Annotated in this window: 694 protein-coding genes, 5 tRNA genes, 1 other RNA gene, 2 pseudogenes and 1 riboswitch; of the genes and pseudogenes, 326 read left to right on the forward strand and 376 right to left on the reverse strand. The window is 67.5% G+C overall.

Annotation, left to right across the window (positions count from 1 at the left end):
- The 9 genes from CY658_RS16860 to CY658_RS16900 all read right to left on the reverse strand — a co-directional run.
- Positions 1–320, reverse strand: a 320-nt coding sequence (locus CY658_RS16860) for a GTP-binding protein (RefSeq protein ID WP_257884905.1), incomplete at its 3' end; no start/stop codon positions are given.
- Positions 321–517: 197 nt separating this feature from the next.
- Positions 518–2,620 (reverse strand): elongation factor G, encoded by a 2,103-nt coding sequence (gene fusA / locus CY658_RS16865; protein WP_101491327.1) that lies wholly within the window; start codon positions 2,618–2,620, stop codon positions 518–520.
- A 96-nt stretch (positions 2,621–2,716) separates the two neighbouring features.
- Entirely contained in the window at positions 2,717–3,190 is a 474-nt protein-coding gene (gene rpsG, locus CY658_RS16870) for a 30S ribosomal protein S7 (protein ID WP_101491328.1), read from the reverse strand.
- 150 nt (positions 3,191–3,340) lie between these two features.
- Positions 3,341–3,718 carry a 30S ribosomal protein S12 gene (gene rpsL, locus CY658_RS16875; RefSeq protein ID WP_013543948.1) on the reverse strand — a complete coding sequence of 126 codons (378 nt, stop codon included), beginning with the start codon at positions 3,716–3,718 and terminating at the stop codon, positions 3,341–3,343.
- Between the two features lie 203 nt (positions 3,719–3,921).
- A complete protein-coding gene (locus CY658_RS16880) occupies positions 3,922–5,091 on the reverse strand; it encodes a D-alanyl-D-alanine carboxypeptidase family protein (protein WP_101491329.1) in 1,170 nt (389 codons plus the stop codon).
- A gap of 40 nt (positions 5,092–5,131) precedes the next feature.
- Positions 5,132–5,764 carry an alpha/beta hydrolase gene (locus CY658_RS16885; RefSeq protein WP_101491891.1) on the reverse strand — a complete coding sequence of 211 codons (633 nt, stop codon included), beginning with the start codon at positions 5,762–5,764 and terminating at the stop codon, positions 5,132–5,134.
- A 70-nt stretch (positions 5,765–5,834) separates the two neighbouring features.
- Positions 5,835–6,188 (reverse strand): (2Fe-2S) ferredoxin domain-containing protein, encoded by a 354-nt coding sequence (locus tag CY658_RS16890; protein ID WP_095950244.1) that lies wholly within the window; start codon positions 6,186–6,188, stop codon positions 5,835–5,837.
- A 21-nt stretch (positions 6,189–6,209) separates the two neighbouring features.
- A complete protein-coding gene (locus tag CY658_RS16895) occupies positions 6,210–7,322 on the reverse strand; it encodes a VanZ family protein (protein WP_101491330.1) in 1,113 nt (370 codons plus the stop codon).
- Positions 7,323–7,341: 19 nt separating this feature from the next.
- Positions 7,342–7,770, reverse strand: a complete 429-nt coding sequence (locus tag CY658_RS16900) for a CopD family protein (protein WP_101491331.1) — start codon at positions 7,768–7,770, stop codon at positions 7,342–7,344.
- A gap of 363 nt (positions 7,771–8,133) precedes the next feature.
- Here CY658_RS16900 and hemB point away from each other — a divergent pair, with 363 nt between their 5' ends.
- Positions 8,134–9,120, forward strand: a complete 987-nt coding sequence (gene hemB / locus CY658_RS16905) for a porphobilinogen synthase (RefSeq protein WP_101491332.1) — start codon at positions 8,134–8,136, stop codon at positions 9,118–9,120.
- Between the two features lie 75 nt (positions 9,121–9,195).
- Complete coding sequence (locus tag CY658_RS16910) at positions 9,196–10,341, forward strand: magnesium transporter CorA family protein (RefSeq protein ID WP_101491333.1); 1,146 nt, start codon at positions 9,196–9,198, stop codon at positions 10,339–10,341.
- 103 nt (positions 10,342–10,444) lie between these two features.
- Here the strand turns inward: CY658_RS16910 and CY658_RS16915 are convergent, their stop codons facing one another.
- Positions 10,445–10,813 carry a DUF4148 domain-containing protein gene (locus CY658_RS16915; protein ID WP_101491334.1) on the reverse strand — a complete coding sequence of 123 codons (369 nt, stop codon included), beginning with the start codon at positions 10,811–10,813 and terminating at the stop codon, positions 10,445–10,447.
- A 287-nt stretch (positions 10,814–11,100) separates the two neighbouring features.
- Between CY658_RS16915 and CY658_RS16920 the strand changes: the two genes are divergently transcribed.
- Complete coding sequence (locus tag CY658_RS16920) at positions 11,101–11,991, forward strand: LysR family transcriptional regulator (protein WP_101491335.1); 891 nt, start codon at positions 11,101–11,103, stop codon at positions 11,989–11,991.
- Positions 11,992–12,046: 55 nt separating this feature from the next.
- On the opposite strand, the gene CY658_RS16925 is transcribed toward CY658_RS16920, so the two are convergent.
- Together CY658_RS16925 and CY658_RS16930 are read right to left on the reverse strand one after the other, a co-directional pair.
- Entirely contained in the window at positions 12,047–12,730 is a 684-nt protein-coding gene (locus CY658_RS16925; protein ID WP_101491336.1) for a dienelactone hydrolase family protein, read from the reverse strand.
- A 59-nt stretch (positions 12,731–12,789) separates the two neighbouring features.
- Positions 12,790–13,389 carry a 2-hydroxychromene-2-carboxylate isomerase gene (locus CY658_RS16930; protein ID WP_099793545.1) on the reverse strand — a complete coding sequence of 200 codons (600 nt, stop codon included), beginning with the start codon at positions 13,387–13,389 and terminating at the stop codon, positions 12,790–12,792.
- A 144-nt stretch (positions 13,390–13,533) separates the two neighbouring features.
- Here CY658_RS16930 and CY658_RS16935 point away from each other — a divergent pair, with 144 nt between their 5' ends.
- Both CY658_RS16935 and CY658_RS16940 read left to right on the forward strand, forming a co-directional pair.
- Positions 13,534–14,280 (forward strand): SDR family oxidoreductase, encoded by a 747-nt coding sequence (locus tag CY658_RS16935; RefSeq protein ID WP_101491337.1) that lies wholly within the window; start codon positions 13,534–13,536, stop codon positions 14,278–14,280.
- A 3-nt stretch (positions 14,281–14,283) separates the two neighbouring features.
- Entirely contained in the window at positions 14,284–14,937 is a 654-nt protein-coding gene (locus tag CY658_RS16940) for a MarC family protein (protein WP_099793548.1), read from the forward strand.
- 10 nt (positions 14,938–14,947) lie between these two features.
- Here CY658_RS16940 and CY658_RS16945 read toward each other — a convergent pair whose 3' ends face one another.
- The 10 genes from CY658_RS16945 to purT all read right to left on the reverse strand — a co-directional run bounded on the left by CY658_RS16945 (position 14,948) and on the right by purT (position 25,656).
- Positions 14,948–15,409: an EVE domain-containing protein gene (locus CY658_RS16945; RefSeq protein WP_101491338.1), complete on the reverse strand. Its 462-nt coding sequence runs from the start codon at positions 15,407–15,409 to the stop codon at positions 14,948–14,950.
- Positions 15,410–15,476: 67 nt separating this feature from the next.
- Positions 15,477–16,640: an ABC transporter substrate-binding protein gene (locus CY658_RS16950; protein WP_099793552.1), complete on the reverse strand. Its 1,164-nt coding sequence runs from the start codon at positions 16,638–16,640 to the stop codon at positions 15,477–15,479.
- A gap of 32 nt (positions 16,641–16,672) precedes the next feature.
- Positions 16,673–18,529 (reverse strand): AMP-dependent synthetase/ligase, encoded by a 1,857-nt coding sequence (locus tag CY658_RS16955; RefSeq protein ID WP_101491339.1) that lies wholly within the window; start codon positions 18,527–18,529, stop codon positions 16,673–16,675.
- 5 nt (positions 18,530–18,534) lie between these two features.
- Positions 18,535–19,308: an ABC transporter ATP-binding protein gene (locus tag CY658_RS16960; RefSeq protein ID WP_101491340.1), complete on the reverse strand. Its 774-nt coding sequence runs from the start codon at positions 19,306–19,308 to the stop codon at positions 18,535–18,537.
- Positions 19,309–19,576: 268 nt separating this feature from the next.
- Positions 19,577–20,395: an ABC transporter ATP-binding protein gene (locus CY658_RS16970; RefSeq protein ID WP_101491342.1), complete on the reverse strand. Its 819-nt coding sequence runs from the start codon at positions 20,393–20,395 to the stop codon at positions 19,577–19,579.
- Positions 20,392–21,468 carry a branched-chain amino acid ABC transporter permease gene (locus CY658_RS16975; RefSeq protein WP_101491343.1) on the reverse strand — a complete coding sequence of 359 codons (1,077 nt, stop codon included), beginning with the start codon at positions 21,466–21,468 and terminating at the stop codon, positions 20,392–20,394. The genes CY658_RS16970 and CY658_RS16975 overlap by 4 nt, the downstream gene beginning before the upstream one ends.
- 7 nt (positions 21,469–21,475) lie before the next feature.
- On the reverse strand, positions 21,476–22,351 hold the full coding sequence (locus CY658_RS16980) for a branched-chain amino acid ABC transporter permease (RefSeq protein WP_099793559.1): 876 nt from the start codon (positions 22,349–22,351) through the stop codon (positions 21,476–21,478).
- Positions 22,352–22,372: 21 nt separating this feature from the next.
- The gene (locus CY658_RS16985; RefSeq protein ID WP_101491344.1) at positions 22,373–23,203 is read right to left on the reverse strand and encodes a helix-turn-helix domain-containing protein; all 831 of its coding nucleotides are present in this window, start codon (positions 23,201–23,203) and stop codon (positions 22,373–22,375) included.
- Positions 23,204–23,316: 113 nt separating this feature from the next.
- Entirely contained in the window at positions 23,317–24,264 is a 948-nt protein-coding gene (locus CY658_RS16990; RefSeq protein WP_101491345.1) for an alpha/beta hydrolase, read from the reverse strand.
- A gap of 189 nt (positions 24,265–24,453) precedes the next feature.
- Positions 24,454–25,656, reverse strand: coding sequence for a formate-dependent phosphoribosylglycinamide formyltransferase (gene purT / locus CY658_RS16995; protein WP_101491346.1), 1,203 nt, complete (start codon positions 25,654–25,656; stop codon positions 24,454–24,456).
- Between the two features lie 180 nt (positions 25,657–25,836).
- On the opposite strand from purT, the gene CY658_RS17000 reads away from it, so the two are divergent.
- Genes CY658_RS17000 through CY658_RS17010 form a run of 3 tightly spaced genes read left to right on the forward strand, consistent with a single transcriptional unit; the run spans position 25,837 to position 28,938 of the window.
- Positions 25,837–26,685 (forward strand): 3-hydroxybutyryl-CoA dehydrogenase, encoded by an 849-nt coding sequence (locus CY658_RS17000; protein ID WP_101491347.1) that lies wholly within the window; start codon positions 25,837–25,839, stop codon positions 26,683–26,685.
- A gap of 40 nt (positions 26,686–26,725) precedes the next feature.
- On the forward strand, positions 26,726–27,541 hold the full coding sequence (locus CY658_RS17005; RefSeq protein ID WP_101491348.1) for a crotonase/enoyl-CoA hydratase family protein: 816 nt from the start codon (positions 26,726–26,728) through the stop codon (positions 27,539–27,541).
- A gap of 50 nt (positions 27,542–27,591) precedes the next feature.
- On the forward strand, positions 27,592–28,938 hold the full coding sequence (locus CY658_RS17010) for a serine hydrolase domain-containing protein (RefSeq protein WP_101491349.1): 1,347 nt from the start codon (positions 27,592–27,594) through the stop codon (positions 28,936–28,938).
- A 3-nt stretch (positions 28,939–28,941) separates the two neighbouring features.
- On the opposite strand, the gene CY658_RS17015 is transcribed toward CY658_RS17010, so the two are convergent.
- Entirely contained in the window at positions 28,942–29,715 is a 774-nt protein-coding gene (locus CY658_RS17015) for a type III pantothenate kinase (RefSeq protein ID WP_101491350.1), read from the reverse strand.
- Positions 29,716–29,849: 134 nt separating this feature from the next.
- Here CY658_RS17015 and lysM point away from each other — a divergent pair, with 134 nt between their 5' ends.
- Positions 29,850–30,311 (forward strand): peptidoglycan-binding protein LysM, encoded by a 462-nt coding sequence (gene lysM / locus CY658_RS17020; protein ID WP_101491351.1) that lies wholly within the window; start codon positions 29,850–29,852, stop codon positions 30,309–30,311.
- Between the two features lie 36 nt (positions 30,312–30,347).
- On the opposite strand, the gene CY658_RS17025 is transcribed toward lysM, so the two are convergent.
- Positions 30,348–31,301: an AraC family transcriptional regulator gene (locus CY658_RS17025; protein ID WP_101491352.1), complete on the reverse strand. Its 954-nt coding sequence runs from the start codon at positions 31,299–31,301 to the stop codon at positions 30,348–30,350.
- A 130-nt stretch (positions 31,302–31,431) separates the two neighbouring features.
- On the opposite strand from CY658_RS17025, the gene CY658_RS17030 reads away from it, so the two are divergent.
- Complete coding sequence (locus tag CY658_RS17030; RefSeq protein ID WP_101491353.1) at positions 31,432–31,704, forward strand: DUF4242 domain-containing protein; 273 nt, start codon at positions 31,432–31,434, stop codon at positions 31,702–31,704.
- A gap of 15 nt (positions 31,705–31,719) precedes the next feature.
- On the opposite strand, the gene CY658_RS17035 is transcribed toward CY658_RS17030, so the two are convergent.
- On the reverse strand, positions 31,720–32,130 hold the full coding sequence (locus tag CY658_RS17035; RefSeq protein WP_101491354.1) for a rhodanese-like domain-containing protein: 411 nt from the start codon (positions 32,128–32,130) through the stop codon (positions 31,720–31,722).
- Between the two features lie 218 nt (positions 32,131–32,348).
- On the opposite strand from CY658_RS17035, the gene CY658_RS17040 reads away from it, so the two are divergent.
- From CY658_RS17040 to CY658_RS17050, 3 genes are all read left to right on the forward strand, one after another.
- Complete coding sequence (locus CY658_RS17040) at positions 32,349–33,464, forward strand: TRAP transporter substrate-binding protein (protein ID WP_101491355.1); 1,116 nt, start codon at positions 32,349–32,351, stop codon at positions 33,462–33,464.
- A gap of 88 nt (positions 33,465–33,552) precedes the next feature.
- Positions 33,553–34,173, forward strand: coding sequence for a TRAP transporter small permease subunit (locus tag CY658_RS17045; protein WP_101491356.1), 621 nt, complete (start codon positions 33,553–33,555; stop codon positions 34,171–34,173).
- Positions 34,170–36,137: a TRAP transporter large permease gene (locus tag CY658_RS17050; protein WP_101491357.1), complete on the forward strand. Its 1,968-nt coding sequence runs from the start codon at positions 34,170–34,172 to the stop codon at positions 36,135–36,137. The genes CY658_RS17045 and CY658_RS17050 overlap by 4 nt, the downstream gene beginning before the upstream one ends.
- Positions 36,138–36,158: 21 nt before the next feature.
- Here the strand turns inward: CY658_RS17050 and CY658_RS17055 are convergent, their stop codons facing one another.
- From CY658_RS17055 to CY658_RS17065, 3 genes are read right to left on the reverse strand one after another with little or no spacing between them, the layout of a single operon-like run.
- On the reverse strand, positions 36,159–36,575 hold the full coding sequence (locus CY658_RS17055; RefSeq protein WP_101491358.1) for a YeeE/YedE family protein: 417 nt from the start codon (positions 36,573–36,575) through the stop codon (positions 36,159–36,161).
- A gap of 15 nt (positions 36,576–36,590) precedes the next feature.
- Positions 36,591–37,028 (reverse strand): YeeE/YedE family protein, encoded by a 438-nt coding sequence (locus tag CY658_RS17060; protein WP_101491359.1) that lies wholly within the window; start codon positions 37,026–37,028, stop codon positions 36,591–36,593.
- Positions 37,029–37,030: 2 nt separating this feature from the next.
- Positions 37,031–37,354: an ArsR/SmtB family transcription factor gene (locus CY658_RS17065; RefSeq protein WP_101491360.1), complete on the reverse strand. Its 324-nt coding sequence runs from the start codon at positions 37,352–37,354 to the stop codon at positions 37,031–37,033.
- 95 nt (positions 37,355–37,449) lie between these two features.
- On the opposite strand from CY658_RS17065, the gene CY658_RS17070 reads away from it, so the two are divergent.
- Positions 37,450–38,349: an MBL fold metallo-hydrolase gene (locus tag CY658_RS17070; RefSeq protein ID WP_101491361.1), complete on the forward strand. Its 900-nt coding sequence runs from the start codon at positions 37,450–37,452 to the stop codon at positions 38,347–38,349.
- A 238-nt stretch (positions 38,350–38,587) separates the two neighbouring features.
- Here CY658_RS17070 and CY658_RS17080 read toward each other — a convergent pair whose 3' ends face one another.
- Positions 38,588–38,911 carry a metalloregulator ArsR/SmtB family transcription factor gene (locus tag CY658_RS17080; protein ID WP_101491362.1) on the reverse strand — a complete coding sequence of 108 codons (324 nt, stop codon included), beginning with the start codon at positions 38,909–38,911 and terminating at the stop codon, positions 38,588–38,590.
- A gap of 93 nt (positions 38,912–39,004) precedes the next feature.
- Here CY658_RS17080 and CY658_RS17085 point away from each other — a divergent pair, with 93 nt between their 5' ends.
- From CY658_RS17085 to CY658_RS17095, 3 genes are read left to right on the forward strand one after another with little or no spacing between them, the layout of a single operon-like run.
- Complete coding sequence (locus CY658_RS17085; RefSeq protein ID WP_180838971.1) at positions 39,005–39,391, forward strand: thiol-disulfide oxidoreductase DCC family protein; 387 nt, start codon at positions 39,005–39,007, stop codon at positions 39,389–39,391.
- A 20-nt stretch (positions 39,392–39,411) separates the two neighbouring features.
- Positions 39,412–40,113 (forward strand): bifunctional 2-polyprenyl-6-hydroxyphenol methylase/3-demethylubiquinol 3-O-methyltransferase UbiG, encoded by a 702-nt coding sequence (ubiG, locus tag CY658_RS17090; protein ID WP_101491364.1) that lies wholly within the window; start codon positions 39,412–39,414, stop codon positions 40,111–40,113.
- Between the two features lie 31 nt (positions 40,114–40,144).
- Positions 40,145–40,582 (forward strand): hypothetical protein, encoded by a 438-nt coding sequence (locus CY658_RS17095; protein ID WP_101491365.1) that lies wholly within the window; start codon positions 40,145–40,147, stop codon positions 40,580–40,582.
- A gap of 5 nt (positions 40,583–40,587) precedes the next feature.
- Here CY658_RS17095 and CY658_RS17100 read toward each other — a convergent pair whose 3' ends face one another.
- Positions 40,588–42,621: a PEP/pyruvate-binding domain-containing protein gene (locus tag CY658_RS17100; RefSeq protein WP_101491366.1), complete on the reverse strand. Its 2,034-nt coding sequence runs from the start codon at positions 42,619–42,621 to the stop codon at positions 40,588–40,590.
- A 119-nt stretch (positions 42,622–42,740) separates the two neighbouring features.
- Here CY658_RS17100 and gorA point away from each other — a divergent pair, with 119 nt between their 5' ends.
- Positions 42,741–44,099, forward strand: a complete 1,359-nt coding sequence (gene gorA, locus CY658_RS17105; protein WP_101491367.1) for a glutathione-disulfide reductase — start codon at positions 42,741–42,743, stop codon at positions 44,097–44,099.
- Here gorA and CY658_RS17110 read toward each other — a convergent pair.
- Complete coding sequence (locus CY658_RS17110) at positions 44,096–45,004, reverse strand: ketopantoate reductase family protein (RefSeq protein WP_101491368.1); 909 nt, start codon at positions 45,002–45,004, stop codon at positions 44,096–44,098. The genes gorA and CY658_RS17110 overlap by 4 nt on opposite strands.
- A gap of 140 nt (positions 45,005–45,144) precedes the next feature.
- Between CY658_RS17110 and CY658_RS17115 the strand changes: the two genes are divergently transcribed.
- Together CY658_RS17115 and CY658_RS17120 are read left to right on the forward strand one after the other, a co-directional pair.
- Positions 45,145–46,662: an AMP nucleosidase gene (locus CY658_RS17115; RefSeq protein ID WP_101491369.1), complete on the forward strand. Its 1,518-nt coding sequence runs from the start codon at positions 45,145–45,147 to the stop codon at positions 46,660–46,662.
- A gap of 123 nt (positions 46,663–46,785) precedes the next feature.
- Positions 46,786–47,808 carry a Bug family tripartite tricarboxylate transporter substrate binding protein gene (locus CY658_RS17120; protein ID WP_180838972.1) on the forward strand — a complete coding sequence of 341 codons (1,023 nt, stop codon included), beginning with the start codon at positions 46,786–46,788 and terminating at the stop codon, positions 47,806–47,808.
- Positions 47,809–47,820: 12 nt separating this feature from the next.
- On the opposite strand, the gene CY658_RS17125 is transcribed toward CY658_RS17120, so the two are convergent.
- On the reverse strand, positions 47,821–48,516 hold the full coding sequence (locus CY658_RS17125) for an ArsR/SmtB family transcription factor (RefSeq protein ID WP_101491370.1): 696 nt from the start codon (positions 48,514–48,516) through the stop codon (positions 47,821–47,823).
- An 83-nt stretch (positions 48,517–48,599) separates the two neighbouring features.
- Here CY658_RS17125 and CY658_RS17130 point away from each other — a divergent pair, with 83 nt between their 5' ends.
- Entirely contained in the window at positions 48,600–49,766 is a 1,167-nt protein-coding gene (locus CY658_RS17130; RefSeq protein WP_101491371.1) for a cytochrome P450, read from the forward strand.
- On the opposite strand, the gene CY658_RS17135 is transcribed toward CY658_RS17130, so the two are convergent.
- Positions 49,767–50,732 carry a pyridoxamine 5'-phosphate oxidase family protein gene (locus tag CY658_RS17135; RefSeq protein WP_101491372.1) on the reverse strand — a complete coding sequence of 322 codons (966 nt, stop codon included), beginning with the start codon at positions 50,730–50,732 and terminating at the stop codon, positions 49,767–49,769.
- Between the two features lie 61 nt (positions 50,733–50,793).
- A complete protein-coding gene (locus CY658_RS17140) occupies positions 50,794–51,459 on the reverse strand; it encodes a glutathione S-transferase family protein (protein WP_101491373.1) in 666 nt (221 codons plus the stop codon).
- 105 nt (positions 51,460–51,564) lie between these two features.
- On the opposite strand from CY658_RS17140, the gene CY658_RS17145 reads away from it, so the two are divergent.
- The 7 genes from CY658_RS17145 to CY658_RS17180 all read left to right on the forward strand — a co-directional run bounded on the left by CY658_RS17145 (position 51,565) and on the right by CY658_RS17180 (position 58,338).
- Entirely contained in the window at positions 51,565–52,455 is an 891-nt protein-coding gene (locus tag CY658_RS17145) for a LysR family transcriptional regulator (protein ID WP_101491374.1), read from the forward strand.
- 38 nt (positions 52,456–52,493) lie between these two features.
- Positions 52,494–53,456, forward strand: a complete 963-nt coding sequence (locus CY658_RS17150) for an ATP-binding cassette domain-containing protein (RefSeq protein ID WP_180838973.1) — start codon at positions 52,494–52,496, stop codon at positions 53,454–53,456.
- A gap of 14 nt (positions 53,457–53,470) precedes the next feature.
- Positions 53,471–54,319 (forward strand): ABC transporter permease, encoded by an 849-nt coding sequence (locus CY658_RS17155; protein WP_101491375.1) that lies wholly within the window; start codon positions 53,471–53,473, stop codon positions 54,317–54,319.
- Positions 54,320–54,994: 675 nt separating this feature from the next.
- The gene (locus CY658_RS17165; RefSeq protein ID WP_101491377.1) at positions 54,995–55,447 is read left to right on the forward strand and encodes a MarR family winged helix-turn-helix transcriptional regulator; all 453 of its coding nucleotides are present in this window, start codon (positions 54,995–54,997) and stop codon (positions 55,445–55,447) included.
- A 74-nt stretch (positions 55,448–55,521) separates the two neighbouring features.
- Entirely contained in the window at positions 55,522–55,947 is a 426-nt protein-coding gene (locus CY658_RS17170; RefSeq protein WP_062481095.1) for an organic hydroperoxide resistance protein, read from the forward strand.
- 195 nt (positions 55,948–56,142) lie between these two features.
- The gene (locus CY658_RS17175) at positions 56,143–57,261 is read left to right on the forward strand and encodes a DUF2855 family protein (RefSeq protein WP_101491378.1); all 1,119 of its coding nucleotides are present in this window, start codon (positions 56,143–56,145) and stop codon (positions 57,259–57,261) included.
- A 33-nt stretch (positions 57,262–57,294) separates the two neighbouring features.
- Positions 57,295–58,338, forward strand: a complete 1,044-nt coding sequence (locus CY658_RS17180; protein ID WP_101491379.1) for a serine/threonine protein kinase — start codon at positions 57,295–57,297, stop codon at positions 58,336–58,338.
- On the opposite strand, the gene CY658_RS17185 is transcribed toward CY658_RS17180, so the two are convergent.
- Positions 58,339–59,235, reverse strand: a complete 897-nt coding sequence (locus CY658_RS17185; RefSeq protein ID WP_101491380.1) for a LysR family transcriptional regulator — start codon at positions 59,233–59,235, stop codon at positions 58,339–58,341.
- A 90-nt stretch (positions 59,236–59,325) separates the two neighbouring features.
- Here CY658_RS17185 and CY658_RS17190 point away from each other — a divergent pair, with 90 nt between their 5' ends.
- From CY658_RS17190 to CY658_RS17210, 5 genes are read left to right on the forward strand one after another with little or no spacing between them, the layout of a single operon-like run.
- A complete protein-coding gene (locus CY658_RS17190; RefSeq protein WP_101491381.1) occupies positions 59,326–61,038 on the forward strand; it encodes an acyl-CoA dehydrogenase family protein in 1,713 nt (570 codons plus the stop codon).
- A 33-nt stretch (positions 61,039–61,071) separates the two neighbouring features.
- A complete protein-coding gene (locus tag CY658_RS17195) occupies positions 61,072–62,070 on the forward strand; it encodes a Bug family tripartite tricarboxylate transporter substrate binding protein (protein ID WP_101491382.1) in 999 nt (332 codons plus the stop codon).
- A 38-nt stretch (positions 62,071–62,108) separates the two neighbouring features.
- The gene (locus CY658_RS17200; RefSeq protein WP_101491383.1) at positions 62,109–63,071 is read left to right on the forward strand and encodes a tripartite tricarboxylate transporter substrate binding protein; all 963 of its coding nucleotides are present in this window, start codon (positions 62,109–62,111) and stop codon (positions 63,069–63,071) included.
- A 16-nt stretch (positions 63,072–63,087) separates the two neighbouring features.
- Positions 63,088–63,534 (forward strand): PaaI family thioesterase, encoded by a 447-nt coding sequence (locus CY658_RS17205; protein WP_101491384.1) that lies wholly within the window; start codon positions 63,088–63,090, stop codon positions 63,532–63,534.
- Complete coding sequence (locus CY658_RS17210) at positions 63,531–64,679, forward strand: CaiB/BaiF CoA transferase family protein (protein WP_101491385.1); 1,149 nt, start codon at positions 63,531–63,533, stop codon at positions 64,677–64,679. The genes CY658_RS17205 and CY658_RS17210 overlap by 4 nt, the downstream gene beginning before the upstream one ends.
- 27 nt (positions 64,680–64,706) lie before the next feature.
- Here the strand turns inward: CY658_RS17210 and CY658_RS17215 are convergent, their stop codons facing one another.
- From CY658_RS17215 to CY658_RS17255, 9 genes are all read right to left on the reverse strand, one after another.
- Positions 64,707–65,921, reverse strand: coding sequence for a VWA domain-containing protein (locus tag CY658_RS17215; protein ID WP_101491386.1), 1,215 nt, complete (start codon positions 65,919–65,921; stop codon positions 64,707–64,709).
- Positions 65,918–68,266, reverse strand: coding sequence for a DUF5682 family protein (locus CY658_RS17220; RefSeq protein ID WP_101491387.1), 2,349 nt, complete (start codon positions 68,264–68,266; stop codon positions 65,918–65,920). Before CY658_RS17220 ends, CY658_RS17215 begins: the two co-directional genes overlap by 4 nt.
- A 13-nt stretch (positions 68,267–68,279) precedes the next feature.
- Positions 68,280–69,359 (reverse strand): AAA family ATPase, encoded by a 1,080-nt coding sequence (locus tag CY658_RS17225; RefSeq protein WP_101491388.1) that lies wholly within the window; start codon positions 69,357–69,359, stop codon positions 68,280–68,282.
- Positions 69,356–70,915 (reverse strand): DUF5691 domain-containing protein, encoded by a 1,560-nt coding sequence (locus CY658_RS17230; RefSeq protein WP_101491389.1) that lies wholly within the window; start codon positions 70,913–70,915, stop codon positions 69,356–69,358. The genes CY658_RS17225 and CY658_RS17230 overlap by 4 nt, the downstream gene beginning before the upstream one ends.
- Entirely contained in the window at positions 70,912–72,258 is a 1,347-nt protein-coding gene (locus tag CY658_RS17235) for an SWIM zinc finger family protein (RefSeq protein WP_101491390.1), read from the reverse strand. Before CY658_RS17235 ends, CY658_RS17230 begins: the two co-directional genes overlap by 4 nt.
- Positions 72,259–72,316: 58 nt before the next feature.
- Positions 72,317–72,868: a hypothetical protein gene (locus tag CY658_RS17240; protein WP_101491391.1), complete on the reverse strand. Its 552-nt coding sequence runs from the start codon at positions 72,866–72,868 to the stop codon at positions 72,317–72,319.
- On the reverse strand, positions 72,865–74,910 hold the full coding sequence (gene htpG / locus CY658_RS17245; protein ID WP_101491893.1) for a molecular chaperone HtpG: 2,046 nt from the start codon (positions 74,908–74,910) through the stop codon (positions 72,865–72,867). The genes CY658_RS17240 and htpG overlap by 4 nt, the downstream gene beginning before the upstream one ends.
- A gap of 158 nt (positions 74,911–75,068) precedes the next feature.
- Positions 75,069–76,091, reverse strand: a complete 1,023-nt coding sequence (locus CY658_RS17250) for an ABC transporter substrate-binding protein (RefSeq protein WP_101491392.1) — start codon at positions 76,089–76,091, stop codon at positions 75,069–75,071.
- Positions 76,092–76,178: 87 nt separating this feature from the next.
- Positions 76,179–77,087, reverse strand: a complete 909-nt coding sequence (locus CY658_RS17255; protein ID WP_101491393.1) for a LysR substrate-binding domain-containing protein — start codon at positions 77,085–77,087, stop codon at positions 76,179–76,181.
- Positions 77,088–77,187: 100 nt separating this feature from the next.
- Here CY658_RS17255 and CY658_RS17260 point away from each other — a divergent pair, with 100 nt between their 5' ends.
- Together CY658_RS17260 and aqpZ are read left to right on the forward strand one after the other, a co-directional pair.
- On the forward strand, positions 77,188–78,198 hold the full coding sequence (locus CY658_RS17260) for a zinc-dependent alcohol dehydrogenase family protein (RefSeq protein WP_101491394.1): 1,011 nt from the start codon (positions 77,188–77,190) through the stop codon (positions 78,196–78,198).
- A 177-nt stretch (positions 78,199–78,375) separates the two neighbouring features.
- On the forward strand, positions 78,376–79,080 hold the full coding sequence (gene aqpZ / locus CY658_RS17265; protein WP_101491395.1) for an aquaporin Z: 705 nt from the start codon (positions 78,376–78,378) through the stop codon (positions 79,078–79,080).
- A 32-nt stretch (positions 79,081–79,112) separates the two neighbouring features.
- Here aqpZ and CY658_RS17270 read toward each other — a convergent pair whose 3' ends face one another.
- The 5 genes from CY658_RS17270 to CY658_RS17290 form a co-directional block, all read right to left on the reverse strand.
- Positions 79,113–79,451, reverse strand: a complete 339-nt coding sequence (locus tag CY658_RS17270; protein ID WP_101491396.1) for a hypothetical protein — start codon at positions 79,449–79,451, stop codon at positions 79,113–79,115.
- 143 nt (positions 79,452–79,594) lie between these two features.
- Entirely contained in the window at positions 79,595–80,959 is a 1,365-nt protein-coding gene (locus tag CY658_RS17275; protein WP_101491397.1) for a sensor histidine kinase, read from the reverse strand.
- Positions 80,956–81,612, reverse strand: coding sequence for a response regulator (locus tag CY658_RS17280; protein ID WP_101491398.1), 657 nt, complete (start codon positions 81,610–81,612; stop codon positions 80,956–80,958). Before CY658_RS17280 ends, CY658_RS17275 begins: the two co-directional genes overlap by 4 nt.
- A 98-nt stretch (positions 81,613–81,710) precedes the next feature.
- Positions 81,711–82,826 carry a winged helix DNA-binding domain-containing protein gene (locus tag CY658_RS17285; RefSeq protein ID WP_257884906.1) on the reverse strand — a complete coding sequence of 372 codons (1,116 nt, stop codon included), beginning with the start codon at positions 82,824–82,826 and terminating at the stop codon, positions 81,711–81,713.
- Positions 82,827–82,836: 10 nt separating this feature from the next.
- The gene (locus CY658_RS17290) at positions 82,837–83,670 is read right to left on the reverse strand and encodes a pseudouridine synthase (RefSeq protein WP_101491399.1); all 834 of its coding nucleotides are present in this window, start codon (positions 83,668–83,670) and stop codon (positions 82,837–82,839) included.
- Between the two features lie 163 nt (positions 83,671–83,833).
- On the opposite strand from CY658_RS17290, the gene CY658_RS17295 reads away from it, so the two are divergent.
- The 6 genes from CY658_RS17295 to CY658_RS17320 all read left to right on the forward strand — a co-directional run bounded on the left by CY658_RS17295 (position 83,834) and on the right by CY658_RS17320 (position 89,901).
- Positions 83,834–84,910: a bifunctional nicotinamide-nucleotide adenylyltransferase/Nudix hydroxylase gene (locus tag CY658_RS17295; protein WP_101491895.1), complete on the forward strand. Its 1,077-nt coding sequence runs from the start codon at positions 83,834–83,836 to the stop codon at positions 84,908–84,910.
- Between the two features lie 65 nt (positions 84,911–84,975).
- A complete protein-coding gene (locus CY658_RS17300; protein ID WP_101491400.1) occupies positions 84,976–86,421 on the forward strand; it encodes a nicotinate phosphoribosyltransferase in 1,446 nt (481 codons plus the stop codon).
- 84 nt (positions 86,422–86,505) lie between these two features.
- On the forward strand, positions 86,506–87,648 hold the full coding sequence (locus CY658_RS17305) for an MGDG synthase family glycosyltransferase (RefSeq protein WP_101491401.1): 1,143 nt from the start codon (positions 86,506–86,508) through the stop codon (positions 87,646–87,648).
- Positions 87,645–88,145 carry a hypothetical protein gene (locus tag CY658_RS17310; protein WP_101491402.1) on the forward strand — a complete coding sequence of 167 codons (501 nt, stop codon included), beginning with the start codon at positions 87,645–87,647 and terminating at the stop codon, positions 88,143–88,145. Before CY658_RS17305 ends, CY658_RS17310 begins: the two co-directional genes overlap by 4 nt.
- The gene (locus CY658_RS17315) at positions 88,142–88,690 is read left to right on the forward strand and encodes a tyrosine-protein phosphatase (protein WP_101491403.1); all 549 of its coding nucleotides are present in this window, start codon (positions 88,142–88,144) and stop codon (positions 88,688–88,690) included. The genes CY658_RS17310 and CY658_RS17315 overlap by 4 nt, the downstream gene beginning before the upstream one ends.
- A gap of 89 nt (positions 88,691–88,779) precedes the next feature.
- Positions 88,780–89,901 carry a zinc-binding dehydrogenase gene (locus CY658_RS17320; protein WP_101491404.1) on the forward strand — a complete coding sequence of 374 codons (1,122 nt, stop codon included), beginning with the start codon at positions 88,780–88,782 and terminating at the stop codon, positions 89,899–89,901.
- 259 nt (positions 89,902–90,160) lie between these two features.
- On the opposite strand, the gene kdpE is transcribed toward CY658_RS17320, so the two are convergent.
- The 22 genes from kdpE to CY658_RS17420 form a co-directional block, all read right to left on the reverse strand.
- A complete protein-coding gene (kdpE, locus tag CY658_RS17325; protein ID WP_101491405.1) occupies positions 90,161–90,862 on the reverse strand; it encodes a two-component system response regulator KdpE in 702 nt (233 codons plus the stop codon).
- An 8-nt stretch (positions 90,863–90,870) separates the two neighbouring features.
- Positions 90,871–93,615, reverse strand: coding sequence for a DUF4118 domain-containing protein (locus tag CY658_RS17330; RefSeq protein ID WP_101491406.1), 2,745 nt, complete (start codon positions 93,613–93,615; stop codon positions 90,871–90,873).
- A 13-nt stretch (positions 93,616–93,628) separates the two neighbouring features.
- Entirely contained in the window at positions 93,629–93,760 is a 132-nt protein-coding gene (locus CY658_RS33020; protein WP_257884907.1) for a hypothetical protein, read from the reverse strand.
- Entirely contained in the window at positions 93,750–94,103 is a 354-nt protein-coding gene (locus tag CY658_RS17335) for a hypothetical protein (RefSeq protein WP_101491407.1), read from the reverse strand. The genes CY658_RS33020 and CY658_RS17335 overlap by 11 nt, the downstream gene beginning before the upstream one ends.
- 13 nt (positions 94,104–94,116) lie before the next feature.
- Positions 94,117–94,728, reverse strand: coding sequence for a potassium-transporting ATPase subunit KdpC (gene kdpC, locus CY658_RS17340; RefSeq protein WP_101491408.1), 612 nt, complete (start codon positions 94,726–94,728; stop codon positions 94,117–94,119).
- A 13-nt stretch (positions 94,729–94,741) separates the two neighbouring features.
- Positions 94,742–96,850: a potassium-transporting ATPase subunit KdpB gene (gene kdpB, locus CY658_RS17345; protein ID WP_101491409.1), complete on the reverse strand. Its 2,109-nt coding sequence runs from the start codon at positions 96,848–96,850 to the stop codon at positions 94,742–94,744.
- A 13-nt stretch (positions 96,851–96,863) separates the two neighbouring features.
- The gene (kdpA, locus tag CY658_RS17350) at positions 96,864–98,672 is read right to left on the reverse strand and encodes a potassium-transporting ATPase subunit KdpA (RefSeq protein ID WP_101491410.1); all 1,809 of its coding nucleotides are present in this window, start codon (positions 98,670–98,672) and stop codon (positions 96,864–96,866) included.
- Between the two features lies 1 nt (position 98,673).
- Positions 98,674–98,772, reverse strand: coding sequence for a K(+)-transporting ATPase subunit F (gene kdpF, locus CY658_RS17355; protein WP_056576794.1), 99 nt, complete (start codon positions 98,770–98,772; stop codon positions 98,674–98,676).
- Positions 98,769–98,909: a hypothetical protein gene (locus tag CY658_RS32800; RefSeq protein ID WP_180838974.1), complete on the reverse strand. Its 141-nt coding sequence runs from the start codon at positions 98,907–98,909 to the stop codon at positions 98,769–98,771. The genes kdpF and CY658_RS32800 overlap by 4 nt, the downstream gene beginning before the upstream one ends.
- Positions 98,910–99,023: 114 nt before the next feature.
- Entirely contained in the window at positions 99,024–99,371 is a 348-nt protein-coding gene (locus CY658_RS17360; RefSeq protein WP_143713709.1) for a hypothetical protein, read from the reverse strand.
- 8 nt (positions 99,372–99,379) lie between these two features.
- Positions 99,380–100,378 (reverse strand): DUF3829 domain-containing protein, encoded by a 999-nt coding sequence (locus tag CY658_RS17365; protein WP_180838975.1) that lies wholly within the window; start codon positions 100,376–100,378, stop codon positions 99,380–99,382.
- Positions 100,379–100,575: 197 nt separating this feature from the next.
- Complete coding sequence (locus tag CY658_RS17370; protein WP_101491413.1) at positions 100,576–101,691, reverse strand: YeeE/YedE family protein; 1,116 nt, start codon at positions 101,689–101,691, stop codon at positions 100,576–100,578.
- Positions 101,692–101,732: 41 nt separating this feature from the next.
- A complete protein-coding gene (gene soxB, locus CY658_RS17375; protein ID WP_101491414.1) occupies positions 101,733–103,457 on the reverse strand; it encodes a thiosulfohydrolase SoxB in 1,725 nt (574 codons plus the stop codon).
- A 19-nt stretch (positions 103,458–103,476) separates the two neighbouring features.
- On the reverse strand, positions 103,477–104,130 hold the full coding sequence (soxX, locus tag CY658_RS17380; RefSeq protein ID WP_101491415.1) for a sulfur oxidation c-type cytochrome SoxX: 654 nt from the start codon (positions 104,128–104,130) through the stop codon (positions 103,477–103,479).
- A gap of 12 nt (positions 104,131–104,142) precedes the next feature.
- Positions 104,143–104,946, reverse strand: a complete 804-nt coding sequence (gene soxA, locus CY658_RS17385; RefSeq protein ID WP_101491416.1) for a sulfur oxidation c-type cytochrome SoxA — start codon at positions 104,944–104,946, stop codon at positions 104,143–104,145.
- 73 nt (positions 104,947–105,019) lie between these two features.
- Entirely contained in the window at positions 105,020–105,331 is a 312-nt protein-coding gene (soxZ, locus tag CY658_RS17390) for a thiosulfate oxidation carrier complex protein SoxZ (protein WP_180838976.1), read from the reverse strand.
- Positions 105,332–105,378: 47 nt separating this feature from the next.
- Positions 105,379–105,837, reverse strand: coding sequence for a thiosulfate oxidation carrier protein SoxY (gene soxY, locus CY658_RS17395; protein WP_095950317.1), 459 nt, complete (start codon positions 105,835–105,837; stop codon positions 105,379–105,381).
- A gap of 19 nt (positions 105,838–105,856) precedes the next feature.
- Positions 105,857–106,912 (reverse strand): c-type cytochrome, encoded by a 1,056-nt coding sequence (locus tag CY658_RS17400; protein ID WP_101491417.1) that lies wholly within the window; start codon positions 106,910–106,912, stop codon positions 105,857–105,859.
- Complete coding sequence (gene soxC, locus CY658_RS17405; protein WP_101491418.1) at positions 106,896–108,260, reverse strand: sulfite dehydrogenase; 1,365 nt, start codon at positions 108,258–108,260, stop codon at positions 106,896–106,898. Before soxC ends, CY658_RS17400 begins: the two co-directional genes overlap by 17 nt.
- 19 nt (positions 108,261–108,279) lie before the next feature.
- Positions 108,280–108,597: a c-type cytochrome gene (locus CY658_RS17410; protein WP_101491419.1), complete on the reverse strand. Its 318-nt coding sequence runs from the start codon at positions 108,595–108,597 to the stop codon at positions 108,280–108,282.
- Between the two features lie 144 nt (positions 108,598–108,741).
- Positions 108,742–109,212, reverse strand: a complete 471-nt coding sequence (locus tag CY658_RS17415; RefSeq protein WP_257884908.1) for a hypothetical protein — start codon at positions 109,210–109,212, stop codon at positions 108,742–108,744.
- Positions 109,209–110,123 (reverse strand): MBL fold metallo-hydrolase, encoded by a 915-nt coding sequence (locus CY658_RS17420; RefSeq protein ID WP_257884909.1) that lies wholly within the window; start codon positions 110,121–110,123, stop codon positions 109,209–109,211. Before CY658_RS17420 ends, CY658_RS17415 begins: the two co-directional genes overlap by 4 nt.
- Before the next feature lie 156 nt (positions 110,124–110,279).
- On the opposite strand from CY658_RS17420, the gene CY658_RS17425 reads away from it, so the two are divergent.
- A complete protein-coding gene (locus CY658_RS17425) occupies positions 110,280–110,693 on the forward strand; it encodes a DsrE family protein (protein ID WP_101491421.1) in 414 nt (137 codons plus the stop codon).
- Positions 110,694–110,733: 40 nt separating this feature from the next.
- Here CY658_RS17425 and CY658_RS17430 read toward each other — a convergent pair whose 3' ends face one another.
- Positions 110,734–111,060 (reverse strand): ArsR/SmtB family transcription factor, encoded by a 327-nt coding sequence (locus tag CY658_RS17430; RefSeq protein WP_099793711.1) that lies wholly within the window; start codon positions 111,058–111,060, stop codon positions 110,734–110,736.
- A 288-nt stretch (positions 111,061–111,348) separates the two neighbouring features.
- Here CY658_RS17430 and CY658_RS17435 point away from each other — a divergent pair, with 288 nt between their 5' ends.
- Genes CY658_RS17435 through CY658_RS17455 form a run of 5 tightly spaced genes read left to right on the forward strand, consistent with a single transcriptional unit; the run spans position 111,349 to position 118,339 of the window.
- Positions 111,349–112,455, forward strand: a complete 1,107-nt coding sequence (locus CY658_RS17435; RefSeq protein ID WP_101491422.1) for an efflux RND transporter periplasmic adaptor subunit — start codon at positions 111,349–111,351, stop codon at positions 112,453–112,455.
- A complete protein-coding gene (locus CY658_RS17440) occupies positions 112,452–115,550 on the forward strand; it encodes a MexW/MexI family multidrug efflux RND transporter permease subunit (protein ID WP_101491423.1) in 3,099 nt (1,032 codons plus the stop codon). Before CY658_RS17435 ends, CY658_RS17440 begins: the two co-directional genes overlap by 4 nt.
- Positions 115,551–115,563: 13 nt before the next feature.
- Positions 115,564–117,003 carry an efflux transporter outer membrane subunit gene (locus CY658_RS17445; RefSeq protein WP_180838977.1) on the forward strand — a complete coding sequence of 480 codons (1,440 nt, stop codon included), beginning with the start codon at positions 115,564–115,566 and terminating at the stop codon, positions 117,001–117,003.
- A gap of 35 nt (positions 117,004–117,038) precedes the next feature.
- Entirely contained in the window at positions 117,039–117,704 is a 666-nt protein-coding gene (locus tag CY658_RS17450) for a helix-turn-helix transcriptional regulator (RefSeq protein ID WP_101491899.1), read from the forward strand.
- A 53-nt stretch (positions 117,705–117,757) separates the two neighbouring features.
- Positions 117,758–118,339 carry a superoxide dismutase gene (locus CY658_RS17455; protein WP_101491424.1) on the forward strand — a complete coding sequence of 194 codons (582 nt, stop codon included), beginning with the start codon at positions 117,758–117,760 and terminating at the stop codon, positions 118,337–118,339.
- A 62-nt stretch (positions 118,340–118,401) separates the two neighbouring features.
- Here CY658_RS17455 and CY658_RS17460 read toward each other — a convergent pair whose 3' ends face one another.
- A complete protein-coding gene (locus CY658_RS17460; RefSeq protein WP_101491425.1) occupies positions 118,402–120,987 on the reverse strand; it encodes a hypothetical protein in 2,586 nt (861 codons plus the stop codon).
- A gap of 101 nt (positions 120,988–121,088) precedes the next feature.
- Complete coding sequence (locus CY658_RS17465) at positions 121,089–121,466, reverse strand: VOC family protein (RefSeq protein ID WP_101491426.1); 378 nt, start codon at positions 121,464–121,466, stop codon at positions 121,089–121,091.
- A 211-nt stretch (positions 121,467–121,677) separates the two neighbouring features.
- Here CY658_RS17465 and CY658_RS17470 point away from each other — a divergent pair, with 211 nt between their 5' ends.
- Positions 121,678–122,664 carry a Bug family tripartite tricarboxylate transporter substrate binding protein gene (locus tag CY658_RS17470; RefSeq protein WP_099797275.1) on the forward strand — a complete coding sequence of 329 codons (987 nt, stop codon included), beginning with the start codon at positions 121,678–121,680 and terminating at the stop codon, positions 122,662–122,664.
- Positions 122,665–122,824: 160 nt separating this feature from the next.
- Here the strand turns inward: CY658_RS17470 and CY658_RS17475 are convergent, their stop codons facing one another.
- The 4 genes from CY658_RS17475 to CY658_RS17490 are packed head-to-tail and all read right to left on the reverse strand — an operon-like array spanning position 122,825 to position 125,201.
- Entirely contained in the window at positions 122,825–123,082 is a 258-nt protein-coding gene (locus tag CY658_RS17475) for a hypothetical protein (RefSeq protein ID WP_099793730.1), read from the reverse strand.
- A gap of 22 nt (positions 123,083–123,104) precedes the next feature.
- Complete coding sequence (locus CY658_RS17480; protein WP_101491427.1) at positions 123,105–123,878, reverse strand: SDR family NAD(P)-dependent oxidoreductase; 774 nt, start codon at positions 123,876–123,878, stop codon at positions 123,105–123,107.
- A gap of 58 nt (positions 123,879–123,936) precedes the next feature.
- The gene (locus CY658_RS17485; RefSeq protein ID WP_095747132.1) at positions 123,937–124,416 is read right to left on the reverse strand and encodes a hypothetical protein; all 480 of its coding nucleotides are present in this window, start codon (positions 124,414–124,416) and stop codon (positions 123,937–123,939) included.
- A gap of 20 nt (positions 124,417–124,436) precedes the next feature.
- Positions 124,437–125,201, reverse strand: coding sequence for a Crp/Fnr family transcriptional regulator (locus tag CY658_RS17490; protein ID WP_101491428.1), 765 nt, complete (start codon positions 125,199–125,201; stop codon positions 124,437–124,439).
- 84 nt (positions 125,202–125,285) lie between these two features.
- Between CY658_RS17490 and CY658_RS17495 the strand changes: the two genes are divergently transcribed.
- The 7 genes from CY658_RS17495 (at position 125,286) to CY658_RS17530 (ending at position 133,809) form a co-directional block, all read left to right on the forward strand.
- Positions 125,286–127,250 (forward strand): AMP-dependent synthetase/ligase, encoded by a 1,965-nt coding sequence (locus tag CY658_RS17495; protein ID WP_101491429.1) that lies wholly within the window; start codon positions 125,286–125,288, stop codon positions 127,248–127,250.
- Complete coding sequence (locus CY658_RS17500; RefSeq protein WP_056576865.1) at positions 127,247–128,032, forward strand: ABC transporter ATP-binding protein; 786 nt, start codon at positions 127,247–127,249, stop codon at positions 128,030–128,032. The genes CY658_RS17495 and CY658_RS17500 overlap by 4 nt, the downstream gene beginning before the upstream one ends.
- Before the next feature lie 168 nt (positions 128,033–128,200).
- Positions 128,201–129,130, forward strand: a complete 930-nt coding sequence (locus CY658_RS17510; RefSeq protein ID WP_101491431.1) for a branched-chain amino acid ABC transporter permease — start codon at positions 128,201–128,203, stop codon at positions 129,128–129,130.
- A gap of 1 nt (position 129,131) precedes the next feature.
- The gene (locus tag CY658_RS17515) at positions 129,132–130,196 is read left to right on the forward strand and encodes a branched-chain amino acid ABC transporter permease (protein ID WP_099793743.1); all 1,065 of its coding nucleotides are present in this window, start codon (positions 129,132–129,134) and stop codon (positions 130,194–130,196) included.
- Between the two features lie 77 nt (positions 130,197–130,273).
- Positions 130,274–131,605 carry an ABC transporter substrate-binding protein gene (locus CY658_RS17520; RefSeq protein ID WP_101491432.1) on the forward strand — a complete coding sequence of 444 codons (1,332 nt, stop codon included), beginning with the start codon at positions 130,274–130,276 and terminating at the stop codon, positions 131,603–131,605.
- A gap of 97 nt (positions 131,606–131,702) precedes the next feature.
- Entirely contained in the window at positions 131,703–132,515 is an 813-nt protein-coding gene (locus tag CY658_RS17525) for an ABC transporter ATP-binding protein (protein WP_101491433.1), read from the forward strand.
- 46 nt (positions 132,516–132,561) lie between these two features.
- Positions 132,562–133,809: a phenylacetate--CoA ligase family protein gene (locus CY658_RS17530; RefSeq protein WP_101491434.1), complete on the forward strand. Its 1,248-nt coding sequence runs from the start codon at positions 132,562–132,564 to the stop codon at positions 133,807–133,809.
- Here CY658_RS17530 and CY658_RS17535 read toward each other — a convergent pair.
- Both CY658_RS17535 and CY658_RS17540 read right to left on the reverse strand, forming a co-directional pair.
- Complete coding sequence (locus tag CY658_RS17535; protein WP_101491435.1) at positions 133,800–134,798, reverse strand: hypothetical protein; 999 nt, start codon at positions 134,796–134,798, stop codon at positions 133,800–133,802. The two genes, CY658_RS17530 and CY658_RS17535, sit on opposite strands and share 10 nt — an antisense overlap.
- Before the next feature lie 11 nt (positions 134,799–134,809).
- Positions 134,810–135,994 carry a M48 family metalloprotease gene (locus CY658_RS17540; protein ID WP_101491436.1) on the reverse strand — a complete coding sequence of 395 codons (1,185 nt, stop codon included), beginning with the start codon at positions 135,992–135,994 and terminating at the stop codon, positions 134,810–134,812.
- Positions 135,995–136,197: 203 nt separating this feature from the next.
- Between CY658_RS17540 and CY658_RS17545 the strand changes: the two genes are divergently transcribed.
- Positions 136,198–137,172 carry a tripartite tricarboxylate transporter substrate-binding protein gene (locus CY658_RS17545; RefSeq protein WP_101491437.1) on the forward strand — a complete coding sequence of 325 codons (975 nt, stop codon included), beginning with the start codon at positions 136,198–136,200 and terminating at the stop codon, positions 137,170–137,172.
- 81 nt (positions 137,173–137,253) lie between these two features.
- On the opposite strand, the gene CY658_RS17550 is transcribed toward CY658_RS17545, so the two are convergent.
- Positions 137,254–139,383, reverse strand: coding sequence for a hypothetical protein (locus CY658_RS17550; RefSeq protein ID WP_101491438.1), 2,130 nt, complete (start codon positions 139,381–139,383; stop codon positions 137,254–137,256).
- 181 nt (positions 139,384–139,564) lie between these two features.
- Here CY658_RS17550 and CY658_RS17555 point away from each other — a divergent pair, with 181 nt between their 5' ends.
- A complete protein-coding gene (locus CY658_RS17555; protein ID WP_101491439.1) occupies positions 139,565–140,548 on the forward strand; it encodes a helix-turn-helix transcriptional regulator in 984 nt (327 codons plus the stop codon).
- A gap of 69 nt (positions 140,549–140,617) precedes the next feature.
- On the opposite strand, the gene CY658_RS17560 is transcribed toward CY658_RS17555, so the two are convergent.
- Positions 140,618–142,747: a PQQ-dependent dehydrogenase, methanol/ethanol family gene (locus CY658_RS17560; protein ID WP_101491440.1), complete on the reverse strand. Its 2,130-nt coding sequence runs from the start codon at positions 142,745–142,747 to the stop codon at positions 140,618–140,620.
- Between the two features lie 142 nt (positions 142,748–142,889).
- Here CY658_RS17560 and CY658_RS17565 point away from each other — a divergent pair, with 142 nt between their 5' ends.
- On the forward strand, positions 142,890–144,140 hold the full coding sequence (locus CY658_RS17565; protein ID WP_101491441.1) for a helix-turn-helix domain-containing protein: 1,251 nt from the start codon (positions 142,890–142,892) through the stop codon (positions 144,138–144,140).
- A 14-nt stretch (positions 144,141–144,154) separates the two neighbouring features.
- Here CY658_RS17565 and CY658_RS17570 read toward each other — a convergent pair whose 3' ends face one another.
- The 5 genes from CY658_RS17570 to CY658_RS17590 form a co-directional block, all read right to left on the reverse strand.
- Positions 144,155–145,309, reverse strand: a complete 1,155-nt coding sequence (locus CY658_RS17570) for an ROK family transcriptional regulator (protein ID WP_101491442.1) — start codon at positions 145,307–145,309, stop codon at positions 144,155–144,157.
- Entirely contained in the window at positions 145,306–146,109 is an 804-nt protein-coding gene (locus tag CY658_RS17575) for an ATP-binding cassette domain-containing protein (RefSeq protein ID WP_101491443.1), read from the reverse strand. Before CY658_RS17575 ends, CY658_RS17570 begins: the two co-directional genes overlap by 4 nt.
- Before the next feature lies 1 nt (position 146,110).
- Entirely contained in the window at positions 146,111–147,301 is a 1,191-nt protein-coding gene (locus CY658_RS17580; protein ID WP_101491444.1) for a sugar ABC transporter permease, read from the reverse strand.
- Positions 147,302–147,448: 147 nt separating this feature from the next.
- On the reverse strand, positions 147,449–148,471 hold the full coding sequence (gene xylF, locus CY658_RS17585; protein WP_374221122.1) for a D-xylose ABC transporter substrate-binding protein: 1,023 nt from the start codon (positions 148,469–148,471) through the stop codon (positions 147,449–147,451).
- Positions 148,472–148,945: 474 nt separating this feature from the next.
- Positions 148,946–149,677, reverse strand: coding sequence for a TetR/AcrR family transcriptional regulator (locus tag CY658_RS17590; protein WP_101491446.1), 732 nt, complete (start codon positions 149,675–149,677; stop codon positions 148,946–148,948).
- Positions 149,678–149,740: 63 nt separating this feature from the next.
- Here CY658_RS17590 and CY658_RS17595 point away from each other — a divergent pair, with 63 nt between their 5' ends.
- The 5 genes from CY658_RS17595 (at position 149,741) to CY658_RS17615 (ending at position 155,674) form a co-directional block, all read left to right on the forward strand.
- Positions 149,741–151,894 carry an alpha/beta hydrolase fold domain-containing protein gene (locus CY658_RS17595; RefSeq protein ID WP_101491447.1) on the forward strand — a complete coding sequence of 718 codons (2,154 nt, stop codon included), beginning with the start codon at positions 149,741–149,743 and terminating at the stop codon, positions 151,892–151,894.
- Positions 151,891–153,117 (forward strand): ABC transporter substrate-binding protein, encoded by a 1,227-nt coding sequence (locus CY658_RS17600; protein ID WP_101491448.1) that lies wholly within the window; start codon positions 151,891–151,893, stop codon positions 153,115–153,117. The genes CY658_RS17595 and CY658_RS17600 overlap by 4 nt, the downstream gene beginning before the upstream one ends.
- Positions 153,118–153,218: 101 nt before the next feature.
- The gene (locus CY658_RS17605) at positions 153,219–154,241 is read left to right on the forward strand and encodes a thiamine pyrophosphate-dependent dehydrogenase E1 component subunit alpha (RefSeq protein WP_101491449.1); all 1,023 of its coding nucleotides are present in this window, start codon (positions 153,219–153,221) and stop codon (positions 154,239–154,241) included.
- Positions 154,232–155,197 (forward strand): alpha-ketoacid dehydrogenase subunit beta, encoded by a 966-nt coding sequence (locus CY658_RS17610; RefSeq protein WP_101491450.1) that lies wholly within the window; start codon positions 154,232–154,234, stop codon positions 155,195–155,197. Before CY658_RS17605 ends, CY658_RS17610 begins: the two co-directional genes overlap by 10 nt.
- A gap of 27 nt (positions 155,198–155,224) precedes the next feature.
- A complete protein-coding gene (locus tag CY658_RS17615; protein ID WP_101491451.1) occupies positions 155,225–155,674 on the forward strand; it encodes a MarR family winged helix-turn-helix transcriptional regulator in 450 nt (149 codons plus the stop codon).
- On the opposite strand, the gene CY658_RS17620 is transcribed toward CY658_RS17615, so the two are convergent.
- On the reverse strand, positions 155,662–156,438 hold the full coding sequence (locus CY658_RS17620; protein WP_101491452.1) for an SDR family oxidoreductase: 777 nt from the start codon (positions 156,436–156,438) through the stop codon (positions 155,662–155,664). The two genes, CY658_RS17615 and CY658_RS17620, sit on opposite strands and share 13 nt — an antisense overlap.
- Before the next feature lie 123 nt (positions 156,439–156,561).
- On the opposite strand from CY658_RS17620, the gene CY658_RS17625 reads away from it, so the two are divergent.
- Both CY658_RS17625 and CY658_RS17630 read left to right on the forward strand, forming a co-directional pair.
- Positions 156,562–157,491 carry a LysR family transcriptional regulator gene (locus CY658_RS17625; protein ID WP_101491453.1) on the forward strand — a complete coding sequence of 310 codons (930 nt, stop codon included), beginning with the start codon at positions 156,562–156,564 and terminating at the stop codon, positions 157,489–157,491.
- A gap of 71 nt (positions 157,492–157,562) precedes the next feature.
- On the forward strand, positions 157,563–158,600 hold the full coding sequence (locus tag CY658_RS17630) for a Bug family tripartite tricarboxylate transporter substrate binding protein (protein WP_101491454.1): 1,038 nt from the start codon (positions 157,563–157,565) through the stop codon (positions 158,598–158,600).
- Positions 158,601–158,633: 33 nt separating this feature from the next.
- Here the strand turns inward: CY658_RS17630 and CY658_RS17635 are convergent, their stop codons facing one another.
- A complete protein-coding gene (locus CY658_RS17635) occupies positions 158,634–158,963 on the reverse strand; it encodes a DUF1840 domain-containing protein (RefSeq protein WP_101491455.1) in 330 nt (109 codons plus the stop codon).
- Positions 158,964–158,980: 17 nt separating this feature from the next.
- Complete coding sequence (locus CY658_RS17640) at positions 158,981–160,252, reverse strand: class I SAM-dependent methyltransferase (RefSeq protein ID WP_101491456.1); 1,272 nt, start codon at positions 160,250–160,252, stop codon at positions 158,981–158,983.
- Between the two features lie 119 nt (positions 160,253–160,371).
- Between CY658_RS17640 and CY658_RS17645 the strand changes: the two genes are divergently transcribed.
- The 6 genes from CY658_RS17645 to CY658_RS17670 are packed head-to-tail and all read left to right on the forward strand — an operon-like array spanning position 160,372 to position 167,321.
- Entirely contained in the window at positions 160,372–162,756 is a 2,385-nt protein-coding gene (locus CY658_RS17645) for a bifunctional salicylyl-CoA 5-hydroxylase/oxidoreductase (protein ID WP_101491457.1), read from the forward strand.
- Between the two features lies 1 nt (position 162,757).
- Positions 162,758–163,237, forward strand: coding sequence for a MarR family winged helix-turn-helix transcriptional regulator (locus CY658_RS17650; RefSeq protein ID WP_101491458.1), 480 nt, complete (start codon positions 162,758–162,760; stop codon positions 163,235–163,237).
- A complete protein-coding gene (locus CY658_RS17655; protein ID WP_101491459.1) occupies positions 163,234–164,088 on the forward strand; it encodes an enoyl-CoA hydratase family protein in 855 nt (284 codons plus the stop codon). Before CY658_RS17650 ends, CY658_RS17655 begins: the two co-directional genes overlap by 4 nt.
- Positions 164,089–164,096: 8 nt before the next feature.
- Entirely contained in the window at positions 164,097–165,290 is a 1,194-nt protein-coding gene (locus tag CY658_RS17660) for an acyl-CoA dehydrogenase family protein (RefSeq protein ID WP_101491460.1), read from the forward strand.
- A gap of 4 nt (positions 165,291–165,294) precedes the next feature.
- On the forward strand, positions 165,295–166,926 hold the full coding sequence (locus tag CY658_RS17665) for an AMP-binding protein (RefSeq protein WP_101491461.1): 1,632 nt from the start codon (positions 165,295–165,297) through the stop codon (positions 166,924–166,926).
- Complete coding sequence (locus tag CY658_RS17670) at positions 166,923–167,321, forward strand: RidA family protein (protein WP_101491462.1); 399 nt, start codon at positions 166,923–166,925, stop codon at positions 167,319–167,321. The genes CY658_RS17665 and CY658_RS17670 overlap by 4 nt, the downstream gene beginning before the upstream one ends.
- A 206-nt stretch (positions 167,322–167,527) precedes the next feature.
- Here the strand turns inward: CY658_RS17670 and CY658_RS17675 are convergent.
- From CY658_RS17675 to rplN, 18 genes are all read right to left on the reverse strand, one after another.
- Positions 167,528–167,604 (reverse strand) — tRNA-Met (locus CY658_RS17675).
- Positions 167,605–167,622: 18 nt separating this feature from the next.
- Positions 167,623–168,021, reverse strand: a complete 399-nt coding sequence (gene rplQ / locus CY658_RS17680) for a 50S ribosomal protein L17 (protein WP_056576970.1) — start codon at positions 168,019–168,021, stop codon at positions 167,623–167,625.
- An 86-nt stretch (positions 168,022–168,107) separates the two neighbouring features.
- Positions 168,108–169,097 carry a DNA-directed RNA polymerase subunit alpha gene (locus tag CY658_RS17685; protein WP_101491463.1) on the reverse strand — a complete coding sequence of 330 codons (990 nt, stop codon included), beginning with the start codon at positions 169,095–169,097 and terminating at the stop codon, positions 168,108–168,110.
- A gap of 142 nt (positions 169,098–169,239) precedes the next feature.
- Positions 169,240–169,863, reverse strand: a complete 624-nt coding sequence (gene rpsD, locus CY658_RS17690) for a 30S ribosomal protein S4 (protein WP_056576976.1) — start codon at positions 169,861–169,863, stop codon at positions 169,240–169,242.
- A 130-nt stretch (positions 169,864–169,993) separates the two neighbouring features.
- The gene (rpsK, locus tag CY658_RS17695; RefSeq protein ID WP_009124825.1) at positions 169,994–170,398 is read right to left on the reverse strand and encodes a 30S ribosomal protein S11; all 405 of its coding nucleotides are present in this window, start codon (positions 170,396–170,398) and stop codon (positions 169,994–169,996) included.
- A gap of 12 nt (positions 170,399–170,410) precedes the next feature.
- Positions 170,411–170,776 (reverse strand): 30S ribosomal protein S13, encoded by a 366-nt coding sequence (gene rpsM, locus CY658_RS17700; protein WP_101491464.1) that lies wholly within the window; start codon positions 170,774–170,776, stop codon positions 170,411–170,413.
- A gap of 23 nt (positions 170,777–170,799) precedes the next feature.
- Positions 170,800–170,913 (reverse strand): 50S ribosomal protein L36, encoded by a 114-nt coding sequence (gene rpmJ, locus CY658_RS17705; protein WP_013544106.1) that lies wholly within the window; start codon positions 170,911–170,913, stop codon positions 170,800–170,802.
- A gap of 64 nt (positions 170,914–170,977) precedes the next feature.
- The gene (gene secY / locus CY658_RS17710) at positions 170,978–172,291 is read right to left on the reverse strand and encodes a preprotein translocase subunit SecY (RefSeq protein WP_101491465.1); all 1,314 of its coding nucleotides are present in this window, start codon (positions 172,289–172,291) and stop codon (positions 170,978–170,980) included.
- A gap of 27 nt (positions 172,292–172,318) precedes the next feature.
- A complete protein-coding gene (gene rplO / locus CY658_RS17715) occupies positions 172,319–172,750 on the reverse strand; it encodes a 50S ribosomal protein L15 (protein ID WP_101491466.1) in 432 nt (143 codons plus the stop codon).
- An 11-nt stretch (positions 172,751–172,761) separates the two neighbouring features.
- A complete protein-coding gene (gene rpmD / locus CY658_RS17720) occupies positions 172,762–172,944 on the reverse strand; it encodes a 50S ribosomal protein L30 (protein ID WP_019653974.1) in 183 nt (60 codons plus the stop codon).
- Between the two features lie 35 nt (positions 172,945–172,979).
- Positions 172,980–173,498, reverse strand: coding sequence for a 30S ribosomal protein S5 (rpsE, locus tag CY658_RS17725; RefSeq protein WP_099793806.1), 519 nt, complete (start codon positions 173,496–173,498; stop codon positions 172,980–172,982).
- Between the two features lie 18 nt (positions 173,499–173,516).
- Positions 173,517–173,882, reverse strand: coding sequence for a 50S ribosomal protein L18 (gene rplR / locus CY658_RS17730; protein ID WP_056577252.1), 366 nt, complete (start codon positions 173,880–173,882; stop codon positions 173,517–173,519).
- Positions 173,883–173,896: 14 nt separating this feature from the next.
- Positions 173,897–174,430, reverse strand: a complete 534-nt coding sequence (rplF, locus tag CY658_RS17735) for a 50S ribosomal protein L6 (RefSeq protein ID WP_099793808.1) — start codon at positions 174,428–174,430, stop codon at positions 173,897–173,899.
- Positions 174,431–174,454: 24 nt separating this feature from the next.
- The gene (gene rpsH / locus CY658_RS17740) at positions 174,455–174,850 is read right to left on the reverse strand and encodes a 30S ribosomal protein S8 (protein WP_056516708.1); all 396 of its coding nucleotides are present in this window, start codon (positions 174,848–174,850) and stop codon (positions 174,455–174,457) included.
- Between the two features lie 20 nt (positions 174,851–174,870).
- On the reverse strand, positions 174,871–175,176 hold the full coding sequence (rpsN, locus tag CY658_RS17745) for a 30S ribosomal protein S14 (RefSeq protein WP_101491467.1): 306 nt from the start codon (positions 175,174–175,176) through the stop codon (positions 174,871–174,873).
- Between the two features lie 8 nt (positions 175,177–175,184).
- The gene (gene rplE / locus CY658_RS17750) at positions 175,185–175,724 is read right to left on the reverse strand and encodes a 50S ribosomal protein L5 (RefSeq protein ID WP_056576993.1); all 540 of its coding nucleotides are present in this window, start codon (positions 175,722–175,724) and stop codon (positions 175,185–175,187) included.
- Between the two features lie 11 nt (positions 175,725–175,735).
- Positions 175,736–176,068, reverse strand: coding sequence for a 50S ribosomal protein L24 (rplX, locus tag CY658_RS17755; RefSeq protein ID WP_062474813.1), 333 nt, complete (start codon positions 176,066–176,068; stop codon positions 175,736–175,738).
- 12 nt (positions 176,069–176,080) lie between these two features.
- Positions 176,081–176,449 carry a 50S ribosomal protein L14 gene (gene rplN / locus CY658_RS17760; RefSeq protein ID WP_009124801.1) on the reverse strand — a complete coding sequence of 123 codons (369 nt, stop codon included), beginning with the start codon at positions 176,447–176,449 and terminating at the stop codon, positions 176,081–176,083.
- 257 nt (positions 176,450–176,706) lie between these two features.
- Between rplN and CY658_RS17765 the strand changes: the two genes are divergently transcribed.
- Positions 176,707–177,843, forward strand: coding sequence for an esterase-like activity of phytase family protein (locus tag CY658_RS17765; RefSeq protein ID WP_101491900.1), 1,137 nt, complete (start codon positions 176,707–176,709; stop codon positions 177,841–177,843).
- Positions 177,840–178,697 (forward strand): pyrroline-5-carboxylate reductase, encoded by an 858-nt coding sequence (gene proC, locus CY658_RS17770; RefSeq protein WP_101491468.1) that lies wholly within the window; start codon positions 177,840–177,842, stop codon positions 178,695–178,697. The genes CY658_RS17765 and proC overlap by 4 nt, the downstream gene beginning before the upstream one ends.
- 6 nt (positions 178,698–178,703) lie before the next feature.
- On the opposite strand, the gene CY658_RS17775 is transcribed toward proC, so the two are convergent.
- The 9 genes from CY658_RS17775 to CY658_RS17815 form a co-directional block, all read right to left on the reverse strand.
- On the reverse strand, positions 178,704–179,171 hold the full coding sequence (locus CY658_RS17775; RefSeq protein ID WP_101491469.1) for a MaoC/PaaZ C-terminal domain-containing protein: 468 nt from the start codon (positions 179,169–179,171) through the stop codon (positions 178,704–178,706).
- A gap of 15 nt (positions 179,172–179,186) precedes the next feature.
- Complete coding sequence (gene ubiA / locus CY658_RS17780) at positions 179,187–180,050, reverse strand: 4-hydroxybenzoate octaprenyltransferase (RefSeq protein WP_101491470.1); 864 nt, start codon at positions 180,048–180,050, stop codon at positions 179,187–179,189.
- 100 nt (positions 180,051–180,150) lie between these two features.
- Positions 180,151–180,735 carry a Dps family protein gene (locus CY658_RS17785; RefSeq protein ID WP_101491471.1) on the reverse strand — a complete coding sequence of 195 codons (585 nt, stop codon included), beginning with the start codon at positions 180,733–180,735 and terminating at the stop codon, positions 180,151–180,153.
- 137 nt (positions 180,736–180,872) lie between these two features.
- Complete coding sequence (locus CY658_RS17790) at positions 180,873–181,838, reverse strand: LysR substrate-binding domain-containing protein (protein ID WP_101491472.1); 966 nt, start codon at positions 181,836–181,838, stop codon at positions 180,873–180,875.
- A 68-nt stretch (positions 181,839–181,906) separates the two neighbouring features.
- On the reverse strand, positions 181,907–182,650 hold the full coding sequence (locus CY658_RS17795; RefSeq protein WP_101491473.1) for a hypothetical protein: 744 nt from the start codon (positions 182,648–182,650) through the stop codon (positions 181,907–181,909).
- A gap of 22 nt (positions 182,651–182,672) precedes the next feature.
- Positions 182,673–183,641 (reverse strand): PoNe immunity protein domain-containing protein, encoded by a 969-nt coding sequence (locus CY658_RS33115; RefSeq protein WP_101491474.1) that lies wholly within the window; start codon positions 183,639–183,641, stop codon positions 182,673–182,675.
- Positions 183,642–183,677: 36 nt separating this feature from the next.
- Positions 183,678–184,784: a PoNe immunity protein domain-containing protein gene (locus tag CY658_RS17805; protein ID WP_101491475.1), complete on the reverse strand. Its 1,107-nt coding sequence runs from the start codon at positions 184,782–184,784 to the stop codon at positions 183,678–183,680.
- Entirely contained in the window at positions 184,781–186,598 is a 1,818-nt protein-coding gene (locus CY658_RS17810) for a hypothetical protein (protein WP_101491476.1), read from the reverse strand. Before CY658_RS17810 ends, CY658_RS17805 begins: the two co-directional genes overlap by 4 nt.
- The gene (locus tag CY658_RS17815) at positions 186,595–189,534 is read right to left on the reverse strand and encodes a type VI secretion system Vgr family protein (protein WP_101491477.1); all 2,940 of its coding nucleotides are present in this window, start codon (positions 189,532–189,534) and stop codon (positions 186,595–186,597) included. The genes CY658_RS17810 and CY658_RS17815 overlap by 4 nt, the downstream gene beginning before the upstream one ends.
- On the opposite strand from CY658_RS17815, the gene CY658_RS32495 reads away from it, so the two are divergent.
- The 4 genes from CY658_RS32495 (at position 189,533) to bioD (ending at position 193,587) form a co-directional block, all read left to right on the forward strand.
- Positions 189,533–189,787 (forward strand): hypothetical protein, encoded by a 255-nt coding sequence (locus CY658_RS32495; RefSeq protein WP_143713711.1) that lies wholly within the window; start codon positions 189,533–189,535, stop codon positions 189,785–189,787. The two genes, CY658_RS17815 and CY658_RS32495, sit on opposite strands and share 2 nt — an antisense overlap.
- A gap of 413 nt (positions 189,788–190,200) precedes the next feature.
- The gene (locus CY658_RS17820) at positions 190,201–191,613 is read left to right on the forward strand and encodes an adenosylmethionine--8-amino-7-oxononanoate transaminase (RefSeq protein ID WP_101491478.1); all 1,413 of its coding nucleotides are present in this window, start codon (positions 190,201–190,203) and stop codon (positions 191,611–191,613) included.
- Positions 191,597–192,829 carry an 8-amino-7-oxononanoate synthase gene (gene bioF, locus CY658_RS17825; RefSeq protein ID WP_101491479.1) on the forward strand — a complete coding sequence of 411 codons (1,233 nt, stop codon included), beginning with the start codon at positions 191,597–191,599 and terminating at the stop codon, positions 192,827–192,829. Before CY658_RS17820 ends, bioF begins: the two co-directional genes overlap by 17 nt.
- Complete coding sequence (gene bioD / locus CY658_RS17830) at positions 192,826–193,587, forward strand: dethiobiotin synthase (RefSeq protein WP_101491480.1); 762 nt, start codon at positions 192,826–192,828, stop codon at positions 193,585–193,587. The genes bioF and bioD overlap by 4 nt, the downstream gene beginning before the upstream one ends.
- Here the strand turns inward: bioD and CY658_RS17835 are convergent.
- Positions 193,570–194,622 (reverse strand): aldo/keto reductase, encoded by a 1,053-nt coding sequence (locus CY658_RS17835; RefSeq protein ID WP_101491481.1) that lies wholly within the window; start codon positions 194,620–194,622, stop codon positions 193,570–193,572. The genes bioD and CY658_RS17835 overlap by 18 nt on opposite strands.
- A gap of 237 nt (positions 194,623–194,859) precedes the next feature.
- On the opposite strand from CY658_RS17835, the gene CY658_RS17840 reads away from it, so the two are divergent.
- Together CY658_RS17840 and CY658_RS17845 are read left to right on the forward strand one after the other, a co-directional pair.
- Positions 194,860–195,843: an AraC family transcriptional regulator gene (locus CY658_RS17840; RefSeq protein ID WP_101491482.1), complete on the forward strand. Its 984-nt coding sequence runs from the start codon at positions 194,860–194,862 to the stop codon at positions 195,841–195,843.
- Between the two features lie 162 nt (positions 195,844–196,005).
- Positions 196,006–197,235, forward strand: a complete 1,230-nt coding sequence (locus CY658_RS17845) for an SAM-dependent methyltransferase (RefSeq protein ID WP_101491483.1) — start codon at positions 196,006–196,008, stop codon at positions 197,233–197,235.
- Positions 197,236–197,256: 21 nt separating this feature from the next.
- Here CY658_RS17845 and CY658_RS17850 read toward each other — a convergent pair whose 3' ends face one another.
- Complete coding sequence (locus CY658_RS17850; protein ID WP_056581096.1) at positions 197,257–197,463, reverse strand: dodecin; 207 nt, start codon at positions 197,461–197,463, stop codon at positions 197,257–197,259.
- A 176-nt stretch (positions 197,464–197,639) separates the two neighbouring features.
- Here CY658_RS17850 and CY658_RS17855 point away from each other — a divergent pair, with 176 nt between their 5' ends.
- The 15 genes from CY658_RS17855 (at position 197,640) to CY658_RS17925 (ending at position 214,750) form a co-directional block, all read left to right on the forward strand.
- On the forward strand, positions 197,640–197,840 hold the full coding sequence (locus tag CY658_RS17855; RefSeq protein WP_101491484.1) for a hypothetical protein: 201 nt from the start codon (positions 197,640–197,642) through the stop codon (positions 197,838–197,840).
- A 115-nt stretch (positions 197,841–197,955) separates the two neighbouring features.
- Positions 197,956–198,963, forward strand: a complete 1,008-nt coding sequence (locus CY658_RS17860; protein ID WP_101491485.1) for an LLM class flavin-dependent oxidoreductase — start codon at positions 197,956–197,958, stop codon at positions 198,961–198,963.
- A gap of 44 nt (positions 198,964–199,007) precedes the next feature.
- Positions 199,008–200,348 (forward strand): LLM class flavin-dependent oxidoreductase, encoded by a 1,341-nt coding sequence (locus CY658_RS17865; RefSeq protein WP_101491486.1) that lies wholly within the window; start codon positions 199,008–199,010, stop codon positions 200,346–200,348.
- Positions 200,348–201,568 carry a M20 aminoacylase family protein gene (locus tag CY658_RS17870; protein WP_101491487.1) on the forward strand — a complete coding sequence of 407 codons (1,221 nt, stop codon included), beginning with the start codon at positions 200,348–200,350 and terminating at the stop codon, positions 201,566–201,568. Before CY658_RS17865 ends, CY658_RS17870 begins: the two co-directional genes overlap by 1 nt.
- Positions 201,565–202,101 (forward strand): GNAT family N-acetyltransferase, encoded by a 537-nt coding sequence (locus tag CY658_RS17875; RefSeq protein ID WP_101491488.1) that lies wholly within the window; start codon positions 201,565–201,567, stop codon positions 202,099–202,101. The genes CY658_RS17870 and CY658_RS17875 overlap by 4 nt, the downstream gene beginning before the upstream one ends.
- Positions 202,098–203,915, forward strand: coding sequence for an amino acid ABC transporter permease/ATP-binding protein (locus CY658_RS33120; RefSeq protein ID WP_101491489.1), 1,818 nt, complete (start codon positions 202,098–202,100; stop codon positions 203,913–203,915). Before CY658_RS17875 ends, CY658_RS33120 begins: the two co-directional genes overlap by 4 nt.
- 39 nt (positions 203,916–203,954) lie before the next feature.
- Positions 203,955–204,878: an ABC transporter substrate-binding protein gene (locus CY658_RS17885; protein ID WP_101491490.1), complete on the forward strand. Its 924-nt coding sequence runs from the start codon at positions 203,955–203,957 to the stop codon at positions 204,876–204,878.
- A gap of 12 nt (positions 204,879–204,890) precedes the next feature.
- The gene (locus CY658_RS17890; RefSeq protein ID WP_101491491.1) at positions 204,891–205,817 is read left to right on the forward strand and encodes an ABC transporter substrate-binding protein; all 927 of its coding nucleotides are present in this window, start codon (positions 204,891–204,893) and stop codon (positions 205,815–205,817) included.
- A 31-nt stretch (positions 205,818–205,848) separates the two neighbouring features.
- The gene (locus CY658_RS17895) at positions 205,849–206,892 is read left to right on the forward strand and encodes an LLM class flavin-dependent oxidoreductase (RefSeq protein ID WP_101491492.1); all 1,044 of its coding nucleotides are present in this window, start codon (positions 205,849–205,851) and stop codon (positions 206,890–206,892) included.
- A 119-nt stretch (positions 206,893–207,011) separates the two neighbouring features.
- Positions 207,012–207,962, forward strand: coding sequence for a sulfurtransferase (locus CY658_RS17900; protein ID WP_180838978.1), 951 nt, complete (start codon positions 207,012–207,014; stop codon positions 207,960–207,962).
- 127 nt (positions 207,963–208,089) lie between these two features.
- A complete protein-coding gene (locus tag CY658_RS17905; RefSeq protein WP_101491493.1) occupies positions 208,090–209,301 on the forward strand; it encodes a YeeE/YedE family protein in 1,212 nt (403 codons plus the stop codon).
- Between the two features lie 164 nt (positions 209,302–209,465).
- Positions 209,466–211,055, forward strand: a complete 1,590-nt coding sequence (locus tag CY658_RS17910; RefSeq protein ID WP_101491494.1) for an ABC transporter substrate-binding protein — start codon at positions 209,466–209,468, stop codon at positions 211,053–211,055.
- 9 nt (positions 211,056–211,064) lie between these two features.
- On the forward strand, positions 211,065–212,030 hold the full coding sequence (locus tag CY658_RS17915) for an ABC transporter permease (protein ID WP_101491495.1): 966 nt from the start codon (positions 211,065–211,067) through the stop codon (positions 212,028–212,030).
- Between the two features lie 21 nt (positions 212,031–212,051).
- Positions 212,052–212,993, forward strand: coding sequence for an ABC transporter permease (locus CY658_RS17920; RefSeq protein WP_101491496.1), 942 nt, complete (start codon positions 212,052–212,054; stop codon positions 212,991–212,993).
- The gene (locus CY658_RS17925) at positions 212,990–214,750 is read left to right on the forward strand and encodes a dipeptide ABC transporter ATP-binding protein (RefSeq protein ID WP_101491497.1); all 1,761 of its coding nucleotides are present in this window, start codon (positions 212,990–212,992) and stop codon (positions 214,748–214,750) included. The genes CY658_RS17920 and CY658_RS17925 overlap by 4 nt, the downstream gene beginning before the upstream one ends.
- Before the next feature lie 7 nt (positions 214,751–214,757).
- On the opposite strand, the gene CY658_RS17930 is transcribed toward CY658_RS17925, so the two are convergent.
- From CY658_RS17930 to CY658_RS17940, 3 genes are all read right to left on the reverse strand, one after another.
- The gene (locus CY658_RS17930) at positions 214,758–216,656 is read right to left on the reverse strand and encodes an esterase/lipase family protein (protein WP_101491498.1); all 1,899 of its coding nucleotides are present in this window, start codon (positions 216,654–216,656) and stop codon (positions 214,758–214,760) included.
- A complete protein-coding gene (locus CY658_RS17935) occupies positions 216,653–217,666 on the reverse strand; it encodes an Lnb N-terminal periplasmic domain-containing protein (protein ID WP_101491499.1) in 1,014 nt (337 codons plus the stop codon). The genes CY658_RS17930 and CY658_RS17935 overlap by 4 nt, the downstream gene beginning before the upstream one ends.
- A gap of 69 nt (positions 217,667–217,735) precedes the next feature.
- Complete coding sequence (locus tag CY658_RS17940; protein ID WP_101491500.1) at positions 217,736–220,444, reverse strand: bifunctional acetate--CoA ligase family protein/GNAT family N-acetyltransferase; 2,709 nt, start codon at positions 220,442–220,444, stop codon at positions 217,736–217,738.
- 318 nt (positions 220,445–220,762) lie between these two features.
- Here CY658_RS17940 and CY658_RS17945 point away from each other — a divergent pair, with 318 nt between their 5' ends.
- A complete protein-coding gene (locus CY658_RS17945; protein ID WP_101491501.1) occupies positions 220,763–222,124 on the forward strand; it encodes a homoserine dehydrogenase in 1,362 nt (453 codons plus the stop codon).
- A 6-nt stretch (positions 222,125–222,130) separates the two neighbouring features.
- Here the strand turns inward: CY658_RS17945 and CY658_RS17950 are convergent, their stop codons facing one another.
- From CY658_RS17950 to CY658_RS17960, 3 genes are read right to left on the reverse strand one after another with little or no spacing between them, the layout of a single operon-like run.
- Positions 222,131–222,841: an MOSC domain-containing protein gene (locus CY658_RS17950; RefSeq protein ID WP_101491502.1), complete on the reverse strand. Its 711-nt coding sequence runs from the start codon at positions 222,839–222,841 to the stop codon at positions 222,131–222,133.
- Entirely contained in the window at positions 222,838–223,389 is a 552-nt protein-coding gene (locus tag CY658_RS17955) for a peroxiredoxin family protein (RefSeq protein WP_101491503.1), read from the reverse strand. Before CY658_RS17955 ends, CY658_RS17950 begins: the two co-directional genes overlap by 4 nt.
- A 1-nt stretch (position 223,390) precedes the next feature.
- Positions 223,391–223,939 carry a carboxymuconolactone decarboxylase family protein gene (locus tag CY658_RS17960; protein ID WP_101491504.1) on the reverse strand — a complete coding sequence of 183 codons (549 nt, stop codon included), beginning with the start codon at positions 223,937–223,939 and terminating at the stop codon, positions 223,391–223,393.
- A 95-nt stretch (positions 223,940–224,034) separates the two neighbouring features.
- On the opposite strand from CY658_RS17960, the gene CY658_RS17965 reads away from it, so the two are divergent.
- The gene (locus tag CY658_RS17965) at positions 224,035–224,919 is read left to right on the forward strand and encodes an AraC family transcriptional regulator (RefSeq protein ID WP_101491505.1); all 885 of its coding nucleotides are present in this window, start codon (positions 224,035–224,037) and stop codon (positions 224,917–224,919) included.
- A gap of 9 nt (positions 224,920–224,928) precedes the next feature.
- Here the strand turns inward: CY658_RS17965 and CY658_RS17970 are convergent, their stop codons facing one another.
- Both CY658_RS17970 and CY658_RS17975 read right to left on the reverse strand, forming a co-directional pair.
- A complete protein-coding gene (locus tag CY658_RS17970) occupies positions 224,929–226,119 on the reverse strand; it encodes a M20 aminoacylase family protein (RefSeq protein WP_101491506.1) in 1,191 nt (396 codons plus the stop codon).
- Positions 226,116–227,054, reverse strand: coding sequence for a tripartite tricarboxylate transporter substrate binding protein (locus CY658_RS17975; protein WP_101491902.1), 939 nt, complete (start codon positions 227,052–227,054; stop codon positions 226,116–226,118). Before CY658_RS17975 ends, CY658_RS17970 begins: the two co-directional genes overlap by 4 nt.
- A gap of 185 nt (positions 227,055–227,239) precedes the next feature.
- Here CY658_RS17975 and CY658_RS17980 point away from each other — a divergent pair, with 185 nt between their 5' ends.
- Entirely contained in the window at positions 227,240–228,127 is an 888-nt protein-coding gene (locus CY658_RS17980) for a LysR family transcriptional regulator (protein WP_101491507.1), read from the forward strand.
- A 12-nt stretch (positions 228,128–228,139) separates the two neighbouring features.
- On the opposite strand, the gene CY658_RS17985 is transcribed toward CY658_RS17980, so the two are convergent.
- Complete coding sequence (locus CY658_RS17985) at positions 228,140–230,527, reverse strand: ATP-binding protein (protein WP_101491508.1); 2,388 nt, start codon at positions 230,525–230,527, stop codon at positions 228,140–228,142.
- On the reverse strand, positions 230,524–231,198 hold the full coding sequence (locus CY658_RS17990) for a response regulator transcription factor (RefSeq protein WP_101491509.1): 675 nt from the start codon (positions 231,196–231,198) through the stop codon (positions 230,524–230,526). Before CY658_RS17990 ends, CY658_RS17985 begins: the two co-directional genes overlap by 4 nt.
- A gap of 407 nt (positions 231,199–231,605) precedes the next feature.
- Here CY658_RS17990 and CY658_RS17995 point away from each other — a divergent pair, with 407 nt between their 5' ends.
- From CY658_RS17995 to CY658_RS18020, 7 genes and pseudogenes are all read left to right on the forward strand, one after another.
- Complete coding sequence (locus CY658_RS17995) at positions 231,606–232,268, forward strand: DUF1120 domain-containing protein (RefSeq protein ID WP_101491510.1); 663 nt, start codon at positions 231,606–231,608, stop codon at positions 232,266–232,268.
- Between the two features lie 99 nt (positions 232,269–232,367).
- Positions 232,368–233,030 carry a DUF1120 domain-containing protein gene (locus CY658_RS18000; RefSeq protein WP_101491511.1) on the forward strand — a complete coding sequence of 221 codons (663 nt, stop codon included), beginning with the start codon at positions 232,368–232,370 and terminating at the stop codon, positions 233,028–233,030.
- Positions 233,031–233,251: 221 nt separating this feature from the next.
- Positions 233,252–233,863, forward strand: a complete 612-nt coding sequence (locus CY658_RS18005; RefSeq protein ID WP_257884939.1) for a DUF1120 domain-containing protein — start codon at positions 233,252–233,254, stop codon at positions 233,861–233,863.
- A pseudogene (locus CY658_RS18010) lies at positions 233,809–234,825 on the forward strand (fimbria/pilus outer membrane usher protein); the annotation flags it as partial. The gene CY658_RS18005 and the pseudogene CY658_RS18010, both read left to right, overlap by 55 nt.
- 81 nt (positions 234,826–234,906) lie before the next feature.
- Positions 234,907–235,170: a FimD/PapC C-terminal domain-containing protein gene (locus tag CY658_RS33040; RefSeq protein WP_257884940.1), complete on the forward strand. Its 264-nt coding sequence runs from the start codon at positions 234,907–234,909 to the stop codon at positions 235,168–235,170.
- Positions 235,167–235,733, forward strand: a complete 567-nt coding sequence (locus tag CY658_RS18015; protein WP_101491514.1) for a hypothetical protein — start codon at positions 235,167–235,169, stop codon at positions 235,731–235,733. Before CY658_RS33040 ends, CY658_RS18015 begins: the two co-directional genes overlap by 4 nt.
- A gap of 295 nt (positions 235,734–236,028) precedes the next feature.
- Positions 236,029–236,712, forward strand: a complete 684-nt coding sequence (locus CY658_RS18020) for a winged helix-turn-helix transcriptional regulator (RefSeq protein ID WP_180838980.1) — start codon at positions 236,029–236,031, stop codon at positions 236,710–236,712.
- Here the strand turns inward: CY658_RS18020 and CY658_RS18025 are convergent.
- Positions 236,709–237,668, reverse strand: coding sequence for a LysR family transcriptional regulator (locus CY658_RS18025; RefSeq protein ID WP_101491516.1), 960 nt, complete (start codon positions 237,666–237,668; stop codon positions 236,709–236,711). The genes CY658_RS18020 and CY658_RS18025 overlap by 4 nt on opposite strands.
- Positions 237,669–237,867: 199 nt before the next feature.
- On the opposite strand from CY658_RS18025, the gene CY658_RS18030 reads away from it, so the two are divergent.
- From CY658_RS18030 to CY658_RS18050, 5 genes are read left to right on the forward strand one after another with little or no spacing between them, the layout of a single operon-like run.
- Positions 237,868–239,199 carry an MFS transporter gene (locus CY658_RS18030; RefSeq protein WP_101491517.1) on the forward strand — a complete coding sequence of 444 codons (1,332 nt, stop codon included), beginning with the start codon at positions 237,868–237,870 and terminating at the stop codon, positions 239,197–239,199.
- 49 nt (positions 239,200–239,248) lie between these two features.
- Positions 239,249–239,803, forward strand: a complete 555-nt coding sequence (gene uraD / locus CY658_RS18035) for a 2-oxo-4-hydroxy-4-carboxy-5-ureidoimidazoline decarboxylase (RefSeq protein WP_101491518.1) — start codon at positions 239,249–239,251, stop codon at positions 239,801–239,803.
- On the forward strand, positions 239,796–240,308 hold the full coding sequence (locus tag CY658_RS18040) for a hydroxyisourate hydrolase (RefSeq protein WP_101491519.1): 513 nt from the start codon (positions 239,796–239,798) through the stop codon (positions 240,306–240,308). Before uraD ends, CY658_RS18040 begins: the two co-directional genes overlap by 8 nt.
- Positions 240,309–240,355: 47 nt before the next feature.
- Positions 240,356–240,691 carry a hydroxyisourate hydrolase gene (uraH, locus tag CY658_RS18045; protein ID WP_099796909.1) on the forward strand — a complete coding sequence of 112 codons (336 nt, stop codon included), beginning with the start codon at positions 240,356–240,358 and terminating at the stop codon, positions 240,689–240,691.
- Positions 240,692–240,710: 19 nt separating this feature from the next.
- Entirely contained in the window at positions 240,711–241,193 is a 483-nt protein-coding gene (locus CY658_RS18050) for a nucleoside deaminase (RefSeq protein ID WP_101491520.1), read from the forward strand.
- A gap of 25 nt (positions 241,194–241,218) precedes the next feature.
- Here the strand turns inward: CY658_RS18050 and CY658_RS18055 are convergent, their stop codons facing one another.
- Complete coding sequence (locus tag CY658_RS18055) at positions 241,219–242,154, reverse strand: LysR family transcriptional regulator (RefSeq protein WP_101491521.1); 936 nt, start codon at positions 242,152–242,154, stop codon at positions 241,219–241,221.
- A gap of 139 nt (positions 242,155–242,293) precedes the next feature.
- Between CY658_RS18055 and CY658_RS18060 the strand changes: the two genes are divergently transcribed.
- Together CY658_RS18060 and CY658_RS18065 are read left to right on the forward strand one after the other, a co-directional pair.
- Positions 242,294–242,701, forward strand: coding sequence for a RidA family protein (locus CY658_RS18060; protein ID WP_101491522.1), 408 nt, complete (start codon positions 242,294–242,296; stop codon positions 242,699–242,701).
- 439 nt (positions 242,702–243,140) lie between these two features.
- Entirely contained in the window at positions 243,141–243,647 is a 507-nt protein-coding gene (locus CY658_RS18065; protein WP_101491523.1) for a hypothetical protein, read from the forward strand.
- Positions 243,648–243,660: 13 nt separating this feature from the next.
- Here CY658_RS18065 and CY658_RS18070 read toward each other — a convergent pair whose 3' ends face one another.
- The 6 genes from CY658_RS18070 to mltG all read right to left on the reverse strand — a co-directional run bounded on the left by CY658_RS18070 (position 243,661) and on the right by mltG (position 248,328).
- On the reverse strand, positions 243,661–244,341 hold the full coding sequence (locus tag CY658_RS18070) for an ankyrin repeat domain-containing protein (protein ID WP_101491524.1): 681 nt from the start codon (positions 244,339–244,341) through the stop codon (positions 243,661–243,663).
- Positions 244,338–245,144: a TatD family hydrolase gene (locus CY658_RS18075; RefSeq protein WP_101491525.1), complete on the reverse strand. Its 807-nt coding sequence runs from the start codon at positions 245,142–245,144 to the stop codon at positions 244,338–244,340. Before CY658_RS18075 ends, CY658_RS18070 begins: the two co-directional genes overlap by 4 nt.
- An 85-nt stretch (positions 245,145–245,229) precedes the next feature.
- Positions 245,230–245,613 (reverse strand): PilZ domain-containing protein, encoded by a 384-nt coding sequence (locus tag CY658_RS18080; protein ID WP_101491526.1) that lies wholly within the window; start codon positions 245,611–245,613, stop codon positions 245,230–245,232.
- Positions 245,610–246,632: a DNA polymerase III subunit delta' gene (locus tag CY658_RS18085; RefSeq protein ID WP_101491527.1), complete on the reverse strand. Its 1,023-nt coding sequence runs from the start codon at positions 246,630–246,632 to the stop codon at positions 245,610–245,612. The genes CY658_RS18080 and CY658_RS18085 overlap by 4 nt, the downstream gene beginning before the upstream one ends.
- A complete protein-coding gene (gene tmk / locus CY658_RS18090) occupies positions 246,629–247,300 on the reverse strand; it encodes a dTMP kinase (RefSeq protein WP_101491903.1) in 672 nt (223 codons plus the stop codon). The genes CY658_RS18085 and tmk overlap by 4 nt, the downstream gene beginning before the upstream one ends.
- 5 nt (positions 247,301–247,305) lie before the next feature.
- On the reverse strand, positions 247,306–248,328 hold the full coding sequence (mltG, locus tag CY658_RS18095) for an endolytic transglycosylase MltG (RefSeq protein WP_101491528.1): 1,023 nt from the start codon (positions 248,326–248,328) through the stop codon (positions 247,306–247,308).
- A gap of 138 nt (positions 248,329–248,466) precedes the next feature.
- On the opposite strand from mltG, the gene ygfZ reads away from it, so the two are divergent.
- Both ygfZ and CY658_RS18105 read left to right on the forward strand, forming a co-directional pair.
- Complete coding sequence (gene ygfZ / locus CY658_RS18100) at positions 248,467–249,393, forward strand: CAF17-like 4Fe-4S cluster assembly/insertion protein YgfZ (RefSeq protein ID WP_101491529.1); 927 nt, start codon at positions 248,467–248,469, stop codon at positions 249,391–249,393.
- A gap of 145 nt (positions 249,394–249,538) precedes the next feature.
- Positions 249,539–250,447: a hypothetical protein gene (locus CY658_RS18105; protein ID WP_101491904.1), complete on the forward strand. Its 909-nt coding sequence runs from the start codon at positions 249,539–249,541 to the stop codon at positions 250,445–250,447.
- A 15-nt stretch (positions 250,448–250,462) separates the two neighbouring features.
- On the opposite strand, the gene CY658_RS18110 is transcribed toward CY658_RS18105, so the two are convergent.
- Genes CY658_RS18110 through CY658_RS18120 form a run of 3 tightly spaced genes read right to left on the reverse strand, consistent with a single transcriptional unit; the run spans position 250,463 to position 253,190 of the window.
- Complete coding sequence (locus tag CY658_RS18110) at positions 250,463–251,347, reverse strand: YbgC/FadM family acyl-CoA thioesterase (RefSeq protein ID WP_101491530.1); 885 nt, start codon at positions 251,345–251,347, stop codon at positions 250,463–250,465.
- On the reverse strand, positions 251,344–252,258 hold the full coding sequence (locus CY658_RS18115) for an alpha/beta hydrolase (RefSeq protein WP_101491905.1): 915 nt from the start codon (positions 252,256–252,258) through the stop codon (positions 251,344–251,346). The genes CY658_RS18110 and CY658_RS18115 overlap by 4 nt, the downstream gene beginning before the upstream one ends.
- Positions 252,259–252,311: 53 nt before the next feature.
- Positions 252,312–253,190: a 2-keto-4-pentenoate hydratase gene (locus CY658_RS18120; protein WP_101491531.1), complete on the reverse strand. Its 879-nt coding sequence runs from the start codon at positions 253,188–253,190 to the stop codon at positions 252,312–252,314.
- A gap of 63 nt (positions 253,191–253,253) precedes the next feature.
- Between CY658_RS18120 and CY658_RS18125 the strand changes: the two genes are divergently transcribed.
- The 7 genes from CY658_RS18125 to CY658_RS18155 all read left to right on the forward strand — a co-directional run bounded on the left by CY658_RS18125 (position 253,254) and on the right by CY658_RS18155 (position 262,237).
- On the forward strand, positions 253,254–254,390 hold the full coding sequence (locus tag CY658_RS18125; protein ID WP_101491532.1) for an iron-containing alcohol dehydrogenase: 1,137 nt from the start codon (positions 253,254–253,256) through the stop codon (positions 254,388–254,390).
- Positions 254,391–254,565: 175 nt separating this feature from the next.
- Positions 254,566–256,908: a type VI secretion system Vgr family protein gene (locus CY658_RS18130; RefSeq protein ID WP_101491533.1), complete on the forward strand. Its 2,343-nt coding sequence runs from the start codon at positions 254,566–254,568 to the stop codon at positions 256,906–256,908.
- A gap of 6 nt (positions 256,909–256,914) precedes the next feature.
- Entirely contained in the window at positions 256,915–257,352 is a 438-nt protein-coding gene (locus tag CY658_RS18135) for a hypothetical protein (RefSeq protein ID WP_101491534.1), read from the forward strand.
- A 7-nt stretch (positions 257,353–257,359) separates the two neighbouring features.
- The gene (locus tag CY658_RS18140; protein WP_101491535.1) at positions 257,360–260,017 is read left to right on the forward strand and encodes a DUF2169 family type VI secretion system accessory protein; all 2,658 of its coding nucleotides are present in this window, start codon (positions 257,360–257,362) and stop codon (positions 260,015–260,017) included.
- Positions 260,014–261,138 (forward strand): pentapeptide repeat-containing protein, encoded by a 1,125-nt coding sequence (locus tag CY658_RS18145; protein ID WP_101491536.1) that lies wholly within the window; start codon positions 260,014–260,016, stop codon positions 261,136–261,138. Before CY658_RS18140 ends, CY658_RS18145 begins: the two co-directional genes overlap by 4 nt.
- Positions 261,135–261,821 (forward strand): DUF3540 domain-containing protein, encoded by a 687-nt coding sequence (locus tag CY658_RS18150; protein ID WP_101491537.1) that lies wholly within the window; start codon positions 261,135–261,137, stop codon positions 261,819–261,821. The genes CY658_RS18145 and CY658_RS18150 overlap by 4 nt, the downstream gene beginning before the upstream one ends.
- A gap of 29 nt (positions 261,822–261,850) precedes the next feature.
- Positions 261,851–262,237 (forward strand): DUF4150 domain-containing protein, encoded by a 387-nt coding sequence (locus tag CY658_RS18155; protein WP_101491538.1) that lies wholly within the window; start codon positions 261,851–261,853, stop codon positions 262,235–262,237.
- Between the two features lie 15 nt (positions 262,238–262,252).
- Here the strand turns inward: CY658_RS18155 and CY658_RS18160 are convergent, their stop codons facing one another.
- The 7 genes from CY658_RS18160 to CY658_RS18190 all read right to left on the reverse strand — a co-directional run bounded on the left by CY658_RS18160 (position 262,253) and on the right by CY658_RS18190 (position 269,422).
- A complete protein-coding gene (locus CY658_RS18160; RefSeq protein ID WP_101491539.1) occupies positions 262,253–263,239 on the reverse strand; it encodes a tripartite tricarboxylate transporter substrate binding protein in 987 nt (328 codons plus the stop codon).
- Positions 263,240–263,343: 104 nt separating this feature from the next.
- The gene (locus tag CY658_RS18165; protein ID WP_101491540.1) at positions 263,344–264,420 is read right to left on the reverse strand and encodes a phospholipase; all 1,077 of its coding nucleotides are present in this window, start codon (positions 264,418–264,420) and stop codon (positions 263,344–263,346) included.
- Positions 264,417–264,830, reverse strand: a complete 414-nt coding sequence (locus tag CY658_RS18170; protein ID WP_101491541.1) for a type II toxin-antitoxin system VapC family toxin — start codon at positions 264,828–264,830, stop codon at positions 264,417–264,419. Before CY658_RS18170 ends, CY658_RS18165 begins: the two co-directional genes overlap by 4 nt.
- 13 nt (positions 264,831–264,843) lie before the next feature.
- Entirely contained in the window at positions 264,844–265,101 is a 258-nt protein-coding gene (locus CY658_RS18175; RefSeq protein WP_101491542.1) for a type II toxin-antitoxin system Phd/YefM family antitoxin, read from the reverse strand.
- Positions 265,102–265,166: 65 nt separating this feature from the next.
- The gene (locus CY658_RS18180; RefSeq protein WP_101491543.1) at positions 265,167–267,542 is read right to left on the reverse strand and encodes a Tex family protein; all 2,376 of its coding nucleotides are present in this window, start codon (positions 267,540–267,542) and stop codon (positions 265,167–265,169) included.
- A gap of 79 nt (positions 267,543–267,621) precedes the next feature.
- On the reverse strand, positions 267,622–268,536 hold the full coding sequence (locus CY658_RS18185; protein WP_257884911.1) for a sensor histidine kinase: 915 nt from the start codon (positions 268,534–268,536) through the stop codon (positions 267,622–267,624).
- A gap of 91 nt (positions 268,537–268,627) precedes the next feature.
- Positions 268,628–269,422, reverse strand: a complete 795-nt coding sequence (locus tag CY658_RS18190; protein ID WP_062472928.1) for a LuxR C-terminal-related transcriptional regulator — start codon at positions 269,420–269,422, stop codon at positions 268,628–268,630.
- A 379-nt stretch (positions 269,423–269,801) separates the two neighbouring features.
- Here CY658_RS18190 and CY658_RS18195 point away from each other — a divergent pair, with 379 nt between their 5' ends.
- From CY658_RS18195 to CY658_RS18230, 8 genes are all read left to right on the forward strand, one after another.
- Positions 269,802–270,494, forward strand: coding sequence for a hypothetical protein (locus CY658_RS18195; protein ID WP_101491545.1), 693 nt, complete (start codon positions 269,802–269,804; stop codon positions 270,492–270,494).
- 79 nt (positions 270,495–270,573) lie between these two features.
- Positions 270,574–271,602, forward strand: a complete 1,029-nt coding sequence (locus CY658_RS33045; RefSeq protein WP_257884912.1) for a hypothetical protein — start codon at positions 270,574–270,576, stop codon at positions 271,600–271,602.
- A gap of 23 nt (positions 271,603–271,625) precedes the next feature.
- Positions 271,626–271,964 carry a hypothetical protein gene (locus CY658_RS18205; protein WP_101491546.1) on the forward strand — a complete coding sequence of 113 codons (339 nt, stop codon included), beginning with the start codon at positions 271,626–271,628 and terminating at the stop codon, positions 271,962–271,964.
- Between the two features lie 91 nt (positions 271,965–272,055).
- Positions 272,056–272,565, forward strand: coding sequence for a hypothetical protein (locus CY658_RS18210; protein ID WP_101491547.1), 510 nt, complete (start codon positions 272,056–272,058; stop codon positions 272,563–272,565).
- A 56-nt stretch (positions 272,566–272,621) separates the two neighbouring features.
- Positions 272,622–272,984 (forward strand): GIY-YIG nuclease family protein, encoded by a 363-nt coding sequence (locus CY658_RS18215; RefSeq protein ID WP_101491548.1) that lies wholly within the window; start codon positions 272,622–272,624, stop codon positions 272,982–272,984.
- Positions 272,981–273,421 carry an AsnC family transcriptional regulator gene (locus tag CY658_RS18220; protein ID WP_101491549.1) on the forward strand — a complete coding sequence of 147 codons (441 nt, stop codon included), beginning with the start codon at positions 272,981–272,983 and terminating at the stop codon, positions 273,419–273,421. The genes CY658_RS18215 and CY658_RS18220 overlap by 4 nt, the downstream gene beginning before the upstream one ends.
- Before the next feature lie 68 nt (positions 273,422–273,489).
- Complete coding sequence (locus tag CY658_RS18225) at positions 273,490–274,062, forward strand: DUF2239 family protein (RefSeq protein WP_101491550.1); 573 nt, start codon at positions 273,490–273,492, stop codon at positions 274,060–274,062.
- The gene (locus tag CY658_RS18230) at positions 274,059–275,501 is read left to right on the forward strand and encodes an MATE family efflux transporter (protein WP_101491551.1); all 1,443 of its coding nucleotides are present in this window, start codon (positions 274,059–274,061) and stop codon (positions 275,499–275,501) included. The genes CY658_RS18225 and CY658_RS18230 overlap by 4 nt, the downstream gene beginning before the upstream one ends.
- Positions 275,502–275,519: 18 nt before the next feature.
- Here CY658_RS18230 and CY658_RS18235 read toward each other — a convergent pair whose 3' ends face one another.
- A complete protein-coding gene (locus CY658_RS18235; RefSeq protein ID WP_101491552.1) occupies positions 275,520–275,996 on the reverse strand; it encodes a VOC family protein in 477 nt (158 codons plus the stop codon).
- A 285-nt stretch (positions 275,997–276,281) separates the two neighbouring features.
- Between CY658_RS18235 and CY658_RS18240 the strand changes: the two genes are divergently transcribed.
- Entirely contained in the window at positions 276,282–277,478 is a 1,197-nt protein-coding gene (locus CY658_RS18240) for a serine hydrolase domain-containing protein (RefSeq protein WP_257884942.1), read from the forward strand.
- On the opposite strand, the gene CY658_RS18245 is transcribed toward CY658_RS18240, so the two are convergent.
- The 14 genes from CY658_RS18245 to CY658_RS18310 form a co-directional block, all read right to left on the reverse strand.
- Complete coding sequence (locus CY658_RS18245; protein WP_101491554.1) at positions 277,479–279,893, reverse strand: TonB-dependent siderophore receptor; 2,415 nt, start codon at positions 279,891–279,893, stop codon at positions 277,479–277,481.
- Between the two features lie 104 nt (positions 279,894–279,997).
- Positions 279,998–281,014, reverse strand: a complete 1,017-nt coding sequence (locus CY658_RS18250) for a FecR family protein (RefSeq protein WP_101491555.1) — start codon at positions 281,012–281,014, stop codon at positions 279,998–280,000.
- Between the two features lie 81 nt (positions 281,015–281,095).
- A complete protein-coding gene (locus CY658_RS18255; protein WP_101491556.1) occupies positions 281,096–281,605 on the reverse strand; it encodes an RNA polymerase sigma factor in 510 nt (169 codons plus the stop codon).
- A gap of 211 nt (positions 281,606–281,816) precedes the next feature.
- The gene (locus CY658_RS18260) at positions 281,817–283,253 is read right to left on the reverse strand and encodes a PAN domain-containing protein (protein WP_101491557.1); all 1,437 of its coding nucleotides are present in this window, start codon (positions 283,251–283,253) and stop codon (positions 281,817–281,819) included.
- 173 nt (positions 283,254–283,426) lie between these two features.
- On the reverse strand, positions 283,427–284,911 hold the full coding sequence (locus CY658_RS18265) for a flavin-containing monooxygenase (RefSeq protein ID WP_101491558.1): 1,485 nt from the start codon (positions 284,909–284,911) through the stop codon (positions 283,427–283,429).
- Positions 284,912–284,930: 19 nt separating this feature from the next.
- On the reverse strand, positions 284,931–286,541 hold the full coding sequence (locus tag CY658_RS18270) for an MFS transporter (protein ID WP_101491559.1): 1,611 nt from the start codon (positions 286,539–286,541) through the stop codon (positions 284,931–284,933).
- A 161-nt stretch (positions 286,542–286,702) separates the two neighbouring features.
- Complete coding sequence (locus CY658_RS18275; RefSeq protein ID WP_101491560.1) at positions 286,703–287,329, reverse strand: PqiC family protein; 627 nt, start codon at positions 287,327–287,329, stop codon at positions 286,703–286,705.
- Positions 287,326–288,987, reverse strand: coding sequence for a PqiB family protein (locus CY658_RS18280; RefSeq protein ID WP_101491561.1), 1,662 nt, complete (start codon positions 288,985–288,987; stop codon positions 287,326–287,328). The genes CY658_RS18275 and CY658_RS18280 overlap by 4 nt, the downstream gene beginning before the upstream one ends.
- A complete protein-coding gene (locus tag CY658_RS18285; protein ID WP_257884913.1) occupies positions 288,984–289,727 on the reverse strand; it encodes a paraquat-inducible protein A in 744 nt (247 codons plus the stop codon). Before CY658_RS18285 ends, CY658_RS18280 begins: the two co-directional genes overlap by 4 nt.
- Positions 289,724–290,380 (reverse strand): paraquat-inducible protein A, encoded by a 657-nt coding sequence (locus CY658_RS18290; protein WP_101491562.1) that lies wholly within the window; start codon positions 290,378–290,380, stop codon positions 289,724–289,726. The genes CY658_RS18285 and CY658_RS18290 overlap by 4 nt, the downstream gene beginning before the upstream one ends.
- A gap of 20 nt (positions 290,381–290,400) precedes the next feature.
- Positions 290,401–291,834 carry an MFS transporter gene (locus CY658_RS18295; RefSeq protein WP_101491563.1) on the reverse strand — a complete coding sequence of 478 codons (1,434 nt, stop codon included), beginning with the start codon at positions 291,832–291,834 and terminating at the stop codon, positions 290,401–290,403.
- A 1-nt stretch (position 291,835) separates the two neighbouring features.
- Positions 291,836–293,053 (reverse strand): multidrug effflux MFS transporter, encoded by a 1,218-nt coding sequence (locus tag CY658_RS18300; protein WP_180838981.1) that lies wholly within the window; start codon positions 293,051–293,053, stop codon positions 291,836–291,838.
- 99 nt (positions 293,054–293,152) lie between these two features.
- Complete coding sequence (locus CY658_RS18305) at positions 293,153–293,764, reverse strand: pyridoxamine 5'-phosphate oxidase family protein (protein WP_101491565.1); 612 nt, start codon at positions 293,762–293,764, stop codon at positions 293,153–293,155.
- Entirely contained in the window at positions 293,761–294,939 is a 1,179-nt protein-coding gene (locus CY658_RS18310; protein WP_180838982.1) for an MFS transporter, read from the reverse strand. The genes CY658_RS18305 and CY658_RS18310 overlap by 4 nt, the downstream gene beginning before the upstream one ends.
- Positions 294,940–295,017: 78 nt before the next feature.
- Here CY658_RS18310 and CY658_RS18315 point away from each other — a divergent pair, with 78 nt between their 5' ends.
- Together CY658_RS18315 and CY658_RS18320 are read left to right on the forward strand one after the other, a co-directional pair.
- Positions 295,018–295,899, forward strand: a complete 882-nt coding sequence (locus tag CY658_RS18315; protein WP_101491907.1) for a LysR substrate-binding domain-containing protein — start codon at positions 295,018–295,020, stop codon at positions 295,897–295,899.
- A 78-nt stretch (positions 295,900–295,977) separates the two neighbouring features.
- The gene (locus CY658_RS18320) at positions 295,978–297,198 is read left to right on the forward strand and encodes an MFS transporter (protein ID WP_101491567.1); all 1,221 of its coding nucleotides are present in this window, start codon (positions 295,978–295,980) and stop codon (positions 297,196–297,198) included.
- 10 nt (positions 297,199–297,208) lie between these two features.
- On the opposite strand, the gene CY658_RS18325 is transcribed toward CY658_RS18320, so the two are convergent.
- Positions 297,209–297,766 carry a methylated-DNA--[protein]-cysteine S-methyltransferase gene (locus CY658_RS18325; protein WP_101491568.1) on the reverse strand — a complete coding sequence of 186 codons (558 nt, stop codon included), beginning with the start codon at positions 297,764–297,766 and terminating at the stop codon, positions 297,209–297,211.
- A 253-nt stretch (positions 297,767–298,019) separates the two neighbouring features.
- Here CY658_RS18325 and CY658_RS18330 point away from each other — a divergent pair, with 253 nt between their 5' ends.
- From CY658_RS18330 to CY658_RS18355, 6 genes are read left to right on the forward strand one after another with little or no spacing between them, the layout of a single operon-like run.
- The gene (locus CY658_RS18330; RefSeq protein WP_257884914.1) at positions 298,020–298,622 is read left to right on the forward strand and encodes a GspH/FimT family pseudopilin; all 603 of its coding nucleotides are present in this window, start codon (positions 298,020–298,022) and stop codon (positions 298,620–298,622) included.
- Positions 298,619–299,215, forward strand: a complete 597-nt coding sequence (gene pilV, locus CY658_RS18335; RefSeq protein WP_101491570.1) for a type IV pilus modification protein PilV — start codon at positions 298,619–298,621, stop codon at positions 299,213–299,215. Before CY658_RS18330 ends, pilV begins: the two co-directional genes overlap by 4 nt.
- On the forward strand, positions 299,212–300,216 hold the full coding sequence (locus tag CY658_RS18340) for a PilW family protein (RefSeq protein ID WP_101491571.1): 1,005 nt from the start codon (positions 299,212–299,214) through the stop codon (positions 300,214–300,216). The genes pilV and CY658_RS18340 overlap by 4 nt, the downstream gene beginning before the upstream one ends.
- The gene (locus tag CY658_RS18345) at positions 300,213–300,821 is read left to right on the forward strand and encodes a PilX N-terminal domain-containing pilus assembly protein (protein ID WP_257884915.1); all 609 of its coding nucleotides are present in this window, start codon (positions 300,213–300,215) and stop codon (positions 300,819–300,821) included. The genes CY658_RS18340 and CY658_RS18345 overlap by 4 nt, the downstream gene beginning before the upstream one ends.
- Before the next feature lie 22 nt (positions 300,822–300,843).
- Positions 300,844–301,335: a type IV pilin protein gene (locus tag CY658_RS18350; protein ID WP_101491572.1), complete on the forward strand. Its 492-nt coding sequence runs from the start codon at positions 300,844–300,846 to the stop codon at positions 301,333–301,335.
- Positions 301,336–301,389: 54 nt separating this feature from the next.
- Positions 301,390–305,217, forward strand: a complete 3,828-nt coding sequence (locus CY658_RS18355) for a pilus assembly protein (RefSeq protein ID WP_257884916.1) — start codon at positions 301,390–301,392, stop codon at positions 305,215–305,217.
- A 28-nt stretch (positions 305,218–305,245) separates the two neighbouring features.
- Here CY658_RS18355 and CY658_RS18360 read toward each other — a convergent pair whose 3' ends face one another.
- Together CY658_RS18360 and CY658_RS18365 are read right to left on the reverse strand one after the other, a co-directional pair.
- Positions 305,246–308,302, reverse strand: a complete 3,057-nt coding sequence (locus CY658_RS18360; protein WP_101491573.1) for an FAD-binding and (Fe-S)-binding domain-containing protein — start codon at positions 308,300–308,302, stop codon at positions 305,246–305,248.
- Positions 308,303–308,311: 9 nt separating this feature from the next.
- The gene (locus tag CY658_RS18365) at positions 308,312–309,025 is read right to left on the reverse strand and encodes a GntR family transcriptional regulator (RefSeq protein WP_101491574.1); all 714 of its coding nucleotides are present in this window, start codon (positions 309,023–309,025) and stop codon (positions 308,312–308,314) included.
- A 121-nt stretch (positions 309,026–309,146) separates the two neighbouring features.
- Between CY658_RS18365 and CY658_RS18370 the strand changes: the two genes are divergently transcribed.
- The 3 genes from CY658_RS18370 to CY658_RS18380 all read left to right on the forward strand — a co-directional run bounded on the left by CY658_RS18370 (position 309,147) and on the right by CY658_RS18380 (position 312,569).
- Positions 309,147–310,391 carry a pyridoxal-phosphate-dependent aminotransferase family protein gene (locus tag CY658_RS18370; RefSeq protein ID WP_101491575.1) on the forward strand — a complete coding sequence of 415 codons (1,245 nt, stop codon included), beginning with the start codon at positions 309,147–309,149 and terminating at the stop codon, positions 310,389–310,391.
- A gap of 140 nt (positions 310,392–310,531) precedes the next feature.
- Positions 310,532–311,509: a Bug family tripartite tricarboxylate transporter substrate binding protein gene (locus CY658_RS18375; protein WP_101491576.1), complete on the forward strand. Its 978-nt coding sequence runs from the start codon at positions 310,532–310,534 to the stop codon at positions 311,507–311,509.
- A 295-nt stretch (positions 311,510–311,804) separates the two neighbouring features.
- On the forward strand, positions 311,805–312,569 hold the full coding sequence (locus tag CY658_RS18380; RefSeq protein WP_101491577.1) for a fumarylacetoacetate hydrolase family protein: 765 nt from the start codon (positions 311,805–311,807) through the stop codon (positions 312,567–312,569).
- Here the strand turns inward: CY658_RS18380 and CY658_RS18385 are convergent.
- A complete protein-coding gene (locus CY658_RS18385; protein WP_101491578.1) occupies positions 312,518–313,480 on the reverse strand; it encodes a LysR substrate-binding domain-containing protein in 963 nt (320 codons plus the stop codon). The two genes, CY658_RS18380 and CY658_RS18385, sit on opposite strands and share 52 nt — an antisense overlap.
- Positions 313,481–313,570: 90 nt before the next feature.
- On the opposite strand from CY658_RS18385, the gene CY658_RS18390 reads away from it, so the two are divergent.
- Positions 313,571–314,767, forward strand: a complete 1,197-nt coding sequence (locus CY658_RS18390) for an MFS transporter (RefSeq protein ID WP_101491579.1) — start codon at positions 313,571–313,573, stop codon at positions 314,765–314,767.
- On the opposite strand, the gene CY658_RS18395 is transcribed toward CY658_RS18390, so the two are convergent.
- Positions 314,731–315,591 carry a dienelactone hydrolase family protein gene (locus CY658_RS18395; protein ID WP_101491910.1) on the reverse strand — a complete coding sequence of 287 codons (861 nt, stop codon included), beginning with the start codon at positions 315,589–315,591 and terminating at the stop codon, positions 314,731–314,733. The two genes, CY658_RS18390 and CY658_RS18395, sit on opposite strands and share 37 nt — an antisense overlap.
- Before the next feature lie 95 nt (positions 315,592–315,686).
- Here CY658_RS18395 and CY658_RS18400 point away from each other — a divergent pair, with 95 nt between their 5' ends.
- Positions 315,687–316,667 (forward strand): GlxA family transcriptional regulator, encoded by a 981-nt coding sequence (locus CY658_RS18400; RefSeq protein ID WP_101491580.1) that lies wholly within the window; start codon positions 315,687–315,689, stop codon positions 316,665–316,667.
- A gap of 27 nt (positions 316,668–316,694) precedes the next feature.
- Complete coding sequence (locus CY658_RS18405; RefSeq protein WP_257884917.1) at positions 316,695–317,222, forward strand: GNAT family N-acetyltransferase; 528 nt, start codon at positions 316,695–316,697, stop codon at positions 317,220–317,222.
- Here CY658_RS18405 and CY658_RS18410 read toward each other — a convergent pair whose 3' ends face one another.
- The gene (locus CY658_RS18410; protein WP_101491581.1) at positions 317,223–317,864 is read right to left on the reverse strand and encodes an ABC transporter ATP-binding protein; all 642 of its coding nucleotides are present in this window, start codon (positions 317,862–317,864) and stop codon (positions 317,223–317,225) included. It lies immediately after the preceding gene.
- A 62-nt stretch (positions 317,865–317,926) separates the two neighbouring features.
- Positions 317,927–318,832, reverse strand: coding sequence for a transcriptional regulator GcvA (gene gcvA / locus CY658_RS18415; RefSeq protein ID WP_101491582.1), 906 nt, complete (start codon positions 318,830–318,832; stop codon positions 317,927–317,929).
- 142 nt (positions 318,833–318,974) lie between these two features.
- On the opposite strand from gcvA, the gene CY658_RS18420 reads away from it, so the two are divergent.
- Complete coding sequence (locus CY658_RS18420) at positions 318,975–319,661, forward strand: FMN-dependent NADH-azoreductase (protein ID WP_101491583.1); 687 nt, start codon at positions 318,975–318,977, stop codon at positions 319,659–319,661.
- Between the two features lie 36 nt (positions 319,662–319,697).
- On the opposite strand, the gene CY658_RS18425 is transcribed toward CY658_RS18420, so the two are convergent.
- From CY658_RS18425 to CY658_RS18525, 21 genes are all read right to left on the reverse strand, one after another.
- Positions 319,698–320,603, reverse strand: a complete 906-nt coding sequence (locus CY658_RS18425) for an SDR family oxidoreductase (RefSeq protein ID WP_101491584.1) — start codon at positions 320,601–320,603, stop codon at positions 319,698–319,700.
- A 117-nt stretch (positions 320,604–320,720) separates the two neighbouring features.
- Positions 320,721–321,659, reverse strand: a complete 939-nt coding sequence (locus tag CY658_RS18430; protein WP_101491585.1) for a glutathione S-transferase family protein — start codon at positions 321,657–321,659, stop codon at positions 320,721–320,723.
- A gap of 32 nt (positions 321,660–321,691) precedes the next feature.
- On the reverse strand, positions 321,692–323,344 hold the full coding sequence (locus CY658_RS18435) for an isovaleryl-CoA dehydrogenase (RefSeq protein ID WP_101491586.1): 1,653 nt from the start codon (positions 323,342–323,344) through the stop codon (positions 321,692–321,694).
- Positions 323,345–323,375: 31 nt separating this feature from the next.
- Positions 323,376–324,392 (reverse strand): NADP-dependent oxidoreductase, encoded by a 1,017-nt coding sequence (locus CY658_RS18440; protein ID WP_101491587.1) that lies wholly within the window; start codon positions 324,390–324,392, stop codon positions 323,376–323,378.
- A gap of 25 nt (positions 324,393–324,417) precedes the next feature.
- Positions 324,418–324,888, reverse strand: coding sequence for a PaaI family thioesterase (locus tag CY658_RS18445; RefSeq protein WP_099797028.1), 471 nt, complete (start codon positions 324,886–324,888; stop codon positions 324,418–324,420).
- A 1-nt stretch (position 324,889) separates the two neighbouring features.
- The gene (locus CY658_RS18450) at positions 324,890–325,687 is read right to left on the reverse strand and encodes an SDR family oxidoreductase (RefSeq protein WP_101491588.1); all 798 of its coding nucleotides are present in this window, start codon (positions 325,685–325,687) and stop codon (positions 324,890–324,892) included.
- A gap of 31 nt (positions 325,688–325,718) precedes the next feature.
- Complete coding sequence (locus tag CY658_RS18455; protein ID WP_101491589.1) at positions 325,719–326,021, reverse strand: Dabb family protein; 303 nt, start codon at positions 326,019–326,021, stop codon at positions 325,719–325,721.
- 22 nt (positions 326,022–326,043) lie between these two features.
- A complete protein-coding gene (locus CY658_RS18460) occupies positions 326,044–326,283 on the reverse strand; it encodes a hypothetical protein (protein ID WP_101491590.1) in 240 nt (79 codons plus the stop codon).
- A gap of 2 nt (positions 326,284–326,285) precedes the next feature.
- Positions 326,286–328,139: an acyl-CoA dehydrogenase gene (locus tag CY658_RS18465; protein WP_101491591.1), complete on the reverse strand. Its 1,854-nt coding sequence runs from the start codon at positions 328,137–328,139 to the stop codon at positions 326,286–326,288.
- Between the two features lie 18 nt (positions 328,140–328,157).
- Positions 328,158–328,640: a PaaI family thioesterase gene (locus CY658_RS18470; protein ID WP_101491592.1), complete on the reverse strand. Its 483-nt coding sequence runs from the start codon at positions 328,638–328,640 to the stop codon at positions 328,158–328,160.
- A 2-nt stretch (positions 328,641–328,642) separates the two neighbouring features.
- On the reverse strand, positions 328,643–329,818 hold the full coding sequence (locus CY658_RS18475; protein WP_099797034.1) for an acetyl-CoA C-acyltransferase: 1,176 nt from the start codon (positions 329,816–329,818) through the stop codon (positions 328,643–328,645).
- A 49-nt stretch (positions 329,819–329,867) separates the two neighbouring features.
- The gene (locus CY658_RS18480; RefSeq protein ID WP_101491593.1) at positions 329,868–331,343 is read right to left on the reverse strand and encodes a M20 family peptidase; all 1,476 of its coding nucleotides are present in this window, start codon (positions 331,341–331,343) and stop codon (positions 329,868–329,870) included.
- Positions 331,344–331,374: 31 nt separating this feature from the next.
- A complete protein-coding gene (locus CY658_RS18485) occupies positions 331,375–333,477 on the reverse strand; it encodes a 3-hydroxyacyl-CoA dehydrogenase NAD-binding domain-containing protein (RefSeq protein ID WP_101491594.1) in 2,103 nt (700 codons plus the stop codon).
- A gap of 148 nt (positions 333,478–333,625) precedes the next feature.
- On the reverse strand, positions 333,626–334,321 hold the full coding sequence (locus tag CY658_RS18490; protein ID WP_101491595.1) for an ABC transporter ATP-binding protein: 696 nt from the start codon (positions 334,319–334,321) through the stop codon (positions 333,626–333,628).
- Position 334,322: 1 nt separating this feature from the next.
- Entirely contained in the window at positions 334,323–335,099 is a 777-nt protein-coding gene (locus CY658_RS18495; RefSeq protein WP_099797038.1) for an ABC transporter ATP-binding protein, read from the reverse strand.
- Positions 335,100–336,422, reverse strand: coding sequence for a branched-chain amino acid ABC transporter permease (locus tag CY658_RS18500; RefSeq protein WP_101491596.1), 1,323 nt, complete (start codon positions 336,420–336,422; stop codon positions 335,100–335,102).
- Between the two features lie 4 nt (positions 336,423–336,426).
- Positions 336,427–337,380, reverse strand: a complete 954-nt coding sequence (locus tag CY658_RS18505; protein ID WP_101491597.1) for a branched-chain amino acid ABC transporter permease — start codon at positions 337,378–337,380, stop codon at positions 336,427–336,429.
- Positions 337,381–337,463: 83 nt separating this feature from the next.
- Positions 337,464–338,705 (reverse strand): branched-chain amino acid ABC transporter substrate-binding protein, encoded by a 1,242-nt coding sequence (locus CY658_RS18510; RefSeq protein WP_101491598.1) that lies wholly within the window; start codon positions 338,703–338,705, stop codon positions 337,464–337,466.
- A 200-nt stretch (positions 338,706–338,905) separates the two neighbouring features.
- Complete coding sequence (locus tag CY658_RS18515; protein WP_101491599.1) at positions 338,906–340,135, reverse strand: branched-chain amino acid ABC transporter substrate-binding protein; 1,230 nt, start codon at positions 340,133–340,135, stop codon at positions 338,906–338,908.
- 144 nt (positions 340,136–340,279) lie between these two features.
- A complete protein-coding gene (locus CY658_RS18520; protein ID WP_101491600.1) occupies positions 340,280–341,923 on the reverse strand; it encodes a 3-(methylthio)propionyl-CoA ligase in 1,644 nt (547 codons plus the stop codon).
- A 117-nt stretch (positions 341,924–342,040) separates the two neighbouring features.
- On the reverse strand, positions 342,041–343,885 hold the full coding sequence (locus tag CY658_RS18525; RefSeq protein WP_101491601.1) for a carboxylesterase/lipase family protein: 1,845 nt from the start codon (positions 343,883–343,885) through the stop codon (positions 342,041–342,043).
- Positions 343,886–344,035: 150 nt separating this feature from the next.
- Between CY658_RS18525 and CY658_RS18530 the strand changes: the two genes are divergently transcribed.
- From CY658_RS18530 to CY658_RS32500, 8 genes are all read left to right on the forward strand, one after another.
- On the forward strand, positions 344,036–345,127 hold the full coding sequence (locus CY658_RS18530) for an AraC family transcriptional regulator (RefSeq protein WP_101491912.1): 1,092 nt from the start codon (positions 344,036–344,038) through the stop codon (positions 345,125–345,127).
- A 73-nt stretch (positions 345,128–345,200) separates the two neighbouring features.
- On the forward strand, positions 345,201–346,682 hold the full coding sequence (locus tag CY658_RS18535; RefSeq protein WP_101491602.1) for a protein adenylyltransferase SelO: 1,482 nt from the start codon (positions 345,201–345,203) through the stop codon (positions 346,680–346,682).
- Positions 346,679–347,089, forward strand: a complete 411-nt coding sequence (msrB, locus tag CY658_RS18540) for a peptide-methionine (R)-S-oxide reductase MsrB (RefSeq protein WP_062471289.1) — start codon at positions 346,679–346,681, stop codon at positions 347,087–347,089. The genes CY658_RS18535 and msrB overlap by 4 nt, the downstream gene beginning before the upstream one ends.
- Positions 347,086–347,625 carry a septation protein A gene (locus tag CY658_RS18545; RefSeq protein WP_099789138.1) on the forward strand — a complete coding sequence of 180 codons (540 nt, stop codon included), beginning with the start codon at positions 347,086–347,088 and terminating at the stop codon, positions 347,623–347,625. Before msrB ends, CY658_RS18545 begins: the two co-directional genes overlap by 4 nt.
- Positions 347,622–347,903 (forward strand): BolA family protein, encoded by a 282-nt coding sequence (locus CY658_RS18550; RefSeq protein ID WP_101491603.1) that lies wholly within the window; start codon positions 347,622–347,624, stop codon positions 347,901–347,903. The genes CY658_RS18545 and CY658_RS18550 overlap by 4 nt, the downstream gene beginning before the upstream one ends.
- 129 nt (positions 347,904–348,032) lie before the next feature.
- Positions 348,033–348,818: a foldase protein PrsA gene (locus CY658_RS18555; RefSeq protein ID WP_101491604.1), complete on the forward strand. Its 786-nt coding sequence runs from the start codon at positions 348,033–348,035 to the stop codon at positions 348,816–348,818.
- A 446-nt stretch (positions 348,819–349,264) separates the two neighbouring features.
- Entirely contained in the window at positions 349,265–351,262 is a 1,998-nt protein-coding gene (locus CY658_RS18560; protein WP_143713712.1) for a M14 family zinc carboxypeptidase, read from the forward strand.
- A gap of 36 nt (positions 351,263–351,298) precedes the next feature.
- Entirely contained in the window at positions 351,299–351,487 is a 189-nt protein-coding gene (locus CY658_RS32500; RefSeq protein WP_143713713.1) for a hypothetical protein, read from the forward strand.
- Between the two features lie 169 nt (positions 351,488–351,656).
- On the opposite strand, the gene CY658_RS18565 is transcribed toward CY658_RS32500, so the two are convergent.
- Genes CY658_RS18565 through CY658_RS18575 form a run of 3 tightly spaced genes read right to left on the reverse strand, consistent with a single transcriptional unit; the run spans position 351,657 to position 354,746 of the window.
- Positions 351,657–352,643 (reverse strand): Bug family tripartite tricarboxylate transporter substrate binding protein, encoded by a 987-nt coding sequence (locus CY658_RS18565; protein WP_101491606.1) that lies wholly within the window; start codon positions 352,641–352,643, stop codon positions 351,657–351,659.
- Between the two features lie 37 nt (positions 352,644–352,680).
- The gene (locus tag CY658_RS18570) at positions 352,681–354,039 is read right to left on the reverse strand and encodes an amidase (protein ID WP_101491607.1); all 1,359 of its coding nucleotides are present in this window, start codon (positions 354,037–354,039) and stop codon (positions 352,681–352,683) included.
- A 20-nt stretch (positions 354,040–354,059) separates the two neighbouring features.
- On the reverse strand, positions 354,060–354,746 hold the full coding sequence (locus tag CY658_RS18575; protein ID WP_101491608.1) for a DUF2848 domain-containing protein: 687 nt from the start codon (positions 354,744–354,746) through the stop codon (positions 354,060–354,062).
- A gap of 104 nt (positions 354,747–354,850) precedes the next feature.
- Between CY658_RS18575 and CY658_RS18580 the strand changes: the two genes are divergently transcribed.
- The gene (locus CY658_RS18580) at positions 354,851–355,552 is read left to right on the forward strand and encodes a GntR family transcriptional regulator (protein WP_257884918.1); all 702 of its coding nucleotides are present in this window, start codon (positions 354,851–354,853) and stop codon (positions 355,550–355,552) included.
- A 108-nt stretch (positions 355,553–355,660) separates the two neighbouring features.
- Here the strand turns inward: CY658_RS18580 and purL are convergent, their stop codons facing one another.
- On the reverse strand, positions 355,661–359,668 hold the full coding sequence (purL, locus tag CY658_RS18585) for a phosphoribosylformylglycinamidine synthase (protein WP_101491610.1): 4,008 nt from the start codon (positions 359,666–359,668) through the stop codon (positions 355,661–355,663).
- A 200-nt stretch (positions 359,669–359,868) separates the two neighbouring features.
- On the opposite strand from purL, the gene map reads away from it, so the two are divergent.
- Both map and CY658_RS18595 read left to right on the forward strand, forming a co-directional pair.
- On the forward strand, positions 359,869–360,693 hold the full coding sequence (gene map / locus CY658_RS18590; RefSeq protein ID WP_099789155.1) for a type I methionyl aminopeptidase: 825 nt from the start codon (positions 359,869–359,871) through the stop codon (positions 360,691–360,693).
- A 22-nt stretch (positions 360,694–360,715) separates the two neighbouring features.
- Positions 360,716–363,325 (forward strand): [protein-PII] uridylyltransferase, encoded by a 2,610-nt coding sequence (locus tag CY658_RS18595; protein WP_101491611.1) that lies wholly within the window; start codon positions 360,716–360,718, stop codon positions 363,323–363,325.
- Between the two features lie 24 nt (positions 363,326–363,349).
- Here CY658_RS18595 and CY658_RS18600 read toward each other — a convergent pair whose 3' ends face one another.
- Together CY658_RS18600 and CY658_RS18605 are read right to left on the reverse strand one after the other, a co-directional pair.
- Positions 363,350–363,694, reverse strand: a complete 345-nt coding sequence (locus tag CY658_RS18600; protein WP_101491612.1) for a hypothetical protein — start codon at positions 363,692–363,694, stop codon at positions 363,350–363,352.
- Positions 363,695–363,747: 53 nt separating this feature from the next.
- Positions 363,748–364,380, reverse strand: coding sequence for a response regulator (locus tag CY658_RS18605; RefSeq protein ID WP_101491613.1), 633 nt, complete (start codon positions 364,378–364,380; stop codon positions 363,748–363,750).
- Between the two features lie 200 nt (positions 364,381–364,580).
- Here CY658_RS18605 and CY658_RS18610 point away from each other — a divergent pair, with 200 nt between their 5' ends.
- From CY658_RS18610 to CY658_RS18620, 3 genes are all read left to right on the forward strand, one after another.
- Positions 364,581–364,823, forward strand: a complete 243-nt coding sequence (locus CY658_RS18610) for a hypothetical protein (protein ID WP_101491614.1) — start codon at positions 364,581–364,583, stop codon at positions 364,821–364,823.
- A 123-nt stretch (positions 364,824–364,946) separates the two neighbouring features.
- Entirely contained in the window at positions 364,947–366,602 is a 1,656-nt protein-coding gene (gene pgm, locus CY658_RS18615) for a phosphoglucomutase (alpha-D-glucose-1,6-bisphosphate-dependent) (protein WP_101491615.1), read from the forward strand.
- A gap of 16 nt (positions 366,603–366,618) precedes the next feature.
- Positions 366,619–367,032, forward strand: a complete 414-nt coding sequence (locus CY658_RS18620) for a PPC domain-containing DNA-binding protein (protein WP_101491616.1) — start codon at positions 366,619–366,621, stop codon at positions 367,030–367,032.
- On the opposite strand, the gene CY658_RS18625 is transcribed toward CY658_RS18620, so the two are convergent.
- From CY658_RS18625 to CY658_RS18635, 3 genes are read right to left on the reverse strand one after another with little or no spacing between them, the layout of a single operon-like run.
- Complete coding sequence (locus CY658_RS18625; protein WP_101491617.1) at positions 366,987–368,045, reverse strand: amino acid ABC transporter permease; 1,059 nt, start codon at positions 368,043–368,045, stop codon at positions 366,987–366,989. The genes CY658_RS18620 and CY658_RS18625 overlap by 46 nt on opposite strands.
- Positions 368,042–369,040, reverse strand: coding sequence for an amino acid ABC transporter permease (locus CY658_RS18630; RefSeq protein WP_101491618.1), 999 nt, complete (start codon positions 369,038–369,040; stop codon positions 368,042–368,044). The genes CY658_RS18625 and CY658_RS18630 overlap by 4 nt, the downstream gene beginning before the upstream one ends.
- On the reverse strand, positions 369,037–370,074 hold the full coding sequence (locus CY658_RS18635) for an amino acid ABC transporter substrate-binding protein (protein ID WP_101491913.1): 1,038 nt from the start codon (positions 370,072–370,074) through the stop codon (positions 369,037–369,039). The genes CY658_RS18630 and CY658_RS18635 overlap by 4 nt, the downstream gene beginning before the upstream one ends.
- 176 nt (positions 370,075–370,250) lie before the next feature.
- Here CY658_RS18635 and CY658_RS18640 point away from each other — a divergent pair, with 176 nt between their 5' ends.
- Positions 370,251–370,640, forward strand: a complete 390-nt coding sequence (locus tag CY658_RS18640; RefSeq protein ID WP_101491619.1) for a DoxX family protein — start codon at positions 370,251–370,253, stop codon at positions 370,638–370,640.
- A gap of 16 nt (positions 370,641–370,656) precedes the next feature.
- Here the strand turns inward: CY658_RS18640 and def are convergent, their stop codons facing one another.
- From def to smc, 5 genes are all read right to left on the reverse strand, one after another.
- Positions 370,657–371,196 carry a peptide deformylase gene (gene def / locus CY658_RS18645; protein ID WP_101491620.1) on the reverse strand — a complete coding sequence of 180 codons (540 nt, stop codon included), beginning with the start codon at positions 371,194–371,196 and terminating at the stop codon, positions 370,657–370,659.
- Between the two features lie 55 nt (positions 371,197–371,251).
- Positions 371,252–371,674, reverse strand: a complete 423-nt coding sequence (locus tag CY658_RS33050) for a hypothetical protein (protein ID WP_225617046.1) — start codon at positions 371,672–371,674, stop codon at positions 371,252–371,254.
- Positions 371,675–371,793: 119 nt separating this feature from the next.
- Positions 371,794–373,890: an NAD-dependent DNA ligase LigA gene (gene ligA / locus CY658_RS18655; protein WP_101491621.1), complete on the reverse strand. Its 2,097-nt coding sequence runs from the start codon at positions 373,888–373,890 to the stop codon at positions 371,794–371,796.
- Between the two features lie 26 nt (positions 373,891–373,916).
- Complete coding sequence (locus CY658_RS18660) at positions 373,917–375,023, reverse strand: cell division protein ZipA C-terminal FtsZ-binding domain-containing protein (RefSeq protein WP_101491622.1); 1,107 nt, start codon at positions 375,021–375,023, stop codon at positions 373,917–373,919.
- 13 nt (positions 375,024–375,036) lie between these two features.
- Entirely contained in the window at positions 375,037–378,552 is a 3,516-nt protein-coding gene (gene smc, locus CY658_RS18665; protein WP_101491623.1) for a chromosome segregation protein SMC, read from the reverse strand.
- A gap of 113 nt (positions 378,553–378,665) precedes the next feature.
- On the opposite strand from smc, the gene CY658_RS18670 reads away from it, so the two are divergent.
- The 5 genes from CY658_RS18670 (at position 378,666) to CY658_RS18690 (ending at position 382,715) form a co-directional block, all read left to right on the forward strand.
- On the forward strand, positions 378,666–379,436 hold the full coding sequence (locus CY658_RS18670) for a hypothetical protein (protein ID WP_101491624.1): 771 nt from the start codon (positions 378,666–378,668) through the stop codon (positions 379,434–379,436).
- Positions 379,437–379,491: 55 nt separating this feature from the next.
- Positions 379,492–379,812, forward strand: a complete 321-nt coding sequence (locus tag CY658_RS18675) for a helix-turn-helix domain-containing protein (protein ID WP_070060699.1) — start codon at positions 379,492–379,494, stop codon at positions 379,810–379,812.
- Positions 379,809–381,107 carry a type II toxin-antitoxin system HipA family toxin gene (locus CY658_RS18680; RefSeq protein ID WP_101491625.1) on the forward strand — a complete coding sequence of 433 codons (1,299 nt, stop codon included), beginning with the start codon at positions 379,809–379,811 and terminating at the stop codon, positions 381,105–381,107. The genes CY658_RS18675 and CY658_RS18680 overlap by 4 nt, the downstream gene beginning before the upstream one ends.
- 79 nt (positions 381,108–381,186) lie before the next feature.
- Positions 381,187–381,879 carry a mobilization protein gene (locus tag CY658_RS18685; RefSeq protein ID WP_095948584.1) on the forward strand — a complete coding sequence of 231 codons (693 nt, stop codon included), beginning with the start codon at positions 381,187–381,189 and terminating at the stop codon, positions 381,877–381,879.
- 125 nt (positions 381,880–382,004) lie between these two features.
- On the forward strand, positions 382,005–382,715 hold the full coding sequence (locus CY658_RS18690) for a DUF4339 domain-containing protein (protein ID WP_180838983.1): 711 nt from the start codon (positions 382,005–382,007) through the stop codon (positions 382,713–382,715).
- A gap of 49 nt (positions 382,716–382,764) precedes the next feature.
- On the opposite strand, the gene fabG is transcribed toward CY658_RS18690, so the two are convergent.
- The 10 genes from fabG to CY658_RS18740 are packed head-to-tail and all read right to left on the reverse strand — an operon-like array spanning position 382,765 to position 392,307.
- Positions 382,765–383,496 carry a 3-oxoacyl-ACP reductase FabG gene (gene fabG, locus CY658_RS18695; RefSeq protein WP_101491627.1) on the reverse strand — a complete coding sequence of 244 codons (732 nt, stop codon included), beginning with the start codon at positions 383,494–383,496 and terminating at the stop codon, positions 382,765–382,767.
- Positions 383,493–383,966: a hydroxymyristoyl-ACP dehydratase gene (locus CY658_RS18700; RefSeq protein ID WP_101491628.1), complete on the reverse strand. Its 474-nt coding sequence runs from the start codon at positions 383,964–383,966 to the stop codon at positions 383,493–383,495. Before CY658_RS18700 ends, fabG begins: the two co-directional genes overlap by 4 nt.
- Positions 383,963–384,733 carry a class I SAM-dependent methyltransferase gene (locus CY658_RS18705; protein ID WP_101491629.1) on the reverse strand — a complete coding sequence of 257 codons (771 nt, stop codon included), beginning with the start codon at positions 384,731–384,733 and terminating at the stop codon, positions 383,963–383,965. The genes CY658_RS18700 and CY658_RS18705 overlap by 4 nt, the downstream gene beginning before the upstream one ends.
- Entirely contained in the window at positions 384,730–385,572 is an 843-nt protein-coding gene (locus CY658_RS18710) for a polysaccharide deacetylase family protein (protein ID WP_101491630.1), read from the reverse strand. The genes CY658_RS18705 and CY658_RS18710 overlap by 4 nt, the downstream gene beginning before the upstream one ends.
- A gap of 20 nt (positions 385,573–385,592) precedes the next feature.
- On the reverse strand, positions 385,593–387,998 hold the full coding sequence (locus CY658_RS18715) for an MMPL family transporter (RefSeq protein WP_101491631.1): 2,406 nt from the start codon (positions 387,996–387,998) through the stop codon (positions 385,593–385,595).
- Positions 387,995–388,630: a LolA-related protein gene (locus CY658_RS18720; protein WP_101491632.1), complete on the reverse strand. Its 636-nt coding sequence runs from the start codon at positions 388,628–388,630 to the stop codon at positions 387,995–387,997. The genes CY658_RS18715 and CY658_RS18720 overlap by 4 nt, the downstream gene beginning before the upstream one ends.
- Positions 388,602–389,612 (reverse strand): acyl-CoA synthetase, encoded by a 1,011-nt coding sequence (locus tag CY658_RS18725; RefSeq protein ID WP_101491633.1) that lies wholly within the window; start codon positions 389,610–389,612, stop codon positions 388,602–388,604. The genes CY658_RS18720 and CY658_RS18725 overlap by 29 nt, the downstream gene beginning before the upstream one ends.
- Entirely contained in the window at positions 389,609–391,327 is a 1,719-nt protein-coding gene (locus tag CY658_RS18730) for an AMP-binding protein (protein WP_257884919.1), read from the reverse strand. The genes CY658_RS18725 and CY658_RS18730 overlap by 4 nt, the downstream gene beginning before the upstream one ends.
- Before the next feature lie 20 nt (positions 391,328–391,347).
- Positions 391,348–391,992, reverse strand: coding sequence for a hypothetical protein (locus CY658_RS18735; protein WP_101491635.1), 645 nt, complete (start codon positions 391,990–391,992; stop codon positions 391,348–391,350).
- 3 nt (positions 391,993–391,995) lie between these two features.
- On the reverse strand, positions 391,996–392,307 hold the full coding sequence (locus CY658_RS18740; protein ID WP_101491636.1) for a phosphopantetheine-binding protein: 312 nt from the start codon (positions 392,305–392,307) through the stop codon (positions 391,996–391,998).
- Between the two features lie 103 nt (positions 392,308–392,410).
- Here CY658_RS18740 and CY658_RS18745 point away from each other — a divergent pair, with 103 nt between their 5' ends.
- The gene (locus CY658_RS18745; RefSeq protein ID WP_101491637.1) at positions 392,411–393,925 is read left to right on the forward strand and encodes a helicase HerA-like C-terminal domain-containing protein; all 1,515 of its coding nucleotides are present in this window, start codon (positions 392,411–392,413) and stop codon (positions 393,923–393,925) included.
- 25 nt (positions 393,926–393,950) lie between these two features.
- Here CY658_RS18745 and CY658_RS18750 read toward each other — a convergent pair whose 3' ends face one another.
- Together CY658_RS18750 and CY658_RS18755 are read right to left on the reverse strand one after the other, a co-directional pair.
- A complete protein-coding gene (locus CY658_RS18750) occupies positions 393,951–394,592 on the reverse strand; it encodes an NrsF family protein (protein ID WP_101491638.1) in 642 nt (213 codons plus the stop codon).
- Positions 394,589–395,170, reverse strand: coding sequence for a sigma-70 family RNA polymerase sigma factor (locus CY658_RS18755; protein ID WP_101491639.1), 582 nt, complete (start codon positions 395,168–395,170; stop codon positions 394,589–394,591). Before CY658_RS18755 ends, CY658_RS18750 begins: the two co-directional genes overlap by 4 nt.
- Positions 395,171–395,252: 82 nt before the next feature.
- Between CY658_RS18755 and CY658_RS18760 the strand changes: the two genes are divergently transcribed.
- The 15 genes from CY658_RS18760 to CY658_RS18830 all read left to right on the forward strand — a co-directional run bounded on the left by CY658_RS18760 (position 395,253) and on the right by CY658_RS18830 (position 411,396).
- Positions 395,253–395,672 (forward strand): hypothetical protein, encoded by a 420-nt coding sequence (locus CY658_RS18760; RefSeq protein WP_101491640.1) that lies wholly within the window; start codon positions 395,253–395,255, stop codon positions 395,670–395,672.
- 14 nt (positions 395,673–395,686) lie between these two features.
- A complete protein-coding gene (locus CY658_RS18765; RefSeq protein ID WP_101491641.1) occupies positions 395,687–396,154 on the forward strand; it encodes a DUF6152 family protein in 468 nt (155 codons plus the stop codon).
- A gap of 92 nt (positions 396,155–396,246) precedes the next feature.
- Positions 396,247–397,560 (forward strand): GTP cyclohydrolase II, encoded by a 1,314-nt coding sequence (locus CY658_RS18770; RefSeq protein WP_219589600.1) that lies wholly within the window; start codon positions 396,247–396,249, stop codon positions 397,558–397,560.
- Positions 397,557–398,954, forward strand: a complete 1,398-nt coding sequence (locus CY658_RS18775) for a URC4/urg3 family protein (protein WP_101491643.1) — start codon at positions 397,557–397,559, stop codon at positions 398,952–398,954. Before CY658_RS18770 ends, CY658_RS18775 begins: the two co-directional genes overlap by 4 nt.
- 50 nt (positions 398,955–399,004) lie before the next feature.
- Positions 399,005–399,634: a uracil phosphoribosyltransferase gene (gene upp / locus CY658_RS18780; protein ID WP_101491644.1), complete on the forward strand. Its 630-nt coding sequence runs from the start codon at positions 399,005–399,007 to the stop codon at positions 399,632–399,634.
- A gap of 186 nt (positions 399,635–399,820) precedes the next feature.
- Entirely contained in the window at positions 399,821–400,822 is a 1,002-nt protein-coding gene (locus CY658_RS18785) for a BMP family protein (protein WP_099789226.1), read from the forward strand.
- A gap of 138 nt (positions 400,823–400,960) precedes the next feature.
- The gene (locus CY658_RS18790) at positions 400,961–403,672 is read left to right on the forward strand and encodes a polysaccharide deacetylase family protein (protein WP_257884920.1); all 2,712 of its coding nucleotides are present in this window, start codon (positions 400,961–400,963) and stop codon (positions 403,670–403,672) included.
- A gap of 8 nt (positions 403,673–403,680) precedes the next feature.
- The gene (locus tag CY658_RS18795; protein WP_180838985.1) at positions 403,681–404,649 is read left to right on the forward strand and encodes a 5'-methylthioadenosine/S-adenosylhomocysteine nucleosidase; all 969 of its coding nucleotides are present in this window, start codon (positions 403,681–403,683) and stop codon (positions 404,647–404,649) included.
- 44 nt (positions 404,650–404,693) lie between these two features.
- Positions 404,694–405,386, forward strand: a complete 693-nt coding sequence (locus CY658_RS18800; protein ID WP_257884921.1) for an alpha/beta fold hydrolase — start codon at positions 404,694–404,696, stop codon at positions 405,384–405,386.
- On the forward strand, positions 405,383–406,972 hold the full coding sequence (locus tag CY658_RS18805) for an ABC transporter ATP-binding protein (protein WP_101491647.1): 1,590 nt from the start codon (positions 405,383–405,385) through the stop codon (positions 406,970–406,972). Before CY658_RS18800 ends, CY658_RS18805 begins: the two co-directional genes overlap by 4 nt.
- Complete coding sequence (locus tag CY658_RS18810; RefSeq protein ID WP_180839002.1) at positions 406,972–408,036, forward strand: ABC transporter permease; 1,065 nt, start codon at positions 406,972–406,974, stop codon at positions 408,034–408,036. The genes CY658_RS18805 and CY658_RS18810 overlap by 1 nt, the downstream gene beginning before the upstream one ends.
- Positions 408,037–408,166: 130 nt before the next feature.
- Positions 408,167–409,090: an ABC transporter permease gene (locus CY658_RS18815; RefSeq protein ID WP_101491649.1), complete on the forward strand. Its 924-nt coding sequence runs from the start codon at positions 408,167–408,169 to the stop codon at positions 409,088–409,090.
- 1 nt (position 409,091) lies between these two features.
- On the forward strand, positions 409,092–409,562 hold the full coding sequence (locus CY658_RS18820) for a hypothetical protein (protein WP_257884922.1): 471 nt from the start codon (positions 409,092–409,094) through the stop codon (positions 409,560–409,562).
- Positions 409,563–409,588: 26 nt separating this feature from the next.
- Positions 409,589–410,869: an amidohydrolase family protein gene (locus CY658_RS18825; protein WP_101491650.1), complete on the forward strand. Its 1,281-nt coding sequence runs from the start codon at positions 409,589–409,591 to the stop codon at positions 410,867–410,869.
- A gap of 17 nt (positions 410,870–410,886) precedes the next feature.
- Positions 410,887–411,396, forward strand: a complete 510-nt coding sequence (locus CY658_RS18830) for a DinB family protein (protein WP_101491651.1) — start codon at positions 410,887–410,889, stop codon at positions 411,394–411,396.
- A gap of 1 nt (position 411,397) precedes the next feature.
- On the opposite strand, the gene CY658_RS18835 is transcribed toward CY658_RS18830, so the two are convergent.
- The 7 genes from CY658_RS18835 to CY658_RS18865 form a co-directional block, all read right to left on the reverse strand.
- The gene (locus CY658_RS18835; protein ID WP_101491652.1) at positions 411,398–411,889 is read right to left on the reverse strand and encodes a RidA family protein; all 492 of its coding nucleotides are present in this window, start codon (positions 411,887–411,889) and stop codon (positions 411,398–411,400) included.
- An 86-nt stretch (positions 411,890–411,975) separates the two neighbouring features.
- Positions 411,976–412,296 (reverse strand): non-heme iron oxygenase ferredoxin subunit, encoded by a 321-nt coding sequence (locus CY658_RS18840; protein WP_101491653.1) that lies wholly within the window; start codon positions 412,294–412,296, stop codon positions 411,976–411,978.
- Between the two features lie 18 nt (positions 412,297–412,314).
- The gene (locus tag CY658_RS18845) at positions 412,315–413,280 is read right to left on the reverse strand and encodes a Bug family tripartite tricarboxylate transporter substrate binding protein (RefSeq protein WP_101491654.1); all 966 of its coding nucleotides are present in this window, start codon (positions 413,278–413,280) and stop codon (positions 412,315–412,317) included.
- The gene (locus tag CY658_RS18850) at positions 413,277–413,645 is read right to left on the reverse strand and encodes a chorismate mutase (protein ID WP_101491655.1); all 369 of its coding nucleotides are present in this window, start codon (positions 413,643–413,645) and stop codon (positions 413,277–413,279) included. Before CY658_RS18850 ends, CY658_RS18845 begins: the two co-directional genes overlap by 4 nt.
- Before the next feature lie 9 nt (positions 413,646–413,654).
- A complete protein-coding gene (locus tag CY658_RS18855; RefSeq protein WP_101491656.1) occupies positions 413,655–414,137 on the reverse strand; it encodes an aromatic-ring-hydroxylating dioxygenase subunit beta in 483 nt (160 codons plus the stop codon).
- Positions 414,134–415,393: an aromatic ring-hydroxylating dioxygenase subunit alpha gene (locus tag CY658_RS18860; protein WP_099789246.1), complete on the reverse strand. Its 1,260-nt coding sequence runs from the start codon at positions 415,391–415,393 to the stop codon at positions 414,134–414,136. Before CY658_RS18860 ends, CY658_RS18855 begins: the two co-directional genes overlap by 4 nt.
- Before the next feature lie 27 nt (positions 415,394–415,420).
- Complete coding sequence (locus tag CY658_RS18865) at positions 415,421–416,410, reverse strand: 2Fe-2S iron-sulfur cluster-binding protein (protein WP_101491657.1); 990 nt, start codon at positions 416,408–416,410, stop codon at positions 415,421–415,423.
- 131 nt (positions 416,411–416,541) lie between these two features.
- Between CY658_RS18865 and CY658_RS18870 the strand changes: the two genes are divergently transcribed.
- The gene (locus CY658_RS18870; RefSeq protein WP_101491658.1) at positions 416,542–417,462 is read left to right on the forward strand and encodes a LysR family transcriptional regulator; all 921 of its coding nucleotides are present in this window, start codon (positions 416,542–416,544) and stop codon (positions 417,460–417,462) included.
- On the opposite strand, the gene CY658_RS18875 is transcribed toward CY658_RS18870, so the two are convergent.
- Entirely contained in the window at positions 417,459–418,103 is a 645-nt protein-coding gene (locus CY658_RS18875; protein ID WP_308217213.1) for a 2'-5' RNA ligase family protein, read from the reverse strand. The genes CY658_RS18870 and CY658_RS18875 overlap by 4 nt on opposite strands.
- A 144-nt stretch (positions 418,104–418,247) precedes the next feature.
- Between CY658_RS18875 and CY658_RS18880 the strand changes: the two genes are divergently transcribed.
- Complete coding sequence (locus CY658_RS18880) at positions 418,248–418,859, forward strand: porin family protein (RefSeq protein ID WP_180838986.1); 612 nt, start codon at positions 418,248–418,250, stop codon at positions 418,857–418,859.
- Here CY658_RS18880 and argE read toward each other — a convergent pair.
- From argE to CY658_RS18900, 4 genes are all read right to left on the reverse strand, one after another.
- Positions 418,856–419,962 (reverse strand): acetylornithine deacetylase, encoded by a 1,107-nt coding sequence (gene argE / locus CY658_RS18885; protein ID WP_101491661.1) that lies wholly within the window; start codon positions 419,960–419,962, stop codon positions 418,856–418,858. The two genes, CY658_RS18880 and argE, sit on opposite strands and share 4 nt — an antisense overlap.
- A 4-nt stretch (positions 419,963–419,966) precedes the next feature.
- Entirely contained in the window at positions 419,967–420,890 is a 924-nt protein-coding gene (locus CY658_RS18890; RefSeq protein ID WP_101491662.1) for a DMT family transporter, read from the reverse strand.
- Positions 420,891–420,892: 2 nt separating this feature from the next.
- The gene (locus CY658_RS18895) at positions 420,893–421,612 is read right to left on the reverse strand and encodes an alanyl-tRNA editing protein (protein ID WP_101491663.1); all 720 of its coding nucleotides are present in this window, start codon (positions 421,610–421,612) and stop codon (positions 420,893–420,895) included.
- Between the two features lie 81 nt (positions 421,613–421,693).
- Positions 421,694–422,524 (reverse strand): AraC family transcriptional regulator, encoded by an 831-nt coding sequence (locus CY658_RS18900; protein ID WP_308217214.1) that lies wholly within the window; start codon positions 422,522–422,524, stop codon positions 421,694–421,696.
- A 154-nt stretch (positions 422,525–422,678) separates the two neighbouring features.
- Between CY658_RS18900 and CY658_RS18905 the strand changes: the two genes are divergently transcribed.
- Positions 422,679–422,888 (forward strand): MBL fold metallo-hydrolase, encoded by a 210-nt coding sequence (locus CY658_RS18905; protein ID WP_101491665.1) that lies wholly within the window; start codon positions 422,679–422,681, stop codon positions 422,886–422,888.
- Positions 422,889–422,906: 18 nt separating this feature from the next.
- Here the strand turns inward: CY658_RS18905 and CY658_RS18910 are convergent, their stop codons facing one another.
- From CY658_RS18910 to guaB, 5 genes are all read right to left on the reverse strand, one after another.
- Positions 422,907–425,618: an AAA domain-containing protein gene (locus CY658_RS18910; RefSeq protein ID WP_257884924.1), complete on the reverse strand. Its 2,712-nt coding sequence runs from the start codon at positions 425,616–425,618 to the stop codon at positions 422,907–422,909.
- 17 nt (positions 425,619–425,635) lie between these two features.
- Positions 425,636–427,252, reverse strand: a complete 1,617-nt coding sequence (guaA, locus tag CY658_RS18915; protein WP_099789265.1) for a glutamine-hydrolyzing GMP synthase — start codon at positions 427,250–427,252, stop codon at positions 425,636–425,638.
- Positions 427,253–427,263: 11 nt separating this feature from the next.
- On the reverse strand, positions 427,264–427,698 hold the full coding sequence (locus tag CY658_RS18920; RefSeq protein ID WP_180838987.1) for a type II toxin-antitoxin system VapC family toxin: 435 nt from the start codon (positions 427,696–427,698) through the stop codon (positions 427,264–427,266).
- On the reverse strand, positions 427,695–427,943 hold the full coding sequence (locus tag CY658_RS18925) for a type II toxin-antitoxin system Phd/YefM family antitoxin (protein WP_101491666.1): 249 nt from the start codon (positions 427,941–427,943) through the stop codon (positions 427,695–427,697). Before CY658_RS18925 ends, CY658_RS18920 begins: the two co-directional genes overlap by 4 nt.
- 77 nt (positions 427,944–428,020) lie before the next feature.
- Positions 428,021–429,490, reverse strand: a complete 1,470-nt coding sequence (guaB, locus tag CY658_RS18930) for an IMP dehydrogenase (protein WP_099789269.1) — start codon at positions 429,488–429,490, stop codon at positions 428,021–428,023.
- Positions 429,491–429,618: 128 nt separating this feature from the next.
- On the opposite strand from guaB, the gene CY658_RS18935 reads away from it, so the two are divergent.
- Positions 429,619–430,134 (forward strand): DUF4124 domain-containing protein, encoded by a 516-nt coding sequence (locus CY658_RS18935; protein ID WP_101491667.1) that lies wholly within the window; start codon positions 429,619–429,621, stop codon positions 430,132–430,134.
- An 18-nt stretch (positions 430,135–430,152) separates the two neighbouring features.
- Here the strand turns inward: CY658_RS18935 and CY658_RS18940 are convergent, their stop codons facing one another.
- Positions 430,153–430,500 carry an RnfH family protein gene (locus CY658_RS18940; protein WP_101491668.1) on the reverse strand — a complete coding sequence of 116 codons (348 nt, stop codon included), beginning with the start codon at positions 430,498–430,500 and terminating at the stop codon, positions 430,153–430,155.
- A complete protein-coding gene (locus CY658_RS18945; RefSeq protein WP_101491669.1) occupies positions 430,500–430,946 on the reverse strand; it encodes a type II toxin-antitoxin system RatA family toxin in 447 nt (148 codons plus the stop codon). Before CY658_RS18945 ends, CY658_RS18940 begins: the two co-directional genes overlap by 1 nt.
- Positions 430,947–431,008: 62 nt before the next feature.
- On the opposite strand from CY658_RS18945, the gene smpB reads away from it, so the two are divergent.
- From smpB to CY658_RS18975, 6 genes are all read left to right on the forward strand, one after another.
- On the forward strand, positions 431,009–431,485 hold the full coding sequence (gene smpB / locus CY658_RS18950; protein WP_101491670.1) for an SsrA-binding protein SmpB: 477 nt from the start codon (positions 431,009–431,011) through the stop codon (positions 431,483–431,485).
- Between the two features lie 95 nt (positions 431,486–431,580).
- Positions 431,581–431,949, forward strand: coding sequence for a COG4315 family predicted lipoprotein (locus CY658_RS18955; protein WP_101491671.1), 369 nt, complete (start codon positions 431,581–431,583; stop codon positions 431,947–431,949).
- A gap of 24 nt (positions 431,950–431,973) precedes the next feature.
- Positions 431,974–432,489, forward strand: a complete 516-nt coding sequence (locus tag CY658_RS18960) for an RNA polymerase sigma factor (protein ID WP_101491672.1) — start codon at positions 431,974–431,976, stop codon at positions 432,487–432,489.
- Between the two features lie 18 nt (positions 432,490–432,507).
- Complete coding sequence (locus CY658_RS18965) at positions 432,508–433,332, forward strand: anti-sigma factor family protein (protein WP_101491673.1); 825 nt, start codon at positions 432,508–432,510, stop codon at positions 433,330–433,332.
- 77 nt (positions 433,333–433,409) lie between these two features.
- Entirely contained in the window at positions 433,410–433,805 is a 396-nt protein-coding gene (locus CY658_RS18970) for a COG4315 family predicted lipoprotein (RefSeq protein WP_101491674.1), read from the forward strand.
- A 102-nt stretch (positions 433,806–433,907) separates the two neighbouring features.
- Complete coding sequence (locus CY658_RS18975) at positions 433,908–434,585, forward strand: hypothetical protein (protein WP_101491675.1); 678 nt, start codon at positions 433,908–433,910, stop codon at positions 434,583–434,585.
- A 14-nt stretch (positions 434,586–434,599) separates the two neighbouring features.
- Here CY658_RS18975 and CY658_RS18980 read toward each other — a convergent pair whose 3' ends face one another.
- The 12 genes from CY658_RS18980 to CY658_RS19035 form a co-directional block, all read right to left on the reverse strand.
- Positions 434,600–435,514 (reverse strand): DMT family transporter, encoded by a 915-nt coding sequence (locus CY658_RS18980; protein WP_101491676.1) that lies wholly within the window; start codon positions 435,512–435,514, stop codon positions 434,600–434,602.
- Positions 435,515–435,530: 16 nt separating this feature from the next.
- Positions 435,531–437,369, reverse strand: a complete 1,839-nt coding sequence (typA, locus tag CY658_RS18985) for a translational GTPase TypA (RefSeq protein ID WP_099789291.1) — start codon at positions 437,367–437,369, stop codon at positions 435,531–435,533.
- The gene (gene truB / locus CY658_RS18990; protein ID WP_101491677.1) at positions 437,366–438,322 is read right to left on the reverse strand and encodes a tRNA pseudouridine(55) synthase TruB; all 957 of its coding nucleotides are present in this window, start codon (positions 438,320–438,322) and stop codon (positions 437,366–437,368) included. Before truB ends, typA begins: the two co-directional genes overlap by 4 nt.
- Positions 438,323–438,324: 2 nt before the next feature.
- Entirely contained in the window at positions 438,325–438,696 is a 372-nt protein-coding gene (gene rbfA, locus CY658_RS18995) for a 30S ribosome-binding factor RbfA (RefSeq protein ID WP_101491678.1), read from the reverse strand.
- 21 nt (positions 438,697–438,717) lie between these two features.
- Positions 438,718–441,702: a translation initiation factor IF-2 gene (gene infB / locus CY658_RS19000; RefSeq protein ID WP_101491679.1), complete on the reverse strand. Its 2,985-nt coding sequence runs from the start codon at positions 441,700–441,702 to the stop codon at positions 438,718–438,720.
- Between the two features lie 23 nt (positions 441,703–441,725).
- A complete protein-coding gene (nusA, locus tag CY658_RS19005; RefSeq protein WP_099789297.1) occupies positions 441,726–443,210 on the reverse strand; it encodes a transcription termination factor NusA in 1,485 nt (494 codons plus the stop codon).
- 17 nt (positions 443,211–443,227) lie between these two features.
- The gene (gene rimP / locus CY658_RS19010) at positions 443,228–443,857 is read right to left on the reverse strand and encodes a ribosome maturation factor RimP (protein WP_101491680.1); all 630 of its coding nucleotides are present in this window, start codon (positions 443,855–443,857) and stop codon (positions 443,228–443,230) included.
- Between the two features lie 187 nt (positions 443,858–444,044).
- Complete coding sequence (locus CY658_RS19015) at positions 444,045–445,250, reverse strand: YbfB/YjiJ family MFS transporter (RefSeq protein WP_101491681.1); 1,206 nt, start codon at positions 445,248–445,250, stop codon at positions 444,045–444,047.
- A 19-nt stretch (positions 445,251–445,269) separates the two neighbouring features.
- On the reverse strand, positions 445,270–446,913 hold the full coding sequence (locus CY658_RS19020; protein ID WP_374221120.1) for an ABC transporter ATP-binding protein: 1,644 nt from the start codon (positions 446,911–446,913) through the stop codon (positions 445,270–445,272).
- The gene (locus tag CY658_RS19025) at positions 446,910–447,953 is read right to left on the reverse strand and encodes an ABC transporter permease (protein ID WP_101491682.1); all 1,044 of its coding nucleotides are present in this window, start codon (positions 447,951–447,953) and stop codon (positions 446,910–446,912) included. The genes CY658_RS19020 and CY658_RS19025 overlap by 4 nt, the downstream gene beginning before the upstream one ends.
- Complete coding sequence (locus CY658_RS19030; RefSeq protein ID WP_101491683.1) at positions 447,946–448,959, reverse strand: microcin C ABC transporter permease YejB; 1,014 nt, start codon at positions 448,957–448,959, stop codon at positions 447,946–447,948. The genes CY658_RS19025 and CY658_RS19030 overlap by 8 nt, the downstream gene beginning before the upstream one ends.
- Positions 448,960–448,969: 10 nt before the next feature.
- A complete protein-coding gene (locus tag CY658_RS19035; protein ID WP_101491684.1) occupies positions 448,970–450,802 on the reverse strand; it encodes an extracellular solute-binding protein in 1,833 nt (610 codons plus the stop codon).
- Positions 450,803–450,839: 37 nt separating this feature from the next.
- On the opposite strand from CY658_RS19035, the gene fabI reads away from it, so the two are divergent.
- Together fabI and CY658_RS19045 are read left to right on the forward strand one after the other, a co-directional pair.
- Positions 450,840–451,622, forward strand: coding sequence for an enoyl-ACP reductase FabI (fabI, locus tag CY658_RS19040; protein ID WP_101491685.1), 783 nt, complete (start codon positions 450,840–450,842; stop codon positions 451,620–451,622).
- Positions 451,623–451,676: 54 nt separating this feature from the next.
- Complete coding sequence (locus tag CY658_RS19045; RefSeq protein WP_101491686.1) at positions 451,677–452,525, forward strand: DNA ligase; 849 nt, start codon at positions 451,677–451,679, stop codon at positions 452,523–452,525.
- 133 nt (positions 452,526–452,658) lie between these two features.
- On the opposite strand, the gene CY658_RS19050 is transcribed toward CY658_RS19045, so the two are convergent.
- Entirely contained in the window at positions 452,659–454,974 is a 2,316-nt protein-coding gene (locus CY658_RS19050) for an arginine/lysine/ornithine decarboxylase (protein ID WP_101491687.1), read from the reverse strand.
- A 216-nt stretch (positions 454,975–455,190) separates the two neighbouring features.
- Here CY658_RS19050 and CY658_RS19055 point away from each other — a divergent pair, with 216 nt between their 5' ends.
- From CY658_RS19055 to CY658_RS19080, 6 genes are all read left to right on the forward strand, one after another.
- The gene (locus tag CY658_RS19055) at positions 455,191–455,604 is read left to right on the forward strand and encodes an NfeD family protein (protein ID WP_101491688.1); all 414 of its coding nucleotides are present in this window, start codon (positions 455,191–455,193) and stop codon (positions 455,602–455,604) included.
- A 48-nt stretch (positions 455,605–455,652) separates the two neighbouring features.
- On the forward strand, positions 455,653–456,582 hold the full coding sequence (locus tag CY658_RS19060; RefSeq protein WP_099789315.1) for an SPFH domain-containing protein: 930 nt from the start codon (positions 455,653–455,655) through the stop codon (positions 456,580–456,582).
- Positions 456,583–456,618: 36 nt separating this feature from the next.
- Positions 456,619–456,709, forward strand: a tRNA-Ser gene (locus CY658_RS19065).
- Positions 456,710–456,828: 119 nt separating this feature from the next.
- Positions 456,829–457,752, forward strand: a complete 924-nt coding sequence (locus CY658_RS19070; RefSeq protein ID WP_180838988.1) for an SdiA-regulated domain-containing protein — start codon at positions 456,829–456,831, stop codon at positions 457,750–457,752.
- A 94-nt stretch (positions 457,753–457,846) separates the two neighbouring features.
- Entirely contained in the window at positions 457,847–458,581 is a 735-nt protein-coding gene (locus CY658_RS19075; RefSeq protein ID WP_143713714.1) for a hypothetical protein, read from the forward strand.
- The gene (locus CY658_RS19080) at positions 458,536–459,669 is read left to right on the forward strand and encodes an ATP-binding protein (protein WP_101491691.1); all 1,134 of its coding nucleotides are present in this window, start codon (positions 458,536–458,538) and stop codon (positions 459,667–459,669) included. The genes CY658_RS19075 and CY658_RS19080 overlap by 46 nt, the downstream gene beginning before the upstream one ends.
- A gap of 369 nt (positions 459,670–460,038) precedes the next feature.
- Here the strand turns inward: CY658_RS19080 and CY658_RS19085 are convergent, their stop codons facing one another.
- The 3 genes from CY658_RS19085 to CY658_RS19095 all read right to left on the reverse strand — a co-directional run bounded on the left by CY658_RS19085 (position 460,039) and on the right by CY658_RS19095 (position 462,784).
- Positions 460,039–460,443: a helix-turn-helix domain-containing protein gene (locus CY658_RS19085; protein WP_101491692.1), complete on the reverse strand. Its 405-nt coding sequence runs from the start codon at positions 460,441–460,443 to the stop codon at positions 460,039–460,041.
- 58 nt (positions 460,444–460,501) lie between these two features.
- Positions 460,502–461,554: a fimbrial protein gene (locus CY658_RS19090; RefSeq protein WP_143713715.1), complete on the reverse strand. Its 1,053-nt coding sequence runs from the start codon at positions 461,552–461,554 to the stop codon at positions 460,502–460,504.
- 132 nt (positions 461,555–461,686) lie between these two features.
- Positions 461,687–462,784, reverse strand: a complete 1,098-nt coding sequence (locus CY658_RS19095; protein WP_180838989.1) for a fimbria/pilus outer membrane usher protein — start codon at positions 462,782–462,784, stop codon at positions 461,687–461,689.
- A 224-nt stretch (positions 462,785–463,008) separates the two neighbouring features.
- Here CY658_RS19095 and CY658_RS19100 point away from each other — a divergent pair, with 224 nt between their 5' ends.
- Entirely contained in the window at positions 463,009–463,374 is a 366-nt protein-coding gene (locus CY658_RS19100; protein WP_101491695.1) for a hypothetical protein, read from the forward strand.
- A gap of 103 nt (positions 463,375–463,477) precedes the next feature.
- Positions 463,478–463,867 carry a response regulator gene (locus CY658_RS19105; protein WP_101491696.1) on the forward strand — a complete coding sequence of 130 codons (390 nt, stop codon included), beginning with the start codon at positions 463,478–463,480 and terminating at the stop codon, positions 463,865–463,867.
- A 99-nt stretch (positions 463,868–463,966) separates the two neighbouring features.
- On the opposite strand, the gene CY658_RS19110 is transcribed toward CY658_RS19105, so the two are convergent.
- The 4 genes from CY658_RS19110 to CY658_RS19125 all read right to left on the reverse strand — a co-directional run bounded on the left by CY658_RS19110 (position 463,967) and on the right by CY658_RS19125 (position 467,739).
- Positions 463,967–465,175, reverse strand: a complete 1,209-nt coding sequence (locus CY658_RS19110) for a branched-chain amino acid ABC transporter substrate-binding protein (RefSeq protein WP_101491697.1) — start codon at positions 465,173–465,175, stop codon at positions 463,967–463,969.
- Between the two features lie 136 nt (positions 465,176–465,311).
- The gene (locus CY658_RS19115) at positions 465,312–465,752 is read right to left on the reverse strand and encodes a hypothetical protein (protein ID WP_101491698.1); all 441 of its coding nucleotides are present in this window, start codon (positions 465,750–465,752) and stop codon (positions 465,312–465,314) included.
- Positions 465,752–466,195 (reverse strand): DNA polymerase III subunit chi, encoded by a 444-nt coding sequence (locus CY658_RS19120; RefSeq protein ID WP_101491699.1) that lies wholly within the window; start codon positions 466,193–466,195, stop codon positions 465,752–465,754. Before CY658_RS19120 ends, CY658_RS19115 begins: the two co-directional genes overlap by 1 nt.
- A complete protein-coding gene (locus CY658_RS19125; RefSeq protein ID WP_101491700.1) occupies positions 466,192–467,739 on the reverse strand; it encodes a leucyl aminopeptidase in 1,548 nt (515 codons plus the stop codon). The genes CY658_RS19120 and CY658_RS19125 overlap by 4 nt, the downstream gene beginning before the upstream one ends.
- Before the next feature lie 21 nt (positions 467,740–467,760).
- On the opposite strand from CY658_RS19125, the gene lptF reads away from it, so the two are divergent.
- The 8 genes from lptF to CY658_RS19165 all read left to right on the forward strand — a co-directional run bounded on the left by lptF (position 467,761) and on the right by CY658_RS19165 (position 473,719).
- Entirely contained in the window at positions 467,761–468,906 is a 1,146-nt protein-coding gene (gene lptF, locus CY658_RS19130) for an LPS export ABC transporter permease LptF (RefSeq protein WP_101491701.1), read from the forward strand.
- Positions 468,903–470,009 carry an LPS export ABC transporter permease LptG gene (lptG, locus tag CY658_RS19135; protein ID WP_101491702.1) on the forward strand — a complete coding sequence of 369 codons (1,107 nt, stop codon included), beginning with the start codon at positions 468,903–468,905 and terminating at the stop codon, positions 470,007–470,009. Before lptF ends, lptG begins: the two co-directional genes overlap by 4 nt.
- Positions 470,006–470,377, forward strand: a complete 372-nt coding sequence (locus CY658_RS19140; RefSeq protein ID WP_101491703.1) for a sirohydrochlorin chelatase — start codon at positions 470,006–470,008, stop codon at positions 470,375–470,377. Before lptG ends, CY658_RS19140 begins: the two co-directional genes overlap by 4 nt.
- Before the next feature lie 63 nt (positions 470,378–470,440).
- A complete protein-coding gene (locus tag CY658_RS19145) occupies positions 470,441–471,382 on the forward strand; it encodes a CysB family HTH-type transcriptional regulator (protein ID WP_099789369.1) in 942 nt (313 codons plus the stop codon).
- A 31-nt stretch (positions 471,383–471,413) separates the two neighbouring features.
- Positions 471,414–472,595 carry a pyridoxal phosphate-dependent aminotransferase gene (locus tag CY658_RS19150; protein WP_101491704.1) on the forward strand — a complete coding sequence of 394 codons (1,182 nt, stop codon included), beginning with the start codon at positions 471,414–471,416 and terminating at the stop codon, positions 472,593–472,595.
- A 28-nt stretch (positions 472,596–472,623) separates the two neighbouring features.
- The gene (locus CY658_RS19155) at positions 472,624–472,998 is read left to right on the forward strand and encodes a rard protein (RefSeq protein WP_101491705.1); all 375 of its coding nucleotides are present in this window, start codon (positions 472,624–472,626) and stop codon (positions 472,996–472,998) included.
- 10 nt (positions 472,999–473,008) lie between these two features.
- The gene (locus CY658_RS19160) at positions 473,009–473,461 is read left to right on the forward strand and encodes a DUF3592 domain-containing protein (protein WP_101491706.1); all 453 of its coding nucleotides are present in this window, start codon (positions 473,009–473,011) and stop codon (positions 473,459–473,461) included.
- 99 nt (positions 473,462–473,560) lie between these two features.
- Entirely contained in the window at positions 473,561–473,719 is a 159-nt protein-coding gene (locus tag CY658_RS19165) for a DUF3309 family protein (RefSeq protein ID WP_070060790.1), read from the forward strand.
- Between the two features lie 44 nt (positions 473,720–473,763).
- Here the strand turns inward: CY658_RS19165 and hrpA are convergent, their stop codons facing one another.
- The gene (gene hrpA / locus CY658_RS19170) at positions 473,764–477,546 is read right to left on the reverse strand and encodes an ATP-dependent RNA helicase HrpA (protein ID WP_257884925.1); all 3,783 of its coding nucleotides are present in this window, start codon (positions 477,544–477,546) and stop codon (positions 473,764–473,766) included.
- A gap of 543 nt (positions 477,547–478,089) precedes the next feature.
- Here hrpA and CY658_RS19175 point away from each other — a divergent pair.
- The 11 genes from CY658_RS19175 (at position 478,090) to CY658_RS19225 (ending at position 491,524) form a co-directional block, all read left to right on the forward strand.
- Entirely contained in the window at positions 478,090–480,111 is a 2,022-nt protein-coding gene (locus CY658_RS19175) for an AAA family ATPase (protein ID WP_101491708.1), read from the forward strand.
- Between the two features lie 43 nt (positions 480,112–480,154).
- A complete protein-coding gene (gene argA, locus CY658_RS19180; RefSeq protein ID WP_101491709.1) occupies positions 480,155–481,501 on the forward strand; it encodes an amino-acid N-acetyltransferase in 1,347 nt (448 codons plus the stop codon).
- 20 nt (positions 481,502–481,521) lie between these two features.
- The gene (locus CY658_RS19185; RefSeq protein ID WP_101491710.1) at positions 481,522–482,169 is read left to right on the forward strand and encodes a LysE family translocator; all 648 of its coding nucleotides are present in this window, start codon (positions 481,522–481,524) and stop codon (positions 482,167–482,169) included.
- 116 nt (positions 482,170–482,285) lie between these two features.
- The gene (locus tag CY658_RS19190) at positions 482,286–483,284 is read left to right on the forward strand and encodes a DUF3829 domain-containing protein (protein ID WP_101491711.1); all 999 of its coding nucleotides are present in this window, start codon (positions 482,286–482,288) and stop codon (positions 483,282–483,284) included.
- A 58-nt stretch (positions 483,285–483,342) separates the two neighbouring features.
- Complete coding sequence (gene dapC / locus CY658_RS19195; RefSeq protein ID WP_101491712.1) at positions 483,343–484,554, forward strand: succinyldiaminopimelate transaminase; 1,212 nt, start codon at positions 483,343–483,345, stop codon at positions 484,552–484,554.
- 50 nt (positions 484,555–484,604) lie between these two features.
- The gene (gene dapD / locus CY658_RS19200) at positions 484,605–485,438 is read left to right on the forward strand and encodes a 2,3,4,5-tetrahydropyridine-2,6-dicarboxylate N-succinyltransferase (RefSeq protein WP_099789398.1); all 834 of its coding nucleotides are present in this window, start codon (positions 484,605–484,607) and stop codon (positions 485,436–485,438) included.
- Between the two features lie 88 nt (positions 485,439–485,526).
- Positions 485,527–486,675: a PilT/PilU family type 4a pilus ATPase gene (locus CY658_RS19205; RefSeq protein ID WP_101491713.1), complete on the forward strand. Its 1,149-nt coding sequence runs from the start codon at positions 485,527–485,529 to the stop codon at positions 486,673–486,675.
- A gap of 25 nt (positions 486,676–486,700) precedes the next feature.
- Complete coding sequence (gene dapE, locus CY658_RS19210) at positions 486,701–487,879, forward strand: succinyl-diaminopimelate desuccinylase (protein ID WP_101491714.1); 1,179 nt, start codon at positions 486,701–486,703, stop codon at positions 487,877–487,879.
- Positions 487,876–488,757, forward strand: a complete 882-nt coding sequence (gene prmB / locus CY658_RS19215; protein WP_101491715.1) for a 50S ribosomal protein L3 N(5)-glutamine methyltransferase — start codon at positions 487,876–487,878, stop codon at positions 488,755–488,757. Before dapE ends, prmB begins: the two co-directional genes overlap by 4 nt.
- A gap of 141 nt (positions 488,758–488,898) precedes the next feature.
- Entirely contained in the window at positions 488,899–490,920 is a 2,022-nt protein-coding gene (locus tag CY658_RS19220) for an ABC-F family ATP-binding cassette domain-containing protein (RefSeq protein ID WP_101491716.1), read from the forward strand.
- A 91-nt stretch (positions 490,921–491,011) separates the two neighbouring features.
- The gene (locus tag CY658_RS19225) at positions 491,012–491,524 is read left to right on the forward strand and encodes a hypothetical protein (RefSeq protein ID WP_101491717.1); all 513 of its coding nucleotides are present in this window, start codon (positions 491,012–491,014) and stop codon (positions 491,522–491,524) included.
- A gap of 16 nt (positions 491,525–491,540) precedes the next feature.
- Here the strand turns inward: CY658_RS19225 and CY658_RS19230 are convergent, their stop codons facing one another.
- Complete coding sequence (locus tag CY658_RS19230; protein WP_101491718.1) at positions 491,541–491,771, reverse strand: helix-turn-helix domain-containing protein; 231 nt, start codon at positions 491,769–491,771, stop codon at positions 491,541–491,543.
- 71 nt (positions 491,772–491,842) lie between these two features.
- Between CY658_RS19230 and CY658_RS19235 the strand changes: the two genes are divergently transcribed.
- The gene (locus tag CY658_RS19235; RefSeq protein ID WP_101491719.1) at positions 491,843–492,568 is read left to right on the forward strand and encodes a helix-turn-helix domain-containing protein; all 726 of its coding nucleotides are present in this window, start codon (positions 491,843–491,845) and stop codon (positions 492,566–492,568) included.
- A 542-nt stretch (positions 492,569–493,110) separates the two neighbouring features.
- A complete protein-coding gene (locus tag CY658_RS19240; RefSeq protein ID WP_101491720.1) occupies positions 493,111–493,353 on the forward strand; it encodes a hypothetical protein in 243 nt (80 codons plus the stop codon).
- A gap of 27 nt (positions 493,354–493,380) precedes the next feature.
- Here the strand turns inward: CY658_RS19240 and CY658_RS19245 are convergent, their stop codons facing one another.
- The 6 genes from CY658_RS19245 to CY658_RS19270 all read right to left on the reverse strand — a co-directional run bounded on the left by CY658_RS19245 (position 493,381) and on the right by CY658_RS19270 (position 500,622).
- Positions 493,381–494,439 carry a porin gene (locus tag CY658_RS19245; protein ID WP_101491721.1) on the reverse strand — a complete coding sequence of 353 codons (1,059 nt, stop codon included), beginning with the start codon at positions 494,437–494,439 and terminating at the stop codon, positions 493,381–493,383.
- Positions 494,440–494,500: 61 nt separating this feature from the next.
- Complete coding sequence (locus tag CY658_RS19250; protein WP_101491722.1) at positions 494,501–495,502, reverse strand: Bug family tripartite tricarboxylate transporter substrate binding protein; 1,002 nt, start codon at positions 495,500–495,502, stop codon at positions 494,501–494,503.
- Between the two features lie 36 nt (positions 495,503–495,538).
- Positions 495,539–497,848 carry an arylsulfatase gene (locus tag CY658_RS19255; RefSeq protein ID WP_257884926.1) on the reverse strand — a complete coding sequence of 770 codons (2,310 nt, stop codon included), beginning with the start codon at positions 497,846–497,848 and terminating at the stop codon, positions 495,539–495,541.
- A complete protein-coding gene (locus tag CY658_RS19260) occupies positions 497,845–499,464 on the reverse strand; it encodes a GMC family oxidoreductase (protein WP_101491920.1) in 1,620 nt (539 codons plus the stop codon). Before CY658_RS19260 ends, CY658_RS19255 begins: the two co-directional genes overlap by 4 nt.
- Positions 499,465–499,475: 11 nt before the next feature.
- The gene (locus CY658_RS19265; protein ID WP_101491723.1) at positions 499,476–500,078 is read right to left on the reverse strand and encodes a thiamine pyrophosphate-dependent enzyme; all 603 of its coding nucleotides are present in this window, start codon (positions 500,076–500,078) and stop codon (positions 499,476–499,478) included.
- Between the two features lie 10 nt (positions 500,079–500,088).
- Positions 500,089–500,622 carry a thiamine pyrophosphate-binding protein gene (locus tag CY658_RS19270; protein WP_101491724.1) on the reverse strand — a complete coding sequence of 178 codons (534 nt, stop codon included), beginning with the start codon at positions 500,620–500,622 and terminating at the stop codon, positions 500,089–500,091.
- Positions 500,623–500,717: 95 nt separating this feature from the next.
- On the opposite strand from CY658_RS19270, the gene CY658_RS19275 reads away from it, so the two are divergent.
- Positions 500,718–501,395 (forward strand): Crp/Fnr family transcriptional regulator, encoded by a 678-nt coding sequence (locus tag CY658_RS19275; RefSeq protein WP_101491725.1) that lies wholly within the window; start codon positions 500,718–500,720, stop codon positions 501,393–501,395.
- 103 nt (positions 501,396–501,498) lie between these two features.
- Here the strand turns inward: CY658_RS19275 and CY658_RS19280 are convergent.
- The 5 genes from CY658_RS19280 to tolB all read right to left on the reverse strand — a co-directional run bounded on the left by CY658_RS19280 (position 501,499) and on the right by tolB (position 505,043).
- Positions 501,499–501,574, reverse strand: a tRNA-Lys gene (locus CY658_RS19280).
- A 51-nt stretch (positions 501,575–501,625) separates the two neighbouring features.
- A complete protein-coding gene (locus CY658_RS19285) occupies positions 501,626–502,444 on the reverse strand; it encodes a tRNA threonylcarbamoyladenosine dehydratase (protein WP_101491726.1) in 819 nt (272 codons plus the stop codon).
- Between the two features lie 63 nt (positions 502,445–502,507).
- Positions 502,508–503,260, reverse strand: coding sequence for a tol-pal system protein YbgF (ybgF, locus tag CY658_RS19290; RefSeq protein WP_101491727.1), 753 nt, complete (start codon positions 503,258–503,260; stop codon positions 502,508–502,510).
- On the reverse strand, positions 503,260–503,778 hold the full coding sequence (gene pal / locus CY658_RS19295; RefSeq protein ID WP_101491728.1) for a peptidoglycan-associated lipoprotein Pal: 519 nt from the start codon (positions 503,776–503,778) through the stop codon (positions 503,260–503,262). Before pal ends, ybgF begins: the two co-directional genes overlap by 1 nt.
- 38 nt (positions 503,779–503,816) lie before the next feature.
- The gene (tolB, locus tag CY658_RS19300) at positions 503,817–505,043 is read right to left on the reverse strand and encodes a Tol-Pal system beta propeller repeat protein TolB (RefSeq protein ID WP_219589601.1); all 1,227 of its coding nucleotides are present in this window, start codon (positions 505,041–505,043) and stop codon (positions 503,817–503,819) included.
- Between the two features lie 254 nt (positions 505,044–505,297).
- On the opposite strand from tolB, the gene msbA reads away from it, so the two are divergent.
- On the forward strand, positions 505,298–507,082 hold the full coding sequence (gene msbA, locus CY658_RS19305; protein WP_101491730.1) for a lipid A export permease/ATP-binding protein MsbA: 1,785 nt from the start codon (positions 505,298–505,300) through the stop codon (positions 507,080–507,082).
- A 3-nt stretch (positions 507,083–507,085) separates the two neighbouring features.
- On the opposite strand, the gene CY658_RS19310 is transcribed toward msbA, so the two are convergent.
- A complete protein-coding gene (locus CY658_RS19310) occupies positions 507,086–507,847 on the reverse strand; it encodes a GntR family transcriptional regulator (RefSeq protein WP_101491731.1) in 762 nt (253 codons plus the stop codon).
- Positions 507,848–507,946: 99 nt separating this feature from the next.
- Between CY658_RS19310 and CY658_RS19315 the strand changes: the two genes are divergently transcribed.
- The 3 genes from CY658_RS19315 to CY658_RS19325 all read left to right on the forward strand — a co-directional run bounded on the left by CY658_RS19315 (position 507,947) and on the right by CY658_RS19325 (position 511,151).
- Positions 507,947–508,729, forward strand: a complete 783-nt coding sequence (locus CY658_RS19315; RefSeq protein WP_101491732.1) for an SDR family oxidoreductase — start codon at positions 507,947–507,949, stop codon at positions 508,727–508,729.
- A gap of 48 nt (positions 508,730–508,777) precedes the next feature.
- Positions 508,778–509,710: a 3-keto-5-aminohexanoate cleavage protein gene (locus tag CY658_RS19320; RefSeq protein WP_101491733.1), complete on the forward strand. Its 933-nt coding sequence runs from the start codon at positions 508,778–508,780 to the stop codon at positions 509,708–509,710.
- Between the two features lie 109 nt (positions 509,711–509,819).
- On the forward strand, positions 509,820–511,151 hold the full coding sequence (locus CY658_RS19325) for an MFS transporter (protein ID WP_101491734.1): 1,332 nt from the start codon (positions 509,820–509,822) through the stop codon (positions 511,149–511,151).
- Between the two features lie 33 nt (positions 511,152–511,184).
- Here CY658_RS19325 and rng read toward each other — a convergent pair whose 3' ends face one another.
- The 8 genes from rng to CY658_RS19365 are packed head-to-tail and all read right to left on the reverse strand — an operon-like array spanning position 511,185 to position 518,143.
- On the reverse strand, positions 511,185–512,747 hold the full coding sequence (gene rng / locus CY658_RS19330) for a ribonuclease G (protein ID WP_374221123.1): 1,563 nt from the start codon (positions 512,745–512,747) through the stop codon (positions 511,185–511,187).
- The gene (locus CY658_RS19335; RefSeq protein ID WP_101491735.1) at positions 512,719–513,330 is read right to left on the reverse strand and encodes a Maf family protein; all 612 of its coding nucleotides are present in this window, start codon (positions 513,328–513,330) and stop codon (positions 512,719–512,721) included. The genes rng and CY658_RS19335 overlap by 29 nt, the downstream gene beginning before the upstream one ends.
- A gap of 40 nt (positions 513,331–513,370) precedes the next feature.
- Positions 513,371–513,838: a 23S rRNA (pseudouridine(1915)-N(3))-methyltransferase RlmH gene (rlmH, locus tag CY658_RS19340; RefSeq protein WP_101491736.1), complete on the reverse strand. Its 468-nt coding sequence runs from the start codon at positions 513,836–513,838 to the stop codon at positions 513,371–513,373.
- Positions 513,835–514,527 (reverse strand): ribosome silencing factor, encoded by a 693-nt coding sequence (gene rsfS / locus CY658_RS19345; RefSeq protein WP_101491737.1) that lies wholly within the window; start codon positions 514,525–514,527, stop codon positions 513,835–513,837. Before rsfS ends, rlmH begins: the two co-directional genes overlap by 4 nt.
- Complete coding sequence (gene nadD / locus CY658_RS19350; protein WP_101491738.1) at positions 514,527–515,159, reverse strand: nicotinate (nicotinamide) nucleotide adenylyltransferase; 633 nt, start codon at positions 515,157–515,159, stop codon at positions 514,527–514,529. Before nadD ends, rsfS begins: the two co-directional genes overlap by 1 nt.
- Complete coding sequence (gene hemF / locus CY658_RS19355) at positions 515,156–516,076, reverse strand: oxygen-dependent coproporphyrinogen oxidase (protein WP_101491739.1); 921 nt, start codon at positions 516,074–516,076, stop codon at positions 515,156–515,158. Before hemF ends, nadD begins: the two co-directional genes overlap by 4 nt.
- Positions 516,076–517,374 carry a phosphoribosylamine--glycine ligase gene (gene purD, locus CY658_RS19360; RefSeq protein ID WP_101491740.1) on the reverse strand — a complete coding sequence of 433 codons (1,299 nt, stop codon included), beginning with the start codon at positions 517,372–517,374 and terminating at the stop codon, positions 516,076–516,078. The genes hemF and purD overlap by 1 nt, the downstream gene beginning before the upstream one ends.
- A gap of 43 nt (positions 517,375–517,417) precedes the next feature.
- A complete protein-coding gene (locus CY658_RS19365) occupies positions 517,418–518,143 on the reverse strand; it encodes a YebC/PmpR family DNA-binding transcriptional regulator (protein WP_099789518.1) in 726 nt (241 codons plus the stop codon).
- A 117-nt stretch (positions 518,144–518,260) separates the two neighbouring features.
- Here CY658_RS19365 and CY658_RS19370 point away from each other — a divergent pair, with 117 nt between their 5' ends.
- The 4 genes from CY658_RS19370 to CY658_RS19385 are packed head-to-tail and all read left to right on the forward strand — an operon-like array spanning position 518,261 to position 521,684.
- The gene (locus CY658_RS19370; RefSeq protein ID WP_101491741.1) at positions 518,261–519,052 is read left to right on the forward strand and encodes a class I SAM-dependent methyltransferase; all 792 of its coding nucleotides are present in this window, start codon (positions 518,261–518,263) and stop codon (positions 519,050–519,052) included.
- Between the two features lie 2 nt (positions 519,053–519,054).
- Positions 519,055–520,095 carry a chorismate transformation enzyme, FkbO/Hyg5 family gene (locus CY658_RS19375; protein WP_101491742.1) on the forward strand — a complete coding sequence of 347 codons (1,041 nt, stop codon included), beginning with the start codon at positions 519,055–519,057 and terminating at the stop codon, positions 520,093–520,095.
- 48 nt (positions 520,096–520,143) lie between these two features.
- On the forward strand, positions 520,144–520,941 hold the full coding sequence (locus tag CY658_RS19380; protein ID WP_101491743.1) for a lysophospholipid acyltransferase family protein: 798 nt from the start codon (positions 520,144–520,146) through the stop codon (positions 520,939–520,941).
- Positions 520,905–521,684 (forward strand): glycosyltransferase family 2 protein, encoded by a 780-nt coding sequence (locus CY658_RS19385; RefSeq protein WP_101491744.1) that lies wholly within the window; start codon positions 520,905–520,907, stop codon positions 521,682–521,684. The genes CY658_RS19380 and CY658_RS19385 overlap by 37 nt, the downstream gene beginning before the upstream one ends.
- Before the next feature lie 12 nt (positions 521,685–521,696).
- On the opposite strand, the gene CY658_RS19390 is transcribed toward CY658_RS19385, so the two are convergent.
- The 12 genes from CY658_RS19390 to CY658_RS19445 form a co-directional block, all read right to left on the reverse strand.
- Positions 521,697–522,446, reverse strand: a complete 750-nt coding sequence (locus CY658_RS19390) for a hypothetical protein (protein WP_101491745.1) — start codon at positions 522,444–522,446, stop codon at positions 521,697–521,699.
- A gap of 428 nt (positions 522,447–522,874) precedes the next feature.
- Positions 522,875–524,266, reverse strand: a complete 1,392-nt coding sequence (locus CY658_RS19395) for an efflux transporter outer membrane subunit (protein WP_101491746.1) — start codon at positions 524,264–524,266, stop codon at positions 522,875–522,877.
- Positions 524,259–526,241, reverse strand: a complete 1,983-nt coding sequence (macB, locus tag CY658_RS19400; protein ID WP_101491747.1) for a macrolide ABC transporter ATP-binding protein/permease MacB — start codon at positions 526,239–526,241, stop codon at positions 524,259–524,261. The genes CY658_RS19395 and macB overlap by 8 nt, the downstream gene beginning before the upstream one ends.
- Positions 526,238–527,410 (reverse strand): macrolide transporter subunit MacA, encoded by a 1,173-nt coding sequence (macA, locus tag CY658_RS19405; protein WP_101491748.1) that lies wholly within the window; start codon positions 527,408–527,410, stop codon positions 526,238–526,240. Before macA ends, macB begins: the two co-directional genes overlap by 4 nt.
- Before the next feature lie 201 nt (positions 527,411–527,611).
- A complete protein-coding gene (locus CY658_RS19410) occupies positions 527,612–528,115 on the reverse strand; it encodes a disulfide bond formation protein B (RefSeq protein ID WP_101491749.1) in 504 nt (167 codons plus the stop codon).
- On the reverse strand, positions 528,112–529,209 hold the full coding sequence (locus CY658_RS19415) for a sulfate/molybdate ABC transporter ATP-binding protein (protein ID WP_101491750.1): 1,098 nt from the start codon (positions 529,207–529,209) through the stop codon (positions 528,112–528,114). The genes CY658_RS19410 and CY658_RS19415 overlap by 4 nt, the downstream gene beginning before the upstream one ends.
- Positions 529,210–529,229: 20 nt before the next feature.
- Complete coding sequence (gene cysW, locus CY658_RS19420) at positions 529,230–530,132, reverse strand: sulfate ABC transporter permease subunit CysW (RefSeq protein ID WP_101491751.1); 903 nt, start codon at positions 530,130–530,132, stop codon at positions 529,230–529,232.
- 1 nt (position 530,133) lies between these two features.
- Positions 530,134–531,021, reverse strand: a complete 888-nt coding sequence (gene cysT, locus CY658_RS19425) for a sulfate ABC transporter permease subunit CysT (protein ID WP_099789553.1) — start codon at positions 531,019–531,021, stop codon at positions 530,134–530,136.
- Positions 531,022–532,038: a sulfate ABC transporter substrate-binding protein gene (locus CY658_RS19430; protein WP_101491752.1), complete on the reverse strand. Its 1,017-nt coding sequence runs from the start codon at positions 532,036–532,038 to the stop codon at positions 531,022–531,024.
- The gene (locus CY658_RS19435) at positions 532,035–532,610 is read right to left on the reverse strand and encodes an RBBP9/YdeN family alpha/beta hydrolase (protein ID WP_101491753.1); all 576 of its coding nucleotides are present in this window, start codon (positions 532,608–532,610) and stop codon (positions 532,035–532,037) included. The genes CY658_RS19430 and CY658_RS19435 overlap by 4 nt, the downstream gene beginning before the upstream one ends.
- Before the next feature lie 22 nt (positions 532,611–532,632).
- Entirely contained in the window at positions 532,633–533,274 is a 642-nt protein-coding gene (locus CY658_RS19440) for a peroxiredoxin (protein ID WP_099789561.1), read from the reverse strand.
- Positions 533,275–533,423: 149 nt separating this feature from the next.
- The gene (locus CY658_RS19445) at positions 533,424–534,338 is read right to left on the reverse strand and encodes a LysR family transcriptional regulator (RefSeq protein ID WP_101491754.1); all 915 of its coding nucleotides are present in this window, start codon (positions 534,336–534,338) and stop codon (positions 533,424–533,426) included.
- Positions 534,339–534,473: 135 nt separating this feature from the next.
- Here CY658_RS19445 and CY658_RS19450 point away from each other — a divergent pair, with 135 nt between their 5' ends.
- Both CY658_RS19450 and CY658_RS19455 read left to right on the forward strand, forming a co-directional pair.
- Complete coding sequence (locus CY658_RS19450) at positions 534,474–535,121, forward strand: FMN-dependent NADH-azoreductase (protein WP_101491755.1); 648 nt, start codon at positions 534,474–534,476, stop codon at positions 535,119–535,121.
- A 282-nt stretch (positions 535,122–535,403) separates the two neighbouring features.
- Positions 535,404–536,189 (forward strand): SDR family NAD(P)-dependent oxidoreductase, encoded by a 786-nt coding sequence (locus CY658_RS19455; RefSeq protein ID WP_101491756.1) that lies wholly within the window; start codon positions 535,404–535,406, stop codon positions 536,187–536,189.
- A gap of 140 nt (positions 536,190–536,329) precedes the next feature.
- On the opposite strand, the gene CY658_RS19460 is transcribed toward CY658_RS19455, so the two are convergent.
- A complete protein-coding gene (locus CY658_RS19460) occupies positions 536,330–536,887 on the reverse strand; it encodes an NADPH-dependent FMN reductase (protein WP_101491757.1) in 558 nt (185 codons plus the stop codon).
- Between the two features lie 189 nt (positions 536,888–537,076).
- On the opposite strand from CY658_RS19460, the gene CY658_RS19465 reads away from it, so the two are divergent.
- From CY658_RS19465 to CY658_RS19480, 4 genes are all read left to right on the forward strand, one after another.
- Positions 537,077–538,048 (forward strand): aliphatic sulfonate ABC transporter substrate-binding protein, encoded by a 972-nt coding sequence (locus CY658_RS19465; protein WP_101491921.1) that lies wholly within the window; start codon positions 537,077–537,079, stop codon positions 538,046–538,048.
- A 19-nt stretch (positions 538,049–538,067) separates the two neighbouring features.
- Complete coding sequence (gene solA / locus CY658_RS19470; protein ID WP_101491758.1) at positions 538,068–539,294, forward strand: N-methyl-L-tryptophan oxidase; 1,227 nt, start codon at positions 538,068–538,070, stop codon at positions 539,292–539,294.
- A 65-nt stretch (positions 539,295–539,359) separates the two neighbouring features.
- Entirely contained in the window at positions 539,360–540,292 is a 933-nt protein-coding gene (panE, locus tag CY658_RS19475; RefSeq protein WP_101491759.1) for a 2-dehydropantoate 2-reductase, read from the forward strand.
- A 14-nt stretch (positions 540,293–540,306) separates the two neighbouring features.
- Positions 540,307–541,008: an aspartate/glutamate racemase family protein gene (locus CY658_RS19480; RefSeq protein ID WP_101491922.1), complete on the forward strand. Its 702-nt coding sequence runs from the start codon at positions 540,307–540,309 to the stop codon at positions 541,006–541,008.
- Positions 541,009–541,039: 31 nt separating this feature from the next.
- Here CY658_RS19480 and CY658_RS19485 read toward each other — a convergent pair whose 3' ends face one another.
- A complete protein-coding gene (locus tag CY658_RS19485; RefSeq protein WP_101491760.1) occupies positions 541,040–542,398 on the reverse strand; it encodes an NAD(P)/FAD-dependent oxidoreductase in 1,359 nt (452 codons plus the stop codon).
- A 129-nt stretch (positions 542,399–542,527) separates the two neighbouring features.
- Here CY658_RS19485 and CY658_RS19490 point away from each other — a divergent pair, with 129 nt between their 5' ends.
- Positions 542,528–543,496 carry an alpha/beta hydrolase family protein gene (locus CY658_RS19490; RefSeq protein ID WP_101491923.1) on the forward strand — a complete coding sequence of 323 codons (969 nt, stop codon included), beginning with the start codon at positions 542,528–542,530 and terminating at the stop codon, positions 543,494–543,496.
- A 6-nt stretch (positions 543,497–543,502) separates the two neighbouring features.
- On the opposite strand, the gene CY658_RS19495 is transcribed toward CY658_RS19490, so the two are convergent.
- The 16 genes from CY658_RS19495 to CY658_RS19570 all read right to left on the reverse strand — a co-directional run bounded on the left by CY658_RS19495 (position 543,503) and on the right by CY658_RS19570 (position 558,674).
- Complete coding sequence (locus CY658_RS19495; protein WP_101491924.1) at positions 543,503–545,338, reverse strand: family 2A encapsulin nanocompartment cargo protein cysteine desulfurase; 1,836 nt, start codon at positions 545,336–545,338, stop codon at positions 543,503–543,505.
- 66 nt (positions 545,339–545,404) lie between these two features.
- Positions 545,405–546,337, reverse strand: coding sequence for a family 2A encapsulin nanocompartment shell protein (locus CY658_RS19500; protein WP_042579703.1), 933 nt, complete (start codon positions 546,335–546,337; stop codon positions 545,405–545,407).
- 75 nt (positions 546,338–546,412) lie between these two features.
- Complete coding sequence (locus CY658_RS19505; RefSeq protein ID WP_099789595.1) at positions 546,413–546,682, reverse strand: helix-turn-helix domain-containing protein; 270 nt, start codon at positions 546,680–546,682, stop codon at positions 546,413–546,415.
- Positions 546,679–547,599 (reverse strand): serine O-acetyltransferase EpsC, encoded by a 921-nt coding sequence (gene epsC / locus CY658_RS19510; RefSeq protein ID WP_101491761.1) that lies wholly within the window; start codon positions 547,597–547,599, stop codon positions 546,679–546,681. The genes CY658_RS19505 and epsC overlap by 4 nt, the downstream gene beginning before the upstream one ends.
- 38 nt (positions 547,600–547,637) lie before the next feature.
- The gene (locus tag CY658_RS19515; protein WP_099797058.1) at positions 547,638–548,120 is read right to left on the reverse strand and encodes a rhodanese-like domain-containing protein; all 483 of its coding nucleotides are present in this window, start codon (positions 548,118–548,120) and stop codon (positions 547,638–547,640) included.
- 467 nt (positions 548,121–548,587) lie between these two features.
- Positions 548,588–548,803, reverse strand: a complete 216-nt coding sequence (locus CY658_RS19520) for a TOBE domain-containing protein (RefSeq protein WP_007829250.1) — start codon at positions 548,801–548,803, stop codon at positions 548,588–548,590.
- A 53-nt stretch (positions 548,804–548,856) separates the two neighbouring features.
- Positions 548,857–549,453, reverse strand: a complete 597-nt coding sequence (locus CY658_RS19525) for a malonic semialdehyde reductase (protein WP_095948670.1) — start codon at positions 549,451–549,453, stop codon at positions 548,857–548,859.
- 16 nt (positions 549,454–549,469) lie between these two features.
- Positions 549,470–550,759: an O-acetylhomoserine aminocarboxypropyltransferase/cysteine synthase family protein gene (locus CY658_RS19530; protein ID WP_101491762.1), complete on the reverse strand. Its 1,290-nt coding sequence runs from the start codon at positions 550,757–550,759 to the stop codon at positions 549,470–549,472.
- Positions 550,760–550,795: 36 nt separating this feature from the next.
- Positions 550,796–551,626 carry an ATP-binding cassette domain-containing protein gene (locus tag CY658_RS19535; RefSeq protein ID WP_101491763.1) on the reverse strand — a complete coding sequence of 277 codons (831 nt, stop codon included), beginning with the start codon at positions 551,624–551,626 and terminating at the stop codon, positions 550,796–550,798.
- Positions 551,627–551,630: 4 nt separating this feature from the next.
- Entirely contained in the window at positions 551,631–552,593 is a 963-nt protein-coding gene (locus tag CY658_RS19540; protein WP_101491764.1) for an aliphatic sulfonate ABC transporter substrate-binding protein, read from the reverse strand.
- Positions 552,594–552,604: 11 nt separating this feature from the next.
- Positions 552,605–553,465 carry an aliphatic sulfonate ABC transporter permease SsuC gene (gene ssuC / locus CY658_RS19545; protein ID WP_101491765.1) on the reverse strand — a complete coding sequence of 287 codons (861 nt, stop codon included), beginning with the start codon at positions 553,463–553,465 and terminating at the stop codon, positions 552,605–552,607.
- 9 nt (positions 553,466–553,474) lie between these two features.
- The gene (ssuD, locus tag CY658_RS19550; RefSeq protein ID WP_101491766.1) at positions 553,475–554,644 is read right to left on the reverse strand and encodes an FMNH2-dependent alkanesulfonate monooxygenase; all 1,170 of its coding nucleotides are present in this window, start codon (positions 554,642–554,644) and stop codon (positions 553,475–553,477) included.
- A gap of 148 nt (positions 554,645–554,792) precedes the next feature.
- The gene (locus CY658_RS19555) at positions 554,793–555,752 is read right to left on the reverse strand and encodes a sulfonate ABC transporter substrate-binding protein (protein ID WP_101491767.1); all 960 of its coding nucleotides are present in this window, start codon (positions 555,750–555,752) and stop codon (positions 554,793–554,795) included.
- A 24-nt stretch (positions 555,753–555,776) separates the two neighbouring features.
- On the reverse strand, positions 555,777–556,817 hold the full coding sequence (locus CY658_RS19560) for a sulfonate ABC transporter substrate-binding protein (protein ID WP_101491768.1): 1,041 nt from the start codon (positions 556,815–556,817) through the stop codon (positions 555,777–555,779).
- A gap of 123 nt (positions 556,818–556,940) precedes the next feature.
- On the reverse strand, positions 556,941–557,525 hold the full coding sequence (gene ssuE, locus CY658_RS19565; protein ID WP_070060842.1) for an NADPH-dependent FMN reductase: 585 nt from the start codon (positions 557,523–557,525) through the stop codon (positions 556,941–556,943).
- A gap of 99 nt (positions 557,526–557,624) precedes the next feature.
- A complete protein-coding gene (locus CY658_RS19570) occupies positions 557,625–558,674 on the reverse strand; it encodes a sulfate ABC transporter substrate-binding protein (RefSeq protein WP_101491769.1) in 1,050 nt (349 codons plus the stop codon).
- 138 nt (positions 558,675–558,812) lie between these two features.
- On the opposite strand from CY658_RS19570, the gene CY658_RS19575 reads away from it, so the two are divergent.
- The 3 genes from CY658_RS19575 to CY658_RS19585 are packed head-to-tail and all read left to right on the forward strand — an operon-like array spanning position 558,813 to position 561,855.
- The gene (locus CY658_RS19575) at positions 558,813–559,088 is read left to right on the forward strand and encodes an oxidative damage protection protein (RefSeq protein ID WP_013541095.1); all 276 of its coding nucleotides are present in this window, start codon (positions 558,813–558,815) and stop codon (positions 559,086–559,088) included.
- Positions 559,089–559,095: 7 nt separating this feature from the next.
- Positions 559,096–560,904: an FAD-dependent 5-carboxymethylaminomethyl-2-thiouridine(34) oxidoreductase MnmC gene (mnmC, locus tag CY658_RS19580; RefSeq protein ID WP_257884928.1), complete on the forward strand. Its 1,809-nt coding sequence runs from the start codon at positions 559,096–559,098 to the stop codon at positions 560,902–560,904.
- 39 nt (positions 560,905–560,943) lie between these two features.
- The gene (locus CY658_RS19585) at positions 560,944–561,855 is read left to right on the forward strand and encodes a transglutaminase family protein (RefSeq protein WP_099789631.1); all 912 of its coding nucleotides are present in this window, start codon (positions 560,944–560,946) and stop codon (positions 561,853–561,855) included.
- A 28-nt stretch (positions 561,856–561,883) separates the two neighbouring features.
- Here CY658_RS19585 and CY658_RS19590 read toward each other — a convergent pair whose 3' ends face one another.
- The 4 genes from CY658_RS19590 to CY658_RS19605 all read right to left on the reverse strand — a co-directional run bounded on the left by CY658_RS19590 (position 561,884) and on the right by CY658_RS19605 (position 566,472).
- A complete protein-coding gene (locus CY658_RS19590) occupies positions 561,884–563,101 on the reverse strand; it encodes a glycerophosphodiester phosphodiesterase (RefSeq protein WP_257884929.1) in 1,218 nt (405 codons plus the stop codon).
- Positions 563,102–563,242: 141 nt separating this feature from the next.
- Positions 563,243–564,166 (reverse strand): crotonase/enoyl-CoA hydratase family protein, encoded by a 924-nt coding sequence (locus CY658_RS19595; RefSeq protein WP_095948677.1) that lies wholly within the window; start codon positions 564,164–564,166, stop codon positions 563,243–563,245.
- Between the two features lie 99 nt (positions 564,167–564,265).
- Positions 564,266–565,741: a sensor histidine kinase gene (locus CY658_RS19600; RefSeq protein ID WP_101491771.1), complete on the reverse strand. Its 1,476-nt coding sequence runs from the start codon at positions 565,739–565,741 to the stop codon at positions 564,266–564,268.
- The gene (locus tag CY658_RS19605; protein ID WP_101491772.1) at positions 565,741–566,472 is read right to left on the reverse strand and encodes a response regulator transcription factor; all 732 of its coding nucleotides are present in this window, start codon (positions 566,470–566,472) and stop codon (positions 565,741–565,743) included. Before CY658_RS19605 ends, CY658_RS19600 begins: the two co-directional genes overlap by 1 nt.
- Before the next feature lie 97 nt (positions 566,473–566,569).
- Here CY658_RS19605 and CY658_RS19610 point away from each other — a divergent pair, with 97 nt between their 5' ends.
- The 4 genes from CY658_RS19610 to msrA all read left to right on the forward strand — a co-directional run bounded on the left by CY658_RS19610 (position 566,570) and on the right by msrA (position 569,138).
- On the forward strand, positions 566,570–567,193 hold the full coding sequence (locus CY658_RS19610) for a cytochrome b/b6 domain-containing protein (RefSeq protein WP_101491773.1): 624 nt from the start codon (positions 566,570–566,572) through the stop codon (positions 567,191–567,193).
- The gene (locus tag CY658_RS19615; RefSeq protein WP_101491774.1) at positions 567,190–567,984 is read left to right on the forward strand and encodes a molybdopterin-dependent oxidoreductase; all 795 of its coding nucleotides are present in this window, start codon (positions 567,190–567,192) and stop codon (positions 567,982–567,984) included. Before CY658_RS19610 ends, CY658_RS19615 begins: the two co-directional genes overlap by 4 nt.
- A gap of 108 nt (positions 567,985–568,092) precedes the next feature.
- Entirely contained in the window at positions 568,093–568,344 is a 252-nt protein-coding gene (locus CY658_RS19620; protein WP_101491775.1) for a pentapeptide MXKDX repeat protein, read from the forward strand.
- 89 nt (positions 568,345–568,433) lie between these two features.
- Entirely contained in the window at positions 568,434–569,138 is a 705-nt protein-coding gene (msrA, locus tag CY658_RS19625; RefSeq protein WP_101491776.1) for a peptide-methionine (S)-S-oxide reductase MsrA, read from the forward strand.
- Positions 569,139–569,162: 24 nt separating this feature from the next.
- Here the strand turns inward: msrA and CY658_RS19630 are convergent, their stop codons facing one another.
- The gene (locus CY658_RS19630; protein WP_101491926.1) at positions 569,163–570,458 is read right to left on the reverse strand and encodes an acetyl-CoA hydrolase/transferase family protein; all 1,296 of its coding nucleotides are present in this window, start codon (positions 570,456–570,458) and stop codon (positions 569,163–569,165) included.
- Positions 570,459–570,466: 8 nt separating this feature from the next.
- Entirely contained in the window at positions 570,467–571,405 is a 939-nt protein-coding gene (locus CY658_RS19635; RefSeq protein ID WP_101491777.1) for a LysR substrate-binding domain-containing protein, read from the reverse strand.
- Positions 571,406–571,544: 139 nt separating this feature from the next.
- Here CY658_RS19635 and CY658_RS19640 point away from each other — a divergent pair, with 139 nt between their 5' ends.
- The 4 genes from CY658_RS19640 to CY658_RS19655 all read left to right on the forward strand — a co-directional run bounded on the left by CY658_RS19640 (position 571,545) and on the right by CY658_RS19655 (position 575,590).
- Positions 571,545–571,949: a RidA family protein gene (locus tag CY658_RS19640; RefSeq protein ID WP_374221121.1), complete on the forward strand. Its 405-nt coding sequence runs from the start codon at positions 571,545–571,547 to the stop codon at positions 571,947–571,949.
- Entirely contained in the window at positions 571,946–573,058 is a 1,113-nt protein-coding gene (locus tag CY658_RS19645; RefSeq protein ID WP_101491778.1) for an oxidoreductase, read from the forward strand. Before CY658_RS19640 ends, CY658_RS19645 begins: the two co-directional genes overlap by 4 nt.
- A 156-nt stretch (positions 573,059–573,214) precedes the next feature.
- Positions 573,215–575,215: a hypothetical protein gene (locus tag CY658_RS19650; RefSeq protein ID WP_143713716.1), complete on the forward strand. Its 2,001-nt coding sequence runs from the start codon at positions 573,215–573,217 to the stop codon at positions 575,213–575,215.
- A 156-nt stretch (positions 575,216–575,371) separates the two neighbouring features.
- Positions 575,372–575,590 (forward strand): hypothetical protein, encoded by a 219-nt coding sequence (locus tag CY658_RS19655; protein WP_257884930.1) that lies wholly within the window; start codon positions 575,372–575,374, stop codon positions 575,588–575,590.
- A 115-nt stretch (positions 575,591–575,705) separates the two neighbouring features.
- Here the strand turns inward: CY658_RS19655 and CY658_RS19660 are convergent, their stop codons facing one another.
- Positions 575,706–576,878, reverse strand: a complete 1,173-nt coding sequence (locus CY658_RS19660) for an NAD(P)/FAD-dependent oxidoreductase (protein WP_101491780.1) — start codon at positions 576,876–576,878, stop codon at positions 575,706–575,708.
- 77 nt (positions 576,879–576,955) lie between these two features.
- Between CY658_RS19660 and CY658_RS19665 the strand changes: the two genes are divergently transcribed.
- Positions 576,956–577,849, forward strand: a complete 894-nt coding sequence (locus CY658_RS19665; RefSeq protein ID WP_101491781.1) for a LysR substrate-binding domain-containing protein — start codon at positions 576,956–576,958, stop codon at positions 577,847–577,849.
- A gap of 6 nt (positions 577,850–577,855) precedes the next feature.
- On the opposite strand, the gene CY658_RS19670 is transcribed toward CY658_RS19665, so the two are convergent.
- On the reverse strand, positions 577,856–578,884 hold the full coding sequence (locus CY658_RS19670) for an aldo/keto reductase (protein WP_101491782.1): 1,029 nt from the start codon (positions 578,882–578,884) through the stop codon (positions 577,856–577,858).
- Positions 578,885–579,006: 122 nt separating this feature from the next.
- On the opposite strand from CY658_RS19670, the gene CY658_RS19675 reads away from it, so the two are divergent.
- From CY658_RS19675 to CY658_RS19685, 3 genes are all read left to right on the forward strand, one after another.
- On the forward strand, positions 579,007–579,471 hold the full coding sequence (locus CY658_RS19675; protein ID WP_101491783.1) for a GNAT family N-acetyltransferase: 465 nt from the start codon (positions 579,007–579,009) through the stop codon (positions 579,469–579,471).
- 49 nt (positions 579,472–579,520) lie between these two features.
- A complete protein-coding gene (locus CY658_RS19680) occupies positions 579,521–580,402 on the forward strand; it encodes an alpha/beta hydrolase (RefSeq protein WP_180838990.1) in 882 nt (293 codons plus the stop codon).
- 115 nt (positions 580,403–580,517) lie between these two features.
- Positions 580,518–580,964: an SRPBCC family protein gene (locus tag CY658_RS19685; protein WP_101491785.1), complete on the forward strand. Its 447-nt coding sequence runs from the start codon at positions 580,518–580,520 to the stop codon at positions 580,962–580,964.
- A gap of 9 nt (positions 580,965–580,973) precedes the next feature.
- Here CY658_RS19685 and CY658_RS19690 read toward each other — a convergent pair whose 3' ends face one another.
- A complete protein-coding gene (locus tag CY658_RS19690; protein WP_101491786.1) occupies positions 580,974–581,420 on the reverse strand; it encodes a MerR family DNA-binding protein in 447 nt (148 codons plus the stop codon).
- Positions 581,421–581,588: 168 nt separating this feature from the next.
- Between CY658_RS19690 and CY658_RS19695 the strand changes: the two genes are divergently transcribed.
- A complete protein-coding gene (locus CY658_RS19695) occupies positions 581,589–581,792 on the forward strand; it encodes a heavy-metal-associated domain-containing protein (protein ID WP_101491787.1) in 204 nt (67 codons plus the stop codon).
- A gap of 52 nt (positions 581,793–581,844) precedes the next feature.
- Here the strand turns inward: CY658_RS19695 and CY658_RS19700 are convergent, their stop codons facing one another.
- The gene (locus CY658_RS19700; protein WP_101491788.1) at positions 581,845–582,723 is read right to left on the reverse strand and encodes an alpha/beta hydrolase; all 879 of its coding nucleotides are present in this window, start codon (positions 582,721–582,723) and stop codon (positions 581,845–581,847) included.
- A 360-nt stretch (positions 582,724–583,083) separates the two neighbouring features.
- Here CY658_RS19700 and CY658_RS19705 point away from each other — a divergent pair, with 360 nt between their 5' ends.
- The 8 genes from CY658_RS19705 (at position 583,084) to CY658_RS19740 (ending at position 592,413) form a co-directional block, all read left to right on the forward strand.
- Positions 583,084–584,055, forward strand: a complete 972-nt coding sequence (locus tag CY658_RS19705; RefSeq protein ID WP_101491789.1) for a MurR/RpiR family transcriptional regulator — start codon at positions 583,084–583,086, stop codon at positions 584,053–584,055.
- Entirely contained in the window at positions 584,052–585,011 is a 960-nt protein-coding gene (locus CY658_RS19710; RefSeq protein WP_101491790.1) for an isoaspartyl peptidase/L-asparaginase family protein, read from the forward strand. The genes CY658_RS19705 and CY658_RS19710 overlap by 4 nt, the downstream gene beginning before the upstream one ends.
- Positions 585,012–585,043: 32 nt before the next feature.
- On the forward strand, positions 585,044–586,933 hold the full coding sequence (locus tag CY658_RS19715; RefSeq protein ID WP_101491791.1) for a dipeptide ABC transporter ATP-binding protein: 1,890 nt from the start codon (positions 585,044–585,046) through the stop codon (positions 586,931–586,933).
- A 73-nt stretch (positions 586,934–587,006) separates the two neighbouring features.
- Positions 587,007–588,560 carry a glutathione ABC transporter substrate-binding protein GsiB gene (gene gsiB, locus CY658_RS19720; RefSeq protein ID WP_101491792.1) on the forward strand — a complete coding sequence of 518 codons (1,554 nt, stop codon included), beginning with the start codon at positions 587,007–587,009 and terminating at the stop codon, positions 588,558–588,560.
- 80 nt (positions 588,561–588,640) lie between these two features.
- Positions 588,641–589,561, forward strand: coding sequence for a glutathione ABC transporter permease GsiC (gene gsiC, locus CY658_RS19725; protein ID WP_099789688.1), 921 nt, complete (start codon positions 588,641–588,643; stop codon positions 589,559–589,561).
- Positions 589,562–589,571: 10 nt separating this feature from the next.
- A complete protein-coding gene (gene gsiD / locus CY658_RS19730; RefSeq protein WP_101491793.1) occupies positions 589,572–590,498 on the forward strand; it encodes a glutathione ABC transporter permease GsiD in 927 nt (308 codons plus the stop codon).
- 18 nt (positions 590,499–590,516) lie between these two features.
- A complete protein-coding gene (locus CY658_RS19735; protein WP_101491794.1) occupies positions 590,517–591,581 on the forward strand; it encodes a DmpA family aminopeptidase in 1,065 nt (354 codons plus the stop codon).
- Between the two features lie 10 nt (positions 591,582–591,591).
- Positions 591,592–592,413: a M55 family metallopeptidase gene (locus CY658_RS19740; RefSeq protein ID WP_101491795.1), complete on the forward strand. Its 822-nt coding sequence runs from the start codon at positions 591,592–591,594 to the stop codon at positions 592,411–592,413.
- Between the two features lie 6 nt (positions 592,414–592,419).
- Here CY658_RS19740 and CY658_RS19745 read toward each other — a convergent pair whose 3' ends face one another.
- Positions 592,420–594,441: a sensor histidine kinase gene (locus CY658_RS19745; RefSeq protein WP_101491796.1), complete on the reverse strand. Its 2,022-nt coding sequence runs from the start codon at positions 594,439–594,441 to the stop codon at positions 592,420–592,422.
- A gap of 99 nt (positions 594,442–594,540) precedes the next feature.
- Between CY658_RS19745 and CY658_RS19750 the strand changes: the two genes are divergently transcribed.
- The 9 genes from CY658_RS19750 (at position 594,541) to CY658_RS19790 (ending at position 602,452) form a co-directional block, all read left to right on the forward strand.
- Complete coding sequence (locus CY658_RS19750) at positions 594,541–595,233, forward strand: response regulator transcription factor (RefSeq protein WP_101491797.1); 693 nt, start codon at positions 594,541–594,543, stop codon at positions 595,231–595,233.
- 107 nt (positions 595,234–595,340) lie between these two features.
- Positions 595,341–595,661 carry a hypothetical protein gene (locus CY658_RS19755; protein WP_143713719.1) on the forward strand — a complete coding sequence of 107 codons (321 nt, stop codon included), beginning with the start codon at positions 595,341–595,343 and terminating at the stop codon, positions 595,659–595,661.
- Positions 595,662–595,901: 240 nt separating this feature from the next.
- Positions 595,902–597,680, forward strand: coding sequence for a nitrite/sulfite reductase (locus CY658_RS19760; RefSeq protein WP_101491799.1), 1,779 nt, complete (start codon positions 595,902–595,904; stop codon positions 597,678–597,680).
- Positions 597,677–598,072 carry a DUF934 domain-containing protein gene (locus CY658_RS19765; RefSeq protein ID WP_101491800.1) on the forward strand — a complete coding sequence of 132 codons (396 nt, stop codon included), beginning with the start codon at positions 597,677–597,679 and terminating at the stop codon, positions 598,070–598,072. Before CY658_RS19760 ends, CY658_RS19765 begins: the two co-directional genes overlap by 4 nt.
- Before the next feature lie 17 nt (positions 598,073–598,089).
- On the forward strand, positions 598,090–598,722 hold the full coding sequence (locus tag CY658_RS19770) for a phosphoadenosine phosphosulfate reductase domain-containing protein (RefSeq protein WP_101491801.1): 633 nt from the start codon (positions 598,090–598,092) through the stop codon (positions 598,720–598,722).
- A gap of 32 nt (positions 598,723–598,754) precedes the next feature.
- Complete coding sequence (gene cysD / locus CY658_RS19775) at positions 598,755–599,708, forward strand: sulfate adenylyltransferase subunit CysD (RefSeq protein WP_101491802.1); 954 nt, start codon at positions 598,755–598,757, stop codon at positions 599,706–599,708.
- Positions 599,708–601,045, forward strand: coding sequence for a sulfate adenylyltransferase subunit 1 (locus CY658_RS19780; protein ID WP_101491803.1), 1,338 nt, complete (start codon positions 599,708–599,710; stop codon positions 601,043–601,045). Before cysD ends, CY658_RS19780 begins: the two co-directional genes overlap by 1 nt.
- Before the next feature lie 43 nt (positions 601,046–601,088).
- Entirely contained in the window at positions 601,089–601,418 is a 330-nt protein-coding gene (gene fdxA / locus CY658_RS19785; protein ID WP_056580277.1) for a ferredoxin FdxA, read from the forward strand.
- Positions 601,376–602,452 carry an NAD(P)/FAD-dependent oxidoreductase gene (locus tag CY658_RS19790; protein ID WP_101491804.1) on the forward strand — a complete coding sequence of 359 codons (1,077 nt, stop codon included), beginning with the start codon at positions 601,376–601,378 and terminating at the stop codon, positions 602,450–602,452. Before fdxA ends, CY658_RS19790 begins: the two co-directional genes overlap by 43 nt.
- Here the strand turns inward: CY658_RS19790 and CY658_RS19795 are convergent.
- Entirely contained in the window at positions 602,439–603,749 is a 1,311-nt protein-coding gene (locus tag CY658_RS19795; RefSeq protein ID WP_101491805.1) for an aspartate aminotransferase family protein, read from the reverse strand. The two genes, CY658_RS19790 and CY658_RS19795, sit on opposite strands and share 14 nt — an antisense overlap.
- A gap of 113 nt (positions 603,750–603,862) precedes the next feature.
- Between CY658_RS19795 and CY658_RS19800 the strand changes: the two genes are divergently transcribed.
- Positions 603,863–604,603 (forward strand): TetR/AcrR family transcriptional regulator, encoded by a 741-nt coding sequence (locus CY658_RS19800; RefSeq protein ID WP_101491806.1) that lies wholly within the window; start codon positions 603,863–603,865, stop codon positions 604,601–604,603.
- On the opposite strand, the gene CY658_RS19805 is transcribed toward CY658_RS19800, so the two are convergent.
- Positions 604,587–605,504 carry a LysR family transcriptional regulator gene (locus CY658_RS19805; protein ID WP_101491807.1) on the reverse strand — a complete coding sequence of 306 codons (918 nt, stop codon included), beginning with the start codon at positions 605,502–605,504 and terminating at the stop codon, positions 604,587–604,589. The genes CY658_RS19800 and CY658_RS19805 overlap by 17 nt on opposite strands.
- An 84-nt stretch (positions 605,505–605,588) precedes the next feature.
- Between CY658_RS19805 and CY658_RS19810 the strand changes: the two genes are divergently transcribed.
- From CY658_RS19810 to CY658_RS19820, 3 genes are read left to right on the forward strand one after another with little or no spacing between them, the layout of a single operon-like run.
- Complete coding sequence (locus CY658_RS19810) at positions 605,589–606,611, forward strand: Bug family tripartite tricarboxylate transporter substrate binding protein (RefSeq protein WP_101491808.1); 1,023 nt, start codon at positions 605,589–605,591, stop codon at positions 606,609–606,611.
- Positions 606,608–607,834, forward strand: coding sequence for an aromatic ring-hydroxylating dioxygenase subunit alpha (locus tag CY658_RS19815; RefSeq protein ID WP_101491809.1), 1,227 nt, complete (start codon positions 606,608–606,610; stop codon positions 607,832–607,834). The genes CY658_RS19810 and CY658_RS19815 overlap by 4 nt, the downstream gene beginning before the upstream one ends.
- A gap of 5 nt (positions 607,835–607,839) precedes the next feature.
- The gene (locus tag CY658_RS19820; RefSeq protein WP_101491810.1) at positions 607,840–608,808 is read left to right on the forward strand and encodes a PDR/VanB family oxidoreductase; all 969 of its coding nucleotides are present in this window, start codon (positions 607,840–607,842) and stop codon (positions 608,806–608,808) included.
- Here CY658_RS19820 and CY658_RS19825 read toward each other — a convergent pair.
- The 7 genes from CY658_RS19825 to CY658_RS19855 all read right to left on the reverse strand — a co-directional run bounded on the left by CY658_RS19825 (position 608,782) and on the right by CY658_RS19855 (position 615,803).
- Entirely contained in the window at positions 608,782–610,713 is a 1,932-nt protein-coding gene (locus CY658_RS19825) for an adenylate/guanylate cyclase domain-containing protein (RefSeq protein ID WP_101491811.1), read from the reverse strand. The genes CY658_RS19820 and CY658_RS19825 overlap by 27 nt on opposite strands.
- A gap of 90 nt (positions 610,714–610,803) precedes the next feature.
- A complete protein-coding gene (locus CY658_RS19830) occupies positions 610,804–611,613 on the reverse strand; it encodes a sugar phosphate isomerase/epimerase family protein (protein ID WP_101491812.1) in 810 nt (269 codons plus the stop codon).
- Positions 611,614–611,617: 4 nt separating this feature from the next.
- A complete protein-coding gene (locus CY658_RS19835; RefSeq protein ID WP_101491929.1) occupies positions 611,618–612,382 on the reverse strand; it encodes an amino acid ABC transporter ATP-binding protein in 765 nt (254 codons plus the stop codon).
- A 23-nt stretch (positions 612,383–612,405) separates the two neighbouring features.
- On the reverse strand, positions 612,406–613,242 hold the full coding sequence (locus CY658_RS19840) for a transporter substrate-binding domain-containing protein (RefSeq protein WP_101491813.1): 837 nt from the start codon (positions 613,240–613,242) through the stop codon (positions 612,406–612,408).
- Between the two features lie 60 nt (positions 613,243–613,302).
- Positions 613,303–613,950, reverse strand: a complete 648-nt coding sequence (locus tag CY658_RS19845; protein ID WP_374221124.1) for an amino acid ABC transporter permease — start codon at positions 613,948–613,950, stop codon at positions 613,303–613,305.
- A gap of 10 nt (positions 613,951–613,960) precedes the next feature.
- Positions 613,961–614,629 carry an amino acid ABC transporter permease gene (locus tag CY658_RS19850; RefSeq protein WP_101491815.1) on the reverse strand — a complete coding sequence of 223 codons (669 nt, stop codon included), beginning with the start codon at positions 614,627–614,629 and terminating at the stop codon, positions 613,961–613,963.
- Positions 614,630–614,750: 121 nt separating this feature from the next.
- Positions 614,751–615,803, reverse strand: a complete 1,053-nt coding sequence (locus CY658_RS19855) for a Gfo/Idh/MocA family protein (protein ID WP_101491816.1) — start codon at positions 615,801–615,803, stop codon at positions 614,751–614,753.
- A 108-nt stretch (positions 615,804–615,911) separates the two neighbouring features.
- Here CY658_RS19855 and CY658_RS19860 point away from each other — a divergent pair, with 108 nt between their 5' ends.
- Together CY658_RS19860 and CY658_RS19865 are read left to right on the forward strand one after the other, a co-directional pair.
- Entirely contained in the window at positions 615,912–616,826 is a 915-nt protein-coding gene (locus CY658_RS19860) for a LysR substrate-binding domain-containing protein (RefSeq protein ID WP_257884931.1), read from the forward strand.
- A 50-nt stretch (positions 616,827–616,876) separates the two neighbouring features.
- Positions 616,877–616,981: riboswitch (TPP riboswitch) on the forward strand.
- Positions 616,982–617,057: 76 nt separating this feature from the next.
- A complete protein-coding gene (locus CY658_RS19865; RefSeq protein ID WP_101491818.1) occupies positions 617,058–618,398 on the forward strand; it encodes a purine-cytosine permease family protein in 1,341 nt (446 codons plus the stop codon).
- Here CY658_RS19865 and thiD read toward each other — a convergent pair.
- Positions 618,343–619,191 (reverse strand): bifunctional hydroxymethylpyrimidine kinase/phosphomethylpyrimidine kinase, encoded by an 849-nt coding sequence (thiD, locus tag CY658_RS19870; protein WP_101491819.1) that lies wholly within the window; start codon positions 619,189–619,191, stop codon positions 618,343–618,345. The two genes, CY658_RS19865 and thiD, sit on opposite strands and share 56 nt — an antisense overlap.
- Before the next feature lie 143 nt (positions 619,192–619,334).
- Between thiD and CY658_RS19875 the strand changes: the two genes are divergently transcribed.
- The 8 genes from CY658_RS19875 to CY658_RS19910 all read left to right on the forward strand — a co-directional run bounded on the left by CY658_RS19875 (position 619,335) and on the right by CY658_RS19910 (position 625,747).
- Entirely contained in the window at positions 619,335–620,429 is a 1,095-nt protein-coding gene (locus tag CY658_RS19875) for an FAD-dependent oxidoreductase (protein WP_101491820.1), read from the forward strand.
- A 20-nt stretch (positions 620,430–620,449) separates the two neighbouring features.
- Positions 620,450–620,647: a sulfur carrier protein ThiS gene (gene thiS / locus CY658_RS19880; RefSeq protein ID WP_062472460.1), complete on the forward strand. Its 198-nt coding sequence runs from the start codon at positions 620,450–620,452 to the stop codon at positions 620,645–620,647.
- A gap of 38 nt (positions 620,648–620,685) precedes the next feature.
- Entirely contained in the window at positions 620,686–621,495 is an 810-nt protein-coding gene (locus CY658_RS19885; protein ID WP_180838993.1) for a thiazole synthase, read from the forward strand.
- 5 nt (positions 621,496–621,500) lie between these two features.
- The gene (gene thiE / locus CY658_RS19890) at positions 621,501–622,460 is read left to right on the forward strand and encodes a thiamine phosphate synthase (protein WP_101491930.1); all 960 of its coding nucleotides are present in this window, start codon (positions 621,501–621,503) and stop codon (positions 622,458–622,460) included.
- Positions 622,457–624,598 carry a TonB-dependent siderophore receptor gene (locus CY658_RS19895; protein WP_101491822.1) on the forward strand — a complete coding sequence of 714 codons (2,142 nt, stop codon included), beginning with the start codon at positions 622,457–622,459 and terminating at the stop codon, positions 624,596–624,598. Before thiE ends, CY658_RS19895 begins: the two co-directional genes overlap by 4 nt.
- A 108-nt stretch (positions 624,599–624,706) precedes the next feature.
- A tRNA-Asn gene (locus CY658_RS19900) sits at positions 624,707–624,782 on the forward strand.
- Positions 624,783–624,991: 209 nt separating this feature from the next.
- Positions 624,992–625,067: transfer RNA gene (locus CY658_RS19905), tRNA-Asn, on the forward strand.
- Between the two features lie 242 nt (positions 625,068–625,309).
- Positions 625,310–625,747, forward strand: a complete 438-nt coding sequence (locus tag CY658_RS19910; RefSeq protein WP_101491823.1) for a YXWGXW repeat-containing protein — start codon at positions 625,310–625,312, stop codon at positions 625,745–625,747.
- Positions 625,748–625,798: 51 nt separating this feature from the next.
- Here CY658_RS19910 and CY658_RS19915 read toward each other — a convergent pair whose 3' ends face one another.
- From CY658_RS19915 to CY658_RS19930, 4 genes are all read right to left on the reverse strand, one after another.
- A complete protein-coding gene (locus tag CY658_RS19915; RefSeq protein WP_101491824.1) occupies positions 625,799–626,374 on the reverse strand; it encodes a DUF11 domain-containing protein in 576 nt (191 codons plus the stop codon).
- On the reverse strand, positions 626,341–630,486 hold the full coding sequence (locus tag CY658_RS19920; RefSeq protein WP_101491825.1) for a DUF11 domain-containing protein: 4,146 nt from the start codon (positions 630,484–630,486) through the stop codon (positions 626,341–626,343). Before CY658_RS19920 ends, CY658_RS19915 begins: the two co-directional genes overlap by 34 nt.
- A gap of 249 nt (positions 630,487–630,735) precedes the next feature.
- On the reverse strand, positions 630,736–633,639 hold the full coding sequence (locus tag CY658_RS19925; protein WP_101491826.1) for a DUF11 domain-containing protein: 2,904 nt from the start codon (positions 633,637–633,639) through the stop codon (positions 630,736–630,738).
- A gap of 165 nt (positions 633,640–633,804) precedes the next feature.
- Positions 633,805–634,245, reverse strand: coding sequence for a hypothetical protein (locus CY658_RS19930; protein WP_257884932.1), 441 nt, complete (start codon positions 634,243–634,245; stop codon positions 633,805–633,807).
- 1,132 nt (positions 634,246–635,377) lie between these two features.
- Between CY658_RS19930 and CY658_RS19935 the strand changes: the two genes are divergently transcribed.
- Positions 635,378–635,779, forward strand: a complete 402-nt coding sequence (locus CY658_RS19935; protein WP_101491828.1) for a GreA/GreB family elongation factor — start codon at positions 635,378–635,380, stop codon at positions 635,777–635,779.
- A gap of 43 nt (positions 635,780–635,822) precedes the next feature.
- On the opposite strand, the gene CY658_RS19940 is transcribed toward CY658_RS19935, so the two are convergent.
- On the reverse strand, positions 635,823–636,053 hold the full coding sequence (locus CY658_RS19940) for a hypothetical protein (protein WP_070060895.1): 231 nt from the start codon (positions 636,051–636,053) through the stop codon (positions 635,823–635,825).
- A 182-nt stretch (positions 636,054–636,235) separates the two neighbouring features.
- On the opposite strand from CY658_RS19940, the gene CY658_RS19945 reads away from it, so the two are divergent.
- A complete protein-coding gene (locus CY658_RS19945; RefSeq protein ID WP_101491829.1) occupies positions 636,236–637,120 on the forward strand; it encodes a CsgG/HfaB family protein in 885 nt (294 codons plus the stop codon).
- A 27-nt stretch (positions 637,121–637,147) separates the two neighbouring features.
- On the opposite strand, the gene CY658_RS19950 is transcribed toward CY658_RS19945, so the two are convergent.
- The gene (locus tag CY658_RS19950; RefSeq protein ID WP_101491830.1) at positions 637,148–638,062 is read right to left on the reverse strand and encodes a LysR family transcriptional regulator; all 915 of its coding nucleotides are present in this window, start codon (positions 638,060–638,062) and stop codon (positions 637,148–637,150) included.
- 130 nt (positions 638,063–638,192) lie between these two features.
- On the opposite strand from CY658_RS19950, the gene CY658_RS19955 reads away from it, so the two are divergent.
- The 3 genes from CY658_RS19955 to CY658_RS19965 are packed head-to-tail and all read left to right on the forward strand — an operon-like array spanning position 638,193 to position 641,842.
- Complete coding sequence (locus CY658_RS19955; RefSeq protein WP_101491831.1) at positions 638,193–639,176, forward strand: Bug family tripartite tricarboxylate transporter substrate binding protein; 984 nt, start codon at positions 638,193–638,195, stop codon at positions 639,174–639,176.
- 16 nt (positions 639,177–639,192) lie between these two features.
- Entirely contained in the window at positions 639,193–640,719 is a 1,527-nt protein-coding gene (locus CY658_RS19960; RefSeq protein ID WP_101491832.1) for an amidase, read from the forward strand.
- Positions 640,720–640,765: 46 nt separating this feature from the next.
- On the forward strand, positions 640,766–641,842 hold the full coding sequence (locus CY658_RS19965; protein WP_101491833.1) for an MBL fold metallo-hydrolase: 1,077 nt from the start codon (positions 640,766–640,768) through the stop codon (positions 641,840–641,842).
- Between the two features lie 7 nt (positions 641,843–641,849).
- Here the strand turns inward: CY658_RS19965 and CY658_RS19970 are convergent, their stop codons facing one another.
- Positions 641,850–642,863, reverse strand: a complete 1,014-nt coding sequence (locus CY658_RS19970) for a zinc-dependent alcohol dehydrogenase family protein (RefSeq protein WP_101491834.1) — start codon at positions 642,861–642,863, stop codon at positions 641,850–641,852.
- A 115-nt stretch (positions 642,864–642,978) separates the two neighbouring features.
- Between CY658_RS19970 and CY658_RS19975 the strand changes: the two genes are divergently transcribed.
- Genes CY658_RS19975 through CY658_RS19985 form a run of 3 tightly spaced genes read left to right on the forward strand, consistent with a single transcriptional unit; the run spans position 642,979 to position 645,312 of the window.
- Positions 642,979–643,881 (forward strand): LysR family transcriptional regulator, encoded by a 903-nt coding sequence (locus tag CY658_RS19975; RefSeq protein WP_101491835.1) that lies wholly within the window; start codon positions 642,979–642,981, stop codon positions 643,879–643,881.
- A gap of 31 nt (positions 643,882–643,912) precedes the next feature.
- Positions 643,913–644,779 (forward strand): alpha/beta fold hydrolase, encoded by an 867-nt coding sequence (locus CY658_RS19980; protein ID WP_101491836.1) that lies wholly within the window; start codon positions 643,913–643,915, stop codon positions 644,777–644,779.
- Entirely contained in the window at positions 644,776–645,312 is a 537-nt protein-coding gene (locus tag CY658_RS19985; RefSeq protein ID WP_101491837.1) for a GrpB family protein, read from the forward strand. The genes CY658_RS19980 and CY658_RS19985 overlap by 4 nt, the downstream gene beginning before the upstream one ends.
- Before the next feature lies 1 nt (position 645,313).
- Here CY658_RS19985 and CY658_RS19990 read toward each other — a convergent pair whose 3' ends face one another.
- Positions 645,314–645,727 (reverse strand): PaaI family thioesterase, encoded by a 414-nt coding sequence (locus CY658_RS19990; protein ID WP_056580239.1) that lies wholly within the window; start codon positions 645,725–645,727, stop codon positions 645,314–645,316.
- Between the two features lie 69 nt (positions 645,728–645,796).
- Positions 645,797–646,201 (reverse strand): GFA family protein, encoded by a 405-nt coding sequence (locus CY658_RS19995; RefSeq protein ID WP_101491838.1) that lies wholly within the window; start codon positions 646,199–646,201, stop codon positions 645,797–645,799.
- A 91-nt stretch (positions 646,202–646,292) separates the two neighbouring features.
- Here CY658_RS19995 and CY658_RS20000 point away from each other — a divergent pair, with 91 nt between their 5' ends.
- From CY658_RS20000 to CY658_RS20010, 3 genes are all read left to right on the forward strand, one after another.
- The gene (locus CY658_RS20000) at positions 646,293–647,270 is read left to right on the forward strand and encodes a helix-turn-helix transcriptional regulator (RefSeq protein ID WP_180838994.1); all 978 of its coding nucleotides are present in this window, start codon (positions 646,293–646,295) and stop codon (positions 647,268–647,270) included.
- A 102-nt stretch (positions 647,271–647,372) separates the two neighbouring features.
- Positions 647,373–648,011 carry a response regulator gene (locus tag CY658_RS20005; RefSeq protein WP_101491839.1) on the forward strand — a complete coding sequence of 213 codons (639 nt, stop codon included), beginning with the start codon at positions 647,373–647,375 and terminating at the stop codon, positions 648,009–648,011.
- A 43-nt stretch (positions 648,012–648,054) separates the two neighbouring features.
- A complete protein-coding gene (locus CY658_RS20010) occupies positions 648,055–649,884 on the forward strand; it encodes a sensor histidine kinase (protein ID WP_257884933.1) in 1,830 nt (609 codons plus the stop codon).
- An 18-nt stretch (positions 649,885–649,902) separates the two neighbouring features.
- On the opposite strand, the gene CY658_RS20015 is transcribed toward CY658_RS20010, so the two are convergent.
- The 4 genes from CY658_RS20015 to CY658_RS20030 all read right to left on the reverse strand — a co-directional run bounded on the left by CY658_RS20015 (position 649,903) and on the right by CY658_RS20030 (position 654,424).
- Complete coding sequence (locus tag CY658_RS20015; RefSeq protein ID WP_101491840.1) at positions 649,903–651,390, reverse strand: Do family serine endopeptidase; 1,488 nt, start codon at positions 651,388–651,390, stop codon at positions 649,903–649,905.
- Positions 651,391–651,477: 87 nt separating this feature from the next.
- Positions 651,478–652,821 carry an ATP-binding protein gene (locus tag CY658_RS20020; protein WP_101491841.1) on the reverse strand — a complete coding sequence of 448 codons (1,344 nt, stop codon included), beginning with the start codon at positions 652,819–652,821 and terminating at the stop codon, positions 651,478–651,480.
- 109 nt (positions 652,822–652,930) lie between these two features.
- On the reverse strand, positions 652,931–653,590 hold the full coding sequence (locus CY658_RS20025) for a response regulator (RefSeq protein WP_056580229.1): 660 nt from the start codon (positions 653,588–653,590) through the stop codon (positions 652,931–652,933).
- Positions 653,591–653,653: 63 nt separating this feature from the next.
- A complete protein-coding gene (locus CY658_RS20030) occupies positions 653,654–654,424 on the reverse strand; it encodes an IclR family transcriptional regulator domain-containing protein (protein ID WP_099789830.1) in 771 nt (256 codons plus the stop codon).
- 165 nt (positions 654,425–654,589) lie between these two features.
- On the opposite strand from CY658_RS20030, the gene pobA reads away from it, so the two are divergent.
- The gene (pobA, locus tag CY658_RS20035; RefSeq protein ID WP_101491933.1) at positions 654,590–655,771 is read left to right on the forward strand and encodes a 4-hydroxybenzoate 3-monooxygenase; all 1,182 of its coding nucleotides are present in this window, start codon (positions 654,590–654,592) and stop codon (positions 655,769–655,771) included.
- Here the strand turns inward: pobA and CY658_RS20040 are convergent.
- From CY658_RS20040 to CY658_RS20055, 4 genes are read right to left on the reverse strand one after another with little or no spacing between them, the layout of a single operon-like run.
- Entirely contained in the window at positions 655,741–656,166 is a 426-nt protein-coding gene (locus CY658_RS20040) for an SRPBCC family protein (protein WP_101491842.1), read from the reverse strand. The genes pobA and CY658_RS20040 overlap by 31 nt on opposite strands.
- Before the next feature lie 19 nt (positions 656,167–656,185).
- Positions 656,186–656,548, reverse strand: coding sequence for a VOC family protein (locus CY658_RS20045; RefSeq protein WP_099789834.1), 363 nt, complete (start codon positions 656,546–656,548; stop codon positions 656,186–656,188).
- On the reverse strand, positions 656,527–657,441 hold the full coding sequence (locus tag CY658_RS20050) for a helix-turn-helix domain-containing protein (RefSeq protein WP_101491843.1): 915 nt from the start codon (positions 657,439–657,441) through the stop codon (positions 656,527–656,529). Before CY658_RS20050 ends, CY658_RS20045 begins: the two co-directional genes overlap by 22 nt.
- 39 nt (positions 657,442–657,480) lie before the next feature.
- The gene (locus tag CY658_RS20055) at positions 657,481–659,811 is read right to left on the reverse strand and encodes a xanthine dehydrogenase family protein molybdopterin-binding subunit (RefSeq protein WP_101491844.1); all 2,331 of its coding nucleotides are present in this window, start codon (positions 659,809–659,811) and stop codon (positions 657,481–657,483) included.
- Between the two features lie 226 nt (positions 659,812–660,037).
- On the opposite strand from CY658_RS20055, the gene aat reads away from it, so the two are divergent.
- From aat to CY658_RS20070, 3 genes are read left to right on the forward strand one after another with little or no spacing between them, the layout of a single operon-like run.
- Positions 660,038–660,793, forward strand: coding sequence for a leucyl/phenylalanyl-tRNA--protein transferase (gene aat, locus CY658_RS20060; protein WP_101491845.1), 756 nt, complete (start codon positions 660,038–660,040; stop codon positions 660,791–660,793).
- A gap of 6 nt (positions 660,794–660,799) precedes the next feature.
- Positions 660,800–661,549, forward strand: coding sequence for an arginyltransferase (locus CY658_RS20065; RefSeq protein WP_101491846.1), 750 nt, complete (start codon positions 660,800–660,802; stop codon positions 661,547–661,549).
- 31 nt (positions 661,550–661,580) lie between these two features.
- Positions 661,581–662,405, forward strand: coding sequence for an IclR family transcriptional regulator (locus tag CY658_RS20070; RefSeq protein ID WP_070060913.1), 825 nt, complete (start codon positions 661,581–661,583; stop codon positions 662,403–662,405).
- A 110-nt stretch (positions 662,406–662,515) separates the two neighbouring features.
- Here CY658_RS20070 and CY658_RS20075 read toward each other — a convergent pair whose 3' ends face one another.
- The 7 genes from CY658_RS20075 to CY658_RS20105 form a co-directional block, all read right to left on the reverse strand.
- Positions 662,516–663,679, reverse strand: coding sequence for a serine hydrolase (locus tag CY658_RS20075; RefSeq protein ID WP_101491847.1), 1,164 nt, complete (start codon positions 663,677–663,679; stop codon positions 662,516–662,518).
- A gap of 117 nt (positions 663,680–663,796) precedes the next feature.
- Positions 663,797–665,335: a 2-isopropylmalate synthase gene (locus CY658_RS20080; RefSeq protein ID WP_099789844.1), complete on the reverse strand. Its 1,539-nt coding sequence runs from the start codon at positions 665,333–665,335 to the stop codon at positions 663,797–663,799.
- 53 nt (positions 665,336–665,388) lie between these two features.
- Positions 665,389–667,092: a 2-isopropylmalate synthase gene (leuA, locus tag CY658_RS20085; RefSeq protein WP_101491848.1), complete on the reverse strand. Its 1,704-nt coding sequence runs from the start codon at positions 667,090–667,092 to the stop codon at positions 665,389–665,391.
- A gap of 208 nt (positions 667,093–667,300) precedes the next feature.
- Positions 667,301–668,125: a CDP-diacylglycerol--serine O-phosphatidyltransferase gene (gene pssA, locus CY658_RS20090; protein ID WP_056580207.1), complete on the reverse strand. Its 825-nt coding sequence runs from the start codon at positions 668,123–668,125 to the stop codon at positions 667,301–667,303.
- Between the two features lie 193 nt (positions 668,126–668,318).
- A complete protein-coding gene (ilvC, locus tag CY658_RS20095) occupies positions 668,319–669,335 on the reverse strand; it encodes a ketol-acid reductoisomerase (protein ID WP_062478069.1) in 1,017 nt (338 codons plus the stop codon).
- 148 nt (positions 669,336–669,483) lie between these two features.
- The gene (gene ilvN, locus CY658_RS20100) at positions 669,484–669,975 is read right to left on the reverse strand and encodes an acetolactate synthase small subunit (RefSeq protein ID WP_099789850.1); all 492 of its coding nucleotides are present in this window, start codon (positions 669,973–669,975) and stop codon (positions 669,484–669,486) included.
- Positions 669,976–670,081: 106 nt separating this feature from the next.
- Complete coding sequence (locus CY658_RS20105) at positions 670,082–671,866, reverse strand: acetolactate synthase 3 catalytic subunit (RefSeq protein WP_101491934.1); 1,785 nt, start codon at positions 671,864–671,866, stop codon at positions 670,082–670,084.
- A gap of 283 nt (positions 671,867–672,149) precedes the next feature.
- Between CY658_RS20105 and CY658_RS20110 the strand changes: the two genes are divergently transcribed.
- The 6 genes from CY658_RS20110 to CY658_RS20135 are packed head-to-tail and all read left to right on the forward strand — an operon-like array spanning position 672,150 to position 675,591.
- Entirely contained in the window at positions 672,150–672,716 is a 567-nt protein-coding gene (locus CY658_RS20110) for an RNA polymerase sigma factor (RefSeq protein WP_101491849.1), read from the forward strand.
- The gene (locus tag CY658_RS20115; protein WP_101491850.1) at positions 672,713–673,138 is read left to right on the forward strand and encodes a DUF3619 family protein; all 426 of its coding nucleotides are present in this window, start codon (positions 672,713–672,715) and stop codon (positions 673,136–673,138) included. Before CY658_RS20110 ends, CY658_RS20115 begins: the two co-directional genes overlap by 4 nt.
- Positions 673,139–673,197: 59 nt before the next feature.
- Positions 673,198–674,001, forward strand: coding sequence for a DUF3106 domain-containing protein (locus CY658_RS20120; protein ID WP_257884934.1), 804 nt, complete (start codon positions 673,198–673,200; stop codon positions 673,999–674,001).
- A gap of 12 nt (positions 674,002–674,013) precedes the next feature.
- Positions 674,014–674,574, forward strand: a complete 561-nt coding sequence (locus tag CY658_RS20125; protein WP_101491852.1) for an RDD family protein — start codon at positions 674,014–674,016, stop codon at positions 674,572–674,574.
- Positions 674,571–674,969: a diacylglycerol kinase gene (locus CY658_RS20130; protein ID WP_101491853.1), complete on the forward strand. Its 399-nt coding sequence runs from the start codon at positions 674,571–674,573 to the stop codon at positions 674,967–674,969. Before CY658_RS20125 ends, CY658_RS20130 begins: the two co-directional genes overlap by 4 nt.
- A gap of 31 nt (positions 674,970–675,000) precedes the next feature.
- A complete protein-coding gene (locus CY658_RS20135) occupies positions 675,001–675,591 on the forward strand; it encodes a TIGR00730 family Rossman fold protein (protein WP_101491854.1) in 591 nt (196 codons plus the stop codon).
- Between the two features lie 126 nt (positions 675,592–675,717).
- Here the strand turns inward: CY658_RS20135 and CY658_RS20140 are convergent, their stop codons facing one another.
- Positions 675,718–676,056 (reverse strand): P-II family nitrogen regulator, encoded by a 339-nt coding sequence (locus tag CY658_RS20140; protein ID WP_056580191.1) that lies wholly within the window; start codon positions 676,054–676,056, stop codon positions 675,718–675,720.
- On the reverse strand, positions 676,053–677,750 hold the full coding sequence (locus CY658_RS20145; RefSeq protein WP_101491855.1) for an NAD+ synthase: 1,698 nt from the start codon (positions 677,748–677,750) through the stop codon (positions 676,053–676,055). The genes CY658_RS20140 and CY658_RS20145 overlap by 4 nt, the downstream gene beginning before the upstream one ends.
- Before the next feature lie 19 nt (positions 677,751–677,769).
- On the opposite strand from CY658_RS20145, the gene CY658_RS20150 reads away from it, so the two are divergent.
- Together CY658_RS20150 and CY658_RS20155 are read left to right on the forward strand one after the other, a co-directional pair.
- Positions 677,770–678,951 carry a GNAT family N-acetyltransferase gene (locus CY658_RS20150; RefSeq protein WP_101491856.1) on the forward strand — a complete coding sequence of 394 codons (1,182 nt, stop codon included), beginning with the start codon at positions 677,770–677,772 and terminating at the stop codon, positions 678,949–678,951.
- An 84-nt stretch (positions 678,952–679,035) separates the two neighbouring features.
- Positions 679,036–679,788 carry a hypothetical protein gene (locus CY658_RS20155; RefSeq protein WP_101491857.1) on the forward strand — a complete coding sequence of 251 codons (753 nt, stop codon included), beginning with the start codon at positions 679,036–679,038 and terminating at the stop codon, positions 679,786–679,788.
- 39 nt (positions 679,789–679,827) lie between these two features.
- Here CY658_RS20155 and ppa read toward each other — a convergent pair whose 3' ends face one another.
- The gene (gene ppa / locus CY658_RS20160) at positions 679,828–680,355 is read right to left on the reverse strand and encodes an inorganic diphosphatase (RefSeq protein WP_056518061.1); all 528 of its coding nucleotides are present in this window, start codon (positions 680,353–680,355) and stop codon (positions 679,828–679,830) included.
- A gap of 254 nt (positions 680,356–680,609) precedes the next feature.
- Between ppa and CY658_RS20165 the strand changes: the two genes are divergently transcribed.
- The 7 genes from CY658_RS20165 (at position 680,610) to CY658_RS20195 (ending at position 689,078) form a co-directional block, all read left to right on the forward strand.
- The gene (locus tag CY658_RS20165) at positions 680,610–683,126 is read left to right on the forward strand and encodes a sodium-translocating pyrophosphatase (protein ID WP_101491858.1); all 2,517 of its coding nucleotides are present in this window, start codon (positions 680,610–680,612) and stop codon (positions 683,124–683,126) included.
- 1 nt (position 683,127) lies between these two features.
- Positions 683,128–683,496, forward strand: coding sequence for a nuclear transport factor 2 family protein (locus CY658_RS20170; RefSeq protein WP_101491859.1), 369 nt, complete (start codon positions 683,128–683,130; stop codon positions 683,494–683,496).
- A 73-nt stretch (positions 683,497–683,569) separates the two neighbouring features.
- A complete protein-coding gene (locus tag CY658_RS20175; protein ID WP_101491860.1) occupies positions 683,570–684,301 on the forward strand; it encodes a MerR family transcriptional regulator in 732 nt (243 codons plus the stop codon).
- Positions 684,302–684,306: 5 nt separating this feature from the next.
- The gene (locus CY658_RS20180; protein WP_257884935.1) at positions 684,307–685,743 is read left to right on the forward strand and encodes a TolC family protein; all 1,437 of its coding nucleotides are present in this window, start codon (positions 684,307–684,309) and stop codon (positions 685,741–685,743) included.
- A gap of 2 nt (positions 685,744–685,745) precedes the next feature.
- On the forward strand, positions 685,746–686,732 hold the full coding sequence (locus CY658_RS20185) for an HlyD family secretion protein (RefSeq protein ID WP_101491862.1): 987 nt from the start codon (positions 685,746–685,748) through the stop codon (positions 686,730–686,732).
- A 13-nt stretch (positions 686,733–686,745) separates the two neighbouring features.
- Entirely contained in the window at positions 686,746–687,930 is a 1,185-nt protein-coding gene (locus CY658_RS20190; RefSeq protein WP_101491863.1) for an ABC transporter permease, read from the forward strand.
- The gene (locus tag CY658_RS20195) at positions 687,930–689,078 is read left to right on the forward strand and encodes an ABC transporter permease (RefSeq protein WP_257884936.1); all 1,149 of its coding nucleotides are present in this window, start codon (positions 687,930–687,932) and stop codon (positions 689,076–689,078) included. Before CY658_RS20190 ends, CY658_RS20195 begins: the two co-directional genes overlap by 1 nt.
- Here the strand turns inward: CY658_RS20195 and CY658_RS20200 are convergent.
- Entirely contained in the window at positions 689,075–689,704 is a 630-nt protein-coding gene (locus CY658_RS20200) for a TetR/AcrR family transcriptional regulator (protein WP_101491864.1), read from the reverse strand. The two genes, CY658_RS20195 and CY658_RS20200, sit on opposite strands and share 4 nt — an antisense overlap.
- 118 nt (positions 689,705–689,822) lie before the next feature.
- Between CY658_RS20200 and CY658_RS20205 the strand changes: the two genes are divergently transcribed.
- Complete coding sequence (locus CY658_RS20205) at positions 689,823–690,659, forward strand: metal-dependent hydrolase (RefSeq protein WP_101491865.1); 837 nt, start codon at positions 689,823–689,825, stop codon at positions 690,657–690,659.
- A 9-nt stretch (positions 690,660–690,668) separates the two neighbouring features.
- On the opposite strand, the gene CY658_RS20210 is transcribed toward CY658_RS20205, so the two are convergent.
- The 8 genes from CY658_RS20210 to CY658_RS20245 form a co-directional block, all read right to left on the reverse strand.
- Entirely contained in the window at positions 690,669–691,262 is a 594-nt protein-coding gene (locus tag CY658_RS20210; protein WP_101491866.1) for a hypothetical protein, read from the reverse strand.
- 226 nt (positions 691,263–691,488) lie between these two features.
- Positions 691,489–691,737, reverse strand: coding sequence for a hypothetical protein (locus CY658_RS20215; RefSeq protein ID WP_056580179.1), 249 nt, complete (start codon positions 691,735–691,737; stop codon positions 691,489–691,491).
- The gene (locus CY658_RS20220) at positions 691,724–692,092 is read right to left on the reverse strand and encodes a hypothetical protein (protein WP_101491867.1); all 369 of its coding nucleotides are present in this window, start codon (positions 692,090–692,092) and stop codon (positions 691,724–691,726) included. Before CY658_RS20220 ends, CY658_RS20215 begins: the two co-directional genes overlap by 14 nt.
- Before the next feature lie 17 nt (positions 692,093–692,109).
- The gene (locus CY658_RS20225; protein ID WP_101491868.1) at positions 692,110–693,021 is read right to left on the reverse strand and encodes a DUF6999 family protein; all 912 of its coding nucleotides are present in this window, start codon (positions 693,019–693,021) and stop codon (positions 692,110–692,112) included.
- Positions 693,005–694,924, reverse strand: a complete 1,920-nt coding sequence (locus CY658_RS20230; RefSeq protein ID WP_101491869.1) for a StlD/DarB family beta-ketosynthase — start codon at positions 694,922–694,924, stop codon at positions 693,005–693,007. Before CY658_RS20230 ends, CY658_RS20225 begins: the two co-directional genes overlap by 17 nt.
- Before the next feature lie 4 nt (positions 694,925–694,928).
- Entirely contained in the window at positions 694,929–695,870 is a 942-nt protein-coding gene (locus tag CY658_RS20235; RefSeq protein WP_101491870.1) for a fatty acid desaturase family protein, read from the reverse strand.
- Positions 695,851–696,624: a sterol desaturase family protein gene (locus CY658_RS20240; protein ID WP_101491871.1), complete on the reverse strand. Its 774-nt coding sequence runs from the start codon at positions 696,622–696,624 to the stop codon at positions 695,851–695,853. Before CY658_RS20240 ends, CY658_RS20235 begins: the two co-directional genes overlap by 20 nt.
- Positions 696,625–696,633: 9 nt before the next feature.
- Positions 696,634–698,199: a phospholipase D family protein gene (locus tag CY658_RS20245; protein WP_101491872.1), complete on the reverse strand. Its 1,566-nt coding sequence runs from the start codon at positions 698,197–698,199 to the stop codon at positions 696,634–696,636.
- 132 nt (positions 698,200–698,331) lie between these two features.
- Here CY658_RS20245 and CY658_RS20250 point away from each other — a divergent pair, with 132 nt between their 5' ends.
- Together CY658_RS20250 and CY658_RS20255 are read left to right on the forward strand one after the other, a co-directional pair.
- A complete protein-coding gene (locus CY658_RS20250; protein WP_101491873.1) occupies positions 698,332–698,889 on the forward strand; it encodes a peroxiredoxin in 558 nt (185 codons plus the stop codon).
- Positions 698,890–698,944: 55 nt separating this feature from the next.
- Complete coding sequence (locus CY658_RS20255) at positions 698,945–700,378, forward strand: aldehyde dehydrogenase family protein (RefSeq protein ID WP_101491874.1); 1,434 nt, start codon at positions 698,945–698,947, stop codon at positions 700,376–700,378.
- Between the two features lie 24 nt (positions 700,379–700,402).
- Here CY658_RS20255 and CY658_RS20260 read toward each other — a convergent pair whose 3' ends face one another.
- The gene (locus CY658_RS20260; protein ID WP_257884943.1) at positions 700,403–701,302 is read right to left on the reverse strand and encodes a ZIP family metal transporter; all 900 of its coding nucleotides are present in this window, start codon (positions 701,300–701,302) and stop codon (positions 700,403–700,405) included.
- A gap of 46 nt (positions 701,303–701,348) precedes the next feature.
- Entirely contained in the window at positions 701,349–701,984 is a 636-nt protein-coding gene (locus CY658_RS20265) for a superoxide dismutase (protein WP_101491876.1), read from the reverse strand.
- Between the two features lie 239 nt (positions 701,985–702,223).
- Between CY658_RS20265 and CY658_RS20270 the strand changes: the two genes are divergently transcribed.
- From CY658_RS20270 to moeA, 4 genes are read left to right on the forward strand one after another with little or no spacing between them, the layout of a single operon-like run.
- A complete protein-coding gene (locus CY658_RS20270) occupies positions 702,224–703,513 on the forward strand; it encodes a serine hydrolase domain-containing protein (RefSeq protein WP_101491877.1) in 1,290 nt (429 codons plus the stop codon).
- A 49-nt stretch (positions 703,514–703,562) separates the two neighbouring features.
- Positions 703,563–704,702: a GTP 3',8-cyclase MoaA gene (gene moaA, locus CY658_RS20275; protein WP_101491878.1), complete on the forward strand. Its 1,140-nt coding sequence runs from the start codon at positions 703,563–703,565 to the stop codon at positions 704,700–704,702.
- A gap of 11 nt (positions 704,703–704,713) precedes the next feature.
- Entirely contained in the window at positions 704,714–705,358 is a 645-nt protein-coding gene (gene mobA, locus CY658_RS20280; RefSeq protein ID WP_101491879.1) for a molybdenum cofactor guanylyltransferase MobA, read from the forward strand.
- Complete coding sequence (moeA, locus tag CY658_RS20285; RefSeq protein WP_101491880.1) at positions 705,355–706,665, forward strand: molybdopterin molybdotransferase MoeA; 1,311 nt, start codon at positions 705,355–705,357, stop codon at positions 706,663–706,665. Before mobA ends, moeA begins: the two co-directional genes overlap by 4 nt.
- Positions 706,666–706,690: 25 nt before the next feature.
- On the opposite strand, the gene rnhA is transcribed toward moeA, so the two are convergent.
- The gene (gene rnhA, locus CY658_RS20290; protein ID WP_101491881.1) at positions 706,691–707,140 is read right to left on the reverse strand and encodes a ribonuclease HI; all 450 of its coding nucleotides are present in this window, start codon (positions 707,138–707,140) and stop codon (positions 706,691–706,693) included.
- Positions 707,141–707,213: 73 nt separating this feature from the next.
- Positions 707,214–707,984: a class I SAM-dependent methyltransferase gene (locus CY658_RS20295; RefSeq protein ID WP_225616680.1), complete on the reverse strand. Its 771-nt coding sequence runs from the start codon at positions 707,982–707,984 to the stop codon at positions 707,214–707,216.
- On the opposite strand from CY658_RS20295, the gene gloB reads away from it, so the two are divergent.
- The 3 genes from gloB to CY658_RS20310 all read left to right on the forward strand — a co-directional run bounded on the left by gloB (position 707,983) and on the right by CY658_RS20310 (position 712,170).
- Entirely contained in the window at positions 707,983–708,762 is a 780-nt protein-coding gene (gene gloB, locus CY658_RS20300; RefSeq protein ID WP_101491882.1) for a hydroxyacylglutathione hydrolase, read from the forward strand. The two genes, CY658_RS20295 and gloB, sit on opposite strands and share 2 nt — an antisense overlap.
- Positions 708,759–710,345, forward strand: coding sequence for a transglycosylase SLT domain-containing protein (locus tag CY658_RS20305; RefSeq protein ID WP_101491883.1), 1,587 nt, complete (start codon positions 708,759–708,761; stop codon positions 710,343–710,345). Before gloB ends, CY658_RS20305 begins: the two co-directional genes overlap by 4 nt.
- A gap of 64 nt (positions 710,346–710,409) precedes the next feature.
- On the forward strand, positions 710,410–712,170 hold the full coding sequence (locus CY658_RS20310) for a monovalent cation:proton antiporter-2 (CPA2) family protein (protein WP_101491884.1): 1,761 nt from the start codon (positions 710,410–710,412) through the stop codon (positions 712,168–712,170).
- A gap of 36 nt (positions 712,171–712,206) precedes the next feature.
- Here the strand turns inward: CY658_RS20310 and CY658_RS20315 are convergent, their stop codons facing one another.
- The 7 genes from CY658_RS20315 to dnaX form a co-directional block, all read right to left on the reverse strand.
- The gene (locus CY658_RS20315) at positions 712,207–713,040 is read right to left on the reverse strand and encodes an ABC transporter permease (protein ID WP_056580161.1); all 834 of its coding nucleotides are present in this window, start codon (positions 713,038–713,040) and stop codon (positions 712,207–712,209) included.
- Entirely contained in the window at positions 713,037–713,852 is an 816-nt protein-coding gene (locus CY658_RS20320; protein ID WP_101491885.1) for an ABC transporter ATP-binding protein, read from the reverse strand. Before CY658_RS20320 ends, CY658_RS20315 begins: the two co-directional genes overlap by 4 nt.
- A 52-nt stretch (positions 713,853–713,904) precedes the next feature.
- Positions 713,905–714,942 (reverse strand): ABC transporter substrate-binding protein, encoded by a 1,038-nt coding sequence (locus CY658_RS20325; RefSeq protein ID WP_101491886.1) that lies wholly within the window; start codon positions 714,940–714,942, stop codon positions 713,905–713,907.
- Positions 714,943–715,081: 139 nt separating this feature from the next.
- Positions 715,082–715,474, reverse strand: coding sequence for an MAPEG family protein (locus CY658_RS20330; protein ID WP_101491887.1), 393 nt, complete (start codon positions 715,472–715,474; stop codon positions 715,082–715,084).
- A 51-nt stretch (positions 715,475–715,525) separates the two neighbouring features.
- Positions 715,526–716,116 (reverse strand): recombination mediator RecR, encoded by a 591-nt coding sequence (gene recR / locus CY658_RS20335; RefSeq protein WP_101491888.1) that lies wholly within the window; start codon positions 716,114–716,116, stop codon positions 715,526–715,528.
- A gap of 7 nt (positions 716,117–716,123) precedes the next feature.
- On the reverse strand, positions 716,124–716,456 hold the full coding sequence (locus CY658_RS20340) for a YbaB/EbfC family nucleoid-associated protein (RefSeq protein ID WP_007836669.1): 333 nt from the start codon (positions 716,454–716,456) through the stop codon (positions 716,124–716,126).
- Between the two features lie 73 nt (positions 716,457–716,529).
- On the reverse strand, positions 716,530–718,395 hold the full coding sequence (gene dnaX, locus CY658_RS20345; RefSeq protein WP_101491889.1) for a DNA polymerase III subunit gamma/tau: 1,866 nt from the start codon (positions 718,393–718,395) through the stop codon (positions 716,530–716,532).
- Positions 718,396–718,508: 113 nt separating this feature from the next.
- Between dnaX and ffs the strand changes: the two genes are divergently transcribed.
- An RNA gene (gene ffs / locus CY658_RS20350) (signal recognition particle sRNA small type) lies at positions 718,509–718,605 on the forward strand.
- A 115-nt stretch (positions 718,606–718,720) separates the two neighbouring features.
- Positions 718,721–720,424 (forward strand): site-specific integrase, encoded by a 1,704-nt coding sequence (locus tag CY658_RS20355; RefSeq protein WP_180838997.1) that lies wholly within the window; start codon positions 718,721–718,723, stop codon positions 720,422–720,424.
- Positions 720,425–720,521: 97 nt separating this feature from the next.
- Here CY658_RS20355 and CY658_RS20360 read toward each other — a convergent pair.
- A pseudogene (locus CY658_RS20360) lies at positions 720,522–720,780 on the reverse strand (helix-turn-helix domain-containing protein); the annotation flags it as partial.
- Between the last annotated feature and the right edge of the window lie 33 nt (positions 720,781–720,813).

A 720,813-nucleotide genomic window follows, 5' to 3' on the forward strand; every position in this document is an offset into this window, starting at 1 on the left:
GAGCACACCAGGATGGCGCCGTCCATTTGAGCGGCGCCCGTGATCATGTTCTTCACATAGTCGGCGTGACCGGGGCAGTCGACGTGTGCGTAGTGGCGGTTGGCCGTTTCGTACTCGACGTGCGCGGTGTTGATCGTGATGCCGCGGGCCTTTTCTTCGGGCGCTGCGTCGATCTGGTCGTAAGCCTTGGCTTCGCCGCCGAACTTGGCCGACAGAACGGTTGCGATCGCAGCCGTCAGCGTCGTCTTGCCGTGGTCAACGTGACCGATCGTGCCCACGTTCACGTGCGGCTTGGTGCGGGTGAATTTACCTTTTGCCATTTTTCAATCCTTGAAAGAGCATGTCCCGTGTGTTGGTTTTATGTCTGCATCCGATTGCTGGTTCGCCCCGCACGGGAACAGGGCGGCACCGGATCGCAGACAAGAAGGGCCGCGCACTGCGCGGTCCCACATTCTTTTTAATCAGTTGGGGACAGAGCAAATTTGCTTCGCAAATCTTGGCCTGTCCCGCAATGACATTATTTGGAACGCGCAGCCACGATGGCTTCGGCAACGTTACGCGGAGCTTCAGCGTAGTGCTTGAACTCCATCGTGTACGTGGCGCGGCCTTGCGTGGCCGAGCGCAGCGTGGTCGAGTAGCCGAACATTTCCGACAGCGGGACTTCAGCCTTGATGAGCTTGCCGCCACCGATCATGTCGTCCATGCCTTGCACCATGCCGCGACGCGAGGACAGGTCGCCCATCACGTTGCCGGCGTAGTCTTCAGGCGTTTCGACTTCCACGGCCATCATCGGCTCGAGGATCACCGGGCTGGCCTTGCGAGCACCTTCCTTGAAGCCGAAGATGGCGGCCATCTTGAACGCCATTTCGTTCGAGTCCACGTCGTGGTACGAACCGAAGTGCAGCGTGACCTTGACGTCGACGACGGGGTAGCCCGCCAGCACGCCTTGGGTCAGTGCTTCCACAACGCCCTTTTCCACTGCGGGGATGTATTCGCGAGGAACCACACCGCCCTTGATGGCGTCGACGAACTCGAAGCCCTTGCCGGCTTCCTGCGGCTCGATCTTCAGGATGACGTGACCGTACTGGCCCTTACCACCCGACTGGCGAACGAACTTGCCTTCGGCGTCTTCGACGGTCTTGCGGATCGTTTCGCGGTAAGCCACTTGCGGCTTGCCCACGTTGGCTTCCACGCCGAATTCGCGCTTCATGCGGTCCACGATGATTTCGAGGTGCAGTTCGCCCATGCCCGAAATGATGGTCTGGCCGGATTCTTCGTCGCTGCGCACGCGGAACGACGGATCTTCCGACGCCAGGCGCTGAAGGGCGATGCCCATCTTTTCCTGGTCAGCCTTGGTCTTGGGCTCGACGGCCTGCGAGATCACGGGCTCGGGGAATTCCATGCGCTCCAGCGTGATCATGGCGTTCGGGTCGCACAGGGTTTCGCCCGTGGTGACGTCCTTCAGGCCCACGCAAGCGGCGATGTCGCCGGCACGGATTTCTTCGATTTCGAGACGTTCGTTGGCGTGCATCTGCACGATACGGCCGATGCGCTCTTTCCTGCCCTTGATCGGGTTGTAGACGGTGTCGCCCTTGCTCAGAACGCCCGAGTACACGCGCACGAAAGTCAGCTGGCCGACGTACGGGTCGGTCATGAGCTTGAATGCCAGCGCCGAGAACTTCTCGCCGTCGTCGGCCTTGCGGGTGACGTCCTTCTCGTCGTCGTCCAAGCCATGCACCGGCGGAATGTCCAGCGGCGAAGGCATCAGTTCGATCACGGCGTCGAGCATGCGTTGCACGCCCTTGTTCTTGAACGCGCTGCCGCACAGCATCGGCTGGATTTCGCCGGCGATCGTGCGCGTGCGCAGACCGTGGGTGATTTCCTCGAGCGTCAGGTCACCTTCTTCAAGGTACTTGTTCATCAGCTCTTCCGACGCTTCGGCCGCGCTTTCAACCATCTTCTCGCGCCATTCCTTGGCCAGCTCGAGCAGGTCGGCGGGGATCTCGCGCGTTTCGAACTTCATGCCTTGCGAGGCTTCGTCCCAGAAGATTGCCTTCATCAGACGCAGGTCGACCACGCCCTGGAACTTGTCTTCGGCACCGATCGGAATCACGATCGGCACGGGGTTGGCCTTCAGGCGGTCGACCATCATCTGGCGAACGCGGAAGAAGTTGGCGCCGACGCGGTCCATCTTGTTGACGAACGCCAGACGCGGCACCTTGTACTTGTTGGCTTGGCGCCAAACGGTTTCCGATTGGGGCTGCACGCCGCCGACCGAGTCGTACACCATGACGGCGCCGTCCAGCACGCGCATCGAGCGCTCGACTTCAATGGTGAAGTCCACGTGGCCGGGGGTGTCGATGATGTTGATGCGGTGCTCGGGCAGCGAGTGGTCCATGCCCTTCCAGAAGCAGGTCACGGCAGCCGAGGTGATCGTGATGCCACGCTCTTGTTCCTGCTCCATCCAGTCGGTCGTTGCCGCGCCATCGTGCACTTCGCCGAGCTTGTGGGTCACGCCCGTGTAGAACAGGATACGTTCGGTGGTGGTGGTCTTGCCGGCGTCGATGTGCGCGGAGATACCGATGTTGCGGTAGCGCTCGATGGGGGTCTTGCGGGACATGGTGTACTTTCGGGTTTAAATGCGTTGAGCGCTGGGCGTCGAGCACGGGCGATTCGCCCGGCACTCAACCCCCAACGCTCAAGAGACGTGTGATTTTTAGAAGCGGAAGTGGCTGAAGGCGCGGTTGGCTTCTGCCATGCGGTGCACTTCGTCACGCTTCTTCATGGCACCGCCACGGCCTTCCGTGGCTTCCATCAGTTCGTTGGCCAGACGCAGGGCCATCGACTTCTCACCGCGCTTGCGGGCAGCTTCCTTGATCCAGCGCATCGACAGGGCGAGGCGACGGACAGGACGGACTTCGACCGGCACCTGGTAGTTCGCACCACCGACGCGGCGCGACTTCACTTCGACCATCGGCTTCACGTTGTTGATGGCAACGGTGAAAGCTTCGAGCGGGTCCTTGTCCGGGTTCTTCTTTTCGATGAATTCGAGTGCACCGTAAATGATGCGCTCGGCAACAGCCTTCTTGCCGCCTTCCATGATCACGTTCATGAACTTCGACAGCTCGACATTGCCGTACTTGGGATCCGGCAGGATTTCACGTTTGGGGACTTCGCGACGACGTGGCATTTTTCTAACCTCTTTGCTTCAGTTGGCATCGTTTCCGATACCGCGAGAGTCAGTCAGGACTCTCACTTACTCGACCCGACATTGGGTCACTTCGTTCGACAAGCCAGCCAAGGCCATCGAACACCGCTTGTTTTTTGACGACAGGAAGGCTTAAGCCTTCTTGGGACGCTTCGCGCCGTACTTGGAACGCGACTGCTTGCGGTCTTTCACGCCTTGCAAGTCGAGCGAACCGCGCACGATGTGGTAACGCACACCGGGCAAGTCCTTGACACGACCGCCGCGAACCAGCACGACGCTGTGTTCCTGCAGGTTGTGGCCTTCGCCGCCGATGTAGGAGATGACTTCGAAGCCATTGGTCAGACGGACCTTGGCAACTTTACGAAGCGCCGAGTTGGGCTTCTTGGGCGTCGTGGTGTAGACGCGGGTGCAGACACCGCGACGTTGCGGCGAGTTCTGCATGGCAGGGCTCTTCGAATTGATCTTTTCGACCGTTCGACCCTGACGCACCAGTTGATTGATGGTTGGCATGAATGAATTAGTCCCAAAACAACCCGGCCCTGGTTGCGAAACCGCCCCTGGTCGTGACTCAGGGAAGCCGGGAATAACGAAAACGTGAAACCCTTCGGAAAATTCCGAAAAGCCCACGAGTATAGCAGGCAGGTCTGAAATGGCAATGTCAGGCGCCTGGAGCGCCCGCCACCACCTGTTTCAAGGCCTCTTTTTCCCGCCTCTTACTTGATCCAGAGACGCACAGCGTCCCAGGCGCGGCCGAAGACGCCGGCCTGCTCGACCGGCTCCAGGGCCACCAGCGGCACGTCGGCCAGGGGCTGGTCGTCCAGCGTGACCTTGAGCGAGCCGACGGCCTGGTACTTGGTGAACGGCGCGACCAGCGGGTCGGGGCGCGACACCTGCGTCTTGATCTTGCTGGCGGAACCGGCCGGCACCGCGACCACGATGGCTTCGGGGCGGCCCAGCTTCAGCACGTTGGCCTTGCCCTTCCAGACGGCGGGCGTGGCGGCGGGCTGGCCGGCTTCGAACAGGCGCACGGCGTCGTAGGCCGTGTAACCCCAGTTCAGCAGCTTCTGCGACTCGTTGGCGCGCACGGCCTCGCTGCTGGCGCCCAGCACGATCGAGAGCAGGCGGCGGCCGCCGGTCAGGTTGGGGAAGTCGCGCTTGGCGGTGGCAATCATGCAGTAGCCCGCAGCGTCGGTGTGGCCGGTCTTCAAGCCGTCGACGGTCGGGTCGCGGAACAGCAGCAGGTTGCGGTTGGTGTCGTTGGTCGACGGCGTGCCCGGGTAGCGGTACTTCTTGATGGCGTAGTACTTGGCTTCTTCAGGGAAGTCGCGCACCAGGCGCGTGGCCAGGATGCTCAGGTCGCGCGCCGTGGTGGTGTGGCCGGGCGCCGTGAGGCCTTCGGGGTTCTTGTAGGTGGTGCTCTTCATGCCCAGCACCTTGGCCTGGGCGTTCATCATCTCGACGAAGTGCTCCACCGTGCCGCCCACGCCTTCGGCCAGCGCCACCGTGGCGTCGTTGCCCGACTGCACGATCACGCCCTTGATGAGGTCTTCCACCGGCACCTGCATCTTGGGGTCGATGAACATGCGCGAGCCGGGCATCTTCCAGGCACGCGGGCTCACCGGCAGGGTCTGGGTCAGCGTGATCTTCTTGGCGCGCAGCGCATCGAACGCGACGTACGCGGTCATCAACTTGGTGAGCGAAGCCGGCTCGATGGGGCTGTCGATGTCCTTCTGCGCCAGGATCTGGTTCGCGGTCACGTCGAGCAGCAGGTAGCTGCGCGCGGCGATTTCAGGTGGGGCCGGCATCTGGGCGGCGGCGATCACGCCAACCGAGGCAGCGGCGGTCAGCACCAGTGCGCGAAGCGCAGTGAAAAAACGATTCATGGGGAAGATAAGAAGAGACGAGGACAAGCCTGCAAGGCTTTCATTCGGTGCCCGCGCGCAGATGGCGGGCGACCAGGCTTTTGAGCAGCGGCAATTGTCCGTGAAAGAAATGGCCGCCCCCGGGAATTACCGTGACAGGGAGTGACTGGGGGCGCGCCCAGTCCATCACGGCGGCGAGAGGCACGGTGTCGTCGGCTTCGCCATGGACCACCAGCGCGCGCTCGTGCGCGTCGGCCGGCAGCGTGGCCACCGAGAAGCGCGAGGCGGCCGTGCCCACCAGCACCAGTTGCCGCACGTCGCGTGCGGCCCAGAGCTTCTCGGCCGCGCAGCTGGCCACGAAGGCGCCGAAGGAAAAGCCGGCGATGGCCAGCTGGCCCTCGGGCGCGAGCTGGCCGACGACATGCAGCATGTCCTCGAGCTCGCCGCGCCCTTCATCGTGAGCACCTTCGCTGGCGCCGACGCCGCGGAAGTTGAAGCGCACGGCCGTCCATCCGCAGGACACGAAGGCGCGAGCCAGGGTCTGCACGACCTTGTTGTCCATCGTGCCGCCGAACAGCGGGTGCGGATGGGCGATCACCGCGATGCCGCGCGCTTCGCCGGAGGGCAAATCGCGCTGCACCTCGATCACGCCCGCGGCGCCCTGGAGGCTGATTTTTTCGGTCTGGGAGTTCATGGCGCTGGGGTTGGCTGGGCCGGCGATGCCGGCAACGTGCACGGTACGAGCACGGGGTCCGCAGGAAAGTTCAGCGGCCGACGTCGGGCGGCAACACCAGCCGCTCGACGACCTGGCCGTTCTTCAGATGGGACTCGACGATCTCGTCGATGTCTTCCGCGTCCACGAAGGTGTACCAGACGGCCTCCGGATAGACCACGGCCACGGGCCCGCCCGCGCAGCGGTCGAGGCAGCCGGCCTTGTTGACGCGCACCTTGCCGGGCCCGGCGAGCCCCTGCTCCTTCACCTTGGCCTTGCAGCGGTCGAAGCCTTCCTGCGCGTTGTGCAGGGCGCAGGAGTCTTCGCCGTTCTTGCGTTCGTTCAGGCAGAAGAAGATGTGGCGGCCGTAGTAGCCGGACGGTGCGGCGGGAGTGGTGCTGGGCATCGATCGATTTTATGAGCGTGCTCAGGGCGGCGCTGGCCGGCGGCGCCGCGAGAGCGCAGCCAGCACGTAGACCAGCACCGCGAACGGCCAGCCCCAGCCCAGCCACTGGGCCAGGCCATGGAAGCGGATGAAGCGGCCCTGCTCCCAGGTGGCGAGGGTCTGCGCGAAGTACGCGCTCTCGGGCGCCTGGTTCAGCAGGCTCAGCTGGAGCACGAGCCCCATGAGCAGCAGCGCCCCGCACAAGCGACGCGGCGCAAACAGCAGCAGCACGCCCGCGAACACCGCCGCGGCCAGCCCGACCTGCACCGGCAGATCGAGCCACGCCCAGGCGTGCTCGGGGCCGTAGCTCATGGCCGCCGACAAGGCTGAGGCCGCAACGCCTGCGAGCAGGATCAGCGGCAGCAGCACCGCGCGCTGCACCACGTTGCGCGCCACCAGGTAGCCCAGCAGGCACGGCACGAGCGCCCCGAGCATCACGCACAGCAGCTCCACGGCCGGCACCAGCGGCTCCAGCTCGAACTGGCGCACGGGCAGCCAGTCGATGAAGGGCGTGTCGAGCAGCCACTCGGAAATCGTCGTCTCCAGCCGCTCGAAGACCTGTCCGAGACCGAAGGTGACGGCCGCAGGGAACAGCAGGGCAAAGGGCCAGAGCGCGAGCAGCACAAGCCCGCCGCGCGCGTCCTCGACGAACCACTGCGAGCGCGCGCGGCCCCAGTGAGCGACCGCGCCCAGCCGCTCCAGCGCCGCTGCCAGCACGGCGCCGAGCACCGTCCCGGCGGTGTTCAGCCCCAGGTCGACATTGGAAGGAATGCGCGCCGGCAGGTAGCTTTGCAGCGTCTCCATGGCAAAGGCGATCGCCGCGCCCGCCACCGTGGCGCGCAACAACGCACGCCACACACTGTGACTGCTGCCCGTGCGCAGCACGCTCAGCGCGCACAGGAAACCGAAGGGCACGTAGCCCGCCACGTTCACCCCGAAGTCGAAGCCCGTCCAATACTTGGGCCAGGGCGCCGAGAGGTAGGCCCAGGGCGCGATCCCCTGGTCACGCCAGTCGGCGAAGGGATACAGGCTGGCATAGACGATCAGCGCCGCATAGGCCAGCGCCAGGGGGAGCGCGGCAGACTTGTGCGGCATGTCTACCGTCGACACGGCATCAGAAGGGCTTCACCACCACCAGGATCACGATGCCCAGCAGCAGCAGCACGGGCAGTTCGTTGAACCAGCGGTACCAGCGGTCGCTGCGGCGGTTGCCGCCGGCCGCGAAGCGGCGCAGCAGCACGCCGCAGCCGTGGTGATAGCCGATGGCCACCAGCACCAGCGCCAATTTGGCGTGCATCCAGCCGTTGCCCGGGCCGCGACCGATGCCGTAGCCCAGCCAGAGCCAGACACCGAACACCAGCGCCGGCACCGCCAGGAAGGTCGTGAATCGCAGCAGCTTGCGCGCCATCAGCAGCAGGCGTTCGCGCTCCGCGACCGACTCGGGCGGCACCATCGCCAGGTTGACGAAGATCCGCGGCAGATAGAACAGTCCGGCAAACCAGCTGGCAATGAAAACAATGTGAAGAGATTTGACCCAGAGCATGGGGGCAGTTTAGTGGTGGCTGCACACTGACCCCTTTTGGGGCCCTTTGCCAAGGTTTCGGGCAAAAAAAAGCCCGACGTCTTCACGTCGGGCTGGGAAGCCCTTTTGCTGTCACACATCAAGGCACCCGCTCAGGGAGGAAAAGCGGGGAGCGGCAAGCCGCCCGCTTCAGAATTTAACAAAGACGAAACAAGGTTTCAAGCGATTGAGGCAGTTTCTTTGACTTTTACAACAAAAATCTAGAACTTAAGTTCTATTAATTTCCGTAGTTGTCAGACAACTTGCTTCTAACCCTCCTGAGGCGCCGTCTGAGGCTTCAGGCACAATTTTAGATATATGACGTCATCATTTTCCCCGCTCGCCATGTTCCCCGCCAGCCGGCCGCGCCGACTGCGCCGCGACGCCTTCACCCGCAACCTGGTGCGCGAGCATGCGCTGACGACGAACGACCTGATCTACCCGGTGTTCGTGCAGGAAGGCGAGAAGCGCCGCGACGCCGTGGCCTCGATGCCCGGCGTGGAGCGCCTGAGCCTCGATCTGCTGCTGCCCGTGGCCGAGCAGTGCGTGCAGGCCGGCATTCCGGTGATGGCGCTATTCCCGGTGATCGACGCCAGCCTCAAGACGCCCGCCGGCGACGAGGCCTTCAACCCCGACGGGCTGATTCCCCGCGTGGTGGCTGCGCTCAAGGCGCGCTTCCCCGAGCTGGGCATCATGACCGACGTGGCGCTCGACCCCTACACCAGCCACGGCCAGGACGGCCTGCTCGACGACACCGGCTACATCCTCAACGACGCCACCGTTGAAGTGCTGGTGAAGCAGGCACTCACACAATCGCAAGCCGGCGTCGATATTGTGGCCCCCAGCGACATGATGGACGGCCGCATCGGCGCGATCCGCACCGCGCTCGAAGCCCGCGGCGACGTGCACACGCGCATCATGGCCTACAGCGCCAAGTACGCCAGCGCCTTCTACGGCCCCTTCCGCGACGCCGTCGGCTCCTCCGCCACGCTCGGCAAGAGCAACAAGAAGGTCTACCAGATGGACCCGGGCAACAGCGACGAGGCCCTGCGCGAGGTCGCCATCGACATCGCCGAAGGCGCCGACATGGTCATGGTGAAGCCCGGCATGCCCTACCTGGACATCGTGCGCCGCGTGAAGGACGAATTCCACGTGCCCACTTTCGCTTACCAGGTGAGTGGCGAGTACGCCATGCTGAAGGCGGCCGCCCAGAACGGCTGGCTCGACCACGACGCCGTGGTGCTCGAAAGCCTGCTGGCCTTCAAGCGCGCGGGCGCCGATGGCGTGCTGACCTACTTCGCGCTTGACGCCGCCCGACTGCTACAAAAATAATAGCTGCCGCGGCATGTCCGTCGCGCTTCCACTGCATTTTCGGCATGGAAGAAGAATCACCAGGGGCGAGTGTCCATGCGCATCTTCGAAATCAGCCGCTCGCAGGTCAGCGAGCACGCCTCGCTGGCGCCGCTGGCCGTGCCGGGCGCCTGCAGCGCCGCCAGCTACCTCTGGATTTCGCTGACGCGCGACGAATTCCGCGCCGCCCAGCCCGAGGTGCAGCAGATCCTGCAGACGCTGTGCCAGACCCAGCTCGTCGACCTGCACGTGGCCGACCTGCTCAACGACCAGCTGCCCTCGCACTACGACTACACCTCGAAGTACGACGTGCTGGTGTTCCGCCGCCTGGCCACGGGCAACGGCGCTGAAACCAACAACACCAGCGAGCCTTCGGTGCCGCAACGCCCGTCGCGCGGCGGCCCACCGGTGCTGCGCCGCATCGACACCCGCCCGGTCGGCTTCGCGGTGTTCGACCGCGTGCTGCTCTCGGTCCACCCCGAAGACGGCACCGTGCGCGACGCCTTCGCCGCCCGGCTGCTGGCGGCCGCCTCGTCCGATGACCGCGGCACGCCCGCGCTCGACGTGCGCGCCACCTCGGCCCGCCTGCCCACCAGCCCGGCCGACCTGATGCTGCGCATCGTCAACCTGATCGTCGACGGCTACCTCGACATGCGGCGCGAGCTCACGAAGCAGCTCGACCACTGGCAGACCGAGCTCATCGACCCGCGCAGCCGCTTCACCAACTGGAGCGCCCTGATGGAGGCGCGCCAGTCGCTGCACCGCCTGGACGAGATCTGCGAAGACCAGCGCGCCGCCATGCAGGACTGGATCGATTCGCTCGAAACCCTGCCCACGCCGCAGGGAGAAGGGGCGCAGCGCGAGCGCGAACTGATCATGGTGCGCAGCCGCGACGTGCTGGAACACATCCAGCGCGTGGTGCACCACGTGCACCGGCTCGAGCAGAACGCCGAGACCGCCGTGCAGATGCACTTCAGCGTCCAGGGCCACCGGGCCAACGACATCATGCGGGTGCTGACCGCGCTCACCGCCATCTTCCTGCCGCTGAATCTGATCGCGGGCATCTTCGGCATGAACTTCGAGTTCATCCCGCTGGTGCACAAGGCCGACGGCTTCTGGATCGCGATGTCGGCCATGCTGGTCATCGCGGTGGTGCTGGTGGTGGTGTTCTGGCGCAAGCGCTACCTCGCGCGCACGCGATGAGCGCCCTCCCCGCTTCCGGGCGCCCATGAAAAAAGCCACGCGATTGCGTGGCTTTTTTGTGTCAGCCCGGGCCGCCCCGGAAGGCGGCTGGCTTCATGGCCAATTACTTGGCGACGGCGCCCGAACCTTGCTGGGCTTGAACGCGTGCGTCCATCGGGTTCACCATGGTCGAGACGACCTTGCTGTTGACGCGCGAGCCCGAGGTCACGTTCTGGTCCGGAGCGTAGGCGGTGCGGATGGCTTCGGCTTCGACGATCGAACGGTCCTTCGACACGGCCACGGTTTCCGCGCCGCGCGAACCGCGCACGACGTTCTGGTTCGGGGCTGCGGCGGTGCGCTGGGCTTCGGCGTTGACTTCGTCGCGGCTCTTGGACGAGATCACTTGGGTCACGCCTTGGTACGTCTCGGCTTGGACGCCGGTGGCGGCCAGGAGGGTCAGGGCGGCGGCTGCGAAAATGTGCGAGGTCTTCATGTCTGTTCCTTGTGTTCGGCTAGATGGGATGTCCACCAGGCTTGCACGTTGGCTCGCCTGTGCGGCGAGTGTCAGCCGGAATTCCTTCGGGAAAACACTCGGTTCAGAGACACGGTGTTTCCTGTAGCGAAACAATCAGTCAACAAAGTTGTGCACGCAAAAAGCCGGGTATTCACCGCTTGACTGCTTCCGGCGTACACCAAGAGCGCGCGCCGGACCTGTTCGGCAAAACCCCCTGAAAATCGGCGCACCGCGCTCCCTCGCGAAAAACAACGGGTTTCACTGACATGGACAGTCTCGATCTGATCAAAACCTTCCGGGAAGTTGCCTCGCACGGCAGCTTCTCCCAGGCCGCCAAGCGGCTCGACATGTCGAAGGCCACGGTCAGCAAATACGTCGCCGAACTCGAAACCCGTTTCGGCGTGCGCCTGCTCAACCGCTCCACGCGTTCCGTGAGCCTCACCGACGCCGGCCAGCTGCTGCTCGAACGCAGCACGCCGATGCTCGAAATGATCGAGCTCACCCAGGCCGAACTGCAGGAGCGCGCCAGCCAGCCGGGCGGCCGGCTGCGCATCTCGGCGCCGCACGGCATGGGCAACGGCGAGTTTCCCGACCTGTTGGCCGACTTCATGCGCCACTACCCCGACGTGAGCATCAGCCTGCAGCTGACCAACCGCACCGTCGACCTCGCCGAAGAAGGCATCGACGTCGACATCCGCAGCGGCCCGGTCGAAGACGCCAACCTCATCGTGCGCAAGCTGCGGCTCATTCCCATGGTGGTCTGCGCCTCGCCGGTCTACTGGAAGAAGCACGGCAAGCCCGCGCACCCCCAAGACCTGGCCAACCACGACGCGCTGACCCATTCGTTGCTGGGCACGCAGCCCGTGTGGCGCTTCGATGACAACGGCCAGCCGCTGGACGTGCAGGTCAAGAGCCGCATGGACTGCACCGAAGGCGCGCCGCTGATCCGCGTCGCGATGCGCGGCTTCGGCGTGATCTACCTGCCCTCGCTGCTCGTGCAGTCGCACATCGACAGCGGCGAGTTGGTGCCGGTGCTCGAAGGCTATGCGCGCAAGGACATGTGGCTGTCGGCCGCCTACCTGCAACGGCGCCACAACAGCGCGGCACTGCGCGCGCTGCTCGACTTCCTGCAGACCCGCGTCGGCGCCAAGAAATAGAAGCAATGAAAAAGCCCGGCACTGCCGGGCTTTTTCTTGGAGCGTGGCGGTCGGATCAGCCGACGTGCTTGGCAAAGAACGCCAGCACGCGTTCACGCGCCGGCTTCGCCGCTTCGGCGTTGTACGAGCCGCGCTGGTCGCAGTTGAAACCGTGGTCGGCCTCGTAGACATGCACTTCCACCTCGGGGTGCGCCTTCTTGAAGGCCTCGATGGTGTCCAGCGGAATCCAGTGGTCACGGTTGCCGAACTGCGCGAGCACCGGCACCTTCGGCTGGCGCGCGCTTTCTTCGGGCGTCGTCATGCCGCCGCCGTAGTACGGCGCGGCGGCAGCCAGGCCCGGCAGCAGGGCCGCGGCGCGCCAGACCAGCAGGCCGCCCCAGCAGTAGCCGACGATGCCGACCTTGCCCGCCTTCGAGGCGTAGGCAATCGCGGCTTCGAGGTCCTGCAGCACGCCGGGCGCGGGCAACGCCTCGACGGCCGTCTTGTAGCCGAAGCCAGTCTTCATGTCGTCGTCGCTGTAGCCCAGTTCGACGTCGGGCTTCACGCGGTGGAAGGTCGACGGCGCCACGGCCAGGTAGCCGTCGGCCGCATAACCGTCGGCCACCGAGCGGATGTGCGAGTTCACGCCGAAGATTTCCGGCACCACCACCACGGCACCGCGCGGCGTGCCCACGGGCTCGGCCACGTAGGCGGGAAAAGTGAAGCCATCCTTGGCGGTGAGATCGATGAATTGGCCCATGGGGTCCTCCTGAAAACGATGGAATGAAAAAAACGGGTGGGCTTGCGCGTGCCGTTACGTTACGCGCGCAATGCGCGTTCGACGAAATCGAGCCGGTCCTGGCCCCAGAAGATCTCGCCGTCGATCACGTAGCTCGGCGCGCCGAACACCTGGATGTCGATCGCTTCCTGCGTGTAAGCCTCGTAACGCTCCTGCACCGCCTGGCTCTGCGATTGCTCGGCGCGCTTGGCCGGCAGGCCGCATTCCGCGACCAGGGCTTCGAGCAGGTTCGGGTCGCCGATGTTCCGCTCCTGCACCCACACGGCCGCGAACACCGCCGCGCTGATGCGCATCGCGGCCTCGGTGCCGTCGTGCATGTCGACCGCGATGATCAGCCGCGCCGCATCGTCGCCGGCCACCGGGAAGAACTTCGGCTTCGGGTTCAGCGGCAGGCCCAGGTGCTGGGAAAAGCGCGCCAGCTCGAGCAGCCGGTAGGCCTGGCGCTGCGGCGCGCGCTTGCCCAGCGGCAGCCCGCCCGACACGGGGAACACGCTGCCCATGTCGATGGGCCGCACGCGCACCGTGGCGCCGGCAGCGGCCGCGATGGCGGCAAAGCGGGTATGCCCCAGATAGGTCCACGGGCTCTGTGGCGCAAAGTAATAGTCGATCGTCTTGTGCATTCAATAACCTCCGTGCTTCGCACTGCGGTGCGAGCTTGCTTGGGGCGGCCCGGCCCGGCGCTCACGCTCATGCGCTGGCCCTCGATGATGTAATCCAAGCGAACGGTTTTAACTGACACACAGTTTCTCTGCAGGAGGTGGGATTTGGACCAGGTGCTCTTGATCACCGGCGGTGGGCGCGGCATTGGCGCCGCCACGGCCTTGCTCGCCGCGAAGCGCGGCTACGCCGTGGCCGTGAACTACGCCAGCAACTCGCTGGCCGCCGACGAGGTGGTGCGCACCATCCGCGCGGCCGGCGGCACCGCCATGGCGGTGCAGGCCGACGTGGGCGACGAGGCCCAGGTGCTCGCGATGTTCGCGAAGATCGACGCCAAGCTCGGCCGCCTCACCGCACTCGTCAACAACGCCGGCGTGGTCGACGTGCAGGCGCGCGTCGACGAGATGAGCGTGGCGCGGCTGGAGCGCATGTTCCGCGTCAACGTGATCGGCAGTTTTGTCTGCGCGCGCGAAGCGGTGAAGCGCATGAGCACGAAGTACGGCGGCGCGGGCGGCGCCATCGTCAACATCTCCAGCGGCGCCGCGCGCATCGGCTCGCCCGGGCAGTACGTCGACTACGCGGCCAGCAAAGCCGCCATCGACACCTTCACCATCGGCCTGGCCAAGGAAGTGGCCGACGAAGGCATCCGCGTGAACGCGGTGCGCCCCGGCGTGATCGACACCGAGATCCACGCCTCCGGAGGCCAGCCTGGCCGCGCCGCCGAGATGGGCCCCGGCGTGCCGATGAAGCGCAGCGGCACCGCCGAAGAAATTGCCGGTGCCGTCCTGTGGCTGCTCTCGCCCGAGGCCAGCTACACCACCATGGCCCTGCTCGACGTGACCGGTGGAAGGTAAGCCATGAGCACATCCATGGACCTCATCAAGCCGCTGGTCACGCTGGTGGCCATCGTCAACCCGCTGGCCATCGTGCCCTTCTTCATCCACTACACGCAGGACTACTCCGACGCCCAGCGCAAGCGCACGGTGCGCATGTCGGCCTTCAGCGCGTTCGTGGTCATTGCCGTGAGCGCGCTCATCGGGCTGCAGCTGCTGTCCTTCTTCGGCATCTCGATCGCGAGCTTCCAGGTCGGTGGCGGCCTGCTGCTGCTCATGAGCTCGATCTCGATGCTCAACGCGCAACCGGCCGAGAGCAAGACCAACGTCGATGAGTTGCGCGCCACCGAAGTGAAGGCATCGATGGGCGCCTCCATCGCGGTGGTGCCACTCACCATTCCGCTGCTCACCGGTCCGGCCGCGATCTCCACCGTGGTGATCTACGCCGACAAGACGCAGCACCTGTGGGAGCTGGGGCTGCTGGTCGGCTATGGCGTGGTGGTGGCGCTGGCGACCGCGCTGGCGTTTTCGCTCGCGCAGCCGATCGCGCGGGTGCTCGGCAAGACCGGCATCAACATCATGACCCGGCTGATGGGCCTGATCCTCGCGGCGCTCGCGGTCGAGGTGATGGCCGACGGGCTCGGCAAGCTGTTCCCGATCCTGTCGAAAGTCGCCTGAGCAGCTTCGTTCAGGCCAGCATCTTCTCGATGACCTTCCAGTGCGCCGGCTCCACCGGCGTGATCGACAGCCGGTTGCCCTTGCGCAGCACGACCAGATCGGCCAGCTCGGGCTTGGCGCGCAGCTCGGGCAGCGACAGCAGCCGCGTCTTGCGCAGCGCCTGCACGTCGACCAGCAGCCAGCGCGGATCTTCCTTCTTGGCGCCCGCGTCGTAGTACGGCGACTTGGGGTCGAACTGCGTCGGATCGGGCTGGATGCCCGAGGCCACGCGCGCGATGCCGGCAATGCCGGGCTCGGGACAGCTCGAGTGATAGAACAGCACGCCGTCACCGACCTTCATGCCGTCGCGCATGAAGTTGCGTGCCTGGTAGTTGCGCACGCCGGTCCACGCCACGGTGGCACCGGGCGCGGCGAGGGCATCGTCGATCGAGACCTCGTCGGGCTCGGATTTCATCAACCAGTACTGGGGCATGGCGGCAGTCTCGCGAAGGGGATTTCGCGGAATATAGCCGCTCGCCCCATTCCGGGGCGCTCCTCGTTTACGGTGTCACGTAGTCGGAGACGACGACCCACTTGCCGTCCTTGATCTGCGACAGCCGCGACTGGTCGTTGCCCAGGCGCTTGGTGGCGGTGTAGGTGCTCTTCGGGCTGCCGAACATGTCGGGCTCGAAGGTGATGCCGTCCATCGCCTTGATGAAGCTGTCGGTCGTCAGGTTCGGGCCGGCCTTGGTGGCGGCCTTGATGAAAGAGTCGATGATCACGTAGCCGTACACCGAGAACACGGTCGGGTCTTCGTTGAACTTGGTCTTGTACTTGTTGGCCCAGAAGCGCAGCGGCTGCGACTGCTCGTCGGTGTAGGGGTTCTGCACGGTCATGGTGGCGTACACGCCGTCCATGGCCTTGCCGCCGAGCTTGTGGATCAGGTCGGTGTAGGCCGCGCTCGAACCCAGGAAGGTCGGGTTGAAGCCGGTCTTGCGCGACTCGCCCACGGTGCCGATGGTCTCGCGGATGATGGTGCCGAGCACCACGAGGTCGCAGTTGGCGGCCTTCATCTTCGCGACCTGCGAGCTGAAGTCGGTGGCACCGCGCTTGAACGAGGTCTTCTCGGCCAGCTCCATGCCCGAGGCCTTCAGGCCGGCTTCGGCGCCGCGCTGCACCTCGAGGCCGAACTCGTCGTCCTGGTAGATCGTGCAGACCTTCTTGGCGCCCTTGTCCTTGATCATCTTGGGCAGCGCCAGGCGGATCTGGTCGTAGTAGGTGGCCGCGAACGAGTACTTCAGCCGGTTCAACGGCTCGTACATTTCGCGCGCCGCGGTGATGGGCATGTAGTTGACGACGTTCTTGTCGAACTGCACCGGCATCGCCGCCATGTTCTGCGCCGTGCCGATGTGGCCGGCCATGATGAAGATCTTTTCCTGGTTGACCAGCTTCTGCGCCGCCAGCACGGCCTTCTTCGGGTCGTAGCCCGAGTCTTCGACGAAGAGCTTGAGCTTGCGGCCGTTGAGCGTGCCCTGCTCGTTGAGCTCGTCCACGCGCAGCTGCATGCCGTTGCGCGCCTGCTTGCCGAAACCCGCCAGCGGACCCGACAGATCCTGGATGGTGCCGATGCGGATCTCGTCCTTCGTCACGCCCTGCTGCGCCGACGCGAGCGTCGCGATCAGGCCCAGCACGGCCAGCGTCGTCAATGTCTTGAGCTTCGTCATAGCGTTGTCTCCTCGGGTTGGCAAAAAAGAGGTCAGCGGTACATGGCGTCGATGCGCGCCGCGTATTTGGTCTGCACCAGCTTGCGCTTGAGCTTCATCGTCGGCGTGAGTTCCTCGTCCTCGGCGCTCAGTTGCGTCTCGAGCAGGAAGAACTTCTTGATCTGCTCGACGCGCGCGAACTTGGCGTTGACGCGATCGATCTCGCCCTGGATCAGGTCCTGCACTTCCTGCGTGCGCGTCAGGCTCTCGTAGTTGCTGAACGGCACGTCGTGGTCCTGCGCAAACTTTTCGACGTTCTCCTGGTCGATCATGACGATCACCGTGAGGTAGGGCCTCTTGTCGCCGATCACCACGGCATCGGTGATGTAGAGGCTGAACTTGAGCTCGTTCTCCAGCTCGCTCGGGGTCACGTTCTTGCCGCCTGCCGTGATGATGATGTCTTTCATCCGGTCGGTGATGCGGAAATACCCGTCCTCGTCCATCACGCCCACGTCGCCCGTGTGCAGCCAGCCGTCGGCGTCGATGGTTTCGGCGGTCTTCTCCGGCAGATTCAAATAGCCCATGAAGACGTTGGGGCCGCGCACCAAAATTTCGCTGGTGGCCGGATCGATGCGCACTTCGTTGTAGCCGGTGGCCGGGCCGATGGAGCCGGGCTTGATGCGGCTGGCCGGCACCGCCGTCGAGGCCCCGCAAGACTCCGTCATGCCCCACACCTCGAGCATCGGCACGCCCAGCGCCAAGTACCACTTGACCAGCTCGGGCGAGATCGGCGCCGCGCCCGTCACCAGAAAGCGCGCACGGTGAATGCCGATGAGCTTGCGCGCGTTGTCGAGCGCCAGCAGCCGCGCCAGCCTGAACTTCAGCTTGAGCCCCGCGCCGACGGATTCGCCCGCCAGCACCTTCGCCGCGATGGTTTCGCCCACGCCGATGCTCCACTTGTAGGCCGCCTGCTGCAGCGGGCTGGCTTCCTTCAGCGCGATCATCACGCCCGAATAGAACTTCTCCCACACGCGCGGCACGGCCGTGAACACGGTGGGCGCAATCTCGCGCACGTTCTCCGGCACGGTCTCGGGGTTCTCGACGAAATTGAGAATCGAGCCGGTGTACATCGCGAAGTACTCGCCGCCCATGCGCTCGGCGATGTGGCACAGCGGCAGGAAGCACATGCGCTCGTCTTTCTCGTCCTGCGCAATGAGCGTGTTGTAGCCGCGCGCGGTGTACACCAGCCCGGCGTGGCTGTGCATGGCGCCCTTGGGCTTGCCGGTGGTGCCCGAGGTGTAGACGAGGATGGCCAGGTCTTCGGGGCGGCAGCCGGCCACGCGGTGCTCCACGGCCTTCGGGTCGGCTGCAAGGTGCGTGCGGCCGAGCGCGCGCAGCGCATCGAGGCTCATCACATCAGGGTCGTCGAGGTCGCGCAGGCCCTCCATGTCGAACACGATCACGCGGCGCAGGCCCGGCAGGCCGGCGCGCACTTCGAGCGCCTTGTCGAGCTGCTCGTCGTCTTCCACGAACAGCAGCGTGGTGCGCGAGTCTTCGCACAGGTAGTGCACCTGCGAGGCCGCGTCGGTCGGGTAGATGCCGTTCGACACGCCGCCGCAGCTGAGCACGGCCAGGTCGGCCAGCACCCATTCGATGACGGTGTTGGAAAGAATGGACGCGCACTCGCCCGGCGCAAAGCCGATGGCCATGAGGCCGGCCGCAATCTCACGCACGGCCTCGGCGGTCTGCCGCCAGCTCCAGGTGCGCCAGATGCCGAGCTCTTTCTGCCGCATCCAGATGGTGTCGCCGCGCTGGTCGACGGCGTTCCAGAACATGGCGGGAATGGTGTCGCCCGGCACGACGACGTCGAGCCGGGGTGCAAAGGTGTTGAGGTCCCAGAGTCCTTGCATGGCGGCTATCTCCAGGTCTTCTTCTTTTTCCAGCGCCGCTCGCCGCGCACGCCGTCGTCTTTCACGCCGAGGTAGAACTCCTTGATGTCTTCCTTTTCGCGCAGGCGCTCGCAGGAGTCCTCCATCACGATGCGGCCGTTCTCGAGCACGTAGCCGTGGTCGGCGGCATTGAGGGCCATGTTGGCGTTCTGCTCGACCAGGAGAATGGTGGTGCCGCGCTCGCGGTTGATGCGCACCACGATCTCGAAGATTTCCTTCGTGAGCTTGGGGCTCAGGCCGAGGCTGGGTTCATCGAGCAGGATGAGGTGCGGCGCCGCCATGATGGCGCGCGAGATGGCCAGCATCTGCTGCTGCCCGCCCGAGAGCAGGCCGGCGTCCTGCGTGGCACGCTCACGCAGGATCGGAAAGTAGGTGAAGACGGTCTCGATGTCCCGCGCCACGCCGTCGCGGTCCTTGCGCGTGTAGGCGCCCATCAGCAGGTTGTCCCTCACCGAGAGCAGCGGGAACACCTCGCGCCCTTCGGGCACATGGCTCAGGCCCTGCTGCACGATGAAGGCCGGGTCTTTCGCCGTGATGTCCTGGCCCTGGAACTCGATGCTGCCCTTGCGCGGATCGATGATCCCGGAGATGGTCTTGAGGATCGTCGTCTTGCCCGCGCCGTTGGAGCCGAGCACCGTCGCGATCTCGCCCTTGCGCACCTTCAGGCTCACGCCACGGATGGCCTTGATCGGACCGTAGGCGCTTTCCACGTTGAGCAGTTGAAGCACGACGTCGCTCATGCGCGCACTCCCGAGTTCAAGGCAGAACGCGCAGAGCCATCACGCCACAGCCAAGCCCGGTGCGCGGTGCGGCGTGGGCGCCCCCTCTGTGCCGCCGAGGAGCGCAGCGTTTCGCGGATCAGGGCTCGCAGCTGTTTGAGCGAAGCGAGTTCTGCGAGACCCCGCGAAACGCGAGCACCGCAGGGGAGCCGCGCCGCGGCCGGCACAGTGGAGGCGACCGCGCCGTGCCGCGCACCGGGCGCCTCCAAAGAGGCAGCGAACAAAGCGCTCATGCCACAACCCTCCGAAGGCTGCTCACGTCATCCACAGTCCCAAGGTAAGCCTCGATCACCCGCGCATCCGCCTGCACCTCGCGCGGAGACCCGGTCGCCAGCACCTCGCCCTGGTTCATCGCCAACACGCGATCCGACACCTTGGAAACAAGCGACATGTCGTGCTCGACCATCAACACCGACACGCCCAGCTCATGCTGGATGTCCTGAATCCAGAACGCCATGTCCGCCGTCTCTTCGACATTGAGCCCCGAAGAAGGCTCGTCGAGCAGCAGCAGCTTGGGTTCGGTGCACAGCGCGCGTGCCAGCTCCACCACCTTGCGCACGCCGTAAGGCAAACCAGCCACCATCGAGTCGCGGTAGTGCTGCAGGTCGAGCAGGTCGATCACCTGCTCCGCCTTTTCGCGCGCCGCGATCTCGGCGCGGCGCGTGGCCGGCGTGAAGAACACTTCGCTCCAGAAGCCCGTCTGCCGGTGCGTGTGGCGTCCGATCAGAAGGTTGTGCAGCACGGTCGCATGCTCGAACAGCTCGATGTTCTGAAAGGTGCGCGCAATGCCCAGTGCCGCAATGGCATGCGGCGCCTGCTGCGTGAGCGCGATCGGCCCGCCCGCCTCGCCATGCCAGGTGATCTCGCCGGTGGTCGGCGTGTAGATGCGGCTGATGAGGTTGAACACCGTCGTCTTGCCGGCGCCGTTCGGGCCGATGAGCGTGAACACCTCGCCGCGCCGCACGTCGAAGCTCACCTTGTTGACCGCGAGCACGCCGCCGAAGCGCACGCTCAGGTCCTTGGCCGACAAAAGAATGTCGTTGCTCATCTCAGCCGATCCGATTTGGTGAACGACTTCTGCCGCTTGAACAAACCCTTGCGGTAGAACGGGAAGAGCTGCAGCCAGGTGCGGATCTTGAGCCAGCGCCCGTACAGCCCGAGCGGCTCGAACAGCACGAAGGCGATCAGCACCAGGCCATACACCAGCCCCTGCAGGCCGGGCGCCTGGCCGACGACCGCCGGCAGCCAGTCCTTGCCCATCGAGATCAGCTGCGGCATTGCGATGAGAAAGATCGCGCCGAGGAACGCGCCATGCACCGAGCCCAACCCGCCGATCACCACCATCAGCAGCAGGTCGATCGACTGCAGGATGTTGAACTGGTCCGGCGAGATGAAGCTCAGCTTGTGCGCATACAGCGCACCGCCCAGCCCCGCGAGCGCGGCCGAGATCGCAAACGACATCGTCTTGTAGCGCGCCAGGTGGATGCCCATGCTCTGCGCCGAAATCTCCGAATCGCGGATCGCCACGAAGGCGCGCCCGGTCGGCGAACGCAGCAGGTTCAGGATGCCCAGCGTGGACACCACCGCGACCACCAGACAGAGAAAGTAGAAGCCCTCGCCCGAGCCCAGCGACCAGCCGAACAGCTGCGGCGACTTCACGTGCAGGCCCGCGTTGCCGCCCGTCACGCTTTCCCAGCGCGCGAACACTTCCTCGACGATGAAGCCGAAGGACAGCGTCGCAATGCCCAGGTAGATGCCCTTCACGCGCAGCGCCGGCAGCGCCACCACCACACCCACCGCCGCCGACAGCGCGGCCGACGCGAGCAGTGCGAGCGGGAACGGCACGCCCATGTTGGTCAGCACGCCCTGCGTGTACGCACCCGTTCCGAGAAACGCCGCATGCCCGATGGAGAACTGCCCCGTGAAGCCCGCCAGCAGCATCAGCCCCAGACCGACGATGCCGTAGATGAGCACGAAGGTCAGCTGCGCGAGCCAGTATTCGTCGATGACCCACGGCGCAACGAGCAGGAAGGCCACGAGCAGGCTGTACCAGAGCACATGGCCGCCGTGCCGCGCGAGGCGGATGTCCTGGTCGTAGGTGGTTTTGAAGATGAAGCGCATATGAGACTTACACCTTCTTGCGCAGCTTTTCGCCGAAGAGGCCGTTCGGCTTGATCGTGAGCATCAACAGCACCACGATGTACGGCGCCGTGTCCTTGAAACCGTCGGGCAGATAGAAACCCGCGAACGACTCGACGATGCCGATCACCAGCCCGCCGACGATCGCGCCCGGCAGGCTGCCGAAGCCGCCCACCACCGCCGCCGGAAAAGCCTTGAGCCCGATGAAACCCATGTTGGCGTGCACGAAGGTGATCGGCGCGAGCAGCAGGCCGGCAATGGCTGCCACCGCCGCGGCGAGCCCCCACACCAGCCCGTTGAGCCGCTTCACCGGAATGCCCATGTAGTAGGCAGCGAGCTGGTTCTGCGACGAGGCCTGCATCGCGATGCCGAGCTTGCTGTAGCGGAACATCGCGAACAGCAGCCCGCACAGGATGGCGGTGGCAATGATGATCACGAGCTGCTCGAGGTTCACCACCAGCTCGCCGAGCTTCCAGATCTGGTCCTTGTAGGGCACGGCCAGCGTGTGGGTGTCGGTGCCGATGCCCGGCACCATGGTGATGAGGCCGCGCGCCACGTACGCGATGCCGATGGTCAGCATCACGATGGAGAACTGCGGCTGTCCGAGGATCGGGCGGATCACCACCAGTTCGAGCAGCACGCCGAAAGCCGCCATGGCCACCACGGCCAAGAGCGCCGCGAGCCAGAACGGCATGCCGAACAGCGACATGCCCGCGAAGGCACCGAACGCGCCGAGCATCATCAGGTCGCCCTGCGCGAAGCTCACCGTTTCGGTGGCCTTGTAGATCAGCACGAAGCCGAGTGCGATCAGGCCGTAGATGCAGCCTTGCGCAATGCCCGACAGCAGGAGTTGGAGGATCTGCATGCGTTGCCGTCCCGCACGCCGTTACTGCCGGAACCCGCCGGCCGCGTCGTGCAGCGCGAGGCGGCGCGAGCCCGCCACGATGTCGCTGGGCTTGAGCCCGTAGACCTGGCGGATCGAATGGCTGAAGTGCGTGGAGTCGGGGTAGCCGGTGTCCAGCGCGATGTCGGTGAGCGTGCCGCTCTGGTGCACGTAGCGCAGCAGGCTGCGCGCACGCTTCCAGGCCCGAAACCCGCGAAAGGCCATGCCGGTCTCCTGCTTGAACAGATGCAGGAAGCGCGAGAACGACAGGTGCACCGAGGCCGCGCAGTCTTCCGCCGAGGCGGGCGCGGCCGGGTCGGCCACGAGCATGTCGACCACCTTGCGGATGCGCGCGTCGAGCGGGCGCGACGCAAGCGGGCCGTCGAAGAACAACGCGTCGAAATCGAAGCCATCGAAGTCGATGCCGCGCGCCGAGGCCGCCAGCAGATGGGCGTGGGCCTCGCGCATGCGCTGCACGAAGACCGGCGCATCGACCGGGCCGCAGTGCTGCAAGAAGGCCGGCATGCGCGCGGGATCGACCGACTCCGATTCGATCAGCAGGTTGAAGATCAGCGGGCACGCGCTCTCGACCTGGTGCGGCACGTGCGGCGGCACCACGATGAACTCGCCGCTCTGCCAGGCACCACCGCCGATGCGGATGCGGTTGGGCGGCGCACCGGCGGGCGACACGTACACGCCGTGCCCGCCCATCGCGCGCTCGGCTGCAGCGCCGAGCAGCCCGGCATAGAAGACGCGCTGCGGCGTGAGCCACATGAGGCGTTCGCCCTGCCGTGCATCGCCGCCCGAAGGCGTCGACGTCCTGGTTCGCTGCATGGTGTCTGTCTCCTGCATCGGTCGACGACGTCCGACCGGGGGGTGGCGTCGTGTTCGCTGGATCGTAGCGGCGAGGGCCCTGAGCGCGGCATCCATTTGCGCGGGGACTTTCCCTAGGCCGACGCGAACGCGCGGCGCAGTTCGGCGGCGCACAGCGCGACCGCGGTGTGGGCCTCGTCGAGCACCTTGCCCATGGTGATGAAGCCATGGATCTGGCGCTCGAAGCACACGTAGTTCGCGCGGTTGCCGGCAGCCGTGAGCGCCTCGGCATACGCCGCGCCTTCGTCGCGCAACGGGTCGTAGCCGGCCGTGAGCACGAGTGCGGGCGGCAGGCCCGCGAGGTCGGTGTGCAGCAGCGGCGAAGCGCGCCAGTCGAGGTCGTGCGCCACGTCGGTGATGTAGTGGTCGTGGAAGTAGCTCATCGTGTCGCGCGTGAGCAGGTAGCCCTGCCCGTTCGCCTGGTGCGACGGATGGCCGCGGCGCATGTCGGTGGCCGGGTAGATCAGGAGCTGGAACACGATCGGCAGGTCACCCGCATCGCGCGCGGCGATCGACGCCACGGCCGCGAGGTTGCCGCCCGCACTGTCGCCGCCCACCGCGAGGCGGCTCGCATCGAGCCCCAGTGCAGCGGCTTCGCGGCGCACCCAGCGCGTGGCGGCGAGCACGTCGTCCACCGCGGTGGGAAAGCGGTGCTCCGGGCCCATGCGGTAGTCGACTGCGACCACTGCGCAGCCTGCGCCGTTGGCCAGCTCGCGGCACAGCACGTCGTGCGTGTCGAGGTCGCCGATGACCCAGCCACCGCCGTGGTAGTAGACGAGCACGGGCAGCGGACCTGCGTTTGCGTTTGCGCCGAGTGGCTTGTACAGCCGCACCGGAATGGTGCCGTGCGGCCCGTCGGCGGCGAGGTCGCGCACTTCGGCCACCTCGGCCGGCAGCGGCTGCGTGGCCGTGCGGCGCTCGCGATAGAAGGCCCGCGCATCGGCGGGCGACAGCGTGTGGGTCGGCGGAATGCCGCGCGCTTCGATGAAATCCAGCAAGGCGCGCGCCTGGGGATGCAGCATGGTGTCTCCGGTGAATCGAACGGAGCGCTCAGTGTGGAGGGCGGGGTGCCTGCGGGGTATCCGCATGCACCCGCACCCGACCGGCGTCCTGGCGACAAGACCTGCACCATGCCCGCACCGCTGCGGGGTCGCTTGCGAAAACTGGCTACCGGGGCCCGGCTCGCGGGTTCACCCGGAGAAGCTCAAGGCTCAGGCTGTGCGCGGCTTCACGCGCGAAGCGGCTTCCTTCGCCAGCTTGCGGGCCGTGTCGGTGTCGGCCGCATGCACCAGCGCCACGCCCATGCGGCGCTTGACGAAGCTCTCGGGCTTGCCGAACAGGCGGATGTCGCTGCCCGGCACCTGCAGCGCCTCGGCCACGCCGTCGAAGGCGATGCCGGTGGCATCGACACCGCCGTAGATCACGGCGCTGGCGCCCGGGCTCTTGAGCGAGGTGTCGACCGGCAGGCCGAGGATGGCACGCGCATGCAGCTCGAACTCGTTCTGCCACTGCGTGGCCATGGTGACCATGCCGGTGTCGTGCGGACGCGGGCTGACCTCGCTGAACCAGACCTCGTCGCCCTTCACGAACAGCTCGACGCCGAACAGGCCCTGGCCGCCGAGGTCGGCCGTGACGGCCTGCGCGATCTGCTGGGCCTTCTGCAGCGCGGCCGGCGCCATGGGGTGCGGCTGCCAGCTTTCCACATAGTCGCCGCTGACCTGCACATGGCCGATGGGGTCGCAGAACTTCGTTTCGACGGCGCCTGCCGCGTCCTTGGCGCGCACGGTCAGCAGCGTGATCTCGTAGTCGAAGTCGATGAAGCCCTCGACGATCACGCGGCCGTGGCTCACGCGGCCGCCGGCCATGGCGTAGTCCCAGGCCTTCTGCACGTCAGCCGGGCCGTCGATCTTGCTCTGGCCCTTGCCGGAGCTGCTCATCACGGGCTTGACGATGCAGGGGTAGCCAATGCCTGCGTCGATGGCGGCTTGCAGCTCGGCCAGCGAGTCGCAGAACTTGTAGGGGCTGGTGGGCACGCCCAGCGTCTCGGCGGCCAGGCGGCGGATGCCTTCGCGGTCCATCGTGAGGCGGGCGGCGCGGGCCGTGGGAATCACGCGCACCACGCCGGCGTCTTCCAACTCCTGGAGCGTCTGCGTGGCGATGGCCTCGATCTCGGGCACGACGAGCGTGGGCTTCTCGGCCTTGATCAGCGCTTTCAGCTGTTCAGGGTCGCTCATGGTGATGGTGCGCGCGTGGTGCGCCACCTGCTGGCCGGGCGCGTTCTCGTAGCGGTCGACCGCGATGGTCTCGACGCCCAGGCGCTGCAGGGCAATGAGCACCTCCTTGCCGAGCTCGCCGGAGCCGAGCAGCATCACGCGGGTGGCGGAAGGGGACAGGGGGGTGCCGAGGGTGGTCATGCGAGGGCTCAAAAAAATGGGGTTGAAAACAATCGCAGCACTGTAAGCCACCCCGGGGCGGTGTCGCCCACGGGAACGGCGACCCCACCGGGCTGCTTCACAATTGCCGCCATTGCACGACGGCGGCCCCGCGCCCGCCCTCGCCTCCCCCTTTCTTTTTTGTTTCAAGGAGCATTTTTCATGACGATTCAAACTGTGGGCATCATCGGCGCCGGCACCATGGGCAACGGCATCGCCCAGGCCTGCGCGGTGTCGGGTGTCAATGTGGTGATGATCGACGTGGCCCAGGCCGCCGTCGACAAGGGCATCGCCACCCTCTCGGGCAGCCTCGACCGCCTGATCAAGAAGGAAAAGCTCACGGCCGAACAGAAGGCCGCCGCGCTGGCGCTGGTCAAGGGCTCGACCGACTACAACGACCTCAAGGGCGCGCAGCTGGTCATCGAGGCCGCCACCGAGAACCACGCGCTCAAGCTCAAGATCCTCAAGCAGGTGGACGATCTGGTCGGCCCCGAGGTGATCATTGCGTCGAACACCTCGTCGATCTCGATCACGCAGCTGGCCGCCGCCACCTCGCGCGCCGACCGCTTCATCGGCATGCACTTCTTCAACCCGGTGCCGATGATGGCGCTGGTGGAGCTGATCCGCGGCTACCTCACGAGCGACGCCACGCACGACGCCGTGAAGGCGCTGGCCGAGAAGCTGGGCAAGTCGCCCATCACGGTGAAGAACGCGCCGGGCTTCGTGGTCAACCGCATCCTGGTGCCGATGATCAACGAGGCCTTCTTCGTGCTGGCCGAAGGCCTGGCCACGGCCGAGGACATCGACGCCGGCATGAAGCTCGGCTGCAACCAGCCCATCGGCCCGCTGGCACTGGCCGACATGATCGGCCTGGACGTGTGCCTGGCCGTGATGGAGGTCTACCTCGAGCAGTTCGGCGATTCCAAGTACCGCCCCTGCCCGCTGCTGAAGGAAATGGTCGCCGCCGGCCAACTGGGCCGTAAAACGGGCCGCGGCGTCTACACGTACTGATCCGCAGCGCCACGACGACAACAACAAGGAGACAAGACCGATGACTGCCACCCCCACCACCCCGCCCGCCGAAGGCTGCATCGACACGCAGGTGCTCGACCACGTGCTGCTGATCGGCATCAACCGCCCCGCCAAGCGCAACGGCTGGACGCCGCCGATGTTCAAGCAGCTGGCCGAGGCCTACACGCGGCTGGACGACGACCCGAGCCTGCACGTGGGCGTGCTGCATGCCTTCGGCGACCACTTCACGGCGGGCCTGGACCTGCCGGCGGTCACCGAGTACATGAAGCGCGGCGAGAAGGCGATTCCAGCGGGGCTGGTGGAACCGCACGACTTCGGCCTGGAGGGCTACCGCCGCCGCACCAAGCCGATGGTCGCGGCCGTGAAGGGCATCTGCTTCACGGTGGGCATCGAGCTGATGCTGGGCGCCGACATCGTGGTGGCGGCCGACAACTGCCGCTTCTCGCAGATGGAAGTGCAGCGCGGCATCATGGCCACGGGCGGCGCCACGCTGCGCATGGCCGAGCGCGCGGGGCTGGGCAACGCGATGCTGCACCTGCTCACGGCCGACGAGTTCGACAGCGCCGAGGCCTATCGCCTGAACTTCGTGCAGAAGGTGGTGCCGGCCGGCCAGGAGCTCGACGCGGCGCTGCAGATCGCGCAGCGCATCGCGGCCCAGGCGCCGCTGGCCGTGCAGGCCACGCGGCTCAACGTGCTCAAGGCGATCGAACACGGGCCGCTGGCGGCCGTGGCGGAATTCATCGAGACGCAGAAACGCCTGTCGAACAGCGAGGACGCGGCCGAGGGCGTGCGCTCGTTCATCGAGCGCCGGCCTGCGCGTTTCAGCGGCCGTTGAAGCCGTCGTTGATTGCCGTTCCGTTTCTGTCGTCCACTGGAGCCCGTTGCATGCCCTCTTCTTCGTCGTTTTTCTTCTTTCAACGCACGGCGCTGGCCGCCGCCTTCACCCTTCTTGCCGTGAACACCAGCCTCGCCCAGACCCCGTCGCCGCCTGCGCTGCCCGATCCCGCCGCCACCTCGGTCGAGGCGCTGGGCTGGATGCAGGGCTTTCCGCCGCCGCCCGACAAGCAGCTCACCTTCGACAACCCGGCCGGCGGCGTGTACCCGCGCATCCGCTGGACCTTCTCGCACGTGCGCGAGACGGTGCCCACGGCGAACGTGTGGCGCGGCCCCGGTGCCGCGAGCCCGCTGCCGGCGGCCACACCGCGCTTCGATATCGAGGCCGTGCGCTTCCAGCCGATGGGCGGCGGCGAGACGCAGACCTTCGGCCAGATGGTCACGCGCACCTACACCGATGGCATCCTGGTGCTGCACCGCGGCCAGGTGGTCTACGAGAAGTACTACGGCGCGCTCACGCCCGAGCGGCCGCACCTGGCGATGTCGGTCACCAAGTCGTTCGTGGGCACGCTGGCGGCCATCCTTGCGCAGGAGGGCACGATCGACCCGTCGGCGCCGGTCACCAAGTACCTGCCCGAACTCAAGGACACGGCCTACGGCGACGCCACCGTGCGCCAGGTGATGGACATGACCATCGGCGTGCGCTACTCCGAGAACTACGCCGACCCGAAGGCCGAGGTCTGGGACTATGCGCGCGCCGGCGGCATGCTGACGCAGGGCGCCAACTACACGGGCCCGAAATCGTTCTACGAGTTCCTGGTCACGCTCAAGAAGGAAGGCACGCACGGCGACGCCTTTGCCTACAAGACGGTCAACGCCGAGGTACTGGCCTGGATCGTGCGCCGCGCGTCCAACCGCTCGCTGGCCGACCTGCTGAGCGAAAAGATCTGGCGCCGCATCGGTGCTGAGCAAGATGCGTATTTCATGGTCGACCGCATCGGCACCGAGTCGGGCGGCGGCGGCCTGAACAGCGTGCTGCGCGACATCGCACGCTTCGGAGAAACGCTGCGCAACGGCGGGCGTGCACCCAACGGGCAGCAGGCCATTGCGAAGGCGGTGGTCGACGACATCCAGCGCGGCGCCGACCCGGCGAAGTTCGCGAAGGCGGGCTACGCGCTGCTGCCGGGCTGGAGCTACCGGAACATGTGGTGGGTGTCGCACAACCCGCACGGCGCGTACATGGCACGCGGCATCCACGGCCAGAGCATCTACGTCGATCCGAAGGCCGAGATGGTGATCGTGCGCTACGCCGCGCACCCGATCGCAGCGAACGGGGGCAACGACCCGCTGACCCTGCCCGCCTTCCAGGCCATGGGCGAGGCGTTGATGAAGCCCTGAGGCTCAGCCGGCGCGCTGCTTCGCGATGACGAGCAGGCCGTCCATGATCAGGCTCTCGACCAGTTCGAAATCCCCGTTCATGGCGGGCGCCATCTTCCAACCCGCGCCGCCGGTCATGAAGCAGGCCGGCTCGGCGCCGCAGTGCGAGCGCACGTGCTGCACCATGCGCTCGACCGCGCCCGCGATGGCGTAGGTGCCGCCGCTGGTCAGTGCGTCGCTGGTGTTGGTGGGAAATTCGCGCACCTCGCCGGTGGGCACGTGCAGGCCCGCCGTGCCCGATTCGAGCGCGCGCAGCATGATGCCGTGGCCCGGCAGGATGAGGCCGCCCAGAAACTTGCCGCTGGCATCGATCGCCTCGACCGTGACGGCGGTGCCGATCAGCACCACCACCATCGGCCGCTCGGGCCCTTGCGTCAGCATGCGGTGGCGCGCACCGATCATCGCCACGAAGCGGTCGGCGCCCAGCCGCGTCGGGTGGTCGTAGCCGTTCACGATGCCGGCCTCGCCCGCGCTCGACACCACCCAGCGCGGCGTGCAGTCGAAGCGCTCGGTGATCTGCTCTTCGGCGCGCCGTCGCAAGGTGTCGCCGGCCACGACGCAGCCCAGCATGGAACCGGGCGCGGGCAGGTCGGCCCAGGGGCCGTCGGCCAGGCGTTCGATGTGGTCGAGAAACTCGGCACCATGGGCCTGCAGTGCCGCACCGGGGAAAGCCCCCTCGTACAGCGCCCACTTGAGCCGGGTGTTGCCGATGTCGATGGCGAGGAAGGGGGAAGACATGCGCGCGATTATTGCGACTTTGTGGTTAGTCCTGCTGGCGCCTCTTTGACAGTCGCGGTGTGGGCCTACGTGGACGGGGTCGGTTCGGCCGCTACATTCGCCTTTTCCATCCACCACGGCACAAGGAGAACACCATGGGATTGCTCAGCTTCATCAAGGAGGCCGGTGAAAAACTGTTCGGCGGTTCGTCGGCCGAAGCGGCCACACCCGATGCGAACACGGCAGCCGCCGCGGCCATCAAGACCTACATCGAGACGCAGAACCTCGGCCTCACCGCACTGGAAGTGACCTACAACGCCGGCAGCGGCGTCGTCACCCTCGCCGGCCAGGCGCCCTCGCAGGAAGCCAGCGAAAAAGCCGCGCTCGCCGCGGGCAACGTGGCCAACGTGACGAGCGTGGACAACAACCTCGTCGCTCCGGCCGCACCGCCGGCCCAGTACCACGACGTGGTGCGCGGCGACACGCTCTCGGCCATCTCGAAGAAGTACTACGGCGACGCCAACAAGTACAACGCGATCTTCGAGGCGAACAAGCCGATGCTGTCGCACCCCGACAAGATCTACCCGGGGCAGAAGCTGCGCATTCCGGCACTCTGACCGCGACCGGATCAAGCCTGGCGCGCCTGCGCGTCGCTAGGCTCCGTTCTGTCGCCAGGCCCCTGGCGACACGCCGTACTCCCGCTTGAACGCGCGGTTGAAAGCGGCTTCCGATTCGTAGCCCACGCCTTCGGCAATGCGCGCCAGGTTGCCCTGGTCCTTGCGCAGCATGCCGGCGGCCAGGATCATGCGCCAGCGCGCCAGGTAGTGCATGGGCGGCGCACCCACCAGTTCGGTGAAGCGGTCCGCCAGCACGCTGCGCGAGGTGTGGATTTCCTGCGCCAGTGCGTCGACCGTCCAGTTGCGCGCGGGCTCGGCGTGCATCAGCGCCAGGCAGCGGCTCACGTGGGGGTCGCGCAGGCCCGCCAACCAGCCGGGGTTGTTGGCAGGCATGGATTCGATGTAGCCGCGCAGCACTTCGGTGAAGAGCACTTCCGCCACCTTGGCGGCGACCATCTCCGAGCCGGGCGTGTGCAACGGCGCATCACCCAACACGAAGTTGACCGATTGCTCGATCCACGGGCCCGCCGGCCTGCTGCGCAGCGGCGTGGTGAACAGACGCGGAATGTTCGACATGACGGGATGGGGCGCATCGCCTTCGTACGCGAACCAGCTGCAGACCAGCACCGTGCGATCGCCCTGGCCGCCGTAGCGGATGCGCTCCAGCTCGGGCGCCCTCGGACTCACGACATGCGACATGTCCACGGCCGCATGGTGCAGGCCGCTGCCCAGCACATGCGCGTCGCCGTGCGGCACGGCGATCACTTCGCCGGCGTGCGCGTGGATCGGCGCCTCACCGTCGACCTCGGCCCAGCATTCGCCTTGCAGCACGAGGTGGCAGATGGCCAGCCGCTGCGCACCGGGCCTGAGCAGTTGCGCGATGTGCGCGCCCTTGGGTACCTTGAAGCACCAGGGTGCATGCATGTCCCCGTTCAGGAACAGCGCGCCCTCCAGGCGGATGGTCCGCAGCACGTCCGACAAGACATCCATGGTCACCTCCCGGCAAGCGAGGGCGGGGTTTCGGTCAACAAGTCCGGCGAGGCGGGCAATGCAGAACGGCTGCGCGTTGGCACCATAGGCACTGGTCGCCTTCGACCGATTCTAGACAGAGGAGTACGTCATGCCCAAGTTCGTTATCGAGCGAGACATCGCCGGCGCCGGCAAGTTCACCCCGGCGGACCTGAAAGCCATCTCGCAAAAGTCCTGCGGCGTGCTCAACAGCATGGGCACCGACATCCAGTGGATCCACAGCTACGTGACCGACGACCGGATCTACTGCGTCTACCAGGCGACCGATGAGGCCCTGGTGCGCCGGCACGCGGAGCTCGGTGGCTTTCCGGCCAACCGTGTGGACCGGGTGTACAGCGTGATCGACCCGGCCACGTCCGAGTGAGGCGAGCGGCGCTCTCTAGTTCTGGCGCCAGGGCAGCCCGCGCTTGCGCCAGCCGCCGATCAACCCGCGGTGCCCGCTCTCGTCCGGGTTGCCCTCGAAGCCTTCGAGGATGTTGTAGGCCTGCGCGCCCAGCTCGGTCGCCCGCTTCGCCGCGGCGATCGAGCGCACACCGCTGCGGCACAGCAGCACCAGCTTCTTGCCACCCTCTGCAGCGGCGCGCACGCCGTCGTCGAACGCCGGGTTGAGCGCCATGCCCGGCCATTGCTTCCAGGCCAGCGGCACGGCGCCGGGCACGTAGCCGACCCATTCGCGCTCGGCGTCGGTGCGCACGTCGACCAGAACGGCCTCGCCGCTGGTCACCCACTGCGCCGCCTGCTCGGGCGTTACGTCACCGGCGTAGCCTTTTTCTCTAACGGGTTCGCTCATGCTTGCGTTTCTTTCCAATTTCTAGGGTTAGCCCGGAGCCTTTGGCGGTTCGGGGCGATCGATCTGCACGCCAGATGATGGAATTTTTCACCGGTTCGTGAAAACCCTGTTTGTCACAAGGTGTGGCGCGCCAAAGATGGGGGTCGCGGCCTGTCGAAACCATAACTTGAAGACGACGGCCTGGGTGTTCCGGTCAGAGAACTTATGGAGAGAGACACATGACAGACAGCAAATCGCCCCGCCGTCGCAGCCTTCTCAAAGGCGCGGCAGTGGCTGCAGGCGCCATGTCCGCGCCGATGGTCAGCATGGCCCAAACCACGTCGCTGCGTTTCCAGAGCACCTGGCCGGCGAAGGACATCTTCCACGAGTACGCACAGGACTTCGCCAAGAAGGTGAACGACATGGCGGGCAACCGCCTCAAGATCGAAGTGCTGCCCGCCGGCTCGGTGGTGCCCGCCTTCCAGCTGCTCGACGCGGTGGCCAAGGGCACGCTCGACGGCGGCCACGGCGTGGTCGCGTACTGGTACGGCAAGAACTCCGCGCTCGCGCTGTGGGGTTCGGGCCCGGGCTTCGGCATGGACGCCAACATGGTCCTGGCCTGGCACAACTACGGCGGCGGCAAGGCGCTGATCGACGAGATCTACAAGAGCCTGAACCTGGACGTGGCGTCGTACCTGTACGGCCCGATGCCCACGCAGCCGCTGGGCTGGTTCAAGAAGCCGGTGGCCAAGGTCGAGGACATGAAGGGCCTGAAGTTCCGCACCGTGGGCCTGGCGGTGGACGTGTTCACCGACATGGGCACGGCCGTGAACCCGCTGCCCGGCGGCGAGATCGTGCCGGCGCTGGACCGCGGCCTGATCGATGCGGCCGAGTTCAACAACGCCTCGAGCGACCGCGTGCTGGGCTTTCCCGACGTGGCGAAGAACTGCATGCTGCAGAGCTTTCACCAGTCGGGCGAGCAGTTCGAAATCCTGTTCAACAAGGCCAAGCTCACGGCGCTGCCGACCGAGCTCAAGTCGATCATCGACTACGCGGTGCAGGCCGCGAGCGCCGACATGAGTTGGAAGGCGATCCAGCGCAACTCGCAGGACTACATCGAGCTCAAGAAGGCCGGCATCAAGTTCTACAAGACGCCCGACGCCATCCTGCGCGCGCAGCTGGCCTCGTGGGACAAGACGGTGGCCAAGAAGTCGGCCGAGAACCCGATGTTCAAGAAGGTGCTCGACTCGCAGAAGGCCTTTGCCGAACGCGCGGGCCAATGGCAGAACGACTACACGGTCGATTTCAAGATGGCCTACAACCACTACTTCGGCGCCAAGGCCAAGAAGTCCTGAGGCCATCCGCCGACTCGAGGGCACCCGCGCGGTGCCCTCTTTGCTTGCCTGTCCGCGCGGCACCGCCCGCAGCGAGGAGCCCCTTTCGATGCAATCTTTCCTGTTGGCCGTCGACCGGTTCTCGACCTGGATCGGCAAGACGTTCTCATGGTGCGCGCTGCTGCTCACGCTGCTCATCAGCTGGGAGGTGTTCTCGCGCTATGCGCTGAACCGCCCGCACGCCTGGGTGCTCGATGCGCAGATCATGTTGTACGGCGCCATGTTCATGACCGCCGGCGCCTACACGCTCTCCAAGAACGGCCATGTGCGCGGTGACGTGCTCTACGGCTTCTTTCGCCCCCGCACGCAGGCGCTGGTCGACCTGGTGCTCTACTTTCTGTTCTTCCTGCCGGGCATCATCGCGCTGACCTGGGCCGGCTGGGTCTATGCAGGCGAATCGCTCGCCATCCGCGAGCAGACCTTCTCGGCCGAGCCGCTGCCGCTGTATCCGTTCAAGTACATCATTCCGCTGGCCGGCTTCACGCTGCTGCTGCAGGGCGTGGTCGAGATCATCCGCTGCGTGCAGTGCATCCGCACCGGCGCCTGGCCGTCGCGCGAGCAGGACGTCGAGGAAGTCGACGTCGAGAAGCTGAAGGAAATGGTGCACGTGAAGGACGAAGACATCGCCGCGCTCGACCGCGTGGTGGTGGCCAAGGAGGCCGCGCGATGAACATCCGCCGCGAACTCTGGTTCGGCCTGTCGTTCATGGCCCTCATCGTCATCGGCGCGGCAGCCATGCTGCTGAGCGCCGACACCATCACCAACGGCCACCTGGGCTTGTTGATGCTCTCGCTCGTCGTGGTGGCGATCATGCTGGGCTTTCCCACGGCGTTCACGCTGATGGGCATGGGCATGCTCTTCACCTGGCTGGCCTACGACCGCGACTGGCACCGCACGCTCGACCTGATGGTGCAGTCGGCCTACAAGACCATGGCCAACGACGTGCTGATCGCCGTGCCGCTGTTCGTCTTCATGGGCTACCTGGTGGAGCGCGCGAACCTCATCGAGTCGCTCTTCAAGAGCCTGCACCTGGCGCTCGCGCGGCTGCCGGGCGCGCTGGCCGTGGCGACGCTGGTCACCTGCACCATCTTCGCCACCGCGACCGGCATCGTCGGCGCGGTGGTCACGCTGATGGGCCTGCTGGCGCTGCCGGCCATGCTGCGCGCGGGCTACAGCGTGCCGCTGGCCGCGGGCGCGATCACGGCGGGCGGCTGCCTGGGCATCCTGATTCCGCCGTCGGTGCTGCTGATCGTGTACGGCGCGACGGCGGGCGTGTCGGTGGTGCAGCTGTATGCGGGCGCCTTCTTTCCGGGGCTGATGCTCGCGTCGCTGTACGTGGTGTACGTGATCATCATCGCGTGGCTGAAGCCGCAGTGGGCGCCGCCGCTGTCGCAGGCCGAGCGCGTGGTGCCGCTGCCGCCGCTGTCGCAGCGGCTGGCCGACAGCCCCGCCGCGCACGCGGTGGTCGGCCTGCTCAAAGGCCGCCGCAATGCCGACGTGCCGTTCTCGCATGTGCTGAAGCAACTGGGCATCGTCGTGATGCCCGGCGTGCTCTTCCTGTTGGCTGCGGGCCTGAGCTACCAATCGGTGACGACGGTGGAAGCGCAGGCGCGCTACGAGATCCAGGAGATCGGCGCGGCCGGAGCGGCCAGCGGCGAGAGCAGCGCGGGCGGCTTGCAGGAGCCCCCGTCGAACGACAGCCTGAAGGAACCGCCACCCGAAGGCGGGCTGCAAGAGCCGCCGTCGGAAGAGACGGCCGCGTCTTCCGGCCCGCTGGCGGAACCGCCCGGTGCCGCTGCCGAAGCCGCCGCACCTGCAGCCGCTGTCGCGGAACCGCCGGCCGCCGCATCGTCGGCCCCGGCCGAAGCCGCCACGGTGCGCCCCGCGCCGACCTGGTGGTGGGTCACCTTCGCCGTCTTCGGTGCGATGGTCACGCTGTTCTACCTGTTCCTGAGTTTCGCGCGGCTCGAGATCTTCAAGATGCTGCTGGCCTCGTTCTTCCCGCTCGTGCTGCTGATCCTCTCGGTGCTGGGTTCGATCGTGCTGGGCCTGGCCACACCGACCGAGGCCGCCGCCATGGGCGCGCTGGGGGGCATGCTGCTGGCCGCGGCCTACCGGCGGCTCAACCTCACGGTGCTGAAGGAATCGGTCTTCCTCACGGCCAAGACCTCGGCGATGGTGTGCTGGCTCTTCGTCGGCTCGGCCATCTTCTCGGCGGCGTTCGCGCTGCTGGGCGGCCAGGCGCTGGTGGAACAGTGGGTGCTGAGCATGAACCTCACGAAGGTTCAGTTCCTGATCCTGAGCCAGGTCATCATCTTCCTGCTGGGCTGGCCGCTGGAGTGGACCGAGATCATCGTGATCTTCATGCCCATCTTCATCCCGCTGCTGGACAACTTCGGTGTCGACCCACTGTTCTTCGGGCTGCTGGTGGCGCTGAACCTGCAGACGGCGTTCCTGTCGCCGCCGGTGGCGATGGCCGCCTTCTACCTGAAGGGCGTGAGCCCGTCGCACGTCACGCTGAACCAGATCTTCCTGGGCATGCTGCCGTTCATGGGCATCCAGGTGCTGGCGATCGTGCTGCTGTACATCTGGCCGCAGATCGGGCTGTGGCTGCCGCAGCTGCTGTACAAGTAAGCAGGCGACTCCGGGCGCTGCTCAACGGCGGCGCTCGATCACTTCGAACAGGCCCATGCCCAGCAGCATGGCGCCCACGAAGACCAGCGCCTTCACCTCGCCCGAGCCGAGCGAAACCAGTGCGGGCCCGGGGCAGAAGCCCGCGATGCCCCAGCCGACGCCGAACAGCAGGCTGCCGCCGACCAGGCGGCGGTCGATGTGGCGCAGGCTGGGCAGCGTGATCGGCCCGCCGAGCAGCGAGTCCTTGCGGCGGCCCGCCAGCAGGAAGCCGACGGTGCTCACCGCCACCGCGCCGGCCATCACGAAGGCGAGCGACGGGTCCCAGGCCCCGCCCAGATCAAGAAAGCCCAGGATCTTGGCCGGATTGGCCATGCCGGAGACGATGAGCCCGAGCCCGAAGACAAGGCCGGCGAGCAAAGAGGCAATGGGGGTCCACATGGCAGGTCTCCCGGTTCACAGATTCAACAGGTGGCGCACCACGAACACCGTGGCGAACCCCGCGGCCATGAACGCCAGCGTGGCGACCAGCGAGCGCGGCGACCGCCGCGCCAGTCCGCACACGCCGTGGCCGCTGGTGCAGCCCGCGCCGTAGCGCGTGCCCACGCCCACCAGCAGACCGGCCAGCGCGAGCGTGCCGTAGCCCGCGTCGATCTGCACCGCGGGCAGCACAGCGAACAGCCCGTACACGAGCGGCGCGCCGACCAGCCCGAGCACGAAAGCCGCGCGCCAGCTCACGTCGCCCTTCATGGGGCGCAGCAAGCCGCCCAGCACACCGCTGACGCCGGCGATGCGCCCGTTGAGCAGCACGAACATCGCCGCGGAAAGTCCGATGAGCACGCCGCCGGCCAGTGCGGCCCAGGGCGTGAAATGAGGCCAGTCGATGGTGGGCATCTTCAGTTCTCCTTCCGACAGTAAAGGCGGTACAGCACCGCGAGGATTTCGAGCAGCGCGGGGTCGGCCACGCTGTAGTGGATGTTCTTGCCTTCGCGGCGCGTGGTCACCACGCCCTCGGTGCGCAGCACCGACAGTTGCTGCGACAAGGTGGGCTGGCGGATGCCCAGCGCGCTTTCGAGATCGCTCACGCACATCTCGCCCTGCGAGAGCTGGCACAGCAGCAGCAGCCGGTCTTCGTTGGCCAGCAGCTTGAGCACGGCGACCGCCTGGCCGGCCGCACCGCGCAACTGCGCGGGATCGATGACGAGGGTTGAAGCCTTCATGGGGACATTGTCAGTTCGGGAATTTATATTCTATCGATTCATATAATATGTGTCGCTTGAATGAGTGTTCGACCTCGTTCGTGAAAGGAGTGCCCATGACCACGCCCCGCGCCACCACCCAGGCGTTCTTCGATCCTGCAACGGGCACGGTGTCTTACGTGGTGTGGGACCCCGCCACGAAGCGCGCCGCCGTCATCGACCCGGTGCTCGACTACGACTTCCGCTCCGGCCACACCGACACCGTCTCGGCCGACCGCCTGCTGGCGTACGTGCGCGCGCAGGCCCTGCAGGTCGACTGGATTCTGGAGACCCACGCGCACGCCGACCACCTCTCGGGCGCGCGCCATGTGCAGTCGCAGGCCGGCGGGCGCATCGCTATCGGCGAGCACATCCGCACGGTGCAGGCCACCTTCCGCAGCCTCTACAACCTGGAGCGCGACTTCCTGCCCGACGGCAGCCAGTTCGACCACCTCTTCAAGGATGGCGAACACTTTCACATCGGCGAAATCGAGGCGCAGGCCCTGCGCGTGCCCGGCCACACACCGGCCGACATGGCGTACCTCGTCGACGGCGCAGTCTTCGTCGGCGACACGCTCTTCATGCCCGACCTGGGCAGCGCGCGCGCCGACTTTCCGGGCGGCGACGCGCGCGAGCTCTACCGCTCGATGCGCCGGCTGCTCACGCTGCCGCCCGAGACCACCGTGTACGTCTGCCACGACTACCCGCCCGCCACGCGCGAGCCCCGCTGGCAGAGCACCGTGGCGCAACAGCGCGCCCACAACATCCACGTGCGCGACGGCATCGGCGAAGACGAATTCGTGCGCATGCGCACCGCGCGCGACGCCACGCTCGAAGTGCCGACGCTGATCCTGCCGTCGATGCAGGTCAACGTGCGCGGCGGCCGCTTGCCGCCGCCCGACGACAACGGCGTGGCCTACCTGCGCATTCCGCTGAACACGCTGGCGAGCCATCGCCCGCGCGCCACGCCGGTGTGACTGCGTCTCGGCCTGGGCCCGAGTGCAACCATGTCGCCACCGGTGGCGATGTCAGCCTTCTACCTGAAGGGGATGTCACCGCCGCGCATGACGATCAACCAGATCTTCGCGGGGAAGATGCCGCACATGCTGATGTGTCGTCCTGTGCATGGTGTTCATGTACATCTGGCCGGGGTTGACGCTGTGGCTCCCGCAGTACCTGTACGGCTGAGGTGCACTGAGCCGCGCGACCCAGAACTCAGGCTTTCGAAGCCGGTGAACGCTGACTGGCCAGTGCCCGGCTTTCTTTCTTCAGCGCCTTGGACACAGGGCAAATCGCTTGCACGAAGCCAGTCAACGTGTTGGTCAGGCTTTCGCGTTGCAGGCTGTAGAAGATGAACTGCCCTCGCTTCTCGGCCTTCACGAGTCCTGCGCCTTCCAGGATCTTCAGATGCTTGGAAAGCGAAGGCTTGGACATCTCGAAGCGCGTGGCGATGTCTCCAGCCGAAAGCTCTGTCTCCGACAGGTACGCCAGGATCTTGCGCCGAGGCGTGGAGGCGAGCGCTTCGAAGATTTTTTCCATGGCTCGATTTTACGCCTTGCGTAGTTGATTCGCTAATTAGCTATTTAGGCATTTAGCTAAATGAATGGCAGAATCGGCACAACAGGAGCCGACATGCAAGAACCCTCTGCCTTGAGCCCTCCCCGAGCGATCGTCTACTACAACAGCGCCTGCCCGGTCTGCGATGCGGGGGTCTGCGCCATGCGCGACAGGCTGTCAGGCGACAGCGTGGAATGGGTCGACGTACATGCTCGGCCGGAGGTACTGACACCCCTCGGTCTGCAACTCGAGGACGTGCGCGAACGCCTGCATCTGGTCGATGCCTCCGGCACCCAGCGAGTCGGCGCCGATGCCATCGCCGGTGTACTGGCCCTGTCTCCGCGATGGCAATGGCTTGCCGGCCCCATGCGGTGGCCGGGACTGCGTGCTGTCGGCGCGTGGCTCTACAACACCTTCGCGCGACAGCTGTACCGCTGGAACCGCTCGCGCGGCCACTGGTAAACAACCTCAAGGAGAACCACATGAGCTTCGTGAACTTCGATCCTGCCGAGCTTGCCAAATTCCAGGCACTGGCCGACCGCTGGTGGGACCCGCGTTCGGAATTCAGACCTTTGCACGAGATCAATCCGCTGCGACTGGAATGGATCGATGGGCTAAGTGCGCTGAAAGGACGAAAAGTGCTGGATGTGGGTTGCGGCGGCGGGATCCTTGCCGAGTCGATGGCACGCAAGGGCGCTGACGTGCTGGGCATCGACCTCGCGGACAAGCCGCTGAAAGTCGCCGCACTTCATGCACAGGCGAGCGGCGCGACCGTCGCTTACCAGGCGATCTCCGCCGAAGCTCTGGCCAATGGCTGCGAAGCCCGATTCGACATAGTGACCTGCATGGAGATGCTCGAGCACGTGCCCTCACCGGATGCCGTGATCGAAGCCTGCGCACGGATGACCAAGCCGGGCGGGTGGGTTTTCTTCTCCACGATCAACCGCACGCCGTGGGCCCGGCTGATCGCGATCTTCGGTGCCGAACAAGTGCTGCGCATCCTGCCACGCGGCACGCACGACTACCGCAAGCTCATCCGGCCCGACGAACTCAAGCGGGCGGCCGGCCGGGTCGGGCTCGAACTGCGAGACCAGCGGGGGCTGGGCTACAACCCGCTCACCCGCAACTTCAGGCTTCACCGATCCCTGAGCGTCGGGTACCTGCTCGCCATGCAGAAAACCTGACGGCGAACAGGCAATGAAGCATCGAGCGACCATGTCGCGCATGAACGAGGCAGACGCTACCCTGTACGGTCTTTTCGTCGCGGCCGCTGTCCCACCTTTCGTGTCTGCGCTGGGCATGATGATTTTCGTCGACGGCGCGGGCGCGGATGCGGGTTCCATCCTGGGGCTCGCGCTCCTTCTCAGCGTCTTTTCACTCCCGGTCACATTCATTCTGGGAGCTCCGTTCTTCATGGCATTCCGTTTTTTCAACCTTGTGCGCTGGTGGTCAGCAATGGGGTCGGGGGTTGCCGTGGTGGCAGCCATTGCCGTATATCTGCGCGCCGAGAACGGCTTGCAGGCCCGTGATTTCCAGATCATGTTCCTTGGCGCAAGTTCGGGGCTGGCTTTCTGGGCCGTCTGGAGACTCGGTGGTGATGAAGCTCCCCAGTCAGCGGACGTCGATGCACCTCATCCCCCAGGCTTGCGATAGCACCTTCAGCGCCGCCGCTCCACATACGGCCGCGCCTGCAGCAGCACGATCTTGTCGCCCACCGTCGCCCACTCGATGTCCTGATCGACCGCGTTGAACGTGCGCTTCACCGCCGCGCCCACGTTCGCGAGCCGCACCACCAGTTCGTCGGTCAGCACGTGGCGGCCCAGCTCCACGGGCACTTCCTTCACGCCGCCGTCCTTGTCCAGTTGCAGCGCCGTCTCTTCGGCCGAGCGGCTGAGCACCTGGATGGCTTTCGACCAGCTCGAATACATCACCTGCTCCGCCACGCGCTTCCCCTCGACCACGCGGATGCCGATGCCGCGCTTGGCCGAGATGTAGGTGACGTGCGGGTGGCCCGCGTCGAAGGGGTCGCGCGTGATCATCACGCCGGCGTTGGTCGAGTCGATGGCGGTCTGCACGAACACGCCCATCAGCACCGACTCGGCGCCGAAGCCCGCGGCGCTGCGCGCCTCCCAGGCCTCGGGGTTGAACACCGAGGCCCAGACCTTCTTCACCGCGAGCTCGAGCGCGTCGCCGGTCTTGACGTTGGGCACCGTCGTGTAGAGCCCCGCGCCGCTGAAGCCCGGCAGGTCCTCCGAGTTGGACGAGCTGCGCACGAACACGCCGCCCCCGCCCAGCTGCGATTGCCACGCGGCACGCCAGGCTGCCGCAGTGCTGGCCTCAACGGGCCATTGCACGATCTCCTCGCGCAGCTGCGCCAGCGCCTTCAGCCGCACCTGCGGGTCGCCCGCGAAGTCGGGCTGCTGCTGCATGCGCGCGATGCGCTCGGCCAGCCCGTTCGATCGCATGAAACGGTCGTAGTGCGCGAACGGAATGCAGAAGCCGTCGGGCACGGTGGTCGAGGGAATGCGCGCGGCCAGCACCGCACCGAGGTTGGCCGCCTTCGAGCCGCATTGCACGCTGTGGCGCGCGCGCAGCGAAGCCAGCGGCAGCAGGCGCGTTTCGCGCAGATCGGGCTTCGCGGCCTTGCTACCAGGCAGCGCGCCGGTGGCAGCGGCACGCGCGGTGCGCGGCGGCAGCGCGGCGATTTCTTCCGCCGTGAGGCGGCGCAGCTGGTAGCCCGAGGCCGCGACCTTCAGCGCCACCCATTGGCCCGCGTGCGCCTTCAGCACCGTGGCGGCATCGCGCACGTAGGCGTTCGGAATGCCCCAGCCCTTGGCCAGGAGGTTGACGTGCGACAGCGCCGTGGACGGCCGCTCGGTCAGCACGCCGGCCACCGGCGGCAGGTTGATCGGCACCTCGCGCAGCACGGCAATGTCGTCGGGCAGCAGCGCATTCAGGCCCGAGGCGTCGTTCACGATGCGCACGCGGCCCGTGGCCGTGCCGAGGTTCATCGGCAGGAAGGGCTGTTCGCGGATCAGCGCCTCCTGGCTCACGAAGTCGATGCTGGCCTCTTTCGCGATGCGCTCGTGCAGCGTGGAGTTGGTCTTGAACTTCACCGGCGCGAAGAAGCTGGCCTTCACCTGCGCCTCGGCCTCGCGCAGCAGCGGCACCGTGAGCCGGTCGCCTTCCCAGAACTCGTAGGTGAAGGTGCCGATGTTCTGCTGCCAGCTCAGCGTGCCGAACAGAAAGCGGCGGTCGGGCACGAGGTAGTTGCGATCGATCTCACGCTTGACCGTGTTCGGCGTGAGCCGCGTGTCGCGCAGGAAGCGCACATGCAGCTGGAAGCGCGGCGTGTCGATGTAGTGCATGCGCGCCGGCCTGGCCTGCCGATCGATCGCGAACAGCACGTGGGCCAGTTGCATCGGCGTGCCGGCGTCGTAGACGCGCGCCAGCGTGTCGAAATCACCCTGGCTGCGCAGCGCCGGCAACGAGGCCGGCACGGCGGGGCGGGGCACCAGTTGCGCGGCGGGCCCTTCGGGCTGCGGCTGGCTCTGTTGCTGGTAGTACGACGGCTTGCGCGCGAGCTGTGCACTGGCCGTCAGGCAGACAAGCGCCAGTGCACACAGGGTCAGGCCCTTCCGCGGCCAGCCAGCCGCGATTCCGTGGATATTGCTGTTGGTGTTGTTCTTCATGAGGCCTCGGACTCCCGTTGCGACGAGCGCGAATTCTCGCTCGCCACCGGCCCTCAAGCCCCGCCACGAGCACCGCCTTCGCCTCACCGCTACAGTCGGCCGCAAGGAGTGTCTTTCCCATGCAACCATTCGATTTCGACCTCTTCGTCATTGGCGGCGGCAGCGGTGGCGTGCGCGCCGCGCGCATGGCGGCGCAAACCGGCGCGCGCGTCGCGCTGGCCGAGGCCGCGGAACTGGGCGGCACCTGCGTCAACGTGGGCTGCATCCCGAAGAAGCTCTACAGCTATGCCGCCGGCTACGCCGAGGCCTTCGAGGAAGCCGAAGGCTACGGCTGGAAGCTGCCCGAGGCGCCGCAGTTCAACTGGGCCCACCTCAAGACGCAGCGCGCCAAAGAGATCAGCCGGCTCAACGGCATCTACGGCTCGCTCCTGAAAAATTCCGGCGTCACGCTCGTCACCGGCTGGGCCCAGCTGATCGATGCCCACACGGTGGAGATCGAAGGCAAGCGCCACACCGCGCGCCACCTGCTGGTGGCCACCGGCGGCACGCCCTTCGTGCCCGAGATTCCGGGTCGCGAACACATCGTGACCTCCGACGCGATGTTCGACCTCGACCCGTTCCCCAAGCGCCTGCTGGTGGTGGGCGGCGGCTACATCGCCTGCGAATTCGCGTCGATCTTCAACGGCCTGGGCTCGAAGGTGACGCAGCTGCACCGCCGCGCCCACCTGCTCACCGGCTTCGACGACGACGTGCGCCAGTTCCTCGCGCACGAGATGGGCAAGGCCGGCGTCGACGTGCGCCTGAACTGCGAGGCCTCGTCGATCGCACGCGGGCCCGACGGCCTCGTGGTCACGCTCGCGCGCGGCCAGCAGATCGAAGCCGACACCGTGCTCTTCGCCACCGGCCGCGTACCCAACACGCAGGGGCTTGGCCTCGAGGCGGCGGGCGTGAAGGTCGACGAAAAGGGCGCCATCGCCGTCGATGCGCACTACCGCACCTCGGCGCCGTCGATCTACGCGGTGGGCGACGTGTCGACCCGCGTGCAGCTCACACCCGTGGCGCTGGCCGAGGCGATGGTGGTGGTCGATGCGCTGTTCGGCAAAGGCAAGCGCGGCATGGACTACGAGTTCATTCCCACCGCCGTGTTCACGCATCCCAACATCGGCACCTGCGGCTATAGCGAGATCGACGCGCGCGCGAAGTTCGGCGAGGTCACCGTGTTCTCGAGCGAATTCAAGTCGCTGCGCCACACGCTCTCGGGCCGCGGCGAGCGCACCTTCATGAAACTCGTGGTCGACAAGAAAAGCGACCGCGTGGTCGGCTTGCACATGGTGGGCGCGGACGCGGGCGAGGTGGTGCAGGGCTTTGCGGTGGCGATGCGCGCGGGTGCGACGAAGGCGCTGTTCGACAGCACCATCGGCATCCACCCCACCGCCGCCGAAGAGTTCGTGACGATGCGCGAACCAATGCCCGGCTAGACGCTGGCCTGGGGCTGCTTGCCTTCGAGCAGCTTCACCATCACGAAGAGCACGCGGTTCGCCGGCGTCGGCACACCCAGTGCCTCGCCGCGCCGAACGACCAGCCCGTTGAGGTGGTCGATCTCGCTGCGCTTGCCGCGTGCGAGGTCTTGCGCGGTCGACGAGTACTGCGACGGCATCGACTGCGCGATGCCGCGAAGGGCCGCATCGGTGTCGCCAGGAATCACCACGCCTTCGGCCTTCGCCACCGCGAGGCATTCGGCGACCACATCGCGGATCACGTCGTTCACGCCCGTGCCCTGCACCAGCACGCCGTACGGCAATTGGGACACGGCCGACAGCGCGTTGTAGGCACAGTTGAGCACCAGCTTGGCCCACAGTGCGCCGCGCACGTTGTCGGAAATCTGCGTGGGCACACCGGCGGCGATCAGTGCCTGCGCGACCTCGTCGCTGCGGCGCGACGGCGCGATCACCAGTTCGCCGCGGCCATGGTGCTTCACGTGGCCCGGCCCGGCCATCTCGGTCGCCACGTAGACCACGGCAGCGGCCACGTCGTGGGACGTCAACACCGATCGCACGCGCGCGTCGTTGTCGACGCCGTTCTGCAGCGTGAGCACCAGCGCGCCGGGCGCGAGGTGCGCCTCGATCTGCGCGGCGGCCGATTCGGTGTCGGTGGACTTCACGCAGAACAGCACGAGGTCGGCACCCTGCACCGCGCTCGCTTCGGTGCTCGCATCGAGCGGCACCTGCACGTCGAAGGTCTTGGTCTCGAGTCGCAGCCCGTGCGCGCGCACCGCCTCCACATGCGAAGGCCGGCCGATCAGCACGACCTCGTGACCCGCGCGCGCCAGCATGGCGCCGTAGTAACAGCCGACCGCGCCGGCACCCATGACTGCGACTTTCATTCCTTCACCTTCCTGCGTTCGTTCAGCGGAAACCATCGAGGTTAATCACTTCGCGGCCACCTCGCCGGGGGCCGCGCCGAAGCACGACACCGCCGCGCGGCGACCTCCCACGCGTCACGCCCGCATTGCACAATGACGCCATGCCCTATATGCCCACCTTCGTCGCTCCCGCCCGCTTCACCGACGCCGCCGAGGCGCTCGACCAGGTCAAAGCCATCTACCAGGGCGGGCTTGCCCACCTGCGCGAATCGATGCTGCGCTTCGTGGCCGGCGAGGCGCTGCCGGGCCGGGTGCGGGCCTGCTACCCGTTCGTGCGGGTGCACACGCACACCGTGTCGCGCCACACGCCGCCGGCCAACGCCGGCCTGAGCTACGGCTTCGTGGCCGGCCCCGGCCGCTACGAGACCACGCTGACGCGGCCCGACCTGTTCTCGCGCTATTACCTCGACCAGTTCCGCCTGCTGCTCGAAAACCACCAGGTCGAGCTCGAGGTGGGCACCAGCACGCAGCCCATTCCCATCCACTTCTCGTTCGCCGAGAACGACCACATCGAAGGCACCATGAGCGCCGAACGCCGCGCCCTCATGCGCGACGTGTTCGACCTGCCCGACCTGGGCGCCATGGACGACGGCATTGCCAACGGCACCTTCGAGGCGCTGCCCGGCGAGCCGCAGCCGCTGTCGCTGTTCACGGCGGCGCGCGTCGACTACTCGCTGCACCGCCTGCGCCACTACACGGGCACGGCGCCCGAGTGGTTCCAGAACTTCGTGCTGTTCACCAACTACCAGTTCTACATCGACGAGTTCGTGCGCCTGGGCCACGAGGCCATGGCCGACGAGAACAGCGAATACATCGCCTTCATCGAGCCCGGCAACGTGATCACGCGCCGACGCGGGCTGGCCGCGGGCCACAGCGACACCTTCGCCCACCTGCTGGACGGCAGCCAGGGCACCGCGCCGCCGCGCCTGCCGCAGATGCCGGCCTACCACCTGGTGCGCGAGGACTACAGCGGCATCACCATGACGAACATCGGCGTGGGTCCGGCCAACGCCAAGACCATCACCGACCACATCGCCGTGCTGCGCCCGCACGCCTGGATGATGCTGGGCCACTGCGCGGGCCTGCGCAACACGCAGCAGCTGGGCGACTACGTGCTGGCCCACGCCTACGTGCGCGAGGACCACGTGCTCGACGAAGAGCTGCCGCTGTGGGTGCCGATTCCGGCGCTGTCGGAAATCCAGCTCGCGCTCGAGCAGGCGGTGGCCGACGTCACGAAGTGCGAAGGGCCCGAGCTCAAGAAGATCATGCGCACCGGCACCGTGGCCAGCACCGACAACCGCAACTGGGAACTGCTGCCCGCCAACCAGCCGCAGCGCCGCTTCAGCCAGAGCCGCGCCGTGGCGCTGGACATGGAAAGCGCGACCATCGCGGCCAACGGCTTCCGCTTCCGGGTGCCCTACGGCACGCTGCTGTGCGTGAGCGACAAGCCGCTGCACGGCGAGATCAAGCTGCCCGGCATGGCCAACCACTTCTACCGCGAGCGCGTCGAGCAGCACCTGCGCATCGGCATGCGCGCCATCGAGATCCTGCGCCAGGAAGGCACGACCCGGCTGCACAGCCGCAAGCTGCGAAGCTTCGCGGAAGTGGCTTTCCAGTAGGCTCCGACGCATCCCGTTTGCTTTCCTTTGCTTTCCCCTCAGGGTTTCTCCCTGTGAGGGTGAGGGCGTGATTGCCATGTTTCGCGGACATCATTGGCTGTCACGTACACCACTGGAAACCCGATGCGCCCGTCTTCGCCGCCTGCTGCCGCCCTCCCCCTGTCCCGCCGCCGTTTCGGCACCTGGCTGGCAGCCTCGGCCGCTGCCGCCGGTGCGGGCCAGGCCGCGCTGTGGGCCGGCAACGCGCGCGCGGCCGACGCGCCGCTGAGCAGCAAGCTGCGCATCGTCATTCCCGCGAACGAAGGCGGCGGCTGGGACCAGACCGGCCGCGCCCTCGGCGCCGCCCTGCTGGCCTCAGGCGCCGTGGGTACCGTCACCTACGAGAACATCGGCGGCAAGGGCGGCACCATCGGGCTGGCCAAGTACGTCGAGAAGTACGACGCCGACCCCGAGGCGCTGCTGGTCAGCGGCATGGTGATGGTCGGCGCGGTGGCGCTGCAGAAGCCCGCCGTCACGCTGGCGCACGTGTCGCCCGTGGCGCGGCTCACCAGCGACTACGAGGTGGTCGCCGTCAAGGCCGACTCGCCCATCAAGACCCCCAAGGACCTCATCGCCCAGCTGCGCGCCGATGCCGCCAACACGGTCATCGCGGGCGGCTCGGCCGGCGGGGTGGACCACATGTTCGCCGGCATGCTGGCGCGCGTGGCCGGCGCCTCGGCGTCGCTGAACTACCAGCCGCACCCAGGCGGCGCACAGGTGGTCGAAGCGCTCGAAACGGGCAAGGCCGCGGCCGGCATCTCGGGCTACAGCGAGTTCGCCGAGCACATCGCGAACGGCAAGCTGCGCGCCATCGGCGTGTCGTCCAAGCACCCGTTCCAGGGCATTTCGTCGGTGCGCCAACAGGGCGTGGACGCCGACCTGGCCAACTGGCGCGGCGTGATGACCGGCAAGAAGGTGCCGCCCTACCGCCGCGGCCAGCTGCTCGAAGCGGTGCAACGCGCCACCACGCACGACCTCTGGCAGAAGACCATCAAGCGCAACAACTGGGACCCGTACTGGATGGCGGGGAAGGACTTCGAGAGCTTTCTCGAACTCGATACGGCGATGGCCGGTCCGCTGATTTACCTGCTCAAACTGAAGGCCTGAGCGCCCTCGCCCTCAGGCAAACAACTCCGGCATCTCGCGCTGCGCCTTCGGCGTCAGCGTGAGCGCGCGCCCGTCGAGCTCTTGCCGCACCCAGCCGCGCCGCAGCGACAGCTGCAGCCACGCGGCGCCGAGCGCGCCGCCCAGGTGCGGGCGGCGTTCGCTCCAGTCGAGGCAGGCGCAGGCGAAGCGGCGGCGCGAACGGCGCACGGCATCGACCTCGACACCCAGGCTTTCCAGCGCGATCGCGCCGTCGGGCGTGAGTTCGTACGAGCCGCTCGCCAGCCCGCTGAGCCAGCCCTGCGCATGCAGCCGGTCGTGCAGCGCGACGCCCGCGGTGCCGGCCATGTGGTCGTAGCAGGTGCGGGCACTGCGCAGGCGGCTCGGCGTGTTGGGCTGGAAGACGGCGGTCGTCGGGCGCGGTGCGCCGGCCACGACCATGAGGCTTTCGAGCGCGGCGGCCACGTCGTCGCTGGCCAGGCGGAAGTAGCGGTGCTTGCCTTGCACGAGCACCTCGACCAGCCGCTCTTCCTTCAGGCGCGCGAGGTGCGCGCTCGCGGTCGAGGCCGCCACCTCGGCCACGGTGGCGAGTTCGGTCGCGGTGCGAGCGTGGCCGTCCATCAGGCAGTTCAGCATGCGGGCGCGCGCCGGTTCGGCGATGGCGCCGGCGAGGCGGGCGAGCTGGAAGTCGGAAGCGGTGGTGTCGTCCATGCGGCCATCCTAAAACGGCGGCGCATCCCACACTTCGTTCGCGACCGAAGTGTGTCGGCAGCCGCGAACGCACACTGCACGCCATGACCACCGCTGTGCTCCCTTATCACCCCGCCGATCCGGTCGCCGCCGCCACGCACGCCGACCCGTACCCGTACTACGCCACGCTGCGCGATGGCCCGCCGCTCGCGTGGCACGACGGCTTGCGCGTGTGGGTTGCGAGCCGCGCCGATGTGGTCACGCAGGTGCTGCAGGCCCATGGCGCACTGCGCGTGCGCCCCGCCGCCGAGCCCGTGCCGCGCGCGATCGTAGGCAGCCCTGCGGGCGAGGTGTTCGGCCATCTGGTGCGCATGAACGATGGCCCCGCGCACCAGGCGCACCGGCCGGCATTGCAACGCGCGCTGGCCGGGCTCGACCTTCATGCGGCGCACGCCGCCGCGCTCGACGTGGCACGGGAGGTGCCCGCGCATGCGCCGCTTTCCGATGCGCTGTTCTCGCTGCCCGTGCGCGCGATGGCGCACCTGCTCGGCTTCGACGACACGACGCTGCCGCAGGTGGACCGCTGGATGCGCGACTTCGTCGCCTGCCTCTCGCCACTGTCGAATGCCGACCAGTTGCAGGCGGCAAGCGCGGCGGCCGGCGAACTGATGAACCGCTTCGAAGCCCTGAGTGCGAACGCCTCGCCGCGCGACGGCACGCTGCTGGCGGCGGTGCTGGCCGAAAGCGCCGCGAGCGCACCGCTCTCACGGGCGCTGCTGGCGAACCTCGTGGGCCTGCTCTCGCAGACCTGCGACGCCACGGCGGGCCTGCTGGGCAACAGCCTGATCGCGCTGGTGCGCGAGCCCGTGCTGCGCCCGCTGGCACGCACGCGCGACGGGCTGCTCGCGATCGTCGAAGAGACGGCGCGCCACGACCCGTCGGTGCAGAACACGCGCCGTTTCGCGATCGAACCCGTCGAGATCGCCGGCACCTCGCTGGCAGCGGGCGATGCGGTGCTGCTGCTGCTGGCCTCGGCGCACCGCGACCCGGCGTTCAACCCCGAGCCCGATCGCTTCATGCCCGTGCGTGCCCAGCGCCGCGTGCTTGGCTTCGGCCATGGCATGCATGCGTGCCCCGGACAGGCGTTGGCCTGCACGCTGGCTGCAGCAGGCCTTGAAGCGCTGCTGCGCCAACGAAGCGCACCCGATCTCGATGCGCTCAGCTGGCACTACCGGCCATCGGTCAACGGGCGCATTCCAGTCTTTGAATAGTCAATGCGCGGCCCAGCGGCCGGTGCCGGCAAGGTGCGGTGACAACGCCGCCTCGCCCCAGCGTAGCGGCAGCGCGGCCGGACGGCGCAGCGCGCGCGTGACGTGAAAGCGCATCAGCCGCTCCGCGCCCTCGAACGCCGCCACCTCGGGGCCGTCCGTGACGATCTCCGCCGTGGCGCTCAGGTGCAGCAGCTCGCCGGTGTCGAAATCGACGAACAGCAGGCCCGCGCGCGGGTGCGCCTGCAGGTTGCCGAGCGTGTTGAAGAAGCGGTTGCCGTTGAAGTCGGGCACCGTGAGCACGCCGCCCGCATCGACGCGCACGAAGCCCGGGCGACCACCGCGGTGCGACACGTCGACGCCGTGCGAACGCGCATCGGCCTCGTCGCCCACCGCCGCAGCGTCGGGATACGCCGTGGCAATGAACAGCGTGTCGGCCGCGCCGATGAGCCGCTCAGCCGCGAGGTCGAGCGTGTCGAGCCACTGCACGGCGGGCACGTTGGCAGGCGTTGCGGCGAACACCGGCTCGCGCGCCTGGATGTAGCGCGGGCAGTTGCCGAAGCTCTGCTGCACCTCGACCATGAAGCCCGCCGCGTCGAGCGCCTCGACCGTGCCGTTCATTCGGTTGCGCCGCCGTGTGTGCGGCTGGATGCCCAGCAGCCCGAGCGTGGCGCCGGGTGCGAGCTGGCTTGTGAGCGGGTCGCCGGCGCCCGGCAGCGCATCGATGCGCAGGTGCGTCGCGTCGGGCGAATGCGCAAAGCCGGCAGGCGCCGCGAGCATGCTGGCCCACGGCTGCAGCTCGGCGTCGAGGCTGCCGACGACGAGGAACGGCAGCTGCGCGAAGAACTCGCGGTGCTGGTCGGGCATGTAGTCGCGGATCACGCGCGGCCCCATGGCCTCCATCTGCTCGCGTGACCCAACAAGCGCCTGCAGCGCGCGCTCGCCGGCATGGAACGGCGCGGAAATCACAGGAGTACCTCCGCGCTTCGCGCTGCGGTGCGAGCTTGTTTGGGAGCGGCCCGGCGCGCGCTCATGCGACCGCCGCCAGGCCGACCGGTGTGCGCACCATCGGCACGAACCCCGGCAAGGCTTCCACGCGCGCCAGCCAGGCGCGCAGTTGCGGATACGCGTCGAGCGACACGCTGCCCTCGGGCGCATGGGCCACATAGGCGTAGTTCGCGATGTCGGCCAGCGTGGCCGACGGGCCGGCGAGGAAGGCCTGGCCGGTCAGGCAGGTCTCCATCACGGCGAGCAGCGCGTGCGAGCGCTTGACGGTTTCGGTCGGGTCGGTGTCCAGGCCGAACAACGCCATCACGCGCGCCGCCGCGGGCCCGAACGCCAGCGGGCCGGCCGCCACCGAGAACCAGCGCTGCACGCGCGCCGCGCCCACCGGGTCGCGCGGCATCCAGCGCGCCGGATCGGCGGCGTAGCGCTCGTTGAGGTACACGAGGATGGCATTCGAGTCGGCCAGCGTGACGTCGCCGTCCTCGATCACCGGCACCTGGCCGAAGGGGTTGCGCGCCAGGAATTCCGGCGTGCGGTGCTCGCGCTGGCGCAGGTTGAGCTCGACGATCTCGAAAGGCAGGCCCAGCACCGAGAGGAAGAAGCGCACGCGGTGCACGTGGCCCGAGATGGCGCTGCCGAAGAGCTGGATGGGCTGGGCGGGCTGGCGGGCGGCGGTGGTGTTCTCGGTCATGAGGAGTCCTTCGGGTGGGTATGGCCTCGATTCTTCTCTCTTCCATCAAATGAATGAATAGCCATTTCCGGATTTGACTGCTGCGTTTTCCGGTTTAATCGTGCCATGGATCGCTTCAAGGCCATGCAGACCTTCGTGCAGATTGCCGACCAGGGCAGCCTGACCCGCGCCGCCGAGGCGCTCGGCAGCTCGCTGCCCGCCGTGGTGCGCGCGCTCGCCGCGCTCGAGGCGCACCTGGGCGTGCGCCTTTTTCACCGCACCACGCGGCGCCTGTCGCTCACCGAGGAAGGGCGCCACTACCTGCCGAGCGCGCGCGAGGTGCTGCTCGCGGCCGACGCCGCCGACCAGGCGCTGAAGGCCGAGGCGCGCGAACCCGCCGGACAACTGGTCATCACCGCGCCGGTGCTGTTCGGCCACATGTACGTGGCGCCCGCCATCGTGCGTTTCATGCAGCGTCATGAGAAGGTGCGCTGCAGCGTGCGGCTGCACGACCGCACGGTGAACCTGCTCGAAGAGGGCATCGACGTCGGCATCCGCATCAGCCCGCTCGAAGACTCGTCGCTGGTGGCGCAGACGCTGGGCACCATCCGGCGCGTGGTGGCGGCCAGCCCCGCGTTCCTGGCGCAGCACGGCGTGCCGCGCCATCCGCGCGACCTGGCCGGTGCGCCCTGCGTACGCGGGCGCATTGATGCACCGCCGCAATGGGCATTCCGCGACGGCGGCAAGACCGTGTACGTCACGCCCGAGAACCGCCTCGAGTTCAACCACCTCGCGCCCGCCATCGAGGCCTGCGCCGCGGGCATGGGCTTCGGCACTTTTTTCTCCTACCAGGTGCTGCCGTATGTGGCGCAGGGTCGACTGCAGCTGGTGCTCGAAGACTACGAGCCCGCGCCCCGGCCCGTGAGCGTGATCTACCCCAACGCGCGGCTGCTGCCGGCGCGCACGCGGGCCTTCATCGACTGGATGAAAACCGAGTTCAGCGGACTGCGCATGTAGCCGCTGCGCCAATCGGCGGGCTGCGTCAGAATGGCCGCGTGCCATCCCACACCACCCCCTCCTCGCCTTCGTCTTCCTCTTCCCCGTTGTTCCAGGTCCGTGGGCTGCGCAAGCGCTACGGCGAGACCACGGTCGTCGACGACCTCTCGTTCGAGATCGCACCTGGCGAGTGCCTGGGCGTGATCGGGCCGAACGGCGCGGGCAAGACCACCACCATCCGCATGTGCCTGGGCCTGACTGCGCCCGACGGCGGCAGCATCGAGGCGCTGGGTTTGCAGATGCCGCGCGACGCGCTGGCCATCAAGGCGCAGCTGGGCGTGGTGTCGCAGTTCGACACGCTCGACCCCGACTTCAGCTGCGCCGAGAACCTCGTGGTGTATGGCCGTTACTTCGGCTTCAGCAAGGCGCACGTACGCGCACGCGTGCCGCAGCTGCTGGAGTTCGCCGCGCTCTCGCACAAGGCCGACGCCAAGCCCGGTGAGCTGTCGGGCGGCATGCGTCGGCGCCTGTCGCTGGCGCGCGCGCTGGTGAACGACCCCAAGTTGTTGCTGCTCGACGAGCCCACGACCGGGCTCGACCCGCAGGCGCGCCATCTGATGTGGGAGCGCCTGCAGGTGCTGCTGCAGCAGGGCAAGTCGATCTTGTTGACCACGCACTTCATGGACGAGGCCGAGCGTCTGTGCTCGCGCCTGCTGGTGCTCGATCACGGCCGCAAGATCGCTGAAGGCCGTCCGCGTGACCTGATCGCCGAGCACCTGGAGCCTGATGTGGTCGAGGTGTATGGCAACGGTGCGCTGTCGCTGGCGGGCTCGGCGGAGCTGCAGGCGCTGGCTGCGCGCGTGGAGGTGAGCGGGGAGACCGTGTTCTTCTACACGCAGGATGCGCGGCGTCTGCTCGATGCGCTGACGCAGCATGGCGGGCTGCGGACCTTCCATCGGCCGGCCAATCTGGAAGATCTTTTCCTCAAGCTCACCGGCCGGCAGATTCGCCAGGATGGCTAGCTAGACCTTCTTTTATGAACACGACCACTGCTTCTTCTGCTGTTCCCCCCGAAACACCTGTGCCGCCTTCACCCTCTGTGTGGCGTGCGCCCGAGCTGTCGATGCGATGGTGGCCGGTGTTTTTGCGCAACCTGCTGGTGTGGCGCAAGCTCGCTTTGCCTAGCCTGATCGGCAACATCGCGGAGCCGTTGATCTGGCTTGTGGCTTTTGGCTACGGCATGGGCGCACTCGTCGGGCAGGTGACGGTGGATGGCACGCAAGTGCCGTACATCCTGTTCTTGGCGAGTGGGTCGATCTGCATGAGTGCGATGAATGCGGCGAGCTTCGAGGCGCTGTATTCGGCGTTTTCTCGGATGCATGTGCAGAAGACTTGGGACGGGATCATGAATGCGCCGGTGGGGCTGGATGACATCGTGCTCGCGGAGATGCTGTGGGCGGCGTTCAAGTCGATCTTTACGGTGACTGCGATCTTGTTCGTGATGCTGGGGTTGGGGATCAGTCACAGCCCTAAGTTGATCGTGGCCTGGATGGTGTTGATTGGGTGTGGGATCACGTTTTCTTCTGTGGCGTTGATCTTCAATGCGCTGGCTAAGGGGTATGACTTTTTTACGTACTACTTCACGCTGTTCATGACGCCGATGATGTTTTTGAGTGGGGTGTTTTTTCCGTTGGAGCAGTTGCCTGCTGCTGTACGTGCTGTGGCTGCCTGGTTGCCTTTGACGAATGCTGTGGCTTTGGTGCGGCCGCTGTTTATGGATCGGTGGCCTGAAGGGTGGTGGGTGCATGCGGGTGTGTTGGTTGTGTATGCGGTTGTTGCTTTCTGGGTTGCTTTGGCGCTGACTCGGAAACGGTTTCGGGGGTGATTTCTAGGTAGCTGGTCTGGTTTGCTTTCCGAGGCCGGGTCTCGCCCCGGCGGGCGACCTACTTTTCTTTGCTTCGCCAAAGAAACGTAGGCAAAAGAAAGGCGACCCTGCTGTCTGCGTCCCTCCGCTTCGCTGCGGGCAACCTGCGGTGCTCACGTTTCGCGGGGTCTCGCCCAAACTCGCTTCGCTCAAACAAGGGCGAGCCCTGATCCGCGAAACGCTGCGCTCCTCGGCGCATACAGAAGGGGTTGGGAAACCAGCGTGCCATCGCTGCGCTCGGCCACGAAGCCGCCGCAGGCGCTTCGCGCCTGCGGCGGTTGGAATTTGCATTGGCTGTTCCCAGGCCGAGCGAAGCAAAGGCCCGTCCGGTATCGAAGCCCCTCTGGCTGCGCCGAGGAGCGCAGCGTTTCGCGGATCAGGGCTCGCAGCTGTTTGAGCGCAGCGAGTTCTGCGAGACCCCGCGAAACGCGAGCACCGCAGGTTGCCCGTAGCGAAGCGCAGGGACGCAGACAGTGGGGTCGCCTTTTCTTTGCTTACTTTCTTTTGGCGAAGCAAAAGAAAGTGAGTCCGCCGCCGGGCGGAACTCCCGGCCTCGGGAAGCAAACAAAGCCCCCAAGAAACCAAGCCAAAACAACTACATTGCACGCAATTGAATTGCGAACTACAATTCAACCCATGCCAACGAACCCCCCACCAGACGAGATGCTCAAGCTAGACAACCAGCTCTGCTTCGCCGTCTACTCCGCATCCTTGGCAATGACCCGCCTCTACAAGCCGTTGCTAGAAAAGCTCCAGCTCACCTACCCCCAATACCTGGTGATGCTCGCCCTCTGGGAACAAGACGGCCCCACCGTCTCCGCCCTCGGCGAGCGTCTCTCCCTAGATTCCGGCACGCTGACCCCGCTGCTCAAGCGCCTCGAAGCCAACGGCTACGTCTCCCGAGTCCGCGACGTCGCAGACGAGCGCCGCGTCCACATCATGCTCACCGCCACAGGCCGCAAGCTCAAGTCCCGCGCCGCCAACGTCCCCGCCTGCCTCATGGCCGCCGCCGAATGCTCCGTCCCCGAGCTGATCGCCCTCACGCAGCAAATCCAGACCCTGCGCGACCGCATCCGCAAAGCCGCCTGACACACAACCCAATCACAGTTCTCCCCGGCCTCCCCAGGAAGCCCTTTCACCACCCCAAGCCAAAGGAAATCACCATGACCACCAAGCTCGACAAAGTTCTCTACACCGCAGAAGCCCACACCGTCGGCGGCCGTGACGGCGCCGGCAAGTCCAGCGATGGCGCCATCGACGTCAAGCTGAGCTCGCCCGGTTCGGGCAAGCCCGGCACCAACCCCGAGCAGCTGTTCGCGGTCGGCTACGCCGCCTGCTTCATCGGCGCCATGAAGGCCGTCGGCCCGAAGATCAGCGTCAAGGTGCCGGAAGAAGTCGCCATCGACTCGAAGGTCTCCCTCGGCCCGACGAACGGCGGCGCGGCCTACGGCATCTCGGTGCAGCTGGCGATCTCGCTGCCCGGCCTCGACGACGCACAGAAGAAGCTGCTGGTCGACACGGCCCACCAGGTCTGCCCGTACTCGAACGCCACCCGCGGCAACATCGACGTCGAACTGACGATCGTCTGATTCCGCTCTGACGGTTTCATGAAAAGAAGCGCCCCGGCCACAAGCCCGGGCGCTTTTTTCATGTCTGTCTCACGGGTGACGCCGAAACGCACGCCGAGATAGCGCCTTTCACCAAGCTTGGCTAATGTGGCCGCACGTCCCGTCCGTCCCGCCCGACCCGTCCGTCCTCAACACACACCCGTGGAGATCGACCCCATGAGCACCACCCACCTCCTGATCCGCAAAGACCAGCTCGCCACCGCGCGCCTGCACACCGACACCACCGAACGGCCGCTGGCCGACGGACAGGTGCGCGTGCGCATCGACAGCTTTGCGCTCACCTCCAACAACATCACCTACGCCGCTTTCGGCGATGCGATGAGCTACTGGCAGTTCTTTCCCTCCGAGGAAGAAGGCTGGGGCAGCATCCCGGTGTGGGGCTTCGCGAGCGTGGTGCAGTCGCTGCACCCGGGCGTGGCCGTGGGCGAACGGCTCTACGGCTACTGGCCGATGGCGACGAGCGCGGTGCTCAGCCCCGACCGGCTCTCGCCCGCACGTTTTACCGATGCGGCGCCGCACCGCGCCGAGCTGCCCGCGGTCTACAACCAGTACTTCCGCTGCAACGCCGACCCGCTCTACACCACCGACACCGAAGACCTGCAGGCGCTGTTGCGCCCGCTGTTCATCACCTCGTGGCTCATCGACGACTTCATGGCCGACAACGATTTCTTCGGCGCTACGACCATGCTGCTGTCGAGCGCGTCGAGCAAGACGGCCTACGGCACGGCCTTCCAGCTGCACCAGCGCGAAGGCATCGAAGTGATCGGCCTCACCTCGCCCGCCAACGTGGCCTTCTGCCAGAGCCTGGGCTGCTACGACCGCGTGGTGACCTACGACGCGCTCGACAGCATCGCGGCCGACACCCCGTGCGTGTACATCGACTTCGCCGGCAACGGCGAGCTGCGCACCGCGATCCACGAGCGCTTCGCCAACCTGAAGTACAGCAGCTCGATCGGCGGCACGCACGTGGAGCAGCTCGCCGCCAAGGGCGCGGGCAAGAGCCTGAGCGGCCCGCGCGCCACGCTGTTCTTTGCGCCGGCGCAGATCAAGAAGCGCACCACCGAATGGGGCGCCGACGAGTTCGGGCGGCGCATGGTGGCCGCCTGGCACCACTTCCTGGCCACGGTGACCGACACCAACAATCCGTGGCTGCACGCCCAACACCACTTCGGCGGCGAGGCGGTGCAGGCCGCCTACGCGCAGGTGCTGGCGGGCAAGGGCGACCCGCGCACGGGCCATATCCTTTCGCTTTACAAACAAGCGGGCGCACGCTGACCGGCACGGGGCGCGTGTGGCGACAATCGCCGCATGACCCCTTCTTCTGTCGCGCCCGCGAACACCCATCCTTACGAGAGCCTCACGCCTGACGTGGTGCTCGACGCGCTCGCGACACTCGGCCTGCACGGCGATGGCCGGCTCACCGGCCTGAACTCCTATGAAAACCGGGTCTACCAGGTGTTCCTGGAAGACCCGAATCCGCATCCTGCGGTGGTGCTCAAGTTCTACCGCCCCGGCCGCTGGAGCGAGGCCGAGATCCTCGAAGAGCACGCCTTCTCGCTCGAACTGGCCGCCGGCGAAGTGCCGGCCGTGCCCCCGCTGGTCTTCGACGGCAAGACGCTGCACCACCACGCCGGCTTTGCCTTCAGCGTGAGCCCCTACCGCGGCGGCCGCGCGCCCGAACTCGACAACTTCGAGGTGCTCGAATGGGTCGGCCGCTTCCTGGCGCGCATCCACACCGTGGGCAGCGCCAAGCCTTTCGAGGCCCGCCCCGCGCTCGACCTGCAGACCTTCGGCCTGGACTCGCGCGACTGGCTGCTGGAAAACGACAAGATCCCGCTCGACATGCAGCGCGAATGGGAAAAGACCTGCAACGAGGCGCTGGACATGGTCCGCGCCACCGCCCTGGCGCTGCAGCCACCGGCCTCCGACTTCAAGCCCCGCAAGCTGCGCCTGCACGGCGACGTGCACCCCGGCAACATCCTGTGGACGCCCACCGACCGCCCCGGCGGCGGCCCGCACTTCGTCGACCTCGACGACGCGCGCACGGGCTTCGCGGTGCAAGACCTGTGGATGCTGCTGTCGGGCGACCGCGCGCAGCGCACGGCGCAGCTGTCGGGCCTGCTCGACGGCTACGAGCAGTTCCGCGAATTCGACCGCCGTGAGCTGGCGCTCATCGAGCCGCTGCGCACGCTGCGGCTCATCCACTACAGCGCCTGGCTGGCGCGCCGCTGGGAAGACCCGATCTTCCCGATCAACTTTCCGTGGTTCGGCTCCAGCGACTACTGGAAGGGCCAGATCCTCGTGCTGGAAGACCAGTGCGAGCAGATGGCCGAGGAACCGCTGTACGCGTGATCACTCGGCGGCGTTTACGGCAAGGCTCTGCGCCACGCCTTCGAGCAGCCGCTCGACCAGCACATTGACCGGCCCGGTACGCCACACGCCGTAAGCCTCCGACTGCGCCACGGCGCGGTCGAGCGGGCGGAACACCGCGCCGCGCAGCGCCGAGTGCCGCATCGCCTGCGGCACCAGCGCCACGCCCATGCCCTGCGACACCAGCGACACCACGGCCAGCCAGTGCCGCACCTCGTGGCGCACCTCGGGCGAGAAGCCCGCGTCGGCGCAGATCGAAAGAATGCGCTCGTGGTAGTCGGGTGAGGCCTCGCGAGAAAACAGCACGAAGGGCTGCGCGCGCAGGTCGGCCGGCGCCAGCACGCGCTTGCGCGCCAGCGCATGGCCCGCGGGCAGGCAGGCCACGAAGGGCTCCGACAACAGCAACCGATGCTGCAGTTCGGCCGGCATGCGGCTGGTGTGAACGAAGCCCAGGTCGAGCCGGTCGTGCAGCAGCTCGGCGATCTGCACGCCGGAGTTGAGTTCGCTGAGCGTGATGCGCACCGCCGGATGCCGCGCCTGGAACGCGCGCAGCGCCGGCGGCAGACCGCGGTAGAGCATGGCGCCGACGAAACCGATGCGCAGCCGGCCCGCCGAGCCGGTGGCCACGTCGCGCGCCTCCATGGCGGCCTCCTCGGCCTGCAGCAGCACGCGCCGCGCCGACACGCGCAGCGCCTCGCCCGCGGGCGTGAGCCGCACTTCCTTGCTGTTGCGCTCGAACAGGCGCGCGCCCACCGAGTCTTCGAGCTGGCGGATCGCCACCGACAGCGGCGGCTGCGAAATCGCCAGCCGCCGCGCGGCGCGCCCGAAGTGCAGCTCTTCGGCGAGCACGGAGAAGTAGCGCAGGTGCCGCAGTTCCATGAATAGTTAAATCAAATCGTACAAGACCAAATCAATATTAGACACGGATCGTTGCCAACTCAACAATGCGGCGAACCAGGAGACGCCCGCATGCCTACATCCGCAGCCGCAGCCGCCGCGCACCCCACCGCGCACCCGATTCCCGATCGCCACGGCCAGAACCTCTTCACCACCGACACCGAGCTGCACACGCTGCTCGCGCTGTACCTGCCCGAAGCCCTGCGCACCCACATGCGCCCGCACTTCGAGCGCCTGGGCGGCCTGGCAGGCGGCCTGCTGGACGACCTGGCCGGCACCGCCGACCGCAACCCGCCCACGCTGAAGCAGCGCACGCGCACCGGCGTCGACGAGCAGAAGGTCATCAAGCACCCGGCCTATGTCGAGATGGAGCGCCTGGCGCTCAGCGAGTTCGGCCTGGCCGCCATCTCGCACCGCGACGAGACGCTGGGCTGGCAAGGCAAGATGCCGCCGCTGGTCAAGTACGTGCTGACCTACCTCTTCGTACAGGCCGAGTTCGGCCTGTGCTGCCCGGTCTCGATGACCGACTCGCTCACGCGCACGCTGAAGAAATTCGGCACACCCGAGCTGGTCGCCAAGTACCTGCCGCGCCTGACCTCGCTCGACTTCGACGAATTGGCGCAAGGCGCGATGTTCATGACCGAGCAGGCCGCCGGCTCCGACATCGCCGCCACCGCCACCACCGCGCAACGCCAGGCCGACGGCAGCTGGCGCCTGGCCGGCGACAAGTGGTTCTGCTCCAACCCCGACGCCGGCTTTGCGATGGTGCTGGCACGCGCCGACGACGCGCCCGCAGGCATGAAGGGCGTGTCGCTGTTCCTTCTGCCGCGTGAACTCGACGACGGCAGCCTCAACCACTACCGCATCATTCGCCTCAAGGACAAGCTGGGCACGCGCTCGATGGCCAGCGGCGAGATCCGCCTCGAAGGCGCGGTGGCCTACCTCGTGGGCGAGGAAGGCCGCGGCTTCCAGCAGATGGCCGACATGGTCAACAACTCGCGCCTGTCGAACGGCGTGCGTTCCGCCGGCCTGATGCGCCGCGCGGTGGCCGAGGCCGAGTACATCGCCTCCGAACGCCGCGCCTTCGGCCGCGCGCTCGAACAGATGCCGCTGATGCAGCGCCAGCTCGACAAGCTGCGCGTGCCGTCCGAGCAGGCCCGCACGATGGTCTGCCAGACCGCGCAGGCGCTCGCGCGCTCCGACGCCGGCGAGCCCGATGCGTATGCGCTGCTGCGCATCCTCACGCCGCTCATCAAGTTCCGCGCCTGCCGCGACGCGCGCCAGGTCACGGGCGATGCGATGGAAGTGCGCGGCGGCTGCGGCTACATCGAAGAGTGGAGCGACCCGCGCCTCGTGCGCGACGCGCACCTGGGCTCGATCTGGGAAGGCACCAGCAACATCGTGGCGCTCGACGTGATCCGCGCCGTGAAGCGCGAAGGCTCGCTGCCCGTGCTGCGCGCGCACGTCGACAAGCTCATCGGCGACGCCACCGAACTCACACCGGCCTTTGCCGCCGCGCTGCGCGACACGATGGCGCGTGCCTGCGCCCTGGCCGAGACCGCCGCACGCGAAGGCGGCGACGTGCTCGCACGCCAGGCCGCATCGGCGCTGTACCACTGCACCAGCGCCGCCGCGATGGCCTGGGAGGCCTCGGCCGGCGGGTCCGCCGCGCGCCTGCGCTGGGCGCAGCTGGTGCTGCTGCACCGCGTGCTGCCGCGCGATCCGCTGGCGCCCGATGCGCTGCCTGCCGACTGGCATGCCGCGCTGGTTCGCACGGCCGCCTGAGCCCCTTTTCGAGAACAACGGAGACAACCACCCATGCGACAACATCTCAGCCACTTCCTCAGCGCAGCGGCCACCGCCTGCGCCGCCCTGCTGCTGGCGGCCACGCCCGCTGCGCACGCCCAGCCCGGTGCGTTCCCGTCCAAGCCGATGACGCTGGTCGTGCCCTTCCCGCCCGGCGGCCCGACCGACGCGATGGCGCGCACACTCGCCGCCGAACTGCGTGACAAGCTCGGCCAGCCCATGATCGTGGAGAACCGCGCGGGCGCCGGCGGCAACATCGGTGCCGACTACGTCGCGCGCGCCGAGGCCGACGGCCACACGCTGCTGTTCGGCACCTCGGGCCCGCTGGCCATCAACGTCAGCCTGTACCGCAAGATCAGCTACGACCCGACCAAGAGTTTTGCGCCCGTGATCCAGGTCGGCTACCTGCCGAACATCCTGGTGGTGAACCCGGCCCTGCCGGTGAAAAACGTACCCGAGCTGGTCGCCTACGCCAAGGCCAACCCGGGCAAGCTCAGCTACGCCTCGTCGGGCAACGGCGCGTCGTCGCACCTGGCGGGCGTGCTGTTCAACTCGGTGGCCGGCACCGACCTGCTGCACGTGCCCTACAAGGGCACGGGCCCGGCGCTCAACGACCTGTTGGGCAACCAGGTCAGCATGACCTTCACCGACATCCTCACCGCACTGCCCTACGTCAAGACCGGCAAACTGCGCGCACTCGGCGTGACCACGGCGGCCCGCTCGCAGGCGCTGCCCGAGGTGCCGACGATTGCCGAGCAAGGCAACAAAGGCTACGACGTGAGCGTGTTCTTCGGCATCGTCGCCCCGGCCGGCACGCCGCCCGACCGCGTGGCCAAGCTCAACCACGCGTTCGCCGAAGTGCTCAACTCACCGAAGGTCAAGCAGATGTTCGCCGGCCAAGGCCTCGAAGCATCGGCCGACACCTCGCCGCAGAAGCTCGCGCAGTTCATCGCGAGCGAAACGGCCAAGTGGAAGGACGTGGTGAAGAAGTCGGGTGCGCAGCTCGATTGAGCTGAAGCCCTGACCACCCACGAGGAGACACACCAAAAATGAGACTGCTTTCACGCGCGATCGCCGTGGCCGCGCTGCTGGCCACCGCCGGCGCCGCCACCGCAGAGACCTATCCGCAACGCCCCGTCACGCTGATCGTTCCGTACGCCGCAGGCGGGCCCACCGACCAGCACCTGCGCGCCGTTGCCGACGAGGCCGGCAAGGCCCTCGGCCAGCCCGTGGTGCTCGACAACCGCCCCGGTGCGAGCGGCACCAACGGCGCCGCTGCGCTGGTGCGCGCCGCGCCCGACGGCTACACGCTGGCCGTGCTGCCAGCCTCGGTGTACCGCGAGCCCTTCATCAACAAGGTGGCCTTCGATCCGGCGCGCAGCTTCTCGTACGTGGTGATGCTGTCCGACTACACCTTCGGCCTCGCCGTGAAGGCCGACGCGCCGTGGAAGACCTGGCAGGAGTTCGCGGCCGACGCCGCGCGCCTCCCGGGCAAGCTCAACGTGGGCGCCACCGGCGCGGTCGGCACGCCGCGCATCGTGATGGACGAGGCCGCCGAGATGGCGAAGATCCAGCTCAACATGGTGCCCTTCAAGGGCGACGCCGAAGTGACCAACGCCATCCTCGGCGGTCACATCGACGCCGCGCCGCTCTCGGGCGTGGCGGTGCCGCACATCGAGGCCGGCAAGATGCGCTACCTCGTGATGCTCACGCCGCAACGCGTCAAGCGCTACCCGCAGGTGCCCACGCTGCGCGAACTGGGCGTGGACGCGGTCATCGATTCGCCCTACGGCATCGCCGGCCCGGCCGGCATGGACCCGGCCCGTGTGAAGACCGTGCACGACGCCTTCCGCAAGGCGCTGTCGTCGCCCGCTGGCCTGCGCGTGCTGGAGCAGCTGAACCAGCAGGCCAACGCGATGGACCCCGAGCAATACCGCCGCTACGCGCTGGCCACGACCGCGCGCGAGAAGGAGCGCGTGGCGCGCCTGCGCCAGCGCGGCCTGCTCGACTGACCACCCCACGCACACCATGTCGGACACCGCTTTCGTCAACGAACCACCGGGCCTGCTCTTCGGCCTGCCCATGCCGATGGCGCGCAGCTTCGCGCTGCGCGGCGAGGCCATCGGCGACGAGCGTGCACGCGTGCGCATGCCCTACAACGCCGACCACGCCAACAGCCGCGGCGACGTGCACGGCGGCGCGATCGCCGTGCTGTTCGATTGCACGCTCGCCAGCGCCGTGCGCTCGCACGCCCCCACGGCCTTCGGCGTGGTCACCATCGACATCACGGTGCACTACACCGCGCCCTGCGCCGGCGACGTGATCGCCACCGCCGTGTGCGAGCGACGCGGCCGCGCGATGTGCTTCGCGCGCGGCGAAGCGCGCAACGCCGACGGCGAACTGCTCGCCATGGCCACCGGCACCTTCAAGCTGGTGCCGCGCACCGCCTCCCCTTCTTCCGAGTCCACTCCATGACCACCGCCTCCACTTCGACCGGCGCCCTCGCGGGCATCCGCGTGCTCGACATCTCGCGCATCCTCGGCGGCCCGTACTGCGGCCAGATCCTCGGCGACCACGGCGCCGACGTGCTCAAGGTCGAGCCGCCGCAAGGCGACGACACGCGCACCTGGGGCCCGCCCTTCAAGGAAGGCGTGGCCTCGTACTACCACGGGCTGAACCGCAACAAGCGCGTGCAGCACCTGGACTTCTCGACCGAGGAAGGCCGCGAGGCATTGCTCGCCTTGGTGGCCGAGGCCGACGTGCTGATCGAGAACTTCAAGACCGGCACGATGGAGCGCTGGGGCATCGGCTACGAGGCGCTGTCGCAGCGCTTTCCGCGTCTCGTGTGGTGCCGCGTGTCGGGCTTCGGCGCCGACGGTCCGCTGGGTGCGCTGCCGGGCTACGACGCCGCGGTGCAGGCCATGACCGGCATCATGAGCATCAACGGCGAGGCCGACGGCGGCCCGCTGCGCGTGGGCCTGCCGGTGGTCGACATGGTGACCGGGCTCAACGCGGTGATCGGCGTGCTGCTCGCGCTGCAGGAACGCCATCGCAGCGGACGCGGCCAGTTCGTGGAAGCGGCGCTGTACGACAGCGGCCTCTCGCTGCTGCACCCGCACGCGGCCAACTGGTTCATGGACGGCACGGCGCCGCGCCGCACGGGCAACGCGCACCCCAACATCTATCCCTACGATGCACTGGCCACGGGCACCGACCCGATCTTCGTGGCCGTGGGCAACGACCGCCAGTTCGCAAGCTTCTGCCGCTGCATCGGCCTGCCTGCGCTGTCCGACGACCCGCTGTACCGCACTGCCGGCGCGCGCTCTGTGAACCGCGACGGCCTCAAGCAGCAGCTCGAAGCCGCGCTCGCCGCCTTCGACGGCCGCACGCTGGTCGATCAGCTGATGGCCGCCGGCGTGCCCGCCGCGCCCGTGCTGCCAGTGGCCGATGCGCTGCAGCATCCGCACACGCTGCACCGCGAGATGGTGGTGGAGATGGAAGGCGGCTACCGCGGCATCGGCGCGCCGGTGAAGCTGAGCCGCACCCCGGCGAGCTATCGCCATGCGCCGCTGACGCCGGGCGACGCGTTCCTTCCGAGCGACGACGACGCGGCGCGCTGAGCGCCGGCGTCGTCCCCGCGCGTGTCGTCAGGCCGCGCGGCTGGTCTTCAGGCCCTGCCCCGCGGCCCAGGTCGACACGTCCTCGCGCTTGATGGCCGCGGCCATGAGGCCGGGGAACGCATCGGGCGTGCAGGCGAACGACGGCACGCCCAGCGCCGCGAGCTTGGCGGCCAGGTCGCGGTCGTACGAGGGCGCGCCCTCGTCGCTGAGCGCCAGCAGCGCGATGAACTGCACGCCGGCTTCCACCAGCTGGTGAGCGCGGCGCAGCAGGCCGTCTTCCACGCCGCCTTCGTACAGGTCGGAGATCAAAATCAGGATGGTGTTGCGCGGCTCGCGCACCAGCGTCTGGCAGTAGCCCACGGCGCCGTTGATGTCGGTGCCGCCACCGAGCTGCACGCCGAACAGCAGGTCGACCGGGTCTTGCAACTGCTCGGTCATGTCGACCACGGCGGTGTCGAACACCACCAGCTTGGTCGACACCGCCGGCAGGCTCGCCATCACCGCGCCGAAGATGCTCGAATAGACGACCGACGCGGCCATGGAGCCGCTCTGGTCGATGCACAGGATCACTTCGCGCTGCGGCTGGCGCGCCTTGCGGCCGTAGCCGATCAGCGTCTGCGGCACCACGGTGCGGTACTCGGGTTGCCAGTGGCGCAGGTTGGCGCGGATGGTGCGGTGCCAGTCGATCTCCGAATGGCGCGGGCGGCGGTTGCGCTGGCTGCGGTTGAGCGCGCCGCTGACGGCGCTGCGCATCGGCTCCTCGAGCTTCTTCATGAGCTCGTCGACCACCTTGCGCACCACGGCGCGCGCCGTGTCCTTGGTGCCGGCCGGGATCACACTCGCCAACGCCACGAGGTTGGCCACCAGGTGCACGTCGGGCTGCGCGTTCTCGAGCATCTCGGGCTGCAGCAGCATCTGGCGCAGATTGAGCCGCTCCATCGCGTCGCGCTGCATCACTTGCACCACCTGGCTCGGAAAGTACTTGCGGATGTCGCCGAGCCAGCGTGCCACGCTGGGCGCCGAATCGCCCCGGCCGCCGCGCTGCCCGCCCTGGCCGAGGCCGCGCCGGCCGTCGGCTTCGTAGAGCGCGGCCAGCGCCTGGTCGATCTCGCGCACGCGGCCTTCGATGGCACCGCAGCTCGCGTTCGCTTCGCTGCCGAGCACGAGGCGCCAGCGTTGCAGGCGGTCGGTGGGCGGCAGGGTTTGTTCTTCGTCGTCGATGGGGGTTGGATTCGCGCTCATGCCTTCACTCCCAGCAGTTCCCGCAGCAGCGGCAGCGCGAGCACCGCGCGTGATTCGTCCCAGTCGGTGGCGGCCACGGCGGACGGCAAGGTGCCCCCGACGGCGCCGCGTTTCGCACGCTCGCCGAGCGCGCGCCGGTCGGCGCCCGAGAAGTCCGCGAAGCTGCGCCGCACCAGCGGCAACACCTGCACGAAGTGCGCTTCGCCGAGCCCCGCGAGCCAGCCGTCGACCAGCGACCACACGGCATCGTCGTGCAGCAGCACCATCGCGTTGCGGTTGAGAAAGCCTTCGAGCCACGCCGCCGCATCGGTCGGCGGCGCGCCGGCCGAAAGGTTGCGCGCCAGTTGCTGCGAAGCGCCGTCACTGTCGATCTGCGCATCGTCGAGCAGCAGCCGGCAGCTCACGCCGCGCAGCAGCGGCGCGCCGGTTTCGCCGAAGGCGATGGCACGCAGGGCGTTGCGCCAGGCGGTGGTCGTTTCTTCGCCGTCGCGCAGACGCACCGCGTCGTGCGCGCCGATGAGGCGGATGCGCAGCGACTCGGCGGCTTCGGCGTCGAGCGCGCCGCACGCAATCGGCAGGCCGATGGCGCCGCGCACGATGAGGCTGTCGAGCACGTGCGAGAGCAGCGCACTGTCGGTCTGGCGCACGCTGCCGTAGCGGAACACGTTGGCCAGCGGCGGCACGGCGCCGATGAGCTGCACGGCGTCGCCGGTGAGCGCAGCGCGGTCTTCGAGCGCGCGGGTCACCGCCTGCACGGCCACGGGCAGGTCGGCCAGCAGCACGGTGTCGACCTGTTCGGCCAGCACGGTGAGCGAAGTCTCGGCTGCGAGCCCTTCCATCACGCGCGCGCTGGCGGCGTGCGCCACGGTGGCGCCGAAGCGGCTGGCCTCGATGACGCGCAGCGCGAACTCGGGCTGCCACTGCAGCTGCCACACCTCGTGGAAGGTGCCGCGGCTCGCGCGCTGGCCGGCGGTGACCTCGCCCCACGGCAGGTCGAGCAGGCGCAGGCGGTGCAGCAGGTGGCTGCGCGCGAGGTCGTTGGGTTGGCGCAGGTCGAGGTCGAGCGTCTTCGCGGTGGCCTCGGGCTTGAGGCGCAGGCTTTTCTGCGCCTGCTCGAGGTCGCGCTGCAGCGGCACGGTGGGCACGTCGGCCGGCACCTGGCCCATGCGGTCGCCGACCGTGAGGCGCTCGCGGATGAGCGTGAGCGGCGCCTGCTCGCCCATGCAGATCACGCTGCGCACGGCCTCGTCGAGCTCGGGCAGGCCGGGCGCGGGGCGCTCGCGTAGCGCGGCCAGCGTGTCGGCCAGGCGCGTGGCCTCGATGAGGTGGGCGGAGGAGCAGTCGAGGTCGTGTTCGCGCAGCAAGCGCGCGACACGTGCGAGCCAGCCGGTGCTGCGCCCCGCCACCTCGTGCCCCTGCTGCCACAGGTGCTCGTACCAGCCCGGCGAGTCGATGCCGGCGCCGTAGCCGCTGGCGCTCGTGAGATGCCGATAGGTCCACGGCACCCAGGTCGCGAGCACCTTGAGTTTGGGCAAGCCCTTGAGCAGCGCGGCATCGGCCTTGGCGGTGGCCGCGCCCTGCAGCGCGGGCACGTGCCACGCACCGCAGACGACGGCGATGCGCTGGTGGCCGGCCTTGATGGCCTCGCGGATCGATTGCCGCATGAAGGCTTCGCGCCGCTGCTCGCGCTCCATCGCGCGCACGCCGCGCCGGTCTTCGGGCGTTTCGGCGCGCACGGCGGTCATGGCTTCAGCGATGGCGCCGAACAGGTCTTCGCCGTCACCGCGTTCCTCGACCATGTGGTTCCACCAGCTCTCACCGTCGGCATAGCCGGCGGCATGGGCGAGCCAGTCGAAGGGGTCGTCGGGCAGCGTGTTTGCGGCCAGTTCTTCCTCGGGTGCTTCGAGCGTTTCGGCGACGGGCACCGTGTCGGTCTCGTCATCGCCGAGTGGTGTTTCTTCCGTTGCTTCTGCCTTGGCCTCGTCGGCTGTGCGCGCGGCCTGCTCGATCGCCATGCGGTGCGCCTGCGGCAGGTCGATGAAGCGCGTGGGCACGCCGCGCGCGGCGCCCCATTGCAGCGCCTGCCATTCGGGCGAGAAGGTGGCGAAGGGATAGAACGCGGCCAGGCCGGTGTCTTCGCTCGCATGGATCAGCACCGCGACCGGCGGTTGCAGGTCGGCATGCGCGAGAAAGGACAGCAGCGGCTCGGCCTCGGGCGGGCCCTCGACGAGGATGCAGTCGGGCTGCAGCGACTCGAAGGCGCGCAGCAGGCTGCGCGCACAGCCGGGGCCGTGGTGGCGGATGCCGAAGTAGTGCAGCGGCGAAGGCGCCGCGCTCGTGCTCATGCGCTGGCTCGCGTCAGAGTTGTTCGCGGCAGGCGCGGTACAGGTCCTTCCAGTCGGCCCGTTCCTTCACCACGGTCTCCAGGTATTCCTTCCACACCACCTGGTCCTGCACCGGGTCCTTGATGACGGCGCCGATCAGGCCCGAGGCCACGTCGGCCGAGCGCAGCACGCCGTCGCCGAAGTGGCCGGCCAGCGCCATGCCGCTGTTGATGACCGAGATGGCCTCGGCGGTCGAGAGCGTGGAGGTGGGCGACTTGATGCGCGTCTTGCCGTCTTCGGTCTGGCCGTTGCGCAGCTCGCGGAAGATCTGCACCACGCGGCGCACTTCCTGCAGCGCGGGCGGCTCGGCCGGCAGCGCGAGCGCGCGGCCCAGCTCGGACACGCGCTTGACGACGATCTGCACTTCTTCGGCCTCGCTCGACGGCACGGGCAGCACCACGGTGTTGAAGCGGCGCTTGAGCGCGCTCGACAGTTCGTTCACGCCCTTGTCGCGGTTGTTGGCGGTGGCAATGACCGAGAAGCCGCGCGTGGCCTGCACCTCGGTGCCGAGCTCGGGCACGGGCAGCGTCTTTTCCGACAGCACGGTGATCAGCGAGTCTTGCACGTCGGCCGGGATGCGCGTGAGTTCTTCGACGCGCGCGATCTTGCCCAGGCGCATGGCGTTCACCAGCGGGCTCGGCACCAGCGCCTTTTCGGACGGGCCGTGGGCCAGCAGCTCGGCGTAGTTCCAGCCGTAGCGCAGCTGCTCTTCGCTGGTGCCGGCGGTGCCCTGGATCAGCATGGTCGAGTCGCCGCTCACGGCGGCGGCCAGGTGCTCCGACACCCACGACTTGGCCGTGCCCGGCACGCCGTACAGCAGCAGCGCGCGGTCGGTGGCGAGCGTGGACACGGCGATTTCCATCAGGCGCGAATTGCCGATGTACTTGGGGCTGACATCGAAGCCGTTGGCCAGCTTGCCGCCCATCAGGTAAGTGAGCACGGCCCAGGGCGAGAGCTTCCAGTTGGCCGGGCGCTGGCGGTCGTCGACCTTCTGGAGCGCATCGAGTTCTTCGGCGAATTGCTGTTCGGCATGCTGGCGCAGGACATTGCTCATGGACGGCCTTGGGAAGAGGTTGAAAGTGAGGAAGAAGAAGAAGAAGGAAGAGTCGCGACCAGCCGGCGCGCACGCACGATGCGCGCGGTGTCGGCCAGTGCGTGGGCGAGGCCGGGGCTTTCCTCGGCCGCGCGCGGCAGGTCGGCCAGCAGCGGCAGCGCATCGAGGTGCAGCAGCGCGGCGGCGGTGCCAAGCACCTGGCGCAGCACGTAGTCGTTGACGAGGTCGCCACGCTCGACGCGCGTGCGCAGCGCCTGTGCGATGCGCAGCGACAGCGCGGCCGACGGCGTGTCGCCGGGTACGCAGGCCTGGTCGGCAAACGCGACGACGTCCTGCACGCCCTGCCCGGCATCGCCGAGTTGCGTCGCCCAGTGGCGCTCGCGGCGTTCGCGCGGCAGCAGCGCCAACAGCGGGCCCACGCCGCCGCGGTGGCCGCGCGGGCGGTCGAGCAGCGCATCGCACCAGTCGAAATCGGGCGCGGCCAGCACGGCCTCGTTCCAGCCGCGCAGCAGCGCGTCGTGCCAGTCGCCGGTTGCGGCCCAGTCGAGCAAGGCAGCGGGCGTCAGGCCGGTGCGCGCGGTCCACCACGCGAGCGGCATCTGGCGCACGAGCTGGTAGAGCCACCACGCGCGCTCGCCGAGGCTGTCGTGCGTGGGGCGCGCGGCGTCGATGGCGTCGTCTTTCCAGCGCGGGTCGGCGGCTTCGGGGGCGTTCAGTTGCCACGCCGCGCCTTGCGATGAGAGCAACGGTGCGAGAAAGGCCTCGACGCGCCGCACGTGCGCGCTGGCCGGCAGGCGCTGCAGCAGCTCGACCACGGTCTGGCGCACGTCACGCGCGCGGTCTTTCAGTTGGGCTTCGAGCAGCGCTTCGTCGTCGGGGCCGAGGTTCTCTGCCAGCGCGCCGATCAGCACGGCGCGCTCTTTGGCGGGCAGTTGCGGCAGTTCGGCGGCGAGGCGTTCGCGCGCGCCGGCCGGGTCGTCGCGGCGTTGCTCGGCCAGCACGGCGCGGCGCTGATCGATGCTGCCTTCGTCCCAGCGGGTCTGCGTGTCGGCCTGCGCGCTGGCGCCGACGGCGTAGCGCCAGTCGTCGTTGCGCGCGGCCAGCCAGCGACCGCGCTCGCCGAGCGCGAGGACGACGGCGGGACGCAGCGCGGTGTCGCGGCGGCCGGCATCGAGCGCGGCGGGCAGCAGGCTGGGCGGCAGGCGCCAGCCAGCGGTCGAGAGCACGGCCAGCACCTCGTGCTGCAGGCGCTGCGGGCCACTGGCGAGCGCGTCGGCGATCACGGCGAGCAAGGCGGGGTCGCCGAGCGCGGGAGAGGGATCGTTCGCGGCAGGCGGTGCGTCGTCGGCCGGCAGGCCCGGCGCGACAAAACCCGCGCGGCGGCCCACGGCCACGGCGCCCGCGACGCGCAGCAGCACGCCTTGCGCGGTGTCAGCGGGTTGTTGCAGCGCCTGAAGCAACGCGCCGAAATCGCCGGCCATGCCGTCGGCGGCGGGCACGGGTTGGCGTGCGGTGCCGACGAGTGCGGTCTGCAGCAAAGTGTTCCAGTGGCTCATGTACGGGCTCCACTCAAGGTCCAGACGGGTGTTCCACCCTCAGCCGCCCACGCGGTGAGTGGCGCGAACTGCTCGCCGTCCCATTCGCCGAAGACGCGCAGCGGCGCGCCGCCCGAATGCGCCAGCAGTTGCCAGGCTTCGGCCGCGGCCAGTTGCATCGGCAGCGCTTGCGACGCAGCGCCCAGGCGCAGCCACCACTGGTCGCCATGCCGCGCGGGCACGGCGTCGGCCCACACCAGGGGCAGCAGCGGCTGCCACGGGTTGGCCGCGATCTGCTGCGCCATGCGTTGCCATTCACCGGCTTCGTCATTGGCTGCAAAAGGTGCTGCGGTCGACACGGCCTCGGCCGGCAGTTCGGCCACCACCGCGCGCTGCGAGGCGTGGCCGGGATAGAAACACAGCACGGCCGCGCGTTCGCTGCCGCTGACCCAGCCGGTCTCGAAGCCGCGCCCGCCGTGCGAGTAGTCGAGCAGCAGCGCGCGGCGTCCGCTCGCCCGGCCCTGCAGCCACACATGGCGCTCGACGAGCTTGGTGTCGCGCTCGTCGAGGCACTGGCCCAGCACGAGCCAGTGGTCGTTCACGCGCTCGCCGTCGGCCAGCAGCGCCTCGCGGTCCTGCGGCCAGCCGAGGGCGGCGCGCAGGTCGGCGCGCGTGGCGGGCGACAGGCTGTCGCGGCGCGGCACCGCATCGACGATCAGTTGCAGCCGGCCCAGCCGGTCGAGCAGCCGCGCGGGCCAGCCGTCGCCGGCGCCGATCAGCTCGGCCGCCTGCGTGATGCGCTGGCCGAGCCCCGGCGCCTGCGCGTCGACCATGCGCGCGGCCATGGCGGTCCAGCCCTCGGCCTGCTCGCTGCCGAGCGCGGCCAGGCCACGCTGGGTCTGGTCGTCGAGCCAGCGCGCGAGCTCCTGCACACCGGCCTCGATGCGCTTCCAGCGCTGCGCGTCGCGCTTGGCGGCTGCCGCAGGATCAGGGGCGGCGGCCGGTTCGGCGGCGCGGGCTTCTTTCTTCTCGGCCTTGTCGCGGCGCGAGGCCAGCCAGTCGGCCACCCACGGCGGCGGCGCGCCGGCGGTGAAGCTGGCTTCGCTCTGCGCGCGCAGCAGCATCAGCGCCAGGCCGTGCTTGCAGGGGAATTTGCGGCTCGGGCAGGAGCAGCGGAACACCGGCCCCGACAGGTCGACCTGCGTCTGGTAGGGCTTGCTGCCGCTGCCCTGGCATTCGCCCCAGACAGCGTCGTCGGAATGTGCGAGCGTGGGCCACTTGGCGGGCGCGAGCAGGCCTTTGGCGGCCTTCGCGGAGGCGTCGTCCGGCGCAAGCGCAAGGACGGCTTCGGTACTGAGACTCATGGAAAGGGCAGCCTCGCGCCGGGCCGCGGCGCGGTCAGGGGTGGGAGGGGCGCGACCATCAGGGCGCGATGGGATTGCCGGGCGTGCCTGCTTCGCCGGCCACGACCGCTGTTTTCGCAGCGGGGGCGCGGTAGGACACGCGTGCCGCCGGCACGGGTGCGGCGGCGATCGGTGGCGACGGCGACATGGGCCGCGTGACGCCGGCCTTGGTGACGCTGACAGGCGCGGTGGCCGTTGCCGAAGCAGGCACCACCACGGCAGGCGTCGCCTGCCCGGGTGCCGGCGCCGTCTCGTACGGGTTGTGCAGCACCACGCTCTTGCCGACGCCCACGCCGGTGCCGATCGGCCCGACGCCGACCCCCACACCGACGCTGGCCGAGCCGGTCACGGCGCCGTTGTCATGCAACGCCACGCCCGCGCCGAGCGGGCCCCAGCCGGTGTTCAGGCCGACGGAAAAATTGCCGTCCTTCGTGGCACCGAGCCCGAGCGAGAGCCCGGGCACCAGCGGAATGCCGATGTGATAGTGCGAACAGCCGCCCACCAGAAGCAACAACAGCAGCGCCGAAGTGGCAGCCGCTGCGCGACGAACGATGCGCGGCCGGGCGTTCACACCAGCAGCGCGTTGACGCGCCTCACGTAAGCGGCAGGGTCGGCCGGCAGGCCGCCTTCGGCGAGCAGCGCCTGGTCGAACAGGATGTTCGCGAGGTCGTCGAAATGCGCGGAGCCTTCGAGCTTCTTCACCAGCGGGTGCTCGGCGTTGACTTCGAGCACGGGCTTGAGGTCGGGCGCGGGCTGGCCGGCCTGCTTGAGCATGCGCGCGAGCTGCGTGCTCATGCCGCCGTCTTCCACCACGAGGCAGGCGGGCGAGTCGACCAGGCGCGTGGTCACGCGCACGTCTTCGGCCTTGTCCTTGAGCGCCTCTTTCAGCTTCTCGAGCAACGGCTTGAACGACTCGGCGGCTTCCTCGGCGGCCTTCTTCTCGGACTCGTCCTGCAGCTTGCCCAGGTCGACCGCGCCCTTGGCCACGCTTTGCAGCGGCGTGCCGTCGAACTCGCTCAGGTAGTTCAGCGCCCACTCGTCGACACGGTCGGTCATGAGCAGCACCTCGATGCCCTTCTTCTTGAAGACTTCGAGCTGCGGGCTGTTCTTGGCGGCGGCGAGGTTGTCGGCCGTGATGTAGTAGATGGCGTCCTGGCCGTCCTTCATGCGCGCCTTGTAGTCGGCGAAGCTCACGCTCGCGACGTCGCTCGTGGTGGAGGCAAAGCGCAGCAGCTTGGCGATGCGGTCGCGGTTGCCCATGTCCTCGCCCAGGCCTTCTTTCAGCACCGCGCCAAACTCGGCGTAGAACTTGGCGAACTTGCCCGATTCGTCGGCGTACTCGGCGGCGGCTTCGGCGGCGGGGGTGGTGTTCTTGTCGACCACGTCGCTGACATCGTTCAGGCCTTCGGTCGGCTCGGGAGCCGGCACCGATTCGCCCGAGCCCACGTCGATCTTGCCTTCGCCGCTGTCGGGTGCGGTCTTCTGCTTCCTGGCCAGGTCTTCGAGCATCGACAGCACGCGCTTGGTGCTGCCTTCGCGGATGGCCTTCACGTCGCGGCTTTCCTGCAGCAGCTCGCGGCTCACGTTGAGCGGCAGGTCGGCCGAGTCGATCACGCCCTTCACGAAGCGCAGGTAGTTGGGCAGCAGCGCCTCGGCATCGTCCATGATGAAGACGCGCTTGACGTACAGCTTGACGCCCGCGCTCTTGTCGCGGTTCCACAGGTCGAACGGGGCCTTGGCCGGGATGTACAGCAGCTGCGTGTACTCGGTGCTGCCTTCGACGCGGTTGTGGCTCCAGGCCAGCGGCGCCTCGAAGTCGTGGCTGATGCTCTTGTAGAACTCTTCGTACTGCTCGGGCGTGATGTCCTTCTTGGGACGGCTCCACAGGGCGTTGGCCTTGTTCACCGTTTCCCACTCGCCGGTTTTCACCATGTCGCCGGGCTGGTCGTTCTCGCCTTCTTTCCACTCTTCCTTTTCCATCAGGATGGGCAGGGAGATGTGGTCGGAGTATTTGCCGACGATCTGCTTGAGCTTCCAGGCGTTGAGGTACTCGTCGGCATCGTCGCGCAGGTGCAGCGTGATGCGCGTGCCGCGTTCGGCGCGCGTGATGTCGGCCACCTCGAAGTCGCCGGCGCCGCCGCTCACCCAGCGCACGCCCTGGTCGGCGGGCAGGCCCGCGCGGCGCGACTCGACGCTGATCTTGTCGGCCACGATGAAGCCCGAATAGAAACCCACGCCGAACTGGCCGATGAGCTGTGCGTCGGCCTTCTGGTCGCCGCTCAGGCGGCTCATGAAGTCTTTGGTACCACTCTTGGCGATGGTGCCGAGGTTGTCGATGGCTTCCTGGCGCGACAGGCCGATGCCCTTGTCGGTGATGGTGAGGGTGCGCGCGGCCTTGTCGAACGTCAGGCGCACGTCGAGCTCGGGCTGGTCTTCGTAGAGCTCGGGATGGTCGAGCGCCTCGAAGCGCAGCTTGTCGCACGCGTCGGACGCGTTCGAGATCAGCTCGCGCAGGAAGATTTCCTTGTTGGAGTACAGCGCATGCGTGACGAGGTGCAGCAGTTGCGCGACTTCAGCCTGGAACGGGAGTTTGGTATTGGAGGAATCAGCCATGGGAAAGAAAGAGATCGAAGCCAAAAAATTCTAAGGCGAGCCGCCCGCGATGGGCAGCGGCCTTGCCAACTTTATGAACTGGGGTTGTCGCGCCAAAAAACAACGAGTGCAAGGCCGGGCGAACTTTGTCACACGGCTGTCGGTTGCACGCCGCGCTTTCAGCGAGGTTGCGACTCCACTTCACGCGTCCAGCGGTCGATGAGCCGCTTGCGCTCGGCCACTTTGCCGTACTTCTCGAAGTCGTACTTGATGAGCCTCACGCCGTCCATCGAAGGAATGCGCGCGTCGGGCTTGAAGGTCTTGTTGGCCGGCGACTGCAGGCTGCCGGCCTTGGCGCCGATGGACTGGCCCGCGGGGCTCATGAGCCAGTCGTAGTAGCGCTTGGCGTTCTCCTTGTTGCGCGCGCCCTTCACGAGCGCGATGCCGCCGATCTCGAAGCCCGTGCCTTCGCAGGGCGCGGCGGTCTTCACCGGAAATTTGTCGTGCCGCCAGCGCTCGAAGCCGAAGATGAAACTCACGCCGATCGCCACCTCGCCCTTGGCCACGTTGGGCGCCTGCGCCTGGCCGCTGCGCGTGTAGCTGGTGACGTTCTTGTGCAGCTTCTTCAGGTAGTCGAACGCGGGCTCCTCGCCCATCTGCTGCACCAGGCCCGCGATGACGGTGTAGGCCGTGCCGCTGGTGGCGGGGTGCGAAATTTCGATCTCGCCCTTGTACTCGGGCTTGATGAGGTCGGCCCAGCACTTGGGCTCGGCGAGCTTCTTTTTCTTCAGCAGGTCGGTGTTGAAGCCGAAGCCCATGGCGCTGGTGTAGAAGCCGCCCACCATGTTCTGCGACATGGCGTACTGGCGCACCGACCAGTCGTGCAGGTCGTTGATGTAGGCCGGGCGGTAGGGCTCGAGCAGGCCCTGCTCGGCGGCCTGCAAAAAGGGGTCGCCGGTGCCGCCCCACCAGAGGTCGGTCTTGGGGTTGGCGGCTTCGGCGCGCAGCTGCGCACCGATTTCGCCGGTGCCCTTGTGGGCTTGCTGCACCTTGATGCCGGTCTCGCGCGTGAAGGCCGTGGCGGCCGCCTCGCACCAGCCCACGTCGGTGCTGCACAGCGCGTTGACGGTGCCCTGCGCGGCGGCCAGCGGCGCCCCGAGCAGGAGCACCGCGCCCAGGCAGGCGGTGGTCAGGGCACTCATGGTGTGTCGCGGGGCGAATGATGAAGGCATGCGCAGGTCTCCTCGTTGTTCGAAAGCGCAGGATAGCGCCCGTCTGCATGGATGGGCTCAGCGTGTCGCCAGCAGCGGCGGCAGGTGTTCCACCAGCCAGTCGATCACCACGCGCGTCTTCAGCGGCAGGTAGCGGCTCGGCGTGCGGATCACGTGCAGCGGAAAGCCAAACGGCACCGGCTCGTCGAACACGCGCACCAGCGTGCCGGCCGCGAGCGCGTCGGCCGCCAGCCAGGCCGGCAGCCGCGCCAGGCCCATGCCGCCGATGGCGGCCTCCAGCAGCACCTCGGCGCTGTCGCAGCGCAGGCGCGACGGCAGCGCGGCCTCCACCACCGCGTCGCCCTCGCGAAAGCGCCAGGGCGAGACCTGCCCGTCGCGGGCGTAGTACACGGCCTCGTGTGGCGCGACCAGCGCCGCAAGGTCGCGCGGATGGCCGCGCTCGGCCAGGTACGCGGGCGCGGCGCACAGCAGCATCCACTGCACGCCGACCGGCCGCGCCACGAGGCCGGCGCTGTCGTCGAGTTCGCCGCTGCGGATGGCCAGGTCGAGCCCCTCTTCCACGAGGTCGACGCGCCGGTCGTTGAAGGCCAGCTCCAGCGACAGCTGCGGATGCTGGCGCGCCAGGGCCAGCAGCAGCGGCCCGACCTTGAGCCGCCCCAGCATCGCCGGCATGCTCAGGCGCACGAGGCCGGCGGCCGTGTGGCGCGCGGCGTCGGTGAGCGCCTCGGCCGCGTCCAGCTCGGCCAGTGCGCGGCGGCAGCGCTCGTAGTAGCCGTGCCCCTCCTCGGTGAGGCTCTGGCTGCGCGTGGTGCGCAGGAACAGGCGCGTGTCCAGCCGCGCCTCGAGCCGCGCGATGCTCTTGGCGACGGCCGAACGGGTGACGTGCAGGCGCTGCGCCGCGAGCGCAAAGCTGCCCGCCTCCACCGCCGCGACGAACTCTTCAATGCCTTGCAGGCGTTGGCTCATTGGAGACTTTTAAGCACCATTCTTCGGAAAATTATCCACCACCGGATCGTTTTCATCGTCAATAGCATCGAGGTCGATCTTTTCCGATGGAGCCTTTCCGATGCAAGAACCCGACGTGCTGCGCCGCTGGCAGCTTCCCCGACTGGGCCGCGCCCACCTCGAACAGGCCGACGCGCCGATGCCCTCGCCCGGCGCGGGCCAGATCCTCGTGCGCGTGGGCGCGGTGGCGCTCAACTACCGCGACCTGCTCATGGTGCGCGACGGCATGGGCATGGCGCTCGACCTGCCCTTCACGCCCGGCTCGGACATGGCGGGCACCGTGGTGGCCGTGGGCCCGGGCGTGCATCGCTTTGCCGTGGGCGACCGCGTGATCAACACCTTCTGGGGCGGCTGGATCGACAGCCACTGGCACGCCGACACCACGCTGCTCGGCGGCCCCGGGCCGGGCATGCTGGCCTCGCATGTGTGCATCGATGCGAACTGGGCCGTGGCCGCGCCCGCCACGCTGAGCCTTGAAGAAGCCAGCACGCTGCCGTGCGCCGGCCTCACGGCGTGGTTCGCGCTGGTGGAGACCGGCGCCCTGCGCGCGGGCGAGACGGTGCTGGTCCACGGCACCGGCGGGGTCGCGCTGTTCGGGCTGCAGCTCGCGCGGCTGCACGGCGCGCAGGCCATCGTGGTGACGGGCAGCGCCGACAAGCAGGCCGCCGCGCGCGCGCTCGGCGCCACGCACGTGCTGGCGCGCGACAGCGACTGGCCCGCCGAGGTGCGCCGGCTCACGCATGGTCGCGGCGTCGACCACGTGCTCGAACTGTCGAGCGGCCCCGACCTCGACCGCTCGCTGCAGGCCGTGAAGCAGGGCGGGCGCGTGTCGATCATCGGCATGCTCGGCGGCGACACGCTGAGCGCATCGTTCTACGCGATGGTGCTCGGCCGCGTGACGGTGCAAGGCATCGGCGTCGGCCACCGTCGTGCGCTCGAAGAGCTCGTGCGCGCGGTCGATGCCAACGCGCTGAAGCCGGTGATTGCGGCGCGCTACGAGTTCAACGCACTGCCCGCCGCGCTCGACCATCTGGAACGCGGCGCGTTCGGCAAGGTCGTCATCACGATGTGACGCTGCACGCCGTCGCGCCGCCCATGTGCAAATGCTGCAGGGCACAAATCCACAGCAATCGTGAACAGTTGCCGTTCAGCGCGCCCGTTTGCTCGACGCCTCCAATTCCCGTTCCTAGAATGCGGCCCGCGTTCGGCTCCCGCCGTGCGTGCTTTCTCAACTTCAGGATGGAGCGTTATGGAACACAGTACCTACAAAAAGTGGTCTGCAGAATTCATTGGTACTTTCTGGCTCACGCTCGGAGGCTGCGGAAGCGCAGTTCTGGCAGCGGCCTTTCCGGGCGTTGGCATCGGCCTGCTCGGTGTCTCGCTGGCCTTCGGCCTCACGGTGGTCACCGGCGCCTATGCGCTCGGTCCGATCTCGGGCGGCCACTTCAACCCGGCCGTGTCGATCGGCCTTGCAGCCGCAGGCCGCTTCAAGGCCGGGCAGCTGCCGGGCTACATCGTGTCGCAGGTGCTGGGCGCCATCGCGGCGGCCGGCGTGCTGTACCTGATTGCCACCGGCAAGCCGGGCGCGGACATCGGCGGCTTTGCCACCAACGGCTACGGCGAGCACTCGCCCGGCAAGTACAGCATGACGGCCGCGCTGATCAGCGAAGTGGTGATGACCGCCGTGTTCCTGATCGTGATCCTGGGTGCCACCGCCAAGCGCGCGGCAGCCGGCTTCGCGGGCATGGCCATCGGCCTGTGCCTGACGCTGATCCACCTGGTTTCGATCCCCGTGACCAACACCTCGGTGAACCCGGCGCGCAGCACCGGCCCGGCGCTGTTCGGCCCGTCGTATGCGATGTCGGAGCTGTGGCTGTTCTGGGTCGCCCCGATCGTGGGCGCGATCATCGGCGCGGTGATCTACCGCGCACTGCTCAGCAGCAACGACGACTGAGCTGAGCTGAGCTTTCCGCAGCGGAGGCTGGATCAGCTTCCGCTGCCCGACTTCACCATCGGCAGTGAAGTCGATTGCCCGATGGGCTCGGTGCCCGTCGGGTGCGACGCCGCATAGGCGCCCGCCTCGATGTCGGACACCGGCGTCAACCCATTGATCGCCGGCGCCGACGTCGACTGGCCAATGGGCTCCGTGCCGCTCGGACGTGCCGCCGCCATCGCGCCGGCCTGCACCTCCGGGTTCTCCGGCGAATTCATCTGCAGCGGATGGAAGTCCGAACCGTCGGTGGTTTCGGCGGATGCATTGACCGTGCCCAGGGCCGCGAATGCGGCGAAGGAAGCAACGGCAAGAAGATGGAACGAAGTGCGCATGGTGTGTTCTCCTGAGGGCAGGTTGTCTCCGGTCCGGTGCCGTCGCGCGGACCGCGCGCAGCAGGACCTGCAGCCACTCTAGGCAGCCTGACTGAGCACAGCGTGAGCGAAGAATGAGCCGGAAGTGAGCACCACCGCGCCGTCTACATCGGCAGCAGCACCCGCGCCCTCAGCCCCGGCCCGTCGTCGCGGTTGCGCAATTCGATGCGCAAGCCATGCCGCTCCGCCGCCGTGCGCGCAATCGCCAGGCCCAGCCCGCTGCCGCCCGCCGCCGCGCCGGGCACGCGAAAGAAGCGGTCGAACACGCGCTCCAGTTCGGCCGGCGGAATGCCCGGCCCGTTGTCGAGCACATCGACCACCGCCTGCCCATCCGCGACCCGGTGCAGCCGCACATCGACCACGCCGCCTTCGGGCGCATAGCGCAGCGCGTTGTCGATGAGGTTGTCGAACACGCTGCGCAGCTCGGATGCGGGTGCAGTCACCACGGCACTGGTGAGACCTTCGAAGCCCACATCGATGCGCCGCGCATCGGCCAGCACCATGCGCTGGCCCAGGCTGTCGCGCAGCAGCGCCTCGATGTCGACCCGCTCGCCCGGCGCATCCGACGGCGGTGCGTCCTGTCGCGACAGTTGCAGCAGCTGCTCGATCAGGTGCTGCGCGCGCGTCACGCCGGCCTCGAGCTGGTTGAAGCGGTCGGTGGCTTCGCCGGCCGGCACATGCGCGCGCAGGTTCTCGATCTGCAGGCCGATGGCGGCCATCGGCGTGCGCAGCTCGTGCGCCGCGTCCTGCACGAAGCGGCGCTGCGTGGCGAAGGCGCTGCGCACGCGCGACAGCAGGTGGTTGAAGGCGCCCACCAGCGGCGTGATCTCGTCGGGCACGCGCGCCAGCGACAGCTCGGTCGGGCGGCGCTCGTCCTGCGAGGCCACGTCGCGCGCCACGCCGCGCAGCGAGCGCGAGGCGGCCGACACGATGAGCCACAGCACCAGCAGCGCCGCCGGCAGCAGCAGCGCGATCGGCAGTCCTTCGAGCAGGGCGCGGCGCAGCGCACGGCGGTGGCGGTAGTCCTCGTTCTGCAGCACCTGCACGCGCGGCGCGTCCGCGTGCGGCGCGGGATCGGCCGTGAACACGCGCCAGCGCGAATGCGCGGGCCCTTCCGCATGCACGTCGCTGAAGCCGCTGCCCGGTTGGAGCGGCACCGACAGCGCGGGCCACGAACTCGCGCGCAAGGTGGCGCCATCCGCATTCCAGAGTTGCACGACGAAGGCGCCGCGCGAGAAGGCCGCTTCGCCGTCCATCGCGCGCGGGGTCTTGGGCGGGTCGTTGCCCGCGTACGACTCGGCCACCAGCCGCATCTGGTCGTCGAGTGCGTTGTGAACGAGATTGCCGTAGGCCAGAAAAGAGAACCACGCCGTGAGCACCGCCGCCACCACATGCAGCGTGACGAGCCACAGCAGCAGCTGGGTGCGCAGCGAACGCGGGCGCCACCAGCGGCGGGCCTCACTGGTCATGCGGCGACTCGCCAGCCCAGGCCGCGCACGTTGCGGATCGCGTCGGCGCCGAGCTTGCGGCGCATGCCGTGGATCAGCACGTCGATGGCGTTGCTGGTCACTTCGTCGCCCCAGCCGTAGATGCGGTTTTCGAGCTGCTCGCGCGAGAGGATGGCGCCGGGCCGCTCCAGCAGCGCATGCAGCAGTGCGAACTCGCGCGCGGTGAGCGCCTCGGGCACGCCGTTCACCGCCACCTCGCGCGTCGTGAGGTCCAGCTGCAGCGCGGCGGTGCCGATCCGCGAATGCGCGGCGCCGTCACGGCGGCGCACCACGGCGCGCATGCGCGCGAGCAGCTCGCGGAACTCGAAGGGCTTGAGCAGGTAGTCGTCGGCGCCAAGGTCCAGGCTGTGGATGCGGTCGTCCAGCCCGTCGCGCGCGGTGAGCACCAGCACGGGCGTGGCGTCGCCGCGTTCGCGCGCGCGGCGCAGCACCTCGGTGCCGTCCTGGCGGGGCAGGCCCAGATCGAGCAGCACGCAGGTGTAGCCGCCGTCGCCGAGCGCGCTTTGCGCCAGCTCGCCGTCGCGCACCCAGTCGGCCGACCAGCCCGCGCCCTCGAGCGCCTGCTTCAGGCTGCGCCCGATCATTTCGTCGTCTTCCACCAGCAGCACGCGCATTGCCGTGACTCCTTCGCGCGCAAGGTAGCACGCGACCGGGATGATCGGTAGTGGCCTTGCGCCGCGGCGCAGCGTAGGCGCGCAGACTTAGGAGAGTCTTAGGCGGGGCTTAGGACGCGGACCGCGTGCCGCTCGTCCTCTGCGTCGGAGGCAAAGGCCAGCAGGCGCCGCGCCTCTTCCTCCACGCCGCGCCGGTCGGCCGCCGACCAGCGCGTGAAGGGCTCCAGCACCACGGTGGCCGCCTGTGTCGTGCGTTCGATCTTCCAGGTGCCCGCCACGAAGCCGTCGAGCAGCACCGTGCCGCGCACGATGCCGTTGACGGTGAACACGCGGGCGCGGTGCGTCTCGTCGAGCACGCGGCTGCGGTCGGCGTGCGAGAGCAGCAGGTTGTCCCATTCGGCGACCAGGCGCGGCGGCGCGGGCGTGTTGGGGTCGGGGCGCGGCGCGCGCGGCAGGTCGAAGAGTTCCTGGCCCTGCTCGCCGGTGAACACGCGCAGCTGCGGCCTCAACCGTTCAGCCACGGCCTTCCAGCCCGTGAGGCCCGACCACGCGCCGGCGTCGGCCAGTGTCGCGGGGCCGAAGGCGGCGAGGTAGCGCAGGAGCAGGTCGTCTTGCGTGGCTTCTGCGATCTCGGCGAAGGATTCACCGAGCCATGCACCGAGCGGCTGCAGCAGCGCGTTCTGGTGCGAGTTCCAGCTGCCCGCAGGCGGCAGATGGACCAGCGGCACGTTGTTGCGGATGAGTGCGGCGAGCGAGGCCGGCGCGTGGTCTTTCCAACGCGTCGCGAGCGCCTGGCCGAGCGCCGTGCCGGTGAGCGGTCCGTCGTCGAGCAATGCACGGCCCGCCTTCACCACGTCCGCACGGTCGACGCCTTCGAGGGCCCGCGCATGCAGGCCCGACAGGCCGCGCTGGTGCACCGGTTCGAGCAACGGCCGCCAGGCCCACGCGTCCGGGGCGGTCATCAGGTGCAGGGTCGCGCGCAGTGTCGACATGCGCACGATGCGGCGTGTTTTCAGCGCGTCGGTCAGCTGCTCGCGGCGAAAGCCTTCGAGCCGGCTCCACAGGCCGATGTAGGGCGGGTTGGGGGCCTGCGCCTGCAGCCCGGCCAGCTTCTCGATGGCCTGCACGACGCTCGCCTTGCGCCGTGCCAGCAGCATCTGCCGCGCCAGCGTGGCCCGGTTCAGTGCGCGCCGGCTCAGCACCGCGGCCATCATCGGCAAATTTTCAGAACTTCTCGTGCGGCGCCAGGTAACGCCACTGCCCCACCGGCAGGTTGCCGAGCATCACCTTGCCGATGCGCACGCGCTTCAGGCCCACCACCTTGAGGCCGACCAGCTCGCACATGCGGCGGATCTGGCGCTTCTTGCCTTCGGTGAGCACGAAGCGCAGCTGCTCGGGGTTCTGCCACTCGACGCGCGCCGGCTTGAGCGCCTGGCCGTCCAGGCTCAGGCCGTGCCGCAGCCGCGCGAGCATGGCGGGCGGAAACACCGCCTGCACGTTGGTGGTGACCGGGTCGTCGTCGTCCAGGCGCACCAGCTGGCCGGTGGGCGCGGGCTGGTCCAGGCCGTGGTAGGCCACGCGCACGAGGTATTCCTTGTCCATCACCGAGTCTTCGCCGATGAGCTGGCGCGCGATGCGGCCGTCTTGCGTCATCACGAGCAGGCCGGTGGAGTCGATGTCGAGCCGCCCGCAGGGGGCCAGGCCGCGCAGCTGCTGCGGGCCGAAGAAGAAGCGTGCGTTGTCTTCCACCCAGCGGTTCTGCGGCGTGAACAGCGTGACCGCCGGCTCATGGCCGTCTTCGGCCTGCCCGCTCACGTAGCCGATGGGCTTGTTGATGAGGATCGTGACCTGGTTCGCCTGCTGGCCCTTGGCGGCCTTGTCGACCTCGATGCGGTCGTTGGGCGTGACCTTCACGCCCATCTCGGCGGGCTTGCCGTTGACGCGCACCCAGCCCTGCGCGATCCAGTCGTCCGCCTCGCGGCGCGAGCACAGGCCGAGTTCGGCCATGCGTTTGTTGAGGCGCACGGGCGCGTGGGGAGAAGTAGAGGGCTCGGTCATGGGGGGGCGAATCCTAGCAAATGCGCCTTCGGAGTATCTGGCTGTTTACAGTCGGACGCCTGTCCCGTGGGGCAAGGAACACTTGATCGATGCGTCGAACCGGTGCTATCCTGAATTCAGGCGCAAGTTGATTGCGCCCTTTTTGGGGGATTCCCAAGTGACCATGCACAACACACGCAAGTTTCAGTACGCCATCGTCATCGGGCGTTTCCAGCCCGTTCATTTCGGCCACCAGCGACTCATCGAAGAAGGCCTGCGCGCCGCCGATCGGGTCATCGTGGTGGTCGGTTCCGACCGCAAGCCCCGCAGCGTCAAAGACCCCTTCACCTTCGACGAACGCGAACGCATGGTGCGCGCGTGCCTGCGCGGCACCGAGCAGATGCGCGTGAGCGTCGTCGGCGTGGGCGACTCGCCCTACAACGACCAGCTCTGGATCGCGTCGATCCAGTCCGCCGTCGAGCGGCTGATCCAGCAGGACGGCCATGTGCCCGCGGCGCAGGCCAAGGTCGCGCTGGTGGGGCACCTGAAGGACAGCTCCAGCTACTACCTCAAGCTCTTCCCGCACTGGGAGTTCGTGGGCCAGCACAGCGTGGAAAGCCTGAACGCCACCGACGTGCGCAGCCTCTACTTCGACCCCGAGAACCGCGGCCAGCTCGCACGTGCCGACCTGCCCGACGGCACCGCCGCCTTTCTCGACAAGTTCACCGGCACCGCCGACTACGCCGAGCTCTGCGACGAGCGCGCCTTCCTTGTCGACTACCGCGACAAGTACCGCTATGCGGGCAGCAGCTTTCCGCCGATCTACACCACGGTCGATGCCATCGTGGTCGAGGCCGGTCACATCCTCCTGGTGCAGCGCAAGTTCCATCCCGGCAAGGGCACGTGGGCGCTGCCCGGCGGCTTCGTCGGCCAGCACGAGCGGCTGCAGGACGCGGCCATCCGCGAGCTGAAGGAAGAAACCCGCCTCAAGGTGCCTGTGCCCGTGCTCAACGGCAGCATGAAGGCGAGCCATGTGTTCGATGCGCCCGACCGCTCGCAGCGCGGCCGCACGATCACGCACGGCTTCTTCTTCGAGCTGGCGCACAACCAGTGGACGGGCCTGTCGGACGTGCGTGCCGACGACGATGCGGCCGCGGTGCGCTGGGTGCCGATTGCCGAGTTCCTCGGCATGCCCGACCGCATCTACGAAGACCACTACTTCATCGCAAACCATTTTTTGGGTGGCCTGGGCAAGAACTGAACGACCAGGCTTTGTCAGCAAGAACGGGCCCCGGTTGACGGGGCCCACGTGAAAGGAGCTTTCACATGAACCGCAACCTCACCTCCTCGCCCCTGGGCGACAACCTGCTGCTGCGCACCGACTCCTACAAGGTGTCGCACTGGATGCAGTACCCACCCGGTACGCAGACCGTGCACAGCTACATCGAATCGCGCGGCGGGCTCTTCAGCCACTCGCTGTTCTTCGGCCTGCAGGCGTACCTGCGCGAATACCTGCAGACACCGGTGACGCGCGACGACGTCGAGGAGGCCGCGGCAATGATGGCCGTGCACGGCGAACCCTTCAACCGCGAAGGCTGGCTGCGGCTGATCGAGAAGCACGACGGACTGATGCCCGTGCGCATCCGCGCCGTGCCCGAGGGCAGCGTGCTGCCGGTGCACAACGTGCTGGCCACCATCGAGAACACCGACCCCGAGTTCTTCTGGGTCACGAGCTTTCTCGAAACCGAGTTGCTGCGCGCCATCTGGTATCCGACCACGGTGGCCACGCTCTCGGCCGCGGCGCGCACCACGCTGCTGCGCTACCTCGAGGCGACCTGCGACGACCCGCAAGGGCAGATCGCATTCAGGCTGCACGACTTCGGCGCGCGCGGCGTCTCGAGCCTCGAATCGGCCGCGCTCGGCGGCATGGCCCACCTGGTCAACTTCATGGGCACCGACACACTGGCCGCACTGGTGGCGGCGCGTCGTTACTACGACTGCGACGTGGCGGGCTTCTCGATCCCCGCGGCCGAGCACAGCACCATCACGGGCTGGGGCCGCGACCATGAATCCGATGCGTACAGCAACATGGTCGACCAGTTCGCCAAGCCCGGCACGACCTTCGCGGTGGTGAGCGACAGCTACGACATCTTCAATGCCTGCGCGCACATCTGGGGCGACGAACTCAAGGCGAAGGTGGTGGCCTCGGGTGCGACGCTGGTGGTGCGGCCCGACTCGGGCGACCCGGCCGAAACCACGCTCAAGGTGGCGCAGATCCTGGCCGAGCGCTTCGGCACCACGACGAATGCCAAGGGCTTTCGTGTGCTGAACAACGTGCGCATCATCCAGGGCGACGGCGTCAACCTCGACTCGCTGCGCTTGTGCCTCTCGAACTTCTTTCACAACGGCTTCTCGACCGAGAACATCTCTTTCGGCATGGGTGGTGGGCTGCTTCAGCAGGTCAACCGCGACACGATGCAATGGGCGATGAAGTGCTCGGCGATGCAGGTGAATGGCGAGTGGCGCGATGTCTACAAGTCGCCGGTAGGCGACGTGAACAAGGCCTCGAAGAAGGGGCGACTTGCGCTGATTCGGAACGCACACGGCGACGTACAGACCGTGCGCGAAGAAACACTGGCGAGCGGCCAGGTCGATCTGCTGCAAACGGTGTTCGAGAACGGGCGCATCGTTGCAAACACCACCTTCGATGCGATACGTGAGCGGGCGGCTGTTGGCGCGAGAGCGCTCGTCACGTCGCGGGCGCCGCTCTGAGGCGGTGATCTTTTCAGTCCAGGGCGTGTGCACGGGCCCTGCCACATGGCATGCCCATAATCCGGCGACCAGACCGCCGAATCCATGACCAAACTCCTGATCCTCAGTGTGAGCGCCGGCAACGGCCATGTGCGCGCCGCCCAGGCGCTTGAAGCCACCCTCGCCCAGTCGTTTGCGCCGCATACCGCGGTGCATGTCGACGCCATGGCCCATGTGCCGTTGGGCTTTCGCAAGGTGTACACCGACTGGTACCTCCAGCTGGTGAACCGCGCGCCCGAGCTGTGGTCGTACCTGCACCAGCGCACCGACGTCACGCCGCACCACGCGCCCTCGCAGCGGCTGCGCCGCGGCATCGAGCGCCTGAGCACCGGGGCGTTGGTGCGCGAAATTCGGCGCGCCAAGCCCGACGCGGTGATCTGCACCCACTTCCTGCCGGCCGAGCTGCTGATGCGCGAGCGCAACCGGGGCCGCATCGAGTGCCCGGTGTGGCTGCAGATCACCGACTACGACCTGCACAACATGTGGCTGGTGCCGGGCATGACGGGCTATCTCGCGGCCACGGAAGAAGTCGCCTTCCGGCTGCGCGCACGCGGTATTCCGCCCGAGCGCGTGCATGTCACGGGCATCCCGGTGATGCCGGCTTTTTCCGAGCCTGATGCGCCGGAACTCGCGCACGCGGCCTGCGCCAGTGCGCTGGGGCTGGACCCTGCGCGCCCAGTGCTGCTGATGGCTTCGGGCGGTGCCGGCGTGGGCGACCTGCCGAGCATGGTCGAGCGCGTGCTCGCGCTCGGCGGCGACACGCCGTTCCAGGTGATCGCGGTGGCCGGCCGTAATGCTGACGCCCACGCACGGCTCGAAGTGCTCTCGCAACGCCATCCGGGCCGCGTGGTGGCCGTCGGCTTCACGAACGAGATGCACAAGATGATGGCCGCGGCCGACCTGGTCGTGACCAAACCCGGCGGCCTCACGGTGTCGGAGTGCCTGGCGCTGGGCAAGCCGATGTTGCTGATCTCGCCGATTCCGGGGCAGGAAGAGCACAACGCCGGCTTCCTCATGGAAGAAAGCGCCGCCTGGCTGGCCTACGACGCCATCGGCCTGGACTACAAGGTCGCGCGCCTCATGGCCGACCCCGCCAAGCTCGCGGCCATGGCCGCGCGCAGCCGCGCCCTGGGCAAGCCGCAGGCCGCGCGTGCGGTGCTGCAGCGCGTGCTGGGCATTGCCGAATGAGCGGCGGCGCCGTGGAGCCGCGGCCGGGCATCGGCCGCACGCTGGTCTACCTCGCGTGGGTCGTGACGATGGCGTTCTTCTTCGCCAACGCCGAGATCCAGATCGAAGGCGGCGCCGGCTGGGCCACCTCGCTGCCCACGTGGCGCATCGAGAACAACATCTGGCTCGACCTGTTCTGGGGCGGCCGCGCGATGACGGGCTATCACGCCTGGGTGTTCACCTTCATGATGCTGGTGTTCTTCTCGCCGCTGGCCTTCCAGGGACGCTGGACATGGCGCGACTGGGGGCTGGCGCTCGCGGGGCTGATCGTGTTCTGGGTCTGCGAAGACTTCCTGTGGTTCCTCATCAACCCGGCCTTCGGCTTCGAGAACTTCAACCCCGTGAAGGCCTTCTGGCACAAGCACTGGCTGTGGGGGGCTCCGATCGACTACTGGGGCGGGCTCGCGATCGCGGCGCTCATCCTGACGGTGCGCCACTGGCGTCCGCGCGCGCGATGACGACAACAGAAACAAAGGCCGCCGACCTGCGCCCCGGCCACTGGGCCGATCCGCTCGATGCCTTGCAGGTCGAGAACCTGCACCGCATCACGCCCACGCTGTACCGCAGCGCGCAGCCGCGCCGCGCGAACGTGGCGGCGTTGCAGTCGCTGGACATCCGCACCGTCGTGAGTCTGCGCTCCTTCAACGACGACAGGAAGGTGTTTGCCGGCAGCGGCATCCGGCTGGTGCGCGTGCCGATCAACACCTGGTCGATCGACGATGCCAAGGTGCTGCGCGCGCTGGTCGCCATTCGCGAGGCCGAGAAGCAAGGGCCGGTGCTCATCCATTGCATGCACGGCGCGGACCGCACGGGCGTGGTGGCGGCCGTCTACCGCATGGCCGTGCAGGACTGGGACAAGGACAGCGCGCGCCAGGAGATGCTGCGCGGCGGCTACGGCTACCACACGCTGTGGCGCAACATCCCGCGCTACATCGAGCGGCTCGACCCGCTGAAGATGCGCCATGCGCTGGCCCATGCCCCGGTGATTCCCGTGGTGTCCTGAAGGCGCCAGCAGGCGCGCGCACCCGCTCCTATACTGGCCGCCCCGTGGCCGATGGCCATCTCCGAACGACCTTTCACAGGGGCTTCTCCATGGCACTCCAACTGCGCTCTCTCGTCCGTTCCAACGGCGAACTCGAACTCTCCCTGCACGACGACCCGATGCCCGAACCGCAGGCCCACGAGGTGGTGATCCGCGTCGAGGCGGCGCCGATGAACCCGTCGGACCTGGGCCTGCTGTTCGGCGCTGCCGACATGAGCACTGCGGTGGCCTCCGGCACGGCCGATCGCCCCGTCGTCACGGCCATCGTGCCGGAACGCGCGCGCGCCTCGATGGCGGCGCGGCTCGACCAGTCGATGCCGGTGGGTAACGAGGGTGCGGGCGTGGTGGTCAAGGCCGGTTCGTCGCCGGCCGCGCAGGCACTGCTGGGCAAGACCGTGGCAGCCATCGGCGGCGCGATGTATTCGCAGTACCGCGCGGTGCCCGCGCAGATGTGCCTCGAACTGCCGGCGGGCACCACGCCGGCCGAAGGCGCGTCGTGCTTCGTGAACCCGCTGACCTCGCTGGGCATGGTCGAGACCATGAAGCGCGAAGGCCACAAGGCGCTGGTGCACACCGCAGCTGCGTCCAACCTGGGCCAGATGCTCAACAAGATCTGCCAGAAGGACGGCATCGACCTCGTCAACATCGTGCGCAAGCCCGAGCAGGAAGCCCTGCTGCGCAGCATCGGCGCGAAGTACGTCTGCAACGCGAGCTCGCCGGACTTCCTCGAGCAGCTGACCGACGCACTGGTCGCCACTGGCGCCACGCTCGCCTTCGACGCCACGGGCGGCGGCAAGCTCGCCGGCCAGATCCTCGGCTGCATGGAAGCGGCGATCAACCGCACCGCCAAGGAATACAGCCGCTACGGCTCGATGACGCACAAGCAGGTCTACATCTACGGCGGCCTGGACCGCAGCCCGACCGAGTTCGTGCGCAACTTCGGCATGGCCTGGGGCATGGGCGGCTGGCTGCTGTTCCCGTTCCTGCAGAAGCTGGGCGATGAAGGCACGCAGCGACTGCGTTCGCGCGTGGTGGCGGAGTTGAAGACGACGTTTGCGAGTCACTACACGCGGGAGGTGTCTCTTGTGGAGGCGCTGCAGCTCGATGCGATCGGGGTGTATGGGAAGCAGGCTACGGGGGAGAAATTCCTGCTGAATCCGAACAAGGGCTGATTGGGGACGCGCTCTCTCGGGAGCGCGCCCGACAAGCGGCGCGGCGCGGTCGACCCCACTGTGCCGGCCGCTTCGCGGCTCCCCTGCGGTGCTCGCGTTTCGCGGGGTCTCGCAGAACTCGCCTGCGGCTCAAACAGCTGCGAGCCCTGATCCGCGAAACGCTGTGCGCCTCGGCGGCACAGAGGGGCCGCCCACACCGCACCGCCTGCCGGGCTTTGTGGGTGAATGAACGCCCCTGCCCTCGTTTTTCTTTTTCTTTCTAGACGACCAGCCGGTATCCCACAGCCGTCTCGGTCAGCAAGTGCTTCGGCTGCGCCGGGTCCGTCTCCAGCTTCTGCCTTAAATGCCCCATGTAGATGCGCAGGTAGTGGCTCTGGTCCGTGTGCGACGGGCCCCACACCTCGCGCAGCAGTTGCCGCTGCGTCAGCACGCGGCCGGCGTTGGCCACCAGCACGGAGAGCAGGCGGTACTCGGTCGGCGTGAGATGCACCTCGGCGCCGGCGCGGCGCACGATGCGTGCGGCGCGGTCCAGTTCGATCTCACCGAAGCGGAACACGGCTTCGGCGGCCGGTTCATCGCCGTTGCCGCTCGCGGCACGTGGGCGGCGCAGGTTGGCGCGCACGCGGGCCAGCAGTTCGCCGGTGCCGAAGGGCTTGGTGAGGTAATCGTCGGCGCCGGCGTCGAGCGCGGCGATCTTGTCGGCTTCGTCGGTGCGGGCCGAGAGCACGATGATCGGCACCTGCGACCAGCCGCGCACATCGCGGATCAGCGACACGCCGTCGCCGTCGGGCAAGCCCAGGTCGAGCACCAGCAGATCGGGTTGCCGCGTGCCGGCGGCCGCAAGGCCGTCGCGCAGGGTGCCGGCTTCGTGCACCTGCCAGCCTTCTGCCTCGAGCGCGCCGCGCACGAAGCGGCGGATCTGCGGCTCGTCTTCGATCACGATGGCGGTGGGGGATGGCATGGCGGGTTTCAGAGCTGGGCTTCAGCGGGTTCGGGGGGCTCGCGGCGCGGCAAGGTGACGGTGAATTCTGCACCGCCGTCGCGCGCATTGGCCGCGCTGATCTCGCCGCCGTGCGCGCTCACCACGGCGCGGCAGATGGCCAGTCCGAGGCCGACGCCGGGCGTGGCGGATTCGGCCTCGCCGCGCGTGAACTTGTCGAACAGCGTCTGCTCGCGGCCGTGCAGCGCGGCGGGCAGGCCGGGGCCGTGGTCGCGCACGGTGAGCACCAGCGTGCCGGCCTCGGCGCGTGCGCCGACCTCGATGGGCGCGGCGCCGTACTTGGCGGCGTTCTCCAGCAGGTTGACGAGCACGCGCTCGATGAGCACGGCGTCGAACTCGACCAGCGGCAGCTCGGGGTCCCACGCGGTCTGCACCACCATGCCGCGCAGCGCGGGGCGGGCGGCGCGGATGGCGGCGCCCACCACCTCTTCGACCGACTGCCAGTCGCGCCGCAGGTTCACCGTGCCGCCGGCCACGCCGCTTTCGAGGCGTGCCATGTCGAGCAGGTTGCTGACCAGCGCGTGCAGCGCGTGGGCCTGCGTGACGATGGCGCGCGCGGCCTCGGTGTGTTCTTCGGGCGGCAGGGTCTGCAGCGATTCGGCCAGCGCGATGAGCGCAGTGAGCGGCGTGCGCACGTCGTGCGAGATGGCGCCGAGCAGTGCATTGCGCAGGCGCTCCGATTCCATCTCGACCACGGCGCGCTGCGCGACTTCGACGTAGTGCACGCGCTCCAGCGCGATGGCGATCTGGCGCGCGAGCGTGTCCAGCTGCTGCGCCTGCTCGGGAATCAGCAGCCAGCGCGGGCGGGCCGGGCACAGCGCGAGCACGCCGCGCACGCGCATGGGCGCGCGCAGCGGCACGTAATGCCAGGGCTGGGCGGCGAGCGTGGCGGTGGCCAGGCCGGCGGGCTGGCCGTGGCGGAAGGCCCAGTCGGCCACCTGCGCGTCGAAGCTGGGCGGCGGGTCGGCGGGGGGCACGAGCTGGTCGGCGGCGTCGGTGACCAGCACGCGCGCATGGCCGCCGAAATGGGCCTGCACGGCGGCGGCGCCGAGGGCGACGACCTGGGTGCTTTCGAGTGCGGCCGAGAGTTCGCGCGTGAGTTCGAACAGCGAGCGCGCGCGGCGCTCGCGGCTGGTCGACACGCCGGCCGCGAAGCGCAGCCCGGCCATGAGCTGGCCCACCAGCAGGCCGACGCCGAGCATCACGGCGAAGGTCAGCAGGTACTGCACGTCGCTGACCGCGAAGGACAGGCGCGGCGCGACGAAGAAGTAGTCGAAGGCCGCCACGTTGAGCATGGCCGCGAGCGCCGAAGGCCCGCGCCCGAAACGCATCGCCACGCCGACCACGCCGAGCAGGAACAGCATGACGATGTTGGACAGCTCCAGCACGCCCGTCAGCGGCGTGCACAGCAGCGTGAGCGCGATGCTGGTGGCAGCGGCCCAGGCGTAGCCGGGCCAGCGGGACTGCGCGCGCTCGTCGTCTTCGTCGGCCTGCGTGGCGACCAGCGACGCCTGCGACAGGCGGCGCGCGCTGTCGGCGCGGCCGACTTCGAGGATGTCGAGCGCCGGTGCCCGCTGCGCCAGCGCGCGCGCCAACGGCACCGCGGACACGCCCCACCAGCGCCGCCATCCGCGCACGGGCTCCGCGCGGCCGATAACCAGCGTCGCGCAATTGAGGCGACGCGCCTGCTCGGACAGTTGCTCCGCCACGTCGGCGCCGGTGAGCACCGCCGTGGCCGCGCCCAGTTCCTCGGCGAGCTTGAGCACGGCGAGGATGCGATCGCGCTGCGCCGCATCGAGGCGCTGCAACCGCGGCGTCTCGACATACGCGGCATGCCAGCGTACGTTGAGCTGGCCCGCGAGCCGCGCGGCGGTGCGCACGGTCTGCGCCGCGCCCTCGTGCGGGCCGACGCAGGCCAGGATGGCGCCCGAGGTGTTCCAGGCCTGCAGCGCCGCGCCGCCCTGCCCGTTGCCGCCGGGGCCCGACTGTTCGACACGCCAGCCGCGCACGTCGTCTTCGACGTGCTCGGCGGTGCGGCGCAGAGCGATCTCGCGCAGCGCGATCAGGTTGCCCTTGCGAAAGAAATTCTGTGCGGCGCGCTCGGCCTGCTGCGGCAGATACACCTTGCCGGCCGCGAGCCGCGCCGTGAGTTCGTCGGGCGTGACGTCGACCAGCACCACCTCGTCGGCCTCGTCGAGCACGGTGTCGGGCACGGTCTCGTGCACGCGCACGCCGGTGATGGCGCCGACGGTGCCGTTGAGGCTTTCGAGGTGCTGCACGTTGAGCGCCGACCACACCTCGATGCCGGCGGCCAGCAGCTCCTGCACGTCCTGCCAGCGCTTGGCGTGGCGCGAGCCGGGTGCGTTGGTGTGGGCCAGTTCGTCGACCAGCAGCACGGCGGGTTTGCGCGCGAGGGCGGCATCGAGGTCGAACTCGGCGAGCGTGCGGCCGCGATAGGGCAGCTCGCGCAGCGGCAGCGTGTCGAGCCCCGCGAGCAGCGCGGCGGTTTCGCTGCGGCCGTGCGTTTCGACCACGCCGATGAGCACGTCGCGCCCGGCCTCGCGCTCGCGCCGGGCGGCGCTGAGCATGGCCCAGGTTTTGCCCACGCCGGCGCTGGCGCCGAAGTAGATGCGCAGCTTGCCGCGCAGCGCGCGCGCCTCGTCGCTGCGCAGTTGCGCGAGCAGGGCGTCGGGGTCGGGGCGGGTCTCGGGCATGAGGGAGTGCAGATTAGCGCATCGGCCCGCTCTTGCGCCGCCGTGAGTGGCGACGCGCGGTGCGCGACAGCACCCACCAGGCGAAGCCCAGCGGCACGAACAGCGCCGCCATGGCCAGCAGCACGTGCAGCAGGTCAGAGACCATGGCGCAGGCCGCAGCGCGTGAGGTGATCGCGCCAGCTCATGAGCCGGCCGATCTCGCCCGAGGGCACGCATTCGATGAGGCGGTGCAGCACCTCGGCGTAGCGCGCGGTCGGGAAGCGGATCATCAGGCGCACGCAGGGCGCGTCGCTCTCCTGCGAGCTGCAGGCATGCAGCAGCGGCTCGCAGCGCACCACGCCGGCCTCGGCGCACGCGGCAATGCTGCGGCGCACGCGCAGTGCGTCGGCGCAACAGACGGTGACATCGAGCACGTGGAATTGCGTCGTGCGCGGCGCGATCGGACTTCGCACCACGCTGGGGTGTTCACGGTAGGCGGCATAGGCCATGGTTGTTTTCTCCTCAACGCACCGTCGAAGAAGCATCGAGCGCCAGGTTCAGCGCCAGCACATTGACGCGCGATTCGCCCAGCACGCCCCACAGCGGCTTCTGGGTGTTCTGCACGATCAGCGCATTCACCTGGTCGGGCGCCACGCCGCGTTCGCGCGCCACGCGGGCAGCTTGGTAGTGCGCGGCGGCGGGGCTGATGTCGGGGTCGAGCCCACTGGCTGAGGCCGTGACGAGGTCCACGGGCACCGGCGCGGTGTTGCCCGGGTCGGCCGCGCGCAGCGCTTCGACGCGCGCCTTCACCGCATCGGCCAGTGCGGGGTTGAGCGGGCCCTGGTTGGAGCCGCCCGAGGCGCTCGCGTTGTACGGCTGCGGCGCGGTGGCCGACGGGCGACCCCAGAAGTGCTTCGGGTCGCTGAAGTTCTGGCCGATGAGCGCGGAGCCGACGGGCTTGCCGTCGCGCACGACCAGGCTGCCCGCCGCCTGCGACGGGAACAGCGACTGCGCGGCGCCGGTGACGGCCGCCGGGTAGATCAGGCCGGTGAGCGCGCTCAGCAGTGCGAAGAGCACGAGCGCAGGGCGAACGATGCCGCCGTTGTTGTTGGCGTTGGTGTTGTGGCTAGTCATGGTGAAGAACTCCTCAGACGAGATGGACGGCCACGAGCAGCCAGTCGATCAACTTGATGCCGATGAAAGGAACGACCAAACCGCCCAGGCCGTAGATGGCGAGGTTGCGGCGCAGCAGCGCGGCGGCGCCCACGGGCCGGTAGCGCACGCCCTTGAGCGCGAGCGGGATCAGGAACACGATGACGAGCGCGTTGAAAATCACCGCCGACAGGATGGCCGACGACGGGCTCGCGAGCCGCATCACGTTGAGCGCGCCGAGCTGCGGATACGTCGACACGAAGATCGCCGGAATGATCGCGAAGTACTTCGCCACGTCGTTCGCGATCGAGAAGGTGGTGAGCGAACCGCGCGTCATGAGCAGCGCCTTGCCGGTCTCCACCACCTCGAGCAGCTTGGTCGGGTTGGAGTCGAGGTCGACCATGTTGCCGGCCTCCTTCGCGGCCTGCGTGCCGCTGCCCATGGCCACGGCCACGTCAGCCTGCGCGAGCGCGGGGGCGTCGTTGGTGCCGTCGCCGGTCATCGCGACCAGCCGGCCTTCGGCCTGGTACTTGCGGATCAGCGCGAGCTTGTCCTCGGGCGTGGCCTCGGCCAGGAAGTCGTCCACCCCGGCCTCGGCCGCGATGGCGGCGGCTGTGAGCTTGTTGTCGCCCGTGATCATCACGGTCTTGATGCCCATGCGGCGCAGCTCGGCAAAGCGGTCCTTGATGCCGGTCTTGACGATGTCCTTGAGCTCGACCACGCCGAGCACGCGGTTGCCTTCGGCCACGGCCAGCGGCGTGCTGCCGCGGCGTGCCGTGTCTTCGGCGGCGCGCAGCATCTCGGCCGGCATGGTGCCGCCGAACGATTCGACATGGCGGCGCACCGCATCGACCGCGCCCTTGCGCAGCACGATGGCGTCGGTGTCCAGGCTGTTGGCTGCGGCCGGCAGGTCGACACCGCTCATGCGGGTCTGTGCGGTGAACGGCACATAGCGCAGCACGTCGACAGAGGCGGCCTCCAGGCCGTCGCGGCGTGCGAGCTCGACGATGCTGCGGCCTTCGGGTGTTTCGTCGGCCAGCGAGGCGAGCATGGCGGCGCGTGCGAGGCGGCCCTTCGGCACGCCGGGCGCGGGCAGGAAAGCGCTGGCCTGGCGGTTGCCGTGCGTGATGGTGCCGGTCTTGTCGAGCAGCAGCACGTCGACGTCGCCGGCGGCTTCCACCGCGCGGCCCGAGGTGGCGATCACGTTGGCCTGCATCATGCGGCTCATGCCGGCCACGCCCACGGCCGAGAGCAGGCCGCCGATGGTGGTCGGGATCAGGCACACGAGCAGCGCGACCAGTGCGGTGAGCGACACCACGGTGCCCGCACCGGCGGCCTCGACGCTGAACACCGAGAACGGCAGCAGCGTGACAGTGACCATGAGGAACACGATCGTCAGTGCGACCAGCAGGATGGTCAGCGCGATCTCGTTCGGCGTCTTGTGGCGCTTGGCCGCTTCGACCATGCCGATCATGCGGTCCAGGAACGACTCGCCCGGGTTCACCGAGATGCGCACCACCAGCCAGTCGGACAGCACGCGGGTGCCGCCTGTGACGGCCGAGAAGTCGCCGCCCGACTCGCGCACCACGGGCGCCGATTCGCCGGTGATGGCGCTTTCGTCGACCGAGGCCACGCCTTCGATCACCTCGCCGTCGAGCGGGATCACGTCGCCGGCTTCCACCAACACGACGTCGCCCTTGCGCAGATTCGGCGCCTGCTCCGGCAGCCACGGCGCGCCGTGGTGCGGCTGTTGCTGGTCCTTCAGCTTCTTGGCCCAGGTGTCCTTGCGCAGGCCGCGCAGCGACGCCGCCTGCGCCTTGCTGCGGCCTTCGGCCAGTGCTTCCGCGAAGTTGGCGAACAGCACGGTGAACCACAGCCACACGGTCACGGCCAGCACGAAGGCGGGCCGCATGCCGGTGTCGCCGGGGAAGCTCAGCGCGTGCACCCAGAGCAACGTCGTGAGGATGCTCCCGATGTAGACGATGAACATCACCGGGTTGCGCCACTGGGTGCGCGGGTTCAGCTTGGCGAAGGCGCCCCACAGCGCAGGCTTCACGAGCGCTGCGTCGAACAGCGAAAGAGAGGTTTTGGTTTTGACAGTCATGGTGCGCTCCTTCTTATTTCCAGAGCACGAGGTGTTCGACGATCGGCCCGAGGGCCAGTGCCGGCACGTAGTTGAGCAGGCCGACCAGCAGCACGGTGCCGATCAGCAGGAAGACGAACAGCGGGCCGTGCGTGGGCAGCGTGCCGCTGGTGACGGGCAGGCGCTTCTTGGCGGCCAGCGCGCCGGCAATGGCGAGCACCGGCACGATCATCGCGAAGCGGCCGAGCCACATCGCCAGGCCGAGCAGGCCGTTGTAGAACGGTGTGTTGGCCGACAGGCCCGCGAAGGCGCTGCCGTTGTTGTTGGCGGCCGAGGTCAGCGCATACAGCACCTCGGAGAAGCCGTGCGCGCCGGGGTTGGCGATGCCGACCTTGCCCGCACCCGCGCTCACCGCCAGCGCCGTGCCCGCCAGCACCAACACTGGCGTGACCAGGATGGCGATGGAGATCAGCTTCATCTCGCGCACCTCGATCTTCTTGCCGAGGTACTCGGGCGTGCGGCCGATCATCAGGCCCGCGATGAACACCGCGAGCATGGCGAACACCAGCATGCCGTACAGGCCGCTGCCAACGCCGCCGAAGACGACCTCGCCCAGCTGCATCAGCACCAGGGGCACCATGCCGCCGATGGGCGTGAGCGAGTCGTGCATGGCGTTCACCGCCCCGCACGAGGCGGCGGTGGTCACGGCGGCGAAGAGGGCCGAGGCGTCGATGCCGAAGCGCACTTCCTTGCCTTCCATGTTGCCGCCGCTTTGCAGCGCGCTCGCCATCTGGTCCACGCCCAGCGGACCCAGCAGCGGGTTGCCGGCCTGCTCGGCGGGCGTGGCGACCAGCACCGCCACCACGAACAGCACCGTCATCGCCGCGAGCACGGCCCAGCCCTGGCGCAGATCGCCGACCACGCGACCGAAGGCAAAGCACAGCGCCGCCGGGATCAGGAAGATCGCCAGCATCTCCAGCAGGTTGCTGAACGCCGTCGGGTTCTCGTAGGGATGCGCCGAGTTGGCGTTGAAGAAACCGCCGCCGTTGGTGCCGAGCATCTTGATCGCTTCCTGCGAAGCGACCGGGCCCATGGCGAGCGTCTGCGTCGGCGTGGTGGCGTCTTCCATCACAGGCGCGCCCTTGTCGTCCTTCAAAGGCTGGCCATCGGGGCCGTTCTTCGGTTGCTGGAACGCCGTGGCCTCGAGCGTCTGCACAGACTTGTAGGCGTCGAAGTTCTGGATCACGCCCTGCCCCGCGAGGCACAGCGCGAGCACTAACGAAATCGGCACCAGCACCCACAGCGTGACGCGCGTCACGTCGGCCCAGAAGTTGCCGACCAGGCCCTTGCCCTCACGCCCTTCCCCGCGGCGCGCAAAGCCGCGCACCAGTGCGAAGGCGACCGCGATGCCGGTGGCCGCGGACAAGAAGTTCTGCACCGCCAGGCCGAGCATCTGCGTGAGATAGCTCATGGTCGACTCGCCGCCGTAGCCCTGCCAGTTGGTGTTGGCGACGAAGCTCACCGCCGTGTTGAAGGCCGAGTCGGGCGACACCGCGCCCATGCCGGCCGGATTGAACGGCAGCCCGCCCTGCAGGCGCTGCAGGGCATACAGAAAGATCGCGCCGATGGCGTTGAACGCGAGCAGCGCCAGCGCATAGCGCAGCCAGTGCATCGACTGCTCGGGCTTCGTGCCCGCGAGCCGGTAGAGCGGTGCTTCGACGCGCTGCATCCAGCGCGGCACGCGCTCGCCGCACAGCGCAGCCAGCAGCTTGCCCAGCGGCCAGGCCAGCACGAGCAGCGCGCCGAGAAAAAGGGCCAACAAGACCCAGGCCGAGGTTTCCATGTCAGAACTCCTCGGCGCAGATCAGGGCGAACACCAGGTACGCGAACAGGACCACGGCGACCAGCGCGCCGAAGCCGTACAGGACTTCGAGGCCGATCACGAGGCGTCTCCCTGCGTGCGCGTTGTATCAACGCCCGCGTGCGGCTTCTGCGGCCCCTCGAGCCGGTTCAGCCCGACGACCATGGCCGCCACCACGACCCACAGCGCCAGCAAGGCGCCCATCCAGACGATGTCCATTCATCACTCCTGCAAACAAGATGAAAGGAGTCTCGGCAGGCGTGCGTAAAACCGGGGGAAAGAGTGGGTGGGGGGGCGTAAAGAAAGCGTAAAAAACGCGGCGCTGGCGCAGGCTCAGTGCGCCATCCACCGGCCGTCGTCACGCCGGCCGAGGAAGTAGCCGGCGCGGCCGACGCGCGGGTCGTCGACCGATTTCTCGTTGACGATGTCCATCTCGCCGCGCGCGATCAGCCAGGTGCCGCCTTGCTTGCCGTTGGACCATTGGAAGCGGTGGAACCGCGCATCGGAGCCGATGTAGAAGGTGTGCTGCAGCGGCGACGCGCCGTAGTTGCGGAACGCGGAGACGGGAATCTGCTGCGTCTCGCGGGCGCTGCCGCATCCCGCCACTCCCGTCGCAACGAGAAGCGCCGCGACCGCAAGGGCCGCGACGCGGGCGTGCGAAACAAGCCGTGCGGCGCCCATGGCGGGGGTCAGCGGCCGAAGCCGCGGTTGTACGAACCCACGGCGGAGTTGTAGTAGCTCACGATGTTCTTGAACGTCGACGGGAACTTGTTGTCCTTGAACGTCCGCCATTGGCCGATCATGTTCAGCAGGCTTCCGTGCAGCGACGCATAGTTGTAGTTGGGCGCCTTGCCTTCGTCCCCCTTGGCTTTGGCCTGGGCCTTGGCTTCCTCCAGCGCCTTGGAGAGCTCTTCCAGCGAGGCCTGCAACTCGCTGGCCGCCGCATCGACCTTGGCGATGGCGTCCTTGTTTTTCAGACCGTCGACCTGGTCGAGCGCGTTGACGAACTTCTTGGCCACCGCCATCGACGCCAGCGTGTGGTAGTTGAGCAGGTCGCCCTCGGCCTTGAGCTTGGCCATGCGTTCGGTGCGCGACGCCTCCTGCACGCGGTCCAGCTCGCTGCCCAGCGTGTCGATGCTGGCCAGCAGGCCCTTGAAGGCGGCGTTCATGTCGGCGTCGGCCGCGCGGCCCTTGACCCACTTGTCTTCGAGAAAACTCTTGGACCTGTAGTACGGGTCCATCGGCGTCCAGATGGCGACGAGCTTCTCGCCCGTGGCCACCACGCCGTCAACGGCCGCGTCGAGCGCCGCGTCGCCCGAACCGGTGGCGCGTGCCTTCTTCAGGTCGTCCGCGATGGACTGCACATCGGAAGGGCTGCCATAGAACGAGTTTCCGCTCGGCGACTTGCCGTTCACGTTCATCTGCACGTAGCTCTTGTACTTGGCGGCGACGCTGCGGTTGTCGTCGATGAGCCGGTTGTAAGCCTGGCTGTAGGTGGTGCGGGCCGCGGCCTGCTCGCGCGCCGGGTCCTTGGCGGGCTGGGTGGCGCCCGATGCGGACGGCGACTTCGACGTCGATGGCGTGGTGGCCGCCTTGTTGTCGTCCTTGCAGGCCGCGAGCACGGCGCAGAAGCAAAGGCTCAAGGCAAACAGGCGCGTGCGCGCCGATCGGTTGTTGTGCGCAGTCATGGCGCTCTCCCTCGGTTGTGGTTGTTCGGTGCCGGCCCGGCCATGCCGCATCGAAGAAGGGCATCGCGCACAAGGGCGGCGTCGGGTGCGAAAAATGATAGCCAGCACCACCGCCTCCGCGCGTCGCAAACGCGCGAAAAGCACGCGGCGCATCGAACTAAATTGTGAGGATTCGCTTCAACGCACGGCGCTGGAAATCAGAGCGTGCGTTCGAGCTGCCAAGCTTGGTACTTCAGGCTTACCACCGCACCGATGACGATGCCCGTGATGGCCGGCAGGCTCGCGATGCTCAGCGTCGACAGCGCACTCAGGCCCTGCCCGATGGTGCAGCCCATGGCCGTGACGCCGCCGATGCCCATGAGCACCGCGCCCGTCGCGTGGTGCGCGAGGTCGCCGGTGTTGGCAAACCCTTCCCAGCGGAATTCGCGCGACCACAGCGCATGCAGCGCGGCGCCCACCACCACGCCGGCCACCGACACGATGCCGAGCGTGAGCCGCTTGTTGGCGTCGCTGTAGAACATGAGCCAGTCGAGCGCGTAGGCCACCGGCGTGACGAAGCTCAGCGCTTCAGCGCGGCCGGAGTTGGTGCCGAGGAACACGTGCTCGAGCGTGAGCGGATGCTCCTCGACCACCGCCCAATGGCCGCTGAGCCACCATGCGCCGACGACCAGCGCACCGATCAGCATGCCGCCGACAAGGCTGCGCACGTCACGCGTCTCGCGGCCCCAGGCGGCCCATACGAGCAGCGCGCCGCCGAGCACCAGGCCGAGCGCGAGGCGCAGCGACGACGCGTTGAGTTGGAAGGATGCGGCCAGCACCTCGGGCAGCGACGCGTTCAGCGCCAGATCGACATGCACCGCATCGACGGTCGCGACGCGCAGCACCGCGGTGATGCCCTTCAGCGTGGCGAAGGCCGACACGCCCATGAGCACCAGCACCACCAGCGCCTTGAGGTTGCCGCCGCCCAGGCGCACCAGTGTCTTGTTGCCGCAGCCCGAAGACAGCACCATGCCGACGCCGAACAGCAGGCCGCCGACCAGCGCCGCGAGCCAGAGGATCTGGTGCGAGGCATACAGGGTGCGGTCGGCATCGACGAGCCCCGTGAACACCAACGCCGAGAAGCCGATGAGCGCGACGCCGCCGGCCGCGGCCCACTGCTTCACGCGCGTCCAGTCGCCGAGCGCCACCACGTCGCTGATCGCGCCCATGGTGCAAAAGCGCGTGGCGCGCGCGACGGCGCCGAACACCGCCGACAGCACGAAGGCCGCCACGAGCGCGAGCGTGGTGAGAAGGGAAACCTGCTCGATGGACATGCCCCGATTCTAGGGAGCGCCCCACATGCGGGGCGCTCGATTCAGGCCAGGCCGGGGTTCGGTGTGATGTTCTTCAGCACGGGTTCGTCGAGCCGGCGCGTGGTCACCACCTTGCGCGACTTCAGCCACGGCTCGATGACTTCCCACACCGGCTTGTTGCCGGCGGTGCGCGCCTCTTCGCTCACGGGCGCCCAGCCCGCGACCTTGTAGCTGCGGCTCGCATCAATGGGCTTGCCGCCCAGGCGCATGTCCTGGATGCGCTGGCCCATGGCGGCCGTCGGGTCGCAGGTGTACTGCAGCCCGCCCACGCGCACCATGTCGCCGCCCTGCTGGTAGTAGGGGTCGGGGTTGAAGAGGTTGTCGCACACGTCTTCGAGCACGGTCTTCAGCGTCTCGCCGGTCATCTGCGTGACGGTCGCGTACGAGTACGTGGTGGCCGTCATGTCCATCAGCCACTCGCGCGTGATCGCCTGGCCGGGCAGCAGCGAGGTGCCCCAGCGGAAGCCGGGCGAGAAGGCGATGGGCGCGTCCTGCACTTCCATGAGCGCGTCGAGCAGCAGCTGGTCGCCGGTGCCGTTGAAGTTGCCGCGCCGGTACAGCGCACCGTCGGTGTGGGCCAGGGTTTCGGCCAGCTTGGCCTCGTAGGGCGCGCGCACGCGGGTGATGAGCGCGTCCATCTCCTTGTCGGCCGGAATCAGGTCGGAGAACACGGGCAGCAGGCGGTAGCGGAAGTCGCTCACCTTCTTGCCCTTGACGTCGAAGTCGATCACGCCGAGGAACTTGCCGTTGGAGCCGCCGTTGACCACGATGGTCTTGCCGCCCGCGTTGCTCACGAGCGTGGGCATGGGCGTGCCGTCGTGCGTGTGGCCGCCCAGGATGGCGTCGATGCCGGTGACGCGGCTGGCCATCTTCAGGTCGACGTCCATGCCGTTGTGCGACAGCACCACCACCACCTGCGCGCCCTTGCCGCGCGCTTCGTTCACCACGCGCTGCAGGTTGTCGTCCTGGATGCCGAAGGTCCAGTCGGCCACCATGTAGCGCGGGTTGGCGATGGGCGTGTAGGGAAAGGCCTGGCCGATGATGGCGCAGGGCACGCCGTTGATCTCGCGCATCACATACGGCTTGAACACCGGGTCGCCGAAGTCGGCGGTCTTGACGTTCTGCGCCACGAACTCGACCTTGCCCGCAAAGTCTTTCTCGATGATCTGCTGCACCCGCGCCATGCCGTAGGTGAACTCCCAGTGCCCGGTCATCACGTCGACGCCGAGCAGCTTGCAGGCGTCGACCATGTCCTGCGCATCGGTCCACAGCGAGGTGGCCGAGCCCTGCCAGGTGTCGCCGCCGTCGAGCAGCAGCGCGCCGGGGCGGCTGGCCTTGAGCTGCTTGACCAGCGTGGCCAGGTGCGCGAAGCCGCCGACCTTGCCGTAGCGCTGCGCGGCGTTGTCGAAGTCGAGGTAGGTGAGCGCATGCGCCATGCGCGTGCCGGGCTTCACGCCGGCGGCTTTCAGCAGGTGCTCGCCCACGAGGTGCGGCACCTTGCCGCGCATGGCGCCGATGCCGATGTTGACGCCCGGCTCGCGGAAGTACAGCGGCTTGAGCTGCGCGTGGCAGTCGGTCATGTGCAGCATCGACACGTTGCCGAAGGCCGGCACGGTGTACATGCCGTCGAGGCCGGCAGCCACGCTGCTGCCGTGGCGGCCCAGGCCCAGGCCGGCGACAGCGCCGGCACCGAGCATCTGGACGAACTCGCGCTTGGAAAGGTTCATGAAGAAGGAAGCCGAACGCTCAGCGGTTGACGGGAGACTGGGGGTCGAGCAGCAAGCCCATCACGTCGCGGATCTGCTTCTCGTTGAGGATGCCGGAATGGCCGACGCGCGGCATGTTCGAGCAGGCGTTGTAGGCGCGCGCGTTCCACAGCTTGCCCCAGGTGTATTCGACGATGGGCTTGGAAGCAGCGCTGGCCGGGTCGCTCACGCCGCGCAGCTTGCCGTAGTGGTACAGGCTCGGGCCGAGCGTGCCGAAGGAGATTTCTTCCTTCGACATCTGGTGGCAGTTGTAGCAGTTGCCGCCGTTGGCGGCATTGGCCGCGTCGGTCCAGGTGAGGCCGCGGCCGTTCTGCGCGATCTTCTCGCCCTCGCGCCAGTCGCCGACGAACTTGCCGTCGGCAGGCCAGCGCACGGTCTTCATGTTGGCGGCCTCGATCTCCTTGGTGCGCTGCTCGTCCAGCGGCTTGCCGCTGGCCTCGGCTTCGCTGCACGCGAGGTTGGCCGGGTCTTGCACGAGGCGGTCGACCTTGGCGATGCCCTGGTCGCGGAAGGAACGCTGCAGCGCGTCGGCGGTGAGCTTGTCGAGCTCGGCGGCGCTGTCGACCGACGCGCAACCGAACACGGTGAGCGCGCAGGCCACGGCGGCGAGGCCGAAGAAATGATCAGACTTCATGGCGTGGCTCCTTCAGCGCTTGATGCCTGGCGCGGTGGTCTTGCCGCCCTTGCCGTTGACGCCCATGTACACGGCCAGCGCCACGGTCACGTCGCTGGCGTAGCCCGGGTACGGAAAGCGCTGCTGGCGGAAGCAGTCGTTGAGCCGCCGCTGCATGCCCCACAACTCGCCCGACGACACGCGGTAGGCCGGCCAGGCACCGAAGCCTTCGCCCGCGCCGGGGTTCTTCGTGAGGTTGGGCAGGTCTTGCAAACGGATGCGCTTGCCGTCGGCGCCGTGGCAGGTGGCGCAGGCGAAGTCGTGCGGGCCGGCGCGCAGGAAGAACAGGCGCTTGCCCACTTCATACGCACGGCGTTCGCTCGCGTGCGACTGCGGCAGGTTCAGCGGCAGGCCTTTCGATTCGGCCGAGATCCATGCGACCAGCCCTTCGAGGTTCTTCTGCTCGCCCTGGCCGAACGGCGTCTTCGCGATGGCCGCGGCGTCGAAGCCCTGCAGCGTTTCCATGCAGGTGAGCAGGCGCGACTCCATGTCCTGCACGCGGCCGGTGTCGGGAAAGTAGCGCGGCAGTTCGGCGAACGCGCCCTTCACCACGCCCGGGCCCTTGCCGAGGTCGCACTTCTCCATCGACGCGGCTTTGGGGCCGCGCTTCTGTTTCCAGAGGTCTTCGCCCTTGGCTTCGAACAGTTCGGCGGGGTTGCCGTCCTGCAGCAGCGCGCGGTACTCGGCGATGCCTTCGGCCGTGGTCTTCTGCGCCGCGGCGGGCAGCGCGATGCTGCCGGCCAGCACCAGCAGGCTCAGGCATGTGGTTGTCCTCATGGGGCCGCCTTTTTTTCTCGTGGGGAACACAACACGCGAACGAAATCGATCGCTCGCGTGGTCGAAGAAAGCGTCAGCTGACGGTGGCTTCGTCGGTGCGGGTGTCGCCGCGGTTGTCCTTCCAGGTCACGGCGATCTTGTCGCCGGCCTTCGCGCCCTTCAGCGCGAACTGCATGAAGGGGTTCTTCGACACCGCCGGGCCCCAGTCGGCCGTGAGCACGGTCTTGCCGTTGAGCGAGGCCGTGACTTCCTGGATGAACCAGGCGGGAATCGTCTTGCCGGCGGCGTCCTTGCGCTGGCCGGTTTCCATTTCGTGCGCCATGAGGATGCGCACGGTCGTCTTGTCGCCCGCGGCCTGGGCGCGGATGCGCATGGGATCTGCCATGGTGGTCTCCTTCTTCTCGTCGTGTTCTTGTGTGTGAAGCCCGTCGCTCAGCCGCCGCAGCCGCCGAGCGTGACCTTGACTTCCTTCTTGGCGAAGAGTGCCTTGCCGTCGTTCATGACCGCGATCGCGTACACGTCGGACGACTGGCCCAGCTTGGCGCGCGTGGTGAAGTTCGACTCGACGAACTCCGAGGTGTTGAAGATCGCGACCACGGCGTTCGGGTTCTTCTCGACCAGCAGCATGAGCTGCTTCACGCCGGGCAAGGCGGTGGCCACGCTGAGCGGCACCACGGCGCCGTTCTCGGCGATGTCGGGGCCGGTGATGGTGACGTCCTTGCTCTCGGTGGGCGCACCGGTGACGCCGACGGCCTTGAGCGCGTCGGCCACGCTCTTGGCGTCGAAGGCGTCTTTGGAGTACGCGAACGCGGTGGCGGGAAGCCAGCCGGCGGTGGCCGCCAGGCCTGCGAGGGCGGCGGACTGCGTGAGCATCTGTCTGCGGTTTTTCATGGGGTTGTCTCCTGTCGAATCATGGTCCGGCGCTGTCGGCGAGCCAGCGGGCGATGGCCTTGGCATCATCGTCGCCGAGGGTCTGCGGCGGCATCGGGATCGCCCCCCAGACACCGGTGCTGCCTGCCTTGATCTTCTGCAGCAGGTGGTCGGTCTGGCCGGGGTACTTCTTCGCGATGTCCGAGAAGGCGGGGCCGACGAGTTTTTGCGTCATGCCGTGGCAGGCGGTGCAGCTGTTCTTCTCGAGCAGCGCGACGGGCACTTTCGGTGCCGCGGCCGGTGCGCTGGTCTTCACAGCAGCGGCAGCGGGTGCTGCGGTGGCGATGCCGCGCTGCGCGCCCACCAACCGGTTCTGGTCGGCGAGGTTGCCGTGGCTGCCGCGCGCATGCGGCGGCAGTTGCGCGACCGACGACGCCGCCGGCACGCAGTCGCGCATGCAGGCCACGGCCGACACATCGGGCTTGGCCGCGCGGCCGAGCTCGTTGCCGGGCCACATCGCGTGCGCGGTGGTGCCGCCGTTGCGGTTGGGCATGCGGGCCTGCACCTCACGGATGTTCTTGTCGGACAGCGTGAAGTCGTCGGGCACGATGCCGCCGAGGTTCAGCATGTAGGCGGTGACGGCATACACGTCGTCCGGCGTCAGCGACTTGGGCTGGTTCCACGGCATGGCGCGGTACACGTAGTCCCACACGGTCGACAGGCTCGTGACCTTCATCAGCGTGGTGCGGCCGGGGAACGCCGGGTCTTTCAGGCGCGCGACGTGGCCGCTCTTGATGTCTTCTGCGGTGGTGCCGCCGACGATCGGGCTGAACACCTGGTTCGATTCGCCGAACACGCCGTGGCACGAAGCGCACTTGCCTTCCCACAGGTCCTGGCCGCGCGTGACGGAACCCGAGCCGGGCGGCAGGCCCTTGAAGTCGGGGCGCACGTCGATGTCCCACGCGGCCACTTCCTTGGGCGTGGCGTCGCGGCCGATGCCGGCATAGCCTGCCGTCTTCGGTTGTGCCCATGCCGCAGCGCCGACGCCGCAAGCGAGCGCAAGCACCAGCAGCGCGCGGCTAGGAAAGCTGGACATTCGCCACCTCCCCGTTCGCCTGCACCTGCCACGACTGGATGGCGTTGTTGTGATAGATCGAGCGCGTGCCGCGCACCGCGCGCAGCTGCTTGTAGCTGGGTTGCACGTAGCCGGTGTCGTCCATCGCGCGGCTCTGGATGATGGCCGGCGTGCCGTCCCACACCCAGTCGATGTTGAAGCGCGTGAGGCACTTCGACAGCACGGGCGATTCGAGCCGCGCGGTGCGCCAGTTGCGCCCGCCGTCCACGCTCACGTCCACGCGCTTCACCTGGCCGCGGCCCGACCACGCGAGGCCGGTGATGTTGTAGAAGCCCTTGTCGAGCAGCATCTGCCCGCCCGAGGGCGTGGTCACGACGCTCTTGCATTCCTGGATGCTGGTGTACTGGCGGTGCTGGCCGTCGGGCATGAGGTCGACGTAGTGCACCGTTTCGTCCTTGGCGCCGTAGGGCTGGTCGCCGAGTTCGATGCGGCGCAGGTACTTGACCCAGCTCACGCCCTGCACGCCCGGCACCACGAGCCGCAGCGGGTAGCCCTGCTCGGGCCGCAGCATCTCGCCGTTCTGGCCGTAGGCCACGAGCACCTCGCCCGAGCGAATGAGGCTCATGGGAATGGTGCGCGTCATCGACGAACCGTCGGCGCCTTCGGCGAGCACGAAGCGCTCGCCCTTGAGGTCGGCGCCCGCCATCTCGAGCAGCGTGATCAGCGGCACGCCGGTGAACTCGCTGCACGACAGCATGCCATGCGTGTACTGGGCCGTCGGCACTGCGACGTTGCCCCACTCCATGCCGGTGTTGGCGCCGCACTCGATGAAGTGAAAGCGCGACACCGACGGCAGCCGCATCAGCTCGTCGAGCGTGAAGACCTTCGGCGTCTTCACCATGCCGTTGACCATCAGCCGGTGCTTGGACGGATCGATGTCCCACCAGCCCTGGTGGTGCCGCTCGAAGTGCAGGCCACTGGGCGTGACGATGCCGAACAGCGACTGCAGCGGCGCGAACGACACCGAGGCCTGCGCGGTCGGCGTGAGCCCCGGGCTCTGGCGGCGCTGCACGTTGGCTTCGTATTTGGAAGGCTTGCCGTAGCCGTCGGTGACCACCGGCTGGCCGAGGCCCGTGCTGTGCGCGGGCAGATTCAATATGGCGGGGTCGCCGTCGACCACCGCGGTGCGCGTTTGCGCGAGCGCGGACGACGAGGCTGCCGTGCCTGCAACGGCCGCGGCGAAGGCGTTGCGGATGAAGTCGCGCCGCCCCTTGCCGGCTTCGGCGAAGACGGCACGCACGCCCTGCGCGTCGAGAAAGTTCTCGGGTGCCTTGCGCACCTGCCCGGTCTGCTGGATGCTGCCGCTCATGGCGTCGCGTCCGTGCGCCTTACTTCGCGCCGCCCAACACCCAGGCGGCCAGCGCCTTGGCATCGGCCTCGCTCATCGCAGGCTGCGCGGGCATGGGCACGGCGCCCCACTTGCCGGTGCTGCCCTTCTGGATGCTCGCGGTGAGCACGGCGAGCGCATCGGCCTGGCCGGTGTACTTCTTCGCAACGTCGAGGTAGGCGGGGCCGACCAGCTTCTTGTCGACCGCGTGGCAGGCGAGGCAGGCGTTCTTCTGGGCCAGCTCCTTGTTCGCAAGGGCCGGTGTCGACAGCAGCAGGGCGGTGACAGCAACGGCGAGCGACGGCAACAGCAACTTCAAATCGGTCTCCTTGAAACGCGCCCCGAAGCGGCTGGTTTCATCGTTAAATAAGTAAATCGTTATGTATTGATTTTAGGGACGATCGTGCCCAAGGGAAGGGCTTTGCTCTTGGGGGAAACCCGTTCGGTTTCTCCATGCATAACGTCAACTGCGGACGGCGGTGCGCGCTTGCTGCAGGCGTGCTTCAAGGTAAGCGCCGTAGAAGTCCGAGTCGCCGCCGGTCAACCGTTCGGCGACCTCGCGGCCGTTGCGGCCGAAGAAGAGCACGGTCGGTGCGACGGTGACTTTCCACGCCTTGATGAGCGCGTCGTGCGTGCGTGTGGAGCCGTCGAAGTCGCGCACGATGCGCGAATCACGAAAGTCGATCTGCACCACGGGCAGGCCGGCCGCAAGTTCGGGCACGAGGTAGTGCTCGCGCGCGATCTTGCAGAAGGGGCAGCCCTGCAGGCTGGCCATGACGACCAGCGGTTGCGAGCGGGCCAGCGCTGCGGCGAGTGCGTCGGCCAGCGAGGCGGGCGCGGGCAACTGCACCCCCGCCGCATGCACAACCGTCGGTGCCACGCACCACGCGGCAAGACCCGCGACGAGCTGCCGGCGCGTGCGGTCGCCGCTCATCGCGCCTCCTGCTCCAGCAGCAGGTAGGTGTTGTAGGCGTTCATGCGGTTGGCCACCTTGAACAGCGGCCAGGCCTCGAAGCGCGACCAGTCGGTGGCGGCGTAGGCCTCGTCGAACGGTGTCATCTCGGTGGCGGCCTTCTGCATCGCGCCGCGCAGGAAGACGAGGTAGTCGCGCGTCTGCCGCAGGTCTTGCGCCGGGTCGTCCGACGCGGGGCCGTGGCCCGGCACGATGGTGCGCGCATCAAGTGCGAGCAGCGCATCGAGCGACGTGATCCAGTGCCGGCTGTCGGCCGAGCCCACGTAGGGCGTGCGGTTGCGGAACACGATGTCGCCGGTGAACAGCACCTTCTGCTGCGGCAAAAAGATGGCAAGGTCTTCGGGCGTGTGCGCGGGGCCGGCGGGCTGGATCACGAAGCGCGTGCCGCCAATCGTCAGCTCGGTGCGCCCGTCGATCCACACGTCGGCCGGCACCAGCCGCGTGCGCTCGTCGATCCACGGCGCGAGCTCCTGGCGCGAGGCCTCGAGCCGCAGCCGTGCGGTGTCGGACGTGAGGTAGGTCTTGCCCCGCGTGTGCGCCACGATCTGCGCGCCCAGCGCCTTGAACACCTGCAGGCCGTAGATGTGATCGGCGTGGTAGTGCGTGAGGATGACGTGGCTGATCGGCTTGGGCGTGAGCTTGCGGATCTCGGCCACCATGCGCTCGGCGACAGCGGGCGAGCCGAGCGCGTCGATCATCACGACGCTGTCGCGCGTGACGACGAAGCCGGCGTTGGAGATGAAGTTCTGGTTGTCCTTCGAGCCCAGCGCGGGGATGCCCTGCACGTAGTAGATGTCGGGCGCCACCGGCAGCGGGCGGATCTCGGGGGCGGCGAACGCAGCACTGGCGCTCAACCAGAGCGCAGCACACATCAAAAGTGCCTTCGCGCGAACGGCGGTGGGCCGGCACGGGAACATCGTGGGTCGTCTCCTGCGGGCTGGGCGGCGAGGGCCGCGGGCTTGCCCGGCTGTAAATATAAGCAGAAGATGATATTTTGCGGGCAACGACAACAGCCAGAGGGTTTCCCCATGAGACACGCATTCATCGCCTTCCTGCTCACCATGGTCGCCACGTTCGCGGGCGCACAGGAGACCAAGGTGGTCTACCACGTGAACACCGGCGTGGAGAACAGCGCAGCCATCCTCGCGAACATCACGAACCACCTGAACGCCGAGCCGAAGGCGAAGATCGTCGTGGTCACGCATGGCCCCGGCATCGACTTCCTGCTGACCGATGCGAAGGACAGCAAGGGCCGCGAGTTCAGCGGACCGGTGAGTGCCTTGGCGGGGCGCGGCGTGGAGTTCAAGGTGTGCAACAACACGCTGACCACGCGCAACATCGACGCGGGCAAGCTGCTGATGGAAACCAAGGTGGTGCCCTCGGGCGTGGCCGAGGTGGCGCGGCTGCAGGCGAAGGAAGGCTACGTCTACCTGAAGCCCTGAGGGGCACCGCCGCAGAAGGCCTGGCGGCCTTCTTCTCTTCTTATTCCTGCTCGATGGCGATCTGCACGCAGATGCTGCGGCACAGCGCCACCACGGTTTCGTTCGCGATGCTGTAGTAGATGCTCACGCCGTCGCGGCGTCGTGCGAGCACGCCTGCCTGGTAGAGCGTGTTCAGGTGCTGCGACATGTTGGGCTGCGTGGTGTCGATCTGCGCGAGCAGCTCGCTCACGTTCTTCTCGCCGTTGCACAGCAGGCTCACGATCTTCAGCCGCATGGGCGCGGCCATGGCCCGGAACAGGTCGGCGGCAATGTCGAAGACCTCGTCCTCGGTGACAGCCGAGGACTTCTTTCGGGGTTTGGTGGCCATGCTGAATAGGTTCATGCGCAGGTCGCAATGTACATCGGCGCCTGGCGCGGCGAGCGATGTCCCGGCGGCCGCACGGCGATTGCGCCGCAGCGCCGCGTCACAAAAGCGACGGTCTGCGCGTCTTCGGGGTGCGGGGGATGTCCCCGCGCCACCACCCGGAGCCCCCCGCATGCACGCACTGCAAAAGATAGCCCTGCCCTATCGAGGCCATTGCCACGTCGTTCTCGACTTCGTTCGGACGCGATCTAATAATCAAAGCACTTTCTTTGATAAAAGAGCAGGTTGCGTATGAACAAACAATCCAGGACCTGGCTCGGCGCCGGTCTCACGGTCGCGGTGCTGGGCGCGGCGGGCTACGGGCTCGTGGCGAAATTCCAGCCGGCCCATGCACAGGGCGGCGCCATGCCGCCGGCCAAGGTGGCGGTGGCCCCCGCGCGGCAGACCGAAATGGCGCGCTTTCTCAGCGGCATCGGCACGCTGGAGGCCAACCGGCAGGTCGAGGTGCCGGCCGAGGTGGAGGGACGGGTCGCGAAGATCCTGTTCACGCCGGGCGCGCAGGTGCGTGCCGGCCAGCTGCTGGTGCAGCTGAACGACGCGCCCGAGCAGGGCGACCTCGAACGGCTGCGCGCCCAGCAGGCCAATGCCAGGGCCTTGCTCGAACGCACGCGCCGCCTGCTGCCGCAGCAGGCCGCCACGCAGGAGCAGATGGAGCAGGCGCAGGCCGCCTTCGATCAGGCCAGCGGCGAGCTGCGGCGTGTGCAGGCGCTCATCGAACAGAAGCACATCAAGGCGCCGTTCGACGGCGTGCTGGGCATCCGCAAGGTCAACCTCGGCCAGTTCGTGCGCGCCGGCGATGCGCTGGTGTCGCTCACCGACAGCCGCACGCTGTTCGCCAACCTCACGCTGCCCGAGACCGCGCTGCCGGCGCTCAAACGCAACCAGGCGGTGACGCTCGCGGTCGATGCCTACCCGGGCCGCGTGTTCCCCGCGAAGCTCAGCGCCATCGAACCGATGATCGGCAGCGACACGCGCACCGTGCGGCTGCAGGCCACGGTCGACAACGCCGACGGCGCGCTCACGCCCGGCATGTACGTCAACGGCAAGGTCGCGCTGCCCACGCGCGCCGACGCCATCGCCGTGCCTGAAACCGCCATCACCTACAGCACGCACGGCGACTCGGTGTTCGTGGTGCGCGCCGGCGACAAAGGCGACGGCTACGCGGTGCAGCAGGTGTTCGTGAAGACCGGCGAGCGGCAAGACGGGCTGGTGGTGGTCGAGCAGGGCCTGAAGGCTGGCGAGCAGGTCGTCACCTCGGGCCAGCTGCGCCTGTACAACGGCGCGGCCGTGGCCCCGGCCGCGAAGGACACGCTGGCCCTCACGGAGCCGAAGTCATGAAGTTCACCGACCTCTTCGTGCGCCGGCCCGTGCTGGCGCTGGTGGTGAGCACGCTCATTCTTCTGCTCGGCGCCCGCGCGCTGGGCGACCTGCCGGTGCGCCAGTACCCGCTCACCGAGAGCACCACGCTCACCATCACCACGCAGTACCCCGGCGCCTCGCCGGAGCTGATGCAGGGCTTCGTCACGCAGCCCATTGCGCAGGCGGTGGCGACCATCGAGAACGTCGACTACCTCTCGTCGTCCTCCACGCTGGGCCGCAGCGTGATCAGCGTGCGCATGAAGCTCAACGCCGACGCCAACCAGGCGCTCACGCAAGCGATGGCGCAGGTCAGCCAGGTGAAGTACCGGCTGCCGGCCGAGGCCTTCGACCCGGTGATCCTGAAGTCGGCAGGCGAGGCCACGGCGGTGGCGTACGTGGGCTTCTCGAGCAAGACCATGCCCGTGCCGCAGCTCACCGACTACCTCTCGCGCGTGGTGCAGCCGCAGTTCGCGTCGATCGAGGGCGTCTCGGGTGTCGAGGTGTCGGGCGGGCAGACGCTGGCGATGCGCGTGTGGCTCGACGCCAACCGCATGGCCGCGCGCGGCATCTCGGCCGGCGAGCTGGCCGACGCGCTGCGCCAGAACAACGTGCAGGCCGCACCCGGGCAGGTGAAGGGCCTGTACGTGGTGTCGAACATCCGCGTGAACACCGACCTGGTGAACGTGGCCGAGTTCCGCGACATGGTCATCAAGCGCGACGGTGAAGCCATCGTGCGGCTGGGCGACGTGGCCACGGTGGAGCTGGGCGCGGCCAGCGCCGACAGCAGCGCGACCATGGACGGCGACAAGGCCATCTACCTCGGCCTGCAGGCCGCACCCAACGGCAACCCGCTGGTGATCGTGAAGCGCATCCGCGACCTGCTGCCCGGCATCAAGCAGAACCTGCCGCCGGGCGTGGAGGTGCAACTGCCCTTCGAGCTCGCGCGCTTCATCGAGGCCTCGATCGACGAGGTGCAGAAGACGCTGCTCGAAGCCATCGCCATCGTGGTGCTGGTGATCTTTCTCTGCCTGGGCTCGCTGCGCGCGGTGCTCATTCCGGTGGTGACGATTCCGCTGTCGATGCTGGGCGCGGCGGCGCTGATGCTGCTGTTCGGCTTCAGCATCAACCTGCTCACACTGCTGGCGATGGTGCTGGCCATCGGCCTGGTGGTGGACGACGCCATCGTGGTGGTGGAGAACGTGCACCGCCACATCGAAGAGGGCAAGTCGCGCGTGCAGGCCGCGCTGATCGGCGCACGCGAAGTGGCCGGCCCGGTGATCGCGATGACGCTCACGCTGGCCGCGGTATACGCGCCCATCGGCCTCATGGGCGGGCTCACGGGCTCGCTGTTCAAGGAGTTCGCCTTCACGCTCGCGGGCGCGGTGGTGGTGTCGGGCGTGATCGCGCTCACGCTGTCGCCGGTGATGAGCTCGTTCCTGCTGCCGCAAGATGCCACGACGGGCCGCATGGCGCGCTATGCGGAGTCGTTCTTCCACAAGCTCGCCACCGCGTATGGCCGGCTGCTCGACGTATCGCTGCACCACCGCTGGTTCACGGGCCTGCTGGCCGCGGCCGTGCTCGTGAGCCTGCCCTTTCTGTACAACGCGGCGCAGCGCGAGCTGGCGCCCGGTGAAGACCAGGCGATGGTGATGACCGTCATCAAGTCGCCGCAGCACGCCAACATCGACTACGTCGAGAAGTTCGGCCAGACCTGGGACGCGGTGCTGGCTCAGCTGCCCGAGAACACCGGCCGCTGGCTCATCAACGGCTCGGACGGCGTCTCCAACAGCATCGGCGGCGTGCAGCTGTCCGACTGGAACGCTCGCCAGCGCAACGCCGACCAGATCCAGGCCGACGTGCAAGGCGGCATGAACGAGGTCGAGGGCAGCAGCGTGTTCGCCTTTCAGTTGCCGTCGCTTCCCGGTTCGACCGGTGGGCTTCCGGTGCAGATGGTGATCCGCAGCGCGGGCGATCACGCCACGGTGTTCGAGGCGATGGAAACGTTGAAGAAGGCGGCGCGCGAGAGCGGCAAGTTCGCCGTGGTCGACAGCGACCTGGAGTTCAACAACCCCGTGACCGAAGTGCGCGTGGACCGCGCCAAGGCCAACAGCATGGGCGTGACCATGAAGGCCATCGGCGACACGCTGGCGGTGCTGGTGGGCGAAAACTACGTCAACCGCTTCGGCATGGACGGCCGCTCGTACGACGTGATTCCGCAGTCGCCGCGCGACCAGCGGCTCACGGCCGAGGCGCTGTCGCGCTACTTCGTGAAGAGCGCGAGCGGCCAACCCGTGCCGCTGGCCAACCTGGTGACGCTGTCGACCAGCGTGGGCCCCAACAAGCTCACGCAGTTCAACCAGCTCAACGCCTCGACCTTCCAGGCGATTCCGATGCCGGGCGTGACCATGGGCGACGCCGTGGCGTTCCTGAGCGAAGAGGCGAAGAAGCTGCCGGCCGGCTTCAGCTACGACTGGCAGTCGGACGCGCGGCAGTTCACGCAGGAGGGCTCGGCGTTGGTGATGGCCTTCGTGTTCGCGATCGTGGTGATCTACCTGGTGCTGGCCGCGCAGTACGAGAGCCTGCGCGACCCGCTGATCATTCTGATCAGCGTGCCGATGTCGATCTGCGGTGCGCTGGTGCCGCTGGCGCTGGGCTTTGCCACCATCAACATCTACACGCAGATCGGGCTGGTGACGCTCATCGGACTCATCAGCAAGCACGGCATCCTGATGGTGGAGTTTGCCAACGAGATCCAGGAGCGCCAGAACCTGGACCGCCGCGCCGCCATCGAGCAGGCCGCGCGCATCCGGCTGCGCCCGATTCTGATGACCACGGCCGCGATGGTGGTGGGCCTGGTGCCGCTGCTGTTCGCGAGCGGCGCGGGCGCCAACAGCCGCTTCAGCATCGGCCTGGTGATCGTGGTCGGCATGCTGGTGGGCACGCTGTTCACGCTGTTCGTGCTGCCCACGATGTACACGCTGCTGGCGCGCGACCACCGCACGGTGGGCCGCTCGGCGCGCACCGCCGAACTCGAGGCGCTGGTGGCGCGCGAGCCCGCCGGCGACCCCGCTTGATGACATCGGGAGCATGACCATGACACGAAGACTCTTCTCTTACGCCGCGCCGTTCGCACTCAGCGTGCTGGTGCTGGCCGGTTGCGCCGTCGGGCCGAAGTACGCCGCGCCGAGCGATGCGCCGGTGGCCATCTCCGCGCCCGAGCGCGCGCTGTTCGCGCCCGACGCGGTGCAGCGTGACTGGTGGCGCCAGCTCGACGACCCGCAGCTCGACGCGCTCATCGAACGCGCGCTGGCCGGCAACCACGACATCCGCATCGCGCAGGCCCGGCTGCTCGAAGCCCGTGCGATGCAGACCGAAGCCGAGCTCGACCGCCTGCCCGTGGTGACGCTGGGCGCCAGCAAGACGCGCAGCATCGCGCAAGGCAACGGCGTGCCGGCCGATGCGCGCACGCTGGCGCAAAGCAGCCGCGCGGGCTTCGACGCCGGCTGGGAGATCGACCTGTTCGGCCGCCTGCAACGCCTGGACGAAGCCGCCACCGCGCGCGCCCAGGCCAGCGCGGCCGACCTCGCACAGGTGCGCATCGTGGCCGTGGCCGAACTGGCGCGCAACTACTACGAGATGCGCGGCGCCGAGCAGCGCCTGGCCGTGACGCAGCGCACCCTCGACAGCCTGCGCCAGAGCCTGCGCGTGACCGAGGCGCAGGTGCAGACCGGGCGCGGCCTCGAAGGCGACCTGGCGAGTGCGCAGGCCAATCTGGCCAGCACCGAGAGCCAGCTGCCCGCGCTCGAGACCGCGCGCCGCCAGGCCGCCTACCGCGTCGCCGTGCTGGCGGGCCTGCGGCCGGCCGAGCTGGTGCCCATGCTGCAGCCGCAAGCGCTGCGCGTGCTCGACAAGCGCCTGCCCATCGGCGACCTGGGCGAGCTGCTGCGCCGCCGGCCCGACGTGCTGCGCGCCGAGCGCGGCCTGGCAGCCAGCACCGCCGACGTGGGCGCGGCCACGGCCGAGTTGTATCCGCGCGTCGACATCGGGGGGTTCCTGGGGTTCATCGCCTTGCGCGGGTCGGACCTTGGCAGCTCGTCGAGCCGCGCCTTCAGCGTCACGCCCGGCGTGAGCTGGCCGGCTCTGCGGCTGGGCTCGGTCAAGGCCCGCCTGCGCGGCGCCGAAGCGCGTGCCGAGGGCGAACGCGCCGCCTACGAACTGACGGTGCTGCGCGCCATCGAGGACGTGGAGAACGCCCTCACCGGCTACGGCCAGAACCAGCTGCGCCTGCAGCGGCTGCTGGAGGCCTCGGCCCGCAGCGGCCGTGCCGCCGAGCTGGCCCAGGTGCGCTACCGCGAAGGCGCCGCGCCCTACCTGAGCGTGCTCGACGCGCAGCGCACCCTGCTGCGCGTGCAGGATGCCGTGGCCGAGGCTGAAACGGCTTCTTTCACCAGCCTCGTGGCGCTTTACAAAGCGCTCGGCGGGGGCTGGCAAGCGCCCACGGATGCGAAGGGAGTGCCAACCACCTGACAATGACACTGTTTTTCCCCACGACCGAAGCTGCCATGTCCGCCCCCGATGCCACCAAGCCCACCTGGATGCCGCACCAGCCGGCAGACCGCATCCTCTCCACGCTGAAGACCCGCGGCGCGCTCGGCATTCCCGACATCGCCAAGGTGCTGAACGTGACGGTCGAGGCGGTGCGCCAGCAGATGTCCAAGCTCGAGACCGAAGGGCTGGTGGACGCCGAGAGCCGCTCCAGCGGGCGCGGCCGTCCGACCCAGATCTGGCGGCTCACCGGCGAGGGCCACCGGCGCTTTCCCGACACGCACGCCGAGATGACGGTGCAGATGATCAGCGCCGTGATCAGCGTGTTCGGCGAAAAGGGCATGGACCAGCTCATCGGCGCGCGCGAAGCCACCATGCGCGCCACCTACACCGAGGCCATGCGCGGCGCGCGCAACCTCGAGACGCGGCTCGAACGGCTGGCGGACATCCGCAGCCGCGAGGGCTACATGGCCGAGTACCGGGCCGAAGGCGACGGCTTTCTCTTCATCGAGAACCATTGCCCCATCTGCACCGCGGCGCAGGCCTGCACCGGCTTTTGCCGCAGCGAGCTGCAGCTCTTCGACGAGGTGCTGGGCCCCGAGGCCGACGTGAGCCGTGTCGAGCACGTGCTTGCGGGCGCGCGACGCTGCGCGTACCGCGTCGTGCCCAAGGCACGCGCCTGAAGCGCCGAAGCACCATCTTGTTTTTATCCACCAACTAGAAAGAAAGACCCCCCATGGAACACACCCTTCCCCCGCTGCCGTACGCCATCGACGCACTGGCCCCCGAGTACTCGCAGGAAACGCTCGAGTACCACCACGGCAAGCACCACAACGCCTACGTGGTGAACCTGAACAACCTGCAAAAGGGCACCGAGTTCGAAGCGATGACGCTCGAAGAGATCATCAAGAAGTCCAGCGGCGGCATCTACAACAACGCTGCGCAGATCTGGAACCACACCTTCTTCTGGAACTGCATGAAGCCACAAGGCGGCGGCGCGCCCACCGGTGCACTGGCCAAGGCCATCGACGCCAAGTGGGGCAGCTATGACGCCTTCAAGGAAGCCTTCGTGAAGTCGGCCGTGGGCAACTTCGGTTCGGGCTGGACCTGGCTCGTGAAGAAGGCCGACGGTTCGGTGGACATCGTGAACACCGGCGCCGCCGGCACGCCGCTGACCACCGCCGACACCGCACTGCTGACGGTCGACGTGTGGGAACACGCGTACTACATCGACTACCGCAACATGCGCCCGAAGTTCGTCGAAACCTTCCTGGCCAAGCTGGCCAACTGGGACTTCGCGGCCAAGAACTTCGGCTGAAGCCCGCGTTCTCGCCATGAAGAAAGCCGACCTGCGGGTCGGCTTTTTTGTGGGCGCTGCGTTCAGCGCGGCGCCGTCACCATCCAGTCGATCCAGCGCGCCACGTAGGCCTGATCGAGGTCGAAGTAGTGCGTGTGCGCGCCGCGGCCGAGACACGCCTCGTGCTCGGCTGCGACGCACCAGGCCGGCGGCACGCTCACCGGCGTGTACGACTTGTCGTCAGGACCCCAGAGCCAGCGCCCGACGTAGTCGCCGGCCGTGTACAGGTTGACCCAGCGGTCCACGCCGACCTTGGCTGCACTCGGCCCACCGCCGTTCGCGTCTTCCGCCGTCACCCACGCATAGAGGTGCGGAAAGCGCGCCGCGTACAACTGGCGCAGCGGGCAGCCGGCGGTGAGCAGCAACAGCCGGCTCTTGTTCAGCGCCGCCCACAGTTCGGTCACTCGCGCGTCGACCTTCTGCTCGGCGCGGAACTGCAGGTAGCGCAGCAGCTCCGTCGAGATCACCGTGCCCTGGCTGTGCGCCACGATCACGATGCGGTCGTAGCCCTGCGCCGCCACATGCTCCAGCAGCGACACATAGCGCGAGAAGATGCGCGCGCGCGGAATGGCGCGGCGCGGAAACTCGCGGAAGTGGCCGTCGACGTCGAGCGCCACGTCGAGCGGCATGCGCAGGCCTGGCACGGTGCGCGACAGGAAACCGCCGAGCAGCGAGACGGCGGCGGTCAGCGTGGCGGCCGTGAAGATCAGCGGCTTGAGGCCGGTCTGCGACAGCGCCGACACCCAGATCACCGCGTCGTCGATCCGCCCGCCGACCGAGACACCGCATTGCTTGAGCACCAGCAGCAGCGCGACCGCGCAGGCGACCAGCACGCTGGCGCTCGTGAGGAGGGTGACGAAGAAGTCGAGCCGCCGGTAGCCTGCGCCGAGCCAGTGTCCCAGGCGCTCCGAGGTGCCGAACGCCACCTTGACCTCCGCGAACAGGCTGGGCACCAGCACCGCCACGAGGTAGGCCAGCAGCGACAGCGTGAGGCCCGCCGTCAGGGCGAAGGCCTGTGTGCTCTTCTCGTAGCGGCTGTGCAGGAAGTTCGCGCCATCGGCCCAGTAGATGCCCTTGCCGAACCAGAACGGCGCGTAGTCGACATTCTTTGCGCCAAGCTCCACGATGTTCGTCAGCACGGCCCAGAACACCATCGACAGCGCCACGAACGCCGCCACCGATACGAAGAGCCCGAGCCGCCCCGTGGCGATGCTGGCGCGCGCGGCGGCGTCGCGGTCGGGCACGGTCTGGCCGGCGATGAGCCAGCCGATGAGCAGCACGCCGGCCACGCCCCACCACAGCACGACGCCCAGCAGCAGGTACTCGACCACCCGCATGCCGGCGCGCACCCAGTGGCGCAGGTCGTCCGTGCCGCCTGCCGCTGCGGCGTTGAGCGCCACGTGCAGCAGCAGCGCGGCCACGGTCAGCGCCATCAGGCCCAAGCCCCAGGTGCGCGCCGCCGGAAAGCGGTCGCGTGCGATGCGCAAGGCGCGGTCGGCCAATGCGGCGAGCAGTGCCAGCCAGGTCAGGCCGACCACCCAGTGCGCGGGCAGCTGCGCCCACAGGAGCCACCCCGCCAGCAAGGCATACAGGCCCACGACGATGCGCCCGAAAACCCCGGGACGCGCCTCGTAGCAGTACCACCAGACAGCCAGCACCGGCACGACCACGGCCAGCACCCGGCGCAGCAGCTCGGCAAGGGACAGCGCACTCGGCGCGGGCTCGACCCGCGCCAGTCCCCCGAGCCCCGCGATCACCAACCCGACCAGCAGCAGCTGCAAGAAGAGGTTCGCCAGCAGGTTGGCAAAGGCCCAGTCGAGCGCGGTCTGCAACGACGCCAGGCAGGCCCAGCGCTGCGCCCCCGGCGGCCGGGGCTTCTTGTTCACACCAGCCGCCTCGGCGGCGCGGTCCACCGCGTCGCGGCCGAGCTGCGACAAGCGGAACACGATGGTGAACAGCTCGGCGACGATGCGCGCCACCGAGCCCGGCAGGCGCGACAGGTCGGCCCAGTACATCTCGTGCACGTCGATGCGCTGCTGCACCGGCTGCTCGTTCGCATCGGTGGCGTCGCGCGTCATGCGCACGCGCGTGGCTTCGTAGGCCTCGTGGTCGGGCTCGGCGCGCTGCGACTTGAACAGAAGGTAGTCGCTGAAGGCGATGTCGGGGTTGCTCTTCTTCAGCTCGCGCGGCGTGAGCGGCCCGCGCCCCTTGGCGGCACGCACCACGCCCGCGTCGTCGGACTCGGCGGTCGAGATCCAGTCGTCGGCGCTGAAGTCGGACGTCTTCGACTGCCGCATCGCCTTGCGCACAGGCGGCACGTAGGCTTTCTGCGCGGCGGCGCCTTCCGTGGCGGCCTTCTCGTTCTTGTCTTGATGCCCGGTGCGCTGCTGCACCATCGACGTCAGCGGCGGCACCGGCAGCAGGTGGGTGTCGCAGTCGGCCTGTCGGTAGGTCGCGCCTTGGCCGGGGTTGTTGAGCATCAGCGAGGCGATGGCGCGGGCCGTGTCGCCGGCCTTCTGGTCGGCCACGCCGTGGATGGCGATGACCGCGACGCGCTCGGGGCGCGCGGGGTGCTCAGACGTTGACGGCTCGGGCGACGGTGCGCGCATGGGCTGACTCCTCATGCCACGCGGGTGCATGGCAGGAGGGATTGTCCGCAGCGCGCCGCTTTTTACTTCCCCCAAACGAGGGATGCCGGACGGCCAGTGCCTCAGCCGCCGATCAGGTGCAGGATGTTCCCGTCCGGGTCCTTGAACCACGCCATCTTCATGCCGTCCGCGACGTGGAGGTCGCCTTCGCGCTTCGTACCGGGCATGTCGTAGTGCTCGAAGCGCACGCCCTTGGCCTTGAGCGCGGCGACGAGGCGCTCGATGTCCGCGCCGACCTGCCAGCTCACGGCCGTGGCCTGGTTCGTGCCTGCGAACGACGAGCGGTACACCTGGACGCGCGTGTTGCCGCTTTGGTAGACGGCGACCTCGTCGCCCTCCGAGTCGACCTGTGCGAGGCCCAAGGTGTCTTCGTAGAAACGGCGCGCCACGGTCATGTCTTTCACCGCGAGATTCGCCACCGCATCGATGTTTCCGAGCATGGGTGTCTCCTGTGGGGGGAATGGACTTTTCATCTTCGGCGGCCAGATGGCCCTGTCAAGTCGGCGCCGTCCGATACGGGGCCCATCGCAAACCACGAAAATGGGGGGATGCCCCTTCCGGCACACTGCACCGTGGGTGCAGTGAGGTCGAAAGACCTCCATCGACACTGCCGCCATCCGATCCGCTCAGACCGAGAGAGACAAACCCATGATCCGAAGAAAACTCACCCGCTCGCTGGCCCTCGTGCTCGCACTCCCCCTGGCCTTCGCCGCCGTGGCCGCGCAGGCCCAGACCGCCGCCTACCCCGCCAAGCCGATCCGCATGGTCGTGCCCTTCCCGCCCGGCGGCGGCACCGACATCCTGGCGCGCCTGGTCGCGCAGAAGCTCACCGAGGCCAACCACTGGACCGTGGTGCCCGACAACCGCGGCGGCGCCGGCGGCACCATCGGCATCGCCGAGGCTGCGCGCGCCGCGCCCACGGGCTACGACATCGTGATGGGCCAGAAGGACAACATGGTCGTCGCGCCCTGGCTCTACAAGAGCCTGAGCTACAACCCGGTGAAGGACCTCACGGCCGTGGCCCACGTGGCCTACACGCCCGTGGTGATCGTCACGCAGGCCAACTCGAAGTTCAAGACGCTCGACGACGTGGTGAAGGCCGCGCGCGCCGCGCCCGACACCGTCACCTACGGTTCGCCCGGCAACGGCACCACCATCCACCTGGCCGGCGAAATCTTCAACGGCGCCGCCAAGATCAAGATGCGCCACGTGCCCTACAAGGGCTCCAACGCGGCCATGATGGACGTGCTCGCGGGCAACGTCGACCTGATGGTGTCGTCGGTGCCCTCGGCACTGGCGCAGATCAAGGCCGGCAAGCTGCGTCCGCTGGCCGTCACCTCCGCCAAGCGCAGCACCTCGCTGCCCGACACGCCCACCGTGGCCGAGCTGGGCTACAAGGACTTCGACGTGAGCACCTGGTACGGCGTCTTCGTGCCGGCCGGCACGCCCAAGGACATCGTCACGACGCTGAATGCGGCGGTCAACAAGCTGCTGGCCACGCCGGAGATGAAGGCGGCCATCATTGCGCAGGGCGCGGAGCCGCAGAGCATGACGCCGGAGCAGTTCGGTGCGCTGCTGAAGACGGACTATGAGAAGTGGAAGGGGATCGTGCAGGCCTCGGGGGCGACGATCGAGTAAAGACAAGAAAGGCGGCGATGCTGCCTTGCTCCTTCCCCTTTCGGGGGAAGGTTGGGATGGGGGCCAGCGGCGTTTGACAAGCCGCTGATGCTTGATACGCCGCGTGCCCCCACCCCTGCCCTCCCCCGGAAGGGGAGGGAGAAAGAAAACTCCCGAGCGCTCAGTCCGGCACGAACTTCGTGTTGAAGATTTCCACGTCCGCCGCATCCTCGAACGTCGCCACTTGCCCCATCTTCCCGTCGCTCATGCGGCAGGCCGAGAACAGGCTGAAGCGGCCCTTGAAATAGAACTCGTCCATCACGATCAGCGCGTACGGGTACGGTACGAACACCTGGTGCTCGAAGACGACGCGGTGCACGTTCCTCGGTGACGGGAAGAGCTTGTATTCGACGGTGTCGATGGACTTTGCGGTGGCCATGATGTGCTTCTGTCTTCGGTGCTCAGGCCGGGTCGCGCACGTCGGCCACGGGGTTGCTGCCGAAGTCCGCGCGCGCCAGGTAGGCGAGCACCTTGGTCGCGGCGCCCTGGGGGCTGTCGAGCCGGCCTTCTTCCTTCATGCTCACGAAGCGCGTGCGGTCCGGGAACTGTTCGGCCGAAGCGCCGCGCAGCTGCACCTGCATGTCGGTGTCGATGATGCCGGGCGCCAGCGACACGATGCGCGCGCCGTTCGATGCCACCGCCTCTTCGAGCGCCACGGCGCGCGAGAAATGGTCCATGCCGGCCTTGGCCGCGCAGTACGGCGCCTGGCTGCCCAGGGCGTTGCGGCCCAGGCCCGACGAGATGTTCAGCACCTTGCGTGCGCCGCGCCATTCGCGCGTGGCACCCAGGAAGGCGGCGGTGAGCAGCATCGGCGCTTCAAGGCCGATGCGCAGGGCCTGGGCCAGTTCGGCCGGCACGGCACGCGACAGCGGCGCGGGGTTGCCGACAGTGCCGGCGTTGTTGATGAGCGTGACGCTGTCGAAGCGCTGGCCGTCCAGCGTCTGGAGCCAGGCGGACAGGCGCGCCGCGGCGGCGACCGGGTCGGACAGGTCCTGCTCCCACTGCGTCAGTTCGGCGCCGCCGGCCTTGGGGGCTTCGGCCAGTTCGGGCGAGGGCTTGCGCGCAATGCCGAGCACCGTGTGGCCGGCCTGCAGCAGCTGTTCGGCCATGGCGCGGCCCAGGCCGCGCGAGGCGCCGGTGATGACGGTGAGGTGGGAAGAGGCGGAGGTGGTCATGGGTGTGTGGGGGCAGGAGAAGGCCGCAAGGCTAAGGGATATCGAAAGGCCGCGTGCATCAGCCGGTACGGAACTGGGCGCGCAGGAAGTTGCGGTGGCGGGCGATGTGCTGCAGCTGCGCGGGCGCGATGGAACCGCCGAGGTCGACCTCGTCCGCGCCGTTGAGCACCGCATTGGCGTTCGCCATGGCGCGTGCCACCACCTCTTCCTCGCTCACGCCGAGTTGCGCCGCCAGGTCGATCGCGACGCGGCGCATGGCGCGCTGCGACAGCATCCACATCGCGCCGAAGCGGTCCCAGGCCAGCGCGGCTTCTTCCGATTTTTCGCGGTCGGCAAGGATGTCTTTCAGCGGGCGCGCCAGGATCTCGTTGAGCGCATCGATCTGTTCGCCCAAGGCCTCGGCGCGGTCGATGGCTTCTTCGAGCGTCGGGCCGTCGTCTTCCTCGTTGCGGGCCTGCGTGGCCTGTTGCTGTTGCGGCGGCAGAAAGCTCGCCTGTGCGTCGGCGGGCACGATCTGCAGGTGGTCGGAGAGGGCCATGTTTTTTTCTTCTTTCAGGTTCAGTTCGAGGTGCTGTTGTTCTTGCGGCTGGACATCGCGGTGGCGCGCAGGCCCGGCAGGTCGAGCACGCGCAGGCCGCCGTACTCCACGCGGATGAGCCCCTGCGCCGACAGCGCATTGAGCGCCTCGTTCACGCGCTGGCGCGACAGGCCGACAAGATACGCCAGCTCCTGCTGCGTGATGCGCAAGACCTCGCCCACGCCGGGGTACAGCACGGGGTTGAACAGCGACACCAGGTTGCGCGCCACGCGCGCGTCGGGGTTGTTGAGGCGGTCGATTTCCAGCGCCGCAATGAACTGGCCGAGCCGCTCGTTGAGCTGGTTCATCACGAAGCGGTTGAAGCCGATGGAATGGTCGAGCAGCCAGTGGAAGCTCTCGATCGGCAGCCCCGCCACGAGGCTGCGGCGCAGCGCCTGGATGTTGTAGCGGTAGGGCTCGCGCTTCATCACCGTGCCCTCGCCGAACCAGCCGCCGGGCGGCACGCCGGTGTAGGTGACCGAGCCGCCGTCGGCGTTGTCGTTGCTCATCTTCAAGAGGCCCTCGACCACGCCGAACCAGTAGGTGGGCGAGCGACCGACGCGGCACACCAGGTCGCCGGGCTCGGCCTCGCCGACCACGAGCGTGGCCTCGGCGCGGCGGCGCTCGCTGGGCGTGAGCGTGGGGAGCCACGGAATGCCATCGAGTTCGGTCGCACTCGCGGGGCGCACGCGGTCCTTGATGGAACCGCCGAGCACGTTCTGTGGGTTGAGGTTGCCAGGAGGCATCGGGAAACTCCGGGGAGTAGTGTCCCTAGGATTGTCGTTGGAACGACAACCGGACGTCAAAGTGCGACCTACGATCCGGCCACTGTGCAAACCACCGCCCCCACCTTCCCCCGTCTGCTGCTCGCGCATGCCGAGGCCCGTCCCGAGGCCCCCGCCGTGCGCGAAAAAGACCTTGGCATCTGGCAAACCTGGACCTGGAACGCCGTGGCGCAAGAAGTGCGCGAGATGGCCTGCGGTCTGGCAAGCCTTGGCTTCAAGGCCTTCGACAACCTTGCGATCGTCGGTGCCAACCGGCCGCACCTGTACATGGCGGTGCTCGCCGCGCAAAGCCTGCGCGGCGTGCCCGTGCCGCTGTACCAGGACGCGGTCGCGGGCGAGATGGTCTTCATGCTGAACGACGCGGGCATCGAGTTCGTGATCGTCGAAGACCAGGAGCAGGTCGACAAGCTGCTCGAATGCCGCGAGCTGCAGCAAGGGCAAGAAGGCCAGCAGCAGGGCATCCGCCACATCATCTACGACGACCCCAAGGGCCTGCGCCACTACGAGCAGCCGGGGCTCATGGGCTACGAGCAGCTGCGCGAGCTGGGCCGTGCCTTCGACAAGGCCAACGCCGGCTACTACGACCGCGCCGTGGCCAGCGGCGAGGCGGCCGACGTCGGCGTGATCCTCTACACCTCGGGCACCACCGGCCGTCCCAAGGGCGTGTGCCAGACGCACGCCAGCTTCATCGCGGCGGGCCGCGGCGGCGTCGAGACCGACAAGCTCGGCCCCGGCGACAACATCATGAGCTACCTGCCGATGGCGTGGGTGGGCGACCACCTGTTCTCGGTGGCGCAATGGCTGGTGGGCGGCTTCACGCTCAACTGCCCCGAGTCGGCCGAGACGGTGATGAACGACATGCGCGAAATCGGGCCAAGCTACTACTTCGGCCCGCCGCGCACCTTCGAAGGCCTGCTCACGGCCGTGTCGATCCGCATGGAAGACGCGGCCGCGCCCAAGCGCTGGCTGTATGCGAAGTTCATGGCGCTGGCACAGCGCGTGGGCGCCGACATCCTCAACGGCGCGCCCGTGAGCACGGGCGACCGGGTCATGTACAGCCTGGGCAACCTGCTGATCTACGGCCCGCTGCGCAACGTGCTGGGCATGAGCCGCATCCGCGTGGCCTACACGGCCGGCGCGGCCATCGGGCCCGACCTGTTCCGCTTCTACCGCTCCATCGGCGTGAACCTCAAGCAGTTCTACGGCCAGACCGAGACCTGCGCCTATGTGTGCCTGCAGCAGGACGGCAAGGTCAAGTTGCAGACCGTGGGCACGGCGGCGCCGGGCATTGAACTCAAGATTGCCGAAGACGGCGAGGTGCTGGTGCGCGGCGTGTCGGTGCTCAAGGAGTACTACAAGCGCCCCGACGCCACGGCCGAGGTGCTCGACGCCAACGGCTACTTCCACACCGGCGATGCCGGCGTGCTCGACAGCGAAGGCCACCTGCGCATCATCGACCGCGCGAAAGACGTGGGCAAGCTCGTGCGCGGCGCGATCTTTGCGCCCAACTACATCGAGAACAAGCTCAAGTTCTTCCCGCAGATCAAGGAAGCCGTGTGCTTCGGCAACGCCCGCGACGAAGTGTGCGCCGCCATCAACATCGACTTCGAAGCGGTCGGCAACTGGGCCGAGCGCCGCGGCCTGGCCTACGGCGGCTATGTCGACCTGGCCGGCAAGCCCGAGGTGCTCGCACTCATCGCCGAGTGCATCGGCAAGGTGAACGCCGACCTCGCGGCCGAAGACGGCATGGGCGAGACGCAGATCGCGCGCTTCCTCGTGCTGCACAAGGAGCTCGACCCCGACGACGACGAGCTGACCCGCACGCGCAAGGTGCGCCGCGGCTTCATCGCCGAGAAATACGCCGTGCTGGTCGATGCGCTCTACGGCGGCAAGACCGAGCAGTACATCGAGACCCAGGTCAAGTTCGAGGACGGACGCACGGGGCTTGTCAGCGCCACGCTGAAGATCACCGAAGCCAAGACCTTCCCCATCGTGAAGGCCGCTGCATGAGCAATCGGAAAATCGGCGACGTCATCCTCGACGTCCAGAACATCAGCCTGAGCTTCGGCGGCGTGAAAGCGCTGACCGACATCAGCTTCAACGTGCGCGAGCACGAGGTGCGGGCCATCATCGGCCCCAACGGCGCGGGCAAGAGCTCGATGCTGAACTGCATCAACGGCGTGTACTGGCCGCAGCAGGGCTCCATCACTTTCCGCGGCCAGACCTTCAAGCACATGAACTCGCGCCAGGTGGCCGAGATGGGCGTGGCGCGCACCTTCCAGAACCTGGCGTTGTTCAAGGGCATGAGCGTGCTCGACAACATCATGACGGGCCGCAACCTCAAGATGAAGAGCGGCCTGCTGGCGCAAGCGTTGCGCTGGGGCCCGGCCGAACGCGAAGAGCTGCAGCACCGCGAGTTCGTCGAACACATCATCGACTTCCTGGAAATCCAGGCGCACCGCAAGACGCCGGTGGGCCGCCTGCCCTACGGTCTGCAAAAGCGCGTCGACCTCGGCCGCGCGCTCGCGATGGAACCGCAGGTGCTGCTGCTCGACGAGCCCATGGCCGGCATGAACGTCGAAGAGAAGCAGGACATGAGCCGCTTCATCCTCGATGTGAACGACGAGTTCGGCGCGACCATCGTGCTCATCGAGCACGACATGGGCGTGGTAATGGACATCTCCGACCGCGTGGTGGTGCTGGACTACGGCAAGAAGATCGGTGACGGCACGCCGGACGAAGTGCGCAACAACGAAGACGTGATCCGGGCGTATCTGGGTGTGGAGCACTGACGCCATGCCACACCCGACCCTGATGCATTGCTCCTTCCCCTCCCGGGGGAAGGCTGGGATGGGGGCACGACAGCCCTCGCAACACAGCCGCGCTTCATCGAGCGCCGCTTGCCCCCACCCCAACCCTCCCCCGGAAGGGGAGGGAGAAAAACAAGAGAGACATTGACCATGGGCTTTTTCCTCGAAACCCTCTTCGGCGGCCTCATGGTCGGCATGCTGTATTCGCTCATCGCGATCGGCTTCGTGCTGATCTACAAGGCCTCGGGCGTCTTCAACTTCGCGCAGGGCGCGATGGTGCTGTTCGCAGCGCTGGCCATGGCGCGCTTTGCCGAGTGGTTCCCGCTGTGGTTCGGCTTCGAAAGCCTGCTGCTCGCGAACATCCTGGCCTTCATCGCGGCCATGGCGGTGATGGTCGTCGTGGCCTGGCTCATCGAGCGGCTCGCCCTGAGCAAGCTGGTGAACCAGGAAGGCATCACGCTGCTGATGGCCACGCTGGGCATCGCCTACTTTCTCGACGGCGTGGGCCAGACGATCTTCGGCAACGACATCTACAAGATCGATGTCGGCATGCCCAAGGAACCGCTGATGGTGCTGCAGGGCACCTTCGAGGGCGGCCTGCTGCTGAGCCAGGAAGACCTGGTGGCGGCGGCAGTGTCGGCAGCCCTCGTGGTGGTGCTGGCCATCTTCTTCCAGAAGACCGCCACGGGACGCGCGCTGCGCGCAGTGGCCGACGACCACCAGGCCGCGCAATCGATCGGCATTCCGCTGTCGCGCATCTGGGTGATCGTGTGGTCGGTGGCCGGCTTCTCGGCCCTCGTGGCCGGGATCATCTGGGGCTCCAAGCTCGGCGTGCAGTTCTCGCTCTCGCTGGTGGCCCTGAAGGCGCTGCCGGTGGTGATCCTCGGCGGGCTGACCTCGATCCCCGGCGCCATCATCGGCGGCCTGTTGATCGGCGTCGGCGAGAAGCTGTCTGAAATCTATCTCGGCCCCATGCTCGGTGGCGGCATCGAGATCTGGTTTGCTTATGTTCTTGCACTGGTCTTCCTGCTCGTGCGGCCCCAAGGGCTGTTCGGCGAAAAGATCATCGATCGGGTCTGACATGTTCTACAGAGAAAACGGCCAGTTCAAGTCGAGCTACCGCGCCGACCAACAGATCTTCCCGATCGCGCAGGACCGCATCGCGATCCTCGTGCTGCTGCTCGTGGCGTTCGTCGTGGTGCCGATGGGCGTGTCCGACTACTGGATGCGCGCCATCCTCACGCCCTTCCTGATCCTGTCGCTCGCGGCGCTCGGCCTGAACATCCTGGTCGGCTACTGCGGCCAGATCTCGCTGGGCACCGGCGCCTTCATGGCGGTGGGCGCGTACGCGGCCTACAACTTCCAGGTGCGCATCGACGGCATGCCGCTCATTGCTTCGCTGTTGCTGGGCGGGCTGTGCGCGACGGTGATCGGCGTGCTGTTCGGCATTCCGAGCCTGCGTATCAAGGGCCTGTACCTCGCGGTGGCCACGCTGGCTGCGCAGTTCTTCACCGACTGGGCGTTCCTGCGCATCCAGTGGTTCACCAACAACTCGTCGTCGGGTTCGGTGAGCGTGGCAGGTTTGAACGTGTTCGGCGTGCCGATCGAATCACCGGTGCAGAAGTATTTGTTCTGCCTGATCTTCGTGGTGGTGTTCGCACTGCTGGCCAAGAACCTGGTGCGCAGCGCCATCGGCCGCGAGTGGATGGCGATGCGCGACATGGACGTGGCGGCCGCGGTGATCGGCATCCGCCCGGTGTACGCCAAGCTCACGGCCTTTGCGGTGAGCAGCTTCATCGTCGGCGTGGCCGGCGCGCTGTGGGGCTTCATTCACCTGGGTGCGTGGGAGCCGGCGGCGTTCAGCATCGACCGCTCGTTCCAGCTGCTGTTCATGGTGATCATCGGCGGGCTCGGCTCGATCATGGGCAGCTTCTTCGGCGCCGCCTTCATCGTGCTGCTGCCGCTCTTCCTGAACCAGCTGCCGGGCTGGCTTGGCTTCTCGATCTCGACCGCACTGGCCTCGCACCTGGAGACCATGATCTTCGGCGCGCTGATCGTGTTCTTCCTGATCGTCGAGCCGCACGGCCTGGCGCGGCTGTGGTCCACGGCCAAGGAAAAGCTGCGGCTGTGGCCCTTCCCGCACTGACAGACAACGCATTGCAAGAGTTCCCGTTCGTTCGCACGTAAAAACCGGCACCGAGGTGCCCACAAAAGGAGACAGGCATGACACTGAAATCGCTCGCTCTGACCGCCGCCCTGGTGGTCACCACCCTGGGCACGGCGCTGGCGCCGTCGCTGGTCCAGGCGCAGGCCAAGGAACAGTTCTTCCCGCTGCTGGTCTACCGCACCGGCCCCTACGCACCCAACGGCACGCCCTGGGCCAACGGCAAGCAGGACTACATCAAGTACGTCAACGCCACCGGCGGCATGAACGGCGTGAAGATCGCCTACGAAGAATGCGAAACCGGCTATGCGACCGACAAGGGCGTGGAGTGCTATGAGCGCCTGAAGGGCCGCCCGGGCGTTGCGCTGTTCGACCCGCAGGCCACCGGCATCACCTTCGCGCTGACCGACAAGGTGCCCACCGACAAGATCCCGCTCATCACGCTGGGCTACGGCCTCTCGGCCTCGCAAGATGGCGGCGTGTTCAAGTGGAACTTCCCGCTCATGGGCTCCTACTGGACCGCGGCCGACATCCTGATCCAGCACATCGGGAAAAAAGAAGGCGGCATGGACAAGCTCAAGGGCAAGAAGATTGCCCTCGTGTACCACGACTCGCCGTTCGGCAAGGAACCGATTCCGCTGCTGCAGGAGCGCGCCAAGCAGAACGGCTTCGAGCTCTCGCTGATCCCCGTGACCGCGCCCGGCGTGGAACAGAAGTCGGCCTGGCTGCAGGTGCGCCAGTCGCGTCCCGACTTCGTGCTGCTGTGGGGCTGGGGCGTGATGAACTCCACCGCCCTGAAGGAAGCCGTGGCGACGGGCTACCCGCGCGAGAAGATGTACGGCGTGTGGTGGGCCGGCGCCGAACCTGACGTGAAGGACGTCGGTGCCAACGCCAAGGGCTACAACGCGCTCGCGCTGAACACCTCGGGCACGCAGCCGAAGGTGATCCAGGACATCCTCAAGCAAGTGCACGACAAGGGCCAGGGCACGGGTCCGAAGGACGAAGTGGGCTCGGTGCTCTACACGCGCGGCGTGATCATCCAGATGCTGACCATCGAGGCCGTCAAGCGCGCGCAAGAGCGCTTCGGCAAGGGCAAGGTCATGACCGGCGAGCAAGTGCGCTGGGGCATGGAGAACCTCGCACTCGACCAGAAGAAACTCGACGCCCTCGGCTTCTCGGGCGTGATGCGTCCGGTGAGCACCTCGTGCCAGGACCACATGGGCTCGACCTGGGCACGCGTCCACACCTGGGACGGCGCGAAGTGGGGCGGCATGTCTGATTGGTACGAGGCCGACAGCCAGATCATCAAGCCGATGGTGAAGGCTGCTGCCGACAAGTACGCAGGCGAGAAGAAGCTGACACGCCGCGAAGCCGCGGATTGCCAGTCCTGATGCACTGACACCCAAAGAAAGTGCCGTGGCGGCTCGCAAGAGCCGCCATTCGCAAGGACGGCGATGTGCCGTTCTTGCGAATGCTTCGGACCACACCATGAGCGAACCCAAGATCCTTCTCAACGTCAACGGCATCGAGGTTATTTATAACCACGTGATCCTCGTGCTCAAGGGCGTGTCGCTGACCGTGCCCGAAAGCGGCATCGTCGCGCTGCTCGGCGGCAACGGCGCCGGCAAGACGACCACGCTGCGCGCCGTGAGCAACCTGCTCGCGGGCGAACGCGGCGCCGTGACCAAGGGCACCATCGAGCTGCGCGGCGAGCGCATCGAGGCGCTGTCGCCGGCCGAGCTGGTCAAGCGCGGGCTGATCCAGGTGATGGAAGGCCGCCACTGCTTCGCTCACCTGACCATCGAAGAGAACCTGATGACGGGCGCCTACACGCGCACCGACGGCAAGGCCGCGGTGCTGGAGACGCTGGAAAAGGTCTACGCGTACTTCCCGCGCCTGAAGACGCGCCGCACCTCGCAGGCGGCCTACACCTCGGGCGGCGAGCAGCAGATGTGCGCCATCGGCCGCGCGCTGATGGCCAACCCGACCATGGTGCTGCTCGACGAGCCCTCGATGGGCCTGGCGCCGCAGATCGTGGAAGAGGTGTTCGAGATCGTGAAAGACCTGAACACCAAGGAGAAGGTGACCTTCCTCCTGGCCGAGCAGAACACCAACATGGCGCTGCGCTACGCGGACTACGGCTACATCCTGGAGAACGGCCGCATCGTGATGGACGGCGAGGCCAAGAGCCTGCGCGAGAACGAGGACGTGAAGGAGTTCTACCTCGGCGTGGGCGGCGCGGACCGCAAGAGCTTCCGCGATGTGAAGAGCTACAAGCGGCGCAAGCGTTGGCTGGCCTGAAGTACCCACCCCAGAGCGACCGAATCGATAGACGAAGGGTACGGACATGAACGACCACTACGACACACTGGAAATCCGCGACCCCGCCGAACGCGAACGTGACCTGCTGGCCGCGTTGCCCAAGCAGATCGCCCAGGCCCAGACCGCCTCCCCCGCGTTCACGAAGATCCTCGACGGCGTGAAACCCGGCGACGTCACCTCGCGTGAAGCACTGACAAAACTACCGGTCACCCGCAAGTCGGAACTGCTCGAGCTGCAGAAGGCACGCCGCGCCGACGACCCCTTCGGCGGCTTTGCGTCGATCGTGCGCGGGCCGCGCATGCCGCGCATCTTCGCGAGCCCCGGCACCATCTACGAACCCGAGGGCGAGGCGCGCGACTACTGGCGCACCGCACGGGCGCTGCATGCGGCGGGCTTTCGCGGCGGCGAGCTGATCCACAACAGCTTCAGCTACCACATGACGCCGGCCGGCTCGATCATGGAAAGCGGCGCGCATGCCATGGGCTGCACCATCTTCGCGGGCGGCACGGGCCAGACCGAGCAGCAACTCGAAGCCATCGTCGATCTCAAGCCCGATGGCTACGCGGGCACGCCGAGCTTTTTGAAAATCCTGCTCGAGAAGGCCGAGGAAAAAGGCCAGAAGCTGCCGTGGTTCACCAAGGCGCTCGTCTCTGGCGAGGCCTTTCCGCCCAGCCTGCACGACTGGATTGCCGCGCACGGCGTGCAGGGCATCCAGTGCTATGCCACCGCCGACCTGGGCCTCATCGCGTATGAAACCAGCGCGCGCCAGGGCCTGGTGATCGACGAGGGCGTGCTGGTCGAGATCGTGCGCCCCGGCACGGGCGACCCGGTGCCCGACGGCGAGGTGGGTGAGATCGTCGTCACCACCTTCAACCCCGACTACCCGCTGGTGCGCTTCGGCACCGGCGACCTCTCGGCCGTGCTCGCGGGCACCTGCCCCACGGGCCGCACCAACAAGCGCATCAAGGGCTGGCTCGGCCGCGCCGACCAGACCACCAAGGTGCGCGGCATGTTCGTGCACCCGTCGCAGGTCGCCGAGGTCGTGCGGCGCTTTCCCGAGATCGTGCGCGCGCGGCTCGTGGTGTCGGGCGAGATGGGTGACGACCAGATGACCTTCAAGCTCGAATGCGCCGGCGCTCCGGCCGGGCTCGATGCACGCGTTGCCGACGCGGTTCGCGAAGTGACCAAGCTGCGCGGCACCATCGAACTGGTGGCGCCGGGCACCTTGCCAAACGACGGCAAGGTGATCGAGGACGCGCGCAGCTACAAGTAGGGGCGGTACAGGCGGCGCGTGATGGCGCGTGTGAGCAGCACGGTCAGTGCGAGGTAGAGCACCACAAGCACGCCCACCAGAGCGATCAGGCTGCCCAAGCCGGACATGCCGCGCGTCGACGGAAGCATCAGCAGCAGCCACGCGACAGCGATGACGGTGCAGCCAGCGGGCACCAACACGGAGGCCAGCACCGACACGGCCAGGGCCCTGAAGGGCCGGACCCGGACCAAGCCGGGCGCAGTGCCGAGCCATCCGCCCCAGAACGCCAGTGCAAAAACCACCAGCGGCGGGGCAACCCAAAGCAGCAGGAACGCGAGTGACTCCGTGGGTGCTGCCCCGAGGGACCCGCTGCTGGCGCGCATGGCCCACCGTACCTGCAGCGACACAAACACGGCGGCGACCAGCATCGCCACCGCACGGCGTGGCGATTCGCCTGCCTGCACCTCGACTGTCGCGTCGCCGTCGCCGGACCCAGCCATGGCCGGTGCGCGCAGCGCCACCCAGGCCGCGAACCAAACGCTCAACACCAACACGGCCAGCTTCGCCGCCTGGTACACGATCGCGGACGCGGCCACCGCGAAACTGCCGAAGACACGCTGAAGCCAGCCACCTGACAGGAGCATCGGCTCCAGTTCGTAGAGAAGCGGTCCGAGCGCGAGATGGAACAAAGCCAGCATGACGAGATAGGCCCCGGCATAGCGCACCCGCGGGCTGGGCAGTCGCGCCACGTTCGCGGCGCCACGCACCTCCAGCGCCTGACGGGCATGGCTCCAGGCCAACGCCGTCACCAGCAACCAGGTCATCGCGAAGTCGGTCATCCAAGGAATCCACACCTGCGCGTGCGCAAAGGACTCGCGCATCTGCTCGCTCTCCGAGCTGCCGGTGAACTCAAACAGCGCCAAGGCCACTTCAAGGGCCAGGGTGATGAGCACGAAGTCGCGCGGCAGGCGCCACGCGTTCGCGAGTGGTGAAGCGGCGGTGGACGTCATCGTGAGACCATTTACTTCTTGCAGCTCGCCGGCAACGCCTTGTCCTTCAACCCGTCCCCCGCGCTGCAGTGCCACGCGATGCCCGCGTCGGTCGACGACGGTTCCATGCGCAGCGTGCCCTTGGACGTGGCCACCTCCACCACCATGCTGTCCGGGTCGAGCGTGAGGGTCGCGCCATTGGGCAGGTTGCCTGGCAGGCCGACGGCGGCCAGGGTGTCGGGGATCTCGGCCTTTTCTTCGTAGTGGCGCGTGAGCGCGTCGCGCACCGGCGCGCCCTCGGACCAGGCCTGCGCGACGACGGCGCGGGTCTGGTACTCCTGGTAGGCGGGGATGGCTGCAGCCGCCATGACGCCGATGACAGCCACCACGATCAGCACCCCCGCCGCGCCGCCGCCGGCCCGGCCGGCATACGGCACGAAGAACGCGAGCAGGTAGGCCACCGGGTTGCGCTCGGGCAGCTTGGCGCCCGGGTCGATGGCGCGTGCGACGCGCTTGGTGAGCCAGGGGTAGCCGCCGATGAGTTCATGGAACGAGCCCCAGAAGCCGCGGTTGCCGGTCGACTGGGCGGCGTAGCGCTGCAGGTTCACGTTGCGCCATTGCTGCGCGCCGGCGGCCAGCGCCACCAGCGCGCGCGGGGCGGAGTCGACCTCGCGGCAGCAGGCGGCGCCGTGCAGGTCGCAGGTGTATTCCTTGGCGCGCGCGTAGGCCGCGCCCAGCAGCGGCAGCCAGAGCACGGGCGCGCGCCAGATGTGGCCCGTGAGGTGGCCGCGGCGGATGTGGCCCAGCTCGTGGCCCATGTAGAAGTGGATGCCGTCGGGCTGCGCCTCCATGGCGTCGACCACGTCGGACAGCAGCACCACGAAGTTGCGGCCGAAAAAGCGCGTGGCAAAGGCATTGAACATGCCGTCGCCGTGCAGCAGGTAGGCCTCGGGCGGCTGCGCGATGCCCAGGCGGGTGCAGCAGTCGACAAAGCGCGCGTGCAGCTCGGGCAGCTGCTGGGGCGACAGCTTCACGCCCGTGCCCTTGATCCAGGCGATGACCGCCGATTGCGCGAACACGTAGCCGATGAAGCCCAGCAGCACGTACAGCAGCGCGATGCCCAGCGTGCCGACGACGATCAGCGCCCAGGCCAGCAGGCCCAGAACGAGCGTGAGTTTGCCGAGCCAGCGCTCGCGCGGATAGACCCAGGGATCCATTGGTTTCTTCTCCTCGATGCCGCCCGTCGGGCTGGCCTGTTTGTGGTTGTGGTCACCCCGGCGCGGGTGCGCGGGACGGGCGTGATCATGCCCCAGCATGGGGCGAAAACGGTGACATTCCTAAGGGCTATTCGGTATGGGTCAGCCCCCGGTCAGCCGATAAGATCGCGACCCTTTCCATTCAAAATTCCGTCGGAGACATCATGAAGAAACTGTTTGCCCTTGCGGCGATTGCCGCGGCCGCCGTCGGCGCACACGCCCAGGATTTCCCCGCAGGCAAGCCCGTGACGCTGGTGGTGCCCTTCTCGGCCGGCGGCCCGACCGACCGCGTGGCCCGCGACCTGGCCGAATCGCTGCAGAAGACGCTGGGCACCACGATCATCGTGGACAACACCGCCGGCGCCGGCAGCTCCATCGGCACCGCCAAGGTGGCCCGCGCCAACCCCGACGGCTACACGCTGCTGCTGAACCACATCGGCATGTCGACGATGCCGGCGCTGTACCGCAAGCTGCCGTTCAACGTCGAGAACGACTTCGAATACCTCGGCATGGTCAATGAAGTGCCGATGACGCTCATCGGCAAGCCCGGCCTGCCCGCCAACAACTACAAGGAACTGACGACCTGGATCGCTGCCAACAAGGGCAAGATCAACCTGGGCAACGCCGGCCTGGGCGCCGCCTCGCACCTGTGCGGCCTGCTGTTCCAGAGCGCGCTGAAGATCGAAATGACGCCCGTGCCGTACAAGGGCACCGCGCCGGCCATCGCCGACCTGCTGGGCGGCCAGATCGACCTGCTGTGCGACCAGACCACCAACACCACGTCGCAGATCGAGGCCAAGAAGGTCAAGGCCTACGCCGTGACCACCAGCAAGCGCCTGACGACGCCGGCGCTGAAAGACCTGCCCACGCTCGACGAGTCGGGCCTGAAGGGTTTTGAAGTGTCGATCTGGCACGGCGTGTACGCCCCCAAGGGCACGCCCGCACCGGTGCTGAAGAAGGTCAACGAGGCCATCAAGGCCGCCATGAAGGACCCGGCCTTCATCAAGCGCCAGGAAGGCCTGGGCGCCGTGATCACCACCGACAAGCGCGTCGAGCCCGCCGAGCACAAGAAGTTCGTCTCGGCTGAAATCGCCAAGTGGGGCCCGATCATCAAGGCAGCCGGCGTGTACGCAGACTGATCCTTTCGATCTCCCATAGAAAAAGCCGCCGGCCCTTTCGGGTCGGCGGCTTTTTTCATGCGGTGGTGACAGCAGGAAGAATCAGGGAGGCGAGTAGGTCCACGCCTCGAAGTTCTTGCGCACATCGACCTGGCGCGCGGTGCGTGCCGAGAAGATGAAGCTGCTGACCGACGCGCCCTGCGCGTACTGGTAGGCGTTGTTGCCCACGCTCACGCAGTGATTGTCGCTCGGCGAGTTCACGGGCTGGCAGTAGATGACGGCCTTGCGCGCGGAGGTGCGCACGGTGATCGAGTCGGTGAAGCGGTTGTTGTTCGGGCCACGGCCGGCCACCAGGAAGGTGGTCGGGGCGTAGGCGCCGCTCGGCACCGACCAGCCGTCGAGGTTGCCCTCGGCGCTGAAGTCGATGTTGTTGGCGCTGGGGTCGGACGGAACCGGCGCGCCGAACACGATGCCGCGCGGAACGCCGTCGATTTCCGACATCAGCTCGGCGCGCAGGGCCGGCGTCATTTCCACGGTCGGCAGTTGCACGGCCTCGGCGATGGTCGGCGCGCGCGAGAAGGTGCGTGCGTACTGCACCGGGTTGGTCCCGCCGGCCGCCAGGAAGAACTCGAGCTTCCAGACCGTCTGATCGGGAATGGCGCCCAACTGCGCGTCGTCGAACTGCGGCGCTGCAAAGAGATTGCCGGTCTCGACACTGCTCGGATTGCCGCCTTGTGCCGGGTCCACATAGCGCGCGGCCATGCGCCACACCCCGGAGTTCACCGCGCCGTTGACGGTGCCGTCGGTGGTGAGCACCAGGCTGCTCAGCCCGGGCCGCGGCACGAGGACCAGTTCACGGCCCGGCAGTGCGGACGAGGTGGCCACCACCTTCGTGAAGACCGAGTCGCCGTTACCGTCGAGCACGTTGTCCACCGACAGGTTGTAGCCCGTGGCGTGGTACTTCAGGTTCGCGTGCTTGAGGAAGTCTTTCAGCTCCTGCTGCGGGCGCACGGCGGCGCGGTAGGCGTTGCTGTTGCCGGTGAGCTTGAGCGCGCCATTCACGACCTTGGCGTTGAACACGTCGTTGTCGGTGTTGCCCACGCTGTCGGTCCAGCGGTAGGTGAGCGCGACGTCGCCGCCCGGGTAGAAGTATTCGAAGTTGCCGCGGTCATGCTTCAGGTTGGTGGGGCCGAAGCGAAACAGGCTTTCGAAAGGCCGGCGCGGGCCGCTCGACGCGCGCCCGATGTGCAGGCCGGCCGTCACGAAGCTGGCCGGGTCGTCGCCCACGAACAGCGTGCGGCAGGCCGGCGCGACCACGTTGACGGCCTCGCCGAAGGCGTTGCCGTCGGAGCCGATGGTGCTGTCCACGCGCTCGTTCAGCGGCAGCGCATAGCAGGCGTTGAGGCGGTCGAGCAGGTCTTTCACCATCGCCGGCGTGGGCGGCTGCACGAGGGCCGCGACATCGACCGCGGGCAGCGGCGCGATGCTGCTCTCGCCGGTGCGGAAGACGATGGACACCGGCGCGCTCTCTTCGCTCGCGGGCTGCGCCTTGACGGTGATCTCGATGTTGGCGGCCGTGCCGTCGGGGCGCACCGAGACGTTCAGCGTGTCGAGCACGCGGTCTTGTCCCGTGCCGTTGGCCTGGAACTCGCCGCTCATCGGGTCGATGCTGAGGTTGAGCGCGTCCAGCAGCGGCTTCAGCGCGGCCACGAGTTGCGCCGCCTTGTCGCTGATGGCGCCGGCCGTGACGGCGCCGGCATCGGCCTGCACCGCGGCGGCGAGCTTCGAGGGGTCGCCGTTGGGCGCCAGCTGCGCCACCACGACGGTGGTCAGCGGCGTCACGTTGGTGGTGCCGGTGGCGGTGCTGGCGGTGGTGCTGTAGAGCGTGAGGTCGTCGCGCACGGCCTGGATCACCAGCGGCGCCTTGGTGCCCGCGGGCAGCACGCAGCTGTAGGTGCCTTCGGCCGGCACGGTCACTTCGCAGACCTTGGCGCCGGTCTGGTCGAACACGGTGAGCACGGCGTTGACAAAGGCGGCGCCGGTGGCGACGGTGCCGCTCAGCGTGCCGGGAGACTCGGCGGCGGGCGGGGTGCCGCCGTTGCCGGTGCCCGTGCCGACGGGGAATGCAAAGCCACCGCCGCCTCCGCCCCCCCCTCCGCCGCCGCAGGCGCCGAGGATCAACAGGGTGGCAAGGGACAGGGCGTGGGGGATTCTGGAGGTGGGATGAGGCATCGTGGATCTCTCGAAAAGGGAAAGGGCCTGGGCAGCAACCGAGGGCGCTGCAAACAATAGCTTTCGCTTTTGGAAATCAAATGATGCAAATGCACCATTCTTGAAACCCTGCGGCCGAGCCCCGCGCGCGTCCCCGGAACATGGGATGGGCAGGGGGCGAGGCGGCTGGAAGACTTCGCGCATGACTTCCCCGGCCCCTGCTCCGCGCGATTTCAGCGAGCTCCTGTTGCGGCTGTACCGCCTCTCGCACGAGCTGCCCATCGATGGCTTCCAGGACGCGGCGCTCGACCTCATCAAGCCCGTGCTGCCCTTCGATTCGTCGATGTGGGGTACCGCCACCCGCACCGACCACGGCATCGACATCCACACGATCCACCTGCACAACCAGCCGCTCGAGATGGTCACGGCCTACGAGCAGGTCAAGCACATGGACACGGCCGCCGGCGAGGTGGCGAAGCGGTCGAACGCCACGCTCGCCTTCAATGCGCAGGCATGGTTCTGCCACGACGACCAGGCCGAGCTGCGCGACTACGGCCGGCGCTTCGAGCAGGCCAACTTCTTCATCACCTCGGATTCCAACCCGCAGACGAGCTTCGTCCACTGGCTCAGCCTGTTCCGCGCCGACCCCGACGCGCACGGCACGGAGCAAGAGCGGCAGCTGCTCGCCAGCCTCTCGCCGCACGTGATGCAGGCGCTGGCGATGAACCGCGTGATGCACCTGGACCGCCTCGAAGCGGGCGGCGCGTCGCCCAGCGGCTCGGCCATCGGCGACCTGCGCGGCGTGCTGTACCACGCCGACCGCCTGTTCGAGGCCACGCTGAAGGCCGAGTGGCCGTCCTGGCACGGCCGCACGCTGCCCGATGCGCTGCTGCAGCACTTCCTGCAGGGCCACGCGCGCTTCAACGGCCGCGAGATCGTGGTCACGCACCGCGTGGAGCAGCACCTGCTGTTCCTGCGCTGCCGCCCGCGCTGCCGCGCCGACAGCCTCACGCCGCGCGAGCACACGGTCGCCGAGCTGCTGGCGCGCGGCGACACGCACAAGGACATCGCGGCCATCCTCAATCGCTCGCCGGCCACGGTGCGCAACCACATCCAGTCGATCTACGACAAGCTGCAGGTGGGCAACGTGGCGGGGCTGATCCACGAGCTGCGGCTGGCGGGCTGACAGCCTGCCCTGCTCCCAAAAGAAAAGGCGCCGATGGCGCCTTTCCTGTTTGGTTGCGCGCGCTGCGCCCTACTTCGGCCGGATCGCGTCCGCCGTGCCCTGGATGAAGGCCTTGATGCTCTCGATGTCGTCGCCCGAGAGCTTGCCCGTGAAGTCGGGCATGCCGCGCGACATGGCCGGGCCCTTGAGCACGAACTTGTCGAGGTTCTCGATGTAGGCCGGATCGAGGTAGCCCAGGTTCGGGATGTTGCCGCCGCGGTCCACACCCGGCACGCCGTGGCAGAACACGCAGTTGCTCACGTACAGCATGGTGCCTGCCTGGACCTTGGCGGGGTCGTACTTCACGCCCTGCACCAGCTTGGCCATGCGGTACTCGACGAACGCGGGCATCTTGGCCGTGCCGCCGACCGCGAAGGTGTAGACCGTGCCCGGCCCCTGCCGCTCGGTGGCGCGCTGCGCCAGGCCGTACACGCCGCCCCAGCCCACGGCCACCGACACGTACTGCTTGCCGTCCACCATGTAGGTCGCGGGCGCCGCCACCACGCCGGTGCCGGTGGGCGTTTCCCAGAGCTTCTCGCCGGTCTTGGCGTGGTAGGCCACGAGCCGGCCGTCGGCCGTGCCCTGGAACACCAGCGTGCCGGCGGTGGTCAGCGTGCCGCCGTTCCACGGCGAGGCGTAGTCGACGCCCCAGGCTTCCTTCTGCGTGACCGGGTCCCAGGCCACGAGGCGGCCGAAGGGCTTGCTCTTGGGCGGCTCGGCGTTGGCGAACATGGCGGTGTTCCAGCCCAGCGCGGCGTGCGGGCGACCGGGCGCGTTCTGGTCGAACTTCCAGTCCTTGTCGTCCATCAGGTTCAGCGGCACGTGCTGGGCGGGCAGGTAAGCCAGGCCGGTCTGCGGGTTGAACGACATCGGGTGCCAGTTGTGCGCACCGAACGGGCCCGGGATGCTGTCACCCGGCTTCTCGTTCTGCCGCGCGGCGGCGACCTCGATGGGCCGGCCGTTCTTGTCGTAGCCCGTGGCCCAGTTGACCTCGACGAAATTCTTCGCCGAGATGAACTTGCCGTTGGTGCGGTCGATGACGAAGAAGAAGCCGTTCTTCGGCGCATGCATGAGCACCTTGCGCGTCTTGCCGTCCAGCTTGACGTCGGCCAGGATCATCGACTGCGTGGAGGTGTAGTCCCAGTTGTCGCCGGGCGTCTCCTGGTAGTGCCACACGTACTTGCCGGTGTCGGGGTTCAGCGCCACCACCGAGCTCAGGTAGAGGTTGTCGCCGCCCTTGGGGCTGCGCTTCTTGTGCGCCCAGGGCGAGCCGTTGCCGGTGCCCACGTACATCAGGTTGAGCTCGGGGTCGTAGGCAAAGCTGTCCCACGCGGTGCCGCCGCCGCCGGCTTCCCAGTACTTGCCGCTGGGGTCCCAGGTCTTGGCGGCGCGCGCCATCGAATCGTCTTCGAAAGGCTTGCTCGGGTCGCCGGGCACCACGAACCAGCGCCACTTCTGGTCGCCCGTTTTTGCGTCGTAGGCGGTGACGTAGCCGCGCACGCCGTATTCGGCGCCGCCGTTGCCGATGATGACCTTGCCCTTGAACACGCGCGGCGCGCCGGTGATGGTGTAGCTGCCCTTCTGGCCGTCGATGGTGTTCTTCTCCCACACCTTCTGGCCGGTGGCGGCGTCGAGCGCGATCAGGCGGCCGTCGTAGGCGGCCACGTAGACGCGGCCCTCATACAGCGCCACGCCGCGGTTGACCACGTCGCAGCAGCCCCGGAAGCCCTTGGAACGGTCGACCTGCGGATCGAAGCTCCAGATCTTCTGCCCGGTGCGCGTGTCGATCGCATGCACCACGCTCCACGAGGCCGTGACGTACATGATGCCGTCGACCACCAGCGGCGTGGCTTCCACGCCGCGCGTCGATTCGAGGTTGTACGACCAGACCAGCCCGAGCTGCTTAACGTTGCCCGTGTTGACCTGGTCGAGCTTGCTGAAGCGCGACTCGGCGTAGTCGAGCCCGTAGCTGGGCCAGTCGGGCGTCTTCTTCGCCGCGTTGGCGCGCACGAAGTTGGCGTCGACGCGCTTGGCGGCCGCGCCGGCGCGGTCCTGCGGGGAGGCTGCCGTCTGGGCCAGCGCCGGGGCCGCCAGGCCCAGGCACAGCAAGGCGCCCGCAAGCAGGCGCCGCCCGGAAAGAGGCTGTGTGATCGTCTTCATCGTGGTCTGTCTCCTTCGTCGTTCTGCCCCAAGGATCGTTCGCACGGCACCGGCCTTCACCCCCGGGATTTCCCCAATCAAGCCTTGTTCCATTGCGGAACACATTCGAGACGGTCCCTGAATCCAGAGAGGCAGCGAACCCATGGCGCTCGACAGACTCGGCACGGCGGATGCGCCGCGCCAACTCTTTGCCAGCACGCCCGCGCAGCGCGTGGCGCTGGCGCGGCAGCAGTTCTTCGAAGAAGGCGTGCGCCCCTCGGGGCTGGTCGGCGAGGCGGTGCTCCAGTCGTGGATGCGCTGCAGCCGCGCCCACGCCGACCGGCAGCGCGTGGTGGCGTTCGACGCGGTCACGCCCAGCCGGCTGCACACCACGCTCGCGCGCAACCGCGAACTGCTCGACGTGGCGCGGCACGAACTCGTGCAGATGGAACACATGCTCGCGGGCACCGACTGCCGCGTGATCCTCACCGACCGCGACGGCGTGGTGGTGCACGTCACGAGCCAGCCCGCCGGCGCGCACCAGCCCGTGCTGCGCCAGACCGCGCGCCTGGGCGTGAACATCTCCGAGCGCGTCGTGGGCACCACGGCGCCGGGCATCGTGGCCAGCACCGGGCAGGCCTGCACCGTGGACGGCGCCGAGCACTACTACGACGTGCTGCGCCACATGCAGTGCGCCGCAGCGCCGATCCGCGACGTGAGCGGCCAGCTCGCCGGCGTGCTCGACCTCACGGTGGAGGCGCGGCGCTTCGGTTTCGATGCAGCGTCGATGGTCGCGCTGCACGCCACCATCATCGAGAACCGGCTGCTGCAGGCGCAGTCGCGCGACCACCTGATCCTGCGCTTCCAGGCCAGCCCCACGCTGCTCGGCACGCCACTCGAGGCGCTCGCGGGCATCGCACCCGACGGCACCATCGCGTGGCTCAACAACGCCGGCGCGCGGCTGCTGGGACGGCTGCCCGAGGCACCCGACGACCGCGACGTGGAGTGCCTGCTGGGCCACGACCTCGCGAGCCTGCTGCGGCTGGGCCGGCGCGAGGCCGCGCAGCCGCTGCGACTGGCGAGCGGGCTCGGCGTGTGGATGCAGGCGCAGCTCAAGGGCGCGGACGGGGCGGACTTCCGGCATGCGGTGGCGATGCCCGACATGGCGCATGTGCAGGTCGATGCACCCACGGCGCTCGAAGTGCATGCGGAGCAGCCGGTGGCGCTTGTCCCCGTCAGCGAGACACCGCCCACCGAAACCCTGCGCGAGCACAGCCGCAAACTCATCGAAGACACGCTCGCGGCGCACGGCGGCAATGTGTCGCAGGCGGCGCGGCAGCTCAACGTGTCGCGCGGCACGCTGTACCGGCGGCTGCGCGGCTGGCACGACGACGACAGCAGCGCAGCGGACTGACGGACAGCGAAGGGTCAGGCGCCGGCGCGCGCCAGCGCTCGCGCGCGGCGCGCTTTCGCATCGGGCTGCAGCGGCCGCAGGTAGTCGTGCAGCGCCAGTGCCGCCGCCCCCACCGCGGGCGCGAGCGCTTCATAGCGCGCCGTGCGCAGATCGGGCGCGGGCATGCCGGCGCGCTCCGCATAGCCCTTCACGGCGTCGAACGCGGTCTGCACGAACGCCGGATGCTCCGCGCAGACCTTGCCCCCGAGCACGATCGCGCGCGGGTTGAAGGTGACCCACAGGTTCTGCAGCAGCACGCCGAAGAAGGCGGCGGCGCGCGCCATGTCCGCGCCCTCGCGCGCCAGCACGCGTGAACCGAAGAAGGCCTCGGCGCAGCCGCGTCGGCCGCACGAGCACAGCGGTCCGTCGAGCTGCAGGATGGTGTGGCCGATCTCGCCGGCCATGCCTTGCGCGCCGGTGAAGAGGCGGTCGTTCAGCACCACGCCGGCGCCCACGCCGACGTCGCTGCTGACGAAGATCAGCGGGTCTTCACCCTCGCCCGCGGCGAACTCGTACTCGCCGAGCGCGGCCGCATCGGCGTCGTTCTGCAGCTGCACGGTGACGCCCGGCAAGCCGGCCGCGGCCAGCGCCTTTTCGAGCGCGGGCAGCAGGTTCACGTTGCGCCAGCCGAGGTTGGGCGCGAAGCGCACGACGCCCGTGCAGTCGTCCACCGCGCCGGGCACGCACACGCCGATGCTCGACAGGCGCAGGCCGCGCTGATCGAGGTGCGCGTGCGCCGCCGCGGCCATGCGGGCGAGCTGTGCACACACGCGTCCGGGCTCGCCGTCGTCCAGCGGCTGGGCTTCCGCATGCAGCACCTCGCCCTGCAGCGAGACGCACACGAGGCGCAGCGTTTCGACGGCGATCTCCACGCCCATCAGCGCGCGCACGCCGACGTTGATCTGCAACGGTGTGGAAGGCCGGCCGAGCCCGTCGGCCACCGCGGCGCCCGATTCGCTGAGCCAGCCTTCGTCGAGCAGCTCGCGCACCAACAAACTCACAGTCGATTTGGTGAGCCCGCTTTCGCTCGCGAGCCGCGCGCGCGACAAGCCCGGCTGCGCGCGCAGCAACCGCAGCAGCACGCTGCGGTTCATGCGCTTCAACAGCGGCTGGTCGCCGATGGTCTTCATGCCGATGCAGTGGCTGCAGTTGCCGCGTGATGCGCTTGTTCTCGCCCCTCGGGCCGCTTGCCGGCAATGATCATCCCGAGCACTTCGTCCTCGGTGACGTCGGCCGTGCGGTAGGTGCCCACGAGCTTGCCGTTCTTCATCACCGCGAGCCGGTCGCTCAGCGAGAACACGTCGGGCATGTCGTGCGTGATGAGGAAGATGCCGACGCCGTCGTCCTTCAGCTGCTTGACGAGGCGCCCGACCATCGCGGTCTCTTCGGGGCCGAGCGCGGCGCAGGGCTCGTCCATGATGAGGATGCGCGCGTTGAAGTACAGCGCGCGCGAGATCGCCACCACCTGCCGCTGCCCGCCCGACAGGCGCCGCACCGGGATGCGGATGTTGCTGAAGTTCTTGTTCAGGCGCTGGAACACCTTGCGCGCCTGCACTTCCATGAAGTGGTCGTCCAGCGTGTTCCAGGCCGTCATCTTTTCGCGGCCGAGAAAGAGGTTGGCCACCGAATCGAGGTTGTCGGCCAGCGCGAGCGTCTGGTAGATGGTCTCGATGCCCTGCGCCTGCGCCTCGGCGGGCGTGCGGATGTGGACCTTCTCGCCCGCGATGAGCGTGTCGCCCGAATCGATCGGGTAGGCGCCCGCGAGCATCTTCATCAGCGTGGACTTGCCCGCGCCGTTGTGGCCCAGGAGCGCGACCACTTCGCCGGGGTAGAGATTGATGCTCACGCCGTCCACGGCCTTCACGCCGCCGAAGGCCTTGCGGATCTCGCGCAGCTCGACCAGGGGTTTGGTGTTGTCGATGTCGGCCATGTCAGTTCTCCCCGAACTTGCGGCGATACAGCACGTCGAACACCACGGCCACGATCAGCACCTGGCCGATGATCACCATGCGCTTGCCGATGGGCACGTCGAGCAGCAGCATGCCGCTGTCGAGCGACTGCATGATCAGCGCGCCCAGCACCGAGCCGAAGATCGAGCCGCTGCCGCCCGCGAGCGCGGTGCCGCCGATGACGGCCGCCGCGATCACGTACAGCTCCATGCCCGTGCCCAGCGAGTTGGTGCCCGCGTTCAGCCGCGCGATCGACACGATGGCCGCCACCGTGACCAGCACCGCCAGCAGCGCGAACAGCATGAGCGTGACGCGCTTGACCGGAATGCCCACCAGCGCCGCCGCGTCGGGGTTGCCGCCCATCGCGAACACGTAGCGCCCGAAGCGCGTGCGGTGCACGATGAACGACAGCACGATCGCCACCGCGGCCCAGATCAGCACCGGAATCGGAATGCCCTGCGGCTCGCTCTTGGACGAGATCTGGTAGCTGTTCATCACCCACGCAAAGCCGGCCACCACCGCCACCGGCACGGCCGTGAGCAGCACGTCGAGCCACAGCGCCTCGGTCGGCATGTCGTAGCGCTGGCGCGCGCGGCGCTTTTGCACCATGCGCCCGAACAGCACCAGCGCCACCAGCCCCGCGAGCACCCAGCTCGCCGTGACGCCGATGCCGCCGTCGTAGCCGCCGCCCAGGCGCTGGAAGAACTCGTCGTTCACCGGCTGCGTCTTGCCGTCGGCCACCAGGAAGGCCGCGCCGCGAAACGACATCAGGCCGCCCAGCGTGACCACGAACGAGGGCACGCCCAGCACCGCCGTGAGCCAGCCCTGGTAGATCGACACCAGCAGCGCCACCGCGAGCCCCGCGAGGCAGGCCGTGGGCCACGACCAGCCCGAGGTGTACTGCAGGTACGCGATGAGCACGCCGACGAAACCCATCACCGAGCCCACCGACAGGTCGATGTGGCGCGCCACGATGACCAGCACCATCACCGTGGAGACGATGCCGACCACGGCCGTCTGCTGCGCGACGTTGTAGAGGTTCTCGGGCGAGAGGAACACGCCGCCCGACATGACGCTGAACGCGACCGCCATCGCGGCCAGCAGCACGCACATCAGGAGCAGGCGCAGGTCGATGCCGGTGCGGCGCCACCAGCCGGGTGTTGGATCGCTCATTTTTTTCAAGCCCCCTCAGGACGGACTACAGGTGCGCAACCGCTCACCGGCAGGCCCTTGCGGGTCTGTCGGAAGCTGTGTTGCGAAGAGATGGAGCGGCGCGTTCAGCCGGTCAGAAAGTGGCCGAACGCGTCGTGGGTTGCGGCGTTACTTGCAGGCCGCGGGCGCGTTCGCACCCGAGACGCCCTTGCAGAGTTCGTCCTTCTTGATCCAGCCGGCCTTGACGATCACGTCGAGGTTGTCGCGCGTGATCGGCACCGGCGTCAGCAGGCGCGAGGACAGCGAAATCTTCTTGGCGCCGCCGGCCCAAGGCGCAGCCTTCTCGACCGGCTTGCCCGCTGCGAGCGACACCGCGGCCGTGGCGGCTTCGCGACCGAGCTCGCGCGAGTCCTTCCAGATGGTCGCGGTCTGCGTGCCCAGCGCCACGCGGTTCAGCGCGGCAAAGTCGGCGTCCTGGCCCGACACCGGAATGCCGCGCAGGCCCTTGGCCGTGAGCGCCGCGACCGCGCCGCCCGCCGTGCCGTCGTTGGCCGCGACCACCGCGTCGACCTTGTTGCCGTTCTTGGTGAGGATCTGCTCCATGTTCTTCTGCGCGACCTCGGGCTTCCAGCCTTCGGTGTACTCGTCGCCGACGATCTTGATGTCGCCCTTCTTGATCGAGGGCTCGAGCACCTCTTGCTGGCCGGCGCGCAGGAAGTCGGCGTTCGGGTCGCTCGGCGAGCCCTTGATGATCACGTAGTTGCCCTTGGGCTTGACCTTGAGCACCTCGCGCGCCTCCATGCGCCCGACCTCGACGTTGTCGAAGGTGATGTAGAAGACGCCCGGCGCTTCGATGAGACGGTCGTACGCCACCACCGGCACCTTCTGCCGCGTGGCCTTGGTGACGGCGGGCAGGATCGCGTCCTTGTCCATCGCCAGCACGATGAGCGCCTTCGCGCCCTTCGACATCAGCCCCTCGATGTCGCCCAACTGCTTCTCGGGCGAACCGCCCGCATCGGCGCTGATGTACTTCGCGCCGAGCTTTTCAAGCTGCGCCTTGATCGCGGCCTCGTCGGTCTTCCAGCGCTCTTCCTGGAAGTTGGACCAGCTCACGCCGACCACGGTCTGCGCCATCGCGCCCACGGCCGTGAGACCGAACGCCATGGCGGCCAGGGTGTGTTTCGTTGTCAGTTGCATCGGTGTCTCTCCAGAACGGTTTGCCGAGCGTGTGCTGGCGTGCCGGGGTAGTTAGTTTGAGTGGCGAACTAACTATCCCATTCCCGCCGCGCGATGGGCACCCGGGAATTCCCGAGCGGAAGAAAGCGCACGCGCGGCGATCGGAACGCAGGCACGTCGATGAGCCGCAGGCAACGGAAAACTCTGGGGACAGTTTCCGGACAAGCCCCCTGTTATCCACAGCGGGACCACCCGCGCCGAAGTTGTTCCTTTTTTGATAGCACCACGGAAGCACAGGAGCGCACAGTGTCTCGGGTGCAACAAGTTGTTGTCACACAAGGGAAAAAGCGCCCTGTCCACAGGGCGGGTTTACCCTTATCTACTACTACTAACTTAAATAAGAAGAATAAATAGAGAAGAGAGCAGGAAGCCCGCAGGCAAAAGGGAGCCCCTGAAGGGGTGGCAATGCCTGACCTGCGCTCGCGCGGGTCAGGCCTTTTTGCGCCGGGTCGTGGCGCTCGCCGTCGCCTTGCGCGCGGGCGACTCCGCCTCCACTAATGCCAGCGTGCGCGCCGAAGGCGGCGTTTCGAGCACGCCTTGCAGCGTGTCCATCACGTTCGAGATGGTGTAGCCGCGCTCCCAGAAGCGGCTGGGGTCCTCGCTGTCTTTCGAAGACTCCCAGGCCGCCCATACGGCGTTGCCGTAGATGTTGCCCGCCAGGGTCAGGCGTTGCTCCAGGATCGGTGCGGGCATGTCGGGCAGCAGCCGCGCCAGGTGCGCGAAGCAGCGCTTGTAGCCGGCGTTCCATTTGTCCTCCAAAGCCTCGCGCAGGAACGCACGGTTGTTGAGCTGCAGGTTCGCGATCAGGCGGATGTAGGTGGCCTGTCCCGTGCGCTCCGACAGCTCGAGCAGCGGCAGCGTGAGCGCGTCCAGCACGCTGGGCAGGGTCACGTTGCCCTCCCGTTCGAGCGCGTCGAGCATGGCTTGGCGTATCTCGTCGATGACGCGCGCGCCGTCCACGACCAGCTCGCGCGCCAGCTCCAGCTTGGTGCCGAAGTAATAGCGCAGCGACGCGTTGTTGCGCTGCTCGGCGGCCGACACGATGTCCTGCACCGACACGCCGTCGATGCCGCGCAGCGCAAACAGCCGCTGCGCTTCTTCCTTCAGTCGCGCACGCGTCTCGAGGCCGTCCGCACGAAGGGTTTTTACCGATGGGGCCATAAGTTTATCGAGTTAACTTAACTAACCGAACTCGGTTAACTATACGGAAAACAGGTGTCCAAAATGAAGATTCTCATTGTGGGTGGCGGCATTGGCGGCCTGACGACAGCGCTGGCGCTGCGGCATCACGGCATCGACGCGATTGTGCTGGAGCGTGCCGCGCAGATGGCCGAGATCGGCGCCGGCGTGCAGATCGCGGCCAACGGCACGCTGGTGCTGCGCGAGCTCGGCCTCGAGCCCGCGCTGGCGCAGGTCGCCACGGTGCCCGAGCGCTACGACTACCGCGACCTGCACACGGGCCGCCTGCTCTACCTCGCGCCGCTGGGCGCGGAGGCGGCGCAGCGCTACGGCGCGCTCATGTACAACGTGCACCGCGCCGACCTCGTCTCCTTGCTCTACAACGCGCTGCCGCGTGACACCGTGCGCCTGGGCGCCGAATGCGCGTCGATCTCGCAAGACGCCAAGGGGGCCCGCGTGGTCCTCAAGACCGGCGAGGTCATCGAGGCCGACGCAGTGATCGGCGCCGACGGCATCCACTCGGCCGTGCGCACCGCATTGCGCGGCCCCGAGGAAAAGCAGTTCGCCAACATCCTCATGTGGCGCGCGCTGATCCCGGCCGCCCGGCTCGAAGGGCTGGCGCTGCCGGTGGCGGGCAACAACTGGTTCGGCCTGCGGCGCAGCGTCGTGTCGTACTGGGTCCGCAAGGACCTGTACAGCATCCTCGCCGCCGTGCCCGCCACCGAGGTGCGACGCGAATCGTGGACCGAGAGCGGCGACATCGGCGAAATGCTCGACTCCTTCCGCGGCAGCGAGCCGACGGTGCAGCACATGCTCGAGCAGGTGGACTCGAGCTTCATCACGGGCATGTACTACCGCGACCCGATCGAGCACTGGACCACGGGACGCATCACGCTGCTGGGCGACGCGGCGCACGCGATGGTGCCGTACCTCGCGCAGGGCGCCTGCCAATCCATCGAGGATGCCTGGGTGCTGGCGACCTGCCTGCACCGCCATGGTGGCAACGGCGTGGAGACTGCGCTGCTCGAATACGAACGCCGCCGCCAGCCGCGCACCACGCGCATCCAGGCCGGCGCGCGCTTTGCCGTGAAGCAGTCGCACGAGCCCGACGAGGAGTCGGTGCGCCACCGCAACGGCCGCTGGCGCGGCCTCTCGCGCATCGATCCGCTCGCCGAGACCTCGTGGGCCTTTGCGTGGGGCCACAACATCCTGGAAGCGGCCCAACAGCCGGCCGGCGAAGTGGTGGGCCTGAGCGCGGCGCGCGAAGGCAAGCGCATGGCACGGCCCGAGAGCCAGCGCGCCTTCGACCTGTGGAAGAGCGCCATCGGCTCGGAGGACATCGCGCGCGGGCATCGGGGCCAGCGCGAGGCCTACGAACGCTTCCTCACGACGCACTTTCCCGCGCCCGCCACGCTCGGCGTCACGCCGGTCGAACTCAACGGCGTGCCGGCCTTGCGCGTGGACGGCGGCGCGCCGCAGCCTGCCGGCTCCGTCGTGCTGCATTTCCACGGGGGCGCCTATGTGATGGGCTCGGCCGCGAGCTCGGTCGAGTACGCCGGCCGGCTGTCGGCGGCCCTGGGCGGCGACTGCTACACGGTCGACTACCGGCTCGCCCCCGAGCACCCCTACCCCGCCGCGATCGACGACGCCTTCCAGGCCTACCGCGGCCTGCTCGCGCGCGGCGTGGCGGCCTCGCGCATCGTGCTGAGTGGCGAGTCTTCGGGCGGTGGGCTGGCGCTCGCGCTGGCCTTGGGGCTGGCGCGCGCAGGACTGCCGCAGCCGGCGGGCGTGATCGCGGTCTGCCCGTTCACCGACCTGACGCTGTCGGGGCCCACCGTGCGGCAGAACTCGGGTGACGATCCGGCGGCGCATCGGGATTCACTCACGCAGCTCGCAGCGTCGTACTTCCAGGGCCACGAGCCCACCGACCCCCTGGTGTCGCCCCTGTTCGGCGACATGCGCGGCCTGCCGCCCCTGTTCCTGTCGGCCGTCCAGGGCGAGGTGCTCGAGAGCGACACGACGCGCTTCGCCGAGGCGGCCCGCACGGCGGGCGTCGAGGTGCGCCTGGACCTCGTTCCCGACTCGGTGCACGTCTTCACGCTGTTCCCGTTCCTGCCGGAGGCGCAACGCACGCTGGCCGAGGCCGGGCGCTGGGCGCGCGGCCTGCGCGCGTCGTCGGAACAGAAGGAGGCCGCATGAGCACGTCGCATCGCATGACCGCTTGCGCACTCGCGTGCGCGCTGTCGCTGTGCGCGCCCGCGGCCGTCGCGGCGCCGGGGCTCTCGGACCAGGTCGTGAAGGTGGGCGTGCTCACCGACATGAACAGCATTTTCTCCGAGCTCGGCGGACGCGGTTCGGTGGTGGCCACGCAGATGGCCATCGACGACTTCAAGCGCGACGCCAAGCCGGCCTTCGCCATCGAGATGGTCTCGGCCGACCACCAGAACAAGGCCGACATCGGTGCCAACAAGGCGCGCGAGTGGTTCGACACGCAGCGCGTCGACATCGTGGTGGACGCCATCAATTCGGCGGTGGCGCTGGCAGTCTCGAACGTGGCGCGGGAGAAGAAGCGCCTGCTGTTCGCCACCGGGCCCGGCTCGATGCGCCTGACCAACGAGGAATGCTCGCCCTACACGGTGAGCTACACGTGGGACGCCTATGCCACGTCGCGCCCCACCGTGGCGGCGCTGACGAAGTCGGGCACCGACAGCTGGTACTTCATCACCGTGGACTACGCGCTCGGCCACTCCATCGAGCAGGAAGCCGCAGGCGCCATCACCGCGGCGGGAGGCAGGGTGATCGGCAGCGCACGCCATCCGTTGAGCGCGTCGGACTTCTCGTCCTTCGTGCTGCAGGCGCAGTCGTCGAAGGCCAAGGGCGTGGCCATCGCCAACGCGGGCGGCGACCTGATCGGCGCCGTGAAGGCCGCACGCGAGTTCGGCCTCGGCAAGACGCAGACCATCGTGCCGCTGAGCGGCACGCTCAACGACGTCCAGGCCATGGGGCTGGCAACGGCCCAGGGCATGGTGCTGACCGAGGCCTTCTACTGGAACCTCAACGCGCAGACGCGCGAGTGGAGCCGGCGCTTCTTCGAGAAGCAGAAGAAGATGCCCAACCTCATCCACGCCGGCACCTACTCGGCGGTGACCAACTACCTGAAGGCCGTGCAGAGCATCGGCACCGACGACGCGGACGCGGTCATGAAGCAGATGAAGTCGGTGCGCATCAACGACATGTTCGCGGCCAACGGCCACATCCGCGACGACGGGCGCATGGTGCACGACATGCTGCTCGTGCAGGTCAAGAAACCGTCGGAGTCGAAGGAGCCCTGGGACTTCTACAACGTGAAGGCCGTGGTGCCCGGCGACCAGGCGTTCCAGCCGCTGGCGGAATCTCGCTGCAACCTGGTCAAGAAGCCTTAAGGAGAGTCGCCCGGGGAGCGGCGGGTAAGCCCGATACCTGATTCCGTCACGTTTGATACGATTTTTCTCCAAGCGCAGTCCCCACAAGCGCCGGAGACCACATGGAATCGAAGCTTCCCCCCCGCGCCGGCGAGGCGCTGTATCGCGTCATGGTGCGCATCCGCGCCTTCGAAAACGCCGCCGAGACCGCCAGCCAGGGCGGGGTCAGCGCCTACGGCCAGCAGGCGGGCGGGGCCGCCAAGGTGCGCGGGCCGCTGCACCTCTCGACCGGGCAGGAGGCCGTGCCGGCGGGCGTGTGCGCCCACCTGCGCACGAGCGACTACCTCACCTCCACGCACCGCGGCCACGGCCACACACTGGCCAAGGGCGCGGACCTCACGCGGATGATGTGCGAGCTGTTCGGCAAGGCCACGGGCTTCAACGGCGGCAAGGGCGGCTCGATGCACATCGCGGACTTCTCGGTCGGCATGCTGGGCGCCAACGGCGTGGTCGCGGCGGGCCTGCCGATCGCGGTCGGCGCGGCACATGCGCAGAAGCTGTTGAAACAAGGCGACGACATCACGGTCTGCTTCTTCGGCGACGGCGCGATCAACCGTGGGCCGTTCCTCGAAGCGCTCAACTGGGCGCGCGTGTACGACCTGCCCGTGCTCTTCGTCTGCGAGGACAACCGCTGGAGCGCGACCACCGCGAGCGGCCCGATGACGGCCGGTGATGGCGCCTCGGCGCGCGCCGCGTCGATGGACATCGCAGCGACGCAGGTCGACGGCAACGACGTGTTCGCGGTGCACGAAGCCGCCGCGCGGCTGGTGGCCGAGGTGCGCAGCGGCGCGGGGCCGCGCCTGCTGCACGCGCTCACCTACCGCGTGAAGGGCCATGTGTCGGTCGACCTCGCGGCGTATCGCGACCCGGCCGAGCTGGCGGCCGCGCTGGAGACCGACCCGATCGCGCGCGCCCGCGGCCACCTGCTCGACACCGGCGTGGCCGCCGCGACGCTGGACACCATCGAGAACGCCGCGCGCGACGAGGTGGACACGGCCCTCGCCGTGGCCGACGCGGCGCCCTGGCCCGAGGCGAGCGCCGCCTTCACCGACGTGCAGACCACGGGAGCAGGCCAATGGCTGTGACGACAACGCTGAGCTATTCCGAAGCCGCCGTGCGCGCGCTGCAGCAGGAGATGGACGCCGACCCGCGCGTGGTCGTGCTCGGCGAGGACGTGGGCCGTGGGGGCATCTTCGGCCAGTACAAGGGACTGCAGCAGCAGTACGGCGCCGAGCGCGTGATCGACACGCCGATCAGCGAGGCCGCGATCATGGGCGCCGGCGTGGGCATGGCGCTCGCGGGCCTGCGCCCGGTGGTCGAGATGCGCGTGGTCGACTTCGCGCTGTGCGGCATGGACGAGCTGGTGAACCAGGCCGCGAAGAACCGCTTCATGTTTGGCGGCCAGGGCCGCGTGCCGCTGGTGGCGCGCATGCCGGGCGGCATCTGGGACGCGTCGGCGGCGCAGCATTCGCAGTCGCTCGAGGCCTGGTTCGCACACCTGCCGGGCGTGGTGGTGGTGAGCCCGTCGACGCCGCAGGACAACCACGGCCTGCTGCGCGCGGCGCTGCAGTGCGGCGACCCGGTGGTCTACATCGAGCACAAGACGCTGTGGGGCCTGCGCGGCGAAGTGGACGACACGCTGGCCGTTCCGCTGGGCCAGGCGGCGCGCGTGCGCGAGGGCAATGCGCTCACGCTCGTGAGCTGGAGCAAGCAGATGCAGCCTTGCGCCGCCGCCTGCGACGCGCTGGCGGCCGAGGGCATCGCGGTCGACCTGATCGACCTGCGCACGCTCTGGCCGTGGGACCGCGAAACGGTGCTGTCGTCGTGCGCGCGCACGGGGCGGTTGCTGGTGGTGCACGAGGCGGTGCAGGCCGCGGGCTTCGGCGCCGAGATCGCCGCGAGCGCGGCCGAGGCCACGGGCTGCCGCGTCGCGCGGCTGGGCGCGCCGCGCATTCCGGTCGGCTATGCGCCGGTGCTGGAGGCGCAGTCGCGCGTCGGCGTGGACGCGATCGTGGCGGCGGCGAAGAAGCTGGCCGGCTGACACGCCAGAACCAGAACACGAACGGCCATGGACCCGCTCTTCTTCAAGCTGGTGCGGGTGGTCAATCTCACGGCGCGGCCGTTCCATGAGCGCGTGGGGCGCGAGCACCAGCTCACGCTGAACGAGTGGCGCACGCTGGCCGTGCTCGCCACGCAGCCGGGGCTCACGGGCGCGCAGGTGGCCGACCTCACCGGCCTGGACAAGATGGCCGTGAGCCGCGCGCTGGCGGGCCTGAAGCGCCACAAGCGCGTGCAGCGCCGCGGCGACCCGACCGACCAGCGCTGCAGCCGGCTCTACCTCACGGCCGCCGGCAAGGCGCTGCACGCGACGGTCGGCGCGCTGGGCCGGCAGCGCGAGGTCGAGCTGTTCGCGGGCGTCGATGCGGGCGAGCTGGCCCGGCTGAGCGACACGCTCGACACGCTGATCCGCGCCGTCGAACGCGCACCCGACCACATCGCTGCCGATCAGACCGTGTAGCCGCCGTCCACGCTCAGGTTGGCGCCGGTGACGAAGCCGCCGTCCGGGCCCACGAGGTAGGCGACCATCCCGGCGATTTCTTCGGCGCGGCCGTGGCGCGGCAGCACCATCACGTCGTGCATCGAGGCGGCACGCGGGCCGGTGGCGGGGTTCATGGCGGTGTCGATGGGGCCGGGCTGCACGTTGTTCACCGTGATGCCGCGCGGGCCGAGGTCGCGCGCCAGGCCGCGCGTGAGGCCGACGATGGCGGCCTTGCTCATCGCGTAGACGCTGGCGCCCGCGTCCAGCACGCGCTCGGCGTTGATGCTGCCGATGTTGACGATGCGACCCGTGCCGTCGCCCATGTGGCGCGCGGCGGCCTGGACGGCGACGAAGGTGGCGCGCACGTTGACGTCGATGGTGCGGTCGAAGTCGTCGAGCGAGAAGGTGTCGAGCTCGCCGCCGAGGTACACGCCGGCGTTGTTCACGAGGATGTCGAGCCGCTCGAAGGCGCGCGCCCCCTGGGCAATGGCGGCCGTCAGCGCGGCGGCGTCGCCGGCGTCGGCACGGATGGCCAGCGCGCGGCCGCCGGCGGCCTGGATTTCGCCGGCGAGCTTCTCGGCCTCGGCCTGGGCGCTGACGTAGGTGAAGGCCACGGCCGCGCCGTCGCGCGCCAGCCGGCGCACGATGGCGGCGCCGATGCCGCGCGAGCCGCCGGTGACGAAGGCGACCTTGCCGGCCAGGACGGGAGAAGACGACGAAGAAGAAACAGAGGTGGAAGCCATGATTTTTCCGATCAGTTGGAGGAGGAAGGCCTTCAGTGTCGGAATTCCATTCCCTTTGCGGTAGCCATCAATCGGCCCGATCAGATTCAACCCAAAGTTGAAGATGAGCGCCAGAATCGCGGCATGGAACCGCTCAATCACCTCGAATCCTTCGTGCAGAGCGCCGAGGGCGGCAGCTTCTCGGCGGCGGCGCGGCGTCTGGGGCTGACGCCCGCCGCGGTCAGCAAGAACGTGGCGCGGCTCGAGGCACGGCTGGGCGTGCGGCTGTTCCAGCGCAGCACGCGGCGGCTCACGCTGACCGAGGCCGGCGAGCGCTTCCTGGCGCAGGTGGGCGGCGCGCTGGCCACGCTGCAGGAGGCGGTGGCCGGCCTCGCGCAGGACGACGGCCAGCCGTCGGGCACGCTCAAGGTGAGCATGGGCCAGGCCTTCGGGCGCGAGCATGTGCTGCCGTTCATGGGCGACTTTCTGGCGCGCTACCCGGGCATCGTGCCCGACTGGCATTTCGACAACCAGCAGGTCGACCTGATCGGCGAGGGCTTCGACGCGGCCATCGGCGGCGGCATCGCGCTGTCGCCCGGCGTGGTGGCGCGCGAACTGGCGCGCATCCACGTGGTCGCGGTGGCGTCGCCGGTCTACCTGGCAGGGCGCGCGCTGCCCGCGCATCCGGCCGACCTGGCGCGCTTCGACGTGCTGCTGCGCCGCTCCTCGCCGACGGGCCGGCTGCGGCCCTGGACGCTGCGGCATGCGAGCGGCGAGGAAACCATGGTCGAGTTGCCGCAGCGCCCGCGCGCGATCTTCAACGACCCCGAGGCGATCGCGCAGGCGGCGCTGCTGGGGCTCGGCGTGGCGATGCTGCCGATGCCTTTCGTGGAACGCGGCCTGCGCAGCGGCGCGCTGGTGCGGCTGCTGCCCGCGTGGTACCAGGATTCGGGCGCCGTGTGGATCTACTACCCGAGCAAGAAGCTGCTGCCGCCCAAGACGCGGGTGTTCGTCGACTTCGTGCTGGCGCGTTTTCGAGAGGCGCGGTTCGCGCAGCGGATGCAGGTGGGCTGAGCGGCGATGGCCCCATCAGGCCGGGGTTTTTACCCGCGACGCCTGCCGCGGCCCCCTGTACAAAGACGCGCATGACTTTTACCTCTCGCTCTTCTTCTTCCGCCACTTCTCCTGCCCGCCGCTTCGCGCTCGTCGCCACGGCGGCGGCCACGCTCGCGCTGCTGGGCGGCGCCGCGCACGCGCAGGCCACCTGGCCGACCAAGCCGGTGCGCATCGTCGTGCCCTTCGCGGCCGGCGGCACCACCGACATCCTGGCGCGCGCGGTCGCGCCCGAGCTGTCGAAAGCCTTCGGCCAGCAGTTCATCGTGGACAACCGCGCGGGCGCTGGCGGCAACGTGGGCGCCGAGATCGTCGCGCGCTCGGCCAACGACGGCTACACGCTGCTGATGGGCACCGTGGGCACGCACGGCATCAACCGCGCGCTGTATCCCAAGCTGCCCTTCGATCCGATCAAGGACTTCGTACCCGTCACGCTGGTGGCCGCGGTGCCGAACGTGATGGAGATGAACGCCGAAACAGCCAAGAAGCTGAACATCCGCAACGTGCAGGATTTCATCAAGTACGCGAAGGCGAATCCCGGCAAGCTGAACATGGCATCGAGCGGCAGCGGCACCTCGATTCACCTGGCGGGCGAACTCTTCAAGAGCATGACCGGCACGTTCATGGCCCACATTCCGTACAAGGGATCGGGCCCGGCGCTGCTGGACATGGTGGGCGGCAACGCCGATGTGATGTTCGACAACCTGCCGTCGTCGATGGCGCAGATCAAGGGCGGCAAGCTCACGGCGCTGGCCGTGACCAGTTCGCAGCGCTCGCCCGCGCTGCCCGATGTGCCGACAGTGGCAGAAGCCGGCGGCCCCGCGCTCAAGGGCTACGAGGCGAGCTCATGGTTCGGGCTGCTGGCGCCGGCCGGCACGTCGCCCGAGATCGTGAACCGCATCCAGCAGGAAGTGGCGAAGTCGCTGGGCACGCCGGCGATCAAGGAAAAGATGCTGGCCCAGGGCGCGATCCCGAGCGGCAATTCGCCGGCCGACTTCACGAAGCTCATTGCGAGCGAGCATGTGAAGTGGGCGAAGGTCGTCAAAGACTCCGGCGCAAAGGTCGACTGACCATCCGGGCCAGGGCCGCTCAGATCAAGCGGCTCAGGTCCCCCAGGTCACATCCTTGCTGTCGGCCTGTGAGTCCTTGAGCATGTGCAGCAGCGGCGCGGCGCGCTGGTGCAGGCCGACATGCTGCTTCTCTGCGTCGGCATCGTGGCCTTCCACGGCATGGTCGTCGTGGTTGTGCACAGCGGGCTTGGTGCTTTCGCGGGCCAGTGCAGCCTCGAGGGCAGCGATGGCGGACGGAATCTGCTCGACCGTGATGATGCCCTGCGGCGTGGCCGATTTGCCGACGATGTCGAGCAGTTGGCGCGCATGCACCTCGAGCATCACGAAGTCAGGAGCGGCCCGGGATTTGAAGCGGTAGAGCATGGTGTTGGGGTCCTCACTTATTTGTAGATGTAGTCACGGGCAAAAGGGTACACCGATTGCGCGCCGCGCAAGACGCCTGCGCGCCCTACATTGCCGTCAGGCTTTGTCGACAGCATCTGATGCAAGGAGATCCATCCCTGCTCGAAACTCATGGCCGAGCCCGCGAGGTACAGGCGATAGGCGCGAAGAATGCGCTCGGCGTTCTCGCCCTGGCGCCCGCCGCTGCGGCCCAACACTTCGCGCGCGGCATCGAGCTGCGCCTCGAGCGCGTCGGACCAGGCCCACAGCGTGCGCGCGTAGTGCGGGCGCAGGCTCTCGGTGTCGACCATCTCCAGCCCGGCCGCCGCGGTCTCGCGCAGCACGTGCGTCACGTGCAGCAACTCGCCACCGGGGAAGATGTACTTCTCGATGAAGTCGCCCATGCCCGCGCCGAGCTGGCGGTAGTTCAGCTCGCCCGAGGTGATGCCGTGGTTGAGCACCAGCCCGCCCGGCTTGAGCAAGGTGTGGATCTTGTGGAAGTAGGTCGGCATGTTGGCCGCGCCCACGTGCTCGAACATGCCCACCGACGAGATCTTGTCGAAGGGCTGGTCGTCGGGCAGCTCGCGGTAGTCGCGCAGCTCCACGCGCACGCGGCCCTGCAGGCCTTTTTCTTCGATGAGCCGCTGCACATGCGCGTGCTGGTTCTTCGACAGCGTGATGCCGGTGGCGTCCACGCCGTAGTGCTCGGCCGCCCACAGCAGCAGTGCGCCCCAGCCTGAGCCGATATCGAGGTAGCGCTCGCCGGGCTGCAGCATGAGCTTGCGGCAGATGTGGTCGAGCTTGGCTTCCTGCGCCTGCGCCAGCGTGAGTTCGGGCGTGCGGAAGTAGGCGCATGAATAGACGCGGCGCGGGTCGAGCCACAGCGCATAGAAATCGTCGGAGACGTCGTAATGGAACTCGATCTGCGCGGCGTCCTTGCGCAGCGAGTGCGAGCCGCGCGACTTGGCGCGGTGCTGCAGGCGGCTCCACCAACTGGTGTCGGTCTCGGCGGGGTTGCCGGGCAACAGGCCGACGGTCGCGTCGATTAGGTCGCGCATGGCGCCCTCGATCTGCACCTTGCCCTCGACGTAGGCCTCGCCGACGGCCCCGACCTGCCGGCCGGCCAGCTTGGCCAGCACCGACCACTCCTTGAAAGCCAGCGTCACGCGTGAACCCGCCTGGGCGACCCGGCGCCCGTCGGGCAACTCCAGTGCAATGGGCACGGGCAGCGAGGCCAGCTGCGACTCGATCTTGGGTATCAAGTGTTGCATCCGTCCATGGTATTGATTTTTCAAAGAATTTGCATGACATCCCACCTGGGAGCGGGTCGGCGGGCTCTGCAGAGAACCCCTCGTTGACAACAGATCGTTTATGCCTAAACTATTCAACCATGAACAGCTTGACCACCTCCCGCCTCGCGCCCGCCTCGGACCTCCAGCGCATCCTGTGCATCGGTGGGGGTCCAGCCGGCCTGTATTTCGCCCTGCTCATGAAGGCCCGCAACCCGGCGCTGCAGATCACGGTGGTGGAGCGAAACCGCCCCTTCGACACCTTCGGCTGGGGCGTGGTGCTGAGCGACCAGACGCTGGGCAACCTGCGTGCGGCCGACGGCCCGACCGCCGCGCTCATCGGCAACGAGTTTCATCACTGGGACGACATCCAGGTCTTCTTCAAGGGCCGCCAGGTGCGCTCGGGCGGCCACGGCTTCTGCGGCATCGGCCGCAAGCGCCTGCTGAACATCCTGCAGGAACGCTGCCTCGAACTCGGCGTGGAACTGGTTTTCGAAACCGACGCCACCGACGACCAGGCGATTGCCGCGCAGTACAAGGCCGACCTCGTCATTGCGAGCGACGGCCTCAACAGCCGCATCCGCCAGCGCTACGCCGACGTGTACAAGCCCGACGTCGATCTGCGCAACTGCCGCTTCGTGTGGCTGGGCACGCACCAGACCTTCGACGCCTTCACCTTCGCGTTCGAGGAGACCGAGCACGGCTGGTTCCAGGCGCACGCTTATCAGTTCGACGACAAGACCTCGACCTTCATCGTCGAGACGCCCGAAGCCGTGTGGAAGGCCCACGGCCTCGACCAGATGGAGCAGCCCGAGGCCGTCGCCTTCTGCGAGAAGCTGTTCGCCAAGTACCTGGGCGGCCACGCGCTCATCAGCAACGCCACGCACCTGCGCGGCTCGGCCAACTGGATCCGCTTTCCGCGCGTGGTGTGCGAGCGCTGGACGCACCGCATCGACGTCGAAGGCCGCTCGGTGCCCGTCGTGCTCATGGGCGATGCCGCGCACACGGCGCACTTTTCGATCGGCTCGGGCACCAAGCTCGCGCTCGAAGACGCGATCGACCTGGCCAACGAATTCGAACAGGGCGGCACGCTCGACCACGTGCTCGAAGGCTATGAAGCACGCCGCAGCGTCGAGGTGCTGAAGATCCAGAACGCCGCGCGCAATTCCACCGAATGGTTCGAGAACGTGCCGCGCTACACGGGCATGGAGATCGAGCAGTTCGCCTACTCGCTGCTCACGCGCTCGCAGCGCATCAGCCACGAGAACCTGCGCGTGCGCGACACGCAATGGCTCGGCGGCTACGAGCAGTGGCTGGCAGGCGGCAAGGCAATGGCGCCAATGCTGATGCCGCTGAAGGTGCGCGGCCTCGAGCTGAAGAACCGCATCGTGGTCTCGCCGATGGCCACCTACAGCGCGGTCGATGGCGTGCCGCAAGACTTCCTGCTGGTGCACCTGGGCGCACGCGCCCTCGGCGGCGCCGCGATGGTCTGCGTCGAGATGACGAGCCCGACGCCCGAAGGCCGCATCACGCCGGCCTGCACGGGCCTGTACAACGACACGCAGCAGGCCGCGTTCAAGCGCATCGTCGACTTCGTGCACACGCAGTCGAGCGCGAAGATCGCGATCCAGCTCGGCCACAGCGGCCCCAAGGGCTCGACGCGCGTGGGCTGGGAAGGCACCGACGAGCCGCTCGAAAGCGGCAACTGGCCGGTGCTCGGCGCGAGCGCCCTGCCCTACGGCGAACAGAACCAGCTGCCGGCCGCGATCACGCGCGCCGAGATGGACACGCTGCGCGACCAGTTCGTCGACTCGACGCGCCGCGCGGTCGAATGCGGCTTCGACTGGCTCGAGCTGCACTGCGCGCACGGCTACCTGCTGTCGGCCTTCATCAGCCCGCTCACCAACCAGCGCACCGACGAGTACGGCGGCGACATCGAAGCACGCTGCCGCTACCCGCTCGAAGTGTTCCGCGCGATGCGCGCCGTGTGGCCGGCCGACCAACCCATGAGCGTGCGCATCTCGGCGCACGACTGGGCGCCCGGCGGCAACACCGATGCCGACGCCGTGGTGGTTGCGCGCCTCTTCAAGGAGGCCGGCGCCGACTTCATCGACGTGTCGTCGGGCCAGACCACGCGCGACGCCAAGCCCGTGTACGGCCGCATGTACCAGACGCCGTTCGCCGACCGCATCCGCAACGAGGTCGGCATCTCGACCATCGCGGTGGGCGCCATCACCGACGCCGACCAGGCCAACAGCATCATCGCGGCCGGCCGCGCCGACCTGTGCGCCGTGGCGCGCCCGCACCTGGCCGACCCCGCATGGACGCTGCACGAAGCCGCCAAGCTGCAAAGTCGCGACGTCGACTGGCCCAAGCAGTACCTGAGCGGCCGCGACCAGATGTACCGCGAGATCGCCAAGCAGCAGCAGATCGCCGCGGCCACCGCTGCCGCAGGCCGCGCGGCCGACACTGAAGAGACCCACTGACATGGACCTCGAAGCACGCGCCCACAGCGAGCACCCCGAGGCGCTGCGCCTCTGGCTGCGCATGCTCACCTGCACGCAGCTGGTGGAAAAGCAGGTGCGCAACGGGCTGCGTGCGCAGTTCGCCACCACGCTGCCGCGCTTCGATCTCATGTCGCAACTCGAGCGCTCGCCCGACGGCCTGAAGATGAACGAGCTCTCTCGCCGCATGATGGTCACGGGCGGCAACGTCACCGGCATCACCGACCAGCTCGTGACCGAAGGGCTGGTGGAGCGCATCAACGTCGAAGGCGACCGCCGCGCCTGGCGCGTGCGCCTCACGCCGCGCGGACGCAAGCTCTTCAACGAGATGGCGCAACAGCACGAAGACTGGATCGTCGAGGCTTTTTCAAGCCTCAACCCCAAGGAGATCGCGCAGCTTCACAAGCTGCTCGGCAAGGTCAAGCAACATTCACACAGCAGCCAATTGGCGGAGACCGCATGAAGCACTACATCGGCGCAAGCAATCCCATGCGCGCGCAATTCGAACCCAAGGCCGACTACAAGGCCGAGCACTTTGCCTGGCGTTTCGAGGCTGGCGTCGGCACCATCACGCTGAACCGCCCCGAGCGCAAGAACCCGCTGACCTTCGACTCGTACGCCGAGCTGCGCGACCTGTTCCGCGCGCTGACCTACGCGACCGACGTGAAGGTGATCGTCATCACCGGCGCCGGCGGCAATTTCTGCTCCGGCGGCGACGTGCATGAAATCATCGGCCCGCTGACCGGCATGCGCATGCCCGAGCTGCTCGAGTTCACGCGCATGACGGGCGACCTCGTGAAGGCCATTCGCAACTGCCCGCAGCCCATCGTCGGCGCGATCGACGGCGTGTGCGCCGGCGCCGGCGCGATGATCGCGCTGGCCTGCGACCTGCGCTACGGCACGCCCGCCACGCGCACCGCGTTCCTGTTCACCCGCGTGGGCCTGGCCGGCGCCGACATGGGCGCCTGCGCACTGCTGCCGCGCGTGATCGGCCAGGGCCGCGCCTCGGAACTGCTGTTCACCGGCCGCGCCATGACCGCCGACGAAGGCCAGGCCTGGGGCTTCTTCAACGCACTGCACGACAGCGCTTCGCTGCTCGACGCCGCCACCAAGGTCGCGCGCGACCTGGCCGAAGGCCCGAGCTTCGCGCACGGCATGACCAAGACCATGCTCGCGCAAGAGTGGTCGATGACCATCGACCAGGCCATCGAGGCCGAAGCGCAGGCGCAGGCGATCTGCATGCAGACCGAAGACTTCAAGCGCGCCTACGAGGCCTTCGCGGCCAAGCGCAAGCCGGTGTTCGGCGGAGACTGACACGCATCATGATGACCAAGATCCCCGCCCCACCTTCGACCGCGCACCTCGCGCTGCCGTTCTTTGACGACGCGCACCGCGCGCTCGCCAACGACCTGCTGCCCTGGTGCGCCGCCCAGGAGATCGATGAGCGCGACGACCGCGCCGCCTGCCGCGAATGGGTGCGCCGCCTCGGCGACGCCGGCTGGCTGCGCTACGCGGTGCCCGGCAGTGCCGGCGGCGCGCTCGAACGCCTCGATTCGCGCGCGCTCGTGCTGCTGCGCGAAACGCTCGGCTACCACTCGCCACTGGCCGACTTCGCGTTCGCGATGCAGGGCCTGGGCAGCGGCGCGATCACGCTGGACGGCACGCCCGAGCAGCAGTCGCAGTACCTCACGGCCGTGGGCCAGGGCCAGAAGATCGCGGCCTTCGCGCTCAGCGAACCCGAGGCCGGCTCCGACGTGGCAGCGATGGCGATGCGCGCCGAGCCCACCGCCGACGGCTGGCGCCTGAACGGCGAGAAGACCTGGATCAGCAACGGCGGCATCGCCGACTTCTACTGCGTGTTCGCGAAGACCGACCCCACGGCCGGCACGCGCGGCATCACGGTGTTCATCGTCGACGCCACGACACCGGGGCTCGACACCTCGGCCCACATCGACGTGATGGCGCCGCACCCACTGGCCACCTTGCGCTTCGACAACTGCATCGTGCCGCGCACGGCGCAGCTGGGCACACTGAACGGCGGCTTCAAGCTCGCGATGCGCACGCTCGACATCTTCCGCGCGTCGGTGGCTGCGGCCGCGTTCGGCATGGGGCGCCGCGCGCTCGCCGAAGCCATCGCGCATGCCAAGGGCCGCCGCATGTTCGGCCAGACGCTGGCCGACTTCCAGCTCACGCAGGCCAAGCTCGGCGAGATGGCCGCGCTGATCGACAGCGCCGCGCTGCTGACCTACCGCGCCGCGTGGATGCGCGACGACGCCGAGCGCCGTGGCGCGCCGGCGGTCGGCGACGTGTCGGCGGCTGCGGCCATGGCCAAGATGTGCGCCACCGAGAACGCGAGCCGCGTGATCGACATGGCGTTGCAGATGCATGGCGGCCTCGGCGTGAAGGTCGGCACCAAGATCGAAAGCCTGTACCGGGACATCCGTTCGCTGCGCATTTACGAAGGCGCGACGGAAGTCCAGCAGCTGATCATCGGCAAATCCGTTCTGCGGGGGTGAAATCGTGTCTGCCCAAGTCGATCGCTTCGTTCATGACCGCCTGCCGCCTGCCGCGCAGCTGCCGGTCTTTCGCTACGACCTGCCCGAGCTGCAGTTTCCCGACCAGCTGAACCTGGTCGAGGAGCTGCTGGACAAGGCGGTCGCCAAGGGCTTCGGCGACAAGCCGATGCTGCGCTCGCCCGCTGGCGTGCTCACCTACGCCCAGGCGGGCGTCGAGGTGAACCGCATCGCCCAGGTGCTGGTCGAGGATCTCGGGCTGGTGCCCGGCAACCGCGTGCTGCTGCGCGGCGGCAACTCGGTGTGGATGGCGCTGTCGTGGCTGGCCGTGGTCAAGGCCGGGCTGATCGCGGTGGCGACGATGCCGCTGCTGCGCGCCAAGGAGCTCGGCGAGATCATCGAGAAAGCGCAGCCCGTGGCCGCGCTGTGCGAAGGCCGCCTGCTCGAGGAGCTGGTGGCCGCGCAGCAGGTGCACCCTGTGCTCACGACGGTGATTGCGTTCAACCAGCCTGATGCCCCGGATTCATTGTCGGCACGCGCGGCCGGCAAGAGCGGCGTGTTCCTCGCCTGCCCCACGGCGGCCGACGACATCGCGCTGCTCGCCTTCACCTCGGGCACCACGGGCAAGCCCAAGGCGCCCGTCACCACGCACCGCGACGTGGTCGCCATGTGCCAGACCTGGCCGCGCCACGTGCTGCGTGCGCGCAGCGACGACATCGTCGTCGGCACGCCGCCGCTGGCCTTCACCTTCGGGCTCGGCGGCTTGCTGGTCTTCCCGATGTGGGCCGGTGCGTCGGTGTATTTTCCCGAGGGCTCTTTCTCACCCGAAGCGCTCGTGAAGCTCATCAACGAGGTCGGCGCGACCATCTGCTACACCGCGCCCACCTTCTATCGCCAGATGGCGCCCTTCGTCCGGCAGCACGGGGCGCCGAGCCTGCGCATCTGCGTGAGCGCAGGCGAGGCGCTTCCCGACGCCACGCGCCAACTCTGGAAAGACACCACCGGCATCGAGATGCTCGACGGCATCGGCGGCACCGAGGTGTTCCACATCTACATCTCGGCCGCCGGTGACGACGTGCGCCGCGGCGCCGTCGGCAAGGCGGTGCCGGGGTTCACGGCCAAAGTGGTCGACGACCAGGGCAACGAAGTGCCGCGCGGCACGGTCGGCAAGCTGGCATTGCAAGGGCCGGTCGGCTGTCGCTACCTCGACGATCCGCGCCAGGCCGACTACGTGAAGAACGGCTGGAACTACCCCGGCGACTCGTTCGTGCAGGATGACGACGGCTACTTCTTCTATCAGGCGCGTGCGGACGACATGATCATCACCGCCGGCTACAACGTCGGCGGCCCGGAAGTGGAAGATGCGCTGCTCAAGCACCCGGCCGTGGCCGAGTGCGGCGTGATCGGCAAGCCCGACGCCGACCGCGGCATGATCGTGAAAGCCTTCTGCGTGCTCAAGCCCGGCAACACCGGCGACGCAGCGATGGCGAAGGCGCTCCAGGACCACGTGAAAGCCACCATCGCCCCCTTCAAGTACCCGCGGGAGATCGAGTTCGTGACGGCGCTGCCGCGCACCGAAACCGGCAAACTCCAGCGCTTCAAATTGAGACAACTCAACAGCGAGACACCATCATCATGACGAACAAACTGATTCAGCCTCCCGGCTGGTTGCCCCCGAAGGGCTATGCAAACGGCATCGCCGCGCGCGGCACGCAAGTGTTCGTTGGCGGCCAGATCGGCTGGAATGCCCAGCAGCAGTTCGAATCCGACGACTTCATCGACCAGTGCGGCCAGGCGCTGCGCAACATCGCCGAGGTGCTGCGCGAAGCCGGCGCCGGCCCCGAGCACATGGTGCGCATGACCTGGTACGTGACGGATCGCGACGAGTACAGCCGACGCTTGGCCGAGCTCGGCCCGGTCTACCGCGACGCGCTGGGCCGCAACTTCCCGGCCATGACCTGCGTGCAGGTGGCGGCGCTGGTGGAGCACCGCGCGAAGGTGGAGATCGAGGTCACGGCGGTCATTCCGGACTGATCCTGGTCCTGGGCTGTGCGTCAGCGCAGTCCCTCAGGCGCCTTCACTGCGCACGTTCTCGAAACCGGCCTCTTTGCGGGGCCGGTCCAGAAACAGAAAAGCCCTCTTCGCGAGGGCTTTCTTTTGCGCCGGACTTTAACCAGGAATTTCCAAAGAAATTTGGGCAAAGAAAAAGGCCCTTTGATTTCTCAAAGGGCCTTTTAAATTGGTTGCGCGAGCAAGATTTGAACTTGCGACCTTTGGGTTATGAGCCCAACGAGCTACCAGGCTGCTCCATCGCGCGGCAAGTATAAATTATAGCTTATTCAGCAGCGTTTTGCTCAGCGCCTGCATCTTTAATTTCAGCACGGTCGACCAGTTCGACGAGCGCCATCGGGGCGTTGTCGCCCACGCGGAAACCCATCTTCAGGATGCGGGTGTAGCCGCCCGGACGCGCTGCGAAACGCGGGCCGAGTTCGCCGAAGAGCTTGACGACGCTGTCGCGGCTGCGCAGGCGGTCGAAGGCCAGGCGCTTGTTGGCAAGCGTGGGCTTCTTGGCGAGCGTGATCATCGGCTCGATGACGCGGCGCAGTTCCTTGGCCTTGGGGACCGTGGTCTTGATGACTTCGTGCTCGATGAGCGAATTCATCATGTTCTGCAGCATCGCAAGGCGGTGCGAGCTGGTGCGGTTGAGTTTGCGAAGTCCGTGTCCGTGACGCATGGTGCTTTTCCTTTACTTTATTAAACAGGCAGCCGTATCAGGTACTGCCCGGGCACGAGCCCTCAGGGGCTCAATTCAAACAAAAATCAACGCTTGTCGAGACCGGCCGGCGGCCAGCTTTCAAGCTTCATACCAAGGGTGAGGCCGCGCGAAGCGAGGACTTCCTTGATTTCGTTGAGCGACTTGCGACCCAGATTCGGGGTCTTGAGCAGCTCGTTTTCGGTGCGCTGGATCAGGTCACCGATGTAGTAGATGTTTTCGGCCTTCAGGCAGTTGGCCGAACGCACCGTCAGTTCGAGTTCGTCGACAGGGCGCAGCAGGATCGGATCGAATTGCTGGGCGCTGCGCGGTGCGGGTGCATCGAATGCAGCGAGTTCGCCGCCTTCGAGCTGCGCAAACACGGCGAGCTGTTCAACCAGAATTTTAGCCGATGCGCGAACGGCATCTTCGGCGCTGATCGCACCGTTGGTCTCGATCTCGACCAGCAGCTTGTCCAGGTCGGTACGCTGTTCGACACGGGCGCTTTCGACCGTGTAGCTCACGCGCTTGACGGGCGAGAACGATGCGTCCAGAACGATACGGCCGATCGACTTGGTCGGCTCGTCGGCGTAGCGACGCATCGTGCCGGGCACGTAGCCGCGACCCTTTTCGACCTTGATCTGCATGTCGAGCTTGCCGCCTTGCGACAGGTGCGCGATCACGTGGTCAGGATTGATGATCTCGACGTCGTGCGGGGTCTGGATGTCCGAAGCGAGGACCGGGCCTTCGCCGTCCTTGCGCAGGCTCAGCGTGACTTCGTCGCGGTTGTGGAGCTTGAACACCACGCCCTTGAGATTCAGCAGGATGTTGACGACATCTTCCTGCACGCCGTCGATCGACGAGTACTCATGCAGAACGCCAGCGATCGTGACTTCGGTGGCCGAGTAGCCGACCATGGACGACAGCAGAACGCGACGCAGCGCGTTGCCGAGCGTGTGGCCGTAGCCGCGCTCGAAAGGCTCGAGCGTGACCTTGGCCTTGTTGGGGGCAAGTTGCTCGACCTGAATGGTCTTGGGTTTCAGCAGGGTGGTTTGCATGCAGACTTCCTCTCAATACCCCCGGCTCGTTACACCGGTAAGGCTGGTGAAGCGCCTGATCCGCAACAGAGTGCGGAGCAGGAACGTGAACAACAATATCAATCTCCCGCCGGCGCGCAGACGCGCAGGCGGGTAGAGAAAATCAACGCGAATACAGTTCGACGATCAGCGATTCGTTGATGTCGGCTGCGAATTCGTCGCGATCCGGGACCTTCTTGAAGGTACCTTCGGCCTTGTCGGCGTTCACATCGACCCACGCCGGCATGCCGACTTGTTGGGCGAGTTGCAGCGCTTCGACAATGCGGTTCTGCTTCTTCGACTTTTCGCGCACGGCGATCACGTCACCGGTCTTGACCAGGTACGACGGGATGTTGACCGACTGGCCGTTCACGGTGATCGCCTTGTGCGACACGAGCTGGCGTGCTTCGGCGCGCGTCGAGCCGAAGCCCATGCGGTAGACCACGTTGTCCAGGCGCGACTCAAGGATGAACAGCAGGTTGGCGCCGGTGTTGCCACGGCGGCGATCGGCTTCTTCGAAGTAGCGGCGGAACTGCTTCTCGAGCACGCCGTACATGCGCTTGACCTTCTGCTTCTCACGCAGCTGCAGACCGTAGTCGGAGGTGCGCTGACCCGAGGTGCGGCCGTGCTGACCGGGCTTGGAGTCGAACTTGGCCTTGTCCTGGATCGAACGGCGGGCGCTCTTCAGGAACAGGTCGGTGCCTTCACGGCGGGAAAGTTTGGCCTTGGGGCCGAGGTAACGTGCCACGGTATTTCCTTGGTGTCATCTGCCGCAGTTGCCTGCGGGAGCCGTCGGCGGATGTGCCGATGGCGGTGGGCTTAGTGAAAAAACAAATGCGCAGCCGCTCGAAAGCTGGCTGCGCCTTGCGGACTGACGATCAGATGCGGCGACGCTTCTGGGGACGGCAGCCGTTGTGCGGAACGGGCGTCACGTCGGCAATGGAATTGATCCGGATGCCGAGCGCAGCCAGGGCGCGCACCGACGACTCGCGACCAGGACCGGGGCCCTTGATCTCGACGTCGAGGTTCTTGATACCTTGTTCGACAGCAGCACGGCCGGCCACTTCGGAAGCGACCTGCGCAGCGAACGGGGTCGACTTGCGCGAGCCCTTGAAGCCCTGGCCACCCGACGAAGCCCACGACAGGGCGTTGCCCTGGCGATCGGTGATCGTGATGATGGTGTTGTTGAACGAGGCATGCACGTGGGCGATACCGTCCGCAACGTTCTTGCGAACCTTCTTGCGAACGCGCTGTGCGGCGTTGTTTGCAGGTGCTTTAGCCATGCTTGTCTATCCTTATTTCTTCAGGGACTGCGCAGCCTTGCGCGGACCCTTGCGGGTGCGGGCATTGGTGCGCGTGCGCTGGCCGCGCATCGGCAGGCCGCGACGGTGACGGAAGCCGCGATAGCAGCCGATGTCCATCAAACGCTTGATGTTCATCGTCGTCTCGCGACGCAGATCGCCTTCGATCGTGAACAGAGCGATCTGGTCACGGATCTTCTCGAGATCGCCGTCGGTCAGATCTTTGATCTTCTTCGAATATTCGATGCCGCTCGCTTCGCAGATTTGACGGGCGCGGGTGCGACCGATTCCGAAAATGGCGGTCAGGCCGATTTCAGTGTGCTTGTGCGGCGGGATGTTGATGCCAGCAATACGTGCCATGTGCGTCCTCTAATACTCTTCAATCAACCCTGGCGCTGCTTGTGGCGCGGGTCGGTGCAAATCACACGCACCACACCTTTACGGCGGATGACCTTGCAATTACGGCAGATGGTTTTGACCGAAGCCGAAACTCTCATTTCATTCTCCTAAAACTGTTTAACGTGGCGGTCTACCGCCCGGACTCAAAACTGAAACACAGCCCTACGATGTCTTGAAGTTCGCCTTCTTCAGCAGCGATTCGTACTGCTGGGACATCATGTAGTTTTGCACCTGGGCCATGAAGTCCATCGTGACAACCACGATGATCAGCAGGGAGGTACCACCGAAGTAGAACGGCACGTTGTACTTCAGGATCAGGAACTCGGGCAGCAGGCAGACGAAGGTGATGTACACCGCGCCGGCCAACGTCAGGCGAACCAGAATCTTGTCGATATAGCGAGCGGTCTGGTCACCCGGGCGAATGCCAGGAATGAATGCACCACTCTTCTTCAGGTTGTCGGCCGTTTCCTTGCTGTTGAACACGAGTGCCGTGTAGAAGAAGCAGAAGAAAACGATCGCAGCGGCATACAGCAGCACATAGATCGGCTCACCCGGGCGCAGTGCGCTTGCGATGTCCTTGATCCAGCGGAAGCCACCTTCACCGGTGCTGAACCAGCCCACCACCGTTGCCGGCAGCAGAATGATCGACGACGCGAAGATCGGAGGAATCACACCGGCCATGTTCAGCTTCAGGGGCAGGTGCGACGACTGACCGCCGTAGACCTTGTTGCCAACCTGGCGCCGCGCATAGTTCACGAGGATCTTGCGCTGACCGCGTTCCACGAACACCACGAAGTAGGTGACCAGCACCACGACAGCGATGATGAAGAGCGCAACGATGGGATTCATCGCACCGGTCGTCACCAGCGAAGCCAAGCCGCCGATAGCGCCTGGCAGACCGGCCGCGATACCTGCAAAGATCAGGATCGAGATGCCGTTGCCCAGGCCGCGTTCGGTGATCTGCTCGCCGAGCCACATCAGGAACATCGAACCAGCGGTCAGGCTCACCATGGCGGTCAGGCGGAAGCCGAAACCGGGGGCGATCACCAGACCGGCCGACGATTCGAGGGCCACTGCGATGCTGAACGACTGGAACAGAGCCAGGCCGAGCGCGCCATAGCGCGTGTACTGCGTGATCTTGCGGCGACCGGCCTCGCCTTCCTTCTTCAATTGCTCGAAGGTCGGAAGCACGTAGGTCATCAGCTGCATGATGATCGACGCCGAGATGTACGGCATGATCCCCAACGCGAACACGGTGAAGCGCGAGAGCGCCCCGCCCGAGAACATGTTGAACAGGCTCAGAATGCCGCCCTGCTGGCCCTGGAAGAGCGCTGCCAGCTGGTCCGGGTTGATACCCGGCACAGGAATGTGCGCGCCAATCCGGTAGACCACGAGCGCGAGCAGCAAAAAGACGAGCCGACGACGGAGGTCGCCGAACTTGCCTGTTTTTGCGATCGTTGCCGCGTTAGTTGCCACGAAGAACTTCTTTCAGTCCGAAGGTGATCAGGCGAAGCTGCCGCCGGCTGCTTCGATCGCAGCCTTGGCACCAGCGGTCGCACCCACGCCCGTCAGCTTGACGGCCTTGGTGAGTTCACCGGTCTTGATGATCTTGACGACCTTGGCGAGCTGGCCCACGAGGCCAGCTTGCTTCAGTGCCAGGACATCGACTTCGGCCAGGCCGAGCTGCTCGAGAGCAGTCAGCGTGACTTCGGCGTTGAACTTCAGCAGGTGCGACTTGAAACCACGCTTGGGCAGGCGACGTTGCAGCGGCATTTGGCCGCCTTCGAAACCAACCTTGTGGAAACCGCCCGCACGCGACTTCTGACCCTTGTGACCGCGACCTGCGGTCTTGCCGATGCCGGAGCCGATACCGCGGCCGACGCGACGCTTGGCGTGCTTGGCGCCAGCTGCCGGCTTGATGCCATTGAGTTCCATATCAGTCTCTCTTACAGAACTTTGACCAGATAACTGATCTTGTTGATCATGCCGCGCACTGCGGGCGTGTCTTGCAGTTCGCTCACGCTGTTGAGCTTGCGCAGGCCGAGGCCACGCACGGTCGCGCGATGCGATTCCTTGGTGCCGATCGGGCTCTTCACCAGCTGCACCTTGAGGGTTTGTTGTTGCGTCATTTGAATGCTTCCTTCAGCCTTGCGAGAGCTTGCGCTCAGGCGAAGATTTCTTCGACGGTGAGGCCGCGCTTGGCAGCCACATTGCCGGCCGTCGTCGAGTTCTTCAACCCGTCGAGCGTGGCGCGAACCATGTTGTAGGGGTTCGACGAACCATGGCTCTTGGCCACGATGTCGGTGATGCCCATGACTTCGAACACGGCGCGCATCGGGCCGCCGGCGATGATGCCGGTACCCTTGGGAGCCGGATACATCACGACCCTGGCGGCACCATGATGGCCTTGCACCTGGTGGTGCAGCGTGCCGTTCTTGATCGCAGCCTTGAACAGGTTGCGACGGGCTTCTTCCATTGCCTTCTGCACGGCAGCAGGCACTTCCTTCGACTTGCCCTTGCCCATGCCGACGCGGCCTTCACCGTCACCGACCACGGTCAGTGCCGCGAAACCGAGGATACGACCACCCTTCACCACCTTGGTGACGCGGTTGATCGCGATCATCTTCTCGCGCAAACCGTCTTCAGGACCTTCGTTCTGCGTTCTTGCTTGAATCTTTGCCATTTTGAATCTCGTGTCCGTTTAGAACTGCAGACCGGCTTCGCGGGCTGCCTCGGCCAGCGCCTTGACGCGGCCGTGGTAGGCGAAACCTGCGCGATCGAAAGCGACCTTCTCGACGCCGGCAGCCTTCGCCTTTTCAGCGATGCGCTTGCCGATGGCGGTGGCAGCGGCGGCATTGCCACCCTTGCCCGAGGCGCCCAGTGCTGCGCGCACTTCGGCTTCGGCGGTCGATGCGGTTGCGATCACCTTGGTGCCGTCGTCGGAGATGACGGTGGCATAGATGTGCAGGTTGGTGCGGTTCACCGTGAGGCGGGCCACGCCCTGCGTCGCGATGCGGATGCGGGTCTGGCGCGAGCGGCGAAGACGCTGTGCTTTTTTGGTCAACATCATTTTGCTGCCCCTTACTTCTTCTTGGTCTCTTTGATCACGATCTTCTCGTCCGAATAACGGATGCCCTTGCCCTTGTAAGGCTCAGGCGGACGAACAGCGCGGATCTCAGCGGCGATTTGACCAACGCGCTGACGGTCAGCACCCTTGATCACGATTTCGGTCGGGGTCGCGGTGGTCACCGTGATGCCTTGCGGCATATCGATGTTGACCGGGTGCGAGTAACCGACTTGCAGGTTCAACTTGTTGTTGGACGCTGCAGCCTTGTAGCCGACGCCGACCAAGTTGAGCTTCTTCTCGAAGCCCTTGGTCACGCCAACCACCATGTTGTTCACCAGCTGACGGATCGTGCCGCTCATCGCATTCGCTTCACGCGATTCGTTGGCGGGCTCGAAGCTCAGCTTGCCGTCATTGCTGACGACATTCACCAGCGCATTGCGAGCCAGGTTGAGCGTGCCGCCCGTGCCCTTGACGCTGATCTGGTCTTCCTTGATCGACACATCCACACCTGCGGGGATGGCGACCGGCATTTTTCCTACTCGGGACATTTCAGTAACTCCTCGATGTCTCGGTTAGGCGACGTAGCACAGAACTTCGCCACCGACACCGGTAGCGCGAGCCTTGCGGTCGGTCATCACGCCCTGGGGGGTCGTGACGATCGCAACGCCGAGGCCGTTCTGGACTTGCGGGATGGCTGCGCTGGCCTTGTAGACGCGCAGGCCGGGGCGGCTCACGCGCTCGATACGTTCGATGACCGGGCGGCCAGCGTAGTACTTCAGCGTGATGACGAGTTCGGACTTGCCGGCATCGGTCTTCACTTCGAAGCCGTCGATGTAGCCTTCGTCCTTCAGGACTTGTGCAATCGCAGCCTTCACCTTAGAAGACGGGATCGACACAGTGGGCTTCGCCACCATCTGCGCGTTACGGATACGCGTCAGCAGGTCGGCAATGGGATCACTCATGCTCATGTTGTTTGCTCCTGCCTGGCTTACCAGCTGGCCTTGGTGACACCGGGGATGTCGCCGTTGAAAGCCAGTTCGCGGATCTTGGCGCGGGCCAGACCGAATTGACGGAAGGTGCCACGGGGGCGACCGGTGATTGCACAACGGTTGCGCTGGCGCGTGGGGTTCGCGTTGCGCGGGAGCTTCTGCAGGCCCAGGCGGGCTGCTGCGCGCTCTTCGTCGCTCTTCTTCGCGTCGTTGGAAATTGCCTTCAGCTCAGCGTGCTTCGCAGCGAACTTGGCAACCAGCTTGTCGCGCTTGAGTTCGCGCTGGATCAAAGATTGTTTAGCCATGGTTCGCCTCAGTTCTTGAACGGGAAACGGAAGCCAGCGAGAAGCGCTTTGGCTTCTTCGTCGGTCTTGGCCGTCGTCGTGATGCTGATATTGAGACCGCGCAGGGCGTCGACCTTGTCGTACTCGATCTCAGGGAAAATGATCTGCTCTTTGACGCCGATGTTGTAGTTGCCACGGCCGTCGAATGCGCGACCCGAGATACCACGGAAGTCACGCACGCGGGGCAGGGCCACGGTGACGAAACGGTCCAGGAACTCGTACATATGCACGCCACGCAGCGTGACCATGCAGCCGATCGGCTGGTTTTCGCGGATCTTGAAGCCGGCGATGGCCTTCTTCGACTTGGTGACCACTGGCTTCTGGCCAGCGATCTTGGTCAGGTCGGCGACAGCGTTGTCGAGGACCTTCTTGTCGGCGACTGCTTCACCCACACCCATGTTCAGGGTGATCTTGGTGAGACGCGGAACTTGCATCGGCGACTTGTAGCCGAACTTTTCCGTCAGGTCTTTCGCGATCTTTTCGCGATAGTGTTGTTGGAGACGTGCCATGTGAGTACCTCTTAGGCGAACTTGATTTCGTCGCCGCTCGACTTGAAGACGCGAACAGCCACGCGCTTGCCGTCGGCACCTTGGGTGACCTTGATGCCCACGCGATCGGCCTTGCCGGTCGCGGCATTGAAGATCGCCACGTTGGATTGGTGAATCGGCATGGTCTTCTCGACGATGCCACCGGTCGTACCCTTGAGGGGGTTCGGCTTGGTGTGCTTCTTGACGAGGTTGATGCCGTCGACGATCACATGCGAATCGTCTGCGCGCAGCGACACGACGCCGCGCTTGCCCTTGTCACGACCGGCCAACACGATGACCTGGTCGCCTTTGCGAATCTTGTTCATGGCGTTGTGTCCTTAGAGAACTTCGGGGGCCAGCGACACGATCTTCATGAACTTCTCGGTGCGCAGTTCGCGCGTGACCGGTCCGAAGATGCGGGTGCCGATAGGCTCCAGCTTGGCGTTGAGCAGCACGGCGGCATTGCCGTCGAACTTGACGAGCGAACCGTCAGCACGACGGATGCCCTTGGCGGTGCGGACCACCACTGCACTGTAGATCTCGCCCTTCTTGACGCGACCACGTGGAGCGGCTTCCTTGATGCTGACCTTGATGACGTCGCCCACGCTGGCATAACGCCGCTTGGAGCCACCGAGCACCTTGATACACAGGACGGATTTCGCGCCCGTGTTGTCGGCCACTTCGAGCCGGGATTCAGTTTGGATCATTTCTTGATATTCCCAACTTGTACCGATGAGCCTCCAGGAGGGAGACACCGCGGTCAGTCTTGGGCCCGTCGTCCACACCTCGAACCACTCGAGATGCTTCCGCTTTGGGCTGAAAGCTTCGCCTTTTGAAAGCGAAGCCCGCGATTGTGGCACCCATATCCGGGGATGTCAACTGCCTCATTACGCGAACTTCGACAGCCGCTAGACTTTGTGGCGTGCGCGCCCCCACCCACCCTCTCATTCCGCCGCCTTCCGTGCTGCGCCGACGCCTGCTGGCGGGCGGGGCGGGCCTGCTGGGGCTGGGATCACTGGGGCTCGCGGGATGCCGCAGCGCGGCGCCGGCGCCAGACACCGGCCGGCTGCAACGCCTGGCAGAAGCCCGCTGGGCGCATCGACGCTCTATAGAGAGCACCACAGCAGGCGGCCTGTCAGGCATCGACTATGACCCCGCCAAAGGTGAGTACCTGCTTCTCAGCGACGACCGGTCAGACCTGGCCCCCGTGCGCTGCTACACCGCGCGCTGGCCCCTTCCGTCCGACGTCGCCCCCGAAGCCACCGGCGTTGTCCAGCTGCAACGCCCCGGTGGCGGCCCCTGGCCCGCGCGGCGCCAGGCAGTCGCCGGCCTGCCCGTTCCCGACCCCGAGGCCCTGCGTCTGCGCCCCTCGGCCGGCACCCTGCTCTGGACCAGCGAAGGCGACATCGCCCGCGGCTTCGGTCCTGCCCTGTATGAATCGGCGCGTGACGGCCGCTTTCTGCGCGAATTCGCCCTGCCGGCGATGTTCGCCCCGGACCCGGCCCAGCGCCGCGGCCCGCGCGACAACCTGACGTTCGAAGGCCTGGCCCTCACGCCCGACGACCGCTCGGCCTGGCTCGCAATGGAAAACGCCCTGATCCAGGACGGCCCGACCCCTACCACCGCCGCCCCCGGCGGCCCCTGCCGCTTCACCCAGGTCGACCTGGCGAGCGGCCGCGCCGTGCGCCAGATCGCCTACGTGCCCGACGCCATTCCGCTGCGCCCGCTCGTGCCGGGCACCTATGCCGACAACGGCGTGAGCGAAGTGCTGATGCTCGACGCCCACCGCATGCTGGTGCTGGAACGCGCCTACGCCACGGGCGCCGGCAATTCGCTGCGCCTGTATGAAATAGACACCCAAGCCGCCGACGACGTGCTCGCCATCGACACCCTCGCGCCCGGCAACCACCGCCCGGCCGCCAAGACACTCGTGGCCGACCTCGCCACCCTCGGCCTCTCGCGCCTCGACAACACCGAGGGCATGTGCTGGGGCCCACCGCAGCCCGACGGCCGCCGCCTGTTGGTGGTCGTGAGCGACGACAATTTCAACCCGCTGCAAGTGACGCAGTTCGCCGCCTTCGCCTACACCGACCGACCATGACCATCGCCGTGACCTTCCTGCCCCGCACCGCGCCGGGCCCCCTGCCCCCCATCGCCTTCATCGGCGGCGGCAACATGGCCAGCGCCATCATCGGCGGCCTGATCCAGCAAGGCGTTGCGGCCGACAACTTCGAGGTGGTCGAGCCCTTCGAAGACGCCCGCACCAAGCTGACCCAGTCCTTCGGCATCGTGGCCCAGGCCGAGGCCACCGAGGCCCTCGCGCGCTGCGACGTGGTGGTGTGGGCCGTCAAGCCCCAGACCTTCGCAGAAGCCACGCGCCCGGTGCGCGCCTTTGCCGGCGACGCCCTGCACCTGAGCGTGGCCGCGGGCATTCCGTCCGACAGCATCGCCCGCTGGCTCGGCACCGAGCGCGTCGTGCGCGCCATGCCCAACACGCCCGCGTTGGTGGGCAAGGGCATGACCGGCCTGTTCGCGCGGCCGGGCGTCGAAGGCGCCGACCGCGCCCGCGTGGGCCAGTTGCTGGCACCGACCGGCGAGCTGATCTGGGTCGACGCCGAACCCGCACTCGACGCCGTGACCGCGCTGTCGGGCTCGGGCCCCGCCTACGTGTTCTATTTCATCGAGGCGATGACCGAGGCCGGCGTCGAGATGGGCCTCACGCCCGACCAGGCCCAGCGGCTGGCCATCGGCACGTTCACCGGCGCCTCGGCGCTGGCGCACAGCGCAACCGAGCCGCCATCGGTGCTGCGCGAACGCGTGACGTCCAAGGGCGGCACCACCTACGCGGCGATCACCTCGCTGGAAGGCGCGGACGTCAAGGCGCAGTTCAAGACCGCCATCCGCGCAGCGCAGACACGGGCCGCCGAGCTGGGCGAGGAATTCGGCCGCGGTTGAAGCGGCTCAGCCAGCGAGCGCACGCGGGCCGAGAAAGAACAGCCACTCGGCCGCCAGCGTGACCGTGCCGTCCTCGAGTTCGAGTAGCACCTCTTCCTTCAACAGGAAACCGTCTTCTCCCTTGGGTGTCGCGCTGAGAATGCGCACCCGCGCCCGGAAGCGCGCACCCACCGGCATCGGCCTCACGAAGCGCAGGCGGTCGAAGCCGTAGTTCAGCGCGTGGTTCGAATCGAAGGGCAGCAGCGTGCGCATCGCCTCGCCGGTCAGCCGGATCAGGTGCGAGGCCTGGAAGAAGCCCGGCACGATCGTTCCGCCGTAGTTCGCCTCGCGGGCTGCGCGCTCCGGATCGAGGTGGATCCACTCGCCTTCGCCATCGCCCGAGAGCACCGCGTACTGGTCGACCATCTGCTGCGTGATGGCATGCCACTCGGACAGGCCCTCCTGGCCGATCTTCTGTGTCAGGCGGTCGAGCACGTGCGTCCTCTTGCTTTATCGGATGGCATAGCCGGCCACGACGCCGACGAACACCGCGAAGCCCAGCCAGTGGTTTTCGCGGAAGGCCTTGAAACAGCCGTCACGCGTGCGGTCATGGATCAGGCGCCAGTGCCAGAGCGCCTGGGCCACCGCCGCGGCAATGCCCAGATAGAAGAGCACCCCCAGCGACCGGCTGGCACCGGCCCAGATCCAGACCGCCAGGAAGATCGCGTAGCTGGCCATCACCGCCGCCACGTCGAAGCGGCCGAAGGTGATGGCCGAGGTCTTCATGCCGATCTTCAGGTCGTCGTCGCGGTCCACCATCGCGTACTCGGTGTCATAGGCCAGCACCCAGAACAGGTTGCCCGCCAGCAGCCACCAGGCAAAAGCCGGCACCGTCGACTGCACTGCGGCAAAGGCCATCGGAATGCCGAAACTGAAGGCGATGCCCAGCACCGCCTGCGGGATCGACACGAAGCGCTTGGCGAACGGATAGATCAGCGTGATCGCCAGCGCCGCGAACGACCACAGCACCGTCGTGCGGTTGGTGGTGAGCACCAGCCCGAAGGACAGCAGCGCCAGCACCGCGCCCAGTCCCAGTGCCTCCTTGACCGACAGCGCGCCGCTCGTCACGGGCCGCTGGGCCGTGCGCTTCACGTGGCGGTCGAACTCGCGGTCGGCCACATCGTTGACGCAGCAGCCCGCGCTGCGCATCAGGAACGTGCCGAGCGTGAACACCACGACGAGGTGCCAACCGGGCCAGCCATCGGCCGCGAACCAGAGCGCGCCCAGCGTGGGCCACAGCAGCAACAGCCAGCCGGCCGGCCGGTTCCAGCGGATCAGATCGAGGTAGAGCGCAAAACGGCGGGCGAGAGGCATGCGAAAAGCGGCAAGGCAGACGTCAAAAGAGCGGCCATTGTGCCGCTCTCCGAAGGGGCTCCCAACACATCAAAGGTGCCGGGAGATCAGGATGACGTCATCAGTCCTCGAGCAGCGAGCGCAGCATCCAGGCCGTCTGGTCGTGCACCGTGCAGCGCGCGGTCAGCATGTCGGCGGTCGGGTCGTCGCCGGCCTCTTCGGCCACCGGGATGAACTCGCGCGCGATGCGCGACACCGTTTCGTGGCCTTTCACGAGGATGCGCACCATCTCCATCGCCTTGGGCGGGGTCTGCGGCACGTCGGGCACGGTGGCGATCTTGCTGAACTCGGCGTACGAGCCCGGCGCGTAGTGGCCCAGTGCGCGGATGCGCTCGGCGAGCACGTCCGTCGAGCCCCACAGCTCGGTGTACTGCGTCATGAACATCGCATGCAGCGAGTTGAAGTGCGGACCCGTCACATTCCAATGGAAGTTGTGGGTCGTGAGGTACAGCGTGTAGGTGTCGGCCAGCACGCGGCTCAGGCCTTCGGCAATGGCCGCGCGGTCCTGGCGCTCGATGCCGATGTTGATCAGCGGCGCGTTGCGGCTGCCCGACTCCTGCGCGACGACGGCGCCGCCCTTCTTGGGCACCTTGCCGGCGGAAGCAGCGGGCGACGGGGACTTCGTTTTCTTCGAGGGTTTGGCCATGGCGGAGGGGTCTTTCTTGAAGTTGGGTGGACGACACCGAAATTCTGAAAGCCGGCAGGCGGCTTCGCAACAGCTTCACTCTATCCCAGCGATCAGCGATCCCAAACAGCCCGCGCGTAGGCGAAGGCCCCGAATCGCTAGGAGAGTCGTTTGACACCCGGCAGCTCGCACGCGTAGATCGCGTTGCGCAGCGCCGCAATGGCTTCGTAGCGCGTGAAGGTGCGGCGCCAGGCCAGCACCACGCGGCGCATCGGCGGGTCGCGGTCCTGCGCGTCGCGCACGGGCAGGTAGCGCACCATCTGCTCGGGCTCCTTGCGGCCCTTGACCTTCGGCTTGAGCGCCTCGGCCGGCACCGACAGGCGCGGCACCAGTGTCACGCCCATGCCCGAGGCCACCATGTGCTTGATGGTTTCGAGCGACGAGCCCTCGAAGCTCTTGCGGATGCCCTCGGCGTTGCTCGAGAAGCGCGCGAACTCGGGGCACACCTCGAGCACGTGGTCGCGGAAACAGTGGCCCGTGCCCAGCAGCAGCATCGTCTCGTTCTGCAGCTCTTCCGACGTGATCGATTCGCGGTCGGCAAACTTGTGCTTCACGGGCAGCGCCGCCATGAAGGGCTCGTCGTACAGCGGCGCCATCGCCAGACCGGTGTCGGGAAAGGGCTCGGCCATGATCGCGCAGTCGATCTCGCCGGCGCGCAGCATCTCGAGCAGCTTGACCGTGAAGTTCTCCTGAAGCACCAGCGGCATCTGCGGCGTACGCGCGATCACCTGGCGCACCAGGTCGGGCAGCAGGTACGGCCCGATCGTGTAGATCACGCCCAGGTTCAGCGGGCCGGCCAGCGGGTCTTTTCCGCGCTTGGCGATCTCCTTGATGCTGGCGGCCTGGTCGAGCACGCTCTGCGCCTGCTGGACGATCTGCTCGCCGAGCGGCGTCACGGTCACTTCACCGGCGCTGCGCTCGAAGAGCTTGACCTCGAGTTCGTCCTCGAGTTTCTTGATGGCCACCGAAAGCGTCGGCTGGGACACATAACAGGCCTCGGCCGCCTTGCCGAAGTGCCGCTCGCGGGCGACTGCGACGATGTATTTGAGTTCGGTGAGAGTCATAGCTTGCGTCAATTATGCGCAAGGGTGTGTGACCCGGCTGGGGCGGGGTTAAAAGTCGCAGACTGCGATCAGCCAGGCCGGCTCCAGACCCATTGCACCGGTTGCCCGCCATTCGCGGGCATCGGCTCGCCCTGCGTGACGGCCACGCTCACGCGCAGATCGGTCAGGCAGGCCCAGACGCCCGAGCGTGGGCAGGTCTGGCCCGTGTCGGCAAACAGCAACTCGTCACGGCGCATGCGTTGCCCCTGGATCTGCGCCGAGCCATCGACCTCCGCGGAGAACGCGACGCGGCCGGACGCGGCGCGCTCTTCGAAGATCTCGATGGCGCCTTGCAAGGCGACGAAGAAATCCCAATCGGACAGATCCTGCTCCGCCGCTGCAGCGGTGAAGTCGGACTGGTACAGGCGCTGATAGCGCTCGGCGTTGTAGTCCAGCTCGAAGACAACGCTGCCTGTCGCAGCATCGATCAATCGAAACTGGCTGAAGCCTTGTCGCAACCGCCCATCGCCATACCGCGAAGGCGCGATCTCGCTGCGCAAGACCGGCGGGAGCATGACCACGGAGCCGTCGTCGCGCTTCTGGCAGATCTCGAACACGGCACCGTCGTCGCTGCGAAAAACGAACTTCTCATCGTCCGTCCAATAGCTGTAGTAGCGCTTGTCGTTCTCGATGGTGTAGCCGCCTTTGACCGGGAGGTCGGCGAGCACCGAAGCGCCCGGCGGTTTCTCGGCATCGTCGACCGGACGCCAACGGCCGGTTGCGGGGTCCAGGTCGATGAGGTCGGAGGCGGTGTGATGCAGGTAGAGCCACATGGGACGGTTTGAACCACCAACCTTATTTCGGGCAAACCTCGCCATCAGGACGATCGAACCTCGTCGAGACTGCGGCTGACATTTCCAGTGGCGCGTCTTTCGTTGTCGTCCAACGACCGTCGGCCTGCAGCTTGCGGGCGTAGGCCACCAGGTCTTTCGGGTACACCATGTGGTCGATGCTGCTGTCGTCGAGGTCGAGCAGGAAGCACGTCGCGCCAGCCTCGAAGGCCCAGTAGCCGTAGTAGAACGACCGATCGTTTTCGATCTTGAGGTGGGCGTTGTACCAGCGCGCGCCATCCTGGTGCTTGTACCAATTCTTCAGGTAGTCCTTCGCCAGCGCGACGGCCTTGACGTCATCGTCCTCGAAGTAGGCTTCGACCAGCGTGCTGTAGGGCGCATCGTGCTGCACCGCCTGCATGTCTTCCTGCGGGTCGTCCACAAAATCCGCGATCAGTTGTTCGTACAGCGCATCGGCGTAGCGATTGAAGACCATCGCCTTGACGATGCGTTTGACCGAGCGTGCATCGCGCAACAGGATGGCGACGCTAAGCAGTTGCAACGCGTTCTCGTACTCGATCTGATTGTCGAAATCGACGGCGCAAACGTCCAGATTGGTCGTGCCACCGTACTTCTTGTTGTGCTCTGCGAACTCCTCCTTCAAGGCGATTCGGAATGGCACGTTCGCATCATTCCAGCGGACAAAATCGTCCACGATGCCGGCAAGTTGAGGGGCCAAAACATCCAGATCGACGCCAGCTGTGTAGTCGAGCATCCAGAGCCAAAACTTCACGTTGTACGCCGATTGTCGAGCAGCAACCGAACTCATGGTGCCGACTTCTTGTTCACGCACATCCTCGGTCGTGATCACGATGGCCTCAAGTTGCTTATTGCGAATGTTCTCGTACAACGCCTTGTAGAGAAACTTCTGACGCCGATGCAGATGCATGTCGTCGAGCTCTGGAAACAGCGCAGGTTTCTCGGGGTTGTTCATAGACGATTCCTGCCAGCTCGCCGGCCCAGCGATGGATCAGGGTTTGGGCCCGGTCTGATCAGTATCCCACTGCCAGAAGGTGGCGCCGTAGTCGCTTCCTTCGATGACGGGCATGGCCTCCCCAGCCTCGAAATAGCGACGACTTCCGACTTTCGCAGGTGTGAACCACCAGCCTGATTTCGGGCAGGCCTCACCACCAGGGCAATTGAGCATGGTCGACGCTGGAGCTTCCGTTTCCAGTGGCACGTCTTTCGTTGTCGTCCAGCGACCGTCGGCCTGCAGCTTGCGGGCGTAGGCCACCAGGTCCTTCGGATACACCATGTGGTCGATCGTGCTGTCGTCGAGGTCGAGCAGGAAGCACGTCGCGCCAGCCTCGAAGGCCCAGTAGCCGTAGTAGAACGACAGATCGTCTTCGATCTTGAGGTGGGCGTTGTACCAACGCGCGCCATCCTGGTGCTTGTACCAATTCTTCAGGTAGTCCTTCACCAGTGCGACGGCCTTGGCGTCATCGTCCTCGAAATAGGCTTCGACCAGTGTGCTGTAGGGCTCGTCGTGCAGCACCTCTTGCATCTCTTCCTGTGGGTCGTCCACAAAGTCCGCGATCAGTTGTTCGTATAGTGCATCGGCGTAGCGGTTGAAGACCATCGCCTTGACGATGCGCTTGACCGAGCGCGCATCACGCAACAGGATGGCGACGCTGACGAGTTGCAGGGCGTCTTCGAACCAAATCTGATTGTCAAAATCGACAGCAGACACATCTAGACGCGTGGTGATGCCCTGCTGCTTGTCTTCTTCCGCGTATTTTTCTTTGAGATGTTTCCGATAGGGAACGTTGGCATCATTCCAGCGCACGAATTCGTCCACGATGCCAGCGAGTTGCGGGGCCAGCGTGTCCAGATCAACACCCGCTGTGTAGTCGAGCATCCAGAGCCAGAATTTTTCATGGTAGACAAACGCCTGTGCGACGACGTACGTTTGCGTGCCAGATTGCTTTCGTTCAACCCCAGCAACTGATACATCAATGGACTCCAGTTGTAGAGCTCGCACGTTCTCGTAGAGCGCCTTGTAAAGGAACTGTTGGCGACGACGCAGATGCATGTCGTCAGGCTCTGACATCAAGGTAGGTTTCTTTGGTTTGCTCATTGACGATTTCTGCCAGTACGCCGACCCGGTGATGGGAGTGGCTGCTGTGTTGGAGGTGCCGATGGCGATTGCTTGGTTGCAGCCGCAGTCTTGACTCGGTCATAGCGCTCTGAGACTGCGTCAATCTCTCCTGCGGTGAAGATGTCTGACGGGGTGTGATCGGCTTTGTGCTGATCGTGAAGCGCCAGATCGTAGAGGTCGCCCCCGGCCACCGCGCGCCTCGCCACCTCGGCGCTGACAGCGACGTGCTCCGGCATGCCCGGGGCCATTTCTTTCTTCAGCGGCCCGCCCGCTGCTGGCGTGTAGTCCTTGGGCGGGCTGGTACCAGGAATTGCAAAGTACCCGTAAACCCAACGGTTAGCTTCATTGCGATCCCAGATCAACGACGAGACCGTGACCTTCGCCCACTCCTCCGACATCTGCAGCCCCTTCTTTGGCTGCGACAGCATGCACCACAGGGCCACCTCTCGTTCTGTCATGCCGGGCGGGGGGCGCAGCTTTTTTGGCGCGCGTGGAGCGGTGCTCTTTCTTTTGGTGCCCTTGCCTTTTGGCTTCGCCTCGGTGCTGGCAGGTGGTTCTTCCTTGGCAAGTTCCTTCCAATCCGAGGCCCCTTGGCCGAACATCGCCCCAGCCGATTCGTTCGCCTTGGCTTCCACGAAATGATAGGTCCCGTTGCCCAACGACCAGACGCCGTCCACCCCGCTCTGATTGATGCGGGCCAGATGCACGGGCACCAGTTCGGTCGGCGTGGCCTCTGCACCTTGCTCCGACACCAGTTTTTTCGCGCCCGTCCACCGAGCATGGGGGTGCTGGCCCTCCACCGTGCCGTGCGGCCAGCTCCCGGGCGCATGCAGCTTCATATGGTGGTAGTGGGCCATATGCTCACCGAGCAGGCCCTTGTAGCGGCTCCCGATTTCCGCCCATGCAGCCCGGGTGATGCGCCTTGCGATGGTCTTGGGGCCACCTCCTGCCTCTGCGTTTTGGCGCCGGGTTGTAGCAGCCGGGTCGTGCTGCTTGTTTTGCTCTTCGGCAGGTTTTGCCGACTTCTTCGCGCGAGGAGTGGCGGGCGTGGCGCGTGCATGGCTCGTGGGGGTGGCACCGCCGCGCGCGCCCCTCGACGACGTCGATGCTGCTGCAGCGGCCGCCTGCGCCACGGCGTAGCCGTCTTCGCCCAACAGCGTGATGAGGAATTCGCGCAGTGCCTCGGTGCCCTCCCGCAGGCCGGTGCGCAGGGGGCCACTGAGACCCTTGAGCTGCGGTCGCATGTCGTGTGCCAGACCTTGCAGCGCGGCAGGCTCCCACCAATGCTCTTGCTCGAGGTAGGCCAGGAACTGGTCGCACAGCGTCAACCCTTGGTCGACCTGCTGGATCGCCGCCTGCGTGTGTCCGGCCCAGTTGAAGGTCTTGATGAACGTGATGGCGGCGCCCTTGGACTTGCCCAGCATCGCGCTGACGAAAGCCTGTCCGCGCACCGAACCCTTGAGGGCCGCGCTGCCTCGCCACAGCGGTTTGACGATGGTCTTGAACAGTGCGCCGACCTCCGGAATGCATCCAAAGGCGGCGATCGCAAGTTCCATCCATTCGTTCTTGCCGCATTTGGCCGGCCCGATGCGCGAGATGCGGAAGATCATGCCGCAGACGTCGCGCGCCGCCAGCACCTGTCCGGCAATGGGAATCAGCTGGACCAGCCCGTTGACCACCATTGCGGCGTTGCTGGGGTTCTCCTCGAAATCACCGAGGATCAAGTCCATGCAGAACTTGCCGATCGTGTCGAGCAAGCCGCTTTCACTTTTTTGAACAAGCACTTCGCTCATGCGATGACTCCCTCGCTGCCGCCGTCGGTGCCCGCGGACGAATCCAGCTTCTGACGGGCGGCATCGAGCTGACGCCTGACCTCGTCTTCTACTTCCTTGTGCGGATCAAAAGGCTCCAGCGGCGGTGGTTTCCATGCCCGCTGGTCTTCGCCAAGTTCGACGTGGTACGGCAGATTGGGTGTACCTTCGAGGCGCGCGAATCCCTGCTTGTCGAGCTTGCCCTCGCGCGTACTGCCGTCGCTGAAGATGACCTTGTAGGGCGCGCCTTCGACCGGCTCCAGGTCGTCGTATTGGTAGCTGAGTTCGATGGCTTGCTTGAACTCCGAGAGTCCTACCGGCAAAGCCGGCAACTCCGCCGGATTCCCCTTCGGCCCCACAAAACTCTTGCTGGTCCCCTTCACATCCAGCAGCCCCGGCATCTTCAGCGTGATGTTCATCCCATCCAGCTCGATGCTCGTCTGCCCACCCTTGAGCGTGATCTTCTGCTGCGCCAGCACGTGGATCTCGTCGTTGCTGCTGGTGACCGTGAAGCCTTCCTTGGCCAGCCATTCGAGCTCATCGGTGTGCGCCTGAACGCTCACCGGCCCGTCTTGTGCGATGACCTGGATACCGCCTTCGTGGCTGTACAGGCCCACGGATTTGCCGGCCGCGAAGCTCACGGTCTTGCCCGCTGCGACGTGGGCCTGCGCCTGCGCAGTCCAGTGGATCGCCTCGCCCGCGTACACAGTTGCGCTGGCAGGCGTGGCCATGTTCAGGCTCATCGCCGCATCGAGCACCATGAGCGGTCGTGCGAAGGCGGGCACGCGRTCTTGCCCTTCGCGCGAACCTGCGCCTTCTCCACCCTTCGGCTCGCGGGCGTCCTGTCCGTTGACACTGCCCGGGTAGTGCCCGTTCTTTTGCGGATCGATGTCGTCGATGAGCGGCTGCAGCAGCGCCGTGGCGCTCAACACCAACGCCTTCGCGCCGCCGGCCGCATCGGACAGTTTCTGTGCCTCGCGCAGTGCGCCCGCGAGCTGGCCGCGCACGCTGGTGGTGTCTTGCACGCTGCCCGCCGCCCGTTCCTGGGCCAGCGTGGAGATCAGCAGACCCTCGCCGGCGCGCGTGGCGACCCAGGCGTCGGAGCGCAGCTCGGCGCCGCTGCCGCGCCAGGCGCCTCGGCTGCTCTCGTCGGGTGACTGGGCGTTGAGGTGGCCCAGGTTCAGCTGGCTGGCCGCGTGCGAGCTGGCCAGGCGGGTGCGCACCTGGCCGGGCGCGTCGTCGGCGATCCACTGGTTGTATCCGCTGCCGTCGAGCGCGCGGCTGTGCCAGCCCGAGAGCACGCCTGCGTGGTTGGCCGATGAGTCGGTGCCGGCCGACCAGGGCGGTAGGTCCTGTCCGTTGTAGAGCTGTTGGGCGACCACCGGTCGGTCGATGTCGCCTTCGATGAAGGACACGAGCACTTCAGAACCTACGCGCGGCAGGTGGTGGGCGCCCCAGTTGGGGCCAGCCACCGGCGCGGCCACACGCAGCCAGACCGACTGGCGGTTGCTGGCGTGGCGACCGGCTGCGACCAGGCTGCCTTGTCCTCTGCTCGTCGATTGCTGCTGACCTGCACGCTGCGTCTGCCAATGGAAACGCACCTGGACGCGATGGTCACGCTGCGTATGCACGGCCGTCGGTGCCTCGTCGTCATCGGCCCCGACCACGAGCGCGACCATCGCCTCGGGGGCGGTGGGCTTGGGCCGCCACAGCGGCACGACCTGCGCCTCCGCCGGCTGGGCCTCGAAGCTGTTGCGGTAGCTGCCTTTCTCGAGTTCGCCGGCTTCGAGCACCTGCGCTGCTTGCGCGCCAAGGTTGTTCGCCGCTTCATGGCGCACGCGCAGCGAGAGGAATTTGCGGCCCTCGTAGCGGTCATGCTGCGTGAGCGTGAAGCGCTCGCCTGCACCGAGTTGTCGCACGCTGCCTGCGGCGCCGTATCGCTTGATGCGCGACTCGAAGGCCACGAGCTGCTGCTCTGCACGCCGAGAGGCAGTGGCGCTGTCGGCGTAGCGCTGTGCGCCGGCGCCGTCGTAGTGCTCCAGCACGGGCACGTCACCCATCGACAGCGCACTCTGCACGGCCCCGGTGGGGGCTTGCAGCACGCTGGCGTCCCAGGCGTTGCGCATGACGGCGTTGGTGGCAACCTGCCGCCGGCTGCTCCATGCGGTGATGGCGTCGGTCGACTCGGTGGCGTCGACGCGGTGAAAGCGGATCTGCGGCAAGGCGCAATCGGGTGGGGTTGCCGCGCGGTCGAAGATCACCAGGCGGTGGTGCGAGGGCGTGGTGTTGTTCGCAGCACTGCTGCTGCCATTGGCCGACTGCTGTTCATGCTCGAAGCGAAAGCTCAGGCCTTCTTCCGCCAGCAGTCGCAGCACGAAGGCCAGGTCCGACTCGCGGTACTGCACGCAGGTGGGCCGCACGGGCATTTCCTGCGTGACTTCGAAGCTGAAGCTCGCGGTCGTGTGGTCGGCGAACACCTCGCTGACGATGTCTTGCACGTGCTTGGCGGCGTACACGAAGCTGTCGCGGCGCAGGCCGAGCGCGGCGAGCCAGGGCTGCAGGTGCAGGCGGTAGCGCGCAAGGCCCCCATCACCGCCCAGCGCATCAACGGCCGTGAGGTAGCCGTGCCAGGTGCGAAAGCTGCCATTGGCCAGCAGCAGGCGCAGGCTCAGCTCTTCACCGATCATCGCGAACGGGTCGAACTCGCTCGACGTGGCGAGCGTGTCGACGGTGAACTCGAAGAGCTCGTTGATGCCTTCGGTGCCGGTGAAGCGCTCGACGACGACGGCGTTCTGCGGTGCCGACGTGGGCAGCTGCAGCTTGATGAGCCGCGCCTGCTCCGAGAGCCGCGCGACGTTCAGGCCTTCGAGCTTCCATGGCGTCGCGCCATGGAAGATATGTGAACTGGCTGATGACATGGATGACCACCTCCCCGGTGTCGTTGCCGGTAGCCCGGTCTTGGCCCATTTCTTCACATGCGTGATCTTCCCGCCTGCCTTGTCGATTCAAAGATCGGCCTCGGAAGTGCTGCATGAATCCGGACAACTCTACTTCAACGAAGAAGCATCAACTCGCCCCCCCAAAGTGAGTGCTTCTGTGTGCATTTCTCCGGAAAATTTGTTCTCTGCTTCGCAAAGGAAGGCGTTCGTTCTCATGCCAATTTTTGGATGAAGTTTTTTCTGACAGCGACAGGTCGATGGATGCGACGTGAACATCGCGCTCTGGTCAAAAAGAGCAGCCGCTGAACGATCGTTGAAATCGGCCATGGTCGCGTCTGAAAAGCGCGAACGAGGCGGCCAGCACCCCGAGAACCGGACATTCGTTCCGTATCTTTGGCGGCAGCCGGACAACTTGCAGAAGCGTCCACGCCAGCGGGGCAGGCGCGCCGACGCCGAGGCGCCCACCGTTGCGACGAACGTACGCATTACACGGTGCAACGTCGCGCAAATCGCCCTCATCACGCCCCGCAAACACCCGCCCGAAGCGCGTTTGCCGCACCGTCTTTCCGTCGATACGATCCCGCGCCTTTGCCCTCGTTTCTCGCGACGGGTAGTGCTTTTCTCGAACAAGAAAGGAATGCGCGGGTGCCCCCAACAACGACTGCTTCTTCGACCGCTTCGAACGCCCATGCCAACGCCAACGCGGATTGGCAACAACGCAGCCGCCGCCACGTCTGGCACCCCTGCACCCAGAGCATCCGCCTCGAGGTCGCGCCGCCGCTGCCCATCGCGCGCGGCGAGGGCGTCTGGCTGACCGACCACGAAGGTCGGCGCTACCTCGACGCGACCAGCTCGTGGTGGGTCAACCTGTTCGGCCACGCGCACCCGGCGATCAATGCCGCGCTCAAGGCGCAGCTCGACACGCTGCCGCACGTGATGCTCGCGGGCTGCACGCACGCGCCGGCGGTCGAGCTGGCCGAGCGGCTGGCGGCGCTCACGGGCCACGCGCTGGGCCATTGCTTCTATGCCTCCGACGGCGCCTCGGCCGTGGAGATCGCGCTGAAGATGAGCTTTCACGCCTGGCGCAACGCGGGCCGTGCCGACAAGCGCCGCTTCGTGGCCCTGCGCGGCGGGTACCACGGCGAGACGCTGGGCGCGCTGCACGTCACCGACGTGCCCGTGTTCCGCGACGCCTATGCGCCGCTGCTCGCCAGCGCGCACCTCGTGGCCTCGCCCGACGCGCGCGCCGCCCGGCCCGGCGAAGACGCCGCCGCCGTCGCCAACCGCGCCGCCGACGAGCTCGAGGCGCTGCTGGCCGCGCAGCACGACAGCATTGCCGCCGTGATCGTCGAGCCGCTGGTGCAGTGCGCCACCGGCATGGCGATGCACGACGCGGCCTACCTGCGCCGCCTGCGCGCGCTGTGCGACTGCTTCGGTGTGCACCTGATCGCCGACGAGATCGCGGTCGGCTGCGGGCGCACCGGCACCTTCTTCGCGTGCGAGCAGGCCGGCATCTGGCCCGACTTCCTGTGCCTGTCGAAGGGCATCAGCGGCGGCTACCTGCCGCTGGCGCTGGTGATGACGCGCGATGCCATCTACCAGGGCTTCGTCGACGACGACGCCGCGCGCAGCTTCCTGCATTCGCATTCCTACACCGGCAACGCGCTGGCCTGCCGTGCGGCGCTCGCCACGCTCGACCTGTTCGACGCAGAAGACGCGTTGAACCGCAACAAGGATCGCGCCGCGCGCCTGTTCACCCGCCTGCGCGAAGGGCTGGCCGGCCAAGCCGTTGATCACCTACGCCAGCGCGGAATGATCACGGCCTTCGACGTGCGCGCGCCCGGCCCGCGCTTCGCCGAGCGCTTCCACCTCGCGGCGCGCGACCACGGCCTGCTGATGCGACCCATCGGCGCGACCGTGTACCTGATGCCGCCGTATGCCATCGCCGACGACGAGATCGATCAACTGGTGGACGGCACGCTCGCGACGCTCAATGCCGTCACCACCGCATCCGGCACCATTGCCGAAGAAGGAGTCCGCGATGCTGCGCTTGCTTGAACGCCTGCAGAACGAAATCACCGCACTCGACGCGCGCTCGCTGCGCCGCCGCCGGCAGATCGCCGAAACAGCCTGCGCGCCCGAGCAGATCCTCACGCTGGCCGGCGCCACTGCGCCTCGCACCATGCTCGGCTTCAGCAGCAACGACTACCTGGGCCTGGCCGCGCACCCCGCGCTGGCCGAGGCGCTGGCCGAAGGCGCGGCGCGCTACGGCACGGGCAGCGGCGGCTCGCACCTCATCCTGGGCCACTCGCGCGCCCACGCGCAGCTCGAAGAACGGCTGGGCGAATGGATGGCGCCGCACATTCCCGAGGCGCGCAGCCTGTTCTTCTGTACCGGCTACATGGCCAACCTGGCGGTGCTGTCGGCGCTGGGCGACGGCGAGGCGGTGATCTTCTCGGAGACGTTGAACCACGCCTCGCTGATCGACGGCGCGCGGCTGGCCCGCGCCCGCGTGGAACGCTACCCGCACTGCGACCTGCAGGCACTCGACGCGCAGCTCGCCGCCTGCGACGCGCCGGTCAAGATCATCGTGAGCGACGCCGTCTTCAGCATGGACGGCCACATCGCCCCGGTGGCGGGCCTGCTTGCGCTGGCCGAGCAACACGACGCCTGGCTGGTGATCGACGACGCGCACGGCTTCGGCGTGCTCGGCGCCACCGGGCGCGGCGCGCTGCAGGCGCTGGCGCTGCGCTCCGAGCGGCTGGTGCTCATCGGCACGCTGGGCAAGGCGGCCGGCGTGTCGGGCGCCTTCGTGGCGGCGCACCGCACGGTGATCGACTTCCTGGTGCAGCGCGCGCGGCCTTATATCTTCACGACGGCAGCGCCGCCAGCGGTGGCGCATGCGCTGCTCACCAGCCTGGCGCTCATCGAGGGCGAGGAGGGGATGCGCCGCCGCGCGCAGCTGCGTGCCCGCATCACCCAGTTGCGCAGCGGCCTGAAGCAGGTGCTGCCGGCCGACGGTAGCGCCTGGCTGGCCGATTCGCCGACCGCGATCCAGCCGCTCATCGTGGGCGACAACGCGCGCGCCATGCAGACGATGGAACGGCTCGACGCGCACGGCCTGCGCGTCGGCGCGATCCGTCCGCCGACCGTGCCCGCGGGCACCGCGCGGCTGCGCATCGCGCTGTCGGCCAGCCACACCGAGGCCGACGTGGCGCGGCTCATCGGCGCGCTGGGCGAGGCCCTGGCCGAACCATGGCCGGAGGCCGCATGACGACGGCCGTGTCGACGCAGCGCCGCTGGTTCGTCACCGGCACCGACACCGGCGTCGGCAAGACGCTGGTGAGCAGCGCCATGCTCGCGCTGCTGGCCGCCTCGGGCCTGCGCGCAGTCGGCATGAAGCCGGTGGCGGCGGGGCTCGATGCCATCGATGGCGAATGGCGCAACGAAGACGTCGAGCGCCTGCAGGCGGCCGGCAACGTCGCCGCGCCGCTCGCCTGGCGCTGCCCCTACGTGCTGAAGGCGCCGATGTCGCCGCACCTGGCGGCGCGGGAAGAGGGCGTGCGTGTATCGCTGCCCGTGCTGCTCGATGCCTTCGAGCGGCTGTCGGCGCAGGCCGATGCGGTGGTGGTGGAAGGCGTGGGCGGCTTCTGCGTGCCGCTGGGCGACGACCTCGACACCGCCGACCTCGCGGTGGCGCTGGGCCTGCCCGTGATCCTCGTGGTCGGGCTGCGGCTGGGCTGCCTCAACCATGCGCTGCTCACCGCCGAGGCGATCCGTGCGCGCGGGCTGGTGCTCGCGGGTTGGGTGGCGAGCGTGGTCGAGCCGCAGATGCTCTCGCCCGAAGGCAACCTGCAGACGCTGCGTGCCCGGCTCGGTGCGCCGCTGCTGGGCGTGGTGCCGCACCTGGCCGAGCCCACGGCTGCGCGCGCCGCCGAACATCTCGACCTGCGCGCGCTGCGTGCGAGCGCGGCCCATGCCGCGCGGCAAGGCAACGTCGCTCTCAGCGTGGCGTCAGCCGCGACGGCCTGAGTCGGCCAGACGCTGGGCGCGCACGCCGCCCTGGCGCGCGAGCATCCAGCCCGGGTACTCAGGGGCCAGCGCGCTCGCGGTGTCGAGCGCCGCCAGCTCGTCGGCCGTGAGCTTCACCTCGGTGGCGGCGATGTTGTCGTCGAGCTGATCGATGCGCTTGGCGCCGACGATCACGCTGGTCACGACCGGCTGGTGCAGCAGCCACGCCAGCGCGATCTGCGCCACCGACACGCCGCGCGGTTCGGCGAACTGGCGCATGAGGTCAATGCAGTCGTAGGCGCGTTCCACGTTCACCGGCGGAAAGTCGAAGCTCGCGCGGCGGCTGCCTTCTGCGGTGGCGGTGTGGCGGTCGACCTTGCCGCTCAGCAGGCCGCCGGCCAGCGGGCTCCAGACCATCAGGCCGAGCTGTTCGCTGCGCAGCATCGGCACCAGCTCGCGCTCCAGGTCGCGCCCGGCCACGGTGTAGTAGGCCTGCAGCGACTCGAAGCGCGCGAGCCGGTCGCGCTCGGCAATGCCCAGCGCCTTGGCGATCTGCCACGCGGCCCAGTTCGACACGCCCACGTAGCGCACGTGGCCCTGGCGCACGAGGTCGTCGAGCGCGCGCACCGTTTCGTCGATGGGCGTGAGCGGGTCGGTGCCGTGGATCTGGTACAGGTCGATGTGGTCGAGCTGCAGCCGCTTCAGGCTGGCCTTCACGCCGTCCATGATGTGATAGCGCGAGGCGCCGGCCGAGTTCACACCCTTGCTGCCGGTTTCGCCGAGCACCTTGGTGGCGACCACCACGCGGTCGCGCGGTACCTTGAGGTTCTTCAGCGCCTGGCCGGTGATGGTTTCGGAGAGGCCGTCGGAGTACACGTCGGCGGTGTCGATGAAGTTGATGCCGGCGTCGAGCGAGCGGCCGATGAGGCCTTCGGCCTCGCCTTGCTGCAGCTGGCCGATGTGGTCCCAGATGCCAGGCGCGCCGCCAAAGGTCATCGTGCCGAGGCAGAGTTCGGAAACCAGGAGGCCGGTGCGGCCGAATTTGCGGTAGTGCATCGAAAGGGGTCCTTTGCGTGGGGAGGGGCCAGCCGGTTGTCGGGCCTGCCGGGGGTTGCCAAAAAGTATCCGGCCGGCAACCCCCGGCGGGCGAGCGTGTTTCTGCAAAGTCTTTGCCTATTTCTCCAGACCTCGCGCCGGGCCCGTGCAGATTCGAGGGCGCGGCGCTAAGCTGCGGGCAGCCCAATCCTCCATGGCCGTGATCGCGGCCGCGCCCCTTTTGTCAGAGGCCTACCCATGTCCGACGAAACCCCCGACACCGCCACCGTCCTCGCCATGCCGATGCCGCTGGACCCCGAACTCGACGCCGCCCGCGAAGAGCTGGTGCAGCTCATCCGCCACATCACGCGCGGGCAGGACGGCACGGTCGAATGCGCCGTGCCCGGCCTGCAGGTGCACTGCATCAGCAAGCCCGACGGCCCCAAGCATGGCTTCGCCACGCCGGCGTTGGGCCTCATTGCCCAGGGCTCCAAGCGGATCATCGTGGGCGACGACATCTACGTGTACGACCCGATGAACTACCTCGTCACCTCGGTCGACCTGCCGGTGTGCGGCCAGGTGTGCGTGACCAGCGAGAACGAGCCCTACCTGGGCGTGCGGCTGGAGCTGGCGGTCGATGAAATCGGCGACCTCATCGGCGACGAAAAACTGCCGGCCAAGGCCAACGCCCCGGCCTCGCGCGGCATGTACGTGAACCGCATCGCCATGCCGGTGCTCGAGCCCGTGCTGCGCCTGCTGCGGCTGCTCGACACGCCCGAAGACATTCCGATCATGGCGCCGCTCATCAAGCGCGAGATCATGTACCGCCTGCTGGTGAACGGCGAGGGCGCGCGGCTGCGCCAGATTGCGCTGCACGACAGCCACACGCAGCGCATCGCCAAGGCCATCAGCGCGCTGCGCACGAACTACGCGCAGTCGCTGCGCGTGGAAGACATGGCGCGCGCGGTGCACATGAGCGTGTCGTCGTTCCATCATCACTTCAAGGCCGTGACGGCGATGAGCCCGCTGCAGTACCAGAAGCAGCTGCGCCTGCAGGAAGCGCGCCGCCAGATGCTGATCGCCGGCACCGACGTGGCGAGCGCCGCGCACAACGTGGGCTACGAAAGCCCCTCGCAGTTCGCGCGCGAATACGGCCGCATGTTCGGCGCGCCGCCGCTGCGCGACAAGCGCCGCTGGCTCGGCGAGGCCGGCAACGACGCGACCTCGATGGAAGCCGCGTAGCAGGGCTCAGGGCTCGCCCAAGCAATCATCCAACCTAGCACTTGCCGCGATTTCTTGCGTCGTCGTGGAAATGCAGGTTTCGCAAAATCTCGTTATCGTTTTGTTGCTGCAGCACCCCATCCGCCCGTGGAGGCGGGACTACTCAACAACTCGGAGAGATGCATGCTTTGGGAAAAGAAGCTGGCGCAATGGAGCGCCGCGGTCCGCGCACGGGCCAACCTGCCCGCGCGGCTCACCTTGTGGGACGGCCAGTCCTACGACTTCGGTGACTTCAGCGGGCCGGCGGTCACGCTGCACGTGAAATCGCCCGCGGCGCTGTCGCTGATGCTGCAGCCCACGCTCGACAACCTGGGCGAGGCCTACGTCAAGAGCAAGATCGACATCGAAGGCAAGCTCAGCGACGTGATCGACATCGCCTACGGCCTGGCCAAGACCTCGATGGACATGCCCGGCGGCGCGCTGCGGCACATGGCGCGCTACTTCGCGCACACCAAATCGTCGGACAAAAAATCCATCGAGTACCACTACGACGTGTCGAACGCGTTCTACCAACTCTGGCTCGACGCGAACATGGTCTATTCGTGCGCCTACTTCGAGAACGGCGACGAAGACCTGGCCACCGCGCAGCTGAAGAAAATAGACCACATCCTCACCAAGATCGAACTCAAGCCGGGCCAGACGCTGCTCGACATCGGCTGCGGTTGGGGCGCGCTGGTGATCCGCGCGGCGCAGAAGTTCGGCGCGCGCTGCGTGGGCGTCACGCTGTCGCAGAACCAGTTCGACCTGGCGACCGAAAGGGTGAAGGCGGCCGGCCTGCAAGACCGCATCGAGATCCGCCTGCAGGACTACCGCGACGTGACCGGCCAGTTCGACCGCATCACCAGCGTCGGCATGTTCGAGCACGTGGGCCGCAAGAACCTGCCCGACTACTTCAAGCGCGTGCAGCAGCTACTGGCCGACGACGGCATCGTCATGAACCACGGCATCACCTCGTCCGACCCCGAGGGCGGCGGCGTGTCGTACGGCGGCGGCGACTTCATCGACCGCTACGTGTTCCCCAACGGCGAGCTGCCGCACATCAGCCTGGCGCTGCAGGCCATGCAGCAGGGCGGGCTCGAAGCCTTCGACGTGGAGAACCTGCGCCGCCACTACGCGCAGACGCTGCGCCACTGGAGCGACGCCTACGAGGCCCATGCCGACGAGGCACGTGCACTCGTCGACGAAGAGAAGTTCCGCATCTGGCGCATCTACCTCGCGGGCTGCGCCTATGCCTTCGAGAACGACGACGTGGCGATCTACCAGATCGTCGGGCGCAAGGCAGGCAGGGCGGCAAGCACGCTGCCGTGGTCGCGCCGCCATATCTACGACGGCACCTCGGCGCTGCGCGCCTGACCCGTCAAGGCCGCGTTGCGGCTACTCGAGCGTGAAGCCGATCTTCACCGTCACCTGCCAATGCGCGATCTTGCCGTCGACCACATGGCCGCGCGTCTCGGTGACGGTGAACCACTGGATGTTGCGCACCGTCTCGTGCGCCTTCGCGATGGCGGTCTGCACCGCGTCCTCGATGCTCGTGGGGGACGAGCCGGTCAGCTCGAGCGACTTGTAGACATGGTTCGACATGGCACTTGCTCCTTGGGTGGTTTCGCGTCCATCGTAGCCAGTGCACGGGGGGCGGGGCAACTCCTTTGAGCGCGCGGATGCGATGCAAACCGCATCAGCACATTCGCAATCCGTCGTTGGCAAGGGCGGGGGTGCTTCGCAGAATCGGCGGCATTGATCCAGGGAAACCGCCCGCCATGCCACTGCACACCGCTGCCTTTTCATCTCCCGCCGCACAGGCCCGCCACATCCTCGCGCTGACCGCCATCGCCTGGTGCATCGCAACGCCGTCGCCGCATGAAGTGGCACGCCGCGCACCGCACGGCCATGTGCCGCTGCGCGTGCGCAGGAGGCTGCACGCCACGGCCGTGGCGGCACTTCTTCCGTATGCGTGGTGAGCCGCGCGACCCCGCAGATTCCAGATATCGATAGAGGAATTCAGCGCAAACGGCCCGTGCGATGGCTCGCAGAATTTGAAGCACACCCGCTTCCACTGCGCCATCGCCGAACACCGTGTCCTACTCGCTCTCCCTGCTCGACAAGAGCCTGATCCCCGAAGGTGCCGACGCCGCGCAGGCGTTCCAGCACACCATCGCGCTGGCCCAGCGCGCCGAACGTCTGGGCTACCGGCGCTACTGGCTGGCCGAGCACCACGGCAATCGCACGTATGCCGGATCGGCGCCCGAGGTGCTGGCCTCGCACCTGCTCGCGAAGACCTCGCGCATCCGCATCGGCACCGGTGGCGTGATGCTGCAGCACTACAGCCCGTTCAAGGTCGCGGAGACCTTCAAGGTGCTGGCCTCGCTGGCGCCGGGCCGTGTCGACCTGGGCATCGGCAAGGCGCCGGGCGGCCTGCCGCTGACCAGCAAGGCGCTGCAATCGCTGCACGATCCGGTGAAGGCGAAGGCCCTCGATTTCGAAGCGCGACTGCAGGAGCTCGATGCCTTCCTGCACGACGGTGTGCCCGCCGACCATCCGCTGGCAGGTGCGATCGCCACGCCATTTCCACCGCAGCCGCCGCAGCGCGTGCTGCTTGGCGGCAGCCCCGAAAGCGCGTTGCTTGCGGCGCGGCTGGGCTGGCAGTTCGTCTATGCGGGCCACTTCAATGGCGACCCGGTGAACATCGAACAGTCGATCGACGCCTACCGCGCCGCCACCGGCCGCGCGCCGCTGCTCGCGCTCTTCGCCTTTGCGGCCGAGACGCACGACGAGGCCGCGCAGCTGGTGGGCGCATTGCGCAGCTTCCGCGTGACCTTGTCCACCGGCCAGAGCGTGAACCTGCCGAGCCTCGAAGCCGCCGCCGAGTTCGCACGGCAGGCCGGCACCAGCGACTACCGCACCGAGGAGCGGCGCCCGCATGTCATCGCCGGCACCGGCGACGAGGTGCGCGATGCGCTCGATGCCCTGAGCGCGCGCCACGGCATCGAGGAGTTCGTGATCGACATCCCGGTGGCGAACTTCGCCGCGCGCGCCACGGCCGTCGAGTTGCTGGCGCAAGCCCGCGAGCCTGCACTGGCCTGAGCTTCTTCTTCTTTTTCTCCTTTCCCATCACAAGAACGATCGACATGAGCAACATCCAGTTCGGCGTCATGCTGCAAGGGGCCGGCAGCCACATGAATGCCTGGAAGCACCCGGGCGGCCCGGCCGATGCCAGCGTCAACCTCGACTTCTTCATCCGCAACGCGCAGAAGGCCGAGGCCGCGGGCATCGCCTTCGCCTTCGTGGCCGACGGGCTCTACATCAACGAGAAGTCGATCCCGCACTTCCTCAACCGCTTCGAACCGATCTCGATCCTCTCGGCGCTGGCCGCCGTCACCTCGAAGATCGGCCTGGCGGGCACCATCTCCAGCTCGTACAGCGACCCGTTCACGGTGGCGCGGCAGTTCGCCTCGCTCGACCTCATCAGCGGCGGGCGCGCGGGCTGGAACGTGGTGACCACGCCGCTCGAAGGCAGCGCCAAGAACTACAGCCGCGCGCACCCCGAGCACGCGCTGCGCTACGAGATTGCCGACGAGTACCTGGCCGTGACGCAGGGTCTGTGGGACAGCTGGGACGACGACGCCTTCGTGCGCGACCGCGACAGCGGCCAGTTCTTCGACCGCGACAAGCTGCACACGCTGGACCACAAGGGCCGCTTCTTCCAGGTGGCGGGGCCGCTGAACATCCAGCGCTCGCCGCAGGGGCAGCCGGTGATCTTCCAGGCCGGCTCGTCGGACGCGGGCATCGGGCTCGCGGGCAAGTACGCCGACGCGGTGTTCACGCATTCGCCCTCGCTCGAAGACACGCGCGCCTTCCTCAAGCAGGTCAAAGCCAGCGCCGTCGCGCAGGGCCGGCAGGCCGGCGACGTGAAGATCTTCCCGGGCATCGGCCCCGTGGTCGCCGCCACTGAGGCGGAGGCCGAGGCCAAGTACCTCGCCATCCGCGCACTGCTGACGGTCGAGGAGGCCTTGGCCTACCTGGGCCGCTTCTTCGACCACCACGACTTCAGCCAGTACGCGCTCGACGCGCCGTTTCCAGAGCTGGGCGAGATCGGCCGCAACAGCTTCCGCTCGACCACCGACCGTATCAAGGCCAATGCCAAAGCCAAGGGCCAGACGTTGCGCGAGGTGGCGCTCGAGGTCGCCACGCCACGCACGCAGTTCGTGGGCACCGGCGAGCGCATCGCCGACGAGATCATCCGCTGGGTGGACGAGGGCGCGGCCGACGGCTTCATCCTCGGCTTCCCGGTGCTGGGGCAGGGCCTCGACGACTTCATCGAGTTCGTGGTTCCCGCACTGGAGGCCCGCGGTCGCTACCAGCGCACGCTGCCCGGCCAGACCCTGCGCGACCACCTGGGCCTGCAGCGCAAGGCGAGCCGCCATGCGCTGCCCCAAGGCAACGCCGCCCCCGAGCGGAAAGCCGCCTGATGGGCGCCGCATTGCCACGCCCGGCCCTCAAGGACATCCACCGCGTCGAATCGACCATTGCCGGCTACGGCGACGAGTTCATCGCGCTGCGGCGCGACATCCACCAGCATCCCGAGCTGTCGTTCAAGGAGCACCGCACCTCGGCGCTGGTGGCCGAGCGGCTCGCGGCCTGGGGCTACGAGGTCACGACCGGCCTGGCCGGCACCGGCGTGGTGGGCACGCTGCGGCGCGGGCCGGGGCGCAGCCTCGGTATCCGCGCCGACATGGACGCGCTGCCGATCCACGAGGCCACTGGCTTGCCATATGCGAGTGAGAACGCGGGCGTGATGCATGCCTGCGGTCACGACGGCCACACGGCGATCCTGCTCGCGGCGGCGCGCTTCCTGGCCGAGGCGGGCGCCTTTCGCGGCACCTTGCACCTGATCTTCCAGCCCGCCGAAGAACTCGGCGCGGGTGCCAAGAAGATGATCGACGAGGGCCTGTTCACGCGCTTCCCGTGCGACGCCGTCTTCGGCCTGCACAACTGGCCCGGCGTGAGCACGGGGCACGTGGGCTGCGTCACCGGGCCTGCGATGGCGGCCATCGACCAGGCGCACATCACGGTGCGCGGCAAGGGCGGCCACGGCGCGCAGCCGCATGAAACGGTCGACCCCGTGGTCGCGAGCGCGCATCTGATCGCGGCGCTGCAGACCGTGGTGTCGCGCAACGTCGATCCGCTGGACATGGGCGTGATCACGGTGGGCTCCATCCACGGCGGCGAAGCGTCCAACGTGATTCCGAACACGGTCGAGCTCAAGCTCACGGCGCGGTCGTTCAAGCCCGAGGTGCGCGCGCTGCTGGCGCGGCGCATTCCCGCGCTGGCGCGGGCGCAGGCCGAGAGCTTCGGCGCCGAGGCCGACGTCGACTACCGCCCGGGCTTTCCGCCGGTGGTCAACCACGCGGAAGAAACCGCCTTTGCGCGTGCGGTGGCGCTCGACACCTTCGGCGCGGAGCGGGTCGATCCGGCCTTCCGGCCGCGCACTGCCAGCGAAGACTTCGCCTACATGCTGCAGGCGCGCCCCGGCAGCTACGTGTTCTTCGGCAACGGCGAGAGCGCCTCGCTGCACAGCCCGCGCTACGACTTCAACGACGCGATCCTCGCGCCCGCGGCCGTGTACTGGGCGCGCCTGGCCGAGCGCTTTCTTTCCGCCGACAGCGACTTGCAGGAAACCACCCCATGAGCGAACAGTTTGTCTACACCACGCCGCTGGACCCGCGGGCCCGGCCGTTGATCGAAGGGCTCACCTTCGAGTACGACAGCCGCTACGGCGACGTGATGCGCGAGCCCGGCGCACCGCGCGAGATCGACCGCTACGCGCCCGAGGTGTTCGCACCGCCGCACGGCAACTTTGTGCTGCTGCTGCGCGACGGCGTGGCGATCGGCGGCGGCGCCTTCATGCGCCACGACGAACGCACCGCCGAACTCAAGCGCGTGTGGACGCACGGCGCGCTGCGCCGCCAGGGCCTGGCGAGCCGCGTGCTCGCCGAGCTGGAGGCGCAGGTGCTGCGCCAGGGCTATGAGCGCATCTACCTCACGACCGGTTTTCGCCAGCCCGAGGCCGTGGGCCTGTACCGCAGCCATGGCTACACGGCGCTGTTCACGGACGACGCCGATCCCGAGACGCCGCGCAAGCTGCCGTTCGAGAAGCACCTGGCGCAGTGGGCCGCGCAAGGCCGTGCCGGCGCGACGTTGAGCGAGGCGGTGTCGCGATGAACACGACCACCATCCTCGATGTCGGTCCGGAGCCGCGCACCCCCACAGCACCGGTCCGGCGGAGTGATGCGACGCCACCCGCCAAGGGCGACTACTCTCATTTGCGCATCGTCCCCGCGACGTATCCCGCGCGCACTGTCGGCACCATCTTCGCGGTGGCAGTGATCGGCCTCGTCCTGCATTCGGTGCTCACCAATCCGCGCTGGGGTTGGCCGGTGTTCGCCGAGTGGTTCTTCTCGGAGCCAGTGCTCGCCGGCCTGGGCCGCACGCTGCTGCTCACGGCGCTGGGCGCGGTGCTGGGCTTCTTCTTCGGCACGGGGCTGGCGCTCGCGCGGGTGTCGCGCTCGCCGCTGCTGGCGCGGCTGGCCTGGGTGTTCACCTGGCTCTTCCGCTCGGTGCCGGTGATCGTGCTGCTGCTGATCATCAACAACCTGGGCTACCTGTACGAGACCGTGTCGCTGGGCGTGCCGTTCACCGACCTCACGTTCTTCTCGTACCCGACCACGCAGCTCATCAGCCCCTTCGTGGCGGCGCTGCTGGGCCTCACGCTGAACCAGGCGGCGTTTGCCTCGGAGATCGTGCGCGGCGGCATCCTGTCGGTGGACCAGGGGCAGATCGAGGCGGCGGCTGCGCTCGGCCTTTCGCGCCGGCGCCAGGCCTCGCGCATCGTGCTGCCGCAGGCCATGCGCAGCATCCTGCCCACGGCCTTCAACGACATCATCGGGCTGGCCAAGGGCACCTCGAACCTCTACATCCTGGCGCTGCCCGAGCTGTTCTACACGATCCAGATCATCTACCGGCGCAACCTGGAAGTGATTCCGCTGCTCATGGTGGCGACCGTGTGGTACCTCGTGATCCTCACGGTGCTATCGGTGGCGCAGCACTACATCGAGCGGCACTTTTCGCGCGGGGCCCTGCGCCATGCACCGCGCTCGTGGCTGGGCGGTGTGGTGCACGGGCTGTGGGCGCGGGGCAGGGGGCCGGCCGTGGTGCCCGTGTCCGTGCCGGCCCCAGCGCCCGCACAGGTGCCGCGCTGGAACGGCGCACGCGCACCCGGCGGCGAGGTGACGATCCACGGCGTGTCCAAGCGCTTCGGCGCGCTGCAGGTGCTCGACGACGTGACCTTCACCGCGCCGCGGGGCAGCGTCACCGTGATCCTCGGGCCGTCGGGCTCGGGCAAGTCGACGCTGCTGCGCACCATCAACCACCTGGAGCGCGTGGACGACGGCTTCATTGCCATCGACGGCGAACTCATCGGCTACCGGCGCGACGCCGACACGCTGTACGAGCTGCACGAGAAAGACATCCTCACGCGCCGCGCCGACGTGGGCATGGTGTTCCAGAACTTCAACCTGTTCCCGCACCTCACGGTGCTGGAGAACATCGTCGAGGCGCCGCAGTCGGTGCGCGGCCTGCCGCGCGCCGAGGCCGAGGCGCTGGCCTCCGACCTGCTGGCCCGCGTCGGCCTGGCCGACCGCAAGGACGCCTACCCGCGCCAGCTCTCGGGCGGCCAGCAGCAGCGCGTGGCGATTGCGCGGGCGCTGGCCCTCAAGCCCAAGGTGCTGCTGTTCGATGAGCCCACCTCGGCACTCGACCCCGAACTCGTGGGCGAGGTGCTCGCGGTGATCGAGGAGCTGGCCAGCTCCGGCACCACGCTGCTCATCGTGACGCACGAGATCGGCTTTGCCCGCGAGGTGGCCGACACCGTGGTCTTCATGGAGCAGGGCCGCATCCTCGAAACCGGCACGCCCGAGCAGGTGTTCAACGCACCGAGGCACCCGCGCACGGCCGAATTCCTGGCCTGGGTGCTCTGAGCTTTTTCTTCTTTTTTCTTTTCCAACTGACTGCTTTTCATGACCCATCGACGCCATCTCCTGTCCGTTCTTCTTGCCGCCTTGCTGCCCCTGGCCGCCACGGCCCAGACCGCCCCGGCGCCCGACCTGAGCCCCGAGCAGCCGGGCCGCCCGCGCGCGCAGAAGATCGAAGAGGCCGTGCGGCTCGCGAAGGACTTCAAGTTCCAGAAGGAAGGCGTGCTCGTCGTGGGCACCACCACCGGCCGGCTGCCGTTCGCGGCCTACGCCACCGACACCAAGACGCCCGTGGGCAATGCGCCCGACATCGCGCAGCTCGTGGCCGACAGCCTGGGTCGCAAGCTGGAGCTGGTGTCCACCGCCTGGGCCGACTGGCCGCTGGGCCTGCAGTCGGGCAAGTTCGACGTGGTGGTGTCGAACGTGACCGTGACCGAAGAGCGCAAGGAGAAATTCGATTTTTCGACCTACCGCAACGACCAGCTGGGCATCTACGTCAAGTCGGACAGCAAGCTCGGCGCCATCAAGGAGCCGAAGGACATCGCGGGCCTGAAGCTCATCGTGACGGCCAGCACGAACCAGGAGCAGATCCTGCTGCGCTGGAACAAGCAGAACCTCGCCGCCGGCCTCAAGCCCATCGAGATCCAGTACTACGACGACGATGTGGTGCAGCGCCTGGCCATCCAGTCGGGCCGCGCCGATGCGTACGTGGGCCCCAACGCCATTGCGGCCTACGAGGCGCGCGACGGCAAGACCCGGCTCGCGGGCCTGGTGTCGGGCGGCTGGCCGCTCAACGCCGAGATCGCCGTCACCTCGCGCAAGGGCTCGGGCATCGCCGAGGCCGTGACGCTGGCGCTGAACACGCAGATCAAGAACGGCAACTACGGCAAGGCGCTGTCGCGCTGGAACCTGGCGTCGGAGGCGATCGAGGTGGCGCGCACCAACCCACCCGGCCTGCCGAAGAACTGAGGGGAGGGGACCATGTCGCTCAAGAAGAAACTGGGGGCCTTCGCAGCCCTCGGGCTGATCGCGCTCGCGCCGGCGCACACCGCCGAGACCTTCGACTTCAGCCCCGCGCAGCGCGGACGCCTGCACACCGGCAAGGACGCCGAGGCCGTCAACGCCATTCCGCCGAACTTCAAGTTCGTGAAGGAGGGCGTGCTGACCATCGCCATCGCGCCGTTCGCGCCGCCGATTTCCACCTACGCGACCGACGCGAAGACCGTGGTGGGCTTCGACCCCGACTTTGCGCACCTCATCGCCGAGGCACTGGGCCTGAAGCTGGAGCTGCAGCCCATCGCCTGGGCCGACTGGCCGCTGGGCCTGAGCTCGGGCAAGTACGACGCCGTGATCTCCAACGTGGGCGTGACCGAGCAGCGCAAGGAGAAGTTCGACTTCTCGACCTACCGGCTCGGCCTGCACGGCTTCTACGTGCGCACCGACAGCGCGATCCAGTCGATCCGCGAGCCGAAGGACGTGGCGGGCCTGAAGCTCACGACCGGCGCTGGCACCAACCAGGAACGCATCCTGCTCGAATGGGACCGGCAGAACGTGGCCGCGGGCCTGAAGCCGGTGTCGATCCAGTACTACGACGACGATGTGACGCGCTGGCTGGCGGTGACGACCAAGCGCGTCGATGCCAACTTCAACCCCAACGCGCCGCAGGCCTACGAGGCCGCGAAGAACGGGCAGTTGCGGCTCGCGGGCACGGTCAACGCCGGCTGGCCGCTGAAGTCGGACGTGGCCGTGGCCACGCGCAAGGGCAGCGGCCTGGCCGTGGCGCTCACCACCGCGGCCAACGGCCTGATCCGCAACGGCACCTACGGCAAGGCGCTTGCGCGCTGGCGCCTCGCGGAAGAGGCGCTGCCGAAGTCCGAGGTCAACCCGCCGGGGTTGCCGAAGTTCTGAACACGCCGCACACACGACCCCGACCACGACCATGACCATCCACCACATCGGTTTTCTCACGCCCGGCAACTACGACGAGGCCGACCCGCATGCCGGCCTCGAAGCCGCGCTGCGGCTGTTCGAATTCGGCGAGCGCCGCGGTTTCGACAGCGCCTGGGTGCGCCAGCGCCACCTGGAGCGCGCGGTGTCGTCGGCGCCGACCTTCCTGGCCGCCGCCACGCAGCGCACGCGCCGCATAGAACTCGGCGCGGCCGTGATCCAGATGGGCTACGAAAACCCGTTCCGCCTTGCCGAAGACCTGGCCACCGTCGACGTGCTCTCGCGCGGGCGCCTGCAGGTGGGCCTGAGCGCGGGTGCGCCGCCGCATGGCGCCTTGCTGGGCGGTCGCTTCCAGGACGCGCCGCCGGCCACCATCGACTTCACGCACAAGCGCGTGGCGCGGTTGCGCGCGAACCTCGAAGACGTGCTGCTGGGCGACGAAGACACGGTGATCGAATCCGCCGGCGGGCGCGTGCGTCCGCGCGTGCAGCCCTATGCGCCCGGCCTGGTCGGGCGGCTCTGGTACGGCGGTGGATCGCTGCGTTCGGCCGAATGGGCGGGGCGCAACGGCTTTCACCTGCTGCTGGGCAACGTGCTCACGGGCGAGACCACCGACGATTTCCTCGAGGCGCAGACCGGGCTCGTCGAGCGCTACCGCGCCAGCGAAGTGCCGGGCGCACGGCGCGGTCGGATCGCGTTGGGTCGCGTGATCGTGCCGCTCGATGGGGCCGATGCGGCCACGCGACGCCGCTACCGCGCGTTCGCGGCCGGGCGCGTCGAACGCACGCTGACGCCGCAGGGCGAGCGCCGCACGCTGTTCGCCGGCGACCTCGTCGGCAGCGCGGACGAGATCCTGGAGCGACTGCACCGCGACCCCGTGCTGCCGCTCGTGAGCGAGCTGCGCGTGGAGCTGCCCTACAACTTCGACAGCGAGGCCTACGAGCAGATTCTTGACGACATCGCCGTGCGCATCGCGCCCGAGCTGGGTTGGCGCGTGCGTGCCGAGCTGCCACAGAAAGAAGTCGCGGTGGCCTGAGCCTCAGAAGCTTTGGGCATGCGCATATCGCAAACGCTTCGTTGGTGATCGCGCGTTGCCTGCCTAGAGTTCGTTCTGATCTGTTTCAGATGTCGTCCATTCAATACAAGGAGTCCCGCATGTCGATCTTCAGCAGATGGTGGCGCGCCGCGTCCCTCGCCACGCTGACCTTCCTGGCCACCGCGCCCGCCGCTTTTGCCCAGGCCTCGGCCGACGGCAGTGGCCCGCTGGTCTCGACCGACTGGCTCGAGAAGAACCTGCGCAACCCGAAGCTGCGCGTGATCGAGGTCAGCGTGAACCCGGGCCTGTACGAGCGCGGCCACATTCCAGGCGCGGTGAATTTCTCGTGGCACAACGACCTCAACGATCGCGTGCGCCGCGACATCGTGAGCCAGGCCGAATTCGAGAAGCTGCTGTCGACCGCCGGTGTCGACAAGGACACCACCGTCATCCTCTACGGCGACACCAACAACTGGTTCGCGGCCTGGGGCGCCTGGGTGTTCGATCAGTACGGCGTGCAGAACGTGAAGCTGCTCGACGGCGGCCGCAAGAAATGGGAGGCCGAGAACCGCGTGTTCGACAACCGCGCGCCCGAACACGTCGCCACGCGCTTCAAGGTGACGCAGCCCAACCCGCAGCTGCGCGCGCGGCTGGCCGACGTGCTGGCCGTGGCCGAAGGCCGCTCCGACGCGAAGCTGGTCGACATCCGCTCGGCCGACGAGTACAGCGGCAAGATCTTTGCGCCGGCCGGTGCCGCCGAACTGGCGGTGCGCGCGGGCCACGTGCCCGGCGCGGCCAACGTGCCCTGGGGCCGTGCGGTGAACGAAGACGGCACCTTCAAGTCGGCCGCCGAGCTGAAGGCGATCTACGCGGCCGTGGGCATCGACGGCAGCAAGCCGGCCATCACCTACTGCCGCATCGGCGAACGCTCGAGCCACACCTGGTTCGCGCTGCACAAGATCCTGGGCTACAGGAACGTGCGCAACTACGACGGCTCGTGGACCGAGTACGGCAACGCCGTCGGCGTGCCGATCAACAACCCGGCCGGCACGGTGTGGGCATCCAAATGATTGAGTTGAGGTGAGATGAGTTCGAGGTGAGTCGGCGTTGGAGGGACCTCGCGGCCTCTCCGATGGGCGACATTGGGCGAGCCTTAGTGCTCGCTTTTTTTTTGGACCAAGAAAAAGGGACCGGGGCATGTCCGCTTCATCAATCAACGCGGTGCCTGCGCCGCTTTCTCGCACAGGCCTGGCCGCTGCTGTCGTCCTGTTGCTGCTGATCGCAGCCGGCGTGCATCTACTCGGCGAGCGCAGCGGTGGCCGTGCACTGGCCTTTGCGCTCGGGCTGGGCGCGGTGCTCGGCGTTGTGCTGCAGCGTTCGCGCTTCTGCTTCTACTGCCATGCGCGCGACTACTTTGAAGGCGGCGATGCACGCGGCCTGCTGGCCATCGTGGCCGCGCTCGCGGTCGGCACCGTGGGCATGCATGTCGTGATGACCGGCTGGCTGCCCGTGCCGCAGCCCGGCCGGCTGCCGCCCGATGCGCACATCGGCCCGGTCGGCGGGGCGCTGGTGCTGGCAGGGCTGGCCTTCGGCGCGGGCATGGTGGTGTCGGGCTCGTGCATCAGCGCGCACTGGTATCGGCTGGGCGAAGGCTCGCCGACCGCGCCGTTCGCGCTGCTCGGTGCGGGCGCGGGATTCCTGTTGGGATTCACCAGCTGGAACTGGCTCTACAGCGCCACCATCGCCACCGCGCCCGTGGTGTGGCTGCCGCATCACCTGGGCTATGCGGGCTCCGCCGCGCTGCAGCTGGCGGTGCTCGCGGCGCTGAGTGCCTGGCTCTGGCGAAAGCTGCCGACGGGCGACGCTGCATTGCCCGCACCGCGCAGCTTCATCGACGCGGTGCGCCGCCTGCTGCACGGACGCTGGCCGTATGCGTGGGGCGGGCTCGCGGTGGGCGCCATCGCCGTGATCGTGGTGCTGCGGCTGCGCCCGCTGGGCGTGACGGCTGCGCTCGGCAGCGCCGCGCGCGACCTCGGTAACGCACAAGGCCTGCTGCCGCAGCGGATGGACGGGCTCGACGGGTTCGGTGGCTGCGTCACGGCGGTGGTCGAAAGCCTCTGGCAGACGCCCAATGCGCTGCTGGTCGGTGGCCTCGTGGCCGGCGCGCTGGCCGCGGCGTTGGCAAGCGGGCAGTTCAAGCCCGCGTGGCCGAGCGTGGGGCAGGTCGTGCGCGGACTCGGCGGCGGCGTGCTGCTGGGGTGGGGCGCGATGACCGGACTGGGTTGCACGGTCGGCAACCTGCTCTCCGGCACGATGGCCGGCGCGCTGTCGGGCTGGGTGTTCGGCGCGAGCGTGCTGCTGGCGGTGTGGGGCGGGCTGCGGTTGAAGCGTCTGGCGGCGAGGGCCTGATCGTCGTTCATCGCTGCGCGGCAGACACCGCATTTCCATATGCGGAGTCCTTCTTTCGAGACGGTGCGGGGCAGGGCACAGTCCCGCCACGCAACGACAGGCGTGTGTCCATGCACAGCGGCCATCTGCCTGTTTCAACTTCACAAGAACACCCGAGGGATTCCATGTTCCGACCACTTCTGACCGCGGCCCTGCTGGCCGCCGGCCTGCTGCAGGCATCCGTCGCCACCGCCGAAACCGTGCGATGGGCGCGCAGCGCCGACCCCGCCACGCTCGATCCGCATGCGGTCAACACCGGCACCAACTTCGGGTTGCTGCACCAGATCTACGAGCCGCTGATCCTGCGCGGCGCCGACAGCAAGCTGCAGCCCGCGCTCGCCACCTCGTGGAAGCTCACGGCCGACCCGACGGTGTGGGAGTTCAAGCTGCGCCCTGGCGTCAAGTTCCATGACGGCGCGCTGCTCACGGCCGACGACGTGGTGTTCTCGCTGCAGCGCGCGCAGGCGCCAAGCTCGGCGCTCAAGTCGCTGCTGTCGTCGGTGGCCGAGGTGAAGAAGGTCGACCCGCTCACGGTGCAGGTCAAGACCAAGGGCCCGAACCTGATCTTCCCGAACAACCTCACGAACCTCTTCATCCTCAGCGAGGCCTGGGCCAAGGCGAACAAGGCCGAGCAGTCGCAGGACGTGGCAAGCAAGACCGAGAACTTCGCGACCCGCAACGAGAACGGCACCGGCCCCTACGTGCTGGCCTCGCGCGAGGTCGATGCGCGCACGGTGCTCAAGCAGTTCCCGCAGTACTGGGGCCGCGGCCAGTTTCCGCTGGACGTGACCGAGCTGGTCTACGTGCCGATCAAGTCGCCCGCCACGCGCGTGGCCGCGCTGCTGTCGGGCGAGGTCGATTTCGTGCAGGACCTGCCGGCGCAGGACGTGGGCCGCCTCAAGGCCGACAAGCGCCTGCGCCTGACCGAGGGGCCCGAGAACCGCTCGATCTTCCTGGGCCTGAACGTGGGCGCGAAGGAGCTCAAGTACGCCGACGTGAAGGGCAAGAACCCGCTGGCCGACCCCAGGGTGCGCGAGGCCATCGGCCTGGCGATCGACCGCGACGCGATCAAGGCGGCGGTGATGCGCGGGCTGTCGAACCCCTCGGGCATCATCGCGCCGCCATTCGTGCACGGCTACGAGAAGGGCTTTGCGGCCTACCCGAAGGCCAATGCCGCGCAGGCGAAGAAGCTGCTGGCCGAGGCCGGCTACCCGAACGGCTTTGCGATCACGCTGCACACGCCGAACGACCGCTACGTGAACGACGAGGCCATCAGCACGGCGGTGTCGGGCTTTCTGGGGCGCATCGGCATCAAGACCACGGTGGCGGCGCGCCCGATTGCGCTGCACAGCACCGCCATCAACTCGGCCGACACCGACTTCTACCTGTTCGGCTGGGGCGTGCCGACCTACGACTCGGCCTACATCTTCGATTACCTGGTCCACACGCGCGGCAAGGACGGCCGCGGCCCGACCAACGCCACTGGCTACAGCAACGCCGAGGTCGACGCGCAGATCGCATCGCTGGCCGCCGAGAGCGACAAGGCCAAGCGCGACGCCACCATCAAGAGCATCTGGCAGACCGTGCAGAAGGAGCGCATCTACATCGCGCTGCACGACCAGGTGCTCAACTTCGCCTCGACCCCGAAGCTGGACATTCCGGTCAGTCCCGACGGCAGCGTGTTCTTCAAGAACGTGAAGGTGGCGAAGCCCTAAGCGCCCGCCATGTGGGTTCATCTCTTGCGTCGGCTCGGCCAGTCCGTCCTGGTGCTGCTGGCGGTGTCCTTCGTGTCCTTCCTGGTGTTCCGCCACATCGGCGACCCGACCATCAGCCTGCTCGGCGAAGACGCGACGATCGAAGAACGCGCCGCGCTGACGGCCGAACTGGGCTTCGACCGCCCGGTGCCGGTGCAGTACCTGCGCTACGTCGGCCACGCGCTGCAGGGCGACCTGGGCGTGTCGTACCGGCTCAAGCGGCCAGTGGTCGAACTCATCGCCGAGCGGTTGCCGGCCACGCTCGAACTGGCGCTGGTGGCGGCCGTGTTGGCGGTGGCGGGCGGCGTGGCGCTGGGCGTGTACACGGCAATCCGGCGTGACAGCGTGGCGAGCCGCGCGGTCATGGCGGTGTCGCTGGTCGGCGTGTCGCTGCCGACCTTCCTGATCGGCATCGGGCTCATCTACCTGTTCGCGGTCGAGCTGCGCTGGCTGCCGTCGTTCGGGCGCGGCGACACGGTGCAGCTGGGCGGCTGGAGCACCGGGCTGCTCACGGCCTCGGGCTGGGCCTCACTGCTGATGCCCGCGTTGACACTGGGCCTGTACAAGCTGACGCTGATCATGCGGCTGGTGCGCGCCGAGATGCTCGAAGTGCTGCGCGCCGACTACATCCGCTTCGGCCGCGCGCGCGGGCTGCGCGAGCGCGACCTGAACTACGGCCATGCGCTGCGCAACACGCTGATCCCGGTCATCACCATCACCGGGCTGCAGATCGGCTCGCTGGTGGCCTTTGCCATCGTCACCGAGACGGTGTTCCAGTGGCCGGGCGTGGGCCTGCTGTTCATCACCTCGATCCAGGGGGTGGACGTGCCGGTGGTGGCGGCCTACCTGCTGCTGATCGCGCTGCTGTACGTGGCGATCAATTTCATCGTCGACCTGCTGTACGTGCTGGTCGATCCGCGCTTGCGACGCGCCTGACTCTTTTTCCCTCTTTCCCGAATGACGTCTTCTTCCTCGACCGGCGCCCCCGCGCCGCGCCGCTGGCGCAACGCCGAGTCGCCCGTGCTGCGTGCGTTTGCGCGCTCGCGCACCGTGCAGCTGGCCGCCTTCGTGCTGCTGCTGGTTGCCCTGGCCTCGCTGTTCGCGCCGTGGATCGCACGGCAAGACCCCTTCGATCCGGCCGTGCTCGACCTGATCGACGCCTTCACCCCGCCGGGGCAGCAGGGCGCTTCGGGCGCCTTCTATCCGCTGGGCGCCGACGACCAGGGGCGCGACGTGTTCTCGGCCATCCTCTACGGGCTGCGCATGTCGCTGCTGGTGGGTGTGAGCGCAGTCGGGCTGTCGCTGGCCATCGGCGTGCCGCTCGGGCTGGCGGCCGGCTATGCGGGCGGCTGGTTCGACACGCTCGTGATGCGCGTGGCCGATGTGCAGCTGACCTTTCCGGTGCTGCTGGTGGCGCTGCTGATCTTCGGCATCGCGCGCGGTCTGTTGCCCGAGGGCTACCGCGACGACATGGCGGTGTACGTGATCGTGGCGGCCATCGGGCTGTCGGAATGGGTGCAGTACGCGCGCACGGTGCGCGGCGCGGTGATGCTCGAGAAGCACAAGGACTACGTGGCCGCCGCGCAGATCATCGGCCGCTCGCACACCGGCATCCTGGTACGGCACATCCTGCCGAACCTGCTGGCGCCGGTACTGGTGATTGCCACCATCAGCTTTGCGCTGGCCATCGTGGCGGAGTCGACGCTGTCGTACCTGGGCGTGGGGCTGCCACCCACGCAGCCGTCGCTGGGCACGCTGATCCGCATCGGGCAGGGCTTCCTGTTCTCGGGCGAGTGGTGGATCCTGCTGTTTCCGGCGCTGGTGCTGCTGGCGCTGGCGCTCTCGGTCAACCTCGCGGGCGACTGGCTGCGCGACGCGTTGAACCCGAGGCTGCAATGAGCGCGCGCGACCCATCGCCAGAACCTGATCGCGAAACGCCCGTGCTGCGCGTGCGCGGCCTGGACGTGGCCTTCGACACACACCGGGGCACGATGCAGGTGCTCGACGGTGTCTCCTTCGAGATCGCGCCGGGCGAAATTCTCGGCGTGGTCGGCGAGTCGGGGGCGGGCAAGTCGATGGTCGGTGCGGCCGTCATCGGCCTGGTGCCGCCACCGGGACGCATCGCGGGCGGCACGGTCGAGCTGCACGGCGAGCGCATCGACACGCTGCGCGGCGAAGACATGCGCCGTGTGCGCGGGCGCCGCATCGGCAGCGTGTTCCAGGACCCGCTGACCAGCCTGAACCCGGTCTACCCGATCGGCCGGCACCTCATCGAAACCATCCGTACACACCTGCCCGTGAGCGAGCAGGAGGCGCGGCGGCGTGCATTGGCGCTGCTGGCCGACGTCGAGATTCCCGACCCCGAAAGCCGCATCGACCAGTACCCGCACCAGTTCTCGGGCGGCATGCGCCAGCGCGTGGCGATTGCGCTCGCGCTGTGCGCCGAGCCGCAGCTGCTGATTGCCGACGAGCCCACCACCGCGCTCGACGTGTCGGTGCAGGCCCAGGTGATCCGCGTGTTCCGCCGCGTCTGCCGCGAGCGCGGTACGGCCGCGATGCTGATCACGCACGACATGGGCGTGATCGCCGAAGCGGCCGACCGCGTGATGGTGATGTACCGGGGCCGCGTGCTCGAGACCGGCCCAGTGCGCGAAATTCTCGACCGCCCGCGCGAGCCCTACACGCGCGCCTTGATGGCGGCGATTCCTTCGGTGCATGCGCGGCTGCATCGGTTGCCGGTGCCTGAGATCGGCGCGGACATTGCCGTGGCTGCAGCCTTGCCGCCCGCGCAGGTCGAGACAGCGGCAGCACCGGCCGACAGCACGCCGCTGATCCGCGTGCAGGGCCTGTCGCGCGCGTTCGATCTGTCCGCCGGCTGGCTCGTCCGCACGCTCGCACGCCAGCCGAAGAAGGTGCTGCACGCGGTCGACGACGTGAGCTTCGACATCGCGCGCGGACGCACCTTCGGGCTGGTCGGCGAGTCGGGCTCGGGCAAGTCGACCGTGGCGCGCATGATCGCCGGCCTCACGCGGCCCACGGCCGGCACGGTGCATTTCGACGGCATCGACCGCTGGGGCGACGCCGCGCAGACGGCCGCGTTGCGGCGGCGCTTCCAGATGATCTTCCAGGACCCCTACGCCAGCCTCAACCCGCGCTGGCGCGTGGACCGGCTCATCGCCGAGCCGGTGGAAGTGCTGGGCCTGGCCGCCAGCGCCGAGGAAACCGCCGAGCGCGTGGCCGAGGCACTGCGCCGCGTGCGCATGTCGCCCGACGACGGCCGGCGTTATCCGCACCAGTTCTCGGGCGGCCAGCGCCAACGCATCGCCATCGCGCGGGCGCTGGCCAGCCAACCCGAGTTCATCGTCTGCGACGAACCGACCTCGTCGCTCGACGTGTCGGTGCAAGCCCAGGTGCTGAACCTCATGCGCGACCTGCAGGACGAGTTCGGCCTGACCTACCTGCTGATCAGCCACAACCTCGCGGTGATCCGCCACATGTGCGACGACGTGGGGGTGATGCAGCGCGGGCGGCTGGTGGAGCAGGGGAGCGCAGGCGAGGTGCTCGATGCACCGAAACATGCGTACACGCGGGCGTTGATGGCGGCTGTGCCGGACATGCGGCAGGCACCGGCGGCTGCCGTGCGCGCCACGGCCTAAGTCGGCCTCAAGGCACGCGCTGCAGCTGCTCGCGGAGGATGCGCCGGATCTCCAGAATCGCCAGCGGGTTCTCCTGCACGCTGTGCGCCGACGGAATCACCAGTTCCGACACCGCGCCGTCGAGGTGCGCGCTGGTGTAGGGCACGATGCCGTCGCTCGAGTCGGCCTGCGCCACGCCGGGCGTGTCGTTGCCGATGATCGAGTGGTAGCGCACCTTCGGGCTCATCGGCAGCCCCGACGACAGGCGCACGAACGCATCGCGGTCGCTGAGGTTGTCGATGCTGTTGGGAATGCGCAGCGGGCCCAGGTCCTGCGAGCTGGGCGCCACGCGCATCAGCTCGCGCGAGAGGTCGTTGAGCTGGCCCAGCATCGCCACCGGCAGCGTGATGAGGTTGGCCACCCAGCGCGAGATGCGCTTGTTGGCGAACGAGGTGCCGCGGTGCGGCGACGCGATGAAGATGGCGTCGCTGACCTGGGGCAGCGGCTCGAAGCGCAAGTAGGGCCCCAGCCCTTCCTCGATGCGGCGGCGCTGGGCGGCCGGCATGGGGTAGCCCTCGCGCAGCGCGTCCCACAGCACATCGCCCGACGACGACACCAGCAGGCGCGAGAGCACGCCGCCCATGCTGTGGCCGATGAGCGTGACGTTGCGCGACGCCTCGGCGCGGCCCTGCGGATCGAAGTGCGCCAGCGTCTGCGTGATGGCTTCGCGGATGGCGAGGTTGTTCAGCGGCAGCGGCGCGTTCGTGGGGTAGTACACCTGCCAGATCTGGTAGCGGCGGCGCAGCGTTTCGTCGCCGAGCACTTCGTTCGCGACGTTGATCCAAGCCTCGGGGCTGCTGGCCAGGCCGTGCAGCATGACGATGGTGCGGCGCTTCGGGTCGTAGGGCTGCATCAGGTAGATGTGCGGCCGGGTCAGGCCCTCGGCGCCGCCGAACAGGCTGCGCAGCGCCTGCAGCGCGAAGTCGGAGCGGGCCAGCCACAGGCCGTAGCCCGAAGTGAAGTTGGCGGCCAGCGGAATCTCTTCGCCGGCCAGCTGGATCGTGCTGGTGCGGTAGGGGTCGAACACGGCGATGCGCAGCGTGCGCGTGGCCAGCACGTCTTGTAGGGTGGTGCCGTCGAACTGCAGCAACGCGGTGAGGGCGGGGAAGGGCGTTTCGCTGAAAGGCGGCGCGTCTTCCTCGGCCTGGGCATCGGTCGGGCGGTCGCTGCCCGCGGCGACCAGCTCGGCGCCGAAGCCGTCGCGGCGGTAGATGTTGCGCAGGCCCGAAAAGGTCAGCGAGGCGGCGGGAATCAGCTCCTGCGGCAAGGTGGCGTCGGGCGCGAGTTGCAGCGCCGACAGGTCGGCATCGATGCGCCAGTCGCCCACCTGCGGAATGGTGGCGCGGGGCACGCCGCCCTTGCGGTAGCGGCCGAACAGGCCGGTGATGGCGCGCTGCACCGCGTAGTTGTAGTAGTCGCGCACCTGCGTCTGGCGGTCTTCGAAGGCGCGGTCGCGCGGCTTGCGTGCGGTGAAGAACAGGTAGGCGTAGGCATGGCGCGCGGTTTCGAGCCAGGCGTCGATGGCCTCGGGCGCGGTGGGCTGCGCGGCCGAGCCGCCGTCGCCGCCCGCCAGCGCGAGCTGCAGCCACACCTCGGACAGCGCCGACAGCCGCTGCTCGTCGCTCAGGCCGGCAGAGGTGGCCAGGTTCTGGCGACAGGCGCGGCCGTCCTTGCGGCACTGGTCGGCATCGGAGCCGATGACGCGCAGCACCTCTTGCGCCGAGCTGCTGAGCGTGCCCGTGGTGAGCACGTCGCCGCGCCGCTGCGCGAGGTACTCGGCCGGCGAGATGGTGCCGACCGTGACGCCGGCGCAGCCGGTGAGCAGCGACAGCGTCAGCAGCAGTGCAGAGAAGCCGACGCGCCTCATGGCGCAGCGCCCGGCAGGCCGTGGCGGATCGCCTGCGAGAAGTTCACACCGGGCTGCTGGTCCGTGGCAATGGCCCGGTCGGTGATGCGGCCGGCGCTGCGCAGCGCGTCCATGCTCAGCCCCGGCGTCAGGCCGCCGAGGTCGTGCAGGTACTCGGGCAGGTAGCCCGAGGCCAGCAGGCGGTAGTCCATCGGCAGGCCGGGCACGACGTGCTTGGCGAGGCTGTAGACGATGGTGGTGCAGTTGGCCGTGAGCGTGTTGTAGAAGCTCGGCGCGCGCGCCAGCGCGTTGGCCTCGCCCACGTAGCCGAGGAACAGCGAGCGCATCTCGGCTTGTGGCAGCTGCACGCGGTACATGTAGACGTCTTCTCCGCGCACGTTGGTGCGCACGCGCAGGATGTCGTGCTCGTCGGCGGCCACGAGGCTGTTCTCGAACTGCTTGAAGAAACCGCCGATGGACGAGAAGCTCTCGCCGCGCTCCTTGCGGATCTCGATGGAAAAAGTGACGTACTGTCCATCGTCGAAGCCGAAGGACACCAGCGTGTGGGCGATGGCCGGGCCGGTCCAGTACGACAGCGACACGTCGACCGAGCGCAGGCGGTCGAGCTCGTAGCGGCGCGTGTCCCAGCGCACGGTGTAGTCGGTGTCGCTGCGCCAGTCGAAGTTGCGCACGTTCTCCATCGTGACCACGTTGCCTTCGACGCGCGGCTTCAGGTGGCGCGCCACGTCGTCGGCCCATTCGCGGTTCTGCGAGGGCTGGATGGTGTTCCACCAGCCGAGCAGCATGGCGAAGCCGATGGCGTACGACAGCAGCGGGCGGGCCGCCTTGCCGCGCCACACGAGCACGATCGCCGCCAGGCCGAAGAGGCCCCACAGCACCATCGCGCCGACCTTGAGCGGCGTGGCCGCGGGCAGCTGGTACCAGAGGGCCGCGCAGGCCCAGGCAGCGGACAGCAGCAGGGCGAAGCTCACCAGCAGACGGCCGAGGGAGCGCAGAAGGATTCGGAGCATGAAGAAACGCGGAGGTGGAGGGCGGCCGATTCTCGTCGAGTTGCAGCCGCCCACTGCATTACCGGCGGGCTACAGCGGGTAGGTCACGAGCTTGAAGTCCGGGTCTTCAGGGAACGACTTCACCGTGAATCCCAGCCGGCGCACCAGCTTGAGCATGTCGGGGTTGCCGGCCAGCACCAGCCCGTCCATTTCGGACAGGCCGCGGTCGCGGGCCACGTCGATGATGCTTTCCATCAGACGCGAGCCGATGCCCTTGCCACTGAACTCGTCGGCCACCACGAGCGAGAACTCGCAGCTGGTCTGGTCGGGGTTGGTGATGTAGCGCGACACGCCCACGATGCGCTCGGTGTCGAGCACGGTGCCGTCGGGCGCGGTGCCGTCGGGCGCGGTGCTGCGTTCCATGATGGTGGCGACCAGCGCCATCTCGCGGTCGTAGTCGATGAGGGTGAAGCGCGACAGCATCGACGGCGGCAGCTCGTGGAAGCGCGAGACAAAACGGAACCAACGGCTTTCGGGCGACAGGCCCTGCACCAGCGCCTGCAGCATCTGCGCGTCGTTCGGATGCACCGGCCGCACGACGTACGCGCCGCCACCGGGCAGCGGCCATTCGCGCCGGTAGCGCGCGGGGTACGGCATGATGGCCAGGTGCTGGTAGCCGTTGCCCGCGGGGCCCGCCACCGCCTGCGTGCTGCTGTCGACCACGATGCGCGCATCGACCGACACCGCGCCGTGCTCGTCCACGATGATGGGGTTGATGTCCATCTCGCGCAGCTCGGGCAGTTCGCACACCATTTCGGACACGCGCAGCAGCACGTCTTCGATGGCCTCCATGTTCACTGCGTTGGCACCGCGCCATTCGCCCAGTGTCTCGGCCACGCGCGAGCGCTCGATGAGGTGGCGCGCCAGAAACTGGTTGAGCGGCGGCAGCTCCATCGCGCGGTCGTTCATGAGCTCGATCATGGTGCCGCCCGCGCCGAAGACGATGACCGGGCCGAAGGGCTGGTCGGTCACGAGGCCGACGTAAATCTCGCGCCCGCGCCGCGCACGCACCATCTTCTGCACGGTCACGCCGTTGATGCGGGCGTCGGGCGCGAGCTGCGCCACGCGCTCCATCATCTCCAGGTAGGTGTCGCGCGCGCTGGTGCCGTTCATCACGTTCAGCGCCACGCCCTCGACGTCGGACTTGTGCGAGATGTCGGGCGAGTCGATCTTCAGCGCCACCGGAAAGCCCAGCTGCGTGGCGATCATCATGGCTTCGTTGGCGCTGCGCGCGAGCAGCGTGCGCGTGATCGGGATGTGGAAGCACGACAGCAGCGACTTCGACTCCATCTCGGTCAGCACCTTGCGCCGCTCGGCCAGCACGCTCTCGATGAGCAGGCGCGCGCCGTCGATGTCGGGCTTGGCCAGCGCCGAGAGCGGCGGCGGCGTCTGCTGCAGCAGTTGCTGGTTCTGATAGAAGGCCGCGATGTTGCCGAAGGCGCCCACGGCCGCCTCGGGCGTGCGAAAGCTCGGGATGGTGGCCTCGGCCAGCACGGCCCGCGCATTGCCCACCGAGGCATCGCCCATCCAGCACGACAGCAGCGGCTTGGGCATGGGACGCGGAATGTCGGCCAGCGCGCGCGCCGTGGCGGCCGCATCGACGCCGGCCTTGGGCGAGAAGATGGCGAGCACGCCGTCGATCTGGCTGTCGGCCGAGGCCGTGTCGATGGCGGCGCGAAAGTGCGCGGGCGTGGCGTCTTCCGACAGGTCGATGAGGTCGGTGAGCGACGCGAGCGCGGGCAGCGAGGGCTGCAGCAGCTTCTGCGCGGGCGCCGAAAGGCGGCCCAGGTCGAGCCCGATCTCGTTGATCCAGTCGGCCGCGAGGACGCCGGGGCCGCCGCCGTTGGTGACCACGGCCAGCCGCTTGCCCACGGGCCGGTAGCGCGAGGCCAGGCATTTGGCGGCCGAGAACAGCTCGACGAAGGAGCGCACCCGCACCGCGCCCGCGCGGCGCAAGGCGGCGTCGAACACGTCGTCGCTGCCCACGATGGCGGCGCTGTGCGTCTGCGCAGCCTCGTTGCCGGCCGGCTTGCGGCCCGCCTTGAGCACCACCACCGGCTTGGCATGCGAAGCCGAGCGCAGCGCGCTCATGAAGCGGCGCGCGTCGGCAATGCCTTCGAGGTACACGATGATGCTGTGCGTGGCGGCGTCGTTGGCCAGGAAGTCGAGCACCTGCGGAATGTCGACCGAGGTGTGCGGCCCGAGCGAGACCACGCTCGAAAAACCCACGCCGTTCTGCCGCGCCCAGTCGAGCATCGACGCGGTGAGCGCACCCGACTGCGACACCAGCGCCAGCGGCCCGGTGCGCGCGAGCGGGCCGGCCACGCTGGCATTGAGGTGCAGCGGCGGGCGCTGGAAGCCCAGCGAGTTGGGGCCCAGCAGGTGCACGCCTTCGCGGCGCGCGATCTTGCGCCACTGCGCAGCCTGATCGGCGGCGATGCCGGTGGAGATGACCACCGCGGCCTTGCAGCCGATGCGGCCCGCGATTTCGATCGCGGCGGCCACGTCGCGCGGCGCCAGCGCGATCAGCGCCAGGTCGGCATGCGTCTGCGCCAGCTCTTCGAGCGTGCCTTGGGTGCGTATGTCGATGAAGCGCAGCGTGCCGTCGAAGCGGTCGGCGCGGAAGGCTTCGCGCAGCGTGTGGCCCAGGGCGGTCTGGCCGCCCAGATCGCTGGGCTCGCCGACGAAGGCCGCGATCGACGTGGGGGCGAACAGGGGGGTCAGGAAATGCTTGTCCATGCCCTAGTTTGCCCGGATCGGGGCCTGCCGCAAGCACCGCGTGTACACTCGCCGGCTCATGTCGTGCCTTTCACTTTCCCCTGTTGCAGCATCCAGCGCCGCCGTTATCGGCCGCACGATGCCGTTCGCCGCTTGCGTGCGAACGAGCGACGCCGTGAATGCACGAATGATTACCACCATGACCGCCGCGGCCCCCTAGCTCGCGCAGGGTGGCCGCTCCGGCAGCCACCTGGTGTCTCTTCTCCCGAATGAACGAAACCCAGCTGGCAGCTGGGTTTTTTTGTTTTTGTCCTGTTCGTTCGTTGTTTGGAGAAGCCCATGTACCGCGATCCCGTCTCGTCCTTCCTGCCCCAGCCCAGCCACGGCGCGGCCATTCGCCCCTTGCGCGTCGGCATGATCGGCATTGGGACCGTGGGCTCGGGCACCTTCCGCGTGCTGGCCCGCAACCAGGACCTCATTGCCGCCCGCGCCGGGCGCGGCATCGAGGTGACGGTGGTGGCGGCACGCAACCTCGCGCGTGCCCAGGGCATCGTGGGCGAGGGCGTGGCGCTCACGGCCGACCCGATGCAGGTCGCGACCGATCCCGATGTCGATGTGGTGGTCGAGGTGGCCGGCGGCACCGGCCCGGCGCGCGACTGGGTGCTGGCGGCCATTGCGCACGGCAAGCACGTGGTCACGGCCAACAAGGCGCTGCTGGCCGTGCACGGCCCCGAGATCTTCGCCGCCGCCAGCGCGCACGGCGTGGCCGTGATGTACGAAGGCGCGGTGGCGGTGAGCATCCCCATCGTGAAAGCGCTGCGCGAGGGCCTCACGGCCAACCGCATCGAATGGGTGGCCGGCATCGTCAACGGCACCACCAACTTCATCCTGAGCAAGATGCGCGACGAGGGCCTGGACTTCGCCGACGCGCTCGCACAGGCCCAGGCGCTGGGCTATGCCGAGGCCGACCCGGCCTTCGACATCGAGGGCGTCGACGCCGCTCACAAGACCGCGCTGCTGGCCGCCAACGCCTTCGGCATGCCGGTGCGCTTCGCGGACGCACAGGTCGAGGGCATCACCGCGCTGCAGCGCCTCGACGTGGCCTGCGCCGAGCAGCTGGGCTTTCGCGTCAAGCTGCTGGGCGTGGCGCGCCGCCGCGAGGAGGGCGTGGAGCTGCGCGTGCAGCCCGCGCTGGTGCCCGCGACGCACCTGCTCGCGCAGGTCAACGGCTCGATGAACGGCATCATGGTCAAGGCCGACGCGGCGGGCGTCACGATGTACTACGGCGCAGGCGCCGGCTCGGAGCAGACCGCCTCGGCCGTGATCGCCGACCTGGTCGACGTGGCGCGCCTGGACGGCACCCACGCCGGCCAGCGCGTGCCGCATACCGGCTTCCATGCGCATGCGGTGCGCGAACTGCCGGTGCTGCCGCGCGCGGCGGTGCGCAGCGCGCACTACCTGCGCGTGCCGGTGCAGGCAGCGACCGACATCGCCGCCGTGGCCGAGCTGCTGGCCGCGCAGCGGCTGCCGGTGCGGCAACTGGTGCTGGCGAACGGGGCGGCCGATGCGGCGCCGCAGGTGCTGGTGATCACCGAATCGGCGCTGCAGGGTGCGGTCGATCTCGTGCTGCATGCGTTGCAGGCGAGCCCGGTCGTGGCCGGCCCGGTGATCGCACTGCGCGTGGAAACGCTCGACGACTGAGCGCGCTCAGGTGTCGGACGCGGGTGCTCGCAAGCGCGGCTCCCTGTCCTCGACGCGCCCCGCATCCAGCCGTTTGCGGAACGTGGCACACCAGCGTTCGGCCAGCGCGGGCAGGGCGGCGGCCTGTTCCCATTCGGGCACGAAGCGCGCGTCGCGCGAGAACAGCAGCGCGATGAGACGCGACAGCGGCCACTCGGGATGCGGTCGTTCCACGCGCGTGGCCATGGCGCCGGCCCGCACCCAGCCGGGTTCGAGCACGCGGTAGTACCAGCCCGTGCAGCCGCGCGCCTGCATCTCGCGCGCCATGCCGGGCACGCCGAAGTGCGCGTCGAGCTTCCAGCAGGGTTGCCGGCCCTGCGACACCTGCACGCGTGCATCGCCGAGCTGGACCACGTCACCGATGCACACGGTCGATTCGTCCCAGCCGGTGGTCGAGATGTTCTCGCCGAAGGCGCCTGCGTGCGTCAGCAACTCGCTTGGGTGGCTCGCCGAGGCCCAGCCCGCGTAGTGCTCGCGGGGGTAGTGGTGCACGGCCTTCTCGACACCGCCATGGACGCGCAGGTCGGCCTGCGCATCGCCTTGCAGGCCGGTGGGCGACAGCCACAGCGCGTCGGCCGTGGCCGTCTTGCGGATGCCGCTGCGCGAACGCCCGTCGGGCAGCAGCGCGACGGGGCCGACCAGCAGCGCGTCGATGGGCAGGGCGGTCGGTGTTGTCATGCGGGGCAGCCGTTGTCGTTGCACGCGCCATCTTGCGGCACGTCGTCCGCAGGCTGCGCGATGAGGTGCGCGGGAACATCCTCAGCCGCGAGCTGCCCGATGGCGGCGCCCAGCGCCATGTCGTCGATCAGCCCGAAGTGGCTCATGCGCAGGCGCCCCTGCCGGTCGATCAGCACCGTGCTCGGCGTGCCTTGCCACTGGTAGTCGCGCATCGTGGCGGGAATGCCGCCGGTGGGCGAGGGCTGGTCGATGCCGATCGGGAAGCCCAGGCGGTACTCGCGCACGAAGGCGTCGAGCGCGGCGGGCGTCATGACCTCGTGGTGCTCGAACACCGTGTGCAGGCCGAGCACCGCGACATCTTTTGCGGCGAACAGCTGCCGCGTCTTCTTCGCCTGCGGCAGGCCGTGCGACACGCAAGCCGGGCACAGCATCTGGAACGCGTGCAGCACCACGACCCGGCCCCGCAGCGACGCCAGCGTGACGGGCGCGTCGCTGTTGAGCCAGTGGGACACCTGCAGCTCGGGCGCTTCGGGGTGCGGCCAGGCCATGTCAGGCCGCCTCGGTGCGCAGCTTCACCTGCGGGAAATCCACCGGCACCTGGAAGGCCACGTTCACGTAGTTGGTGAACAGGTTCAGTGCGACGTGCGCGAGGATCTCGACGATGTGCTGGTCGTCGAAGCCCACGGCGCGCAGGGCCTGCACGTCGGCGTCGTCGATCTGTCCGCGCGCGTCGACGAGCTTCAGCGCAAAGCGCAGCGCCGCCGCCGTGCGCGGGTCGACCGATTCGCCGGCCTGCGCGGCGGTCATGTCGGCAGCCGACACGCCCGCCTTGCGGCCGAGCGCGGTGTGCGCTGCGAGGCAGTAGTGGCAGGCGTTGCGGTCGGCGACGGCCACGGCGATCTGTTCGCCGAGCTGCGCCGGAATGACGCCGCCGCCGAGCGCGCCGAACGATCCCCACAGGCTGCGCAGCGCCGCGGGCGAGTTGGCGACGGCGCGGAACATGTTGGGCGTGGCGCCGAAGGCACCGTGGATTTGAGAGAGCAAGACTTGGGCGTCGCCGGTGGCGGCGGTGTCTGTGACGAGATTGACGCGGGGCATGAAGACTTCCTTTTGATGGTGACGATGGATGCAGTGTCTTCCCGGAGTCCGTATGATTTGAACGCTTTCATCCATTCAACATACCTTTTCGTCCAATGCCGAGCGCATCACCGTCACCGCCCATCGACAGGCTCTCGTCCCTGCTCGAGCGCTTCCGTGTCCGGGCCCACCTGTTCCACACGGGTCCGCTGTGCGGCGTGACGCACTTCGCGGCGAAGGAGGGGCGCAGCTTCCTGCATGTGATGCGGCGCGGCGAAATGGTGGTCACGCACTCGGCGCCGTCGGTGCGCTCGGCCGGCGTGCCGCGCAAGCTGGTCGTGAAGGAGCCCAGCCTGCTGTTCTACCCGCGCCCGCTGGCGCACGACTTCCACAACGCGCCCACCGAAGGATCGGATTTCGTCTGCGCCACGGTCGACTTCGACGGTGGCGAGGCGCACCCGCTGGTGCGCGCCTTGCCACCGCTGGTGCTGCTGCCGCTGCATGCGGTCGACGGCCTCGAAGCGGCACTGGCGCTGCTGTTCGCGGAAACCGGGCGTGTGCTGTGCGGCCATCGCCTGCTGGCCGACCGGCTGTTCGAGGTGGTGCTGATCCAGCTACTGCGCTGGCTGCTCGACCATCCGCAGGAGAGCGGCGTGCCAGCAGGCTTGTTGACGGGCCTGGGCGACCCGCAACTGGCGCGCGTGCTGGTCGCGCTGCACGAGCGCCCGGGCGAGCCGTGGCCGCTCGAACAGATGGCGGCGGAAGCCGGCATGTCGCGCAGTGCGTTCGCGGCGCGCTTCAAGTCGGTGGTGGGCGCGACGCCTGCGGACTACCTGGCGCAGTGGCGCCTGACGATTGCGCAGGCCGAGCTGCGCACGGGCGCGTCGGTCAAGACGATTGCCGACAGCCTCGGCTACGCCAACGCCTCGGCGCTGTCGCGCCTGTTCGCGCAGAAGGTGGGCGTGTCGCCGCGCGAATGGCTCGCGCGGCAACCTGCTTGAGCGTGCAGTTCAGCCTGCCACGCGCAGGAAGCGCTCGGTGAGCAGCACCCAGTAGGCGCCGCCCACCGCGACATTGCTGTCATTGAAGTCGTAGCCCGGGTTGTGGACCATGCAGGCACCGTGCGCGTCGCCGTCGCCATTGCCGATGAGCAGGTAGCAGCCGGGCACGCGCTCCAGCATGAAGGCGAAGTCTTCGCTGCCCGACAGCGGCGGTGTCTGCCAGGTGACCTGCGCCGGGCCTACGAGCTCTTCGGCCACGGTGCGCGCAAAGGCGGTTTCTTCGGGCGTGTTGACCAGCACCGCGTAGCCGGGCCGCCAGTCGATCTGCGCCTGCACGCCGAAGCTTTCGGCCTGCGCGGCCACCAGCGCCTTGACGCGGGTTTCGATTTTCTTGCGCACGTCGCGGTCGAGGGCGCGCACGCTGAGCTCGAGCACAGCGCTCTGCGGGATCACGTTGTTGGCCTTGCCCGCATGGATGGCGCCCACCGTCACCACGGCCATCTGCAGCGGGTCGATGTTGCGCGAGACCACGCTCTGCAGCGCCATCACGGTGCTGGCCGCGGCCACGATCGGGTCGGCCGCGCGGTGCGGCATGGCGCCGTGGCCGCCCACGCCGGTGAGGGTGATCGTGGCGTAGTCGGACGAAGCCATGGCCGGCCCTTCGCGCATCGCCAGCCGGCCTTGCGCCATGCCGGGCATGTTGTGCATCGCGAAGATGGCGTCGCAGGGGTAACGCTCGAATAGGCCGTCGTCGATCATGCGCACCGCGCCGCCACCGCCTTCTTCGGCGGGCTGGAAGATCAGGTTCAACGTGCCGTCGAAGCGCCCGCGTTCGGCCAGGTGCTGGGCAGCAGCCAGCAGCATCGCCGTGTGGCCGTCGTGGCCGCAGGCGTGCATCACCCCCGTGTGTTCGCTGGCGTAGGCCAGGCCCGTGGCCTCGTCGATGGGCAGGGCGTCCATGTCGGCGCGCAGGCCGAGGCGGCGCGTGCCGTTGCCGCGCACGAGCCGGCCCACCACGCCGGTGCCGCCAACGTGGCGCTCGACGGTGTAGCCCCAGGCTTCGAGCTTCTCGGCCACCAGCGCCGAGGTGCGGTGCTCGTCGAAGCCGAGTTCGGGGTGCTGGTGGATGTCGCGGCGGATGCCGATGAAGGTGTCGGCGCTGGCGTGCAGGTCGTTCAGGAGGGCGGTGGTGGTGCTCATTGGGGTTCCAGTCGGATGGACTTGGCGATGTCGCGGTAGCGCGCGGTTTCGGCCTCGTAGAACTTCGCGGAGTCGGCCAGCGTGGTCGATGGCGAGGCCTGCTGCGTCTGGGCTGCGAGCTGCTCGCGCACGCTGGCTTCTTTCAGCGTCGTGCCGATGGCCTGGTGCAGCTTCTGCACCACGTCTTCCGGCGTGTTCTTGCGCACGAAGAAGCCGCTCCAGGTCTTGTAGTTGACGTTCTTCAGCTCCTTGCCTTCGCTGGCCGTGGGCACGTTCTTCAGCAGCTCGGAGCGCTGCCCGCCGAGCTGGCCGAGGATCTTCAGCCGGCCCTGCTCGGCCAGGGCGCCCATGGCGGCGCTGTAGACCAGCACGGCAAAGTCGACCTGGCCGCCGCCGATGTCCTGCAGCAGCGGTGCGTTGCCCTTGTAGGGCGCGTGCATGAGCTTCACGCCGGTGTCCAGCTGCACCTTCTCGAGGATCAGGTGGTAGAGCGAGCCGATGCCCACGCTGCCGTACGACAGCGGCTTGTCGGCCGACTTGCGCGCCAGCGCAATGAGCTCGTCGACGCTGTTGGCCGGCAGGTCCTTGCGGGCGACGAAGACCATCACCGCCTCGGCGACCGGGTGCACCATTCGGAAGTCTTCGGCCTTGAGCTTGACGGCCGCATTGGCCAGCGGCGACAGGATGATTTCGTTGGGCGAGCCCTGGAAGATGTAGTAGCCGTCAGCGGGCGCGGCCAGCACCTTCTGCGCGGCCATGGCGCCGCTCACGCCGCCCAGGTTCTCCACGATCACTTGCTGGCCCAGCGCCTTTCCCAGCGGCACGGTGAAGATGCGCGCGGTGGCGTCCGAAGGGCCGCCGGCCGGGTAGGGAACCATCAGGTTCACGGGCTTGGTGGGAAAGCTGTCGGCGCTGGCGGGGCCCGCGGCCAGCATCAGCCCGCAGGCGAGGCAGAGCGCGGAACGGAAGAACGAGGTCGTCAAATCATGTCTCCTTCGTGGGAAGCCGGCTCGTGTGGCCGGATGCAAGGGGATGCTAGGAGCGAGCCTGTCGAACGTCCAATGCATTGTTGTCTGCATTAGCATGAGTCCAATGCATTCGAAATAACGAGGCTTTCGCCATGACGCTGGTTCAACTGAGGCACCTGATTTCGCTGGCCCACACGGGCTCGTTCAGTAAATCGGCCGAGGCCCTGCACCTGACGCAGCCCGCGCTCAGCCGCAGCGTGCGCGCGCTCGAAGACGAGCTGGGCATGCCGCTGTTCGACCGCATCGGCCGGCGTAACGAGCTCACGGCCTTCGGGCGCGAGGTGCTGGAGCGCGCGCGGCTGCTGGTGTCGGAGGCCGAGGCGCTGCGCGACCGCGGCCGACAGATGCGAGAAGGCGAGGGCGGCACGGTCCGCATCGGGCTGGGCTCCGGGCCGGGCGCGCTGCTGATGACGCCCTTTCTGCTGCACATGGCGAAGCACCATCCGGCGGTGCGCACGGAGATCGCGCGTGGCAGCACCGACCTGCTGGCGCAGGCGCTGCGCGAGCGCAGCCTCGACGCGCTGGTGGTCGATGCGCGTGCGCTCAAGCCCGCGCCCGACCTGGTGCTGACCCACGTGTACGAGCTGCGTGGCGCCTTCCTGTGCCGCCGCGGCCATCCGCTCGCGCGGCTGCGCAAGGGCGTGAGTTTCGAGGCGGTGCAGCGCTACCCGATCGCCTCGACGCCGCTGAGCGACGAGGTGGCGCGCGGGCTGGTCGAGACCTACGGCCCGCAGGCACATCCTGCCAACTGCGTGACGCTGCAGTGCGAAGAGCTGCCCAGCATTGCCGACGTGGTGCGCCAGAGCGACACGGTGCTGCTCGCGGTGCACGAGTCGGCGCCCGACCTGGTCGAGTTGCGGATGGAGCCGCCGATGCGCGGCACGGCGCGCTTCGGGCTGGTGACGCTGCGCCAGCGCACCGAGGCGCCGGCGCTGGAGATTCTTCGCCGGTTGATGAAGGAACGGATGGCGGGGGCGTAGGGCGGCGTCTGGTCAGGAAGCCGCGGCCGCGGGCAGCAGCCCGGCGGCCGACAGCGCACGCCCGAGTTCGTCCAGCAATGCCGCCACGCGCGTGCCGCTGGATGCTGTATCGCTGCGAGCGATTCCCTCCAACGCATCGGCGAACGCTGCCACGGCCGCAGCCTCGACCATCAATGCCGCGCCCCTGAGCCGGTGCGCATGGTGCGCTGCACCTGTGGCATCCCCCGCAGCGAACGTGCTGCGCAACGCAGCAAGTTCTTCCGCCATGGCCTCGTGCAGCTGCGGTGGCACCGCGGTGCCAGGAGGTTGCGGCGACGGCGCGCCGCCCAGCCAGAGCTGCAGCATGCTCGACAGCTCGTCCAGGCGCAGTGGCTTCTTGAGCACACCGCCCATCCCGCTGTCCATGCATTTCTCGAGATGCGCCAAGTCGGTCGCGGCCGAAATCGCGATCACGGGCAGATGGCTGGCACCCGTCTCGCGCTCGCGCTCACGGATGCGGCGCGTCGCTTCGTAGCCGCTCATGCCGGGCATGTGGCAGTCCATGAGCACGAGCGCGAAGGAATGCGGCGGCTCGAGCGCAGCCAGTGCTGCCGCGCCATCGGCTTCTATCCGCACTTCGTACCCCAGCGTGCGCAACTGCTCGGCAATGATGAACTGGTTGCCCGGATGGTCCTCCACAACCAGCACGGTGGCCGCCGCACCGGAGGACGGCAGGCCAAGCGCCGCAGCGGCATCCTTGGACAATGCTTGTGCGGGCGATGCAAGCCGCACCGGCAAGGCGAATTCGACCGAAGTGCCTGCGCCAAGGCGGCTGGTCAAACGAATCTCGCCGCCCATCAACTCGACCAGCTCCTTGCAGATGGTCAGCCCCAGGCCCGTGCCGCCGAAGCGCCGGGTGGTGGCGTTGTCGGCCTGCGCGTAGGCATCGAAGACAGCGGCCTGTTGCGACGGCGCGATGCCGATGCCGGTGTCGCTCACGGTGACCGTCAGCCGGCCGTTCATGTCACCACCGTCCACAAGCGCCAGCGTCACATCGACGCGCCCGCGCTCGGTGAACTTCACGGCATTGCCCACCAGGTTGAGGAGCACCTGCCGCAACCGTGTGGGGTCGATCAGCACGTGCCGGCCCGACGGGTTGGTCGTGCGCACCTCGATGACCAACTGCTTTTCTTGCGCGTTCACCCGCGCCACATGCGCCACCTTTTGCGCCAGCGCGTCGACATCGGTACGGATCAGTTCGAGTTCGAGGCGCTTGGCGTCCAGCTTCGAGAGGTCGAGCACATCGTCCAGCAGCGACAGCAGCGCTTCGGCGGCGGCCGAGGCGGTGCGCGTGAAGCGCTTCTGGCGCGCATCCATCGGCGTGTGCGCCAGCATCTCGATGGAGGCCAGCACCGCGTTCATGGGCGTGCGGATTTCGTGGCTCATGACCGCCAGGAAGTGCGACTTGGTGCGCTCGCTCTTCTGTGCGGCGCGTTGCGCCACGCGGGCGCGCCAGGCGAACCAGCCGAGCAGCACGACCGTGCCGAGCAGCATCAGCAGCTGCGGCAAGCGGTACCGGATGATCGACAGCAGCGACGGCTCGCCGAAGTCCGTCTGCTCCAGCCATCGGTCGTTCATCTGGCCGGTCTCTGCCGCCGAGAGGCTGGCCAGCGACTTCTCCACGATGGCGTGCAACAGCGGCAGGTCGGCGCGAACGCCCATCTGGGCGACGTACAAGAGGTCGCCAACGGTGCCGGAGATGCTCAACTGACGCGCATGCCTGCGGCGCATCATGGGCAGAAACACCGCGTCGGAGCCGATGGCGGCGTAGGCTTCTCCCGCGATCACCGCATCGAGGCTCTCCATCGGCTCGCGGGTTGGCAGCACGCGGACACCGGGATAGCGTTCGGCGAAAACATGGGCGTAAGACCCCCCGCCGCGCACGGCTGCCACCTTGCCGTCCAGATCTTTCATGGTGAGGACGATCGGGGCGTTGGTCCGCGTGACGATGATGGTCTGCGCCACGAAGAAGGGATCGGTCAGGCGCAGTTTCGCGCCGACCTCGCGTGTGGTTCGCTGGGCGCTGGCGTTCGGGAACATGTCGACCTTGCCATCGAGAAAGGCCTGCTGGGCTTCCTGCCAGTCCTGGGTGGGGTTCAACTCGAAGCGCAGGCCCGATTTGCGGGCGACCGCGTCAAGGTACTCCGCCATCAACCCCTTGTAACGGCCGTGCTCGATGTACTCCAGGGGGCTCAGCCGTGTGTCTGCGGCATAGCGCACGACGGGGTGGGCGTTCATCCAGCGATGCTCTTCCTCGGTGAAGACGGGTTGCGTCTGCGCCCACGCGGAGCCGGCCGGGAGCGCCATGGCGGTTCCCATGATCCACATGGCCACCGCCCGGAAGGAGTTCCAGTGCCTCATGTCTTGTCCAGCTGGTGGCGAATCTTGAACAGCTCGTTGTCCGTTCGAATGCCCAGCTTGCGGAACGCCGCCTGCTTCTGCGTGCTGATGGTGTTCACGTTGCGAGAGAACTTCGCGGCGATCTGCGTGACCGACATGCCTTCCAGGCAGCAGCGCAGCACCTCGCGCTCGCGCGGGGACAGCAGGGGATTCTTCGTGAGCGCTTCGGCGTCGGTGCGGCCCCACGATGCTTCGGCGTGGGTCGCGATGTCCGCCGCCATGTCGGGATGCAGGTGGATCCGGCCCTTGGCCACCGTGCGGATGGCCGCCATCAACTCGCTCAGTTCCTGGTTCTTTCCGACATAGCCGCGCGCGCCGGCCTTCAGCGCCAGGGCCACGGTGGCCGCGCTGTAGTGCGCGGAGACGACGATCGTCTTGCTGCGCGGATGCCGGACCTTCAGTGCCCGGATGAGATTGAGCCCGTCGATGTCCGAAGGGCCGAGCGAGAAATCCATGAGAACGATGTCTGCTGGCAGGGTGGCCAGTGCATCGAGCAGTTCGCGGCTGGTGGCATGGCTGCCGACCACCGACAGGCCGGGCTCGTCCGCCAGCCTGACGATCAGGCCATGCCGGACGACCGCGTGATCATCGAGCACCATCAGGCGAAGAGGCTGCGCGGCGAGGTGTGTCATCAGGACATTCCAGTGGACGGATCGTAGGCCGCTTGCCAACACGTCAATACCGTCCAAACGAGGGGGGTTGCCCCAAGCATGACGATGGATGTCGACCCGGTTCCAGAGGGAAAGAACGGCTTCGCGCCTGCCGCCTGGATCGGAATTTAGAACTATCCCTAGATCGCCCCTCCGATTTTTCGTTGCATTCCTATATCGGGAAAAGCACCCGAAAAGAACAATGAACCGGACCGAAAAGGCTCACAGGCGCCGGCTTCCTGGAAGAGGTGCAAGGCGCTCGAGATGCCGCATCGATTTTCGGATTCGGGCCTGTTCCGATGCCCTCAAAAAGCATCGCTTCGGGGCCATGAGTGGGTTTCAACGAATCCGTCGTTGAAACTTTTTTTGAAGTTCTTGAGGAAATAGTAATGAAGAAAATTGCAGCTCTTGCCGCTGTCGCCGGCGTGGTCGCCGTGATGTTCGCGCCTGTCCAGGCGAGCGCCGAAAGTGCCGAACTCCGGATCACCGGCACCATCGTGCCGTCCGCCTGCAAGCCCGCGTTCGCAGGCGGCGGCGTGGTCGACTACGGCGTCATGTCCGCCGGCTCGCTGAACCAGCTGGCCCAGACCACGTTGGCGGACAAGTCGATCCAACTGACCCTGACCTGCGAGGCGTCTGCGCTGTTCGCCTTCAAGGTGATTGACGAACGCGCGGGGACCGCGGTCGCTTCGCTGGAAACCATCCCGACGTATGGCGCGGACTCGAAGTTCGGCCTGGGTGCTGTGGATGGCAAGAACATTGGCGCCTATTCGTTGCAGATCACGAAAGAGACCGCCGACAACGGCCCCACCCAACACATCCACAGCGCGGACGGCGGGGCCAGCTGGTCGAGTTTTGCCGGCGGCTTGACCGTTGACGGCAGCAAGATCGTTGCATTCGCCGACACCGGCACAGGAATAGTGCCGGGCGCCCACAGCTCCGTCACGGCCGATATCCGTGTGGTGACCGCCATCGACCGGGGCAGCAACCTGCCGTTGACCCAGCGGATTGCGCTGGATGGCCTGTCGACGTTTGAAGTCGTCTACCTGTAAGTCACACGGCGGTATCGAGCGGGCCCGGCACCGGTTGCGGCATCCATTGCACGGGCCCAAGCCGCCCCTCCGATCTTGAAGTCCTCAAGGAAATTATTTGTGAAGAAGATTGCAACCCTTGCTGCCGTCGCTGGCGTGGCCGCCGTGATGATGGCGCCGCTCCATGCGAGCGCCGAACGTTCCGAGCTCCGGATCACCGGCGCCATCGTGCCGTCCGCTTGCACGCTTGCCTTTGCAGGCGGCGGCGTGGTCGACTACGGCACCATTTTCGCCAGCTCGCTGAACCAGACGGGCCAGACCACGCTCGCGGACAAGTCGACCCAACTGACACTGACCTGCGAAGCGCCTGCACTGTTCGCTTTCAAGGTGATCGACGAGCACGCTGGGACCGCGGTCACTTCACTGACCACCGTCCCGGCATATGACGCGAAAGCGAAGTTCGGGCTGGGCGCTGTGGATGGCAAGAACATTGGCGCCTATTCATTCAAGATTGAGAATGAAACCTCCGATCACGGTGCGACCAGGCAGATCTTTAGCTTAAACGGTGGAGCCAATTGGACGCTCTCTGCTGGCGGCGTGGCCGGCGACGGCAGCAAGCTCGTTGCATTCACCGACAGCGCCGCGGTAAATGTGCCAAGCCCCTATACCTCCGTCACGGCTGATATCCGGTTGGTAACCGCCATCGACAAGGGCAGCAACCTGCCTCTGACCCAGAAGATCCCGCTGGATGGCCTGTCGACGTTCGAACTGGTCTACCTGTAAGTCACATGGCGGTATCGCGCGGGCCCGAGACCGTTGGCCGCCACGCCAACGTCTCTGGCGGACCGCATGACCGCCACGGCGGGCTGCCAGGCGAGGCCTTGCGGGCGCGGGCTCGAAAGCCAGGGCCCGCCGTGGGCCGCCCCTCCGACTTTGAAGTTCTCAAGGAACCATCGATGAAGAAAATTGCAACTCTTGCCGCGATCGCCGGCATGGCCGCCGTGATGCTGGCGCCCGTCCATGCGAGCGCCCAAGGTGCCCCACTCCGGGTCACCGGCGCCTTCGTGCCGGCCGCTTGCAAGCCCGCCCTTGCAGGTGGTGGTGTGATCGACTACGGCACCATTTTTGCCAGCTCGCTGAACCAGATGGCCCAGACCACGCTCGCGGACAAGTCGACCCAACTGACACTGACCTGCGAAGCGCCTGCGCTGTTCGGCTTCAAGGTTGCCGACGAACGCGCCGGGACTGCGATCACTTCGCTGGTCACGATTCCGAACTATGACGCGGGTTTGAAGTTCGGCCTGGGCGCCGCGGATGGGAAGAACATTGGCGCCTATTCGTTGCAGATGACGAAACAGACCGCCGATGAAGGCACTACCAGACTCATCACGAGCTTGGACGGCGGAGCCACTTGGTTGCTCAATGGCGGCGCCATTGCCAGTGACAGCAGTGTGCTCGTTGCATTCGCCGGCAGCGCCACGGGAACGGTGCCAGGCGCCCACACCTCGATGGCGGTCGATACCGGCCCTATGGCAACGGCAATGGAGCACAGCAAGACAAGCCCTGGGTCGCGACGGGCACCGGCACCTGGGCGCTGGACGCGTCCACCCACCTGACGGCGGGCGCCATGGCGGCCTCGCGCTACCAGGCCGCGGCATGGGCGGTGAATCGCATGCTGGTGCCGGGCACGATGGCGGGGTTTCGCCAGGCCGTGTCCCACGCCGCGGGCGAGGGCGTGCGCGGCACGCAGGTCAATGCCTCGGTGAGCAGCGCGGTCTCGCCCACCGTGTCGGCGTCGATGAGCGTCACGCAGCAGACCCAGGGCTTTCGCGACCTCGCGGACACGGTCAACGCGAACCTGCTCGACACCGGGTGGACGCGCCAGCGCTACAAGGGCCAGTACGCGGGCTCCGTGGGCTGGACCCACCCGGACTGGGGCGGTTTCCGGTTGGCCTATTCGCAATCCACAAACTTCAATGGGCGAAACATCCAGCGCATGACGGGCGCGTGGGTGAAGTCGTTCAAGCACGCCACGGTGTCGTTCAACGTGGAACACAGCACCGGCGACCTCGGACGCTTCGACAACAGGCATGCGGCCTATGTCACCGTGAGCATTCCGCTGGGTTCGAAGACGGTCAAGACATACGTCAACCGCTACGACAACCGCATGCGCACCGGCGCCACGCTCAACGAGCGCGTCAACGATGCCGTGAGCTACCAGGTCTCGACCGAGCGGGACAGCCGCGAGGGGCAGAACAACATCGACGGGCGCCTGAGCCTGCAGGCGCGCTACACGCAGGCCAACCTGGGGCTCTCGCGCAACGGCGCGAGCACCACCTACAGCGGGCAGCTGCAGGGCGGCATCGTCGCGCACAAGGACGGCGTCACGTTCTCGCCGTACCCCGTGGAGGACACCTTCGGCATCGTCTCGGTGGGGGGCGTGCCCGGCGTCAAGATCGTCACGCCGCAAGGTCCGGTATGGACCGATGCCTGGGGCCGCGCGGTCGCGCCCCGGCTGCTCCCGTACCACACGAGCCGGCTGGAGATTTCGACCAAATCACTGCCTCGCAACATCGACCTGGTGAACGGCTACCAGGAGCTCGAAGCGGGCCGCGGATCGGTGAACCACATCCGCTTCGGTGTGATCAATGCCCGCCGGGTGCTCCTGAAAGCCACCGGTCCCGAGGGGAGGGTGCTCGAGAAGGGCTTGGCGGTGGTCGACGGCGACAACCAGTACCTCACCTCGGTCGTGGACGGTGGGCAGGTCTTTCTGCCCGACGTGCAGGGCGGCGCGAACCTGAGGGTCACGCTGTCGAACGGCGACACCTGCAGGCTCGATTTTTCGCTGCCGGAGACGTCCGACGCATCCACCTACTTTGAATCGGCCAACGCCACTTGCACGGCCATGGGAGCACCGCTATGACCACCACGATACGAGGCACGGCCCTTGCCGCACTTGCGACCCTTGGTGTGCTGGCCGCAACGCCGGTGCATGCGCAGGCATCGGCACGCTGCGATGCGCAACTGAGCGAGTCGCTCGTCGACTATGGACGCACGACCCGCGCACAGCTGATGGAACGCCAGCCCGACCCCGCCCGGGCCTCGTTGGGCAAACGCCGGGTGACGCTCACGGCGGTGTGCGCCGAACGCACGGCGATGACGCTGTCGTTTCAGGGCACGGCAGCGGACGACGCGGGTTTTCGCTTTGCGAGGAACGATCGCTTCACGCTCAGGATTCTGGATGCGCAGCTCGACGGCAAACCGGTTTGCCTGGCTGCATCGCAGGGGGACGCCACGGGCGTGGCACCGTCCCCGGTCCTTCGGCCCGGCGACCGGATGTCTGCGATGGACGGCACAGGCCCGGCCCACGGCCAACGCCTGACGGTGCAGCTGGAAATCGAGCCCTTCGTGGGAGCCGCAGCGACGCGCGTCGCGGGAGAAAGCACATGGGAAGGCGCGGGGCGTTTCGAGGTCTTGCGCCGTTAGATCGAGCGGGGCCTCGTGCGCCCACTTTCGAGCAATCCCGAAGCCGTGGCCCCCGCTTTTCGATGCATCCCTATTCGAGAAAAACCGCTCGGCGAAAACAATGGATCGCAAGAAACGGGACCGCCCCTTGCTGGCTGTCCCGGCCCGATATTCAACTTGCCCAGAAAGCGATGCGAAGTCCGATCCATCTCTGGAGCGATCCTTGAAGCAGAGTCATTGCACTGTCCCCACCCCCCYCCTGACCACGCCGCGGCTGCCCATCTTGTTGAGCGAGTCCGAGTCCTGCACCCTTGCGGTGATCGACCCCGACCTCCAGACCCGAAGCCAGATGGGGCGTGCCATCCGCAGGCTCGGCCACTGGCCGATGGTCTTCACCAGCGCGCTGGAACTGACACAGGCGTGCCGCGACTTCGAACCCCGCTTTGCCGCCGTGGTCGTGGCGTGCCCGGTCGACGTCGGCGCTGCAGGCGCACTGGTGGCCCAGGTGCGAGAACAGGTCGGCCCGGATTGCCCGTTGGTCATGAACGCCGGAAAACGCGGCATCCGCGAGTTGGCGGTCTTGCACGCGCACGCGTCCGATCACGTGGAGGTCACGCCGTCTTCATTCGAAGAGGCGTACCTCCTGATGCGGTCCTTCCTGCAGCAGCGCCGGACACCGATGCTGGACATGTTCGTCGAATGGGGGGCGTTTCGCCTCGACCTCTCTGCGGACAGCGCACAGGTGGCCGGCACGCGGGTCGAACTGACGCCCAATGAATTCGAACTGGCCATCGCGCTGTTCAGGAACGTCGACCGGGTCTTGACCCACCACGGACTGCGCTCGCTGGTATGGGACCGCGGCCCTCGCTGCGGCTCCGGGGTGCTCTCCACCAATGTGTGCCGCCTGCGCCGCAAGCTCGGCTTGAGCGCCGGACGCCACGGGTTGGAACTGCAGGCGGTTCCGGGGCACGGCTACCGGTTGAGCGCAACGGAAAGCTAGGCGGCCTGCGCGTCGGCAGCTGCCGCATCCGGCCGCGCCAGCCCCGACGCCACCGCCGCCAGGATGCCGCGCAGCCAGCGGTGCGCGGGCTCGTGCTGCGAGCGGTCGTGCCACAGCTGGTAGAAGCGCATGCGCGGAAAGCCCTGTGGCGCCGGCACCGCCACCAGCGGCAGCGTGTCCACGAACTGCATCGCGAAGTGGCGCGCGGTGGTGAACACCAGGTCGGTGCCCACCAGCAGGTGCGGCGCCACGGTGAAGTAGGGCACGGCAATGCAGGCCTCGCGCGTCTGGCGCAGCGTGGCCAGGTGCGTTTCGACCACGCCGCGCTGCGACGCCGCGTAGGGCGTGGGCACCACGTGGCGCGCCGCGATGTAGCGCTCCATCGTCATGGCGCCCTTGGCGGCGAGCGGGTTGTTCTTGCCCATGAGGCACATGAGGTCGTCTTCGAGCAGCAGCGACAGGTGCAGGCGGTCGGGCGGCTGCGGCCAGTTGCCGATGACGATGTCGAGCTCGCCCTGCGCCAGCGCGCGCTCGTAGTCGTAGGTGACGCTCAGCGGGTGCACCACCAGCCGCGCATGCGGTGCCTCGGCGCGGAACCGCGTGGTCACGTCGGCCAGGAAGCTCATCGCCAGGTAGTCGGGCAGCGCGAGGTGGAAGGTCATCGCGCTGGAGGCGGGCTCGAACTGTTCCGGCCCCGAGAGCATGCGGTCGATTTCGAGGAGCGCGCCGCGTGCGCGGTCACGCAGCTGCAGGGCCCGCTCGGTCGGCACCATGCCGCTGCGCTCGCGCACGAGGATGGGGTCGGCGAACACCTCGCGCAGCCGGCGCAGGGCGGTGCTGATGGCGGGCTGGGTCTGGTTCATGCGCACGGCCACGCGGGAGACGCTGCGTTCGGCCACCAGGGCCACCAGCACGCGCAGCAGGTAGGTGTCGATCGGGGCGTGGGAGCGTGACATGGCGGAGAGAAATGGGCTCTGGGGGCGCTACGGGCGGCAGGCCCCTCATGGCAAACCGTTATGCCGCACATTCTAGAGAGCGTGATCCAGCGCGGCGATATCTGCCTACAGTTCGCCACCAACGGGAATGGCAGCCGCAAGCGGACCCACAGAAGGTCTCAGGCGGTGCGTCCCGTCCACACCCAAAATGGAGACAACCATGAGCATGGACGCCACGCTGGCGCCGATCCGGGAACACACCGCCACGGCGGAACTGGACGGCATTTACCGGAAGATCATCTTTCGCCTGATTCCCTTTTTGATGCTGCTCTGGGTGCTGGCCTGGATCGACCGGGTCAACATCGGCTTCATCAAGCTGACGATGCTCGACGACCTGAAGTGGAGCGAGGCGTCGTACGGGCTGGGCGCGGGCATCTTCTTCCTGGGCTACTTCTTCTTCGAGGTGCCGAGCAACCTGCTGCTGCAGAAGATCGGCGCCAAGAAGACCATCATGCGCATCACCATCGGCTGGGGCCTGACCTCGATCGCCACGATGTTCGTGAAGAGCACCGAGATGTTCTACCTGCTGCGCTTTCTGCTGGGCGTGTTCGAAGCGGGCTTCTACCCCGGCATCATTCTTTACCTGACCTACTGGTTCCCGGACGGCCGCCGTGCCAAGGCCTTCGGCATGTTCATGTCGGCCTCGGCCTTCGCGGGTGTGATCGGCGGGCCGCTGGCCGGCTTCATCATGAACAACATGCACGGTGTGAACGGCTGGGCCGGCTGGCAGTGGGTGCTGCTGCTCGAGGGCATTCCCTCGGTGCTGGCCGGCATCGCCACGTATTTCTACCTGACCGACCGGCCCGAGCAGGCCCACTGGCTCACGGCGCGTGAACGCCAGCTGGTGCACGACGACCTGGAGCGCGACCGCAAGGCGCTGGGCCACCGCGAGCACAGCATGCTGGCCTCGCTGAAGAACGGCAAGTTCTGGCTGCTGATCCTGATCTTCTTCTGCATCATCGCGGCGAACTCGTCGCTGACCTTCTACGGCCCGACGCTGGTGAAAGAGATCGGTTTCACCAACCCGCTGACCATCGGCTGGATCATGGCCGGCGCCTACCTGTGCGGCGCGGCCGGGATGATCTGGAACGGCTTTCACTCCGACCGCCACCAGGAGTCGCGCTACCACTGTGCGCTGGCCGCGGCGCTCGGTTCGGGGGCATTGCTGGTGGTTGCGCTGTTCCTGCGCCAGAGCCCGGGCCTCGTGCTGGCCGGCCTCACGCTGGCCATCGTCGGCACCATGAGCGCGATCCCCGTGTTCTGGCAGATGCCCAACCGCTTCCTGGCCGGTACCGCAGCCGCCGGCGGCGTGGCACTGATCAACTCGATCGCCAACCTCGCGGGCTTCGGCGCGCCGTGGATGCTGGGCCTCATCAAGACCGCCACCGGCAGCCTCGCACCGGGGCTGTATGTGGTCGCGGCGGTGGAAGTCTGCGCCGCCGTGCTGATCCTGCTGTTCGTGCCGCGTCTGCACAAGACGCCGGCGCGCTGATTCTTCCCACCCCTTCGTCCGTCTGTCTGACTACAAGGAGATGCGCTCCATGCCTTCCCACGCCCATCGTTTCGATCTCCAGGCGCTCAACGCCATGGACTGCGACGCGTTTGTCGCCGCGCTCGGGCCGACTTTCGAGAACTCGCCCTGGGTCGCACGCACGGCCTGGCAGCTCCGGCCCTTCGCCAGCATCGACGCCTTGCACGACGCCATGCTCGACGTGGTGCGCCGCGCACCGGACGCGCAGCAACTCGCCTTCCTGTGCGGCCACCCCGAACTGGCGGGCCGCGAAGCCCAGGACGGCACGATGACCGCCGAGTCGGCCGGCGAGCAGGGCAGTGCGGGCCTGAACGCACTGAGCCGCGAAGAGATGGCCGAGATCCAGCGGCTGAACCGCGTGTACCGCGAGCGGCACGGATTTCCTTTCATCATCGCCGTGCGGCGCAGCACCAAGGGCCAGATCTTCGAAGCGATGCGCAGCCGCGCCGCCGAGTCGACCGAAGCCGAGCGCCGCGCGGCGCTGGCGCAGATCGGTTTGATCACCCGCGGGCGCATCGACACGCTGCTGGGTGCGTCCCTCTCTGAAGGAGCGGTCCATGCCTGAGAACGTGATTTCCCTTGCTGCACGCCGCCGCTTCGCGCTGTCGGGCCTTGCGCTTGGCGCCGCAGCCCTGGCACCTCACGGCGCTGTTGCGCAAACGGCCGCCCCCGTCGGCCCGGCCCAGGCGAGCGGTCCGATCGTGCTGCACGGCGTGAGCCCGCGCCTGACCGTGCATGCACTCGACACCTTCCACGGCGCCGCGGCGACCGGACTGCGCATCGATTTCTCGGTGCGCGAGGGCGACAGCTTCAAGCTGCTGCGCACCGTGACCATGAACGGCAACGGGCGCTCCGACGAGCCGCTCCTGATCGGCGACGGCTACCGCACCGGCGACTACGAACTGCTGCTGCACGTGGACGAGTACTTCGCGCGCAAGCCATCGCGGCTGCCCACGCCGCCGTTCCTCTCGAAGCTGCCGGTGCGCATCCGCGTCGCCAACGCGGCCGAGCGCATCCACCTGCCGATCCAGTTCGGCCCGTGGAGCTACACCTATTCGCGCGGCAGCTGAAGCAGCAGGCCCCGTTCGCACCCATCGTCTGCAAGGAGTTTCTTCTCATGACCGGCATCACGACCCATGTGCTCGACATCACCACCGGCCGCCCGCTCGTCGGGATGAAGGTCGACCTCTACGACGTGGCGACCACGCCGCCGACGCGCCTGAACAGCACGCGCACCAACGCCGACGGCCGCACCGACGCACCCATGCTGCCCGGGGCCTCGGCGCGCACCGGGCAGTTTGAACTGCAGTTCCATGTCGGGGACCACTTCAAGGCGGCCGACGCGCTGTCCGACGTGGTGCCCGTGCGTTTCGCCATCGCCGACGCCACGCAGCACTACCACGTGCCGATGCTGTGCGCGCCCTGGTTTTTTTCCACCTATCGCGGCAGCTGACCGCGGGAGCTTTTCCTGAATGACAACACCCCATGACCCGAACGCAGGCACGTACCTGCTCGACTCCATCCGCCTCGCCATGGGCAACATCCGCGAACGCAAGACCTGGCCCTTCGGCGCAGTGATCGCGCGCGACGGGCAGGTGATTGCCACCGCCGTCAACGAGGTAGACGCTCTGTGCGACCCCTCGGCCCACGCCGAGATGCAGGCCGTGCGCGCCGCCGCGAAGGCGCTGAAGAGCACCGACCTTTCGGGCTGCACCGTGTACGCCAGCGGCTACCCGTGTTCGATGTGCCTGACGGCGATGTACCTCGCGGGCGTGAAGGAGGTTTTCTACGCCTACTCGAACGAGGACGGCGAACCCTTCGATCTGTCGGCCGAGCGCGGCTACATCGAGATCGCTCGGCCGCCGGAACAGCGTGAGATGAAGCTGCATTCGATGCCGGTGCGCGATGAGGCAGATGAAGACTTGTACGAGGCCTGGAGCAAGGTGGCTGGCTGAAAGCGCCTCGGCAGAGCAGGGCGGTTCAGGAGGAGGGCGCGCCGGGGCGAACGATGACCGGCGCATGCTGCGCCATCAGCTCGGCGACCCACTCGATGAACGCGCGCAGCTTGGCGCTGACATGCCGGTTCGGCGCGAACGCCACGTACAGCGGCATCGGGTCGAGCTGCCAGTCTTCGAACAACGGCACCAGCTCGCCGCGTGCCCGGTGCGGCGCGGCCATGTAGTCCGGCATCCAGACGATGCCCAGGCCCACCAGCCCGGCCGCGAGGTACGCGTTGCCGTCGTCCACCGAGAACACGTAGCGGCCCTGCACGCTGATGCGTTCGCCGCCCCGGCGCATGGCATACGGAAAGGTCTTGCCGTTGCGCGACCAGATGAAGCCGACGATGCGGTGGTGCGTGTTTTCCAGCTCGCTCGGATGCGCGGGCGTGCCGGCCCCTTCCAGGTAGCCCGGCGCCGCGTAGACCCCGAGCTGCAGGTCGCCCACGCGGCGCGCCATGAGCGACGGGTCGGTGAGCTCGCCGCCGCGCACGACGCAATCGACGTTCTCGCCGATCACATCGACCACGCGGTCGCTCACGCCCATGTCGAGCTGGATGTCGGGGTAGCGCGCATGAAAGGCCGGCAGCGCGGGTACGAGGATCGTGCGGGCCAGCGGGCTGGGCACGTCAACCCGCAGGCGGCCGCGGGGCAGGGCGGACGCGCTCGACAGGCTGGTTTCGGCATCGTCCAGGTCGGCCAGCAACCGCACCGCGCGTTCGTAGTACGCCGCGCCGTCGGCCGTCACGTTGACCTTGCGCGTGGTGCGGTTCAGCAGCTTCACGCGCAGCCGTGCCTCGAGTTGCTGCACCAGCTGCGTCACGGTGGTCTTGCTCATGTGCAGCGTGTCGGCGGCCTTGGTGAAGCTGCCGGCTTCCACCACGCGGGTGAAGGCCTGCATTGCATCGAAACGGTCCATGGGAGGGCTCCAGCGGGGCGTGTGCCGTGATTGTTTGGGATCTGCAAACAGTGATTGTTGGCTTGGCCCGTTTATCGATGGCGCGTGGCTTCCTAAAGTCCCTGCATCGTCATCACTCACTTCAGAAAGAAAGCAACCCATGGCTTCACGCGACGTCGTTTTCCCACCCGGGCGCCAGGCGCTCTATGAACGCAACCACTATTCGCCGGCGGTTCGATCCAACGGTTTTCTGTTCGTCTCGGGGCAGGTCGGCAGCCGCGAAGACGGCTCGCCCGAACCCGAACTGGAGGCGCAGGTGCGGCGCGCGTTCGACAACCTGAATGCCATCCTGAAAGCGGCGGGCGGCACCTTCGACGACGTGGTCGACGTGACGGTCTTCATCGTCGACCCAGAATCGAACTTCGAAACGATCTGGAAACTGGTGCCCGAGTACTGGGGCGACGCGCCGCATCCGACGCTGACCGGCATCGGCGTGACGTGGCTGTATGGCTTTCAGTTCGAGATCAAGGTGATTGCGAAGCTGCCGGATGGGGCCACGCTGAGCTGATTCGATTCAGGGAAGCTTCGCTCAGGCCTGAAATATGAGGGCTGGGCGAAGTGCGAAGCCGGAAGGGCATTTGGCTCAGGTCGAGGACTGCCGAGGTTCTCCGGCTCACAGCGGCAAACGGTCCGTACTCGCACAAGTCATTTTACATAATGCACATTGTGTTGAATGAATATGGACTGACGTACAGTTCGAGAAAGCCCAAGACCCCAGCCAGGTCCATGAGCCCGCCAGCATTCCAACCCGTCGAAGAACCTCCATTGACATCGAACGTCCTTGCCGCACGACGCGCGTCATCGATGGTCACGCCAGATGGGCTGCTCAGCCGATGAGACGGACATCCGCCGATCGACGGGCATCTCGCAGAAGCAGCAAAGAGATCAGCCCCTGTTTTTCCTGGCAATCGGACGCAAAAGGATCGACCGCACTTTTCTCCCTGCTGATGGCGGCTGCCGCCTCGCTGGGGGTGCTTGCCATCGTCACCCCCATCTATCTTTTCGGGTTGGGTCTGGCGAGCGTGGCCTCGCTCGTGAACGGCGTGAACCCGTTCTCATCCGGCGTGTTCGCGGACCCGGCGATCTGGTTTCCACTGTTTGGAACGAGCGGTCTCGCGGGCCTCATGCTGCTGGTTGCGACCTCGAGAAGAACAGTCGTCGCTTTCTGCTTCGATTCGAAAACCGAGCAGCTCAGCTATGTCGAGATGGCGCCGCTGCGAAAGCCGCGCACCACCGTGGTCCCGTTTGAGTCCATTCGCTCAGTGACCCCCACGACGCTCACCACCTACGCCACAACGGGCTATCTGAGTGTGGTCACGCGCCTGCCCGGACAAGATGAGAAGTCCTTATGGCTGGGAAACCATATTCCGGTGGAGAGCCTCCAGGAGCACTGCACGTGGCTGTCCAGCTACCTGGGCGAGCGTGTGCAGCCTCTTTTTCGTCAGGATTGCTGAGGCCCGCAGGCACTCACCATTTCCCATCTTTCGGCACCGCCTTCACCCCATTCGCCTTCGCATCCCCAGCCGCCTTGATCAGCTCCGCAGACTCAGCGCGATTCGCTTTCACTGCAAAGTCGATAGCGGTCATGCCAAGTTGGTTCTTCATCGCCGTGTCCGCGCCTTCAGCCAGCAGCAGCTTCACGGCGTCGTTCGATCCGTACATCGCGGCCATCATCAGCGGCGTCGTGCCGTTGGGCGATTGGGCGTCGATGAAGGCGTAGTTCTCGAGCAGCAACTTGATGATCGACAGCTGTCCGCTGCTGGCGGCGTAATGCAGCGGTGTCCAGCCGGTCTTGTTGACGGCGGCGTCGCGCTTGAGCAGTTGCACCACCAGGTCTTGCTGGCCCTTGATCGACGCCAGCATCAGCGGCGTTTCGTCCTTGGCGTTGGCCAGGTCGACATTGAGCTGCGGCGACGCCATCAGCACCTCGATGACCTTCGGCGACGGCTCGCGCAGTGCGAGCATCAACCCGGTCTGGCCATGTTCGTCACGTGTGTTCGGGTCGAAACCGCGGTTCAGCAGGGTGCGCACACCGCTGGCGTTGTCGCCGCGCACGGCGCGGAAAAAGTCTTCGAACGACCCGGCATGTGCTGCAAAAGATGCAGCCATGACAACAAGATATATCGACTTCTTAAAGTAATTTTTCATAGTTTGACTTCCCTGAACAAGGCTTCGAAGTTGTCGCTTGTCGCCTTGGCGATGTCCTCTATGGGCATGTGTCGCAGTTCGGCGATCTGTTGCGCCACGAAAGGCACATACGACGGGTTGTTGGTCTTGCCGCGGTACGGCACGGGCGCCAGATACGGGCTGTCCGTCTCGATCAGCATGCGGTCCAGCGGCACGAAAGCTGCCACGTCGCGCAGGTCCTGGGCCTTCTTGAAGGTCAGGATGCCCGAGAAGGAAATGTAGAAACCCAGGTCGAGCGCGGCGCGCGCCACCTCGGCGGTTTCGGTGAAGCAATGGAACACGCCGCCGGCCGCCCTGCCCGCGCCGTCTTCGCCCTCCTCCTTGAGGATCGCCAGCGTGTCGGCCGATGCGTCGCGGGTGTGGATGATGAGCGGCTTGCGCGTTTGCTGTGCGGCGCGGATGTGCACGCGGAAGCGGTCGCGCTGCCATTCCATGTCGGCGATGCTGCGACCGCCCTTGCGCTCTTCCATCTGGTAGTAGTCGAGGCCGGTTTCGCCGATGGCCACGACGCGCGGCCGGGCCGACAGGCGCACCAGGTCTTCCACGGTGGGCTCGGCGATGTCCTCGTTGTCGGGGTGCACGCCCACGCTGGCCCAGAAGTTGTCGTAGCGGGCGGCCAGGGCCTGCACGTCGTCGAACTCCTCGAGCTTGGTGCAGATGCACAGCGCCCGGTCGACCTTGGCGGCGGCCATGGCGGCGCGGATCTGGGGCATCTGGTCCGCGAACTCGGGAAAGGTCAGGTGGCAGTGGGAGTCGGTGAACATCGGAAAGGGTGAAGTGCGGCGCGCCTGTGGGAGATCGCGCCGTGTCCGGAGTTCCGCGTCACGGGGACGGCGGCGGAGAAAGAACTCAGATGGTCTGGGTCGCGCGGTCGGAAGCCATGGAGCCACCGAGCGCGGCTTCGATGCGCGCTTTCAGCTGGCGCGACTTCTCGTCCGAGGGAAAGCGCACGCCGACGCCCGGCGCCCGGTTGCCGGCGGCGCGGGCCGGCGTGATCCAGGCGACCTTGCCGGCGACCGGGTAGCGCTGCGGGTCTTCAGGCAGCGTGAGCAGCACGTAGACGTCGTCGCCCAGCCGGTACTCGCGCGTGGTCGGAATGAAGATGCCGCCTTCGGCAAACAGCGGAATGTAGGCCGCGTAAAGCGCGCCCTTTTCCTTGATGGCGAGCTGAATGACGCTCGGCCGGGCGGGCGTGGCAGACAAAGCGGCGGCGGGAGCGACAGGTGGGTTCATGGGCGGCGAGCGGCAGAGTTTAGGGTGCTTCGCGCCTCGCTCACAAGCGCTTCGAGCATGAGGCCGGCGTTGAACGGATGTTCGGCGGTTCGCGCGGCGCTGGCGAGCGATTTCGACCAGCGCGCCAACGCCAGCTTGTGCGGGGCCGGCGGCAGGTCGGCCGCATCGAAGAAACGGGGTTCGGCGCCGTGGCCCACGGCCATCAGGTCGTGGCACAGCTTCTGCAGCGCGACAACGGCCTGGGCGGGCGCCTGGTCGGTCAGCGCGCCCACGTCGCCGCGCGACATGGCCTTGGGCAGCAGCGACCACGCCTTGGGCGACTGGCCCGAGCGCGCCAGCCGCAGTGCATCGCTGGGCCGTCCGCCCGCGGCACGCAGCAGTTGTGCGGCATCGGCGGGCGGCACGTCTTGCGCCACCAGCCAGGCTTCGGCTTCGGCGGTTTCGGGCCACGGCAGCGTGAAGCCGAGGCAGCGGCTGCGGATGGTCGGCAGCAACTGCCACGCGGCCTCGCTGGCGAGCACGAAGCGCACGTCGCCGACGGGCTCCTCGAGCGTCTTGAGCAGCGCGTTGGCGGTGATGGTGTTCATGCGCTCGGCCGGATACACGAGCACGACCTTGCCGCGACCCCGTGCGCTGGTGCGCTGCGCAAAGCCGACCGCGTCGCGCATGGCCTCGACGCGGATCTCGCGACTGGCTTTGCGCTTCTTGTCGTCGATGTCGGACTGGGCCTTTTCGTCGAGCGGCCAGCCGAGTTCGCCCATCGCGACCTCGGGCATCAGCACGCACAGGTCGGCATGGGTGCGGACCTCGATGGCGTGGCAGCTGGGGCAGTGGCCGCAGGCGGCACCGCCCTCCTCCACCGGTTGTTCGCACAGCCAGGCGGCAGCGAGCGCCAGCGCGAGTTCGTACTGGCCGATGCCCGACGGGCCTTGCAGCAGCCAGGCATGGCCGCGCTGGCGAAGCAGCTCGGCCAAGGGCTGGCGCAGCCACGGGGTCAATGTGTTCACCGGCTCGCTCATCGTGCGGCTCCTTGCACCGGCGACAGCACGCCACGCGCCACCAGCGCCGTATCGATCTGCTGCCAGACCTGGTCACGCGCCTGGCTCGCGTCGATGCGCACGAAGCGCGGCGCATCGGCGGCGGCGCGAGCCGCATAGCCCTGCGCCACGCGGCGGAAGAACTCGACGGGCTGGGCCTCGAACTTGTCGGGCACGCGCGCGCCAGCGAGGCGCTGGGCGGCGATTTCGGGGGCGAGGTCGAACCACACGGTCAGTTGCGGCTGCAGCAGTTGTGATGCCGGTAGACCGGCCCGGCCCGCCTGCACCCATTGTTCGAGCGTCGCCAGCACGGCGGTATCGAAGCCGCGTCCCGCGCCCTGGTAGGCGAAGGTGGCGTCGGTGAAGCGGTCGCACAGCACGACCTCGCCGCGCGCGAGTGCCGGTTCGATGACCTGCGCGATGTGGTCGCAGCGGGCCGCAAACACCAGCAGCGATTCGGTCAGCGGGTTCATCGGCTGTTCGAGGACCAGTCCGCGCAGCGTCTCGGCCAGCGGCGTGCCGCCGGGTTCGCGTGTGCGCACCACCGTGCGGCCCTGTGCCTTGAAGCGGGCTTCCAGCGCGTCGAGGTGGCTGGACTTGCCCGCGCCGTCGATGCCTTCCAGCGTCAGAAACAGACCGCCATTGCTGATCGAACTCATTGGGTCGCCTTGGGTTGAGGGCTGCCGCCGCCGCGCTGGTAGCGGTTGACCGCGCGGTTGTGGTCGTCGAGCGAGCTGCTGAACTGGCTCGTGCCGTCGCCGCGCGAGACGAAATACAGCGACTTGCTCTGCGCCGGCTGCACGGCCGCCAGCAGCGCGGCCTTGCCGGGCATGGCGATCGGCGTGGGCGGCAGGCCGCCGCGGGTGTAGGTGTTCCAGGGTGTATCGGTCTGCAGGTCGCGCTTGCGCAGGTTGCCGTCGAAGGCGGCGCCCATGCCGTAGATCACGGTCGGGTCGGTCTGCAGCGGCATGCCGACGCGCAGCCGGTTGGTGAAGACGGCGGCAATCTCCGCACGGTCGTTGGCCTTGCCTGTCTCCTTTTCGACAATGCTGGCCAAAATAAGCACCTCATCGGCCGACTTGAGGGGCAAATCGGCCGCGCGGGCTGCCCAGGCGGCCTCGAGCTTCTTGTCCATGGCCCGCATGGCGCGTTGCAGCAGCGCGATGTCGGTCGAGCCCTTCGAGTAGGTGTAGGTGTCCGGGAAGAAGCGGCCTTCGGGGTGCAGGCCGGGCTTGCCCAGCGCGGCCATGAGCGCGTCTTCGGTCATGCCCGCGCTTTCGGGCTTGAGCTGCTCGGCCTTGGCGAGCGCGGCGCGCACCTGGCGGATGTTCCAGCCTTCGACCAGCACCACGCTGCGCGTGGCTTCTTCGCCGCGTACCAGGATGTTGAGCAGCAGCTTGGGCGTGACGCCGCGTTCCAGTTCGTAACTTCCGGCGCGCATCTGGCGGTCTTGCCCCGAGATGCGGAACCACCAGTACAGCAGCTGCGGCTGCACGTCGGCACCCGCGTCGGCCACGGCCTGGGCGATGCCGCGCGGCGTGGTGCCGGGCTCCACGGACAGGTCGACGCTGGGCGTCGGCAACTTGAGCGGCTGGTGCACCCACCAGAGACCGGCGCCGCCGAGCGCCAGAACGGCCAGGGCCACGAGCAGGAAGAGCGTGAGGAAGAAGCTGCGCACGAATCCGAGGAAAAGACGGAGGAAGAAAAAGGGCCTGCCAGACAATGGACACAGACCCGCGGGAAAGACCGGCCCCATCGCTGCGACGGGGAATCCCTGCCGCCCCGAAGGAACAGGCACGGCCATGATAATTCAGCGATGACCACAGTCGTTCTCAACGGGGTGAGCACCCTGCCCCACCTCGGCGTGATTCGCGCCGAAGGCCCCGATGCCGCCAGCTTTTTGCACGGCCAGCTCACACAGGATTTTTCTCTGCTCGGCGCCACCGAGGCCCGCCTGGCGGCGCTTTGCACGGCCAAGGGCCGCGTGATCGCCAGCTTCATCGGCATCCGGCCGCAACCCGAACTCATCCTGCTGGTGTGCAGCCGCGACATTTTGGCGGCCACGCTCAAGCGCCTGTCGATGTACGTGCTGCGCGCCAAGGTCAAGCTCAGCGACGCCACCGAGCAGTTCGCGCTGCACGGCCTGGCCGGCACCGCCCTGACCGCCAACGGCCTCGACGCGGCCCTGCCGCCCGGGCGCCGCACGGCCATCGGCGAAGACATCAGCGTGGTGTCGCTCTATCCGGCCGACGGCGTGCCGCGCGCGCTGTGGATCGCCCCGGCCGGCCAGAAGGCGCCCGTGGGCCCAACGCTCGACGCCGCCCTGTGGCCGTGGAGCGAGGTGCGCAGCGGCATCGTCACGCTGACCACGCCAGTCATCGAGGCCTTCGTGCCGCAGATGATCAACTACGAGTCGGTGGGGGGCGTGAACTTCAAGAAGGGCTGCTACCCCGGCCAGGAGATCGTGGCGCGCAGCCAGTTCCGCGGCACGCTCAAGCGCCGCACCTACATCGCGCAGACCGACGCGCCGCTGGCCGCGGGCCAGGAGGTGTTTGCCGCCAACGACGCCGAACAGCCCGTGGGCACCGTGGCGCAGGCCGCACCCGCGCCCGATGGCGGCTGGTCGGCGCTCATCTCCATCCAGATCGCCGCGCTCGAGGCCGGCGGCCTGCACGCCGGCACGCCCGACGGGCCGGTGCTGTCGATCGATCCGCTGCCGTACCCGCTGCTCGAAGACATCTGATTCCCCCTGCGTCCCTGTTTTGTTTCCAGGGGCGCTTGGCGCTGTCTCACGACAGCGCCATTTTTTTGCGCGACGCTTAACCCCGTTCGCGAGGCCCCGCCGTAGAAGCCTGCATCGATCCACTCCTGGCAAGGAAGCCACCATGATGCAGCGCAGACTTCTCCTCACCACCGTCCTGGCCCTGACCGCGCTGTCGGCGGCAGCAGAAAGCCCGGTCCGGCCGTACCCCTCCAGCGCCAGCCGCATCGGCGGGCTGATGAACATCAGCATCGTCGACCGCACGAACGGCGCCGAGCTGCCGATCTACCGCCACCGCGGCGAGTACTGGGTAGCCGGCCGGCCCGGCGCGCGCTATGCGATCCGGGCGCGCAACGCGATGGGCGAACGCGTCATGGCCGTGATGTCGGTGGACGGCGTCAACGTCGTCACCGGCGAAACCGCCGGCGTCGGCCAGAACGGCTATGTGTTCGGCCCGCGCGAACGCAGCGATATCACCGGCTGGCGCAAGAGCGATTCGCAGATCGCGGCCTTCGAGTTCGCCGCCGCAGGCAATTCCTACGCGAGCCGCACGGGCCGCCCCGACGACGTGGGCGTGATCGGCGTCGCGATGTTCCGCGAGCGCCGGCCGGAACCGCCACCGCCGGTCGTGACGCCGTATCCGTCGCGCGACGAATACAACGGCGGCCTCGATCGCGAACGGCGCAGCGAGGCACCGTCCTCGAGGGGCGATGCACGCGCCAAGGCGGCTCCTCCCGCCGGCAGCGCCGACATGGCCGCGGAGTCGTCGGCCGGCGCCATGGCCCGCCAGTCGGCGCCCAGCCCGAGCCTGGGCACGGCCCACGGACGGCGTGAAACCTCGTACGTCGGCAAGACGACCTTCGAGCGCGCCAGTTCGCTGCCCGACGAGGTGATCCGCATCCGCTACGACAGCCGCGAAAACCTGGTCGCCGCGGGCGTCATTCCGATGCCGCAGCGCTGGCCGCGCCCGTCGGGCCCGTCGCCGTTCCCGGGCTCGGACCCGGGCTACGTGCCGGACCCGCCAGCCCGCTACTGATCGAGGGTGCTCGGCTCAGCGCAGCGCGCGCCGCATCTCGATGTGCGGAATGCCGGCTTCCTCGAAAGGCTGACCGTGCACCGCGTAACCGAGCCGCGCATAGAAGCGCTCGGCGCTGCGCTGCGCGTTGAGCGCCACCTCGCGGTCGCCGCGTGCGCGGGCCGCGTCTTCCAGCGCCTGCACCACGGCCGCGCCATGGCCGCCGCTGCGCAAGGTGCGGTGCACCGCCATGCGCCCGATGTGCGACACGCCGTCCTCGGCCGCCAGCAGCCGGCCCGTGCCGATGACCTGCCCGATGCGGTTGCGCGCCACCGCATGCAGCACGACCGCGTCGTGCGCGTCCCATTCCAGCTCCATCGGAATGTTCTGCTCCTCGATGAACACGGCGCGGCGCAGCGCGCTCGCGCCTTCGCCGAGCGTGGCCCAGTCGCCGGTCTCGACGGTGCGCATCGGCTCGCCGGCCTCGAAGGCCATCAGCGTTTCGCGCAGCGCCGCGGGCACCGCCTTCGAGGTCTGCGTGGCCGGGTCGGCGAACACGTAGACGAGTTCGCAGCCGACCAGGAACTGGTCCTGGCGAAACAGCCCGCCCTGGAACACGATCGACGAGTTGCCGATGCGTTGGCACTTCATGCCCACGTCGATCATGTCGTCCATGCGCGCCGAGGCGCGGAAGTCGATGGTCGCCTTGCGCACGTACAGGTCGCCGCCCAGCGACAGCATGGCCTCTTCATAAGGCAGCGCCATGGCGCGCCAGTAGTCGCTGATGGCGGTGTCGAAGTACATCAGGTAGTGCGCGTTGAAGACGATCTTCTGCATGTCCACTTCGGCCCAGCGCACGCGCAGGCGGTGGAAGAAACGGAAGTCCTCGCGGACGGGGGTGTCGTTGGTGTGGTCGCTCATGGGGTCAATGCCTCTTTCAGTGCGCGGGCCGCGTCGTTCTGCGCTTGCAGCGCTTCGGGAATCGCCCGGCCCATCTTGATGAATTCGTGGATCACGCCACGGTAGATTTCCAGGTCGACCGCCACGTCCGCGGCGCGCAGCTTGTCGGCGTAGGCGATGCCTTCGTCCACCACGGGGTCGGCCTCGGCCAGCCCGATCCAGGCCGGCGCCACGCCGTCGACGTCGTCGGCCAGCAAGGGCGCAAAGCGCCAGTCCTCGCGGTCGGCGGGCGTGTTCACGTACTGGCCGAAGAAGAAGTCGATCATGGCCTTGGTCAGCAGCGGGCCGTCGACATGGCGCCGGTGCGAATCGGTGTCCTGGTGCGCGGCCATGCCGGGGTAGATGAGCAGCTGCAGCGCCACCGGCAGGCCGGCATCGCGCGCCAGGATGGCGCACACGGCCGCCAGCGTGCCGCCGGCGCTGTCGCCACCCACGGCGAGGCGCGCGCCGTCGAGGCCGAGGCTGGCGCCTTGCGTGGCAACGAACTGGAACGCGTCCCAGGCATCGTTCGATGCGGTCGGAAACTTGTGCGCGGGCGCGAGCCGGTAGTCGACCGACACCACCGCGCAGCCGCTTTTCTGGCTCAGCACCCGGCACAGCGTGTCGTGCGTGCGGATGTTGCCGACCGTGAAGCCGCCGCCGTGGAAGTACACGAGCACCGGCAGCACCTCGGCCGACGGCGCATACAGCCGCGCGGGAATCGCGTGGCCATCGCGCGCGGCGATGTGGAAGTCTTCGATGCGCGCCAGCTCGGGCTTGGGCACCTCGAGCACGCCCGCGCCTTTTTCATACGAGGCCTTGGCTTCGTCGGGCGTGAGGCGGTCGAGTGGCGGATGGCCCGCGCGCCCCATGCGCTCGACCACGCCGGCCATCTTCGGGGTGAGTGCGGGCTGCGTGAGGCGGTTCGGTGTTGTGGTCGCGGTGCTCACTTGAAAGACACCACCACCGGTTGCATGCGCGACAGCCCCTCGTAGCTCACCACCACCGTCAGCCCGGCCTTGGGCGGCAGCAGCGGCGAGAACGAGCCCAGGCTGATCAGGTCGCCCGGCTTCAGCGCGATGCCTTCCTTGGCCAGCGCGCCGGCCAGCCACACCACGGCATTGAGTGGATGCTCGAGGATGTCCGAGCCCTTGCCGGTGGCCAGCTCCTTGCCCTGCCCGTCCTTCATGACCACGCGCATGTCGCGCAGGCTCTCGAGCATCCAGGACTGGCCGTCGGCCGTCGCCGGCACATCGACCGGCAGGCCGCGCACGCCGAGCCGCGCGCCGACGTTGATCGCCGCCACGCCCGGGCCGTTGAGCTTCGACGGCGTCTGCACCGCGAGGTCGGGCAGCTCGATGAAGGGAATCAGCTGGTCGATGTTGGCCAGCACCTCGGCCGGCGTCTTGGCCTTGTGGATGTCGGCGCTCTTCACGCGCACCAGCATGTCGGCCTCGAACAGCGGCCGTGCGCCGAAGGCCGCGTCGACCACCGCGCCGCTGTCGAGCAGCATGCGCTGGTAAAGCACGCCCCACACTGGCTGGTCGTAGTTGAAGCGTTTCTGCACCGCGGGGTTGGTGAGGCCGGCCTTGTAGCCGACCACCTCGCCCAGGTTGCGCGCATGCAGCACGTTCAGCTTGGCGCGCGTGCAGGCGGCGTCGGCCTCGTTGAGGTTCTCGATGTCGGCGGCGGGCGTGCGTGCCGCCTGCGCGGCGGCGAAGTCGGCCACCTGGGTGTCGCTGAGGCAGGCGGACTGGGCTGCGGCGCCGAGCGCCAGCAGCACTGTGCCGAGGGCGACAGACGCAAGGGTTTTGTTGGTGGGCAAGAATGTCCCCTCTTGTTAGATTCGAACGGTCAGCAATCGTACTGCCCTCGGGCGTTCCCCCTCATGGCCCTCATCCAATACCTCACCCAGATCCAGTTCGAATTCGGCGCCATCAAGCTCCTGTCGAGCGAGTGCGCACGCATCGGCATCAACCGCCCCCTGATCGTCACCGACGCCGGCGTGCGCGCGGCCGGCGTGCTGCAGAAGGCGCTCGATGCCATCGCCGATCTCGAGGTCTCGGTGTTCGACCAGACGCCTTCCAACCCGACCGAGGCCGCGGTGCGCGCTGCCGTCGAGCTCTACCGCAGCGGCCGCTGCGACGGCCTCATCGCCGTGGGCGGCGGCTCGGCCATCGACTGCGCCAAGGGCGTGGCCATCGCCGCCACGCACGAAGGCCCGCTCAAGACCTACGCCACCATCGAAGGCGGCTCGCCCAAGATCACCGAGCGCGCGGTGCCGCTCATTGCCGTGCCCACCACCAGCGGCACCGGCAGCGAAGTGGCGCGCGGCGCCATCGTCATCGTCGACGACCACCGCAAGCTGGGCTTCCACAGCTGGTTCCTCATGCCCAAGGCCGCCATCTGCGACCCCGAGCTCACGCTCGGCCTGCCGCCCCGGCTCACGGCCGCCACCGGCATGGACGCCATTGCGCACTGCATGGAAACCTTCATGTCGGCCGCCTTCAATCCGCCGGCCGACGGCATCGGCCTCGACGGCCTGGAGCGCGCGTGGAGCCACATCGAACGCGCGACCAAAGACGGCAGCGACCGCGAGGCGCGGCTGAACCTCATGAGCGCGTCGATGCAGGGCGCCATGGCCTTCCAGAAGGGCCTGGGCTGCGTGCACTCGCTGAGCCACAGCCTGGGCGGCGTCGATCCGCGCCTGCACCACGGCACGCTCAACGCCCTCTTCCTGCCGGCGGTGATCCACTTCAACTCGGGCGCCGAGTCGGTGCAGAAAGAACAGCGCCTGCAGCGCATGGCGCAGGCCATGCACCTGGATTCGGCCGGTGACCTCGGCGATGCGATCCGCGACATGAACGCGCGCCTCGGCCTGCCCGCCGGCCTGGCCGAAGTGGGTGTGACGCCCGCGATGTTCGAGCAGATCATCGACGGCGCCATGGCCGACCATTGCCATAAGACCAACCCGCGGCTGGCCACGCGCGACGACTACAAGGCGATGCTCGAAGCGTCGATGTAAAACGTTTGAATCACTCCCGGCGCTGCCGGGCGTTTTCTCTTCTCAAAAGGCCGTTTCGACGGCCTTTTTGCATGGGGCGCGTCATGGATGTGACACGCGGCGTTTTCATACTGTCCAGGACCATTCCGCAGAGGCTTCGCATCCGTGAAAGCCCGAGGGGTCAGGGAAGTGCCGAATGCCGCGTACCGTTCAAGTCCATACCGTCCTGAGCACCGAGCAGCTCAAGTTCCGCGCGATGCGGGGGCACGAAGGACTCTCGCAACTCTTCGAGTTCGAGGTCGACATGGTCAGCACCAGCTTCAACCTCGATTTGAAGCGCCTGCTCGGCACCTCGCTCACGCTGGCCATTGCCGACGACGGGGCGCCGCGCTACCTCAACGGCACCGTGGTGCGCTTCGAGCTGGTCGGGCGCGCCAACGAAACCGGCCGCCACTACATCTACCGCGCGCTCGTGCAGCCGTGGCTGTGGTACCTCACGCGCACCACCGACTGCCGCATCTTCCAGAACCAGAGCGTGCCCGAGGTGCTCGACGCGGTGCTGGGCAAGTACGGCTTCCAGTTCGAGAAGCGCCTCACCGGCAGCTACCGCCCGTGGGAGTACTGCGTGCAGTACCAGGAGAGCGACTTCGCCTTCGTGAGCCGCCTCATGGAGCACGAAGGCATCGCCTACCACTTCGAGCATAGCAACGGCTCGCACCTGCTGGTGCTGGCCGACGACGCGGGCGGCTACGCCAAGCTGCCGGGCCACGCCCGCATTCCCTACCGCCCGCGCGACCGCGTGGTGAATGCGCTGGAGCCCTGCATCGACCGCTGGCGCGTGGCCGAGCAGATCACCTCGGGCCGCGTGATGCTCGACGACTTCGACTTTCGCAAGTCGCGCGCCTCGCTGCAAAGCGTGCAGCAAGACCCCAAGGGCCACGACCACGCGACCTACGAAGTCTATGAATGGCTCGGCGGCTACAGTGAGCACCAGCAAGGCGATGCCTACGCGAAGATCCGTCTGCAGGAGCTGCAGTGCGCGCACGAGCTGGCCTCGGGCCACACCAACGTGGTCGGCATGGCGCCGGGCCACCTGTTCGAGATGACGCACTGCCCGCGCGAGGCCGACAACCGCGAGTACCTCGTCACCGAAACGCGCTACGACCTGCGCGAGCCCGAATACTCGAGCGGCGGCAGCAGCGAATCGGTGTGCGAGTTCGACTTCACCGTGCTGCCCTCGGGCGTGCCCTATCGCCCCGCGCGCACCACGCCGCGCCCGCGCACCAACGGCCCGCAGACCGCCACCGTGGTCGGTCCCGAAGAGATCTGGACCGACCGCTTCGGCCGCGTGAAGCTGCAGTTCCGCTGGGACCGCTATGGCCAGTCGGACGAGAACAGCTCGTGCTGGGTGCGCGTGTCGAGCAACTGGGCCGGCGCCAACTACGGCACCCTACACATGCCGCGCGTGGGCCAGGAAGTGATCGTCGATTTCATCGGCGGCCAGCCCGACCGCCCCATCATCACCGGCCGCGTCTACAACAGCGACCAGATGCCGCCCTGGGAGCTGCCCGCGAACGCCACGGCCAGCGGCATCCTCACGCGCTCCAGCACCGGCGGTGCAGCCAACCAGGCCAACATGCTTCGCTTCGAAGACCGCGCGGGCGCCGAGCAGATCCTGCTGCACGCCGAGCGCAACCTCGACGTCGAAGTGGAAGCCGACGAAACCCACACCACCGACGGCACACGCACCACCCTCATCAAGGGCCACGAGTCGGCCACCTACCAGGACGGCGAAACGCGCGACATCACAGCAGGCGCGACAGAGACCATCACCGGCGGCGACACGCGCGACGTGACCGGCGGCTTCAGCGAAACCGTGAGCGGCGGCGTGACGCAGCGCATCACGGGCGGCAAGACGCGCACGCTCGGCGGCGGGCTCAACGACACCATCTCCGGCGGCGTGACGCTCGCCATCAGCGGCGGCTTCAACGGCACCATCGACGGGCAGGAAATCCGCTTCGTGAGCGCGGGCCGCAACGACACCATCCACACGTCGAACACCGTGCACGTCAACGGTCCGTCCAACACCACGGTGACCGGCCCCACGGTCCACACCTCGCCGGACGTGACCTTCAACACCACGAACCACATCCACAACACGACGCAGCACGTGATCAACACCAACGTCTACAACACGACGTCCAAGGTCTACAAGAACATCACGAACGACTACACGAACAACTCGAAGACCTACATCAACAACTACGCCAAGAGCAACGACTGGCGCTGGTACCGCGCGGGCGGCGTGGGGGCGCGTTTCTCGGCGGTCGGACTGGCACTCGATCTGTGGGGGCTGCGCCAGCAGAACTACATCCTCAACTCGCAGTTCTCGGGCATACGGCTCGACGTGGCGGTGTTCCGCTCGCAGAACTCGGCGACCGAGATCGAGGGAAAGATGCTCAAGGTCGCGAACATCGGCATGAAGATCGCCAGCGGCGGCCTGGCCTTTGCCGCCAAGGCGATGACCGTCAAGGTCTGAGCTTCAATGGCCGTCTGGGAACAGATCCTCTGGAGCGTCTTCGCCGTGATGATGGGCGGGGCGCTGCTGGCGGGCGTCGCGGTGGTCGTCACGGCCACGCGCGAGCAGCGCAAGTACACGCAGGAGCGGCGCATCGGCGAGCGCCTGGGTTTTGCCGGTGTGGCCACGCACGGCGTGGTCGCGCAGGTGCGGCGCTCCGAACACCAGCTCACCAGCCCGGGCAGCCAGGGCCAGTGCATGGTCGCGCTGGAATTCACGCTGCAGATGCCGCCGACGTCGCCGGTGCCGACCGTGGTGCTGCGCACGCTGGTCGACGAGTTGCTGCTGCCCCGCCTCGCGGTGCCGGGCGCCACCCTGCATCTGGTCCAGGATCCGGCGCATCCCGACGTGGTGTCGGTCGACCGGCAGCGCACGCCGCTCGAAGTGGCGCCCGCGCGGAGCTAGCCGCCCCTTGAAAACCGTCAAGCCGCTGCGGCTGAGCGTCATCACGCGCCCCTTTCTTCGCGGCCGCCAGCAGCGCCTGGGCGTCACGCTGATGGGCATGGTGTCGATGGACACTGCGCCCGTGCTGCTGCCCGAGCCGGAGTTCTGGAAGATCGCCGCCGAAGAACTCGGCCCCACGGGCGCCATCGACCTGGGCATTCCCAAACCCCACGCCGAGTTCCTGGCCACCGGCCACGCCTACACGCACCATCAGGACGACAAGACCGCCTGCGCCGTCGCGATGCACATGGGTGAACTTTCGCGCCAGCTGCTGGTGTTCGGCGACCGCTTCTGGCTCGACGGCCGCGCCACCGCGCCGCAGCCCTTCGAGTCGATGCGGCTCGACGCGACACGTGCCTACGGCGGCCCCGGCTTTGCCGAGAATCCGCAGGGCATCGGCCATGCACTCGAAACCGTCAACGGCCTGCAGGTTCAGCGCCTGCCGAACATCGAAGACCCGCAGCAGCGCATCGACCGGCCCGACCGCGAGACCGCGCCGGCCGGCTTCGGCGCAATCGACCTGACCCGGCCCAGCCGCATGCGCCTGATCGGTCGGCAGTACGACGGCCACTGGCGCGAGCACCTGTTCCCCGGTTTCTCGGAAGACATGGACTGGCGCTTCTTCAACGCCGCGCCGCCGCAGCAGCGCTGGCCCGCGTGCGACCACATCCCGGGTGGCACGCCCTACGAAATCTGGCACATGCACCCCACGCAACCGGTGCAGCGCGGGCGGCTGCCTGACTGGCGTGCGCGCGCCTTCATCGCGCGGCGGAGCGGTCGTGGCCGCGAGCCCGAGCAGTTCGACGAGGTGCCCATGCGCCTCACCACCGCGTGGTTCTTTCCGCACCGCGGGCAGGTGGCGCTGATCCACCACGGCGAGATCGACATCGTGGAAGACGATGCCGACGACGTGACGCATGTGATGCCGGCCATCGAAGCCGCGGGCGATACGCCGCGCCCGCTGGCGCACTACTTCGCCCTCCTCCAGCGCCGCTGCGATCCCGAGACCGGCGCGCTGCATGCGGCCCGCGACGACGAACTGCTGCCCGCACAGGCCATCGGCCCCTGGCTCGACACGCTGGATGACGGCGAGGAATCCGCGCTCGTGCGCAACATGCGCGAACGCGGCGACCGGCTGCGCGCGGACATGATGCAGAAGGCGCGCGAGGCCGGCCACGATCCGCGCCTGCTGCGCGAAAGGCCGATGCCCGAGCCCTTTCGCAAGATGCCGACGCTCGCCGAGCTGCCGGAGTTCGTCGAACGCACGCGGCGCTTCACGCAGGACCAGCGCAAGGCGCTCGAAGATGGGCGGCGCGAGCTCGAACGCGCGGGGCAACTCAACGCGGCCGAGTCGCGCCAGGTCGGCTTCGACTCCGCAGAGTTGGTCTCGAGCATCGACCGCACCACGACCAAGGGCCCGCCCGCCTTCGACGCGCAGACCGTGCTGCAGGGCATGTTCGGCATCGCCGCCGCGACGGGCACGTCCGCGCTGCCGCCCGCGCAGCAGCAAGCCTTCGCGGAGGTGGTCGAGAAAGGCCAGCGCGGGCTGATCGACATGTACCGGATGGGCGCGCAGCACCAGTCGCCGGCCGACGTGCTCGAAGGCGAACGCGCCACCGAGGCGCGCCGGCGTGTGCAGGACGCGATGGCCACCACGCGTGACCTCTCGGAGATGGACCTCACGGGCGCCGACCTGTCGGGCATGGACCTGCGCGGTGCGCGCCTGCACCGCACCTTGCTCGAGCACGCGAACCTCGAAGGCGCCCGGCTCGACGGTGCCGATGCCACCGAGGCTGTGCTCGTGCGTGCGCGCCTTTCCCGCGCCTCGCTCGCGGGCTGCGTGCTGCACCGCGCGAACCTCAGCCTCGCCCACTGCGTTCACACCGTGTTCACCGGCGCGCAGCTGCACCACACCACGCTCGAGCAGACGCACTTCGACCATTGCGATTTCTCGCAAGCCTCGCTGGAACACCTGACCGTGCTCGGCCTGCAGGTCGCTCACTGCCGCTTCGACGCCGCACGCTTTTCCTACGTGACCTTCATCGAACAGACCCGCCTGCAGGACTGCAGCTTTCGCGGCGCCGTGCTCCACAAGGTCGGGCTGATCTCGTGCATCGCGGAGCGGCTCGACTTCAGCGGCGCCAGGCTCGAAGCCTGCGCCTGGGCCCACACGCCGGGCGACACCGGCATCGTGTTTCGCGGCGCGACCCTGCACACCACCTGCTTCGTCGGCACCAGCAGCCTGCGCACCATGGACTTCGAAGGCGCGACGCTGGTGCAATGCGGCCTGCGCGAGATGCCGCTGGACGGCGCGCGCTTCGTGCGCGCCACGCTCGACACCTGCGACCTGTCGGCCTGCAGCCTCACGGGCGCCGACCTCAGCGGCTGCGATGCGCCCGAAAGCCTGTTCATCCGCGCCGACTTCACACAGGCCTCGCTGCGCGGCTCCAACCTCATGCATGCCAGCCTCCAGAAAGCCCGCCTGGTCCGCACTGACCTGCGCGAGGCCAACCTGTTCCGCGCCGATGTGTCGCAGACCCTGATCGACGGCGTGACCGACACGCACGGCGCGTACCTCGAACAGGCCAAGACCCTCCCGCGCCGCGCCGCGGACCCGGCGCCATGACGCCGGCCGAGCTGGCAGCGACGATCCGCGGCGGCGAACACATCCAGGGCCAGGACTTCCAGGGCATGAACTTCGACGGCATCGATCTGCGCGGCGGCAGCTTCGGCGCCTGCGACTTCCGTGGTGCCACCCTGCATGCCGCGCGGCTGGCCGAGTCGGTGTTCGACAGCTGCCGCTTCGACGACGCGGTGCTCGACGCCGCCGACCTGCAGCACGCCGCCTTCCACCGCTGCGCCCTGCCCCGCGCGCGCCTGCGGTCTGCGGCGATGGCCCACGCGGTCTTCGCCGAGGCCGACCTGTGCGGCGTCGACATGACCGAAGCGCAGGCGGGCCAGGCCACCTTTCACCAGAGCACGCTCGACGGCGCGGGCTTCGAGCGCGCGGACCTCACCAAGTCGGTGTTCGGCGAATGCCGCCTCGACGGCACGCGCTTCGACGCCGTGGCGCTGAACACCACCGTCTTCTACCGCGCGGCGCTGCGCGGCACGCATTTCAGGGGCGCGAGCTTTCACAACGTGATCTTCGGCGAGGCCGACCTCGCGGGGCAGGACTTCTCGGCGCAGTCGTTTCATCTGTGCCAGTTCATCGACGCCGACCTGACGGGCTGCAACTTTGCCGGCGCGCGGCTGAGCCAGTGCAACTTCAAGGGCGCGAAGCTCGAAGGCGCGGTGCTGTCGGGTGTGCACGCGCCCCAGTGCCTGTTTCCCGAAGCGGACCTGCGACGGGCCGACGCACGCGGCGGGCACTTCGACCAGAGCCTGTGGGTTGGTGCCAGGCTCGACGACGCCGACCTGTCGGACGCGCGGCTCGAACAGTGCGTGTTCCACCGCGCGAGCTGCCGCCGCACCGCGTTCGCCCGCAGCCACCTCGTGTACGCGGACTTTTCGTACGCCGACCTCAGCGAGGCCGACCTGCGCGGCGCCACCTTCCATCGCACACAGATGCACCGCGTGATCGAGACCGGCGTGCGCTGGAGCGACCGCCTCGGTGTGCTCGACAGCGACCCCGCACTGTTCGAGGCCGAGCGCTTTTCCGCGGCCCGCGCGAGCCGTCCGCAACGCGCCGGCCGCGACACCTTCGGACGGCCGCTGCCGCCCGATCCACAGGACACCCTGCCATGAACCACCGCGCCGTTCGCGAGCTTGTCTCGCCGCTATCGGATACGCCTGAGACCGAGATGCACGCGCTGCTGCGCAAGCCACTGCCGTCGGTCGCTGCACCGGCCTGGACCGGCAGCGCGCTAGGCACCATCGTGCAATCGCTGCCCGACGGCCGCTTCGTCGTCGAGCCTCAGCAAGGCGGTGCGCCCTGGCACTGCCCGCGCGCCGCGAGTTGCCTGCTGCAGCCCGCCCTGGGCGACGTCGTGCTCGTGGCCGGACCGCAGCGCGACCAGCTGTTCCTGATCGCCGTCGTCACGCAGGCGGACCCGAGCCAGTCGCAGCTCGTGGCCGACGGCGACCTCACGATCCGCTCGCGCCGCGGCGGCATCGCGCTGCAGGCGTCCACGTTCGCGCTTCAGGCCGACAAGGCGACCGTCGACATCACCGACATGGCCTACCGCGGCGCCGAAGTGCGCGTGACCACGCTGGTCGCCCGCTTCGTGGGCCGCACGCTCGAGACCGTGCTCGACCGTCTGAGCCTGCTCACGCGCTCCAGCTTTCGCCTCACCGAAGAGGTCGAGCAGGTGCGCGCGGGCCAGATCGACATGCAGGCCTCGCAAAGCCTGCGCCTGCACGCGAAGAACACCTTCGTCACCAGCCAGGCGCTGGTGAAGGTCGACGCCGAACAGATCCACATGGGTTGATGCAGACAGAGAAAAAAGGAGCTTTCGCCATGTTCGCCAACGCACAGATGATGGGAATGGACCTCGCCTTTCCCGATGTCTGCAAGACACCGCCCGCGCTGCCCGTGCCCTACCCCAACATCGCGCTCGGGCCGACGGCCCTGCCCAACGCCTGGAACATCCTGTACGGCGGCACGCCCGTGCACAACATGGCGACCACCACGCCGATCACCAACGGCGACAACGCCGGCGTGCTGATGGGCGTGGTGTCGCAGACCGTGATGGGGCCGTCACGCCACATCACCGGCGCCTTCACGGTGCTGCTCAAGGGCACGCCCTGCACGCGCATGACGAGCCTGTCGGTGCAGAACCGCTGCAACATCGTGGGCATGCGCATCGTGCCCAGCCAGTTCAAGGTGCTGGTGCTGGCGCCCTGAAACCGCGCGGGGCGATCAGTCCAGCTTGACGCCCGCCGTGCGGATCACCTTGCCCCACTTGGTGGTCTCGGACGCGATGAACGCGTCGAACTCCTCGGGCGTGCTGCCTGCTGGGAAGGTGCCCATGGCATCGAGTTTGGCGCGCGTTTCGTCGCTCTTGATGATGCGCGCCACCTCCTCCGACATGCGCTTGACGATCTCGCGCGGCGTGCCTGCCGGTGCCAGCATGCCGGCCCAGGTGCTGCCGGTGAAGCCCGCGAAGCCCTGCTCGATGAAGGTGGGCACGTCGGGCACGGCCGGCAGGCGCTTGTCGCCGGCCACGCCGATCAGCCGCACCTTGCCGGCCTTGCCCTGGTTGATGAGGCCTGTGGGCGCATCGAAGAACAGCTGGATCTGCCCGCCCATCAGGTCGGTCAGCGCAGGCACCGCGCCGCGGTACGGGATGTGGATCATGTAGGTCTGCGTGAGCGACTTCCACAGCTCGCTCGTGAGGTGCGCGGCCGAGCCGTTGCCCGACGAACCGAAGCTGATCTTGCCGGGATGCTTGCGTGCGTAGTCGATGAGCTCGCGCGCGGTCTTGAACGGTGCATCGTTGTTCACCGCCGCGAGCAGCGGCGACACGCCCATGAGCGAGACGCCCACGAGGTCCTTGCGCGGGTCGTACGGCAGTTTGGGGTACAGCGTGGTGTTGGCCGTGTAGGCGGCGATGACGACGCCGAAGGTGCTGCCGTCGGGTGCGGCCTTGGCCACGGCATCGACGCCGATCAGGCTGTTGGCGCCGGGCTTGTTGTCGATCACCACGGGCTGGCCGAGCCGCGTCTGCAGGCCCACCTGCACCAGCCGCGCCATCTGGTCGGTGAAGCCGCCCGGCGTGTAGGGCACGACGATGCGGATCGGCTTGTTCGGCCACGCGCTTTGTGCGAAAGACGGTGCGGCAAGGCTGGCAGCGGCGGCGGCCGTGGCAAGGGAAAAACGGCGGCGGGAGAGCGTGGCGTGCGGCATGGTCGGGAACCCTTCGGATGGCATGGATCGAGCCATTCTCGAAGCGCCCTTGCGCACCGGCGCTCAGGGTTTGTCCCCGACGGGACAACGGTACTTTGGTGCGCTCAGAGCGGCAGGATGTCGCGCGAACGCCCGTCGTCGCCGAGCCAGGCCTCGAACTCGTCCGACATCCGCGTCGCCTCGCGCGTGGCCTGGCCCCACGCAGAGATGCGCGCCTGCGCGTCGTTCGCGAAGCGGATGAAGTCCTTGCGGTCGGGCAGCTTGCCGTGCGGCAGCGTCTTCACCCACTCGGGGTTGGGCGCCAGCACCACCATGCGGTCGAGAAAGCGCGTCGACTTGTGGCGCCAGCGCAGCCCCTTGTCGAGCCAGCCCGGCACCACGGCCTGCTGGAAGTGCGGGTACAGCACGATGCCTTCGTCCGCCGGCTGGTAGTCCAGGTGCAGGTGGTAGTCGGTAATGCCGCCGTCCCAATAGGCACCGCGCGGCGCACCCGGAATGTCGTGCACCGCGGCCAGCAGGAACGGAATGGAGCACGACGCCTGCAGCACGCGGTTGAAGTTGGCCTCGCTCAGCGCGTGCTGGCGCGTGCGGAAGTCGGTCGTGCCGAAAGGCAGGGCGGCGCCGGGCGTGGAGAACACGCAGCGCTCCAGCCAGGCGCCCAGGCTCTTGCGGTGCAGGCTGTTGCTCGCGAAGGCGCCCAGGTAACCGACCGGCGTGCGCGCCCTGCCCTCGCGCCCGAGGATGTGGCGCCCGCGCGAGGTCACCACATGCAGCCGGTAACGCGAATGGCTCAGCACCTCGCCGATGCGTCCGCCGTAGAAGGTGTCGAGGCTTTCCGCGAAACGCTCGCTGAGCTGGTGCGGACTGAGCCGCTTCTGGCCCGGCGGCACTTCGAACTGCTGGCGCACGTAGTCGTGCTCGAAACGTCCGAAGGCCGCCTCCGGGTCCGACAGGCACGCCGTCGCCAGCCGCCACGCGCCGATCGACGCGCCCACCAGGTCCACCGGCTGGCTCGACTGCGTGAGCCAGCGCCCGAAGATGAAGCGATCGAGCGGCCCGAGGATCAGCCCCTTGGGCCCGCCCGCCGCGCCGGGAACGGTGCGCACGTCCTGCGGACGCAGGCCGTGCTGCTCGATGTGCTGCCGGGCCGCGGGGCCGGCGTAGATGCGCAGGGCTTTCATGCGGCACCCGCTTCGAACGGATTGAAGACCTCGACACCGAAGCCGGCGAAGTCGCTCACGTTGCGCGTGACGACGGTCAGCCCGTGCTGCTTCGCGGTGGCGGCGATCATGGCGTCTTCGTACAGCGTGACGGAGCTGCGGTGCATCAGCCGGGCCCACAGCCTGAACGTCTTCGCATCCATCGGCAAAACGTTGTACGACGCAGCGACCAGTTCGACCCATTGCTCGATCTCGTCCGCCTTGGCGGCGTCCTGTTCGCGCGTGAGTTCGATGCCGGCCTGGATTTCGCCCAGCGTCACGGCCGACAGATGAAGCTCGCTGTCGGGAATGGGCGCCAGCCACGCCAGGACGGCGCCATGAGGGCGAAGCCGGCGCAGTTCTGAGATGACGTTCGTGTCCAGAAGGTACATGCCGCGCGCGCCTTCAACGGGCCGGGGTGACGCGTCGCCTGCGCGCGGCACCGCGCTCGGGCACGAGGAACTCGGTGCGCGCCTCGTCGGCGCACAGCAGTTCCTTGAGCGAGGGCTTGGCAATGGCATGCAGCCGCCGCCATTCCGCGGCCGGCACCAGCACGGCCGCCTCGGCCCCGCGCCGGGTGACCATTTGCGGCCCGTCGTTGAGACAGGCCTCCAGGAATTCGCTGAAGCGCGCTTTCGCGTCTTGTACCGGCCAGGTTTTCATTGGCGCCACCCCATCAGACTAGTTAGATGACTAGTTTAACGGGGCGGCCTTCGGTCTGCTTGCAGTTACTTGCGCAACCCCTGCAACTTGGCAAACGCACTCGCCATCTGCCCCGCCGGCTGCGGCGCGTTGTCGCGTCGGCCTTGCTGCTGCTGGCCGCGTCCTGCCCCTTCGAAGCGGTTGTCGCGCGGGCCGTCGCGGCGGGCGGGGGCTGCGTCGAGCTTCATCGACAGGCCGATGCGCTTGCGGGCCACGTCGACTTCCATCACCTTGACCTTGACGATGTCGCCGGTCTTGACGACTTCGCGGGCGTCGTTGACGAACTTGTGGCTCAGCTGGCTCACGTGGACCAGGCCGTCCTGGTGCACGCCCAGGTCGATGAAGGCGCCGAACTGGGCGACGTTGCTCACGGTGCCCTCGAGGATCATGCCCTCGACGAGGTCCTTGATGTCGTCCACGCCGTCGTTGAAGCGCGCCACCTTGAAGTCGGGGCGCGGGTCGCGGCCGGGCTTCTCGAGTTCGCCCAGGATGTCCTTGACCGTGATGACGCCGAACTTCTCGTTGGCGAACAGCTCGGGCTTGAGCGTCTTGAGCATGTCGGCGCGGCCCATCAGCTCGGCGATCGGCTTGCCGGTCTTGACGATGATCTGCTCGACCAGCGGGTACGTTTCGGGGTGCACGCCGGTGATGTCCAGTGGGTCGGCGCCGTCGCGGATGCGCAGGAAGCCGGCGCTCTGCTCGAAGGCCTTGGGGCCGAAGCCGGTCACGTCGAGCAGCTGCTTGCGGGTGGAAAACGCACCGTTGGCTTCGCGCCAGCGCACCACAGCCTTGGCCACGCTGGCCGACAGGCCGGACACGCGGCTGAGCAGCGGCACGCTCGCGGTGTTCAGGTCGACACCCACCGAGTTCACGCAGTCTTCGACCACGGTCTGCAGGGTGCGCGCGAGTTCGCTCTGGTTCACGTCGTGCTGGTACTGGCCCACGCCGATGCTCTTGGGGTCGATCTTCACGAGCTCGGCCAGCGGGTCTTGCAGGCGGCGCGCGATGGAGGCGGCGCCGCGCAAGCTCACGTCGACGTCGGGCATTTCCTGCGAGGCGAATTCGCTGGCGGAATACACCGAGGCCCCGGCTTCGCTGACGACGACCTTGTCGACCGTCATTTCGGGCGCACCGGCCTGCTCGGCCATCTTGGCCAGCAGCTTGATGAGGTCGCCGGCGAGCTTGTCGGTTTCGCGGCTGGCGGTGCCGTTGCCGATGGCGATGAGGTTTACGCCGTGCTTGGCGCACAGCTTGCCCAGCGTGTGCAGCGAGCCTTCCCAGTCCTTGCGCGGCTCGTGCGGGAACACGGTGGCGGTTTCGACCAGCTTGCCGGTCGAATCGACCACGGCCACCTTCACGCCGGTGCGGATGCCGGGGTCGAGCCCCATCACGACGCGCGGGCCGGCGGGTGCGGCCAGCAGCAGGTCGCGCAGGTTGTCGGCGAACACCTTGATGGCGACTTTTTCGGCGTCTTCGCGCAGGCGGGTGAACAGGTCGCGCTCGGTCGACAGGGCCAGCTTCACGCGCCAGGTCCAGGCCACGCACTTGCGCAGCAGGTCGTCGGCCGGACGGGCCGCGTGGCTCCAGCCCAGGTGCAGCGCGATCCTGCCTTCGGCGATGCTGGGCTTGCCCGGCTCGGGTTCGACGGGCAGCACGAGCTTGGCGTCGAGCACTTCGAGCGCGCGGCCGCGGAACACGGCCAGGGCGCGGTGCGAGGGCACGCGGCCGATGGGCTCGTCGTATTCGAAGTAGTCGCGAAACTTGGCGATGTCGGCGTTGTTTTCGTCCTTGCCGCTCATGAGGCTGGACTTGAGCAGGCCTTCGTTCCAGAGCCATTCGCGCAGGCCCTGCACGAGCACGGCGTCTTCGGCCCAGCGCTCGGACAGGATGTCGCGCACGCCGTCGAGCACGAGCGGCACGGTGGAGAAATCGGGGCCCGGCTTGCCGTCGTCCAGCGTGGTGGCGGGCTGCAGGAAGGCCTGGGCTTCGGCGGCGGGGTCGAGCGTGGGGTCGGCCAGCAGCTTGTCGGCCAGCGGCTCGATGCCGAATTCGCGGGCAATCTGGCCCTTGGTGCGGCGCTTCTGCTTGAACGGCAGGTACAGGTCTTCGAGTTCCTGCTTGGTGGGTGCGAATTCGATCGCGGCGCGCAGCTCGGGGGTCAGCTTGCCCTGCTCGTCGATGGCCTTGAGCACCGCCACGCGGCGGTCTTCAAGTTCGCGCAGGTAAGACAGGCGGGCTTCCAGTTCGCGCAGCTGGATGTCGTCGAGGCCGTCCGTGACTTCCTTGCGATAGCGGGCAATGAACGGAACCGTGGCGCCTTCGTCGAGCAGGTCGACGGCGGCCTTCACCTGGTGCTCGCCGACCTTGATTTCAACGGCGAGCTGGCGAATGATTTTCTGCATGTCTTGAGCGCGTCCCTGGCAAAGCGCGGAAGTTTGCCATAGGCGAAGACGCCGCCGGCCGGGCACCCCCGCGGCATAGTTACAACGTGCGCTCGGCCTCTGCCACGACTGCAGCCAACGGCAACACTTCGCCCGGCATCACGAGCCGGATGCGCAGCCCGTGCGGCGCCGCGTCCATGACGGCCAGCTCGCCGTGCAGCGCGTCGGCGCGCTCGCGCATGCTGCGCAGGCCCTTGCCCCCGACCTCGCCGGCCGTCGCCTCCAGGCCGCGCCCGTCGTCGAGCACTTCGAGCACCAGCCCGTGCGAGCGCTCGCGCGGGCCAAAGCGCACTTCCACGCGGGTCGCCTGCGAATGGCGCAACACATTCGACAAGGCCTCCTGCGCGATGCGGCACAGCTGCATCGCGGCCTCGGACGAGAGCGGCGGCGACAGCACCACGTCCTGCACGTTCCACACGAGGGTGATGCCGAGCCGGTCGAACGCCGGTTGCAGCCGGTAACGCAAATGACCCAAACGATCGCCGATGCTGGTGTCGGGCTGGTCGTCGAGCGAGTCGACCGTCATCTGCAGTTCGAGCAGGCAGGCCTGCAGGGCCATCGACAGCTCGCGGGCGTCGGCGGAGCGCGGGTCGTAGCTGGCCATGAGCGCCACCAGCCGGGAGCCGACGCCGTCATGCAGGTCGCTGGCGATGCGGCGGCGTTCGGCGAGCACGGCCTGCGCCTGGCGGTTGCGCAGGAGGCGGCGCCGTGTGAGGTACCACGTGCCGACGATCATGCAGAGCACGGCGATGTTGACGCCCTGCAGGGCCCAGAAGGCGGCCGGCACCTCGGTACCCAGCGTGGTGATCGCGGAGGTTGCGCGAATCGCCTGCCCCACCAGCGGCGTCAGGTGCAGCGCAAACGCGAGCCCCACCCACAGCAGCCTGCGCTGGCGCGAGGCGTGCGGCCAGAGCCAGATCAGGAGCACACACCAGGCGGCGATGGAAAGCCACACGAACTGGTCCTCCAGGAAATACGGCGGGAGCGGGGGCACCGGCGCGGGCATGGATGGCTCCGCTGCGAACGCGGCGCGCCCGAAGCGCGCCCTAGAGCAGCCCCCGGTGCGAGGCGAAACTCACGGCCTGCGCGCGGGTGTGGGCGTGCAGCTTGCGGTAGATGTTCTTGACGTGCGCATTGACCGTTTGGGCACTGATGGTGAGCTGCAGCGCGATTTCTTCGGTCACATATCCCGTGGCTACAAGCCGTAACACTTCGCGCTCCCGTGCCGACAGGGTTGCCTTGCTGTCCGGCGGGCGCACCGGGCTCGGATTGGCGCGCTGGTGGTCCAGGTGAACGAGCAGCCGGCGGGCCAGCCGGGGGGTGATGGCGGCACCGCCATTGACCACCTGCAACACGGCCTGGGCGTAGCTCTGAAACCAGGCGTTTTTCACCAGGTAACCCGAGGCGCCGAGCTCGAAAGCGTGCAACACCTGGGGCTCGTCTTCCAGGGCGGAAATGACGATGATCTCGGCAGCGCTGCGGTGCTTCTTGGCTTCTTCGATGAGCTCGAATCCGCTGCCGTCTCCGAGGCGAATGTCGACCATGAGCACATCGAATTCATGCTGCATCAGGAGGCGCCGGCCCTCGCGCAGGGAGCCGGCCTGGCCTTCGAGCTGGATGCGCAGATCGCCCAGAAGCTCCTGGGCGATGACGCGGCGAACAAAGGGGTCGTCGTCGACGAGCAGGACACGAACGGGCTTCGTTTCCTGGCCCGTGAGGTAGTCCGGCCACGGCAGGGTATCTGCCGAGGGCGCCAGGAGCCCACCGAACTGGCCAGGATTGGAGAATTTCCTAGCGCCACCACCGACATCGGTCAATGAAATGTCGAGATCGTTTTCCATTTAAGCCCCCTTGTCACAGATAAAAGTCGCGACTTCGTGAACAAAAGTTAATCGATTTCTACTCTTTTTCCGGCTATCGGCTTTTTTGATTACCTTGGTTTCTTTCGGTTGCAATATTGCCAGATTGTGAACCAAAGTGATAGTTCCCACGAGGGGAACAGGGCCTAGAGCCGGCTCTCTGCCAACGCCCAAAACGCCTTCAGGCATTGCTTTCGCCATAGCCTTGCTCTACCCAGCCTGAGGCATTTTTCGATCGCTCCCCCCCGCTGAAACTGCATCCCGGTCGCAACGGAATCCCTTCACTCCGTGCTCGCTGACCGTCGCTGATGGCCGGATTCGCCGGCGATCGGGTTCGTTTCAACACTATCGAGGAAGCATCATGAAGAAGACTCTTATCGCCATGGCAGTGGTTCTCGTGGCTGGCATCGGGACCGCAACCGGCAGCAGCGTGGCGCTCGCCGTCACCAACACCACGACCGGTTCCTCCAGCTCGGCTGGCTCGGTCGCTGCCAGCTCCGGAACGGGCAGCGCACTCAGTTACAACGCAGCCAGCTCCACCTCGTCGGCCACGGCCAACGCGGCGGGCGGCGCAGCAGGCAACGCATTCCTGCGTGTCGGCGGTGCCACGGCCAGCGGTGCGGCCACCACGCAAGGGCGTGTGACCAGCGTGGCTGCAACGACCGGCAACGGCGTGGCCGCAGGCGGTGCGAATGCACAGGCCAATGCGACCTCGAGCGCCAATGCCAACTACGCCGGCGGCGGTGCCAACCCCGTGAGCGGTTCGGCAGGCGGCGCAGCCGGCTCGACCACCAACAACACCGCAGCCACCGCTGCAGGTCCTGGCGGCGGTCTGGCTGTGGTCACGCGCACTTCGGGCACGACGGCGGGCTTCAGCGCCAACTCGGCAGCGGTCAACGGCATCGTCAACGGCACCAGCACCTCGGCCACGTCGGGCTCGACGGGCGGCTCCTCGGGCGTCATCAACTTCGCCGTGGGCAACGCAGCGGGCTTCAGCAACGGTGGCGGCAGCGCAGGCGGCGCGATCTCCGGCGCAACGGCCAACGCTCCCTGAGCGATCTGGACCATCGGTTGTTGGACCACAAATGGGGAGGGGCACGCCCCTCCCCCTGCTTCCCAAAGGAGTCGAAAAAATGAAAACATTGATCGCCCTGACCTTGCTGGGCTTGTCCGCGGGCGCGTTGGCGCAAACGGCGGGCGGCGCCAACAACCAGTCAACGAGTTCCGCCACCACGAACGCCCAGGGCAACACCCAGGCGGTGAACTTCAACAGCTCGTCCCCCTCGGATGTCACGTCCCGGGCCACGGTGGACAGCAACAGCACACAGAACATCAACAACACGGGTGCCACGACCAGCGTCGTCGACTACCGTGGCAGCTACACCGTCAAGAACGTGCCCTCCGTGAGCGGCCCGAACCTGACGACCAGCAATGACACCTGCATGGGCAGCACCAGCGCCAGCGCGAACAGCGCAGGCATCGGGCTGAGCTTCGGCACCACCTGGACGGACGAACACTGCAAGCGCCTGAAGATGAGCCGCGAGCTCTGGAACAAGGGCATGAAGGCAGCGTCCCTGGCCATGGACTGCATGGACCCGCAGGCCCAGGCCGCGCTGGAAATGACCGGCTCGAAGTGCCCGCAGTCGATGACCGTTGAAGAACGCGTGAGCGCGTTCGGGCCGCAGGCATCGGGCAGCGGCGCACCAATGGCGGCACGTCCGGCGGCGCCCGTGGCACCCGTGGCCGCGGCGCCTGCGCCAGTCCCTGTGGCGGTGGCCGTGCCCCAGCCGGTGGCGCCTGTGGCACCTGCAGCGCCTGTCGCGTTGGCTCCGGCCCCGGCGCCCGCGCCGGTCGTGGCGGTGCAGCAGCCCGCCGCACCGGCCACGCTGGTCGAGGCGATGCCCATGGCAACCCCGGCACCGCAACCCGCGCCCGCCGCGACCGTCGTCCCGACGGCTGCGCCGGAGGTGGCACCGGCCCCCGTGGCTGCAGCGCCCGCCGAGGAGGCCGCGGCACCTGCCGCTGAGCCGGCACCGGTGATGGTGAGCGCCGTGGCACCGGTCGCGCTGGCCCCGCAGCCGGACATCCTGGAAGCGCGCATCACGCGCCGCCTGGCTGACTCGGCCGACGAGGTGGCTGCAGCACCGGCCGACGCGCAATGAGGTCGGATCTGGAGTCCATCATCATGAACACCAGGACCGTTCCTCTCTGGCTGGCCGCCTGTTGCGTGGCGACGGCGTCGGTCGCCGCCACGCCGATCATCCGCATCGAGCGGATGCCACTGGGCAGCGGCCTGCAGAACGCCAGCGGCACGGAGAACGCCGAGCCGGTGGGCGACTACGGCGTCTGGCACGTGCCGCAGTACATGCCGGGATTTCCGACCTCGGCCACGATCTGGCCGCGCGTCGTGATCATCCAGTGCAACGTCACGCGGTGCAGCGGCTACGAAGTGACGCCCGAGCTGGGCCGGGGCGAGTACCTGTTCTTCCGGCCTGCGGAAGACAGCAGCGTCGGCCGCAAGTAGACCGGCACGCAGACGCCGCCTTTCCGCACGATGCGCCGCCGGGTCCGCAAGGTTCCGGCGGCGCACGGCCATGTGCGGATACCCTTCGCGGATGCACAACCCCCTCGTGCGCGCCTTGCGCGCCCTGTTTCGCGCTGTTGCCACCACGATCCTCGTGCCGGTGCTGCTGTTCGAGGAATGGGGCTGGGCGCCGCTCGCGGCGCTGGTCGCGCGGCTGTCGCGCCTGCCCTTCTGGGCGCGGCTCGAAAACCTGCTGCGCGCGCTGCCGCCCTGGGGCGCGTTGCTCGCGTTCTTCGTGCCGGTGCTGCTGCTTTTCCCTGTGAAGCTGCTGGCGCTGTTTCTCTTCGGGCGCGGCCACGCGGTCAGCGGCATGGCCGTGCTGCTGCTGGCCAAGCTCGCGGGCACGGCCGTGGTCGCGCGGATCTTCCAGCTGGTCGAAGGCTCGCTGATGCAGCTGGCCTGGTTCGCCCGCTGGTACCCGCGCTGGAAGGCATGGAAAGACGGCGTGCTGACGCGGGTGCGCGAAAGCCGCCCCTGGCGCATCGTGCGGGCTGTGCACCGGCGCGTCCTTCGGGGATGGCACCGGCTGCGGGCCGAGTGAATCTATTTTTACCCGGGTGTATTGCGTTTTATATTTTGCCCGGGTAATATTTGGAGATGAATCCATCTCCCACCACGCGACGTACCCTCGTCAAGCAATACAAGGACAGCGTGCGCCCCGCTGGCGTCTTCGCGATCCGCAACCTGGCGGACGGCCGCGTCTACGTGTCCGGCAGCCTCGACCTCGAAGGCGCCATGAACCGCGCCCGCTTCGAGCTGAACCTGCGCTCGCACCGCAACAAGGCCTTGCAGCGCGACTGGGTGGCGCACGGCGCGACGCAGTTCAGCTTCGAGGTGATCGACCGGGTGAAGGAGCGCGACGACCCCGCCTTCGACCGCGCGGCCGAGCTGGAAAAGCTGCTTGAACTCTGGCGCGAGGAACTCCAGTGCACCGGCGACAAGGGATACAACACACCATGAGCACCGACGCACTGGGCTTTTGCCTCGACCTCGGCCGCGCCCACGCCAGCCTGAGCCTGAAACTCAACGAAGACCTGGGCGCCTTCCACGGCCTGGACTACGAGGACTTCACCCTGCTTCACCTGCTGCTGCGTGCCGGCAACGGCCGCGTGCCGATGGTCGAACTTGCGCACACGCTGGGGTTGCCAATGTCGGCGTTGATCCGCAAGATGGTGCTGCTCGAAAAGACCGGCCTGGCCGAGCGCATGACGGGAACGGATGGCGACAACCGGCGCCACGCGGTGATTCGCGGCGGCGGCAAGCAATTGGTGCAGGCCGCCCTCACGACCGTCGAGGCGACCTGCGCCGACGCCGTGAAATCGCTGGACCCGCAACGCCTGCCAGACCTCCGTGCCGCGCTGCGGGTGCTGTGCGATCACGACACGCCGCACGCCTGAACCGTCCTGCGGGTAGATTACGAACCTCGTTTCGTTCCGCCCGGATCGACAACCCAAAAAGAATCCGCATGTCACCCGACGAACTACCGACCACATTCACCGCGTTTGCCGGCTTCCAGCGCGTCGCCGCCGGCACCAAGGCCCAGGTGCTCACACAGCTGCGCGAGCGCGGCGATGCCGCCGCCTGCCTCGTGTTCGACGACCAGACCGGCGAGCAGCTCGATGTCGATCTGCGCGACCCGAAGGCCATCGAAACCTCCGCGCTCGAAGCCGAAAAACACGAAGACGCCCCCCGCGGCGTCGGCCGTCCGCGCCTGGGCGTGGTGGCGCGCGAAGTCACGCTGCTGCCGCGTCACTGGGACTGGCTCGGCCGCCAGCCGGGCGGCGCCTCGGTGGCGCTGCGCAAGCTGGTCGACGACGCACGCCACGTGCACGCCGACCGCGACACCGTGCGCGCCGCGCGCGAAGCCACCTACCGCTTCATGACCGCCATCGCGGGCAACCTGCCCCACTTCGAGGAAGCCACGCGTGCGCTGTTCGCGGGCGAGCATCAGCGCTTCAGCGACCTTGTCGAACCCTGGCCCACCGACCTGCGCGTGCACCTGCACAAGCTGTCGGCCGGTGGCTGGGGTGCCGCATGAGCGCGGCGCCCGACAGCAGCAGCACCACATCCACCAGCAGCCCCGGCAACCCGAGCGGCCTGCGGGGCGTGCCCGTGGCGCCCGTGGGCGCGGCGCGTCCGCTGTGGAAGGTGTTCCTGTTCTTCCTGGCGCCGATGTTGCTCAGCAACATCCTGCAGTCGCTCTCCGGCACCATCAACAACGTCTACGTCGGGCAGATGCTCGGCGTGAGCGCGCTGGCGGCGGTGTCGAGCTTTTTCCCGGTGATGTTCTTCTTCATCGCCTTCATCATCGGACTGGGCGCCGGCGCCTCGGTGCTCATCGGCCAGGCCTGGGGCGCGCGCGACGCGGCCAAGGCCAAGGCGGTGGCGGGCACCACGCTCACGGTGGGCCTGCTGCTGGGCCTGGCGATCGCGGTGTTCGGCGGTGTCTTCACCACGCCGATGCTGGCCATGCTCGGCACGCCGCCCGACGTGCTGGCCGACTCCACGCGCTACGCCCGCATCATGCTGATCGCGATGCCCGGTGTGTTCCTGTTCCTGCTGGCCACGGCCATGCTGCGCGGCGTGGGCGACACCATCACGCCGCTGCTGACGCTGCTCATTTCCACGGCCATCGGCCTCGTCGTCACGCCCGCGCTCATCCGCGGCTGGGGCGGGTTGCCGCAGCTCGGCGTGGCGGCCGGCGCGTGGGCCTCGGTGCTCTCGTTCGCGGTCGCGACCACGTGGCTGGGCTTCCGGCTGCGCCAGAAAAAGAGCCCGCTCGCGCCCGACGCGGAGTTCTTCCGCTGCCTGCGCATCCAGCCGCAGCTGCTGAAGGCGGTGCTGAAGATCGGCGTGCCCACGGGCGTGCAGATGATCGTGGTGGCGCTTGCCGAAGTGGTGCTGCTGTCGATGGTCAACAGCTACGGCTCCAATGCCACGGCCGCCTACGGCGCGGTGAACCAGGTGGTGGCGTACGTGCAGTTCCCGGCGATTTCGATCGCGATCACCACGTCGATCCTCGGCGCGCAGGCCATCGGCGCGGGCCGCGCCAACCGGCTCGGCGCGATCGTGCAGACCGCGCTCGGCATGAACCTCGTGCTCACGGGCGGGCTGGTGCTGCTGGGCTACCTGTTCTCGCGTCCGCTGATGGGCTTCTTCATCACCAGCGCACCGGTGATCGAGATTGCGCAGAACCTGCTGCACATCATGCTGTGGAGCATGGTGCTGTTCGGCATGGCCTCGGCGGTGTCGGGGATCATGCGCGCCAGCGGCTCGGTGCTGGTGCCGACGCTCATCACCATCGCCTGCATCCTGGGCGTGGAAGTGCCGGTGGCCTGGCTCATGAGCCGCTATTTCGGCCTGGGCCTGGACGGGATCTGGATCGCCTACCCGGTCACCTTCGGCGCGATGCTGCTGCTGCAGACCGCGTACTACCGGCTGGTGTGGCGCAAGAAGTCGATCGGCCGGCTGGTCTGATGCACGCCTCGGCGGGGGTCACTCCCCGTCGAAGGCCTTCTTCACCGTGGCGATGTCGAGCTTGATCATCTTCATCATGGCCGCCATCGCGCGGGCGGCCTTGGCCGGGTCCTTGTCCTGGAACATGCGGATCAGCGGCATCGGCGTGACCTGCCACGACACACCGAAGCGGTCGGTGAGCCAGCCGCACTGCACGGGCTCGCCGCCGCCCTCGAGCAGCTTGTCCCAGTAGTAGTCGACCTCCTCCTGCGTCTCGCAACTCACGCTGAGCGAAATGGCCTGGGTGATCTTGTACTCGGGCCCGCCGTTGAGCACCATGAACGACTGCCCGTCGAGCTCGAAGGTGGCCGTGAGCAGCTTGCCCTTCTTGGCCGGATTCACGTCGCCCCAGAGCAGCGTGTCGGTCAGGCGCGACTTCGGAAAGATGGCGGTGTAGAACTTGACCGCGTCCTCGCCGTTGCCGTCGAACCAGAGGCAGGGAATGATCTTCTGCATGGAATCTCCTTGGGTTGGATGATGAACTGGAGGGTTCAGTATCAAAGGCCGAACGGCGCGCTGTCAACCCGTGCCGCGGCTGTCAGTGAGAAGTTCGCAGGCGGGGCCGCGGGCCACAATGGTCCGGTCCTTTGCTTCGGAACTGCCATGTTCGCCCCATCCAGAACCCGCTTCGGCGCCCAGGTTTTCCTGGCCGCCGGGCTCGCCGCCCTGGCCGTGTCGGCCGGTGCGGCCGATGCCACATTCCCCGATGCCGCAGCAAGCGATCCCGCCAAACTCGGCTGGATGACCGGCTCGCCGCCGCCGCCCGACCGCACGCTGCGCTTCGACGACGGCAGCTATTTCCGGTTTCCGGCGATGCGCTGGAGCGTGTCGAATTTCCGCCAGCTGATGCCGACCGTGAACGTGTCGCGCGGGCTCGGTGCGCCCACCGCCCTGCCCCAGGCCTTGCGCAAGGACATCGACACGCTCAGCTTCACGCCGCTCGATGCGAAGACGCCCATGACCTGGGACGCATCGCTCGCCGCCACCTACACCGACGGCATCCTCGTGCTGCACCGCGGGCGCGTCGTCTACGAGCGCTACTTCGGCGTGCTGAAAGACGACGGGCAGCACGGCGCCATGTCGGTCACCAAGTCGGTGGTCGGCACGCTGGGCGCGATGCTGGTGGCCGAGGGCAAGCTCGATGCCGGCAAGCCGGTGGCCGACTACGTGCCCGAGCTCGCGAAATCGGCCTTTGGCAACGCCACGGTGCGCCAGGTGCTCGACATGACGACCGGCCTGAAATTCAGCGAGGACTATGCCGATCCGAAGGCCGAGGTCTGGGCCCATGCGCAGGCCGGCAACCCGCTCCCTAAGCCCAAGGACTACACCGGCCCGCGCAGCTACTACGAGTTCCTGCAGACCGTGCAACCCGAGGGCAAGCACGGCGAGGGCTTCGGCTACAAGACCGTCAACTCCGACGTGCTCGGCTGGGTGATCGCGCGCGCCACCGGCCGCACCGTGGCGCAGCTGCTGTCGGAGCGCATCTGGCGCCACCTGGGCGCCGAGCAGGACGCCTACTTCACCGTCGACTCCATCGGCACGCCCTTCGCGGGCGGCGGCCTGAACACCGGCCTGCGCGACCTCGCGCGCTTCGGCGAAATGCTGCGCAACGACGGCCGCGTGAAAGGCCGGCAGATCGTGCCCAAGGCCGCCGTCGAAAACATCCGCCGCGGCGGCGACAAGGCCGCCTTCGTCAAGGGCGGCTACCCGCTGCTGCAAGGCTGGAGCTACCGCAACATGTGGTGGGTGACGCACAACGACCACGGCGCCTACATGGCGCGCGGCGTGCACGGCCAGCGCATCTACATCGACCCGAAGGCCGAGATGGTGATCGTGCGCTACGCCTCGCACCCGATCGCGGGCAACGCAGCGAACGACCTGGTCACGCTGCCGGCCTTCGAGGCGCTGGGGCGGCACCTCCTGGCACAGCGTCGCTGACTACCAGCGGTAGGTCGCCGTGGCCGTCGCCGTGCGCGGATAGCCGTAGTAGCAGTTGCGGTAGCCGCAGTTCGCGAAGTAGGTCTTGTTGGTGAGGTTGCGCAGGTTCAGCGCCAGGCTCCAGCGGTCGATGTCGTAGCCGAGCATGGCGTCGAACACCGTCGATGCAGGCACCTTGCTCGGCCACGCGGCTTCGCCGTCGCCGTAGTTGGAGCCCGTGTAGCGCGCGCCCAGCCCCACCTTCACACCGTTGACAAAACGGTAGTCCGCCCACACCGACACCCGATGGCGCGGCACGGCCGTGGCCTGCTTGCCGATCTCGCTCGTCTTGCTGCTGGCCGTGACGATGGCGCGCGGCGTGTAGCTGTACGACGCCGTGAGGTTCAGGCGCGAGGCGATCTCGGCCGTGGCCTCGAGCTCCAGGCCACGCACCGAGATCTCTCCCGTCTGCTTGGGCATGAACTCGGCGTCGTAGCTGATGTAGTTCTTGCGCCGCAGGTCGAAGATGGCGGCGCTGTACATCGCCTTGCTGCCCGTGGGCTGGTAGCGCACGCCGGCCTCGTACTGCTTGCCGCTTTCAGGCTTGAACGGGTCGCCCGACACCGGGTCGATGGTGGCCGTGGGCGCGAACGACTCCGAGTAGCTCAGGTATGGCGCCCAGCCGCTCGGGTGCAGGTAGACCAGGCCGGCGCGGCTGGTGAACTTGTGGTCGCGGATGCGCTGGCGCGCGCCGTCGAGGCGGCTGTCCACGGTGCTGTCGGCGGTGTCGTAGCGTCCGCCCAGCGTCAGCGTCCAGCGGTCGCCCCACTTGATTTGGTCCTGCAGGTAGACGCCGGTCTGCGCGAGCCGGGTGATGCCGTTGAAGTACGGCTCGGGCAACGCGATCGGGCCGCCGTAGCGCGGCGCGTAGATGTTCAGCGGCGAGGCGCTGCCGCCGCTGAAGGTGACCTGGTCGATGCGCGTGCGCTGGTAGTCCAGCCCGACCAGCACCTTGTGCTGCGTCTCGCCCAGGCGAAAGTCGGCCTGCAGCTGGTTGTCGAGCGCCACGGCGCCGATGTTTTCGCGGCTGCCGAACACGCTGCGCGACATCTGCTGGAAGTTGAGCGGGTCGTTCGGCACCTCGGGGTTCAGCGCCATGAAGCCGGTCAGCTGCGTGCCCGTGTAGTCGAGCTTCTGGTGTGCGTAGCGCGCGTTCTGCCGCACCGTGAAGGTGTCGTTGATGCGGTGCTCGAACTGGTAGCCGACCATCTCCTGGTCTTGATTGAAGCGGTCGAAGCCGGGCTCGCCGACGAACAGTTTCGAGGGAATGCGGGTGCCGATGGCGGTCGGATCGAGCGAGCCGACCTGCGGCCGCGCGCGCGTGTAGACCCCGCCGCGCGTGCGCGAGAACTGCGACAACAGCGTGAGCGTGGTGTCGCTCGACGGCTTCCAGGTGAGCGCGGGCGCGATGTACATGCGATCGTCGGCTTCCTTGGCCGCCGGCAATTGCGCGTCGCGCACGAGGCCGGTGATGCGGTAGAGCAGCTTGCCGTCTGCATCGAGCGCGCCCGAGAAATCGCCTGCCACCTGCTTGCGGTTGTGGTCGCCCACCTGCAGCTGCAGCTCGCGAATCGGCTCTGCCGTCGGGCGTTTGCTGACCACGTTCACCACCCCGCCGGGGCCGCTCATGCCGTACAGCACCGACGACGGGCCGCGCAGCAGCTCGATGCGCTCGGCGCCGTAGTTCTCGGTGCGCCACACGCCCCAGGTGCTGTTGTTGCGCAGCGGCAGGCCGTCCAGGTAGAAGCCCGGCGAATAGGCGTCGAAGCCGCGCAGCGAGATCCAGTCGTAGCGCGAATCGGCACCGTAGGTGGTGGTCGACACGCCCGGCGTGTAGCCCAGCGCGTCCTTGAGGTTGGTGGCGCCGATGGCCTCGATGCGGTCGGCCGTGATCACCGAGATCGACTGCGGCGTCTCGATGATCGGCGTGTCGGTCTTGGTGCCGGTGGCGCTGCGCTTGGCGACGTAGCCCTGCACGCGGCCGGTGGCGCTTTCTTCGCCGTCGGCGATGACGGTCACGGCCGGCAGCGTGGAGGTGCCGCCGGAGGCCGGCGCGGCCTTGATGACGGCTGCGTTGCCTTCCATCGTGGCCGCCAGGCCGCTGCCGGCCAGCAGCCGGTCGAGTGCCTGCCGTGCCGTGAGGCTGCCGGAGATGGCCGGCGCGGTCTTGCCCGCGACCAGGCTCTGCTGCACGACGAGCTGGATGCGGGTCTGCCGCGCCCAGTCGTTCAGCGCCTCGGCCAGCGGCTGGGCCGCGATGCTGATCGGCTGGGGCGCGCCCTGCGCCCGGGCCATCAAGGGCGCGTTCGCCAGGGCCAATGCGACGGCCAGGGCCAGCGGCGCGGGTGTCATCTTTGTTATCAAGCGCTTCGTCATCGAACGTCTTCCAGGTAGTGAATGCAAATGGTTCCTATCTGGGCTGACGCACGAGCCGGCGGAATCCCCGTAGTGCCGACTAAAAAATCTTTGCTTCTTTTGTTTTAGAGGGCCGGCACGAGCTCCGCGACCGCGCCGTTTTCCTTCAGCTGCACCGGCAAGGCGCTGGCCAGGGCGCGCCGCAGCGTGCGCGCGTCCCGCGGATCGAAGGTGCCGCTCAGGCGCAGGGCCGCCACGGCCGGGTCGTTCACCACCAGGCCGGTGCTGCCGTAGCGCTCCAGCTCGGCCAGCGCGCGGGCCAGCGGTGTGTCGACGAAGCTCAGGCGGTGATCGCGCCAGGGTGCGATGCCGTCGCGCGGCACGGCCGAGACGGCGGAGAACCGGCCCTGCGCGTCGCTTTCCACCTGGCGGCCGGCGACGAGGAAGACTTCGCTCGTCGCATCCGGCGCCCGGCGCAGCACGCGCACCTTGCCCTCTTCCACCGACACTCGTGTGCCGTCGGCGCCCGGCATGCCGGGGGTGTGGCGCACGGCGAAGCGCGTGCCGACCACGCGCACACGCAGCGGACCGGCCAGCACGTCGAAGGGGCGTTTCGCATCGGACTGCACCGCGAAGACTGCCTGCCCGTCGATCAGCGTCACCTCGCGGCGGTCGCGGAACAGGCGCACTTCGAGGCGGGTGGCGGTGTCCAGCCGCAGCCGGGAGCCGTCGGGCAGCGGCGCTTCGAGCTGCTGGCCGCGCCGGGTGGCGAAGGCCTGTTCGAACACGGGCTGGGCCTGGACGTGGCTCCACCCGAGGTAGCCAGCGCCGACGGCCATGCCGGAGGCGGCCAGCACGAGGGCCGGTTTCAGGAAGCCGCGGCGCGTGGGCGTGGCGGGCGCGCTGCCTTCGAAGCCGCTGCGCCAGCCCGCGACGGTCTCGGGCGCGATCGCGTCGAAGGCGCGCCAGCGCGACTCCCATTCGCGAAACGCTGCGCCATGGCGCGCATCGGCGCCGAGCCAGGCCTGGAACGCGCGCTCCTCGCTCGCGCCCCAGTGCGCACGCTGGCGGCGGACGAACCAGTCCAGCACGTCCTGTCGCAGGCGCTGGGCTTCTTCGGACGGAGGCGACGTGAGGGTCATGACGTGGGCATCGTTCTTAGGGGGGTAGACGCACGAGCGTGGTCAAACCCTGTAATGGTGCGTGTTCTGCGGTCTCTCATCTCACTCCGGACCACGGGTTCGCTCCAGGCACGCCCAGCACGCCTCCATCGCGATGCGCAACTGCATCTCGACCGTGCGCACCGAAATGCCCATGCGCACGGCCACCTCGGCGTACGAGAGGCCATCGAACTTGTAGAGCACGAAGGCTTCGCGGCAGCGCGGGGGCAGCCGGTCGATGGTCGCGACCATGGCCGCCATGCCCTGGCTGGACGACAGGATGGCGTCGGGCTCGAAGGTCTGGGGGCCGATGCAGTCGTCGGCGTCGGGCGGTGCCTCATCCGGCGTCGCCGTGTCGCCGCCCGCGCGCACGCTGGTGCGGCGGTGGTGGTCGGTGACGAGGTTGCGGGCCGTGCGGTAGAGCAACGCGCGCGGGTCGCGCACCACGCTGCCGGTGCGCTGCGCCTCGTACACGCGCACGTAGCTCTCCTGCGCCAGGTCGGCCGCGGTGGCGCGGTCGGGTACCTTGCGGGACAGAAAGCTCAGCAGCTCGCGGTAATAGTGTTCGAACACAGGCGCACCACAGCCGGAAAAGGCGGATCGAAGTCCAGGGGCAGGTTGGCTTCGACACGGCGTGGCTACCTGAGAGATTCAGAACAAAAGAAAACGCGAGATTATGTGCGGGTTCAACCCGCACATCGCCGAAGGGTAGGCATTTCGCTTGCCGCGCACGGCATGCGCGCGGGCTACCCTCCCCTCCGGCGCTCTCCAGATTCGCCCGACCTCAGTTGCCGCACGCCGGGTGCTTCTGCCCTTCGGTGGTGTTCGGCAGGCCCAGGAAGTCGAGGATGTGCGGCGTCGTGCCGTCCACCTGCGTCAGCGCGGTACCCCCGAGGTTGCCCAGGCAGTAGCTGGGCTTGAGCGGGTTCAGGTGGTTGTTGTTCAGGATCAGCAGCGTGCTGCGTTCCCCCGCCGTCTGACCGCCGTGGCCGCTGCCGGTGCCGCCGTGGTCGGAGGTGACGACGATCAGCCATTCTTCGTTCGCGTAGTTAGGCCGCGACGTGAGCGCCGTGAGCACCTGCTGGATCTGCTGGTCTTCGCCGGCGATCTTGCCTTGGTAGAACGCGTTGAGCGGTTCGTAGCTCGGCGCGTGGATGTCGGCGTTGTGCAGGTAATAGAAGATGGCCGTCGGCGGGTTCTTCCAGCTCAGCCAGCCTTTGACCGCATCGGTGGCCTGCTGCGAGTTCTTGGCCGCGTTGGCGACCACGAAGTCGGCCAGCGCCGGGCGCAGGTTGTGGGTGATGTTGAACCAGTCGCCCACCACCGCGGTCGTGGCCGTCGGCCAGGCCGCCTTGATCTGGTCGAACACGTGCGTCTTCTTCAGCGGCAAGGTGGTCGTGTTCGAGGTCACGCCGTGCTTGTCGGCCCAGAAGCCGGTGAACACCGACGACCAGCCAGGTCCGCTCACGGTCGCCTGCTTGGTGCCGCCCGCCAGCACGTTGCCGTGGAAGGCGCCGCCGGCAATCAGCGCCGACATCGCGGGCGTCTGCACGCAGCCCGCGCACTGGATGGCGTCGCCGCGCAGGCCGTCCAGGCCGATCAGCAGGATGTGCTTGTTGCCGGGCACGGGGTTGGGAACGCCCTCGCCCGCAATCAGCGAATAGTGGTCGTAGGGGTTGCCGGCGTAGTCGGTCTTCAGGCCGCCGATGTCGCTGGCGCGCTTGTCGCTCAGGTCGCAGCGCTGCTGCGTCTTGTTGTAGTCGAAGGACTTGCACCACGACGTGCGGCTCGCGTCGGTGCAGGCGTTGGCGCAGTCGGCGGGCGTCACGGTCTGCAGGGCTTCGGTGTTGTAGCCGCTGATGGCCGCATTGGCCGTGTGCGCAAACGGCTTCAGCGGATCGGGCTTGAGGCTGTAGTGGTCATAGGGGTTGCCGGGGTAGTCGGTCTTCAGCCCGCCCACGTCGGCGGCACGCTTGTCGCTGAGGTCGCAGCTCTGGTTCGTTTTGTTGTAGTCGAACGAGACGCACCAGGCGCCACGCGGCGCGCCCAGGCAGGCCGACGCGCACATCTCGGGCGTGGACTGCGTCAGGTTCTCGCTGTTGTTGCCGGAGATGGCCGCGTTCGGCGTGGTCGCGAAAGCGTCCAGCGAAGCGGCGCTTGCATGGCCTGCAAGCGCTGCGAACAGCAGGCCCGCCAGGGATGCACGGATCGATGACTTCATGAGGTCTCCTCATCACAGGGTCGTGGGGTGATTCCCGGGAGCTGCCTCACCGTCTCCGCACGGTGAGTGCAACGCCGGGCGGAGTAAATCACCGCCGCCTGCCATCGATCCAATTCAAAAATCTTCGATGTTGTATTCAGCAGAGCTATACATCGCCGTGTCACGAAGCACAGTCAGGCCGTGCGATTCGAGAACGCCATCACCCCATCGTCCACGCGCCCGAGGCGCAGCAGGAGGATGTCGCGCAGGTAGTTCTGGTGCAGCGTCCACGGCGTGTGCGCGCCCTGTTTCGGAAATTTTTCGAGTGAGCGCTGCACGTAGCCCGAGCTGAAATCGATCCACGGTTCGGGCGACAGATCGGGGCCGGCGTTGTGCGGCGTGCATTGCCGCCAGCCGTGCTTGCGCATGTGGTTCAGCAGCCGGCAGACGTAGGCGCAGGTCAGGTCGCACTTGAGCGTCCACGAGGCGTTGGTGTAGCCGAAGGACGAAGCCAGGTTGGGCACGTCGCTGTACATCATGCCCTTGTAGTTGAAGGTGCCGGCGGGGTCGATGCGACGGCCGTCCACGCTCAGTTCGATGCCGCCGAGCACCTGCAGTTCGAGGCCGGTGGCGGTGACGACGATGTCGGCCTCGAGTTCGCGGCCCGACTTCAGTCGCAGGCCGCTGGGCGTGAAGGTGTCGATGTGGTCCGTGACCATCGACGCACGGCCCGCGTTGAGCGCCGCGAACAGGTCGCCGTCGGGCACGAGGCACAGGCGCTGGTCCCACGGGTTGTAGCGCGGCGTGAAGTGCGTGGCGACGTCGTAGCCGGGCCCGAGCGCGTGGCGCACGCCACCCAGCAGCATGCGCTTGACGCGCGCCGGCTTGCGCCGCGCGAGCCGGAAGAACAGCATGCCGAGCGTCACGTTCTTCCAGCGCGTGAGGCGGTACGCGGCCATCGCCGGCAACAGGCGCCGCAGGCGGTTGGCAATGGGGTCTTCGGCCGGGCGCGCCACCACGTAGGTCGGCGAGCGCTGCAACAGCGTGACGTGCGCGGCGGTCTGGGCCATCGCGGGCACCAGCGTCATCGCGGTGGCGCCGCTGCCGATCACGACCACGCGCTGGCCGCTGTGGTCCAGGTCGGCGGGCCAGTGCTGCGGATGCACGATGCGGCCCTTGAAGTCGGCCATGCCGGCGAAGTCGGGCGTGTAGCCCGCGTCGTAGCGGTAGTAGCCGCTGCACAGGAACAGGAAGTTGCTGCGCCACTGCACGAGTTGCTTGTCAGGCCCCTGCTCGACATCGACCGTCCAGCAGGCGTCGGCGCTCGACCAGGCGGCGCGCACCACGCGGTGTTGGTAGTGGATCTTGTCGTCGACGCCGTGCTGGCGCGCGGTGTCGCGCACGTACTGCAGGATCGACGGGCCATCGGCGATCGCCTTGGCCTGCGTCCACGGGCGGAACACGTAGCCCAGCGTGTACATGTCGGAGTCGGAACGCACGCCCGGGTAGCGGAACAGGTCCCAGGTGCCGCCGCTGCGTTCGCGCCCTTCGAGGATCGCGTAGCTGCGGCCCGGGCACTGCGCCTGCAGGTGGCAGGCGGCGCCGATGCCGGAGAGGCCGGCACCGACGATCAGGACATCGACGTACGGCGGCGCGTCGGCCGGTTGTTCTGGTGGCATCGGGGGCTTGTCTCCTGGCTCATGGCTTTTTGTTGTCTGGCTTTTCTGTTGGCGCGCGACGGATCATCAGCCAGGCACTCACCGCACTCAGCACGGCCAGGCCGGCGCTCAGCAGCATCACCCAGCGGAAGCCCGCGACGAACGATTCCGCCACCGCGCGCTTCACGGCGGCAGCTGTGGCCGCATCGGCACCCGGCGGCGTGCCGGCTGCGGCCAATCGATCGCGCTCGGCCGCAAGAAAAGATCGCACCTCGTCCGACGCGCCCATCGCCTGCAGCCGCTCGGCCAGCGCTGCGTCGAAGGTCCAGGCCATGATGGCGCCGAACACCGCAATCGCCAGCACCGCCGCCGCGCGTGACACCGCGTTGTTCACGCCCGAGGCCACGCCCGCGAGATCGGGCCCCACGGCGTTCATGACCGTGGTGGTGAGCGGCGCCACCGTCACCGTCATGCCGAAACCCAGCACCACCACGGCAGGCAGAAAGCCGCTCCAGTAGCTCGCGCCCACGCCCGGCAGCGCGAACAGCGCAAAGCCCAGGGCCGCAATGGCCGGCCCGATGACCAGCGGCAGGCGCGGCCCGAAGCGGTCGACCAGCTGCCCGGCCCAGCCCGAGAGCGCGAACATCAGAAAGATGAACGGCAGCAGCGCCGCGCCCGCCACGGTGGCCGAGTAGCCCTGCACCTGGATCAGGTTGAGCGGAAAGAAATACAGCCCGCCGCCCAGCGCCGCATACAGCAGCAAGGTCAGCAGGTTGGCACCACTGAAGTTGCCGATGCGCAGCAGCGACAGCGGCAGCATCGGCGTGCGCGCCCGGCGTTCGGCGATGACAAAACCGATGCTGCCCACGACACCGATGGCCAGCGCCGCGAGCACGGCCGGCGAACGCCAACTCTGCGTCGGCGCCTCGATGAAGGCGTAGACGATGCCGCCCAGCCCGGCGGTCGCGAGCAGCGCGCCCCACAGATCGAGCCCGCCGCGCGCCGCGGCGCCTTTGCTCTCGGGCACGTGGCGACGCACGATCCACAGCACGAGGAGTGCCATCGGCACGTTGATGAGAAAGGCCCAGATCCACGAGAAGTGATCGACCAGAAAGCCGCCCAGCACCGGCCCCACCGCCGCCGTGATGCCGCTGAAGCCCGACCAGGTGCCGATGGCCTTGCCGCGCTCCTTCTCGGGAAACGACGCGCTGATGAGCGCCAGGCTGCCCGGCACCAGCAGCGCGCCGCCGATGCCTTGAATCGCGCGTGCGGCGATGAGCTGCTGCACGTCGGCCGCGAGTGCGCAGCCCACCGACGACAGCGCGAAGACGACGACGCCGATGGCGAAGATGCGCCGCCGCCCGTAGTGGTCGCCGAGCGCGCCGCCCACCAGCAGCAGCGCCGCGAGCAACAAGGCGTAGGACTCGACCACCCATTGCGCCTGGAAGGCCGTGGCGTGCAGGTCGGCCTGGATCGCCGGCAACGCGACGTTGACCACGGTGCCGTCGATGAAGGCCATGCTCGAGCCGACGATGGCCGCGGCGAGCACCCAAGGCTTGGAGGCTTCGGGGCAGGCGCCCTCTTCCGTGGGTGGATTCGTCCCATGCAGGATCAGCGTGTCGTCGCAGGGCGCCTTGCCGATCTGTGTCATGGGGCCTCCGGTTCAGGGGTTGCCGGTATTGCTCCTTCCCCCTCTGGGGGAAGGTTGGGATGGGGGCATCGTCCAACTGAGCGCCATGCTTTTTCGAGCGCCGCCGTGCCCCCACCCCTGCCCTCCCCCAGAGGGGGAGGGAGAAAGACAAATACAACGCGTCAGATCGCGCACGCCGTCGCGCCCGGGTTCGCCTGCGCCGCGTTCACGCTGCGCGCCATGGCCGCAGCAGCCGCCGCCGTCACGCGCTGCGCGCCCTGCGCCAGCGCATCCATGCCGCTGCCGGTCGCCTCGCCCGCATCGAGCCGGCACACCACCGTGCGCGCTTCGTCGGAACGGCGCAGCGTCCAGCTGAAGCCGGCGTCCACGCGTCCGCCGTCCACCAGGTCGAACTGGCGCACCTGCACCGCGACGCGCCACACGGGCTGCGAGGTCTGGCGGCCGCCCTGGGTCACGTCGAGCGCGCCGAGCCGGCCGGCGATGCCGCTGCCGAGCGCGTCGCGCAGCTCGTTCTCGAACGACGAGGCCCAGCGGTGCTGCTCGAGCACATCGACCTGTACGCCGCCAGTCGGGCGGCGCACCACCATCTGCGGGCGCGCGAGCCGCTCGGGCACGGCCACGGGAGCGAGCTCGATGTACATCGGCGACGCCGCGTTGGGAACGCGAGGCGCCGCGTCGGTGAGCGCGGGCGGGCTGGCCAGCGTGTAGTAGCTGTCGGGCTTGCTCGCGCAGCCGGCCAGCACCACCAATGCGGCGGCACACGCGAGAGCGAAGGTCGTCGTCTTCATTTCTTGTCGTCCGGTTTGCCGCGCAGCAGCGATTCGGGATGGCGTTCGAGGTAGTCGGTCAGGATGCGCACCGAGCCCGCGGCGCGCGTCAGCTCGCGCAAGGTCTGGCGCATGTCCTGCTGCAGTGGCGAGTCGTCGGCCAGCGTGCGTTCGGCCGAGTTGACGGTCTTGCGCACGTCCTTCATGGCCGCGGCCAGCTCGGGCGTCACGTCGGTGTTGATGCGGTTCACGGTCTGCTCGGTGCTGGTGAGCGTCTTGTTGAGCGTGGCCAGCGTGGTGCGCAGGTCGCCGGCAATCTGCTCGTAAGGCACCTTGTTGAGCTTGGTCGCGATTTCCTGCACCTGCGACTGGATTTCGTCCAGGCTGTTGGCGATGGTGGGCAGCTCGATCGGGCTCTTCGACAGATCAATCTTCACGGGCGGCGACTTCGGAAAGAAGTCGAGCGCCACGTAGACCTGGCCGGTCAGCAGGTTGCCGTTGCGCAACTGGGCGCGCAGGCCCTTCTCGGCCAGGAAGCGCAGCCGTTCCTGCTGCGTCGCGCGCGACTCCGTCCCCTGCGCACCGGCACCGCTTTCGCGGCGGCGCAGGCGATCGGGATAGATCTGCACCAGCACCGGCATGCGGAACTCGCGCTCGGCACGGTCGAACTCGACGCCGATGGATTTCACCTCGCCCAGCACCACGCCGCGGAAGTCGACCGGCGCGCCCGGCGTGAGGCCGCGCAGCGACTGGTTGAAGTACATCAGCAGCGTCTGCGAAGGACCGTCGGGCTCCTTCATCGCGGAGGTTTCGTCCTGCGCCAGCACGAAGGCCGTGTTCTCCTTGGCCAGCGGGCCCATGGCGTCGTCGGGCGCCTGGAAGGCGATGCCGCCGAGCAGGATGGTCGCCAGCGACTGCGTGCGCAGCGTGAAGCCGCTGGCGCTCAGTTGCGCGTCGATGCCGCTGGCGGGCCAGAAGCGCGTGTTCATGCCGACGAACTTGTCGTACGGCGCGTTCACGAACACCCGCAGCGTGACGCCGCGGCCGTCGCCGTCGAGCTCGTAGGCCGCGACCTGTCCGACCTTGATGCGACGGAAGTACACGGGCGAACCCACGTCGAGCGAGCCCACGTCGCGCGCACGCAGCAAGAACTGTTGGCCCGAGTCGCCACGCGTGACGATGGGCGGCACCTCGAGGCCGGTGAATTCGCCTGCTGTTTCTTTCTCGACGCCCGCGTCGGCGCCGATGTAGGCGCCCGACAGCAGCGTGCCCAGGCCCGAGATGCCCGAGGTGTCGAGCCGCGGCCGCACCACCCAGAAGCGCGAGTCGGCCGAAGTAAAGCCCTCGGCTTCCTTGTTGAGCTGCACCAGCACGCGCACGTGCGAGCGGTCGCGCGCCAGCCGCAGGCTCTGCACCAGGCCGATCTGCACGTCCTTGTATTTCACGGCGGTCTTGCCGGCTTCGAGGCCTTCGGCCGTCTTGAAGGTCAGCACGATCTCGGGGCCGCGCCCCATGAGGATCTTGGCCACCAGCGTCACGCCGACCAGCGCGGCGACGATGGGAATCAGCCAGATCAGCGAGGGCAGCCACTCGCGGCGGCGCGCCACTTTCGGTTTCGGCAGCGCGGGCGGGGCCGACGCTGCCGGACGGTCTTGCGGTTGCGTGTCTTCTTCACTCATGCGATTTTTTCTTCCCTGCTTTCAATGTGTCGTTCGTCCGTGTCGGCTTCGGGCACCGGGCCGTCCCACGTCAGGCGCGGGTCGAAGCTCAGTGAGGCCAGCATGGTCAGCACCACCACCGCGCCGAAGGCCGCAATGCCCACGCCCGCGGTGATGACCGCGAAGCCCTGGATCTGCACCAGCCCGGTCAGCAGCGACACCACGAACACGTCGAGCATCGACCAGCGCCCGATGATCTCGATGATGTGATACAGCTTGGCCCGCTCGCGCCGGCGCCAGTTGCTGCGCCGCTGCGCCAGCACCACAAGCAAGAGCAGTACCGCCAGCTTGAACAGCGGCACCAGGAAGCTCGCGATGAACACGATGGCCGCCAGCCCCCAGGCGCCCGACACCCAGAAATAGATGACGCCGCTCAGGATCGTGTCGTACTGCGCACCGAACAGCGTGCGCGTGATCATCACCGGCAGCAGGTTGGCCGGGATGTACATGATGCAGGCCGCGATGAGGAAGGCCCAGGTGCGGTTCAGGCTCTGCGGCTTGCGCGTGTGCAGGCGCGTGCCGCAGCGGGCGCAGGCCTCGCCCTCTTCCGCATCGCGCCAGACAGCGGTGCAGTGCGTGCAGACGTGCAGGCCGAGCCCGGCGGCCGTCGGCACCGGGTTTGCGTGGTCATGGTCGTCGTCGGCCTGCGCCTCCCAGGGGCGCGCCGAGGCCAGGCGGGCGGGCAGCCCGCGCACGTTCATGCGCGCACCTCCGGCGTGTTTTCGTCTGCGGCGGCGTCTTCCTCGTCGGCCTGACGGAAGGTCATTTCCCAGAACGCGCCGGGGTTGAACGACAGCACCGCCGTGAGCGTCACGGTGAGCGCCACGAAGGCCCACAGCGCCGGGCCCGGCACCACCGTCGCCATGCTCGACAGCTTGACGATCGCCACCAGCACGCCGAGCAGGAACACCTCGATCATTCCCCAGGGCCGCAGCGTCTGCATCATGCGCACCAGCATCGCGAAACCCCAGGGCCGGTGCGCGCGGGCCAGCGGCACCAGCAGGTAGGCCAGGATGCACAGCTGCAGCAGCGGAAAGAGGATGGTCGTGGCCAGCACCAGCAGCGCCACCGGCGACATGCCCTCGGCGCTCAGCACCACCACCGCGCCGGCCAGCGTGGTCTGGCTGCGCAGGCCCTGCAGCTCGATCTCGACGATGGGAAACAGGTTGGCAATGGCGAACATGATCAGGCTCGCGACCGTCAGCGGCAGGATGCGCCGTTGCTGCGCGCCCGGGTGCCGGTCGAGCTCGGTGCCGCAGCGCGGGCACTCGGCCACGTCGCGCGGCGCCAGCGGCGCACGGGCGTAGACCGCGTCGCAGCCCGGGCAGACCACGGTGTCAGGTACTTCCTTCATGAGGCCGTACCCTACCTTATTCAGGCGTGCGGGCTTGTCGTCTTCAGCCGCAGACTGCTGAAAACCGCAGCCACCGCCGCACAGCCCGCCGCCAGCACCAGCGCCACCACCGGACCATGTCCGCCGTGTGGGCTCCAGACACTGAACACCGCCGCCAGCACCACGGCGCCCAGCGTCTGGCCCGTGAGCCGCGCCGTGCCCAGCATGCCGCTGGCCGCACCACTTCGGTGCGCCGGCGGCGAGCTCACGATGGTGTGGTTGTTGGGCGACTGAAACAAGCCGAAGCCCAGGCCGCACAGCGCCATACGCCAGGCGATGTCGGCATTGTCCGGGTGCGCCGGCAGCGCCGCCAGCAGCGCGAGACCGACTGCCAGCAGGCCCAGGCCGATGCCGCCGAGCAGCCCGTCGGGGTAGCGCCCGATGAGCCGCCCGGCGATGGGCGCCATCACCACGATGGCCAGCGGCCACGCGGTGATGAGCAGCCCGGCCTCGATGTGGCTGCGGCCGTACACATCGAGCAGCAAAAACGGCAGCGCGATGTAGGCCAGCATCTGCGCGCAGAACGCCGCCACCGAGGTGCCCATCGACAGCGCGAACACCGGAATGCGCAGCAGGTCGATGGGAAAGAGCGGCACCGTCAGCTTGCGCTGGCGCCGCAGGTAGACAAAGCCCACCGCCAGCCCGGCTCCCAGCGTGGCCCAGGCCACCCACGGCGTGCCCGTGGCCTGCACCCCGCCCTCGCGCACGCCCAGCTGGTCCACGCCGAGGAAGACCAGCGAGAACATCAGCACGTTGAGCGTCACGTCGACCAGCGAGAAGCGCGCGCCGGCGGCCGGTGCCGAGCGGTTGAACGGCAGCGCCCGCATGCCCAGTGCAAAGGTGACGATGCCCAGCGGCACGTTGATCGCAAAGAGCCACGGCCACGACGCCACCGACAGGATCGCCGCCGCCACCGAGGGCCCGGCCACCGACGAGGTGGCGACCACCAGCGAGTTGATCGCCATGCCCTTGCCCAGCTGCGCCGACGGGTACGTGAGCCGCACCAGCGCCGCGTTGACGCTCATGATCCCCGCCGCGCCCAGCCCCTGGAGGGCGCGCGACGCGATCAGCGTGCCGAGCGAGTTCGCAAAGGTCGCAGCCAGCGACGACACGGTGAACACCGCCATGCCCACCAGGTACACGCGCCGGTAGCCCACGAGGTCGCCGAGCGAGGCCAGCGGCAGCAGCATCACCAGCGTGGCGATCTGGTAGGCGTTGACCACCCAGATCGCCTGCGCCGGCGTGGCCTGCAGCTCGCGCGCGATGCCGGGCAGCGCCAGGTTGACGATGGTGCCGTCGAGCACCGAGACCGTGAGCCCGAGGATGATGACCAGCATCGCCCAACCACGCGCGGGCGCGGCCAGGCCGTCGAGGGGCAGCGGCTTGGCGTCGCTGGCTGTGGCGGCTGCCGTCATGTCAGGCGCCTTGCGCCCTGCCCTCGGTCGGCTCGGAGCGCACACCGCCGAGCGTGAGCCAGGTCAGCACCAGCGCGATGAGCGCGCCGGCGGCCATGCCCGCCACCATCGGCAGCGGACGGCCGTTGGAGAACAGGCCCACCACCGCCATCGCGAGCGCGCCGGTCAGCATCTGCAGCGTGCCCAGCAGCGCGGAGGCCGTGCCGGCGATGGCGCCGTGCATCTCGAGCGCCAGCACGCCGGTGGTCGGGATCACGAGGCCCATGAAGCCCGAGGCGATGAAGTACAGGACGATCAACACCCAGAGGTTGTCGCCGCCCATCGCGAAGTAGACAAACATCGCGACCATCGCCACGCCGCAGCAGACCACGCCGAACTTGACCAGGTTGACCAGCCCGTAGCGCTCGCCCAGCGAGCCCGTGAACTGCGAGGCCGCAATGAAGGCCGCCGCGTTCACGCCGAAGGCCACGCTGTACATCGCGGGCGACAGGCCGTAGTGGTCGATCATCACGAACGACGAGTTCGCCAGGTAGGTGAAGAAGCCCGCCATCGCGAAGCTGCCGATGAACACCAGCCCGAGGTAGTGCCAGTCGCGCAGCAGCAGCCAGTAGGCCGACAGCGCGCTGCCCAGGCTGCTTTCGACGCGCTCCGAGGCCGGGCGCGTTTCGTCGAGCAGCTTGACCATCATGGCCAGCCCCGCCACCGCGGCGATGGTGACGGCCCAGAACACGCCGCGCCAGCCGGTGAAGGCGATGACCACGCTGCCCGCGAGCGGCGCAAGGATCGGCGAGACGCTGAACACCAGCATCAGCAGCGACATCAGCCGCGCGGCGTCGGTGCCGGTGTGCAGGTCGCGCACCACGGCGCGCGGAATCGCCATGCCCGCGGCCGCGCCCAGGCCTTGCACGAAGCGCAGCGCGATCAGCGTCTGGATGTCGGTCGCCAACGCACAGCCCACGCTGGCGAGCGCGAACAGCACCAGCCCGGCGTACAGCGGCGGCTTGCGCCCGACCATGTCGGAGATCGGGCCGTAGAGCAGCTGCCCCGCGCCGAGCGACAGGAAGAAGGCGGTGAGGCTCATCTGCACCGCGCCGATGTCCGCATGCAGGCTCTGCCCGATGGCAGGCAAAGCCGGGAGGTACATGTCGATCGCGAAAGGCCCGATGGCGGAGAGCAGGCCCAACAACAGGGCCATTTTGAAGAACGGAGAAGAACGCATTGGGTCGATTGTGGCGAAGGCTCGCAATCGGTGCAGGCGTGGGGTCGGCGGCTTTCGCCGCTAGTGCATTCGTTCTACCGGGCGGTACGGCGCCGTGTTTCAGTACAGCGTCGAGCGCTGCCGTGCGGGCAGTTCGCGGTCGTAGGTGACGCCGTCGAAGGCCGCATCGGACAGTGCGGAAAGGATGGCGCCCGGCGTCGGCACGGTGCGCGGCGCGTCTTCTGGCACGGGCGCCCAGAGCTTCGAACGCTGGATGGCGCGGGCGCACTGGAAGAACACGGTCTCGACGCGGATCTCGATCACGCACTGCGGCGCGCGCCCTTCCACCGCGAAGCGCGCCAGCAACTCGGGCGCTGCGGTGATGCGTGCGCGTCCGTTCACGCGCAGCGTTTCACCCACGCCCGGAATCAGGAACAGCAAGGCCACGCGCGGGTCGGCCACGATGTTGCGCAGGCTGTCGATGCGGTTGTTGCCGCGGCGCTCGGGGAGCAGCAAGGTGGTCTCGTCCTGCACCGCGATGAAACCCGGGGCGTCGCCGCGCGGCGAGGCATCGAGCCCGCCGGGGCCGAGGGTCGCCAGCACCGCGAACGGCGACGCGGCAATCAGCGCCTGGTAGCTCGGGTGCAGGTACGGCACCTCTTTCTTGAGCGAGGCCTCGCCCGGCTGGCCGAACAGGGCTTCGAGTTGCGCAACGGTGTCGATGGTGGTCATGGGGCGATGTTCTCCTGAATCGGGGTCGGTGCCGAGGCGCGTCGTACGCACGCCAGCGCCGCGACCGCCAGCAGCAGCGCGGCGGTGCCGTAGATCCACGGCGGCGAAGCAATGGGCAGCAGCACGCCGGCCAGCAAGGGGCCGGCGCCCGCGCCGATGTCGCGCCAGACCGCCCGGGCCGCGAGCGCCCGCACGCGCTCCGGCCCGGGCGTGCGACGCGCCACGATGGGCGGCAAGAGCGGCAGTTGCAGTGCGCGCAGCACCACGATCAGCGCTGCGCAGCTCCACAGCCAGCCCAGGCCGAAGCCCACGAGCGCGAGCGACGTCACCAGCGACAGGCTCACGAGCAGGCGCTCGGCGCCGAAATGCTCCGCCATGCGCCCGCCCACCGGCCCGAGGAAGATTTCTGCGAGGTAGCGCAGCGCCATCAGCACGCCGGCCACGATCACCGCGCCGCCAGGCAGCAGATCCTTGCCGAGGTACGACAGGCCCACGATGAAGAGGCCATCGAGCGCCAGCCCTTCCATGAAGGACCAGCCGTCCAGCGCATTCGGCCGCGAGAAGCGCCGTGTCGGCGCTGCGCTGTGATGCGGCTTCGACGGCAGCCGCCGCGTGACGAACAGCGCGAGCAACGACACCACCGCCAGCACACCGAAGATCGCGCGCGGACCGACCGTGTACGCCAGCAGCGCGCCGAGCGGCAACGCCAGCACCGGCCCGGTCGCGATGAAGGCGCGCGACCGCCCGCTGCGCCGCGCGGCACCGATCGGGTCGGCCGTGGCCAGGGCCTGCGTCGACAGGTTGAGCGCCGCGAAGCACAGGCCCCAGGTCAGCCGCAACGGCAGCAGCGCCCAGAACCCCGAGAGCGTGGCGTAGCCCAGCCCGCAGCAGGCCGCGGCCACCACGGCCAACGTGCAGCTGGCCCGGTCGCCATGGCGCGCATAGAAGCGCGCCACCCAGCCGTAGCCCGCGATGCGCACCAGCCGGTTGGCCGCCAGCAGCAGGCCGACCTCAGCCAGAGAGACGCCGAACTGCGACGCGTACATGGGCAGCAGCAGGTAGAGCACCACATCGGCCGGCAGCGACAGGCCGAGCGCCATGGCGGCGTGGCGGGAATCCAGGTCGGTGGAGCGGACGGGATTGGCAGAGGTGGAAGGCGGTGGTGCAGCGGACATCGAGCCCGTATCGTGCCCGCTCGCGCCACCCGCCGACAAACGACATTCCCGCGCGGCATGCGTGAGAAAATCGCACGCATGCCGCTTCGCGAACCGCCCCTCCATGCCGTGCGCGCCTTCGTCGCGGCGGCCCGCCACCTGAGCTTCACGCGCGCGGCGGTTGAATTGCATGTGACGCACAGCGCGGTGAGCCGACAGATCAAGCGCCTCGAAGCCTGCCTGGGCGTGGCGCTGTTCGAGCGCCGCATCCGGCAGGTCACGCTGACGCCCGAAGGCCAGCAGTTCTTTGCGGAAACCGAACCCGCGCTCGCGCAGATCCATGCGGCGGCGCGGGCACTGCAGCTGCAGGGCCCGGCGCGCGCTGTGCGCATCAACGTGCGGCCGTCGTTCGCGGTGCGCTGGCTGATTCCCCGGCTGCCGTCATTCGTGGAACGCCATCCCGACATCGAACCGCAGGTCGTCACCAGCACCGTGATGCCCGAACAGGCTGCCGACAGCTTCGACATCGCCGTGCGCCGCGGCCTCGAAGGCTGGCCGTCGTCGATCAAGGTGCGGCCCTTCCTGGAAGACGAGGTGCTGGTGGTCGGCGCGCCCGCGCTGTTCAAGACGCAGCCGCTGCCCGACCTGCGCGCCCTCGCCTCGCATGTGCTGCTGTCGGCGCGCACGCGCAAGGACGATTGGGACGATTGGAAGAAGCAGGTCGGCGCACCGCGCGCGCGGCCGGCCGGGCGGCTGCAATTCGATCACCTGCACTTCGTGCTGCAGGCCGCGGTCGACGGACTGGGCATTGCGCTCGCGCCGACCTCGCTGGTGACGCATGACCTGGCGTCGGGGCGGCTGCAGTCGCCGTTGCCTGGGTTGCGGATGACGCTGGAGCGCTACTACTACGGCCTTGCACCCGACGCGGCCCCCGAAGCGGTGTGCGTCGCCGAGTGGTTCGAGCAGATGAATTCGAGCTGAGGCTTCCACGTCCGTAAACGGCCAGCGGCAGATGGGGGCGGAACGCACGATGCGGTCTTTGTTTTCGTATCCCATCGCATGTCATCGCCCCTGCCCCGCTCCTTCTCCCACCTCGCGTGGGCCAACCTCGCGGCCCAGTCCGCCGAACAACTGAGCCTCGCGGCCGTGCCGCTGGTCGCCGTGCTCGCGCTCGGCGCCGGACCCGGCGAGATCGGTTTTCTGGCCGCCGTGCAGACGCTGCCCTTCCTGCTGGTCTCGTTGCCGATGGGCCTGCTCGCGGACCGTATGTCGCGCCGCCGGTTGATGGTGTGGGCCGAGGGCCTGCGCGCCGTGTCGCTGCTGGCCTTGCTGGGCATGGTGCTGTCGTCGACGCTCGGCATCGGCGGGCTGGCCGTGCTCGGCTTCCTCGGCGCGGTCGGCACCGTGGGTTTCAGCGTCGCGGCGCCCGCGCTGGTGCCGGCCCTCGTACCGCGCGATGCCCTGGCGCTCGCCAACGGACGGCTGGAGCTGGCGCGCAGTGCGGCCTTCACAGCGGGCCCCGCGCTTGCGGGCGCGCTCGTCGCGTGGGCCGGCGCCTCGTCGGCGTTCGTGCTGGCGGCGGTGCTGTCGGTGGCGGCTGTCGGCCTGTTGCTGCGCCTGACCGAAGCGCCCCGCCCCACGGCGCCGTCGCGCCATCCGCTGCGCGATGTGCAGGACGGCGCGCGCTTCGTCTGGCAGCACGCGTTCCTGCGGCCCATGCTGATGACCGGTGCGGTCTTCAACATCTCGTGGTTCGTGCTGCAGGCGGGCTATGTGCCCTATGCCGTGCGCGTGCTCGGCCTCGGCGCGCAGGCCGTGGGCTTCACGCTCGCGATGTACGGTGCGGGCATGGTCGTCGGCGCGCTGCTGACTTCGCGCGTGACGGCGCGGTTGCCCTTCGGGCGCGCGATCCAGGTCGGGCCGGCCGTGGCGGTCGCCGCCGCCGCGACGATGGCGGCCACGCTCCTCGTGCCCAGCGCGTCGCTGGCCGCGCTCTCGTTCTTCCTGTTCGGCGCGGGGCCGATGGTCTGGGTCATCACCTCGACCACGTTGCGCCAGAGCGTGACGGCCTCGGCGATGCTCGGCCGGGTGTCCGCGGTGTTCCTGACGGTGAACGCAGGCGCGCGCCCGGTCGGTGCCGCGCTCGGTGGCCTGGTCGGCGCGATGTGGGGCGAGCCCGCCTGCCTGCTGCTGGCGCTCGCGGGTTTCGTGCTGCAGGCCGCGATCATCTTCGGCTCGCGCATCGCGGGGCTGCACCGCCTGCCGGTGCCGGCGGCCTGAGCCCGTCGATTCAGAACAGCGAGCGCGTTCCGCTCGGCGTAGCGCCTTCGATGTCCAGCATGCGCAACTTGGTCAACGCACCGCCGCCCGCCGAGAAGCCACCGGGCTTGTTGCCCGCGGCCAGCACGCGATGGCAGGGCACGACCGGCGCGAAGGGGTTGTGCCCCATCGCCTGTCCGACTGCGCGCGAGAGGCCCTTGTCACCCAGCTCTTCGGCCACCTCGCCGTAGGTGCGCGTCTGCCCCGGCGGAATGCGTCGCGCGATCGCATAGACGCGCTGGTGGAATTCGGACACGCCGCGCATGTCGAGTTCGATGTCGCACAAGTCGTCGGTCGCACCTTCGAGCAGCGCCTGCACGCCTGCGATGGCGTGTTGCGCACGCTCCGACGGTGGCGCTTCCTCCAGATCAGGAAAGCGCCGATGCATGCGCGCACGCGTCGCGGCTTCGCCTCGCTCTTCAGGCAGTTGCACACCGACCAGTCCCTGCGGCCCCCAGGCCAGCGCGCAGACGCCGATGGCGGTCGGGAACAAGGCGAAGCCGGATTCGGAAGTGGATGCGGCAATCATCGAAGCATTGTGATTCAAGGTTGAAAAACGAGGCGCGGGCAAGCGCGCGAAGCCCTCTTCCGCAGAAGAGAAAAAGTACCAGCCAAACACCCCGAAATACCAGACTTTCATTCGGCGATTCGAGGCGTTTCCGCTCATCGTTTCGAACGGACCGAACGTCGGCAAGCCGTTGTCGGACATGTGCATCGGCAACTAGTCTCGCGCCCAGAAGTTGTCGGCTGAATTTCCAAAAACAACGGGGAGGCATATGCACATGAGGCGACGCGATTCTTCGCGGCCGGCGAGGCTGCGCGACCAGCGCGGGCTGACGGCCATCGAGCTGATGGTCACGTTGGCGATATTGGCGATTCTCCTGGGCATCGCGGCACCGTCGATGACGCGCTTCATCGTGCAGTGGCGGCTGTCCAACACGGTCAACGCCCTGACTGGCTCCCTGCGCACAGCACGCACCGAAGCCATTGCCCGCGCACGACCCGTTGTCGTCTGCCAATTGCGCGCGGGCACCACGATCGGCTGCGAAACCGGCACGGGCGCCAGGGATTTTGCAGTCGGCTGGATCGTCTTCGCCAACAACGACCGCGACGCCGACTTCGCCTATTCCGAGTCGAACGATGAGTTGCTGTTGCGGCAGGACGCACTGCCCGGTATCGCGAGGATCACGCTGGGCAAGGCCGCAGACTTCGTCTTCTTGCCCAACGGACTAACGAATTCGGGAAGCAACGGCATCACGGTCGATGCTCGCGGCTTCGAGACGCTCGTCACCACCCCGTGGGCGCGCAAGACGCTGTGCATCAGCAAGCCCGGGCGCATTCGCTATGCGGCGGATGGCGTCGATTGTTCGGGCAACGACGAATGAAGCGCCCCGCACAACGCGGCGCCACGCTCATCGAGGTGCTGGTTGCCATCGTCATCCTGGCCATCGGCCTGTTCGGCATGGCCGGGCTCACGTCGGCGGCCCTCAAGTACAACCAGTTCTCGCGCATGCGCGCCACCGGCCTGAGCCTGGTGAACGACTATGCGGAACGTGCCCGCGCCAACCTCGCCGGCTTTGCCGGCTACGCCCATGCCAAGGCCTACAACGCCAGCGCGCGCGAGGCGGCCTCCACGGACCCCACGCCACCGCCAGCCGCCTGTCAGGTCGACACCTCCGTTCCCGACCAGCCGGTCAACACCTGTGGCGCAGCCATTGCCACCTACGACCTGGCGCAGTGGCTCACCAATGTCGAGAACCGGCTGCCGGGCGGCACGGCCTACGTGACCACGGAACTGGTCGATGCGCCCTCCGGCGTGAACGGCCTGCCGGCCACGCGCGTGCTGAACATCTGGCTGATCTGGAGCGCCATCGCCGAAGACACGGGCTTCGGGCAACGCCAGACCTGCCCCATCGACAGCGCCAACATCGCAGTCCCGGCGGAGGTGAACTGCATGTACTTCCGGATCACGCTATGAGTGCCGTCTTCGCTGTTCCCTCGCGCATGCGCAACCCGGCCCGCGGCTTCACGCTCATCGAGCTGATGATCTCGCTGACGATCGGCCTGGTGATCCTGGCAGCCGCCCTGTCGACGTTCTCGACCTCCAGCCGGAGCAGCCAGTTGTCGCAGGCCGAGACGCAGTTGAACGAGGACGGCATCCTTGCGCTCAACCTGATCCAGCAACAGCTCAAGCAGGCCGGCTATTCGCAGCAGCTCATTCCGAGCAACGGTGCCACGGTGATGGGCAACTACGCCGGTCCGGCCGTGCGCGGCTGCACCGGCGGCTTCACCGACGCCGCAGCCGCTTTCGACAAGCTCTCGTGCACGGGCAAAGGCAGCGACACCATCGCCATCCGCTACGAAGCCACCGTCGACAACACCATGCCCACCGCCATCGACGCGACACTGGCAACGAACTGCCTGGGCAACGGCATCAACGCGCTCACGCCATCGCAGGTGAACCCGCCCCCCACGCCGGCACCCGGCACCGCCCCACCCGGCAACTACGCGCTGGCAGACAACCGCTATCTGGTGACCGACGCGGGCACGGCCCCGATGCTGTCGTGTCGCGGGATGGAAAAGCGCGACGCCGTCAACGCCATCGGCACCCCTCAGCCGCTGCTGGCCAACGTCGAGAGCATGCGGATCCTGTATGGCGTCGCCAACCGCCCCAGCAGCGAACTCGCGGCCACCTACGACCCGCAGCGGCACCAGATCGTCAAGTACCTGGATGCCGCGGGTGTCGGTGCCCTGGCCAGCAGCGGTGCGCTTCCCGATCTCTTCGAAGACCGCTGGGGCCGCGTGCTGAGCGTGCGCGTGTGCCTGCAGATGCGCAGCGACCGGCCCGTGCGCGACGTGCCTGCCGGCGGCTTTGCCTACAAGCGATGCGACAACACCGACCACACCGGCACCGATGGCTATCTGCGCAGGACGTTCACCACCACCGTGCTGCTGCGCAACCGAATGATCACGCCATGAGCATGCATTTTTCTCAACGGCCGAACCGCATCGCCGGCGGCACGCACGAACGCGGCGTGGTGCTGGTCGTCACGCTGATCCTGTTGGTGATCCTCTCGCTGGTGGGCACCTTCGCCATCCGCAATGCCACGCAGAGCGAACGCCGCATCAACGGCATCCGCTCGGCCGAAGTCGCCCGCGAGGCGGCCGAGACGGCGCTGCGCTTCTGCGAGCAGGTGGCGATGTTCGACGGCGACGGAAAGGACTACACCGAGTACGCCTCCACCGGCATGCGCGCCCGGATCATTGCAACCACCATCGGCTCCGAGTTCGACAAAGACGCGGCATGGCGCGAAAGCAGCAGCTGGGTCGGCAACGGTGTGATCCTCGTTCCGAAGGACTACCTCAGCAAGAAGCCCACCGGGACCGAGGTCGACGCCGTGCAGATGGAGATTCAACCGCGCTGTCTCGTCCAGAAGATTGCCACGACTTCGACGCCCCAGCTGACCGGCTACCTCATCACCGCGCGGGGCTTCGCCAACAACGCCAGGTTCGAAGACGCCACCGGAAAAGCCACGCAAGGCGCCGAAGCGTGGCTGCAGTCCGTGCTGACGCGCGACAAATGACCTTCTCTTGCCTCTTCATTCCATGAAACACCCACGCTCTGCTTTCTCGCACGCCCGCCGCGGCTTCACGCTGATCGAAGTCATGGTCGTCGTCGCGATCGTCGCCATCCTGGCGGCGATTGCGCTGCCGAACTACCAGGAACACGTGCGCCGCTCCAAGCGCGCCGAGGCCCAGGGCCTCCTGATGGAAGCCGCGCAGTTCATGCAGCGCCATTACTCGGCCAACGACCGCTACACCGCCAGTGCAGGAAAGATCGCCGTCGAGGCCGAGCAAAAGATCGGCGCCGACAGCATGCTGCCCGCCGCGTTGCGCCAGTCGCCCCGATCAGGTGCCGCCGCCAACTACACCTTCTCCGTGGTCGCGCGCGACAACCCGCCCTCCTACACCCTCAAGGCCACGCGCACCGGGAGCATGAGCGGCGACCGGTGCGGCACGCAGACCTTGAACAGCCTGGGAGCCAAGGGCGTCGTAGACCAGGCCACGGGCCTCGGGGCCAAAGATTGCTGGCGGTGAGCCGCGCATGCCCCACCCCATGAAGCACCTCATCCGACCGTCAGGGAAGATCGCATGACCACCACGCGCCACATTTTTGTTCCCGCTTCTGCCACAGCCTCGCGCATGTGGCGGGCGTTCGCCGGCCTCGGGACCGCCTTGGCTGCGGTGCTCTTGCCCGTGGATGGCACGCTCGCCGCGACCACACCGAGCCAGACCCCGCTCTACAACGCCGTGCCGGGCGCCAAGCCCAACCTGATGTTTGTGTTGGACAACTCGGGGTCGATGGACTACGAAGCTCAGGACGCCTATGACGTCAATGACAACTGTCCGCAAAGTGGCAAAAATTGCGGTAGCAAGTACGGTTGGTATGCCATGCGGTCCAGCAACATCAACACGCAGTACTACAACCCGGCCACCACCTATTTGGCCAGAGTGAATTCAATCGGCACGCCCAAGATCAATCCAACTTACTTCGTGGACAACCAGTCGTCGAGGAACAACTGGCCGGATCACGACACGAAAGCAGCTGTCGACTCCGGGAGGTTCACCTACGTCCAATGCAAGAGCGGCGATTGCTCCAGCACCGCCACCAGGTCTGTGACAACCATTAGCATTCCATTCGCTACGACCACCGTCGACCTGCCTGTCGGACACAAGCGAACCGACTGCGGGCCGAACGCCACTCAGTGCACGACCGAGAAGGAGCGCCAGAACATTGCGAACTGGTACGAGTGGTACCGCACCCGCGCCCGCGCAGTCAGTACTGCCCTGGGCCTGGCGATGCAAAGCTACGACAACAAGTTCAGGGTCGGATACGTTCAGTACAACCGAAAGGTCATAGGCGCCGATTTGAAAGTAACGGTAGCGCCTGCTGACTACATCGTCAGTGGTGTCAACTACTTCAAGGACGACGCAACCGCTTCCGACAAGAAATGGAAGACCAAGTTCTACGACTGGATCTATGCCCTTGAGCCCGAGGGGGGCACGCCAAGCCACAATGCTTTGTGGCTTGCAGCCAAGTACTACGCTGGCCAGGAAACCAAGGCCCAAGAGGCGTCCGGGTTGACCAGCCCCTGGAAGAACGACCCCAACGACCTGACGAGCGGCGAGCTGAGCTGTCGACGTGCCTACAGCATCGTGCTGTCCGATGGCGCCTGGAATGCGGGCACCGCGAAAGAAGCCGACAAGCGCTATACCGAAATCCAAGGGGAGAATTTCGACGGCAAACCGTCCGGAAATACCGCCACATTTCGCTATGAACCGAAGGGCGCGCCCGGCCAGGACAGCACGAATGCAGTCACAAAGCTGAACGCGAGAAACATCTACATTCCTTACAGCGACGCAGATACCGTAACCGCCAGCAGCAACGGCTTTGCCGATCTGACCGCTCGCTACTTCTGGCACACCGACTTCGCCAAGACGCTGCCCAACGATATTCCCCCGTTGGGCGGCCAGCACAACCCCACCTTCTGGCAGAACATGACCACGTTCACCATCGGCTGGGGCCTGACGCCGTCCGGAGAGGGCAAGAGCACTGGATTGAATTGGGGCCAGATCGACAAGTACAACAACGACTGGCTCGCCGGCAACCCGGTGACGCCACCGCAGTGGGCAACCGGCAATCTGAATACAGGCACCACGGATGCGGACAACGCCCGGCGCGTCGATGACTTCATCCGTGCAGGCTTCACCGGCGGTGGCCGCGCCTACAGCGTGTACTCGGGCGACGACGTGCGCCGGGCGCTCGACAACGCCTTGAGCAGCATGGTTGGTTCCGGCAACGACGCGGGGGTGGCGGTGTCCGGCAACAGCAATGAATTCCAGACGCTGGAGGGCCAGTACAAGTACACGACCGAGTACCAGACGGCGGACAACAGCGGCGACATCAAGGCCTTCAAGCTGAATGCCAACGGCGGTTATGACGCCCTCGACGCCAGCAAAAAGCCGATGCCGGCCTGGTCTGCCAATGCCCGGATGCCGGCCATCCGCGAGCGAAGGATCTTCGCCTTGTCGAACTACGACCCCAACGCCCTGCCGACTACTGCTGTGCGCACGCCAATCACTTACAGCACAAGACTGGACCGACTGCCAACGGATCTCCAGACCTTGCTGAATGCCGACAAGCAGCAAACCACCGACGAGAAATTTGTCCGTTACCTGCTCGGCGAAGATCCTCAGAAGGACACCGCCGGCACGGTCTACCGGCTGCGCAAGCAGCCCATCGGCGCCTCGGTCAACTCGCCGCCGGTGTTCGTGGGCGGGCGCTTCGACATGGGCTACGCCAAAGGCTCGGTCGACGGCTCTGGCACCTATGACACCTTCAGGATGCGCAAGAGCTCGCTCCCGCCCACCATCTTTGCAGCCACCAACAACGGCAAGGTGCATGTGTTGAACGCCGCGCGGGACGTTGCCACCTCCGGCGTCGAGCTGGCCGCGTTCATGCCCAAGGGCGCCATGGCGTCGCAGATCGATCTGGCCAACCCGAACTTCCGTTTTCGCTACACGCTCGATGGCCCGTTGGTCGAGCAGGACGTGTACGACAAGAACGGCGTGGCGCCGGCCGGCGAAGAGAAGACCTGGCGCCAGCTGGTGCTGGGTACCAGCGGGCGCGCAACCCCATTCCTGTACGGCCTGGAATCGCCTCTGAACGAAGCCGACCGGACGCCCTCCGAGAAGCACTTTCTCTGGGAGGTGAACAACAAGCACACGGACTACCTTCATCTGGCCCATGTAACCAACAACCCTGTCGCGGGCCAGCTGGACGACGGCACCTGGGTCATGCTGACAGGCAGCGGCCACTACGCGGGAACCGGCAAGAAGACGGGCCTGTACGTCGCAGAGGCACTTACCGGAAAACTCAAAAAATTCATTCCACTTCCCACAGGCTTCGGCAACGACGCCACGGGGGGGAACCGCGGCCTGGGAGGCGTGGTCGCGGTGCGAGACACCACCCGCCGCATCGTGGCAGCCTACGCGGGCGACGCCAACGGCAACCTGTGGCGTTTCGATCTACGCAGCACCCAACTCGCGGCGGCTGTTCCCAGGCGGCTGTTCACCACGCCGGGCGGCAAGGCGCAGCCGATCTACGCCGCACCGGCATGGCAGGTGCATCCCGGCGACGGCAGCACCTGCAGCTACAGCGCCACCTCGTCGTGCGGCACCGTCGTCGTGGTCGGCACGGGCATCCTGCTCGACGAGGAAGATCTGGCGATGCCCGCCACGAAGCAGGCGCTCTACGGCATCTGGGACCAGACACCGATCGGTGGCGACGACAAGGCCGATGCCAAGCCCGTCGCCGTCTCGCAGTTGGTGACTCAGGTCATCAACAAGGCAACGATCAAGAGGCCCGAGGTCGGCCTCGAAGCTGGCAAGGACTTCTACCAAGTCAGCACGAATGCCGTCGACTGGAAAAACAACAAAGGATGGCTGCTGACCCTCGGCGAAATCTCTTACAGAGGCGCCATGCTCAACGGCGAGCGCGTGGTCGGCGACCTGGCCAATCTGGGCAGCAGCGTGATCGTCTCGTCCTTCCTGCCGGAGGACAAGGCGCAGGGCATCGAGTCCTGCACGGCCACCGGCAGCCTGCCCAACATCATCTATGTGCTCGACGCCCTCACCGGCAAGAACAAGAACTCCTTCGACGTCGATGGCAACGGCAGCTTCGACGCGTATTCGGTGGTCTCGATCTCCGGCGGTGGCTTCACGCGCGGCAACGTGAACTCGCGAAACATGATCGGCCAGCCCAACGAAGGCCATCCGGACGGCAAGCCCAGGACCAGTTGCACCAACGAAACCGGCTTCCTGACCGGCGTGGGCGGCACGCAGAAAGCCGGCGATGGCTGCCCCGATTCCCGCACCTGGCGCCGCAGCTGGCGCCAGGTGGTCTCTCCACCCTTCTGAGTTCCGAAGAAAGAAAGCCGGGCCAGCCTCAGAGCATCATGTGCCGCGCCAACAGCACCGCCACATGCACTGCCTCACGCTGCGCCCCATCTTCGATCTGGTGCCGGCAGCTCGTGCCGTCGGCCACCACGATCGCATCGGGTCTGGCGCGGATGGCGGGCAGCAGGCTCGTTTCGGCCATCTGCATCGACACCTCGAAGTGGCTCGCCTCGTAGCCGAAGCTGCCGGCCATGCCGCAGCATGAGCTCTCGATCAGCTCGGGCTCGGCGCCGGGAATCAGCTTCAGCACCTCCATGATCGGAGTCACCGCGCCGAAGGCTTTCTGGTGGCAGTGGCCGTGCAGCAGGATAGGCACGGTGGCAGGCTTCAACGCGAGTTCGAAGCGGCCGGCCTTGCGTTCGTGGGCGATGAACTCCTCGAACAGCAGCGCCTGCTTCGCGACGACTTGCGCCTTGTCGCCGAAGCCCATCACCAGCGTTTCGTCGCGCAGCGTGAGCAGGCACGAGGGCTCGAGCCCGACGATGGGAACGCCCGCCTGCGCCAGCGGCAGCAGCGCGTCGATCAGCGCGCCGGCGCGCACCTTGGCCTCGTCCACCATGCCGCTGGCCAGGAAGGTCCGGCCGCAGCAGTGGTGCCTGCCGCCCTTCTCCACCGTGTGCAGCGCATAGCCTGCGGCGTGCAGCACGCGCGCCGCGGCAAAGACGTTCTCGCTTTCGAAGGTGCCGTTGAAGGTGTCGACGAACAGCACGGCGACCTTCTCGCCGCGCGCTGCAGCAGCCAGCACCGAGGCCTGATCGGAAAACAAGCCGGCGGCCACCGTGTCCTTGCCGCGCCAGAAGGTGTCGGTGCGCCATTCAGGCAGCGAGCGCTTGGCTGAAAAGCCCAGCATCTTCTCGCCCAGCCAGGCCGCACCCGGCACGCGGTTGCGCAGGTTCAGCAGCCACGGCATGCGGCTGGCGCGGTGCGCGTAGTCGGGCATGTAGGCGACCAGCTTGTCTTTCAGCGTGTGGCCGTGGCGCTTCTTGTAGTGGTCGAGAAACTCGACCTTCATCTTCGCCATGTCGACACCCGTCGGGCAGTCGCGCTTGCAGCCCTTGCAACCGACGCACAGGTCCATGGTGTCGTGCATGGCCTCGCTGGTGAAGGCGTCGGCGCCGAGCTGGCCTGACAGCGCCAGGCGCAGCGTGTTGGCACGGCCGCGCGTCAGGTGCTGTTCGTCGCGCGTCACGCGGTAGCTCGGGCACATGGTGCCGGCGTCGAACTTTCGGCAGTGGCCGTTGTTGTTGCACATCTCCACGGCCTTGGCGAGGCCGCCGGTGCTGTCGCCGCCGGTGCCGGGTGCGGTGGTCATCTCGGTCACCGGGTCGGCGTTGACATTCCAGGCCGACCAGTCGAGCACCGGCTTCAGCTCGATGCGGCGATAGGGCTTGGGCGCGGTCGGCGGCGCGAAGCGGAACAGCGAACCGTCGTCCATGCGCGGCGGATCGATGATCTTGCCGGGGTTGAACAGGTTGACCGGGTCGAGCTTCTGCTTGATCGCGCGGAAGGCCTCGTTGATGGCCGGCCCGAACTGCCATTCGATCCATTCGCCGCGGCACAGCCCGTCGCCGTGCTCGCCGCTGAACGCGCCCTTGTACTTGCGCACCAGCGCGCTGGCTTCTTCGGCAATGGCGCGCATCTTGGCGCCGCCGTCGGCGCGCATGTCGAGAATCGGCCGCACATGCAGCGTGCCGACCGACGCATGCGCGTACCACGTGCCGCGGCTGCCGTACTTCGCGAACACCTCGGTCAGCCCGTCGGTGTATTCGGCCAGGTGCTCGAGCGGCACGGCGCAGTCTTCGATGAAGCTCACGGGTTTGCCGTCGCCCTTGAGGCTCATCATGATGTTGAGGCCGGCCTTGCGCACTTCCCACAGGTTCTTCTGCCGCGCGTCGTCGGCCATCTCAACCACGCTGCCCGGCAGGCCGAGGTCGCCCATCAGCTCGACCAATTGCTTCAACTGCGGCAGCAGCGCGGCCTTGTCGGCGCCCGAGAACTCGACGAGCAGGATGGCGGCGGGCTTGCCGATCAGCGCGGTTTCCACCGTCGGCTTGAACGCCGGGTTGGCCAGGCTCAGCTCGATCATGGTGCGGTCGACCAGCTCCACCGCCGTCGGTCCGAGCTTCACGATGTGCTGCGCCGCGTCCATGGCCGCATGGAAGGTCGGAAAGTTCACGATGCCCAGCACCTTGGCGCGCGGCAGCGGCGCGAGCTTGAGCTTCAGGCTGCGCGTGTAGGCCAGCGTGCCTTCGGCGCCGATCAGCAGGTGCGCGAGGTTCACGCTGCCGTCGGCGGTGTAGGGCCGCTCGCTCTGGTTGTCGAAGATGTCGAGGTTGTAGCCCGCCACGCGGCGCATCACCTTGGGCCAGTGCTGCGCCATGGCGTCACGGTGCTCCTGCGCCAGCCCGTGCACGAACTGCGCGATGCCGGCCGCGCGCGCGCCGAGCGTGCCCACCGGACCGAACTCGACCAGCTCGCCGCTCGACAGCCACGCGCTCGCACCGAGCACGTTGTGCACCATGTTCCCGTAGGCGATGGAGCGCGAGCCGCAGGAGTTGTTGCCCGCCATGCCGCCCAGCGTGGCCTGTGCGCTGGTCGACACGTCGACCGGGTACCAGAGCCCGTGCGGCTTCAGCTGCGCGTTCAGGTGGTCGAGCACCAGACCCGGTTCGACCGTCGCGGTGCCCTCTTCCACGTTCACGTCCAGCACCTTGCGAAAGTGCTTGCTGTTGTCGATCACCAGCGCCGCGCCCGTGGTCTGGCCGCACTGGCTGGTGCCGCCGCCGCGCGCCAGCACCGGCACCTTCAGGTCGCGGGCGATGTCGATGGCAGTCGCGATGTCGCGCTCGTTCGTCGGCACGAAGGCGCCGACCGGCGTGATCTGGTAGATCGACGCGTCGGTGGCGTAGCGCCCGCGTGAACCGTCGTCGAACAGCACCTCGCCCTGCGTGTCGGTGCGCAGCCGGCGCGCCAGCAGTTCGCAGGTGTCGTTGGGCGGAAGAACGGTTCCGGCTGGCTGCATGTGGCTGGCGGGATCGATGCGCATGGTGGGTGCTTAGCTCGCGTTGTTGCTCGTGGTCTTGCTCTTGGCAGCGGGATAGATCTGGCCTGCGCGCAGCAGCTCCAGCACGGTGTCGCGCTTGCGCAGCACGTGCGCCGTGAGCACCTTGCGCATGGCCTGCGCGTCGCGCGCGGCCAGCGCCTGCACCATCTGCTCGTGCTCCTCGACCGCGTGCTGCCACTTGGTCTCGTCCTGGTTGGTGCGAAAACGCAGCGACTGCACGCGGGCGTTGATCGAGCGGTACGTGTTCGACAGCACCGGGTTCGCCGCAGCGTCGTTGATGGCCGTGTGGATGCGCGCGTTCAGGCGGTAGTAGCCCGACAGGTCGCGCCGCGCGAAGCAGGCCATCATTTCGTAGTGCAGCGCGCGCACCTCGGCCAACTCTTCGTCGGTGATGCGCTTGGCCGCCAGCTCGCCCGACATGCCCTCGAGCATCGCCAGCACCTCGAAGGTGTTGAGCACGTCGGCCTCGGTGAGCTTCACCGCCACCGCGCCGCGGTTGGGCAGCAGGTCGACCAGCCCTTCGGCCGCGAGCAATTTGATGGCCTCGCGCAGCGGCGTGCGCGACACGTTCAGCTGCAGGCACAGCTCGCGTTCGTTGAGCTTGGCGCCGGGCGCAATGCGCCCTTCGACCAGCATGGTGCGCAGGCGCGACGCGACCTGGTCATGCAAGGCCAGCCTGGAGATTTCGATGATTTCAGCGGTCATGTGGTGTTCCCTTGCTTGCATTTTGAATGCAAAAAATAGGCGCTACAACCTTGGTTGATAGGTGTAAACCAGCATACATAAATGCATTTTGAATGCAAAACTAGCTGCAAAAGGAGAGCCCATGCTGCAACTCGACATCCATCCCACCGGCCGTCACTTCCTCCAGATTCCCGGCCCCAGCCCGGTGCCCGACCGCATCCTGCGGGCCATGAGCCTGCCGACCATCGACCACCGCGGTCCCGAGTTCGGCACGCTCGGTTTGAAGGTGCTCGGCGGCATCAAGGAGATCTTCAAGACGAAGCACCCGGTCGCGATCTATCCCGCATCGGGCACCGGCGCGTGGGAGGCTGCACTCGCCAACACGCTCAGCCCCGGCGACCACGTGCTCATGTACGAGACCGGCCACTTCGCGTCGCTCTGGCAGAAGATGGCCACGCGCCTGGGCCTGTCGACCGAATTCCTGGCCTACACCGGCAGCGACGCCCATCTGCCGAATGCGCCCGGCTGGCGGCGCGGCGTGCAGGCCGAGCTCATCGAGGCGCGCCTGCGCAAAGACACCGAGAAGAAGATCAAGGCCGTGTGCGTGGTGCACAACGAAACCTCCACCGGCGCCACCTCCGACATCGCTTCGGTGCGCAAGGCCATCGATGCAGCGGGCCACCCCGCCCTGCTGCTGGTCGACAGCATCTCGGGCCTGGCCAGCGCCGACTACCGCCATGACGAATGGGGTGTCGACGTCTGCGTGAGCGGCTCGCAAAAGGGTCTGATGCTGCCGCCCGGCATCAGCTTCAACGCGCTCTCGCCGCGCGCCCTCGAAACCGCCAAGCACGCCAAGCTGCCCAAGGCCTTCTGGGCCTGGGACGAGATCGTCGAGATGAACAAAGACGGCTACTGGCCCTACACGCCCAATACCAACCTGCTGTACGGCCTGTCGGAATCGCTCGACATGATCCTCGGCGAAGGCCTGGACAACGTGTTCGCGCGCCACCAGCGCTGGGCCGCCGGCGTGCGCGCCGCGGTCAACACCTGGGGCCTGCCGATCCAGTGCGCCGACCCGTCCGTGTACTCGCCCGTGCTCACCGGCGTGATCACGCCCGAAGGCACCGATGCCGACGCCGTGCGCCGCCTGATCCACCAGCGCTTCGACCTGTCATTGGGCACGGGCCTGGGCAAGCTCAAGGGCCGCATGTTCCGCATGGGCCACCTGGGCGACAGCAACGACCTGACGCTCGTGGCCATGGTCGCGGGTGTCGAGATGGGCATGAAGCTCAGCGGCATCAAGCTGGCGGGCAGCGGCGTGCAGGCGGCAATGGACTATTTCGCGAGCCACCAGGCCGCACCGGTCGGCCTGCAAAAAGCAGCCTGAGCCCGGCGCACGGCGCACGTCAACCCACACGGGCCGCAGCGCATCGCTCGAACGATGCGGCGGCCCACCACCACCCTGCCGGGCCTGCGCAAGCGGCTCCCGGCACGCATCGGATTCCCCAACCGACGGAGACAAAGAAGATGCAAAGACGTTCCCTGATCCAGGCCGCCGCCGGTGCGGCCGCCACGCTGGGCGTACCCCGGCTGTTCGCGCAAGAGTGGCCCACCGGCCCCGTGCGCATCGTGGTGGGCTTTCCACCGGGCGGCGGCACCGACGCGCTGGCACGCGTGGTCGCGCAGAAGCTCACGATCATGTGGGGCCAGCAGGTCATCGTCGAGAACAAGGGCGGTGTCGCCGGCGTGCTCGCGGCCGACTACGTGGCGCAGCAGCCCAGCGACGGCAGCACCCTGCTCATGGCCCACATCAACAGCCACGCGCTCGCGCCCAGCCTGCAGCCCAAGCTGCGCTACAACGTGGAGCGCGACTTCGTGCCGATCGTGCTCGTGGGCGTCACGCCCAACCTGCTGATCGCCAATCCGGCGCAGAAGGCCCTCAGCGTGAAAGACATCGTCGCTGCCTGCAAGGCCGCGCCCGGCACCGTGAGCTTCGGCTCGGCCGGTGCGGGCTCGGCGCAGCACCTGGCGCTGGAGATGTTCAAACTGCAGGGCGGCGTCGATGCGCTGCACGTGCCGTACAAAGGCAGCGGCCCGCTGCTCGCCGACCTGATGGGCGGGCAAATTCAGTACAGCTTCGAGACCATGACCGCCGCCACGCCGCACGTGAAAAACGGCCGTGTGCTCGCGGTGGCACAGACGCGCACCAAGCGCGCCAAGGGCCATCCGAACGTGCCGACGATGCAGGAGCAAGGCTTCGCAGGCTTCGAGGCCACCACCTGGTATGGCCTCGTCGGCCCCGGCAAGCTGTCGCCCGCCATCGCGCAGAAAGTGAACCGCGACGTCAACACCGTGCTCGCGATGCCCGACGTGCAGGAACGGCTCGACACCTACGGCGCTGAAGACGGCGGCGGTTCGCAGGACAAGTTCAAGCAGTTCATCAACACCGAGATCGCCAAGTGGGCGAAGGTGGTGAAGGACGGCAAGGTGCAGGTCGAGACTTGAGGGCTGTCGTTCGGGGCGACGCTCCCGCCGACGGGGAGCCTTGCTCCGCGAATGTCCCCCGCCCTTCGGGCTCCTCCTTGATTTCGCTGCGCAAGGCACCCCATCGACGTGAGCGTGTTCAGTGCAGTCGTTGATCGACCGCACACCAGCGCGGCTTCTCGTGCTCAGGACACTGGGTGCTTCCCGCAGCGAAATCAAGGAGGAGCGAAGCGGGGGACATTCGCGGAGGGAAGTACCCGGTGGCCTGGGCACGCGCCCTGAACAAACACCCAAAGAACCTGAGAAGATTCCAAGCATGACGCCCGACCAAAAAGCCCTCACCGAAGCCCTCATCGCCGCACGCCAGGCCAACCGCACGCTCGACGCCACACCCTGGACCGACGCCCTGCCAGACGCCACGCAGGCCTACGAAGTGCAGGACGCCGTAGCCGCAGCCCTCGGCTGGTTCGACGGCGTCCCGAAGACTTGGAAGTCCGGCGGCGGCTCCCGCAGCGCCACGCTCACGCATGCCCCGCTGCCCCCGTCCGGCGTGCGCCAGAGTCCCGCCAACTTCAGCGACCTCACGCTCCACACCCCCGGCATCGAAGCCGAGATTGCATTGCGACTCGGCCAGGACGTCACGCCCGCGCAAGCCGCCGCACTCGACCACGACAACTCAGCAGCGCTCATCGACGCCATGGCCGTCTCCGTCGAAGTCGTCGACGCACGTTGGCAAGACCTGGCTGCTACGCCCGCCCTGCTGCGGCTGGCTGACTCGCAAGTCCACGGCGCACTCGTGCTCGGCGACTGGCAACCGTACGCCGCCGTCGACTGGGCCTCGCAACGCTGCGAAACGAAAATCGGCGACGCAGAAACCGTCGTGCGCGAAGGCACGCATCCGCTGGCCGATCCCGCGTGGCTGCTGCCGATCTGGCTGCGCCACCTCACGCGCCACGGCCAGACTGTCCCCGCTGGCACAGTCGTCACCACCGGCTCGTGGGTCGGCGTTCTGCCCTGCCGCCGCGGCGATCAGGTGAGGGCAGAGTTCCCCGGCATCGGCGCCGTGCGCTTGAGCGTGTAACGCCCACCGCCCACGCCCGAGCACGCCACCAGAAAGTCGAGCACTGCCCGCACCCGCGCGGGCAGCGTGCCGGCCTTGCCGATGTACACCGCGTGGATCGGCTCGATCTCGCCCGGGTTGAACTCTTCGAGCAGCGGCACCAGCCGGCCGGCATCGATGTCGTGCTGGATGTGATACAGCGACAAGCGCGCCACGCCCGCCCCCGCAATCGCCAGCTGCCGCAGCGTCTCGCCATCGCCCGCGCGCACCGGCCCCGCCACCGGCAGCATGACCATGCGGCCATCGACACGCAACGGCCAGTCAGGCGTGTTGCGCCGGTAACTCCAGCCCAGCCGGTTGTGCGCCTCCAGCTCCTGCGGCGTGCGTGGCGTGCCGTACGTCGCCAGGTAGTCCGGCGCAGCCACGATCGACTGGCTGGTTTCGCCCAGGCGCCGCGCCACCAGATCGGACGACGGCAACTGGCCCCAGCGGATCGCGATGTCGGCGCGCTCGTCCATCAGATCGACGATGCGGTCGGTCAGCGCAATGTCGAGCGTGATCTGCGGATGCATCTCGAGCAGACGCGGCACCAGCGGCACCAGCTTGTGATGCCCGAAGGACACGCTCGCATTGATGCTCACGCGCCCGCGCGGCGCCGCACCGGCCGCGGCGCAACGCTCGGCCTCGTCCATGTCGGCCAGCACGCGCGTGCTGCGCTCGTAGAAATGCAGCCCCTCGGGCGTGAGCTGCAGCTTGCGCGTGGAACGGTGCACGAGCTGGATGCCCAGGCGCAGCTCGAGCCGCGCCACCAGCTTGCTGATGGCCGAAGGCGTCATGTCCAGCAGCCGCGCCGCCGCCGAGAAACCGCCCGCCTCCACCACCTGCACAAAGGCCTCCATTTCGCCGGAGCGGTTGACATCGATGCGCGGCATAGGCTTCCTTTACTGTGACTTCAATTCACAAGTGCATGTACTGGCGGCATTCTAGTCATCGAAGAAGATTGTCCGCACAGTAGAGGCATCATGCCCATCGCTCTTCTTGCCCTCACCGCCGGTGCCTTCGGAATAGGCACCACCGAATTCGTCATCATGGGCCTGCTCATGCAGGTATCGACGGATCTTCAGGTTTCCATCACGGCCGCCGGCCTGCTGATCTCGGGCTACGCGCTCGGGGTCGCGGTCGGCGCGCCCGTGCTCACCATCGCCACCCGCAAACTGCCGCGCAAGACCGTACTGCTCGCGCTCATGGCGATCTTCACGCTCGGCAACCTCGCCTGTGCGCTCGCGCCCAACTACGAAATGCTGATGGCCGCACGCGTCATCACCTCGCTGGCGCACGGCACCTTCTTCGGCGTCGGCTCGGTGGTCGCGACCGGCCTCGTGGCACCCGAGCGCCGCGCCTCGGCCATTGCGATCATGTTCACCGGCCTCACCGCCGCCACGCTGCTCGGCGTGCCCGCCGGCGCCTGGCTGGGCCTGCAGTTCGGCTGGCGTTCGGCCTTCTGGGCCGTGACGGTGATCGGCGTGCTGGCCCTCGTCGTGCTCGCCGTGTTCGTGCCCCGCGTGAAGGGCGAGGCCAAGCCCGCGCCGCTGCGTGAAGAGCTCGCCGTGCTGGCGCGCCCGCAGGTGCTGCTCGGCCTGGCGATGACGGTGCTCGGCTTTGCCGGCGTGTTCGTGGTCTTCACCTACATCCAGCCGCTGCTCACGCAGCTCACCGGCCTGTCGGAGTCGGCCGTGTCGCCGATCCTGCTGGTGTTCGGCGGTGGCCTCGCCGTCGGCAACATCCTCGGCGGCAAGCTGGCCGACCGCGCACCGATGGCCGCGGTGCTCGGCACGCTGGTGGCGCTGGCCGTGGTGCTCGGTGCGATGCAGTTCACCATCGGCACGCCCTTCACCGCCGTGGTGTTCGTCGGCCTGCTCGGCGTGGCCTCGTTCGCGACCGTGGCGCCGATGCAGTTGCGCGTGCTGGAGAAGGCTTCGGGCGCGGGCCAGAACCTCGCCTCGAGCCTCAACATCGCGGCCTTCAACCTCGGCAACGCACTCGGCGCCTGGGTCGGCGGCGTGACGATCGACCACGGCCCGGGGCTGCACGCCCTCGGCTGGGTGGCTGCACTGCTCACGCTCGTGGGCCTGGCGATTGCACTCTGGAGCCGCGCGCTCGACCGTCGTGCGCAAAAGACCGGTCAGTTGCCGGCCGACGGCGCCTCCGCACGGGCCTGACCCGACACACCCGACAACCGGCGCGCGAAGAACGAAAGGATCTCGTCGCGCGCCGCGATCGTCGGCTGGCCGGCTTCGTCGATCAGGTGCGCCGTCACCACGCTGTGCGGGCTTGCCACCACCTGGGAGAAGAACGACGGCAGGTCGCGCGTGTTGGCCGCGCTGTCGGGCAGCACGCGGGCCACGAAGCGGTCGCCCAATGCGTCTGCATACGCCGCGAAACGCTGGGCCCGGCAGAAGCGGTCACCCTCGAAGCGGTAGGCCATCACGGTCAGGTCTTCACGCTCCAGACGTTGGCGCACCTGGGCGATCTCTTCCTGAGAAATCTCGATGCCGCCGGGGTTGTCCATCGGCAGCGACGGCTGCGACAGCACGGGCGCCAGCACCGCGGGCTCCAACATCATCGTGAGCGCGAAGTTGCCGGTGAAGCACATGCCGATCGCGCCCACGCCCGGCCCGCCGCACTCCGCATGCGCCAACCGCGCCAGCGCGCGCAGCCATTGCGTCACCGGGCTCGAGGCGTTGCCCGCGAAGGCGCGGAACTCGGCGCTCACGCAGGCACGCTGGAACACGGCCTTGCCCTCCTCCGCGTCCGGCACGGCGCCGTCGCGGCCGAACATCGACGGCATGTAGACCGTGAAGCCGGCGTCGCGCACCCAGCGGGCGAAGCGCGCCACGTGCGGGCTGATGCCGGGCATCTCGGTCATCACGATCACCGCCGGGCCGGTGCCGGCCACGTAGACGGCCTTGGTGGCGCCGTCGAGCGTGATCTCGCGGCGCGTGAAGTCGCCGAGCGGATCGGTCCTGTCCATGGGCTGCGTCATGGTCGAAATCCAGAAGGTTGAGGTGGCTGCCATTGCACCCGGTGCGGCGCTAGACTGACAGTGTCCATTCAGACGTCTATCGGGCGTTTTCAGCCATGCACGATTTCACCGTTCTTGTCCTTCCGGGCAGCTTCGGCACCAGCACCGCCGTCACGCTCGACGTGCTCGCCGCAGCCGCCACGCTCGCACCGCGCCACAAGATGCCCCGCCCCACCTGGCGCGTTGTGTCGCCCGAAGGCGGCATGGTGCCGCTGAGCAACGCGCTGCAGATCGACACCCTCGCCATGCCCCGCCGCGCGCGCACCGACGGCTCGACGTGGATCGTGCCCGGGCTCGGGGTCGACAACCCCGCCGACCTCGCAGTGCGCCTCACCGACAACAACGCCCGTGCCGCCATCGATGCGGTGCGGCGCCACGCCGCGCGCGGCGGCGCGGTCGCGGCCTCGTGCTCGGCCGTGTTCCTGCTGCAGGCGGCTGGCCTGCTGCGGGCGCGCCGCGTCACCACCTCGTGGTGGCTCGCACCCGAACTGCGCCGGCTCGAGCCAAATTGCCATGTCGACGCCGACCGCATGGTGTGCGCCGACGGCCCGGTGAGCACGGCGGGCGCGGCCTTCGCGCAATCCGACCTCATGCTCCATCTGCTGCGCACGCGCTTCGGCCCCGCGCTGGCCGAGGCCGTGAGCAAGGTGCTGCTGATCGACGGCCGCCAGGCACAGGCCCCGTTCGTCGTGCCGTCGATGCTGTCCAACGGCAACGAACTGATTTCGCGCCTCACGCAACGCATCGAAGCCGCGCTGCCCACACCGCCCAGCGTGGCCGCGCTGGCCGACGAGTTCGCGATGTCGCAGCGCACGCTGGCCCGGCGCGTGCGCGCCGCCACCGGGCTGGGGGCGCTGGCGCTTGTGCAGAGCGTGCGACTCAACCGCGCACGCATGCTGATCGAAAGCAGCCGCATGACCATCGACCAGGTCGCGACGCAGGTTGGCTATGAAGACGCCACGGCGCTGCGGCGGCTGATGCGCAAGTCGGCCGGTGCGCCGCCGAGCCGCTTCCGGTCGGCCTTGCAGACGGCCTGACGCGGTTGCCGCAGAATGCGCCGCACCATGACCCGTCCACTTGTCACCGTTCGTCCTGCCACCGCAGCCGACGCGCACGCACTCGCCGCGCTGGCGATTCAGGTGTGGCTCGACACCTACGCCACTGACGGCGTGAACGACCTGCTCGGGCGCTACGTGCTGTCGACCTTCACGCCCACCGCGTTCGCTGCATGGGCTGAAGCGCCCGATGCCGCGCTTCGCGTCGCGCAAGCCGACGGCCGTCTCGTGGGCTATGCGCTGCTGCAGTTCGGCGCCGCGCAACCGCTGGCACCGGGTTGCGACACCGAACTGCGCACGCTCTATGTGCAGTCACCGTTCACACGCAGCGGCGTCGGGTCGATGCTGCTGCATGAAGCCCGCAGCGCTGCCCACGCACGCACCGGCAGCGACGGCCTGTGGCTCACAGTGAACGTGAAGAACCTGCGCGCCTGCGCGTTCTACGAAAAGCACGGGCTGACCGTGACGGGGCTGACGCAGTTCGTGCTCGGCGACGAACGACACGACAACCACGTGATGGCGACGCCGAGCCGCTGATCAGCCCAGCGGCAGCTCGATGCACGCCGCCAGCGGCACTTCCGTGATGCGCTCGCTGCTCGCCACGACCACCGCCCGCCCCGGCTGCGCCATGCGCCGCTCGATCGCCTGCCACAGGCCGTGGATCGAACGCGCGTCGAGCGCACCCACCGGATCGTCCAGCAGCACCACGGGCCGACCCGACGCCAGCGCGGCGGCGAGCCCGACCTTGCGGCGGGAGCCGGTCGACAGCATGAACATCTGCTTTTCGAGATGCGGTGTGAGAGAGAACGCCTCGACAAGGCGCTGCCACTCGGCCTTGTCGAAACCCGCATCGCCCTCGGCCAGCAAGGCCGTGCAGGCCTGCACGCTGAGCGGATCGAAGGCTTCAGCCGCCGCCTCGCAGAAGAAGACCTGGCGTCGGTAGGCCTCGGGTTCGGCGTCAAGCGCCACGCCGGCCACGCGCAGCTGCCCGGCCGACGCAGGCTGCTGGCCCGCCAGCACGCGCAGCAAGGTCGACTTGCCGCTGCCGGTGTCGCCGTACAGCAGCGTGACACCGTCGCCCACGGTGGCGGACCAGCCGTTCGCCAGCGCGGGCTGGTCGGGGTAGGCAAAGTGCAGGTTCTGTACCTGGAGGATGGGAGAAGTCGGGGAAGGTTTCATGCGAAAGGGATCGTCGAAAAGTCGCCAGACGCCATTGTGTCGCCGCCCTGTCGTGCGTTGCGTCAACGCGCGGCGGCGTCCAGCGGCGACAGCCCTTTCACCCACTCGAACACCGCCGCCACGTTCGGATCGTCGCGCCGCGCCTGCGGGCACACGAGGTAGAACGGCGACCCCTGCAGCACCGGCCCGAAGGGCTGCACCAGGTTGCCCGCGCGCAGCTCGTCGGCGATGAGTGCCAGGCCCATCAGCGCCACGCCCTGGCCCTGCAGCGCGGCCGAGACGGTGTGGGTTTCGTCGGAGAACACGGGGCCGGCCGTCACGTCGAGGCCTGGCACCTGCGCCACCTGCTGCCACGCGGCCCAGGTGCCCGGCTGGGTCTTGCTGTTCGGCACCGCGAAGTGCAGCAGCGTGTGTTTCACGAGGTCGGCCGGACGGCGCAGCTTGAGCGCGGGGCTGCAGGCGGGCGCGAAGACGGTGTCGAACAGCTTCTCGGCCACGAGACCCGGCCACTGGCCCTTGCCGTAGCGGATGGCGACGTCGGCCGTGAGGCCGTCCAGCGGCACCGCGTCGTGCGAGGCGTGGATGCGCAGGTCGAGCCGGGGGTGTGCCGCGCGCAGCGCACCGACGCGCGGCAGCAGCCAGCGCGCGGCCACGGCGGGCGTGGTCGACAGCGTGATCGCGCTGCGCTCGGGCGGCGCCCGCAGGCGCGCGACGGCCTGTGCCATGGCGCTGAACGAATCGCTCAGCACCGCCTGCAGCTCGCGGCCCTGCGGCGTCAGCACCAGCTGGCGCGGCTGGCGCACGAACAGCGCCACACCCAGCGAGTCTTCGAGCTGGCGCACCTGGTGGCTGATGGCCGTGGGCGTGACCGACAGCTCGTTCGCGGCGAGTTTGGCGCTGCAATGGCGCGCGGCGGCCTCGAAGGCGCGCAGCGAGGCCAGCGGAGGCAGGGAATGCAGGAGGACCATGGTGTTCGGAGTGGCGAATAGATGAATTTAATTTTCTACAGCGAGAAAAAATCGTCGTTTGTCCGGCGCTGGATGCTTCGATAAATTGAGAACCGTGTCAAGAAGACAGCTGAATTCCCTTCATCCAACCGAGGACCACGCCATGACCACCACCACCCTGCTCCACATCGATGCCAGCCCCCGTTCCGGCCGTTCGGGCGCGGTCGTCCACGGCTCGCATTCGCGCCGCCTGAGTCACCACTTCGTCAGCACCTGGCAGGCGGCCCGCCCGCACGACGAGGTGATCTACCGCGACTTCGGCACCACGCCGCCGCAAGCGGTCACCGGCGACTGGATCCACAGCGCCTACACGCCCGCCGAAGCGCGCGAAGCCTGGATGCACGAGGTGCTGGCCGAGAGCGATGCCTTCATCGCCGAGCTGCGCCGCGCCGACGTGATCGTGATGGGCACGCCCATGTACAACTACAGCGCGCCAGCCACCGTGAAGGCGTGGATCGACAACATCGTGCGTGTCGGCGAGACCTTCGACATGGACCCGGGCCTGGACGACCCCTACGTGCCGCTGCTGGCCGAGCGCCCGCGCCGCACGGTGCTGCTCACCGCGCACGGCAGCAGCGGCTTCGGGCCCGGCGGCATGCAGGCGCATCTGAATTTTCTGGTGCCGGGCATGAAGGCCGCACTGGGCCTGGTCGGGCTGCGCGAAGTGCACGACATTGCGGTCGAGCACGCGGAAGACCGCGGCGATCTGCTGGACCGTTCGATGGCCGAGGCGCTGTCGGGCATCGAGCAATTGGTGCGCGATCTGCAGGCGAAGGTGCAGGCCGGCTGAAGGCGGCCCGCGATGGGCCGCCTCATTGGGAAAAGATCAGGCAGAGCGCAGCTGCTCGCGCAGCTTCTGGCCGATCTCCGGACGCTCCAGGAACGGGTCGGCCGGGTTGGTGATCGACACGATGTTCTCCATGCGGCTCTTCACATTGCCCAGCGCCTTAGGGTGGCTGAACACGTAGAACTGGTTGTCGCTGATGGCGTCGAACACCTTCGCCGCGACTTCGGCGGCCGTGATCTTTCCGCTGCTCACCGCCTTGTTGCTCATGGCCTGGCCGATGAGCTGGCTCTTGGTGAGCTCGGTGTCCTTCGGCGCATTGGGGCGGTTGCGATCGCTGTTCGTGATGCCGGTGGGCACGAAGTACGGGCACAGCAGGCTGGCGCCGATCTGGTCGGTGACCAGGTTCAGGTCCTGGTACAGGGTTTCGGTCAGGCTCACGACGGCCGCCTTGGCCGCGTTGTAGATGCCCATGTTGGGCGGCGTGAGCAGGCCTGCCATGCTGGCGGTGTTGGTGATGTGGCCGCGGTAGCTCGGGTCCTTGGCGGCGGCCTCGAGCATCATCGGCGTGAACAGGCGCACGCCGTGGATCACGCCCCACAGGTCGACGCCCAGCACCCATTCCCAGTCGGCCACGGTGTTTTCCCACACCAGGCCGCCGGCGCCCACGCCGGCGTTGTTGAACACGAAGTGCGGCGCACCGAAGCGTTCCTTGACGGCGGCGGCCAGCGCTTCCATCTGGGCCGCGTCGGACACGTCGACCTTGCGCGCCAGCACCTGGACGCCCAGGGCCTCCATCTCGGCCTTGGCCTTGTCGAGTGCGTCCTGCTGCACATCGACCAGCACGAGGTTCATGCCGCGGGCGGCGCCGATGCGCGCGCATTCGAGGCCGAAGCCCGAGCCTGCGCCGGTGAGTACGGCGGTCTTGCCCTTGAAGTCCTGGATCATTTGCCGGTGTCCTTCTTGCTGAATGTGTCTGACGTTGAAACGGAAGCCGCTATTGAAATACGGAACCGCCGCGCGCGCAGTCACGAAGGTGCCCGTCGCGCGCGGATCTTTCGGTCATCAGGCTTCTGCTTTTTTCAACACATACCCGATGCGCGGAAAGTGCACATGCACCCGGCCCGTGCGCTCGCTGTTGCGCTCCAGCGTGTAGTGCGTGCGCGTGGCAGCCACCAGGAGGCCTGGCGTCTCTTCAAGACCGAAGCTCTCGGCGCGCAGCGTGACGGCGCTGCCCAGCGGAATGCCGTGGTCGTCCTGGAAGGTGCTGTCGGTCAGCAGCGTGTGCGGCGTGGCGGCCTTGGCGACGGCGATGGCCTCGTCGCTCGAGAACTTCGACGACGTGCCGTGGCCGATGGCCGCCATGCGGTCCATCCAGTCGAGCACCGCGGGCGTGAGCTCCAGGATGCCCTTCACCGCCTCGATGCGGCGCGTGTACCAGAGCGGGTGGTAGGCCGAGAAGTCGGCAATGCTGGGCATCTCGCCCAGCAAAAAGGGCTTGTCGTCGAGCATGTCCGACAGGCGGCGCAGGTACGACTTGTAGGCGCTGGTGGCGTCGGCCGGGCGCAGGCGCGTCATGTTGCCGGCGCTCATCTTGCCGCGGTCTTCGCCGAAGGCCTTGATGGCTTCGGGCGGCGCCTTGGCAAACACCTCGGCTGCGCCCTTGGGCTGCAGGTTCCAGGCCATCGCGGCCCAGAACAGGCTGGTGTCGGCCCACTGCGCGAGGATGCGCGACATGCCTTTTTCGGGCTCGGGGTAGAGCGTGGGTTCGGGCTGCAGGTGCTCCAGCACGTCGGCGATGAGCGCGCTGTCGCAGTACATGTCGGCGCCGATCTGCAGGAACGGCGTCTTGCGGTAGCCACCCGTGAGCGCTTCCACATCGGGCTTGGGCATGATCGGCGGAATGAAGACCGACTTCCACGGCAGCTTCTTGGCGCCGAGGATCAGCCGCACCTTTTCCGAGAACGGCGAGGTGGTGTAGTGGTGGAGGATGAGGTCGGCCATGGTGTCTTTCGTGGAGGTGTTCTTGTGGGTGGTCAGCGCGGCTGCGCACGCTGGATGATCGAATCGAAATCGGTGCCCGCGCCCAGCGTGCCGAAGGCCTGGCCCCAGTCGCCGCCCAGGCGCGAGGCGCAGAAGGCGTCGGCCACGGCAGCGGGTGCGGTCTGCACCAGCAAGGCGGCCTGCACGGCAAGCGCCACGTCTTGTGCGAGGCGGCGCGCGTCGGTCTCGGAGGCCATGGCCTCGATGCGTGCGGGCAAGGCGTCGGCCAGGCGGTCGAGTGCGGCTTGCTGACCGCGCGCCGGCGCCAGTTCGTGTGCCAGCGCGGCAACGGCATCGCCCTTGCGCAGGCCGCGCAGCAGGTCGAGCGCCATGATGTTGCCGGCGCCTTCCCAGATGGAGTTGAGCGGCATCTCGCGGTAGATGCGCGCCATGACGCCCTGGCCGCCCTCTTCCACGTAGCCGTTGCCGCCCAGGCACTCCATGGCCTCCTGCGCGAAATGGCTGCCGCGTTTGCAGATCCAGAACTTGGCGACCGGCGTGAGCAGGCGCGCCATCAAGTTCTCGTGCGCGTCGGATTGCCGGTCGAAAGCCCGCGCGAGGCGGACGGCCAGTGCGGTGGCGGCTTCGCTTTCGAGCGCGAGGTCGGCCAGCACGTTCTTCATGAGCGGCTGCTCGATCAGCGGCTTGCCGAAGGCGTTGCGCTGCGCCGTGTGGTTCAGCGCAATGCCCAGCGCCTGGCGCATGAGGCCGCTGGTGCCGAGCGAGCAGTCGAGGCGCGTCATCGTGCCCATCTCGAGGATCTGCGGAATGCCACGGCCCTCTTCGCCCACGAGCCAGGCGCTGGCGCCGTGGAACTCGACCTCGGAGCTGGCGTTGGCCTTGTTGCCGAGCTTGTCCTTCAGGCGCTGGATGTGGATGGCGTTGCGCGTGCCCTTTCCCATCCAATCCGGCAGCACGCGCGGCAAGAAGAAGCACGACAACCCGGCCGGTGCCTGCGCAAGGATGAGGAAGGCGTCGCACATGGGCGCCGAGAAGAACCACTTGTGGCCGGTGATGGCGTAGCGCTCGCCCCAGGCGTCGCTGCCATCTCGAACGGCCTGCGTGGTGTTGGCCCGCACATCGGAGCCGCCCTGCTTCTCGGTCATGCCCATGCCCATGGTCACGCCGGGCTTGTCGTGCAGCGGCTTCAGTGCGGGGTCGTACCAGAGGCTGGCGAGCTTCGGGCCCCAGTCGGCATGCACGCCCGCGTTGCCGCGCAAGGCGGGCGTGACGGCATAGGTCATCGAGACCGGGCACAGCACCGACGGCTCCAGCTCGGTGAACAGCATGAAGCCCGCCGCACGCAGCACATGCGGCGATGCGGACATGCCGGTCCACGGCGTGCCATGCAGGCCCGCGCCCACGGCTGTCTGCATCAGCGCGTGGTAACTCGGATGGAACTCCACCTCGTCGATGCGACGGCCGAAGCGGTCGTGCGTGTGCAACTGCGGTGTGTGGATGTTGGCCAGCCGCGCATGCGTCTGCATGGCGGCCGAGCCGAGGGTGGCGCCCAGCTCGTGCAGCTGCGTGGTCTGCAGCGCGGGCGCGTTGAACGTCAACGCATCGCGCAGGGGGCGGTTGGTGTCGAAGAGGTTGTAGTCAACCAGCGGCGTAGGCTGGTTGAAGACCTCGTGTGTCGTGTCCATGACCGGCCTCCTTGCCGTGCGTTTCAGTGCATCAGATCAGCTTGACGAGTTGCTTGCCGAAATTCTTGCCCTTGAGCAAACCCAGGAAGGCCTCAGGGGCAGCTTCGATGCCCTGCGCCACCGATTCGCGCGGCTTGAGCTTGCCGGTGCCCACCAGCGTGCCGAGTTCGGTCAGCGCCTCGGGCCACACTTCCATGTGCTCGCTGACGATGAAGCCCTCGATCTTCAGGCGGTTGATGAGGATCAGCGCCGGGTTCGCGAGCGGCAGCGGCGCACCGTCGTAGCCCGCGATCATTCCGCACAGCGCCACGCGCGCAAACGCGTTGGTGCGCAGCAGCACGGCGTCGAAGATGTAGCCGCCGACGTTCTCGAAGTAGCCGTCGATGCCGTTCGGGCAGGCTTCCTTGAGCGCGGCGCTCATGGTCTTCACGTCGGGGTGCTGGCGGTAGTCGATGCAGGCGTCGAAGCCGAGCTCGTCGGTCACGTAGTTGCACTTGTCGGGGCCGCCGGCAATGCCGACCACGCGGCAGCCGCGCGCCTTGGCCAGCGCACCGAAGGCACTGCCCACGGCGCCGCTGGCGGCGGTGATGACGACGGTTTCACCGGCCTTGGGCGCGATGATCTTCACGAGGCCGTACCAGGCCGTCACGCCGGGCATGCCGACCGCGCCGAGGTAGTGCGACAGCGGCACGTGCGTGGTGTCGACCTTCTTCAGTGCGCCGGGCTGCGAGCCATCGACCACGCTGTATTCCTGCCAGCCACCGAAGCCGACGACCTTGTCGCCCACGGCGTACTTGGGGTGCTTGCTCTCGACCACTTCGCCGACCGTGCCGCCCTGGAACACCTGGCCCACGGGTTGCGGCTGGGCGTAGCTCTTCGAGTCGTTCATGCGCCCGCGCATGTACGGATCGAGGCTCATGTAGTGGTGGCGCACCAGCACCTGGTTGTCTTGCAACGCAGGCGTCTCGCTCGTCACGAGCTTGAAGTTGCTGGCAACGGCTTCGCCCTCAGGGCGGTTGTCGAGGTGGATCTGCTTGTTGGTGGGCATGAAAGTCTCCGGGGGAATTGGGGTGTCAGTCGGTCGATGGCGGACGCATGGCGTTCGCGCTCGCGGGGCCGGTCGGCAGCCGGCGCTTCACGTACTTGAAGGTGCCGGTGGCATGGGCGCACACGCGCTCCTGCTCGTCGTAGATCTTGGCTTCGGTGAAAGCCAGCGTCGCGGTGCGATGCAGCAGCGTGCCGCGCGCATGCAGCGGGCCGACCGACGGCTGCATGAAGCTGGTCTTCATCTCGATGGTGACCACGCCGGTTTCGGGCGTCACGCTGCGCGCAGCGGCCGCCATGGCGATGTCGAGCAGCGTCATGCAGGCGCCGCCGTGCGTCACGTCGAAGGTGTTCAGGTGCTCGGGCTTGGCCGTGTACAGAATTTCGGACTCGCCGCCCTCGAACTTCGTGAGCTCGAAGCCGAGGTGGCGCGCAAACGGAATCTGGGTCGTGTACGAGCGGATGTTGATGTCGCTGGACGTTTCAGGCGAATCGGACATGTCAGGCCGCACCAAGAACCACGCTCACACCGCCATCAACGGCGACCCACTGGCCGGTGATGTGCTTGCCGGCATCGCTCGCGTACAGCAGCGTCAGGCCCTTCAGGTCTTCGTCGTCGCCCAGGCGGCCCAGCGGCGCCGAGGCGGCCATGTGCTCTTCGCCCAGCGACTTGATCAGGCCGGCTGCCATCTTCGTCATGAAGAAGCCCGGGCAGATCGCGTTCACGTTGATGTTGTACTTGCCCCATTCGGCGGCCAGCGTCTTCGTGAAGCCGATCACCGCGGTCTTCGAGGTGTTGTAGGCCAGCGTCTGCATGCCGGGCGGGTTGCCGTTCAGGCCCGCGATCGAGGCGATGTTGATGATGCGACCGCGCTTCTTCGGGATCATGTAGCCGTTGGCGACGTGCTGCGCGAGGATGAAGTAGCCGCGCACGTTGAGGTTCATCACCTTGTCCCAGGCCTCGACCGGATGGCTCTCGGCGGGCGAACCCCAGCTCGCGCCGGCGTTGTTGATGAGGATGTCGATGCCGCCCATGCGCTGCAGCGTTTCGTCGGCCAGGCGTCGGGTGTCTTCTTCTTTCGAGCAGTCGGCGGCGATCCAGCGCGCGTCGATGCCGGCGGCCTGCAGCTCGGCAGCAGCCTGCTCCAGGTCTTCGGCCTTGCGCGAGCTCAGCATGATCTTTGCGCCGGCTTCGCCGAGCGCATGGGCCATCTGCAGGCCCAGGCCGCGCGAGCCGCCGGTGATGAGGGCGGTCTGGCCCGTGAGGTCGAACAGTTGTTGGGTGGTGCGGACGGTCATGGGTTGTCTCCGGTGTTCTGTGAAGGGTCGATCAGATTTCGTAATCCATGCACTGGCGGGCTTCGCGCACGGCGCCGATGAAGGGTTTGAGCGCCACGTGCTGCGGATGGTCCGCATAGGCCGCGAGCGCGGCGGCGTCGGTGAATTCCGAATTGAGGATCAGGTCGTAGGTGGCCTCGAGCCCGGGCTGGGCAATGACGACCTCGAAACGGTGCGTGCCGGGCGAGAGCGTCGCGCAGGCATCGAGCAGCGCCTTGGCCTTGAGCAGGTTGGTCGCCTTGTCGGCGCCCTCGGCGTGTTCCTTGAACTTCCACATCACGATGTGCTTGAGCATGGTCGGGTCCTTGCCTTGTTGTTTACTTGAGCCGCGAACGCACGTAGATGAGCACGACGCCCACCGCGGCGATCACGCCGCCGGGCACGGCCATCGACCAGCCCAGCGCGGGCTCGGTGCGGCCCGTGGCCAGCCCCAGGATCACGAGAAACAGGCCGCCGTAGATCAATATCCAGATCCACTTCTCGAGCCGTGCATGCGGCTTGGGTGGTGTCGGCGGTGGGGCGGCGGGCGGGGGTGAGTTCGGGGCGGCGTTGGCCATTGTCAGAAAGCGTCCTCGGGCAAAGCGGTACAGGTCGGGTCACGGCTCTCCACCACGTTGAGCCAGGCACCGATTTTCGGCAGCTCGTAGTGGAAGAAGTAGTCCGTGGCGCCGATCTTGCCAGCTGTTACCGCCCTCTCCTTCTGCGCGTCGATTTCCAGCGCCCGCAGGGCCACGTCGAGCCAAAGCCAGGCCAGCACGGTGTGGCCGAAGGCCTGCATGTAGGGCACGGCGTTGGCCAGCGCGTCGGCCGGGTCGCCCGTGGACCAGGCGGCCTCGGTCGCACTGCCGATGCGCTGCAGCGCGGCACCCAGCGCCTTGGCGTGCGGCGCCAGCGCAGGCACCTTGGCGGCGCGGCCGATGGTCTCGGTGACGCGGCCGGCCAGCAGCTGCAGGCCGCGGCCCTTTTCCATCAGCACCTTGCGGCCCAGCAGGTCGGCCGCCTGGATGCCGTGCGTGCCCTCGTGGATCATGTTCAGGCGGTTGTCGCGCCAGTACTGTTCCACCGGAAAGTCGCGTGTGTAGCCGTAGCCGCCGTGCACCTGGATCGCCAGCGAATTGGCTTCCAGGCACCACTCGCTGGGCCAGCTCTTGGCGATGGGCGTGAGCACCTCCAGCAGCAGGCGGGCATCGTCGGCCGTCTGCGCGTCGCCGGTCTTCTGCGTGTCGACCAGGCGGGCGCAGTACAACTCCAGCGCCAGCGCGCCCTCGCAGTACGCCTTCTGGGCCAGCAGCATGCGGCGCACGTCGGCGTGCTCGATGATGCGCACCTGCGGCGCGGCCGAGTCCTTCACCACGGCGACGCCGGCCGCTTCAGGCTTCTTCACGAGCCGGCCCTGCGGGCGGCTCTTGGCGTAGTCGAGCGAGGCGTAGTAGCCGGCCATGCCGAGCATGGTGGCGGCGGTGCCGACGCCGATGCGGGCCTCGTTCATCATGTGGAACATGCAATGCAGGCCCTTGCCGGGCGAGCCGACGAGGTAGCCCACCGCGCCGGCCTTGCCGCCGACCGGGTACTTGCCTTCGCCGAAATTCAGCAGCGTGTTGGTGGTGCCGCGCCAGCCGAGCTTGTGGTTCAGGCCGGCCAGCGCCACGTCGTTGCGTTCGCCCGTGAGTTCGCCCTGCGTGTCCACCATGCGCTTGGGCACGATGAACAGCGAAATGCCACGCGTGCCCGGCACCAGCTTGCCGTTCTCGTCGGGGATCTTGGCGAGCACGATGTGCACGATGTTCTCGGTCAGCTCGTGGTCGCCGGCCGAGATCCACATCTTGTTGCCCGTGAGGCGAAAGCGTGGGCCCAGTGGGTCGTCTTGATAGTCGGCGCCATCCGGCACGGCACGCGTGGCCACGTCGCTCAGCGACGAGCCGGCCTGCGGCTCCGACAGGCACATGGTGCCGGCCCAGCGGCCCGAAAATTCGTTCTTGGCGAACACCTCTTTCTGCATCTCGGTGCCGTGCACCATGAGCAGATTCGCGTTGCCGCTGGTGAGCATGTTCGAGCCGATGCTCACCGAGGCCATCGCGAAGAAGCTGTTGGCCGCGGCCTGCACCGTGTAGGGCAGCTGCATGCCGCCAATGTCGTAGTCTTGCGCGGCGCTCATCATTCCGGACTCGACGAAGGCCTTGTGCGCGTCGTGCGTGGCCTGCGGCAGGATGACCTTCTCGCCGTCGAAATGCGGCTCCTGCGTGTCGACGGTGCGGTTGAACGGCGCGTATTTTTCGCGCGCAATGCGCTCGCAGGTGTCGAGCACGGCGTCGAAGGTCTCGCGCGAGTGGTCGGCAAAACGCTCGCTCTGGTTGAGCTTCTCGGCGTCGAGCCAGTCGTAAAGCAGAAAGTCGAGGGTGGGACGCAGGCTCATGGTGATGTCTTCTTCAGGCTACGACTTCGCGGGTGTCGAAGTCTTCTTCTTCGGGGAATCGGGCAGCGTGGCGATGGTGCCCTGCGCCAGCGCGCAGAGCTTCTCGGTGCCGTCGTCGGCCACCGCCACCACCTCGCAGGTGCACACGGCCTGCGAGCTGCCGGTGTGGACGGCCCGGGCGCGCGCAATCAGCCGCTGGCCGATGGCGGGCCGCACGTAGTTGATCTTGAATTCGGAGGTCACGACCGGCACGCGCAAGGCGCTGCCGCCCGCAAAGGTCAGCGCGTTGTCGGCCATGTAGCTCACGATGCCGCCATGGGCGAAACCGTGCTGCTGCTTCAGTTGCGCGGTGAGCGGCAGCTGAAGCTCGGCATGGCCCGGCGCGAGGGCGTGCAGCTCGGCGCCGATCAGCACGCTGAAGGGCTGCGCGGCGAGCACGCTGCGCCCATATTCCAGGACGGCTTCGGGCGAGACCTCCTGGTCCGGACCCAAGCCGGACATGGTTACAGGACCTCGAACACGCCCGCAGCGCCCATGCCGCCGCCGATGCACATCGTGACCACGACCTTCTTGGCGCCGCGGCGCTTGCCTTCGATGAGCGCGTGGCCCGTGAGGCGCTGGCCGCTCACGCCGTAGGGGTGACCCACGGCGATGGCGCCGCCGTTCACGTTCAGGCGGTCGCCCGGAATGCCCAGCTTGTCGCGGCAGTAGATGACCTGCACGGCGAAGGCTTCGTTCAGTTCCCACAGGTCGATGTCGTTGACCGTGAGGCCCAGGCGCTTGAGCACCTTGGGAATGGCGAAGACCGGGCCGATGCCCATTTCGTCAGGCTCGCAGCCGGCCACGGCGAAGCCGAGGAAACGGCCGATGGGCGCCAGGCCCTTCTGTTGTGCGTACTTCTCGTCGACCAGCACGCAGGCGCCGCCGCCGTCCGAGAACTGGCTGGCGTTGCCGGCCGAGATCAGGCCGCCGGGCATGGCCGGGCGGATGCCGCTGATGCCTTCCTTGGTGGTGCCGGGACGAATGCCTTCGTCGTTCTCGATCGTGACTTCCTTGGTGCGCAGGCCCATCACGGGGTCGGCCACGCCGGCCAGCACGGTGATGGGGGCGATTTCTGCCTTGAACAGGCCCGCTTCGAGCGCGGCGGTGGCGCGCTGCTGGCTCTGTGCGCCGTACTCGTCCATGGCATCGCGGCCGATGTTGTAGCGCTTGGCAACCTGCTCGGCGGTCTGCAGCATGTTCCAGTAGATCTCGGGCTTGTGCTTCACGAGCCACGGGTCGGCCAGCATGTGCGTGTTGGCTTCGTTCTGCACGCACGAGATGCTCTCGACGCCGCCGGCCACGTACACCTCGCCCTCGCCCGCGATGATGCGCTGGGCGGCCGTGGCGATGGTCTGCAGGCCCGACGAGCAGAAGCGGTTGATGGTCATGCCCGAGGTGGTGACCGGCAGGCCGGCGCGCAGTGCGATCTGGCGCGCGATGTTGGAGCCGGTGGCGCCTTCAGGCGTGGCGCAACCCATGATGACGTCGTCGACCGAAGCCGGGTCGATGCCGGCGCGCTGCACCGCGTGCTGCACGGCATGGCCGCCCAGCGTGGCGCCGTGCGTCATGTTGAAGGCACCCTTCCAGCTCTTCGCGAGCGGCGTGCGGGCGGTGGAAACGATGACGGCGCTGGTCATGGTGAGGTCCTTTGAAGATGGAAGGGAAAAGAGGGAAAAGACGAGGTCGTCATTGCGCCGGAGCAGCGTGGGTGTTGCTCAGGAGCTGGTGATAGAAGCCGATCATCTCGCCGTAGTTCGAGATGGCCAGGCGTTCGTTGTTGCCGTGGAAGCGCGCCAGGTCCTCGCTCTTCACGCGGAACGGCGAGAAGCGGAAGACGGCGTCGCTCACGAGGCTGAAGTGGCGGGAATCGGTGGCGGCGGTCATGAGGCCGGGCGCCACCACGGCGTCGGGGAAGCTCTGGCGCACGGCCTGCTGGATCGCGCGGTAGCCGGTGCTGTCGGTCGGCGACACGGGCGACGGCTCCGAGTTGCCGGGGTACTGCTTGATCTTGATGTCGTCGTTGGCCAGCGTCTTGCGCAGGTGCGCCTCGACGCTTGCGATGCTGTCGCCCGGCAGGATGCGGAAGTTGACGGCCGCCTCGGCGCGGCCGGGCAGCACGTTGTCCTTGTTGCCGGCGCGCACGATGGTCAGCGCCGTGGTCGTGCGCAGCATGGCGTTGTTGCTCGGGCTCTTCTCGAGCTGGCCGCGCACCAGCGACTCGGTGAGCCACAGGTTGGACAGCATCACGCGGTTGACGCCGCTCATTTCGGGCGCCAGCGCACCGAACATCTGGCCGGCCACGCCCTTGATGCCGCCGGGCATCGGGTTGGCTTCGAGCCGCGCGAGCGCTGCGCTCATGCTGCCGATGGCGCTGTGTTGCGGCGGCATCGACGAATGGCCGGGGGCGGTGTCGAGCGACAAGAAGAACGTGCCGTAGCCCTTCTCGGCCAAGCCGATGAGCGCCGCGGGCTTGCTCAGGCCGGGCAGCACGCCGTCGAGCACCAGCAGGCCTTCGTCGAGCACCCAGTCCAGGCGCACGTTGCGCGACTTGAGCAGTTCGGCGATGGGCAGCGCACCGCGCAGGCCGCTCACCTCTTCGTCGTCGCCCATCACCAGGTAGACAGTCTGCTTCGGCTTGAAGCCGGCGCCGATGAGCAGCTCGATGGCTTCCATCTGCGCGAAAAGATTGCTCTTGTTGTCGAGCGTGCCGCGGCCCCAGACGAAACCGTCCTTGATCTCGCCGGCGAAGGGGTCGACCGTCCAGGCTTTTTCAGTGCCGGGGGCGATGGGCACCATGTCCTGGTGCGCCATCAGCGCGATGGGTTTGGCGGACAGGTCGGTGCCGGTCCATGTGTAGAGCAGCGCCTTGTTGCCCACGACTTCCTTCTTCAGGGTGGCGTGGACCTTGGGGTACTGCTGTTCGAGATAAGCGTGGAGCTTGTCGAACTCGGCCGCGTTGGCCGCCGAGTCGTCCATGCTCGACACCGTGCGGAACGTGATCGCCGTGGACAGCCGTTTGGCGGCTGCCTGCAGATCGATGTCCAGCTTGGGTGCGGGCGCCACCGCGAGTTGCTGCGATGGCGTGGTCCAGGTCTTGACCGCCACGGCCGCCACGAGTGCCAGGAGCACCAGCAGCAGCCCGAGGAAGATGCGTTTCAACATGGGCGGTCTTGATCCTGGGTTCAGTTCAGTCTCAGCTGAAGGACTTGCCTTCGGCCACCAGCTTCTGGATCAGCGGTGCGGGCTGCCAGAACTCGGCGTCGTCGCGCGGGTTCTGCGCAAAGCGCTTCATCGTTTCGGCCACGTTGTACAGGCCGACCTGCGAGGCGTAGTGCATCGGGCCACCGCGGTAGATCGGGAAGCCGTAGCCGGTGAGGTACACCATATCGATGTCGCCCGACTTGGAGGCAATGCCGTCTTCCAGGATGTGCGCGCCTTCGTTGACGAGGGCGAACACCAGGCGCTGCACGATTTCCGTGTCGGAGATCTTGCGCGGCGTGATGCCCAGTTCCTTGCGGTGGTCCTCGATCATCTTGTTGACGAGTTCCGACGGAATGGCGTCGCGCTTGCCGGCCTGGTAGTCGTACCACCCTGCCCCGGTCTTCTGGCCGAAGCGGCCCAGTTCGCAGAGCTTGTCGGCCGTACGGCTGTACTTCATGTCGGCGCGCTCGGTGGCGCGGCGCTTGCGAATGGCCCAGCCGATGTCGTTGCCGGCCAGGTCGCCCATGCGGAACGGACCCATGGCAAAGCCGAACTTCTCGACGGCCTTGTCGACCTGCTGCGGCGTCGCGCCTTCGTCCAGCAGGAAGCCGGCCTGGCGGCTGTACTGCTCGATCATGCGGTTGCCGATGAAGCCGTCGCACACGCCCGACACGACCGAGGTCTTCTTGATCTTCTTGCCGATGGCCATCACGGTGGCCAGCACGTCCTTGGACGTGGCCTTGCCGCGCACCACTTCGAGCAGCTTCATCACGTTGGCGGGGCTGAAGAAGTGCATGCCGACCACGTCTTGCGGACGGTCGGTGAAGGAGGCGATCTTGTCGACGTCGAGCGTCGAGGTGTTGGAAGCCAGGATGGCGCCCTTCTTGGCGACGCGGTCGAGTTCCTTGAAGACCTTTTCCTTGACGCCGATTTCTTCGAACACGGCTTCGATGATGAGGTCGGCGTCCTTCAGGTCGTCGTAGCTCAGCGTGGTGCTCAACAGCGCCATGCGTTGCTCGTACTTGTCCTGCTTGAGCTTGCCCTTCTTGACCTGGGCTTCGTAGTTCTTCTTGATGGTGGCAATGCCGCGGTCGAGCGCCTCTTGCTTCATCTCGAGGATCTTGACGGGGATGCCCGCGTTCAGGAAGTTCATCGAGATGCCGCCGCCCATGGTGCCGGCGCCGATCACGCCCACGGCCTTGATGTCGCGCTTGGGCGTGTCTTCGGGCACGTCAGGAATCTTGCTCGCGGCGCGCTCGGCCATGAACAGGTGGCGCAGGGCCAGCGATTCGGGCGTGAACATCAGCGCAGTGAAGAGACGCCGCTCTTCGGCCATGCCGTCGTCGAACTTCATCTTGGTCGCGGCCTGCACGGCATCGACGCACTTCAGCGGCGCGGGGTAGTTCTTCGACATGCCGCCGACCATGTTCTTCGCGAACTGGAAGTAGGCATCGCCTTGCGGGTGCTTGCACGGCAGGTTGCGCACCAGCGGCAGCTCGCCACCCTTGGCAGCGACCGACTTGGCAAATTCGACGGCTTCGTCGAACACCGATTCGGCCGACGCAGCCAGCTTGTCGAACAGCTTCTGGCCCGGCAGGCTGGCGAGCAGTTCGCTCTTCACCGGCTCGCCGCTGACGATCATGTTCAGGGCGGTTTCCACGCCGAGCACGCGCGGCAGGCGCTGCGTGCCACCGGCGCCCGGCAGCAGGCCGAGCTTGACTTCAGGCAGTGCCACGCTGGTGCCCGGAGCGGCCACGCGGTAGTGGCAGCCGAGCGCCAGCTCAAGGCCGCCGCCCATGCACACGGAGTGGATGGCTGCGACGACGGGCTTGGGAGAGGCTTCGAGCGAGAGGATCACGCTCAGCAGGTTGGGCTCTTGCAGCGCCTTGGGCGTGCCGAATTCCTTGATGTCCGCACCGCCCGAGAACGCCTTGCCGGCGCCGGTGATGACGATGGCCTTGACGGCGTTGTCGGCATTGGCCTTGGACAGGCCGTCGGTGATGCCGATGCGTGTCGAGAAGCCGAGACCGTTGACCGGCGGGTTGGTCAGGGTGATCACGGCGACATCGCCGAGCACTTTGTATTCAGCCGTCATGCTGCGTTCCTTGGTGTGTGAAGAAAAAGAAGAAAAAGCACGAGTGTTCTTTTTCGAAGATTCTAGGCGTTTTGCGCGACGCAACAATGGCACGCAGTCGCTGTCGGGACAAGGGGAATCCGGGGCGTAGCCCGGACTCCCGGCTGGATCAGACTTCCAGCCACTCCCGGCGGGTGTTGCCGTCGGCGCGCAGGCTGTCGGGCGTTCCGTCGAACACGATGCTGCCGTGGCCCATGACGAGCGCGCGGTCCGAAATCTGCATCGCGATGGTGAGCTTCTGCTCGATGAGGAGCACCGAGATGCCCTTGTCCTTCAGCGTGCGCAGGTATTGCCCCACCAGCTCGACGATCTTGGGCGCAAGGCCTTCGGTGGGCTCGTCGATGATGATCAGGTCGGGGTCGCCCATGAGCGTGCGGCACAGCGTGAGCATCTGCTGCTCGCCGCCCGAGAGCACGCCGGCCTCGGTGTGCTGGCGCTCTTTCAGGCGCGGGAACATGGTGTACATGTCGTCGAACTGCCAGCGGCTGCCCTTGCCCGTGCCCTTCTGCCCCAAGAGCAGGTTCTGGTGCACCGTGAGCTTCGGGAATATCTCGCGGTTTTCGGGCACGTAGCCGATGCCCATGTGCGCGATCTCGTAGGCCTTGCGACGCAGGATGTCGTTGCCCTTCCACTGCAGCGTGCCTTCGGCATGCACCAGGCCCATGATGGCCTTGGCAGTGGTCGAGCGGCCCGAGCCGTTGCGACCCAGCAGGGCCACGATTTCGCCCGGGCGAACGTCGAAGGAAACGCCATGCAGCACATGGCTCTTGCCGTAGTAGGCGTGGATGTCGTGAAGCTTCAGCATGTCAGTGTCCCGCTCCCTGTGCATCGGCCACAGAGGACCCCAGATACGCCTCTTGAACCCGCGCATTGGCCCGAACTGCCGCGGGCGTGTCGAAGGCGATGACTTCGCCGTAGACCACCACGGCGATCTTGTCGGCCAGCCCGAAGACCACGCCCATGTCGTGCTCCACCGTCAACAGCGTCTTGCCGACGGTGACGTGCTTGATGAGCGAGATGAAGTGCGAGGTCTCGGTCTTGCTCATGCCGGCCGTGGGCTCGTCCAGCAGGATGACGCCGGAGCCGCCCGCAATCGTCACGCCGATCTCGAGCGCGCGCTGTTCGGCATAGGTGAGGTTCACCGCATGCACGTCGCGCTTGCGCTCCAGGCCGATCTGCTTGATGAGCTCTTCGGTGCGCGCGTTGGCGTCGTCCAGGTTCGAGAGAAAGCGCAGGAAGGTGTACTTGTAGCCCAGGCTCCACAGCACGCCGCAGCGCAGGTTCTCGAAGACGCTGAGCTTCGGGAAGATGTTGGTGATCTGGAAGCTGCGCGACAGCCCCAGGCGGTTGATTTCGTAAGGCTTCTTGCCGTCGATGCGCTGGCCGTTGAGCAGCACCTCGCCGCTGGTGGGCGTGAGCCGCCCGCTGATCAGGTTGAACAGCGTCGACTTGCCCGCGCCGTTCGGCCCGATCACGGCGATGCGTTCGCCGGCCTTCACCGCCAGGTCCACGCCGCGGATGATTTCGGTCTTGCCGAAATTCTTGCGCAGCGCCTTCAGTTCCAATGCGTATTGCGCGCTCATTTACGCCGCCTCCCGACGTTTGATTTCTGCTTCGATCTCTTCCTGCGCCTGGCCCCAGACCCGCACGAAGCGGCGCCGGGCCACCTCGAGCACGGCCAGGCCGATGGCCAGGATCGCGATGGCGCCGAGCCAGCTGCTCATGCCCGCCGTGTTCAGCATGGTGCCGAAGAACTTCAGGTCCGGGCCCATCGCCGCGTTGAGCTGGATGTGATAGATCATCTCGATCAACGCTGCCGCACCGATGACGACCGGCACCAGTGCCACGGCGAGCGCGGCGTACAGGCCCCAGAAACGGTTGAACTTGCCGAACTTGGCCACGCGCAGGTTCATCATGATCAGGCTCGCGATGCCGCCCGGGGCGAACATCACCATGAACACGAACACCAGGCCGAAGTACAGCTGCCAGGCCTTCGACAGTTCGGACAGCAGGATCGAGGCAAACACCAGCAGCACCGCGCCGATGATCGGCCCGAAGAAGAACACCGCGCCACCCAGGAAGGTGAACAGCAGGTAGCCGCCCGAGCGGATGGCGTTCAGGCTGTCGGCCGCATTCACGATCTCGAAGTTGATCGAGGCCAGGCCGCCGCCGATGCCGGCGAAGAAGCCCGCGATGATGAACGCGAAGTAGCGCACGCGCTGCGTGTTGTAGCCGATGAACTCCACGCGCTCCGGGTTGTCGCGCACCGCGTTCAGCATGCGGCCCAGCGGCGTGCCGGTGAAGGCATACATGAGCGCGGTGCACACGAAGCAGTACGCGGCGATCAGGTAGTACACCTGGATCTGCGAACCGAAGTTGAAGCCGAAGAAGGTCGGGCCGTACACGCGGTCGGTGGTGATGCCGCCCTCGCCGCCGAAGAAGCTGGGGAACATCAGCGCCATCGAGGCCACGAGCTCGCCGATGCCCATGGTGATCATGGCAAAGGTGGTGCCCGACTTCTTGGTGGTCACGAAGCCCAGCAGGATGGCGAAGAACATCCCCGCCAGACCGCCGACGAGCGGAATGAGCACCAGCGGAATCGTCGGGCCGCCCTTGGTCGCCAGGTTCATCGCATGGATGGCGATGAACGAGCCCAGGCCGGTGTAGACGGCATGGCCGAAGCTCAGCATGCCGCCCTGCCCCAGCAGGATGTTGTAGCTCAGGCAGATGATGATCAGGTAGCCCATCTGCGAGAGCATCGTCAGCGCCAGGCTGCTCTTGAACAGCAACGGCGAGATGATCAGCACCAGCGCGAACAGCGCCCAGATCAGGTAGCGCCCGATGTTCCAGGGCTTGAAGCGGTAGTACCGCGTCGGGGTCGGGGAAGTGGTGGTTGCGGTGGTCATGGTGTCAGTCCTCCCGGGTGCCCAGAAGACCCTTCGGGCGGAAGATGAGGATCAGCACGAGGAACAGGTACGGCAGGATCGGCGCGACCTGCGAGATCGTGAGCTTGAGCAGCTCGTAGCCGAAGGTCTGGTCGGTCACGGCCACGCCCAGTGCCTGCAGCGCGGTGGCCAGCGAGTGGTCCAGCGCCACGGCGAAGGTCTGGATGATGCCGATCAGCAGCGACGCCAGGAAGGCGCCCGCCAGCGAGCCCATGCCGCCGACGACCACCACCACGAAGATGATGGTGCCGACCGAACCGGCCATGGCCGGCTCCGTGACATAGGTGTTGCCGCCGATCACGCCCGCCAGGCCGGCGAGCGCGGCACCGCCGCCGAACACCAGCATGAACACGCGCGGCACGTTGTGGCCCAGCGCCTCGACCATGTCGGGGTGCTTCAGCGCCGCCTGGATCACCAGGCCGATGCGGGTGCGCGTGAGCAGCAGCCACACGGACACCAGCATCAGCATCGCCACCAGCATGATGAACGAGCGCGACTTGGGGAACTGCGTGCCGTACAGCGTGAAGAGCGGGCCCTGCAGTGCTTCGGGCAGGCCGTAGGGCACCGTGGAGCGGCCCCAGACCAGCTGGACCAGCTCGAGAATGAGGTACGAAAGGCCGAAGGTCACCAGCAGCTCGGGCACGTGGCCGAACTTGTGGACCCGGCGCAGGCTGTAGCGCTCGAAGGCCGCCCCCAGTGCGCCCACCAGCAGCGGCGACAGGATGAGGGCCGGCCAGAAGCCGACGAGGCCCGACAGGGTGTAGGCGAAATAGGCGCCCAGCATGTAGAAGCTGGCGTGTGCAAAGTTGAGCACACCCATCATGCTGAAGATCAGCGTAAGGCCAGAGCTCAGCATGAACAACAGCAAGCCGTAGCTGACGCCGTTGAGCAGTGAGATGACGAAGAATTCGACGTTCATCGGTCTTCCGTGTCGGTTGAAAAAGAAAGAGGCCCGAGTGTTGAAGTCGGGCCTCGACCGGTCAGGGGGCGATCAGACGCCGATCAGGAGGCGCCGCCGGGTCGCTTCATCTGGCACGACGTGGGCGTGCTCGAGACGTAGGGCTCGTAGTACTTGACCGGTGCCAGCGTGTAGCCGGTGTTTTCCGGGCTGTACGGGCTCTTCGCGTCGGCCTTCTGCCAGCGCGTGATCCACAGGCCCTGCTGCAGCTGGTGGTCGGACTTGCGCATCTCGACGTCGCCGTTGAAGCTCTTGAACTTCATGCCTTCCATGGCGGCGGCCACCTTGACGGGGTCGGTCGACTTGGTGCGCACGAAGGCTTCGGCGAGCATCGCGTACACGGTGTACGGCGACGTCGTGTACAGGTCTTCGTTGAAGCGCTTCTTGAACTCGTTCATCATCGGCGCGATCGGGCCCGGCGCGTTGTAGTGGCTGTAGCCCACCATGTAGACCTTGCCGTCCGAGGCCGCGCCCATGGCGGTCGGCGTGCCGTTGGTCACGGCGTAGTAGGTGTAGAACTTGACGTTCAGGCCTGCGTCGTTGGCCGACTTGATGAGCAGCGCGAGGTCGGAACCCCAGTTGCCGGTGATGACCGTGTCGGCACCCGAAGCCTTGATCTTGGCGATGTAGGGCGCGAAGTCGCGCACCTGGGCCAGCGGGTGCAGGTCGTCGCCGACGATCTGCACGTCGGGGCGCTTGGTCTTGAGGTTGTCCTTGGCGTACTTCGAGACCTGCTGGCCGTGCGAGTAGTTCTGGTTGATCAGGTAGACCTTCTTGATGTCGGCCTGGTCCTTCATGAAGGTGGTCAGCGCTTCCATCTTCATGGAGGTGTCGGCGTCGAGGCGGAAGTGCCAGTAGCTGCACTTGCTGTTGGTCAGGTCAGGGTCGACGGCCGCGTAGTTGAAGTACACGACTTCCTTGCCCGGGTTGCGGGCGTTGTGCTTCTCGAGCGCGTCCATGATGGCCAGCGCCGGGCCGGAGCCGTTGCCCTGCACCACGTAGCGTGCGCCCTGGTCCATGGCCGAGCGCAGCGCGGCGGTGGTTTCCTGCGGGCTGAGCTTGTTGTCGATGCCGATGACCTCGAACTTCACGCCGGCCACGTTCTTCTTGTTGAACTCTTCGGCCAGGAACTGGAAGGTCTTGAGCTGGTTGGTACCGACCGCCGCCATCAGGCCCGACAGCGGGTCGAGCCACGCGATCTTGACGGTCTCACCCTTCTGGGCAAATGCACCGGCGGCAGTTGCCGCGAGCACGGCGGCGGTAGCGATCTTCAGAGCAAACTTCAATCTATATCTCCTGGTCAAACCGATATCAAAAACGCTGCACAAGCGTACAAGTCTTTGCCACCCCACCCCTCAGGGAATGCCCGTAAGAAAGGGGCGGCAAGGGCACGTATCTATCGCGCAGGCGACAGTGCATTTCCTGATTTGCTACCCATCGGTAGGTTTCTTCTACCGATGGGTAGGAAATGCGTTCACAAAGACGCCTAGGGGCGCTTCATCTGGCAGGTCGTGGGCGTGCTCGCCACATACGACTCGTAATACTTCACGGGAACGTTGGTGTAGCCGGTGTTCTCGGCGTCGTAGGGGTACTTGGCGCTGGCCTTCTCCCAGCGCGAGATGTACAGGCCCTGCTGCAGCTGGTGATCGGCCTTGCGCATCTCGACCTCGCCGTTGAAGCTCTTGATCTTCATGCCCTCGAGCGCCGCGGCCACCTTGACGGGGTCGGTCGACTTGGTCTGCACGAAGGCGGCATCGAGCAGTGCGAACGTGTGATAGATCGACGACTGCGTCAGGTCGTCGTTCATCTTCTTCTTGTAGCCGGTCAGCAGCTTCTGGATTTCGCCGCCCATGTTGTAGTGGGCATAGGCCACGGTGTAGACCTTGCCTGCCGAGGTGGCGCCCATGGCCGTGGGCGTGCCGGCGCCCGGTGCGTAGTAGGTGAGGAACTTGACGTCCAGCCCCGAGTCGTTGGCCGCCTTGATGAGCAGCGAGAGGTCGGAGCCCCAGTTGCCGGTGATGACGGTGTCGGCGCCCGAGGCCTTGATCTTGGCGATGTACGGCGAGAAATCGCGCACCTGCGCGAGCGGGTGCAGGTCGTCGCCCACGATCTGGATGTCGGGGCGCTTGACCTTCAGGTCTTCCTTGGCGTACTTGGACACCTGCACGCCGTGCGCGTAGTTCTGGCCGAGGATGTAGACCTTCTTGATGTCGGTCTGGTCCTTCATCCAGGTGGTCAGCGCTTCCATCTTCATGGAGGTGTCGGCATCGAGGCGGAAGTGCCAGTAGCTGCACTTGCTGTTGGTGAGGTCGGGATCGACCGCCGCGTAGTTCAGGTAGAGCAGTTCCTTGCCGGGATTGCGCGCATTGTTCTTCTCGACGGCGTCGATGATCGCGAGCGCCGGGCCCGAGCCGTTGCCCTGGGTGATGTAGCGCGCGCCCTGGTCCTGCGCCGAGCGCAGCGCGGCGGTGGTCTCCTGCGGGCTGAGCTTGTTGTCGATCGCGATGATCTCGAACTTCACGCCCGAGGCATTCTTCTTGTTGAACTCCTCCGCCAGGAACTGCGTGGTCTTGAGCTGGTTGGTGCCCACGGCCGCCATGAGACCCGACAGCGGGTCGAGCCAGGCGATCTTGACGGTCTCGCCCTTCTGGGCGAAGGACGCTGAAACGCTCACCAACATGGCACAGGCTGCCACTGACTTGATACCGAAGTACATGAAGAGTCTCCTGAGTGAAAGAGCCGGGGGACGCCAGCGTACAAGCGCCCTTTTCTTCGCCGCACAGGGATTGCCCGGAAGGAAGGCCGCCGAAGCAGCCTTCCTATCGCGTGCGCGACAGTGCGGGTGGGCTTTGGCCGTGCTTCAGAGGCCCGGCAGCTTGTAGTCCTTGAGCAATTCGCGAAGCTTGGTCTTCAGAATCTTGCCGGTGGCGCCGATCGGAATGGCCTCGACGAACACCACGTCGTCAGGAATCTGCCACTTGGCGGTCTTGCCCTCGTAGAACTTCAGCAGCTCCTCGCGGGTGACTTCGGCGCCGGGCTTCTTCACGACGGCAATGATCGGACGCTCGTCCCACTTGGGATGGAACACGCCGATGCAGGCCGCCATGGCAATGGCCGGGTGCGCGACGGCGATGTTCTCGATCTCGATGGAGCTGATCCATTCGCCGCCGGACTTGATCACGTCCTTGCTGCGGTCGGTGATCTGCAGGTAGCCCTCGGCATCGATGGTGGCCACGTCACCGGTGGGGAACCAGCCCCGGCCCGCGCCGTCGGCGACCAGCGGGTTGCCGCCCTCGCCCTTGTAGTACTCCTTGACGACCCAGGGGCCCTTGACCAACAGGTCGCCGTAGGCCTTGCCGTCCCAGGGCAGCTCGTCGCCGTTGCCGTCGACGATCTTCATGTCCACGCCGAAGATGGCGCGGCCCTGCTTCATGCGGATCTGCAGCTGCGCGTCGGCGGGCAGCGACAGGTGCTTGTTCTTCAGCGTGCACAGCGTGCCCAGCGGGCTCATCTCGGTCATGCCCCAGGCATGCAGCACTTCGACGTTGAACTTCTCCTGGAACGCCGTGATCATGGCCGGCGGGCAGGCCGAGCCGCCGATGACGGTGCGGTTGAGCTTGCTGAACTTCAGGTCGTTGGCCTGCATGTGGCCCAGCATCATCTGCCACACGGTGGGCACGCCGGCCGCGAAGGTCACGCCTTCGGCTTCGATGAGTTCGTACACCGACTTGCCGTCCAGCGACGGACCCGGGAACACGAGCTTGCAGCCCACCAGCGCGGCCGAGTACGGGATGCCCCAGGCGTTGACGTGGAACATCGGCACCACCGGCAGCACCGAGTCTTGCGCCGAGATGCGCATGACGTCGGGCAGCGCGGCGGCGTAGGCATGCAGCATGGTCGAGCGGTGGCTGTACAGCGCGGCCTTCGGGTTGCCCGTGGTGCCGCTCGTGTAGCACATGCTCGAGGCCGAGTTCTCGTCGAAGGTGGGCCAGTCGTAGTCGGTGGACTGCGCGCCCATCCAGGCTTCGTAGCTCACGAGGTTGGGCACGCCGCTGTCGGCCGGCAGCTTGTCGGCATCACACAGTGCAACCCATTTCCGGATCGTGGGACAACGCGCATGCACCGCCTGCACGAGCGGCAGGAAGCTCAGGTCGAAGCACAGGATCTGGTCTTCGGCATGGTTGGCGATCCACGCGATCTGGTCGGGGTGCAGGCGCGGGTTGATGGTGTGCAGCACGCGGCCGCTGCCGCTCACGCCGTAGTACAGCTCCAGGTGGCGGTAGCCGTTCCAGGCCAGGGTGGCGATGCGGTCGCTGAACAGCAGTTGCTCGCCGTCCAGCGCGTTGGCCACCTGCCTGGCGCGCGATGCGATGTCGCTCCAGGTGCAGCGGTGGATATCACCCTCGACACGACGCGAGACGATCTCGCCGTCGCCGTTGTGGCGCTCGACGAACTCGATCAGCGACGAGATCAAAAGCGGTTGGTCTTGCATCAAACCCAGCATCTACGGACTCCTATGTGAAATGACTTCAAAAAGCTTTGCGAACGAGAGATTCACGCAAGCTTCGGCCACTTGCACAATGACACAAACCCGCACTGCATGATTGAACGAAGCGGCTCTTCAAGGGACCGTCACCGGCGTGATCTTGGCGGCCGTCGGCGTGGCATCCAACAGCATCTGCGAAGGCCACGTTCCCCACGTCGCACCCAATTCGGGCGTGTTCGGATCGCCGTTGCGCATGAAGGCACCGACGCTGGCCATGACGGCCTTCGACAGCGCCACGCGCCCCTTCTCGTTGGCCTTGCCGCCCATCACGTTGCTGAGCAACGAGCCCTCGAAATTGCCGAACACGAACGGCAGGTCGAAGGCGTGCGCGGCGCCGTACACGTCGTTCCACGGCGCGGCCTCCTGCGACCAGTCGAGGCGGTAGTGCCAGATGTTCGACTGGCGCATCTTCATGGTGTTGAGCAGGTTGTCGCGGTTGGCGCCGAACAGGCCCTGCGTGACGATGTCGGTGGCCGCGTTGTAGCCCGTGCCCGGCGTGCCTACCGGGAGGTAGGACGGATCGATGATGTCGTTCACCGTGAGCGTGGGGGCGGCGTCCGGGTTGAAGTTGAACATCATCGAGAAGCGTGCGTCGTCCTTGACGATCCAGCCCGCCTTCAGGCCCGGGATGCCCAGCGATCCCAGCAGCGACGCGAAGAGCTTGCCTTCGTCGCGCGTGTTGCCCGCGAGCATGGGCACCTTGACGTACTTGTCGGCCGCGATGGCGCCGATCGGGTCCGCCGGCAACACCGTGCCATCGGGAATGGGCGCAACGTTGCCCTGCCCGGCTGCAGTGGCCTTGGTCAGCAGCGCCCCGCCCTCCTGCGCACGCAGGTACTCGGCGATCTGCGCCGGCGTGCGCGTGCCGATGTACACCTTGGCCGCGGCGTCGTCGGCCACGGTGCCGTCGGCGACGAGCAGCTTTTCGAGGATCGTCTGGCCCTGCGTCAGCGACACCGACACCGGCTGCAGCGAAGGCAGTGTCCTTGCCGGCAGGTTGGTCGCGAGCGAAATGCCGCCGCTCATCTCGAAGGCCTTGTGGAACAGGCCCTTGGCCATCGGCGAGGTCATCACCGACAGCAGGTTGGTCGCACCGGCCGATTCGCCCGACAGCGTGACGTTGCCCGGGTCGCCGCCGAAGTTGGCGACATTGCCTTGAATGAAGCGCAGCGCCGCCATGTTGTCCAGCAGCGCGAAATTGCCCGAGTCGTCGCCCGCCGTGCCACCCGGCCGCAGCTGCGGCACGTTCAGGAAGCCCAGGATGCCCAGCCGGTAGCTGGCGGTGATGACCACCGCGTTGGTGGCCTTGGCCAGCGCCGCGCCGTCGTACAGCGGATCGGCCGTGTAGCCCGAGATATTGCTGCCGCCGTGGATGAACAACAGCACCGGCAGGTTCTTGTCGGTGGTGGCCGGACGCCAGATGTTGACGAACAGGCAGTCTTCGCTGCCGACCGGCTTGCCCAGGTTGGTGCCGATGGTGGCGTCGTAGGTGTTGCTGGTGCCGGGGCTGAAGAGCCGGCCAATCTGCAGGCAGGCATTGCCGAAGGCCTTGGCCGGGCGGATGCCGGTCCAGGCCTCGGGCTCGACCGGTGCGCGCCAGCGCAGCGCGCCGACCGGCGGCTGGGCGAACGGAACACCCTTCCAGGACCAGGTGCCGGTCTTGGCGCTGTCGTCCACGCCCTCGACCTTGCCGGCGGTGGTCTGGCGCACCATGGGGCCGTCGGCGGCGGGCGCTGGAGCGGGGGCCGGTGCCGGCGCCGGTGCAGGCGGCAGGATCGGGAAGCCTGGCGACCCCGACGAGCCGCCGCCACAGGCCGCGAGCGCCGCCGCGGCGGCCAGCGTGGCCACCGTTGCAATGGCGCGCGCCATCGCCGTCTGTCCTGCCGCACCCTGGTTTTGTGCTGTTGTCTTTGTCTTCATGTTTTGTCTCCACACCGGGTTAATCGGAATTCCTGGCTCGGTGCGCGCCGCCCATACTGCGGGGCCGCTGTGCACTGGAAAAATTCTAGGAACCGGCGCCGTTTTCACCGCTATCGCAAGCGAGCCAATCGAATGACTTCAGAAGCCTCCCTGCCGCGCCATACGCGCCGGCCGTCGCGCCGCCCCGGTTGCCCGCAGCCGGAGCTGCGCACCAGCTCGGCCGCGTGGCTGGAGGGTGTGCTGTCGATGTTCCAGGCCGAGGGGCTGCACGTGCCCTCGCTGCTGCGCGACGCCGGCTTCGACCCTGATTCCCTGCACCGCCAGAACGCGCGCTTCCCGGTCGACGAGATCTCAGTGCTGTGGCAGGTGGCCGTGGCGCACGCCGGCCGGCCCACGCTGGGCCTGGACCGCGACCTGGCCGCCACGCACAGCAAACTGGGCACCGTGGGCCACGCCATGGCCTGCAGCCCCAACCTGGGCGCGGCGCTCACCCGGCTCACGCGCTACATGGCCGTGATCTCCGACGCCACCGCCTTCTCGCTGCAGTCCGACGCGCGCGGCTGCTGGATGGTCATGGAGCACACCGGCGGCACGCTGCCGATTCCGCGCCAGCGCGTCGAGTACGCCCTGCTCACCGTCTTCATGCAGTGCCAGTGGCTCACGCGGCGCGAGCTGCAACCGCTGGCCATGGAGTTCGTCTACCCGCCGCCGGCCAACGACCGGCTGCACCGCGAGGCCTTCGGCTGCGAGATCCGCTTCAACGCGCCCGCCAACCGCCTGCTGCTGTCGTCGGCCGACATGACGATGCCGCTGCCGACCCACCACGCGGCGCTGGGCGAGATGCAGGAGCACCTGCTCGACGACCAGCTCAACCTGCTGGGCCAGACCACCACCGCCAGCCTGGTGTGCGCCGAGATCGCGCGCCGGCTGCAGCACGGCGAGCCGCGCCGCCAGGACGTGGCCTCGGGCCTCGGGCTGGCCGACCGCACCCTGCAGCGCCGCTTGCAGGAAGAGTCGGTGTCGTTCCAGGCGCTGCTCGACCGCACGCGCCGCGAACTCGCCAAGCAGTACCTGGCCGAACAGCGCCACACGCTCGCGGACGTGGCCGACCGGCTGGGCTTCGTGGACGTCAGCAACTTCTTTCGCGCCTGCAAGCGCTGGTTCGGCCTGCCGCCGGCCCAGTACCGCGCCAGCCTCGCGCTCGACGGCGCCGGGGCGCTGCGCGGCGCGCTGCTGAACTGATCGAAGGTATCCACCCCACGTCCCCGATGGCCTCTGCGGCCCGGGGTTTCGTGGGCTGCCGGACAATCCCGGCATGAGCTTGTTAGCCGAAGACACCCCGGTCGCCGACCTGGGCCTGCGCTGGAAGCCCGGCTTCTCGACGCTGGGCCCCGCCTTTTTCACCGAACTGCGCCCCACGCCGCTGCCCGACCCGTACTGGGTGTGCCACAGCGACGCCGTGGCGCGCCAGTTGGGCCTGCCGCCGGGCTGGCGCGACTCGGACACCACGCTCGCCGCGCTCACAGGCAGCCTGCCGGTCGCCGGCACGCGGCCTATTGCCACCGTTTACAGCGGCCACCAGTTCGGCGTCTGGGCCGGGCAGCTGGGCGACGGGCGGGCGATCCTGCTCGGCGAGACCGAGGGCGGGCTCGAGGTGCAGCTCAAGGGCGCGGGGCGCACGCCCTACTCGCGCGGCGGCGATGGCCGTGCCGTGCTGCGTTCGAGCATCCGCGAGTTCCTGTGCAGCGAGGCCATGCACGGCCTGGGCATTCCGACCACGCGCGCGCTGTGCGTGACCGGCTCCGATGCCCCCATCTACCGCGAGACCGCCGAAAGCGCCGCCGTCGTGACCCGCGTGGCGCCGAGCTTCGTGCGCTTCGGCCACTTCGAGCACTTCGCCGCCAACCAGCGCGAAGACGAGCTGCGCGCGCTGGCCGACTACGTCATCGACCGCTACTACCCCGAATGCCGTAGCACCGCGCGCTTCAACGGCAACGCCTACGCGGCGTTCCTCGAGGCCGTGAGCGAGCGCACCGCCGCCCTGCTCGCCCAGTGGCAGTCCGTGGGCTTCTGCCACGGGGTGATGAACACCGACAACATGAGCATCCTCGGGCTCACCATCGACTACGGGCCGTTCCAGTTCCTCGATGGCTTCGACCCGCGCCACATCTGCAACCACAGCGACACCCAGGGCCGCTACGCCTTCAACCAGCAGCCCAACGTCGCCTACTGGAACCTGTTCTGCCTCGCGCAGGCGCTGCTGCCGCTCATCGGCGACCAAGAAGTCGCCGTGGCCGCGCTGGAGTCGTACAAGACCGTGTTCCCGAATGCTTTTGAAGACCGCATGCGCGCCAAGCTGGGCCTGACCACGCCCGCCGAGGGCGACCGTGCGCTGATCGAAGGCGTGCTCAAGCTGATGGCGGCCGAAAAGGTCGACCACACCATCTTCTGGCGCCGACTGTCGAACCACATGGCCGACGGCAACATGGAGCCGGTGCGCGACCTCTTCCTCGACCGGGCCGGCTTCGATGCCTGGATGCTCTCTTTTTCAGAGCGGCACGCGCAGACCGCGCGGTCGGATGCGGCCGATTTGATGCTCCAATCGAACCCCAAGTTCGTGCTGCGGAACCACCTGGGCCAGCAGGCCATCGAAGCCAGTCAGCAAAAGGACCACGCGGGTGTGGCAACCTTGCTGACGCTGCTCCAAACCCCATGTGAAGAACACCCTGGTGCCGACGACTACGCCGGCTTTCCGCCCGACTGGGCCTCCACGATCGAAATCAGCTGCTCATCATGACCACGCCCGTACAGAAAACCGACGCCGAATGGAAAGCCCTGCTCGCTGAAAAGGGCGCCGAACCCGCCGCCTTCGAGGTGACGCGCCACGCCGCCACCGAACGCCCCTTCACCGGCAAGTACGAAGCCCACTGGGACGACGGCACCTACCACTGCATCTGCTGCGGCGCCAAGCTGTTCGAAGCGGCCACCAAGTTCGACGCCGGCTGCGGCTGGCCCAGCTTCTCCGAAGAAGCCGTGCCGGGCGCCATCCGCAACATCGTCGACCGTTCGCACGGCATGGTGCGCACCGAAAACGTGTGCGCCAATTGCGGCGCCCACCTGGGCCACGTGTTCCCCGACGGCCCCACCGAAACCGGCCTGCGCTACTGCATGAACTCGGCGTCGCTCGACTTCCAAAAGAAATGAAACTGCTCCTCGACTTCTTCCCGATCCTGCTGTTCTTCGGCGCCTACAAGTTCGCCGACATCTACACCGCCACCGGCGTGCTCATGGCCGCCACCGTGGTGCAGATGGCCGTCATCTACGCCATGGAACGCAAGCTGCAGGCGATGCAGAAGGCCACGCTGGTGCTGATCCTGCTGTTCGGCACGCTCACGCTGGTGCTGCACGACGACCGCTTCATCAAGTGGAAGCCGACGGTGCTGTACGGCGCCATGGCGATCGCACTGGCGGTGGCGCTGTGGGCGCTGAAGAAGAACTTCCTGAAGATGCTGCTGGGCGCGCAGCTCGAGCTGCCCGAGCGCATCTGGGGCCGGCTCAATGTGGCGTGGATCGGCTATTGCCTCTTCATGGCGCTCATCAACGGCTACGTGGCGGCGTACTTCACGACCGAGGCCTGGGTCAACTTCAAGCTCTGGGGCTATGTGTTCCCGATCGTCTTCCTGGTGGCACAGGGCCTGTACATCGCGCCGCACCTCAAAGAAGACAAGCCGACCGCATGACCGACGCCACCACCTTTCCCCTGCCCACCGTGGCCGCGCTCGAAGCGGCGCTGCGCGCGACGCTTGCGCCCACGCAGCTCGAAGTGATCGACGAAAGCGCCTCCCATGCGGGCCATGCGGGCGCCAACGCCGAGGGCTACGGCACCCATTTCCGGGTGCGCATCGCCTCCCCGCTGTTCGACGGAAAGCCCCGCGTGGCGCGGCATCGGCTTGTGTATGATGCCCTCCAAGTTTTTATCGCACAGGGTCTGCACGCCATCGCCATCGAGGTGCTCTGAGTCGTCCAATCGGTTGCTTGCCGCGTTCACCGCGGCCGCCCACCCTCTCCTTCTTTCCTCCTGATTCCTGCTTTCTTTCCCGCGCCTTTTCCTACACGCGCATTTCCTCTCCAGCCTGATATTCATTTCATGAAAAAACACATCTTGCAGGCCGTTGCGGCCGCAGCGCTGATCGGTGCACTCCCCCTGACGGCCCTGGCGCAGAACGCCGCCATCGTCAACGGCAAGGCGGTGCCCAAGGCCCGCATGGACGTCCTGGCCCAACAGCTGGCTGCCGCCGGCCGCCCGGTGACGCCTGAAATGCAAAACCAGCTGCGCGAGGAAATCGTGGCGCGTGAAGTGTTCATGCAGGAAGCGCAGAAGCAAGGCCTCGACGCCACCGAGGACTACAAGAACCAGCTCGAACTCGCCCGCCAGGCCATCCTGATCCGCGCGCTGTTCGAGAACTACCGCAAGACCAACGCGGTGTCCGATGCCGACGTGAAGGCCGAATACGACAAGTTCGTGGCAGCCAACGGCGGCAAGGAATTCAAGGCCCGCCACATCCTGGTCGAGACCGAAGACCAGGCCAAGAAGATCATGGCCGACCTGAAGAAGGGCGCCAAGTTCGAAGACATCGCCAAGAAGCAGAGCAAGGACCCGGGTTCGGGCGCCAACGGTGGCGACCTCGACTGGGCCAACCCCGCCAGCTTCGTGCCCGAGTTTTCGGAAGCGATGATCAAGCTCAAGAAGGGCGAGACCACCCCTGCCCCGATCAAGACCCAGTTCGGCTATCACATCATCCGCGTCGACGACATCCGCCAGGCTCAACTGCCGAAGGTCGAAGAAGTGAAGCCGCAGATCACGCAGCAACTGCAACAGCAGCGCCTGCAGAAGTACCAGGAAGAGCTGCGCGCAAAGGCCAAGGTCGAGTAAGCAGCAGGCACCGGGCTTCGCGGCCCGATGCCACGGCCTGAAGGCCGACCTCCCATCGGTTGAGCCCGCAGGCCAGCTGATCCCATGCAAGGGGACCGTGTTGAACACGGTCCCCTTTTCTTTTGTCTGTTGCAGTTGCAGTTGCAGCAGGTTGCCCTGCGCGCGGCGATCGAAAAATCCGCGAATCCTTGCCCCAAAAACCGAATCCTAAGAAACAATTAATTAACAGTTAATTTAAAATGATCTTTATGAATATTGAAAAGACAATATCCAAAACAGATCAATTGTTAATTTTGCCTCCAAAGGCAATCAAATTGAGGGAAATCACCAATAAATGAATATGAATCAATGCCTAGACTGCCTCGCCGCCGCCACCTTGGTGAGAATTTCTTTTTTGATTTTTGCACCAACTGGCACTCCCATTCAACCCTTCAGGGAAGACAACAGTGACCCATAGCGCTTCATCGAATCTGCTACGCAAAAAATCTATTTGCGTGGCAATCAGTGGATTGATTTTTTCCACTGCCGTGGCTTTTGCTCAGAATACCACTGTCAGTCCCATTCCATCACCGGACGCGTCCGCGCAAGACCAGATACTGTCTGTGCGCGTATCGTACGAATCACGTGACGACATCCAGCGCTTGTCTCACTTCATCGATCACATGCGAATCGATGAGCCCGGCAAGACTGTGAGGGTAGAAATCAGCGCGCATGAATTGGAGCAATTGCGTGCCTCCGGTTTCAGGACCGAGGTTGACGTCGCGCAATCTCAGAAAATTAAAGAATTCCAAAGTCAACGCAGACAAATTAGCCAAAAAAAATCTGAATTTCAACAGCCATCTGGCAATGAAAAAACGTCCGTTGAAAAATCCGACGCACCATTATTTAATGGACAGGCCGCTTGCTACCGCACCGTAGAAAAATCAAATTTCGATATCGATACACTGGCGACGCAATACCCGAATCTGATTCGCGTTGCTCCCGTTGGCAAAACCTGGGTGCAAACACAGCTTCTTTCCTTCCGGAATCTGCTCATCAAATACCTCCCGCAGAGCGTCACCAGTCTGATCGACTTCGATCTTCTTCCAGACAGTACCGGTAACTCGCTACGCGCGGTCGTCATTGGCAATCAAAGGACCATCGGTGACAAGAAGGTGCCGCGCATGGTGACCACGTCGTCGATTCATGCACGCGAATACACGCCTGCCGAGATCTCTACACGATTTGCGGAATGGCTGGTCAAGAACTACGGCGCCGATCCAACGGCAACCTGGCTGCTCAACAACAACGAATTCCATTTCATCCTGCATGCGAACCCTGACGGCCGCAAGCTGGCCGAACAGACTGTGGGAAGTTGGCGCAAGAACGTGAATCTCGTCGACGGCTACTGCGCCACCCGTCCCGTCAATTCGGGCGTTGACCTGAACCGCAACTTCCCCTTCGGATGGAACAGCACTGCAGGTCAAGGGTCCAGTGGCGACCGTTGCAACGCAGATTTTCGGGGAAAGTCTGCGGGCTCGGAGCCGGAAACCGCAGCCATCGTCCAATACGTCGCCGGTACGCGCCAACAGGACGGCAACTTCGAAGGAGGCGTCTTGCAGGACAGACGCACAGCCGCAGTCGACGACTTCGCAACCGGCGCTCCGAACGACTATGAAGGCCTGTACATCGATCTCCACAGTGCTGCGAAGCTGGTCCTGTGGCCATGGGGCATTCGGCGCGACTCCCTTGGCGGCAATTCGCAAACCGTGAATGACGACGGCATGTCGGCACTCGGCCAACGCATCGCTTGGTACAACGGATATCAGGCAACGCAGATGATCTTCTACGACACCGACGGCACAGCCATGGATGCCATTTATGGAGAACTCGGTGCGCCGTCATTCACGATCGAACTGGGCAAATCCTTCTATGAGCCTTGCGACACCTTCGAGAATGAAACCTACCCGCAGAATGTGGCTTCCTTGCGGTATGCGGCACGCACGTTGAAAGCGCCTTACCAACTACCGCTTGGCCCCGATGCAGCAGATCTGAAGGTCTCAGCCACCGTGGTAAGACAAGGTGAGTCGGTCACGCTCACCGCCACCATCGACGATGACCGTTATCTGTACAACGAGGGTTTCAGTATCGTTGGGAACCAACCGGTCACCAAGCACGACCCCCAGCCCATCAAGGCAGCCAACGCCTACATCAATGTGCTGCCGTGGGACGCCGGTGCCAAGGCCATTCCGCTCAGCGCCGCCGCCAATGCAGCCTTCGGAAGCGGGCCAAAGGTCGCAGTGTCCGGCGTCATCGACACCTCGATGCTCGCGCCCGGCAAGCACCTGATCTACGTGCAAGGCACCAACCAGAAGGACAAGGCGGGCCCGCCCGACGCGGTCTTCCTCGAAGTGCTGGCCAAGGACGCACCGCTGCCTTGCCCGCCGAAGTCGAAAGCCGTCTGACCGGTGCCCGCCACACATTTCAAATCTGGAACCACCATGCAATTCCATTCCCTGACATCCGCGCGGCTTGCGTCCATGCTGCTTCTGAGTCTTGCCATGACCGCCTGCGGCGGCAGTGGCGGCGGCGGCAACGGCGGCTTTCTTCCGATCGCCCCCGAGCCGACGACCATTGCGCCGATCATTCCGCCTGACCCGGCCGCACCAGAGGTCAGCTGCGCAGCTTAGGCTTGCCTGCGAAGGCCCTCCGCGCCGCTTTCGCGGAGTCGCCTTCCATCATTCACCTGAGAGTTTCGGGCACCGCGTGATAGACCTTGGCAGGCCACGCGGTGCCTTGCATTTCACGCCTCGCGCTTCGTGCGCAAGTTCTCTCGGAAGGGCTCGCCCTGCACCCTTGTCATTGGGGCGTGATGTTGAAGTCTTTCACGAACCGGGCGTAGTCGTTCGACTCCTTGCGCACGAAACCCGTGAAGTCCGCCGCCGAGCCGCCAATGACCTCGAGGCTGAGGTCGGTGAACTGCTTCTGCGTGTCGGCGTTCTTGAGCAGCGCCTGCACCTGCTCGTTGAGCTTGGCGATGATCGGTGCCGGGGTTCCGGCCGGCGCCACCAGGCCGACCCAGCCCATGAACCGGTAACCCGGCACGCCGGATTCGGCCACCGTCGGCACGTCGGGCAAGGTCGAAACGCGCTTGTCGCCCGTGACCGCCAGCGCCTTCAGCTTGCCGCTCTTGGCGTAGGGCACGGCGGTCGGCGAGGTCTCGAACATCATGTCGATCTGCCCGCCGACCAGGTCGGACAGCGCGGGCGCCCCGCCCTTGTAGGCCACGTTGAGCAAGTCGGTGCCGGTCATCTGCATGAAGCGGCGCGCAGCCACGTCCTGCGGGCCGCCCACGCCCGAGGTGCCGACGCTGAGCTTGCCGGGGTTGGCCTTGGCATAGGCCACCAGCTCGCCGACGTTCTTGAACGACCACTTGGGATTCATGATGAGCACGTTGGGCTGGTCGGCCACGCGGATCACGGGCGCCAGGTCCTTGATCGGGTCGTAGGGCAGCTTCGCAAACATGTGGGCGTTGGAAGCCAGGCCGGTGTGCACCATCAGCAAGGTGTAGCCGTCCTTGGGGGCCTTGGCGACGTAGTCCATGCCAATGTTGCCGCTGGCGCCGGGACGGTTGTCCACCAGCACGGGCTGGCCCAGCGCCGTCGAGAGCTTCTGGCCGACCAGGCGCGCCGTCATGTCGATGCTGCCGCCCGGTGGGAACGGCACGACCATGCGGATCGGCTTGGACGGATAGGCGTCCTGCGCGTGGGCGACGGGCACGATGCACGCAAGGCCGGCGACAAAACAGGCGAATGAGGCGAGCGGGAAACGGAAGCGCTGGGTCATAAAGTTCTCCGGAGTTTCTTGAGGGTTGGCAGACGGGTCAATCGGCGGTGGCGCGTAGGGCGCGTTCGATGTCGGCAGCCCACGCGAGCAGCGCGGCATCGCGCATCGGCAGGCCTGCAAGGCTCAGGCCCACGGGCGCTTCGCCGGCCGCGTGGCACGGCAAGGAGATGGCGCAGCCGTCCATGAAGTTGACGATGGAGGGGTTGCGCAGCATCGCGGCGTTGACGGTGGCGTACTGGGCCTCGTCGGTTTCGAGGGCCTCGATGCGCGGCGCCACCAGCGGCACGGTCGGCATGAGCCAGCCGTCGAACTCGCCCAGGCGCACCGCCACGCGGCGTTGCCAGTCGGCCCGCTGCGCCTGCAGCGTGAGGTAGGCGCGCGCCGTGAAGTCCTTGCCGCGCAGGATGCGCTTGAGCACGCGTGGGTCGTAGCCGCTGCCGCTGCGTTCGATCAGCTCGGCGTGCCACGCCCATGATTCGGCGGCGCTGAAGCCGCCCGCGGCATTGATGGCCGCGAGCTCGTCGAACTCGGGCACCGCCAGCTCGACCAGTTCAGCGCCGGCGGCCGACAGGCACTGCAGCGCACGCCGAAACGTGGCGGCGACGTGCGCGTCCATGCCGTCCTGCACCAGCGTGGTCGGCACCGCGAAACGCGCCTGGCGCAGGTGCTGCGCCCGGCGCGCCTCGGACACGCCGGACAGCACCGCATCCATCGCCGCGCAACCGGCCACGTCGAGCGCCATCACGCCAACCGCATCGAGGCTGTGCGACAGCGGCACGAGCCCGGTGCCGGGCATGCGGCGCGCCGTCGGCTTGAAGCCGGTGATGCCGCACAGCGCCGCCGGAATGCGCGCCGAGCCGCCGGTGTCGCTGCCGACGCTCGCGACGCACATGCCGTCGGCCACAGCGACGGCCGCGCCCGAGGATGAGCCGCCGGGAATGCGCCGTTCGCCGCGTTGCCACGGATTGGCCGGCGTCCCGTAGTGCGGATTGAGACCGAGGCCGGAGTACGCGAACTCGGTCATGTTGGTCTTGCCGACCAGCACCGCGCCCGCCGCCAGCAGGCGCTGCACGGCCTCGGCGTCGTGCGTGGCGGGCGGCGCATCGCTCAGCACGACGGAGCCAGCGGTCGTGGTTTCACCGGCCACGTCGAACAGGTCCTTGACGGAGACCGGCAGGCCTTCGAGCGGCGAGCGCACGAGGCCGGCTGCGCGCAGGCTGTCGGAGGCGCGCGCCAGGTGCTGGGCGCGGTCTGTCAGCACACGCGTGAAGGTGCGAGCGCCTTCGCCGGAAGGATCGGCGATGCGTTGCAGCGCCGATGCGGTCAGCGCGGCGGAGGTGACGCGGCCTGCAGCCAGTTCGGCGCGGGCGGCTTCGAGGGAGATCGCGGCGGGCATGTGCGGTGGTCCCTTGTGCGTCAGGCGACGATGGGCAGCGAGACCGCGCGGTACTCGTGCGCGATGCGGCGGCCGGTGTGTTCGTCCACCAGTTCCATGCGAAAGCGCGCGGCCGGGCGGATGCCGCCGATGGCGCCGACCGTGCCGCAGGTCATCGCGAAACCGTCGGCCGGTTCGCCGTCGGCCGCGGCGCAGCGCGCCAGCAGATCGGCCGGCGGGCGCAGCGCGGCCAGCGTGCCTTCCTGGTACAGGCGCCATTCACCGCCCTCCTCGATCCACGAACGCAGCACCAGCGTGTCCCAGCGGTCCTGCACGTCGGCCAGCCGCCAGGCGCTGCGCGCCACGGGCTTGACACAGATCTGCTTAGACAGCGCCACGCTGTGCGCTTCCAGCGCACGGTCGGTGTGGTCCGAGCCGATCGAGACGAAAAACTCGCCCCCGTGCAGGAACAGCAGCGGTTCGACCTCGCCCGAGGTGTCGGCCCCCACCACCTGCACGACGTCGGATTGGCTCAGTTGCTGGGTGGCCACCCGGTAGAACAGCGGCACGGCGCTGGGCGCCGGCACGCCCAGCTCGGCGAGTTCCTCGATGTGGTGCTCGATGGCGGCGGTGTCGCGTCCGGTCCAGCCGGCGATCACGAGGTGCCTGGCCTCGAAGCTCAGCGTGTGCGGGGCATTCCCCTCGGGAAGTTCGAAAGACAGGTTCATGGCGGTGCTCTATTGAAGTTTCAGTGAAATTTCACAACGATATTACAGTGAGTCCACAAAAACTTCAAAGGGATTTCCCACAGGTACCATCAGGGCACTCCACCATGAAGACCCTCGCGCCGATGAAAGCAGCCACGCCCGCCCGCAAAGCCCCCGCCCGGCGGCCCGAAGCAGCCATCTCCCTCAACGAGACGGCCTACCTGCGCCTGAAGGAAGCCCTGGTGACCCTGGCCTACAAGCCCGGGGAGTACCTCAACACCGCCCAGGTGATGGAGCGGCTGGGCGTGGGCCGCACGCCGGTCAACCAGGCGCTGCACCGCCTGTCGGCCGAGGGCCTGGTCCGCATCATTCCGCGCAAGGGCGCGATGGCCTCGCCGCTGTCGATCAACGACGCGCTGGAACTCATCGAGGTCCGGCTGGTGAACGAAGTGCTGTGCATGCGCCTGGCCGCAGCGGCCATCACCGAGACCGAGCTGGCCGAGCTGCAGGCCATCGCCGAGCAGTTCGAGGCGGCGGCGCAGCGGCGCGATGCGATGTCGGTCATGAACCTCGACCGGCTCTTCCACGAAAAGATCGCGGCGGCGGCGCGCAACGCGATGCTGCAGGACATCCTGAGCGTGCTGCATGCGCGCTCGCAGCGCTTCTGGGCGATTTCACTGGCCGCCGAGGGGCACCTGGCAGAGGTGATCGAAGAGCACCGCATCATCGTCGCCACGCTGCAGCGGCACGACGCCGACGCGGCGGCCGAAGCGGCGAAGACGCATGTGCTGTCGTTCAAGGCGTCGATGCTGAACAGCCAGCGTTGATCGACGGCGCTTCAGGCGCCCCCATGAAAAATGCCCTCCAGACCCAAGCCTGGAGGGCATTTTTTGTTGACCTGATTCAGGCCGTTTGCACGGCCTGAGGGCACCCGATCAACCCACCCACTTGCGCGCGTTGCGCCAGATCTGCATCCACGGGCTCAGCTCGCTCTTGTCGCCCGAGGTCCAGCTCGTCTGGATGTTGCGGAACACGCGCTCCGGGTGCGGCATCACCGCGGTGAAACGGCCATCCGGCGTGGTGACCGAGGTCAGGCCGCCGGCGCTGCCGTTCGGGTTGAACGGGTACTGCTCGGTCGGCTGGCCGTGGTTGTCCACGAAGCGCATCGCGCCGATGGCCTTGGCGGCGTCGCCGCGGTGCTTGAAGTTGGCATAACCCTCGCCGTGCGCCACCGCGATCGGCAGCCGGCTGCCGGCCATGCCCGCGAAGAAGATGCTGGGCGATTCGAGCACCTCCACCATCGACAGGCGCGCCTCGAAACGCTCGCTCTGGTTGGTGGTGAAGCGCGGCCAAGCGTCGGCACCCGGAATGATGTCAGCCAGCTCGGCGAACATCTGGCAGCCGTTGCACACACCCAGACCAAAGGTGTCGGTGCGACCGAAGAAGGTCTTGAACTGCTCGGCCAGCTTCGGGTTGAAGGTGATGCTGCGCGCCCAGCCGATGCCGGCGCCCAGCGTGTCGCCGTAGCTGAAGCCGCCGCAGGCGACCACGCCCTTGAAGTTGGCGAGGTCCGCCCTGCCCGTCTGCAGGTCGGTCATGTGCACGTCGTAGGCATCGAAGCCGGCTTCGGTGAAGGCATACGCCATCTCGACGTGCGAGTTGACGCCCTGCTCCCGCAGGATCGCGACCTTGGGGCGCGATTGCAGGATGGCCGGCGCCACCGGTGCGTTCGGCAGGAACACATGCATGCCCGGGTCGTTCGGCACGCCGGCGGCGGCGTGCTCGGCGTCGGCGCAGGCCGGGTTGTCGCGCTCGCGGGCGATCTTCCAGCTGACCGAATCCCAGACCTGGTGCAGGTCGTGCAGCGACGCGCTGAACACCGACTTGGCATCGCGCCAGACTTCGAGCTTGCCCTTGCCGGCGTCCATGGCCGAGCTGGCGGGGCGCGTCTTGCCGACGAAATGGCTGTGCGCGCTGAGGCCGTGCGCGCGCAGCACCTGCATGACGTCGTTGCGCTCGGCGGTGCGCACCTGCAGCACCATGCCCAGCTCTTCGTTGAACAGCGCCTTGAGCGTGAGTTCTTCGCGGCGCGCGCTGACCTGCTGCGCCCAGTTCTTGGCGTCGCCGGTTTCCATGCGGCTGTCGGAAATGCCGTCGCCTTCGGTGACGAGCATGTCGACATTCAGCGCCACGCCGACGTGGCCGGCAAAGGCCATTTCGCAGGCGGTGGCGAACAAGCCGCCGTCGCTGCGGTCGTGCATTGCGAGGATCTTGCCGTCGGCGCGCAGCGCGTTCACGGCGTTGACCAGCGCGACCAGTTGCGCCGGGTCGTCGAGGTCGGGCACGGTGTCGCCGCTCTGGTTGAGCGTCTGCGACAGGATGCTGCCGGCCATGCGGTGCTGGCCACGGCCGAGGTCGATGAGCACCAGCGTGGTGTCGTCTTCCGTGGCGTCGAGCTGCGGCGTGAGCGTGCCGCGCACGTCGGCCAGCGAAACGAAGGCGGTGACGATCAGGCTCACGGGCGATGTGACCTTCTTGGCTTCGCCATCGTCCTTCCACTGCGTGCGCATCGACAGCGAATCCTTGCCGACCGGAATCGACACGCCCAGCGCCGGGCACAGTTCCAGGCCCACGGCCTTGACGGTCTCGTAGAGCGCGGCGTCTTCGCCGGGCTCGCCGCAAGCAGCCATCCAGTTGGCCGACAGCTTGACGCGCGACAGCTCGATCGGCGCAGCCAGCAGGTTGGTGATCGCCTCGGCCACGGCCATGCGGCCCGAGGCCGGCGCATCGAGCGCAGCCAGCGGCGTGCGCTCGCCCATGCTCATCGCCTCGCCGGCGAAGCCCTTGTAATCAGCCAGCGTCACGGCGCAATCGGCCACCGGCACCTGCCATGGGCCGACCATCTGGTCGCGGTGCGTCAGGCCGCCCACGGTGCGGTCGCCGATGGTGATGAGGAAGCGCTTCGAGGCCACGGTCGGGTGCGCGAGCACGTCGATGGCGGCCTTCTGCAGGTCGACGCCCGTGAGGTCGAGCGGCGTGAAGGTGCGCGCCACGGTCTTCACGTCGCGGTGCATCTTGGGCGGCTTGCCGAGCAGCACGTCCATCGGCATGTCGACGGGCTGCACCGCGGCGCCTTCGTCGGCCACCAGCAGCTGGCGCGCTTCGGTCGCCACGCCGACGACCGAGAACGGGCAGCGCTCGCGCTCGCAGAAGGCCTTGAACTGCTCGAGCGATTCCGGCGCGATGGCCAGCACGTAGCGCTCCTGGCTCTCGTTGCACCAGATTTCCTTGGGCGCCATGCCCGACTCTTCGAGCGGCACCGCGCGCAGGTCGAAGCGCGCGCCACGGCCAGCGTCGTTGGTCAGCTCGGGGAAGGCATTGCTCAGGCCGCCGGCGCCCACGTCGTGGATCGCGAGGATCGGGTTGGCCGCGCCCTGTTGCCAGCAGTGGTTGATGACCTCTTGCGCACGGCGTTCGATTTCGGGGTTGCCGCGCTGCACCGAGTCGAAGTCGAGCTCGGCCGCGTTGGCACCGGTCGCCATCGAGCTGGCGGCGCTGCCGCCCATGCCGATGCGCATGCCGGGGCCGCCGAGCTGGATCAGCAGCGAGCCGGCCGGGAACAGGATCTTCTTGGTCTGCGTGGCGTCGATGCTGCCCAGACCGCCCGCGATCATGATGGGCTTGTGGTAGCCGCGCTGCACGGTGTCGAGGTCGCTGGTCACGGCCTGCTCGTACTCGCGGAAGTAGCCCAGCAGGTTGGGACGGCCGAATTCGTTGTTGAACGCGGCGCCGCCCAGCGGGCCCTCGGTCATGATCTGCAGCGGGCTGGCGATGTGCTCGGGCTTGCCGTAATGGCCGTCTTCCGGCCAGAGCTTGGAGACCGTGAAGCCGGTCAGGCCGGCCTTGGGCTTGGAGCCGCGGCCGGTGGCGCCTTCGTCGCGGATCTCGCCGCCCGCGCCGGTCGAGGCGCCGGGGAACGGGGAAATCGCGGTCGGGTGGTTGTGCGTCTCGACCTTCATCAGCACATGGCTCAGGGCGCTATCTTTTTGATAGCTCTGCGAGCCTTCGACGGGAATGAAGCGCTCGATGGTCGCGCCTTCCATGACCGAGGCGTTGTCCGCATAGGCGATCACCGTGTGTTGCGGGTTCTGCTTCTCCGTGTGGCGGATCATCGAGAACAGGCTCTGCGGCTGGGCCACGCCGTCGATGGTGAAGTTGGCGTTGAAGATCTTGTGGCGGCAGTGCTCGCTGTTGGCCTGCGCGAACATCATCAGTTCGACGTCGCTGGGGTTGCGGCCCAGGCGGGTGAAGGCTTCGACCAAGTAGTCGATTTCGTCTTCCGCCAGCGCCAGGCCGAAGCCGGTATTCGCCGCCACCAGGGCGTCGCGCCCGCCCGTTTGCACATCGACCTGCGCCATCGGCTGGGCCGGCAACTCGCTGAACAGGCTGGCCGCCTGCTCGACGGCGGCGAGCACCGATTCGGTCATGCGGTCATGCAGCGGGACGGCCACGGCAGCCAGGGCGTCGCCCTCGAGCACGGGCGCCTTGCCGATCAGCGGCGACTTGAGCTTCAGGTGGTACTGGGTGACGCGCTCCACGCGGCGCAGCGCCAGGCCGCAGTTGTGGGCGATGTCGGTGGCCTTGGAAGCCCAGGGCGACACGGTGCCAAGGCGGGGCGTGACCACGACCGAGGCGCTCGCCTTGGCCGCCAGGGCTTCGAAGGGCTCGCCGTAGGTCAGCAGCGCCGCAAAGCGCTCGCGGTCGGCCGTGTCGAGCGACCCGTCGGTGACCACCAGGTGGACGAAACGGGCCGAAATGCCCTCAATGCGCGGATCGATGGCCTGCAGCTTCGGCAGCAGCTGGCGTGCACGGAAATCGCTGAGTGCGCTGCCGCCCTCGAACAAGGTTACGACGGGAAGGGCTTGAGGTGCGGGCTGCGTCACGGTCGATGGGGGGCCTGGGGGCCGCGTTGGGAATCAAGGAATCTGGGCGGAGGGCCGCTGACTGGGGTCATCCGCGTTAACCCGGGATTTTAGGCCAACGCCGGGCCGTCCCGAGTGGGCCGTCCCCCTCGGGGGGCAGCGGGGACACGAAGTGTCCCGCGTTGGGGGCAGGCCCATTCTCCGATGGGATAATTCGGGGCATGAGCATTACCTACAAAGACGCCGCAGGCATCGAAGCCATGCGGGTCGCCTGCCGCCTCGGTTCCGAGGTGCTGGACTACCTCACGCCCTTCATCAAGCCCGGCATCACGACCAACGACGTGGACCGGCTGGCCGCCGAATACATGGTCAAGCAGGGCACCACCTCGGCCACGGTGGGCTACATGGGCGCCAGCAGCGTCCCGTTCCCGAAGTCGCTGTGCACCTCGGTGAACCACGTGGTGTGCCACGGCATCCCCAATGACAAGCCCCTGAAGAAGGGCGACATCATGAACGTCGACGTGACCGTCATCAAGGACGGCTGGTTCGGCGACAACAGCCGCATGTTCGTGATCGGCGACGCTTCCATTGCCGCCAAGCGCCTGTGCAGCGTCACCTTCGAAGCCATGTGGCACGGCATCCTGCAGGTGCGCCCCGGCGCCCACCTGGGCGATGTGGGCCATGCGATCCAGAAGTTCGCCGAGGGCCAGGGCTTCTCGATCGTGCGCGAGTTCTGCGGCCACGGCGTCGGCCAGCGCTTCCACGAAGAACCCCAGGTGCTGCACTACGGCCGCCCGGGCACCATGGAAGAGCTCAAGCCCGGCATGATCTTCACCATCGAGCCGATGATCAACGCCGGCAAGCGCGACGTGAAGGAAGACTTCAAGGGCGGCCAGTACGACGGCTGGACCATCGTCACGCGCGACCACTCGCTGTCGGCCCAGTGGGAGCACACCGTGCTCGTCACCGAAACCGGCTACGAGGTGCTGACGCTCTCCGAAGGCAGCCCGCCGCTGCCGGCCTTCGTCACCTCGACCAAAACCTGACGCGCCCCAGCGCGCCCCCGCCGTGATCGAAGCAGCCAAGATCGACGTGGCGACGCTGCGCGAAGCCTATCGCGCGAAAAAGCTCGCCCTTTTCGACACCCTGCGCTTCGCACGCGCGCCCACCCGCAGCGTCCACACGGTGCTGCGCCAGCTCTCGGCGCTGGCCGACCAGACGCTGACCGCGCTCTGGAACGAAGCAGGCTTCGGCGACGCCTTCGCGCTGGCCGCGGTCGGTGGTTTCGGGCGCGGCGAGCTGTTTCCCTACTCCGACGTCGACGTGCTGCTGCTGCTGCCGCCCGACGGCCAGGACAGCGGCATCGACCCGGCGCGCATCGAGGCCTTCATCGGCCAGTGCTGGGACGCCGGCCTGGAAATCGGCTCCAGCGTGCGCACGCTCGACGAGTGCCTGGACGAGGCCGCCAAGGACATCACGGTGCAGACCTCGCTGCTCGAATCGCGCCTGATCACGGGCGACAAGAAGCTCTTTGCGTCCTTTCGCCGCCAGTTCACCCAGGCCATCGACCCGCAGGCTTTCTTCGTGGCCAAGTCGCAGGAAATGCGGCACCGCCACCAGAAGTTCGACAACACGCCCTACGCGCTCGAACCCAACTGCAAGGAATCGCCGGGCGGCCTGCGCGACCTGCAGACCATCCTCTGGATGAGCAAGGCGGCCGGCTTCGGCAGCCGCTGGGACGACCTGGCCAAGAACGGCCTGGCCACGCCCTTCGAGGCGCAGCAGATCAAGCGCAACGAAGCCCTGCTCTCGCTCATTCGCGCCCGCCTGCACGTGATTGCCAACCGGCGCGAAGACCGTCTGGTGTTCGACCTGCAGACCGCCGTGGCCGCGAGCTTCGGCTACGAAAGCGAGTCGCAGCGCAAGTCGAGCGAGGCGCTGATGCGCCGCTACTACTGGGCGGCCAAGGCGGTGTCGCAGCTCAACCAGATCCTGCTGCTCAATATTTCCGAGCGGCTGCAGCCCATCGACGAGCAGCCCACGACCATCAACGAACGCTTCTACGAGCGCGCCGGCCTCATCGAGATTGCCAGCGACGACCTGTACGAGCGCGAGCCGCATGCGGTGCTCGAGACCTTCCTGCTGTACCAGAAGACCATCGGCGTGAAGGGCCTGTCGGCGCGCACGCTGCGCGCGCTGTACAACGCACGCCACGTGATGGACAGCAAGTTCCGCAACGACCCGGTCAACCACGTGACCTTCATGCGGATCCTGCAGCAGCCCTACGGCATCACGCATGCCTTCCGGCTGATGAACCAGACCTCGGTGCTGGGGCGCTACCTGCGCGTGTTCCGCAGCATCGTGGGGCAGATGCAGCACGACCTGTTCCATGTGTACACGGTCGACCAACACATCCTGATGGTGCTGCGCAACGTGCGCCGCTTCTTCATTGCCGAGCATGCGCACGAGTACCCGTTCTGCTCGCAGCTTGCGGCCGGTTGGGACAAGCCCTGGATTCTTTACGTGGCCGCCCTCTTCCACGACATCGCCAAGGGCCGCGGCGGGGACCACTCCACGCTCGGCGCACGCGACGTGCAGCGCTTCTGCAAGCAGCACGGCATCGCGCGCGAAGACGCGAAGCTCATCGAATTCCTCGTGGCCGAGCATCTGGTGATGAGCCAGGTCGCGCAGAAGCAGGACCTGAGCGACCCCGAAGTCATCGGCGCCTTCGCCAAGCGCGTGGGCAACGAGCGCTACCTCACCGCCCTGTACCTGCTGACCATCGCCGACATCCGCGGCACTTCGCCGCGCGTGTGGAATGCGTGGAAGGGCAAGCTGCTCGAAGACCTGTACCGCTTCACGCTGCGCGCGCTCGGCGGGCGCATGCCCGACCCCGACGCCGAGGTCGAGTCGCGCAAGCGCGAGGCGCTGGTGCTGCTCGCCCTGCATGCGCAGCGCTTCGAAGCCCACAAGGCGCTGTGGGAGACGCTCGACGTCGGCTACTTCATGCGCCACGACGCCACCGAGATCGCCTGGCACGCCAAGCAGCTCTCGCGCTTCGTGCCGCCGAAGAACGTGCCCATCGACCCGAAGGCGCTGCCCATCGTGCGCGCGCACCTGTCGCCGGTGGGCGAAGGGCTGCAGGTGGTGGTCTACACGCCCGACCAGTCCGACCTGTTCGCGCGCATCTGCGGCTACTTCGACCAGGCCTCGTTCAGCATTCTGGACGCCAAGGTCCACACCACGAGCAACGGCTATGCGCTCGACACCTTCCAGGTGGTGACGACCTTCCAGCCCGACCATTACCGCGACCTGATCAGCATGGTCGAGACGGGCCTGGCGCAAACGCTCACCGAGGCCGGCGCCCTGCCCGCGCCGAGCATGGGTCGCGTGTCGCGCCGGGTGCGCAGCTTTCCGATCAAGCCGCGCATCAGCCTCGTGCCCGACGACAAGGCGCAGCGCTGGCTGCTCAGCATCTCGGCCAGCGACCGCGCGGGTCTGTTGTATTCGGTGGCGCGCGTGCTCGCGCGGCATCACCTGAACCTTCAACTGGCGAAGGTGACGACCTTGGGCGAACGGGTGGAAGACACGTTCCTGATCAGCGGGCCCGAGTTGCAGGGCCAGAAGACGCAGCTGGCCATTGAGACGGACCTGATGGAGGCGCTGGCCTCCCAGTGAGGCAGCGGATTTGGCGTGTGCGGCTCAGCCGCAGTACGCGCCGAGGATGCGACCCGTGGGATCGACCTGTGCGTTGAGCCGCGTCGCGTCCTGCGAAGGGTCAGCCGGCGCCGTGGCCGGCACCGTGCGCGCCGTTTTCGCGCCGGCGCGCTGACGCATCTCTTCGACCAACGGACGCGTCGCCTGCAAGCCGAGCGCAAAGCGCACTTCCGGGGCCTGGCAACTCTCGGGCGGCGGCGCGAAGCTCGGCGGGGCGGGCACTTCAGAGGTGAGCGGCCGGTCCTTGGGCGGGGCTTCGCAGCCCGCGAGCACTGCAGCGAGGGCCGCAGCCATCAGAAGAACCCCGTGCCGGCCAATCGTCATGCGCATCTTGTCTTGCTCCTTGAAACCAGCCTGAAGCTTAGCCGCCCGCGGCAGCCTGTTCATGACCCCTTGCGCTGCAAGGGGGACAGCAGCCCCAGGCGGATGCCCGTGATCACGGCCTCGGTGCGATTGTGCACACCCAGCGCCTGGAACAAGGTGCCGATGTACTCCTTCACCGTGTGCTCCGAAAGACCGAGCTCGCGCGCGATCGACTTGGTCGGCAACCCGCGCGCCAGGCCGTGCAACGTGTCGGCCTGCCGTGGACTGAGCGTCGGCCTGGCGACGCTCTTCGGCCCCAGGTGCAGGATTTCCTGCGGCAGGTAGACCTCCCCCGCCAGCACGGTCTCGAAGGCACGTTTCAGAAAGTCGGCGGGCATGCTTTTGGGCACGAAGCTCATGGCACCGGCCTCCAGGCAGCCACGGATGATGTCGACATCGGTCGATGCCGACACCACCACCACCGCGATGTCGGGCGCCCCCGCTTTCAGGCGCACCAGCGCGTCCAGGCCGTACTCGCCCTTGAGTTCGAGGTCCAGCAGACAGATCGCCAGGTCAGGGTGGCGCAGCGCCAGGGCGCAGGCCTCGTCAACCGTGGCAGCTTCGAAGATCTCCGCGCTCTGCGCCATGCTCTCCAGCAGCATGCGCAGGCCCGCACGGAACAACGCGTGGTCGTCCAGCATCATCACTTTCATGGCACACCCCCTTCGACCTTTTTTGGTCGATATGCGGCCTCATTCTGACGCCGGCGTCGACGGCCGCACCCACCGCGCGTCGGAACTAGATCACCCTCCACGCAAAAAACTACCAGCCCCCTGCGAAGGAGGGGTTGGGCCCGTGGCGCGTTTGGAGGAGATTCCCACCCGACCGCTGTTGCCGCAAAGGGAGGCCGACCATGAACGCCAGCTTTCAAGACCGCCTGATCTCGCTCGTCGCCGAGTCGCAGCCTCGATGGAAATCCGAACTCGCGCGTCAATGCGGCGTCAGTGACGCCACGGTCGTGCGCTGGCTGACAGACCGCCACAGCTGCGCCGGCACCCTGCACCTGCCGACGATCGCCGCGTACTTCGACGTGCCCGCCCGATGGCTGGCCACAGGCGACGGCCCGGAGCGGGTGCGCGCACGGCGCTCACATTGAAAGGGTTGTAAGCGAACCGCTGCGAACGGGCGCGCAGGCGGCAAGCCGGCCCCGGCCATGGCGTATGCTGAAAGCCCGCGCACGGCACCGCCGGCACGCTCCCTTTCATCACCCGCTTTCGACATGAGCACTTCTTCCCATCCCCTCGCGGGCCAGCCGGCCCCGTCTGATCTGCTGGTGGACGTGCCGCGCCTCGTCTCGGCCTACTACACCGGGCGCCCCGACCCGGCCGTGCCGAGCCAGCGCGTGGCCTTCGGCACCTCGGGCCATCGCGGCTCCTCGTTCGACGACGCCTTCAACGAATGGCATGTGCTGGCGATCAGCCAGGCCATCTGCGACTACCGCAAGCTCAAAGGCATCGACGGCCCGCTGTTTTTGGGCATCGACACGCACGCGCTGTCCACGCCCGCCTTCGCCAGCGCGGTCGAGGTGCTGGCGGCCAACGGCGTCGAGCTGATGCTCTCGAAGGACGACGAGTACACGCCCACGCCGGCGGTATCGCATGCCATCCTGGTCTACAACCGCGGACGCACCAGCGGCCTGGCCGACGGCATCGTGATCACGCCCTCGCACAACCCACCCGAAAGCGGCGGCTTCAAATACAACCCGCCGAACGGTGGCCCGGCAGGCACCGACATCACCTCCGCCGTCGAAGCGGCTGCCAACCAGATGCTGGCGAACAAGCTCGAAGGCGTGAAGCGCATGCCGCTGGCGCAGGCGCTCAAGGCGTCCACCACGCACCGCCACGACTACCTCAACACCTACGTCGAAGACCTGGCCCAGGTGCTCGACATGGACGCGATCCGCGGCGGCACCATCGACCTCGGCGTCGATCCGCTGGGCGGCGCCGGCGTGCATTACTGGCCCGCCATTGCCGCGCGCTACAAGCTCCAGCGCCTGAACGTGCTGAGCCAGGCGGTCGACCCGACCTTCCGCTTCATGTCGCTCGACTGGGACGGCCGCATCCGCATGGACCCGTCCTCGCCCGATGCGATGCACGGGCTGGTCGCGCTGAAAGACCGCTTCGCCATCGCCTTCGCCTGCGACACCGACCACGACCGACACGGCGTGGTCACGCGCAGCGCGGGCCTGATGCAGCCGAACAACTACCTCGCGGTGATGATCGACTACCTCTTCACGCACCGCCCGCACTGGCCGGCGCAGGCGGCCGTCGGCAAGACGGTGGTCAGCAGCCGCATGATCGACCGCGTGGCCGCACAGCTGGGCCGCCCGCTGTACGAGGTGCCCGTGGGCTTCAAGTGGTTCGTCGACGGGCTGGTCGACGGCTCGCTGGGCTTCGGCGGCGAGGAAAGCGCAGGCGCCACCTTCCTGCGCCACGACGGCAGCGCGTGGACCACCGACAAGGACGGCATCGTGCCCGCCCTGCTCTCGGCCGAGATCGCCGCGCGCACCGGGCGTGACCCCGGCGAGCGCTTCAACGCGCTGACGCAAGCGCTGGGGCGCCCGGTGTCCGACCGCGTGGACGCACCCGCCACGCCCGAGCAGAAGAAACGCCTGTCGGCGCTGTCGCCGCAGCAGATCACTTCGACCACGCTGGCGGGCGAGAAGATCGAGAACGTGCTGAGCCACGCACCGGGCAACGGCGCAGCCATCGGCGGCGTGAAGGTCGTCACTGAGAACGGCTGGTTCGCCGCACGGCCGTCGGGCACGGAGAACATCTACAAGATCTACGGCGAGAGCTTTCTCGGCGACGAGCACCTTGCACGCATCCTCGGCGAAGCGCAGCAGGTGGTCGACAAGGCGCTGTCGGCGAACTGACGCGAGGCAATAGCGCATGGACACGCTCGTGCTGCGGCTGCAACCCGGCGACGACCTGCGCGCGGCGCTCGATGGCGTGCTGAAGCAGGACGGCATCGGCGACGCGGCCTTCGTGGTCTCGGGCATCGGCAGCCTGCGCGGCGCGCGCATCCGTTTCGCGGGCGCAGAGACGGCGACGCGGATCGAAGGCGATCTTGAAATCCTCACGCTCGCCGGCACGCTGACGCCTGATGGCTCGCACCTGCACCTCAGCGTGTCGGATGCGACGGGCAAGGTGTCGGGCGGCCACGCCGCACCGGGCTGCGTGGTGCGCACCACGGCCGAGATCCTCATTGCGGTGCTGCCCGAATGGCGCTTCTCGCGCGAGCCCGACGCGCAGACCGGCTACGCCGAGCTGGCGCCCAGGCGCCGCTCGAGCCAGACGCTGTAGCGCGACAGCCCGAAGCACAGCAGCCAGTAGACGGCTGCCACGAACAGGTAGCCCTCGAGATAGAACGGCCGCCAGACTGGATCGCCGCCTAGCGCCAGCCCGAGTGCGCCGGTCAGCTCGAACAGGCCGACCACGGTGACCAGCGAGGTGTCCTTCAGCGTGCCGACCACGCTGTTGGTCAGCGCCGGCACCACGAGGCGCAGCGCCTGCGGCAGCACGATGTCGCGCTGCACCGGCCAGCGACCGAAGCCCAGCGCCATCGCCACCTCGGTCTGCCCGCGCGGCACGGCCTGCAGGCCGCCGCGGATGATCTCCGCCAGATACGCCGCAACGAACAGCGTGAGCCCCATCAGCACGCGCACCAGCACGTCGGGTTGCCAGCCGGCCGGCCACAGCAGCGGCAACAGGAACGAGGCCATGAACAGCACCGAGATCAGCGGCACGCCGCGCACCAGCTCGATGTAGCTCGCGCTCAGCGTGCGCACCACGGGCCATTCGGAGCGCCGCCCCATCGCGAGCAGCAATGCCAGCGGAAAGGCCAGCGCCAACCCGACCACCGCCAGCCCGATGGTGAGCGGCAGGCCGCCCCAGCGGCTGGTCGGCACCACGCTCAGCCCGGCCACCCCGCCGTGCATCAGCCCGACGAACAGCAGCAACGACACGAGCCACAGCGGCACCAGCCACCAGCGCCAGCTGCGCGGCCAGGCGCTGAGCACGGTCACAGCGGACAGCACGACCACTGCGATGGCCGGACGCCATTGCTCTTCATACGGAAAGCGACCGAACAGCATCGGCCGCCACTTCTCGGCCACCACGCCCCAGCAGGCGCCGTGCTGCACCGCGCGGCACGCGTCGGCGTCGGGGCGGAACACGGCGTGCACCACGCCCCACTCGAACGCGTGAAAGCCCGCCCACGCGAGCACGCCCAGCAGCAGCACCGTGGCCAGCGCGCGCAGCGGCGAACCCCACAGCTCGCTGCGCCATGCGATGGGGCCTTGCGCGACGTTTCTCATCGCCAGCCTCGCAGCGCGACGCGCGCGTTGTAGCGGTTCATGCCGAAGGAGATCACGAGCGACAACAGCAGATACACCGCCATGATGATCGCGATGCACTCGAAGGCGCGTCCGTTCGAGCCGATGGTGGTGTTGGCCACCGACACCAGCTCCGGGTACCCCACGGCCACGGCCAGCGATGAATTCTTGGTGAGGCTCAACAGCTGGTTGGTGAGCGAGGGCACGATCACGCGCAGCGCCTGCGGCAGGATCACGATGCGCAGCTGCTGCACCGACGACAGCCCCAGCGCCTGCCCCGCCAGCACCTGCCCCTGCGACACCGAGAGGATGCCGGCGCGCACGATCTCGGCGACGAAGGCCGCCGAATACAGCGACAGCCCAGCGACGATGGTCACGTACTCCGGGCTCAGCGCCGCGCCGCCGCTCACACCGAAGTCACCGCGCTCGGGCCATTCGAAATGCGTGGGCCACCAACCGCCCTCGCCCGCCACGGGCCAGGGCACGCTGAGTCCGCCCTTGCTGAGCCACACGCCCGGCAGCAGGTGTACGGGCTCGGTCGGGTCGGGCAGCAGGTTGGCCATCGCGAAGGCCAGCATCAGCAGCTGCACCAACAGTGGCACGTTGCGCAGCAGCTCCACGTACGCGGTGCAGATGCCGCGCAGCAGCACGTGCGGTGCGAGCCGGCCGATGCCGATCAGCGTGCCGAGCACCACCGCGAAGATGGCGGCGGGCACGGCAGCGCGCACGGTGTTGATCAGGCCCGCGAGGAACGCGCGCCACGAGGGCTGGCTGGCATCGAAGTCGAGCCAGCCTTCGCTGATCGAAAAGCCCGCGGGCTCGGTGAGGAAGTCGAAACCCGAACGCACGCCGCGTGCGCGCAGCACCTCGAGCGCATGGTTCACCACCCAGACGGCGCCGGCCACGACGGCCAGCACCAAAAGGGCCTGCACGAGCCAGGCCAGCCAGGCGCCGCGGCGCGAGGCCTGGCGACTCATCGAACGGGTGGTGCGTAGATCAGGCCGCCCTTGCTCCACAAATTGTTGGAGCCGCGCGGCAGCTTGAGCACCGACTTCGGTCCGACGTTGCGCTCGAACATCTCGCCGTAGTTGCCCACGGCCTTGATGGCGCGGTACGACCAGTCTTTGTCGAGGCCCAGCAGCTTGCCGAGGTCTTCACCGGCGCCGAGCAGGCGCTGCTGCGCCGGGTCTTTGCTGCTGCCCTTGAGCTGGTCGGCATTGGCTTGGGTGACGCCGAATTCTTCCGCCTCGATGAGCGCGTTGGGCACCCACTTGGCGATGGCGAACCACTCGTCGTCGCCGCGACGCACCAGCGGCGCGAGCGGCTCCTTGGAGATCAGCTCGGGCAGGATCAGGTAGTCGTCGGGGTTCGGCGCTTCCTTGTTGCGCAGGCCGGCCAGCGCCGAGGCGTCGGTAGTGAAAGCCTGGCAGCGGCCCGAGAAGAAGGCCTTGAACGACGCCTCGAAGCTTTCGAACACGACGGTCTTCACCGGGATGTTCTGCGCGCGGAAGTAGTCCGACACGTTCTTCTCGTTGGTGGTGCCCGACTGCGTGCAGATGGTGGCGTTCTTGAGTTGCTTGGCGCTCGTCACCTTCAGCTTCTTCGGCACCAGGAAGCCCTGGCCGTCGTAGTAGGTGATGGTGGTGAAGTTGAAGCCCAGCGACGCGTCGCGTGTGAGCGTCCAGGTGGTGTTGCGCGCGAGGATGTCGATCTCGCCGGCCTGCAGGGCCGAGAAGCGCTGCTGCGAGTTGAGCGGCACGAAGTCGACCTTCTTCGGATCGCCCAGCACGGCCGCGGCAATGGCGCGGCAGGTGTCGACGTCCAGGCCCGACCAGTTGCCCTGCGTGTCGGGGGCCGAGAAACCCGCCACGCCGTTGGTCACGCCGCACTTGACGGTGCCGCGCTGCTTGACCGCGTCGAGCGTCTTGCCGGCGAAGGCCGGGGCCGCGGCGGCCAGCGCGAGAACGGAAGCGGCAGCCAGCAGTGCCGGACGGAATCGGGTGTTTTTCATCATTGGTGTGTGCTCCTCAACAGTAGGCAAAAGGCAGTGTACGGGGCGACGCAGGCTGATGACAAAGAACCCTGCGTTGGATACATATGTCGATCCGTTCGCGGGCGATCGGTTGGCGGCGCGGCCAGTTTCACTACCATACGGCCCTTTCATCACTCCCGAACAGGAATCACACCATGGTCAAGTCCGACGACACCGGCAAGCTCATCCTGCGCGTTGCGCTGGGCATCCTCATCCTGCTGCACGGCATTGCCAAAGTCGGCAAGGGCGTCGACGGCATCGGCGGCATGCTCGCGTCGCACGGCGTGCCCGCGGTGCTGGCCTACGGGGTCTACGTGGGCGAGATCCTGGCGCCGGTGCTGCTGATCGTCGGCCTGTTCACGCGCCCTGCCGCGCTGGTCGTGGCCGTCAACATGGTCGTGGCGATCTGGCTGGCGCACCGCAAGGATCTGGGCGCGCTGAACGCGCAAGGCGGCTGGGTGCTGGAGCTGCAGGGCATGTTCCTGTTCGCGGCGATCTCGCTCGCGTTCACGGGCGGCGGGCGCTTCGGGCTCAACAACAAGTAGCAAGCAGACGGACGACTCAGTCGTCGTCTGCCGCATCGAGGCCTGGAAACAGGACCTCGGTGTAGCCGAAGCGCGAGAAATCGCGCACCCGCATCGGGTACAGCTTGCCGAACAGGTGATCGACTTCGTGCTGCACCACGCGCGCATGAAAACCATCGGCGGTGCGGTCGATCGGGTCGCCATACAGGTCGAAGCCCGTGTAGCGGATGTGGGCGAAGCGCGGCACCACGCCGCGCAGGCCCGGCACCGACAGGCAGCCTTCCCAGCCCTCCTCCTCTTCATCGCCCAGCGGTGTGATGACGGGGTTGAGCAGCACGGTGCGCGGCACCGGCGGTGCGTCGGGGTAGCGGGGGTTGACGGTGTCGGTGCCGAAGATCACCAGCTGCAGATCGACGCCGATCTGCGGCGCCGCAAGGCCGGCGCCATTGACCGCTTTCATGGTCTCGAACATGTCGCGCACCAGCAGGTGCAGTTCGTCGGTGTCGAAAGCGGCGACCGGCTGCGCGGTACGCAGCAGCCGGGGGTCGCCCATTTTGAGAATTTCGCGGAAGGCCATGCGGGATTATGGCCAGCGCGCCACGCCCTCGCTGGGGCGTGTGCTTGCCTTGTTGTCAGGGCTTGTCGGCCAGCGCCGGCGCGTCACGCCACGGCACGCCCGGCGGCGGGCGCATCGCGTTGCTCGGGTAGTTGGGCGACACGCCCGGGTGCGCAGGCGAAACGGCCGGCGGACGCATCTGAACCGGCGGACGGCCGGATGGATAGGTCGGCCGCACGGCTGGATAGCTGGGACGCACCGCGGGATAGCCGGGTCGGCCATAGTAAGGACGACGGTCGTAGTACGGACGCCGGTTGTCGTAATAGCCGCCACCCTGGATGTAGACCGGCGCCGGCACCACCACGGGACCAGGATCGGAGTAATACGGGTCGGAATAGCCGCCGGAGTAGTACGGATCGCCAGGAACGGCCACGCAGCCGCTCAGCAGCGCGATGCCGCCGAGTGCGAGGCTGGTAGCGAGAACACGAATTTTTTGCATGAGGGACTCCTTGTCGGCCTTCTGTAGTCTTTCAACGTCCGCTTGTAGACCCTGTTGACTGCGCGGATGTGAAGTCGCGTAACGGGCGGTAAGGGCCCCAGTCAACGGCACCGACCGGCTCAGGCCTCGGAGGCCGGCGCCACCCCGTTCGCGAGGATCTCCAGCATACGCGCCTCGTCGATCACCGTGACGCCGATGTCACGCGCCTTGTCGAGCTTGCTGCCAGCCTCTTCCCCGGCCACGAGGTAGTGGGTCTTCTTGCTGACGGAGCCGGCCACCTTGGCGCCGGCTGCCTCCAATTTATCCTTCGCATCGTCGCGGCTCAGCGTAGGAAGGGTGCCGGTGATCACGAAGGTCAGCCCCGCCAAAGGCTTGGGCGCGCGGGCTTCCGGCTCGTGCTCTTCCCATGTCAGGCCGCAGGCGCGCAGCTGTTCGACCACCTCACGGTTGTGCGGCTGGTCGAAGAAGGTGCGCAGGCTCTGCGCCACCACGGGGCCGACGTCGTTCACTTCGAGCAAATGCTCCTCCGTCGCATCCATGATCGCGTCGAGCTTGCCGAAATGCTTGGCGAGGTCTTTCGCCGTGCTCTCGCCCACGTGGCGGATGCCCAGGCCGAACAGGAAGCGCGGCAGCGTCGTCTTCTTGGAAGCTTCCAGCGAGTCGACAAGGTTCTTGGCCGACTTCTCGGCCATGCGGTCCAGGCCCGCCAGCGTGACGAAGCCGAGCTTGTAGAGATCGGGCAAGGTGCGGATCAGGTTGGCATCGACCAGCTGTTCGACCAGCTTGTCGCCCAGCCCGTCGACATCGACCGCGCGCCGCGCCGCGAAATGCAGGATGGCTTCCTTGCGCTGCGCTGCGCAGAACAGGCCGCCGGTGCAGCGGTAGTCGACCTCGCCCTCCTCCCGCACGGCCTCGGAATCGCACACGGGGCACTTGTGCGGCATGGTGAAGATCGCGCCGCGCTGGTCGTCGGGCTTGGCCAGGCTGTCGGGCGCGACGCCCACCACTTCGGGAATCACGTCACCGGCGCGCCGCACGATGACCGTATCGCCGATGCGCACGTCCTTGCGGCGGGCTTCGTCTTCGTTGTGCAGCGTGGCGTTGGTCACGGTCACGCCGCCCACGAACACCGGCGCCAGCTTGGCCACCGGCGTGAGCTTGCCGGTGCGGCCCACCTGGATCTCGATGCCGACCACCTCGGTCAGCTGCTCCTGCGCCGGGTACTTGTGGGCCACGGCCCAGCGCGGCTCGCGCGAGACAAAACCCAGCTGCCGCTGCAGCTCCAGGCTGTCGACCTTGTAGACCACGCCGTCGATGTCGTACGGCAGCGCATCGCGCTGGCGGCCGATGGTCTCATGGAACGCTATCAGTTCAATAGCACCTGTCGCCCGTGCGGTCTGCGTGGCGACCGGGAAGCCCCACGCATGGAACTGCTGCAGCCAGTCGAACTGGGTGGCAATCTCGGGTCCGCCGTCGCTCGCGGGCGAGACCTCGCCCAAGCCGTAGGCGAAGAAGCTCAGTGGCCGCGCCGCCGCAATCGCCGGATCGTGCTGGCGCACCGCGCCGGCCGCCGCATTGCGCGGATTGACGAACACCTTCTCGTTCTTCTGCCCGGCGGCGATCTTCTCGCGCTGGCGCTCGTTGAGCGCATCGAAATCGGCGCGCTTCATGTAGACCTCGCCACGCACTTCGACCACGGGCGGCGCCGTGCCCTTGAGCTTCAGCGGAATCTCACGGATGGTGCGGATGTTCTGCGTGACGTCCTCGCCCACCTCGCCGTCGCCGCGCGTGGCGGCCTGCACCAGCACGCCGTGCTCGTAGCGCAGGCTCATGGCCAGTCCGTCGAACTTGAGTTCGCAGACGTAGGCGATCTGTGGCGCGTCTTCGGCCAGGCCCAGTTCGCGGCGCACGCGCGCGTCGAAGGCGCTGGCGCCGGTCGGCGTGATGTCGGTCTCGGTGCGGATCGACAGCATCGGCACGCGATGGCGCACCTTGGTCAGCCCATCGAGCACCGCACCGCCCACGCGCTGCGTCGGCGAATCGGGCGTGCGCAGTTCGGGAAACTCGGTTTCCAGCACCTGCAGGCGCTGGAACATCTTGTCGTACTCCGCGTCGGGCAACTCGGGCGCGTCGAGCACGTAGTACAGGTGGGCGTGGCGATGCAGCTGCTCGCTCAGTGCGGCGGCTTCGCGTGCCGCTTCGTCGCGCGTGGTCATTGGGGGTCCCTCGGGAAAAAGACGAATCAGCTGAAGAGGCGTCGCGCCAGCGGCGAGCCCGCGGCGAGGTCGCGTGCGTCGAGCGTGTCGTACAGCTGCTCGAGGTCGGTGCCGATCACGTCCATGGTTTCGTCGCGCAGCAACTGGCCGTCGCTGTCGGTGACCACGCCATCCATCTCGCGGGCGAGCGTGGCAGCGGCTTCGCGCATGCGGCGGAACGGCTCTTCGCCGCGATCGACCTGCGGCACATCGAGGCTGAGGCTGAGTTCGCGAATCGCCGATTGCGCCGGATCGTCGGCCAGCGCAGCCTGGGTGTCGAACGAGAGCCCGAGGATCGGTGGCAGGCCGGCCTCGCTGGTCGGCAGCACCATGCGCCCCGGGATGATCCCGGCGACAAAGCCCAGCCGCGCGGCGTTCTGCTGCACGTAGCCGGGGCTCCAGGCCGCATGCAGCGCGCGCAGCACAAAGCCCAGTTGCGCGTCGTGCGCGCTGGCGAACTGGTCGAGCTCACGGGCACGCGCCACTTCGTCGAGCATCTCGGGAAACTCGGGCGCGCCGTTCACCGCGTCGGCGAAGGCCTGCGCCTTGACCACGAACTCGGAGTACTCGATCTCGTTGAGCGCCCCGGTGCGGTTGGCCAGCTGCACGCCGACCTGGAAGGCGCGGTAGCGCTGCCCGGGCGCCGGCGGCTCCCACTGGCTGGTGAGATCGTTCAGGCCTTCGATGGCCACCGGCTTGCTGCCGGCGCGGCGCGTCGAGGGCATGGCCGCGAGGGCGGCATCGCCCGAGGCCAGGCCTTCGAGCGAAATGGGTGCGATGACGTCGATCAGCGGATCGAGCCCGCCGCGGCGCTCGCCGGTGGGCACGGGCACGCCGCTGGGCGCCGGCAGATCGGGGTCGAACAGCGGCTCGTGGCGGTCGCTTCCGGCCACCTGGCTCGGGTCGGCATGGAGCATCGGCTCCACGCCGCCGTCGCTGCCGCCGGCCAGCGCGCGCTCGGCTTCGGCCAAGGCGACATCGACCGCATCGGGTTGGCGCGGCGCATTGCGGCGCGACATCAGGGTGTTGTAGGCCACGACGGCCGCGAGAACGAGGCCGCCGAGGATCGCCAGGGCGAGAGTGAGATTGCTCATGCGCGCGCCTGCCTTATGCCGCTTCGACCATCGAGGCCGCCGACTCCATGTCGACCGCAACGATGCGCGACACACCCTGTTCCTGCATCGTCACGCCGATCAGCTGTTCGGCCATTTCCATGGCGATCTTGTTGTGGCTGATGAAGAGGAACTGGGTTTCACGGCTCATGGCGGTCACGAGTTTGGCGTAGCGTTCGGTGTTGGCGTCGTCCAGCGGCGCGTCCACTTCGTCCAGCAGACAGAAAGGCGCCGGGTTGAGTTGGAAGATGGCAAACACGAGCGCAATGGCCGTGAGCGCCTTCTCGCCGCCCGAGAGCAGGTGGATGGTCTGGTTCTTCTTGCCGGGCGGCTGCGCGAGCACCTGCACGCCGGCATCGAGGATCTCGTCGCCGGTCATCACGAGGCGTGCATTGCCGCCGCCAAACAGTTCGGGGAACATGCGGCTGAAGTGCTCGTTGACGATCTTGAAGGTGCCGCCGAGCAGATCGCGCGTTTCGGCGTCGATCTTGCGGATGGCGTCTTCGAGCGTACCGATGGCTTCGTTCAGGTCGGCCGACTGGGCGTCCAGGAAGATCTTGCGCTCGCTCGCAATGGCGAGTTCGTCGAGCGCGGCGAGGTTGACGGCGCCGAGCGCGACCACTTCGCGGTTCAGGCGGTCGATTTCGCTTTGCAGGCCCGTCAGGCGCACCTTCTCGGTCTCGATCGACTGGGCGACCGCTTCGAGGTCGGCACCGGCGTCGTCCAGCAACTGCTGGTACTGCTCGACACCCAGGCGCGCGGCCTGTTCCTTGAGCTGAAACTCCGTGATGCGCTGGCGCAGCGGATCGAGTTCGCGCTCCAGCTGCAGCCGGCGTTCGTCGCTGGCGCGCAGCTTGAGCGTGAGGTCGTCGTACTGGCTGCGGGCTGCGCCCAACGCAGTCTCGCGCTCCAGCTTGAGCGACAGCGCGTCCTGCAGGCCGGCTTGCGCGGCGGCGTCCGACAGGCGGCTCAACTCGGCGCGGGCGCGCTCGTCTTCGTCGGTCAGCGCGACGGTCTGCTGCGAGGCGGTTTCGATGCTGCGGTTCAGCTCGCCGCGGCGCGCTTCGAGCGTGCGTTGCGAGAAGGTGGCTTCTTGCGCCTGCCGCTCAAGGCTGCGGTGCTGCTCGCGGCTGGCATTCAGCGTGCGGCCGGCTTCGATGACGCGCTCGTCCAGCTGCGCATGGCGCTCCTGGCTGTCGGCCAGTTGCATGTCGAGCTCTTCGAAGCGGCCTTCGGCGGCGATGCGCTTTTCTTGCAGCTCTTCGAGTTGGGCATCGACCTCCCCGAGGTCGGCGGCCAGCTGCTGGCTGCGCGCACGGGTCTGCTCGGCGAGCTGCGTCATGCGCAGCGTTTCGACCTGCAGTTCATGGGCGCGCGACTGCGTTTCGGCAGCTTCGCGGCGGGCCGTGACGAGGCGCTGCGCGGCATCGCCGTAAGCAGCTTCGGCGCGGACCAGCGCGGTGCGCGCCTCTTCGTTGATGAGCGTCTGGGCCTTGAGCTGGTGCTCGAGGTTTTCCATTTCCTGCTGGCGGGCCAGGAGGCCGGCCTGCTCGGAATCGGGCGCGTAGAAGTTCACGCTGTGCGACGACACGGCATGGCCGCTGCGCACGTAGATCACTTCGCCGGGCTGCAGCGTGGCGCGCTGGGCCAGCGCCTCTTCGAAAGTCTCGGCCGTGAAGCAGCCGTGCAGCCAGTCGTTCAGCAGCGCTTGCTGACCGGCGTCGTTCAGGCGCAGCAGGCTCGACAGTTTGGGCAGTGCGCCCGCGCCCTGCGGCACGCCGGCGGCGGGCGGGCTGTAGAAAGCCAGCTTGGCGGGCGGCGCGTCGTTGCCAAAGGCACGCACCATGTCGAGCCGGCTGACTTCGAGCGCGCCCAGGCGCTCACGCAGTGCGGCTTCGAGCGCGCTCTCCCAGCCTTGTTCGATATGGATGCGGCTCCACAGGCCCTGCAGGCCGTCGAGGCCGTGCTTGGCGAGCCAGGGCGCGAGCTTGCCGTCGGTCTTGACCTTCTCTTGCAGCGCGCGCAGCGCTTCGAGGCGGGCCGAAAACTCGGCGTGGCGGGCGCCCTCGGTGTTGACGGCCTGCTGCTTGGCGCGACGGTCTTCGTCGAGCTGCGGCACGGCTTCCTGCAGTTCCTGCAGGCGGGCGTCGGATTCGCTGGCGGCTTCTTGCGCCGCGGCCAGCTGCTCCTGCATCTCCGTCAGCCGGTCTTCGTCGGGCGCAGCCAGTGCGTTCTGGTCGGCGCGCAGACGCTCGCTGCGCAGCGTGAGCTGGCGGCTCTGGTCTTCGATGTTGCGCTGGTCGGCGGCCAGCACCTGGATCTGCTGCTGCACCTGCGACACCGTGGCGCGCTGGGTGTTGGCTTCGTTCTGCGCACGCTGCACGGCCTCTTCGAGGTCAGGCAGGCGTGCGTCGTGCTCTTCGAGCTGCGCGGCCAGCAGGATGGCCTGCTCTTCGGCATCGACGCCGGCACCAGCCAGCGTCTCGATTTCGGCTTCGGCTTCTTCGCGGCGGCGGCCCCACTGGCCCATCTGTTCGCGCAGTTGCACCAGGCGCTGCTCGACGCGCTGGCGGCCTTCGACCACGAAGCGGATCTCGCCTTCGAGCCGGCCGACTTCGGCGCTGGCTTCATACAGCTTGCCCTGCGCCTGGTTCACCAGGTCGCCGGCGCCGTAGTGGGCCTGGCGCACGGTTTCCAGTTCGGACTCGATGCGGCGCAGGTCGGCGGTGCGCGATTCGAGGTCGTTGATGGCCTTTTCCGAATCGGCCTTGATCTTGGCCTGGTCGGCATCGCTTTCGCCGCGCTTCAGGAACCACAGCTGGTGCTGCTTCTTCGTCGCGTCGCCCTGCAGCGCGTTGTAGCGTGCGGCCACCTCGGCCTGCTTCTCGAGCTTTTCGAGGTTGGCGTTGAGTTCGCGCAGGATGTCTTCGACGCGCGTGAGGTTCTCGCGCGTGTCGCCCAGGCGGTTCTCGGTTTCGCGGCGGCGCTCCTTGTACTTGGAGACACCCGCGGCTTCTTCGAGAAACAGGCGCAACTCTTCGGGCTTGGATTCGATGATCCGGCTGATCGTGCCCTGGCCGATGATGGCATAGGCGCGCGGCCCGAGGCCGGTACCCAGGAACACGTCCTGCACGTCTCGGCGGCGCACCGGCTGGTTGTTGATGTAGTAGCTGCTGGTGCCGTCACGTGTGAGCACGCGGCGCACGGCAATTTCGGTGAACTGGTTCCACTGGCCGCCGGCGCGGTGGTCGGCGTTGTCGAACACCAGTTCGACGCTCGAACGGCTGGCCTGCTTGCGGGTGGTCGTGCCGTTGAAGATCACGTCCTGCATCGACTCGCCGCGCAGTTCCGACGCACGCGACTCGCCGAGCACCCAGCGCACGGCGTCCATGATGTTCGACTTGCCGCAGCCGTTCGGCCCCACCACCCCGACCAGTTGGCCCGGCAGCAGGAAGTTGGTGGGTTCGGCGAACGACTTGAAGCCCGAGAGCTTGATGGAGTTAAGACGCACGACTTGTCGCCCTGCCTTGGCTTAGCGCCAAGGTATTGATTTGTAAGGAAAATTGCACGGGCCCGCAGCTTGAAGCGGGCCGCCGCCCCAGCCGTGGATGATAACGTCAGGGCATGAGTGATTCCCTGGCTTCTCCCCTCGCGGCGCGACGCACCTGCCTGCTGGCCGGCACCGCGGCCGCCCTGCTCGCGCCACTGGCGCTGACGGGCTGTTCGTCCCTTCGATCCACCGAGCGCGCGGAACCCTACGGCAACCAGGAGTGGCTGCAATCCGCCACCAACCGCATCGCCAACCTGTCGCTGCGCGACAACCTGCAATCGGTGCGCCGCGTGCAGACCACGCTGTACCGGCGCAACCCGCGCGAATGGCGCAAGTCGGCTGCCTCCATGGAAGAAGCCACGAAGCGCACCTGGGACGCGGTCCTTCAGGGCACGCCCCTGCCCGAGCTTCGCGGCGCCACCGGCATCGACGCCATCCGCCTGGCCTTCGAGACCGGCCCGCAGGCCTACCAGGGCGACCGCGTGGCGGCGCTGGTCGTCGGCTGGGCCTCGATGCTCAAGCAGGCCAACGGCAACACCTGGGACCAGACCATGATCGACGGGGTCGACGCCGAGAACAGCTATCGCACGGCGCGCAACTTCGAAATTTCGCTCTGGCTGATCTCGTCCAAGACCGGCCCTGACGGCCAGCCGCTGTTGCTGGCCACAGAAATCAGCGATCGCGGACGCAACCTCGTGGCCGACCGGGAGCTGTCGAAGGTGGTGGCGCGGCTCGACCTGCTGGCCGCACAGGCCGACGAAAAATACCGTCGCGCGGCCCTCGATTTCGGTCAGAACTGGGTGATGGGCGTGGTCATGCCGCTCTTCACGTTGATCCCCAAGTAGGCTTTTCACATCGGAAATATGTTTCCAAAATAGCCATTTGCGGTAATATCTTTCCGTGGACAAACAGGAACTCATCACCGCCCTCACGGCGCGACGCGGGGCCACCGGCCTCACGAACGCCGAGATCGCACTGCGCTCGGGGCTCACCGAGCGCTCGGTGCGCAATGCCCTGAGCCTGAAGGGCAATCCGCAGCTGTCGTCGCTGCTTGCGCTGGTCGATGCGCTGGGGCTCGAACTGCAGCTTGCGCCCAAGGGTTTCGGCGAAGGCACCGCGGTCGATCCCGGCTACCGCCCGGTCGCCACGCGCGTCGGCCGGGCGCTGGCTGAAGCACCTGCTGCGCCGCCCTACGTGCGGGGCCGCCGCTCACCGCCATGAACGTCAAGATCCTCGAGATTTCGCTCGGCGCGCATCGCCTCGGCAAGCTGTTCCAGTACGCCGACCTGTGCCGCTTCGTGGCGGAGCCCGAGCTGATCGCCAACCCACCGCCGGGCGTGCTCTCACTGTCGATGGTCGCGAGCGACCCGGCAGCGCAGGCTGCGCTGTGGAGCGACGTGAAGAACCCGTTGTTCAATGCCCAGGGCGGCCAGCTGCCCGGCTTCTTCCAGAACCTGCTGCCCGAAGGCGTGCTGCGCAGCCACATCGCGCAGCTGCGCGGTTGCCGCGACAACGATCACTTCGAATTGCTGGCGGCCTGCGGCGGCGACCTGCCCGGCGCTGTGGCCGCGCGCCCGGTGTCGGTCGACCGCGGCACGCTGCAGCGGCTCATCACGCAGGACCAGGACGCGCTCGAGATGTCGGTGGTCGAGCTGCCGATGCCGCAGGGCATTTCGGTCTCGGGCGTGCAGCCCAAGCTGGGCCTGCGCCGCCAAGGCGGTCGCTATGTGGCGCGCGTGCGCGCCGGGGCGAGCACGCGGGTGATCGCCAAGCTGCCGGTGGCCGGACGACCTCACATGCCGCAACTCGAAATGCTCTCGCTGCAGATGGCCGGGGCGGCGGGTGTCGAGGTGTGCCACGCCGAACTCGCGCCGCTGTCGGCCATCGCGGCGGAGCACAGTTATGCGCTGCCGGACGAGCCCGAGTTCCTGGCCGTGACGCGCTTCGACCGCGACGGCGCGCGCCGCATCCACTTCGAGGATTTCGCGCAGGTGCTTGCGGTCGATCCGATGCACAAGTACAGCGGGAGCTACCTCGACATGGCGCTCGCAATGCGCGCCTTTCCGTCGCTCGGCGAAGACGCCGTGCTCGAACTGGTGCGGCGGCTCGTGGTCAACGACCTGCTGGGCAATCCGGACGCCCACCTGAAAAACTTCGGTGTGCTGTACCCCGACGGCGTCGCGCCGCGCCTGGCGCCGGCCTACGACATCGTGGCTTATGCGGCGCTGCAGGGCGTCGAGGGCCATGCGCTGCCGCTGCTGCCGACCCCGGTGGGTGCAGCCGCAGTACGTCGCACCGCGATGTTCACACCGGCTAACGTGCGCGCCTTCTGTTTCTCGGCCGGCGTGCACGAGCCGCGCATGCGACGCGTGGTCGCCGACACGGCCCGGCTCGCACGCGACCAGTGGCCCGCGATGATCGACGCCTCGGCGCTGCCAGCTCCGTGGAAAAAGCGACTGCAGCAGCGTCTGCAGGCACATCCCTTGCTGCAAGGCATGAGCAAGCGGGGTCGCTAGCCACAGTGGCGCAGCGAGCGAACCCTAGAATGAATCCGCCCTCCTCCACCCCTCAACCCATTCGAGGCAGCAACCACTCATGAGCTCTATCAACTTCATTGGCGGCGAGAAAGGCGGTGTCGGCAAATCGGTCACCGCACGCGTGCTGGCCCAGTACTTCATCGATCGCAGCCGTCCCTTCACCGGCTTCGACACCGACCGTTCGCACAGCTCTTTCACGCGCTTCTACGAGGGCTTTGCCTCGCCCGTGGTGGTCGACAGCTTCGAGGGCCTGGACACGGTGGTGAACGGCTTCGAGACCAACCCGAAGCAGAGCGTGATCGTCGACCTCGCGGCGCAAACGCTCGCGCCGCTGTCGCGCTGGATCAAGGAATCCGACCTGTTCGACGTGTTCGAAGAGATCGATGTCACGGTCAACTTCTGGCACGTGCTGGACGACGGCAAGGACTCCACCGACCTGCTCGGCACGCTCATCGACACCTTCGGCAACCGGCCCAACTACATCGTGGTGCAGAACTACGGACGCGGCAGCGACTTCGGGATGCTGCTGGCCTCGCAGTCGCTGTCGAAGGCCAATGCGAACGGCGCGCGCGTCATTGCATTGCCGCGCCTGCACGAAGCCAGCATGCGCAAGATCGATGCGCAGAACACGAGCTTCTGGAAGGCCGTGAACGACCGCGAAGGGGCGCATGCGCTGGGGTTGCTGGAGCGCCAGCGCGTGAAGTCGTGGCTGGCCACGGCTTACGCGGCCTTCGATACGCTGCCTCTTTAAACCGGTCTTTCATGGTCTGTTGCGCATGCCGGGCGCTTGCCGCGGCATGAATGAATGCGCCGGCCATCTCGAACGTTTCGTCAGTTCAGTTAATTACAACAAGCAAAGAGAGAGGGAGATTCACCATGGACATCCACGTCAATCGAAATGGGCAGGGGTTCGGCCCCTATGAGGAGAGCGAGGCCAGATCGCTGTATGCCCGGGGAAACATCGCTGAGACCGACTTGGTCTGGCGCGATGGAATGGCCGAATGGCAACCGGCTCGGCAATTTTTCGGCGAGCGGGCCATGCTGTCCGGTGCGCCTCCCATCGTCCCACCGCACCCTTTTCCAGCCCATCAGCCGCCCCCTGTGCCAGGCTACGTCGCGCCGCCGTCCTCCTACGCCAACCAGACAGCGAGGCCTGAGGAGAAACTCCCACCCAAGTTGCACTGGTCGCTGGTCTTGCTGTTCACGGTGCTGAGCTTCGGCATCTTTGGCGTGGTCTGGCTGTTTATCCAGTCGTCGTGGGTACGCAGGATCGATTCCCGGTCCAATGCCACCATGTACCTGATCGGCTATGTGGTTCTGGCTTCCATCGGGGCCATCGTCGATGCCTCATCGGAATCTTCGGACACCCAAAGTCTTGGCTGGCTGCTTCAGATTCCGTCGTATGTGCTCTTCTATTGCGGGTACTACTCGATGAGGCGCTCGATGCTCGACCACTACAACAGCGTCGAACCGATCAGGTTGACGCTCTCGGGCGCCATGACCTTCTTCTTCAGCATGCTCTACCTTCAGCATCACATGACGCGCATCGCCAAGTGGAAGGAAACCGGAAACATCAAGCCGCAGTAGTCTGCGATTCAGAGAGCAGTCGGCGGCGGTCAGGCGCCCTCGCCGACTCTCAGATCATCCCGCCGTTGATCGAGATCACCTGCCCCGTGATGTACGCGGCTTCATCGCCTGCCAGGAACGCCGCCAGCGCCGCCACTTCCTGCGGCGTGCCGGCGCGCTTCACGGGCACCATCTGGTTGATGAGCGCAGGATCGAACACCGCATCGGCCATCGGCGAGGCGATGATCCCGGGCGCGATCGCATTCACCGTCACACCGCGCGACGCCACTTCGAGTGACAGCGCCTTGGTCGCGCTGTTCAACGCCCCCTTGGCTGCCGCGTAGTTCACCTGCCCCCGGTTCCCCGCGATGGCGGCGACGGACGAGATGTTCAGCACGCGCCCCCAGCGGGTGCGCATCATCGGCAGCAGCAGCGGCTGGGTCACGCGGAAGAATCCGTTCAGCGACACGTCGATCACCTTGTGCCATTGCTCGGCGCGCATGCCGGGCAGCACGGCGTCGTCGTGCACGCCGGCGTTGTTGACGAGGATCTGCACCGCCCCGCCTTCGAGGATGCGTGCGCAGCCCGTCGCGCAGGCCTCGTCGCTGCGCAGATCAAACACATGGCATTCCGCCTTGCCACCGGCCGCCGTGATTGACGCGGCAAGTTGTTCGATCGCCTCGGGCCGCGAGTTCGCATGCAACAGCACGGTCGCGCCGTCGCGTGCAAAGCGCTCCGCCATGGCCGCGCCGAGCGCGCCGCTGGCGCCGGTGATCAGTGTGCGTTTTCCTTCGAAACTCATGACGGTGTGCTTTCCATGTCCGCCAGCGGCGTGTTCAAGACCACCACGGCCCGGCCCTCGGCCAGCAGGCGGCCGTCGTCGGCCGCCACCGTGAATTCATACAAGACCTGCCGGTCGTCGCCGGACAGTCGCTGGGCGCGCACCTGCAACGCCCCGTCAATGTCGTCCAGCCGCGCCACCGCCAGCTTCACGTTGCGTGCGCTGGCCAGGAAACCGGCCGATGGCGTGCTGCCTTCGGTGGCCAGCAGACCGCCGTGCAGCGCCATGGCCTGCGCCGCGTACTCGATGGCATTCGGCGCGAGCAGCCCGCTGTCGGTGCGCAACGGGTTGTCCGCCTGGCTGTGCGTCGTGGTGCTGCAATGGATCGATTCGGCATCCCAGCCCTCGAGGCGCTCCAGCAGGCACATGCTGCCGCTGTGCGGAATGCGCTGCGCAATGCCCGCGCGGTCGAGCGTCTGCGGTGCCGTCAAGCGGCAGCCTCCAGGTCGGCCACCAGCAGCACGTTGGCAAAGGGCGTGCCTTCGCTCATTGGAATGCTCTGCACGCGGAACCCCAGGCGCTGCAGCAGCGCTGTCCATTCGGTCAGTGGCCGGCCCCAGGTCGGCGAGACCTTGTGGCCGCGGATGCGCGTCACGGTGCGATCAACCCACTGGCTGATCGCGAAACCACGCGTGCTCGACGCATCGCCCACGCGCAGCAGCAGCCGCGCGTTCGGGTTACCGCCGCGGCGGAGCGCGTCACGCACGCGCGTCAACACACCCTCCTGCGCGGCGAGGTCCACGTAGTGCAGCACGTCGAGGATCACGACCAGGTCGCAATCGGGCAAGGCGGCTGAGCACATGTCGGCGCACACCAGGCGCGGCGTCGGCTTCAGGTGACCGACCGACGCCTCGGCGCGCGCGACGTCCTTCGGCATCAGCTCGATGCCCGTGTAGTCCGCGGCGGCCGGCGTGGCGGCCCATGACGCGGGCCAGCGTCCTTGTTGCTGCATCGCGCTCATCGACGCCAGCAGGCTCACGAAGAGGCCTTGCCCGCAGCCGATGTCGACCACGCGCCGATGCTGCGCGTCGATCAGGCCGCGCTCGAGCAAACCGCGAAACACCGGGTCTCGTCCGAGCTTGCCGCGGGCGAACTGCCAGGCGAAGGTGCCGCCCTTCTTGTAGGGAACGGTCGCGGCTTCGTGCAGCTCGCGCCAGGCGTTGTCAGTGGTCATCGTCGATGGCATCACGGCGCTCATGCGGTCTTCAATCCTTCAGGCAGGGTCACGGCACGCAATCCATCGGTGCGCAGGCGTTGGAGCAACAAGGGCAGGACTTCCAGCAGAACGGGTTGTCCGGCAGCGGTGCGCGCAGCGTTGCCGTCGTGCAGCAGCAGGATGTCGCGCGCCTGTAGATTGCGGGCGAGGCGCGCCATCACCTTGGTGGCGTCGCCTTCGCGGGTGTCGAAACCGCGCCGCGTCCAGCTCACGAGCGAGAGGCCGAGGCGGTGCAGCACGGGTTCGAGAAAGGGGTTGCGCAGCCCGGCGGGCGCGCGGAAACAAGTCGGGCGCTGGCCGGTCACGTCGGTCAGGATGTCTTGCGCCCGTGCGATCTCCGCTGCGAAGCCGCGCGGCCCGAGGAAGGAGAAGTTGTGCCGATGCTGCGCCGTGTGGTTCTGGATGCTGTGGCCGCGCGCGACGATCTCGCGCGCCAGCGCCGGCTGTGCCTGCACACGCTCGGCGATGCAGAAGAAGGTGGCGCGCTGGCCGTGGGCGTCCAGCAGGTCGAGCACGCGGGGCGTGACCTCGGGCTCGGGCCCGTCGTCGATGGTGATCGCCACCTCGCGACGCGCATCGGCGGCCTCGGGCAGGTGCGTGACGTTCGGGCCGAGCAGGTTGCTGCGCGGCGTGAGCCCCGCGCCGGTGATCAGCGCATGGTTCAGCACCACCGCGCCGAGCGCCCAGGGCCATGCGCCCGGCACCAGCACGCCCGCGCCCAGCGCCGCCACATGCACGGCCGCGCTGGCGCGCATGGCCGGCGGCCAGGGCCAGGATTCGGAGGCGGCAGAACCGGTGGAAGGGGCGGAAGGCGACGACATGCTGGGTCCGGATTTTCCCATCAGCGCGTTCGCTGCGGGCTCGGGCCCTTCCCGGGCGTCACGTTGCGTGCGAACGCGGCCGACAGCAGCAGCGCGAGCAAGGCGCCCGGCGCCACCACGCGGCCGATGGACGACAGCGCCGGGATGTCCGAGATCGCGATCAGTCCGAACGACACCACCGTCGTGAGGTTGGCCAGCATCAGCGAGGCCAGCGTGTCTTCGTCGGCGCGCCCGGTCGTGCGCAGCTGATCGAAGAACAGCGCGTAGTTCGATCCCACAGCGACGATCAGCAACAGCCCCACGAGGTGCAGGATGCCGAGCGCCGCCTGCGCCAACGCCATGCCGCCCAGCGTGAGCACCACCGCGAACAGCAGCGGCTGGCACACGGCCAGCAGCCGGCGCCATGAGCGCAGGTACACGCCCAGCAACACCACCACCGCCAGCGCGCCCAGCAGCACCTGCACGAAGGCCTCGTGCAGGTAGCGTTGGTAGAGGCCGCCGAGTTCGCGGCCGACGTCCACCACCTGCACCTCGGGCAGGCCAGCCAGCGCGGCTTCGAGACGGCCCTGATCGAAGCTCGGACCGGGGTGCAGCACGACCAGCGTGGACCAGCCACCGCCCGGTCGCTCGTACATCAGCGTGTTCACCACGGAACCCAGCGGACCGCCCATCAGGTCGGCACGCTGCACGGGCGCCTGCTTGCGCGCGGCTTCCACATCGGTCACGAAGGCGCCGAGCCGTGAGGCCGGCAACGGCAAGCCCTTCGTCGCTTCGGCCAGGTTGGCGCGCAGCGTGTCGGCATCGGGCAGGCTGGCCAGGCGCGCGGTCTGCGCCGCCACGCTCGGCAGCACGCGGGTCACAGTTTCGTAGCCGCTGAGCTCGCCCTTGTCGACCAAGGCGTCGAGGCGCGTTGCTGCGGCCTCGGTGTGGCGCAGCGCGGCCTGTTCGTCGTCGCCGAAGGCCACCACGAGCACGCCGCCGTCGCTGGCGCCGATGTCCTTGCGCAGCATTTCGTCGAGCAGCTGGGCCGAGCGCGGCACCGGGCTCATCGCGCTCAGGTCGGCGCGCCACAGATGACCACCCTGCCACAGCACCAGCGCCAGCGCAGCGACGCCGAGTGCCGCCAGCGGCCAGCGCAGGCGCGGCAGGCCGCGCACCAGCAGGCCGGCCAGTCGGGCCATGTGCCGGCGCATGCCCATGCCCGTGGCGCCATCGGGCGCCAGCACCGGCAGCACGTAGCGCGTGGCCAATGCGGCCGACACCAGCCCGGCGATCGAGAACACACCCAGTTGCGCCAGCCCCGGGAAGCCCGAGAACACCAGCGCCGCAAAGCCGCACACGGAGGTCAGCAGGCCGAGCCGCACCGTAGGCCAATGCACCTCGCGCCAGCGCTGCCAGCCGGTGCCGGCCACGGCCGCGCCGCGCGCCTGGATCAGGTAATAGATGGCGTAGTCGACCGTCTCGCCGATCAGCGTGCTGCCGAAGCCGAGCGTGAGCCCGTGCACCGAGCCGAACACCAGGCTGACCGACGCGGTGCCGACCACCACGCCCGTGGCCACCGGCAGGAAGGCGATGACCAGCGCGCGCGGCGAGGCAAAAGCCAGCAGCAACAGCACGCTCATCACGATGCCGCCCACCACCGCGAGGTGGATGGCTTCGGTCTTGATCTTTTCGCGGCTCATCACCGAGAACACGGGCGCTCCGCTCAGCAACAGCTTGGGACTGGCTTCACCCATGCCGCGCGCGGCAGCTTCATAAGCGGCCTGCACACGCGCGATGGCGACGGCCTGCGCATCGAGGTCGCCGCCGGCCGCACGCGTCGTGGCGATCATGAGCGCACGCGGCGCGTCGCGCGACATCCAGACGCCGCCCTCGCTGCGCGGTGCGCTCGCCGGCACCAGTTCCATCGCGACGCGCTGGGTTTCCCCGGTCGGGTCGCGGTCGAGCAAGGGCTTGATCGCGTTGCCGGCCGGCGTGCCGAGCATCGACAGCGTGTCGATGATGGCGTCGCGCAGCCCGGCCACGGTGAACTGTCCGGGCATCACGCCGGACGACAGCTGGTAGCGGTGCTCGAACACCCAGGTGCCGGCCTCGCTCCAGTCGCTCACGTCGCCGTTCTGCACCAGGTCGAAGAGCTTGCTCTCGCGCATCGCCTTGCCGACGGCGCGTGAGACTTCAGCGCGCTGTTCGACGCTGCCGCCTTCGAAACCCAGCATCAGCGTGCGCGAGGCGACGCCGCTTTGCAGCTGCTCGATCAACACGCGCTGACGCAGGTCCGGGCTCTTGGGGAGAAAGGCCGACAGGTCGGCGCCGATCTGGGTGCGCGCGATGACGACCGCGCCCAGGCCCACGACCAACAGCCACGCCAGCAGAACGACGATGCGGCGCGACCACCCCGGCGGCCCGCCCGCCTGCGCCAGGCTCACGGCGTCGCGCGCCCGGGGGCGCTGGCCGGCATCGCCGACGGAGGCGCCTTGGGCGAGATGTTCATGACCGAGCGGTCGCCGCCCACGAACTCCATCTCCAGCCCCAGCACCTCGCCGCCGCGGCCCGTGATGCGCATGCTGCGCACCTGCGCGGCCAGCCGGCTGTCATTGGGGACGAGGTCGAGCGTCCACTGGTTGGCGGCGCCGGACACGGTGCTCTTGAAATAGCGCTGCAGCGTGGTGCCGTCGCCGGTCAGCGTGCCGCGCATGGCTTCGACCAGGCCCAGCAGCTCGGGCATGCTGTCCAGCGCCAGCGTGCGGTTGCGGTTGCCGCGCGACAGGGTCAGCGTGTTGCCGTCGACGGACATGGTCTCTATGCGCGGCGACAGCGTGCGGCGCACCAGCTTGTCGGGCGCCTCGAAGCTCAGCGTGCCGCTCGCGTCGAGCGGGCCTTCGAGGCCGTGCACGAAGCGTTGTTCGGTGAAGCGCGCCTCGCCGCTCTTTTGCTTGGACAGCAGGCCCATCAGTTCGGGCAGGTCGAATGCCGCCCAGGCCGGCGCGGCACAGAAAGCCACCGCCAGCACCACCACCCTGCAAAGCCGATCAAGCCGCATCTTCGAGCCAGAAATCATGAAAGTTGAACCAGTTGTACGGGTAGGCGCGGCACAGCGCCTCGAGGCGGGCCACATAGGCTTCGACCGCGCCGCGGATGCGCTGTTCGCGCTCCGCGGCATCGGCGAACGGCGTGCCGAAGTCGGCCAGCGGGTCGAACCGGACATCGTAGCGGGCACCGCCGCCGTACATGCCGGCCATGAAGAACACCTTGCGGCGCAGCAGTGCCGCAAGCCGGAACGGGCCGTCGTTGAAGACGGCCGGCTGCCCCAGGAAAGGCAGCACGATGTTGTTGCCGCGCTGGTGCGCCGGCTGCTCCTCGCTGCCTGGCAACGTGCGGTCGGCGAGCATGCCGCCGAGGCCACCGCCGTCGAGCCAGTCGCGCAGCGCGAGCATCGAATGCGGCCGGCCCAGCGAGATCACGTGGGGCCGCATCTCGGGCAGCGCGATGGCGTTCAGGATGGCGGTGATGCGCTGCGCGTTGTCGGGGTACATCAGCATCGCCAGCCGCATGCGGTTCTGGTGCGCCTGCTGCTTGCAGGCGCCGAGCACCTCGAAACTGCCGATGTGGGCGCCGAGCAGGAAAGCGCCCCGCCCTTCGGCCGCCTCGGCCTCGATGGGGCCGTTGCCTTCGATCTTCACCTTGAACAGGTCCATGCGTCCGCGCAGGAAGTACACGCGGTCGAGCACGGTCGATGAAAACGCGTGCAGCAAACGGTAGCCGTCGACCCATCCCGCGCGCGGACCGATGGCACGGAACAGGTAGCGCTTGATGTAGCGGCGCGGCGCCGGCGCGAACAGCAGGAAATACAGGCTGATCGGCGGCAGGAGCAGCCGCGTCACGTGCCGCCCGCACACCAGCGCCATCAGGCAGATGAAGCGCAGCGCCAGCATGTTGCTGCGCTCGGGCGCGCGCGCCCAGTCGCCTTGCTGCGCCGTCGGGCGGGCGGTCTGCCGCGCCGCTGCGTCCACGGCGCGCGTTTCGGCGTCGGTGTGCTTCATCCCGCCGACTCTGGCACAGCCGTCCAGCGGCCGGTGACAGCCACCACGCCGTCGCAGCGCACGTCGAAGCGCACGCCGCGGCCGGTTCCGGCCTCCGGCTGCAGCTCGATGGAGAGCGTGCTGCCGGGGCGCACGGGCGCAAGGAACTTGGCAGCCGCGAGCGTCGGGCTCGCGCCGAGCCGCGCCGACAGCGCCGGCACGCGCCGCACGACTTCCATGACTTCGGCCAGCAGCAGCGCGCCGGGCACCAGCGGCTGGCCGGGGAAATGACCGGCAAAGGCGGGATGGTCGACCGGCACCGTGTGCGCCATCTGCACCGGCGTCTGGTCGTCGGCGAGCTGGGCCAGCGCAAATTCGCGCAGCGCCCGCACCGTGAGCTTGCCCGTGCCTTCGCGCGGGAAGGCCTTGACCTGCACCACGCGGCGCGGCACGAACACCGGCTCCAGGCGTTGTCGCAGTGCAGCAATGATGTCGGTTGCCGACAGCGTGGGCGCGACCACGAACGCCACCGGCCGCACCACGCCGTCGGCCACCTCGTCGGGCAGCCAGAAAGCGCCGTCTTCGACGCCCGCGATGCTGTTGAGGTGGTAGTTCAGGTGCGCGAGCGAGCTGCGTCGCCCGGCGACGTGGATCAGGTCGTTGGCGCGGCCGAACAGGCGGAAGCGCCGTGCATCGAGCAGTTCGAGCACGTCGGCCATCGGCGTCGGTTCGGGAATGAAGTCGCCGCTGAAGATGAAGCGCTCGGGGCCATCGCCCTCCCCCGGCTCCGCGTGCACGCGGATCTCGCCGAAGGTTTCCCATATTTCGCTGTCGGTCGTGCGGCGCGTCGCCACCTGACCCGACTCGGTGCTGCCGTAGATTTCAAGCAGCACGCCGCCCAACGCCTGCTCCGCCTGCAAGGCCAGTTGCGGCGACAGCGGCGCGGTGGCCGACAAAATCAGGTCGACCGGCGGCAGTTCGATGCCCGACAGCAGCAGTGTCTTCAGATGGAACGGCGTGGTCACGAGCGCGCGCGGGCGCGGCACCGAGGCCAACGCCTTCGCCACGTCAGCCGGGAAGAACGGTCGCCCGGTTTCGAAGGCCGCGCCGCCGAGCATGGCGAGCAGCACCGACGATTCGAGTCCGTAGCTGTGCTGCACCGGCACGGTCGCGACCAGCGTGAGCCCTTCGAGCGTGGGCCGCTGCAGCACGCGGCACAGCCGCTCGACCGCGACTTCGACGTCGCCGACCAGCGTGCGCCAGGCCTTCGCATGCGGCTGCGGCACACCGGTGGAGCCGGATGTGAGCAGGCTGGCCGCATGCCGGCCGCCGTCGATGGCTGGCACGGGCGCATCGCCGGCCGGGCCGGGGACGGCCTCGACCTGCAGGCGTCGCATGCCGGGGGTGTCGAGCTTCGTGTCGTCGGTCAACGCGAACAAATTGGGGCCACCGGTTTCGGTCAGGCGCGCCAGCGTGTCCGGCCGCGCATCGGGCGGCAGCAGGCTGGCATGGCCGCGCACCAGCGCAGCGCCCAGGCTCACGGCGAAGGCGTAGCGGTCGAGGCACAGATTGACCGCAGGACCTTCGGCAGGCAACACGGGCGCCAGGCGCTCGACGTCGGCCAGAAACTGGCGCGCGCTGATCGGCTGGCCGCCGCGCCACGCCAGCGGGGCGTCGGGGTTGCGGTCCGCGAGCAGCGGCAGGAAAGAAGAGGAAGAAGCGGTGTCGATCGTCACGCGGGCTGCCTGCGCCTGTTTCATTGGCCGCCGGCGCCGTTGTCCACCGTCGAGGTGCCGTAGAACGCGCGCACCGCATCGACGAGCCGCGTGCGTTCGAATTCGGGGTGCAGGCGATAGCGCACAAGGTGCTCGCCCACGAACAGCAGCGCCACGCTCAGCGGCGACAGCACGTTGGCCAAGAGCGACCAGGCCGAGAACGACATCGTCAGGTAGACCACGATCGACGAGACGACCACCACGGCGAAATACACCGTCCACACCTGCGTGAGGTGCGTCGTGTAAGACAGCATGTGCCCCTTCAGCGGGTGCACGCGCTGCGCGAACTGCGTGATCAGAGGCAAGCCCTTGCCGCGCAGCGTCGAGCCGAACCAACCGCAGAGCGCGCCGTTGATGCCGACGTGCTGCAGCACATAGAGACGGTTCGTGTCGCCCGCCTCACCGAGGAAGACGAGCGAGAAGCCGCCGATGCCCAGCGCCGCCGCGGCGGCAAGGCCCCAGCGGCCGAACCAGCTGGCAGCGCAGCCCATGGCCGCGATCCACAGCGGGCCGAGCAACACCACCACAGCCCAGGGCTCGGTGGCGTGGAACAGCGTCATCCAATGGGAGAGGCCGGCATACGTGACCCCCACCAGCAGCAGGAGGACGAGTCGCCATCGAGACATGGATCAGGTGGCGCTGCGGTGCTCGGCGACGTGGGTCGCGAGCGTACGCAGCGACTGGAAAATCTGCTGGTTGCGCTCATCGTCCGAGCGCAGCTGGAAACCGTAGCGGCGCGAAACTTCGAGCGCGACTTCGAGGATGTCGATGGAGTCGAGGCCCAGACCTTCGCCGTACAGCGGGGCGGTGGGAACGATCTCTTCAGGTGCGACCTCGAGATTGAGCGCGTTCACGAGCAACACGGCCAGCTCTTTTTCGATCGGCGACTGTTCGGATGCATCGCCAGTGGCGGGAATGGGGGGCTGAGCAGTCGATGACAAAAAAACCTCCTGAACTATTTTTCCTGGACGACCGTGCGGGGTCGTGAATTATAGGAGTGGCGGTTGATTAGACTGCGCGCTTCGATACGACCCGGAGCGCCCCATGGCCGACCCCCTTCTGATCGCACGCCACGACACCATCGAGTGCGCCCTTTTGCCCGGCCTGGCCAACCGCCACGGCCTGATCACCGGCGCCACCGGCACCGGCAAGACCGTCTCGCTCCAGACCATCGCCGAACAGCTGTCGAACATCGGCGTGCCGGTGTTCATGGCCGACGTCAAGGGCGACCTGACCGGCATCAGCCAGAAAGGCGCCGTCGGCGAAAAACTGGCCGCCACGCTCAAGGAACGCGGCATCGACGTGCCCGAACCCGCCGCCTGCCCCGTCACGCTGTGGGACGTGTTCGGCGAACAGGGCCATCCGGTGCGGGCCACGGTGTCCGACATGGGCCCGCTGCTGCTGGGCCGCATGCTCGACGTGAACGAAACCCAGGCCGGCGTGCTGAACCTGGTGTTCAAGATCGCCGACGACAACGGCATGCTGCTGCTCGACCTGAAAGACCTGCGCGCCATGCTGCAGTACGTGGGCGAAAACGCGAGCCAGTTCACCACCGAGTACGGCAACATCAGCGCCGCCAGCGTGGGCGCCATTCAGCGCGGCCTGCTGCAGATCGAGACCCAGGGCGGCGACAAGTTCTTCGGCGAGCCGATGCTCAACATCTCCGACTTCATGCAGACGGTGGGCGGCAAGGGGGTGGTGAACATCCTGGCGGCCGACAAGCTCATGAACTCGCCGCGCCTGTACGCCACCTTTTTGCTGTGGATGCTGTCCGAATTGTTCGAGCAACTGCCCGAAATCGGCGACCCCGAGCAGCCGAAGCTGGCCTTCTTCTTCGACGAGGCCCACCTGCTGTTCAACGAGGCGCCCAAGGCGCTGGTCGAACGCATCGAATTGGTGGTGCGGCTGGTGCGCTCCAAGGGTGTCGGCGTCTACTTTGTGACGCAGAACCCGTTGGACATTCCTGATTCAGTGCTGGCCCAGCTGGGCAACCGGGTGCAGCACGCGCTGCGCGCCTTCACGCCGCGCGACCAGAAGGCCGTAAAGGCTGCTGCCAGCACCATGCGCCAGAAACCCGGCCTCGACATCGAGACCGCCATCACCGAACTCGCCGTGGGCGAGGCGCTGGTGAGCTTCCTGGATTCCAAGGGCCGTCCGAGCATCACCGAGCGCGTGTACGTGCTGCCGCCGGGCAGCCAGCTCGGCCCGATCACGCCCGAGCAGCGCAAGGCGTTGATCGCCAATTCGCTGGTGGCCGGCGTGTACGAAAAGACGGTCGACCGCGAATCGGCCTACGAAAAGCTCAAGGGCCGCGCCGAGAGCGCACCCGACGCGCCGGCTGCGGGCGCCAAGGGTGGGGCCGCGGCAGCAGAAGAATCGTCCGGCATGGGCGGCATGCTCAACGACATGCTCTTCGGCAGCACCGGCCCGCGCGGCGGCAAGCGCGACGGCCTCGTGCAGACGATGGCCAAGTCGGCGGTGCGCACCATGGGCACGTCGGTGGGCAAGGAGATCTTGCGCGGCGTGCTGGGCGGGATCTTCGGCAGCAAGAAGCGCTGAAGCAGCGCCTTCGGGCGCGTGATTGCTACCAGCGCAGCAGGCGCGGCCCCAGTGCCGCGCCCAGCAGCACCGGCACGGCGATCCCGCTCACGTACCAGACCGCCAGGAACGGCGCCGTGAGTTCGGCGCAGTGCAGCGCGTAGACCGCAGCCCCGATGCCGCCGGCCAGCGCACCCGCCGCGGCACCCGCCAGCGCGGGCCGCGTCGGTGCCAGTCCCCGCAGCGCCACGAGCGTGGCCGCAAATACCGGCAGCGCCATGAGGCCGATGCTCAGCGCACAGATGCGCCACGACTGCCCCATCAGCGACGGCATGCGCTCTTCGATCGGCACTGAGAACCAGACGAACGCCGCCAGCCCCCAGATCCCCAGCACCGGCAGCACCCCGCCCCACCACGCGTGGCGCACCCGCACGCCGGGCCGGGCCAGTCGCTGCACCGTCACGAAGGCCGCCGCCGCGATGCACAGCGGAAACAGCACCTTGACCCAGAACATCGGCCAGAACATCGCCTGCACCAGGTCAGGCCGCAGGCCGTACTCGCCGAACAGGATCACGAAGGACACCGGCAGCGCGGCCAGCACCGCCAGCCCGATGCGCCCACTGGCGCTGCGCCGCGGCACCGCCACGTCGCCGGTGGCCAGCAGATTGACGAGGTCGTCGGTCTTCATGGTGCGGCGCGTCCGAATTTCGCGGCCAGGGCCTTGAGGCCCCGGTGGATGCCGACCTTCACCGCCGACTCCGACATGCCCGTGAGGCTGGCGGTCTCGGCGACCGACAGGCCTTCGATCTTCACGTGCACGATGGGCAGGCGCTGGCGCTCGGGCAGGGTCTGCAGCAGGCCGCCGAGGTCGCGCTTGGCATCGCTGGCGTCGGTGGCCGACGCGGCGAACACGGCCAGGTCGTCGTCCAGCGGGTCATGCAGGTCTTCGCGGACCGACTTGGCGCGCAGCAGATCGATCATCTTGTAGCGCGCAATCGCATGCACCCAGGCCGTCAAGGGCTGGTCGCTCTGGTACGTATGGCGCTGGTTGTGCATGGCGAGCAGGCATTCCTGGACGAGGTCTTCCACTTCATCGGGCCAGCCGAAGAGGCGCTTGCCCAGAAAAGCGCGCAGGTGCGCGCTGAGTTTTTGCAGGAACTCGCGGTACGCGCCGGCGTCGCCGTCGAGCCCGCGAAGGAACAGGCTGCGCAGCGCCGCTTCTGCGTCGCCCCAATCCGTCCTGCGTCCTACAGTGGTTCGTGCCATCCGGCGGGCCGGTTACAGCCGTTGTCAAAAAGATTGCAAGTGATTGTGCCCGCCCCGGCGGGGGCTCCGCTAAGCTGCGCCGATGCTGGCCGGACTCGTCTCGCACCCCTGGGCCTACCCGGCGCTGGAGGCGGTGCACATCGTGGGCATTGCGCTGCTGTTCGGCGGCCTGCTGGTGTTCGAGCTGCGCGCCCTCGGCCTGGGCCGCGAGCTGCCGGCGCCGCTGTTGGCCCGCCTCACATTGCGACCGGCCCTCGTCGGTTTCGGGCTGTGTGCCGTCACCGGACTCACCATGTTCTCCGGCCAACCCGACGAACTGCTGGCGAACAACGCCTTTCGCGTCAAGCTGGGCCTGATCGCGCTGGCCGGCGCCAATGCGGCGCTCTTTCACTTTCGCAGCGGGGTGGCCACCATCGACCGCTTCGGCCAGGCGCAATGCCTTCTCTCGCTGGGGTTTTGGCTCGCTGTCATCATTTGCGGGCGCTGGATTGCCTATGTCTGACCAAGGAGAACGCGATGCTGCATCGACGCATGTTCGTGGCCGGTTCGATCGGCCTGGCCCTGCCCGCCTGGGCCCACCACGGCTGGAGCAGCTTTGACCAGGAGCGCCCGCTGTACGTGGAAGGCCGCGCCACCAAGGTGAGCTGGCGCAATCCGCACGGCGAGCTGGAGATCGAGCTGCCCGAGAACCTCGCGCTGCCGCCCGACCTGAAGCAGCGCGTGTTGCCCAAGCAGAGCGCGACGGTCGACGGCGCGGCGCTGCTGGCCAAGGCGCAACTGCCGACGCGGCGCGACCGCAAGTGGCAGGTCGAGCTGGCCCCGCTCACGCGGCTGCAGGCCTGGGGCGTGGAAGAGATCAAGCCCGGCACGCCCGTGGCGGTGCTCGGCTTCACCTTCACCGGCGAGAAAGGCGACGCGGTGCTGCGCGCCGAGTACCTGTTCGTGCACGGCAAGACCTACGGCCTGCGCTCGTCGCCCGCCTGAACACCCGCGCACCACAGTGCGGCCAGGCCGCGCGGGCCCTCGCTTGCCAGCCGCACAAGTGCTCGGTACATTGCATTTTTTGAGGGCTCCCAATGTCCGTAGATAGCACCGCGATCCCTTCCGCATTGCCGGCTGGCACGGCACCCCACCCTGCGCTGCATCCCTCCACGTCGACAGGCCACATCCGCCTGACCTCGCATGCCGGCGGCTTCGGCGCCCTGCCCATCCAGTGGGGTGCGGCCACCGCCACCGAGCGTGGCCCCGTGGTCGGCACAACCACGAAGCGCGCGCACCGCAACGTCATCGGCACCCACAGCGGTTCGTACAGCGTCTACCGCGCCCTCGCGGTCGCGGCCGGCGCGCTGAAGCGCGAACATAAGGCCGACCTCACCAACACCGCGCCCACCGACATCATCGGCCCCTACCCGCAGTGGAGCGAACCCGGGCGCATCGTCTCGCTCGACCCCTGGGGCGCGCTGGTGGCCGATGTGTTCTCCACCGAACTCGCGGCCGGCTACGACATCCGCCCGACCATCGCGATCACCAAGGCGCATGTGATCCTGCCCGAGGTGATCGAGGCGCTGCAAAGCGGCCGCCTCAAGGCCGACGGCCACTTCCTCACCTCGGGCGGCGCCGCGATGGTGACCAAGGCGGCCATCGAACCCGTGTGGTACCTGCCCGAGGTGGCGCGCCGCTTCGGTTGCTCCGAGACCGACCTGCGCCGCACGCTCTTCGAAGAGACCGGCGGCATGTACCCCGAACTCGTCACGCGCTCCGACCTCGAGGTGTTCCTGCCGCCCATCGGCGGGCAGACGCTCTACATCTTCGGCAACCCGCGCGACCTGGCCAACCCGGACGTGGAGCTCACCGCGCGCATCCACGACGAGTGCAACGGCTCCGACGTGTTCGGCTCCGACATCTGCACCTGCCGCCCCTACCTCACGCACGCCATCGAAGAATGCATCCAGGGCGCGCAGCGTGGCGGCGTGGGCCTCATCGCCTACTCGCGCAAGGAAGGCCGCGCGCTCGGCGAGGTGACCAAGTTCCTCGTCTACAACGCCCGCAAGCGCCAGGTGGGCGGCGACACGGCCGACCAGTATTTCGCGCGCACCGAGTGCGTGGCCGGCGTGCAGGACATGCGCTTCCAGGAACTGATGCCCGACGTCTTCCACTGGCTCGGCATCAAGAAGATCCACCGCCTCGTGTCGATGAGCAACATGAAGTTCGACGCGATCACCGGCTCGGGCATCGAGATCGGCGAGCGCGTGAACATTCCCGACGCACTGATCCCGGCCGACGCCCGCGTCGAGATGGACGCCAAGATGGCGGCCGGCTACTTCACCCCCGGCCCCGTGCCGGACGCAGAGGAACTGAAAAAGGCCAAGGGCCGGGGACTGAGCGAATGAGCCGAAGCACCGACATCAACCTGCCCGCCGATGGTTCCGGCAGCCTGCGCCCCGGCGGCGCGGGCGATGTCGACCCGTCGATCGAATTCACGCCCGACACCGGCCACCCGGCCGGCGCCGCCAGCCTGCTGCGCACCACCGCCGCCATCCGCCAGCGTGCCGGCGCCCTGCTGGCCCGCGCGCGCCGCGGCGAGTCGCAGTGGTTCCGCATCGGCAGCAACGACGCGCTCGAGGACGCGGCGCGCACCGTCGCCGAGGTCACGCGCGAGCGCTATCCGTGGGACACCATCCCGTACCACAGCCGCTGGCGCCACTTCGAAGCCGGCGGCGTCGACCGCCGCCAGCAACTCGACGCGCTGCTCGGCAAGGGCATCGACGCCCGCCAACGCGCCCGCGTCTACATCGACCTCACGGTGGTGAGCGTGCTGCTCGACGCCGGCGCCGGTCCGACCTGGCACTACACCGAATCGGCCACCGGCCTGCGCTTCACGCGCTCCGAAGGCCTGGGCGTCGCGTGCTTCCATGCGTTCACCAGCGGGCTCTTTTCGTCCGACCCGAACCATCCGCTGCAGGTCGATGCCGCCGGCCTGCGCGGCCTCGTGACCGACCGGCTGGGCGATGCCTTCCAGGTGAGCGACGTCAATCCGCTGGTCGGCCTGGCCGGGCGCGCCGTGCTGCTGCGCCGGCTCGGCGAGGCGATGAGCGAGCAGCCCGAGACCTTCGGCGACGACGGCCGACCTGCTGGTCTTTTCGATGCGCTCGTGGCCCCGTTGGGCGCCGCCTCGCCGCCCACGGCCGAGATCACGGCGCACCAGATTTTGTCGCTGCTGCTCGACACCCTCTCGCACATCTGGCCGTCGGCCAACACCATCGACAGCCTGGCGGCCGACGGCAGCGACAACGTGGGCGGCACCGGCGACCCGGCCTTTGCGCTGGGCGACTGCTGGCGCCACAGCGCCGTCACCGGCCCTGGGCTCACCAACGGCTGGATGCCGTTCCACAAGCTGTCGCAATGGCTCACGTACTCGCTGCTCGAACCTTTCGAATGGGCCGGCGTGAAGGTGCGGCATCTCGACGCGCTCACCGCCCTGCCCGAGTACCGCAACGGCGGCCTGCTGATCGACAGCGGTGTGATCGTGCCGCGCGAGGCGGCCTTTCTCACCCGCCGCTGGAAGGCGGGCGACGAGTTCATCGTCGAATGGCGCGCCCTCACCGTGGCGCTGTTGGACGAAATCGCGCCGCGCGTGCGCAAGGTGCTCGACCGCACCGCGGAAGAGCTGCCCCTGGCCTGCGTGCTCGAAGGCGGCACCTGGGCCGCGGGCCGGGTGCTGGCACAGCGTTTGCGAGACGGTGCACCACCGCTGCTGATCGAGAGCGACGGCACCGTCTTCTAGTCTTTTAGACTCTCCTGTTTTCCGCAACGGCACACCAAAAGAAGACTCCAATGAGCAACGTCCACCTCGTCGACCACCCCCTCGTCCAGCACAAGCTCACGCTGATGCGCCGCAAGGACGCCTCCACCAACAGCTTCCGCCGGCTCCTGAACGAAATCAGCATGCTGATGGCCTACGAGGTCACGCGCGACATGCCGATGCAGGACATCGAGGTCGAGACCCCGCTGGAGACCATGCAGGCCAAGGTCATCGACGGCAAGAAGGTGGTGCTGGTGTCGATCCTGCGGGCCGGCACCGGCATCCTGGACGGCATGCTCACGGTGGTGCCGGGCGCGCGCGTCGGCCACATCGGCCTGTACCGCGACCCCAAGACGCTCACGGCCGTCGAGTACTACTTCAAGATGCCCGGCGAGATGGACAGCCGCGACGTGATCGTGGTCGACCCGATGCTGGCCACCGGCAATTCGGCCGTGGCCGCGGTCGAACGGTTGAAAGAGCTCAACCCCAAGTCGATCAAGTTTGTCTGCCTGCTGACCTGCCCCGAAGGCATCGCGACCATGCAGAAGGCCCACCCCGACGTGCCGATCTACACCGCCGCCATCGACCGCGAGCTGGACAGCCACGGCTACATCCTGCCGGGCCTCGGCGACGCCGGCGACCGCATCTTCGGCACGAAATAGGCTCGCCCCCAGGCTTCGCGCACTTCGTGTCGCTTCGCCAACCCCCTACCGGGGGCAACACCTGAGGCCCGGCAAAGCCGGTTCCTCGGTGTTTGCTGGAAGGGAGCCCGCCGCTAGGGCGGGCTCTGTTGGGTGGGCATGGGGATTGCAGCGCTGGTTTCTTTCATTTCAATCGAGGAGAAGACCGTGACAGCACGCCGTCAGTTGATCGTTCGTTCCATCGCCGTTGCCGCAGCCCTTGCGGCGGGCGCCCCGGGCCTTGCGCTCGCGCAGGCCAAGCTCAAGGTGGCGGCCGTGTACACGGTGCCTTTCGAGCAGCAATGGGTGGGCCGCATCCACAAGGCGCTGAAAGCGGCCGAGGCACGTGGGGAGATCGAATACAAGGCGACCGAGAACGTGAGCAATGCCGACTACGAGCGCGTGATGCGCGAGTACGCGACGGGCGGCAACCAGCTGATCCTGGGTGAGGTGTTCGGCGTGGAAGCGGCGGCGCGCAAGGTCGCGAAAGATTTCCCCAAGGTGGCGTTCCTCATGGGTTCGTCGCTGAAGCCGCAGGCGCCGAACTTCTCGGTGTTCGACAACTACATCCAGGAACCGGCGTACCTGAGCGGCATGGTCGCGGGCGGCATGACCAAGAGCAACCGCATCGGCATGGTGGGCGGCTTCCCGATTCCCGAAGTCAATCGCCTCATGAACGCCTTCATGGCGGGCGCGAAGGAAACGAATCCGAAGGTGGAGTTCAGCGTGAGCTTCATCAACAGCTGGTTCGACCCGCCGAAGGCCAAGGAAGCGGCCTTCGCGATGATCGACAAGGGTGCGGACATCATGTACGCCGAGCGCTTCGGCGTGTCGGATGCGGCCAAGGAAAAGGGCAAGCTCGCCATCGGCAACGTGATCGACACGCAGGCCCAGTACCCCGACACGGTGATCGCCTCGGCGCTGTGGAACTTCGAGCCTTCGGCCGACCGCGCGATCAAGCTCGTGAAGGAAGGCAAGTTCGCCGCCGAAGACTACGGCGTGTACTCGCACATGAAGCACAAGGGCTCCGAACTCGCGCCGCTGGGCACCTTCGAGAAGAAGGTGCCGGCCGACATCGCGGCCAAGGTGAAGGCCAAGCAGGCCGACATCCTGGCCGGCAAGTTCACCGTGAAGGTGGACGATGCGCAGCCGAAGTCGACCGCGAAATAAAACAAGAAAAACAGGGAGTTGCTGGAACCTATGAAGCGTGCGCGATGGCAGACCGCAATCCATGGTGTGGCCGTCGCGGCGTTGGCCGCCGCGCTCGCCGCCTGTCAACCTGAGCCGGCGGCAATAACCCCGGCGGCGGTGCCTGCCTCCGCCGCCTCGGCACCGGCTGCCATTGCGCCGCCTGTGGTCGCGGCACCGGTCGGCATTCCGGCCGCGCTGCAGACGCGTGCCGACGCCCTGCTCGCCGCGCACCGCCAGATGATCGTGCTGATGACCGGCGAACGTGCGCTCGACGCGGCCGAGAAGCGCGCCGTCAGCGCCGTGGGGCAGCAGCTCTTTCACGAGATGCAGGAGCGCCAGCAGGCGCTGATCGCCCAGGCCGACAACACGACAGACCCGGCCACGGTGGCGGGACTGAACGCGCTGCTCGACCGCATCGAAAGCGAGCCGAGCTGGTTCGACGCCGACCGGCTGGCGTTCAAGGAATTCCTGGGCGAGCTGAGCACGCGCTACAGCCAGGCGCAGTCGCTGTCCGGGCTCAAGCTCGGCCGCCGCGCCAGCGAAGACCTGGCCGTGCTCGCCGAGATCGAGCAGGCCTACGACCGCGAACTGAAGGACGTGTTCGGGCGCTTTGCGCAGCGCGGCATCGAGCCCAAGCGTGAGAAGTGGGCCGACTACGTCGCCAAGCTGCAGGGCCTGTATTCACGCGAGCAGATCCTCAAAGACTTCGGCGCGATCGTTCCCTACACGCAGCCCCCGGGCGGTGCCAAGGAAAAGGAAAGCGCCGACGCCCGCGAGATCTTCGGCACCTCGCTGCCCGCCAAGACCGTGGTGCTGACCTTCGACGACGGCCCGCACGCCAGGCACACCGACGAAATCCTCGAGATATTGAAGCGCTACGACGCGCCCGCCATCTTCTTCCAGCTCGGCCGCAACCTGGGCAAGCTCGACGCACAGGGCAAGGCGCAGCTCAACGCCAACGGCGCGACGGCCAAGCGCGTGCTGGCGGCCGGCCACGTGCTCGCCAACCACAGCTTCAGCCACGGCATGATGGCCAAGATGACCGATGACGCGGTGCGCGTCGAAGCCAGCGAAACCGAAACGCTGCTCGACGCCACCGGCCGGCCGCAGTCCACGCTCTTTCGCTTTCCCTACGGCGCGCGCAACGAAGCCAAGCTGAGCACGGTCGAGGCGCTCAAGCTGCGCTCGATGATGTGGACCGTCGACTCCATGGACTGGGCCGACCCCGTGCCCAAGTCGATCGCCGACCGCGTGCTGTCCGAGGTCGACAAGGCCAAGCGCGGCGTCATCCTGTTCCACGACATCCAGGGCCGCACCGTGCAGGCCCTGCCCACGGTGCTCGACCAGCTGGTGGCCGACGGCTACCGCTTCGCCACCTGGCGCGACGGCAAGTTCGTGGTCAGCGCGTCGAAAAAGGCGGCGCCCGACGACGGCGTGGCCGCCACCTCGGGCGACACGCTCTACCGCGAAAGCCACGCGCTGGTGATCGGCATCGACAAGTACGCCAAGTGGCCCGGCCTGCACCACGCCGTGCCCGACGCCAAGGCGATGGAGCAAATCCTCGTCACGCGCTTCGGCTTCAAGCCCGAGAACGTCACGGCGCTGTACGACGACCAGGCGACGCGCGCCAACATCCTGCGCGCGCTGAATGAAAAGCTGACCGACGGCAAGCGCGTGAAGCGCGACGACCGCGTGCTGGTGTTCTTTGCCGGCCATGGCAGCACCCGCAAGCTCGCGAGCGGGCGCGACGTCGGCTACATCGTGCCGGTCGATGCCGCGCTCGACAACCTGCCGTCCGACGCCATCTCGATGCCGCAGCTGCAAGAGGTGGCCGAGGCGCTGTCGGCCAAGCATGTGCTGTTCCTCGTGGACGCCTGCTACTCCGGCCTGGGCCTCACGCGCGGCGGCGCCTCGCAGGGCAACAAGAACTTCCTGACCGACAACGCGCGCCGCATCGGCCGCCAGATGCTCACCGCCGGCGGCGCCGACCAGCAGGTGGCCGACGACGGCCCCGGCGGCCACTCGGTCTTCACCTGGACGATGCTGCAGGCACTGTCGGGCAAGGCCGACCTGAACGGCGACAGCGTCATCACCGGCACCGAACTCGCGGCCTACGTGGCGCCGGCGGTCTCGGCCATCGCGCGGCAGACGCCGGCCTTCGGCAGCCTGCCGGGCTCGGAGGGCGGCGAGTTCGTGTTCGCGCTGCCCGTCGAGCGCGAAGGCCTCAGCGGCGACAGCCTGCAGCTCGACGCCGCCGCGAGCCAGGTGAACAAACGCATCGACCAGGCCAACGAGCAGGCCGTGCACGCCGCCGCAGCACCGAAGGCGACCAAGACGACCAAGGCCGGCCCGGCCGCCGTTGAAGTGGTGGTGAAGAACCTCGAAGGCGCCGACACCAAGCTGACCATGCCGGCCGCCGCGCCGCTCACGCCCCGCGTGGCCGCCCAGCGCGCCAACGACCGCGGCCTGCAGCTGTACCGCGAGCGCCGCTACGACGAGGCCGAAGCCGCCTTCACCGAGGCGCTGAAGCTGCAGCCGCGCTTTGCGCTGGCGGCCAACAACCTCGGCTTCGTGTACTTCAAGCGCGGCAAGCCGGTCGAGGCCGCGCGCTGGTTCGAGCAGGCCATCGACATGGACGGCAGCCGCGCCCTCGCCTACCTGAACCTGGGCGACGCGCACCTGCAGGCCGGCAACGATGCCAAGGCGCTCGCCGCCTACACCACCTTCGTCGGCCTGGCACCGAAGCACGCGCGCGTTGCCGCGCTGCAGGCCTGGATCGCCACGCCCGACGCCGAACACCGCCCCGCACTCCAGCCTCCCAACTCATGATGACGACGATGACGAACACTTACTCGCTTCTCCAGCGCCTGCGCACCCCGCTCCTGGCCGCCGCGCTCGGCCTCGTGCTGACGGGCTGCGTCGGCGTCTACAAGTCGTCGGACGTCGTCAGCATCAACAGCAGCACGCGGCTGGACGACACACCGCGCCTGGCCGTGATCTCGGCCTTCGAGCCTGAACTCAAGCTGCTGCTGACGCGGCTGCAAGGTCCTAAAAAACACAGCGTGAACGGCGTCGAGTTCACTACCGGCACGCTCGAAGGCAAGCCGGTCGTGCTGTTCCTCTCGGGCATCAGCATGACGAACGCGACCATGAACACACAGCTCGTGCTCAACCGCTTTCGCATCACCGGCATCGTGTTCAGCGGCATCGCGGGCGGCGTGAACCCGTCGCTGCATGTGGGCGACGTGACGGTGCCAGCCCAGTGGGGCCAGTACCTCGAAGTGCTCATGGCGCGCGAAACCGCGCCCGGCAAGTACAGCGCGCCGCCCTTCATCACCGACGCCACGCTGCCCAACTACGGCATGAATTTCCCGCGCCCGGTCGAGGTGCGCTCGGCGGCCAAGCCGGGCATCGAACGCAAGTTCTGGTTCGCGGCCGATCCGAAGATGCTCGAGGTGGCGCGCAGCATCCGCAACGTCGAGCTGGCGAACTGCGGCGCCGGCAAGTGCCTGCCGCGCAAGCCGCAGCTGGTGGTCGGCGGCAACGGCGTGTCAGGCCAGGCCTTCATGGACAACAAGGCCTACCGCGAATACACCTACAAGACCTTTCAGGCCAACGTGCTCGACATGGAAACCGCCGCCGTGGGCATGGTCGCCTACAGCAACGGCGTGCCCTACATCGCCTTCCGCTCGCTCAGCGACCTCGCGGGCGGCGGCGACGGCGAGAACGAGATGGGCACCTTCATGAGCATCGCGGCCGACAACTCGGCCAAGGTCATGCTGGCGTTCCTGGCCGCCTGGAAGTGACGGTGGCGCCCGAGCGGCCTCTTCGTCTTGTCTTGCTGCCGGGCATGGACGGCACCGGCGATCTCTTCGCGCCATTGACGCAAGCCCTGGGGCCGCACGCCGCCATCGACGTCGTGCGCTACCCGGGCCGGCAAGTGTTGGGTTACGACGAACTCGAACCGCTGGTGCGCGCGCAGCTGCCCACGCAGCAGCCCTTCGTGCTGCTCGGCGAATCGTTTTCCGGGCCGCTGGCCATTTCCATCGCGGCCTCGCGCCCGCCGGGCTTGCAAGGCCTCATCCTGTGTTGCAGCTTCGCGCGCCGGCCCGCGCCCGGACTGACTTTGATGCGCGCGGGCCTGCTCGATCTGTCGATGCGCCTGCTGCATTCGAAGCTCATGCGCGCGCCGATGCGGCACCTGCTGCTGGGCGGCTCGTCGGCGCCGCATCTGTCGGACATGCTCCAGGCCTCGCTGAAGCAGGTGTCGGTCGCCGTCATGACCCGCCGCATGAAGGAAGTGCAGCGCGTCGACGTGCGCGACAAGCTGCCGCTGGTGCGTGTGCCGGCGATGTACCTGCAGGCGCTGCAAGACCGCGTGGTGCCGCGCGGTGCGGCAAGAGCCATCCAACGCGGGCTGTCGGCGCTGCGCCTGGTGCAGCTCGACGGTCCGCACGGCCTGCTGCAGGCCTCGCCCGTTGCCTCCGCCCGGGCCATCGAAAATTTCTGCCGCGGTCTGCCGCCGCTATCTGTGCCCCCATGAACCCCACCGTGCTTCGCCTCCAGGGCATCACCAAGCGTTTCGGCCCCCTCGTGGCCAACGACGCCATCTCCCTCGACCTGCAGGCCGGCGAAGTGCTCGCACTGCTCGGCGAGAACGGCGCCGGCAAGTCGACGCTGATGTCGATCCTGTTCGGCCACTACGTCGCCGACGAAGGCCGCATCGAAGTGTTCGGCGCCCCGCTGCCGCCGGGCAATCCCAAGGCGGCACTGGCGGCGGGCGTGGGCATGGTGCACCAGCACTTCACGCTGGCCGACAACCTCAGCGTGCTCGACAACGTGATGATGGGCACCGAGCCGCTATGGCGCCCGCGCTCGCGCCGTGCGGCCGCCCGTGCGCGGCTGCTCGAGGTTGCCCAGCGCTTCGGCCTGCCGGTGCAGCCCGACGCGACCATCGGCCGCCTCTCGGTCGGCGAGCGCCAGCGCGTGGAAATTCTCAAGGCGCTGTACCGCGGCGCGCGCATCCTGATCCTCGACGAGCCGACGGCCGTGCTCACGCCGCAGGAGAGCGAGGCGCTGTTCGCCACGCTCGCACAGATGGTGGCGCAGGGCCTGTCGGTGATCTTCATCAGCCACAAGCTCGGCGAGGTGCTGCGGGTGTCGCAGCGCATCGCGGTGCTGCGCGGCGGCAAGCTCGTGGCCGAGGCGTGCACGGCCGACACCACGCAGGCGCAGCTCGCGCTGTGGATGGTCGGCCATGCGGTCGAGGCGCCGCAGCGCCGGCCTGCCAAGTCGGTGGGCGACGCGGTCTGCGTGCTCGACCATGTGAGCACCGCATCGGCGAAAGACGGTGGACAAGACCGGCTGCGCGAGGTGTCGCTCACGCTGCGCGCCGGCGAAATCACCGCCATCGCGGGCGTCTCGGGCAACGGCCAGGTCGCACTCGCCGAGCTGCTGAGCGGCACGCGCCGCGCCGTCTCCGGTACCGCGCAATTCATGGGCCGCGCGCTGCCGCCCTCGCCGGCCCGGCTGGTGCAGCGCGGCGTGGCGCGCATCCCGGAAGACCGCCACGCGGTCGGCGTGGTCGGCGACCTGCCGGTGTGGGAGAACGCCGTGTCCGAGCGGCTGCGCAGCCCGGTGTTTTCGCGCTGGGCGTTCATCGTGCGGCGTGCCGCCGCGCGGCTGCATGCCCGGCGCATCGAAAAAGCCTTCGACGTGCGCGGTGCCGGCCTCATGGCGCCGGCCCGTTCGCTGTCGGGCGGCAACATGCAGAAACTGATCCTGGGGCGGGCGCTGCTGGCACCCGAGCCAATGGAACAAGACACCGACAACAAGAAATACCCGAACCGCGCACCGCGCCTCATCGTCGCGCACCAGCCGACCTGGGGCCTGGACATCGGCGCGGTCGCCTACGTGCAGCAGCAGCTCATAGCCGCGCGCGATGCCGGCGCGGCCGTGCTGGTGATCTCGGACGACCTCGACGAAGTGCTCGCGCTCGGCGACCGCGTGGCCGTGATGCACGGCGGCCACCTCGGCGAGGCGCGCCCGGCCGCGGCCTGGACGCGCGAGGCCATCGGCCTGGCGATGGCCGGCGCCACGGCGCCGCAACGCCCGGGAGCCGCCGCATGATGCGCCTCGAACGACGCCACGAAAGCTCGCGCGTCGCGCTGGTGCTGGCCCCCATCGGCGCGGTCGTGTTCACGCTGCTGGTGAGCGCGCTGCTCGTGCGCTGGGCCGGCGCGCCGGTCGGACGCACCTACGCGCTGCTGCTGCAGGGCGGCTTCGGCTCGGTGTTCGCGTGGAGCGAAACGCTGACGCGGGCGATTCCGCTGATCCTCACCGGCCTGGCCGCCACCGTCGCATTCAAGGCGCGGCTCTTCAACATCGGCGCCGAAGGGCAGCTGTTCGCGGGCGCGCTCGCCGCCGTGGCCGTGGGCGGCATGCACGGCGGTACCGGCTTCGCGCTGTCGCCGTGGCTGCTGTTCCCGCTGATGATGCTGGCCGCAGCGGTGGCCGGCGCGCTGATGCTGCTGGGCCCCGCGCTCATGAAGAACAAGCTCGGCGTCGACGAGGTCGTGACCACGCTGCTCATCAACTTCATCGTGCTGCTGGGCGTGTCGGCGCTGCTCGACGGGCCGATGAAAGACCCGACGGCCATGGGCTGGCCGCAGAGCGTGTCGCTGCAGCCCGACCTCGAACTGGGCAAGCTGATCGCGCAGACGCGCGTGCACACCGGGCTGCTCTGGGCCGTGTCGCTCGCGGTCTGCGTGTGGGCGATCTTCAAATACACGGTGCTGGGCTTCGACATCCGCGCGGTCGGTGCGAATGCCCGCGCCGCCGCCTTCGCCGGCGTGCCGGTGACGCGCACCGTGGTCATGGTCGCGCTGCTCTCTGGCGCGCTGGCCGGGCTGGCCGGCGCCATCGAGGTGGCGGGCCGCACGAGCTACGTCACGCTCGACATGTCGCCGGGCTACGGCTACACCGGCATCGTGATCGCGATGCTCGCAGGCCTGCATCCGCTGGGCGTGATCGCCGCCGGCGTGTTCGTGGCCGGCGTGCTGGTCGGCGCCGACACCATGAGCCGCGCCGTGGGCGTGCCGACCTACATCGCCGACGTGATCGTCGCGGCCTCGCTGATCGCGGTGCTGGTGGCGACGCTGCTGACGCAGTACCGCGTGCGGGTGACGAAATGACGGCGCCCGTGATTTCGGTCTTGCCCCTTCCCCTCCCGGGGGAAGGCTGGGATGGGGGCATCGGCTCCCAAAGCGAGCGCCGCGTGCCCCCACCCCGGCCCACCCCCGGAAGGGGAGGGAGAAACTCTCCATGACCGATCTTCTCGACATTCTTTCCAACCCCGCCTTCTGGGTCGCGGTGCTGCGCATCGCCACGCCGCTCATCCTCGGCACGCTGGGCGTGCTGCTGTGCGAACGCGCGGGCGTGCTCAACCTCGGCATCGAAGGGATCATGGTCGCGGGCGCTTTCACCGGATGGCTCGCGGTGTATGCCGGCGCGCCGCTGTGGGCGGGCATCGGCGTGGCAGCGCTCACGGGCATGGTGTTCGGTTTGCTGCACGCCTTTTTGACCGTCGGGCTCGCGCTGTCGCAGCACGTCTCGGGGCTGGGCATCACGCTGCTGGCCACGGCGCTGAGCTACTTCGGCTACCGCGTGAGCTTTCCGAAGGTGAACACGCCGCCGACCATCACGCCCTTCGCGCCGATGGACTGGCTGCCCGTGCCCATCCTCAATGCGCAGACCGCGCTCACGCTGTTCGCGCTGCTGCTGGTGCCGGCGGTGGCCTGGGTGCTGTACCGCACGCCGCTCGGCCTGGCGCTGCGCATGGTCGGCGAGAACCCGCAGGCGGCCGAGAGCCAGGGCGTGTCGGTCGCGGCAACGCGCACCGGTGCCATCGTGGCGGGTTCGGCGCTGATGGGCGTGGCGGGCGCGTTCCTCACGCTGTCGGCCTTCAACGCCTTCTTCTTCAACATGGTGAACGGGCGGGGATGGATCTGCGTGGCGCTGGTGGTGTTCGCGTCGTGGCGGCCCGGCAAGGCCCTGCTCGGCGCGCTGCTGTTCGCGTTCTTCGACGCGCTGCAGCTGCGGCTGCAACAATCGGGCGATGCCGTGCTGCCTTACCAGCTGTACCTGATGCTGCCCTACCTGCTGTCGATCCTGGCGCTGGTGCTGGTGGCCCGCAAGGCCAGCTATCCGCAGGCGCTGATGAAACCCTATCGCAAGGGGGAACGCTGACATGCCGATGACGCTGCACCGCCTCCGTCGCCTGCTGGCCGCCGCGCTGCTCGCCACGGCCGGCAGCGGCGCCCATGCACTCGGTGCCGACTATGGCGCCGAGCGCTTCGCCACCCACGACGCCGTCACCTGGGTGCAGACCTGCGGCACCTGGGGCCCCGACCACCACGGCACCTACCGCGTGATCCACGCCGAAGCCTTCGCCCAGTCGTTCCTCTACGTGCAGTGGATGGCGCGCGGCGAGACCGACCGCAACTACAGCCTGTACGCCGTGCACACCACCGCCATCGCCGAGCTCGACAACGACCACGCGGAGATTTCACTGAGCGACCTCACCTGCCGCGCCACGCCGCGCGGCATCGTGGTAACCGCCAAGGCCGACGCGGGCCACGGCGACAAGCTGCGCCGCGTGACCATCGAGGTCGGGCCGGCGCCCGGACAGTACCGGTTTCGAGCACAGCGCACCCGCTGAGCGTCCCTCAAGAAGACACCCCACCGATGCTCGACCTCCTCATCACCAACGCCACCCTCCCCGACGGCCGCACCGGCATGTCGGTTGCCGTGCAGGACGGCCGCATCGCCGAGGTCACGCCCGGCCTTGCCGCGCCCGCGCATGAAACGCTCGACGCCCAGGGCCTGCTGCTCACGCCGCATTTCGTCGACCCGCACTTCCACATGGACGCCACGCTGAGCTACGGCCAGCCGCGCGTCAACCAGAGCGGCACGCTGCTCGAAGGCATCGCGTTGTGGGGCGAGCTCAAGCCGCTGCTCACGGCCGATGCGCTCATCGAGCGCGCGCTCGCGTACTGCGACTGGGCCGTGGCCAAGGGCCTGCTGGCGATCCGTTCGCACGTGGACACCAGCGACCCCAGCCTGCTCGCGGTCGATGCGCTGCTCGAGGTGAAGCGCCAGGTGGCGCCTTACATCGACCTGCAGCTGGTCGCGTTTCCACAAGACGGCGTGCTGCGCTCGCCGGGTGGCCTCGACAACCTCACGCGCGCGCTCGACAAGGGCGTGGACGTGGTCGGCGGCATTCCGCATTTCGAGCGCACCATGGCCGACGGTGCCGCCAGCGTGAAGCTGCTGTGCGAGCTGGCCGCCGAGCGCGGCAAGCTGGTCGACATGCACTGCGACGAGTCGGACGACCCGCTCTCCCGCCACATCGAGACCCTGGCCGCCGAGACGCTGCGCTTGGGCCTGCAAGGCCGCGTGACGGGTTCGCACTGCACGTCGATGCACTCGATGGACAACTACTACGTGAGCAAGCTGCTGCCGCTCATGGCCGAAAGCGGCGTGAGCGTGGTGTCGAACCCGCTCATCAACATCACGCTGCAGGGCCGCCACGACAGCTACCCCAAGCGCCGCGGCATGACGCGCGTGCCCGAGCTGCTGGCGGCCGGCGTCAACGTCGCCTTCGGCCACGACTGCGTGATGGACCCGTGGTACGGCATGGGCTCGGGCGACATGCTCGAGGTGGCCCACATGGGACTGCACGTGGCGCAGATGACCGGCCAGGCCGGCATCCACCAGTGCTTCGAGGCCGTGACCACGCGCGCGGCGCGCGTGATGCACCTGGACGGCTACGGCCTGGAGGCCGGCTGCGACGCCAGCTTCGTGCTGCTGCAGGCACGCGATCCGGTCGAGGCCATCCGCCTGCGCGCGACGCGGCTCAAGGTGTTCCGCAAGGGCCGGCTGCTGGCCGAGACGCCCGCGGCCACCGCCGCGCTGCACCTGCCGGGACGCGGGGACCGCACGCGCTGGATGCTCGGCGAACATTGAGTCGAAGGAGTCCCGACATGAGCGCCCCACCCCTGCTGCGCACGCTGTTCCAGTACCACGCGTGGGCCAACGACGAACTGCTGGACCGCATGGCCAGCCTCGACCCCGTGCAGCACGCGGATGCCCGCCATGCCGCGATCCGCGTGGTCAACCATGCGCATGTGGTGAACCGGATCTTCGCGGGCCATCTCACGGGCACGCCGCACGGCTTCACCGACGACAACACGCCCGAAACACCCGCGCTGCCCGACCTGCGCGCGGCCGTGGCCGAGTCCGACCGCTGGTACCTGGCGTATCTCGACACGCTCACGCCGGCACTGCTGGCCGAATCGGTACCCTTCGTTTTCACCGATGGTGACAAGGGCTGCATGACGCGCGAAGAGATGCTGGCGCACGTCGTGACGCACAACGGCTACCACCGGGGTGAAGCCGGCCGCTTGCTTGCCCAATGCGCGGTGCGCCCGCCGCGCGACACGCTGGCGGTGCACCTGCACCGCAGCGATCCCTCGCGCCGCGAACGCGGCTGAATCAGGCAGCGTGGGTCGTGACGACGGTCATCTCGACCTCGACCGTCGCATTCTTCGGCAGCGCATAGACGCCGACCGCCGTGCGCACATGCACGCCGGCCTCGCCGAACACGCGGTGCAGCAGGTCGGACGCGGCATCGGCCACCTCGCTCTGCTGTGTGAAGTCGGCCGTGCACTGCACGAACACGCCGACGCGCAGCACCTTCTCGACCGCATCGAGCGAACCGAGCGCCCGGCGCAGCAGCGCGAGGCTGCGCAGCGCGCAGATCTGGGCGCCTTCGCGCGCGGTGTCGAGCGACACCGCATCGCCCACGCGGCCGGTGACGACCACGGTGGTGCCCACGCGCGGCACCTGGCCGCTGAGATAGACGGTGCGGCCGTCGCGCACCAGCGGCACGTAGTGGCCGCCGGCCAGAATCTCGCCGTCGAAGCTGTGGCCCAACTCGGCGGCGATGTGGTCAGCGATCTGGTCGCGGCTGTGTGGTTCTGTCATCGGATGTCCAGGAAAACGGGCCTCGATTGTCGCCAACCGGTCCCGCGCGAACAGAGACAGATCGGCCCCGCCGGAGGCAGAACAGTTCAGCCTTCGAACGCCAGGAACACCCGCCCGCCCTCGATCTTCACCGGATAGGTGCGCAGGTCTTCCGTGAGGGGCGCGCACATGGCCTTGCCGCTGCGCACGTCGAAGCGGCCCTGGTGCAGCGGGCATTCGATCTCGTGGCCTTCGAGAAACCCATCGCACAGCCGCGCATGGCCGTGCGTGCAGATGTTGTCGGTGGCGTGGATGCCGTCGTCGGTGCCAAACAGCGCGATGTCGCGCCCCTGCACCTCGATGCCGATCACGTCGTCGGCGGGAACGTCATCGACCGCCGCGGCGTCGACCCAGGTCATCGTGCTCATCGTGTGCTCCCTTCTTTTTCAATCGGGCTTGAGGCCTGCGCGGTCGATCACCGGCTTCCAGCGGCGCAGTTCCTCGTCCATGAACTTCGACAGGCCTTCGGGCGTGCTGCCCACGGGATCGAAGTACGCGGTCTGCAGGCGCTTGACCGTGTCGGGGTCTTTCAGCGTGGCCGCGATCTCACGGCTCATGCGCTGCACCACGTCGTTCGGGGTGCCCTTGGGCGCCATGTAGGCGAACCACGGCACCGCCTGGATGTCGGGCAGGCCCGATTCACGCAGCGTGGGCAGGTCGGGCAGCAGCGCCGAACGCTCGGCCGAAGTGACGGCCAGCGCCTTGATGCGGCCGGCCTTGGCCTGCGGCATCACCGTGACCGGCGGCAGGCAGGCGTACTGCACATCGCCCTGCACGATGGCGGTCACGGCCTGGCCCGACGACGCGTACGGAATGTGCACCGCGAACGACTGCGTCTTGGCCTTGATGAGTTCCACGCCCAGGTGCGAGATCGAGCCGTTGCCGGTCGAGGCGAAGTTGAACTTGCCGGGGTTCTTCTTCATCGCGGCGAGCCAGCCCTTGACCGAATCGACGCCCATCGAATTCGAGACCGCGCAGACGTTCGGCGTGGTCGCGGCCAGCGACACGGGCATGAGGTCCTTGAACGGGTCGTACGGCAGGTTCTTGTAGAGGATGGTGTTGTAGACCAGCGGCGCATTCACCGACAGCAGGAAGGTGTAGCCGTCGGGCTGCGCCTTCGAGACCATGTCGGTGCCGCTGTTGCCGCCCGCGCCGGGCTTGTTCTCGACGATGAGGGGCTGGCCGATGCGCGCCGCGAGCTTGTCGTTGACGATGCGCGCGAGGATGTCGGGCGACGAGCCCGCCGCGAACGGCACGACGATGCGCACCGGGCGTTGCGGCCAGTCCTGCGCATGGGCGGCCGCGGCCATCGCCACCGCAGTGAAGGCGACGAAAAGGCGTGCGCGCGTCATGGCTGCACCTCCACATCGGCCATGCCCAGGTGGTCCTGCTGCTCGCGCGCGATGAAGCCCGCGATGAGCGCGCGATAGGCGGCCTCGACCACCTCCGGGTAGGCGCCCTCCTTCTCGGCCAGCGCCTTCACCTTGTCGATCACTTCCTGCTGGCGCTGCGGCGCCGAGACCTGGAAGGCATCGCGCTTGAAGCGCGCCGCGTCTTTCACATAACGGCCGCGCTCGGCCAGCAGCGCGACGATCTGGCGGTCGAGCCGGTCGATGTTCTCGCGCACCTCGGCGAGGTTGGCGCACAGCGGCACGTAGGCCGGGTCGGTGAAGCGGCGCAGGGGCGCACCGTGGGTCTCTGGTTCTTTTTCTGGCATGGCTGCGTTTCAGATGGGGTAAATGATGGAGTTCGGGATCATTTCGCTGTCGAACACACACAGGCGCGACGCGAACTTCAAGCCCTCAGGGGTCTGCACGACCTTGTCGATGTAGCGCCCGACATTGAACACGGTCGACGGCCCGTCGAGCTTGGTGCGGAACACCGCGTAGTTGGCCTCGCTGTGAATGGCGCCGTCGTCGTCGATGCGGTGCACCAGCGGCAGGCCCACCACGTGGCGCTGGTAGTACGGGTCGTGGAACAGCGTCTCCTTGATGCCGTAGACGCGGTCTTCGAGCATGCCGCGGCTCTCGAACGAGAGCGTGGCCAGCGGCAGGCCGCGCTCGTGGTTCTCGCGCGGCTGCAGGCGGTAGCTGCACGCTTCGGTGAAGAACGCGGGCCACAGGTCCCAGTCGCCCGAATCGACGGCGTGCGCATACGCCGCGTACAGACGCGACAGGTCGAGGTAGGTGGAGGTGTCGAGCGTGTTCATGCGGCCTCCATCACCTCGCGCCAGTAGCGGTACATGCCGCGGATCAGCGTCTCGGTCACCATGTGGTCGGTGTTCTCCACCTCGCGCCCGCCGAGTTCGGCCAGCGTGCGGTGAAACGGCTTCTGCTCGAAGCCTTCCTGCGAGAACTCGATCACCTCACCGTCGTCGGCCGACACGAAGCCCGCAGGGCCGAACAGGTTGGCCTGGCGCAGGCGGCGCTGCGTCATCTCGGGCGTGTCGTCCTCGAAGCCGAAGTGCGTCCAGACGAAATCGAAGGCGTCGTGGCCCACGGGCTGGATGTGGCGCGTCGACACGCTGTTGACCTGCTGCTGCAGGATGAGGCTGGGGAACAGCGTCATCATCACCGCCGTCGGTCCACCCCACCAGGGCTCAGGCACGATGTCCAGAAAGCGCGGGTCTTTGAGCTGCATGCTCTCCTTGAAGCTCGACACCTGCGTCACCTGCGCGGCTTTGCCGGCGCTGCCGCGCGTGGAGATCATCGCGGCGTGTCGGCCGCGCGCGTCCATCTTCAGCTCCGACTTGTTGTCGGCGCGCCAGAGCCCGAAGGTCACGAACCAGGTGTGCAGCAGGCCCGGGTGGTACGGGTCCTTGATGTTCTCCTGCATGAGCTTCCAGTTGCCCGGAATGCGCTGGCGGCTGTAGCCCAGGATGGTGAGCTTGCGGCCGTCGAACAGGCGGTCGAAGTAGTGAAGGATGTCGGGGCCGAGAAAGTCTTCGAACGACTCGATGTCGTGGTCGAACGACGCAAACACCACGCCCCCGCGCGAGGCCACCTTGAGCTTCGTGAGCCCGTGGTCCTCGGTCTTGAAGTCGGCCGGCATGCCGCCGTGCACCTTGCCGTCCTGCTTCACGCCGCGGCGGAACGGCACGCCCTGCAGGTCGCCCTTCAGCGTGTAGTTCCACTGGTGGTAGGGGCAGACGAACTCTTTCTTGTTGCCATGGCGCTCGCGGCAGAACTGCATGCCGCGGTGGGCGCAGACGTTCTCGAACACATGAATGGCGCCGGCCTCGTCGCGCGACAGGATGACCGAGCGCTCCCCGATGGCAGTGCGCTTGAAGTCGCCCGGGTTCGGGATCTCGGCCTCCAGGCCGACGTAGCACCAGTGCTTGTCGTAGAAGAAGCGCTGCAGCTCCTTCTTGTGCAGCGCCTCGTCGGTGTAGGCCATGAAGGGAATGCGGCTGGTCTTTTCGCTCTCCCAGCGCAGTTCGATGGGGAAGACGGCTTGCGTGGTCATCGGGTCTCCTTTTCTTTTGTCGGGTCTTCAGGTGCCTTGCAGGTAGAAGGCATCGGCATGCGTCTGCTCGGGCGCCAGGCCGTGCGCCTGCACCAGCCGGCTCGCGGCTTCCACCATCGGCGGCGAGCCGCAGAGGTAGGCGCGCCAGCCGTCGAGCCCCGCAGGCAGGTCGGCGCGGATCGCGTCGGTGATGAGCCCCAGCCGCTGGCCGTCGCGCGCAGGCCCGGCGACCACCACCACGTGCACCTTCAGGAGCGGGTGCTGCGCCTGCAGTTCGCGCAGCTCGGGCAGGCCGTACACGTCGGCGTCGGACCGCACGCCGAGGTAGAGATGGATCGGCTGCATCAGCCCCGCCGCGACCGCGCCGCGCACGATCGACAGGATGGGCGCGAGCCCCGTGCCGCCCGCCGCGCAGAGCATCGGCCCACGGTGCTTGGTGCGCAGATAGGCGGTGCCCAGCGGGCCGCTCACGCGCACGGTGTCGCCCACGCGCAGCCGTTCGAAGATGTGGGCGGTGACGCGGCCGCCTGGCACGCGGCGCACATGAAACTCCAGCTCCGCGTCGCGGCTCAGCCCGGCCATCGAATACGGCCGCGCCAGCTCGGGGCCGAACTGCAGCTGCGCGTACTGCCCCGGCGAGAACTCCAGCGGCTTGTTGGGCTTGAGGCGCAGGCGGCGGATGTCGTGCGTGAGCACGTCGATGCCCGTCACCGTGGCCTTGAGCACCCGCGCCGGGTGCACCACCACCTCGTCGGGCTCGGGAATCTCGATGGTGCAGCTTTCGGTCAGCGTGCTCTGGCAGGCCAGCACGTAGCGCTCGCCCTGCCCGTCGGGCCGGATCGCGTTCTGGCCGCCGTCGAGCAGCTGGCCCGACACCACCTTGCAGCGGCAGGTGCCGCAGCGTCCCGACATGCAGCTGTACGACACCGGCACCTGGTGCTCGCGCAGCACCTCGAGCAGGTTCGCGCCGGGGCGGACCTCGAGGGTGCGGGCAAGGGGGCGAATGTGCAGGTCCATCGTCGGGCTCTCTTTTTGGCGCCGGCGGCGGGGCCGGCTTGTCTCTGGGAACAGATGATGCGCGGCGCTTGAAAATTGACCAATAGAATCTGGTGAATCGGCTGTATCACTAGCGTGAATAAAGGTGCGCCATGCAACTCAAGGACATCGACCTCAACCTGCTGCTGGTGTTTGACCGCATGCTGGCCGAGAAGCGTGTGTCGGCCGTGGCCGCATCGCTGGGCCTCTCGCAGCCGGCCATCAGCAACGCGCTGGCGCGCCTGCGCAAGCTGCTGGGCGACGAGCTTTTTCTGCGCACCGCGCGCGGCATGGAGCCCACGCCCTTCGCGCTGCAGCTGGCCGAGCCGGTGGCCTACGCCATGGGCGCGCTGCACACGGCGCTCAACCAGCAGGTGGTGTTCGACCCCGCCACGAGCACGCGCAGCTTCACGCTCGCGATGACCGACATCGGCGAGATCTATTTCACGCCGCGGCTCATGGAAACGCTCTCGGCCGCCGCGCCGGGCGTGACCATCAGCACGCTGCGCAACAACACCGCGACCAACCTGCGCGACGAGCTGGAGGCCGGCCAGGTCGACATTGCCATCGGCCTGCTGCCGCAGCTCAAATCGGGCGTATTCCAGCGCCGGCTGTTCCTGCAGCGTTATGTGTGCCTGTTCTCCGGCGCGCATCCGCTGGCGCGCAAGCGCAGCGTGTCACTGAAAGACTTCAGCGCGGCCGACCACGTGCAGGTGCAGGCCGCCGGCACGGGCCACGGCAAGGCCGACGACGTGATGGCGGCGCAAGGCATCCAGCGCCGCATCCGGCTCAAGGTGCCGCACTTCGTGGCCATCGGCCACATCCTGCAGTCGAGCGAAATGATCGCGACCGTGCCCGAGCGCCTGGCCCGCAGCATCGCCGAGCCTTTCGGCCTGGTGTGGCGACCGCACCCGGTGGCGCTGCCGCAGATCGCGATCAACCTGTTCTGGCACGCGAAGGTGCACCGCGACCCAGGCAACCAGTGGCTGCGCGGGCTGCTGTTCGACACCTTCGCGGACGACGACGGCGCTTAGGCGGCCACCGCGGCGGGCCAGCGGCCCAGCACCTCGTGCACGCCCTCGCCCACGTGGCTGTCGATGAGCACCAGTGAATGGGCGGTCCACTGCACGGGCGCTTCGAGGGCGTGCTTCTCGAGCTTGCGCCGCGCATAGGCGACGGTCATGTGCGGCGTGAACGTGCGCGACGGCTTCAGGCCGACATCGGCCAGCGCCTCGCCCAGGCGTTGCCTGAATTCCCGCAACGCCGCGACGTTGGCTTCGTCGTCGGCGCACAGCACCAACGCGCCCTTGGCGTAGCTCATGGATTTTTCGAAAACGACATCGAGTGCCGGCACGCGCACTGCGGCGGCGGCATTCGACGCCTGGACCACCTTGTCGGCCGGCACCTGTTCGTGGTCGCCGAGGTCGAACAGCGTGACATGCAGGCGCTGCGCCTCGACCACCGTGCCCTTCAGGGCGTGTTGAGAGTTCATGCGCTCGCCGAGCGCGGCGATCGTCGCGGCGTCTTGGGTGTCGGGAAGCAGTGCGAAGAAAAGCGAGTGCGGCAGCGGCGCCTTGCGAGGTGCCTTGGTGCCGCGCGGTCGCGGCAGGGGCCGCGGCGGGGGATCGATTCCGGGAAGAAGAAGCTGGGCTGACATGCCTCGATCATCGCCCATGGCAAGGGGGCTTCATGAGACCTTCAGCAAACGCGAAGCTCGCCTTCAGCTTGGTTTTTGAGAATCGTCGGACGGTGGCGGCAAGGCGAACAACGACAGGCCGTTCATCCACGCATTCAATCAATCAACCAACAGGATTTCATCTTGACGAAAACGCAAGCCCGCCTCGCACTCGCAGCTCTCTGGCTAGGCACCGCCGCCATCGGCGCCCAAGCCGCCGGTCTCGACAAGGACACCGGGCTGTATGTCGGCGGCGCCATCGGCCGCTCCGCCTACAGCCTGTCGTCCTCGAAGAACCACGTGCCCGTGCCATGGGGCGGCCAGAAGGCCAACAAGAGCGGCACCGCCTACAAGCTGTACGGCGGCTACCGCCTGACCGAACACTTCGGCGTGGAAGCCGGCTACGCCCGCCTCGGCCGCGTGAGCCAGTGGAGCTCGAACTACGGCGGCTCCAAACTGCAGACCGGCACCGGCCAGGTCTTCTACGCGGCCGCCACCGCCCGCATGCCACTGGGCGACGCCTTCGCCGTCAACGGCCGCCTCGGCGTGGCACGCGGACGCATCTCCGGCGACAGCAACTGGGCCCCGGCCAACCAGCGCCTCTCGGGCACCAGCACGGGCGTGATGGTCGGTGTCGGCGCCGAGTACCGCATGACGCAGAACCTCGCGATCACGGCCGACTACGACTACTTCGGCAAGTTGTCGAAGCAGGCCAAGGGCGGGATGTTCACGGTGGGCTTGAAGGCGAACTTCTAAGCCTTCGCAGCCCACGCGCCGACGCCGGCCAGGAAGCGGTCGGCGGCGCGCAGTTCGCTGGCGGCAATCCACTCGTTGGGCTGGTGGGCCTGCGCGATCGCGCCGGGCCCGCACACCAGCGATGGAATGCCGGCCTGCTGGAAAAAACCGGCCTCGGTGCCGAACGGGATCTCGCCCGGAGGCCACAGTGCGCCCCAGCGCCTGGCGGTCTGCGCGGCAGCGCCCTCACCTTCCTGCACACAGAGCGCCGGCACGCCGGCCAGCTGCGTCATCTCGACGGCCACGTCGGGCGACACACCCGCGAGCAGCCGCGCCACTTCTCCCGTCACCATCGCCGTGCTGGCCGCATCCGTCGGCCGGAACTCCCACGTCACTTCGCAACAGCCGGGGACGATGTTGATCGCCGTCCCGCCATGGATGCAGCCGACGTTGAAGGTCGTGCGGTTGCCTTGCGCGCGCAGCGCATGCCCGAAGTGCGCGAGTTGAGCGACGAGCTGAGCGGCCGGCTCAATTGCACTCACGCCCAGAGCCGGATCGCCGGAGTGGACCGGTCGGCCGCTGAAGGTGATGCGATGTCCGAAGAAACCTCGGTGGGCCAACCCCACGCGCATCTGCGTCGGCTCGCCGATGACGGCCAGTGCCGGGGTGGGCACATCGGCGCGCATCGCGGCGATCAGGCGTGGAACGCCGAAGCAGCCCACCTCCTCGTCATAGGAGAGCGCGAGATGGATCGGACGCCGCAATTCAAGGCCACGCCACGCAGGCACCGCCGCCAGGCACGCCGCGATAAAGCCCTTCATGTCGGCAGCGCCCCGTCCGTGCCACCGGCCGTCGCGCTCAACGAGCGTGAAAGGGTCCGAATCCCAGGCCTGTCCATCGACGGGCACCACGTCGGTGTGACCGGACAGCACGATGCCGCCAGCCACCTCAGGACCGATGATCGCCAGCAGGTTGGCCTTCCGGCCGTCGTCGCTGGGAATCAGCCGCGCCTTGATGCCCTGCGCCGCCAGGTAGTCGGCCACCCAGTAGATGAGGCCGAGGTTGGAGCGGTGGGAGGTCGTGTCGAATCCGACCAGGGTGCGCAGGAGTTCGACGGTGTTCATCGGTTCAGACCGCGACCTTCGCGCGCCTCGCCGGCTGCAAGGTCGTGACGAAGAAGCCGAGCAGGATCAGCGCGATGCCCGCGATGTGGAAGCCGCGCACAGGCTCCCGCAGCACGAGGAACGCCAGCAGCGCCGTGAACAGCGCGACGAGGTGGAACGACACGCCCGTCACCGTCGCCCCCAACGTCGCGACGCAGCGGCTCCACAGGATGAAGGCGAACAGCGACGCGAAGAGGCCGATGTAGAGCACCGCGCCCACCGAGGCCGCGTCCGTCGGAATGCGCGCGCCGCGTGCCAGCTCGACCACCCAGAACGGCATCAGCACCACCAGCCCGGCGGCCATGGTCGCGGCGAGGAACACCAGCGGACTGAGGGCGGCCGGCTTGCGCCGCAGAAGCACCGAGTACACGGCGTAGTTGGCAACGGCCAGCAGCACCAGCAACTCGCCGCCGCCCAACCGCAGCGCCAGCAGGTGGGCCAGCTCGCCGCGCGCCACGATCCAGGTCACGCCGAGGAACGAGATGCCGATGCCGAGCAGCGCCTTCCAGGTGATGCGCTCGACGCCGAGCACCACGGCGGCAAGCGGCACCATGAGCGGCAGCGTCGAGTTGAGGAATGCGACGCTGGTGGCCGGCACCGTCTGCAAGGCGAGGTAGCCGAGCGCGTTGTAGCCGGCGATGCCGAAGGCACCGCAGGCAGCGATCAGCCGCCAGTGCCGTGCGAGCAGCCCGCGCTCGCGCCATGCCTGCGCCCCGACGAACGGCGCGAGCACCGCCAGTGCCACGACCCAGCGGCCCACCGCCAGAGACACGGGCGGAAAGACCGGCCCGAGCGCGCGCCCCAGCACGAGGTTGCCCGCCCAGAAGGCCGGCGGCACCCAGAGCAGCCACACCGGATGCGCCCAGAGCGCCTGCAGCGATTTGCGCATGCTCACAGCCCCTGCAGCCCGATGCGCACGCGGCGGTTGGAGCGGCCCTTGTTCTCGATCTTGAGAATCCGCACCGGGCGCGAGGCACCGGTGGACGCGAGGTGCGTGCCGCCGCAGGCCTGCCGGTCGAGCCCGGCGATCTCGACGATGCGGACCAGGCCCTCGGCCGACGGCGGTGGCGCCACGGAGCGGGAGCGCAACAGCCCCTGCTCACTGTGGGCGGTGGTGACCGACACGTAGCTTGTCTCCACCGCGAGGTCCTGTGCGATCACGTCGTTCAGTTCGGGCTCGAGCGCCCGCAGGCGGTCGTTGTCGGCGCCGGGCAGATCGAAGTCGATGCGCGCGGTGCCGTCGTCGTTCATCTGCACGCCGGTGACCAAAGCGCCATCGAAGTCACGGAAGACCAGCGCGTTGAGCACGTGCAGGTCGGTGTGCAGTTCGCGCATGCGTTGCCGGAAGACCGGATCGACCTCGGTCTGGACGTCGCCCGTGATCTCGATGCGATCGGCGAGCTGTATCCAGACGAGGCCGCCCTCTTCGGAAAACCCGGTGACGGGCACGTCCCCGCCCTGCCATCGGACGATGCCGCGGTCCGGCAGCTGCCCACCGCCGCCCGGATAGAAGGGATGCTGCGAAAGCCGCACGGCGCCGGGCCGTGATTGGAGGACCTGGGCGTCCAGCCGCAGGATGTCGGAATGTTCCTGGCAGAAGAGTCGTGTCATGGGTGGCCTTGCTGATGGGTTTCAGCATGGCAGGACGACTCGAAACGCTATTGGTTGAAATTGCGCCCGCTGTTCAATCAGTCAGTCCACCCGTGCGCGCACGTACTGCAGCGGCGTCATGCCGAAGGTGCGCTTGAAGTGCTTGTTCAGCGCACTCTGGTCGTAAAAGCCCGACGTGAGCGCGGCCTCGGCCACGGACTGGCCCGCATCGAGCTGCCGCAGCGCGGCCCGCAGACGCAGCTGGGTCAGGTAGGTGTGCGGCGTCAACCCGAGCGTCCGGTGGAAGGCGCCGATCAGCTGGAAGGTCGTCAGGTCGGCCACTTGCCCCATCTGTTCGAGCGTCAGCCGTTCCGAATGGCCCTCACGCATCAGCTCGAGCACGGGCGCGAGCACGCGCGCATCCGAGGGCGCGGCCGGCACGCGGGGTCCGGCCTGTCCGTGCGCGGCGAACAGCGCGCCGAAGCTGCGCACGAGCAGCTCCTGGTGCAGCAGCGGATCAGGCTCTCCGTCGAGCGCGCGGTGCAGCGCCAGGAAGCGCGCGATGAGGTCGGGGTCGCGAAAGACGTTCGATGTGAAGTGTTGCGACTGGTCGATGCCCAGCGACGTCAACACGCCCTGGATGCCCTGCCCGGCCAGGTAGAACGACCGGTAGCGCCAGCGCGGGCTGCCGGCCATGCGGCCCGAGTGCGGCTCGCCGGGGTTGAAGACGAGCAGCGCCTGCGTGTGGGCCACATCGGTGCGACCACGGCTTCGGAACTCCGAGCCACCCGCTTCCGTGACGGCGACCACGAGGGAGTCGTGGACGTGCGGGGCGTAGTCGTGCGTCGTGAAGTCGGCATGGAGCATGTCCATGCCCGGCATGCCGGGTGCGTGCCAATACCGCGAGGTGTTGCGAGGATCGGAGCGGGCCAATGGGCCTCCTTTCGCACGAAAGGCGGCGCCACCGGTGGCCGCCGCATCAGAGGCAATTAGATCGCAAGCGGTGTGCCAGCATGCGTCGGCGTGCCGTGATGCCACACCTTCAACTTGACAATATCAATCGCGCGGCTGGCGCCGAGGGGTTGAGGTGTTCATCACGCCGCTAGACGTGGGCGAATGCCTGATCGCATGGGGCGTAGACCCGGCCCGGATCCGGGAGCTCGACTGGTGGAACGAAACGAACGTCGGTGGCATTCGGCTGACGGCGGTGCCAGCGCAGCGCCATGTGAAGCTAGCGACGCCGCTGTGGCGCTCCGACATAGTCATCCTCGTCCACGAGCGCGTCGCCTTGACGTGAATCGTAATGCCCCGGAATTCATATGCTCGCAGTACGGGCTGCCCAATTGGCGAGAAACTGAGCGATCCTGTCCTCAATTCGGCTTTCGACGGTCCTGAGACGCAGCAGAGGAATATTGCTCTTCTTCAAGATACTGTTCTTCAACGCATCCCGCTGGATCTGCTCGGGCGTGTCATGAGAGCCTCCATCGACTTCGATCACACCCAGTGGCGTCTTCCCTACTTTGAAATAAAGCACGAAGTCGCAACTGGCTCCGTTTCTCATGAACGCCAGCTCTCGCTCCGTCAGGGTCGTATTGGCTGATGAGGCCAGCTGGCTCAACGAGATCTGGCAGTGGAACATCAGCGCCCGGAGTGACGTGCGAGACATCGCCTCGCGCAGCAGTTGGGCCACGATCTGTTCCGACTTGAATCTTGAATCTGCGGGCCGCAACCTGGCGTTGAGCCGCTCCAAGGATTGGTCGTACTCCCGGTACAACAGATCGAAAGCCGAGACCACGGGGGCACGCCGGATCTGCTTCTTGTCCGCGTAGTACTCGACGTAGCGCAGCAAGGCGGCGATGGGGCCGTTGTTCGCCCCAAAGACATCGTCACCGGTCACCAGCGTGAACCTGTTCTTTGCCCTCGACACAGCCACGTTGACCATGCGAGCGTCATCCACGAAATCCAGCCGGGCCTGACTTGCCCGCTTTTTGTCCAGCACGGTGGAAAAAACGATTTCATCGCACTCTCTGCCCTGGAACTTGTGCACGGTGTCTTTCACGAAATCCTCAGGCAGGCACTCTCCCGAAAGAACGACCTGCGCCCTGAAGGGGGCGATGAAGCCCCTGCCGTCATCCCCGAGCTCCACGGGCTCCCTCTCGTAATCAAGCACCTTCAGCAGCGAATCCAATTCCCTGAGGTTGGCGTATCCCCGCGCATGGTTCCCCTTGGCGGTGACGAGCAGACTCAGGGCCTCTTCGCCGCCGTCGTGCGTCATCGGAATCAGCTCGTTCTCATAGAACTGCTGGTTGCAGAACTGAATGATTCTGGGGTGACATCTGTAGTGCTCTTTGAGCAAGGTCCTCGGTAGCGCTTGCTGGAAGACGCCAATACACGAATCGAGCAGGCTGTACCTCTCGCAATCGTATGCATCATCGGGTGCCGCCAGGCCCAGCTTCACAGGGATGTGCGCTAGCTGCTTGCGGTCGCCGACGATGACCAGATTTCTCGCGCATCCGAGTGCCAATATCCCCGGAACAATATCTTGTTGGGATGCCTCGTCGATGATCACGTAGTCAAGCATTGCCCCAGTCTTCGTCGAGTTGACGATCGAATGCGTACCGCTGCCGATGATCGGAAAACGCTTCAGAAATGCATCGAAATCATTTCGATACGTCGTCTCCTCAAACGAATTCGAGTCCGGGATATTTTCGTGAAGATGGCGCTTCAGATACCCCATCGAGCCCGCCGTTGATGCCTGGAGCAAGCTCGTGAAACTTGCGCGCTCCAAGGACTCTCGGCATACGGCCAAGGCAGCCTTCTTCTCCTTCAGCAACTTCTCGTAGTAGTGCAGCTGCAAGGCATGAAAGACGGCCCGGCGCCTTTGCTCGTTCCCAAAGGGCTTTGCTCGAAAAATCTTGAAGTTGAACAGCAGCTCGATCCTGTCTTTGAATCCGACGCGCCGCTGCGCAAGATGAGATAGATAGGCCATCAGGTCCGCCGTCTTTCGCGGGGACAAGCCATACTTCTCCAAGGACGCAGGAGCCGGCATGCCATTCTCCTGTTGCCACTGCAAGAGATGACGTTGCTCCACGCGCAACTCATCAATCTCGGCGCGGAGTTGTGCAGCCATGTTCTGGGCGCGCAGATGCTGCTTTAAGGTCGTCAGAGTCGCTTGCAGCGCCTCCATCGTCGGCGCGACTTCAGGCTCGCCCTTCGGCAAGGCGGGAATGTCGGCGAAAAAAGCTTTTCGGTTGTCCTTGCTCCCCAATCGGGCAACCAGGTAGTCCAGACCGCTTTTTTGCAGCTTCTCATAGACATTCTTCACCGCCGCATTGTTGTTGGACAGCACCGCGACCGTTTCACCGCGTAGAAGAACATTGGCGATGATGTTCAAGATCGTCTGCGTCTTGCCGGTTCCGGGCGGCCCTTCAATCAAGCTGACCTGCGCATTGAAAGCCTGCTCGACCGCCATGAGCTGGCTTTCATTGACACCAAAGGGATAGATCAACGGCCCTGGGGGACCTCGTCCAGCATTGGTCCCTGTGCAATAGGCATGCAACGCAGTACCGGGACGATCAGGCAGTTTCCCCAGCTGGCGCACGACATTGCTTGCAATCGTCTGGTCTTCCGGCTTCGCTCTGCCCATCCTGGACTCCGCCACGGAAACGAAGTAACGGAATATCGGGCCTCCCTTCATCCCTGCTTGTGAGACGAACTCGATGCCATCCAGCTTTCGGACGTAGGTCTTGGGGCGCCCGGGATACTGGATGACGGCGTACTTGTCGCCATAGATCACGGCCTTGTCGAGGACCTCGACGACCGAGCTGCCTTTTTCTCTAAGAAGGGGCTCGCTCAGTTCGCGGGTGGGATCGATCCTGCAGTCACTGAGCGGGCGCGCGAATTTCTTGTTGGAAAGAAAGTGGCAGGTCAGCTCCAAAACTTCCCGCTGTTCGCTCCAACGAATTGTCCAGTCTCTGATTTGCCGAGTTCTGTCTTCGCCACAGACATAGATGGAAACCAGAGGCATCGCCTACCTCCTCGTACTCACTCCCACTCGATCGTCGCTGGCGGCTTGCTCGACACGTCGTAGGTCACGCGGTTGATGCCGCGCACCTCGTTGATGATGCGGCCTGACACTTTTTTGAGCAGCGCGTACGGCAGCTCGGCCCAGTCGGCGGTCATGAAGTCGCTGGTCTGCACGGCGCGCAGTGCGACGACGTAGTCGTAGGTGCGGCCGTCGCCCATCACGCCCACGCTCTTCACGGGCAGGAACACGGTGAAGGCTTGGCTCGTGAGGTCGTACCAGCTTTTGCCGGTTTCGTCCTTGAAGTTGCGCAGTTCCTCGATGAAGATCGCGTCGGCGCGGCGCAGCAGGTCGGCGTATTCCTTCTTCACTTCGCCCAGGATGCGCACGCCCAGGCCCGGGCCGGGGAACGGATGGCGATACACCATCTCGGGCGGCAGGCCGAGGGCCACGCCGAGTTCGCGCACTTCGTCCTTGAACAGGTCGCGCAGCGGTTCAAGCAGCTTGAGGCCGAGCTGTTCGGGCAGGCCGCCCACGTTGTGGTGGCTCTTGATGGTGACGGCCTTCTTGCTCTTGGCACCGCCCGACTCGATGACGTCGGGGTAGATCGTGCCTTGTGCGAGGAAGGTGGCGCCCTTGTGGCCGCCGTCGCCCGCCTTGAGCTTGGCGGCCTCCTGCTTGAACACGGTGACGAATTCGCCGCCGATGATCTTGCGCTTGGCTTCGGGGTCGCTCACGCCGGCGAGCTTGCCCAGGAACAGGTCGCTGGCATCGACGCGAATGACCTTCGCGTGCAGCTTGCCTTCGAACATCTCCATGACCATGTCGCCTTCGTTCAGGCGCAGCAGGCCGTGGTCGACGAACACGCAGGTCAGTTGGTCGCCGATGGCGCGGTGGATGAGCGCGGCAGCCACGCTCGAATCGACACCGCCCGACAGGCCGAGGATGACTTCTTCGTCGCCCACCTGTTCGCGGATCTTCTGCACGGCTTCGGCGATGTGGTCGCGCATGACCCAGTCGGGCTTGGCTTCGCAGATGCCGAGCACGAAGCGATCGATGATGGCCTTGCCCTGCACGGTGTGCGTGACTTCGGGGTGGAACTGCAGCGCGTAGTAGCGGCGCGCCTCGTCGGCCATGCCGGCGATGGGGCAGCTGTCGGTGCTGGCCATGAGCTTGAAGCCGGGCGGCAGCTCGGTGACCTTGTCGCCATGGCTCATCCACACGTTGAGCATGCCGTGGCCTTCGGGCGTGGTGAAGTCGGCGATGTCTTTCAGCAGCGCGGTGTGGCCATGGGCGCGCACGGCCGCGAAACCGAACTCGCGCTTGTGGCCGCCTTCGACCTTGCCGCCGAGCTGGTGGGCCATGGTCTGCATGCCGTAGCAGATGCCGAGCACGGGAATGCCGAGGTCGAACACGGCTTGCGGGCACTTGTCGGTGGTCTCTTCGTACACGCTGGCGTGGCTGCCCGAGAGGATCACGCCCTTGAGGTGGCCGTCGGCCGCGTACTCGCGCACCCATTCGTCGGTGACGTCGCAGGGATGCACTTCGCTGAGCACGTGGGCTTCGCGCACGCGGCGTGCGATGAGCTGGGTGACTTGCGAGCCGAAGTCGAGAATGAGGATCTTGTCGTGTTGCATGGCGAAAGGACTCAGAGCGTTGAAATGTCGAACAGCTTGACGCCCGCTTGGGGCGCGGCCTTGATCAGGTGCTCGTCGAAGGTGGCGAGCGGAAGGTTGAGCGACTTGGCGAGCCAGAGATAGCCCGCATCGTAGAGCGAGACGCCCGCGTCGATGGCGACGGCGAGCACGGCCTTGTGCTGGGCCGGTGCGAGGTCGTGCAGCTCCACGCGGTGGCGGATGGCGTCGAGCACGCTCCACAGGCCTTCGACGGCCGACGCCGGAATACGGCCGCTGCGCACGCCGTTGGCGAGGATGTTGGCGCACTCCCATTGCCAGGCATTGGGCGCCTGTGGCTCGACCTCGTCGCGCCGGATGGCGGCGTAGAGCCTGCGGGTGTGTTCGCTGGCCTGGTCGGGCAGCAGCCAGGCGGCGGTGACCGAGGCGTCCATGACGAAGGCGGTCATGGCTGGCGTCCTTCGTTCAGAAGCTCGCGGATCGTGGGGCCGGGCTGGATGGTGGCGTGCAGCGCGTCGATCTGCCCGAGCTCGCGGGCGATCTGCTCGTCGGTGATGACGGGCTTGCGCCGCACCGGCAGCATGCGCACGACTTCCTTGCCGTGGCGGGTGATGCGAACCTCTTCGCCCTTTTCGACCGAGTCGATCAGGGCCGAGAAGTTGTTCTTGGCTTCAGCGATACCGATGGATTGCATTTGGGCCAGAAATTTTGAATCTGGCCCAAATTCTAAACCGAGTCTGGCCTGACTTTCAAGGTCTGGCCAGAATCGGCTTATTCTGCGCGGTAGTTCGGCGCTTCCTTGGTGATCTGCACGTCGTGGACGTGGCTCTCACGGATGCCGGCCGTAGTGATCTCAACGAACTCGGCCTTGTTCTGCATGTCCTCGATGGTCGCGCAGCCGCAGTAGCCCATGCTGGCACGCACGCCGCCGGCCATCTGGTAGACGATGGAGACGATCGAGCCCTTGTAGGGCACGCGGCCTTCGATGCCTTCGGGCACGAGCTTGTCGGTGTTGGGGTTGCCGGTGGTCGATTCCTGGAAGTACCGGTCGGCACTGCCTTGCTGCATCGCACCGATGGAGCCCATGCCACGGTAGCTCTTGTAGCTGCGGCCCTGGTACAGCACGATTTCGCCCGGCGCCTCTTCGGTGCCCGCGAACATGCTGCCCATCATGACGGTGCTGGCACCGGCGGCAATCGCCTTGGCGATGTCGCCCGAGTAGCGCACGCCGCCGTCGGAAATCAGCGGAATGCCCGTGCCGTGCAGTGCGGTGGCCACGCTGTCGACCGCCATGATCTGCGGCACACCCACGCCGGCCACGATGCGGGTGGTGCAGATGGAGCCCGGGCCGATGCCGACCTTGACCGCGTCGGCGCCGACGTCGGCCAGTGCACGCGCCGCGTCGCCGGTGGCGATGTTGCCGCCGATGACGTCGACCTGCGGGTAGTTCTTCTTGACCCAGCGCACGCGCTCGATCACGCCGGCGCTGTGGCCGTGGGCGGTGTCGACCACGATGGCGTCGACGCCGGCCTTCACGAGGGCTTCGACGCGCTCTTCGGTGCCGTCACCCACGCCGACCGCCGCGCCCACGCGCAGGCGGCCACTGGCGTCGCGTGCGGCGTTGGGGAAGCTGGTCTGCTTCGTGATGTCCTTGACAGTGATGAGGCCCTTGAGCTCCCAGTCGCTGTTGATGACGAGCAGGCGCTCGAGCTTGTGCTTGTTCAGCAGCGCCTTGGCTTCGGCCAGCGTGGTGCCGTCGGGCACGGTGATGAGCCGGTCGCGCTGCGTCATGATTTCGCTGACGGGCACGTCGTAACGGTTCTCGAAGCGCAGGTCGCGCCCCGTGACGATGCCGACGACCTTGCCGGCGTCGATCACCGGGAAACCCGAGATGCCGAGCTGGTCGGACAGTGCCATCACCTGGCGCACAGAGTGCGTCGGCGTGATCACCACCGGGTCTCGCAAAACACCCGACTCATAGCGCTTCACACGGGCCACTTCGGCGGCCTGTTGTTGCGCGGTGAGGTTCTTGTGCACGATCCCGATGCCGCCTTCCTGCGCGATGGCGATCGCGAGGCGGGCTTCAGTCACGGTGTCCATGGCCGCAGAAACGAGCGGCAGGTTCAACGTGATGTTGCGGGAGAACTTGGTGGCGAGGGACGTGTCCTTGGGCAGGACTTGGGAGAATGCTGGCACCAACAACACGTCGTCGAAGGTGAGCGCTTTGCCTAGAAGGCGCATGGGTGAGGCTCCAAAAGACGGATTGTAACGAGGGCTCCGCCCGCTTCGCCGGCGCGGGTTTTTTCTGACCGTTGCAAAAGCGCCCACTACGGATGTTGCCAAACGTAAGGCAAAGCTAAACTCCGCGCATGAATTTCCTGCATTGGCTGGTATTGGGTTGCGCGTGCGCGCTGCCGCTCTCGGCGAGCGCGCAATGGCAATGGGTCGACAACAACGGCAAGAAGGTCTTCAGCGACCAGCCGCCGCCCACCGACATCCCCGAGAAAAACATCCTGCGTCGCGCCGGCCCTTCGCCGTCGGCCCGGGCGCCCGCCCCGGTCACGCCGCCCCCCGAGGGAAGCACCGACGCGGCCGCGACCCCCAAGGCCGCAGCGCCCAAGCCCTCGGGCGTGGACAAGGAACTCGAAGAAAAGACCAAGAAGGCCGAGGCCGAGCAGAAGGCCAAGGAAGCGGCCGAAGCGGCGAAGATCGCCAAGGCCAAGACCGAGAGTTGCGCCCGCGCACGCGAAGGCAAAGCCACGATCGACAGTGGCATCCGCCTTGCCAAGGTCAACGCCAAGGGCGAGCGCGAAATCATGGACGACGCTGCGCGCGCAGCCGAGCAGAAGCGGGTTCAGTCGGTCATCGACAGCGACTGCAAGTAAGCCAGCGTCGGCAGCGGCTCAGTAGCCGTCCTTGCCACCCTTGCGCTTGTTCGCGAACAGGCCCGTGCCACGCGCACCCTGACGCTGGAAGCGTTCACGGCGCGCCACCTTCGGATCGACCGTGAGCGGCCGGCACAGCTCGAGGCGGTCACCATCCTTCAGCGGTTGCTCCCACGTTACCGCGCGGCCCCAGACACCGGGCGTCATCGTGTGCCGCCAGTCCAGATCAGGAAAGCGCTGTGTGAGATCGCTGGCCTTCACCGCCTCGCTCACCGCGGTGCCGGGCGCGAGCTGCAGGACCTGCTCGAACACCTCGCGCGCCGCCGGCGCACAGCTCAGCGTGACCTCGATGCGGCGATCGGCCATCAGCCTTCGCCGTAGACCTGTTCGGCGCGCTTGACGAAGGCCTCGACCAAGCTCGATGCGATGGTGTCGAACACCGGCCCCACCATGGCCTGCAGCGCAAAGTTGGCGAAGCCGTAGCTCATCTGCAGCTCGACGCGGCAGGCGCGTTCGCCTTGCTCGCCCACGGGATGGAATTTCCAGGTGCCGTCGAGGTTGGAGAACGGCCCGTCGACCAGCTTCAGCTGAACCTCGCGACCCGGGATGTGGGTGTTGCGGGTGGTGAAACTCTGGTGCAACCCGGCAAAGGCCAGGCCGACTTCGGCGGTCATGCCGCCTTCGTCCTGCTCGATGACGCGCGACTTGTCGCACCAAGGCAAAAACTGCGGGTACTTCGCCACATCGGTGACGAGCGCGTACATTTCTTCGGCGCTGTACCAGATGAGGACGGACTTGTGGACTGTTTTCATAGAATCGGCACCGCGTGCGCGACGGATTGTATTGAAGCCATGCGCCCCCAACTTCTCGAGCCATGGCCACCAAGAAACAAGACACCTCCTCCCGCATCGCCGACAACAAGAAGGCCGCCTACAACTATTTCTTCGAAGAACGCTTCGAGGCCGGCATGGTCCTCGAAGGTTGGGAGGTCAAATCGCTGCGCGAAGGCAAGGTGCAGCTGACCGACGGCTACGTGGTGATCCGCGACGGCGAGCTGTTCGTCGTGGGCCTGCAGATCAACCCGCTCAAGAGCGCCTCGACGCACGTCAATCCTGACTCGATCCGCACCAAGAAGTTGCTGCTGCACAAGGAAGAGATCAAGCGCCTCGTCGGCAAGGTCGAACAAAAGGGCTACACGCTGGTGCCGCTCAATTTGCACTGGAAGGCCGGCAAGGTGAAGTGCGACATCGCGCTGGCCAAGGGCAAGGCCGAGCACGACAAGCGCGACACCATCAAGGACCGCGAAGGCAAGCGCGAAGTCGAGCGCGCCATGAAGAGCCGCAACCGCTGATCCTTCTTTTTTTGCGCGGCATGGAATAAAACGCGCTCTGCGGGCGTTTGTGCGGTGTCATCGGTCGTCGATGCCATCAACCCAGGAGTCTTTCCATGTCGCCTCTTCGTATTGCCTCCGTCGGCATCGCCGCCGCACTGCTCGCCCTCCCTGCGTTCGCCCAACCCAAGGCCGCCGATGGCGCGCTGGTCGGTGCGAACGGCATGACGCTCTACACCTTCGACAAGGACACGGCCGGCAACGGCAGGTCGGCCTGCAACGGCGGCTGCGCCACCAACTGGCCGCCCTTCATGGCTGCCGACGGCGACAAGCCGAGCGGCGACTTCACCATCGTCACGCGCGACGACGGCAAGAAGCAATGGGCCGCCAAGGGCTGGCCGCTGTACTACTGGGTGAAGGACACCAAGCCGGGCGACAAGACCGGCGACGGCGTCAACGGCACCTGGAAAACCGCCAAGCCCTGATACGGACAGGCTCCCGGCCCACCCATGGACGCCCGCCTGCTGGTCGACCACATCCCGAGCCTGCGCCGCTATGCGCGCGCGCTCACGGGCAATGCCTGGGCGGCCGACGACCTGGTGCAGGACACGCTCGAGCGCGCCTGCAGCAAGTGGCGGCTCTGGAGGGTGGGCAGCGACCTGCGCGCCTGGCTCTTCACGGTCATGCACAACCTCTTCGCCAGCCAGGTGCGGCGCCGGCCGCCGCCGCATGCGGTCGTGCCGCTGGACGACGTGGCACCTGAGCTGCTGCAGGGCACCGATCCGGGCCGCGACCCGGGCCTCGGACTCGACCTGCAGCGCTGCCTGATGCAATTGCCCGAAGATCAACGCGCCGTGCTGCTGCTGGTGACGCTCGAAGACCTGTCCTATGCCGAAGTCGCGAAGGTGCTCGGCATTCCGATCGGCACCGTGATGTCGCGCCTCTCGCGGGCTCGCCTTCGCCTGCAGGAGCTGATGGACGGCGCCGCCGCGCCCAGCCGGCCCGGCCTGCGCCGCCTCAAGTGACGTGAAACACACCCCGCCATGAACCGCCCCGCCCTGCCCCCTACCGACGACGAGCTGCACGCCTGGGTCGACGGCCAGTTGCCGCCGGAACGCCGTGAAACGGTCGAGGATGCGATCGCACACGATCCTGCCGTCGCGGCCCGCGTGGCGGCCTGGCATGCCCAGCGCGATGCGCTGCGTCGCCTGCATGGCGGTCTGCTCGACGAACCCGTGCCTGCGCCGCTGATGGGCGTGCTTGAACGGCATCGTGCCGAGACCGGTCGCTCTGCCCCCTGGCTGCGATGGAGCGGCATGGCCGCCGGCCTGCTGATCGCGTTCGCGGCCGGCTGGCTCGGCAATGCCCAGTGGTCGGGCGCGCCGCGCGCCTCCGGGGCCGCCTTGGCACGCGCACCGGCCGTCCGCGAGTTCGTGCGCGACGCCTCGGTGGCCCACGTCGTCTACACGCCCGAAAAACGGCACCCCGTCGAAGTCGCCGCCGCCGAGCAGCAGCACCTGGTGCAGTGGCTGTCCAAGCGCCTCGACCACCCGCTCAAGGTGCCCGACCTGTCCTCGCTCGGCTACACGCTGGTCGGCGGGCGCTTGTTGCCCGGCGAAACCGGCGCGCGCGCGCAGTTCATGTTCGAAGACGCGGCGGGCGAACGCATCACGCTCTATATCGGCACGCTCGACGCGCAGGCCGCGGACGCCGCTGCATCGCGCGAAACCGCCTTCCGCTTCGCCTCGGACGGCGCCGTGCCGAGCTTTTACTGGGTCGACCGGGGTTTCGGCTATGCCGTGGCCGGTCGCCTGCCGCGCGATGCGCTGTTGAGACTCGCGACCCTGGCCTACCGCGAGTTATCGTAGCGACGGCATAAACTGCCGGTTCGCGCATTCACCTGGCTTGTTTTCGCGATTGATTTTTCAACTGAAGGAGAAACTGCATGAAATTGCTCAGCGCCTCGATCCTCGCAGCGGCTCTGCTCGCCGGCTGCGGCGGCATGTCCACCAAGACCGCTGGAGCGCCCGACACGCCCACCCGCACCGCCGACGGCGTGCTGGTCGGCCCGAACGGCATGACGCTCTACACCTTCGCCCGTGACACCGCCAATGCCGGCACCTCGGCCTGCAACGCCCAATGCGCCGCCAACTGGCCCCCGCTCGGCGTGGCCGATGCCGCCAAGCCCATGGGCGGCTACACCATCGTCGTGCGTGAAGACGGCAAGAAGCAGTGGGCCTACAAGGGCTGGCCGCTGTACTACTGGGCCAAGGACACCAAAGCCGGTGACAAGACCGGCGACGGCGTGGCCAACGGTGCCTGGAAAGTCGCCCGTCCCTGATGCCGCTGAAGTGATGGCGTCGGTCTGAACCGGCGCTTTCAGCGACCCAAGCCTCGGCATCCGCCGGGGCTTTTTTATGGGCGCACACGGCAGAATGACCTGATGACTTTTGCCGACACCCACCCGGATGCCTTCCAGGCGCTCCTGTCCCACGGCCTCATCACCGACGCGCAACACGACGCCGCGCTCGCGCACCCCGAGGCCCCCGCGCTGCCGCCGATTCCCGGCCCCGCGCATGCACTGGCCTGGATGCGCCTCAAGAACCTGATCACCGAGGAAGAAGTCGATGCCGCCGTGGAGCGCCTCGAAGACGCATCCCCAGCGGTCGCGGCGTTCACCGAAGCGGAAGACATCGCCTACGACGCAGACGACCTGCTGGACCTCGGCACGACCGGCATCACGCACGAGGCCGTGGTCGCGCTGTTCAACGAAGGACTGATCGACACCGAGACCCGCGACCTGGCGCTGAGTGCCGCGCCCCTCACCGGCGCGCCCGCCGCCCTGGGGCCCACGCTGGGCTGGCTGGTGACCGACGGTCTGCTCGATACGGAACCGTTCGAGGCGCTCCGCGCCCGTATCGCCGCCGAGCCAGCCTTTGCGACGGCAGCCGACCATCGGCGCATCCTCGACGAGGCTCAGGCGATCGTCGCCGCCGACGAGCAGGAGACCGCCGACATGCTCAAAGAGTTCGCGCGCAGCCAACAAGCCAGCTGGCGCAATTTCGGAATGATCGTGGTGGCCGTCGTGATCGTGATCGGCTGGTACCTCTTCGGCCACTGAGGGCCAGCGGAGGGTCAGTGCGCGCCCGGCAGCGCGCTGTCCGCCAGCGTGGTGCGGCGCGCGCGCAGCGCGAGCAACTCGTTGAACACCAGCGCCCCGATCACGAGCACGCCGCCCGTCAGCACGCTGGCCGCAGGCGTCTCGCCGGCGCCGAGCCAGGCCAGCGCGATGCCGAAGATCACCTCGAGCAACGCCAGCAGCGCCACCTCGGGCGCCTTGAGCACTTGCGCGCACAGCACCGAGAGCACGCAGGGAATCGCCAGTTGAAAGACGCCCAGAAAGGCGAGCAGTCCCAGGTCATGCAGGCCGGCACGGAATGGCCAGGCCAACGGCAAGGTGACGAGCGCGGAGAGGGTCGCACCAATCAGCACCGCGGGCACGAGGTCGACCTCCTGCCCCTTGGCGTGCGCATGCTGGACCACGGTCCATTGGGTCGCGCCGGCCAGCGGCACGCACAGTGCCACCAGCGTGCCGACGAGCGACCCGCCGCCGCCCAGCAGCTGCGTGCCGTACATCCAGCCGATGCCCAGCCCGGCGACCACGATGGCCGACCAGGTGCGAACGGGCAACCTGTGCCCGATGAAGAAGCGCGCAGCGAGTGCAGTGAAGAGCGGCCCGAGCGACATCGTGACCAGCACGCTCGCGGTCGAGGTCAACGTCAGCGCCACCATGAAGGCCGTGAACATCACGGCCCAGCAGACGCCCGAGATCCAGAGCGACTGCCCGCCGCGGCGCAGTTGCGAGAACACCGCACGCCCCCGCCAAAGCGGCAAGATCACCAGCAGCGCCAGCATCGTGAAGAAGCTGCGCCAGAAGGTGATCTCGAAACTGTGCGCCTGCGCCAGGTGCCGGGTGACGACGCCCGCCGTGCCCCACATGAGGGTCACGACGGCCATCAGCCCGACTGCGGCGCCGTGCGTCAGGCGCATGGCCGATCGAAGGCGATCAGCCGTTCGACGTGTCGCGGCCGGCGCGCTTGCGGTCGCTTTCCTTCAGGAAACGCTTGCGCAGGCGCACGCTCTTGGGCGTGATTTCGACCAGCTCGTCGTCCTCGATGAACTCGACGCCGTATTCCAGCGTGAGGTCGATCGGGGGCGTGATCTTGATCGCGTCTTCCTTGCCGCTCACGCGGAAGTTGGTCAGCTGCTTGGTGCGCGTGGCGTTCACCACGAGGTCGTTGTCGCGGCTGTGGATGCCGACGATCATGCCTTCGTACACCGGATCGTTCGCCTTCACGAACATGCGGCCGCGGTCGTCCAGCTTGCCCAGCGCGTAGGTGAAGATTTCACCGTCGTCCATCGAGATCAGCACGCCGTTCTTGCGGCTGCCGATCTCGCCCTTGTGGGCTTCGTAGCTGTCGAAGATGTTGCTGATGAGGCCCGAGCCGCGCGTCAGGTTCAGGAATTCGTTCGTGAAGCCGATCAGGCCACGCGCCGGAATGCGGTACTCCAGGCGCACGCGACCGCGGCCGTCCGGTTCCATGTTGACCAGCTCGCCCTTGCGTTCGCCCAGTGCCTGCATCACGCCGCCCTGGTGGCCTTCTTCGATGTCGGCCGTGACCAATTCGATGGGCTCGTGCTTCTCGCCGTTCACGGTGCGGAACACCACGCGCGGCTTCGACACGGCCATTTCATAGCCTTCGCGGCGCATGTTTTCCAGCAGGATGGTCAGGTGCAGTTCGCCGCGGCCCATGACTTCGAAGATGCCTTCTTCGTCGGTCTCGCTCACGCGCAGTGCCACGTTGTGCTGCAGTTCCTTTTGCAGGCGGTCCCAGATCTGGCGGCTGGTGACGAACTTGCCTTCGCGGCCGGCCAGCGGGCTGGTGTTCACGCAGAAGTTCATGGTCAGGGTCGGTTCGTCGACCTTGAGCATGGGCAGCGGCGCAGGCTTGTCCTTGTCGGTCACGGTGACGCCGATGCCGATGTCGGTGATGCCGTTGATCAGCACGATTTCGCCGGGGCCGGCTTCGGTCGATTGCACGCGGTCCAGGCCCTGGAAGGTCAGCACCTGGTTGACGCGACCCTTGACGGTCTTGCCGTCCGGACCTTCCATGACCAGCACGTCGGTCATGGGCTTGAGCGTGCCCTGGCTGATGCGGCCCACGCCGATGCGACCGACGAAGGTCGAGAAGTCGAGGGCGGAAATCTGCAGCTGCAGCGGCGCGTTCGGGTCACCCTTTTGCGACGGCACGTGCTTCAGGATGGTGTTGAACAGGGCCGACATGTCGGGGCCCCACTGCTCACCGGCTGCGCCTTCTTCGAGCGACGACCAGCCGTTGATGCCCGAGGCGTACACCACGGGGAAGTCGAGCTGTTCGTCGGTCGCGCCGAGCTTGTCGAACAGGTCGAAAGCGGCGTTGACGACCTTGTCGGGGTTGGCGCCCGGCTTGTCGACCTTGTTCACGACCAGGATCGGCTTCAGGCCCAGGGCCAGTGCCTTCTTGGTCACGAAACGCGTCTGGGGCATCGGGCCTTCCTGCGCGTCGATCAGCAGCACCACGCCGTCGACCATCGACAGCGCGCGTTCCACTTCACCGCCGAAGTCCGCGTGGCCCGGGGTGTCGACGATGTTGATGTGCGTGCCTTCCCAGGTCACGGCGCAGTTCTTGGCCAGGATCGTGATGCCACGTTCCTTTTCGATGGCGTTGTTGTCCATCACCGTGTCGACGACCTTCTCGTGTTCGGCGAAGGTGCCCGACTGGCGCAGCAGCTGGTCGACCATGGTGGTCTTGCCATGGTCCACGTGGGCAATGATGGCGATATTGCGGATTTGCTTGGTACTCATGGTGTCGCTTCGGTCTGTGGTGCGTTCAAAAGAATTTGCTGAATTTCGATGGGGTTCAGCAAGCGCCCCGGGATCAGTTCGCCGGCGCTCACATGGGCGGTGCCCAGGAACGCCTGCGGGTCGGTGCCGAACACGGCCACCGCTTCGGCATCGGCCCAGCCGCCACGGCGGCGCAGGCCCGAAAGAAAACGTGCCGCATCTTCGGCGGCGAGCGTGACGCGGCTGTGGCCCTCGACCAGCGCTTCGGCAGGCAACAGGCGTGCCAGGCGCTCGTCTTCGGTCATGGCTTCGAGCGCCTCGATCGTGACGCACTGCGCCTCGCCGAAACCGCCCGTCGCCGTGCGGCGCAGGAACGTCAGGTGCGCGCCGCAGCCCAGCGCCTCGCCGATGTCCTCGCCGAGGGTGCGAATGTAGGTGCCCTTGCTCACGCTTGCAACAATGCGGATGCTGTCGTCGTCCAACCGCGTCAGCGTGAGCTGGTGAATGACGACGTCGCGCGGCGCGCGCTCGATCTCGATGCCTTCGCGGGCGTACTCGTACAGCGCCTTGCCGTCTTTCTTGAGCGCACTGTGCATCGGCGGCACCTGGCGGATCGGGCCTGTAAACAGCGCTTCGACGCGGGCCAGGTCTTCTGGCGACACCTGCACCGGGCGTTCGGCGATCACCTCGCCCTCGGCGTCACCGGTGGACGTCTTGACGCCCAGGCGCGCAATCGCCTCGTACGTCTTGTCGGCGTCGAGGTGCAGTTGGCTGAATTTGGTGGCGGCGCCGAAACACAGCGGCAGCACGCCTGTGGCGAGCGGATCGAGCGTGCCGGTATGGCCCGCTTTTTCGGCGCGCAGCAACCACTTGGCCTTTTGCAAGGCTTGGTTGCTGGAAAACCCCAGCGGCTTGTCGAGCAGCAACACCCCATGCACAGGGCGCCGCTGCACCCGTGTGCGTGGCGCGTTCATCGCTATTCGTCTTTCGAACGCGAAGCAACGGCCTGTGCGATCAGCGCATTCATGTCGGCCGCACGCTCGGTGGTGCGGTCGAACAGGAAGTGCAGCGTCGGCACGGTGTGGATATGCAGGCGCTTGAACAGGCCGTTGCGCAGGAAGCCTGCGGCCTGGTTCAGCGCTTCGGTGGTCTCGGCCACGTCGCCTGTGAGCAGGCTGAAGAAGATCTTCGCGTGCGCATAGTCAGGCGTGACCTCGACCGCCTGGATCGTGACCATGCCCACGCGCGGGTCCTTCAACTCGCGCGCGATCAGTTCCGTCAGATCGCGCTGGATCTGGTCGGCAACCTTGAACGCGCGGTTGGGGGCGGCAGCTTTTCTTTTCGGCATGGACTCTCTCGCTTCGAACGCTTACAGCGTCCGGGCGATTTCCTTGATCTCGAAGAATTCGAGCTGATCGCCTTCCTTGATGTCGTTGTAGTTCTTGAGCTTGATACCGCACTCAAAACCTTCGCGGACTTCGCGGACATCGTCCTTCATGCGCTTGATCGAATCGACTTCGCCGGTGTAGATCACCACGTTGTCGCGCAGCAGGCGGAAATGCGCGCTGCGGTTGACCGAGCCCGAAGTGACGTACGAGCCGGCCACAGTGCCGATCTTCGAGGCCACGAACACCGTGCGGATCTCGGCCGAGCCGATGATCTCTTCGCGGCGCTCCGGCGCCAGCATGCCCGACATCGCAACCTTGATCTCGTCGACGGCGTCGTAAATGATGCTGTAGTAGTTCAGCTGCACGCCGTTGCCTTCGGCCAGCTTGCGCGCACCGGAATCGGCCCGCACATTGAAGCCGATGACCACAGCCTTCGACGCGATCGCGAGGTTGATGTCGCTTTCGCTGATGCCGCCGACGCCGGCGTACACGATCTGCACCTTGACCTCTTCGGTCGCCAGCTTGAGCAGCGACTGGGCCAGTGCTTCCTGCGAGCCTTGCACGTCGGCCTTGATGATCAGGCGCAGCGTCTGCACTTCGCCCGCCGACAGGTCGGTGAACATGTTCTGCAGGTTCGCGGCTTGCGCCTTCGCCAGCTTGGTGTTGCGGAACTTGCCCGCACGGTAGGTCGCGATTTCGCGCGCACGGCGCTCGTCGGCCATCACCATGAACTCGTCGCCCGCTTGCGGCACTTCGGTCAGACCCTGGATCTCGACCGGGATCGACGGACCCGCCGACTTGATGGACTTGCCGTTTTCGTCCAGCATGGCGCGCACGCGGCCATAGGTCGAACCCGCCAACACCACGTCGCCGGTCTTGAGCGTACCGGACTGGATCAGCACGGTGGCCACGGGGCCGCGGCCCTTGTCCAGCTGCGCTTCGATGACCAGACCCTTGGCGGCGGCATCCACCGGCGCCTTGAGTTCCAGCACTTCGGCTTGCAGCAGCACCTGTTCGAGCAGGTCGTCGATGCCCTGGCCGGTCTTGGCCGACACCGGCACGAACGGCACGTCGCCGCCGTACTCTTCAGGCACGACCTCTTCGGCCACCAGTTCCTGCTTCACGCGGTCCAGGTTGGCGTCGGGCTTGTCCACCTTGTTGATCGCAACCACGATCGGCACACCGGCCGCTTTCGCGTGCTTGATGGCTTCCTTGGTCTGGGGCATGACGCCGTCGTCGGCCGCCACCACCAGGATCACGATGTCGGTGGCCTGCGCACCGCGGGCACGCATGGCGGTGAACGCCTCGTGACCCGGGGTGTCGAGGAACGACACCATGCCGCGTTCGGTTTCGACGTGGTAGGCACCAATGTGCTGCGTGATGCCGCCGGCTTCGCCCGCAGCGACCTTGGCGCGGCGGATGTAGTCCAGCAGCGAGGTCTTGCCGTGGTCGACGTGACCCATGACGGTCACGACCGGTGCGCGCGGCAGGGCTTCCGCCGTTTGCGCCGACACGTCCTCGTCGGTGAAGGCTTCGGGGTCGTCCAGCGCGGCAACCACCGCGTTGTGGCCCATTTCCTCCACGATGATCATCGCGGTGTCCTGGTCGAGCGACTGGTTGATGGTCGCCATCATGCCCAGCTTCATCAGCTGCTTGATGACTTCCTGTGCCTTCACGGCCATCTTGTGCGCGAGCTCGGCGACCGTGATGGTCTCGGGCACGTGTACTTCCAGAATGCGAGCCTCGACCGGTGCGGCCGGTGCGTGCTGCTCGTCGTGACCGCCACGGTCGTTGCCGCGACGGCCGCGCGGGCCTCCGCGCCAGTTGCCGCGACTGACACCCCCGCTGGCATCGCCGCGGGTCTTGATTTCCTTCTTCTTGGCAGGATCGCCGGCCCAGCTCGACGAGAGCTTGGCGGACTTGACTTCCTTGCCTGCACCGGCTGCGCCGGGTGCTGCTGCAGCGCCTGCCGCGGCAGGCGCGCCAGGACGTGCGGGCGGCGTGGCCGGCTTGTGCAGCGTGCCCTTGACTGCCGACTTTTCAGGCTGCGGCTTCTCGGGCGCCTTGTGCGGCACCAGCACGCGGGCCGGTGCATTCATCATGGCGCGGATGGCCTCGGCTTCGGCGAGGGCCTTGCGGCGACGCTCGTCGAGGTCCTTGGCGCGGGCAGCTTCTTCGTCGGCACGGGCCTTCGATTCGGCGGCGGCCTTGGCCTTGGCGTCTTCCTTGGCTTGCGTGGCGGCGTTCTGTGCAGCCAGCTTGGTGTCGGCCGCCTGCTTTTCGGCAGCGGCAGCGGTTTCTGCAGCAGCGGCAGCGGCGGCAACGGCGGCCGGTGCGGCCGGGGCAGCCACCGGCTGCTTCGCAGCTTCCTTGGCCGATGCGGCAGCGACTTCAGCGGCCTTCTTCTCGGCGTTGAGACGTGCAGCTTCCTGCTCGGCCTGTTCAGCGCGCTCGGCCTTTTCGGTCTGCTCGCGTTCGCGGGCTTCGGTTTCTTCGCGCTGACGACGCTTCTCTGCCAGCTCTTCTTCCTGGCGACGGATCAGCTCGGCCTGGCGGCGTGCGTCTTCCTCGCGACGGGCCAGTTCGGCTTCGTCGATGTGAGGCGCGCTCGGCGCCGTTTCGGCCGCCTGCTGCTGCGAGCCTTCGGCCGTGGCCGGATGACCCTCATCGCGCTGGATGAAGGTGCGCTTCTTGCGCACCTCGACCTGGATGGTGCGGGCGCGGCCGGTGGCGTCGGCCTGCTTGATCTCGCTGGTCGACTTCTTGGTCAGCGTGATCTTCTTGCGCTCGGGCTCGGTCGTGCCGTGGCTGGCCTTCAGGAAACCGAGCAAGCGCTGCTTGTCGGCCTCCGTGAGTGCATCGGTGGCGGCCGCTTTGGGCACGCCTGCGCTCTTGAGCTGGTCAAGCAAGGTTTCGGGAGTCTTCTTGAGCTCGTTCGCGAACTCGGCGACAGTGGTACTGGACATATTGCTTTCGTGCCTCCATACCGTCACTCTTGGCCGGCGAACCAATGTTCGCGGGCTTTCAAGATGAGGGCTTTGGCGTCATCGGCGCTCAGGCCGGTGATTTCGGTGAGTTCATCGACCGCGAGGTCGGCCAGGTCGTCACGGGTGTTCACACCCGCTTCGGCCAACTGGGGAATCAGGTCGGGGTTGAGGCCTTCGAGGTCACGCAGGTTCTGCGAAACGGTTTCGACGCCTTCTTCCTTGGCGATTTCCATGGTCAGCAGCGCATCCTTTGCACGGGCGCGCAGCTCATTGATGGTGTCTTCGTCGAAGGCCTCGATCTCAAGCATCTCGGAGATCGGCACGTAGGCCACCTCTTCGAGGCTGTTGAACCCCTCCGAAATCAGGATGTCGGCGATTTCCTCGTCGACATCGAGCTTTTCCATGAAAAGCTTGCGGCTGGTATCGGTTTCGACGGCCTGTTTCTGGGCCGACTCGTTGGCGTCCATGATGTTGATCTTCCAACCGGTGAGGTCGGAAGCCAGACGCACGTTCTGGCCGCCGCGGCCGATGGCGATCGCGAGGTTTTCCTCGTCGACCACCACGTCCATGGCGTGCTTTTCTTCATCGACCACGATCGACGAGACGTTGGCCGGCGCCAGGGCGCCGATCACGAACTGGGCCGGGTCTTCGCTCCACAGCACGATGTCCACGCGCTCGCCGGCGAGTTCGTTGGTCACGGCGTTGACGCGGGTGCCACGCACGCCGACGCAGGTGCCGATCGGGTCGACACGCTTGTCGTGCGAGAGCACGGCGATCTTGGCGCGCGAACCGGGGTCACGGGCGCAGCTCTTGATTTCGAGCAGGCCTTGTTCGATTTCGGGCACTTCCTGGCGGAACAGCTCGATCATGAACTCGGGGGCCGAGCGCGACAGGATGATCGGCGCGCCGCGCAGCGTCAGGTCGACCTCCATGATCATGGCCCGCACGCGGTCGCCGTTGCGCAGGTTTTCCTTGGCAATCATCTCGCTGCGGCGCAGGCGGCCTTCGACGCGCCCGGCTTCCACGATGATGTCGCCCTTGTCCAGGCGCTTGACGGTGCCCACGAAGATCTTGTCGCCGCGCGACATGAAGTCGTTGAGCAACATCTCGCGCTCGGCGTCGCGGATCTTCTGCAGGATCACCTGCTTGGCAGCCATGGCGCCAATGCGGCCGATCGGCACCGAGTCCACCGATTCCTCGATGTACTCGCCGACTTCGATGTCCGACATTTCTTCCTTGGCCTCGAACAGGAGGATTTCCTGGTCGGGCAGCTGCAGGCCGGCCTCATCGGGAACGACGTGCCAACGGCGGAAAGTTTCGTAGTCGCCGCTGTCGCGATCGACCGCCACGCGGATATCCACGTCACCCTGATGGAGCTTCTTGGTGGCTTGCGCCAGTGCGGATTCGACTGCGCCGAAGACCACGTCGCGTTCGACGTTCTTCTCGCGCGAGATCGCATCCACCAACATCAACATTTCGCGATTCATGCCACCACTCCTCTTGTTCAGTCCGGAACACTCGTTCCGTCGTCAATATCTGAAAAACCCGGTTGGGTTTTGGCCTTGCGACCCTTGAAGTCCACGATTGGCGCCAGCCGCGCGTCGCGCAGCTCGTCCAATACGAAGCCCAGCGCATGCAACGGTGCAGGCGCGCGCTTCTTGCTCACTTTTTGCCCGGGCTTGGCCTTGGGCTCGTCGCTCCAGACGACCTGCCAACCCAAACCACTCTCGGCACGCTCCAGCGTGCCGCGAAACTTCTTGCGCGTGGCCGACACCTGGCCCGCCGCGGCAGCACCCATGGGCGCCTTGAGGGTGAGGTCAATCACCGCGCCCACGAATCGCTCGAAATCCTGTTCATTGCGCAAGGGGCGATCGATACCGGGCGAGGAAACCTCGAGCCGCTTGTAATCGACCGCATCGACTTCCAGTGCAAATTGCAGCTGGCGCGTCACCTTTTCGCAGTCTTCCACCGTCACGAAGGGCTCGGGAGTGCCGGCAGCCACAGCCTCGGAGGTGGGGGGCGTCCAGGGCAAATCAATCGTCACGCGCAGCAACCCACCGGCCGAGCGCTCGACCTCGACCAGGTCGTAGCCGAGACCGGCCACGGTTTGTTCTACTGTTTGCTGCAATGCCACGTGTTTGAAAGCGCCTTCTGAATCAATACCCAAGCCGCAGCACCCGCCCACCACGGATGCCACGACGCCAAATAATTGCTGCTTGAGAATGCATAGACCAAAAAAAACGGGCGGTTGGTACCCGCCCGTTTGGTCGTGAGCCTCGAATTATATGCTATTCGCGTGCATAAATGAAGGACATCGGTATTCAAGCAGCCTGTGAACGACGGTATTTCGACCAGACCACGGCAAACAACGCCGCGCCGAGTGCCAAAGCAGCGGCCGCCACCAGCAAAGGCAGCTGGAAAGAGCCGGTGCGTTGCGCCAGCGGCGCCGCAAACAACGGGCCGATGATCTGCCCCACCCCGTAAGACGCCGTGGCGTAGCCGATCAACCCGGCCGCCGCATTGCCACGCAGCCGGCGCGCCTCCCGCATGGCAAAAAGCGTGATCGCGGTGAAAGGCATGCCGAGCAACAGGCTGCCGAGCGCAAAACCCGCAATGCTCGGCCAAGCCACTGAAAACACGACGCCGAGCGCCTGCAATGCATAAGCGGCGGCCAGCAGCAGCCGGTTGTCCCAATGCACCGGGGCACGGGCGCCGATCAACGCGCCGGGAATGATGGCCGCCCCGAACAGCGGCCAGAAGAAATCCGGCCACGGCGATCCGGGCAATGCCTGCCGGGCGATCACTGGCAGGAAGGTGGCAGTAATGATGTAACCAAAGCCTGCCAAACCATAGAGCGCGACCAGCCAGATCGCGTCGCTGCGCGCCGAAGCCGATCCAGAGACGCTGCCCGTTGCAGCCGCCGGACTCGCCGCCGCCCCGCCCGCCACCCCTACCCGCTCGCCGTCGTCGAACACCCGCCAGATCACCGCGATCAGCACCACGGCCAGCAACCCGAGGCCAATCCAGCCCGCCTCCGAACCCCAACGCCCGAGCGCGCCGCCCAGCAACCCGGTCATGGCGATCCCGATGCCCGGCCCCGTATAGATCACACCGGCCAGCATGGGCGAATTCGTCTCAGCCAGCCGGCGCAGCCCCCAACCCGAGGCGAACACGAAGACCCAGGCGCTCATCACCCCGGCCGCCGCGCGCAACACGCCCCATCCGATGAAGCTGTGCAGCAACCCCATGCCGACCAGCAGCGCCGCCGTGGCCAGCAGGCCGCCGCGCACCATGCTCGAGGCCTTGATGCCGATGGCCGCGCAGCTCACCGCGCCAAAGAAATAACCCAGGTAATTAAGAGAGGCCAACAGCCCGCCGCCAGCCAGCTCGAGTTTTCCCTCGCTCAGCATGATGGGCAGCATGGGCGTGAAGGCGAAGCGCCCCAGGCCCATGGCCACCGCCAGCGTGACCATGCAGGCCAGCGCCGCGCGCCAGGCGCCGCGCCGGTCGTGTCCGATTCCCGACATTTCCTTCAGTCTCCGTCTCTTATTCCAGCAGCGCCGCGGCCACCAGCTTCTGTGTGTAGGGATGCTCGGGGGCGTCGAGGACGCGCAGGGCCGGCCCGGACTCGAGGATGGCGCCGTCCTTCATCACGATGACCTGGTGCGCCATGGCGCGGATCACCTCGACGTCGTGCGTGATCAGCAGGTAGCTCAGCCCCCGTTCGCGCTGCAACCGCTGCAGCAGGCCGAGCACCTGCTTCTGGATGGTCACGTCGAGTGCGCTGGTGGGCTCATCAAGCACCAGCAGCCGCGGATCGACGATCAGCGCCCGGGCGATCGCCAGCCGCTGGCGCTGCCCGCCCGAGAACTCGTGCGGATAGCGGTCGAGCAGCGCGGGAAACTGCGCCTCGCTCAGCCCCACGTCGGCCAGCGCCGTGAGCGCGCGCGCCCGACGGGCGGCGGTGTCGAGTTCAGGTGCATGCACGCGCAGCCCCTCGCCCACGATCTGCTCCACCGTCATGCGCGGCGAGAGCGACGAGAACGGGTCCTGGAACACCACCTGCATCGTGCGGCGCAGCGCGAGGTCGGAGGCGCGGTCCACCGCCCAGCCCTTCCCCGTCACCTGCAGTTCGCCCCGGTGCTTGAGCAGGCCGAGCGCGGCCAGCGCCAGCGTCGACTTGCCCGAGCCCGATTCGCCGACCACGCCCAGCGTTTCGCCCGGCGCGATCCGGAAATCGGCGCCCTGTACGGCGACGAACTCGCCCTTGCGGAACCAGCCCGCAAAGCCAGGGATCGACACCGGATAGCTCACGCGCAGCGCCCGCGCTTCAAGCACCGGCGGCGCCGCGCCGTCGGCAGCCGCCTCGGCCACGTCGCGCGACGGATGGCTGTCGATCAGCTTGCGGGTGTAGGCGTGTTGCGGCGCCTCGAACACCGTGCCCACCGGGCCGTGCTCGACGATGTGGCCGCGCTCCATCACCGCCACGCGATCGGCGAAACGGCGCACCAGGTTCAGGTCATGGGTGATGAGCAGCACGGCCATGCCGTACTTGCGCTGCAGGTCGGCCAGCAGCTCGAGGATCTGCGCGCGCACCGTGACGTCGAGCGCCGTGGTCGGCTCGTCGGCCAGCAGCAGGCGCGGCTTGCAGGCCAGCGCCATCGCGATCATCGCGCGCTGACGCTGGCCACCCGACAGCTGGTGCGGATACGCCCTCGCCCGCCGCGCCGGCTCGGGAATGCCGGTGTCGGCCAGCAGCTGGACAGAAGCATCTTGCGCGGCGCGGGCCGACAGCCCTTCGTGCAGCTCGAGCACCTCGGCAATCTGGTCACCCACGGTGTACAGCGCATTGAGCGCGGTCATCGGCTCCTGGAAGATCATCGCGATCTCCTTGCCGCGGATGCCGCGCAACTCGCGCTCAGGAATCGACAGCAGATCGCGCGCGCCGCGCTGGTCCTGTGACCCCGACAGGGTCGCCACGCCGGAGAGCTCGGCGTTCTGCACCAGCCGCAGCAGCGACAGCGCCGTGACGGTCTTGCCCGAACCCGACTCGCCAACCAGCGCGAGCTTTTCTCCCGCCGCGATCTGCAGATCGATGCCGTGCACCACCGGCTTGCCGCCGAACGAAACGCTCAGCCCCTTCACGTCGAGCAGGGGTGGGTTCTTCGTCGTGTCGCGCATCGTCGTCATTTGTCGGCCTTCCGGGGGTCGAGCGCATCGCGCAGTGCGTCGCCCATGAAGGTCAGCAGCATCAGCGTGACGACCAGCACGCAGAAGGTGGACAGCGAAATCCACCAGGCGTCGATGTTCCCCTTGCCCTGGCTCAGCAGTTCACCGAGCGAGGGCGTGCCGGGCGGAACGCCCAGGCCGAGGAAGTCGAGCGAAGTCAGCGCGAGGATGGCCGCGCTCATGCGGAACGGCAAAAAGGTGACGACCGGCACCATGCTGTTGGGCAGGATGTGGCGCCACATGATCTGCAGGTTGCCCACGCCGAGCGCGCGCGCGGCGCGCACGTAGTCCATCTGGCGGTTGCGCAAAAACTCGGCGCGCACGTAGTCCGACAGTCCCATCCAGCCGAACAGGCTCAACAAGATCAGCAGCAGCGACACGCTCGGCGTGAAGATCGCGCTGAAGATGATCAGCAGATACAGCTCGGGCATCGCGCTCCAGATCTCGATCAGACGCTGGAAGGTCAGGTCGATCTTGCCGCCGAAGAAGCCCTGCACGGCGCCGGTCGCAATGCCCAGCACCACGCCGACCACCGTGAGCGCCAGCGCGAACAGCACGCTCACGCGAAAGCCGTAGATCAGCTGCGCGAGCAGGTCGCGCCCGCGCTCGTCGGTGCCCAGCAGGTTCTCGTGCGAGGGCGCGGCGGGGTTCGGCGGCTTCGAGAAGTAGTTGAGCGTGGCCGGGCCGTAGCGGTTGGGCGCATAGAGCGCCCAGTTGTCGCCGTGGGTTATGCGCTGCTCGATGAACGGGTCGAGGTAGTCGGCGGGCGTTTCGAAGTCGCCGCCGAAGGTCTTCTCGGAATAGTCGCGCAGCACGGGGAAATAGGTCTGACCTTCGTAGCGCACCACCAGCGGCTTGTCGGTGGACAGCATGTCGGCGAACAGGCTCAACACCACCAGCGTCGAGAAGACGACCAGGCTCCAGAACCCCAGCGGGTTGCGGCGGAAACGGCGCCAGGCACGGCGCCCGGGGCTCAGGGACACGGCGGCGGCTTCAGTCAAACTTCACCCTCGGATCGACCCAGACGTAGCAAAGATCGGAAATGAGCTTGGTCACCAGCCCGATCAGCGTGAACAGATACAGCGTGCCCAGGAACACCGGGTAGTCGCGCCGCAGCACGCTCTCGTAACTGAGCAAGCCCATGCCGTCGAGCGAGAACAGCGTCTCGATGAGCAGCGCACCCGAAAAGAAGGCACCGATGAAGGCCGTCGGAAAGCCCGTGATGATCGGGATCAGCGCGTTGCGGAACACATGCTTCCACAGCACCTGCCGCTCGGCCAGCCCCTTGGCACGCGCCGTCAGCACGTACTGCTTGCGGATCTCCTCGAGGAAGGAGTTCTTGGTGAGCATCGCGGTGATCGCGAAGCTGCCCAGCACCATGGCCGTCACCGGCAAGGTGATGTGCCACAGGTAGTCGACGATGCGGGCGCCCCAGCTCAAAGACTCCCAGTTCGGCGAGGTCAGCCCGCGCAGCGGAAACCACTGCAGCTGACCGCCGAAGATCACCAGCAGCGCCACGCCCAGCACGAAGCCCGGGATGGCGTAGCCGACGAGCACCAGCAGCGTCGTGAAGAAGTCGAAGCGCGAGCCCGCGCGCACCGCCTTGGCCACCCCCAGCGGCACCGCGATGAGGTAGCTGATGAAGAAGGTCCACAGCCCCAGGCTGATCGACACCGGCAGCTTCTCCTTGATGAGCTGCCACACGTCCTTGCTCTGGAAGAAGCTCTTGCCCAGGTCGAAGCGCGCGAACTGCTTGAGCATCTGCCAGAAGCGCTCGGGGGCCGGCTTGTCGAAGCCGTAGAGCGCCTTGATCTCGGCCACCTGCTTGGCGTCGAGCGTGCGGCCGGTGGGGCCGCCGGAGATGCGGCTCTCTTTGTTGGTGAGTTGCGAGAGCAGCTGCTCGGCCGGACCGCCCGGCACGAACTGCACGATGGCGAAATTGAGCAGCAGCACGCCGAACAGCGTGGGGATGATCAGCAGGAGGCGTCGGATCAGGTAGGCGGCCATGGGTGTTCTTTTACTTGGCGCTCGGCTCGATCCACCACATCGTCAGCATCGCCGACCCCGCCAGCAGGCGCTGCGGCAAGGGCGCGTCCGGACGGCGCAGCTTGCGCTTGTGGGCAATGAAATACTGCTTGCCGTAGTACATCGGGGTCATGTAGTGCTGGTGGAGCAAGTAGCGGTCCAGCAGCCGCGCGGCCGCCGCGAGCGAGGCGCGGTCGTGGCTGTTGACGATCACCTCGACGATCTCGTCGACCACCGGATCGCTGATGCCGCTGAGGTTCTGGCTGCCCTTCTCGCTCGCCGACTTCGAGCCGAAATCGTCGTACAGCTCGTTGCCCGGGCTCGACGAGCCGCCCACGAGGCTGATGGCCATGTCGAAATCGAAGTCGTCCAGCTTCTTCTTCAAGAGGCTCGGGTCGCGCAGGCGGTACTCCAGCCGGATGCCCAGCTTGCCGAGGTTGCGCGCATACGGCGCCAGCACCACGTTGGAGCTGCGGTCGGCGATGTCGATGGTGATCACGAACGGCGTGCCGGCCTTGTCGCGCAGCGCGCCGTCGCGGTAGGTCCAGCCGGCCTCCTTCAGCAACTCTTGCGCCTTCACGAGGTTGCGCCGCAGGCCGTCGGCGGTGTCGCCGCTGCTGTCGGGGCGCGGCAGTTCGCCCTGGGTGTTGTCGATGTAGCGCTGCTTGTTCTTGAGCTTGTCGATCAGCGCCTGCTCCTCGGGGCTGACCGCGGGCTGGGCCATGAGGTCGTTGCTGTTCTGGAAGTAACTCTGCGTGCGCCCGCGCCGCCCGTAGAACAGGTGGGCGTTGAGCCAGTCGAAATCGAAGGCCAACGCCAGCGCCCTGCGCACGCGCATGTCGGCGAAGCGGGGCTGCCGCAGGTTGGGCGTCAGGCCCTGCATGCCGGTGGGGCGGCGGTGATCGATCTCTTCCTTGACCAGCTCGCCGGAGTCGAAGCGGCGCCCCTTGTAGCGGCGCACCCACGCGATGATCGAGCGCTCTTCCATCGCGTCGAGCGCGCCGGCCTTGAGCGATTCTTCCTCGCCGAGCGCGTCCTTGAAGTACTGGTACGACACCGTGTCGTAGTTGAACATCCCCTTGCGCACGGGAAGGTTCGCGGCCCAGTAGTCCGGGCGCCGGCGGTACGAGATGAACTTGCCGTAGTCGACCTTGTCCACGATGTAAGGCCCGCTCGCGATCGGCGGCTCGGTCACGATCTGGTCGAAGGGCTTGCCCTTGCCCCAGGCGCTGGAGAACACTGGCAGCCCGCCGATGATCATGTGCAGCTCGGCGTTCTGGCGCACGAAGTCGAAGCGAATGGTGCGCTCGCCCGTCACCACGGCCTCCTTGATGTCGGCCCAGTACGAGCGAAAGGTCGGCCCGGCCGCCTTGCTGCGCAGCGTGTCGAAGGAGTACTTCACGTCTTTCGCGAGCACCGGCGAGCCGTCGGAAAAGCGCGCCTTGGGATTCAGCCGGAACGTGACGCTCAGGCGGTCGGGCGCCAGCTGGATGTCTTCGGCCAGCAGGCCGTACTGCGAGAAGGGCTCGTCCTCGCTCGGCGTGGTCAGCGAGTCGAAGAGCAGGCCGTACTCGGAGAACACGAAGCCGTTGGCGCTGTAGCCCATGCCCACCGGGGGCACGCCGCGCAAGGTGAAGGGGTTCAGCTTGTCGAAGCCGCCGGCGGCCGACAACGTGAGGTCGCCGCCCTTCGGCGCGTTGGGGTTCACGTAGTCGAAATGCCTGAACGACGCCGCGTACTTGGGTTCGTAACCCATGCCCAGCCCGTGCGCTGCCCACGAGGGCAGCGCCAGGAGCGCCAACATCCAGAGCAGCCAACCTCGCATGCGAGAATTCTGCCCAAGATTTTCACGAGGCAACTTCATGGGCTTTCTTTCCGGCAAGAAACTGTTGATCACCGGTGTGTTGAGCAATCGCTCCATTGCATATGGCATTGCCAAGGCCTGTCACGACCAGGGCGCGGAACTCGCCTTCAGTTATGTCGGCGAGCGATTCAAGGACCGTATCACCGAATATGCAGCAGACTTCGGCTCGAAACTGATTTTCGACTGCGACGTGAGCGACGACGCGCAGATCGACAAGCTCTTCGCCGACCTCGCCCAGACCTGGCCCACCTTCGACGGCTTCGTGCACAGCATCGGTTTCGCCACGCGCGAATCGATCTCCGGCGACTTCCTGGACGGCCTCTCGCGCGAAGGCTTCAAGATCGCGCACGACATCAGTGCGTACAGCTTCCCGGCCATGGCCAAGGCGGCCCTGCCCTACCTCAACGACAAGTCGGCCCTGCTCACGCTGACCTACCTGGGCGCCGCGCGCGCGCTGCCCAACTACAACACCATGGGCCTGGCCAAGGCCTCGCTCGAAGCCTCGGTGCGCTACACCGCCGCGTCGCTTGGCCCGAAGGGCATGCGCGTGAACGGCATCAGCGCCGGTCCGATCAAGACGCTGGCGGCGAGCGGCATCAAGGGCTTCGGCAAGATGCTCGCGGCCGTGGCCGACGCTTCGCCCATCGGCCGCAACGTGACCATCGAGGAAGTCGGCAACGTGGCCGCCTTCCTGCTGAGCGACCTCGCCAGCGGCGTGACCGCCGAGATCACCTATGTGGACGGCGGCTTCAGCAACGTGGTCGGGGGCATGGCGGAGTAATTCGCACCCTCGGGCGCTCGGCGCCCACCGACGCCCCACTCCATCGCAATCACCGTGTTGAACCGACGCTCCCTCCTCCTGTTCGCAGGTCTGGGCACGGCCCTTTTCGGCCACGCCACCTTCGCGCGCGCGGCCGCGCCCGCCCTGATGCTGGCCGAGGTGTACCGCCCCGGCATGTCGCTCGCGGGCTACTGGGTCAGCGAGAAGTTCGACGGCCTGCGCGGCTACTGGGACGGCCAGAAACTCTGGACGCGCGGCGGCGAGCCCGTCGTGGCGCCCATCTGGTTCACCGCCTCGCTGCCCAAGCAGCCGCTCGACGGCGAACTGTGGGCCGGACGCGGGCGCTTCAATCACGCGCTGTCGACCGTGCGCAGCCAGACGCCCAATGACGCCGCCTGGCAGGAAATCCGCTTCATGGTGTTCGACCTCCCGGCCCAGGGCGGCGACTTCAACACCCGCCTTGCCGTGTTGCGCAAGCTGCTGCCGATCACCGACGCCCCGTGGGTGATGCCCGTGCCGCAGCAACCCGCGACCACGCACGAGGACCTGCAGGCGCTGCTCGACAAGACCGTAAAGATGGGCGGCGAAGGCCTGATGCTGCACCGGGGCGCATCGCTGTACCGCGGCGAGCGCAACAACGACCTGCTCAAGGTCAAGCCCTTTGAAGACGCCGAGGCCCGCGTGGTTGCGCACCTGCCCGGCAAGGGCAAGCACCATGGCCGGCTTGGCGCCTTGATGGTCGAGATGCCTGGCGGCCAGCGTTTCAGGCTCGGCACCGGCCTGACCGACGCCGAACGCGACCAGCCGCCGCCGATCGGCAGCCTGGTGACCTACCGGTACAACGGCACGCACCCGAGCGGGCTGCCGAAGTTCGCGCGGTTCATGCGGATACGCGAAGGCTAGAACCAGGCACGCCCCCAGGCTTCGCGCACTTCGTGTCGCTTTGCCAACCCCCTCGCCGGGGGCAACACCTGCGGCCCGGCAAAGCCGGTTCCGCGGTGTTCCACGAACGGCCCCGAGCCGTTTGTTGTGCGGCTTACTTTGCCGGCTGACGCACGCAGTCCGCGTAGTACCGCTTCTTGCCCGTCTCGTCGATGCGCGCCACCAGACCGTGGATGTCGGTCTCGAAGCCCGGGCACTGCAGGTTGAACTCGCGCGAGAACTTGAGGTAGTCGACGATCTTCTTGTTGAACACTTCGCCCGGGATCAGCAGCGGAATGCCCGGCGGGTACGGCGTGATCAGGCTCGTGGTGATGCGGCCTTCGAGTTCGTCGATCTCCACGCGCTCGGTCTTGCGGTGCGCGATGTGGGCGAAGGCGTCGCTGGGCTTCATGGCCGGCGTCAGGTCGCTCAGGTACATCTCGGTCGTGAGGCGCGCCACGTCGAAGCGCGCATACAGCTTGTGGATGTGCTGGCACAGGTCGCGCAGACCGAGCTTCTCGTAGCCCGGATGCTGCTGGCAGAACTCGGGGAGGATGCGCCACATCGGCTGGTTGCGCGCGTAGTCGTCCTTGAACTGCTGCAGCGCCGTGAGCAGCGTGTTCCAGCGGCCCTTGGTGATGCCGATGGTGAACATGATGAAGAAGCTGTACAGGCCCGTCTTCTCCACGATCACGCCGTGCTCGGCGAGAAACTTGGTCACCACGCTGGCGGGGATGCCGGTCTCGGCAAAGTTGCCTTCGAGGTCGAGGCCGGGCGTGACGATGGTCGACTTGATCGGGTCGAGCATGTTGAAGCCGTCGGCCAGGTCGCCGAAGCCGTGCCAGTTGCGCGGCGACGACTTCTTGCTCTTGGCACGCTTGGCAGGCAGGGCGTCTTTCTCGCCCTTCATGATCCAGTCTTCGGCGCGGCCAATGCCTTCGTCGACGAGCTTCTCGGGGCCCCAGACCTTGAACCACCACTCGTCCTTGCCGAACTCTTCCTCGACCTTGCGCATGGCGCGTCGGAAATCGAGCGCTTCCAGGATGCTCTCTTCCACCAGCGCGGTGCCGCCGGGCGGCTCCATCATGGCGGCGGCCACGTCGCAGCTCGCGATGATCGCGTACTGCGGGCTGGTCGACGAGTGCATCAGGTAGGCCTCGTTGAAGAGGTCGCGGTCGAGCGCGCGGTTCTGCGAATCCTGCACCAGCACGTGGCTGGCCTGGCTGATGCCGGCGAGCAGCTTGTGCGTCGACTGGGTGGCGAACACCAGCGAATCCTTCGGGCGCACGCGGCGCTTGCCCATCGCGTGGTACGCGCCGTAGAACGGGTGGAAGGCAGCGTGCGGCAGCCAGGCTTCGTCGAAGTGCAGCGTGTCGACGTAGCCGTCGAGCATGTTCTTGATGGTCTCGGTGTTGTAGATCACGCCGTCGTAGGTCGACTGCGTGAGCGTCATCACGCGCGGCTTGACCTTGTTCGGGTCCACGTCGGCCAGCAGCGGGTTGGCCTTGATCTTGGCCTTGATGGCGCTCTGCTCGAACTCGCTCTTGGGAATCGGTCCGATGATGCCGAAGTGGTTGCGCGTGGGCTTCATGAACACCGGAATCGCGCCGGTCATGATGATCGCGTGCAGGATCGACTTGTGGCAGTTGCGGTCGACCACCACCACGTCATCGGGCGCCACCGTGTGGTGCCACACCATCTTGTTGCTGGTGCTGGTGCCGTTGGTCACGAAGAAGCAGTGGTCGGCATTGAAGATGCGCGCCGCATTGCGCTCGCTGGCCGCCACCGGGCCGGTGTGGTCGAGCAACTGACCCAGTTCTTCCACGGCGTTGCAGACGTCGGCGCGCAGCATGTTCTCGCCGAAGAACTGATGGAACATCCGGCCCACGGGGCTCTTGAGGAACGCCACGCCGCCCGAGTGGCCCGGGCAGTGCCACGAGTACGAACCGTCTTCGGCGTAGTCGATCAGCGCCTTGAAGAACGGCGGCTGCACGCCTTCCAGGTAGCTCTTGGCTTCGCGGATGATGTGGCGCGCCACGAATTCGGGGGTGTCCTCGAACATGTGGATGAAGCCGTGCAGCTCGCGCAGGATGTCGTTCGGGATGTGGCGCGCGGTCTTGGTCTCGCCGTAGATATAGATCGGCACGTCGGCGTTCTTGCGGCGCACCTCGCCGATGAAGCTGCGCAGGCTCAGCACGGCCGGGTCGAGGTCGGGACCGACCGAAAATTCTTCGTCGTCGATCGACAGGATGAAGGCGCTGGCGCGGCTTTGCTGCTGCGCGAACTGGCTCAGGTCACCGTAGCTCGTGACGCCCAGCACCTCGAAGCCCTCGCTTTCGAAGGCCTGCGCGAGCGCGCGGATGCCGAGGCCCGAAGTGTTTTCGGAGCGGAAGTCCTCGTCGATGATGACGATGGGAAAGCGAAATTTCATGAGCGGGGCTCCGGACAGGCGGTCAGACAGGCAATGAGCGAGGCGCGAAGTGTACGGAATTCGGATGACGGGTTGCGACGGCCCCGCTCAAGCCCGCAGAGGCGCGCAACCGCGAAGGGCCCCACCGGGCGCCATACCCCTACGCGACACAGGCGCATGGCACGCCATGCCGCAGAATGGCGACGGTCCAAGTAACAAAACAAGAGAGGAGTTGCCATGGGACATCCCACCTTCTGGTGGCTGATCGCAGGCGCGGCCATCGTGGCCGAGTTGTTGTCCGGCACGGTGTACCTGCTGCTGCTGGCCACGGGCTTCGCGGCCGCCGCCATCGCCGCGCACCTGGGCTTCGGCCTCGTCACGCAGTTGCTGGTGGCCGCCGTGGTCGGCGTGGGCTCGGTCGTGACCTGGTACCTGGTCCGGCGCAACCGTCCGGCTGCGCCCTCCAGCGACCTCAACCTGGACATCGGCGAGAGCGTGTTCGTCGATGCCTGGAACCCCGACGGCACCGCCACCGTGCGCTACCGCGGCTCGCAATGGACCGTCGTGCTGCGCGCGGGCCATGCGCCCTCCACCGGCGAACACCGCGTGGTCGAGGTGATCGGCAGTCGCCTCGTGGTCGACAAGATCTAGCAGTTCAATCGGTCAGTCAGAAAAACGTATTCGAAAAGGAAGCACACCATGGAATTTTCCGTTCCTCTCATCATCCTGGTCATCGCGATCATCTTCATCAGCCAGTCGGTCAAGTTCGTGCCGCAGCAGAACGCATGGGTGCGCGAGCGCCTGGGCAAGTACCACGGCACCATGACGCCCGGCCCGAACTTCCTGATCCCCTTCATCGACCGCGTGGCCTACAAGCACAGCCTGAAGGAAATCCCGCTCGACGTGCCCAGCCAGATCTGCATCACGCGCGACAACACGCAGCTGCAGGTCGACGGCATCCTGTATTTCCAGGTGACCGACCCGATGCGCGCGAGCTACGGCTCGTCGAACTACATCGTGGCCGTGACCCAGCTCGCACAGACCTCGCTGCGCAGCGTGATCGGCAAGCTCGAGCTCGACAAGACCTTCGAAGAGCGTGACGTGATCAACGCCCAGGTGGTGGCCGCGATCGACGAGGCCGCGCTCAACTGGGGCGTGAAGGTGCTGCGCTACGAAATCAAGGACCTGACGCCGCCGAAGGAAATTCTGCTGGCCATGCAGGCGCAGATCACCGCCGAACGCGGCAAGCGCGCGCTCATCGCAGCGTCGGAAGGTCGTCGCCAGGAACAGATCAACATCGCCACCGGCGAACGCGAAGCCTTCATTGCCCGCTCCGAGGGCGAGAAGCAGGCGCAGATCAACAACGCGCAAGGTGAAGCCGCTGCCATCACCGCAGTGGCCACTGCCACGGCAGACGCCATCGAACGCGTGGCCGCCGCCATCCAGAAGCCGGGCGGCGAACAGGCCGTGCAGCTGAAGGTGGCCGAGCGCGCCGTCGATGCCTACGGCAAGGTGGCCGCCGATTCGAAGACCACGCTCATCGTGCCGAGCAACATGACCGAGACGGCCGCGCTGATCTCGTCGGCCATGCGCATGATCCAAACCGGCAAAAGCTCTGGCCCGACCTGAAAACCGCTAAAAACCCGCGCTACAATCGTGGGCTCAGGAGCGGTGGATGAGCGGTTTAAGTCGCACGCCTGGAAAGCGTGTGAGGGTTAATAGCCCTCCGCGGGTTCGAATCCCGCCTGCTCCGCCAGAGAAGTCATGAACAAACGGGGCCTTGTGCCCCGTTTTTCTTTGGCACTCATTTCTTCCATCGGCCCACCTCTGCAGTGGCGCACCGTCCGTCCTTTCGAAGACTCTAGACTCGACCGCATGACGCGCACGAGCTCCCGCAAGCCCCTCGTTTTCTTCGCCGTCGTCCTGAGCCTGGGCACGCTCGTCGTCTGGTACTTCAAGGTGCTGGCGCTCGGCTATTACTGGCTGAGCACGACGCTGGGCGCATCGCAGTGGGCCGGCGCCTCGCTGTGGCTGCCGGGCTACCAGGTCGCGATCGAGGGCATGCCGATCCAGGGCCTCACGCGCAACACCTCGGGGCTGACCTTCAACACCGAGACCGGCACCCTCTTCACGGTGATCAACCGTCCGCCGCAGATCGCGGAACTCACCACCGACGGCCGGCTGCTGCGCGTCATCGCGCTCGACGGCGTGAAAGACCCCGAGGGCATCACCTACCTGCAGGGCGACAGCTACGTGATCTCGGACGAAGACAGCCACCGCATGCACTGGGTGCAGATCGCCCGCGAGACGCAGCGCGTGTCGGTGGCCGGCCGGCCGAGCCTGGGCATCGGGATCGACAAGCTGCACAACAGCAGCTTCGAGGGCGTCTCGTGGGACAGCGTGCACAAGCGCCTGTACGTGGTGCGCGAGAAGTTGCCGATGCGCGTGCTGGTGATCACGGGGCTGGACCCGGCCACGCCGTCCACCGGCTTCAACATCGACATCAGCGAATGGAAATCCTCGCGCGCGTCGTCGCTGTTCATGAGCGATCTGTCGTCGGTCACGGTGCACGACGAGACCGGCCACCTGCTGCTGCTCAGCGACGAATCGGCGCTGGTCGTCGAATACGCGCCGGACGGCCGCCCGGTCAGCATGCTGCCGCTGTGGCGCGGATTCAATGGCCTGCAGCGCAAGGTGCCGCAGCCCGAGGGCGTGGCCGTCGGGCCCGACGGCACGCTGTACCTGCTGTCCGAGCCCAACCTGTTCTACCGCTTCGCGCCGGCAGCGAAACCTTCGTAGCCCGCCCGAACACGCCCGGTTTTTCCTTGGCCGGGCACGCAAGGCCCTACCATGGCGGGCATCTCCTGCCCGCTCCGGTCACACGGATGCCATGATGCCCAGCGACCTCCCGCGCTTTTTCGGTTTCGGCGCTTCGCGCGCCACCCCACGCGGCGTGATGAGCCTGCTGAACCGCTACCAGCGCGCGCTGCTGTACGTGGGCGGCGCTGTCACCTCGCTCGTACTGCTGGCCGCCACCGCCGTGATGCTTTCTTCGCAGGTGCGCGACTACGTGGCCGAACGGCAAGCGGAGTTCAATGCGCGCCGGGCCCTGCTCCACCTCGAACTCTTCGTGCGCCAGGGCTCGGTGCGGATCAACATCTTTCACGAAGAAGGCGCCTGGGAACGGCGTGCACGCGCGCCGCAATCGCTGGTCGACAGCTTCGCCGCGCACAACGGCCGGCTGGTGCTGCCAAGCAACAAGGACTTCCCGCCGATGCTGCTGCTCGGCGACCTCTCGGCGCAGCGTCCGGCTGATGCTTTCGCCCAGTACCTCGGGCTGGCCGAAGAGGTCGGCTACCGCTCGGCGGCCTACACCAAGACGCTGACGCTGCACTCCAGCTACTTCTACGCACCCGACCTGAGCTTTCTTGCCGTGGTGCCCGCGCCCGCGGCCGCCGACCTGTTCGAACGCCACGGCGCGCGCACCACCGAAGACCTGATCCGGCGCATCGCGCCCCCCGAGCTTGGCGACCTGAGCGACCCGGCCGTCGTCGCCCGCTTGCGCGACAGCGGCACGGCCGTGTGGCTGCCGCCGGCCGTGATCCGACACGCATCCGCCAGCTGCTGATGAACCTGCTGAGCAACGCCATCAAGTTCACCGACACCGGCGACGTGCTGCTCGAGGTCTACCTGAAGGACGACACCGACCCCGCATCGCCCGTGGTGATCGGCGTGAGCGACACGGGCATCGGCATGACGGCCACGCAGCAGCAGGCGCTGTTCCAGCCCTTCACGCAGGCCGACAGCAGCATCGCGCGCCGCTTCGGCGGCACCGGGCTCGGGCTGGCACTGTGCCGCCGGCTGGCCGGCCTCATGGGCGGCGACATCCAGGTCGTGAGCGCGCCGGGCAAGGGCAGCACCTTCCTGGTCACGCTGCCGCTGCCGGCCGCCCCCGCCCTGCCCCCGCGTGCGCCCGCGCCGCCGGCCACCGAGGCGCACACCATCGCGCCCACGGCCCACATCCTCGTGGTGGACGACCACCCCGCCAACCGCGAGCTGGTGAAGATGCAGCTCGAAGCGCTGGGCTACACCTCCGACCAGGCCTCGGGCGGCCTGCAGGCCCTCGACCTGTTCGCCACGCGCCGGCACGACCTCATCATCACGGACATCAACATGCCGGGCATGGACGGCTACACGCTGGCGCGCGCACTCCGTGCGCAGGGATCGCGCGTGCCCATCGTGGCGCTCACGGCCGACGTGGCGGTGCGCGAGCGCGAGCGCTGCGAATCGGCGGGCATCGACACCGCGCTGATCAAACCCATCCTGCTCGACACGCTCGACCAGACGGTGCGCCAGCTCACCCTGCGCGACCCGCACGCCGCGCCATCACCCCACGCCCATCGGCAGGACATTGCCCAAGGCCCGCTGCCGGCCTCGGTGCATCTGGCGCTCGTGCAGTCGCTGGCCGACACCAGCGCCACCCTCCGCACCGCCCTGGCCGCAGCCGACACCGACGCGCTCGGCACCGGGCTGCACTCGCTGCGCGGCGCCTTCGCGTTGATCCACGAAGCCGGGCTCGCGGCCGATTGCGCCGCCATGGAAACGCAGCTGCACGATGCCGACCTGCCGGCGCTGGCGCAGGCCTTCGAACGCTTCGAACCCGCAGCACGCGCCGCGCTCGAACGCCGCGCGCCCCAGGCCGCCGCAGCGGCCTGAACCCGGCGCGGTCCGAAGCCCTTTTCGGACCCGATCCGATCCTGAAGAAGGCGATGTCCTAGCCTTCTTCGCCCCGTGTCCGACAGATTAGGACCAGTCCTATGCATTGGCGGGCCGCTATCGGATCAGGCCCCTTAACGCGCGAAGAGGCGCCGCCTAAAGTCCAGTCACCCCCTGCTGGCAACTGCCTGAGGCACCCGCAACCGCCCCTGTGAAAGCGTCTTCGACGCCGAGCGGCGCGTTCGACAGCAGCCCTTCCTGCGTGCCTTGCACGCAGGCACGCGCGTCGACTGCAGGAGGCGCAGCGCGAAGGCATCTTACCCGCCGGTCCCGCGCACGGGCCGGCCGGATTGAGAAGCAAAAAAGGCCTCAGACGGTTTCGGTTGGAGGCGGCGCGGCAGCAGTGGGCTGCAAGACGTTCGTGCCCGAAGTGGTCGACACCATGTCGCCCGGGAAGGCCTGCGCGATGGCCTGGAGCGCGGCGTGCGCTGCTTTCTTACCTGCGTCGTCCGAGGTCCGGTAGGCGCGCAGCAAGGTCACCTCGTCGCGGCTCACTGAAAGGTCTTCGGTGCAAGTGGGCATGCCAGTCACGACGTACAGCACGTCGATGCCGATGACGGCCATGGTGGCCAGGTAGGCGGCGTCGGGGTGGCGAACGCCTCTTTCGAAGGTCTCCTGCACGGAGGCATCTACGCCGCCCAGGACTGCGAACGCAGCGGCACTCAGCCCCAGCCTGGAGCGCTCTTTGTGGAGCCGGTTTCCGATCATCTTCATAGGAGTTCACCTCTTGAGAGTTCACGAGTCACAACGGAGCCCTCGGTTGCCGATGGACTCACTGGTAGTCGAGCAAAACCTGCACTGCGCCCTTGACCGTGCCTGGGGACACCGTGGCGTCGGTTCGCACGTACGACGCGTTCATCGGCACCGTGGCCGCGCCGCCAATGACCTTGTTGTAGTTGGTCACAGGCAAGGAGGTGCCGAAGGTGGCCGGCGCATGGCTCGCGTCAGTCAATCGGATGGCCACGCCCGTGGCGGTCGAGCCGACGGACGGTTTCAGCGCCCCAGGCTTGTTCGGCACTTCGCCACCTATCGCCGTCAGCGTGTGGCCGACCCGATTGAAGCCGACCGGGCAGTTTTCCAGTTGGATGTTGAAAGCATGTTGTCCCGACGTCGCGCCAACACCTTGGAGGCTGGTGAGCGAGACCGGAGGCAGTACAACCGTCTGTGCAGGTACGCTGCACGTGCCGGTGATGATGAAGACATTTCCTGTCATGCGAATACCCGGCGCACTGCTACTGCTCGACATTCCCACAGGCCAAAAAATCCAGTAGTCGGGATAGGTCGCAGCCCCCTTGAGCGATCCACTGATCAACGGTCGACTGTCCCGAACCAGTTGAACCTCCACCGGCGACGAAATTTCCATCAGTTTGGTATTGACGTTGCCGGAGGTTTTGCTTCCTGCCGGTTGTCCATTGACGATCACCCGCGCAGAAATACCGGAAACATTGGTAGAAATAAGCGCGATTCCACTTTCGTCCGCACTTCCGCCGTAGGGATAGACCTTCATCTGCCAGAACGAGCATTGGGGTGCGCCACCGCACATTGCCTGTGGCGTCACATATTGGCGACCAACCACGGCGCCCTCAGGCGCCAGACTTGGCAAATAAGTGTCATGCGAGAACGCGAAGAGATTCAACGTTCGCGGCGTCTTGCCTGGAGCCTGGGAAAAGGTCGAAGAGCTCCCCACCATGACTAGCACTCCGAAAAGCGCCTGCCTCGCCGTTACGCGGGGCAGACGCATCGAGCGAGCCTGCCAAAGATTCAACACCTTTCTCAAAAACAAAAAACCCGTCATAAAAAATCCTTGAAGAGAAATGAAATTCAATAAAAATTAATTTGCAAAAACCCCGGACCCTGGCCTTCAAAAGAGTGATGGCTGAGTTGAATTTTAAATATCACGCGCAAAATAGAAAATCAGATCAGTCCGAAAATTCGATTCGCTGGTGCCTCAACCCCTTCATGCCGGATCGCAATTCACGTCCATCAACTTGTAGCCGTCGGCCTTGCGGCCCTTCTCGCGCACCGGCATTTCGTAATCGATGCGACACAGCACAGCAGCGTCCTCGCCCAGCGTCACAGTCAACTGCCCCTTGTCCTGCAGGCCACGCGCAATGAACTTGCTTGCCTGGCCCACCATGCCGATCAGTTCCTGCTTCTCGTCCACCACCGTCGCCCCGAACGGCAGCGCCGTGCCATCGGCCCGACGTGCCTGAAACAGCGCCGAAGGGCCCGATTTCGTTTCGTACTTGAGCAGGACGATCGCGCCGGCACGCGGTGCCACCTGCTGGCTGGTTGTCTGCAGCTCGACGTCGGTCGACAAACCCTTCGGGTCGAGATCGACCGCGTTGGTGCTGTAGGGCGTGAGGTACGGCACCACGGCGTAGCCGCTGCCGTTGACTTTCACGCCGGGCGCATTCACGAGGCGTGCGCCCTCGGCGTCCGGCACTTCCACGACGCCGAAGGTCTCGGACAAAGAAGGTGCCAGTGTGATGCCGCCCGGGTGCGCAACCACGCCGCCGCGCATACCGACGGAGCCCTGCGTGTAGCCCGAGCCCACGCCCACGGAGCCCGACAGGTCGCCGACCGAGGTGCGGTAGTACACGTTGCCGCTGGCAGCCGTCTGGCGGTCTTGTCCGCCGCCCGAGGCGTGGTTGACCGTCGCGCCGTACGACAGGTCGTTGTCGACACCCAGCGTGCCCGACAGGGTGGACTGCATGCCAAGCCGGCCCTTGCCGTCGCGCGACATGCTGGCACTGACCGACGCCGGCTGGGTCTTGCCCAGCGGGATCGACAGGCTCGCGTAGTACAGGGTGGTCGCCTTGCCGTCGGCCGCACGCTGGCGCGAGACCTGGAAGCTGTAGCTCAGGTTCTTGTAGCGGTTGGCGCCGAACGAGGTGTTGAAGGCACCGCCGAGCATCAGCGCGGTGTAGCCCTGCGACAGGCTCGCGCCGCCGTACGCGGTGAACATGTTCGAGATGCCGGCGTAGCGCATGAAGGTGGCCAGCGCGAAGCCGGTGCGTTCGACCTGGTCGATCACGAGTGCGTTTCTGATCATGGCGAGCCTTGGAGGGGGAAGAGGATGTTCTGCATCTTCCCGGGGGCGGCAAAAATCCCCCATCGGCCCAGTCCGAAACTCGCGGTCCATTCCGTAGGACTGCGGCTGAACGCCGTGGCCACGCAGCAACTGTTGCCGATCCTGAGCAAGGCCGCATCTGGCGGTACGATGCGCGAAATCGAACCGACATTCCCCCCACTTCGCCTGCCGCAAAAGGAGCCTCGATGGCCGGACCTTCCCCCACCTTGACGCGCGGCACCACCTCGCTGGACAAGACCCTGAAAAAGAGCGAGCAGGTGGCCGCGGAAGTGCAACGCGCCTCGGACAACCTGGCCGTCGTGAGCACCGTGCTCGAGCAGGAACTGCCGGACGAGGTCCAGGTCGGCGAGGTGGCACAGGCCATCGAGCACACCAGCCAGCTCGAGGAAAAACTCGCCCAGTCGGCCGAGAAACTGGCCGAGGTGAATGCGGCGCTGAGCAAGGAAATCGAAAAGCGCCTCGAAGTGACCGCCGAGCGCGACGAGAGCCAGGCGCTGGCCGAGAAGCTCAAGGCCCGCATCCGCGCCCAGGCGCCGTCGGACAAGGGCTGATCGCCGTTGTTTCCGCACGGTTTCCGTGCGTCGTTCTCCCTTCTCCTACGCAAAGACCGCTTGCGGCACGCTACGCTATTGGTTCACAGACCAAAACCGCGGCATGGCCCTCATCACGTTCCTCGTCGAGGACAACAAGACCATCAGGGACAACCTGGTCCCAGCCCTCGAGGACCTCGTCAACGGCCAAGTCGTCGGTTTCGCAGAAACCGAATCGGGCGCCCTCGCCTGGCTGGCCGCCCACCCCGACGCCTGGCAACTGCTGATCGTCGACCTGTTCCTGAAAGAAGGCTCCGGCCTCGGCGTGCTGTCGGGCTGCCGCAACCGCCGGCCCGAGCAGCGGGTCGTGGTGCTGAGCAACTACGTCACCCCCGACATCCGCACGCGCTGCCAGGCGCTGGGCGCCGACGCGGTGTTCGACAAGTCGCGCGACCTCGATGCCTTCATCGAGTACTGCAACGCGGACCGCCCCTCGGGCCTGGCCGCGCTCTGAAAGCACGCCGGCGCCACGGTTGCGCCCACCCATGAAAAAAGGGCCCGAAGGCCCTTTTCTTTTGGACGGTCCGGTGAAGGACCGTTGGCTGCAATGCGATCAGCGAACCACGGCGATCTGCGTGCGCACGCCACCCTTGTAGGTGAAGAGCGTCAGGGCGCCGTTCTTGATGTCGCCCTTTTCGTCGAAGGCGATCGGGCCGGTCACGCCCTTGTATTGCACCTTGCCGACTTCAGGCAGGTACTTTTCCGGGTCGGACGAGCCGGCCTTGACCATGGCTTCGGCCAGCACGTTGACCGCGTCGTACACGTACGGTGCGTAGATCTGCACTTCGACGCCGTTCTTGGTCTTGAACTTGGCCTTGAAGTCTTCCAGCGGCTGCTTGAAGTCGCCGTCGACACCGCCGGCTTCGGCGCAGACCACCATGTCTTCCCCGATGGCGTCACCTGCCAGCTTCGGCAGTTCGCCGGTGCACAGGCCGTCGCCGCCCATGAACTTGACGTTCAGGCCGAGTTGCTTGACCTGCTTGAGCATCGGGCCGCCCACTGCGTCCATGCCGCCGAAGAACAGAACGTCGGGCTTGGTGGCCTTCAGCTTGGTCAGGATGGCGTTGAAGTCGGTCGACTTGTCGGTGGTGAACTCGTGGCCCACGATGGTCGCGCCGGCAGCCTTGGCAGCCTTCTCGAACTCTTCGGCAACGCCTTGGCCGTAGGCCGTGCGGTCGTCGATCACGGCGATGTTCTTGCCCTTGAGCGTTTCGACGGCGTACTTGCCCAGCGTGCCGCCGAGCTGCGTGTCGTCGGCCACCACGCGGAACGTGGTCTTGAAGCCCTGGCGGGTGTACTTGGGGTTCGTGGCCGACGGCGAGACCTGCGGAATGCCGGCGTCGCTGTACAGCTTGGAAGCGGGGATGGTGGTGCCCGAGTTCAGGTGACCGACGATGCCGTTGACCTTTTCATCGACCAGCTTCTGGGCAACGGCTGTGCCTTGCTTCGGATCGCCTGCGTCGTCTTCGGGAACGAGCACGAACTTGGCAACCTTGTCGCCGATCTTGAGGCCCTTTGCATTCAGGTCTTCGATGGCCATCTTGGCACCCAGCTCGTTGTCCTTGCCAAGGTGGGCAATGGGACCGCTGGTCGGGCCGACGTGGCCGATCTTGACGACCAGGGCGTCAGCAGGAGGTGCAGCAGGGGCCGGGGCCGCAGCCGTGGGTGCCGGCGTCGCCGCAGGCGCAGCAGCTTCTTCTTTCTTGCCGCAAGCCACAAGCGTGAGTGCAGCCAGTGCGACCGCAGTCCATTTCAATTGCATGAGAACCTCCAGAACTTGGATGAAAAGATATAAAAACCGGTCGTTCGATCCGGGCGTTCAGACCTCGCAAGTTTCGCGCCGCAGACCAGCGGCACCCTCACGCCATTCCGACCTGCGGCGCAGTTTAGCCGAGGATTTATGCGCCGGAAGTTGGCGTAGACCCTGTGTTTTCCCCTGTGTTTTCACAGAGTTCAGCGGCCATGGATTCGATGACGAGCGCGCGCAGCACGGTCTCGATTTCGCCGCGCAGACGCGGCACCATTTCGTCGAGCTGCTGCTGAACAGCAGCTGACACGGCGTCGCTCAATCGCTCTTCCAGCGACAGGTCGACGCGCTGCAATACGCGGTGCAGCAATTGCTCTTCGAGGCTGACGATTTCAGCCGGCGTGAGCGACACCGAAGGCGGCAATGCCACGGCGCTCGCGGGGTCCGGTGGCGGAGGCTGCGACACCGGTGCGCCAACACTTGGAGCTAGAGGTCGCACCGTCTCGGCGACCGGCACGGGCTCGGCCGGAATCTCGAGCACGGTCGTCAGCGTCGGGACGAACCGGGGCGGCGTGCGCAGCGTGCTGGCCATCAGGAAGCGCTCCTTGCGAAATCGTGCGGCTGGATCGTGTAGCCCCGGTCGGCGTAGTGGCGCCAGCGGGTGCGGCCGACCTGCCGGTCGTTGGCCTCGTCGCTCACGATGTCGATCATGCGTTCGAAGCGCTCGAAGCCGGCCGGCACCTCGAGCCCGAGGTTGACCAGCATCTCGCGGTGCGGCAGCGAAGCCGCGTCCCCGCCTTCGGCGCACAGGATGACGGGCGAACGCGCCACCACATGGGCCGGCGCATCGGCGCGGCAGTGCGCGACGAAGTCGACCGGCGACATCTGCCAGAGCGCGGCGTCGACCGTGTCGAGCGCGCGCGCATCGCCCACCACCACCACGCGCAGGCCGCGTGTGTTCACGGCCTTGCGAACCAGCCGGCAGGCGTAGGTGAGCTTGTCGGGGGCGTTGTAGTGAAAGCCGATGTCGGTCACTGCGCGGACCGGGCCTTTCGGGCCGGCTTGGCCGGGACCTTGGGCGAGGCCTTCTTTGCAGGCTTGGCGGCCTTCGGCGTGGCAACAGCGGCGTGGCTGCTGCCCGCGCGGTTCGTCAGGTACGACACCAGCAGGCCGACGGGCCGGCCGGTCGAGCCCTTGGCCGCCCCGCTCTTCCAGGCCGTGCCTGCGATGTCCAGGTGCGCCCATGCGTAATCGGCCGTGAAGCGCTGCAAAAACTTGGCTGCGGTGATCGCACCGCCGGCACGGCCGGCGATGTTGGCCACGTCGGCGAAGTTGCTCTTGAGGCCTTCGGCGTAGTCGTCGTCCAGCGGCAGGCGCCAGCAGCGGTCTTGCGAGGCCTCGCCGGCCGACTCGAGCGCGGAGGCCAGCGATTCGTCGCTCGCGAACAGGCCGCTGCGCACGCCGCCCAAAGCCACCACGCAGGCGCCTGTGAGCGTCGCGATGTCGATCACGGCAGCCGGGTCGAAGCGCTTGGCATACGTGAGCGCATCGCACAGGATCAGCCGGCCTTCGGCGTCGGTGTTCAGTATCTCGATGGTCTGCCCGCTCATGCTGGTGACCACGTCGCCGGGCTTGACGGCCTTGCCGTCGTTCATGTTCTCGCACGACGGAATCAGGCCGACCACGTTGATCGCCGGCTGGATCGCGCCGAGCGCGCGGAAGGTGCCGAGCACGCTGGCGGCGCCGCACATGTCGAACTTCATTTCATCCATCTCGGCGGCGGGCTTGAGCGAGACGCCGCCGGTGTCGAAGGTGATGCCCTTGCCGACGAGCACCACGGGTGCTTCGTCTTTCGCGCCGCCCTGGTAGCGCAGCACGATGAAGCGCAGCGGTTCGGCCGAGCCCTGAGCCACGGCGGCGAACGCGCCCATGCCGAGCTTTTCGACTTCCTTCGGGCCCAGCACTTCGCACTTGATGCGCGGCAGTTTCGCCAGCCCCTTGGCGGCTTCGGCCAGCAGCGTGGGCGTGGCGTGGTTGGCAGGACGGTTGCCCCATTCCTTGGCCAGCTCGATGCCGGCGACCGTGGCGCGGGCGTCGTCGAAAGCCTTGGTGACGGCCGGGCTGGCGGCCTCGGACACGCCCAGCGTCAGATGGCGGATGCTGCGCGGCTCGGCCTTCGACTTGGTCGTGGTGTAGACATAGCTGGCATCGGCCGCGGCCGTGACGGCAGCAGCAACGGCGGCGGCATCGGCCGGCTGCGCGAAGACGATCACCACGCGCTTGGGGCCGTTGACCTTGGCTGCGGCAACCGCCGCGCTCACGGCGCTACGCACCGAGGCGGCCTTGCCGTCGCCGATGGCCGCGAGCAGCACGCGCGACGGCACCACGGCCTCGGGGCGGTACAGCGCGAGCAGCTTGCCGGCCTTGTCGGGCAGGTCTCCGGCCTTGCGGGCGCTGGCGGCGAGCACGGAGACGGGGTCTTTGGCGGTGGGGAGAGCGCTGCCGACCAGCACGATGAGGAGGTCGGATTTCTCGGCGGCAGCCTGGGCGACGGTGAGGGTCTTGAGTTGAAAGTCCATAATCCTTTTTTTCCTCGAACGATGTTATTCCATTCTTCCCTACGCAAGGAGCTGTCACGCAGCTTCGGAGCGACCCTCGTCGTCCTGGTCACCATCGTGATGACCATGATGCTCATCCGTACGCTCGGGCTGGCGTCCAAGGGCAGCGTGAACCCACAGGAGGTGTTCCTCGTGATGGCGTACACGGTGCTCGGCTACATGCCGACCATCCTGAGCCTGAGCCTGTTCATCGCCATCGTCGGCACGCTCTCGCGCATGTACCGCGACAGCGAAATGGTGATCTGGTTCTCCAGCGGCCGTGGCCTGGCCGACTTCATCCAGCCGCTGTTCCGCTTCGCCTGGCCGGTGCTGTTGCTCATTGCGGCCATGGCGCTGGTGGGCTGGCCCTGGGCCAACTCGCAGACCATCGGCATGCGCCAGCAGTACGAGGCGCGCAGCGACATCGAGCGCGTCACGCCGGGTGAGTTTCGCGAGTCCTCGGGCCGCCTGCGTGTGTTCTTCATCGACAAGGACACGCCCGACGGCGCCACCGCCACCAACGTGTTCATCTGGGCCGTCGAGCGCGGGCTGCAGATCACCACGTCGGCGCGCAGCGGCCGCATCGAAGATATCGACAACCACCGCTTCCTGCTGCTGAGCAACGGCCAGCGCCTGGAGCGCCCGCTGTTCACCGAATCCGGCCTCAAGATCAGCGAGTTCAAGACCTACGGCACGCGCGCCGGCGGCAGCTCGAACGCCACCGGCGACAGCACGCCCACGCGCGCCCGCTCCACGCTCTCGCTGTTGCGCGATCGCAGCGATGGCAGCCTGGGCGAGCTGGGCTGGCGCTTCGGCATGCTGCTGGCCGCCATCAACTTCGTGCTGCTGGCGCTCACGGTGTCCAGCGTCAATCCGCGCGTGGGACGCAGCGGCAACCTGGTGTTTGCGCTGTTCGCCTTCGTCGTCTACTACAACCTGCTGAACCTCGGCCAGAGCTGGATCAGCTCGGGTCGCTACGGCATGGGTTCCTTCATGCTCCTGCTGCACGGCGGCGTGTTCCTGTTTGCCACGGCCTGGCTCACGCTGCGCAACAACAACTGGACGGCCCGCCGCCAGGCCCGCACCAGCGCGGCCACCGCCGGCGCCCCTTCGGCCGCACCGCCTTCCCGGACCGACCCGACCTCGTGAAAACCATCCGCCGACTGATCTACGTCGAGGCACTGAAGGCCGTGGCCTTCGTGACGCTCGGCTTCCTGAGCCTGTTTTTCTTCTTCGACTTCGTCGACGAACTGCAGTCCGTGGGCAAGCCCGAAAGCCTGGCCTACGGTCCGGTGCAGGCGCTCATCTACGTGCTGCTGCTGGTGCCCAGCCACCTGTACGAACTGCTGCCGATCACGGTGCTGATCGGCTGCATCTTCGTGATGGCGCGGCTGGCGCAAAGCTCCGAATACACCATCCTGCGCACCAGCGGCCTCGGCCCGTGGCGCGCGCTGCGCACGCTGCTGCTGCTGGGGCTGGGCTTCGTGATCCTCACCTTTGCCATCGGCGACTACATCGCGCCGCTGTCGGGACGCACCGGTCAGCTGCTCAAGTCGCGCTACCAGGGCACCTATTCGCTGGTCGGCAACACCGGCGCGTGGCTCAAGGAAAAGCGCGGCGACACCTCGTATGCGGTCAACGTGCTGTCGATTTCGCGCGACGGCTCGCTGCAGAACACGCGCATCTTCGAGTTCGACGGCAACGGCTACGTGAGCAAGCAGCTGATGGCCAAGTCGGCCCGCATCCTCGACGAGAAATGGGTGCTCTCGGAAGTCGAACAGCAAGACTACGAAACCCGCACTGCCGACAAGGCCCGCATCACGACCACCCAGGTCGAGAAGATGGACTGGCCCACCTCGCTCACCGCCGAAATGGTGTCAGTCGCGCTGCTGCGGCCCGACCGCATGAGCACCATCGACCTGTTCGACTACATCCGGCACCTGAACGCCAACGGCCAGACCGCGCAGCGCTACGAGATCGAGTTCTGGCGCAAGGTGTTCTATCCGCTCTCGTGTCTGGTGATGGTGGTGCTCGCCCTGCCCTTCGCCTACCTGCACTTCCGCCAGGCCGGCATCACGACCTACGTGTTCGGCGGCGTGATGATCGGCATCAGCTTCTTCCTGCTGAACAACGTGTTCGGCTACCTCGGCAACCTCAGCAACTGGTCGCCCTGGCTCACGGCGGCGGCGCCGGGGCTCATCTATTCAGTGCTGTCGCTCACAGCCTTCAGCTGGCTGGTCCTGAGGCGATGACCACGCAAGTGCCGGGCACGGTGCTGCTCGCGCACGGCTCGCGCGACGCCCGCTGGCGCGAGCCCATCGAGGCCGTTGCCGCCCGCATGCGCGAAGACGACCCCGCCGTGCGCGTGCTGTGTGCCTACATGGAGCTGGCGACGCCCGACCTGCCGACCGCCGCCGCCGCGCTGATTGCCGACGGCGCCACCGCGGTGCACGTGGTGCCGCTGTTCCTGGGCATGGGCAAGCACGCCCGCGAAGACCTGCCGCTGCAGCTCGAGGCCCTGCGCCAGCGCTGGCCCGACGCCGCGTTCTCGCTGGCGCCGATCGTCGGCGAATCGCCCGAACTGGTCGCTTTGCTGGCCCGGATTGCCATCAAATCCTGAAGTCCCGGTCATTTTTATAGACTTCAAAGGCATAATGAATTCCGCAATCAGACGGAATTTGATATGAATCTGCACCAGTTCAAGTTTGTTCAGGAAGCCGTGCGGCGCGGCCTGAACCTCACCGAGGCGGCCAAGGCACTGCACACCTCGCAGCCCGGCGTCTCCAAGGCGATCATCGAACTCGAGGAAGAACTCGGCGTCGAGATCTTCGCCCGCCACGGCAAGCGCCTGAAGCGCATCACCGAACCCGGCCAGCACGTCATCGCGAGCATCGAACTCATCATGCGCGAGGTGGGCAACCTCAAGCGCATCGGCGAACAGTTCAGCGCACAAGACAGCGGCACCCTCTCCATTGCCACCACCCACACCCAGGCTCGCTATGTGCTGCCGGTGCCCGTGGCCAACCTGCGCGAGGCCTACCCGAAGGTCAACGTGAGCCTGCACCAGGGCTCGCCCGACCAGGTGGCGCGCATGGTGATCGACGAGATCGCCGAGATCGGCATCGCCACCGAATCGCTCGACGGCTACGCCGAGCTGGTCACGCTGCCCTGCTACGAATGGCAGCACGTGCTGGTGCTGCCCAAGGACCATCCGCTGGCGGCCAAGGAGCGCGTGTCGCTCGAAGACCTGGCGCTCGAGCCGATCATCACGTACCACCCGTCGTTCACCGGCCGCACGCGCATCGACCATGCCTTTGCGCAGAAGAAGCTCACGCCGCGCATCGCGCTCGAAGCCATCGACTCCGACGTGATCAAGACCTACGTGCGCCTCGGCCTGGGCGTGGGCATCGTGGCCGAGATGGCCGTGCGCGACGAGTCGAATGCCGACCTCGTGGTGCGCCCGATGGGCCACGTGTTCGGCCAGAACATCGCGCGCGTTGCGTTCAAGCGCAGCGCCTACCTGCGCAACTTCGTCTTCAAGTTCGCCGAGCTGCTGTCCGACCGCCTCGACCGCAACCTGATCGCGAAGGCCCTCAGCGGCCATCAACAAGACTACGAACTCTGACCTTTCGCTTTTTCCTCCGCGACGACCGACCATGAGCACCGCCACCCCTTCGTCTTCTCCCCGCACGCCCGAGATCACCACCAAGCTGCCGGCTGTCGGCACCACCATCTTCACCGTGATGTCCACGCTCGCGGCCGAGAAGAATGCCGTGAACCTCGGCCAGGGCTTTCCCGATTTCCACTGCGATCCGAAGCTGCTCGAAGACGTGACCGCCGCCATGGCGGCCGGCCACAACCAGTACCCGCCGATGCCGGGCATTCCGTCGCTGCGCGATGCCATCGCCGCCAAGATCGAGGCGCTCTACGGCCGCAGCTACAGCACCGCGACCGAGATCACGGTCACGGCCGGCGCCACGCAGGCCATCATCACGGCCATCCTGGCCATCGTGCGCCCCGGCGACGAAGTGATCGTGCTGGAGCCCTGCTACGACAGCTACGTGCCCAACATCGACCTGGCCGGTGGCAAGGTCGTGCGCGTGCCGCTCGTGCCCGGCACCTTCCGCCCCGACTTCGACAAGATCGCCGCCGCGCTCACGCCGAAGACGCGCGCGATCATCATCAACACGCCGCACAACCCGAGCGCCACGGTCTGGACCGAGGCCGAGATGCGCAAGCTCGAAGACCTGCTCGCGCCCACCGACGTGTTCGTGATCAGCGACGAGGTCTACGAGCACATGGTGTTCGACGACGCACGCCATGAAAGCGTGGCGCGCTTCCCCGGCCTGGCCGCGCGCAGCTTCATCGTCAGCAGCTTCGGCAAGACGTACCACGTCACTGGCTGGAAGGTCGGCTTCGTGGCCGCGCCCGCGTCGCTGATGGCCGAGTTCCGCAAGGTGCATCAGTTCAACGTGTTCACCGTGAACACGCCGATGCAGCACGCGCTCGCGCAGTACATGGTGCGGCCCGAGCCGTACCTGGAGCTGCCGGCCTTCTACCAGCGCAAGCGCGACCTGTTCGCCGCGGGCCTGGCCGAGAAGACCCGCTTCAAGCTGCTGCGCAGCGAGGGCAGCTACTTCCAGTGCGTGGACATCTCGGCGGTGAGCGACCTGTCGGAAGCCGACTTCTGCCTCTGGCTCACGCGCGAGATCGGCGTGGCGGCCATTCCGCTGTCGGCCTTCTACGGCGACGGCTTCGACCAGCGCGTGGTGCGCTTCTGCTTCGCCAAGAAGGACGAGACGCTGATCGCCGCGCTCGACCGCCTCGCGAAGCTCTGACGCCGGCCGCCGCGATCCGGGCACCGCGATGACGATGAACCGGCCGCGCTGGATCCTGCTGGCCCTGGCCCTCTCGTTCCTTGTGGTGGGCGTGGCCGACGCGTTCGTGCCACCGTTGCGTAGCAAGGACTACACCGCATTCGACGTGGTGCATGTGTTCCTCATCTCGGCGCTGTGCTACATGTGGTGCCGGGCCGATGGCCTCGCGCGCGGCGTGCCCGCGCCCGGCCGCTCGGCGCTGCTCGCGGGCGTCTTTCCGGTGCTGGGCATTCCGGTCTACCTCTTTCGCACACGCCCCTGGCGACGGGCGTTGCTGGCCACGTTGGGGGCGGCGGGATTCCTCGTGACGGGCCTGGTGCTGGCCGCCGTGGGTACCTTGTCGATCGAGTTCATCAGAAGCTGAAAGCCACCGAATGACATCCACCCGCCTCATCACGCGCATCTTCGCGCTCGTCGGCGTTCTGATGCTCGGGGGCGCAGGGCTGCTGTACCAGAACACCACGAAGTTCATCGCATCGGCCGGCAAGGCACAGGGCGAAGTGACCCAGTTGCTGCGCGTCGAGAGTTCGCGCCGCAACAGCTCGGACACCTGGCGTCCGCTGGTGCGCTTCAAGGCGCCGTCGGGCGAGATCATCGAGTTCTCGCCCTCGAGCAGCAGCAGCCCGCCCGCCTACGACAAGGGCGAGGTCGTGGGCGTGTTCTTCAACCCCGCCCACCCGCAGGATGCCCGGCTCGACGGCTTCTTCGACCTGTGGGGCGGCGCCACCATCGTCGGCGGGCTGGGTACCGTGTTCCTGGCGTTCGCCGTGGGGCTGAACGTCCTGCTCTCCGACGACGCACGCGCCAAGCGCCGACGCGCACGGTAGGACAGTCCTGACCGCCGAAGGGGCGGCTCTCCGGCGCTTGCGGCGCCCCGGGGCGATGAGCATCAAGGCTCGTTACAACAAACGTCCCAGGAGAAAACCATGTCCCTCTCGTTCATTCTGCTGATCGTCCTGATCCTGCTGCTGATCGGCGCGTTGCCAAGCTGGGGGTACAGCCGGTCCTGGGGCTACGGGCCCAGCGGCGGCCTCGGGCTCGTGGTGCTGATCCTGGTGATCCTCGTGCTCATGGGCCGCATATAGCGCCGCGCCCACACTGAAAAAAGCCCGCGTCGCCGCGGGCTTTTTCATGCCTGCAGCTGCGCCCAGGCCTTGTCGAGCCGCTTCACACTCACCGGCTGCGGCGTGCGAAGCTCCTGCGCGAAGAAGCTCACGCGCAGCTCTTCGAGCAGCCAGCGGAACTCGAGCATGCGGTCGTCCACCACACCCTTGCGTTCGGCCACGAGGCGCCAGTAGCGCTGCTCCTGCGGCTTCAGCTCGGCCAGCTTGGCGGCGTCGCGTGCGGGGTCGGCGCGCAGCTTGTCCAGCCGCAGCACGATGGCCTTGAGGTAGCGCGCGAAGTGCTGCAGCTGCGTCCACGGCGCGTCGGCGATGAAGCGCTTGCCGACGAGCTTCTGCAGCTGCTGCGCCGCGTCCTGCACCGCCTCGGGCTGGATCTTCGTGTCCTTGATCTTGCGTGCGGCGGCTGCGTATTCCACGAGGATGACGCCCGCGAGCCGCGCCACTTCGTTGGCGATCAGCGTGAGCCGCCCGCGCCCTTCTTCGAGCCGCTTCTTGAAGGCGAACTCGTCGGTCGGCAGCGGCTCCTGCAGGAACGCGCGGTCGATCGCCACGTCGATGATCTGCGTACGCAACTCTTCCGACGTGCCCAGCGGCATGTAGGCGACCGACATCTTCTGCAGGTCGGGGATGTTCTTCTCGAGGTACTTGAGCGCGTCCTTCAGCTGCAGCGCGAACAGACGGCGCAGGCCGGCGCGGTGCTTCGCGGCGGCCACGGCGGGCTCGTCGAACACCTCGATGGTCACGGCGTCGCCCTCGTCGCGCAGCGCCGGGAAGCCGATGAGCGACTGCGAACCACGCCGCACTTCCATCAGTTCGGGCAGCTCGCCGAAGGTCCAGGTCGTGTAGCGCTGGCCGGCGGGCAGCGCGGGCGTGGCCTTCTCGGGCGCAGCGTTCTTCGCGGGTGCCTGGCCTTCGCCTGCAGGCGCAGCCTTGGCGGCCGGCGACGCCTTCACGTTGAGCCCTGCCAGCGCCTGGAACGCACCGCGCGCCTGCGCGCCCAGCTCCGCCTTCAGCGCGCCGAGGTTGCGGCCCATGCCCAGCTGGCGGCCGTGCTCGTCGACGATGCGCAAGTTCATGAACAGGTGCGGCGGCAGCATGTCGAGCTTGAAGTCGGCGCGCTTGACGTCGATGCTGGTGAGGTCGCGCACGCGCTTGAGCAGCACGTCGGTGAGCGAGCCGGTGCCGAAGAGTTCGGGCGCCGACAGTTCCTCGGCCAGCTTCGTGGCCGACTCGGGCAGCGGCACCAGCCGCGAGCGCGGGCGCTGCGGCAGGCTCTTGAGCAGCGCCTGGATCTTGTCCTTGAGCATGCCCGTCACCAGCCACTCGCAGCGCTCTTCGTTCACCTGGTTGAGCACGAACAGCGGCACGCTGACCGTGAGGCCGTCCTTCGCGTCGCCCGGCTCGTGCAGGTAGCTCGCGGCGCAATCGACACCGCCCAGCCGCAGCGTCGGCGGGAACGACTGCGTCGTGATGCCCGCCGCCTGATGGCGCATCAGCTCGTCGCGCGTGAGGTACAGCAGGCGCGGCTGGTCCTTCGAGGCGTGGCGGTACCAGTTCTCGAAGGTGATGCCGCTGGCCACGTCGGCCGGCAGCTGCGCGTCGTAGAAGGCGAAGATCAGTTCGTCGTCGACCAGCACGTCCTGCCGGCGCGCCTTGTGCTCCAGCCCTTCGACTTCGCGCACCAGCTTGCGGTTGGCCGTGAGGAAGGGAAACTTGCTTTCCCACTGGCCACCGACCAGCGCTTCACGGATGAAGATCTCGCGCGCCGAGACCGGATCGACCTTCGTGAAATCGACGCGCCGACCGCTGTAGACCACCAGGCCGTACAGCGTCGCGCGCTCCAGCGCCGAGACCTGCGCGCCCTTCTTTTCCCAGTGCGGATCGAGCAGCTGCTTCTTCAACAAGTGCTCCGCCACCTGTTCGAGCCACTGCGGCTCGATGTTGGCGATGCCGCGCCCGAACAGGCGCGTGGTCTCGACCAGTTCGGCCGCGACGATCCAGCGACCCGGCTTCTTCTTCAGGTGCGCGCCCGGGTGCTTGTAGAACTTGATGCCGCGCGCGCCGAGGTACGCCTCGTCGTCCTCGAGCTTCCAGCCCACGTTGCCCAGCAGGCCCGCGAGCATCGACAGGTGCAGCGGCTCATAGCCGGCGGGCGTGGCGTTGATGCGCCACTTGTGCTCGGTGACCACCGTGAGCAGCTGCGAATGGATGTCGCGCCATTCGCGCACGCGGCGGATGTTGATGAAGTTCTGGCGCAGCAGCTGTTCGTACTGGCGGTTGCTGAGCTTGTGCGTGTCACCGTGGCCGCCGCGCGCGTCGGCGATCCACTTCCACAGACGCAGGTAGCCGCTGAACTCGCTCTTCTCGTCGTCGAACTTCGAGTGCGCCTGGTCCGCCTGCTGCTGGGCTTCCATCGGGCGGTCGCGCACGTCCTGCACGCTGAGCGCCGAGGCAATGATGAGCACTTCTTCGAGCGCACCGCGCGTGCGCGCTTCCAGGATCATGCGGCCCACGCGCGGGTCGAGCGGCAGCTTCGCCAGCTCGCCGCCGGTGGCCGTGAGCTCGTTGGCGTCGTCGACCGCGCCGAGCTCATTCAGCAGCTGGTAGCCGTCGGCAATCGCACGCGGCGATGGCGCTTCGAGGAACGGAAAGCGCGCCACGTCGCCCAGTCGCAGCGACTTCATGCGCAGGATCACGCCCGCGAGCGACGACCGCAGAATTTCCGGATCGGTGAAGCGCGGGCGGCCCGCAAAGTCCTTCTCGTCGTAGAGCCGGATGCAGATGCCGTTTGCCACGCGCCCGCATCGGCCCGCGCGCTGGTTGGCCGCGGCCTGGCTGATCGGCTCGACCAGCAACTGCTCGACCTTGCTGCGGAAGCTGTAGCGCTTGACGCGCGCCGTGCCGGTGTCGATCACATAGCGGATGCCCGGCACGGTGAGCGAGGTCTCGGCCACGTTGGTGGCCAGCACGATGCGTCGGCCGTGGTGGCTTTCGAAGATGCGGTCCTGCTCGGGGCCCGAGAGCCGGGCGAACAGCGGCAGCACCTCGGCATTGCGGAACAACGGCTGGTGGCTGACGTGGCGGCGCAGGTGGTCGGCCGCCTCGCGGATTTCGCGTTCGCCGGGCAGGAAGATCAGGATGTCGCCCGCGTTGTGCGGGTCGCGCCAGAGCTCGTCGACCGCGTCGGCAATCGCGTCGTTCAGGTCGTGCTCGCGCGACTCCTCGAACGGCCGGTAGCGCTGCTCGACCGGAAAGGTGCGGCCCGACACCATGATCGTCGGCGCGGGGCCTTTGGCCGAGGCGAAGTGCTGCGCGAAGCGGTCGGCATCGATCGTGGCCGAGGTGACGATCACCTTCAGGTCGGGCCGGCGCGGAAGAATCTCGCGCAGATAGCCCAGCAGGAAGTCGATGTTCAGCGAGCGCTCGTGGGCCTCGTCGATGATGAGCGTGTCGTAGGCCCTGAGCAGCGGATCGGTCTGCGTCTCGGCCAGCAGGATGCCGTCGGTCATCAGCTTCACCGACGCGTCGCGGCTCAGGCGGTCTTGAAAGCGCACCTTGAAGCCGACCACGTCGCCCAGCGGCGTCTTCAGCTCTTCGGCGATGCGCTTGGCGACCGAGCTTGCGGCAATGCGTCGCGGCTGCGTGTGGCCGATGAGGCGGCCCTTGCCGGGTTCGGCGTTGAGCTTGCCGCGCCCGAGCGCCAGCGCGATCTTCGGCAGCTGCGTGGTCTTGCCCGAGCCCGTTTCGCCGCAGACGATCACGACCTGGTGCGCCGCAATGGCGGCCATGATCTCCTCGCGCCGGCCGGAGACCGGGAGCGATTCTGGGAACTCGATGCGCAGGGGGGCGGGAGGTGTGAGGGTCGTCAAGGCAAGGCAGTCGTCGGTCGTTGCGCGCGGCGGCAGGCGGGCAAACCGCCAATTATCGCGGGGCCCCGCCGCTGTTGCATGGCATCCACAGCGAGGCCGCATGCACCAGGTGGCGCAGAAAATTTCGTAAAGACTCTTTACTCTACCGCATGCCGCCGCTACGATCGCGGCATGACCTCCTTCCTTGCCCCCCTCTCGATGCGCATCCGCTGCGCAAGCCACGTCGCTGCACGTGGCGGGGTCAAGGCGACCCGCCCGGCCTGACGAAGCCCGCGCGCCGGCTTCAGCTTCCTTCGCGGAACTGAACGCCCACCGCTCGCGCTTCACTTCGGTCGAAGCGCGCCAGCCTGACCCGCACAGCGCCTGCACCACTGCCCTCCTCGCCCTGCTCACATGCAGCGAGGAGAAGCGGCCGCATTCCTGTTTCCGTGTCCCCCAATCATTCGAAGAAAAAAGAACCTCATGTCGCAACAAGACATTTCCCGTGACCTGCATGCCACGTTGGCCGAGCGCACGCGCCACCTGCAGGCCATTGCCCATTCGCTGAAGGCCGAGCTGTTCGGCATCGACGAGATCATCGATCGCGTGATCGATTCGCTGCGCGCTTGGTACGTGCTGCCGCAGCTCATCAGCCGGCCGGTCGTCATCTGCCTGTGGGGCCTGACCGGCACCGGCAAGACGCAACTCGTGCGGCGCCTGGCGCAGCACCTGGGCTTTTACGACCGCTTCATCGAAGTGCAGATGGACGGCTTCAGCCACGGCTCGGGCCACCGCAGCGCGGGCTCCATCTCGGCCATGCTGGCCGAGTCGGGCATTGCCGAGGGCGCGCCCGGCATCCTCGTGCTCGACGAGTTCCAGCGCTTTCGCACCGTGGACGCCAACGGCAAAGAGGCGCGCGTGGAGCGCTACCAGGACGTGTGGGCGCTGCTGTCCGACGGCCGCCTGCCGCCGTCGCTGTCGGTGCTCAGCGAGATCGAGTCGTCGCTGGCCTGGGCCGAGTACGACCAGGACCGCCGCACCGATGACGACGATGAAGAAGACGAAGATGAAGGTGCCAAGGCCGGCAAGACGAAGCGCAAGCGCCGCCTGCAGCTCTCGCCCTGGGAAGCGCAGGAGTTCAAGCGCTGCCTGAAGCTGCGCGAGTCGCTGCTCGACATCATGACGTGGAAGCCCGCCGAGATCCAGGCGCGGCTGCGCGCCTTCCGCGCCTCGCAGGACAACTGGGAAACCGACTACTCCAAGCTGCTGGTGTTCGTCTCGGGCAACCTCGACGAGATGTACGCCGAGACCGCCAAGCGGGTGGAAGACTGCGACACCGACGCCGACATCTTCCAGGCGCTGACCAAGAAGCTCTCGCTCATCGACGTGAAGAAGGCGCTGGCCGAACGCTTCAAGCCCGAGCAGGTCGCGCGGCTGGGCAACAACCACGTGATCTACCCGTCGTTCAGCCGCGCCACTTATGTGCGCCTGATCCTGTCGATCTGCGACCGCTACGTGGGCGAGATCCAGGAAAGCTCGGGCGTGCGCTTCGTGCTTGACGCGAGCGTGTACGAGCAGATCTACGCCAACGCCGTGTTCCCGGCGCAGGGCACGCGGCCGCTGTTCTCGTCGATCCACGCGATCCTGAGCGCGACGCTGGTCAACGCCGCGCTGTGGGCGCTCGAACAGGGCGCCCATGGCAGCGAACCCGTATGGCTGATGCTCGACCCCGGCGAGGTCACGCCCGGCGGCCCGCGCCTGGTCGCGCGCTTCAGGCTGGCGCGGCGCGAGTTCCCGGTGGCGCTGGAGCTCAACCGGCTCAAGCAGCGCGCCAACGCCGACTTCCGTGCACTGCTCGCGGTGCACGAGGCCGGCCACGGCCTGGTGTACGCCCTGCTCTTCGGCCGCGCGCCGCAAGAGATCCGCATCAACGTGGCCTCGTTCGAGGGTGGCTACAACAGCTACGTGAAGCGCAAGGCCTGGTCCAAGCGCAACCTGCTCGACAGCGTCTGCGTGAGCATGGCGGGCCGCGCGGCCGAGCGGCTGGTGTTCGGCGAATCGGGTTGCACCACCGGCGCCGAGCGCGACCTGATGCAGGCCACGGCGACGGCGGCGCGCCACGTGCGGCACCTGGGCTTCGGCACCCGCTGGAGCCGCACCGACGTGACGACCGATGCGAACGACAACCTCAACACCGACGTGGCCGCCACCAACCGCGAGATCGAGGCCATCCTGGCGCGCGAACACACGCGCGCGCTGGGCCTGCTCGAAACGCACGCGACCGCTTTCATGGCGGTGGTCGATGCGCTGATGGCGCACGGCTCGATCGCGCCGGAGGAGCTCGCCGCGCTGCTCGGCCTGCCGCTGGCGCCGGTCACGCCCACAGGCTCGGCCGAGGCGGCCGTCGAGCCGCTGGACGCCTACGCCGACCAGCTCGAGGCCTTCAAGGCCCGCGGCACGCCCGCCGCGGTCGGGGCCGGCCGGCTGCTGCGCGCCCTGGCATGACGCGCTGCACCAAAACCTTGCCAAGAATGCACAATCACGCCCCATGTCCACCGTCTTCAATTTCACCTTCGTGCCCTGGTTCCGCTCGGTCGCGCCCTACATCCACACGCACCGCGGCAAGACGTTCGTGGTCGCGCTCGCGGGTGAGGCCATCGCGGCGGGCAAGCTGCAGAACATCGCGCAAGACCTGGCCCTGATCCAGAGCATGGGCGTCAAGATCGTGCTGGTGCACGGCTTCCGACCGCAGGTCAACGAGCAGCTCGCGGCCAAGGGCCACGAGGCCAAGTACTCGCACGGCATCCGCATCACCGACGCCGTGGCGCTCGACTCGGCGCAAGAGGCCGCGGGCCAGCTGCGCTACGAGATCGAAGCCGCCTTCAGCCAGGGCCTGCCCAACACGCCCATGGCCGGCTCGACGGTGCGCGTGATCTCGGGCAACTTCATCACCGCGCGCCCCGTGGGCGTGGTCGACGGGGTGGACTTCAAGCATTCGGGCCTCGTGCGCAAGGTCGATGCGTCCGGCATCCGCCGCACGCTCGATTTCGGCGCGATGGTGCTCATGTCGCCCTTCGGCTTCTCGCCGACCGGCGAGGCGTTCAACCTGACGATGGAAGAGGTCGCGACCAGCGTGGCCATCTCGATCCAGGCCGACAAGCTGATCTTTTTGACCGAAGTGCCGGGCATCCGCGTGGACAGCGAACTGCCCGAGAGCGAAGACAACCCGATCGACACCGAGCTGCCGCTGGCCGCCGCCGAAAAACTGCTGGCCTCGCTGCCGCCCGCGCAGAAGCCGACCGACACCGCCTTCTACCTGCAGCACTGCGTGAAGGCCTGCAAGGGCGGCGTGGAGCGCAACCACATCCTGCCGTTTGCGCTCGACGGCTCGCTGCTGCTCGAAATCTACGTGCACGACGGCGTCGGCACCATGGTGATCGACGAGAAGCTCGAGAGCCTGCGCGAAGCCACGGTGGACGACATCGGCGGCATCCTGCAGCTCATCGAACCTTTCGAGCGCGACGGCACGCTGGTCAAGCGCGACCGCACCGAGATCGAGCGCGACGTGGGCCACTACACGGTCATCGAGCACGACGGCGTGATCTTCGGCTGCGCGGCGCTGTACCCGTACCCCGAGGCGAAAACCGCCGAGATGGCTGCGCTCACGGTGTCGCCGCAGTCGCAGTCGCAGGGCGACGGCGAACGCATCTTGAAGCGCATCGAGCACCGCGCCAAGGCCATGGGCCTGGAGAGCATCTTCGTGCTCACCACGGTCACGATGCATTGGTTCCTCAAGCGCGGCTTCCAGCAGGTCAACCCCGACTGGCTGCCCGAGGCGCGCAAGCGCAAGTACAACTGGGACCGCAAGAGCCAGGTGCTGGTCAAGAAGATCTGAGAAGAAAGAAGGACGCCCCGATGACGCTCGCCACCGCCCTGCTGTTCGCCATCGTGGCGTTCGCCGCCATCGCCACACCCGGCCCCACGGTGCTGCTGGCACTGAGCAACGGCTCGCGCCACGGCGTGCGGCGGGCGCTGCCGGGCATGCTCGGCGCGGTGCTGTCCGACTTCGTGCTGGTCGGCGCCGTGGCGCTCGGCCTGGGCGCGCTGCTGGCGGCTTCGGAGTTCTGGTTCTCGATGCTGAAGTGGGTCGGCGCCGTCTACCTGGCCTGGCTCGGGCTGCGCATGCTGCGTTCCCAGGGCGGCTTCCAGCTGCCGAATGCAGACGCGGCAGCCACCGTCACGGCGGGCGAAAGCCGGCGCATCTTCTTCAAGTCCTTCCTGGTGGCGGTGACCAACCCCAAGGGCTACATCTTCTGCTCGGCGTTGCTGCCGCAGTTCATCGATCCGGCCGCCGCGCAGGCGCCGCAGTACGTGGTCATTGCGCTGATCTTCGCGGGCCTGGACATGCTGGTGATGCTCGGCTACGCCTTCGTCGGCGCCCGCGCGATCCGGCTGCTCACGGTGTCGGCCACGCGCTGGATCGATCGCGCCTGCGGCGGCATGCTGCTGGCGCTGGCGGGCTCGCTCGCCTTCTACCGGCGCAGCGCGGCCACTGCCGTCTGACACCTCGCCCCTCGACCGCTGTCTTCAGGCAGCGGCGCTCCCCACGATGTTTTCCCGGCCGACCGCGCCATCCCGCGGCCTGCCCGTGCTGTTTTTTCAACGGAGGAAATGAAAGAATGAAGAAGTACCAGACCCTTCTGGGTGCCACCCTCGTCGCCGTGTCGGCGCTCGTCGCGGGCTGCGGCGACAAGGCGGACACCGCCGCCCAGCCCTCGCCTTCTTCGACCGAAGCCAAGCCGGCCGCCCCCGCCCCCAACGACCAGCAGCTCGTCGAAAAGTACAACCTCTACGTCGACGTCTCGAACAACCTGCGCACCTCGTTCCAGGAAGCCCGCGAGAGCTACGTGACCGGCCAGGTGCCGCTGCTGCAGGCCAAGGCGCCGCTGACCAGCCTGCGCATCCAGAACGACATCCTGGTCGACCGCTCGGCGAAGAAGCTCGATGCCGCCGCCGCCATCGCTGCGCCGCTGCCCGAGATCGACGAATCGGCCAAGGCCTTCTCGGCCGCGCTCAAGGTGCTGTCGCCGCTGAGCCGCGAGCTGAACGACTACGCCAATTCCAAGGGCTACCTCGCCGACAACGGCGACAAGGCACGCCAGATGAGCGCCGACTACCTGGCCGCGCTCACCACCGTCGCGCAGGCCGAAGCGGCCTTCGACAAGGGCCTGAGCGCCCGCGACCAGGCGCTCACCAAGGAAGCCTTCGAGAAGGCGCCCAAGGACACCGCCACCTACTACCGCGCCGGCCTGATCTACCACGGCAAGCTCAACCACGCCGACGCCATGGCGCTGTTCGCCGCGCCCAACGATCCGCAGGCCCTGGCCGCCTTCGAGGCCTCGCTGGCGCTGGTGGCCGACTCGGCCGCGGGCTGGAGCAAGAAGACCTCCGAGCAGTCGGCCCAGAGCGGCAAGAGCTGCAGCGGCGGCATGCTGCAGATCAACGAGTTCATCGGCCAGTCGCGCTCGGTGATCAAGGACGCCAAGGACGGCGTGTTCAAGCGCAAGGAAACCGGTGCGATGGCCCGCATGGGCCGCTCGGGCATCGTCGACGCGGCCAACCGCTACAACCAGAACTTCGCCAACATGATCGGCCAGTTCAACCACCCGCTTTGCTGAGCGGGACAAGGGGCGCGGGGCGTGCGGGCCGCCCGGCCCGTCGCCGATAATCCGGGGCATGAATCCCTTGCTTTCCAAATTGCAGCCGTACCCTTTCGAGCGGCTGAAGCAACTGTTCGCGGGCGTCACGCCCGCCCCCGAATTCGCGCCCATCAGCCTGGGCATCGGCGAGCCCAAGCACGCCACGCCGGCCTTCATCAAGGACGCCCTGAGCGCCGGCCTCGGCGCCCTTGCCGCTTACCCGGCCACCGCCGGCGAGCTGAAACTGCGCACCTCGTTCACCGACTGGCTGCATCGCCGCTACAGCCTGACGCTCGATCCGGCCACGCAGGTGCTCCCGGTCAACGGCTCGCGCGAGGCGCTGTTCTCGCTCGCCCAGACCGTGGTCGACGCCAGCGTCAGGCCCAAGCCCGTGGTGATGTCGCCCAACCCGTTCTATCAAATCTACGAGGGCGCGGCGCTGCTCTCGGGCGCCGAGCCGTACTACGTGCCCAGCGTGCCCGCGCGCAACTTCGCCGTCGATTGGGACAGCGTGCCCGAGGCCATCTGGGCCCGCACCCAGCTGGTGTTCGTCTGCTCGCCGGGCAATCCCACGGGCGCCGTGATGTCTCTGGACGAGTGGAAGAAGCTCTTCGCGCTGTCCGACCGCCACGGCTTCGTGATCGCCGCCGACGAGTGCTACAGCGAGATCTACTTCCGCGACGAACCGCCGCTCAGCGGCCTCGAAGCCTCGATGAAGCTCGGCCGCCCCGACTTCAAGAACCTGATCGCGCTCACCTCGCTGTCCAAGCGCAGCAACGTGCCCGGCCTGCGCAGCGGCTTCGTGGCCGGCGACGCGGCCCTCATCAAGAAGTTTTTGCTCTACCGCACCTACCACGGCAGCGCCATGAGCGGCGCCGTGGCCGCCGCCAGCATCGCGGCCTGGGGCGACGAGTCGCACGTGGTCGACAACCGCGCCCAGTACCGCGCCAAGTTCGCCGCCGTCACGCCGCTGCTCGAACCCGTGCTCGACGTGCGCCTGCCCGACGCCAGCTTCTACCTCTGGGCCGGCGTGCCCGAAGTGTGGGCTGGCGACGACGAAGCCTTCGCCCGCGCGCTCTACGCTCAATACAATGTCACGGTTCTGCCGGGGAGCTATCTGGCGCGCGACACCGACCACAGCGCCAACCCGGGCCGCGGTCGCATCCGCATGGCGCTGGTGGCCGAAACGGCCGAGTGCGTCGAGGCCGCCCGGCGCATCGTCCGTTTCGTCCAGGACGGCCGCCGCTGACCTCCCGCCGCCCCGCTTCCCTGCCCCCTTTTTCACCCGAGACTTTCTCCATGACACAGCAACTGCAACAGACCATCGACGCCGCGTGGGAAGACCGCGCCAACATCTCGCCCGCCGCCGCCCCCGCCGAAGTGCGTGACGCCGTCGAGCACGTGATCACCGAGCTGAACAACGGCAAGCTGCGCGTGGCCACCCGCGAAGGCGTGGGCCAGTGGACCGTGCACCAGTGGATCAAGAAGGCCGTGCTGCTGTCGTTCCGCCTGAAGGACAACGAGCAGATCCAGGCCGGCTCGCTGGGCTTCTACGACAAGGTCGCGACCAAGTTCTCGCACCTGTCGGCCGCCGAGCTGAAGGAATCGGGCGTGCGCATCGTGCCGCCGGCCGTGGCCCGCCGCGGCAGCTTCATCGCCAAGGGCGCGATCCTGATGCCCTCGTACGTGAACATCGGCGCCTACGTGGGCGAAGGCACCATGGTCGACACCTGGGCCACCGTCGGCTCGTGCGCACAGATCGGTGCCAACGTGCACCTGTCGGGTGGCGTCGGCATCGGCGGCGTGCTCGAGCCGCTGCAGGCCGGCCCCACGATCATCGAAGACAACTGCTTCATCGGCGCGCGCTCCGAAGTCGTCGAAGGCGTGGTCGTCGAAGAGAACTCGGTGCTCGGCATGGGCGTGTACCTCGGCCAGAGCACCCCGATCTTCAACCGCGAAACCGGCGAGATCTCGTACGGCCGCGTGCCCAGCGGCAGCGTGGTCATCAGCGGCAACCTGCCCAAGAAGACCAAGTCGGGCCAGGACTACAGCACCTACGCCGCCATCATCGTGAAGACGGTCGACGCGCAGACGCGCTCCAAGACCAGCCTGAACGACCTGCTGCGCGACTGACCTGCCGAACCACCGGCCGCCTGCTTCAACGCTCGCGGCCGGTTTCGCTTCTTCCCTGAGAAAAAAACAGCACCGAGGAGAGAGACCGATGAACATGATGGAACGGATTCTTCGTTTGATGGCCGAGCGCAAGGCCTCCGACATCTACCTCTCGGCCCACTCCCCGGTGATGATCCGCATCAACGGCAACTGCCTGCCGATCAATGCGCAGGTGCTGCCGCCGACCGCGCCGCTGGCGCTGCTGTCGGAAGTGGTGCCCGAAGCCCGCATCCAGGAACTGGAAAACACGGGCGAACTCAACATGGCCGTCGCCCTCGAAGGCGCCGGCAACTACCGCATCAGCGCCATGCGCCAGCGCGGCAGCTACGCCGTGGTGGTGCGGCACATCGCCTCGGTCATCCCCAGCTTCGACGAGCTGAACCTGCCCGACATCCTGAAGTCGCTCATCATGGAAAAGCGCGGGCTGATCCTGATGGTGGGCGCCACCGGCGCAGGCAAGACGACCACGCTGGCCTCGATGCTCGACTACCGCAACGAGCACGCCAGCGGCCACATCCTCACGGTCGAGGAGCCGATCGAGTTCACCTACACCAACAAGAAATCGCTGGTGAACCAGCGCGACGTGGGCAGCGACACCACCTCGCTGCAGGTGGCCCTGAAGAACGCGCTGCGCCAGGCGCCCGACGTGATCCAGATCGGCGAAATCCGCGACCGCGACACCATGACGGCCGCCATTGCCTACGCGCAGTCGGGCCACCTGTGCGTGGCCACGCTGCACGCCAACAACAGCTACCGCGCGCTGAACCGCATCCTGAGCTTCTTCCCGGTCGAGGTGCGCCCCACCCTGCTGGGCGACCTGGGCTCGGCGCTGCGCGCCGTGGTGTCGCAGCGCCTGCTGCGCACGCCGGCCGGCGCACGCGTGCCCGCACTCGAAGTGATGCTGAACACCGCGCTGGTGGCCGACCTGATCGAAAAGGGCGACTTCTCCGGCGTCAAGGAGGCCATGGAGCAGTCGATGGCCGAAGGCTCGCAGACCTTCGAGGAAGACATCGCCCGCCTCATCACCGAGGACCGCGTGACCCGCCAGGAAGGCCTGGCCAACGCCGACTCGCCCACCAACCTGATGTGGCGCCTGCAGAACCGCGACGCGCCCAAGAAGCAGGCCGAGGATCGCGACCTGACCGACCAGCTCGACGAACCCACCTTCACCGACATCACGCTCGACGTGAAGTTCTGACCGCCCCTTAATCCCCGCTCCCTCGATGTCCCGTACGCTCCAGCTCGCCGAACAACTGATCTCGCGCCCTTCCGTCACCCCCGACGACGCGGGTTGCCAACAGATCCTGGGCGAACGCCTCGCCGCGCTGGGCTTCACGCTGGAAACCATCGAGAGCGGCCCGGCCGATTTCCGGGTCACCAACCTCTGGGCCGTGCGCCGCCCGACGAATGGCAAAGCGACGAAGACGCTGGTCTTCGCCGGCCACACCGACGTGGTGCCCACCGGCCCGCTCGACCAGTGGAGCAGCCACCCCTTCACGCCCACGCACCGCGACGGCAAGCTCTACGGCCGCGGCGCCTGCGACATGAAGACCTCGGTCGCGGCCTTCGTGACCTCCATCGAAGAGTTTTTGCAGGGCGAGCCCGACCCGGCGCTCACACTGGCCCTGCTGCTGACGAGCGACGAGGAAGGCCCGGGCGTCGACGGCACCGTGATCGTCTGCAACGCGCTGGCCGCACGCGGTGAAACCATCGACTACTGCATCGTCGGCGAGCCCACCTCGGTCACGCGCTGCGGCGACATGATCAAGAACGGCCGCCGCGGCACCATGAGCGGCAAGCTCACGGTGAACGGCGTGCAGGGTCACATCGCCTACCCGCACCTGGCGAAGAACCCGGTGCACGCCGTGGCGCCCGCGCTGGCCGAGCTCGTGGCGATCAACGCCGCCGGCGGCTGGGACGCGCAAAGCAACCCCTACTTCCAGCCCACCAGCTGGCAGATCAGCAATTTCCATTCGGGCACCGGCGCGAGCAACGTGATTCCGGGCAGCGCGGTGATCGACTTCAACTTCCGCTTCTCGACCGAATCGACGCCCGAATCGCTGCAGCAGCGCGTGCACGCCGTGCTCGACGCGCACGGCGTCGACTACACGCTGGCCTGGACCGTCGGCGGCCTGCCCTTCCTGACCACGCCCGGCGAACTCGTCACGGCCGTGCAGGCGGCGATCCGCGAAGAAACCGGCCTGGACACCGAGCTGTCGACCAGCGGCGGTACCAGCGACGCGCGCTTCATCGCCAAGATCTGCAAGCAGGTCGTCGAGTGCGGCCCGGTGAACGCCAGCATCCACAAGATCGACGAGCACATCGACGTCGCCGAGATCGAGACGCTGAAGAACATCTACCTGCGCACGCTGCGCGGGCTCGACGCGGCGCTCGCGCAATGAGCACGGTCATCGAACTGATCGAAGCCGGCGCCCAGCGCCTGACCGATGCCGGCGTGGCCTTCGGCCACGGCACCGCCAACGCCTTCGACGAAGCCGCCTGGCTCGTGCTGTGGCGCCTGAAGCAGCCGCTGGACGACATCGACGCCGTGGCCGACACCCCTGTGTCGCCGGCCGACGCTGCCAAGGTGGCCGCGCTCATTGACGAGCGCATCGCCACGCGCAAGCCTGCGGCCTACCTCACGAAAGAAGCCTGGCTGCAAGGCGTGCCCTTCTACGTGGACGAACGCGCCATCGTGCCGCGCAGCTTCATTGCCGAGCTGATCGCCGACGGCAGCATCGACTACTGGCTGGGCGAACACACGCAGCGCGTGCTCGACCTGTGCACCGGCAATGGCAGCCTCGCGGTGCTCGCGGCGCTCACCTACCCGGACGTGACGGTCGATGCGGCCGACCTGTCGGTCGAAGCGCTCGAAGTGGCCGCCATCAACGTCACGCGCCACGCGCTCGACGCCCGCGTCACGCTGATCGCATCGGACGGCCTGAAGAACGTGCCCGGTACGTACGACCTCGTGCTGTGCAACCCGCCCTATGTGAACAGCGCCAGCATGGCTGCGCTGCCCGCCGAATACCGCGCCGAGCCCGAACTGGCGCTGGCCGGCGGCACCGACGGCATGGACTTCGTGCGGCAACTGTTCGCCGACGCGCCCGCCCGCATGAGCGAGCAGGCCGTGCTGGTGCTCGAAATTGGCAACGAGCGCGATTACTTCGAGACGGCGTTTCCGCAGCTCGAGGTGGTCTGGCTCGAAACCTCGGCCGGCGAAGACCAGGTGCTGCTGGTCACCCGGACGGCGCTGCTGGCCGGCGCCGGCGTGCGTTAGCGGCGCCCGCCCAAGCCCCCTTTTCGCCTTGCATGCAGCCCCGTGGCTGCGCCCCCTTTCATCGGGTGATGTCCGCCTTTGCCCCTTCGCGCCGGCTCGCTGAAGGTCGGACGGGATAATCCCCCCTACGGTTCCTATTTCATGATTACTCTCAAAAACGTCATTCTTCGCCGCAGCGCCAAGAAACTGCTCGACGGCGCCACCGTCAATCTCAACCCCGGCGAAAAGGTCGGCCTGGTGGGACGCAACGGCGCCGGCAAGTCGTCGCTGTTCGCGCTGTTCAACGGCACGCTGCACGAAGACGGCGGCGATTTCTACATTCCCAAGCAGTGGCGCATGGCCCAGGTCGCGCAGGACATGCCCGAGACCGAGGAGTCGGCCACCGACTTCGTGGTCGGCGGCGACACCCGCCTGACCGAGCTGCGCGCCACGCTGGCCGCCATCGAGGCCGCCTACGCCGAGAACCCCGACGATCCCGACATCGGCATGGAGCTGGCCCACGCCTACACCGACCTGGCCGATGCTGGCGAGCACGACGCCGTGCCGCGCGCGCAGGCGCTGGTGCTGGGCCTGGGCTTCAAGTCGCACGAGCTCGACGAGCCCGTCAACAGCTTCTCGGGCGGCTGGCGCATGCGCCTGCAACTGGCCCGCGCGCTGATGTGCCCGAGCGACCTGCTGCTGCTCGACGAACCGACCAACCACCTGGACTTGGACGCGCTCGTCTGGCTCGAAGCCTGGCTGCAGAAGTACGCCGGCACCATGATCGTCATCAGCCACGACCGCGAGTTTCTCGACGCCGTGACCGACGTCACCCTGCACATCGCCAACGCCCAGCTCACGCGCTACGGCGGCAACTACAGCAAGTTCGAGGACATGCGCGCGCTGCAGATGGAGCAGCAGCAGGTGGCCTTCAGCAAGCAGCAGGACAAGATCGCCCACCTGCAGAAGTTCATCGACCGCTTCAAGGCCAAGGCCAGCAAGGCCAAGCAGGCGCAAAGCCGCGTCAAGGCGCTGGAGCGCATGGAGCGCGTGGCGCCGCTGCTGGCCGAGGCCGACTTCACCTTCGAGTTCAAGGAGCCGGGCAACATCCCGAACCCGATGCTCTCGATCGACAAGGCGAGCTTCGGCTACGAGGTCGAAGGCGAAGCGCCCAAGACCATCCTGCGCGGCGTGAGCCGCTCGGTGCTGGCGGGCCAGCGCATCGGCATCCTGGGCGCCAACGGCCAGGGCAAGTCGACGCTGGTGAAGACCATTGCGCGCGAAATGGGCGCACTGGCCGGCGAAGTCACCGAGGGCAAGGGCCTGAACATCGGCTACTTCGCGCAGCAGGAACTCGACGTGCTGCGCCCACAGGACAACCCGCTCGAGCACATGGTGCGCATGGCGCGCGAACTCGGCAGCAATGCCAAGGAAGCCACCGGCGAGCAGGCCCTGCGTGGCTACCTGGGCAGCTTCAACTTCAGCGGCGACATGGTCAAGCAGCCCGTGGGCACCATGAGCGGCGGCGAAAAAGCCCGCCTCGTGCTCGCCATGATGGTCTGGCAGCGCCCCAACCTGCTGCTGCTGGACGAGCCCACCAACCACCTGGACCTCGCCACCCGCGAAGCCCTGGCCGTGGCGCTCAACGAGTTCGAAGGCACGCTGATGCTGGTGAGCCACGACCGTGCGCTGCTGCGTTCGGTGTGCGACGAGTTCTGGCTCGTGGGCCGCGGCGTCGTCACCGACTTCGACGGCGACCTGGACGACTACCAGCGCTACCTGCTCGACGAAGCCAAGCGCCTGCGCGAAGAAGCCAAGGTGGCCGTGCGCGAAGCGGACGCCGTGGCAGCGGCTGCGGCCGCCGCTGCAGCCGCCGCCCAGGCATCGACCAAGAGCAGCAGCAGCAGCAGCCACACCCCCGAGCAGCGCAAGCAGGACGCCCAGGAGCGCCAGCAGCGCAGCGAGCAGGCCAAGCCGCTGAAGAAGGAACTCGCCAAGATCGACGAGCGCATGGCGGCGGCCGGCACCGAGCGCGGCACGCTCGAAGCCCGGCTGGCCGAACCGCTGCCGCCCGCCGAGATCGCCGATGCCGGCAAGCGGCTGAAGGCGCTCAACGACGAGATCGCGCAGCTCGAAGAACGCTGGCTGGCGCTGTCCGACCAGCTCGAAGCGCTGGCCGCCTAAACCCTTTGGCCGCGCGCGGCTGGCCCCCGGCCGGCCGGCGCGGGCCGGGTAGCATGGCAAGGTCAGGGAACCCGCCAAGGAGCCACGCTGCATGCCTTCTTCGATCGAACTCGCCCGGGGCGATGAAAAACTCATCGCGGCCATCCACCGCAGCCGACGCCTGATCGGCCGCAAGGCCCTCATGGCCGCTGCCGCCAGCGCCATTCCGCTGCCCGGCGTCGACTGGATGGCCGACGCGGCGCTGCTCTCGCGCCTCGTGCCGCAGATCAGCGCCGAGTTCGGCCTCTCGGTCACCCAGGTCGAAAAGCTCGCGCCACACCAGCGCGAGCGCATCCAGAAGGCCGCCACCACGCTCGGCGCCCTGCTCGTCGGCCGGCTCGTCACGCGCGAGCTGCTCATGAAGCTCGCCCGCCACGCCGGCATCCGCCTCACCGCCAAGCAGGCGGCCAAGTACGTGCCCATTGCCGGGCAGGTGGTATCGGCCGCGCTGGGCTATGCCGCGCTGCGCGCGCTGGGCGAGCAGCACATCAAGGACTGCGTGCGCGTGAGCACCACGCTGGCCCTGACACCGCCTGAGCCTGCCGAACGGCTCAAGCCGGCCTGAGCCTCCCGCACCTGCCTTAGTCGCCCGCCGGCGGCGGCACAAAGTGCGCCGCCGGCCGCAGCGCCTCTTCCTTCATCCGCTGCTCGTAGGCCTTCAGCAGCGCGACGTAGTGACGCGACATCACGTCGCTCACCCGCCCCAGCCCGATCTTGCTGACCGTGGGCTGCGGAATGCCCGTGCGTTCCTGGATCTGCTTTTGCGTCAATCCCAGCGCCCGCAGCGCCTGCACCAACTCGCGTGGCTTCATATCGAACCCTCCCTTTTTTTAATATTCTAGAGTCCAATACGAATATTCATCTGCGCTTGAATCTCCACCCCATGGAGACTATTGCTTCTCGTGCCCTGGCCGCACGCAAATTCGCCAAGATGACGCAGAAGCAGGCCGAGGCCGCTTCGGGTGTCAAACAGTCGAGCATCTCGAAGATCGAGCGTGGCGACACCAGCCGGTCGATGAGCGTGCTCGCCCTGGCGCGCGCCTACCGCGCCGACCCCAACTGGCTCGACACCGGCGACGGCCCCGCCCCATGGGACGAGGTGCAGATCCGCCTGGCACGCGACAACGCCCACGAACCGCCCGGCCCCTACCGCGTCACCCGCATCCCGCCCGCGGGCCCGGGCTTCGCGCCGCAGACGCCCGGCACCGTACCGCTGATCACGTGGGAGCACGCGGGCGAATGGCGCGGCGCCGAATCGCCGCCCCGGCCCACGCTGGCCGAACGCTGGATTCCCTGCATCGCGCACCACAGCGCCGGCACCTACGCCCTGCGCGTGCGCGGCGACAGCATGACTTCGCCGCACGGGCACCTGAAGAGCTACCCGGCCGGATCGATCATTTTTGTCGACCCGCAACACACCACGCCCGACGACGGCGAGCGCGTGATCGCCAAGCTCGACGACGACACGAGCGGCGAAGTCACCTTCAAGGTCTACAAGGCAGACGCGGGCCGCCGCTGGCTGCTGCCGCTGAACCCCGCGCACGAAGCGGTGCGCGTGCCCTTCACCGTGCTGGGCACCGTGATCGGCAAGTGGGAAGACGAAGACTGAGAACCGAAAGGGCCTCTTTTCGCGAGGTCAGGTTGCGTACAGATTCGCTGGGCACAGTGAGGTTTCTCCCGGTGGCTTGCACCTCTGATCCTCCCTCCTCCAGCAAGTCACCCTTCCAGCCCGCCCTCGTGCGGGCTGTTTTTTTGCCTGCATGCTGCGCACTGACATGGAGGTTTTGAAGGGGTCGATTTATTTTGGTATATAATCCGCGGTTGCCCGAAACGATCGGGCATTTGCCTGGCCAGGCAAGCTGAATCTCATACCAGCGCGTCGAAGTCACAGCGACGAGAAAAACAACAATGACTTCCGCAAACGAATCTTTGCCGTAGCGTGGACCGCGTAAGAGTTCACGACCACATTCCGAACAAAGCCCTCCTCGTGAGGGCTTTTTCATTTCCGGCGCGCTGGCGGCCCCAAGGCGTTTGCCTGCCGTCAACCCCTCTTCTTTCCTACACGGTGTAACGGAATGCGGCCTACGCGGTTCCACGCGGGCGCAGGAGACGATTCGTTCACTATCAGCACAGGGAACAAAAGGGAATCACATGAGCCTCAGGGACATCCGCGAACGCTACGGCGTCAGCTTCGAAAGAGGAAGCCGCGTCATCTGCGGTGGCCGCCTCGGCACCGTCGCCGGCGCGAGCAATTCGCACATCCGCATCAAGTTCGACGGGCGCCAGATCAGCAGCCCGTGCGATCCCCTGGAGGTTCAGCCGTGCCACGAGGGCCTCACGGAGCTCGCCGCGCCGCAGGCACCCACAGTGCAAGACTGGCACGCCGCGGCGTAGCCTCTCGCAGCCCGTGGTCGGCGAGCCTCAAAAGCTGTGCCGAATCCCCACCCCGCTGGAGTTCACACCGTCGCCGCTGTAGGGCGTGAACGCGATCCCGCCCGCCGAGGCCGTCGCCCCGCCCTTGTTCGACAGGTGCAGCAAGCGCCCGTAGAGCACGGTGCGTTTGCTGAGCGCGTAGTCGTAGCCCAGCGTGATGCCGAACTGGCTGCGCGGGCTGCCGCTCACCTTGCGCTGGACGATGCCGGCGGTCCAGCGTGACAACCCGTCCTGGAACGACACCCCGAGATTGAGCAGCCGCGCGGAAGGCGTCGACGCTAGGCCGCCGCCCACGCGCATGCCGTTCGCGGCCACGGCCCAGGACTCGCCCAGGTCGATGCGCGCGCTGAGCGCGTCCACGCGCGTCACGACGGGCGACTTCACCGGCGCAGCGGCCGTTCCCGAACGCGCGCGGTAGAAGGAATAGGCCGCGTAGTACGGCGCCTTGTCGTACCCCACCGCCCCGCCGTAGAACTCGCCGCTGCGCTTGCTGGCGGCGGACGACTCGCCGAACGCATACGCCAGGTCGAGCAGAAAGGCCTGCCCCGCCGGCGCGCGGTAACGCACCATGTTGCTGGCCCGGAACGCGAGCGGCGGGCCGAGCCCGGGTTGCGCATCGGTCTGGGCCGCGAGCACCAGCGGCGAGTAGATCGCGTTCATCCCGAACGGATCGGCGCGCAGGAAGGCATTGAACATCGGCGTGTACATGCGCCCCGCATCGACGCGGCCCCATGCGCCCGACAGCCCCACGAACGATTGGCGCGTGAACGAGATCTGCGGGCCGGGCAGCATGCCTGTGCCGGTGTCGGCATTCACGCCGGCCTCCAGCAGGAAGTTCGCCGCGAGCCCGCCGCCCAGGTCTTCCGTCCCGCGAAAGCCGAAGCGCGACGCGCCGTTGCCGCCATCCGCCAGTTGCGTGACCGAGCGCCCGCCCGAACTCACGCGTTGCACGAACAGGTCGACCATGCCGTACAGCTGCACGGTGCTTTGCGCGCAGGCGAAGCCGGTCCCCAGCAGCGCCGAAGCGGCCAGAATTTTTGTCTTCAAGGTTTTGTCTCCGTTGTTGTTCTTGCCCGCCTGATGCGGGCCCGTGGCTCTGTGCCGCGCGCTACACGGCGCGCAGTCCGAGCCGCTTCACGATCTGCCGCTGGCTTGCCAGTTCGGCCTCGAGTTCCGCCGTGAATTCGGCGCGCGAGCGGCTCACGGACGGGTACGACCCCGTGGACGCGAGCAGGCGCTTGATCTCTTCACTGCCCATCGCGTTTCGGAACGCGACGAGCGCGCGCTCGGCAATGTCGTCGGGCGTGTCCGCGTGCATCGCCATCCCGCCCCACGACTCGAAGGCATAGCGACCGCCGCCGCTTTCGGCAATCGTCGGCACCTGCGGGATCAGCGGCACACGGCGCGCGCTGCTCGTGGCCAGTGCGCGCAGCTTGCCGCTGGCGATCAACGGCATGGCGGCACCGAGCACGAGGATCGAGAAATCGATCTGCCCACCGATCAGCGCATTGATCGACTCGACCGCGCCCTTGTAGGGCACGTGCAGCGCCTTGAAGTTGCCGACGGCATCGGCCAGGTACTCGACGGCCAGGTGCGCGGGCGAGCCCGGCCCGGCCGAGCCGTAGGTGAGCGAGCCCGGCTTGCGGCGCCCCACCTCGATAAGCTCGCCCATGCTCTGGATGCGCGAACCGGTCGCGACCACGCACACGAAGGGCGAGGTGGTCAGCCGCGTCACGGGCTTCAGTTCGGCCAACAGGTCGAACTTCGGGTTCATCGCCGACAGCGTGACGATGCCCGACGACAGCGACATGAAGTTGTGCGCGTCCGATGCGCCCTTGGACACCATGCGCGCTGCGATCAGCCCCGACGCGCCGGGCTTGGCCTCCACGACGACGGGCTGCCCCAGCTGCGACTGGAGCGAAGGCCCGAGCTGGCGCGCCAGCATGTCGGGCGTTCCGCCCGCGGGGTAAGGCACGACGATCCGCAAGGGCTTGGTCGGCCATGCGGCGGTGGTGGCCTGCGCGCGGCCCGGCAGGCCGAGCACGGACGCGGGGGCGAGCGATGCGAGGGCCCAGGCCAGGCCTTGCCTGCGCGAGATGAGGGGGTTCATGGCGATCCTTCCTTCGTGCTTGGTGTGAGGCGGGCTTCAGTCGAGCTGCGCTTGCGCTTCCGGCCGGTTGGCGATGCTGTCGGGCGCCTGCGCGCCCGGCGTCACCCAGACCCGCGCGATTCGACCGGTGAAGGCGAAGGTGCCGCGCCCTTCGTAGAGGCGGCTCACCTTGCGCTTGCGGTCGAGGCCCACATCGACGCCCTCGCCGCCCAAGCGCAGGAAGGTCGGCGTCATGTCGATGCGCAGGTCGTGGGGCTGGCCGTCGAGCACGAGCGTGCCCTCGCCCCGGCGCGCGCCGAGTGCCCGGTGTTCGAGCGTGAAGCGGTGCGTGCCGGCGCCCAGCGCAATGGCGACCGAACGTTGCACGGACGCACCCGCCGTGAAGGCCACGTGCAGCTGTCCGTCCAGCACGAAGGCTGCCAGGCCGTTCATGTTGTCGCCGATGGCGTAGAGCACGCCGGTGTCTTCACCCGTGCATTCGAATTCGCAGTCGATGCGGTAGTCGCGGTCGGCAATGAGCGCCGCGATCACGATGGGCGACGCGGTGCCAGTGCCTGGATAGAAGGTGCGCACACGCGCGCTCTCTTCTTCCAGGAACGGCGGCAGGCCCAGCACGCGCCGGTTGTCGCGGTTGTCCAGCGGGTAGACGTAGTTCGCCTCGGCATCGCGCTCGAAGGCCTCGATGAGTTCGCGCAGCTTCTGCGGCTCGTGCGCCGCGAGGTCATTGCACTCGGTCGGGTCGGCCTCCAGGTCGAACAGCAGCCACTGGTCGAGCGCGATGGGCGTGCCCGGCGGCTGCAGCGACACGATCTTCCAGTGCCCGCTGATGTAGCCCCGGTTGCCCTCGAGTTCGAAGTGCTGCCGCTCGCGCGCCGACGGGTGGGCCGGGTCGGTCAGCATGCCCTTGAAGCTCACGCCGTCGAGGCCGCGCGTGCGGTAGCCGTTGAAGGCCTGCGGGTAGTCGGTGCCCAGCAGGTCGAGCAGGGTCGGCACCAGGTCGCTGACATGGATCCACTGGCGCCGGATCGCGCCGGGGTCAGGTACCTTGTTCGGCCAGCTCGCGATGAACGGCACGCGGATGCCGCCGTTCATGGGCGTGCGCTTGTAGAAGCGGAACGGCGTGTTCGAGGCGTTGGCCCACCCTGCCGGGTACGCGGGAAACGAGTCGGCGCCGCCGAGGCGGCCGTCGAGGTACAGCGAGCGCGCGAGTTGCGGGTCTTCGGTGCGCGTGACGCGCTTCTCGTAGATGTTGGCCGCGCCCTCCAGCCCGCCGATCGACGAGGCGCCGTTGTCCGACGTGAGCACGATCAGCGTGTCTTCGAACACGCCCAGCTGCTTGAGCTCGTCCACCAGCCGGCCGATGTTGCGGTCGAGGTTCTGCACCATGGCCGCGTAGATCTGCATGTACTGCGACATCACGGGCTTCTGCTCGTCAGGCACATCGGCCCACGGCTTCACGCCAGGGCTCTCAGGAGACAGGCGCCAGTCCGGCGGCACCAGGCCCGACGCGACCTGGCGCGCGAAGCGCTGCTTGCGCGTGGCGTCCCAGCCTTCGGCGTACACGCCGTCGTAGGCCGCGATGTCTTCGGGCTTCGCGTGCAGCGGCACGTGCGGCGCGTTGTGCGCGAGGTAGAGCAGGAAGGGTTTGTCGGGCGCTGCGCTGCGGTGCGACCGCAGGTACTTGATGGAGCGGTCGGTCCAGTCGTCGGTGCAGTAGTAGTCCTTGGGCAGCTCGTCGATATCAGCGACGTCGTTGCCTTCGATGAGCTGGCCCGGCGAGAAGAAATGCGTCTCGGCGCCGAGGAATCCGTAGAAGTGATCGAAGCCGCGCTGCAGCGGCCACGCCGTGCGCGATGCCGCGGCGCTCACGTGGTAGTCGGCCGTGTTGTGCCACTTGCCGACCGCGTAGGTGGCGTAACCCGCCTCGCGCAGCAGCTCGGGCAGCGTCGGCGCGTCGAGGCTGATCTCGCCGGCCTGATAACCCGGATAGCCGGGGTTGTTGTGCGTGAGCCAGCCGCAGCCGACCGAATGCGGGTTCTTGCCCGTCATCATGGCCGCACGCGCCGGCGTGCACATCGGCACCGTGGTGTAGCCCGTGAAGCGCAGGCCGTGCGCGGCCAGGGCGTCGATGTGCGGTGTCTGGATCTCGCTGCCGAAGCAGCCGAAGTCCGAGAAGCCGAGGTCGTCCAGCAGGATGACCACCACGTTGGGCGCACCGGCGGGCGCCTTCTGCTCCGGCCGCCACCAAGGCTTGGAGGTGCCCAGGGTCTTGCCGATGGTGGCGCCGTGGTCGCGGCCTGGGTCGGCGCTGCGCAGCAGGTCGTCCGCGTTGTGAGCTTGTTTCAAGAGTGCTTCTCCAGGATGAGGTCGGCCGCCTTCTCGCCGATGGCGATCGACGCGGCATTGGTGTTCGACGACGGCATCGTCGGCATGATCGAAGAGTCGACGACGCGCAGGCCCTGCACGCCGCGCACACGCAGGCTGGCGTCGACCACGGCCATTGGGTCCTTGCCCATCTTGCAGGTGCCGATCGGGTGCCACGAGGTCTGGCCGCAGCCGCGGATGTAGCTCAGCAGTTCGTCGTCGGATTCGATGTCCAGGCCGGGGCGCGTCTCGCGCTTCACGTACGCAGCCAACGCCGGCTGACGGGCCACGCGGCGCGCCAGCCGCAATGCGCTCAGCATGGCGTCGACGTCGGCGGGGTCGCTCAGGTAGCGCGGGTCCATCGCCGGGTCGTCGGTGGCCGAGCGCGTGACGGCATGCACCTCGCCGCGCGACTGCGGACGCAACTGGAACAGGCCGATGCCGAAGCCCGGGAACGGATCGGTGCCCGCCCCCTTGCTGCGCGAGTAGCGGTCCTTGCCCGTGATGTGGTGCATCTGGATCTTCACCATCGGGCGCTCGTCGCGTGCATCGGCGCGGGCCAGTGCGTGCGCCGTGGCCGAGGGCGTGGCCATCATGCCGCGCCCGGTCAGCAGGTAGCGCGCGCCCATCAGGCCCTGGCGCAGCGGGCTGCTCACCACCTCGTTCAGCGTGACGCGCTGGCTGCACTCGAAGGTGATGCGCGCCTGCAGATGGTCAATGAGGTTTTCGCCCACGCCGGGTGCGTGGTGCGCCACGTCGATGCCCAGTGCCTGCAACCGGTCGCCGTGCCCGATGCCCGAGAGTTCGAGCAGCTGCGGCGACTTGATCGGCCCGGCGCTGAGGATCACCTCGGCCCGCGCGCGGGCCCGGCGCTTCACGCCGCCGTGCAGGTAGTCGATGCCTACGGCGCGGCGGTTCTCGAGCACGATGCCCAGCGCGACCGCCTCGGTGCGCAGGTCGAGCGAGGCGGGCCGGCTGTCGCCCAGGTAGCCGCGCGCCGTGCCGCAGCGGCGCCCGTTCGCGGTGTTCAGCTGCAGGTAGGAAACGCCTTCGTACTGGCCACCGTTGTAATCCGGCGTGGCGGGAATGCCCGCCTCCACGCAGGCCTGCACGAACGCGCTGCCCAGCGGCTGCGGGTCGCCCGCCAGGCTGGTCACGCCGATGGGGCCGGTGCGGCCGCGTTGACTCTCGTCGCCGCCCGCGTACGACTCCATGCGCTTGAAGTACGGCAGCAGGTCGGCGTAGCCCCAGCCCGGGTTGCCGAGGTCGCGCCAGTGGTCGAACTCGCGCGGTTCGCCGCGCACGTAGATCATGCCGTTGACGGAGCTGGAGCCACCGGGCAGCCTGCCGCGCGGCCAGTAGATGCGCTGGTTGCCCAGGCCCGCCTGCGGTGCGGTCTGGAACGGCCACACGTAGTCCGGGTTGGTCAGCAGCTTCGCAATGCCCAGCGGCGTGCGCACCCAGAAGTCGTTCTGCCGCGGCTGGCCCGCTTCGAGCAAGAGCACACTTGTCTGCGGGCGCTGCGCCAGACGGTGCGCCAGCGCCGCACCGGACGAGCCCGCGCCCACGACGATGTAGTCGAAGTCTTCGGTCTGCATGGCCTCGTCCTTCACGACGCGGGCGCCTGCAGCCAGGCCCGCAACGCGCGTGCGCCGTCGCCCATGCGCGAGAACTGGAGGTCGGGCATTTCCGTCTGCACGCCGCCCGCGGCCAGACGCGAGGGCAAGGGCTCGACCTGGAGTTCAGCGAAGCACGGACCCGGCTGGTCTTTCAGACGCGCAAAGCCGGCGGCCCACTCGGCGGCGTTGTCGAAACGCTCGGCCTGCACGTAGCCGGCCGCACGCGCATGCGCGGCGAGGTCGCAGCCTTCGACGGGCGCCTTCAGGTTGGCCAGCCCGGTGAACTGCGTGCCGTTGCGCAGCACCACGTGCAGCAGGTTGCGTGGACGCTGGCTTGCCACGCTCACCAGGCCGCCGAGTTCCAGCAGCAGGCTCGCATCGCCATCGACCACGATCACCTGGCGGTCGGGCCGCGCCAGTGCCAGGCCCAGCCCCAGGCAGGCGGCACCGCCCATCAGCGGCACGGAGTCGACACGCCCGTGGCGCACCTCGAGCGCATCGAGCAGGAACATCGCGCCCATCGTGGAGACGATGACGGCGTCTTCGCGGCCCTGTGCGATGACGCGGCAGGCTTCGATCATTTGCATGGTCATGTGTGTCTCCTCAATGCCAGGCCATGGGGGCACCGACGATCAGCACGACCGGGCCACCGCGCGCCTCGGCCTCTTCAAACGCGGCGTCCATGCAGCGCAGGTCGTCTTCGCTGTCGAGCCGGTGAAAGGGAATGTCGAGCGTCTGCAGCATCGGCTCGAGCAGGCGGACCATGGTGCGGCGCGACTGCGTGCTGGGCTTGTCGAAGTTGTCGAACTCGCGGCCGAACTGGCCGACCATGAGCACCAGCGGAATCTGCGCGTCGAGACCCACGGCGCGCAGCGTGTTGATGCAGTTGTAGAAGCCCTGGTTCTGCATCACCACGAGGGCGCGAGCACCCCCTATGTACAATCCCGCCGCCAGTGTCAGGCACTGGTTTTCGTTGCAGCAATTGGCGAGATCGATGCCGGCCTCGGGCGCCTCCAGGCGCGAATGAAGCGAGAGCTGGACCCAGTCGGGAACCGTGACCACATGCCGCACGGCGCAGCGCTGCAGGGCGGCCACGGCGGCACTTGCGGGGATCGGATGGGAGACAGAAGCGTGCATGTTGTATCTCTGGTGTTCGGGTGCCGTGTAGTGTGGGAACACACGCCTTTTCCGTCTGTCGGGTACCCGACGTCCACGGCTCGGGTTTACGCGCAATGAAGACGCGCGCCGAACCGCTCATGCAGGCCCTGGCCGCCGTGCCGTGGCTGCAGGCCAGCGGAAACGCGGTGGTCGAACGCCTGGCCGACGCCTCGCACCTGCAGCACCTCGTCGACGGACAGACGGTGGCCACGCGCGGCACGCAAACGTCTCACCTGGTCGTCATCGCGAGCGGCACGCTCGAACTCAGCATGACGAACGCACAGGGCAAGCGACACACCACGAGCCCGCTCGGCAAGGGCCAGGTGTTCGGGTTGATTCCACTGCTCGATGGATCGACGCTCATCCACGACGTGTGTGCGCGCGGCGCGAGCAGCATCGTGGTCGTGCCGCGCGATGCCATCCTGTCGACGATGGAAGCGCAGCCGACGCTGGCGATGCAGATGCTCCTGCTGCTGTGCCAGCGGGCGCGACACAACTACGAGGTGCTGGCGGGGTTGTCGCTGTTGCCGCTGCACGTGCGTGTCGTGCGACTTCTGCTGGACCTGTCGTCCAGCCATTCGAGCCTGCGCATCCATCTGACCCAGGCCGCGCTCGCGGACATGCTGGGCGCGTCGCGGCAGAGCGTCAATCTCGAGCTGAAGAAGCTGGAGCGCAGCGGGGCGATTGCAATCTCGCGTGGCGACATCGAGATTCTCGATTCAGGCCAGCTGCAGGCGATTGCAGGGAGCTAGCGCCCCGAGCTCAGAACGGCGGCAGGAGCGCGCCGGCGCAGCAGAAAAAAGAAAAGCCGCTATTCCTGAAAATAGCGGCTTGTCTGGTAGCCAAGAAAAGGGGTGGTAGGACGTACTGGATTCGAACCAGTGACCAACGGATTAAAAGTCCGCTGCTCTACCAACTGAGCTAACGTCCCGGAACCATTTTTCTTGCTTCTTGCCGACGTTGAATCCGGCAAAGCCTTGGATTATAGCGTGCTGTTTCTCGCAATTTCGTCGAGCACCCACCCTGCCGCACATTGTCCGAAGGTGGCGGTCACGCTGACCACCGATCCGTAGCCGTGGCAGTTGAGCGAACCGTCGCCCGAATCGATCTGGCAGGACGCATCGGGCGGTGCCACGCTCTCGCGGCTGAACACGCAGGTGACGCCGATCTTGCGACCTTCGCGCGGCGCCCCGTGCAGCTTGCGCAGCCGCTGGCGAAGCTGGGCCAGCAATGGGTCGTGGGTGACGAGCGACAGGTCGTCGATGTCGACCTTGTGCGCCTGCCGCTTGCCGCCCGCCGCACCGACCGTGATGAACGCCGTGCTGCGCGACACCGTGCGCGCCCATGCGGCCATGGCCAGCTTGGCCTTCACCTGGTCGCACGCGTCGATGACCGCGTGCACCGGCCCGTGGGCCGCCTGCGCGGTGGCGAGCAGCGAAGCCCAGTTGTCGGGCTCGACGAACTCGTCGATGGCGAGCACCTGGCACTCGGGATTGATCTGCGCGATGCGCTCGCGCATAGCTTCGACCTTGGCCTGCCCCACGGTGGAGTCGAGCGCGTGGATCTGGCGGTTGATGTTCGACTCCGACACGTGGTCGAGGTCGATGAGCGTCAGGCGCCCCACTCCGCTGCGCGCCAGCGCCTCGACCGCCCACGAACCCACACCGCCGATGCCGACGACGAGCACATGGGCATGGCGGATGCGCGCGGCACCGGCCACGCCGTACAGGCGCTCGAGGCCGCCGAAGCGGCGCGCAAAGTCAGGCGCCGCGGTGTCGGTGACGACATCCGCGGCGGCCATGGGGAGAGACGAGGCTTCAGGCGAAGCGCTCAAGCGGAAAGCTCCGCTGAACCAGTCATTGCATCAACGCAGGCGCGACAGACGCTCGCGGCCGGCCTGTGCGGCTTCCGACTGCGGGTAGGCCTTGGTCAGGTCTTCCAGCGTGCGGCGTGCGGCGCGCGTGTCCTTCAGTTCGATCTGGCAGTTCGCGATCGACAGCACGGCTTCGGGCGCCTTGGCGTGGTCGGGCGCGAGCGAGAGCATCGAACGGAAATTGGCGATGGCTTCGTTGTAGTTGCGCGTGGCGTACTGCGCATTGCCGAGCCAGAACAGCGCGGATGCGTTGTAGCCGCTTTGCGGGTAGCGCTTCACGAACTCGGCGAAGGCGGTTTGCGCTTGTGCGAATTGGCCCGAGCGGAAGATGCCCAGGGCCGCTTCGAAGTCGGCCTTTTCCTTCGGGTCGGCGTTGAACTCGCGGCCGTCGATCGAGACCTTCGACGGCTCGTTCTGCTTGAGCTTGTCGTCGATGGTGCTCTGGCGCGACTGCATTTCGCTCAGCGTGCGCGTGAGCTGCTCGTTCTGGCCGGTCATGCGCGCCAGTTCGCCGCGCATCTGCTCGATCTGGCTTTGCAGGTCGAGCAGGCTGCGACGCAACTGGCCGTTTTCGTCGGCCAGGCGCTGGTCGGTCTGCTGGCGCATGGCTTCGACGCGCTGGCGCAGGTCGAGGATGGCCTTGCGGGCCTCGTCGTCCTCGAACAGCGCAGCCTGCGAGCCAGCCGACGCGCAGAGCAAGGCGGCGGCGAGGGCCGCGCCTCGCCACAGGGCACGTGGTTGCATCACCGGGTGTAGCGGATTTCAGCGCGGCGGTTCTGCGCCCACACTTCTTCACCCGCGCCTTGTGCCGCGGGCTTTTCCTTGCCGAAGCTCACGGCTTCGATCTGGCTGTCGCTCACGCCCAGCAGCGTGAGCGCACGGCGCACGGCTTCGGAACGCTTCTGGCCGAGGGCCAGGTTGTACTCGCGGCCGCCGCGCTCGTCGGTGTGGCCTTCGATCGAGATGCGACGTTGCGTAGCGCCCTTGAGGAAGCGTGCATGGCCGTCGATAACCGACTGGAACTCGGGCTTGACCGTGTAGCTGTCGTAGTCGAAGTACACGATGCGCTCGACGCCGACCGGACCTTGCGCCGTGTTGGCGTTGGGGTCGATGGTCACGGGCGCTACGGCAGCCGCGCCGCCTTGCTGGCCGCCGGCCGTGCCGCTGCGGTCGGTGACCGGCGTTTCGTTGAGCTTGGTGCCCGACGAGCAACCGGCGATGAGCGCCACGATGGCGAGCGAATAGATGGTGCGTTTCAACATGTTTGCGAACTCCTCAAGTAAATTTATCTGGTCAATGCTTATTGCTTTTGAAACGGACCCCAGTCCGGTTCGCGGATGTCTCCCGCCTGGCCCGCCAAACGGGCCTTGATTTTTCCGTCCAGCGTGGTCGTCATGAGCGCCTCGCGACCTTGCAGGTGCGTGGCATAGACGATCAGCTTGCTGTTGGGTGCGAAGCTCGGGCTCTCATCGGCCGTGGTGTCGGTGATCGCGGCGACATTGCCGGAGGCCAACTCCATCACGTGGAGTTTGAACGCACCGCCGACCCGCGAGATGTAGGCCAACCACCGGCCATCGCCGCTGACGGATGGAGAAATGTTGTAGGAGCCGCTGAAGGTGACCCGCGTCGGGTTGCCGCCGCCGGCGCCCATCTTGTAGATCTGGGGCGCGCCGCCACGGTCGCTCACGAAGTAGATCGTGCTGCCGTCGGCCGAGTACACCGGCTCGGTGTCGATGCTCGAGCTTTGCGTGAGGCGGCGCGGTTCGCCGCCGCTGGCCGGAATGGTGAACAGCTGCGAGCCGCCGTCGCGGCTGAGCGTGACGGCCAGCGAGCCGCCGTCGGGCGCCCAGGCCGGGGCGCTGTTGGAGCCCTTGAAGTTGGCGAGCAGCCGGCGCTGGCCGCTGGCCACGTTGTGCACGTAGACCACGGGCTTGCGCGACTCGAAGGACACGTACGCCAGCTGCTGGCCGTTGGACGACCAGCAGGGCGAGATGATGGGCTCGGGGCTGGCGAGCGCGGCCTGCGCGTTCTCGCCGTCGGCGTCGGCCACCCACAGCGAGTAGCGGCTGCCGCCCTTGGTGACGTAGGCGATGCGGGTCGAGAAGATGCCTTTGTCGCCGGTCAGCTTTTCATACACGTAGTCGGCGATGCGGTGCGCCGCCAGGCGCAGGTCGCCCTGCGGCACGGTGTAGCTCTGGCCGCCGAGGTCGCGGTCTTTGACCACGTCCCACAGGCGGAAGCGCACGTCGTAGCGGCCGTCGCCCAGCCGGCTGACGCTGCCCACCACGAGCGAATCGGCGGTGCGCTGGCGCCACAGGGCGAGGTCGGGTCGCGAGGACTCGTCGAGCGCCTGGCCCGAGGCATCGACGCCGCGGAACTGGCCGCTGCGTTCGAGGTCGGCCTGGACGATGTCGGAAATCTTCTGGGGCGAGGCATCCTGCCCCCGGAAGGGCACGAGCGCGATCGGCAACTGCGTCAGCCCCACGCCCGAGACCTCGACCCGGAACTGGGCCAGGGCGGGAAGCATGGGAGAAGCAGCAAGGGCCGCGATGAGGCTGCGGCGCGCAATCAACGATGAAGAAGGAGTTGGGGAAAGATCTGGCAACGGCTTGTTCATGCGGTTCGGAGAGGTTTCCGGGTAAAAAGTTTCTCCCCGGCGTTTCACGGGCCACATGTTACACACTGGGTTGAACCCGCCGTCACAAAACGTTTATCCGGCGAAATGGTCCTACAGGGGCCCCCAAAAGGCCGTCAGGGCCGCCCCGTAAAATCCGCCGCCATATGCAAGCATCCCCCGGCAGCGAGAGCGCCCGCCCTCCCCTCATGCGCCGGCTGGCGCGACTCATGACCTGGTTCGGCAGCTCGCGCCAATGGTGGGCCGTGGGGCTGATCGGCGCCCTGCTGGCCGCGCTCACCGAGCCGCTGATGGCCGCCCTGCTCAAGCCGCTGCTCGACCGGGGCTTCACGCGCGGCGAGATGCCGCTGTGGTTCATTCCGGCCGCCGTGCTGCTGCTGTTTGCGGTGCGTGGCATCGCCCAGTTCATTTCGCAGTACGCGCTCTCGCGCATCGCCAACGAAGGCATGCAGAAACTGCGCCGCGTGCTGTTCGAACGGCTGCTCGGCGCCGAGCTGGCGCTGTTTGCGCGGCAGTCGGCCAGCGCGCTATCGAACACCGTGGTGTACGAGGTGCAGACCGGCGCCATGCTGCTGGTGCAGGCGCTGCTCGGGCTCTCGCGCGACGGCTTCACGCTGATCGCGCTGCTGGGCTACCTGGTCTACCTGAACTGGAAGCTCACGCTCATCGTCGCCTTCCTGGTGCCCAGCATCTCGTGGATCATGAAGGTGTTCTCCAAGCGCCTGTACAAGCTCACGCAGCAGGGCCAGCAGGCCACCGACGAGCTGGCCTACGTGGTCGAGGAAAACGTGCTGGCCCACCGCGTGGTGCGGCTGCACGGCGCCGAGCACGCGCAGGAGCGCCGCTTCGAACAACTGAGCCAGCGCCTCAACCGCCTGGCCGTGAAGTCCACCATTGCCCAGGCCGCCACCACGCCGCTGACGCAGATGATGGCCGCGCTGGCGCTGTCGATCGTGGTGATGATCGCGCTCTGGCAAAGCGGCGAGCAGGGCTTCACGGTGGGCGGCTTCGTCGCCTACATCACGGCCATGCTGATGCTGATCGCGCCGATCCGACGCCTCGCCGAAGTGGCCGGGCCTATCACACGCGGCCTGGCTGCGCTCGAGCGCGGGCTGATCCTCGTCGACGAAGTGGCGCCGGAATCGCAGGGTGACTACCGCGTCGAGCACGCGCAAGGCCACATCGAACTGCGCAACGTGCAGGTCAGCTATCGCGGCGACGACGAACAGCGCGCGCTCGATGGCGTGAACCTCGTCATCGAGCCGGGCCAGGTGGTGGCCTTCGTCGGCCCGTCGGGCTCGGGAAAGACCACGCTGGTCAACCTGCTGCCGCGCTTCGTGCAACCCAGCGGCGGCCAGGTGCTGCTCGACGGCCACGACACCAGCGAGTGGCAGCTCAAGAGCCTGCGCGCCCAGTTCGCGATGGTGAGCCAGGACGTGGTGATGCTCAACGACACGCTCGCCGCCAACGTGGCGCTCGGCGGTGACATCGACATCGCGCGCGTGCAGTCCTGCCTCGAAGCAGCCAACCTGAGCGCACACGTCGGGACGCTGCCGCAGGGCATCGAGACCGTGCTGGGCCACAACGCCACGCAACTCTCGGGCGGCCAGCGCCAGCGGCTGGCGATTGCCCGCGCGCTCTACAAGAACGCGCCCGTGCTGCTGCTCGACGAAGCCACGTCGGCACTCGACACCGAATCGGAACGGCTGGTGCAGGACGCCCTGCAACGCCTGATGCAGGGCCGCACCACGCTGATCGTGGCGCACCGCCTGTCGACCATCCAGCACGCCGACCGCATCATCGTGATGGAGCAAGGCCGCATCGCCGAGCAAGGCAGCCACGAGCAACTCATGGCGCTCGACGGGCTCTATGCGCGGCTGCAGACGCTGGCGGTGCGCAGCGCGGCGCCGGGGCAGGACCCGACGCTCTGAACCTCAGCGCGCCGCGCCTGCCGCGGCGCGCGCCTTCTTCGCGGCGGGTGCGGCGCTCTGCGGCGGCAGCGTGCCATCCGACACCAGCACGCCCGTCGACAGGATGAATTCCGCGGCGCTTTCGATGTCGCCCTGCAGCGCAGCCCGGGCCTTGGCGCCGTCGCGGCGCTTCAATGCGGCCAGCAGCGCCGCATGGTGCGACATCGCCACCTTGTCCCCCACGCGGCGCGAGCCGGCCCGCAGGTCGTAGTTGAGGATGGGGCCGATGCGCAGCCACAGCGCCTCGATCATCTGCAGCAACACCGGCATGTCGGCGGCGGCGTAGACCGCAAAGTGGAACTCCTTGTTGAAGGTGACGAGCTTCGAGCCGTCCGGGCTGGCCGCATTCATTTCGGCCGCGAACTCGTCGTGCCAGCGCGTGATGTCGCGCAGCGCCACCGCACCCGACGCCGAGGCGGCGAGCTCGGTGGCCAGGCCTTCAAGGTTAGTGCGGATGGTGGTGATTTCCTTGAACTGCGCCGCCGTCATTCGGGGCACGCGCAAGGTGCGGCTGGGCGTGAGTTCGAGCGCCTGCTCGGCCACCAGGCGCTGCATGGCTTCGCGCACCGGCATCACGCTCACGCCCAGCGCCTCGGCCGCGCTGCGCAATGAAATCTGCTCGCCCGGCATCATCTGCCCGCTCATCACGAGGTCGCGCAACTGGTCGTAGACGTTGGCGCTGAGCGTCTGGCGCTTGAGAGGGGTGACGAGATCGGTGAGGCTCATGCGTCGAAGTATATGGCCGGGGTATTCCCTATGAATTATCTGTGATCACAGATATACGATCCCGATCATTCCAATATCGACCTCAAGGATCTCTTCAGCATGTGGAACAACAACTCCCTCGCCGGCCGGCGCGTGCTCGTCACCGCCGGTGCCAACGGCATCGGCCTGGACATCGTGCGCAGCTTCGCGGCGGCGGGCGCCAAGGTCTTCGTCTGCGATGTGCAGGCTGCCAGCCTCGACCAGCTGGCGCGTGAACTGCCCGAGGTGGGCCGCTGCGTCGCCGACGTGTCCAAGGAGGACGACGTGGCCCGCCTGTTCGAGGCCATCGACCGCGAACTCGGCGGACTCGACGTGCTGGTGAACAACGCCGGCGTGGCCGGCCCGACGGGCCCGGTCGAGACCGTCTCGCTCGCCGACTGGGAGCGCACCATGGCCGTCAACGTCACCGGCCAGTTCCTCTGCGTGCGGCAGGCCGTGCCGCGGCTGCGCAAGGGCCGCCTGCCGGCCATCATCAATCTGTCGTCGGCCGCCGGGCACCTGGGCATGCCGGGGCGCTCGCCCTACTCCGCCTCGAAGTGGGCCGTCATCGGCTTCACGAAAACGCTGGCGCTCGAACTCGGCCCCGACGGCATCCGCGTCAACGCGATCCTGCCGGGCGCGGTCGACGGTCCACGCATCCGCGCGGTCATCGCCGCCAAGGCCGAGGCGTTGGGCAAGCCGCTCGACGAAGTGACGCGCGCCTACACCGCGCAGGCCGCACTGGGCCGCATGGTGACGGCCACCGACATCGCCAACATGGTGCTGTTCGCGGCGAGCGACCTGGCCGCCAGCGTCACGGGCCAGGAGCTCGTGGTGGACGGCCACACGCAGGCGCTGAGCTGACCCGCTCGCCTCCCCTTTCTTTCCCCCTTCTTCTTTTCTGGACACCTCATGGCCCAACGCCCCAAAGCCATCATCACCTGCGCCCCCACGGGTGCCATCCACACGCCCAGCATGTCGCCGCATCTTCCCGTGACGGCCGACGAGATTGCGCAGGCCTCCATCGAAGCCGCCCGCGCGGGCGCCGCGATCCTGCACCTGCATGCGCGCGACCCGAAGGACGGCCGCCCGTCTCAAGACCCGGACCTGTTCCGCCCCTTCCTCTCGAAGATCAAGGCCGCGACCGACGCGGTGATCAACATCACCACCGGCGGCAGCCCGCACATGAGCGTCGAGGAACGCATGCGCCCGGCCACCACCTTCAAGCCCGAGCTCGCGTCGCTCAACATGGGCTCGATGAACTTCGGGCTCTTTCCGATGCTGGAACGCTTCAAGTCCTTCGAACATGAATGGGAGCGCGAGCACCTGGAGAACAGCCGCAACCTGATCTTCAAGAACACCTTCGCCGACATCGAGAACATCCTGAAGCTCGGCAACGCCAACGGCACGCGCTTCGAGTTCGAGTGCTACGACGTGAGCCACCTCAACAACCTGCGGCACTTCCTCGACCGCGGGCTGGTGAAGGCCCCGGTCTTCGTGCAGACGGTCTTCGGCATCCTGGGCGGCATCGGCGCCGACCCTGAAGACCTGATGCACATGCGCCGCACGGCCGCGCGCCTGTTCGGCGACCGCTTCGAGTGGTCGATCCTTGGCACCGGCCGCAACCAGCTGCCGCTGGCCACCATCGGCGCGGCCATGGGCTCGCACGTGCGCGTCGGGCTCGAAGACTCGCTGTGGATCGGCCCGGGCCGGCTCGCCGCGTCGAGCGCCGAACAGGTGCTGCGCATCCGCGCCGTGCTGGAGGCGCTGAACATCGACATCGCGACACCCGCCGAGGCGCGCGACATCCTCGGGCTCAAGGGCGCGGCGAACGTCGACTTCTAGCCCTGCGCCAGAAATACCCGGCCCGGCACATCGACCGGGCCGCATCTGCACGTCGGCGCACGCCGACGACCTTCCGCCAGAACACGACAGGACAGGAGAGAGACATCCCATGCAACACACATCCATCCCCGCCACGCCGCCGGGTCTGCGCGCCAGCCAGGCCGTCGACGAGCAGGCCTCGCTCAATGCGCTGATCTTCCGCAAGCTCATGCCGCTGCTGGTGCTGGCCTATGTGATCAGCTTCATCGACCGCACCAACATCGCGCTGGCCAAGAGCCACATGGCCGTGGACATCGGCATCTCGGCGGCCGCCTACGGACTGGGCGCGGGCCTGTTCTTTTTGAGCTACGCGCTGCTCGAAGTGCCCAGCAACCTGGTGATGCACCGCGTGGGCGCCCGCTGGTGGATCGCCCGCATCATGATCACCTGGGGCCTGCTGTCGGCCGGCATGGCCTTCGTCACGGGCGAGACCTCGTTCTACGTGATGCGCATCCTGCTCGGCGCGGCGGAAGCCGGCCTGTTCCCGGGCGTGATGCTGTACCTGAACTACTGGTTCGGCCGCAAGGACCGCGCACGCGCCACGGGCTACTTCCTGCTCGGCGTGTGCATCGCGAACATCCTCAGCGGCCCGGTCGGCGGCGCGCTGCTGCAGATGGACGGCCTGTGGGGCTGGCATGGCTGGCAATGGATGTTCGTGCTCGAAGGCCTGCCGGCCGTGGCGCTGGCCTTCGTGGTCTGGCGCAAGCTGCCCGATGGTCCCTCGACCGCCAGCTGGCTCACGCGCCCGCAGGCACAGGCCATCGAACGCCAGCTCGCCGCCGAACGCGCCGAGGACGTGGCCAACGGCCAGGTCGGCGAGTCGTTCCGCGCCTGCCTGGTCGACCGGCAGATCTGGCTGGCGATCTTTGTCTACTTCTGCCACCAGATCAGCATCTACACGGTGATCTTCTTCCTGCCGAGCATCATCGGCACCTACGGCAAGCTCTCGCCGCTGGAGATCGGCGCGCTCAACTCGCTGCCCTGGGTGGCCGCCGCCGTCGGCGCCATTGCGCTGCCTCGGCTTGCGGTCACGCCGCAGCGCGGCCGGCTCCTGCTGCTGGTCGGGCTGGTCTCGATGGCGGTGGGCTTGCTGATCGCAGCCTTCGCGAGCCCGGCCATTGCGCTGGCCGGCTTCTGCCTCACGGGCTCGATGTTCTTCGTGGTGCAGTCCGTGATCTTCCTGTTCGCGTCGTCACGGCTGGCCGGCGTGGCGCTGGCAGGCGGGCTGGCGCTCGTGAACACCTGCGGCCTCGTGGGCGGATTCATCGGCCCGTCGGTGATGGGCTGGATCGAGCAGAGCACGGGCAGCACGAAGAACGGGCTGCTGCTGATCACCGGGATGCTGGTGGCCGCCGCGCTGGCCAGCATCTGGATGCGGCAGGGCCAGGAGTCGAAGCGCTGACCCGTCGTTGCAACGGGCCGCGCTATCCAACCGTCAGAGCAGCACGATGTCGTACTGCCCCTGCCCGATCGCCGGCTCCGACTGCAATGAGATCGGCTTGCCGATGAAGTCGCTCAGCCCCGCGAGGTGCTGGCTCTCCTCGTCGAGGAACAGCTCGATGACTTGCGGCGACGAGACGATGCGGAACTCGCGCGGCGTGAACTGTCGCGCCTCGCGCAGGATCTCGCGCATCACGTCGTAGGCCACGCTGCGCGCGGTCTTCACGATGCCCTGCCCGCTGCAGGCCACGCAGGGCTCGCACAGCATGTGGGCCAGCGATTCGCGCGTGCGCTTGCGCGTCATCTCGACGAGGCCGAGCTGCGAGAAACCACCGGCCGTGGTCTTCACGCGGTCGCGTGCGAGCTGCTTGCGGAACTCGGCGAGCACCTGCTCGCGGTGGTCGTCGCGCGCCATGTCGATGAAGTCGACGATGACAATCCCGCCCAGGTTGCGCAGCCGCAGCTGCCGCGCAATCGCCTGCGCGGCCTCGAGGTTGGTCTTGAAGATGGTGTCGTCGAAGTTGCGCGCACCGACAAAGCCACCGGTGTTCACGTCGACCGTGGTCAGCGCCTCGGTCTGGTCGACCACGAGGTAGCCGCCCGACTTCAGGTCGACGCGACGGCCCAGCGCTTTCGCGATTTCTTCGTCGACCGAATACAGATCGAAGATCGGCCGTTCGCCCTTGTAGTGCTGCAGCTTGCCGGCGGCCTGCGGCATGAATTCGAGACCGAATTTCAGCAGCACTTCGAACTGCTCGCGCGAGTCGATGCGGATGGTCTGCGTGTCTTCGCTCGTCATGTCGCGCAACACGCGCTGCAGCAGGCTCAGGTCCTGGTGCAGCAGCGACATGGCCGGCATCCGGCCCGAGGCCTCGCGGATGCGCGTCCAGGTCTTGCGCAGGTAGGCGATGTCTTCGGCCAGCTCGGCGTCGGCGGCGTCTTCGCCGTTGGTGCGCAGGATGAAGCCGCCCGTGTTCACGGGCACCACGCCGCCGCTCTCGGCAGCCGCAGCCGCTTCGATGAGCGCCAGCATGCGGTTGCGCAGCGACTCGCGCTGGTCGGGCGGAATCTTCTGCGACACGCCGATGTGGTTGTCCTGCGGCAGGAACACCAGCAGCCGGCCCGCAATGCTGATCTGCGTGGACAGCCGCGCGCCCTTGGTGCCGATGGGGTCCTTGATGACCTGCACCAGCAGCGACTGGCCTTCGAACACCTGCTTCTCGATGGGCACCATCGGCCCACCGTTGCGGTGGTCGCGCTCGGGCGGCGTGGCGCTCGGGCGCGAGCCCGGCGTGAACGGCGAGACGATGTCGGCCACGTGCAGGAAGGCAGTGCGTTCCAGGCCGATGTCGATGAAGGCCGACTGCATGCCCGGCAGCACGCGCGAGACCTTGCCCAGGTAGATGTTGCCGACCAGCCCGCGCTCGAGCGTGCGCTCGACGTGCAGCTCTTGCACCGCGCCGTGCTCGACCAGCGCCACACGGGTCTCTTGCGGAGACCAGTTGATCAGGATGTCTTGCATGGAATTCTTAAGTATTGAAACCGGCCAGGCGCGCATCACGAAGCAACTGCGCGGTCTCGAACATGGGAAGTCCCATGATGCCCGAATAGGAGCCGCTGATGTGCTCGACGAACGCAGCCGCCGCGCCTTGAATCGCATAGGCACCGGCCTTGCCGAGTGGCTCGCCGCTGGCGGCATAAGCCGCGATCTGCTTCTTCGTGAGCGTGGCGAAGCGCACGCGCGACACACTCAGCGCCGCATGGCGGCGACGGCCGTGTTGCAGCGCGACAGCGGTGAGCACGCGGTGCGTGGCGCCGGACAGGTGCGCCAGCATGCGTTCGGCATCGCGTGCGTCCTCGGGCTTGCCGAGGATGGTGCGGCCGAGCGCGACCGTGGTGTCGGCACAGAGCACGGGCGCATCGGCCAGGCCGTTGCGCTTGCGGCGCGCGACGGCGGCATCGAGCTTGAGGGCGGTGACGCGCTGTACGTAGGCCGTCGGCGATTCGTTCGGCAGCAAGGCTTCGAGCGCCTCGGCGTCTTCGTCGGCGCCAGCCAGCAGCAGTTCGTGGCGCACGCCGAGCTGGCCGAGCAATTGGGCGCGGCGCGGGCTTTGCGACGCGAGGTAAATGAAGTCAGGCAAGTTCAGGTCTCCGTGGTGGGCCCCACCGCCGGCCCCGTGGTCATTCCCGGTGGTACGGATGGCCCGCGTTGACCGACCACGCCCGATAGAGCTGTTCGACCAGCAGCACGCGCGCCATGGCGTGCGGCAGGGTCAGGTCGGACAGGCGGATGCGTTCATGCGCCGCGGCCCTGAAGGCCGGGTCGAGCCCGTCGGGGCCGCCGATGACCAGCGCGACGTCGTCGCCCTCGACCTGCCAGGTCTGCAGCCGTGTGGCCAGTGCCTTGGTGGTGAGCGCGGTGCCGCGCTCGTCGAGCACGACGATGCGCATGCCGCGGGCGATGGCGCCCTCGATGCGCTCGCGCTCGGCGGCATACAGCGTCTCGAGCGTCTTGGAGCCGCGCGGCTCGGTCTTGACGGCGCGCAGCTCGAGCTTGAGCTCAGGCGGGAAGCGCTTGGCGTAGTCGTCCCAGGCAGTCTGCGCCCAGTCGGGCATGCGCAGCCCGACGGCGACCACCAGCAGCTTCATGCGCGGCGGGCGGGTGCCTTCTTGGCCGGCGCCTTCTTTGCCGCGACCTTCTTGGCGGCCGGCTTGCCGACGACCTTCACCGGCACGCGTGCGGTGCCCGTGGCGGACTTCTTCGCAGGCGCCTTCTTGGCGACGGTCTTGCCCGCGGTCTTCGATGGGGCGCGCTTCGCCGGGGCCTTGGCGGCCTTGGCTTCCTGCTCGGCCGCGCGGATTGCGGTCTTGGCGGCGCTCGAACGGCGCAGGCTCGGCGTCTTGGCGGCGGGCGTCTTCTTCTCTTCGGCGCCCTTGACGGACGAAGCAGTGGCCAGCGCGGGCTTGGTGGCGCCGAGCTTGGCGCGCACCGGCTTGTCGCCCCAGATCTCTTCGAGGTGGTAGTACTGGCGGATGGCGGGCTGCATGATGTGCGCCACGGCCGCGCCGCAGTCCACGATGATCCACTCGCCGTTTTCCTCGCCCTCGGTGCGCGGCTTGGCAAAGCCGGCCTCACGCACGGCGTCGCGCACGCTCGAAGCGAGCGCCTTGGTCTGGCGGTTGGAGGTGCCCGACGCCACGATCACGCGCTCGAACAGCGGCGAGAGGTGCTCCGTGTCGAATACCTGGATGTCCTGCGCCTTGACGTCTTCGAGACCATCGATGATGGCTCGCTGGAGTTTTTGGATGTCTTTTTTGGCGGCGGCTTCAGTGGTCATCAGGCAGAGCGGTAGAGGTGGTGTTGGTCAATATAGCGTGCAACCGTGGGCGGAACCAGCGAGGAAATGTCCACACCCGACGCCACACGCCGCCGAATATCGGTGGCGCTGGTGTCCATGGCGGCAGGCAGTTCAAGCGCCTCGAAACGCGCGCCAGCCGGGAGGCCGGGCAGCTGTTTCGGATCAAAACGAGTGACGTCACCCGTCGATAGTGCGCGATACGCTACAGAAACGATAGCAATGCCGAGTATATCCTGCCAGCCGTGCCAGGTCGGCAAGGCTCCGGCCTGGTCGGCGCCCATCACCAGAACGAGCTGTGCGCCGGGCTGCTCTTTCTGCAATTCGTGCAGCGTGTCGAGCGTGTAGGTCGGGCCGTCGCGCAACACTTCGCGGCTGTCGATGACGACCTTGCCTTGCAGGTCGCCGAAAGCCAGTTGCGCCATCGCGAGGCGATCTTCCTTCGGCGTGAGCGTGCGGCTCTTGTGCCAGGCCTGCCCCGTGGGAATGACGTGCAGCTCCGTCAGATCGAGTTGCGCCAAGGCAGCTTCGGCGAGTGCGACGTGGGCGTTGTGCGGCGGGTCGAAGGCCCCGCCGAAGACGCCGATGCGCAAAGCGGAACCGGAGGGGCTCACACCCAGTCCCGACGCACGATGAAGTCGCTGTACAGCGCGGCTTCGGGGCTGCCCGCTTCGGGCTGTTGCTGATAGGCCCAGCTCGCGAGCGGTGGCATCGACAGCAGGATCGATTCGGTGCGTCCGCCCGACTGCAGGCCGAAGTGCGTGCCGCGGTCCCACACGAGGTTGAACTCGACGTAACGTCCGCGCCGGTACAGCTGGAATTCGCGTTCACGCTCGTCGTACGGCATGCCGCGGCGGCGCTCGACGATCGGCAGGTAGGCCTGCAGAAACGCATCGCCGACCGAGCGGATCAGCGCAAAGCCGTTCTCGATGCCGCCCTCGGCGAAGTCGTCGAAAAAGATGCCGCCGATGCCGCGCTGTTCGTTGCGGTGCTTGAGAAAGAAATACTCGTCGCACCAGGTCTTGAAGCGCGGGTACTTGTCGGCGCCGAAGGGTGCGAGCGCATCGCGACACACGGTATGAAAGTGCACCGCGTCTTCTTCGAAGCCATAGCACGGCGTGAGGTCCATGCCGCCGCCGAACCAGCACACAGGCTCGCCGCCACCCGCGGGTTGCGCGGCCAGCATGCGCACGTTCATGTGAACGATCGGCACGTAGGGGTTGCGCGGGTGAAACACCAGCGACACGCCCATGGCCTCGAACGGCGCGCCCGACAGCTCGGGGCGGTTCTGCGTGGCCGAAGGCGGCAGCTTGGCGCCGCGCACCTGCGAGAAGCCGACGCCGGCGCGCTCGAACAGCGCGCCGCCTTCGAGGATGCAGGTCAGGCCGCTGCCCTGCAGCGGCTCGCCGGGCTCTTTCTGCCAGGCATCACGCACCGCGCTGCCGCCGTCCGCCGCCTCGACCGCCGAGATGATCGATTGCTGCAGTCCGCGCAGGTAGTCGCCGACCGCCTTCGGCTGGGTGGCTGGCATCAGGCGTGGGGCGTGTTGCGCGCGTTCAGCGCGCGGTAGCCGATGTCCTTGCGGTACTGCGCACCGTCGAACTGCACGCGCGCCGCGACCTCGTAGGCGCGCTGCTGCGCCTGCTTGACGCTGTCGGCCAGCACGGTCACGCAGAGCACGCGGCCGCCGCTGGTCTTGAGCTCGCCGTTTTCCAGCGTGGTGCCCGCGTGGAACACCACGGCATCGGGCGCCTCGGCCGGAATGCCGCTGATGCGGTCACCCTTGCGCGGCGAGAGCGGGTAGCCGTGCGCGGCCATCACCACGCCGAGCGCCACGCGCCGGTCCCACTGCAGATCGACCTGGTCGAGCGTGCCGTCGGTGGCGTGCCAGAACACCTCGAACAGGTCGGACTTGAGGCGCATCATGATCGGCTGCGTCTCGGGGTCGCCCATGCGGCAGTTGAATTCGAGCGTCTTGGGCTGGCCGTTGGCGTCGATCATGAGACCGGCATAGAGGAAGCCGGTGAACGGAATGCCGTCCTTTTCCATGCCGCGGATGGTCGGCAGGATGATCTCGCGCATCGCGCGCGCATGCACCTCGGCCGTGACCACGGGCGCGGGCGAATACGCACCCATGCCGCCGGTGTTCGGGCCTTCGTCGCCATCGAGCAGTCGCTTGTGGTCCTGGCTGGTGGCGAGCGCGGCGACGTTCTTGCCGTCGCACATCACGATGAAGCTGGCTTCTTCGCCCTGCAGGAATTCTTCGATGACGACGCGTGCGCCGCCTTCGTTGTGCGACACGCCGAACTTGTTGTCGACCAGCATGAAGTCGACAGCCTCGTGGGCTTCCTGCGCGGTCATGGCAACCACCACGCCCTTGCCGGCGGCCAGGCCGTCGGCCTTGACGACGATCGGCGCGCCCTTGGCGTCGATGTACGCGTGGGCCGCGGCGGCGTCGGTGAAGGCTTCGTATTCGGCCGTCGGGATCTTGTGGCGCTTCATGAAGGCCTTCGAGAAGGCCTTGGAGCTTTCGAGCTGCGCAGCCGCCTGCGTCGGGCCGAAGATGCGCAGGCCGTGCGCACGGAACTCGTCCACCACGCCAGCCGCCAGCGGCCCCTCGGGGCCGACCACGGTCAGCGCGATTTTCTCGGCCATCGCCCACTCGCGCAGCGCGGCGGGTTCGGTGATGTCGATGCAGTCGTAGCGTTCGTCGCTCACGGTGCCGCCGTTGCCGGGCGCCACGTAGACGCGGCTGACCCGGTTGCCCTGCGCCAACCGCCACGCCAGTGCGTGCTCGCGGCCCCCTCCTCCAATCACCAGTACCTTCATTCGCGGGCTTTCGTTTGTCGCTGTGGATCCATCATTGATTCGCTCAGTCGGACAGTGCGGCGTTGTGATAAACGTCTTGCACGTCGTCCAGGTCCTCGAGCACGTCGAGGAGCTTCTGCATCTTGGCGGCGTCTTCGCCGGTCACGTCCACGGTGTTCTCGGCGCGCATCGTGATTTCGGCGGCGTCGGGCTTCAGGCCTGCGGCTTCGAGCGCGTTTTTCACGGCCTCGAAGTCGCCCACGGCGGTAAGCACCTCGATGGCACCATCGTCGTCGGTGATCACGTCTTCGGCACCGGCTTCGAGGGCCACTTCCATGACCTTGTCCTCGCTGGTGCCGGGCGCAAAGATGATCTGGCCACAGTGCTTGAACTGGAAGGCCACCGAGCCTTCGGTGCCCATGTTGCCGCCGTACTTGGAGAAGGCGTGGCGCACTTCGGCCACGGTGCGCACGCGGTTGTCGGTCATGGTGTCGACGATGATCGCCGCGCCGCCGATGCCGTACCCTTCGTAACGAATTTCTTCGTAGTTGACGCCTTCGAGGTTGCCCGTGGCCTTGTCGATGTTGCGCTTGACGGTGTCGATGGGCAGGTTGACCGCCTTGGCCTTTTCGACCGCCAGCCGCAACCGGGGGTTGGCGCTGAGGTCGGCGCCGCCGGCGCGTGCCGCCACCGTGATTTCACGGATGGCACGGGTCCAGAGCTTGCCGCGCTTCTCGTCCTGGCGGCCCTTGCGGTGCTGAATATTTGCCCACTTGCTATGTCCGGCCATGGCTATCTCTCTCGCTGTCGTGTGTTTTCAAAGCAAGTGTGGAGTTTACTGTCCGGCGCACACAACGCTCCCCGGCGCCCGGGATTTCGGACCGGGCCTTTTGGTGATAATCGTTTGATGACGCCATCGCCCTCTGCCGGTACGGGAAATCCCGACATCCTGCCGCCTCACACGCCGCTTCCGCTGTATTACAAGAACGAGGCAGAGCACCAGGCTTTCCTGCGACGCATCTTCGACAGCACGGCCGCCGACTACGACCGCATCGAAGCCGTGCTGGCGTTCGGCACCGGCCCCGCGTACCGGCGCGATGCGCTGAAGCAGGCCGGCCTCGCGACGGGCGCACAGGTGCTCGACGTGGGCATCGGCACCGGACTCGTCGCCCGCGAGGCGTTGAAGATCATCGGCCCCACCGGCAAACTCACCGGCGTCGACCCCAGCGTCGGGATGATGGGCCAGGTCCAGTTGCCCGGCGTCGAACTCATTCAAGGCGTCGCCGAGGCCCTGCCCCGCCCCGATGCCAGTTGCGATTTCGTGAGCATGGGCTATGCCATGCGCCACATCAGCGACGTGGCCGCCGCGTTCTCCGAATTCCATCGCGTGCTGCGCCCCGGCGGCCGCGTGGTGGTGCTTGAAATCACCAAGCCCGAAGGCCGCATCGCCACCGCACTGCTCAAGGGCTACATGCGCGCCGTGGTGCCGCTGATCGCCCGCGTGGTCGGCCGCCGCAGCGACACCTCGGAGCTGTGGCGCTACTACTGGGACACGATCGAGGCCTGCATCCCGCCTGAGCGCGTCATGCAGGCGCTGGGCGCCGCCGGCTTCGGCGAGGTGCGCCGCTACGCGAGCCTCGGGGTCTTCTCGGCCTACACCGGCCGCAAACCCGAATCCACCGCCGACAAGGCCCGCTGAACGTGCGCCCGCAGGACGATCACCCTCACTCTTCCCTGCGCGTGGAGCGCCTCTCGCTGCCGGACAGCCTTGCGCTGGCCACGCACAGCCATGCGCCCTTTGCCGCGCTCGGCTACGGCACGCCGCACGGTGTCGCCTGGATGCCCACGGTCAATGCGCGTGTGCTGTCGCCACAAGGCGCGATGGCCGACGTCTGGCATGTGAGCGACGGTGCCCAGGCCAAGTCGGGCACGACGGGCATCGCGCGCTGGCGCACCGACGGGCACTGGCTGCTGGGTGCCATCGATCTCGATGAAGCCGTCGAAGGCCAGAGCCTGACCGAGCTTGCGCAGCGCGCCTACCGCGACCTGTTCCGCACGCTCGACCAGGCCGACACGCCGCACCTGCAGCGCATCTGGAACTACCTGCCGCGCATCAACGCCGACGGCGGCGGGCTCGAGCGGTATCGCCAGTTCAATCTCGGTCGACAGGAAGCCTTCTTCGAAGCCGGCCGCGCCGCCTTCGAGGGCGCGCCGGCCGCCTGCGCGCTGGGCATCCGCCAGGGCGCGCTGTCGATCCGTTTTCTCGCGGGACGCGCCGCGCCGCTGCCGGTCGAAAACCCGCGGCAGGTGTCGGCCTACCGTTATCCCGAAACCTACGGCCCGCGCTCGCCGACCTTTTCGCGCGCCGCGCTGGCGGACATCGGCAACGAGCAGGTCGCGCTCTTCATCTCGGGCACGGCGAGCATCGTCGGCCACGAAACCGTGCACCACGGCGATGTGCGTGAGCAGGCTCGCGAAACACTGCGCAACCTCGAGGCCGTGATCGCCTCCGCCCATGCGCAGACCACGGCGCGCTTCTCGCTCGACGCGCTCGATTGCGTGGTGTACGTGCGGCATCCGTCGGACACCGACGCCGTGCGCGAGGTGATCGAAGCCGCGCTCGGCGCCGCCGCGCCGATGGCCCGCCATGCGGTGTACCTGGAAGCCGACATCTGCCGCAGCGATCTGCTGGTCGAGATCGAGGCCCACACGGTCGCCGCCGGCCGGCTGCAGGCCGCCTGAGCAGCCGGCCGTTCGCCCCGTTCGCCTGCCCGACCGACACCACCATTCATGAACGTGCTGCGTTTTCTCACGTCGATCCCGCTCGCGCTGATGCTCTACGCGCTGCTGCTGTTCCTCGGCCTGATCTCGCTGGGCTGGAACTTCGTCGCCATGCTGCTGTACCCGGTGATGCCGGCCGTGCCGGCGCGCGCGCTGGGCCGCATGACCATCGCCTTTGCCTACCGGATGTTCTGGTGGCTCGCTTCCGTCACCGGCATGATGCGCATCGACGCCTCGTGCCTGGACCCGATGCGCAACGAACCCGGCGTGATCTTCGTGGCCAACCACCCGACCATGCTCGACGCGCTGCTGCTGGTGGCGCGGCTGCCGCGCAGCGCCTGCATCATGAAGGCCGAGCTGATGAGCAACATCTTCCTCGGCGCGGGGGCCCGGCTGGCGCGCTACATCAGCAACAAGTCGGCCCGCACCATGGTGCGCCTGGCGGTCAACGACCTGCGCCAGGGCGGCCAACTCGTGATCTTCCCCGAAGGCACGCGCACGGTGACGCCGCCGCTCAACTCCTTCCGCCCCGGCACCACGCTGATCGCCAAGCTGGCGCAGGCGCCGATCCAGACCGTGTTCATCGACACCGACTCGCCCTACCTCGGCAAGGGCTGGCCGTTGTGGCGCGTGCCGCCGCTGCCCATCGTCTTCACGCTGCGGCTGGGCAAGCGCTTTGCGCCGACGCAGGACAGCGATGCGTTGCAGGTCGAGCTGGAACACTATTTCCGTCAACACATGGAGCAGCGCGCCACCGACGCGTCCCCCGAATGCCAGCAGACGCCTCGCGCACCCACCTTGTCCTGATTCCCAGCTACAACACGGGCGAGCGCCTGTTCTCGACGGTCGCCGCCGCGCGGGCTCAATGGAACCCGGTGTGGGTGGTGATCGACGGCAGCGACGACGGCACGGGCGAGCGTCTGCAGCAGATGGCGGCCGGCGATCCGGGCCTGCGCGTGTGGGTGCTGCCGCAGAACCAGGGCAAGGGCTCGGCGGTGCTGCACGGCTTGCGGGCCGCGAAAGAAGCCGGCTTCACGCACGCGCTCACGATGGACTCCGACGGGCAGCATCCGGCGGACCTGATCCCTTCTTTCATGAACGCCTCGCTGGCGCGGCCCGAGACGATGGTGCTCGGACGGCCCGTGTTCGATGCCAGTGCGCCGCTGCTGCGGGTGCGTGGGCGGCGGGTGTCGAACGGCTGGACGCAGCTCGAAACGCTGTTCGCAGGCGTCGGCGATTCGCTCTACGGTTTTCGCGTGTACCCGGTGGTCGACCTGATCGCGGTGATGGCGCGGCAACCCTGGATGCGGCGGTTCGACTTCGACACCGAGGCGGTCGTTCGACTGGCTTGGCGCGGGGTCAAGCCGGTGAACATCGATGCGCCTGTGAAGTACCTGACGGCGGAAGAAGGCGGGGTGTCGCACTTTCGCTATGGCCGCGACAACGTGCTGCTGACTTGGATGCACACGCGGCTGATGATCGAGTTTGTCTTGCGGCTGCCGGGGCTGCTGATTCGCAAGTTGCGAGGGGCGCCGCCGTTTCAGGCTTAGCAGGCTGTTGAATCAGGCCTTGTCCAGTTCCATGTCGAAAGGCGTGATGGACTGGAGGCGGTCGAACCGCAGTTCCACCGCGCCGCACCATGCATGCACCAGCGCGATCATGTGGCGCACGCCCGGTCCGTCGTTGACGCGGCCCATGAGGTCGACGGGGCGCTGTTGCCCGAACGCCAATGCCAATTGCACCAGCTGCTGGTGGATCAGCACGCCCTGGCCGGCCATGGCGCCGACATCCCAGCTGTCACGTGCGCTCACGACCACATGGCGCAGTTGGCCGAGCGGGTGGCGCGTGACGCTGCGGCGCAGCAGCGAGGCTGTACGGATTTCGATGCTGCGCTCGCCGCTTTCAGGATCGACGCAGAAGCGGGTCTCCCGCAGCGGCCCGCCGAACCAGCGCAGGCGCATCAGCCTGCAGCCCAGCCAGCACATGAAGGCGCCAGTGCCGATCATCGCCACCGTCAGCGCGCCGAACAGCAGCCAGTGGTACCAGGCCTCGGGCGATTCCTCTACGAGCCCGGCAATCATCATCGGCGCGGCCGACAGCATCGCCAGCCCCAGGAGCAGGACGCCCAGGCCCATCAGCCACCACATGAACCTGCCGATGCGCATGTGGCGTGGAAAGAGCCGCAGCTGCGTCCCGTGGGGCACGCAGGCGTAGCCCGCATCGAACAGCAGGCGGTCCGGCGCCAGCACGCTCGCCAGCATGGCGGCCAGGCCGAGCGCGCCCAGTGGCGCTGCGACCCAGAGGATGAGCATTTCGGCGGCGAGAGAAAGGTCCCTGTACATAAGTCGGCTTGTCGTTGTCGTAGACGGTGGTGCAGCACCACCGTGAGGGCCTGCAGGATACCCAAGGGCGGGGCCTGCCTCGATTTCAACCCGGTCGAATTCGACCACCACGATGACCTCGCAGGCCCGTTGACGCGGGGAAGAAAATCAACAGCCTGTTGAGTCCCTTTTTGAGGGGCGCCCGACAGGCGGCACGGCGCGGTCGGCCCCACTGTGCCGGCCCTTCGGGCTCCCCTGCGGTGCTCGCGTTTCGCGGGGTCTTGCAGAACTCGCCTTCGGCTCAAACAGCTGCAAGCCCTGATCCGCGAAACGCTGCGCTCCTCGGCGGCACAGAGGGGCCGCCCACACCGCACCGCCTGCCGGGCACCTGCCGTGGCGTGGGAGCCGTTTCTCTCTTCCTACTCGACGGTGGCCGCGCCGCCCAGCGCCTTGTACAGCGTCATCGTGGCGTTGAGCTGGTTCAACCGGTTCTGCGCCACGGACACCTCTGCGATGCGGCGTTTGTCCTTGGCATCTAGCACCGGCTGCAGCGCGGTAGCACCGGCGCGGTAGCGCACTTCCGACAGGGCTTCCGCGCGCTGCGCCTGCTGCAGCGCCAAGGCCAGCTTCACGCTTTCGTCCTGCAGTTGGGTGCGTGACGACAGCGTGTTCTCCACCTCGGACAAGGCCGTGTACAGCGACTGACGAAACCCGACGACCGCTTCTTCGTACTGCGTCTGCGACACGGCGACGGTCAGTCGCGCGGTGTTCCATTGCAGGAAAGGCAACACCAGCCCGGCACCCAGCGTGGCGATGGGGTTCTTCAGGACCTCGCCCAGTGCATTGCTTCCCGCGCCCAGCGAGCCTGTGAGACTCAGCGTCGGGTAGAAGCCGGTGCGGGTCGCATCGACGTTCGCCAGCGACGCCCGCAGGCGCTGCTCCGCGGCACGCAGGTCGGGCCGGCGGCCCAGCAGGCTCGCGGGCAGGCCGGCATCGATCACGGGCAAGGCCGTGTCCGGCAACTGCGAGGGCTCCTCCCTCGGGGTGTCGGGCGGCATGTCGAACAGGATCGCCAGCGCGTTGCGCGCCTCGACGCGCTGTTGCAGCAGCTGCGTGTGCGCCGCCTCCTGGCTCGCGAGGTTCTGGCCCGCCTGCGCGACATCGAGCCCGGACACGGCGCCCGCCGCGTACTTGGCGCGCACCAGCGCCTGGATGCGCCGTGCGTCGGCCATGCCGGCTTCGCTCAGCGCAATGCGGTGGTTCAGGTAGCCGCTTTGCCAGTACAGCCCGGCGGTCGTGCCGACCAGCGCCAGTGCCGTGGCTTCGCGGTCGGACTGGGTGGCCTGCAGCTCCCAGTCGGCTGCGCTGCGTTGCGCCGACAGGCGGCCCCAGAGGTCGATTTCGTAGCTCAGGTTCAGCGAGGAGCTCGCGGTCGACCCGGCCACGTTGCCTCGCTTCAGGTCGAGGCTGCGGTTGGTGCCGAGTTGCCCCGTCACGCCCGGCGTGAGGTTCGTGTTCGCCAGGCCGGCCTGCAACTGCGCGCGCTGCACGCGGATGCTGGCGGCGGCCAGGTTGTTGTTGGTGCGCAGGGCGTTGTCGATCAGGGTGTCGAGCCGCACGTCGTTGAAGGCGGTCCACCAGCGGGTCTGCGGCATGGCCGCTGCGTTCTGTGGCACGGGCTGTTGCTGCTGCTGCCACGCCTGCGGCAAGCCGAGCGGCCGTTGCTCGCGCCGCTCCGGCTGGAACAGCGTGCAGCCGCCGAGCGCCAACGCGATGGCGAGCGCTCCCAAGGTCAGGCGCGCGCTATTCACGAGCCAGTGCCTCGATGGGGTCGAGCCGCGCGGCGTTGCGCGCCGGCAGGTAACCGAACAGCACGCCGATGAGCGACGCGCACAGGAAGGCCGACACCACGGCCCCCAGCGAAAAGATCATTTGCCATTGCTTCACGAACACCGAGAACAGAAAGCTGATGCCGTACGACAGCATCACGCCGATGAAACCGCCGACCAGGCACACGAGCACGGCCTCGGTCAGGAACTGCTGCAGCACGTCGCTCTGGCGCGCGCCCACGGCCATGCGGATGCCGATCTCGCGGGTGCGCTCGGTCACCGACACCAGCATGATGTTCATCACGCCGATGCCGCCCACCACGAGCGAGATCACCGCGATCAGCGACAAGAGCAAGGTGAGCGACTGGCTCGTGCGCTCGGCCGTCTTCACGATGCTGTCCATGTTGAAGGTGAAGAAGTCCTTGCCGCCGTGGCGCAGCGTGAGCAGCCGCACGATGCTTTCCTCGGCCGCCTTGGTGGGCTGGTCGTCGCGGATGCGCACGGTGATGCCGTCGAAGTGCTGCTGGCCGAACAGGCGGCTCGCGCCGGTGCTGTAGGGCAGCCAGATGTTGAGCGACTTGTTCTCGCTGAACATGCTCTTCTTTTCCTGCGCCACGCCAATCACCGTGCACGGCAGGCTGCCCACCAGGATGACCTTGCCGATCGGGTCGGTGCCCTCGGGAAAGAGCTTGCGCCGCGTGTTCTGGTCGATCACCACCACCTGCGACTGCTGCCGCACGTCGTTGGCGTTGAACGGCGCACCGCTGGCCATCTGGATGTCGCGCACGCTGAAGAAGTTGTCGCTGACGCCGTTCACGTTGCCATTGACGTCGGCGCTGCGGTAGCGCAGGCGCAGGCTGCGCATGGTGGTCGGCGTGACGCTGTGCACGAAGGGCTGCGCGGCAATGGCCTGCAGGTCGGCCGGAAGCAGCGTGCGGATGCTCGCTGCCTTGTCGTCGCCGAAGTCGCGGCCCGGGTAGATGTCGAGCGTGCTGGTGCCGATGGCCTTGATGTCGGCCAGCACGAAGCGCTTGGCGCCCTCCCCGATGGCCACGATCGACACCACCGAGGTGATGCCGATGATGATGCCCAGCATGGTCAGCGCCGTGCGCATGCGGTGCGCCATCATCGAGCGCCAGGCCATGCGAAAGGCCTCGGAGAAGCGGGCCCAGCCGGTGCTGAAGCGTGCGATGCCGAGCGTGGGACGCGTCATGGCGGGCGGCGTGGGGGTGTCGTCGCCGACCGTCTGCGCGGGCGCGGCCACGGACGGCACGTTCGGCCGGTCGCCAACGATCACGCCGTCGGCGATCTCGATGATGCGTTCGGTGCAGCGCGCCACCTGCATGTCGTGCGTCACGATGATGATGGTGTGCCCCTGCGCATGCAGCTCGCGCAGGATGCCGATGACCTCCTGGCCGCTCTTGCTGTCGAGCGCGCCGGTCGGCTCGTCGGCCAGGATGACCTGCCCGCCGTTCATCAGCGCGCGCGCGATGCTCACGCGCTGCTGCTGGCCGCCCGAGAGCTGGCTCGGCCGGTGCTCGGTGCGGTCTTCGAGGCCCAGGCGCGCGAGCAGCTGCCGCGCCCGCGCGTCGCGCGCCGTGCCCTCGGTGCCGGCGTAGACGGCGGGCACCTCGACGTTGCCGGTGGCCGTCAGGTGCTGCATGAGGTGGTAGCGCTGGAAGATGAAGCCGAAGTGCTCGCGCCGTAGCGCGGCGAGCGCGTCGCTGTCGAGCGTGCCGACGTCCTGGCCCGACACGGTGTAGGTGCCGGTGGTCGGCCGGTCAAGGCAGCCGAGGATGTTCATGAGCGTCGACTTGCCCGAGCCCGAGGCACCGACGATGGCCAGCATTTCGCCGTGGCCGATGTCCAGGTCGACGTCCTTCAGCACCTGGACCTCCTGCTCGCCCGAGGGAAAGCTGCGGCCGATGCCGCGCAGGGTCAGCAGCGGCTGCGTCACTGGCGCGGCCTCCGGTTGCCGCCGCCGTTGTCGTTCGTGCTGCCGTCGGTCTTCTCCAGCGCCGAGGCGTCGCCGGTGATGACGTTGTCGCCTTCCTTCAGGCCTTCGAGCACCTGGGCCTGGAAGTTGTTGCGGATGCCGATGCGCACCTGCCGCTTTTCCACGCGCTGGTCGGGCAGGAGCACGCGCACTTCATGGCGGCCCTCCTTGTCGCGCGCGCCGAGCGCGGTGAGCGGCACGGTCAGCGCCTGCTTCGCCTCGCCCAGCAGGATGGCGACCTGCGCCGTCATGTCGACGCGCAGCGTGCGGTCGGGGTTGGGCACGTCGAACAGCGCGTTGAAGAACACGGCGTTGTTGATCTTCTCGGGCGAGGGCTGCACCGCGCGCAGCGTGCCGTGGTAGCGCGTGTCGGGGTCGCCGAGGATGGTGAAGTACACGGGCTGGCCGGCCTTCACGCGCACCACGTCGGCCTCGGACACCTGGGCCTTCACGGTCATGGTCGACAGGTCGGCCAGTTTCATCAGCGTGGGCACCTGGAACGAGGCCACCACGGTCTGGCCTTCGAGCGTGCTGATCGACACCACGTCGCCGTCGATGGGCGCCATGATGCGCGTGTACGACAGGTTGGTCTGCGCCGAGGCCAGGGCCAGTTTCTGCTGGCGGATCTGCGCGTCGAGCGACACGCCGTCGGCGCGCAGTGCGCGCAGTTCGGTGTCGGCGCCTTCCAGGTCCTGGCGCGCGGCGGCGTCCTGCGCCAGCATCTCGCGCTGGCGCGCCCAAGTGAGCTCTGCCTGCTTCACGCGGACTTCCTTCGCGAGTTTCTGAGCCTGCAGGTTCTCGAGCTTGGCCTGCTCCTGCGCGAAGGTGTTCTGCGAGATGACGGGATCGATCTCGGCGAGCCAGTCGCCCTTCTTCACCGTCTGGCCGAGCACCACTTTCAGTGACTTGAGCTGGCCGGACACCTGCGCGCCCACCTCGACCTGCTTGAAGGCCTGCAGCACGCCGGTGGCGAGCACCGCGTTCTCCAGGTCGCCGCGCTGCACGGTGGCGGTGAGGTAGTCGCTTTTCTTCGGCGGGCTCAGCCAGAAGAAGGCCGCGATGGCCAGCACGACGAGCAAGGCCAGGCCGACAAGGAGCTTGCGCGATCGTCGCGAGGGAGTGGTGGGCATGCAGTGAAAGTGGGATGAAACGGGCGGCGAAGCGCGGGAAAGGATGCGATTGATCCTAGCCCCGGTTGCTGAAGGCCTGCTAAAGCACGCAGTTTCGACGGGCCTTTGCCTCGGCCCGCAGCAGCGCGGCCATTGAAAACGGCGTGGCCCGCTGCCCTTGAAAGGCAGCGGGCCACGCCGCAGAAATTACTGAAAAAGAACTCAGCGCGCCGTGCGCCGACGCAGCAGCAAGGTGAGGAGCAACAGCGCCAGCACCGTGAACGCAATGAACGACCAGTTCGCCAGCGTCAGGCCGAACAGCGACCAGTCGATCTTGGAACAGTCGCCGCCGCCGCGGAAGATCATCGGCAGCGCGCGCTTGAGCGGGAAGGTCTCGATCATCCCGTACAGGTCACGCCCGCACGAGACGACTTCGGGCGGATACCACTGCAGCCAGCTCTGCTGCGCCGCCGTGTAGGCACCGCCCACCGCCGCCGCCAGTGCCAGCAGCCCGCCCGTCACCTGCAGGCCGCGGCTGTTGAACAGCGCAGCAAGGCCCGTGAACAGCGCCACGAGCATCAGCGCATAGCGCTGCACGATGCACATGGGACAGGGTTCGAGCCCGACCACGTGTTGCAGATACAGCCCGAAGGCCAGCATCAGGACACAGGCCAGGCAGATCAGCGCGAGCGCGCGGCGCGGCGCGCCGAAGTACCAATGGATCAAGGAGACACCCAATCTTCTTCTACGAACACCCTGGCCTTGCGGGGGTTGGCGACGACGGTGTCGCCTTCCTTCAAGCCCAGGTCGCGGAACTGTTGCGCAGGGAGTTGCGCTTCGATGATGGTTCCGGAGCCCGGATTATCTGGATTCGTTTCGGTGGGCTCAAGTTCCAGCCGCGCGATCGGTCCGACCACAATCGCGCGCGACAGCGTGGCGACGATGCCGGTGGCGCCCGCCACATAGCGGGTCACGTCCAGGTCGTGCGGGCGCACGTAGGCCAGTGCCTTGGCGTCGCGCGCGGTGCTGTGCTCGGGCGAGTCGATGCGCATGCCGTCCAGTTGCACGGCGCCGTTGTCGGCCCGGCCGTGGAACAGGTTCACGTCGCCGAGGAAGCCGTAGACGAACGGGCTCGCGGGCTTGTCCCACACGTCCTGCGGCGAGCCGACCTGCTCGATGCGGCCCTTGTTGATGACCACCACGCGGTCGGCCACTTCGAGCGCTTCTTCCTGGTCGTGCGTGACGAAGATCGAGGTGACGTGCAGCTCGTCGTGCAGCCGGCGCAGCCAGCGGCGCAGTTCCTTGCGCACCTTGGCGTCGAGCGCGCCGAAGGGTTCGTCGAGCAGCAGCACCTTGGGCTCCACCGCCAGCGCGCGGGCCAGCGCGATGCGCTGGCGCTGGCCGCCGGACAGCTGCGACGGGTAGCGGTCGGCCAGCCAGTCGAGCTGCACCAGCTTGAGCAGGTCGGTCACCTTCTGCTTGATCTGCGCGTCGCTCGGGCGCTCCTTGCGCGGCTTCACGCGCAGGCCGAAGGCCACGTTCTCGAACACGGTCATGTGGCGGAACAGCGCGTAGTGCTGGAACACGAAGCCGACCTGGCGTTCGCGCACGTGCACGTCGGTCGTGTCTTCGCCCGAGAAATGGATGCTGCCGGTGTCGGCCGTTTCCAGGCCCGCGATGATGCGCAGCAGCGTGGTCTTGCCGCAGCCCGAGGGGCCGAGCAGCGCGACGAGTTCACCCGACTCGACGTCGAGGTTCACGTTGTTCAGCGCCCGGAAGTCGCCGAACTGCTTGCTGATGTTGCGGATTTCGATGCTCATGGTCTTGTTCTCTCGTCTTCTCAGGCCGCCGAAGGCTCGGGGGGACGCTCGGGCGGCAGCTCGGCGATGGCTTTCATTTCGCGCTCATGGCGCCACTCGATGACCGACTTGATCACCAGGGTGACCAGCGCCAGGATCGCCAGCAGCGAGGCCACCGCGAAGGCGGCCACCGACTGGTATTCGTTGTAGAGCACTTCGACGTGCAGCGGCATCGTGTTGGTCTGGCCGCGGATGTGGCCCGACACCACCGACACCGCGCCGAACTCGCCCATGGCGCGCGCATTGCACAGGATCACGCCATACAGCAGGCCCCACTTGATGTTGGGCAAGGTCACGCGCCAGAAGGTCTGCCAGCCGGTCGCGCCGAGCACGATGGCGGCCTGCTCTTCGTCGGTGCCCTGCGCCTGCATCAGCGGAATGAGTTCGCGCGCAATGAAGGGGAAGGTCACGAACACGGTGGCCAGCACGATGCCGGGCACGGCAAAGATGATCTTGATGTCGTGCTCCGCGAGCCACGGGCCGAACCAACCCTGCGCGCCGAACACCAGCACGTAGATCAGGCCCGCCACCACCGGCGACACCGCGAACGGCAGGTCGATCAGCGTGGTGAGAAAGGCCTTGCCGCGGAACTCGAACTTGGCGATGGCCCAGGCCGCGGCCACGCCGAAGACGAGGTTCATCGGCACCGCGATGGCGGCGGTGATGAGCGTGAGGCGGATGGCGCTCCACGCATCGGGTTCCTTCAGCGCCTCGAGGTAGGCGCCGAGACCCTTGCGCAGCGCCTCGACCGCCACGGCCGCCAGCGGCAGCACGAGGAACAGGAACATGAACACGAGGGCGACGCCGATCAGCGTCCAGCGGACCCAGGCCGACTCGGTGGTGCCGGCCTGCGCGCGGCGGATGATTTTTGAAGGTGCGCTCATGTCATGCCCCCGCGCGCTTGCGCTGCCAGGCTTGCAGGCCGTTGATGACCAGCAGCAGGATGAACGACAGCACCAGCATCACCAGCGCGACCGCCGTGGCGCCCGTGTAGTCGTACTGCTCCAGCTTGCCGATGATGATGAGCGGCGTGATCTCGGAAATCATCGGCATGTTGCCGGCGATGAAGATCACCGAGCCGTACTCGCCGATGGCACGTGCGAAGGCCATGGCAAAGCCCGTGAGCAATGCCGGCGCAATCGCCGGAAAGATCACCCGGGTGAAGGTCTGCAGGCGCGTGGCGCCCAGCGACGTCGCGGCTTCTTCCAGTTCTTTCTCGGTGTCTTCGAGCACCGGCTGCACCGTGCGCACCACGAACGGCAGCCCGATGAAGATCAGCGCAATCACGATGCCCGCCGGCGTGAACGCCAGCTTGATGCCGTACGGCTCGAGCAGTTGCCCGACCCAACCGTTGCCCGCGAGCAGCGCCGTGAGCGAGATGCCGGCCACGGCCGTGGGCAGCGCGAACGGCAGGTCGACCAGCGCATCGACGATGCGCTTGCCCGGAAACTTGTAGCGCACCAGCACCCAGGCCACGAGCAGGCCGAACACCGCGTTCACCATGGCGGCGATCAGCGAGGCGCCGAAGGTCAGGCGGTACGAGGCCATCACGCGCGGCGCGGTCACCGACACCCAGAAGTGCTCCCAGGTCATCGTGAAGGTCTTGAAGACCAGCGCCGACAGCGGGATCAGCACGATCAGGCACAGATAGAAGACCGTGAAGCCGAGCGTGATGTGGAAACCGGGCAGCACGCGCTTGGCGCCCCCTGCCCGGTTGGCACGTGAAAAAGGCGCTCCCGCTGCCGGGAGCGCCGAAGAAGCAGCGCCGCTCATTTACTTCGCGCCAGGGGTGTACAGCTTGTCGAACTGACCGCCGTCATTGAAGTGCACCTTCTGCGCTTCGCTCAGGCTGCCGAACAGTTCCTGCACCGTGAACAGCTGCAGCGGCTTGAAGGTCGAGGCGTACTTCTTGAGCACGGCCTGCGAACGCGGACGCAGCGCATGCTTGGCGGCGATTTCCTGCGCTTCTTCGGAGTACAGCCAGTCGAGGTAGGCCTTGGCGAGCTCGCCCGTGCCCTTCTTCTTGACGGTGCGCTCGACGATGGCAACGGGGTTCTCGGCCACGATGGAGATCGACGGGTACACCGAGTCGACCTTGCCGGTGCCGAATTCACGGTCGATCGAGACCACTTCGGATTCGAAGGTGATCAGCGCGTCGCCGATGTTGCGTTGCAGGAAGGCGGTGGTCGCGTCGCGGCCGCCGCGTGCCAGCACCGGCACGTTCTTGAACAGCTTGCCGACGAACTCGGCAGCCTGGGCGTCGGTGCCGCCCTTCTTCTTGATGTAGCCCCAGGCAGCCAGGTAGGCGTAGCGGCCGTTGCCGCCGGTCTTGGGGTTGACGATCACGACCTGCACGCCCGGCTTGATCAGGTCGTCCCAGTCCTTGATGCCCTTGGGGTTGCCGTTGCGCACCAGCAGCAGCATGGTCGAGGTGGTGGGCGATGCGTTCTCGGGAAACTTCTTGTTCCAGTCCTTGGCGACCACGCCGGTACCGGCCAGGAAGTCGATGTCGGTCGAGGTGTTCATGGTGACCACATCGGCGTCGAGGCCGTCGGCCACGGCGCGCGCCTGGGCGCTGGAGCCACCGTGCGACTGGTCGATCTTGACGTCCTTGCCCGTGGTCTTCTTGTAGTTCGCCACGAAGGCCGCGTTGTAGTCCTTGTAGAACTCGCGGGCCACGTCGTACGAGGCGTTCAGCAGGCCCGTGCCTTGGGCAAAGGCAGTGCTGCCGGCGAGTGCGGAGGACGCCAGCGCGAGCACGGCAGCGAAGGTCTTGATTCTGGAAGTCATGTGGTTGCCAGGTTGTCTGAAAATTCACGACCGGCCGACCAGGCGGCGGGTTCGTCGGTCAACGATTGCAGCAGGGCCAGGCCGAGCGGCCAGTCTCCGTGCCCCGAATCGATGTTGATGTGCCCCGCATTCTGCATGCGCACGAACTCGCTGCCCCAGGCGCGCGAGTAGGCGCCGGCCAGGCGGATGGGGCAATAAGGATCGTTGCTGCTCGCCACCACGATGCTGCGGTACGGCAGCGCCGCGTACGGCACGGGCGCGAAGTCGGACAGCACCGCGCGGCGCTCCGGGTCGGCCGGCGCCACCAGCAGCGCACCCTGGATGCGGGCGGCGGCCTCGGGCGGCAGGTGCGCCGTGGCGATGCAGCCCAGGCTGTGCGCCGCGATGACCACGGGGCCTTCGCTTTCGAGCACGAGCTTGGCCAGCGCGGGCACCCAGGCGTCGCGCTTGGGCGAGGCCCAGTCGTCCTGCGCGACCCGCGCCGCGCCGGGAATGCGCGCTTCCCACAGGCTCTGCCAATGGCCGGGCCCGGAGTCGCGCCAACCGGGCACGATGACGACACGAGTCTGCATGACGGCGCGGTCCTGCGGCTTCTTACTTGTTGGGCTGCGGCGTGATCCGCAGGTAAGGCTTGACGGCCTTGAAGCCCTTGGGGAAGCGCTCGGCCAGTTCGGCCGGGTCCTGGATGCTCGGCACGATGACGACGTCGTCGCCGTCCTTCCAGTTCACGGGCGTGGCGACCTTGTGGCTGTCGGTGAGCTGCAGCGAGTCGATCACGCGCAGGATCTCGTCGAAGTTGCGACCGGTCGATGCCGGGTAGGTGATGGTGGTGCGGATCACCTTCTTCGGATCGATGATGAACACGCTGCGAACGGTGGCCGTGGCCGACGCGTTCGGGTGGATCAGGTCGTACAGGTCGGCCACCTTGCGGTCGGCGTCCGCAATGATCGGGAAGTTGACGGTGGTGTTCTGCGTCTCGTTGATGTCGCTGATCCACTCCTTGTGCTTGGTGGCCGGGTCAACGCTCAGCGCGATGGGCTTCACGCCGCGCTTGGCGAACTCGCCCGACAGCGCCGCGGTCTTGCCGAGTTCGGTGGTGCACACGGGCGTGAAATCGGCCGGGTGCGAGAAGAACACGATCCACGAATCGCCGGCCCACTGGTAGAAGTCGATCGGGCCTTCGCTGGAGTCCTGGGTGAAATTGGGGGCGGTGTCGCCGAGTCGCAGGGTTGCCATGGTCGCTCCAAGGAGGGGGTGAAGCCCTGGATTGTGCGAACCGCTGCTTCAATGGCAAACGAATATCTGTTTGTTTGTATATGACGTTTTTCGCATATAGAACCTGCGAAGCCCTGGCGTGACGCTATCTTTTAGATAGCAATCCGGCCTCAGAACATCCGCATCTGCTCGCTCTGCAGGTGCTCGGACAGGAAATCGATCAGCCGCCGCACCGCCGGCACCAGCGCCCGACGCGTCGGAAACACCATGTGCGCCACCACGGGCGACGGCCCCCAGCCGGGCAGCACCCGCACCAGCCGGCCGGCCTCGACGTCGGCGCTGCACATGTAGTCGGGCAGCAGCGTCGCGCCGACGCCGCCCAGTGCGCCGAACTGCAGCGTGGCGAGGTCGTCGGCCACGTAGCGCGGCGTGTGCACATGCAGGTGGCTGCGGCCTTCCGGGCCTTCGAGCCGCCATTCGGCGCGCCCTTCCCCGTTGACCGACATGGCCGCCGTCGGCAGCTTCGCGAGGTCGGCGGGCGTGTCGATCGGCCCGTGTTCTGCCAGCAGCGCCGGGCTCGCGACCAGCACGCCGCGGCTGTGGCCGAAGGTCTTGGCCACGAGCACGGTGCTGTCCTCGATGGTGGGGCGCACGCGCAATGCGATGTCGATGCCCTCTTCGATCAGGTCCACCGGCCGGTTGATGACGCGGATGTCGACGCGCACCGCCGGATAACGCGCCATGAACAGCGGAATCAGCTGCGCCAGCCCGCTGTGCGAGATGGTGACCGGGCAGGTCAACCGCACCAGCCCGCTCGGCTCGGTCTGCACCTGCGCCACCGCTTCTGCCGCCGCCTGGGCCGCATCGCGCATCGCCGAAGCGTGCCGCAGATAGATCTCGCCGGCCGGCGTGAGCGACAGGCGCCGCGTGCTGCGCTGCATCAGCTGCACGCCCAGCCGCTCCTCGAGCTCGGCCACGCGGCGCGACAGGCGCGATTTGGGAATGCCCAGCGCCCGGCTGGCGGCGGCAAAGCCGCCCCGTTCGGCCACCTCGGCGAAGAAAACCATGTCGTTGAGGTCTTGCATCGCTTCATTGTCCTGCAAACAGAACGATCTGATCAAATTTTGGCTACTTATCAGTCACTCACATCAAAAATAGAATACTCCCAACGCCGGCCACTTCTCAGCGCCGACACCTTGCACAGAAAGTGATTGACTGACATGAAGCTGCTCCACATCGACTCCAGCATCCTGGCCGCCGGCTCCACCTCGCGCCAGCTGACCGCCGAAACAGTCGCCGCCTGGCGCGCCGCCCACCCCAACACCCAGGTCGAGTACCTTGACCTCGCCGTGGACGCGCCCTCGCACTTCGGCGCCGACGCCCTCGGCATCAAGACCGGCGTGCAAGCCCAGCCGACCGAAGCGCAGCTGCGCGAGAACGCCCTGTCGGAAAAGCTGGTGACCCAGTTCCTTGCCGCCGATGTCGTCGTGATCGGCGCCCCGCTGTACAACTTCACCATCCCGACCCAGCTCAAGGCCTGGATCGACCGCCTCGCCCAAGCCGGCCGCACCTTCAAGTACACCGGCAAGGGCGCCGTGGGCCTGGCCGGCGGCAAGACCATCATCGTGGCGTCGAGCCGCGGCGGCATCTACTCGACCTCCGAAGGCGGTCAGGCCGCGGAACACCAGGAGAGCTACCTGAAGGTGATCTTCGGCTTCTTCGGCATCACCGACGTGCGCTTCGTGCGCGCCGAAGGCATCGCGATGGGTGACGCGCCCAAGGCCGCCGCACTGACCGCCGCCCGCGCCGACATCGTGGTGGCGACCGCTGAAGCAGCCAACCAAAAGGACATTGCCCAGGCTGCCTGAGCCTTGCCGGCCGGCTCACAGCCCGTTGGGTCTCAGTGGCAGGGACCCGACGCGGCTTTTTGGCCTTTCTCTTGCCGAAGCACCTCGCCACGGGGTGCCTTCGCGCTGGGCCAGTGCGGCGCGCACCCCATTTCACCGCGCACGCCTCAAATCGCCCAAAACAACAGACCTTTGCAAACATTTAGGTCTTTGGTTAATTCCATTTGAATCAAATATCCAAAGCAACCCAACACTGATAATCTTTTTTGGCCAATTCGGCAGTCAACCACTTCCTGGCCAATCATGCAAGAAAATCAGACAGACAGAGACACCCTGCTCGACACCTTTCGCGGCGACCTCTTCAATGGAAAATCCATTGTGGTATCGGGCGCCACCAGTGGCATCGGGCTCGCAATTGCGCACGGCTTTGCGAGGCTCGGTGCATCGGTCGTGGCCACCGGAAGCAGTCCTGAAAAGATCGCTAGGGAAAGGCTAAATCCGGCAAATCAATCCATTCGCTTCGAACTCCTCGATGCACGCGATGGCGACGGCATCAAGGCGTTTGCCGCAAGATTTGAAACGCTCGACGTTCTGGTCAACGCACAGGGCATCCTTTGCGGCGAGGCAGAACATACCGAGGAAGTCTTCCTCGATGTGATCAACGTCAACCTCAATGGCGTCATGCGCATGTCGTACGCCTTTCGCGAGCACCTGATCCGCGCGAAGGGCAGCATCATCAATATCTCGTCGATGCTCAGCTATCTTGTCGAGCCCGAAATTCCCGCCTATGCCGCGAGCAAGACCGGGCTTCTCGGCTTGACCCGAACATTGGCGCACGCGTACGGTCCCCATGGCGTGCGGGTCAACACGATTTCTCCGGGATACCACAAGACCGATATGACGAAAGTGCTGTGGAGCGTGCCAAAGAGCCACGACCTGATTGCCGGCCATTCCGCGCTCAAGCGCTGGGGATCGACCGAAGATCTGGTTGGCGCCGCGATTTTTTATGCCAGTCCGGCCGCCGCGTTCATTACGGCCACCGATTTGCCGGTCGATGGCGGCTATGTCGTTGGAAATACGGTTCGATAATTTTCCACACCCAATTGATCGATATTGAATTCAATTTTTCAATTCAGTTGAAATAGCGACAATCAAATCGTCAGTTCCAAAAAGAAAGCCGCCCTCACAAGGGGCGGCTTTCTCATGGGCGTCGAACGGCGCCCGATTCGTCAGGCAGCCGAATGGCTCTTCACCCAGGCCACGTACTTGTCCATCCAGCCCTGCAGGAACTTCTGCGTGCCTTCGTTGCCGATGTGGCCCTTGTCGTCGAACAGGCCTTCCTTCGCCTGCAGGAACACTTCGGGCCCGCCCATCGTGGGCGCGTCGAGGTAGGCCAGGATGTTGCGCAGGTGCTGCTGCGCCAGCGCGGTGCCGATGGCGCCCACCGAGATGCCGACCACGCCGGTCGGCTTGCCGGCCCAGACGCTCTGGCCGTAGGGGCGCGATGCGTGATCGATGGCGTTCTTCAGCACGCCGGGAATCGAGCGGTTGTATTCGGGCGTGACGAACAGCACGCCCTGCGCGGCCGCGACCTCGCTCTTGAGGCGCTTCACCGAAGCGGCCTGGTTGCCATCGTCGTCCTGGTTGTACAGCGGCAGGTCGTCGATGCGCAGGGTTTCGAAGGTGAAGTCCGACGGCGCCAGGTGCGCCAGCGCCAACGCCAGCTTGTGGTTGAACGAATCCTTGCGCAGGCTGCCGACGATGACGGCGATCCGGGTCTGTGCCATGAATGAAGCTCCTTGAGTGAGAGGGTCGGAATGACGACGACGATTATGCGAAGGCCCCATGACCTTTTCCGGAAAAGTTCATGCATCGCTTTGTAGTGACGTGCGCCAGTTTGTGCATGAGCACATGACAAAAGCTTCGTGGCCCGGCGCGCCGCCCGCACCTACAGTCGCCGATTTTTCGCCGACGCCATGCACACCTTTTCCTCGTCTTCCCGCCGCCGCCTGCTCCAGGCCGGCGCCGCCTCAGCCCTCGTCGCCGCATCGGCCCCGCTGTTCGCCCAGACGCGCGCCCGCACCCTGCGCATCGGCTACCAGAAGTTCAACACGCTCAACATCCTCAAGGGCACGGGCCAGCTCGAGAAGGCGCTGGCACCGGCCGGCGTGAACGTCGAGTGGCGCGAGTTCCTCGGCGGCAGCCAGCTGTCGGAAGCGCTGGCAGCCGGCGCCATCGACTTCGGCCATGCCTCCGACGGCATCGGCGTGTTCCAGCAGGCCAGCGGCAAGGGCCTGGTCTACCTCGCGGCCGAAACCCCCTACCCCGGCGGCGTCGGCTTCCTGGTGCCGCGCGACTCGCCGATCCGCAGCGTGCGCGACCTCAAGGGCAAGAAGGTTGTCACCGGCCGCGGCTACAACACGCAGTACGTGCTGATCCGCGCGCTCGAAGCGGCCGGCCTGCGCTATGAAGACATCGATCCGGTCTACATCGTCACGGCCTCCGACACCGTCGCCGCCTACCAGTCGGGCAGCGTCGCGGCCATCGGCCTGTGGGACCCGTTCCTGGCCGGCGCGCAGGTGGCGACCGAATCGCGCCTGCTGTTCGACGGCACCGGCCTGAGCGGCAACCGCACCTACCACTTCGCGCAGCCCGGCTTCGCGCGCACCAACGCCGACACGCTGCGCACCGTGTTCGCTGAACTGCGCAAGGCCAACGACTGGGCGCAGGCTCACCCCGGCGACGTGGTGGCCACGCTCGCACCGCAGCTCAAGGTCGAGCCCAAGGTGCTGGCGCTGGCGACCGAACGGCGGCACTATGGCGTGGTGGCGCTCACGCCCGCCATCGCCCGCGAGCAGCAGGGCCTGGCCGATGTGTTCGCGCAGCTGAAGCTCATTCCCCAGCCCATCGCGGTGAAGGATGCTTTTCTCGACCTGAACCTTGTGTGACGACGACACCCTCCGCCCCGTGACCCGTTCCCTCTCTCATTACGACGCGATCGTCATCGGCCTCGGCGCCCTCGGCGCGGCCACCCTCTACCAGCTCTCACAACGCGGCGCACGCGTGCTCGGCATCGACCAGTTCGCGCCGCCGCACGACCGCGGCTCATCGCACGGCGATTCGCGCATCACGCGGCTGGCCGTCGGCGAAGGCGACGAGTACGTGCCGCTGGTGCACCGCTCGCACGCCATCTGGCGCGAGCTCGAGGCCCGCACCGATCGCACGCTGATGACCACCACCGGCGGCCTCGTCCTCGCACCGCGCGACCGCGTGGCCGCGCACCACGGCAAGTCCGACTTCGTGCGCGGCACCATCGCCTGCGCCGAGCGCTTCGACATCGCGCACGAGGTGCTCGACGCGGACGGCATCCGCGCGCGCTACCCGCAGTTCCATCTGCAGGGCGACGAGATCGGCTACCTCGAACGCGACGCCGGCTTCGTGCGGCCTGAAGACGCCATCGCCGCCCAGCTCGCCGTGGCCCGCGCCGACGGCGCACAGACCCGCACCGGCGAGCGCGTGCTGAGCGTCGAGCCCGTGGGCAACGGCGACACCGTGCGCGTGCGCACCGAAACCGCGAGCTTCACCGCCGACCAGGTGGTGGTTGCGGCCGGTGCGTGGCTGCCCGAGTTCCTCGGCCGGCAGGCACGCACCGACTGGCAGGCCGACTTCTCCGTGCACCGGCAGGTGATGCACTGGTTCGACACCGGCCCCGCCGCCGCGGCCGACTTCACGCCGGGGCGTTTTCCGATCTTCATCTGGATGTTCGGCGACGCGCAGGAAGACTACATGTACGGCTTTCCGGCCTCCGACGCATCGCAGCCCGCGCTGAAGGTCGCCACCGAGCAGTACGTCGACGCCACCACGCCCGACACCCTCGAGCGCGACGTGAGCGCCGACGAAACCGCCACCATGTACCGCGACCGCGTCGCCGGTCGCTTTCCGCAGATCAAAGGCCAGGCGCTCAAGGCCCGCGCCTGCATGTACACCGTCACGCCCGACCGCCGCTTCGTGATCGACGCACTCGACGGCCTGCCGAATGTGCTGATCGTCTCGGCCTGCTCCGGCCACGGCTTCAAGCACTCGGCGGGGCTGGGTGACGCCATCGCCGACCGTGTGCTGGGCCGCGAGAGCGCGCACGGCCTCGACCTGCGCGCCTTTGCCCGCGAACGGCTGGTGGCCTCGCAACACCCCTGAGGCGCCCGCGCGCGATCCGGGGCATCATCGCTTCCGATCTTCAGTTTCTTCGGAGGCAGCGCGCGATGCGATTCCTGATGGTGGGTGCCGGTGCACTCGGTGGTTACTTCGGCGGGCGCCTGCTCGCAGCGGGCCGCGATGTGACCTTTCTTCTGCGTCCCGGCCGCGCGGCCCAGCTGGCCACGACCGGCCTCGTCGTGCGCAGCCCCTGCGGCGACCTCGACCTGCCGACGCCCAAGCACGTGCTGGCCCAGCAGATCGATGGCCCCTACGACGTGGTCGTGGTCGGCTGCAAGGCCTACGACCTCGACGCGACCATGGACTCGTTCGCGCCCGCCGTCGGGCCCGACACCGTCATCCTTCCGCTGCTCAACGGCCTGGGCCACATCGACCGACTGGTCGCGCGCTTCGGCGAGGCGCGCGTGCTCGGCGGCCTGTGCATGATCTCCGCCACGCTCGACGACGAAGGCCGCGTGCTGCACCTGAACGACATGCACAGCCTGAGCTACGGCGAACGCGTGGGCGGCCGCTCGGCGCGCATCGACGCCATCGCGGCCCAGTTCACCGGCGCGAACTTCGCCGCCACCGCGAGCGAAACCATCGCGCAGGACATGTGGGAGAAGTGGGTCTTCATCGCCTCGGCTGCAGGCCTCACGAGCCTGATGCATTCCTCCATCGGCGACATCGTGGCCGCAGGCGGCGAAGACGTGGCGCTTGCGATCTTCGACGAGTGCTGCGCCATCGCCGCCCACAACGGCTTTGCCCCACGACCCGGCGCCCTCACGCGCGGCCGTGCGGTGGTCACGACCGCCGGCTCGCCCATGACCGCCTCGATGTACAAGGACATGGCCCGCGGCGCGCGCGTCGAGGCCGACCACATCCTGGGCGACCTGCTGGCCCGCGCACCGCGCACCGCGTCAGCCACGCCATCGGTGCTGCGCACGGCGTACGTGCACCTCAAGGCCTACGAGTTCCGTCGCGCCCGCGAGGCCGGTTGAACGGCCACCACGCCATGACCGACACGCTCGCCTTCCTCCACACGGCGCAGGTGCATGTGCAGACCTTCGGCGGCCTGGCACGCGAGATCGCCCCCGAGCTGCGCGTGCAGCACCTGGTGATGGAAGAGCTGCTGGCCGATGCACGCACGCTGGGCGTCGACCACGCCGGTCTGGTGGCGCGCGTGCACGAGGCCATGCGCGACGCCGCCTCCGACGGCGCCTCCGTGGTCGTGTGCACCTGCTCGACCATCGGCGGCATCGCCGAAAAGACCGCGACCGGCGGCGCCTTTGCGGCGCTTCGCATCGACCGCGCCATGGCCGACCGCGCCGTGCGCAACGGCCCGCGCGTGCTGATCGTCGGCGCCGTCGAAAGCACCATCGACCCAACGTTGTCGCTCGTGCTTTCAGCGGCGCGGCAGGCCGGTGTCGGCATCCGCGCCAGCACGCTGCTGGTCGAAGACGCCTGGGTGCATTTCCAGTCGGGCGACACCGCGCGCTACATCGCCACACTGGCCGAATCGATCCGCGCCGCAGCCGAGGGCACCGACGTGATCGTGCTGGCGCAGGCGTCGATGGCGCCGGTGACGGGGCTGCTGGCAGACCTCGGGGTCGATGTGCTCAGCAGTCCGCAGTTGGGGGTGGCGCATGCGGTGGCGACACTGCGCGCTTCGAGCAAGGCCTGGGCATCCGGCAGTACCGGCATGTCGGGCTGGTAGCCCTGCAGCAGGAGCCCGCCCCTCGGGTCGCCTAATCCGACTTCTGGATCGTCTCCCCCTTCAACGCCCCCATGTCGCGGATGTTGAAGCGGTGCTGCTTCCACCCCGCCATGGTGCGGCGGAAGTTGGCGAGGGAGATGCCGTAGTACAGCACCTTGAACATGCGCAGCGCGCCCCACATCGGCGTGCCCTTGTAGATGTCGCCGGCCAGCAGCGACATCAGCGCTTCCTTCACCCGGAACGGGTTGCCGGGGTACATGAACATGTCGCGGATGGTCGGGTTGGTCACGCGGTAGATGAACCACGAATACTCGCGCGGGCCCTTGCGCATCATGGCCTCGAAGCCTTCGCGGGCGCGGGCCAGCTCGGCCGGCTGGTCGAGCGCGGTGGCCACCAGCTCGGCGCCGTCGAAGGCGCTGTGCATCGCCAGGTACACGCCCGAAGAGAACATCGGGTCGATGAAGGTGAAGGCGTCGCCGAGCAGCAGATAGTTGTCGCCCGTGGCGTGCGTGCTCGAGTACGAGAAGTTGCCGGTGGCGTGCACCGCGTCGTCGATGAGCGTGGCGTTCTTCAGGCGGTCGGCCAGCACGGGGCACAGCGCGATGGTGTCGTAGAAGAATTCCTTCAGCGACTTTTCGCGCGTCTTCAGGTAGTAGGGCCAGCACACCGCACCCACGCTGGTCGTGCCGTCGGCCAGCGGAATGAACCAGAACCAGCCGTGTGGAAACCAGCAGATGCTGATGTTGCCTTCCTTCTTGCCCTCGAGCCGCTCGGCGTTGGTGAAGTGGCCGAACAGCGCGGTGCTGTTGTGGGCGGGGTTCTTCTGCTTGCAGCGGAATTTGTTGGCCAGCAGCGTGTCGCGGCCCGTGGCGTCGATCACGAAGCGGGCGCGCCAGCTGCGCTTGGCGCTGTCGTCCATCACGGCCTGCACGGTCGCGCCGTCGGCGTCGAAGGCCACGTCGCGCACCTTGCAGCCCTCGAAAGTCTGGGCACCGCGCGTGGCGGCGTTGCGGAACAACAGCTCGTCGAGTTCGGAGCGGCGCACCTGCCAGGCAGAGTCGAGCGACTTGTCCCAGCCTTCGGCGAACTCGACATAGCTGCGGTGCTCATGCTCGGGCGAGACGAACTCGATGCCGAACTTCGGCATGCCGATCTTCTCGACCTGGTCGCGCACGCCGAGCCTGTCGAACAGCTCGACGTTCGCGGGCAACAGCGATTCGCCGATGTGAAAACGCGGGTGGTGCTCTTTCTCGACCAGCACCACCTGACGGCCCTGCTGCGCCAGCAGCGCCGCGACGGTCGAGCCGGCGGGGCCGCCGCCGATCACGAACACGTCGCAAGACTCATTGACAGAGGGAGCGTCGGAAGAAGAAACCTGAGGCTGGGACATGCAAGGACAAGCAGCGTGATGGACAGCGACAGAGCATAGCGCGCCCGCATCGCACGACGCAAAACGGGCTGGCGGCACGGGCCCGGAGGCGGCACACTGGCGGCCTTTTCAGCCTTCGATTTGCGCGCCATGACCCTGCATCGCCTTGCCCTGTCCGCCGCCCTCTGTGTGTCTGCCGCATGGAGCCATGCCGCGGGATTCAGCTTCATCGAGGTGCCGGCCGACAAGGACGGGCCGGCCTTGCGCGGCGCGGTGTGGACGCCATGCGAGACAGCGCCCAGCGAGATCGCGTTCGGCCTGATCGCGATCTCGGCCACCAAGGACTGCCCCATCGCCGACACGGGGCTGCCGCTGGTGCTGATGTCGCATGGCTCGGGCGGCTCGTTCCTCGGGCACCACGACACGGCGGCGGCGCTGGCGGATGCGGGCTTCGTGGTCGCCGCCATCAACCACCCGAACGACAACTTCCAGGACATGGAACGCCGGGGACATCTCTCGACATTGGCCGCGCGGCCCGTCGACATGCGGCGGCTGGCGGATCACATGCTCAAGACGTGGCCCGGCCACACAAAGATCGCCGCCGAACAGGTCGGTTTCTTCGGCTTCTCCCGCGGTGGCTACACCGGCCTCGTGGCGACGGGCGCGGTGCCCGACTTCAAGCTGGGCCTGCGCTTCTGCACACCAACGTCGAAGATTCCGTTCTGCGGCCAGATCCAGCGCCAGGCACTGCCTGCGCCCCCGGTGCGCGATGCGCGCATCAAGGCGGCCGTGATCGTCGATCCGTTGAGTTTTTTCGATGCCGAAGGGCTGAAGCAGGTCACGGTGCCCGTCCAGCTCTGGGCCTCGGCGCGCGGCGGCGACGGCGTGACGCCGGGCGATGTGGAAGCCATCCGCAGCCACCTGCCCACCGCGCCGGACTGGCACATGCCCGCGAACACCGCGCACTTCGCTTTCCTCGCGCCCTGCGCGCCGGCGATGGCGAAGGCCTTGCCGGAGATCTGCAGCGACGCCGGCGGCTTCGACCGCGTCGCCCTCCACGCCGATTTCAATGCCAAGGTGCTCGCCTTCTTCAGGCAGCACCTGGCATCGAAGCCCTGACCTGGCTCAGCGCGTACGCCGCTGACCGGCGAGTCGCCGCACCACCGTCACCAGCCGATCGATCTCGTCGAAGGTGTTGTAGAACGCCAGCGAAGGCCGCACCGTCGTCTCGACGCCGAAACGCCGCAGGATCGGCTGCGCGCAGTGGTGACCCGTGCGCACCGCGATGCCTTCATCGTTCAGCGCATGCCCCACTTCCTCGGTGGTGTAGCCGTCGAGCACGAAGGACATCACGCTGGCCTTATCGGCCGCCGTGCCGATCAGCCGCACACCCGGAATTGCGCCGAGCTGCGCCATGCCGTACACCAGCAGGTCGTGCTCGTAGCGCGCGATATTTTCGAGGCCGACCTTGTTGACGTAGTCGATGGCAGCGCCCAGGCCCACCGCATCGGCGATGTTGCCGGTGCCGGCCTCGAACTTGTTCGGGATCGGCTGGAACACGGTCTTCTCGAAGGTGACGTCGGCAATCATGTTGCCGCCGCCCTGCCATGGGGGCATGTCTTCGAGCACCTCGCGCTTGCCCCAGACCACGCCGATGCCGGTCGGGCCGAACACCTTGTGGCCGGAGAACACGAAGAAATCGGCGCCGAGGTCCTGCACGTCGACCCGCATGTGCGAGACCGACTGCGCCCCATCGACCAGCGCCTTCGCGCCCGCGCGGTGCGCCAGTTCGACGATCTCCTTCACCGGCACCACGGTGCCCAGCGCATTCGAGACCTGCGTGACCGCGACGATCTTCGTGCGGTCGTTGAGCAGCTTGCGGTATTCATCGAGCAGCACCTGGCCCGAATCGTCCACCGGAATCACGCGCAGCTTCGCGCCCTTGGCCGCGGCAAGCTGCTGCCACGGCACGATGTTGGCGTGGTGCTCCAGGTTCGACACGATGATCTCGTCGCCCTCGCCCACGTGCTGGCCGCCCCAGCTCTTGGCCACGAGGTTGATCGCCTCGGTGGTGCCGCGCACGAAGATCACTTCTTCGACTTCCGGCGCATTGATGAACTTGCGAACACGCTCGCGTGCGCCTTCGTAGGCATCGGTCGCGCGAGCGGCCAGTTCGTGCGCTGCGCGGTGGATGTTCGAGTTCTCGTGTGCGTAGAAGTACGCGATGCGGTCGATGACCGACTGCGGCTTGTGCGTGGTGGCCGCGTTGTCGAACCACACGAGCTGCTTGCCGTTCACGCGCTCCTGCAGGATCGGGAAGTCGCGGCGCACGGCATGCACGTCGAACGGGGGATGCTGGCCGGTGCCGGCGAGCGGTACGGCATCGGGGCCGCGCGGATCGGGCTTGGCTGGCGTGACGAAGCCATTGGGCAGACGTACCGCATCGACGAAGTAGAACTGCGCGTCGCGACCTGCAGGCGCCGAAAGCGGGCTCGGTGGCAACGCAGGCTGTGCCGTCGGCGCGGCAAGGCCCGCGAACGGATCGTGGATCGCAAAGCCATCGCTGGCACCGGCCACCGGATGCCCGTAGCTGTGGTTCAGGAAATAGAACGGCGAGGCTGACGCTGCCTGCGGCGACGCAGGCGCCCCCACCTGCTGCGGCACGCCCTGCACCACACCGCCCGAACGCGGCTCGAAGGCCGGCGCCACCGACAGCACGTTGTCCGGTACACCATTCCCCGCCACCGCATGCGGCAGCAGTGCCGGCGCGCGGTTCGCGAGCGAAGGCAGTTGGGTCGGCGATGCGGGCAGCACATTGGCGCCCGGAATCTGCCCCTGCGGAATCGGCGTGCCCGGCACGCTGGGCCCGAAGCCGGCGGGACTCACCAGCGGCGAGCCCGGCGGTGCGATGTTGGCGGGAAACTGCGCGCCCGGCGGCGCGGAGAACATGGCGCTCGCCATGCGCGCGAGAACGGCCGGATCGAACGGCGCCTCGCCCGGGATCGGGGGTGTGCTGCTCACCGCGGCTTACTTGTAGGTGTCGGGATAGTCGTGGTACTTGCCGATCTCGACGTCGTCGAGCACGGCCAGCGCGTCGGTGGTCAGCACCGCGAGCGAGCAGTACAGCGAGATCAGGTACGACGCGATCGCATGGTTGTTGATGCCCATGAAGCGCACCGACAGCCCCGGGCTCTGTTCACCCGAGAGGCCCGGCTGGAACAGACCGACCACGCCCTGGCGCTTGTCGCCCACGCGCAGCAGCAGGATCTTGCTCTTGCCGTCGGCCACCGGCACCTTGTTCGACGGAATCAGCGGAATGCCGCGCCAGGTGATGAACTGCGAACCGAACAGGCTCACGGTCGGCGGCGGCGTGCCGCGGCGCGTGGCTTCACGGCCGAAGGCGGCAATGGCCAGCGGGTGCGTGAGGAAGAACGCAGGCTCTTTCCACACCTTGGTCAGCAGCTCGTCGAGGTCGTCGGGCGTAGGCGCGCCGGTCAGCGGGAAGATGCGCTGCTCTTCGCTCACCTGCGCCAGCAGGCCGTAGTCGGGGTTGTTGATGAGCTCGCTCTCCTGGTTCTCCTTGATCGTCTCGATCGTGAGGCGCAGCTGTTCCTTGATCTGGTCGTGCGGGCTGCTGTACAGGTCGGAGATGCGGGTGTGCACGTCGAGCACGGTGCTCACGGCATTCAGGTAGTGCTCGCGCGGGTTCTCTTCGTAGTCGACGAAGGTGCGCGGCAGCTGGTTCTCTTCTTCACGCGAGGTGCACGTGACCTTGATCGACTCGGGGTTCTTGACCTTGTTGACGCGGTAGATGCCCGCCTCCACCGGCACCCACTGCAGCAGGTGCGTCAGCCAGCGCGGGCTGATGGTTTCCAGCTGGGGAACGGTCTTGGTGGCGTTGGCTAGCTGGCGGGCGGCGTTGTCGCCAAGGGCGGTAGTACCACCGACTGTTGCACTCATGGATCAAGGCTCCGTGGGTTGAGAGAAAGAAGAAAACACTGTGGTCCCCAGTGTCCGGGGACCACGGGTTTCCCCTCAACAGGCTATAGCCGCCAAGTTGATCCGCCGTGCAAGGCGCGACTGTTCCAGTTGCTCGCAACGCGCGAGCAGGTTGACGATGTTGATGCCCAGCGCGGTGGCCAACTTCTGCGCCGTGACGATCGATGGAATCACACGCCCACGCTCGATCTCGCCCACGTACGAGCGGTTCAGATCGGAACGCTCGGCCAGCTGCTCCTGCGACCAACCCTGCCCTTCACGCAGTTGGCGCACGGTGACGCCGAAGTCTTCGACAAAGGCTTTCATGCGCCGCCCGCCTTTGGTGTGCTGTTGTTCTGCAGGCTGGCCTGCGTGACGCTGGCACCGGGCTTCACGTCGTCGGTGATCCACACGTTGCCGCCGATGACCGCGCCCTTGCCAAGGGTCACGCGGCCCAGGATGGTCGCGCCCGCGTAGATGACCACGTCGTCCTCCACCACCGGATGCCTCGGCAAACCCTTCTGCAGGTTGCCTTCGGCGTCGGTCGGGAAGCGCTTGGCACCGAGCGTGACAGCCTGGTACAGCCGCACGCGCTTGCCGATGACGGCCGTCTCGCCGATCACGACGCCGGTGCCGTGGTCCATGAAGAAGCCCGCGTCGATCGTCGCGCCCGGGTGGATGTCGATGCCGGTCTGCGCATGCGCCAGCTCGGCCACGATGCGCGCGAGCAGCGGCAGGTCGAGCTCGTAGAGCCGATGCGCGAGGCGGTGATGGATCATCGCGAGCACGCCCGGGTAGCACAGCAGCACCTCGTCGACGCTGCGCGCGGCCGGGTCGCCCTGGTAGGCCGCGAGCACATCGCTGTCGAGCAGCCGGCGCAGGCCCGGCAGCGCGTTCGCGAACTGGCGCACCGCCTCGGTGGCCGACGCATCGATCTCGCTCGCCGGGCGCGGTGCCAGCCGCGCATTGAAGTTCAGCTCGAGCCGGGCCTGCACCAGCAGCGCCTGCAAGGCGGCGTCGAGCGTGTGGCCCACATAAAAATCCTCGCTCTCGTGGCGCAGGTCCGGCGGGCCGAGCCGCATCGGAAAGAGCGCGCCCTTGAGCGATTCGACGATCTGCGTCAATGCATCGCGCGACGGAAACTCGCGCGCACCGGGCTCGCGCGAACGGCGCTGCGAATCGCGCCACTCGTCGCGCACCTCGTGCAGCGCGCGCACGATGTCGCTCACTTCAAATTGAGCCATGTGTTTTTTCCTCCCCTGTGTGTCTGTGTTTTTCGGATTCAGTCCTGCACCCACGGCAGGCCATGGAAGCGCCAGCCGTCGGAACCGCCGCGGTGCTGCCCTGCATCGATCTCGCCCTCGAAGCCTTCGAGCACATTGAACACATGCAAGAAGCCGGCCTTCGCTGCCGCCTCGGCCGCCAGTGCCGAGCGCTTTCCGCTGCGGCACAGCAGCAGCACCACGGCCTCCTTGCCACCGTCCTTGGCCAGCTTGGCTTCGAGTTCGCGCACGAAGCGCGGGTTGCGCGTGAGCGCGGTGCCGGTGGCCCACGCCACGTGCAGGCTCTCGGGCACGTGGCCGACGAACTTGCGCTCTTCACCGGAGCGCACGTCCACGAGCACGGCTTGCCCGTTCTGCACCAGCTGCCAGGCCACGGGGGGAGTCACGCCGCCGGCATAGGGCCAGCCGGCTTCGGCCGCTTGTGCCTTGGCCTGTTCGAGGGCGGGCGGCAAGGCGATGACATCTTCAACTTCCACGGACATGCGATTCGACTCCTGTTGTACGTTGGTCATTCCATCTTCCTTGATGGCGATAACCACCACTGTAGGAGTGCAATGACGAAGGTCAAACGACTCAAAAGTCGATTCTTAACAACCTTGTGATCTATGGAATGCCGGGCCTGGATGCTTCAGGGCGCGCTCCCGCCGACGGGGTACCTTGCTCCGCAATGTCCTCCGCCCTTCGGGCTCCCCCTTGATTTCGCTGCGCAAGGCACCCCATCGACGTGAGCGTCTTCAGAGCCCTGGTTGATCGGGCAGCACAACGACAGCGCCCAGTGTGCGCAGGACACTGGGTGCTTCCCGCAGCGAAATTAAGGAGGAGCCGAAGGCGGGGGACATTCGCGGAGGGAAGTACCCGGTGGCCTGGGCACACGCCCTGAACCAGCGACCTCAAACGAAAAACCCCGGCACCAAAGCAGCACCGGGGAATCGCAAAGCCCGAGGGTCCGTCAGAGCTTGGCGATCGAAACTTCGGTCGACTTCACGAGTGCGACCACGTCGGAGCCCACCTTCAGCTGCAGCTCGTCGACGGAGCGCGTGGTGATGACGGACGTGACGATGCCCCAGGCGGTTTCGACATCGACTTCGGAGACGACGTCGCCGCGGATGATTTCGCGGACCTTGCCCTTGAACTGGTTGCGGACGTTGATGGCTTGGATGGACATGGTGATTTCTCTTTCAGGGTTGACAGGGGTTGTGAGTAAAAAACGAACGGCGTTCAGACGATCTCGGCCACGTCGTCGAACGCCAGCCGGGGCCCGCGTTCGAAGGTGCCGGCGTGGTCGGCCACGCCGAGGTTGACGAGGAAGTTCGCGCGGTACCGGCCGTCGGGGAAGAAGGCCTTGTCGACGAGGTCGGCGTTGAAGCCCGACTGCGGCCCCGCGTCGAGCCCGAGCGAGCGCGCCGCCAGGATCAGGTAGGCGCCTTGCAGGCTGCTGTTTCGAAAGGCCGTGGCCTGCGCGGCGTCAGCGCTCTTCTCGAAGAAGGGCTTGGCGTCGTAGGCCGGGAACTGCGTGGGCAGGTGCTCGTAGAAACGCGTGTCGTGCGCCACGATCACCGTCACGCCGGCCTGCAGCGTCTGCGCGGTATTGCCCGCCGACACGGCCGGCTTCAGCTTCGCCTTGGCCTCCTCGCTGCGCACGAACACGTAGCGCGCAGGCTGGGCGTTGTAGGCGGTCGGGCCCCACTTCACGAGGTCGTAAAGCTGGTGAATCAGCGCGTCGGTCACGGGCACCGGCTTGAAGGCGTGCACCGTGCGCGCCTTGCGGAACAGCTGGTCGAGCGCGGCGTCGGGAATGGCTTGCAGTGTGGTCATATCCTGGAGCGGTGTGTCAGTTCGACGCGGCGGCAAGTGCCTGGTCGAGGTCGGCAATCAGGTCGTCGATGTGCTCGATGCCCACCGACAAACGCACCGTGTCTTCCGTGACGCCGGTCCGGGCCAGTTCTTCGGGCGACAGCTGCCGGTGCGTGGTCGATGCGGGGTGCGTGGCCAGCGAGCGCACGTCGCCGATGTTCACGAGGCGTGTGAAGAGCTTCAGCGCATCGAGGAACTTCGCCCCACCCTCGCGACCCGCGCCGATGCCGAAGGTCAGCACGCCACTCGAACGACCACCGAAGTACTTCTTCGCCAGCGCGTAGTCGGGATGATCTTCGAGCGCGGCGTAATTCACCCAGTTGACGGCCTTGCTCTGCTTCAGGTGCTGCGCCACCGCGAGCGCGTTGCTGCTGATGCGGTCCATGCGCAGCGCCAGCGTCTCGATGCCCTGCAGGATCAGGAAGGCGTTGAACGGTGAGATGGCCGCGCCCGTGTTGCGCAGCGGCACCACGCGCGCACGGCCGATGTATGCCGCCGGGCCCAGCGCCTCGGTGTAGACCACGCCGTGGTAGCTCACGTCGGGTTCGTTCAGGCGCTTGAAGCGCTCCTTGTGCTCGGCCCACGGGAACTTGCCCGAATCGACGATGGCACCGCCGATGCTGGTGCCGTGGCCGCCCAGGTATTTGGTGAGCGAGTGCACCACGATGTCGGCGCCGTGCTCGATGGGCCGGCTCAGGTACGGCGAGGGCACGGTGTTGTCGACGATGAGCGGCACGCCGTGGCGGTGCGCAATTTCGGCGATGGCCGCGATGTCGGTCACGTTGCCGGCCGGGTTGCCCAGCGATTCGACGAACACCGCCTTGGTCTTCTCGTCGAACAGCTTCTCGAAGCTGCTCGGGTCGCGGTGGTCCGCGAAGCGCGTGGTGATGCCGAACTGCGGCAACGTGTGCGCGAACAGGTTGTAGGTGCCGCCGTAGAGCGCCGTGCTGCTGATGATGTTGTCACCGGCCTCGGCGATGGTCTGGATCGCGTAGGTCACGGCCGCCTGGCCCGAGGCCAGCGCCAGCGCGGCAATGCCGCCTTCGAGCGCGGCCACGCGCTGCTCCAGCACGTCCTGCGTCGGGTTGTTGATGCGGGTGTAGATGTTGCCCGGCACCTTCAGGTCGAACAGATCCGCGCCGTGCTGCGCGCTGTCGAAGGCGTAGGCCACGGTCTGGTAGATCGGCGGCGCCACGGCGCGGGTGGTGGGCTCGGGCGAATAGCCGGCGTGAACCGACAGGGTTTCGAATTTCCAGTTCTGCGACATGCGACTGCCTTTCAAATGGGGAAGGAATGAAACGACTCAGATCGCCCAGCGCAAGGCGTGGGCTTGAGGTGTGAGCCAGCTGGCATCGGTGCTTTCCACATCGGTCTCTTCGGACTTCTGCAGCACCCGGTCGAGGATTCGTTTTTCGATGGCGGCAAAGGCCGGGTCGCCCTGCGAGCGCGGGCGGGCCAGCGCGATGTTCTCGTCGAGCGCGATGCGACCGTCTTCGATGAGGATCACGCGGTCGGCCAGTGCCACGGCTTCCTGCACGTCGTGCGTCACCAGCAGCGCGGTGAAGCGGTGGCGCTGCCACAGGTTCTCGATGAGGCGGTGCATCTCGATGCGCGTGAGCGCGTCGAGCGCGCCCAGCGGCTCGTCAAGCAGCAGCAGGCGCGGGTGATGCACCAGCGCGCGCGCCAGGGCCACACGCTGGCGCTGCCCGCCGGACAGGCGCGCCGGCCATTCGTTCTCGCGATCGGCCAGGCCGACATGTGCCAGCACTTCCTTGCCACGCGCCTTGGCGTCGTTCGGCAGGCCCAGCGTCACGTTGTCGAGCACGCGGCGCCAGGGCAGGAGGCGCGCCTCCTGAAACATGATGCGGGTGTCGTCGTGCAGGCCGCTCACGGCCTTGCCGTCGGTGTAGAGGCCGCCAGAGGTGGCTTCTTCAAGGCCCGCGATGAGCCGCAGCAGCGTGCTCTTGCCGCAACCGCTGCGCCCGACGATGGCGACGAACTGGCCCGGCTCGATGGTGAGCTGCGTGTTGCGCAGCACCTCGCGCGCGCCGTAGCGCTTGTGCAGGCCGCGCGCCTCGAGGCGCACGCCGCCGGCAATGGCTTGGGGTTGGATGTCTTTCAGAACGGCACTCATGAGTTCAGGCCCCGGGGTTGAACAGCGCCACGTTCAGCGCGTTGATTTTTCTGGGCAGCAGCTTCTCGGCAAAGAAGGCATCGGCGATGCGCTGCTGTTCGGCCAGGCCGCCGGCCGCCACGGGCCGCACCGCGTAGCTGCGGCGGCTGTTGGCCTGCTCGATGGTCGGGGCGTCGAGCCCCCACACGGGCGCCAGCAAGGCCGCCGCTTCCTTCGGGTTCTGCTTGACCCACTTGCCTTTTTTTTCCAGCTCGGTGTAGACCACGCGCAGCACGTCGGGCCGCGCCTTCGCGAACTTGGTGCTTGCCAGGTAGTAGCGCTGGTACGACGCAATGCCCGTGCCGTCGGCCAGGATGCGAACCTTCGACTGGCGCTGAGCGGCGGCCAGGAACGGGTCCCACACGACCCAGGCGTCGATGGCGCCTTTCTCGAAGGCGGCGCGGCCGTCGGCCGGTGTGAGGTACGCAGGCTCGATGTCCTTGAACGACAGGCCGGCTTTCTCCAGTGCGGCGATCAGCAGGTAGTGCGCGCCGGCCGCTTTCGCAAAACCGACCTTCTTGCCCTTGAGATCGGCCACGGTCTTGAGCGGCGAGTCGTCGCGCACGACGATGGCCTGCGCGGCCGGCGATGGGGCCTCCTGCGCCAGAAAGGTCAGGTCGGCACCGGCCGCTTGTGCGAACACGGGCACGGTGTCGGCCACGTCGGCGCTGATGTCGAGGTTGTCGAGGTTCAGCGCTTCGAGCAGCGGCAAGCCGCTGGTGAACTCGTGCCAGCTCAGCGTCACGTTGAGCGGCGCGAGCTGCTTCTCGAGCGTGCCCTGCACCTTCAAGAGCGCGATCAGCGTGGACGACTTCTGGTAACCGAGGCGCACGATGGCGGGGCGTTGCTGCTGTGCCAGTACGGCACCGGCGCCGAGCGCACCCAGCGTCGCGATGACGGTGCGGCGATTGATGAGGAGGTGGTTCATGTGCCCTGACCTCACTTCGCCGACGTCTTCTGGTAGCCGGGGTGCCAGCGCAGCCACCACTGCTCCAGACCGCGTGCGAACAGGTCGGCCAGCTTGCCGAGCAGTGCGTACAGCAGGATGCCCACGAGCACGATGTCGGTCTGCAAAAACTCGCGGGCGTTCATCGTGAGGTAGCCGATGCCGGCCTGTGCCGAGATGGTCTCGGCCACGATGAGGATCACCCACATCAGGCCCAGCGAGAAACGCAGGCCCACGAGGATCGACGACAGCGCGCCCGGCAGGATCACCTCGCGGTACAGCTGCCAGCGCGACAGGCCGTAGGTGCGCCCCATCTCGATGAGCTGCGGGTCGACGTTGCGGATGCCATGGAAGGTGTTCAGGTAGATCGGGAAGAACACCGACACCGAGATCAAAAACAGCTTGGCCGATTCGTCGATGCCAAACCACAGGATCACGAGCGGAATCAGCGCCAGCGCCGGGATGTTGCGCACCATCTGGATGGTGGAGTCGAGCAGCGTCTCGAAGAACTTCACCGAGCCGGTCAGAAGGCCCAGCGCCAGCCCCGCGCCGCCGCCGATGGCGAGCCCCGCGAGCGCACGGCCCGCGCTCACCTTCACGTGCGTCCAGAGCTCGCCGGACACGGTGAGCGCCCACGCGGCCTTGACCACGTCGACCGGCGCCGGCAGCACGCGCGTCGAGAGCCAGCCCAGCGACGAAGCGATCTGCCAGACGACGATCAGCCCCACGGGCACCAGCCACGGAATGAGCCGCTTCGCGACGTTGAGGCCGAAGCCTCGCAGCGCACTGCTTGCGTCCCCTGCGGTGTTCGATGCCGGCGCCACCGTCGGCAGTTCCTGTACTTGTTCGGTCATGCGTGTCCTCTAGCTTTGGGAGACGAGTCGGGAGGGCGCGTCGAGGTTGGCGACGACTTCGCCGAAGGGGCCGCTCAGCGAGCCGCCTGCGAGTTGCGTCTTCGCCTTGCGCGAGAGCAGCGGGAACACCAGCTCGGCGAAGCGGTAGGCCTCTTCGAGGTGCGGGTAGCCCGAGAAGATGAACTTGTCGATGCCCAGCGCCGCGTACTCCTCGATGCGCGCCGCCACGGTCTTGGCATCGCCCACCAGCGCCGTGCCTGCGCCACCGCGCACCAGGCCCACGCCGGCCCACAGGTTGGGCGCAATCTCCAGGTCGGCGCGCCCGCGCTTGGCACCGCCGGCATGCAGCGCGGCCATGCGGCGCTGGCCTTCGGAGTCCATGCGCGCAAAGGCGGCCTGGGCGCGCGCGACGGTGTCGTCGTCGACGCGGCTGATGAGTTCTTCGGCAGCCTTCCAGGCGGCGTCTTCGGTCTCGCGCACGATCACGTGCAGGCGGATGCCGAACTGCACGCTGCGGCCCTGGCGTTCGGCGCGTGCGCGCACGTCGGCGATCTTCTTCGACACTTCCGCGGGCGGCTCACCCCAGGTCAGGTAGGCATCGACCTGTTCGGCGGCGAGGTCGTGTGCCGCGGCCGACGAACCGCCGAACCACACGGGCGGGTGTGGCTTTTGCACCGGCGGAAACAGCAGCCGCGCGCCCTTCACGCTCAGGTGCTTGCCTTCGTAGTCGTAGGTGCCGGTCTCGTGGCTGCGCGCAATGATCTCGCGCCAGATGCGGATGAACTCGGCCGACTGCTCGTAGCGCGCCGCGTGGTCGAGGTACACGCCGTCGCCTTCCAGCTCGGCCTGGTCGCCGCCGGTGACGAGGTTCACGAGCAGGCGTCCGCCCGAGAGCCGGTCGAAGGTTGCGGCCATGCGTGCGGCCAGGCTGGGCTGGTGCAGGCCCGGGCGCACGGCCACCAGGAACTTGAGCTTCTTCGTCGCGCCGATCAGGCTGGACGCGATCACCCAAGGGTCTTCGCAGGAGCGGCCGGTCGGAATCAGCACGCCTTCGTAGCCGAGGTGGTCGGCCGCGCCGGCGATCTGTTGCAGGTACGGCAGGTCGACGGCGCGCGCGCCTTCGCTTGTGCCGAGGTAACGGCTGTCGCCGTGCGTGGGGAGGAACCAGAAGATCTGCATCGGGGACTCTCGGTCGTTCGTTCGTGGATTCAGATGGCAAGCAGGAAAGGCAGGCGGCGCGGCGCAGACACCACGCCCCAGGCGAGCGCCGTGAGGGCGAGCACTCGGCCGGCGCGCTCGTGCAGCGCAGTCGACAACACGGCGGCCATCACGCGATCCCCGCGCCGGCGGCTTCGAGCACGTTGATCTTTTTGGGGATCAGCTTGAGCGAGAAGAAGGTGTCGGCAATCTGCTGCTGCTCGGCCAGGATGGCCTTGGTGATCGGGCCGGTGCCGTAGGCGGTGCGGCCTTGCGACAGGTCGGCCACCGCCTTGGGCAGCCCCCAAATCGCCGACAGCTCCGCGGCCAGTTCGTTGCGGTGGGCCGCGCCCCATTGGTCGATCTTGTTGACCTCTTCGATCGCAATGGCCAGCACGTCGGCGTTCTTCGCCACGTAGTCGAGTGACGAGAAGTAGTAGGCGCGGTTGCCGACCACGCCCACGGCGTCGGCCAGGATGCGCGCGTCGAGCGACTGCTGTGCGGCGGCCAGGAATGGGTCCCAGATCACCCAGGCGTCGACCGAGCCTTTTTCGAAGGCGGCGCGCGCATCGGCCGGCGGCAGGTAGACCAGGTTCAGGTCGCTGTACGCTAGGCCGTGCTTCTCGAACAGCTTGACGATGAAGTAATGGACGTTCGAGCCCTTGTTGAGCGCGATCTTCTTGCCCTTGAGGTCGGCCACGGTCTGGATGGCAGAGGCCTTGGGCACCAGCACCGCCTCGGTCTTCGGGCGCGGCACCGTGGCGCCCACGTAGGCCAGCGGCGCACCGGCGGCCTGCGCGAAGATGGGCGGCGCTTCGCCGACGTCGCCGAAGTCGATCGAACCGACGTTCAGCGCCTCGAGCTGCACCGGGCCGGCCGTGAACTCGGTCCACTTCACGGTCGCGCCCAGCGGCGCGAGCCGCTTCTCGAGCGTGCCGCGGGCCTTGAGCACGCTCAAGTAGCCCTTCTGGTGGCCGATGCGCAACTGGCGTGCGGGGGCCTGCGCCAGCGCGGCGAAAGACGACGGCAGCGCGAGGGCGGCGGCCGCGCCCTGGAGCAGGCGGCGGCGGGGAATGGCAATGCGGGTCATGGGGAGTTGATCCTTTGAAACTTCTCAGGGCTGGGCGGTGACGACCGCGTCGCTGACCTTGATGGGCTTGGGAATGAGCTTCAGTGCGTAGAAGGTGTCGGCGATCTGCTGCTGGTCGGCCGCGACGGCCGCGGTGATCGGCTTCACGTTGAACTCGTAGCGGCGCAGCGCCAGCTCGACCACGTCCACGGGCAGGCCCTGCAGCGGCGCGATCAGCTCGGCGGCCTGGCGCAGGTTCCTCTTGAGCCAGATGCCCTGCTCCACCGAATCGGCGAACAGCGCGTCGATCACCTGCGGGTGCTTCTTCACGAAGCCGCGCTCGCCCAGGTAGAACTGGTAGTTGTTGACCACGCCGGCGGCACCACCCGTGCCATCGGCCAGCACACGGGCACCGGTGGCTTTCTCGGCGGCGGCCTGGAACGGGTCCCAGATCACCCAGGCGTCGACGTTCTTGCTTTCGAAGGCGGCGCGGCCGTCGGCGGGCGCGAGGTACACGGGCTGGATGTCGGAGAGCTTCAGGCCGTTCTTCTCGAGCTGCTTCACGAGCAGGTAGTGCACGTTGCTGCCCTTGTTGAGCGCAACCTTCTTGCCCTTGAGGTCGGCCACCGAGGCGATGGGCGAATCTTTCGTGACCAGGATCGCCTCGGCGCGCGGCGCGGCCGGGTCGTAACCGAAGTAGACGAACTTCGCACCCGCGGCCTGCGCGAAGATGGGTGGCGCCTCGCCGACATAGCCCACGTCGACCGCGCCGACGTTGAGCCCTTCGAGCAGTTGCGGCCCGGCCGGGAACTCGACCCACTTCACGCCGAAGCCCAGCGGCGAGAGCTTCTTCTCGAGCGTGCCCTGCGCCTTCTGCAGCACGAACAGGCTGGCCGACTTCTGGTAGCCGATGCGCAGCTCGCCCTTGGGCTTGCCTTGCGCATGCGCCGAGGCGGCGGAGATGAAGCTCACGATCAGCGCGATGGCGGTGACGACGATGGCGCTGATGGCCAGGTCGCGCAGCGCCTGCCAGAAGGAGCGCGGCGCGACTTCGAACACGGAGTCTTCGGGAGCGACGGGGTTCATGCGGAATTCCTTGGTGCAAAAACGTGAGGCAAAGCGATCCCCCGGCCGCACACAGGCGGCTTCAAAAAAACGGGGAACGGAAAGAGGTCTGGCCGGGGCCGGGTTCAGCGAGGAACCCGGTCGTCAGACGCTACATCGCACACGGGAAAAGGGTACCGGCTCGAAGCCGTGGGTCGCCGGCAACTTGAGGCCTTCGGTCGCGAGCACCTCGACGGCCTCGTTGAGTCGCTCCGCCAGGTCGTGGTGCACCTGGTAGGCGTTCTCGGGCGTCAGCGCGATCTGCGAATCGCTCGCGTAGACGCCCGGCAGGATGTGGCGCGCCGACAGCGACTGCAGCACGGGGCGCAGGGCGTAGTCGAGCGCGAGCATGTGGTGCGGGCTGCCGCCGGTGGCCAATGGCAGCACCGTCTTGCCCTTGAGCGCGTTCTGCGAGAGCAGATCGAGAAAGACCTTCAGCACGCCGCTGTAGGCGGCCTTGTAGACCGGCGTCGCCACCACGATCACGCGGGCCGCTGCCACCTGGGCAATGGCGCGCTCGATGGCCGGATGCGCCCACTCGGCCAGCAGCAGGGCCTGCGCCGGCAGGTCGCGGATCGCGAGCCGCTCGATGCGCGCATGGCGTTGGGCCAGCCGCTCGCCCACCGCGTCGAGCAAGGCGGTGGAACGGGACGGGGCCGAAGGGCTGCCGGCAATCAGGAGAACGGACACGAGAAACTTTCGTTGGGCTTCAGGAGAAATTCAAGGCGAAGCGATCCCCGGCGCCCTCCCACGGGGTGCCACCAGCGATCGATTCCGGAACTGCTGCGCTTACTTCTGCTTGGGCGCGTAAATCTGGTCGAAGGAGCCGCCGTCTGCGAAGTGCGCCTTGTCGGCTTTGGCCCAGCCACCGAAGGCTTCGTCGATGGTCACCAGCGTGAGCTTGGGGAACTGCTTGTCGTACTTGGCCTTGGCCTTGTCCGAGGTCGGGCGGTAGAAGTTGCGGCCCGCGATGTCCTGGCCTTCGTCGGAGTACAGGTACTTCAGGTACTCCTCGGCCACGGCGCGTGTGCCCTTCTTGTCGACCACCTTGTCGACCACTGCCACGCTGGGCTCGGCCAGGATGGAGATGGACGGCACGACGATCTCGAACTTCTCGGGGCCGAATTCCTTCAGCGCCAGGAAGGCTTCGTTTTCCCAGGCCAGCAGCACGTCGCCCACGCCGCGCTGCACGAAAGTGATGGTCGAGCCGCGCGCGCCGGTGTCGAGCACGGGCACGTTCTTGTACAGGTTGCCGACGAATTCCTTGGCCTGCGCCTCGCCGCCGTACTTGCGCTTGGCGAATTCCCAGGCGGCCAGGTAGTTCCAGCGGGCGCCGCCCGAGGTCTTGGGGTTGGGCGTGATCACCTGCACGCCCGGCTTCACCAGGTCGCTCCAGTCCTTCAGGCCCTTGGGGTTGCCCTTCTTCACCAGGAACACGATGGTCGAGGTGTAGGGGGCGGAGTTGTGCGGCAGGCGCTTTTGCCAGTCGGCCTTGACGAGCCCGCCGTGCGTGGCCAGGGCGTCGATGTCGCCGCCGAGGGCCAGCGTGGCCACGTCGGAATCGATGCCGTCGATGATCGAGCGGGCCTGCTTGCCAGAGCCGCCGTGCGACTGCTTGACGCTCACGTCCTGGCCGGTCTTGGCCTTCCAGTACTTGGCGAAGGCCTGGTTGTAGTCCACGTACAGCTCGCGGGTCGGGTCATACGACACGTTGAGCAGCGTCACGGGGCCCTTGGCGCCCGCCGCGCCCTGCGAAAACGACGGCAATGCCGACAGGGCCAAGGCACCGGCCACGCCGGCACCCAGGGAAAGCTTGATAAAGTCGCGGCGAAGGCTCATGGTGTCTTGCTCTTAAAAAGGCATATCAATGAAGCTGCGTATTCTGAATACGACATATAGGAACTGGAACGACCAAGTTCTCAGTTCTAAATAGCCAAATCAACTAAGCACCCGCTTTCCCCCACAAGAGGCAATCAAATGGCACGCATGGTTCAGTGCATCAAGCTCGGCAAAGAGGCCGAAGGACTCGACTTTCCGCCGTATCCCGGCGACCTGGGCAAGCGCCTGTGGGAAAACGTCAGCAAGGAAGCCTGGGCCGCCTGGCTCAAGCAACAGACCATGCTGGTCAATGAAAACCGGCTGAACCTGGCCGATCTGCGCGCCCGCCAGTACCTGGCACGCCAGATGGAAAAGCACTTCTTCGGCGAAGGCGCCGACGTGGCGCAAGGCTACGTTCCTCCTCCTGCGGCCTGAATTCGGCGTGGCCGCCGACGGCACCCCGCTCGGCGCGCGCTCCGGCGACACCTCCCCCCTCGACAACGACACCTCGGCGCTTTCGCGCCGTGTGTTTTTGGACGGCTGCGGCCTGCCCGCCGCCTGGTCCGGGCGTCCGCAATGGCGGATTCTCGAAACCGGCTTCGGGCCGGGCCTTCATTTCCTGACAACCTGGCAGGCCTGGCGCGCTGACCCGCGCCGGCCGCGCCTGCTGCATTACGTCGCGGTCGACGTCCATCCGGCTCCGGCCGGCGATCTGCTGCGAGCGACTGAAGTCGACCCGGCGCTGGCGCCGCTCGCCGCGGAGCTGACTCGGCAATGGGTCGGGCTGCTGCCGGGCTTCCACCGCCTGGCCTTCGACGACGGCCGCGTGCTGCTCACGCTGTGCATCGGCGAGCTGCAGCCGATGCTGCGCGCGCAGCGTTTCGAGGCCGATAGCCTCTTTCTCGACGGCTTCGGCCCCGCGACCGCCTTGCCTGACACGCTCAAGGCGGTGTCGCGCTTCGCTCGCCAGGGCACCAGCCTCGCGGCCCGCACCGATGACGACGGGGTGCGTCATGCGCTGGCGCAGAACGGCTTTCAGCTCGACCCGCGCCCTGGCAGCCTGCGCGGCGTGTTCGCGCCCGCCTGGACCGTCCGGCGCCGCCAGCCGGTGCGCGAAGGCGTCGATGCGCCCGGCCATTGCGCGGTGATCGGCGCCGGTCTCGCTGGCGCTGCGGTCGCTGCCAGCCTTGCGCGGCGCGGCTGGCGGGTCACCGTGCTCGATGCGGCCGACGCGCCGGCCGCGGGCGCCTCGGGCCTGCCGGTCGGGCTGCTGGCGCCGCATGTGTCGTCCGACGACGCCTTGCTGTCGCGCCTCACGCGCGCCGGCATCCGTGCGACCTGGAGCGAACTGGAACTCCGGCTCGAGAACGGCCGCGACTGGGGCGCCCACGGGTCGCTCGAGCGTCGGCCCGACGGCGACGTGCGCGTGCCGCCCGGCTGGAGCGCGAACGGGCCGAACGAATCCTGGCCTGCTGAAGCCGACCGGCTCGCGGCGGCCGGCTTGCCGCCTGACACGCCGGCGCTCTGGCATGCGCGCGCGGCCTGGGTGCGTCCGCACCAACTGATCGCCGCGTGGCTGGACCAACCGGGTGTCGAGTTCCGCGGTGGCAGCCACGTGGCACGCCTCGCACGCACAGGCGCCGAATGGCAGTTGTTCGACAACGCCGGCACCTTGCTCGCCGAAGCCGACCGCGTCATCGTGGCCGCAGGCTTCGAATCGCACCACTTCGCGCCCGACCTGCCGCTGCAACCCGTGCGCGGCCAGGTCGCCTGGGGCCGCGCGGACGCTACCGCCCTGCCCGTCACCCCCATCAACGGCGACGGCCACCTGATCGCCGGTGTGCCCGACGGCGAGGCGCCGCAGCCGCTCTGGCTGATCGGCGCCACCTTCGACCGCGACAGCACCGACCTCGCCCCCACCGACGCCGACGGCCTCGCCAACCGCGAACGGCTCGCGCGCCTGCACCCCGGCGCCGCTGCCGCGCTCGCACCCGCCTTCGAGCTCGGAGAAACCCACGCCTGGGTCGGCGTGCGCTGCGCCTCGGGCGATCGCCGGCCGTTGGTCGGCCCACTGGCACCGGGCGCCGACGATGACCTCTGGGCCTGCACCGCGCTGGGCTCGCGCGGCCTGAGCTTTGCCACGCTGTGCGCCGAGCTGCTGGCGGCACAGTGGCACGGGGAGCCGCTGCCGCTGCCCGCAACGCTCGCGAAGGCGCTCGGCACGCAGCGGCTCTGGCCTGGTTCGGACTGACCCGCTCCCCGCCGTCACGCGCGCACCGCACAATGCACGATGGCCATCCAGTACGACATCACCCACACCACCGTCTACCGCTACAACAAGCCGGTCACCTTCGGCTTGCACCGCGTGATGTTCCGTCCGCGTGACAGCCACGACCTGCGCGTGCTCGCCACCGACCTGCAGGTGAGCCCGCAGGCCCTCACGCGGCTCATTCAAGACCCGTACTCGAACTCCGTCGCACTGGTGCAGCCGCTGGGCGAAGCGACCGAGCTGCGCATCGTGTGCTCGTTCACCATCGAGCACGTGCCGCCGTCGCAGCGCGACCTGCTCACGCTCGACCCGTCGGCCGAGTTCCTGCCCTTTGCCTACTCGGTGGAAGAGCGGTTGGACCTGGAGCACTACCTGCGCCCGTACCACGACGACGATGCCAATGGCACGCTGATCCGCTGGGCGCACCAGTTCCTGCACACCGACCAGCCCAACAGCACGCGCGACGTGCTCACGCGCATGAACGCGCACATCGGCCAGAGCTTCCAGTACAAGGCGCGCGACGAGGAAGGCACGCAGACGCCGCTCGAAACGCTGGCGCTGGGCAGCGGCAGCTGCCGCGACTACGCGCTGCTGATGATGGAAGCCACGCGCCGCCTCGGCATCGCGACGCGTTTCGTCTCTGGCTACCTCTACGACGCCGCGCTCGACAACGACACCGCGCTGCAGGCGCCCGGTGAATCGGTCACCGGCGCCGGCACCACGCATGCGTGGCTGCAGGCCTACCTGCCCGGCGCAGGCTGGCTGGCCTTCGACCCGACCAACAACCTCATGGGCAGCGGCCAGCTGATCCGCGTGGGCGTGGCGCGCGACCCCGCGCTGGCGGCGCCCATCTCGGGCAGCTGGTACGGCGACGCCGAGGCCTATGAAGGCCTCGAGGCCACGGTGGTCGTGAAGCGCCGCAAGGGCAGCTGAGCGCCCCTGCGTCCTTCCGTTCGACTTATTACTTCGGCTGCGCCGCGCGGTAGGCCTGCACCGCCGGCACCGCCGTGGCCGCGCTGTCGGCAAAGAAGCCGTCGATGCCCGCATCGAGGAACGCCTTGATCTCGCCGGCGGTGTCGCCGTACACGGTCGGGTCGGTCTTCGGCGCCTTCTTCAGGCTGTCGGGCAAAAAGTTGTTCTCGGGCCGCACCGTGAAGATGTGGACCAGCAGCTTCTTGTCGTGCGCGTCTTTCACGAGCGTGGTCGGCGTGCCGAGCTTGCCGTCGACCACCGGGATCACGCGCGCCTTGGCGGGGCCGATGCCGTTTGCATAGGTCGCGATCTCGGCCAGGCCTTCGGGCTTCACGAGGTCGGCGTAGGTGCGCTTGTCGTTCAGCGCCACGAGGTCATACGGCGCGCCCTGCCCGTCGATGAGCTGGACGATCTTCACCGTGCTCTTCAGGCGGATGTCCTTGAGGTTGCCGGTTTCGAAGGACTGCACGAACACCGGCGCGTCGGCCTTGTCGAGGTCGTACTTGTGCAGCGTGTCGAGCAGCTTCTTCTCGAGCGGCAGGCCGATCGAGCGGAAGTACGTCGGATGCTTGGTCTCGGGGTAGATGCCGATCACGCGGCCCTTGGCCACCGACTGCGCCTTGGCAAGCTGGATCACCTCGTCGAACGTGGGCACCTGGAACTGGTCGTTGAACGACACATTGGCCGGACGCAACGCCGGAATGCGCTCGCGCGCCTTCAGCTCCTTGAGCTCGGCCAGCGTGAAGTCTTCGGTGAACCAGCCGATGACTTCGCGGCCGTCGATGGTCTTCTTGGCCTTGCGATCCGCGAACTTGGGCACTTCGGCCACGTTCGTCGTGGCTTCGAGCACCTCACCGGCAGCGTTGACGATGGCGATGGCGTTCTCGTGGCGGGCGACCAGCTCGCCGTCCTTGGTGGGCACGAGGTCGGGCTCGATGAAATCCGCGCCGTCGTCGATGGCCTGCTGGTACGAGGCCAGCGTGTGCTCGGGCCGCAGCGCGGGCGCGCCGCGGTGGCCGATGACGAGCACGGGGGCGGCCTCGGCAGGTGCGGGCGCCGGGGCGGGCGCAGGTGCCGGCGCGGGTGGCGAGACCGGCGCGATGGGCCACATCGGGACGCCGCCGCCGCCATTGCCACCACCGCAAGCGGCCATGAATGCGCAAGCACAGGCCGCGAGGGCCGTGCGCGAGAAATTGAACATTTGCATTGAAATCCTCCCCTTTTGTATCCATCGAAATGGATGCGCCATCTTTCCGCCGTCAACGTGACAAACGGCAGGCGCGCCGGATCATCGAGGGGGGATATGTCGGTCGCGTGACATGGGAGCAGGTGTCACGCGACAGCGCGCTCAGCCGCGCGCAGCCAGCTTCGCTTCGAGCTCGGCGATGCGCGCCCTCGCCTCGTCCCCTTCGGGAATCGGCCGGCCGCTGTCGCGCCACTGCACCGCGCTCTTGAAGCCTTCGGCCTCGGCCTGCCGACGGAACCACATGCCTTCGGGGTTGTGGCGCGTGATGCCGTCGAACACGGTGGCGAACATCTGGGTCTGCTCCAGCCCCATCGAATGCCAGACCTGGTTGACGACCATCTTGTGCATCATGAGGTGCGAACTGGGCACGCCCGCGATGCGCTGCGCGAGCGCCAGCGTGGCCTCGTCGAGCTGCGCCGCCGGCACCGCGAAATTGGCCAGCCCCCAGTCGGCCGCCTGCGTGCCGGTGATGGTGTCGCCCGTGAACATGAGCTGCTTGGCGCGCAGCGCGCCCAGGCGGTAGGTCCACATCGCGGTGGTCGGACAGCCCCACACGCGCGTGGGCATGTAGCCGATGCGCGCGTCGTCGGCCATGGTGAGCAGGTCGCAGCACAGCGCGATGTCGCTGCCACCCGCCACCGCGTAGCCGTGCACCTTGGCGATGGTCGGCTTGCGGCAGCGCCACAGCGACATGAAGTCTTCGGTGTTGCGCTTCATGGCGGCGTAGTCGAGCATCGGGTCCCACGGCGTTTTCTCCTGCCGGCAGGGATGGTCGCCCTGGCCTTCGCGGCCGTGGCCCTCAGCGTAGTCGCCCAGGTCGTAGCCGGCGCAGAAGGCGCGGCCCGCGCCCTCGACCACGATCACATGCACCTCGTCGTCGGCCTCGGCCCATTCGACCGCGCGGCGGATGTCGGTGGGCGTGCTGTCGCCGATGGCGTTGAGCTTCTCTGGGCGGTTGAGCACGAGGCGCGCGATGCGCGGGTGCTGCGGGTCCTTGTCGATCAGGACGGTCTCGAAAGCGGGCATGGTCGGTGGTCTCCTGCGGTTCTTTTGGGGGATGCCGCTTCGCTTGTAGCATCGCCCGCCGCCCGCTGGCAAACCCGCCGACCGCCGGGTTCAACGCCTTCAGCGCCCTGTTGCGCCCCCGAGCCGGAACAGAAACACCGCGCCCTTGCCCGGCTGCGGTACGAGCCGGATGTCGCTGCCGTGCAGCTGCAGGATGCGCTGCACGATCATCAGCCCCAGCCCGCCGCCGCGCGTGCCGCCATCGGCAAAGGCAGGCCGCGTGAACAGGCCCTTCTGCAGCTCGCCCGGAATGCCGGGGCCGGTGTCGCTCACCTGCACGGCCACGCCGGCGTCGGACGGGCGCAGGCGCACCTCGATCTCGCCGCCGACCGGTGTGTGGCGGATGGCGTTGTCCAGCAGGTTGGTCAGCACGCGTTCGATCATGCCGAGGTCGGCCGACACCACGGGCAGGTTCGGTGCGATGTCGGGCTTGAGCTGCTGGCGCCGCGCCTCGGCCGCGAGTTCGAACTTCTGGAACACGTCCTGCACGAGGTCGGCGAGTGCAAAGTTTTCTTTCTCGGGCTTGACCACGCCGTACTCGAGCCGCGCCAGCTCGAACACCTCTTGCGCAAGCCGCCCGACCTTGCGGCTCTGGCCGAGCGCAATCTCCAGGTAGCGGCGACGTTCCTCTTCACTGAGCGTGCCGGCCTTGAGCAGCAGCGTCTCGAGGTAGCCATGCAGCGAAGTGAGCGGCGTGCGCAGGTCGTGCGAGATGTTGGCGAAGAGCTCGCGGCGCTGCCGATCCTGCAGGCTCAGTTCGCGCCATTGCTCGGCGATGCGGCGCGTCATCTGCTCGAAGGCCTGCTGCAGCTGCGCGATCTCGTCGTCGGCGCGGCGTGGCGGTGCGGGCATGGGCGCCTCGCGCTCCAGCGCCTCGATGCCCTCGGCCTCGAAGCGGCGCACCGCCGCCGTCAGCTCGCGCAGCGGCCGCGTGATGAGGCGGAATGCCACCAGCCCGGCGATGAGCCCCAGCAGTGCCACCAGCGCCATCGACCACAGCGTGGTGCGCAGCACGGTGTCGGCCGAGAAGTTGGCGGCCAGCGCATCGTGGTCTTCGCCTTGCAGCACCACGTACACATAGCCCGCGTCGCGCCCGCCCATGCGCAGCGGCGCGGCGCTGAAGACCTTGGTGCCGTCGGGGCTGCGTGGATCGTCGCCCGCAATGGGCAGCCGCTCGCTGGCCAGCAATCGGCGGATCGGTTCCAGCGCCACCTTGTCGCGCTTCAGGTGCCCCGGCGGCGCGGCCTGGGCCTCGATGCGGCCGTCGAGTCCCAGCACGTAGACCTCGACGCTGGGGTTGACGGTCATGAGCTTGTCGAACAGGTCTTTCACCGCGACCGGGTCGAGGCCGCCGGGCTTCATGAGTTCGGTGTTCTGCGCGATGTGGGCCGCAAGCCCGAGCGACAGCCGCTGCGTCACCTCTTGCGCGTGCTGCGCGCCGGCGCGCATCTGCAGCCACGCCGAAGCGCCGCAGCAGGCCAGCAGCAGCACCGCGAAGGCGATCGACAGCCGCCGCGACAGCGTGGCCCAGGCCATCATGGCGCGTCACCTTTGGGTGCAGCGTCGTCTGCCGCGAGCTTGTACCCACGCCCCCACACCGTGAGGATGCGCCGCGGCGCGGCCGGATCGGCCTCGACCTTGGTGCGCAGCCGGTTGATGTGCGTGTTGACCGTGTGCTCGTAGCCGTCGTGCTGGTAGCCCCAGACCTGGTTGAGCAGGTCCAGCCGCGAGAACACCTTGCCGGGGTGGCGTGCGAAGAAGTACAGCAGGTCGAACTCGCGTGGCGTGAGTTCGATGGGCTTGCCGTCGACGCGCACCTCGCGCGCCAGCGGCTCGATGTCGAGGTTGCCGAGCGTGAGGCTGCCCGAATCGAGCCGTGCGTTGCGCGCCAGCGCGTCGGTGCGCCGCAGCAGCGCCTTCACGCGCGCCACCAGTTCCAGCACCGAGAAGGGCTTGGCCAGGTAGTCGTCGGCGCCGAGTTCGAGCCCGAGGATGCGGTGCACTTCGCTGGACCGTGCGCTCACGATGATGATGGGCGTGTAGCGCGCCATGGCGCGAGCGCGGCGGCAGATTTCGAGGCCGTCGATGCCGGGCAGCATGAGGTCGAGCACCAGCGCGTCCCACTGGCCGCGCTCCAGCGCGCGCAGGCCGGCGTTGCCGTCGGCGGCGTGTTCGACCGCATAGCCCTCGTCGCGCAGGTGCATGCGCAGCAGTTCGGCAATGTGGGCGTCGTCTTCGACGATCAGCACGCGTTTGGCGGTGTCCATGGCCGCGATTGTCCCGCGAGTCGGGCCCCGGAGTTATCACGATTCTTTGAACTTTGCGTGATGAATCGGCGAGGGGGTGCGCCCAACAATCCGGCCCATGCAGACACGCACCGCCCCTGACAAGCGACCGATCCACCCGCTGTGGATGCGCGCCACGCACTGGCTCAACGCGCTGGCCGTGCTCGTGCTGGTGGCCAGCGGCTGGCGCATCTACAACGCGGCGCCCTTCTTCGACTTTCGCTTTCCGGCCTCCATCACGCTGGGCGGCTGGCTCGGCGGCGCGCTGCAGTGGCACTTCGCGGCGATGTGGCTGCTGGTGTTCAACGGGCTGGTCTACCTAGTGCTGAACATTGCCAGCGGGCGCTTCGCGCGCAAGTTCTTTCCGCTCTCGCCGGCTGGCCTCTGGCGCGATGCGCGGGCCGCGCTCGGCGGCAAGCTCTCGCACGCCGACCCGCGCCACTACAACCATGTGCAGAAGCTGGCCTACCTGTTCGTGATCGTCGACCTGGTCGCGATCGTGCTGTCGGGGCTGGTGCTGTGGAAGTCGGTGCAATTCCCCATCCTGCGCGAACTGATGGGCGGCTACGAAGCCGCGCGCCGCATCCACTTCGTGGCGATGGCGGCCTTGGTGGCCTTCGTTGCCGTGCACCTCGTGATGGTGGCGCTCGTGCCCCGCACCCTGCTCACCATGCTGCGCGGTCGCGCACCCCACACCCCATGAGCCTCTTTTTCCAACGCCCTCCCCTGGTCGGTATCGACGGCAACGCCGTGGTGCGCGAAGCCCGCGCACTCATCGAGCGCCGGCTCGACGCCCCCTCGCGCCGAATGTTCCTGCGCCGTTCGCTGACGTTGGGCGGCCTGTCGATGCTCACCGGCTGCAGCATCAGCGACGACAGCCACGTGGAAGCTGCGCTGAACAAAGTCTCGCGCTTCAACGACGAAGTGCAGGGCTGGCTCTTCAGCCCGACGCGGTTGGCGCCGACCTACACCGCGACCGAGATCACGCGCCCCTTTCCGTTCAACGCCTACTACGGCGAGGACGAGATCCGCGAGGTCGACGAGGCCACCTACCGCCTCGAAGTGAGCGGCATGGTCGCCGACAAGCGCCGCTGGACGCTCGCCGAGCTGCGCGCCCTGCCGCAAGAAGACCAGATCACGCGCCACATCTGCGTGGAAGGCTGGAGCGCCATCGGCAAATGGGGCGGCGTGCGCTTTGCCGATTTCCTGCGCCATGTGGGCGCGGACCTGAGCGCCAAGTACGTCGGCTTCCAATGCGCGGACGACTACCACACCAGCATCGACATGCCGACCGCACTGCATCCGCAGACGCTGCTGGCGCTGAGCTACGACGACCAGCCGCTGCCGCCGAAGTACGGCTTCCCGATGAAGCTGCGCATGCCGACCAAGCTTGGCTACAAGAACCCGAAGCACATCCAGGCGATGTATGTGACCAACACCTATCCCGGTGGCTACTGGGAAGACCAGGGCTACAACTGGTTCGGAGGGAGCTGAGGGGCTGCCACAGCCGCTCGACTGCCGAAGAAAGCGCGAGGCCGTGTCTCCATCGGGGACCGCGCCGATCTTGACAACAAAACCCAACCTCAACTCAGGAAGACCGACATGAACAAGCTCACCGCCACCCTCCTCGCCACCTGCATGGCCCTCGCCGGCGCCTCGGCCTTTGCCGCGGACGACATGGCCAAGGACGGCATGAAGAAGGACAGCATGGCCAAGGACGGGATGAAGAAAGACGCCATGGGCAAGGACGCCATGAAGAAGGACGGCATGGCCAAAGATGGCATGAAGAAAGATGCCATGGGCAAGGACGACATGAAGAAGGACGCGATGGGCAAGGACGAGATGAAGAAGTAAGCCTCTTTCTCTGCCCGGCCCGCCGCCATTGACGGTCGGCGGGATCGGGATCACTGTTCTCTCATCTGCGTTCCCTACGAAAGACCGCCATGAAATCCTTCGCCATCGCCGCCGGCACGCTCGCCGCCGCCGCCTTCGCCTGGCACGCGGCCCCTTCCTTCGCCGAGACCACGCGCCGCGTGCCCGCGCCGACGGTCGACCTTGCTGCGCCAGCCGACGCCACCACCGCCACCGCCGTGTTCGCGGGCGGCTGCTTCTGGGGCGTGCAGGGCGTGTTCCAGCGCGTCGAGGGCGTGAGCAATGCGCTCTCGGGCTATGCGGGCGGCGAGGCCCGCACCGCGCGCTACAACGAGGTCGGCTCCGGCCGCACCGGCCATGCCGAGGCCGTGCGCATCAGCTACGACCCGCGCAAGGTCAGCTACGGCAAGCTGCTGCAGATTTATTTCTCGGTGGCGCACGACCCCACCCAGCTCAACCGCCAGGGCCCCGACACCGGCCCGCAGTACCGCTCCACCGTGTTCGCCGAAAACGCCGAACAGGCCCGCATCGCCAACGCCTACATCGCCCAGTTGAACCAGGCCAAGACCTTCGGTAACAAGCCGCTGGCCACTACGGTCGAGATGACCAAGCCCTTCTATGCGGCCGAGGACTACCACCAGGACTACCTCACGCTGCACCCGAACCAGCCCTACATCGCGATGCACGACCTGCCGAAGATCGACGACCTGAAGAAGCTGTTCCCCGAGAGCTACAAGGCCACGCCGTCGCTGGTGCGGGCGAGCAAGGCCAGCTGATCAGCGCCCTGGGTCACCCCACGTTTACAACAACTTCGCGCGCTTCGCCTGCTCCGTCAGCTCCGCCCGGAAGTTCGGGTGCGCAATCGCAATCAGCTCCTGCGCGCGCTGCTTGGCCGACTTGCCGCGCAGCTGCGCCACGCCGTATTCGGTGACGACGTAGTTGATGTCGTTCTTGCTCGTGCTCACGTGCGTGCCCGGAGAGAGCGACGGCACGATGCGCGAGATGCTGTCGTCCTTCGCCGTCGAAGGCAGCACGATGAAGGCCTTGCCGCCGCGCGAGCGGTTGGCCGCGCGCACGAAGTCCGACTGCCCGCCGGTGCCCGAATACGGCGCGTGGCCCAGGCTCTCGGAACCGCACTGGCCCAGCAGGTCGATCTGCATGGTGGCGTTGATGGCGATGAGGTTGTCGTTCAGCCCCGCCAGCGCCGGATCGTTGGTGAAGTTCACCGGGTGCATCTCCAGCCCCGGGTTGCGGTCCATGAAGCGGTACAGCTTGTTCGAACCCAGCGCGAAGGTCGCGACCGACTTGCCCGGCAGGTAGTTCTTGCGGCGGTTGGTGACCGCGCCGCTCTCCACCAGCGTGAGGATGCCGTCGCCGATCATCTCGGTGTGGATGCCCAGGTCGCGCTTGCCCGTGAGCTGCATCACCACCGCGTCGGGAATACCGCCGTAGCCGATCTGCAAGGTGGCGCCGTCGTCGATCAGGTCGGCCACGTGCTTGCCGATGGCTTCCTGCACCGGGCCGATCTTCGGTAGGCCGACCTCCATCACCGGCTCGGTGCTCTCGACCAGCGCCGCCACCTGCGAGATGTGCACGTGGCAGTTGCCGTGCGCGTAGGGCACGTTGGGGTTCACCTCGAGCACGACCGCGCGCGCCTTCGCCACGGCGGCCATCGTGTAGTCGGGGCCCAGGCTCAGCGCGAAGTAGCCGTGCGCGTCCATCGGCGAGGCCATGCTGAACACCACGTCGGCCGCGATCTGCCCGCGCTCGATCTGCGCCGGGATCTCGGAGAAGTAGTTGGGAATGAAGTCGATCCAGCCGGCCTGCCCGCCGGCGCGCGTGGCGCCGCCGAAGAACAGCGCGACGTGGCGCACATGCTCGACCGTCTCGGGGTCGATGTAGGCGTACTTGCGCATCGCAAGAATCTGCGCGACCTTCACGTCGCGGAAGTCGCGGCGCTGCTCGGACAACGCCGTGAGCAGCGACGGCGGCTCGCCGACGCCCGTGGGCACGATGATCATGTCGCCGTTGCGCACCTGGCGCACGGCATCGGTGGCGGAGACGCGCTTTTGCGCGTACAGGGTCTGGGCAGTCATGCGCGCCACTATGCCTTCTTTCCGGGGCGTTGCGCCGGCGCTGTCGCTTGCGGGACCGGCGCAGCGCCGAACTCGCGATGCACCCAGTCGCGCAGCACCGCCGTCGCGGGCCGGCTGGCGGCGCGCGGGCTGTACACGAGGTCGTAGCGGTAGCTTTCCACCGACAGCTCGAAAGGCTGCACCAGCAGGCCCGACGCCAGCTCGTCGGCCACCAGCGCCAGGCTCAGCAGTCCAACGCCCTGCCCTGCGACCGTGGCCTGCACCGCGTGAATCTCTTCGGTGAACGACAGGCCGGCCTGCGCGTCGACATCGGTGCGGCCCGCGCGCGCCAACCACGTGCGCCACACCGGCGCCAGCGTTTCGTCGCGCCCCGCGCGTCCCCATTCGAAATGGATCAGCGAGACGGCGCGCAGGTCTTTCTTCGCCGCGACCGCCAGCGCGGGGCTGCAGACCGGCGCGTAGTGGTCCTGGAACAGCGGCTCGACGACCAGATCGGCATAACGGCCGTTGCCGTAGCGAATCGCCGCATCGGCCTCGGTGTCGAGGTCGACGACCTGGTTGGTGGCGTCCAGCCGCAGCGTCCATTCGGGGTGCAGGTCGCGAAACGTTCCCGCGCGCGGCGCCAGCCGCCGGGCCATGAAGCCGACCGTGGACGACAGCGTGGCGATGCGCGTGCCCTTCAGGCGGCGCACGCCGTCGACGGCGCGCTCGAAGCTGTCGAAGCCGTCGCGCAGCGCGGGGAACAGCTGGTGGCCGGCGGCTGTCAGGTGCACCTGCCGCGTGCCGCGTTCAAACAAGCGCACGTCGAGCGCTTCTTCGAGCTGCTTGATCTGGTGGCTCACGGCAGTCGGCGTGACGTGCAGCTCGTCGGCCGCGGCCTTGAAGCTCAGCCGACGCGCCGCGGCCTCGAACACGCGCAATGCGCCCAGGGGAGGAAGTCTTCGCATGCAGACAGATTAGCTCAACTCATCCATCGGTTGAAAAATCAGCCTTTGTCGGGCGCTCTCTTCATCCATAAATTCCAGTGGTCGCGAGAAGAAAACGCTTCCACGGCTGATCTGAAATTCACCATAAAAGGCACCCGTCATGCAACTGCAACCCAAGCAAATCCACACCCAACCCGACCCCTACGCGCCCTTCCTGCTGTCGCAGGCCATCCAGCTCGGCAATCTGGTCTTCGTGTCCGGCCAGGCCGCGATCGGCGACGACGGCGAGATCGTCGGCAAGGGCGACTTCGACCGCCAGGCCGAGCAGGCCTTCAAGAACCTCGACCGCGTGTTGCGGGCTGCCGACACAACTCTGGGCAGCGTGGTCAAGGTGACGATCTTCCTGACTTCAATGAGCCACTTCCCGAAGATCGTCGAACTGCGCCGCCAATGGTTCTCCGCGCCCTACCCGGCCGACACCATCGTCGAGGTCTCGGGCCTGTACTCGCCCGACGCAATGATCGAGATCGAGGCCATCGCCGTCGCGCCGGAAGACGCCCGATGAGCACGCCGCTGTTCGCGCCGGCGAACCTGCACGCCCTGCAGTTGCCCAACCGCCTGGCCGTGGCGCCGATGACGCGCGTCAGCGCCTCGCCCGAGGGCCACGCCAACGGCACCATGGCGCGCTACTACGAACGCTTTGCGCGGGGCGGCTTCGGCCTCGTCATCACCGAGGGCATCTACACCGATGCGGCGTATTCGCAGGGCTATTTCCGCCAGCCCGGCCTGAGCGATGGCGAACAGGCCCGCGCGTGGCAGCCGGTGGTGAAGGCGATCCAGGGCGCGGGCGGGCGCGTCATCGCGCAGCTCATGCATGCGGGTGCGCTGTCGCAGTTCAACCGCTTTCGCGACCACACGGCGGGGCCGTCGGCGATCCGCCCGCGCGGCACGCAAATGACGGCCTACCGCGGCGAAGGCGAGTACCCGGTGCCGCGCGCGATGAGCGACGCCGACATCGCCGAAGCCATTCGCGGCTTCGCTCGGGCCGCGTTGCTGGCGATGGAAGTGGCGGGCTTCGACGGCGTGGAAATCCACGGCGCGAACGGCTACCTGCTCGACCAGTTCATGACCGGCCACACCAACGCGCGCACCGACCGTTGGGGCGGTGCTCTCGCGCAGCGCGTGCAGCTGACCGTCGAGGTGGTGCGCGCCGTGCGGCAGATGCTGGGCGCATCGGCGCCGGTCGGCGTGCGCATTTCGCAAGGCAAGGTCAACGACTTCGGCCACAAGTGGCCGGAAGCTGATGCCGGTGCGGCGACCGTGTTCGGCGCGCTGGCGCACAGCGGCATCGACTATCTACACGTCACCGAGTTCGAAGCCTGGCGCCCGGCCTTCGGCGATGCGGGGCCGAGCCTGCTGCAGCTCGCGCGCCGCCACGCGCCGGGCATTGCGATCGTCGCCAACGGCAGCCTGCACGAGCCCGGGCGCGCCACAGCAGCGCTCGCGGATGGCGCCGACTTCGTGGCGCTGGGACGCGGCGCCTTATCGAACGCCGATTGGCCGCATCGATTAATGGAAGGCCGCGCGCTGGCCGCCTTCGACCCGGCGCTGCTGTCGCCCGTGGGGGACATCAAGCCGGTGGAGCAGCACCTGCGGCAGGCGCAGCGAAGCTAGCGTTCGCGGGCGTTGACCTCGAACGCCCAGCGGGTGCCGAGCCACATGCCGCCCGCAGACGAGACCAGCTACCGGTTCCGGTGGACTCCCATAAATGCGGCATTTCGTTTACAAGTCCTCCAGCTAGATTCAGGCGCCACGCTGGAGGAGAAGAACATGTGGATCAACCGCATTTTGATTTTGGGCAGCCTCCTGATCGGCGCTGCTTTGCCCGTGCAGGCCGCAGACGAAGGCACGGGCACATCGCCGGCCAGCCCGATCGGCGCTGAGGCAATGGCCAGGATGCGCGAGCTTCGCCCTGGCGAGTACTTTGCCAAGACGCGCGAAGGCTGCAGAGTCATCACCGATGAGCCCCATCCAAGCCGGAAGGAGGCAATTACCGCCGCTTGGGCACGATTTACCTGGGAAGGCGTGTGCTCCGAGGGCACGGCGCTTGGTCCGGGGACGCTCATCGCTCGCAGCGGAAACGGTGAGACCATATACATCACCGAAGGCTGGCAGTTATATGGCCGCTGGATCGGTCTCAGCGTCGTCACCTTCTTGTACCCAGGAGCCTCTGGAAGCAAAACGGAAGTCTTCTATTGGGATGGCGAAGGTTATGGGAGAGGCGTACCGCGACCCGACTCCTCGGAGGCGCGTAAGGAACCCCACATGCCGTCGGTTTCCTACTTGGCTAGGGACCGGTCCAAGCGCATTTATTACTCGATTAAGGGTAGTTGTGGCGCCAACGCGCAGCCCTGTGTGTCCGAATGGAAGCCTCCATATCCGCCTGTCGCGGACCCGTCCGCTGGCCGGACGGAGTTCTACTGCAATGGCAGCTGCGTCAACTTGTGGGTGGAGAAGGCCGCCCCCCTCATCGCAGCGCTCGATACCTTTGCGAAGACGCATGCCGCTGACGTCACCGCGGTGAAACAAGCGCTCGAACCCCTCTTGGTACAGCGCAGGCGCGAGGCGGTCGAGGCGGAAGCGCAGGCAAGGCGCGATGCCGCCGAGGCGGAAGTACAGGCAAAACGCAAGGCCATCGAGGCGGAAGCGGAGGCAAGACGTAAAGCCGCACAGGCCGAGCTGGTTGCCCAAGCCGAGGTCCAGCGCAAGCGCGAGGAAGCAGCGCGCGCAGAGCAGCAGTTCCGCACGAGCCTGCAGACCTTGAACCCCGGCCAGCTCTTCGCCCGCGCCGACGAACTGAACGCCCAAGGCGATAGTGCCCGTGCCCGCGAAGTGCAGCGCGCATTGATGAGCCGCTTCCCCAATCACCCACTGGCGGCCACGGCAGCGCGGCAAATGGCGGGCGAATCGGCCACGAGCCCAGCGTCGGCCGAACCATCCAGGGAGGCCGACCGCTCCACAGCCTCAACCACAGCGAGCCAGGTCAGCTTAGCTGATTGCGCACCGGAGCGAGATGCCGTGGTAGCTCGCTGGCGCGCCAACGATTCCACTGAAGAGAACATAAAAAGGCAGTTGGCCAACGTTCTGGCAGACGTGAACTCTGCAGATCGAGCGCGTGCCATGAAGAACCTGGAGCAGTACCAGCAGATCGCGCTTAAGGGGAGCACGCCTTATCCTCCCCTCGTCTTTTCTGTTTGCATGCTCAAGGTTCGGCTAGCTCGATTGGCTGCGGCTCCCTCTGTGGCTGGTGATACCGGTGGCGGCTTAGCAAGCACAGCCGTAGCAACCAACCCCGGTGCGCGCGGGCGCCTTTCCAGCCAGACATGCGAGGCCATGAAGCAGACTGTCATGACAACCAAAGTGCCACCCAATGCGTCGGTGACCGCAAGCACGGAAACGGTGATGTTCATGACGAAGACAGTGCTCGACATGATCGCTGGCGGCTGCCCAACAGACAGCTCGACCCCCGCGCAGATTGAGGCAGAACGACAGGAGCGCCAGCGGCAGTACACGGCAGCGGAGAGCGCCTGTAATGCTGTGCAATCCGGTGGGCGCCGGTGCGTGCCGCGAGTTCACACCGCAGCGGAAGCGAGTAGGCCCACTGTGTCCTCGGCAGCCCAAAACACCCAGCAGCAGGGCGCTATCTCCTATGACCCTGTGACAGGTCGTTGCTTGGGGGAGGGGTGCTGCTCTTTGCCCGGCATCACTGGCCAGCCACAATGCTCTAGTTCCAGTCGCTCATCAGGCGGCGGCATCCGAACAGCGCGCTGAAGAGAGGCGAGGTCTGCGTTCAAAGCATCGGCCAAGACCCATAGCCAGATTCACGATTCCTGAATCCAATGGAGGCATGATCGGCGAGCTGATCCAGCCTAGTCGCGATTCGCTATGACTTACAAGCCGATGTTCCTCTACATGAGGATGACTGAGATGTTCTCGGACCACCGGAGTACAGCGCGGGCCTACCCGGAAAAGTTCATCCTGAGCTCCGAGCTGCACAGACAGTACCTGCGCGACTGGGTGCAGCTGCGTCAAATGGTCACGACGCGCATCGACCCGACAAACCACATGGGTGTGCCCATCGAAATTTCCGACACCCGGACCAGCGTCATGGTGGCCTCGAATGGCACCGAGGTCGCGCTGCCGTGATGCGCTTGCGCCATCTGTTTTTCTTCGCCCTCCTCCCACCGAACCGGGCCGACGATGATCAGCGTCGAAGTGACGTGACACGCGAGCCCGCCGCAGACCGTGGGCAGGTCACCGGCTAGATCACGTTCTTCTCAAGCAACGGCCGGTTCTCCAGAATGCGCGCGAACGACAGCGGCGACAGATCGAGGCTGCGGTAACCGCCGAAGCGGATCAGCTCCGCGATACCCCGCCCCGCCGCCGGGCACTGCTGCAGCCCGTGACCAGAAAAGCCGTTCGCGAAATACAGGTTGTCGCAGTCCGGGTGCAGGCCGAGGATCGCGTTGTGGTCGAACAGGTTCATCTCGTAGTAGCCGGCCCAGGCGCCGGTCATGCGAACCGCCTCGAAGGCCGGGATGCGTTCAGCCAGCGCTGGCCAGATGAAGCTCTCGAAGGCCTCGTGTTCGACTTCGAGCGGCGCGTCGTCGGGGTCCTGATCTTCGGGCGGCGCGAAGCCGCAGATGAACTGTCGACCTTCGGGCCGCAGCCAGATGCCGGAGGTGTCGATAACCAGCGGGCAACCGGGCAACGCGCTCGGGCATGAGAAGCTGAACACGCTGCGCCTTCGCCCCCGCACCGGCAGGTCGATGCCCGCCCATTCGGCCACCTTCGCGGCCCAGGCGCCGGCGGCGTTGACGACGATGTCGGCATCGATCGTCTCGCCGTTGTCGAGTTGCACGCCGGTCACGCTGCGGCCCTGGCGGCGCAGCCCCGTGGCATGCGCCTGCACGTAGCGTGCGCCCTGCGATGCGGCCTTCTTGCGAAAGGCCTGCAGCAGGCTGTAGCCGTCGTACCACCCCTCGCCCGAAAGGCCGAGCGATGCGAGCGCGATGCCCTCGGTCGAGATCCACGGGAAACGCGCCTTCAGTTCATCGGGCGTCATCAGCGCCACGTCCACCGCGTGCGCCTTCTGCATCGCGTGGTTCTCTCGCAGCACGTCGACACCTGCCGCCGAGGCCAGGTACAGGTAGCCCGGCTCGACCAGGCCGATGTCGGGCACGTCGTCGCCCACACGCAAGGTCTCGCCCAGCGTGCGGAAAAAGTCGATGCCGTAGAGCGACATCTCGATGTTGATGGCGGTGGAAAACTGCTGGCGGATCGAGCTGGCCGACAGCGCCGACGAGGCCTGCCGGTACGAGAAGTCGCGCTCCACCACCGTGATGTCGAAGGCCTCGCCTGCCGGGTCGACGCCCAGGAAGTACGCGATGGCCGAGCCGATGGCTCCGCCGCCGATGATCGCCACACGCCGCATGAGATGCCTTTCCGTGTCTTCGGTGCCTGGGCCCGGCTCGTTGCCTGGGCTGCGCACGCTCCCGCCAGAATAGCGCGATGAGAAAAGACATTCCAAACCTCGGCGCGCTGCAGGCCTTCGAGGCCTCGGCACGCCTGGGGAGCTTCACCCGCGCGGCGACCGAGCTGGCGCTCACGCAAAGCGCGGTCGGCCGCCAGGTGGCAATGCTGGAGCAGCGCCTGGGCGTGCCGCTGTTCTCGCGCGTGCGCAAGCGGCTGACGCTCACCGACGTGGGCCGCGAGTACGCCGCGCGCATCCGCCGCCACCTCGACCAGATCCGCCGCGACACGCTGGAGATCAGCGCCGGCCACGAGATGGGCTTCGTGCTCGAACTGGCCGTGGTGCCGACCTTCGCCACGCAATGGCTCATTCCGCGGCTGCCCGATTTCAGCCGCCTGCACCCCAACGTCACGGTGAATCTGTCGGCGCGCTCGCAGCCCTTCTCGTTCCAGGAGCACGCGTACGACGCGGCGATCTACTTCGGCGACCAGTTCTGGCCGAACACGCGCGGCGGGCTGATCTTTTCCGAAGGCGAGATGGTGCCCATCTGCAGCCCCGCGTTCCGCGACGCACACGCCCAGTGGGACGAAGCCGGCTTCGAGCGCTGCCGCCATGTGCACCTGAGCACGCGCGCCCATGCCTGGCGCGACTGGTACGCGCAGCAGGAATGGGAATACACCGTGCACGCGTCGCGCGGGCCGCGCTACGAGCTGTTCACCATGGTGGTGGCCGCCGCGGCGGCGGGCATGGGCGTGGGGTTGGCGCCGCGCCTCCTGGTCGAACAGGAACTGCGCACCGGCGAACTCGTGATTCCGGTCGACCGGCACCTCGACGTGCACCAGGGCTACTACTTCGCGTACCCCGAAGGCCGGCCGGCCTCCGGGGCGCTCGAACAGTTCAAACAGTGGGTGCTGGGGCTGACACCCGCCTGAACCGGGTCAGACGGGGTTGGGGTTGCGCTCCAGGAAGCCCTGCTGGTGCCAGTACGGATAGGCCCGCGTCGTCGCGCTGGCCGCGTCGAGTTCGGCGACCTGCGCGGGCGTGAGGTTCCAGCCCACCGCGCCGAGGTTCTGTCGCAGCTGCGCTTCGTCGCGCGCGCCGACCACCACGCTCGACACCGTCGGGCGTTGCAGCAGCCAGTTGAGCGCAACCTGCGGCACCGTCTTGCCGACTTCGGCGCCGACTTTCTCCAGCGCCTCGACCACGCGGTACAGCAGCTCGTCGGCCACGGGCGGACCCATGTCGGCCGTCACGTGCAGGCGGCTGTTGGCGGGCAGCGGCTGGCCGCGGCGGATCTTGCCCGTGAGCCGGCCCCAGCCCAGCGGGCTCCAGACCACCGCGCCCACGCCCTGGTCTTGCGCGAGCGGCATCAGCTCCCACTCGTACTCGCGGCCGACCAGCGAGTAATACGCCTGGTGCGCCACGTAGCGCGCATAGCCGCGCTGCTCCGACATCGCCAACGACTTCATCAGGTGCCAGCCCGAGAAGTTCGATGCGCCCACATAACGCAGCTTGCCCGCGCGCACGAGGTCGTCGAGCGTGGACAGCGTTTCTTCGACCGGCGTGCTGGCATCGAAGCCGTGCAGCTGGAACAGGTCGATGTAGTCGGTGCCCAACCGCTTGAGCGACGCATCGACCGCCTGCACGAGGTGTTGGCGCGACGAGCCCACGTCGTTCGGGCCGTCGCCGCTGCGGAAGGTGGCCTTGGTCGAGATCAGCAGCCGGTCGCGCGGCCGGCCCTTGAGCGCCTCGCCCAGTACCGATTCGGCGGCGCCGCCCGAGTAGATGTCGGCGCTGTCGAACATGTTCACGCCGGCGTCCATGCAGATGTCGATCAGCGTGCGCGCCTCGGCCACGTCGGTGCTGCCCCACGCGCTGAAAAACTCGCCCTTGCCGCCGAAGGTGCCGGTGCCGAAGCTCAACACGGGGACCTTGAGGCCCGATTTGCCCAGATGACGGTATTCCAAAGTTCTACTCCTTCAATCAACGAACTGACGAACAGGATGAATGACGCGGCCATTGTTGGCCGCCACGCAGAACCCCGTTGCGCGTCGGGCTTTGCAGCGCTTCGCCTCGCTACGATCGAACGATGCAGATTTCGATAGAAAACCCGAACCAGCCCGACGTCATCCAGCTCATCGACGACCTCGATGCGTACCAGAAGCCGCTGTACCCGCCCGAGAGCCACTACGGCATCGACCTTGCCGCGCTGTCGGCGGCCCACGTACTGTTCGCCGTCGCGCGCGACGACGCAGGCACGGCCATTGGCTGCGGCGCGCTCGTCATGAACCCGGGCTACGGCGAACTCAAGCGCATGTACGTGCGCCCGCAGAACCGCGGGCAAGGCGTCGCGGCGAAGGTGCTGGGCCTTCTCGAAGGCGAAGCGGCGGCGCGCGGCTACGCCCTGTTCCGGCTGGAGACGGGTGTGAGCCAGCCCGAGGCACTGGCGTTCTATGCGCGCGCGGGGTACGCGCGGCGCGAGCGCTTCGGCGACTACCCGGACGATCCGTTGAGTGTGTTCATGCAGAAGACAGCGACACCCCATCGCCCCTAAGATCGCCCCCGGCTTCCGTCACCACGGTCATCACCATAAGGAACACCACATGCAGACAAGAGGGATTCTTCGCCGGCTCATGTTCACCGCGGGCTGCGCCCTGCTGCTGGGGTTGTCAGGTTGCGGCGGCGGAGGGGGTGGTGGGGGCGGCGGAGGCGGTGTGGCGATGCTGCCGTTGCCACCGGTCGGCGGCACACCGACACCACCGCCCGCGGACACCGGACGCGGCCGCGTGGTCCAGGCCTCGGTGAAGTCCGAGGCCACGGGTGCGACCTACCCCCTGCACATCTATCTGCCGGCAGGCTACGACGGCGCAACGACGACGTACCCCGCGATCTACATCACCGATGGCGATGCGGTCTTCAACCAGAGCGTGACGCGCTTCCAGAACTTCACGGACATCCTCGAGAAGGCCGGCAAGAAGGCCATCGTGGTCGGCATCAGCGGCACGGCGCGCCGTAACACCGACTACCTGATGCCCGGCGCCAAGCCGTACCACGACTTTCTGACCAGCCAACTGGTGCCGTATGTCGAATCGAACTACCGCGCCAACCCGGCCAAGCGCATGCTCTCGGGCCTGTCGAACGGCGGCGTCTTCACGCTCATCGCCTTCTTCACGGAAGGCGCGGCCGGCAAGTTCACCTTCCAGTACTTCTTCCCCTCCGATCCACCCGTCAAAGGCGCAAGCGCGCAACTCGAGCCGCTCGAAAGCCAGATGTACGCGAACAGCAGCACGCGGGAGATTCCTGTGACCTTGCTGTTGGGCTTCGCCGCTGCCAACACAGGCGGCCCGGAGATCACCGCCTTGCACGACAAGATCGCAGCGCACAACTACAAAGGCCTTCAGTTGAGCGTGAAGGGCTACCCCGGGGGACACACGCCGATGGACTTGCCGTCGTTCGAGGACATCGTGGCGCGATTCATCGATTGAAGCGCGGAGTGTCGACTCAGGGTTTTTCCTAGTCTTTTGGCGTGTCGAATCGCGGCGGGCTCATCCGACGTAAACATAGAGGGTCGTCCTCTGTACTTCAAAGGAGAAAGCAACCATGGCTACCAACACCGTTCGTCTGCACCGCGTCCTGCGCACGTCCCCCGACAAGCTCTACCGTGCCTTCGTCGAGGCCAGCGCGTTCGAGCGCTGGCTGCCGCCCTTCGGTTTCACTGGCAAGGTCCACAGCATGGAGCCCGTGGTGGGCGGCGCGTGGCGCATGTCCTTCACCAACTTCAGCACCGGCCACAGCCACTCGTTCGGCGGCAAGTACCTGGAACTTGTTCCCGGCCAGCGCATTGCCTATGACGCGAGCTTCGACGATGCCAACCTGCCAGGCACGATGAAGACCACCGTGACCCTGACCGCGGTCTCGTGCGGCACGGACATGTCCGTCGTGCAGGAAGGCATCCCCGAGATGATTCCTGTCGAGATGTGCTACCTGGGCTGGCAGGAATCGCTGGTGGCGCTGGCCCAGCTGGTCGAGCCGAACATTCCGGGTTGAGGATCGGCTTCACGCACGCCGCGCTTCACAGCCGGCGAATCCCTTGAGCCCTGCCAACTCATCGAGGATGGGGCACTCCGGGCGCTCATCACCTTCGCAGCAATGAGCGAGACGCTCCAGCAGGCGCTTCATGTGCGCGAGTTCCTCGATGCGCTGGGCGAGGTCGTCGGCGCGTTCGAGTGCGACGCGCTTCACGTCGAAGCTTGCGCGGCGCCCGTCTTGCCACAGGGCGTGCAGCTCGATGACTTCCGGTTTCCCGAAACCCAGTGCGTGCGCGCGGCGCACGAAGCGCAGCGTCGACACGGCGCGTTCGTCGTAGAGGCCGCCGTGTGCCGTGTCATCGAGCAGCCCGAGCGATTTGCAGTCGTTCAGCAGTTGTGTGGATGCGCCGGAGCGCACCGCCACGTCAGCAAGCGACAAGCGCGCCGCAGCAGCCGGCGCCGTGGGATGTTCCATGGAGTTCTCCTTCGAGCCAAAGCGCGAAGTCTCAACCTTCACACCATGGGAGAGTCAAACTTCAGCGGCCGCATGACCTTGGGGCGTCAGGGGTCAGGCGCTCACCGCGCTTGACCTTCACACGATGCGAAGCTTGACACTGAGCGTCACTCTTTTGAAAGGACTCTCATGCAAGCGTTTGAAATCCAGTCGATGACCTGCGGCAGTTGCGCCGGCCGCATCACCCGGGCCGTCAAGGACCTCGACCCGCAGGCCAGGATCGAGGTGGACTTGAAGAGCAGGACGGTGCGCATCGACACCACGGAGGACAGCCCTTCCGTGATGGCCGTGCTGACGGAGGCGGGCTACCCGCCCCAACCGCTGTCCGCATGAGCACGCCGCGCGCAAAACCTCGAGCGTCGGGTTCGCGGCGCGGCCAAAACGCCTACTTGTAGATTCGCACCACCGCGTCTTCAAACGCCGGCACATCCGCACCGACGTGCGTGGTGTTGAACTGCGGATTGAGCAGCTGCAGCCCCACGTAGCCTCGCGCGGCCATGCGCTGGTACAGCGCCGTCACGTGCGGCTGGTTGCAGCCGCTCGAGCAGCTCGCCAAGATCAGCGTGACAGGCAGCGGCCGCCCCCCCAACGCGTCGAACATCTTCTTCTCGAGATCGTTGTTCTGGCCCTCCTGTTGCCAGAAAGCACCCTCGATCGACACGAAGGAAGAAAACACCAGGTTGTCCGGCGCCTCGAGAAAGAGCGCCGTGGCCGCCAGGTTGCCACTGGTCGACAGGCCCGTGAGCATCCGGTTCTTGGGATTGGTCCGGTACTTCGAATCGATGAAAGGAATCAGCTCCTTCGCGAGGAAGTCGTGGTATTTGAAGGCCCCGGGAAAGTTGTAGTCCTCCTGGCGCCGCCCGGTGTTCCCGATGCCAACGAGGATGGCTTTCGTGCCGCGCTTCACCAGGACGTCCATGAGATTCGCGAACCGCGACTGCGGCAAGCCGTTGGTGGCATCTCCGTCGAGGGCATAGATGACGGGGTAGGCATCGGTGCCCTGGTCATAGCCGGCGGGCAGGTAGACGGAAAGAGGGTAAGGCGCGCCGGTGAACCCCGACTGGATGGATTCGGACACCACGCGGTTGGTGGGTGTCGGCGTTGGCGCCGGCTGCTGGGGCACGGGCCCTGCGGTCGGAGGGAGTATCGGCAGGCCACCGCCGCCGCCTCCACCGCCCCCTCCGCCACCGCAGGCGGACACGCCCGCGAACATCACACAGCAGCCCATCACCGCGAGCGCGCGGCGAAGCCATTCCAGTCTCATGTTGGTTCCTCGTTCCCCGGCGCAAGACGCGCCGCTCGGGATACTCAGGGCTGACCACCACGCCGTCAATGTCGCTATGCGAGCCGGGTGCCGCAGTTAATTCGTTCGTTTTCAACACGCCCGACCCCGCCCAAGGGATGAAAAGACAACACCAGGGTAATCCCTGAACGCCGCACCCCAACAGCCTCGAACGCGCCGCCCCACAAGGGAAACAGGCCCGGTCACGCGCTCGCCAAAGCCCCTCGCTCCTGGCCCGCTACTTGCGATATCGATCGGAAATGACAGAAAATTTTCATATCTGTCATATATTTGTAAACCGATTTTCATCACCCGCACCCACCCAGGTGCATCGCCCGCCCCATGAGCACCAACGTCGACACCCCTGGCACCACCGTGGCCCAGCGCATTGCGCAGGCGCTGCCGCGGCTGACGCGTTCGCACCGGCAGGTGGCCGACTTCGTGCTCGAGCACCCGCTGCAGGTCGCGACGCTGCCGATCGATGAACTCGCCGCTGCGGCGGGCGTGTCGGTCGCTACGGCCAACCGCTTTGCGCGGGCACTCGACTTCGACGGCTACGCCGCTTTCCGCGCCGAACTCGTGCGCGGCTTCGAGTCGCTGGTGGCGCCGGTCGAACGGCTGCGCGGCAACCTGGAGCACCCGACCACAGTGGCCGAGGTGTTCGCGACGGCGCTCGACGAGAGCCGCCGCAACATCGAAGCCACGCGCCAGTCACTGGACTACGCCGCCTGCGAAGCCGCGGTGCAGCGCATCCTGAAGGCACGCTCGATCTACATCGGCGGCTTCGGCGCCAGCGCATGGCTCGCGGGGCTGCTGCAGCACGGGCTCGACGGTTCGTGCAACGACGTGCGCATGCTCTCCAGCGTGAGCGGCGTGACGCATTCGGCGCGCTCGCTGATGCACTCGGGCCCGCAGGACCTGTTCATCGGCCTCACCTTTCCGCGCTACCTGACCGACACGGTGGCGCTGGCGCAGATCGCGCGCAGCCAGGGCTGCGCGGTGCTCGCGTTGACCGACCGCCCCAGCTCCCCCCTCGCGCCGCTGGCCGACGTGGTGCTCTATTGCCAGACCGAAACCAGCTACCGCCCCAACTGCGAGACCAGCGTGCTTGCGCTGATCGAGGCACTGACCAGCGCGGTCGCCCTGCGCGCGCCCGGCGCGGCGCAGTCGGCCGGCCGCATCCTGCAGGCGGTGCGCCCATGGCTGCACGGCGGGCTGGGCCAGGGCCATGCGCGCGGCCAGGTCTCCATGCCTCCCCTCCCCGCCGCCGTCGCTTCCGACGCCGGCAAGAAAAAGAAGAAAGCTTCCCGATGAAGAACGTCACGCCCGTCATCGCCATCCACGGCGGTGCCGGCACCATCAGCGCCTCGACGACCAACCCCGAGCAGGCGCAGGCGTACCACGACGCGCTGCAAACCATCGTGCGCGCCGCGCAGGCCGCGCTGCTCAAAGGCATGTCGGCGCTCGACGCCACCTGCCTCGCGGTCGAGATGCTCGAAGACTGCCCGCTCTTCAATGCCGGCTACGGCGCGGTGTTCACGCACGAAGAAACGCACGAGCTCGACGCGGCCGTGATGGACGGCGCCACGCTCGCGGCCGGCGCCATTGCCGGCGTGAGCCACGTGCGCCGCCCGGTGCGCGCCGCGCGTGCCGTGCTCGAAGACGGCGCCCATGTGCTGCTGGCCGGCGCGGGCGCAGAAGCCTTCGCGCGCGACCGTGGGCTGGAGATGGTCGAGCCCTTCTTCTTCTCGACCGACGCGCGCCGCCAGCAGCTGTACCGCGTGCGCGACACGGGCCGCGTGGTGACTGACCACGAAGGCGCGGCCATGACCAAGCCGCCGCTGGACGAAGACAAGAAGTTCGGCACCGTCGGCGCCGTGGCGCTCGACATGCACGGCCACCTGGCCGCCGCCACTTCGACCGGCGGCATGACCAACAAGCGCGTCGGCCGTGTTGGCGATTCGCCGCTCATCGGTTCGGGCACGTATGCCGACGACCGCACGGCCGCCATCTCGTGCACCGGCAGCGGCGAAATGTTCATCCGCGTCGCGGCCGCCCACGACATCTGCGCGCGCATGGCCTACGGCGGCGCCACGCTCGAAGCGGCCACGCACGCCGTGGTGCACGAGTCGCTGCCCGCCATCGGTGGCACCGGCGGCCTGATCGCCGTCGACCGCCACGGCAACCTGAGCCTCGCCTTCAACACCGAAGGCATGTACCGCGGCCACGCGCGCGGCGACGAAGCCCCGGTGACGGCCATCTTCGCCTGACGCACACGCCCTACTTTTCTCCCGCACCCGCCATGTCTTCCCCTGCCCTGAATCTGCCCGACGGCCGCGTCCTCGCCGTCGACGACCTCACCGTGCGCTTCTCGACTTCCGAGCGCACCGTCGATGCCGTCAAGAGCCTGTCCTTCCATGTCGACCATGGCGAAACGCTCGCAGTGGTGGGTGAATCGGGGTCGGGCAAGTCGGTCACCTCGCTCGCGCTGATGCGGTTGGTGGAGCACGGCGGTGGCCGCATCCTCGGCGGCAGCATGGCGTTCCGTCGTCGCAATGGCGAAGTGCTCGATCTCGCGCAGGCCCGCGACAGCACGATGCGCGGCATCCGCGGCGCCGACATCGCGATGATTTTTCAAGAGCCGATGACCTCGCTGAACCCGGTGTTCACCGCCGGCGACCAGATCGCCGAGGCCATCCGCATCCACCAGGGCAAGAGCAATTCGGCCGCACGCGCCGAGGCGTTGCGCATGCTCGAACTGGTGCGCATTCCTGAAGCGCGCAACGTGCTCGACCGCTTTCCGCACCAGCTCTCGGGCGGCATGCGCCAGCGCGTGATGATCGCGATGGCGCTGTCGTGCAAGCCGCAGCTGCTGATTGCCGACGAGCCCACCACCGCGCTCGACGTGACGATCCAGGCGCAGATTCTTCAGCTCATTCGCGAGCTGCAGAAAGAGATGCGCATGGGCGTGCTCTTCATCACGCACGACATGGGCGTGGTGGCCGAAATTGCCGACCGCGTGCTCGTGATGTACCGCGGCGACAAGGTCGAAGCCGGCACCTCCGACCAGGTGTTCGCGTCGCCGCAGCACCCGTACACCAAGGCGCTGCTGTCGGCCGTGCCGAAGCTCGGCGCGATGCAGGGCACCGACCTGCCGGCCAAGTTCGAGCTCCTTCGTACCGAGTCCGGCACCGAAGACAGCACCGAGACCGTGCCCTGCACCAACACCACGCCGCAGACCACCGTGCGCGAAGACGCCGGTCCGATCCTGCGCGTGCGCGACCTGGTCACGCGCTTCGACGTGCGCAGCGGCATCTTCGGCCGCGTGAAGCGCCGCGTGCATGCGGTGGAAAAGATCAGCTTCGACCTGTACCCCGGCGAAACGCTGGCGCTGGTCGGCGAATCGGGCTGCGGCAAGTCGACCACGGGCCGCTCGCTGCTGCGCCTGGTCGAGAGCCAGAGCGGCGCGATCGAGTTCGGCGGCAAGAACATCCGCGAGCTGCCCACGCGCGAGCTGCAGGCGCTGCGCCGCAACATCCAGTTCATCTTCCAGGACCCGTTCGCGTCGCTCGATCCGCGCGTGACCGTGGGCTTCTCGATCATGGAGCCGCTGCTCATCCACGGCATCGCCAAGGGCGCCGAAGCGCAGCAGCGCGTGGACTGGCTGCTGCAGAAGGTCGGCCTGCCGCCCGAAGTGGCGCAGCGCTACCCGCACGAGTTCTCGGGCGGTCAACGCCAGCGCATCGCGATTGCGCGCGCACTGGCGCTCAACCCCAAGGTGGTGGTGGCGGACGAATCGGTGTCGGCGCTCGACGTGTCCATTCAGGCGCAGATCGTCAACCTCATGCTCGACCTGCAGCGCGAGCTGGGCGTGGCGTTTCTCTTCATCTCACACGACATGGCCGTGGTCGAGCGCATCAGCCACCGCGTGGCCGTGATGTACCTGGGCCAGATCGTCGAGATCGGCCCGCGCCGCGCCGTGTTCGAAGCGCCGCAGCATGCCTACACGCGCAAGCTCATGGCGGCTGTGCCGGTGGCCGACCCGTCGCGCCGCCACAAGCCGCGCGCGCTGCTCGAAGGCGAGATTCCCAGCCCGATCCGCGCCGTGGGCGACGAGCCCGATGTGCCGCCGCTGGTGCAGGTCGCGCCAGGCCACTTCGTGGCACGGCACGCCATTGGCGGCGCCTTCTGATTTTCTGAATCCGATCCGTTTTTTCACCCGCAGGCCCCCTGCATTTTTTCCACGAACCGACTGGAGTTCTTCCATGAAGCAATCTTCTTCCTCCCTGCGCTGGGCATCCGCACTGCTGGGCCTGGCCGCGCTCGCCGCCTCGGGCTCGGCACTGGCTGCCAAAGACGTGGTGCTGGCCATCGGCTACCAGCCGGAAACGCTGGACCCGTACAACACCAACACGACCATCACCACGGCCGTGACCAAGACCTTCTATGAAGGCCTGTTCCAGTTCGACAAGGACCTGAAAGTCCAGAACGTGCTCGCCGAGGGCTACGAAGTGTCGAAGGACGGCCTGGTCTACACGATCAAGCTGCGCAGCGGCGTCAAGTTCCACGACGGCACCGACTTCAATGCCGAAGCCGTGAAGGTAACGCTCGACCGCGTGCTGAACCAGGACAACAAGCTGCTGCGCTACAACCAGTTCAACCGCGTCGGCAAGGTCGAAGCGCTGAACCCGACCACCGTGCGCATCACGCTGAAGGAGCCCTTCGGCCCCTTCATCAACTCGCTGGCCCACGCCTCGGCCGCCATGATCTCGCCCACCGCGCTGAAGAAGTGGGGCAACAAGGACATCGCCTTCCACCCCGTGGGCACCGGCCCCTTCGAGTTCGTCGAGTGGAAGCAGACCGACGCCGTGAAGGCCAAGAAGTTCGACGGCTACTGGAAGAAGGGCTTCCCGAAGATCGACAACCTGCAATGGAAGCCGGTGCTCGAGAACAACACGCGCGCCGCGATGCTGCAGACCGGCGAAGCCGACTTTGCCTTCCCCATTCCCTACGAGCAGGCCGAGCTGCTGAAGAAGAGCGACAAGCTCGAAGTGGTGGCATCGCCCTCGATCATCACGCGCTTCCTAGCCTTCAACATGCTGCAAAAGCCGTATGACAACCCGAAGGTGCGCGAAGCCATCGGCTACGCCATCAACAAGGAAGCGCTGTCGAAGGTGGCTTTCGGCGGCTACGCTTTCCCTGCACAGGGCGTGATGCCCCAGGGCGTGAAGTTCGCCGAGAAGATGGCGCCCATTCCCTACGACGTGAAGAAGGCCAAGGCCCTGCTGGCCGAAGCCGGCTACCCGAACGGCTTCGAGTCGGTGCTGTGGAGCGCCTACAACAACACGACCAGCCAGAAGACGATCCAGTTCGTGCAGCAGCAGCTCGCACAGGTGGGCATCAAGCTGCAGGTGCAGGCGCTCGAAGTGGGCCAGCGCACCGAGATGGTCGATGCCTGGCCCGATCCGAAGACGGCCAAGGTCCGCATGTACTACACGGGCTGGTCGTCGTCGACCGGTGAAGCCGACTGGGGCCTGCGCCCGCTGTTCGCTTCGGAGTCGTGGGCGCCGAAGCTCAACAACATGTCGTTCTACAAGAGCGACGTGGTCGACAACGCGATCGCCAAGGCGCTGATCACCGTGGACGACAAGGAAAAGGCCGCGCTGTACAAGACCGCACAGGACGAAATCCGCAAGGACCTGCCGCGCGTGCCGCTGGTCACCGAGCAGAACCTGTCGGCGCACGCCAAGCGCCTGTCGGGTGTGTTCGTGATGCCCGACGCGAACATCAACATCGACGCCATGTCGGTGTCCAACTGATCGCGCGCTCTTCGTTTCCTGACTGACTGTCCGGCGGGCGGTGGCACCGTGCCATTGCCCGACCGCGACACCCGCACCCCATGCTGAATTACTTTCTCAAACGACTGTTGGGCCTGATCCCGACACTGCTCATCGTGGCAGTGCTGGTGTTCCTGTTCGTCCACATGCTCCCCGGCGACCCGGCGCGCCTTGCCGCCGGCCAGGATGCCGACGAGCAGACCGTGGCCATGGTGCGCGCGGACCTCGGGCTCGACAAGCCGCTGCCGCAGCAGTTCGTGAGCTTCTTCACCCACATGGTGCAAGGCGACTTCGGCACCTCGATCCGCACGCGGCGGCCGGTGTCGACGGAGATTGCCGAGCGCTTTTTCCCGACGGTGATGCTGACCATCACCAGCATGGTGTGGGCGGTGATTTTCGGCATGGGCATCGGCATCGTGTCGGCCGTGTTCCGCAACCAATGGCCCGACCGCATCGGCATGACGCTGGCGGTGTCGGGCATCTCATTCCCCGCATTTGCATTGGGCATGCTGCTCATGCAGATCTTCTCGGTGCAGCTCGGCTGGCTGCCCACGGTGGGCGCCGCGACCTGGCAGCATTACATCCTGCCCTCGATCACGCTGGGCGCGGCGGTGGCCGCCGTGATGGCCCGCTTCACGCGCGCCTCGTTCGTCGAAGTGATCCAGGAAGACTTTGTGCGCACCGCGCGCGCCAAGGGCGTGCGCGAGCGCACGGTGATCATCAAGCACTGCCTGCGCAACGCGCTGATTCCGGTGGTCACGATGATGGGCCTGCAGTTCGGCTTCCTGCTGGGCGGCTCGATCCTCGTGGAGGCGGTGTTCAACTGGCCCGGCCTGGGTCGTCTGCTGGTCGACGCCGTGCAGATGCGCGACTACCCAGTCATCCAGACGCTGGTGCTGCTGTTCTCGCTCGAATTCATCCTGATCAACCTCGTGGTCGATGTGCTCTACGGCTACATCAACCCCACCATCCGCTACAAGTGAGCACGCAGCCATGACGCAAGCTTCCGGCGTGTCTGCCGAATCCATCGTTCCTCTTTCTCCCGTGGCCGTGGTGCAAACCGCGGGCAAGGTCCGCACGCCCTGGGGCGAATGCTGGCGCCGCTTCAAGAAGCAGCCCGTGGGCATCGTCGCGGCCATCTTCGTGGGGCTGCTGGTGTTCATTGCGGTGTTCGCACCGTGGATCGTGCCCTTCGACCCCGAGAACTTCTTCGACTACGACATGCTGAACAGCGGACCTTCGGCCACGCACTGGTTCGGCGTCGATCCGCTGGGCCGCGACATCTTCAGCCGCATCCTGGCGGGCACGCGCATCTCGCTGGCGGCCGGCTTTCTGTCGGTGCTGGTGGGCGGCTTCATCGGCACGGCCTTCGGCCTGCTGGCGGGCTACTACGAAGGCTGGTGGGACCGCATCGTGATGCGCATCTCGGACGTGCTGTTCGCCTTCCCCGGCATCCTGCTGGCGCTGGGCGTGGTGGCCATCCTGGGCAGCAGCATGACCAACGTGGTGGTGGCCGTGTCGGTGTTCAGCGTGCCGGCCTTTGCGCGCCTGGTGCGCGGCAACACGCTGGTGCTCAAGCAGCAGACCTACATCGAGGCCGAGCGCAGCATCGGCGCGTCGGACTGGACCATCATCGTGCGGCACATCCTGCCGGGCACGATCTCGTCGATCGTCGTGTACTTCTCGATGCGCGTGGGCACCTCGATCATCACGGCGGCCAGCCTGTCGTTCCTGGGCATGGGCGCGCAGCCGCCGACGCCCGAGTGGGGCGCGATGCTCAACGAAGCGCGCGCCGACATGGTGACCTCGCCGCACGTCGCGCTGTTCCCGAGCCTGGCCATCTTCTTCACCGTGCTGGCCTTCAACCTGCTGGGCGATGCCCTGCGCGACGCGCTCGATCCGAAGATCGACCGCCAGTAAGTTCTTCGCTCTCTCTTCATGGCCTCGACGACCTCCCTACCCTTCATCGGCACCCTCCCCGCGGGCACGCGCGACGCCATCACCGACGTCGCAGGCGTCACGGTCGGCCACCGCACGCTGGCCGACGGCCCGGTGCAGACCGGCGTGACCGTGATCCGTCCGCACGCGGGCGACCCGTTCCGCGACAAGGTGCCGGCCGCGGCCGTGGTGCTCAACGGCTTCGGCAAGAGCGTGGGTCTGGTGCAGCTGGCCGAGCTCGGCGTGCTGGAAACGCCGATCGCGCTGACCAACACCTTCTCGGTCGGCACGGTGGCGACCGCGCAGATCCGCGACTGCGCCGCAGCCAACCCCGAGACCGGGCGCGCGCTGCCCACGGTGAACCCGCTGGTCTTCGAGTGCAACGACGGTTTTCTCAACGACATCCAGCGGCTGGCCGTGACCGAGGCCGACTACCTGCAGGCATTGGCCGCCACCGACGCGGACTTTGCGCAGGGCTCGGTTGGCGCGGGGCGCGGCATGTCGAGCTTTCAGCTGAAGGGCGGCATCGGCAGTGCGTCGCGCCGCGTGGCGATGGCCGACGGCACGACCTGCACGGTCGGCGCGCTGGTGCTCGCGAACTATGGGCGCCAGCCGCAGCTGGTGCTGGCCGGGCATGCGGTGGGCGAACGGCTCGCGGCGCTGCAGCAGGCATCGAAAGAATCGACGGAGCCCGAGAAGGGCTCGATCATCATCGTCCTCGCCACCGACGCGCCGCTCGACGCGCGCCAGCTGCGCCGCCTCGCACTGCGCGCGGGCGCGGGGCTGGCCCGCACGGGCTCGGTCTTCGGCCACGGCAGCGGCGACCTCGTGCTGGCTTTCTCCACCGCCTACACCGTGCCCGACCGCGCCGACCGGCCCATGCCGGCCGTCGCGATGCTGCACGACACGCTGCTCGACGGGCTGTTCCAGGCCGCGGCCGACAGCACCGAGCAGGCTATTCTTCATGCGCTGTGGCGCGCCACGCCCGTCACGGGCCGCGACGGCAACCACCGCGCCGCCCTCGGCGAGCTGCTGCCGGCGTCTTCCCTTTCACCTCTCGTCTGAACACACGTCCATGAAAGTCCTGATCTCCACCGACATCGAAGGCGTTGCGGGCGTCTACCACCACGAGCAGGCACGCCAGGGCAACCCCGAGTACGAACGTGCCCGCGTGCTGATGGCGCAGGAGGCCAACGCGGCGATTGCCGGCGCCTTCGACGCAGGTGCCACCGAGGTGCTGGTGAACGACTCGCACGGCGGCTTTCGTAACATGCCGCCCGACGTGCTCGACGCACGCGCCCGCGTGGTGCAGGGCAAGCCGCGCTACCTGAGCATGGTGGCCGGCGTGGAAGAAGACGGCGTGCAGGCGGTCTGCATGGTCGGCTACCACTCGCGTGCCCAAGGCCGCGGCATCCTCGCGCACACGATCAACGGCTTTGCCTTTGCGGGCATCCGCTTTGGCGACCAGGAACTGGGCGAAGCCGGCATCTACGGCGCGCTGGCCGGCGAGTACGGCGTGCCCGTGGTGATGGGCAGCGGCGACGACGTGTTCATCGCCGAGAACCAAGCGCTCTTTCCGCACGCGGCCTTCGTGCAGACCAAGAAGGCGACCGGCTTCAACAGCGGCGTGTCGCTCTCGCCGGAGCAATCGCGCCAGGCGATCCGTGCCGGCGTAGTTGAAGCGCTGGCTGCGCGCGCCCATGCGCGTCCGCTGGTCTTCAAGGGCCCGCAGGTCGTCACGCTGCGCACCCAGTCTCCGATGATGGCCGACCTGTTCTGCCAGTGGCCAACGTTTGAGCGCGTCGATGGCGTGACGCTGCGGTTCACCGCCGACACGGTGGAGTCGGCCGTGCGCATGCTGAACTGCTGCTCGGCGATGTCGTCGATGCTGCGCTGAAGCCTCTCAGGGCAGCGCGAGGCTGAAGCGCACGTGACCGTCCTGCCCGGCGCTTTCGAGCCGGGCGTGCCCGCGGTGCAGCTCCGCAATCTGATGCACGAGGTACAGCCCCAGCCCGGCGCCCGGTGAGCGCGCCGCCTGGCGGCCGCGAAAGTACTTCTCGAACAGCCGCGCCACCTCGTCGTGCGGAATCGCATCGCCGGGGTTGCTCACGCGGATGTTCAGCCCGCCCGCTTCGGCCGGCACCACGTCCAGCACGATCGCCCGGCCCGTCGGTGTGTGGCGGTCGGCGTTGGCCAGCAGGTTGCGCAGCGCCACGCGCAGCAGCCCGGGGTCGCACACCAGCTGCGGCGGCAACTGCCCGTCGTGCCACACGACGCGGCCGTCCGGCCAGTCGGCCACGAGATCTTCGAACAGCTCCAGCAGCTCGTCACGCTCGCAGGGGCGCGGCTGGAACGGCGTCTGGCCGGCTTCCATGCGGTCGGAGGTGAGGTACTCGTCGACCAGCGCGGTCATGCGCTGCGCGGCGGCGCGCAGGTTCTGGCAGCGCGCCAAAGTCTTCTCGCGCGCGGCGTCGAGGTTCTTGGCGATCTGCTGGGCCGTGGTGTGGATGATGGCCAGCGGCGTGCGGAACTCGTGCGACACCATCGCGACGAAATCCACCTGCGACTGCTTGGCGCGGCGCTCGGTCTCCAGCGCCGCCCGCAAATCGACCTCGAGGCGCTGGCGCTGCTCGATCTCGCCGCGCAGGTCGGCCGTGCGCCGGCGCACTTCCGCCTCCAGCCGGTCGTTCTGGCGGCCGACCACGTGCACGAGGCGCGCCTGCGCGGCTTCCTTCTCGCGGCGCAGCTGGTCGTAGCGGCGGTTCAGCCGCATGCTCATGAGCAGCAGGTGCAGCAGCGTGCCGATGGCGGTCGCGTTGTCGGTCCAGGCACCGGCCGGCAGCCAGCCCTGGTTGCGCAGGAAGCTCACCACCACGCCCACGTAGTAGATGCCGAAGATGATGAGGAAGGCGCGCGCCTGGCCCTGGTCGCGCGACAGCAGCCACAGCGCCGCGCCGATCAGGCACACGATGCACAGCATCGCCGTCCCCTGCACCGCCTGCATGGCCAGGCCGTTGGCACAGGCCAGCACCAGCACCGCCCCCACGGCGCTCAGCAGGCCCACGGCGTTCATCGCCACGCGGGTGAAGCGCGGCCACTGCAGGTCGGCGCCCAGCTGCATGACGGCAAACCGGATGCCGATGCCCACGCCGGCGCAGATCGACAGGCTCAGCAGCATGTCGGACAGCCGCGCGGGCATCGCGAACAACTGCTGCGGCAACCCGGCCGACAGGAACTCGACCAGCAGCGCGTTCGAAACGTAGACCAGGTACCAGGCGCTCACGCGCTCGCGCGTCATCTGCCAGAACAGCGCGTGGAAGGCGATGAGCATCAGGCCAAAGCCGAAGCCCAGGCCGTAGAAGAGGTACTCGCGCCGCGCAGTGCCCGCGTAGACCTCGGGCGCGGCGAAGCCGATGGTGGTCGACATGGCGTTGCGCGACTGCAGGCGCAGCAGCAGTGGCGTGGGTTCTGTGCTCTCCAGCGTCAACGGCAGCTGCACGTTGCGCGCGTCGATGGGCCAGTTCTCGCGGCCGATGTCTTCGCCCGATTTCACGGCCAGCTGCCAGCGGCCGGCGTCGTCCCGGCGGTACAGCCGGACGTCGTCGAGCAGTGCGTTCCTGAACTGCGCCAGCCACCGCTGCTGCGGCACGTCGGCGGGGCGCTGCACCTCGAGCCTGATCCACACGGCATCGCGCGTGAAGCCCGCGTTCACGGCGCCGGGCAAGGCCTTCCAGCCCGGGGCGGCGGCGGCCTCGTCGGCGCTCAGCTGGCCTTCGGGGTCGTGCAGCATGGACAACTGGCCGTGGCTGTCGACGCTCGCCAGCGGGTTCAGCCGCAACACACCGGCGGTGGCCGCAGTCGAAAAGAGAAGGCCCCACACGGCGAGGCAACCGCACAACCACAGGCACCGAGCGAGGCGTTTCATGGGCGCGGATTATCGATGCCGCACCTAGAATCCGGGGCGCCTTTCACGCCGCTTAGAAACGCTCAGATTCCCTTGGTCGCCAGCCCGTACCCTGTTCCCATGCGTGATGTGATCCTGCTGGAAGATGAAGCCGTGCTGCGCGAAGAGTTGAGCGAGTTCCTGGCCGGCAGCGGCTACCGGGTCGATGCCGAGGCGTCGCTCGAAGGCTTCCACCGCACCTACGACCCGGCCCGCCACGGTATTGCGCTGGTCGACCTCGGGCTGCCCGACGGCGATGGCCTGTCGCTGATTCGCGAGCTGCGCGAACGCGGCGAGCGCCTGGGCATCGTCGTGCTGACGGCACGCGGCGGCGCCCGCGACCGCGTGACGGGGCTGGACATCGGCGCGGACTACTACCTGTCGAAAACCACCGACCTCGATGAACTGGCGGCCACGCTGGCGGCGCTGTCGCGGCGCCTGGGCGATTCGCCCGCCGCGGTGCCGGCCGACGCCTGGGTGCTGGAGCTGGGCCCGCGCCGACTGTCGCCGCCGGGCTTTGCGCCCATTGCGCTGTCGGAACAAGACCTCACGGTGCTGCACGAGCTGATGCGCAGCGGCGGCGAAATTGCCAGCCGCCAGCAGATCGTGCAGGCGCTGGGCGAGCACTACCTGAGCTACGACCAGCGCCGCCTCGACACGCAGATTCGCCGCCTGCGGCGCAAGGTCAGCGAGGCCACGGGGCTGGTGCTGCCGATCAACACGGCGCGCAACGCCGGCTACCGCTTTCACGCCAAGACGCTCATCCGGCGCTAACCCGGCGCGGGTCGGGTGCCGGTCCGGTGCTCAGAAACGCTCAGTTTCATTTCGATACCCGCCGCTAATCTGCGGCACAGGCAGCGACTTGAGGCACGGATGAAGGCATGAGTGATCTCGCCAGGACAACTTCTTATGTGGTCCCCTACGTGGTCCACGTCAAAGGCCAGAACTTCACTTTGAAGGATGTCATGGTGGCCGCCGACATCTACCGGCTGCGGATCGAGGAGCAGATCGGCGATCCGCTGCGGGTCGTGCGCTGCTTCCAGGCCTGGTCGAAGGAGCGCCACCACGGCATCGAGCACCTGAACCGGACCGAAGCCAGGCTGGCCCGGGAATGGCTCAATGCGCAACATCAGGCCGACAAGGCCGCTCGACAGCTGCTGAGCTCGCCGCAGACCCTGGGCTTCGACTTCAGGCTGAGATAGGCGCCCTGCGCAGGCGCCCCCAAGTTTCTAGAATTCAGCGTCCGGCGACCCCGCGCCGGCGTCCGCGCCTTATCTGGAATAAGCAACCAACCGCCTCGCAACCCGCATGGATGCTGGTGAATAAGCTTATCCGCATAAGGCGCGAACCAAAAAATAGTTTGTTTCCATAAGGCGGGCTTTCAGAATCGCGGCTTCTTGCTGGGGCGCTGGACGCACCGCACTTCAAGACACATACGCACGATGTACCAATACACAGAATTCGATCGCCAGTTCGTTCACCAACGCGCTGCCCAGTTCCGAGACCAGCTCGAGCGCTGGCAAAAGGGCCGCCTGCACGAGGACGAGTTCCGCCCCCTGCGCCTGCAAAACGGCTGGTACGTGCAGCGCTACGCGCCGATGCTGCGCGTGGCTGTGCCATACGGCGAGCTGTCAAGCAAGCAGCTGCGCGTGCTGGCCCGCATCGCCCGCGAATACGACGAGCCTGAAGCCGAGGTCTACCGCAAGGCCATCGAGATTCAGGGGCAGCTCGGCAGCCACAAGCTGCCCACCCACTACGCCCACTTCACGACGCGCCAGAACGTCCAGTACAACTGGATTCCGCTGGCCAAGTCGGCCGACGTGATGGACCTGCTGGCCTCGGTCGACATGCACGGCATCCAGACCAGCGGCAACTGCATCCGCAACATCACGAGCGATGAGCGCGCCGGCGTTGCGGTCGACGAGATCGCCGACCCGCGCCCGTTCGCGGAAATCATGCGCCAGTGGAGCACGTTGCACCCTGAGTTCGCGTTCCTGCCGCGCAAGTTCAAGATCGCCATCACCGGCGCCACCGAAGACCGCGCCGCCACCGGCTGGCACGACGTGGGCCTGCACGTGGTGAAGAACGACGCCGGCGACATCGGTTTCCGCGTGCAGGTGGGCGGCGGCATGGGCCGCACCCCCATCATCGGCACCGTGCTGCGCGAGTTCCTGCCCTGGCAGCAGATCATGAATTACCTCGAAGCGGTGATTCGTGTCTACAACCGCTACGGCCGCCGCGACAACATCTACAAGGCGCGCATCAAGATCCTGGTGAAGGCTGAAGGCCAGCGCTACATCGACGATGTCGAGGCCGAGTACAAGCAGATCATCGAGCACGACGGCGCACCGCACACCATCACGCAGGAAGAGTACGACCGCGTGGCCGCCTCCTTCGTGCCGCCGACGCTGGCCACCCGCGTGCTGCAAAGCGCCGAAAAAACCGACGCCGAACTGCGTGCCTACGCCGCCGACGACGTCATGTTCGCGCGCTGGCTCGCCCGCAACGTCGACGCGCACAAGAACCCCGCGCTGCGCGCCGTCACGCTGTCGTTCAAGCGCCTGAAGCAGGCCCCTGGCGACGCCTCGGCCGACCAGCTCGACACCGTTGCCGAGCTGGCAGACCGCTTCTCGGCCGGCGAAGCCCGCGTGACGCACGACCAGAACGTGGTGCTGCCCTGGGTGCATGCCGAAGACCTGCATGCGCTGTGGCTCGCCGCCCGCGCCGCTGGTTTCGCCAGCGCCAACGTGCACCTGCTGACCGACATGATCGCCTGCCCCGGCGGCGATTTCTGCTCGCTGGCGAACGCCCGCTCCATTCCGATTGCCGAAGCCATCACCGAGCGCTATCAGGACCTCGACGAGCTCGACGACCTGGGCGAGATCGACCTGCACATCAGCGGTTGCATCAACTCGTGCGGCCACCACCACAGCGGCCACATCGGCATCCTGGGCGTCGACAAGGACGGCAAGGAGTGGTACCAGGTCACCCTCGGCGGCTCCGACGGCTCCGCGCTCAGCGGCGCATCGCAGGCCGGCAAAGCGGTCGGCCCCTCGTTCTCGGCGGCCGAAGTGCCGGGCGTGATCGAGGCCGTGCTCACCACCTACCGCGACACCCGCGAAAACGGCGAGACCTTCATCGACACCCTGCGCCGCGTCGGTCACGACCCGTTCAAGGCCTCGGCCAACGGTGCGCGATTCAAGGTGGAGGAAGCAGCATGAAAAAGACATTGAACATCCTGGCCGCCGAAGAACACATCGACGACGGCGACCCGAAGGTTTTGCAGCTCGCCAACGACGCCGATCCGCTCGCCATCGAGGTGTGCCTGGCCGACATCGAGCGCATCGACCTGAACTTTCCCAAGTTCACCGACGGCCGCGCCTACAGCCAGGCCTTCCTGCTGCGCCGCCGCCTCGGCTTCACGGGCGACATCCGCGCCACGGGCGACGTGCTGATCGACCAGCTGGTGCAGATGGAACGCACCGGCTTCTCCAGCGCCGTGCTCAAGGAAGGCGTGGACGCCTCCGACGCACAGCGCCAGTTCGACCGCTTCGCCACGTTCTACCAGGGCGACGCAGTGAAGACCGCGCCGCACTTCGTGGCCGGCGCCTGAGCAGACAAGAGAGCCCCATGAGCATCGCCACCGACATCGACCTCGCACGCATCAACACCGACCTCGGCCGCAACGCCGCGGGCCTGGTGGACTGGGCCGTCGGCCTGGGCCAGCCCGCGATCATCACCACCAACTTCCGCCCGTTCGAGGCCGTGATCCTGCACATGGTCGCGCGCGCCAAGCGGGACGTTCCGGTGGTCTGGATGGACAACGGCTACAACACCGAGGCCACCTACCGTTTTGCCGACGAGGTGACGAAGCTCCTGGGCTTGGACCTGCACATTTACCTGCCGCGCCGTTCGCGCGCGCACCGCGAAGCGGTGGAAGGCCCGACGCCGGCGCTCGACGATCCGCGCCACGCCGCTTTCACCGAAGAAGTGAAGCTGGAGCCCTTTGCCCGCGCGCTGCGCGAAACGGCGCCGAAGGTCTGGTTCACCGCGCTGCGGGCCACCGACACGGCTGTGCGCGCGCAGATGGACCCGGTCAGCGTCAACCCGGACGGCCTCATCAAGGTCGCGCCGCTGCTGCACTGGTCGTCCAAAGAACTTTACGAATACTGCGAAGCCAACGGCCTGCCCAACAACTTCGATTACGTGGACCCGACCAAGGGCGAAGACAACCGCGAATGCGGCTTGCATCTGTCGCACTGAACGATCGATCTCCGCCTCCAGGACCCCATCCGATGAACGCCCGTACCGAAGCCGACCTGCTGCAGCCGCCCATGCATTCACCCGCGAACCTGTCCAACACGCACCTCGACGCGCTGGAAGAAGAAACCATTTTCATCCTGCGCGAAGTGGCTGCCGCCTTTGAGCGCCCCACCCTGCTGTTCTCGGGCGGCAAGGATTCGCTGGTGCTGCTGAAGTGCGCTGAAAAAGCCTTCGGCGTCGGCCGCATTCCCTACCCGCTGCTGATGATCGACACGGGCCACAACTTCCCCGAAGTGACGGCCTACCGCGACCAGCGCGCGCAGGAACTGGGCGCCGAACTCATCGTGCGCAGCGTCGAAGACTCGATGAAGCGCGGCACCGTGCGCCTGGCGCATCCGGGCGAATCGCGCAACGCGCACCAGTCGGTGACGCTGCTCGAGGCCATTGAAGAATTCCGCTTCGACGCGCTGATCGGCGGCGCGCGCCGCGACGAAGAAAAGGCCCGCGCCAAGGAGCGCATCTTTTCGCACCGCGACGCCTTCGGCCAGTGGCAACCCAAGGACCAGCGCCCCGAGCTGTGGACGCTGTTCAACACGCGCCTGGCCCCCGGCGAGCACTTCCGCGTGTTCCCGATCTCGAACTGGACCGAGCTCGACGTGTGGCAATACATCGAGCGCGAGAACATCGGCCTGCCGTCGATCTACTACACGCACAAGCGTGAAGTGGTCGAGCGCCGCGGCCTGCTGGTGCCCGTGACCGAGCTCACGCCGCCGCGTGACGGCGAAACCGTGCAGGTGCGCGACGTGCGCTTTCGCACCGTGGGCGACATCACGACCACCTGCCCGGTCGAGAGCCTGGCCGCAGGCGCGGGCGACGTGGTGCTGGAAACGCTGTCGGTCGACGTCAGCGAGCGCGGCGCCACGCGCATGGACGACATGACTTCGGAAGCTTCGATGGAGAAGCGCAAGAAAGACGGATATTTCTGATGAGCACGACGACGGCAACCCTCGACACCACCGCCCTTCACGGCGACACCGGCACCGCCCTGCGCTTCATCACCTGCGGCTCGGTCGATGACGGCAAGAGCACGCTCATCGGCCGCCTGCTGGTCGACAGCAAGACCGTGCTGCAAGACCAGCTGGCCGGCGTGCAGCGCGGCGGCGAAACCGACCTGGCCCTGCTGACCGACGGCCTCTCGGCCGAGCGCGAACAAGGCATCACGATCGATGTGGCGTACCGCTACTTCTCGACCGCCAAGCGCAAGTTCATCATCGGCGACGCACCGGGCCACGAGCAGTACACGCGCAATATGGTCACGGCCGTCTCGGCCGCCGACGCGGCCGTCGTGCTGGTCGATGCCACCAAGCTGGCCTGGGCCGCCGAGGTCGAAGACGGCACGGTGGTCAAGCGCGAGCTGCTGCCGCAGACGCGCCGCCACACGCTGCTGGCCAACCTGCTGCGCGTGCAGTCGATCGTGTTCGCGGTCAACAAGCTCGACGCCATCGACGACGCCGGCCTCGCCTTCGAACGCATCTCGACCGCGCTGAACGCCTTTGCCGAAGCGGCCGGCGTGAAGGTCGCAGCCATCGTGCCGATCTCGGCCCTCAAGGGCTGGAACGTGGCCACGCGCCATGCCGACTGGGTCGGCTACGAAGGCCCGAGCCTGCTCGAGCTGCTCGAAGACCTGCCCGTGACCGCGCCGGACGAGGCCGTGCCCTTCGCCTTCCCGGTGCAGTGGGTCGAAAAGTTCTCGGCCTCGGCCGACACCTCGCAGGGCCGCCGCGTGTTCTGGGGCCGCGTCGCCTCGGGCCACGTGGAGCCCGGCCAGCGCGTCACCGTGCTGCCGAGCAACCAGACCGCCACCGTGGCCCAGGTGCTGAGCCACACGCGCCAACCCAAGAGCGTGCATGCGGGCCACAGCGCCGGCATCGTGCTCGACCGCGAACTCGACGTGTCGCGCGGCGACTGGCTGCTGGCGCCCGAGGCCTTCGAGCCCGTGCGCGAGATCACTGCCACCGTGGCCTGGCTCGACGACGAGCCGCTGGTCGCGGGCCGCGTGTACTGGGCGCTGCAGGGCCACCGTTGGGTCAAGGCCAAGGTGGCGCGCATCGTCGATCGCGTGAACATCACGACCCTCGAATCCGAGCCGGCAACCCAGCTCGAGGCCAATGCCATCGGCGATGTGGTGCTTGCGCTGCAGCAGCCGCTGGCCGTTCTGCCGTTCGCCCAATCGCGTGCGCTGGGGTCGCTGGTGCTGGTCGATACGGCCTCCCATCGCACCGCCGCCGCCGTGCTCGTGCAGACACCCGCCGCAAAGGCCTAAAATCTAGGGTTTTCCAGCCCCTTCTCCTGACGCTACAAGACAAATGACCCACGTCGTCTCCGAAGCCTGCATCCGTTGCAAATACACCGACTGCGTGGACGTTTGCCCCGTCGACTGCTTCCGCGAAGGTCCCAACATGCTGGTGATCGACCCGGATGAGTGCATCGACTGCGCCGTCTGCATCCCTGAATGCCCGGTCAATGCAATCTACGCCGAGGAAGACCTCCCGGCCGACCAGCTCGCCTTCATTAAGCTCAACGCCGAGCTGGCCCTGGCCGACGGCTGGAAGAGCATCACCAAGCGCAAGCCCGCCCTGCCCGAAGCTGAAGAGTGGAAGGACAAGACGGGCAAGATCTCGGAGCTGGTGCGCTGAGCCAGGCGCCCGCACCGATCGAGACCGACGCGCTGATCATCGGCGCCGGTCCGGTCGGCCTGTTCCAGGCCTTCCAACTGGGCCTGCTCGAGATTTCCTGCCACATCGTCGATGCGCTGCCCGCCGCGGGCGGCCAGTGCGTGGCGCTGTACGGCCACAAGCCGATCTACGACATTCCCGGCACCCCGGTCACCAGCGGGCGCGATCTGGCGCAGTCGCTATTGCAGCAGGTGGCGCCCTTCAAGCCGCAATTCCACTTCGGCGAGCAGGTTTCTACGCTGGCCCGCCAGGCTGACGACCGGCTCTTGCTGACCACCTCGGCCGGCACCGCCTTCCTCGCGAAGACGGTGTTCATCGCAGCCGGCGTCGGTGCCTTCGTGCCCAAGCGCATCACCGTCGACGGCATCGCGCAGTTCGAGGGCTCGACGCTGTTCTATCACCCCGATTCGCTCGACCGCTTCGCGGGCCAGACGGTGGTGGTCAACGGCGGCGACGACATCGCACTGGAAACGGCGATCGCCCTCACGGCCCTGGCCAAGCAGGTGACGCTGGTCCACCGCCGCGACGGCTTCCAGGCCGACGAGGCGAACGTGACTGCCATGCGCGCCCTCGTGGCCGACGGCAAGCTGGCCTTCCGGGTCGGCCAGCCAAGCGCCTTCGACGGCCAGCAACTGCAGATCACCACACCCGACGCCACCACGGTCGACCTACCGCTCGACGCGCTGGTCGCCTGCCTCGGCATTTCGCCGCGCCTGGGTCCCATCGCCGATTGGGGCCTCGAGCTGGAACGCAAGCAGGTGCCGGTCGACACCGAGAAATACGAAACCCGCGAGCCCGGCGTGTTCGCGGTGGGCGACATCAACACCTACCCGGGCAAGAAGAAGCTCATCGTCTGCGGCTTCCATGAGGCCACGCTGGCCGCCTGGGGCGCGGCGGCGCGGGTGTTCCCCGGCAAGGCGATACCGTTGCAGTACACAACCACCAGCACGCGGCTGCACGAGCTGCTGGGCGTGACTGGTACTACCCCGCGCTGAGCAGCGGCCGGTAGGCCTCGATGAAGCTGCCCACGGCAGCAACATAGCGGTCGATCTCCTCCGCCGACAACGGCAGCGAGAGCACGACGAATCCGCGCGGCGAGGTGTAGATCCCCTGCGCCAGCAGGTGGAAAAACAGCAGCTGCCGCAAGCGCCCGTCCACCACCGCCAGGTCGGCCACGCGCCGCACCTCGCCCCGCAGGAAATGCGCATTCATGAGCGAGCCCACGCCGGTGAACTGCATCGCGACGCCTTCACGCGCGCACAGTGCGTTGAGCCGTGACCGCATCGCCTCGCCGCGCTCGGCCAATGCCTCTGCCGCCTCGGGCGTGAACAGCTGCGTGAGGCCCGCATAGCCGGCCGCCATCGTCATCACGTTGTTGTTGAAGGTGCCCGAATGCGCGAGCGCCCCGGTGCGCGGATCGAACTGCGCCATCACGTCAGGGCGCCCACCGAAAGCGCCGAAGGACATGCCGCCGCCGATGTACTTGCCCAGCGTCGTGAGGTCGCTCCGGATGCCAAGTGCATTGGCAAGACCGTGCGGTCCCAGTCGCGAAGTCATCACCTCGTCGAAGATCAACAGCGCGCCGACCCGCGTGGCGCCGTCGCGCAGCGCCTGCAGGAACTCGCGCCCGCCCGGAATGCAGCCGCTCGCGCCCTGCATCGGCTCGACCAGGATGGCGGCGATGTCTGCTGCGTGCGCGTCGATCTGCGCGCGCGCCGTGTCCGCGTCGTTGTAAGGCAGCACGAGGAAGTCGAAAGGCACGGTCGTCGGCGACGGCTGGTCGCCGAAGCCGAGCACGCCGCCGTGGTAGCCGCCCGAGAACACGACGATCTTGCGCCGCCCCGTGAAGCGCAACGCGGCCGTGAGCGCCATCAGGTTCGCCTCGGTGCCCGAGTTGGTGAAGCGCAGCTGCTCGACCTGCGGAAAGCGCTCGCAGATCGTTTGCGCGAGCCGGCCTTCGAGCAGGTTGTGGCCCGTGAGGTTGATGCCGCCCTGCATCGCTTCGATGACGGCCTCGCGGATCTCGGGGGCCGAGTGGCCGTAGACACCGGCCGTGTACTCGGCGATGAAGTCGGTGTAGCGGTGACCATCGGCGTCCCAGAGCGTGGCGCCCTCGCCCTTCGCGATGGTGAGCGGGAACGGCGCGTAGAACAGCACCGAACGACTGTTGGCGCCGGGCATGTAGCGCGTCTGCGCCTCGAACCGGCTGAGGCTTTCAGGGTTGCCGTCGGTGAAGCGTTGATGGGCCTCGGCAAGGGCTTGGTCGATGGCGGTATCGGCAGCGGTCGTCATGGGAGACATCCTTTGGGTTGGCGTGCGCCTGGGGGGTCAGTGCACTTAATTGATCAATGCTCAATTAATAATATTTATACAATCAATTCACCCGCTGCACAATGCGCGCATCCATGAAGAAAAAAGCCCCCGAGCCTCGCCCCCGAACGGCCGGCCGCCCCGCCGGCGGTGCCGCGTTGTCGAAGCAGCGCATCGCCGAAGCCGCGCTGGCACACATCGACGCGTTCGGCCTCGGCGCCTTCAGCATGCGCGAGATTGCGGCGCAGCTCGGCGTGTACCCGGCCACGGTGCACTGGCACGTCAGCACGCGCGAAGCCTTGCTGGCCGAAGTTGCTGCCACGGTCATGGCGCAGGTCACGCCGCCCAAGGGCACGCTCGCCTGGCAGGCATGGATCGCCGAGCTGTTCCACCGCTGCCGCGCTGCCGTGCGGCAGCACCCGAACGTGGCGCAGCTGCTCGGGGCGCAGCTGGTGTCGAACGGCAGCCTGCCGACCGAGCTGGTCGAAGGTGTGCTCTGTGCACTGACCGAGGCCGGCTTCGACGGCGAACCGCTGCGGGAGGCCTACAACTGCGTGATCGCCGCGATGCTGGGCTTCCTGACGATGGAGTTCTCGCCCCTGCCCGCCGACAACACGCAGGCCTGGGCCGAAGAGCTGCGCGAGCGCGTCCACACGATCCGCCCGCTCGACCATCCCGTGCTCGCGCGCCACCTGCCGCAGCTGGCGAACCAGGCCTTCATCCTGCGTTGGGACAACGGCACCACCGTGCCGCTCGACAGCAGTTTCGAGCGGCACATCCAGATCACGATCGACGGGTTGGAAGCTTTCGCGCGCAGGCTCAAGCCGGCGCAGTGAGCGCGATGCGCAGCAGCGCGTCCTTCAGCCACAGCACGCCCGCATCCGAATTCGAGCGGCGGTTCCAGCACACGACCGAGCGGTAGCCCGGCAACTCGAAGGGCAGCGGGTGCACCGCGAGCCGGTCGCGAAAGCGCTCGGCCACACGCAGCGGCAGCACGGCGACATGGTCGGTCTGCGCCAGCAGGTCGACGATCTGGCCGAAGCTGGTCATGGCCACGCGCATGCTGCGCGTGCGCCCCTGCCGCGCCAGCACCTGGTCGATGAGGTCGTCGAGCGCCGAACTGCCGTAGCCCAGGAACACGTGCGGCGCTTCGCAGAAGGCGTCGAGCGTGGCCGCCTCGCCCAGCGTCGGATGGCCGCGTCGCACGGCGACCACGTAGCGGTCTTCGTACAGCAGCGCCGATTCGCAATCGCTCGGCGGCTGCAAGCGCGGCAGCACGGCCACGTCGAAGTCACCCTTGCGCAGGCGATCGGTGAGCGTGAGGAACGAACTGGTCTCCCAGTGCAGGCGAATGCGCGAGCCGCAGGCCACGAGTTCGTTGGCGAGCGTCGGCAGCAGCAGGTGGCTGGCGTAGTCGCTGCCCGAGATGCGAAAGATGCGCTGCGAGGACGCCGGCTCGAAGCCCTCGCCGGGCTCCAGCATCGCGGACAGGTCGGCCAGCACGCGCTCGACCTGGCCAGCCAGCGCATGGGCGCGCGCCGTGGGCTCCACGCCGTGGGCCGTGCGCGTGAACAGCGGATCGTCGAAGGTGTCGCGCAGCCGGTTGAGCGAGGCGCTCACCGCCGGCTGGCTCAGGAAGAGCCTGGTGGCCGCGCGCGACACGCTGCGCTCGCGCATCAGGGCATCGAAGGTCCGCAGCATGCCGACGTCGAGGCTGCGGATATCACGTTGGGCCATATCTCATATTCAAAGCTTCGAATTGCCCGCGGGGCGGGCTGTCCGTATCGTCCAGCGCACAAGTACAACACGACTGGAGACACGATGAATCGGTTCAGACCCTCGCCGCCCGAGGCAGACAAGACGTGCGCTACGCGCCGCCATGCACTCGGTGTTCTCGGTGCCGGCCTTGCGGCCCTCGCCGCTGGCCCCGCCTTCGCGCAGCCCGCGCCTTTTCCCAACCGCGTGGTGCGCATCGTGCCCTTCGGCTCGCCCGGCGGACCGATGGACGCCATCGCCCGCGTCTATGCCGAGAAGCTCAAGGTGCGCTGGAACCAGCCGGTGATCGTCGAGGCCCGCCCCGGCGCCAGCGGCACCATCGCGGCCGACGCCGTCGCCAAAGCGGCGCCCGACGGCTACACGGTGCTGCTCACGCTGCCGCTCACGCACATCAACAACGTGGTGCTGCAGCCCAAGCTGCCTTATGACCCGGTGAAAGACTTCGAGCCGCTGTCGCAGCTGGCCACGGGCGGCCCGATGCTCATCGCCCGCGCCTCGGCGCCCTTCTCCACCGTGCGCGAGTTCGTGGCCTACGCCAAGGCGCACCCCGGCGTTTCGTACGGCACCTGGGGCAACGGCTCCAACGCGCACCTGTTCGGCGAACTGCTGGCGCGCCAGAACCACATCGACCTGGTGCACGTGCCCTACAAGGCCGAGGCCGCCGCGCACAACGACATGTTCGGCGAGGCGCTGGGCGTGGCCTGGGCCAACCCCGCGACCGCACGCGGCCTCGCACAGGCCGGGCGCATCAAGGTGCTGGGCATCACGGGCCGCCAGCGCGTGCGCTCGATGCCCAACGTGCCGACCTTCACCGAACAGGGCTTTGCAGGCTTCGACCTCGACAGCTGGATCGGCGTGTATGCGCCCGCCCGCACGCCGCAGCCCGTGCTCGACGAATGGTCGCTCGCACTGCGCGAGATCACGAAGCTGCCCGACATCCAGGAGCGCCTGGCGGGCTACGGCTTCGAGCCGCTCGGCAGTACGCCCGCCGAATTCCGCGCCGGCTACAAGGCCGACTTTCCCCGCGTGGCGGACCTGATCAAGGCCGCAGGAGTCACCCCCGAATGAGCGCCGTCGTCCCTTCCTCTGCCACTTCCGAGTGGCAACCCATCGCCTTCGACACCGGCACCGCCTACGGCCGCAAGACGCCGAGCCACAAGCCCGAGCTGACCGAGGTCGGCGCCGGCACGCCCATGGGCGAGCTGCTGCGCCGCTACTGGCACCCCATCGGCCTGACCGCCGATGCCACCGACACGCCGCGCCAGGTGCGCGTGCTGGGCGAAGACCTGATCCTGTTCCGCGACAAGCGCGGCCGCGCGGGCCTCGTGCACTGGCGCTGCGCGCACCGCGGGGCGTCGCTGTACTACGGGCGCGTGGAAGAAGAAGGCATCCGCTGCTGCTACCACGGCTGGATGTTCGACGTGCAGGGCCACTGCGTCGACCAGCCCTGCGAACCCGAAGGCGGCGCGCGCAGCCGCGGCCGCGTGCGCCAGCCCTGGTACCCGGTGCAGGAGCAGTACGGCCTGATCTGGGCCTACCTCGGCCCGGCCGACAAGAAACCCGTGCTGCCGCGCTACGACTGCCTCGAAACCATGGACGAGGGCGAGACGCTGGAGGCCGACGGCAACAGCATCGGCGGCGGCGGGCCGCAGGTCATTCCGTGCAACTGGCTGCAGCACTACGAGAACGTGGCCGACCCCTTCCACGTGCCCGTGCTGCACGGCAGCTTCAGCGGCACGCAGTTCGTGGCGCTCATGGGCCAGATGCCCGACGTGAGTTTCGAGAGCACCGAGACCGGCGTGACGATCACCTCGATCCGCACGCTCGAAGACGGCCGCACCTTCCGCCGCGTGGCCGGCCCCGTGCTGCCGACGCTGCGCGTGGTACCCAACCCGCGCGTGGCCACCTACGGGCGCGTCGAGTCGATCGGTTGGGTGCTGCCCATCGACGACCACAGCTTCCGCATCTACACCGTGGGCCGCGTGAAGACCCCCGGCGACCTGTCCCGCATGCGCTCGCGCCTGAACGGCAAGCTGTGGGAAGAGCTGACCGAGGCCGAGCACCGCGCCTTCCCTGGCGACTACGAGGCGCAGGTGAGCCAAGGCGCCATCACCGCGCATTCGGAAGAGCACCTGGCCTCGTCGGACCGCGGCATCGTGATGCTGCGCCGGCTGCTGCAGCGCCAGCTCGATGCGGTGCGTGAGGGCCGCGATCCGGCGGGCGTGAGCTTCGACCCCGCAGCGCCACCCGTGCAGTTCGAGGCCGGCAACTTCCTCGTGCCCAAGGAGTGAGCGACGTGTTGAGTGCGGGCATCGCGGTGCGGGTGGCGCGCAAGACGGTCGAGGCCGAGGGCGTGGCCGGCTTCAGGCTGGTGCCCGCCGACGGCGAGCGCCTGCCGGCCTTCACGCCGGGCGCGCACATCGACGTCGCATTGCCCGGCGGGCTGGTGCGCCAGTATTCGCTGTGCAACGCATCGGCTCTGGACGATGGGCACTACGAGATCGGCGTGCTGCGCGACGCCGCATCGCGCGGTGGCTCGCGGGCGATGCACGACGCCGTCCACGAAGGCTCGGTGCTGCAGATCAGCCCGCCGCGCAATCTCTTCGCGCTCGACGAAAGCGCAACGCACAGCCTGCTGCTGGCCGGCGGCATCGGCGTGACGCCGTTGCTGTCGATGGCGCAGCGGCTGGCCGCGCTGGGCGCCGACTTCGCGCTGCACTGCTGCAGCCGATCGGCAGCGCGCGCGCCCTACCGGCGGCGACTGGAAGACAGCACGTTCGCGGACCAGGTGTTCTTTCATCACGACGACGGCCCGTCCGCGCAACGCCTCGACCTTGCTTCAGCCCTCGGCAGTCCGGCCCCAGGCAGGCATGTCTACGTCTGCGGCCCTACAGGCTTTCTCGAGGCCGTGCGCACGACCGCGCGCGCCCTGCACTGGGCGGACGCACAGGTGCACTTCGAGTCGTTCACGGGCGCTGCGCCGCCGGCTGACGGACATGGGAGCTTCGAAGTCGAACTGCACCGATCGGGCCGCGTCGTTCACGTCCCCGCGACGATGACCGTGCTGGACGCACTCGCCGCCGAGGGCGTCGAGATTCCGGTGTCGTGCGCACAGGGCGTCTGCGGTACCTGCCTCACGCGCGTGCTTGCGGGCGAGGTCGCGCACCACGACCTCTATCTGACACCCGCCGAGCAGGCGGCCAATGACTGCTTCCTGCCCTGCTGCTCGCGGGCCATCTCACCGAGGCTGGTGCTCGACCTCTAGCAGCTCGTAGAGCACCATCCGCGTCTGCCGCCCGCGCAGCTCAATCTGCTCCTCGATGCGCCGCGTGGCCAGCCGCCCCCCAAGCCCTTCGAAGGTTGTCTCGGACATCAGCGTGCGCGTCCCCAGCTGCTTGTTGATGCCCTCGATGCGGCTCGCCGCGTTGATCACGTCGCCCAGCGCGGTGTACGACAGCCGGTCGCTCGACCCGAGCACACCGGCGATCACGACGCCGGTGTGGATGCCGATGCGCGTGCGGAAGGGTTGCAGGCCTTCCGCCTGCCACCGGCGGTTGAGCTCGTTCATCTCGGCGTGCAGCTCGAGCGAGGCCACGCAGGCCTGATGTTCCGCGTCCGGCAGATCGGCGGGCGCGCCCCACAGCACCATGATGCCGTCGCCCATGAACTTGTCGATCACGCCGCCGTGTCGCGCAAACACGCGGGTCGCGAGGTTGAAGTAGTCGGTCAGCTGCCGCATCAGCACATCGGCCGGCATCGATTCCGAGATGCCGGTGAAGCCCTCCACGTCGGTGAACATCGCAGTGACGCGTCGCGGCGAACCGTTGGGTGCGAGCGCGTGCCCTTCGGCGATGAGCTGGCGGATCACGTCCACCGGCACGAACTTGCGAAAGGCCCGCAGGCTGCGCGCGGACTCGTCCAGCGCCTGGTTCAGGTGCTGGATCTCGAGCACGCGGCTGGGCTCGCGCGGCAGGTCGTCCAGCTCAAGCCGCCCGATGCGCCGCGCCGTGCGCGCGAGGCTTTCGATGGGCGCCGTCACGAGCTTCGACAGGCGCAGCGAAATGAAGAGCGCGATCGCCAGGAACGCCAGCACCAGCAGCAGCGACCACAGCACGTTGCGATGCAGCGCACCCATCAGCGCCTCTTCGGGCTCCCAGCTGACCAGATGCCAGTCGGTGGCCGGAATGCGCGAGGTCTGCACCTGGTAGTGCATGCCCTCGTGCACGAGCGCGAAGGCCATGTCTTCGGTCCAGTCGCGGCTGCCGTTGGCCAGCATGTGCGTGTGCAGCGCACCGAGCACGCCGTCGTCGGGGTCTTCGAGCTTGCGCACCGAGTGCGGATGGTCGCTGCGCGCGATCACGTGGTGGTCGGCGCTCAGCAAAGCGCTGTGGCCGTGGCCCGTGCCGCCGAACAGGCGCACGAGGCTGGAGAGATGCCCGAGCGACACGCTGGCGACTGCCACGAAGGTCTGCGTGACGCCCTCCTCGTCCTGCCGTCGGCTCGGCCGTGCGTGGCTCACGCCCAGCTCCTTCATCGAAGGCAACACGTAGGGCGCGGTCCACACAGCGCGCCGCGCCTTCTCGGCCTGCGTGAACCAGTCCTGGTGCACCGGGTCGTCTTCGCTGCGAAAGGCTTCGATGCGCGTCGTCTCGTAGCGCCGCCGCGGGTCTTCGTCAGCGTCGCTGTTGGGTGGCGACTTGTACTCCCAGGTCTCGGTGCTGAACTTTCCTTCGCGCAGCACCTGCCGCACCACCGGCACGGGGTGGCGCATGGCCATCAGGAAGTGGCCGTCGCCGCTGCCCACACCGATGCTGTCGATCTCGGGCGTCTGCTCCAGCGCGGCCCAGAGCAGCTCGGCGGTCTGCTCGCCGTCGTGGCCCGCCGGGTGCAGGTCGGGCGTGTGGGCGATGGCGCGCACCAGCCCCTCGGTCTTCGCGAGGAAGGCGAGGACGTTGTCCTCGACGCGGTCGTGGTTGACCTTGTGCGCCGACTCGCCCACCTTCGACACCAGCTTCTCCGCGCCCCAGTAGCCGAAGGCCACCAGCAGCAGCGACTGCAGCAGTGCGACCGCGCAGATGATCGTGCCGACGTCGACGCGAAAGCGCCGCAGGCGCGCGTTGGGTGCGGGCGGCGATGCCGGCGGGTCCGGGTGCTTGCAGTCGTCTGTCATGTGCGGGGAGCCCTCCAGGGCATTCGAACGCGCCCTCGTGGCAGCAATTCTCACCCGGGCCGCGGCCCCCGCGAACGTGCGCGCGCAGGCTCAGCGCGACGGCTGCCAGGACTGCAGCAATGCCCGCGTCGCAGCGCAGCCCCGCGCGGCACGCTGCGCGTCGGTGAGCCCCGGATGCGTGCGCCCGGTCGGCACCTCGACGCCGACGGGAATGTCGCCCAGCAAGGCGTCCATGAAGGCCTTCAGCGGCAGCGCGCCCTCGCCGGGAAACAACCGCCCTTCGCGCGCCTCTGCGACGATGTGGGCGTCCGTCGGGTCTTCGTGCGGCGCATCGCACAACTGCACCGAACCCAGCGCACTCGCCGGCACCGCGCGCAACATCTCAGCCGTGCCCCCGGAGCGGAACAGGTGCAGCACGTCGATCAGCAACCGACCGTTGGGCCGCGCCGCGCGCTCGACGACCGCCAGCGCCTGCGGCAGCGTGCCGACGATGCGAAAGCGCATGAACTCCAGGTCGACGCCGAGGCCGGCCGCTGCCGCGATGTCGCACAGCGCACCGAAGTGGTCGACCAGGCGATCGACGTCGGCATCGTCGCCGGACACGTTGACCCGCCGCGCGCCCAGTTCCCCGGCCAGCGCCAGGTCGCGCGCGAAGTCGCTCACGCGCACCTGCGGCGTCAGCGGAATGAACTCGACATCGTGGACACCCACGCCGGCATCGGCCATGCGCCGGCGCCACACCGGCAACGTGGAGGAACTCAGCGGATAGGACACCGCGCCAGGTGCAGCAGGCAGGATGCGCAGCCCGACGTTCTGGTACCCGGCTTCGGCCGCCAGGTCGAACAGCGCGGGCGGCGGCACGTCGAGCACCGTCAGATGGGCCAATGAGAGCGGTGTCATCGTGCTACGCGTTGTGCAGCACCTGGCCGAGAAAATCGCGCAGCCGCTCGTGCTGCGGATTCACGAAGAACTCTTCGGGCGGTGCCTGCTCGACGATCTCGCCGCGGTCCATGAACAGCACGCGGTCGGCCACGCTGCGCGCAAAGCCCATCTCGTGCGTGACGCACAGCATGGTCATGCCCTCCTCGGCCAGGCCGATCATGGTGTCGAGCACTTCCTTGACCATCTCGGGGTCGAGCGCGGAGGTGGGCTCGTCGAACAGCATGATCTGCGGCGTCATGCACAGCGCGCGCGCAATCGCCACGCGCTGCTGCTGGCCGCCTGACAGTTGCGCCGGGTATTTTTTCGCATGCTCGGGAATGCGCACGCGCGACAGGTACTTCATGGCCGTGGCCTCGGCCTCGGCCTTGCCGGTGCCGCGCACCTTCATCGGCGCGAGCATGCAGTTCTCGAGCACCGTGAGGTGCGGGAACAGGTTGAACTGCTGGAACACCATGCCGACTTCGGCGCGCACGGCCTTCACGTTGCGCGCGTCCGCGCCGAGGTCGATGCCGCCGACCACGATGCGGCCCTTCTGGTAGGGCTCCAGCCGGTTGATGCAACGGATGGTGGTCGACTTGCCCGAGCCCGAGGGCCCGCAGATCACGATGCGCTCGCCCTTGCGCACGCGCAGGTTGATGTCGGTCAGCACCTGCACGGGGCCGTACCACTTGCTGACGTTCTCCATCGTGATGATGGTTTCGTCGCTGAGTGCGTGAGAGGAACTCATGGCAGTCGCTGCGTGGGCCATCGTCATTTCGTCACGACCAGCGGCAAGGCGCCCTCGCCTTCGCCCGAGGCCGGCAGCGCCTTGTCCATCTCTTGCCCGATCCACTTCTTGTAGAGCGCGCCGAGTTCGCCGCTCGCAATCTTGCGGCCGATGAAGTCGTTGATGTAGCCCACCCATTCGCGCTCGCCGGGCCGCACGGTGGCGCCCTGGAAGCCGCGGGCCACCACGAGCTTGACCTCGTACTTGCCCGCGCCCGCCACCTGGGCGATGGGGCCGAGCTGCGAGTTCGCCGCGCCGGCCAGGTCGACCTGCCCCGAGAGCAGCGCCTGCACGGCGGCGGCATCGTCGTCGAAGCGCTGGATGGTCGCGCCCGTTTTGGCCTGCGTCACGGACGAGTCCTGCACGCTGCCGCGCGGCACGCCGATGCGCAGGCCCTTGAGGTCGCCGTAGCCCTTCATCGGCGGCAGCGACACCTTGCCGATGAGCACGGTCTCCAGGTACGAGTACGGGCGCGAGAACAGCACGACCTTCTGCCGGTCGGGAAGGATCGTCACCACCGCCGCGAGCACGTCGACCTGGCCGGTGAGCAGCGCGGCTGTGCGATTGGCCACCGTGACCGGCGTGAACTCGGGCTTCACGCCGAGGTCCTTGGCGAGCATCTCGGCGAACTCGATGTCGTAGCCGGTCAGCTTGCCGCCCTTGTCGCTGAAGCCCCAGGGCACCTGGGCGACCTGCGCGCCGACTTTCAGCACGCCGGCTTTCTTGATGTCGGCCACTTTCTGTGCCTGTGCAAAGCCGCTCAGGGCAAGGCCCATGAGCAGCGTGAGTGCGGTGCGGCGGAGGATGGGTTGAAACAGCATGGTGTGCTCCTCGGGTGAGTGGATGCGGGACGTCCGCGGTTCTTGTGGTGGGAAAGGAAGTCAGTGGCCGTTGGCGAAGCGCTTCTCGAGCCGTGCGCTGTAGCGCGAGAGCGGAAAGCAGATCGCGAAGTAGCAGGCGGCCACCAGCCCGAAGGCAAGCAGCGGCTTGTAGGTGATGCTCGAGACGAGCTGGCCCGCACGCGAGAGTTCGACGAAACCGATGATGGCCGCGAGCGAGGTGCCCTTGATCAACTGCACCAGGAAGCCGACCGTCGGCGCGAACGACATGCGCAGCGCCTGCGGCAGCACGACGTGGCGCATGCGCGCGACGCAGCCCAGCCCGAGCGCGTCGGCCGCCTCGGTCTGTCCACGCGGCACAGCCTGGATGCCGCCGCGCCAGATCTCGCCGAGGAAGGCGCCGGCGTGCAGGGTGAGCCCCACGGCGGCGGCTACCCAGACGTTGACCTTCCAGCCGAGCACCGGCAAGCCGTAAAACACCAGGAACAGCTGCAGCAGCATCGGCGTGCCCTGGAAGAAGTCGATGAAGGCCGCGGCCGCCACGCGCAGCGCCTTCATCGGCGCGGTGCGCGCCAGGGCCACGAGCAGCCCTGCGAGGCTGCCGCCGACGAAGGCGATGGCCGACAGCATCAGCGTGGCCCCGAAGCCGCCCGCGATGACCCAGAACTCGGTGAGCGTGAAGTCGCGAATCATGGCCGTCTCACTTGGTGGGGTAGGAGAAGTACACGCGGTCGATCGCCTTGAACACGGTCGAGAAGACCGTCGACATCGCCAGGTACAACAGCGCAGCGACGATGTAGACCTCGAAGCTGCGGAAGGTGGCCGAGTCGATGTTCTGCGCCACCGAGGTCAGCTCTTCGGCGGAGATCGACGAGACGATGCTGGTGGTCAGCAGCAGCATCACGAACTGCCCGGTGAGCGCGGGGTAGATGGTGCGCAGCGCAGGCTTGATGACGATGTGGCGCAGCGTCTGGAACGGGCTCAGCCCGAGCGCGGCGCCAGCCTCGAACTGGCCGCGCGGCACCGACTCGATGCCGGTGCGCAAAATTTCTGCCGAGAAGGCGCCCAGGTTCAGGCTCAGCGCCAGCACGGCGGCCGTATTCGGCGTGAGGCTGATGCCCAGCGACGGCAAACCGAAGAAGACGAACAGCACCTGCACCAGGAACGGCGTGTTGCGGATCAGCTCGATGTAGCTCTGCGCCATCCAGCGCACAGCCGAAATGGTGGAGCGCTTGCCGAGCACGGCCAGCAGGCCGACGGCCAGGCCGATGGCCACCGAGACCGCCGACAGCCGCAGCGTCAGCCAGCAGCCTTCGGCGAAGGCTTCCCAATGCGGCAGCAAGACCGCGAAGTCGAATGTGTAGCGCATGGCGATGTGCTCTTGTCTCGTGGAGCGTTTCTTGTGGTGGATGTCTCTCGTCCGGGCTGGCGATCTCCGGTCGTCTCTTGCCTTCTTCACGCGGGGCCAGCCACCGCGTGCAACCCCGTGCCTACCTGGGCAGCAAGACGCGCTGCCCCGTGGCGGCGGCCTCGGTCACCGCCAGCGTGGCCTCGAGCGTGCGAAAGCCGTCGAGCGCGGAACACACCGGTTCTTCGCGGCCGTCGACCAGCGCCGCAAAGTGGCGCATCTGCTCGCTGTACGGGCAGCCGATGTGGACCACGGTGCGTTCCTGCGTGATCGGGTCGTGCCAGCCTTCGGCCGCCCCCTGGTCCTGGCGGTAGCGCCACAGCTCCAGGCGCGGCAGCGTCAGCGAGCCTTCGGTGCCCGAATAGAAATGCGCGTTGACGTCGTCCTGGCGCGGAAAGCGCTCGGCCTCGCCCGCGCTCAGGTCCCAGTTCCACGGTGCGGCGGTGGTGTCCGACACCGTGACCGTGCCGAGCGCGCCATTGCGAAAGCGCAGCGCGACCACGGCCGTGTCTTCGACCTCGAAGCCGCGCACGGCATTCGAGGCCAGAGCCTGCACGCTCTCGATCTCGCCGTAGAGGTGGCGCATCAGGTCGATGTCGTGGATCAGGTTGATCAGGATCGGCCCGCCGCCCGGCTGGCGGCGCCATGCCGCATCGAAATAATCGCGCGGCTTGAGCCAGGTGCACAGCACCGTGGCACTCACCGGCCGCCCCAGCGTGCCCGCACCGACGATGGCCTTGGCCTTGCGCATGATCGGGTTGTGGCGGCGCTGGTGGCCCACCAGCACCGGCAGGCCCGCAGCGCGCGAGGCCTCGCAGATGCGGCGGCCGTCTTCGAGCGTGTCGGCGATGGGCTTCTCGACCAGCACCGCCGCACCCTGCTCCAGGCACTCGACCGTGATCCGTGCGTGGGTCGCGTTCGGCGTGGCGACCACCACGCCCCGCGGCTTCGCCTCGGCCAGCAGGCTCGCGTGGTCGGGGAAACAGGGCACGCCCAGCGCGCGTGCGAACTCGGCGGCGGCGGGTGTCGGATCGGCGATGCCGACCAGTTCGACATCGGGGCACTTCAGGGCGCGGTCGATGTGGGTCTTGCCGATCAGGCCTGCACCGATGACGGCGACGGGGAGTTTGCTCATGGACCTTGTCTCTGTTTTGCCGGAATGGAGGCGAGTCTAGTAACAACACTCAGAACTACAATCCACCTCCTGTTGACTCGAAATCAACGAATCGTTGATAAAGAAACCGTGGACCTGAAAGACCTGGAAGTGTTCTGCGAGGCGGCCCGGCGCTCCAGCTTCGTGGGGGCCTCGCTCGAGATCGGCACGACCTCGGCGCACATCAGCAAGCGCATCGCCATCCTCGAATCGCAGCTGGGCGTGCGCCTCTTTCACCGGACCACGCGGCGCGTGGTGATCACCGAAGACGGCGAGCGCGCCTACCAGTGGGCGCGGCGCATCCTCGACGACGCCAACGCCATGTCGGAAGCCTTCAGCAGTGCCAAGGCCGAGCCCTCAGGGCTGCTGCGCATCGCCACCAGCCAGCGACTCGGGCGCGAGCACGTGGCGCCCATCCTGTCGGCGCTGGGCGAGCGCCACCCGCGCATTGAGGTCTGGCTCGAGCTGATGGACCGGCGCGTCGACCTCATCGCCGAGAACTTCGACCTCGACATCCGCGTGGGCGCCCCGACGCAGCCGCGCCTCATCGCGCAGCGCATGGTGGAGAGCCGGCGCGTGCTGTGCGCCTCGCCCGCGTACCTGGCGCAGCGCGGCCATCCGAAGACCGTGACCGAGCTCGCGGAGCACGAATGCCTGCTGTTCCGCGAACGCGACCAGCCCTTCGGCAACTGGCGGCTGATCGGCCCCAAGGGCATCGAGACAGTCAAGGTGACGAGCAAGTTCGGCTCGAACCACAGCGACGTGGTGCGCGGCTGGAGCCTCGACGGCAAGGGCATCTGCCTGCTGTCGGTCTGGGACGTGGCGCAACCGCTCATCGACGGGCGCATGGTGCGCGTGCTGCCCGCTTACCACGAGTCGGCAGACATCTGGGCGATGACCAGCACCCGCTCTGCGGGGTCGGCGAAGGTGCGGGTGTGCGTGGAGTTCTTGAAGAAGCAGCTGGCGAGCGGGCCGCATGCGTTGAACATCGACCCGCACAGCTGACAGGGCCGCCATGGGCTGCGTCGCCCGCGTGGAGTCTTTTGCCTACAATCCGGGTTCGCTAGGGGTGCTGCGCCGGTTTCGACCGGTGTGGCTGAGAAAGTCCCTTTGAACCTGACTGAGGTAATCCTCGCGCAGGGAAGCTGGTCCGGTGGCCTCTCACGTTCTCTCGCGTGACGGCCACGCCACTGGAGCCTCGCCCACCTGCCAAACCTTTTGCACTGGAGCAAACGGATGGCACACAACGACAACGACAGTTCCGCTTCGTCCGGCAACGAAGCGCTCACGCCCCTGCCCGCCTCCCGGCGCGTCTTCGGCTGGCACGACCACGCCTCGCTGTGGTTCAGCCTCGGCGTGGGGCTGCTGGTGATGCAGATCGGCGCCTACCTGGTGCCGGCCGTGGGCACGCGCGACGCGGCACTGGCCATCGTGCTGGGCTCATTGCTCGGCGCCGGGCTGCTGGCCTGGACCGCGCGGCTGGGCTGCGAAACCGGGCTGGCGAGCGCCGGCCTGATGCACGCCACCTACGGCAGCGCCTTCGCGCGGCTGCCGGTGCTGCTCAACATCGTGCAGCTGGTGGGCTGGACCACCTTCGAGCTCGTGATCATGCGCGAGGGCACGCAGGCCATCGGGCAACAGGCCTTCGGCGCGGCGCTGGGCACGGCCTGGGGCGGCGTGCTGACCACGCTGCTGTGGGGGGCGGTGCTGCTGGCGCTGCTCGCGGGTTCGATGGTCAAGCTGGTGCGCCGCTTCGTGAGCCGCTTCGGCCTGCCGCTGGTGGTGCTGTCGCTGCTGTGGCTCAGTTGGCAGTTCGCAACCCAGCTGCACGCCAAGGGCCTCGACGCCTTCTGGGCGCGGCCGGGCAACGGCAGCATGGGCATGTTCAGCGCGCTCGACCTCGTGATTGCAATGCCGGTGTCGTGGCTGCCGCTGGTGGCCGACTACGCGCGCCACGGCAAGCGCAGCGCGGGGAGTGGATTGGGCAGCGCGTTCAGCGGGACCTGGATCGGCTACGCGCTCGCCAACATCTGGTGCTACGCGCTCGGCGTGATGGTCGTGAGCGTGGCCGAGCCGGGCACCAGCCTCGTCATGGCGCTGCTGCTGGCGCAGGGCGGTCTGGTGGCGCTGGGCCTGATCCTCATCGACGAACTCGACAACGCCTATGGCGACGTGTACTCGGGCTCCGTGTCCACGCACAGCCTGCTGCCGCGCTGGAGCGTGAAGCGCTGGGGCCTGCTGCTGGCGGTGCTGTGCATCGGCCTCGCGCTGGTGCTGCCGATGCACACGCTCGAACCCTTCCTGCTGCTGCTCAGTTCGGTGTTCGTGCCGCTGTACGGCGTGATCCTCGGCCGACTGGGCTGCGGGAACGCCGTGTCGGCGGGCGGCACGCGCACCATCGACTGGGGCGCGGCGCTGATCTGGCTCGCGGGCATCGCGGCCTACCACGCGCTCGCCAAGTGGGCGCCGCAGTTCGGCTCGGCGCTGCCGACGCTGGTGGCGACTTTCGTTCTGGCGTGGCTCAGCCGGCCGACAGCGGCAAGCGGTGGGTCGGCACTGGCGCAAAGCCGTGGTTGAGCGGACCGTGGCCCGCGCCCACCTGCACATTCGCACCGGCGCTCATCGCGCCGAGGATGTACGCGCGTGCGCGCTCGACCGCGTCGGGCAGCGCCAGGCCCAGTGCCAGGTGCGCGGCGATGGCCGACGAGAGCGTGCAGCCGGTGCCGTGCAGGTTGCGGCTGGCGATGCGTTGCGACGCGAGCCGCTTGCGCGCGCCATTGCGCTCCAGCAGCACGTCGACCACCTCGTCGCCCGGCAGATGGCCGCCCTTGAGCAGCACGGCCTTCGCACCGAGCGCGAGCAGTTCGTCCGCCGCGCCGTCGAGCGCGTCGATGCCGCCGATGGCATGGCCGACCAGCAAGGCGGCCTCGTCGAGGTTGGGCGTGACCACCACCGCACGCGGGAACAGCTCGCGCACCAGCACCTGCACGGTCTCGGCCGCGATCAGGCGGTCGCCGCTGGTGGCGATCATCACGGGGTCGAGCACCACGTTCTTCAGCTGGTAGCGGTCGATGGCCCAGGCCACCACCTCGACCACCTCCGGCGCGTGCAGCATGCCGAGCTTGACGGCGTCGACGCCGATGTCTTCCACCACGGCCTGGATCTGCGCCTTCAGGAAATCGGGCGGCACGCCGTGGATGCCCGTGACACCGACCGTGTTCTGCGCGGTGAGCGCGGTGATGGCCGTCATGCCGTAGCAGCCCAGGGCCGCGAAGGTCTTGAGATCGGCCTGGATGCCGGCGCCGCCGCCGCTGTCGGAGCCGGCGATGGAAAGCACGCGTGCGTAGCGTTGGGTGGGTGCGGGGGTCATGTTGAAAATTATCGGCGAGTGCGCCGCACCTCTTTCTCCCGCCCCTTCCGGGGGAGGGTCGGGGTGGGGGCACGCGGCGTGTCCGTCGAGCGCTCTGCCCGCCCCCATCCCAGCCTTCCCCCAGTGGGGGAAGGAGCAAGACCATGAGCGTGCCATTTCAATCTGCGGCCGTCCTCGGCGCAGGCCTCATGGGTCGACTGATGGCGGTCACGCTCGCACACGCGGGCTGCAAGGTCGCGCTGTACGAAGCCGGCAGCCCCGAAGCCGAAGGCGCAGCCGCCCGCGTGGCCGCGGCCATGCTCGCGCCGCTGGCCGAGTCGGCCGTTGCGCCGGTGTCGGTCGTGCGCATGGGCCAGCACGCGCTGTCGCGTTGGCCCGAGTTGCTCGCACCGTTGGCGCAGCCCGTGTTCTTCCAGCGCGAAGGCACGCTGGTGCTGTGGCACCGGCAGGACGCTGCCGAAGCCACGCGGCTCGCGGGCGTGCTGGCGCGCACCGGCGCGCGGGTGCCCGAGCTTGCCCCGATGCAGGCACTCGACACGCCCGCCGCCATCGCCGCACTGGAGCCCTCGCTGGGCACGCGCTTCGCCCGCGGTCTGTACCTGCCAGGCGAAGGCCAGCTCGACAACCGCGCGCTGCTGACGTCGCTGCGCGCCACGCTGGAGGCCGATGCGCGCGTGACGTTGCACTGGCAGTCGCCGCGTGAGCCTTCCGACTTTTCGCCCGGCACGGCAGGCCAGCCCGACTGGGTGATCGACTGCCGCGGCCTCGGTGCCAAGCCGCAATGGAGCGCACTGCGCGGCGTGCGCGGCGAAGTGATCCGCGTGCATGCGCCCGAGGTCACGCTGCTGCGCCCCACGCGCCTCGTGCATCCGCGCTATCCGCTGTACATCGCGCCCAAGCCCGACCATCTGTTCGTGATCGGCGCGACCGAGATCGAGTCGGACGACATGTCGCCCGCCAGCGTGCGCTCCACGCTCGAGCTGCTGAGCGCGGCCTATGCAGTGCACAGCGGCTTTGCCGAGGCGCGCATCGTCGAGATCGCGACGCAATGCCGCCCCACCCTGCCCGACAACCTGCCGGCCATCCGTCAGCCGCAACCGCGCGTGCTGCAGATCAACGGCCTGTACCGCCACGGTTTCATGATCGCGCCCGCACTGCTCGACGCGGCGATGGAACTGCTGGAGCACGGCCGTTCCACGCTGGCGCGCGGCTTCGGCATGGACGTGCCCGACGCATGACGACGACAACGACATCGACGATGAACATCCTGATCAACGACAAGCCCTGCACGCTGCCCGAAGGTGCGCTGCTCGCCGACGCGCTCGCCGTGCTGCAGGCCGTGCCGCCTTTCGCGGTGGCGGTGAACCGCGAGTTCGTACCGCGCTCGGCCTATGCCACGCACCCGCTGCACGCGGACGACCGCGTCGAGGTGATCCGCCCGGTGACCGGCGGCTGAACGAACGCACCAGAGACAAGACGATGGAGACGACAACCATGACCAATCCCGATCCGCTGGTCCTCTACGGCCAGACCTTCCACAGCCGCCTGCTGCTGGGCACCGCGCGCTACCCGTCGCCCGACGTGCTCGAAGCGGCTGTGCAGCGCGCCAAGCCTGCGATGCTGACCGCCTCGCTGCGCCGCCAGACCGCCAACCAGGGCTCTGGCAACAGCGACCTCGGCAACGGCTTCTGGGAGCTGCTGCGCAAGCTGGGCGTGCCGGTGCTGCCCAACACCGCCGGCTGCCACAGCGTGCAGGAGGTGGTCGCCACTGCGCAGATGGCGCGCGAGCTGTTCGACACGCCGTGGATCAAGCTCGAACTCATCGGCGACGACTACACGCTGCAGCCCGACACGCTGAACCTCGTCGATGCGGCGTCGCAGCTGATCCGCGATGGCTTCCACGTGCTGCCCTACTGCACCGAAGACCTCGTGCTGTGCCAGCGCCTCGTCGATGTCGGCTGCCAGGCCGTGATGCCCTGGGCCGCGCCCATCGGCACCGGACGCGGGCCGGTCAATCCGTACGCGCTGCGCCTGCTGCGCGAGCGCCTGAAGGTGCCGATGCTGGTTGACGCGGGCCTCGGCCTGCCCTCGCACGCGTGCCAGGTGATGGAGTGGGGCTACGACGGCGTGCTGCTCAACACCGCCGTCGCGCTCGCGCAAGAGCCGGTCGCGATGGCCGGCGCCTTTGCCGACGCCGTGCAGGCCGGCCGCACGGCCTACCGCGCCGGTGCGATGGCCGCGCAGGACGCCGCACAGCCCAGCACGCCCGTGCTCGGCACACCCTTCTGGCACCACGCACCGTGAACACGATGAGCACCGTCGACACCTCCAACGCCCGCGCCGTGGCGCAAGCCATCGTCGCGGCCCACGGCCTGCGCTTCGGTGCTGCCACGTCCACGCCCGTGAGCGGCGCACCGCACTTTTCGTCGGACGACGCCGTCTACCGCGGCGCGAAGCAGGCCTGCACCGCGCTCGGCTTCATCGAGATCGACGCCGAATGCCTCGCTCACGCGTGGCGCGCGCAGACCGCACGGCTCAGCCAGTTCGACGCGTCGGCATGGCCCGATGCGCCGGTCGATTTCGGTATGGGCCCGTTTCCGCCGACCGCGCGCACCGACGCGTTTCCGCCCTGCCCCGAACGGCTCGGCCTCTACGCCGTGCTGCCCGATGCCGCCTGGGTCGGCCGCATGGCGCGCGCCGGCGTGCCGACCGTGCAGCTGCGCTTCAAGTCGGACGACGCAGCCGCCGTCGCACGCGAAGTGCGGGCTGCCGTCGACGCGGTGCGCGGCACGGGTGCGCTGCTCTTCATCAACGACCACTGGCAGCTCGCCATCGCGGCCGGCGCCTACGGCATCCACCTTGGGCAGGAAGACCTCGACGCGCTGTCGCCCGATGAGCTGCAGCAGCTGCGCGCCTCGGGCCTGCGGCTCGGCGTGAGCACCCATGGCTACGCGGAGATGGTGCGCGCCGACGCGGTGAGTCCAAGCTACATCGCGATGGGCGCCATCTACCCGACGACGCTCAAGCGGATGGCGACCGCGCCGCAGGGCGTGGCACGGCTCGCGGCTTACGCGCGCCTGTTGCGCGGCTACCCGCAGGTGGGCATCGGCGGCGTCGATGCCGTGCGGCTGCCCGAGGTGCTCGCCACCGGCGTCGGCTCGGTCGCCGTGGTGCGCGCGCTGGTGGCCGCCGACGACCCCGAGGCCACGGCCGCGCAATGGATGACGGCGATGCACGCCGCCCCGGTTTCCCCTGAACGCACAGAATGAACGCTCGACTTTTTTCGCACTCCCCGCTTTCGCGCGCGCTTGCCGCCGCCCTCCTCACTTTCGGCGCCTGCGGCGCGCATGCGCAATCGCAGTCGCAAGCACTGCCTGAGGTCACCGTGAACGACGGCGCCGCCGCGCCGCAAGCCGACATCAGCGGCTTCGGCGACGTGCCGCTGCGCGAGCTGCCGCTGTCGGCCACGATCATCGACAGCCAACAGCTGCGCACCAGCGGCGCGCGCCGCCTCGCCGACCTGACGCAGTTCGACGCCTCGGTCACCGACGCCTACAACTCGGCCGGCTACTGGGACTACCTCACGGTGCGCGGCTTCGTGCTCGACAACCGCTTCAACTACCGGCGCGAAGGCCTGCCGATCAGCGCCGAGACAGCAATTCCGCTCGACAACAAGGAGCGCATCGAAATCCTGCGCGGCACCAGCGGCATCCAGGCCGGCACCAGCGCACCGGGCGGGCTCGTCAACTACGTGGTCAAGCGCCCGACCGAACAAGACCTGCGCACGGCCCGCCTCGAAACCACGAGCCGCGGCAGCGTGCTCGGCGCGCTCGACTTCGGCGGGCGCTTCGGCGAGAACCGCCAGTTCGGCTACCGGCTCAACGTGGCCAGCGAAAACCTCAAGCCACTGACTCACAACCTCGACGGCAACCGCAACCTGTTCTCGCTCGCAGCCGACTGGCGCATCACGCGCGACTCGGTGCTGGAGTTCGAGGTCGAGCAAAGCCGCAAGACACAGCCGAGCCAGAACGGCTACAGCCTGCTGGGCAACACGCTGCCCCGACCGGTCGATCCGCGCATCAACCTCAACAACCAGCCGTGGTCGCAGCCCTCGGTGTTCAAGGCACTGACCGGCACGGTGCGCTTCAGCCAGGCACTGAATGCCGACTGGCGCTGGAGCGCGCAGATCGGCCAGCAGCGCCTGAAGACCGACGACCGGCTGGCCTACGCCTTCGGTTGCGGCGCCGAAGGCAACTACGACCGCTACTGCTCCGACGGCACCTTCGACGTGTACGACTTCCGCAGCGAGAACGAACGCCGCACGCAGACCGCGGGCAGCCTGAACCTCAAGGGCAACGTGATGACGGGCAGCGTGCGGCACGAGCTGGGCTTCGGCCTGCTGCAAAGCCGCGTGCGCAACCGCTTCCAGGACCAGGCCTACAACTACGTCGGCACCGGCAACATCTGGGCGACCGCGATGACGCCGGCCGACCCGCGGCTGACCGACGCGAACACCAACCGCAACGAGCGCTCGACCGAGCTGTCGGTGCAGGACGCGATCCGCTGGAACGACCGCTTCACGACCTGGATCGGCGCGCGGCACACGCGGCTGTCGCGCGACAGCATCCGCACCGACGGCTCGCGTCCCACCGGCTACAGCGACAGCATCACCACGCCGTGGATCGCGGCCAGCTACACGATCCAGCCCGGGCTGCTCGCCTACGCGAGCTGGGGCAAGGGCGTCGAATCGCAGGTCGTGCCGAACAAGAGCTCGCAGTACGCGAACGCGGGCGAGGCCCTGCCCGCGCTGCAATCGCGCCAGTGGGAACTCGGCCTGAAGGGCGGCGACGCGGCGTTCAACTGGCAGGTCGCGTGGTTCGACATCTCGCGCCCGATGACCAACCTCGACCTGTGCGGCGAGTCCTGCACGGTGCGCAACGACGGCCGCGCGGTGCATCGCGGCCTCGAGGCCGGTGCGCAGTGGACCGGCGGCCCCTGGCGCCTGGGCGGCAGCGTGGCGCTGATCGACGCCAAACGGCGCGGCAGCACGACCGCGCCCGAGCTCAACGGACAGGCGCCCACCAACGTGCCCAAGCAGGTGCTGCGCGCGCAGGCCGGCTACCGCTTTGCGTCGGTACCCGGCCTCGAACTCGCGGGACAGCTGTCGTACGAAGGCCGCCGCAACGTACTGCCCGACGGCTCGATCCGCCTGCCGTCGTGGACACGCCTCGATGCGGTGCTGCGCTACGACACCAAGCTTGCCGGCAGGGCCACGAGCTGGACGCTGGCCGTCGACAACCTGTTCGATCGCCGCTACTGGAAGGAGTCGCCCTACCAGTTCAGCCACGTCTACCTGTTCCCGGGCGCGCCGCGCACGCTGCGGCTGGGCGTGAGCATTGCGATGTGATGAGCGAGGCGCTTTCGTCTTCGTCACGGCCTCGTCGCCACGAATTCGTTGCGCCGGCGCCTCGGTGTTTTGGAGGCCCAAAAAATCACGCTATAATCTAAGGCTTGTTCCTCGATAGCTCAGTTGGTAGAGCGCCGGACTGTTAATCCGTAGGTCCCTGGTTCGAGCCCAGGTCGAGGAGCCAAAACAAAGCCGCAAGGCCTCTGAATGGCCCGCTACTCACAAGGTAGCGGGCCTTTTCATTTGTGGCGCCCCACGCGAACGAAGTGCACGAGGGGCGAAGACGTGGAAGGCGCGAAAAAAATCAATCGCCCTGCACGCTTCACCCATCAAAAATGATCGCCATCGTCTCAGAACGGCGAATTCATTGAATATAATTGAAGGCTTGATTGTTCCTCGATAGCTCAGTTGGTAGAGCGCCGGACTGTTAATCCGTAGGTCCCTGGTTCGAGCCCAGGTCGAGGAGCCACCATTTGCTGAAGGCCCGTTACTCACAAGGTAACGGGCCTTTTCGCTTTCTGCGCCACACATCGGCCGCTTCCTGGTGGCACGCGGGCCTGTCCGACACGGACGCCCCGTTCTGCGTGCAAAACTCCCTCTTTCTCTTTGTTAACAACTTCTGCGGCCCCGCCCAGGGCAACCCCGTGCACGCGATCCGGTGGTCAGGCGTTGTTCGGGCTCAGTCACTCATAACAACCAAAGGGCATCACGATGAAACTCACAAGAATTCTTCTGGCCGCCGCCGTGGCCGCCGCCACCTTGCCCGCCGTGGCGCAGGTGTCCGTCAACATCAACGTGCCCGGCCTGATCCAGGTCGCACCGCCCGCACCGCGCTACGAACCCGCGCCGAGACCGCGCGGTGGCCAGGTCTGGGTGCCCGGCCATTGGCAATGGAACGACCGTGCCTATGCATGGCGCCCCGGCTACTACGTGGCCGCCCGCCCCGACTACGCCTACGCCCCGGGTGGCTGGGTCCGCGCCGACGGCGGCTGGCGCTGGCGTGAAGGCGACTGGCGCCGCGCCGAGCGCCGTGAAGAGCGCCGCAGCGATCGCCACCACCATGACCGTGGCGACCGCTACGACCATGACGACGATCACCGCGGCGGCGGTCACTGCCCGCCCGGCCAGGCCAAGAAGGGTCGCTGCTGACCTGATCGATGCGTAACGCGCGTTCCTGCGCGCCGCCCGCACTGCAGACCGTCAGTTCACCGTCACCCTGAAACGCACAGCGCCCGTGCCGCCGGGCGCGAGTTGCCCGACGAATTTCCAGTCCATCGGCCCGGCCCCACCCGCGGACTGCGTCGTGATGCAGGCCACTGCAGGCGCCGGTGCGGGGTTGGCGGGCGTGTGCTTCGTGCATCCGGTCAACGTCGCCGGCGTCGTGTCTTCCTGCGAGCCGGCAAAGCTCGTGTAGACCGGCGTCGCATCGTTCACCGTCAGCCCGCTGATCGGCGTCGCGCCGTTGTTGATGTACGTGATGCGGTACTCCAGCGTCTCGCCCGACCTGGCATCGTTGTTGAGCCCGAAGGGGCCGGCCCTCGATACGTTGCGCACTTCTTTCTTCAGTTCCAGCGCCATGGCCGACACGGTCGTGGTGTCGTGCACCACATAACTCGCGGTGAGTCCGGGCAGCGCATTCGTGAAGGTGAAGTTCGCCTGCACCGAGGCATCGTTGCGGTAGCCGTCCAGCGCATGCCCCGGCACGAAGAGCTGCAGCACCACGCAGACGTTCTTGCCTGCAGTCACCGTTGTCGGCACCGCCGGCGGGTAGAGCACGGCGGCGCCGGGTTGCCGAAGGGGTCGGCCGCTTCGAGCGTGAGGCGGTTGACGCCGGGTTGCAGTGCAACGCCGATGTATTCCCAGGCAGCAATCTGCCGGCTGGCTTGCTCGGTTTTCTTGCCGACGCGCCGCGCCTCGACGGCCTGGCCGTTGACGCTCAGGCGCAGCGCCATGCCGGCCTCGCCCTTCACGCGCACGTTGAGCGATGTCGAGGGCACGGTGTCGCCGTCTCGCAGGTCGATGAATCCGAGGGTGTTGCTTTCGATACGGGGCAGCAAGGCTTCGAGATCGATGGGGCTGGGCGCCGCCTGGGGCAGCAATGGCGCCGCTGCTGTCGGCTGCGCAAGGCCGCGCGACATACGCATGCCAGTGAAGAGGCTGCCCGCGGGAGATGCACTGTCCGCTGCGCCACCGCCGCCGGTCGCCGCGCCGAGCGTGCTGCCCTGCCCGCCCGAGGCACCGCCGACAAAGCTGCTGACCGACGCCGATGCGGCGGGCATGGCGATCAGCGGCGCCGAACTGGTCTGCGTGGTGCCGGTGCTTGCGCCTCCGCGCACTTCACCGCTGGCGGGCAGCGACCGCCGGTCGCCCACGGGAGCGACGAGGCCTTCGGGGTCCAGGCGCATACGCACCTGGGCTTCGGCCTCGGTGTCGGGCACGGCGGCGATGGCCTCGCGCCGCGCGATGACGTCGTTGATCACGCCCGGCGCATCGCAGTTGGCAATGACGAAGTTGGCTTTGTGGAATTCGCCCTTCTTGAGATCGACAAAGCGGCTGTCGGGACGCCCCGCGTTGCGGTTGTCGAGCGCTTCGAGCTTCGCGCCAGCGGGCAGCGTGATCGGATCGACGCGCAGCACGTGTGTGACGGGCTTGAGACCGTACAGGCTCCACTTGCCTTCGACGTCGGTGATGACGTGGGTGCCATCTTCCATGTACAGCCGCACCCCGGGCACACCGATTTCGTCGCTGCCCTGCTGGCGGCCGTCGCGACGGCAGTCCATGTAGACCTTGCCGAAGAGGAACGCGTCGTCGGAGAACACGCCGCCGGTCACGCGCACGGTCCATTGCGCGAGGTTCGATTGCATGGGGCCCGAATTGGCACGCGCGCGGTTGATGGCGTCGCCATTCGTCGGCGCACCGACACCGACGCGCACGCGATAGCGCACCGAAGCCGACTGGTCGACGGCAAGCACGAGGCCCGGTTGGTCGAAGCTGAGCTTGGGGCCCGCCCCGCCCACAGGATTCGCCGTGGGCGCGCCATTGAGCCGCGCGCTGCCAGCCACGTAGGCAAAGCCCGGCGGCAGTTGATCGGAGAGGCTCAGGCCCGTGACAGGAAAGCCGGTCTTATTGGTAACGACGAGCGCGTAATCGAGGAAGTCGCCGAACTCGACCTGCCGCTTGCTGCCTTCCTTGCGCAGCACGAGCCCCAGCACATTGCCGGGGTCGAGCGGGATGTGGTTGTGCAGCACGTCACAGGCCGCGCCCGAAGCGTCGAACCCGGCCTTGAGCGAGAAGTGGTGGGTGGTCGGCTCCGCCCCCTGCGGCGATGCCGCATGGGGAACGACGGCACCACAACGCTCGAAGGTGCCGGGCGTGGCCGGAATGAGCTGCGACGGCGTGGCATAGGCGCTGCCTGCAGGCGGCGCCACGCTCAATGCGTAGGTGCAGCTGCCGGTGACCGGCGGCGAGAGAAAGTAGAACTGATAGCCGCCGTCGGCGCCGGTCGTCATCGACAGGCTGCCGTTGGGGTCCACGCGGTAGATGCCGCTGTCGCCGCCGAACACCTCGGCCAGCGCCATGGGCTTGACGGCCCCGTCGGTGCACGCCTGGCGGGTGAAGGTGACGACCGCGCCGGCCACCGGCTGGCGGGTGACCGCGTTGTAGACGACACCTTGCGGGTCGGCCAGCATCGACGACACGCTGCTGGCGCTTGCAGCGACGAGCGTGGCCGGCGCGGCATTGCCGGTGTTCTGCTCGAAAGCGGCGGCCCAGGCCTTGTTGGTGAACGGCACGCGCGCACCGCTGCCAGACGGCTTGCGGGTGACGCGCACGGTGAGTTCGATCTCTTCGCTCTGGCCGGGTGCCAGTGCGCGGCTGCCGTCGGTGAGGCCGAGCGCAACCTGCGTCGGCAGCTTGAACGGGTCGATGCTGGCGGCGGCTTCGCGGTCGCAGGCAGCGCGGCCCGTGAAGCCGGCAGCGATCTGCAGGAAGCCGTGGCGCGCCTTGGGCGGGCCCGCGATTTCCCAGGCGGCGACGAGGCCGTCGGGCTTGTCCATGTCGAAGGTGCAGTTCAGGTTGTCGATCACCCGCACGTTCGGCGCCGCCGCGGTGCCGGTGTTGCCGACCTTGAAGCGGTAGTCGAGCTCGTAGATGCCCTCCCCCACGCGACGGGGCTGTGAGACGCTCTTCACAAGCGAGAGTTCGGGCCGCTGCAGGGACACCGGCGTGGGCGAGGTGTCGTTGGTGGGGTTGCCGTCGCCGTCGGCGTCGGGGTTGCTGCCGTTGACGGAGTCGTCGAACGCAACAGGTGCACCGCCAGCGGCGAGTGCGCCCTGCGCGCGGACGGTGTTGTGCAGCACGCCCGCGTGGCCTGCAACGTTGAAGCGCACATCGAAACGCACGGTGAGCTGGCCGCCGACGGGCAACACCGCGCCGGGTGCGAGCAGGTTCTGGGCCGAGGCCGTGCCATCGAACGCCGCGTTGACGGCAGCCACGGTGCCCACCACGGCGTTGCCCGGACTGCCGACGATGGCCAGGGTTCCGGGGACGATGGTGTATTGGCGGGGGCCCGGCTCCGGTGCGGCGGTGCGCGTGCCGAACTGCGCGGCGCCCGAGCCTTCGAGGACGTCACTGGCCTGCACGCCATGGAGCGCCGTCATGCCGTAGTTGCGTACGTTGACGTCGAAGGTGACGGTGGTCGTGCCGTCGGGCTGGCCGTCGCTGCCGCGGTTCATGCGCGCGGTGGACGCCGCCTTGGCAACGCCGATGCGGCTCTGGCCCGGCGCCGGGCCCGAGGCGATGACCACCGTGTTGGACGGCGACGCGGCGGGCGCGACGCCGTCGTTGTACTGGCTGTGCGCGGTGTTGCGGATGTCGCCGGTGTGATCGGCTTTTACCTGCACCGCGAATTGCATGGCGATGGAGGCGTTGCGCAACACGGCAGTGGGCACGCCGATGGCAACTTCGATGACGTCACCGCCTTCGGTGGTGCTGTAGCTGAAGTCGGGGTCGCCGGTCATGCGGAACAGGCGCACCGCGCCGGCGGCCGTGCTTTGCAGGCTGCCTGCGATGTAACGGGTGCCGGGAGGCACGGGGTCACGCAACAACAGCAGGCTGCGCGGGCTTCTGTTGACCGTCACCTGTGTGCCGGTGGGTGCGGCTGTGCTGCCCGGCTGCGCATCGCGCGCGCCCGTGTTGGTGCCCGAGATGCTGAAGTCGATGCGCGTGCTGCCTGGAACGACGGCGCCCGTGTAGCTGGCGGACTTGACGAGGGCGAGCACGGCGACGCTGCCGACCTCGACGATGTCGCGGTTGCTCGCGCTGACGCGCTGCAGCGCCGTGGTGGCCGTCAGCACCAGGCAGGCGCTGCCGCTGGCCGCTGCGGGAACGGTGCCCTGCACCAGCAGTTCGGCCGTCTGCCCAGGCGACAGTGCCAGCGTGTCGGCGCCACCGGGCAACAACACCGGATCGCCGATATCGACGACGCCGTTGTGGTTGATGTCGCGCGCCACCCGCAACGCCGTCAGATCGAGCCCGTCGGCCGTGCAGCCGGCGCCGTCGTTGGTGAAGCTCAGCGCATAGCTCGAGGGCACGTTGCCGGTGTTGGTGAGCAGATGGCTCAGCGTGGCGACGGTCCCCGGTGGGCGGTTCACACGCTGGTCCTGCGTGAGCGACAGCGCCTCCACGGGCAGGATGCTCGCGATCACGACGTTGGAGCTTGCGGTTTCGCTGTTCGCCATGCCGGCGGGCACATAGGTGCCTGTTGCAATGCTGCGGATCACAACGCCACCGGGCGCGGGTACCGCATGTGCGAACGCCATGACGAATGCGAGGCCGATGGCCATCATCACGGCGCGCACGGCCGCCATGCCGGCACACCAACGATGCATCCGGACACGCGAAGAAGAAAGAAGAAATTGCACGCCGTGAACCTTCCGTCGTGCCGACCGGTGCGGAAGACACGTCAAACACTCGAAGAACTCTTTCCTCTGCCGCCTTGAAGGCCGGCCAGGCTCGGCTTGCATGCAGCAATGTGCACGAAAGCAGCAGGGGAAACAGGCGAGGCGCCGGGTGTGGGTCCGGGCCTCGCGGGAAGCTGCCGACGGCCCTTGCGGACCGCCGGCGGCTCTGGCGCTGGATCAGGGGTTGATCTGCACGGCGAAGGTCAGCGTGGCCGTGCCACCCGGGGCCACGGTGTTGGCCGCGCTGCCGCAGCTCACGGCAGTGGCGCCCGGCACGAAGGCCAGTGCCGTACCGCTCACGCCGGTTGCCTCGCACTGCAATGCGGGCTGCTTCGCGCTCAACGCGGTGTAGGCCGGCAATGCATCGTTGATGGCGATGTTGGTCACCGGCACGACGCCTTCGTTAGTGGCAACGACCTTGTAGACGATGCACTGGCCTGGCTTCAGCTGCAGCGAGGTTGCCGCGAAGCCCGGAGCGTCGGCCACGCCATCACAGGTCGCATCGGCCGCCTGCGTCTTGAGGACGCGGATCTGGCCGGTAATCACGGCAGTGATGTCGGTCGCCGACGGCGTACCGCAGTTGGGGGCCGCGTCGGTGAACGTGGCCGTCACCGTCGTGGTGCTGCTGACACCTGCGGTCACACCACCGGGCGCAAACACGCGCACCAGCAGCTTCTGCGCCGCACCGACCGGCAGGCTCGCCAGTGGCCCGCTCACAGGCGTGTCGCCAGCGTCGATCTGGCCGTCGCCGTTGACGTCGAGGTAGATCGAGGTGGTCCAGCCTTGCGTCGCATCACCTGCGGGCACGTTGGCCGTCAGCGTGTACGCGCCGCAGCTTTGCGCGCCGATGTTCGTCAGCGTGTGGGCATACACCACGGTGCCGCCCGGTGCGACCTGGCCGTTGTTGTTCGGCGTGAGCGAAGCGCCCAGCTGAAGTGCCGTCGAGGTCACCGTCACGGCGTCGGTCTTGACGTCGGAAGCGATTCCGCCGGTCGAAGCCACTGCAGTGGATTGCACCTTGAAGTAGATCTTCACCGCGGTGACGGCAGTTTGCGCGGAAGGCGGCGTGACGCAGGCAGCGATCTCGTTTTGCCCACCGGCGATCACTGCAACGTTCGGGATGGCCGGCGATGCACACGTGCCGCCAGCCGCCACGAACTTGACCGTCCAGCCTGCCGGCAGCGCGCCGGGGAAACCGGGCGTCTGGCTGGCGGCGAAGTTGTAGGTCGCGTCGATCGCGTCATGGTTCTTCACCCACAGCGAGAACATCGTGCCGGTACCTGCGCCCGTTTCATGGGTCTGCGTTGGCAACGGGCTGGGGCCCGCGCCGAGGTCACCGTTGGCCACGCTGGCTGCGCCGGTACCCGTCTTGGTGTTGGTCAAGTCGACCAGCGTGGCGATCACTTGCTCGAGGCGGTCTGCGGTCGCATCGATCTTCGTGTTGTCGTTCACGGAGCGACCCAGCACGGTGGCCACGTACGCGCCGCCCACCGTGGCAGGCGGCAGTTGCGCCTGGGTCACGATGTTGATGCTGCCGCCGGCCGGAATCGGGCCGGTGTCGGGCACGCCGTCGCCGTTCGTGTCCAGCAGCGGTGCACCGCTGTCGGCTGCGAAGAACTGGAAGCTCGTGCCGACCGGGAAGGTGCTGTCGGAGATCGAGAGGTTCACTGCATCGGTGGCACCGCCCGTGTTGAACACGATCTGCGGGAACCGGACGCTGCCGCCCGCGACGGCCAATTGCCTCGTGGTCAGGTCTTGACCAGCGGGGTTGGGCGTTCCGGCCGTGGCATCAAGCGCCGTTGCGGAGGTGGACGGGTTGGAACCGACCACGATGCCGAAGCGCGCCAGAACGGTGTAAGCCGCCGGATTCGTGGACGAGTCGAGCGTGGTACCGATCGCTGCCGCACTGACAGCTGCCGGCGCGTTTGCTGCATCGTATCGAGCCACGTTGGTCGTGGTCGACGTGCCGACCGCCGCGGTACTGTTCACCAGCACCACGAAGCTCAGCGTTTGCGTCACGTTCGGGTTCAGCGAAGCCACCACGGCATTCAGCGTGCTGCCAGTCACCTGGAAGTCGATGCCCGACGGATCGCCCGCTGCACCATCACCCAGCGCCGTACCGGAGGCTCCGCTCCACACCGCGGAACCCGCGACATAGGTCTGCCCCACCGGCAACGTGTCGGACAGCGCGAACTTGCCGGGTGCGCCGCCCGTGTTGTTGAAGGTCAGGGTATAGACCGTGTACTGGCACGTCGCACTTGATGCGAGGCCGTTGGTCCAGCTCACCGGTGTGCAAGCAGCGGACGATCGCGGCCCACTGGCCGAAGCGGTTGGCCAGACGCCGCCGCCGGGTGGTGCGACCGACGGCGCACCTATGGTCTTCGTGACATTGAAGACTGCATCGGTGGCCAGCTTGACCTCGTCCTTGTCGGCTGCCGAAATGTTCGGCGCAACGTACAGCGCCGGGGTGCCCGGGATCGCCGTGATCGTTGCCGCATCGAAATTGCCGGTGCCGGTGGCCGAACCGGGGATCGTGTAGGCCACGACGAAGCGGAAGGCGCCGTTGTTGCCGGGCACGCTCTGCACCGGGGTGACCGTGCAAACGCTTGCGGCAGTGGTCGTGCAAAGCGCCGTCGTGCTGTCGGGCAGCCCGTTGCCGTCGACATCGGCGAAGACCTCGACGCGCGAGAACTTGCCCGCGTCAGCCTTGACCGTGAGGGCGAAGGTGTCGACACCGTTGCCGGTATTGGTCAGCACGTGAGGTGCATAGACCGTCGCGCCGGCAGCACCGGACTTGGTGTTGACGACGGTGTTCGTGATCTGGTTGACGCTATCGAGCGTGAACGATCCCACCTGGAGGACAGTGGTCTGCACCAGGTTGGAGGTGGCGACCTGGGTCGTGCCGGTTGCGTCGGCATAACTGGCGGAAGCCTGGTTACCGATGACGGCGTTGGCGGGCGGCGAAGCGGCCAGTGCAGCCGGGCTTCCAAAAAGGAAGCCCAGCGTCAATGCAGCGGCGCCTGCCCAGGGCGCGCACGGCTTGAAGCCGCTGGCGCGTCGGGTTGGCTGGGTGGGAATCACGTAGTCTTCTCCTCTGTTGTCAATGAAACGGGAACACGAAAGAACCTGGCCGGTGCGTTTCGCTGGGCGAACGCGTACCTGCCGACTGGCACTCGAAAACAAGAGATCGGGGAAAGGCTGGCGCCCTCGCCTCGCGCAATGCGCGAGGTGCGGCGCGGCCTTTATTTACTTGCCGCGCGGGGGCGGCGTGGTGGGCGCAGGTGCTGCCGTCGGCGCTGCGACGGCTTCGACCTTGGCGCGCGCGCTCACAGCTGCGCTGCCGTTGGCGGGCAATTGGCCCAGGCTCCAGCGCAACATGCGGTATTCGTTGTAGGGAACAGGCTCAGTCTTGCCACCGGGCAATTTGCGAACGAGCGGCTCGGGCTCGAAGACGGCTGTCTTGGTGGCGGCTTTCACGAGGCTGGCACCCGGCTTGGCGCTGCGTGGCAGGTACTCCAGCCCCTCGGGAATCGGCAGATCGGCCACCAGGCCTTTCACCGGTTTGCCGGTGTTGTTGGTGTAGGTGGCCTTGTATTCGATGACGTCGCCCGGTTTGATCGTCGCCGCGTCCTGGAGCTGCTCGTTGCCGTCCGGCCCCTTGACGACCTTCGATTGGGTCAACACCACAGTCACGGTCTTTGTGGTGGCCGGTGCGCGCGGAGCTTCCACCGATGCCGCAGGTTGTGCCAGGGCCACAGCCACGCCCCCTGCGGCAAGAAGGCCCAACCCTGCCCGGACCATCCGACGAACCCCGCCCCGGTCGCCTCGCGCCGTTGCCGGAAGCCCAATCCATGTGGATGCTGTCATTCAAAACCCCTTAATTAACAATATTCAACAATCACATCGCAATTGCCCGCAATAGAAATCCGCCCATCACACACAAACAGATGATTTCTTATTTTCTTGACACCCATTGACTCGACAAGCTCTTGCGTGCCGAATTCTTACGCCATTAGCCTTTCATTACAACCGTCAAAATGTGAGAAGCCCGGAAAACGAGAAATATTGATCACACACCGATCAATGGTCTCTCACTCTTTTTTAGTTAATTGGCGACAGCCCTTTCACTTGCATGCCAATCCGAACAATTCGCTTCAAACGCAAACTATTGAGTACGACAGGGGTTTGACAGCTGCATTTGTGGAGATTCGCTTTCATTTGGCAAGAAGTGTGATTTTTCGAATGATCTATTTCCAGCAAGAATCAATTTCAAACTCTCGTTGATTTTTATTCTTCAATTCTTAAATCCGATCAGATCGATTTATTTGAAGAGAGAAAATCAACCACTCCACCACACCCAATTCTTTGAAAGCGAGAACCCAGGCTATTTGCGGCTAATGCTTTTCCGGAGTAAAAAAACAGGCTCCCGACCACCGAGCAATCCATTTCCAGACGATCCGCCGACAACTCTGCGTTCATGCTCCCCAGCAGATGGCGGATTTCCGCGGCAGCGCGACGGCGAACCAGTAGGGCCATAATTGGCCAATCTGGCCAGAATCGCCTACACTCGCGCCCCATGGCCTCCTTCTCGCCCCGTCCACGTACTGCACGCGCAGCCCTGCCCATGGCAGCGGCCGGTCGTCGTGTGGGCGTCGTCACGGCGGCGACCACGTCGGTCCTCCGACGCACGTCCGCACATTCCTGAGCCCGGCGGTCCGCTACCTTCTTCTTGATGCGCACACCTTGACCGCCGGGCACCACACCGCGCGGTAGCGACCCCCTCAGTTGGAAGGCGGGTTGCGTTCATCTGGAGTGCTTCATGCTTGCAACTGTTCACGGGGAGCGCACGCTCACCGAACTCGATTACGTCCGTCTCAGCAAATTCGCGGACGCACCTCTCCCTGCGGCCCTGTCCGATCTGCTCGACACGGCCGACATCCTTCCCTCGCGGGAAATGCCCTCGGACATCGTGACGATGTACACCCAAGTGGAAATTGAAGACCTGCCCGGCGGACAGCGGCAGAAGATCAGGATCTGCTATCCCGCCGACGCGAACCCGACCACGGGCTACATCTCGGTGTTTTCGCCCGTCGGCATCGGCCTGCTCGGCCAGAAGACGGGTGCGGTGGCGCGCTGGAAAACGCCCGACGGCGGCGAACACAGCGCGCGCGTGATCGCCGTGCTGTTCCAGCCGGAAGCCAGCGGCGACTACACGACCTGAAAGTGCGCCGGTTCAGGCCGGAGGCCGGCGCCCCGCCGGCCGGTCAGTGCTGCAGAACGCCGGCGACGCCGGGACCCCTGCTCTTCGCACTGTCGATCGTTGCGCTGACCGAACTCGTGTTGACCGCCAGCGCCACCAGCACCGCACCCACGAACGACGGGTCGGCGCTGCCGCTGTAGCCCGAGGCCCCGGCAATGGCCAGGGCCTGCGCGACCTGCTGCGTGGTCAGCTCCACGGCGGCTTCTCCCACGACGTTTCTCTTCTTTGTGGCCATCTGAAAACTCCTGCAAATGAAGATGGGACTGTAAACACAGCCTCAGCAAACGTCACAAATGTTCCTGTCTGTATGACTTTCGACACTGGCCGCCCCATCGGGCGGCCCGTATCGTCGCGCGGGCGCGGCGCCTGCCAGTGGGTCGGGCGCCACATTGTTTTCATTTGATGACGGACAGGGACATGCCTTTTTCCAAACTCTCTCTCGCCAGCGCACTCGCGGGCCTGCTCGCGCTTTCCGGTTGCCAGACCATGGACATGCAGATGGGCGCTCCGTCGGCCAAGACCACAGCCACGGGCAGCGCCGCTGGCGGTGCCACCTCGGGCGAAAGCAGCCAGCTCGAACGCTGCGACTCGCCACTGGGCACTGTCTCGCTGATCGAGAACGTCAACGCCGGCTGGTACACGATCCTCACGGGTGAATATCGCCTGCCGCCCACGGCCAACCTGCTGCGCCTGCTGGTGCAACAGTCGAACTGCTTCGTGGTGGTCGAGCGCGGCGCGGCCGGCATGAACGCCATGACGCGCGAGCGCGCGCTGATGCAATCGGGCGAGATGCGTGGCGGCAGCAACTTCGGTCGCGGCCAGATGGTGGCGTCCGACTACGGCCTGTCTCCGGAGATCGTGTTCAGCAACAACGACGCCGGCGGCATCGGCGGTGCGCTCGGCGGCCTCGTGGGCGGCGGCCGTGGCCGCGCCATCGCGGCTGTGGGCGCCAGCCTGCAGACGAAGGAAGCCAGCGCCCTGCTGACGCTCATCGACAACCGCTCGGGCGTGCAGGTTGCGGCCTCGGAAGGCAGCGCCTCCAAGACCGACTTCGCGGGCTTCGGCGGACTCGGTGGCCGCAGCGGTGCCGGCGGCATCGGCGGCTACACCAACACCGCACAGGGCAAAGTGATCGCGGCAGCCTTCATGGACGCGTTCAACCAGATGGTCCGTTCGCTGCGCAACTACAAGGCGCAAACGGTGCGCGGCCAGGGCCTCGGCGGCGGCGGCCGGCTGGGCGTGGACGGCGGCGCGGCGCCGTCGCAAACCTCGGCGCCGGCTGCCCGCACCCGCCGCAAATAAGCAGGCACACGGGCCCCTTCAGGCAGTTCAGGCGGTCTCTTCGATCGCCTCCGTCAGGAACCGCACGAACGCCCTGCCCGCATCGGGCAGCGAGCGCCCCGCCAAGGTCTCGACCTCGAGGTGGCGCTCGTTCATCTCCCTGTCCTTCAGGGGAATCGCGACCAGTGCCCGAGTCTTGAGCAGCGTGCGGATCGACAGCTCTCCGTAGAACGCGATGCTGCCGCCGCCCGCGGCCGCGAAGCTCACCAGCGCATTCGCATGGTTGCTGGACATGGCCTGCACATACTGCAAGCCCTGCCGCCCACAGCTGATGTCCAGCAGCTGCCGGATCGAACTGCCCTCCGGCGGCAACCCCAGCGGATGGCCCACCACCTGGCGCAGCGACAACTGCCGCTGTGCCGCCAGCGGATGCCCCTCGGCCATCACCGCGAAGATCGGGCAGGGATGCCGCAGCTCGACCTTGATGCTGGGCTCCGGCAGCGCGCTCAGCGTCATGCCCACGTCCGCTTCGCCATCGCGTATGCGGCGTGGAATGTCAGACGGCGTGCAGACCTCCAGGTGAAAGCGGATGCCTTCGTACTTCTCGCGAAAGCGCGAGATCAGCGTCGGAAGGAAGTCGAAGGCGAAGCCCTCGGTGCTCACCACCCGCACATGCCCGCTGCGCAGGCCGCGCAGCCCGGCGATGTCGCTCGCGACACGCTCGATGTCCTGCTGCGTCCGCTTGGCGTGTGCGGCCAGCAGCTCGCCGGCCGCATTGGGCACCATGCCGCGCGCGTGGCGGTCGAACAGCAGCGTGTCGAGCTCGCGCTCCAGGCGCGCCACCTGCCGGCTCACCGCCGAGGGCGCGACGTTGAGCCTGAGCGCCGCCTCCTTCACCGAACCGCTCCTCACGACCTCGAGAAAGTACCGGACGGCCGGCTCCTGCAGTGCTTGAAGTCGCATGAATTCCTCCGGGCTGCACGACGACCAGCGCATCGTGTCGATTGCCGATTCGGCAACGAATGATTCTAAACATTGCGCTTGTGGCAGCCGAACTCCGCTCCTACGATGGAATTTCACAGGAGCCCTATCCATGAAACGCCTCTTTGCACTGGCCGGCATCGCGCTGGCTTCCTGCCTCGGTCTTGCCTCGCTGACCGCCTCTGCGGCGGAGCCGGTTTTCCCGTCGCGGCCGGTCACGCTCGTGATTCCGTTTCCGCCGGGCGGCGCGACGGACGTGAACGGCCGGATCATCGGCCAGCGGCTCTCGAAAGAACTGGGCCAGCCCGTCGTCATCGAGAACCGCGCCGGAGCGGGGACGATCATCGGCGCGAGCTACGTCTCCAAGGCGGTGCCCGACGGCTACACGCTGCTCGTGAGCTCGGGCACCACCTTCACAGTCAACCCCGCCATCCGCCCCAACCTGCCGTACGACCCAGTCAAGAGCTTCGAGCCGATCGGCATTGCCGGGCGGCTCGCGCTCATCCTCCTGGCCAACAGCGAGGTGCCGGTGAAGACCGTCAAGCAGTTCGTGGACTACGTGAAGGCCTCGCCCGGCAAATATTCCTACGCCTCCTACGGCACCGGCACGACCTCGCACTTCGCCGGCGAAAGCATCCTGCATGCGGCCGGCCTGAAGATGACGCATGTGCCCTACAAAGGCAGCGCACCGGCCATGACGGACCTCATGGGCGGACAGGTCGCGTTCAGCGTCGACACAGTGAGTGCCGCCATCCCGCAGCTCAAGAGCGGCAAGATCAAGGCCATCGCAGTGACAACGGCCAAGCGCTCCACGCTGCTGCCCGACGTGCCCAGCCTGGCCGAGAGCGGGTATCCCGACATCGACATGGACTCCTGGCTGATCCTCGCGGCGCCGAAAGGCCTGCCGCCGGAAGCGAAGGCGCGGCTCGAGAAAGCGCTCGCCGCGACCATGGCCGACCCGGACACGCGGGCCAGGCTGAGCGCGCAGGGGCTGGAGCCGGTCTACAGCAATGCCGCGGCGGCCAGCGAGCTCATCACCCGGGAACTGCCCGTGATGCGGGCCGTCGCCACCCGCGCGAACATCACCGCCGATTGATCCATCGACCCTTGCAATGTCCCTCCCCACCGAACTCGTCGAACACTCCGCCGTCGAACTGCGCCGCCTGATCGGCAGCAAGGCGATCTCGCCCGTCGAACTGCTCGAGGCGTGCATCGCGCGCATCGCGCAGACGAATCCTTTCGTCAATGCAGTGACCGCAACCTGCTTCGACCGCGCGCGCGCAGAAGCCGCCGCCGCCGAAAACGCCGTGATGCAAGGCGAGCCGCTGGGCCTGCTGCACGGCTTGCCCCTGGGCGTGAAGGACCTCGAGCCGACCGAGGGCCTGCTCACCACCTGGGGATCGCCGATTTACCGCGACCACGTACCGCAGGAAGATATCGAGCTGGTGGCACGCCTTCGCAAAGCCGGCGCCATCGTGGCCGGCAAGACCAACGTGCCCGAGATGGGCGCGGGCGCCAATTCGCGCAACGAGGTCTGGGGCGCCACCGGCAACCCCTTCAACCCGAACCTGAATGCGGGCGGCTCCTCCGGCGGGTCGGCCGCGGCCCTCGCCTGCGACATGCTGCCCGTGTGCACCGGCTCCGACACCGGCGGGTCGCTGCGCATTCCGGCCGCCAAGTGCGGCGTGGTGGGCTTCCGGCCTTCGCCGGGCATCGTGCCCAGCGTGCGAAAGCCGCTGGGCTGGACGCCGATCTCGGTGGTCGGTCCGATGGGCCGCACGGTGGAAGACGCCTGCCTGCAACTCGCGGCCTCGGCCGGAATGAACGCCGGCGATCCGCTGAGCTATCCGCTGGACCCCTTGTCCTTTCTCAAGCCGATGGACATCGACCTCAGCGGGCTTCGCGTGGCATGGACGGAAGACTTCGGCCTCTGCGCGGTGAACGACAGCATCCGCGCCACGATGCGCCGGAAGATCGGGTCGATGCGGCACCTGTTCCGGCGCTGCGACGAAGTGAGCTTCGACCTGGGCGATGCGCACCGCTGCTTCGACGTGCTGCGCGCGGAGGCCTTCGTGGCGAGCATGCACGCCGCCTACGAGCGCGATCCGGACAGCCTCGGCCCGAACCCGCGCGCGAACTACGAGATGGGCGCGCGCATGAGCCTGCTGGACAGCGCCTGGGCGCAGGCCGAGCAGACCCGCCTCATCAAGCGCTTCCAGTCCACCTTCGCCGACTACGACCTGGTGCTCTCGCCGACCACGCCGGTCTCGCCCTTTCCTTGGACCCAACCGTATGCCGACACCATCAACGGCGAGAAGCAGGCGAACTACTACCGCTGGCTGGCGCTGACCTATGTGGTCACGCTGACCACGCATCCGGCGATCACGCTGCCCTGCGGCGTGGACCATGCGGGCATGCCGTTCGGGCTGCAGGTGGTGGGCGGCTTCCGCGCCGACCACCAGGTGCTGGGCGCGGCGCACGCGATGGAGAAGGCATTCGCCGCCGACGTGCAACTGCGCCGCCCGCGCCCCGACCTGTCGCTGTTGCGCCCCGCCGAGCCGACCCTCACCTCGATCGTCCGGATGCCGCCGACGCTGTCCGGCGGCGCAAGCGATGCTGCCATCGTCGCGGCCGTCTGACCTATCGGCCGAAGGGCACAATTGACCTCCTCTGGAGGTGAACACAATGGATGGTCTGGAAGAGTCGGCGGAAGCAGCCAAGGGCAAGCTCGTTTATCCCTTTGCGGAGCTTCCGCCCCGCGGCAAGTCGATCGAGGTCGCCGCGGGCGTGCACTGGATTCGGATGCCGCTGCCCTATTCGCTGGACCACATCAACCTGTGGGCGCTGGACGACGGCGACGGCTGGGCCGTGGTCGACACCGGCGTGCGCACCGAGGAAACGGTGGCCGTCTGGCGCGAGCTGTTCGCCAACTCGCCCGACACGCGCGGCCTCACCCGCGTCTTCGTGACGCACATGCACCCCGACCACGTCGGCATGGCCGGCTGGCTCACGCGCAAGTTCGGCGTGCGGCTGTGGATGACCCGCTCCGAGTACCTCATGTGCCGCGTGATGGTGTCCGACACCGGCCGCGAAGCACCCGACGACGCCATCGCCTTCTACCGGCGCGCCGGCTGGGGCGAAGCGGCCATCGAGACCTACCGCACGCGCTTCGGCAACTTCGGCAAGCACATCCATCCGCTGCCCGACAGCTTCCGGCGCCTGCGCGACGGCGAGGTGCTGCGCATCGGCGCGCACGACTGGCGCGTCGTCACCGGCAATGGCCATTCGCCTGAGCATGCGTGCCTGCACTGCCCCGACCTGAAGGTGCTGATCTCGGGCGACCAGATCCTGCCGCGCATTTCGTCCAACGTGTCGGTCTCGCCCGTCGAGCCCGACGCCGATCCGATGGCCGACTGGCTCTCGTCGCTCGCCAAGCTCAAGCGCGAAGTGCCCGACGATGTGCTCGTGCTGCCGTCGCACAACGAGTGCTTCCGCGGCCTGCATGCGCGCATCGACCGGCTGCAGCACGGGCAGGAGCGCTCGCTCGATCGCTTGCGCAACGCATTGAAGACGCCGAAGCGCGCCGTCGATGTGTTCACGAGCCTGTTCGCCCGCAGCATCGCCGAGTCCGACGTGCAGTTGCTGGGCATGGCGACGGGAGAAAGCCTCGCCTGCCTCAACTACCTGCGGCACCGCGGCGAGATCGCATGCGACATCGCCGACGACGGGGTGGCCTGGTACCGACTGACGTCCACCGCCTGAGCGTCGGTCAGACCTCGAGCACGACCTTGCCGATGTGCCCGGCGCGCTCGAGGTAGCGGTGGGCCTGCACCACGTCGTCGAGTGCGAAGGTCCGGTCGATGCGCATGTGCAGCGTGCCGTCGGCGAGGCCTGCGTCGATAAAGGCCAGCGCACGGGCCAATGCACCCTCGTCGCGCGGCAACCCCATGGTGGCTGCGCCCGTGTGCTCCAGCACCTTGTAGACGTGAAAGCGCCAGCTCTTGCGGAACTGCGCCACCACCGGGTACCTGAACTCGGCACCGCCCGACAGGCCATACAGCACATACCAGCCGCGATGCGCGACCACATCACCGAGCCGCTCGACCTGCGCGCCGCCCACGCCGTCGTACACCAGGTCGACACAGCGGCCCTCGGTGAGGGTCAGCACGCGCGCGACCGCGTCTTCGTCGTCCGTCACGACCACATGCGTCGCACCCGCTTCACGCAGCGCGTCGCGCTTGGCGGCCGTGCGCGTGACGGCGATGGCGACGATGCCTGCCGCGCGCGCCATCTGCAGCGCCGCGATGCCGGTGCCCGATGACGCCCCGGTGACCAACATCACCTGGCCGCGCTGCAGCCGCGCCATCTCGAACATCGGGAAGTAGCCCGTGAGGTAGGCCATGTAGGCGCCCGCGGCCTGTGCGGCCGACAGGTTGGCGGGATACCGCACCACGTGCGCGGCCGGAAAGAGGATGCGATCGCCATAGGTCGGATACAGCCCCTGGCTCGCCCCCGGCAGCACCGCGACCTTGTCGCCCACGCTCAGCCCTTCGACGCCCTCGCCCACCGCCTCGATGACGCCCGCGGCTTCGTTGCCCAGCCCCGCCGGCAGCGTCGCGTCTTCGATGTACAGGTTCTCGCGCCACAGCGCGTCGGCCCGGTTCAGGCCGATGGCCTGCACCGCGATGCGCACTTCGCCAACGCCCGGCGCTGGCACCGCGACCTCTTCGACCTTCAGCACCTCGGCACCGCCGAACGCATGGAAGCGAACCATCCTGCTCATGAAAACTCTCCTTCGTTGAATAACCGATGGCTTCAATCTAGAGGCCGCAGCGTCATCAAGGAAATCGATTCGCGGGATAGTCGCTATGCGCACCATCGATCACGCTAGGACCCCGATGAACCCCATCGAACTCAACCGCATCGACCTGAACCTGCTCACCGTGCTGGCCGCGCTCATGCGCGAGCGCCATGTCAGTCGCGCTGCCGAACGGCTGAACCTCGGCCAACCCGCAGTGAGCCACGCACTGGCGCGGCTGCGCGAACTCACGGGCGATCCGCTGCTGGTGCGCCAGGGCCGCGTGATGGAGCCGACCGCGCGCGCGCTCGCCCTGATGCAAGGCCTGGTCCCCGCGCTCGCGCAGATCGAGGCCACGTTCCGCGCACAGGCCGACTTCGAACCAGCCCGCGCCGCACCGGTGTTCCGCATCGGCCTGACCGACGACCTGCAGATCGCGATGCTGCCCCGCCTGCTGCGCGCCCTGAGCGCCGAAGTGCCCGGCGCCAAGCTGGTGACGCTCACCGTCTGCTACCGCAACGCCATGCGCTATCTCGACCAGGGCCGTGTCAGCGCGGTGATGTCGTTCCTGAAAGACCTGCCCGCCGATGCGAAGGTGCGCAAGGTCCGCACCGCGCGCTTTGCCGTGCTGCGCGCCGACACCGCGCCCGGCAAGCTGTCGCTCGACGACTTCTGCCGGCGACGCCACGTGCTCGTGACCTATGCCGGCGACCTGTGCGGCACCGTCGACGAAACGCTGGGTGAACTCGGGCGCCAGCGCGACGTCGTCTTCTCGGTGCCGCAGTTCGGCAGCCTGCCTGCCGTGCTCGCCGGCACCGACCTGCTGGCCACGGTGCCCGAGCATGTGGCGCTGGCGCTGTCGGCGCAAAGCGGCCTGCGCTGCGAGCCCCTGCCCTTCGACAGCCCCAGCTATCAGCTGCGGATGGCCTGGCGCGCAGTGACCGACAAGGACCCGGCGCAGGCGTGGTTGCGCAAGGCCATGCTACGGGCCGTCAACGATTAGGATGCCAATCCACTTCCCTGGAGGACCCCGCATGCCGAGCACCGAGACCCACTTCGAACTGACCGCCAACGACGGCTATCCGGTAGAGGCCCACCGCTGGCAAGGCGCCGCGCCGCGGGGCATCGTGCAACTGGCGCACGGCATGGGCGAGCATTCGCTGCGCTACCGGCCGCTGGCCGACGCGCTCACGCAGGCCGGCTACGTCGTCTATGCGAACGAGCACCGCGGCCATGGCGAAGGCGCTTCGGCGCGCGGCGAACTCGGCGAGTTCGGCCCGCGCGGGTTTGCCGGCCTCGTGGACGACATGGCGCTGCTGAGCCGCCACGCGCGCGCCGAGCACCCCGGGCTGCCGCTGATCCTCGTGGGCCACAGCATGGGCTCGTTCGCCACGCAGTACTACCTGGTGCGGCACAGCGAGCTGCTGTCGGGCGCGGTGCTGTCGGGCACCACGGCGCTCGACCTGCTGGGCGGTGCGTTGCAAAGCGGCTTTCGGCTCGAAGACATGAACGCCGCGCTGCCCGACGTGCGCACGCCCTTCGACTGGCTCAGCCGCGACCCTGCGCAGGTCGATGCCTACATCGCCGATCCGCTGTGCGGCTTCACCGTGTCGGCGGAAGGCATGGGGACCATGTTCGCGAATCTCGACGAACTCACACCCGCCGCGATGCAGACGCGCATCCGTCCCGCGCTGCCGCTGTACCTTTTCACGGGCGACCAGGACCCGGTCAGCAACAAGGCCGAATGGTTCTATCCGCTGGTGCAGCGCTACCGCGACGCGGGCCTGCGCGACGTGTCGTGCCATGTGTTCGGCGGTGCGCGCCACGAGACGCTCAACGAGACCAACCGCGACGAAGTCGTGGCCGTGCTGCTGGCCTGGCTGGCGCGCATCGTGCGATGAAACTCCTCGCCTTCGACGAGAGCCTGGACCAGCGCCACATCCTGCCCTACGACCCAGCGTATGCCGAGGTGTTCGCACAGATGCAGCGCTACGTGCACGCACAGCTCAAGGGCGTGGAACTCGTGCACATCGGGAGCACGGCCATCGTCGGTTTGCGGGGAAAGCCGATGGTGGACATCGCGGCGATCACTTCCCGGGAAAACCTGCGCGTGGCACAGACAGAATTCGAATCGATCGGATTTCACCGCCGACCCGTGTGGGTCGACACGGACGAGAAGCCTTATGTCTGCGCATCCGTTCTGCACGACGGCCGCAGGTTCAACGTCAACCTGCACATCTGCCATCGCGGCGATCCGGTGCACGTGGACTCGCTGGCGTTCATGAAAGTCCTCGACCGGCGCCCGGACCTGCGCCAGAAGTACGAAGAAGCCAAGGACCGCGCCCACGGCATCGACCCGGCCAACCCGCAGATCTACAACCAGGAAAAAGAGGCTGTGATCCGCGAGATACAGGCCCAGATCGGGCCGACGTAGCCTAGAGGCTCGCCAGTATCCCGGTCGACGTGGCCTCTGCGGCCAGCTTCCCATCGGGGTTGTAGAGCGCCGCTTCGAGGAACGCCACACGCTTCCCGCGCCGGATCACGCGCCCTTCGACCCGGCCTTCGCCAGGGCCGACCTTCTCGTAGAAGCTCACCTTGATCTCCAGGCTGAAGACCGTCTGCGATTGATCGGTGTCGTGCATGACCGCGTGGGCCATCGCGGCGTCGAGCCAGGCGGTGATGAAACCGCCCTGAGCGATCGTGCCGTTCGTGTGGCAGTACTCGCGGCGCACCGTGAAGGCGGCCTTCAGCGTCTTGTGCTCGGCGTCCCAGCCGGTCACGTGGAAGTTGCCCATCGATTCGGACAGGGCCTGGCCAGAGCGGATGCGGGCTTCCAGTTCGTCGTTCATTGGTTTCATTCGCAGCAGGTGAAGCAACGGACATTCTCATCCGAAAGCGGGCCCCCGCCCTTCACCCGCTCAGAGGTACCGCACCTCCGCCGGCGCCTCGAACCAGTTGTTGTTCCGCCCGTCCATGTGGCGCACCGGCGCGGTCGACAGCTCGTCGAGCGTCACGTCGTCCAGGCAGGAAACGTTCACGCTGACGTACGCACCGCCGATCTCCGGCACGTTGCCGCGCCCGAAGGACTTGATGCCGCAGTGCCGGCAGAACAGATGCTCGGCGCTGAACGACCCGAACTGGTAACTCGACAGGTCGTCCTCGCCCGACAGCAGCGTGAAGTCGGCCGGCTTGACGATGGCGCCCCAGCCGCGCGACTTCATGCAGATCGAGCAGTTGCACTTGCCGGTGCCCTCGGCGAGGTCGACGAGCGCCTGGAAGCGCACCTTGCCGCAATGGCAGCTGCCGTGATAAGTCTTCTTCATGGTCGGTGTCCGTGGAAACGAGTGGAGGAAACCCAAGGCTACGACCCATTGCGGACAGTTTCTGTCCTCGATCAAAGGCATGATGCGGCCCATGCTGTCCGCTTCCGCCCGCCTGCTTCGCCTGCTCGCGCTGTTCCAGGCCCAGCGCGCCTGGACCGGTGCCGCCCTGGCCGAGCGCCTGGAAATTACCGAGCGCACGCTGCGCCGCGACGTCCACCGGCTGCGCAGCCTCGGCTACACGGTCGATTCGACCTCGGGCGTGGCCGGCGGCTACCGGCTGGGTGCGGGCAACGCCCTGCCCCCGCTGCTGCTCGAAGACGAAGAGGCCATTGCGGTGGCGCTGGCGCTCGGCCGCGCCGGCACGGGCGAAGGCGACATCGGCAACGCCTCGATGCGCGCCCTCGCCAAGCTCGACCAGCTGATGCCGCCGCGCCTGCAGCGCCGCCTGGGCAGCGTGCGCGCCTCGGTGGTGCCGGTGATGCGCGGCAAGTCGGGCGTGCGCGTGAAGGCGGTGTCGATGTTCGCCGAGGCCTGCACCGAGCGGCGCGCACTGCGCTTCGGCTACCAGGACCACCACCAGGCGACCACGCTGCGCACCGTGGAGCCGCACCGCGTGGTACAGACCGGCCAGCGTTGGTACCTGCTGGCCTGGGACACGGCACGCGAAGACTGGCGCACCTTCCGCCTCGACCGCATCGTCGATGCCGAACCGACGGGCGCACGCTTTGCCGCGCGCCGTCTTCCGCTGGGCGACGTCGAGGCCTACATGGCACACGCGCTCAAGGTCTCGCCCTTCCTGCACCACGCGCGCGTGATCGTGCACGCCCCGCTCGCGGCACTGGAACCGCATCTGGGCTGGGTGGGCGGTGTGCCCGAGGTCGTCGATGCCGGCCGCACGCGCGTCGTCACCGGCGCAAGCTCGCTCGACGCGCTGGCCGTGTGGCTCGGCTGCCTGGGCCATGACATCGAGATCGAGTCGCCTGCCGAACTGGTGCAGCACGTGGCGCGCGTCGCGACACGGCTGGACACCATCGCGCGCCGGCAGGGTACCGCCCTCCCTCGTCTATAGGATGTGCGCCCCGAAACCCGGTCGATAGGCTTGCCGCACCTGCAACCTCCGAACGGAAACGGATCTGCCCATGCGCCTCGGTCACGTCTGCGGACGCCCGCCATGCCTCTGACCGCCACCCAGGTCGCCGTGGTCGAGGACGACAGCGGCATGCGCGAGCGCATCACCCGCGTGATCGGCGCCGACCCGGCGCTGGCGCTGGCCTTCAGCGCCTCGAACGCAGTCGACATCCTGAACTGGCTCACGGACAACCCGGTCGATGTGCTGCTGGTCGACCTCGGCCTGCCCGACCACCCCGGCCTGCAGGTGATCCGCCAGTGCCGCCGCATGCAGCCGGCCTGCGCGGTGATGGTGCTGACGATCTTCGGCGACGAGACCCACATGGTGCAGGCCTTCGAGGCCGGCGCGCGCGGCTACCTGCTCAAGGACGGCACCGAGGCCGACCTGGCGGCGCACCTGCGCCACCTGGGCGCCGGCGGCTCCCCGCTACCGCCGGGCATCGCGCGGCAGCTGCTGCGCCGCTGGCAGGCCTCCGACGGCGCGCCCGGGCACCTCTCGTCGCGCGAGGCCGAAGTGCTCGACCGGGTCTCTCGTGGTTTCACCTATGCCGAAATCGGCGCGCAGATGGGAGTCTCCGCATCGACGGTTCAAACCCATATTCGAAATATCTACGGCAAGCTGGATGCGCCCCCACCCTCGGAAGCCGTGTTGGCGACCCGTCCTGCAGGCCGGCTTTCCTAGCCGCGTGAACCGCCCCGCTTTTTCCTTTCCCTCCCTGCGGGCCGTGCTGCTACTGCTGCTGTGGCTGGCCCTTGCAGCGCCCTTCGCCCATGCCGCCAACCCGCCGGGCACCACCGACGTGCGCTGGGCCGAAGCCAGCCTCGAACCCGACGGCCTGCCGCTGCAGGTGCGGCGGGTGGAACTGCCCTTTCGCTGGGACCACGAGTTTCCGGGGCGCGGCGGCAAGGCCAGCTACCGCATCGCGCTGCCCGCCGACGAAGTCCGCGACGGCGACGCCCAGGCGCTCGTGATGTCGGGCCTGGGCAACCAGGTCGCCGTGTGGTTCAACGGCGCGCTGGTCGCCCACTACGGCGTACTCGGCGATCCCACCTATGACGCCGCCAAGGCCAGCCACCTGGTGCCGCTGGCCGCCGCGCTGCGGCGCGGCAGCGGCCAGACCCAGGAGCTGCACATCCAGGCCACGATGCAGCGCCAGCGCGGCGGCGGCCTGGCCAGCGTGCTCTACGGCCCCGAGGCATCCCTGGCCCCGCTGCACCGCTCGCACCAGAACTGGCGCAACACCTCGGCCATCGTCTACGCCGTGAGCCTGCTGCTGATGGGCGGCCTGGCCGCCGGGCTGTGGCTGCGCCAGCGCGACGCGCTCTACGGCTGCTTCGCGCTGGCCGCGCTCTCCGGCGTGGCGCGCAACCTCGACCGCGTGCTGACCGAAGGGCCCGTGCCCTGGCCGCTGTGGGGCGCGGTGGTGGCGGTCTGCTATGCCTGCCACATCGGGCTCATTGCGCGCTTCGTGCTGCTGGTGCTCGACCGCAACCCGCCGTGGCTGGTGCGATCGATCTACGGCGCCTTGGCGCTGTCGGTGGCGCTGGCCTGCGCCTCCTTCGCCTTCGCGCGACCGGTGCTGTGGACCGCCGGCCTGGCGATCCTGCAGGTCACGAGCACCATCTGCCTGCCCTACGTGGTGCACGGTGCGCTGGTGGCGCGGCGGCGCATCGCGGGCGTGCTGATGGCGGCGGGCACGCTGGCCATCCTGGCGGGCGCGCACGACCTGCTGCTGGTGCGCATGGGCCTCTTTGGCGGCGCGTACTACACGCTCACCTCGCACGCGATCTTCTTCTTCGTGATGATCCTGGCCGGCCTCGTGGTGGAACGCTACAGCCGCACCGTGGCCGACTACCGCTCGCTCAACGCCAACCTCGCCGCGCGCGTGGCCGAGCGCGAAGAGCAGCTGCGCGGCGCCTTCGAAACCGTGCGCAAGCAACAGGAAGAACAGGCTGTGCTGCTGGAGCGCCAGCGCATCATGCGGGAGATCCACGACGGCGTCGGCTCGCAGCTCGTGGGCCTGCTCAACGTGGTGAACCAGCCCGCGCCCGACCGCAATGTGGTGGAAGAACACGTGAAACTGGCGCTCGACGAGATGCGCATGGCCGTCGATTCGCTGCAGCCCATGCACGACGACCTGACCACCGTGCTGGCCACGCTGCGCTACCGCCTGCAGCCCCGGCTGGATGCCGCTGGCATCGAACTGGTGTGGGACGTCGCGCTCATCCCCACGCTCGCGCCCTTTGCCGCGCAGGCTGCGCTGCAGCTGCAACGCATCCTGCTCGAGGCTTTCACCAACGTGCTGAAGCATGCGGCCGCCACGCGCATCGTGATGCATGTGGGCTGGCACGGCGAGCAGACGCCGCCGCTGGTGCGCATCGTGCTCACCGACAACGGCCGCGGGCTGCAGGCGAACGAACGCCCCGGTGGCCACGGCCTCGCGAACATGCGTTCGCGGGCGCAGGCCATCGGGGCGCGATTGCAGATCGAGCGGGCCGACGCGCAGGCCGGCGGCACGCGCGTCTCGCTCGACTGGCCCTGCGCGCTGCCCTGAGCGCGCCAGATCGGTCGGTCAGCCCAGGCGCACCGGCACGAAGATCTTGTCCTCGCCGCGCTGGATCAACAGCGCCACCGACTTGTCCGCCTTGGCCACCGCCTGACGCACCTGCTCCAGGCTCTTGGCCGGCGTGCCGTTGATCGCCAGCAGCACGTCGCCGGCCTGCACCCCAGCCATCGCCGACGGGCCGGCCACGTCCTCGATCAGCAGGCCACCGTCGAGCGAGGCCGCGCGCTGTTCCTGCGGCTGCAGCGGGCGCAGCGCAAGGCCGAGCTTGCCCTGCCCCGCCGTGTTGTCGGCCTTGGCGACCTGCGCCGGCTTGTCGCTCGCATCGCCGAGCTTGGCCTGCAGCTCCTGGCGCTCGCCCTGGCGCCACACCTCGAGCGTGACCTTCTTGCCCGGCGCCTGCTGGCCGATCACGGCCGGCAGGTCGCCCGAGGACACGATGGCCTGGCCGTCGACCTTGCGGATCACATCGCCCGCCTTCAGGCCGGCATGGTCGCCGGGGCCGCCCTTCTCGATGTTCGAGACCAGCGCACCCTCGGGCTTGTCGAGCTTGAACGAATCGGCGAAGGCCTGGTTCACCTCCTGCACCGCCACGCCCAGTCGCGCATGCGTGGCCTTGCCGGTGGCGACGATCTGGTCCTTCACCTGCACGGCCACGTCGATCGGAATGGCGAACGACACGCCCTGGTAGCCGCCGCTGCGGCTGTAGATCTGCGAGTTGATGCCGACCACCTCGCCGCGCGCATTGAGCAGCGGCCCGCCCGAGTTGCCGGGGTTCACGGCCACGTCGGTCTGGATGAAGGGCACGTAGCTGTCGTCGGGCAGCGAACGGCCCTTGGCGCTCACCACGCCGGCCGTCACCGTGTTCTCGAAGCCGAAGGGCGAACCGATGGCCAGCACCCATTCGCCGACCTTCAGGTCCTTGGTGTTGCCCAGCGCGAGCACAGGCAGGTTCTTCGCGTCGATCTTGAGCACCGCGATGTCAGTCTTGGCGTCGGCGCCGAGCACCTTGGCGCGGTATTCGCGGCGGTCGGTCAGCTTGACGGTGACCTCCTTCGCGTCCTTCACCACGTGGGCGTTGGTCATGATGATCCCGCTCGGGTCCACGATGAAGCCCGAGCCCTGCGAGCGCACCGGCACGGCGCGCTGCTGCTGTTGCTGCTGGCCGCGCGGTCCCATCTGCCCCTGGAAGTGGCGGAAGAACTGGAACATCGGATCGTCGGGGTCGATGCCCTGCAACTGCGCCATGGTGTCGTCGTCCGGGGCTTTCTCGGTGCCGGTCACGCTGATGTTGACCACGGCCGGGCCGTCGCGCGAGGTGATGGTCGAGAAGTCGGGCAAGGTGACCATCGCGGCCGGCGCGGCCACTGCGGCAGCGGTGGCCGGCGCACCCACGGCGCGGGCGCTGGTGTAGGCACCGGCGCCGACGGCACCAATCACGCCGGCAGCGGCCAGTGCGATCACGAGGGCACGGGGGGAAGTCAAGGCGGTTTTCATTCTTCGATTCCTTTCAATCCTGCGCCGGAGCGCAAACACGATGAAAGGAATGTCGCGGCCTTGACTTAGGCGTCGCTTAAGCGGAACTCACGCTTGCGGCGGAGCGAACACCACGCGCACGCACAGCCCGCCGAGGTTCTCAGACTTTTCCAACGCCACCGTGGCGCCATGCAGATCGGCAATCGACTTGACGATGGCCAGCCCCAGCCCGCTGCCCGGCGCCTGCGGCTCGCCCGAGCGGTAGAACCGATCGAGCACGCGCGCACGCTCGGCCTCGGGCAAGCCGGGGCCGCTGTCGTCCACGCGCAGCTCCACCGCGTCCGCGCGCTTCACGATGCCGACATCGACCCGCCCCTCTTCGGGCGTGTACTTCACGGCGTTGTCGATCAGGTTGCGCAGCAGCATGCGCAGCGCCTCAGGCTGGCCGCTCACGGTCGCGCCCGCGTCGGCCTGCGCAACGCCGATGTCGATGCGGCGCGCCTGCGCGGCCGCCACCGCATCGGAAATTGCGAGGCGTGCCACCTCGGCCAGATCGACCGTCTCGGGCTTCGCGCCCGCAGCCATGCTGGCCTCGTGCCGGGCCAGCGCCAGCATCTGCTCGACGAGGCGCGTGGCGCGGTCGATGCCGGCCGACAGGCGGCTCACCGCGAGCGTGCGCGCCGCGTCGTCGGGCGCGCGCTGCAGGCCCTGCACCTGCAGCTTGAGCGCGGCCAGCGGCGAGCGCAGTTCATGCGCGGCATCGGCCACGAAGTGCTTCTGCGCGTCGAAGGCATGGCGCACGCGGCCGAACAGCAGGTTGAGTTCCTGCACCAGCGGGCGCACTTCTTCGGGCAGGTTCTCCTCGCTCACGGGCGAGAGGTCGTCGGCCTGTCGCGACGCCACCTGCCGGCGCACACGCGCCACCGGCGCCAGCGACAGGCTCACCACCCACCACACGACCAGCATCAACAGCGGCGCCATCAGCGCCACGGGCACGATGGTGCGCAGCGCGAGCGAGCCGGCCATGTTCCGCCGCGCCGCCATGTCCTGCGCCACCTGGATCACCAGCCCGCGCGTCTGCATCGAGAACACGCGGTAGGTCGTGCCGCGTGCGCGCACGTCGGCAAAACCCAGCACCGCGAGCTGCGGCAGCGCCGCTTCTTCTGCTGATTCGAAGATGCGCACGCCGTCGACCGTCCACACCTGCACCACGAACTCGAAGTTCTGCTCCGCGCCGCCGAGCCCACCTACGGCCGCACTCGGCGGCAGCCCCGCGCGCAGCGACAGCGCCATCTGCTGCATGTGATAGTCGAAGATGTCGTCGGCCTCTTTCAGCACCGTTCGATAGGCCACCAGCGCCTGCGCGCCGGCCGCGAGCACGATGGCCGCGAGCAGGAACACCAGCAGCCGCGCACGCAGCGATCCAGTCAGACTGCTCAGAACTTTGTTCATGCGCGCTCCGTTCGTGGGACGCCACGGAACCGGCTTTGCCGGGCCGTAGGCGTCGCCCCCGGTAGGGGGTTGGAGAAGCGACACGAAGTGCGCGAAGCCTGGGGGGGAGTCATAGTTTTGGCACCATGTAGCCGACGCCTCGCACGTTGCGGATCAGCTCCGCACCGAGTTTCTTGCGCAGGCCGTGCACATACACCTCGACCGCGTTGCTGCTGATCTCGTCCTTCCAGCCGTAGAGCTTTTCTTCGAGCTGCGCGCGCGAGAGCACCATGCCCGGACGGGCCAGCAGCGGTTCGAGCACCGCCCATTCACGCGCCGACAGCACCACCGGTTCGCCGTTCACCGCGACCTCGCGCGTGGCCGGGTTGATACTCACGCCCATGTGCTCGTACACCGGCTCGGCGCGACCGGATGCGCGCCGCAGCAAGGCGCGGATGCGCGCCAGCAGTTCGTCGAGGTCGTAGGGCTTGAGCACGTAGTCGTCGGCGCCGGCATCGAGGCCTTCGATGCGCTGCTGCACCGAGTCGCGCGCGGTGGCGATCAGCACCGGCATGCGCTGCTTGCGCGCACGCAGGGCGCGCAGCACTTCCAGGCCGTCGCGGCGGGGCACGCCCAGGTCGAGCAGCACGAGGTCGTACTGCTGGGTGCGCAATGCCGATTCCGCAGCGTCGCCGTCTTTCACCCAATCGACGGCGTACTGCTCGGCCCGCAACAGGTCGAGCACGGCCTCGCCGATCATCACGTCGTCTTCGAGAAGCAGGAGTCGCATGGTGGATGTCCGTTGTCGGGGGTTCGAGGCCGCACTGGCGCTGAAAGTTCAGCGCGCCTCAGTTCACAGGAGGGAGCGCACTTCGCGTGCCGCCTCGAACAGCAGCGGCAGCATCTCGCGCTGCAAGGTCTCTTCCTGGTAGCGCGTGCCCGACAGCACCACATTGAGCGCGGCCACCGTGTGCCCCTGCATATCGCGCAGCGGCACCGCCAGCGCCTGCACGCCGAGCTCGTGTTCTTCGCTGGCGAAGCAGTAGTCGTCCTTGCGCACCTGCACGATTCGCTGGCGCAAGGCGCGCGCCTGGGTGAGGGTCTGCGGCGTGAGCCGCGCCAGGTGCCGCCCCTTGAGCCACTGGGTGAGCTGCGTGGCAGGCATCGCGGCCAGCAGCACGCGCCCCGTCGAGGTGGCGTGGGCCGGCAGGCGCGCACCGAGGTGCAGGCCGTAGGCCAACACGCGCGTCGGCGTGCCGTAGCTGCCGCTGCGCGCAACGATGACCACCTCTTCGCCGTCGAGCACCACCGCCGAGAACGACTCGCCGGTCTGCGCCGCGAGCCGGTTCAGCGTGGGCTGCAGCGCGCGCGGCAGGCGCGACGAGGCCAGGTAGCTGCCCGAGAAGCGCAACACCTTCGGCGCCATCCAAAAGTAGCTGCCGTCGGTTTCCAGGTAGCCCAGGTGGGCCAGCGTGAGCAGATGGCGTCGGGCGGCGGCGCGCGTGAGGCCGGCACGCTCGGCTGCCAGCGTGGCGTTGAGGCGCTGACGCTCGGTGTCGAAGCTTTCGAGCACCGCCATCCCCTTGGCGATGCCCTCGATGAAGTCGGCGCGGGCGATGGTCATTCGTCGTCGGGAGTTCGTCGTCGTGGGTCGGTCGATCGGTCGGCCGAAGAAGTGTTGCGCGATGATCGCGCACGCGTTCGCATGATCGCACAGAGCCTCGCCGACCGCCGCCCCAACCGGCCGGCCGCGCCCTACGCTTCGCAAAACCCATTCGGAGACACGAACATGCGCACCCAGGTCGCCATCATCGGCGCAGGCCCCGCCGGCCTTCTGCTCGGCCAGCTGCTGCACAAGGCAGGGATCGACAACATCATCGTGGAGCGCCAGAGCGGCGACTACGTGCTGGGCCGCATCCGCGCCGGCGTGCTCGAACAGGTCACGATGGACCTGCTGGTACGCGCAGGCGTCGACACCCGCGCCAAGGCCGAAGGCCTGCCGCACGACGGCATCGAGCTGCTGTTCAAGGGCGCGCGCCACCGCATCGACATGCACGGCCTCACGGGCGGCAAGCAGGTCACGGTGTACGGCCAGACCGAAGTGACGCGCGACCTGATGGAAGCGCGCACGGCCGAAGGCCTCACCACCATCTACAGCGCGGCGAACGTGAGCCTGCGCGACTTCGACACCGGCCGTCCGCGCGTGCGCTACGAAAAAGACGGCCAGACGCACGAGATCGAGTGCGACTTCATCGCCGGCTGCGACGGCTACCACGGCGTGAGCCGCGCCAGCGTGCCGGCCGACGCGATCCAGACCTACGAGAAGGTCTACCCCTTCGGCTGGCTCGGCGTGCTGGCCGACGTGCCGCCGGTGTCGCACGAACTCATCTACGCGAACACCGAGCGCGGCTTCGCGCTGTGCAGCATGCGCAGCGCCACGCGCTCGCGCTACTACGTGCAGGTGCCGACCGAAGAGAAGGTAGAGAACTGGAGCGACGAGGCCTTCTGGAACGAGCTGCGCGCGCGCCTCGACCCCGAAGCGCGCGAACGCCTGGTGACGGGCCCGTCGCTCGAAAAGAGCATTGCGCCGCTGCGCAGCTTCGTGGCCGAGCCGATGCGCTTCGGCTCGCTGTTCCTGGCCGGCGACGCCGCGCACATCGTGCCGCCGACCGGCGCCAAGGGGCTCAACCTCGCGACCGCCGACGTGGGGTACCTCTCGCGCGCCCTGGAGATTTTCTACAACGAGAAGTCGGCCTCGGCGCTGGACCGTTATTCCGACCTGTGCCTGCGCCGGGTCTGGAAGGCCGAGCGCTTCTCGTGGTGGTTCACCTCGCTGATGCACCGTTTTCCCGAGACGGGCGCCTTCGGCCAGAAGATCCAGGAAGCCGAGCTCGACTACCTCGTGCATTCGCGCGCGGCGTCCACCGCGCTGGCGGAAAACTACGTGGGGCTGCCGCTCGAGGACTTCTGAGCGCGCTCCAGCGTCTGCTTCATCGCAGCGCCGCCATGCGCCATCATGGGTTCGATGTACGCCGCGAGCCCGTCGGGCAGCACATCGGTGATCCAGACGAAGCGCGAACGGCCTTCGCCATCTGCGAACACCTGGGCCGATGCGTGGTGGTGCGTGGCCTTGCCGTCGGTCACGGTGTAGGCCAAGCGGTGGTGCTCGTCGTCGAGGGCCACGAGCAACTCACGCGCCACGAGGCCGTTGGCAAAGTGGACGATGCGGGCGCCCTGCCCGTCGAGTTCGCAGCCGGTGAGAAAGCCCGGCGCGAGGCGCGTGTGGACGGCGCCGAAGTCGCGCAGCGCGTCCCACACCTGCGCCACATCAACCTCGACGATGAATTCCTTGTAGACGGTGGCCATGGGGTCGGTGCCTTTCGGGTCAGGGACAGACGGCCTCGACGTTGTTGCCGTCGGGGTCGATGAGGAAGGCCGCGTAGTAGGTCGGGCTGTAGTCGGCGCGCGGCCCTGCGCCGCCGTTGTCGGTGCCGCCGGCTTTCAAGCCGGCCTTGTGGAAGGCGGCAACGGCCGCGTGGTCGGGCGCGCGGAACGCGATGTGCGTGCCCGGGCCCTTGGCATCCTTCGCGGCGTAGAGCCACAGCGCCGGTTCGCCGGCGGGGCCGAGGCCGGCGTAGCTTTCATCGTCGTGGGAGCCCAGCACGTGGCCGAGCGGCGCGAGCGCGGCTTCGTAGAAGCGCCGGCTCGCGGCGAGATCTTTGACTTTCAGTCCGATGTGGTCGTACATGGCGATGACTTTCTGCTTGAAGGGTGGATCAAGCGGTCATCGTGAAGCAGCGCGGCCAGGCGGTCTTGGAAAATCTTGCGGTCGCCCTTGGCAGCGAGCCGGAAGCCGCGTGGCGACACGCCGGCCGCGCGGTGGAAGGTGCGCACGAAGTTGCTCAGGTCGGCAAATCCGGCTTCGAAGGCCACCTCGGTCACGGGAAGGTCGCTGTCCGCCAGCAGGCGCGCCGCGCGGCGCAGCCGGGAGCGCACGAGGTACTGGTGCGGCGTGACGCCGAGCACCTGGGAGAACAGGCGCAGGAAATGGAAGGCGCTCAGGCCCGCCTGGGCGGCCGCGTCTTCCAGGCCGATCTCGCCGGCGGCGTGGGCCTCGATCCAGGTCGCGGCCTCGACCGCACGGCGACGGTCGCGCGGCGTGGCCGACGGCGGCGTCACGGGTTTGCCGCGCCCCTTCACCACGTCGAGGAAGCGGCTGGCGAAGCCCATGCCCAGCTCGTCCAGGCCCACGTCGCTGCCGCCTTCGACCGCGACCTGCGCGAGTTCGCCCAGCACCATGAGTTCGGGCAGCGGCGGCAACGCCGAGGCCCGCCAGCTGCGCCGGTCGCCGCCGATCAGGTCGACGAAGCCCGGCGAGAAGTGGAACGACAGGCACTCGTCGCCGCAGGCGAAGTGCTCGTGGGTGCAGACGTAGTCGTCGCCCGGTGCGCCGACCAAGACCGAGCCGGCCACCAGTTCGTAGTCGCGGCCGAGCGCGCGGCAGCCGAAGCTGCCCTTGCGCACGTACGAGACCGAGTGCGTCTCGTGCATCTCGGTGAACGGCGCCGCGCCGACGCCCGCATCGCAGCGGTAGGTCGAGACGCGGATCGCGTCGGTCTGCAGTTCGGTGGTGACGCGCATGATGACTTTCGTCGCCCTTCGATCACCAGCCGGCGGCGCTCAGTCGATCGTTTGCATCGCCTGCCAGACCCGCGACGGGCTCAGCGGCATGTGCAGGCGGGGCGCGCGGGCGCCGAGGCCGTTGCGTGCGAAGGCGTCGGCCACCGCGTTGACGATGGCCGGCGTGGCGCCGATGGTGCCCAACTCGCCGACGCCCTTCACGCCCAGCGGGTTGTTCTTGCAGGGCGTCGACTCATCCATCTCCATCTGGAACATGGTGTCGACGATGTCGGCGCGCGGCGCGACGTAGTCCATGAGGCTGCCGGTCACGGGCTGGCCGGTTTCGGTGTCGTAGACCACCTGCTCGTACAGCGCCTGCCCGATGCCCTGCACCGCGCCGCCTTCGAGCTGGCCGCGCACGATCATCGGGTTGACCACGCGGCCCACGTCGTTGACCGAGCTGTAGGCCACGACGCTGATCTCGCCGGTGGGCGGATCGAGTTCGATCTCGCAGATGTGGCAGCCGTTGGGCCAGCTCGGGCCGGCCACGGTGCTGGTCGAGTCGACAAAGATCTCGCGCCCCGGCTGCTTGGCGGCCAGGGTGAACAGGTCGAGCTCGAGGTCGGTGCCGGCCACGATGAAGGTGCCGCGGCTGTAGACGATGTCGTCGATGGAAGCCTCGAACTCCTGCGCCGCGAGTTCACGCGCCTTGTCGATGGTGCGCTCGGCACCGATGCGCACGGCCGAGCCGCCGGTGAAGAGCGAGCGCGAGCCGGCGCTGCCGAAGCCGTCGCCGCGGTCGGTGTCGCCGAGCACCACGCGCACCTTTTCGATGGGCACGCCGAAGGCATCGACGGCCAGCTGCGCGAGCGAAGTGGCAATGCCCTGCCCCATGGCGTTGACGGCCGAGAACACCTCGATCACGCCGTCGGCCTGCACCGACACGGTCACGCGCTCTTCGAACACATTGCCGCCGGTCCATTCGAGGAACGTGGCGATGCCCAGGCCGCGTTGCTTGCCGCGCGCCGCGGACTCGGCCGCGCGGGCTTCAAAGCCCTGCCAGTCGGCCAGCTGCAGCGCCTGGTCCATCACCGACTCGAACTGACCGGTGTCGTAGGTCTGCGCCATCGGGTTCTTGTAGGGCATCTGCTCGGGGCGGATGAAGTTGCGCCGGCGCAGCGCGATGCGGTCGATGCCGGTCTGGCGCGCGGCCTCGTCCATCAGGCGCTCGATGGTGAAGATGGCCTCGGGCCGGCCCGCGCCGCGGTAGGCGCCGGTGGGCGCGGTGTTGGTGAGCACCGCCTTGAAATGGAAATCGATGGTCTGGATGTCGTAGACGCTGGTCTGCACCCACGGGCCGATCAGCAGCTGGATCGCGACGCCGGTGCCGGTGGCGTAGGCGCCGACATTGGCGAGCGTCTTGATGCGCAGGGCGAGGATCTTGCCGTCGGCGTCGAGCGCCATTTCGGCGCGCGCCTCGATATCGCGGCCGTGCGCGCTCGAGAGGAATTCTTCGCTGCGGTCGGCCACCCACTTCACGGGCCGGCCCACCTGCAGCGCCGCGTAGGCGACCGCGATGTCTTCAGGGTAGGCGCCAGTCTTCATGCCGAAACCGCCGCCGACGTCGCCCACGACCACGCGCACTTTTTCCTTCGCGAGGCCGATGGCCGCACAGACCGAATCACGCACGCCGGACGGCATCTGGGTGCTCATGCGGATCGTGAGGCGGTCGGTCTTGCTGTCGTGCGTGGCGAGCACGGAGCGCGGCTCGATGGTGAGCGCGACCACGCGCTGGTTGTTCACGTCGAGCGCGATGACATGGGCGGCGCGCTCGAACGCGGCGGTGGCGGCTTCGCTGCTGCCATGGCGCATCTCGGCGGCAATGTTGCCCGTGGCCTCGTCGCACAGGAGCGGCGCGCCGTCGGCGGTGGCACCAGGGAGGTCGACCACCATCGGCAGTTCTTCGTAGTCGACCATGACAGCCTCGGCCGCATCGCGCGCCTGCTGCACGGTGTCGGCAATGACGCACGCCACCGGTTCGCCGACAAAGCGCGCACGTTCGTGCGCCATGGCGCGGCGCGGCGGGCTGGCGCTGTCGCTGCCGTCCGCGCGCTTGAAGCCCGCGGCGCCGGGCATCGGCTTGACGCCGGCCTCGGCCAGGTCGGCCCCGGTGATCACGCGCAGCACGCCGGGCATGCCGACGGCCGCGGACGTGTCGATGGACACGATGCGCGCATGCGGATACGGGGAGCGGAGAAAAACGAGATGCGCCTGCTCGGAGAGCGTGACGTCGTCGGTGTAACGGCCGGCGCCTGCGAGCAGGCTTTCATCCTCGAGGCGGCGCACCGCCTGGCCGCTGCCGAAGCGCGTGGGGTTGGGTTCAGTGGTCAACGTGGTCCTCTTGTGCTGATCCCCGGCGCTCTGCTCATGCCTGCCGGATCCGCTGTGGTACTGCGAAAGCAAGCTGAGCACTATAGGTTTTTCGACGGGTCTTGTGGGGTTGTCTCGTGTGCCATCGGCGGTGGCACCAGGGCCGCAGCCTTGTGGACTGTTCCCGTGTGAGCGGGATTTTCCCTCAAGTGGCGGACGTTGCGAGAAGCCGTGTATACCTGCAACCATGCGACAACTGCCTTGGCTCGAACCCGGAGACACACTGCCCGACCCCGCGTCGGCATGGGACGAAAGAGACCCTGTGCCCGGCCTGCTGGCGGCCGGCGGATCGCTCGATGTCGATACTTTGATGCAGGCCTACGGCCGCTGCGTTTTCCCGTGGTTCAGCGACGACCAGCCCATCCTGTGGTGGAGCCCCGACCCGCGCATGGTGCTGCGGGTGAAAGACTTCCGGCGGCATCGCTCGCTGCGCAAGACCCTGAGCCGCTTTGCCATGACGCCTGGCTGCGAGCTGCGCATCGATCACGATTTTGGAACGGTGATCCAGGCGTGTTCGCAGTCGGCGCGCGCCGGCCAATCGGGCACGTGGATCGTGCCGGACATGGTGCAGGCCTATACGGAATTGCACCGCGCCGGACACGCACACAGCGTCGAAACCTGGATCGACGGCGAGCTGGCGGGCGGGCTCTACTGCGTGGCGCTGGGCCGCGCTGTGTTCGGCGAGTCGATGTTCACGCGCCGGCCCGACGCCTCGAAGATCGCGCTGGCCGGCCTGGTCGCACTGTGCCGGCACGCCGGCGTCGAAATGATCGACTGCCAACAGAACACCGCGCACCTCGCCAGCCTCGGCGCCCGAGAAATGCCGCGCGCGCGCTTTGTCGCGCATGTGGCCAAGGCCCGAAAACAGGACGGGCCACAGTGGCAATTCGACCCCGTATACTGGTCTGAACTCCTTTCCGAGCGACCTTCTCTTTCGACGTGACGTGACGTGACGCACCTCAAGGATCTTCCGCTTCACACGCTGCAGTTCTACGCGACGGCGCCCTATCCCTGCAGCTACCTGCCGGATCGCCAGGCCCGCTCGCAGGTGGCCACGCCCAGCCATCTGATCCACAACGACGCGTATTCCGACCTGGTGCTCAGCGGCTTCCGGCGCAGCGGCATGTTCACCTACCGGCCGTACTGCGACGGCTGCCGCGCCTGCATTCCGTTGCGCGTGCTGGCGCACAGCTTCCAGCCGAACCGCAGCCAGCGGCGCACAGCCAAGCAGCACGCCGACCTGCAGGCCCGCGTGCTCAAGCTGTGCTTCGTGCCCGAGCACTACCAGCTCTACCTGCGCTACCAGACCGGTCGCCACTCGGGCGGCGGCATGGACCACGACAGCATCGACCAGTACACCCAGTTTTTGCTGCAAAGCCGCGTCAACTCGCGGCTGGTCGAGTTCCGCGAAACCCTGCCCGACGGCAGTCCGGGTGCGCTGAAGATGGTGTCGATCCTCGACGTGCTCAGCGACGGGATCTCGGCCGTCTACACCTTCTACGAGCCCGAGGACGGCGCTGGCTACGGCACCTACAGCGTGCTGTGGCAGATCGAGCAGGCCCGCAAGCTGGGGCTGCCGCACGTCTACCTGGGCTACTGGATCGAGCACAGCGCCAAGATGAACTACAAGGCGCGCTTTTCCCCGCACGAAGTGTTGGTGGACGGCCACTGGCAGGCACCGAGCAATTTCACAAGGTAAAATTGGCGTCCGGTCATCACCGCCCAGCGCCATGAGAAAAAACCTATCCGACGTTCCCGCCACTCCCGTCATCCAGGTCATCGAGCGCATGTTCTCGCTGATCGATGTTCTGGCCTCGCGCGAAGAGGCCATTTCGCTGAAAGAAATCAGCGAAAAGACGGGGCTCCACCCGTCGACCACGCACCGCATCCTCAATGACCTCGCGGTCGGTCGTTTTGTCGACCGGCCGGAAGCCGGCAGCTACCGCCTCGGCATGCGCCTGCTGGAGCTGGGCAACCTGGTCAAGGGCCGCCTGAATGTGCGCGACGCGGCCCTGGGCCCGATGCGCGAGCTGCACAAGCTCACCCAGCAGCCGGTCAACCTCAGCATGCGCCAGGGCGACGAGATCGTGTACATCGAGCGCGCCTACAGCGAGCGCTCGGGCATGCAGGTGGTACGCGCCATCGGCGGCCGTGCCGCCCTGCACCTGACCTCGACCGGCAAGCTATTCCTGGCCGCCGACGACCCGCAGCGCGTGCGCAGCTACGCCACGCGCACCGGTCTGGCGGGCCACACCCGCAATAGCATCACCCAGTTGCCCGCGCTCGAGCGCGAGCTGTCGAAGGCGCGCCAGTACGGCATCGCCCGCGACAACGAAGAACTGGAACTGGGGGTGCGCTGCATGGCCGCCGGCATCTACGACGACCAGGGCAAGCTGGTGGCGGGCCTGTCGATCTCGGCCCCGGCCGATCGCCTCGACGAAGGCTGGCTGCCCAAGCTGCAGGCAACCGCCAACGAGATCTCGGGCGCGCTGGGCTTCAAGGACGGCATGGCTGCAACGCCTGCGTCGGGCGCGAACGTGACAACGGGCGCCTGAGCGCCCGTTTTCTTTCGACTCTTTCTTCTCTCTCCCCGGCGAGTCGGCCGGTGGGCCCTTCACAAGGGCAGCAGGCAGGCCGCTGAACGGCCTCCCCCGCTCGATCAGTCTCAGCCAGCGACCTGGAAGCCGCGCGGACCCGACACCGCGTGCGTGGCCTCGACCCAGCGGCGAACCCGCTCGGCGTCGGCGATGCGGCTGAACTTGCCGGCCGAATCCAGGAACACCATGATCAGCTTGCGCCCGGCCACCTTGGCCTGCATCACGAGGCACTGGCCGGCTTCGGAGATGTAGCCGGTCTTCTGCAGGCCGATGTCCCACTCAGGGCTGCGCACGAGGCGGTTGGTGGTGTTGAACTGCAGCACGCGGTTGCCGACTTCGACTTGGTACTCCGGCGACGTCGACAGCGAACGCACCGTGGCGTCGGAATAGGCTGCATTGACCAGCAGCGCCAGGTCTTGCGCGCTCGACTGGTTGCGGCTCGACAGGCCGGTGGGCTCGACGTAGCGTGTGTCCTTCATGCCGAGCATGCGGGCCTTGGCGTTCATGATGCTCACGAAGGTCGTGAGGCCGCCCGGGTAGGTGCGGCCCAGTGCGTGCGCGGCGCGGTTTTCGCTGGACATCAGCGCCAGGTGCAGCAACTCGCCGCGCGACAGCGTGGTGCCGACGGTCAGGCGCGAACGGCTGCCCTTTTCGGTGTCGACGTCGTCTTGCGTGATGGTGATGAGTTCGTCGTTCGGCAGACGGGCTTCGCTGATCAGCAGGCCGGTCATGAGCTTGGTGAGCGAAGCGATAGGCAGCACGGCGTGGTCGTTCTTGCTGAACAGCACTTCGTGGGTGTCCTGGTCGATCACCAGGGCGACGCTCGACTTCAGGTCGAGCACGTCTTCGGTGCCGTGCAAACCGGCCATCTGGCCGAAGGACTGGCGGGCGGGCGTCTCGACGCGAACCACCGAGCGGCGCTGGACGGCGACGACGGTCTTGCCGTTCTTCTTGCGGATGGTGGCCACGACGTTGCGGCCGCCGCGCACGACCTTGTCGGCCTGCTCGGTGCGACCACCGCGCGCCACCTTGGAAGCCGACGCATTGCGCTTGGCTTCGACGGGAGCCTTCGCCTTCTTGGCGACGGCAGACTTGGCGGCAGCGGGTTTTTCCTTCTTCGCGGCCTGGGCGCCAGGCAGCAAAAACGCCGAGGCGCACAGCGCCACGGCGAGGAACTTGAAGGCGGGTAGGAACCGCTGGATGGAAACTCGACGTAGACGGGTTTCAGGCATCAATAAATCTCCAGCGGCAACAAACGAGGACCGCAGTGTATCCAAATCAAAAAAGGCACGCAATATCAGTTACTTGCATCCCCTTCTTCATTCGAATACCAAGGAACGCCTCAAAACCTAACCTTGTGCCGCCACTCTCTCAGCTTGGCTCTGTAACTTGTTGAGCGCACTCAAATAAGCCTTTGCCGAAGCGACCACGATGTCTGGGTCTGCGCCCACACCGTTGACCACCCGCCCTGCGTTTTGTAACCGGACTGTAACTTCTCCCTGGCTTTCCGTCGAGCCGCTGATGGCGTTTACAGAGTAAAGAACCATCTCGGCGCCGCTCTTGACGTGGGCCTCGATGGCCTTGAGGGACGCATCGACCGGCCCGTTGCCGTCGGATTCGCTGGTGACTTCCTTGCCCTGGATCGTGAACACGATCTTGGCCTGGGGTCGCTCGCCGGTTTCGCTGTGCTGGGAGAGAGAGACAAAAGCGAACTGTTCACCAACGTTTGACAACTCTTCCGCGCTGACCAGCGCCAGGATGTCTTCGTCGAAAATTTCAGACTTGCGGTCGGCCAGCTCCTTGAAGCGCGAGAACGCGGCGTTGACCTCGGTTTCGCTTTCCATCGTCACGCCCAGGTCCTGCAGGCGCTGCTTGAAGGCGTTGCGGCCGCTCAGCTTGCCCAGCACGATCTTGTTGGCGCTCCAGCCCACGTCTTCGGCCCGCATGATCTCGTAGGTGTCACGTGCCTTGAGCACGCCATCCTGGTGAATGCCCGAGGCGTGTGCGAAGGCGTTGGCGCCCACCACGGCCTTGTTGGGCTGCACCACGAACCCTGTGGTCTGGCTCACCATGCGGCTCGCGGCCACGATGTGCTGGGTGTCGATGTTCAGGTCGAGCCCGAAGTAGTCCCTGCGCGTCTTCACGGCCATGACCACTTCTTCGAGCGAGCAGTTGCCCGCGCGCTCGCCCAGGCCATTGATCGTGCACTCGACCTGGCGCGCGCCGCCGATCTTCACGCCGGCCAGCGAATTCGCCACGGCCATGCCGAGGTCGTTGTGGCAATGCACCGACCAGATCGCCTTGTCGCTGTTGGGAATGCGCTCGCGCAGCATCTTGATGAAGTTGCCGTACAGCTCGGGAATGGCGTAGCCGACGGTGTCGGGCACGTTGATGGTGGTGGCGCCCTCGTTGATCACGGTTTCGAGCACGCGGCACAAAAAGTCGGGGTCGCTGCGGTAGCCGTCTTCGGGGCTGAATTCGACGTCGGCGATCTGGTTGCGCGCAAAGCGCACGGCCAGCTTGGCCTGCTCATGCACCTCGTCGGGCGACATACGCAGCTTTTTCTCCATGTGCAGGGGCGAGGTCGCGATGAAGGTGTGGATGCGCCCGCGCGCCGCGCCCTTCAGGGCTTCGGCCGCGCGTGCGATGTCACGGTCATTGGCACGCGAGAGGCCGCACACCGTCGCGTCCTTGATCGCATTGGCAATCGCTTTCACGGCCTCGAAGTCGCCGTTCGAGCTGGCCGGAAAGCCCGCTTCGATGACGTCGACCTTGAGCCGCTCCAGCAGCTTGGCGATGCGCAGTTTTTCGTCGCGCGTCATCGAGGCGCCAGGCGACTGTTCGCCGTCGCGCAAGGTGGTGTCGAAAATAATGAGTTGGTCGGTCATTGTGGATCTCCTTTGTTCGTTCCCACCTTGCGCGTGCGGCTGGTGCCGGTGCGTCAGGCGACTTCAACCGCCGATTGTGCGCTGTGCGCGCCGCGGGTCCGCGCCCGCTGCACGCCCGACACGATCGCCTTCAGCGAGGCCGAGATCACGTTCGCATCGATGCCGACACCGAACAGCGTCTGCGACTCGTCGACGCGCAGTTCGAGGTAGGCCACCGACTTGGCATCGGCGCCCGCGCCGATGGCGTGCTGGTGATAGTCCATGACGCGCACCGTGTGGCCGGTGGCCTGGCTCAGTGCCTGCGTGAAGGCGTCGATCGGGCCGTTGCCGCGTCCTTCGATGGCGCGCGTTTCACCATCCCAGGGCAGGTCGCCGCGCAGCACCACCGTGGCCTCGGCGCCCTCGCCTTCTTCCTGGATCACGCGGTGCTGCAAGGCCTTGGCGGTCTCGATGCCGTACTCGTTCACGAAGATCTGCCAGAGGTCGGCGGCGGTGAGCTCCTTGCCGCCCACGTCCATCACGCGCTGCACGACCTGCATGAATTCCATCTGCAGGCGGCGCGGCATCTCGAGGCCGTACTCGCTCTCGAGCAGGTAGGCCATGCCGCCCTTGCCCGACTGGCTGTTCACGCGGATCACGGCTTCGTAGCTGCGGCCCACGTCCTTCGGGTCGATGGGGAGGTACGGGATGTCCCAGATGTCGCCGTCCTTGCGCGCGGCGAAGGCCTTCTTGATCGCGTCCTGGTGCGAGCCTGAGAACGAGGTGTAGACGAGGTCGCCTACGTACGGATGGCGCGGGTGTACGGGAATCTGGTTGCAGTGTTCGACCGTGGCGCGGATCTCGTCGATGTTCGAGAAGTCGAGTTCGGGTGAAACGCCCTGCGTGTAGAGATTGAGCGCGACGTTCACGAGGTCGAGGTTGCCCGTGCGTTCGCCGTTGCCGAAGAGGCAGCCTTCGATGCGCTCGGCGCCCGCCATCAAGGCCAGTTCACCGGCCGCCGTGCCGGTGCCGCGGTCGTTGTGCGGGTGCACGCACAGCACGATCGAATCACGACGCTCAAGGTTGCGGTGCATCCACTCGATCATGTCCGCGAAGATGTTCGGCGTGGAATGCTCGACCGTGGTGGGCAGGTTGACGATGCACTTGCGCTCGGGCGTCGGAGCCCACACCGCCGTGACCGCATCGACGACGCGCTTGGAGAAGACCACGTCGGTGCCCGAGAACATTTCGGGCGAGTACTGAAAGGTCCACTTCGTGGCCGGCTGCTTGGCGGCGAAGTCATTGAACATGCGGGCATGGCTGCTCGCGAGTTCAACGATCTGGTCTTCGTCCATGCCGAGCACCACGCGGCGCATCACGGGAGCCACGGCGTTGTAGAGGTGCACGATAGCGCGCGGTGCGCCTTGCAGCGCTTCGAAGGTGCGTTCGATGAGGTGGTCGCGCGCTTGCGTGAGCACCTGGATCGTCACGTCGTCGGGAATGCGGTCTTCCTCGATGAGCTTGCGCACGAAGTCGAATTCGACCTGCGACGCCGAGGGAAAGCCGACCTCGATTTCCTTGAAGCCGATGGCCACGAGCGTCTCGAACATGCGCATCTTGCGCGGGATGTCCATGGGCTCGACCAGCGCCTGGTTGCCATCGCGCAGGTCCGTCGACAGCCAGATCGGGGCCTTGGTCAGCACGGCGTCGGGCCAGGTGCGGTCCTTGAGGCCGATCGGTGCGAATGCGCGGTACTTGGCTTGAGGTTGCTTCAACATGTCGATTTCTCTGTGATGGTTGGAACTCAACCAGCAACCCCAAAAGACAAACGGCCCGTTGCTGGTGCGAACGGGCCGTGATGAGGGATTAGCGCGTGCGCTACCGTCTCCGCCCGTGAGGGAGGGCTAGTAGGGCCAGCAGCGAAATCTTGGTCATGAGGGTTGCGAATGTAGCACAGCCTTCGCGGGCCTGTGAAGGCCCGGGACTTCAGTTGTGCAGCCCCCGCTCGTCGGGCTCTTCGGTCGAGGTGCTGATCACGCTCACCGGCTGGCCCTTGGCCTTGCGCCATGCGTACACCACGTAGCCGCTCAGGCCGTAGGCCACGAACAGGCTGAACAGCACCGTCGGCGGATGGATGTTGATGACCGCGATGCCCAGCGCGATCAGCACGATCACGACGAAGGGCACGCTCTTCTTCATCTGGACGTCCTTGAAGCTGTAGAACGGCGCGTTGGTGACCATCGAGAGTCCGGCATAGAGCGTGAACGCGAAAGTGATCCACGTGATCTGCGTCCACGAGAGGTACAGCACCTCGCCGCCGCGCTTGCCCCACTCGGTCATCAGCCAGATGAAGCCGGCCACGAGTGCTGCGGCCGCCGGCGACGGCAACCCCTGGAACCAGCGCTTGTCGACCACGCCCGTGTTGACGTTGAAGCGCGCAAGCCGCAGTGCCGCGCAGGCGCAGTACACGAAGGCGGCAATCCAGCCCCAGCGTCCCAGCCCCTTGAGCGACCACTCGTAAGCGATGAGCGCAGGCGCGGCGCCGAACGACACCATGTCGGACAGCGAGTCCATTTGCTCGCCGAACGCGCTCTGCGTGTTGGTCATGCGCGCCACGCGGCCGTCGAGGCTGTCGAGGATCATCGCGGCGAACACGCCGAGCGCGGCGAGGTCGAAGCGCGCGTTCATGGCCATCACGACCGAGTAGAAGCCGCCGAACAACGCCGCCAGCGTGAACAGGTTCGGCAGGATGTAGATGCCCTTGCGACGCTTGCGCGGCTGCACATCGTCGGGGAGCGTGTCGTCATGCATTGAAATGGCCTCCGTCCCTCGTGGGAACTGCCCGATCAGCTATCCATTCGATAGCGTCTTGGTCTGTGAATCGCATGCTTCGCAGTGTAGTTCAGGGGACCTGTGCGCTCCCCTTCAAACAAAAGGGCCACCGCGACGGGTGGCCCTGCGAAACAGGGTGCCGAAGCACCCTCTTGGCTCTTGCCTCTGAAGATCAGTTACGGGTCTGGTCGACCAGCTTGTTCTTCTTGATCCAGGGCATCATCGCGCGCAGCTTTTCGCCGACAACTTCGATCTGGTGCTCGGCGTTCAGGCGACGGCGGCTGATCAGCACCGGCTGGCCGGCAGCGGCTTCGAGCACGAAGCTCTTGGCGTATTCGCCGGTCTGGATGTCCTGCAGGACCTTCTTCATGGCCTTCTTGGTCTCGTCGGTCACGATGCGCGGGCCCGTGACGTACTCGCCGTACTCGGCGTTGTTCGAGATCGAGTAGTTCATGTTGGCGATGCCGCCTTCATAGATCAGGTCCACGATCAGCTTCAGCTCGTGCAGGCATTCGAAGTACGCCATTTCGGGCGCGTAGCCGGCTTCCACCAGCGTTTCGAAACCGGCCTTGATCAGCTCGACCGTGCCGCCGCACAGAACCGCTTGTTCGCCGAACAGGTCGGTCTCGGTTTCTTCGCGGAAGTTGGTCTCGATGATGCCAGCCTTGCCGCCGCCGTTGGCGGTGGCGTAGCTCAGCGCGAGGTCACGCGCCTTGCCGCTCTTGTCCTGATGCACCGCGATCAGGTGCGGCACGCCGCCACCTTGCGTGTACGTGCCGCGCACGGTGTGACCCGGAGCCTTGGGAGCAACCATCCACACGTCGAGGTCGGCGCGCGGCTGCACGAAACCGTAGTGCACGTTGAAGCCGTGCGCGAAGACGAGCGAAGCGCCTTCCTTGATGTTCGGGGCCACGTCGTTCTTGTAGACGGCGGCGATCTGCTCGTCGGGCAGCAGGATCATGACGACGTCGGCCGACTTCACGGCGTCAGCGACTTCGGCGACCTGCAGGCCGGCCTTGCCGACCTTGTCCCACGAAGCGCCGCCCTTGCGCAGGCCGACCACGACCTTGACGCCGCTGTCGTTCAGGTTCTGCGCGTGCGCGTGACCTTGCGAGCCGTAACCAATGATGGCAACCGTCTTGCCCTTGATGAGGCTCAGGTCCGCGTCCTTGTCGTAATAAACCTTCATGATGTTCTCCAGATAGATATGCGAATTGCAGTGTGTTGTTGTGCCGTTCGTCCTGAGCCTGTCGAAGGGCTCAATGCAGTCCCCGCTTGCGCGGAGGCTTCGACAAGCTCAGCCCGAACGGGCAACGACTGAGCTCCGAATCATGGTGTCAGACCCGCAGGATGCGTTCGCCGCGTCCGATGCCGCTGGCGCCGGTACGGACCGTCTCCAGAATGGCACTGCGGTCGATCGCCTCAAGAAACGCGTCGTTCTTGCCGTGATCGCCGGTGAGCTCGATGGTGTAGCTCTTGTCGGTCACGTCGATGATGCGGCCGCGGAAGATTTCCGCCATGCGCATCATTTCCTCGCGCTCCTTGCCCACCGCGCGCACCTTCACCATCATGAGCTCGCGCTCGGTGTAGGCGCCTTCGGTCAGGTCGACCACCTTCACGACCTCGATGAGGCGGTTCAGGTGCTTGGTGATCTGCTCGATCACGTCGTCTGAACCGTTGGTGACGATGGTCATGCGCGAGAGGCTTGCGTCCTCAGTCGGCGCCACGGTCAGCGATTCGATGTTGTACCCACGGGCCGAAAAAAGGCCCACCACGCGGGAAAGAGCACCCGGCTCGTTTTCCAGCAGCACTGCAATGATGTGTTTCATGTTGGCGTGACTCCTCTTTTCGCCGCCCTCCCCCGTGCACGGTAATGCGCGGGCTCGGCGGGCAATAGATTCGTCAGTAAAAAGTTGAGCGAACGAACGTTCCGGATCAGAGATCTTCGGAACCCAGCAGCATCTCGGTGATGCCCATGCCGGCCTTGACCATCGGGAACACGTTCTCGGTGGGGTCGGTACGGAAATCCATGAACACCGTGCGGTCCTTGAGCTTGCGCGCCTCGCGCAGCGCCGGCTCCACGTCTTGTGGACGTTCGATCAGCATGCCGACGTGGCCATAGGCCTCGGCGAGCTTCACGAAGTTGGGCAGCGCGTCCATGTAGCTGTGGCTGTAGCGGCCGGAGTACTCGATCTCCTGCCACTGGCGCACCATGCCCAGGTAGCGGTTGTTGAGCGAGCAGATCTTGATCGGCGTGTTGTACTGCAGGCAGGTCGAAAGCTCCTGGATGCACATCTGCACCGAGCCTTCGCCGGTGATGGTGAACACTTCCGAATCGGGCTTGGCGAGCTTGATGCCCATGGCGTAGGGAATGCCCACGCCCATGGTGCCGAGGCCACCCGAATTGATCCAGCGGCGCGGCTCGTCGAAGCGGTAGTACTGGGCAGCCCACATCTGGTGCTGGCCGACGTCCGACGTGATGTACGTGTCGGCGTCCTTGGTCATGTTCCAGAGGGTTTCGACCACGAACTGCGGCTTGATCACGTCCTTGTTGTCGCGGTCGTACTTGAGGCAGTCGCGCGAGCGCCAGCTCTCGATGGTCTTCCACCAGTCAGCCAATGCGCCGGCATCGGGCTTGGCGGTGCTCTCGCGGATCATCGAGATCAGCTCGGTGAGCACGTCCTTCACGTCGCCGACGATCGGGATGTCGACCTTCACGCGCTTGGAAATGCTCGACGGGTCGATGTCGACGTGAATGATCTTGCGTTCGTTCTGTGCGAAGTGCTTTGGATTGCCGATCACGCGGTCGTCGAAGCGCGCACCCACGGCCAGCAGCACGTCGCAGTTCTGCATCGCGTTGTTGGCTTCGATGGTGCCGTGCATGCCCAGCATGCCGAGGAACTTGCGGTCGCTCGCCGGGTAGGCGCCCAGGCCCATCAGCGTGTTCGTGACCGGGTAGCCGAGCATGTCGACCAGCGTGCGCAGCTCGTTGCAGGCATTGCCCAGGAGCACGCCGCCGCCGGTGTAGATGTACGGGCGCTTGGCCGCCAGCAGCAGTTGCAGTGCCTTGCGGATCTGCCCGCCGTGGCCCTTGCGCACCGGGTTGTACGAGCGCATCTCGACCTTGTCGGGATAGCCACTGTACGGAGTCTTTTTGAAGGACACGTCCTTCGGCACGTCCACCACCACGGGGCCGGGACGGCCGCTGCGTGCGATGTGGAAGGCCTTCTTCATCGTCATGGCCAGATCCTTCGGATCCTTGACGAGGAAGTTGTGCTTGACGATGGGGCGCGTGATGCCGACCGTGTCGCATTCCTGGAAGGCGTCGAGACCGATGGCGGCCGTCGGCACCTGGCCGGAAATAATCACCATCGGGATCGAGTCCATGTACGCCGTCGCGATGCCGGTGACCGCGTTGGTCAGGCCGGGGCCGGAAGTGACCAGGGCCACGCCGACTTCGCCGGTGGCGCGCGCATAGCCGTCGGCTGCGTGGACGGCGGCCTGTTCGTGGCGCACCAGCACATGCTGGATGGTGTCCTGCTTGTAGAACGCGTCGTAGATGTAGAGAACCGCGCCGCCGGGATAGCCCCAGACGTACTGAACGCCCTCGGCCTGCAGTGCCTTGATCAGCACTTCAGCGCCCATGAGTTCTTGCGTGGTGTTGCCGGCGCCAGAGGACGCGGCTGCTGCGGAAGCGAGTTCCGCCTTCGAGATTTCCATGATCAACCTTTGTGTTTTTTCGGGAACGAAAAACCTTGGGTGCCCCTTGCCAGCCCTTGTGGGGCCGCGCCAGGACTTGAGGCCAAAGCCATGAGCGGACTGATGTTCCGCCGGACCGTGACCCGTTTGCCTTTTGACTTGCAACGCGGATTATGACACTACCCGCGCGTTCAGACTCGCTTCAGGTGCCCTGTCTTGGCACAAAGGCATAATCCGCCGCATAAAAACATAAGCGTTCGCCAAACACCCTCCCCACGCGGCGCATCCCGCCGCCCCCTCTCATTTGGCTACTGAACACGAACTCTCCGACTTCCTGAAAAACGTCGAGCGACGGGCCTTCAAGCGCTCGGTCTATCACGTGCGGGACGAAGAAGCGGCACTCGATATCGTGCAGGACAGCATGATGAAGCTGGCGCAGCACTACGGCGACAAGCCTGCCGAGGAACTGCCGATGCTGTTCCAGCGCATCCTGTCGAACTGCACGCTCGACTGGTTCCGCCGCCAGAAGACCCGCCGCGCCCTTTTCTCCAACCTCAGCGACTTCGAACCGGCCGACAACGGCGAAGATTTCGATCTGCTGGAGAACTTTGTCTCGCCAACCGACTCCAGGGAATCGGAGAGCGCCGAAGACACCATCCGCCGCAGCCAGGTCTTTCACGCCATCGAAGAACAGATCGCGGCTTTGCCCGGCCGTCAACGCGAGGCTTTCCTGATGCGTTACTGGGAGGAAATGGACGTCGCAGAGACGGCCGCCGCAATGGGCTGCTCCGAGGGCAGCGTCAAAACCCATTGTTCGCGAGCCGTCCACGCTCTGAGCAAGGCGCTCAAAGCCAAGGGAATATCGCTATGAATACCAAGGTTCCAACCTCTCAATCCAACGCTGCAGAAGACCGCTTCGGCCAACGGCTGGCGGCCCGGCTGTCGGACGGCAATCAAGCGTTGCCGCACGACATCAGCGAGCGTCTGCGCATTGCCCGTTCGCAGGCCGTGGCCGCGCGCAAGCAGGCACCGCAACTGCGCATGGCGCCCGTTGCGGTCCAGGCGGGCCACACGGTCACGCTGGGCGGCAGCTGGTGGACCCGCATCGGTTCCGTGGTGCCCCTGCTCGCCCTGGTGGCCGGCCTGATCACCATCAGCGTGATGCAGGACGACGATCGTGCCAGCGAACTCGCCGAAGTCGACTCGGCCCTGCTGACGGGCGACCTGCCGCCCGCCGCCTACACCGATCCCGGCTTCGCCCAATTCCTGAAGGCCGACAGCGCCTCCGATTGAACACCCACCTCGACCGAATGCGCCGCCGCTCTGTTCTCCGCGCGAAAGCCCTGCTTCCGTTGCGCCCGCTCCAGGCGGGCGTTGTCGTTTGGGCGGGTGCGCTGGCCGCCGCCACTTTCGGCCTGACCCTGGCCGGCGCGCAAACGTTGCCCGACACCACCAAATCCGCCGCGCACGCTGCAGCCGTCCACGGCGCGGCCAGCCCCAAGGCGGTCGCCACGACCAAGCCGCTCTGGAGCGACCTGACCGCCGAGCAGCAGCAGGCCCTGAAGCCGCTGATCACCCACTGGAACACGCTGAACGTCGGACAAAAGCGCAAGTGGCTGGCGCTGTCGCGCAATTACGCCAACATGCCCGCCGACGACCAGGTCACGCTGCACAGCCGCATGATCGAATGGGCAGCGCTGAGCAACCAGCAGCGCGCCCAGGCCCGCCTGAATTTCGCCGAGGTCAAGCGCGTGCCTGCTGATGAGCGCCGGCTCAAGTGGGAGCAATACCAGGCGCTGAGCGAAGAAGAAAAACGCAAGCTCGCCGAGAGCGCACCGCCCAAGCCCCGCGGCGCCGCCCTGCCAGTACGCCCGGTCTCATCGCAAAAACTCGTGCCCGTGCCGGCTGTCACGCCGCCCGGACAGCACACACCCCGCATCGTGCCGGCCACGCTCCCCACGCTCGTGCTGCCGCCGGCGGCCGTCGTGGTGAGTTCGCCTGCTGCACCGGAACGCGCGCCCACACCGGCCAGCGTCATCGCCGTGCCGCCCGCCTCGGCGCCGAGCAGCATCACGCCGCCGCCGGTGCCCGCCGAAGCCCAGGTGCCGGCGCCGTCCGCGGCATCGGCGCCCGCAGCCTCGTCCTCCGCCCCCTGACCGAAGGTTTCGATGGTTTCCAGTTCGCCCGAGGCCTCGGGACCCGGCCAGTCCGCCTCGCCCTCTGCTTCCACTCCCAACGCTCCCGCAGCGCCTGGCCTGTGGCGGCGCATGGCGTGCTGGCTCTATGAAGGCATGCTGCTGTTCGCGGTCGTGTTCGTGTCCGGCTGGCTGTTCAGCACGCTGGGCCAGATGCGCGACGCCATGGACGAGCGGCGACACCTGCTCCAGGCTTTTCTCTTCGTGGTGTTCGGCGTCTACTTCGTCTGGTTCTGGGCCAAGGGCCAGACACTGGCCATGAAGACCTGGAACATTCGCATCGTCGACCGCCACGGCCGGCCCGTCACCCAGGGCCGCGCATTGGTGCGCTACCTGCTGAGCTGGATCTGGTTCCTGCCGCCGCTCGCCGCCATCGCCCCGTTCAAGCTGTCGGGCGGCGAATCGACCGTGCTGATCTTCGGCTGGGTCGCCGTCTGGGCCCTGCTGGCCCGTTTTCACCCCGACCGCCAGTTCTGGCACGACGCCTGGGCCGGTACGCGGCTCATCACCTCCAAGCCGATGAGCCGCTCATGAGTGCCCTGCCCGACCCCGCCGTGAACCCGCAGAAGGCCCGCAAGGGCCTCGAGCGCGTCTGGCATGCCACCCTGATCTCGCTGCACGGCCTGCGCGCCGGCTGGACCGAGCCGGCCTTCCGCCAGGAAGCCATCCTGTCGATGCTCATGATCCCGGCCGCCTTCTGGCTGGGACGCAGCTGGGTCGAGGTCGCGCTGCTCGCCGGCAGCGCCGTCCTCGTGATGATCGTCGAGCTGCTCAACACGGCGGTCGAAGCCGCCATCGACCGCATCGGTCCCGAGTGGCACGACCTCTCCAAGCGCGCGAAGGACATGGGCAGCGCCGCCGTTCTGCTGTCGCTCACGCTGTGCGGCGGCATCTGGGCTGCGGCCCTGTGGCAACGCTTCGTGTCATGAGCAGGTCTGCCGCCTGCGGCATGATCGCAAGATGACTCCTGAATTTTCGATTTGCGTGTATTGCGGCTCTCGTCCCGGCGAGCGCCCCGAGTTTTCCCAGGCCGCCCAGGCCGTGGGCCAATGGATCGGCCAGCACGGCGGCCAGCTGGTCTACGGCGGTGGCCGCACCGGCCTGATGGGCACGGTGGCCGAGGCCACGCGCCTGGCCGGCGGCCGCGTCGTCGGCATCATTCCCAAGGCCCTGGTCGACAAGGAACTGGCCAACCCCCTGTGCAACGAGCTGCACGTGGTCGACACCATGCACGAGCGCAAGGCCATGATGGGCGAGCGCGCCGACGCCTTCCTCGCGATGGCGGGCGGCATCGGCACCTTCGAAGAACTGTTCGAGATCTGGACCTGGCGCCAGCTCGGCTACCACGACAAGCCGACCGGCATCCTCAACACCGCCGGCTATTACGACGGCCTGCTGGGCTTCCTGGCGCACAGCGTGCGCGAGGGTTTCATGGGCGAATGGCAGATGGACCTGGTCCGCACCGGCACCGACGTGCCCGAACTGCTGACCGCGCTGCGCGCCGAAGTCCCCCTGCACCCCCGCGACGACCGCCTGTCAGAGAACCTCTGACCGGAACGAGCCCCCGCCTCATTCCAGCGAACACCGAGGAACCGGCTTTGCCGGGCCTCTGGTGTTGCCCCCGGTAGGGGGTTGGCGTAGCGACACGAAGTGCGCGCAGCCTGGGGGTGAGCCTAACTAGACTGCGTTTTCGTTTTCTTCGCCGGTGCGGATGCGCACGATGCGCTCCACCTCGGTCACGAAGATCTTGCCGTCGCCGATCTTGCCCGTGCGCGCCGAGCTCACGATGGCCTCGATGCAGCGCTCCACGTCGCTCTCGTTGACGACCACTTCGACCTTCATCTTGGGCAGGAAGTCGACCACGTACTCGGCGCCGCGGTACAGCTCGGTGTGGCCCTTCTGGCGGCCGAAGCCCTTGACCTCTGTCACCGTGAGGCCGGTGACGCCCACTTCGGCCAAGGCTTCGCGCACGTCCTCGAGCTTGAAGGGTTTGACGATGGCGGTGATCTGCTTCATGGTTTTTGTGCTCCGGCGGTTTCGTTGAACTTGCTGGTGATAGGGTAACGCCAATCCTTGCCGAAGCTTCGGTGGGTGACCCGGATGCCTACGGGCGCCTGGCGCCGCTTGTATTCGTTGATCCTGATGAGCCGCGCAACCCGCTCGACCACCGCGCGGTCGTAGCCCGCGGCAATGATCTCGTCGATGCCTTCATCGTCCTGCATGTAGCGTGCCAGGATGCCGTCGAGCACGTCGTACGGCGGCAGGCTGTCCTGGTCGGTCTGGTCGGGGCGCAGCTCGGCGCTCGGAGGGCGCGTGATGATGCGCTCGGGAATCGGCGCCGCGCCGGTGCCGTACGGGTCGTGGGCGTTGCGCCAGCGCGCCAGCGCAAACACCGTGGTCTTGAGCAGGTCCTTGATGACCGCGAAGCCGCCCGCCATGTCGCCGTAGAGCGTGCAGTAGCCGGTGGCCATCTCGCTCTTGTTGCCGGTGGTCAGCACGATGGCGCCGAACTTGTTCGACAGCCCCATGAGCAGCGTGCCGCGGATGCGGGCCTGGATGTTCTCTTCGGCCGTGTCTTCGGGCCGCCCCTTGAACTCCTCGGCCAGCGCGGCCTTGAAGGACTCGAAGGCGTCTTTGATCGAAATTTCGTCGTAGCGCACGCCCAGCCGGCCAGCCATATCGCGCGCATCGATCCAGCTGATGTCGGCCGTGTAGGGCGACGGCATCATCACCGCGCGGACCTTGTCCTTGCCCAGCGCGTCGACCGCGATCGCAAGTACCAGCGCCGAGTCGATGCCGCCCGAGAGTCCCAGGATCGCGCCCGGAAAACCGTTCTTGCCGATGTAGTCGCGCACGCCGAGCACCAGGGCGTCCCACAGCTGCGCCTCGGCGTCGCGCGGCGCGGCGATGGCGGCAGGGTCGGCCACGACGGCGACGCCGCCCTGCGCCCCGCGCGCGAGCTCCATGAAGAGCAAGCGTTCGCAAAAGCTCTCGGCCTGCGCGGCCAGTGCGCCATCGGCCTGCAGCGCGAACGAAGCGCCGTCGAACACCACCTCGTCCTGCCCGCCCACCAGGTGTGCGTAGACCAGCGGCAGGCCCACGGCGCACGCGCGGTCGGCCATGCGCGCCACGCGCTCGCCTTCCTTGCCCACGTGGTACGGAGAGGCATTGATCACCGCCAGCACCTCGGCACCACCGGCGCGCGCCAGCTCGGCCGGCGCGTCGAACCAGGCGTCTTCGCAGATCAGCAAACCAACCGACACGCCGCCCGCTTCGAACACGCAGGTGCCCTGCCCCGGCGTGAAGTAGCGGCGCTCGTCGAACACCTGGTAGTTCGGCAGCTCGCGCTTGGCGTAGGTTTCGAGGATGCGGCCTTCCTTGATCACGCTGGCCGCGTTGTGGCGCAGCTGCACGGCCACGGATCGGCTGCGCAGGCTGCCGCCGCTGGGATGCCCCACCACCACGACCATGTCTTTGAGGTCGGCCAGCGCGGCGGCGATGCCTTTCACGGCATCATCACAGGCTTCGGTGAAGGCGGGACGGAGGAACAGGTCCTCCGCCGCATAGCCGGCAATCGAGAGTTCGGGTGTCAGCAGAAGGCGCGCGCCTTGCGCGTAGGCCTCGCGTGCGGCGCCGACGATCTTCTGCGCATTGCCGACGAGGTCGCCCACCACAAAATTGAGTTGCGCGATGGCGAGCTTGAGCGTCATACAGAAGGAAGAAAAAGGCTTGAACGATTATGTCATTCGGGTTCTGGCGTCGCCGTCGGACATCCACCCGCAAGCCTGGAACACACTGCTCGCGGCGCAGCCCGAGCCCTCGCCTTTCATGCGCCACGAGTACCTCGCGGCGATGCACGACAGCGGCAGCGCCTCGCCCGAGCGCGGATGGACGCCGCAGTTCGTCACGCTGTGGCGCGGCGATGTGCTCGAAGCCGCCTGCGCGCTCTACCTCAAGGACCATTCCTACGGCGAGTACGTGTTCGACTGGGCCTGGGCCAACGCCTACGAGCAGCACGGGCTCGCCTACTACCCGAAGGCGGTGGTGGCGGCGCCCTTCACGCCCGTGCCCGGCGCCCGGCTGCTGGCACGCGACGCGCAGAGCCGCACGCTGCTGGTGCAGGGGCTGGTCGCCGTCTGCAAGGAACAGGAACTTTCGTCTCTGCATCTGCTGTTCGGCGCCGACGCCGACATCGCTGCATGCACCGAAGCCGGGCTGATGCTGCGTCATACGGTGCAGTTCCATTGGACAAACACGACCCCTTCGCCGATCGGCACACAGGCCGGCTACGCCGACTTTGACGCCTTCCTCACGAGCCTCTCGCACGACAAGCGCAAGAAGATCCGCCAGGAGCGCCGCAAGGTTGCCGACGCCGGCGTCAGCTTCCGCTGGTCACGCGGCACCGACATCTCGGCTGCTGATTGGGATTTCTTCTACCGCTGCTACGAGCGCACCTACCGCGAGCACGGCAACCCGCCCTACCTCACGCGCGACTTCTTCCAGCGCATGGCCGACACGCTGCCCGAGGCGTGGCTGCTGTTCGTCGCGGAGCGCGACGGGCGCCCCATCGCGACCAGCCTGATCGCACTCTCCACCGACGAAGCCCAGCCGCTGGTGGCCTATGGCCGCTACTGGGGTGCGCTGGAGCGCGTCGACTGCCTGCATTTCGAGGCCTGCTACTACCAGCCGATCGCCTGGTGCATCGCGTACGGCGCGGCGCGCTTCGAAGGCGGCGCGCAAGGCGAGCACAAGATGGCCCGCGCGTTGATGCCGGTGCGCACCACCAGCGCCCACTGGCTCGCGCACCCGTCGTTCGCCGATGCCGTCGAGCGCTTTCTCGAACGCGAGGGCGCCGGCATCGAGAACTACATGGACCACCTCGGCGAGCGCAGTCCGTTCAAGGCGGCCTGAGCGGCCTGGGGGCGCCGGGGGCGCCGGGGGCTGATATAAACCCGCCCGGCACTCAAACAACCACACAACACACAGGGAGCACCGATGCCATTCGTCGGACTGGGACTGCACATCCTCATCGCGCTGTATTTCGCCGTGCATGCCATGCGCCACGGCAAGCAGATCTACTGGCTCATCATTCTTTTCAGCTTTCCGCTGCTCGGCAGCATCGTGTACTTCGTCGTCGAGTACCTGCCCGCCTCGCGCATGCAGCGCACCGCCGGCAAGGTGGCCAGCGCGGCCATCGGCTTCATCGACCCTGAGCGCGAATACCGCGCCGCCGCCGATGCCTACGACCTCGCACCCACAGCGCAGAACAAGCTGCGACTGGCCAAGGCCGCGCTCGACCGCGGTCAGGCAACCGATGCCGTCGGGCATTACCGCGATGCGCTGAAAGGCCCCTTCGCTTCCGACCCTGAGCTGCAGTTCGGCCTGGCCAGCGCCCTGGTCGCCGAAGGCAGCCCGGCCTCGGGCCGCGAGGCCCATCTGGCGCTGCAGGCCCTGCGTGCCACGCGCGACGACTACCGCAAGGACGAGGTCGCCGTGCTGAACGCCCGCGCGCTCGCCGCCGAGGGCCGCACGCCGGAAGCGCGCGAAGCCTTCGAGACTGCGCTGAACACATACAACACGGTGGAAACGCGCGCCCGCTACATCGCGTGGCTGGCGCAACAAGGCGACACAACCGCTGCGCAGCGCCAGTGGGACGAGCTGCAGCAGGCGGCGCGCCACTGGAACTCGCATGCGCGAGGCGTCAACCGCGAATGGATGCGGCTGGCCGGGGATGCGGTCCAGGGCTGACGGCCCGGAGCATCCAGGCCGTCGTTCAAACGAAAGAAATTACTTCTTGTAGGCAGCAATGCCGTCAAGAATTTCCTTCTTGGCAGCGTCGATGCCTTCCCAGCCCAGCACCTTGACCCACTTGCCGGCTTCCAGGTCCTTGTAGTGCTCGAAGAAGTGGCTGATGGCCTTCAGGCGCATCGGGTTCACGTCGTCGACCGACTTCCAGTGGCTGTAGATCGGCAGCACCTTGTCGGTGGGCACGGCCAGCACCTTGCCGTCGACGCCGGCTTCGTCTTCCATCATCAGGATGCCCAGGGGGCGGCAGGGCACGACCACGCCCGGCAGCAGCGGGTACGGGGCAATGACGAGCACGTCGACCGGGTCGCCGTCGCCCGACAGGGTCTGCGGCACGTAGCCGTAGTTGGCCGGGTAGTACATGGCCGTCGTCATGAAGCGGTCCACGAAGATCGCGCCCGATTCCTTGTCGACTTCGTACTTGATCGGGTCGGCATTCATCGGGATTTCGATCACGACGTTGAAGGCGTCGGGGACGTTCTTGCCGGGGGAGACTTTGTCGAAGGACATGACGTTTTTCGAGTAGTTGAAAAGTATGAGACGGATGGGGACAAACCCGGAGTTTACTTTCCGTGTCACGGACCGGTCGCACGCGTGTGTGTTTTTGCCTGTAAATTGCAACCGTTGGCCAATCGGCTCCGCACCTCCGGTGCAGTGAGCTTCGAGGAAGCAACGCGGCGGAGAACATGGTCCCGTACGCGTTGCGCGCAGGGCCCAGGCTGTCCGTCTCCACAAGTCACAACGAACGAATGGAGAAGCTAAGCATGAGCGGCAACACCCCCCTGATTCTTGCCATCGTCTGCGGCCTGGTGGCCGTAGGCTACGGTTTCTGGGCCCGAAGTTGGATTCTCGCCAAGGACCCGGGCAACGCCCGGATGCAGGAAATCGCCGCGGCCATCCAGGCCGGCGCCTCGGCCTACCTCGCCAAGCAATACACCACCATCGCAGTGGTCGGCGTGGTGCTTGCGGTGCTCATCGCCCTCTTCCTCGACCTGACCACGGCCGTCGGCTTCGTGGTCGGCGCAGTGCTCTCGGGCGCCTGCGGCTTCATCGGCATGAACGTGTCGGTGCGCGCCAATGTGCGCACCGCGCAAGCCGCGACCAAGGGCATCGGCCCGGCGCTCGACGTGGCGTTTCGCGGCGGTGCCATCACTGGCATGCTGGTGGTGGGCCTGGGCCTGCTGGGCGTGACGGGCTTCTACTGGTTCCTGGCCGGCAGTGCGCCGAAGGCGGACCACAGCCTTGCGGCCATCCTCAATCCGCTGATCGGCTTTGCCTTCGGCTCCTCGCTGATCTCGATCTTCGCGCGCCTGGGCGGCGGCATCTTCACCAAGGGCGCCGACGTCGGCGCCGACCTGGTGGGCAAGGTCGAAGCCGGCATTCCGGAAGACGACCCGCGCAACCCGGCCGTGATCGCCGACAACGTGGGCGACAACGTCGGCGACTGCGCCGGCATGGCGGCCGACCTGTTCGAGACCTACGCAGTGACGCTCATCGCCACCATGGTGCTGGGTGCGCTGATGGTCACGGCGGCGCCACTGGACGCGGTGTTGTACCCGCTCGCGCTGGGCGGCGTGTCGATCATTGCGTCGATCATCGGCTGCTTCTTCGTGAAGGCCTCTCCGGGCATGGTCAACGTGATGCCGGCGCTCTACAAGGGCCTCGCGGTGGCGGGCGCCCTGTCGCTGATCGCGTTCTGGTTCGTCACGAGCTGGATCATTCCCGACAACGCCATTGCCGCCAGCGGCAGTCAGCTGAAGCTGTTCGGCGCCTGCTTCGTGGGCCTGGCGCTCACGGCCGCGCTGGTGTGGGTCACCGAGTACTACACGGGCACGCAGTACAAGCCCGTGCAGCACATCGCGCAAGCGTCGACCACGGGCCACGGCACCAACATCATCGCGGGCCTGGGCGTGTCGATGCGTTCGACGGCCTGGCCGGTGATCTTCGTGTGCATCGCGATCCTGGCGTCGTATTCGCTGGCTGGCCTGTACGGCATTGCAGTCGCCGCCACGTCGATGCTGAGCATGGCCGGCATCGTGGTGGCACTCGACGCCTACGGCCCGATCACCGATAACGCCGGCGGCATCGCCGAGATGAGCGACCTGCCCGCCAGCGTGCGCGCCGTGACCGACCCGCTCGACGCCGTTGGCAACACGACCAAGGCCGTGACCAAGGGCTACGCCATCGGCTCGGCCGGCCTCGCCTCGCTGGTGCTGTTCGCGGACTACACCCACAAGCTGGAGAGCTTCGGGCTGAACATCAGCTTCAACCTGAGCGACCCGATGGTGATCGTCGGCCTGTTCATCGGCGGCCTGATCCCCTACCTGTTCGGCGCGATGGCCATGGAGGCCGTGGGCCGCGCGGCCGGTGCGGTGGTGGAAGAAGTGCGCCGCCAGTTCCGCGAGATCCCCGGGATCATGGAAGGCACCGGCAAACCCGAGTACGGCAAGGCCGTGGGCATGCTGACCGGCGCGGCCATCAAGGAAATGATGATCCCGTCGCTGCTGCCGGTGGTGGTGCCGATCCTGGTCGGCCTGGTGCTCGGACCGAAGGCGCTGGGCGGCCTGCTGATGGGCACGATCGTCACCGGCCTGTTCGTCGCCATTTCGATGTGCACGGGCGGCGGTGCGTGGGACAACGCCAAGAAGTACATCGAAGACGGTCACCACGGCGGCAAGGGCTCCGAGGCGCACAAGGCGGCCGTCACCGGCGACACCGTGGGCGACCCCTACAAGGACACGGCCGGCCCGGCGGTGAACCCGCTGATCAAGATCATCAACATCGTGGCGCTGCTCATCGTGCCGCTGGTGGTCAAGTTCCACGCCGGCGATGCGGCGGCTGCCGTGCCGGCCAAGGTCGAGACGCCGCCTGCAGTCACGGCACCCGCTGCGACGGCACCAGCAGCCACGCCGGCCGCCACCCTCGCCTCGGCGGCCGTGGTGGCCACCGAAGCCGCGGCGGTGAAGGTCGAGAACGGCATCGTGAAGTTCTACTTCGCGAGCGCCAGCGCCGAGGTCGCGCCCAACGCCAAGGAGGCGCTGTCCGATGTCATCAAGGCCGTGCAGAGCGGCAGCACCGTGCTGGTGAGCGGCTACCACGACGCCAGCGGCGATCCGGCGAAGAACGCCGAGCTGGCCAAGCAGCGCGCCATGGCCGTGCGCGACGCCATCAAGGCGGCAGGCGCGCCCGAGGACAAGATCGAACTCGCCAAGCCCGAGCAGTCGCAGGCCGACGGCCCGGCCTCCGAAGCACGCCGCGTCGAAGTGAAAGTGAAGTCCTGACATGCCGACCGCCGCCCGGCTCGAAGCCTTCATTGCCGCCGTCGAAGGCGGCGCGCATGCCCAGGTCATCGAAGACTTCTATACCGAAGACGCCACCATGCGCGAGAACCAGGCCGAGCCGCGGCGCGGGCGCAGCACGCTGGTCGCACAAGAAAGCGCCGTGCTCGCGCGCACCGAATCGGTGGCGTCGACCTGCGTGCGACCGGTGCTGGTGAACAGCGACCACGTCGCCATCCACTGGATCTTCGAGTTCGCCTTCAAGGGCGGCGGCCGCATGCGCATGGAAGAGATCGCCTGGCAGCGCTGGGACGGCGAGCGCATCGCCGAAGAGCAGTTCTTCTACGACCCGGCGCAGCGCAAGCCGGGCTGAGGATGCGGCGCCCGGACCGCGCGATCCGGGCTGGTTTTATGCAACATTTTCGATGTAACATTGAAACTGTCACATGAACGCACCCACCGCCGCCCCCGATTCCACCGCCCCACAGGACCTCTCCATCGAGGCCCTGGCGGCGCGCACGGGCGTCACGGTGCGCAACATCCGCGCCTACACCACGAGCGGCCTGCTGCCGCCGCCGCGGCTGCAGGGCCGGCTCGGCTTGTACGGCGCCGACCACATCCAACGCCTGGCGCTGATCCGCGAACTGCGCGAACAGGGCTTCGGCATCGAGGCGATCCGCCGCATCTTCACGCGCGCGCCGGCCTCCACCTGGCCCGACCTGCTGGCCGTGGCGCGCTCGGTGTCGGGCAGCCTGTTCGCCGAAGAAACGCCCGTGGTGGTGTCGGCCCAGGCGCTGGCCATCAAGTGGCAAGGCCAGATGACGCCCGCCCTGCTCGGCCGCGCCACCCGCGCCGGCCTCATGCGTGAACTGCCCGACGGCCAGGTGCAGGTGCTGAGCCCGGCACTCGGTCAGGTCGCCGAACAGCTGGCCGCGCTCGGATTGCCGCTCGAAGCGGTCATCGGCATGCAGGAAACCATGGTCCGCACGCTGCGCACCGTGGCGCGGCGCTGGCTGCGCACGCTGGCCGACAGCCTGCTCTCCGGGGACACCCTCGATGCAGGCCGCGCCGCGCAGTTGCTCGAAAAAGCGCGGCCGTTGGCCACAGGGGCGGTGCAGGCCGCCTTTCCCGTGATCCTGCAGCAGGAGCTCGACGCCCTGCTGCACAAGACCGCCTGATGCCGATGACACGCCCTCGCCTCGCCCTTCTTCCGTCCCTGCTGCTGTTGTTGCCTGCCCTCATGGGCGCCGCCGCCTTCGCCCAGCAGCAGGCCCGCGGCGACGCCAACGCCCTGGCGCTGAGCTTCGACGCCGCGCGCCTGCGCATGGTCGAGCGCTCCGACAAGCTGGCCGCCGCGCGCATCGCCGTCGAGGCCAAGGAGCTGCAGAGCGAAGGCGTCAAGCGCCTGGGCGGACCCGTGGTCAGCATCTCGGGGCTGGCCTATGCGTACAACGCGAACCTGAACCTCGATCTCGACCCGCTCAACCAGAAGCTCGGCCAGATCGGCTCGTCGCTGCCGCCATCGATCCAGGGCTTCATCTCGCGCGTGCCGATTCCGCAGCTGCCCAACAGCTACACGCTGAACCGCCACGACACCGGCGCCAACGCCTCGGTGTCGGCTGTATGGCCGCTCTACCTGGGCGGTGCGACCGACGCGGTGCGCGGCTTTGTCTCGGCGCAGGCACGCGAAGCCCAGGCCGATGCCGAACAGGCCGGCCACGAGGTCGACACGCTGCTGGTGCAGCGCTACTTCGGCGCCCAGCTCGCGCAACGCGCCGCCACGCTGCGCCTGCAGGCCGAGCGCACCATCGCGCAGCACGACGCGGCGGCGCAGAAGATGCTCGCGGCCGGCGTGATCTCGCGCGTCGAGCGGCTGCAGGCCAGCGCCGCCTATGAAGAAGCGCGCCGCAACGCCCGCAAGGCCGAGAACGACGCCGCGCTCGCGGGCGTGGCCCTGGCGCGCACCGTGCGCGCCGAGGGCAGCGTCACGCCGCAGACGCCGCTGTTTCTCATCAGCGCGCCGATCGAACCGCTCGGCCACTTCATCGATGCGGCGCTCACGCGGCATCCGGGCCTGGGCAAGGTCGCGGCCAAGAAGGCGCAGGCCGAGCAGCTGCATGAAGGCGAAGAAGCCTTGCGCCGACCGCAGGTCATCGCCTTCGGCACGCGCGAGATCAAGAGCGGCAACGCCGACTGGGTGGCCGGCCTCGGCGTGCGCTGGACGCTGTACGACTCGGTCGACCGCAACGCGCTCTCGGCCGCCTCGCACAAGCAGGTCGAACAGGCCGAGCGCACCGACCTGCAGGCGCGCAGCGACATCTCGCTGCTGGTCGAACGCAACTGGCGCGCGCTGGACAACGCGCGCCGCCAGTACCTCGAGATGAAAGTCTCGGTCGAGCTCGCGCAAGAGGTGGTCAAGCTGCGCACCGCCGGGCTGCGCGAAGGCACTAGCACCACGCTCGACCTGATCGACGCCGAGACCAACCAGGCCAAGGTGCTGACCGAACGCGCGCAGGCCGCCAACGACTACGTGCAGGCGCTCGCGCAGCTGCTCGAGAGCGCGGGCCTGTCCGAGACTTTTTCCGACTACATCGCGCGCGCCGACGTGAAGGTGAACTGACCATGATGAGTGCCAAGACCCGCCGACTGATCGCCATCGCCGCCGCACTGCTTGTGCTGGTGCTGCTCGTCTGGGGCTTCTGGCGCGCCGCGCAACCGGCGCCCGAGGTGTTCCAGGGCCAGATGGAAGCGCGCGAGACCGACGTGGCCGGCAAGGTCACGGCGCGCATCGCCGAAGTGGCGGTGAAGGAAGGCGAGCGCATCCAGGCCGGCGCCCTGCTGGTGCGCATGGACAGCCCCGAGGTGCGCGCCAAGCTGGCACAGGCCACCGCCGCCGAGCAGGCCGCGCAGGCCGTGGCCGACAAGGCACAACACGGCGCCCGCCCGCAAGAAATCGAAATGGCGCGCATGCAATGGCAGCGCGCTGAAACCGCCGCACAGCTCGCGCAGACCTCGTTCCGCCGCGTCGACGGCCTGGCCCGCGACGGCCTCGTGGCCGACCAGAAGCGCGACGAGGCCGAAGCCAACTGGAAGGCCTCACGCGACGCAGCCGTGGCGGCCAAGGCGCAGTACGACATGGCGCGCACCGGCGCCCGCACCGAAGACAAGGCCGCCGCCAACGCCCAGGTGCGGCAGGTGGCCGGCGTGGTCGCCGAGGTGGAAGCGGCCAAGGCCGAGACCGAACTGCGCAGCCCGGTCGCCGGCGAAGTGGCCAAGGTGCTCGCCAAGGTCGGCGAACTCTCACCGCAGGGCGTGGCCGTGGTCACGGTGGTCGACCTGAACGACCAGTGGGTGGTGCTCAACGTGCGCGAAGACCGGCTGGCCCGCTTCGCTCTCGACAAGGAGTTCGACGCGCGCCTGCCGGCCCTGCCCGAAGACCGGCGCACGGCCCGCTTCAAGGTGTACTACAGCGGGGTGCTGCCCGACTTCGCCACCTGGCGCGCCACGCGCGGCGGTGCCGGCTTCGACGTGCGCACCTTCGAGGTCCGCGCCCGGCCGCTCAAGCCGATCGAAGGCGCGCGCCCCGGCATGAGCGTGCTGGTCGACTGAGCCCGAACCCGTCATGAGCCTGCGCGGCTTTTCCACCGCCAGCGCCCGGCGCGAATTCGCGCTGCTGCGCACGCGCCCGTGGGACCTGGCCATGATCTCGTGGGTGCCGCTGCTCGCGGTGTTCCTGATCTGGTGGATTTTCTCGGCCGGCCTGCCCGAGCGCCTGCCGATCGGCGTGCTCGACCAGGACCACTCCGCGCTCTCGCGCCAGCTGGTGCGCTTCCTGGATGCCACGCCGGGCCTGCGCGTGACGCAGCAGTACGCCGACGAGGCCGAGATGCAGCGCGCGCTCACCAGCGGCGCGGTCGATGCGGCGGTGCAGGTGCCGCGCGACCTGAGCCGCGACGTCAAGCAAGGCCGCGTCGGGCAGATCGTGCTGCTGCACAACGCGCAGCTGGGCACGCATTCGAGCCTGATCCAGCGCGACGTGCGCACCGCCGTTGCCACGATGTCGGGCGGCGTCGAACTCGCGGTGCGCAACAAGCGCGGCGAATCGATGAAGGCCGCGCGCGTGAGCATGGACCCGGTCAAGGCCAGCATGGTGGCGCTGTTCAACACCTCGACCGACTACGAGCAGTTTCTCGGTGCTGCGCTCATTCCGGCGCTGCTGCACATCCTCGCGATGACGGCGGGCGCCTGGGCCGTGGGCCGCGAGCTGCGCGACCGCAGCCTGGGCGGCTGGCTCGGCACCGCGCCGCGCTGGCCCGAGGCGCTGGCCGCGCTGGCAGGCAAGCTCGCGCTGCCGTTCGCGAGCCTGTCGGCCGTGGGCATCGCCGCCATGCTGTGGATCACCGCGGGCCGCGGCTGGCACCCGGTCGGTTCGGTGGGCTGGACGCTGTTCGCACTTGTGGTGTTCGTGGCGCTGTCGATCGCGCTCGGCGCCTTCGTGTCCAGCCTCACGCGCTCGCTGCGCACCGCGCTGTCGGCGACCGGATTCATCACCGCGCCGGCCTTCGCGTTCGGCGGCGTGGGCTTTCCGCTGGTCGCCATGCCGGTGCTCGCGCAGCTGTGGGCCAACCTGCTGCCCTACACGCACTACATCCGCGTGCAGATGGAGCAGCTGCAGATGGGCGCGCCCGTGGCGTACTCGGCCGCCACGCCGCTGTGGATGGTGGTGGGCACTGCGGTGCTGCTGGCCATGTCGGCCACGCTGCTGGTGCGCGCGGCCGCTGCGCCCGAGACGTGGGGAGGCCGCTGATGAGCAGCACCTCCCTCCAAGGCTTCGCCGCCGCCTGGCGCGACACGGCGCTCGGTGTGCTGCGCGACAAGGGCGTGCTACTGATCATGCTGCTCGCGCCCATCATCTACGGCTTCTTCTACCCCTGGCCCTACGGCACGCAGGCCGTCACGCGGGTGCCGGTGGCGGTGGTCGACCAGGACCACAGCGGGCTGTCGCGGCAGATCGCGCGCTTCGCGATGGCCAGCCCGCGGCTCGATGTGCGCATGGTCACGTCCGACGTGCACGAGGCGCAGCAGGCGCTGTGGCGCGGCGAGATCGAAGGCTACGCACTGCTGCCGCAAGACCTCAAGCGCAACGTGCTGCGCGGCACCCCGGCAGTGGTGACCATTGAAGGCAACGGCGCCTATGCGCTGCTGAACAAGGCCGTGCTGTACGGCTTCTCGGAGGCGGTGGGCACGGTGTCGGCCGGTGTCGAGATTCGCAAGCTGCAGGCCGGCGGCCAAAGCGCGATCCAGGCGGCGCGCAGCCACAGCCCGCTCAACACGCAGCTCGTGCCGCTGTTCAACCCCACCGAAGGCTACGGCAGCTACGTGGTGCCAGCGGTGGCGCTGCTGATTCTGCAACAGACGCTGCTGATGGGCGCCGCGATGCTGGCCGGCACCTGGGCCGAGGCCCGCCGCCTGCGCGCGGGCATGGGCGCGTGGCTCGGGCGGCTGGGTGCGCTGTCGGGCTTCGGCGTGCTGAGCGGCGTGTTCTATTTCGGCTGGGTGTTCTTTTTGCAGGACTACCCGCGCGGCGGCAATCCGTTCGGGGCGCTGGTGCTTTTGCTGTTCTACGTGCCCGCGATCTGCGTGCTCGGCCTGCTGCTGGGCTGCTGGTTCCGCGACCGCGAGCGCGCGCTGCAGGTGCTGCTGTTCACTGCGTTGCCGATGGCTTTTCTCTCGGGCTTCTCGTGGCCCGTCGAGGCCCTGCCCGCGCCGCTGCAGGCGCTGCGCTGGCTGTTCCCAAGCACGGCAGGCATCCAGGCCTCGCTGCGGCTCAACCAGATGGGCGCGCCGCTGCACGACGTGTTGCCGTACCTCGGGGCGCTGGCGGCGATGGTGGTGGTGGGCCTCCTCGTGCTGTGGGCCGCGGCCACGCCGCGCAAGGCCGAGCAGCAGGTTTAGCGTCGGCTGTCGGCCGCCACGGCGCGCACCAGCCGCGTGGCCGGCGCCACCAGCTCGCGCAGGTCGCCCACGCGGTCCTGCTCGATGGCCTGCAGCACCAGTTCGTTGATGCCGCCCACCACCGTCATCGCCATCTGGCTGCTCATGTGCGCCGCGGGTGTCTCACCTGAATCGCTGCTGTTGATCGCCACCTGGATGAAGTTGGCGATCTCGCCGTTCACGCGCCGCCGCGCCGCCAGGCCCGGCAGGCCCAGCCCCAGGATCTCGACGAACAGCGTGCGCAGCAGCACCGGGTCTTGCGCGAGGTAGTCCATGTACGCGGTCATCGCCTGCTCCACCTGCGTGTGCCAGGGCTGGGCCGGGTCGAAGGCCTCGCTCACGGCCTGCAGGCCGAGCCGGCTGGCCGTTTCGTACAGCGCGATCAGGCACTCGGTCTTGGTGCTGAAGTGCTCGTAGAACGTGCGCCGCGACACAGCCGCCTCACGCACGATGTCGGCGATGGTCGTGTCTGCGTAGCCCTTGGCCGCCACGGCATGCGCCATGCCCTGCAGCAGCCGCGTGTAGTGCTCGCTGGGCGCGCCTTCGGCGGCATCGGGCGTGACGGGTTTGTCGATGGTGGCAGTCATGTCGGATTCATTTTCCTACGCCTCGGTACTTGACAGTACCAGTTCACAATTGCACCATGGCGGCACGCGGTACGGAGTTGTACCAACTTTTGCCCACGACCTCAGGAATTGCCTCCCCATGACCGAACTCGTTGTCCGCCGCCTGCTGATCGACCTGCAACCGCCCTTCTCCCGCGACTGGTGCGGCGGCGATGCCTTTTCGACGGCTTTCTTCAACGCCCTGTCGATGAGCTTTCCCTTCGGCGAGCAGTTCTTCATCGACGCCGTGCGCGACGCCATGGCCACGCTGCCACCGGAGGTGCAGGAGCGTTATCGCGCCGACGTGCGCGGCTTCATCGGCCAGGAGGCGACGCACCGCCGCATCCATTCGCTGTTCAACGCGCACCTCGACCAGCAAGGCCTGGTCGACCGCTGGACTGCGCGCGCCAGCCAGCGCATGGAACTGATGGACGGCGCCGACCCGCGCCACGCGCTGGCCGTGACGGCCGCCACCGAGCACTTCACGGCCATGTTCGCCGAGTGGCTGCTGGCCCGACCCGAGATCCTGGACGGCGCCGAGCCCCGGCTGCGCACGATGTGGCTGTGGCACAGCGCGGAAGAGCTGGAGCACAAGAGCGTCGCCTTCGACATCTACAAGGCCGCGGGCGGCTCCGACGAATGGCGCACGCGCTGGTTCCGCCGCGTGACGGTGATGTTCCTCGGCGACCTGATGCGCCAGACGGTCGACAACCTGCGGCATGAAAAGCAATTGTGGAAGTGGGCCACCTGGAAGAGCGCCGCGCGCATCCTGCTGGGCCGCGGCGGCCTGCTGCGGGGCAATCTCGCGGGCTGGCGCCTGTATCTGCGCAGCGACTTCCATCCCGACCAGCAGGACAGCAGCCTCTCGGCGCGCTGGCTGGCCGACAACGGCGCGCAGTTCACGCCCGTGGGCACTGCTGCGGCAACGTCGGCCTGAGTTCGTCAGTCAGTAGATGCTGGCGCGGTGCGGGTTCAACGCCCCCGCCTGCGTCGGCTGCCCATCGGCGCGCAGCGAGAGATCGTGCAGCGTGTCGAAATCCGACGGGGCGTCGGGCACGCGCATCACCACTTCGAGTTCGTGCATGGAAGCCACCCAGCGGCCGGCCGGTGATTCGGCCGGTTCGTCGTTGGCGAACACGCCGTCACGGATGTAGAGCGTTTCGCCTTCGGGGCGTTCGCCGTGCAGCTCAATCAGGCGTGCGATCGAGAAGTTGTAGGTCACGAGCTTTTCGCGCGTGCGGCGGTCCTTGCCGCCGCAGTTGAACGAGCCCTCGGCCGCGATCACGATGCAGGAGCCGTCCACCCCGCCGTCGATGGCGATCTCGTTGCCCGAGCGCCAGATGGCGTTGGGCAGGCGCACGCGGACCTTGTCGATCACGAGGTCGCGTTGTTTGTTGAGGGCACCCAGCGGCGGCACCAGCGAGCGCAACTGACGCAGGCGCTCGGCGAAGTTGTCGTCCATCAGGAATTCGACGTGGTGCGTGGCGCTGCCAGACGAGCGCTTGACGACCTGCATGACGACGTGGCGCGGCTTGTTCACAGCTCAGGCCCTCCACGCACAGAAAAATCCACGCCCGCTGCGGGGCACCGATCGCCTTCTTGCTGGATTTGAGTGGTCATCGGCTACAAATTAGAACTTTAGATTAAATGCAATTACTTGCATCATTTGTGTCCAACTGTATATCGATTGCGCCCGGGAGGGAAGGCAATCGACGACATGCCGATGAGGCCATGTCGCCAACGCGACGCGGCGTCGTGCTAGGGGTTCAGCTCGACGATGCTTCGGCCTCGAGGGCCTCGTCGAGCGCCTTGCACGACGGTGCGCAGACGGTCTGCGACTTGCCCAGCACCTGGCGCGTGCGCAGCTGCGAACGCACGCGGTGCTTGCCGCACATGAAGCAGGACATCGTGGCCCCGCTGAACGACGCCGAGGCGCGGAACGGAGAGCCCGGCGCCTTCGATTTGTAGCGCAGCCCGTCCGCCACCACTGCCGTTTTCACTTCACCCTTGGCCATGCATCTTGTCCTTGTTCGATTCGTCACCGCGCATGGCGCGGGCAATGGCTTCCTTGGCTGCGCCTTCGGCGGCCAGGGAAACGTCCAGCGCCGAGCGGCAAAGGCCGGCGTGCTGGTAATTCATATTTTCGTAGACCTCGGAGGCGGCCGGATAGGCATCGAGCAGTTGGCCCAATTCGGCACCGGGTTCGACGTCTTCGAATTCATGCACCAGGTGCTCGACCACCGAGCGGTACTGCGCGGCGCCAACCGGCACGGCGCTGTGCTCAAGCCTCTCCAGCAGCTGAGCCAGCACGTGGGTCACTGCCAGATCGGTCTTGGGAGACGGATTTCGGGTCGTGTTCATGGTTTGCATGTGGGGACAGCATACCCCTATGCAAGGGGCGGGTCGCGCCGAAGTGGTTCTGGCGCCCCTCCCTCCTGCGCCGCGCGCATGCGCTGGAGCAGGCTGTGAAGCATTTCGGTCGACAAGCCGTGGATTACCAGCCGGTGCCCGGCCCGCAAGGTCGACAGCGGCACCAGCGGATGCTTGTTGTTGACCAGGATCAGGTGCTCGGGCGCGTTCAGGATCGTCGCCGCGTAGATGCCGATGGTTTCGTCCAGTTGCAAGGAGTTGGCGGCGCGCCAGAAATCGTTGTCGGTCAGCATCAGCTGGTACAGCGGCGTGAACAGCTCGATGGCGCTTTGCAAGTCGAGAAAATTCAGCTTGCCCTGGGGCATGTCTTCCAGCCGCAGCGCCGGCGACTGGATCATCGAGAAATCGACCTGCTCGGCCTTGCACAGCGCCAGCCCCTTGTCGCGCAACGCCGTGTTCAGCCGGATCACGAAGTTGAACAAATTCAGGTCGTGCTTCAGGAACATCTCGTCCTTCAGCGCGTCGATGTCGGCCGGTTCCAGCGGCGACGTGCCCACGGGCGCGGGCGAGTTGCGCCCGATGAAGCTCAGCACCTGCGAGCCCAGGTGAAAGTGCCGCAGGATCAGCCAGTTGGCCTCGGGTGACACGAAGCGCTTGAGCCCCCACGCCAGAAAGCGATGCAGCAGCATCGAGTGCGACCAGTTGCGCGGCACGAACACCTTCACGATCTGGATCAGGATGATCGTCAGCCGCGCGATCGGCCGCAGGAACGGCAGCAGGTACTGGCGCGACGCCGAACTCGAATCGGCCAGCCACGCGGACTTGACGTCGTCGGGCAGCGGCGTGCTCTGGTCGAGGTACAGCGCCAGCCACGGGCTGGGGTCGCGCTCGTCGTGCGTCTGCGTCAGGAAATCAGGGGTTCGATCCATGGGGCATTCGTTCGGTGATGTGCTGGAACTGCATCAGGTACAGCGCGGCCGTGTGGCGCGCGGTGTCGGCAATCTGGCGGGCGGCGCGGGGTTGCCCCTCCACGGCCATCACCATCTCGACCGCTGCGAGCCAGCGGTTCAGGTGGTGCTCGTCGTTGTGGCCGTGGTACTCGAGAAAGCGGAAGGCATCGGGCGGCAGCTTCAGGCTGGCCTTGAGCAGCGGCAACAGCGCCGGCACGATGCGTTGGCCCGTCCCTTCGATGATGTAGATCGCGCCCAGCAGGCCGATCGGGTCGCGCGTGGCGGCCAGCCCGTGCAGGTAGGCGTTGAGCGCCTCGCCGCCCGGGTTGCGGCGCAACTCGTCGATCGACTCGACCGTGCCGCCCGCCTTGCGGTAGTCGCTGAAGAGGATGTTGAAGTCGTTCTGCTCCTCGCCCGCGTGCACGTCGATCAGCGACGACAGCATGCGGTACGGCGCGCTCAGCGAGGCGGCGCCTTCGCGCATCCACAGGCTGCCTTCGCGCACCTGCGGCACCCACTGCTCCATCCAGTTCAGGTAGTCGGGCACGGCAAAGCGGCGCTCGCGGATCTGGCGGATCAGCGGCGTGCGCCACACGCGCGAGCGGTAGTCGTGCCAGATGGCGGCCAGCTCGGTCAGCAAGGCGCCCAGGCCTTCAGGCGCGGCGGCCGGATCGTGCGGTGGCGCGATGACGAGGTCGTCGTCAGGCACGACCGCCGCGGCGCGGGGCGCGATCACGACAGGCGTCGCATCGACGGCCTCGACCTCGAGCAGCATGTACGCCGCCATGAAGCGCCCCGACTCCGGCACGTAGCAGAAGATCTGCTCGCCCGGCTTCAGCGCCTTGGTGTGCAGGAACTCCGCCAGCATCACGAGGATCGATGCCGCGCCGGTGTTGCCGCGCCAGGCCAAATTGCTCCACCAGCGCTCGCGCGGAATCGCCAGGTCGGCCTTGGCCATGAGGTCTTCGACCACCGGGATGAATTTTTCCGACGAGTAATGGCACAGGAAATGGTCAACCCGCTTCGGATCGACCCAGCCGTCGCGCACCAGCCCCGCGTACTCGTGGATGCCGATGTCGAACAGATGCGGCAAGAGGCGAATGTCCTGGCGCAGCGACAGCGCACCGGCCGCCTCGGCTTCGGCCCATGAGCCGAAATCGAGATGACCACGCGCACGGTCTTCGGTGAGGCCGAGCTGCATGCACACCGGGTAGTCGCCCGAGAAGGCGCGCTGGTGCACCCACTTCAGCCTGAGGCGCAGCCCCGGCTTGCCGGCCAGCGCGGGCGTGCCGTCGGACAGCAGCAGCGCGCCCGCGCCATCGGACAGCATCCAGCGCAGGAAGTGCGAGTCGAAATCGGTCTCGTAGCCGCGCGCCGCGAAGCGCGAACGCTTGAACAGACGCGACGGCATTTCGCTCGCCACCGCCAGCGCCGAGCGGTGTGCGCCCAGCTCGATGCCCTGCGCGGCCGTCTGGATCGCCGACACGCCGGCCGCGCAGATGCCGTGCACCGAATGCGTTTCCATCGGCTGTGCTGCCAGCTCGCCCTGGATCATGTTGGCAAAACCGGGCATCAGCGTGTCGCCGCCCGAGGAGCCGCTGGCCAGCAGCGACACGCGCGACAGCTCGGCGCCGCCGCGCTGCAGGCAGTCGCGGATCGCGCCGGCCGCCAGTTGCGCGTTGGTGTGGCGCGTCACGCCCTCTTCGTCGATCGCGTAGTGCCGCGTGAGGATGCCGTTCTCGGCCAGGATGCGGCGCTTGATGCGCTCCGACATGCGGTTGAGCGGCGCGATGTACGCGTCCATGCGGTCGTTGGGAACTGGCTCGCCGGGCATGAAATAGCCGGCGCTTTCGAGGTACACGCGTTGGAATGAAACGGGCATGGGTTCAGGCAATAGGTGAATCGGGAGGCATCAGCGAGCGGCTGCGAAAACGCGGCCACACGGTCCCCAGCACGAAGACGCGCACCATGTACGGCACCAGCCCGCCCTCGTTGAGCGCGGGTGCCACCTGCGCGCGGTAGCGCGTGTGATGCAGGTGCGTGAGCTCGGACCAATGGGCATGCGGGTTCTCGTGGTGTGCGGTGTGCAGGCCGATGTTGAACAGCAAGGGGTTCACCAGCCCCTCGAAATTGCGGGCGTAGTTCAGCTGGCTACCGCGGGTATCGCCGGGTGCCTCCTTGCGCGGCGTCTTGCGGCCGTCGGCGTGCGCGTGCTGCAGGTAGTTGGTCGCCAACAGCCAGTGCAGGCCGTGCAGCTGCGGCACGATCACGAACAGCAATGCCTTGCGCCAGTCGATCGCCAGCAGCACGGTCCAGCTGACCAGCCACAGCGCGTACTGCGCCATGCAGTAGCGCCAGGCGCCGCGGTGATGCTGGTGAAGCCGCGCGAGCCAGCCGACGAACACAGGCACCAACACCCACACGGCCTGGAACGGATGCAGCAGGTAGCCGATCAGGTGGTTGGTGTCGCCGCCGAAACGGTAGGTGCGCGCCACGTCCTTCGGCCCATGGCGGTGGCGGTGGTGGTTGGCCACGTGCGCGGGCCAGAAGACAAAAGTCGGATGGCCCTGCAGCAGCGTGATCCAGAAGTCGGTCAGCCGGTTCATGCGACGACCGCGCCACATGCGCAGGTGCACGTGGTTGTGATGGATCACGCCGATGCCGAGCGTGAGGAACAGCATCAGCGCATACAGCAGCACCTGGAAGCCGTGCACCCATTGCCACGCCGCCAGCGCAGGCAATGCGACGAGGTACGCAAGGCTTTGCCAGTCGCGCCAGTGCCGCAGCCTCGGCAGCCGATGGCGCGCGTCAGGCAGTGGTGGCGCCATGCTTCTTTCGAAAAGCCTGGAACAGCGGCTCGGCCGCGTCGGCCGCGATGCGCGTGCGGAACAGCCGGTCCATGAAGGTGAACTGGAAACCGTAGTTGCCGTTGTGCACGGCATGGTGCAGGTGATGCCGACGGCTCGCGGCGAACCAGTGGCTGTACGACACGCCGGGCACGAAGTCGTAGTTCGAATGCCCGACGCAGTTGAAGAACAGGCTGAAGACCGGCACCGACGCCAGCGACCAGAAGCTGAAATCGTGCAGCACCATCGGCAGCAGGATCACGTTGCCGAGCATCAGCGCCTCGATCGGGTGAAAGCTGTAGGTGGCCCACGGCGTGGTCACGAACGAGCGGTGGTGCGGGCCGTGAAAGCGGCGCAGCCAGCGCGTGTGCAGCAGCCGGTGGTTGAGCCAGAAATGCACGTCGTTCCACACCGCGAGCACGAGGATTTCGATGCCGATGCGGCGCCAGCCCGCGTCGGGCTCGAGCCGCGCCCAGCCCAGTTGCAGCAGCCCCCACGGAAACACCATGCCCAGCCCGAAGATCAGCACCGAGATGCCCGATTGCGTCAATTCGCGCCGCAACTGCCCGGGCTGCAGCGGCCGCGGGTCGAGCGCGCGCCCGACGCCCATCGCCGGCAACACCCGCTTCGTGACCAGCCAGGTGAGCGCGCCGAAACCCAGGTAGATACCGCCGAAAAAAAGCAGGCCCCACAGCATGACCTGCGGAGCCGAAAGAGAAGTGAAGGTCTGCGCCATCCCCCGAGGCTACAACAGCATCTCGGGCACCAGCGGAGAGATCAGGGTGTTGTACAGGCGCTGGAAGAAACCCGACTCGGGTTCCGAGGTGAGGATCACCTCTTTCTCGCCGTCGTTCGTGAGCCATTCGAGCGTGCCGCCCTCCTTCGACAGCCGCAGCCGGTACGAGTTCTGCAGCTTGCTCACATGGATGATGCGCAGCATCTCGCGCGCCAACTGCGGGCTGTCGACCACCACGCCCATCTCGGTGTTCTGGCTGGCCGAGCGCGGGTCGAGGTTCATCGAGCCGACGAAGATGCGCGTCTTGTCGATGGCGGCAGTCTTGGCGTGCAGCCGGCCCAGCGAGGTGCCGAAGCTGCCGAAACGCATGCTCGCGGTGGTGCGCTGCGGGCTCAGCTCGTACAGGTCGGCGCCGCCTTTCAGCAGGCGCTCGCGGTAACGCGCGTAGCCGGTGTGCACCAGCGGCTCGTCGTTGGCAGCGAGTGAATTGGTCAGCAACGTGAGCTTGACCTTGCGCCGGGCCAGGTCCTCGAAGGCGGCCATGCCGCGCTCGCCGGGCACGAGGTAGGGCGAGGTCAGGTCGACCTCGGTCTTGGCGTCGAGCAGCAGCGCCCAGACCTTCATGGTCACGCTGGTGGCAATGGCGTCTTCGGCCGTCAAAGTCGTGGGCTTGGAGGGCGGGTCGGCAATGGCGCGCGCCTCGCCCCACAGCAGGCCCATGCGGCCGCCATCGAGCTCTTCGGCGATCGGACCGTAGCCGAGGATGTCGGAAGGCGGCAGCACGACCTTCGGCGGCGGACCGGCCATGCCGACCTCGTCGTCGAAGGTGGCGGCGCCGGCTTCCTTGCGCACGATCTCGGCAATGGGCCAGATCTGGTCGCTGTTCCAGTAGGCGTCGAAGATGCTCTCGAGCTGCGACACGACTTTGCCGACCACCAGCGCGTCCATGTCGATGAAGTTCTGCGCCTCGCTCAGCACGAAATACTCGTCGGCGATGTTGCGCCCGCCCACCACCGCCATCGCGCCGTCGGCAATGAAGAGCTTGTTGTGCATGCGGTGGTTGAGCCGGTGGATGTCGAAGATCGACACCACGAAGCGCGAGAGAAATCCGTTGCGCGCGCAGCAGAAAGGGTTGAAGAGGCGCACCGACACGTTCGGCGTTTCGGACAGCGCCAGCAAGAGCTGCTGGCTCTTCACGGTGTACAGGTCGTCCACCAGCACCCGCACCTTCACGCCGCGCGCCGCTGCCTCGCGCAGCGTGCGCAGCAGCAGGCGGCCGACGGCGTCGTTCTCGAGCTGGTAGTACTGCACCACCAGCGAGTGCTCGGCCCGCTGCGCCAGCTGGAGGCGCGCGTCGAGCGAGTACACGCCCAGCGGCATCAGCCGAAAGCCCGAATGCTCGCCGGGCGGCGTGGAGGCCGCGACGATCTTGGCGAGCGCCGTGCCCGGGTCGGCCGTGGCCGCGTGCTCGGCCGGGCGTTCGCGCGCCGGCGGCAAGGAGCCGCAAGCCGCAAGCAATGCCAACAGCACGCCGGCCAGCGCCGTGCGCAAGAAAGACCGGGCCCAGGCATTCATGATCGGATTCCTCTTGTCGTTGTGGTTGCCATTGCCCTGATGTACGCCGCCGCGCCGGTTGCGGTTTCAGCGAGGGCCCATTTCGCAAGGCGCCGTCCTAGAATTCGGTTCACTTCGCTTCGGAGTTACATCATGGCCCGATCGCTCCTTTTGCGCACCGCTTTGTGGGCCGCGGCCCTCGCCGCCGGGGTACCCAGTGCCCACGCCGCACTCGACATCGGCGACCCCGCGCCCAAGTTCACGGCCACCGCCGCGCTCGGCGGCAAGACCTTCCGCTACTCGCTGGCCGAGGCGCTGGCCAAGGGGCCGGTGGTGCTGTACTTCTTTCCGGCGGCCGACTCGAACGACTGCTCCATCGAGGCCCACGCCTTCGCCGAGGCGGTCGACCAGTTCACCGCGCTCGGGGCCACGGTGATCGGCGTCTCGGCCGACGACATCGACACGCTCTCCAAGTTCTCGGTCAAGTCCTGCCAGAGCCGCTTTCCGGTGGCGTCCGACCAGGGCAAGACCGTGATCCAGGGCTTCGACGCGCTGATGCAGACCCGGCCCGACTTCGCCAACCGCCTGTCGTACGTGATCGCGACCGACGGCAAGGTCGCCTACTACTACCAGAACCTCAACCCCGACAAGCACGTCGAGCGCATGCTGAACGCCGTGCGCGCGCTGCCCAAAGCCACTGCGGCGAAGTAAGGCGGGCCGGCCGGGGCACCACGCGCGGCGCGTGCTTCGCGCAAAATCTCGCCCCATGCAGCTCAACTACATCGCCAACGCGGACGTTCCTTCCGCCTCCGGCCGCACCCTCCCCGTCATCGACCCGTCGGACGGCCAGCCCTTCGACGAGATCCAGCGCAGCAACGCCGCCGACATCGACGCCGCCGTGCGCGCCGCGCGCGACTGCTTCGAGGGCGTGTGGCACAAGGTCAGCGCCGCCGACCGCGGCCGCCTGCTCTTCAAGCTTTCGCAGAAGATCGCCGAGCACGTCGACGAGCTCGCGCTCATCGAGCAGCGCGACTGCGGCAAGCCCGTCAAGCAGGCCCGCGCCGACGCGGTGGCGCTGGTACGCTACTTCGAGTTCTATGCCGGCGCCTGCGACAAGCTGCACGGCGAAACCATTCCCTACCAGGACGGCTACAGCGTCTTCACCTGGCGCGAGCCGCACGGCGTTACGGGCCACGTCATTCCGTGGAACTACCCCATGCAGATCTTCGGGCGCAGCGTGGGCGGCGCCCTGGCGGCCGGCAACGTGTGCGTGGTGAAGCCGGCCGAAGACGCGTGCCTGTCGCTGATCCGCGTGGCGCAGCTGGCGGCCGAGGTCGGCTTTCCGGCCGGCGCGCTCAACATCGTGACGGGCTACGGCCATGAAGTCGGCGACGCACTCGCACGCCACGAAGGCATCGACCACATCAGCTTCACCGGCAGCCCGAAGATCGGCACGCTGATCCAGCAGGTGGCGGCCGAACGGCACTGCCCGGTCACGCTCGAACTGGGCGGCAAGAGCCCACAGATCATCTTTGCCGATGCCGACCTCGACGCGGCCATTCCGGTGATCATCAACGCCATCGTGCAGAACGCCGGCCAGACCTGCTCGGCGGGTTCACGCGTGCTGATCCAGCGCGACATCTACGAGCCCCTGCTCGAGCGCCTGGGCCATGCCTTCGAAGCCCTGCGCGTCGGCCCCGCCGCGATGGACCTCGACGTCGGCCCGCTGATCCGCCAGACGCAGCAGCAGCGCGTGTGGGACTTCTTGAGCGACGCGCAACACGCCGGCATCCCGATGGTGGCGCAGGGCGTGGTGGTCGAGGAAGCGCCCGAGACGGGCTTCTACCAGGCCCCGACCCTGCTGCGCGACGTGCCCGTGGACCATCGCCTGGCGCAGGAAGAAGTGTTCGGCCCCGTGCTCGCCGCGATGCAGTTCGCCGACGAAGACGAAGCCGTCGCACTCGCCAACGCCACCCAGTTCGGCCTCGTGGCCGGTGTCTGGACCGCCGACGGCGCGCGCCAGTTCCGCATGGCCAAGCGCGTGAAGAGCGGCCAGGTGTTCATCAACAACTACGGTGCAGGCGGCGGCGTGGAGCTGCCCTTCGGCGGCGTGAAGTCGTCAGGTTACGGGCGCGAGAAGGGTTTCGAGGCGCTGTACGGCTTCACGACGCTCAAGACTATCGCCATCAAGCACGGCTGAGGCCGACGGCGCCGCGCCCGGGCGTCAGCCCAGCGCGGTGTCCAGCAACATCATGAGCACGAAGCCGATCATCAACCCGCTGGTCGCATAGGTTTCGTGCCCTTTGCGGTGTGATTCGGGAATGATCTCGTGGCTGATCACGAACAGCATCGCACCCGCCGCAAAGCCCAGCCCCCAGGGCAGCAGCATCGCCGAATGGCCCACCACCGCCGCGCCGAGCACGGCGCCGAGCGGCTCGACCAAGCCTGACGCCATGCCGATCAGCACCGCGAACAGGCGGCTGTAGCCAGCCGCCAGCAGCGCCACAGCCACCACCAGTCCTTCGGGCACGTCCTGGATCGCGATGCCGGTGGCGAGCGCATCGGCGCGCACGCCGTTGTTGGCCGCGTAGCCGACGCCGATGGCCAGGCCCTCAGGCACGTTGTGCAGCGCGATCGCGAACACGAAGAGCCAGGTGCGGCGCAGCTGTCGCCCCGTCTGCCCTTCGCGGCCCTTGATGAAATGCTCATGCGGCAGCACGCGGTCCATGGTCATGAGCACCAGCCCGCCGAGCAGGATGGCCGCCCCGATCACGCCGCCGGCCGCCCAGTCGCCGCCGCCGAAGACGCCCGTCGACTTGGCCGCGTCCAGCCCGGGAATGATCAGCGAGAAGGCACAGGCCGCGAGCATCACGCCGGCACCGAAGCCGAACAGCGTGTCCTGCAGCTTGTCGGGCAGCCTCTGCGAGAACAGCACCGGCAACGTGCCCAGCGCGGTCGCCAGTGCCGCCACCGAACCGCCGCGCAGCGCGTTCCACACCATCGGGTCGGCGCGCACGAAAGACCAGAACTGCGACGCCAGCGCCAGCACACCGGCCGCGACGATGGCAAAGCCGATCCATTCGCGCACCGTGCGCGGCGACCTTGGCGATGGCTGTGTGGCCATCGTGCCCTGCGGCGAGTCGTTCATGGGCGGGCTCCTCTTCGAGTCATCAGCCGCCGGTCGCGGCGGCATGGCGGCGGGCCACTTCGGCCCAGTTCACCACGTTGTAGAAGGCCGCGATGTACTCGGGGCGGCGGTTCTGGTACTTCAGGTAGTAGGCGTGCTCCCACACGTCCAGGCCCAGGATCGGGGTCTTGCCCGAGCCGATGCCGCGCATCAGCGGGCTGTCCTGGTTGCCGCTGCTTTCCACGGCCAGCGTGCCATCGGCACCGACGACCAGCCAGGCCCAGCCGCTGCCGAAGCGCGTGAGCGCGGCCTTGGTGAAGGTGTCCTTGAAGGCGTCGAAACCGCCCAGGTCGGTGTCGATGGCTTTCGCGAGCGCGCCCAAAGGCGCCCCGCCGCCGCCCTGGCCCACCGGGGCCATGACGGTCCAGAACAGGCTGTGGTTGGCGTGACCGCCGCCGTTGTTGCGCACGGGCGCGCGCAGCGCCTCGGGCAGTTCCTCGACGCCGGCAATGAGCGCTTCGACCGACGTGTCCGCAAGCGGCGTGTCTTTCAACGCCGCATTGAGGTTGTTCACGTAGGTTTGATGGTGCTTGCCGTGGTGGATTTCCATCGTCTGCGCGTCGATGTGGGGTTCGAGCGCGTCGAAGGCATAGGGCAAGGCTGGCAGGGTGTACGGCACGGTTCGGAAGCTCCTTGATTGAAGAGAGCCCTTTGCGTGGTGCTTGTGCTGCGTACTCAGGCGTTCAAATGATAGTAATTCTCATTGTCTGCGTCAAGATATCGGCGCCATAGATGCCGCCAATCGGCCAGCTCGCCCCGGGCGATCCACCGATACACTGCCCCGCGACCGGTTCGAACGGACGGCGTCAAGACCGTCCTGCCGGTTCCATCCTTCCACCACCGACGGAGACAACACGCATGACTTTCCTGAAGCGCCGCGCCCTGGTGCGCACGGCCCTGCTCGGCCTGAGCCTCGCCCTGCCGCTGCTCGCCACCGCCCAGTCGCTGCCCACCGCTCGGCCCGAGTCCGTGGGCCTTTCCAGCGAACGCCTGCAGAAGCTCACCGACGTGCTCAAGGCCGATGTGGCCGCCGGCAAGATTCCCGGTGCGGTGCTGCTGGTCGCGCGCCAGGGCAAGGTCGCGTGGTTCGAACCGGTCGGCAAGCTCGACGCAGCGGCCGGCACGCCGATGCCGCGCGACGGCATCTTCCGCATCTACTCGATGAGCAAGCCCGTCACCACGGTCGCCGCGATGATGCTGGTCGAAGACGGTCGCATGAAGCTGGACGACCCGGTCGCGATGTACCTGCCCGAGTACGCCCGCATGACGGTGGGCGTCGAGAAGCCCGGCGCCGACGGCAAGCCCGTGCTCGAGACCGTGCCCGCGCGCCGCCCGATCACCGTGCAGGACCTGATGCGCCACACCTCGGGCCTGACCTACGGCTTCTTCGGCCCGGGGCTGGTGAAGCAGGCCTACAACGCCGCCGACCTGGCGGCCGGCGACCCGACCAGCGCCGAGTTCTCGCAGCGCCTGGCCAAACTGCCGCTGGCCTACCAGCCCGGCACGACCTGGGACTACAGCTATTCGACCGACATCCTGGGCCGCGTGGTCGAGGTGGTGTCGGGCCAGTCGCTGTACCAGTTCGAAAAGGCGCGCCTGTTCGACCCGCTGGGCATGAAGGACACCACGTACTACGTGCCCGAACCGGCGCGCCAGCCGCGCATTGCCGAGCCGCTGCCGAGCGACCGCAGCTTCGGCGTGGGCGCCGACCTGAACGACCCGCGCATCGCACGCAAGCTCGAATCGGGCGGCGGCGGGCTGGTGTCGACCGCGTCCGACTACGCGCGCTTCCTGCAGATGCTGCTCAACGGCGGCACGCTCGATGGCACGCGCTACCTCGGCCCGCGCACGCTGGCGCTGATGACGACCGACCATTCGAACGCTGGCGCCGGCATCGCGCCCGGCCCGCTGTACCTGCCGGGCCCCGGCTACGGCTTCGGCCTGGGCTTCGCGGTGCGCCGCAACGACGGCGAGGCGCCCTACCCGTCCGGCGGCGGCGAATACAACTGGGGCGGCGCGGGCGGCACCTACATGTGGGTCGATCCGAAGAACGAAATGTTCGTCGTGCTGATGCTGCAGTCGCCCAAGTACCGCACCCACTATCGAAGCCTCGCGCGCAACATGGTCTATGCGGCCGTGCTGAAGTAGCCCGCATGGCGCGCGCCCGCGGGCCTTGGCGCAAAATCGGCATCGCCCCATGAAGAACAGCAGCAGCACCGTCATTCCGATCGCCCCCGCGGGCCACGCCGTCGTGGCCGCGCCCGATGTCGCCGTGCCCGCCACCGGCCTGCTGGCCGACCGGCTCGGCCGCCCGCTGACCGACCTGCGCATCAGCGTGACCGATCGCTGCAACTTCCGCTGCAGCTACTGCATGCCGAAGGACGTGTTCGACAAGGACTACCAGTACCTGCCGCACAGCGCCCTGCTGAGCTTCGAGGAAATCACGCGCCTGGCGCGCCTGTTCGCCTCGCACGGCGTGCGCAAGATCCGCCTCACCGGTGGCGAACCTCTGCTGCGCAAGCACATCGAAGGGCTCATCGGGCAGCTGGCCGAGCTGCGCACGCCCGACGGCGACCCGCTCGAGCTCACGCTGACCACCAACGGCTCGCTGCTGAAACGCAAGGCCGCCGCGCTGAAAGCCGCCGGCCTGCAGCGCGTGACGGTGAGCCTGGACAGCCTCGACGACGCCGTGTTCCGCCACATGAACGACGTCGACTTTCCTGTGGCCGACGTGCTGGCCGGCATCGACGCAGCCATTGCGGCGGGCCTGGGCCCGATCAAGGTCAACATGGTGGTCAAGCGCGGCACCAACGAGCAAGAAATCCTGCCGATGGCGCGTTACTTCCGCGAGCACCACGGCGGCAAGGTCGTGTTGCGCTTCATCGAGTACATGGACGTGGGCGCCACCAACGGCTGGCGCATGGACGAGGTGCTGCCCTCGGCCGAGGTCATCGCGCGTATCGCAGCGGAGTTTCCGCTGGTGCCGCTCGAAGCCACGACGCCTGGCGAAACCGCCCAACGCTGGGCCTACGCCGACGGCGGCGGCGAAATCGGCGTGATCAGCAGCGTGACCCAGGCCTTCTGCCACGACTGCAGCCGCGCGCGCCTGTCGACCGAGGGCAAGCTCTACCTGTGCCTGTTCGCGAACGCCGGCCACGACCTGCGTCCGCTCCTGCGCGGCCCGGCGAGCGACGACGACATCGCCTCCGCCATCGGCCACATCTGGCAGGGCCGCGCCGACCGTTATTCCGAGCTGCGCGCACTGCGCGGCCCCGACGACAGCGCGCCCGATGCGGCGGCGCCCCGGCGCGTCGAAATGAGCTACATCGGCGGATGAGGCCGCCAGCCATGGGTACCGCACCGGCCATCACCCCGGCCGACATCACGGGCCTCGTGCTCGCTGGCGGACGCGGCACCCGCATGGGCGGGGTCGACAAGGGCCTGCAACTGCTCCAGGGCGAGCCGCTCGCCGCGCACGCGGTGCAACGGCTGCGCCCGCAGGTCGGCGGCGTGCTCATCAACGCCAACCGGAACTTCGCCGCCTACGAAGCGCTGGGCGTGCCCGTGTTCGCCGACAGCGTGCCCGACCACCCCGGGCCGCTGGCCGGCATGCTGAGCGGGCTCGAACACTGCCCCACGCCCTGGCTGCTCACCGTGCCCTGCGACACGCCGCGCTTTCCGCCCGACCTGGCGGCGCGGCTGGCCGAGGCCCTCGCCGCCGACGGCCACCGCGCGCGCATCGCCATGGCCAGCGCCCCCGAAACCGGCCCCGACGGCCGCACGGTGCTGCGCCCGCAGCCGGTGTTCTGCCTCGTGCACATCGAACTGCGCGACAGCCTGCGGCGCTTTGTCGAAGACGGCGGCCGCAAGGTCGGCGCCTGGACCGCGCAGCACGGCGCCGCGACCGTTCCCTTCGACCGCCCCGGCGACGCCCCTGAAGCTTTCTTCAACGCGAACACGCTGGCCGAACTGCAGACGCTCGAACAGCCATGAGCCGCATCGCCGCCATTGCCGCCGACCTCGCGGACTACGACGCGGGCGACCTCGACGTCGACACCGTCACCGCTTTTCTCGCGCGCCTCGTCACGCCGCTGGCTGTGGCCGACACCGAAGACCTCGCGCTGCGCGACGCGCTCGGCCGCGTGCTGGCCGCAGACCTCGTCTCGCCTGTGAGCGTGCCGCCGCACGACAACTCCGCGATGGACGGCTACGCCTTCGACGGCGCGCTGCTGCCGGCCAACGCGCCCATCGACCATTCGCTCACGCTGCATGTGGCGGGCACGGCGCTGGCCGGCTCGGCCTGGCGCGGCGCGCTGGGGCCGCGCGACGCGGTGCGCATCATGACCGGCGCGATGATGCCGGCCGGCCTCGACACCGTGATCCCGCAGGAGTTCTGCAAGGTCGACGGCGACCAGGTCTGCTTTCCGGCCCGCGTGCTGGGCCGCGGCGACAACCGCCGCCTCGCGGGCGAAGACCTGATGCAGGGCCAGCCGGCGCTGCGGCGCGGCGAACGCCTGTTGCCGGCCGCACTCGGCATGGTCGCCAGCCTCGGCATGGGGCGCGTGACCGTGCGGCGCCGGCTGCGCGTGGCGTACTTCTCGACCGGCGACGAAATCCTCTGCCTGGGCGACACGCCGCGCGAAGGCGCCGTGTACGACAGCAACCGCTACACGCTGTTCGGCCTGCTCACGCGGTTGGGCTGCGAGGTGATCGACCTCGGCCTGGTTCACGACGACCCCGTCACGCTCGCGGCCACGCTGCAGCGCGCGGCGCGCGAAGCCGACGCCATCGTCACCAGCGGCGGCGTGAGCGTGGGCGCAGCCGACCACACGCGCGACGTGATGCAGCAGCTGGGCGACATGGCCTTCTGGCGGGTCGCGATGCGGCCCGGACGGCCGCTGGCGGTGGGTTTGATTCCGCGCGAGACGGCAGCCACGCCCGTCGTGCTGTTCGGCCTGCCGGGCAATCCGGTGGCGGCGATGGTCGCCTTTTTGGCCTTCGTGCGACCGGCGTTGCTGCGGCTCATGGGCTGCCACGACGCGGCTGCCGCCCCGCCGCCGCTGCTGCGCGCGCGCAGCGCGGGGCCCATCCGCAAGAAGCCGGGCCGCACCGAGTACCAGCGCGGCTTCGTCCGGCAGGTGCCGGGGTCGCTGCCCGAGGTGCAGGTGGCAGCGCACCAGGGCTCGGGCGTGTTGAGTTCGATGCTCGAGGCCAACGGGCTCGTGGTGCTGCACCACGACCTGGGCCATGTCGGCGCCGGCCAGGAGGTCGACGTGATGATCTTCGAAGGGCTGATCTAGCCGAGAAGAACGGCGGTCAGATCCGTCAGATCCGACCCAAGGCCTTGTCCACGCCCTTGTTGGCCAGCATGTCGGCCCGCTCGTTGCCCGGGTCGCCCGAGTGGCCCTTCACCCAGCGCCATTCGATCTGGTGACCGCCTTCGGCCACCAGCTTGTCGAGCTTCTGCCAGAGCTCGACGTTCTTCACGGGTTGCTTGCTGGCGGTCATCCAGCCCTTGGCCTTCCAGCCGCGAATCCATTCGGTGATGCCCTTGCGCACGTACTGGCTGTCGAGGTACAGCAGCACCTTGCAGGGCCGCTTGAGCGCGGCCAGGCCTTCGATGACGGCCGTGAGCTCCATGCGGTTGTTGGTGGTGTTGAGCTCACCGCCGAACAGCTCCTTCTCGGTGGGGCCCGACTTGAGCCACGCGCCCCAGCCGCCCGGTCCCGGGTTGCCCTTGCATGCGCCATCGGTGTAGATCACGACTTCGTTCAAACTGACTGTTCCTTGTTTCTGTGGCTGCCCGATGCGGGCGATGCCGCCCGCTTCTGTGTTCTGTTCAATTCGTTCAATTCTTGCCCGCTTTGCTGCGGTGCACCTTGCCCGCGATGGGCACGGGCGCCGTCGCCCGCGCAGCCGCCCGGCGCCAGTCGGCGCTCAGCAGGCGCATGCCGCGCACGCGCTTCACCGCCACCAGGAAGTAGGCCGCGCCGAAGATCGGCCACCAGCGCTCGCCGGCGGCGTCCATCCACCGCGAGCGCTCCAGCCAGGCGTCACTGCGCACCGCCGGCCGGTAGATGCCGAAGCGGCCCGACTCCACCTCGAAGCTCAAGAGGCGCAGCCAGTCGCGCATGCGCCAGTAGCCGATGAACTCGCCGGCCTCGGGCAGGAAGGTCTCGCCCAGGCCCAGCCGCCGGTAAAGGTGCCCGCGGCGCTGCCGCAGGCCCCACAGGCTGGTCGGGTTCAGGCCGCAGATCACCACGCGGCCCTCGGGCACCAGCACCCGCTCCACCTCGCGCAGCGTGGCGTGCGGATCGGGACTGAGTTCCAAAGCGTGCGGCAGCACCACGAGATCGAGGCTGTTGGCCGCGAACGGCAAGGCGGTGAAGTCAGTCACCAGCGTGGCTTTGCCGGCCCGCATCGGATCGGTCAGGGCCAGCCAGCGGTGCGGCATGCGGTTGGCGCGCAGCCCATCGACCTCGGCGGCACCGAGCTGCAAGGCGTGGTAACCGAAAACATCGGCCACCGCTTCATCGAACTGGGCCTGTTCCCAGGCCAGGAGGTAACGGCCCGGGGGGGTCGCGAACCAATCCTGCAAACCTATAATTTGACCGCTCATGACCCTTGTTCCGCTGCCCGCTTTTGCTGACAACTACCTCTGGATGCTGCACGACGGGCACCACGCCATCGTGGTGGACCCGGGCGATGCTCAACCGGTGTTCGATGCGTTGGCGCACCACAAGCTGCAGCTGGCCGCGATTCTAGTCACGCACCACCACGCCGATCACACGGGCGGCGTGGCCGCGCTGCATGCGGCCACGGGTGCGAAGGTGTGGGGCCCCGCGCGCGAGCGCATCCCCGAGCCCTACACGCCGCTGGTGCAGGGCGACGTTGCACAGGCCTTGGGCCTGCGCTTCGAGGTCATCGACGTGCCGGGCCACACGGCCGGGCACATTGCCTACTTCCTGCCGGCCTCGGCCGCGCAGGCTCCCGTGCTGTTCTGCGGCGACACCCTCTTCTCGGGCGGCTGCGGTCGCCTGTTCGAGGGCACGCCCGCGCAGATGCTCGCCTCGCTCGACGCGCTGGCCGCGCTGCCCGGCGACACGCGTGTGTGCTGCGCGCACGAATACACACTTGCTAACCTGAAGTTCGCCCGCGCCGTGGAACCCGGCAACGACGAACTCACTCACTACAACGCGCATTGCGAAAGCCTGCGCGCACAAGGGCAGCCCACGCTGCCGTCGCAACTGGCGATCGAACGCCGGATCAACCCCTTTCTTCGCAGCCGCGAAGCCACCGTCTTTCGAGCAGTGCGGGCCCATGCCGAGCTTTCCGCGGATGCCGCCGAAGCCGAGGTGTTCGCCGCACTGCGCCAATGGAAAAACGACTTCCGATGAAATTTATTGTTGCCACCTGCCTCGCAGGTTCACTGGTACTCGCGGGCTGCGCGAGCACGGACAACAGCGCTTCTTCTTCCTCGACCACCACCGCCAACGTCGGCGGCACGGGCGCCCGCCCGTCCGGCAGCGCCACGCCGGTCTATCCGCGCGACCCCAACCTCAGCCCGCTGACCAGCGGCCAGGCCCGTTCGCAAAGCGTGGTCACGCTGGCCCCGCCCGCCGACATGTGGGACCGCATCCGCCGCGGTTTCAAGATGCCCAACCTCGAGAGCGACCTGGTGCGCGACCGCGAGCAGTGGTACGCCAGCCGGCCCGACTACATCCAGCGCATGACCGAGCGCTCGAACAAGTACATCTTCCACATCGTTGAAGAGCTCGAGCGCCGCAACATGCCGACCGAGCTGGCGCTGCTGCCGTACATCGAGAGCGCCTTCAATCCGCAGGCCGTGTCGAGCGCGCGCGCCGCCGGCATGTGGCAGTTCATGCCAGCCACCGGCACCGACTTCGACCTGAAGCAGAACATCTTCCGCGACGACCGCCGCGACGTGGTGGCCTCCACCCGCGCCGCGCTCGACTACCTGCAGAAGCTCTACGGCATGTTCGGCGACTGGCAGCTCGCGCTCGCCGCCTACAACTGGGGCGAAGGCAGCGTGGGACGCGCCATCGCCAAGAACCAGCGCCTGGGCCTGCCCACCACCTACAGCGACCTGTCGATGCCGGCCGAAACGCGGCTCTACGTGCCCAAGCTGCAGGCCGTGAAGAACATCGTGGCGAATCCGCAGGCCTTCAACGCCGAGCTGCCGCTGATCGCCAACCACCCCTACTTCCAGACCGTGCCGCTCACGCGCGACCTCGACGTGGAACTGGCGGCCAAGCTGGCCGACGTGCGCATCGAAGACTTTCGCGCGCTCAACCCCGCCGCCCACAAGCCCGTGCTGATCGCGGCCGGCACCTCCGACATCCTGCTGCCCTGGGACAACGCGGCGGTCTTCAAGCGCAACTTCGACGCCTACACGCAAGGCCAGTACGCCAGCTGGACCGCCTGGGTCGTGCCCAGCACCATGACGGTGGCCGACGCCGCCCAGCGCTCGGGCATGAGCGAATCGGACCTGCGCGCGCTCAACAACGTGCCGCCGCGCATGCTCATCAAGGCCGGCTCCACGCTCATCGTGCCGCGCGGCGCGCGCGTCAAGGAAGACGTGGCAGCCGTGGTGGCCGATGGCGGCCACCTGAGCTTCCAGCCCGAGATCATCACGCGCCGCACCACCGTCAAGGCGGGCCGCTCGGACAACGTGGCGAGCATCGCGCGCCGCTACAACCTCAAGCCTGCCGCCGTGGCCGACTGGAACGACGTCAACACGAACCACGCCTTCAAGCGCGGCTACAGCGTGGTCGTGTACCTGCCGGTGCGCGCCTCGGCATCGGCGCGTGTCGGCACGGGCGCAGCGCATGGACGCGCCGCCGTCGCCACCTCCAAGCGCGGCGGCACGCCCAGCAAGACCGTCGCACGCAGCAGCAGCGCCAAGCAGGTGGTGGCGCGCCAGCCGCGCGGCGGCACGCCGTCCAAGCGCAAGCGCTGATCGTTGCCCTGCCGGCGGGCGGTGCCGGGCCTCGACGATAAAAGCGATATCAGGAGGACAGGCCATGGCAGTCGAAGGAAGCGCGGGCGATCTCATCAAGGTCGTCACGCTGTTGGGAGCGGCCGTCGTGGCCGTGCCGTTGTTCAAGCGGCTCGGGCTGGGCTCGGTGCTCGGCTACCTGGCCGCGGGCCTGGCCATCGGGCCCTTCGGCCTCGGTCTCTTCACCGACCCGCAGACCATCCTGCACACGGCCGAACTCGGCGTCGTGATGTTCCTCTTCGTGATCGGGCTCGAGATGCGCCCTTCGCACCTGTGGAGCATGCGACGCGACATCTTCGGCCTGGGCAGCCTGCAGGTGGTGGTGTGCGGCATCCTGCTGACCGGCGTGGGCATGGCCTTCGGCTTCCCGCTCGCCGTTTCGTTCGTGTGCGCGATGGGCTTCGTGCTCACCTCGACCGCCATCGTGATGCAACTGCTCGGCGAGCGCGGCGACATCGCCGCGCCGCGCGGCCAGAAGATCGTGGCCGTGCTGCTCTTCGAAGACCTGCTGATCGTGCCGCTGCTGGCCATCGTCGCCTTCATCGCGCCGGTCGATGCGGCGCAGCAAGCCGTGGCGCCCTCGCGCTGGGTCGGCGTCGGCATCGCCGTGGGTGCGCTCGCGGCGCTGGTGGCGGCCGGCATCTGGCTGCTCAACCCGCTGTTCCGCGTGCTCGCCAATTCCAAGGCGCGCGAAGTCATGACGGCCGCCGCGCTGCTCGTGGTGCTGGGTGCGGCGCTGCTGATGCAGCTCGGCGGCCTGTCGATGGCCATGGGCGCCTTCCTGGCCGGCGTGCTGCTGTCGGAATCGACCTTCCGGCATCAACTCGAAGCCGACATCGAGCCCTTCCGCGGGCTGCTGCTCGGGCTGTTCTTCATCGGCGTGGGCATGTCGCTCGACCTCGCGGTGGTGGCGCAGAACTGGCAGCTCATCGTCGCGGGCGTGGTCTCGATGATGGTGGTCAAGGCGCTGTGCATCTACGGCGTGGCGCGGCTTGCCAAGAGTTCGCCCGCCGACGCGATCGACCGCGCCGTGCTCATGGCGCAAGGTGGCGAGTTCGCCTTCGTGCTGTTCTCGTCGGCGCTCGCCGCCAAGGTGATCAGCCCGACGGTCAACGCCAACATGACGGCGGTGGTGGTGCTGTCGATGGCGCTCACGCCGCTCGTGGTGCTGGTGCATCGCCGCTTCGCGCCCACCGTGCAGGCATCGATGGAAGGCGTGGAGAAAGCCGAGGCGCTGGCCGGCAACGTGCTCGTCATCGGCTTCGGCCGCTTCGGGCAGATCGCGATTCAGGGCGCGCTGGCGCGCGGTGCGTCCATCTCGATCATCGACAACGACACGCAGGTGATCCGCGACGCCGCCGACTTCGGCTTCAAGGTGTACTACGGCGACGGCGCGCGCGCCGACGTGCTGCACGCGGCCGGCGCGCACAACGCGCGCGCGATCATGGTGTGCATCGACAACCGCGCCGTGGCCACGCGCATCGCGGAACTTGTGAAGGCCGAGTTCCCGCATGCGCACCTGATGGTGCGCGCCTTCGACCGCGAGCATGCGGTCGCGCTCGTGAAGCTCGACGTCGATTACCAGATCCGCGAGACCTTCGAATCGGCGATGGTCTTCGGCCGGCAAGGTGTGGTCGCATTGGGTGCCACGCCCGAGGAAGCCGATGAGGTGATCGACGACCTGCGCCGGCGCGACAAGGAGCGGCTGGTGCTCGAGATGTCGGGCGGCCTCTTCGCGGGGCGTGCGCTGGTGCAGGTCAACACCGAGACGCGCCAGACGCACTGAAGGCACCGAGCGCGTCGAACGCGTTCAACGCGCGACTCAGAGCTTTTCGGTCTCGCCGCTGCGCGGCTGCCACTTCATGAGCCGCTTCTCGATCAGCCCCACGAGCCCGTCGAGCGCCAGCGCAAAGGCCGTGAGCACCACGATGCCCGCAAAGACCGTGTTCACGTCGAAGGTGCCCTCGGCCTGCAGGATCAGGTAGCCCACGCCGCGCGCCGAGCCCAGGTACTCCCCCACCACCGCGCCGACGAAGGCCAGGCCCACCGAGGTGTGCAGGCTGGAGAACACCCAGCTCGTGGCGCTCGGCAGGTACACCGTGCGCAGCAGCTGCCGCTGGTTGGCGCCCAGCATCTTCGCGTTGGCCAGCACCACCGGACTCACTTCGCGCACGCCCTGGTAGACGTTGAAGAACACGATGAAGAACACCAGCGTGACCGCCAGCGCCACCTTGCTCCAGATACCCAGGCCGAACCACAGCGCGAAGATCGGCGCGAGGATCACGCGCGGCATCGAGTTGGCGGCCTTGATGTACGGGTCGAGGATCAGGCTCGCCGTGGGCGCCAGCGCGAGCCACAGGCCGCAGCCCAGCCCGAGCGCCGTGCCGATGCCGAAGGCCAGCACCGTTTCGAGCAGCGTGGTGCCCAGGTGGCGGTAGATGTCGGCGTTGCCCTTCAGGCCTTCGGGAAACAGCAGGTTCGGCGGCACCTCGAAGGGCAGGAACCAGCTCCAGATGCGCCCCGCCACCACGATCGGCTGGCCGAGGAAGAACGCGATCTGGTCGTTGCGCGAAGCCACGTGCCAGGCCACCAGGATCACGGCCAGCAGCATCAGCTGCCAGAAGCGCGCATGGCGCGCGTCGAGGCGCGGCATCATGCGGCCTTCCTCAGTTGCTGCGCGTAGCCCTTGAGCACTTCGTCGCGCAGCACTTCCCAGATCTGCCGATGCAGCTCGACGAAGCGCGGCTGCGTGCGCACCTCGGCCACGTCGCGCGGACGCGGCAGGTCGATCACGAACTCGCCGATCGGTCGCGTCGCCGGGCCCGCCGACAGCACGACCACGCGGTCGCTCATCGCAATCGCCTCGTCGAGGTCGTGCGTGATGAAGAGCACGGCCTTCCTCTTGGCGCTCCACAGTTCGAGCACTTCGTTTTCCATCAGCTGCCGCGTCTGCACGTCGAGTGCGCTGAAGGGCTCGTCCATCAAGATGATGTCGGGGTCGAGCACCAGCGTCTGCGCCAGCGCCACGCGCTTGCGCATGCCGCCCGAGAGCTGGTGCGGATAGCGGTCGCCGAAGCCCGTGAGGCCCACGCGCGAGAGCCAGGCCTCGGCCTGCGCATGCGCCTCGGCATCGGACACACCGCGGTACTGCAGCCCCACCTTCACGTTGTCGATGGCGCTGCGCCACGGCATCAGCGCCTCGGTCTGGAACATGTAGCCCGCGCGCTTGTTGACGCCCGTGAGCGCCTGGCCGAAGACCTTCACCCCGCCCGACGACGGCTCGAGCAACCCCGCGCCCACATTCAGCAGTGTCGACTTGCCGCAGCCCGTGGGTCCGACCACCGAGACGAACTCGCCGGCGCCGATGCGCAGCGTGGTGTCGTCCACCGCCGTGTAGCGCTGGCCCGGGTCGTCCTTCGAATGGAAGGTGCAGCGGATGGAAAGGAGTTCGAGTGCGTAGTCGGACATGGCGTCAGGAAGAAAAAACCCGGCCGAGGCCGGGTCGCGGAGACGTTCGCAGTCAGGCTTTGAACCTGTCTTTCGCACGCTTTGCAAAATCGTTGGTGTAGGTCTTGGCGAGGTCGATCTTGTCGGCCTTCACCGCGGTGTCGAAGCTCGCGATGGCGTTGAGCGCCGTCCTCGGCCCCTCGGCCGGCACGAGGCCGTCGGTGGCGATGGACTCGCGCACCTTGTCGAACGACGCGAGGTACAGCGCGCGGTCGCCGAGCAGATACGTCTCGGGCACCGTCTTGATGATGTCGCCCGGCCCCGCCGTCTGCAGCCACTTGAGGCCGCGCACGATCGCGTTGGCCAGCGCCTGGCAGGTGTTGGGGTGCTTCTGGATGAAGTCGGTCGGCGCATAGAGGCAGGCCGCGGGCATCGGCCCACCGAACACCTGCTCGGTGCCCTTGAGCGTGCGCGTGTCGCTGATGATCTTCACGTCGCCCTTCTGCTCGAGCATCGTCATCACCGGGTCGGTGTTGCTGATGGCGTCGATCTGGCCCGAGCGCAGCGCGGTGAGCGCACCGGCCGCCACGCCCACGCCGATGAAGCTCACGTCGCTGGCCTTGAGGCCGCCGCGCGAGAGCACGAGGTTGGCCACCATGTTGGTCGAGGAGCCCGGTGCCGAGACACCGATCTTCTTGCCCCGGAGATCCTGGATGCCGGTGTAGCCCGCCATGTTCTTCGTCGACACGCCTACCGCGATCTGCGGTGCGCGTCCCTGCAGCACGAAGGCCTGGAAGAACTGGTTCTTGGCCTGCAGGTTGATCGTGTGTTCGTACGCACCCGAGCAGACATCGGCCGAGCCGCCCACCACCGCCTGCAATGCACGCGCACCGCCGGCGAAGTCGGAGATCTCGACCTCGAGGCCTTCGGCCTTGAAGTAGCCGAGCTGTTCGGAGATGGTGAGCGGGAGGTAATAAAACGCCGCCTTGCCGCCCACTGCGATGGAGACCTTGGTCTTCTCCAGCTTGGCCTGCTGCGCAAAGACCCGCGGCAATGCAATCGCTGCGGCAGCGACGGCGGAGGCGGAAATGAGGGTTCTGCGATGAAGCATGGCGCGGTCCTGCGGGCTCTGTGATTCTTTGTAAGGTGAATCGAGCTTAGGCGTGCGCGCCGCCGGCCTGCATCGGGGTCATCCCGTGCGGGTTTTCACGTAAGCACGAAGGCCTCCTGGAGAAGCCTTCGCCCCCGCGTTATCGGGCCAGAAAAAGTATCGCGATATTGACCAGAAACGCGAGTGCCCAGACCGCGCTGCGCGCACTCGCAGCGCCACGGATGTACAGGCCGAGGTAGACCACACGCAGCACCACATAGGCCACCGCAAGCATGTCGAGCCGCGCCTGCGCCACGCCGAGCTGGTGCGCAATGAGCACCGCACCGATGAAGAACGGCAGGCCTTCGAAGCTGTTGGCCTGCGCGCTGTTGGCACGCGCACGCCAGCCGCTTTGCTTGGCCGCCCAGTCGCGCGGCTGCAGGTTGTCGCGCGGACCGAAGTTGCCCGCCTTCGCGATCCATGCCGCGAGGTACGGCAGGCCGCAGGCGATGAACACGCACCAGTAGGCGACGGTGAGCAAGGAGAGGGTCATGGTGACGACAACAAGAGGGAAGAACGAACGCGGCCTTGAACAGGCCGCGCGTCAGCGGCGATCGACCAGTGCGTGCGCGATGGTGCCGAGGTCGACGTACTCGAGCTCGCTGCCGGCCGGCACGCCGCGCGCGAGACGCGTCACGGTGAGCCCGTGCTGCTTGAGCGCTTCGCCGATCACGTGCGCGGTGGCCTCGCCTTCGGCAGTGAAGTTGGTCGCGAGGATGACCTCGCTCACCGTGCCGTCGCGTGCGCGGTCGAACAGCTTCTGCAGGCCGATGTCCTTCGGCCCGATGCCGTCGAGCGGACTGAGCTTGCCCATGAGCACGAAGTAGTAGCCGCGAAAGGCGTTTGTGCGTTCGAGTGCGGCCTGGTCGGCCGGTGTCTCGACCACGCACAGCTTGGTACCGTCACGCCGCGAGTCCATGCAGACATGGCAGATCGGCGCTTCGGTGAAGGTGTTGCACAGCTCGCAATGCCGCACCTGGCCTGCTGCCTGCTGCAACGCGCGCGCGAGCAACTGCGCGCCCTCGCGGTCGTGCTGCAGCAAGTGGAACGCCATGCGCGAGGCCGACTTGACGCCGACACCGGGCAGCCGGCGCAGCGCATCGACCAGCGCATCAAGCGAACTGGCGTCTGCCATGCCTCGCTTAGAACGGGAGCTTCATGCCAGGGGGCAGACCGGGCATGCCGGCGGTGAGCTTGCCCATCTTCTGCTCGCTGGTTTCCTCGGCCTTGCGCACGGCGGCGTTGAAGGCGGCAGCCACGAGGTCTTCGAGCATGTCCTTGTCGTCGGCCAGCAGGCTGGGGTCGATGGTGATGCGCTTGACGTCGTGCTTGCAGGTCATGACGACCTTGACGAGACCGGCGCCCGACTCGCCTTCGACCTCGATGTGCGCCAGTTCTTCCTGGGCCTTCTTGAGGTTGTCCTGCATTGCCTGCGCCTGCTTCATGAGGCCGGCCAGTTGTCCTTTGTTGAACATCGTTGGTCCTGTCTGTGATGGGTTGGTGATGGAAAGAATACGGTCGAAAAATGCGGCGACTGCGGCGCCGGTTTCAGAGGGGCTTCAGCGATCCGGGCACGATCTTCGCATCGAAGTCGCGCATCAGCATCTGCACCTCGGGGTCGCTGCGAATGGCTTCCTCGGCCACCCGCTGGCGCTCGTCGGCCGCCTGCTTGTTGCGGCGCGCCGGGCTGTCGACCACGCCGCCGATCTCGATGGCCAGCCTCACATTGTGGCCGAGGCCCTGCAGCGCCGCCGTGAGCTTCTCGCGGCTGGAGGGCTGGTTGAGGGTTTCGCGCTCGATGCGCAGCATCCACTGGTCGGTGTCGCGCGCCACCAGCTGCGACTGCAGCGCCAGCTCGCGCGCCAGTGCTGCCACGCTTTCGGCGGCGACGAGCTGCATGACCGTGGTGTGCCAGAAGTCGCCCTCTTCGCTCGGCGGGATCGGGGTGTAGGTGCTGCGCTGTTCTTCTTCGCGCGGCACGTCGCGCTGGCCGGGCGGCGGTTGCACGCGGATCGGCACGCCGACCACATGAGCTGCGGGCGCGTCGGACGCCTCCTGCGGGGCAGGCCGGGGCATGGGCTGGCGCTGCGGGGCATCGACCACCGTCAGCCGCTGGCCAGCCGGCATCGACTGCGCGGGCGGTTGCTGCGAAAAGGCGGGCGTGGAAGGCGCGGCAGCGGGTGCCGAATCGGGCACCGAAGGCCGGGAAACCGGGGCGGCTTCGCGCGCGGGAGCCCGCGGCGCGGCGCCGCCGGCGTCATTCAGAGTTTTTTTTTCCGTGGAGGCCGTCGAGGCGGCCGCATTGGAGGGCTTGAAGGCCAGCAGCCGCAACAGCACCATGGTCAGCGCCGCGTACTCGTCGGGCGCCAGGCCCAGCTCGCCGCGCCCGTGCAGGCACAGGCTGTAGAGCAGCTGGGTCTCGTCGGCCGGCATCAGCGACGCCAGGCGGGCCGTGTCGGCCGCGTCGGGGTCGGTGGCCGCGTCGGCCGATTCGGCGCGCGAGGGCACGGCCTGCAGCACGGCCATGGCTTGCAGCACCGACGTCATTTCTTCGAGCGTCGACGCGGCGGACATGCCGTCACGGCGCAGCGCCTCGGAGGTGTCGACCACGGTCTTGCCGTCGCCTTGTGCGAGCGCCTCGATCAGGCGGAACACATGGCCGCGATCGACGCTGCCGAGCATCTGGCGCACGCCGGTCTCGAGCAGTTCGCCGTTGCCGAACGCGATGGCCTGGTCGGTGAGCGAGAGCGCGTCGCGCATCGAACCGCGTGCGGCGCGCGCCAGCAGGCGCAGCGCCTGCGGCTCGGCCGGCACCTGCTCGGTCTGCAGCACGCCTGTCAGGTGTTCGAGGATCGTCTCGGGCGCCATCGGCCGCAGGTTGAACTGCAGGCAGCGCGACAGCACCGTGACCGGCACCTTCTGCGGATCGGTCGTGGCCAGCACGAACTTGAGGTACTCGGGCGGCTCCTCGAGCGTCTTGAGCATCGCGTTGAACGCGGTGTTCGTGAGCATGTGCACTTCGTCGATCATGAAGACCTTGAAGCGCCCCTGCACCGGCTTGTAGACCGCTTGTTCGAGCAGCGACTGCACTTCGTCCACGCCGCGGTTGGAGGCCGCGTCGAGCTCGGTGTAGTCGACGAAGCGGCCCGAATCGATGTCGCGACAGGCCTGGCACACACCGCAGGGCGTGGCCGTGATGCCGCCCTGCCCGTCCGGGCCCTGGCAGTTGAGCGACTTGGCCAGGATGCGCGACACCGTGGTCTTGCCCACGCCTCGCGTCCCGGTGAACAGATAGGCGTGGTGCAGGCGCTGCGTCGTCAGCGCATTTTCCAGCGCCTGGACCACATGCCCCTGACCGACCATCTCACCGAAGGTTTTCGGACGGAACTTGCGAGCGAGCACGAGATAAGACATTGCGGGCATTCTAAAAGGCGCGGCGGGGGTCACTTCACGCTTGTTTCCCGTCCCCTTCGAAATGATTCACGCCCCGGCAAAGGGGACAAATTCACGCGGTTAGAATGCAGGTTGACGGGCCTCCCTGCATGGTGAAGTGGCCAACCGGGTCAGGTGGGGAACCAAGCAGCCCTAACTGCGTAGTCAGTGCCAGGGGTAAGGCTCGTCAACCTAACATCCAGAAGCCGTGAGTTTTCAATAACTTACGCGCTGACAAGGGGTTACGAGCCCCGGTCTGTAGAACCTTCCTGTAGAACCTCGCACAGCCATGACCTTGGAGAAAGACATGGCAAGCACCCTCACGGGGCTGAATTTGCGGGGCACTCGGTGGTACATCAACATCGTGATTCCACCCGACCTCAGGCAGGTCTACGGAAAGCGCGCGATGAACCTCGCATTGGAAACAAGCGACCGTCGCGAAGCCACCGCGCGGGGCACCATGAAGCGTGCCGAATGGCTGGCTGAATTCGCCGCAAAGCGCCGCGAACTGAAGCCCGAGCCGCTTGCAGTCATCACGCCGGAACTAGCCCAAGAGTTGGCCCTGAGGGTGCGCGCTCGGGTGCTCCGGCAGGATGAGTCTTTGCGCGATGACCCCGCAACACTTGCGCCGTTCACCGACGCCATAAAGGCCATCGAGCATCGTGGACGTACCTCGCTGTCAATCGGCGGTCCCACGCCCTACCGCCCTCCCGTTCGCGATGTCGGGCTCGGTGCGGGGCTTCACGATGACGACGCCGAAACCCTGGCGGGCTTGAATGCCCTGCTCAATGCTCGCGCTGGCGCTGATCTGGCAAAACGTAGACGTGCCGCTGTACTGCCGCTGGTACGCTTCGAGGCGCTCAAGCTGGGACTTTCATTTGATCCCCATGCGGAGGGAGCTCAAGAGGCTCTCGGCGCATGCTTGATGGCCTACCGCAAGGCTCGACAGGAAGCCGCGCTTCGGGACGTTGGTGAGGCCATTGAAACCCCTGCAGTTCCGCACACCTCACAGCCCTTCACAACCTTCGCCAAGGCCAAAGCCCGAACCCTGCGTGATGTCTACGACAAGTGGAAAGTGTCAGGCGACAAAGCCCGCTCTACGGACTCCCTCGCAGTCTATGACCGTGCCCTCAAGCAGTTCGAGGGGCAGCACAAGGGCCTCGCTCTTGCCGACATCACGCGAGAGATTGGCGACACGTACCGGACATGGCTGCGCGAGAACTGCAACACCACAAAGACGGCGCGTGACCGACTGACGAACATCAAGTCCCTCTTGAAGTTCGCTCATGAAACCCTTGAGTGGATACCCAAACAGCCGTGGCGCGGCTTGGACATCAAGACCACGACGACCAACAAGCGGAGGCCGTGGACGAATGCCGAACTGACCACTCTGTTCTCGGCGCCGCTGCACACTGTCTACGCCCTGCCCGATGCCCGGTATGCAGGTCGAGAGGCCGCCTACTGGATTCCCCTCTTGGGCCTCTTCACAGGAACCCGCCTGGGAGAACTCTGCCAGCTTCGCACGGTCGATGTTCAGAAGGTCGAGGGCATCGATGTCCTTGTGCTAACCAACGAGGGGGAAGGCCAGAGCATCAAGAGCGACGCAGGACATCGGAGCGTGCCCATTCACAGCGAACTGGTGCGACTCGGATTCCTGAAGTACGTGAAGACCATCAAGGAGGCCGGCAGCGATTCCCTGTGGCCGTCCCTGCCGTTGCGCGAAGGGAAGCCGAGCGACTTCTTCGGGCGGTGGTTCGGGGCTCACTGCAAGGCAATGGGGCTCGCGCCTACGTTCCACTACCTGCGCCACACGGTGCGCCCGCTGATGCGCAAAGCGGGGGTCAACGAGGGCACCATGGACAAGGTGACGGGACACAAGACCGTGGGCAGTATCGGCACGGTGGTCTATGACCATCGCACGCTGAGCGAGGTTCAGGAGGCCGTCGAGGCGATCCGGTACCCCGCCCTCACGTTGCCCGTTGTGGGGCTGTTGGATTCCGCCGATCTCTGACCCTAGATTTCCATTGAATACTGACCCACCCGTTTTGTGAGCCTGAAGGCTTCACAGTGTGGATAAGTGCTTGGTGTTCTCCTTTTTAGGTTGGGTGTGTGGATCTGTCGCAGATTGCGCCGCTGTTTGCGCGATTTGGTTGCCTCGATCGCGAGCCAGGTCGCGAGCTTCTCGGCATAGGGATCGAGCTTGCTTGAGCTCGTCCGCTTGGCGTAGCGCGGCTCTTCATCGCCGGCTCGCAGGTACTTCTTTACGGTGTTGCGAGACAGGCCTGTACGCCTGGCTATCTCGCGAATGGACATCTGCTCGCGCAGGGCCCAGCGTCTGATGACACTCAATGTCGCCACGTCTATCACTCCTAGGATCCCCTGCTTTAAAAATGAGCAGGG

The sequence above is a fragment of the Variovorax sp. RO1 genome (assembly GCF_002849325.1).
GTDB lineage: Bacteria > Pseudomonadota > Gammaproteobacteria > Burkholderiales > Burkholderiaceae_C > Variovorax.

Coding starts and splice junctions, on each gene's coding strand:
- fusA (WP_101491327.1), bottom strand. CDS start 2,620: ATGTCCCGCAAGACCCCCATCGAGCGCTACCGCAACATCGGTATCTCC.
- rpsG (WP_101491328.1), bottom strand. CDS start 3,190: ATGCCACGTCGTCGCGAAGTCCCCAAACGTGAAATCCTGCCGGATCCC.
- rpsL (WP_013543948.1), bottom strand. CDS start 3,718: ATGCCAACCATCAATCAACTGGTGCGTCAGGGTCGAACGGTCGAAAAG.
- CY658_RS16880 (WP_101491329.1), bottom strand. CDS start 5,091: ATGAATCGTTTTTTCACTGCGCTTCGCGCACTGGTGCTGACCGCCGCT.
- CY658_RS16885 (WP_101491891.1), bottom strand. CDS start 5,764: ATGAACTCCCAGACCGAAAAAATCAGCCTCCAGGGCGCCGCGGGCGTG.
- CY658_RS16890 (WP_095950244.1), bottom strand. CDS start 6,188: ATGCCCAGCACCACTCCCGCCGCACCGTCCGGCTACTACGGCCGCCAC.
- CY658_RS16895 (WP_101491330.1), bottom strand. CDS start 7,322: ATGCCGCACAAGTCTGCCGCGCTCCCCCTGGCGCTGGCCTATGCGGCG.
- CY658_RS16900 (WP_101491331.1), bottom strand. CDS start 7,770: ATGCTCTGGGTCAAATCTCTTCACATTGTTTTCATTGCCAGCTGGTTT.
- hemB (WP_101491332.1), top strand. CDS start 8,134: ATGTTCCCCGCCAGCCGGCCGCGCCGACTGCGCCGCGACGCCTTCACC.
- CY658_RS16910 (WP_101491333.1), top strand. CDS start 9,196: ATGCGCATCTTCGAAATCAGCCGCTCGCAGGTCAGCGAGCACGCCTCG.
- CY658_RS16915 (WP_101491334.1), bottom strand. CDS start 10,813: ATGAAGACCTCGCACATTTTCGCAGCCGCCGCCCTGACCCTCCTGGCC.
- CY658_RS16920 (WP_101491335.1), top strand. CDS start 11,101: ATGGACAGTCTCGATCTGATCAAAACCTTCCGGGAAGTTGCCTCGCAC.
- CY658_RS16925 (WP_101491336.1), bottom strand. CDS start 12,730: ATGGGCCAATTCATCGATCTCACCGCCAAGGATGGCTTCACTTTTCCC.
- CY658_RS16930 (WP_099793545.1), bottom strand. CDS start 13,389: ATGCACAAGACGATCGACTATTACTTTGCGCCACAGAGCCCGTGGACC.
- CY658_RS16940 (WP_099793548.1), top strand. CDS start 14,284: ATGAGCACATCCATGGACCTCATCAAGCCGCTGGTCACGCTGGTGGCC.
- CY658_RS16945 (WP_101491338.1), bottom strand. CDS start 15,409: ATGCCCCAGTACTGGTTGATGAAATCCGAGCCCGACGAGGTCTCGATC.
- CY658_RS16950 (WP_099793552.1), bottom strand. CDS start 16,640: ATGACGAAGCTCAAGACATTGACGACGCTGGCCGTGCTGGGCCTGATC.
- CY658_RS16955 (WP_101491339.1), bottom strand. CDS start 18,529: ATGCAAGGACTCTGGGACCTCAACACCTTTGCACCCCGGCTCGACGTC.
- CY658_RS16960 (WP_101491340.1), bottom strand. CDS start 19,308: ATGAGCGACGTCGTGCTTCAACTGCTCAACGTGGAAAGCGCCTACGGT.
- CY658_RS16970 (WP_101491342.1), bottom strand. CDS start 20,395: ATGAGCAACGACATTCTTTTGTCGGCCAAGGACCTGAGCGTGCGCTTC.
- CY658_RS16975 (WP_101491343.1), bottom strand. CDS start 21,468: ATGCGCTTCATCTTCAAAACCACCTACGACCAGGACATCCGCCTCGCG.
- CY658_RS16980 (WP_099793559.1), bottom strand. CDS start 22,351: ATGCAGATCCTCCAACTCCTGCTGTCGGGCATTGCGCAAGGCTGCATC.
- CY658_RS16985 (WP_101491344.1), bottom strand. CDS start 23,203: ATGCAGCGAACCAGGACGTCGACGCCTTCGGGCGGCGATGCACGGCAG.
- CY658_RS16990 (WP_101491345.1), bottom strand. CDS start 24,264: ATGCTGCATCCCCAGGCGCGCGCCTTGCTGGATTTCATCGAAGCGCGC.
- purT (WP_101491346.1), bottom strand. CDS start 25,656: ATGACCACCCTCGGCACCCCCCTGTCCCCTTCCGCCACCCGCGTGATG.
- CY658_RS17000 (WP_101491347.1), top strand. CDS start 25,837: ATGACGATTCAAACTGTGGGCATCATCGGCGCCGGCACCATGGGCAAC.
- CY658_RS17005 (WP_101491348.1), top strand. CDS start 26,726: ATGACTGCCACCCCCACCACCCCGCCCGCCGAAGGCTGCATCGACACG.
- CY658_RS17010 (WP_101491349.1), top strand. CDS start 27,592: ATGCCCTCTTCTTCGTCGTTTTTCTTCTTTCAACGCACGGCGCTGGCC.
- CY658_RS17015 (WP_101491350.1), bottom strand. CDS start 29,715: ATGTCTTCCCCCTTCCTCGCCATCGACATCGGCAACACCCGGCTCAAG.
- lysM (WP_101491351.1), top strand. CDS start 29,850: ATGGGATTGCTCAGCTTCATCAAGGAGGCCGGTGAAAAACTGTTCGGC.
- CY658_RS17025 (WP_101491352.1), bottom strand. CDS start 31,301: ATGGATGTCTTGTCGGACGTGCTGCGGACCATCCGCCTGGAGGGCGCG.
- CY658_RS17030 (WP_101491353.1), top strand. CDS start 31,432: ATGCCCAAGTTCGTTATCGAGCGAGACATCGCCGGCGCCGGCAAGTTC.
- CY658_RS17035 (WP_101491354.1), bottom strand. CDS start 32,130: ATGAGCGAACCCGTTAGAGAAAAAGGCTACGCCGGTGACGTAACGCCC.
- CY658_RS17040 (WP_101491355.1), top strand. CDS start 32,349: ATGACAGACAGCAAATCGCCCCGCCGTCGCAGCCTTCTCAAAGGCGCG.
- CY658_RS17045 (WP_101491356.1), top strand. CDS start 33,553: ATGCAATCTTTCCTGTTGGCCGTCGACCGGTTCTCGACCTGGATCGGC.
- CY658_RS17050 (WP_101491357.1), top strand. CDS start 34,170: ATGAACATCCGCCGCGAACTCTGGTTCGGCCTGTCGTTCATGGCCCTC.
- CY658_RS17055 (WP_101491358.1), bottom strand. CDS start 36,575: ATGTGGACCCCCATTGCCTCTTTGCTCGCCGGCCTTGTCTTCGGGCTC.
- CY658_RS17060 (WP_101491359.1), bottom strand. CDS start 37,028: ATGCCCACCATCGACTGGCCTCATTTCACGCCCTGGGCCGCACTGGCC.
- CY658_RS17065 (WP_101491360.1), bottom strand. CDS start 37,354: ATGAAGGCTTCAACCCTCGTCATCGATCCCGCGCAGTTGCGCGGTGCG.
- CY658_RS17070 (WP_101491361.1), top strand. CDS start 37,450: ATGACCACGCCCCGCGCCACCACCCAGGCGTTCTTCGATCCTGCAACG.
- CY658_RS17080 (WP_101491362.1), bottom strand. CDS start 38,911: ATGGAAAAAATCTTCGAAGCGCTCGCCTCCACGCCTCGGCGCAAGATC.
- CY658_RS17085 (WP_180838971.1), top strand. CDS start 39,005: ATGCAAGAACCCTCTGCCTTGAGCCCTCCCCGAGCGATCGTCTACTAC.
- ubiG (WP_101491364.1), top strand. CDS start 39,412: ATGAGCTTCGTGAACTTCGATCCTGCCGAGCTTGCCAAATTCCAGGCA.
- CY658_RS17095 (WP_101491365.1), top strand. CDS start 40,145: ATGTCGCGCATGAACGAGGCAGACGCTACCCTGTACGGTCTTTTCGTC.
- CY658_RS17100 (WP_101491366.1), bottom strand. CDS start 42,621: ATGAAGAACAACACCAACAGCAATATCCACGGAATCGCGGCTGGCTGG.
- gorA (WP_101491367.1), top strand. CDS start 42,741: ATGCAACCATTCGATTTCGACCTCTTCGTCATTGGCGGCGGCAGCGGT.
- CY658_RS17110 (WP_101491368.1), bottom strand. CDS start 45,004: ATGAAAGTCGCAGTCATGGGTGCCGGCGCGGTCGGCTGTTACTACGGC.
- CY658_RS17115 (WP_101491369.1), top strand. CDS start 45,145: ATGCCCTATATGCCCACCTTCGTCGCTCCCGCCCGCTTCACCGACGCC.
- CY658_RS17120 (WP_180838972.1), top strand. CDS start 46,786: ATGCGCCCGTCTTCGCCGCCTGCTGCCGCCCTCCCCCTGTCCCGCCGC.
- CY658_RS17125 (WP_101491370.1), bottom strand. CDS start 48,516: ATGGACGACACCACCGCTTCCGACTTCCAGCTCGCCCGCCTCGCCGGC.
- CY658_RS17130 (WP_101491371.1), top strand. CDS start 48,600: ATGACCACCGCTGTGCTCCCTTATCACCCCGCCGATCCGGTCGCCGCC.
- CY658_RS17140 (WP_101491373.1), bottom strand. CDS start 51,459: ATGACCGAGAACACCACCGCCGCCCGCCAGCCCGCCCAGCCCATCCAG.
- CY658_RS17145 (WP_101491374.1), top strand. CDS start 51,565: ATGGATCGCTTCAAGGCCATGCAGACCTTCGTGCAGATTGCCGACCAG.
- CY658_RS17155 (WP_101491375.1), top strand. CDS start 53,471: ATGAACACGACCACTGCTTCTTCTGCTGTTCCCCCCGAAACACCTGTG.
- CY658_RS17165 (WP_101491377.1), top strand. CDS start 54,995: ATGCCAACGAACCCCCCACCAGACGAGATGCTCAAGCTAGACAACCAG.
- CY658_RS17170 (WP_062481095.1), top strand. CDS start 55,522: ATGACCACCAAGCTCGACAAAGTTCTCTACACCGCAGAAGCCCACACC.
- CY658_RS17175 (WP_101491378.1), top strand. CDS start 56,143: ATGAGCACCACCCACCTCCTGATCCGCAAAGACCAGCTCGCCACCGCG.
- CY658_RS17180 (WP_101491379.1), top strand. CDS start 57,295: ATGACCCCTTCTTCTGTCGCGCCCGCGAACACCCATCCTTACGAGAGC.
- CY658_RS17185 (WP_101491380.1), bottom strand. CDS start 59,235: ATGGAACTGCGGCACCTGCGCTACTTCTCCGTGCTCGCCGAAGAGCTG.
- CY658_RS17190 (WP_101491381.1), top strand. CDS start 59,326: ATGCCTACATCCGCAGCCGCAGCCGCCGCGCACCCCACCGCGCACCCG.
- CY658_RS17195 (WP_101491382.1), top strand. CDS start 61,072: ATGCGACAACATCTCAGCCACTTCCTCAGCGCAGCGGCCACCGCCTGC.
- CY658_RS17200 (WP_101491383.1), top strand. CDS start 62,109: ATGAGACTGCTTTCACGCGCGATCGCCGTGGCCGCGCTGCTGGCCACC.
- CY658_RS17205 (WP_101491384.1), top strand. CDS start 63,088: ATGTCGGACACCGCTTTCGTCAACGAACCACCGGGCCTGCTCTTCGGC.
- CY658_RS17210 (WP_101491385.1), top strand. CDS start 63,531: ATGACCACCGCCTCCACTTCGACCGGCGCCCTCGCGGGCATCCGCGTG.
- CY658_RS17215 (WP_101491386.1), bottom strand. CDS start 65,921: ATGAGCGCGAATCCAACCCCCATCGACGACGAAGAACAAACCCTGCCG.
- CY658_RS17220 (WP_101491387.1), bottom strand. CDS start 68,266: ATGAGCACGAGCGCGGCGCCTTCGCCGCTGCACTACTTCGGCATCCGC.
- CY658_RS17225 (WP_101491388.1), bottom strand. CDS start 69,359: ATGAGCAATGTCCTGCGCCAGCATGCCGAACAGCAATTCGCCGAAGAA.
- CY658_RS17230 (WP_101491389.1), bottom strand. CDS start 70,915: ATGAGCCACTGGAACACTTTGCTGCAGACCGCACTCGTCGGCACCGCA.
- CY658_RS17235 (WP_101491390.1), bottom strand. CDS start 72,258: ATGAGTCTCAGTACCGAAGCCGTCCTTGCGCTTGCGCCGGACGACGCC.
- htpG (WP_101491893.1), bottom strand. CDS start 74,910: ATGGCTGATTCCTCCAATACCAAACTCCCGTTCCAGGCTGAAGTCGCG.
- CY658_RS17250 (WP_101491392.1), bottom strand. CDS start 76,091: ATGAGTGCCCTGACCACCGCCTGCCTGGGCGCGGTGCTCCTGCTCGGG.
- CY658_RS17255 (WP_101491393.1), bottom strand. CDS start 77,087: ATGAGCCAACGCCTGCAAGGCATTGAAGAGTTCGTCGCGGCGGTGGAG.
- CY658_RS17260 (WP_101491394.1), top strand. CDS start 77,188: ATGCAAGAACCCGACGTGCTGCGCCGCTGGCAGCTTCCCCGACTGGGC.
- aqpZ (WP_101491395.1), top strand. CDS start 78,376: ATGGAACACAGTACCTACAAAAAGTGGTCTGCAGAATTCATTGGTACT.
- CY658_RS17270 (WP_101491396.1), bottom strand. CDS start 79,451: ATGCGCACTTCGTTCCATCTTCTTGCCGTTGCTTCCTTCGCCGCATTC.
- CY658_RS17275 (WP_101491397.1), bottom strand. CDS start 80,959: ATGACCAGTGAGGCCCGCCGCTGGTGGCGCCCGCGTTCGCTGCGCACC.
- CY658_RS17280 (WP_101491398.1), bottom strand. CDS start 81,612: ATGCGCGTGCTGCTGGTGGAAGACGACGAAATGATCGGGCGCAGCCTG.
- CY658_RS17285 (WP_257884906.1), bottom strand. CDS start 82,826: ATGATGGCCGCGGTGCTGAGCCGGCGCGCACTGAACCGGGCCACGCTG.
- CY658_RS17290 (WP_101491399.1), bottom strand. CDS start 83,670: ATGACCGAGCCCTCTACTTCTCCCCACGCGCCCGTGCGCCTCAACAAA.
- CY658_RS17295 (WP_101491895.1), top strand. CDS start 83,834: ATGCACAACACACGCAAGTTTCAGTACGCCATCGTCATCGGGCGTTTC.
- CY658_RS17300 (WP_101491400.1), top strand. CDS start 84,976: ATGAACCGCAACCTCACCTCCTCGCCCCTGGGCGACAACCTGCTGCTG.
- CY658_RS17305 (WP_101491401.1), top strand. CDS start 86,506: ATGACCAAACTCCTGATCCTCAGTGTGAGCGCCGGCAACGGCCATGTG.
- CY658_RS17310 (WP_101491402.1), top strand. CDS start 87,645: ATGAGCGGCGGCGCCGTGGAGCCGCGGCCGGGCATCGGCCGCACGCTG.
- CY658_RS17315 (WP_101491403.1), top strand. CDS start 88,142: ATGACGACAACAGAAACAAAGGCCGCCGACCTGCGCCCCGGCCACTGG.
- CY658_RS17320 (WP_101491404.1), top strand. CDS start 88,780: ATGGCACTCCAACTGCGCTCTCTCGTCCGTTCCAACGGCGAACTCGAA.
- kdpE (WP_101491405.1), bottom strand. CDS start 90,862: ATGCCATCCCCCACCGCCATCGTGATCGAAGACGAGCCGCAGATCCGC.
- CY658_RS17330 (WP_101491406.1), bottom strand. CDS start 93,615: ATGCCCGAGACCCGCCCCGACCCCGACGCCCTGCTCGCGCAACTGCGC.
- CY658_RS33020 (WP_257884907.1), bottom strand. CDS start 93,760: ATGGTCTCTGACCTGCTGCACGTGCTGCTGGCCATGGCGGCGCTGTTC.
- CY658_RS17335 (WP_101491407.1), bottom strand. CDS start 94,103: ATGGCCTATGCCGCCTACCGTGAACACCCCAGCGTGGTGCGAAGTCCG.
- kdpC (WP_101491408.1), bottom strand. CDS start 94,728: ATGACTAGCCACAACACCAACGCCAACAACAACGGCGGCATCGTTCGC.
- kdpB (WP_101491409.1), bottom strand. CDS start 96,850: ATGACTGTCAAAACCAAAACCTCTCTTTCGCTGTTCGACGCAGCGCTC.
- kdpA (WP_101491410.1), bottom strand. CDS start 98,672: ATGGAAACCTCGGCCTGGGTCTTGTTGGCCCTTTTTCTCGGCGCGCTG.
- CY658_RS32800 (WP_180838974.1), bottom strand. CDS start 98,909: ATGGACATCGTCTGGATGGGCGCCTTGCTGGCGCTGTGGGTCGTGGTG.
- CY658_RS17360 (WP_143713709.1), bottom strand. CDS start 99,371: ATGGGCGCCGCACGGCTTGTTTCGCACGCCCGCGTCGCGGCCCTTGCG.
- CY658_RS17365 (WP_180838975.1), bottom strand. CDS start 100,378: ATGACTGCGCACAACAACCGATCGGCGCGCACGCGCCTGTTTGCCTTG.
- CY658_RS17370 (WP_101491413.1), bottom strand. CDS start 101,691: ATGTCCATCGAGCAGGTTTCCCTTCTCACCACGCTCGCGCTCGTGGCG.
- soxB (WP_101491414.1), bottom strand. CDS start 103,457: ATGAACCTTTCCAAGCGCGAGTTCGTCCAGATGCTCGGTGCCGGCGCT.
- soxX (WP_101491415.1), bottom strand. CDS start 104,130: ATGAAGTCTGATCATTTCTTCGGCCTCGCCGCCGTGGCCTGCGCGCTC.
- soxA (WP_101491416.1), bottom strand. CDS start 104,946: ATGAGGACAACCACATGCCTGAGCCTGCTGGTGCTGGCCGGCAGCATC.
- soxZ (WP_180838976.1), bottom strand. CDS start 105,331: ATGGCAGATCCCATGCGCATCCGCGCCCAGGCCGCGGGCGACAAGACG.
- soxY (WP_095950317.1), bottom strand. CDS start 105,837: ATGAAAAACCGCAGACAGATGCTCACGCAGTCCGCCGCCCTCGCAGGC.
- CY658_RS17400 (WP_101491417.1), bottom strand. CDS start 106,912: ATGTCCAGCTTTCCTAGCCGCGCGCTGCTGGTGCTTGCGCTCGCTTGC.
- soxC (WP_101491418.1), bottom strand. CDS start 108,260: ATGAGCGGCAGCATCCAGCAGACCGGGCAGGTGCGCAAGGCACCCGAG.
- CY658_RS17415 (WP_257884908.1), bottom strand. CDS start 109,212: ATGAGCGGCGACCGCACGCGCCGGCAGCTCGTCGCGGGTCTTGCCGCG.
- CY658_RS17420 (WP_257884909.1), bottom strand. CDS start 110,123: ATGTGTGCTGCGCTCTGGTTGAGCGCCAGTGCTGCGTTCGCCGCCCCC.
- CY658_RS17425 (WP_101491421.1), top strand. CDS start 110,280: ATGAGACACGCATTCATCGCCTTCCTGCTCACCATGGTCGCCACGTTC.
- CY658_RS17430 (WP_099793711.1), bottom strand. CDS start 111,060: ATGGCCACCAAACCCCGAAAGAAGTCCTCGGCTGTCACCGAGGACGAG.
- CY658_RS17435 (WP_101491422.1), top strand. CDS start 111,349: ATGAACAAACAATCCAGGACCTGGCTCGGCGCCGGTCTCACGGTCGCG.
- CY658_RS17440 (WP_101491423.1), top strand. CDS start 112,452: ATGAAGTTCACCGACCTCTTCGTGCGCCGGCCCGTGCTGGCGCTGGTG.
- CY658_RS17445 (WP_180838977.1), top strand. CDS start 115,564: ATGACCATGACACGAAGACTCTTCTCTTACGCCGCGCCGTTCGCACTC.
- CY658_RS17450 (WP_101491899.1), top strand. CDS start 117,039: ATGTCCGCCCCCGATGCCACCAAGCCCACCTGGATGCCGCACCAGCCG.
- CY658_RS17455 (WP_101491424.1), top strand. CDS start 117,758: ATGGAACACACCCTTCCCCCGCTGCCGTACGCCATCGACGCACTGGCC.
- CY658_RS17460 (WP_101491425.1), bottom strand. CDS start 120,987: ATGCGCGCACCGTCGCCCGAGCCGTCAACGTCTGAGCACCCCGCGCGC.
- CY658_RS17465 (WP_101491426.1), bottom strand. CDS start 121,466: ATGCTCGGAAACATCGATGCGGTGGCGAATCTCGCGGTGAAAGACATG.
- CY658_RS17475 (WP_099793730.1), bottom strand. CDS start 123,082: ATGGCCACCGCAAAGTCCATCGACACCGTCGAATACAAGCTCTTCCCG.
- CY658_RS17480 (WP_101491427.1), bottom strand. CDS start 123,878: ATGACCACCTCCGCCTCTTCCCACCTCACCGTCATCACCGGCGCCTCG.
- CY658_RS17485 (WP_095747132.1), bottom strand. CDS start 124,416: ATGGCCCTCTCCGACCACCTGCAGATCGTGCCCGCCGACGCACAGGCG.
- CY658_RS17490 (WP_101491428.1), bottom strand. CDS start 125,201: ATGCCTCCTGGCAACCTCAACCCACAGAACGTGCTCGGCGGTTCCATC.
- CY658_RS17500 (WP_056576865.1), top strand. CDS start 127,247: ATGAGCAATCGGAAAATCGGCGACGTCATCCTCGACGTCCAGAACATC.
- CY658_RS17510 (WP_101491431.1), top strand. CDS start 128,201: ATGGGCTTTTTCCTCGAAACCCTCTTCGGCGGCCTCATGGTCGGCATG.
- CY658_RS17515 (WP_099793743.1), top strand. CDS start 129,132: ATGTTCTACAGAGAAAACGGCCAGTTCAAGTCGAGCTACCGCGCCGAC.
- CY658_RS17520 (WP_101491432.1), top strand. CDS start 130,274: ATGACACTGAAATCGCTCGCTCTGACCGCCGCCCTGGTGGTCACCACC.
- CY658_RS17525 (WP_101491433.1), top strand. CDS start 131,703: ATGAGCGAACCCAAGATCCTTCTCAACGTCAACGGCATCGAGGTTATT.
- CY658_RS17530 (WP_101491434.1), top strand. CDS start 132,562: ATGAACGACCACTACGACACACTGGAAATCCGCGACCCCGCCGAACGC.
- CY658_RS17535 (WP_101491435.1), bottom strand. CDS start 134,798: ATGACGTCCACCGCCGCTTCACCACTCGCGAACGCGTGGCGCCTGCCG.
- CY658_RS17540 (WP_101491436.1), bottom strand. CDS start 135,994: ATGGATCCCTGGGTCTATCCGCGCGAGCGCTGGCTCGGCAAACTCACG.
- CY658_RS17545 (WP_101491437.1), top strand. CDS start 136,198: ATGAAGAAACTGTTTGCCCTTGCGGCGATTGCCGCGGCCGCCGTCGGC.
- CY658_RS17550 (WP_101491438.1), bottom strand. CDS start 139,383: ATGCCTCATCCCACCTCCAGAATCCCCCACGCCCTGTCCCTTGCCACC.
- CY658_RS17555 (WP_101491439.1), top strand. CDS start 139,565: ATGACTTCCCCGGCCCCTGCTCCGCGCGATTTCAGCGAGCTCCTGTTG.
- CY658_RS17560 (WP_101491440.1), bottom strand. CDS start 142,747: ATGAAGACGATCACACAGCCTCTTTCCGGGCGGCGCCTGCTTGCGGGC.
- CY658_RS17565 (WP_101491441.1), top strand. CDS start 142,890: ATGGCGCTCGACAGACTCGGCACGGCGGATGCGCCGCGCCAACTCTTT.
- CY658_RS17570 (WP_101491442.1), bottom strand. CDS start 145,309: ATGAAGACCATCGGCGACCAGCCGCTGTTGAAGCGCATGAACCGCAGC.
- CY658_RS17575 (WP_101491443.1), bottom strand. CDS start 146,109: ATGGCCGACATCGACAACACCAAACCCCTGGTCGAGCTGCGCGAGATC.
- CY658_RS17580 (WP_101491444.1), bottom strand. CDS start 147,301: ATGAGCGATCCAACACCCGGCTGGTGGCGCCGCACCGGCATCGACCTG.
- CY658_RS17590 (WP_101491446.1), bottom strand. CDS start 149,677: ATGGCCCCATCGGTAAAAACCCTTCGTGCGGACGGCCTCGAGACGCGT.
- CY658_RS17595 (WP_101491447.1), top strand. CDS start 149,741: ATGAAGATTCTCATTGTGGGTGGCGGCATTGGCGGCCTGACGACAGCG.
- CY658_RS17600 (WP_101491448.1), top strand. CDS start 151,891: ATGAGCACGTCGCATCGCATGACCGCTTGCGCACTCGCGTGCGCGCTG.
- CY658_RS17605 (WP_101491449.1), top strand. CDS start 153,219: ATGGAATCGAAGCTTCCCCCCCGCGCCGGCGAGGCGCTGTATCGCGTC.
- CY658_RS17610 (WP_101491450.1), top strand. CDS start 154,232: ATGGCTGTGACGACAACGCTGAGCTATTCCGAAGCCGCCGTGCGCGCG.
- CY658_RS17615 (WP_101491451.1), top strand. CDS start 155,225: ATGGACCCGCTCTTCTTCAAGCTGGTGCGGGTGGTCAATCTCACGGCG.
- CY658_RS17620 (WP_101491452.1), bottom strand. CDS start 156,438: ATGGCTTCCACCTCTGTTTCTTCTTCGTCGTCTTCTCCCGTCCTGGCC.
- CY658_RS17625 (WP_101491453.1), top strand. CDS start 156,562: ATGGAACCGCTCAATCACCTCGAATCCTTCGTGCAGAGCGCCGAGGGC.
- CY658_RS17630 (WP_101491454.1), top strand. CDS start 157,563: ATGACTTTTACCTCTCGCTCTTCTTCTTCCGCCACTTCTCCTGCCCGC.
- CY658_RS17635 (WP_101491455.1), bottom strand. CDS start 158,963: ATGCTCTACCGCTTCAAATCCCGGGCCGCTCCTGACTTCGTGATGCTC.
- CY658_RS17640 (WP_101491456.1), bottom strand. CDS start 160,252: ATGCAACACTTGATACCCAAGATCGAGTCGCAGCTGGCCTCGCTGCCC.
- CY658_RS17645 (WP_101491457.1), top strand. CDS start 160,372: ATGAACAGCTTGACCACCTCCCGCCTCGCGCCCGCCTCGGACCTCCAG.
- CY658_RS17650 (WP_101491458.1), top strand. CDS start 162,758: ATGGACCTCGAAGCACGCGCCCACAGCGAGCACCCCGAGGCGCTGCGC.
- CY658_RS17655 (WP_101491459.1), top strand. CDS start 163,234: ATGAAGCACTACATCGGCGCAAGCAATCCCATGCGCGCGCAATTCGAA.
- CY658_RS17660 (WP_101491460.1), top strand. CDS start 164,097: ATGATGACCAAGATCCCCGCCCCACCTTCGACCGCGCACCTCGCGCTG.
- CY658_RS17670 (WP_101491462.1), top strand. CDS start 166,923: ATGACGAACAAACTGATTCAGCCTCCCGGCTGGTTGCCCCCGAAGGGC.
- rplQ (WP_056576970.1), bottom strand. CDS start 168,021: ATGCGTCACGGACACGGACTTCGCAAACTCAACCGCACCAGCTCGCAC.
- CY658_RS17685 (WP_101491463.1), bottom strand. CDS start 169,097: ATGCAAACCACCCTGCTGAAACCCAAGACCATTCAGGTCGAGCAACTT.
- rpsK (WP_009124825.1), bottom strand. CDS start 170,398: ATGGCTAAAGCACCTGCAAACAACGCCGCACAGCGCGTTCGCAAGAAG.
- rpsM (WP_101491464.1), bottom strand. CDS start 170,776: ATGGCACGTATTGCTGGCATCAACATCCCGCCGCACAAGCACACTGAA.
- rpmJ (WP_013544106.1), bottom strand. CDS start 170,913: ATGAGAGTTTCGGCTTCGGTCAAAACCATCTGCCGTAATTGCAAGGTC.
- rplO (WP_101491466.1), bottom strand. CDS start 172,750: ATGGAACTCAATGGCATCAAGCCGGCAGCTGGCGCCAAGCACGCCAAG.
- rpmD (WP_019653974.1), bottom strand. CDS start 172,944: ATGACGCAACAACAAACCCTCAAGGTGCAGCTGGTGAAGAGCCCGATC.
- rpsE (WP_099793806.1), bottom strand. CDS start 173,498: ATGGCAAAGATTCAAGCAAGAACGCAGAACGAAGGTCCTGAAGACGGT.
- rplR (WP_056577252.1), bottom strand. CDS start 173,882: ATGTTGACCAAAAAAGCACAGCGTCTTCGCCGCTCGCGCCAGACCCGC.
- rplF (WP_099793808.1), bottom strand. CDS start 174,430: ATGTCCCGAGTAGGAAAAATGCCGGTCGCCATCCCCGCAGGTGTGGAT.
- rpsH (WP_056516708.1), bottom strand. CDS start 174,850: ATGAGCATGAGTGATCCCATTGCCGACCTGCTGACGCGTATCCGTAAC.
- rpsN (WP_101491467.1), bottom strand. CDS start 175,176: ATGGCTAAACAATCTTTGATCCAGCGCGAACTCAAGCGCGACAAGCTG.
- rplE (WP_056576993.1), bottom strand. CDS start 175,724: ATGGCACGTCTCCAACAACACTATCGCGAAAAGATCGCGAAAGACCTG.
- rplX (WP_062474813.1), bottom strand. CDS start 176,068: ATGAACAAGATTCGCAAAGGCGACCAGGTCATCGTGTTGGCCGGTCGT.
- rplN (WP_009124801.1), bottom strand. CDS start 176,449: ATGATCCAAACTGAATCCCGGCTCGAAGTGGCCGACAACACGGGCGCG.
- proC (WP_101491468.1), top strand. CDS start 177,840: ATGACCATCGCCGTGACCTTCCTGCCCCGCACCGCGCCGGGCCCCCTG.
- ubiA (WP_101491470.1), bottom strand. CDS start 180,050: ATGCCTCTCGCCCGCCGTTTTGCGCTCTACCTCGATCTGATCCGCTGG.
- CY658_RS17785 (WP_101491471.1), bottom strand. CDS start 180,735: ATGGCCAAACCCTCGAAGAAAACGAAGTCCCCGTCGCCCGCTGCTTCC.
- CY658_RS17790 (WP_101491472.1), bottom strand. CDS start 181,838: ATGACTCTCACCGAACTCAAATACATCGTCGCAGTCGCCCGCGAGCGG.
- CY658_RS17795 (WP_101491473.1), bottom strand. CDS start 182,650: ATGTGGCTCTACCTGCATCACACCGCCTCCGACCTCATCGACCTGGAC.
- CY658_RS33115 (WP_101491474.1), bottom strand. CDS start 183,641: ATGAACAACCCCGAGAAACCTGCGCTGTTTCCAGAGCTCGACGACATG.
- CY658_RS17805 (WP_101491475.1), bottom strand. CDS start 184,784: ATGAGCAAACCAAAGAAACCTACCTTGATGTCAGAGCCTGACGACATG.
- CY658_RS17810 (WP_101491476.1), bottom strand. CDS start 186,598: ATGAGCGAAGTGCTTGTTCAAAAAAGTGAAAGCGGCTTGCTCGACACG.
- CY658_RS32495 (WP_143713711.1), top strand. CDS start 189,533: ATGGATGACCACCTCCCCGGTGTCGTTGCCGGTAGCCCGGTCTTGGCC.
- bioF (WP_101491479.1), top strand. CDS start 191,597: ATGCTGCGCTTGCTTGAACGCCTGCAGAACGAAATCACCGCACTCGAC.
- bioD (WP_101491480.1), top strand. CDS start 192,826: ATGACGACGGCCGTGTCGACGCAGCGCCGCTGGTTCGTCACCGGCACC.
- CY658_RS17835 (WP_101491481.1), bottom strand. CDS start 194,622: ATGCACTACCGCAAATTCGGCCGCACCGGCCTCCTGGTTTCCGAACTC.
- CY658_RS17840 (WP_101491482.1), top strand. CDS start 194,860: ATGTCCGACGAAACCCCCGACACCGCCACCGTCCTCGCCATGCCGATG.
- CY658_RS17845 (WP_101491483.1), top strand. CDS start 196,006: ATGCTTTGGGAAAAGAAGCTGGCGCAATGGAGCGCCGCGGTCCGCGCA.
- CY658_RS17850 (WP_056581096.1), bottom strand. CDS start 197,463: ATGTCGAACCATGTCTACAAGTCGCTCGAGCTGACCGGCTCGTCCCCC.
- CY658_RS17855 (WP_101491484.1), top strand. CDS start 197,640: ATGCCACTGCACACCGCTGCCTTTTCATCTCCCGCCGCACAGGCCCGC.
- CY658_RS17865 (WP_101491486.1), top strand. CDS start 199,008: ATGAGCAACATCCAGTTCGGCGTCATGCTGCAAGGGGCCGGCAGCCAC.
- CY658_RS17870 (WP_101491487.1), top strand. CDS start 200,348: ATGGGCGCCGCATTGCCACGCCCGGCCCTCAAGGACATCCACCGCGTC.
- CY658_RS17875 (WP_101491488.1), top strand. CDS start 201,565: ATGAGCGAACAGTTTGTCTACACCACGCCGCTGGACCCGCGGGCCCGG.
- CY658_RS33120 (WP_101491489.1), top strand. CDS start 202,098: ATGAACACGACCACCATCCTCGATGTCGGTCCGGAGCCGCGCACCCCC.
- CY658_RS17885 (WP_101491490.1), top strand. CDS start 203,955: ATGACCCATCGACGCCATCTCCTGTCCGTTCTTCTTGCCGCCTTGCTG.
- CY658_RS17890 (WP_101491491.1), top strand. CDS start 204,891: ATGTCGCTCAAGAAGAAACTGGGGGCCTTCGCAGCCCTCGGGCTGATC.
- CY658_RS17895 (WP_101491492.1), top strand. CDS start 205,849: ATGACCATCCACCACATCGGTTTTCTCACGCCCGGCAACTACGACGAG.
- CY658_RS17900 (WP_180838978.1), top strand. CDS start 207,012: ATGTCGATCTTCAGCAGATGGTGGCGCGCCGCGTCCCTCGCCACGCTG.
- CY658_RS17905 (WP_101491493.1), top strand. CDS start 208,090: ATGTCCGCTTCATCAATCAACGCGGTGCCTGCGCCGCTTTCTCGCACA.
- CY658_RS17910 (WP_101491494.1), top strand. CDS start 209,466: ATGTTCCGACCACTTCTGACCGCGGCCCTGCTGGCCGCCGGCCTGCTG.
- CY658_RS17915 (WP_101491495.1), top strand. CDS start 211,065: ATGTGGGTTCATCTCTTGCGTCGGCTCGGCCAGTCCGTCCTGGTGCTG.
- CY658_RS17920 (WP_101491496.1), top strand. CDS start 212,052: ATGACGTCTTCTTCCTCGACCGGCGCCCCCGCGCCGCGCCGCTGGCGC.
- CY658_RS17925 (WP_101491497.1), top strand. CDS start 212,990: ATGAGCGCGCGCGACCCATCGCCAGAACCTGATCGCGAAACGCCCGTG.
- CY658_RS17930 (WP_101491498.1), bottom strand. CDS start 216,656: ATGAGGCGCGTCGGCTTCTCTGCACTGCTGCTGACGCTGTCGCTGCTC.
- CY658_RS17935 (WP_101491499.1), bottom strand. CDS start 217,666: ATGCTCCGAATCCTTCTGCGCTCCCTCGGCCGTCTGCTGGTGAGCTTC.
- CY658_RS17940 (WP_101491500.1), bottom strand. CDS start 220,444: ATGGACAAGCATTTCCTGACCCCCCTGTTCGCCCCCACGTCGATCGCG.
- CY658_RS17945 (WP_101491501.1), top strand. CDS start 220,763: ATGTACCGCGATCCCGTCTCGTCCTTCCTGCCCCAGCCCAGCCACGGC.
- CY658_RS17950 (WP_101491502.1), bottom strand. CDS start 222,841: ATGACAACACCGACCGCCCTGCCCATCGACGCGCTGCTGGTCGGCCCC.
- CY658_RS17955 (WP_101491503.1), bottom strand. CDS start 223,389: ATGGCCTGGCCGCACCCCGAAGCGCCCGAGCTGCAGGTGTCCCACTGG.
- CY658_RS17960 (WP_101491504.1), bottom strand. CDS start 223,939: ATGCCCCGCGTCAATCTCGTCACAGACACCGCCGCCACCGGCGACGCC.
- CY658_RS17965 (WP_101491505.1), top strand. CDS start 224,035: ATGCCGAGCGCATCACCGTCACCGCCCATCGACAGGCTCTCGTCCCTG.
- CY658_RS17970 (WP_101491506.1), bottom strand. CDS start 226,119: ATGAGCACCACCACCGCCCTCCTGAACGACCTGCACGCCAGCGCCGAC.
- CY658_RS17975 (WP_101491902.1), bottom strand. CDS start 227,054: ATGCTGGCCGCGGGCCCCGCCAGCGCCGACAGCTTTCCCACCAAGCCC.
- CY658_RS17980 (WP_101491507.1), top strand. CDS start 227,240: ATGACGCTGGTTCAACTGAGGCACCTGATTTCGCTGGCCCACACGGGC.
- CY658_RS17985 (WP_101491508.1), bottom strand. CDS start 230,527: ATGAGGCACTGGAACTCCTTCCGGGCGGTGGCCATGTGGATCATGGGA.
- CY658_RS17990 (WP_101491509.1), bottom strand. CDS start 231,198: ATGACACACCTCGCCGCGCAGCCTCTTCGCCTGATGGTGCTCGATGAT.
- CY658_RS17995 (WP_101491510.1), top strand. CDS start 231,606: ATGAAGAAAATTGCAGCTCTTGCCGCTGTCGCCGGCGTGGTCGCCGTG.
- CY658_RS18005 (WP_257884939.1), top strand. CDS start 233,252: ATGCTGGCGCCCGTCCATGCGAGCGCCCAAGGTGCCCCACTCCGGGTC.
- CY658_RS18015 (WP_101491514.1), top strand. CDS start 235,167: ATGACCACCACGATACGAGGCACGGCCCTTGCCGCACTTGCGACCCTT.
- CY658_RS18025 (WP_101491516.1), bottom strand. CDS start 237,668: ATGTCACGCTCCCACGCCCCGATCGACACCTACCTGCTGCGCGTGCTG.
- CY658_RS18030 (WP_101491517.1), top strand. CDS start 237,868: ATGAGCATGGACGCCACGCTGGCGCCGATCCGGGAACACACCGCCACG.
- uraD (WP_101491518.1), top strand. CDS start 239,249: ATGCCTTCCCACGCCCATCGTTTCGATCTCCAGGCGCTCAACGCCATG.
- CY658_RS18040 (WP_101491519.1), top strand. CDS start 239,796: ATGCCTGAGAACGTGATTTCCCTTGCTGCACGCCGCCGCTTCGCGCTG.
- uraH (WP_099796909.1), top strand. CDS start 240,356: ATGACCGGCATCACGACCCATGTGCTCGACATCACCACCGGCCGCCCG.
- CY658_RS18050 (WP_101491520.1), top strand. CDS start 240,711: ATGACAACACCCCATGACCCGAACGCAGGCACGTACCTGCTCGACTCC.
- CY658_RS18055 (WP_101491521.1), bottom strand. CDS start 242,154: ATGGACCGTTTCGATGCAATGCAGGCCTTCACCCGCGTGGTGGAAGCC.
- CY658_RS18060 (WP_101491522.1), top strand. CDS start 242,294: ATGGCTTCACGCGACGTCGTTTTCCCACCCGGGCGCCAGGCGCTCTAT.
- CY658_RS18065 (WP_101491523.1), top strand. CDS start 243,141: ATGGCGGCTGCCGCCTCGCTGGGGGTGCTTGCCATCGTCACCCCCATC.
- CY658_RS18070 (WP_101491524.1), bottom strand. CDS start 244,341: ATGAAAAATTACTTTAAGAAGTCGATATATCTTGTTGTCATGGCTGCA.
- CY658_RS18075 (WP_101491525.1), bottom strand. CDS start 245,144: ATGTTCACCGACTCCCACTGCCACCTGACCTTTCCCGAGTTCGCGGAC.
- CY658_RS18080 (WP_101491526.1), bottom strand. CDS start 245,613: ATGAACCCACCTGTCGCTCCCGCCGCCGCTTTGTCTGCCACGCCCGCC.
- CY658_RS18085 (WP_101491527.1), bottom strand. CDS start 246,632: ATGAGCGAGCCGGTGAACACATTGACCCCGTGGCTGCGCCAGCCCTTG.
- ygfZ (WP_101491529.1), top strand. CDS start 248,467: ATGACCACAGTCGTTCTCAACGGGGTGAGCACCCTGCCCCACCTCGGC.
- CY658_RS18105 (WP_101491904.1), top strand. CDS start 249,539: ATGCAGCGCAGACTTCTCCTCACCACCGTCCTGGCCCTGACCGCGCTG.
- CY658_RS18110 (WP_101491530.1), bottom strand. CDS start 251,347: ATGAGCGACCACACCAACGACACCCCCGTCCGCGAGGACTTCCGTTTC.
- CY658_RS18115 (WP_101491905.1), bottom strand. CDS start 252,258: ATGGCCGGCGTGGTCGAGCGCATGGGGCGCGCGGGCCATCCGCCACTC.
- CY658_RS18125 (WP_101491532.1), top strand. CDS start 253,254: ATGGCCCTCATCCAATACCTCACCCAGATCCAGTTCGAATTCGGCGCC.
- CY658_RS18130 (WP_101491533.1), top strand. CDS start 254,566: ATGCCGCGTACCGTTCAAGTCCATACCGTCCTGAGCACCGAGCAGCTC.
- CY658_RS18135 (WP_101491534.1), top strand. CDS start 256,915: ATGGCCGTCTGGGAACAGATCCTCTGGAGCGTCTTCGCCGTGATGATG.
- CY658_RS18145 (WP_101491536.1), top strand. CDS start 260,014: ATGACGCCGGCCGAGCTGGCAGCGACGATCCGCGGCGGCGAACACATC.
- CY658_RS18150 (WP_101491537.1), top strand. CDS start 261,135: ATGAACCACCGCGCCGTTCGCGAGCTTGTCTCGCCGCTATCGGATACG.
- CY658_RS18155 (WP_101491538.1), top strand. CDS start 261,851: ATGTTCGCCAACGCACAGATGATGGGAATGGACCTCGCCTTTCCCGAT.
- CY658_RS18160 (WP_101491539.1), bottom strand. CDS start 263,239: ATGCCGCACGCCACGCTCTCCCGCCGCCGTTTTTCCCTTGCCACGGCC.
- CY658_RS18165 (WP_101491540.1), bottom strand. CDS start 264,420: ATGAAAGCCCTGCGCATCTACGCCGGCCCCGCGGCCCGGCAGCACATC.
- CY658_RS18170 (WP_101491541.1), bottom strand. CDS start 264,830: ATGTACCTTCTGGACACGAACGTCATCTCAGAACTGCGCCGGCTTCGC.
- CY658_RS18175 (WP_101491542.1), bottom strand. CDS start 265,101: ATGAAAACCTGGCCGGTACAAGACGCGAAAGCGCGCTTCAGCGAATTC.
- CY658_RS18180 (WP_101491543.1), bottom strand. CDS start 267,542: ATGCAGAAAATCATTCGCCAGCTCGCCGTTGAAATCAAGGTCGGCGAG.
- CY658_RS18190 (WP_062472928.1), bottom strand. CDS start 269,422: ATGGAAAACGATCTCGACATTTCATTGACCGATGTCGGTGGTGGCGCT.
- CY658_RS18195 (WP_101491545.1), top strand. CDS start 269,802: ATGAAGAAGACTCTTATCGCCATGGCAGTGGTTCTCGTGGCTGGCATC.
- CY658_RS33045 (WP_257884912.1), top strand. CDS start 270,574: ATGAAAACATTGATCGCCCTGACCTTGCTGGGCTTGTCCGCGGGCGCG.
- CY658_RS18205 (WP_101491546.1), top strand. CDS start 271,626: ATGAACACCAGGACCGTTCCTCTCTGGCTGGCCGCCTGTTGCGTGGCG.
- CY658_RS18210 (WP_101491547.1), top strand. CDS start 272,056: ATGCACAACCCCCTCGTGCGCGCCTTGCGCGCCCTGTTTCGCGCTGTT.
- CY658_RS18215 (WP_101491548.1), top strand. CDS start 272,622: ATGAATCCATCTCCCACCACGCGACGTACCCTCGTCAAGCAATACAAG.
- CY658_RS18220 (WP_101491549.1), top strand. CDS start 272,981: ATGAGCACCGACGCACTGGGCTTTTGCCTCGACCTCGGCCGCGCCCAC.
- CY658_RS18225 (WP_101491550.1), top strand. CDS start 273,490: ATGTCACCCGACGAACTACCGACCACATTCACCGCGTTTGCCGGCTTC.
- CY658_RS18230 (WP_101491551.1), top strand. CDS start 274,059: ATGAGCGCGGCGCCCGACAGCAGCAGCACCACATCCACCAGCAGCCCC.
- CY658_RS18235 (WP_101491552.1), bottom strand. CDS start 275,996: ATGCAGAAGATCATTCCCTGCCTCTGGTTCGACGGCAACGGCGAGGAC.
- CY658_RS18240 (WP_257884942.1), top strand. CDS start 276,282: ATGACCGGCTCGCCGCCGCCGCCCGACCGCACGCTGCGCTTCGACGAC.
- CY658_RS18245 (WP_101491554.1), bottom strand. CDS start 279,893: ATGACGAAGCGCTTGATAACAAAGATGACACCCGCGCCGCTGGCCCTG.
- CY658_RS18250 (WP_101491555.1), bottom strand. CDS start 281,014: ATGACCCTCACGTCGCCTCCGTCCGAAGAAGCCCAGCGCCTGCGACAG.
- CY658_RS18260 (WP_101491557.1), bottom strand. CDS start 283,253: ATGAAGTCATCGATCCGTGCATCCCTGGCGGGCCTGCTGTTCGCAGCG.
- CY658_RS18265 (WP_101491558.1), bottom strand. CDS start 284,911: ATGCCACCAGAACAACCGGCCGACGCGCCGCCGTACGTCGATGTCCTG.
- CY658_RS18270 (WP_101491559.1), bottom strand. CDS start 286,541: ATGACACAGATCGGCAAGGCGCCCTGCGACGACACGCTGATCCTGCAT.
- CY658_RS18275 (WP_101491560.1), bottom strand. CDS start 287,329: ATGAAGACGACGACCTTCGCTCTCGCGTGTGCCGCCGCATTGGTGGTG.
- CY658_RS18280 (WP_101491561.1), bottom strand. CDS start 288,987: ATGAGTGAAGAAGACACGCAACCGCAAGACCGTCCGGCAGCGTCGGCC.
- CY658_RS18285 (WP_257884913.1), bottom strand. CDS start 289,727: ATGAACGTGCGCGGGCTGCCCGCCCGCCTGGCCTCGGCGCGCCCCTGG.
- CY658_RS18290 (WP_101491562.1), bottom strand. CDS start 290,380: ATGAAGGAAGTACCTGACACCGTGGTCTGCCCGGGCTGCGACGCGGTC.
- CY658_RS18295 (WP_101491563.1), bottom strand. CDS start 291,834: ATGACGGCAGCCGCCACAGCCAGCGACGCCAAGCCGCTGCCCCTCGAC.
- CY658_RS18300 (WP_180838981.1), bottom strand. CDS start 293,053: ATGCGTTCTTCTCCGTTCTTCAAAATGGCCCTGTTGTTGGGCCTGCTC.
- CY658_RS18305 (WP_101491565.1), bottom strand. CDS start 293,764: ATGACCACCATCGACACCGTTGCGCAACTCGAAGCCCTGTTCGGCCAG.
- CY658_RS18310 (WP_180838982.1), bottom strand. CDS start 294,939: ATGTCCGCTGCACCACCGCCTTCCACCTCTGCCAATCCCGTCCGCTCC.
- CY658_RS18315 (WP_101491907.1), top strand. CDS start 295,018: ATGCCGCTTCGCGAACCGCCCCTCCATGCCGTGCGCGCCTTCGTCGCG.
- CY658_RS18320 (WP_101491567.1), top strand. CDS start 295,978: ATGTCATCGCCCCTGCCCCGCTCCTTCTCCCACCTCGCGTGGGCCAAC.
- CY658_RS18325 (WP_101491568.1), bottom strand. CDS start 297,766: ATGATTGCCGCATCCACTTCCGAATCCGGCTTCGCCTTGTTCCCGACC.
- CY658_RS18330 (WP_257884914.1), top strand. CDS start 298,020: ATGAGGCGACGCGATTCTTCGCGGCCGGCGAGGCTGCGCGACCAGCGC.
- pilV (WP_101491570.1), top strand. CDS start 298,619: ATGAAGCGCCCCGCACAACGCGGCGCCACGCTCATCGAGGTGCTGGTT.
- CY658_RS18340 (WP_101491571.1), top strand. CDS start 299,212: ATGAGTGCCGTCTTCGCTGTTCCCTCGCGCATGCGCAACCCGGCCCGC.
- CY658_RS18345 (WP_257884915.1), top strand. CDS start 300,213: ATGAGCATGCATTTTTCTCAACGGCCGAACCGCATCGCCGGCGGCACG.
- CY658_RS18350 (WP_101491572.1), top strand. CDS start 300,844: ATGAAACACCCACGCTCTGCTTTCTCGCACGCCCGCCGCGGCTTCACG.
- CY658_RS18355 (WP_257884916.1), top strand. CDS start 301,390: ATGACCACCACGCGCCACATTTTTGTTCCCGCTTCTGCCACAGCCTCG.
- CY658_RS18360 (WP_101491573.1), bottom strand. CDS start 308,302: ATGCGCATCGATCCCGCCAGCCACATGCAGCCAGCCGGAACCGTTCTT.
- CY658_RS18365 (WP_101491574.1), bottom strand. CDS start 309,025: ATGACCGCTGAAATCATCGAAATCTCCAGGCTGGCCTTGCATGACCAG.
- CY658_RS18370 (WP_101491575.1), top strand. CDS start 309,147: ATGCTGCAACTCGACATCCATCCCACCGGCCGTCACTTCCTCCAGATT.
- CY658_RS18375 (WP_101491576.1), top strand. CDS start 310,532: ATGCAAAGACGTTCCCTGATCCAGGCCGCCGCCGGTGCGGCCGCCACG.
- CY658_RS18380 (WP_101491577.1), top strand. CDS start 311,805: ATGACGCCCGACCAAAAAGCCCTCACCGAAGCCCTCATCGCCGCACGC.
- CY658_RS18385 (WP_101491578.1), bottom strand. CDS start 313,480: ATGCCGCGCATCGATGTCAACCGCTCCGGCGAAATGGAGGCCTTTGTG.
- CY658_RS18390 (WP_101491579.1), top strand. CDS start 313,571: ATGCCCATCGCTCTTCTTGCCCTCACCGCCGGTGCCTTCGGAATAGGC.
- CY658_RS18395 (WP_101491910.1), bottom strand. CDS start 315,591: ATGACGCAGCCCATGGACAGGACCGATCCGCTCGGCGACTTCACGCGC.
- CY658_RS18400 (WP_101491580.1), top strand. CDS start 315,687: ATGCACGATTTCACCGTTCTTGTCCTTCCGGGCAGCTTCGGCACCAGC.
- CY658_RS18405 (WP_257884917.1), top strand. CDS start 316,695: ATGACCCGTCCACTTGTCACCGTTCGTCCTGCCACCGCAGCCGACGCG.
- CY658_RS18410 (WP_101491581.1), bottom strand. CDS start 317,864: ATGAAACCTTCCCCGACTTCTCCCATCCTCCAGGTACAGAACCTGCAC.
- gcvA (WP_101491582.1), bottom strand. CDS start 318,832: ATGGTCCTCCTGCATTCCCTGCCTCCGCTGGCCTCGCTGCGCGCCTTC.
- CY658_RS18420 (WP_101491583.1), top strand. CDS start 318,975: ATGACCACCACCACCCTGCTCCACATCGATGCCAGCCCCCGTTCCGGC.
- CY658_RS18425 (WP_101491584.1), bottom strand. CDS start 320,603: ATGATCCAGGACTTCAAGGGCAAGACCGCCGTACTCACCGGCGCAGGC.
- CY658_RS18430 (WP_101491585.1), bottom strand. CDS start 321,659: ATGGCCGACCTCATCCTCCACCACTACACCACCTCGCCGTTCTCGGAA.
- CY658_RS18435 (WP_101491586.1), bottom strand. CDS start 323,344: ATGGACACGACACACGAGGTCTTCAACCAGCCTACGCCGCTGGTTGAC.
- CY658_RS18440 (WP_101491587.1), bottom strand. CDS start 324,392: ATGCCCACCAACAAGCAGATCCACCTCGACAACCGCCCTGAGGGCGAA.
- CY658_RS18445 (WP_099797028.1), bottom strand. CDS start 324,888: ATGTCCGATTCGCCTGAAACGTCCAGCGACATCAACATCCGCTCGTAC.
- CY658_RS18450 (WP_101491588.1), bottom strand. CDS start 325,687: ATGACCGTCCGCACCACCCAACAACTGTTCGACCTCACGGGCCAGACC.
- CY658_RS18455 (WP_101491589.1), bottom strand. CDS start 326,021: ATGCTCAAGCACATCGTGATGTGGAAGTTCAAGGAACACGCCGAGGGC.
- CY658_RS18460 (WP_101491590.1), bottom strand. CDS start 326,283: ATGGCCAACGCCGCCCCGAACTCACCCCCGCCCGCCGCCCCACCGCCG.
- CY658_RS18465 (WP_101491591.1), bottom strand. CDS start 328,139: ATGAGCCTGCGTCCCACCCTCGACTTTCTGCTTTACGACTGGCTCGAC.
- CY658_RS18470 (WP_101491592.1), bottom strand. CDS start 328,640: ATGTCCGGCTTGGGTCCGGACCAGGAGGTCTCGCCCGAAGCCGTCCTG.
- CY658_RS18475 (WP_099797034.1), bottom strand. CDS start 329,818: ATGACCAGCGCCGTCATCGTTTCCACCGCCCGCACGCCGCTCGCGAAG.
- CY658_RS18480 (WP_101491593.1), bottom strand. CDS start 331,343: ATGTTGAAACGCATCTTCCTCGGGCTGCTGCTGGTGCTCCTGGCACTC.
- CY658_RS18485 (WP_101491594.1), bottom strand. CDS start 333,477: ATGACGGCTGAATACAAAGTGCTCGGCGATGTCGCCGTGATCACCCTG.
- CY658_RS18490 (WP_101491595.1), bottom strand. CDS start 334,321: ATGCTGAAGCTTCACGACATCCACGCCTACTACGGCAAGAGCCATGTG.
- CY658_RS18495 (WP_099797038.1), bottom strand. CDS start 335,099: ATGAGCGCGCAATACGCATTGGAACTGAAGGCGCTGCGCAAGAATTTC.
- CY658_RS18500 (WP_101491596.1), bottom strand. CDS start 336,422: ATGACCACCGCAACCACCACTTCCCCGACCCCGACGCGGTACTACCGC.
- CY658_RS18505 (WP_101491597.1), bottom strand. CDS start 337,380: ATGAACGTCGAATTCTTCGTCATCTCACTGCTCAACGGCGTCAGCTAC.
- CY658_RS18515 (WP_101491599.1), bottom strand. CDS start 340,135: ATGTACTTCGGTATCAAGTCAGTGGCAGCCTGTGCCATGTTGGTGAGC.
- CY658_RS18520 (WP_101491600.1), bottom strand. CDS start 341,923: ATGCTGGGTTTGATGCAAGACCAACCGCTTTTGATCTCGTCGCTGATC.
- CY658_RS18525 (WP_101491601.1), bottom strand. CDS start 343,885: ATGAAGACAAAGACAACAGCACAAAACCAGGGTGCGGCAGGACAGACG.
- CY658_RS18535 (WP_101491602.1), top strand. CDS start 345,201: ATGAGCTTGTTAGCCGAAGACACCCCGGTCGCCGACCTGGGCCTGCGC.
- msrB (WP_062471289.1), top strand. CDS start 346,679: ATGACCACGCCCGTACAGAAAACCGACGCCGAATGGAAAGCCCTGCTC.
- CY658_RS18545 (WP_099789138.1), top strand. CDS start 347,086: ATGAAACTGCTCCTCGACTTCTTCCCGATCCTGCTGTTCTTCGGCGCC.
- CY658_RS18550 (WP_101491603.1), top strand. CDS start 347,622: ATGACCGACGCCACCACCTTTCCCCTGCCCACCGTGGCCGCGCTCGAA.
- CY658_RS18555 (WP_101491604.1), top strand. CDS start 348,033: ATGAAAAAACACATCTTGCAGGCCGTTGCGGCCGCAGCGCTGATCGGT.
- CY658_RS32500 (WP_143713713.1), top strand. CDS start 351,299: ATGCAATTCCATTCCCTGACATCCGCGCGGCTTGCGTCCATGCTGCTT.
- CY658_RS18565 (WP_101491606.1), bottom strand. CDS start 352,643: ATGACCCAGCGCTTCCGTTTCCCGCTCGCCTCATTCGCCTGTTTTGTC.
- CY658_RS18570 (WP_101491607.1), bottom strand. CDS start 354,039: ATGCCCGCCGCGATCTCCCTCGAAGCCGCCCGCGCCGAACTGGCTGCA.
- CY658_RS18575 (WP_101491608.1), bottom strand. CDS start 354,746: ATGAACCTGTCTTTCGAACTTCCCGAGGGGAATGCCCCGCACACGCTG.
- CY658_RS18580 (WP_257884918.1), top strand. CDS start 354,851: ATGAAGACCCTCGCGCCGATGAAAGCAGCCACGCCCGCCCGCAAAGCC.
- map (WP_099789155.1), top strand. CDS start 359,869: ATGAGCATTACCTACAAAGACGCCGCAGGCATCGAAGCCATGCGGGTC.
- CY658_RS18600 (WP_101491612.1), bottom strand. CDS start 363,694: ATGCGCATGACGATTGGCCGGCACGGGGTTCTTCTGATGGCTGCGGCC.
- CY658_RS18605 (WP_101491613.1), bottom strand. CDS start 364,380: ATGAAAGTGATGATGCTGGACGACCACGCGTTGTTCCGTGCGGGCCTG.
- CY658_RS18610 (WP_101491614.1), top strand. CDS start 364,581: ATGAACGCCAGCTTTCAAGACCGCCTGATCTCGCTCGTCGCCGAGTCG.
- pgm (WP_101491615.1), top strand. CDS start 364,947: ATGAGCACTTCTTCCCATCCCCTCGCGGGCCAGCCGGCCCCGTCTGAT.
- CY658_RS18620 (WP_101491616.1), top strand. CDS start 366,619: ATGGACACGCTCGTGCTGCGGCTGCAACCCGGCGACGACCTGCGCGCG.
- CY658_RS18625 (WP_101491617.1), bottom strand. CDS start 368,045: ATGAGAAACGTCGCGCAAGGCCCCATCGCATGGCGCAGCGAGCTGTGG.
- CY658_RS18630 (WP_101491618.1), bottom strand. CDS start 369,040: ATGAGTCGCCAGGCCTCGCGCCGCGGCGCCTGGCTGGCCTGGCTCGTG.
- CY658_RS18635 (WP_101491913.1), bottom strand. CDS start 370,074: ATGAAAAACACCCGATTCCGTCCGGCACTGCTGGCTGCCGCTTCCGTT.
- CY658_RS18640 (WP_101491619.1), top strand. CDS start 370,251: ATGGTCAAGTCCGACGACACCGGCAAGCTCATCCTGCGCGTTGCGCTG.
- def (WP_101491620.1), bottom strand. CDS start 371,196: ATGGCCTTCCGCGAAATTCTCAAAATGGGCGACCCCCGGCTGCTGCGT.
- CY658_RS33050 (WP_225617046.1), bottom strand. CDS start 371,674: ATGCAAAAAATTCGTGTTCTCGCTACCAGCCTCGCACTCGGCGGCATC.
- ligA (WP_101491621.1), bottom strand. CDS start 373,890: ATGACCACGCGCGACGAAGCGGCACGCGAAGCCGCCGCACTGAGCGAG.
- CY658_RS18660 (WP_101491622.1), bottom strand. CDS start 375,023: ATGAGCAATCTCACTCTCGCCCTGGCGATCCTCGGCGGCCTCGTTCTC.
- CY658_RS18670 (WP_101491624.1), top strand. CDS start 378,666: ATGAGTGATTCCCTGGCTTCTCCCCTCGCGGCGCGACGCACCTGCCTG.
- CY658_RS18680 (WP_101491625.1), top strand. CDS start 379,809: ATGAACGTCAAGATCCTCGAGATTTCGCTCGGCGCGCATCGCCTCGGC.
- CY658_RS18685 (WP_095948584.1), top strand. CDS start 381,187: ATGAGCTCTATCAACTTCATTGGCGGCGAGAAAGGCGGTGTCGGCAAA.
- CY658_RS18690 (WP_180838983.1), top strand. CDS start 382,005: ATGGACATCCACGTCAATCGAAATGGGCAGGGGTTCGGCCCCTATGAG.
- fabG (WP_101491627.1), bottom strand. CDS start 383,496: ATGAGTTTCGAAGGAAAACGCACACTGATCACCGGCGCCAGCGGCGCG.
- CY658_RS18705 (WP_101491629.1), bottom strand. CDS start 384,733: ATGAGCGCCGTGATGCCATCGACGATGACCACTGACAACGCCTGGCGC.
- CY658_RS18710 (WP_101491630.1), bottom strand. CDS start 385,572: ATGTCGTCGCCTTCCGCCCCTTCCACCGGTTCTGCCGCCTCCGAATCC.
- CY658_RS18720 (WP_101491632.1), bottom strand. CDS start 388,630: ATGATTTCTGGCTCGAAGATGCGGCTTGATCGGCTTTGCAGGGTGGTG.
- CY658_RS18725 (WP_101491633.1), bottom strand. CDS start 389,612: ATGAAGCACACCGACGCCGAAACGCGCGCCGTGGACGCAGCGGCGCGG.
- CY658_RS18735 (WP_101491635.1), bottom strand. CDS start 391,992: ATGTCTCGATGGCGACTCGTCCTCCTGCTGCTGGTGGGGGTCACGTAT.
- CY658_RS18745 (WP_101491637.1), top strand. CDS start 392,411: ATGGCCGACCCCCTTCTGATCGCACGCCACGACACCATCGAGTGCGCC.
- CY658_RS18750 (WP_101491638.1), bottom strand. CDS start 394,592: ATGAAGACCGACGACCTCGTCAATCTGCTGGCCACCGGCGACGTGGCG.
- CY658_RS18755 (WP_101491639.1), bottom strand. CDS start 395,170: ATGGCACGAACCACTGTAGGACGCAGGACGGATTGGGGCGACGCAGAA.
- CY658_RS18760 (WP_101491640.1), top strand. CDS start 395,253: ATGCTGGCCGGACTCGTCTCGCACCCCTGGGCCTACCCGGCGCTGGAG.
- CY658_RS18765 (WP_101491641.1), top strand. CDS start 395,687: ATGCTGCATCGACGCATGTTCGTGGCCGGTTCGATCGGCCTGGCCCTG.
- CY658_RS18770 (WP_219589600.1), top strand. CDS start 396,247: ATGTCCGTAGATAGCACCGCGATCCCTTCCGCATTGCCGGCTGGCACG.
- CY658_RS18775 (WP_101491643.1), top strand. CDS start 397,557: ATGAGCCGAAGCACCGACATCAACCTGCCCGCCGATGGTTCCGGCAGC.
- upp (WP_101491644.1), top strand. CDS start 399,005: ATGAGCAACGTCCACCTCGTCGACCACCCCCTCGTCCAGCACAAGCTC.
- CY658_RS18795 (WP_180838985.1), top strand. CDS start 403,681: ATGACGAACACTTACTCGCTTCTCCAGCGCCTGCGCACCCCGCTCCTG.
- CY658_RS18800 (WP_257884921.1), top strand. CDS start 404,694: ATGGACGGCACCGGCGATCTCTTCGCGCCATTGACGCAAGCCCTGGGG.
- CY658_RS18805 (WP_101491647.1), top strand. CDS start 405,383: ATGAACCCCACCGTGCTTCGCCTCCAGGGCATCACCAAGCGTTTCGGC.
- CY658_RS18810 (WP_180839002.1), top strand. CDS start 406,972: ATGCGCCTCGAACGACGCCACGAAAGCTCGCGCGTCGCGCTGGTGCTG.
- CY658_RS18815 (WP_101491649.1), top strand. CDS start 408,167: ATGACCGATCTTCTCGACATTCTTTCCAACCCCGCCTTCTGGGTCGCG.
- CY658_RS18820 (WP_257884922.1), top strand. CDS start 409,092: ATGCCGATGACGCTGCACCGCCTCCGTCGCCTGCTGGCCGCCGCGCTG.
- CY658_RS18825 (WP_101491650.1), top strand. CDS start 409,589: ATGCTCGACCTCCTCATCACCAACGCCACCCTCCCCGACGGCCGCACC.
- CY658_RS18830 (WP_101491651.1), top strand. CDS start 410,887: ATGAGCGCCCCACCCCTGCTGCGCACGCTGTTCCAGTACCACGCGTGG.
- CY658_RS18835 (WP_101491652.1), bottom strand. CDS start 411,889: ATGACAGAACCACACAGCCGCGACCAGATCGCTGACCACATCGCCGCC.
- CY658_RS18840 (WP_101491653.1), bottom strand. CDS start 412,296: ATGAGCACGATGACCTGGGTCGACGCCGCGGCGGTCGATGACGTTCCC.
- CY658_RS18845 (WP_101491654.1), bottom strand. CDS start 413,280: ATGACGCGCGCACGCCTTTTCGTCGCCTTCACTGCGGTGGCGATGGCC.
- CY658_RS18850 (WP_101491655.1), bottom strand. CDS start 413,645: ATGCCAGAAAAAGAACCAGAGACCCACGGTGCGCCCCTGCGCCGCTTC.
- CY658_RS18855 (WP_101491656.1), bottom strand. CDS start 414,137: ATGAACACGCTCGACACCTCCACCTACCTCGACCTGTCGCGTCTGTAC.
- CY658_RS18860 (WP_099789246.1), bottom strand. CDS start 415,393: ATGACCACGCAAGCCGTCTTCCCCATCGAACTGCGCTGGGAGAGCGAA.
- CY658_RS18865 (WP_101491657.1), bottom strand. CDS start 416,410: ATGGACCTGCACATTCGCCCCCTTGCCCGCACCCTCGAGGTCCGCCCC.
- CY658_RS18870 (WP_101491658.1), top strand. CDS start 416,542: ATGCAACTCAAGGACATCGACCTCAACCTGCTGCTGGTGTTTGACCGC.
- CY658_RS18875 (WP_308217213.1), bottom strand. CDS start 418,103: ATGGGCGATGATCGAGGCATGTCAGCCCAGCTTCTTCTTCCCGGAATC.
- argE (WP_101491661.1), bottom strand. CDS start 419,962: ATGAACACCGTCGAACTCCTGCGCACCCTGGTCGGATTCGACACGACC.
- CY658_RS18890 (WP_101491662.1), bottom strand. CDS start 420,890: ATGCGCAAATCGCTGCAGGCGCTCTGGGCGCATCCGGTGTGGCTGCTC.
- CY658_RS18895 (WP_101491663.1), bottom strand. CDS start 421,612: ATGACACGACTCTTCTGCCAGGAACATTCCGACATCCTGCGGCTGGAC.
- CY658_RS18910 (WP_257884924.1), bottom strand. CDS start 425,618: ATGCCTCTGGTTTCCATCTATGTCTGTGGCGAAGACAGAACTCGGCAA.
- guaA (WP_099789265.1), bottom strand. CDS start 427,252: ATGCAACACGACAAGATCCTCATTCTCGACTTCGGCTCGCAAGTCACC.
- CY658_RS18920 (WP_180838987.1), bottom strand. CDS start 427,698: ATGACCGCCTTCGTCATGGACGCCTCGGTCACCGCCGCCTGGCTGCTG.
- CY658_RS18925 (WP_101491666.1), bottom strand. CDS start 427,943: ATGCAATCCATCGGTATCGCTGAAGCCAAGAACAACTTCTCGGCCCTG.
- guaB (WP_099789269.1), bottom strand. CDS start 429,490: ATGCGCCTTCTAGGCAAAGCGCTCACCTTCGACGACGTGTTGTTGGTG.
- CY658_RS18935 (WP_101491667.1), top strand. CDS start 429,619: ATGAATTTCCTGCATTGGCTGGTATTGGGTTGCGCGTGCGCGCTGCCG.
- CY658_RS18940 (WP_101491668.1), bottom strand. CDS start 430,500: ATGGCCGATCGCCGCATCGAGGTCACGCTGAGCTGTGCGCCGGCGGCG.
- CY658_RS18945 (WP_101491669.1), bottom strand. CDS start 430,946: ATGAAAACAGTCCACAAGTCCGTCCTCATCTGGTACAGCGCCGAAGAA.
- smpB (WP_101491670.1), top strand. CDS start 431,009: ATGGCCACCAAGAAACAAGACACCTCCTCCCGCATCGCCGACAACAAG.
- CY658_RS18955 (WP_101491671.1), top strand. CDS start 431,581: ATGTCGCCTCTTCGTATTGCCTCCGTCGGCATCGCCGCCGCACTGCTC.
- CY658_RS18960 (WP_101491672.1), top strand. CDS start 431,974: ATGGACGCCCGCCTGCTGGTCGACCACATCCCGAGCCTGCGCCGCTAT.
- CY658_RS18965 (WP_101491673.1), top strand. CDS start 432,508: ATGAACCGCCCCGCCCTGCCCCCTACCGACGACGAGCTGCACGCCTGG.
- CY658_RS18970 (WP_101491674.1), top strand. CDS start 433,410: ATGAAATTGCTCAGCGCCTCGATCCTCGCAGCGGCTCTGCTCGCCGGC.
- CY658_RS18975 (WP_101491675.1), top strand. CDS start 433,908: ATGACTTTTGCCGACACCCACCCGGATGCCTTCCAGGCGCTCCTGTCC.
- CY658_RS18980 (WP_101491676.1), bottom strand. CDS start 435,514: ATGCGCCTGACGCACGGCGCCGCAGTCGGGCTGATGGCCGTCGTGACC.
- typA (WP_099789291.1), bottom strand. CDS start 437,369: ATGAGTACCAAGCAAATCCGCAATATCGCCATCATTGCCCACGTGGAC.
- truB (WP_101491677.1), bottom strand. CDS start 438,322: ATGAACGCGCCACGCACACGGGTGCAGCGGCGCCCTGTGCATGGGGTG.
- rbfA (WP_101491678.1), bottom strand. CDS start 438,696: ATGCCGAAAAGAAAAGCTGCCGCCCCCAACCGCGCGTTCAAGGTTGCC.
- infB (WP_101491679.1), bottom strand. CDS start 441,702: ATGTCCAGTACCACTGTCGCCGAGTTCGCGAACGAGCTCAAGAAGACT.
- nusA (WP_099789297.1), bottom strand. CDS start 443,210: ATGAATCGCGAAATGTTGATGTTGGTGGATGCGATCTCGCGCGAGAAG.
- CY658_RS19015 (WP_101491681.1), bottom strand. CDS start 445,250: ATGTCGGGAATCGGACACGACCGGCGCGGCGCCTGGCGCGCGGCGCTG.
- CY658_RS19020 (WP_374221120.1), bottom strand. CDS start 446,913: ATGACGACGATGCGCGACACGACGAAGAACCCACCCCTGCTCGACGTG.
- CY658_RS19030 (WP_101491683.1), bottom strand. CDS start 448,959: ATGGCCGCCTACCTGATCCGACGCCTCCTGCTGATCATCCCCACGCTG.
- CY658_RS19035 (WP_101491684.1), bottom strand. CDS start 450,802: ATGCGAGGTTGGCTGCTCTGGATGTTGGCGCTCCTGGCGCTGCCCTCG.
- fabI (WP_101491685.1), top strand. CDS start 450,840: ATGGGCTTTCTTTCCGGCAAGAAACTGTTGATCACCGGTGTGTTGAGC.
- CY658_RS19050 (WP_101491687.1), bottom strand. CDS start 454,974: ATGAAATTTCGCTTTCCCATCGTCATCATCGACGAGGACTTCCGCTCC.
- CY658_RS19055 (WP_101491688.1), top strand. CDS start 455,191: ATGGGACATCCCACCTTCTGGTGGCTGATCGCAGGCGCGGCCATCGTG.
- CY658_RS19060 (WP_099789315.1), top strand. CDS start 455,653: ATGGAATTTTCCGTTCCTCTCATCATCCTGGTCATCGCGATCATCTTC.
- CY658_RS19070 (WP_180838988.1), top strand. CDS start 456,829: ATGACGCGCACGAGCTCCCGCAAGCCCCTCGTTTTCTTCGCCGTCGTC.
- CY658_RS19075 (WP_143713714.1), top strand. CDS start 457,847: ATGCCCAGCGACCTCCCGCGCTTTTTCGGTTTCGGCGCTTCGCGCGCC.
- CY658_RS19085 (WP_101491692.1), bottom strand. CDS start 460,443: ATGAAGATGATCGGAAACCGGCTCCACAAAGAGCGCTCCAGGCTGGGG.
- CY658_RS19095 (WP_180838989.1), bottom strand. CDS start 462,784: ATGATCAGAAACGCACTCGTGATCGACCAGGTCGAACGCACCGGCTTC.
- CY658_RS19100 (WP_101491695.1), top strand. CDS start 463,009: ATGGCCGGACCTTCCCCCACCTTGACGCGCGGCACCACCTCGCTGGAC.
- CY658_RS19105 (WP_101491696.1), top strand. CDS start 463,478: ATGGCCCTCATCACGTTCCTCGTCGAGGACAACAAGACCATCAGGGAC.
- CY658_RS19110 (WP_101491697.1), bottom strand. CDS start 465,175: ATGCAATTGAAATGGACTGCGGTCGCACTGGCTGCACTCACGCTTGTG.
- CY658_RS19115 (WP_101491698.1), bottom strand. CDS start 465,752: ATGGCCAGCACGCTGCGCACGCCGCCCCGGTTCGTCCCGACGCTGACG.
- CY658_RS19125 (WP_101491700.1), bottom strand. CDS start 467,739: ATGGACTTTCAACTCAAGACCCTCACCGTCGCCCAGGCTGCCGCCGAG.
- lptF (WP_101491701.1), top strand. CDS start 467,761: ATGTTATTCCATTCTTCCCTACGCAAGGAGCTGTCACGCAGCTTCGGA.
- CY658_RS19140 (WP_101491703.1), top strand. CDS start 470,006: ATGACCACGCAAGTGCCGGGCACGGTGCTGCTCGCGCACGGCTCGCGC.
- CY658_RS19145 (WP_099789369.1), top strand. CDS start 470,441: ATGAATCTGCACCAGTTCAAGTTTGTTCAGGAAGCCGTGCGGCGCGGC.
- CY658_RS19150 (WP_101491704.1), top strand. CDS start 471,414: ATGAGCACCGCCACCCCTTCGTCTTCTCCCCGCACGCCCGAGATCACC.
- CY658_RS19155 (WP_101491705.1), top strand. CDS start 472,624: ATGACGATGAACCGGCCGCGCTGGATCCTGCTGGCCCTGGCCCTCTCG.
- CY658_RS19160 (WP_101491706.1), top strand. CDS start 473,009: ATGACATCCACCCGCCTCATCACGCGCATCTTCGCGCTCGTCGGCGTT.
- CY658_RS19165 (WP_070060790.1), top strand. CDS start 473,561: ATGTCCCTCTCGTTCATTCTGCTGATCGTCCTGATCCTGCTGCTGATC.
- hrpA (WP_257884925.1), bottom strand. CDS start 477,546: ATGGCCGCCATTGCGGCGCACCAGGTCGTGATCGTCTGCGGCGAAACG.
- CY658_RS19175 (WP_101491708.1), top strand. CDS start 478,090: ATGTCGCAACAAGACATTTCCCGTGACCTGCATGCCACGTTGGCCGAG.
- argA (WP_101491709.1), top strand. CDS start 480,155: ATGTCCACCGTCTTCAATTTCACCTTCGTGCCCTGGTTCCGCTCGGTC.
- CY658_RS19185 (WP_101491710.1), top strand. CDS start 481,522: ATGACGCTCGCCACCGCCCTGCTGTTCGCCATCGTGGCGTTCGCCGCC.
- CY658_RS19190 (WP_101491711.1), top strand. CDS start 482,286: ATGAAGAAGTACCAGACCCTTCTGGGTGCCACCCTCGTCGCCGTGTCG.
- dapC (WP_101491712.1), top strand. CDS start 483,343: ATGAATCCCTTGCTTTCCAAATTGCAGCCGTACCCTTTCGAGCGGCTG.
- dapD (WP_099789398.1), top strand. CDS start 484,605: ATGACACAGCAACTGCAACAGACCATCGACGCCGCGTGGGAAGACCGC.
- CY658_RS19205 (WP_101491713.1), top strand. CDS start 485,527: ATGAACATGATGGAACGGATTCTTCGTTTGATGGCCGAGCGCAAGGCC.
- dapE (WP_101491714.1), top strand. CDS start 486,701: ATGTCCCGTACGCTCCAGCTCGCCGAACAACTGATCTCGCGCCCTTCC.
- prmB (WP_101491715.1), top strand. CDS start 487,876: ATGAGCACGGTCATCGAACTGATCGAAGCCGGCGCCCAGCGCCTGACC.
- CY658_RS19220 (WP_101491716.1), top strand. CDS start 488,899: ATGATTACTCTCAAAAACGTCATTCTTCGCCGCAGCGCCAAGAAACTG.
- CY658_RS19225 (WP_101491717.1), top strand. CDS start 491,012: ATGCCTTCTTCGATCGAACTCGCCCGGGGCGATGAAAAACTCATCGCG.
- CY658_RS19230 (WP_101491718.1), bottom strand. CDS start 491,771: ATGAAGCCACGCGAGTTGGTGCAGGCGCTGCGGGCGCTGGGATTGACG.
- CY658_RS19235 (WP_101491719.1), top strand. CDS start 491,843: ATGGAGACTATTGCTTCTCGTGCCCTGGCCGCACGCAAATTCGCCAAG.
- CY658_RS19240 (WP_101491720.1), top strand. CDS start 493,111: ATGAGCCTCAGGGACATCCGCGAACGCTACGGCGTCAGCTTCGAAAGA.
- CY658_RS19250 (WP_101491722.1), bottom strand. CDS start 495,502: ATGAACCCCCTCATCTCGCGCAGGCAAGGCCTGGCCTGGGCCCTCGCA.
- CY658_RS19260 (WP_101491920.1), bottom strand. CDS start 499,464: ATGCAGACCGAAGACTTCGACTACATCGTCGTGGGCGCGGGCTCGTCC.
- CY658_RS19265 (WP_101491723.1), bottom strand. CDS start 500,078: ATGACCATGCAAATGATCGAAGCCTGCCGCGTCATCGCACAGGGCCGC.
- CY658_RS19270 (WP_101491724.1), bottom strand. CDS start 500,622: ATGCACGCTTCTGTCTCCCATCCGATCCCCGCAAGTGCCGCCGTGGCC.
- CY658_RS19275 (WP_101491725.1), top strand. CDS start 500,718: ATGAAGACGCGCGCCGAACCGCTCATGCAGGCCCTGGCCGCCGTGCCG.
- CY658_RS19285 (WP_101491726.1), bottom strand. CDS start 502,444: ATGGCCGCCGCGGATGTCGTCACCGACACCGCGGCGCCTGACTTTGCG.
- ybgF (WP_101491727.1), bottom strand. CDS start 503,260: ATGCAACCACGTGCCCTGTGGCGAGGCGCGGCCCTCGCCGCCGCCTTG.
- pal (WP_101491728.1), bottom strand. CDS start 503,778: ATGTTGAAACGCACCATCTATTCGCTCGCCATCGTGGCGCTCATCGCC.
- tolB (WP_219589601.1), bottom strand. CDS start 505,043: ATGCTTCCCGCCCTGGCCCAGTTCCGGGTCGAGGTCTCGGGCGTGGGG.
- msbA (WP_101491730.1), top strand. CDS start 505,298: ATGCAAGCATCCCCCGGCAGCGAGAGCGCCCGCCCTCCCCTCATGCGC.
- CY658_RS19310 (WP_101491731.1), bottom strand. CDS start 507,847: ATGAGCCTCACCGATCTCGTCACCCCTCTCAAGCGCCAGACGCTCAGC.
- CY658_RS19315 (WP_101491732.1), top strand. CDS start 507,947: ATGTGGAACAACAACTCCCTCGCCGGCCGGCGCGTGCTCGTCACCGCC.
- CY658_RS19320 (WP_101491733.1), top strand. CDS start 508,778: ATGGCCCAACGCCCCAAAGCCATCATCACCTGCGCCCCCACGGGTGCC.
- CY658_RS19325 (WP_101491734.1), top strand. CDS start 509,820: ATGCAACACACATCCATCCCCGCCACGCCGCCGGGTCTGCGCGCCAGC.
- rng (WP_374221123.1), bottom strand. CDS start 512,747: ATGCGCGCCTGGCCGGTTTCAATACTTAAGAATTCCATGCAAGACATC.
- rlmH (WP_101491736.1), bottom strand. CDS start 513,838: ATGAAGCTGCTGGTGGTCGCCGTCGGGCTGCGCATGCCCGACTGGGCG.
- rsfS (WP_101491737.1), bottom strand. CDS start 514,527: ATGACCACTGAAGCCGCCGCCAAAAAAGACATCCAAAAACTCCAGCGA.
- hemF (WP_101491739.1), bottom strand. CDS start 516,076: ATGCCAGCCACCCAGCCGAAGGCGGTCGGCGACTACCTGCGCGGACTG.
- purD (WP_101491740.1), bottom strand. CDS start 517,374: ATGAAGGTACTGGTGATTGGAGGAGGGGGCCGCGAGCACGCACTGGCG.
- CY658_RS19365 (WP_099789518.1), bottom strand. CDS start 518,143: ATGGCCGGACATAGCAAGTGGGCAAATATTCAGCACCGCAAGGGCCGC.
- CY658_RS19370 (WP_101491741.1), top strand. CDS start 518,261: ATGACGCCATCGCCCTCTGCCGGTACGGGAAATCCCGACATCCTGCCG.
- CY658_RS19380 (WP_101491743.1), top strand. CDS start 520,144: ATGAACGTGCTGCGTTTTCTCACGTCGATCCCGCTCGCGCTGATGCTC.
- CY658_RS19385 (WP_101491744.1), top strand. CDS start 520,905: ATGCCAGCAGACGCCTCGCGCACCCACCTTGTCCTGATTCCCAGCTAC.
- CY658_RS19390 (WP_101491745.1), bottom strand. CDS start 522,446: ATGCTCATCCTCTGGGTCGCAGCGCCACTGGGCGCGCTCGGCCTGGCC.
- macA (WP_101491748.1), bottom strand. CDS start 527,410: ATGCCCACCACTCCCTCGCGACGATCGCGCAAGCTCCTTGTCGGCCTG.
- CY658_RS19415 (WP_101491750.1), bottom strand. CDS start 529,209: ATGAGCATCGAAATCCGCAACATCAGCAAGCAGTTCGGCGACTTCCGG.
- cysW (WP_101491751.1), bottom strand. CDS start 530,132: ATGAGCGCACCTTCAAAAATCATCCGCCGCGCGCAGGCCGGCACCACC.
- cysT (WP_099789553.1), bottom strand. CDS start 531,021: ATGAGCGGCGCTGCTTCTTCGGCGCTCCCGGCAGCGGGAGCGCCTTTT.
- CY658_RS19430 (WP_101491752.1), bottom strand. CDS start 532,038: ATGACTTCCAGAATCAAGACCTTCGCTGCCGTGCTCGCGCTGGCGTCC.
- CY658_RS19435 (WP_101491753.1), bottom strand. CDS start 532,610: ATGCAGACTCGTGTCGTCATCGTGCCCGGTTGGCGCGACTCCGGGCCC.
- CY658_RS19440 (WP_099789561.1), bottom strand. CDS start 533,274: ATGGCAACCCTGCGACTCGGCGACACCGCCCCCAATTTCACCCAGGAC.
- CY658_RS19445 (WP_101491754.1), bottom strand. CDS start 534,338: ATGCAAGACCTCAACGACATGGTTTTCTTCGCCGAGGTGGCCGAACGG.
- CY658_RS19450 (WP_101491755.1), top strand. CDS start 534,474: ATGAAGCTGCTCCACATCGACTCCAGCATCCTGGCCGCCGGCTCCACC.
- CY658_RS19455 (WP_101491756.1), top strand. CDS start 535,404: ATGCAAGAAAATCAGACAGACAGAGACACCCTGCTCGACACCTTTCGC.
- CY658_RS19460 (WP_101491757.1), bottom strand. CDS start 536,887: ATGGCACAGACCCGGATCGCCGTCATCGTCGGCAGCCTGCGCAAGGAT.
- CY658_RS19465 (WP_101491921.1), top strand. CDS start 537,077: ATGCACACCTTTTCCTCGTCTTCCCGCCGCCGCCTGCTCCAGGCCGGC.
- panE (WP_101491759.1), top strand. CDS start 539,360: ATGCGATTCCTGATGGTGGGTGCCGGTGCACTCGGTGGTTACTTCGGC.
- CY658_RS19480 (WP_101491922.1), top strand. CDS start 540,307: ATGACCGACACGCTCGCCTTCCTCCACACGGCGCAGGTGCATGTGCAG.
- CY658_RS19485 (WP_101491760.1), bottom strand. CDS start 542,398: ATGTCCCAGCCTCAGGTTTCTTCTTCCGACGCTCCCTCTGTCAATGAG.
- CY658_RS19490 (WP_101491923.1), top strand. CDS start 542,528: ATGACCCTGCATCGCCTTGCCCTGTCCGCCGCCCTCTGTGTGTCTGCC.
- CY658_RS19495 (WP_101491924.1), bottom strand. CDS start 545,338: ATGGCGAGCGCCATGTTCTCCGCGCCGCCGGGCGCGCAGTTTCCCGCC.
- CY658_RS19500 (WP_042579703.1), bottom strand. CDS start 546,337: ATGAGTGCAACAGTCGGTGGTACTACCGCCCTTGGCGACAACGCCGCC.
- CY658_RS19505 (WP_099789595.1), bottom strand. CDS start 546,682: ATGAAAGCCTTTGTCGAAGACTTCGGCGTCACCGTGCGCCAACTGCGT.
- epsC (WP_101491761.1), bottom strand. CDS start 547,599: ATGGCTCAATTTGAAGTGAGCGACATCGTGCGCGCGCTGCACGAGGTG.
- CY658_RS19515 (WP_099797058.1), bottom strand. CDS start 548,120: ATGTCCGTGGAAGTTGAAGATGTCATCGCCTTGCCGCCCGCCCTCGAA.
- CY658_RS19520 (WP_007829250.1), bottom strand. CDS start 548,803: ATGTCCATCCAAGCCATCAACGTCCGCAACCAGTTCAAGGGCAAGGTC.
- CY658_RS19525 (WP_095948670.1), bottom strand. CDS start 549,453: ATGACCACACTGCAAGCCATTCCCGACGCCGCGCTCGACCAGCTGTTC.
- CY658_RS19530 (WP_101491762.1), bottom strand. CDS start 550,759: ATGTCGCAGAACTGGAAATTCGAAACCCTGTCGGTTCACGCCGGCTAT.
- CY658_RS19535 (WP_101491763.1), bottom strand. CDS start 551,626: ATGAGTGCCGTTCTGAAAGACATCCAACCCCAAGCCATTGCCGGCGGC.
- CY658_RS19540 (WP_101491764.1), bottom strand. CDS start 552,593: ATGAACCACCTCCTCATCAATCGCCGCACCGTCATCGCGACGCTGGGT.
- ssuC (WP_101491765.1), bottom strand. CDS start 553,465: ATGACCGAACAAGTACAGGAACTGCCGACGGTGGCGCCGGCATCGAAC.
- ssuD (WP_101491766.1), bottom strand. CDS start 554,644: ATGCAGATCTTCTGGTTCCTCCCCACGCACGGCGACAGCCGTTACCTC.
- CY658_RS19555 (WP_101491767.1), bottom strand. CDS start 555,752: ATGACCCGCATTGCCATTCCCCGCCGCCGCCTGCTCCAGGGCGCGGCC.
- CY658_RS19560 (WP_101491768.1), bottom strand. CDS start 556,817: ATGAACCCCGTCGCTCCCGAAGACTCCGTGTTCGAAGTCGCGCCGCGC.
- CY658_RS19570 (WP_101491769.1), bottom strand. CDS start 558,674: ATGAGCCTTCGCCGCGACTTTATCAAGCTTTCCCTGGGTGCCGGCGTG.
- CY658_RS19575 (WP_013541095.1), top strand. CDS start 558,813: ATGGCACGCATGGTTCAGTGCATCAAGCTCGGCAAAGAGGCCGAAGGA.
- CY658_RS19585 (WP_099789631.1), top strand. CDS start 560,944: ATGGCCATCCAGTACGACATCACCCACACCACCGTCTACCGCTACAAC.
- CY658_RS19590 (WP_257884929.1), bottom strand. CDS start 563,101: ATGCAAATGTTCAATTTCTCGCGCACGGCCCTCGCGGCCTGTGCTTGC.
- CY658_RS19595 (WP_095948677.1), bottom strand. CDS start 564,166: ATGCCCGCTTTCGAGACCGTCCTGATCGACAAGGACCCGCAGCACCCG.
- CY658_RS19600 (WP_101491771.1), bottom strand. CDS start 565,741: ATGGCCTGGGCCACGCTGTCGCGGCGGCTGTCGATCGCCTTCGCGGTG.
- CY658_RS19605 (WP_101491772.1), bottom strand. CDS start 566,472: ATGGACACCGCCAAACGCGTGCTGATCGTCGAAGACGACGCCCACATT.
- CY658_RS19610 (WP_101491773.1), top strand. CDS start 566,570: ATGCAGACACGCACCGCCCCTGACAAGCGACCGATCCACCCGCTGTGG.
- CY658_RS19615 (WP_101491774.1), top strand. CDS start 567,190: ATGAGCCTCTTTTTCCAACGCCCTCCCCTGGTCGGTATCGACGGCAAC.
- CY658_RS19620 (WP_101491775.1), top strand. CDS start 568,093: ATGAACAAGCTCACCGCCACCCTCCTCGCCACCTGCATGGCCCTCGCC.
- msrA (WP_101491776.1), top strand. CDS start 568,434: ATGAAATCCTTCGCCATCGCCGCCGGCACGCTCGCCGCCGCCGCCTTC.
- CY658_RS19630 (WP_101491926.1), bottom strand. CDS start 570,458: ATGACTGCCCAGACCCTGTACGCGCAAAAGCGCGTCTCCGCCACCGAT.
- CY658_RS19635 (WP_101491777.1), bottom strand. CDS start 571,405: ATGCGAAGACTTCCTCCCCTGGGCGCATTGCGCGTGTTCGAGGCCGCG.
- CY658_RS19640 (WP_374221121.1), top strand. CDS start 571,545: ATGCAACTGCAACCCAAGCAAATCCACACCCAACCCGACCCCTACGCG.
- CY658_RS19645 (WP_101491778.1), top strand. CDS start 571,946: ATGAGCACGCCGCTGTTCGCGCCGGCGAACCTGCACGCCCTGCAGTTG.
- CY658_RS19650 (WP_143713716.1), top strand. CDS start 573,215: ATGTGGATCAACCGCATTTTGATTTTGGGCAGCCTCCTGATCGGCGCT.
- CY658_RS19655 (WP_257884930.1), top strand. CDS start 575,372: ATGTTCTCGGACCACCGGAGTACAGCGCGGGCCTACCCGGAAAAGTTC.
- CY658_RS19660 (WP_101491780.1), bottom strand. CDS start 576,878: ATGCGGCGTGTGGCGATCATCGGCGGCGGAGCCATCGGCTCGGCCATC.
- CY658_RS19665 (WP_101491781.1), top strand. CDS start 576,956: ATGAGAAAAGACATTCCAAACCTCGGCGCGCTGCAGGCCTTCGAGGCC.
- CY658_RS19675 (WP_101491783.1), top strand. CDS start 579,007: ATGCAGATTTCGATAGAAAACCCGAACCAGCCCGACGTCATCCAGCTC.
- CY658_RS19680 (WP_180838990.1), top strand. CDS start 579,521: ATGCAGACAAGAGGGATTCTTCGCCGGCTCATGTTCACCGCGGGCTGC.
- CY658_RS19685 (WP_101491785.1), top strand. CDS start 580,518: ATGGCTACCAACACCGTTCGTCTGCACCGCGTCCTGCGCACGTCCCCC.
- CY658_RS19690 (WP_101491786.1), bottom strand. CDS start 581,420: ATGGAACATCCCACGGCGCCGGCTGCTGCGGCGCGCTTGTCGCTTGCT.
- CY658_RS19695 (WP_101491787.1), top strand. CDS start 581,589: ATGCAAGCGTTTGAAATCCAGTCGATGACCTGCGGCAGTTGCGCCGGC.
- CY658_RS19700 (WP_101491788.1), bottom strand. CDS start 582,723: ATGAGACTGGAATGGCTTCGCCGCGCGCTCGCGGTGATGGGCTGCTGT.
- CY658_RS19705 (WP_101491789.1), top strand. CDS start 583,084: ATGAGCACCAACGTCGACACCCCTGGCACCACCGTGGCCCAGCGCATT.
- CY658_RS19710 (WP_101491790.1), top strand. CDS start 584,052: ATGAAGAACGTCACGCCCGTCATCGCCATCCACGGCGGTGCCGGCACC.
- CY658_RS19715 (WP_101491791.1), top strand. CDS start 585,044: ATGTCTTCCCCTGCCCTGAATCTGCCCGACGGCCGCGTCCTCGCCGTC.
- gsiB (WP_101491792.1), top strand. CDS start 587,007: ATGAAGCAATCTTCTTCCTCCCTGCGCTGGGCATCCGCACTGCTGGGC.
- gsiC (WP_099789688.1), top strand. CDS start 588,641: ATGCTGAATTACTTTCTCAAACGACTGTTGGGCCTGATCCCGACACTG.
- gsiD (WP_101491793.1), top strand. CDS start 589,572: ATGACGCAAGCTTCCGGCGTGTCTGCCGAATCCATCGTTCCTCTTTCT.
- CY658_RS19735 (WP_101491794.1), top strand. CDS start 590,517: ATGGCCTCGACGACCTCCCTACCCTTCATCGGCACCCTCCCCGCGGGC.
- CY658_RS19740 (WP_101491795.1), top strand. CDS start 591,592: ATGAAAGTCCTGATCTCCACCGACATCGAAGGCGTTGCGGGCGTCTAC.
- CY658_RS19745 (WP_101491796.1), bottom strand. CDS start 594,441: ATGAAACGCCTCGCTCGGTGCCTGTGGTTGTGCGGTTGCCTCGCCGTG.
- CY658_RS19750 (WP_101491797.1), top strand. CDS start 594,541: ATGCGTGATGTGATCCTGCTGGAAGATGAAGCCGTGCTGCGCGAAGAG.
- CY658_RS19755 (WP_143713719.1), top strand. CDS start 595,341: ATGAGTGATCTCGCCAGGACAACTTCTTATGTGGTCCCCTACGTGGTC.
- CY658_RS19760 (WP_101491799.1), top strand. CDS start 595,902: ATGTACCAATACACAGAATTCGATCGCCAGTTCGTTCACCAACGCGCT.
- CY658_RS19765 (WP_101491800.1), top strand. CDS start 597,677: ATGAAAAAGACATTGAACATCCTGGCCGCCGAAGAACACATCGACGAC.
- CY658_RS19770 (WP_101491801.1), top strand. CDS start 598,090: ATGAGCATCGCCACCGACATCGACCTCGCACGCATCAACACCGACCTC.
- cysD (WP_101491802.1), top strand. CDS start 598,755: ATGAACGCCCGTACCGAAGCCGACCTGCTGCAGCCGCCCATGCATTCA.
- CY658_RS19780 (WP_101491803.1), top strand. CDS start 599,708: ATGAGCACGACGACGGCAACCCTCGACACCACCGCCCTTCACGGCGAC.
- fdxA (WP_056580277.1), top strand. CDS start 601,089: ATGACCCACGTCGTCTCCGAAGCCTGCATCCGTTGCAAATACACCGAC.
- CY658_RS19795 (WP_101491805.1), bottom strand. CDS start 603,749: ATGACGACCGCTGCCGATACCGCCATCGACCAAGCCCTTGCCGAGGCC.
- CY658_RS19800 (WP_101491806.1), top strand. CDS start 603,863: ATGAAGAAAAAAGCCCCCGAGCCTCGCCCCCGAACGGCCGGCCGCCCC.
- CY658_RS19805 (WP_101491807.1), bottom strand. CDS start 605,504: ATGGCCCAACGTGATATCCGCAGCCTCGACGTCGGCATGCTGCGGACC.
- CY658_RS19810 (WP_101491808.1), top strand. CDS start 605,589: ATGAATCGGTTCAGACCCTCGCCGCCCGAGGCAGACAAGACGTGCGCT.
- CY658_RS19815 (WP_101491809.1), top strand. CDS start 606,608: ATGAGCGCCGTCGTCCCTTCCTCTGCCACTTCCGAGTGGCAACCCATC.
- CY658_RS19825 (WP_101491811.1), bottom strand. CDS start 610,713: ATGACAGACGACTGCAAGCACCCGGACCCGCCGGCATCGCCGCCCGCA.
- CY658_RS19830 (WP_101491812.1), bottom strand. CDS start 611,613: ATGACACCGCTCTCATTGGCCCATCTGACGGTGCTCGACGTGCCGCCG.
- CY658_RS19835 (WP_101491929.1), bottom strand. CDS start 612,382: ATGAGTTCCTCTCACGCACTCAGCGACGAAACCATCATCACGATGGAG.
- CY658_RS19840 (WP_101491813.1), bottom strand. CDS start 613,242: ATGCTGTTTCAACCCATCCTCCGCCGCACCGCACTCACGCTGCTCATG.
- CY658_RS19850 (WP_101491815.1), bottom strand. CDS start 614,629: ATGCGCTACACATTCGACTTCGCGGTCTTGCTGCCGCATTGGGAAGCC.
- CY658_RS19855 (WP_101491816.1), bottom strand. CDS start 615,803: ATGAGCAAACTCCCCGTCGCCGTCATCGGTGCAGGCCTGATCGGCAAG.
- CY658_RS19865 (WP_101491818.1), top strand. CDS start 617,058: ATGGCACACAACGACAACGACAGTTCCGCTTCGTCCGGCAACGAAGCG.
- thiD (WP_101491819.1), bottom strand. CDS start 619,191: ATGACCCCCGCACCCACCCAACGCTACGCACGCGTGCTTTCCATCGCC.
- CY658_RS19875 (WP_101491820.1), top strand. CDS start 619,335: ATGAGCGTGCCATTTCAATCTGCGGCCGTCCTCGGCGCAGGCCTCATG.
- thiS (WP_062472460.1), top strand. CDS start 620,450: ATGAACATCCTGATCAACGACAAGCCCTGCACGCTGCCCGAAGGTGCG.
- CY658_RS19885 (WP_180838993.1), top strand. CDS start 620,686: ATGACCAATCCCGATCCGCTGGTCCTCTACGGCCAGACCTTCCACAGC.
- thiE (WP_101491930.1), top strand. CDS start 621,501: ATGAGCACCGTCGACACCTCCAACGCCCGCGCCGTGGCGCAAGCCATC.
- CY658_RS19895 (WP_101491822.1), top strand. CDS start 622,457: ATGAACGCTCGACTTTTTTCGCACTCCCCGCTTTCGCGCGCGCTTGCC.
- CY658_RS19910 (WP_101491823.1), top strand. CDS start 625,310: ATGAAACTCACAAGAATTCTTCTGGCCGCCGCCGTGGCCGCCGCCACC.
- CY658_RS19920 (WP_101491825.1), bottom strand. CDS start 630,486: ATGCATCGTTGGTGTGCCGGCATGGCGGCCGTGCGCGCCGTGATGATG.
- CY658_RS19935 (WP_101491828.1), top strand. CDS start 635,378: ATGCTTGCAACTGTTCACGGGGAGCGCACGCTCACCGAACTCGATTAC.
- CY658_RS19940 (WP_070060895.1), bottom strand. CDS start 636,053: ATGGCCACAAAGAAGAGAAACGTCGTGGGAGAAGCCGCCGTGGAGCTG.
- CY658_RS19945 (WP_101491829.1), top strand. CDS start 636,236: ATGCCTTTTTCCAAACTCTCTCTCGCCAGCGCACTCGCGGGCCTGCTC.
- CY658_RS19950 (WP_101491830.1), bottom strand. CDS start 638,062: ATGCGACTTCAAGCACTGCAGGAGCCGGCCGTCCGGTACTTTCTCGAG.
- CY658_RS19955 (WP_101491831.1), top strand. CDS start 638,193: ATGAAACGCCTCTTTGCACTGGCCGGCATCGCGCTGGCTTCCTGCCTC.
- CY658_RS19960 (WP_101491832.1), top strand. CDS start 639,193: ATGTCCCTCCCCACCGAACTCGTCGAACACTCCGCCGTCGAACTGCGC.
- CY658_RS19965 (WP_101491833.1), top strand. CDS start 640,766: ATGGATGGTCTGGAAGAGTCGGCGGAAGCAGCCAAGGGCAAGCTCGTT.
- CY658_RS19970 (WP_101491834.1), bottom strand. CDS start 642,863: ATGAGCAGGATGGTTCGCTTCCATGCGTTCGGCGGTGCCGAGGTGCTG.
- CY658_RS19975 (WP_101491835.1), top strand. CDS start 642,979: ATGAACCCCATCGAACTCAACCGCATCGACCTGAACCTGCTCACCGTG.
- CY658_RS19980 (WP_101491836.1), top strand. CDS start 643,913: ATGCCGAGCACCGAGACCCACTTCGAACTGACCGCCAACGACGGCTAT.
- CY658_RS19985 (WP_101491837.1), top strand. CDS start 644,776: ATGAAACTCCTCGCCTTCGACGAGAGCCTGGACCAGCGCCACATCCTG.
- CY658_RS19990 (WP_056580239.1), bottom strand. CDS start 645,727: ATGAACGACGAACTGGAAGCCCGCATCCGCTCTGGCCAGGCCCTGTCC.
- CY658_RS19995 (WP_101491838.1), bottom strand. CDS start 646,201: ATGAAGAAGACTTATCACGGCAGCTGCCATTGCGGCAAGGTGCGCTTC.
- CY658_RS20000 (WP_180838994.1), top strand. CDS start 646,293: ATGCTGTCCGCTTCCGCCCGCCTGCTTCGCCTGCTCGCGCTGTTCCAG.
- CY658_RS20005 (WP_101491839.1), top strand. CDS start 647,373: ATGCCTCTGACCGCCACCCAGGTCGCCGTGGTCGAGGACGACAGCGGC.
- CY658_RS20015 (WP_101491840.1), bottom strand. CDS start 651,390: ATGAAAACCGCCTTGACTTCCCCCCGTGCCCTCGTGATCGCACTGGCC.
- CY658_RS20020 (WP_101491841.1), bottom strand. CDS start 652,821: ATGAACAAAGTTCTGAGCAGTCTGACTGGATCGCTGCGTGCGCGGCTG.
- CY658_RS20025 (WP_056580229.1), bottom strand. CDS start 653,590: ATGCGACTCCTGCTTCTCGAAGACGACGTGATGATCGGCGAGGCCGTG.
- CY658_RS20030 (WP_099789830.1), bottom strand. CDS start 654,424: ATGACCATCGCCCGCGCCGACTTCATCGAGGGCATCGCCAAGGGGATG.
- pobA (WP_101491933.1), top strand. CDS start 654,590: ATGCGCACCCAGGTCGCCATCATCGGCGCAGGCCCCGCCGGCCTTCTG.
- CY658_RS20040 (WP_101491842.1), bottom strand. CDS start 656,166: ATGGCCACCGTCTACAAGGAATTCATCGTCGAGGTTGATGTGGCGCAG.
- CY658_RS20045 (WP_099789834.1), bottom strand. CDS start 656,548: ATGTACGACCACATCGGACTGAAAGTCAAAGATCTCGCCGCGAGCCGG.
- CY658_RS20050 (WP_101491843.1), bottom strand. CDS start 657,441: ATGCGCGTCACCACCGAACTGCAGACCGACGCGATCCGCGTCTCGACC.
- aat (WP_101491845.1), top strand. CDS start 660,038: ATGCGACAACTGCCTTGGCTCGAACCCGGAGACACACTGCCCGACCCC.
- CY658_RS20070 (WP_070060913.1), top strand. CDS start 661,581: ATGAGAAAAAACCTATCCGACGTTCCCGCCACTCCCGTCATCCAGGTC.
- CY658_RS20075 (WP_101491847.1), bottom strand. CDS start 663,679: ATGCCTGAAACCCGTCTACGTCGAGTTTCCATCCAGCGGTTCCTACCC.
- CY658_RS20080 (WP_099789844.1), bottom strand. CDS start 665,335: ATGACCGACCAACTCATTATTTTCGACACCACCTTGCGCGACGGCGAA.
- leuA (WP_101491848.1), bottom strand. CDS start 667,092: ATGTTGAAGCAACCTCAAGCCAAGTACCGCGCATTCGCACCGATCGGC.
- pssA (WP_056580207.1), bottom strand. CDS start 668,125: ATGCATGACGACACGCTCCCCGACGATGTGCAGCCGCGCAAGCGTCGC.
- ilvC (WP_062478069.1), bottom strand. CDS start 669,335: ATGAAGGTTTATTACGACAAGGACGCGGACCTGAGCCTCATCAAGGGC.
- ilvN (WP_099789850.1), bottom strand. CDS start 669,975: ATGAAACACATCATTGCAGTGCTGCTGGAAAACGAGCCGGGTGCTCTT.
- CY658_RS20105 (WP_101491934.1), bottom strand. CDS start 671,866: ATGGAAATCTCGAAGGCGGAACTCGCTTCCGCAGCAGCCGCGTCCTCT.
- CY658_RS20115 (WP_101491850.1), top strand. CDS start 672,713: ATGAATACCAAGGTTCCAACCTCTCAATCCAACGCTGCAGAAGACCGC.
- CY658_RS20125 (WP_101491852.1), top strand. CDS start 674,014: ATGGTTTCCAGTTCGCCCGAGGCCTCGGGACCCGGCCAGTCCGCCTCG.
- CY658_RS20130 (WP_101491853.1), top strand. CDS start 674,571: ATGAGTGCCCTGCCCGACCCCGCCGTGAACCCGCAGAAGGCCCGCAAG.
- CY658_RS20135 (WP_101491854.1), top strand. CDS start 675,001: ATGACTCCTGAATTTTCGATTTGCGTGTATTGCGGCTCTCGTCCCGGC.
- CY658_RS20140 (WP_056580191.1), bottom strand. CDS start 676,056: ATGAAGCAGATCACCGCCATCGTCAAACCCTTCAAGCTCGAGGACGTG.
- CY658_RS20145 (WP_101491855.1), bottom strand. CDS start 677,750: ATGACGCTCAAGCTCGCCATCGCGCAACTCAATTTTGTGGTGGGCGAC.
- CY658_RS20155 (WP_101491857.1), top strand. CDS start 679,036: ATGCCATTCGTCGGACTGGGACTGCACATCCTCATCGCGCTGTATTTC.
- ppa (WP_056518061.1), bottom strand. CDS start 680,355: ATGTCCTTCGACAAAGTCTCCCCCGGCAAGAACGTCCCCGACGCCTTC.
- CY658_RS20165 (WP_101491858.1), top strand. CDS start 680,610: ATGAGCGGCAACACCCCCCTGATTCTTGCCATCGTCTGCGGCCTGGTG.
- CY658_RS20170 (WP_101491859.1), top strand. CDS start 683,128: ATGCCGACCGCCGCCCGGCTCGAAGCCTTCATTGCCGCCGTCGAAGGC.
- CY658_RS20175 (WP_101491860.1), top strand. CDS start 683,570: ATGAACGCACCCACCGCCGCCCCCGATTCCACCGCCCCACAGGACCTC.
- CY658_RS20180 (WP_257884935.1), top strand. CDS start 684,307: ATGACACGCCCTCGCCTCGCCCTTCTTCCGTCCCTGCTGCTGTTGTTG.
- CY658_RS20185 (WP_101491862.1), top strand. CDS start 685,746: ATGATGAGTGCCAAGACCCGCCGACTGATCGCCATCGCCGCCGCACTG.
- CY658_RS20190 (WP_101491863.1), top strand. CDS start 686,746: ATGAGCCTGCGCGGCTTTTCCACCGCCAGCGCCCGGCGCGAATTCGCG.
- CY658_RS20195 (WP_257884936.1), top strand. CDS start 687,930: ATGAGCAGCACCTCCCTCCAAGGCTTCGCCGCCGCCTGGCGCGACACG.
- CY658_RS20200 (WP_101491864.1), bottom strand. CDS start 689,704: ATGACTGCCACCATCGACAAACCCGTCACGCCCGATGCCGCCGAAGGC.
- CY658_RS20205 (WP_101491865.1), top strand. CDS start 689,823: ATGACCGAACTCGTTGTCCGCCGCCTGCTGATCGACCTGCAACCGCCC.
- CY658_RS20215 (WP_056580179.1), bottom strand. CDS start 691,737: ATGGCCAAGGGTGAAGTGAAAACGGCAGTGGTGGCGGACGGGCTGCGC.
- CY658_RS20220 (WP_101491867.1), bottom strand. CDS start 692,092: ATGCAAACCATGAACACGACCCGAAATCCGTCTCCCAAGACCGATCTG.
- CY658_RS20225 (WP_101491868.1), bottom strand. CDS start 693,021: ATGGATCGAACCCCTGATTTCCTGACGCAGACGCACGACGAGCGCGAC.
- CY658_RS20230 (WP_101491869.1), bottom strand. CDS start 694,924: ATGCCCGTTTCATTCCAACGCGTGTACCTCGAAAGCGCCGGCTATTTC.
- CY658_RS20235 (WP_101491870.1), bottom strand. CDS start 695,870: ATGGCGCCACCACTGCCTGACGCGCGCCATCGGCTGCCGAGGCTGCGG.
- CY658_RS20240 (WP_101491871.1), bottom strand. CDS start 696,624: ATGGCGCAGACCTTCACTTCTCTTTCGGCTCCGCAGGTCATGCTGTGG.
- CY658_RS20245 (WP_101491872.1), bottom strand. CDS start 698,199: ATGAATGCCTGGGCCCGGTCTTTCTTGCGCACGGCGCTGGCCGGCGTG.
- CY658_RS20250 (WP_101491873.1), top strand. CDS start 698,332: ATGGCCCGATCGCTCCTTTTGCGCACCGCTTTGTGGGCCGCGGCCCTC.
- CY658_RS20255 (WP_101491874.1), top strand. CDS start 698,945: ATGCAGCTCAACTACATCGCCAACGCGGACGTTCCTTCCGCCTCCGGC.
- CY658_RS20260 (WP_257884943.1), bottom strand. CDS start 701,302: ATGGCCACACAGCCATCGCCAAGGTCGCCGCGCACGGTGCGCGAATGG.
- CY658_RS20270 (WP_101491877.1), top strand. CDS start 702,224: ATGACTTTCCTGAAGCGCCGCGCCCTGGTGCGCACGGCCCTGCTCGGC.
- moaA (WP_101491878.1), top strand. CDS start 703,563: ATGAAGAACAGCAGCAGCACCGTCATTCCGATCGCCCCCGCGGGCCAC.
- mobA (WP_101491879.1), top strand. CDS start 704,714: ATGGGTACCGCACCGGCCATCACCCCGGCCGACATCACGGGCCTCGTG.
- moeA (WP_101491880.1), top strand. CDS start 705,355: ATGAGCCGCATCGCCGCCATTGCCGCCGACCTCGCGGACTACGACGCG.
- gloB (WP_101491882.1), top strand. CDS start 707,983: ATGACCCTTGTTCCGCTGCCCGCTTTTGCTGACAACTACCTCTGGATG.
- CY658_RS20295 (WP_225616680.1), bottom strand. CDS start 707,984: ATGAGCGGTCAAATTATAGGTTTGCAGGATTGGTTCGCGACCCCCCCG.
- CY658_RS20305 (WP_101491883.1), top strand. CDS start 708,759: ATGAAATTTATTGTTGCCACCTGCCTCGCAGGTTCACTGGTACTCGCG.
- CY658_RS20310 (WP_101491884.1), top strand. CDS start 710,410: ATGGCAGTCGAAGGAAGCGCGGGCGATCTCATCAAGGTCGTCACGCTG.
- CY658_RS20315 (WP_056580161.1), bottom strand. CDS start 713,040: ATGATGCCGCGCCTCGACGCGCGCCATGCGCGCTTCTGGCAGCTGATG.
- CY658_RS20320 (WP_101491885.1), bottom strand. CDS start 713,852: ATGTCCGACTACGCACTCGAACTCCTTTCCATCCGCTGCACCTTCCAT.
- CY658_RS20325 (WP_101491886.1), bottom strand. CDS start 714,942: ATGCTTCATCGCAGAACCCTCATTTCCGCCTCCGCCGTCGCTGCCGCA.
- CY658_RS20330 (WP_101491887.1), bottom strand. CDS start 715,474: ATGACCCTCTCCTTGCTCACCGTCGCCTACTGGTGCGTGTTCATCGCC.
- recR (WP_101491888.1), bottom strand. CDS start 716,116: ATGGCAGACGCCAGTTCGCTTGATGCGCTGGTCGATGCGCTGCGCCGG.
- CY658_RS20340 (WP_007836669.1), bottom strand. CDS start 716,456: ATGTTCAACAAAGGACAACTGGCCGGCCTCATGAAGCAGGCGCAGGCA.
- dnaX (WP_101491889.1), bottom strand. CDS start 718,395: ATGTCTTATCTCGTGCTCGCTCGCAAGTTCCGTCCGAAAACCTTCGGT.
- CY658_RS20355 (WP_180838997.1), top strand. CDS start 718,721: ATGGCAAGCACCCTCACGGGGCTGAATTTGCGGGGCACTCGGTGGTAC.